This is a genomic window from Reichenbachiella faecimaris (assembly GCF_900176375.1).
In the GTDB taxonomy this organism is placed as follows: Bacteria; Bacteroidota; Bacteroidia; order Cytophagales; family Cyclobacteriaceae; genus Reichenbachiella; species Reichenbachiella faecimaris.
This window is the reverse complement of sequence record NZ_FWYF01000002.1, coordinates 275,504-1,092,660: the sequence shown is the minus strand read 5'-3', so window position 1 is coordinate 1,092,660 and position 817,157 is coordinate 275,504. Positions and strand designations below refer to the sequence as shown.

The window sequence follows — 817,157 nt, the reverse complement described above, 5'->3', positions numbered from 1 at the left end:
GAAATATAAGAGTCGAACGGTAGTAAAAGGTATTTCCGTGAAGGTAGACCAAGGGGAGATCGTAGGCCTGCTGGGGCCAAATGGTGCAGGAAAAACCACTAGCTTTTATATGACAGTAGGGTTGATCAAGCCAAATAGTGGCCACATCTATTTGGACGATAAGGATATCACAGACCTGCCAATGTATAAACGATCTAAGCTGGGTATTGGCTACTTGGCACAGGAAGCTTCTGTATTTAGAAAACTGACGGTTGAGGAAAACATTCTCGCTGTACTCGAAATGAAAAATTTCACCAAGAAGGAGCAAAAAGAAAAAGCCGAGGCCTTGATGGAAGAGTTTAGTTTAACTCATGTAAGGAATAACTTTGGTATTGCCTTATCTGGAGGAGAGCGACGGAGAACTGAGATAGCCAGAGCACTTGCAATAGATCCCCATTTCGTCCTGTTGGATGAACCATTTGCAGGTGTTGATCCCATTGCTGTTGAAGAAATTCAAATGGTGGTGGCTCAATTGAAAAACAAAAACATTGGCATCTTGATCACTGACCACAACGTACAAGAAACGCTTTCCATCACAGACCGAGCCTATCTAATGTTTGAAGGTCAATTGCTCAAATCAGGAACAGCAGAGGAATTGGCTGCGGACGAACAGGTGCGACGTGTCTATCTGGGAAGGCATTTCGAATTGAAAAGAAAAATTTAAGCTAGCGTGCCTCTTTTTAATTCCATCCTTACCTGGGTCATGAGAAAGCGAATCCATCAAATGGAGCTTTTCATGAAATACCCACACGAAGTTCAGAAAGAAATCTGGACTCGCTTACTTCATGCTGCCAAAGACACAGAGTTTGGCAAAAAGTATGATTTCAAAAGCATCAAAACCTATGAGCAATACAAGGAAATAGTACCTGTTCAGGCCTATGAATCACTCTACCCATATATAGAACGCAGGATGAAAGGAGAGCAGAAGTTACTTTGGTCTTCGGATATTAAATGGTTTGCCAAATCCTCTGGTACTACCAATGCGCGAAGTAAATTCATTCCTGTTTCGCCAGAGGCCCTGGAGGACTGCCACTTCAAGGGTGGTAAAGATCTCATCTCCATCTATGTAAACAACAATCCAGATACACAGATGTTTACTGGCAAGGGATTGGCTATTGGCGGCAGTCATCAAGTGAATGAATTTGATCCCAAAATGGATTCGCACTATGGTGATGTGTCTGCAGTAATCATGCAAAATTTACCAATCTGGGCCCAGTTCATTCGGACCCCTTCTTTGGACGTAGCCCTCATGGATAAGTGGGAGGAGAAAATACAGAAGATGGCGGAGTCAACGGCCAATGAAAATGTGACGAATATCTCGGGAGTACCCACCTGGACTATTCCATTAATTCAACGCATCAAAGAAATGAAGGGCACGGATAACATTCTGGATGTCTGGCCCAATCTGGAGGTATTCTTTCATGGAGCAGTGGCATTTGGCCCATATCGCTCTTTGTTCAACCAGTTGATCCCATCAGATCAAATGAACTATGTAGAAACCTATACTGCTTCTGAAGGATTTTTTGGTATCCAAGATCAATCGGATTCAGATGAACTATTGCTCATGCTTGATTACGGCATCTTCTATGAGTTTATCCCTTACGATGAAATCCAAAAGGAGCATCCCAAAACCATTGGATTGAGTGAAGTGAAGATTGGCGAAATATATGCCATGGTAATCACTACCAATGCTGGTCTTTGGCGATATAGCATTGGAGATACCATCAAGTTTACTTCCACTGATCCTTATCGCATCAAAATAGCGGGTAGAACGAAACATTTCATCAATGCTTTTGGAGAAGAATTAGTCGTTGAGAATGCGGAGACAGCTATTACGCATGCTTGCGAAATGACTGGGGCAGTAATAGAAAATTTCACAGCAGCGCCTATCCATTTCACAGATAAAACAAGTGGTGGGCACGAATGGGTGATTGAATTTCAGAAATGCCCAGATAGTCTGGAGAGATTTGCCATCATACTGGACGAGAAACTGAGAGAAGTCAATTCTGACTATGACGCCAAACGGCACAAAGATATCGCGCTCAAAATGCCAACACTACATTCTGCCAAACCTGGCACCTTTTATGAATGGATGAAAAGAAGAGGTAAACTAGGGGGGCAGAACAAAGTACCTAGATTGGCGAATGACAGACAATATATTGACGATATTTTAGAATTAGTCAACAGCCAATAAATTTAGCCTGGGGCTAGCCTCTCAGTTTCAGTTGGAAGCTGGTTCTAAAACTTGCCTAGCTGAATAGATACTACGCCAGAATATCCAGTCAGGTCATCGTCACTCAAATTTTCTAAAGATGACCCCCTAACCAGTCTATACCCAACGCCAAATCCTAACCTGAAGTGATGAGAAATATTGAGCTCCACAAGTGCTGTAGGTTCGAAAACAAAAAAAGAAGTAGACTCCAATACGAATTCATTATCTCCATTGGCCAAGTCAAAATAATTGTCGTCAGAAACATCTAGCTGGCCAGCCCCTATGATCATTGGCACACTTAAGTGAATGATTTCCCTGGAAGCCACTTTGAACCCCAATAACATACCTGCATATCCGCCATATAAATTGAGCTCCCGAGTTTCATTGGTTTCTGGATTGTACCCTTCGAATTTTGATTCTGTGGCCAGTCCATAACCTGCCACTCCAAACATGAAATTTTTATTGATAAGCAGGCCCCCATAGGCTCCTATCACCAGCGCCTGTTGATCCACCATTTCTCCAACTCTAAAATCAATATTTCCAAAACCAGTAATATCTTTCTCTTTTCCAATTAGCGACTTTACCTCACTGTTTTTTGGTTTGTCGGTATATTGCTGAGCTTGACTTTGGTTGAAAGCCATACACCCCATAATAATTAGTAGGTACTTCAATTGCTTCATGATCATAGAATTAGAATACATATTTGATGGCTATTGATGCGTCCCAGAAATCTGCCTTTACTTTCCTAAATCCCACATAATTGAGATAAGGCTTTAAATCCATACTCAATGTGATAGGCACACTAAGCATTCGGTACTCTATTCCAATCATTCCATCTATTCCCAGTGTCAGATAGTTTTTATCAACATAGTTGAAATCATTTGGGTCAAAATTGGATAACTCTTTCTCTATCCCACTATGCTTTTCTGATCCTACGTGTCCACCTACTCCATAGTAGAAAAAGAAGTTTTCGTTGAAGGACACATGCATAGGCTGGTGTAGCAGATGCAGTATGGTCAATTGGATGCCATTTTTACGATTACTAACAATCAATTCAACTGCCTGTTCGTCTATAATAAATTTCTTGAATGTTAATCCTGAGCTGCCACCCAGTCTGATCCCTGCCGAACGATCATATTGCTGAGCCTGGGTTTGTCCCCAGCCTAATATCAGCAGCATGAAAAACCACACTGCCCTAGTTAAATACATTTGCTTCATCGAGTTAGACCTTGATTAGTTTTTATTGGTAATTCCACCAGTTTCTTCTAGATAGACAGTCACTTCTCCAGACTCCCCTTCTATGGTCACTTGGCTTTGTTTTGGTTTTATCATCCCAACTACGCCCGTAAGGGTTATGATTTTGTCATTTTCTGAGCTTCGAGTTTTGTTCATTCCCATGAAATTGGAAGTCAGGTACATACGGTCGTCGCGTCCTGTGAGTGTGGCCGAAAAATAAGACCCCATGTCCAAACTGATATTGACATCTGCTGTTTTGCTTTTTAAGTTTACAAGATTAAAATTGCTATTGACACTATGCACTAATAAATCGCCATAATTGAGTTCCATATCTATACGATCGAGCATACTATCTATCAATATATTAGAAAAGCTAGAATAGCCTCTCACAGCAGTAGCTTTCTCCAAATGTATCTTGTCATTGCGTGAGTCTACTTTCAAGCTTTGGACAGTCTTCACCTCAAACGTAGATGAACTACTTGTAAGGACAAGATCTCCTCCGTCCCTCAAATACAATTCTGCTCCTTTCAATTCTAAAAATGCCTTGTCCAGCTTTTTAATTCGAGCCTTACAAAAACTCAAATTCAACCTACTTGTGCCAGATAATTCATCAGCTTTGAAATCCCCATGTGCTACGCTAATAGTGGACTCCTGAGTCAGACTTTCTATATATACATCACCATATTTATTATCCAATTTCAACGAGGCTTTCTGAGGAATGGTCAACTGATAATCTATGCTGATTTTGTTCTTGCTAATCAGCGTTTTGGAATAATCTCCCAGGCTGTTGATGACTTCTTTAAACACACTTGAATTGCGGTCTAATATGGTTTCAATAGTCAATACATCACCAAAATTCGTGAAGTCCACATCCACGCGTTCCATGTTCTTTGACAGGGTTTCATCGTTTTTGCCATAAGCAGTAATTTTCACTTCTACCCGTACGGAGTCTCTATCCCAAGTCTCCATAATCACCTGCCCATACTTATTGGTCAGTTCTACTGCTGACTTGGGATTTACTTTAAAAGACTGAGAAATATTTTTGACCAAAGTCCTAGACTGGGCATGAGTCACATAAGCAGCCAATATGACTCCAATCAAAATCAGGATGGCCTTACCCCAAACACGATATGGGTTTTGCTCTGTCATAGTTCTTTTCTATCCTCTAGTTGCTCAATGATTTGTTCCAAAATCTCTAATTTGATTTTGTAGTTATCTATCATGGCGTGAATCACCTCTTCATTGTCAGCATTATCCTTCAAATCTGATTTCAACTCATTGAATGCCTGATCCATTGTTTCCATATTTCGAAACACCACCTGTTCTGCATTATGGTCTAACTGCGAGATGTGTGCCACTTTGGTAGCGATCAACTCGCCATAGTAATACTCAGCTTCTTGCAACTCAGAACTCATCATTACTTCTTGCGCCTGATTGTTCCAATTGACCCAGCTCATATAAAAGGCAGCTCCAGTCAGTAGTAGAAAAACTGCTGCTGATCGCCAAACATACTTGAGTGGTATCACTACACTTTTAGCGCGCTTCTCTGATTGATCTAGTTTATCTGAAATGGAAGGCCAATCCTCTTGTGGATAATCGTAAATCTCAAAAGACTCACGATTCACATCAATAAAGTTTTTTAAATCATTTGTTTCCATAGCTACGGAATTTTTGGGTTTCTAACAAATCACGAATTTTCTGTTTCGCCTTGCTGTATTGTGATTTAGAAGCAGACTCTGAGATACCCATTATCTGACTGATCTCCTTATGATCATATCCTTCAAACAAATACAAATTGAATACAGTCCTGCATCCATCTGATATTTGTTCTAAGGCCTTCATTATCGCTTGAGCCTCATGCCCAATAATTTCTTTATCTATAAACTCATCCTCATCAGCAGGGTCAACATTCTCATCTATAGAAATGGCAAAAATCCGTTTCTTTTTGATCGCATTAATGCATTTGTTGACCGTGATTCTTTTGATCCAAGCACTGAAAGTGCTCAATTCCTTGAGGTTATGAATTTTCATAAATGCCTCAACAAAAGCATCCTGCAACAGATCACGAGCTTCGTCCTCGTCATTCATTATTCGTCGACAGATGTTGTACATGGCACCAGCATACCGCTTATACAATTCATTCTGCGCCACACGATCTCCTGCTTTGCACTGAAGTATAAGTTTATTATGTATGTCGTATTGAATGTTTTTCACTTCTGCCTTTGAATACTTTATAGACATGCCTGTTTAAGAATGGTTTCCATTTTTAGAGACTTCTTTTTTATAAACAGCACTAAAGATAAATTGAGAAAAAAAATCTGCATCAGAATCCCTATGAAAACCAGATGCCACAATTGCGCAATCAAAATCTTCCAATTTATTACTTTCTAACCCTGTGGTGAATTTAAAAAAAACATGCATAACCATAGATAGTCCTTTTTGCCACCATGTTCCTTTTCTATTCTGAAAATCAGATACTAGCAAAATAGCCTGATTATTCATCAAGGCTTTGATATGTGCTAAGTGCAGGTTCAATGATTTTTTTTTGAATAGGTCTAAAAAATAGAAACAACACACTGCATCATATTTGTCACTTGTATCAAAAGACTCAAACCTTGTTTGATAAAAACTTACATCCAAATTTGACGATTTCAATTCACGTTTCCTTGCCTTTTCGATCATCTGTTCTGAGGGTTCGATGAAGTGGATGGTGAGTGGAATGTCTTCTTGAACTATGGATTCGAGTACTCGACCACTACCACCGCCAATAATTAGCACTCGGTTGTTCGGCTGCAATTGGGAAAGAAAACGAGTCTGAGATTTTAGAATATTGCCTCGAAAAACCCAATGAGCCAACACATCATAAATCCAGGCGATTCGATTGTAGTCATTCAAAACAAAAATATCATACCAGGGAAAAGAAAGACTAAATCACCCACCCAGCGAAACCTTTCGTTCTGCTTGAACCAAGTAGGCTTTAGGTAGATCATTCCAAGAATGACTGACATCCCCATAAAGATCATTTGCAAAATAAGCTGATCATTTGAAAGCTTGAATAAAAAAGTAGATCCAATCGAAACTCCAAGTAGGATAAGTAAAAATCGCATGTGATTGAGGGTTTTGACCACACCGAAATGCGTCGCCCAAGATTGATGCCCATCCTGGGTATCTTGCCCTACTTCATAGTAAGAAAACAGCAAGAGGTTGATTGAAGCCATCAATACTGTTTGGATAAACAATAGGTATGTCACCATATCCAAATCAGGTTTCAGAGAAAAGCTACCTAAGTATATGCCACAGGCATAGAGCACAGCTATGAATATTTCTTTGGCGAAATAAATTTTGAACAACCAAATGGACAAAAAGTAGAGCCCGACCAAACCGAGTAATACGCACCCATAAATTAGCGTTTGATAGGGCAGGAAGAACAACACTCGCAGTCCAAAGCAAGAAAGCAAGGCAAATGCTATGAATATGGGCTTTCTATATTTTCTGTGAAAAACATGGCGTTTCATGCTTGGATCTCGGTCTAGACTATTCCCGTCAATCAAATGATCCAGTGTATATATGAGCCATATACAGCAGCCTAAAGCTACTGGAATGCTCCACTGGATATCTATTCCTGCTACGCGGCTTATGGCCAAGGTAAAAATGACTCCTCCAGCTACCACGTCGAGTGACAACCAACGAAAAACTAATACTATTCGCCAGAAGAAATTCATTATACAATCTAAAACAAAAAAGGCTGAACTTAAATAAAGCTCAGCCTTTCGTTTGTGTTTTATATCACCTTATCCATCACTCGCCAATGCCTCAGCACCGCCTACGATTTCAAGTATTTCCTTAGTAATAGCTGCCTGACGCGTTCTGTTGTAAGTCAGTTTCAACGCTTTCAACATTTCGCCAGCATTGTCTGTGGCTTGATCCATGGCAGTCATTCGAGCACCGTGCTCAGAAGCATTAGATTCAAGCACTGCTTTGTAAAACTGAACTTTCAGCGACTTCGGGAGCAATTCCTCAACCACATATTGCATAGATGGCTGATAGATATATTCCTGATTAGTGAAAGCTGACTCAGCCTCTTCTGCAGCAGCCTCTACTTGCTCTACTGGCAAGAATTGCTCTACTTGAAGGATTTGAGTGGCTACATTTTTAAACTCGTTGTAAACTAATTCTACTTTGTCGTAATCACCATCAACAAAAGACTTCATCACGTACTCCGCAGCCACTTTCGCCTGATCAAATGACAGGTTTCCAAAAATTCCATAGTAATCTTCAACAACCTGATAATTTCTCTTAGAGAAAAACTCAAAAGCCTTTTTACCCAATGGCAAAATGTGAACACCATCGTGTTTGCTTTCATAAGAGTATTTTTCTTCTATCAGATTTACTGTTGCTTTGAACACGTTGTTGTTGAACGCGCCACACAACCCTCTGTCAGAAGAAACCACTACGAGAAGTACATTGTTTACTTCACGTTCCTGACCGTAGATATTATCAGCATTATCATCCATACCTGCAGACACATTTTGCAATAAGCCCGTAAGCTTTTGCGAATAAGGTCTCATCTGAGTGATCTTATCCTGTGCTCTTTTCAATTTAGCAGCCGCCACCATTTTCATGGCACTAGTAATCTGCTGAGTTGAGGTTACAGACGATATTCTGTTTTTTACTTCTTTTAAATTAGCCATTGCAGCTTCTTAGTTTTCAAATCTTGTAGCTACTTCTTTCGCTACTTCGCCCAATTTACTTGTTGTATCGTCGTCGAACTTACCAGCAGCTAGGGCAGACAAGATGTCGGCGTGCTGAGTTTTCATTACGGTTACAAATTCAGCTTGGTAAGCTCTAGCTTTTTCTACAGGTACTTTATCCATGAAACCTTTAGTAGAAGCATAAATAGTAGCTACCTGCTCACCAACTGGTATTGGAGAGTATTGTGCTTGCTTCAAGATTTCCTGGTTTTTCTGCCCTCTTGAAATTACCAAACGAGTAGCGTTATCCAAATCAGATCCGAATTTAGCGAAGGCTTCTAGTTCTCTAAACTGAGCTTGGTCTAGTTTCAAGGTACCTGCTACTTTTTTCATTGACTTGATCTGAGCATTTCCACCTACTCGTGATACAGAGATACCAACGTTAATTGCTGGTCTGATACCAGAGTTAAACAAGTTAGTTTCCAAGAAAATCTGACCATCTGTAATAGAAATCACGTTGGTAGGGATATATGCAGAAACATCGCCCGCCTGTGTTTCAATAATTGGAAGTGCGGTCAAAGAACCGCCACCTTTGACTTTGCCTTTTAATGACTCAGGCAAGTCATTCATGTCTTTTGCAATGTCATCGTTATCGTTGACCTTAGCTGCTCTTTCTAATAATCTTGAGTGAAGATAGAATACATCACCCGGATATGCTTCACGCCCTGGAGGTCTTCTCAAAAGCAAAGAAACTTCACGGTAAGCAACTGCCTGCTTAGATAAATCATCATATATCACTAATGCAGGACGTCCAGTATCTCTGAAGTACTCACCCACAGCAGCACCAGTAAATGGAGCAAAGAACTGCATTGGAGCAGGGTCAGAAGCAGAAGCAGAAACAATTACTGTGTAATCCATCGCACCTGCTTTGTCCAAAGCAGCATAGATACCAGCAACAGTAGAAGCCTTTTGTCCTACAGCAACGTAGATACAAAATACTGGCTCTCCTTTATCATAAAATTCTTTTTGGTTGATGATGGTATCAATGGCCACGGCAGTCTTACCTGTCTGACGGTCACCAATGATCAACTCTCTTTGGCCTCTTCCAATCGGAATCATAGAATCGATAGAAGTGATACCCGTTTGAAGTGGTTCATCTACAGGCTGTCTGTAGATTACACCAGGGGCTTTACGCTCCAATGGCATTTCGTAAAGGTCACCAGAGATAGCACCTTTACCATCGATAGGATTACCCAAAGTGTCGATTACTCTACCACACAAGCCGTCACCAGCTTTGATAGAAGCAATTTGCTTTGTTCTTTTTACGGTATCACCTTCTTTTACGTCAGAAGATTCACCAAGCAACACAGCTCCTACGTTGTCTTCTTCCAGGTTCAAAACCATAGCTTTCAAGCCATTTTCGAACTCCAAAAGTTCACCTGACTGTGCTTCAGTCAAACCGTAGATTCTGGCTACACCATCACCCACTTGTAGTACTGTACCTATTTCCTCTAATTCAGCCTCTGTTCTGAAGTTCGAGAGTTGCTCTCTCAATATCGATGAAACTTCATCTGGTCTTACATCTGCCATTACTGTAGTTAATTTTAGATCTTTTAATTTCTTATTGACAAATCACCTTGTGGTGATTACATTTTACTTTGATAACCTTTATCAACAAACTGAAGTCTTAATTCCTTCAATTTGCCACTTACGCTATCATCTATTTGTTTATCACCAATTTTTAAAACGAAACCACCAATCAAATCTGGATTAGTTTTTTCGGTAAGTACCACTTCGCTATTTGTGATCTTTTTCACGATGGCACTGATTTCTTTTCTTACTGCATCAGAGATCGGGTGTACTGTAGTAACTGTACTCTCCACGATACCTTTGAAAGTATAATACTGAGCTTTGAACGCTGCTGCTACCTCAGGCAAATACATCTCTCTATTCTTCTTCGCAAGGATTTCAAAAATAGCCATGGTCAAATCATTGACTTTGCCTTTGAAAATTTCCTTAAGGATAGCTAGCTTCTTGTAGTGGCCAATGATCGGGTTTTTCAACATCAAAACAAGATCATGGTTGTCTTTACAGACTGCAGCAAATTGCTCCATGTCAGCTACTACCTCATCCAGACACTTTTTTTCTTCAGCCAGCTCAAGAAGAGATTTTGCATATCTCGATGCTATCCTAAATTCTGACATACTAGTTTACTTTTATGTCTTTGATTAAATCTTTAACTAAAGTCTCTTGAGCCTTTTTATCAGCCAGGCTATTTTTCAAGACTTTCTCAGCGATATCCAATGATAGTTCAGCCACCAAATTCTTCACGTCAGCCAAAGCAGCGTTTTTCTCAGTGTTGATCACTGATTTCGCATCTTCTATCATTTTTGCCGTGATCTTAGATGTTTCGTCTTTAGCGTCTTCCTTGATTTTGTTAGCAATCTCGGTCGCATCTTTGATCATCTTGTCTCTTTCTACGCGAGCCTCTTCTAGCAAATACTCATTGTCTTGCTTCAGCTCTTCGATTTTCTTTTTGGCATTTTCTGCCGCGTCCAAAGAGTCCTGAATAAACGACTCTCTCGTTCTCAACGCATCTGTGATTGGTCTCCATACGAATGCAGCCAATATTCCAAATACAGCTAAGAATACGACGGTCTGCCAAATGATAAGTCCAATACCGGGGGTAACTAATTCCATTATATTTTTTTTAATTGAAATAAGACCTGGCCCTGATGCCTAATGCAAACAGAGCCAAGCCAGAAAAATTAATTTCCTGCGTTTACAGACATAAAGCCAATTACTGCAGCAAACAAGGCAACACCTTCAATCAAGGCTGCTGCGATAATCATTGCTGTTTGAACTTTACCAGCTGCTTCAGGTTGTCTAGCGATACTTTCAGTTGCGCCTTTACCGATCATTCCGATACCAAGACCTGCTCCTAGTACTGCTAATCCTGCTCCTATTGCTCCCATTACAGTTAATTTATATGGTTAAAAAAAATAATTTTCTTAATGATGTTCTTCTACTGCCTGACCAAAATACATAGACGTCAACAGTGTAAATACATAAGCCTGAAGTAGTGCTACAAATAGCTCCAACATATTCATCACAGTGGCGAATGCTGTAGAAGCAACTCCTACTGCTATACTCTGCGTAATGAAAGTCAAACTTATGATACTCAATATAATAATGTGCCCAGCTGTGATGTTCGCAAACAAACGAATCATCAATGAGAAAGGCTTAATAAATATTCCTAGAATTTCGATTGGCCAAAGGATAAGATACAAAGGAAACTTAGCCAACCACGGCATGCTGTTACCTAATGGATCTAATATATGCAACCAATAGGTTTTTCTTCCTGAGGCCAAAGTTATTATCAATGTAAGACCAGCTAAAGCCATACAAACAGCAATATTACCCGTAAGGTTAGCTGCAGCTGGCAAGAGCCCTAATAGGTTTCCAAACCAAATAAAGAAAAATAAGCTTAATAGATAAGGCAAGTACCTTTCATATTTAGGGCCAATGTTTGGCTTTACGATTTCATCTCTGACATAGATAATGATCGGTTCGAAAAATGACTGAACACCTTTAGGTGCCCGCTTTACATTTTTCTTATATCCTCTGGCTACTGCCAAAAATATCAAAACCATTACAGTGGCATTGATCAGTAGCATAGCTACATTTTTAGTAATAGAAAGGTCTAGCGGATGGGCATTGGTGATGGCGCCTGCCTCGTCATACTCCAAAGTGCCATTTGCATCAGTTTTATAAATGTGCTCATGTGCATTGAAATAATAATTGCCATTACGCTCTACAGCGTCATGACCATGATGAAACTCGGATGACATAAATATCTGCAACCCATTGTCCCATAAAATAACAGGTAAAGGAATGCTTACTGGATGTACTTCACCATCGTCATCTTTGAGATCAAAAAGATGCCAATCATGTGCATCCATGATGTGATGATTGATCATCACACTAGGGTCAAATTTCTCTCCTTCTTTCGCTTCTCCTGCAAAACTCGCCTGTGATACAAACAGACCGAAAACCGTAAATAAAATGCTGATTTTCAGATGCTTAATTGTTGTCATAATTCGACCGTTAATCATGTATTTTGATCTTGACTTGAATTTCGTCGCAAGTTAGACAATAAGGCTGTGATTTCAAACACTACGTAGATTAAATAGGCAGCCATAAAATTGAGAACGAACAATGCGGAATTTTCTGGAAACTTGATGAGGTAAATCATCACTGTAAAAAGTGATACTAAAAACCTCAGACCCAAACCAACAAGTGGTAGAATGGCACTTTCAATATTTGGGTTTTTCGCTACCAGTAAATGGGTAATATGTATGCTGGTGTACAGAAACCAAAGAAACCCCAGAATTTGATATATGGCAGGGTGCACAAATGAAAACTTGAACACCTCCATAAGACAGTAGCTTACTAAAATTAAAATCCCTGTGAAAACAGAGATTTTAGACAATTCTTTCATGAATTAATTTTTTGGAAGTTTTCGAAATAAGTTGATCAGCGCGCCTGCTATACCTAACAATATTCCAATGAGTGTGAGAATGGATTCGTATTCGAAATACTTATCTAATTGACTACCTATCCAGTAGCCCAAGATAATATAGGCAAGCATTTCGAAAGCCATCCCCGAAAATTTTAAATAAGAAAGGGACTGTTCCTTTTCCTTATTCGGCTTTGAGGAGTTTTGATTTTCCTTCTGGTGTTTCTCCAATTTGAATTTCTTTGATGGTTACACCCATTTTACATCCACCATTAAAGGTAGCTCCAGATTCTACTATCAATTTGTTGGTAATAATATCTCCATTGATGATGGCTGATGGCTTAAGGATCAACAATTCAGAAACCTCCACCTTGCCAGTCACCTGACCGGCAATTTCAGCGTTCTGTGCGACCAAGTTGCCTTCGATATGAGATGAATGCCCGCAAGCTGCTTTAGACTTGGTTTTCATGTTGCCAACGATCTTTCCTTCTACACGGATATTACCGTAAGTTTCGATGTCACCATTAAGAAGGGTTCCCTTGCCTATGATGTTGCTTGAATTACTTAATTCTTCCACTTCTTTGATTTCTTGCTTATTATTAAACATTAGTACAGGTGTTTATTAAAATCTAATCAATTCCTCTGGGTTAATGGGATTACCATTGTACCACAGTTCAAAATGCAAATGCGGGCCTGAAGTAAGCTCACCAGTGTTGCCAATGATAGATACTACTTCTCCTGCAGTCACAAAATTACCTACGTTTTTCAACAAATCCGAATTGTGCTTATACATAGAGATCAGATTACCCCTATGCTGAATGGCCATAACATAGCCACTGTCTTGGGTCCAGGAAGCAAATATCACTGTGCCATCTGCTACAGATTTCACAGGCTCATCCTGTTTGGCCACAATGTCGATGGCCAAATGATCTATCTGAGGATCGAAGTGTTCTGACACAATACCATCTACTGGTTTAAATAAAAAGAAGTCTTGTAATTCTTCAGACAATCGATTATCAGTCAGTTGAAATTCCAATCCTCCTTTTTCAAATTCTTCTCTGAACTGAGAATCTATGGGATTAATCACTCGTGATTCTACTATTTCAGTAATCTCACTACTTTCTATAGTCCCAGAGTTATCTACATCAGTGTATTGTGCATCTTCACCTGACATGATGGTTTTAATGTTGGATATAAAATCATCTTTCTTCCTTACTTCTAATTGGAGGGAATCGACTCTGGTTGCCAATTCCATGACTTCTTTGGTTGCCTTTAACTCTGCAAACCTAGGATCAAACCAAGCCTCAAGCAATGAGGTAGATAGATAAAAGCTCAATCCAAAGAAAGCAAAAAAGGAAAGCACCAATACCAAGATAATCTTTGAGTAGGTGAAACTATAGGTGGATTTTTCCGCAAAATTTTCCTCATTTCTTACAATGAGCAAATATTTGGTTGTTAGCCGATTAGATAAAGTTCTTTTTTGTTCCAATGAATTTGCTTCTGATTTGTGGTAAAAATATATATTAATAGATATTTAGTAAGCCAATATTGTATTAATTGCAATTGAATTGGCGTTTATTCGAAAACATTGAATTTGATCCATCGAAGTATAAAACTGTTGCTCGGCCTTGCCGTTATTTTATATTCCTGTGCCCCGGAAAAAAATAACGTGATGAGCAATTCCTATCACAATATGACAGCTCATTACAATGCTTACTTTATAGCACTGGAGCATGTCAAATCTATCGAGCAATCCATTGAAGACCAATACGAATGGAACTACAATTTGATTCTTCCGATTTTTCCTCAGTTTGATTCTGCCTCTGCCAATTCATTTTCTGATCAAATAGAAGATTGTATTGAGAAAGCTTCCTTGGCCATTCAGCGTCATAAAGGATCTAAATGGGAAGATGATTCTTATGTACTCGTGGGCAAGGCAAGGTTTTATAGTTTGGACTACCCCAACGCAGTAGAGACCTTCAAATATGTCAATACAAAAGGGAAGGATGACAATGCCAAGCACGAGGCACTTGTAGCTCTGATGAGAACTTTCATTGAATACAAAGAAAGCAATAATGCAATAGCAGTTTCAGATTATTTGAAGAAGGAGAAGCTGAGTAAGAAAAACCTTAAAAATCTATACCTCACCCGTGGGTATCTCTACCAAAAAAGTGGTGACTATAATAATATGGTACAAAACCTGGTTCAGGCCGAAGCATTAATAACCAACTTTAAGGAAAGAGCAAGAATCAACTTTATCATAGGTCAAGTTTACCAATCCTTAGGATTTGATGGTGAGGCTTACAATTATTATAAACAGACACTTAAAAACAACCCACCTTATGAGTTGTCTTTTTACACCAAACTCAACATGGCTCAAGTGACGCAGTTGGCTAAAACCAATGATGCGAAAAAAGTGAGAAAATACTTCAGGAAATTATTGCGAGATAGAAAAAATGAAGAATTCAAGGACAAGATTTATTACGAAATGGCCAAATTCGAAGTTCGTCATGGCAACTTGGATCAGGGTATAACCTACTACAACTCATCTGTACGATCTAGTGTGAACAACAATCGCCAGAAAGCTCATAGCTATTTGAGTTTGGGGAAGATCTACTACGACAGTTTGGCTGAATATAAATTGGCAAAACTCTATTACGACAGTACGCTCAGTGTACTGCCTAAAGATGAATTGGAATACGCTGAAATTGAGGCACGTCAAAAAATACTCGAAAATTTCGTTAAGCAGTACGCTATTATCCAAGTCAACGATAGTCTACTGAATCTCACTAAACTGCCCGCTGATTCTCTAGATCGTTTTCTTGATTCATATATAGCCCGAGAAGAGGCCGCAGAAATGAAAAGAAGAGAGGACGAGAAAAAAAGAAAGCGAAATGCAGAACGGCTGGCTGCTAATAAAAGTGTATTCACTCAAAATACTGGAGGCATTGGTGCCAATAATTATGAAGGCACCACATGGTATTTCTACAACACAAGTGCTGTTTCTAGAGGCAAGTCAGATTTCAGAAGAATTTGGGGAGACCGTGTACTAGAAGACAACTGGAGACGCTCGAATAGTGCTACTTCCATAGTCATAACGGATGAAGGAGCGGGTATTAGCACTGATGGAGAGAAGACCTCTGAAGCTGAGGAAGACCAGGAAGCGGAATTCAAAATAGATAAAGAAGAACTCTTAGCTACTTTGCCTCAAACCGATGAAGACAAACAGAAACTGCTCAATGAAATAGAAGAGGCCACTTATCAATTAGGCAAAATATACAACTTCGACCTAGACGAAAAACACAACTCAGCAGAAACTTATGAAAGCCTATTTAATCGTTTTCCAGCTTCTGAGTATAGACACGAAGTCATGTACTTGCTCTATATTATATTCAAGGAAATAGAAAATATTCCAAAGTCCAATTTTTACAAGAATCTGTTGCTTAATGAAGCACCAGAAAGTATCTACGCTAAAATTATCATCAACCCCAATTACAGAGCAGAGTCACAAGCAGCCAGTGAAAAACTTAAGCAAGTATACGCACAGGCCTACTCCCGCTACAGATTAGGGGATTATCAACAAGCCATGAACTTAATCAATGACGGTTTGCGCGATTACCCTGATAATGACTTTATCGACAACATGGCCTTATTGAAAATTCTTGTCCAAGGCAAGTCTGAATCTATCTACAAGTACCAATACGAACTCAATAATTTTATTAAGACTTATTCGGAAAGCGAATTGCTTCCTTACGCAGACTCTTTGGTAACAGCCTCTGAACAATATCAAATCAACTTAGTCAACAGTACTAAGGCAAAGTATATTTCAAAGTTCGACAAACCTCATTTTTTCATTTTTGTTTACGAAACAGGCCAAGAACTATCAGACGCTTTGCCACAATACTTTAAAACACAAATACCTGAAGGTAGTTCATTAAAAATTGGAAACTTAATCCTTGACGAAAAACGCTCCATGATACTGATATCTGAGTTTGCTGACCAGCCATCTGCAATAGACTTCAACAAAAAGGTAGAAGTCGAAAAGCCCGCAGAAAAAATTAATAAGACTGGCAAATTCTATAATTTCGTAATTACGAAAGACAATTTTAATATTCTTTACCAGACCAAAGAATTAGACACCTATCTTGTGTTCTACAGGAAAAACTACCAGCAATGAAAAAATACAAAAGACTAATCACGTTAGTTTGGGTTTTGCTTTCCACTGGCGTGTTGGCAATTTTTCTCCTATTTTATTCAATCAAGATAGACGCCTTTGGACTGTTTGGTGGCCTACCCAGTACCAAATCATTAGAAAAGCCAGATCCAGATCTTTCTTCTGAATTGTTTTCTGCAGACGGTGTTTCCCTTGGGAAATATTTCAGGCACAATCGAACTGAGGTTTCTTACAACGAACTTTCTCAAGAACTCATTGACGCATTGTTAGTCACAGAAGACATTCGCTTTACCAAGCACTCAGGCATTGATCTCAGAGGACTTGGCAGGGTACTTTTTCAAACCATACTCTTGGGCAACAAAAATGCAGGAGGAGGGAGTACATTGACTCAACAGGTAGCGAAAAATCTTTTTAAAACACGAGACCTTGGAGGCAAACTTAGTGATGTGCCTGGCATGGGTATTTTTATTATCAAAATGAAAGAATGGATAGTGTCAGTCCAGTTAGAAGCCTCCTACACCAAGGAAGAAATTTTAGCGATGTATCTCAACACCATAGAATACGGAAATAATACCTATGGAATCAAAGTAGCGGCTCAGACCTATTTTAATAAACTGCCCAGTGAACTAAATTATAAAGAAGCAGCAATCTTAGTTGGACTGATAAACAAACCCACGAGATTCAATCCAATAAGAAATCCAGAATTCGCAATGGACAAAAGAACTGAGATTTTTTATAATCTTCTCAAATACGGGAAAATTGATCAAGCTGCATATGATTCTTTAAAGACTTCAGATTTTGGCTTGCAATACAAAGTCCAAGATCAGAACGAAGGCTTGGCGACTTACTTCAGAACCGTTATGCGAAATTTTCTTATGAACTGGGCCAAAACTAATGATTACGATTTGTTCGCTGATGGTCTAAAAATCTATACTACTATTGATAGTAGAATGCAGCTTTACGCTGAACAGGCTATGGCTGAAGAAATGGACACCCTACAGAGTGTATTCATTGATCATTTGCAAGGAGATTTGCCTTGGATAGACGAAGATGGCAACGAAATACTGGATTTTGTAGATAAAGCCATCAAGCGGACACCAAATTACCGTGAGCTAGCAAATAAATATGGCGAGAACTCAGATTCATTAGACTATTGGCTCAATTATCCCAGAGACATGAAAGTATTTAGCTGGGGCGGAGAAATCGACACTACATTTAGCCTGATCGATTCTTTAAAATATTATAAACATTTTCTTCAAGCAGGCTTTATGGCTATGGATCCACAAAGTGGACATATCAAAGCTTGGGTTGGAGGCATCGATCATAAATATTTCAAATATGATCATGTCAAGCAAAGTAAACGTCAGCCAGGATCTACATTTAAACCTTTTGTATATACAGCTGCTATTGATTTGGGATACTCCCCATGCTACACTGCAGTAGATGCACCAGTTACGTGGATGCTAGATGATCCTGAAAAACCTACTTGGACTCCACAAAATGCGAATGGCAAATTCACAGGGCAAACCATGACTATCCGTCAAGCCATGGCTGCATCAGTAAATTCTGTAACTGCACGTATCATGCAAAAAATTACTCCTAGGGCAGCAGTAGATATGGCACATACCTGTGGAATCGAAAGTCCACTCCCAGCTGTGCCAGCACTTTGTCTAGGAATTGGTGAAGTCTCACTGTACGAATTAGTAGGTGCTTATTCCACATTTGCGAATCAGGGCGTTTGGACTCAACCATTCTTTATTACCAGAATTGAAGATAAAAATGGTGTGGTCATACAAGATTTTATTCCTAAAAGGAGGGAGGCACTAAGCGAAAAAACTGCCTATCTCATGATCCATATGCTCAAAGGTGCCATGGAAGAACGAAACGGATCTGCTCACGCATTGGATTATCGTTTGAAACAAAATAACGAGATAGGATCTAAAACAGGAACCACTCAAAATGCGTCAGATGGCTGGTATATGGGAGTAACCCATGATTTAGTTGCTGGTGCCTGGGTAGGTGGTGATGACCGAAGTATACACTTCAAACATTGGGCACTTGGACAAGGAGGTAAAACTGCTCGCCCGATCTGGGAGAACTTTATGCTTAAAGTCTATGCAGACCCTAGAACTGGTGTAGAAAAAGGTTACTTCAAAAAACCCAGCATACCACTCGGCGTAGAACTAGACTGTGACCTGTATGAAGGCGGAACCGTGGACTCAGACTCCTTAAATCTAGATTTAGGATTTGACGACCTTGATCTTTAACAATTACTAATTTGGGTGAAAATAAATATCCCATAGATTTAAAGGTTTTACCTAGCGCTCCAGGCGTTTATAAATACTTCAATAAGGAGGTATTAATCTATGTAGGGAAAGCTAAGAACCTCAAAAAAAGAGTATCGAGTTATTTCAACAAGCAAACTGGCAATAGCCTTAAAACTAGAAAACTAGTTAAAGAAATTGACCACGTAGAATATGTGATCGTCGACTCCGAATACGATGCGCTCTTGCTAGAGAATAATCTAATCAAAGAAAATCAACCCAAGTACAATATCTTGTTGAAGGACGACAAAAGTTTTCCTTTTATATGTATCTCGGATGAACGTTTCCCTAAAATATATTCAACAAGGAGAGATGAACTCAATGAAGGTGAATATTTCGGTCCTTATACAAGTGTTAAGGCTTTGAACAATGTGCTTGAACTCATTAGAAGTTTATACAAAGTCCGAACTTGCAACTACCTGCTTTCAGAAAAAAATATAGAGAACAAAAAATTCAAAGTTTGTCTCGAATACCATATTGGCAACTGTTTAGGTCCTTGTGAAGGCTTGCAACGAGAAAATGACTACCTAAAAGAAATCGACCAAGCTCGACATATCATTAAAGGCCACTTGAAAATAGTAAAAGATCATTTCTTATCATCCATGAAACAAGCAGCGGAAGACTTAGAGTTTGAAGCTGCTCAAGAGTATAAATCAAAAATTGAATTCCTAGATAAGTTTCAGTCTCGAACCGTTATAGTCAACAAGAAATTAAAGGGTATTGATGTCATTACCATTACTTCCACAGAGAAAAAGGCTTTTATTAATTACATGAGAGTCGACAATGGAATTATTAATATTTCAGATTCTCTGACAGTAACCAAACGTTTGGATGAGGGCGACGAGCAAATCTTAGAATTATTGATTGTTGAATTGAGGGAACGATTCAATAGTGAGTCCAAAACCATATTAAGCAATAAGCACTTTGATTGCTGGCAGGACGCTTTGGAAATAGTGGTGCCACAGATTGGAGACAAGAAGAAACTGGTAGACCTTTCACTAAAAAATGCACTCTATCACAAAAAAGAAGCCTTATCACAAGCACAAAAAACTAAACAAAAAGAAAGCCGAGTTACTAAGCAACTCCAGAATGATCTTAAACTGAAAACTGTTCCTAATCATATTGAGTGCTTTGACAATTCCAATATACAAGGTACAAACCCTGTAGCCTCTATGGTGTGTTTCAAAAAAGGAAAACCATCTAAAAAAGACTACCGTCACTTCAAAATAAAAACTGTAGTAGGCCCAGATGATTTTGGGTCTATGAGAGAAATTGTCTATCGCCGCTACAAACGACTTCAGGATGAACAACTTCATTTTCCAGATCTAATTGTCATAGACGGAGGAAAGGGTCAATTACATGCCGCCTGTGACGCATTAAAAGAATTGGGCATCTATACGGACATACCAATCATTGGAATTGCTAAAAGACTCGAAGAAATATACTACCCTGAGGACAGTATTCCTCTACATATTAGTAAAAAGTCAGAATCCCTTAAGCTCATTCAGCAGCTTCGAGATGAGGCCCATAGATTTGCGATTACTTTCCATCGTTCGTTACGCAGTAAAGGGCAAGTCACTTCTGAGCTAGATCAGATTGATGGTATTGGAGAGAAAACCAAACAAAAATTGTTGACCAAATTCAAGTCGTATAAGAAAATGACAACTGCATCTGTTGATGAAATAGCAGCTGAAATTGGCTCGTCAAAGGCAAAACTTATTATGGCTTATATACAAAAAAAGGGATCTAAATGATCCCTTCAATTTTATAAGTGCGTAATTGAATTCTAGAATTCCCAAAGTTCGTTTTCAAACTCAACCATATCGTATTCTAATTGTTTAGATGCCAAAATAGCATCTCTTCTTGATTTGGTATAAATATCAACGATCCTGTCATCCCTAGGATTGGCAATTTTAGTCAAATTGGATCCAAACAACCTTAGGTTAAATGCATCTGCCATGTTTCTATGTTCAGACATGTTTTGAGCATTGTACCAAATCGCTTCGTCAGGCATACTTCTCCAAAGTGCTACCAAATCCTTATACTTGAAAGATGCAAGTGGCTTTTCAAATAACGCAGGGTTTTTATCTGCAGGAAGAAAAAGTGTGATTGACTGAATATCATAGAATATTCTTGATCTCATTCTATCAAAATAAACCTCTTCTTTCATTTCTGCAATTGAGAAATCTCGAGTAGCAAATTCATTGTTGTCAACAATTTCCTCTTCTGGCTCTTCTCCTTCGTCACCTCCACCGCCAAAGAAATCGTCCTCAGCATCAGCACCAAAGCCCATATCTATTTCCTCTTGAGTAAGGCCACCACCCTCCTCTTCAAACTTTAAGTTCTCCAAGAAAGTCTCTTTAGACATTCTAGTATTTACGGAGTCATTGGTATACGGAAATAACAATCCTGCTTTTACTGCATCAATAATGATCGTTGACAATTCTCCATTTCTAGAAAAAAATGGAGCATTTTGTTTTTCCTCCAAATCAATTCTTCTCCAAACTGTTTTCTTGAACATTTTGTACGCCTCATTCACAGGGTAGACGGAGTCTTTATTATATCCATCCGCTTTTTCCTGTGCATTACTCAACTCAACATTGAATAGAGCAAAACATACAAAAAGGCCAATTACATAACAAAATTTCTTCATAACCTATTTGTTTAGTTTATTCTTATCGTGATGATTCTTGGTCCAAAATTAGGGAAGTTTTCAATATCACCCTTGAAATTTCTTCTTTGAACCTTCTTCACCTCAATTACCAATGCATCACCCTCTCTAGCTTGAGAAGCCAATGATGACAAATTAAGGTCTGGACCCTTTGGTCTCACACTACCAACTGATCTACCAGCTCTTACCAAGTTTACTTCTGATTCAGACACTCTGAACTTCGCATCTTTTGGCAAGAATTGCGCAAATGATTCGTCTGGTTCAGCAGCCAATTTCAGAGACCTTGGAGCACCTTTTACTCCTCTCTTCAAATTAACTGGGCCTCCTTTACCATAAACAACTATTTCTGGCTTAGGTATTCTTTTTACTTTGAAATCTTGAGTTCCTATTAAGTTTCCACTACTTGACACACTTAATGTAACCTTAGCTGAATTTGGTATAATCACCACTTCACCTTTATTAGCTCCAGAAATATTAGAGCCACCTTTAGTAGTAAAAGAAGGATTATAAGATGTTCCCATTGCTGGTACTTGCACATCTAATTCATTACCACAGTTCAAGTATAACGCCTGAACAGACGCAGACTGAATCTGCATCACTGGCTTAGAAACAATATATTCGATCGTATCAACAAAGGTTGTGTCTCTTCCTCCAGGCATTTTTACACTAATCGCTCCAATGAATGATTTTGTAGAATTACCAGATTTATCATAGTTTCCAGGTGTTGCTGTAAACGATACTTTGCCCATTCCACCTACAACTTCTATTTCTTCTCCATCAACTGTCATAGTAGGGGAAACAGAAGAAGAAGAAGCTGCGATAAACAAATCTGCCTCATACCTTGTACCAGCAGCCACTACTTTAGAGTGAGGTTTTACCATAGGTACAATTTGGTCGAACTTCAAGTCTTGTGCTCCCACTTTTGCAGCCAAGTCCTCCAATGCCTTTGTTTCTTCGCTTATTACATCTGACTGAAACTGGCTAAGAGAGGCCAATGCTCCAACCATTGGCGTATTATGACCAAAGTTTAGCTCGGCAAAACCTTTCATATTTTGGTTTTCGTCATTCGCAAATACTGGAATATCTTTGGCATCCTTTGCTAAATTCCCTATAGACTCATCACCAGTCAACTCTCTGAGAAACGCAGAATATCCGTTAAGATTTTCTTTCAAGACTTCTCCTTCATTTTCGTTGACAAACATAGTAGAAGCCTCGTCGATATTTTTCTGTCCAAGATAGACACCATCAACAATTCCACCAGTTCTTTCAACCAACTCATCTTTATAAACCTCTATATCCTTAAGCAGTTTAGTCGTTCTCGCTCGCACTTCTTGAGCCTTTGTCAAAACTGCCACGTCAGCTTCTCTATCGCCCGCGTCAGAAACAGTTTTTTGAATACTTTCTAATTTTTTAGCGTTGTTTTCTACCTTCTCATCATTAGTAACTTCAAAAGCCTGATTGATGAAAATGAATTTTTCTAAAACGCTATTACTTACTTGCAGAGCCAATAGGGCAGTCAGTACCAAGTACATCATGCCAATCATTTTGTCTCTTGCGGATTGTTTACCTCCAGCCATAATTTTCGCTTTTTAAGGTTAAAAAATTATTTAACTTATTTAGCTGATGAAGTATCTCCCCCACCTCTCATAGCCGCCAACATGCTTCCATAAATTTTGTTTAATGAAGTAATGTTGGTATTCAAACTTGTCATTCCTGATCTGAATTTTTCAGTGTCCTTAGCTGCTTCAGCCATACCTTCCATTGCAGAAGTTACATTTGAATAGAACTTGTTCATCGCTTTCACATGACTGTTTGCGTCTTGAAGCTCCATTTCATATACTGCATTGAGTGCTCCTAAATTCTTGGTAACGTTTTTTACTTGCGAGTGGTACTCAGAAGCATCTTTTGAAGCATTTGCCATATCGGCCATTGAAGTGGCAGTTGAAGCATAAGACTTGTTCATTTCTATGAGTGACTTAGATGCATTTTTTACATTATTTGCGTACTCACTGGTCGCTACAGAAGCATCCCCTAAGCTTGACATTTTCTTGGCAGAATCAGCCATGTTGCGCATGCCATCTCCTAAACTTTTAATCAAATCTGGGCCAACCTTAGCTTCTGCTAGCATATTATCCATTTGCTGAGAAACCCCTCCTGTAGCAGCAGGTACAGCCGCACGTGGTTGTGCTTTAGGGCCATCATAATCATCTGCAAGTTCTGGATAAACTTTTGACCAATCTGTTTCTGCGTGTTTTGGTTCAAACGCACTTAAGAAAAATATCACGGCCTCAGTACTCAACCCAATGGTAAGCATTTCACTAGCACCTGGCAAGTGAAGAATTTTAAACATGGCACCAACAATTACTACAGCAGCTCCAATACCATATACCTTAGGCATTATTGTTGAAAACAAAAGCTCTTTAAATCCACCTTTTTTCGCACTCATATTATTTAATATTTTAGGTTATTTAATACAGTTTTAATAATTAAAATTCATTTCCTCCAGATCTTCCCAAATGGGTCATGGCACATCTAAAACCGATAGACGCTCTTGTTGAATCTTTAAATTCGTAAGTTTTGGTTCCTGTTTCCAGGTAATAGGCAATGTCTTTCCAAGATCCCCCTCTAATAACTTTTTTGGGTTCATCCTCGTCAAAATAAGTTGGGTTCAAATCCCATACTAAAGGCATAGCAGAAGGGTTGAAAGCATCTTCCACCCACTCAGCTACATTCCCTGACATTTCATACAACCCATAGTCATTGGCAAAGAATGTTCCGACTGGTGAAGTGTATGCAAAACCATCATCAAAGTAGTTACCTCTACCAGGCTTAAAGTTTGCCAAAAGACATCCTTTCTTATTTCTGATATAGGGGCTACCCCATGGATATTTGTTCATATCCCGTCCTCCTCTGGCAGCATATTCCCACTCAGCCTCAGAAGGCAATCTGAAATTTGGCATTGGGAAAAGTCCACGATCGGCTCTAAAGTTATTCAAATGATCTGTTCTCCACTTGCAGAAGTATTTGGCAGCTTCCCAATCCACCCCGACTACAGGGTAGTTATCAAACGCTGGATGTGACCAATAGTACACCATCATTGGATCTCCCATGTGGTGCGTAAAGTCTCTTACCCAAACAGTAGAGTCTGGAACCAAATCCTCAACCACAAATCCTTCTGGAAGATCTGTTTCTGATCCTTCCGTAATATCCTCAACAAATTGTCGGTATTCATTATTTGTAATTTCCGTATCGTCCATGTAAAATGGCCCGATAGTCACCTGTTTGTTGTAGTTGATCTGAGTAGCAGCTACATCTTCATCCGCCTGCCCCATGTGGAAGGTTCCCGGAGGAATTGCTACCATACCAAAAGGCCGAGTCATTTCCCAACCTTCACGTCCCTGTGCACCTATCAACTCTCCATTGCTATCCATTGCTTCACCTTTCCCCCCAAAAATATTGAGAAGGCTACAGCTCTGGGTACCAATAAGGATAATGAATAGGAAAAGAAACGAAAAAATTCGGCTTACACTAAATTTATTCATAACACAATTTTTATAACATTCATACTTTAACATAACAAGTATACACAAAATATATTGCACGGTTTAAACCATAAATATAATCTTTACAATTCAAGATACATTAAATCTTGAACAAAAATTATAACACGCTGCTAAAATAAGAAAAGCGCTTGTTTTACAACCATTTCCAACCAACTAATTGCTTATTTAATAGCGAAATCTTGGGGTTCTTATAATCTTTTTGGCTCCAGTAGAAATAGACGGGAGATCATAACGTATGAATATTTCGTGAGAGGTTGGTTGTTTAGCAGATTGCTCTTTGATTACATAATCAAAAGAGTATCCAGCCTTCAACTGATTATTGTCCAAGAAAGAATAACCCATCAATAACGCCATGGCTTCATTGTTTCGATAGCTCAATCCAGCCCATACTTTTTTGTTATAAGTGGCCATTGCGCTAAGATCTATTGAATAGGTATTCAAATCTGAGGTGACCAAAAGTGATGGCGTCAAATCAATATTGTAGGTCAGTCTGTAATTGTATTCTCCATAGAGATTATATACTATACTTGTTTTGTTATCTACCAAACTTGAACCGTCCAGCCCATAATTCATTTCAGGTCTTAATAGATGATTCACCCCGCCTGCTATTATATAATTATCAGTTGAGTAGCTGATGCCCAATGCCAAGTCAAAAACAGATTGAGATTCCCTTGTATTTGGTATGGCAGGATCTGGCACGACAGTCCTCAATCTTGTGCCATCCAAAGTTTGATTCATAAATTCTGGCCTTATACCAAGACTTAGCACTCCTCTGTTTAAGCTCTTATGATATGCTATCGAAATCTGTGTCCCAACATTGCTCAATGCACCTAGTTTGTCATAAACTACATTCATACCTATACCTAATGGTATTTTTTTGAGCGTAATTGGTGTGGAAAAATTCAGGAACTGTGTAGATGGCGCTCCTCCATCTTGCTCAAATGTGGGCTCATAGCCCAGCCATTGGGCTCTACTCAATACACTAACACTACCTTTTCCATCCAGTGCAGTTAGCGCAGGGCTCCAATAAGATTTATTAAGCATGTACTGAGTAAAATGAGGATCCTGTTGCGCATTGGATTTATAGCCAAACGCAATCAGTACAACAATGATAGTGATGATTCTCCTCATAGGGGTTTTACAATTACATTACGTTGTAACAAACAACGTGTTATGTAATAATAATCAAAAATTGAAAATACCCTTACCTAGGCTGTCACTATTTGGTGAATTCTAAATATTATTGGCCTTCTTGATGTACAGTTCCAAAGCACCAGTCATTGATGGGGCATTTGGCAAAGGCGCTTGAATATCCAGAATTAAGTCTGCATCTCTTACCGCCTGGGCTGTTGTGGGGCCAAAAGCAGCGATTCTTGTTTTCTTTTGCTCGAAATCTGGAAAATTAACCATCAATGAGTTAATTCCTGATGGACTGAAAAAAGCAATGATATCATAATTAACATCTGCCAAATCAGATAAATCGCTGGCTACAGTTTTATAAATTATAGCTTCAGTACAATCAAACCCATTTTCGTTCAGAAAATCAGGAATGTCATTTTTTCTGATATTAGAACAAGGAAAAATATACTTCTCGTTTTTGTGTTTTTTCAACACTTCAAGTAATTCCGTTGCTGTCCTCGATCCAGTAAATATTTTCCTCTTGCGGATAACAATGTACTTCTGAAGGTAGTTAGCCGTTTGCTCAGAAATACAGAAATATTTCATGTCTGACGGAATTTCAACTTTGCTTTCAGCAGCCAATCTGAAAAAGTGGTCAACAGCGTTTCGACTTGTAAAAATTACAGCCGAATGTTTCAAAATATCTATTTTCTGAGCTCTAAACTCTTTAATATCGACCGGATCGATTTGGATAAAGGGTCTGAAGTCAATTTTAATATTATACTTTTCTGCGAGATCAAAATAAGGTGACTTGTCACCTGTTGGCTTTGGCTGAGAAACCAAAATGCTTGATACTTTCTTTAGCCTAGCTTTGTCTTCAATCAATAATTCTTCACTCATTCCAATGGACCTATTTGAAAACTATTATGTAACTATTTTAAGAAAATCTTAAAGAATAGTAACAGTGGGATCAATTCTGAACTGCAAAGGTATGAAAATAAATGAAGTTTTCTAAACGTATAAATCTTATTTAAAACAAAAAACATAAGAACAAGACGTCCTGTCCAAGCCAATACGATAATAAGTTGTAATAATTTCCAATATTCATTGACAATCACTCCCCCAAAAATTCCATTAATAAGGCTCAATGAAAACATAATCAAAGCCATAATTAATGACAGCCTGAAATAGGCAAAGAAATGCACAACCCTCACCTTATTGATTTTAAAAAGTTCAGTGCCAAGGGTTATTAAAAGTAGCTTTCCCAACATGAACACGAAACAGATAATACAAACCATAATTCCAACAGAAATACTACCTACTTGCAATAAGTCCATGGGGATTTCGAAAGTCGATTCGGTCTGAAATAGACCAATGTTCATGACTGTGTTTCCAACTAAAATGGCATAAAATAGCATAAACGCCAGATTAGGCCAGGATAATGGCGCATGAGCAATAATTAAGTCAAAATTCTGACGAAGCTGTAAGGATTTTCCGAACGAAAAATATTCTCGGAACAATCTAAAATTAAATGCTCTAAAAAGCGCAATTAAGGATAAGGTCACAATCGAAATAATGATAAACTTATCTAATTGTCCATTGGTTCTTTTTTGCAAAAAAACGCTCTCATTAGTGGAAATAGAATCTTCTGCTTGGATGCTAACAATTGAAGTGCCTACCAGAGGCTCATTAAATTCAGCGCTATAAAGTGTGATGAACAATCGATCTTTTTCAAATACATCCTTGAGGCTATCCAAACCCCAAAAATGCGTGGTTTTTTCAAGATTGGCAAAGACTAGTTCTCCATCAATTCGAACGAAATAATTTTCCGAAAGGGCAAGCTTCAAATAGGACGATTGAAATTTGTTAAGGTCTAATTTAAAACGAATAGCTTTTGACTTGTTCTGTTTAAAATACGGCTCATAATGTCCAGTCTTTTCATTGTAAACTTCCCAATCCCAACGCAAATTTTTCAGCTCCGTGTCTAGTGCTCTAGCGTCATAAACTAGCAACAAGCTAATTGAACAGATAAACCAGCTTGCCCACTTACACATTTACTTGCCTTCTTCTTTTTTTGATAAGTACTTCCAAAAGCACGCTGCTCATAACAGCGAAGAGGCCAATAATGACGAGCAAGATTGAATTGCCCAGGTGAGCAAAGAAAATTGCAAATGAAATTACAGCTATGTTGACTACAGACAACGTCACGACTACCTGCAAATGAGTGAGGCCAAGGTCGCACAGGTAGTGATGGACATGATTTCTATCTGGCATAAAGGGAGAAACTCCTCGATAAACTCTTATAGTGAAGACTCGAATCGTATCAAATATTGGGATAAAAAGAATACTGATTGCAAGGGCTGGTGCAGAAGCAACTTTATCCATTTCTATAAAGTGAATGGCCAAAATGGATATAATAAACCCACTCACCAAAGCTCCAGTATCTCCCATAAAAACTCTGGCATTGAGTAAATTGTATCTTAAGAATCCGACCATAGCGCCCGTAAGGGCAAAGCATACATAGGCGTAGCTAGCCTCTCCATATAGATAAAAAAATGTTCCGAATGTCGTACATATAACAACCACAATGGAACCTGCTAATCCATCTACTCCGTCAATGAGATTAACCGCATTTGTAATACAGAGAATAACCAAAAAACTAAATGCATAACTCATCCCTACATCCAAATCGTAGATGCCCAAAAAACCTTGAAAACTGGAAATTCTAATGTCTGCATAAAAAAGAACAATTCCTGCGGCCAGTACCTGGACGAAAAATTTCTTGAACACGGACACGCCATTGATATCATCTTTGACACCTACAAAGAAAATAATCAAACTGCCTGCAAGTAATTGCTGAATACCGAGAGACATTTGACCAAATATGGCTACTCCAGTCATAAAGCCAGCAAAAATGGCTAACCCGCCTAGTCGAGGGGTGTTAATATCATGGAATTTTCTAAAATCTGGCTCGTCCAATATGCGCTTACTGTGCGCTACACTAATAATGGTAGGGATAGAAAACATAGAAATAAGTAGCGCCCAGAAAAATATCAGAATGGATTCGATCATGAGTTAGTGAGTATTTGACTCAAAGTAAGTCAAAAGTCAATACCTTTTCAAAAAATAGCAGTATATCCAAAATGGATTTTCGATGAGGCAAACGAAAAGGAAGCGCCATCTCTTTTCCCTAATCCATAAAGTATTTTAAAATTACCCTGGTCAGTATTGAATTGCATACCAGCACCAAGCCCAGAAGGCTGATCTGAAAAAGACCCACTCAATATCTCATAAGAAAGAAATGATTGATCATAAAAAGCAACCAAATAAGAATTAGTATCTACATAATACCTCCATTCCAAATTAATCAGGGCATATCTAGATGCGAAAAACTCTAGCTCATTAAAGCCTCTTATGGTCTTTAATCCCCCCAGTCGAAATAAATCATTCAGATATAGATAATCATTAAATATGACTCCATTTTTAGAAGCCAAATAAAGTACAGATCGAGCAGAGATTTTTTTATAATATTCTAAAGTTGCTCGTAATCTATACTGTGTTGATTCAGGAATAGGAGTGCCTGTATTAGTTACGGACTTTTTCCCAATATTTATGCTCCACTGAGTTTGAAAGCCGCTTTTAGGATTATAGAGTTGATCCAGCTTGTACCAATCAATAGAGAGTCCGTAATAGTCAATATCAAAATCTCCACTAGCTCCTGATCGATCGTCTAACTCATTTCCCAACAGATTTTCATAACTCATGCGCATACTTACGCTTCTTGATGGGCGATAATCAAAAGCGAATTGTAGAGATCTATTAGAGTAAATGGTATCCTGCCTGATTTGATCCAGCGAAAAGTAAAAATCCAGAGGAGACCCAAGCAATATGGGGTGCAAGTACGCAGCGTGTAATTGCTGAGCACCTGGTTCAAGTTTTTTCCAATTCACTTCAACCTTTTTTCCAGATTGAAATAAATTACTGATACTCAAATCCAACTCTCCCGTCACCTCTACACCCTCACCATCTTGCCCTGGCACTAAGCCAAGTATACCATCAAAATAATTTACCTTTCTGTGGATTAAGTCCATTTCTACCCTCGCCTTTTTTAGCTGAAATGAGGTACTAACTTTTTCCAGGGATAGGAAGGGCAGGTGTTGAATTTTGTCTTCTACTTGAGCTAAGTCTCTTTCGTCGTAATTTTCACCAAAATCCAGTCCAAGATACTTACTCAGAAAAACAGGCTTGACCAATCCAGCTGGATTGACGACCAAACTGTCATAAGTGATTTTTGAACCTATATCCAGTCTAAGCTGAACCCATAATTTATCATCAATCATGGACGATGAGTCCATAAAAAAAGTAGCAAACGGATAACCATTCATTTCAAGGTAATCTAAAAGTCGTTCTATTTCGGACTCAATCTGTTCAGGTGAGGAAATTTTGTTAGACTTTATTTTTGGAAAACGAGTGAGGTTATTGATCATGTCCTCAGCGTCAACAATGGAAATTTCCACATCATCAAACGACCTTCCCTGATAACCAAATACTTTAAGTGTATCAGAATCCATTCTAACAGAGTCAAAACTTGCCAGCCAATAACCATCTTGTCGCAACTCAGATATAACCGATTTTTTTGTCGCTTCTATTTCATTTACATCTAGCACTGATCGTTTTGGCGCATACTTGTCATCGATCCCTACGAAGACAACAACCTGTGAAATGGAATCCGCTGTCTGAGCAAATAAGTTTCCCAACATCCCAAGTACGAGGCAGCAAGAGGTGATATGTTTTCGAAATTGTCTATACATTAGCGTCTCACTATCATTCGAACGCTTTGGCCGGAATCTACATTCATATTCCTTATTGTAAACAAGCCTGCCATTATTGTGATTTCCATTTTTCCACCAATCTAAACACCAAAACAGATTTAATTGATGCAATCCTTAAGGAAATTGAATTACAAAAAAATTATCTAGGGGGTGAAACTGTCGAAACCATATATTTTGGTGGTGGAACCCCGTCACTTCTAAGCAAGCAAGAGCTCTCATCTATTCTCAAAACTATTGGTGCAAATTTTACCGTTGTGGCAAAACCAGAAATCACATTGGAAGCCAATCCCGACGACTTGACTCCCGCTAAGTTAAAAGAATTGAGGGCAGCAGGAATCAACAGACTGAGCATTGGCATCCAATCCTTCAATGATCAAGTTCTCAAATACTTCAATCGTGCTCACAACGCGCAAATGGCTGCCTCAGCAGTTCAAGAAGCTCAGGCTATAGGATTTCAAAACATTTCTATTGATATCATATTTGGTGTGCCCAATCAATCAGTTAATGATTTACAGAAAGATCTCGTGCGGGCATTAGAATTTAAAACTCAACACATCTCCATATATGGCCTCACGATCGAAGATGACACGGTTTTTGGTAAATGGGAAAAACAAAAAAAATTAACCCCACTAGATGAAGATATTGCCGCCAAACATTTGGAAACAATCATGAAAACATTTGCTCAGGCAGGCTATGAGCAATATGAGATTTCTAACTTTTGTCTACCAGGATTTGAATCCAAGCACAACTCTTCTTATTGGCATGGGAAAAAATATCTTGGACTAGGGCCAGCTGCACATTCCTATAATGGTCAGGAAAGACAATTCAATCAAGCACACAACATCAAATATATCAAACAGTTGACGTTGAACAACTTACCCTGTTCTGTTGAGATCCTGACTAACGAAGACCAGATCAACGAATTCATTCTCACACAACTTCGATTGAAACAAGGACTTGATTGCGCCAGCCTAAATGAAAAGTTTTCTCACGACATCATGTATCTGAAGAAAACTGAAATTGCGCAATTTACTGATTTGAAAATGCTGGATGCATCAGGCGATTTTCTTAAGCTGACACCAAAAGGCAAATTACTTGCCGATTTCATTACTGAAAAACTTATAATCTGATTATATTCATCATTTATTATTGGCTACTACGCTTTTGTATATGTTGGCCAGTCCAAATATTTGAATTTCAAAAAGGCACAACACAAAACAGAGCCGACTTCTAGCATGACAAGACAAGAAAAACGAGCATTGATGTTATTAAAATCGTTGATATTCCATTATCATGGTTTAGACGAAGATGAGAAGGCCCTGCTAGAAGAAAGTGCCAATCAATATGCCGCTCATAGAGAATTGGATTGGGCCAATGCTTTTATTGCAGAAGATTTTTTGTCGGCATTTGAAAGGGCAAGAGAATTTCTAAACAAAGTCATTGGAGTTTTGCCAAAAGAGAAAAAGCTCGATCATCTGATTGCTGTATGGCAAGACAACCACAAAAAAGGCTACATGACTGAAATGGAAGCCACAGCAATGATAAATTTGGCAAAAGACTGGGATATTCAGAGTGAGCTCATGGAACGTGTCAGAGAGGGCTAGAGGCTCATGCGTTCCTTAAATTTGGAAGCTTGTCTCCTGCTCACCTCCACTTTTTCTCCATCCTTGAGCTGAACCATCAAGCCACCATTGAACCAGGGCTCGATAGATTCTACCCACCCCAGATTGATGATATGTTTCCTACTTGCCCGAAAAAAAGACTTATCATCCAATTTTTCGTCCAGGGCATTCAATGATTTATGAATCATTGGGCGGAAGCCATCAAAATATACCTTGATATAATTCCCATCTGACTCGAACAATCTGATTTTCTCCAATTTTACAAACCAACATTTTTCTCCATCCTTCACAAAGACCTGATCTGAAGATTTCAATTTCTCTGAAGATTCTTCAACATCCACAGTTGGCTTGATTGATTGATCCAAGACTTTCTTTACCACATCTGCCAGCCTCTTGGTGTCTATGGGCTTAAGCAAATAGTCCAATGCATTAAACTCAAAGGCTTTAATGGCGAACTGATCATAAGCAGTTGTGAAAACAACCAATGGCGTTTTCTCCAGCATTTCCAACAACTCAAAGCCAGTTTTATCTGGCATTTGAATGTCTAGAAAAATGAGGTCAGGATCATGCTGTTGTATTTTTTCAACAGCATCATCAGCATTGACTGCCTCATCTACAATTTCGATCTCTGGAAACTCTGCCAATAGTGTGGTCAGTTCCTTTCTTGCTAGCCTCTCGTCATCTATTATTATTGCCTTCATATCTAATATCCTTTGGGTAAAACCAATTCTGTCAGCACTGTATTTTCGCTTTCATTTTTAATGCTAAAACGAGCCATTTCCCCATAAATCAGCTCAATTCTTTTCTTTGTATTGTCTAGTCCATACCCTCTTTTGGTGATTGGTTTGTGATCTAAATATACACCTGAATTTCGAATTTGAACAACCAGAAAATCGCCTTCAATTCTTGCCATCACACTTATTGTTCCACCCGATTTCAATTTAGAAATACCATGTTTGATACCATTTTCTACTAATGTCTGGATCATCATGGGCGGAATTTTAATTTTATGTGTACGCTTGCTTACCTCCCATTCTACATTCAATCGCTCCTCATATCTGATGGATTCTAAGCTCAGATAATCCTCCACTGTAGCCATCTCATCCTGTAGCAATACCAGCTTCTGTTTGTCCACCTGAAGCGAAGTCCTTAGAATATTCGACAATTGAGTAATGGCCGATTTTGATTTCTTTGGATTTTCATCAACAAGGGCCCTGATGCTATTCAAGGCATTGAAAATAAAATGTGGATTCAGCTGAGCCCTGAGGTTGTTCAACTCAGTATCTCGTATGACTGCCTGATATTGCAAAGACCTATTGTACTCCTCAAAGTAGTGATAAGTAAAGTAGACTAAAGACCAAAGAAAATACATAGCTGCAGGAGCCAAAATACCAAGTAAGATGTGGGGAGGCCTCAATTCAACTGACACCACCAAAGTACCCATGAGAAACGATACCAAAATCAAAGAAAAATAATTGAGCAAACCCAATAAAAAATTTGATATTAGGATTCTTGGGATGAGCCTGATAGAAGAAAAGGTAAACCACTGTTTTTTTTTGATCAGGTAACGTAGAAAATGCGACGAGCCAATATAAAACGCCAGTTGAAAAACAGCACCAAATAGATCAGTAAAAGCAATCTTATTGCTCTGCATCAATAATACAGCAAAGTTGAGCAAACCCCAGGAGGACCACCCAATAATTTGGCACAACCAATAGGCACGTGGCTTTGTCATCTGCATAGCTGCCAAATTTATAGAAACCCTTGGATTGCACCACTACGATTTGATTAGTGGCGAAATGAGAGGGCGATTGGGAAGAATGGCACATTTCCAAAGTTCAAAAACTTTGGAAATGTTAACCAGCTCATGCTCAAGCCACCAAAACCTCTTTATCCTCCTTTGGCTTTTCCTTCTTTTTGGCTTTGGCTTTTACAAAAGGTCTAATTATTAGGCGTGTGCCTCTGTCGTAAGTGAAATAGTTCCACAGCCAATTACCAAAAATGACAATCTTGTTTCTGAATTCTACTATTAGGATCAAGTGCACAAACATCCAGGTGAGCCAAGCCAAGAATCCGCCAAACTTAAATTTTCCGAGTAACTCAGTCACGGCTTTGTTGCGACCCACAGTAGCCATTGTTCCCTTATCCGTGTATGAAAAGGCCTCCCAAGGTTTGCCTTTTTTCATTCCGTTAAGGTTTTTTGCGAGTAGTTCTCCTTGCTGTATGGCAACAGGCGCTAGCATTGGATGGCCCTTTGGATATTCTTTATTGGCCATACTGGCTACATCACCAATGGCATAAATATTTTCAAAATCAGCCACTCGATTGTATTCATCAACTTTGAATCGTTTATCTGGTGTAATATCAAGCGTCAAGCCCGAAATGGCATTGCCCTTCACTCCAGCAGCCCAGACTAAAGTCTCTGTTGGAATTTGCATACCATCATTGAGTGTTACTATTTCGCCATCAAATGCCTTCACAATTTTGCCAACGTAAATATTGACATCAAATTTCTTAAGGTAGTCAAACGCTCTTTTGCCAGAATACTCAGACATGGCTCCCAGTAGTCTTTCTTGACCTTCTACCAGGTAAATCTGCATTTTGTTGAGATTCAGTTCAGGAAAATCCTTGGGCAACACATGCTGCTTCAGCTCTCCCAACGCCCCAGCGACTTCTACACCTGTAGGCCCTCCACCTACGATCACATAGTTCATCAGTCGCTGCATCTCATTCTCATCTGTCATCAACACGGCCTTTTCAAAATTCTGCAAGATTTGGCTTCTGAGGTTTAGCGCATGAGGCACCTGTTTGAGTGGAAAACTTTTGTGCTCAAACTCGTCATTCCCAAAGAAATTAGTCAGTGAGCCGCAAGCCAGCACTAGTCGGTCATACTTTAAGGTGCCAATGTTGGTTTCGACCTTTTGATTTTTTTCATCAATGCGATTGACTGTTGCCATTCTGAAATAGAAGTTCTTTCTATTTTGAAAGCTCTTCCTAAGTGGGCCCGCAATAGAATCTGGTTCCAAACCAGCCGTAGCCACCTGATAAAGCAGTGGTTGAAAAGTGTGATAATTGTATCTGTCGAGTAATACAACCTGAAATTTTGAGGAGTCTAATTTTTTGAGGAATCTGAGGCCTCCAAAGCCTCCACCTACTACTACTACTCTGGGTAATTCTGACTGAGGAATTTTGATCTCCTCATTTTCGCCTACCATGTTCATTACGATTTGTGTGCTTTAAAAGCTAACGATCTTTGAATGGCGAAGTTGAGAATTTTCAAAGTATTTATCGCTGTACAAATCACAGAGATTTAGGTATTAATTCGCACTCAACATCCCTTGTTTCTTTAAGATCAAACAAGTAAGGAATCCGCTGGTAGCAGACATAACATGGATAAAAGAAATATGGATATCAATTCCGATCACTGTCAGATTGATCACCTCAAAGCAAGCAATCATCAAAAGCAAAAACCACTGCTTACAACTGGTGCAAGCCAAGGCTCCAATTACGGCATAAAATCCTACGGATCCTCCCATCCAATTGCGTTCAAATCCGAAAGAGAAAAACTCTACATTTGGCCAATAGGCAATGCCTACATTAAAAAATATGCCAAAGAATACGCCAACAAAAATGTAGGAGATGAAAAATATGATTACCGTGGGCTTGTAGCCATTCTGTGCCTCAAAGGATTGCACAGGCATCATAAATCCAAAAATGGAAACAAACAAGATGTGATCCAGTCCATTATGAAAAAAAGGAGCAGTAAACCAGCTAAAAATATAGTCCACAGGCTCAGTAACCATCTTAATCATCCAAATGGCTTGATCACAAGCAAAGGCCTGTTGCCACGTGTCACAGTGTCTGGTGGATGCAAACCCCAGTACTCCAATGATTGACCATATTACAATGAGATAAAGGATTGAAAATGGCCTTGACTTGATCCAGTCCATAAAACCCATGCGCTCACCATATACATTGGTCCAAAACCATTGGTAGGGAATGAGTTGTTCCTTGGTATGCTTCTTTTGCTTTGCTTGCTTGCTTTCTTCCATTGCTCCTGTTCAAAGCGGCCAAAATAGATGAAATATTTTAAGATGATAATTCCTCAGCCAAAAACTTGGCGGTATAGCCGGCATTTTTTGCTGCTACCTGCTCGGGCGTGCCTTCAGCAATAATCTGGCCACCACCATTACCCCCTTCAGGCCCCAGGTCAATTACATGATCAGCAATCTTGATAACATCCAGATTGTGCTCAATGATCATCACTGTGTTGCCTTTCTCCACCAAGATATTAAGTACATTAAGCAAATGCTGAATGTCTTGAAAATGCAGTCCAGTAGTAGGTTCATCCAAGACATAGAACGTTTTTCCCGTATCTTTTTTAGAAAGCTCTGTGGCTAATTTTACACGCTGAGCTTCTCCACCAGATAGCGTAGTCGCATGTTGGCCGAGCGTGATATAACCCAAACCTACATCATTCAAAGTTTTAATTTTTCGTACAATTTTAGGCTGATGTTCGAAAAATTCTACGGCCTGCTCTACCGTCATGTTCAATACGTCAGCAATCGATTTGCCTTTAAATCTTACTTCAAGCGTCTCACGATTGTATCGCTTGTCTTTGCAAGTTTCGCATGGCACATAGACGTCTGGCAAGAAATCCATTTCTACCAATTTCATCCCTGCTCCTTCACAAGTTTCACATCGTCCACCTTTTACGTTGAATGAAAATCTTCCAGGTTTATACCCTCTTATTTTGGCTTCCGGCAATTGAGAAAATAAGGCTCTAATATCTGTAAAGACACCTGTATAAGTAGCTGGATTGGATCTAGGCGTACGCCCAATGGGAGACTGATCCACTTCTATGATCTTATCCACATGATCCACACCATCAATACTTTTGTATGACAATGGCTCTTTTCGGGAGCGATAGAATTTCTTATTCAGAATAGGAACAAAGGTCTCATGAATCAAAGAAGATTTTCCACTTCCAGACACACCCGTTACGCATATCATTTTGCCCAGAGGCAAAGTCAAATTCACATTCTTCAGGTTATGACCTGAAGCTCCTTTCAGGATAATTTTTTCACCATTTCCAGCTCTTCTCACTGCTGGTACAGCAATACTTAGTTGGCCATTCAGATAACCAGACGTAGTGGTAGGTTTTTTAACAAATTCAGCTGGTGCTCCTTCTGCCACTATCTGCCCACCATGTCTTCCTGCACCTGGCCCAATGTCTATGATGTAGTCCGAATCCAGCATCATGTCTTTATCATGCTCCACTACGATTACTGTATTTCCAAGGTCTCTTAAGTCTTTTAATGCCTTAATCAACTTTACGTTGTCGCGTTGGTGCAAACCAATACTCGGCTCATCTAAAATATAGAGCACACCAACCAGCTGTGTACCTATCTGTGTTGCCAGTCGTATCCGCTGTGCTTCTCCTCCTGACAGGGTTCTTAGCGATCTATTAAGCTCCAAATAGTCCAGCCCCACGTCCAACAAGAAGCCCAATCGCTTTCGAATTTCTTTTAGAATTTCTGTAGCAATAATATTTTGTCTATCCGTCAGTCGGCTCTCCACATCTTTAAACCATTCGGTCAGGTCATGGATATTGAGTCTAGCCAATTCAGAAATGTTTTTATCTGCTATTTTGAAATGCAAAGATTCTCTTCTCAATCGAGCGCCTTCGCATTCTGGACATGTGGAGGTAGTAGTGAAGTCTTTGATCCACTTCTGAATTTTTTCCGTTCCACTGTCTTTTTGCTTTTCCAGAAAGGTAGCTATACCTTCAAATTGGGTATTCCAATCTGTTCCTGGATATTTTTTAGAACTGACAGCCACAGGCTCATCATCCCCATAAAGCAATACATCCAACACATCAGATTTGATATCCTTGACAGGAGTCGTGAGACTGTATTTATGTTTCTTTAGAATAGCTTCGATTTTTTTAAAGATCCAGATGTCTCTGAATTCGCCCAAAGGCAAAATAGCTCCACGACTGATACTCAATGTATTGTCAGGAATGATATTTTCTTTCTCAATTTTTTCAATTACCCCCAATCCATTACAGGTTTGGCAGGCGCCATAAGGCGAGTTGAATGAAAAATTGTTTGGCGCGGGATCGTCATAAGCCAGGCCAGACTTGGCATCCATCAGATGTTTGGAAAAGTGATGCATGTCGCCTTGCTCATCCAAAATCATCATCACACCTTTGCCTTGCTGAATCGCAGTTTTCAAGGACGCATTGATTCTAATTTTATCTTTTTCCCTCACCTGCACGCGATCAATGACTACTTCTATATCGTGGGTCTTGTATCTGTCGACCTGCATCTTTGGGATCAAATCTTGCAACTCCCCATCTATACGCACTTTAGTGAAGCCCATTTTGGCTATCTGCACAAAGAGTTCACGATAGTGACCTTTGCGACCTTTGACTACAGGCGCCAGAATGGAGATTTTTTGATTATCAAAAAAGGACAGCACATGAAAGAAAATTTGCTCTTCCGTCTGTTTCTCCATTTTCTCTCCTGTCACATAGGAATAGGCAATACCTGCTCTAGCAAACAGCAAACGCATGAAATCATACACCTCCGTGACTGTCCCGACAGTTGACCTTGGGTTTCTACTGGTAGTCTTTTGCTCTATTGAAATCACAGGGGAGAGACCATTGATCTTGTCTACATCTGGGCGTTCCATATCTCCCATGAAGCTTCGTGCATAAGCTGAGAAACTTTCCATGTACCTTCGCTGACCTTCAGCGTAAATAGTATCAAAAGCCAAAGAGGATTTACCACTTCCACTGATACCCGTGATCACCACCAACTGATTTCGTTTGAACTTTACATCTATGTCCTTTAGGTTGTGCTCACGTGCTCCATAAACTTCAATGTAATCCGTGTGTTCTCCTTCTAAAGCATCTAAGGTGCTTGGTACTAGTTCTTCTGTGTCTACTGCTTTCGCCATTATTTTCTTGCAGGTATTTTAACTTCAAATTTTTGTCCCGATTTCACTCGCATGTCATACGCTCTGATCCAAGGATTCAGCCGCTTGAGCTGATAGTAGTTGGTGCCATTTTTGGCCGCAAAGTCGTTCCAATTATTGACTGAAACTTCTACTATAATATTTTCCATACGCTCTGGAGAATAGGCTTCATCCACTACGAACCCAAAGGTCTCAGGATTTTCCAGCATATTTTTTAATGCCAATATCCTGAAGACATATCTAGAGGGTTCCTCAGACATCACCATGTCATAGTAAGAAGTCGCACGCTGGTTTTCTATCACGCTGGCAGCACCACTCATTCCCATATTGTAAGCAGCCGCCACTACCGTCCAATTGCCAAATTTCTTATACGCCTTTTTCAGGTATTCTACAGCTGCTTCTGTAGAGCGAATAGGATCATATCGCTGATCTATCTGCTTGTTTACAATCAGACCAAAGTCCTCAGCCGTACTTTTCATGATTTGCCAGAACCCAACTGCTTTTGCAGGTGAAATGACTTGATCCAGACCACTTTCTGCCACTGCCAAATATTTGAAGTCTGTTGGGATGTCGTTAGCTGCCAATATAGAATCCAGCAGTGGCAACCATCTCTGAGCCCGTTTCAAAAGTATGATTGAATTGGAGTGCCAGAAGGCATTTACTTGTACCTCTCGATCCAATCGTTCTCGCACATCCATCCGATCCAGAGGTACTTTTTCGCCAGCAAAAGTCATTGCTTCAGGTACAGGGTACCCCTTAATGGAATGATTGTTTTCTTTAATCTCAACCACAGGAGTTGGTGCTGTATTAGATTCAGGTGTATTATTCGAAAATATTCGCTCTGCCCAATAGATAACTGCACCTCCAACAAGTAATCCCACTAAAAAATACTGATGTTTTTTTAACATTCAACTACTAGAAGTTTGGCGATAATTTATATTCGTTGTAGAATTTATCAATCACTTCAACAGCCTCTTCTTCTGTTTCCACCAGATGGAAAAGATCCAAATCTGCCTCACTGATGTTCTTTTCTGTCAGTAGTACATTTTTAAGCCAATCGACCAGACCACTCCAGTAGTCCTTTCCAACCATGACGATTGGAAATTTTTCGATTTTATGTGTTTGGATAAGTGTCAAAGCCTCAAACATTTCATCAAGTGTACCAAAGCCGCCTGGCATCACAATAAAACCCTGTGAGTATCTCACAAACATGACTTTTCTGACAAAGAAGTAATCGAAGTTGATCAGCTTATCCTGATCAATGTATATATTATTATTTTGTTCAAATGGTAGATCAATATTCAAGCCTACAGATTTCCCTTTTTCGCTATGCGCACCTTTGTTGCCAGCTTCCATAATACCTGGCCCGCCTCCTGTGATCACGCCATAACCATGCCTTACTAATTTGGCTGATATCTCTTCGGCCATTTTATAGTATTTATGATCGGGTTTTGTCCTAGCCGAACCAAAAATGGAAACACAAGGGCCAATTTTGGCAAGCTTCTCAAACCCTTCTACAAACTCTGACATTACTTTGAAAATCACCCAAGAATCGGCACTTTTGATTTCGTTCCAGTTTTTGTCCTTAAACGCTTTTTTAATCTTCTCAACGTGCGCTTTTTTCTTACTTCCGTCTCCCATGTTGTTATATGTTGGTTATTAATTTTTTTGACTAAAAAATGCCAAGCCGGCAAAGTTAGAGATAATTGAGCAAAGCCTCAATCCTGACTTATTAATTCAAAAAGTGCTCTGCTTGCTGATTTATATTCAAACCTATAACCCGACTCTTCCAGTTTTTCACTTGATACCTTATGCCCACGGAGCACTATAGATGACATTTCACCTAGTATAAGCTGGAGCACAAATGCTGGTACATTTGGTAGCAGTAAGGGCTTGCGAATAGTCTCGGCTATCAAACGAGTCAGCTGGGCATTGGTTACAGCTTGCGGAGCCACTAAATTAAAGGCTCCAGATAGTGCGCGCTCCTTCACTAAATGATCTACTGCACCACACCAATCCTTCCAATGGATCCATGGTACGTATTGTTTACCAGATCCCAAAGGGGCTCCTATAAGGTACTTAATGGGTTGCGCCATTTTCTGAAGAGCTCCACCAGATCCGTCCAAAACCACTCCTGTTCTTAGTTTCACAATTCTTAATCCCAAATCTTTGAAACGATCTGCCTCTGCTTCCCATTGCTCGCATACTTGCGCCAAAAAATCCAACCCTGGTTTTTCATCTTCTGAGGATGTATGATCAAAATTTTGAAGTCCATAAAAGCCTGTGGCGGAGGCACAAATCAATGTTGTTGGTTTATGCTCTAATTTTGCGATCGTATCATAAAGCAATTGAGTAGAATCAATCCTACTCTCAAGAATTTCCTTTTTTCTCCGCTTTGTCCACCTGCCTTCAGCTACATTGGCTCCAGCTAGATGAATAATCACTTCAACATTTTCTAAAGAATTCAAATCAACTTTCTTATTCTTAATATCCCATTCAAACTGAGGAACTGTAGCATTCAAATCTTCTCGCCTGCTCAGCAATCTTGGAGACATTCCTTTACTCAATAAATAGTTCACCAGCCGCTGGCCCAACAAACCTGTACCTCCAGTGATTAGTATGTTCATATTTCAGTTTTAGTTTTAAAAGCCGTCCATAATTTGAACCCTTTTAAAGATATTGACTATTTTAGAATTTAATCCAAATTATGCGCTTGTAGATGGGTCTCAATTTTGAAAGTATAAAACTTACGATTATTCTGATCGCTGGATTCGGAGTTGTTTCCATTGCAGCCAATCGAATTGCCTCTCTTTTTCAGAAGGCCAATTTACCAATCATCACGGGTTTTTTGATGACAGGGATTCTTTGTGGGCCTTTTGTATTAAACCTTATCCCATCAGAATCTATATCAGAGCTAAATTTCATCAATGAGATGGCCTTAGCCTTTATTGCCTTTGCTGCTGGGGCGGAGTTGTACTTTCGTGAATTGATTTCTAAAATCAATAGCATCAAATGGAATACTCTGGGACAGCTATTCTTCTCTTTTGGGATTGGGAGTATCACGGTTTTCTTTTTAGCAGATCATATTTCATTCATGACTTCCATGAACTTCAATACCCGTCTGGCCGTTTCGCTGCTGGCCGGAACCGTCTTCGTGGCTAGATCGCCAGCGTCGGCTATTGCTGTCATCAATGAACTGAGAGCCAAAGGTCCTTTTACCCAGACCGTGATGGGAGTCACAGTCCTTAAAGATTTTCTTGTCATCATCCTGTTTGCCATGTGTTTTGCATTGAGCATTTCACTAGTATCTGGCAACGAGTTCAAGTATATTGATGTCTTCCTGCCAGTGTTGGAAATGCTAATCTCGGCAGGCGTGGGCTACCTGTTGGGTCGTTTACTGGATTTGCTGCTGGCGTGGCGGATAAAGTCCGAATCCAAAGCTGTCATTATTGTATTGTTGGGCTGGGGGGTTTATTTTTTAAATCATGGGCTGGGCGTACTTACCATTATCCCTGACCATCATATCCGATTGGAACCTTTGATCACGTGCATCATTGCCAGCTTATATATCACCAATTATTCAAAATATAAACCAGAATTTTTATCGATTTTGGCCAAAGTTGGCCCAATGATCTATGGTACCTTTTTTACGCTTACAGGGGCTTCTTTGAATATTAATATTCTCTTTAGCATTTGGCCAATAGCCTTATTTTTCTTCGCGATTCGTCTGATCACCATTATTGGCGGGTCTTATGCTGGGGGTTTTATAGCCAAAGACCCCATGCGTTTTGTGAATGTAGGCTGGATGCCGTACGTGACTCAGGCAGGTGTAGCGCTTGGTCTGACCGCATTGGTCTCTAATCAATTTCCAGAATGGGGGCCTGAATTCGCCACCATTATGATTGGCATTATTGTGCTCAATCAAATTGTTGGCCCTCCACTTTTCAAATATGCTTTGCGCAAAGTCGGAGAAGACAAGACACGCGCCAAGTTTCAAACAGACGGAATTCGAGATGCTATCATTTTTGGATTTGAGAGTCAATCTGTAGCACTGGCCAAACAACTGATGACCAATAATTGGCAAGTGCAAATCGCAACTCTGATGAAAAAGGGCAGTATTGACGAGCCTGAAGGCATCAAAATCCACTACATGGACAAAATCAACCTGCCCCAAATTCAAGAAATGGGCGCTGCGAAAACAGAAGCTATCATTTGTATGTTGGCAGATAAGGAAAATTTAGAAGTGTGCGAATTGGCTTATCATCATTTTGGCACACCTGACATTATTGTCAGACTGGCAGATAGAAGTTATTATGACAAGTTCTTAAATCTGGGGGTTCGAATTGTAGATCCTTCTATGGCTATGGTCAGTTTAATGGATCATTATGTAAGATCACCACAGGCTACCTCTCTATTGCTAGGCATGGAACCTGGACAAGATTCAAGAGACTTAGAAGTAATGAATCCAGATTTGCATGGTGTTCCATTGAGAGATTTACGCCTTCCTGCGGACGTCATTATCTTGTCTATCAAGCGTGGCGGACAAATGATTATATCACACGGTTATACCAGATTGCGTTTGAAAGATTTGGTCACCTTTGTTGGTTCCAAGAAAAGTTTGGATGACCTGACCAGAAGGTTCGACTATTAGTAGCATTTTAATAGTCTGAAACTTTCGAAATATTATTCTTCGTACGCCCAGTCAATACCCGTTTTCATGTCCTTCAGCACTACACCCTGCGCTTTCAAACCATTTCGGATTTCGTCTACTTTGTCATAATCCTTGGCCTCTTTCGCCTCTTTGTAGACATTGAGCAAAACACTGATTAATCCATCAAAATCGACATTACTTTCTTCTTTCAGTCCTAAAACGTTCAAGACGAATGTTTCAAATGTTAACTTCATACGATCAAACGTTTCTGTTCCAATTTCGCCAATAGAAAGCACGCCAGTATGAATCGAATTAATTTTTTTCAAAAGATTGAACAAGTGCCCAATGGTCAGAGCCGTGTTGAAATCGTCATTCATGGCACGGTAGCAATTGTCACACAGACTATTGATTTGCTGAATGGCCTTTTCGTTGAGTTCGGCCTCAGAAACCCCATCAGCAGACATACCACGTAGCGTCTTCAGCCCGTTCATCAATTTGCGATAGCCTTTCTGTGCTGCGCCTAATGCCTCATTGGAGAAATCCAAAGTACTGGCATAGTGGGATTGCAACATGAAAAATTTAGTAGTCATTGGGCTATAGGCCTTATCCAATAGTGGATGATCTCCTGTAAATAATTCTCTAGGTAAAAATGAGTTGCCCAATGACTTGCTCATTTTTTGACCATTCACAGTCAGCATATTAGTATGAATCCAATACTTCACAGGATCTGTACCATGTGCACCTACAGACTGTGCCAATTCACATTCATGATGCGGAAATTTTAAATCCATTCCTCCACCATGAATGTCGAAAGTTTGACCCAAGTATTTTTTACCCATCACGGTACATTCCAGATGCCAACCAGGAAAACCTGCTCCCCATGGTGAGTTCCATCTCATAATGTGTTCAGGTGAGGCATTTTTCCAAAGGGCAAAGTCAACCGGGTTCCTTTTTTCGTCTTGCCCATCCAGGTCTCTAGTGTTCGACAATAATTCTTCTATTTTTCGGCCAGATAGCTTTCCGTAATTATGGTCTTTTTGATAGGCATTTACATCAAAGTAAACCGAGCCACCCACTTCATAAGCGAGCCCTTTATCTATCAACAACTCAATCATCTCGATCTGCTCCAGGATATGACCAGTAGCAGAAGGTTCAATACTCGGAGGTAAGGTGTTGAACATAGCCATCACCTGGTGGAAGTCCTGTGTGTAGCGCTGCACAACTTCCATTGGCTCTAGGTTTTCCAGTTTGGCCTTTTTGCCGATTTTATCTTCGCCTTCATCACCATCATTCACCAAATGCCCAACATCTGTAATATTTCGTACATAGCGGACTTTATAACCCAGATGCATGAGGTATCTAAAGATGACATCAAAGCTCAAAAAAGTTCGAACGTTGCCCAAATGTACGTCGCTATACACTGTAGGCCCACATACGTACATACCTACATGAGGAGTATGTATTGGTTCGAATAATTCCTTTTTCCCGGTTAGGGAATTGTTGATACGAAGATCTTTGAGCATTGATGATAGGTTTATGAAAGAAGGTTTATACGAGCTAAGTCCAAAAAAGTAAATTAATTCAGGTTAAAAGTTACTTCTAATTTGATATCCGGGTGAATACTTAAAGCAACGGGACAAGTTTTAGCTGCATTGATCAGCATGGTTTTTTGTTTATTGGTCAAGTCAAGCACGGGCCAATTAAAATTGATATGTATTTCGGACACCTTTCTGGGACTTGCAGACATTACTTTGGTGATATCTGTGGTTAGGCCTTCCATCGCAATGTTTTCTCGATCGGCAACTTGTCCCATGATAGTCATCATACATGCACTCAAAGAAAATGACATCAGATCAGTTGGGGAAAAGGCTTGTCCTTTACCCATATTGTCAACTGGTGCATCTGTAATGATCTTATTTCCCGAAGGGATATGAGTCCCCTCTGTACGGAGATTACCCAGATATTGGTTTTTTAAGCTGCCCATTAAACTTTAAATTTTGAAATAACGTTATTTTGCAAAGCTTAAGTACCTACGCTTCAAATCAAAAGTTATCAGAATTTTATTTTGTCTGAATAATGTAATAAGTGTAGTTAGTTGTTAGATTTATTGAGAATATGAAGAGGAATCTCCTACTGATATCGTTTTTAGCCTTGTTTGCTGCTGGTGCAGCAGCCCAGTCGTCTGGTCATTATGACTATACGAAGGAGTTTATCTGGGGTATTAATAAAAACACCAATGGAGGCTTGATTGGTGGGTTTATAATGAAATTTTCAAGTGCTATCAGCGAAACACAATTTCAAACCATTGGTTTTGAAATCATGAATGTGAAGCACCCTAAAGAACACAGACGAACCTCTGCGGCAGGCAACCCATTTATCTATGGAAAATCTAATTATCTATATGCGATACGTGGGCAATACGGACGTGACTTTATTCTCTTCAAAAAAGCACCACAACAAGGGGTGCAAATAAATGCTTCCATAGCAGTAGGACCTACCATAGGAATCGTAGCTCCTTATTATGTGAAAGTAGGGGATAGCCAAACAGCAGTGCCGTTTGGGTATGACCCTAAAACAACAGGTTCTGCTACGCCACTACTCTACTCCTATCAAACCATCACGGGCACAGGTCACCTCTTCCAAGGGCTGGGCGAATCGAAAATAAAGCCAGGCCTCAACTTGAAGGCCTCTCTGACCTTTGAAATGGGAGCCTTCAAAAGCAATGTCACTGGATTTGAAATTGGCGGTCTCGTGGAAGCCTATGCTGGCACCATAGAACTGATGCCTGAAGAGGACAATAATGCAGTATTCTTGTCTGCATTCATTACGCTGTTTTACGGCCAAAGAAAGTAAATCCATCCATGGCAGTAACTATTGCCTCATAGAAAAAACCTTTCATAAACCAACACAGTTAATCTACTTGTTTGTTTCTTTGTACAAATTTCAAGATTGATGATAGAGTTACCAGTAGTCGACGGAAAGCAAGCCAGAAAACGCACCAAACCAGATTGGTTGAGAGTGAAATTGCCAGTAGGCCAGAGCTATGCTAATGTGAGAAAGATCGTAGATGAGAATAAACTGCATACGATTTGTGAAAGTGGCAATTGCCCAAACATGGGTGAATGCTGGGGAGCTGGTACTGCTACATTTATGATTCTAGGAAATGTATGTACTAGAAGTTGTACATTCTGTGCCGTAGCCACTGGCCGGCCACCAGAGTATGACACGGATGAACCAAAACGTGTAGCAGATGCCATCAAAACTATGGGTGTGAAGCACGCGGTAATTACTTCTGTAAACCGTGATGAACTCAAAGATCGTGGGGCAGAGATATGGTATCAGACTGTAGTAGAAACAAAAAAAGCTTCTCCAGACACGACAATAGAAATTTTGATCCCAGACGTAAAGGGAAAATGGGAAGCCCTATATCGCATGATAGATGGTGGACAAGAAGTAGTCTCTCACAATATGGAGACTGTGGAAAGTCTCTACAGGCGAGTTCGCCCTCAAGCCAAATACGCCAGAAGCCTGGAGCAAATCAAATTGACCAAGGCATATGGCCAACGTACTAAATCAGGTATTATGTTGGGATTGGGTGAAACTGTAGACGAAGTACACAAAGCCATGGACGATTTGGTAGAAAACGGTTTGGATATTTTGACCCTAGGTCAATACCTACAACCTACCAAGATGCACATTGAAGTGGCCGAATTTATTCATCCAGATCAATTCGAAAAATACAAGGAAGAAGGTTTGAGCCGTGGCTTAAAGTACGTTGAGTCTGGGCCATTGGTGAGATCGTCTTATCATGCTGAACGACATGTGAACGTACCTATCTAATCCAACAAACTATAGCGTCATGGCGTAGGTGATTTGTCAACTACTTCACTTCAATATTTTTATTTTCAATTTGAGATAACTCAATTAATGATGCCTCTATGAAAGCTTCATCCAGGGTCTCAAGTGCCGCATCTTTATTGGCTGGCTTGAAATTGATATAATCCTGAAAAACCATGCCCTCTATGGCACGGCGGTTGATGGCCTGACGAAATCTAATGCCTCCACCATCTGTCAAGTAAGAATAGGCCAAATAATCGAGCGTTTTAGTTTTCGTTTCAATCCAATAAACGAATACATCTTCAAAGTCCTTGCCCCCATTTTCTTGCTTAAAAGTGACCTGCACTTTATCATATAGTCGTCCATTAATTACTTTTTGCCCTATATATTTCTTGACCACAGCCGCATCATTCAGGCCATAAGGCAATTGGAAAAAGTATAAAACAGAGTTGACAGAATTGGCATATTTAAACTTCCATTCAGAACTGATATCTTGCAGTGTGTCATTAACAAAACGTTCTAATTCCGTACTATTAGCCAGGACATCTTTGACCTGACCCAGACTATCATCCATAAAAGATCGAATGTACGTGTAGCCTACTGGTTTTCGCTGAACCAGATAATGCTTACCTCTAAAATCAAAAGTGATCGTCCTCCCCTCAAATAATAAACCTCCATGCGCCTGAATAGCTTCATCTATAATTTTTTGAGGGCTTTTATTCGGCGTGCAGGCCATAGCTATGACTAAAAAAAACGCTGCGTAAGATATCTGTTTCATAATTATTATAATCTATAGTTTGGCATACGACTCAGCCCACTTTGGGTTTGAGCGAATCGCCATTCAAAGACATAATATTACTAAGAATGGTTTCGCCAAAAGAGAAAAATAAGATTACATTTGAAATGAAAATTAAAGAAATATACTCATGGCCATACTAGGATTACGTACAGCAATTTATAAAGTAGGAGATATAAAAAAAGCTGCTGATTGGTATACCAAGGCATTTGAAGTAGCTCCATATTTCGAAGAAGATGGTTATGTAGGTTTCAATGTGGCTGGCTACGAACTGGGTCTGCAGCCAGAATCAATCCCAACAACTGATAAGGCAGAAAGTGTGATCAACTACTGGGGTGTGGAAGACATCAGAGGGAGATATCAGCACTTTTTGGATCTAGGTGCAACTGAGCATGAGCCTCCTACTAATGTGGGCGGTGCGCTAGAAGTAGCAACCGTAAAAGATCCATGGGGAAATATTCTTGGCCTGATTTATAATCCTGATTTTAAGCTTTAAGCTTAGGAGATTAACCATACATGAAATCCAATTCCAGATGAGAATCAATAACATTATTTGGCTTCTTTATGTGGTTCTTGTAGCTATAGCGATTCTATTCAATGGAGAAGAGCATCCTTTTATTAGCCATGGTCCGTATCCCATTGGGAAAAGTATCATTTGGTGTGCGTTTCTTGCTTTTTCGGGCTACAGTTATTTCTGTAGTGCAAAGGAGAGTTTGTTTCGGACTATAAAGTCCATGCTTAAATTGCACTGGGGACGCCAGATTGGAACAGACTTGTATCTTGGCCTCGTCCTATTTATGTTGTTTATGTTTTTCCATCAAGAATCATGGCTGATTCCCCTTTTTTGGCTCCTCCCTGTGCTTGCTTTCGCCAATTTGGCTACACTTCTTTACCTAGCCCTTCATTACGATTCGATTGTACGGTTACTATTAAGTTGATCTAACTTTAATCGACTTAGTCCCAAGTAATCGTAGTCTCAAATACATTTTGACCCAATGCCATGGACTTGGTAATCTCTACTTTAAGGTTTTTGCAACCACATATTTCCAACGCCATCTCCATCCAACCCGCAATGCGATATTCGATCAATTCATTTTTGATTGGCAGTTTGGTGAATTGAATAATCATTGATTTATCACTACTATCCACCACCATGAGGTCTGTAGGCTCATAAAAAGTGGCGATCACGCGAGAGGCACGTTTTAGCATAAAAGACGGAGAGCTCACCAGTACAAACACTTTGTAAATTCCTGTCAATCCCATTTTAGCACTATATCGACCAGACTCCCACGCACCCTTCTTTTTATCCGCATAAAACATTTTACAGAGCACCTCAGTAGGTGCGATCACTCCTGGTTCAACAGGATACCAGTTGGAAGTAGAAACTGAAGAAAGCAAGAGACTAGAGGCGGAAGACAGGCCTTTTTTCCAATCTTCATATTTAGCCGAATGAACATCTGACACAAAACTGTCTATACTTTTGATTACTGATCCGCGTACTTGCATTGAGAAATGGTTTGAAATTGGTGAATATCAAATATAAGAATTATCAGGAAATCACCTTAAATTATTAGGTGAAACTAATCATAAAATAAGCTGTTTAGATACAAGACACCTATAAAAGGAATGTTCATGCGCTTCAACAAACTCAAAATCGGATTAAAAAACTCAAATAAACAACAAGTCTTTTATAAAGAAATTTTGGGATTCACTGTCTCAACTAATGAAGCCTCTGAAATAGTTATTAAAGCTGGTGCGACACAATTCATTTTGAGCAAACAGATAATTGCTCCCCATCTTTATCACTTTGCTTTTTTGATACCTACAGGAAGTTTAGAGTCAGCCATTGAATATATAGAATCCAGAAGCATAGATTTACTTCCATTTCAAGGTGAAAAAATTATTCATTTTGATACTGGGCGATCTATTTACTTCTTTGATCCTGACGGCAATATTGCCGAATTTATAGAGCGACCACTTCTCAATTATCCCACCAAAAAGAAATTCGAAATAGATGACATCATTTGTGTCAATGAAATAGGACTCCCTGTGGATCAGCCACTGGTCGTCAGTGGTGAATTGATGAACAAACATGGCATTCAACCTATCAATCACAAAAATTGGAATGATAATTTTTGTTGGGTAGGAGATCATGAGGGGGCAGTCATTGTAGTGAAAGAAGGCAGGCACTGGCTACCTACCCAAATTTCTGGCGTCTTGAATGATTTTGAATTGCACTATACAGGTTTTAACAAAAACCTTCTAGCACTAAAAGTAGAAAACGGTCAAATCACATCAAGCAATTTTTGAGCATATTTTGTTGTCTTTATAAATGAATTCGTGAGGTTTGTCGGATGAATGAACGCCCTCAGCTACTCGTTTCGATCATCATGGCTACCAAAGATACAGCGCCATATTTGCCTGCCTGCCTGGATTCGATATTGGCACAAACCTATTCCAATTGGGAACTTATTGCAGTCAATGATCATTCGAGTGATCGAACACCTGAAATCTTAGAAACATACGCCAAAAAAGATAAAAGAATCAGAGTGTTTCATAGCACACGTCCCAAACTGATCCCCACGCTACAAGAGGGATATAAACACGTGAAAGGTACATTAATCAATCGTATGGACTCTGATGACAAGATGCCTGCAGACAAGCTTGAAGCCTTGGTTGAAGAATGGCAAAAACATGGAAAAGGAACTGTAATTGCGGGAGGTACAGCGCACTTTGTAGATGAAGGCGAGGTTGGAGATGGTTTTTTGAGATACGAAAGATGGCTCAACGACGTAGCAAGGAGAAGTGCACATTATGAGGAAATTTATAAAGAATGCGTGATTCCATCTCACAGCTGGTTGGCACACAAAGATGACTTTGATAGGGCAGGTGCTTTTGATTCTGAAATATACCCAGAAGACTATGACCTGACCTTTAGATTTTACAAGCACAACCTTAAGATCGCAGGATTAGACAAGGTTTTACATCACTGGCGCGACCGATCCAACCGTATCTCTCGTACCTGGGATGAATACAAAGACAATAGATATTTCGACTTGAAAATCCGAAATTTTTACGAATTGGACAGGGATACCAATAGACCACTGGTTTTGTGGGGAGCTGGTAGAAATGGAAAGGACATGGCCAAGCTACTGCTCAAAAACGAAAGTTCCTTTCATTGGGTTTGTGACAATCCAAATAAAATAGGCAAAGATGTATATGGAATAAAACTGTCCCATTTTGAAGAAATCCCATCTTTGGATCGACCACAGATCATGATTGTAGTGGCATCACCTGACGGGCAGGTTGAGATCAGGGAGTACTTGACAAAATGGGACAAAAAACCAGCTGCTGATTTCTGGTTCTTTGCCTAATGGAATTTAATCCATAATTTCCCTTACGTTTTTTTCGATTTTACCAGCCAATATATCTGTAGGCAGGTCATTGATATCAGACCCAAACGGATCTTCAATCTCCTCTGCCAGTAGCTCAATACTCATCAAAATATAGAGGATCAAAACGACGATCAGAATTGTCCAGTAGTGATATACTGTCACAAATGCGAACGGTAGTGTAGCAATGAAAGTGAAGATAAATTTCTTCATGAACATACTGTAAGAGTAGGGAATAGGTGTATTTCTGATTCGCTCACACTTACCCATGATGTCGGTCAGTGCTACCAGCTGCTCATCCAATACCCTGTACTGCTCTTGATCTATAGTTTTGTCCTTTTTCAGAAGATTTGTAATTCCAATCAATCTTTTGGCAATGGCGTTGGGTATATGATCCAGATTGTCCATTTTCAACTTCTCCACCATCTCTGTAGCCATTTCGGCTGGTACTCCCTCTCTCAAATGTTCTTTTAGCGCCTTTGCATAAGCAGCAATACAATCAGTTATGTACTCTCGCTCAGCATGGCTCTTAGGAACCATAATAGAAAATTTAATTGCCAGATTTCGGGTATTGTTTACAAGCTCTCCCCAAACTTTACGTCCTTCCCACCATCTGTCATAGGCACCATTGGTCCTAAATACCAAAAAGAAACCCAATACAATACCTAGGATACTGTGTACAGAAGTGGTACTGACAAAATCAATATCCAACTCATAGAAAACATAGGTAATAAATGAGGTATATACTGTGACATACATCAATGCTGGAAGCAATCGCTTAAAAACGTATCTACTATAGCTGTGAAAGAGTAAGTTTAGCCAACTCTTGGGATTATATTCTACCATGTGCCAAAACTATGAAAAAAAGCCTAATAAAAGAGCCTAAGCACTTTTATGGGTGTAAAATCCGTATTTTTACTGAGTGCCTACTGATCCCTCAACCTCCCTCTTAGCAGACTCACATTAGAATTAAATGGATTTCCTGACGCTCTTCTGAATGATACCACTTGTCCAACATGCCAGATAGCATCTGCCAATGGGCCATTCAATTGATTCCAAAAAGGGTACTCTGACGTTCCTCTTGAGCTGATAAATATAATTTTGTACGAGGCTAAATCTTCAGCTGAGCTCCTTTTTAATATCTCACTGGCTTCTCTGATGTTTTGTAGTGTCTTCGCCCTTTTCTCTTCAAAGGTCAACTCCTCTTCTTCCTCTTCTTTTGTAAAATCGTTTGGCAATTTCCTGGTTGAATTTACCAGCACATTTGTCAATCCATAGATATGATCAATAGTCTCTGCTGCTGTTCTTGCTTCTGGTGACGGCTTGTAATCCAGGTCATCAGCTCTAAGTCCTACAGTGCCCCAGTAATATCTGAGACCTAATCCATCCACTACGCGAGCGGCAACAGTACCTGCATTATAGTTTTCTGGATAGTCTGGTATTTTGTAGTAGTAGTCTGTGGAATCTTGAGCCAAGGCCGAAGTGCTTAGGCAAACCAAAAAAAGTAAAAAGGTTCTCATATAGTATTTGATTAGTGAAAAATTTTCAAACGAATGAATCATTTTAATGTTCATTTATTTACATAAACGGGATTAACGTTGAACAAAAAAAGGCAGCCATTGCTGACTGCCTCAATCTTCTCTAGTCGGAATGACAGGATTTGAACCTGCGACCCCCACGTCCCTAACGTGGTGCGCTACCGGACTGCGCCACATCCCGAATTCCTATTTTGGGTGGCAAATTTAAGCAAATTTTAAAGTGATAATCAATAAGAAAATAAAATTGTCTAAAATTCAATGCGGTAACTCAACACAGGAATTAATCCAAATTGACCCTCTCGAACAATTTTTTCTAAACCACTCGAATAATACTGCGCTCCATAGTTCATTCGGCCCGTTACATTTTGTAAATCTAAACGCCATTCAGAAGTGGACTTTGGCTTATTCCTTCTATAACTAAATTGAAGATCCATTCTAAAAAAATCTGGTGCACTTTCCTCATAGGCTCTCTCAAAATCATTGACTTGTACACCTTGGTTAATTGATTCTTCAAGATCAATAGGTATCAGTCTTTGGTTACCTGCATAGGAAACTTTGGCACTTAGCCCAATGATATTGTTTCTGCCATTTTTGCCAACTTTCCACTCTTTGCCTCCAAGTGCATGATAGGTATAATTGCCATTGAACCTCGTATTCCGCTCGATCCCATCACCTCCTGTGTATTTAGAATTGAATATAGATCCATTGACCATGAAGTAGTAGTTTTGAGAAAACCTCTTGTCCAGCGTCATTTCAACTCCGTAATTGATTCCACTACCTTCATTGTCCAATGGAATAGTAGAGTAGTCATCTGACGAATTGATCGAAGAATACCACCCAAATCGAGGATCGTTAGAAATGGGTATATTGTACAAATACTGATAATAAATTTCTGTTTTGAAATATAAATTTGGACTTATCACACGATCATAACCCAATACAAAATGATTGGCCTTTGACATGCCCAAATCCGGGTTGTGATCAATGGTGGAACCGTCAGGGTTAATAAAATTTCCTAAATAATATTCTAGTGACTCCAGTCGACTGTGCATGCCAAACCCAGCACTTATGGATTGATTTTCTCTAAACTGCCATTTCAAACTTGAGCGTGGCTCCCAAGAATCTTCTCCAGTAAAACCAAATCTGAAATAATGCAGGCCATTCACCAAACTCAACTCCTCTGTAATTCTAAATTTCCATGATACGAAAGCCTGTTGCGTACCCGAAGCTCCTTCGTCATCGAATAAAACCAAGTCCACAAAAGGGTCTTCGTTATTGACGTTATGCTCCTGTTCTACAAAATCATAATCCAGTCGACTGATGACAGTCCCCAATTCTACTATATGCCTGGAGTTGAATTTTTTGTTGAGAATGATAGACCCACGAGTAAAGCTTTTCTTAAATGACTCCTTGTTGCTATAATCCACACGTATGGTGTCCTGTTGGTATTTTATATACTCATCATTTCCCACTTCTGTACCTGATACAGATAGACTCGTTTTGATAAAAGTGCTACTGTTCAAAATATAATCATTGGATAAGCCAATGACGCCCATATTGTACTTTTCTACATCCTCTCTAAAACTCTCACCAGTCCGGGAATATTTGCTCAATCCACCCATCCCGAAAACAGAAAATGTACCCAAGTTCTCAGTTGGAAAATTTAGTTTGAAGGCTAGGTCTTGAAAGGTGTTTTTCTCATTTTCATCAATCTCTACTAGCCCTAAATCACTCAATATGGATAGTGTAGAATATCGATAATTGAACAAATATGAACTTCCAGAAGATTGATTAATAGGTCCTTCAGAAGAAAGGTCTATTCCCAATAGTCCAGCCTGAATGGTATGCTCATGCCTCTCATTATTTCCTTTTCTCAGATTAATATCAAATACGCCAGAAAGCACATTGCCATAGATGGGTGCAAAAGCTCCAGTATAAAAATCCGATCTTGAAATGACCTGAGTACTGAACATGCTGATACCACCTGATGAGGAACCCTCAGTCGAAAAGTGATTGGGGTTTGGAATTTCCACTCCTTCCATTTTCCAAAGGATTCCTCTAGGGCTATTTCCTCTTATCACGATTTCATTGGAATCATCGTCCGTGCCCATCACACCAGCAAAGGAAGATGCCAGGCGCATAGGATCACCTATACTGATGGGGTATCTTTTGGTCTCCTCTACGGTAAACGAGCGTCCACTGATCATACCCATTTCATTGAGTGGCTGAGAACCAATACCTGCTGCACTCACTACTATTTCTTCCATTTTAATCACAGATTCTATCAGTTGCATGTCTAAAATGAGTTCTTTGCCCGAACCAAGCAACACATTAGAGACAGCACTTTCTTCATATCCTAAGTAGTCGTAGCGCAACGTGAGTCTACCTACGGGTACGCTATTCATTCTATAGCGACCATTCATATCTGTGGTAGCACCAATCAAAGGATCTGAGCCTACCACAAATACAGTAGCACCAAATATGGGTTGCTGGGTATCCTTGTCCAGGATGGTTCCACGTATCGTCTGAGTCAGCTTATTGTACTTCAATACAATATTTTTGTTAACCACTTCATAAGTTACAGGCAAGTATTTGAGCGACTCATCCAGTGCAGTCCAAAAAGAAATATTTTGTTCCTTTAGGGTCACCTTTTCATCCACAGGAATAGCGCTAGAGCTATAGGAAAAGGTGTAATCTGACTGCTCCTCGAAATAACCCAGCACCTGTTCCAAGGGCAATTCATGAAAATACGTATTGATCCTAAGGTCAGGTCTTTCTTGTGCCAATAAGCTACTTGTAGCCAGCAGTCCAAGTACTGCCATGCCAATTAATTTGTACATTAGTTTTGATTTTGAGTTTTGAGTATTTGACTATTTTTCAATGGCGCATCCCTCTCCACTGATGATAAAACGGCCATTATCTTCCGTATAGGTGACATTGGTAGAAATCGATATCACCTTCAAAATTTCTTTCAGTTTGGGTTTCTTAAATTCTCCTGTGAAACGGCAGTTTTTTATTTTGTCATTCGTGATGACCATGTCTGCCTTAAAATAGCTCTGAAGAGCTGCAAAGACTTTGTCCAATGGACTGTCTTCAAATTTGAGTGTTTTGGACTGCCAAGCCAAAGCATTGAGCTCTTCCGAATCGAGTGATAGTAAGTCACTCGTCCTATCAAAATTGGCAGCCATACCCTGAGTAAGAATGAGTTCAGACCCATTAGCCGTAAATGACACTTTGCCGTTTACCACGTATATTTCAACTTTTGGCTCTTCTTCTATCGCGCGAATGTTGAAGGCAGTTCCCAGTACCTGAGTTGTAGCTTCATTGGTTTGAATAATAAATGGTCTTGCTTCGTCTCTGGCAATTTCAAAATATGCCTCACCTTCTAACGAAACATTCCTGTCATCTTCGTTGAAATCTGCAGCTACCGTGAGTAGAGAAGACTCATTGAGTCGAATTCGACTGCTATCTGAGAGTGTAATCCATTTTGTTTCCCCTTCAAAGGTGGCATAATGATAGGGCTCTGATTTTCCAAACTCCCTCATCAGAAAGCCTAATCCTACAGTAAGAACCACCATGGCTGCCAGACGAATTGCGAAATGAATCCAACGAACAGTTTTAGACTCATGGTCAGATTTCAATTCAGAAAACTTTTCCCAAGCCAATTGAGGGTCTGCTTTGTACTTTAGCCTAAGCTGCCCACTGATTTCCCATTGTTGTTGCAGTTCTTTGAAGGCATCTAACTGATCTGGGTGTTCTTCCAAATATTTGGTCAGCGCCAACTTATCTTCATTAGATATGGCGCCAGATAGCTCTTGGGTACATAAGTCGAAAAATTTCTGATTCTTCATGTTTTTACCTTTGGGATTCAATACAAAGACGATCTAAAAAACCAAACACGTAAAGACCAAAGAAAAAAAGTAAAGAACCTAGCTGATAGATTGGCTAGCAACGAATATGACCCACCCCAAAAATTCAACAAAATAATGTCTGAGGTCAGTACGGAAAGATTTGAGTGCATTGGAAATTTGTGTTTCCACTGTGCGAATAGAAACATCTAGATGTTCGGCAATTTCAGAATTTGAGAGTCCTTCGAATCGGCTGAGTGAAAATACCAATCTACATTTGGGACTTAGTTCGGCCACTGCTTTTTCAATGGCCTGCCGCATTTCTTCATTTTCGACACTTTCATCTGCGAATTCTTCCTCAAACACCAGAGGTATATGCTCCTCACTCAAGTGCGCCACCTTTTTTATGACATCCAACGCACCATTTCTAGCCATCTGAATGATATATGCCTTAGGATTATTGAGTTGATCCAATTGATCACGTTTATCCCAAAGTTTTAAGAATACATTTTGAGCAACGTCTTCTGCAGCATCCGCTTGCTTCAAAACATACATAGCCGTACGCTGTGCTGTCGCATAATACTCGAAATAGAGTACTTTGAAGTTTTGATCGAGATGGTTTTGATCCAATGTATGAGACATGAAGTCTGTTAGAGGTTCAAGGCAAAAATCAAGAAAAACAGATTTAACATCAAAGCCGAGACAAAATTTAATCGCATAGTATGTCTAAAATCCGCTTGGCTTTCGTCTTTTCTTACTTTCAAAAACCAATTGAAAAAATATAAAGTCACTGGAATTAGGAAGATAATAAACAACAGACCCATCTGATCAGAAAAGGTTGCCCTGAAATACAAAAAGAAACCCAAAGTGGCCACTGTAAAGAAGACTCCTGTAAAATAAAAGGTACCTAATATGCCGAGTTTCAAGCTTATAGTCATATCTCCGCGCTCACGGTCTTCCTCATGTTGATAGACCTGTGTCATAGGGTAGCTGCCCCAAAGCAGCAAACTGCTTAGTAGTGCGGGGCATTGCCATTCCCATGTCATTAGTGCATCAAATGAAGTCAAAGTAGTCCCATACACGGTCATCAAGAAGGTGAAATAGCCTTGAAAGAGACCTACTGCCAACCAGCCTAGCACGGGTCGTTTCTTCAACCTGACAGAGGGGTGGCTGTAGGCTTTAGACATTAATCCATAGATCAAAAGCATGAAACTAAACTTCCAATCAATTCGCAAAGCCAACAGCAAAGCTGCTCCATCTAGTATCAATGACCAATAATATAAATTCTTTGTAGTTTCTGGTGGATGCTCCAGACCTCCTATACTTCCCTCATCCTGATCAAAGTAGGAATTGTATCCATTGCTGGCTGGATAGAGGAGCAAATGAAGGACAAAAAAGACCAGTGCGAGCTGAGTCCAGTCTGTAGGCTGAGAAACTGCCACAGCAAAAAGAAAAACTGGAAGCAGAAAAAAGGAAAATGGGAAACGCAGATGTAAAAAGGTGGATTTGGTCATTGCAAAAGCATAAGGTAACAATTTATTAAATGCCTGGCTAATCCGTTTCCCATTCTACCATTTTATTAATTCGTTCGAATCCCGAAAATTTCTTTATTTTCCAGTTTAGAAAAATGGGAGCCTTCATCACAGCTATAGGAACAGCCAATCCGGCCAATCGCTACTCGCAAGAGGATCTTGCGCAGTTTATGTGTGATCATCTGACCAGCAACCCAGCAGATCATAAAAAAGTCAAAGTACTCTATCGTGCCACAGGTATCCAAAACAGATATTCCATTTTGGATGACTACAAAAAGAAGCTAGGCACTTTTACTTTTTACTCTAATCAATCTGATCTCCAACCTTTTCCCAGTACGCAAAAGCGGATGAGCATTTACAAAGAGAAAGCCCTTCCTCTGGCGATTTCTGCCATTACTGATTGTTTGGGCAATGACCATCCCTTTTCAACCTTCACACATCTGATTACAGTAAGCTGCACAGGCATGTATGCGCCTGGACTCGATGTGGACTTGATCAAGGCACTGAACTTATCGTCTGATATCAGAAGAAACAGCCTCAACTTCATGGGTTGTTATGCCGCCATGAATGCCATAGGTATGGCCAAAGAGATTTGTGACAACCATAAAAAGTCGAAAGTGCTCATCGTAAGCGTGGAACTCTGTAGCCTGCACCTACAAAAAGACCAAACTGAAGATAATCTGCTGGCCCACTCGTTATTCGCTGATGGTGCCGCAGCATTGGTAGTATCTGGCGAGCAACCCCTACATAACTCTGGACTTGAAGTCATCCACTCTGCCAGCCAGTTGTTTATCAATGGACAGAGCGATATGGCTTGGCAAATTGGTGATTTTGGTTTTCAAATGGCATTGACCACCTATGTACCTAAGATCATTGAAGGGGGCATTAAACAATTGACTTCAAAAATGCTGGCACAGATCGATCAATCACTTGCTGATATAGATGCCTTTGCCATTCATCCTGGTGGCAAGAAAATTTTAGAAGCCATCGAAAATCAATTGGGTATTACAAAAGAGCAAAATCTAGCCGCCTATGAAGTCCTAAAAAATCACGGAAATATGTCTTCACCTACTGTGCTATTTGTGCTCAAGCAAGTATGGTCAGAATTAAAGTCACAACCCAATAAAAAAATCTTATCCTTTGCTTTTGGCCCTGGGCTGACGCTTGAAGGCTTATTGTTTAAAACAACCTAATCTATGTTTGAATTTCTAAATCAGCGTTCATTGAAGGAAGAAATTATGGATGATTTCTTTTGCCATGGAGAGGTTGTAGACCAAACACTTCGAGAACTAAATCAGATCAACACTTACCTGGGAGGAGATCAACTTTCACTAAATGCAGTGAAAAAATTGATGGCCAAAAACCCAAAGCAGTTATATGAAATCGTGGATCTGGGATGTGGGGGAGGAGACACTTTGAAGCTATTCTCCAAATGGGCAAAGAAAAACAACCAAAACCTGAAGCTAACTGGAATAGATGCCAATGGGTACATTGTAGACTATGCCAAAAGAAACTGCAGGAAACACTCCAATATTTCCTTTAGTTCAGAAAATATTCTTGGCGAAAGGTTTAGAGAAAGCATGTTTGATATTGCACATGCCAGTCTGTTTTTTCATCACCTGCAAGAGGAAGAAATAGTAGAATTGCTGAAGCAAATTTTAGGACAAGTCAGCTTGGGCATCGTGATCAATGACCTTCATCGTCATTGGGTGTCTTACCTCTTCACCAAACATTTGATTACCAACTGGTCTAAATCTGAGATGGTACAATACGATTCGGTATTATCTGTTGAGCGTTCTTTCGTCAGAGAAGAACTAGAAAATTATTTGAAAATGGCTGACATCAAAAACTACTCCCTTACCTGGCGTTGGGCTTATCGTTGGGAATTGATTATTTGGAAATAATCTTTCAATTTGGTCTTCACTACGACAAACGAGCAGTTCTTCATCTTTTCTCTGCTCGCTTCAATGGTTTGATTACTTAGATTTGAGATATAAATATTTTATTGACCTAACCATTATTACATGCGTCTCCAAATCCTGGGTATATCAGCCCTTGGGCTAATGGCCATCTTGGCTATCTCCTGTCAGGAACAATCCGAAATCAACACTTCCAGAGTAAACCAGCAATTGGCTTTTCAAACTCAAAACAAAGACGGTATTGGGCACCTCGTCGGACTTGACATGAATCAAATGACCGTAGACTGGTCTGATTATCAAAAGATCAAAACCAATACTGGTATAGTCTACAGCTATCCCATTTCCTTGGATCATGACCAGTTTGGCTATATGATCAAAGAAGGGCAGAAAGATGGGGTGCTACTTGAGGCCAAGGAATATCAACTAATCGCGTTTCCAGTCGGAGACAACGAATACCACTACTACATAGAAGCCGTGGTGGATTTGAGTGATTACAAAGACCACGCTGTTTCGAATACTCCTTTGTTTCAAAGTTTTGAAACAAGCGGAAGCAAACTCATATTATACTTCACCACGGACCATGTTATGGTTATGGGATACATAGAGGATATGGCTAGAACGGATTATATCCATTACCTGGAAGAGCCTGAAGACGAAAGCTCAAACGCCCGACTAGAAAAACCAACCTATATCGACCCTGGCACGGGAGGCGACCCAGGAGGAAGTGGATCTGGAGGCGGTAGCTATAGCTGTGGGCAAGTCACCACCGTCAACTATGCCACTACCTATACGGACTGGTATGTCAATGGCAGCTATGTGGATACCAGCATCAAAGTAGCCACTAGTACCAGCACCACTAACTCCTATTGTCCGGTAAATGTATCAAATACAACCGCAAATCAATCCCCAGAACAAGGCCTCCGGGTAACCAATGGGCCTTACCAAACCAAGAATGAAAATAATATTAATGCTGAGGTATTGAGTCTTATATTAAAATTTTTGAAGATCAAACTAGAGAACGATCCTTATGCCTTACTTGAATTTTGTGATCAAATTGAGCATTGGCAAAACCTTGTGCAACATGCGCCAGCAGAAGAAATAATAGATAAATTAAATACATTAAACTCGAATAATTTTGGAGACTTTAATATCCAAGACATTGAGGATGCTTCTGGTGCGGTTGTAAACATGGATTATTTTCCCGTGACCATCAACACACTTCCCAAAAAACCTGGTTCTAATGAAAGATTCACACCTACTCAATTTTTGAACTACATTCGAAAAAACATCAACGACTTTGTCAATACGAATTATTCGTCCTTTAGCCCTTCCACTATAACTGGAACAGACGAATCTGCATTGTGGCTATCCAATAATCCCGAAGGAGCTATACTTCACATCAACATTCCAGGTGGCCCAGGCGACGGTTCTGTGATTTGTTCTTATCGGTCTTCTTCCAAATGGATATTCACCACGATTGAGGTTCCTTATTGGCCTTCTCAAGAATTTGACGGTGAACATCCCGTAAGTGGACACCGAGAGTTTGGCATCATTGCGAATAGCGATGGTACTTATACTTTTTATACCAGAGCCGTAGATCGAATAACAAGTGCATTCGATGCTACCATTGCTGAAAATTTTTTAGGTGGTGGATTTGACGACCCTGATGCTCTTTGGAACAGCCTGAAGAATAAAGTACATAACTATGTAGAAAATCATGAGGGGTCATCCATGCCTCCCAAATCGTCAGATAATGTTATTTATCGTCCCGATTGGGAGAAAGTTCGAGACGTACTTTTAGGAAAGAAACAAATTAGTGAGCTAGGCTGTAACTGAGAAAAATTATGAATATTATAAAGAGAGCATTACGCTACATACTTATCACGGTTGGTTTAGTTTTTTTAATCACATTGATTGCTTCAATGACAATATCAGATCGTATTATTAGTCAAAATTTCATGTACATTAATTTAATCAGCATGATAGTCTTTCCTATATCGTTATACCTCTACATTATAATTAACGATATCACTCGGGATAATTTTCAATGGACGAGGCTAATATTCTATGTAGGTATTTCTATTGCATTTTTAGCAACACTTTTTGTAAAGTACAATAATTATTTGAATGGATACATTGTGATAATTCCTACTATCGCTAGTTTTTTTTCTCTCTTAGTCGTCACATTTATTGACATTAAATCTTACAAAAAATTAGTTTATCCATGGGGCTATTTAGCCATCATCATTTTGGCGACCTACATTGTGGTAAATTACTTCTAAGCACTCATGTCTATATTAAGATCAAGGTATTTGGTAGTTCAATTTGCAAATATCCATCTTACCTCAGACAACATCATTTACTGGCCCGAAGGAGAGAAAGTCCGAGACGTACTTTTAGGAAAGAAACAAATTAGCGAGCTAGGCTGTAATTAATATGAAAAAATTGATTGAAATAATATTCTACTTTGGAATTACACTTACTTTTTTTGCAATATTAATTGTAAGGTATTACAACTATTTAAATGGTTATATAGTTGTGATTCCTGCTATCACTAGTTTTTTTGCTCTCTTGATCATCACATTTATTGATATCAAATCTTACAACAAATTAGTTTACCCGTGGGGATATCTAGCTTTCATTATTTTGGCGACCTACCTTGTGGTGAATTTCTTTTAAACGCTTAAATCCAAATAAGTATAGGTCTGATATACGCTAGTCTAATGTGCAAAACTAGTATTGCCTTTAGACAACATTATTTACCGGCCGATTGGGAAAAAGAATGGCACCTTTAACATATTAGTTGATGGAAAATTATCAGATTATAGACTTTATATTGGGAACTAGGATATAAACCTAGAATAATAAATGATAGACAAAAGAAGACTTCTACAGAGGACAGTTTATACTTACTTAAAGACTCTACAGCGCATATAGATTTCACCCCAAAGCTCTAGGCCTTCAGATTAAATTTGACATGGCATGGGGTGGATTACATGAAACAAACTCATTTAACTCATTAAGTGCAACCGATCAAAGTCGAATATTAAATAGGAATGCGATAGAACTTACGGGCAAAAATCTCAACAATGTGACGAAAGCTCAAAAAGGAAAAGATCCTGGTTGCTAATTTATTGATTCAAAAACCTACTAAAAATAAATCTGTTTATGAAAGCTATATGTACTTTTCTATTCTTGTTAACTACTATATCCTCTTGCAAATCTCACAGTGAGGATTCGGCTTACAAGATTATAAACCAAATCTACTTAGAAAAAGAATCTTCAATTCAATTGGTAGAAAGACCAGTCTTGTTCTTGAACAACAAACAGGTTTTGGAAAGTTTTTTTACTCTCGACTTGTTTAATGAAAAACTATCAACCTATAATCTTGGCTCACAAAAAATTAATCTAAACATCACACAATCTGAATTGAGCTACATGGAGAAACAAATTTCTGAAACCAAAACCGATCGATTTAATAAATCATTTCTTTCAGATAAAATCGTGTTAGTCGAAAAAAATAAAGTCGAAGGTACAAGAAACAAGAAAAATTTATTCCCCAAAATGCCGCTCTATGAGATTTCAAAGCCTTTATTCTCAAAGAGTGGGCATATAGCCCTCCTGTATGAAGAAGTTCACTGTGGTATCGAATGTGGAGGGGCGCAGGTAATTATTTTAGTTAAAAATGATGATCTCTGGAATCAGGTAGGCACAATACCAATCTCTCTTAGATAATCCATTATGCGGGTAGCTTAACTAAGAATCGTGAAAGCAAATATTAAACTTATTCCATTGCTATTGTTACTAGGCTGTCTTGGTAAAACGGGCAACTTTCAGTCAACTTATAACAATGGTGGATATGTATTGTCAAACTTGCGAAGTTCAACCAATTCTGATATTGCTTATATATGCGGAAAAGTTCAACCAGTTGACACTACAAATAGCAATCTTTATCCTATGGTATAAAATATCACTTTTGGTTGTAGCGAGGTGGCAAGCGGTATGCAAGGTGATTATTATATTAAAATAAAACCTTCAGAAGTTAACTATCAAGTAATCGTTAAGTCAATAGGTTTTTCAAATATAGAAACTAACTTTCTTCAGGTCAACCCAGGTGATTCTATCAAGATAGATTTTTATTTAGCTCAAGATGAAAAGCCGCTGATTAATTGTGTGGGGCAAAGCTTTTAGTCCTAAAGTCAAAAATGAAAAGACGCTGGCCGCTGACCTATCTACCTTACAACAACCAAACAATTTCAAATTAGGAGGAACAGCCCCAACTAACTCTGGATCATGTCCTTAAATAAAAACCTATGAAAAATATTATAATTATTGTCATTTTAACTTATTTATTTGGTACTACTTGCATGTGTCAAAATATAAATGATCAAGAGCTTATTCAGTCATTCCTGAATGAGATTACCTCCAACCAGGACATCACCTTAGAAGAATTTAGTAAAAAAGGAATTTTTGCCTCCTCTATAAACCAAGAGGTTGAAGCACAACAAGAACGAGAGTCCTTATTTAGTCTTTTAGCTCAATCAGTCCAAGATGAAATAAACGGATGCAAATCTCTGGATGATCGTGTTGAAATTTTGACTCTTGAGGAAAGTAAAAGACTGAAGAGTTTTGATGAAGATTTAGAAATTCCCGACAAAGGAAAGGTGTATATACTCTTTTGTGGAAATTCTGTAATTACTAGAATGTTGATTATAGATAATAAAATAGCAGCTATTTCTACCTTAAACAAGAGCGGAAAGCTGTTCTTTGCCCTTCTCTGAAGGAGACTTCCTCTACTTAACTTACTGTGAGTGACAAAACCAGCGATGGAATAATCACAGGTAGGTGATTATTTGGAAATAGCTATTTCTCCACCCACTTCACCTTTTTATCAATAGACTTTCGCTTGCCCTTGGGCCATTTTCCTGACTTAGGCATGCCGATGTAGAGAAAGCCCATGAGTAAATCCTTTTCCCCCAGATCGAAAAAAGAATTGGCATTTTTATCATAAGTCACGCCGCCTGTGCTCCAGTATAGACCTACGCCATGCGCAGTAGCGGTCAGGTGCATGTTTTGTACAGCAGCAGCCACAGCGGCTATCTCCTCCATTTTGGGAATTGATTTATTTCTTTTCAATCCAATGGAAATGATATGAGAACACATCAAGGGCTTGGATTTTAATTTTTTTACTTTGTCCTTGTCAGGTTTTTTTCCTGCCGTCTTCAGATACAACTCAGCCTGAAAATTGGCGAATGCCTCTATCCCTTCATCACAAAAAACGGTGAATCTCCATGGCTCTGTCATCTTATGGGTCGGCGCCCAATTAGCATTCTCAAGCATTTCTGCGATCACTTCGTCAGAAACCCTTTCTCCTGAATAATTCTTAGGGAAGACGGATCTACGATTCTTAATCAGATCCGAAATTTGAGTTTTATCGTAATTCATTGGTTAATAAGTTATTGGGTAATTGATTATATAAGTTAATGGGAGTCTAATAACTTAATAACCAAAATATGAAAAACAAATCTGTCTCAATGACTAATGCTCGCATAAATCACACTGTCAGCAGTTACTTTAGGGAGATTCATTTGATCCAGACGTTGCTGCCATACAAGTCTTACAGAATCAAAGGTAGCCATATGCTCAGCCAAAATAGGTGCTGATGGTGGTAAGTCTACCTTGAGTGCATCTACTTGCACACCATTCTTCCAGAATCTATAGCAAAGGTGAGGACCACTTGCCAATCCCGTGGAACCCACAAATCCAATGGTCTGACCACGTTTCACTTTTTTGCCATATCTGATCCCACTGGCAATTTTTGACATGTGCAGGTATTGCGTGGCGATATTTCCATTGTGCTGGATCTTCACAAAGTTGCCATTGAATCTATGATATTTGGCAGCAATGATTTTGCCATCTGCTACAGCTCTGATAGGCGTACCCACTGGAGCAGCATAGTCTGTACCTAAATGGGCTTTGTATCTTTTTTGCACGGGGTGATATCTACGACCAGTATAACGAGAACTGATTCTTGTAAAGCTCAAGGGTGCTTTCAAAAATTCTCTACGCAGACTTTGTCCCTGATGGTCAAAATAGTCCACTCCCACACTGTCTTGCTCGTAGCGAAATCCATAATAAGAGTCTCCTAGATGCTCAAAATAGGCCGCCTTAATCTCCCCAATACCTACTAGTTCATCGTCCACATATTGCTCTTCATAAATCAGCTTGTAGTTGTCTCCTTTTTGAATACCAAAAAAATCCACTTGCCAGGCGAATACATCCACCAACTTATTCACCAAATCAGCATCTCCACCTGCCTCCAACATATCCACATACAATGAGGTATTAATTTCACCCACCATTTCTGTTTCTTTCAATTCGATTTGCTTACTGGCTTGGTACATCTGCACAGAGTCCTGAAAATCAATCACCACATAGTCAATCGAATTGGGTCTATAAATAAAATGAGTGGCTTCCTTCAAACTATCTCCTTTGTAAAGCATAGAATAAGATTTGCCAGAAACAAATTTTCTTACGTCGAAAACGTTTTTAGAATCCTTAGCCACTTTGTGAATTTTCTCATAAGGCACATTAAATGGCTTAAGTATATCAGCTAGATTTTGATTGCGTTTTATTCTACCCTCTTCGATCTGAAGAGAGTCTACATTAATGCCAAAGTACTTTTTTGGTATATAGGCCTGAACCGTATCTTCAACAGGTACCTCTACAAATTCCACCTCAGGAATGGGCTGATACAAAAAGGCAAAATAAATGGTCGCTGGGACGATCCCTAGAAACAACACCAAACTCCAACTCCACTTCTTCAAAAACTGCATACTTGTATTACTGTCTTTTTTCAAATTCCGCTTTGGCTATATCCAAAAACGCCACAAAATTAGCAATTTCTAGGTCATAAGCCTTAATTGGAGGAATAAGCTTTCCATTGGTATCTAGGATGACATAGTAGGGCTGAGCGTTATTATTGAATTGGGTAATTTGAAAATCGGCGTTTTGTTTGCCGATAGATTTTTTTGTTTTGCCATCGTATTCGGATTTGAACCATTGTGATTCAGGCAACTCTGTTTTGTCATCTACATATAAGGCAACTACCACAAAATCGTCCTTGAGTCGCTGAAGCACTTGAGGGTCTGACCATACTCTGGCCTCCATTTCTCTACAGTTTACACAGCCGTGTCCGGTAAAATCTATGAACAAGGGCTTGTTTTGTTCTTTGGCACAAGCCAATGCCTGCTCATAATCGAAGTAGCCCTGAATGCCATGCGGCAAATGCAAAAAATCAGCATACTTGGGTGCCTCACAAATCGTGCTTTCTGTACTTACAGAGGAGTTATTGACTGAGGTCAAATCAAAATCCAAGGTGGTCTGCGGAGGCAAATACCCAGAAAGAGCCTTGAGTGGCGCTCCAAACATCCCCGGAATCAAATACACCACAAAAGAAAAAGTAATGACAGCTAGAATCAGTCCACCCACTGAGGTTTTTTCAGTTTTACTATCGTTTGGCAGTTCAATTTTACCCAAGAGGTAAAAACCCATCAAAGCAAAAATCACAATCCAAATGGCAAGGTAAATTTCCCGATCCAACAAATTCCAGTGATAGGCCTGATCGGCAATACTCAAGAATTTGAATGCAAACGCCAACTCCAAAAAGCCAAGCACCACTTTGACGCTATTGAGCCAGCCACCCGACTTGGGCATATTACTCATCAAACTTGGAAACAAGGCAAAAACAGTAAATGGCAAAGCGAAAGCCATTGAGAAAGCAAACATGCCCAGGATAGGCTTAAGAATTAATCCTCCTGCAGATTCTACTAATATGGTGCCTACCAAGGGGCCTGTACATGAAAATGAAACCAACACCAAAGTGAAAGCCATGAAAAACACGCCTACAAAACCTCCCTTGTCTGCCTGCTTGTCTACATTGTTTACAAATTTGCTTGGAAGTGTAATTTCAAAAAGCCCCAAAAACGATAGGGCAAAAATGACAAACACTGCAAAAAAGATGACATTAGGAATCCAGTTAGTTGCCAGCTCATTCGCCGTCTCTGGCCCCATAAAGGGAGCCAAAATAGATCCAATAAGTGTGTAAATAATGATGATTGACAATCCATACAAGACGCCTAGACCCTTTTTCTTCCCAGTGAAAAAACTCACAGTCATAGGAATCATTGGGAAAACGCAAGGCGTAAATATGGCTGCTATACCCGCGAGAAAAGCAGCAATCATAAATGCCCAAAGACTGTATGGATCACTAACATCTCTCTGATCAAGCAATCCTTTTTCTTTGGCCACTGACTCCGTCGTCTGTTCTACTTTGTTCTCCTCTTTGCTGGGTGTGGTAGAAGTCTTTTCAGTATTTGACCCAATAAGTTGTCCAAAGTCAAACTCATCATCAAACGGGATGCATTTTCCGTCTACGTCTGTACAAACCTGATAGGCATAGCTGCCCTTGATATCTGGGTTTTTGGCAAGGATTTTTACACGCTGAACGAATTTTGCCGTATGACGAAAGTAGGTATACTCGCCTTCCCATAGCTCATCGTATTTCTTTTTTGCTCCTATGGGAGCTAATGAATCTACTACTGCATAGCTGACATGAGGAATAAATTCGAACTCAGTGACCATGGGACCCAAATCTGGATCGAAATCAGTAGAGTATAAATACCAGTTGTCATCAATTTTTACATTGAAGATCAGGTCTACTTCCTCTCCCACTTGTACAGTTGGATTAGAAACTTTGATCGACCAGGTGGCAGGTTTTAGGATTTGTGCCCAGGACTGGACACTAAGGAGTATAAAAAAAATTGCGATTACCTTTTTCATTCTTATCATTTATAAGTCAAATGTAGTAATCGCAATTTATAGCAAAAAGTTCGGGAAGATTACAATCCGAACGACTGCTTTACCTGATCCACATAGTCTAGTTTCTCCCAGGTAAAAGTCTCCACCTCCTGTGTAACGTCAGCCGCAGCTGGGCTAGAAAAGGTTACTTTTTTGATTTCTGAGGCACGCCCCATGTGGCCATAAGCGGCAGTTTCAGAATAAATAGGGTTCATCAACTTCAATCGTTTGATCAAAGCTGCTGGTCGCATATCAAAGATTTCAGTGATTTTTTTTGCAATTTCTCCATCATTCATGTCCACTTTAGCAGTACCATAAGTATTCGCAAAAATACCCATAGGTTCGGCCACGCCAATTGCGTAAGAAACTTGAACTAAGATTTCATCTGCCACTCCTGCCGCTACCAAGTTCTTCGCAATATGTCTGGTGGCATAAGCGGCAGATCTATCCACTTTTGACGGATCCTTTCCAGAGAAAGCACCACCACCATGTGCACCTTTCCCTCCATAAGTATCTACAATAATCTTTCTGCCAGTCAATCCTGTATCGCCGTGAGGACCACCAATTACAAATTTTCCTGTAGGGTTGATGTGATATTTTATATCATTATTGAACAATGCCTGATTTTCAGGTTTCAATTTGGCTACCACTCTCGGCACCAATATCTTAACAATGTCTTCTTTTATTTTTGCCAACATGGCTGGCTCCTCGTCAAAATCGTCATGCTGTGTTGATACTACAATGGCATCAATTCTCACTGGTTTGTTATCGTCGTTGTATTCGATAGTCACCTGAGACTTAGCATCCGGCCTCAAATATTTGATCGCATCATTCTCTCTTCTCAAAGCAGCTAGCTCGATCAAAAGCATATGTGAAAGCTGTAAGGCCAATGGCATGTAGTTTTCTGTCTCGTTGGTCGCATAGCCAAACATCATTCCCTGGTCTCCAGCACCCTGCTCTTCTTCACTGGCTCTTTCTACCCCTTGATTGATATCTGGAGATTGCTCATGAATAGCTGATATCACACCACAAGAATTGCCATCAAACTGATATTCTCCTTTGGTATAACCAATTCTGTTGATTACATCTCTGGCGACAGTTTGCACATCTATATAGGATTCTGTTTTCACCTCACCACTCAAAACTGTCAATCCTGTCGTAACTAAAGTCTCACAAGCCACCTTAGATTGGTTATCAAATGCAAGAAAGTGGTCGAGTAAAGCATCTGAAATTTGATCAGCTACTTTGTCTGGATGTCCTTCAGATACAGATTCTGATGTAAATAAATATGGCATAGTACTATGTAATTTCTATTTTGAAGTCGGCAAATTTAGGTTAAATGATTTGCATCTAAAAAAAGGTTTTAATTCCTCACGCATAAAGCGAAAAGATGGTTGGCGTTTTGTGCACATTAATTTTTACTCGCTTCCATTCCCCAATGGTTTTGGTAGATATAAATTCTTCATCTCCTGTGATTCCTTTGGCCACAGATAGCAATGTATTTGGATGGCAAACCTTGATTAAATGTTCAAACAATTTTTGATTTCTATAGGGCGTGTCCATGAAAATCTGTGTTTGTCTCAACCGAGCAGCTGCATCTTCCATTTCTCTTATCTTCTGCTCTCTATCCTTTTTGTCAATGGGTACATAGCCATGAAAAACAAAAGACTGACCGTTGAACCCTGATCCCATCAAGGCCATAAAAATAGAGGATGGGCCACTCAAGGGAATCACTCTCAAGCCTTGTCTATGTGCCACAGATGCCGCCACTGCTCCAGGATCTGCTATGCCAGGACAGCCTGATTCTGAAAGTATTCCAATGTTTTTTCCTTTGGTTTTCGCAAAAAACGCCTCTACCTGCTCGGGTTTAGTTTTTCTATCCAACACATCAAATTCCAACTCCTCTATAGTCAGCCCTAGTCGTAACTTGCTGATGTACCTGCGCGCTGTACGCACATTTTCCACCAGAAAATAATCCAATGACTTAATGACATGTTTGACCTGATCACTGATTACATCCTGCTCCGTGTTATCAGCAATTACCATAGGGATCATAAATAGTTTTCTTTCGCTCATGCCAGAAAGTTAATCACAAGCTCATAGAATTTGTCTGGGCTTTCTGCATGAAGCCAATGTCCCGCACCATCTATTGTAGCTAATCCAGCATTCGGGAAAATTTCCTCAATGTCCTCCCAATCTCCATCTGGGATATAATCAGAACTGCCCCCTCTGATAAATAATGTGCCCGTTTCAATTGGCAAATGATAGCTAAGTTCTTTCCCGATTTCAGATATTTTGTCGCAAAGGACTGGGAGATTCATTTTCCAATCAAACCCTTCTGTTGTTCTTTTTAAATTCTTGAGCAGAAATACACGCGTACTTTCAAATTCCACATATTTGGATAAAACATCATCTGCTTCCTGCCGTGATTCTATTTTTTCGACAGGGATAGCTTTCAACCCTTCTAAAATCCGATCATGATGGACAGGGTAGGCCTTTGGCCCTATATCCGCCACAATCAATTTAAGAATTTTTTGAGGATGAAATGCTGCATACTGCATAACCGTTTTCCCTCCCATAGAATGCCCTAGAAGTATGGGGTTTTCAAGCTCCAATGAGTCAATCAGGCTTTCTAAATCACCAACCATTTCATCATATCCAAACTCATGAGAATGAAATGATTTACCATGATTTCTCTGATCTACCAGAATGACTTCATAATCTGCTGCAAACCGTTTTCCCAATGTCAGCCAGTTGTCGAGTGACCCCAGAAATCCATGAAGAATGATTAATGGCTGACCTTGGCCGAATCTTTTATAGTTTAATAATTCCATTTATTGCAATTCCCTTCTGTACAGTTCGATTGTATTTTCCAGCCCATAGTACAATGCATCACAAACCAAGGCATGCCCAATGGAAACTTCATCCATAAATGGTAATTGCTCTTTTAAATATTTCAAATTATTCAAATCAAGATCATGGCCAGCATTTACACCTAACCCTAAATCTTTAGCCAGTCTGCCTGTATTGGCGTATGGGCGAACTGCTGTCTCTTTATTCTTTAAATATCCAGTAGCAAAAGCCTCTGTATACAGTTCTATTCGATCAGCACCCACTTTAGCCGCCCCTTCGATTCGTTCTGGAACGGGGTCTATAAAAATGGATACACGTACTCCTGCAGCTTTTATTCTCTGGATTGTGTCCTGAAGAAATGAGGCATGTTTGATGGTATCCCATCCGGCGTTAGAAGTAAGTACCTCTGGAGAATCAGGCACTAAAGTGGCCTGAGTTGGCTTGACTTCTTCTATTATTTTCAGAAATCGCTCATCAGGATACCCTTCTATGTTAAACTCAGTAGCTACTACTTCACTCAACTGATAGACATCATCCGTGGTGATATGTCTTTCATCTGGCCTTGGGTGAATGGTAATTCCTTGTGCTCCAAATTTTTCACAGTCCTTAGCCACTTTTACCAAATCAGGATTGTTACCACCTCGTGCATTTCTGATGGTAGCAAATTTATTTACGTTTACACTCAGTTTTGTCATACTAGATATACGAGCCTTTTGTATCTTAGGCGACGAATTGGGTTAGAATTCTTTCTGATTAAATTTGCCGCAAAAATAATCAATTCATCGATTAAGAAAACCAGAATTATGAGCTTGAAAGATCAGATAAACGCAGATATAAAAGCCGCCATGTTGGCTAAAGAAAAAGAAAAATTGACCGCCTTGAGGTCAATCAAATCTATGATCCTTTTGGCCGAAACAGAAAAAGGCGCAAGTGAGGGTATTTCTGAGGATGCAGAAATGAAGCTTCTGATGAAGGCCGCGAAACAGAGAAAAGATTCTGTTGATCTATTCCGAGAACAAGGCAGAGATGATTTGGCAGACAAAGAACAAGGAGAATTAGCTATCATTAACCAATATTTACCTAAGCAATTAAGCGAAGAGGAGTTGAAAGCCGAATTGCAAAAAGTTATTGATCAAGCGGGAGCATCTGGGCCACAAGACATGGGCAAAGTAATGGGCATGGCAACAAAAGCATTAGCTGGCAAAGCAGATGGAAAAACGATTTCGGCCCTGGTTAAAACACTTTTGACTTAAGAGTGAATAAAATAGACATAGTCATTTTAATATTTCTGCTGATAGGAGCTTACACTGGGTTCCGCAGAGGAATGTTAATGGAAATCATCTCATTAGTGGCCTTTTTTGCGGCTATCCTGGCAGGCATCAAATTGCTGGACTGGGGCATTTCTATCTTATCCGAATATATCGAAGGGTATGATTCATTGCTCCCTATCATCGCGTTTACCATTATTTTCATTGGCATAATTGTTCTCTTAAATGTAATTGGGAAAACAGTAAAAAAGATAATTGACATGACATTGTTGGGCAGTTTGGACGACATCATTGGTAGCCTGATGGGAATCATCAAATGGGCATTGTTTATTAGCATCTTTTTTTGGATTTTCGAGTCCTTTGGTGGAAAAATAAGTGAATCAACTAGTGAAGGGAGTATGTTATATGAACCTGTTGCCTCATTTGCACCAGGATTGTTCAATCTGTTTTCAGGTCTATTTCCATACTTTATGGACTTTTTCGAACAATCAAAAGAAATGGTAAATCAGCAAGAACTTAACGTTTGATTCATCAGAAATTAATATATTATACCTAATATTAGCAAAACTACAATTACAGAATGCTAGAAGTACCCAACATCATAGAAGAAGGAGAATTCAAATACATAGAAGAAGGTGAGGGCAAGGTGATGCTTTTGCTTCATGGATTGTTTGGTGCGCTTAGCAATTGGGAGGCAGTAGTCAATAAGTTTTCAACTCAATTTAAGGTAGTCATCCCAATGTTACCCATTTACGAGATGCCAGTCCGAGAAACTGGACTGACCAAATTAACGGAATTTGTTGAAGCATTTATAGATCATAAGGGTTACAACAATTTTGATATCATGGGCAATTCACTTGGGGGACATGTAGCACTCATGTACATCATGAAACACCCAGAGAAAGTAGATCGTATGATATTAACTGGTAGTTCGGGGTTATTCGAAAATTCTATGGGCGGATCATATCCCAAAAGAGGAAACTATGCGTTTATTGAAGAAAAAGTCAGATATACATTCTACGACCCAAATACGGCAACTAAAGAATATATTGATGAGATTTTCGAAACGACCAATGACGTACCTAAATGTATGAGAATCATTCAGATGGCAAAATCGGCACAAAGAAATAATTTAGCAGACGAATTGCACAAAATAGAAAACGAAACACTCCTTATTTGGGGGCTTAATGATACCATTACCCCACCTAGCGTGGGTCACGATTTTAACCGCCTAATTAAAAATTCCACCTTACGTTTCATAGATGAATGCTGTCATGCCCCAATGATGGAACAGCCAGAAAAATACAATATAATTTTGGACGAATTTTTGAACCAAACGGTACCCGTATGAGAGCAAAAGATCTAATTAATTATACCATTCCGCCACTAAAGCCTTCAGACAGTATTGACAAAGCGCAATCCTGGATGAGTGAATTTCATGTGCATGAACTTCCAATCGTGGACAATGGGAATTTTTTAGGTTTCTTCAATGAAAATTTACTGTTTGATCATTTCACTGGTGCTGAAAAAATTGAAGACTATCAGTTTATGGGAACTGGCCTCTTTGTAGACCAAAACGAACATTATTACGAACTACTCAAAAAAGCCTATGAAGCCAGTTCTAATTTAGTGGCCGTACTTAACGAGGATCAAAAATATCTTGGGACTGTAACCATTCAGGACGTAGTTGAAGCCTTTTCAAAAATGTCCTCTATCAATAGTCCTGGTACTATCATCGTGCTTTCTATGGAGCAGACAGATTATTCTATGACTGAGTTGAGTCGAATTATAGAATCCGAAGGAGGGAAAATTTTGAGCAGCTTTATTGAAAATAATGAGCAACAACCTGGCAAAATAAGGGTGACTATCAAACTCAATCTTGAAAACGGTTCCGCCATCATATCATCGTTAGAAAGATTTGGATATACAATAAGTTCTATCTTTGGCAAAGGAGATGAGGAACTAATCGAAAAAGAAAGACTCGATACATTACTCAGATACCTCAAAGTCTAAATTCATTAACACATGAGAATCGCGCTGCATGGAAGAAAGTTCTCCAAAGAGTCCTTTCCGTATGTCAAAACCATCGCAAAAAAATTATTGGACAACGGGCATGAGATATTCATTACAGACGTCTGTGCCAAAGAAAATAAATCAGAGGCAAAAGCCTATTTAGATTCATACCCACAGATCAATATCTTAGAAAGTCTGGAGCCAATTGATTTTTTCTTTAGCCTTGGAGGAGATGGCACACTGCTTGAAACAGTCTCCTTGGTAGGTGCTTTGGAAATTCCAATACTTGGTATAAATCTTGGGACGATGGGATTTTTAGCGACCACAGCCAAAAGTGAAATCGAATCAGCCTTAAATCTTTTCTTTGATGGGCAATATGAGCTAGAGAATAGGACTCTACTTCATCTAAATAGTAACACGGAATTATTTGAAGGTCAAAATTTTGCCCTGAATGAGGTCGCCATCCTAAAAAGAGATACTTCCTCAATGATTATCGTCCGCTGTTTCATAGATGGCGAATTTGTAAACACCTACTGGGCAGATGGCCTGATGGTTTCAACCCCAACAGGATCTACAGGCTATTCATTAAGCTGTGGAGGCCCGTTAGTTCTTTCTGAATCAGACAGTTTCATAATCACTCCTGTCAGTCCACACAACTTAAACGTTCGCCCATTGGTCGTATCAGACAAAAGCGAAATTTCATTTGAAATCGAAGGCAAGGGTCGTTCATTCCTAATCTCCCTTGATTCAAGATCACATACTGTAAATAGCACGGTTAAAATTTCATTAACTAAATCACAATTTTCAGCTAAACTCGTGAAAATTTCGGGCTCCAATTTTTTTGATACCCTTAGGAATAAGCTAAATTGGGGACAGGACGTTAGGAATTAGAACTTAAAAACAATAATTTTAGCGTTTGGAATAAATTGCGCCTAAGTATATTGTAAAAGATTTTTGGTCGTTTGATTATTGGAAATGCGTAAAAATTTATTAATCTCTTTCACTTTATTGCTTCTCATGGTATGTGCTACTGACTCATTTGGTCAGAAAAGGCGCTATGGCTACAATAAAAGTAGAAATAAAAAATATTCAAATTATAGTGGTGGACGCACCAGCTATAGAGGAGTAGGCAACACCAACTACTGGACGGTAGGGGCTAGCATCAACGTACTCAACTACTACGGCGACTTATCTCCGAACAACAAACGCTTTAGTACTAACTATGGCGAAACTAAGTTTGGATTTGGTATCACTGGATCAAGAATGGTTTATCCTGGAATATTTTTACGTGCTGGCTACAATTATGGTGTCATTGAAGGGGACGACTTTGACAATGGAGATGAGAACTCAGATGATGCCAGTCTTTATGGTAGATATTTAAGAAATTTACATTTCAGAAATAAAATTCATGAATTGTCTATAGGTTTTGAAGCGGACATGATTCCTAATAACGGTGGTGTTCGTGGTAGATTTCCAATCAACCCTTATCTCTTTGCTGGAGTTGCTGTGATCGCTCATAGCCCTGAAGCTATAGCTCCAGCCACCGACCAAGCTGGGAACCCTCTTGATGAAGCAGGTCAATGGGTTAAGCTTAGAGAATTAGGGACTGAAGGTCAAAACATTGATAGCGTAGGTGCAGATCCATACGGAAAGTTTGCATTCGTTATTCCTGTTGGACTTGGACTAAAAATCAAATTACATCATAATTTAGACTTGAATTTTGAGCTTGGTCTTAGGTATTTATTCACAGATTATCTCGATGATGTAAGTAATAGTTATATAGATCTGGACTTGTTTGGAGATGATAATCTCGCACGAGCCATGTCCGAGAGAGGAGCTGAAACCACACATGCACCTACTGGTGCAGACAGAGGGTTGAATCCAACTGTTGGCGCTGGAGATATAAGTACAACTAGCCCATATACACATGGATCAGGATATACACCAAATTTTGAAAACTCAAGAGGAGGATCAGAGCAAAATGATTTCTTTCTGACAACCCAAATCAGACTCGTGTATATATTCGACCAAAAAGGGGCGACACGAGGGAAGTTTAGATAAAAAAGTATTTGAAACTTAATTTCATCCATATTTTTCAAACAAAACTGCCGATTTTATCGGCATTTCTTTTGGTGCAAACTTTTTGTTTTGCCCAAAGAACAGAGTATGGAATAGCCTTAGGAGGCGTAAGTTATGCAGGTGATTTGTACAGAGGCTATGAGATCGCTAATCAAAGTTTGGGTATTCAAGGGCTTTATCGAATCAATTTTGAAAAAGATGTGAGTTTTAAAATGGCTTTGCTTTATGGCAAAGTTTCTGGAGATGACAGCCATCCGTTTGACCCTTTGGGTGAAATCCGGAACACTTCATTCAGCCGATCCTTTTTTGAAGCCTCAGCTACATTCGAGTATCATTTTCTTGATTACAAAAACAAAAATTCAACAATTAAATGGACTCCCTATTTTTTTGCTGGATTTGGACTGACAAAATTTATCAATCTTGACGAAAGTGATAATTTCAGTAGCATCCAACCTGTGCTGCCATTTGGTGGTGGAATTAAGCATTTGGTCGGCAAACAATTTAGCATGGCCGTAGAGTTTGGTGCTAGAAAAACTTTTTTTGATGAGCTAGATGGCATTTCTGATGGAGATGTCTTCGACAAGACAAATACTCAGTTTGGAAATCCAAATGATAAGGATTGGTACCACTATTTTAATATTTCAATTTCATATTTGATATATAAAATTCCATGTACCTATAAGTACATCCCAAACAAGTCCATGTACTGATAATAAAAGTCTACATAAATTCCTTTTAACTAAAAAAAAGCACAAATTTGCGGTTTGGTTTTGGCCAATGGCCAACAAAGAGGGCATGAAAGAGAAGATTGATCCAGCAAAAATTCCTACACATATCGCCGTAATCATGGACGGCAACGGGCGATGGGCAAAAAAGCGAGGAGCAGCTAGACTGTTTGGTCACAAGAATGCTATTCAAGCAGTCAGGGATGTCACAGAGGGCTGTGCCGAACTAGGAGTCAAACACCTTACTCTTTATGCATTTTCAACAGAAAACTGGAATAGACCAAAATTAGAAGTTGATGGTCTCATGTCTCTGCTAATTTCTACAATCAAAAAGGAGATTCCTACCCTGGTAAAAAATAATATCCGTTTACAACCAATTGGAGACATTGAGCATTTACCATTAGATGCACAAAAGAATCTCGCATTAGGCATGAAGCAAACTGAAACCAATACAGGGATGGTGCTTTCACTTGCGCTTAACTATGGTGGCAAGTGGGAAATTAGTCATGCGGTTAAAAAATTGATCGATGAGATAAAACAAAACATAACTGAAATTGACGCTATTGGTGTTGATTTCATCAATAAGTATATAGATGAACATACCGCACCAGAGGTCGAACTAATGATCAGAACTAGTGGAGAGCATCGTATAAGTAATTTTTTATTGTGGCAAGCAGCTTATGCAGAGCTACATTTTACAGAAACGCTTTGGCCAGACTTCAGAAAAGAACATTTGTATGATGCTATTTTAGACTTTCAAAATAGGGAAAGACGCTTAGGCAAGACAAGTGAACAACTGATTCAAAAATAAATTCAAAGCAACAGACACGTCAGAAAAAAAGATGAAATTCAAAATACTTTTACTATTTCTTTGCATTTCAACAGTAGCTGTTGGCCAAATCAGGTACGGCACTCAGGGCAGAGTAGACCCTAACAATGTCAATATCAGCTACTCCAATCCACAAGAGTTTACTATTGCAGATATTGAAGTAGAAGGAGCCGAATACCTTGATAAGGTAGCGCTGATCTCTATCTCAGGTCTTAAAGTCGGTGACAAACTAAAAATCCCAGGTGATGGTATCACTTCAGCTATCAAAAAACTTTGGAAGCAAGGTTTGATAGGAGACATTCAAATTTATGCCTCAAAAGTTGAGGGAGATGATGTATATCTTACTATTTCTCTGGCAGAAAGACCACGACTCAGTAGGTTTCAATTTACAGGACTTACCAAAAGTCAAGAATCTGACATTAGAGAGAAGGTTAATTTGATTAGAGGGCGTGTAATGACTGATGCCATTCGGAAAAATGCTGAACTTACCATAAAAAAGTATTTCTATGAAAAAGGGTACTTAAATACTGAAGTTGAAATCAAATATCGAACAGACAGTACACTTCATAATAGTGTGTTACTAGATGTGCATATAGATAAAAATAGAAAGGTAAAAATCAGGAATGTGAATTTTGTGGGTAACGAGCACTTTACTGATGCCAAGCTAAAAAGTAAAATGAAGAACTCAGGTGAAAGAGCCAGGTTCAAATTAATCAGCGGACTCCTTGCTTCCAGTTTTAATTTATTCAAGCCCAAATCAGAAAGGTTTAAATTTGTAGATGACAGTGTGAAACACAATGTTTCAAAAACACTGCTTGAAATCATTCACGAAAACGCGAAATTGAACGTATTCAAGTCTTCTAAATTTGTCAAAGAAAAATATGAAGAGGACAAAGTAACCCTGATTGCCTTCTACAATTCCAAAGGGCATAGAGATGCTGAAATAGAGGAGGACACCATTGTGTTTGTCGACCGAAAATCAGTAGATATAAATATTAGAGTAAATCCAGGACAGCAATATTACTTTAGAGATATCAACTGGGTAGGAAATTTCATTCATGATGATAGAACCTTAGATCAAATTCTAGCAATTGAAAAAGGTGATATTTACAATCTCGAACTTGTTGACAAAAAGCTAAATTTCAATCCTAGCGGGCCAGATATCAGTTCTTTATATATGGATAATGGCTATCTGTTTTTTAGCGTTACGCCAGTAGAGACAAAGATTGACGGAGATTCTGTGGATGTAGAAATGAGAATTTATGAAGGAGCTCAAGCTACTATCCGCAAGGTATTTATTACAGGCAATGACAGAACCAATGATCACGTAATCATGCGCGAATTGAGAACCTTGCCTGGCCAGAAGTTTAGCCGTGCAGAACTTATTAGAACGCAAAGAGAACTTTCTCAGCTTGGCTATTTTGACCCTGAACAGGTCAATCCAAAACCTTTGCCCAATCCAGCAGACGAAACTGTGGATATTGAATGGGAACTCGTAGAAAGGCCAAGTGATCAAATTGAACTATCTGGTGGATGGGGAGGTACCTTTGGCTTTGTAGGTACTTTAGGACTAACGTTCAATAACTTCTCGCTAAGAAACATTCCCCACTTTGATAAATGGAGACCACTGCCAGTTGGAGATGGACAAAAACTGTCATTGAGACTTCAGGCAAATGGCAAAAGGTACCAAAGTTATTCTGTGAGCTTCTCTGAGCCATGGCTGGGTGGCAAAAAACCACATTCCTTTGGGGTCAGCTTCAATTATTCCATCCAGCGTAGTATAGACTTCTTTACAGACAAGACGATTGGCTCGTTGCAAGTATTTGGAACTACCATCAGCTTGGGAAGAAGAGTAAAATGGCCTGATGATTACTTTACATTAAGTAATTCTATTTCCTACTTGAGATACAATTTATTCAACTATGGCAACTCACTTGGATTTAGTACAGGTGTCGCGAATAACATCACGTTTAATACTACCCTTGCCAGAAATAGTGTAGACAACCCCATGTATCCAAGATCAGGATCATCCCTATCACTAAGTTTGGCCTTGACGCCGCCTTGGTCACTATGGAATGACATCGATTATGCTACAGCTGAGAATAGTGAAAAATATGAGTATGTGGAGTATCACAAATGGATGTTTGATGCGAAGTACTACATGCAATTGGCTGGAGATTTGGTATTAGCCGCAAGAGCGCACATGGGCTTCATGGGACATTATCGAGAAGAAGTAGGTGTAGGCCCATTTGAGAGATTCCAGCTTGGCGGTGATGGCTTGACGGGTACAAACTTCCTGTTGGGTAATGACGTCATTGGTCTTAGAGGATATGATAATAACTCCATTACTCCATACGACCCAGTGACTAATATCACGGGTGGTAATATCTATAACAAGTTTGTGATGGAATTGAGATATCCAGTGTCACTAAACCCATCAGCCACCATTTATCTATTGGCCTTCTCTGAAGCTGGTAATAACTGGAATGGCTTTGAAAATTTCAACCCAAACAAACTTTATAAATCATCAGGTTTTGGTGTAAGAATATTTATGCCAGCCTTTGGATTGTTAGGTATAGATTGGGGATATGGATATGATAAGTTACCAGGTCAAACCTCCAACCCTGGTGGGCAGATTCACTTCTCCATAGGCCAGCAGTTGAGGTAAAAATGAAGATTGCGTGAGATTATTAGATAAAATAAAGTGCAAAGACTAATTTTAGTGGTATGAAAATTGCAACCCGACTCACATCGCTCATTTTAGTGCTTTTATTTTTCATTTTAAATGATACATTTGCACAGAAATTTGGGTACGTGGACACTGACTATATCCTCAGCCAAATGCCTGAATATAACGAAGCCAAGGGAGAAATAGAGAAAATTTCTAAGGCCTGGGAACAAGAGATTCAGAACATGTACAAATCCATTGAAGAAATGGAAACTTCCTTGCAGGCCGAGGAGGTATTGTTGACAAAGGAAATGAAAGATGATCGATTAAAAGAAATTGATCTAAAATGGGACGATGTAAAAGCATACCAAAAGAAGGTATTTGGATTCGAAGGCCTGTTTTTTTTGAAGAAGAAAGAATTAATCAAACCTGTACAGGATCAAGTATTTGATGCTGTCGAGAAAGTTGCCAAAAATCATCGCTTGCAAATTGTATTTGACAAGTCTGGAGATTTGGTGATGATATATACCGATCCGGTTCATGACTATACGGATTACGTGCTGGAGGAGCTCGGACTCGGTGATAAAAACGATGTAATAAGTAACAACTAATTAGAACTGAATTATGAAAGTTAAATCGATAATTTTTGCAATTGTATTGTCTGCATTTGGCCTGACTGCAAGTGCGCAGGGCGTAGTCATGAAAATAGGCTATACCAATGTAGAGTACATCCTTAGCCAAATGCCAGAAGCCAAGCAAGTAGATTCTGAGTTCAAAGCTTATGAAACTCAACTTCAAAATCAATTGCAGTCTAAGGGCACTGAGCTACAGACTAAATTGCAAGAATATCAGCAAGGTGCTGCTACCATGACTGATCTGGTAAGAGCTGACAAAGAAGCTGAATTGCAATCTCTAAATCAGAGATTTGAAGCCTTCCAAAGAGAAGCTCAAACTTCTTTGCAAAAGAAACAAGGTGAACTGTTTGCTCCACTTTTCGAAAAAATTGGAAATGCTGTTAAAGCTGTTAGAACTGAAAACGGTTATGACATGATTTTTAGCACAGGAGTACCTGGTGTAGATATCCTTTTGGATGCAGATGAGAAATATGATGTTTCTGATTTGGTATTCAAGAAAATGGGGATCACTCCTCCTGCGAAGTTGAATTAAGGGATTCAACCCAAAGAAATCAAAGTCTCAGTTACTCAGTAGCTGAGACTTTTTTTATGGCCTGTGCAAGATTCGTCCAACATTGTCTTCTGATATGCCACAATAAAATATTGAGCCCTACTGCTGGAACTACTTCATAGTAGTCAATTCCTTTTGCTTCGTTAAGCTTATACCCCAAACGGATTATTTCAATTGCGATCCTATGATAATCAAATGTGGTTAATTCCACGTCCAGGTACAATTCGGACAATATCGACCATATAGATTGTCGATCCGCCCATTCCTGAGGCGTCATAGGATTACACCCAATATCAATCCAGCCAGGATCAAAAATGGAGTAGGTATTTTCTTGGTGAACATAATGACAAAAGTGCCAAGCATAACAGCATAGTTCAAGTAGTCACCCATGAGTGGCTGGGAAAGAAGTACAACAGCTGCTAAAATCATCCCTGAGCTGGCTGCGTTCACACCATCCAAAGAAGCCTTTACAATTCTGAATTTTTTTAACTCCTCCCAAAATCTAATGACAAAAAAGATAAGAAACGTCCCGGGAAGAAAAATGCCCAGAGCTGCCATAAAGCCACCCATCATCTGTCCAAGCATGCCATATTCTTTCATGGAAATTGATCCAACGTACGACGCAAATGAGAACACGGGGCCTGGAACTGCCTGCACTAAAGCAAACCCTGAGAGAAACTCTTCGGAAGTCAGATACTCCTTAAACTCAACAAATTCCGTATACATAAATGGAACTAACACTTGGCCTCCACCAAAAATCAAACTCCCAATACGATAAAAATTTTCAAAAATTCTGATTCCCAGCCAATCTATAGATGCGCCAATCAAAGCTGCCCCTATCAGCACACCAGCCCACAAAATGAAATTAGACCACTGGATTCGGATTCCTTCCTTTTCTTCTCGCTCATGACGTTTGTAGTCAAAAGCAGTAATGCTTCCTCCAATTAAAAGGATAACAGGAAAAACATAGGGTGTACGCACCAAAAAACTCGCTATAGCTGCCACAATCATCAGCACCACAGCCAATTTAGTAGTCACCACTTTTTTAATGATGATGTAAGCGGAATACGCCACAATCCCCACGGCCATTGGTTTTATAAAGCGGGCAAATTCCATGGAAATATCGTATTGCTCTAGCGTAGAAATGAAAATACCTGCAAAGGTCATAATCAAAAATGCAGGCGTGATCCAAATGAGCAAAGTGAGATAGGCCAAATTAGGGCCACCTACTTTAAACCCTATGGCGGTTAATGTCTGGGTAGATGTAGGGCCTGGCAAGAATTGGCACAATGCCGTGAGTTCGATCAAATCCTTTTCATCCAAATAACCTCTTTTGTGAACCAAAAGATCCAACATCATAGCAAAGTGTGCTTGAGGCCCGCCAAATGCTGAAATGGTTAGTAGAAATACATCCTTAAGAAAAATGTAGTATCGAACCTTCCTGATCATTACTTCTTCAGCCCTATTTCTGCTAATCTTTGATGTAAAAACTCTCCGGCAGTAATATCTTCAAATTGTTTAGGGTGATTCTCATCAATACAATTCTCCAAACAGGACAAATCCATATCTGATCTTGGGTGCATAAAAAATGGAATTGAAAATCGAGAAGTTTTCATCATCTCCCGTGGTGGGTTCACTACACGATGAATGGTAGACTTCAATTTATCATTGGTATGTCGAGCAAGCATATCCCCTACATTGACCACGATCTGCTCTGGCAAAGCTGTAATCGGAATCCACTCTCCATCTCTACGAAGCACTTGTAATCCATCTGCACTTGCACCCATGAGCAACGTAATCAGATTGATGTCTCCATGCTCTGCCGCTCTTACTGCATCATCTGGCACTTCTTCTGGGTTTTCAATAGGAAAATAGTGAATGGGCCTCAAAATGCTATTCCCATTATGCACACGACTTTCAAAGTAATTCTCTTCTAATCCCAGATAGATAGCAATAGCTTTGAGCATTTGCCTTCCTGCGTTTTCTAACGTCTGGTAGGCCTCCAGAGCTATTTTGTCAAAATTTTGAATCTCTGTAGGCCAAATGTTATCTGGGTATTCTTTTTTGATGGAATCGCCATCCGTCACCTCCTGGCCAACATGATAAAACTCCTTGAGGTCACCCGTTGCCCTGCCTTTGGCGTGCTCCTTCCCTTTTCCAATATATCCTCTCTGGCCAAAGAGTTCAGGCACTTCATACTTCTGCTTTACCTCATCTGGTAGTGCGAAAAAGTCCTGAACGGCTTTGTAGAGCTTTGTACAAAGCTCATCTGACAATCCATGGTTTTTTACTGCTACGAATCCAATACTATGGTAGGCAGCTCCAAGGTCAGCAACAAATTTTTGCTTTCTTGCTTCATCACCTGAATTGAAATCAGCCAAATCCAGTGATGGAATTTCGTTATACAGTTTTTCACTCATGAGAACATACTTTTGGGTTAGACGCTAATTATTCAACAGTTACAGTAACAGAAGCAGCCATTTTTTCTCCATAAGACGCATGCACACCATCTGCAAATTGTAAAGAAAGCGTGTAAGATCCAGGCTCAAGTTCCAATGTTGCATCCGTCTGACCTTTGCCATAATGAAACGTTGAATCTGACATTGGAATGACTGTGCCTTCTGGCCAGTTCGCTTGATTGATCAATATGTGATGATGGCCAAAGCCTTCTTTTACTTCTCCTGCTGGTTCGATTTGCATGCCTGACACACCCATTTCTATGTAAACAGGGCTTGGAACCGTAGCTCCATCTGCTGGATGCTTGAAAAACACATAAGCAGAATCTGCCATTGGCTTCTCTGCTATGGCTGTCTTATCTTGGACAGGAGTAGATTGTTCTGCAGATTTGTTTGGTGAAGAGCAGCTAAATATAACGAGGCTCAATAGTGCTATTGATAGATATTTCATAATTGTTTGCTTAGAAAATGTTTGAGATAAATTTATAGATTCTTTCGGGAACGGCTGTGCGCCTATCGAAATATTTGAGTTAAAACATCCAAAGATTTTAGCTCCTTAAATCCATCAACGTGTAGTTTGTAGTATTCAATCATGTAGTTCAGAATGTCACGTCTCAGCATATTTTGAATGTCAAAATCATCAGAAATTTTACTTTCATTCAGTTTTAGAACACCCGTGTATATGGCTTCATAACTCGTGGAAATTTCCGACACAAGCCCATCATTTTCAAGCTCCTTTTTGTTGTGTATCCCAAACCCAATGTAATGAGTAAGCTGCACCATCAAATAAAGGTGCAAGCTTTCAAAACCATCCTTTCTTTGATCTAACGTCAATATAAATTGAAATAAAAATTCAAAGACTTGTCCCCGATCCACTTCTTCTTTGAGCACTTTAGTAAGTAATTCTGTCACAAATAACGCTACTGCCGATTTTTTGATATCAAACGGGATGGAGGTGAAACTGTGGGCTGGCTTATATTCAGAAATTCTTTGCAATCCATCTGACTTCTGATTTTTGAAATAAACCACCATGTCGAGAACGGTCAGAGGCTGTAGCAGAGCCAACCCTTTTTTAGAACGCTGGCTTCTTACGCTATTAATGATGTAGGATTGGATACCAAAATTTTCTGTGTAGACTCGAGCGATAATAGAAGTTTCTCTGTATTTGATATAATTAAGTACTATGCCTCTTGTCTTTTGGAGCATCAGTCTATGACAGCAATTTTTCCAACAAAAGTCTCTTTACCCTCCTGATCCGCGCTAAAAATTAAGTAAACACCTGTGCTTACCCTGCGGCCAGTATAATCTCTCACATCCCAGGAAGCCCCACCACCTACGGCATTCATTTCTCTGACCAATTGTCCAGCAATGGTTGTAATCTTGACACGCACATTATTAGCAAGACCAGACATTCCCACCAGGCCTTCGAATTCTGGCAAAACTGGATTTGGAAATATTTTCACCTGATAATGTACATTCGTTCCTTCTGTAGCCTCTGAACGGTAGGAAACCATTCCTTGATCAGTGGCCACAAAGAGCTCTGCTGTTTCCGGGTGGATAGCCAGGTCTCTGACGCTGTTGGATGGCAATGGACTATTGTCAACCGTGAAATGCTCCTCTAAACTGCCAAAATTCTCTTCAAAAAGCCAAAGGCCATCTTGCGTTCCTACCCACATTCGATTTCCTCCATCTATTGCCAATGCATTCACTTGTTTATCTTCAAACAAAATACTTTGCTCAAAAATTGGAAGTGAAACGTCGACCGTTTGGTCTTCAATCACGCCAAAAGAAAAAGGGAAATACGCGATACCCAGATCTGTTGCAAACCAGATTTCGTTGTCCTTCCCAAAGGCTATGTCATTTACACGATTGGAAGGTAGACTGGTAGTGGTAGCCGTCACATACCTGCTGACATCCGCCTCAATGTCATAGGCTAAAACTCCTTGTCCAACAGTTAAACCCAAAGACATCCATACTTGATTATTTTCATTAATTCTAATGGACGTAGGTTCTGAAGCAGCAGAAGTCCCAAAATCAAATGCCTCCCATTCTTCTTCACCATTCCATTTCAGAAGAGAATTGACGCTGAAATTAGCTATCCAAATGTTGTCTGAATGATCTGCAGCCAACCCAGAAACAAGTGTGTTCCCAGTTCCTGCTTCCCTTTCATCTAAGGGGCTATTGGTAAAATCAAAGACTTCATTGCTTTCACTATTTAGTATTCCATCACCAAAAGAAGTAATCAAAACCCCATACTTAGTGCTCATGGCATCTGAGATGTTTGAAAGTTCTTCGATTTCATCAGGCTTGATGGTTTTCCATTCGCCATTGCTGAACATTGAATAGCCTAGATTATTAGAAACGGGATTGTTATAATCTGTATCCAGTTCAGAAAAAGAAAAGACATCTCCATCAACTAATTTTAGTTTATTCACATCTTTCAGCGGACCATCAAGAGTAAAATGCACATCAGAATAAGTCGGCCATGTCGTAAACCTTGAAAAGCCCTGGTTTTCGTCAGCATACCAATAGGTGTGTGGTTCTTGTTTAGGCTCCTCTAGAATATCATTTATAACGGCTCCTTCTGGGACTTCAACATTGTGATAAACATCAAAACCAGAATCTATATAACCGAAATCACTTTCAGCAAGAACAAGTAGCCCAGTTAATCCAGCTCGGATTTTTTTTAACGAGTTCCCCAAACTTGCATCTATGGTTATTTCTACCCATTGCTCTCCTACAAATTTGTATACCGTATTGTTAGAAGCCGCAAATATGCTTCCGCTTGATTGTGCAATTGACAATATGTCGATATTATAGACAGGACTTGTTTTATACCTCTCCCAATTGTTGAAATCTTGTAGGTTATCTCCTGTGGTGAGTTCCCCAGCCAACACCCCTTCCTCAGTTGCCAAATACATGACATCCAATAGTATGGCTGAGCTTCTCACAGCTATGATTTCACCGTTTTCTCCCAAGTTTTGATAAGCCTCTATTACCTGGTTTTCTGGAGTTAATACCAACAATCCAAAATCCGTGGATAGATTCATGTTGCCATTGTAAAATGAAATATGATTAATTTTTTTGCTTTCTGTGATATCACTGTTGAGAAGGATTGGTAAATTTTGAATTCCGTCAGAAGTAATGATATCAACATTTCCATTTTGATAACCTATCGCCAGATATTCGTCTTCTCCATTGAATGCCAGAGCACTAATGCCTACATCACTTAGCCCATCAACTTTAGTTAATTTATTTACACTCTCATCTTCAGGATCATAATACATCAAACCCTGTGCTGTAGCAGCAAAAACGTTAGATGTTGTTTTTTCAACCAGATGGGTTTGCTCATAATTGAAATGAGATCGCCAAGTTCCCATAGGGATCAACTCCTGACCATAGCTGTCGAAAGTTAGGAACAGAAAAAAAAGAATCAGCGCGTTAGCTCTTTGGTTCATCCTTAAAGTCTTGGTAAAAACAATTTCTACATCTTGCTTCATAAGCATCATGTTCACCTAGGAGCACTTTTTTGTCCGAGGCTGTCAACCTATAAGAATAAGAAGCCACACCTCCACATTTCATGCAAATGGCATGTACCTTGGTTACGAATTCAGCAATGCCCATTAAGCTAGGCATCGGGCCAAATGGCTCTCCTTTAAAGTCCATATCAAGACCTGCCAGAATCACTCTTTTCCCTTGGTTTGCTAAAGTTCTGGCCACATGAATTAGCTCCAGATCAAAGAATTGTGCCTCATCAATTCCAACCACGTCACTATTGCCGGCAAGAAGCAATATATCATCTGCAAATTGTACGGGTGTAGATCTAATAGAAGATTCATCATGAGAGACCACACTGGTTTCATGGTATCGCGTATCTACTGCAGGCTTAAATATTTCAATTTTTTGTTTCGCTATTTTGGCTCTGTTGAGGCGGCGAATAAGTTCTTCTGTTTTGCCCGAAAACATTGAGCCGCAAATCACTTCAATCCAACCAGCTCCTTTACGATCTGCTTTGAAACTATCAATTCTGGGTTCGACAAACATTCGATTTAGTCAGAGTATTGGATATGATTGAATTTATTTTCGTCTGCCACATTCACGAGAATGTCTCCATGGATCTGACATTGGCAAGATAGTCTTTCATTGTCTGCCAATCGTTTCATTCTCCTGTATTTTAATTCCGCCTCAGACTCTTCAGAGAAGTTATCTAAGCCCTCCAAGACTTGAACTTTACAGGTCGTGCACCTACCTTTTCCTCCACAAGCGTGCATCCAATCGATATAATTTTCATGTATTATATCTAAAAGATTCTTATTTTCGTTTTTGATGAAAATCTCCTTGTTGTGAAGGTTTTGTATAACGATTTTCGGCATATTCTTTAACTTAGCAAAAGAAGCAAATATTATGCACGGTAGCAAATTAAATCAAGAAGCCACAAACACCTACAGCCAGTCTTACTCAGCCAAAATAGCCGAAGAATTTTTTAGCCAAAATGACTCTATATCAGGTCAGCAAATTATTTCGATTACGCCAGTTAAGCAGGTCAATTTCTTTATACTGAAGGCCTTGTTTGATGAATGGCAGGACGAAATTAAAAAATTTAGAAGCCCTTACTTCGATTATAAAAACGAGGACGTAAATCAGGCGCTTAAAGCATTTATCAACACGCTATCTAAGCATATACAAATAGACAAAGAGCATTTTCAACCACTACTTGAGAAGTCAGTAAAGGCAACTTTGGAATTACTCTATGATCCAGCGAGCTATTACACCAAGGAATTGTCCAAAACCGCAAGCGTTGATAAGAGTAGAGAGCTCAAGGCAAGTAGCAAATACATCAAATTACACAAGGCGCTATTTGAGGATTTATGGAGTAGGCTCAATCAAGGAAATGATTTGCAGTCGGCCATCCAAAGCGCCCTCGCGTCTTACACTGATTCCAATCAGGAAATAGAACATATCACCGAATTGTTCAATTCAACTCTGCCTCTCAATGTGACAGACAAACAAGTAGACCCTGAGCAATTCCCAATGCCCGAGCCTTTGGATACACTAGAAGAAATTGAGACCGTTGCGCCTGAAGAATCCACTTCTCAAGACGAAATCAATGATGAATTCGAACCTGTTGAAAAAGAAGAGTTAGAGGCTGAATCTCATAGTATAAACCAACAATACAAGGGAGACATCAAAACTTTGAATCAACGATACGAGGAAAAAGAGAAGGCCAAAACAGTAGCTGCAGCTTTAGAAACTAAGTCGCTGTCAAATCTTAAAAACAATATCAACATCAATCAGCGCTATATGTTTGTCAACGATCTTTTTGAAGGCCATGACAAAGATTATGAAATAGCCATGGATCAAGTTGAAGACTGTGATTCCTTTGACTCATCAGTCGAGCTGCTGGTACAGAATTATGCCAAAAAATACGATTGGGATATGAACTCGGATGAGGTCAAGGAATTGCTCAAAGTAATCTTTAAGAGGTTTAGATAATCGTCAGATAGGGACTTGGCACTTATCATTGTTTCAAATGAAATGTGACCCTATGGCAAACTTTAAATTTTTCTTGTTCCTACTGGTAATAGGTTGTTCCTCAAAACCAGAAGTTAGTAGTTTATATTCTATTACATCAAAAGCCAGGTGCAAAGGGCCAACCAGATCATACCATACAGAATTGCACGCCACAGCTGATGGGTATACCCGTTTCCATCAAAGTTACCCAAGCGATTATCCAGATTATGATGCTATCATTTATGGTGACACATTAGGATTTGTCCTCACTAGTGATACAATAGAAAGGTGGACAGAATCTAGAGAAATATCCGTGGGTAAAGGGCATTCATTTCACATGATATCGCACAATCCAAAACTTGTTTTTAATTATGTGGACGGTAAATATTTCGACACAATTGGAAATGAAGTTGATTTTATATTCCATGAAAACTCTGACAGAGTGCAAAGCTTCCAAATCACAAATCCATTTGACGAAACGGAACGGATTGAAATATTCTTTTCTAAATGGGAAGAAGTACAAGAATTTGAATTTCCGATGCAGGTACAAATCATTCAGGGAGGGAAGAATGAATATTTTTTTGAATTCTATGAAGTCAAAATCAATGATCCTACCTTTTCAAAAATTCCTCCAAGCTGATTAGCGCATCAAAATCTGCATGCGATGAGAGTCCAACTTAATAAGGATAAATAGCAGAATCGTGAAAGACCATAACGATGAACCCCCATAGCTAAAAAAAGGTAGTGGAATGCCTATTACTGGAAAAAATCCTATAGTCATGGCAATGTTGACGGCAAAATGAAAAAAGAAAACACTCAACACCCCATACCCATAGATCCGAGCAAATTTAGATTTTTGCCGTTCCGCAATCGCGGAAATTCGAAAAAGGAGTATCACAAAAAGAGAAATCAGTACCAGACTACCAAACCACCCCTGTTCTTCTCCTATCGTACAAAAAATGAAGTCAGTGCTTTGCTCTGGTACAAAGTCAAATTTGGTTTGTGTACCCTCTAAGAAACCCTTACCAAAAAAACCTCCAGAACCTATCGCAATCTTAGATTGAGTCACATTCCACCCTGCCCCTAATGGATCAGCATCTGGATTTACCAAAGATATTACTCTACTCCTCTGGTGAGGCTTAAGCACATTCGTCATCAGAAAATCCACACTAATGACAGTCGCAAATACCAAAGCACCCAATACCACTGTAGCAACAATTCGTTTAGGATGCTTGAAAGACACACCAATCATGATCACACATATCACAGTAGTGGCAATAAATAATACGGTCTTACTGACTAGTAGCGTTAGAATAAATAGTACAACAAATGCAATACCAAGTATGAAATAGATAGGCGATATTCCCTCTCTAAAAAGTACGATTAAAAAAGAACCAAAAACCATGGCCGACCCTGCGTCACCTTGAAGTAGAATGAGTAGCATGGGGCCTCCTAAAATGGCTAAGGCAATGAGCTGAGTTTTGATCTCTTCGAACTTGACATGCACATCACCCAAATATTTGGCCAAGGCTAGTGCAGTGGCAAACTTGGCAAATTCAGCTGGCTGCAATCTGAAACTTCCAATCTGAAACCATGATTTAGAGCCTGCCACGACCGTTCCTGTTGTAAGCACAGCAATTAGCAACACAATCACTACACCATAAATCACATAAGCCGAATAGTCGTAAAACTTAAAATCCAAACTCATCACGCCAATGATAATGATCATGGCTGTACCCATCCATATCAGCTGCTTGCCCGGGTTAAAGGCAAGTGAGATCAGGTCTGCAGCATTTTCTTCATCATACACGGCTGCATAAATACTGGCCCAACCCAAAAGCACCATGACGAAATACAAAGTAATAGTCGTCCAGTCTACTCTATCTAATATGCTCTCTCCCCTCATTGTACCTCTTCGCTTTCGAGTACCTGATTATTTTCTGTGCCCACTGAATCTATCAAAACAGGAGCTGCTGGTGTTTTTCTTTTTCGATCACGAAAATCACCAAGCAAGACATAATCTTCCAACCACTGACGTTTGTGTGACCCTTTTAGATAAGTTTCAATGAGCAAGCTTGCAGTTGAGGCAGCTGCTCGGCCTCCCCATCCTGCATTTTCTACAAAAACTGAAATTGCAATCTTGGGATCATCCTTAGGGGCAAACGCCATAAATACAGAATGATCCTCTCCATGCGGATTTTCTACTGTTCCTGTTTTACCGCAAATTTCAATATCTGGTACAATTGCTCTCGGGGCTGTTCCGCTCAGGGCATCTGCCATGCCTTGGATAATTACTGGAAAGTGCTCTGCACTGATACCCGTCTCCACTTTCTCCCGATACTCTGGTAGCAGATAATTTGACTCCCCAATGGATTTTACAATGTGCGGTTTATAGTAATAGCCTCTATTAGCCATTATGGCCGCGAGATTGGTCATTTGTATGGGATTCATTAAAATTTCGCCCTGGCCAATACTCAAAGAAGTCAAATTGGATACCTTCCACCTGCCCGTCCCATATACGCGGTTATAATAATCGGGGCCAGGCATGAAGCCAGATTTTTCATTGGGCAGATCTATTCCTAATGGTGTTCCTAATCCGAATCGACTTACTTGCTCTTTCCAATTGGCCAATCCTAGAGGAGCTTGTTCAAATTGACTCATCTCCGGGTGTTGATTGATCACCAAACGAAAGACTCTGGCAAAATAATTATTTGATGAAAGCATAATGCCTCTTCTCATGTCATATATTCCTTGAGGCGCATGATCTCCAATCAAAGAATGGTCACAATAGATTTTATCATAGGCACCAATCACTCCTTCTTCCAGAGCAATAAGGCCTTGAACAATTTTAAAAATAGAGCCCGGAGGATACATTGCCATCAATGGACGATTAAACAGTGGCTTTAGGCTATCTGTACTGAGTCCTTTGAAATTTCCACTGAAATTTCGGCCAGCAAGATCTCCTGGATTATAAGTAGGCGCAGAGACGAATGTTAGTATCTCACCAGTAGCTGGTTCAATGGCTACTACGCTACCTATTTTGCCTTCCATGAGTTTTTCGGCATAAGCTTGTAGGTCGATATCTATACTCAAGGTGAGGTTTTCGCCAGAGATCGCCAGTGTATCTAGCTCACCATCCTTAAAGGAACCTTTTTCTACCCTTCGTACATTCACCATTTTGTATTTGACACCTCGCTTCCCTCTCAAATAGTTTTCGTATGAAGATTCCAATCCTGTAATTCCCATATAGTCACCACTCTTGTAGTAGTTGGTGGTGTCTCGATCCAGCTGGCGCTTGCTTACTTCGCCAATGTATCCGAACACGTTGGCCAAACTATTGTATTGATAGCCCCTGATTGTTCTTGCTTTTGGATAGATCCCATCATAATCCACTAATTGATCCTGTACTTGGGCAAAAACATGGTTGGGCACCTGCTTCACGATAGTCGTAGGCTGGATAGAAGAATAGCGTTTTGCTTTTTGAAGATTAGTTAATAAGTCTTCATATTCGATCCCCAGCATCCCACTTAGCATCAGGGTATCCTTGATATGTAGTTCTTTTGGCACTGCATCAAGGTCAAAAATAGGCTCATTATAGACCAAAAGTTTACCATTTCTGTCGAATATCAGCCCACGATAGGGATACTCGGTAACTGTATGAATGATATTACTTTCTGCAGCAGCCTTATAGTTGTCGTCTAATACTTGAATAGAAAACAGCTTAATCAAGAACGCAGCTGCGACCAAAACAATCGCTATCCTGACAATATATTTTCTATCTTCATTCATGCTATTTCATCTTTTTATAAAACAAATATTGAATGATCAAAATGATAATTAACGTAAAAACAGAACTATAAAATACCTTGGTTAAGGTTTGCCAAAATAATCCGAAGCCAGCTGCCTCTATAAATAGAAGCAGCAAAATATGTACAAAGATCAGCGGATAAGTATAGGTTACAAACCACCCTAGACCCTGTGTTCTCAAATTGATTTTGGGGCCCGAATCGTACCCTCCACTTGGTGTCATCACTCGAGACCAATAGATCCTCAAATAAACCAAAAGCACACTGGCAGCAGCATGAATCCCAAGTGTATTGTAAAAAGAATCAATAACTATTCCCACGACAAACCCAACCAGAAGTTGCACGATAGGATTGGTATCCATGGGCAACATCAGAAATATCAAAATATACCCAAAGCAAAAGGCACTATCAAAAAGCACCAAATTTTTGAATAAAATGACTTGTGCCAGAATGAGCAGCAAAGTTCTAAATAACCCCCCGAAAACATTAAACCTATTCATATTCGAGTTGTAGGTTTAAAGAATCAATTTCATTTTGCCCAGTCAATTTCAATAGATAGACATGCGTAAGTGTGTAAAAATTTGTAGCGAGTTTAATTTTTACCTCATAAAAAGTAGCATCATCTTCCAAGTTCACGTCTGTAACGACACCTATCATTTCATTTTCTGGATAGATCGAATTGTAACCAGATGTACTAATCAAATCTCCTGGGGCTATTGAAATATGTCTGGGCAAATATTCCAAATCCGCATACAATGGATCTTCTCCTTTCCAAACCACAGAACACAACGTCCCAGTGGGCATGTGATGTGCTGAAATCATAGATTTGCCATGCAAGACAGAAATAAGAGTTGAATAATTTTTCGAAACATTTAACACCTGGCCAACTACACCATCTGGCCCTACTACACCCATCCCACGCTCAATTCCATGTTCAGACCCTTTGTTTAAAGTCAGGTAATTATTCCTGAAAAAGAGCGAATTATCTATCACTTTGGCCTTGATACCCAAATGACTAGAATCCAAAACGAACCTTGCCATATAAAGTGAGTCCGTTAATTGTAGCAATTCTTGACGAAGCCTGGCATTCTCTTCGGCCAATCTATTGTTCTGATCTGTCAAATTGAAATAGTCGCCAACCTGATCCGAAGCAGATGTGATAGAGGCAATCAAACGATTGGATGAGGTAAAGTATTTCGCTCCCTGATAGTTGTTTGAATTGACAATAATCCAAAAACAGATTCCCTCCAGTACGACCAACAGGATGAAAGTTCTATACTTATATAGAAACTGGAAGAGTCTTTCCATTTATCTTATTGCATTAATACGGCACGGTAGCGCTCCAATTCTTTCAATGCCTTGCCAGTACCGCGAACCACAGCTTTCAATGGATCCTCGGCGATGTGGATAGGTAGTTTTGTCTTCATTCCCAATCTTTTATCAAGACCTCTGAGTAAAGCACCTCCTCCAGTGAGGTAAATTCCATTGTCATAAATATCAGCAGACAATTCTGGTGGAGCTATTTCTAGTGCTTTGAGTACTGCCTCTTCAATTTTGGATACTGATTTGTCAATCGCAAAAGCCACCTCTGAGTAGGACAGCTTAATTACCTTAGGAATACCCGTCATCAAATCTCTCCCTCTAATATCAAAATCCTCAGGGCCTTCATCCAACTCAGTCAAAGCTGACCCCACCTGAATTTTCACTTTCTCGGCAGTTCTTTCTCCAATCAGCAAATTATGCTGTCTTCTCATATAATCAAGTATGTCCTTGTTGAAGGCATCACCTGCCACTCTGATAGACTGGTCACAAACTATACCTGACAAAGCAATAACAGCAATTTCTGTGGTACCACCACCAATATCGACAATCATGCTACCATCAGGTCTTTCAATGTCTATACCAATGCCTATAGCCGCAGCGATAGGCTCGTGAATCATAAATACTTCTTTAGCTCCTGCATGCTCGGCCGAATCCCGCACGGCTCTTTTTTCTACTTCAGTAATACCTGACGGAATACAAATGATCATTCGATGAGAAGCTGGGAATAATCTCTTCTTATCTTTATCAATCATTTTGATCATGCCACGAATCATAGATTCAGCAGCCTGAAAGTCTGCAATTACACCATCTTTAAGCGGTCTGATGGTTTTGATACTCTCATGTGTTTTCTCGTGCATTTGCATCGCCTCTGCACCAATAGCAAGCACCTTATTTTTAGACTTATCAATAGCAATAATAGAAGGCTCATCCACCACTACTTCTCCTTTGCTAATGATCAAGGTATTTGCTGTACCCAAATCAATCGCAATATCACTCGAGAAAAAATCAAATATTCCCATAACTTTAGTTGACTCAAATATTTTTGGTGATCAAAAGATCACAAATTACGCACAAAAAATTAGGTAATCAATACTAATAACAATTGATATTAGGTTATTGAATACTTAGTGTTTGAAATGACGAGTGCCAGTCATAACCATAGCCATATCCACCTCGTCGCAATAATCAATTGATAGCTGATCCTTGATAGAGCCTCCTGGTTGTATCACGGCAGCTATGCCCGCATTGTTGGCAATTTCTACGCAATCAGGAAATGGGAAAAAGGCATCTGACGCCATCACGGCACCATTCAAATCCATTCCAAAACTCCCAGCTTTTTCAATAGCTTGATTCAAAGCATCTACTCTGCTTGTTTGGCCCGTACCACTCGAAAGCATCATGTCATTATTCGTGAATACGATAGTATTAGATTTGGTATGCTTACAAATTTTAGAAGCAAACAACATGGCCTCGATTTGCTCGGCAGTTGGGGCCTTTTTGGTGACGATCGTCAAGTCTTCTTTGGTATCTGTTTTCAAATCAGCATCCTGAACGATTACTCCATTTAGCAAAGATTTGAATTGAACTGGACGAGGAGTCATATCTTTGATTCTCAGAATAATCCTATTCTTCTTAGACTTCAATAATTTCACAGCTTCCTCATCATACTCAGGTGCAATCAGCACTTCACAAAACAACTTGTTGATTTCTTCAGCTGCAGCCAAATCAACTTTTTTATTTGTTATCAAAATCCCTCCAAAAGCAGATACGTTATCTGAGGATAGTGCCTTTAGGTATGCGTCCTTCACATCTGTACCCTTGGCTACTCCACAAGCGTTGGTATGCTTGATAATAGCAAATGCGGTCTCACCCTCAAACTCTCTCATCAGGGCTACTGCTGCATCTACATCTACTAAGTTGTTGTATGAGAGTTCCTTGCCATTGAGTTGATCAAATAACTCTGTCAACTCTCCAAAGAAACTACCACTTTGGTGTGGATTTTCTCCATACCTCAAGGACTGAGAATGTCTTACACTTTGTTTGAAAGACGGTTCCTCTTGTTCTTTGTTGAAATAATTGAAGATCGCAGAGTCGTAATGCGAAGAGATGTCAAATGCTTTGCAAGCAAAAGATTTTCTCTGCTCTAATGAAGTCTCGCAGTTCTGAGAATCTAACATACCCTGAACCTCTTCATATTGCTCCATTGACGAAACAATGAGTACATCATTGAAATTTTTTGCTGCTCCTCTAATCAATGAAATTCCTCCAATGTCAATTTTTTCAATAATATCAGCTTCACTTGCTCCTGAAGCTACAGTAGCTTCAAATGGGTACAAGTCAACAATCACAAGATCTATATCTGGAATATTATGTGTGGCTTTTTCTTCCTGATCGCTGGTGTTTTCTCTTCTGTTTAAGATGCCTCCGAAAATGGCTGGATGTAGGGTTTTGACGCGACCTGAAAAGATAGAAGGGTAAGCAGTAAGATCCTCTACGGGGGTAACTGCAATATCTAAATCCTCAATAAATTTTTGCGTCCCGCCAGTAGAATAGATGGTTACATCATTGGCGGCGAGTACTTTGACGATATTGTCAAGATTGTCTTTGTGAAAGACAGAAATAAGTGCTGATTTAATTTTTTTTGATCCCATTTTCCCCTTTTAAAAATAAGGGGCAAAAGTACTTATTTATTTAGCAGATGTGGAAAAATACGTTAAAGTTTTACCCTCTAAATCGCTAAAATGTGGAAAGATACGCTTCGATGGTTTTTGGGAAATATTCATATTCCAATTTGTGAATCTTTTCTGCCACATTTTCTGGTGTATCTGACGCCAATACTTCACACTTTTCCTGTCGAAGAATCTCGCCATTATCATAAATTTCATCAACCAGGTGAATGGTAATTCCTGTTTCTTTTTCCCGATTGGCAACCACTGCGTGATGAACATGCGCTCCGTACATGCCTTTACCCCCATATTTAGGCAGTAGTGCAGGATGAATGTTGACAATTCTATTCTGAAATGCCGCAATAAGATTATTCGGCACTAGCCATAAAAATCCCGCCAGAACAACTAAATCAATTTTTCTGTCCTTCAGCGCTGTAATGATTTCATCTGAACGATAAAAAGCCTCTCGATTGAAAACCAAACTTTCAATTCCGAGTTTTCTGGCACGCTCAAGGACAAAGGCATTGGGTTTGTTCGTTAAGATCAAATCTACCCTTGCCTCTTTTTTGTCTTGAAAATAGTTAGTAATCTGTTCAGCATTAGAACCGCTACCTGAAGCAAAAATGGCGAGTCTTTTCATTGAAACACTTTAGAATTTTAGAATGACCATACTGAAAATTCCTGCAATGATAAGCCATTTGCAATAGCTACTTAGGTAAGCAAAATGTTTTTTGGTATCGGCATATATGAGCTTGTAAACAAAGTATAAAAAGGGAATTGTCAGTGTGGCAAAATAATACAGTAAGTACTGATTTTGAATCTTAAGCAAGAACACAATCAAACTGGTGACGAAAGGCACAATAATGACCAATACTATAATCTTCGTTCTCCGCATGCCAAAATACACAGGCAACGTCATGCCGTCATAATTAGCATCGCCTTCCATGTCTTCAATATCCTTGATGATCTCTCTAATGAGCGTAATGCCAAAGGCAAATATGGCATAAATTATAGTCAACAAATCTGGGGATCTGTAGTAAACCAAAAGCACTAAAAGGGTAGACCCTGTCAAGCCAGCTACCACAAAGTTTCCTATAAAAGGAAGCCGCTTAAGCTGATTTGAATACCACCATAGCAGAAAAGCACAAATCAAATTGATAACTCCAATCCAAAGCGAAACTGTCGCTCCCAAAAGAATACCAACTGCATTTAGCGTAGTATGGGCAATCATGACTGGACGCCGTTTGATTGTATGGCCCACGATAACCCGCTCAGGCTTATTGATTAGGTCGATTTTAATATCATAATAATCATTGATATAATATCCTGCTGCGGCAATAATAACCGTGCTAACCACAAGAATAAAAAACTTGAAATCACCAATGACATACCAGATAGATAAATCAGCATTGAGCAAAAAAATGGCTCCTGCATATTGGGTGATAAAAATAATGATCAGATTGTTGAATCTGCTCAGTCGTAGGGCATCTATGAGCAACTGAATATGAGACCTTCTTTGCATATATCAAAGCTACATAGACTCCCACTTTTTTCTAAGTGTGGCAAGGGTTAATGGCTTTTCGCCAAGGGCTGTGGTATCTGTACCAATTTCTACAGAATGAGCCTTCCAGGCAGCATGGAACTTTGACAAAGTCAAGCTCTGAAGCTTAACTCCATTTTGTATCAAATTATGAGCGATTAAAATCAAGTCTTCTCTTTTTATCGAATCCCCATAAAAAATAGCGTTGGATTCGTAATCATCAAAATCATCTTCAGCTGGCCGCTCGTGGATATAAAAACCAAGATCTCGCAACTTATATACCCGATCTTCATCCTTATTTTTCTTGTAGTACCTGATTACCACATCCGTTCTAGATATTCTCCCTTTAGAATTTTTCCATTTGGAATGATACTCACCAATCAAATTTGAAATGAAGTCAGAGTCGCTTACAGTAGCTGCTTCCATTTTTATTGAGTCTTTAGAAGTGCTCAATTCTTCAGTACTCACTAAGACAGTATCTGCTTTTAGTGTCTCATTCTCGCTAATTTTTGAAATCGCCTTTTTCTTGGTTTTCTTAAATGAAGCCTTTTTCTTGTTCTTGTCTATATTCCTAATTTCAATCTGATAATAATGTGCCCCTATCACTTCACCTAAATGGATAATGAAAATACTGAGTAGAACAGTAAACAGATAAATTATTGGTAGATAAGAAGAAATATTCCTTTGGATCATTTCAAGTTAGATTTATTCTGAAATATAGATTATTTAGTTTTGAAATATATAACTTCCTCATTAGCAGATAATTCCATTTGGTATGGATATTTGTTAAATTTAATACATTGTTTAAGATTTGCAAAATGAGGTCGAGTCATAGAAATTTTATATTTTTGGTCTGATATAGCCAATTTTTGTATTATTTTCAGAATTAATAACTAATCCTCGATTAAACCTTAATAAATCGAACATGAAAAGAATCTTTACTCTACTTACCATTTATTCACTTTGTTTCGGGGCCTTTGCCCAAGAGATGAGTTCTTTTACTGACTCTAGAGATGGGAAAACTTACAAATCTGCCGTGATCAGAATAGAACTAGAAGGCGGCATTTTTATTGAAAGAGAATGGATGGCTGAAAACTTGAATTTCGAAACCGAGGGTTCAGTATGCTACAAAAACTACCCTGCGTACTGCGGGAAGTTCGGGCGTTTATATAATTGGGTAGATGCGAAACTTGCCTGTCCAGAAGGTTGGCATCTCTCCACTCAGCTTGAATGGCAAGAATTGATGTTGAACTATGGCGGCTACAAAACGGCTGCTTCAGCTCTTAAGGAAGGCGGTGCAAGCAATTTGAACATTCTAATGGGAGGATTTTCGAATGTCGAAGGACAATTTAGTGACATTGGGAAGACTGCTCATTTGTGGGATGCTGAAATTGGAAATAAGAAGACTGCAGGTCTTATTTCACTCTATGCCGACTATAATGAAGTAGCGCATGATGTGATTAGCGCACGAAATATGAACAGCTGTCGCTGCGTGAAGGATTACTAATAGTACTCTGGAGCTAGATAATTAGGATAAATTTTCATGTGGTGGTTTTTGACTTTTTCAAAAATCACCTTTCTGAATTCTGCAGTGTTAGTTTTCTTCACTGCTGAGATAAATATGTTCGTTTTGTTTTTTGCTGTGGTATCAATACCTGCCACAAAATCGAAACCTTCTTCTTCATCTGGAGAAGTCAGCTGATCAATCTTATTGTAAACAACAATCATCTCCTTGTCAGCAGCCCCTAATTCTTGTAAGGTATCATTTACTACTTGCATGTGCTCTTCAAATGAAGGGTGTGAAATATCCACTACATGCAAAAGAATATCTGCTTCTCGTACTTCGTCTAATGTAGATTTAAACGACTCTATAAGATTATGTGGAAGCTTTCTGATAAACCCTACCGTATCAGATAACAAGAAAGGAATGGTGTTGATGACCACTTTTCTTACCGTAGAATCAACAGTGGCAAACAGCTCATTTTTTGCATAAATATCTCCTTTTGAGAGCATGTTCATGATGGTAGATTTACCAACATTGGTATATCCTACAAGTGCCACCCTCACTACATTAGCTCTAGCTTTTCTTCTGGTTTCTCCCTGCTTATCAATTTTAACAAGCTTTTTCTTTAGAACAGAAATTTGATCACGAATCATACGTCTGTCCGTTTCGATTTCTTTCTCACCGGCACCTCCTCTAGTTCCTGTACCACCTCGCTGCCTTTCGAGGTGAGTCCACATGCGAGTCAGTCTTGGCATTAAATATTGATACCTCGCGAGTTCTACCTGGGTTTTAGCTTGCGAAGTTTGAGCCCTTTTCAGAAAAATATCTAAAATAAGCAAACTGCGATCATAAATTTTGACCTCCAGTTCTCTTTCTAAATTTCTGAGTTGGGAGGGAGATAAATCATCATCAAAAATCACTACATCAATCTCTTGGTCTTTGACGTAAGTTATGATTTCTTCAAGTTTTCCTTTGCCCACAAAACTCCTGATATCAGGCTTATCCAGCTTTTGAACAAACGCTTTTTTTGTCTTAATACCCAAGGTCTCTGCCAGAAACTCAAGTTCATCCAAGTACTCATCCGTTTTTTCCTCTGACTGCCTACTCGGCGAGAGAGCTACTAAAACAGCTTTCTCTACTTCCTTCTTGGTTTCGTAATAATCTCCCATTTCATGCGATTTTTGCAAAATTGTTCAATTCTTAGGATTTCCATCAAGTAAAATAGAATATTCGTCGATCTATACTCTACATAATCGCTCGGCTAAATATATTTGGCAACATAGTAATGTCTTTGCCTTAGAATTAGAGAATGAAAATAGCCATAACAATCAATACTTCATGGAACATCTATAATTTCAGAATGGGATTGATTCGAGAGCTTTTGAAACTAGGACATACAGTAGTCACCATAGCTCCTCAAGACGACTATTCAAAAAAACTTGAGGAAGAAGGATGTCATTTTGTGTCCATATCAATGGACAATACGGGTTCAAATCCTTTTAGGGATTATTCCCTTTTTAAACAATTAAAAGCCGTATACCAACAACAAAAGCCTGACATTGCTTTTCATTATACTGTAAAACCCAATATATATGGGACATTGGCTGCCAAGTCCCTGGGAATTCCAGTAATCAACAATGTCAGTGGCCTAGGGACTGTTTTTCTTTCCAGAAGTATTTCTTCCTGGATAGCCAAAAAACTCTACCAACATGCTTTCGCAAAAGCTGACCTGGTATTTTTTCAAAATGCAGACGACCAGGAGGCATTTCTTTCCCAAATTGATCTCCCCAAACTCAATATGGACTTACTGCCAGGGTCAGGCATCAATCTAACGGCGTTCACAAAAACAGCCCCTATCACAGGCGGAAAAGTCTTTCTTATGATCTCCAGACTCATTATCGACAAAGGGGTCTTAGAGTATTTGGAAGCTGCAGAAACAACACTTAAGAAATATCCAGATGCAAAATTTCAACTGTTGGGTAAATTGGATCCTGATCATGCCAGAGGTATTCCAGAAGAAATAATAGCCAAGGCCCATGACAATGGCTTTGTAGAATACTTAGGTGAGACAGACAACGTCAAACCCTATATTGAAGCGGCCAGCTGTATTGTATTGCCGTCTTATCGAGAAGGTACTCCACGCACCTTGCTAGAGGCTGCAGCTATGGGTAGACCCGTTATTACTACAAATGTAGCTGGATGCAAAGAAGTGGTGTCAGATCAAGTGACTGGCCTCCTATGCAAAGACAGAAACGCAGCAGACCTCTCTGATAAAATGAATATGATTTGTGACATGGTAGAAGAAGAACTTTCAGAAATGGGAAAAAAGGGGAGACAACTGATTGAAAGTAAGTTTGATGAGCAAATTGTTATCAACCAATATTTAAAACATCTTTCAAATATTATGAATCAATTATCGACTGTATAAATTTGTTCTGTTTTATATTACGATTTGAATGGAAATCTTCCAAAACAACTCATAGTGAAAAGGTTTAACGCTTTTATTTTTCCAATTGCCATTGTTATTTTCCTGGTTAGCTGCAAAGCATACAAGCAGGATGTTATGTTCAAATTGGACGACAATTTTACAGAACAAGATTTAACTTCTGCTGTGAGGCAGGCCGAGAAAAATTACCTCATACAGGTCGATGACATGCTTTCACTTGATGTATTTACCAACGATGGGGAGAGAATCGTAGACCCAAATAATGAGCTCCAACAAAATGTGCAGGGTCTTAAAAACAGACCCACATTTAATTACTTGGTGAAAACAGATGGTACAGCAAAGTTTCCCATAGTAGGTCAAATTAAAGTAGACAGTCTGACGCTTGACCAAGCTGAACTCATGCTTCAAAAAAAATATGATGAATTCTATAAGCAGTCATTTGTAAAACTACAGTTTAGCAACAAACGGGTAGTAGTCTTAGGAGCAACACCCACAGGTGGGCAAATTATCCCACTCACCAATGAGAATGTATCACTTGTAGAAGTGCTGGCCATAGCTGGAGGGCTGGATATGGGCTCAAAGTCGCAAAATATTAAAGTCATTCGTGGTAAGCTTTCCAATCCAGAAATTTATCAAATCAACCTATCTACTGTATCTGGCATGAAACAATCCATGCTGGACATCGAGCCAGGCGACATTATTTATATCGAACCCTGGAGAAGGCCATTCATTGAAGGCACTAAGGATGTAGCCCCTCTTCTAAGTTTATTGAGCAGTACGTTAGCACTCATTCTAGTATTACAAAATTTATAATCCTTGAACCCTAGAAACGTACATATTCCTCAAGACATACGCAGTCATCATAACCCTGAAAATGACGGTGCGTTTGAGAACTTCGATTTTGAAAAATTTAGGCAAGTTTTTGCTTCAGGTTGGCCATGGGTGCTCGGAATTTTGATCACAACAATGAGTCTTTCCTTCTTGTATATGAGGTACACCAAACCCATATATAGTGCCGAATCGATTCTGAAATTAGACATTAAAAATGACGCTAATTTATTAGGCCTTCAAAATCCGCTCGAACAAGATATCAAGGGTATAGCAGGGGAGATAGAAATTCTTAGGTCAAGACTATTCTTTAGTAAAGTAGTGGACGCCATTGGGATGGGTATTTCTTACTATCATCCTGGCAGAAGTCATCTGGTAGACGAGCGTTATGGCAATTCACCATTTGAGGTACAATATGATTTGACAAATTCAGCCCTTCTTGATAAGCGCTTCGATATTGAAATATTAAACGAAACTGATTTCTATATTTCCTCAGAGTATCTGGGTGGACGAATTGGGGAGAAACAGCAATTTGGGAATCCAATAGTGACAAAGGACTTTAGTTTTACTTTAGAGAAAACCAATTTTTTTGATGATCAGAAAAATTTAATTGATTTCTATTTTGTACTAAACAGCAAAGAATCACTGATTAATTACCTGGAATCTCATGTCACTGTTGAACCCATCAACTTCAATGCCAACACGATAAAAATCTCTCTTTCTGACTTCAACCAGACCAAAGCCAGAAACTTACTTCAAGCCATTGACACCATATATTTGGCTTTCACCAAGAATGCTAAAAATCAAGCCGTAGAACAAAAAATTAGATTTCTGGAAACCCAAATGGCTAAAACCTCCAAGGAGCTGGTGGAGTATGAAGATTACTTTGAAAAGTTTACTATTAAAAATAGAACAACTGATTTATCGAGCGACTTGACCAAAACCATTGCACTGCTCAACGAACTTGATTCTCAACGTTACAATTTGCGGGAGCACTTGGCAGAAGTGGATCTTGTGGGTGAAAACTTCAGAAATGGCCAACAAGTCAGCATCTTTAAAATGCCGACGCGAATTACCGAACTGGTGAACAGTTATAATGATTTGGTAAATGACCGTGCCTTAAAACTTAACTCTTACAATGAGAACACTCAAGTAATAAAACGGCTTGATCAGCAAATAGAAATCGCTAAAAATTCGGCAAATTCACGATTGTTGGCCTACAAAAACAATCTGGCTCAAGACTTGGCAGATCTAAATAAAAAGAGAACCATTTTAGAGAACAATTTTGTTGAGTTACCTTCCATGGGCACCTCTTACAATAAGAACAGACGCCTATATACACTACAGGAAGAGTTCTATTTTTCTCTTATTCAGAGCAAAATAGAATTGGAAATCGCACGAGCTGGTACAGTCACCAATTTTGTGATTTTATCTCCAGCCTCAGTGGCTAACACACCTATCCACCCAAAAAGCCTACTTATATATGGATTAGGACTTGTGGTTGGGCTTATGATAAGTATATTATTTGTAGCTATCCAATTTTTGTTGCACGATAAGATTACCAGTCAAAAAGAGCTAGAAAAGATCATGCATGCACCTATTTTGGGGCTCATTCCTAATTACAAACAGGAAAAACTGGCCAATTCCAAGCTCATAGTAACCAATAATCCAAAATCTTCTATCAGCGAATCGCTGCGCTCGATTCGTACCAATATGGAGTTTATGGCTACCAATGGTAAAAATCAGTTGGTTTCAGTCACGTCAACCGTAAGTGGTGAAGGGAAAACTTTTATTGCCGTAAACTTAGGAGCTGTATTCGCATACGCCGGACAGAAAGTAGTAATTGTGGATCTGGATATGCGTAAGCCTAAAGTACACATTGCGTTTGAATCTGAAAAAGTTCAAAAAGGAATGAGTACGATTTTGATAGGTAAAGAAAAGGTGGAAGACTGTATTCAAGAATCTGAGCTTGAAAATCTTCATTTTATTTCAGCTGGGCCTATGCCTCCCAATCCATCCGAACTTCTGCTTAGCCCAAGGTTTGACGAGTTTCTTGAAAAGCTGAAAAAGAAATATGATGTCATATTTTTGGATTCACCTCCAGTCGGATTAGTGACTGATGGTATATTGGTAATGAAAAAAGCCGATCTTCCAATTTACGTGGTACGAGCAGATTATTCGAAACGTTCTTACCTCAAATCCGTCCATAGTCTGATTTCTAATAACAAATTCGAACACCTCTCTGTCATACTCAATGGAGTGAAATCTGGCAAGGGATCTTATGGGTATGGTTATGGATATGGCTATTACGAAGATTAAGCGAAGCTAACGATTAACAGATACTTACTTGTTTGACTGGTTAAAACCGAAAACGAATTTTTTAGAAGTAGATCTTCACTCACACCTGATTCCGAATATTGATGATGGGGTGAAATCTTGGAAAGAATCTCTGGAAATTATTCACCAGTTGAGTTTGATGGGGTATAAAAAACTTATCACCACACCCCATATTATCCAAAACTATTATCCGAATAAGCCAAGCGACATAAGAGAAAAGGTAACTGAGCTCAACGCCAGAGTTTTAGAAGAAGGCATACCACTGGTGGTAGAAGCAGGAGCCGAGTATTTTATTGATGAGCACTTCGCGAATCAAGTAGAAACAGAAGAAGAGCTTCTAACTTTTGGTGATGGGCATATACTTGTTGAAACCCCTTTTATGAACAAGCCACTTTTCCTTGAAGACATCATTTTCAAGTTGCAATCCCGGGGACTTAAGCCCATTTTAGCTCACCCCGAGCGATACACCTATTTGCATGACAACTTAGAACTTCTCCACAGCCTAAGTACCCTAGGCCTTTTTATGCAGGTTAATATAAGTTCGCTAACAGGGTATTATTCTAAAGAGGCTAAGAAATTTGCCAAACGTTTGATTGAAACTGGAAATGTCCATTTTTTAGCTTCAGATATTCATAATCACAAACATCTGGCCGAAGTTCAAAAAGCAATTAAATCCCAATTATTTCAAAAGTGTAGGCAACTGAATCTGCATAATTCCTCATTGTATTGAAGATGGCAAAACCCTACTTGGAGATAATTTCACCTCCGAGTCTTTAATTTGAAAATTAATCTATCTTTGCCAGTTCAAAAATTAGAATGCTGTTCGACAGATACACGATGAAGAAAATAATTTTCGCATTTTTTGCAGGCCTACTACTTACCTCTGGCCAACTAGCTAAAGCCCAACTTACTGAAGAAGTCAAGAAAAAAACACCAGAGTTACCTGGTCAGATTATGCTCGACTTTGGGTTCAACTCTTCATCCAACCAACCTACCAATTTGCCCTATCACTGGTGGAGATCGAAATCTGTGGGATTGTATTTTGTGAAATCTTTCGAATTTGCTAAGAAATTTGAGCTTCGACCAGGCATAGGCGTGAGTCTCGAAAAATTTGGCCACAGTAAGAATATGGAAGTGTTTGCCTATGGTGAAGATGCTGATGGTACTGATACGCTTGGTTTTTCTACCGTGCTTGGTGGAAGTCTGAAAAAAAATCAATTGGCTGTAAATTATTTTGACATCCCAGTTGAGATTAGATTCAATTTTAATGGCAATGAGAAAAAGGACGGTCTTTTCTTAGCGGTTGGTGGATCAGCAGCTTATCGCTTTGAGTCACATACCAAAATCAAATACCAAGATGAATTTGGTAATAAAATGAAAGACAAAAAGAAGAATGACTTTGGGTTAAACAAGATCAGATTGGGTGCATCTGCACGACTTGGATACAGAAGTTTCAGTGTCTTTTACAAGACTTACTTCACCAATATATTCTATAGCAGTGGCCCTACTGGAACTGCCGACATGACCTATAGCACAATTGGTATCTCCCTGACAGGACTCTAAACAAACCAGTACAAAGTTCCAAAGCAAATACCAAGGCCAGTACACATACCCGCCCATATTTCTTTTGGTGAGTGAGCATTGAGTTGAAGTCTTGCACTCATGACCAAACCCGCGCATATCAACAATCCTAACAAAGGATAAAATGCCATACTGTCTGGGTATTTAAGCCCAAATACAAGAAAAAAACCTACCACACCACTAATTCCTGCTGCATGGATGCTGACTTTGAACCAAAGCGTAATGATGGTTAGGACGGTCACCAATAGCGTAGTCGCAATCAACAGCAAGGCAATGATTTCATTGACCTGAATTTTAAACACAAATAGGTAAGTAGTCAAACCATAAAAAATGGAAACAAAAGAAAATGGCATCACGCGTTCTTCTCTACTTTCTAATTTAAAATTTGAAATTGATCCTGAAAATTTCAGCATTGAGATGCTTAAAAGTGGTATCAAAAAGGTCGTAATAAAAAGAAAGGGCAGGGTAACAATAGTCAATGGTTTAATCAGTTCTGGCATGAGCCAAAACAAAATCAGAAAAGTCATGGTCGGCATGAGCAGTGGATGAAATACGTATGAAATAATAGTATTCGTTCTGTGCTCCACTACAATTCTTTTCTCAATCTAGCTACAGGCAGGTTCAACTGCTCTCTGTATTTAGCGACCGTTCTGCGGGCAATGTTGTAACCATCTGCCTTCAATAATTTTTCTAGTTTGTCATCCGACAATGGTTTGGACTTGTCTTCCTCCTCAATGTGTTTTTTGAGCTTTTGTTTGACTTCTCTGCTACTTACATCTTCTCCAGAATCAGTTGCAATTCCTTCAGAGAAAAAGTACTTCAGCGGGTAAATGCCAAACTCCGTTTGAATGGATTTGCTATTAGCAACTCGTGAAACAGTCGAAATATCCATACTGATCAGCTCAGCAATATCTTTTAGAATCATTGGCTTGAGCTTGCTCTCATCCCCTTCTAAAAAGAAATCATACTGATACTTGATAATGGCATTCATCGTATTCAGTAAAGTATTCTGACGCTGCCTGATTGCATCTATAAACCACTTGGCAGAGTCCAGCTTTTGTTTCACAAAAGAAACCGTTTCTTTCAGCTTTTTGTCCTTCTTATCACTCTTGTGATAACTCTGAAACATGTCCGCATAAGATCTGCTTATTCTCAATTCTGGCGCATTGCGAGCATTCAAAGTCAGATCTAGCTTCCCCTCATCATTCGTCAGAATAAAATCTGGCATCAGGTATTGAGTTTTCACCAATCCATCTGTAATCCCTCCTGGTTTAGGATTCAATTTGGTAATGAGTTGTACTGCTGACTTCAATTGTTCATCATCAATACTTAGCTTTTTCAGGATTTTGTCGTAGTGCTTTTTGGTAAACTCATCAAAGCAGCTAGAAACAATTTTATGAGCCAGCTGGTTTTCTTCTGAGTGATCATCACGCTTCTCCAATTGGATAAGTAAACATTCTTTTAGATTTCTTGCAGCAATTCCTGGAGGATCAAAAGTTTGAATTTTGTATAAAATTTCTTCAAGTTCTTCCTCAGTAGTTTCTATATTTTGAGAAAAAGCCAAATCATTCATGATAGCTTCCAAACCTCTACGGATGTAGCCATCTGCCTCTATACTTCCCAGCAACTGCAACCCGATCTGAGTCTGTCTCTCATCAAGTTTCTCAAACCCCAATTGAATGATCAATTGCTCTTGCAAAGAAGACCCAGACGAAATCGGCATCTCACGTTCTTCTTCCTGGCCATTCCCGTCTCCTTGCATTTTGTAGCCAGCATAATCATCTTCATTCAGATAGTCATCAATATCCAGCTCATCACTGGCTTCTTCTGCAACTTCTTCTGCCTGTTCGTCAGCTTGCTCTTCTTTTCCTTCTTCCAATGCCGGATTTACTTCCATCTCTTCCTTAATCCTCGCCTCTAATTCGGCAGTGGGTACCTGAAGCAGTTTGATAAACTGAATCTGCTGAGGGGACAGCTTCTGGCCTAAAGACTGAATTAAACTTAGATTTTGCATTCGCTACTGTTTTAGCACTAGTTGTAGAATGTCAAATTTATTCTTTTTAACAAAAAGATACGCTGTCTTATTATTAATTTGATCAATGGAATTTTATAAGTCTATTACTTGTTAGGTTGCTATCCATAAAATTTTATACCATGAAAAACCTCCTGGTTCTACTCCTTTTCGTTTTCCCATATCTGATCAAAGCACAGCCTTCACATGAAGCATTTGATATGCTACTCAAAAAACATGTTGACACCAATGGGGGGGTCAATTATAAGGCGTTTAAAAGTGACGAAACACCCCTCAATGATTATTTGGTGGAAATGATGATTGACCCACCTACTCGTGACTGGAGCGACCATGAGAAACTAGCCTACTGGATCAATGTTTACAACGCACTCACCATCCAACTTGTGCTAAAATACTACCCTATAGAGAGTATCAAAGACATTGGTGCTTCTATTCAAATCCCATTTGTAAATACCCCCTGGGATATTGAATGTTTTGAAATTGAAGATGGCAAAGAGCTTTCGCTCAATAACATTGAACATGGCATCATCAGAAAGGATTTTGAAGAACCACGCATTCATTTTGCACTGGTATGTGCAGCAGTCTCATGCCCCAAATTGCTCAATGAAGCTTATGATCCTGCCCGATTGGATAGGCAACTGACTGCACAAACTAAAGCCTTTTTGGCCAATACCAGCAAAAATAAAATCAGTTCAGATCGGCTGGAACTTTCCAAATTGTTCAACTGGTATGGGGGTGACTTTCGTAAAAATGGTTCACTAATAGATTTTTTGAATCCATACACTACTGTCAAAATTGATGCTAATGCGAAAACTTCCTTTTTGGATTATGACTGGCGATTGAATGAGCAGTGATATTTTAGTTTTAAGGTCTAAACCACCCATCACAAATTCATTGGCCTAAAACAAAACTTTTTCTAGCTTAGGCACATCTCAAACTAGAAAAACTCAACTCATGGTCAAAAACTATTTTAAACTCGCACTACGAAATCTTTTTAAGAGTAGGTCTACTGCCTTTATCAATATTGGTGGTCTCACCATTGGTTTTCTATGTGCACTGCTCATCTTTACCTACATCAAGAAGGAATTGTCCTATGACAGATTTCATTCCAATATTGATCACATCTACAGGGTACTCACCATAGATGAGGCCTTGGGTGTGACTAGTAATCTCGTAGGCATCACACTTCCTGCACTGAGCGAAACCATGAAAAATGAGTTGACGACGGTAGAAAATAGCGTGCGTATCAGCTACAATGGTCGTTCATTGGTAGAATACAATAAGGTGCCACTCTACACAGAAAATATGGTTTACGTGGAGCCCAGCCTTTTTGAAATTTTTGATTACGAATTGGTAGCTGGTCATCAGCCTACGGCTCTGCAAGCGCCAAATACAACCGTGCTTACTGAAACCATGGCCAAGAAAATATTTTCGAAGGAAGACCCTATAGGTAAAACAATCAAAATTGATAATTCTACAGACCTGGAAGTGGTTGGCGTGATGAAAGACCCTTCACCATTTACGTCCATGGAGTTTGACCTCCTGGTTTCCATGGTTCCCACAGAAAGCGACAGCAATACCATCAACTATCTGAATAGCTGGAGCAGTATTTCAATGGTAGAATATGTGTCACTAAGCCCTTCAGCTAATATTGCTGAGGTGAAAACTAAGATGGAGGAAATCATTCGCAACAATAATGTAGGTGATAACTTTAAAGTGACTTTACAGCCCTTGAGTGAAACACATTTAAGTTCTTCAGGCATCCTATTTGACATCTTCAATGCAAACAAAGGTGATATCAATTATCTATACACATTAGCCATTGTGGGACTTTTTGTGGTGTTGATTGCTGCGTTTAATTTTATGAATTTGTCTACAGCCCGTTCGGCCAATAGAGCCAAAGAAGTAGGTATGCGAAAAGTCATGGGTGCGAGTAAAAGGCAACTGGCTTTGCAGTTTTTATCTGAGTCTGTGGTCATTTGTTTCTTCTCTTTGATACTTTCATTGGTTGGACTTTTTGTGACCAGTTCCTTTTTAGATTTTGGAATTGATCAGAATCTATTCATTTACTTGATTGGAGACACTACTACTGTACTTTGGATGATTGGGTCAGTGCTTAGTTTGGGCGTAATAGCCGGACTATATCCTGCCTTTCTATTATCTGGTTTCTCGATTCTTAAGGTACTCAAGGGTAATTTCAAAACAGGCACTTCTGGTGTCTGGCTGCGGAAGGTGCTAGTGGTGGTACAATTCACTGCTTCCATAGCTATGATTATCGGAACGATTACTGTATACTATCAGCTAGACTATCTGAAATCGGCCGACAAGGGGTTTGATGATGCGCAAATTCTCTCCATCAACTTAGGAGACCAGAGCCTAAGAGCCACAGGTGAAAGGTTTAAAAATAGACTAGCTCAGATTCCAGACATTGAGACCATGGGATTGTCAGGGTCAATGCCTGGTCGTCAGGTAGGTCGTACGGGTATGTTACCTGAGGGATCAGATGAGAACGACGTTTGGATTGTGAGTACAATGGGGATCAATCACGAATACTTCGATTTGATGGGTATGGAAATGGTGGCTGGTCGCAACTATTCAAAAGAAATCAAATCTGACTCAGCAGCTGCTATTATCATGAATGAGGCTGCTGTAAAAGCGATTGGTTGGGATGATCCAATTGGTAAGAAAATCAGTCAGGGGCCCAATGAAAAAACAGTGATAGGGGTGGTGAAAAATTTTCACTTCGCAAATATGAGACATCAGATTGAGCCCATCATACTCCCTTATCAGCCTACTGCATTGAGCAATGGGGTACTATCTCTAAAAATTCGTCAGGAAAATTTAAAGAACACCCTTCAAAAAGTAGAGGAAATTTGGGCTGAAGTAAACCCCAACTACCCTTTTGAATACGTATTCTTCAATGAAGAATTTGGCAGACAATACGAAAACGATGAGAACTTTGCTTCATTAATTGTGAGCTTCACTTGGTTGGCCATTTTTATTGCCTGTCTGGGACTAATTGGCCTGTCTATGTTTACAGCAGAACAAAGGATCAAGGAAATTGGAATCAGAAAAGTACTTGGTGCTAATATTAAAACAGTCGTTCTGTTGCTTTCCACTGAGTTTACTAAACCCGTTTTGGCAGCATGCTTGATAGCTACTCCCATTGCTTATTATTTTCTGAACGAATGGCTATCAGGGTTTGCCTATCACGTAGATATGCCTTGGATAGCCTTTGTATTGGCATCACTATTGGCTGTGATTATTTCACAACTCACTGTAAGTTTTCATGCCATCAAAGCTGCCACCTCTAATCCAGTGCATGCCCTAAGAAATGAATAATGAAGTAATCATTGCATGAGAGGATGCTTATTCTCTCATGCTTTGTACCTGATCATCCAATATGCTAATGCCTTCTTCAAAAGTATGCGGCTGGTAGCCCAATACCTTCTTGGCTTTGTCCAAAATAAAACCAGTTTTGGGCGGGCGTTTTGCTGGCTGAGAGAAAGTGCTGGCGTCCACTTTAGTTACCAAAGAGAAGTCCAGATTAAAATAATCAGCAGTTTTCTTAGCCATTTCAAAAGGTGTGAGCATTTCTTCACCAGAAATATTGAATACTCCTGTAGCGTTTTTAGTGGCAACCAAAAAACACCCCATCGCCAAATCCTCTGCCAGCGTGGGGGTACGCCACTGATCGTCAACGATTTTTAATGGGTTTTTATTTTCCAAATTTTCTTTTACCCAAAGAATGATATTTGAGCGACTCATGCCAGGTGTGACACCATAAACCAGGACAGTCCTGAGAATAGACCAGTCACAATTTGCATCCTTTACAATCTGCTCTGCATCCCACTTACTCTTACCATAAAAGCTAATTGGATTGGGTTGATCTTCTTCCTTGTATGGGCCAGATGCTCCATCAAAAACAAAGTCTGTGGACAGATGTACGAAATGTATGTCATGCATTTCGCATGCACTGACTAAATAGCCTACAGCATCCACATTAAGAATTCTGCAGTCTGCCTGCTCTAGCTCGCATTGATCCACATTAGTCATGGCAGCCGTATGTATCACCACATGAGGCTTATATTTACTTATTACCTCATTGACCTGACCCTGATCTGTGATATCCAATTCACTATATTCAAACGGTTTCGATAAGTAGTTCACTCGACTAGCACCACGAGAAGTGGCTATTACTTCTATATCCTTTTCCAACAGCAACTTGACAAGCTTTTGTCCCAAAAGACCATTAGATCCAGTGATCAATATTTTCATAATGTTAAGAAGTAAATAATTTAAGACGCGATTTGCGAATGCAAACTTAGAAAAATTAAATATTTTTTATATTCGCCTGAACACCCGAAGATAAGCCAACAATTTTGAGAAATTAATTTTTGACCTAATGGAAACTGAAGAATACCAAAAATCACCTGGGTTTCAAAATCTGCTCCTTGTACTATCCATCTATGTAGTCATAGAACTATATGTTGGTACCATAGTAGATTATCCCGAAGAATTCAAGGAAACCTTGTCATGGATTGATTTTGTCATTTGTATGCTTTTTCTCTATGATTTTTTCAACGGGTTTTTCCGCTCCAACGACAAATGGAAATACTTCAAGGGTAATTGGATTGATTTAGTTTCTTCTATCCCTACAATCGAAGCACTCAGGATGGGGAGAATTGTCAGAATCATCCGCATATTACGTGTCCTCCGCTCGGCCAAATATATTTTCAACGCCTTTAGTAGAAAAAATTCCTTTAATACCTTCAGAAACCTCATGCTCATCAGTAGCATGATCATTTTGTTTTTCACGCTTAGCTTTTATCACTTAGAAAAAAACGCCAATCCGCACATCACGTCTATGTCTGATAGTTTGTGGTGGACCACTGTCACTACCATCACTGTGGGTTTTTTGCAAGACATCCCCCCCGTTACAGTAGAAGGGAAATTTTTAAGCGTCGCACTGATTTTATTGGGTATGATCATGTTTTCCACGCTCACGGGTACGATTACAGATTATTTTATTGAAGATGAAGACATTCAAGAAAACATCAATGAACTCAAAGAAAAGGTTGAATCTCTCGAGCAAAAAATTGACCTAATGACGAGTAAAATAGATCAACTTAATAAATAAAAACCGTGGATATGGCTCCATTTGACGCATTAGGAAATCAGTCGAAGTTGCCTAAAATAGATGTGCATAAATATCTGAAAAGGATAAAATGTCAGCGAGAGAGAGTCCCTAATCTCAGATATTTAAAAACACTTCATAAGGCTCATCAGATAAATATCCCTTTTGAAAATCTGGACATTCATATGGGCAACCAGATCATATTGGATATTAAGAAAATTTACAATAAGATTGTTTTAAGCAGACGAGGCGGATTTTGCTACGAACTGAACGGCCTATTTTATCATTTGCTTTCGCAACTCGGATTTACTTGTCATTTAATTTCTGCACAGATTTTTAACGAGGGTGAACTTGGACTCCCCTTCGAGCATGCAGCCATTCTTGTCTATTTTGAAGATCAGGTTTACTTGGTTGATGTTGGGTTTGGAGATTTATTTCTTGAACCCAAATTATTGAAGCCAGGAGCAATACAAATGGATTATACCAAATATTTCAGAATTGATAAAAATATTGATGACGAATATATTGTCTACACCTCTGACAACTCCTTTGACTATCAACCCAAATATCTATTCACAACAAAAGAGCGACAGTATATCGAATTCATAGACATGTGTCAGTATCATCAAACCAATGAAAAGTCACACTTTACCAAAAAGAAAATGATTACCCGTGCCACTTCTAATGGTAGAATTACATTGACTGATTCCAAATTGATCACCTCTGTAGGGGGTAAAAAGGAAGAACAAAACATCTTAAATTTTGACGAATTTCGAGTCAAACTTTACGAATACTTTGGCGTCCAATTTGTCCGTAATAACTAAACCAATGCATCCCATAGCACCTCCACTGGGTGCTTTGCCATTTTGCCTGTGCCATCCTTGATTTGGTGACGACAGCTGGTGCCTGGTGCAGCAATAATGGTATCCACAGGAGCCTTTCTTACTTCTGGGAAAAGCACCAATTCGCCTACTTTCATTGACACCTCATAATGATTCTTTTCATAGCCAAACGATCCTGCCATACCACAACAGCCCGATTGGATTATCTCTACTTTATAGTTCTCCGGAATGGAAAGGGTATCTTTCAATGTCTGAATAGAGGACAAAGCCTTTTGATGACAATGTCCATGCACTTTTAAATTTCTTTGCTCACGAGAAAATTTTTCTTTTTTGATATTTCCTCTACGCGATTCGCGAGCCAGAAATTCTTCAATAGTCATAGAAGCGTTCGCCAATGTTTTCGCCTTTTCCCTCCACTGATCATTCACTAAATCTGGATACTCATCCCGAATAGTCAGAATAGTAGAAGGCTCTATACCAATCAGCGGAATCTCATTAGACACCAAGCCAGCCAACAATTCCACATTCTGATCTGCAATCGTTTTGGCTTTTTTCACCATCCCTTTCGAAATCAAGGCACGGCCAGATTCTTTGTGCTCAGGAATAATCACATGGTAACCCAATTTGTCCAGCAGCTTGATCGCCTTGATGCCAATTTCGGCATCCAAATAATTGGTGAACTCATCACAAAAAACATACACCTTTTGGTCTGATTGCCGGCTCAGAAATTTACCTTTCTTCTGATTATACCAACTGCTCATTGTACGAGAGGCAATAGGCGGCATGGAACGATCCTGATGCACGCCCATGACTGCTTTGGCTATTCTACCTGTTAGTTTGTTGCCAAACACGAAGTTGTAAAGTGCGGGTAGCTTAGAAGCCAATTTCATGTTGGTAGCAAACTCACCCATCATACGGGTTTGAATTGGCAAACCATTGGCATCGTAATAGTTCTGCTGGAATTCTGCTTTGAGACGAGCCATATCTACGTTTGACGGACATTCAGATTTACATCCTTTGCAGGAAAGACACAAATCAAGCACTTCTTTGATTTCCTCATTGTCAAACTTATTGACCTTGTCAGAATGCGTTAGTATTTCCCTAAGGATATTGGCTCTAGCCCGAGTGGTATCTTTTTCATTCTGAGTCGCCATATAGCTTGGGCACATCGTGCCTCCACTTGCGGCAGATTTTCTACAATCACCTGAGCCATTGCAAAGCTCTGCCGAGCGAAGTACACCTTGATTCTTATCCCAGTTGAAATATGTTTTGATTTCATCATCTTTCTGATCTGCTGTGTATCTCAAACAAGAATCCATTGGAGGTGTATCCGTGATTTTGCCAGGATTGAATATGCCATTGGGATCCCAGGTTTTTTTTATTTCCTTAAGCAGTTCATAGTTCTTGGCTCCAATTTGCTCTTTGATAAATTCTCCTCTCAGACGTCCATCACCATGCTCACCACTGAGCGATCCTTTATACTTTTTTACCAGCTTAGAAATCTCTTCAGCCACCACTCTAAACATCTTATGGCCTTCTTCAGTCTTCAGATTGAGTATAGGCCTCAAATGCAATTCACCAGAGCCAGCATGTGCATAATGCACACATTTCATGTCGTATTTGTCTAGTGTCTCGTTGAATTCTTTGATGTAGGCTGGCAAATCATTGACATCCACAGCAGTATCTTCAATCACTGGCTGTGCTTTGGCGTCTCCTGGGATATTTGCAAGCAGACCAAGGCCAGCTTTGCGCAAATTCCAAATCTTGCCTACATCACTACCTTTGAGCACTGGGTAGTGGTAGCCCAATTTTTCTTTCTTCAAATCAGCAATCAGATCAAGCACCAGATTATCCAAATTTGCATCATTATCTGCGGCTAGCTCCACTACCAAAATAGCACCTGGATCACCTTCAATGAAGAATCTGTTTTTTTGCTGCTCAATATTCTCTTTGGTGCATTCAAGGATATAATGATCAATCAGTTCACAAGCATGAGGCTCATATTTAAGTGCGACCAAATTAGCCAGCAGTGATTCATTCACATCTTCACAATGAATACAAATTAGTGCCTTGTCTTTTGGAGGAACAGGTATGGTTCCTACTTTGATTTCAGTAATAAACATCAGCGTTCCTTCTGACCCAGCTATCAGTTTACAGAAATTAAAGGGTTCCCCATCCTTTTGGAACGGCTGATTGATTGCCAATAGATCAATGGCATATCCTGTATTTCTCCTGGGAATAGAAGGTTTTGGAAATTCCTTTTCTATCTCAGCCTGATGCTCTTCAGAAGAAAGCATTTTTTGTACGTTGCGATAAACTTCACCTTCTAATGTATCCAGTTTTAATTTTTCTTCGAAATCGTTTGTCGAAAGGCTTGAAAAAGTGACCTCACTACCATCTGACAAATAGCCTGTGACCGCTAGCAAATGCTCTCGTGTACTGCCATAAACCACGGAGTTAGATCCACAAGAATTGTTGCCCACCATACCGCCAATCATGGCACGATTGGCAGTAGATGTCTCTGGGCCAAAGTACAGATGATATGGCTTCAGGTGTCTGTTTAAGTCATCACGAATCACTCCTGGCTGCACTTTTACCCAGTTTTCCTGTTCGTTGACCTCAAGGACTTTATTGAAGTTTTTAGAAACGTCTACCACGATGCCATCTCCTACCACCTGACCTGCCAGAGATGTACCAGCAGTCCGTGGGATCAGAGAAGTATTGTTGGCATTCGCAAAAGCTATGAGCGCTTGTAAATCGGACTTAGTTTTAGGAAGTGCTACTGCCAATGGCATCTCTCGATAAGCCGAAGCATCCGTAGCATATAGTTTACGCAAGGTCTCATCCCAATACAGCTCTCCTACGAGCTTTTTCGCCAATCCTTTAAGTGCACTTTCCATGGTGGCAAAATTATGGATTTAACAACATAAACTCATTTACCTTAGATGCACTTTTATTCAACAATGGGTTATTTTTAATTATTTTAAATTTCGTGCTGAAATATTGAAAATATAGTAGAGCGCTTTCAATTCCCTTTTGGCAAGCCCAATACCTCGCCATTTATAAGAGATTATGCATAAATTATTATTTTTATCATCATTCCTATGATTAACTAAATTTACTTCATCAAAGTACACGCGATCAAAATGGACAATGATTATTCTAATATGAAAAAATGGCAACAGAAGATACATGAAGTCATCTTTGGCTATCACACTGCTGCTGGTAAAGTATTTGACTTGGCCTTGCTTATAGCTATTGTAGCCAGTGTGCTCATTGTGATGTTAGAAAGTGTGAAGGATATAGAAGCTCACTATGGCGAAGAGCTCAGAATGATTGAGTGGGGATTCACCTTTCTATTTTCAGTGGAATATCTCGCACGCATTTTATCTTCTCCCAGACCCTTGAAATACGTGACAAGTTTCATGGGCATTGTGGATTTGCTTTCTCTGATTCCAACATATTTAAGTTTCTTCATAGTTGGCACCCATTCACTTTCTGTTATTAGATCCTTTAGATTGATTCGGGTTTTTAGAATTCTGAAATTAACCCACTTTATGGGTGGGGCACAGCAGCTTGGGACAGCGCTCTGGGGCAGTAGACACAAGATTGTAGTCTTTATGGGAACGGTAGTTTGTATTGTGGTGATTGCTGGTACCATGATGTACCTTATCGAAGATGGTCAAAATGGGTTTACGAGCATTCCAAAAAGTATCTACTGGGCTATCGTTACGATTACCACTGTGGGCTATGGAGACATTGCTCCTCAAACCATATTTGGTCAAACAGCTGCTTCTATCTTGATGATATTGGGTTATGCCATCATAGCCGTACCTACTGGCATTGTGACTAGTCAGATGATGACAGATGCGAAGAAATTAGGCACTATCACCTGTTCCAATTGTGGAGAAGAGGATTTACCCAATCGATCGCGATTTTGCCTGAACTGTGCCGCTCGACTGAACAACCCTCCAATTCAACAATAGTATTCAAAGAATTCCTTTCGTTCGTCTAGCATTAAGATTAGCCTAATGTAGATGAACTGCGCTGTGACAATTCCATTATCTCCTCCTACATACTAGGTATAGAAAACAAACAGTGTTATGATCATCCATGTAAATAATAGTACTGGCCAATAGGAGATTTTCACCAGCAAATTGTCTTGATAATGTAGGAACCTTGAATTATTTCCTTTTGTAAAGGCGACTACATTAATCGCCAAGAGCGCCATGATGACATACATGGTTAGGTAGTAACTTTCAATGTAGGTAAGCGAAGGTGTACTCAACCTTCTTCTTAGGTCAATGTGAGCCACAAGTAAAACAAAAAAGAATCCTGCACAACTTTGAACCGCTCCCATCATACTTACGCCCGACTTGTCATCCTTGTCCTTGGTAATACTATAAAAAATCAAGAATATCATGGAAGCAACAACCAGAATTGGAATGATGTTCATCACCAGTACGTTCAACAACCTTCGTTTTAGATTGATAGAATACTTCATAATTGGAAATTGATTCGTGCCACTAAATTTCTTGTGGCCAAATCGATCATGATAATTCACTAAATCAAAAGAAAATTGGGTAGATAGGAGCTGCGAATCATTCAGATAAATATCCTTATTGATCCCTGGTGAGCTGAATGGTATGATATCTGAATAACCATCTACATCCGGCACCAACAGGATACCAGAGTCCACATCCGGGTACATCACTTCGATTTTGACATCGCGCACGTCGAACGGATACTCTGAGTAATCGAATGGCATTTTCAACATGACCTTCACCGACCAAGTATGTGTCACATAGTTTTTATCCTCTTTCTCTGAAATTTTGGTGATGAGTGTCCTACCAGCCAGTGCCTCTTGAGGAAATCGAAGGCCAGCATCATAAAAGCGTGCCAGATGTTTGGGCCATTTCTGCCAGACTTCTCCCCGAATAATGACGTTGTACGAATCCCTAAATTCAAATTCTTCTACAAAAATCCCGGTGGCCACAGGGATGAATTTCTGTAAGCCAAGTTTAGATACTTTTTGATTTTCACTATTTATAAATGACGCTAAGCTGGTTCTACTGTCAATAAAGACTTCGTTGTCATCCCCCACTGAATAGTCATAATTCAAATTGAGGTACCACATAAACATAATATTCCCAACAATAACTATGGATAAATAAATTGAAATGGACCACAGCTTCTGTTTGGCCTCGGCTCTTGGTTTTATCAGCAGCAGCAATAGCATAAACAGTAATGCCGATATACTCAGACAAATTTTGACCAGTTTTCTATGAAGCAAATGTGCGTTGCCAAGCAGGTCTGAAGAATTGAATACCACTAATGTTTTCCAATTGACTCCTGGTATTTGGGCATAAAACGCATGCGCATGTTGCCCAGTGTATCGGGTATAATCCAAATTGCCTTCTTCCGTAAGCAAGATCAAATCGACCATTTCTCCCAACCCCAATTCTTCGGCTGTAGACTGAAGTGTCAAATCCAAAATGTATTCTGAGATAGGGTGTGCGACTAAATTTCCACTTTCGGAAAATATCATGGCTGTGCCCGTTTGTCCAACGGCCAAAGAATCCATTTTGGCATTGAGTTTTTTTAGATCTAAGGTCAAAGAAATGACACCAGATGGACTAGTTGCATTATTTAGATAAAAAGGCAATCCATAATCGGCAACTAGTAGCTTGGCACCTGTGCCAAAATATGGATCGGTCCAATGTGGCTCATTCTCTTCGAGCGGACCAAGGTACCACTCATTGGTAGCGATAGAATCAGTTGTGTAGTCATATTTATCTTCAAGTTGGATGAGCCGGCCTTGTCGCTTATCATAGTATGGAGAAAATCGCGCAACAGACTCATCAAAGACATACGGTTCATAGGCTACGGTCAATCCCTGAAGGTAGAACAGGTCTCTGCTTCTGGTTTGAACTAAATTTATAACTTCCTCTTTCGTAAGCATGGCAGACTCCAAAATTTCTTTGATCTTATCACCTTCGGCAACGATATCATCCAAAATAGTGATGATTTCTCGTTGAATATCATCCAAAGATTCGCGACCCAAAACAACACTTTCTTGTTCACGCTCCTTCATATAATTTAGGTAATCGTATACAAAATAAGTGCTCAGTATCGCAAAGGCGAACGTGAGGAACATATAGGTCTTGTTTCTTATTTGGATCATAATCCTAACTTATTCTTCAATTATAGAATATCAATAGCGTAATTAACATCCAGGTAAAAAGCAGAACTGGCCAGTAGCAAACCTTCACAATTAAATTATCTTCATAATGTAAAAATCTGGATTGACTCTTGCTCTTGGTAAACGCAACCACATTAATGGCAAGCAAGGCCATGAAGACATACATAGTTAAATAAAAAGTCTCAATATAGGTGAGAGACGGCGTACTCAACCTTCGCCTGAGATCTATATGCGCCACGAGCAACACAAAGAAAAATCCTGCAGAACTCTGCACTGCGCCCATCATACTTACGCCTGATTTATCATCCTTATCTTTAGTAATACTATAAAATATCAAGAAAATCATGGAGGCCACCACTATGATAGGTATGATGTTCATCACCATCACATTCAACAATCTTCGCTTGAGATTAATTGAATATTTCATGATTGGAAACTGATTCAATCCTGTAAATTTTTTGTTTCCAAATCGATCTTGAAAATTGACTAGATTAAATGAAAATTGTGTAGACAACAATTTCGAGTCGTTTAGAAAAATGTCCTTGTTGATGCCTGGAGAACTGTATGGAAGAATATCAGAATACCCGTCCACATCAGGTACCAGCAAGACTCCGGAGTCAACATCTGGGTACATGATTTCAATTTTTACATCACGTACATCAAAAGGGTACTTTGAATAATCAAAGGGCATTTTTAGCATGACCTTGACTGTCCAGGTATGAGTAACAAAATTTTTATCTTCCTTTTCGGAAATCTTATTGATAATAGTGAGTGCCCCTAGTGCCTCTTGGGGAAATCTAATGCCTGCTTCATAAAACCTCGCCAAATGTTTAGGCCATTTCTGCCAAACCTGCCCTCTAATAGTTACATTATACGCATCCCGAAACTCAAACTCTTCCACAAAAATTCCGGTAGATACAGGTATGAATTTCTGCAATCCCAACTTTGAAACTCGCAGATTTTCACTGTTGATAAAGGATGCCAAACTGGTCCGATTATCAATAAATACTTCCTTCTCCGTGCCTTGAGAATAGTTGAAGTTTAAATTGAGATACCACATGACCATGATATTGGACACAATAATGAGAGATGCGTAGACAGATACAGACCACAATTTTCTTTTTGTATTTGCCTTTTTACCAATCAAAAATAAGACGACCATAAAAAAGAGTGCAGAAAGACCATGGCAAATTTTTACAAGTTTATTATGAAGGAGGTCTGCATTTCCTAGCAAATCGGCCGAATTGAAAACGATTAAGGTCTTCCATTGCACATGAGGAATCTCGGCATAGAAGGCATATGCTTTTTTTCCTAAATATCGGCTGTAATCCAGATACCCTTCCTTTGTGAGCAACATCACATCCACCATGTTTTCTAGTCCCAACTCTTGGGCTATAGACTGGAGAGAGACATCCAAAATGTACTCTGAGATCGGATGTGCTACCACGTGCCCGCTCTCAGAAAATATCATAGCCGTACCAGTAGTTCCGATGGCTAGTGAATCCATTTTTGCACCCAATTTCTTTAGATCCATGACAAGTGAAATCACTCCGGATGGCTTACTTGAGCCTTTAAGATAAAATGGCAATCCGTAATCTGCTACCAACACTTTAGCTGCTGTACCGAAAAAAGGATCACTCCATTCCGGGGCTCTGCTTTGAAGCGGTCCATGGTACCATATATTAGAAGAAGCTGTATCTACTGTATAGTCGTAGCGGTCTTCCAGTTGAATCACTCGTCCTTGGCGCTTATCATAAAAAGGTGCAAATCGGGTCGTTAGGCTATCAAAGGCGTAAGGTTCATAGGCAATTGCCACCGCCTGGAGGTAAAACAGATCCCGACTACTCTTTTCTGCAAGAGCAATGACTTCTTTTTTTGTAAGACGCTGGCCTTCTACGATTTTCTTAATTTGATCTCCCTCGGCAATGACTTCATCTAAAATTTCTTCGATTTCATTTTGAACTTTCAGAAGAGATTCCGTTCCTATCTCAATACTCTTCTTTTCGCGTACATTCATATAATTCCATAGGTCATATATGAAAAATGCGCTTAGGCCTAAGAAAACGACCGCAAAAAATATGAAAGTCTTATTTTGAAGATTTATCATCAAAGTTAGCCAGCTGGGAGTGAAATAAAATTAGCCGTCATTTCTAGGTCCGTTATACTTGAATCTCCGCGAAAACCCCAGTCCAAAAGTATAATCGTTTCCCGCGTCTATCAAATATCCACCGTTCAAATCAATTTGGGTTTCGGAATTGATCAAATAGATGAACGAAGCATGTAATTGCTTCCAATCTTCGTGATGCCAATATTCTCCTGTTATTGTGATTTTATCTGCCAGCGCATAGGCCAGTGTAACATCTCCAAAGTATCCCCCAGAAGCATACCCTGCGTTTACAAAACCTATAAGATTATCCGTTAATTTTTTGTTTACCGCTACCCGATAGCCGACCACCTTAAGCTCTCCGTTCTGATTCGCTAAATTCATCGAAACCCCTACTCCAGGTTTGTTGCCTTCAGGCTGAAGCATCATCCATTTTACGCCAAACACTGCTGCACGACTTTCAAGGGTTGGGATCAATATTCTTATCTCCATTGATCTTGACAGGGCCGCTCTAAAAAAAGCGTCATATCCCCATTCTTCTCCTTCAATATCTGAATACTGTGCCCCTTGTTCCCATTGAAAACTATGTTCGGGAAGCACCCACGGACCTATAGATAAAGTTGGCCTGGCAGTGGCAATAGTCTCTTGGGCATTCACGTTATGGGCAAAGAAAATCAAGAAAAGTGAAACGACAAGAAGCTTATTGGTCATGTTAATTTTTACCATGGTTTGAGCATTTTTATTGAGCCCCTGAATTTAAAACATATCTGGATTATTTTAATCCATTATAAGGACAATTCACGATCAGGTGAGAAAGTTACTTAACCAAATTATTCTTACTTTTGAACTTGTCATCTATTTAGAATGGTCTTCTGACCAATTGAATGGCAACAAAAATTCATTTTTCCGTATAGATAAATATGAAATTGAAGGGCAAAGCAAAAAATATATTGATTAGTGGGATTCTACTTCCGATTTTCCTGTTCGGCATTTTTTCATTTTCGAATGATGACAAACACTTCGAAATGGCTAAGAACTTGGAGATTTTCGCTTCACTCTATTCTGAAATCAATAAGTACTACGTTGATGATGTAAACCCGAACACGTTGATTAAAACAAGCATAGATGCTATGCTGGAAAAATTGGATCCATATACTGTCTACATTCCTGAAGATGATATTGAGGACTTCAGAACCAATGCCACTGGAGAATATGGGGGGCTAGGCATCCAGTCCAACAAAATCAACGATCAACATATTGTTCTGAACCTGTATGAAAATTCTCCTGCCATGAGTGCTGGTATAAAAATAGGAGATGTAATCACTGAAGTGGATGGCGTGCCATTGACCAATCTTTCTGATGATCAGGCAGGCAAATTGATGAAAGGCCAATCTGGGTCTGACATTCAAGTAGAGGTACTTCGCAACGGAACTGAAAAATTGAGTTTCCTAACAACAAGAGAAAAAATAGTAATTCCCAACATCAGCTATAGTACCCTACTCGGAAATTCTACTGGCTATCTTCGCTTAAGTGAATTCACCAGAGATGCCGCAGAAGACGTCAAAAAAACGGTCTTGGAACTAAAGGAAAAAGGAGCAACAAAACTGATTATTGATTTGAGGGAAAATCCAGGAGGGTTGCTCAATGAAGCAGTTGATATTTGTAACCTATTTGTACCAAAGGGATCCAAAATAGTAGATACCAAAGGCAAGATTGACGCGCAAAGTCATTCTTACCAAGCCAAGTCTGAGCCCTTAGATCTAAACATCCCAATAGCAGTAGTGATCAATGATGGCAGTGCTTCTGCCTCTGAGATTGTATCTGGTGTACTTCAAGATTATGACAGAGCCATCATTATAGGCCAAAAGTCGTACGGCAAAGGGCTGGTACAAGTATCCAGAAAGTTATCCTTTAACTCACAGCTCAAAGTAACTACCGCTAAATACTATATCCCAAGTGGGAGATGCATACAGGCACTCGACTACGCCCAGCGAAAAGCAGATGGCAGCGCCACTAAAGTACCGGATTCGTTAAAAACAGAATTTCGCACGACAAACAACAGAGTGGTCTACGACGGCGGAGGTATCGACCCAGATATTTTTGTAACAAAATCGACGCCTTCTTCCTATTCGGAAAATCTATCCGAAAGTGGTTTGATATTCGAATATGCTACTAAATATTATTACGCTCATGACAGCATTGCTTCACCTCAAGTATTTGAATTATCAGATATTGAATATCAAGCATTCGTAAAATGGATGGAAACGAAAAGCTTTGACAACCCATCTCAGGTAGAAAACACACTTGAACTTCTAAAAGAAGCCGCAACAGAAGATGATGTTTATAACAAGTTGATTGCAGAAATTGAAGACATAGGCACCTCGGTAGAAAAAATAAAGTCGAACGGACTCATGACTTTCAAACCAGAGATAAAAGACTTGCTGGAAAAGCAGATCATATTAAGATACTACTATACATCAGGGCAAGTGGAAGCTGCACTCAATAAAGATGAGGAAATCAAGGAGGCGCGTAAAATTCTTGATGACGCCAATACCTACGCTGCCAAACTGAAGGGCTAAAATATGTCTTTGCTTTCAGATATATTGCAAGCCTACTCCATTTGATATGTACGAAAACCTGGATCACGTCACCCTTTCTTTCAACAAAGAATCTCTATTATTGTTAAATGCTTGCATAGCACTTATCATGTTTGGAGTTGCACTAGATCTAAAAATCGAGCATTTTAAGTACCTGATCAAAGCGCCCAAGCCGATTTTCGTTGGATTGGTGTCTCAGCTTATTCTTCTACCTCTACTTACTTTCGTGTTAGTACTCGTATTAGAGCCGTCTCCAAGTATGGCCATGGGGATGATGCTAGTAGCTGCTTGTCCAGGGGGCAATGTGTCAAATTTCTATGCCAGTTTGTCCAATGGAAATATAGCATTATCTGTTAGCCTCACGGCCATTACTTCCTCTTTGGCTTTCATAACTACTCCACTAAATTTTACTTTTTGGGCAAACCAATATGGTCCCACTGCTACGATTCTTCAAGCAGTAAAGCTTGACCTTATGGAGGTCATCATAACTGTTGTTTTTATTCTGGTTATTCCATTAATCCTTGGCATGTACGTGAATAAGAAATATCCCAAGACAACCCTAAAAATTGCCAAGCCCATAAGGCGTCTCTCGATTCTCATTTTTGCGGCATTCGTAGTTGGCGCACTTACTTCCAATTTTGATCACTTTGTCAATTACATTTTCAATTTCCTATTTCTTGTACTCGTTCATAACGCCTTGGCCCTAACTTCTGGCTTTTCACTGGCCAAACTCTTCCAATTAGGGCAGCCAGAAACGCGAAGTATCACGATCGAAACAGGTATACAAAACTCTGGCTTAGCTCTGGTGATCATATTTGAATATTTTAATGGATTGGGAGGTATGGCCATCATTGCAGCCTGGTGGGGGGTGTGGCATTTAATCTCAGGAGCCATCCTTTCATGGCAATGGTCTGTCCGTACTACTGTCGCCTTGAAATAATATGCTTTTTCGTCTTGTTGTATTTTTTAAAACTCGCCCCTTTTTTGTACTTTTGGAATATTCCATTTACTAATTCTACTATCTGGTAAGATGAAGACTGAATTTATTTGGTACAATCCCGCAGAACGGGAATATCAGTTCGGAGACAAAAAACGATACATTGATACTATCAGAAATAGTAATCAGTCACACAATTTTGTCATCTTAGACAGGTTTCCCAATTTAAGTGCCGACTTCAGAAATAAACTGATTTCCAAATTGAAATTCCTTAATTCAATGAGCAAATCAGGCGTTATGGAGTTTATATAAGCTTCTTAAAATCTTTATCCTCAATATTCGCGCACTGATCGAAGCGTACCTCCATCCTGTCGAATCAACGTTTTTTTCACAATGGTGATCGAGTCAGACATGACGTCTATCGAATATTAAATTTAGGTGTGCTTTTACTTTATATACTTGTATCAAGAAAGCGCAGTTTATGAGAATCCAAGTTCGGGAATAGAACTTGGGTTTTCTTTTAAACTAAAAAAATTACCATAAGGTCCGAATTAACTAGCTATTGGAAAGATTCGGAATAGGTCGTATGAATTGGAATTTTGAAACACTTCTTCATTTCTGAAGAGGTGTTTTTTATTTCATCAATTCCGCAGCCTCCTTTGCAAAATAGGTGAGTATTACTTTTGCGCCCGCCCGTTTCATGCTCAACAATGTTTCCATCATGGTCGAATCATTATCCAGCCATCCCTTTTGGGCCGCGGCCTTTATCATGGCATATTCTCCAGAAACATTATAGGCTGCAATCGGAAGATCAAAATTATCTCTGAGTAACTTAATAACATCCAAATAAGCCAAAGCTGGTTTGACCATTAGAAAATCTGCACCCTCCTCCTCGTCCAGCTCTGCTTCAATTATAGCCTCTCTCAAATTTGCCGGGTTCATTTGGTATGTCTTCTTGTCTCCAGACTTGGGTGCCGAATCCAAAGCATCCCTAAATGGGCCATAGAAAGCACTTGCATACTTGGCTGTATAGGACATAATGGAAGTATCCTCAAAACCATTGTCGTCCAATATATCCCTGATGTATTCTACCCGGCCATCCATCATGTCTGACGGGCCTATAATGTCAATACCAGTTTCTGCCTGAGCCAAGGCCATGGCACCTAAAACCTCAAGTGATTCGTCGTTAAGAATATTTCCATACTCATCCACAATCCCATCATGACCATCTGTGCTGTAAGGATCCATGGCCACATCAGTCATAATACAAGCCTCAGGAAATTTTTCCTTTATTTCTTCCAACGCTTTTAAATAAAAGAAATTAGGATCATGGCTCTTTGAGGCCAATTTATCTTTATGCTTTTCTTCTACAACAGGAAAAATATCAAACGCATTAATTCCAAGATTCATACAAGTCTCAATTTCCTTGAGCATCAGATCTATTGATAGCCGATTGATGCCAGGCATGGAATCGACCGCCACAGACTTTGATTTACCTTCAAGTAAAAACATGGGATACATCAGATCATGGGTAGAAAGCCTTGTTTCTTCTACCATATTTCTTATCGTAGCCGTTTTTCTATTTCTTCTTGGTCGTCTAAGCATGATATTTTTTCTGCAAATGTAAAAAGATGAACCCAAATGAATCCTGAAATACCAAGCTTCCGAATTTTGGTTATGATTATCGAAGACATCTATTCTAATTATCTACCGTTCGTGTAGCTATTCCAGCATTTTTATCGTAAATTATTGCTTTCTGTAAGGGATTCTTCTGTCCCTGATTGTTAAGTATTCAGACACTGAGGCGAGAGATATGAAACAATTAAGAACATACTATTTATTATTTGTCCTTTTACTCCTGACAAGGCAGAGTATGTCTCAGCAGGTGGGTTTTGATTTCCCTCCTGATGTTCATAAAACCCACATCCCTTTTGAGCGATACAACAATCTGATCGTTATTCCTGTCACTATCAACCATTCACTTACACTTAAATTTATTTTAGATACTGGTGTGCAATATCCAATTCTAACTGAAAAAGTATTCGGTGATTACTTAGGTCTTGATTACACCAGAAACATCACCATTCAAGGGCCTGGAGATCAAGATTCAATAAAAGCTAGAATTGCTCAGCAGGTATCTTTAAGCCTTCCAGGAGGAGTAGAGTCAGGGGTCAATCAGGCACTATTGGTGTTGGAAGAAGATTATTTAGAGTTGAAAAATAATCTTGGAACTGATGTTTTTGGTGTCATCGGCTATGACATATTTAGCCGATTTATTGTTGAAATAAATTATGACGATAGCTACATCGTACTTCATGAGCCAAGAAAATACAGACCTAGAGGTGCCTATAAAAAAATCCCGATGAAGGTGGTCAACACGAAGCCGTATATCGAAGTCACTCTCATGAAAAATGAAAAAGAAGGAAGAAGAATGCATCTAATGGTTGATTCAGGTGCTAGTCACGCCGTACTCGTAGATAACCCAGAAGATGAATCCCTTATCCCAGAACAAAATATTACTTCTGTCATCGGCCGAGGCCTTGGTGGAAATATAAATGGATACCTTGGCAGAATGACCTCTATAAAAATAGGGAAATTCGAATTTGAAGAGCCTATAGCTACATTTCCTATTGAAGGAGATTATGGTGCTGCAATAAAAAGAGGAAGTAGGAACGGTACGATTGGAGGGGAACTACTGTCTCGATTCAACGTGGTTTTCGACTATTTTAGTAGCAACTTATACCTCAAAAAGAGTAGCATGTACAACAAAGGGTTTGAGCATGATATGAGTGGCATGAATATAGTAGCGTATGGTGAGAAGCTAAACGAATTAAAAGTCAGTTCCGTACGATTTGATTCACCCGCATTTCAAGCTGGTATACGCGAAGGCGATCACATAGAGACCATCAATGGCTATTCACTTGAAAGCCTGAAATTTTCCGAATTCTCCTCTCTATTAAGGATGAAACCAGGGAAAAAAATTGTGGTTCGATATATCAGAGATGGAGAAGTTCAAAAAACCTCCTTTAAACTTGAACGATACATCTAATTTTTTAGCGAAAATTCTCAGTCAACGCAATTGCTTATCCAGCTAATACTTATCAAAAAAGGCTTCTAATCGCTTATAAATACAATTATTTGATAGGCCGCTTTATTTAAAAAAATCAGCGAAAAACAATTTATTCCTTAGCTTTGCGGTCTGAAAAATTCACAGGTATGACCCAAAATAAAATCAATCCATATCAACCAAACAATCACATTCGTATAGTAACCGCAGCCTCGCTGTTCGATGGGCATGATGCCGCTATCAATATTATGCGAAGAATTATCCAATCCACTGGTGTAGAAGTAATTCATTTGGGTCACAATCGTTCAGTAAATGAAATTGTGAACTGCGCCATCCAGGAAGATGCTCAGGCCATAGCCATTACCTCATATCAGGGTGGGCACGTGGAGTACTTCAAATATATGTATGACCTCTTGAGAGAGAATGGAAGCAACCACATCAAAATTTTTGGTGGGGGCGGAGGCACCATCTTACCTACCGAAATAGACGAACTTCATCAATATGGAATTTCGAGAATTTATTCTCCTGATGACGGTCGTGCCATGGGCCTACAAGGCATGATCAACGATATGGTAAAATCGAGTGACTTTGCTATTGGTGAAAATCTGAATGGTGAGTTGAAAGAAATAGATAAAAAAGACGCCAAATCAATCGCTAGAATTATTTCAGCTGCTGAGAACTTCCCTGAGCAGTCGGCCAACTTGCTAAAGGCTATTGACAAAAAATCAGAAACTTCAAAAACGCCTGTATTGGGAATCACTGGTACTGGAGGAGCGGGAAAATCTTCTTTAGTCGATGAATTGGTCAGAAGGTTTTTGATTGACTTTGAGGATAAAAGTATTGCCATCATTTCCGTAGACCCTTCTAAGCGAAAAACGGGAGGAGCACTACTTGGCGATCGTATCAGAATGAATGCGATCAACAATTCGCGAGTCTATATGCGCTCATTAGCTACTAGGCAGTCTAATTTGGCACTATCCAAATATGTCCAAGAAGCAGTGAATGTAGTAAAAACGGCAGGCTATGATTTAGTCATCCTTGAAACAAGTGGTATTGGTCAGTCTGACACAGAGATTATCGAACATTCTGATCTTTCACTTTACGTGATGACCCCTGAATATGGCGCAGCCACTCAGCTAGAGAAAATTGATATGTTGGACTTTGCAGATATCATTGCGCTCAACAAGTTCGATAAAAGAGGAGCGCTGGATGCGCTTCGCGATGTGAAAAAACAATACCAAAGAAACCATCAGCTCTTTGATGCCAACGTAGATGATTTGCCTGTTTTCGGTACGATTGCTTCTCAATTCAATGATCCTGGCATGAACAAACTCTACCGAGTGATCATGGACGCTATTGCGGAAAAAACAGGCGCCGACTTGAAATCCTCTTTTGAAGCCTCGGAAGAAATGTCTGAAAAGGTCTTCATTATTCCACCAAAGAGAACCAGATACCTTTCAGAAATTTCTGACAGCATCCGTGAGTATGACCTTTGGGTAGAAAAACAAAGACAGATTGCTCAAAATCTTTATGGCATTGATAAAACCATGCGTTTGTCGCAAGACGAAGATTTGAACCATAGGCTTAAAGAACTCTACAAAGAGACTTCACTTGATTTTGACCCAAGAAATCAACAAATTCTTGACGAATGGCAAACCAAAGTAGACAATTATAACTCTGACGAATTTGTCTATCAAGTAAGAGGAAAAGACATCAAAGTTCAAACCAAATCTGAATCATTATCTCATACTAAAATACCTAAGGTCTCCTTGCCAAAGTATGAAGGTTGGGGAGATGTTTTGAAATGGAACTTACAAGAAAACGTGCCTGGAGAGTTCCCTTATACAGCAGGCGTATTTCCATTCAAAAGACAAGGCGAAGATCCAACCAGAATGTTCGCAGGTGAAGGCGGCCCTGAAAGAACCAATAGACGATTTCACTATGTGTCTAAGGGCCTTCCAGCAGCCAGACTGTCTACTGCTTTTGATTCCGTAACCCTATATGGAGAAGACCCAGATCACCGCCCGGATATTTATGGAAAAATTGGAAACTCTGGCGTAAACATTTGCTGTTTGGATGATGCCAAGAAGTTATATTCTGGCTTCAATCTTTCAGCTCCTACTACCTCTGTGTCCATGACTATCAATGGGCCAGCAGCTACGATTTGTGCCTTTTTCATGAATGCCGCTATCGATCAGCAGTGCGAATTGTACATCAAAGAAAATCGGCTTGAAAAGGAAGTAGAAAAGAAAATTGCTGCCATCTACAAGGGCAGAGAAGACAAACAGCCAAGATACAATGGTGAATTGCCAGAAGGGAATGATGGACTTGGCTTGATGCTTCTAGGGGTCACTGGCGATCAAGTTTTGGATCTTGATGTTTACAATAAGATTAAAATTGAGACTTTAACCAAAGTAAGAGGAACCGTTCAGGCGGATATTTTGAAAGAAGATCAGGCACAAAACACCTGTATTTTCTCAACAGAATTTTCTCTACGAGTAATGGGTGACGTACAGCAGTACTTCATTGATCAGAATGTAAGAAATTTCTACTCTGTTTCCATTTCTGGTTATCATATTGCCGAAGCAGGAGCCAATCCAATCACGCAATTGGCATTAACCCTATCAAATGGTTTCACCTTCGTGGAATACTATGTGTCCAGAGGCATGAATATCAACAAGTTTGCACCAAACTTGTCATTCTTTTTCTCTAATGGTATTGATCCTGAATATGCAGTCATTGGCCGAGTAGCCAGAAGAATTTGGGCGAAAGCCATGAAGTTGAAATATGGAGCTGACAGCCGTTCTCAAATGTTGAAATACCACATCCAGACCAGTGGCAGATCACTCCATGCGCAGGAGATTGATTTCAATGATATCCGTACTACACTGCAAGCGCTTTATGCGATATACGACAATTGTAACTCCCTGCATACCAATGCTTATGACGAGGCAATTACCACCCCAACTGAGGAATCTGTAAGACGCGCCATGGCGATTCAGTTAATCATCAATAGAGAACTTGGACTAGCTAAAAATGAGAATCCTATCCAAGGCTCATTCATTATTGAAGAATTAACTGATTTGGTTGAAGAAGCTGTGCTCACTGAGTTTGACAGAATTACAGAAAGAGGGGGTGTATTAGGTGCCATGGAAACCATGTACCAGCGCAGCAAAATCCAAGAGGAAAGCCTGTATTACGAGACATTAAAACATACTGGTGAGTTTCCTATCATTGGTGTGAACACTTTCTTATCGTCCAAAGGTTCTCCTACTGTAATCCCTCAAGAAGTTATCAGGGCTACCTCAGAGGAAAAAGAATATCAGATCGAAATGCTGAATAACTTAAAAGAGTTTAGCAGTAAAGCATCTAACGAGGCACTGAGGAAGTTGCAAGAAACCGCCATTCACAATGAGAATATCTTTGAAGCCTTGATGGAATGTGTGAAGCACTGCTCTCTTGGGCAGATCACCAACTCATTATTCGAGGTGGGCGGGCAGTACAGGAGAAATATGTAAAAAAACAGCAGCCGACTCGTTTGTCGGCTGCCTATCTATACCAAACTAAGATAAACTTAATTAAGTCACTTTTATCGCCTTCCTTCCCAGAGGAATGCTGATGGTTTTGTTGGCGATCATAATACCCGATAATATGAGTGCCGCTCCAATAATTGCTTCTACAGCCAGAATTTCATCCAAAAATATGACCCCTAAAGCCACGCCATATATTGGCATCAAGTAGGTCACAAGCGACAGATACGAGGCGCTTGCACTCGCTAATATTCTATAATAAATCACAAAAGCCAATGCAGTGCCCAGCGTGCCTAAAATGATCAAAGAGCCTATGGATTCCCATGACAGTGCTGACCAAACCACTGGCCCCTCTACTGCCAGGGCAAAAGGTATCAAATAGATCGAGGTGACCAGAAGTTGTGAGCTTGGTGCATACAGTGGCTTTTCTTTCATCAAATGCATTCTCGAATACACCAGGGCTACTCCATAAGAAATCGCGGCCACTGCGACGGCCACTATTCCTAAAACAGATGCGTCTACACCAGACACTAACTCAGGAGAAACAAGCACCAACAAGCCTATAAAGCCAAGGGTTGTACCCACAATTCGTTCTACTGTCATGCGTTCATCAGCTATTGCGAAGTTGGCGATCAAAACTGTAGCCAAGGGAGTCAAACCATTCAAAATAGAGGCAATGGAGCTATCAATGTACTGCTCACCCCAGTTGATCAGGGCAAAAGGTACGGCATGAGCAAAAAAGCCGGCAATGGCTACGTGCTTCCAGAATTTCCATGATTTATTAAACTCATAGCCTTTGAATAAGAGCCAAATATTTAAAAGCAATGCTGCCAGTCCTATCCTTAAGGCTGCCAATGTGATTGGGGAAATCTCTACTACAGCTATCTTGATAAAAAGAAAAGACGGCCCCCAAAGGGTAGCTAAAAACAGCAGCAAGAGTAGGTTTTTTAGTTTCATAAGTGCAAAATTAAGATAAAGTTATTGGCCATCGCCAACAGCGTTTAATCCCACTGGCGATGGCACCAACGAGAATTTCGTTGGCTATTTGGTGAAAGACATTAACCCTATATGAGGAGTCTTTACTTCTTTGAGATATTCTACCAAATCGAATTCGCTCGTCGCGGTCACTCGTCTTTGCAGTTTCTCTGGTTGCTCGATCTGAATGCACCCATGTCCATTCAGCTTGGCAATTTTCAAATGTAGTGCTGGTGTTTCCATATCGATTATGCTTAAGTTTTGACAGAAAAGTTCCCGTCTTAAAATTTAATTGATGAGGAATGAAACGCCCGACTAAAAATTTCGTTCCATGAATTGGATGAATTGATTTAGTCAATTCCATGAATAAAACTAATACCTCAAAACAAACCAATGGAACTTCGTCATCTCAAACTGGTACGGGAAGTGGCCGACAAAGGCAGCTTAACCAAAGCCATGGAAAACCTTTATTTATCACAATCGGCACTGAGCCACCAACTCAAAGAGATCGAAACGCACCTTGGTGCTCAGCTCTTTCATCGTGTCAATAAGAAACTCATTCTGACAGGCGCTGGTCAAATCGTACTGGATTCAGCCAAGAAGATTCTGAGTGAAATAGACAAGACCGAAAATTCGGTAAAAAAATATGTGAATGGAGACAAAGGACTCGTCCGTCTCGCTACCCAATGCTACACCTGTTACCATTGGCTCCCTACATTGATGATCGATTTCAACAAAGAATTCCCCAAAGTAGACATTGAAATTTTTCCTGGTGTGACCGAAAATCCAGACAAATTGATACTGGATGGAGAGCTGGATTTGGCCATTACCAGTGATCACAATGATCATCCGGCACTGACTTATACAGAGCTATTTCGAGATGAAATGATGGTAGTAGTTCCTACTGGTCATGCCTGGACTAAAAAGCCTTATGTGGAGGCAGAAGATTTCAGAGAGCAGAATGTATTCATTCATTCATACCCTATTGAATCTGTAACTCTTTTCAATCAGGTATTAATGCCAGAAGGTGTAAAGCCAAAAAAAGTGATGCCCATACAGGTCACTGATGCTGTACTTCAAATGATCAAAGCTGGATTAGGTGTACAGGTCATGGCCAGCTGGATGGTGAAACCGTATTTGACTGACAACAATCTTGAACTTGTACCAGTCACTAAAAAAGGACTATACAGAACCTGGTACGCCGCGCATCTCAATCAGCCTGAGGCACCTGCTTACATCAATAATTTCATTGAGCATTTGAAGTGCAATGTGGGAGGAGTTTGCGAGTGCGATGGGGATTGTTGATCTGCTTCCTCAGAGTCCTCTACGAGTGACTCTGAGGGCTATGCTGTCTTATTCTCTTTCTTCTCTATAAGTCTGCTCTACCATGGGACCCAATTTCATCCCGCCTAACAAGTGCATGTGTAGGTGAAATACACTTTGGCCTGAGTCCTCATTGGTATTGATACTTAGGCGATAGCCCGTTTCGGAAATTCCTTCTTTTAAGGCCAGTCGCTTAGCTACTAAATGCATTTGACCTATTACCTTCACGTCCTCTTCCTGCAAATTGTTGATCGTAAGAATTCTCTTTTTAGGTACAATCAAATAATGAACAGGCGCTTGTTTTCTGAGTGGCACAAAAGCAATAATTTCATCATCCTCATATACAATGGTAGCAGGTAGCTCTCGATTGATGATCTTAGTAAAAGGTGATTCTTTGGCCAGTTTTTTGGCTTTATTTTCAGCATATTCAGGAGATTGTGCAGATAGCTGATGAGAGTAAATGACTAAGAGACTTATCAGAATTTTTTTCATCTGTCATTTCGTTTGATTCCTCGTAAAACTACCAGATCAGTACAATCCCTTAGGCACTTTCAGTCAATATTTTATATTTGTGATCCGTCAAACAACCAATTACTATGAAACTGAATCTCTCCTTACTTCTCCTACTTATTTCTTTAGCCACTTCCGCACAAAAGAAACTCACAGTTTCTGCCATCTACGAGAAAGATCTTTTTCAGGAAGAAACCATGAAAAGTCTGAATTGGATGAATGATGGGCAGTATTACACGGCGCTAGAAGAAAATAAGATTTTACGCTATGATGTGACCACAGGACTTCCTGATTCAGTAATCATTGATGGAAAGGCACTGAATCTAAAAATTGACGACTACAATTTCACCCCTGATGAATCGAAACTCCTCCTTCAGACTGACAAGCAGAAGATTTATAGAAGATCCTTTACGGCCGAATATTACATCTACTCTTTCAAAGGAGAAGAACTGAAGAAACTTTCGCCAAATGGTCGACAGTCTTATGCGACCATTTCACCAGACAATAAAAATGTAGGATTTGTACGCGACAACAATCTCTTCTTTGTGAAACTGGCCAATATGAGCGAACATCAAGTGACCAAAGATGGCAAAAAAGGGAGTATTATCAACGGGTCTACAGACTGGGTGTACGAAGAAGAACTCTACATTACCAAAGCCTTTTTCTGGTCGCCCAATTCGGAAAAATTGGCTTATTACAGGTTTGACGAAACTGACGTAAAAGAATATAATATTCAATTCTGGGACAATGGTGCACTCTATCCTAGAGACTACAAATACAAGTATCCTAAGGCAGGTGAAAAGAATTCTACGGTCACCATCAAAGTCTACAACCTGAAAGACAACACCACACAAGTTGTAGATTTGGGTAAAGAAACTGACATATATATCCCAAATATCCAATGGACGAAAGACCCTGATATTCTGGCCATCAAGCGACTGAATAGATTACAAAACCAACAGGACATCTTTCATTACAGTACCAAATTCAAGTCAGCTACAAACATCCTCACTGATAAAACCAAAACCTACATCCACGCTACTTATACCAATGAATGGATTTACTTGGACAATGGCACCCACTTTTTGATGTCTTCTGAACGCGAGGGGTACAAGCATTTTTATATTCATCGCATGGACGGCCAGCTAGAATACAAAGCCACTTCAGGAGCATTCAATGTAGAAAAATTGATTGCGCTGGATCAGCGCTCAAAAACACCAGTGCTTTATTATACTTCAACTGAGGGGTCTTCTCTTGACCGACAGTTATATCAGGTAGACTACAAAGGAAAAGGAAAATTGAAACTCAGTACCCAGTCTGGTGTGAACACGGCCGATATGAGTAGAGACTTCAAATATTATATCAGTTTTAATGAATCTGCCTCCAGCCCTATGAAAGTGTCCCTTATGACAACAAGAGGCAACAAATTAGTAAAAGTGATAAAGGATAATGCTAAGCTGAAAGAAACAGTGGCAGTGTATGGCCTAACCGAAAAAATACTTTTCGAAATAGAGGCTGCCGATAAAAAATTGCTCAACGCCTACATGGTACAGCCGACAGACATGGACAGCACGAAGAAGTATCCGCTACTCATCTATCAGTATAGCGGGCCTGGTAAACAAGATGTAAAAAACGAATGGCAAGGCCGACACTTTATGTGGCATCAATTATTGGCACAAAAAGGTTATATCGTAGTAGGAATAGACTGCAGAGGTACAGGCGGAAAAAGTGAAGAATTCAAAAAAATGACTTATTTGAAAATGGGTAAAATGGAAGCCGAAGACCAAGTAGCCGCAGCGAAATATTTAGGCACACTTCCGTTTGTTGACAAGAGTAGAATTGGCATTTGGGGATGGAGCTATGGTGGATATATATCTACATTGGCTCTTGAAACAGGGCCAGAAGTATTCAAGGCGGGAATTGCTGTATCTCCATTTTTATGGAAGTACTATGACACCATTTTTTCTGAAAGATACCTTCGCCGCCCTCAAGACAACCTAGAAGGATACAATGAATATTCGATCATTAGAAATGCTGGTAAACTTCGCTCTGAATACCTGCTCATTCATGGGACGGGAGATGACAACGTTCATTTTCAGAATGCCGTGACGCTACAAAACGAGTTAATCAATCAAGGCAAACAATTCGATTCCTTTTACTATCCTGACAATAATCACTCCTTAGTGGGCAAAAAGACCAAGGTTCATTTGTACACCATGATGACTAACTTCTTGTTGGAGCATTTGTAACGCGCCTCTGCGCGGCTTTAATACCCTACTCCATTTTTTTATGGATAGACTAAACATTATTTATTATTATATTCCGAAAAAATAACTAACGATAACATGAGTACAATTGGAATTATCCTGGCCATTATTGGCCTTATTATTTATTTACTGAGGCCTCAACTGGCTGAAGAAAATGTATTTGAAGGAGAGCAAAAAGTGCGTACCAAGGCACCACCCTTTCTTTTGATGTTCAGTAAAAAAATGGGCGCTGTTATTATGGGTGCAGGCACCACGTTGGCACTATTACCTTATCTATTTTTCTGGGCAGACGCTACAGAGCAATATTTTTTGGTTTACCCAACAGGAAATACCAGTGTGGTAACGAGTCAGGGCATAAAATTCAGAGGATTTGCTAAAATCACACCATGGCAAAAATATATTGACGTAAAAGTCGTGGATGACAAAGGGAGCAAATATGGCATTGAAGGCGTAATGAAACCAATACCCATCCGGTTTATAGATCAGGTAACAGCTACAGTCTACATCTCTTGTAGGTTTCAATTGCCACTTGATGAAGAGAGTTTTGAAACTTTGGCTATTAAATTTAGAAGTATGTCAAACCTGGTTAACAATACATTAATACCTACTGTCAGAGAGCAGACAAACAATACTGGATACATGTTTGCTGCTCAGGACTATATCTCAGGAGAAGCCCAGAGCTTTCGTCAAACGCTCGATGAGCAACTGAAAGATGGCGCCTATGCAGTCGAAAAACTCGAAAATAGAGACACAGTGTACGCTGATATCCAGCAGGCGAACGAAACTAGGAAAATCAAGGAGATACAAACCTCCTATTCTGTAAACAAGATTTTGATAGATGGCGTCCCAAAGCGCATCTCGCACGAGATTACAGAAAACAACATCATTGTGTCACAAGTAATTGTGGATGACGTGGTGCTGGAAGGTGCATTCAAAGAACGACTTGAAGCACAGCGAGATGAATCAGCAAAAAGACAGCTCGAACAGCAGAAAATAGAAACAGCAAAATCGTCTCAGCAAAGAATTTTAGCAGAAGGTGAAAGGGATAAAGCTGCAGAAAGGGTAGCGCAGGAAACAGAGCAAGTAAAACAATTGATCGCGATCGAAACCAAGTTGAAGCAAGAAAAAACTAACAAGGAATTAGCTGCTATTGCATTGGAGACAGAACGCTTGAAATCACAGCAGAGAAAAGTAGCTGCAGATGCTCAGGCCTATGAAAATGCCAAATTGGTTTCTGCGGGTCTTACCCCTCAGGAAAAAGCAGAATGGCAGTACAAAACCTCTGTGGGCGTGGCTACAGAAATTTCCAAGATACAATTCCCACAAACTATGATCACAGGAGGGAGCCAAAAAGGCGGTACACCATTGGAATCTTTGATTGGTGCGGCTATGGCGAAGCAACTTTTGGATTCGAAAGGTGGGTTTACACAATAAAAAACAAAGCTCCTCGAGATAATCCCGAGGAGCTCGCCTTTTTGAAACTGGTAGTCTCTAGTTCTTTACCAAAAATGGTTTGGTTTGTGTTACATGATCTCTGTAAGCAAATTTATAGAGGTAATAACCCGTTCTTAAGTTTTGCACATCTAGCTGAATGGTATGATGACCAGCCGATTTCTGAACTTCAATTTGTCGCTCTGTACGTCCCCACAAATCAATAATTTCTATCCACACGGTTCCGTCATCTGGCAAATCAACTTCGAGATTAGAGAAGCCATTGACTACTGGATTAGGGAAAATTTCAGAAACATTAAACGCTAACTTATTATCCAATTTGCCTTCAAATCCTAAATCCACAGTTCTAGCTGATGGTGCCGAGTAGGCTACATATTCACCCTGTTTTACATATACGGCATATCCACGAGCAGGCGCTTCCACCCACGCTCTACCACTTCCATAGACCTGAGTTGTTTGGCCATTATCAAAAGCGTTCACCAAAACGGTATTGTCCCAATTAGACCAGCCAGAAGGTGTAATATCTACCCAAAGGCCTTTAGTAGAATTACTATTATTGATCACAACAATGGCCCCATCTTTAGTGCCATTTCCTGCTCGTCTGGCTACATATACATCAGCTGCATCACCCGAAGGGTAAGGATTGCCTATATCACTGAGTACTTCAAGGCTTCCTCCCAAATAAGTGGATCTTACAAACATCAATTTGTTTATATCCTCTTGTAAACTCGCTGGAGAAGTCACAGTCGTATTCGAATCGTGATTGTCTACCAAGGTCACGTTGTAGTAGTGCGGATAGAATACACAAGGGCGACCTTCATGAGTAAGGATATAGGCGTACCCCATTTTCCAATCCTTGGTTACCCATTTGTCATGTTCCTTGCCTGTATCATGATTGTCTAGCCAAGTCACCACAGAAGTGCCAGGTAGTGCATGTCCATTTCCATTTCTAACCATCCCTGCATTGTTCAGCCATCTCATATCATAACTGTTTGTACCATTGCACATATCAGTCAAAGAAGATTTCAATGGAAAATCAAATCCATCCGCATCTGCTCCGTCTGCAGCCAGATCATTGACCCAATCATTGATTCGAGAATCTGAACCCCAGTATTCACCTACAATAAACCTTTGGTTTCCATTGAGCAATGGCAAGCTATTGACCCAATCAGCGGCATAGTCAGCCTGAAATCCTCTTACAAAATCAAGTCGGTAACCATCAAACCCGATTTCATTTGACAACCACTCTCCCCAATCCTCAAAACGATCTTGGACAACAGCACTGTAAGTATTAAAATCATTACCAAAGCCTTTGGTATTAGGGATGATCTCATCTCCTCCCCAGTCTCCCAACCAGTCATTACCATCCACTGGATGAAAATGAGAATAGTTCCAGCTATGATTAGGTTCGCCCGTGCCCGTATGGGTTACATAACTGATACCTGTATTGGTTCTGGCTTCTAAAGTTGTGCTGGCCAGGTTATTCCCATTGTACCAAACTTCTGCTGGATACAATCCATGATTTTGGTTGCCCCAGTTCCAGCCATTGGTATTGTCAATGGCCTTGAGTTTAATGACAATGTCATGAGCACTTGTTAGCGTCACCTGATATTCATCAATATCAGATGAAGAGCCAATAAACCCTCTCATAATTTGTCCCGAACCTGGAAAAACATCCGTATCTCCATTGCCCCCATTAGGTTCACTTTCCCAGGTATAAGTTGTATTGTCTCCTGAACCAGTCCAATCAATGGTCACTTCGTATCCACGACTGTCATAACTACCCCAGTCCATTTCAAACCCTTTGATTTTGATATAATAGTCGCCTGTTCCAGCATTGGGAATCACCCATTTGATTTCGTTTGACGGATATGGCACGTGTTGTGAACCATTGGTATAAGCCTCTGCAAATGTGTATGCTTTTACGGCAGGATTGACTTCTTCGTCTTCATCACTGGAGTACACGTGGTTCAATATGATATCTGCATACACTTCTATCTTTGGCTGACCTCCACTGGTATCATGCATGTCTGCAATCATGGCCTCCAATTCAGAACGACTTCCGAACCGCGTTTCAGTTGACCCTTTTTGATTGTAGTTGCCCAGATCATAGTGGTCATAGATGCCATAACCCATGTCCACAATACCCCAATTCCCTTTGGATGGGGAAGGGAGCCATAGGCCTGTAAATCCAGCATTTTTTAAATAGGTTGACTTATCAGCTAAGTTGTCCCACCAGTCACCATCTAGGTTGGTTTCATCTACTGGCAGATTCCAGTAAAATGCCTGCATCATCACATCATCCTGTGCCTGACTGGCCGTGGCAAACAGAAATGTGCAAAAAATCGTTAGTGTCAGTTTTTTGATCATATCGATTAGATTTTGAAAGTATCAGCCATCTGAGATCGCTGCCTGATTAACTATTAATCAAGTCTTCAAATGTGCTATTCAGGCTTTTGAAAAACGTCCTATTTTCTAAAATCAGCCAAGAAATTAAATCTCAAAACTGACTAGATCAATCGCTAATTCGCTGATAAACTAACAGTTACAAGGCGTATGACTTGAAATACTCACGTGGGCTCTTTTGAGTGATTTTTTTAAAGGCTAGGTTAAACGTAGACTTAGAATTGAAGCCAACCTCGTGAGCCAAACCCAAATAGGTGAGTTTTTCAAGTTTGCCAGTATTGGCCAAGTCAATGAATTCATCAACTCTATAGCCGTTTACATAATCCCTGAAATTTTGCTCAAAGTGTTCATTCAAAAGTTTAGACAGAATATGCGGCTTAGTGTCCATCAATTCGGCCAGACGATGCACATTGAGCTCGGCCTCATGATATACCTTTTCCTTTTCCATCAATTCTCGTAGTTTCAGTAGCAATTCATCCGCCTTATCAATATGCAATACCTGAGGCCGTTCTTTAAAAAATTGTGGGTCTCTCCAGAGAACTACTACTTCTGTCCAAATCACAAAAGAGAGTAGAACAAAAAACCACTTGTATTCTCCAGGATCTTCCGTGACCATACCCTGGCCATCTATATATAGATTGACAAAAACAAAAGCAAGACATATACCATTGACTAGGATCATGATCCGAAAAAATGAAGGTAATCTTCCTTTTACATTCCAGTCAATTTCTCTAAACAGTTTAGCCAAAAACCAGCAGGTCATCATTCCTCCTGTCCCAACCATCAGTAATTTGCCCCACGTCAGCAAACCAACTAACGGAATCGAAAAAAAAGCCATAAGTTCAATGTTCATCAATCTCAAAACTGCGATCAAGGAAGCTAAAACTATGGGCAAAAAATATTTCCAGGATATGCGTGCATTTTCCTTTTTTCCAATGTAATTGATAAACAAGTATAAAGTTGACCCCCATGCAAAAATGAGTGCCTGCCCTAAAATATGTAAATACGTCTGCCAAATAGGATTGACTACATAATAAGCTACTGCTCCCAGATACAACAGCCCAAGTATTCCGTGCATGACGGCAAATATTCGCTGTTTCTTTTGGTCACTTTTGAATATTCTCAATGAAAGTATCAAAAGAATAAACGACAAAAATGCAATGGCGAAATAGTAGAAGGTGAGATATTCAAAACTTCGTGCACCACCTAAATCCTGCCAGTTCTGAATTCGAATAAGTATGGTTCTTGAGGCTCTGTTTTTTACAAGTGTTCGGTTCGGAATGTATTCATTCTGATCGCCTGTCTCTACTTTCAACCAGCCTCCCCTAGTGAATTTGTATTCAATTACGGATTCAGTAAAGTTTAAAACAACAGCCAGTTGACCGTTTGGCTGCTTTCGCAAAAGATATTTTGGGTCTGTCGTATTCCAGTTGTTGAAAGTCCCAGTGATAAAAATAGAATCTTGTGCAGGAGTGGTTTCAGGAAGTGATTCAATAACGAACTTGATCTGACCAAAAGATGGGTAAGACAAGCAAAGAATAATCAAAAGCCCGTAGTAGTTTTTCACTGTCGTTTAAATTCAAATTGACTTTGACAAATTCAACGAGAGTATCTAATCAATAAAGTGAGGCGCTTGATTCACTTATGACCTGATACGCTGATTGAAATAAAACGTGCTTTTTGAAGCTTCAATTTACGTAGAAATTATAAGAAGTGTTCGTTCCCCATTTCAATTATTCTTTTATAAAGCTATTTTGATAAATCGCGGGAAAGACGGAATTTAGGGCATGGCAAGTTTTCAAAAAGAAATCTCACTCAACCCAAGACCAAGAGGTTTTCATCTGATAACAGATGAAATTTTGGATGGCATTCCAGAACTTAGAAATGTGCAGATTGGCATATTACAGATTTTCATCAAACACACCTCTGCAAGTCTTACGATCAATGAAAATGCTGACCCCACAGTACGTCAGGATTTCGAAAGTCATTTCAATGAATTTGTTCCAGAAAATGCCAGTTACTACCGTCACACCTACGAAGGTTCGGATGATATGCCAGCTCATATCAAAGCGTCAATGCTCGGAAGTTCAGTGTCTGTCCCAGTCACCAATGGGCGACTAAATCTAGGTACCTGGCAGGGCATATATCTCTGTGAGCATAGAGATTATGGTGGATCTAGAAAGGTTATGCTTACCGTTTTAGGAGAATAAAATTACTCGTAGAGCCTCAACTTTTGTGTATATTGACCTAACGCTGTAGTAATTTTTATCACATAAATACCTGGCTGTAGACCAAGTAAAGACGAGTTGACTTTGACCCTTTCCAATTGTTCTTCGTAGGGCAAATCCATATTAGTTCTTCCAGATAGATCGTAAATTGATGCTGTAATTATTTTCTCCTCATCCAACGATATATAAAAATCGGCCCCGATGGCCAAAGGCACTGGATAAATATCCAGCTCGTAGTTTTGACTCAAATTATAATTGATCTGCTTGACAGGAAAAAATTCATTCTTTCCATCATAATCCACTTGCTCCAGTTGATAATAGTAAATGCCTTTCTGAGAGAGGTAGTCCTTTATCTCATAACTTTTTTGCTCATCTGTAGTCCCATTTCCTGGCACCCAATCTATGATTTCAAAATCCACGCCATTGGTAGAACGATGGATATTAAAATGATCATTGTTTAACTCTGTGGCAGTCGTCCAACGCAAAGTAACATGGCCAATTCCTCTTTTGACGTTAAAAGAAATCAGCTCGACTGGCAAGGATGAGCATGCCGCGCCGCAACATCCACCACCTCCGCCACTACAACCTTCGTCTGCGCCGCCACTTACATCAGGTTCATTTCCTTCAAAATCACCTCCTACCACTACACCTCCGCCATCAACAATGAGTTCAGACCCTCCTCCATTATTGTCAAAGTCGCCCCCGACTTCCAGAGTTCCCCCATCCTCAACTGTGGTATGACCCGTTCCAGAGTTGTCATAATCACCATCTACCCTAAATGTCCCCCCGTTAGTTACGGTCACGCTACCAGTTCCAGAATTATCAAAGTTTCCAGTAACATATACATCAGAGGCATTAATGTTTATTTCTGCACCACTTCCTGCATCTACATCTCCTCTTACATCCATAGAAGCGCCATTAGAAAAATTTAAAACAGAACTACCATTGAGGCTTACTACAAACGTACCCGTAGTACCTGCATAACCAATCCCCACATCAAATGATGTTCCATTGAGTTCATGAGGACCACTTCCAAAACTTAAATCCCCTTCCACATTGTAATTTGAATTGGTGTGAGAAGTTGAATTCCCACCTATAGGTAAATCTCCGCCAATGTTGGCTGTGATGTCGATAGCAAAAAAATCTCCAGCAGTTGTGAAATCTCCAGCGACGTTGTATGTGCCTCCATTTAAAGTACTAGAAGCCCATTGCTCACGCATCGAACCTGCCTCTATTATCGCACCAGAAGCATTAATGGTACGACCCGTGTATGTAATTCTACCTGTGACTTCATAAGTTACCCCTGGGTTAATATTCAAAGTACCACTAACTGTCAAATCACCAACTGTAGTACAATCTGCTGAGATAGTACCACTTGTTGGGCATTGTGCAGACACACGCATACCTATAATAAGTATGCCTGCGCATAATATAATTTTTCTCTTCATTATTCTTTTCAACTTGCTGCCCGCTTAGATGAAGCACATACGAAGCGGAAGTGCAAAAGAGATTTAAAAGAATGATAAAAAAAGAAATTTTCGACGAAATGAATATATTGCCAGATAAATAATATTTATATCACTTAAAATTGAGATAAACGCAACTTTGTATTCTAATAGTACAATTTTAATACTACTAGAGCTATAAAATTATAAAACATAAATTTCCTGTTGATATAGCTACATGCGTATTGTTTGGTACGAATAAGCTCATATTGGAGAGATTTTAGACTCCCTGCGAGGAGAACAAATCGTATGATTAATTCCTAAAAATGGGTAGGTTCATCATCAATGCGCCTCCAACCAATTCACCCCTGTGCCCATACCCACTTCCATGGGTACATCTAGCGGAATGGCATTTTTCATGAGCTCTTCTACCTTCTTTTGGAGCATTGGGAGTTCATCCTTATGTGCATCAAAGACCAATTCATCATGCACTTGCATAATCATCTTGGATTGGAGTTTTTCCTTTTTCATCCAGTCATGAATGTTGATCATGGCCACTTTAATGATATCAGCGGCACTTCCCTGAATAGGCGCATTTACTGCATTTCGTTCTGCAAATCCTCTCACGGTAGCATTGCGAGAGTTGATGTCGCGCAAGTAACGACGTCTCCCCAGAATCGTTTCTACATATTCATGCTCCTTAGCAAAATTCACCTGATCATCCATATATCTTTTGATATTCGGGAATTGGGTAAAGTAAGAGTCTATAATCTCCGCCGCTTCTGTGCGTGAGATTCCGATATTTTGAGACAATCCAAATGCCGAAATCCCATAGATCAAACCAAAGTTTACCTCCTTGGCCTTGCGTCGAATGTCAGGAGTCATTTCGGCCATAGGTACATCAAAAACCTTTGAAGCTGTGGTGGAATGAATGTCCTGTCCGTCTTTAAAAGCCTTGATCATACTCTCATCCCTAGCAAAAGCGGCAATGATTCTTAGCTCGATTTGTGAATAATCAGCCGCAAACATCGTGTAATCTTTGCTTCTGGAAATAAAGGCCTTTCTTATTTCTCGTCCTTTAGCCGTACGAATAGGGATATTCTGAAGGTTTGGGTTGTTCGAACTCAATCTGCCTGTAGCGGCAACAGCTTGCCGATAATCCGTATGGATCAACCCATCCTTTTTGCTAATCAAAAGTGGCAAGGCATCCACGTAAGTGGATTTAAGTTTTTGGTATTCTCTGAATTCCAGAATTCTTTCAGCAATCTCATGTTCGGGTGCCAATTTGGATAAAATTTCTTCTCCAGTAGCATACTGACCTGTTTTGGTTTTCTTTGGTTTATCTACCAGCTGCATCTTATCAAATAAAATTTCACCCATTTGTTTAGGTGAATTAATATTGAATTCCTGACCAGCCAATTCAAAAATCTTATCCTGAGCGATTACACTTAGTTCGTTGAGATCTTTGGACATTTCTCCAAGTACATCAGTATCTATTTTAACCCCAGCGTACTCCACATCTGCCAATACAATGCTCAGTGGCTCTTCTACCTCGTGCAATAACTTCTCCAGCCCTCTTTCTTTAATTTCTTCTTCTAGTTTGAGCTTTAGCTGCAAAGTGATATCCGCATCTTCGCAAGCATAATCCACCACATCTGCTACAGGTATATCACGCATGTTCTTTTGTGACTTGCCCTTACCAATTAAATCCTCTATTGGAATGGCCGTATAGTTCAAATAATTTTCGGCCAATACATCCATCTTGTGTCTGGACTCAGGGTCAATAAGGTAATGCGCCAGCATGGTGTCGAACATTTTGCCTTTCACCTCCACCCCATAGTTTTTCATCACCTGAATATCATATTTCAGGTTCTGACCAATTTTAAGTATATCATCATTCTCTAACACAAGTCGGAATTCTTCCACAATGACTTGAGCCTCTTTTTGATCGGCTGGTATTGGCACGTAATAAGCCTCTCCTGGCACATAGGCAAAGGCAATTCCTACTAATTCAGCCTCTTCAGGATTTACACTGGTGGTTTCAGTATCAAAACAATACTCTTCCTGAAGTGATAAATATTTTACCAATGATTTCCTCAGCGCTGGGGTATCAATGCAATGATAATCGTGTTTGTGATTCTTGGCATTTTTCTTTTCTTGAATGACTGGCTGAACAGACACTTCTGTCGCAGCATCACCAAACAGCCCAAGTTGGGAGGGAGCTGGTGCTTTCTTTTTTGCAGGTGCCTTTGCCGCAGGAGCTGAAGCATCATCTATATCAAAGATTCGCTTGAGCATTGTACGAAATTCCAACTCTTCAAATATTTCTTTGACTTTGGCCTCATTTGGGTCACAATGTTCTAAGTCTTCAGCATTAAATTCAATAGGCACATCAATTTTGATGGTGGCCAATTCTTTCGAAAGAATGCCTTGCTGTCCAAACTCCTCTACCTTTTCTTTCATCTTACCCTTCAGGTCAGCCGTATTTTCTAGCAAACCTTCAACCGTTCCATAGGACTGCAAAAATTTGATGGCCGTTTTCTTACCTACTCCAGGTATACCCGGAATGTTATCAGCAGCATCTCCTTCTAGCCCCAATATATCACGAACTTGATCTACATTCTCAATTTCAAACTTGGCTAATACTTCAGGAATGCCAAGTACATCCACACCATTGCCCATATATGCAGGTTTGTAGAGGTAGATATGTTCTTCCACCAACTGCGCATAATCCTTGTCTGGGGTCATCATAAACACTTCGAAGCCATCGCGTGCGGCGGCTTTCGCCAAAGTACCTATCACATCATCTGCTTCAAAACCATCCATTTGCAATATGGGAATATTGAAGGCTTTCAAAATGTCTTTAATGATAGGGGTCGCTGTCCTAATGTCTTCAGGCGTTTCTTCCCTATGCGCCTTGTATTCGGGAAACTGGACATGTCTAAAAGTGGGGGCACTTGTGTCGAACGCCACGCCTATGTGAGTAGGTTTTTCTTTTTTTAGAATCTCCAACAACGAATTCATAAACCCAAATACTGCACTTGTATTCATGCCTTTGGAATTGATTCTTGGATTTTTGCTAAAGGCAAAATGGGCGCGATAGATCAGGGCAAATGCGTCTAGAAGGAACAGTTTTTTCTCAGGTTTACTCATGTGAGTAAAGGTAAGAAAATGATCGGAACAGTGGAGGTACGACTCACTTGATTCAATCGCATGTTATGAAAAATTATAGCAATCTGAATTGCTGTCTATAGTGGAATCCCATCAAGTCGTGCCTCCACTCCGCATCAAAGATCAAGAAAAGGAAGCATGTGCCCGGCAAACTTCACAGCCCAGGTCATGGGATATCCCCAAAAGATACTGCTCATCCACATGTATTTGATAATGTCATTTTTACGCCCACCAAAAGCATTGACCAAAATAGCTCCTCCCAAAGGAGACAGCAATACAGGAGTGAGGAAAGACATGCCTGCCACACCATACTTGAGCCAAAGCTGGACGTACTTTCTGTTTTTTTTTGTAAATACCTTTTTGTCCCTAGATCGGAACACACGCTGAGAAAAATGTCTAATGTGTGCACCAAAATAGGTGAAAACGTAAACTGTCGTCATCATCCCCAGAATGGTCAACGTACCCGTGAAGAAAACACTATAGCCAAAGGAAGCGCCAAAGACAGGCCCAAAAACAAACTTCACGCCACTAGAGCCATAAATTAATAAGTACTTCAGGATTTCTTCGAGCATAGAATTATTGGATTCAGCGGTAAAATTACGCGCGCCTATTTGATTTAGACGAAAAACAATGATTTTTGTGCTTCGATTTTCAAAAGAATACATGCAGCCTGCAGATATAGAATTATTAAAAACCCTTTGCGGCATTTTTGCCCCTTCTGGTAATGAGTCCGCTATGACCGAATTTCTAATTGATTATGTCAATAAGAACAAGGCTAATTGGAAAGTACAGCCAGCGCTCATTTATGGAGATGAATTTCAGGATTGTTTGATCCTAAAATTTGGTAACCCCAGAACAGCCATTTTTGCGCATATAGATTCTATTGGATTTACTGTCCGTTACGAAAATCAATTGATTCCGATTGGTGGGCCAGAAACTGAATCTGGTTATCAGCTGGTAGGTCAGGATTCCATGGGACTTATAGATTGTAAGCTCAAAGATGAAGATGGGCACTTGTTCTATGATTTTGGCCGGGGGATAGAATCAGGAACAGATTTGGTTTTTAAATCGGATTTTAGGGAAACTGATGACTACGTACAATCCTGCTACATGGATAATCGCTTGGGCGTGTTGAATGCACTAAAAGTTGCCGAAACACTCGAAGATGGACTCATCATTTTCTCTTGTTTGGAAGAACATGGAGGCGGTACGGTTCCCTTCCTTTGTAAATGGATGTATGAAAATCATCAAATCAAGCAAGCACTTGTTTCTGACATTACTTGGGTAACTGAAGGAGTAACTCATGGCAATGGTGTAGCCATTTCATTAAGAGACATGAGTATTCCCAGAAGAGAGTATGTTGATAAAATAGTCGCGCTAGCAGAAAACTCAGGAGTGAATTATCAAATAGAAGTTGAGAGAAGTGGTGGTAGCGATGGTCGTGAAATTCAACTCTCCCCCTATCCTATAGACTGGTGTTTTGTTGGTGCACCAGAAGATCACGTCCACTCACCAGATGAAATCGTCTACAAGGATGATATAAATGCCATGATCAGCCTTTACACATATCTAATGAAACACTTATGATCAAAGTTGCAGACAAACATTTCGAAGAGTATCTGACTGCAGATCAAATTCAGTCTTGCGTTAGACAATTGGCACAGCAACTAGATAAAGACTTTGCGGATAAAAATTTGCTGATCCTTGGCATCCTGAATGGCTCCTTCATGTTTGTGGCTGACTTGGTCAAGTATATGACCATAGACCCTGAAATCAGCTTTCTCAAGTTTGCTTCTTACGAAGGAACGTCCTCCAAAGGCGAGGTAAAAGATTTGATAGGCATCAATGAAGATTTAACAGACAAACACATTTTAATCGTAGAAGACATAGTGGACAGTGGCACCACTTTAGGTCATATTCTGGAACTTTTGAAGAATAAAAAAACGGCTTCCATTAGTACCGCAACTCTCTTTTTTAAACCAGAGGCCTACAAGCAAAATATAGAGCTTCAATACGTTGGGAAAGAGATTCCCAACGTATTTGTGGTTGGCTACGGGATGGACTATCAAGGCAAGGGTCGAAATCTTACTGGATTGTATCAATTAAAGCCCTGATTTCACCCCAATTAATTTATTATATTTGCCCCTTTTTTGTAGAATACTAAGTAATACTCACTAATATATAAATCATGCTAAACATCGTATTATTCGGCCCTCCAGGTGCTGGTAAAGGCACTCAGAGTGAAAAAATAATAGATCAATATAATTTGGTACACCTATCAACTGGTGATTTATTTAGAAAGCATTTGGGCGAAGGAACTGAACTAGGCAAGCTAGCTCAGAAATACATGGATGAAGGAAATCTTGTGCCAGATGAAGTAGTTATCGGAATGGTAAAGGACAAGATTGCTACTACTATAGATCCTCAAGGATTCATTTTTGACGGTTTTCCAAGAACTGTAGCACAAGCAGTTGCGCTTGAAGATATGCTCAATGATTTTGACACCTCCATCAGTGGAATGATTGCCCTTGATGTACCCGATGAAGAACTAAAAACAAGGTTACTCGAAAGAGGTAAAACTTCAGGTAGGTCTGATGACCAAGATGAATCTAAAATCGACAACCGCATTCAGGTTTATAAAAACGAAACGCTACCTGTAGCTGAGTTTTACGAGAATCAAGGCAAATACAACAAAATTCATGGTGTAGGAGCTATCGAGGAAATCTACTTGGCCATTCGCCGAGTGATGGACGGGCTGTAAAAAAACCAATTCACAAATCTCAAATGACAAAATCCGAAAGACGCGATCTGGGTTTTGTCATTTTTTTGTTTGAACAATGGTAAAGAGGGGTTTTTATAACCCTAATAAAGAAACAATGTACTTTTGTCACTTCGACGAAAGGAGAAATCTTAACAAGATAAGGAAGATACCTCCTCTGTCGATATAACAAAATAAAAAACAAACAAGTGGCATCTTCAAACTTCATTGATCACGTAAGGTTTTGCTCCCGTTCGGGAAATGGTGGGCCAGGTTCGGTACACTTTCGTAGAGAAAAACACGTGCCTAAAGGTGGCCCTGATGGTGGAAATGGTGGCCGTGGGGGGCATATAATACTACGTGGTAATCGTCAACTTTGGACATTGCTTCATTTGCGCTATAAAAAACACGCCATTGCCGAAGATGGCAAACCAGGTGAAGGAGGTAATAGAAGCGGGTCAGAAGGCAAGGATATTATTCTCGAAGTGCCACTAGGAACTATTGCCAAAGACGCTGAAACTGGAGAAAAAAGAGTAGAAATTCTTGAAGAGGGTCAGGAAATTATCCTGACTCCAGGCGGACGTGGCGGCCTTGGCAATGACAATTTCAAGAATGCAACAAACCAAACTCCTCATTACGCACAGCCCGGAGAAGACGGCATAGAAGAGTGGATCATTCTAGAACTGAAAGTTTTAGCTGATGTAGGTTTGGTAGGCTTCCCTAATGCAGGAAAGTCAACGCTCCTTTCAGTCCTGTCAGAAGCCAAGCCGGAAATAGCCAATTATCCATTTACTACACTTGTCCCTAACCTTGGAGTAGTAGCTTATCGAGACCATAAGTCTTTTGTGATGGCTGATATCCCAGGGATCATTGAAGGAGCAGCAGAGGGAAAGGGATTGGGTATTCGATTTTTAAGGCACATCGAGAGGAACTCTATTCTATTGTTTATGGTGCCAGCAGATGCAGATGACATCAGGAAGGAATATGAAATCCTGCTAAAGGAATTAACCAAATACAATCCAGAACTTTTGGACAAACAAAGAATGTTGGCCGTCACCAAGTCGGATATGCTGGATGACGAACTGATGGAGGAAATGAAAAAAGAAGTACCTACGGAGCTACCTTCCATTTTCATATCTAGTGTGGCTCAAAAAAACCTGGATCCACTGAAAGATATGATTTGGCAAAGTATCAACACCTAACCTGACACGATTTTATTGTAATAAAAAAATTTAGGACAATCTGTCACAGATTGCCCATTGGCAAAGTAATTGTCAAACCAATGAAGCATTTAATTGTGAATACTAATGGCAAAAAATAATAAAAAAGCTGACAAGAAGTCGGAAGAGACAGTAGTGGAGGAGCCACAGGTGAAGAACGAAGAAACTGTCGAAGAAAAAGAGGAGCAAAAAGAAGAACCACAGGAGGAATTAAGTGCTGAAGAAAAACTTCAAGCAGAGGTAGCAGAGTCCAAAGACAAATACCTCAGACTGTATTCTGAATTTGAAAACTTCAGAAGAAGAACCTCAAAAGAAAAGCTGGAGTTAATCAACTCTGCAAGCGAAGGTTTGATCAAAGCATTGCTGCCTGTTTTAGACGATTTCGAGAGAGCAGACCAATCAATGACTGAAGATGCAGATGTTAAATCTGTGAAAGAAGGAGTTGATTTGATTTACAATAAATTTAAAGGCATCCTTGAGCAAAAAGGAGTGAAAAAAATCGAGGCCGATAAAGGTTCCGAATTTGATGTGGAGTATCACGAAGCCATCACACAAATTCCTGCACCTGAAGAAGGGCTGAAAGGAAAAGTGGTAGATGTAATTGAGAAGGGATACCAACTCAATGACAAGGTGATCAGATTTGCGAAAGTAGTAACCGGAGCATAATTATGGCAAAAAGAGATTATTACGAAGTACTAGGTGTCTCGAAATCTGCTGCAGCAGATGAGATCAAAAAAGCATACAGAAAGCTAGCAATCAAGTACCATCCGGATAAAAACCCTGATGATAAGCAAGCTGAAGAAAACTTCAAGGAGGCTGCTGAAGCCTATGAGGTTTTGAGTGATGCCCAGAAAAAGCAGCGCTATGATCAATTTGGTCATGCGGGCATGGGCGGAGCAGCTGGCGGTGGCGGATTTGGCGGCGGAGGCATGTCTATGGACGACATCTTCTCGCAGTTTGGAGACATCTTCGGAGGTGGAGGAGGAAGTCCATTCGATAGCTTTTTCGGAGGCGGTGGAGGCGGCCGTGGAAGAGCCAGAAAAGGCACGAATCTTCGCATCAAACTCAAGTTGACACTCGAGGATATTGCTCATGGTGTAGAAAAGAAAATAAAAGTTAATCGTCTGGTTGTAGCTGAAGGAGTAACCTTCAGAACTTGTCAGTCTTGTAATGGCAGCGGTCAAGTAAAAAAAGTGGTCAACACCATGCTGGGCCAAATGGTTTCGGCTTCTACTTGCCCTACCTGTAACGGAGCTGGCCAGAGCATTGATAAAAAACCACATGGTGTTGATAATTCTGGATTGACATACAAAGACGAAGTGATCCCTGTAAAAATACCTGCAGGAGTAGTGGATGGTATGCAGTTGTCTATGTCTGGCAAAGGAAACGAAGCCCCAGGTGGAGGAATGCCAGGAGATTTGTTGATCGTAATTGAAGAACAGGAAGGAGATGAGTTGAAGCGCGAGGGCAACAACATTGTTTTTGACTTGTATCTCAATTTTGTAGATGCAGTCTTAGGCACATCCGTAGAGGTGCCAACTATAGATGGCAAAGTAAAGATCAAGATCGATCAAGGTACCCAAAGTGGTAAAATCTTGCGATTAAGAGGCAAAGGCATCAAAGACATCAATGGCTATGGCAAAGGAGATCAGCTGATCCATGTGAACATCTGGACGCCAAAGACTTTGTCGAAAGACGAAAAGGAAAAACTCGAAAGCATGAGAGAATCTGACAACTTCGCACCAAACCCTGGTAAAGGCGAAAAAGGATTCTTCGAAAAGATTAAAGAATTCTTTTAGGATCTTTAAAAGTCATAACAAGCAAAAAAGACCTCTTACAATCATCGAATAGTAAGAGGTCTTTTTTGGTACATAACGGTTTAAATTTTTGATTTCCACTTAAACCATCTATTTTCGACGTTTGAATAATGGCAATCGTCGAACGAATCGAACCAGAATGAGAAAAATTCCGTACGTAGGGACATGCTAAGGGTTTATATTGTTGTACTAGCAACATTGGTTTGTGGGTTGAAGGGGCATTGCCAGTTAAAAAAATTTTATACGGTAAAGGATGAAGCCTCTTTTGACACGGTCGCTTTTTCATTAAAAGCCACCTCGGGCACCTGTTTTATTAACCCAGCCGACAATAACGACCCTGTCACCATCTATGGCAATCCCTCCTTTTCAGAAGTCAACCCTACCTTCCATACCGAAATCAAAAACAACAGAAACCAAGTCAATCTTTTCCTAGAAGATTACAATCAAAAAGGACTCAGTCAGGCCATTTCCTATAGCATGTTTGGTAATGAAAAGTCCGAAAAGAATTTCTGGAAGATTTTCTTAGCGGATCAAAAAGTCTATGACCTGGATTTAAAATATGGAGTGGGTGATGCTTATGTCAACTTATCTGATCTACCTGTTTCAAAATTTAAGATCGAGTCTGGAAGTGCCAATGTCAAAATCATGTATGACGACAACTCCATGAATAAGTGCGTCATGGATACGTTTTCTGTCAATGTAGATGTGGGGAATCTCATGACCAAAAATGTAAATAAATCAAAAGCCAAAGTGGTAATTGCCGACGTTGGATTTGGTACAGCTGTGCTAGATTTTAGCGAAGGTGTTACAGAATACTGCAAAGTCAACGTGAGTGTAGGGGCCGGTAAGCTCAAGATTATAGTCCCCGAAAATGATTACCCTGCTATCATCTATTTCAAAAGTTCCCCTCTTTGCAATCTCTCTCTCAGCCAATCTTTCGAAGAAGTTTCTGAAAATGTATATGTCAACAGAAGCTATTCAGCTAGCGCTAAAAACCTGATGGAATTCAATGTAGACGTTGCCCTAGGTAATATCATATTTGAATACGTGAAGTAATTTTCTTCCCTCTGTAATATTTCAATACCTTTAGCTACCTATGTAGCAAATCAAAATCAATCGTATTGAACTTAGTAAAAATCAACGGGGTCTCTAAATCCTATGGAGACCATCAAGCCCTAGACAACATAGCATTCGGCATCCCAGAAAATAGTGTTTTCGGATTACTTGGCCCTAATGGTGCTGGTAAAACCACACTGATTCGAATCATTACTCAAATCATTATGCCAGACAGCGGACAAGTGCTCTTCAAAGAGGTACCTATGCTCGCAGAGGATGTAAGAAAAATTGGCTACTTACCCGAAGAGCGTGGACTGTACAAAAAAATGAAAGTCTCTGATCAGTTGATCTTTCTAGCTCGCTTGAAAGGTATGAGTAGACCTGATGCAGTGGCATCTATCAAGCACTGGATGGAAAAACTGGACATCATGGCATGGCACAATAAAAATGTGGAAGACCTCTCCAAAGGCATGCAGCAAAAAATTCAGTTCATAGCCACAGTGGTTCACAAACCATCGCTAATCATTTTGGACGAACCATTTTCTGGTTTTGATCCTGTGAATGCCAATCTGATTAAAGATGAAATTTTAGAACTAAAAGAAAACGGCGCAACTATTATCTTTTCTACACATAGGATGGAATCTGTAGAGGAATTATGCGATCAAATTACCCTAATTCATCATTCAAAAATATTAATTCATGGAGCCAAAAAGGACATCAAAAATCAATACCGAAACAATACTTTCATAGCTGAATATCAGGGAGATATTCCTATTTCGGACAATGGGTTTGACGTTCTCAAAACCAAGTCTTTGGAAGATGGTATCGTTCGATCAGAAGTGAAAATTGCCGACAATCACTCCGTGAATGATCTGGTCGATTTTATTACTTCCAAAACAAAAATTGTTTCTATCAACGAAAAAATCCCTTCCATCAACGACATTTTTATTTCCACTGTAAAGCCTACTAGCCATGAATAAAATCGGACTCATCATTGCACGCGAATACATTGCCAGAGTAAAAAAGAAATCATTTATCATCATGACCATCCTGGGTCCCATTTTGTTTGCAGGCATGATGGGCATTGTCTTTTGGTCGGCCACACGGGAAGGTGATCAAAAGCTAATTCAGGTAATAGATGAAAGTGGCTGGTTTGAAAATAATATTGAAAACACGGAAACCATCACTTATCAGTTTATTCAGGCAGATGTGGAAGAGACTAAAGAATCGCTTTTAAATAGTGACGCCATTTTTGGTCTATTACACATTCCAAAATTAGATCTGGACAACCCAAAGGGGATTAAGTTTTATTCTACGCAAAGCCCGGGCATCGCCGTAGAAGGAGGAATAGAAAAAATAATTCGAGGAATCATAGAAGATGAAAAACTAGCCAACTCTGGCCTAGATCAAGAACTCATTGACAACCTCAGAGCGCATGTCGATATTCAAACAATCAATTTATCTGATTCGGGTGATGAAAGTGAAAGTAATTCAGGAATTGCTTTTGGTGTTGGATATGTCTCTTCCTTCTTGTTGTACATGTTCATTTTCATTTACGGCATGCAAATCATGCGTGGCGTAACTCAGGAAAAGACAAGCAGAATCATAGAAGTAATGATTGCTTCTGTTCGTCCCTTTGAATTGATGATGGGCAAGATCATAGGAATTGCTGCCGTGGGACTGACCCAGTTTGTACTTTGGGCTGTAATGACCACTGCTTTGACCTCGGTAACCTCATCTCTGATTCTGGATCAACCCACAGCTACTGAACAAATGGCCTTTCAAGCAGGGGTAGATGCCGAGCAAATGGAGGCTCAAAACGAAGCTTTTGATATCTATAGCATTACGGACAAAATTGACATCCCAATAATTCTTGGAAGTTTCTTGATTTACTTTTTAGGCGGATATTTACTTTATGGGGCGTTGCTCGCAGCAGTAGGCTCTGCCGTAGACAGTGAAGCGGATTCTCAACAATTTATGCTGCCCATTACACTGCCACTCATATTCTCCATGATGATGATTTCGATTGTCATTCAAGAACCACATGGTACCATGGCTTTTTGGCTTTCTATAATTCCTTTCACCTCTCCAGTGATCATGATGATGCGATTGCCATTTGATGTACCCATGTGGGAATTGGCTTTGTCGATTTTGCTTTTAATTGCTGGATTTTGTAGTACAACTTGGATGGCAGGAAGAATCTATCGCATTGGTATCTTCATGCATGGCACCAAGGTGAATTACAAAACCTTAGCCAAATGGTTTGTGATGAAGATATAAAACAAGAAAGGCCGAGAACATTCTCGGCCTTTTTATTATTCTTTATTTATTCTACTTCACAAAAATCTCCACTTCATCAGATGTAGTTGAGTTGCCTAGCTTATCTGTGGCTCTAACTTTGTACGTAACCAAACCACGTGTATCGATTTTGACTGGTCTGGTGTATTCCACTTCTGGTGCTCCATTGAGCGAATAAAATACTTTATCTGTATCTACCACATGGTCTGTTGCTCCAAGAAAAAGCTTAACCCCCTTGGAATACACACCAATGGGTTGCCCATCCTTTTCATCAAGGATAATCTTCCCAACTGCCTCCATGCTCAAGATGTGCTCAACTTTAGGTCCAGTGTTGTCCACCACAAAGAAGAATGATTTGGTGTTTCTGTTATTCACCTGATCGGTACCATAGAAGTCAATAGTATAGAAACCCTCTTCTTCAAGCTTTATTGGCCCAGTATATTGCTGGCCAGTTCCTCCATTAATTTTATAACCCAGGTCTTTCACTCCACTTTCTCCATCTATAGCGGCTAAAGCAATCTCTGAATTGCTTGTCACAAATGCTGTGTCTCTTGAGTGGTATTGACTACCTGTAAACTCGTACTTGATTTCTGGAGCTTCCATGTCAATGTCAAGCGAAGATCTACTCAAGTTAGATTCCTCCAATTTGCCATCAAATCTATTGTTCACTTTGTCAATCGCATAATAGGTAATCACATGATTGCCACCTGTTTTATCAAGAATAAATGGTTCATAATACGTTTCGTGGTCTGCACCATCAATGGAATACTTGATCGTCTTCACACCAGCCTTATTGTCTTCTGCAGTCAATTTTACTTTGGTTCTCGTAGACACAAAAACGCGACCCCTATTCTGATACTGATCACCTACTATGGTAGCCTCCACAGCAGGTACCGTCTTATCTAAGTAAAATTCGATCACCTTATCCACTTCTTTATTTTTCACATTGTCATAACCATAATATTTAATAGTATGAGCACCATCAGCCAAACCAGAAAGATTGATTTGATCCCCAAATATTTTTTCTGGGCCGTCGTCAATCTTATATCCTACACGATTCAGTCCTGAACTAGCATCCACAGACTGTAGTTTAATATACGTTCGGGGAGAGAAGATCATCCCACTGCGATCATTATGTACCGTATATTCAGAAACTGGGCTGGTGAGATCCACTCGGAATTGATACATCTGAATGGGCTCTACATTGCCAGTGTTATCAGCAGAATAAATTTTAATATCATACGCTTTGTCCTGATTCAAATCCTGATCTTGGGTGAAAGCCAAAAAATTATTGTTATCAACAGAATAGAACGTCTTCTGTACGCCAGACTGATTATCTATAGCCTTACTTTTAAATTTTAGTCCTTGTCCATAATATTGCTCCCCTTCAGCATTTTTGTACCTAGGAGATTCCTCAAAAGACACGGTGGTTCTAGGTGCTTCGCTGTCTCGATAAACTTCAAAAAGCAATTCAAACCTGGGCTGAATTTGCTTCAATGTAGAATCAGCCGCCCAATTCGATCTAATGTAATTGACACCTTCAGTATCCAAATACATAGGATTCGTATAGTCTTCATGGATTTCACTTTTCAGTCTATGAAGATTTTTACCATCTGGACTTTCAGAAATAAATAAGTAAACAGGGTTTTTACCATGCCAATAAAGCTTACCATCTTCGTTGATGTAATATTGCTCTTGTAGGACAGGTTTTTGTTGGGATAAGGCAGCAAGTGGACATAGGATTAACATTAAAAGCGCCTTTCTCATAGTAACGGATATTTAATTTTTTTTGTGAATAACTAATTCAATATAAATGCATTAAGGACGTAATATCAAATAAATTCTATCAAATTAGCATTTCAGACTGCTAATTCATCGAAATATACAAATAATGAAATTCAATATTGTAATCGTTCTAACCTTGCTTTTAGGGTCACTAAGTCATGTACTTCACGCTCAGAAAGAATTAGCTGATTATCATTTTCATCAGGGAGATACATTTCTTCTTTTCAACAGACATGATAGTTCAATCATGCACTTTGAAAAAGCAAAAGATCTTTACTTAAAATCTCAATATTGGAGAGGTGTGGTTGCCAGTGACAATAAAATCGCAGAAAACCTTTGCGGCACCTTTGAGCTCAAGAAAGCCATGGAAATTGCCGAAGAAGCCTATAATATGGCGCATGAAAAACTAGGTGAATGGGATATCGAAAAAGCCAATGCAATGAATAACATTGGCAACATTCATTACCTCACTGGTCAGCATGAATTAGCTCTTGAGGAATACGAAAAAGCGCTCGAATTAGCCAATCATGAAGTACACGAAGAGGTTTTGTTTTCTGCACCTACCAGTTTGGGTATTGGAAACGTCTATTTCGGCAAACACCAATATGAAGAAGCCTTCAAACATTTTAAAGCTGCCCTTGAAGCAAATCGTAAAATTCTGGGAGAAAATCACCCCTACGTAGCCAACTCCTATTTGAGTTTGGGTAACCTTTATAGAAACAAAGGCTCCTATAACCTGGCCACTGAATATTACGAAAAAGCATTGGCAATAAACATATCTGTTTTTGGAGAAAATCATCCAGATGTAGCTACCACCTATGTAGGCATTGGCGACATCTACAAAAACAGAAGCGCCTATGATCTGGCTATGCAATATTACCGACAAGCATTGGTCATCTATCAGAAGTTTCTTCATGAGAAGAATCCAAAATTTGGGACGATTTATCTGGGTTTTGCAGACGTGTATAAAAATCAAGGCAATTACGTTAAGGCCTTGGAATACTATCAGAAGTCATTAGATCTATTCGAACAAACCATTGGCTTAGAGCATCAAAACAGTGTGAGAAGTTACTTAGGCATTGGCAATACTTACATGTATCAAGAGAAGTTTAGAGATGCACTGGACTACTACAATAAGGTGATGGATATCAACTTTAATCTAGTAGGCGAAAATCATGTCAACTCCTCAGCAGCCAATAACAATTTGGGTAGCATTTACTACTTTTTTGGGGATTTCGAGCTGGCCATTCGGTACTTCGAAAAAGCCTTGGCCATAGATAAAAACATTCATGGAGATGAGCACCCAAATGTGGCCAATGGCTACTACAACCTATCCAGGGTATATGGTGAAAAAGGAGATATCCGAACAGCCCTGGAATATTGTCAGGAAGCTATCAATGCCAGTATCATTGACTTCGACGACAAAAATGTTTTCATGAATCCTGTATTGGTGAATTTCTTTGACAACAAGGATTTACTCTGGTATTTGCAGTTCAAAGGGCAACTATTGGAAGAGGGCTTTAGAAGAAGTGAAAATGTAAAAGGGCTAGATATTTCCCTCCACAGTTTTGTATTGAGTGATAGTTTGGTAGAGCAAATCAGACAATCTTATACAGACCGTAGAGACCAAATCGAACTAAGTGAAATGTCGAGCAAAATATATGAGTCCTCTGTAAACGCCGCCTACTCATTGATCAATTTGATTAATGAAGAAAATGTCAAATATCTAGGTGTGGACGCTACCTACAAGGGCAAAAAAAGAGAGTATGAAGACCGTTTTTTCTTTTTTACTGAGAAAAACAAAGGAGCCATTCTCTTTTCTTCTTTAGCAGAATCAAATGCAAACTCTTTTGGAGGAATCCCTGATACTTTGCTAGACCGAGAGAAAGAATTAAAAACACTTATCAATAGCTACACTCAAGAACTGGCAGCCAATCCTGACCCAGACATGATAGAGTTCTATCAAAGAGAACTCTTCAAAGCCAATAGAGAATATGAAGGACTAATCGAAAAATTCGAAACAGAGTATCCTAAATATTACGACCTCAAGTATGACGTACAGATCACAAAGTTAGACGACATTCAAAAATTTCTAAATGACTCGACCATGATGCTGTCCTACTTCTTAACTACAGATAGTATCTACGTTACACAAATAGATCAATCGGGCATGAAAATCGACAAAGTATATAAAAAGCGAGATTATGAAAAAGCCGTAAAAGCAGTAAGAAAAGGAGTGCTTTATAAAAGTGATAAAATATACACCACTTATGCCCGCATGTTGTATGAGCAGCTCTTCCCCATGGAAATTCCGGATCATATCAAAAACATCATTGTGGTGCAAGACGGCATCATGGCCACAATTCCATTCGAAGTATTGCTCTCTGCTGATGTGGATCACAATAATGTAGATTATGCCACACTACCCTATTTGGTCAGGGATTATAATATTTCCTATACTTTCTCTGCCAACCTGATCTACAAGACTTTTATGAATGATAAAATTTCTCGACCCAAAGCACCCAAAGAAGGCATGATCATTGCGCCAGTTGATTTTGAGCACTCGTTTCAGGCATTGAAGGAGGCAAAGAAATTGTCATACGACAAAGTTGACAAAGCCAAAAATCTCAGGAAAGGCATTTCAATATCAGCAGAAGAGCTCAAATCGCTACCTGGTACAGAGATAGAAGTAGAGGAAATTGATACACTTTTTGTCAAGAATGGAAAAAAGGTTGACAAATACATGTACTACAATGCTCAGGAGGAAATCGCCAAATCAGGCACCATGGATGAATACCAATACATTCACATTGCCTCGCATGGTTTTGTCAATCAAGAAGAACCAGAGTTCTCGGGTATATTCATGACTCGTGATACCTTGACAAAGGCTCAGGACGGCATTCTATTCTCTGGTGAAGTGTATAACATCAACTTGAATGCAGAGCTGGTTTCTCTTTCCGCCTGCGAAACAGGCCTTGGAAAAATATCTAATGGCGAAGGTATTATTGGATTGACCAGGGCGTTGATATACGCTGGTGCTAAAAATATTACAGTTTCGCTTTGGAAGGTTTCAGATGAGTCTACCAAACGGTTGATGATCGACTACTACGACAACTTTTTGCCTTATGATGTGCCTAAGGATTTGCACGAAAGTTTGAGCTATGCATACGCCTTGAAGAAGGCCAAGCTTAATATGATTGAGCAAGGAGGTCAATTTGCGCACCCCTATTATTGGTCTCCTTTTGTCCTGATTGGAAAATAGACTAAGCCAATACTTTTCTTGGACGGCCTTTGAAAATGGTACCTGCTTTGAAGCCATTTTCATACTTTTCTTTACGGGTTCTCCAAACCTTGAAGTTATTCTTGTTACCCACTTCAAACTGAAAAGCCATGTGCTCAGAAGGCGATACCCATTCAAGGTTTGAACTGTCATTGTTCATAGGATCATTATCCAAATGAACAATCATAGTAAACTCTTCTGGCAGAATATTAATACAAAAGGCTGAAGCCACTTCACGATGAGGGTAAACTGTTTTTCTTTTCCCTTCATCATTTAGCAAATCCATGAAATAACATTTACAGGTTTTGTTCCAACGCTGCTTCATCACCTTTTCTTTGAGAGTGATATCCTTATTTGAACCAGCATGAAATGTCTTTCTCCCCTTTCTTCGAATCCTTCCTAAGTTAGATACTTCATAATTGGAATAACCTTCAATGGTTTTCCAAACTTCTTCTATTCGTTCGATCTTGTGCGCTTCCATAATAGGGTGGGATTTAGATTTTACTTGATTAAATGTAAATCCCACAAATGCCAATTGTAAAAAAGTTCGATGAACCTCTGGAAAAATATGATAACTTGGTTTCTATAGAAGACAAAGGGTTTTGAGAATTAGCTCGAAACCCACTGTTTAATAGGAACAAGCAACATTACCCATGCATACTGATTTAGAAATTTCTAAAAAGGCTCCCCTTTTGCCTATCGCCGAAATTGGCAAAAAACTGAATATCAATGCTGAGGACCTGATCCCTTACGGGAAAACCAAAGCCAAAATTCCCCTCACGTATATAGACAAGGAAAAGTATAGCAAGAACAATCTCATTTTGGTATCTGCCATTTCCCCTACACCAGCTGGTGAAGGGAAAACCACCATGTCAATTGGACTGACTGAAGCGCTCAATAAAATCGGAAAGAAAACCACGGTAGTACTAAGAGAACCTTCTCTGGGTCCAGTTTTCGGCATCAAAGGAGGTGCGACAGGTGGGGGCTATTCACAAGTACTTCCCATGGAGGACATCAATCTCCACTTCACTGGTGATTTTTCTGCCATAGAAAAGTCCAACAATCTTTTGGCAGCCCTTATCGACAACAACGTTCAAAATAAAAATAACTCGCTGGGTATTGACCCAAGAACGGTGACATGGAAGCGAGTGATGGACATGAACGATCGTTCGTTGAGAAACATGATTGTAGGGCTTGGGGGTACTACGTCAGGAGTTCCCAGAGAAACTGGTTTTGATATCACAGCCGCCTCAGAAATCATGGCCATCCTTTGTCTGGCTGAAAATTTTTCTGACCTCAAAAAACGATTGGGTAACATTTTCATTGGCTTCACCTACAACAAGGAACCCATCTATGCCCGCGACTTAAAAGCCCATGGTGCCATGGCAGCCTTACTCAAAGATGCCATCATGCCCAATTTGGTTCAAACCATGGAAGGCAACCCAGCCATTATCCATGGCGGGCCGTTCGCCAACATTGCCCAAGGTACAAATTCGATTATAGCAACTAAGACTGGATTATCATTATCAGATTATGTGGTGACAGAAGCAGGCTTTGGTTTTGACTTGGGTGCTGAAAAGTTTTTTGATATCAAGTGTGTATCAGGTAGGCTTTCGCCAAAGGCCGTGGTGCTCGTAGCTACTGTTCGTGCGCTCAAATATCATGGGGGTATAGCTGTTGCAGATTTGCAAATAGAAAATCTTGAGGCGCTCGAAAAAGGACTTGCCAACCTGGAAAAGCACATAGAAAATATTGGCTTGTTTAATATTCTGCCCGTGGTAGCCATCAACAAATTCACTTCTGACACGGACGGAGAAATTGATTTGATAAGAAAGAGATGTGAAAAATTAGGTGTCACAGTAGAAGTAGCTGATGTCTGGGCTCATGGAGGAGAGGGAGCCATAGCACTCGCTAAAGATGTAGTGGCTACGGTCGAAGCTAATCATGTGAAATTCACACCCATGTATGACTGGTCTCTACCTGTAGAAGAGAAGATTGATATCATTGCCAAAAAAATCTATGGAGCTAAAGCTATTGATTATACGTCAAAAGCCAGAGCCAACCTAAGGAAAATAGAACGGCTTGGTCTTTCTGGATTACCCGTTTGTATTGCCAAGACACAAAAATCGCTATCAGACAATCCAGCGTTATTAGGAAGGCCCAAGGATTTTGTGGTGACTGTGCGTGAGATTGAAATTGCCGCTGGCGCAGGGTTCTTGGTACCTATCACTGGAGACATCATGCGAATGCCTGGGCTGCCAGAGCATCCTGCTTCTGAAAAAATTGATATTACGGATGACGGTACGATTGAGGGGTTGTTTTAATTTTTTCGATTGAGAAGTTTTATGAGGCGTTGCTCTTCTTTCGTCCATTCAACCACATTTAGTGGAAATTTTCGCCTTGCTGAATCGTAAAGATCTCCTCTGAAATTTTTATTATAAGGCTTTCCAAATTGGACGATTGAATATTCATTTCGCAATTTTTCAATTTGAGTATAAAGGATATCCTTAATTTCTATATAGTCTCCATATGAGATATTGTAATCTGGCATATAAACTATTACACAATTAGGAGAGTATTTTTTGATAAATAGCTTGATAACATTTTGTATTTCATCAATCTCAATTGATTCATTGTTAATAAGAACTCCATGAGCATCCCTTCTAACAACAACCCTATTTACCTTTTGTACGTGTGGTACCCTAAAATAATCTGATGCTGTTGGCGAAATTTTATATTTAATAAAGTCTAATGACTCTATCGAGTCCAAAAAAACTTCCAATTTAGGATCATAAGGTGGCAAGTATTCATGAATACCAAGATTTTTAAAACCTGAATAATATGAAGGATATTTTGAGTGCTTGACCCCAGTAGAATATTGAACTCCCCAGTATCCACATTTTCTAATATTATGAACTATGTCCTTTACATATTTTAATTTTACTCTCTTGTCAACAATTAAGTTATAAGTTAGAATACTGCCTTCTACACTAGAATACTCTTCCTTTTTTCGCTCTATTAGGACTTTAAGTTGGTCCAGATCGATTTCATTTCGTTCATCTCCAAAAAAGATTTTGGTCTTATTATTTTGTTCAAAGTCTAATACAACATACAAATCAATCGCCAAAGATATTCTTCTTATTCTATCTAAATACTCCGTCCTCGGCAATTCTAGATCATAGGCATACTCTACTGAAGTTACTTTGTACTTTTCTTCAATGGTTCCTTTAGGGATAAAATGCTTAAGGGCAAAAATGGAACTCAATATTAGGAAAATGACAAATGAAGCAAAGAAATACAAAATTGATTTTTTGCCTAAGATTAGATGTAAACCAAGCCAGGAATTCGTAAAAACTACAATCGGAAGAACTAATAGAAAAAATGATGCATCTTTTAGAAAATCGATATCAAACTGAAGAGGAAAAACCAAGTACCAAATTCCGAGAATTACAGTCATTTTGCCAAACCAGAACAGAAATGACCATCTGAAGAAATTTTGATTATTTACGACATTCCTTACACGAAATCGTTGTTTCGTTGCTCTTCCTAAACCACCTGAAAATATAAACTTTAAGGTGAACGAAAACCCTATGGCAGTTGCAATTCCTGCATAGAATAGGTTATAAAGATAAATTTCATTGTCAGATAAAATAATGAGCATCTGACCTCCCATATCACCAGAGAGAAATCTAAAAGTTTCTCTCAACATGTAAAAAAAAGCATAAAATATATAGGAGATAGTGATCCAAAGTATGACCCAACCAGCTAGTCTTTCTGTCCTGATCACATCACTCTGTCTAAGAAACCCTTTCCGAAGCATCTAACTTTTTTATCCGTCAATATAATAACTAAAAGCGAATGCTTGATGCAGTTATAGGAATCAAAATCTACCTAAATTTGCCCCATGATATTATACAACGTAACGGTAAGCCTAGACGAAAACATTGAGGCTGATTGGCTGCAATGGATGAAGGAAGATCATATTCCAAAAGTAATGGACACAGGTATGTTTGTAGACCGAAAAATCTTCAAGCTACTATCGCACGAACAAGAGGGAGCCATCACTTATGCCATCCAATACTTTGCTGATAGTATCAATCACATCCATGAATATCAGGAAAAGTATGCCGAAGCGCTACAGGCACAGCATACAGAAAAATTTAAAGACAAGTTTGTGGCCTTTCGTACCATGCTAGAGCATGTTGATTAACTGAAATCAATATGGCAATTGAGCCACTCTTCATCAAAGGAGGTGTTGTATTTTTTATAGAAATTGATGGCTGGTTCGTTCCAATCAAGCACTTGCCACATCATGCCACTAGCGCCTTCTGACTTCCCGAATTCAATCATTTTGTCAAAAAGTATTTTTCCTCCACCTCGACCTCTGAGGGCTTCTGTTACGATTAAATCCTCCAGGTATAAGCGCTTACCTTTCCAAGTAGAATAGCGCCAGTAGTACACGGCAGCTCCTACTACCTTACCATCCAGCTCAATCACCCAAAAGCCAAAAACAGGAGAAGGTCCGAAACCTTCCTGCTTCATTCTTTCCACTGTATTAGATACCTGATCCTCGCCCTTTTCATAAATGGCAAGCTCCATGATCAGTTCATAGAGTCTTGGCAGATCTGCTTCTGTTCCTTTTCTTAGATTCATGCCTATTGTTCGTATATCCTACGAAATAGTTTCGAATCCAGCATATTGATGCAAAGCAGCTGGAATTTTGATGCCTTCAGGAGTTTGTCCGTTTTCTAAAATTGCAGCAATGATCCTAGGGAGAGCCAGGGCACTGCCATTCAAAGTGTGAAGCAGGTGTTTGTTATTGTCCGCATCCCTATATCTCAATTTCAAACGATTGGCTTGGTACGTTTTGAAATTACTCACAGAACTCACTTCCAACCACCTTTTCTGAGCAGCAGAATATACTTCAAAGTCATAAGTGATATTAGAAGTAAAGCCTAAATCACCCGCGCAAAGCTTCAATATTCTATAAGGTAATTCTAGACGTTTCAAAAGTCCTTCTACATGATCTCTCATTTCTATCAATGTATCGAAAGACTTATCAGGATGCTGTACCTGTACGATCTCCACTTTATCAAATTGATGTAATCTGTTTAACCCCCTCACATGCGCGCCCCAAGAACCTGCTTCCCTTCTAAAACAAGGCGTAAATCCTACGTTCTTAATCGGCAAATCTTTTTCATCCACAATCACATCTCGGTAAAGGTTGGTGATAGGCACCTCAGCAGTTGGGATCAGGTACAAGTCAGAATCAGTAATGTGATACATCTGCCCCTCTTTATCTGGCAGCTGACCAGTCCCACGGCCTGAAGCTTCATTGATCACTACTGGTGGTTGTACTTCATCATAGCCCTGGTGATCAGCCTCATCCAAAAAGAAATTGACCAATGCACGCTGTAGTCGAGCACCTTTGCCTTTGTATACAGGAAATCCTGCTCCAGTAATTTTGACGCCAAGGTCGAAATCAATAATGTCATAATTTTTTATCAATTCCCAGTGAGGCAGGGCGTCATCTCCCAATTCAGGTAATTGGTCAACTGTGTACAATACCTCATTGTCATCTTCACTGTTACCAGCTGGTACTTCTTCGTTTGGGATATTCGGAATTTGATACAATTTATCATCAAGTTCCTGTTTTGTTTCTTCTAGTACCTGTCCCAGCTCTTTGGTTTGGGACTTTAGTTCAGAAGTTTTGGCCTTTGCTTGGTTTGCCTCGTCCTGCTTCCCTTCTTTCATCAACAAGCCAATCGACTTAGAAATTTTATTGGACTCGGCAAGTAGCTCATCAAGTTTGGTTTGCGTACTTTTCCTTTTTTCGTCCAAAGCCAACACCTCATCCAGTAAGGCGGTGGCGTCAGCCATGCCTCTCTTTTCTAATCCTGCGATGAATTCAGGCCTGTTTTCTCTAATGTCTGAAACAATTAGCATAGTATTCTGATTTTTTGAAAGGGCAAATTTATACGATCAGTTGAGACGAAAGCTATAGAACCACAAAGAATCAGGTAATAAAAATGTACTTTTTGCTTATTTAAGGGCAATACAAATATTTTTGAGTAAATTTGTGTTATAATATTTGTTGTCATATAATTGTGGCACTTATATGCATTTGGGCTTAGATAGCCATCCAGCTAATCACAATAGGCCAATCTTCATTACTATAATATTTCAAAAATATTTCATTTCAATACGCTTATATCATTAAGCACAATTTCTACTAATTAATTATCATGTATAAAATTGAAGAATTGAATGACAGACTGCTATCTGAGCTTAAAGAAATTGCTGAGAGTCTGGGCATCAAAAACTACAAGAAAGCTGCGAAGAAGGATCTGATATACAAAATTCTTGACGAGCAGGCAATCAACCCAAAGCCTGCCGCTGATAGAAAGGCTGAAGAGCAAAAGAAAGAACAGCCTGCTGAAAATGCAGAAAACAAAAAAGAATCAAAACCAGAGAAGACAAAATCAAAGTCGTCTGACGATCTTTTGAGTGACTTCAATCTGGAAGCTGAGTCTAAATCAAAAAAACCAGAGGCTAAAGACAGAACTGAAAAGTCTGACAAACCCAAAGGAGAAAAGAAAGACGATGCCAAACCAGAATCTAAGGACAGAGCACCAAAAGATAAGGAAGAAAGAAAAGACAAAGGTGATCGCAACGATAGAGGAGAGAGAAGGGACAGAAGGCCTGATCAAAAATCTAAGAGAGCCGAGTACAACGAAAAAGTGAAAGAATTTGACGGTGTCATCGAAAATGGTGGTGTGTTGGAGATCATGCAAGATGGCTATGGCTTCTTGAGATCTGGTGACTACAACTACCTGGCCAGCCCAGATGATATTTATGTGTCTCCTTCACAAATCAAATTGTTTGGTTTAAAAACTGGAGACTCTGTTTTAGGTCAGATTCGTCCACCAAAAGATGGTGAAAAATACTTCGCTCTGCTTAGAGTAAGTTCTGTAAACGGAAAGACTACTGAAGAAATCAGAGATAGAGTTCCTTTCGAATACCTAACTCCACTCTTCCCTGAGGAGAAACTAAACTTGTGCTACAAAGCCAGTGATTACTCTACTAGAGTAATGGACATGTTCTCTCCTATTGGGAAAGGCCAAAGAGGTATGATCGTAGCTCAGCCTAAAACAGGTAAAACCGTTTTACTTAAAAATGTAGCTAACGCTATCGCTGAAAATCATCCAGAGGTTTATCTAATGATCTTATTGATCGATGAAAGACCTGAGGAAGTAACAGACATGGCAAGAAGTGTAAAAGCTGAAGTGATTGCTTCTACTTTTGATGAGCAAGCTGAAAGACACGTAAAGGTTGCCAACATTGTTTTGGAGAAAGCCAAAAGAATGGTAGAATGTGGACACGACGTAGTAATCCTTTTGGATTCCATCACTCGACTCGCAAGAGCGCACAACACAGTGGTACCATCCAGTGGCAAAATTCTTTCTGGTGGGGTGGATGCTAATGCACTACACAAACCAAAGAGATTTTTTGGAGCAGCCAGAAACGTGGAAAACGGCGGTTCGCTGACTATCCTTGCAACAGCATTGATTGAGACGGGCTCTAAAATGGATGAAGTGATCTTTGAAGAATTCAAAGGTACGGGTAATATGGAACTTCAGCTGGACAGAAAACTTTCCAACAAGCGAGTTTATCCTGCTATCGATATTCCTGCTTCTGGTACGAGGAGAGAAGATCTATTGATCGACAAAGAGGAGTTGGCTCGTATCTGGATTCTGAGAAAATTCATGGACGACATGAACTCAAACGAAGCCATGGAATTCTTGCTTGGCAAAATGAAAGGCACAAGAAACAACCAAGAATTTTTGGTTTCCATGAACGGCTAAAACCGTTAGACAAAATACATGAAAAAGCCATTCCGAATTATCGGAATGGCTTTTTGCATTTTATTCAGTCACAATTATAATATTCCAACAAGAGTGCCGCTTAATTAATCGTTTGAACTGATTGATTTTTTTTATAAATTTAATTCCGCTTAACTCCTACAGAAGATCATTTTATCTATATTTGGAAATAAGCTGGAGCAACTCATGACCAGAATCATTTGTTGAATTTTGAAGGCAAAGAATATTAGAATCCACTTTACTTAAAGCTTAACGCTATGAATAAAATTGATCAAGGCCTACTAGATACCTGGAATCTGTACGGAAATTATGTTTCGTATGCGATTGCGGCTGTCGGTTTATTGATCCTTGTCGGTCATCTATTCAAACTGATGATCACCAAAGACCATAAAGAAAAGTATGACTACATCAACATGTATGAAATCAACTTACTATGGTACAGTGCGCTGTTGATCATCATCGCATTGGCCGTATATGCCAATACACTGGTAGCCGAATCTGGCATGATGTGGTTCTTTGTACGACTATTTGTAAGCACCATGTTCGCCATTATTGCTGGTGTTATTGTTCAAAACATTTTGAAATTCTATTACCCATTTTATATTGAAAAGAGATTAAAGCTTTTGAGATTCTCTCCCAGGATTTCTCCTGAAGGCCGCCAGATGAAATTATTGAGTGAGGAGGAGGAAGATGTTTATCTAGACGAGGGTATGCAGGCTGAAGAAGATGCATTCTCAGTGGACTATGATGTATGGATCGATGAAGAGACAGGATATACTAAAATCGAAAAGTATAATGGCAGACTTCATGCACTCAAATGCAATGAGTGCAATTACCAAACGTTGAGAGTCAACAAGGAAGAAATCATACAATCGGCTACTGCCGAATCTGATGGGGAATTGGTGAAATATTTCACTTGTGGATATTGTGGTCACAAGGAGAAAAAATCATTTACTATTGCTCGCTTAAAGGCACCAACTGAGGCTGGTTCATAATTGCCAGTGAGCTCAAGAAATCAAAACCATTCCAAAAGGAATGGTTTTTTTATGCCTAAGAAATGGCACTCCACTTTAGTGTAGCTATCTGATTTTTGTTAAGATGACGTGACATTCGAGCATGTGCTGGACTGGTTAATTCTGGATCATCAGCAATAATCCTCTCTGCCAGCAATCTGGCTCGTTTCAAGAGTACTCCATCTGTGGTCAGGTCTGCCACTTTAAGATCAAGTAACCCACTCTGCTGTGTGCCCATCAAGTCTCCTGGCCCTCTTAGCTCCAAATCCTTTTCCGCTATTTCAAAACCATCAGTAGTGGCCACCATGCAGCCTATTCGTGCCCTAGCCTCTTTTGATATTTTCTTCTTTGTCATCAAGATACAGTAAGATTGATCAGCTCCACGACCAACCCTGCCTCTTAGCTGATGCAACTGGGACAAGCCAAATCTTTCTGCATTTTCAATCACCATGACAGAGGCATTGGGTACGTTTACGCCCACTTCTATGACAGTAGTTGCTACCATGATTTTAGCTTCTCCACGTACAAAACGATCCATTTCAAAATCTTTGTCCTTGGCCTTCATTCTTCCATGAAGTATGCTTAAGGGTACTTTTGGAAATGCTCTAGAAATGCTTTCGTAGCCATCCATCAAATCTTTGTAATCCAAGGTGCTCGACTCTTCAATCAATGGATAGACGATATACACCTGCCTGCCCAGATCAATTTCTCTTTGGATAAATCCAAATAATTTCAACCTGGAAGAGTCGTAGAGATGAGAGGTTTTAATGGGCTTTCTGCCTTTGGGCAATTCACGAATGGTAGAAACTTCCAAATCTCCATATAGTGTCATAGCCAATGTCCGTGGAATAGGTGTAGCTGTCATCACTAGCACGTGTGGATAGACATGTTTGTTTTTTTGCCAAAGTTTGGCACGCTGAGCCACACCAAACCTGTGCTGCTCATCAATTACTGCCAGGCCTAGGCGATTAAACTGTACATCATTTTCGATCAGTGCATGAGTGCCTACGAGAATATTCATTTCACCAGAAACCAACTCATCCAGGTATTTTTTACGATCACTCTTTTTCGTGGAACCAGTAATCAGCCGAATGGTGAGTCCAAGCTTATCACAGTACTCAGAAAGCCCCTGATAATGCTGAATGGCCAGTATTTCTGTTGGCGCCATGATGGTGGTTTGAAAACCACTACCTATCGCAATCAGCATGCAAACAAATGCTGTAATGGTCTTCCCACTACCTACGTCACCCTGCAAGAGCCTATTCATTTGATAGCCAGATTGCAGATCTGAGTATATTTCTTTGATTACCTGCTTTTGAGAACCCGTTAACTCAAAGGGAATGTGCTTTTCATAAAACTCATGCACTAAATGGCTCTTTTGAAAAATGATCCCTTTATGAACTTCTTTCTGATCTGACTTCTCTCTGAATATTTTAAGTTGAATAAAAAAAAGTTCATCAAATTTGAGTCGTTCAAGTGCTTTATTTTTTACAAGCGCATCCGTAGGAAAATGAATATTTCGCAACGCGGTAGTCAAATCGACCAAATTCATTTCGTTCAGTACTGCTTTGTCCACAATCTCTACTACACTAAACCCTCTAGTGCTAATCAGCTCCAACTGAAGCTTAGCGATAGCTTTACTGTCTACAAATTTTCTTTTGAGCTTTTCCGTGGTAGAGTACACGGGAAGCATGGTTTTTTTACCCACCTCATTCGCAGGCGTCATGATTTCTATCTCAGGATGACTAATTGAAAATTTTGTTTGAAAGAGTGAAGGTTTACCATAAACAATATATGGAATCCCGAGTTTCAGCTTACTTTTCATCCATTTCACACCCTTGAACCAAATCAATTCAATTTGACCTGTAGGGTCTCTAAATACAGCTGTAAGCCGCTGTTTCCTTGCTCCTCCAACGACCTCCACTCGATCTAATACTCCTTTGATCTGAACATTTTCGCTATCTGGTCCAATCTGGTCAATGGTATGAAATTGCGAACGATCCTCATATCTGAAAGGAAAATAATGAATAAGGTCGTGATAGGTCTGGATACTCAGTTCTTCATTTAGTAGCCTGGCCTTGGCTGGGCCTACTCCTTTTAGAAACTCTATTTTTGTATCCATGAAGCTTGACATGCCTATGGATTATTGATCCCAAGTAAGTGTGTTGAGCATGTGCAACATATCCATTTTCACATAATTGATCACTGGTCGAAGCGAGTCATTCTGTGTAGCCGTCTTGAAATATAGGGCACACCTCAAGAAGTGCTGAGCGGAGTCGGTGACATGAAACTGAAACTGAGTAGGCACTTCACCTGAAAGTTCCATAATAGTAGCCTTAATTCCATTATTCAATGTGATTACACTTTCATCAATGGCATACGCTTTCACCTTGTGCTCAGATGTCAGCCTGTACGAATCCATCAAATACTCTTCCAGAAGGTCGCGATCATTTTTTACAGGCTTATAAGTTACTTGAATATTTGCGCCTAATTTTTCATAGTAAAGATCAAACCAGTATCGTTCCGCGATCCAAGAACTGTCCTTTAAAATCTTCGCTTGTGTGGAATACTCCATTTGGAATGGAAAAGAGTCTGCCAGCACTTGATAGGCTGATGGATTTAAGTCAATCCTATTAAAACCTTTGGGTTTGGGATTGAAGTTATTATTTCCACATCCAACAATCACCAACATTAACATCACAGGCCATCTCCTCCTCATCTTGTAATATGTACTCTTATTTTCTTAATTCTTTTATCATTTACAGCCACTGTGGTGAATAAGAATTTCTCAAATACGATCTTCTCACCTGCATTTGGCAGCATGGAATTGATCTCTAATAATAAACCACCTAGCGACTCACTCTCACCTTTCACTTTATCAAAAGTCTTGTGATCTACTCCAGCTAATTTACAAAAGTCCATCAGTGACGTCTTGCCTTCAAAAATAAAAGTATTGCTATCTAATTTACTGTAGGCTACATCTGAGTCTTCGTCAAACTCATCATTGATTTCGCCGACAATTTCTTCAATCACATCCTCCATGGTAATCAAGCCTGAAGTCCCTCCATACTCATCTACTACTATGGCGATATGGATTCGCTTTTCTTGAAAATCTTTAAAAAGTGTATCTATTTTTTTGGTTTCTGGCACAAAAAAGCCCGGCCTCAGCAAATCCTGCCATTTGAAATTATCTTCCTCGCTTACATGCGGCAACAGGTCTTTGATATAGAGAATACCTTCTATTTTATCAATGGTTTCCTTAAAGACAGGTATTCTGGAATAACCAGTCTTATTGATTTGATTCATCAATTCATGAAAATCAGTTTCCAAATCTATGGCCGTGATATCCATTCGAGATTTCATTATCTGCTTCACAGATAGCGTTCCAAAATTTACAATTCCTTTTAAAATCCCTTTTTCTTCTTCTGTGGTTTCGTCCTCAGCAGCCAGATCTAAAGCCTGATTCAGATCATCTACTGACACTCTATAACCCTTTCTTTCTATTCTTCGCTCAATGACATTACTCACTTTAATCAGTAGCCATGCCAAAGGATGAAAAACCTTAAATGAAAGTGACAACAAAGTAGCCGTTCTTTTGGCGAAAGCCATATTATTTTGATTGGCATATACCTTAGGCACAATTTCACCCAAGAAAACCATTAAAAAAGTGATGACCACAGTCAGGGCAACTATAATCGCGCCACCCGAAAGTACATCACCCAGTAAGGCAGCTGTCACGTAAGTGGATAGCATAACTATCGAGATATTGATAAAATTATTCAATATCAAAATAGTGGCTAATAGCTGCTTGGGGTGTCTCAGCAGTTGTCCAATCTTTTTTCTAGCCTTTGTTTGTGCCTGCTCTGTATCTAGCAGCTGATCATGTGAAAGAGAGAAATAGGCCACCTCAGATCCTGAAACTAGGGCAGACCCCAAGAACAAGAGACCAATGCCAATAAGACTAAAAACCAATAGGTAAATTTCACCACTGGTAAGTAAGGCTGTCAATACAAAATTTCCCGGGAGTGGGTCGTCCATTAGCGTATATTACAATTTTTGATTAGAACGGTAAATCGTCGATTTCGTTGGATTCTTCAACAGGGGCCGGATCACTTGATGCCTGATTGTTACTTGTACTATTATCTGCGGCAGGTGAAGCACCTTCTGGTCTAGACGGCCCACCAAGCAACGTCATTTCGCGCCCAACCACTTCAGTGATATATTTGGTCACGCCATCTTTGTCTTCATAAGAACGAGAGGTCAATTTCCCTTCTATGTAAACCTGATTCCCTTTGTTTAAATACTTTTCAGCAATTTCGGCCAAAGGTGTCCAAAGCACTACGTTGTGCCACTCTGTGTTGGTTACTTTTTCGCCTTGTTTGTTTTTATAGGTTTCACTCGTAGCGATTGAAAAATTCGCTACAGCTCTGCCGTTTTCCAAATGTCTTACTTCTGGGTCTTTCCCCAAATTTCCTAAAAGGATTACTTTATTTACTCCTGCCATCTTTTGTTGTTATTAAGGTTGATTCTAATCTTGAATTTACTGACAAAACTCCTTATTCAAAAACAATTCAATCGGTTTTGGAACAGCATAATCACTTAAATCATTTACCGAAACAATCTTCATCATTTTATCCTTTCCCAATTGTTCGAAAACCTTCCTATTGTCCAATTCATAAACATGAAACTGTATGTGCAACTTCTGATGTGTCAATTGGTGAACTATTTCTTCAGACGAATACTGCAGTTTTGCATTTTCAAAGTTACTGCTTTTTAGACTCTTTTCCGTCTCTTGCAAATCGAATTCGAATAACCCTGTCCAAATATCTCCAGATGACCGCTGCCTGATCAACAACTGATTTTTAAAGGCAAAAACATGATAGTTGAAATACCTGTATTTTATTTTAATGTTTTTGGATTTAATGGGCAGCACTTCTATCATATCCTTTCGCTTGGCAAAGCATTGGCTTGAGAACATACATTCACCACAGTCGGGTGCCTTAGGTACGCAGATTGTAGCTCCAAACTCCATCATCGCTTGGTTAAAATTTCCAGGCTCTTTCTGAGAGATGAGCCTTAAAGCACTATTGAAAAAGACCTTGAAACTGCTAGCTTTAGCAATATCATCACTGATGCCAAAAAGCCTTGACATCACCCTAAAGACATTTCCGTCAATCGTAGGCACCGCCTGATCAAAGCAAATAGATGCAATCGCAGCCGCAGTATACTTTCCCACACCTTTGAGTTTTTGCAATTCCTGAAAATTGTCAGGGAAGCGACCAGAATAATCAGCCACTACCATTTCAGCACATTTGTGCATATTTCTTGCCCGAGAATAGTACCCAAGCCCCTGCCATAACTTTAGTATTTCATCAAGATCAGCATGAGCAAATTCTTCAATGGTATTGAATGCCTCAGTAAATTTGACGTAATAAGGCAAGCCTTGACTCACCCTCGTTTGTTGCAAAATAATCTCCGATAACCAGACTTTGAATGGGTCTTTGGTTTCTCTCCACGGTAGGTCACGTTTATGGATATGATACCATTCTAATAGTTGTCGTGAAAACCAATCTTCTTTTGAATGTCGCTGATCTACCTTTAAAGGCTTATTAATATTTCTCAATAAATGATTTTTTGTGTTTATTTGCCCTCTGAAATCGCTGAATTTCAGGCAACTAAATTACTTTGTAATTTATTTATCCTATTATTTATACCTAAAAAATTAGAGGTGACAAAGGCAGATGTGATCAACGAGATAGCAGAAAAGACAGGAATTGACCGATTGGACGTTCAGGCATCAGTGGAAGCTTTTTTTTCTGTAGTAAAAAATTCAATGGCTGATGGAGAAAACATCTACGTTCGTGGATTTGGCAGTTTTATCAATAAAAAGCGAGCGAAGAAAATTGCTAGAAATATCTCAAAAAATACCGCTATCATTATTGACGAGCACTACATTCCTAGTTTCAAGCCTTCCAAGGTATTTATAGAGAAGATCAAAGGCAGCAAGAAAATAGGGTAAATAGCTCACTTTTTGCTGACCCCAAATTGGTCACTGATTTAGCTTGATTTTACGTCATGTATTTCAAGCACTTTCCGAATTGAAATTATTTCTTTTTAAGATTAAAAAAAGTACTATCTTTGCGGACTATTTGGGGAGGTGCTATCCTTAATGAATAAGGGCAGTGCCAGAAGTACCCCAAGAAAGGAATTTAAGAATTGCCCTGATTTAAGATCGTAAACGGTAATTTGAAAATATAAGGAATGCCGAGATGATGAATTAATCTTCAGCGTCAAAGCGAAGAAATTAAACGAATTTAGAACATTTAACGAATTAGATTATGCCTTGCGGTAAGAAAAGAAAGAGACATAAGATATCTACTCACAAAAGAAAAAAGAGGCTAAGAAAGAACAGACACAAGAAAAAATAATTGTGCTTTCTTGGGTTGTTTGAATTAATATTTGAACCTATAAAACATATCAATTTTGAGTAACGAATTAATAATCAATTCAACTCAGAACGGATGTCGAATAGCCCTATTAAAAGATAAAAAATTAGCCGAGTTCCATCAGGACGATGATGGGCATCAATTCAATGTAGGCGACATATACTTGGGATCTGTTAAAAAAGTAGTTCCTGGGCTTAATGCCGCATTTGTAGACATTGGATATGAAAAAGATGCCTTCCTGCATTATTTAGATCTCGGCCCCCAATTGCAATCCTTAATGAAGTGTACCAAGCAGGTGCTCTCCGGAAAAATCACCGGAAAGAACTTGAATGGATTCAAAAGATTGCCCGATATTAACAAGTTGGGGAAAATGAATCAGGTTTTAACGAAAAACCAACGAGTTCTCGTACAGGTTGTTAAAGAACCTATATCAACAAAAGGGCCTAGACTATCCAGTGAGTTGTCGATAGCCGGAAGATATTTGGTACTCGTACCATTCTCCGATGCTGTCAGTGTTTCCAAAAAGATTGGAGACAGTAATGAAAGGAAGCGTTTGCTTCGACTAATCACCTCTATTAAGCCAGAGAATTTCGGAGTCATTATTCGAACAGTAGCATCTGGCAAAGACGTAGCTGAATTAGACAGAGATCTAAGCGGATTGGTGGAAAAATGGTCTTCAGGAATGCAAAAACTGAAGAAAGTAAAGCCAAACGAAAAAGTCATTGGCGAAATGAATCGCGCCAATTCTATTCTTAGAGACGTATTGAATGAATCGTTCGACAGTATAGTTGTAGACGATAAAGAGCTATACAAAGATGTAAAAAGCTTCATTCATGACATTGCTCCTGAAAAAGAGAAGATTGTAAAATTATATACTGGAAGAGTCAAGATGTTTGAATCTTATGGTATTGAAAAACAGCTCAAAGGGTTGTTTGGACAGTCGGTAAGTATAGATGGTGGTGGTTATTTGATCATTGAGCATACTGAAGCGTTGCACGTGGTGGACGTAAACAGTGGCAATAAATCTAATGCTGAAGACAATCAGGAGAATACTGCCTTGAAGGTGAATCTTGATGCTGCCAAAGAAATTGCTCGTCAATTGCGTTTACGTGACATGGGAGGCATCATCGTGGTCGACTTTATTGACATGCGAAAAGCAGAGAATAAAAAACTGCTCTTCCAAAAGATGAAGGACGAGATGAAGACAGATCGTTCGAAATTTACTGTTCTTCCATTATCCAAATTTGGCTTAATGCAAATCACGCGACAACGTGTGAGACCAGAGGTAGATATTAAAACTCGTGAAGTTTGTCCTACCTGTGATGGCACTGGCAAAATCACAGCTTCTATCTTAGTAACTGATCAAGTCGAAAAAGATTTGGAACATTTGCTCATGAAGCAAAATGAGAAGAAGCTGACTATTTCTTTGCACCCATACTTGTACGCCTTTTTTACGAAAGGCCTCATTTCAAGGCAATGGAAATGGTACTTCAAGTATAGAAGGTGGGTGAATCTGGTGGAAGATTCCTCAGTACCAATTACACAATATAATTTCCTTAATGGATTAGGAGAAGAGATCGAACTTTAAGTTCGATCTTTTTTTTGTCTAAAATTTAAGCCCCAATTTTAAATCCAAAGTATGCATTTTGGAAGTCAGGGAATTGTCGGCTATGGAGGATTTCACAATATTTACCAATCCTCGATCATAAAAAATCCCTCCAAAAAGTACAGTATTGATTCCAGCGCCATATTCTACACCTACGCCTCCAGTAAACGAACAGTCGAACAGATGAAACTTTTCTATTAAGTCATAGTCTTCTTTGAAAGGTTCATCAAATAATTTGATTTCCCCTTTGAATCCCAACTGGAAAAAGAGCTTAAGGTCTGGTTGGATTTCGCTCGTGAATAACTTTAAAGTGACTGGCAATTGTAAATAGTGAACTTTATAATCTTGTGTGCTAGGCGCTGATCCGTCTGTTGGGTTAATTGAAAAACCTGCCCTTTTGGGTGCAAATATTGCGCCCGTACTAAATGCATAAGTCTCAGACAACATAAAGTCTGCTTCCAAGCCAAACCTAAATTTGAATGCGGCGCCATCATTCGAATAATCGAAATTGCCATCGTCTATATATTTTACCTGATTCATCGAAAGACTGGGTCCGACAATCAAGCCGAGCTTTGGCTGTGCATAGCCCAAAAATGCAATCGATACTAAAAGCAGTGCAGGAACAATTTTCTTCATGAGAAATTAAAATAAATAAATAGTTTTGTCATTCTTTAAATGATTCCCCAACTAGGGTTTAAATCCAATACAAATCTAAAGTCCATAGACTTGATGCAGCGAACAATTTATCAATTTATTCTAATAATATCTGTCAGTGCTCTCGGAATACTAACCCTAGCTTCGTGCGAAAGTGATACCTGCGGGCACGTTGAGCAATATAAAGGCATAACCGTAAATATTGAAGTGGAAAGACTTGAGGATAAATTGGTTAGCCTCAAGGACGTTGATCAGGTGCTTCTGTTCTTTCGGGAAAATAGGGTGATGGCTGATTTTTTTCTTGACGCCAGTCAATACCCCAATGACACCATACTGGCCAGACGCTTGTTCAAATTGCTTCGGCAACCCTCCATTGATACTTTGATAACGGACTCTAAGTCGTACTTTTCAGATTTCAGTAAAAACATAGATGAGCTGACCTCTGCCTATCAATTCATTAAGTATCATTATCCAGAGGCACGAATACCAAAAATTCAAACCATAATTACTGGCTTTTACAACGACATGTATATTTCCGACTCCTTGATTGTGCTGGGGCTAGATTATTTTGCTGGGGAGAACGGAAGGTATTTTCCAAATGACATACCAAGGTATATCGTCAAACGATACATGAAAGAAAGCCTTTCCCCCATTCTCTTGAGCTTTGTTTCCAATGAATTTAACCTCGCAGACCAGTCGCATGGCACTTTGCTAGCCGACATGGTTAATCTGGGAAAATCTTATTATTTCGTTGAGCAGGCGCTTCCTTGCAAGGCCGATTCACTGATTATAGGGTACAGTACAGAGGAATTACAAGCTGTCATATCCAATCAAGAGATTATTTGGGCAAACATCATTGAGAATGAAATGCTTTATGAAACCAGCCATTTTCTGAAGAATAAATTTATTGGCGAACGACCTAATATTGCGGAGATCAGTGAAAACTGTCCTGGAAGAGTGGGTGCTTGGATTGGCTGGCAAATTGTAAGAAAATATATGGAAGAAAACCCAGAGGTGTCCTTTACGGATTTGATGGCAGAAAGGAATGCGCATAAAATCTTTCAACAATCAAATTATAAACCAAAAAATGAGGCTAACTGAAAAGTTGGGTCATAAATTCTTGCTGCTTTTTAGCCTGCATGCTGAGATCAAACCTTTCCTCTGCCAAACGTCTGGCATTGGATTGATAAACCTGCAACAATTCTGGGCTATTTAAAAACTCCTGAATCTGCTTTCGAAAGGATGATGGTTTTTCAGCATAAAAGCCACACTGCTCGTCTGAAATCAAATCACCAATCCACCCTCCAAAATTGGTGATGACCAATTTTCCAGCCGCCAATGCGTCAAAAAACTTATTAGGGCTACCCGTGTGGAGTGAATCATAAGGAGCAAAAGACACCAACATAGCATCCGTGATATTTACGACCTCCAAAAGCTGAGACTTAGTCATTGAATCATAGACTTGAATATTTTTCGAATCATTCTGCTGTACTAGAGCACTAATTTTTTCTTTCTCTGCGCCCTCTCCAACTAATATGAATTTAATTGGAAGATCTCTAACTTCTTTAGCCAAATCTATAACCTGAGAAAGGCAGTTGGCCAAACCAAAAGTGCCTGTATAGGTAATGACGAACTGTTTTTGAACTTTATATTTTTCGATCCAAATAATTTCTTTCTTAGCGGGAACAAACCACTCACAATCAGAAATATTAAAGACTGTTTCGACAGGGACTTTTGGCGCAATCTGTTGTAGATGTCTGGTAATAGGCTCCGACAATCCCACGAGTCCTCTGGCATTTCTATAAAAAATTCCTTCTAGCCAGATCAACAATTTTTGTTTCCATTTGCCTCTCAATAAGCCCATTTCTATTGGAACTTTAGGCCAGAGATCACCAACTTCAAAAATGTAGGGCCTGCCCAAAAATAGTTTATTGAACCAGGCAACTATACCAGTGGAAAGTGGTGTGGTCATCACATAGCAAAGATCAATGCCTCTGTACTTGGTAGACTCAATGGCAGCAAGTATCATATATTTCAAAAAAGCTTTTGCTCTTTGAGAAAAACCCATCAAATTATTATACTCAACTGGAAGATAAATAACTTCTATCCCCTCTACATAGCCTCTTGCTTTAGAAGGTTGGTTATGAGTAGTGAGCATGATCACATGATGCCCCTTTTTCACCAGCTCCTTTGCCAAATAGAATGACCTCAGGCTACCTCCATCTGTAGGCGTTTTGAAATACTGGTGTATGTATAATATTTTCAATGATCAAATTTCCGTTTGGAATTTGCTATTTTCGTATAATTCTCAATTAGCAACCTTCTACTAAATTACTCTGGGTATGAACGAAAAACTAACTGTCAGACTAAAAACACTGCATTGTTTTCAAAACGATGAAGAAAAATTTGACGACATATTCTTAAAATTCAATGGAAAAAAGATTTGGCCAAAAGACAAAAAACATGAAGATGTGAGGGTCAATACCAAACATGAATTAGAGGTGGAATTGTCAGGCATAGCCGCCAATGAACAAGCAGCCATAGAAATCTGGGATCACGACGTGCTTTCTCCAAATGATCTCCTAGGCACAGCCTACATAGTACCCGACAAACCTGGAGGCCCATATACAGTAGATATGCGACCAATAAATGATAAAGAAACTGCACGATATAGTATAGACTGGGAAATTCTCTTTTAGAGACAATGCAACATTACCCACAAATAGGATTTTAACTTTTTAAAGAAGAACGCCTTGAAATTTTTTTGCTTCTTAATCATTCTTTGTGGTTCGATCACTATGTCCATGGCACAGCAGGATTGGCATAGCCTATACAATCAGAGCGTAGATGATTATAATAACTACAATCTTACAGCTGCTAAAGAAAACTGCCTCAAGTCACTAGATTTACTCACGCAGGTTGAGTCTGCAGATCACCCAAACGTAGCTCCTATTCTTCGTCAATTAGCCCTAATATGCTATGATGAAGGGACTTTTGAAGAAGGTCTGGGCTACGCAACTCAAGAAAAAGAACTACTGATCAAACTACAAAAAACTGGAGATGAGAATTATGCCATTACGCTCTATAATATTGGATTGCTCTACTCTGCCAGTGGGAATTTCCAACTAGCACAAAAAACATTAGAAGAAGCTAAAGTCTTGTTGCTGCAATTTCATACTCTTGACGATTTGGAAATAGCAGAAGTAGATGGCAATTTAGCCATTACCCATTACTACCTTTTGGAATGGGAAGCATGCCAGCCACTATTCAAATCGGCCCTTTCCACCATGGATCGTTCTGAAGAACAATCTCCTGAATATGCAAATATTCTTTATACCTATGGCGACTATTGTTTGGTCAGCGGTCAACCAAAAGAAGCCATTGAGGCGCTTCTTCCCTTAGATGAAGCTTACAAAGAGCAAGGTTCATCAGAGCAATTAGCTAGTATTGAAGTCAAAATTGCATCTGCATACGAAGAAAATGGTGAGATGAATCATGCGGTTAAATATTATGAGGCAGCCATCAGCATATTCGAGAATTTAAGTGCCAGTGATCATGAAGATTATTTGATTGCTCTAAATAATTTGTCTCTTCTTTACCAGCGAACTGGACAACTCCAAAAGGCTGAGAACTTGATGTCCCAAGTAGTAGACAAAAACCCTGACCCCAGTGATCCAGCCTATCTAATCGCTATGGCAAATCTCGGCAGCATCTACTTTATGAATGAGAACTTTGATTTAGCTCAATCTACTTTTGATAAAATCATAAAACACGCTGACTTGTCAGAGACAACAGCACTAAAGCCTTACTTACTGGCAATGAATGGAATCGCCTTAATCAAGGTTGGTAAAGGCTTGTATGCAGATGCGCTCGATACGAGCAAAAAAGCCATCACTCAGGCCGGAAACAATACACCACAACTCGTCCCACTTCTGAAATCAAAAGCTTCAGCACAAATAGCCATGGGTCAATATGCAGAAGCAGAAAACACATTGAAACAAATACTTCCACTGGCCCTTCATCATCAAAGTGAGACCATGGATGTAAAGGCTCGATTGGCCTCCCTATATACCAGTATGAATCAACTCTCCAAAGCAGAGGCTCTTTATAAAGAAATCACACCATTCTATGAATCTCAGTCACAAATAGCTGAATTAGAATATGTCAATTTCCTAGGTAACTATGCGGCCTTCCTACAGGCAAACAGTGATTTTGCACTAGCAGAAAAAATGCTGATTCAGTCCATGGAAACTAAAAAAAGGCTTTTTGGAGCAGAAAGCCCCACTTACCTGTCATCATTCGAAAACTTGGGTGTATTGTACCTTACGCTGGGGAAATATTCCAAATCAAAGGAGATTTTAGTAGCTGTGCATCAGACCAAAACCGCTTCAAAAGATTTTGATGACGTATCCAAGGGATATACGCTTAGCAATCTTGGTGTAATCAATAGAGCTATGGGAGATTTCGGGGAAGCAGAGGAGTATTTTATTCAATCTCTAAAATCACACGAAAATAGCTTGGGCAGGGAACATATCTACTATGCCAACACCAGTAACGAGCTGGGACTTTTATATATGAAAATGGGCAACACCAAAGCAGCCAGGGTAAGGCTGCAGGATGCATTGAGCATTTTTAAATCCTCCTATGGGAAAAACCACATTGACTACGTTTCTGCTCTGGAAAACTTGGCCTCTCTAAATTATATGGAAGGTGAAATGGAGAAAAGTAAGTTACAACTAGAGGAAGCACTTGAAATTGACAAAGTGATTTTAGGAATAGAACACCCCCTGTACTCCAAGACCTTGCACAATCTGGCATCGATCCTGGAAGAACTGGAGGAATATGATAAAGCATCTCAACTATATACTGAGTCGTTAGAAATCGCAGAAAAGAATTTTGGCAAGCAGCACCCGTCTTATGCCAATACCCTTTATAATTTGGCCGTGCTCAAACAGGAACAAGAGCAATTTGAAGAAGCCAAAAATCTATTTCAAGAAGTGGTAGAATTGCGTTCCAAATTGCTCAATGCCAACCATCCTGACATAGCCTATTCTTACTATGGGTTAGCGTCTGTCAAACAGAAGACTGAGGACTATGATGGAGCACAAAACGATTACCGAAAAGCGATAAGGTCTTACTTAAAAAGTATCAATAACTACTTTCCATCACTCAGTGAAGAAGAAAAAAGTGCTTTTTACGCTAAAATAAAGCCTGTTTTTGAAGCTTATCAGGATTTTGCTGTTGAGTTCGTCTATCATCATCGCGGAGATCAAACCCAGATGAATCAGATGCTAGCAGATCTGTATGATCTGCAACTTCAAACAAAAGCACTCTTGCTGAACGCCAGCAACAAAATTAGAAATACCATCATGAACAGTGGCAATGTGGCGCTCATTGCCAAGTTCAACGAGTGGCAAGCATCCAAAGAAGAGCTGGTAAAAAGTCTTAATCTATCTAAAGACGAACTGGAAAGAAATAATATTGACCTAGCTGCTATGCAGGCAAATACTAATTCTTTGGAAAAAGAGATTTCAAAAATATCTACAGCATTTGCAGGGGAATACGATCAGCAAGCCATTAGTTGGGCGGATGTTCAAGAGAAACTTGGAGACAAGGAAAGAGCCATTGAAATATTGAGAATAAAAAAGAATACTAAAAATGATTCGATCTATTATGCTGCACTAATTCTCTCAGGGGCTTCAGGTACGTTTCCTCAACTGGTAGTAGTCGAGGACGGTGTGAATATGGAATCCAAATACTTCAAGCAATACAAAAATATGATCGTCTATAAACTAGAGAATCCAAGATCGTATGGACAATATTGGGAGCCAATTGATGAATTTTTAACTGACACCAAAAGAATCTATTTGTCTTCAGATGGAGTCTACAACAAGATCAATATCAACACCCTTTATGACCCTGGTCAAAAAGAATATGTATTTGACAAATATGCTATTGACTTATTGAGTAATACCAAGGAGCTGACAGAGAGCAGCACATCCAATCAAACACCACAAGCGAGTAAAGCTTCTATATTTGGCTTCCCCGATTATGAACTTGGTGCTGGCGAAATGCTCGCTACCTCTGCATCTGCAGAACGTGGCTTTGAATCGGGCATATCAGCACTTCCAGGTACTCTGATTGAAATAAATAATATCGCAGAAACGCTAGATCAGCATTTCTGGAAATATGAAAAATATGAAGCCGCGGAAGCCAATGAAGTCAATGTGAAAAATATCAACAATCCGAAATTACTTCATATTGCAACCCATGGATTTTTCATGTCCGACATGACGATTAAGGCAGATGCCAATGAAGGCATTCAAACACAAGAGGCTCGTTTCAATCCTTTACTCCGTTCAGGATTGCTCCTTGCAGGTGCATCCAAAACCTTTAAAGGCGAACCACTCCCTTACGACGAAGACGGCATTCTCACGGCCTATGAGGCAATGAATCTGAATTTGGACGAGACGGAATTGGTCGTGATGTCAGCATGTGAGACAGGTTTAGGAGAGGTGAAAAATGGAGAGGGCGTTTATGGTCTTCAGCGAGCATTTATTGTGGCTGGTGCCGACAACCTCATCATGAGCCTCTGGAAAGTAAATGACGAAACCACCCAGAAATTAATGTCTAGATTTTATAGCCATTGGATGAATGGAAGTACCAAAAAAGAGGCCTTTCACGAAGCTATCAAATCATTAAAAAAAGAATATAAACAGCCCTATTATTGGGGCGCTTTTGTAATACTAGGGAATTAATTGCTATGAGAATATTGCATCCCCTGCTGTGGTTTACCTGCTCATTTCTTGTAATGATTCATGTAGCCCAAGGACAGGACGTGGATTCAACACCCACTTTTGACTCGCTTGCATACTATAAGCGTACGAGCAAAAAAGTTGAAAACATTAATACAGAATCTATTGAATATGCGCCATCCATTTCGGCGGATGGCAAAGTCATGATATTTGAGTCGAACCAAACTGGTTCTTACAAATTGTATGAAGCCCTTTTAGATAAGGACAGACATTGGGGAAGCCCAATTCCTGTGGACAGCGTAAACAACTATGGCAGTGACAACGACCTAATAGGAGGACCAAATATCAGCTTTGATGGCAACACCATGTACTTCTTTAGCTCGTTTTCTGGTGGCATAGGGGCAGATGACATATACTATTCTACTAGAGAAGAGTTTGGCTGGTCCAGTCCGATTAATATTGGAGAGCCTATCAATACGCCTGGGTTTGATGGCTTCCCTTCTATTTCTTCAAATGGGAAAACCCTTTATTTCGTTCGGGTAAATGATGATGGGCCTGAAGACGAGGAACTCAGAGATCTGACAGCTGGTCAAACTTGCTACGCCATTTACAAATCTGAAATTGACAAAGAAGGAAAATGGTCTAGACCTACGAAGCTCCCATATCCTATCAATAAAGATTGTGAAAAAGCACCAAGAATCATGGCGGATAACCGGACGCTTATATTTTCATCCAACAGATTGGGTGGCCTGGGCAAATACGATCTCCATCAGTCATTTTTGGATGATGCTGGTGATTGGACCACACCCGTCCCATTGAGCTACGTCAACTCTGAGGAGAATGATCAATTTCCGTGTATTGCAGCTCAAGGTGATAAGATGTACTACATCCATACCAATGATATTTATGAAGTGGATATTCCTCCCAGCTTCCAACAATTTCGCAATAATGTGATTCAAGGTTATGTGAAAAATGGAAAAACGCATGAAGGCCTTTCAGCCGAAATTATTGTTAGGGATGCATTTACTTCTGAGGAATTGATGTTTTTAAGTAGCAATGCCAAGGACGGAAAATTTAGCCTTGTGCTTGCAGTTGGTGGTAGCTATAATGTAGAATTTCGGAGAGCGGGGTTTACAACCTACGCCACTCAATATGATCTAACAGCTGTGGATGAGTATCGCGAAATCGAATATGATGTGGAGTTGCACGAAAGTGCCAAGCTGATACTCAATATTTATGACATAGAAATATTTGAGCCTATTAGCGCTTCTGTAAAAGTAAAAGTGGAAGGTCAGCGCAGCATGCTTATGGATTTGGAAAGTAACCCTGTCAGCGGGCAGCTTGAATTGGATCTACCATTAGGAGAGGCTTATGAAATCATTATTGATAAAAAGCATTTTCAAAGTGAGTATTTTGTTTTTGATGCATCTGGTTTAATGATGTATCCCTCATTTGAAAAGGATATTGAACTGATTCCAGAGAAAAAAGAAATTACCATCAATGTGGCAGACCTTACCAACAACTCCAAAGTCCGATCCAGAGTTCGAATCAGAAACAGAAATCGGGATGAGACTATCATAGTTGAAGGCAACGAATCTGTTGGGCTCCGTGTAGGGGATCGTTATGAAATAGAAGCAACAAGTGATCAAGGATACGCCTTCAATACTACGGTTTTGGATGTAACAGAAACGGGTATTGTCAGCGAAACTGGCGAAACTTTGACAGAAGCTGCAGTAGACATGAAACTCCAACCTTTGCTTGTCGGCACTAATCTTACACTAAAAGACATTCTTTTTGAATCCAATTCTGATCAGCTTACTGAAAACTCTTATGACGAGTTGCTACGTGTTGTTGGGCTTATGTACGCCAATCCCACCATGGCGGTCGAAATCTCCGCTCATACTGACGATGTGGGGTCTGCCAACTATAACAAGCTCTTATCAGATAGAAGAGCGAAAAGTGTGGTAGAATTTTTAAGGGAAAACGAAATTGTAGGTGCGCGTTTTACCCCCGTGGGGTATGGAGAGGCACAGCCTCTAGTGGGGAACGACACAGACGAAGGCCGTGCCAAAAATAGAAGAGTCGTTCTAAAAATATTGAAAATCTAAGTTGACCATGAAAAGGACATTTTTACTTTCTCTTTTATTCATTTTTCAATTAGGCTTCTTACATACAATTGAAGCACAAAGGAAATTAAAATATGAAGATTTATTGCCTGGCATTCTTCAGGATGAGCCTGGAGTAGGTGTTGCTAATCTTGAAAACCTAATAGAAACAGATCCTGAAAATCCAAGCATGTATCTTCAATTAGGCTTGATTTACAACAGACGCTTTCAAGAAAGCGATCCGATTACAGGGTACAAAAAAGCCATGGCCAACATCTCTTTAGCCAAAGCCGCTTTTGAAAATTGCGAGAGATTTATCACTGAGAAAGAGGTGAAAAAGAACAAGGAAGAATATATCAACTTTGCCATCTATGATGACAAAGGCAAATTCACTGTATCTCTTGATTCAATTTCAAAAGCCATACTTATGGCCAGACAAGACATGGAAGCATTTGAGATCAATATGCCTGGCATCTATGATGACTTCACCAGGAGCTATACCCATTATTCCAAGGCCAACCAAATCTTCACCAAAATCATCAGTCGACATGCATCTATCAAGGACCTATATTTATTGTATGATGATAAAATGTCCGAAGAATTCGAGCAAATAAAGTCGAATTACAACGAAAGTTTAAAATACTTCAGCGCATATAAAGAAAAAACCAACGGGTACGACATTGGTTATTATCAGGAAATAAAAATTGACCCCATTAACATCTATAAGTTAGACGGCCTTGCAGTAGAAATCAACTTCCTCAAGCAACAGCAAATTCCAATATGGAATTATGCCAAGTGGGTAGATGATACTAAAGCCTATATCGATCAGAACATCACGGCACTCAGAACCATGATGGTAGAAAACCAAAAGATCATCTCTGCTAAAATCAATCAAGTAGAGGAAGATGTATTAAATGGAAAAATAGAACCTATAGAAGTTGACAAAGAATTTCTGTTTACGCTCAGAAAGTATGATCTCATTTCTGTTGTTGAACCTTTGTTTTTATACAATGAAAAAAAACATGAATTGCTCATACAAGAGCAACTCAATAAGGTATCAACTGAAACCATGAAAATCTCACCAGAACGTCAGATCAGTCACTATGGCTATTTGCTGAGCTCTATTCGAAAATCAGACACACTTTTGCAACATGTGGAAACCAGAAATACTGATTTTTCATATCAAAAGTATAAGGGATTTATAGACAACTATTATTTAGGCACTGCTGGTTTGCAGAAAATGATTTCAACAGAAAAAACTACCAATCAGAAGCAATTTGCTGACTACTTGGCTGATACACGGCAGCTACTTCAGCTCAAGTACACCTCTGATTCTATACAGAGTACTGTAAAATATCGCAGAATATCAATCCCAAACTATATCAGCAGGCCAAATCTAGATGCTCTCCAACCAGCAGAAAGAATCACCATGCACAAAACCACTAATCTTGATGGATCAGCCTATCTGGGTGGGATATATTTAGATGATAAATCAAGTTTAATTACTGCCTACGTTTGCAGAGTGGAGCCAAACCATTCTGTACGCTGGTACAAGGATTTTTCCTTACAAATGGACAGCATAAAGGCAGACTCGCATACAATTCTGGCTGCCATGGTTGGCGGTCAAGCTGGATGTACTTTTGTTCTTAACGGAACACACATGGAGAGTGGAGCCAAAATCAACACGCTCTTTGCATATAGTGAAGAAGGTAGCCAAATGATGGTGCGAAATTTGACTATTGATGAATTTCCTCGAATCATTGAATTCGAAGAACAGACCAACACTTTCTTGATTGGGTTTAATGGTCGTGATCTAGCCAAAGACCTGACGCAATCAAATCAGATAGTATTGGCTAATTATAATGTGATTGGGGATCTACTCTGGAAATACGAAAAAGAAATAGTCGGAGATTTGGTAGGAGTGGTAGCACTGGAAGATGGTTATCTGATTACTGGCAACTATTCTCGAATTCAGGATAGTTCGGGCAAGTTTGTTAGGGTAGAAGATGGATACGCTTCTTACCTTATCAAAATGAATAATACAGGCCAATGGTCTAATGAAAGATTTTTGAATACCACCACTCCCTATCGCACCACGCATTTTCTTAAATCAGGGGAACACTCTATACATGTACTGGGCAGTACTGATCTTTCTCAAGAAAATTTTGAAACAAAATCTGACCAGCTTGTGCATTTCGTAGTCAACCGAAACTTAGACATTGTAAGCAGCCCTCTCCAGTAAATTCTATCTAATTATCTCAAAACTATGAGTCAAGTCAATAGCTGGATCCAAAGATGAGGCCACACTACAATAATTATTCACTGCTAAGTCTATCACCTTTTCTGCCTCCTTCTCGGTGAGATCAGGTGAAGTGATGAAATATTTGATATGGATTTTAGTGAATTTTTTAGGGTGAGTATCCGCTCGTTCACCCGTAGTCTCTGCCTTCAAATCCACAAATGTTCTGCGCTTTTTTTTGATCATAGACACCACGTCCACAGCTGCACATGCCGCTACTGCTGAAAGCATCAAATCCATAGGTGATTGATCCTTTTTTTCATCTTGAGCGTGCATATCAATGGCTACTGTATTGCCCACTTGATTAGTTGCTTCAAATTCGCTATCAGCTTTGTAACTAAGTGAAGATGTCATATTAGATTAATTTTTATCAAAAGTATTCAGAACAAAAAAAGAAAAGGTTTTAATAAATTAAAATCTTCTCTTTCATGATGAAGATCACCTATCCCAAAAGGTAGTTTAGCACCTCCTTGGCCTGAGCAGTTTCCAACCTTGGTCCGAACTGGGCTACTACTTTGGAAGAAGCCAAACTAGCCAATTTTCCTGCCTCAGCATAGGAATGTCCGTTGGTAATGCCAAACATAAAAGCTCCGGCAAACATATCACCTGCTCCATTAGAATCTATGGCATCTACTTGATAGGGCTCTATATCAATGAAGGTATCACCGTCAAAAATAGTAGCTCCATTTTTACCCAAAGTGATTGCAAAACGTTTGGCAATCTTTTTTAGTTCTTCTCTCGCCTCCAGCAAATTGTCTTTTTCTGTATAAAGCATGGCCTCTTCTTCATTACAAAATAAAAAATCAACTCCATCACCTACTACTTCTTGCATTTCAGTTCTGAAAAACTTCACCATACTAGGATCAGAAAAAGATAAGGCCACTTTCACACCATTTTCACGTGCAATTTGCATACCTCTAAGCATGGCTTCACGACCAGATGGTGAGGGCACCAAATAACCTTCAGAATAAATATATTTCGATTGTTTGATCGATTCCTCATCTATCTCATGGACAGAAAAATCTGATGTAATTCCCAGGAAAGTATTCATCGTACGTTCTGCATCTGGTGTTGTCATCACCAAACATTTTCCTGTGATGCCTTCTGGAGCCGTTTCCTTAGTTAGTTTGGTATCGACCTGATTTGCCGCCAAATCCTTCAGGAAGAATTGACCAAATTCATCATTCGACACTTTACATGAGTAGTAGCACTTGCCACCAAACTGACTGGTCGCCACTACTGTATTGGCCGCCGATCCTCCACCCTTCATCATGTTCTCGTCAATGTCAATTGCGCTGATCAATTCATTCTGTCTGTCTTCTTCCACCAACGTCATCAATCCCTTTTCTACTTGATGCTCCAAGAGAAACTTTTCGTCAACTTCGAACACTAGATCGACCAAGGCATTGCCTATTCCATACACATCGTACTTCTTCATGATTGCTTGTTTTGCTTGGCGCAAAGAGAATGAATTTTTCGTTATATGAACCTATAGTTGTTTCAAAAACTACAACCAGAGCCTATGGTTAGGATTAGAGTAATTGGCGAAACAGCCAGAATTTTGGAGATAGAAGACGGAAGTTGACTAAAACCATGATCCAGACTTCATGCTTCTGACTTCCCTCTCCAAATAAATTGCACAGGAACATAAAATACTTTTTTTTTGCGCTCTGCCTTCATTATCAGGCAATTATTGAATTAAAAATCAGAGAGACGTGAGTACGGAAAGACGAACCAAGGTATTAGAGGTTTTAAAAACAGCAGAAGTAGGCGCTAGCCTACTTGTGAAAGGGTGGGTTAGAACCAAAAGACAAAACAAGAATGTGGCATTCATTGCCCTAAATGACGGCTCTACAATCAATAATTTGCAGTTGGTGGCAGACCCTAACCAGATAGCTGAGGAGTTGCTCAAGTTGGTGACCACGGGTGCTTGTATTGCCGCCAAAGGTGATATCGTAGCCTCTCAGGGTTCAGGTCAATCTGTAGAAATGCATGTAAAGGAGTTGGAAATATTGGGAGAAGCCGATCCCGAAAAATATCCATTGCAACCAAAAAAACACTCTTTAGAGTTTTTGAGAGAGATCGCTTACCTACGTCCAAGAACCAACACTTTTGGTGCCGTTTATAGAATTCGTCACGCCATGATTTTTGCGGTACACAAGTTCTTCAATGATAAAGAGTTTTTGAACATTCACACGCCAATAATAACAGCATCAGATGCTGAAGGTGCTGGTGAAACGTTTAGAGTGACTTCTTTGGACATGGATAACCTTCCCAAGAATGAAGAAGGAGCCATAGACTATAAGCAAGACTTCTTTGATAAGGAAACCAATCTGACCGTTTCAGGTCAGTTGGAAGGTGAGCTGGCTGCTATGGCCTTGGGCCAGATATATACCTTTGGCCCTACATTCCGAGCAGAAAACTCGAACACCACGCGACACTTGGCAGAATTCTGGATGATTGAGCCAGAGATGGCCTTTTTTGATGCAGACGATAATGCAGACTTGGCCGAAGAAATGCTTCAATACCTGGTGCAATATGCTCTGGACAACTGTCAGGATGATCTAAAATTCTTGCATGACAGAGAAGTAGAAGAGAATAAAAACAAGAAGGAAAGTGAGCGCCCTGAGTTGTATCTGATCGATCGTTTAAAATTTGTGGTTGACAACAAATTCGAAAGAGTCACTTATACGGATGCCATTGATATTCTTAGAAATTCCAAGCCAAACAAGAAGAAGAAATTCAAGTACCTTATTGATGCCTGGGGTGCCGACTTGCAGTCGGAACACGAAAGATATTTGGTAGAAAAGCACTTCAAGAAACCTGTGATTCTTTCTGATTACCCAAAAGACATCAAGGCCTTCTACATGCGTCAAAATGATGATGGCAAAACCGTAGCGGCCATGGATATTTTATTTCCAGGTATTGGAGAAATCATTGGTGGATCTCAGCGTGAAGAAAGGCTGGATAAGCTCGAACAAAGAATGGATGAAATGGGTGTGCCTAAAGAAGAACTTTGGTGGTATCTGGATACACGTAAGTTTGGTTCTGCTCCACACAGTGGTTATGGACTTGGGTTCGAAAGAATGATCCTCTTTGTGACAGGTATGACCAACATCAGAGACGTGATTCCTTTCCCAAGAACTCCTGGAAACGCTGAGTTTTAAACGCACAGAAAATAATTCTTGGCTGTTACTAACCACATGCAGCCAAGAATCTTAGTAACTTTAGAAGACATTTAACCCAAAACATCATGTCATTTCTATTCGAAGATTTCAAAGGCTGGAAAGCGCTTTGTGAAAAAGAGGGTGCCCTATTGTTTGAGCCCGTCTTGAAATATGAAATTGAGCAAAAAGGAGCTTCTGAGGAAGCTATTTGGTCAGGACTGGGACAGGCCTATCAGGTAATGAAAGAAGCTGTGGAGACAGGACTGACTGAAGACATGTCCTCACACTCAGGTATGATCAAAAACGGGGCAAAAAAAGTAGCCCAGAATAAAACAATTGTCCTTTCCAAAGAATTTCAAACACTGATATCAAGTGCGCTAGCTGCCAAAGAAGTTAATTCATGCATGGGACGTGTAGTAGCCGCTCCCACAGCAGGAGCCTCTGGAATCCTTCCAGGTGTGCTGACTACGATGCAAAAAATTCATACCGTAGCAGATCAAAAAATTTACGAAGCACTTTTGATTAGCGCTGGTATTGCGCTCATTTTGGAGCAAAAAGCATCTCTGGCAGGAGCAGTAGGAGGTTGTCAGGCAGAGACAGGCAGCGCGGCTGCCATGGCCTCAGGTAGTATTGTGTACTGTCTGGGTGGCTCCATTGATCAAGTATTTAATGCAGTGGCTGTTACTTTGCAGTGCATGCTAGGCTTGGTTTGTGATCCTGTGGCAGGCTTGGTAGAAGTGCCCTGTGTAGTACGAAATGCAAGTGCTGCTGCAATTGCCAATTCTTCCGCTCAAATTGCCCTCTCTGACGTAGACAGCGTCATCCCTGTTGACGAATGTGCTGAGGCCATGGGCGAGGTAGGACAAAGCATGGAAACCAGATATAAAGAGACCGCAATGGGTGGCTTAGCTGCCACAAAAACCGGACAGGCCATTTCCAAAAGAGTATTGATTCAAGACATTGATATGCTGGATGATGAGTGATAAGTGTGATAACGGCCAGTGAAATAAAAAATGCCTTGTCCAAACATTAAGGACAAGGCATTTTAATATCTGATTGGTTACAAGCTTATTCTGGTTCTGTTGCAGGAATAGGGAATTCTGTAAATACGATCTGAGGAATAACGATGGCATTGCCATCTTCATCTTCACCCATAATTACATCCACAGGAACATTAGCTTCATTCAGCCTGTCAAACCTTCTCAAGTCTGCCATCCTATGACCCTCACCCCATAAAGAATACCTTCTTTGATGTAGCATTTCATCAATTAGATCTGTTTGATTAACTAGCCCTGTATAAGGCCCTATGTTGGCTGCATTTCTAATAATATCCAATGCTGTCACAGCATCAGCCAAGTCAGAACCTGTATTTCTCATTATCATGGCTTCTGCCTGAATTAAGATTAATTCTTCATTTCTGATAATATCAACAGGAGAAATATTAGTCGCATATAACCGAGTCTCGTGCGTGCCTCCAACTCCACTTGAGGTAGTAGCAGAAACGCGAGGAGCCATTTTATTGCTCACTCTCAAGTCACCTGTCTCTGCATCATTAATATGGCCATTATTCACAACAATCTGATTACCATTTTGATCTGGAGACTTAAAGAGCCCATTTAGGATATCCGCACCAGCAGTACTAAAACTCATCTTAGGCCCTACAGTCAAATCACCAGCCAAATCAATGAATGAGCCTCCTAGTTCAGTTATCGCATTCGCGTAATTTCCTGCATATAACTCAGCTCTAGCTGCTAAAGCATTGTTAAAAGTGGCAAAAGTTGCTGGAGTATCAAACCCCTCAAATCCAGAAGTCAATGTGAATGCAAATTCTGCACTTCCCAAAGTAGTTTCTGCATCATCCAGAATTGATACGATTTCTCCATAAACTGTGGATTTGCCTTGGATGGTACCCAAATTATCAGGGTCTGCCACATCTAACCTTATTCCATTATCATTAAAATACGTAATGAGTAGTAAAAATTGATGTGCTTTAATGGTATTAGCAAAAGCTATATATCCATTTCGTTCTGCGGTCGAAACAGACTCATTTGCATTTTCTGCTGCTTCCACCAGTATGTTACAGTTTTTAATTGTCCTGTATCTCTCATTCCACGGACCAGTAGTATAAAAAGTATTGTTATCCAAGACGGTCTGGTCCTCGTTAGCCCCAAGTAAATCAGTTCTATTTCTTGGGTCAGCATCAAATAAATAAAGCTCGCGAGCCAATGTACCTGATGATGTCACATAGGTGTCGTGTGATTCTCTCATTCTTGCCAGAATTCCTGTAACAAGGTTATTCAAATCCACATGTTTTGCATCCAACAACACAGCTTCTAGGGACTGATTGTTTGGGTTGACCTGATCATCAATTTCACATCCTGATAAGATGAAAAGAAAGATGAATATTTTATATATATGTTTTTTCATGATTTCTTATTTATTCAATCAAAAATTGACGTTTAAATGAAAGTAAAACTGCTTCGTGCTTGGAAACGGCGTTACATCTAAACCATTTGATATTACACCACTTCCATTGGTTGATACTTCAGGGTCATAGCCAGAATAGTCAGTTTGTGTCCAGAGGTTTCTGCCTGATATACCTACTTTGATTCCACGAATCACCTTATTAACTGAGCCAAGTGCGGACATTGGTACTCTATAATAGAGCGCTACTTCTCTGAGTCTCACATAAGCTGCTGATTCAATATAAGTGTCCTTATATTGACTGCCTCTACCATCTATCTCAGGGTTAATACCTCCATCATCCAACAGAAGTGCTGATAAGTTCAAAGCATCTCCACCTTTCTTCCAGTGTAACAAAAAGGAAAAGTCGAAGTTTTTTAGAAATGTCAATTGATTCATAAAAGACATTTGAAAATCGGGCTCTGTATTAGCCACATCAGTAGCAACTCCATTCGCATCATTTTGTACAATAGCTGTAATTCTATGGCCTTCTCTCAAATAGAATGTACCCAACCCTAAACCAAAACCATTATCTGGTGCAGGGAATGGATCAACACCCAACCTGGTTAAGGTAGATTGGTTTTTCCACCAATTGATATTAGTGGTCCACTGAATCGCATCATTTGAAATTGGTCTTGCTGATAAGCCTAGTTCGATACCCTTGTTTTCTAAATCGGCTTCATTAAGCACTTCTGATGTAAATCCAGAAGAAGTAGGTGTACTTCTATCAAAAAGCAGGTCTTCTACCTTTCTTATATAATAAGTAGCTTCCAAGCCAACCTTACCATCCAAGAACCCTAAATCTGCTCCAAACTCAATCTCTGATGAAGTTTCAGGGAATAGCGTTGGGGTACCTCTCTTTGGGTCAATGGTTGTTCCACCATTTCCCTGAATATTGGTTGCATTTAGATTGGTAAAAAGTGAACCATAAGTAGCACTGCTACCTGTCTGACCGTATGCTGTTCTCAACTTAAACTGGCTAATTGGCTCAAAAGTCCAGAAATCAAAATTGGCAATGTTGACAGCAAGCGAGGCCTTTAGGAAATTATAATATTTATTGGGGTCTCCATTAAGGCTTGACTTATCCATTCTCATGCCTATTGTTCCAATAACTTTATCGTCCCAATTGACCTCTTCCTGAAAAATAATACCAAATTCTTCGTCATTTTCTCTCGTCTGCTCTATCGAGCGGGCTCCACTTTGTTCCAAACTGGTTTGGCCAGGAATCAATTGAGTGGCTTGATTGTAAACAAAGTTTCGATCAAATTTTAAATATGAAATACCCGCTTGCGTGCTGAATCTAAGTGCACCCCCATTCAAGTACTTATCAAAGACTACAAATGATTGAAAGTTTCTGTTATTGAAGGTATTTTTTCCTACACCAACAAAGCCATTTTGTTGTCCTACCTGACCCTGATGGGTTTCTGGTACGTAGACATAGGTTTCATTCAAAAAGTAATCAATACCCCCATTAAAAGTCAATTTAAGAAGTGTATTGGTTTCTTTAATGATGTTGTAGTTGATTTTAGCACCTGTGATAAATCGATTGACTTCGTCGCTATTTTCAGCTTTATCTCTTACAAGTAGCATATTACCAAATGAAGTTGGGTTATCTGGATAATTACCAAATTCATCTGGGTGCAGGTCGTACCATGGTCTTGTATAAGCCAAGTTGTACCCATAGGAAAGTCCTCCTTCATTTTCGTTACCCGTAAATCCTCTGTTGGTTTTGGTATTGATATAATTGGTATTAAACGCAATGTCCAACTTATCACTTAGTTTATGCTTTAGATTTAATCTAATCGAGTTACGATCAAAGCCAGTTCCTTTGATAATTCCTTCTTCATCTCTGGTTGATCCAGCCAAATAGAAAGAGCTTTTTTCATTACCTCCAGAAACACTTATTTTGGTATTTGTAATTAATCCTGTCTCTCCATATATCTCCTCTTCATAATCATACAGCTGATCTGCCGCACTAAATAAAGCTGCCTCATCATCATCATAAGTCGCAGCCACGCTGGCAGCAGTCCAATTTCTCAAGCCAATGAGTCGCTGCACCTTACTGAATCCTATGTCTTGAGAAAAATTAACATCTGTTCTTCCACTTTTTCCCGTTTTGGTTGTAATGATTACAACTCCTGCATTAGCTCGTGTACCATAAATAGCTGCTGCAGATGCTCCTTTTAGCACTTCAATACTTTCTATATCAGAAGGATCTAAATCAGCAATTCTATTTGCAGAATTCTCTTCATTGCCTCTGTTCGCACCTGAAGCATTTCTAACACCACTTGGAATTTCAGAGTTGTTAAGGTAAACTCCATCAATAATGAAAAGTGGTTGGTTATTGCCTTTGATTGAGGATATACCTCTCAATCTTACGCCAATACCTCCTCCTGGAGCACCAGAACTGGCAGTAATATTTACACCAGTCATTTTACCATACAGAGCGCCATCCAGTGTAGGTTGATTAGTCGTTCCAACTAATTCTTCTCCCGAAACTGTTGCTACAGCATTAGCCAAATTACTTCTTTTGATGCTGGAAGCAAGACCAGTCACGACAACCTCTTCCAAATTGGTTACATCTACAGTCATGCTCACATCTACTGTACTGGCAGCACCAATAGCAATTTCAGCTGTAGCATATCCTACATAAGTAAATAATAATGCAGACCCGTCGGCTACCTCGATTCGATAGTTTCCGTCTAAATCTGTCAACGTACCTGTTGCAGTACCTTTTACAATCACATTCACCCCAACGAGCACTTCGCCAGACGAACCATCCGTAACTGTACCCGAAATGGTCTTTTGGGCATAGGCTACAGAAACCGATAACATAAGCATTATTAATAATGCTGAGTAAACTTTTTTCATAAGTTTGGTTTAAGAGTTTAACAATACAGCTAACAATCGTTAGCACATGGATATAACAACCATGTATATATAGTACCATTAATCACGCCTTAGCACCTACTATAAAAAAAATAAAATTGAATTACTTAAAATTAACGCTGAGCTTAGCTGAAATGACAGTGCCTAAATAGCCAAATTGATTCACCTCCCACGCATATCTAAACCTCCCGCCCAAATTGGTCAATGGGTCTCCTTTGGCATCTATCTCATCAGGATAAACATTCAACAAATTGTTTATGGAGATCCCAAACGATGCCAGTTGACTCAGTTTGTAATTGATGCTGATATCAGTAATAATTTTGGAAGAATAGGTTTGATCTTTCAGTGGATCAGTAGCATGTCTCCATGTGACTTCTCCAAATCGAGTGAAACGCAGTCCTGTTGAAAGTTTTCCTAATCCGTAGTCCAATGCCAGCAAAAATTTACTCGACGGTCGTGCAGATAAAATTCTTGCCTGTTCTTTTCTATTAAATATTTCATTCCCAGAAGCTGCCAATGGATCTGGAGTTCTAATGGCGCTTTCAATAGATGTTGTGGTAAGGTTTCCTGCAAAACTGACATCCAGCAAGCCTGATCCAAGGGTGATTTCTTTGTAGCTCAATACGCCATCAACTCCTTTGGTTCTGGTATCTGCCGCATTAATAAAAAACTTCAAACTGGTTACATTATACGATTTTAGTGTGTCTTCCAGTGCTGTAAGCGTATTTGGATTTCCGTCTGAGCCTATTTCGTTTGTAAATAAAATTCGGTTGTTCACTCGTATGTCATAATAGTCACAAGTAAACTCCAGTTTTCTGAAAGGCTGAAGTGTTATGCCCCCTGAGAAGTTCAAAGAATTTTCTTGCGTCAAATTAGGAACTTCGAGTTCACGAATAATTGGACTGTTATTATTAAATGTTCCCTGATTAGATATGGTGCCATCAGACACCAGTGTTTGCACATTGCTCAAATGGATTTGATGCAATGATGGTGCTCGAAAGCCAGTACTGGCAGAAGCCCTTAAAGACACCAACTCACCAAATGGTCTGTACCGAGCGTTAAACTTCCAGGTGAAGTTTTTTCCGAAATCATCATAGTTTTCAAATCTGGCAGCGCCTCCCACGAGGATGACCTTGTTGTCAAACTCTACGTCAGTGTAAACACCCACATTGAAACGATTTTCGTCTACCTCATCTGCAGGTCTTATACCAGGAAAGGAGATAGACCCACCACCTTGATAAGAATCCTCTTCACCTGCAAAAGCTTCAAAAAGTTCTGTTCTGAATTCTGATCCAAAACCAATATTAAAATTGTCAATACGCCTGAATAAATCAATATTGTTAATCAAATTCCTAAACTGATAACCACCTGCATCAAATCGAGTTGGAGATTGCCTACCCAAAGTTGGGTTCATGGTTTCTCCAATATGATAGGCCACAGTATTGGTACCTGAGACTGCGCTTATGTCCACGTCCCATTCTCTTATTTCACTTCGAATGCCCAAACCAAGGGTCCTATCACTGATGTCAGTTTCAAAAGTTGGGTGAAATCCTTTATACACTTCATCATCTTTGTGAAAAATGTGATCTGGATCAGGCACCCAATAAGGGGTCCTATACAGGGCAAAACTTGTACCTTGCCTGAGGGTAATACCACCAAAGGAATACAATTCTGAATGGTTATTCAAAGGGACTTCAGCATTATAAAACACATCAAAGGTGCTCATATCAGGTTGCCCGACAATCATTCCCAAATCAGGATTTTCTGCCACCCATTCTTCAAACCCTTCCTCATCGAAAAACTTATCTTCACCAGGTTTTCCTGCTCGGTTGGTATACTCTTGTTGTTTGTAGGATGTCGTAATATTCAAAAAACCACCAGCCAGTAAGTCAAATCCAGTATTCGCACTAAACCCATAGTTAAACCCGTCACCCTTGGTAGTAATACCCGAAAAAGCCTTGATCGTGGTCTGCTCTGCCTCCTCTTTCAATATAATATTGATCACACCCGCAATGGCGTCAGATCCATATTGAGCCGAGGCGCCATCTCGCAAAATTTCAACTCGCTCTACTGCTTCTATAGGAATGCTTTGCATATCTACTCCTACTTCTCCCTTTCCTGGCGTGTCGTTGATATAAACCAGCGCACTAGGGTTTTTTCGTTTTCCATTGATCAAAACAAGCGTTCTACTTGGACCTAATCCTCGCAGATCTGCAGGGTTGAAATGAGCAGTTGCATCAGACACCGTTTGCTGAGAAGCATTGAAGGATTGCATTTTGAAATTGATCATTTGATCCAATGTCAACTGCCCCGTGGCTTCCAGCTCCTGGCTGGATATGTTGTCGATAGGAACTGGAGAATCTAAAACTGACCTTGGGTTGAATCGAGTCCCTACAACAACTACATCGTTTAGGCTTTGCAAATCAGTTTTCATTTCGATATGCAAATTTGTCATGGAAGATTCTGCATCTAATTTGATCGTTTCAAAGCCAACATAAGAAATAGAAATCCTTGCCGTTTTACCTGGAATGGTCAGTTCAAAATTTCCGTCAGTATCAGAAATGATCCCTATTTGAGATCCGCTAACACGCACAGATACGCCAGCCAAGGGTAAGCCATCTTCTTCATTAAGAATTTTTCCTGATACTTTGAAGTGTCTCCTTGGCTCATCAGCTGCATCAACATTTGTTCGTACCTTATAAACGTTGATGGTCTTGTTTATTTGTTTGAATTTTAGTTGGCTTTTTTCAGAAATTTTGAGGAGCAAGTCTGCGAGAAGAATCGTTTGCTTGGGGTTGTTAATCCTTACGTCCGCATCGACATCGTGAATGTCGTAGGCAAATCTAAATGGTGTGAGTTTTTCTATTGCCTCAAAAGCTTGTACAATAGTGGCTTCCTCCAGTACCAAGCTAACTTTAGTATTTTTAATATTATCATACTTTCCTTCTCTGCCAGATGCTGCTAATAGGGAATATGAAAATATTAAACCAAGAAAAATTAGTCTGGTAGAGGTTTTTGGCATAGGCTATATTTATTTAAACATAATTTCCACCCTTTTGCGCTCCATTTTATATTCAAAGTTTTTTGTCAACTTCATTCCTTCTAGAATCATTTCCAGTGACTGATTCTCAAATACGCCCGTATACCTCCAATCTTCAGCTGGCTGCTTATTACTATGAATATTCACACCAAACCATCGTCCCAATCTATTTTTTACTTCCTCGTAATTCGCATCACTGAATTTAATAAGTCCATCTTTCCAACCAGTAATTTCATCTTTATCAAACGGAATTTTTTCGATCTTTTTTGATAGGGATGAATAGCTCAGTTGCTCACCTGGCTTCAGGTAGTATTCAGCACCTAAGGTTTCAGAATCAACCTTAATTTTTCCTTCTGTCAAGGCAATATCTAGTTTGCTTTCTGCTCCATAAGCCCGGACATTGAATGCGGTCCCTAACGCTGTAGTCGAAAACTGTTTAGATTTTACCACAAATGGTTTTTGTGGATTTTTAGCCACTTCAAAATAGGCTTCTCCTTTTAATTCTATCTCTCTAAGGCTACCCTCAAAATCAGCCGAATAGCTAATGGAACTCTCAGCATTGAGGAATACTTTACTCCCGTCTGGTAAAAAATGGGTAGATTTTTGACCGCTTGGATTGGATTTGACAATGCGATGAGGTTGGTTTAGGGTCTGTAACTCAGGAAAAATCAAATATGTTAATCCTGCAAATGTCACTAGCAAGGCAACTGCTGCCGCTATTTTCGAAAAATAGCCATTTCTTGCATTTTGTGAACGTTCCTCTTTGGTCTCCTCTTTAATCTGACTAAAAATCGATTCCAATCTCGTCTCATCTGTAGCCTCTTTAGCATCCAGATAATTCCAATCCTCCTCAATTTCCTCTAAGATCTTTTCCTCCCCTTCTCTAGAATTCATCCATGCCACAAACTCCTCAGTCTCTTTCTGAGTTAGCTGGCCCGCCTTGAAAGCTCTGTATTTGTTAAAAAAATTCAATCCTTTATAGTTTACACATTAAATACAGCTTAGGTATCAACAGCACCCACTCTGATTTTTCTTTTTTACGAAATATTTGAAAGGTTAGATTTTAAAGTTTTGATCGCCTTATTCATTTGGTTTTCAACTGTACTTTCGGCTATACCCAGTTTGTCAGCTATTTCCTTGACTGATAAGCCTGAGTCTCTTCGTAGCAAAAAAATCTGCTTCCGTTTAGGTGGGAGGTCTTCAATATTAGTTCTAGCTATTTGCTCAAGATCGGAAAAAATAATCTTGTTTTCTGTTTCGTTGGTTATAAGATCTGATTTTTCAATTTGTTCGCGATACTGCCTACGACTAGCCTCCTTTTTAATTCTATTGAAAATATGATTTTTCGCAATAGTTATTAGAAATGCATTAAAAGAAAGCTTCGCATTAATGGTATCTCTTTTGTTCCAAATTTTGAGGAAAACTTCTTGAACAATCTCTTCGGATTCTGCATGTGATTGGGTGTATTTGTAAGAAAAGTTATACAACTTTTTTCCATACAAATGGAATAGGGTAGTGAAAGATTGGTGACACCCGCCCTTTAATTTTTTGACCAATTTTTGTTCTCCCAGAATAGGCAAGACGATCTATTTTTTGAGTTAGCCTCACAAAATAGATAAAATTCAGGAGTTTCGCTTTAATCTCATCCACAAATCCACTAACAATCAGCTATTATTGATTTACATAGTTGATGCCAAACTGCTTGCTCAACTTCTTTTTGGAGACTTCTTCTACTTCTATGGTAAGGTAAAGGTCCTCAACGGGTTTGTCTCTTACGCACTGAGTTGATGCTATTTTATCAATCACCTCATATCCTTCGACCAATTGGCCGAATACTGTATAAGCATCATCCAAGTGAGGCGTACCACCAATTGTGGTATAAGTATTTATTCGATCATCAGAGACCTCTTTTCTTACAGAGATACCCAGTTCAGATTCAATTAATGACGCCTTGCTTGTTACAAGCTTATTTATTCCATCATAATCTCTTTTTTCTTGTAGAGCAACTAGCTCTTCGCGCAGTGCGATAAATTGATCATTTTGCAAAAGTTGACCAATGCCAGCATTGAGCTTTTTCTGATCAATCGTCAATTCGTCTTTTGTCCAGGTTTTCCCCTGAACAATATAAAACTGACACCAACTAGAAGCTTTTGCTGGGTTGTTTGTACGTGCGGCAGCAAGGGCTCCTTTTACGTGGAATAATCTGGCATCAAATTCTGCTGGAATCGTTTCTATTTTCTTAGGAGCATTTGGCTTCATATCCACACCTCCACCTTGAATCATAAAATCTTTAATCACTCGATGCCAAATGGTGCTATCATAAGACCCCTCCTTTATCAATTTCAAAAAATTGTCTCTATGCAAAGGGGTTTCATCATAGAGAATGGCTTTCATGTCTCCCATAGAGGTATGGATAGTAACTAAAAAGTCCTTCTTTCCTTCCGTTTTTGTGTATTTCTGTACTACGAAAGAGCGCTGTTCTTGAGCACAAGCACTCAATACCATTGAAATTGTAAAAAATAAAAATAATTGCTTCTTCAAAGTCATTTTATCCAAATTGATGTTTTCTAATATCTTCTAGTATTTCACGTCCGCCATTTTCGAGTACATACTCACCTAACGTTTCTCCTACTTTTTGAGCGGCGTTTGTAGTAGAGCAGCAAGATTTTTCAACAGTTGTTTTGCCATCCAAACTAATGATGCCTCCAGATAGAGTTAGCACTTCGTCCGTAATGGTAGCCAACCCAAAAACAGGAATGCTACAACCTCCATCCATTTTTTTCAGAAATGATCGTTCTGCGATCAAGCATTTTTCACTAGGTTCATGATTGACTGCTCCACGAACAATATCTTTTTTTTCCTGACCAAGTGATGCATAAACTTCAATAGCAATGCTACCCTGTCCAACTGCTGGAACAAATCTTTCTGGGTCAAATTCATGTACGATCATATCCTCGTATTTCATTCGATGGACCCCTGCATAAGCTAACCAAAGCGCATCACAAGCCCCCTCTTTCATTTTCTGAATACGAGTTTGTAAGTTGCCTCTAACAGGTACTGTTTTGATATGAGGATAGTATTTTTGAAGAAAGGCCAATCGTCTAGTCGAGGAAGTACCTAAGATAAGGTTCTTATCATCCAAATCAATGGACTTATGACTGACCAGTACGTCATGAGATCTTTCCCGTTCACCAAAGGCGATCAACTCAAAACCTTCTGGCAAGGTAGACTGCATATCTTTCGCACTATGCACGGCAATGTCAATTCTTCCATCTCTGAGCTGTTCTTCAATCTCTTCGGTAAAAACGCCTTTGCTCCCTATCTTGGCAATAGTCACGTCCAGGATTTGATCTCCTTTGGTTTCTATTTTGATAATTTCTGAATCTGCACCTTGCTGTTTTAGCAAGTCCTGCACATGATAGGCTTGCCACAGCGCCAGCTTACTTCCTCTGGTTCCTATCTTTATGGTCATGCTGCTGTCATTATTCTGCCGACAGTGAGCGACAAGTCCAAAAATAATATTTTCACATTGGCATTTCGTTCGAGGTGATAATGTGCTTTGCTGAATTCTTCACTGATTCGTTCGAGCTTGTGTGTGGTCAAAGCCTTACCAAATTTCACTGCAAAATCCTTTTCTGATTCATTGAGTTTTTCCTTTTCATCTACCAGATACTCTGATACCACAGCTTGGCGCATCATGTTCAGTGCATATTGCAGAAACAGTTTTTGAGCCGTCTTACTCAGTTTACTAAAGGATTCATTCGTGCCATTGAGAGAGGTAAAATCTTTGATCCAACACTGGCGCATCCAATCACGAAACATGACATGAGCATCGTCCTCAGTGCTATCAATATTTTCTACTGCTGCGCTCAAACTGCCTTCTGCCAGAGCAGCTATTTTCTTAGCTTTTTCGGCCTCTACACCCTTATTGTCCACCAAATACTGCTGTAACTCTTCATCACTAAATGCTGGGACTTTAAACAATTGGCATCTTGAAAGAATGGTTGTCAGTAGTTTTTCATATTCACAAGTCACTAAGAGAAACAGCGTCTTCTCTGCAGGTTCTTCGAGTATCTTCAAAATGCCATTGGCTGCTGAGATATTCATATATTCTGGCAGCCAGATGATCATCACTTTGTATTCTGCCTCAAATGATTTCAGTGTCAAAGATTTGATGATGTTTCTACTTTCTTCTTTAGAAATATTGGCTTGCTTGTTTTCCGCTCCATAGTGAGCACTCCAGTCAACCAGTGTTCCATACTTATTGGTATTCAGGAAGGTGCGCCATTCTTTGAGATAGCTAGAGCTTACGACATTTTTTCCAGTTATGCTTTTGGTAGAGCTAACTGGAAAAACGAACTGCAAATCAGGATGAACCAGTTTGTCCATTTTGGTACAGGACTCACAGGTACCACATGAATCTGTTTCGTTTTGGTTTTTACAATTGATGTAGGTGGCATAGGCCAGAGCCAAGGCCATATTCGCCGAACCCTCCTGCCCATAAAACAGTTGGGCATGCGCTACATGATTGCCTTTGATGGCATGAATCAACTGCTGCTTGGCTGCGCTAAGTCCGGGAATATCTGCGAATCTCATGACTATTTTTTTGTCGAGCGGTCAAAGATAGTTTTTAATATCTTTTCGTCAGCCTCTGTCTGTTCGATATTCTTTCGAGCCCAAACTTTTCTTGCTGTTGCTATCGCCTTTTCAATTTTATGCGTCACCATTTTTTCTTGTCCGCCCCATGAAAAAGATGGGATATAAGTAGGAGGGAATCCACTACCAAATACATTGGAACAAACGCCAATAGTAGTACCTGTATTCAGTGCTGTGTTGATGGCTGTTTTAGAATGATCTCCCATAAATAGGCCACAAAACTGCAAGCCTGTTTTTATAAAATCATTCGTTTCAAAGTCATAGACATTGACTTCGTCATAATTGTTCTTGAGATTGGAATTGTTGGTATCAGCTCCCAGATTACACCACTCACCTACTACAGCATTGCCAAGATAGCCGTCGTGTGCTTTGTTGGAATTTCCATATACAATAGAATTAGACACCTCTCCACCAATCTTGCAATTAGGCCCTATGGTCACGCCTTCTCTGATTTTAGCATTCATGTTTATTCTTGAGTTTTCGCCCAAAGCGAATGGCCCACGAATGGTAGCACCTTCTTGCACGATACTATTCTTGGCCAAATAGATTGGTCCTTCCTCAGCATTCAGAATAGCTGCTTTGATATCTACACCTTCTTCGAGAAAGACATTGTTCGTACCATATACAATGGTATGTGGATCACTGATTTTTTGAGAAGTTCTGCCTTTAGTCAGTAGGTCAAAATCCGCTTGCAATTGTACTTTATTGTTGGCAAACAAATCCCAACTCCTATTGATAGCTGTACAATCTGATTGATAATCTATCGACATAAACCCTTGCAGATTGATGTTTGTTTCTAGTGAATCAAATGATCCTTTAGCCGCTATAAACAATCCATCTTTTCGTAGTAGCTCATTTTCATTCAAATTTTTGATTGTATTGACCAAATCCACATCTGGACAAACAATACCATTGATCATCAATTGAATTTCACCCTTGGGCTTAGGGTATTTTCCCTGTAATTCTGGGACTGCCAGAAAACTTATGGATTGATTAAAATGCTTTTCCCACTTTTCTCGAATAGTGAGGATGCCCACCCTGAGGTCGGCCACTGGTCTGGTGAGTGTAAATGGAAATAGCTTAGTCCTATGCTGGGATAGGTCTGCTAAGGAGATGTTCATGGGCTAGAAATAAAAAAGTCTTCAGGAACAAATATCCTGAAGACTTCAATCTTTTTTCCCGAAAGGGGTGATTATTTTTTCTTGTATCTTTTGTTGAATTTCTCAACTCTACCCGCAGTATCCACAAATAGTTTCTTACCAGTGTAGAATGGGTGAGATGCAGAACTAACTTCAATCTTCACAACTGGGTACTCATTTCCATCTTCCCACTTGATGGTCTCTTCAGAAGTCATCGTAGACTTTGTCATGAATTTAAAATCACTTGACGTGTCCCAGAAGATTACTTCTTTATACTCTGGATGAATATCTTTTTTCATGTTTTTATCTTTTGTGCGCCATGGTTTTTGCCATAGTGCTTTTCTGTTAAAATTTTCGCCTATTAACGAAAAGGATTGCAAAAGTACTTAAACCTCAATGAATTGCAAAACTATTAAATAAAAATGCTTTAAGCTGTTTTTAGTGTGGATAAACAATATTTTAGCAGTTGCGCCACTTCTTATATTAATACTACATATTTGGGTTGCAAGTAAGCGGATCAATGAATAAACATACACTCCTCTTAATTCTAGTTTTTTCGGCCTATTGGGTCTCAGCCCAAAGCATCTATGCCCCGTTGAATGCTGATTATTATCACTTGATAGATCGTGCTGATGTGCTGAACAAAGACTTTAGCGAAAGCTTACATAGTAGTTTCAAACCCTATAGAGCCGCGGATGTAGTTGCAACTATGGATTCTGCTGATTTCTTGAACTCTACCCAAGATTTATTCAATGCCCAATACATCAAAACGGATCATTGGGAATACTGGAGTGAGGATTCTGTTCGAATTAAAAAACCGTTTCTGAAGAAAATTTATAAATCAAAGGCGGATTTTCTTCATGTAAATACTAAAGATTTTAAACTCAGGGTCAATCCTATTTTATATCTGAGTGCAGGCCGAGACAGTCAGAGTCCTTCAACGCCATTTATCAATACGCGTGGCGCACAGATCAGGGGATCCATTGACGGCAAAATCGGGTTTTATTCTACCATTGAGGAATCTCAAGCTGTGTTTCCCAAATATGTTCAGGACTATACGGCTGATAGAGGCGTGGTGCCAAATGAAGCCTTTTGGAAAAAGTATGGTGATCATGGTGTAGATTTTTTCACTGCGCGAGGCTATTTCACATTCAATGCCAGCAGACATGTTGCCTTGCAATTTGGGTATGATAAGAACTTCGTAGGTCATGGCTATCGTTCACTCTTGCTATCAGACTTTAGTGCGCCAAGCACCTTCTTAAAAATTCAGACCAAAGTATGGCGCATTCAATACACGAACTTATATACAGAACTTGTTGCTGACGCACCTTTCAGTTCCTTTGGTTCGAATGGCACTGAACAATTTCCAAAGAAATTTCTAACCTCTCATCATTTGAGCATCAATATCACGAACAACTTCAATGTTGGTGTTTTTGAAGCTGTTATATTCAATAGAGGAGACAGTACGAGTTCGGCTTTTGAGTGGAATTATCTCAATCCAATCATTTTTTATCGCTCTATTGAACAGTATACTGGAAGTCCTGACAATGCATTGTTCGGCATAGATTGGAAATGGAATATTGCCAAAGGTGTACAGTTCTACGGGCAAGGGCTCTTGGACGAAATGGTGATCAGTGAACTCAAAGCTGGCAATGGCTGGTGGGGCAATAAATTTTCGGTTCAGCTAGGAGGCAAATATTACAATGCTTTTGGCATCAGCAATCTTGATCTGCAAGCCGAATACAATGTATCCAGGCCATTTACTTATTCGCACGAATCGATTTTTACCAACTATGCGCATTATCGACAACCACTAGCCCATCCACTAGGCGCTAACTTTAAGGAAGCTGTTTTCATCGCACGTTATCAGCCCCTGCCTAAATTGTACCTTAGTGGAAAGTTTATCTTGAGCAAATATGGAACTGATCCCGCTGGTCAAAATCTAGGGTCAGACGTCCTGAAAGACTATACTACCAGAACTCAAGAATATGGCAACAGTATAGGCCAGGGAGTTTCAAATGATCAATTGTACGCAGACCTGACCGCCAGCTACATGCTCAAGCACAATCTGTTCATTGACCTCAGACACATCTATAGAGATCGAGACAGTGCTGATCCTACATTGAGCTCTTCCACCAATTTTTCTTCGATATCTATACGACTGAATGTGGCGGCTAGGGAGCAGAGTTTTTAGATACTTATTCTAATTTTTTTGAGTTTGGATCTTTCCGATTGGCATAAAAAGAAAGGATTTCAATCTTATCCTCCTGCACTCAGAAATAAATGCTATTGAGCTTAGCTACGACGGCTCTACGTATTTGTTTCTCTTTTCCTGCGGACTGAAAAAGATAAGGATTTAGAGAAATAAGTTTGATTTTTTGTTCTATGGCGATAGAAAGATTTTGAAGTTCTTTAGTCGTCCAATTTTCTTCGAGATAGTTAATAGGTCTCTTCTAATTCAAGTAGAGCATGCGCTGTCCACTTGATTTTATAACCACTTCTCATAAATCTTACGGGCTTCAGAATGGGGTTTTAGGTTCCTTTTTCTGCATCTGCCAGACCTAATTCTATGGACTGTTTTTCATTTTCCGAAATTTCTATCCACCAGTCAGAGGTTTCTTTCTCTCGAATTGCAATCAGTTGGTTCAAGATGTTATCATCCTCTACAGACGCCAGCCACTGGATCAAATCAAGTTTCTTATTTTCTAGTTGAGTTGACATAACTTAAAGATAAGATTTTTTGAATTTATAAAATCGGTTTGTTAATTGTTATCTTCCCTAGAAGTAGCACTCGATTTCTCATTGATGTACTTGACTAATTCAGTCCTAATTTCAATTATTCTCTTATCTGAATTTTTTGCAAGATATTGGATTGAATTCCTCCAAGAAAAACTGAATGGAACATGTATCCAATCTCTCTCTTCAAGCTTTTCATAATAGAAATGAATCTTACATAAAGTCTTCAAACGCTCGTCCAAATCTGTTATCTCACAGAAAATTTTTAAATCATTCCTAATTCCACCTCTAGTTGATATACATCCATAAGAAAATAGAACTGCCTCGCCGAAATATATTACTTCAAAGTTTCCCGAGGGAGTTTCTTTTCCACCGTTGTATTTTTCACATAGCAATGTGTAAATTTTTTCCTTTCGTAACTTTTCTATTTTATGGATATAGAACTCTTCTTTATAAAAGAATACAAGCCAAATAATCGTAACCGAAATAATAAAGTACCAGTTTAATATTTCTATCTTAAAAAGAATGAATAAAGAAATTACATACATTAATAAATACAAAATGTAACTCGGTTTGTATTTTGTACTCTCCACACAGAATTATTTTTAATGCTTACTCTCCGCCAATTCCTTCACTACTTCATGAAATGGACGGCTGGTGATCTTACTCTCTAACCAGCTCATGATGTCAAAGTAAAGCAACGGTTTTGCTTCGAATTTGTCATCTAAAAGCCCTTGTAAGCTGGTTCGCAAAGTGATCAATTCTCCTTTCACATCTAGTGGCATGATATCTTCCGTCTTCTTTAAAAACTGTAGAATGATGTGGTGAAATTGACCCAGAATATTGCGCTGACGCAAATACACAAAAGCCCTATTTCTCATGGCTTTGAGATTTTCCAAATCTCGCATATCGTAAAGCACGATGAGGTATAAGATATAAGCAAAGCTTTTTAAGTCCTCACGGAGCTGATCATTTTTGTTGTCTATCACGCGATCCAGGTACTCCAAACTTTTCTCGTACTTGCCCAGTCCAAAATAAAGAATAGCCGACTTGTAGAAGACCACCAACTGGTTATTACTATCTATGTATTCAATAGATTCCTCAAGTTTGCCCAGATAACGTTCTAGCTTAGAACCGTACATCTTGAAGTCCCCTTCAAGGAAACACTTGTTTAAAGTCTGAATAGTGAGGCACCTTACCAACAGCTGCTTGCTATTGCTATCAATTGCTTTGGCGTACAATTTTTCAAATTCTAATAGCTCTTCATAGTAGATGCTGAATCTATCTACATCATTGATTCTAAAAAGCGACTGAAGCAATCTATTCAACCCTCTGAGGAATTCCGCGTGACGCAGATGGGTCAAATTGCTCTCCTTGAAAATACTTACCCAAATCTCTGTGTATTTCACACAGGACTGGAAGTCTTGTGTGATATATGAGAACCAATAGTAAGCTCTACACATGTTGTACTGCTCACTAAAAGATAAGTGCGTCTTATCATGCTCAGGCAAGTTGCCGTAGAAAATTTTATTGATTTTTTCCAACTCATCTTCATTTCTTGCCATACCACTTCTGAGAAAGTGGGCTTTCATACGAAGTGCCAGCGAAAAAAAAGCTTGAGCCACATTGATCTTGCGCAACAGGCTCTTGGTATCCTTATCAAGTTTCAAACAAGTGGTTTGATCCAATGAGAGCATTTGCTGGTTCTCAATGTTCTTTTCATAATTGAGCAAGGCCAGTTTGAAGATATTTTTTTTGTAGTTATTGGCTGTTGCCTTGGTCTTTTGGAGCATTTTCATGCTTTGCTCGTAAAGTCCTTTTTTGAATAGCAATCTGACATAGTCAAGATTCTCACGCAGCATAATGTCTACATCCGTTTTCATTTGGCTCTGGCGCAGTACCATGAGCACCTGTTTAAACAAGTGCGATTTCATGTTGGCCAACTGAGAACGCTTGAGTTCAGGTATTTTTTTGAAGATTTGGTCTTCGTCATAGACCTCCATGACTTCCAAAACATCGAAAAGCTTTACGAATTTCGCTTCTGTAGGATCACTGACTTTTCCTGCGTATAATTTGAAACTTCGCTTCTCCGATTTGGTTAAAGCATGGATTAATTGAAATAGTGGCTGTGCGTGTGAAGTTTTGGCCATTGTATTTTCTAAGTTCGTAATAGTTTGACAATCAATTCATTATACATTATTGGGTTAATGTTGAACTTCATATCATTTCTAGATACTTAGTTTTTGCAATATATAAAAAATATAGTTTTACTCCTTCAAAATCGGAAAACCTCTAGTTAGCATCCCAAGCAACAATTTCCCCAAAATGAGTGAGGTTCTTCGTGTAAGCATTTGATCTATTATGGAAAATTACCAGAAAACAACGGGATTATACTCTCCGGACTTTGAAAGAGACTCTTGTGGAATTGGGTTTATCGCACAGATAAAGAATGTTCCCTCCCATCAAATCGTACAAGATGGTTTGACTATGCTCGAAAAAATGGAGCATCGTGGTGGTGTAGCAGCAGATGGCGAAACAGGTGATGGAGCAGGGGTACTGACCCAGCTGCCATACAACTTCTTCAATGAAGTAGCTCAAGAAAACGAAATCACACTGCCATCCAAAGGCAAATATGGCGTGGGCACTTTGTTTGTCCCAAAAGGCCATGACAAAAAAGGCATATTAGAAATTGTACAAGAATCAATCGAAACTTTAAGTTTTGACAAAATTTGGTTAAGAAGAGTCCCCGTGGACTCTAAAAGAATAGGGAAGATTGCTAAACAGTCTGAACCATCCATCTATCATCTCTTTGTAAAAAAGGGTGAATACGAAGGCAAAGAGCTCAACAGAAAATTATACGTACTAAGAAAATATATCGAGCACAAGGTAAGAGAAACTTACCCTGTGTCCGATTTTTACATTGCTTCTTTCTCCTGTTCTACTATTACTTATAAAGGTGAGCTGAGAACATGGCAAGTGAACCAGTACTATTTAGACTTGAATGACGAGCGATACACCTCTGCAACAGCCATGGTTCACTCTCGATTTTCAACCAACACATTCCCAGAGTGGAGACTCGCACAGCCCTTCCGTTTCCTTGCTCACAATGGCGAAATCAATACCATCAAAGGAAACATCAATAAGATGGTATCAAGAGAAGCATTACTGGCTTCCACTGATTTTACAGAAGAAGAAATTGCAGTTTTGACACCAATATGTAATATGCAATTTTCGGATTCTGCCAACTTGGATGGCATCTTAGAATTACTGATCATGGGGGGTAGAAGCCTACAACACACCATGGCCATGCTGGTGCCAGAAGCCTGGCAGCAAGAGGATGATATTACACCAGAAAAAAGAGCCTTCTACGAATTCCACTCTACTATATTCGAGCCTTGGGACGGACCTGCTTCATTGGTTTACACAGATGGCTATACTATTGGTGCCAGTTTGGATAGAAATGGATTGAGACCCTCTCGAATCATAGCAACTAAAGATGACAGATTAATCCTGAGTTCAGAAGTAGGTGCTGTGGAAATTGCACCAGAACTCATCAAGAAAAACGAGAGATTAGGACCAGGCCAGATGATCATGGTAGATCTGATGACAGGTACTATTTCTTTCAATCAAGAAATCAAAGACAAGCTGGCCAAAGATCAGCCATATCAGGAATGGGTAGAGAAAAATTTAATTCACCTGTCTGACTTTATCAAAGACAAGCCATTAGAGCAGGCACTTCAGGCAGACGATTTACTTCAAAAACAAATTGCCAATGGGTTTACTCAGGAAGACATTAAGTTCATTCTTGAGCCAATGATTAAAAATGGCACGGAACCATTAGGATCCATGGGTAATGATACGGCACTTGCTGTATTCAGAGAAAACCCAACCCATTTGGCTCAATACGTAAAGCAAATTTTCGCTCAGGTCAGTAACCCTCCAATTGATCCAATCAGAGAACGATCTGTGATGTCTTTGATCAATTACTTGGGTAATAGCGAAAACATTCTAGAACACAAGCCAGAGCATGCGCAAAAAATCAGAATAGAGAATCCTCTGCTTTCTGCCCATGAGTTCGAATTCATTAGGAATGTGAAATTCAGTGGTTTCACCTCTGAGGTAATTGATTCTACATACGACCCCAAAGACAACGATCTTCAAAGTGCTTTAAAATTGTTGTCTAAAAAAGCAGCAAGAGCTGTAGAAGCTGGTGCGAACATTCTAGTTCTATCTAATCGAGAGGTTTCTATTGATAGAGTTCGTATTCCAAGTTTACTGGCTACTGGTGCTGTTCACCAGTACTTATTGAAGAAAAAACTCAGAGCTAAGACGAGTTTAGTCATTGAAGGCGGAGATATAGTCGAAACACACCATATCGCCACATTGGTTGGATTTGGCGCAACTGCTGTTTATCCATACCTGACGGTAGAAACGATCCTGCACCAAGGTGCTTCTTTGGGTCAGTCAGGCAATGAGCTGTTTGAGCAGTATAGGAAATCTATTGGCTATGGACTGCGGAAGATTCTCTCCAAAATGGGAATCTCTACTATTCAGTCTTATGAATCAGCTCAGATTTTCGAGATTATTGGCTTAGATCTTGAAGTTACTGATCTGTGCTTTAGAGGGACACCTTCAAGAATTTCAGGTAAAGGGTTCGAGCAAATCGAAAAGGAAGTTTTGGAAAACCATCAAGCGGCTTTTGTACCTGCCAATGAGAAAGCCAATTTAGAAACTGGCGGATTGTACCAATGGAAAAGGGATGGTGTCCGACACCTTTTCACACCTGACGTCATTCACTCACTTCAGAAGTCCACCAGAAGCGGTAACTACGAGTTGTTTAAAACTTATAGTCAAGCCATCAATGATCAGGCTGAAAAGAACATTACACTGAGAAGTATGTTCGAGTTCAATGGCAAAAAATCTATTTCAATAGACAAAGTAGAGCCTGCTTCAGAGATCATGAAAAGATTCGCCACTGGCGCAATGTCTTTTGGATCTATATCAGAAGAAGCCCATACGACTATTGCCAAGGCCATGAACCTGATTGGTGGTAAATCCAACAGTGGAGAAGGTGGTGAAGATGCGATCAGATATACACCAAATGCTGACGGCACCTTGTCTCGATCAGCAATCAAACAGGTAGCATCTGGGCGATTTGGCGTCACCGCACACTATCTAGTAAATGCAGACGAACTTCAAATAAAAATAGCGCAAGGAGCAAAACCAGGAGAGGGTGGTCAGTTGCCCGGCAAAAAGGTGGATGAAACTATTGGTAGAATCAGACACTCGACACCCGGCGTATCATTGATCTCACCTCCTCCTCATCACGACATTTATTCTATAGAGGATTTAGCGCAATTGATCTACGACCTCAAAAACACCAACGAGAAAGCAGACATCAACGTCAAGTTGGTGGCTGAGGCTGGTGTAGGTACGATAGCAGCTGGTGTAGCTAAAGCTAAGGCCGACAATATATTAATTGCTGGTCATGATGGCGGTACTGGAGCTTCTCCGATTAGCTCAGTGCACCACGCGGGTATCCCTTGGGAAATTGGCTTGGCAGAAACGCACCAAACACTTGAGAAAAATGACTTGCGTAAAAAAGTGAAACTCCAAGCTGACGGCCAAATGCGCACAGGTCGAGACTTGGCCATTGCAGCTATTTTAGGAGCTGAAGAATGGGGGGTCTCCACTGCCGTATTAGTTGTAGAGGGCTGCATCATGATGAGAAAATGTCACTTGAACACATGTCCAGTGGGAGTCGCTACACAGAACCCTGAATTGAGAAAACTCTTCTCTGGCAAGGTCGAGCACATCGTAAATTTCTTCAACTTTTTAGCCGAAGAATTAAGAGAAATTATGGCAGAGCTTGGTGTGAAAACAGTAGCCGAATTGGTGGGAAGAACTGACTTGTTAACCTTTGACAGAAAGAAAGCAAAAGATCATGCTGGTAACATCGATTTGGATGCCTTACTACAGAATCCATTCAAGCCAAAAGATCACCTGTCATGCAAGTTGGAAAATCAGGATCATGAGTTGACTAAAGTTTTAGACAGACAATTGATCAAGGAAGCCCAGCCTGCACTGACCAAGAAGGAAAAAGTAAGAATTGATGTGCCCATCAATAGCCAAAATAGAACAACAGGTGCAATGCTGTCAGGAGAATTGGCACAAATCCATGGGCCTGACGGATTGGATAGAAATACGATCAAGGTGAAATTCACTGGATCAGCAGGGCAAAGCTTTGCAGCATTTTTAGCCAAAGGAATCACTTTTAATTTAGAGGGTGAAGCCAACGACTATGTAGGCAAAGGATTGTCTGGAGGAAAGGTAGTTTGCTATCCACATACAAAATCAGACATCGTGCCAGAAGACAATATACTGGTAGGTAATGTATGTCTCTATGGAGCCACTTCAGGTGAGTTGTATGTAAACGGGAAAGCAGGTGAGAGATTCGCAGTAAGAAACTCTGGAGCTCAGGCGGTAACAGAAGGTCTTGGAGATCATGGTTGTGAATACATGACTGGTGGGCGCGTCATCGTGCTAGGTGAAACAGGTAAAAACTTTGCTGCCGGTATGAGTGGTGGTATCGCTTACATCTTTGTAGAAGACTTCGATTTTGCTTCGAAATGCAACATGGAGCTAGTAGAGCTAGAATTGCCTAGTAGCGAAGACTTCGATTATATCCAGGATCAAATCAACAAGCATTCGAGATATACCAAGAGCAATAAAGCATTCAAAATCCTGGATCAATGGGAGACTGCTAAAAACAAGTTTGTGAAGGTGATACCAACTGAGTACAAGCAGATATTGGAAAAGAAAAAGTTAGAACAAGAAAAGATCGCATAATATGGGACAGGTAGATGGATTTTTGACTTATAAAAGACACAGCCTCGACTATGAGGAGGTAGAAAAAAGAACGGAGCATTACAAGGAATTTGTAAAGCCTGTTTCTCCAAAAGAAACCAATGAGCAAGCCGCTCGATGTATGGACTGCGGGATTCCGTTTTGTCATAGTGGGTGTCCACTAGGCAATAAGATTCCAGATTTCAACGACGCCGTTTATCGTAATGAATTCAAAGAAGCCTGGGGCATCCTCAAGAGCACCAATAACTTCCCAGAGTTTACGGGTAGAATTTGTCCGGCGCCGTGCGAAGGTTCGTGTGTATTGGGTCTAAACAACGATCCAGTGAGTATCGAGCATATTGAAAAAACAATAGCTGAGGAAGCTTTTGCTCAAGGATGGGAAACTTCTCACACGGTAAACATTAAATCTGGCAAAACTGTGGCTGTGATTGGATCGGGTCCTGCTGGGTTAGCAGCAGCAGATCAGCTATGCAAGCAAGGACATGATGTGACGGTATTCGAAAGAGACACGCAGCCAGGTGGCCTACTCAGATTTGGTATTCCTGATTTCAAATTAGAGAAAACTGTTGTCGAAAGGCGCGTGAATCTGATGAAGGCGTCTGGAGTGAAATTCGAGTGTGGCGTAGAAATTGGTAAAGACATTACTGCCAAAGAAATTGAAACAAAATTCGACGCTATAGCTATCTGTACAGGCAGCACGGTAGCTAGAGATTTGCCTATCCCAGGTAGAGCATTGAATGGTATTCATTTGGCCATGAGATTCTTGAAGAACTCAAACAAAGTAGTATCAGGCGAGGATACTGAGATCGTAAGCGAGATGAATGCCAAAGGCAAAAACGTAATCGTAATAGGTGGGGGAGATACAGGCTCTGACTGTGTGGGCACTTCTATTCGTCAAGGCGCAGAGAGTGTGACTCAAATAGAATTGCTAGACAAGCCTTCAGAGGATAGAACAGAGGGTAATCCCTGGCCAGAGTGGCCAATGATACTTAGAACTTCCACATCGCAGAAAGAAGGTTGTGAAAGAAATTGGTCTGTACTGACCAAAGAATTTATCGGCAACGATAAAGGAGAGGTCACTGGCCTTAGAGTAGTAGATGTAGAATGGACAGATAAAGCAGCATTCCAATTCGAAGAGATCGAAGGGTCCGAGCGGGTTTTGCCGTGTGAGAGAGCTTATCTGGCCATTGGTTTTATGCACCCTCAAAAAGAAGGATTGCTCGAAGAATTAGGCATAGAAACCAATGAGCGAGGCAATATCAAGGATGAAATGTATCGTACAAACAAAGAAAATGTATTTGCGGCAGGGGATTGCAGAAGAGGTCAATCCTTAGTGGTTTGGGCCATTAGTGAAGGTCGCAAGGCAGCTTATTCAGTCAACAAATTCTTAACCAAATAAAAATGATAAATCTAGATAGAATACTAAGTAGTTTTCTCATATAGAAGTTGGTAAGGACTTCAACCTTTCGGAAGTCATTTGTTGGATTAAAACCCCGGTACCAGTTGGTTTAGGTATCGGGGTTTTTTCGTTTAAAGTTGAATGGCTTGATTTGCACATGAATCAAACATTAGCCAAAATTAACTCCTGCTTCTACGACCCGAATCGTCTAATTATCTCAAACTACGCAGCAGAACCAGAAAGCCAGAAATATGGCGCTTGTCGCTTTGAAATTAATGGAAAGAAAATCATCAGCCGAAATGCTCAAATGACTCCTAAAAAAGTAGGGCAGTTCGTGACCACATGGAAACGGTCGCCTGAAGGGATCACGCAGCCCTTAGATGAATCTGACGATTTTGATCTACTGGTGATCAACGTCGTATCTGGAGAACATTTAGGCCAGTTTATTTTCCCAAAAAAAATTCTTGATCAAAAAGGAATTATCACTGTATCTAATAAGGAAGGTAAACGAGGTTTTCGCGTATACCCGCCTTGGAATCACCCCAGTAGCACACAGGCCGCCAAAACACAAGCATGGCAGCTTGGATATTTTATAAAACACACGGATTCAGCCGCAAGCGTCACAGCACACTATGCTTAGAAATTGATCTATTTTTAGTATTTTTAAATACCAATACGCCTATGAAAATTTCGCTGCTTTTATCGTTTGGCCTGTGGGGCATATTCCAATCAATACAGGCTGAGGAAACCGGGATTATCCAAGATGACATTTTACCAGTTTTTCTCAATATTGATCCTGGTGAAAACAATAAATATACGGCTGACTACTATCATACCAAGCTTGCCAGTCACAGTGACCCCACCAATACCTTCTTTTGTCATATCGCCCTGTCCCTTCGCCTCGCAGGTGGCAACATACCAAAAGCTACGCAGGAATTGATAGAGGCAAAAACCAGTTTTTTCAATCATGACAAACTGGAAAACTATCTACACCACCTTCAATTGGCTGAAGGTATCTTATATACACATCTTGGGAAATATGAACGTGCGGCTCATCTGCTAGAACAAGCCATCACTGGATTTGAACATTTAGAAAACCCAATACTCATGGAAGTTGCTAAGCTCAGCTACGTGAACACACTTTCAAATTGGGGTCGCTTTGATCAAGGATATCTTCTGATGGAAGAACTGTTGCAAAACAGAAGTTACGATTTGTTTCAAACAAGAGAACAATACAACAGATTCGAAATGGCTTTATGGAATCGAAAAGCTACTTTAATGACAGCCCTGACTAGCGTCAGAGGTGATAGTTTAAATGCAACCAGAAACATACTGGAGTTTGTTATAGCCTTGGCCAGAGAGAGAAAAGATGAATATGCCTATTACAACAACACAGGAAATCTTGCTTACCTTCATTTCTTAAATCGTGAATATGAAAAAATGATTCCGTTGGCGCTGGAAGACTTAGGATATTCTGAACGAAGAAACAATGTGGAAAGCATAGGTGGTCTTCATACCATTCTGGCGGATGCATATTTCAACCTAAACTTAAAGGACAGTGCCAGGTATCATTTAAAAAAGGCTGAGTACTACTCCAAAAACCTACGAAATAAGTTTTTTCATGAGGTTTTTGTGGAGGTGGCACGCCAATACTATCAGCAATCGGGAAACCTAGAAGAGGCCTTCCAATCTCTCAATGCGCAATATGCAGCCATCAACTCCATTTATAAATCTATTGATCAAATCAATTTTGAACTCTCTAATGCTGAAAACAGTCTTTCACAGGCAGAGGAAAGAATAGAAAGGCTCGACCTCAAAAACCGTCAGAATATTATCATCAACTGGCTACTGGGTTTACTCGTCCTCAGCATAGGTTTATTGGCCATTATCTTCTATCGCATGCATCGTAACCAGAGACGTTTCCGCAGCGAACTTGAGCGAATCAATCAAAATCTAGAAAATGAAATAGAGCGAAGAACCAAAGAAGTGGTAGAGCAAAGTGAGAAAATAAAAGCAGCAGCATACCACAATTCGCATCGTACCCGTGCCCCAGTCGCCAGACTTCTTGGCTTGGTAGATATACTTAATACAGAAATTTCTTCTGAAAGAGAGGAAATAGCAGAATACATCAGACAGTCAGCCAAAGAGATAGACGAGGTCATTATAGATATGAATGAAGTGCTGTCGAACAGACCTGACAAATAAACAAATAAAAAGCCTGACAGCTATTTGGCTATCAGGCTTTCAATTTCTTCTAGGTAGTGCTTAACCTAGCGCTTTCTCTAAGTCTGCAATTAGATCCTCAACATCCTCAATGCCTACGCTCAAACGAATCAGAGAATCTTTGAGACCAGCTTTAATTCGTTCTTCTCTAGGAATAGCGGCATGAGTCATGCTTGCTGGGTGACCACACAGTGATTCTACTCCTCCCAGCGATTCAGCCAAGGCAAATAGTTTTAAATTTTCCATCACTTTAATGGCGTCTGCAATTTTATCGTTTTTCAAAACAAAGGAAATCATACCTCCAAAATCTCTCATTTGCTTTTTAGCAATGTCATGATTTTTGTGCTCCTCAAAACCTGGCCAATACACCTCACCCACCTTGGGATGGGATTTTAGAAAATGAGCCACACGACGTCCGTTTTCACAATGACGTTGCATTCTGACGTGTAAGGTTTTGATTCCTCTAAGTGCCAAGAAACAATCCTGAGGACCTGTGACAGCTCCACTTGAATTTTGTATGAAGGCCAATTTTTCCTTCAGCACATCGTGGTTGGTCATTAAGCATCCCATCACTACATCCGAATGGCCAGCTAAATATTTAGTTACTGAGTGCAATACTACGTCTGCTCCCAAATCCAATGGGTTTTGCAAAAATGGCGTAGCAAAAGTGTTGTCCACGCAGAACATGGATCCAAATTTTTTGCAGACGCCTGAAAGCCCTTTGATATCTATGATATTCATCATGGGGTTAGATGGCGTTTCAGCCCATACCATCTTGATCTTATTAGAAAAATGCTCTGATATCCGAGTCAAATCTCTCATGTCAATAAACTTGAACTTGATACCAAAATCTTGATAAATCTTGGTAAAGATTCTATACGTACCTCCATACAAGTCATTAGATGCCAATACTTCGTCGCCTGGTTTCAGCAATTTCAATATCGCATCCGTAGCAGCCAATCCAGAAGCGAAACACAATCCATGTTTCGCATTTTCCAATGCCGCCAAATTATTTTGAAGGGCGTCTCTTGTTGGATTTTGGGTTCTTGAATACTCGTATCCTTTGTGCTGACCTGGAGACGGTTGCACATAGGTAGAAGTTTGATAAATTGGGGTCATAATTGCCCCTGTAGTTGGATCCGGCTCGACACCAGCATGAATGGCCTTAGTACCAAATTTCATAATTTCTTATTTTATATGCAGTGATGCCTTCAATCGAACGGTTTATCTTCGAATAGCACCACTTTAATTTAAGTAATTCTCCTGTGATTTTGAGCGACAAATGTAATCAATATCGCATATTCGCCATGTTTTTTCGTCTAGACTATTTTCACAATTGAATAACCATAGAAATTCTTCCTATTTCAATAAACCCAAGGGTATTTTCTTCCTTATGATCTGGATGACAATAATTCCATGGCTTTCTACTTTGACCATTACTTACGTTGTACTAGCCGAAGAAGATTGGATAAGGACATTCACGCTTTCTTCGTGGTTATATTTCTTTATTATTAGCATATTTAGCATGGGTCTGGCTATTACTCCCACTACTTTTATCTCATTACTTGGTGGTTATTTTTTAGGTGTCAAGGCCGTCTTGCCAGTAGTTATCAGCTATCAATTGGCCTCGCTAGTTGGATTCTTCCTTGCACAAAGAATGGACAACAACGCCCGTCATTGGATACAGAAAAGATTCCCAAAATCAGCATCCATATTCGACAATGTCGAAAAACAGCCCTGGTTGACTACTTTTCTGGCCAGAATTTCTCCCGCATTGCCCTTTGGGTTAATGAATGTTGTCTTAGCCATCTCAGGTGTCAGATTAGCTCCCTTCATTTTTGGCGGTCTTATCGGCATGTTGCCACGCACTCTTTTATTCATTTGGATAGGGTCTCAGGCATCGTTTCTTATTGAAGCGTTAGAAACCAAAGACCACTTGGTTTGGTTAATAGTTTTGAGTGGGATAGGTATATTTGGACTGTATAAATTGCTTAAACCTAAACCTTAAAATAATCATCCAATCTGCTGTCAAGTGCTTTTTGATCTTTGATATATTTGGGATCAAAAAAGTCATGCCCTGGCATATTTTCAACGTGCAGTGTTTGAGTAGGATAGGCAAACTCAACACCCATGTACTCTGCCAGCCTCAAAATGTCGAGTAATATTTCTTGCCTGAATTTCAATTCTTCTGTCCAGGTGGCTGCTTCAAAAAAGATGTAAAACAAGATATCCAGTGAATGCGCGCCCAAATCGTTGAAGTGAATTTCATATTTTTCATTATTGGTTTTTGGATGCTGCTTCACGATGCGATTGAGTCCTTTTACAAAAGCCTCTATGAGATGAGGTGGCGTGTCATATTTGATTTGAATGATGGTCCTGAACCTTCGCATTCTTCTCAATCCATTGTTGTCAATCGTGCTATCAGCCAATTGTCCATTTGGCACGGACACCACAGAATTTCTAAACGTACGGATACGAGTAGATCTAAAACCTACCTCTTCGACCATCCCATCTATGTCTCCAGATACTATCCAATCCCCAATCTGAAAGGGTTTGTCCACAAAAATCATCAGTGAGCCAAAGAAATTTTTAATCGTATCTTGCGCTGCCAAAGCAAAAGCCAAACCACCAATTGAAAGACCAGTCAAGAGCGGCAAAATAGGAACATCCAAACCATCCAAGATGACAAGCCCGCCAATGACTACAATACCAATGCGTAAAACTTTTCTAATTATTGGAACCAGCTGATCGTCTAAAGAGCTCTCTGTACTATTGACTAGTCTGGTCAGGTAAACATCTACTACACTTGTCATTTGATAAAGTGCAATCATGCCGTATAGGGGGATCAAACCTTTCAAAGCCAACACTACATAGAAGCCAATCAATCTTGGCAATTCCAAACTTGGATACAAAGCCCCAATGAAAAAGAAAACCATGAGCATACCAGCTGGCTTTGCGACTGGAAGAATATACCTGCTCCCGATATGACGCTGACCTATTTTATCTAGGAGACGAATAAAAATTCGCTCGAAAATAATCATGAAGACATATCTGATAAGAAAACATACACCAAATAGAATGACAATCCCCAACCACTGCCATAATTTCAAACCTAAAAAATGGGCGTTCAAACCAGTTTTTTCAAACTCTAAATTGATTAAATTCTTGGGGTCAAACTTGAAAAGCTCTTCATGAACCCGATCAATGGATCCCATGACATCTGGCTGAATTTGCCAACGCCCCCTCTGCTTCTGCAAATAGATTTCAGGATACCTGCTATTGATTACATATCTATTTTCATTATTTAGCGAGTCAAAGTAATCTGGATTGGTAGGTACCTTGTCAAAGAAGATGAAAATACCTGCCCCTTCAAACACACGCTCCAGGCGTTTGACATATTCCACTTTTTGATTGATTGTAAGGCCAGGGCTGTTAAATATTAGCGAAGCCGCCTGAGGATTGTAGCTTTCTTCAGCCACATTCGACACAAAAGTATTCAGTGCCAAATAGGGTGTTTCCAATCTACTGGTGATCGTATCTTCAGGGTTTGCTGATACAGATTGAGCACAAATGATAAGGAGGCAAATAAAAATATTTCGCATAATGATCAAATTTACAAAGGCAAAGTTATTTCTGATGGCCTAAAAACCAATTATAAAGATCCTCACCTCCATACACGCGCTTCCAAGTATCATGGCCCATATCGGATTCGATCGTAAATCTTACCTGATGTCCCAAACGCTCCAATTCGTTGAGACCAGGATAAAAGTATCTTTCTCGGATCACTAAATCTCTCCCTCCAGCAAAACACCAAATAGGTGTTTTGTTTTCGGCAAGTGGCTGCATGAGATTTTTGTGACCCCAGCCAACCACTGGACTAATGGCTGCAAATCTTTCAGGGTACTTACTCCCCATATACCAAGTGCCAAACCCCCCATAACTCAATCCCGTCAAGTAAACTCTGGATTGATCTGTTTGATAATTTTCGGACACATAGTCCAACATATTGACCAAGTCCTGCTCTACCTGTTCCCAGCCCATAGGTGGGCCAAAGTTTTTGTAAGGGTAGTTCTCGTCAGATATGCTTCCCTGCATGAGCGTATCAATTTGCCATTTTGTCTCACGTTCTGGCACCCCTTTTTCTAATCTTCTGGGCAGCTGATCCAGCGTGCGCTTGGCTAAATAATCCGCATAGTGATCCATACCAAACATCGGAAGCTGCGGTCCGATAATAATAAAAGGCAAATCTCTTTTCTGAATCCATGCTTCATAAAGTGGGCCATGAACCATGACAAAATCTAATTCTGTCCTTCCATTACCCCTTTCACCATTGCCGTGCAAAAACAACATAACTGGCCATTTCTTGTCTGGGTCATCCTCATAGCCTTTCGGCAAATAGAGTAAGTATTCTCGGCTGGATTCATCTACTGTGCTGGTATAGGATACTCGCCTCAACTGAGCATCCGTTTGTGCGAAACCGAAAGTGGCACTAACAATAATGGTCATGAATAACATGACCGTGCTAAGTTTTCTTGAAGACATTGGCAGATGTGTTTCTAAAAAATAGAGTGCTTTAAAAAAAGAAAAGCTCCGAGTTTCGGAGCTTAATATTAAATCAATTTAAAATGTTTATTCAGAATACTGCGGTACAAATGGCCGAATTTATCGTAGCACCATTTTTTTAGAGCTTCGAGCTCCCTTCCTACTAGCCTGATTGCTTTTGCTAGTTCTTTGTCAAACAAATTTTTATCAAAACTGACTTTTGAAAGAATTGTTTTAGAATATTCCAGCATGGATTAAGTGGTTTGTTAAATTTTATTAAATAAACCTGATGGCACGTTTGCCATCCATCAAATTGCACCTGAAAATAAGAAATATCATTTAGATTAGCAATTTTATTCTTCTAAACGATCATGCGGAAAGTAGGGTTTCTATTCACAATTATTTTATTGTTAACAGGCGTTAAAGTTCTTGGACAACAGGTGAGTATTGATCTGGGCCCAGATCAAATTGCCAGCAATCAAGCTTTTACCATTACACTCACGATTCACAATGCAAGGCTTGAAAATTACTCCCCCTTTCCAGAAATTCCTGGATTTGTGAAAAGAGGTACTTCCTCCTCTTCATCCACCAATTTTGTTAACGGCCGTAGAAGTTCTTCTCAAAGTATCATACAAAATTATGTGGCTACAGCAGAAGGCGAATACACCATAAAACCCTTTTCCATGGAAGTGAATGGAAAGAACTATAATGTACAGGGCAAAAAAATTAAAGTAGGCCCACCCGCACAGCGCAGGCAGCGCAATGACCCCTTTGGAACTGACCCCTTTCAGGATCTTTTTGGTAGGCAAAATGCTCCTCAAGAATTTGTCGATGTCAAGGCAGATGCTTTTTTGGCACTCACTACAGATAAGTCTGCCGTGTATCCTGGAGAGGGGTTTACGCTCACTCTGGCCTTTTATGTTGCCAGCAACAATCGAGCAGATATGAGATTCTATGAGCTCAGTAAGCAGATTCCTGAAATTATGAAAAAAATCAAACCCGCCAATTGCTGGGAAGAGAACTTTAATATCGACAATATCACTGGAGAACCTGTAGAAATCAATGGAGAGAGCTATACACAGTTCAAGATCTTTCAGGCAGCCTACTATCCACTCAATAACGAAACCATCAATTTTCCGAAAGTTGGATTGGAATTGATAAAGTATAAAGTAGCCAAAAACCCAACTTTCTTTGGGCGCAACAAGCAGGAGGAAATCGTCACTTTCAGCACCAAACCCAAAAAGGTCACTATCAAAGATCTACCTCCTCATCCTCTGAGAGAAAGCGTTACTGTGGGTAATTACAGACTAAAAGAAAAAATCTCTAGCGAATCACTAAAGACTGGTGAAAGCTTCAATTACTCATTCGACATAGCAGGAGAAGGAAACATCTCGGCCATAGGAGAACCAAGGCTAACGGAAGATGATAATTTCGATATCTATTCTCCCAACATCAGACAGGACATCAGTCGTGGGCATGGCAAAGTTAGAGGAACGAAGTCCTTCAGTTATTATGGCATTCCAAACGAACCTGGAGAATATGCCCTTGGGGATTATCTTCAATTCATTTATTTTAATGTGAAATCAGAAACTTACGATACGCTAAAGTCTGAAATTGTACTAAATGTAAGTGGGGAGAGTAAAAAGAACGAGTACATTCTGTCTAACGACATGGGCTCCTTTTATGATGCTATGGATATTCAAAGCAATCAGCTGACTGCACTGGATGCCCAAGACCGAATGCGTAGCATGGCCAACATTGCGATATTCGTACTCATCGGGCTGATCGCTTTGGTAATGTTCAAAAAATAGGACTTCCTGTTAATAAAATCGCACTTCAGAAGGTATTTTCATTTAATTTTGGTCTCTAGTCAAAACGTCAGTTTTTGTCATTTCGACGATAGGAGAAATCTTACTAATAAATACAAAAAATCAATTGATGAGCAATTCATTCGGGTCATTATTCAAGATCACTACATTTGGAGAATCACATGGCAAAGCTATAGGCGTAACGGTCGATGGCTGTCCAGCCGGAATTGATGTTGATGAAGCCTTTATCCAGTCTGAGCTGGAAAGAAGAAAGCCTGGTCAATCCAAGATCACAACTCAAAGAAAAGAACCAGACAGCTTTGATATTCTATCTGGTGTATTCGAGGGCAAAACCACAGGCACACCCATAGCCATGGTGATCCACAATACCGATCAGAAAAGTAAAGATTACGCTCATATTGCCAAATCATTTAGGCCTTCTCATGCCGATTTTACCTATCAAGAAAAATACGGAATCAGAGACTATAGAGGAGGTGGCAGAAGCTCAGCTAGAGAAACAGCCGCTCGTGTAGCCGCAGGGGCTTTGGCCAAATTGGCTTTGCGTCAATTGGGCATTGAGGTATTTGCCTACGTGTCTCAAGTAGGCGAATTAAAGACTAAAAAATCTTATCTGGAACTTGACCTTTCCAAGACTGAAAACAACATAGTGCGTTGCCCAGACGAAACTATCGCCGAAGAGATGATCGCTTTCATTGATGGTGTTAGAAAAAATGGAGACACTGTGGGTGGTGTAGTTACAGGTGTAATCACAGGTACACCTGTTGGATTGGGAGAGCCGGTATTTGACAAGTTACACGCAAGACTCGGATCAGCCATGCTTGGCATCAATGCCGTGAAAGGCTTTGAATATGGCAGCGGATTTGAAGGCGCCAAAATGAAAGGTTCAGCACACAACGACATTATCGAAAAGGACGGAGATCAGATAAAAACCCTCACCAATCTATCAGGGGGCATACAAGGAGGAATCTCCAATGGAGAAGACATTTATTTCAATGTAGCCTTCAAACCAGTAGCTACTATCATGAGAGATCAGGACTCAGTCGATCAGGATGGAAATAAAATAACTGTTTCTGGCAAAGGTCGTCACGACCCTTGTGTAGTCCCAAGAGCTGTACCTATAGTAGAAGCTATGTCTGCCTTAACTATTCTTGATTTTTATCTGCTCAATAAGTCTACAATATTAAAAGCTTAGTATCTTGGCGAATTCCATAGAATCCATGGGATAATTAAAAAGGATCAAACTAGGCTTAACATATTTTGGCTGATGCATTGGCTTTAGTAAAACAAAACCCTCAGAATGAAAAATTTACCCCTTCACATCAAAATAGTCATTGGTTTAGTCTTGGGTGTCATCTGGGCATTCATTTCTAGTGCTTTAGGTTGGAATAATTTTACTATTACTTGGATAGATCCCTTTGGCGTCATTTTCATTCGATTACTCAAATTTATTGCTGTTCCATTGGTGCTCTTTTCTATTATTAGTGGAGTGTCAGGCTTAAGTGATGTGTCCAAATTGGGTCGATTGGGCGGTAAGACCCTTGGTGCTTATATGATCACTACAGTGGCTGCTGTTGGAATCGGATTGCTCTTGGTTAACTTAGTCAAGCCTGGGAATTTTGTTGAGAAAGACCAACGTGTAAAAAATCGAATTGCCTTTGAACTTTGGCTCCAAGATCAAAAAATGGGCATCCCACAAGATGGAGCGTCTTATCTCAATGACCCCGCCTATCAGCACCTGATCACAGATGCGCAAAAAGCCAATCAGCTTTCGGAAAAAGACAAAGCTGAAGTAGCCAAACGAATGGCCAGTGCTCAAAAACAGAAGGAGGTTAGTCCGCTACAATTCATTGTAGACATGGTACCCGAGAATGTGATTTTCTCTATCTCCAACAATGGTTTGATGCTGCAAGTCATCTTCTTCTCCATCTTCTTTGGTATCACCTTGGTCATGGTGCCTGATGACAAGAAAAAACCTGTAGTGGATTTTATCCAAAGTATGAACGAGGTCTTTCTTAAAATGGTAAATATGGTGATGGGTGCGGCTCCTTATTTTGTCTTCGCTTTGCTGGCTGGTGTGATCGCGAAAATGGCAGATACTCCTGCAGAAGTATTTGAAATATTTTTAGGCCTGGGTTCCTATTCGCTCACTTTGTTGGCTGGGTTGTTCTTCTTGGTATTTGTGTTTTACCCACTGATCATGAGGCTCTTCGTGCCGAAACTGTCGTACAAAGAATTTTTCAAAAACATTAGCCCTGCTCAGTTTCTGGCTTTCTCTACGAGCTCTAGTGCGGCTACTTTGCCAGTCACGCTAGAATGCGTAGAAGACAATATGGGCGTATCCAATAACATCGCCAGCTTTGTGCTGCCAGTTGGCGCCACTGTCAATATGGATGGTACGAGTTTGTACCAGGCCGTAGCCGTAGTCTTTCTGGCTCAGCTTCACATGGTGGATCTCACGGTAGCTCAGCAGCTCACGATCGTACTGACGGCTACATTAGCATCCATAGGCGCTGCCGCTACACCAAGTGCTGGCTTGGTGATGATGATCATCGTCCTACAATCCGTAGGCCTCAACCCTGCCTGGGTAGCTATCATCTTCCCTGTAGATCGTATCCTTGACATGTGCCGTACAGTCGTAAATGTAACTGGTGACGCCACAGTAGCCACACTTGTCGCCAAGAGCGAAGGGGAGTTGAGTAAGTATTGAATCTGAAATTCCATAGATGAATCAGAATTTAACTATTTCTAGGGTTGACAGGATTGTATTTGTACTTAGGCAATGTAGTCTTTCAGCTATAATTTCCGTATTGCTGGATACAAATATGAATTTCAGTTATTTAACCTTCATACTAGTTTTTGGATTTTTGTTAGTGACTCTTATATATTTTCAAAGAAGAAAAATAGGTATAAAGTCCAATTATCCATTGCCATTTTTTTGGTTAAAGCTTAAAAAAGTTGGAGCGCATGTGTATCCAATCATTTACATTGTAATAATAGTTTATGTATTTAATTATAGACATTCTGTATATCAATTAAATAGAGAATTTGATCTATCTAGATATTCTTGGGCATTAAAAAATGTAATAGATGGAGGTAATGTTTTATTTGATGATAATTATCAAGTTGGATTTTACAAAGAACAATTGTCGTTACCATCAAAAATGGATTGGTTGAATCTCTCATATAGAATTGAACCAAATAATAGAATTCGACTTTTTAATAGAACTGGAAATAGTGAAATTTTCAAATTCTTAATTGATGAGAACCCTCTTACTTATGATTATTTTACTAAATCAGATTTTTTGACAATTAAGCATCAGAACTTCACAATGGTTTTTGAAAAAATATAATTTCACCCTTCTCGGTCGCAATTACCTTACAACTGGATTTCCTTGGCATTTCAAATGCCCTTGGTAGATTAATAACGCATCACAGATGCGCTCAAGCTTATTCCATTCAAAATCAAAAGAGTCTCAACTGAACCAAACAAAGAACCTAAGTGTTTCGTATCTTTGTAATCTCTAGTAAAAAGAAAAGAAGATGTCTGAAGCAGTAGCAAACACCCCAGTAAATATATATTTCGAGTCTAATCCGAATCCAAACACGTTGAAGTTTGTAGCGAACTTTATGTTGGTACCTGAAGGCACCAATTTCGATTATCCATCTCCAGAACGAGCAACCAATTCTGAGTTGGCGCAAGAGTTATTCACTTTCCCATTTGTGAAAGGTGTATTCGTGATGAGCAACTTCATCACCGTATCGAAAGATGAAGCTACAGAATGGGAAGAAGTACGCGACGGCATCAAAGAACACATCAAAGGTTATTTGGAGTCTGGTAAACTGGCCGTGAATCTCTCTCAGCCTTACGCAGAGCCTAAGCAAGAAAATGCTGCGCCGAAAGCACCAGTTTCTGATCTAGATGAAAACATCAAAGGCATCTTGGACGAATATATCCGCCCTGCAGTAGAGCAAGATGGTGGCGCCATTGATTTCCATTCTTTTGAAGATGGAAAAGTGAAAGTGGTACTACAAGGCGCTTGTAGTGGATGTCCTTCCTCTACCCTCACACTCAAAGCAGGCATCGAAAATCTTCTGAAAAGAATGGTACCTGAGGTGCAGGAAGTAGAGGCGATAAATGGTTAACCAAAGCACGTCATTACCCGATGGCTTTGACGAAGAGAAAAGACATTCGGGTAATCCGTCAGTGTTGAGCCCTGCCTTTTCAAACATTCTACTGCCTAATGGAGATCGCCCCAACAAACAAGGGCTATGACTATCAAATAAAAACGTCATTACCCGCTTCGACAGAGGAGAATTCGGGTGATCTGTTAAGATGACAGCTGCACTTTTCGATCATTCTGCCGTGCTTGAGATAGCCCGGATAAACACGGGATATGACGTTGTTTATTGTTACTTTTATTCATGGCCAAAGGTGGATATATCTACATCGTTTCCAATAAAAACAGAACTGTTCTTTACACAGGTGTAACTTCCAATCTCCACAATAGAATCTACGAACACAAAAATGGTCTCGGTGCTTCGTTCACTAAAAAGTATAATTGTACTGATTTGTTGTACTATGAATTCTTTACAGATATTGAGTCTGCAATCCATAGAGAAAAGCGAATTAAAAAGTATAAGAGAGAGTGGAAGGAAAACCTTATCCATGAAATGAATCCTGAAATGAGAGATTTGTTTGATGAGATTAGTGAAATGAAGTAACAATATATTAACCGTCATTACCCGATGGGTTTGACGGAGGAACTTCCGATAGCTATCCGTAATGGGTAATCTGCAAATGGTAGGAGCTACCCTTTCAATCATTGTGCAATCCGAAGGGGATCACCCGGATAAACCGGGTGATGACGAATGATTGCGAACTAGGATGGGGATTAAATCATTTCACCCCCAAAACCTCCTTCGAGATATGCATAGTCACGAGCATATTCGGGGCATCAACTACCTCAGCGATTTTAAGATCTCCTGCCAAAGAGCATAGGATGTAAGCGTCCTCCTTACTCAAATCATGTTCACTGACCAAATACTCAATCATGTATTGGACTGCTTTCTTAGTGGCAATATCAATGGACGGGCCAAAGGCAGTTACGGCATAATAGTCGTCCGTTTCGTACTGGGGTTCATTGAGATAAGGTTTTTGCCCTTTCAGCAACTTCAACTCAAACACAAATCGCATGGGAGATTCTACAGCCGTACCGGACACTTCACCCAGCCCTTGTACCGCATGCGCATCACCGATTGAAAATAAAGCACCCTCAACAAAGACAGGGAAATAAACAGTGGTACCCTCGACGATATTTGGGTCATCCATATTGCCTCCATTTGCCCTCGGAGGAATAGTCGAAAGCAACGAATCAGTATCTGGTGCCACCCCCATCACACCAGCAAATGGACGTGTCGGTATTTTAATCTTATCAGAGAAATGAATCACTTTTTCTGTACTGTCAATCTTGAACGTCTTAAGATAAGGTTCCATATAAGTATCCGCCAGAAAACCAAACCCCGGAAAAATGGCAGACCACCCCCAGTCACCTACATCTATCTTGTGCATGGTCACAGCGAGGACATCACCAGGCTGCGCTTCTTCTACATAGATGGGGCCTGTGAGGGGGTGAATCGGGTCGAATGAAACATTCGCCATATCATTCACAGTAGAATTAACATTTAACTGTGCATCTGTAGCCTCTTCAGTAAAGGCTTCCACTATAGCACCACTGGGTACAGACAGGACAGGAGCAATGGTTCTACTCCATTTGTTGTGCTTATGTGTCGCAGGTAACGTGTACTCTGGAACAACTTCTGGTTTTCCCTTTTCAGACATGGGCTGACATGAAAAGAGAATGGATAGAGATAAGACTGTGGTTAATGCTTTCATATTTTAAATATAATCAAAATTGAAAATCACAGTGTCAAAACAAAAACAGCTCAGGGTTTAAACCCTGAGCTGTTCATCGTTATGAAATTTTTATATTTAAAACTCAAACTTGATACCCTGAGCCAAAGGCAAGTCTGTACCAAAGTTGATCGTGTTCGTTTGGCGTCTCATGTAAACTTTCCAAGCATCAGATCCAGACTCACGTCCTCCACCAGTTTCTTTCTCTCCACCAAATGCACCACCAATCTCAGCACCAGAAGTACCAATGTTTACATTAGCAATTCCACAATCGGAACCACCATGAGATAAGAACATTTCTGACTCTCTCATATTCTGCGTCATAATTGCAGAAGACAATCCTTGTGGCACATCATTCTGAATCGCAATAGCGTCTTCAATATTTTTGTATTTGATCAAATACAGGATAGGAGCAAAAGTCTCATGCTGTACAATTTCAAAATGATTTTCTACCTCATATATGGCTGGCTTCACATAGCATCCAGATTCGTATCCTTCACCAGAAAGGACTTCACCATCTACCACTACTTTTGAGCCCTCGGCTTTGCCTTTTTTGATCGCCTCACTATACATATCTACGGCAAGTGTGTCAATTAATGGCCCTACGTGATTGGACTCATCCAGAGGATTACCAATTTTCAATTGCTCGTAAGCGCTTTTCAATTTGCTTTTCACATCCTCATAAATGTCTTCGTGAATGATGAGTCTTCTAGTAGAAGTACATCGCTGTCCAGCCGTCCCTACGGCACCAAAAACAGCACCAATCAAAGACATATCCAAATCGGCATGCTTAGAAATAATGATGGCATTGTTTCCACCTAATTCTAATAATGCTCTTCCTAATCTCGCGCCTACTGCTTCACCAACAGCCTTACCCATGCGAGTAGAACCAGTGGCAGAGACCAAAGGCACTCGCTTATCATTAGACATCAATTGTCCAATTTTTGCATCCCCAATGATCAGATTATTTACACCCTCAGCAACACCATTCGCTCTGAATACTTTGTCTGTAATGTGCTGACAGGCAATCGCGGTGATTGGTGTTTTTTCACTTGGTTTCCAAAGACAAACATCTCCACAAACCCAGGCCAAAGCACTGTTCCATGCCCAAACTGCCACTGGGAAGTTGAAGGCTGAAATGATGCCCACAATACCTAATGGATGATACTGCTCATACATTCTATGGCTAGGTCTTTCAGAATGCATAGTCAAACCATACATCTGACGAGACAGCCCTACAGCGAAATCACAGATGTCGATCATCTCTTGCACTTCGCCCAATCCTTCTTGGTATGACTTACCCATTTCGTAAGAAACCAATTTACCCAAATCTTCTTTGTGCTCTCTTAAGGCTTCGCCTACCTGACGAACAATTTCACCTCTTTTTGGTCCTGGAACCAGTCGCCAAGATTTGAATGCTTCAGAAGCTGTTTTAATAATTTCTTCATAAGTTTCTTCTGAGCCAGAAGTCACTTTTCCGATCAATTTTCCATCTGCTGGAGAATAGGATTCTATGACTGCACCATTGGATTTGATCCAATTAGAACCAGTGCTTGATCCCATGTTTAGTTCCTCAATGCCGAGGTTTTTGAGTGCTTGCGCTATGCCGAATTTGTCTGCCATTTCTGTGTTAATTAGAGTTGCCGCAAAAATAGATGATCCTATTGATTAATAGGATTGATACATAAAAAATCCCCGAACGAGCGGGGATTATGTTAAAATCGTATCAGAAAGAAAGGTTTTTACCAGCCAATGCCATAATAGGCTTTCTCTCCGCCCTCATACATTCCTTCAATTAACAAACCTGATCCGTCATTGGTTCTTGTTAATGCTCTGGACAAATCTTCTACGGAAAGAATGGGTCGCTTATCTACTGCCGTGACTATAAATCCAGCCTTGATGCCAGCTTCTCTCCACTTGCCCGCTTCTACGTTCAACAGCTTGGCACCCCCTTCTATTTTCAATGTTTCCTTTTCATCTTTAGACAAGTCTGCGAAAGTGCCTCCTTGAATCGTCATGTTGTTGGATGAAGCAATTGTGGTAGTGGTGCCCAAAGTATTTTTCAAAGTAGCAGTTACTGTTTTCTCCTTTCCATTTCTGATGAGTGTTACTTTTACTTTGTCCCCAGGTCTGTTCAAAGCTACTTTCTCTTGCAACTCAGAGGTTTTGGTCACTTTTTCTCCTTGTACTGCTATGATGACGTCTCCATTTTCAATGCCTGCATCATCTGCTCCACTGTTCGGATTTACGTTGATGACATAAACCCCCTCTAGCACATTCAAATCTTCATCTTCGGCCAACTGAGCGTTCACGTCCCTTATGTTAATTCCAAGTAGTGCTCTTTGTACCACACCAAACTCTTTTAGATCTGCTAATACTTTGTCTACCAAGTTAGATGGTACGGCAAAAGAATAACCAGCATAAGTCCCTGTAGGGGTGGCAATCGCAGTATTTATCCCTACCAATTCTCCTCTTAGGTTCACCAAGGCGCCTCCTGAATTTCCTGGATTGACTGCCGCATCTGTCTGCAGAAAAGATTCTATTTGAAGGTTATTCCTATTTCTTAATATATTAATGTTTCTTCCTTTGGCACTTATGATGCCTGCAGTTACTGTAGACCTAAACTCAAACGGATTCCCAACTGCCAATACCCATTCTCCAATTTGGACCTGATCAGAATTTCCCACCTTCACAAATGGCAGACCTGAGGCTTCTATTTTCAACAAAGCCAAATCAGTGGTAGGGTCTGTCCCCACAATTTCTGCTTTATAAGTTCTGTTGTCATTCAGCAGAACTTCAATTTCAGTGGCATTTTCAATCACATGATTATTAGTGGCTATATAGCCATCTTGACCAATAATGACACCACTACCAGACCCCATAGATTGGCGCTGTTGTGGCTGGCTGCCTCCTTGTGGGTCACCAAAAAACTGCCTGAAATATTCATCAAATTGATTGGTTCCTTGCCCCATTCGTGATGTGCCTTCAAATGTACTTCTAATATGCACCACACCTGGAGTTACTGCTTTAGCAGCATATACAAAATTGAGCCCTTCTGGAACTATCATTGCAGATGAGTCCAGCTCATAATTTGAAAATCTGACTGGCTGACTTTCTGCCTGAATCACACGAACCTGATCCTCTTTGACCAGCTGATATCCACCTAGTGCTACTATTCCACCCAACATGGAGGCAAATACCATTCTAATAAAAAACTGTCTATTATTCATTTCTCTTAGTTTTTACATTGTTCCGACCAATTAACGTCATATAAATTTAATGGATAATAATGTTAACAACATTTAACAAAAAACCCCGACAAGCAGGCTAGAGGCCAGTTGCCGGGGTTAAAACCAACCTCAACTTACTAACTATTATTTGATAGCAATGGTCTTCTTCTGAATCTTCTTCTCATCCTTAGGGATGGTGATGTTCAGAAGGCCATCCTCATATTTTGCTTCTACCTTATCCGCATCTATGTTGTCTGGCAAGTGAAAAGACCTGCTGAAAGAGCCATATCTGGTTTCAACAGAATGGAAATTTTTCTCCTCTTTCTTTTCTTCAAATTTTCTTTCTCCACTTACGATCAATTGACCTTCATTTAAGTCAATCTTGATTTCATCCTTCTTGATGCCTGGTACGGCAAAACTCAATTCGAATGCCTTATCTGTTTCAGAAATATCTACCTGTGGGGTAAATGATTTTCCAACAGTCACATCGTTATTGAAAAAACGATCATTGAACAAGTCATCAAACAGATTGTTTGTAGTGAATGTTCTTAGGGTTCTTGGGTTATACTTAATCAATGACATTTTATTTTAGTTTTTTGTTGAACAATAAATTCATGAAGCCCTATTGCGAATTATATGCCAGCTGGAAAATTTGATTACTTTAGTGCCATTATGGCTGTATTCAAGTGGAAAATAGATTTTATTGCGCCATTTTGTCTGATTATATCAAAAGCACTTCCGCTTTTTGTCGGATTGATCAGGGATTCATTTGAATCAGAAATAATCTTGAAATTTTTTTGAAGACATGTATTGTAGAATTAAAAAGAAGCCGCTAATATTGCAGTCCCAAAATCAGGGAGTTATTCAAAAGCGAATATCTAATACATAAAATTCCTCTTTAGCTCAGCTGGTTAGAGCATCTGACTGTTAATCAGAGGGTCGTTGGTTCGAGTCCAACAAGAGGAGCAAGCAAAGGCAATTTTCGAAAGGAAGTTGCCTTTTTTGTTTTAGATTTATCTATGCAAACTGTCGACATCAAACAAGAATCTTACTTTCCGCATAATTTCAAAATTTTTGGAGGAGTCTTAATTTTTGGCGCTTTGGCTTCTCTTCTCATCAGTACAGATATATCCTTAGTAAGCGTACTTGTGTCATTACTATTAGTCCTTCTCGGAGTATTGATGATTTTCGTAAGATATGGTTTGAGAATTGACCCAGGTACAAAAACTTATACAGAATATACTTGGTTGTTAGGCTTGAAATTAGGGCAACCTGAGTCCTTCCATTTTATTGACAAGTTTTATATCAACCAAGTGACTGAACAAGCATTGGCAACCACTAGAACAGGTGCCAAGTTTGATATTAAAAATAGAATTTTCAAAGCTTATATTAGACTAGACAATGGAGAAAAACTTCACCTAGACACAGATAAAAACGAAGAAACATTGACAAGGAGACTGACCCAGTACAAAAACATTCTTGGTTCAGTCTATCACTCAACTGACTAATTATTAAATATCATTTAGGCTCCTGCCGTTCATCAATACTGTTAAGAAGTTGCTCTAACGAACTTTTCACCAAATCATTCTTAGTTTTATTGAGCATAAGCTCAGCTTTTTTCTTTGTAATGTTCAAGTTGGAATTTGGAAAAGTCTCAAACAATTTAGGAAATGCCGTGTCTATACCCTCACAAAACGCTTTGATCTCTTGCTCAGAGAAACCATCCTCTTTATTGACATAGTCTAAGTAGTTATTGTAATTTTTTAAAAGAGTAGTTTCATTAGACTTAATAACCCTCCTTGTATTAGAAGAATTAGGATCATCAGACTCCTTTAAAATGTTTTCATTACCCAATTTGAAATAATAGACTTGTAAATCTAATCCGAACTTATACAACTCTACCAACTCCATGCCATATACAAACTTGTCTTGGCGATTTGTCGAGTAATAAACATCTGAATAACTCCTAAATTCATCAAAAAAATTTGATGCAATCTCATTTCTGTGACTAAGACCCAATTGTTCATCATTCAAAACAGCCATATAATTTTGGCGGTCAATTAATTTCTTAAAAACAGGTGCTGTATCAGGGTTTTTTAGCTCAGGGTATCTTTCTCCCTCAGGGGTGTTAAACCTTATTTCTCTATAAACTTCTTTGTAATCTTCTGGATTCCAAAAACGCTTTTCCATTGGAAACCTTGACTCAACGCCATTCCCACAACTCAACATAAAACTGAAAAGGATAAAAAGAGCAATTTTGTGCTTCATGTTTTTGATTTTTTTGATTTTGGCTAAGATATAAATCAAAATCGAATTTGGGTGTTTTCATATGCTGATAACGCACTCAACATACTATCAATTTTAACCTGCCATTTAAGTTGTTTGCCCAGCAAGTAACTATGATTTGTGTCAAAATCATATTCTGCTTGCATGGCATTTCTTTTAGCTTCTATATAAACATATGTCTTATTGAGCATACTGCTGGTAGGGACATCTTTAAACTTTGAGATTTCTTTCCGAAATATTCTTGCCCAAATTTCTGTTATATGAAAATGATACAATTCATGCCTCAACAAATCATCGTTTTGTAAATCGTCAATATACACATAAGACCTCGCAGGATGAAAATAGCTATTGACATTAACTATTCCCTTGTGCTTTTTAAATTCAATTCCTGAAGTAATGAATGCAAATTTGTTTCCCCCTTGAAGAGTTTGGCCAGGTAACTTAAGGCCATTAAAATCCTTCAAAGATATTTTCTCAACATTTGAATAATGTATTGGTTTGGAATAGTCAAATATGTTAACCTCAAATATTACCGCCACTAATGTTAAGCTTATTCCGCAGAATAAAACAAGCATGTGAGTGCGAAAAAAATATTTTGACAAATCAATATTTAATGTAGGCTTACGAGCAAGGTTTATCAACTTAATTACATCCAATCCAATGACGGACATGTAAAAAGTAAGCACAATTAGATAAATGTTATTTTTTAACATTAGCTATCATTCTAATTATTATACCAGCAATCATATTCATGAAAATCAACGAGCATCCAACAATACCAGAAATTATAAATCCCTTGGTAGGAGAATTTATCTTGACAAAAAAATCAAATGCCATTTGGTAAGTGATAATAAGAGAGACAAATAACGAAGAGAAAACAAACAACTTTTTTGTATTTAGTTTATACTGATAAAAGGCCAAGAGAAAAAAAGTATTCAAAAAGCAGCATAGTAGTCCAGTAAGCCCAATTGATAATAGTAAATTTTGAAAAAGTTGAATAGCTATATTTATTGAAGCAAAGGATAGCAAACTCCAAGCAAACATTCCAGTCAATTCAACCTTCCTATTTTTGAATATTTTGTTCATTGCTCAATATTAGATGTAATAGGTTTCAAATTCCAAACAATTTTATTCCATCAAAATGTGATTGGCAGGATGTTTAATACATCTGGCAACATCTGTAAATCGCCCCCCGCTACTTTAGCCAGTACATAATAATTAATTTTTCTCAAAATGCTGCTGGCTCCAGGTGTTCCCCATCTGGAGCTTTTTTTATTATTTGGCAGTATCCATATTCTCTTCTTTCTTTGCGCAATCGAAAATAACAGCATGGCGAAAAAAGGAATTCTTCTCGTAAACTTGGGCACACCTGATAGCCCATCAGTGAAAGATGTTAGAAAGTACCTGAGAGAATTTCTCATGGACGAAAGAGTGATTGATATTCCTTTTCTGTCCAGATGGTTCTTGGTGAACGTGATCATCGCCACTTTCCGAAGCCCAAAGTCGGCCAAAGAATACCAAAAGCTCTGGGACGAGCGAGGCTCTCCGCTCAAATACTACGGCGAAGATTTAACAGAAGCAGTGCAACAGCAATTAGGTAATGACTACCAAGTAGAATTGGCGATGCGCTATCAAAATCCGTCCATACGGGAGGGTCTGGATAAACTAAAAAAGGCAGGGATTAATCATATCAAAGTAATCCCTCTATTTCCCCAATATGCCTCTGCATCTAATGGATCCGTGGTTCAAAAGGTGATGGAAATAGTAAGTAGCTGGCAGGTGGTTCCTAAAATAGATTTTGAAGGTCCGTTTTTTGATCATCCTAAATTATTGGAAGCAATTGCTCAAAATGCAAAGATTTGGATGGACGAGCACGACTATGATCACTTCTTGTTCAGCTATCATGGTTTACCCGAAAGACAAATTCTAAAAGCTGAAATCAGTACTTGCCAATTGGGTGATTGCTGTAATTCTTGTCATAGCCAGAACAGATACTGCTATCGCGCGCAGTGTTTTGAAACTACTCGATTGATGACCAAAAAGCTAGGTCTTCCTGAAGACAAAGTATCTACAGCCTTTCAGTCAAGGTTAGGTAAAGACCCATGGATCAAACCCTACACTGATGAAGTACTTACGGAGCTAGCAAAAGCTGGTCATAAGAAGGTATTGGCTTTTTCTCCCGCATTTGTTGCCGACTGCTTAGAAACAACTTTCGAAGTTGGCCAAACATACAAAGAAGATTTCCTGGCTTTGGGTGGTGAGAGATGGGACTTGGTAGAAAGTCTAAATGTCCATCCTTCCTGGATAGACTGTGTTTGTGAATTGGCCAAAAGCTAATTCATCAACTCAGCCAATGCATCTACTGCATAGTCAACCTCTTCTGGCTTGGTGTATTTTGAGAAAGAGAATCGAATGGCTCCTCTTTCTGGGTCTACTCCTAAAGCAGTCAATACATGAGAGCCTATATTTGATCCACTCGCGCAAGCACTGCCCCCACTTGCCGAAATGCCTCTGATATCCAAATTGAATAGCAGCATATCGTTTTCATCTGTGGCAGGTAGGCCTACATTAATTACAGAATAGAGGCTTTCATCCATACTTCCTGAAAGACCGTTAAATGTAGCACCTGATATTTTTTTCTTCAGACCTATTAGCATACGTTCCTTCAAGCTAGAAATATGCTGGCGGTTTTTGTCCATATCACGATACGATATTTCCATGGCTTTGGCTAAGCCAACTATCCCAGCTACGTTTTCTGTACCACCTCTCATGTTGCGCTCTTGCGCTCCACCATGAATAAAAGGCTCTATCTTAGTTTCGTGATTGATATATAAAAATCCGCATCCTTTGGGGCCGTAAATTTTATGCGCGGCACCTACTATAAAGTCAGCCTTCAGTGCAGATAGATCATGCTCGTACTTGCCCAAGGCCTGTACGGTATCCGAATGAAAGTAGCCGTCATTAGCTTTTACTAAATCTCCAATGGCTTGAATATCATTTAGGTTTCCGATTTCATTGTTGGCGTGCATTAGGCTTACAAATGATGGATTTTTTTGTAGTAAAGAGGCCAAATGCTCCATGTCAACTCGACCGTCCTGATCCACATCAACATACTTCAGTTCAACCTTTCTTTCTTTAGCTAGATATTCCAGCGTATGCAATACGGCATGATGTTCCAGTTTGGAGGTGATAGCTGTGTTGATACCAAGACTTTCTATCGAACTACAGATGGCCGTATTATCTGCCTCTGTACCCCCAGAAGTAAAAAAAATCTCGGCAGGCGAAGTGTTCAGCAAATCCGAAATTTTTTTTCTGCATTTCTCTATAGTAGAGCGCGCCTGTCGACCGTGTGAATGGATTGATGAAGGGTTACCATAATTCTCTAGGAAATATGGCTTCATGGCTTCGAAAACTTCGGGATCCATTGGTGTGGTTGCAGAGTTGTCTAGATATACCTTCATTGATTTTTTTGACTTTTGGCAAAAGTGAACAATTAATCAGACAATAAGAATGATTGTTATTTTTCTATTAAGTGCGCGCAAGCCTTCCATATTCTGATGAATTGGGGTTATCTTTATAAGACGATTGAAAAGGTTTTAGAATGAAATACAGTTGCGTTTGTATAGATGATGACAAGATGTTCAATGAGATACTGGAACAGTACATCAAACGTGTAGACTTTCTAGAGTTTGGTGGTGCCTTCAGCAACCCGATAGAAGGTGTGATGGCTATAGATAAGCTGAAACCAGACATCCTTTTCCTAGATGTTGACATGCCTGAGATCAGCGGATTTACAACCATTGATGCACTAGAACATAGACCCATTATCATAATGGTTTCTTCTCACTACGAGCATGAGCGCGAGCTAATAAAGGCTGGTGCGGCCAAATTCGTGATGAAACCTATTGCAAGCCCTGATCACTTATCTCAAATCGTAAAAGAGGTCTTAGCCGAACAAGAAGTCTAAATTAGACCATACAATAATTTTATCCAGGCTTTATAACTTTTTACGATCAGTCTATAAAGTTGGGGCGGAATATTTCGGATATCTGAATAAACTTACAGGGTCATAGCGAAGGATCTTCTCAGGGTTTAACAAAAAATTTGCCCAGATATTTACATGCTGCTTCCTGCTAACGAGATCTCTCTGGTCGTACTCCCGACGAAATGACTTTTAGATCTGGGATTACACGTTGGGATGGTCTAGTCCTCTAGAAATACGGAGTGATCTGTGATCCCTCTCATTCCTCTTAATTATCTGAAAATCTTGGTCATAAAAAAGCCATTCCGAGTTATCGAAATGGCTTTTGAAGTGGTGGGCGCTGAGGGATTCGAACCCCCGACCCCCTCGGTGTAAACGAGGTGCTCTGAACCAGCTGAGCTAAGCGCCCTTGATTTGGGTGTGCAAAAATAGATTATGATTTTATATTACCAAATCTTTTCAGAAATATTTTTAACTAATTGCTTCTTTTAAGAATCTATTGAACTCATGAGCATTTTTGTAGGTTGAAATAAGCTCATCAAAAAACCCATCCTTGGTGAGATCTTTCTCACTGAACTCCTCGATCACATAGAAACTTTTAAATCTTAACAATTCAATATTTGGATGGTCTTTTGGATATCCTTTTGGAGCGGTTTTCAATTTATCCCCTCTGATTTCGCCAAAGGTTTCCTTAAAGGATTTTGATGTTAAAAGCGCATTCAATCCATCTGGATTATAGTCAATCTCTTGACGAATAGCTGCCAAAGTTTCTGGTGGTGGCATATAAATTCCTCCACCTGCAAAATTTTGACCTTGAGACAGGTGAATGTAAAAACCTGTGCCTTCTGTCTTCTTGCCATTAGCTCCCATCAAAGCGCCAAAGTTTGTTTTGTAAGGCGTCTTGTCTTTGCTAAATCGAATATCTCTATTTATTCTAAAAACACATTTCTTGGGGTCTACGTCTGTCAATTCTGGGTCAAACTTGGCTATCTCGCCGATAATATTTCCAACTAATCCCAAGAACTCCTTTCGGCAAGATTCATACGTTTTTCTATTGGCGTCAAACCACTCTTTGTTATTGTTGGCTGCAAGCTCATTCAGAAATTTGATAGTTGGTTTTAAGTCCATAGATCCCTACGTTTAGTAAGTTGCTCCATTCTCATCCCTCGTGAACCTTTGATTAAAACTGTGGCTGCCGTTAAGGGCTCTTCTTGGAGAAGATTACTTAGTTCGTCAATTTTTTCAAATGCCTTTGATTTAGCATGCTTGTGCATCTTTTTAAAGTCATTCCCTACCAAATACACCTTGTCAAGGTTTAAGGTTTCAGCATAGTCAATAATTTTTCTGTGCTCTTCCTCAGCATACGCACCCAATTCTTTCATGTCTCCGAGAATGGCTACTTTATGAGCACTATCTATTACGGCCAAATTATCTAAAGCCGCTCGAATAGAATCTGGATTGGCATTGTAGGCATCTAGTATGATCGTATTGGAGCCAATTTCAATCATCTGCGAACGGTTGTTGTCTGGCATATATCCATCTATGGCACGATAGGGATCTTCTACTTCAAAATAATTTCCGATAGTCACGGCAGCTGAGATGTTCAGAAAATTATAGGCCCCAATCATTTCTGTAGCATGTGTATCTCCATGCTCATCTTTGTAATGCACAAACGGGGTAGCTGATTTGAGGGAACAGAGTTCATTTGGATAGGTGATCGCATTGGAAAATCGCTTTGACATGTTTTGCAATACTCTATCTTCCAAATTGATAAAGGGTATCCCACCTGTCTGTCTTAGATAGTCAAACAACTCACTTTTTGCTCGAATGATTGCCTCCTGTCCACCAAATTCTCCAATGTGAGCCGTTCCAATATTGGTGATCAGGCCATGGGTTGGCTTTGCCATTTTGCAAAGTGATGCGATCTCTCCTATATGATTGGCACCCATTTCAATAATCGCAAATTCTGTATCACTCGAAATATTCAATAGGGTCAATGGTACCCCAATGTGATTATTGAGGTTTCCTCTTGTATATTGGGTTTTTCTATCAGCACTCATAACTCTCGCCGCCAATTCCTTGGTCGAAGTCTTCCCATTGGAGCCTGTTATTCCCAAAAAGGGAATATCAAATTGATCTCTGTGATGACTAGCGAGTTCTTGGAGGCACTTTAACACATCGTCAACTAAAAAAAACTTGTCACTTGATTCCTCTTGAGACTCGTCGATAACTGCCAAAAGTGCGCCACCCTCAATCGCCTGACTGGCATAAGTATTGCCATTAAAGTTATCTCCTTTAAGCGCAAAGAAGATTTGATTTTCTTGAAGCGACCTGGTATCTGAACATACCCCTTCGCTTGCTAAAAATTTTTCGTAAAGGAAAGAAATGGTTTGATCCAAATTTGTTGTTATTTGTATGGCAGCTCACAAATATATTTACCAGCACTCAATAATTTTCGTTATTGACGGTTTGATTGTCGGATAGCCTGAAGGCGCCTAATGATTATGATGCGATTGTCCCATTTTTTTTTATTACAAATTCTTATTGCTCACACCCTCTGGGGGCAAATAGAGTTGCAAATGATCCAACCTACTGTTGTCAAGGGTGATCAAACACTAGGTTTGGCCTTTGCTGGTGGTCTCAATAGTGCTCAATATCAGACGATTGATTTAGATGGGGACGATGACCTAGATTTGGTTGTCTTTGATCGTACTTCGGACAAAATCAACTGTTTTGAAAATACAGGAACAGCATACGTCTATATGCCCTACTTCGAATTTTTGTTTCCGGAAAACATCCAGCATTGGATGGTTTTAGCAGATTATGACTGTGATGGCCACAAGGATCTTTTCACCTATACTGGCCTTGGCATTCGTGTTTTCAGAAATACCTCATCGGGCAACACTGTAACATGGGAGCTGATTGCCGAACCACTTAAAACTCTGGGCTCCAGCTCAAATATCAATCTTTTGTTCAATCCTACTGATATTCCTTCCATAGTTGATTTAGACGGCGACGGAGATTTGGACATACTAGGTTTTGACTTTGCCTCTAGCAGTCAGATAGAATTTCATAAAAATCTATCCATAGAAAATACTGGTTCGTGCGGATTGGCGTTTGTTCGAGAAACTCGATCCTATGGAGACATTTGGGACTGTGGCTGTGATAATTTCACCATTGACGAGCCTTGTAGCTCTTCAGGAAAAATACTACATGCAGGCGGCAAAGCCTTGCTTTCACTCGACTACAATTCGGATGGGTTAATGGATTTGGTTCTTAGTCAAGAATCCTGTGAAAATTTGAGTTATGCCGAAAATAACGGAAGTTTATCCTCTGCTTCTTTTGAGGATTTTGACAATACCTTTCCATCATTTTTCTCAGGCATCAGTTTTACCTCATTCCCGATGGCAGGCTATGAGGATGTCACTTTTGATGGCAATAAGGACTTACTGGTTTCAAGCAATGTAAGGTCAAACACTTTTCGTACCATCGACTTTAAATCATCCAGCCTTCTTTTTGAAAACACAAGCAATAACTCCCATCAATTTGGAAATGCCATCCCATTCTTGCAGGATCAAATGATTGATGTAGGAGAGTTTGCCTATCCAGCGATTGTGGATATAGATGGTGATGGCAATAATGATTTGGTGATTGGTAATACAGGCTTGCTAGAAAATAATGAGTTTATAAGTTCATTGACTTATTATCGGACAGCAAACAACGGTTTGGAATGGGTAACAGATGACTTATTTGGCCTATCCACTCTAGGGCTTAGTGACATCAAACCTCAATTCATTGATGCCAATGGGGATCAGAAAATTGATTTGGTATTCTCTGCCCTAAATGGCGGGTTTAACGCTACCTTGTATTACGTTCGAAACAATGATTCTTCACTCGAATCACTTGATATTTCTCAATTACAGTTCATTGAGTTTAGTTTCACAAGATTGGACGATTTTGTGCTGGATGATATCAATCAGGATAACCTACCAGATTTGCTACTAGGCGTGTCTAATGGCAGGTTAGATTATTATATTAATACTGGTTCTGCCACCAATCCCATGTTTACTCTTGATACTGAGGGGTATTTAGGCATTGTCGCAGATGGTGATAGAAGCAACCTTTCAGTTGCTACTGGAGAGATGGATGATATCAATGGAACGGATCTCATCACTACAGACAGAAGTGGGAAAACATCATTTTACTCTGATTACAAATCTGGCAATCCCCAACGCCAAGAATCAATTGTCAAACTTGAGCAGTCAAGTACGTTGGTTCCAACACGGTTTGGCAGAATATCCAAGCCCGCTATAGGTCAACTATTAGGTAAGGCTGTAATTGCAGTAGGGAGTATACAAGGTGGCGTTCGACTTCTATCTACTTCTGCAACAGGGAGTGAAGGCCATTTAACCATCACTGCATTCCCAGTGCCTACTGCATCAGACCGAGTTGTCAACTTCCAATCCAATTTATCTGATACGCTGGTAGAGATATTTTCACTAGCAGGCCACAAGGTGGCAGAGGTTTTTCTTTCTGCCTATATAGATACACCTCTTACTCTCAGTTTCCTTGAAGATGGTTTGTATTTAGCAAAAGCTACCAACGGCAATCAAAGCTGCACCATCAAAATAATTGTGAGCCCTTTCAATTAGCACTTAAACTACGTTAAGCACCTGCTCCTTTATTTTTTCCAGCTCGTCCTTCATGTCTACGACGAGTTTTTGAATGTCTGAATTATTGGCTTTAGACCCAATGGTATTGATCTCTCTGCCCATTTCTTGACTGATGAACCCTAATTTTTTTCCTTGAGATTCCTTTTCGGTTAATGTCTCATGAAAATAGGCGATATGGTTTTGTAACCTGATGATTTCTTCGGCAATATCCAGTTTCTCGATATAGTATATCAGCTCCTGTTCAAATCTGTTTGGGTCCGACTTATCTGAAGCCGCTAATTCAGACAAACTCTCGTTGATTCTATCTTTTATTGCAACTATGCGCTCTGGATCTTTTTGTTTAATCAGTGCTAATTTTTCATCAATGTTTTTCGCGAATGTACCAAGTGCAGACTCAGCAGCTTGACCTTCCTGTACTCTGAACTTCTCACATTCGACCAGTGCCTGATTAGTCAAAGAGAATAACTGTTTTTTATCCACCAGATCGTTGGCTGTGTCTGAATACTCCATAATGTCTGGCATTCGAAGTACTTCTTTTACCAAATCGGCATCTGACAATTCCTCTTGACTTGTTACTGATCTGATCTCCCTTTTATAATGATTGAACAATGACTGATTCAGAGTACCCGCACTACCCATACCATTCTTTAATGCGATTTCCACGCTAAAGTTGACTTTGCCACGTACGATTTTTTCAATCAATATTTTTTTGATTTCATTTTCATAAGCTGCCACTTCTTTTGGCAACTTGGTGGAAATATCCAAAAACTTGGAGTTCAAAGATTTGATCTCTACATCAATGCTCATTTGATCATTTTCAAATTTAGCGTGGCCGTACCCAGTCATAGATTTAAGCATTTGCAATGATCGTCAAATAAGCCCAGTATTAAAAATAGAAGTGATTCAGGCTGATCTAGAAATCGTAGCCCAAACTCAGGTAGAATTGCATTTTGCCAATTTCGTAATCTGCCATGGGTTTGGCAAAATCGAAACGTGCATAATAGCCAAGAAGTACTGTTCTAAGGCCAAAGCCATAACTGGCCAACCATGGATTATTGGAAGTACGAATAACCGCCTCGAAAGGGCCTCCATCCTTCACTATCTTCGTGTTGACCTCATGGTCTTCATTGAATGGGGACTTTCCAGTCCAAGCAGAACCCAAATCATAAAACCCAATCACCTGAAAATTTCTAAGGAAATTAGACTTTATTGAACCTCTAGAAAAATATTTAATTATTGGAAAGCGCAATTCGGCATTGACTGTAAGCACATTTGATCCACTAAATTCATTATAATTGAATCCACGCAAGTTCACAAATTGGGCAAACAGAATATCTGTATTGTCCTTTTGATTGCTGAAATAAAGTGGCGAATTCACCTGGTCTGTGTTTTCACTATCATTAGCCACCCAATTGTCCATACCGCCTAGCATATAAGTCATAGGATGATTACCAAAAGATCTTCCAAAGTATATACGTGATGCAAAAATTAGCTCTCTTGATATTTTTTGATAGCGACGTAGATCAATGCTGAAATTGCTGAACGTAAGGGCATTGTCATTTAGAGCCTGATAATGCTCAAAGGAAATTTTAGCTCTACTGCCTTCATATAAGTTCAGGCCATTGGCTAACGTATTGTCATACACCCAATGCGCCTTGACCCCTGCATAAGTATTGTGCGACTCTAGTGCAAAAGGGTCTTGTGTTCCAAAACTTCTCTGCAGTGCATCTGGGCTCAGATTATAAAAATGAGTAAATGTCATAAAGGGTTGGAAATCAAAGCGGGTCGCCACTGATAAGGGCAATGAAGCACCCAAAGTGTATGTGTTCTTTTTGTACTTCTGAATTATTTCGCTCCCAACCGCACCTGAAAAATCAAGCCTCTCTTCTAAATACACATTTCTGTCATATCTGGCCATTAAGTCAATAGTGTATTTAAGGAACCTGTACTCTGCAAAAAAATCACCACTCTTAAGGTCTGTAATTGCAAGAAACCCACCATAGAATTTATGGTTCTCCAGTACGTCATTCATTTCATATTCCATCAATATTCCAAACCCTCTAAATGGATCTATTTTGAACGTGGTAATGACGTTGTTTGAAGAGAAGGCAGTCTCATACGGGTGTGGTCCTGTGACACTGGGCTCCTTTTGCATTTTCTGATAAGTCGTGAGAAACGAGAACGCCCTGTCATCCTCTTCATCTTCTGGTTCGTCTTCGAATTTGTAATCGTCTGTATCAATAAACTCATCTTCATCCTCTTCTTGTACCTGCTCTGTATTGATGCCTTGCCCTTCCTGTTCAATATCAAATAAGCCTTCTCCCATTTCCATTTCTTCTTGCGGCAAATCATCATTAGCTGCTTCAGCCCTTCTTTTTCGAATGAATTCTACTTGTTCCAATTGGTTTCGCAAAGTAGGCGGCGTGAATGTGGTCTGGTTCAGGTTATAATTTTCCTGCAGGTAGATTCTTGACTTGCCATTGTTCAGCATTAAGAATGCCAAATCATGTGTCTTCCGATTGATGTCATATTCTTGTAGGCTGGTTCTAAAATTGGAAACCTGATTGTAAATGCCATTTGAAAAATTGTATTTATACAAATTGTAAATGCCTTTTTGGTCGCTTAGATAAAACACATTTTCCCTATCCACTGGCACTGGATAGTAGTCATTGCTCAATGTATTTGTCATTCTATGAACGACATTGGTAGTAGTGTCTAGGTCATAGGCAAACAAATTCAACACTTCTGACGCATCATTGATGTTGTCCAGCTCCAAATTAAGTGTATCACTGGGTCGATTAGAACTGAAGACAATTGCGTCTGTACCTGGAATGAACTTAGGATTCAGGTCATCATACTTGTCTTTAGTCAATCGTTTCACGGCATTTCTTCTCATACTAATCAGATATAAATCGTTCTGGCCTTGTATATCAGCACTTATGACAGCCAACTTTCCATTGTCATTGAATCCAATGCCTTGAATCTGATTAAATCTGAGCAAAGACTTGCGTTGTTTTACTCTGGTGGGAATATCATACGACACTAAATAATTGGTGCCGTACCAATTCTGAATAATACCTAATTTCTTATCTGTAATCCACTCGATAATGGGTAACTCAAGTGTTACTTCCTGATTGATCACGTGATATCCTCCTCTGAGTGCCGTTCTTTCATGACCATTTTCTAGGTTTCGGACATTTACTGTGTACTTGCCTCTGTAGTTGTTCACATAAGCCAGATATTTGCCATCAGGACTCACCCGAACTTTAGTCAATTTGGCAACCTTCCCAGTTTTATTGATCAGTTTATTATCCTTTTCTGGTGAATCATAAGCTGCATCTAGTGTGGCATTTGCATTTCGATAATACTCTGCCCATTCATACTTAAACTGCTTAAACGAAATGCCCAGTGAGCTCGCAATACTGTGCTCAGGATTTCTAATGATTCTCGTGAGATTGAGAATATTGGACAAATTGCTTCTTCCATACTTAACTGCGATATAGTTCCATACTGATTGCCCTACCATTTGAGCTCGTACATCTTCCAGTCGATTTAATTTTTTGGTCTTCCTTTTGGTGAGAAAATCACGCATGTAGTCGTCCATCTCCACACTCCATCCATAGGCTGCATAATTAGCAGCTCCGCCTATAAACCACTCGGGTAAGTGAAGCAGATAGGCACTTTGAAACATCTCTGCCAGACTGCCTCCAAACATCATATCGTCAAGCAGCATTTTTGTAAGTCTATACTTGAGTTCTTTTTTGAATTCAACTATACTCCCTGGATAAGCTATTTCCACTTGTAACTTTACAAATTTAGTTTGACCCGCAATAGTGAATGTGGCACCATCTACTCCAATATTGCTTTGTTTCAGGTCTACAGGAGAATTGTAGAGGAAAATTTTTGTCTTAGAGAAAGGGGCATATCCCAATAAATCCGTGAGCTTATCGTACTCTTCATCTAAATAGTCTAGCGCTAGTTTGGCATAATCCTCTCCCAACGCATAGTAATGGATGTCATAATCATCCGTACTGTAATAATACCAATCGTAACTTTTGTATTGTACTCTATTCTGACCAAAAACCTTCCTGTGCTCCTGACCCCATGAGACCAAAGCAGAAAAGATTAATAGACCAGTAAGAAGTACTTTCAATCGCATATAGCTAATTTTTTTGCTGAATTGGATAATGTGAATAATAACGACTGACATCAACCTCAGCATCCAACGCCTCCCCGTCCAACAAGTATGCAGTGAATAATTTCGAACAATTTGGGATCAGAGAAACACCCTTAGAGCCAAAACCATTAAAAACATAAATATGTTCATTATCTGGATGTTTTCCAATGAATGGTCGACGATCTTTCGTGGCAGGCCGTATGCCTGCCCGGCTCCCTTTTATCTCATACTGCTCTTTCAACAATCCGCTTAACTTTTCTTTTAATTCATTTTGTCCCGTTTCGGTTGGTTGCATGTCATCAAAATGATGATGATAAGTTGAACCTACTCTAATATGCCCGCCTGCAAAGGGCAACATAAAAACACCTCGATTATAAATGGTTTCTGGGCGTTTTTTTAACTCTATATCTATCATTTCCCCTTTTACAGGGTGAAATGGCAACCATTGAAACCATTCGGATTTATGTGCATGAATACCATTGCAGAAGATTATTTTTTTGAACTTCAAATCACCAAAAGAAAAGTGATCAGTATTGCACTTCAAATCCTTTTCATAAAACATTGTTTCCCGATAACTACCCTTATCAATCAGATATTTTTTGTTGGCGTTCAAAAGTTCTACAATATTGACGTACCCTGCTTGTTTCAAAAACAGCCCACCATGTGGATCGTGAAGTTGATGCGCTGAAATATTTGAGGTAGTCGTCTGTGCTATGTACGCGTCAAACTTTGCATCAGATTTCTTCGCTTCCCAGTCATTCTGGTCTTCAATAGCAAAGTATGGCCTATATACGCCAATAGGATAATAAAATGCAGCCTCAAGTTTGGTTTCCAATTCTGGATAAAAACTCGTCAACTCAGGGAAAAACTGATCTGCCCTCCAAGTCTTAAACATTTTTCTCCCAGTAATTGGATTGAAAATGCCCGCAGCTACCACAGAGGAGTGGTTGTGGTCTGGTTGGTCAAGCACCATTATTTTTTGCTCCCTTTCAAGCAATTTCTGCGAAAGTACAGCGCCAGCCAGTCCATGACCAATGATTAAGTAGTCGTACATGTTATATTTGCGATTGAGCAATAATCCAACAAAATTGCGGACTTACCATTAATATCTATGATCCAAATACAGAATTTTGTTTTTAATCCTTTCATGGAAAACACTTACGTGCTTTATGACGAAACCAAGGAAGCAATTGTTGTTGATCCTGGGTGCTACGAACAAGCCGAAAAAGATGAACTTACAGACTTCATTGAATCCAATGAACTAAAGGTGGTCAAACTCATCAATACACACTGCCATATTGATCATGTATTTGGCAATGCATTTGTCAAAAAAAAATACGGCGTTTCATTGACGATCCACAAAGAGGATGAAGCTACTTTGAAATCTGTAGAGGTATATGCACCAGCTTATGGTTTTCAAAATTTTGAAAATACTGAAGCTGAAGTTTTTTTTGATGAGGGGGATCAGGTTGAATTTGGTAATTCCGTGTTAGATGTTTTTTTTACTCCTGGCCATGCACCAGGCCATGTGGTGTTGGTGAATCAGGTACAAAAAATTTGTATAGGTGGAGACGTACTATTCGATGGGAGTATTGGCCGTACGGACTTACCAGGAGGGGACTTTGATACACTCATTAAAAGTATTCATGACAAAGTGTTTACTCTTAACGACGACACAGTCGTTTATCCAGGGCATGGAGGCACTACCACTGTTGGTAAGGAAAAAGTGTCCAATCCTTTTTGTGCATTATCCAAATGAACATTCGAAATTTCACCCCAAACGCATTAACAAGCCTAAACCTGGCGTTTGGTTGCTTTGCTATTATTGAAATTTTCGAAGGGAGGCTGGAGTATGTCATGTATTATACACTCCTGTCTGGATTAGTGGATTTTTTTGACGGCTTTTCAGCACGTTTACTCAAATCCACATCCAACATTGGAAAGGATCTGGATTCACTTGCTGACATGGTCTCCTTTGGGGTAGTTCCGGCATTGGTCATGTATCAATTGCTGCAAATAAGTGCTCCAGATACTTCTTGGAAATACTTATCGATATTGATTGCAGTTATGTCTGGGCTTAGATTGGCCAAATTCAACAATGACGAACGTCAGTCAGATAGGTTTTTTGGCCTACCTACACCCGCAAATGCCTTTTTTATCATTTCTTTAGCTCATTTATCCACAGAAGGGATATGGCGTGATGTGGTCAATAGTTGGGTGGTTTTGGTTAGTATCACCATTTGCACATCCCTCCTGCTTATTGCTGACATTCCAATGCTGGCTTTTAAGTTTAAAAAATATGGATGGAAGGGCAACGAGGCAAAATATGCCTTTTTATTGTTGAGCTTGGTTATGGCCATTCTCTTTCAATTAGTGGCCATACCATTAATTATTGTCATGTACATAGCTGGATCTATTTTAACACATATACTGGCACCAAAAAAATAAAGGAACGAAAATACCCACTCGTCGCGTTGATAAGAATAAGTTGAAAAGAATATTACACATAGTATCTGGATTTTTGCTGGTTTTTACTTTTGCTCAAAACGTGAAAGCGCAAAATCCATCTGTATTATCAAGTGGCAACTGGTACAAATTGGCAGTGTTGGAGGATGGGGTATATAAAATAGACCGCGAACTGCTACAACAAATGGGGATTGATTTAGCCAATTTAGATCCAACAAAGTTGGCCATCTATGGCAATGCAAACAATGGTATCCTTCCACAAGCCAATGACGAAGGTCGTACTGACGATCTTTTAGAAAATGCCATTACTGTAACTGGGCAATCTGATGGGAAATTTGACACAAACGATTACCTTCTTTTTTACGGCAAGTCTCCTCATTATCTGAGCTATAGTCAGGCTACAGATCAATTTCAATTTGAAAAAAATCCATACAGTGATACGGCTTTTTATTTTCTAACCATTAAAGAAACTGACGGCTTGCGGATCTCAACAGTCGCATTGCCAAAAGATGACATATCAACTATCAAGTCATATCAATCGCTCGAAGTCCATGAACTTGAAGAAAATACCATTATTGATTCTGGGCGTGAATGGTATGGAGAAAGGTTCAATAATTCCACGAAATCTCATAAAGTGTCTTTTGCAACTGATGGGATTGTAGGTGGCTCTGATATTCTTGTATTTACAAGTTTATTGTCTGGTTCCTCTGGTGCGTCTTCTTATGAAATTGAGGCCAATGGTTCTAGCCTAGGTACAGTTGAAATGAATCCAGTGTCAACAAATAAATATACCACGCGAGCAGATACTCAATCGGACACATTCACCATATCTAGTTCTTCCATTGATTTAAGTAATGGATTGGATCTTAATTTTAGATTCACCAATGATGGATTAAGTGATGGTTATATAGACTATGTCCATGCTCGCATGCAAAAAAGATTAAATCTGAGTCAGGGCAGACTCCTTTGGTACAGGCCCATGGGCGCCAGCCTAATTACTTTTGAAATTTCAGAAGGTAATGCCAGCACTCAAGTCTGGGACATTTCTTCTCCTATATTTCCCATTCGGGCAAATACTGAAGAGACCAGTGGTCAGGTAACATTTGCATCTGCAGAAGAATCAACGACCTACATGGCATTCAATGAAGGGCAAGAATTGACTCCGCTCCTTATTAAAGAAATAGACAATCAAAACCTTCACGAACTACCTCCAGCAGATGGTATTATCATCACACATTCAAACTTCCTCTCGTCTGCCACACGGCTGGCCGAATTTCGGTTAGCCCATGACGGGCTGCTCGTCGAAGTAGTCACTGTAGATCAAATTTTCAACGAATTTTCTAGTGGTATGCAGGATGTATCTGCACTTCGAGATTTTATCAAGTTTCAATATGATAAATACAATCAGCTTAAATATGTGCTCCTTTTTGGTGACTGTTCTTTCGACTATAAAGATCGAAGCATTGAAATGACCAATTTCGTTCCTGTTTATGAATCCAGAAACTCCCTACACCCTCTACAAAGCTTTTCTTCTGACGACTACTTTGGTTTTATGTCTGACGACGAAGGTGAATGGATAGAAACAGTAGGAGGTGACCATACCATGGAACTTGGCATTGGCCGAATTCCAATACAAACTAACGAAGCTGGAAATGCAGTGGTCAACAAGATCATTCGCTACCAAACCAATCGTTTAGGTTTCGGAAAGTGGCGTAACAAAATCACCTTCATAGCAGATGACGGAGACAGCAACATACATCAAATAGATGCAGATAAAATGTCTACGTACGTAGATACCACACGTCAAGAACTCAACATAAACAAAGTTTACCTTGACGCCTACGTCCAAACACAAAACAAATCACCACTGGCTTCAGAGGCCTTTTTGCAGGCCATATCAAATGGCAATTTGATCGTCAATTTTACAGGACATGGCAACGAGGGTCAACTGACCAACGAGGACATTTTTAATGAATTGATGATAGACGATCTAAATAACAATATTTTAATGTCACTATTTGTAACCGCCACCTGTCAATTTGGGAATTACGACTATCCCAATAGGGTATCAGGAGGTGAACAAATGGTATTACTGCCTTATGGGGGTTCCGTAGCACTTATTACAGCCACTCGACCTGTTTATGCCAACACCAATTACAAACTCAATGAGGCCTTCTACTTTTCTGCCATGGAAAAAGAAGGGGATCAGTTCAAACGGCTTGGCGATATAATGAAAGAAACAAAAAACAATAGCCTTGTGGGATCAGGAAATAGAAACTATGCACTTCTTGGTGATCCAATGATGCGGATATCATTTCCAAAACAATCCATTGAGTTGACTGCTATAAATGGCAAATCGACGGATAAATTGGACACACTTAGCGCTTTTGGCAAATACAGAATTAGTGGCCAGGTTCAATCCAATGGTACTGTTGATACTAAATTCGACGGTGTCGTTACACTCACTGCCTATGACAAGCCCACAAAATTTCAGACCAGAGGCGACGAATCTGCTAAGCAAATTTTTGATGTCAGAGATGTGCTATTGTTTCAAGGTAAAGCAACAGTTACTGAAGGAGAGTTTGATATTGAGTTTATCGTTCCAAAGAATATCAACTATTCCTTTGGAGAAGGTAAACTAAGTTTTTATGCTGTTAACCATTTGTCCACTTCTGATGCGCATGGTGCCTTTTCGGAAGTCATTATTGGTGGATCTAAAAAAGTAACTGACCCTGACCTTTCGCCACCTGAGATCTCCATTTATCTTAACGACTCCACTTTTAAGTCAGGTCAAACAGTTGGCCCTTCTCCTGTTCTACTTGTCAAACTTACAGACCAAAGTGGCATCAACATTTCTAACATTGGCTTTGGAAATGAATTACTACTTTCACTTAATGATGATGAACCTATTCCTCTAAACGATTATTATGAAGCCAATGTAGACACCTATCAAGAAGGGTGGATAATCTATCCGTTAGAAAATCTGGTGCCAGGTCGATATGCATTGACCTTAGAAGCCTCAGATATCTTTAATAATCTCACTACTGAACAGATTGAATTTTTCATTACAAAAGAAAATGGAATTAAACTGACGGAGGTTATCAACTATCCCAACCCAATCCTACCTGATACAGACTATACAACAATCAGGTTTGATCATGATAGATTGGGTGAGGATCTTGTGGCTTATCTAACCCTTACGGACATGCAAGGGCAGGAAATATATACACAAACCAACCGTTTTGATAATGTTTCAGACCATTCTCTGGAATTAATTTGGAACTTAGAAGGTACTGGTATAAACAGAGTAAGAAAAGGAATATATATTTATAGGCTCAAAGTGCAAAGCCGAGTAGATGGTTCGTCGGGAGAAGTATTCAGAAGGATAGTAATCATGAATTAGCTATCTTTGCACGTTAATTTTTTAATCTATGACAACAACAACAATCAAAAGGGTTTTTTTAACCATAATCCTTTCACTACCTAGCCTAGTTGTGTTTGGACAAACCCAGACATCTGGTCAAGAAGGAAGAAGAGTAATAACAACAGCCGTACCGTTTATCAGTTTCGCTCCAGACTCACGGGCTACCGGAATGGGAGATGTAGGCGTGGCCACTTCTCCAGATGCCAATAGTGTACATTGGAACAACGGGAAACTGGCTTTTATCGATCACAACTTTGGGGGGTCGTTATCTTATTCCCCTTGGTTAGGCAAGATCGTGGATGATATGTATCTCACCTATTTATCAGGATATTACAAGATCGATAGAATTCAAACCGTAGGCATCTCCATGCGGTATTTTGACCTAGGACAAATTCATTTGACAGACGTGGTAGGGGGCGATTTAGGGACAGAAAACCCAAGAGAAGTAGCCTTTGATGCGACCTATTCAAGAAAATTAACTGAGAAAATTGGTCTTGGTGTATCTGCGAGATATATCTGGTCTAACCTGATAGGAAGTGGTACAAGCGCGGCCAAAGCGGCGACCAGTTTTGCTGTTGATTTAGGATTCTACTATACCAACCCAATTGTGATTGGAGGTAAGGACTCTGAAATTTCGTTTGGTGCGGCCATTACCAACATAGGTCAAAAAACCACTTATGGTACAGAAAGTGACGCTGATTTTATCCCTGTCAATTTAAGAGTAGGTACAGCACTGACTGTAGGTCTAGATGCTTTCAATTCATTGACTTTTGCACTTGATCTAAACAAATTGATGGTGCCTACTCCTCCAGTCTATGAATATGAAGCAGATGGAGAAACAATTGCATTGGACAATAATAACGAACCCATTATCCTAAACGGGAAAGACCCTAACAGAAACCTATTAGCAGGTATGTTTGGCTCATTCAATGATGCGCCAGATGGTGGATCTGAAGAATTGCAAGAAATAATGATTGCCACTGGTGTGGAATACTGGTATAAAGAACTATTTGCTGCCCGACTCGGCTACTTCTATGAGCATGAAAACAAGGGAGGCAGACAATATCTGACCTTAGGATTAGGGTTGAGATATCAAAAATTTGGTGTCGACTTCTCATATCTGGTCCCAGGCGACAATAATCATCCTCTAGCAGAAACCATTCGTTTTTCTCTATTATTCAACTTCGACAAAGCTGAAGTGCAAGACACCACAGTGAATTGATGCTAGACAGAACCATTGCCCCAACTGCTGGTGAAATCATATTTAGTGGATTAACTCAAGTCAATCAACATGCTTCAGCGGCAGATATTGATATCTTTTGGCTCAATGCTGGTGACCAACCTGTTGTAAAAATTGAGCTGGTTTTCGAATCAGGCATTTGGTACGAATCTAAAAAATCTGTTTCCTGGCTAACAGCCAAAATGCTCGCTGAAGGAACCAAAAATAAATCTGCCCGTCAGGTTACAGAAGGTTTCGAAAAATTGGGTGCCTTTCTAGAAATCAATCCTGGATTTGACGATGTTTCCTTTACCGTCTATGGTCTAAAAAGAAATTTTGGCCAAGTGGTTTCATTACTCAATGAAATCATCAACGAACCCACATTTCCAGAGCAAGAATTTGGAATTTTAAAGTCCAACAGAAAAGATCAGATTGCTCTGAACGATAACAAAAGCAATCTATTCGCTTCTAAGAAATTGAGGGAAGCCATTTATGGTGCCTCTTTTGCTTATGGGCAAGCCTTAAGTACTGATGATATTGAAAACATTCAATTAGTAGATATCAAAAAATACTATGCCGAGCGACTGTTTCATCAACCCAAAATTTACCTGTCTGGGCAAGTTGATGAGCAGCTATTGAATAGTTTGGAATCACAGCTTACCTTTCCTCCCACTCAAGCATTCTACGGGAAAGAAATTAAATTCCAATCCGTAGACAGAGATATCTACGTGAAAAAAGAGGGGAGCATGCAATCTTCAATTCGCATGGCATGGCTGATACCAGACAAAACACGCGGAGACTATTTTAATTACCAAATTTCGAATAGTTTGCTTGGCGGATATTTTGGGTCTCGCCTGATGAAAAACATAAGAGAGGAGAAAGGATATACCTATGGAATCAGTTCCTATCCTATTCACTTAAAGCATAGCTCTTTTGGTATGATCTCCGCAGATGTAGTGGCCGAACACACGAAAGATACTTTTTCCGAAATCAAAACTGAGATTGACAAACTACTGAATAAGTCCATTCCCTCAGAGGAAATTGTAGTTTTGACCAATTACCTATCGGGTTCGTTTTTAGCATCCATAGGCACTCCATTCCATGTCATGGAAAAATTCAAAAAGGTTCAGGAAGTAGGGCTTGACGCATCTTATTACGACCGATATTTTGACGCCCTAAGAAATATAGATGAGCAAACCATTAAGTCTTCCATTGAGAAGCATTTCAACACGGCTGACGCATATACCACGATTGTTGGGTTGAACCAGTAGCTATTCTAGTTCAGTGGTGCTTGTTTCCAAACAAATGTATTTTCCATGAGAAATTTCCTGGATAGCAAAATATTTCAAAGGAATACTATACCTACCATTGGCGTCTATGAGACCATACAATCCTCTACGGGAAACGATAAAGTGGTCGTCCATGGTTGGTCGAATATCGGTATAAGAGGGTTGCAAAAGCAAGTCGCCATACTGATTGAAAAGCCCAATTTTGTCTTCCTTACTGGCCAACAAAAATTCATGTGTGGTAGTTTCCAATGTATCAAATTCGATTTTGATTTTGTCTTTACCTTGTAGATCTATTGCACCAAATTTTCCATCTCTTCTGACTACAGAGATTCCATTTCGAAAAGGTGTAACATAGCTGTAGGTGGGTTGAATAACCAATTGCTCCTTTTTGTTGATAAAGCCCCATTTGTCATTTAAAGCTACAGCTGCCAACTCAGAAGTAAATGGTTTGGTCTTTTCATACCTATTGGCAATAAGGAGTCTCTGGCCAAAGTCTACAAACCCATACTGACCATTTTTCTTAATACTGATAAATCCATCGTTTACATGACAGATCTCCTGAGTCTCTTCAGACAAGGGCAAAATCCAGAAGCCTTTAAAGTTGACTAACCCAGTTTTATTTCCTTGCTTCACTACAGCATAGCGCCTATTTTTTGGTTCGGAGATGCTATCATATTCAGGGTAAAGCATGACTTCTCCTAGATGAGAAATGAGCCCAACCTTCCCTTCTGCCGTGGATTCCAGGTAGCCAAAAAAATTGAGGGAGAGTTGGTTATAAGTTTGAAACAAAATTTTGCCGCGATAATTGATCAGATCGGTTCGGCCGCGCTTCACAACCCGTGCTGTATTGGCCTTTCCTATGGTCACTTTGTCATAATTAGATTCACCAATGAATTCACCAAACTGATTGATGATGCGTCTGGATCCTAGGTAATTCACCTCAGCCATATTCCCGATAAATAATCCAGCCTTATCAAACTTAGCAGGTATGGCCATTTTTCCAGAATGGTCAATGTATCCCCAATACCCACTTCTTAGTACTGGAATTAGATTGTTGCTACCCACTAGCAAAGAATCAAAATTGAGCGTAGAAATATTCGAACCAAACTTGTTAAAAATATCCCATTGCCCACGACTGTTACCATAAATATAGTTTTTATCGAAAAGCAGGGTATCAAACCCGTTTTCATTTACGGGTTCGCCATTGTATTTGATGATGCGATACACTCCATTTTTAACTATGACATTTTTGCGAAAGGCAGACAAGCTTTTCAAAGATTGGCCCCTGTATACTATTTCAAAATCTGTGTTTAGTATTTCATAGAACTCATTCCTGACAACAGCCAATAGGTCTGATGATATTTCAAACAAAGTATCACAATAAAAGCTTTTAAGTGAATGGTGATCGGCATCAAATATTTCAAACTGCCTGAATGTCTCCACGTCGTCCAAAGTGAAGATCGCCTTGAATGCAGGCTGACGCAAAATAGTACCAGAAGAGTCAATGGCGCCAACTTTACCCGCCTGCATAATCAGAGAATAGTCTCCGGAAGCAGGAGCTATACTGTCGAGTGTCGCCTCTATTTTGATTAACCCATTTTTATGGATAATGCCCTTTTGTTTGTTGGCATTTGTAAAAACAAACAGATTGTCTTTGAAATAGGAAATATTGTTAAAATCTGAAGAAAGCAATGTCTTCCCTTGCTGACTCAAAAGGCCATAATATGATTTATCCTTCTTTCGTTCTGATACAATGAGTAGTTCATCCAATGGCTTGAGTGAGTGATATTTAAAATCCACCACCACGTCACCCTTAAAATTGATGACACCATAGAAAAGCTCATTGGAAAACTTCCCTTTGATTGATGCAATAATCAAGTTTTTATGAATGGCTTGCAGAGAATAGTATCGAGCACCAGTGATCACCTTATTGTTGACAGATATAAGTCCCCAGTGTTCCTTCTTATAACCAATGACGCCATTTACTGGCATATTCAATCCTTGACTCCATCCAAGTTGCTCATAAAAAGCTGGAATGAGGATTTCACCTTTCTCATTTTTTAAGCCTAACTTTTTACCCTCCTCATAAAATTCAAAAGAAGATTGGCCAAGCACAATTTCTGCTTGAAATTGTAGAAAGACTAAAAGAAGGAAGGCTTTTAAATGAGTGGAATACTGTTTAATATTCACCCCTTGGATTTGATTTTCTCTGATTGCTCTTCAAGATTGAAAAGGTCGTTGAGTACCTCGATAAGCGAGTCAGCTTCGCCTCTTTGACACGCAGCTTTCAATTGCAGCACAGGCAACTTGATGATCTTCTGCATGATGTTTTTGGTGGCCTTGTCAAGCAATTCAGCTTCAGCTTCATTGGCTTTTTTCAAGTGACGAGCGATTTCTTTTTGACGAATTTCTTCTAATGCATTCTTCAATTTATTGATCACTGGAGAAACTTCCATTTCTTTAGACCAACTACCAAATTCTTCTATGGCTTCAGCTATAATGGCTTTCACATCAGGAATAGCCGCGAGCCTTCTCTCTAGCGCCTCTGTGGCTTTCGCTTGAATGCCGTCAATATTGTATAGCAACAAACCATTCACCTCCTCTATGTGAGGATCAATGCTTCTGGGCATAGATAAGTCGAAAAGGTATTTATGGCTTAAAACCTTATGATCAGCAAAAGTCGATTTTGTAATCAATGGGCTATTCACACGTACTGAAGAAATAATTACGTCAGCATTCAAAATTGCTTGCTCGTAACCCTCGAACGAGGTCACAGCATACCCAAACTCCTCAGCCAGAGCATTTGCCTTTTCAATGCTTCTATTACAAATGACCACTTCTTTCTCCGCAATGTGTTCCAAGTTTCGAACTACATCTTCTCCGATTTCGCCAAGACCAAGCACTAGAATATTTGGCTTTTCATGGGCGATAGTCAACTCATTGATCAATTCTACAGTAGCATAAGATACAGAAGCAGCTCCATCTCTAAAGGCTGTCTCTTGCACCACGCGCTTATTGGTAAAGAAAATCGTATGAAGCAATCTATGTAGAAAAGGGCCTACTACGTTTTGATCAGCCGCAATCTGATAAGCAGACTTGATCTGATTGATAATTTGCAAATCACCAACCACCTGTGCTTCTAGTCCAATGGATACATCAAACAAATGTTGAACCGCTTGCTTGTGCTCACTGAGATTAGAAAAATATTTTGTGTAATCCGAAATATTAGATATGCTCTTTACTATTCCGATCAATTTGATAATCACCTCATACCGATCAGAAGGTGAAGAGTAATATACCTCTGTGCGATTGCATGTAGAGATGATGAGTGCTTCAGAGATATCTGAATAATCCTCTATCATTTCGAGAAGCCGCTTACTTTGTGCTTCATCGAAGGCTACCATTTCCCGTACGTCAACTGGCGCGTTTTTATAAGATAAACTGACCGCCTTGAATTGATTGTGCATATCCTACTATTCGAACTGGCAAAATTAATCTAAAAACGAAAAGAATACATGACGTGGGTCATACGAGCTCTTATTTAGAATTGTTATAAATAATTATCAGTTGATGAAAATTATTCTAAACTATCATACCTATTTCTAACATTTTTGACCCTAGTTTTGCACGGCAAATAAAAACACTTATTTGCACATGCATTTCGACAGTTCTAAATTGGTTTTTGAGGCACTCACCTACGACGACGTGCTTCTACTCCCAGGTTACTCAGAAGTTTTACCAAGAGATACAGATACGAGTACTTATCTCACCAAAAACATCAAATTAAACATTCCTTTGGTCTCTGCCGCGATGGATACCGTCACAGAATCTGACTTGGCTATAGCCATGGCATTAGAAGGAGGTATTGGGTTCATCCACAAGAATATGACCATTGAGCAGCAAGCGGCACAGGTTCGTAAAGTGAAGAGATCTCAGAGTGGTATGATTCTCGATCCAGTTACACTTCACGGAGATGCAACTGTGGGCGACGCTTTGGCTGCTATGAAGGAGCACAAGATTGGTGGGATCCCTGTGATCGACAAAGACAGAACCTTAGTGGGTATCATTACCAATCGTGACTTAAGGTTCCAGAAGAATAAAAAGCTACTGATCAAAGAGATCATGACCAAAGACAATCTGATCACTGCCAAAGATGGCATCGGGTTGGAAGGTGCTGAAGAAATTCTACAAGAGTACAAAATTGAAAAATTGCCAATCGTGAATGAGGCTGGCAAAATGACTGGACTCATTACCTACAAGGATATCCTTAAAAACAAGGACAAGCCCAATGCATGTAAAGATGAATTTGGTAGACTGAGAGTGGGTGCAGCTGTTGGAGTGACGCCAGACATCAAAGAAAGAATTCAGAAACTGATCGAAGCAGGTGTAGATGTAGTATCTATTGACACAGCACACGGGCATTCCAAAGGTGTGATCGATACTTGTAAAACCATCAAGAAAGCTTACCCCGACTTAGATGTAATCGTAGGAAACATCGCGACAGCGGAGGCAGCAGTAGCCTTAGCAGATGCAGGGGCAGACGCCATCAAAGTAGGAGTAGGGCCAGGTAGTATTTGCACCACCAGAATCATTGCTGGTGTGGGCATGCCACAGCTGTCTGCTGTGTATGAAGCCGCCAAAGCCGTAGAAGGCAGAGGCGTACCTATCATTGCAGATGGTGGCATTCGATTCTCTGGAGACTTTGTGAAAGCGATCGTAGCTGGAGCCAACTGTATCATGATTGGTTCTTTACTTGGCGGAACTGAAGAGGCGCCTGGTGAAGTCATCATTTACGAAGGTAGAAAATTTAAGACTTACCGAGGCATGGGCTCTGTGGAAGCCATGGAGGACGGGTCGAAAGATCGCTACTTCCAGGATGCGGAAGACGACGTGAAGAAGCTAGTACCAGAAGGGATCGTAGGCCGTGTACCATACAAAGGCATGGTGTCTGAAGTACTATACCAACTGACAGGCGGACTCAAAGCTGGCATGGGCTACGCAGGTGCATCAACTGTAGAAGGATTGAAAAAAGGTAAATTCGTAAAAATCACTGGCGCTGGAATGGCGGAGTCTCATCCTCACGATATTCAGATCACTAGAGAAGCGCCGAACTATAGTCGATAAGCTGTTGTAGCAAGATAAGAATTCAAAACCCAGCCAAAAAATTGGCTGGGTTTTTTGTTACTCAGTAAATTTAATTGCCAAACCTTCACTCAATTTTTTGTCAAAAATAATTCCTTCTGCTTCCCTATAGTCCTTTTTAGCCTGAGCCACCATGCTGTATAACAATTTTTGAAAGTCAGCATTTTTTGCCCCTGTAGATAATATACCACTAACTATATCACCAAATTTCTTTTTCCCCTTTGTAGCCTCATTTAATTGTTCTGCTAAAGGATTCACTACTGAACCTAACACTTGATGATCCTTTTTGGGTTTTGAATATATATAAACATAGATGCCATCTATTTGTCTAACATAAGCGTCATTTTTATCAGATACTATCGATTCTTCACAAGAAACCACCATTATTGTAAATATTAGGAGAGGTAATACTTTTTTCATGATATTATTTTGTTGGTCTATTATCAATAAAAATAACCTGTTCTATACTAATTTGAAACTCCACTAGCAAAGAACTTCTCCTCAATAACGCGAATCTTACATCCGAGCCAGTGATTTAGACCTTGTACTCAAATACTATTTTCCATCAATTCGTTAACTTTGATAAAAGCCCTTAGTCATGAGCAATACAGAATTAAGAGATGAAATTCATAAGTATGTCGATCAGGCAGATGACCGAGTTTTGCAAATGATTTATGGTTTGTTTCAGGCTGATTTGACTGAGGATCATTTTGAATTTTCAGATGAACATAAAAAGATCCTTGATGAACGGTTGAAAAATCATGAGTCGGGATCATCTTGGGAAGAAACAAAGTCTAGGATTGTTGATCAACTATAAAGTACAAATTGGTAATCAAACCACTGCTGAAGTGGATTTGAACGAAATAGCCAATTGATATGAGTCTAAAAAGCCTGAACTGGGTTTGGCTTTTTTGGAAGCCGTTGATACTAAAATTCAACTGCTGATTACTAACCCCAACGCCTATCAGAAAAGATATAAAGAAACTAGGCTAACCTTAGTGAAAAAATTTCCATATGCCATTCATTATACTTTAGAAAAGAATTTCATATTTGTTCATGCCGTTTTGAGTACTTCTCGAAACCCTAAGATTTGGAATGATCGTACCAAATAAGTTTCCAACTGGCACGGATGTAACATCCGTACCTCCCATTCCCCAACTTTTACTAAATTGCCTCGGTTATCAACTCATTGAATGATTTCACAAAAGGGCATCATTAGATTAAGCGTAATCCTCGGGATTATTTTCTGGTCACTATTCACCATAGTGGACTTGATGGCGCTATTTAGTGAGCTCAATGGGATTGCCTTTGGTTTTCCGCCTTTTGTGTCAAATGCGCTGTTGACCCTATTCATTATTTCATTGATTCTGTTCTACAGATTCAACATTGGCCAAGCCGAGAGTGTCAATTTTGTAGACTTGCTTTGGCGGGTTTTTGTGTCAGGTCTGATCGCCACAGTGGTCACACTCTGCATAGAATTTTTCTTTACCATTTTCGCTTCAAGCAAGGTCGGCAGCAATACACTGATCATTAACTTCCTATACCATGTCAATATTGGACTGGTCATTGCCTTTCTAATTTCGACCTTCATTGTCTGGAAGCGACTGATTCTTTACCAAAAGTCCAAGTCCTTATTAGCCACCTGGCAGCTATACGAATATGCGCTTTTGGGCACTTTGATTTTCGATTTGTTTTCGCATGACTATCAAGACCCTGCATTTCTATCCGTTTATGGCATATTGGTTTTGATTGGATTATACCTCTCTTTCAACCTCAAATGGATAGCCTATCTCAACTTCAAGCAGAAGTGGAGAAGTATCCTATTTGTGTTGCTGGTGGTGATCTACATCTGGTATTTCTTCAAAACCTTGATGTTCTTTTCAGAAAAGGTGCAGTTGGTCAGAGACCTGTTGGATAGTGTATTTATTCTGGCTCTGATCACTTTCATCGTCATCTATTGTGTGATTGCACTTTTGGTGATTTTATTCAACCTGCCCACCACTTCTGTATTCGAAAAGAAACTGGAAGAAGCCGTCAATTTCCAGCGATTGAGCCAATCCATCCCTGCTGGAGAAAGTGAGGAGAAGGTATATGAAATCCTGCTCGATAGTTCGGTAAGTGCCGTGTACTCTGAGGCTGCCTGGCTACAAATTTCTGACCCTAGCAAAAATGTAGAAGTCACCCTGACACACAATTTGGATAAGGGGCTGATTCCAGTAATTACCAAAGCTGTCAATAACAGTCGTTTCAAAAAAATATTGAATTCAGACTTTGACAGAAACCCAAAGTCATTGAAAATATCAGCAAATCTGAAGGATGTTAACTTCCGATCCATTCTTCAATTTCCAGTAACGGTAAAAGGGGAAAAAATAGGTGTCCTCGCCTTGCTCAAAGAAGTAAACGACGGCTTCAACAAAGAGATGATCGATATCATTGACACTTTTGTGAATCAAGCCAGCATATCCGTAGAAAATTTTCGACTGCTCAATGACGCCATTGTCAATGAGCGATACAAGGAAGAGCTAAAAATTGCCAACCGCGTACAAAACAAACTATTGCCTGAAAGACTAGAACCTTGTGAAGCCTATGACATTCACGCCTACTCCAAGGCAGCCGACGAAGTAGGTGGTGACTACTATGACGTCTATCCATTGGACGAAGAGCGCACTGCCCTAATCATTGGCGACGTATCAGGCAAGGGGACATCTGCCGCCTTCCACATGGCGCAAATGAAAGGGGTTTTCCAGAGCTTGGTACAGCTCGATCTGGATCCCAAAGAATTTTTGGTGCATGCCAACAATGCGCTGAGTAGATGTCTGGAAAGCACCTCGTTTATTACGGTTTCTTTTTTTGTGATTGACAGCAAAAGCAAGAAGGTCAACTTCGCTCGTGCGGGACATTGTCCCTCACTATATTACAATGCTGAGACAGGAAAAACAGAATATTTTAAAAATAGAGGATTGGGATTGGGCATATTGAGAAACTTCGATTTCCATAAATACGTACAGGTAAACGAGTTTACTTACCAGGCCAAGGATGTACTGGTATTATATACCGACGGAATTACGGAAGCCTGCAACAATAAAAAGGAGCAGTTTGGCTACGAAAGATTACAAAGTGCTCTGACCAAGTACGCCGACCAATCACCCTCTACTATCCAACAAGAAATAATCAAGGATCTCTACGAATTTTGTGGTAAGGAATCATTGAATGATGACTATACCCTATTAATTGTGAAATTTAATTAGAATGATAAAAATAGATAATCATATCAATGACGACCCATCCTACTACCAGCTTTCTATAGGTGGTGAAGTGGATGCCTCTTCTTCCATTCATTTGGAAGAAGGATTGAAGGACGCTATGGCAGCCAGTAAAAAGATTATCGTAGATCTGGCAGAACTAGAATATATCTCTTCTGCTGGTTTAGGCGTATTTATGTCCATCATTCAAGATTTAGAAAATGAAGGGATACAATTCGTGATCTATGGCATGGCGCCAAAAGTGAATGAAGTATTTGAAATATTAGGATTGAATCAATTGATTACAATTAAAAAAAATAAAGAAGAGGCTTTGGAAGCCATCAAATAAAATGCATCAGTTCAAAACCAATTGTAAAAGAGAACGGCTCAAGGAAATCCGGCACTTTGTGGCAGAGGTCTTGACTGATATTGGTTTGTCTGAAATAGATGCGCACAAAGTCATTCTGGCAGTAGACGAAGTCTGCGCCAACCTGATTATTCATTCAAATAAATGCAATCCTTCAGAGTGTTTGGAGTTATTCATAGAGGACCACGGAAAAGATGGCGTCCTGTTTGAAATAATTGACTATGGCATTGGCTTCAATTACAACAATTACAAAGAACCCAACTTAGAAGAAATCATACGTAAAAGAAAAAAAGGCGGCTTGGGCATCATGCTAGTCAAAAATATAATGGACACTGTAGAGTTCAAAAATGAAGAAAATAAGAATATTTGCAGAATGATTAAAAAGTTTACCAAAAACAAATGAACCTACCCTTCCGATTTTCATTCCTTACTTTATGCCTCTTATTACCTGCTTTATCATTCGCTCAGTTGAGCAAAGAAGATCAGACGCTCTTCCAACTAGGGGATGAGTCTTTCGGCTTGAAAGCCTTTGACTATTACTTCCTCAAAAATTCAAACGGCCCGTCAGCAGACAGTGCCAAAATCAAGGTAAATGAATACTTAGATCTGTACGTCAAATTCAGATTGAAAGTGAAAGAAGCCATCTCTTTAGATCAGGACCAAACGCCAGAATTCGAACAAGAATTCAAGACCTATAGAAAGCAACTGGCTCAACCCTACTTGATGCAAACCAGGGTCAATGACGAAATGGTAGCCGAAGCCTATGCTCGAATGAAGCAGGAAGTATCTGCCTCTCACATCTTAGTAAAGTCCGATGCGAACGGCAACCCAGAGGATACGCTGAAAGCTTACAACAAAGCCTTAGACCTCAAAAATAGAATTGAGAACGGAGAAGATTTCGCAACTCTCGCTTCCAAAGAATCAGACGACCCAAGTGCCAAGCAAAATGGAGGTAATCTGGGATATTTTTCTGCGTTACAAATGGTTTACCCTTTTGAAAATGCCGTGTATAAAAACAAAGTTGGTGAGATTGTAGGGCCAGTCAAGACTAGGTTTGGTTATCACGTTATCGAAATCAAGGACAAAAGAGCTGCACGTGGGGAAGTATTGGCTGCCCACATCATGATTCGTTCTAAACCTGATAGCATCTCTATGGCTACGGCAAAAAATAAAGCCATCTCGATCTATGAAAACCTAAAAAATGGAGCAGATTGGAACGAGCAATGCAAATTGTATTCAGATGACATGAGAACCAAGTCACAAAATGGCAAACTCCAGTGGTTCGGAACGGGCAACTTAGTACCTGAATTTGAAGATGTGGCCTTTACACTGGAAAACAAGGGAGATATATCAGAGCCTGTTCAAACCCGGTTTGGTTGGCACATCATCCAGTTGTTGGACAAAAAAGGAATCGCTCCTTTGGATGAAGTAAAAGCTGACCTAGAGAATAAAATTTCCAGAGACACCAGAGCAGCTGATAAAAAATCTGTCACGCTTACCAAATTGAAGGCTTCGCAAAATTTCAAGCTAAATGGTCAAGTTTATGACCAGCTCATCCATCATTTTGATTCGTCTCTCTTGAACGCCAAATGGAACTATGTAGAAACCCAAGGAGATCTTTCTCAGACCATATTCACGACGAATACAATCAACTATACCATGAAAGATTTTTTTGCTTTTGTTCTACAAAAACAAAAAAGACGAAAGCTTACCACCTTGCCAGACTATGTGAAACAGCTGTACAACCAATTCGAAGAAAAAAGCATTTTTGATGAAGAATTGAAGCTTATAGAAGCCAACAACTACGATTACCAGATGGTACTGGATGAGTATCGCAGTGGCATACTGTTATTCAATCTGATGGAAAAAGAAGTATGGAATAAGGCCATGGTAGACAGTGTGGGTCTTCAAGGGTTTTATGAGAAGAATAAAAAGAAGAATTACGAAATGGCAGAACACGCAGTCATTCGTCGTTTCGTCTCCAAGGATTCTGCTGTACTTCAAAGTGTTAGCACTCAATTAGACAAGACAAATTCCGAATTGGATAGTCTGTTCAATAGCGAAGAACCATTAACTTTGCAGACTTTTGATGAAAAAATAGAGAAGGGAAAGAAGGAATGGCTTGATGCACATTGGCAAGTTGGTAGTTCGATTCAAAAAGGAGAAAACTACCAGACGCTTTGGGTAGTGACGTCTATTCAGCCTAACGGCTACAAGTCGCTGAAAAACATCAAAGGGTTAGTTATTTCGGATTATCAAACCGAATTAGAAAAGCAGTGGCTGAAAGCATTGAGCAAAAAATATCCTATGAAACTGAATCGGTCAGTACTGAAATCATATATTGAAGAATTTGAAAATTAGATTATATATAGCTGGAATTTTTGTTTTATGGCTGTCCTCTTGTGAGCAACTCTACAATGTAGATGTCTCCGAAGAAGTAGACGATCGTGTGATAATTGCCAGGGTCAACGACATCTATCTCTATGATGAAGACATCAGCAGTTTGGTACCCAGAGGCAATCAAGGCGACAGCAGCATGATCGTCTCAAAATATGTGGACTCCTGGGTCAAAAAACAATTGACAATCGCCAGAGCCTCCACAGAGTTGGATTTTGATGAAGCCAAAATTGAGCGCAAGATTTTGGACTATCGCTATGCGCTAATGGTGCATGAATTTGAAATGCATTATATCAACCAGCGTCTGGATAAAGAAACTTCGGATGAGGAGATTGAGAAGTACTACAATGAGAAGTTCGAAAACTTCGTACTTCGCCAAAATATTATGAGATGTCTGTTTGCCATGGTACCAGTAGAAGCTCCACAGATAGAAAATTTCAGACAGCTCATCAGGACTTATCCAGACTCCAATCTAGAAGAAATTCAGTCGTATTGTTATCGTTTTGCGTCCAAGTCTTCTTTGGAAACAGAACTATGGATCAATTTTGATGAAGTAATCAGCAATACACCCTTAATTAGTGTGCAAGAAAAAGCTGATTTCTTAAAAAACAACAGTTTTGTGGAGACATCAGATGAAAATTACTACTACTTTATTCGAGTTTTGGATTACAAAATATCAGATCAAATTGCCCCGCTTAGTTACATCAAGGATGACATTGAAAGCATTCTGATCAATAAGAAAAAAGTAGAGTTAAGAAAGGAACTAGAAGAAGAGGTTTACAAAGTAGCGAAGGAAAATAATGAATTTGAAATATATTAAGTTAGTATTGATAGGACTCTTGATGGGTGTGATAAGCACTGGTCAAGCACAGTCAGACGACAAAGGCGTAGTGATCGACAGGATCATAGCCAAGGTGGACGATTATATTGTTCTCAAATCGGAATTGGATCGCGCCTACCTTGAATTCCTCTCAAGAGGAGAACTGTCACAGGGCAACGCCAAATGTCAAATTCTTGAATCACTGGTCATCAATAAAATGATGGTAGCCAAGGCAGAAATAGACTCTATTTATGTTTTGGATATTGAAGTGGAAAACAATTTAGATAGAAGAATGTCTTACTTCATACAGCAGATAGGATCTGAAGAAAGACTAGAAGAAATTTACAACAAAACAATAGAAGAATTCAAAGCTGACTTGTTCGACCAAATCAAAGAACAAATGATTGTTCAGAAAATGCAAGGAACAATTGGAGAGGACGTAAAAGTGACGCCAGCAGAAGTAAAAAAATTCTACAATCAAATTCCTGCTGACAGTTTACCCTACTTTTCTACTGAGGTCACAATAGGACAAATAGTTAAAATTCCAGAAGTCAACGAAAACCGTAAAGAAGAAATTAAAGCACAAATGCTTGATTTCAAAAAACGAATTCAGAACGGAGAAGATTTTGGTCAATTGGCCAAAAAGCACTCTCAGGATCCTGGTTCTGCCGCCAATGGTGGTGAACTGGGCTTTTTCAAAAGAGGAGAACTTGCTCCAGAATTTGAGGCGGCTGCGTTAAGTATGAAGCCAGGGGAAATTTCCAGACCTGTCGAATCACAATTTGGAATTCACTTGATTCAACTAATCGAAAGAAGAGGGAATACTTACAACTCAAGACACATACTTATTATCCCTCAGCCCAGCGTAGGTGATGTAGACGACGCCAAAAATTTTCTGGATAGTTTGAGAACAGCTGTAGTCGTGGACAGCATGAGGTTTGAAGTATTTGCCAAAGAACATTCAGATGATCAGGTAACTGCTGGGAATGGCGGCTTCTTCAGTGATGCAACTGGAGCCATGAGAGTATCTGTAGAAGAACTAGACCCCACGCTGTTTTTTACTATAGATACTATGGCTGTAGGCAGCATCACCAAACCCTTGGAATTTAGAATGGCAGACGGCACTGACGCTGTTAGGATTATCATGTACAAAGAAAAAGTGCCACCCCATCAGGCCAACTTGTTGCAGGATTATCAAAAAATAAGAGCGGCTACTGTCGCCAACAAACGCAACCAAATCATGTCTAAATGGTTTAAGGAAGCTCAAGGTGAAGTTTATATTCATGTAGAACCTGAGTATGAAAATTGCCAAATTTTGATAAATTGACATCTATGAGTGAATATGCGACCGAAGTAGAAGCTGCAGATGCTTTGCATCAGGCTTATGCCAAATTAAAAGAAGAGATATCTAAAGTAATTGTGGGACAGGACGAGGTAGTCAAACTGCTGATTACCTCTATCTTTTGTCAGGGGCATGCACTACTTGTGGGTGTACCAGGATTGGCCAAAACGCTTTTAATTCGGACATTATCTTCAGCATTGCATTTAGATTTTAATCGCATTCAGTTTACACCCGATTTGATGCCATCTGATATTTTGGGTGCCGAAACTTTAGATAAAGACAGAAATTTCCAATTCATCAAGGGACCCATTTTTTCTAATATTATCCTGGCTGATGAGATCAATCGAACACCCCCTAAGACACAAGCTGCGCTACTTGAGTCAATGCAAGAATACTCAGTAACAGTAGCTGGAAAACAATGGAAGTTGGATGAGCCATTTTTCGTTTTGGCTACACAAAACCCAATCGAACAAGAAGGTACTTACCCATTGCCTGAAGCACAACTGGACAGGTTCATGTTTATGATCAATCTGGATTATCCTTCTTATGAGTCAGAAATAGACATAGTAAAAAATGAGTCTGCTGTGGCCATTGGGGATGTAAACGCAGTGCTCGACGCCAAGCAAATCATTGAATTTCAGAAGCTGGTAAATAAGGTGCCAGTAGCGGACAATGTGATAGAATATGCAGTCAACTTGGTGCATAAAACAAGACCAGATTCTGATAGAGCTTCTGACATTGCTCAGTCATATTTGGAGTGGGGCGCAGGTCCGAGAGCATCACAATTTTTGATCAAGGGAGCTAAATGCAATGCCCTCCTCAATGGAAAATACTCTCCAGATATCGAAGATGTACAGGCAGTTGCCGAACCCATCTTGAGACATAGAATCGTTCGAAACTTCAAAGCTGAGGCAGAAGGTGTGACCATCAGCAAGATTATTACTGACATACTATAAATAATTTCACTTCGAATTGGTCATAGGGTATTAAGCTCTCTTACAATTTTTTTATATTTGTAGCAGTGCGTGAAGAACCCATGAAGAACAAATCAATCGAAATATTGGTCAACGAAAATTTCGTTTACGCGAAAGTCTTGGACTATTTCGGAGTGGAGTACTACAAGTCAAAAAATAAAACACTACTAGAAGTCTGTCAGGAGCACAAGATCAACTTGAGTCAGCTGCTAGATGTAATTGATCGAGCACAAGACAGATCTACAATAAATGCTTCCGAACTGATCAACTTTCCAGCAAGATTGATCATTGGTTATCTCAAACACGCACACGAGTTATTTATCAAAGATCGTTTGCCTTTTATTCTTCGTCAAATCAACGCCCTAAAAGCACCAGCAGATACAGAATTGATAGAAGACCTAAAAATGGTTTTACCCATGTTTGTGGATGATTTTATTCATCATATTTATGAAGAAGAGGATCGACTGTTTTCATACATCAATGATCTAGAATGCTTTGTATTAGGCAAAAGTAGTTCAGCCAAGGTGCTGGTGAATATAGATTCCTTCTCCATTCAAGAGTTCGCTCTGCATCATGGAGATTCTGATGATGAAATGAAAGGGATCAGAGGAATTACAGGAGAGTATCAAACTACGGATATTGAAGACATTCAACTTAAAGTAATTTTCAAGGAGTTGCAGGCCTTTGATCAAGAGTTGACCAAACATGCTCATATCGAAAACAATGTCTTGTTTCCAAAGGCACTGATGCTAGAAAAACAAGCGAAGGAAAAACTCACTTTGACCTTCAGCCAAAATTAAATGGGCAGAATTTTAGCCATTGATTTTGGTACCAAGCGAACAGGCCTAGCCGTCACTGACCCTCTTCAAATTATTGCTACTCCGTTAGAAACTGTCAGAACATTTCAAGCCATTGATTTTCTAAAAAACTATCAACAAACCGAAGGCATAGACGAATTTGTTATTGGGATGCCTAAGGATTTGATGAATAAGGACACAGACAGTACGGCTTCTGTACGGTCTTTTATAAATTTGCTGAAGAAAAACTTTCCTGATCATCAAATCCATCAGGTTGATGAGCGCTTTACAAGCAAACTCGCCATGGATGCCATGATTAGAGGAGGAATGAAAAAGAAGGATCGACAGAAAAAAGAGAACGTTGACAAGCTAAGTGCAGCGATCATTTTGCAGTCATATTTAGAATCGAGATTATGATTTACCCCATTGTAGTATATGGAGACCCTGTATTGAAGAGGGAAGCAGACGAAATAGAAGAAGGTAGCATAGACGTGATCAAGCTAAAAGATGACATGTTTGAAACCATGTATGAAGCCAGTGGTATAGGCTTAGCTGCTCCGCAGATTGGCAAATCCCTCCGCATGTTTGTAGTAGATGGTAGCCCATTGGAAGAAGAGGGCATGGAGAATTTCAAAAAGGTGTTTATCAATCCTGAAATCGTGTGGGAAGAAGGCGAAAAATGGAACTTTGAAGAAGGCTGTCTGAGTATTCCTGGCATCAGGGAAGAAATCTCTCGCCATGCCAAATTGAGAATCAATTATCTAGACGAAAATTTCGTAGAACACGAGGAAGAGTTTGATGGGATGAAAGCCCGAATCATACAACATGAATACGATCATATTGATGGCATTCTATTTACTGATTATTTAACTCCATTCAAAAAAAGAGTGCTCAAAGGGAAACTCAACAATATTTCTAAAGGCAAATGCGACGCCGATTACAAGATCAAAATCCCATCTAAAAAATAAACATGATTTCCAAACTGCCTAACGCCCAAACTTCCATTTTTGCTGTAATGACGAAAATGGCTAATGAATGTGGTGCAATCAATCTGGCTCAAGGATTTCCTGACTTTGACGTAGCTCCTGAGCTAATAGATCGCATCCACTACTATATGCAAAAGGGCATGAATCAATATGCCCCTATGCCTGGCGTACTAGCGCTCCGCGAAGCCATTGCAAAAAAAATTGACCACACTTTCGGCGTTTCTATTGAGTCAGATGAAGTGACGGTCACAGCAGGCGCTACACAGGCTTTGTTCGCCACCATTACAGCCATTGTGCACGCAGGTGATGAGGTTATCTTCTTTGACCCTGCTTATGACTGCTATTTACCTACCATTCAGCTTTGTGGAGGTGTGCCTATCAATATTAATTTAGATAAAGACGACTTTTCTATTCCTTGGAAAAAGGTAGAACAAAAAATAACGGCAAAAACGAAACTCATCATCATCAATACACCACACAACCCAAGCGGAGCAGTATTGACAGAAAATGATATGAATGAATTAGCACGGCTCACAAGGGACAAAGAAATCTATGTGATCAGTGACGAGGTGTATGAGCATCTGATCTATGATGGGCAAGCACATCACTCAGTATTAAAAAATGAAGAGCTCAGAAAAAAGAGCGTAGCCATTTATTCCTTTGGCAAAACCTTTCATGCCACAGGATGGAAAATGGGCTACACAGTTGCCCCACCTTTTCTGACTGACGAAATTAGAAAGGTACATCAATTTTTAGTTTTTAGTGTCAGTACAGCCACCCAATGGGCTTTGGCAGATTACCTGAACGAACCCAAACACTACGAGTATCTCCCTAGCTTCTTTCAGCAGAAACGAGATTACTTATTGGATTTGATGGCACCTTCTAGGTTCAAACCTATCACTTGCAAGGGCACCTATTTTCAAAGTTTCTCCTATGCAGCTATCAGCGATCAACCAGATCGTAAAATGGCCGAGTGGATCACAAAGACTCATGGTGTAGCCTCTATCCCATTATCTCCGTTTTATACTGATCACTCTGACCATCAACAACTTCGTCTTTGCTTTGCCAAAAGTGAAGAAACCCTAAAACAAGCCGCGCAAAAACTATGTCAGATCTAACAGTTGCCATCCTTCAGTTCAATCTTCATTGGGAAAACATAGATGCCAATTTGGCCATGTTTGAAGAACAAATTTGGAATATCTCAGAACCTGTGGATGTCATTGTACTACCAGAGATGTTTAATACTGGTTTTTCCATGACGCCAGAAAAACTTGCAGAAGTACCTGGTTTGAAAACACACAAATGGCTGTTGCAAATGGCCAATCAAAAAAATGCGCTGATAGGAGGTAGCTATATCGTAAAAGAAGGCACTGACTACTTCAATCGCTTTTTCATGGCCTTTCCTGATGGCTCCTTTCAAACCTATGACAAACGTCACTTGTTCTCCTTGGCCAAGGAAGAAATGTTTTTCAAAGGCGGGACTGAGCGCTTAATTGTAAATTACAAAGGTTGGAAAATATGCCCTTTGGTCTGTTATGATCTGCGTTTTCCTGCATGGGCCAAAAACAAGTTTGACAAAACCAATGGCGATTATGATTATGATCTACTGATCTACGTGGCGAATTGGCCAAAGCCAAGGGTTAATGCCTGGGATACCCTGTTAAAGGCCCGAGCCATTGAAAACCAGAGCTATACCCTGGGCTGCAATCGAATTGGAGAAGATGGCAATGGCCATGCGTATGTAGGACACAGTGGAGCCTACGATTACCTAGGCGATACACTTGATTTCAATGACAACCATGAAGGTGTGATTATTCAAAAATTAAACAAATCTGCACAAGATGAATTCAGAGCGAAATATCCTTTTGTGGCAGATAGTGATGAATTTTCGATAACTATTAAATAAAAAATCATGAAATTATTTTCAAAACTTATGCTCATAGGTTTATCCATTTTGATCTTCAGCTGTGGAGATGATGACGATGATGGCCCAGCTTATGATTTTAAAGATCAAACCGCCACGGGCTCAATTAATGGGAAAAGCTGGACTTTTGTTTCCGGAAGGGCTGATATTTCTGATGGTACTATCTCCATAGACTTATCAGCTGATAGTGACGCTGTACCTTGCACGACGTTTTCATTTGACGGTCCCTATATTTTCTTTTATATAGATAATGAAATCGGTGTGACTGAATTAAAATTTGATTTTGACGACCTCGACAACTCCAAAACAGCCACGTTTTATGATCCTGATGAAGGAGATTTTGGTCTGAACATCATTGCCGTGGAAGGAGCAATCGAAATACTCAGCGTTTCTGAATCTGAAGTAACAGGAAGACTAGATATAAGAGATGGAAATGATAATTCTTCGTCTGTAAATGGCACCTTCACAGTAGAGATTTGTGAGTAACAAATTCTACTTTTCCTAATGCCTTAAAACAAAAAACCCGATCAGCTGCCTGATCGGGTTTTTCTATATGCTTTTACTTTTGCTTAGCTCAATTTAAATGTGATAGGCAAAATCATTCTTACTTTCACTGGGCGACCTCTCTGCTTACCTGGCGACCATTTTGGAGCATTTTTCAATACTCTTACAGCTTCCTCATCACAGCCAGCACCAATACCTTTGATGGCCCTAACTTCAGTAAGATTACCAGTTTTGTCTACCACAAACTGAACGAATACTCTACCTTCGATACCCATTCTACGTGCCTGATTAGGATATTTCATTTCCTTGGCCACATACGTGTAGAATGCTGCCATACCACCTGGAGGTCCTGGCTGGTCTTCCACGATATCAAAAATCTCATCCGCAACTTCCTCTTCAGGAGCTTCTTCAAATACGATATCTTCGATTACGGTTTCTTCCGTAATTTCCACATCCAAATCCACTTCGATCTCTTCCTCGATCTCTTCCTCATCAGGAATTTCGATAATCTTTGGCAATTCAATCTTTGGTGGTGGTGGTGGTGGTTGCTCGGTAGGAGGAATCTCCATGATATCCTCAAAATCATCATCCACTTGACCCAAATCAACTAATCCTCCATCATCATAAAATCTCCACTCGAAAGCAGTGATGACTAGTAATAAACTGACAGCCAAGCCAATGTTAAAAAACATCCCTGATTTTCTCTCAAGAGATATTTTCGGGTTTTTCTTTAGCTCCATGCTTATCTATTTAAAATAAAATTTCTTTTCTAATAGCAACTTCAAATATAGCAAAGTCCTCATTATATCTACAGGAAATCATTTTTTTTCAATGGAATTAATCCACAATAAATCCACATTATAGATTTAAGGCCTACCTCTTAACCCCTTGATTCTGTACTAAATAAACGAATATCATTCCAAGTGTAGTTCCACAAACGTCTGCTATTCCATCTAAAAGGTCAGTCTGACGAGAAGGTACAAAGGTTTGCAATCCTTCAGTAACCACTGCCAGTATCACTCCCAGAGAGAAAATCACGAGATATTCTTTCTTGACATCTAGAGCCAAAGCCATTAGCAGTGCATGAATAAAAAAAAGCCCAAAATGAACCAGCTTATCTAAATGAGGGATCGGAAATTCGAACAGCGGTTCGCCACTCGACGGGGATAGGGTAGCAAAAAGGATGGCACATGTCCATCCTATTGCAATTTTTTTATATGAGGATTTTGAAAGAATTATTTCCCGATCAATTCTTTGTAGGCATCCGCAGAAAGTAAACCTTCTTTTTCACTCAAGTCAGAAAGTTTTATTTTAATCATCCAGCCATCGCCATAAACATCAGAGTTTACAATCTCCGGCTCAGACTCTAACTCTTCGTTGAACTCTGCTACTTCACCAGACATAGGCATAAATAGGTCAGAAACAGTTTTCACTGCTTCAATCGTACCGAACAATTCACCTTTGGCAATGGTATCTCCTTCCGTTTCAATTTCTACATATACAATATCACCCAATTCGCCTTGAGCGAAATCAGTAATACCTACTGTAGCTATATCACCATCTATTTTCACCCATTCGTGATCTTCTGTATAAAGTAAGTTTTCAGGAATATTCATCTTGAATCGATTTTGTTTAATTAACTGAGCCAAAAATACGTTGATTTTCTCAATTGAATTATCAATCTTATAAGATTATTATATCCAGATATATGCAAAATTTATTGAGATAAACTGAATCTCATTTGGATACCAAATGCTGAGGATGAATTCTTGTATTGGCTCGAAGTTTTAGGCTCATTGATATTCTTTTCGAAGTACATGGTGATGTTCAGTTTTTGATTCGCGACATAGCTCAATGTAGGCCTTACCTGATAGTTTATATTTCCGTTAGTCACTGTTTGCACATCATCTATTTTTCGTTGCACAGTTTTGGTATCCCTGACTGTAAAAGTGAACCTAAACTGTAAATCGTTATCCAGTGTAACCGTTCTGCCATTGATTTTGAAAGGGATTTTCATTTTGCTTTTGGTAATACCAAAATCAAATGCAATGTCGTTACTCACCAATTCCGTGACCTGAGAATTCGACAGATTCAAACTTAGGCTTCTCTCCTTTTTGTATTCTATTTTAGAAGTGATATTGTTTTTTGTTCGAATGTTGATCCCAATCAGTGGGGAAAACCTTTCAATCATGTCTATCTGGTTAATCACATAAACCGGGCTCAGATATTGGCTGTTCAGCGTGTCAGTTGCCATTGGATAATCCAAAATACTGTTGGTCAATTCGAGCGTATTTGCATTCGTATAAAGCAATGAGTTGGTATAGTTCGTAATGCTAAACGTGGATACATAGGCATGTGTCAAGTTGATAGATGAGAAGATCTCCTGAAACGCCTTTACCTTACTTAATCCTGCATAATCAATGCGCCAATTGGGAACTGGGGTTTTCGGGAAAGGGGTGAGTTTCACTGACGTAGCGTCCTTGCCAGAATAGGCTGCAATAAAGGCGGGTATAAGCACATCTTGGGCGTTGATGTCATACTCGCCATTGGGGTTTAACAAATTGAGTCTCTGGCGAATGATGTCTCTGTTTTCCTCAAATTTCTCGAATGTGGGAGATACATTATTTGACTCTTCTTTAACAAACGCTGTCTTAATAGGCAGAAATGTGATGGTATAACTTCCTGATCTTGTAGGCGTCAGAGATCTGTAGGTTAGGCTAACTGTATCATATCTATAGATTTCCTGATAAGCACTGGTCTCTGACCTTTTTGCGTCCAGTTGGATTTTAAGGTCTTTTAATGGTTCTACGTTTGCCCTGATGTTTAGATCATTGGTTAGACTTTGGACAAATGGAGTAGTTAGTCTTCCGTTTTCTACTAACCAGCCGTTCTCAGCAGCCTTGAACCTAATGTCTGGGTCTTGGCTTCCAAAAATGAATGCTGATCCTGGTGCATCAAAATCACTATCCATACCAAACATGTAAGGAACTGGTACGAAGCCTGGCAGCTGTGTCGTTTCCCGTTTGCCAAAGGTCATATTGACCGACCGTACGGACATGAGTAGTCTCATAAAACCCTTCACTCCAGCACCTCCGCCCGTGTTTTGAGTAGTGTCTACTCTTGCGGGCACACGCGATCTGGTAGAACTGCTTCTAGAACGAGAAGGGGTATTGATGGATTTTAAGTACTTCGATTTATTATAAAGTTTAACCAAATCAAACTTACCCGTTAAGTCTCTGGTACGGCTGTTTTCGACCAGGTTTCCAAATTCATCGACCTGACCAATATTGCCTCCCGTCCACCTATAATTCACATCGTATCTGTAATCAGCACTCATCCAATCTGTGAGTGGCAACTTGTCCAGTGGCAACCTATAATTAGCCCCAATACTTTGGTCATAGTTCTTCATTCTTCCAAGCCTTTTCACATTGTTCCAGATAGAATCTCGCTTGGCCTGAGTGTTTATATCTCCTTCTGGTTCATCAATGATGGCATTGGCTGTAGCGTTGTAGTTTACGCTCAGACTCTTGAAAATACTCCAACGCACATTGTAGGTTCGATTGAAGGTAAAATATTTTTCATAATTAGGGTCAATACCATCCGTGGTCAGGTCAGCATTTCGCAGTTGCCGTTTCCTAAACACCCTGTTCATAGAGGCTCGAACAGAGAAATTATTAGGAAGTGGGGAGAAATTGATATCCTTGATCAATTTCAAATAGGGGCTGGAAAATGCTTCTGAATTTTTGAACGGCTCTAAAGATGGAGGTTGTGGGTTGTACTGATAAGAAACGTTTCCATCATATTCTTTTCTGAAATCCCTTTCCGTATTCACGTTACTCGATTTCTGCTCAGAATAGGCATAGCTAAAAGAAAAATTCTCAATATCATAAACATGACTTTTGGCGTCTTCTTTTACTTTTTCTTTGTGCACATCTATGAAGTTGATGCTTTTATTTACGGTCTGAGATATTACCTTTTCCTTGTAAGCATCTCTGTCTTTTTGTTGTTCAAATTTTATTACTGAGGCATCTAGCGGAAGATCAGGATCTAAGGGATCATATTTGGGTGTTTGCTTGGATTTGGAATAACTCACAAACATTGGAATTTTCACTCCAGTATTCCATGGGATCAGCTTGTCAACATTCATATTCATTGACAGGTCGTAGTCAATAGACTCGTCTCTTGTACGCTGTGAGATATTGTCCTGAATACCTCCAAAGCCCACGCTTGTGTATCTCGTAGCAGCATTGATTGTAGCAAAGTCTGCCAGCTTTACACTCATTCTTGCATTTGCCGCCCAGCCTTTTTCATCATCATATTCTGTCAACCTCATCTCATTTGCCCAAATACACAGGGAATGAGGTGCTGTATTGTTATCGGATTCAGGATTGCGAATACCAATCATCATAGTTGTGATATTATTAAGCTTGGGGTTTCCAACTATGGTTATTCTATGCCTGCCGTCCGTAGACTGTCTCGAAAACTCATCACTTTCATTTACATCACTTCCATTTCTGGCGGCCTTTGTCCCATAAAGTTCATCAAGTGAAAGATTTATTTCGTTGGCCTCTGGCCAAATGTCCGCTCTAGAATACGGGGATGCATTATCAGGAGTAATCTTCAGAGGCACTTCTATCTCATAATAATTTTCTGTTTCGTCTAGACCCAAACGAATAAAAGCAGTCATTTCATCGTCTGCTACATTGCCCTCCTTGTACTGCTCTGCATGAAAAAACATCTTGATCCTGCCATAATTGACCAAATCCTGAGCCACCTGTTTATACACAGCCCGTGCATCACCGTCTTCTAGCTCTTCCACACATATTTTAAGCGACTGCTCATTGACCTGACGCGATATGGTCGTCGTATTGTCTTTGTCTCTGGAAATCCCTGGAGGTAATACATAAGGTGGTTTTCCGTCAGCTGGTAAACTGTTCTCTTCAATGTTTACTACTGATACTTCGAAATCAGAAGACCCTATTTCTGGCAATACATCAAATCCTTTATCCTTCAAATTCTCAGTAGATTTTCTCCACTGACTAGCTACCAGCTGCAACTTGGCCATTCTCAATACCACAGGTTGTTGCCATCCTGTCATGTACAATCTAATGTGTTTGTTGGAAGACACTTTATAATTTGGTGTGGTGTAGTCTGGTTGATCAATTGGTATTCTAAACAAATACCATGAGGCTTCATTGTCAGGATTTGTTACCTTATCCACAATGTTTTGTTCACCTACTCGAAGTCCCCCTTGCCTCAGGTCTAGCCTAAATTCCCTATAAGCTTCCTCATCAATGGACGTAATACGAGTATCTTGGTTTACGTCTTCATCATCTGGCACATTTGTAGCGGACGCAGCATAATCATTGGTACCACTACTTACTGGCGAATTTCCCTCAAGGCCATTAAATTTTTTATATCGCTCCAGAACTTTAGCATTTTTCTGATCATAATTGTCACTTAGAAAATATTCAAAATCATCTGCTGCCACATCTTCTCTTATTCGTGGTAGGCCTACACCATTAAAATCTGACTCACGAAAGACAAAGTTGGTTCCTTCAAAGAATCTACTATATTCTTCATTAGAACTAATCCCATCTAAACCCACATCTTGGTTGGCTCTAGCAGAAGCCGAATTGTCGAAAAAATTCGTCAGCCAGTTCAATGTCGTCGCCTTGCCATAATCTGTTTGTTCGGTATTATCAAGACTTCCATCTGGCGGAAGGCCGTTTTCAAACTCACGTACGCCTTCTTGCAAGATGTTTTCAGCAATTTCACCTATCTGAAATATTAACTCGCCACCAGAATCATTATTTTCATCAATGATTCCATCAATCACACGGCCATTGTCTCCAGAAATGAAGGGATCCATCATCCAAAATTCTATATACTCTATGTTGTTGTTGCTAAAGTCCGTTTCACCAGTAATAGCTCTTGTAATAGCCCCAAAGTTATTTTCAGCATCCTGCTCTGAAAATAATGCCTCATTATTAATTGCAGGGTTATAATTATATGGCCCTCTCTCATTCGGATAGTAGGCAATGTCAAACACAGGCAAATTCGTATTCACCACTTGTCTATCTTGTTGTCTATATATTTCCCTTGGCAGTACAGGGCGCACATAGTGATTCTCAAGGTCGTCATCAGATATGTTTCCTGGTCTGTTGCCCCCACTGAGATAAAAAGCCGAACGATCAATGATATACCAAGCCATCTTAGCTCTTCTATAGTTTGCTCCCAGACCCATGTCTCCAGTTTCAATAAATTCTGAAGGGGGAGCGCCAAGTTTCCAGGGTAAATGACCACCAGCAATATTGTAAGGCGTCACTGAGTTTTCGAAGTCATCCAGATAAGAGGAGCTTTCGCCATTTACTTTATTAGAAGTGCCCGGAAGCAATTGGGCAAATTCGCCATTGAATGTCACGGTGGATTTTTCCTTGGTGCTAAGCAGAGGCATAGCATCTACCATCTTCGTCAACATGCGCGAATCATCCTGAAAATTCACATCAAAACCGTACTTCGTGTTTTTGATGGGTTCGTTGCCAGCTGTATAGCGACTTACCCCTCCAGGCCTTTCACTCAGGTGAAATACCGTAGCGCCAACATTTACCTTTTCGGAAAATCGGTAATCCATCCGAACGCCTGTCAGCCATCTGGATCGAAAACTGAACAAATCATCCACCTCATACGAAATATTGATTTGCTTGCCTGAGGCCGTCACCCCGTCATTGAGCATCGTGACTGTCCCTCCTCCATTGTAATTGACCTGATAATCGACCCCTTCCGCTAGTAGTTGACTCCCAGCCGTCACTTTCACAGAGCCTTTGGCAATATTGAATGCATTCAAAGGATATACACCAGCCGCACTGGAAGAGTACGTGCCATTAATGAAAAATTTGTTTTTGGAAATGTTTTGCTGAGCGTCAATTTTGGATTTCGTATACAAATCTTCAAACACGTATTGATCCTTCAGCCTTTGCTCATTGCTCTCAAATTTAGATTCAAGTGTAGCGCCAAAGGGTTCGAGCACAGGAAATATGACATAGCCATTTTCCACATCAAAGGTGACGTCAGGGATAAAATCAAACTTTCCATCCTTTTGGTTATCTCCGTTTACATTTAATTGATCCAGTGCTAATAACTCAATCAGTGGGACATTATTTGTGTTTGCTCCTTCGTTTAGGTTTGGTGAGTCATAGTTTTTGGTATCATCACGATAGTTAATTCTAAGCTCAAAACCCTCTTCATTGACACGTGGGGAATTCAATGAATAAACATTTTTCATCATCAAATCCCAGGCAGTAATATCTGTATTGATTCTTGCGGGCCGGAGCATTTTGAGATAGATCAAATCATCATCTGGTCGGCCAGAATAAGATTCTGACAATTCTCCTACCTGAAAGCTTTGGCCATTATAAGTATATTCGAAAGCTACAGCCAGGACTTCGTCGTTTTGCAGCTTTCGTTGCAGACTGATGTATCCCAATTTGGGGTGCCACTTGAATTCGCGCGCATCCAACCTTCGTGCTGATGTTCTGATTTCATAGTCAGTGCCTACTTCCATCCCTCCGTTGGCCTTAAGAAAGGCCTCAACATCAGGATTGTCTCTAATACTTATGTCATTCGCGTTGATATAGTCCCAAAGACCGTTGCCATTGTTTCGTTTATTGTCTGCTGGCCCTCCTCCTGCTGAAGCACCCCACTGCATGGTGTTTTCAATATTCTCTATATCCCCCTCTCCCAGGTCAGTAAAGGCTATAAAATTTCGAACGTTGGCAGTTTCGTTGTTAGAGTTTACTACATAAACCTCTACTCGGGTGATGTTGACTCCTGAAGTCACCTGCGGAATATCTTGCAGCCAGGATTGGTAATTGTCTCTAAAGAAGTGTGCCAGGAAAAAGTGTCTCCGCTCGTCATAGTCTGCTGCTCTCAAACTGAAAGGCTGACCTTCTGCTCCAAACTGAAAGGTTTTGCTCTGGGACTTCCCTTGTTGACGAGAGGCCAAGGCGGTAACATAGAGCTTACCAAATTGCAGCTGCGTTTTGATTCCAAAGAGACTCTGACCGCCAGACATGAGTGAATTAGATACACCCATACTTACGTTGCCGATTTCTATTTTTTTGATAATGTCTTCATCGTATCCCGTATATTCTACCTTCAGGTTGTTTTGAAAATCAAAGGAATTATTATTATCAAAATTGGCCGTGATGGCTAACTTTTCACCCACCTTTCCTACCACATTCATAGAAATTTGTTGGTTGTAGTTAAAGCCCCCATTTCGTTGTTGGTTGATACTAAACGCTGGATTTTCTATACGCTGCCAGCGTCCGCCAAAATCCAGGTTGACGAATCCGTTGGGCTCAATGTCCACATAACTGCCACCAAAGATCCGATCAAAAATCGGGCTGATGTACAATTTTGGAATGAGGCGCCTACCACTCACTGCGCTTTCTCCATCCAGGCCTGAAGAACGATTCTGCCAATACTCCTTCTTCATTTCGGCATCCTGAAAACGATTGAATTCCTCAAAGGACATGGTAGATCTTGGCCGATAATTGAGTGCGCCTACTCTTTCGTAAATGGTATAATTCATTCCCGTATCTATCTCAAGATCCAACTGCATAGATGCAGGATCTTCCAAAAGTAGTGGGGATGGACTTTGTGTATTTGAAAACGGATCACCAAAGCGATCTTGTTGTCTGTAGGTAGGCCGATAAGAAGGCTCGTATTTTTGATTTGTAACTGAGTCTGCTGATACAGAATCAGCCGGCACTTGCTGAAAACCATAAGACGCAAACGGTTCCAGCATTCCCATAAGGAGAATGAGTATTAGGGTAGGTGTTATGTGGAATTTGATTGAGGTCAAACCCTTTTTGTTGCTGTTTTAGGCCCTTTTAAGGGCTAATTTAATTAATTCCTCTAGACTCACTTGCTCCGCGGTTTCGTTCATTATTTTATCAATTGTTTTTTCTGCTACTGTCTTATTTATCCCCAACGTGGTAAGAGCTGACAACGCTTCTGACTTGAGTGTATTGCCTGATGATAGGGATATCACTGGCGAATGACCTTCAAGCTCTTCTTTGCTCATTTTATCCTTCAGCTCTAGAATAATTCTTTGGGCCGTTTTCTGTCCAATCCCTTTTACCCCACTGATCGTTTTTACATCTCCATTCACAATGGCAGAATGTATTTCTTCTGGAGAAAGAGAGGACAATATCATCAATCCAGTTGAGGGACCCACTCCTGAAATAGAAATTAGTTGCAAAAACCTCTTACGTTCAGACTCTTCAAAAAAGCCATATAAGGTATGCGCATCCTCTTTGACGTGCAAATGCGTATGAATTTTGCAGGCCTCAAGTGCCTTCACTTGCGCAAATGTATTGAGTGTAATTTTCACATGGTAACCCATACCTCCTACATCGACAATGACATAGGTAGGGTCTTTGTCTACCAATTTTCCTTCCAGATATGCAATCATTTATTCTTCTTATTGGCCGTAGCTTGAGCATCCACCACGGCAATAGCCGCCATGTTGTAAATTTCTCTTACTGAACTTCCCGCTTGCAAAACATGAACTGGCTTTTGCATGCCCATTAAAATGGGGCCTATAGCTTCACTTGCACCTATCTCCATTAACAATTTATAAGCGATATTTCCAGACGACAAATTAGGGAAAATTAATGTGTTAACCTGATGGCCCGCCAAGTCGCTAAACGGATAAGTCTTCTCCAACATTTTTTTGTTCATCGCCAAGTTAGCCTGAATGTCTCCATCAATAATCATCTCAGGCCATTTCTCTTTGGCGATCTGTACAGCCTTAGCCGTTTTGGTGGGTACATCCCCTTTTGCAGAACCAAAATTAGAATAGGATAACATCGCCATTTTTGGCTCGAAGCCAAAGAACTTAACGGCTCGATGCGTCAACTCTATGATGTTGACTAATCCCTCAACATCTGGATTTACATTCACGGTTGTATCTGCCAAGAAGAAAGTTCCTTTCTTATTTCGTATGATGTACATACCAGCCACTCGGGTCAGTCCTTCTTCTACGCCTATTATTTGTAGGGCGGGTCTGATAGTATTTGGGTAATCACTATTGAGACCAGATATCAGGGCATCTGCCTCTCCAGTTTCAACCATCATGGCGCCATAGTAGTTTCTATCTAGCATCTGATGACGGCCTTCTTGTACAGTGGCTCCTTTTCTTTTTCGCTTTTCAAAATAAATTTTGGCGAACGCCCCCACTTTTTCTTCTTGATAGAATGGGTCTATGATTGTGCAGTCCAAATCCAGATTTAGCTCACCAATGAGGCGTTTGATTTTTTTCTCATTACCCAATAATATTGGGATACCTACTTTCTCATCTGCTATGAGCTGAGCTGCTTTTAGGATCTTCTCTTCATCTGCCTCAGCAAACACAATCCGCTTGGGGTTTTTCTTTGCGGCAGAAATGATACGAGAGATAATTCGCTTTTCAGCGCCTACACGTTCTTCCAGCTCTATCTTATATTCTTCCCAGTCGTCGATGTTGGTTTTTGCCACGCCAGAGTCCATTGCTGCTTTGGCTACAGCAGAAGATATATTGGCGATCAGTCTTGGGTCTAACGGTTTGGGAATCAAATAATCTTTCCCAAACTTGATGGTTTTCTCACCATAAGCTTTGGAAACAATTTCTGGCACAGGCAATTTGGTCATTTCTGCTAGAGCCGTGACTGCTGCCAGTTTCATTTCTTCATTGATTGCTGTTGCTCTTACATCCAGTGCTCCTCTGAAAATGTATGGAAAACCCAATACATTATTCACCTGATTAGGATGATCAGATCGACCTGTTGCCATTACGATATCATCACGAGTGGACATGGCTAAGTCGTAAGCGATTTCTGGGTCTGGATTGGCCAGGGCAAATACGATTGGATTCTTAGCCATGGCAAGTAAATCTTCTGGAGAAAGCACGTTGCCCATGGATAATCCCAAAAACATATCTGCGTCTTTCACAGCCTCTGGCAGCGTTGAGATGTTTCTATCTGTAGCATATTTGCCTTTCATCGCATCCAGCTTTTCACGATCTTTTCTGATCACGCCTTTGCTATCGAGCATCACTATATTTTCACGAGTGGCTCCCATCTTAACATACAGATCTGTACAAGCTATGGCCGCACCACCAGCACCATTTACTACTATCTTAATCTCTCCAATTTTCTTGCCTACTACTTCAAGCGCATTGAGCAGAGCTGCACTTGATATGATTGCCGTGCCGTGCTGATCATCATGCATGACTGGGATGTTCATTTGCTCCCTAAGCTCCCCCTCTATCTTGAAGCTTTCTGGTGCCTTGATGTCCTCCAAGTTGATGCCTCCAAAAGTAGGCTCTAAGGATTTTACAATTTTGATGAATTCGTCAGGGTCCTCTTCTTCAATTTCGATGTCAAAAACATCAATACCAGCAAATTTCTTAAAGAGAACGCCTTTTCCTTCCATCACAGGTTTGGAAGCCTCAGGGCCAATATTACCTAAACCTAATACGGCCGTGCCATTCGAAATTACACCTACAAGATTTCCCTTTGCCGTGTACTTATATACTTTTTCTTTGTCCTCGGCAATTTCCAAGCAGGGTACGGCTACCCCTGGAGAATATGCTAATGCCAGATCGTGCTGTGTCGCTAAAGGCTTGGTGGGTGTAACTTCAATTTTTCCGGGAGTGGGTTCGGAATGAAAATCGAGAGCGTCCTTTTTTCTTATTTTAAAACTCATAGTAGAATTCGTGGATTAATCATGTTGCTGGCTTTTGAGCACATGGGGGTATGCAAACGAGCAAAAACCAAGCTTCAAAATTGTGGAAATTCTACGAGAAATGAGCTAGAAACAGGGCATTAAGTTCAAAGGATTAAAGTCCTTATGGCCTCACCCCAACTCTACTTTAATTCTTCCCCAGAGCGAAAGGTATTTAAGATCACTTCTATCTCTTGCATAAACTCACGCTTGTCCTTTGAAGGTGCATATACGTATCCCTCTAGGTAATAGAGACGCTTTTGAGATTCATCAACAAATAGGTAGCTTACGAACGGCCCACCACTTGAGATATCACTTAACTTCCAAAGACCACGCAGTTCTTTGGCGTATTTCCCCTTGAAATTCACTTCACGGATATTCATGTTCTCATTCTGTAGCGTCATGAAAATATCTGGCTTCTGGATATCACGCATATAGGAAGAGGTTATTTCTTCTCTAAAAGCCAATACATCCTCAAATGGGTCACGAGAAGTGAAAGGTCTATAATGTACGAAAACATCCTTTTCATATTCAGGGTCTAAAAGTCTAACCCAAATAAAATCTCTTTGATTTTTTGCCAAGTCATAGCCATAGGGTACTTGAAAATCAAATCCATGTGTTTCTCTCAACGTTTTTTCAATCTGCTTTTCGCGTACCTTGAAGATTGCTTTGGCAATTCTCTCATTTTCAATATTCAAAAAGTAATTTCTCAAAACATCCTTATCTCTTTTCAGGTGCGCGATGAGCTGGCCCTCCGTTTGACCAAACAAGTGTAAAATCTCCTGCCCCCTAGCAAACTGGTTTTTTTGAGGCAATCTGTACAATGATGTGTCTTGCAAAATTCTCTCCAGTGAAGAAGAGGTGAAATAATTTTGCATGGCTCTACTTTGTGCACCCTGATTGTCCATGGTACTCACAAAAATCATGGACTTACCTGTTTTAAGAATATTATTCATCTTCAAAGGATTAATATTTCTCAACTTGAAATAGGCTTCGTCTTGGGGCAAACCAGGTACGTAATCTGAGAATATATCTCGCAGTGCTTCTCCAACAGCCCCATTCCACTGCGAAGTATCCATGACGCAAAGGATGGCATTTGCCTCACCTCGTGCTATTGGCAAATGTGATTTGCTCCCCCCATTGTTTGATGAGTCTGGATTGCAACTAGCTGCAAATACTGTGATTAGTAAGAAAAAGAGGTTTTGTATGTTCCGTAATTTCATATTGATTGAATGCTTTTAGTACTAATCCGGTCTTTGCCAATAGTCACATATTAATTAACAATTTCTGACCCGGCTTGATATTGGAGGAAGTGAGATTGTTCAGTTTTTTGATTTTTTCAATACTCAGGTCTTCATAAAGTTTAGAAATGCTCCAGAGTGACTCGCCAGATTTCACCAAGTGGTAAGTGCCTCCTGCTATAATTGGAACAGGTTTGGGTACATTTTTGACCACATAAGTTTCTCTCGTCTGAGAAGAATAATGAGGCAACGTCCAAATGTTTAATCTCTGACCCACACGGATCATATTACTGTTGAGGTTGTTCCACCTTTTGAGGTCAGATACCCTGACGTGATATCTCTGAGCAATGGTGCCCAGCACATCTCCACTTCTCACTCTATATATTTGACGGGTTCGACCATAGGTGCTTCCTGGTGAGTTTCTAGCTAGATATTCTAATTCTACTTTGCCCACTTTACTGGCCGAGTCTAAAATTGTCCTGCGATTCATTCTAATATCATCTGCCAGATCCATAGGCACGCGCAGCGGAAAGTTTAAGGTGCCATCTGGAGTGGCGCCACGTATCACGTGCGGATTGAGAGAGATCAGATCGTCGACACAGACATTGACCAAATTGGCAAAAGTTTCTAAATGCATGTAGCCATTTACATGAAGCGTATCATAGTCTACTTGATACTTCATTTCCATTTCGTCTAGAACAAAATTATGTTCGTCCAGGTAATTGAGGGTGTAGATCATGGCCACAAATTGTGGTACATAAGAGCGAGTTTCTCTTGGTAAGTAGTTATAGATTTCCCAGAAGGTTTTCTTATAACCTGATCTACGAATGGCCTTTCTGACATTCCCTGGTCCCGTGTTATAAGCGGCCAGAGCCAATTCCCAATCACCAAACATATTGTACAAGGCTTTTAGATATCTGCATGCAGCCTGAGTGGCTTTGTAAGGATCCATTCGCTCGTCTATGTACCAGGATTGTGACAATCCGTAAGATCTACCTGTTGCTGGCATGAATTGCCAGAGGCCAGCAGCACCCACTCTAGACATCGCATTGGGGCGCAAGCCAGATTCCACAATTGATAAGTATTTCAATTCGTCAGGCATGCCCCTTTCGGCCAAAGCTTGTTCAAATATTGGGAAGAAAACATTTCGATTGACTAATACAGACTTTGTGTATTCACGGTCGCGGATTGTAAAATAATCTATGAATGATTTGATGCGAGTGTTAAATTCCAAAGGAATACTTCCCTCCACACATTTCAATCGATCCTGCATCAGCTCATACGAAGCCTCAGGATACTGATCCAAACTAGCGTCCTTTTGTGCGAAGAGATAAAAAGAGGGAATAAGCCCCAGAATAATTAGTAAGTTTTTGATCATAAACTATTTAGCCAGTACGTGATCCACCAAGTACTTTGAAAAAGATAACAGTTTTTCTTCTTCAAAAGTATTAGCTATCACCTGAATTCCAATAGGCATGCCATTTTTATCCGTTCCGTTTGGCAAAGAGATAGCTGGAAGACCAGCTAATGAAGCCTGAACGGTAAAAATATCCTCAAGATACATTTCTAGTGGGTCTCGGTCGTGGCTGTTGAGTTCAAAAGCGGTAGTAGGGGCGGTCGGTAAAACGATGAAGTCATGACTCTCAAATATCTTTTTCGTCTCGTTACGAATGAGCCTTCGTACTTTTTGAGCTTTAGTGAAATAGGCATCATAGAAGCCTTCGCTCAAAACATAGGTTCCAAGTAATATTCTTTTTTTTACCTCATCACCAAAACCTTCAGAGCGTGATTTTTTGTACATAGACTCTAGATCATGGCCGTTCTCACTTCTATAGCCATATCTCACTCCATCGTATCGAGAAAGATTGGTACTGGCTTCAGCAGTAGTTAAGATGTAATAGGTGGGCAGCACGTAATCCAAATAGTCGAAGCCCAGATGATCCAGGGAATGACCTAAACTTTGAAGTTTATCATAAACACTGCTGGTAGCTGATTTTACCTCTTCATCTAACCCCTCGTGAGAAAGGATGTTGTCAAAACATGCTACTTTGGCTATTCCATCCCAGTTCGAATTTTTCGAATAGGCAGGGACATCTGTGTGTGAAACAGTGGTATCATAGTCATCTGCTCCAGCCATAATTTCTAATGTCAGTGCACTGTCATCTACAGAATGTGCCAAGATGCCTACGCAGTCGAACGAACTCGCATAAGCGGATAATCCATGACGTGAAATTCGGCCATAATTCGGTTTGAGGCCAACAATGCCACAATAAGCTGCTGGCTGACGAACTGAGCCTCCAGTATCGGATCCAATGGATACCAAGCACATATCTGCCTGTACAGCCACAGCAGACCCACCTGATGATCCTCCAGGTACGCGATTTTCGCCTGCGGCATTAATAACTGATCCAAAAACCGAATTTTCGTTTGATGAACCCATGGCGAACTCGTCGCAGTTGTTTCTACCAATCAGTATGGCATCTTCATCTAGCAAACGCTGAACGCAAGTAGCTGTAAACTGAGATTTGAAACCTTCTAATATCTTGCTCCCACACTGCAAGTCATGTGCGTCATGGCAATAAACGTCTTTGATCGTAAAAACCATTCCAGCCAGACGGCCGGACGTCCCAGCTTCAATTTTTTTCTGCACTGATTTGGCAGCAGCTAGCGCCTCATTTGAATATACGACAGTGAGGGCATTGAGGTGTTCGTACTTTTTAATATTGGAAAGGTAGTGATTGACTAACCCTACGCAGTCTATGACTCCCGAATCAATGTCTGATTGAATTCGAGACAATGAATCGTATGTGCTCAAAATTATTCCTTATCGTCTTTGATGCCTTCTTGAATTTCGTCTTTGATTTCTTTCGACGCATCCTTGAATTCTCTAATTCCTTTACCTAAACCTTTTGCTAATTCAGGAATTTTTTTCGCTCCAAAAAGAAGTATGATAACCAAAACTATAATTACAAGCTCCCATCCGCCAGGCATCCCAAATGCTAATACTGTATTCGTCATTTTTGTTTTGATCTAGTGTGTATTGTTATAAGAGGCAAAGATAAGCCAATTTGATTCAACTATACGTCCGTCTTATTTAATTAGTTATCTCTCAGCAGCATTATTGAATATTTGAAAATCTGCATTGAAAATATTAAGAATTTGAAAAAATCTAACAAAATTAAAACCTAATAATTGAACCTTCGTTATATTTGTAATTACAACTATTGTATAAACATATAATTTATCAAATCATTTATCAAACATGTTAAACGTATTATTATTAGCTATTGGATTGAATCTTAATCCTGTTGAGACAAATACTACTTATGAAACCAATGTATCAGAGAGTAGTGTAGTGTGGACGGCCACTAAAGTAGTGAGTGGTGGACACACAGGAACAGTAAAAATTGCCAAAGGTTCTTTGGAAATTGAAGGCTCAGAATTGAAAGGTGGATCTTTCGAAATTGACATGACTTCCATTGCCAACACGGACATAGAGGGTGAATGGAGAGCCAAATTAGAAGGCCATTTGAAGTCGGATGATTTCTTTGCTGTTGAAACCTACAAAACTGCCGCTTTCAAAATCACTGATGTGAAAAGCACTGCCAAAGGAAAATACAACGTGACTGGAGACTTAACCATCAAGGGAAAAACAGAATCGGTGACCTTTCCTACTGAACTAACAGTAAAGGGCAACAAAGCCACAGCTACTGCCAAGATCACAATAGACAGAACAAAGTACGATGTCAGATACGGCTCACCAAGCTTCTTTGACGATTTAGGTGATAAGGCAATTTCAAACGAGTTCACGCTTGACATCAGCTTAATTGCCACAAAATAATTCGTCCGCGTTTTTGTATGGGACAAATAGCGAAGGCATAAGTCTTCGCTATTTTTTTTTATCTTAACTCAAAAAAACAATGACTCCACGAGACAAACGAAGTTCTTTAGGCGCCCTATTTATTCTTATTGGTGTTCTTTTTTTATTGGATAACCTACGTCTACTGCCATGGGAAATTCCATTTTACTTCTTCACTTGGCAGATGGTGTTGGTTTTAATAGGTGTTTATCAATTCCTTACTGGTCATGCACGAGGAGGTATATTTTTTATAGTGATGGGTTTAATATTTTGGTTGCCTGAATATTTTGATGTGCGATTTCGGGATTATTGGCCAATCGTTTTGATCGCCGTTGGCGCAGGGTTTTTGATTGATAAACGAAGGAACTAAAGTCTGCCAATGATTTCTTTGATAGGAATCTTCACACTCCATAATTCTGCTTTTCTTCTACTCACGCTGTCCAAGCAGTATTTATATATATTACTCTCAATATCAATTGGATACGCAAATAAGACGGTTTTTGTATCCAACTTTTGAACTGAGGCTGTTGGTTTCAAATTGTTTTCCAGATTGTATTGATAGGCGATCAAAAGTTGAAGTTCTAATTCGGAATTGCCTTCGCTTTGCCCGTTTACTCGATCTATTTTTACTTTATAGGCTTTCTTCAATGAGTCAAGCGCATTCCAGTTATGTGATTCACAAATAGCAGCGTCCGCCTTAACAAAATGAGGTATCATCTTTTGAATCGACTGAAGTATTTCATTTCCAATCTCACCTCCCTTTTTCAAGATTTCTGCTTCCGAAACCTTTTTTATCTCCCGGGATTTCATCAGTTCGGCAGTAGATACCTTGTTCTTATTTTGTTCATGACAAGCGAAGAGGATCACTCCCAAAATCAAATAATAATACCTCATTTTTTTAGATTCTTTTAATTCCCAAAATTATTCATTTCAACTCACAATTTTTATTTCCTACTCAGAACTGGCTCGTTCTTTCAAAATCCTCCAAAAGAATTTCAATTTGATTCAATTCAATTAGGAACTTACTCTGCTTATCATTAATTTTTTGATTCTTATGTTACAACAGGTCGAAGAAGAAGAAATTAACCCCCATATACTCTGTCGCGAACTACCCGTATTGGTGACAGGCGGAGCTGGGTTTATGGCTTCCTGGCTGGTCAAATACTTGTTGGAAGATGGATATAAAGTGCGAATAACAGTTCGCGACTTGAACAATGAAGACAAATACAAGCATCTTCAAAAAATAGCGGAGAACTCAAGAGGTTCACTTGATATTTTGGAAGCGAACTTATTAGAACCTGATGGATTTAAAGCAGCCATGTATGGGTGCAATATCGTGTTTCATACTGCTTCTCCATATTTATTAAGCGGTATCAACAATCCTCAGAAGCAACTCATAGACCCTTCCTTTGATGGCACAAGAAATGTGCTGGAAATGGTGAACAAAACTTCATCAGTACGAAAAGTAATATTTACAAGTGCTGTTTCTGCCATTTACGGCGATATTTCCGACATATCCACAACCAAAGAAAACACCTTTACAGAGGAATATTGGAACAAATCTAGCAACCTTAAACATCAGCCTCTGGCATTTTCGAAAACTGTGGCAGAGCGAGAGGCTTGGCGAATACATGATGAGCAAAGCAGGTGGAAGATGGTCTCGCTCAACCCCTCTATTATACTTGGCCCCTCACTGACTCGCAATAGCCAATCAGGCAGTTTCGATTTTATTCGAAAAATCGCCAATGGTACCTACAAAACTGGCGTGCCTAATGTAGAGTATGGTTTCGTAGATGTAAGAGATGTGGCTCAGGCACACATATTTGCCGCACAAGATCAGTTTGCAGAAGGACGGTTCATGCTGGTAAGCGAAACCAAGTCCATGCTTGAAATAGCGAACATTTTACACAAAAGATTTGGCGAGACTTTCCCATTCCCAAGAAAGCTCTTCCCTACCAAAATGTTATATTTTTTCGGCTTTACTAAAGGTTTTTCAAGGAAATTTGTGGTAGAAAATGTAGATCAAGAATTGAAATTTGATAATAAAAAGAGTCGCCACGAAATAGGTGTCTATTACAAACCAGTAGATGAAGCTGCATGTGAGACCCTTCAGTTTTTGCTGGATCACAACATGCTGGATTAGCAAACGCTACAAATGCATTGTCCCAATCTTTTCTCCTCTCAGCGTCATGTATTCCTTCATCAGGTTGACTGTAAGACAGGAATGAATGGGTAAAATACCAAGCACATCACCAACTTTTATTTTTTCAATTTGATTTTGAGGAACGGAAATTTTGCCGTGTTCTTGTGACAGCCCCTTTACTCTGTAGTTATCCAAGGGAGCAGACCAGCCCTTTTCTTCTAAGGCTACCACTTTGCCAAAGTATGACCCTTCCGCGTCTTCCAATCTTTCTTTGCTCAAGTGTACAGCTCCCCCATGCACCACTATTTCAGCTCGTTCTGGATAGACAGCTACAACAGGGACTGCTAAACAAACTGCAATATCAGAATATTGACAAGACCCTATGTACACTTGCATTATGTCATAAAACACCAAATTGCCAGGACGAATTTCATCTACATTTTCAAATGAATCCATCACACTACATGACGGCGTATCTCCTATAGATATTTTTAGGTTTTTATCTATTGCATCTCGCAACTTGTTGAGTGCACCCACACCATACTGATAGATGGATTTGATCTCCTCTTTCTTTATTTCTGAATATGTATGACCAAAATGAGCCAACAAACCTTTGAATACATGTGGTTTGGCCACTGACTCTCCTAAGCCTTTGACATCATTCACCTCTTCATGCCAAATACCCACCCTATGATAACCCGTATCTATTTTGATGTATATGTCTACAGACTCTTCAATTTCTGAATTGATACTTTCAATCACTTGTTGTGATTCCACAACCAAACCCAACTTTACTTGTTTAGCTAAAAGCTTAAGTACATCTAATTGAAGCACATTCACAGGGAAAGCGATAATGATGTCGTCCCATCCATGACCAGCAAAAAACACGGCCATATCTATAGACGAAACCGTGATGCTGGTTACCCCTTGCTCTCGGTACCACTCTCCTACTTCTTGGGAAAAATGTGTTTTAAAATGTGGACGATAAGTTACACCTGAGGACTTCGCCTTTTCTGCCATTCGTTTGATGTTTTGAATGGCCTTTTTCTTATCAAGTAAAAGTGTAGGTTTGGTGATTCTGTACATGGCTAATTGGCGTTATGACGCCAATAGACGCCTGTGGTAATTGATCTGACCCAAGTGATACATGAGATGGCCAGTCAAATGAATCAGAAAATAAGAAAAAGTCATTGGTTTGCCAAAAACCTCCAGTGGATATATCGTTTCTAAATCCTCATCAGAGATTTTTTCCAAGGCATGTTTTATGGCTGACTTTGTAGACTGAATTTCAACGAGAAGCATATCTGAAGAAATCGGCTGACAGCCAAATTCCTCTTCTCTCTGACGTACGTATCCGTCTTTACCAATAATGGAACCCAGAAAGTGCTGCAAATTGCCGCAGATATGCAAGGTCAAATGACCGGCAGTATTTTTGATGTCCTGAGCAATCAGCCAAATATCTTCCTCCTTTTGGTAATTCACAATCTCTTTTTCAAGATGATCTAAATCCCTCAATAAAATGTTTTTTATGGAATCAACATTCGTACGTACTGAACTCATGCTGGTGTATTGATATAGTTAAGAAACTCTTTTTTAGTGTCTTCATTGGTGAATTTTCCGCTAAAGTGTGCCGTGCCCGTCTTGCTATTGGTATCGCCTACTCCGCGTGAAGACACACACATATGATTGGCGTCAATCACAACTGCCACGTCCTCTGTTTTCAATACGCTACGCAATTCGTTAGCTATCTGAACAGTCATTCGCTCTTGTACCTGAGGTCGTTTGGCGTAGTACTGCACAATCCTGTTGATCTTAGATAAACCAATCACTTTGCCGCTAGAAATATATGCAACATGGGCTTTGCCGTAGATAGGCACAAAATGATGTTCGCAATGTGAATAAAATGTAATCTCCTTCTCTACCAGCATTTGGTCATAGCCAAATTTGTTTTCAAATAAGCGTGCATGCGGTTTATTCTTAGGATTCAGTCCGCTAAAAACTTCCTGCACATACATCTTAGCCACCCGATTAGGAGTGCCTTTCAGGCTATCATCGTTAAGATCAAGCCCCAAAACCTGCATAATTTCCTTGAAATGCTTAGAAATGAGTTCAATCTTCAATTCATCATCCATCTCAAAGGCATCTGCCCTGAGCGGGGTGTCAAATGAAGTCGCTACATGATCCAAATCATCGATCACATCATCAGATGGGGTATTGGACATAGTTTCTTTCTGTTTCATATAGCTTTATTTTCAAATCGTACTTTTCGTCTATTTCGCTGCGCAGCAGGTTGTAAATTACTACAACTATATTTTCAGCTGTTGGGTTCAGGTCTTTGAATGCTGGGACGTCTAAATTCAAATTTTTGTGATCAAATCGATTCAATATTTTCTCTTCTATCAAATCACTCAAAACCTTTAAGTCAAATACATATCCCGTCTCAGGATTAATCTCCCCAAACAACCCAACTTCCAGGTTATAGTTGTGACCATGGTAATTTGGATTGTTGCACTTACCAAATACGGCTTGGTTCTTTTCATCATTCCAATCGGGATTGTGTAGACGGTGTGCCGCATTGAAATGCTCCACTCTGTAAACGGCTGCTCTCATAGTGCAATGTTACGCCATTCCATTGAAATGGTTCTTTTATAAATATTGAAACTTAAGGGCACAAAAAATGTAAAGACTGTAACCTTGCCTGCGCCATTGCGGTTTAGTATAGCCTTTTACGTTCTAATTAGAGCATTTAATATATCTTCGCAACTTATTTAATACCTGTCTTGATGGATTTTGATGAAATAAAAAGTCATGTTATAAAGTATCAGGAGGAAGGTAAAAAGCTTTTTACAACTTCGTCCTTTCAAACACACAGCATCGTGCTGCTTCACTTGTTGAGTCGTATCGACAAATCTATTCCTGTCTACTGTTTGAATACTGGCTTTTTATTTCCAGAAACTATGGCTTACAAAGACCAACTGGCTGAGGAGTTTGGGCTCAACATGATTGAAATCAAACCAGACGTGCCCAAAAGCTTACAAAAGGACAGTGAAGGCAAGTTACTCTTTGCTTCTGACCCTGACAGATGTTGCTACTACAACAAGGTGCAGCCCATGGATCGTTTACTTTCGGATTATGATATCTGGATCAATGGTATTCGTCGAGATCAAAATGCCAATCGTGCAAAAATGAAAGTAGAGGAGAAGTCCAAATTTGACTCTGTGCGCTTTCACCCTATGCTAGAATGGACCAATAAAATGATCTTTGATTATATCCGTGAATATCAGCTACCCAAGCACCCGTTAGAGTCTCAAGGCTATAGCAGTATTGGCTGTGAGCCATGTACACGTAAACCAAGTCTTGAAATGATGGAACGCGAAGCCAGATGGTATGGTATGAATAAAACCGAATGTGGCCTTCACACCGAATTAGTAAGTAAATAACCACTTATTTTTAGCACAAGCAATGAAAGTATTGATTACCGGCGGAGCCGGATATATAGGCACCAGATTAATTAAGAATCTTAGCAGCAACAAGGAGATTGAAAAGATTGTGATCTACGACAACTTAATGCGTGGTAATTACAATTTGTTTCTTGGTGATAAATTTATCAACCCTTTTGCCATAGAGTTTGTAAAGGGAGACCTCCTTGATTCCAGAAGCTTAAAAAAAGCGATGGAGGGCATTGATGTAGTGATTCATCTGGCCGCAAAAGTTACGTCACCATTTGCAAACGTTAACCTGCATTTTTACGAACAAATTAATAACTGGGGGACGGCTGAATTGACTTACGCCATTGAAGAAAGCGATGTCAAAAAAGTGATCTATCTAAGTAGTATGGGGGTTTATGGTTTTGACAATGAACCCATCAAAGACGACCATGCTTTGAATCCTTCTTCTTATTACGCCATCTCTAAACAAAGAGGTGAAGAGCACATTCAAAGGCTAAGCAAGGAAAGAAATCCAATCGTATTGAGATGTGGCAATGTCTATGGATATAGTCGTAGCATGCGCTTTGACGCGGTAATCAACAAGTTCGTATTCGAATGTAACTTCAATGGCAGACTGCAGATCAATGGAAATGGGAACCAGAAACGTGCCTTTGTACATGTCAACTCAATCGCCAATATTCTGGAAGATGTTATAAAGAAAGACATACCTGCAGGAGATTATAATGTATCCGAGCGTAATCTATCTGTCCTGGACATTGTAGATGTATTGAAAGAATTGAAACCAGAACTAGAATTTCTATTCATCAATCAAAATACCGAACTCCAACAGCAAATGGCTGATATGGATCAGAAACTCATGCAATATGTGGACTACGGCAAGGATCTACCAGAGTTCAAAGACGAGATGATAGAGTTCCTAAATAGTTTTAGTTATTAGCTCCTTTTGATCCCATATTTTCCACCTCCACTACAAAGCAAAAAGAAAGCAAACATGAGTATGTGAATGGCTGGAGCTGTATTGATGTAGGTATCTCCTATATGTACCATGAGGATAGCAATTACAAAATTCACAACCATGACCAAAGCAGACTCACGAACCCAAAGGCCAAGCATCCAGCAAACACCAGCAGCAAACTGAAGGTAAACAGAGGCGAAGGCTGATACCATTGGGAGTGGAAAGCCATTGGCCTCTAGGAATCCTGCAAACTCTCGCATGCGTTCGAAGCTAAGAATGTTGTCTTGGGTACCCCAGATTAATCGAATGCCAAAAGCAATTCTGAGAAAGAACAGAGATAAATCTGAATATTTAGAGAAAGTCTTTTGGAAGTTCATATTTTGAATTTAATTCAAAACAATTGAAAGCATCAATTCCTTTAATCAAGTGTTGGGGAAACAAAAATGAAGGTACTTTTCCAAAGTTAGATTCGTGGATTTTGCAAAACTCAGGGGTGGTCTACTGTTCGTTATCAACTTTGAAAAAAGCAAATAATCTATAGCCTGTCCTCTATGATTTTTGTCAAGCGCTCCAGATGGGCTTGATCCTCCTCATTAAAATCGGCCAGTTGGTCACTATCAATATCCAAGATCAGTTTTACTGTCCCATTTTTGATCACTGGCAAAACGATTTCTGATTTGGAATTACTGCTACAGGCAATGTGTCCAGGAAACTCATCAACATCTTCCACAATTATAGTTTTGGCTTCAGCCCAAGCCGTGCCGCATACTCCTTTACCTTTTTTGATTCTTGTACAGGCAATCGGCCCTTGAAATGGGCCAAGTACTAATTCATCGTGCTTAACTAAATAAAACCCTACCCAGAAAAACCCCATAGCTTCCTTGAGTGCGGCTGCTACATTCGCCAAATTGGCAATGAGATCTGATTCTGTAGAAATTAGGGCTTCAATTTGAGGGATTAATGCTGTATACTTTTCAGTTCTACTATTGGTATCTGGAAGAAAAAGATTCTCTGACATAACTATTGGGTTTGGAATTGCAATTTTACGGGGAGTCACTCGATTTGTTCGTCAATTCTAAAGATATTTAGCTTATGTACGATGTCATTGTCATTGGTGGGGGAATAGCTGGTCTGATAAATTCCATATTACTCAGTCGAGCAGGGCTTCATGTCGCCTTGTTCGAAAAGAAAAGCTATCCATTTCATAGAGTTTGTGGTGAATACATATCCAACGAGGTCAAGCCATTTTTAATGAGCAATGACCTTTATCCCAAAGCACATGAACCTGCGCAAATTTCTAAATTCAAACTCACATCAATCAATGGCAACGTGGCACATCTACCCTTGAAAATGGGCGGTTTTGGCATTAGTCGATATGTTTTTGACGAATTCCTTTTTCAACAGGCACAATCTGTAGATGTCACCGTTTTTCAAGCACATACGGTCTCTGATATTACATTTGAGGGTGATGCATTTCACGTCCTTGCCAATCGCCAATCTTATTCAAGCAAAATAGTGATAGGATCTTTTGGCAAACGTTCTGCACTAGACAGGGGTAGAATATTCATGCAAAAGAAATCTCCATACTTGGGCGTAAAGTATCACATCAAAACCAATTTGCCTGCAGATGAAATCGCCCTTCATAATTTTCAAGAGGGTTACTGTGGTATAAGTCAGATTGAAGATGGCACCTTCAATCTCTGCTATCTTTCTCATAGGGAGAATTTAAGAAAGCACAAAACCATTGAAGAAATGGAATCGAAGGTTTTGCATCAAAATCCCTTCTTAAAAAATATTTGGGATGGTGCAGATTTTCTGTTTGAAAAACCTGAAGTGATCAACGAAATCTCATTTGAAAAAAAAGAGCTCATTCATAATCATATACTGATGTGTGGAGATACTGCCGGCATGATTACTCCTTTATGCGGCAATGGAATGGCTATAGCCATTCGTTCGGCTAAACTCCTGTCAGAATTAATAATACTCGAATGGAGCAATGGAGACGTTAATCGAAAACGGTTAGAAGAAAAATATGCGAAAGTTTGGAACCAACACTTTGCCTCCAGACTTTGGGTAGGACGACAAATTCAAAAATTATTTGGAGCCAATCAAACATCCAATTTTAGTGTTCAGTTGGCCAAGATAAATCCAATAGGAAAGGCCATTGTAAAACTGACTCACGGCTCAAAATTTTAAAAATGCTTGTCCATTTTTCGGTTGAATGGTGGCATGAAGCCCTCTAAATTAGCTGCTAAATTTCTAATTTTATGAATATGCAACTTTCCCTATTACCTGATATAGATACTATGTATGATGCACTGGTTCGCAAGGACAGCTCTTTTGAAGGTGTGTTTTTTGCCGCCATTAAAACCACCGGAATATTTTGTCGCCCTACATGTCATGCAAGAAAACCAAAGGCTGAAAATGTAGAGTACTTTGGAAACTCTAAAGAGGCGTTGGATCATGGTTACCGACCTTGCAAAGTTTGCCATCCCATGGAGATGAAAGGTGTGGTTCCCAGCTGGTTAAAATCACTTCTCGACGATATTGAAGCTACCCCAAACATCAGGATTAATGATCAAAACCTAAGAGAGCGTGGCCTTGACCCAACAAGAGTGAGGAGGTGGTTCAAGAAAAATCACGGCATAACCTTTCAAGCCTATCTTCGCTCGCTTCGGATCAATAATGCCTTTGGGCAAATCAGACAAGGGGATCAAGTGATTCAATCCGCATATAGTAACGGTTTTGAGTCCTTAAGTGGCTTTTTAGATAGTTTCAAAAATTCAACTGGCTTTAGTCCGAAAGAAAGTAACCACAAAAACGTAATCTCTGTGACCAGAATTCCAACTCCACTTGGCCCAATGATAGCGGGAGCTACTGACAATGGCATTTGCCTGTTGGAATTTACAGATCGAAGAATGATAGAAACACAAGTTGAGAGACTTAGGAAATATCTGAAAGCTGAATTGATTCCTGGTCAAAGTCCGTTCTTTGAAACTCTGACTCTGGAACTGAATCAATACTTTGAAGGCAAGCTCCAACAATTCACTGTGCCATTGGAAACTCCCGGTACAGAATTCCAGCAAAAAGTTTGGAAAGTGCTTCAGGACATTCCTTACGGAAAAACACGCAGCTACAAAGAACAGGCCATTGCCATCAATAACTTAAAAGCCATTCGTGCAGTAGCCACGGCCAATGGAGATAATCGCATTGCCATCATCATTCCTTGCCATCGAGTCATTGGGTCAGATGGTTCCATGACTGGATATGGAGGAGGGGTTTGGAGAAAGCAGAAGTTGCTGGAATTGGAAAGGAAAAACTGCTGAGATTAAAAAATTCACTTGTTGGATTGGTTTATATTAGCCTTCTAAAAATCAAGTTTTGAAACCACCAAAAGCCTTTCCAGAAAATAGTAAATTTCAAAACCTTAAGAAATTTCAAGCGTCTCCCATCTTGTACATGAAAGAGGCTGCCAGAACCTATGGTTCCCCTGTAGATCTCAATTTACCTATAGGGAAATTTGCACTTATTTCTGATCCCGAACAAGCGCAGCACGTGCTGGCCAGTAATCATGAAAACTACACCAAGAGTAATGGTTACAAGCAAGTAGCATTAGTCTTGGGTAATGGTCTTCTCACATCAGAGGGCGAAGAGTGGCACAGAAACAGAAAAATGCTACAGCCTTCCTTTCATAAAAATGAACTGCGAAAATTGTTGCCGGCAGTATGGGAGACTGGAAGTCAGTACTTATCGACACTTGCTGATAATCAGGCTTTGAGACTAGATACTGAAATGAATGGGCTGACACTCACCATTCTTTTGAATTCACTCATCCATTCTTCAGATGAGGAAATTCTTTCTAAAATGTCTGGTCATGTGAATTTTGGACAAGAATTTATTGTGAATAGAATACGTAGCCCTTTCAAATGGCCGCTTTGGATTCCTACAAAAAATCATCGTCACTATCATGCTATGATGACAGATTCTAATGATCTGATTCAAAGAACAATTGAAGAAAGAACTTCGATTGGAGGGAAGGATATTGAAGACTTGCTTTCTGTTTTGCTTACTAAACTTGATGCTAAAAAAGACTTCATTCAAATCAGGGACGAAATACTCACTTTTTTGGTTGCTGGCCACGAAACATCTTCGCTAGGGATGACTTGGATGCTACACCTCTTGGCCCATCATCCAGAGATTCAAAACCGATTGTTTGAAGAGGTCAACGAGTTGGGTGACTATGAAAGTTTAGACTTAATGAATTTTGCTAACCTCAAATACACTGGCCAAGTGATCAAAGAATCCATGCGTTTGTATCCTCCCATTTGGAATGTTGTGAGGAAGGCGAAAGCACAAGATCGACTAGGGGAGTTTGAAATAGAGGAAGGGTATCAATTGATGAATAGTATTTACGAGTTGCACCATCATCCTGACTATTGGGAAAACCCAGCTTTATTCGACCCGGATAGATTCGAAACTTATAATTTCAAACACAAATTTCAGTATTTACCCTTTGGAGGGGGCCCCAGGTTTTGCATTGGCAACAACTTCGCTCTATTTGAAATGACCATTTTGCTTGTGCAGTTTGTCCGCACTTTTAAGCTCAAACCGTTATCCCCAAAAGAGATTGGTTTCAACCCACTACTGACACTCCGCCCAAACCAACTTGTGAACATTCAGTTGACAAAAAGAACCTAAGCGATTATAATTTAGGCTAGATTCGTTATATTACTCAAAGCCTCCTAATCTCAGCCAGCTCTTCATATTGTAGATAGATTTCTATGGGGCAAATCTCGTTGAAGCAAAATCCTTTCACCCTTCAGTTTATAGAAAAGGAGGTGGAAGAGCATTACAGAATTAAGGCATTTCCCACGGCACATCGCTCGCTGAAGGTGGTCTTTATTTTCTTATTTGTGCTAGAAGGCTATCTCATAGTGGTTGAGTTTTTTAGGATGGAAAACCCTTTTTATCCTGTGGCTACTAGAGTAGCCATGTTGCTTTTTTATACGCTAGTTATTTTAATTTCAAATTTCCTGAGCAAGCAGGGCCCTGCTTATCATCAGCAATTTGTGTTTAGTAGTTTGTTGCTTTTGTACCTGATTTCACTGGCTCAAGATATCCATGGAGATATGTATTACCTCTTCTTTTCCAATGTTGCCTTTACCTTGATTTATATCGTGTTTACCGTAAGCGGATTGCGCTTCACTAACGCACTAATTTTAGCCGTGATCTATCTTGTTATTTATGTGATATATTGTTTTTGGTGGTACCCCAATGACCATCACATGGGACAACTACCCAATATTATGATCAACTGGGTAGTGGCAGCTATGGCTGGGTATCTGCTAGAAAAAAGCGGGAGGAGAGCTTTTGCCAATGGCCATCTGCTCCATGAGAAAAATATAGAAGCTGAGCGATACAATTTGTTGAAGGACAAATTGCTTTCTGTCGTGTCTCATGACGTGCAATCTCCTCTTAACAGCATTAACACAATAGTTAATATGTTCAAGGAAAAGGCCATTTCGCCAGCTGAATCAACTCAACTTTTACAAAAAATAGGACATCAGGTCAGTGGCACGATTGGCTACGTTCAAAAAATTCTATTTTGGACCAAGAATCAGATGAATGGCTTTCAAATCAATATGGAAATAATTGATATTCCCACGAGTATCAACCACTGTATGAATGGGCTTGAAAGCCTGGCTCAGGAGAAAAATATAGAGATCAAAAATACAGTACAGCAAGGTGAAGAAATATATGCTGATTCGGAGATGTTTGACATTGTACTTCGAAACCTGTTGGGCAATGCGATTAAATTTAGTCAAGAAAACACGACTGTGGTGATCTCCTTCCAATCCACAGATAGGTGGGTGGAGCTAGCCATTCAAGATCAAGGTGTCGGAATTGAAAAAGAAAGACTTGACAAACTCTTTACGTTCAACCATGCGCACACAGCAGGCACAAAACTCGAAAGAGGCTCAGGCATTGGGCTTTCTTTATGTTCAGAATTCATGGCTAAGCTGGAGGGCGAACTATCTGTAGACAGTGAAGTTGGGAAAGGCAGCACATTTTATCTCAGATTCAAAAGACACAACTAATCCAATTCTTGGATCGTGTTTCCGCTCACCTGAAATATTTTCATAGGTTCAAATTTTCCCTGAAGCAAACTTCTTGTTCTCTCCTCTCGCGCATCAGTGACAAAGACTTGTCCGAAATCATTTGAACCTATAATGGACATCAATTGAGAAATGCGGCCATCATCCAGCTTGTCGAATATATCATCCAATAGTAAAATAGGTGTCTGCCCTAAATGAGATTTGATGAACTCAAATTGAGCTAACTTCAAACTAATGAGTAAGGATTTTTGCTGACCTTGAGAACCATATTTTTTTATCAAAAAGTCATCAATTTCAAATAAATACTCATCTCTGTGAATCCCTAGATTTGTGCGCTGAGTAATCACATCCTTTTGAGTCCCTTTAGCAAGTTGTTCGGCAAAATTCTTATCCAAAACTTTTGTATGGTACACCACACTTACTTTCTCTCTCTTGTCAGATATTCTGTCATAATTAGCCTGAAGATGAGGAAGGAATTCTTTAATAAAAGATTTTCTCGTTTTGGCTATTTCTTGGCCTAGAACTATTAATGGCTCGTTGTAGGCTTCAATCATGACATCATCCATTCTGCCAGATTCATTCATAGATTTCAGTAGCGCATTGCGTTGTTTGAGATGATGGTTGTACTTGATCAATGAGTGCAAATACTTTTGATCATATTGTGAAATAATACTGTTAAAGAACTTACGCCTTGTTTCATTGCTTTCACGAATCAGTTCATCATCATTAGGTGCAATCAGCACTATTGGAAATTTACCTACATGTTCACTCAGTTTTTCGTATTCGTAATCATCTACCTTAAACGTCTTTCTGCTATTTTTCTTTAGGCTACAATGCACCTTGCTTTCTTTATCATTCAGGCAAAACTGTCCATTAATGACAAAGTATTGCCCATCATGATTGATGCTTTGAGCGTCCAATGCATGAAAAGCACTCTTCGTGGTGGATAAATAATGAATGGCGTCGAGTACATTGGTTTTTCCACTGCCATTTATCCCTACCAGACAGTTGAAATGATCGCAAAATGAAACCTCCACCTTTTCATAATTCTTAAAATATTGCAAGGAGAGTGATTGAAGAAACATAATGCTTTGCGGTAACTACTAATTTAACTAATTTCGCTGTTCGTAAAAACAAGCGAAACGACAATCCCAAAGTACTTAATTAAGTCAAAACGCTTAAATAACTTTTGAAATGGCAAGTGTAAAAGAAAAAAAGAAATCAAAAGCAACATCCAAAAACGAATTCTCAAAAGAAACTTATATGACATGGTATGAAACCATGTTGATGATGAGAAAATTTGAGGAAAAAGCGGGTCAGCTTTATGGTCAGCAAAAGATCAAGGGATTTTGTCACTTGTACATTGGCCAGGAAGCCTGTGTAGCTGGAGCAGTAAGTGCGCTCGAAGAAGGTGATAAATACATCACGGCTTATAGAGATCACGCGCACCCAATCGCTTTGGGAACCGACCCTAAAAAAATCATGGCAGAGTTATTTGCCAAGGAAACAGGTATTTCAAAAGGAAAAGGTGGCTCTATGCATATTTTTGACAAGGAGCATCACTTCTTTGGTGGCCACGGGATTGTAGGAGGTCAGGTGCCGTTAGGTGCTGGTCTCGCCTTCGCAGAAAAATATAACAACACTGGCAAATTGAGCATTACCTATATGGGTGATGGTGCCGTCAGACAAGGTGCTTTCCATGAGGCCTTGAATATGGCTATGACCATGAAATTACCAGCAATCTTTGTGATTGAAAACAACGGCTATGCCATGGGTACTTCCGTACAAAGAACGTCTAACGTCACTGGCCTTGATCAATTAGGTAGTGCTTATGAAATGCCTTCTGAGTCTGTAGATGGCATGTCAGTAATCGACGTACACCATGCTGTAGCTAGGGCGGCAGAGAGAGCTAGAAAAGGTGACGGTCCGACTTTGTTGGAAATGAGGACTTATCGATACAAAGGACACTCTATGTCTGATCCTGCCAAATACAGAACGAAGGAAGAAGTAGAATCTTATAAGGCGAAAGATCCAGTAGAAATGGTGAGAAAAGAAATTCTTACTAAGAAACTGGCAACAGAAAACGAATTAACAACCATTGACCAAAAAGTAAAGGAAGAAGTTAGCCTTTGCGTAAAATTCGCTGAAGAATCAGCATATCCTGCTCCGGAGAATGCTTACACAGATGTGTATGCAGACCCGGCCTACCCATTCTTGGAGGACTAATAACGGATATAATTTGCGGCATTAACTATTGATTTTAAAATATTGCTACATTTGCGGTCAGAATTTTTGAAATAGAATGACAAAGAAGAGAAAAAGCACGGAGAGTCACGACCACGATTTGTTTGAGAATCCGGAAGCGATAGCAGAACAACTTTCAAGAACAGAACAGTTTATTGAAAAGAACAAAACAGTTGTATCTGTATTGGCGGGAATAATTGTAGTTGCCATTGTTGGCTACATGTTTAGCAACTACTATATCCAAGGGCAAAATGAAAATGCCGAAAGAGATATGTTTCAAGCGGTATATTACTTTGAAGCAGATAGCTTGGGTAAAGCATTAAATGGTGATGGAAACGACTATGGTTTCCTTGATATTATTAGTGAATATAGCATGACTGATGCTGCTAATATGGCCAATTATTATGCAGGTGCCACTTATTTAGAGCTTGGTGATTTCGAAAACGCCATTCGTTACTTAGGTGCTTTTAGTGCTTCTGATTATATCATTCAAGCAAGGGCTTATGCTTTAATTGGTGATGCACAGATGGAATTGGGCAACTATAGTGAGGCTGCAGATCAATATGAAAAAGCAGCTGACTATAATGCGAATAAGCAGTTTAGCCCAACGTACTTGACTAAAGCGGCTATTGCCAATGAGCAAGCTGGAAACTTGAGTGCCGCAAAAAACAATTACCAAACCATCGTCAATGATTTCTACGGCGTAGTAGAATACCAAGAGTCTGTAAAGCATGTAGCGAGACTCGAAGGATTGACTAACTAAGCTGTCAACAAAAATATTTTAAAAGGGATGGGTTTATACCTTTCCCTTTTTTATTTTAAAATTCAAAATAGACCCCATGGCCAGTAACCTTAAAAACCTTAGCGAATACAGTTCAAAAAATGTCATTGACATCTCTAATAAGACATTTGCTATTGTGGTATCCGAGTGGAATGAGGAAGTTACAGAGTCACTCTATAATGGAGCGATTGAAACCCTCAAGCATCATGGAGCAAAGCCAGAGCATATTCACAGAGTAGATGTACCAGGTAGTTTTGAGCTTAGCCTTGGTGCACAAAAACTTGCTCAAAGAGATGATGTGGATGCAGTAATTTGTTTAGGGTGTGTCATTCAGGGTGAAACTCGCCATTTTGACTTCATCTGTGATGCAGTAGCCCATGGCATCACCAACGTTTCATTGAAATATGACAAACCCGTCATTTTTGGTGTACTTACACCTGAGAATCAAAAACAAGCCACAGATAGGGCTGGAGGAAAGCATGGAAACAAAGGTGATGAGGCGGCCATCACAGCTATAAAAATGTTGGCGCTCTAGTCAGCTCAATTTTATAACAGCTGCCAGTAAAAGAAAATCAGCCACACTATGACAAAGAGTGGCAACAAGATCGGAATCGAGAATCTAATGATGTAGCCAAAGAAAGAGGGCATCTTAATTCCTACTTGCTCTGCAATAGACTTTACCATAAAATTAGGCCCATTACCAATATAGGTCATTGATCCAAAAAATACAGCCGCAATAGATATCGCCTTGAGCGACAAGATAGAATTGACAAACTCTCCATTAGAAAAGCCGACTACATCTGCCATAGTTGTAATTGATCCTCCTTGTGAAGCCAAAGCTGCCGTCAAGAAATTGATATAAGTTGGTGCATTATCCAAGAAACCAGAGAGTAAACCCGTTCCCCAGTAAAGGGTGTTGTGCGTAATCATAGCGGCTCCAGCATCAGACTGAGCAAAATTCCCAACCAACTCTAGCGCTGGCATCATCGTACCAAATATGCCGATAAAAATAAAGGCAACTTCACGAATGGGCTCAAAATTAAACTCATTCCATTGTAGCGCTTCTTTATTCGCAAATTTATACGACAAGAAGCCTCCAGTCAGCATAATTATTTCCCGGATATAAGAGAATTTCTGACCATCATAATGAATCGCTGGCACCCAATCCAAGACATTTGGATCCAAAAACACAGCTCCTACAATAACAGCCAGCCATAAAAAATTCTTTGTGCCTACGAATGTAACCGTATTCGAAGGCTGGTGAGTACTTTCTCCAAAGCTATAATCTGCCTTATTCTTTTTATCTGTAAAGTAGAAAACCACTGCTAATGATAAGCAGGCAAATATCCAGGGAAGGATATTGTATTGAAGCGTCCAGAAAAAAGGAACACCCTTCAGAAAGCCTAAGAAAAGTGGTGGGTCACCAATAGGCGTCAACGAGCCACCTATATTACTCACCATAAAAATGAAGAATATGATATGATAAGGTTTGATTCGATTTTTATTCAATCTGATAAACGGACGAATCAAAAGCATAGAAGCTCCTGTGGTACCAATGATATTAGAAATTAAAGCTCCAATCAACAAGATAATTACGTTGGTCATTGGTTTGGCCTCCTTATCTACCTCTATCATAATGCCGCCAGAGGCAATAAATAGTCCACTAAGCAGGGCGATAAACTGGACATATTCAGCTAAAGCATGAACTGGTGCATGCATATTGTGCAAACCAAACAGATAATACAAAACGACTAATCCAGCCAGTACACACGCAACAATTGGATAATTTTTGTGCCAAAAGTGCTCGTAGAACAAAGGGCCCGTGGCAATCATTATAAGCAATAAGGCAAATGGAATCACACTCCATGAGGGCGCATGATGATGAGCATCGTCACTAACTATTTCTGCCACAGCTTCAGTATTTGAAGCTAATTCTACTGTAGATGTTTCCAACTCAATGGTCTCAATACTGCCAGCATACCCCTTAAGGGAGAAGCACAACAAAATAATAAGAACCAAATATCTGTACATACTGCTAATAGAAATAATGAGGGCAATTATATTAAATCTGAGCCGATCATTTTAGTTTCAAAAGGTAAATTTTTTATTCTTCTCATAGCAGGCCAACAACAAGGTAATAAAGATATTATCTGAAATGCTAAAACCAAACCTGTAGTATTAATATTTTACAATTTTTGTACGTAATAAGTTCTCCCATTAATTTCACAGTATAGAAAAAGTACAATAAAGGCAACACCATTCCATGAGCAATAAGTCAGATAATTTCGTCATAGACATGGGCAACTCTTCTATAAAAGTTGGTCAATTTCAAGGTTCTCAATTGATCAAAGACTGGGTATTTCAGAGCCTCCAAGAAGTTGTCTCTTTGGTCAATCAAAGTGCTGCTAAACGAATAATAATCTGTTCGGTTGCATCTGAAGCACAAGATTTGGCTAGCCAGTTGACAGCCAATGGAATAATTATTTTAGACGCCAGCACACCAATTCCCTTTGAGAATCATTATAAAACAAAAAACACACTAGGGGTGGATAGAATTGCCGCATTGGCTGGAGCAGAATGTATCAATTCTGGCAAGAATAATTTAGTCATTGATATGGGATCTTGCATCACTTATGATTTTTTGGACAAAAACCATAAGTATCAAGGGGGCAGTATTTCTCCTGGCATTGATTTAAGATTTAAAGCCATGAATGATTATACCAAAAGACTGCCACTAATCACCAAATACAATAAGGTAGAACTCGTAGGAAAAACCACGAAGGACGCCATGGTGAGTGGTGTAATTAATGGGATTTCAGCTGAAGTAGATGGTATCATAAGTCGCTATTTGGTCAAATGGCCTGATTTAGAAGTCATTATGTGCGGCAGAGCAGCAAATAGTTTTGAATCTAATTTAAAAGCAACCATCTTTGCATCCCCTAAATTGGTGTTGATCGGATTGAACAGGATATTGGAGTACAATGAGCAGAGTTAAATGGATTATTATTCTTGCAGCTTTTTTAAGCTGCAAATTTGTTTTAGCACAAAACAAGTACTCCCCATACACCGTGATTGGAGTTGGGGACTTAAATGGGATGGCTCTAGCAAATAATGCTGCTATGGGTAACGTGGGAATAGCCACTCCATCCATTTGGCATGTCAACAATATGAACCCCGCTCTTTTAACCTACAATTCCCTAACGGTATTTGAAATTGGCGTTGAAGGTGAGAACAGAACGGTTTCAAACAGCTTCAATTCTGTCAAAGTAGGAACTGGAGGGTTTAAGTATTTAATTCTGGCCTTTCCTATCATGCCAAATACATGGACTTCGAGTATTGGCCTCATGCCATATAGTTCGGTCAACTATAGCTTCTCTACAAGACAAGATGTAACTGGCACAAACGTAGATGCCATTATTGACTTCGAGGGAGATGGCGGTTTGAACCAGGTCTATTTTTCAAATGGCATAAAAGTCGCCAAGGGGCTCTCTGCAGGGCTACGCATGTCATACATTTTTGGCCTCACAGAGGCAAGAACGGCAATATTTTTGGAAGGTGAAGGCATTTCTCAGCAGTTTCCTACTGGAGTTCATGAAAAGACAAATTATTCAGGGTTTGATCTAGGTGTTGGCTTATTTTATAGCAAGGCCGTTTCGGAAAAAAATCTATTGAATTTTGGCCTTACTTATGATGTCGGAGGTGACATAAAAGGTACCAGATTCGACCGCCTTGAGGTAGAAACCAGCAATGGATCCACAGTTCCTGGAGATACACTAATTAATGACCAAACAGGAGTATATCAATTACCAACAGAATTAGGTGTTGGTTTTTCTTGGCAAAAACTCAATAAACTTACAATAGGATTAGATGTCAAACGATCTTTTTGGCAAGAAAATGCAGGGTTTGCTTTTGATGATGCAAGCTACGTAGCAGATGCAGAAAAGTATCAAAGTACTTGGGCTGTTGGACTTGGATTTGAAATTACTCCAAAATACAACGACGTCAATAGCTACTTCAAAAGAGTAAAATATAGATTTGGTGTTGATTTTAAACAAGAGCCATTCGTAATAGAAGGAAAAACAGTAAATAACTTTGGCATCAATTTTGGCTGGTCGTTACCAGTTAAAGGAGTATCTGCAATCAATATGGCCTTTAAATATGGTCAGCGAGGAGAAGCCTCAGAAGTCCTTGTTAAGGAGCAATACTTCAAATTTGTATTGGGTGCGACGATCAATGATCGCTGGTTTGTTAGAAGAAAATACAATTAATTATTATGTTGCGCTTTCTTTCAGTGAAACCAGCAATGTTTTGCATTTAGACTTTAAGAAAGCTAAAGACTATTAAATTTTGAAAATATGAAAAAGCTAGTACTATTAGGATTATTTATAGCGATAAATACGATCTCAATTGCACAGCAGGGATGGAAATGGCCAGAGGATGTGGAGACAGCCAAAGAAAAAAATGCACTCTATGTAGATGCTGTGAAGAGCAAGCAATTTGCTACAGCAGTAGCCCCACATCAGTGGTTGCTAGACAATTCACCAGATCTCAACGAATCACTATATATCAATGGAGCCAAAATATATGAAGGTTTGGTTGATGCAGAATCTGACCCTGCAAAAAAATTAGCGCTTCAAGAGAAAGCACTCCAGATGTATGATGATAGAATAAAGTATTTTGGAGATGAAGCAAATGTGCTCAACAGAAAAGCATTTACTGCTTACAAATACTATAAAAGCACTTCGTCAAAATATCAAGAATTAATGACGCTTTTTGATAAAACATTCGACATGAACCAAGCCAGAACGTTGGACAACAATTTGATGGCCTACATGGATGTAGTTAGAAGATACAAGCTAAGCGGAGGCGACATCACTGATGAAGCAGTTATTGACAGGTATGGGATGATTTCAGATGTAATTGATGGAAAAATCTCAAAGGGTAAAAATGTACCAAGGCTTGAAAAAATTCAGGCTAATGTTGATAAATTATTGACTGCTACAGTAACTGTAGACTGTGCTTTCGTGGAAGATAAGCTGGCGCCAAAAATGCGAGAAAGTCAAGATCCCAAAATGGCTAAAAAGGTATTCCAATTGATGCTTACGGCCAAATGCTCTGAGAGCCCAACTTTCGTTGAAGCAGCCGAATTGGTTTATAAAAGTGAACCTGCCTTTGGTTTAGCAAAAGTAATTGCACTCAAGTACGCATCAGCAGAAGATTTAGGAAAGGCAAGTGAATATTATGACCAAGCCTTAGATCTCACAGATGACAATTTAAAGAAGTCAGAAATATACATGAGCATGGCTCAGATGTATGCTTCAAATGGGAACAAGTCAGCTGCACGCACAAATGCAAGAAAAGCCCTGGCGAACGACCCTTCAGCTACTAAGGCATACATTTTGGTGGGCAATCTTTACATGCAGAGTTATAATGACTGTAAAGCTGGCGTAAGCAAAGTAGACGACAGATTAGTTTTTATTGCGGCTTACAACCAATACAAAAGAGCAGGAGATACTGCTGCCATGGCCAAAGCCAAAGAGCAATTTCCTTCGATTGAAGAAATTTTTGAACTTGGCCTCACAGAAGGTCAGTCCATGACAGTAGGCTGCTGGATCAACGAGACAGTAGTGCTAGAAAGAAGGCCGTAAAGAGAAGAGATTATTAAAAGGAAGCACTCTGGAGGCATTAAGTCCCTCAGAGTGCTTTTTTATTTTGTATATAAATGATCACATTTGTTCAATGAATAAATCATGGTTTATTGTTGGTCTGATTGGCCTATTTTTTAGCTGTAAAGAGCAAAAAAAAGTAGATCATGAAATCTACGATGGCCCCGAAGTCGCCATGCGTAATATTGACATGTTAGTCTCTGATTCTGCGATCATCAAACTCCGCCTTGTTGCACGAACTCAACTGGTTTTGTCTAATCAAGATCGAGACTTTCCTGATGGAATATACCTTAGATTTTATAATCCCTTCGGGCTAGTGACCTCCACACTTTTGGCGGATAAAGGCTATTATTTTTCAGAAGAAGACTATTATCAAGCAGAAGGGAATGTAATTATGAGAAGTCTTTTTACTGGCGATGAACTATCCACAGAGCTGCTTAATTGGGATCCAGAAAAAGAGCAAATTTACACGGACAACTTTGTGACCATTAAAACGGAAGATGAAGTACTAACAGGCGAGGGTTTAGAAGCCAGCCAGAACTTTGAAGAATATACCATACTCAAACCCAGTGGAGTCATGTCTATTATGCCTCAAACTAAGCAGCCACAGACTAATTAGCGATGAACAACTTGTTACAAATCATTATTCTTACTTTATCCGCGGCATTTTTCCTTATTGGACTTCATCAAACCATGACTTTAGGATTTATGCATTCCTATTGGATTTTTATGCTAAGTATTTCTCTTATACTTTTATACAAACTAAAAAAGGAGAAAAAATAATCAAATGGATCCATTTCTGGTAGGAGTAATCATCGTATGCATCATTTTTTCTGCCCTGTTCTCAGGATTGGAAATTGCATTTATCACGACCAATAAACTGCATATCGAACTACAAGGCCAACAAGGAACATTATCGGCCAGAGTACTATCCAAATTTGCCCGTAAGCCCTCCAATTTTATTGCCACCACACTTATTGGCAACAATCTTACCCTAGTTATCTATGGTATTTTTATGGCCATGCTACTGGATCCTTGGTTGGTTAGAATATTACCTATGCAGTTTTCCAATGATCTGATCGTGTTGCTTTTGCAAACTATTATTTCTACCATTATAGTGCTCTTTACGGCTGAGTACATTCCTAAAAGTATTTTTCTGGTAAACCCATACAGGCTACTATCGTTTCTGGCAGTCCCTTTTTTGATCATCTATTACATCCTTAGTCCAGCAGTTTTTCTTATTGTATTTGCCAGCAAGATTTTTATAGTCAAATTGTTAAGACTCAATTATTCTGATGAGATTCCTGTTTTTGGGCTTACTGATCTAAACAATTACATCAAAAAAATAGCTGACGACCGAATCGATCAAGCAGAGCAGGATGTCGACACAAAATACTTCAACAATGCGCTTGATTTCAAAACTGTAAAGGTTCGTGAGTGCATGATCCCTAGAACTGAAATTATTGCCATAGACGTAAATGCCAGTATAGATGAGTTAAATAATCAATTCATTGAAAGTGGACACTCGAAAATTATAATCTACAACGAGTCCATTGATGATGTCATAGGCTACTGTCACTCACTCGAACTCTTCAAAAAACCAGTTGACATCAAGAGCATTCTGACCAAGATCATTATAGTGCCAGAAACCATGGCAGCTAACGAGCTTCTGCTTCAAATGATCACAGATCATAAAACACTAGCACTGGTAGTAGATGAATACGGAGGGACTTCGGGAATTGTAAGTATAGAAGACATCATTGAGGAGATTTTTGGCGAAATTCATGATGAGCACGATGAGTCCGATTTGCTCGAAGAAAAGCTCAATGATCAGGAATATATCTTAAGTGCCAGACAGGAAATCACTTATCTCAATGAAACTTATAACTGGTCCCTGCCAAAAGGTGATTTTGATACCATAGGCGGCTTGATTTTGTCCGTCAACGAAAATCTCCCCAAAAAGGGCCAAATCATTGAAATAGAAGGTTTTTCAATAGAAATATTGCTCATGGACGAAGCCAGAATTGAAAAGGTTCGTCTCAAAATAAACCCACCCAGTATAACTCCGTGACAATCAAATTCCTAAGCATAGGAAAAGTTTTGATATTAACATCAGTCTTGCTTATTTTGCGCTTCGTTTTAAACAATTTTATACAATGGCAGCAATAAATACGCTAAGAGAGAAGGGGAGTAAGATCATTGTTTTCCTAATTGGATTTTCAATTGTGGCATTCGTAGGCGCTGACCTATTAGGCCCTAATTCAACCCTACTTGGCAATTCAAAAACCAATGTTGGCGAAATCGCTGGCTCTAATATTTCTTATCAGGATTTCCTGGCCAAACAGGACGAGATGGAATATAACTGGACACAATCTAACCGAAGAACTCCAACGTCTAACGACATAGCAGGTATTCGAAACCTGACTTGGGATGCATTGGTTGCCGAATACGCATTCAAAAATGAATTTAACGCTATCGGCATTGATGTTTCTGATGAAGAAATCGTTGACATGGTTCAAGGTGATAACATCAGCCCTGAAATCAGACAGGCTTTTACTGATCCACAAACTGGAGAATTTAGCAAAGACAATGTAGTAGCTTTCTTACAAAACCTTGGTGAGCAAACGCCAGCTCAACGTGCCAACTGGTACAATTTCGAGAAGAACTTGGGTCCAAGTAGATTGAGGTTGAAGTTTGACAACTTAATGATAAAAACGAACTACGCCACAGAGGCTGAAGCCAAGTTCAAATACCAAAACGAATCTAATACAGCAGAAATCAATTATGTCTATGTGCCATTCTTGTCTATGGCAGACACAGCGATCAATGTATCCGATAGTGAATTGAAAGCTTATTTAAGTGATAACGAAAAAGAATACCAAAGAGAAGAGTCCAAATCTGTGAAGTACATTTCATTCGACGTGGTGCCATCTGCTGATGATACAGCTATGGTAGTTGAGCAGATTGAAAAACTAAAATCAGAATTGATCAACACGGATAACGATTCCACTTTTGCTGTTGTTAACTCTGATGCTTCAGATGCATTTAAAAATTATACGCCAGGCGAGCTTCCAGCTGTTTTTCAGGGCGAAGATGTAGTGATGGGCGCTGGTACGTTTGTAGGGCCAGTGATAGAAAATGGCAGCTATGTCATTTACAAGGTGGCAAGCATGAGACCTAGCGACGCTAACTCTGCCAGAGCAAGCCACATTCTTTTCAAGTGGGCTAGTGATAGTGATGCAGAAAAAGCCAAAGCTAAAAAAGAAGCAAGAGACGTATTGAAACAGATCAAAAGCGGAGCTGACTTCGCAGAAATGGCAAGACTGCACGGAACTGACGGAACAGCTTCTAAGGGAGGGGACTTAGGTTGGTTTGCAGAAGGTGCCATGGTAGCTCCGTTTCAGGAAGCCGTATATGGTGCTTCTAGAAAAGGATTGTTGAGCGACGTAGTAGAAACACAGTTTGGTTATCACATCATCAACGTAACAGAAACCAAGACTAATGTAGTTTACAAAATTGCAAAGGTGGCTTTAGATATTTTTGTAAGCGATGACACAAGAAACAAATACTATAGAGATGCTGAGCAATTCGCTCTTAACGCATCTAACCTTGAAGAATTCGAAGCCACTGCTAAAGAAAATAATTTGTCCATAAAAACTGCAGCCCGTGTTCGCAAAAACGACAGACGCATCACAGGAATTGCTGAAGGAAGAAGTATCGTTTATTGGGCATACAACACAGCGAGCATTGGAGATGTATCTGAGGTATTCGAAATTGATGATCAATATGTAATCGCAGTATTAACTGATGAGCAAGAAGAAGGAGTTGCAGCATTGGAATCAGTAAGATTTGAAGTAACCAAAAAAGTAAGAGATCAGAAAAAAGCGAAAATCATTACCGAAAAGCTAAATGGCCTGACAGGCACAATGGATGAAATAGCCGCAAGCTATGGTGAAGGTGCCAAGGTGTACAATATGCCAGCATTGAAATTGAGCAGCAACTCGCTAAAGAGTGTGGGTCTAGCTCCTGAAGCTGTAGGTGTAGCCTTCTCAATGGAAAATGGAGAAACCACTAAACCGTTCGCAGTGGACAATGGCGTATTGATCATTGAAATGGTGAATAAGCTAGAAGCTCCAGAAATTTCTGATTACGAGTCGTACCGCACACAAGTTTTGCAGCAGCGTCAAGGACGAATTGCTTACAGTGTTGACCAGACCATTAAAGAATTAGCTGAAATCAAAGACGAGAGATATAAATTCTTTTAGTCAATAAAATTATAAATTCGAGTCACGTTCCTAAAGGACGTGACTTTTTTGTTTATATGGATCAATCTACAGACTCATTCAAAGAGAAATTAGACAATACACATAGTTTTCCCACGCTATACGTATTCAAGTTTATCGTAAAACCAGATCAGGTGAACGAGATAGAGAAATTATTCCCCAAGCACGAAGTGACACAAAAATCCTCCAGTGGAGGAAAATATGTGAGTACCACTGTCAAGATCATGGCAGCTTCAAGTCAGGAGATCATCGACCATTATCAGGAAGCCGCCAAAATAGAAGGAATAATTTCCCTCTAACGCACTAACTTCTTTGCCGTTCAGTTTATATCTTGTCTTGTTAATTGATTTATTTGAAAATGAAGCTTTTCTTTTTTTCTATCCTTTCGTGCCTACTATTAGGAATAGCTGCTGATACGTGGGCGCAAAGCCCTATAGAAGAGGATTTGCCAACAAGAAAAGTCAACAAGAAAGTCAAAGAAAATAAGTCGAGCAATTTCCCAAAAGAAAAAAAAATCAGGTTTATCTATGTGAAAGATGGAGGAAAGGTATTGTTCGGCAATCCATGCGCCATGCAAGTCACTCACAACATGGGCTTCGAATATGGCATAGAGCACAGACCCGAACCAGGCCTTGTCCCTTGGTGGCGCAGGTTTAAGACCAATACGACCACCAAGACCATTCTATTTTTCACCAAAGGCCCCTGGTGGCGCGCAACGGTCAACAAGCGCTTCAAAGCCTGCGCCATGACCAGTGGTGATAGACGTGGTTAAATAGCCATTTGATTAAACCCCACTATTCTGTTCTCCTAAAGGGAAACAAATACTTTCGCGGATCTGTTCCGCGATCTGTCAGTTAGCACAACTGCTATCTCGTCTAGAGCAAGTGGAAAAGAATTGCACAAGGTTGGATAAACACTATTAATCATTCGAGAATTTTGACATCGAATTAATTCCATTAAGATATTTAGGCCAATGAGATCTACATGAAATCCGTGTTTGAACGGAGTGAGTTTGGATTTCAGCGCCGTACCAGCCTAAATATTAGGAATTCATTCGCAGTCTTGCTTTTTTTGGCGGTCCGCCGCCGCGGTTCGTTTTTTGGGTCAAGCCAAAAAATGAAAAATCCATCCAGCGCAGGTGGTTTGTCACTTGTGCAAAACGGAAATAGAACAAGTCAAAACACTTGCATGAGGACGGATAAACACTTGCACGAGGTCAATAATTAACCCAAAGGATTAATCCCAGTATAATTAAAAGGTGTGATCGACTTCAGCTGCTTCTTCAATTCATCCGATACCTCCAACGTATCCACAAAATCCTTAATCACCTCATGTGTGATTTCTTGATTGCCACGAGTCAAAGCCTTCAAAGCTTCATAAGGTTCTGGGTATGCCTCTCTTCTTAAGATCGTCTGAATGGCCTCAGACACCACTGCCCAGTTTTGATCCAGATCATACTCAATAGCATGCTGATTCAATTCCAGTTTGCCAATTCCTTTTTCCAATGATTTCAAAGCAATGAAAGAATGACTAATAGGTACACCTACGTTTCTCAAAACTGTTGAATCCGTCAAGTCTCTTTGCAATCTTGAGATGGGCAATTTGCCAGCAAGGAAGTCATAGTTCGCATTAGCAATGCCCAAGTTTCCTTCCGCATTTTCAAAGTCAATAGGATTTACCTTGTGAGGCATAGCAGATGATCCTACTTCACCTTTGATGATTTTTTGTTTGAAATAGCCCATGGAGATATATTGCCAGATGTCCCGACTAAAATCAATCAAAATCGTGTTGATTCTTTTCAGGTTGTCAAACAGCGCAGCCATGTCATCATAATGCTCAATCTGCGTAGTCGGATAGCTTCTTCTCAGTCCAAGTGTGTTGTCTACAAAATTGTTAGCAAACTTGATCCAGTTCACTTCTGGGTAAGCGATATGATGTGCATTCATGTTACCCGTAGCACCACCAAACTTGGCACCATATCTCACGCCATCCAGCATGTTGATCTGCTGAGTCAATCGCTCATGAAACACCAAAATTTCTTTGCCCAATAAAGTAGGAGAAGCCGGCTGACCGTGCGTCTTAGCCAGCATTGGAATATCTTTCCAATCTTCTGCCAAGCCCATCAGGGTATCCGTGATTTGATTAATCAAAGGAAGGTATTCCTCTTCAATGGCATGCTTCAACTGCAAAGGAATTGCTGTATTGTTGATATCCTGAGAAGTTAATCCAAAGTGGATGAATTCTTTGAATTGGCTTAGACCCAAATCGTCAAATTTGGCTTTGATGAAATACTCAACTGCCTTTACATCATGGTTGGTCGTTTTTTCAATGTCTTTGATGGCCTGAGCATCCCCTTCAGAAAACTCAACCACACTTTGTCTCAACTTCCCAAATACGGAAGTATCCACATCTTTCAGCTGTGGTAAAGGATGCTGGCACAATGCAATGAAGTATTCCACCTCTACATGTACTCTGTATTTGATCAAACCAAACTCTGAAAAATACTCAGCCAACTGAGCAGTGTGTCTTCTGTATCTTCCGTCTACTGGCGAGATCGCCGTGAGTGCATTCAATTCCATCCTTCTTTACTTAGTATGAGTGGCTTGCGCCAAAATTATTGGACGGCAAAATTAGACAAATCTGGTTAGATGAGGAACTCTGATTTTTGTCATTTCGTAAGGAATTCGACGATAGTCGGATGATTGAAGAAATCTCCTTAGTCAGTGGCAGTTAGCCAACGCTCAATACGCAACTAAGAAGATTCCTCCGCAAGCTACGGAATGACTTGAGGATAGCTGGTTTAAACCACTTAATGGTAATCTCGCGTGTTAGATCTACCCATATTCAAGTAAGCGCCAAGCCGTCTCTTTGGTCATTTCGCAAAGAATTTGACGGAGGCCAAATGACTGGAAAAATCTCCTTAGTTTCTAGCAGTACAATATGAAGTTTCAAACCCAATCCCCTATTTTTATGCACCATTAATAATCCGCAAACTTCCATGAAAAAAATCCTCTTCGCCTGCATAGCAGCACTATTCATTTTTAGCTGCTCAAAGAAAAATGAAATCGAAGGACCTAACTTCGACCAAGCCAAAAGCCTATTTGTAGATTATATCTCGGCCTATACCTCTGGTGTCATCTCTGCCCAGTCCAAGATTAAAATCAAAATGGCCAAACCAGTAGCAGAAATCAAACCAGGTACAGAAGCATCTTCTGGTCTCTTCCAGTTTGAACCAAAACTAAAGGGCAAAGCTTATTGGGAAGACAGCAGAACCATCATCTTCGAACCAGAAGCAAAATTACAAAATGGCGTCAGTTACAGTGCCACTTTCAATTTGGCTCAAATCCTACCTGATTCAAAAGATAAAGGAGACTTCAAGTTTGCATTCAGAACCATCCCTCAAAATTTTGAGGTCAAAAGGCTTGGGATGGCTTTATATGATCCAAAAGATCTGTCCAAAGTAAAGCTGAACGGAGAAGTACAAACGGCTGACAATGTAGATAGCAAAGCAGTTGAACAAATCCTCAGTGCAACTCAGAACCAAAACGCTCTAACAATCAGTTGGACACACGCGTCTCCGACTCGCCACTCGTTTACGATTGAAAATGTGAAGCGAGAGGAAAAACCAGGCAAGGTAAATATCGCATGGAATGGAACGAGCATTCGGGTAGAAGAATCTGATGATTTGGATTATGAAATTCCTTCTATCAATGATTACAAAGTATTGTCGGTCAATATCGCACGTGGTTCACAGGACTACCTTTCGGTTTTGTTCTCAGACCCACTGATGCCAAAACAAAACCTGAAAGGATTCATCACGCTAGGTAGTAATCAACCCAGATATGTCATAGATCAAAACGAATTGAAACTCTACCCAACCGCAGAAGTAGATGGGACGGTTATCCTCAAGATTTTCTCCAAAATCAAAAACTCTGCTGGATATACGCTCAAAGAAGATTTTACGAAACAATTGGAATTGACACAAGCCAAACCCGAGGTGAGAATGGCCGCCAATAGTGGTACCATCATTCCAAATTCTGAAGGGTTGATTATTCCCTTTGAAGCAGTGGGACTTAAAGCTGTTGATGTGACCATCGTGCAGATCTTTGAAGACAATATTCTCCAATACCTTCAGGTAAATAGCATGGGCGATGAATATGAGCTGAATCGTGTAGGCCGTCCTGTGGCCAGAAAAACCATCAACCTGTTGGAAACAGGGGTAACTGATCTTAATCAATGGAATCGATACACTTTAGATATTGCCGAGTTCACCAAAATTCAACCAGGCGCCATGTACCAGATCAAATTAGGTTTCCGCAAGGGGCAGTCGGCTTACTTCTGTCCTGACACTGAAGAAGGGGAATTGGAAGATTTAGAAGCTTGGGGCAATCAGGAAGAAAGCAGCAACTGGGACAACTATGAAAATTACTACTCATACAATAACTACGATTGGCGCGAACGTGAGAACCCGTGCCACGATTCTTACTATATGTATCGAGGTACTCCAACTAAATTGGTACTGGCTTCTGATTTAGGTTTAGTAGCCAAAAGAAGTGACCACGGCGACCTACACGTTTTCACTACCAACATGCTCGACACCAAACCCTTGTCCGATGTGAGTTTAGCTGTGTATGATTATCAACAGCAGATCATTGGTTCTGGCATCACAAGCAAAGACGGCCAGGCCAAAATCAAGATGAAAGGCAAACCCTTCTTACTTGTCGCAAAATCTGGAAACCAAATGGGTTATCTCAAAATTGATGACGGCTCTTCGCTCTCTTTGAGCAATTTCAATGTCACAGGCCAAAAGATTCAAAAAGGAGTCAAAGGCTTTATCTATGGTGAACGAGGCGTTTGGCGCCCAGGAGATGATATCTACCTGACATTTATTTTGGAAGACAAGGAAAACACATTGCCTGAAGGCTATCCTGTCGTCCTGGAATTCAATAATCCACAAGGTCAGCAAGTCAAAAAAATGGTAAAGACAGAATCAGTATCTGGCATGTATGCCTTCAACCTGGCCACTGCTACAGATGCGCCTACTGGACGCTGGCAAGCAGTAATTAAAGCAGGAGGTGCTACATTCACCAAGTCTCTGAAAATTGAAACTATCAAACCCAATCGTTTAAAAATTGACTTGGATTTCAAAAAGGATAGGCTCACAGCACTGGATGAAAATATCTCAGGAGATCTCAATGTGAAGTGGTTGCATGGCGCAACAGCTGGCGGATTGAAGGCTGAATATGAGCTGGTCGTATCTCCTGTAAAAACCACATTCGAAGATTATCCCAGCTTCAGTTTTGATGACGAATCCAAATACTTCTATGCCGAAAGTCAGGAGGTATTCTCTGGTCGGTTAGATGCCAATGGATTCGCCAAAATAAACCTGGATTTGTTTGTGGAAAACAATCCTCCTGGAGCATTAAAGGCCACTTTTAGCGGAAAGGTATATGAAGAAGGAGGCAATTTTAGCATTGATCAAGTGAGTATTCCTTATTATCCATACACCTCTTTTGTAGGGATCAAAGCACCTGAAGGAGACAAGCGAGGCATGTTACTGACTGATGAAGATCACAACATTCGAATAGTCACGGTAGATGCCAAAGGACAGCCGGTAAGTAGAAGAAATGTGGAAGTAGAGTTCTACAAGCTCAGCTGGCGCTGGTGGTGGGACAACAGCTATGACGATATTGGCAACTATGTCAGTCGAAACTATAATACACCAATACAAAACACGACCATTAATACCACTAACGGAGAAGGCAAATGGGAATTGAACGTAAAATATCCAGACTGGGGTAGATATTATGTAAAAGTCACAGATCCGATTTCTGGTCATAGCGCGGGACAAGTAGTCTATATAGACTGGCCCGGATGGGCAGGCAAAGGCAAACGTGGTGACGCTGGTGGCGTGAGCATGCTCAACTTTGAAGTAGAAAAATCTGATTACCAAGTAGGTGAGCAAGTAAAGTTGACCTTCCCAAGTTCCAAAGGCGGGAGAGTTTTGGTCAGTTTAGAAACGGGCAAAAAGATCATTCAATCGTTTTGGGTAGAGACAGAAGAAAAAGCTACAGCCATCCAGTTTGAGGCTACTTCTGATATGTCACCCAATGTATACGCACACATCAGCTTGATACAGCCTCACGCGCAAACAGCCAACGATTTGCCCATTCGCATGTATGGCATTCAATCCATCAAAGTAGTAGATCCTAACACCACTTTGAAGCCATTGATTGCCATGCCAAAGGAACTGAACCCTGAACAGACTTTTCAGGTGAAAGTGAGCGAACAAAACGGCAGGACTATGGCCTACTCTGTCGCCATGGTAGATGATGGTATCTTGGATCTGACGAAATACAAAACACCATCTCCATGGGAAACCTTTTATGCAAGAGAAGCTTTGGGTATAAAAACCTGGGATTTGTATGATGACGTGATTGGCGCTTATGGTGGAAAATTAGAAAGGTTATTGGCGATAGGTGGAGATGCTCCATTGGAAGCACAAGATGCGAAGAAGGCCAATCGATTTAAGCCTGTGGTGAAATACCTCGGGCCTTTCCAATTGAAGGCGGGAGAAACTGCCTCACATGAAATCACCATGCCACAGTATGTGGGAAGTGTACGAACTATGGTGGTGGCTGCTCATGAAGGTGCTTATGGATCTGTAGAGCAAACTACTCCAGTGAAACAAGCCGTAATGGTACTAGCTACCTTGCCACGAGTAGCCGGGCCAGGAGAAGAAATGGACTTGCCAGTCACCGTTTTTGTGAATGATGCCAAAATCAAACAAGTCACCGTTTCTGTAAAGGAAGAAGGTAAGTTGAAAGTAATAGGTGATGGAACGCAAACCATCAAATTCGCCCAACCTGGTGAGCAGATTGTTTATTTCAGAGTGAAGGCAGCTGAGTCTCTTGGTTTCGCAAAAATTAGTGTAAGTGCCAAAGGCGGTAGCATTACTTCAAACCATGAAATTGAGCTAGATGTAAGAGCTTCTAACCCTGAGATAGTAGAAGTACAGGATCAATTGATCTCAGCTAATGATAGCTGGAGCGCCAGTTATCAACCACTTGGTATGATCGGCACAAATCAGGGTTTGATTGAACTTTCTTCTCTACCATCATTGAACCTGGAGCAAAGACTTCAGTACTTGATCCGTTACCCACATGGCTGTATTGAGCAAACGACATCTTCCGTTTTTGCACAGCTTTATTTGGAAGAATTTGTTCCATTGTCTGAAGAGCGTAAGCAACAGATCAGTGCCAACATCAATGCGGCCATTCAAAGACTCAGTAGTTTCCAGACCGTCAACGGAGGCATGGCTTACTGGCCAGGCCAGGTCGAAGAAAACGACTGGGGCACCAACTATGCAGGACACTTCTTGTTGGAAGCTAAAAAGAAGGGTTACGCCGTACCTGAAGGTTTATTGAGTCGCTGGACAAAATTTCAAAAAAAGCAGGCCAATCAATGGTCGAAAGGAGGAAGAAGGGATAATGATCTCATCCAGGCCTACAGGTTATATACCTTGATCTTAGCGGATGAAAAGGTATTGGGAGCCATGAATCGCATGAAGGAAATGGATGACATCAGTTCGGTCGCCAAATGGCGACTGGCACTGGCCTACGCCCTTGCCGGACACAAAGGGCCAGCCGAAACCATGATAGATGGTTTGTCAAAAACAGTGGAGAAATATGATGAGCCTTCTTACACCTATGGTTCCAGACTTCGCGATCGAGCCATGATCTTGGAAACCCTTTCTGTATTGGAAAGAAAAGAAGAGGCTTATCCCATTCTTGAAGAAATAGCCCTGCAGATGGGAGACAAAAATCGATGGATGAGCACACAAACTACAGCTTATAGCTTAGTCGCTATTGCGAGTTATACCAAAGGGGCAGAATTGAATGAGGAGGTGAATTTTGAAGTGAATGTAGGTAGTGTGGCTGCCAGTTTCCAAAAAGGAAAATACGTGACTCAGATCCTAATAGAAGAAAAAGAAAAGTCTCAACCAGTCATGATCAAAAATGCTGGAAATGCACCACTCTACGCCCGAATGATCAGAACAGGCATTCCGCTTGGCGGAAACGAAACGGCTGATGCCAAAAACATCAAAATGACAGTCAGTTATAGGGACAAAAATGGTAAAACATTAACCGTGTCCGATTTAAAACAAAGTGCCAACTTCTCTGCTGTGGTGACCATTCAACACCCAGGAGTAAGAGGGGAATACAAAGATTTGGCATTGACTCAAATCTTCCCATCAGGCTGGGAAATCATCAACACCCGATTGAATGATACATCTGGAATCTCAGCTAGGGATGAACCAGATTACATGGATATTCGAGATGATCGTGTGATGCAGTATTTTGATTTGAAACCAAATGAAAAGAAGACATTTGAGATCAAACTCAATGCGTCATACAAAGGTAAATTCTATTTGCCTGCCGTGGCTGTAGAAGCCATGTATGACCATTCGATTTATGCACGAACGGCAGGGCAGTGGGTGAGTGTGGTGGAGTAACAACGTGTAAGCTTAACCGTCATTCCCCGGTTTATCCGAGGAATCCGTTCGACTCAAGCAGCTAAGATTCGGATTTCAGTTGCTATAGGGACGAATCAGCCGAAAGAGTCGAATGATGACGATGTCAAACATGAAAAAGAAAATCACAAAAATCTTAAAAAACCGACTCGTGCAGCTCCTGCTGCTCGGGTCGATTTTGTTTTTGCTGCTTCCACTACCTGATCCCCTATTTGATCAACCCTATACCACCACAATAGAATCTGCAGACGGCCAGCTCATGGGCGCCCGAATTGCAGATGATGGTCAATGGCGATTCCCTAGGGTTGATAGCTTGCCGACTAAGTTTGAAACGGCACTGCTGCACTTCGAAGATGAGTACTTCTATTACCACTTTGGAGTTAATCCTATTTCTATTTTCAAAGCTTTTATTACTAATGTAAAATCAGGTAGCATCAAACGAGGGGGGAGTACACTCTCTATGCAGGTCATTCGTATGGCTAGAGGCAATCAGCCCAGAACCATTTTCCAAAAGCTATGGGAAACCGTATTGGCGATCAAGCTCGAACTTCTTTATGCTAAGAATGAGATTCTAATGCTCTATGCCAGCCATGCTCCGTTTGGGGGAAATGTGGTGGGGATTTCTGCAGCCTCCTGGCGGTATTTCAATCGTGCGCCTGAACGGCTCTCTTGGGCTGAAGCTGCCGCTCTCGCAGTTTTGCCTAACCAACCTTCTATCATCTTTCCTGGTAAAAACGACCAGGCCTACAAAGGCAAAAGAGACCTTTTGCTAACCAAGCTTCATCAAAACGGATATTTTGATGCAACTACTTTAACATTGGCCAAGGCAGAGGAACTCCCCGGACAGCCTCATGACCTCCCACAACTCGCTCCCCATCTTTTAGGTCAATTGATCAAAGATGGAAAAAAGGGGCTTCGCAATCAGGTGACACTTGATGTCAGCTTGCAAAATACAGTAACAAGACTGACAGAAAATCATGTACAGCAGTTGAATGCCAATTACATTTTTAATGGAGCAGCACTAGTCGTGGAACTACTGAGTGGTGAAACCAAAGCCTATGTTGGCAATGTGAATGCAGAAGAAATACACAGTCCATCTGTAGATGTCATTCAGGCCAAACGAAGTACAGGCAGTTTGCTGAAACCATTTTTGTATGCTGCAGCTATTGACGAAGGACAGCTCTCCCCAAAGCAGTTGCTTGGTGATTATCCTGTGTTTTTTGAAGGATTTGCCCCAAGGAATTTCGACTTGCAATATCATGGAGCCGTGCATGCGGACGAAGCCCTGACCCGCTCCCTCAACTTACCTTTTGTGATGCTTTTGAAAGAATATGGCTATCAGAAATTTCATCAAAAATTACAGAGGATTGGAATGAAGAGTCTCGACAAGCCAGCTGATCATTATGGTCTGTCTATGATTCTGGGTGGTGCTGAATCCAGCCTCGACGAATTGGTAAATATGTATGCCAATCTGTACCGAGTTTATCGCCACTCCTTTGACCAATCTATCACTGCCCAATATGATGCGGATAATTATATCCAACATCAATATTTGACGAATCAGGCAGTAACACCATTGGCTACTATGCAAAACCCAGAGGAATTGAGCGTTGCCTCGATCTGGTCTATGTTCCAAGCCATGAAAGGTTTGCACAGGCCTGAGGACTTTGCAGGCTGGGAGCAGTTTCGCTCCTCCACGCCTATTTCATGGAAGACAGGCACCAGTTTTGGTTTTCGCGACGCCTGGGCGATTGGGCTCAACGGCCGCTATGTTGTAGGTGTATGGGTCGGCAATGCAGATGGAGAGGGTAGACCTGGACTGGTCGGAGGAAAGGCCGCCGCACCCCTAATGTTCCAGATCTTTGAGCAACTAGAAAGTGACCCCTTTGATGAGGTGCCAACGAGCGAAACACAGGTTTTTGAAATCTGCAAGGAGAGCGGACAAAAGGTTAATCCTAATTGTGAAAACAAGGAAGAGGTTTCATTGCCAATTACGATAGAAAATTCAGCTGCTTGTAGCTTTCATCAACTCATTCATTTAGACAAAACGCAAACCTATCAAGTCAATAGTTCTTGTTATGACGTGAATCAAATGATACACAAAAGCTGGTTTGCCCTGCCACCCGTCCAAGCTTGGTACTATCGTCAGTACAACACAGATTACCAAAGCCCGCCTAAATTTTTGGCTGGCTGTGACCAATCGTCAAAAACCACCACGCTTGAAATGATCTATCCAAAACCCAATGCCAAAGTGTATATCCCTAAGGAACTAGACGGCACTTATGGGCAAACCATCTTTGAAGCTGCACATAGCGACACCAAAGAAACCATCTACTGGCATTTGGATGGAATCTACCTGGGCAGCACCAAGCGGGTTCATCAACTGGGGCTATTTACAAAACCGGGTCAACATGAGCTGCACCTATTAGATGGTCAGGGACAGGAGTTGAATTTCAGGTTTGAGGTGATGGGGGAGAGATAAAATACCAATTAATAGGTATTTCAAGAATTGTACTTCCGTTTTACTTTTGATAGTAAATGGTCATAGAAATAGCCAAACATATCAATCGAGTCCAAGCACTTTGCGAAAAGCATAAAGTCAAAGAATTGTCTATCATTGACAACCCTACATTGCAAAAAGATCAGATTCACTTCATGGTACGATTTGACGCCAATATCCCAACCATGCACTACGCTGACAACTATTGTCAACTACAAGACGAGTTTAACTCCTTATTTGGGAAAACCGTAACGCTTTGGTTTGAAAAGTCCTTTGTAGACATACGGCAATTGGAAGAGGTGAAGCAAAGCAAACGATTGTTGTTTGAAGTCTGATAATTCATCAATCAAACTGCCTTCAAAATATATCCCACACTGTGCACATTCTCAATCTCCACATTTGGGTCATCTTCTAGATATTTGCGAAGCTTAGCTATAAATACATCCAAACTTCGGCCAGTGAAATAGTCCGAGGCGCCCCAAATCGTAAGTAGCAGTTCTTCTTTGTTCACTATCTCATTCAAGTCTCTTGTCAGAAGCTGGAGTACCTGACTTTCCTTTCTTGTCATTCGTCTCACTTCTCCACGGATAGAGAGACTTTGGTTTTTGGAGTCATAAGTGTACTTCCCAAAAGTGACTATTCTTTCTTCTCCCTTTTCTTTAATATTTTCACTTCTTCTTAAAATTGCACGAATGCGACAAACCAACTCGTCTGGATCAAAGGGTTTAGTTAAGTAATCGTCAGCCCCCAAATCGAACCCTTTCAATACATCTTCTTTCATGGACTTGGCCGTCAGGAAAAGTAAGGGCATTTTAGTCTGATTGACTTTAATCAATTTGGCCAGTGCAAAACCGTCCATCCCGGGCAACATACAATCCAACACACAAAGATCGAACTTACCACTTTGGAATATCCGAATGCCCTCCTCTCCATCAGAAGCCAAACTCACCAAGAATCCTTCTGATTCAAGCAAGTCTCTAATCAGGTTTCCGGCATGCCTATCATCTTCTACCAAAAGTAGTTTTGGGATCTGCTTCTTCATTTGGTCATGGGTAATTGAATGGTGAATTTACTTCCGTCTGCTGAGCTACTTTGCAATACGATATCCCCTCCGTGCAGCTGAATAATCTTTTTGACAAGAAATAATCCAACACCATGACCAGACTCATCCTCCTCATTTCTAAAATATTTTTCAAACACTTGATCATGCAGCTCTTCAGGTATACCTACCCCATTATCTCTGATACTTATACGAATCTGCCCATTCGCATTGGATGTTTCTATAAGTACCAGTGGTTCCTTGACGGCATAAGTAAGAGCATTGTCAATCAGACAAATCAACACATTCAATAATTCCTTATAATCGCCTCTAATCTGGCTATTTTGAGCCTGAAGGTCCATTACAATGCTTGCCTTCAGCTCTTCTTTTTTGACAGACATACGTGAATGGGCAATCTCAATAAGTTCATGTATGTCGCATATTTCATCCTTTTGATTGCCCAAAATCCTTTCGAGTGAGCCCATGCCCAATACTTCATTGATCCTGTTTTTAAGTGACTCGTTCTCAGATTTAGCCACGTCCATATAGTAGTTCACTTTTTCTGTTTTGCCCTCATCAATTTGTTTGCCCAACATAGTCAGTGCCAATGAAATATTATTAATAGGTGTTTTTAATTCATGACTCACAGCATCAATATAATCTACAGTATCTAGTTGAATCTGTTGCTGCCTAAACAGCCATTTGAGTGTAATGCCACAAATCACTATTAGAATCGCTATCAGCAGAAAGGAGGTAACAAACATGCCATTAAGCTCGGATAGGATGAAATCTTGTCTCGAAGGGAAGTCAATATGGATGGACGCATTTTCCATGTTTGGCATCTTGGCCTGGACATACCCCACATCAGCCTTTGCTTCAGATTTGGAAAGGGTCACATCGAACGGAATATCAATTTTATAGAATTGCAAATAGCGATCTACCGTGCTTTCAATTCGATGTCCATTGTGAACACCCACAAATTCTACTAGTCCTCCACCCTGTTTTACAGAACAAGAAGCCAGTGCCGAACAGACGCGTTTGTCCTTTCCCAGTTCCTCCACAGCCGAGCACAAGGCCAGTGTGACTCTGTGACGAAACTGGTCTTCTTTGAGCTGTGCCGAGGTGAGCAACCACTGGATTTGAAAAACCAGTAGACTGATCAGCACAACAACCAGACAAGCCACCAGTCCCCAAAGTTTATTCTTTTTCACATCTGCAAATACGTACAAAACAGTCAAAAAGTCATTTTTTTAACTTTTCATTAACGTTTGTATAACGATTCGTTGGATCAATTTTTTTTAGCACGAGACTAACTTTGAATAAATCAAAAATTTAAGTCATGCGAAAAATACTATTAAGCCTGCTCATAATAGGAGCGACCGTTTCTACCAGTTTTTCTCAAACCAACAAAAGCTGTGACCCTAAAGCCTGTGGTCCAAACAACACCAAAGTAGGTGAGGCAAAAGTCATTACAAAGTTGAGGGGTGAAGTGAGTGAAGTGAAAACACTCATTGGTGCTGCAAAAATCGAAATGAAAGAAGCGGCTATCAGTCATAGTGCTCTCAAGCATCTTCCATTAGATATTGAAAACAATTCAGAAGACGCCACTTTGCTCATCCTCTATATGGATGTGGCTTGCATGAGGCAAACGTTGAATTTAGCAGCTGGCTCTCCCAACTACAGCAGCAAAGCCCAATTAGTTGCGAGTATGCGAAGCGATCTCTCCGCCATGAAAAACCAATTGGCGAGTAACTAGCATGAGATACAAAAACTTGGTCAGTCTGCTTACAGCTTTGTGCTTTTTTGTCTTAGCTGTTAGTGGAGTGCTTTCCTTTTTTCTGGACTATTCCAGAAAGCTTGCCACTATTCATACGGTTTTTGGTTACTTCTTTATGGCGTGTGTAGGCCTTCATCTCACTAACAATTGGCCGAGTTTCAAGTCTTACACTCATAAAAAAAGCTAATGAATATACGTCAAGAGTTTGTTTTGGCAGGAGCAATTGTTTCTGCCCTATTCTTCATGGCTTATCGTCAAGCTTTCCCTTTCGGGGAAATGATGACTTGGGGAGCGAGGGTCAAAGCCAAACAAGCCAACGAAGTTCGGTCACAGCACTATTCTTACTATATTTCTGACGAAAGTCAGGGGTCTAAATTGTTACTTGATATCAAAAGCGGCATTCACTTTTGGCACCCTCAAGTGGTGATTTGGGTGACAGACACTAATGGCCATTTTATTAAAACTTTATTCATTACTGAGTCGTCCGCAAAAGGCCTTTTCATGTCAGGCCGAACCGCGGACAATTTCAAATCCTTTGATGAAAAAAAGGGCACAGATCCCATTTCCAGACAAAATCTCCGTTTGGTAGATGCACTTCCGTATTGGTCACATAGCCGGGGCAAAGAAACACAACAAGGCTTTTACGCTCCCACTTTTGATCAACCAGTAATAGATGGAATGACAGGCGCTACACCTCAGGGAAATTTTTATGTTCAAAGTCAAGTCCCTGACTCTTTGGTTTATTTCGACATCTACCTGGAAGTAAATGTAGCTTTCGACGACAACGAATATTACTCAGAATATGACTTTCCAGATGACTCCCTTTATCATGGAGGTACAGGATTACTCGGTCAGCCTTCGCTCATCTATCGGGCCACATTGAATAAAGAAAAGAATCCTTACTTTACGCTGATGCAGCTGATAGGTCATTCTCATCACTCTGGACGTACAGGTCATTTATATCCAGACCTGACAACCATCACAACAGCTCAACGAATCATAGATCGAGTGGTCGTGAGTTTAGAAATGGATGAATAACCCCTAGCTCAGATGGATGAAAATTTGCCCGATCACCACCTGCGTTTTCCAATCATAAGTCAAACCAAAAAAACCACTGAGGTGAACTGGTGAAGCCTGAATGTATTTCCTAATCCCTGTTTGAAGGAAGGCCGCCTCCTCTTGATTGAGTGCATACTCCGCGTCCAGCATGAGGACAAAGTCTTTTTTTAGGTTAATAAAAAAGGAGGCAGAAAGCTCTTTAGCAGAATTAAAAGTGGTGGTGTTTTCTAACCAACCCTTTCTGTAAGTAAAAGCAGCAAAATACGCTCCATCATCCAAAAGATACCCTGCCAGACGCCAATCATGAATAGAGATATTCAAATGATGCACCCACAACTCTCCATGATTGAAATAACCATAGGTAACGATAGAATTTGTTGCCAGAGAATAGGAAACCTTTGTTCCTGGCCGACCGGGTATTATGGTACTTTGTGTATGTGTTTCTACCTGACTTTCCCATGTAGTGGGGTTGGGACGTATCACAGTTGTGGGAGTGGCAATCAGTCCTACATGCCAGGTAATTTTTTTGGTAGGTTTGGTCATTAGCCCAAAAGAATTGTACCCGGCTACAGGCTGCAATTTACTGATCTGAATTGCTCCCCAGGTTTTAAGTATGATTTGATCGCTCAGGGCTAATTCTGACTTGATTCCTACACGCAAGTTGACTTGGGACTGACTTGAGATACTATCAGTTTGGAATAGTGTGGTTGAATTTAATCCTGCGTAAAGGCGAGAAATTGAAAGTTGTTCATTCTGAAAGATATCGATCATTTGACAGAACACTTGTATGGGAATCAACAATGCCATACTAAAAATAATATGCTTCATGATTTTCGTTTATTCAGACTGGAAAGAATAATAGCAGAAGACCAGTAAGGTTTTTGAAACCTTACTGGTCTAATGGTTAATCCCAACTATTGTTTTTTGAGACAGCATAGACTCCTGCCCCTGAGAAGAAAACAGCCAATGCACCAAAGAGATAGAATGCTTGTAGTTCTATGGCCCATCCACCATACTGATTCAATGCGAAAATGTCCCCCGAATGTGCCAGTAGGGTAGCCACCAGCATGTTGAATACCAAGGCTAAAGCGGCCAGCCTGGTTCTGTACCCAGCAATAATCAATAAGGGAGCAACTATTTCCCCAATGAAGGCACCATAGGCAAAAAATTCAGGCATGCTATATCCTGCAAAAACACTTTTGATAAAAGCATATCCAGAAGTGAGATTGGCAATGCCATGAAAGAGCAGGAGAAAGCCCACCAGCACACGCTGAATGAAAAGTGCAAGGCTTTGGTTTTTGTCAATTTTTAATGTTTCCATGATATTTTGATTTGTTTAGGGTCAAAGAAACGAAGGCGTGTTGCCTTGGTTAATGGACAAATCGGATCATATCATGGACTTTTGGTCAGTCTTGGATCTATAGGGCTACTTCTACCTGATCCTTGTAAAATTGTGGAGCCAGACCCGTATGTTTTTTGAAAAATCTTGTGAAATAGGCAGGGTCATCAAAACCCAATTCATAACAGATTTCCTTCACCCGTTTGTCTTCGTGATAGAGAATTCTCTGGGCCTCAAGTAGCAGTCTTTCTTGAATAATTTCACCTGTCGAACGATCTGCATATTTTCGAGCCACTGCGTTGAGTGCTCTGGGTTGGACATGGAGCAAATCAGCATAATGCTGAACTGAATGATGTTCCTTATAATTTTTTTCAATGGCGATCTTCAATGCTCTGAAGAGTTTATACCCAGCATCATTGATTGGCACTTGATCACTAGATTTTTTTCTCTTGATTCGATTGATTTGAGAAATAAGAATTTTTAAATAAGAACAAATAATATCACTGGCGTTTACATCTTGAATCAAGAATTCTTCATGCAGTTGGCTAAACAAACTTTCGAAAGTGGTTTTGCTTTTTTCATCTACCTGAATCACTGGGCAAGACGTATTGCTATCAAACAAGCAGGTATCTAGCACATGATTCATAAAGTCTTGTTCGTGCTGAAAAACTGCTGGCGAAAATCGAACGACATACCCTTCAGATTCCGTAAACTGATTCAGCTTATGAATCTGACCTGGCGCCAAGACAAACATGACCGAACCCTCGTAATAATGCCTTTTCAAATCTAAATCATGTGTGCCATTTCCATCCTTGAGCCAGACAATAGCAAAACCCTTCTGGCGGCTTCCCTCACCCAAGGCATCCAAAGCACAATGCAGGGGAGAAAAAACATCTATTCTAAAATTATTTAAGTCTTCCAGATCATAAGAGTCTTTTTCTTGTGTTTGCTGTAGTTTGAGTTTTTTCATGGCATTTGGTTATTTGGCTTTTAAAATACGGCATTGAGAAAGATTAGTTATGACTCAAGCACCCCTTACAATTGGGATAATTATCCTCCCATTATTAGCATACATTCTCTTAGTTTTAGGAAAATTATCGCCGTGAAAAATTTTCTGATTTACTCCCTGTTTATACTCCTTTGTTCTTTTTCCATCAAAGAAAATCCGTGGACTCCTCTTCTGGACGCTAAACTTTCACAATGGGACACTTATTTGAGCTATAGACATCAAATTGATTATAATGGCAGTGAGCCTAGAGATGCTCAAGGAAATCTCATCGCTCCCATTGGGTTAAACCCAGCAGGACACGACGTATTTACGGTTTCAGAAAAGTCAGGTGAGTTTATGCTGAGAGTGAGTGGCGAAATTTACGGGTGTTTAATTTCGAAAAAGGAATATGAAAATTATCGTCTCCGTCTAAAAGTGAAATGGGGTGAAAAAAAGTGGCCCCCAAGAAAAGAAAAGCTAAAAGATTCGGGCATCTTATATCACTCCATCGGACCAATGGGTGCAGAATACTGGAGATCTTGGATGCTGTCTCAAGAATTTCAGATCATGGAAGGACACATGGGAGACTATTGGAGTCAAGCCAACTCTGCCATTGATATCAGAGCCTATATACCCGAAAGTGTAATGAACCCCATTGCAGATCCGACTCCAGATTTTATTGGTCTGGGTGCAGAGCAAGCAGCTGGTGGTTTTTGTATGCGAAGTGAAAATGCTGAAAACCCACAAGGGGAATGGAACACCTTGGAATTGATCAGCTATGATGGAAAAAGCCTGCACATGGTCAATGGAAAGGTAGTGATGATTTTGAAAAACTCTCGATATATAGATGATGGAACGAGTGTCTCTATGACCAAGGGCAAAATACAAATCCAAAGTGAGGCAGCTGAAGTTTTCTTCACAGACATTGCCATCCAAGCACTAGATGCCATGCCAGAGCAGTATCTCAAATACTTTTAAAGTAAACACTTTTTCCTAGCTCCCTTTTATTCCCTAATTTCATCCCATGGATCAATGGATGACCTGGCCTTGGATGGAGATGTTGATGGCATGCACATGCCTTACTGGGCTTGGACTTGTGTTTTTTCTAATACTAAACAGATTTCCTGCCAGCAGATTTTTAGGTCAATTAGTCATTGTCTATCTAGGTTTTGCCCTCTTCTCTCACTTCGTGTCAGATGAATTTTGGCGCGAACTTTCCCTGATGGCACCTGCCTTGTCGCTCAGCTGGTATGGGTCTGCTTTCTTCACACAAAATTCTCGTATCAGTCCTAAGCACGTTGGGCTCATTTCACTCGCAATTGTATTAGCCACAGCTGCCTATTATTTTGATCAGCTCTGGTTAGTCAACTGTTTGACCATTGTTATTCTTTTTGATTCTGTTCAAAAAGTAAAAAAGGAAGCTGCTAGTCGTGGCATCTTCTGGTTCCAAAATTCTGGCGCTAGAATAGTCTGGTTCAGGAATTACTTTGGGCTAAATATCCTGTTGCTCCTATCCTTTTTATTTTTAGGACAAATTCTCTCGATTGAATTCATCTGGGCAGGCATTTTAATAAACTTCCTGTTTATATACATTCAAATATTTCGAGAGTCTGGTTTTGCCTCGCCCATTCCTGTTTCGAACAAGTATAAAAAATCAACGCTCTCTGCCGCACAAAAAGCTGGGATTGTAGAAAACTTGGATAAGCTCCTGGTTGAAACCAAATTCTATCTGAAGGATGATATTTCGCTCGGCGGTCTTGCTACCCAACTTCATACAACCACTCATCATTTGTCGCAGGTGCTCAATGAAAATAAGGGCGTTAGTTTTCAGGAATTGATTAGCCAATATAGAATACGCGAGGCTCGCCATTTGCTCAAAGATCCAGAGCAAAAAAATACCAAGGTAGAGAACATTGCTGCCTTGGTAGGCTACAATTCCAAGTCAGCTTTTAATACAGCTTTCAAGCGACACACGGGCCTCACACCCTCAGAATATCGAGATAGGAAAGACGTTCGATCCTATCGGGAAGTACTGCTACCCAATAGGAAAAAACCATCATCAACAGGTCGCACCTTTAGTTTGAGTCATCTTTTTACCAAAAAACTCAAACGCACCATGATCACTAATTTCTTCAAAACATTTATCAGAACGCTGAATAGAAACAAGGTTTTCACATTCATCAATCTTTTCGGACTTACAGTGGGGTTTACCTGTAGTATCCTTATTTACTTATTCATAGCGCATGAGTTGTCCTATGATCAATCCCTGCCCAATCACGAAAATATATATAGGATCAGCTGGATTGCTGAGCATTCACAAACGCGAACGCCTCACCCCATGGCTCAGGCCATACGGAGAGATTTTCCAGAAGTAAAAAATGCCGTGAGTTTTTCCCCCTGGTACGGAACTGGCCTGACCAAACAAGAAATTAAAGTTGAGAACAAACAACTTAAACTGAAGTTTGATGAGCCAGATTTCTACTTTGCAGATTCCACCTTTCTGGATGTATTTCAATTAGAAGTTGTTGCAGGCGATCAAGAGGCACTCAAAGAGCCTAATACTCTCGTCATAACTGAGGCTATGGCCATCAAATATTTTGGAGAAGCAAATGCCATCGGCCAGATTCTCAATGTAAGTGATATGCCAATGGAGGTGTCTCTGGTAGTCAAAGGAATGCCTAAAAATGCTCATTTTCATTTTAATGCCTTGATCTCTTACGAAACTGTAAAAGCCATCAACCCAGAAAGCCACTGGATGACCTGGGCAGATTTTGGTCATTTCAACTATATCTTGATGGAGGAAGGAAGTTCCCCCAGTGATTTACAATCCAAAATTGGCGATTGGGTACTTCAGTATCTCAACTGGGACTCAGGTGCAAAAGATAGATTTGATACAGGTCAAATCAGATTTGAACTTCAGCCTATCGCCGACATACACCTCCACTCGCACTTGCGCTGGGAGCTGGAAAATAACGGCAACATCCTATATGTCTATATTCTTATAGGTACCATGTTTTTTATCCTGATCATAGCAGCCATCAACTATGTAAATCTGACTACTGCCAAATCCGTAGAACGTGCCAAGGAAATCGGTGTGAGGAAAACATTAGGAGCCGTATCCAGGCACCTCACGGCACAGTTTTATTTAGAGTCTGTACTCTTCTGTTTTGTTGCTTTGATCCTGGCACTTGGGTTAACTGGCTTAGTGATGAACCATTTTAATCAACTCGCTGATAAAACATTTTCCTTTAACGACTTATTAGATTATGCATTCATTGGAAAGGCGCTACTGCTTTGTTTTGCTATTGGGCTTCTAGCCGGAATTTATCCTGCCATTTTTCTTTCTTCCTTCAAGCCTTCAGACGTACTTAAGGGAAAACTATCTGTGGCTGGGGAAAGCAATAGGCTTAGAAGTCTTCTTGTCGTTTGTCAATTCATAGTATCTGCCATACTGATTACCTCCAGTTTGATCATATTGAAGCAAATTGATTTCATGCAGTCCAAAGAATTAGGGTTTGATCAAGAGGCTGTCATCTCTATTCCTATTCCATCTAGTGTAGAGCATGGAGGAATCAATCTGTCTGAGGCTCGGGCCATTCAGAACGAGCTCCGTGCGATTACGGGTGTAAAACAAGTTTCAGCAGCATCCAATTTACCCGGTTCACAATTCGACAATCATCCCGTAACCTCAGTAAAATATCATCCCGACTATTTAGATGCAACAGAGGTTTTTGTCGATTTTGGCCTTACAGAGCTTCTGGGATTTGAGCTAGTTTCAGGACGCGCACTTCAGAGCAGCTATGCTGCAGACTCTGCTGGCACCAATGTTTTAATCAATGAAACGGCTGCAAGAAGTTTAAACCTTAAGCAACCTATTGGTGAAAAACTTGCTTGGCATTTGGGCGGATATGATTTGGAAATTACTGTTATTGGTGTCGTAAAAGATTTTCACTATAAGTCCCTGCACCAAACCATAAACCCATTGATTATCCAACATCGCCCTGAGTTGCTCAATCACATGGTGCTAAAACTAGATGGAAAAAACTTCCAACAAACTCTAGAGGCTATTGAAATGACATATACTAAATTCGATCAGGAAGAGGCATTTGAATTCCATTTCTTAGATCAGCAACTGGGCGATCTATATGAAAGTGAAGTTCGCACACTAAGCGTCTTTTCTATTTTCACTTGTGTTGCACTATTTCTTGCCTGCCTTGGGCTTTTAGGAATTGCACTGGCCATGCTCAGCCAAAAGGTAAAAGAAGTAGGTATCAGAAAAATATTAGGTGCCCGCCCTATTCAAATCATACAAATGATTTTCGCCCAGTTTGCCGCATTAGTAGGCATAGCACTGGCAATTGGGCTTCCCATTGCCCACCTGCTCATGCAAGAATGGTTGATGGAGTTTCCTTATCAAACTACCTTAGGGTTCATGCCATTTGTCTGGTCTGCCGTCGCCTTGCTTACAGTAGCCCTGGCGAGTGTGAGTATGGTCGTATTGAAAATAGCTGCAACCAGTCCAGTGAAAGCTTTGAGGTACGAATAAGTTGCGCTGAATCTCATGAGTTTTTGGTACAAAAGTGAAATGGTAACTGAATTAAGGACATATCCAGTCCATGAAAAAAAGAGCTTATCGTGAAGACCTAACCGTCTTACAGAACAGATACAATCATGTAGATTCTGTGCTTAGTCAGATGAATACACAGATCGTACAATAAAAAAACCCAGACCTACTGTCCGGGTTTTCTCAATCGAACTAAACTGCAAATTCTTAATTCTCTTTTGGTACCTGACTTACATCCAATTTATTGCCATTCGTTTCTACTGACGAAACGCTGAAGAAACCTACTACCAAACGGTCTGAAGTCTCATTTTTAATATTAGTTGGCACATTACTCAGTGGAGTGGCAAACAATGCCCCAAATCCCCCTTCTCTATTTGTCTGTATTTGGACTTCGCTCAAAAAATTGCGCGCTGATTCTGTAATAGCATGCAGTTCTACATAAACCGAATCACCATCTGCATAGGGAGAGATAAACTCGTCATTGTCATCATAGTCTTCTGGATTGATACTGCTTCGAATTGGTGGAATAAATGGGTCTCCATCAAAGGGCGCACTTTTGTTGAATCCAGCATCCCAAGCCAGGCTTATCTCTGAAGGCTTATTCAAAAACTCTTCGTTTTTGAAAGTCTTTATCCAATAGATATCTCCTTCGCCAATCAGATCGGTCACCCATAGTTCGGCTGAATAATAAGTCTCTACCGTTCCGAAAATTTTGTCCTCGTTGTATTCAAAGGTGATGCTATCCACTTTGGGTACTCTGTTTTTCATAGAGGTTGCCTTAAATGTATCTCCACGCGATACCACGGTCAGTTCATACGTATTACCAATAATCCCAAACCCATCTGTCATTGGAGACCAAACATATTGGCCTACACCTTCATCTATAAAATCAAATCGATTTCCATCATTATCAGTAATGTACACTTCGGCCCCTGTCACAGGTTTTGTTTCCGAACTCTCAAAATAGGGCTGTGTCATGCTCAGCGTTACTACTTGATCTTGCATCAGATCATCGATCCATGCATCTACCACCAGTACTTCTGGAGCGTCATCTAGTTCTGGATAAATCTGATCGTCGCAAGCGGATAGTATGCCGAAAGCGGATAGTATTAAATATTTGAAATTACTTTTCATTTTAATCAAAATTTAAAATTGTAAGAAACGGAAGGAATCATACTGCCGATAATAGAAACCTGTCTGGCCTGGGTATCCACTGGCTGACCTTGCGCAAAACGCTCGTCTGCTTGAGTGAAATAAATGGAGAACGGATTTTTGGTTCCAAGCACATTGTAAACAGCAAATACCCAATGACTGTGGAATCGTTTTGGCTTGCCATTTTTCCGAACGGTCTTATTGTATTTGGTAGCTGAGAGATCAAACCTGTGATAGCTCGGGATTCTGAAATTGTTCCTTCCGTCTCCATGGGCATAGGGTATTACATAACCTGCCTGTTCAAATCTTGACGTTGGAAATGTAGTAGGTGTGCCAGTCAAAAAAGTGAAATTTGCAGAAAACTGCCAGTTCTTGTTCAGATCGTAAAAAACAGCTGTCTTAAAATTATGTGCCTGATCGTAGCGAGTGGGGTACCAGTTCCCGTTATTTATTCCATCTACTTTTAACTCTGTTCTTGCCAAGGTATAGCTCACCCACCCAGTGAGTCTGCCTGTGTTTTTCTTGGCATACAATTCCAAACCATAAGCCCTGCCATCTCCTGATAAAAGATCTCCTTCTATATATTCATTGATCAACAACTCGGCTCCGTCTATATAATCTATCTGATTCTTGGTCTTCCTGTAATACACCTCAGCAGAAAATTCCACATTATTGTCAGGCCCAAAATTTCTAAACCAGCCCAAGGCCACCTGATGGCCGATTTGTGGCTCTATATTATTGCTACTTGGATTCCAAACATCTAGTGGGTTAGAAGCTGTCGTGTTAGACACCAGGTGTATGTATTGACTTGTTTTATTATAACTGGCCTTAAACGAATTATTCTTATTGAATTGATATTTGATAGCTAATCTTGGTTCAAGGTTGTGATAAGATTCCATCACTTCTCTTGAATCATAGGAGGTACTGTCTAGCAAAGGTCTTCGTTCACCTGGAATTGTATCTCCATAAGTGTAAGCCATGCCAGAGCCCAACAGGTTGAAATTGGAAAATCGAACACCATATTGCAATTCGATATCAGTACCAATTTTCTGATTGTTGGAAATGTAAAGTGCTGTTTCTAATGCGTTCTTGCTGGGCAAACTGTTGTCTGCCGCCTCACCTACATTTACAGTATTGACATTGGCTGGTTCAAACTTGAAAAAAAGTGCCTCCCCACCAAATGATATTTCATTATTTGGATTCATGAAATAGGTAAACTCTGGCTTGAAGTCATAATTCAAAATTCTGGAACTCCACCTGAACTTGTCCATTTCGTCCTCGCCAAATGCAAGTTCATAATCGTAATCACTATAAAATGCTGTGAAATTGGCAAACAGCTTATCATTGAAAATATGATTCCAACGAAGTGTGGCCGTGCTATTTCCCCAATTAAACCCTTGCTGCTTATCAAACTTGAATACATCCCTACCAAAATAACCAGATAAAAAAACTCTGTTTTTGGAATTGATATTCCAGTTGGTTTTTGCTGTTAAATCATAAAAATTGAGTGCTGCTCCTCCGTCAAATACATCAGTAAATGGCTTTGCCAGCACATCTATATATGACCGACGACCCGCCAGGATAAAAGATGCTTTGTCCTTTACGATTGGCGCCTCCAATGACAAACGACTGAAAACTGTACCAACACCCCCTTGTCCTTGAAATTCTTTCACATTTCCTTCCTTCATTCTGATATCCAACACAGAAGATATTCTTCCTCCATACCTAGCAGGAATACCTCCCTTGATCAGATTGACGTCTTTTACTGCGTCAGGATTGAAGACAGAGAAAAAACCCATCAAGTGAGAGGAGTTGTAAACTGGTGCTTCATCTAACAAAACCATGTTCTGACCAACACTACCTCCTCGCACATTAAATCCTGAAGCGCCTTCGCCAACAGTCGCAACCCCTGGCACCATCTGGATACTGCGAAGCACATCAGCTTCTCCCATAAAGGATGGAATCTTGGTAATGGTTTCAATATCCAGTTTATTGGTAGACATTTGCATACCAGAAACATTGACATCTTCTGGCTCTGCAGAAATGACTACTTCTTCCAGTTGCTGGCTGTCAGACAATAGTTCTATGTCTATTCTTCTGCTTTCTGAGAGATCTACTTGTTGAGCAGTAGGCTGATAGCCAATATACCTGTATTCAACCTCGTATGTATTTGCCGGAAGGGTAATGGAATAAAAGCCATACACGTTGGTAATTACACCTTGGGAGCTGCCCTTGATTAAGACGGTGGCGCCTATCAGTGTTTCTCCATTGCTTGCATCTTTTACATAGCCACTGATGGTATTTTGAGCTTGCGCAAAAAACGTAAAGCACACCAAAAGCTTGGCCAATAGAAGTTTATTCATTGAGTTTAAAAAATTTGTTTTAGTTGTTTTGACTTTTTAGAAGACGATGTTGTTTTCTATTTCACGTAATTAAATGATTATCACTATTTGATGGGTCGAGATAACACTATGAAAGACAGCATTTCCACCCAAGAAGTTACCATATCACGCTAAAAATTTATCGTTTTCCAGATTCATGAAAACTATAACTGGTTTTACCCCCACAGGCCGTGATAAAATAATGTAGGAATAGAGGTTTTACTTTTTTCTACTCTCTTTGGTGTAGAGCACGAAGGTTTCCATGTCAGCAGCTCCAATGGCCCAGCCAATAACATCCAGTGGAAGGTGTTCTAACTTTTTGAAACGGACGCAGCTTTTGCCCATATCCATCTTCTTGCCCGAAGCTTTGTAATCCATCTCGAATTTTTCTCTTAAGGCCTCATCGCAATAAATTCCACTCAGATATACAGCCATGTGGTTTTTTTGAGAAGCCAATGCTGCAAACAGTAGGGGTTTTTTATTATAGGTATCTGGATAAAACTCCAGAGGCACTTCATAACTAATCATGCCCCAATTCATGGTTTCCTCAATGCCAGTGGGTAAATTTTTAAGTATGATTTCTCTTACCCTAGTAATGGCTTCTCTTCTGTCTTCAGGTAAAGATTCCAGATACTCTTGTACAGATGTCGCTGAGCTTTGCATGGCAATTTGTGGTTTTCAATAAAATTAAATCATAATACACCAACAGTCAAAAATGATTATTCGAAGGTAAGGGTATGGATAGATGCGAGCCAGTGGGCTTATATGGTACGATTAACCATCCTAAGTAATACATACAAAACCCCTTTTATCACGGAATTTACCGTTTATCACAAAATCTTCTCAGGCATACTGGATACACGTTTAACTAATTGTTAAAAATTCAAATACCATAACCATTTTATATTATGAAGACAAAAAATAACATGAAAGCACTATTTACAGCTGCGATTGTCGCTATGCTGTGTTGGGAGGTAAGTGCCCAAAACGTGACCACGCCGAGAGCGGTAGTTCCAGCAGGTGAAATGACGCAAACCATCGGTATTTCAACTGTCAATATCAAATACTCCAGACCAAGAGTTACGCTCAGAGGGACAGATCGTACTGGACAAATCTGGGGCACGCTCGTGCCTTGGGGATTTGAGGCTACCTCATTTGTAGATGGAAGTAATATCCCCTGGAGAGCAGGAGCCAATGAAAATACAATCATTACTTTTTCTGATGATGTGAAAATAGAAGGCAAAGATTTGAAGGCAGGAACCTACGGCTTACACATGGCTATATATGAAGATGGCAAAGCCACAGTGATTTTTTCTAAAAACTCTTCATCTTGGGGTAGCTTTTATTACAAAGAAGCTGAAGATGCACTTAGAGTAGATGTTCAAACCATGGATATCGCACACACTGAAGTATTGAGCTATGATGCAATTGCCATGGACAATACCAGCGCAACCCTTGCACTCAAGTGGGAGAAAAAAGCCATTCCATTCAAAGTAGAATATGATGTACACAGCATCGTGGTAGCCAATTTTAAAGATGAACTAAGGTCTATCCCAGGTTTTGGCTGGCAAGGACTCAATCAGGCGGCCAACTATTGTGCACAAAATAATGTAGAGTTAGAGCAGGCTTTGATTTGGGTGGATCAGTCAATAGCCAATACCAAAAATTTCAACAACTTGGCTACCAAGGGTCAAATCCTGACAGCACTTGGAAAAACAACAGAAGCACAGGCTATTACAGATGAATCTGTTGCTTTGGCCAATGTAGGTCAACTCAACTTCCTCGGTTATCAGATGATAGGCCAGCAGAAGTATGACAAAGCCATAGAGTACTTCACTTTGAATGCTAAAAGAAACCCAAAAAATGCCAACTGCTGGGATAGTTTGGGAGAAGCCTACAAAACCAAAGGCGACAACAAAAACGCCATTAAAAATCTGAAAAAGTCTTTATCGCTAGACCCTCCTGCCAATGTCAAGTCTAATTCAATCAAGTTATTGAAAGAAATGGGGGTAGATACCAGCGCATACGAATCATAAGAAAATTCCGATTTTGGATATGTTTGAAAGGCCAGCAGTTGCTGGCCTTTTTTATCGTACGGTCGGCAAAAACTCAGCCAGTTCATACAAGCCTTCCTTTTATATCTCTCACAACTTTGTAACTAAAAAAATAAAGATGAAGTTGAATATCAAAATGCTCGCCCATCTAAAGCCTATGTACAAAAATGAACTGGGTCAATACAAAACAGCATTGAACAGGCAGGATTTTGAAAGCGCCTGGCATCATCTGGAGAGAGCACATATTATAGGTCAGCGCTATCCATACCAGCATACAGAAACACATTGGAAAATGCTTCTTTTGGCCATTCGGACTGGAAATTGTAAGGAAGTATTAGGCCAAACTGTACGTCTAATTCTTGGAGCACCATTCTCATTTATTGATAAAGTACCTATTGGCAATATTGGAAGTACAAGGGTATCTATGGTCAAACCACAGCAGGTTCCAGAAGATATCGTAGAGCTTTTTAGTGAAGTAGAAAAATAGTACATCTCCAGTCCGTGAATTGCGTATGTAGAAAGGAATTCAAACCACAGCTTGATGAATCTAACAAACGACTGGTCAAAAATTAGAAAGCATTTCAACCAAAGTTTTAAAACCAACTTACATGTATCCATTGGGTCAGTAGATGAAGAAAATAATCCTACAGTGACGCCTATTGGCTCTCTTTTTCTAAATGACAATCAAGCAGGTTTCTATTTTGAAATGTTTCCAACCAAGTTGCCCAAACATGCCAGATCCAATAAAAACATCTGTGTATTGGGTGTCAATAGCAGTAGATGGTTTTGGGTAAAATCATTATTCAAACGCAGGTTTGATAACTACCCAGCCGTAAAACTATATGGTCAACTAGGGGAGAGAAGAAAAGCGACAGACAAAGAAATAGCCAGACTCAAAAGACGTATGCGCTCTACCAAAGCCCTAAAAGGCCACAAATACTTATGGGGACACATGGATGTGGTGAGGGAGGTCTTCTTTCAAAAAGGAGAGTCCATCAACCTGAAAGAGATGACAAAAGGGCTTTAGCTGTTCATTTTCTTCAACAATTCCCTCACCTCCTCATAGTTATTCACACTAAATTTGGCTGCAGAATTGGAGCTACCCACTTTGATGGTATAGGCATCAGAAGGCATCACTTTGAAAGTATCCTCGTCCGTCCAGTCATCTCCTGCTGCCATAATGAAGTCTGCTCCTTCGTAGCGTTTCATCCAGTTGCGAGCTGCTCGACCTTTGTTGATTTCCGTGCTCTTGATCTCCACGACCATGTCTCCTTCCAGTACTTGAAGGTTTTGGTTGGAGGCGAGGTATTTCAAATGGCTCGTTAGCTCTCTGGTTCTGAGCTCCCCAAGGCCGGTTTCCACCTTGCGGTAATGCCAAACCAAAGAGTAGTCCTTTTCTTCTATGAATGAACCAGGGGTTCTTGCCACATAACCATCCAGTACTTCACTAATGGCCTCTTTCCAAGTATCTGTCAGGTTGGTAATGGTATGCCAGTCCTCTTTATAGGCCTTAAGCCATACGCCATGTTCTCCTATGAGATCTACTTTGCACTCTTTGAACCATTCTCCAAGTGTGGTTTTATCTCTGCCACTAATGATTATCACATTGGCCTTTTTGGTCAATCCGTTGACAATACTATATAGCTCTGCATCTGGTTTGGCGGCTTGTGGATCACCATAAAAACCTTGCAACGTACCATCATAGTCCAAAAATATAAGCGGTTCTTTAGATTTTTTGTAGGCTGATTTGACTGTGTTTGTCGATTTGTCATCTAGCAACTTGGTCGTCAGGGAACGCTGTGCTTTTTTCACAATAGACAGACGATTCATGAACAGATCTACCCAGTTGTAAATATTATACCTTTTGAGTGTGTTTTGCATCACAGTCATACGCTGCATTTGTTCCTTTTCATCCATTTCCAAGGCCTCTCGGATTGCCTCCACCATTTGATAACGATTATTTGGATTAATCAATAAAGCATCCGAGAGCTCTTTAGATGCTCCAGCCATTTCACTCAATACCAACGCACCCTTTTTATCTAGTTTACTTGCAATAAATTCTTTGCATACCAGATTCATCCCATCTCTCATTGGGCTCACCAAACACACATGGGCCATTCTGTAAAAGGCGGATAGCGCATGCAGTGGAAATGATCTGTAGAAATAATGGATAGGCGTCCAACTAAGGCGAGAATACTGTCCATTGATACGCCCGACCAAAAGATCTATCTCCTCTTTCAGTTCTTTGTATTTTCCGACTTGATCTCTAGAGGGAACCACCACCATGAGAATAGATACTTTCTCCAGATACTCTGGGTAGCGTTCAAGCAATTTTTCGAAGGCCTTCAGTCTCTGCGGAATTCCTTTGGAATAATCCAAACGGTCAATACAGAGAATCAGTTGTTCACTGCCAATGCTCGTACGATATCTTACCTCACGCTCCAAGGTTTCGGGTGCAGCGGCTACTTCTGCGTATTTGTCATAGTCGATTCCCATGGGTAGGGCATCCGCCATGATCTGACGATTATTATAGTTGATATGGCCATGCTCATTGCCGATACCAGCAAGTCTACTCACTGAAGACAGGAAGTGCCTGGTGTCATCATAGGTATGAAAACCAAGAAAATCCGCACCAAGCATGCCAAGCAACAGTTCTCTTCTCCAAGGCAAAAGCCTAAAGGACTCATAAGAAGGAAATGGTATATGCAAAAAGAAACCAATGGAAATATCCGGCCTTTCTGCCCTCACCAAAGCGGGCAGCAGCAGCAACTGATAATCATGAATCCAAATCGTATCATTTGGATTGGCATTTTTTAAAATCTGATCTGCAAACTTCTGATTGACGGCCTTATAGGCTTCCCAATATTCATGATTGAATTCTGAGAATTGATTGAAGTAATGAAAGTTCGGCCAGAGGGTTTCATTCGAAAACCCTTCATAGTAGAGTTCTATATCTTGTTCGGTCAGGAAAACAGGCGCCATGTTTTGCTCCTTCAATTCCTTCTTTGTCTGTGCCTCTTCTGCTTTGGTATTCAAAACCGCACCAGGCCAACCCAACCAAATATTATCTCCTTGCTTGTAAATTGAGCCCAGGCCAGTTGCCAATCCGCCCTCACTTGGCATAAAGGCCAATTTTTCACCCTCTTTTACAATTCGAACTGGTAGTCTATTAGAAACAATAATGGTTTTTGAAGATTGCTTAGCAGCCATATTTTCATTTTGAGATTAAAAAAGAAATCAGTAAACCAATTGACCTAGGGATATTAGGCACTGGCTACACAATTTTGTGTCCGAGAAAACACATCAGTTTTGGGCGAACTGGCTTTAAAATTAACTATAAAAACTAAGTAGTTCGTAAAATGAATATTAATAGATCATTATTTCAGACCTTTTCTCTATAAAATCTGTTTTTCCTTCAGACTCTATGGATATCAAATCAGTGAATGTGCCATTTGATTCTACCCATCTTCTGATTTGATCCGTACCGTTCAAAATGTCTATAGGCATCAACTCCTCTTCGTATTCATAAGGTGGTTGCTTCCATTGAAAGTCCCTACCCAGATGCTGATAAAAGTCTCTACACATAAGCTGGCCCACATGCCATGGCGAAAAAGCACTATAATCCGTCACATGAATTTGATATCCGTGGCATACCTGACCAGCATGTTTTTGAAAAGTGGGCATAAACGAAACGGGTCGTAAAATAAAACCACTTAATCCCGCGGCCTCAAAAGATTTTTTAAGTGCCTCCAACAATTCATAGTTGGCCATACTTGGGTGGCCTATAGTTTCTAAGCTCTTGGTTGTACCTCGGCCTTCCGAAACATTAGTACCCTCAAAAAGGACAGTCCCTACAAATGGGAAGGCCGTTTCTGGGTTTGGAAGATTTGGGGAGGGAAGAACCCAAGGTAATTTGGTATCCCAAAAGAGGTGCCTACGCTTCCAACCTTTCATTTCAATAACACGAAGAGCACAATCAATGCCCCAGTGTTTTTTGGCCATTAGTGCCACTTCGCCAATGGTCATTCCATGACGCATAGGTAGCTCATGCCGCCCTACAAAGGACTTGTAGGTCTGGTCTAGCATGTTTCCTTCTACTTTCAATCCACCTATAGGATTGGGTCTATCCAAGATGATCACCTCTATTCCATTTTCAGCGCAAGCCTCCATCATATAGGTCATCGTGTAGATATAGGTATATACTCGAGTACCAACATCTTGTAAGTCGATCAACACATGATCCAATCCTTCTAGCATTTCTTTGGAAGGTTTTCTAGTGTCGGAATACAAACTATAAACAGGCAGGTCATAATGGCTGTGATGAAAATGATTGGACTCAACCATGTTGTCTTGCACATCTGCAAATAATCCGTGCTGAGGTGAAAACAGCTTCTTCAACCTAGAACCAAAAATGGATTTGACAACATCTATACCATGGGCGTAGTTAGAATCTACTGAGGCAGCATGACAGAGATAGCCCACACTGCCATTGATGCCAGCATGATTTTTTTGGAGAGATTCTAGGCCTGTTTGCATCATTAATTGGCCGTCAGTTGATCAAAAGCTTGAAATGTAACAATTTTTGTTTTTTCAAAAACTTTCAAGGTTAGAAGATCTTTGTCTCCAGTGATTAAAAAATCAGCCTTTGCGTCCTTGGCCAAGGCTAACAAAAAATCATCATTGGGGTCACGACAAACGTTTACTTTGCTAATAACCTCATGAAAATCAATATACTTATCGAATTTCTGTAAAATCAAATCAATCGAATATCGTTCAAAATACTTTTGTAATTTTGGTTTAGTTCCCGTCCGTCTTAGTTCTCTTACCAAAGCTGCAGAAAAAATAATCCGTGTATTATTTGAATAAATGTATGAATCGAGCTTGTTTAAATTATTGGAGATAATAAAGCCAATCCACAAGTTAGAGTCAATGATGAGTCTAATCGACTTACTTTTCACCATAGCCTTCCGCCCTTACTTCTTTCACCATCGTAAGAATTTCGCTCTCGCTTGGAACCTCATCGCCGTATTTTCTTGTGCTTTTCAAAAATTGCTTTAAATCTGATGTTTCATCTTGAGAAATTTTTATCAAATTCATCTCTTGTAGGCTATCCAGCAACTTTCGAGCTTTAGGATTCAATATGTCTATTCGCAGGGTTTCCATAATATTAAAGATACGAAAAAATTGAGCTTTCAGATGATAATACGGCTATTGTATCTTCTCCTTAAGATACTTCGCAGTATGGTTATCGTCCAATTTCACCATCTCTTCTGGCGTGCCTGCAAAGCATAGCTGTCCGCCATGATCACCTCCATCAGGCCCCAGATCAATAATCCAGTCCGCTGATTTTATAATCTCCATGTTGTGCTCAATGATAAGCACTGTATTGCCTTGATTCACCAAAGCATTGATACTATCCAGCAGTTTTTCAATGTCTTTGAAATGAAGCCCTGTGGTTGGTTCGTCGAATATGAAAAGAATCTTTTCTTTATTGGCCGATTGCCCTTTGCCTAAGAATGAAGCGAGTTTCACTCGCTGAGCCTCCCCACCACTGAGTGAGTTGGAAGACTGGCCTAACTTCACATAGCCCAATCCCACATCATCCAGTGGCTGCAACTTAGAAATAATAGCTTTTTGATCTTCGAAAAAATTTAAGCTCTCCTCAATACTCATATCCAGTATATCAGCAATATGCTTGTCTTTGTAAGTGACCTCAAGTATATCTTCTTTGAATCTTTTGCCTTTGCATTCATCACAAGTTAGATGCAGGTCTGCCATAAACTGCATTTCTATTTTTACCTCTCCCTCGCCTTGACAGGTCTCGCATCGTCCGCCATCTACATTAAAAGAAAAATGTGCTGGTTTGAGATTTCGCTGTTTAGCTGTTGGCTGATCTGAGTAGAGTTGACGGATCGCATCGTATGCTTTGACATAAGTCACTGGGTTGGATCGAGAACTCCGTCCCAATGGGTTTTGGTCGATCATCTCCATACGTTGGATCATTTTGTAGTCACCATCCAGCTCTCCAAATTTTCCAGTCTCTTCTCCTGTGACCCCTACTATTTTACCCAAAGCTGGATATAAAATCTTTCTGATCAAGGTCGACTTGCCCGAGCCACTCACACCTGTTACTACAGTTAAAACCCCTAAAGGAATAGATACATCAATCCGCTTCAGGTTATTTTCTCTTGCTCCTAAAATGTCAATACTGTGCTTCCAGGGACGTCTCCTGGTAGGGGTAGGAATAAATTCAATGCCGTTCAGAAACCTTGCCGTAACAGATTCTTTTTCTTTTAGAATGGCCTCCCAATCTCCTTGAAAAACTAACTCTCCGCCATGAATACCCGCTGCTGGGCCAATATCAATAATCTGATCAGCACGTTTCATCACCTCCTCCTCATGCTCTACGACAATCACAGTATTACCCAATCGCTTAAGTGTTTCAAGTACATTGCCTAAGCGAGCAGTGTCTCTTGGGTGCAAACCAATACTGGGCTCGTCCAAAATATACATAGAGCCTACCAGTGCACTTCCTAATGATGTGGCCAATTTAATTCTCTGATATTCACCCCCAGAAAGAGTAGAAGTCAAGCGATTTAAAGTCAAATAACCCAAGCCCACTTCCTTCATGTAACTCAGTCTGTTTTGGATTTCTTTGAGAATTCGTTTGGCTACTTTTTGATCATACTGATTTAATTCGAGTAATTCAAAAAAGTCTAACGCACGATCGATCGGCATCAACACCAATTCCGAAACCGCTTTGCCACCTACTTTTACATAGAAAGCATCCTTTCGTAGGCGAGTACCTTTACAATCCGGACAAGTCGTTTTTCCACGATAGCGTGATAGCATTACTCGGTATTGAATCTTATGTAGTTGAGATTCGATAAAGGCATAGAAAGCGTATAGGCCTTCGAATTTTCCTTTGCCTTCCCAGAGCAGATTGTATTCTTCCTCAGAAAGGTCTTTGACGGGACGGTGAAGCGGAAAGTCAATATCGTGTGCGATTTGTAAAAGCGGTTGCAACCATTTTTTCATGGTCTCACTTCTCCAAGGAACAATGGCGCCCTCATAAACGGACAGGTTCTTATCTGCAATCACCAAATCAGGATCAATGCCCAGCACCTTGCCAAAACCTTCACATTTGCGACAAGCGCCGTATGGGTTGTTGAAGCTGAAAAGATTGACTGATGGCTCCTCAAAAGACATACCATCTAATTCGAACCTGTCTGAGAACCTTCTGGACCCTTCTTCACGAAAGCGGATAATACAATCTCCATGACCTTCGAAAAAGGCAGTCTGAACTGAATCAGACAAACGGAAGGTCGCATCTTCATCTTCCTTATTCACACTCAAACGGTCAATCAGAATTTCAACCTTCTCTGGATCGACTTTTTTCGCATCCAAATCTTCTATTTGCTCTAATACTCCATCAACAAGAACACGAGTAAATCCCTTACTCAACAAGATATTGAATTCTATTTCAAGTGTGCGGTCGGCTGTCAATGTTAATGGGGCACTTACCATAAATTTAGTGCCTTCTTCATATTGATGAATGGCATTGACCACAGAGGAGACAGTGTCTCTTTTTACTGGATTACCACTGATTGGCGATATGGTTTGTCCTATTCTGGCATAAAGCAATTTGATGTAATCGTAAATCTCAGTGGTAGTACCCACTGTGGATCTGGGGTTTCTGGTATTCACTTTTTGTTCAATAGCTACTGCAGGAGATACGCCTTTGATATAGTCAACCTCTGGCTTTTCCATCCTTCCCAAAAACTGTCGAGCATACGAGCTCAGACTCTCTACATATTTTCTTTGTCCCTCAGCAAAAAGTGTATCAAAAGCCAGAGAAGATTTTCCTGAGCCAGACAGACCAGTGACTACGACCAGCTTATTTCTAGGGATGGCAACACTTAAATTTTTCAGGTTGTTGACTCGCGCACCCTTGATAATTATAAAGTCCCGAGGATCCAATTGATCTATATTTTTAGCTACCTGGTTTTCTAGTGTTTCCGCCATCGAAAGTGAAATTTTAACAATCCGCAAAGATAGAGATACGGATGCCAAAATACACACGATCAAAAAATATTGATTTTTTTGCCGAACTTTGTCACAAACAAGGGTTGATACTGTCCTTGTATATGCAAACAAACAATTGAAATGGAAATATTAATTTTTATGTTGGTGATGTGGTATGGGGGTTTGTTTTTTCAAACTTTCTTCTTGCATCGATATTCTGCGCATCAGAGCTTTGCTATGTCAAGGTTCGGAGAGAAGCTTTGTTACTTCCTAACTTGGCTCTTCCAAGGCTCAAATTATTTAAGTGCTTATGGATATGGCACCATGCACCGCATGCATCACGCCTATGCAGATACTGAAAAAGATGTTCATTCGCCAAAATATGACGAAAACCTATTCGCCATGATGTGGAGAACCAAGACTACATACTCAGCGATTACGAGCAAGCAGATGGAAGTTGAAAAACGCTTTACAGATGGTGTGCCAGAATGGACTGCTTTTGACAAATTTGCCAGGTCTTGGATTTCAAGACTTGCCTGGGGTACTGCCTATACACTCTTCTTTTATACATTCGCAACTGCCTGGTGGCAATGGTTGTTTTTGCCAGCAGCATTTTTGATGGCTCCAATTCATGGTGCAATCATCAACTGGTTTGCTCACATCTATGGTTATGTGAATTTCAAAGTGGGCGATACTTCCAAAAACTTACTTCCATTTGATTTCTTGATGATGGGCGAAAGCTATCACAATAATCATCACAAACATGGCAACAGGGCTAACTTTGGTGGTGTGCGTTGGCACGAGATCGACCCGACATATTTGATCATGTGGGTGATGGATAAACTAGGCATGATACATATCAAGAAACTTGAAGTTTCTGTAAAAAGAGAAAGCTTTAAAAAAGCTGCCTAGCCGTTTTGCTACAAAATTTTGAAAGCCTCGGTCATTGATCGGGGCTTTTTTGTGACCACTCACATCAGAGCTATTCCGTTCAGTCATTTTGTTGTTGACAAAACTGTTCATAAATCGCTAGGTTGCATCAAAAAACCATTAATGTCTAAAATGAGAAAAGTATTAGGAACGCTGTTGTGCTTATTGCCCGTTCTGGCAACTGCCCAACAGAAGGTAGCTTCAGATGATTTGAAAAGTGAGTTTCATAAAGAAAGACGTGCAGAGCTTAGAGCCAAAATGCCAGATAACTCTGTCGCGATTTTCTTCGCGAATGCCGTCAGAAACAGATCCAATGATGTTTATTATGTCTACCATCAAGATCCAAATTTTTATTATCTGACTGGGCATAAAGAACCTCATGGTGTGCTTTTGGTATTTAAAGAACAACAACAAGTAAATGATGAAAAACTAAATGAAATTCTTTTCGTCAGAGGCAGAGATGCATTAAGAGAGCTGTATGATGGTGCTCGATTGGGCAAAGATGGAGCTTCTGAAAAATTGGATGTTCAAATCGCATTTGAAAACCCAGACTTTAAAACTTTCAATATTGACTTCTCAACTTTTGATAAGGTGCTGTTTTATGATTTTCAAAATGATGTCAGAGACACAGAAGAAGAAGGGGATTTATACGATTTGATCGAACAGTTCAAAGAAAAGGTAGGTTACAAGCAAGGGGAACTGGCTATTGAAGCTCAGAAAAACAATTTGGACGTAGTTACGCTAGATACCTTGATGCAGGAACTTAGAGGAGTGAAGACCAAGGAAGAATTGACCCTTATCAGAAAGGCTGTGGATATATCCACCATAGGACAACGTGAGGTAATGAAAGCCATGAGACCAGGTATGTCAGAGGCAGAAATTCAAGGTATTCATGAATTTGTATTCAAAAAATATGGCGCAGAATATGAAGGTTACCCGAGTATAGTGGGAGCAGGCAACCACGGGTGTACACTTCATTATATTGACAACTACAAGCCAGCCATTGAAGATGGTGAGCTGATCCTGATGGACTTAGGTGCAGAATATCATGGTTACACTGCCGATGTGACAAGGACTATTCCAGTAAATGGCAAATTCACAAAAGAACAAAAACTGATTTACGATTTGGTGTATGCGGCTCAGCAAGCTGCAGCAGATACCTGCAAGGTAGGATTACCTTTTAGCGTGCTTTATGAAACCACCAAAGAAATAGTTAATAACGGATTGGTGGAATTGGGTCTGTATGAAAGCGTGGAAGATGAAGATGTGATCAACACAGAAACTGGAAGAAATAGATACTACCCTCATGGGTGCTGTCACCACATTGGTCTGGATGTACATGACAAAGGACTGCATGGCAGTCTAGAAGAGAATATGACCATTACGATTGAGCCTGGCATTTATATTCCGAGCGGCAGCCCTGCTGATAAAAAATGGTGGAACATCCCAGTGAGAATAGAAGATGACTATTTAATCACCAAAGATGGTTGCGAATTGTTATCTAACAAAGCACCACGTAAGTCTGAAGAAATTGAAAAACTGATGAAAGAGACCAGCATATTTACTGATTACACGTTGCCAGAATTGAAATCTGGGGAGTAAAATCAAACGAACACATGTAGCTGCCCATTTTCCCAATCCGTGCGATAGGTCTGGAGTCCGTCGCACCGATTTTCACATTCGTCTCCTAAGGTCAGGCTAAAACGATAACTGTGCCAAGGGCAGACCACTTCTCCAAGAGAGTTTATTTTCCCTTTGCTCAAGTCATCTCCCATGTGGGGACAGTTTTTTTCAAACGCCACAAAGCCATTAATGGTATGGGCCAGACAAAACTCCTCCTTTCCAATCCGAATCTTTTTGATTTGATTTAGTGGAATGACTCTCTCAGCCTGTTCTTTAGATTCAAAAACTAAATATTTCTCCATCAGATTGGCCTTTATTCTCTAATATTAAACTTTCGACACAACAATACCTTATGAACTGTCAAAGAAAGAAATTTAATCTCAATAAAAAATTTGCCTATCTGAATTGTGCCTATATGGCGCCCGTGCTCAAGAAAGTAGAAAAGGCTGGGATCGAAGGAATCAAAGCCAAACGCCAACCGAATAAAGTCTCTGGAGAAGACTTTTTTAAGGATGCAGACACCCTACGCATACTATATTCCGACCTTATCAATAATCCCGAGCCTAACCGAATTGTAATGATACCCTCTGTGTCTTATGGCATTGGAAATGTGGTCAATAACCTGCCCATCAAAAAAGGAGAAAACATTGTCCTCACAGAAGGTCAATTTCCTAGCAACGTCTATCCATGGAAAAGCCATTGTGATAAGCACTCAGCAGATCTTATTTTAGTATCAGCTCCCAATACAGAAGAAAAAAGAGGCAAAAAATGGAATGAAAGCATTCTGGAAGCTATATCTGAAAACACTAAAGCTGTCAGTCTTGGACATGTGCACTGGGCAGATGGGACATTATTCGACCTGAAGGCCATTCGGAAAAAGTGTGATGAAGTAGGTGCTGCTCTAATCATTGATGGTACTCAGTCCGTAGGCGCATTGCCCCTTGACATTGTGGATATAAAACCTGATGCGCTCATCGTGGCTGGATACAAATGGCTGCTTGGACCCTACACAAGTGGTCTCGCTTACTATGGCTCCAGATTCGACGGAGGAGAGCCTATTGAACAAAACTGGATCAACAGGTTGCATAGTAAAGACTTTGCCAATCTGGTGAACTATCAGGGTGAATATGAAGCAGGTGCTATGCGCTATGGTATGGGTCAGCAAAGCAATTTTATCGCCAACCCTATGTTGATAGCTTCTATCAAAGAAATAAGAAAGTGGGGGGTTGAAAACATTCAACAATACTGTGAAGACCTCATCAAGTCTCCGCTGGACGAGGTGAGAGAACTAGGATTGTTTGCTGAAGAAGAGGGATCACGAGGCGCGCATTTATTCGGGATCAAATTTCCTAAGGAAAAAATAGATCATCTGACAACTGCTCTAAAAGTACACAGAGTGAATGTGTCTATTCGAGGCGAGTTTATTCGCGTGTCTCCACATGTCTACAACGATGAAAAAGATATGAGTAAATTACTAAGAGCATTAAAAGAAGCTATCTAACATGCTCAAAAAATATTCTCTACTCATAGGCCTATTAATTTTCGCGCTTCCCCGCATAGAGGCACAAGAGCTTCCGAATTTACCACCCTCCATTAAGTGGCAACAAATCAAAAGTGAGCACTTCAAAATCATTTACCCAAAAGGCCTTGAAGCAGAAGCACAGCGCACCACCAATATTTTAGAAAACATCTATAAGCCAGCCAGCCATTCGCTTGGCGCCAGTCCAAGACGCTTCCCTGTCATTCTTCAAAACCAACATGCCATATCCAATGGCTTTGTTACAGTGGCTCCCTTTCATTCTGAGTTTTATATGTACGAGCCGCAGAATTATCGCCACCAGGGAAACGATAGGTGGCTGGAAAGATTGGCTGTTCATGAGTACAGACACATGGTTCAGTTTGAAAAAGCCATTACACCTTTCAATAAAGCACTCTATTTTCTCACAGGTGAGTATGGCCCATTCATGGCAGCTGCGGCAGCTGCACCCCAATGGTTTTTCGAAGGAGATGCCGTAGGAATAGAAACTGCTCTTGGTAGAACAGGGCGTGGGCGTATCCCCTCATTTCTGATGGCTTTCAAAGCCAATTTGATAGAAAAAGAAGAATTCAATTATTATAAACAATACCTTAAATCATATAAGGATTTTGTGCCCAACCATTATGTAACAGGCTATCTGATGACCACCTATTTGAAAAACAAAAGTGGTGTGGATATTTGGGATAAAATTTTAGGGAGGTCATTTGCACAACCCTATATGCCTTTTACCTTTTCTAATAGCATGAAAAAAGCAACAGGCAAACACCTGGTGCCCACTTATAACGAAATGTTGGCCGAGCAAAAGCAACTGTATACAGAGCAACTTGAGCAAATCAGTCCTACAAAGTTCACCGCGATACCACACCAAACAAACAAAAAATTTACCAACTACTATTATCCAAGAAAGGTTTTAAATGATCAGGTTTTGGTAGTGAAGATTGGGTTTTCTGATATTGCTTCGTTTGTATTGATAGACGAAGACGGAAAAGAAGAAACCTCTTATCAACTGGGCACCTGGCTAAACCCAGAAGCATTGAGTTCAAATGATTCTACAGTGGTTTGGACTGAGCTAGAGCTTGATTCTAGATGGCAAAGAAGAACTTACTCGGTCATCAAAAAACTAAACCTAGAAACAGGAGAAGCTACTCGACTGACCAAAAAATCAAAGTATTTAGCCCCTTCCATTTCGCCTGATGGAAAATTGGTGGCCGCTATTCATCAATCTGTAGATGGATTGTTTAGCATTCATTTATTAAATGCCAGGAATGGAGAATTAATAAAGGCCTTTGAAAACAAGGAAAATGCTTTGTACTCTGTTCCTCAATTTGATCTCCCTGGCGAAAATTTATTAGTGCTGAAGAATCGAGCAGAGGGAAAAGCCATTATTCTTAAAAATATACAAAGTGGGAAAGAGCAAGAACTCTATTTTTCGGACAGGGAGAACCTGGGAAATCCAGTCTTGCACGATGGCTGGTTGTACTATGCTACTGATTACAATGGCATTGATAATATTCATGCCCTGAATCTTGTCACTAAGGAAACTTACCAAGTCACCAACTCAAAATTTGGCGCTTTTCATCCAAGGGTTTCAAAAGACAATCAGATCTTTTACAATGACTATACAGCTGATGGGTTCGAAATGGCCTCCACCCCAGTGGATGCTAACTCTTGGACAAAAATTGAAGACGTAAAATATATTGGTTTCAACTTCGAAAAAGAAATGGTGGAAGAAGAAGGCTTTGAGGATGTACTGTACAACTACCCTGACACAGAATATAGCGCTTCAAAATATCATAAAATGGTGAAGGCCTTTCGCCCACATACTTGGGGGCTCAATGCCATCCCAGACAATAGTAATTATTCAGTTGGTATGACCTCAAAAGATTTGTTGGAAACAACTACAATGTCAGCTAGCGCGATCTACAACAACAATGAAAATACCTGGAGAGGTAAGGCAAAAGTGAGTTATCAAGCCCTTTATCCAATCATTGATGTGTCCTTCGGGTTTGGTAATAGAGCTGCTAGGGCAAGATTGGATGATGGGTCATTGGTTTCTTATCAATGGACCGAAAATGTTTTCGAATCGGGAATCAGAGTACCATTTTATCTTACAAATAGTCGCTACAACCAGAGAGCTAACTTAAGTGCTGGTTACAACTACATCCATGCGTATGACTATCGATTGCCAACAAACGTGATAATAACATCAGAAAACCAGAAACTTTTTAGCCTTGATTATAGTGCACAATTTTCACGTTTACTTAAAAAAAGCTTTTTGGATTTGAATAGTAAATGGGGGCAGACGTTGTACGTGGGTTATCAACATACGCCACTTGGCGGAAATATCCATGGTGAGCTTTTATCAGCACAGTCAAACCTTTATTTCCCAGGTTTGTTCGACCATCACTCTTTGCATCTAAGAGGAGCTCTTGAATTTGCCAATCAGGAAGATTATCAATTTTCAAGTCCCATCAATTTTACGAGAGGGTATAATTATCAATCTTTCGATGAATTCGTCAACCTTTCAGTCAATTATAAATTGCCATTGATATACATAGATTGGCATTTGGGGCCGATTATTAATCTTCAGCGAGTTTACACGAATGTGTTTTTCGATCAGGGGATTGGACGAGATGCTGATCAACCTGACGACTTGTTCTATTCTATAGGTGCAGAAGTATCCTTCAATTTCAACTTGTTTAGGCTGCTACCTTTGATTGACATGGGGGTACGTTATAGCTACTTGCCCAACGCAAATGATCAGGTAATAGAAATAATATTTGGGGGTGTTACCTTCTAGATGCTATTCACCCTGCTATCACCAACGCCATGATTAAAACATAAGAAAGTAAACTGATGGCAATGCGGACGTATTTTTTAAATGTCATAATTAGGCTGATTGCATGATATCTGAAACCGTTTGGTAGACCTCGAGCCAAGCTGACTCGACCTCCTCATTCCAATTTTCTTGGAGTTCTTCTTTGAGCGAATACATAAGTGCAGCCGCCGCCATGTTGTAGTGTTCGGTTTTGATTCCATAGTTCACGTGTCTTCTTCCCATACTTCTTACCAATGGAGCCAAAACATCCAGTGTATTCAACCCTTTTACTACTGTACTTAGCATTTCCATCATTCTTTTGCCTTGATCCCTCATATTACCTTTGAAGAGAGGTCTAAGTTCTGGACTCATCTCAAAGAGTTTAGTATAAAAAATTTCTGCCGCCTCATCTGCCTTTGGCTCTACCATCCAGAAAGTCGCGCGGACCAGTTTTTTATTGTATGGAGTTATTGCAACTGTATTTGTCATGATTTTAAATTTTAGTTTGGAAAAATTCGGAGTATTGGCATCCTCAATACCCCGATGTAAGCATTTTCTCATATTAAAATTGTAATACAAATCTATGAGGCTCCACTTTCGATAACTATGGGTGATAGCAAGGGCAAGCGATTTTTATGACATGTAATAACCTGTCATGTGACAGGTTTTAAGGCGGGGAATTAGGTTTTGGGGAAATTAGGCACAAAAAAAACCGGCATTTGCCAGTTCAGCTGAGGCTTCTTGTTCATAAAACCCCTTTCGCGACGATCTACTTTTGCTTGGTCATCCCCGCTGTGTCTTTGGTAGCTGCACGACTGCACCTATTTTCTACCACAAAGAACGCAATGAATTCCTTTGTAGTTGCGAATTCAATGTTAAGATTAAGTTAAATCAGCAAAAGAAAACCACATCCCACTTTTATATCCTAAATCGCCACAAAACAAGTCGAATATTCTGTTTCTGACCCCAATAAAAAATTTTCTTCTATCAGGGTGGGTGCTACCCATCACTTAGCTGTATATCTAAACAAGTGCAGGACAACTGTGCCTATATCTATATCAACTAAAATAAATTTAACATGAAGAAATCATTACAGATTTTAATGTTGCTGGTCATGCCATTTTTGGTTCATGCGCAACAAATCAGTGGTACCATTACAGACAAGAATGGCCCAGTAATCGGAGCTACAGTAAGTATCTCTAGCAGTAACGGCACAATCACTGATGTGAATGGAGCTTACGAATTGAAAGTGCCTGCTGGCACGCATGATGTTTCTGTTGCCTTCGTCGGGTACAACAAAAAAACCATCAACGTAACTGTAGCTTCTGGAGAAAACAAATCTTTGAACGTTACAATCGAGGAAAATGTAGAATTGCTCAACGAACTTGTGGTAGTAGGTACTAGAAGTAGACCTCGATCAAATATTGACACTGCTGTACCTGTAGACATTCTTGACGCCAAAGAGCTGACAAGCACTGGTCAAAACACTTTTGATAAGGCCTTAACTTATAGAGTGCCTTCTTTCAACTCTGTACAGACACCAGTAAACGATGCTACTTCTCTTCTTGACCCTTATGAAATTCGAAACATGGGGCCTAGTAGAACATTGATCCTGATCAATGGAAAGAGAAAAAATCTAAGTGCCTTGCTCTACACCCAAACTTCACCCGGTAGAGGTGAGACAGGCGCTGATATCTCAGCCATCCCACAGGACGCAATCGAAAGAGTTGAAATCTTGAGAGATGGGGCATCTGCACAATATGGATCTGATGCGATTGCCGGAGTCATGAACATCATTTTGAAAGACGATGTAGACTATGGTTCGGTGACACTAAGAGGTGGAATCACAGGAGAAGGAGATGGAGAATCTGTTGGTGTGAGTTTGAATGCAGGTACGAGTCTGGGGGAGGGTGGCTTCCTAAACTACACTGTTGATTTCTCAAAAAGAGAGCTAGCCAATCGCCCGGGAACTGTAAATGCTGCTGGCGAAGCAGCTGATTTTGGTGCTAATATCGCAGATGTACAAGAATTTTTAAATAGAAGGCCTGATGCGGGCAATATTAATGGTTCACCTGAGACAACTGCGGCCAAATTCTTATTGAACGGTGGGTTCAACATCAGTAGCAATACCAAAGGATATTTTAATGGGGCATATGTTTATAAGAACGTAAATAGCTATGCCAACTACAGAACACCTTATTGGAGAACTATTACAGATTTTCCTTACTTGGCAAATTTCTTCCCTGGCGATCACCCAACAAATGCTGGCGGCTATGACGGATATGTTCCAACTTTTGACGGTTTGTTAAATGACTACAATGGAACCCTAGGTGTTAGGTCTGAAATGAATGGCTGGACTTACGATGGAAGTTTCACTGTAGGAGGAAATACACAGACATATAAAGTAACCAATTCTCACAACAGAAATTTTGTTTATTCTCCATCCACGTGGTTAGATGCTAATAGTGATGGTGCGGTAGATCCTGGAGAAATCAATGAAGGTTCATTGCTTTACAGAGAAAATAGCCCTATTAGTTTTGATCCAGGAGGAACCAGGTTTAACCATATTGTAGGTAACATTGATATTTCTAAAGAAATTTCTTCATCACTTGCTATGGCATTTGGTGCTGAGTTTAGAAATGAAACCTTTACGGTAATCGAAGGAGGAAAGGCTTCTTATGACGGTGGAGGAGCCGATTCATTTGCTGGCAACACGCCAGAAAATTCGGGTAAATTCAATAGATACAACATTGGAGGATATTTCGATTTGTCTTATGACGTTACAGACAACTTCTTGTTGAACGGTACAGCCAGAGTGGAAAACTATAGCGACTTTGGGCAAGCTTTTGTTTGGAAGCTGAGCTCCAGATACAAATTGATGGACGACAAGATGACATTGAGAGCGTCTGCTTCTACAGGATTCAGGGCACCAACTTTGCACCAGATTTATACTCAAAAAGCACAGTACAGCTTTGTACCTGGGGCAGGTATACAAGTAGGTGGGTTGGTTAATAACGTTTCCCCACAAGCCAAACTGTTAGGTATTCCCCAGCTAGACGCTGAAGAGTCTTTCAACTTCACAGTTGGACTTGGCATGAGACCAAACGACAATTTTGATGTTACAGTAGATTACTACAATATTTCTGTTTCTGACAGAATTGTGTTGAGTACAGAGATAGGTCCAACTTCTGGTGGTGGTACACCTCTAGATCAGGTGCTTACGGATAACAACTTAAGTGATGTCAGTTTCTTCGTTAATGCGTTGGACACAAAAACTTCAGGTATTGATTTTGTTGCTAATTACAAAAACTTAAGTGCTGGCAATGGAACATTAGGTTTCACCTTGTCTGGAAATTATACGATTCAGAACGAAAGAGATGGAGACGTCAAAAACCCAGCATTGGTAGCAGGTGCAGGTCAATCTGTAGTGAATGACACACAAGAAGCTTTATTCTTTACCTCTAGACCTAAAACTAAGTGGATATTGGGTGTAAACTATGAATTAGGCAAATTCGGGTTCTCTTTGAACAACACCTATTTCGGCACTACTACTTTCAGACAACAAGGAATGGATTCTAATTTAAAAACAGAATTCAAGCCTAAGGTGGTTACTGATTTAGGAGTCAATTTCAGTGCAACTGATAAAGTAAACATTTCTTTCAATGTGAACAACATCTTCAACGTGTTACCAGAATGGGAATTCAAGGCATTGAATGCAGCTGGGGAAACATTATTGAATGACGCTGCACAAGTGCAGAATCAGTCGAACCTTATTACTTTCAACCAGAGATATTCACAAATGACTTATGATGGCTATCACTTCAGCCAATTGGGTTCTTTGTATAACCTGACGGTAAATGTAAGATTTTAAAGAAGAGTAAAGTTGAGTAATTAGTTAGTAGTAAAAGGGTTCGCAATCGCGAACCCTTTTTTCATCTCAGTTTCCTTTCCCAATAATTGGCCTCTCGGCTAGCGTCAATTTTAGATTTGTTTTGCTTGATCAATTCACTGACCTCACCCTGTGAGGTAAAATGGTAACTCCCACAATCTCGGCATTCATAGACATTAATCGGGCCGCTATTTTCATTATGATAATAGCGTGCACGATGTTCAATCAATGCCTCCTCAGCCAGTTCTTTAGTGTCGTAGCAAATCTTATTTGTAACGCATTTCATTTTCTATAACGTTTCGCGCAACCAACGGAAAAATTCTCGCTGCCAGACCATACCATTCTGTGCAGAAAGCACCCAATGGTTCTCGTTCGGGATATATATCAAACGGCTTTTTATACCTAACAATTGTGCTGCTTGATAAGCTTCTAAGCCCTGACCAATGGGCACTCTATAATCCTTTCCACCTTGTACAATCATGATAGGTGTATCCCATTTTTGGACAAATTCAATTGGATTAAATTCCGCATAAGACTTTTGAGCTGCGGCATTATCCTTTTCCCAATAGGGGCCTCCAATTTCCCAATCGACAAAAAACATCTCTTCTGTGGTACCATACATGCTTCTCCAGTTGAAAATGCCATCATGAGATATAAAAGTTTTGAATCTTTTGTTGTGCATTCCTGCCAAGTAAAAAACTGAATAGCCTCCATAGCTGGCTCCCACAGCTCCCAATCTATTTTCGTCTACAAATGGCTCTTTTGCCATTATATCTATAGCTGATAAATAATCCTGGATATTCTGCCCCCCATAATCTTTACTGATTTGATCATTCCACTCTACCCCATGGCCATGCATACCTCTTCGATTTGGTGCTACTACAATGTAACCTTGAGCCGCCATCAGCTGAAAATTCCATCTAAATGAATAAAACTGAGATAATGGGCCGTGAGGACCACCTTGACAGTACAACAAGGTTGGGTATTTTTTGGCTGGGTCGAAATCAGGTGGGTAAATTACCCACGTCACCATTTGTTTATTGTCTGTAGTGGTGATCATTCTTTTTTCTACTTTACCTAGGCCAATAGACTGGTACCTTTCGTCATTCACATGCGTCAGTTGTTTCATTTTACCGTCACTAAGGTTGACCGTGAAAAGTTCTGTCGCATGATTCATATCTGTTCGCGATACAATGATTTGCTTTCCGTTTTGACCCACAATACCTGTTACGTCAAATTGCCCTTGGGTAATCTGCTTTACTACTGGAAGCTTCTTAGATTTTCCTGGATAGTCCACAGAAAAGAGATGTTTTTCTCCTCCAAATGGCGCGATGAAATAAATCGTTTTGCCGTCTTCAGACCATTTGAAACTATCCACAGTTCCATCCCAGCCCTCTGTTAAGTTTCTTTTTCCATATCGATCCGAAATCACAATATCTGTTTTGTCCGATTCATATCCACTTGTTTTCATGCTCAACCAAGCAAGTATGCCATACTTAGAATATGCTGGATTGTTGTCATAGCCCAGCATACCTTTGGTTAGGTTTGTTGTAGTGAGTGTATGGAGGTCGTATGAAAAAATATCTGTATTCGTACTTGTAGCATAGGCTGAGCCTGCCTTAGCTTTTGTTACATACAAAATTTTTCCGCCCTTGTGGCTCCAGATATAATCTGTCTCATCCCCAAATGGTTTGGTTGGGCTATGAAACGTTTTGTTTTTCATAATGTCCACTTCATCGGTTCCGTCCACTTTACTCATGAACACATGATTATAAGTACCGTCCGCCCAGGTATCCCAATGTCTGTACATCAGATCATTGTAAATTTGCACTTCCGATTTGTCCAATTCAGGATAATAATCTTTTCCTGTTGCACTATAAATCTTCACAGGACGATGATAAACCTTGTACTTACCGTTAGGTGAAATACTCTGATCAGCTAATAATTTGAAAGGATCATCTATCTTGGAAGGGGCTCCTCCTAAAACAGGAATTGAGAAATATTCCGTGTTTTTATCATTAGTAGCTATGTCATATTGGGTGACGGCATAAACGATGGAATTGCCATCAGTGGAAATTCCTATTCCACTCACCCGACCCAGACTCCATAACAATTCCGGAGTCATTACATTCTGGGCGAAAACTGTATGAAGTGATAAAGACAAACAAATCAGGGTAATAAACTTTTTCATAGCATCTTGGATTTTGCGGGCAATTTACAAAATAGAAAAGCATTTGGGGGTGTGCCTTTTATTATTTGTCATAAGTAAGAATGCCATTTCTGGCTTATTGAAATAATATGATGAAGTCTCAATTCTGGTTAGTTGCCTTTTTTGCAATAGTTTCACTAAGTTTTACAGATCCGAGTAAAAAATCGGCTCCTGAAAAAGTGCGTGAAGTATTTGAGGCTACCAGACATATTGAGTCACTTAAATACGAACTGGTTCGTTCAGAACGAATCAATGGTTCTTATGTAGAAAATCACTATTCAATTAAAATTCATAGAAGACCTTATAAAATCTATCTTAAAGAATTGGCTCCCAATGCTGGGATTGAAGTGCTGTATCCGCACCCATTGGACGAAAAAAAAGCACTAGTCAACCCAAATGGATTCCCGTGGGTTAATTTGAAACTTGATCCTAACGGCGAATTGATGCGAAAAGATCAGCATCACACCATTCTTGAAGGAGGGTACGATTATGTGGTTTCAGTAATGGAGTACCTATTTTATAAACACAAAGACGGCATTTCAGAATTATTAAATGACCATGGCACTGGCTCACTCCACGGGCAACCTTGCGATATCGTCTCAATGGTAAACCCCAATTTTACTTACTCCAATCATGTAGTGAAGAAAGGGGAGAGCATTTCTAGCATTGCTTTAAAAAATAGACTCAACGAGTATATGATCTATGAAAAAAACAAAACGATAGGCATATTTGGACAAATCAAAGAAGGAGACATTATCCTAATGCCTTCTGACTATGCAGCCAAAATGGTATTGTTTATTGACCAAAAAAGGCAAATTCCATTGAAGTTGGAGGTATATGACGAACAAGGCCTTTTCGAAAAATACGAATTCAGAAATGTAGAAATCAACCCTCAACTCTCTGAGGAAGAATTTTCAGATGGCTTTACGGCCTATAGTTTCTAGCCTAACCAAATGGATTCCATTCTGCAATTTGCTGAATGAAACTAGCCATCACTCTTGGCTCCATAATCAAACTAAATACCAAACCAAATACAGCACCAATCAAGTGTGCGTCGTGATTCACATTATCTGATAATTGTTTTCCTTTGGTATAAGAATAGATCAGGTAGATGGCTCCTAAAATAAAGCCAGGAATACAGATAAAACCGTACAAACAGATATTGTTGGTTGGGAAAAATAGAATGCTGCAAAACACCACTGCAGCTACGCCACCAGAAGCACCCAAGGAGTTGTAGTGTGGATGATCTTTGTGCTTGAGCAAGGAGGGTAAATCAGATATTACAATTCCTAGCAAATAAAATACGACAAAATAAATCCCTCCCAGGTCTCCTTTGAGTGCAGTAAATATTTGCTCTACCAATTGACCGAAAAAATAGAAGGTAAACATATTGAACCCCAAATGCGCCCAATTGGAATGTATGAAGCCAGAAGTGACAACTCGATACCACTGGCCCTGTCTCAATACGGCCACAGGGTTCATGGTCAGTTTGTACTGTAAGTTGTGGTTTTGAAGGCCCAAGTAGCTTACGACTACATTGGCTATGATGATGACAATTGTCCAAGACATATTTACGATCGTACTTTATCCAAAAAAATTTATCGCAATATCAATCAAATACTTTTATTATTTCAAATGCCGCGCATTTTCTACTCACACAAATTCAACTCTATACATTGAGGGGCTCTACTCATATTTTTGTCTTTATGTAAAACTCGAAAGCATGAGCAAAACATTGAATTTGACTTTCCTTCTGATCGCATTCCTTTGTTCAGGATATGTCTATGGGCAGGAGGAAGAAAAACCATCTGCAACAGGTATAGAATTCGGTCTACAGCACAGTATCAACTTTACCCATCTCAATGGAGACGGCGGCCCAATCGTCTATAGCAACAGAGTAGAAAATTATGAACAATTAAGAAATCGGCTGACCTTTGACATGGGTATGTTTGCCACAATACACATATCAGAAAAGTTTGCCATTCAAACTGAAGCTGTCTATAGCTATATGGGAGGACACTTTCAGAAAAGAACAACTTACCTACACGACCTTGGCGCTTTTGAAGGCACGGAAAACGAATCGTTTGCTGTAGACTATATCAAAGTCACTTTAGCTGGCAACATTAAATTCAATGAAAAGGTGTTTTTTCAGGTTGGAGGATATGGTGCTTCTCTACTTTCTTCTGAAATATTCTACCCCTGGTGGGAAGTGAATATTGATAAAGGTAGAACCCACATTTCAGGAGTTAGAAATATTGACGCAGGGGTGTTAGGTGGTTTTGGTCTAAGCACCAAAGTGCTAAACATCACCTTTAGGTATAACTATGGCTTACTCGATATTTTCGAAAGAGGTGATCTGGAAGAATTAGATTTAAAAAATGGAGTGCTTCAATTTGTTCTCCAATGGAAACTCCATTCTGACTTTAGATAATGATGAAATACATACAATATTTAGCACTTAGCTTATTTTTATCCTCTTGTGACTCTGGAGATTTCTTTAGTGTACCCAATGAAGGAGGGGATGGTAACTACAACTATGATTCTTCATCCATTTATTTTGATGACAGAGGAGATCAATCTGAAAGGGGGAGAAATACGGGTTCGTTTGACATGAGCCTTGCTGGAAGTGAGGCCTATTTGTCCATATATCCACGGTTGGGCTGGTCGTATGATCTTGTGCTTATTAATCTAACAGAGCATACACTAAGCAATGGAAGTGTGGTCACTTCGTTTAGCATACAGCGCAACACGCAGTATATCAATGGTGCATATTCTGACGATGATGAGTTCAGAGTAGATGGTACACGCACGATCGACCTAGAAGACAACGGGTCTACAATTGGCACTTATGATGGTCTCATTTACGAAAATGGTGAGATTGTTTTTGAATTTGAGTCTATCAATATCAGCTCTGGCGCATATACCATCACCACCATCAACGCCTACCTAGTGGATTAATGATCTCGCGCGATGAGTGCTTCTGTAAACTCGCGAAGTGGCTGTAGGTTGTATTCTCTTTTCTCTAAATCATTGAGTTGATCAAACCCCTTTTCAAAATGGTCGTTCATGGCCTTTTCGGCAATAGCCTCAATGTTCAGATCAGCATAGATGGCCTTCATCTCCCTTACTTTTTTCACAGGGTCAATATCTTTATCCGCCAAAAGATTATGCAAGTCTAGTTTCTGTTTGCCTTCAGCCAATTCAATGGCCTTGATTAGCAGCAAAGTTTTTTTGTTGGCTATGATGTCTCCACCAACCTGTTTTCCAAATTTCTGAGCATCTCCATAAACATCAAGCAAATCATCTTTGAGCTGAAATCCGATCCCAATATTGACACCAAAGTCCCTCAAATGCTGTGATTCTTCCTTAGTCATGCCTCCAAGTAAGCCACCCAATTCCAAACTGAAGCCAAGCAAAACAGCAGTCTTCAATCGAATCATTTCGATATAATCTGCCTCGCTCACTGAAGCTTTTTCTTCAAAGTTCATATCCAGTTGTTGGCCTTCACAGACTTCAATGGCACACTGATTGAACAATCTCAGCAGATATTTGAAGTCCGAATAATCTGCTCTCATGAGCAAATCATAGGCCATCACCATCAGCACATCTCCTGATAAAATGGCTATATCCTTATTCCACTTTTTATAAACTGTAGGTTCGCCTCTTCGAAGTGGGGCTTCGTCCATGATGTCGTCATGAATCAAAGTAAAATTGTGAAAAAGCTCAATCGCCAATGCTGGATCAATAATCTTCTCCCAGTCTTCTTTGCTACACAGGTAGCCCATGAAAGCTAGGATGGGACGCATGCGTTTGCCCCCCAAACTCAGTGTATAATGAATCGGTTCATAAAGCTCTTTGGGCTCCTTTTCCAAATCCAATTCGAGTAATCTTTCGCTTAATTTTTCTTGAAAGATTTTAAGGTCTTTAGTCATTATTTACAAACTCCAAATCTATGGTTCTACGGTCTATATCAGTGTCTACCACCATCACCGTCACTTCGTCACCCAAAGTAAACATCCTTTTGTTTCGTTTGCCAATCATGCGAAAGTTCTTTTCATCGAATTCGTAGAAGTCATCCGTCATAGCTGAAGTTCTGATCATGCCTTCACATTTGGTTTCTGTAATTTCCACAAAAATCCCCCACTCCGTCACACCAGATATAATTCCAGCAAATGGACGATTCTCTGCCATCGACATAAACTCAACCTGTTTGTATTTGATAGAAGCTCTCTCTGCATCAGCAGCTCGCTTTTCCCTTTCGGACGAATGACGACACAACTCATTATATGGATCTACTTTAGGAGACTTTCCACCATCGAGGTAGTGCTGCAACAATCTATGCACCATCACATCTGGATATCTCCTGATCGGCGAGGTAAAATGCGTATAGTGAGGAAATGCCAACCCGAAATGACCTTTGGGTTCGGTAGTATATACCGCCTTAGACATGGTTCGGATCGCCAATGATTCCAATACGTTTTGCTCTGGTTTACCATGGATGTCATCCATTAAGGTGTTTAAATTATCAGCCACATCCTTACCTGGATTCATGCGATGACCAAATTTCGCGGCAAACTTGGAGAAGGTTTCTAGCTTTTCTGGATTTGGATCATCATGTGTTCTGTACACAAAAGTGTCTTCGCCTTTATGCTTGTTGAAGACAAACTCCGCCACTTTCTTATTGGCCAACAACATAAATTCCTCCACGAGTTTATGGGCGTCTTTTCTTTCCTTTGGAAAAAGCCCAATAGGTTTTCCTGTCTCATCCAGCTTGAATTTGACCTCGACTGTTTCAAATCCAATGGCTCCTTTTTTGAAGCGTTTGTCCTTAAGTTGATGAGCCAATCCGTTGAGCAAATTGATTTCTTCCTGAAAATCGCCCTCGCCACTTTCAATTCTTTCTTGTGCCTCCTCGTAGGTAAATCGTCTATCTGAATAGGTCACAGTACGACCAAACCATTGGTTTTTGATTTCTGCCTTTGGCGTAATCTCAAACATGGCTGAGAAGGTCAGCTTTTCTTCATTCGGTCTTAGTGAACAAAGCCCGTTTGATAATTTCTCTGGTAACATAGGGATCGTGCGATCCACCAGATAAACAGAAGTCGCTCGATTCACGGCTTCATCATCCAAAATGCCATCTTCTTCTACATAGTAAGATACGTCCGCAATGTGCACGCCAATTTCATAGTTTCCATTTTTCAGGTATTCTACTGAAATCGCATCATCAAAATCTTTAGCATCGTCTGGATCAATTGTAAAAGTGGTAACATCACGAACGTCTCTTCTTTTTTTGATTTCTTCCTTTGGAACTTCTACGGGGATTTTATCTGCGGCCGCTTCTACGTTTTTAGGAAATCGGAACGGCAACTCAAACTCTGCCATGATCGAATGAATCTCCGTCTCATGATCGCCCGCCTGACCCAATACCTCTACAACCTGACCAACTGGGTTTTTTTGTTTACCCCCGTGCCACTCTTTGATTTTGACCAGCACTTTGTCATTGGTCTTGGCTTTACCAATTTTCTCTGGATAAATGAATATGTCATTATAGATCTTTCTAAAATCTGGTACCACAAAAGCATATTTGGGTAAAACTTCAATCTTTCCTACAAATTCTGTTCGTCCTCTGGATACAATTTTGGTGACGACACCTTCTGGTCTGTTGCCCTGGCGGCCTCCGCTTTTGATTCGTACGGCGACTCGGTCACCATTGATGGCACCTTTCAGGTCATCTGTTTTCACCCAGATGTCCTCTTCTTCGCCTTCGCAGATCACATAAGCGAATCTACGATTCACATGATCTACTACGCCTTCCAGTCCAGATGCTGTATTTGTTTTTCTGGATCGAAACGATCCATTTCTCAATTGCTCTACTGTGCCTTCCTGCTCTAGGTCGAGCACGAAGTTGAGGCCTTCTTTCTTCGCCAGTTTGTCTCTCAAACCGGCCTTGCTAAATATTTGTTTGACTGTAAAAGCTTCTGCTGGGTTCTCGTCGAACAATCCGGCGACTTGTCTTCTTACAGCGTCTATGTTTAGTACTTTATTCGTGCGGTTGATTTTCCGCCTATTGTCTTTTTTCTTTTTCGCCATGTATGGGAATATAATAAGATGTGATTGGAGTCGAACACAATCCTAACAAAGATACGGGGAAGGGTGAGAATCTTTCTTATCGGATATGATCTTATGCTGATCATTTTCGCATCTCATGCGAAAGCTTGCCAGGGTTGGCTCTACTCGATTGGTTAATAATAATTTTTTACAAAGGTAGGCATTTAATTTTTAGTCCTACAAGTGCGGTAACGGATGGGGTGGGTTTTGGTTGTATTTATCGCCACCGTCTGTAACAGGGATCGCCTTTAGCACTTACTATGTTCTTTTCACATTGACAAATTCACTATCTCATTGTTCAGAATACCTCCTTTGAGGTATTCACAAGTATCATACTTCTGCGGTAAAAATACTACGAATATTACAGCCAATTTTGAACTATAATCAAAAGCAAAAAATTCGACAGGGTAGCTACGACTATTTGCTGATTACAGAGGTGAAATCCGAAAAACCTAAATAGAGTAGGAGTAAATATCTTTAAAATTTAATATTATGGCAATGTCTGCTTCATGTACAATTACGAATCAAACTGGTTCTGAAATTATGATTACTCAGATGGGGAAAGTAAATGATGACGCTGGTTTTACTGCTCCATCCATTGGCACAAAAGTGTCGAATGGAGAATCTTTTACAATTTCTATGGGGAATGATTCTTTTCCCATAGCTCCTCGAGGAGTTGGATTTAATATGGGTTTCATTGATTTTGGCAACCAACAATTAGGATCTATCTATTTAGATGACCCAGCTGTTGGAGCACATCAGTTTAATTATGGCAATACCCCAGTATTTGATTACCCAACACAAAATCCAGGCGGTAATGTTTATGACATTCAGATTAAGGTTAAATAACTCTAATGGTTAAGTGAATAACCTTGTTTGATTTCCTATCAATATTCAGGATAGATTTTTTGAGGTAGTTAGCACAAACCTGACTGCCTCTTTTTTTCTTTTTCAGCGAAAAAAGTAATAACGAACAGCTCACTTCTAATAGTTCCAAGCACAACATTTATACAGCAAGCATAGTACGCCTTATGTGCTTCCAAATTAATTAATACATCGTATTCGGATTGGCAGAAGTCTCTGGAATCTGCTGGATCGAATCCCAGTGCTCTACGATTTTGCCATTGTCATCAAACCTGAAAAAATCCATGGTTACGTATTGATCATTGTCTGGCCAGATTTGGTGGGTGTGGAGTGCTACTAGATCACCTTCAGCAATCACTCGAACAAACTCAATGCTTTTCTCAGGGTATTCTCTTTGCATCCGTTCGAAATATTCGATGAATCCTTCTGTGCCATTGGCTACATCAGGGTTATGCTGGATATATTCATCTCCAACATAGGCTTCTACCGCTTGTCGTGGGTTGCCCTCGTAAGCCATTTGGTAGAAGGCAACTGCATGCTGTTTGTTTTGTTCAAGGTTCATTGAAATGTTATTTAACCCTAACAGGATTTGAATCCCTGTTAGGGTTTTCTTTAGACAGCTTTAAAAACCGAGATGGCATTGTGGCCACCAAATCCAAAAGTATTACTCATGGCTACATTTACTTCTTTTTGTCTGGCTTCTTTGGTCACAATATCATGGTCACCCACAATCTCTGGATCAATGGTTTCCGTATTGATCGTAGGGGGCACAATGTTGTGATTGATCGACTGGATCGAAAGTATGGCTTCTGCCACACCAGCAGCACCTAGCATGTGGCCCGTCATGGATTTGGTACCACTGATCACGGACTTGTTATCATAGCCATTCATCAATTTGGCTATGGCCGCTGGCTCACTCAAATCACCCACTGGCGTAGAGGTAGAGTGGGTATTGATATAATCTAGATCAGATGGTGTCAGGTTCGCTTCTTTCAAGGCCAACTGCATGGCACGAAGCGCACCCAAGCCTTCAGGGTGTGTGGCCGTCATGTGGTAGGCATCATTGGTCATGGCTGAGCCCACAATCTCTGCATAAATTTTTGCTCCTCGCGCTTTGGCGTGGTCATAGTCTTCCAGAATCAAGGCACCTCCGCCTTCGCCCATTACAAAACCATCACGGTCTACATCGTAAGGCCTTGAAGCAGAAGCTGGATCGTCATTTCTTGTAGACAAGGCTTTCATAGACCCAAAACCACCAATACTTGCTTCAGTAATTGGAGCCTCTGATCCACCCGTCACAAAAATTTTGGCTTTGCCCAATTTGATGTAATTGAAAGCGTCCATAATCGCCGTGTTTGTTGTGGCACAAGCCGAGATGGTCGTAAAGCCAATTCCCATAAAGCCATATTTCAAGGCGATCATGCCACCACACATATTGGTCAGCATCTTTGGAACCAGGAAGGGGTTGAACTTGGGCTCTTTGTCTTTTTCCATGAAGTATTGCACTTCTTGCTCCAAAGTCTCCAGTCCTCCCTGACCCGTCCCCCAGATCACACCTACATCAAATGGATCCATTTTCTCGAATTCAAAGCCTGAATCTGCTATGGCTTGGGCGGCAGCATACAAGCCATATTGGCTATACAAGTCCGTACGTTTGATTTCGTTTCTGTCCAAATGGAGCTTTGGATCAAAGTTTTTGACTTCACAGGCAAAGTGGGTTTTAAATTTTTCTGCATTGAAGTGGGTGATTGGCCCTGCGCCACTTACCCCTTTTACTGCATTGTCCCAAAAGGTTTGTACATCGTTGCCTAGTGGGGTGATTGCACCCATGCCTGTGACTACTACTCTTCTTTCAGCCATTATATGATTTAGTTATTTGATATTACAGATTGAACAATTGATTTTTTTATCGAGTCAAACACATCTTCTTTCATTACTCTATCGAGTAAAAGTGAAGAAAGCAGCGAAGATATAATCAGTTGGGCTTTTGCCCTTGGCTCTTCAGGAAAATTGAATTCCCCAATCTGGAGTCCTTGCTTCAAAGTCAGCGTGAGACGATCTAAAATATATGTAGCCAGATCACCTAGCTTGCTCTGCATGGCTTCAGGCAAAGAATCAGAAGAGGAAGAAAGTGCTCCCATCAAACAAGACCATTTCTTATCCTTACTTTTTTGATAAATATTGATGAAATCAAGTAACTGTTCTTTTTTTGACAACAAGGCCCAGGCCTCTTCTTTATCTTCAAACAGGTCGATACTTCGCTGGATGATGGCTAAGCCCAAATTTTCTTTAGTAGGAAAATGATAGTGTACTGCCGCATTTTTGATATTGAGGTTTTGACTGATGTCTTTATAGCTGAATCCATGATAACCTCGTGTGCGAATCAGTGCCTCACCTAAATCTAGTATTTGCTCCCTGGTGCTCAACATCACGCAAATATACTTACTAGTAAGTAAGTACTCTCAAAAAACCTTCTCTTTTTGGTGCATATCTTCCGATCAATGGCACTCAAATATCGCCGTATTGCATTTCCACCAAACCAAAGTTTCTGCACCTTATCTTTGCAAACCCACCCCCTATGAGTCCCTATAACATTAATGAAAAGGATATGATTTGTTCATCATTCGTTTATCGATTTGGGGATTCTGTAAGATGCTTAGACAAAGCTGAGAAACTTCTTTTGATGCTTATGCTCTTGGCTTTCTCCAGCTCAGCTACTACATACACAACTATAAGTACTGGTACATGGGATGCTAATGGTGCGCCTCCTAGCCCACTGCTCAGCGGTGATGTCGTGAATGTAAACCACGACGGCGTATATTTTGACTGGCCAAACACGGTAACCATTCAATCAGGTGCTACTTTCAATATCAACAATGGTGGCAATATCCAACTAATGAATCTGGTTATCGACGACGGAGGCATAATGACACTTGGCGCTGGCGGAATACTAAGATCTGTTGGGTCAATTACTAATAATAGTGACCATGTGGTGATAGATGGTGAATTGACTGACAACTCCAGCTTTGTCAATAATGGGGCGATCACAGGGTCTGGCACCATAACTGTATCAGGGAGTGCTAGTGGAAGTGGGACTGTAAACGGCACTAACATGGATGACGTAGATTGGTCTGAAGAAGTGGATATGAGTGAGCCGCTCCCAGTCACATTGGTTTTCCTTCGTGCCAAATTTCAAAATGATCAGGTTGTCATCGAATGGTTGACAAGTTCTGAAACTAACAACAATTATTTTTCCATCGAACGATCAAAAAGCGGAGATGACTGGGAAGTAATTGGAGAACTGGCAGGATCGGGAAATTCTAACTCCAACAGATCTTATATGTATATCGATCGACAACCTCAAAAGGGTAGAATATATTATAGGATCAAGCAAACTGACTTTGACGGCAAATTTGAGTACTTCGACGCTGTAAAAGTAAATGTAGGGGCTTCAATTCACGCAGTATTTGCCAACTCGTTAATTCAGATTACCGGAGAGCCTGGTACACACTGGCTATTGTTTGATCTCCAAGGACACGTAAAACAATCCGGAATCATAGCTCATTCAGGTATGGCCATTCTCAATCCAACTTTCGGTTCTGGATTGTTTGTATTAAAAAGTGGCGAGTCGACCTATAAAGTGTCTGTTCGATAACGTCTGCTTTCACTTATAATTTACTGTGTGACTATGACCTAATGAAATAGTCTCCTACCTTTGCAGCCGATTTTAGAAAAGAGAAAAATTTATGTTTGAGCTGATCAAGAATAAAACCCAGAACGCCAAAAATGATATTCTATCAGGAATTACTGTTGCTCTTGCACTGGTACCAGAAGCGGTCGCCTTTGCTTTTGTGGCAGGAATAGATCCTATCATTGGTTTGTATGGTGCCTTCATGGTCGGCCTGGTAACAGCCGTAATTGGTGGGCGCCCCGGAATGATCTCTGGAGCTACAGGTGCCTTGGCTGTCGTGATGGTTTCCTTAGTGAAAGAAGGAAATGCATTGATGCCAGGAGTAGAAGGAGCTGGTGTTCAATATCTATTTGCGACTTTGGTGGTAATGGGTCTTTTACAAATGGCTGCGGGAGTCTTCAAACTTGGGAAATTTGTTCGTTTGATTCCACATCCCGTTATGCTTGGCTTCGTGAATGGATTGGCGATTGTGATTTTTCTCTCGCAACTGGGCATGTTCAAAGTAGAGGGTCAGTGGTTGGCTGGAACTGATCTTTGGGTTATGTTAGGGCTAGTGCTCTTAACTATGAGTATTATGTTTGGTTTGCCTAAAATCACGAATAAAATACCAGCTGGCTTGGCGGCTATTGTAGCGGTTTCGTTGGTTGTGATTTTTGGAGGAGTAGATACACAGACTGTTTTATCTTTTGTACAATCCAATGGTGGTTCTGGCATTGAAGGCGGTTTGCCTTCATTTATGATTCCACAGATTCCATTTAGTCTGGACACCTTATACTTCATATTTCCTTATGCCTTGATTTTAGCAGCTATTGGATTGATTGAGTCTTTAATGACACTCACGCTTATTGATGAAATCACAGAAACAAGAGGAAGTGGAAATAAAGAATGCATAGCTCAAGGCACAGCCAATATCATCAATGGTTTTTTCGGAGGAATGGGCGGTTGTGCAATGATCGGTCAGTCCATGATCAACGTAGAATCTGGTGGACGAGGCAGGTTGTCTGGAATCGTAGCAGCTTTAATGCTATTGTCATTTATATTATTTCTTTCTCCTTATATCGAACAAGTACCTATTGCCGCATTGGTGGGAGTAATGTTCATGGTAGTCATTGGCACCTTCGCGTGGTCTAGTTTTAGAATTATCAATAAAATACCAAAAGCAGATGCGTTTGTCCTTATTTTAGTTTCTGCCGTAACGGTCATGTTCGATTTGGCCATTGCAGTTATTTGTGGTGTTATCGTTTCTTCATTAGTTTTTGCATGGGAAAATGCTACAAAAATTAGAGCAAGGAAAGTCACCAGAGAAAATGGCGTTAAAGTTTATGAAATTTGGGGGCCACTATTCTTTGGCTCTATTCAGGCATTCAACAGTAAATTCAATCCTGTAGAAGACCCAGAACAAATTGAAATTGATTTCATTGACTCAAAAGTCTCAGATCACTCAGGTGTAGAAGCCATCCGAATCATGGTGAACAAATATGAAGCCCTGGGTAAAACGGTAATGCTCAAACACTTGAGTCCAGATTGCAAACGAGTACTCAAAAAGGCCAATCCTAAGTTTGATGAGATTATCATCTCAGATATAGATGATCCAAGATATTATGTAGTGACAGAGTCGGTAGGAATAGAGGCTTAGTTGAAAGGAATATCCTTTTTTTCAATCAGGATATTTTGCTCTTCTTCTGATAATTTCAAATCCTCAATAATGGTATTTAATGTCGGTCGTTTTATTGATAATAAAATGATCGACACGATATATCCAACAATGAAAAAAGCACTGGCAGTTAAGTACAATCCACAAACACAAACCAGGCTTGCGAGCAAAAAGGCTAGATACTTTTTCAAAGATTCCGACTTATATTGATCCAGTTTTTTTCTCAAACTGAAAGTATTTTTATCAATACCCAAATAGGAATTGAAATGCTTACTCGTCTGAAAAATAATAGCGGCAGAAGCTAACAGCAATGTGAATACAACCACCAGGTACCAATCACCAGATACCAACGAAATCAGTTGGCCAGATTGCTTGAGCAACAATAAGTAGCCAAATGGCACAAGTGAAACAGCAATAAAAAAATTGAATTGGAGATAGGTCTTATTATAATACTCCTCTCCGTTTTTGTACTGGTTTGTCAAGGTGTTTTTTCGTCTCCTGCTGCGCGCCTTCTATCCAGCTGCTCCAATTCTTCCCTTATTTGAACCATACGATCTGGATAATCAGTAATAATGCCATCTAAACCCATGTTCAACATTTTGAGCATATCAGATCTTTCATTTACCACATAGGTATATACCTTATACCCTCGGGCATGGAATCTGAATATACGGCGTTGTGACAGGGTAGTATAATGTGGATTCAACGTGCCATAAAACTCATGCATGTTTCTATGATCTGTGAAGTTTTTTGCATTAATATAAAAAGCCAATAGGTGTGTTTCATCTTCACCCATCATTATTTTTTTCATTTCTATAGTAGAGTCAGCTTCGTAGGCATGTTCCAGGTATTGCTCATCATAAGCCTGAATAATACACCAGTCCATAGCATCTTTTTCATCTATAATCTCAACAATCCGCTCAGCGAATCCATCATAATAACCATGTCCTTTGGACTTGATGTCTATAATCAACTCCATCTTTCCATGTATCAGATCAATCGTCTCTGCTAGGGTGGGTACTTTTTCTCCCTGAAATTTTGGTGAAAACCAATAACCAGCATCCAACTCCTTCACTTCTGCCAAAGTCATTTCATGAATTCTGCCTTTGCCATCTGTAGTTCTCGACACCTCCTCATCATGAAAAACCACGACTTCACCATCTTTGGTATAGTGCACATCTACCTCTATCATATCAGCACCCATATCCATGGCAATTTGAAAAGACGACAACGTGTTTTCAGGTGCATATCCTGCTGCTCCTTTATGGCCAACAATTTTAAAATTGCGCTTTTTGATTTTCTCCAGTTTCTCACTGGCAATATATCTCTGATAAAACCATGGTTCATATAGCCACATAAGACCCAAAAAGATCATCATGGGAAGCGCATACCAGATAAAATTGCGGCTGTTCATTGACATAGTAATAATAAATCTGTTTGTGACATTAAAAATACAACAAGTCGCTTAACATAAAAAAACTTGATGAACTTAGACCATATTATTGTGGTTGAATAGAGACTGGGATTGCGCAGATTTACTTAATTTCCAGATTCAAAATATTATGCCCATGAAATTTCTCATCTATGGAGCTTATGGTTATACTGGCCAGCTCATTTCCAAATTAGCAAAAGAAAAGGGACTTAGTCCTATTCTGGCCGGCCGAAATGAAGAAAAGACAAAAGTACTCGCCAACAGCCTCAGTCTTGATTATCACTCATTTGATTTAAGTGAATCACAAAAATTGATTAACGCATTGACTGAAGTAGATTTGGTGCTGCACTGCGCTGGCCCTTTTTCTTCTACTGCCAAAGTGATGATGGAGGCCTGCCTCAAGACCAAAACTCACTATTTGGATATCACTGGAGAAATTGAGGTTTTTGAATTGGGCGCATCTATGGATCAACAAGCTAAAGAAGCAGAAATACTCATTATGCCAGGTGTTGGATTTGACGTGGTGCCAAGTGATTGTCTAGCCAGTTATTTAAAATCGAAGCTTCCTGATGCCACTCACCTCGAATTGGCATTTATGAGTGAGTCCTCTACTTCACGCGGAACAGCACTCACGATGACTCAGGGTATAGGCAAAGGTGGCGCCATCAGAAAAGACGGAAAGGTCATTCCAGTACCACATGTTTATGCTACGCGAAAATTAAATCTGGATGGAAAAGAAAAAAACTTTGTGTCTATTCCGTGGGGAGATATATCTACCGCATATAGAAGTACCGGAATTCCAAACATCATGGTGTATACAGCCATGCACCCTGGTCAGGTCAAAAAAATGAAAACCGTTCAAAAATGGAGGTGGTTTTTCAATTTAGGGTTTGTTCAAAATTATCTTCAAAGCAAGGTGAAGAAGACAGTGACTGGACCCTCAGAACAAATGAGGGAAGACAGCCACTGCTACTTATGGGGAGAGGTAAGAAATGCGTTCGGAAAATCCCAATCCGCAAGACTAATAACACCCGAAGGATACAAACTCACGGCTATCACTTCGTTGATGATCATAGAGGAATTGAGTAAGAAAATTTCTGATTTAGGATATCAAACGCCTTCCATGCTTTATGGGGCTGATTTTATTTTGAATGTTGAAAATACGAAGCGAGAAGATATTTAATGAGAGATTGGACAATTTCGTTGAGCTTGTTGCTTGGCATCTGGTTATCAGCTTGTGAAGTAGAAAAGAAAAAAAATGAGGCGCCACCCTTACCACAGGCACCCGCAGCTATTGGTACTAAGGAAAAACCAAATGAACGATTTGAATACGAGCGCCGCCAATTAGTTGATCCTACAACCAATGAAATTCCAAGTGGCATTCACCAGAAGGAAATATTTTTTGCTCGAAACTTACAACAAAAGCAATCTAATCTAAGAGTACAAGAACAAGCTTGGACATTGGCAGGCCCGGCAAACGTAGGTGGCCGAACACGCGCTTTTGCGCTAGATGGCAGAGATGAGGACATCATGCTAGCTGGTGGTGTTTCTGGAGGCATGTGGAAATCTACAAATGGAGGCTCAGACTGGAAAAGAACCTCACAGCCCACAGTGATCAATAGTGCTACTACAGTTGTTCAAGACCCCAGGATAGGCAAACGTGATACGTGGTATTTCGGGACAGGAGAGCTGGTTGGCAATTCGGCCAGATCTGCAGACACACCCTATAGAGGAGATGGCATTTTCAAGTCTACAGACAATGGTGAGTCGTGGGACATCCTCCCCTCAACTAGCTCAAACAATCCAGCTTCATTTGACAGTCCTTTCAACTATGTATGGACGCTGGCCATAAACCCGACTGATGAGTTTTCAGATGATATAGTTTATGCAGCCGTATATGGAAACATAGTAAGGTCAAACGATGGAGGGGATAGTTGGGAATGGGTATGGGGCGAGCCAAACTTACTGGAAGATACATCAGGAGATTTGAACAATTCTAATGCGTCATTTTACACGAACCTGATGATTACACCTTCAGGAAAAATGTATGCATATTTAAGCAGCTTTTCTAGTTCTGGAGTATCTGCATTATCTGGCATTTTTTATTCTGAAAATGGAACTAATTGGACTGATATTACTCCAGATGGATTCAATTCATTTTCTGAAAGGCTGGTCATGTCATACGCTCCCTCAAATGAAAATATTATCTATTTTCTGGTTGAAGGAACAAAAATTCAACTATGGAAATACCAAAACGGAAATTGGACAAACCGCTCGAATCAAATACCAGACGAGGATTCGCAATTTGAAGCATTTGATAGCCAAAATTCTTACAACATGGTTATAAAAGTTCACCCTGAAGACCCTAACATCCTGTACATAGGCGGAACAAATTTGTACAGGTCTACAGACGGTTTTGCCACTTCGGCCAACACTTCACAAATTGGTGGATATGATGTAGACAATGTGAATCAACTTTATGAAAATCATCACCCAGACCAACATGAACTTGTGTTCTTATCTGAATCCAATCAAATGCTATCAACAACAGATGGTGGCATTTTTAAGACAACTGACAACCTCGCAGAAAATGTTGAATGGCGTTCATTGAATAATGGATACGTTACTTCTCAATTCTACACATTAGCCATTTCCAAAAATGAAAACAGGAATGAAATCATTGGTGGCATGCAAGACAATGGCACCTATTTCAAATCTGATGCAGGTACAAATACCAATTGGGATTCTGTACTGGGTGGAGACGGGGGATATTGTGCCAGCACCCCAGACAATATTTTTTGGTATATGTCTTTCCAAGAAGCTGGAATATTTCAAATCTCCTATAACGCAGACGGCGGCATCAACACATGGGCAAAAGTAGACCCCAGTGGCATAGTAAGAGAAAGTCATCTTTTCATTGCACCCTTTGTGCTAGACCCAAACAATTACAACCGTATGTATTTAGCAGGGGATAGTGCCATTTGGCGAAATAAAAATTTAACAGAAATACAGAAGTTCAAACAAGTAACAACTTCCAAAAATTGGGATGTAATCTCTACTGTTCCTGATCAGGATATTACAGCATTGGACATTTCAACTGATGAGGTGGGTATTTTATACTATGGCACAAGTTCTGGAAATGTTTATAAAGTAACAGGAGCCAATTCCTTCGAACCACAGGAAGAACAAGTCTTTGGGCAACAAGGCTATGTGTCGAACATTTGTATAGATCCAAACGATGCTGAACGTATTCTTGTTTGCTATTCAAACTACAATATTCTTAGTTTATTTTTTTCAGAAGATGGGGGCCAAAACTTTAAGGATGTAGGAGGAAATCTAGAGGAAAATGAAGATGGTACAGGCAATGGCCCCAGCTTCAGGTGGTCAGAAATTATTGCCTTGAATGATGACAGTTACAAATATTTTGTTGGGACGAGCACGGGCTTATACAGCACAGATGCATTGGTTGAAAAAGAAACTTCTTGGCAAAAAGAAGGCGTTTCAAGTATAGGAAACTCAGTAGTAACAATGATGGATTATAGGCCGTCAGATGGCAAAATTGCAGTTGCCACACATGGCAATGGAGTCTTTGAATCTATGATTAAAAACACCAAAGTTGTAGTATCAAAGGCACAACAAGAAGAAAAACTAAAGCTGACCAATGGCTACCCCAATCCATTCAAAGATAATTTTCACATTACGCTAACTCTTCCTAAACAAAGTGAAATCACAATTTATATCACTGATGTTTCAGGGCGAATTATTAGAACGCTCCTCAATACTCCTCAGTTCGCGGGGGATATGACAGCCACCTGGAACGGCAAAAATGATAATGGCTCACAAGTAAAAAATGGCCTTTATCAGTATTTGATCATCTATGATGGTAAAACCTACAGTGGGAAAATGCTACTTAATCAGTAGTTCGTTAGAGCAATGGTTGCAAAGCCAGATTTACAGATTTTTCCTCGCCATTTTGATTGACTACAAGTTTAGCTGTTTTGCCAGGTTGAACCAATGCCTTTTGAATACCAGGGAAATCAATTTCTGAAAGTGCTGCTTTGCCATTGATACTGACCAATTCCGCATTGACCTGAATACCAACAGCTTCTGCTACACTCCCCTCAAAAACCTGATGAATCAATACCTTCATTTTGTCTTTTGACAATTGAATATCTATTCCACTACAGTTCACTGTAAAGTGGTCGTCAAAGTTTTTATTCTTTTCCATATAAATCAATTTGGCCGGAAGGTCAAATATCATATTGTATCTGCTCAGGATTTTATTGCCCAAAATACCCGATACCTTTTCATGTGCTTGTGTTCCTGACTTGGCTTGGCTAATGCCTATAGGAAGATCGTCAAGTTTTTGCTTGCCAAAAGTAAAAGACTTCACCATGCCCTCGTAATGTTTGGTCTCATCCTGAGAAATGCTCTTCACATAATAGAAGTAATGTTCTCCAGTTTTGTGAATCACATCATATTTTTTAGCATAAGGTGAATTGAAATCTAGTGTGGTTCCTGCGCCTGTCATAACAAAAAAAGTGCCTGGGTGTGGTTCACCATTGTTGAGCACTACATTTCCTTCAATAGTTGGAATGGCCGTATTCAATTTGAACGGAATGGGTTCTCCTTTTTTGGGGTGCTGACCATGTTCATATATTTCGAATTTCATGTTGTCATAATCAATTCTGACCGCATGATGATGCAACAGATCATAACCAATTATGCCATCAAAATCACGTCCCAAACTAATTTCCAAATGATCTAAATCTGTAGAATAGACTTTGATGTTCTTTTCCAACAAATAATCACCAATTTCTAGCTTGTTGTGTTTAATCAATGCGCCAGTAACTGTACCTTGATTTAAGACAACTTTTTCTTTCACTAGATGCAATTGCTCTGCAATTTCTTCATCAATTACCGTGATTCCATCTCCCGAATCAAAAATAAAGTCTAATGGTTCTGATCCATCTACGCTCAACTGGATAATGATATGATCACCAAACAATTCAAAGGGAATGCTCTTTGTTGGTGTTTGGGCGAAAGCAAATGATGAACTAAGACATGCTATAACAAGGGCAATTTTTTTCATGGTTGATGTTTGTTGTTTTAGAATGATAATTTAGGGAGACTTTGGAAAGAAATGAAATAAATGAACAGATATCACTTTGACGACAAATCTCCCTTCTACTTAGTTTCAGCTGGGATGTCTTCCTTCAGACTTTTTATAAGCCCCTCAAATTCGCCTAAGGTGGCCTTCTTGAAATTGCCAATTAGTGTGCTGAGCTTATGTGGTTCTAACGCAAAACGCTCCTTTTCTTGGTTGAGCTTTTGTTGAGCACGGCTGAGCAATTGGCGACAATTGTCAGACGTTTTACCAATAATTGATGGTAAGTCCGAATATTCAAAATTGAAAACTTCTTTCAATACGAATACAGCACGTTCTGCTGGTGCTAGCTTTTTGAGCAAAACAGCCAATGATTCTGAAATTTCCTGCTTGATATCCAAATAAGAAATGTCAGCATTGATACTAAATGAAGGAAGATTAGGCGTCATATTTTCGAACAGTTCATCCTTTTTCTTTTTGAGATGATTGATACTCAAGTTCCTCACAGACGAAATCAAATAGGCCTTCGCGTCTTTTACTTCTTGTCTTTCTTTTTTGAACCAATTCAAAAAAGTATCCTGCACCATATCTTCCGCAATAGCAGAACAACCAACGATTTTATAGGCGATGGTATGAAGTAATGGACGATATAGTGCTGCTTCTGCTTGTGACATAGCTCAAAGTGCAAATTTAACAAAAAAAACCTTGTGATTTTCGGACCCATTAGGGGTTAATCGCTATTTCACGATTTCTTAATTTGAGTAAAAGGTGTGTACATGAACAATATTTTAAATATTTTTGGATTCTATAAGTAGATAAAATTGTTAATCTCCGAAATAGGGCAGTAAACTTAGATATGGGAAAAATTGTGATTATTTTCCCTGCTTGCATTTTACTATGTTTGTTTTAAGAAAAATTGTCCTTATTTTAGGAGCTTGAATAAAATTTGAGTTTGTTATGAAAAAATTTGTTCCTTACCTTAACGCATCAGCAATTCTTGTTGGTCTCACAGTAGGCATTTCCTCTTGTGGGTCGCTGGGCGGTGGTGGCCATGCTACCAGTAATGATCCGGGTGCATATAGTTCTGCAACTGGGCTTGCGTACAATGAAGAAGAAGGTGATTTTCAGGTCAATGACTTTAGAGGTCAGCCAGAAGGTCCCAACTTGAGATTTATTGAAGGTGGTAGAACCATCCTTGGTAGTTTCGAAGAAGATGTCGCTAACTCCAGTGACAACCATGAAAGAACAGTAACTGTAGCTTCGTTCTACATGGATGAAACTGAAGTGGCGAACATTCACTGGTTAGAATATCTACACTATGTTCGATTAGATTCATCTCGTGAATTTTACGAGTCTGCTTTACCTGATACTACAGTTTGGGCGAAGAACTTGGCATACAATGATCCCTATGTAGATCACTACTTAAGATATCCAGGCTTTAGATTTTTCCCTGTAGTTGGGGTGACTTGGAAGCAAGCACAAGATTACTGCTTATGGAGATCCATTGTTGTAAATCAGAAATTAGCTGAAGACGCTGGATATTATGATGAGGCCATAGAAGCTGAAGCTGATTTGCCATCTGCGGGAAGAATTCCATTGGAGTCAGGCTTTGTCCTGCCTAATTACCGTCTGCCAACAGAAGCTGAATGGGAATATGCAGCCTTAGCGCTTATTGGTACACAGTGGTTAGATGAAAATCAGACACACAGCAGACTTTATCCTTGGGATGGTCATGCACTAAGAAATCCATACGGAAAGCAACTGGGTACATTTCTGGCCAACTTCAAAAGAGGACGTGGTGATTACGCGGGTATAGCGGGTAAGCTGAATGATGGTGCCATGATTACGACATACATCTATGACTATCCTCCAAATGATTTCGGTTTATATAACATGGCTGGAAATGTGAATGAGTGGGTACAAGATGTTTACCGTCCACTTTCTTATCAAGATTTTGATGATCTAAACCCTGTAAGAAGAGATGGGTTCTTAGATGAGGAAGATGGTTATGACTTTTCGAACTACAATTCTTTAATTAACGATAGAGTTAGAGTTTATAAGGGAGGTTCTTGGGCTGATGTAGCTTACTGGATGTCTCCAGGACAAAGAAGATACTTAGAAGAAGATTCTGCTACCTCAACTATCGGTTTCCGTTGTGCTATGATTAGAGCAGGTACTAACTACTAAAAGATAACAAACTTAGATATGAAGGCCGGTTTTCGAATCGGCCTTTTTTATTTTCCAGACGCAATACATCCGAGATAAATTTCTTGTACTTCAGATTCGGCTAGTACTTCTGCTGCTGTGCCAATAGTTGCTCCAGTGGTAATCACATCATCAAGCAAAAGCACCCTTCTTCCATCTAATACCTTAACATTTTCCAACATATACAGAGCATCTACATTTTGCCAACGATCGACTTTGCCTTTCTTTGTTTGCGAACTAACGTTCTTTGTCCTGATCATAACATCATTCAAAACTTCAATACCAGTAACTTTATTTAGTCCTCGTGTGATGACCTCACTTTGATTATAGCCTCTTTTTCTTTGCTTATTTTTATGTAAAGGAACAGGAATAATAGCATCAATGTCTGCTGCCAATAAATCTTCTTTAATATAATTGGCAAACCACTCGCCAAGCAGCAAGCCTACTGATGCATTATTTTTATACTTTAATTCATGAAGTAGTTTCTGTGCTATTCCAGCCTTATTAAATTTCATATAACAGAAAGCACCTTTGACTTTTAAATTTCCAGAGGTGCTCTGAAGCAATGGATTGGATTCCATCTCGTGATAGTGAGTTAATGGAAAGTCTCGAAAACATCTAAGGCAAATTTTTTCTTCTCCCTCCACCAATGCCACCTCACAATTGTAACATACGTTTGGATAAATCAGTGACAAGAAGTCTTTCCAGTATTTTTTTATCATCTTATGAAAATTAAACTGATTGCTTTTCTATTTCAAACACAAGGTGAGATATCTTTGATATTACTGTGTATAATCAGGAACGAACTAATTAAATGCTAAAAAAAGACTTAGACCTGGAAAGAAAATGGGTGAAGCTTCGTGAACGGCTCAAGGAAGTATTGGGTCGAAAACCAGCAGATCTTAAAGGTGTATTGTTTCTAATAGGCGTACAAGAATTAGGCAGAGGATATGACAATTTTTCTAAAGAAGAAAAACAAGATCTTATACATCTAGGTATTTGTAAGTGTTTAAGTTATGCGGGTTTTTACGAACTCGAAGGCACAGACGCAGATGGCTGGCCCCACTGGATTCTAAAAAAAGAACTTCCTCATTTTGATGTCTTGGAGCAAGAAAAACTTCTCAAGATGCATGTTCTCGAATATTTTTCTGAAGAAATAGGCCTTATCAACTAGATGAATAGCAGAAAGGCATATTTAATTGTTTCGTGGCTTACCATTCAAGTATTGCTAGTTGTTTCATGTGAAACAGAGCACCAACCTATACATTCAAACGCTCAACCAACAAATAAAACACTAAGGCTCAATTTTCAGGAGAATATTCTGGAGGTAAACCCATTGAAAACAAACAATCGAGCAGAGCAATTTGTCATTGATCTGACGTTTGATAAGTTCTTTAATTCGGATGGCACTAGTTCAGTTTTTAAGGGCTATAGATATGACTCCTTGGAAAAAACCTATTTTTTTGAACTTCATCCCAATAACACATTTCATGATGGTACTCTTGTTGATTCAGAGTCAATCCGCTTATTGTTCAAGCATCTCCTACAATTCCATTTTCAATCTGAAGCTGTAAAAGAACTGTTCTCTTCAATGGATGGATTTGGATTAATCAACTGGTATCGCGAAAATCTAAATATTTACGATTCCATTCCAAGTGGTTTTCGAATCATAAACGATAATTCGTTCACTATCCAAATGAGCAAAAATGAGGATCAGCTACCTAAATGGTTTCAAGATGAAATGTATGTACTATTCAAATTCAAAAACAATTCTTACGTTGGTTCTGGGTTGTACGAATTAATAGAACTAAATGAGGACATTTCTGCCAAATTATCGCGAAGAAAAAAAGACGGCCCAAAAATAGAAACCATCCATATCAGCTTTACCAAGAATGTCGATCTTGTGTATTCAGAATTTTTTAGAGGGTCACTGGATCTTGCATTCTACAACCCTCATATTCAACTGAATACAAAACATAAGCAAGACCTAGATAAGGTCATTCGCAACAAGTACGCTCAATACCAAACGAGCACTACTAATCAGACGATCATTACCTATATGGAAATTCATGCACAAGACACTATTTTACAAAAACGTATACTTGGTGCTATACCTGATATCAATAATAAATTGGTGTATTCAAGCTATTCAAATGATTTAGATAACCTAACCTATAATGCACTCGATTCTCCAAACTATGAAGTCAAGTTGTACTCCCAAGTTTCGGAGGACGAGACCATCTATTTCAAAAACAGTCCGTCATTGGCATTGATTAAGAGTAATATGAAAAATCTAAATCCTACTGAGCCACATATCGTTATAAGAAAGGAAAGTTCAGAATTTGTCTCTTCTTTGGATCTCCAATCAATAGAAATTCTAATGGAAAAAAAACTAGAGAAGTCACATTACACAACATTTGTTGTTTTAGGTGTTTTTCATGAGTATGTTATTTTTAGCAATAGATTAAAAGGAATTGAGACTGGACATGGTTTAAGCGAACTGGTAAAGCAAGCTTATTTTGAAAATGCCAAATCATACTAAATACTAATTTGAGTCAATCGCCAGACATATTGAAAAATAAGATTAAAGGTTTCAAAAAGAAGTATTTTCTTAATATTCTCATTAAGAATGTCATATTCTTTTTTGCACTTATCACAACTGCTTACCTCTTGGCTACCACATTTGAAAATTCGTTTTCTCCAAATTCTACAGGAAGAAGCATACTGTTTTTCACTGGAATATTATTGTTACTAATTCTATTTTTCAAATTAATCTTACGCCCATATTTAAACTTTATTCAGGCTGATAGTCAAATAAGCGACGAAGAAGCAGCAAGATTTATTGGTAAATTTTTTCCCGAAATAAGTGATAAGTTATTGAATACCATACAGTTAGGTAGTATTTCATCATCAGACAACAGTCTGATCATTGCCAGTATTGAAAAACGTCATTTAGAGATTTCTCCGTTCGAGTTTAAATCCAGTATTGATCTAAAATCAAACAAAAAATACATCAAATATGTAGCGTATCCCTTCCTCGTTCTTTTTTCGTTACTTCTTTTCATTCCTCAATATTTGACTGAAAGTACCAATCGCATTGTCAACTATGATAGAGAGTTTTCTCCAGGGCTTTTATTTTCAATAGCTCCTATAAACCAGAATTTCACTGCATTCAAAAATGAAGACTTCCTACTAGAAGTAGGAGTTACAGGCTCTGTTATTCCTGATCAAGTCTACGTAAGCTTGATGGGTCGAAAAATAAAAATGAAGCCAAATGCAAAGGATAATTTTGAATATACTTTTTCGAAAGTTCAGGACAGCTTTTCATTCAATATAGAAGCATCAGATTATCAGTCCGGCAATTATAATGTAGAGGTACTACGTAGGCCGGACATCAAAACCTTTAATATCGGTCTGGACTATCCCAATTACACAGGAAAAAAGAATGAGGCGTTGGAAAATGTAGGTAACCTGACAGTTCCAGAGGGAACTCAAATTACCTGGAGAATTAAAACTATAGAAGCAGAGTCTGTACAAATAAAATTTAATCAAGAAGCATCACCTATAAACTTCGAACCTTCTGGAAATCAACTATTTGAGTCCAAAAAACGCGTGAAGCAAACTGATTCCTATAGGCTTCTTTTAGAAAATAAACATAGCAGAAACAAAGATTCAATTGCGTATAACATAGAAGTAATCAAAGATCAGTTTCCTAAAATTTCAGTTGACATCTATAATGACACCACGCTTTTTGCATTTATTGTCTTCAATGGATTGATAGGCGATGACTATGGCATTTCCAAACTTGAGTTTGTATATAGCAAAAACGATATTCAAAATTCTTTTGCTATTCCCTTCAACAAAAACCTGACTTCTCAAAACTACTTCTACCAATGGAAATTGGACACTTTGAACATAGAGGAAGGAGAGTCCATAGCCTATTTCATCCGAGTTTGGGACAATGACGGCATCAATGGCCGTAAACCTTCACAGACTTCTACCTATACGTTTAAGCTCCCTGAAAAAAAAGAAATCAAAGAAAAACTCGATAAACAAGCAACAGGAGCAAAAAAAGAGCTTGATAAATCCTTGGAAGAAGCACAAGATCTCAATGAACAGATCAAAGACATTCAAAACGATCTGAAAAGTAAGGAAAACCTAAACTGGCAAGAGAACAAGAAAATAAATGATCTCATCAAACAAAAAGAAAGACTCGAAGAAGCGCTAAATCAAATCAATCAACAAAATAAAGATTTAGCCAAAAAACAAGAAAGATTCAACCAACCCAACGAAAAGCTCCAGACAAAAGTAGAGCAGCTGCAAAAGCTGATGGATGATATCCTTGATGATGAAACCAAGAAATTGTACGATGAGCTGAAAAAACTTCTTGAAGAACAAAAAGATTCTGATGATATCGAGGACGTCATGAATCAAATAGAAAACAAAGAGGAAAACCTTCAAAAAGAAATTGAACGTGCCATTGAGATGTTTAAACGCATGCAGTTCGACTATAAAATGGACGAAATCATTAATGATTTGGATAAACTAAGTAAGGAGCAAGAAGAGTTGTCAGAAGAAAGCCTGGATAAGCAGAATGACAAGGAATCATTGCAGGATGAGCAGGAAAAATTAAATGAGTCCTTTGAAGAAGTGAAAAAACAAATGGACAAATTAGAGGAGCTGAATCAAGAAATGAAACAACCAGAAAGCCTTGAAGACTTCAGTCAAGAAGAATCAGAAATTGAAAATGAACAACAAAAAAGCCAAGAACTACTAGAGCAAAACAAAAGAAAGAAGTCGTCAGAATCCCAGAAAAATGCTGCTGACAAGATGAAACAAATGAAAAAGAAGATGGAAGAGATGCAGGCTGGAATGGAAATGACCATGATGCAAGAAAACCTTGACCATCTACGCGACATAGTAGACAACCTAGTAAAAGTGTCATTTGACCAAGAAAACATTATGACTCAATTTAGAGGAGTTAATCAAAGCGATCCTAGATATGTCACACTCTCTCAAGAACAACTTAAGCTAAAAGACGACGCAAAAATTATTGAGGACAGTCTATTGTCTCTGGCAAGCAGAGTCTTTCAAATACAGAGTTTTGTTACACGTGAGGTGGGTGCAATGAACGATGAAATAGAAGCGAGTCTTCAAGGCCTTAAAGACCGTAGAAAAGCAGAAGCCACTACCCATCAGCAATATGCCATGACTTCTATTAATAACCTCGCTCTTCTCTTAGACGACGTACTGCAGCAAATGCAACAACAAATGGCAGAGTCCATGGGTAAACCCCAAAAAGGGAAGGGGCAAAAGCAAAACAACCCAGGACTATCAGAATTGCAAAAACAGCTCAATAAGAAAATAGAAGACCTTAAGAAAAGTGGTAAAACAGGAAGGCCTCTATCAAAAGAGCTGGCTGAGCTAGCTGCAGAACAAGAAATGCTACGTAATGAACTACAAAAACTACAAGATGAATTGGGAGAAAACGAAGAAGGTGCAGGAACAAACATTAAAGAAGCCATTGAAAAAATGGAAAAAACGGAACAAGATTTAGTGAATAAAAGAATCACTCAAGAGACTATCAATAGGCAAAAGGACATTCTTACTCGCATGCTCAAAGCAGAAGATGCATTGCGTGAAAGAGAACTTGATGACCAGAGGGAGGCCGAACAAGCTGATAATTACAATAGAAACCTACCACCAGAATTTGAAGAATATATTAAGGCCAAACAAAAAGAACTTGAACTTCTAAATACCGTTCCACCTAAAATGAATCCTTATTATAAGGAAGAAGTAAATAAATATTTCCGCAGGTTGAATGAACAGTAATATATTTGTGACCAAATTGATTAACAGAAAATAATGGACGCCATTAAAATTCAGATTCCGTCGCTTTCAGAAAACATTAGAATAATTGAAAGCTTCATAGACAACGCCAAAGAGCAATACAACTTTACTGACGACATATATGGCAACATCATGATCGCCGTTACAGAATCTGTTAACAATGCCATCGTCCATGGCAACCAATCAGATAAATCAAAGAACGTACACTTATCACTCAACCTCGAAGACAATCAAGTAAAGTTTACCATAGAGGACGAGGGGCCAGGGTTTGATTATGACAACCTCCCAGACCCCACTGCTCCAGAAAACCTTGAGAAACCTGGCGGAAGAGGGATTTTCCTTATGAAAAATCTTTGTGATGAGGTATCCTTCATAGACAATGGAAAAAAGGTTATACTAAGCTTTTACCTACCCTAATGGATAACATTAATTTCTTTTATGAAGACACTGCTTTTGAGCTGAATCATAAAGAAATCATCACCTCTTGGATCGTTCACACCGTCACTTCAGAAAATCATGAACTATCAGAAATCAATTACATTTTTTGCTCTGATGAATACCTGCATCAAATCAATGTAGATTATTTGCAGCACGACTATTATACTGACATCATCACTTTCGACAATTCTGAAAAAGAAGGAATCGTAGAAAGCGATATTTTCGTAAGCGTAGAGCGCGTACAAGACAATGCGCAAGATCAAGGCATTCCCTTTGAAACAGAGCTACGTAGGGTCATCATTCATGGTGTCTTGCACCTTGTTGGGTACAACGACAAATCCAAGACAGAGCAAGCAGCAATGAGAGAAAAAGAGAATGCTTATTTATCTTTGCCGCAATTTCAAATTTAAGAGAGTTTAATAACGTTCCACGTGGAACACATTGGTGACGGTTAGTACAACTGTTCCACGTGGAACAAAACAGAATAATTCATGTTTCCACAATATGACGTTATAGTAGTAGGGGCAGGGCATGCCGGATGTGAAGCAGCAGCAGCAGCAGCCAACATGGGTTCAAAGGTGATGTTGGTCACTATGAACATGAATACCATTGCCCAAATGTCTTGCAACCCTGCCATGGGAGGAGTTGCCAAAGGACAGATCGTTCGGGAAATAGATGCGCTTGGTGGATATTCTGGAATCATTTCTGACAAATCCATGATTCAGTTTAGAATGCTGAATAAATCCAAAGGGCCTGCCATGTGGAGTCCAAGAACTCAAAATGACAGAATGCGATTCGCAGAAGAGTGGCGTATAGCACTCGAGCAAACTCCCAATGTTGACTTCTGGCAAGAGATGGTATCTGGACTGGTGATAAAGGATAAGAGAGTAATTGGCGTTCGTACCAGTATGGGTCTTGAGATCATGGGAAAATCTGTAGTCCTCACCAATGGTACATTTCTTAATGGACTCATCCATATAGGAGAAAAGCGTTTTGGGGGAGGTAGAACAGGAGAGAAAGCAGCCACTGGGATAACAGAACAACTCGTTGGATTAGGATTTGAATCTGGTAGAATGAAAACCGGAACTCCTCCAAGAGTTGACGGAAGGTCGCTCAACTGGAACGTCATGGAGGAACAACCTGGAGATGAAATACCCGGCAAGTTTTCTTTCACTGATACAATGCCCCTAAAGAACCAAAGACCCTGTCATATCACTTACACTAATTCAGATGTGCACGACATTCTAAAGACAGGTTTCGAAAAATCTCCCATGTTTACTGGACGAATCAAAGGACTAGGGCCTAGGTATTGTCCATCTATAGAAGACAAAATCAACCGATTTGCCGAACGCGACAGACATCAAATATTCGTAGAACCCGAAGGGTGGAACACAGTTGAAATATATGTTAATGGATTTTCAACAAGTCTGCCAGAAGATGTGCAATATAAAGCCATCACTAAAATACCTGGTTTTGAGCACGTGAAAATGTTTAGACCTGGCTATGCCATTGAATATGACTATTTTCCACCTACACAGCTTCAGCCCACATTAGAAACAAAACTGATTGACAATCTATATTTTGCCGGACAAATCAATGGAACCACTGGATATGAGGAAGCAGCTAGTCAGGGGCTAATGGCTGGGATCAATGCACACAACAAAGTACATGAAAAGGATTCCTTTGTATTGGGTAGATCAGAATCTTACATTGGAGTACTCATAGACGATCTCATTAATAAGGGAACAGATGAACCCTATCGTATGTTTACTTCCCGAGCAGAATTCAGAATACTATTAAGACAGGACAATGCAGATATCAGGTTGACCGAAATTGGCCATAAACTAGGCTTAGCTTCACAAACCAGACTGGACAACGTCAATCAGAAAATCAGTGATACAAAAAAGCTGATTGAACAGCTAAACCAAATCAAAGTAAAACCTGAAGAGATAAATAGTAAACTTCAAGACATCAACTCAGCTATCATCAGAGAAAAAACACCCCTGATAAACTTCCTTAGAAGGCCAGAGCTAGATGTTCAGCAGGTCATCTCATTTCATTCTGAAGCACTTGAGCTTACCAAAAACACTCCCATAGAAATACTTGAACAAGCTTCTATCCTTATAAAATACGAAACGTATATAGAGAAAGAGAAAAACCTTGCTGATCAAATGGGTAACCTTGACAATAAAAAAATACCTGGTGATTTCAACTATAGAAATATTCCTGCCCTCTCTGCTGAAGCCAAAGAAAAACTTTCTAATATTATGCCAAGTAATCTGGGACAAGCTTCCCGAATCAGTGGGGTCAACCCAGCTGATATTTCCGTATTGATGGTCTATATGGCTCGATAAGTTTATGTACGAAAAAGTAGAGTTTTGCCCCTCATGCAATTCCAAGGAATTCAACAATCATATTATATGTGATGACCACTCCGTTTCCCAAGAGAGTTTTGCTATTGTGAAATGTAATAATTGTGGCTTGTTGGTTACATCTCCTCGACCAGACATAGCATCCATTGGTCAGTATTATGAATCCACAGACTATATATCACATACCAACAAAGCCAACAATCTTATCAATTGGGTGTATAAGATCGCACGTAGTTATACACTTCGTAGAAAATTCAAATTGATCACTCGATTCGCTTCCAAGAAATCCATACTTGACTACGGCTGTGGAACTGGACATCTGCTCGAATATATTCAACGCAAAAAAGGTTGGAAAACAGTAGGTGTAGAACCAGATGAAATGGCCAGAACCCTTGCAATCAGTGATCATGATCTCAATGTGGTAGGTGCCCTAGCAGATCTACCAGACAAAAGATTTGGTGTCATTACACTCTGGCACGTGCTCGAACATGTACATGACCTGAATGACACTATTCAAACACTGAGAAAATTGCTATCCAAAAAAGGTAGACTCATAATTGCAGTACCCAATCCTGAGTCTTTAGATCAACAGATCTATAAACAACATTGGGCAGCCTATGATGTACCACGTCACTTGTACCATTTCACTCAGTCAACCATCAAAGAGCTCATGAAATATAACAAGTTTACTCTCGAAGAAATACGCCCTATGATGCTAGATGCCTATTACGTAAGCATGCTTAGCGAAAAACATAAATTTGGTAAGGTCAATTATCTCAAATCATTCATAAATGGTTGTAAATCAAATACTTGGGCATCAAAAAATAATAAAAACTACTCCAGTTTGATATATATATTTAAAAAAGCATGAAATTCTACTTTCCACTTTTCCTACTTGTCATTTCCATCTATATATATTCTTGTGCCAATCAAGGCACACCTACTGGTGGCCCCAGAGATACTATTCCTCCATTACTCATTGAGACTTATCCGCCCAACAAGTCAATAAATTATAAAGGAAAAGAATTCAAATTTGTGTTTGATGAAAGAATCAATGGTGACAAACTCAAAAGCCAATTATTAATCACACCTCAAATTGAAAATAAGTATAATGTTAAAGTCAAGAAAAATGAATTGACTCTTTCCTTTGATGACAGCTTTCAGGATAGCACTACCTACACCCTCAACTTTTCAGAAGGTCTAGTAGATGTGACAGAAAAAAACCCTGCTGTCAATTTGAGTTTCGCCTTCTCAACTGGTCATTACATTGATTCCATTTATATAAATGGTAAAATAACTAACCTCTATACCAATGAGGATCAAGAAGGATATATAGTCGGACTCTATCAAATTACTGATTCAATAGATCTACTCTCAGACAAACCAAGATACTTTGCTAAAACCAATGAGCGCGGCCAATTTCTTATAGAGAATATAAAAAATGGCTATTATAAGATTTTATCCTTTCAGGATGAAAATAAAAACCTGGTTCTCAATCCAGATAATGAAGCACACGGTTTTCGTTCAGATTCCATTAACCTAATGCAATCTCAGGATTCTGTAAGAATTCAAACACAGCTCATTAATGCCACGCCACTAGAATTTATCCGAGCCAAAACTACAGGTCGCTACTTTGATCTTCAATACAACAGATCATTCACTCAATACAAAATATCAAAATTAGATACCACTCACACCTTACCCATACCTCCAAACAACAGATACAAGGGTAATACCATTTTAAGATTTTATCCACGTGAAGCATTTCGATTTGACATAGACAGTTTAGGCATTATTGTATCTGCTACGGATAGTATGTTCAATTCAGTAATTGATACCACCTACATCAAATTCACAGAAACTTCAAGAAAACCTGAAAGTTTCAAAGCCACCTTTCTTCCAGCCAATAACGAGTACATAGACCCTTTGATTCTTCATACCTACAATTTTGACAAACCCATAGAGACATTCAATAAGGACAGTATAATAATTGCCTATGATACCCTCAAATACGAGCACATTCCTGATAGTACCATACTTTGGAATTCCAACAAGACCCAACTCACATTCCAAACACTCGTTGATAAAAACTTCCTCAAAACAGAAATAGATACTTTGATCAAAATTTTCAGTGACACTACTTTGACTGACTCCATCTCTTTAGCCAAACGAAGCTATTACTCCAAGGTGAAAACTGATCAGATAGTACTCTCCTTTCCCAAAGGCACCTTCATCAGTGTAGAAGGTGATAGCACTGAATCATTAAAAAATACTTACAAATTCAAATCCCTTGACCAACTCGGCTCAGTCAGTGGTCAAATAACTACTTCATACTCGTCGTATACCTTGCAACTAATTAATACAAAATATAAAGTCATAGCAGAACTTAAAGATTCCAAAACATTTAGTTTTCCTTTCGTAAAACCAGGAAAATACACCTTTAGAATTATGATCGATACCAACGAAGATGGCAACTGGTCTTATGGAAATATCCTTAAAGATGAAACACCCGAACAAGTTTACTTCTACCCAGAAATATTTGATGTTCGTGCCAATTGGCAACTTGAAAATATTCAAATAATCTTCTAAAACCTCTGTGGATAAAATGTATATCAACGTGGAATAATCCGTTAACTCTTCTTGATATTTACCAAGCTATCAACCATTCCCTAATACCCAAAGGATAACTTTTACGTACCTCATATATATCAACAATTTCTCCCAATGAACACCAATGTAAATAACTAATACACAATAGAGAAACTAACTGTTGATAACTCAATACCAAACTAAAAATCAATAACTTATGATGTGAATAACATGTAGCCAGTTGAAAGTAATACACCATTCAATAACAAAGATCAGAAACGTAAAGACTTATACACATATCCACTGCCTTAATAAAGAATAATAATTTCTTTAATCTATATTTTTATTTTAAGGTTTTGGTCAAAGTGTGGACAACTAAGAAATGAAGAGATTTATTTATTTATTTATAATAATAATGCCCTCCCTAGTAGCGGCGCAAAATTCTAATCAAGTACAGCTTGCCAACGAATATTATATCAATGGTGAAGTAGACAAAGCGCTTGATATTTACGACAAATTTTCTGGTAATCCACAATACATCCAGCAAATCCATAATAACTATTTGGATATTTTACTTTCCAAAGGTGATTTCAAATCTGCCGAAAAACATATCAAAAAGGCAAGAAAGTACCACCCATCCAATGTCTACTACCAAATAGATGAAGGCCTTCTATTTCAGCAAATGGGCGAAACGGAAAAAGCCGATAAAGCTTTTAATGAAACCATTGAAAATGCGAAAGAAAACAAATATTTGATAGGTACCACTGCACAGTACTTTGTTAGCAAACAATTGACACCCTATGCACTCAAGTCTTATCTACAAGCCAGAAAAAGTCATAAGGACAAAAACAGTTATGCATTAGAATTGGCTAATATCTATCGAATGATGGATATGAAATCCGAAATGATAGAAGAGTATTTGGTATTTGCTACAGTACGACCTAGCAACTTGAGATATGTAAAAAACATTCTACAGAATATTCTACAGAAAGAGGAAGACATTTCAAATTTCAAAAATATACTCATTGACAAAGTACAGAGAAACCCAAATGAAAAAATTTATCCTGAATTACTGATCTGGGTCAACCTCCAACAAAATGATTTTTATGGAGCCTTCGTACAAGCAAAGGCTGTGGATAAAAAATTTAAGACCTACGGGAATAGAGTGATGGATATAGGAAACATTGCACTAGAAAATAATGCCTATGACAATGCCATTGAAATTTACACGTATGTGACCGAAACTTACCCAAATTCAGGAAACTATATTTCTGCACGTCGTCAGATCATTAGGGCAAGGGAAGAAAAGGTAAAAAATGATTTTCCTGTTGCAAAGCAGGCCATTCGAGAATTGACTTATGACTACAAACAATTGATTTTGGATATAGGTGTAAATGCACAAACTATTGAGGCATTTAGAAGCAAAGCACTCCTTCATGCTTTTTATCTGGACGAATTGGATTCGGCTGTTAATATTCTGAATGAAATAATTCAAGCACCAAGAATAAATCCTTCATTAAAGGCCAAAAGCAAATTGGATCTTGGCGACATTTATTTGTTGATAGACGATCCCTGGGAAGCTACTTTACTTTATTCACAGGTCGAAAAAGATAACAAAGACAGTCCAATAGGATATGATGCAAAGTTGAAAAATGCTCAACTCAATTATTTTCAAGGCAATTTCGAATTGGCCAAAAGCCATTTAGATATATTGAAATTAGCCACTACTCGGGAAATAGCAAATGATGCACTTTCACTCAGCTTGTTGATCCAGGATAACACAGCACTGGATTCTTCTGATTTTGTAATGAAAGAATTCGCATCCATCGAACTTATGCTTTTCCAAAATAAGAAAGACAGCGCTTTACTGGCTTTTTCGCAAATGCTAAAAAAATACCCCGGACATTCTTTGACAGACGAAATCTATTGGAAGATGGCAAGGATCAATTTGGAATTAGGTGATTTTGAAAACGCACTATTAGAATTGCAAGCCATACTTTCTGGATACCCGTCTGATATTTTGGGAGATGATGCCATGTATCTGTCAGCACAGATTTATCAAGAGCATTTGCACGACTCTGTCAAAGCCATGGAAATTTATAAAGCATTTCTGATTACCTATCCTGGCAGTGTATATGTAGCTGAAGCCAGAAAAAGATTTCGATCACTGAGAGGGGACGACATCAACTAAGTCGCCACGTTCATTCAGCTTCTTTTCACGAGTAAGAGAGAATTACAAAATATAGTATGCATGCATAACATATTTTGTATATCTTTGGTTTCCACCGAAAGATACTTACATAATTTGAGAAGCGTATGCGCAAAGAAGAAACGGTAGATTATCACATCAAAGTAGTTTGGCACGCCATATCCAGAATGTACAATCAAGGAGGAGCCATGAAAGGTATCACAGCTTCATCAGGATTTGTACTTCTAAATATTGATCAGGATGAAGGAACGCCTGCAACTAAAATTGCCCCTTTGCTGGGAATGGAATCCAGAAGTTTAACCCGTATGTTGAAGACAATGGAAGAAACTGGTTTGATCTATCGAGAACGTGATACGGAAGACAAAAGATCTGTTCGCATATATCTTACGGAAGCTGGAAAAAAGCAAAGAGACTTTTCAAGGAAGGCAGTTATCTTTTTTAATGATAAAGTACGAGAGGCAGTATCGCCAAAAAAGCTAGAAGCCTTTTTTGACGTGATGACAACCATTGACAATGTAATAGAAGAAAATAAAAATCTTGACCAAAAAATACAGTTAATCGAAAATGAATAGAGCTATAAAAAAAGTGGCGATTCTTGGATCTGGTATCATGGGATCTAGAATCGCTTGTCATTTTGCAAACATAGGAGTGGAAGTCCTACTCCTTGATATTGTACCAAAGGAACTTGACGATACAGAAAAGGCAAAGGGTCTGACGTTAGAGGACAAAGCTGTTCGAAACAGAATAGTTAATTCTGCATTTCAAAACACTTTGAAGTCCAAGCCAGCTTCCCTTTATGATTCAAAAAAGGCAAGCCTTGTCACACTAGGAAATTTTGAAGACGACATGTCAAAAATTTCCGAGTACGATTGGATTATGGAAGTGGTAGTCGAAAGATTAGACATCAAAAAAATTGTTTTCGAACAAGTCGAAAAATACCGAAAGCCAGGAACACTGATTACATCAAATACCTCAGGTATCCCAATCCATTTTATGGCAGAGGGTAGAAGTGAAGACTTCAAAAAACATTTCTGTGGAACACACTTCTTCAATCCGCCAAGATATTTGAGATTATTGGAAATTATACCAACCAAAGAAACGGATCAAGAAGTTATTGACTTCTTGATGAATTATGGAGACTTATTTCTCGGAAAAGAAACAGTACTCTGTAAAGACACCCCAGCATTCATTGCCAATCGAATCGGAATCTATGCGATCATGTCTGGCATGCACGCGGTCGAAAAAATTGGCCTCACAGTTGGTGAAGTGGACAAGTTGACTGGGCCAATTATTGGCCGTGCCAAGTCGGCAACATTTCGTACCATGGATGTGGTTGGGTTAGACACCACAGTCAATGTTGCCAATGGTCTTTATCAAGGACTGCCAAATGATGAATCCAGAGAAGCATTTAAGCTTCCTAAGATTGTACAAGAACTGTATGACAGAAAATGGTGGGGAGATAAAACCAAGCAAGGCTATTTTAAGAAGACAGTAGATGAAAATGGCAAAAAGGAAATTCTTGAACTAAACCTTAAGACTTTCGAATATGGCTCAAGAACTAAGGGCCACTTTGATGCGATAGGTCAGGTAAAAGACATTGAAAATGTAAAAGAAAGAATTCCCATTCTGGTAAACTCAGATGGCAAAGCGGGTGAGTTTTACAGAACTACTTTCTACGATATGTTCAAATACTGTTCCATGAGGATCCCAGAAATCGCTGACGAGCTCTATAGGATAGACCATGCAGTGGCGGCAGGCTTTGCCTGGGAGATTGGCCCATTTGCTACTTGGGATGTCTTAGGTGTGAAACAAACAGCTGAAAAAATGGAGGCCGCAGGTATGAAGCCAGCCGATTGGGTAGGTGAAATGATTGCTGCAGGTCACGAAAGCTTTTACAAATTCGAAAATGGGAAAAAACTTTATTATGACATTCCGTCCAAATCATACAAAGTAATTCCAGGAACAGAAGGCTTGGTCATTCTTGATGCTTTCAAAGAAAACAACATTGTATATCAAAATCCAGGCTGTACGCTGTATGATGTTGGAGATGGTATTCTCAATTTGGAATTCCATTCAAAAATGAATGCATTAGGTGCTGAAATAATAGAAGGTATCAATGCCTCTATTTCAAAGGCAGAAGAAAGTTACAGAGGTTTAGTCATTGGAAACGAAGGACAAAATTTCTCAGCAGGGGCTAACTTGGCTATGCTGTTTATGTATGCTGGAGATCAGGATTTCGACGAGATCAACATGATGATTGGACATTTCCAAAACACCATGATGAGAGCAAGGTATTCCTCTATTCCAGTAGTAGTGGCTACTTCAGGTATGGCTCTTGGAGGGGGTTGTGAATTGTCTTTACACTCTGACCATATTCAAGCTCATACAGAAACCTACATGGGATTGGTAGAAGTAGGTGTGGGTCTGATCCCTGGTGGCGGCGGTACCAAAGAAATGACTTTGAGAACTTCGGATGCATATAGAGCTGGAGATCCAGAACTCAATGTGCTGCAAGAAAATTTCATGACGATTGCTACGGCCAAGGTGGCGACATCTGCCTATGAAGCCAGAGACTTGGGATTCATCAGAAAATCAGATGATTTCACATTGAACAGAGCGCGACTTTTGGCTGATGCCAAAAACAAGGCAATCGAACTGGCCGAAGCGGGCTATACTCAACCAGCACAGCGAACAGACATAAAAGTTCAAGGAAAATCTGGACTGGCAATGTTTGAAGCGGGTGTTGCAGGCATGCGATTTGGAAATTACATTTCCGATCATGACATGAAAATTGCACAGAAAATCTCTTGGGTAATGAACGGTGGAGATCTCTCTGCACCTACATTGGTTTCAGAACAGTACTTGCTGGATTTGGAACGTGAAGCATTCTTGAGTTTGACTGGTGAACCTAAAACTTTGGAGAGAATCCATAGCATTCTGTTTAAAGGAAAACCTTTGAGGAACTAAAGTTCCGACATTAGTATTTAGTAAATAGACTTTAGACGATGCACAATTTTAGAGAACTCAAGATTTGGCAAAGAGGAATTGAAACAGTTATTGATACTTATAAGTTGTTAGAACAATTACCAGATTCCGAGAAATATGGTCTAACAAGCCAAATGAAAAGGTGTGCTATATCAATTCCCTCAAATATTGCTGAGGGCTCTGGTCGAAATTCAGATAAAGATTTCGCACATTTTTTGGATATTTCTATTGGTTCTGCAAATGAGCTAGAAACACAATTGATAATTGCAGAGAAGTCAAAGTTTATTACGGACACAGAATCTGAAAAACTCATTGCTGAAATAAATGAGCTTCAGAAATGACCAGAAAATTAATATCAACAGTTAGAGAAGTCTAAGTACTAAATTCTAACTACTAAAATCTAAATTAATATGGAAGCATATATAGTAAACGGATATAGAACAGCAATTGGCAAATCAAAAAAGGGAGGCTTTAGATTTACTCGTCCAGATGATTTGGCCGCTGACGTAATCAAGCACTTGGTGGCGGATGTTCCAGCGCTTGACCCCAAAAGAATTGACGACTTGATCGTGGGTAATGCCATTCCCGAAGCAGAGCAAGGCATGCAAATGGGTAGAATGATTTCTCTTCTTTCTTTGCCGATTGAAGTACCTGGAGTTACAGTGAACAGATACTGTGGTTCTGGATTGGAAACGATTGCCATAGCTGCAGCAAGAATCAAAGCTGGAATGGCGAATTGTATTATCGCAGGGGGAACTGAAAGCATGTCTTTGGTTCCAATGTTAGGATACAAAACTGCATTGAATTGGAAAATTGCCGAAAAGACGCCAGAATATTATCTAGGTATGGGACTGACGGCAGAAGAGATTGCTGTGGATTACAAAGTTTCTCGAGAAGAGGCTGATGAGTTTTCTGTTAAATCACATGACAAGGCCTTGGCAGCCTTGGCAGCTGGAAAATTCAAGGACGAGATCGTTCCAATCACAGTTAAGGAAACTTATGTAAACGAAGAAGGCAAAAAAGCTGAACGTGAATATATAGTGGATACTGACGAAGGGCCGAGAGCAGGAACTTCAATGGAAGGCCTGGCTCGATTGAAGCCTGCCTTTAAAATGGGTGGTGTAGTGACTGCGGGCAACTCTTCACAAACTTCAGATGGAGCTGCTTTTGTGATGGTCATGTCAGAAGCCATGGTCAAAGAATTGAAACTGGAGCCAGTAGCCAGAATGGTGACATATACAGCTGCTGGAGTAGATCCAAGAATTATGGGCATTGGGCCGGTAGCTGCTATTCCGAAAGCATTGAAGCAAGCTGGATTGAAATTGAATGACATTGATCAATTCGAATTGAACGAGGCATTTGCGACACAGTCTTTGGCTGTGATCAAAGAAGCAGGTTTGGATCCAGAAAAAATAAATCCTAATGGAGGTGCCATTGCCTTGGGCCACCCACTAGGATGCTCAGGAGCAAAATTGTCTGTGCAGCTGATCAATGAAATGAGAAGAAGAAAACAAAAATACGGAATGGTAACTGCCTGCGTAGGTGGTGGCCAGGGCGTAGCTGGAATCTACGAATTCCTGAAGTAATTAGACTTTTTTATGAGAAAACGCTGATTGCGTAAAAGGTCTCAAGAAATTGAGGCCTTTTTATTTGCCCATTTCTGCAATGAATAAAATATTATTTTATAATTTAATTATTTACAGTATACTATTCTGATCCAATAAAATACTAAATGTAATATTTCCAACTTCTTTGGTTTCTGGTTATTTTTATAATCCAAGTGGACTTTTTTATTAGACTACTTAGCATACTAATCCAACAAATGACTAGCAGATGATCACGGGCGATCATCTGCTTTTTTCTTTTATGGCGCTTGTTTTGTTGACTGGCTGAAATATCTTGTATCAGATTTAGAAACACAGAATAATTCTTATATGCTACAAGTCGGAGATACTTACGAAACGGATTTTATCATTACACAAAACCAAGTCAATGCCTTTGCAGAATTATCTGGTGATAAAAACCCTCTTCATATCAATGCCGATTTTGCCGCTACTACCAATTTCAAATCGCCCATAGTGCATGGCATATTTACCTCAGCCATTATTTCTAAAATATTAGGGATGGAGTTTCCAGGCCCAGGTACTTTTTATCTGAGTCAGAAGCTAGATTTCAAAAGGGCAATTTACCCAGACAAAAGATACACGGTCAAATTAGAAATAAAGGAAATCCGAGAAGGTAAGCACATTGCCATAATAAGTACGCAATATTTTGAGACTGAAACAGGAAGAAATAGAATTGTGCTGGATGGTGAAGCAGAGGTGAAGAATCTGGAACAAATTCCGTAACGGATTAGCTTGACCAATAATTGTCAGTATTTTATTTCATACTAAAAAAGTATCCTTTCTTCTCTTTCGGTCGTAAGAATTTTGTCCGTATTCAATATCGAACGTACTCATTCATTACCAAACCAACAAGATGATCAGACGACAACTCAACGCATACATCCAATCTTACCAAGGACTTTCTCGAGAAATATGGCTGCTTGCCTTAATCACATTGATCAATAGAGCGGGCACCATGGTGGTGCCTTTTTTGTCTCTGTACCTCACGGCAAGTTTGGGCTATTCTCTTTCAGAAGTGGGATGGGTCATGACGGCATTTGGCACAGGCTCGATATTAGGTGCCTGGCTTGGAGGTAAACTCACAGATCACTTTGGTTATTACAAAATCATGTTGTTTAGTCTAATTGGTTCTGGAGTAGTATTTATAATTGTGCAATATCTAAACGAATTTTGGTTTCTTGTAGGTGGGATATTTATCCTGATGCTAATCGCAGATATGTTTAGGCCAGCCATGTATGTGTCGATAAGAGCTTACAGCAAACCAGAAAACAACACGCGTTCCGTCACATTGATTCGCTTGGCCATCAATCTAGGTTTCTCATTTGGTCCAGCCATGGGAGGAATAATTATTGCGACTATGACTTATGGCTCCTTGTTCTGGATAGACGGAATTACATGTTTAGTTGCTTCTATATTATTATATCTTTTGCTTAATGAAAAAGATGGTAAGCCAGTGAATGAGCAAATGGCAACTGGTCAAAAACGGCAGTCGGCTTACTCAGATTTACCTTATCTGGTTTTTCTGGCCATTGTTTTTCTTACTGCGATTGTCTTTCTGCAAATGTTTGCTACTGTGCCTATTTATTATAAAACCATACATCACCTTTCAGAAGGGCAAATTGGATTACTCTTAGGCATGAATGGCATGTTAATATTTTTATTTGAAATGCCTTTGATCAATTGGTTGGAGAAGAGCAGAATTTCCAAAGCTTCTGTTTTATTGATAGGCACTTTAGTCCTTGGTATGGGGTTTTGGGTATTCAACCTTTCTGAATGGGCGGGTATATTGATTGTCAGTATGTTTTTTATTACCCTTGGCGAAATGCTTATTTTCCCTTTTGCCAATTCATTTGCTATGGAAAGATCTGAAAAAGGAAAAGCCGGAGAATATATGGCCCTGTTTCCGATTGCCTTTTCTGCGGCACATATTATTGGTCCCAATATTGGCATGCAACTTATTGAAACTCATGGTTACAACTTTACCTGGAGTATGATCCTTGTGGCAACAGCTGTAGGCCTGGGACTTTGTTTATATTTGAAATACAGGCTAAACGCCGAAGCCCATGGAAATACAAATAAAAAAATTTCATCAGCTGTCTCCTGATCAGCTTTATCAAATACTCAAGTTAAGAGTTGACGTATTTGTTGTAGAGCAAAACTGCCCTTATCCGGAGTTGGATAATTCCGATCAATCGGCAGAACATTTTTTTGTGGAAAAGGACGGGGTGCCTAAAGCCTATTTGAGATTGAACGTATCCAATGAGAACAAAGCAAAAATAAGCCGCGTGGTGACGGCGTCAGATTTTAGAGGAAAAAGCGCAAGTAGAAAATTGATAGAAAAGGCATTGGAAATTTCCAAAAATCAAGAAGAAATAAAATCTGTGGTTCTTCAAGCACAGGATTATTTAACAGACTTTTATGCGTCTTTTGGTTTTGAAAAAACGTCTGACGTTTATCTGGAAGATGGCATTCCTCATGTAGATATGGGAAAACAAATGAATAGAGAATAATATAATACTTTTCATTATTCGTTAGACAATTAATACTATGGCCTACAACCAAGAACTAGCAACCAGACTTCGCCAGCACCTGGAGCCTTATGGCGCTAAGATTACAGAGAAGAGAATGTTTGGGGGGCTTTGTTATTTATACCAAGGCAAAATGTGCGTGGGGATTGTCAAGGAGGATTTATGTGTGCGCATTATTTCTCCAAAGGATCAAGAAGAACTGAAAAAAGAATACGTTCGCCCAATGGACTTTACAGGAAAGGCGCTTAAAGAGTTTGTCTATGTTTCGGCTGATGGTTTTCAGTCTGAAACGGATCTGGCACATTGGGTCAACTTGGGGATTGAGCATGCTGAAAGTAAGCTCTAACTTTTCCAAAGCTGTACTTCATTTGCCTACCAAATCAAGACCAACTTTGGAAAAGCTATGAGTGAGAAGCCTATAGCACATTTTTATAATAATACTTCTCACTGATTTCTGACCAACCACTGATCTGTTTCCTAAATTTAGTATAGTGCTCATATATTTTCTTACTTTGAGCATCAGACTCTACTAATTCTAAAACTACCTCTTCAGCAATTTCCTTTAGCGGATTTAGTACTTCCTTCGAAAACGGACGAATATCAACATTTTCATCTTTCATCTTCTGAAGATAGACCGAGTTCTTTTGTTCAAACTCCAGAAGCATCCATTGGTTCAATCTATAAATACCTGATCGAACTATTTCTTGCAAATCTCTGGGTAATTCATTGAACTTGTCCTTGTTCATAATCATCTCAAGAACAGTTCCTGGCTCGTGCCAACCTGGATAATAGTAGTGTTTGGCCACTCTATGAAAGCCCATCAAATAGTCGTGATAGGGACCAATCCATTCTGTAGCATCAATTACGCCTCGCTCAAGATTTGTAAAAAGTTCTCCACCAGCAACTAGCACGGCTGTGCCTCCAGCTTTGTTGATAATCTTACTACCGAGTCCAGGCATTCGCATTTTCAAACCCTGATAATCTTCAATTGTATTGATTTCTTTGTTGTACCAGCCTCCAGCTTGAACCCCTGTATTTCCGCCTGGCAAAGGAATCAAATTGAATGGCTCGTAAATTTCATCCCAGAGTTTATTGGCTTCACCATTGATGATCCACGCATTCATCTGTTGGGCGTTCATACCAAATGGAACAGAAGAGAAAAATTGTGCTGAAGGTATTTTACCTGCCCAATAATACCCTGAGCCACTCGCCATTTCTACAGCACCATGACTTACCGCATCAAAACACTCTAAAGAGGGAATAAGCTCACCACCACCATAAACATCAATTTTCAAACGGCCTCCGCTCATTTCTTCTATCCATTTCGCAAGCAGCTTGCAGCCCTCTCCCAGCACGGGAAAATTCGGAGGCCAGGTGGTCACCATTTTCCAATGGTAGGTATTGTTGAAGTTGATATTTACATCTTTGGTTTTGAGTTCTTTTTTATCGCATGCCGCCAATAAACCAGCTGCACTTGCAGCAGCCACTAACCCTCCTGTTTTAATGAATTTTCTACGTCCGTTATTCGACATATTGCTTTAATTAAATCTGTATTTCGAAAATAGAGTATTAATCGCATAAGACCTAGATCAATCAGACACCTTGGCAACGCAAGACTGTAATTCAGGACATAATGTCCTGATAATGAGTAATTAACAAATTTTCACGGACAGATCGTCAGAAAATTTATCGGCAGAGCTAAATGGAATGCGATTTGATCGACTTCTCGTCAAATAAGGAAGAATTATGAATTTCAATATATATACAGTTAAATCTCAAGAGGTCATCAACAAAGCCGGAGAGCTGGTTTTGGCTAATGGCCAACAGGCCATAGAGCCTGCGCACCTATTTCAGAGTATTCTGGAATCTGACGAAAATGTTATTGGTTTTGTTTCCAAGAAATTGGGAATTAATAAAGATCAGCTGACACAGAAAATTGTCAATCAAGTTGCGAGTTATGCAAAAGTATCTGGACAACAGCCCCACTTATCTAATGATTCAGCTGCTGCATTGACTAAGGCAGAATCCATTGCTAAAAAGCAGGGAGATGAATTTGTAGCTATCGAACATTTGATATTAGGCATTTTGGCCGGAAAGGATAAAACCGCAAGTATTTTAAAAGAAGTCGGTTTCAATCAGAAAGATCTCGAATCCGCAATTAATGAACTAAGAGGAGGAAGTAAAGTGAATAGTCAAAACGCAGAGTCTAATTATCAATCTTTGGAGCGATACGCTATAAACTTAAATCAGTTGGCCAAGGATGGGAGGATCGATCCAGTGATTGGTCGTGACGAAGAAATCCGCAGAGTTCTGCAAATTTTGTCTCGAAGAACAAAAAACAACCCTATGCTCATTGGTGAACCAGGTGTTGGTAAGACGGCCATCATAGAAGGCATGGCTCAAAGAATCATAGATGGAGATGTACCAGAAAACCTAAAGAGCAAAGTCCTTTATTCTTTGGATATGGGTATGCTTGTAGCTGGTGCCAAATACAAAGGAGAATTTGAAGAACGCCTCAAAGCCGTCATCAAAGAAGTCACAGACTCTGCTGGAGAAATCATTCTATTTATTGATGAAATCCATACCTTGATTGGTGCTGGAGGAGGAGAGGGCGCCATGGATGCGGCCAACTTATTGAAGCCAGCATTGGCCAGAGGAGAATTACATGCGATAGGCGCAACGACCCTAAAAGAGTACCAAAAATACATTGAGAAGGATAAGGCACTAGAGCGTAGATTCCAGACGGTCTTGGTAGACGAACCCAACGAGGCGGATGCTATTTCCATCCTTCGAGGAATCAAGGAAAAATACGAAGTACACCATGGGGTGCGGATCAAAGATGACGCAGTCATATCAGCAGTAGAACTATCCAGCAGATATATTTCAGATCGTCAATTGCCAGATAAGGCGATTGATTTGATGGATGAAGCAGCTTCGAAGCTAAGGATTGAAATCGACTCTTTGCCTGAAGAATTGGACGAACTTCAACGTAGAATAATGCAATTGGAGATCGAAAGAGCGGCCATTCGACGTGAGAAAAATAAAGACCGTGAAAAAATACTTTCTAAAGAAATCTCAGAGTTGTCTGAAAGAAGGGATGAGCTGAAAGCCAAATGGGAAAACGAAAAAGCGGTAATCACAGGTATTCAAACAGAGAAGGAGAATATAGATAAATTCAAAGCTGAAGCAGATCGAGCCGAACGCGAAGGTGATTTCGGAAAAGTGGCTGAGTTCAGATACGGTAAAATCCAAGAAGCTGAAAAGAAACTGGAAGAGTTCAAAGTCCAGTTGGCTGAGATGCAGGGGGAGTCTTCTTTATTGAAAGAAGAAGTGGATGCCGAAGATATTGCAGAAGTAGTAGCTAAGTGGACGGGTATTCCTGTACAGAAAATGCTTCAAAGTGATCGTGAAAAATTGCTGCACCTAGAAGATGAATTGGGCAAACGAGTAGCTGGACAATCTGAAGCGATTGAGAGTATTTCTGATGCTGTGCGTAGAAGTAGAGCTGGTTTGCAAGATCCAAACCGACCCATTGGTTCCTTTATATTCTTGGGAACAACAGGCGTGGGTAAAACAGAATTGGCAAAAGCATTAGCAGATTATCTATTCAATGATGAGAACGCCATGGTGAGAATTGACATGTCAGAATATCAAGAACGCCATGCTGTGAGTAGACTCATTGGGGCACCTCCAGGATATGTGGGATATGATGAAGGAGGTCAGCTGACTGAAGCAGTAAGAAGAAAACCATATTCTGTGGTGCTCTTGGATGAAATAGAAAAAGCACACCCAGATGCTTTCAACGTATTGTTGCAGGTATTGGATGATGGACGCCTGACAGACAACAAAGGTCGCGTAGCGAATTTTAAAAATACGATTATTATCATGACGACCAATATTGGCTCGCATCTGATACAGGAAAATTTCGAGAAGCTCTCAGCTGAAAATGAAGGAGAAATAATTGAAAAGACCAAACGAGAAGTTTTTGAATTGATGAAGCAGTCGGTACGACCTGAATTCTTGAACCGTGTGGATGAAACCATCATGTTCCGTCCATTGACAAAAGAGAACATTCGTAAGATTGTAGGCATTCAGTTCAAATTGATTCAGAAGCGATTGGCTGAAAATGGCATGAAGTTGGAAGGATCTAATCAGGTTCTGGATCGCTTAGGCGAATTGGGATTTGATCCTCAGTTTGGTGCCAGACCATTGAAGCGTGTGATGCAGAGGTTGATCCTGAACGATCTGTCCAAGCAGATTTTGGCAGGTAAGATCAGCAATGATGCAGTGATTGGCATGACTCTGAACGACCAAAATGACATTGAATTTATCAACCTGGATGAAGTGAAGATAGACGAGTAATAAATTCTAGCATTCATATAAAGCTTGCATTTGAAAACGTGCAGGCTTTTTTGTGCAATCAAATTTCTAGGTGAAATACCCATTTTAACATTCTTTAATACTTTTTGGCACAGAGATTGTCTGTATATACATGAGTTTAGATTGATTAACAATCGTAGAGACTGTCGGTCTCTACGGTACTCAATCGCACGATTGAGTTTAGTTGATTGGTTATGTTTTGAGTTTTGTCCCAGGGGTGGTTCCCTGGGATTTTTTTTGTCAAACCCTTAAGGTGGGTTTTGAAAAAGATTAATTCATTTATCTTTATTCAAACTTCATTCAGATGCCTGAAATAAAAATTATTGATCTCCATTTTAAGAATTTAGATCACGCGATTGCGTCCTATCTGCTGCCTAGTACAGATGGGCCCATTTTGATCGAAACAGGCCCACACGCCACTTTCCCAAAACTAAAAGAAGGTGTAGAGGCATTGGGTTACCAAATGACTGATATCAAACATGTGTTTTTGACGCACATCCATTTGGATCATGCTGGAGCTGCATGGGCTTTGGCAGAAACTGGTGCCAAGATCTATTTGCACCCATTTGGTGCAAAAAATATGGAAGACCCTTCGCGTCTAATGGAGTCTGCCACCAGAATTTATGGTGATCAAATGGATACACTGTGGGGACAGATGAAACCTATTCCTGCTGATCAACTCATCCAAGTAGAGGATGGACAATCCTTTGAAATTGGGGAATTGAAAATAAAGAGTCTGCACACACCAGGTCATGCCAAACATCATATTGCCTGGCAAGTAGAGGAAATCATTTTTACTGGTGATGTGGCAGGAGTAAAAATTGACAATGGTCCTGTGGTGCCACCTTGTCCTCCTCCAGATATTAATCTGGAAGACTGGAAAACCTCATTAAATATTTTGCGCCAAGCCAAACCCACAGCCTTGTATCTTACTCATTATAATAAAATAACCGCTATTGATAGTCATTTGTCGTCGCTCAAACTTATTCTTGACGACTGGGCTGTATGGATCAAAAAGCAAATGCAAGCTGGGTTGACCAATGAAGAAATGGTACCCATGTTTATGGAATATACTGCAGATCAGCTAAGAGAGGCAGGCTTAGATGAATCTACTATTCAGCTATATGAAGCAGCAAATCCTTCTTGGATGAGTGTAGCTGGACTTGTGAGATACTGGACTAAAAAAGAAAGTTAAATGTAGAATCAACCAAATATGAATAACCTAAAAAATTTGGTTTTTCTTGATATTGAAACTGTATCAGGAAGCCCCAACTTCGAATCGCTTGAGCCTGCCATGCAGGAACTATGGGAAAAGAAAAGTACCTTCTTGAGAAGAGATGAAGAAACCCCATTGGATAAACTCTATTTCGACAAAGCAGCTATTTATTCGGAGTTTGGCAAGATAATTTGCATCTCAGTAGGTATACTTTACCATGACAAAGCCGATCTGCTGAATATCAGAATTAAGGCGATTCGAGCCAACAATGAAAAAGAATTGTTGGAAGAGTTTGTTGCATTGCTGCACGACAAAATGGACGAAAACAAAATCCAGCTTTGTGGTCACAATGCCAAGGAATTCGATTTTCCTTACATCTGCCGACGCATGTTGATTAATGGCATTCCTTTACCTCCTTATCTTCAGCTATCTGGTAAAAAACCATGGGAAATCAAGCACTTGGATACCATGGAAATGTGGAAGTTTGGAGACTACAAAAATTTTACCTCATTGGCATTGCTTACAGAAGTGTTTAATATCCCGTCGCCTAAAGATGATATAAACGGGAGTGATGTGAACCGCGTGTACTATCATGAAGAAGGACTGGAAAGAATCGCCGAGTATTGCAATAGAGATGTATTGGCAACGGCTCAGGTATACCTCAAAATTCAGGGCTTGGAAATCATTCAGGAGGATCACGTACAGTTTGTAGAATAGCGAAATGAAAAAACCACTTGATCGATTTTCTATTCAATCTAGTGCATACAAAAAACACAGGCCAGTATATCCGTCTGCTTTGTATGAAGAGATACTAGGCCATGTGATCACCAGAGAGAAATGCTGGGATTGCGGAACTGGCAATGGACAAGTGGCGGAAGCACTCTCCACTTATTTCCGACAAGTAGAAGCATCAGACCTAAGTGAAAACCAATTGGCGCAAGCTCCAAACCTTCCCAATGTTCATTATTCTATCCAACGAGCTGAAAACACCAACTTTGCAGATGATCAGTTCGACTTGATCACTGTAGGCCAAGCCGTTCACTGGTTTGATTTTGAAGCTTTTCATTCCGAGGTCCTGCGTGTTTCAAAACCTGGAGGAATTGTTGCCATCTGGGGATATGGTTTGTTGAAGGTGGATGAAAGAATTGACGAACTAACTACAGAATTTGATAGGGATATTGTAGGGCCATACTGGGATGTCGAGCGCAGGCACATTGATTCAGCTTATGAAACCATACCATTCAATTTTGACCCTATCAAAGTGAAACACAGTTTTGTTATAGAAGAATCTTGGAATACCGATCGACTGGAGGGCTATTTCAATTCATGGTCATGCGTACAAAACTATAAGCAAAAGCATAGTGGGAATAGTCCTGTGTCAGCCTTAATGGAAAGGATAAGTGAATACTGGAAAGCAGGCGAAACAAAAAAGGTAAGCTTCCCCATATTCCTACGAATGGGGCGAATAGATAAATAGAGGTTTACTTTTTTTGAATAAAAAATTGATCAATCATCGTCGTATCAATTTTCGTTTTATTGAGTCTTAGACTGCTGGAGTAGTAGCTTTTATTTTGCTGACTGGGTCGTTTGATGCTCTTGATTATGCCTTTTGACGGGTCAGAAGAAAAAAGGGTGACTCCTTGAGGTTCCTTCATATAGTTTTTGAAATTGTCCAAACTATTCATTTCAGGTATATAGCCTTTTTTGTATAATAGAGTGGAATACTCAACATTATTAACGGCATTGATTTCCTCAACTGTGTATGGTACCTTATATGCCATCATTTCCTGTTTCAGCTCTTCTTCTGGTAGATAATCTCGAATGATAACTTCTTGCATCAAATTTTCTTTTTTTTTCAGATACATAGGGATCACCTGATCAGAAATTTCTGAAATTTGAATACTGGATCGCTCAAAATTGATGTGTGAAAAAGTAAGCGAATCGCCTTTCTGTATTTCTATGGAGAAGACACCATTTGAATTGGAAATAACTTGTGTTTTTACGCCAACTATATGAACAAAGGGGATTGGTTTTAGCGTTTGCTGGTCTAGTAACTGACCAGAAAACAAGGCTTCTGAAAATTGAGCATTTGCAGGAGACCAAAACAAAACGATGGCCAGGAGGAAAGGCGTGAGTTTATGCATTGAGATGATCGGTTTACATCTAAATGCAAAAAGCAGAGCTAATAGGTGTATGGTGCTTGGTTGACTACTAAGCCAGGAATGTCAGACCAGGAGGCTGATAAAGCAACCAACCCGTCAGGCTATATCTGTCCACGTTAGTTTCTAGCACTTCGTGTTCTACTTGATCACTTCGCATAAAAACAATTCGCTTAGCAATGGGCTCAATAGTTTTTTCTTCATTCTCTAGATACAATTTCAACTCTCCTCCATCTCCTTCTTTCCAATTTTTATTTAGATAGAGGATAACAGAAATCAGTCGATTACTTCTATGGCTGAATTGATCCAGGTGCCTTTTGTAAAAGGTTCCTTCTGGGTAGTGAGCCATGTGAAATTCTGAACCTGATAAGCTCAAAAAGCAATATCTATTTAGCATGGCTATGGCCTGGTCTATTCGGGCAAAGAAGTTGGCCAGTTCTGTATCAGTATCACGATTTAGCCATCGGATATAGTCTCCCCTTATCTGGCTTTTGAGCTGGAATTCGCTGCCAGTACCTATACCGGCTTTTTTAAAATCATCTTCTTTCAGGTGGTCCTGAAAATAATTGAGAAAAATACTCAGCTCATGATCCGTGATGAAATCATCAATCACTAAGCAACTTTCTTCGGACAAAGTATCGACCCAGTCGATCCATAAGTCCTCATGATTGTTTGTCAATGTCTACGTGAAAGAACGGCGCGAAGCTAGTTCGCTTTGGCAAGTAAAAACTTAACTCCTTAAATTATTTTTATTCGTTTTGAACTGATGTATCAATAAAAGGACAATAACACATAGACTATAATAGAAAAACCAATTCCAAACATGCGCAAGCTCGGCATAGTCTATCGCCCAATGTGTATCTACAGGTATAGGAAGTAATCTTAGCGAAATTAGGCTAAGACCCAAAGCTGAAAAGACGAACGTGAGATCTTTGCCCTGTAGTTCGCGAAGCGTAAGAGTCATGATAAAAGGAAACCCCAAAAATAGAATCCTCGTCATATCCTCTCCCGCCAATAAGCCAAAAGAAGAATACATTAAACTCAGTACGAGCAGTAAAGTATATTTTGAATCCTTAAATCTTCGTATGCCAAAAGCAAGGAATATCGCTAACGGCAATAGTCCATAGGCCGATCCAAAAGCTGTGAACCAGCGAATAAATCGGGAAGGATCCTTTAGTGCCCAGTGCCCATGATATAGAATGGCGTCTAGTGAGGAGCGCTGATCCAACTGCTCAGGTAGATAGTAGAGCACTGTTTTTTGAATAAGGAGGCCGATCAAAGTGGATAGAATCAATATCCTTCCTTGTTTCCAAGGTTGATGGTGATAATTATACACGAAGTGAATACCAATAAAGACGACCATTATTGCCAGGAAGGATTCCTTTTGCAGTAGGGCGACTGGTACCAGTAGCAAAAACCACTTGTAGTCTTTTTTCAAAAACAAGAGCAAAGCCAGCGCTTGAAAAAAATACAACGGGACATCAACAGTAAGATTGTCGTAAAGATTTAAGCGAATAATGCCAGTCCAATGAATAATCAACCAGCCAAACCCCAATAGCTGAACCCAGAACTTCAGCTGTAATTCCAACCAAAGGCTACGAATGGCCCATATACTGATCACAAAAAAGGCAAAGTTTACGAGATCAAAATGAAGACCAATGGATGAACCGGGAATTAGGCTGACAAGCCATGGTACCAAGGGGCGATTATAGAAAGGGAATTTGATTGGAGCGATCATCCCATGCTCGAAATACCAGTAAAGTTTGGCATATTGATGGCCATCGCAGAGTGTACAGGCACTATAGTCTTTAGGAACATTCATCCAATAATAGAGACCGTAAAACACCATGGCTAAGCCATAAATCCAGAAATGATCTTTACGTGTCGATGAAGGCAAAAGCATGTGACTTGAAGACTTTATTGATTCCCGTAAATTAACTCGAAGATTCAATATTTTCTAACTGCATAATGGCATGATCTATTGTATCAATATCAGCCATGACCAACATCAGTTTGTTTTTGACCTCCTTGAGTTGATAGGCCTTTGGGTGCTGCTGTACATAGCTGATGATATGACTGAAAGCTGGAGACTGGTAGTAGGCATCATTGTCCTTAGGAGGGAAATAGCATCTCATCCGTCCATTTTTAAGAACGAGTTTTTCAAAGCCCAAGTCCATAGATAACCAACGCAATTTCACAGTCTTGAAAAGATCAATCACTGATTGTGGAATTTTACCAAATCGGTCAATAACTGACTGTTCAAAAATACTGAGTTCGGCACCTGATTTTATATTGTCTATTTGGGTGTAGATACTGAGCCTTTCGGTAATGTTTTTGACATAGTCTTCTGGGATCAGAATTTCCAAATCTGTCTCAATGATACAATCAGACACCAATGCTTTCACATCTACTGCTTGATCCTCGAATAAGTCTTTGAACTCGTTTTCTTTCAAGTCATTGACTGCCTCATCCAAAATCTTGTGATACATATCGAATCCAATATCTGAAATGAACCCACTCTGCTCGCCTCCTAACAAATTACCAGCCCCACGGATGTCTAAATCTCGCATGGCTACTTTGAAGCCATCACCCAGATCAGAGAATTCTTCAAGTGCGCTCAACCGTTTTCTGGAATCTGACGATAAATGTGAGGTAGGTGGAGTGATTAGAAAGCAAAAGGCCTTTTTGTTAGAACGCCCAACACGTCCACGCATTTGGTGCAAATCTGAAAGCCCAAAGTTCTGTGCATTGTTAATGATGATGGTGTTGGCATTAGGAATATCCAGCCCACTTTCAATAATGTTGGTGGAAACCAATACGTCATACTCACCTTCAATAAATTTAAGCATGGTCTTCTCCAGCTTAGGGCCATCCATCTGTCCGTGCGCCACTCCAACTCTCGCATCTGGCACCAGTTTATGAATGATATTGGCTACACTTTCTATATCACTTACCCGATTGTGTACAAAGAAAACTTGACCACCTCTTCGCAATTCGTAACTCACAGCATCTCTTGTCATGGTTTCACTAAAGGCGTGAATCTCTGTGGTTACGGGTTGACGGTTTGGAGGAGGCGTAGAAATCACACTCAGATCACGAGCACCCATCAGTGAAAAGTGAAGTGTTCTGGGAATTGGAGTGGCAGTCAAAGTGAGCGTGTCCACATTCACTTTTATCTCTTTCAGTTTGTCTTTGATTTTCACACCAAACTTCTGCTCTTCATCAATGATCAAAAGCCCAAGGTCCTTGAAATCAACATCCTTGTTTACAATCCTGTGCGTACCAATTAAAATATCGACTTTACCTTCCTTTACTCTTCCCAGAATGTCTTTGATTTCTTTGGTGGTTCGGAAACGGTTGATGTACTCTACAGTGACAGGAAAATTGGCCAAACGTTCATTAAACGTATGGTAATGCTGCATGGCCAAAATGGTAGTCGGCACAAGTACGGCAGCTTGTTTGCCGTGTACTGCTGCCTTGAAAGCTGCACGAATGGCCACCTCCGTTTTTCCAAACCCCACATCTCCACAGACCAGTCGATCCATGGGGTGAGGCTTTTGCATATCCACTTTCACATCTTCTGAGGCCTTGGCTTGATCTGGCGTGTCTTCATAAATAAAAGATGTCTCTAGTTCCGCCTGCAAATAACCATCTTCACCAAAACTGAAACCAGGAGCCGCTTTCCTTTTCGCGTAAAGCGCAATGAGTTCTTTGGCAATGTCTTTGACTTTTCGACTGACTTTTTTCTTTTTGTTTTCCCACTCAGGAGAACCCAATTTGCTGACTTGTGGAGGTCCAGTTTCTTTACCACTGTATTTGGAAATTTTATGCAAAGAGTGAATACTGATGTAGAGCAAATCGTCATCACGATAAACGAGCCTTACGGCTTCTTGCTTGTTGCCACTCACGTCCACCATATCCAATCCAGCAAATCGCCCGATGCCATGATCGATATGGACTACATAGTCTCCTGGGTTTAGTGTACGAAGCTCCTTCAGGGTAAGTGCCTTCGACTTTGAATGTTTTTTGCGGACTTTGTATCTGTGAAATCTTTCGAAAAGCTGATGATCTGTGAAGCAGGTGAGTTGGGCATGATTGTCTATAAAGCCTTCCCGCAGACCAAGAATTAAAGAGTCAAACTTGATAAAAGGATTGATTTCCTCAAAAATGGAGGTAAGCTGTGCAATGGGTTTTTCAGATTCTGAAGCGATTAATGTTGCATATTCTTTTTCCCTAAAAGACTCAAGACTCTCAGCGATCAGGTCAAAGTTTTTATTGAAGGAAGGTTGTGGGTTGGCGTCAAAATTGAATGCTTCTGCTTTGTCGAGATAAAACCGATTGCCAAATTCGATTTTGACATAATCATCTATGGCTGATTGAAATGAGGCACTCGTTTCAAAAAGCTCGTCTGGATTCATAGCCAGACTGGCACCACCACTGGCTTCCAGGATGGTGTCAAAACTTTCTTTCGCTTTCGCGAAAGACTTGTCCAAAACGTCCATGGTGTTTTGATAATCCTTTACCCAAATCTTCGAATTGTTGGGCACATAGTCTAGAAAAGACTGACGGGTTTCTTCCAGTAGCTTGGTCTGTATATTTGGGATGATGTTGATCGTCTTCAGGTGGTCTTTTGACAATTGACTTTCAGGGTCAAAAGTTCGGATGCTTTCTATCTCATCTCCAAATAGCTCAATTCGGTAAGGCAACTCCCCAGCGTAAGAGTAGATATCTACAATACCTCCACGCACAGCAAACTGGCCTGGCTCATACACAAAATCATCCTGAACAAAGCCATAATTCAATAGTAGCTCAGTTAAGAAGTCACTATCTACCTGTTCGCCTACCTTGGCCGTGAAGGTATTTTGTACCAAAGACTTTTTGTTGATCACCTTTTCGGTGAGTGCTTCTGGATAAGTCACGATCAGCTCTCCAGCAGAAGACTTGTTGTTGATCCGGTTGAGGATCTCAGCACGCATGAGGATGTTAGCGTTTTCCGTCTCTTCAAATTCATAAGCTCGTTTGTATGAAGAAGGAAAGAGTAAAACTTCTTTATCTCCCAATAAATTTTGCAAGTCATTGTAGAAATAGGCCGCTTCCTCTTTTTCATGGAGGATGAAAATGTGATTCTGATGATTGAGCTGATAGATGGCTGCTGCTGTGACGGCGTCAAGACTCCCTACTAATCCTTTTAGATTAATGACTTTGTTTTCGTTTGGCTTTGCCGCCTCTGCCAATGCCTGAATAGTAGATTGGGATTTGTATAAGGAAAGTAGCTCTTTTTGATTCACACCTTGAAATTAAGGCACAAAAGTAAGGGTTTTGTGATTGGCGAACCTAGCTTGTGAAATACAAATTGCCTTCGGGTACGACGAAGTGATAATTCTCAAAAGTAGTTCGTCATTCCATTCATGATGACGTATCATTTAAGTTTTGAGAAAGTATCACCAAGTGAATGGCGAAAATTAAATCAAAGGTGCTGGAACTTTTTCTCATCAATAATCCTTTACATAAGCAGAGTATAAATCTATTCATGATCGCGCACTCGCGATTCATTGTTTAAGGTTAGGTTGGTGATTATGGCGCGCTCCATTCTGGGACGCGCTATTTTTTTGTATGAACATGTCATTTCTGAACCTAATGGAGAAGTTCCATTAGCTCCTGTCATTTCGACGATAGGAGAAATCTAAATAAGATTAAAACTGCATCACGTGATGTTAAGGTTTCTCGATGCACTCGAAATGACAAATTACTTAGCTTTTAAGAATTTCTCTTTTTCCAATTCATCCGAATTACATTAATTTACCTGTCTTAAAACCTTAAAATGATGAATAGATTACTCTTGATTTTCGTTCTTGGCTGTGGACTTATTGCTTGTGAGCAAAAGCCAAAAACCACATTTGAAAAATTCTTTACTGACCAGACACTGCGTATTGATTATTTCCACACTGGAGATGCTAATACGGAAACTGTTGAGATAGACGGCTTGTATAGTTATGGCGGCTGGGCAGGGAGTTTAGTCAATCTTATCGACCCACTCAATTATGGGGCTTATTATCACAAAATCTATGATGAAGCTTCTGGTGAATTGATTTATTCCAAAGGTTTTGATAGCTATTTCAAAGAATACCAAACCAGTACGCCTGCGATTGAAGGTGAAGTGAAGCAGTTTCATGAATCTGCCATCATCCCCAACCCAAGACAATCAGTCATTTTTGCACTTGACAAACGAGACAAAGACGGCAAATTGAATGAAGTCTTTAGAACCACCATAGACCCTAGTCAAAGTGCTACTGGTCTGAAAGATGCAGACATAAACGTATATGCGAGTCTGGATAATGGTGACCCACATCTCAAAGCTGATATACTGATCGTGGGTGAAGGCTACTCAGCTGACGACAATCAAAAATTCCAGGATGACCTGAAAAGATTCACAGATGTGTTTTTCAAAGCGGAACCCTGCAAATCTTATAAGGATAGATTCAACATCAGAGGCGTATTGAAAGAATCTCAGGACAGTGGGATAGATGAACCTAGGGCTGGGATTGATAAAAACACAGCAGTAAGTGCTACCTTCAATTCCATGGGGTCGGAGAGATACTTATTGACAGAAGACAACAAAGCCCTGAGAGATATTGCTGGTCACGCACCTTATGACGCTTTGTACATCATGGTCAACCACAGTCGCTATGGCGGCGGCGGCATATATAACTTCTACTGTACCTATACCTCAGACAACATTTTTAGTGAATACCTGATGGTGCATGAGTTTGGGCATTCTTTCTTTGGCTTGGCTGATGAATATTATACGTCATCATCTGCCTACAACGATTTTTATCCACAGGGCTACGAGCCAGCCGAACCCAACATCACGGCTCTACTAGATCCAGAAAATGTAAAGTGGAAACATCTACTGTCGGAACGTGTAGAATTGCCCACGCCTTGGAACAAAGCCTTTTATGACAGCACGAGTTTGATCTGGCAAGCTGAGCGAAGAGCGCTCAACGATCGCATAGCAGAACTCAAACGTACCAATGCCTCAGCAGAAGAAATTGCGGCTACTGAAGCGCTATATGATGAAAAGGTAACAGCCGAAGATGCTCGAGTACAGGCGTTTTTGGAAGGTGGTGAGTTTGCCAAAAAAGTAGGTGCTTTCGAAGGAGCAGGCTATGCTTCAGAGGGCATCTATCGTTCTTCTCCCAATTGTATCATGTTTACACGCACAGATTATTTTTGTGAAGTGTGCAAGGAAGCCATGATCAATGTGGTGGAAACTTATGCAGAGTGATATATGGAAACAACTTGTCCAAAGTTTCGACTTCATTTGATTTAATATCTAATGTAACAATCTCTATTCATACCTTAATGCTTTAACCGGATTGGATAGAGAAGCTTTGGTAATCTGATATGCAAGAGCAGAGACAGCTACAATACTGATCATTGCAAGAGAAAGCATGAAAGGCCAAATACTCATTGGTGTTCGAAAGGCAAAACCGGTCAGCCAGTCCGAAAATACATACCAACAAATGGGCCATGTAATTAGATTAGCAATCAGGATTGGTTGGAAGATATCCTTGCTTAAAAGAATTACAATTCCTTTTGTGCCGGATCCTAGTGCCTTACGAATTCCTAACTCTTTCGTACGTTGCTGTATGGTGTATGATGACAACCCGATCAGCCCGAGTATGGCAACCAATATAGCAACACCAGAAAAAATGGAAAGTAGCCGCCCAAACTCCAATTCGGTTTTGTACTGCTCGTCAAACTCAGTACGGAGAAAGTGATAGTTGAAAGGATTACCTGGGAAATAATTTAGCCAGTGTTCACGTACCTGATCTATGGTTCGACCAAGATTACTAAATCCTGTCTCAGTACGATTCAATTGCATAGAAATAAAGTTAGTGGCTCGGTCACTTTTTAGTAGTATCAAGGGGCTAATGTCGTTCTTGAGTGATTGTTGATTAAAATCCTTGACTATACCAGCGATTTTCCATTTTTGATTATCTGGATCATTAGGGTTCCCTATCACTAGAGTTTTTCCAATGGCAAATTCTAAATTTTTGAAATCAAATAGCTTCACTGCAGTTTCATTGAGCAGGATGGCCGTTTGATCGGTTTCGGTAAAATTGTGACCTGCTACAAAGGTTAACTCGTAGTATTGAGCAAAGTCGCTTTGAATGGCATTAATATAGCAAAACTTGCTGTCTGCCTCAGGGTTATCCACTCGACTGAACCATGTTGCAGAGTTTAATTCCTTCCCAGGAATACTGTTGCTTCCTGTTACACTTTTTACTCCTGGAAGCTGAAGTAGAGCATTTTTGAATGCTTTATATTTTGTGTTGAGTGTTGAGTCTTTTACGGCTGGCCCTTTGAGTATAAATTTGTCGTCTATATTCATCCCAAGCTTTTGATCACGCATGTAAGTGATTTGTGAGAATATAATAATCGTTCCAATAATTAAACAGGCTGAACAGGCAAACTGAAATATCACAAACCCTTTTCTTAGTAAAATCCCTTTTCGGTTGGCCATTAACTTTCCTTTTAAAACGGCAACTGGGTGATAGGAGGCAAGTACAAAGGCTGGGTAAAAACCTGAGAGTAAACTAGAAGTAATCCAAACAATCAGTAGAGCCAGCCAGAACCAAACCTCCTGTAGGATATTGGTATTTTGGAGTTTGGGTGCGCCTAATTGATCCAAAAATGGTTGGATGGACCAAACCAAAAAAAGACCGAGAGTGACAGCAAGGAAATTTACAACAAATGATTCGGTCATATACTGAATAAACAGGAGGGACTTATTCGCTCCAATGGCCTTTCTAACACCAATTTCTTTGGCTCTTTCAAGTGCTCTGGCTGTCGCAAGGTTTACGTAGTTGACTAAGGCAATGATTAGAATTAAATAACCCACGATGGTCATATAGTCCACTATGTCTTGATCACCATTGATTTCTGCCTCGTGTTCAATGTGAGATTTGAGATGAATGTCAGATATTGGTAGCATAGCAAACTTTAAGACCACATCCTGCTCGGCAAGCTCCTTGCCTCCTATATAGTCCATTACAAACTGAGGGAATTTTTTGGCCAACAATTCGGGATTTGTACCCAAAACAGTTTTGATATATAAGTGTCCGTGAAAGGCCGTCAGGTTGTTGGGATCCCAATGTTCGCCCATAATTGTTGATAGCGTATTGTGAGAAAGAAGCAGATTGATTTTGATATGAGAATTTTTGGGCGTGTCTTTTATAATACCTGTGATTATATAATTTTCATCACGGTCTTTGCGTATGGTTTTTCCGATAGGGTTTTCATTCCCAAAATACTTTTTGGCCATACTCTCAGAAATTACAGCAGAGAATTGTTCGTTAAGTGCAGTGCTGGGATCACCTTCAACTAACTCGAAGGAAAAAATAGTAAAAAAAGAAGGGTCTGTAAAATATATGCCTTCTTCTTCGAATAGGTGTTCGTCTTTTTGTATCAAGGCCTTTGAGGTTATAAGATTGGCAGGGTGAAGTCTAGTAAAATCCACCACTTCAGGAAACTGCTGCACCATCAGAGGCCCCACACCCATATAGGTTAGGACTGTATTAAATGATTCGACACCTGATTTTTCCTTTGAATAACTGATGCGATAGATGTTGTCTCTATGTTCGTGAAAATTGTTATAGCTTGTTTCAAACCTCACATATTGGAGGATCAGCAAAGTACCAGCCATGCCAATAGCAAGTCCCAAAATATTGAGTGATGAGTAGAGTTTCTTTTTTGTTATGTTTCGAATAGCACTGAGAATATAGTTTTTAAGCATGTCTTTGAGATTAGAGACTTTTATTCAAAGTAATAAAAATAACAAAGAAACGCACGGGCTTTTACTGGAGTGGTTAATGGTTAGAATATAAGATTCTTGAATTAGAGAATGTTGAAAACCAAAACTTATGATTAGAATTGTAATCATAAGAAAGTCAATATATTGAAACCCCTGACCCCCTTCCGCACCTACCGAGACCCCCTTGAAGCTGAAGCGCTCATGGAGATTTTACAAAATCATAATGTCACATTTGAGCGGGCTTTCGAAAAATCTGGAGATCTTGATGACTACGTTGGAAGCAATCCTTTTGACAGTGATATTGTCATTAAAATTGCAAAAAGCGACTTTTCAAAAGTAGATGCCTTACTAAAGGAAAGTTCCGATTAAATTTACATTTCAATGTAGCCAAACACAAAATGAAAAAAACCCTCACATTTCTGCTCCTGACTTTTATTACTTATTCCTCTGCTTTTTCCTGGGGGAAAACAGGACATCGCGTGGTAGGGCAAATTGCTTATGACCACCTGACCAGCAAGGCAAAGAAAAATATTCAGGCCATACTGGGAGATGAGCATTTGGGCATGGTGGGCAATTACATGGATTTTATTCGTGCGGATCGGACAAAAGATTTTATGACTCCCTGGCACTACTGTACCATACCTGATGGTAAAACATATCAGGAGGCGGGTGTACCCGAAGAAGGAGATGCGATTCAAACCATAAATAGGTTGATCAAAGAGCTGACCTCCAAAGAATTTACTTACGAGTCAGAAATAGAAAACCTGAAATACCTGGTGCACATGGTGGGAGACATACATCAGCCCTTGCATGTAGGCAATGGGGAAGATTATGGCGGCAACAATGTGAAGGTGGATTTTATGTGGGACAAGAGTTATAACCTGCACCGTGTTTGGGACAGCGGCCTGATCGATCACCAGCAGCTGAGTTACACAGAATATGTGAAATGGATTGATACGGCTACAGTGGCTGAGATCGAAAAATGGCAAAGTGAGGGCATCATGATTTGGGTAGACGAAGCGCTGTCTTATAGGAAAGCTGTGTATGATATTCCTGAAAATGGAAAACTCAGATACGATTACAATTATACGCACATTAGGACGGTAAACGAACGCTTACTCAAAGCAGGCATACGATTAGCTGGAATTCTTAATGAGATTTATGGCTAGCCAGTGATTAATAACACCTCGTCATAGCCCTGCTTGTGGCACTAAAGTTAGGGGAGGTAGGCTGTATAAGCACCTTCTGTACTTAGTGTTGGCAGATCACCCAGACTGACGCTGGGTGATGACGAAGTCATAGGACTCGCTTCTAAAAAGGCAGGGCATCCAATTGCACATTACCACCAGTAATGATCAGTCCTGTTTTCTTACCAACAAATTGCTTTTTGTTTTTGAGTAGGGCAGCCACTGCCACAGCACTTGAAGGCTCAATAATGACCTTCATTCTTTCCCAGATCAAACGCATGGCATCCACAATTTCCTGTTCCTCTACGCGATAAATTTCAGAAACATGCTCCTTGATGATTTCAAAGTTTAGTTTCCCCACAGAAACTAAAAGTCCATCTGCAATTGATTCAGGGCTATCCACACCAACTAATTTTCCAGATTTGAACGATCTGTAGGTGTCGTCTACATTAGAGGGTTCGGCCAAAATCATTTTTGTAGTAGGACTGACATAGCTCAGAGCTAGAGCAGATCCGGCAGCCAGACCTCCGCCACCTACTGGCGAGATCATAAAATCCAAATCTGGATATTCTTCTATAAACTCCTTGGCACAAGTGGCCTGTCCAGCAATAATTCTTGGATCATGAAACGGGTGAACCTGAATGGCGCCAGTTTCATTCATGATTTTGGCACAAGCGGCTACTCGCGCTTCTTCCGTTGGTTCGCAGAAAGTAATCTCTGCACCATATTCTTTTACTGCATCTTTTTTCACCTGAGGCGCATTTTCTGGCATTACGATATATGCCTTCGCCCCAGCGACCTTCGACGCAAGCGCCACGGCTTGGGCATGATTCCCTGAAGAATGCGTGACAAATCCGTTGACACGATCCTCTGGTCGGTAGGACATGATAATGTTCGAAGCACCACGCATTTTGAATGCGCCTACTTTCTGAAAATTCTCACATTTGAAAAACACTTCGCCACCAACCATTTCATTGATGGTCTGAGAAGTCATGATTGGTGTACGTACGATGTATTTGGTTATTCGCGTGTGCGCACGCTTGATGTCACTAAGACTTGGTATTTCCATAGTTGATAAATCCGCCCTTTAAAGATTATGCAAGCATCAAAGTTAATTCGAAATAAATTCTAATACTCGATTTGGGTAGTCAGAAATAATGCCGTCAACTCCCCAGTCAAGTATGCGCTGAATGTCTTCTTTTTCATTTACCGTCCAAGGGATGACTTGCATGCCCTGCGATTGAAGCCAGGCAACTTTTTCAGCGTCAAGCAGGTGATAATAGCAGCTATAGATTTCTGGTGTGAACCCAAGGTTTGCTAGGTTTTCTTCTATGGGCAATGCATTTTCGACCAAGACGGCCAATTTGACATCTGGATAATGGTCATGAAAATATTGAAGAATTCTAAAATCAAAGGATTGCACATTGAGCATGGTCGTGTCCATTTCCTTGCTGATAAAGTCGTAAACGAGTTGGGAATATTCAGCAGGAGCTGGGTGATAGATAGAATCACCAATGGGTTCGCTTTTAATTTCAATGTTGTAGCGGACAGGTGACAGCTGTTTTTCTTCCAGATGCCTATTGACTGCCACTATCAACTCTTTGAGTAGGGGTTTGTGAAGTTTCATCAACTCCTGATCTGGGAATTGCTTTTGAAACCTGGAACCTACGTCGTAAGTCTTGATCTCTTCATAGCTCATCTTATAGATGTTGTAAGCTAATTCTTCGTGCTTTTCTATAGGAACCCCTTCAGGAGTGGTAGAAAACTTGTGCGACATGAAAGGGTCGTGGCTGACTAGCAGTTCTTTGTCCTTAGTCACTGCCAAATCCAGCTCTAATGTAGTGACGCCAAGCTCTACGGCTTTGATAAACGCTGGAATCGTATTTTCTGGCAATAGACCACGTGAACCACGATGACCCTGAACATCTAAATGAGCATACTTCATGGTGTCAGTTTTTGGTTGACAATGAGTGAGTGCTAGCATAAGGCCTAGCGTTAGACAAGTGTTTATAATTTTCATTGGGTTTCAGAATTAGCACTTTGTTCTTTGATAGCCAGAACAATCAAAACTACTACGGCTAATACACAAGGGTATAAGGTGAACATTATGTTTTGATTAAATATGGCTTGGTACGAAAGTGTTCCCAGCACTCCACCAAGAACAGGGCCCACTACTGGAATCCAGCTATATCCCCAGCCTGATTTTCCTTTGCCAGCAATAGGCAACATGAAATGAGCAATTCTAGGCCCCATATCTCTGGCTGGGTTAATGGCAAATCCTGTGGTGCCACCCATAGCCAAACCAATCATACAAATAAGCAATCCTACAACCAATGGATTCAAACCTTCTGTGAATTTATTTAAACCCAAAAAGGAAAGCGCGAATAGCAAAACGAAAGTGCCAGATACCTCACTAAATAGATTGGCATACTTTGAGGGAATGGCTGGGCTATTGCAAAAGACACCTAATTTGGTGCCTTGGTCTGCTGTGGCTTTCCAGTGTGGCAAATAGTGCAACCAAACCAAAGATGCCCCAGTCATGGCTCCCAAAAATTGAGCAACAATATACCCTGGAACGAGCGCCCACTCGAATCCCCCTACTATGGCAAATCCAAGTGTAACGGCAGGATTGATGTGTGCTCCTGAAATATCCCCTACGGCATAAATGGCCATTGCTACAGCCAATCCCCAACCCACACAGATCGCCAACCAGCCACCTCCATGGAAAAAATTCTTCTGTAGGCTGACCCCTGCATTCACTCCTCCACCTAAAAGGATTAGAATAGCAGTACCTATAAACTCTGCAAAATAAACGTTCATTATTTCTGTGGTTGAGTGATTTTTATGTTTTGTTTGATCAATGTTTTAAGCACGTTTGACTGCTCATTTCCCAATTCTTTGAGCGATAGGGTCAACCAGTTTTCAGGTGTCTTTTTAGGATATAGTAGTGCCAGATTTTCTTCCAGTTTGTAAAATCCAAAATCGCTCCATTTCAGTGTTTTGCATTGTTCAGGAATGCTATGTTTGACGTCTACACCTTTTTGGTTGATAACCATTTCAGGGATGGATTCTCTTTTCTGTTTCCAGAGGTTTTTCACCTTCATCTTAAACATGAGATTCCTTCCTATGAAAATATAGACCAGCGTTAGTACACCTGCGTATGTCAATTTTTCATCTATGGGTACGGTTTTCAACCCTGTATATAAAAGTAACCCTGCTACGATAGCCAGCAGCATGGATATGGCTCTTTTCTTTGGGTGATCTGCGATTTTTTGCCCTTGAAAAAACGATTCGTAATCGCTATTGGATGGTATGGTAATCGTATTCATTTAGAGCGTTAGGCTGATGGGACAATGGTCAGATTCTTTGTAATCGGGATGGATGGCTGCTGATGCTACTCTGGCTACTAATGGTTCACTCACCAAAAAGTAATCAATACGCCAGCCAATATTTTTCTCTCTGGCGCCTGCTCTATAGCTCCACCAGCTATAGGCTACTTCTTCAGGATGAAGGTGCCTAAAGGTATCCACAAAGCCTGCTTCCAGAAAATTGGTCATGCCGTCTATTTCTACTTGCGTATAGCCTGCCGTTTTGTTATAGTTAGATTTTGGTCTAGCGATATCGATTTCCTGATGTGCTACATTGAAATCGCCACAAGCAATGACTGGCTTTTTAGCTTCTAGCCCCTTCAGGTATTTTCTAAAATCAACATCCCAGCCTTTGCGATAATCTAAACGTCTGAGTTCACGGCTTGAATTTGGTACGTAGACATTTACCACATAAAAATCTTCGAATTCACTTGTCAAGACCCTACCTTCCTGATCATGATCCTCTATACCAATGCCTTTGGTTACAGAGATGGGGGCCGTTTTGCTAATCGTACAAGTTCCGCTATAACCTTTTTTGACAGCACTGTTTGCAGATACGTGATGAGAAAAGTCTTCACCCAAAGCTTCTAACACCTGATCGTCTTGTGCTTTGGTTTCTTGGAGACAAATTATATCTGCCTGCATATCTTCAAAAGAATCTAGGAGGCCTTTTTTGATGGCTGCTCGGACGCCATTTACATTGTATGAAACGATTTTCATGAATAATATTAGTTTGAGATTTTCGACAATATTTTTTTATTTCTGATACTGAAAGGAACCATGATTATTGGGTAAAGCCAATAAATAAACCCACCAACAGCAAAAGAAATATTTGGCTCCACTGGAAGCAAACAAAACAGACAGGAAGTAAGTGGAATGGCTCCCATCAATAGATTTGCACGCATGCTAATTCTGGTTAAAAATTTTTCTTTAGGATTCAGCTCCAATTCTTCCGCTCGTCTATAGGCAATCAAATACATAATGGCTAAAGTGAAAAAGATACTGGCCGCACCAAACCCATAAATACTCATCAGGTTGGGCGTGTCTTCAATGCGAATCACGTTAGTGAAAATGTGATTAAAAGCTTCCCAGTTTTTGGTGAACATGGCCGAGAACATATCATATAGCAGCTGCATCAAAAACTTGAGTGGATAGATATAAAATAGGATGAGAAAAAGGAGCAGGGTATTGACCGCGACAATTTTGGCATCCTTGAATCCATAACGAATGAAGAACACATAATGTTGAAACCAGATCAGCATAAGCAACGCCATGCAAAGTGCAAACGGAACCAGGTCTTTGAGGAAATGCAGTAGCTCTGCATAAGTCTCTGGAATGGAGGAGGAGATAACTAAAAGCGCTGTGGCAATTGCAAATACTCCATCAGACAAGGCCTCAACACGGGTATTGTCCACACCCCGAAAACGAAACGGTACGTCGGAGTCTTTGAGCGTTTTTTCTTTAAGGGCACTTCGAACCAAAACAGGAGGATTTTGTAATGAAAATTAGACGATATTTATATGAATGCAAAAACTAATTGAGAAAGGCAGCACCAAATACTCCTGCTGAGTCACCCAACTTTGGTTTTAAGATTTGAGTGTTGCATTCTGGGTTGAAGACATGTTTTTTTATTTCTTCTATTCCTTTGCTATAAAGCAAATCAATATTGCCCACACCACCTCCTATAACAATCACGTCAGGATCAATCATGTTGATAATACCTGAAACCCCAATACCAAAATATTTGAGCAAACGATCTATGGTTGATTTGGCAAGTGGATCCAGTTTTTGATCTGCTGCAATGTCTTTCAGTGGTTTATACTGACCAGAGGCTGCTGTATAATATTGCTCAAGCGCAGGCCCAGAAATAACAGTTTCCACACATCCAGTTTTCCCACAATAACACTGCCCTCCAGATTCATGAAGAAAGTTATGACCCCATTCTCCACCAATACCATTTACCCCACTCAAAACTTCTCCATTTACGACCAGGCCGCCACCTACACCTGTACCCATAATTACACCAAACACAACTTTGGCATTTGGAGTCGTTTCTGACACGATGCCCAGACGGGTTTCTGCCAGCGCAAAACAATTGGCATCATTGGCCATGGCTACAGGTATTTGCAGCAAGTTTTGTAAATCGGCCAGCAAAGGTTGATCATTGAGATGTTGGCTATTTGAGTTTTTGAGATGACCTGTAGGGGGATAAATGGAGCCAGGGGTTCCTATTCCAATTTTTGCTGGCTTCAAGCCAGATTCTTTAGTGAGCGCCTCTACTAATCTTTTAACTTGAAACAATACGTGATGATAACCCTTGTCGCCTTCAGTAGGTATTCGTTGGCGTGCGACCACGCTATACTCATTTGAAGAATCCAGGATGATGCCTTCTATTTTTGTTCCACCAAGGTCTATGCCCCATTTCATTTGAAATTCGTCGCCTTGTCCAATTCTTCTTGCATGGCTTCCTGTTCTTCTTTCATTTGCTCGGCAGACCAGTCTAGCCAATGTTTCATTTCAGTGGCCACCATTTTGACGTGGTCTTTCACACTTTGGATATTGAAAAAGAGTCGTCCTGTTCGATGAATGAAGAAATCTGTCAAATGCATGACCATCTCATGTTCGATACAAAACCTGACTTCTGCTTTGAGCAATTTGATTTCTTCATTTTTGCCAGGCAGTCTTTCTGCAAAGTTTAATATAACCTGGGCCTGATCTCCATAGGTGTCTACCAGATAGGCAATCTGCTTGTCGTTGAACTGAGCATTTTCCTTTTGCAGCCTGGCCTTGTATGTTGCTACAGCTTTAGTGTTCTTAAAACTGTTGCCATTGAATTTGACTTTTTTGGTTTTTGACTTGGTCTTTTTAGTAATACCCGATCGAGAACTTTTCATTTCTAAAACCAGATCTACCGTTCGTTTCGCCATTTTTCTATAGCCAGTCAATTTTCCTCCTGCTATGGAAATAAGTCCGCGGTCTGAAATAAAAATCTCATCTTTTCTGGAAATTTCAGATGCCGATTTTCCCTCTTCTTGAATGAGTGGACGTATTCCAGCCCACGAAGACATTACATCTTCAAATTTAATGTGGATGGAAGGAAACGCCTGGTTTACTGCCTTGATTAGATAGCTGACATCTTTTTTCTCCGTTCGGGCATCTCTCGGATTGCCTTTGTAGTTGGTATCTGTGGTGCCAATGTAGGTAATGTCATTTTTTGGAATGGCAAAAATCATACGGCCGTCGGATACATCAAAGTATACAGATTGTTTGACAGGTAGCTTTTCAAAAGGTACAACAATGTGAATACCCTTGGTAAGGTGAAGTTTGGTTTCTTTTACTTTCTTATTCAGTTTTCTGACCTGGTCTACCCATGGACCAGCTGCATTCACCACGTAGTCGCCATAGATTTTAAAATCTTCACCTGACTCTTCGTCGTGACAAGCCACACCACAAACTTTACCGCCTTTGGCCAACAGATCCGTGCATGTGGCGTAATTCAAGGTTTGTGCCCCATATTCAACGGAAGTTTTGATCAGTTCCATTACCAATCGAAAATCATCTGTTTGGTACTCGGCATACAAACCACCACCTTCTATAATGTTTTTGTCCAGCAGAGGTTCGCAGCGCATGGTTTCTTCAATGGAAAGCATTTTGCGCTGGTCTTCTTCTTCTACTCCTGCGAGTACATCGTAGACCATCAAACCTACTGACGTAATGATTTTGCCATAGTTGCCGTCTTTTATCAAGGGAAGGAGCATTTTTTCAGGCCTTACCAGATGCGTTGCTAGTTCGTGGAGGATAGACCGTTCTTTACCCACTTCACGTACCAGATTAAACTCAAACTGTTTGAGATATCTCAGACCTCCATGAATGAGTTTTGTGGATTTACTACTTGTACCAGAGGCGAAGTCCTTTTTTTCCAATAGGGCAACTTTCAAACCACGAGTAGCCGCATCTAGTGCGATACCAACTCCTGTGACTCCACCACCTATGATAATGATATCATAGTACTCATTCTTCAGGTTTTGAATGATGCTGGGTCTGCTTTGATATGAGAAGGATGGTTGTGACATAAATTTTTTTTGTGCAAAACAAGACGAAAGGCCGTTCTGTTCAATTTTCGAATTGTTATGAAATGTTTATTTTTTATCGTGCCCAATTCATACACCTTTTAATGGCATTGTGCCATCCAGTATACAGATAATCTCTGGTGAAGTCATCCATTTTAGGTTTGAATATTTTATCAAGTGCCTTTTTCTTTCGGATATCAGCCATGCTCCATAAGCCACTCGTAATACCAGCAAGGAAGGCCGCTCCTTGTGCAGTGGATTCTACATTCTTTGGTCGTTCTACGGGGACATTTAATATATCTGCTTGGAATTGCATCAAGTAATTATTGGCGGAAGCTCCACCATCTACTTGGAGAGAATTCAGCTTAACCCCTGAGTCATTGGCCATGGCGTATAGAATATCCCGGGTTTGATAGGCCAATGATTCTAGTGTTGCCTTAATGATATCGTCGTTGGTAGTGTCCTGGGTGAGTCCAAAAATGCCCCCTCTGGCATACATGTCCCAATAAGGGGCTCCCAGACCAGAAAATGCTGGAACCATATATACGCCACTGTCTTCTTTAGTTCGCTCGGCAATTCGTTCAGTTTCTTCTGCAGAGTTAATCATTTTCACGCCATCTCGCAGCCATTGTATGGCTGCTCCTGCCATAAAAATGCTTCCTTCTAGTGCATATTCCACTGTACCATTCAATCCCCAAGCGATGGTGGTGATTAAACCGTTTTTTGAGTACTGTATTTTTTCGCCTGTATTCATCAGCAAAAAGCACCCAGTTCCATAAGTATTTTTTGCTTGTCCAGGTTCAAAACAACCTTGGCCAAATAGAGCAGCTTGCTGATCTCCTGCTACACCCATAATAGGAATCTGACCCCCTTGTATTTGGGCCATTCCAAAATGAAAGCCAGAATGGGTCACATCTGGAAGCATTTGTCTGGGAATATCAAATCGTTCTAATAGATCGTCGTCCCATTTCAATTCGGAAATATTGAAGAGCATGGAACGAGAAGCATTGGAAAAATCTGTAGTATGAGAGGCGCCGTTCGTCAGATTCCAGATGAGCCAGGTGTCCACAGTTCCAAAGATGAGATCTCCGGCCTCCGCTCCTTTTCTTGCGCCCTTTACATTATTGAGAATCCAGTGAATTTTTGTAGCTGAAAAATAGGAGTCAATAACCAGACCTGTGCTTTCTCTTACATAGTCTTCAAAACTATCATCACTTTTGAGTTGCTGACAAAAATCGGAGGTTCTGGTATCTTGCCAAACAATGGCATTATAAACTGGGTTGCCAGTATTTTTATCCCAGACAATGGTCGTTTCTCTCTGGTTGGTAATACCTATACCTAATATCTGAGAGTTATTGACTTTACTTTTTTTGATCACCTCGTACATCACATCGAGCTGAGACTTGAGGATATCGTATGGATCATGTTCTACCCAACCATTTTTTGGGTATATCTGCTTAAACTCTTGTTGAGCCATGGATACCACTTTGCCTTTGTGGTCAAATAGAAGTGCTCTCGAACTTGTAGTTCCCTGGTCAAGCGCCAGTATATATTGCTTCATGCGAACAAATTTCCAACAATTTAACTACAATAATCAAATAATTAAACCGCATTTTTGATTGATGTTAATAATTAACACTTTGGGGAATAACTCGCCTGCAGAAGATGCGAATTGATCACATAAAGAAGTAGGCATGCCTACTTCTTTATGTGTAGTTGTTCTTCAGTTGTCTCGAATGGCTGTAGATGGATTGGCAATGGCAGATTTGAGTGAGTGATAGAGGACCGTAACAAATGCAATCACTAACGTAAATAACGCAGACAGCGCAAAGCTGGTCCAACTCAATTCCATTGAGTAAGCGAAGTTCTGAAGCCATTGATCCATGAAGTAATAGGATATTGGAAAAGCGACTGACATGGAAATGATAATCAGCTTGAGAAAATCCTTAGACATCATGATAATAATGGTCAATACATTGGCTCCTACGACTTTTCGAATTCCAATTTCCTTTCTTCTGGCTTCCGCAGTGTAAGAGGCCAGTCCAAACAAGCCCAAACAAGCGATTGCGATCGTGAGAATAGAAAAGATAGCAAAAATGTCTCCTCTCTTTTCATCTGCCTCGTACTGTTTTTGAAATCCCTGATTGACAAAAGCATACTCAAAGGGGCGGTTAGTCACGACAGACTTAAAGACCTGTTCCACTTCAGACATGGTGTTGGCAATGTTTTCTGCCTTTAGCCTTACAATCATCTGGCCGTTATTAATACCATTGTAGATCAACAGTGGGGCTATTGGTTCTTGTAAAGAAATCAAATGAAAATTTCTCACTACACCTACCACAGTAAACTCTTGAATGTCCAGATCATCGTTTAAAAATCGATGAAACTTTTTTCCAATAGGATTGTCCCACCCCATTTCTTTTACCATTTCTTCATTGACAATGACTGATGCTGCTGTATCATTTCCTACTTCAGGCAAAAAATTTCTTCCTTCAATGATGGGAATCTCAAAGGTCGGGAAGAACTGGTTGTCGGCTGTAATGTTTTGAAAGATTTTCTCGATCATGGTACCATTTGCTGATTCCACTTTAATTCCACTCATGCTCATGGAGTTACTTCCTGGCACGCCAAAGCCGGAACCTACTGATTCCACATTAGGGTTTTGTAATAGTTTTGAAGAGAGAACTTTTAATTTATTTTTTATTTGTTGGCCTTCTAGCGTCACCATTACCACCTGCTCTTGGTTGAATCCCAATTCTTTATTTCGTAGATACGACAGCTGATCAAAAACAATCCAGGTACTTGCCACCATACCTAATGAAATGGCAAATTGGGCGACTACCAATGCTTTTCGAAGAGACTCATTTCCCCTGCTCTTTTGCGACTTTCCTTTGAGTACCTCTGCGGCTTTGAATCTGGATAGATAAAAGGCAGGATAACTGCCACCAACGAGCCCAACAAATAGAATGATCGCTACCAAAACGATTAGCATTTTTGGATTGCTGATAAAGTTTTGGTCAATATCTAGGCTTGTTAGTTCATTAAAATATGGAATCAAAAAGAACGTCAGGATAAGGCTGATGATCAGGGCTATGAATGCGATGACTACTGATTCGGTGATAAACTGACCCATGAGTTGGGATTTGTATGAACCCATGGCCTTTCGAATACCTACTTCTTTGGATCTTGAAACGGATCTTGCTGTAGCCATATTCATATAATTTATGCAAGCAATCAGAAGCATGAAAAACCCTATTGCGCTAAAAATATATAAATAACTGATGTCACCTTCAGACTCTAAGTCCATATCAAAATTGGAATAGAGGTGGATTTCTTCCAGGGGCTGAAGTGAAAATTCAGCAGAAGCGCTGAATTGATCAAAAATTGGCGCCATGTATTTCTCATAAATTTGTGTTAGGACTGGCAGGATGGTGGTGGGTTTAGTCCCAGCTGGGAGCACCACAAAAATTTGATCATTCAAATTGCCCCAGGAGTCTTGCCCAGGTGTATTGGTTCCATAAGATAGCAAGCCATGTGCACGAATGCTCGAATTGATCTTGGGATCAGCCATTATCCCAGTGATGATTTTGGTGTCTTCCCCATCAGTCTTTACCGACTTACCCATGGCAGATGTATTTGGAAACCACTTTTCTGCGAGCGTTTTTGACACGACGAGTGTATTGGGTTCGCTGAGGCAGGTGGATCTATCTCCCTCAAGCAATTCGAAGTCGAAGACATCAAAAAAGGAAGAGTCTGCTTTCAGGATATTTTTTTCATAGAAATAGTCCTCCCCAACAGCGATTAGTATTTCGTCTTCTCCAGTTACTCTGACAAAGTTCTCCACTGCGCCGAATTCATTTTTTAAGGTAGATCCAATCAATGAGGGTGCTTGCGGAATGTGGAATTCAGTATCCTGCACGTTGGCTTTGGTTGATACGCGGTAGATATTTGCTCTATTGGAATGAAAGCTGTCATAACTTCTTTCAAAATCAATATAAAGATATAGCAATAGGCTACTTACGATTCCGATGGTAAGACCAATGACATTGATTGTGGAATAGACGGGACTATTCTGGATATTGCGTATGGCAACTGTGATATAATTTTTAAGCATAGTCGTATAATCTTGAGATGATTTTGACAAATGGTGTGCCGAACTAGGTAAACACTAGATAATCAGCATTTTACAATTTTGTTATGGGCGGGTTTCCCCCGAAAATTGTCCAGTACTGAACGAAAGGTGTTCACACTTTAAATAAACCGTGTCAGCCGATAGCTACATTCTGTTATTTCCGACCCTCGCTTGACAACAAACGTTACTTTTTTCCCTTCACGGGTTAGAAAAAGATTCAAGAATTCTCCATAGTTATCTATGGTGAGCGGATCGCCATTTATGGATTCGATAATGTCCCCTACTTGCAAACCAGATTTTTGGGCTGGGGATTCCTTTCTAAGGGATTTGATAGAAAAAGAATAATCTTGACTGTGGCTTACTGCAATGCTGATCCCACTCATATCGTACTCAAACAAATTATCAAAGCTGTTATTCTTTCGGAGATATATCTTGGCGCGGTGGAAATCATATATCACACTAAATCGACTCAATATGCCTTGACCCATTGAGCCATCTCCTGCTTTTTTTGTGCTTCCGCTTTGGTCTATATGTTCGGGTTTAGAAAATGTGGCTAGTGGATCTTGCAAAGCAAACTCATCAATATTCAAGCTGCGCAATCGACCAATATGACCAAGCAGCTCTCCACCAAACGATTGTCCGATTGGTACTTCAAGATTTCGATAAGGCAAAAAGTATTCAATAGAATCATCTTCAAAGAAGACAGCATGGCTAGCGCCACTTTTCAAAATGAATTTCATTTTTCTACTTTCCCAGCTTTCGAAAACAATTTCTGTGCTGATATATGGTTTTCTATCAATGATATCCATGGGGAGCTCCAGATGGCTTTTTGGCGGGCTGAATGATTCGGGCTTGTAAAGGGTTAGCACATTTTTAGTATGATCTACTTCCACCACAAAACTCTTGAAGATGTCATAGCCAATGAGGCCATGTACTTTGGAGCCAGCTAAGCCAGCCAGATTGAGATAATCTGTTTCTAGTACTAGCATAGAAGAAACGTCTCCTGTAGACACACTGTCGGACAAAGACATCTTTGCATCTACTGCTACGTGACCATAATAGACTTGGTCTCCATTTTGACCTAGTTTCATTTTTCGTGCATAGCGAAAGTTCAAAAAATCTCCTATGGCCTTTTCTGTAAGTATGGTATGTTCTATACTGGTATCCAGGATGAGGTTGACCGCGACTTTGTTTTTGAGCGTGACCTCAAGAACGATCAGATTATTAAAATTTTGAAACGGTATATCTATACTTTTCTCTCCTTCAGGGAGTGAGAATCCGAATTGAGCATGGAGTCTTTGGCTGTAAGAGGACAGAATACTAATCAGTGCGACTAACTGAAAGAGCTGTAAGATTCTTTTATTTTTCATTTTTCTCGTAGCTGATCAAAGCAAAAAGATAACAATTCTCTTTAAGATTCCCTTACTGGGCTTTCTTATCTAGCTATAAAATCATCCATGCTTGTTGAGTTATTGAATTTACGCCATATCATATATGCCAATGATCTTTCATTTGAAAATGATGATTTCGAACAGAGAAAGCTAGCTCGTAGTTATACAGATCAATCTTAAATCTATATATCTTGCGCGTTATTAATTAAATGAAATGATGTATCGTACGCTTACCATTCTATCCATATTTTTTCTTCTTCTTTCGTGCAAGGAAGATGAGGGCTCGCAAGACGAGAATCCTAATTCTGTAGCAGTTGGAGATAAAATATATACTATTGAAGATGGTTTTGACCAAGAAGGGGCACGGGGTCAATATCTCGCAAATAGCTTCAAAATTAGTGTGACTGATTTTGAAGGCAAACCACAGTATGCCCAAATTAGTTTTGAGTTATCAGATGAAGGAGGTCGTGTTACTGAAGTATACGATTCAGAACCAGGAGAAGAGGATTGGATCGTTTTTCGCTGGAAACTGGGCTGCCAGGATGAAACGCAAACTTTAACCATAAAAGACAATGTTTGCAATATCTCTAAAGACGGTTGCGTAGATGTCACCATATTTGAGATAACAATTAACACGAGCGAGCCCACTGCGGGTTGGGTAGAGGCCTGCTATGAGTTTGATTTCGGCTACAGCAGTATCGAAAAAATATTTACTCATGAAGATGAGTTATTCGTCTATACATATTCTGACTTATTTGTCACAGATGATATTACCACCAACAGTTGGAATGAGATTAATACATCAACACAGTTAGATGAGTATAATGATGTATGGCATTTTGAAAATGGGGAAATGATATTTAACAGTGGATCATCTTTGTATCTCTCGGAAAACAATGGTCGAAACTGGTCCAATATATATGTCCCATCTTATGGAGATGGCCAAATAACCATACTGGCCAATGGAAAATATTTGTATATATCAGAGTATAGTCAGTCAGTATATGAAAGTCCGGATAAGGGAAATACCTGGAATGTGTTGATCTCAGATTTGGCAAGTTTGACTGGAGAATCTTACACTGGAGTCTTAGCTATCACTTCGTCAGCAAACATTGGCTACGTTATTACCAAAAACCATTATATCATTGAGATCAATCTAAGCTCCAATAATGTGCACACTTTTAGCAGTGATGCCTGGAATGGATATGCAAATGTTGATGAGGCGTATGCCATGGTCGAAGGAAACCATCTGATCCTTGTCACAAATGATTATAGCAACTATGAAGCATCTGTTCTCAATCTAAATACAGATTCTCAAACTTCTTCTTTTGGCTTGGCTTCCTCTGGAACGTTGATCAAAGACAGTGGAAAAATCTATCTCTTGCCAGAATACAATCAAGATCATTATTATGAATATGATGGCGGTAATTTTGAGTTTAAACCACTAGACCTAGAAGAATCAGGCTCGTACTATTATGGCCGTCTGACCATTTTTAATGGAAAGCCAGTCTACTATTCAAGCTCGTCAAACAAATTTTATTATTACAACGACTAAAAAAATTATGTCAAAACTATTACTTCCAGCATTTTTGATGCTCTCTTTTGTCTTGCACGCTCAAGATTCTACTAAAGTTGTTCAATTCTCTGCACAAGAGTATAAGGTTGATTTTGATGAGACTACTCTCGAAGTCCAGTTTGCACCATTCGGCAGCAACCCCATTAGTTTAAATGGCATTCGAGCACGTTGGTTTTCCTCGCCATATAAGGCCTTTAGGTTAAACGTGTTTGCAGGGCTAGACTCTGACACTCAAATTACTCAACAAAAAAACACCAACGCATCCCTGAAGGAACTGAAAGATAAGTTTAGTACTTTTTCTATCAACGTTAGACCAGGTTTTGAACGTCACCTCAAAGGCACAGACAGGCTTTCTCCATATTTTGGCACTGAGTTCGACTTGGCCTTTCAGTCGTCTTCTGACAAATCAGAATTCCAAGATGGAGATGACGTGGAGTTTACCAAACGGGTAAATGAAAATGGGTTTATCCGCTTTGGACTTAATTTTGTTGCCGGTTTCGATTTTTATGTTGCTAAAAAACTATATCTGGGTACTGAATTTGGCTATGGGTTTAGCTATACCAAGCTGTTGGATGTAAAGGTAAAAAGCGATCGATCTGGTTTTACAGAGCCTGAGCCGGAAAAGCGTGGAGGTGCGTTCGATTTAGGACCTAATGTAAATGCTCAAATCAGATTGGGGTATGCTTTTTAGACTAGTGAAAATAGGATCTCTAATTCTTGTTTTAGGCCTTGTACTGGTTAGCTGTGAAAGTAACAACATACACATTCCGCAGTCTAACTCTACCAGCATTACTTCTAAGGAAGACCTGACCCTACTTGCCGGACAAATCCATTTTGTAGGCGCGCTGCCAAATGGACAGATAGTAACGATTTCTCCCAACAGGGAATACGCTGATATGTCGAATACGGAATATTCTGATATGGGAGGCACACAATTTACTTCTGAAGAAAGCAGTCAAGTGAAGGTAGAGGTGAATGTAAATCAGGGGTCTGGTTTTTTTGAATTAACAAATCTGGACACTCAATCGGCCTACCTCATAAACTTTGAATATACCTATTGTAACTCCTATCGTCAGCTTCGCCTTGATTATCCTCAGCTCGGCATAGACACTGACCTGGATCATTATGAATTAATTGTTGCTTTTTCGAATCCAGATCAAAGCGTTCTAGACTTATTTGAAGATCGATTTATTTTGGATCAATATTTAGTTGCTATTTATGACCCTTCTCGCCAGGAGGTTTTTGGTTATATCCAAAGGCTGGATTTCGGTCAGAATAATTTCTTTGGCTCGGCGATAAAAGAAGGAAATAAAGTGATAAGTGAGGGGAATATGTATGATTCTAACTTGTACTATCAGTTTGAAATCAACTGTGCCAACTAGCTTACAGCTCTAATTTTGTTTTCCAGACCTGGATGGTAGTTGAATTTTTTGCAAGTAATTCATCACTTTTAAATGATTCATAAAAAACATCATTAGTGATCGACAAAATAATCTTCATCATTTCTTCTCTGGAAAAATTACGAGATGCGTCTTTTTCTATGCTTTTCAAATGCTCTTTGAGCAGATCATAACCTGATATCAAATGCGAAAAATTGAGCTGACAATTGATCAACTCAATCATAAGTAGCTTAGAATAACGATAGCTTTCTCGGCGATTGGGGAAGTAGAGTTCCATAAAGGCCATAAAAGTGTCTATGTTCAATTCTGTGGTAGGAGTAAACTCTGCCGAGGAATTGGTCAATGCTGCTCTGAATAGATTTTTTTCGAGTTTCAAGGACTGAAATTGTTCGTCTGCCAACTCAAGAAGTGCGCTGAGCTGAAAAAGTTTACGCCTAAATATTCGAGGGGTGTGCTCTGCTTTCTTGTATTCTAATTTGCCCTGTATGTGTGCCCAGGTATGCATCAGTGCCGTTCGGGTTTGTACTTCAATTTTCAGATCACTAAGCTCGTTGTACTCTGGCCTTTTAGGCAAAGTCACGATATAGTGATTGGATCTATAACCAAAGCGATCAGTCTCTGCATCCAGTATCTTATCAATACTGTCCTGTATTTGAAAGGTCTGCCCAACAATATCCCCTACACGAGGCAAATCATTAATGTAAAAGCAGATGACCCTGAGTCCGCAAATGTCCTCTGTATCCGCATAGGGGTTAGAGTATTTTTTTCGAGAAATTTTCTCGTAAAATGACTCAAATGATTTGACACGATGGCTAACATGAAGGAGCTCTATACCCTCGTCGTGCAGGGCTTGCCTCAGCAATTCTTTGCCAGTCAAACAAGCCTGCTCATAGGTCTCTTGTTGATCAGTGTATTTGGCTTTTAGCTCCTTTTTAGATGGCACAGTGATGTGGTCTTAATATCTAGTATAAATTAAATATTAATTCACTTTAATCACTTTTTTCTGAAGAATATTTACCGCAGAGAGGTAGCTGATGTAGGGTCTGGTCAGTCGTGACTACCCATCATAATTGTCGTTGTCAGACAAATAATCCGCATCTGAGTGCTTGTCTTCGTAGTCGTCCCTAACGTCATCCCTAAGATTGCCATCCTCATCATAATCGTCATCTTCTGCAATCAGGCTTTCAGCTTCAGAAATAGACATGCGAATGAGGTAGACCTTTTCGTCTGTCTCGAAACGCAAGGCACTGGTCTTTCCGCCATCCTTGTTGGTGAAACTGAAAATGTGCTGGCTGTATCCTTCTGGATATACTAGCTTAATTTGCTCTTTTAATTCATCACTGAGCTTCTCATATTCTTGAGTGACTCTTAGTTTATTTTGATTGTCCATCTTTTCTCTGCTGACGTGGTAGTTCAATATATAAAATGTGTCAGAAATTTTCGCCAAAGAAAAGAATAAAACTTTCAATTTGTCAATAGTGAAATGAAGATTTAATTAAGTCTTTTTCTCGTCAAGTTTATGATTAAAATCAACGGATAATCTGATCCAATGAGATAGACCTTCATCTGAATCAATTCCTTCGTCTAAAACAGAAATAAAATCCCTCATGACTCTTCCAGCGGGCTGAAATGGGAGGCAATTTTTATCTGCCAGAGCTGTGTCAACAGCGCGAGCACCAATTCGAGCTATGAGCTTTGGCTTGTTGCTGGCCTTATCTATACTCGTGCCCACACACATTTTTTCGTTCAAAACGAAACAAAGCCCACCCATCAGCCTTTTGGCTTCTGCATTGATACCTTGCGCTTGAAGTTCCTGGGCAATTCTGTCAGCAAGGTGTTGATCGTATGCCATCAGTTGTGAATAATTGAAGTGAGATATTCATTGAGTGGTCGAGCGGCATGCCAGTAGGTCATCAGTTCTGTGAGCAGATGGTCAGAAGTGATCAAATCTGGCTCTCGTTTGGACATAAAGTAGAACTGCTTCTTGAGAAGCATGGGGTTATGTTCAGAAGCACCTTGAAATTCTGTGGGCATTCTTTTGCTTTCTTCACCCAGGATTGTTCCAAACTTGGTTTTAAAATTCTTTTCCTGAATCAAAGCCTGTAAAGAATCTGGATTTTTGCTGAGGTTCATTCTGAGTCCATGAAGTTGGCCCTTGTCCAGCACATACGCTCCACCCATGATACCCACTTCTTCTGGAGAGAACCTTAAGAATAGACCTGGTACGCTTTTATCTTTTCTACCTGCCCTTGAGACCACAGCTGAATAGTGGAGATTATAAGGTGTTTTGTCTGTGGAAAACCTCAAATCACGATTGATTCTAAGCACACAGTCTTTGGGGGAGACAGCCAATGTCGGATCTTCTATTTGAATAGCAGTAATGAGATCTGACAGGAAGTTTTCAAATGGTTTTTTGACATCTGCTTCGTACCTCTTTTTGTTGGCGTGAAACCATTCTTTCTGATTGTTATTGGCCAGGTCTTCAAAAAAAGCACTAAAGGATTTGGTAAAGTATTTCATAGTTCAATTGAATAGATAACGTTTTCCTTTAGACAAATGAGTACTACCAAACGGACGATATTTTGAAAGAATTTATGTTCTTTCTTTAGAAAGGGCCATTTCCACCCATTTGGGACTGTTTTCAAGAAAATAAGTATGTAAATGGCTACTTGATCCTTCTAATGGATTCATATTTTTAACCAGTTCCATACGTAGATCCAAAAGTTTTTCTTTGTCTGGGTTTGAGCCCTCTCGAACCATTTTTATTTGGTTGGCTTTGGACTGCTCATCTTGCTCTGGGTTTAAAATTCCCTTCAGTGAAGAACATTGGTGGCAAGTGCCTTTTTGACTGACAAAGGCACACTTCTCATCAAATATCCTTGTCAAGTGTTTTCTAGCATCTGCTATGGCATGTTTCACTTTTCCTTCAGACAGGCCCGTGATAGTCATGATTTCTGAAACTTTAAAATCATAGACATTTTTAAGCCAGAGGCAAACTTGCTGATCCACGACCAGTGTCTTGGCCATGCAGTTGAAGCAGTAGGTGATGTGTTCCTTTAGCTCAAAGCTCTTGTCTGGTTTACTTTCATAAACCCCCCGCATTTGATCAAACATCTCTTCGGAGTTGATATGCAATTTTGCGTTGATCTGTTGGGCGTCCTCTCTCCATCGTTTCTGTTTCGCAAATTGGTTCTTGGCCAGATTATGAGCAATGGTGAACACCCATGTTTTAAAGGAAGACTCCTGACGAAAGGTATCAATCTTTTCGGCCATCCTTAAATAGGTATCGTGTACCAGGTCTTCAGCTAACGCACGATTAGAAACCAATCGGAAAACAAAGGACAGGAGTTCGTCTTTGAACTCAAGAAACTCTGACTCGTAAGGAGTAATCGTGGCTTTATTCATTTTCAATGGGTTTTATTTTCGGCGATTCAGTAGTTTATTTAGTGGCATTAAAATAAGATGAATAGCTATGATGCAGGAAGTGGCAATCAGGGTTTCCAAATAAAAACCAGCACCTGCAAAACATCCGATGGCCGAACTGCACCACACAGTGGCTGCTGTGGTCAGTCCATATACATTAGCGCCTTCTTTGAAAATAATACCAGCCCCAAGAAAACCCACACCCGTGACTACCTGGCCAATGATTCGGGTGACGTCTCCCTGCTCCTCAGTGAGCTGAATGGATAACAGAACATATAATGCCGCTCCCATGGCCACAAGTGTGTTGGTTCTGAGGCCGGCAGATTTGTTTTGCCATTGCCTTTCGAAACCAATGATCATACCAGCTGCGGCTGCTACGGCTAGACTTAGAAAGAAATCAAGAGTTGTCATAAAAATTGAATTAAGGATAGGATCAGGCCTCTAAGGCTGTTTGAAAACAAGATTGTACGAGACTCAATTTGATATGATTAGTTGCAGGCATTTTCTTCCAAAAATCCCATGACTTCGGTAAGTTCTTTGATACTGCCTGTCTTTTCTACGATCTTTTCATCCAAACCACACCCATCTAGCAAGGCATTGAGCACCTGATCTATATTTTTTTTGTAAACCACACTTCGGGTTTTGTTTTTGTTGTCCACAATGAAATACTCTTTGTACAATATATCGTCAGCTCCCTCCACATCTATGGCGTCCTGTACTGCCGTGGCTGCATTCATGGCCGCAATTGTGGCATTGCCCACGGCCGCATCAGTTCCTTTATTTTGGTCTATTTCAAAACTTTTTTTAGCCGCAGCGGAGGCCGCAAGTTTGGTGGCTTGTTCTTCAGCCAACGCGGCCAAATTTTTGGAGAGATTGGTCGCACTTTCATTGATATGAGTAGGTCGGGGATTTACAAAATAGCTAAATCGACCCGTTGGATTCCCCACTTCCACAAAGTAATCATATAGATTGATATAATGGGTTTCTTTACCGTTGATGGACTGTACGTAGTATAGTACCTCCTTTTTATTAGCCCAGTATTTGGTCACCTCATCTTTGTCATTGGCATACTTTACGGCCACAGGGCCATAATTTTTATATTGGCTTTCGTGAGGCTCTTTGGTTCTGCCAGCCACTTTACCTTCTATTTTGGAGCCATCAGAAAGTATGACATAGCCAGGGTTGAAGTTTCTGGAGACATCACTATAATTGTTTTTTTCGTCGGCAATCAGCACCGTTTGCCCATGGTCTTGTAGCTCGTCTGGATAATAGTTGGCCTTATCTTTGCCATTTTTGTATCGGATCATTAAAATTTCCCTATCAGGAGTGGAAACTCTGTAATTGACCTCACCATCTTTTCTTTCTCCAGAATTCAGCACAACATAGCCAGGTTTGAATCCTGTGGTGGTATAACTCTGCCCAAAAACAAGTGTGGGCAAAAGAAGTAAAATGAAGGCGGTAAATTTCATGGCTAATGGTCTATCCAGTTCGACGAAAAGGTAGCTAAAACCAAACACATTTCTTACGAATTTGTTCAGGATATTCAGACAAAACTGTACGCCCAATAAATTAAAAGTGCTTGAATAGGCAAACGAAACAGAGTAGCCACTACCTGCTTCCCTTTTTGTCTGGCCAACTGATAGTGATAAATATTGGCGGGGAAGACGGCTATTAAAAGCGCAATGATTCCCCATGCCGCCATTGTTCTTGTTTGTACAAAGAGCATGGCCACGCCTAGTGCGACCTCAATCAGTCCAACTAAAAAATTTACCATTTTTGGTTTTGGTACCCATTGGGGCATGATTTTCAAGAAGAATTTGGGGCTGGCAAAATGACTGACACCTGCGAAAATGTAGAAGGCTGCCATTAATAGTGGTGATATGCTCTGACTTGAGTCCATGTATCTAAATTAATGCCTCTCCAATTTCACCCAAGTCATTGCATCCAGCACTTTCTCTGGAAACTGATTATGCAAAACAGAGTCTATCTTGATGGATTTGTGTAACTCAGTGTAGAACACTTTTTCTACTGAAGTTCCTGCAACTGTCATGTGGTAAGGTGCGAAAAGTTTGTTGAAGTCACGCCCCAACTTAGATGTGGCCAGAAAGCTGGCTATGGTGTCATATTCAGTTGTGGCTGTTGAACCATAACCACCAAAGGCTTCTAGATATTCATTGGTAATCTGAATGGCCAAATCACCTGTTTGGACTAGTCGACCTATATAAATACTCGATAATGAATCAAAGCTGTAATCCTTAGCGGCATAGGGAAGAATTGCTTGGAGCAGTTGCATTTGCTCTCCAAAGGTCAGTGACGGATGCAGTCCGAGTATCAAGTTGACGCGGCCTTCGTTTTTTGCTTTGGTAAAGGCAGGAAAAAACAGTGTGCTGTCGCCATCCACAACGAGTAGATAACCCGTAGCCTTTTCTCGATAGGCAGACCCTGCCAGTTCTTGATTTACATCAAATCGTAGTACCAGTGTGTCTGAAGGTGTGGGCTCTGCTGTGGTAGTTACTGCTTGTTTGTCTTTTGGCTGACAGGTGCATAGCAGGAATAGGATGACATAGATTGGTTTCATCATAGATATGAATTTATTCGGCTAAATTTATGTTGTACACTCCAAAGGAAAAAAGAATGATCATGAAAGTATTTATTACGGCATTAGCAGTGATGCTTATTACAGCGTGCACATCACAAGGTCAGGAAAAGAAGACGAGCACTTCGTCAATTAAAGAAAAAGTTGTTAAGTCAGAGGCCGAATGGAGAGAAATTCTGACACCAATGCAATACAACGTCCTTAGAGAAAAGGGCACAGAAAGACCTTGGACAGGAGAACTCAATAAAGTAAAGGGCAATGGTATGTTTTATTGCGCCGCTTGCAAAAACCCGCTTTTCGATGCCAAGACTAAGTTTGAATCTGGGAGCGGCTGGCCAAGTTTTTATACTTATGCCACTGACACAAGTCTTTTGGATTTAGCTGATTACAAATATGGCATGGTACGCACAGAAGTCATCTGTGCCAAGTGCGAAGGTCACCTAGGTCACGTATTCGAAGATGGACCGAAACCTACAGGTTTGCGCTATTGTATCAATTCAGCCAGTTTGATTTTTAAGAAGGAAGAGTAATGATCAAAGTTGTTATTGCATTTAAGAATATGCTTGTTTAATGCTTAAATTGATACCCAGTCAATTTTATCAGCTTCTCTGAAGTTACCTTTTTGAAAGGTGAGCCTTCATTGGAAAATGAAGGTGTTTCTAGCCCCAGCTCTATTGCTGCTTTTTCATAAAAAGACTGCCGTGTTTCTTTTGAGGGTGCAGAAGCATTGAATACCTCTCCCCAAATGTTCTTTTCAATGATAGTTTGAATAACCCCCATGCAGTCTTCCAAATGAATCATATTGATTGGATTATTGGCACCAGCCAAATTTTTCTTTCCTGCCAAAAATCTGCCTGGATGACGATCTGGCCCATACAACCCACCAAAACGAATGACCGTGGATTGGAATGCTGGATTATTTACAAATAGCTGTTCCATTTTAAGTAGTGGGATACCACCACGAGTAAAACAGTCTGCACTGGCATCAGCTTCTTTTACCTCACGACTGTTCGAAGGATAAACGGCCGTCGAACTGATAAAGATGACATGTTTGGATTCTATATGGGATAGAATTGCTTTAAGTTGTTTTTCGTGAAAGTCAGGGAGGGCATCACGATTGCGAGGGGGTAGGTTGATCAACAAAACATTTGATTCGAAAAAATTGGATGCGCGTCCCTCCAATTCAGGATTCAGAGTAAAATGATAAGGTTTGATTCCGGCTGACTCCAATTGTGGAAGTTTGTCTACTCGGGTAGTAGATCCTTTTATTTTATAGCCAGCTATAGCTAAATGTTTACCAAGTGGTAGCCCGAGCCACCCACACCCTAAAACACTTATGGTTTGCATTTTGCGAATTTAGCCCATTCCGCTTATCACAAACATTTTCCGCATGTGATATTCCCAGCTTATCTTACCAGCTAAAGTCAAAAAAACTCTAAAATGAAAAAATTATTAACAACAACATGGTTGATCGTAGGCGTAGTACTGCTCTCCTGTGGTCAGAAAACAAGTCTCAATTATAGCATTGACCTAAACGACAGGAGCAATGACGAATTCAAAGTCACGCTGGAGGTGCAGGGTTTGTCTGAAGGCAATAATATCTATCAATTTGCTGCCACGGCACCTGGCACTTATCAAACAATGAACATTGGCCGATTTGTCAAAAGTTTCCGAGCTTTTGACAAGAAGGGAAATGAAATAGCTACCAAAAAGAAAGGTGAAAATCAGTGGGTATTAACAAATCCTAAAAAGATTGCAAAAATCGAATACCGGGTGGCAGAAACCTGGGACACCCCAGTAGAAGAAATGGAGATGTATAAGATGTGTGGTACTTCTATGGAAGACGATCATGTCTTGTTCAATGCCCATTGCGTGATTGGTTATCCACGGGGTATGCAAGCCGAACCCTTGACTATTGCTTTGGCGTATCCAGAAAAATGGAAAATAGGTACGGCACTTTCAAAAAATGACCAGGGTGCTTACTACGCTAAAAACTTTGACCATGCAGTGGACTCTCCTATTCTACTTGGAAGATTGTCCGAGGCCAGTGCAGATTTCAATGGCACGAAAGTGGAACTTTATACGTACAGCAAAACAGACAAAATCAAATCGGCCGACCTGCTCGAAAGTATGAGTGCCATGCTAGAAGCAGCCAATAAATTCGTAGTAAATTTTCCTGTCGATCGCTACACGTTCCTTTTTCAGTTTGAAGATTTTAATGCAGGCGCTTGGGAGCATTCTTATAGTTCAGAATATGTGTATATAGAAGACGACTATGCAGTAGATGGTGGTGCAAAAATCACCAGCACGGCCGCTCATGAATTTTTTCACATCATCACTCCTCTAAACATTCACAGTGAAATCATACAGCAGTTTAATTTTGTAACTCCTACCCCGTCTAATCATTTATGGCTCTACGAGTCCACTACAGAATGGGCGTCTGATATGATGCAAGTTCGTGGAGGCCTTATTACGTTGGAAGAGCTTTTGGGTCAGTTGAGATACAAGTTGAGAGTAGATGATTACTACTTTGACTCAAACTACAGCTTGACAAAAATTGCCGAAACGTCGTTTACAGAATCTGGTCAAAAGCAGTACAGTAATGTTTATTACAAAGGAGCCGTGATTATCAATTTGCTCGACATCTTATTGCTAGAAAAATCTGACGGCAAGCGAGGCATGCGAGAAGTGGTGAACGAGCTTTCAAAAAAATATGGCCCTGAAAAGGCTTTCCCTGAAGATCACTTTTTCGATATTTTCGTGGAAATGACCTACCCAGAAGTAGCAGACTTTTTCGCTAAATATGTGAAAGCAGCTGAGCCACTTCCTCTTGAGGAATATTATGCCAAAGTAGGCATCAGGTATTACCCTGAAAAGACGGAAGGAGAAGGAGACGAAGCCAAAGTAGAAAAGTTTGTTTTTGAAGTGGATACCACGGCGAGTGAAAAACAATTGGCCATGCGGAAGGCCTGGACGACGAATTTATAATTGAAAAGGAAATGAGTTGTGCAGCCTGGAAAGCACCTAGATTGAATCAGCTGTAGGTTTATGGAATGCACAATTTATTTAGGGGATAGAAGTCGGAAGATCGAAGAAGTATGAATCACTTCGGTCTTCCGACTTCCTTCTTTCCGACCAGCTTTTTTCTTTCGAATGAAGATGACTCGAATAAACTATCTTCGACTTACGATTAGACAATAATTAATTAACCATGAATAAACTAATAACTGCGCTATTGGCTTTTGGTGTTGTATTTACCATCAAAGCTCAAGAAAAAGATAAGGAGGAATGGAAGGTATCTGAGCCAACTTTGCCTTATCAAGAAACTACCATTACTACGGACGAAGGCACTTGGATGAGTGTGGACGTCAGCCCGGATGGATCGCTCCTGGTTTTCGACCTCTTGGGGGATATTTATACCCTGCCGATCACTGGAGGAAAAGCCACTGCAATACGTGAGGGGCATGCCTTTGAGGTGCAACCAAGGTTCAGTCCAGATGGCAAGCAGATCAGTTTTACCAGTGATGCTGGTGGAGGTGACAATATCTGGGTGATGAATACAGATGGCTCTGAGGCCAAACAAGTCACCAAAGAGGACTTTAGATTGTTGAACAATGCGGTATGGTCCGCTGATGGCAATTACCTATACGCCAGAAAACATTTTACATCCGAGAGATCAGCTGGTGCTGGCGAAATCTGGATGTATCATAAATCAGGTGGTGAGGGAATCCAACTGGTAGAAAAGAAAAACGAACAACAGGACATTGGTGAACCATGGGCCTCCGCAGATGGTAAATACATCTATTATAGTGAGGACATGTATCCGGGTGGATACTTTAAGTACAACAAAGACCCCAACAGTCAGATTTACGCTATCAAAAGGTATGATCTAGAAAAAGGGAAAACAGAAAGAGTAACTGGTGGAGCAGGGGGAGCTATTCGTCCAGTAACTTCACACAAGGGAGACCAATTGGCTTTTGTACGTCGCGTTCGAGAAAAAACAGTGTTGTATTTGCATGATCTGAAAACTGGAGCAGAGTGGCCTATTTACGATGACTTGACGAAGGATCAGCAAGAGGCATGGGCAATTTTTGGCCCCTTCACGGGTTTCAACTGGACACCAGATGATCAAGATATTATCTTTTGGTCGAAAGGAAAGATCAGAAGGATCAATGTGTCTAGTATGAAAGTCACTACCATACCTTTCGAGGCCACAGCTACACACAAAATAGTGGATGCACTGAAATTTAAAAATGAGGCAGCACCAGATCAATTTACTGCCAAGGCCATTCGGCAAGCAGTGACTTCGCCAGATGGAAAAACATTAGTTTTTAACGCAGCTGGATATTTGTGGAAAAAGGCATTGCCAAATGGCACACCAAGCAGATTGACCAATGGAACAGATTTGGAGTTCGAACCTGTGTATTCCAGAGACGGCAAGTATTTGACTTATGTCACTTGGAATGATGACAACATGGGTGCGATCCATAGATTAGACATGAGCTCACCTAAGAACAAGCCAGCAAAACTCACATCAGAAAAAGCGATTTACCGTGAGCCGAGCTTTCATCCTAAGGATGTAAATACAATGGTCTATAGAAAAGAAAATGGTAATGGCCATCAAGGGTATGTTCATACCAAAGAGCCTGGCTTGTATTTACTGAAAGTGAGTAATTCTAAAAAAACTTCAACGATCGCCACTAAAATTATAGATGAAGGGTCTTACCCCAAATTCAATCAAGCAGGAGATCGTGTTTACTACCAAACAGGAGGTTATCTTTTTGGGGAGTTGGAAAAAACATTAAAGTCTGTCAAACTGGATGGAACGGACGAAAGAGAGATTGTCAAATCAAAGTATGCCCAGCGTATCATTCCAAGCCCAGATGAAAAATGGGTAGCATTTTCTAATCTCTACAAAGTTTATATCGCAGCTATGCCCTTGGCTGGGAAAACGATCACGCTCGACGGAAAATCTACGAATGTACCTGTAGCTCAGGTAGCTAAAGATGCAGGCATCAACTTACAGTGGTCTACTGATTCTAAGCGACTCAACTGGACTTTAGGAGATGAATATTTTAGCAACGCGATCAATGATCGATTCCTATTTGTAGAAGGTGCACCAGATAGCATATCACCCATGGATTCTGTAGGCATCAAAATTGGTCTTCAATTGACGACTGATAAGCCTACAGGCCAAGTGGCTTTCACCAATGCGAGAATCATCACCCTGAATGGAGATCAGGTGATTGAGAGAGGAACGGTAGTAGTTGAAGCAAACAAAATTGTGGCTGTAGGAGAAAATGTAGATGTTCCAGCTGGCGCCAAATTGATAGACGTGACGGGCAAAACGATCATGCCTGGATTGATAGATGTGCATGCGCATTTGGGTGCTTTTAGATATGGATTGAGCCCACAGCAGCATTGGCAATATCATACAAACTTAGCGTATGGCGTGACTACTACTCATGATCCATCTTCGAATACAGAGATGGTTTTCTCGCAATCAGAAATGGTGAAATCAGGTGCTATGGTTGGACCAAGGATCTTCTCTACTGGAGTGATTCTTTATGGCGCAGATGGAGACTTCAAAGCCTTAGTAAATAATTTAGACGATGCACGTTCAGCCATCACAAGAACCAAGGCTTTTGGTGCCTTTTCAGTAAAGAGTTACAATCAGCCTAGAAGAGACCAACGCCAACAAGTAATTCAAGCTGCTCATGAACAACAAGTGGAAGTGGTTCCAGAAGGCGGTTCCAATTTCTTTCATAACCTCACGATGATTTTAGATGGGCACACAGGCGTAGAGCATAACTTACCTGTTGGTGAATTGCATAACGATGTGATCCAATTGTGGAAGGCCAGTAAGACAGGCTATACACCTACATTGTTAGTAAACTATGGGGCCATGAGTGGGGAGTATTACTGGTATCAAACCACTAATGTCTGGGAGGATGAGAAACTTTTGACATTTACCCCAAGAAGTATCATTGACTCCAGATCAAGACACAGAACCATGATCCCAATGAAGGAATATGAAAATGGGCATATTCTCACTTCGCAAAGTTGCAAGAAACTGACGGATGTGGGTGTGAAGGTGAATTTGGGTGCTCATGGACAGCTACAAGGCTTGGGTGCACATTGGGAACTTTGGGAGTTGGCTCAAGGCGGAATGACTAACTTGGAGGCTTTGCGAGCTGCTACTATGAATGGCGCCAACTATATCGGCATGGATGACGAGATTGGATCAATTGAAGTAGGCAAATTGGCGGACTTGATTGTATTGGAAAAGAATCCATTAGAAAACATTCAGCATTCAAATTCTGTGGTTTACACCATGATCAATGGACGGTTGTATGATTCGAACACTATGAACGAAGTGGGCAACTACAACCAACCCAGAGGTAAGTTCTATTGGGAACAAGCAGGCTATGCCCCAGTTTTCGATTGGCATGGTGCCAGTGACACAGGATGTTCCTGTAGGGCTGGGCATTAATCACAAAGAAAGGTCGGGTAAATTATTTACCCGACCTTTCTTTGTGATTAGAATTCTTGTGAAGAAGGTTTTGTTAATTGATCAATTTTTTTCTGAGAATAATTGTTAGGGCCTATTTGCAAGGCTTTTGAGAAAAGTTCAATGGCCAAAAGCGTGTCGGTTTCAGCTAAATGACAATCACCTTTCGAGTCATATACGTTTGTCATATTTGGATAATTCTGAATATTGAGATCAAAGAATGCATGCGCGGTTTTAAAGTTATTGGCACTCATCATATAATATCCAATGTTGTTGACCAAGTTTGCTGGTGGCAAGACCTCATAGCCAAATTTTTTGGAGACTGTACCATAATGATCGTTCATGAGCGCAATCAACGTTTTTGGGTCAGCACTCGTGTCATAAAGTTGGCTTTGGTTGAAATTATACCATGGAAATAGAAATCGAAAGGCATCATACGCTGTAATAAATGGCACACTGCCGTGCGAATCATCTTCATAATACTTCCATCCAAAATCGAGTTTGTTTTTTTCATTAGCGTCCAAAGTGTTGACAAAGTTCAGAATGGTTCTAATGTGCAGAGTTGAAGCAGTTGTATCATTTTTTACATTTTCAATACTCATACCCTCAGGCATAGTATTGGCAACGCCAATAAATAAAGATTTCCCTTCATAATTGTTTTCTCTCAGAGTTGAATCTGCCATGTCATAAAATTTCTTGTCCCACCACAAACTTGGATCAATAGCAACATAGTTATTGAATAGATGAGGTCTTGATATCAAAGCATTGATGACACTTAATCCACCAAATGAGTGACCTACGAAAGTTTTATATGAGGTTACAGGATATTTTTTCTCCACATACGGTATTAACTCCTTTTCAATGAAGGAGAGAAAGTCATTTCCACCACCAGACTCGTACAGGATGCTATCGCCGTTATGAGGATCAATAAAAGACTCGGTAGGCGTAAGATCTCTACTACGGTTCGTATTGGAAATAGCAACTACGATTGTTTCAGGCATTACGCTATTGTTGCTAGCTGGACTTAGTTGATTGATCATTCCAGTAGCTGAGTGAAAGTGAGCTGAACCGTCAAGTATATAAAGAACAGGGTATTTCTGGCTCTCGAATAATTCATTATTGGAACTTCTTGGTACATGTACCCATATATTTCGAGACTCTTTTAATGTCTCGGAGTAAACACTGTCTTTATGACCAATTACAATTTGAGTGTTTTTCTCGTTTGCTACAGATGATTTATCTTGTTTTTGACAATTGGCTAGCCCAGCAATGAATAGAAAAACGCCAAAGAATTGGAATAGTGATTTAATAAGCATACGGTTATATTTAGTGAAACTTAAAACTAATCAAGAACCATTGAGCATTAATTTTTTTATGAATGTTCCAAAGGTTTGAGAACAAACTTACTTCTCAGAGTTATTTTGAAATGTTCTTAAATAATCAGTTGCTTCCTTAAAAGTTGTGACCCAGATTTCCTCTCTTTTCGAATCCAAGTATTTCAACAATTCTTCATGTGCTTCACTGCTGATCTGCATGTGCTCTGCTCCCACACCGTGAAAGGTGATTGTACTCAAGGTTTCATTTTGAATGATGGTATCTATATAGGCAATCAAGAAATGTGCGCCATGATTATTAGGTGCCCAAGAAGGAACGTGGAATAGATCAATTTCAAGTGGTGAAGGCAATTTGGTAGGTATTTCAGAAGCATCTCTAGCAGCTGTAGCATAGTTAAAAAGAGCTACACTATAATCTTCCCCATCGGCTAAATAGTTGGAGCAAGGATAAGCAAACGTTCTCTGTCTACTACTATCCAAAGCCTGCAAGAAAGTATTACCCATCTGGATCTCTTCATAGATTTTTTCGAGAGAATAGTCATCCAGATTGTGACGATCAGCAACCCAATCCATACTTTCCAAGGATTTTTGACATGGATGATATAGCGTGTGATTTCCCAATTCATGACCCGACGCAGCTAGAGATTTCCATTTTTCCATATCGTCATATATGGAAGGAGAAGAAAGTGTGGGGAAAAAAGTTCCCTTGAAATTGTACTGTGCTAGCATAGGAGCGGCCGTGTAGATATGGCTGGGAAGCCCATCGTCATAAGTCAGGCATATAGCGGCTTTAGCGCCATTGGGCCAGATGAGTGCTTTTTTATTCTGCCCGTGAGCAACAAAACAAATGATGAGGAAGAAATGGGTGATTAGGGATTTCATGATCATTCAAAATTAGTAAATACTGTGAACCGCAAAAAATTTCAATTCCAATCAAAGTCAACGATGGATTGCTTCTCTAATAACTGTGTGGGTATTACTTTTTGAATGGTTTCCTTGAGTCGTTCAATCACAGATTCTTTGATGTAGCTGTTGTGCACCACGATACTTACCTCCCGCACGGGTTGAGGATTCGTGAATCTTCTGATATGAACATCATCTTGTGCAGGACTGACAGATAGCTCTGGTACGAGGGTATAGCCAACTCCTTTTTGTACCAGGCTCTTGAGTGCTTCTATCGAGCCACTTTGATATTCGAATCCAATAGAGGAACCATGTTTTGCACCTTTGCAAATAGATAGGGCCTGCTCTCGAAAGCAATGGCCTTCGTCCAACACCAAAACTTCGCTTGGATCCAGATCTTCAGCTAGCATCAGTTTCTCATTCAACAAACGATGATGCTCAGGTAAGTAAAGCAAAAAGGGTTCATAAAACACAGGTATTTCTCTAATAGCTGATTCATTGAGTGGAGTGACCAAAATACCAATATCTATGATGCCATTTTCGAGCTGAGAGATGATTTGGCTAGTTTGAAGCTCCCTGATTTTCAAATGAATTTTTGGGTTCTCTTTGATGAATGAAGGGAGAAATTGAGGCAGTAAATAGGGGGCTAGGGTAGGAATAATCCCAACCGTATATTCTCCTTCCAGCGTTTCTTTCTCGTGGGTCACAAACTCCTTGAGCTGTTTGGATTCGCGGAGAATCTGTCTGGCTCTAAGAATGATTTCCTTGCCAATTTCTGTGGGTTGGAGTGGCTTCTTGTCACGATCAAAAATTCTAACCCCGATTTCCACTTCCAATTTTTTGACCTGCATGGTCAGGTTGGGCTGAGAGACATAGCAGTGCTCAGCTGCAGTGACATAGTGGCGATACTCATCCAGCGCGATGATATATTCAAACTGCTGTAGCGTCATATAATTTTATCTTATACAAGTATAATAATTATTGATTTGAATAATATCTTATTATTCGCCACATTTAAAGAACATTGACTTAACAAACTAAAAAGATTAAAAAAATGGGAAACAATAATTCTAATGGTGCAGGCAAATGCCCTTTTCATGGAGGCGAATTAAATCATGCAGCTGGTGAGGGCACGTCCAATCTCGACTGGTGGCCAAATATGCTCAAACTGAATATCCTCAGACAACATTCTAACCTATCCAACCCCATGGGAGAAGATTTTGATTATGCCAAGGAGTTTAAGAAACTGGATCTAAAGGCCATAAAAAAAGATCTGTACGATTTGATGACAGCCTCTCAGGACTGGTGGCCGGCTGACTATGGTCATTATGGCCCTTTCTTTATCCGCATGGCTTGGCACAGCGCAGGCACCTATAGAATCCAGGATGGGCGTGGAGGTGCTGGATCAGGTACGCAGCGATTCGCCCCGCTTAATAGCTGGCCAGACAATGGTAACTTGGATAAAGCACGTTTGCTTCTTTGGCCTGTCAAGCAGAAATATGGAAAGCAAATTTCCTGGGCAGATCTGATGGTGCTAGCTGGCAACTGCGCTTTAGAATCTATGGGGTTCAAAACGTACGGATTTGCAGGAGGTAGAGCTGATGTTTGGCATCCTGAGGAGGATATTTATTGGGGAGCAGAAACAGAGTGGCTAGGTGACAAAAGATATACAGGTGAGCGTGAATTGGAGAATCCACTGGGTGCGGTTCAGATGGGATTGATATATGTAAACCCTGAAGGGCCAAATGGTAATCCAGATCCTCTGAAATCGGCCTTTGATATTCGAGAGACTTTTGGGCGAATGGCTATGAACGATGAAGAAACGGTTGCTTTGGTTGCGGGGGGCCACACTTTTGGCAAAGCACACGGAGCAGCAGACCCTGGCAAGTATGTGGGCAGAGAACCTGCTGGTGCAAGTATTGAAGAGCAAAGTATGGGTTGGAAGAATACCTTTGGCAGTGGACACGGAGATGATACGATTACTAGTGGCATAGAAGGGGCTTGGACGTCTACGCCTACAGAATGGAACAATGAATATTTTGATGTTTTGTTTGGGTATGAATGGGAATTGACGAAAAGTCCAGCTGGCGCAAATCAGTGGACACCAACAGCAGCTTCTCATGCGAAACAGGCACCAGCAGCAGGAGATGCATCAAAAACTCAGGCGTTGATGATGACCACAGCTGACATGGCATTGAAAATGGATCCTATCTACGAACCCATCTCCAGACGCTTTCACCAAAACCCTGAGGAGTTTGCTGAGGCATTTGCGAAAGCATGGTATAAATTGACGCATAGAGACATGGGGCCGATTGCGCTTTATTTAGGAAGTGAAGTGCCCACAGAAGAACTGATATGGCAAGACCCGATTCCAACAGTTACACATGAATTGATCAATGCTAACGACATAGCAGATCTCAAAGCAAAAATTTTGGCTTCTGGATTATCTGTTTCGGAATTGGTATCTACAGCCTGGGCATCAGCATCTACTTTTCGTGGCTCGGATAAAAGAGGAGGAGCCAATGGCGCTCGCATACGTTTAGCTCCACAAAAGGATTGGAGAGCAAATAACCCTGCGCAACTTTCTAAAGTGCTTGGAAAACTGGAAGGTATTCAAAAGGGATTCAATAAAACTGTTTCTCTTGCGGACTTAATTGTATTGGGCGGATGTGCTGGAATAGAGCAAGCGGCTAAGGATGCTGGTCACAGTATCACAGTGCCTTTCAGCCCTGGTCGAGCAGATGCTTCTGCCGAGCAGACGGATGTGGATTCGTTCATGGCGCTTGAACCTTTGGCCGACGGATTCCGAAACTATATGAAGGAGGGTTATACCATATCTGCAGAAGAGATGCTGGTGGACAAAGCGCAATTGATGACACTTACGGCTCCAGAAATGACGGCACTTGTCGGAGGTATGAGAGTACTGAGTACCAACTATGATGATTCTGATCATGGTGTATTCACCAAGCAGCCAGGAAAGTTGACAAATGATTTCTTTGTCAATCTACTGGACTTAGGAACCTCCTGGAAAGCAACATCAGATACACAAGATGTATTCGAAGGACGAGATCGCCAGACAGGTCAGGTCAAATGGACTGGAACTAGAGTGGATTTGATTTTTGGATCAAATTCTGAGCTCAGAGCCTTGGCGGAGGTTTATGGATGTAGAGACTCACAAGACAAGTTTGTGAAAGATTTTGTAGCCGCATGGGACAAGGTGATGAACCTAGACCGATTTGATTTGGCTTAAAATATTAAGTAATCTAAAGTTGTCGTTTCGACGATAGGAGAAATCTCATCTACATTAAAGAAGACACCTCCTATCGTCATCATGACAAAATAGAGTTGTTTCATATATAGCTTTTAACACCCAAAAAGCATGATACATTTGATAACAGTCGCTGGCCAGAGCGCGCGAAACTTCTATTTGGAGCAGTCATGTATGTCCGACTTCAAGGCGCTGATGAGAACTGTCACATCAGGCCGGGTGATGATCGTGTCGACCAAGTTTAGATCGGATTTGTTTTATAGCTCTGAAAAGCCCAAGCATGACTCTATTTTGAAATTGTGGGCACTTTATGCAAAAGCTGATCTGTCTGGCTTACGCCAAAAAGATATTTGCACTTATATAGGAAGGGAAACTTCGTTTACTGAATACTTTCAGTCCATCAGCAGACTTTCTTCCAACTGGTATTACTATCAGCAGTATCAGAAAGCTTTTTACGAAACGTATTCAAACGATCAGCAAAACCCAGTGACCATGGTAGTAGTAGGGTGTGATCAGCATTTGCTTAATCACTCCAGTATCCAAAGGGAGCCTTTGCTGGGCGTGAACCAATTAATCAGTGTTGAACTAACGGGGGACACTTTTATGCTTGCTATGCACATACTCAAAAACGAAGCGCATGCCAATTGAGAAGGTAAAAAAGGGTTGCTATCAAAGTTTTATTTATGCAACAATTATTAAATGTTGGAAGTCGTATTCTATCTGCTACTTTACATAACACTAAGCAAACAATCAAAATTCAGTGTCATATTCAGGTCAGCAAAGTTCTAGCTCTTTTTGTTGTGATTAAGGCAATAGTGGTAACTGTTATGAAGGTACAAGACAAAGAACCTTCAAAACCAAATTGTCCGCCTGTCAAATATTCAGCCCCAACTTCTTTTAATGTGAGTAGTGAATAACTATCATTTCCACTAACTGCAAAACCAAAAACAGGACCTTGTAGAAAATTCCAAAGGGTATGCAAACTAATTACCAACCATAAATTATCAGATATCTGATACAGTTTACCTAATAAAATCCCAACTAAAAATATATTAAATAAGGCCAATAGTGAGATATCTGGATTTAAACTATGCAAGAAAGCAAATAGAAATGAACTTAGAATTAATGCCCATTTATCGCCAACGTTTTGACTTAAATTAGTTTGTATATAGCCTCTAAATACAAGTTCTTCAAAAAAACCAACGAATAAGAATGATAGCAAACTAAGAATTAGTGAAGTCAAGTTGAACTGCGTATTAATTATGGAAACTTGCCCAGAGAGTAATAAAGACAAGAGGCCTATACCTAAAACTAGTGTGGCTATAAAGCCACCTGTCAAACTATGTTTATAGCTAAAGTCAATGCCGATGGTTTTAATACTTTGCTTATCAAGCTTAAGTCTGAACCAATATACCAAGCCAAACAAACAAAAAGCTGCTATTAGGTTTGATAGCATAGTGCCTAATAAGGCGTTATCAAAAAGCTCACGAATAATTTCTGACAGAACCAAAACGATTACTGTAAGTATCAATATCAGTGTAATACGAAGCCATAGGGGTATTTTCTTTTTCATATATAAGTGTATTTAAATTATAATCTTAGACGATTGTACTACAATCAAAACCGATAAAGGGTTTAGTCCTTGTTGATCACTGTGTGCAGCGGATTGTTGCTCGCAAACAAAGAGGCTGCTATAGCATTTTAAGTTCAATTGTTCTCTCAATATTTGTCTGTTCCAAGAAGCTATCATCATGAGAAACAACAATCAAAGTTCCCTGATATTCATTGATGGCAGAAGTTAATATTTCAATGTTCTGAATGTCTAAATTGTTGGTTGGTTCGTCTAATACGACCATATCAGGTGATTGACGACTAATGGTTAAACAGCACAGCATCAAACGCATTCTTTCACCTCCACTCAGTATATCACAGGGTTTATCCCAATCTTCTTTGGTGAACAAAAACCGATTCAGTCTGGTTTTGATTTCGTGCTCTTGTAATGCAGAAATGTTGAATTGCTCGGCCTGCTCATAAACTTTTAGCTCATTGTTAATAAGTGAATAGTCTTGATCAATGTAAACGGATTGGTTTTCCACGCGATTGATTGTTCCTGTTTTTGGTTTTAGACTACCCAAAATCAATTTTATCAGAGTTGTTTTTCCTGAACCGTTCAATCCTTTTAGAGCAATGCGTTCACCACTTTTGATTTGAAAGTTTAGACTTTCTGGCCATAGCTGTTGAACATCATAGCTAAAGTTTACTCCTGAGGCAGTAAACAATATTTTGCCTCTATGTAACCCAGAGTTGTCAAACCCAAACTTCATTTTGTCTAGATCTGGTAGCTCCGAGCGCAATTCTTGTAATTCCTGTGAAATAATACTAATCTTTTCAGTATGTATACCTTTTAGTTTTGATGAACTATTTTCAGAATCGTTTTTCATCTTATTCATCATCACTTTGGGCATACCAGATTTGCTTTGTTTTTTTTTCCCTCGAGCATCTAACCTTTGCTTTCGTTCGAGGGCTTCCCTCTCTCTTTCTTTGGCTTTTCGCAGGGCATTTTCTTTGCTATGAATGTCTTGGTTTAGGGCATTATTTTCAATTTGCTTTTGTTTGACATAAAAATCATAGTTGCCACCATAAACGATAAGGCCTTGTTTGCTTAATTCACAAACTGTATTCAAAAGGTTCAATAATTTTCTGTCGTGACTCACTACCAGTAATGCGGTTGATGTGGATTGAATAAAACTATATAATTGCTGTCTGCCAGACAGATCCAAATGATTACTAGGCTCGTCCAGCAAGGCCAACTTGGGAGCGTGAATGGAAATGCCTGCAAGAAAGACTCTTGTTTTTTGTCCGCCACTTAAGGATTCCATTTTTTGTGCCAAATCCACGTCGCTCAATTCCCAATAGTTTAAGGCGGCTTGGCAACGGTCTTCGATCGTCCAGTCATTACCAAGCAAAGCATAGTTTTCTTCCGTTACATGGCCAATTAATATTTCCTGCATGGCCCTGAGTTTGTCTTCGATCTGCAAAACTTTTGCAATCGTTAAATGATTGTATTGGTCAAAAATTTGTGGCACATAGTATGGCTCTACATCAATCTTTAGTTGTCCATTGGATGGCAGTAGTTCTTTTGCGACAATTTTCAATAAGGTGGATTTCCCCACTCCGTTGTGACCGATTAAAGCTATTTTGTTGTGATTGCTTACTGAAAGGTGGACATTTTCAAACAGCAAATCTTTGTTGGGATGTGAGTATGAAATGTTTTGAAGAAAAAGCATAATTTCTTTCGTTAAAGAGTAAAAAATCAACAAAATGGTTGCCTTCCTTATCTTTTGAAGGAAATTAATTTAACATGATTTTGTTCTGATTTCACTAATACACTTTAGAATAATAGGTAAAAATGAAATATTCAAGGGAGCGAGGAGGAATGATCTCGCACTCACATATCCGAATCGCTCCCTTAGGAAAACTGGACTGACTTGTCTCCACCGACATGTTCAACACCCAGTACCTATACCAGTTTAATAATCAATATCCGCCAATGTTAAAATTGACCAGATTGTTTTGCCGTTACCTCATTCATTCGTGGGGTACTTGGGAAACATCCAACCTTTTTCCTTTAGCTTCCACTGCAGATATGCAAAAAAACCCAACAACCTCAACTGACTCAACGCTAATACAACTAATATTAGACTTTAGATTTCCTAGTGGACTTGTGAACAGCTCACCAAAACCCCCTGGACGATCCAGTACTTCTCTCATTTCAGACAAAAAATGATAGGCCTCATTGGTAATAGAATGAATTTCAACACTTAAAGAATCTCCATCCTCATAGGGTGGTAAGACATTCAATTCATCCTTTGGATCTTCATCAAATCTGTTGACCTGATCTCTGATAGGCTGGATGAATACCAAACCATCTATGACCGCTCCTGCATTAAACCCGGCGTCATAAGCAATATTGATTTCAGAAGGTTTATTTAGATATAGTCCATTTTTGTATGATTTGATCCAATAAGTATCTCCAGTTCCGATTGGGTCTCTGGCATAAAAAGTGCCCATATGCATATCTGGGTTACCTAAACTGGCTTTCTCAAACCTAAAGGAGACACTGTCAATTTCTGGTACCCTGTTTTTTACTGATACCGACTGGAAGAGTATTCCATCTACGAGTACGCTGAGGGTATATGTTTTACCAACAGAACCAAAACCAACATTTCCATCGGGCATCCAAACGTATTCACCTTTTCCAGCATCTTGAAAATCGAACCTGTTGTTTTCATTATCCTGAATGTACACCTCAGCTCCGTTCAATCCTTCTCTTACGCTATTATCAAAATAAGGAGCACTTTTATACACTCTGATAGTTTGAGCTTCTATCTTATCATTGACCCAAGCGTCGATAGCGAGAATTTGATCTGCTTCCTTGAGTTTCGGGTAGATTTGATCCTCACAGGCCATCAAGCCAAAGGCAGACAAAAGAAAAATATATTTATTTATTGATTTCATGACTTAAAATTTAAAATTGTAAGAAATAGCTGGCATCATTGTTCCTATGATTGACACCTGAGTGGCTTGTGTTGAAATAGGGTCTCCTGATATTGGGGCATCATTGTCTTGAGAAAAATAGATTGAAAACGGATTTTGCTTTCCGTAGACGTTGTAGATTGAAAATACCCAGTAACTGTGATACTTTTTCAGTTCACCTTTTTTATTCAGGGTTTTACCCTGAAGTGTTGCTGAAAGATCTAATCTGTGATAATTTGGTATCCTGAATCCATTTCTTTCGTTGCCAGCGACGTGAGGAACAGCGTAATCTCCTACGTAGTATCTGGATGTTGGAAAAGTTGTAGGCGTACCGGTCAAGAAGCTGAAATTGGCTGAAAAACTCCAGCGATTCTCAGTATCATAAAAAACAGCTGCTTTAAAATTGTGTCTTTGATCATATCTGGTATCGTACCAATTATCATTGTTGATACCATCGACTTTTAACTCAGTCTTTGCAAGTGTATAACTAACCCAACCAGTAAATTTTCCAGTATTTTTCTTGGCTATTATTTCCAATCCGTAGGCTCTCCCTTCTCCACTTAATAGGTCACCTTCCAGATATTCATTGATTAGTAAATCTGCCCCATTGATATAATCAATTTGGTTAAGGGTTTTTCTGTAATAAGTTTCGGCAGACAACTCAAGATTGTTGTCTGGACCAAAGTTTCTAAACCAACCCAAAGCTATTTGATGACCAATCTGTGGCTTAATGTTATTACTACTTGGCGTCCATACATCTAATGGATTGGATGCTGTTGTATTAGAAATCAAATGAATATATTGAGATGTTTTATTGTAACTGGCTTTCAATGAGCTGTAGTCATTCAACTGATATTTCATCGCAAATCTTGGTTCTAGGTTGTGGTAAGATTGCATGAGATCGCCTTTGTTATGAGACTCAACTCCCACCACAGGTTTTCTTGTCCCTGGGGTAGTATCACCATAAGTGATAGACTTGCCGGAACCTAATAAGGCAAAAGAAGAAAGTCGAACCCCATATTCTAATTCTACATTATTTCCTATTTTTTGATTATTGGACACGAAGGTTGTAGACTCTATTACATGTTTTTGTTCCAGACTAAAATCAATTATTTCACCTTCACTTACGCCCGATGCATTGGCAGGTTCAAAACTAAAATATAATGTTTCTCCTCCGAACGAAATTTCATTTTCAGGATTTATAAAAAAGGTAAACTCAGGTTTGAAGCTGAAATTTTTAACTCTGGAACTCCAATCAAATTCGTTGTCTTGGTCTTCTCCAAATGCCAATAAGTATTTATAATCACTGGTGTAGATAGTAAAGTTTGAAAACAATCGCTCATTAAAAATGTGATTCCATCGTAAAGTGGCGGTACGATTGCCCCAACTAAACCCTTGATCTTCATCAAAATTGAAATTGTCTTTGCCCCAATAGCCAGAAAGATAAACTCTGTTGTTCTCATTGATATTCCAATTGGTTTTCAGTGTGAGATCGTAGAAGTTGAGTCCTGCTCCATTATCAAGCTCCTCTACAAATGGCTTGGCTATAATATCAATATATGATCTACGACCTGCGAGTATAAATGAAGCCTTTTCTTTCGCAATTGGCCCCTCCACTGCGAATCGACTAAAAATAGTGCCGATTCCGCCTTCTGCAGTAAATTCCTTACTGTTACCTTCTTTCATTCTGATGTCAAGTACAGATGCGATACGACCACCATATCTAGCAGGAATACCGCCCTTGATAAGGTTAACATCTTTCACTGCATCTGGATTGAACACTGAGAAGAATCCCAAACAATGGGAAGAATTGTATACTGGTGCTTCATCAAGCAAAATCATATTTTGCCCAACACTTCCGCCACGGACATTGAATCCTGAGGCTCCTTCTCCCACAGTAGATACTCCTGGTAGAAATTGAATACTTTTGATCACATCTGATTCTCCCATAAATGAGGGCATTTTTTGAATCGTTTGAATATCCAATTTGTTACTGCTCATTTGAATGCCTGACACATTAATATCTTCAGGTTCTGCAGAGATTACGATTTCGTCAAGTTGTTGACTTTCTTCTGGTAGTTCAATGTCAACTCTTTGATTACCACTTGTTAGGTCCACCGTCTGTTCTACACTTATAAAACCGATGTACCTAAACTCCACTTCATAAGTGTCCGCAGGTAATGTCAGAGAATAAAAGCCATATACGTTCGTAATGGCCCCTTGCGTAGTGCCTTTGATAAGCACTGTCGCCCCAATTAGCGTCTCGCCATTACTGGCGTCTTTCAGATAACCACTCATGGTATACCCCTGTCCCCTGACACTCAGTATCAGAAAACTTAGCATTGTAGCTAGAATTAATCGCTTCATTTGTTTATTGATTTGTTATTGTTTTTTTAAGTTTTTGATGTCAAAAATGTTTGACCGATGTTCAGGCTATTGCAAGTCCTAATTTGGTCAGTTTAGCAATCCGTTTTCCAAGGATTTTCAAGGCTTCATTATAAACTTCTATCCCGTGCGCGACATTTTCAAGTAGAATAATTTCCTTCAGGTTTGGAAGATTGGTTCTTGCATTTTCCATGGATTTAAGGCAAGGAAAAAGTAGATCTTTATCTCCCAGCATTAGAAAAATTGGGGATCTTACTTTATTCAGTTCTTGTCCCATATCATAGGGCTTTTGAGCATTGTCCTTGAATTGTTTTAATGCAAACAATTCATATTCAGAGAGCATTCTTTCTGCTTCTCTAGATAGCATATGATTAGGTTTGCAAAAAATTGCGTGGTTCAAGAACAGTTCAACAGTTTTTTGATTTGGCCATAGAATGGGGAGTAGATTGAAAAACAGATTTTTAGGTGAGAGAGAAAATCGCTGAAGACAACCCGGATTGAGTAGAAATGAAGCCTTGACTTTTGAAGGTGCTATCAGGCATAGTTTCATACAGATCAATCCACCAAAAGAGGCTCCAGCAATATATGCTTGATCTATGTTCAATTGATCTAAAATTTCCGAAGCCCATACTCCATATCCGTTAGATCTTATATCTGGCGTATTTCCATCGCTCAAGTTTGGTAGCCCATTAGTTTCTACCATATAAACTTTAAGATCGGAACCCAAATAATCCAGACCTCTATCTAAATCCCAAAAAAGTGCGGTTGTTCTAACACCAGGGAAAATAACCAGGGTTTCGCTAGTCTCACATTGTGAATTTATCCCCCATACGACAGTATTGCCAAGAGAAGTTTTCAAATCCAATCTTGAATATGTCCGTTTGTTGATACATTCTAATTCATGAACCCAATTAGTAAAGCGCTGTTTATCTTCTTGCTCCTTCTTAAAATAACATCTACTATGTATAACCATTACAGTATTCGTTTACTTTAGCTTGACAGGCTACCCAGAGATGCAATTCACCAGTTAATTAATACTGACATATATTAGACTGGATAAGACTGTCCTCTATTTTTTGGCAAAACTAGAAGGCGAGAATAGTTAGAATGTTCTGGTATGTAATTCCGAACCTTTTTACGGGTAGTTGAAATTTTGAATTAAAAATTCGCCACACTTGGCTGTTTGATACTTTTTTTGAATAAAAAAGCATTTATGCTGTGATTGGCTTATAAATGCGAACCTGCATTATGAAAATCCGAACGTATTAATAAGTAAGTCCTCTCGGATATTAGGATATTTTATTGAGATATTCTTTGGGTGTGATCCCTGTTTCCTTTTTGAAAAAGGTATTAAATACTGTCTTAGAATTGAATCCACTCTCGTAGGCCAATCCTATGAGTGTAAGGTGAGCATTTTTGGGATCCTTAGCTTTACGTTTAAAAGCTTCAACCCGATACTGATTGATAAATTCGTTAAAATTTTTTTGGAACCTTTCGTTGATTAGCCAGGACAGTTGATTTGGATGAATACCTATTTGTTCGGATAAGGCCCTCAAACTCAAAGATGAATCCAAATAGGGCATTTGAACTGCAAGTAAGTGGTTTAATTTTTCAGCGTATATCTCCGTTTGATGATCACTCATAATGACCTTCTTAACTCGTTTGGCCTTGTCGATTCTTGGTATCTTTCCAAATACACTATTAAAAATTGCTTTGTATCTAGGGGCACTTTTTATGGGATTCAAAAGCGGATCAGGAATAAGAATAAAGATAAGTGGAGATTTGATGTCTACAGCTTTTTGCAAATAGTCAAATGCTCGGTCAGACTGATTTGAAATCACATAGATTAGAAACAAATACGAAAGTGCTCGTTCTGCATTATCATTTTCCAATTTTTCTTCTAAGAGCTTGTGGTACTTCGCCACATTGGCTTGATCACTTTTGAATGCATGGGCAATTGCGATCATCCCAATTTTATTGGCCTCATCTATATGAGTCGCATCTTCAGAACTAAACATGTTGATCACTTCGTCTGCCCGATTGGTTAACAAAAAGCAACACCCTTTAATAATATTAGCCAACATATCCTCAGGAGTTATGGCTAAGCACATTTCCATAAGTTCCAATGACCGTTCATAATCTTCCAGCATGTAATAAATATATCCTTTAGCAAAAAAGATTTCGGATGAACGCGGATCTAAATCTATTGCAATGTCTACATGTTTTAGAGCCATCATCTTTTGGTTTATCAGAATTAGCACAAAAGATTTGAACTGATGTCCAATAGCATAATTCGGATTTATTTCAATGGCTTTATCGATGTATGCTAGACTTTTTGATATGTCCCATTCACCCCAGAAACTCAAATTTGATAATAAGTAGTATGCTTCGGGGATTTGATCGTTTAGGGCTAAAGCTTTGGTTAGGTATTTTTTTACTTCCTCAAAGGACACCTCAGTTGGTGAAAGTCCCATTACTCCAAGGAAATTATAACATTTCGCAATACCCAAGTAGGATTCAGCATGCTTAGAATCCAGATGAATGGCCCTCTGATACTTTTGAAGAGCTATTTGGATATCACCATGGTTCCACTTCTGAAAATGATAGTTTCCTTTCAGATAATTTTCATATGCTTCGAAATTGGTAGTTTGAGAATTTACTAAATGATCCTCAATTTCGAAATGGCCAAAATTTTCACGGAGTTTATCTGCAATTAGGAGACTAATTTCATCTTGAATATCAAAAACATTTTCCAGTTTTCTATCCCATGTTTCGGACCAAAAATGAAAGTCATCCTTTGTGTCGATTAGCTGAGCGGTAATTCGAATCGTATCATCAGAGCGCCTTATACTGCCTTCAAGTACAGCCGATACTCCTAACTCTAATCCTATATTCTTTAGCGATAAATTTTTATTCTTATAATAGAATGAAGAGGTTCTCGATGTTACCTTCAATCTTTTAAGTTTGGCCAGCGCATTAATAATCTCTTCCGTCATCCCATCACTGAAATACTCATTCTCAACGTCTGAACTCATATTAACAAATGGAAGAACTGCTATTGAAAGTGACTGCTCCATGAGGATTTATCAATACATAATTTAGATTAAATCTAATCAAGAAAAAGAATTAATCCTTATTGAAAGGAATAGATTGGGATGAGATTGCCTTATTGCGATAGCGGGCCTTTTCAAAATCACGAAAGCTCATGGAGACAATGGGAGCCTGTGGAAAAAACCCTTTGAGGCAGAAATCATACGTTGTGACTCATGGGCTTTTTGCTCTGCTGTTTTTCTTGCATGATTTCTTATTTACCGTGAATTTGAGTGATTTTTTTATCACATTTATCAGAAAGCTTTTTACGAAACGTATTCAAACGATCAGCAAAACCCCGTGACGATGGTAGTAGTAGGGTGTGATCAGCATTTGCTTGATCAGTCCAGTATCCAAAGGGAGCCTTTGCTGGGCGTGAACCAATTAATCAGTGTTGAACTAACGGGAGACACTTTCATGCTTGCTATGCACATACTCAAAAACGAAGCACATGCCAATTGAACAAACTATTTTGGTTCAATAATTAAAAAGACGGCCGTGCTATCTCCCACATTTAGCACTTCATGCCAATCAATGTGCTCGTTATAAAAATCATAACCTGTGGGTACATTTACCTCACGTGTTCCATTAGTATCCGTGATTTGAAATTTTCCTCCTACCAGAGTATATCCAAAATGCGCGGCGTGAAAATGCCTGTCATGGCCTACCCCTGGCTCAAATGTGCATTGGAGTACTCTGATGTTCTCATTCTCTTCCAGGATTTCACAAACAGACTCACCTTTCCAGCCTGCTTCTAGTGGGTCTGGTAGATTTTGTTGTCCAATACACACGTTGCTGAATAGCACCCAAAAAAGGCAATGGATGAAACAGACAACTTGGGGTTTGATTGTATGCAAAATGAATTTTCTTATTTCAATTGATCAACTTCAGTCACTGAGTAAATGGTGACAACTTGTTCTTTTCCTTTGAGGGCAATACTATCCAATTTGTGAAAACTAAACGCTGAGACCACCAACTTATCTTTTAGGTTTTCTGAAATCAGAAGTTCCTCCCTAAAATCATTGCATTTTTCCTGAATTCTGGCTGCCGTGTTGATGGTGTCTCCATGAAAGGCAATCTCTTTTTTGTACTTTCCTACTTCAGTTATGGTTACAATACCCTCATTGAGTCCTGCCTTGAATTGAGGTTGGCAGCCATATTGGTCTTGGTAGTATGCTTTTCTTTTTTCCAGCTGTGCCTTAAAACTGTAATAGGCTTGCAAACAATTTTCATTTCTCAGCCCATCAGCCAAATTCCAAGTTAGAATCACCTCGTCACCCACATATTGGTAAATCTCAGATTCATTTTCAACTACTACACCCAGATCATTGAAACAGTCTTGAATCATTTTACTGTATTGGATATGGCCGAGTCGCTCTGCATGCTGGGTAGACGATTTCAAATCTAGAAACATAAAAATGCGTTCTTCTTCTTTTGGGGTATAAAAATTCCCCGTCAAAAGCTTGAGTAAATTGTTTCCGCCTAGGTAGAGGCTCACTTGCATTAAACCAAACATAAAAATGTCTACTGACAGGATGTATAGGTAAATGGCGAAACTCCCAGGTTCGAAAGCGAAATCCAGTAACTCCATATCATTACCATAGAAAACAAATGCAAGAAGAATGATAGAAGTCAAAAATAGTAGTGCGTAGATGGCACGGATAATGATCAGCTTCAATAGTGATACTTGTTTGTATCCATACTCCATCATCAGTACATGTGAAAATCCAGAAATAGCGCCAAACAATGGCCCCATCATAAGCGAAGTAAAGATCGAGTCCCAAAACTCAAACTGGACAGAACCCAGCTCTCGTGTCCCCTCGCCTCTTACAATGCTGAGATAGATAAACGCCAGTGTCCAGCCTAGGCTATAATCACGAATTGTTTGCCAGCGCCGTTTGTTTTTGAAGGTCACTTGTCATGGAAATTAGTAAGCCCACAATTTAAGCAAAAAGGCTCTTCATGATTTTTCGTATGTTATTCCTCTTCTGGTTTATTAGTGGAGGTCACGCACTCAATCTTCCACTCGTCTCCATACTTTTTGTAGATGGTTGTCCAGGCAAAGTGTGTACTACCTTCTACCGTTTCGCCTGATTCATCCTGATAGGTGAGGGTAACGATTTTATCCACAATAGTGTAGGCCATGGTACCATCATCAGAGATCTTGATAATGGGTTCAGAGACATCGTCCCATTTCAGAAACTCTACGGATGAAAAATAGCGGTTGTACTTCGTAATACTGGCTTCTCTTTTTGGTCGAGTAATTTGACCTCGATTCACAGAAATGAAATTTTCTGAGTGCTGATCTGCAAAAGCAATTGAGTCTTTATTGAAATGATAATCGCGCTGTGCATGATGCATGGCCATAATTTTCTCCTTTTCTTCTTCAAAGGAAACGTCCTTTTTTAGTTGGCATGATTGCAAAGAAGAAATAATTAGTACGAGAGCAAGTATGCGTTTTTGACTTTTCATGAGTGTTTAATATAATGTTATACCCACAATTTGTCATTTGGACAGTGGAAGAAATCTAGCATACGACAATCCGCAAATAAGATTTCTCACATTTGTTCGAAATGACAGACATTGTTTGTTCTACCAAATGTTTTTGGAATTCAACAAATCTAAAAGAGCAGGTTATCAATCGCAATAAGGGGTGAATTCACCTGCATGGATGCAAGAGGCTAGAGCTTTTCTCCAAACTCTCCCATCTTTTGAATGACAGGAATGAGTTCCTTGCCCAAGGATGTGAGGGAGTATTCTACTTTTTTGGGATACACCTGGAAGTCTTTTTTTTGCACAATGCCATCTTTCACCAATTCACCTAACTGCTGAGCCAACGTGCGCTTGGAGGCTTCAGGGTTCTTTTTTTCAAAATCTACAAGCCTGGCATTTCGTCTGTTGAGTTCACAGAGCAAAGCCAGTTTCCACTTGCCAGTCATCACATTCAACGCCCGTTCCATTGGGCAGTCTGCTTTGAGTTTCGTTTTTCTTGAGTAGGTGCTCATGAAAGATTAACAACGAGACTCTGCCAAGTAGGTTTTGTTGGCACGGCGAGTATATGTAACCCTAACAGGGTTTTAAACCCCGTTAGGGTTACATGATTTTGTTAGACAAACTTACGTATGGCCATCATAGCGCCCAAGTGGAGGGCTTCATGATAGTTATTGAATTCGAAGGCGTCTTCGATTGAAGCTAAATGAAAACCTGTGGCTGTGGTTCGTTCTTTATAACTTTTGAAAATACCCTTTTTAAAATCGGATTCTGTTTTGTCAATCAGTGAAGTCAATAATCCGCGTAGTTCATCAACTTCTTGCTGCTTTACTTTGGCTTCTGGCTTAGTCCCAGGTTGATAACGTGCTGATAACTCTTGCGAAATATAGGGATCTAAGCCAGACCCTTTATAAATCAGACCCTGCTGCGCCACTATGATGTGACCCAAATTCCAAATCAAATTGTTGTTGAATCCTTCAGGGATTTGATTGAGTTGCTCCAGATCATATTTTTCGAAATACTGGGCAATTAACGACCTGCTGGTTTTCCAGGCTTTGAATTGTGCTTCCATAAGTCAGTTTGTTTTATTCCACCATGGCTTTATTGCAATAACTGTCTTTTTCGAAATCACGAATGTTCATGGAGACAATGGGCACTTGTGGAAAAAGTCCATTGAGGGCAGAAACTATGCGTCGCGACAAATTGGCTTTTTGGTCTGCCGTTCGTCCTTGCATGATGTTGCCAAAGACATGGATGAAATCGTCTGCCCCTTCTCCTGCTATGAATTCGTCAAAGGACTGAACCCTAACTTTGATATCAGTCTTTACAAACAATTCGCTTGCAATGGCCTCTTCATAAACGGTTTGCATGATTTCTTTTTTACTATGAATTCGTGTGATGTTTTCTGAGCAGTGAATGATGAAGTGTGGCATAAAATCGATTCGAAATTAAAAGTTCAATATTTAAAATTCAGCCTTTTGCGTCATTGCGATCCCGCCAAATAACGGGATCGCAATGACATAAAATATTTTACAACCCCTCCTGATCGATCAAATAGATCAAAGCGGCCATTGAGGCAGCACCCAGTTCGAGTTCGCGTTTATTGACTTTATCAAAAGTATCGTCAGTCGTATGATGATAGTCGAAGTATCGTTGTGAGTCTGGCATCAATCCAATCAGTGCTGGCCCTTGATCTTCTAGCGGATTGATGTCTGCTCCACCATAACCCTTTACGATTTTCCTCAAATCATAAGGTGCGAGCAAACTACTCCAGCTTTGGATTTTTGCTAAAGTTTCTTCTGAAGATTTAATTCCAAATCCTCTGGGCGTAAATCCTCCTGAGTCAGATTCCAATGCGGCAATGTGTTTTTCATCTTTTTCTTTCGCTACTCTGGCATATTCATTACCTCCTCTTAGCCCATTTTCCTCATTCATAAACATGACGGCTCTTAGCGTTCGTTTAGGGCGAATACCAGTGGCCTTAAAAATCCTAACAGCCTCTATGGCCTGCACACAGCCCGCACCATCATCGTGTGATCCATCACCTACATCCCAGGAGTCAAGGTGACCACCAACCACAATGTATTCGTTTGGCAATTCTGATCCTTTCAATTCACCTATCACATTGTATGAAAGTACGTCCGGCAACATTTCACAATGGGTTTCCATATAAAACTTCATGGCCTTATTGGCCTTGATAGATCTACTCAAATAATCGGCTCCAACTGTACTAATCGCCACAGCTGGAATCTGAGCCACTCCCTCCTCATAGATCAAAGAACCTGTATGAGGGGTGTCATTTTGTGCCAGCGTCAGGGATCTATTGATCGCGCCAACAGCCCCATACTTGGCTGCTTCAGATGGGCCTTTTACACGTTGATCTCCAGCGCCACCATAGGCATGTCCAGTATGAATGTGCTTAGGATCCATGGGTCTATTGAAGAATACTATTTTGCCCTCAATATTTTTCTTACCCAATTTTTCTAATTCCTCAAGGCTTTGCACTTCAATTACCTCTGCCAATAAACCTTCTGGCCCAGTACCCACACTGTTGCCCAAGGCTATCACATTGACGTCTTGAGAACCAAACTTGGAGTTCACAATTCGCCCAATTTCTTTTTGGCCTCGAACCCAATGCGGCACCATCACTTCTTGTAGATATACCTGGTCGAAGCCATAAGACTCCATTTGCTGACGGGTGTATTCTACAGCGGCAGCAGCTGAAGGCGAACCACTCAGTCTATGACCAATTTTGAGAGACAGGTATTCCAGCATAGGATAAGATTGTCCTTTGGTCAGTGCTTCGTCAAAAATGGTTCTTAGGTTTTGTTCGTGATTTTGTGCTTGTGTAGCGAAAGCAGATAAGAGCAGCAAAGCCGCTAACATTTGTTTTTTCATCTTTGGATGTGTTGAAAGTCCGTAATAATTATATAATGACAAGAATACGGTTAAGCAAAAACAATCGCTTAAAATCTGGATGCAAATTTTTAATCAAGAGTGGTACGATAGCTAATAGAGAGAAGTCGTGTTGTAAGGGCTTGAAGCCAAACCCTTCCAAAGGTTGAACTTTGGAAGGGTTGAAATAATTACGGTCTGAGCACCAAAGCGCCCTTAGAGACTTTCATAATATCTTCTTTATTCATCAGCTGTCTACGATATGCTCCATTCACGTACATCTCTGCTTGGTCGCTATAGTGGGGAGAAAATATATTGCCAGAATTTCCTGTGGGTAAAATGCTCCAGCTGTTTCCCTCCACATCAGCGAAATCTACAATTCGTCTTGTGGATGGACCAGCTGAAGTTTTGTATTCACCATCAGCCGACCATCTGTAGATATAGTTGTTGATCACTTCATTATTGCCCGGAACGGGGAACGGCCCTACATTAAAGTACTTTCTAAGCAGACTCACGGCTCCCAAAACATGATTGTGCTCAAGGGTGTGTACTTTGTTCCATTGCCATTGGCTCATGTCAGTCCCCAATTGGTTTTCTAACTCCAGCAGACCATTTGAAAATGCACTGGTGATGATTTGAGATCTGGTTTCCACTTCTGGTGTGTTGGGGCTGTCCCACCACACAGAACTGTCATTGGCAAAAAGCGGCTGGAAGCTTCGCTTCATCAAATGTGTTTTCATGTAAGCGTCAAATCCATCTGCACCAATTTTGTTTACAAAAATGCCTTCTTGTATTTTGTAAATCAGCTTATTATAAATCGTGGGAACGATATCATCTAATTCAAAAGTGCCTTTCCACTCAGACAAGAGCTGTAGCGCCTTCTCTTCATTTTCTGAGTTGATCAGTTTCTCGTCAATGGCTTCTAGGATAGAAGCAGCTACTTCTGGCGAGTTATTAGAGGTCACATCCAGCATCATTTTTTTGGTGTCTTCCACATCCCATTTTTTATCCTGATCCAATAAGTGTTTGATTCTTCTTGCCCGATCTTCTGGCAAGTAGTAACCAGGTACCACTAGCCCAAGGGTGGTGTCGGCTTGATTGTTGGCACTATAGGCATATCCCCAAGGCGCATTTTCTGATTTAGGATTGTAGCTGAAATCGTAATAGCCCTGAACTTCGTTCTGTCCTGAAGTGCCATCCAGGATTAGCTTTGAATTCACGGAATCAGCCCTGCGTAGCAAATGAGCAGATGACCAGCGTGCATAGTTGTCATGGGCATCAGCATACATGACGTTCAGCCCAGGGGCATGAATTTTGGCAGCATTTTTACGTGCATCAGCAAGATCCCTAGCGTGAGAAAAGCCATACGTCACTTCCAAAATTTCCCCAGGTTTTTGTGTATACACCCAAAAAAGAGATACTGGCGGCCAAGCCTGATCAAGTTCTAAAGCCTCGTTTACTACAGGGCCGTGGTGGGTATGTTTGATTTCCATTTGTATGGTGATGGAATCTTTCACTATGATACTTTCCTTTCTTATTTTATAGGCTTTCGCCTCTTCTTTGAATAAATATTGACCTGGGTTGGTAGGATTATCTTTTTCCCAATACAAGTCAATATCATCGTTTTCGAACATGGTCAAGCCTGTGGCATATTCTCTATTATGCCCCATAATGGCAAAAGGATACCCTGCTAGATAATAGCCATAAAAACTGGTTTCGGCCGTTTCGATATGCGCTTCATACCAAACGGCTGGTTGCGAATAGGCGATGTGTGGATCATTGGCTAAAATGACTTTGCCAGATTTGGTTTTATCTGGCCCTATTACCCAACTATTGCTGCCTATCAGTGGAGCAGCTGGCAGGTCTTTTAATATTTTGTCAATCTGCAACACCATCTGCTCAGTAGCTGGCAATGTAGAACCCAACAAAGCGCCTGTCATATTTGGTGAAACATCCAAATCTTTAAGGTAGTCTTCTCCCAAGTCTTGAAGAATTTTAGTGACTATGGGTTCTGTTTTTTGTGCGGCGGCAAAGCTAAAAGACATATAGCCCATCGTGTTGTACACGTCAATCATAGAAAAGGGGGTCTTTTCCACTCCAATAATGGAGAACTCAATTGGAGTAGGTCCGTCTGATACAAAGGTATTGACACCAGCCAAATACGCCTGTGCGGCCGCTCGAATCTTGGGATCTCCATTCGTTTGAAAATGGGTTAACATTTGTTCAGAATATTGCTGAATGCCTAACGCTCTAAACAACTTATCTACTTTGAGCAGTTTGCTTCCAAAAATCTCAGAAAGACGCCCTGGAGCGATTCGTCTTACCACTTCCATTTGCCACAGACGATCCTGCGCATGAGCATAGCCAAGGGCTCTGTAGGCATCCTCTTCATTAGGAGCATAAATATGTGGAATCCCATAATCATCATAATAAATTTCGGCCTGAGCAGAAAGGCCAGGTAATTGAGTTTCTCCTGTGTATTGTGGTTTTAATGAATCAGCATACCAGTAGGCATAGGCAGCAAGAACAACAACAGCTACTAAGAGTGAAGCAAAGATTTTCTTAATCATAATATGGATTATCTGTTACGCTTTGAAGTTAGTCACTCTTGGATTTTTGGACAAACACTTTGAACAATAGAAAGAAAAACAAAAATCAGGAATGCGCATATAAACCTTAACAATCGGACTTCTTTTTATTAGAAAAGATTATTTGTACTTTAACTAAGCACATCTTGAGAAATACCTAACATATATTATTAACCAAATAATCTAATTTATGGGAACCGTTATCAGCACAGTTGTCTATAGACTCAAAAAGGAGTCTACAGATCCAATCACCCTTAGTGTAACCATTGGCCAGGGTCAGCAAGCAGCCAGCACTATTCATCTTAATCATGTGATGTTTAAAAGTGAGCTCGCCAACGACTTCGAAGAGCACGTAGGTGACAATACTTCTTTACTAAAAAGTATCCTGACATTAGATACTGACATACTTGATGTAAATCCCAGTACAGATGAAACAGAACTAACTGTTCGACTAGAAGGTGGAGAAAAAGATGTCACCAAAAAATTCACGGAGACGGCAGATCACAGTGGGGGAGTTGTTCATTACCACATTACTTTCTACCTAAAATGAGAGGATTTGTATTAACGCTAGCGGCTTTATTTTGGCATCAGATGCTTTTTGCTCAGGATGATAGTCAGAATGATTCTCAAGGAGAAGAAGTCACTTTAGATCAATTGGCCGTTCCGAGTTCTCCAGGATTTTTAATCTTAGGTGAGGAAATAACCAGTATAGAAAAACCAACTAACGCGACAGATTTTATCGCTTCAGTTAAAAATGCTTCTGATGGATTCAGTTCGCTTCCAAAGAATTTTGCCATTGAATTTCTGCCTTTTTGGGTCTTTGGCGGTAGTAACACCAATTACAAATCGCTGACGAGCAATTCGGTAGGCGACAATATTGAGCAGAGCTTTCAGGTTTCTATTGCTACACAAACTAAGACTACTGATGCAGGTACAGACAGTACTCAATTGGGCCTGGGGTTCAAATTTTCAATTCTGAGAGGAGATATAAATGATGATTTTGCTAAGCATGCTCGCAGGGTTCAGAATTTGCTAAATGAATTTAATTTAGAAATGAGTTCGAGAGCAGCAAAAAAGGAAAATGAGGACACTCAATTGAAAGCGCTGAATCGGAGACTACTTGATGCTGATGAAGACGATGAACCAGGTATTCAAAAAGAGATTGAATCACGTCAGGCAGAGATTTTAAAAGAAGTTGAACTCCAGCTAACTAAAGAAAAAGAAGAGTTGAAAAATCTGGCTACCGAATACAAATTCACGCGCTATGGCTGGAAGTGGGATGTTGCAGGGGCATGGGCGCTGTCATTTAGAGATCAAAACTTTGACGAACGCGAAGTACAAAGATTCGGAATATGGACCACTTTTGGGTATGAAACTAAAAAAGTGAATGAAAATTATTTGAGCTTTTTGGGACTAGCCAGATGGATCAAAAATTTTGATGACCCCTATATTGACGTGAACGATGCAACACTTGAAGCGGATAATACATACATAGACACGGGTTTGAGATTGATATATACTATGAAAGAAAAGCTTTCAGTTTCGGGAGAGTATTTATATAGGCAATCCAGAGATATTGATGAAATTTCTTCGAGCGACAGATATACACTTAATGTGAACTACCAACTGCCAAAAAACAAGGTGGTGACATTTACTTATGGAAAGGACTTTGACGGTAACATTACCAAAGATGGGAACCTGATTGCAGCAATCAATCTCGTGGTAGGTCTGGGCTCAGAGCGATCACTCAAGTAGATGGTCTATTGAGCTTTCAAAAGAAAAACAGCCATGGAATAATCCCCATGGCTGTTGATAGCATTCAATAGTATTGTGAATTACTTCTTGTTGATTTTAAATGTTGCTGTGGTGTTTTCGTTTATTAGCTTCACCAGATAGATACCCTTTCTTAGGTTTTGAATATCAATTTCGAAAACTTGTGAGCTATAAATTTTGTTTAGGGATGATTGTCTAACCATTTTTCCAGACTGATTGAACATCAGAAATTCTACCTGACCACTCATATTTTCATCCAAAGCTAAATGTAGTACTTGATCTGCTGGGTTCGGATAGAAACTTATGTCATTGATGGTTTCTTGATTGGCACCTAACACAAAGTTGACAGTCAATTTAAAAGTGGTAGAAACTGAATTTTCTGCCTCGTCTGTTGCTGTAATTTTCAGACTGATTTCTCCATTATCCCCTTTCACAGGTGTACCAGACAGTGTACTGGTGGTGGAGGCAAAACTCAGCCAGGAGGGCAAAGCACTATCGTCTGCTAGACTGGCTGACAAGGTAAGGTCATCCCCATCTTCATCCGAGAACGTGTTCGCGGGAATGGTGAAACTAAACGCCTCATACTGATCAGTAGATTGATCTGATATGACATTGGCTACAGTTGGTACATGGTTCCCTTCGCCAATTGTTAATATAAATTCATCAGAGACGGTGGCTTCGCCATCATCTGCCAATACTTTAATGGTATAAGAGGTAACCTCATCAGGCGTTCCAGAGAATGTAGCTGTTTCTGGATCAAAGCTGAGCCATTCAGGTAAAGCGCTGTCATCAGCTAGTGTCGCAGACAGCGTCAAATCGTCACCATCCACATCATCAAACACATTTTCAGCCAGTTCAAAACTAAAAGGATCGTCTACTTGTCCCTCTTGGTCTTCGATTGGGTTGGCGAGCGTAGGCGCATCGTTTACAGGATTGACTGTGATGTTGTAGGTTTGGGTTTCGGAAGTAGAGGCTAAATCTGATAAAGTGAACTCAAAAGAGTCTGTGTGATTTTCACTGCCATCATGGTAGTAGTAGATGTCCCCATACCCAACTTCCTCTTGTGTAAAAGTATCTCCAACACCAAGATTTTCAATTTGCTCAGTGCGTTGGATTATTCCAAAATCTGGAAGGGTAACAATAGTATAAAACACCTCACTTAACGTGTTATCTGGATCGTTGACCGAAAGGGTTTCATATAGACTTTGTGAGTCTCCTTCGTCTAATTGAAGCCCATGATTGGCCGCGAGCTCAGGGAGATCATTCACAGGAGTTACTGTAATATCAAAATCTAATAGATCAGTTTCGAAATTTTCATTGGTGACTTTAAAACTAAATGTGTCAGCTGTGGTTTCAGACCCATCATGTGTATATGTCAGCAAGCCAATATTTTCAATACCTAATTCATCTCCTTCTACAACAGCTCCTCCTTCTATTGTTAAGGTGCCATGGTCTGGCAAGGATGTAAAAGTGACATAAGCTTCTTGATCGTTGCCGGCAGGATTTTCTAGAATCAAATGCTCAGAGCTGAAAGCAGTGGCCGCTCCTTCGTCAAGAGTTAAGCCATAATTTTCAACAATAGGCTTATGCGAAACAAATTGACGAGCCATGATGGCATCACTACTATTATCTGCGTACTGACTTTGCCATACCACTGTGTAAGACCCATCTGGACTAGAGGCAATCGCATTATTAGTTGAACCACTGGCACTAATTTCATTGATTTTAATTTCAGGGCCAATTGGATTTAATTCGCTAGATATCCTTCTGATATAAGCGCTGTAGAGGTCTGCTTCTACTTCATATTGAGTATAGCTAATTATTAAATCACCATCGTCTACAAGTGCTATATTAGGACTTACTTCACTTTCAAGTTCTCCTATAATTACAGGATCAGAGTCAAATCCATTTTCAGCAGAGTAGGTTCTAGCCATCAGATTGTACACTTCATCTCCTAGGATATATTCCGACCATGTCAGTATAAAATCTCCGTCTTCGTCTGTGGTGACTGGTGGCTTGTTGGAATCCACATATGAACTTTCACTAAAAGAGACATTGTCTGCAATTATCTCTAGTTTTTCGTTGAACACATAAAAACCATTTGTGACTCCGTCATAATCATATATATACGGGATGGCCATTTCTCCACTGTCATTGATAGCAATTGAAGCTTTGAGGTTTACATTTTCTATTTCTTCTAATTCAAACAGGGTTTGATTTCCGCTTTCATCTGGTTCACCATTTGCACTATACAATTGACTATAGACGCGATTCCAGCTATCATCAGATGAGTATCTTTCAGACCAAATCACCTGAAAATCCCCCCCAGATCTTATGGCAATGTCAGGATTGTATTGATTATAGTTTGTTTCTTCGTTTATGATTGATTCTGTCATAAGCTCAGTACCATCCCAATCAAAAACCCTTCCCAGTATATCATCACTTTCACCTCCTACAACACTATATTCTGTCCAGACGACCATAAAATTGCCGTTGTCGTTCAGAGCCACTTCCGGATCATCCAAACTACTCATCGTGCTGCTGTTTACTTTTATTTCGGATCCTTGGCGTATGCCTTCTTTGTTGTAGCGTTGTGCTCGAACAGCTGGATAAGAAGAATTACTATAATCTCTCCAAACCACTACAAAGTCACCGTTTTCGTTTTGTGCGACATCTGGTTTTTCTTGTGTATTGGTCGTTGTCGAGTTGACAATAAACTCATTGCCAGCGTCTATGTTGACTTCGAGTGGTTTAGCGAAACTTGCCCCATGAATTTCTCCTGATTTGGCCCTTGTGATCGTTACTTCACTATTTTCATTAATTATTAGTGTGGGGAAGGAGCCTATACTGGAAGAACCAAATGGATAATAATATTCAACAAAAATTTCTCCTTCAATGTCAAGTATTGATACAGGAGTGATGTCGCCATCCCAGCGTTCTTCCCAAGTGATGGCTACTTCGCCAAGATTGTTTGTATCAACAGACGGAACAAAGTCATTTGGAGCGTTGTTGGTGAGTTCTACATCCTCAAAAATTATGGAGCCTTCCTTTGTAAACTTACTTACCAAAACAGCGGAATTATCTTCATAATACTCTGTATAGACGATGGCAAAATTGCCATCGTCATCCATTACTATAGATTGACGACGTGTTGCACTTGATGTGCCACCAGAAATTCTAACATCATTGGCATCCAAAGGTGAGTCTTCAGCATCAAACCTGCGATAATAAGTGTGCTCTTCTCCTCCAGATTCTCTGCCGAATGTAGCTACAAAACTACCATCATTATTTAATGCTATGTCTGGATAGTTTCTTTCCCCACTAAAAGTATAAGCATCAATTTTGAACTCATCTCCGTCAGTTGTCGCATCTGTATTTATTCTTCTTGCTTTTAAAATATCCTGGGAGTAGTCTTCAACATAGATTATAATAGCGTTTCCATCATTATCCATAGCTACGGATGGATTATAATGGTTGAAAAAACCAGTTGTTTCGTCATCTACACGAATCTCAGTTCCATTGGCTTCCCCAGCAGCGTTGTACATTTGAGCAAAGATGCCGAACGAAGAATTTCCTGCATCCCCTTTCCATGTGACGATGAATTGACCATTCGCATTTGATGCTACATCAGGATCACGTTGGCTGTTGGTAGTCGTCGTATTGATATGAAATTCTTCTCCGTTTTTGGTGCCATCAGCGTAAAATCGCTGACCCATGATGCCATAACCTGACTCATAGGCAGGATCCCAACTACCCTCCCAAACCACTATGTAGTTGCCATCTCCATCTTTGGCTATGGCTGGGTTGTTCTGAACTCCAGAAGTGTACGTGTTAATGATCTCTGAGTCTAGGATATTGTAGGGTTGGTTCTCACCGTCCTGATATCTCTTGAAGTATATGGCACTGCCGTCACAATCGGCACCTTCTGGACATTCTCCGTCGGCAAGTGAATTCAGATTGTCTTCCCAAGCGACTACAAAATCGCCTCTGTCGTTCATGCCTATGGCTGGATGACTGGCTACATTGCCTTCATCACCTTCGTTGTAAAAATCCCAGGATTCTATTTCGTCACCAAATCGATTGTATCTGCTTCCTTTGATGCTTTGATTGCCTGAATATTCATAGGTGTTGTAGACGACTGCAAACCCGCCGTCTTTGTCGGCAGCTATTTTTGGGTTTGTAGTATTTTGGAATCCGGCCACAGAGATGTCGCCATCTACCTGAGGGGAGCCTTCACCATCAAATATTTGTGCTCTGATATATTCGGATGATCCTATATAGTCTTCATATTCCCAAGCGACCACAAACCCACCGTCTCCGTTGAGGTCTACATCAGGTGTTTTGACCTTGGTGCCGTCATCATAATCTGTGGCTGAATGTACGATAAATGTATCGTCATCTGGAGTGCCTTCGTGATACTTTCTTCCGTTTATTACACTATAAGTAGTACCTGAACCATCAATAGATTTCCATACAACAATGAAGTTTCCTTCCTCATCCAGGTCTATTGAGGGATCTGTATGGCTACGTGTAGGGGTTTGACTAACAGCCAACTCTTCTTTCGAAGAATTATCGGAAGTGTAATATTTGGCTTTAATTTCTTCATTATAAGCCCCGTTTTCTTCCCAGACTATTACGAAATTTCCAGAGGCATCCATGGCTACATCTACCTCACCCATGCCATTGGAACCAGAGGCTACCGTAAAGGGGCCATCATTTGTGATTGCGCCATCCTCCACTTCGTAGCGCATGTACTTGATCTCATATTCGGCAGGGGGTCTGCCACCATCGTCTTCTGCCCAAACCACGATAAATTGATCTTCATCATTGAGGGCTACAGCGGCATCATTAATATTGATCCCTTCTACCACATCAAAGCTAAGACTTTGATCTACATCCCCTCCGTATGCCTTGCCATGAATATTTTCTCCATTATCCTCCCAGATAACAACGAAGTTGCCGTCATTGTTATAGCTGACTTCGGGTGCCTCTTGAGCTCCCGTGGTTTCGTCATTGACAAGCGTCTTGTCTGCGGTAAGGTATTTTGGGGTTCCAGGCACACCACTTGCTGCCGCAGCTTGTTGGGCGTTGATATCGGGTGCCATGGCCATGCTGAAGGCCAAAGAACCTCCAGCCGCAGCGAGTTTTAAGCGGCTAGTGAGTTGTTCTATTTTTTGTTTGAGCTTGCGAAGCTGCGTCAGAATTTTATAACGCCTTCGCGCAGTAAGGTCTTGAAAAGTATCTTTGGAGATTCTTTTTTCGAAGCGGAGTTGTAGTTTTCGGAATTTGCGAAGCGTCCTTCTGTATTCCAGATAGAGGTAATTTTGGTAGTCCATATCCAGTTAGGGTAAGTAGAACCCAGTTTTAAATTTGTAACTCCCTTTCTCTCTAGCGTTGTTTGGCCGAAGCCAATGATAAATATACGAATTTATATTCTCTTTATTGTCAAACTAAATATAAAATTAATCCTATCGTAATATTGAGGAAAAAGCGTTCAAAAGGAAGGACTCTATTTGGTCTACAATTTCACGTTGTTCAAAAAGGTGGTATGAATTTGAATTAAACTTTTGGATGAGTTTCTCCCTGTATGCCGAGTCATTTGCAAGCCGAACGGCCATATCTACATATTCATCTTCACTTTTTGGAATGTACCTATCCAGGCCTGTCATACGATAAATAGCCTCTGTATATTTGCCACGCTGGAATTCCCCTGGCAACGTAACAACGGGCGTTCCCATTTGCAGTGTCTCATAGGTCGTATTGAAGCCTGCATAATGTGGCGTGTCCAAACAAACATCAGCTAGAGCGATGCGCTGTGGATAGTCTTCAAGTGAGACTTTTGGGACGAATAAAATGCGATTAGCCTTGGGGCCGATGGTGCGTTCGAAACGCTGTCTTAATCCTTTTAGGATGGCTTCATGTTCAGGCATACTTAGGGCAATTACGGCCTGATCATCTTTTTCTAGGATGCCTTTGAGCATCAAATCCATATCAGGATGAATTTTGCTGGCAGCTTGTATGCATAGATATAATTTTTTATCGGCTGGCAGACCAAAATCCGTTCGCGTTTTGGATATAGTAGGCTTTTGAATAGGGTAATAGTAATAAACAAGTGGATCAAAAAGGACAACTCCTTCCGTGTAGTGATCAGCGTAATTCTGACTTTCTACCCACTTCGAAGCCAGATAATATTGTATCCGTGGATTGCCAGAAGTAAATGGGCTGCCCCAGCTTAACATTTGGATTTTACCCAATTGATAAAAAGGGAGAAAATAATTGAGCACATCAGACCCAACTTCCCAGTAGTATAGAAAGTCAAGGTTGAGCGTTGCAATTTCTTTTACTGCCTGTTCCAGGTTTTTACTAAAGGGTTGATAGGTGATATCCGTTCGGTCAATAAAATTTTTGATTTTTTGCCTGGCTTCTTCTCCATTCATTAGAACAACAATATCCAACTGGTCTGATGACAATTGCTTGATCAGGCCGCAGCCACCCTTTATAAAAACGCCTTCATGTCCATGTGTGACTAAAAATCCAATCTTAGGTTTAGGGTTCTTAGGCCCCAGACTGATGGGCTTGATCCGCTTAGCATAAAATGCTCCCCACGACGAATGGATTTCTTTGATATTGTAGCCGTGATAGGTAAGGTTGAAGGATGGAAAAGCTGAGCCTTTTATCAATTCATTAGGAGAAAGCGTGTCTGGAATTAGTGATTCGAATGTATTAAGGGTTTTGATGGCATGTGATTGATAGCTTTCTATTTCATCTTTGCTTGCCACAATGGTCGGGCACAGTGTCTCAATATGAAGTTTGAATAAATCATCTGCTGGCATTTTGTTCACTATGCTGCTATATGTGGATATGGCTGATTTGATGTTGCTGACTTGCTCATAGGCCATACCCAGATTGATAAAGGCAGAACGTTGGTTTGGATCAATTTCTATAGACTTTTTTAGCAATGGAATGGCGTCTTCAAATTGTCTGTTTTCTATCAGCAGCCCACCAAAATTGTTAAGTGTTTCTGGGTCTTCAGGGTTGAGTTTTAATGCTTTTTGATAGGCAATAAAAGCATCTTTGCCTTTGCCCAAATCGCAGAGCAATTCTGCAAATTTTTTCAATATTTCTGCCTGGCTTCCATCCAATTGTCTGGCGTTATTCAAGGAGTCAAAAGCAGGTTGCCATTGTTGGAGGGCTTTATGATACAGTCCTTTTTGCATCCAAACCAGGGCTGATTTTGGATGAGTCTTTAAGCAATCATCTAGTAGTTCAAGACTTGTTTTGATATCTCCTTTTTCACCAGCTATACGAGCCTTGTCCAGTACACTTTCTACAGTCTCTACCAATTCTTTTTTAGGGTTTTGAAAACAAGAAAGAATGAAATTTTCTAATTCAACTACTGCTTGTTTGTCTTCAAAGAACTGGCTTTTGGTGCTGGCTATTTTTTCTACCGCCATCTGATAGAATGATGGGTCGCTTGTGAGTTTGGTAGCCAAGCCTACATAGTCATCTATTGAGTAAGCTATCAAATCTTCAAATCCCATTTGCTTATAGGCGGTAGCTGTATATCGACCACGATGAAAATCGACAGGCATAGTCACCACTGGTTTATTTAACGCAAAGGCATCTGCATTTGTATTGGCTCCGCCATTGTAATACAATGTATCAAGTATGACATCAGCTAAATTCAATAGGTTGAAATAGCCTGCTTTGTCTTGACGATCTAACACTACTATTCTATCAGAATAAGGGGCGCAATTCTTGTTGAGCCGCTGGTTTAATGCATCATTGATCACCTGATGCTTATCCCCCAGAAACACGACAAAAGCTTTGTCGTCCTTGGCGAGGATTCCCTTTGTGATTTGATCAAAATCAGGGTGGATTTTTTTTACATTTTGTGTGCACAAGTACAAGTGACACTTTTCATCAATTCCAAAATCTGATCTTGTTCCATTGAGGTCTGGGACTTCTGGCGAATGATAGTATGATGGCAGTCGATCAAAAAGGATCACCTTTTCACTGTAGGCTTTTTGGTCGACTTCTTCATCTAACCCCTTGCAAGAAATAAAATAATCCATGGTAGCAATACCAGAAGTGATGGGCCAGCCCCAGGATGTTGCTTGTACCCTAGCTGGTTTGAAGTAGGGGATGAAATAGTTGTAGGCATCTGTACCTACTTCCCAGTAATGTAGAAAGTCAAAATTTAAGGAAACCAATAGATGAACACATTGTCCAAGGGACTTAGGTAAGCTGACAAACTTGATGGCTGGGTTTTCAATGGCTGGCTTCACGATTTTTTCACCATTTGGAAGACTACAAATTATGGTAATGTCCATCTTTTCAGTCGAAAGGTGATTGATCAAACCTCGCATGCATTTGACAAACACTCCTTCATGGCCTCCTGTCACCACAAAACCTACCTGTGGTTTCGTGTTTGGGGTAGTTGGTAAGGTGGCTTTTGGGATACCACTGAAAAGTTCGCTGTATGCTTTTTTGATTTCCAGATCATTTTTCCCCTGATAGATCAAGCCAGCTGGCGGATAGATATCTAATTTGGTCAACTGATCTGCGTCTAGATTGATTTTCTTGGATTTAATCCATTTGAGTTGATCAAGCACTTGTTTTCGGAATTGATCTATTTCCGAAGTGGATTGAAAAATAGAAGGCTCTAGTATTTCGGCTTTCCAGCTGATCAATGGGTCGGCTCCTTTCAAATGAGCTTGTCGAAGCCATAGTGCTTTAGCTTTATCAGGATGGCCAGTTTTTTCATAAATCAATGCCAGATTCTGTAAACTATCAACATACTGTGGGTCAACTGCCAAAGCTTTTTCATGGCAGGCTATGGCCTCGTCAAATTCATCCCATTCTTGATGGGCTATGGCCAAATTATTTAATGCTTTAACTGATTTGGAATTGAGCGTTACCGATGATTTCAGATATTTTTTAGCCGATTTGTAGTTTCCTGTTTCCAGCATCAAAGTGCCAAGCTGAAAGAAAGCAGGGTAGAATTTAGATTCCTTTTCAATAATGGATTTGAATAAGGTTGAGGCTTCTTCGTATTGACCAATTTTCTTTAGAATGGTGCCTAATTTTTGTTGAGCTTCCAGAAATTCCTTATCTATTTCAAGGGCTTGACGTAGCAACTGGATAGCTCTTTCATTTTGATTCAGTCGCTGAAGTGTTTCTGCAAAATTGGTTTTGTAGGCAGGATGGTTAGGATGTATGTCCACTGCTTTTTCGAACCAAGGAATCGCTTCTTTGTACTGACCCTTCTGAGCGTGTATCAAAGCGAGCCTATGATAGGGTTCGGGCTGGCTACTCATATCAAGCGTCAATTGTTTGTAAAGCGAGATGGCCTTGGTTAGGTCACCTGACTGATGAGCCAATGTAGCCTCTTGAAGCAACTGATCGTAATAAGCTTTGCCTGAGATCATTCACTCTCGATTTTTTTTGGTTCTTCAGGAACAGCCCAAAACCCTTGTGTAGGTAGAGATAGACCATTGCGATGATCGTCAGTATTTACCCCCATAATCCCTGGGCGCAGCATACCACTAATAATTTTCACATCATAAATTTCTTCCAGACTGGTTTCGTATTTGATGTGCCCTACGATTTTTCCAGTATTGGCATCTACAACTACTATCCCGGGAAAAATGGATTCCTGAGCAATCGGAAGGTCTTTGAAAGTAGGACTGGATTTCCTCATTTTAGATAGACCAATAAACAGTAAATTACCATAACGAGACATGCCTCGAACAAATCCAGGGATCTTTGTCACCACTTCATATTTTCCACTTTGTTGATCTACTTCGATCAATTCTCCAGTGGCTGATAGTAGGGCAAAAAGTTTGTTTCCTTCTAATCTTGGCGAGTGCGGCATGGCAAGACCTGTTGTTAGGATTTCCCCACTTGGTACATGAATCATGGCCCCTCCTTTGGCTTTATTTTCCCTCCACCCAAAGGCACTATTAGTAGTGCCCAGGCTCGTTACAAATTCAGGATGGCCGTTTTTCATGGCCATTCCGTTGAGGTGGCAACGGTCTTCTGGCACCAGATCTGAAATGAAGGAAGGTTGCCACTTGGGCTCGAAGCTGTAGTCATCATTGATCATGGACAAGCACGAAAAACGCGTGTTGACCGCCCATAAGCCAGCCTGACCCCAGGCCATGTCATGCAGATCTACTTCTCCTGTCATGTAAGTGGCGCGAGGCATAAAAAGCCCATCATACGTGTTTGGCATTTTCGGATAGCCTTTGGCTAATGAAGGAGTGTTTTTCAATATGACTACTTCTTCTCTGGTAGCGATTGCCATTTTGCCCCCGTGATAAGCCATCCCCATGGCTTTTCTAAAATCCCGAGGCAATTGGATTAAACCATTTTCGCTATTGGCGCTGATGAAAATTACCTTGCCTGCCTGATAAGTCGTGATAGCAATGGTGAGTTTGTTTTTCCAAAGTATCTCTGGAATATTAGGGCTGTAAGTACTGTAAAAGGGGGGCTTCTCAGTGGTGGTCATTCATGAATGCTTTACATACTAAATGACTAAAGATAGTAGTTTACGTCGATTTGCAGATAGCCCAATCAGGAAAACGTATCATTTCAAAAATTCACGTACTTTCTTTTTGAGCCTAAGTTTCTCTTCGCGGACAACCACATTTTTGTGAACATGAGGGTACATTTCCATAACGGCTCCAAGTCCATAACCCAGCTTCATGGCAATTTGTTGACAAAACAGGACTTCTTCATTATAGATTTCATCGTCGATTTTCATCAGCTGAATAATGCTGTACAAAAACTCAAATTTGTCGTCTTCATCTAATGACTTGAGATTTCCAAGCTGTCCGGGATGGTCAATGATTTTTTGAACCTCTGTCTGATCCATGCCATGGGCTTCTCCAATGCGGAAGATCAATCTAAGCTCTCGCTCATCTATCTCTCCATCACTATTGGCAAGTTGAGCCAATGCCTTGAGTTGTTCTTTTACCATAATGAAGAATCGAAGTGATCAGAGAGTAAGATACTTATTTTTGATTTTACACATACCAATATTTCGTTTGTATCCCGAAGGAGGCAGTACTCCTACTTCGTCAAAAACAAATACACATCTTCTACCAACTGTAGCTTCACCTTATTTTCAGCTAATTCTATAATGGTATAGGGTATGCCATACTTATCCCCATCATTTGTCAGGTTCAAAATGGTATCTGATGGGACTTCCCAATTGAGTGTATGGATCAAAGTATCCGTGCCAAAAATACAATTTTTGTATCCAAAGGCATTAATGGTGATTTTGCCATTTCCAAGGATATTCATCTCACCATTCATGGTATAGTTGATAGAGTCGTTGGATGGGGCACTTTGGTCTGGATAAGTGATCCATTGCACTTTCCAATCTCCTACCAGAGACTCTGAAACCTTGGAGGTATTCTCATTCGAAGAGTTGCAGGCATAGAAAGCCAAACCAGCGATAATAATCAAAGAGGTCAGATATATTTTTTTCATAGCTATTTTTCAATTGAGGGTCAAAATTAACACCATAAATATTGAATTGGCAAAAAGTGGATTAAACATGCTTAATAAATTTACGAGACAATGCGCTCAAACCTTTTTATTACGCCGAATAGCTTCTAGATTTGCGCAATTTTAGAGTATCCATACTATCAAATAAAAAACATCCGCAATGCCAAAGGACAATAGCATCAAATCAATACTCATCATTGGAAGCGGCCCTATCGTAATTGGACAGGCCTGTGAATTCGACTATGCCGGATCGCAAGCAGCAAGATCACTTAGGGAGGAAGGGATCGAAGTGACTTTGATCAATTCGAATCCTGCGACTATCATGACTGATGAGGTGACAGCGGACAACATTTACCTCAAACCCCTTACAAAAAAATCAATTAGAGAAATTCTCGAAAAGCACGACATCGACGCCGTACTGCCAACCATGGGTGGTCAGACGGCATTGAACCTAGCTATGGACTGCGACAAAGCAGGCATCTGGGAGAAACATGGGGTGCGCGTAATTGGCTCAAATTTCGATGCCATCGAGACGACTGAAGATCGAGAGAAATTCAGATTGCTTATGGAAAAACTGAACGTAGGCACCTGTAAAGGGCGTACGGCTACCTCTTTCCTAGAAGGCAAAGAAATTGCTCAGGAAATCGGTTTTCCATTGATCATTAGATCTTCTTATACCCTAGGGGGTGCAGGAGGTGGTTTTGTGGAAAAACCTGAAGATTTTGACAAAGCTTTGAATGATGGACTTCATGCCTCACCAATCCACGAAGTGCTGATTGAGCAGAGTATCATGGGCTGGAAGGAGTACGAGTTGGAAATCATGCGAGACAGCATTGGCAACTTCATTGTGATCTGTTCTATTGAGAACTTTGACCCAATGGGTGTGCATACAGGCGATTCGATCACTGTGGCACCAGCGATGACACTTCCTGATACCGTTTATCAAAACCTTAGAGACCATGCCATCAAAATGATAGCTGGTATAGGAGAATTTGCGGGAGGATGTAATGTCCAGTTCGCAGTGCACCCTGAAACCGATGAAATCATTGGTATAGAAATCAATCCAAGGGTTTCGCGTTCTTCTGCGCTGGCTTCTAAAGCCACTGGATATCCAATTGCAAAAATAGCTGCCAAGCTGGCTATTGGTTATAATCTGGATGAGCTCAACAACCAGATCACAAAAACAACTTCTGCTTTCTTTGAGCCTTCAATAGATTATGTGATCGTAAAAGTACCTAGATGGAACTTTGATAAATTCAAGGGATCTGACAGACATCTTGGTTTGCAAATGAAGTCTGTAGGTGAAGCTATGGGCATTGGCCGAAACTTCCAAGAGGCCTTGCAAAAGGCTTGTCAGTCTCTCGAAATCAAGAGAAATGGATTAGGAGCAGATGGACGAGAGTTGAAGAGCCACGATGAGCTGTTGTACAGTTTGAAGCACCCTAGTTGGAATAGACTATTTCATGTCTATGACTCTTTCAAACTCGGCATTCCTTTTAAGACAATTCATAATCTGACTAAGATTGATCCCTGGTTCTTAAACCAAATCGAAGAATTGATTGCGCTCGAAAATGAAATTGACAAATTCGATCTTGACACGCTGCCTAAAGACCTGATGCTAACTGCAAAGAAAAAAGGCTATGCAGATAGACAGATTGCACATCTGATTGATTGTTTGGAAAGCCAGGTTTTTGCTAAGAGACAAGAAATGGGAATTAAGCGTACCTACAAGCTGGTGGATACCTGTGCGGCTGAATTCGATGCAAAAACCCCTTATTATTACTCTACTTTCGAAGAAGAAAATGAATCAATACCTACAGACAAAAAGAAAATAATCGTTCTTGGCTCTGGGCCAAATAGAATAGGTCAGGGCATTGAGTTTGATTACTCCTGTGTGCATGGCATACTGGCTGCCAAAGAATGTGGCTATGAAACCATCATGATCAACTGTAATCCTGAGACGGTTTCGACTGACTTTGATATTGCCGACAAGCTATATTTTGAGCCAGTATTCTGGGAGCATATTTATGAAATTATCCTTTTGGAAAAACCAGAAGGTGTGATTGTGCAGTTAGGCGGACAGACCGCTTTGAAATTGGCCGAGAAGCTGGAGAGATATGGAATCAAAATCATTGGCACTAGCTTCAAAGCGCTGGATTTGGCTGAAGATAGAGGGTCATTTTCATCCTTGCTTAAGGAACAAGACATTCCTTATCCCAAGTTCGGAATTATTGAGACTGCAGATGAAGCCTTGTCTTTATCACAAGAATTAGGATTTCCATTGTTGGTAAGACCCTCTTATGTATTGGGCGGGCAAGGCATGAAAATCGTAATTAATGAAGAAGAGCTAGAATCACATGTCGTAGAGTTGTTCAGACAAATCCCAGGAAACAGAGTCATGCTGGATCATTATTTGGATGGAGCCATAGAAGCAGAAGCAGACGCCATCTGTGATGGAGAGAATGTACACATCATTGGGATCATGCAGCATATAGAGCCAGCAGGTATTCACTCAGGGGATTCATTCGCTGTCTTACCTCCATTCAATTTGGGGGATTTGGTCATCAGAAAAATCGAAGACTACACGAGAAAAATTGCCGTAGCATTGGAAACAGTAGGTTTGATCAATATACAATTTGCAATCAAAAATGATGAAGTCTATATCATAGAAGCCAATCCAAGAGCATCCAGAACAGTACCTTTCATTTGCAAGGCTTATCAAGAACCGTATGTAAACTATGCAGTGAAAGTAATGCTCGGAGATAAGAAAGTCACGGATTTCAAATTCAATCCGAAGAAACAAGGCTATGCGATCAAAGAGCCAGTTTTCTCATTCCACAAGTTTCCGAATGTAAATAAGGAATTGGGGCCTGAGATGAAATCTACTGGTGAGTCAATCTACTTTATAGATGATTTGATGGATGATTATTTTATGGAATTGTACGCAGAACGAAACCTATATCTCAGTCGATAAGTAAAAGACAGTATGTTTAAGTTTTTACTCCTATTATTTGTATTCATTTGGATCATTGCCAAATTGGGTGGCTTTATTCTTCGCACTTTGTTTTCAGGCTTCACGACTCAAGCCCGTCAACAGACCTACCAGTCACAAGGGCAGCGTGCTCAGCAACGTCAGCCCAGAGATGGCAACGTAAGTATTGACTTCAACCCCAGAGAAAGACAGCAATCTAAAGATGGCGGTAATTTCAAAGGAGGGGATTATGTGAATTATGAAGAGGTAGAGTAATCTCCAGAAAATCAAGAATTGATAAAAGGCCAACTATAGAGTTGGCCTTTTTTTATCTATCTAACGACCAACTGACTCTTAAATAACTGATCTTGGGTTTTGATCTGCAAAATGTATAAGCCTGATTTGATCCCTTCCAAATTTACTTCAGAAAGGTTGGCGTTTAGGTCTTTTCGCATCAAGACCTGACCAGAAGTGGTGATCAACTCCAACCTTCCCAAAGTGGCTTCTTCGCCAATTCTCACCTTAATTGTTCCAAAACTAGGATTGGGGTAAATAGTGAATGGTTTACCTAAATGAGCAATATTATCTGGTGATTCAGCAAACCTTGCCGAACCAGATGAGGTACTTACTGAAATGGTAAATGCAGCATCAAATACACCATACGATATCGTATTGTACCAAAAATTGCCACTATTGTATGTGTTTGAATAAGCATATCTAATGGATGAATTAGTAATAACGAAAGTATATACCTGACCATAGGAGACGTCAAATGGTGTACTCAGGGGTATGGTTTGCCACCCACTTGCTGCGCTAATCCCTGTTTGTTCATAGGCAGGAGAGCCTGAAACAGTATTTCCTTGAAATATTTTTAGTGAAGATCCAGAAATACCGTAAACCAACTTTACATCTATTTCTACCACTTGTCCATCAGCGGTTGCAGTGAATGACTGACCCATGGCATTACTATTGGAATAACTCAAAATACCGTTACCCGAAGTGCTACCAATAGTAACAATAGTGGCTTGGCCCTCAGTGGTAGCATTAGCAGAATTACTGTAAGCAGAATTACCTTCTGCATTTGAGGCTTTAACTCGATAGTAGTAGGTCGTCGATGCGCTCAAACCATTGTCTGAATAACTTTCTACATTGGCGGATAAATTGGCGATTACAGCATAGTTGGATTCATTTCCTTCTGATCGTTCTAGAATATGAGCATTTTCATTGTTGGCATTGTCTTGCCAACTTAGCTGTACGGATGACATTCCAGTGGCACTCGCGCTCAATGACGAAGGAGCCGCTGGGGGTGAGTTCGTTCCTCCCTGCTGCGTGGTGGCACTTACCTCGATACTGCTTGCACTTGTACTTCCGTCGGTCACTGTGATTTTATAATAGTAAGTAGTAGCAGGAGCCAAGGATTCATCATTATAGCTAGACGCATTGGCGGATAAGGTCGCAATTGTGCTATAATTTCCTCCAGAGGATAAAGCTCGTTCCACGTGATAAGCGGTTTCTGTAGATGCGTTGTCGATCCAGCTCAAATTTATTTGTGTAGACGAACTTGCCGTTGCGCTAACATTCGTAGGAGGATTCAGACTGGGGGTAGTGTTTTCAAGAATACCGAAAAATTCAGCTGCCCAATAGGAGGAAAAGAAATCAACGTCATTGGTATACGAACCTGTATGACCTCCTTGGGTTTCTCCATTTCCAGGGTCAATGGCAATCGTGTGTCCCATGCCATTGATAGAATAGGTAACTACCTGTGTGTTGCCATTGGCATCTTGAAATTGACTTTTTGTAATAGCCGAATTTCCCATGAAAGAATTTTCAGTGACATCAACCGTTTGATCTATGCCATGTACGTTAGTCCATTGCTCCATGATTTCATTTTGATTCATATAATAAACTGTATAATCTGAGGAACCATGAAAGGACACAACTTTAGGCCAAGGGCCATTGTGACTAGAAGCGCTACGTACACTATTACCGAGCTGCGAAGGAGATTGATTGACATTGCCAAACATGGCCATGAATGCAGCGTTAGTTGATGTTGCCACTTTGTATGGCAGGCCAGACATCACAGCTCCTCCACTGAATATGTCTGGATAGGTGGCTAGCATCACGGTAGTCATTGCTCCTCCGCCAGAAAAACCTGTGGCAAACACCCGTCCATTGTCTATGGAGTAGTTGTTTTTCATATAGTCAGTCATGTTTTTGAGTGAGGCAGCTTCCCCATATCCGCGACTGATATCTCCAGTTTCGAACCAGTTAAAACATTCCGAAGAATTATTGGCACTTTTTTGCTGGGCATGTATGACATAGAATTTATAGGTGTCTGCTAATGAATTCCAGTCACTTTCATTCGAGTACGAACTCGCAGTTTGTGTACAACCATGCATCACCAAAACCAGTGGTGCATCACTAGGCATATTGCCCGGAGTATGGATATACATAGACAAATTCCCAGGGTTAGAACCGAAGTTGGGAATGCTGGTCAGCTGACCATGAGCTGTGCTCATCATCAGGCAAAAGAATAATAAGTTTAGTAGTTTTTTCATAGGGCCTTTTTTTGTATCATACCTATGAATTTCATTGATTATCTATGTGGTTAGTGTTTTTTTTAAAAAAAATCAGGGTCGACTTATCAGCCTTTATTTAATAAAAAATGTGAATAAGACCATCTATGTGTCTATTTTGATCAAAAATCAAATTGCTGACTATTTTTGTATTTAATGACTTTTTTATTGCATGGCATGACCAAATCTGATATGAAAACAAAAATCCTAATGATCCTAAGTGTTGCCTATCTGTCTACACAAGGCGTATTGTTTACATTTCTTCCTCAGGAAGTCAATGCTCATTTTGGGCAAAGTACTGCTGGAGTAGGTCTGCTCATCTCCCAAACATTGGGAGCAGCATTGCTAGCATTTGCTTTGCTCAATTGGATGACACGCTCCAATATACTTGGCGGCATATATGGTAAGCCTTTGATGATGGCTAATTTCCTTTTTTTCTTTGCCTCAGGGATGAGCTATTTAAAAGCTGCTGATAGTCCTGTCGTTTGGGTCATGGCCGCAATATCAATGGCATTCGGTTTTTCATTTGGTTATGTAGCCTTCACCCATCCGTTTAAAACCTCATAATTCAAATCGCTCTCGAAAGACCGTGCAGATTGCCTTTCATTCTTTTAGAATTGATTAATTTCAATTTTAAACAAAAAATCAATGCGTATGACTCCTGAAGAATTAATGCCCAAAGTTCTCGATCTGATTTTTGCGTATGGCCCAAAATTAGTTGGCGCCATTCTCGTACTTGTTGTTGGGTTTTGGGTAGTAAAAGCCCTATCCAATGGATTCAAAAGAGTACTCAATGCACGAGACATTGACGCCTCTCTCAAACCATTTTTGGTAAGCTTGGTGTCAATGCTACTTAAAGTGATCCTAGTCATTTCAGTATTGACCACCATGGGTATAGAAATGACCTCGCTAGTGGCGATTCTAGGTGCGGCCGGACTGGCTGTAGGCATGGCACTTTCAGGTACTTTACAAAATTTTGCAGGAGGTGTAATCATTCTATTGTTCAAGCCATTCAAAGTAGGAGATTATATTGATGCACAAGGATTCGCAGGGAGTGTTTCCTCTATTCAGATTTTTAATACTATTCTCAAAACGCCTGACAATAAAACCATTATTATTCCAAACGGAGGGCTATCTACAAGCAGTATGACCAATTACTCAACAGAACCCAAGCGACGAGTAGACTGGACTTTTGGCATTGCTTATGGGGATGATGTAGATAAGGCCAAAGCAGTCATTAAACGATTGGCAGATGCTGATGAAAGAATTCATAAAGATCCTGAAGTCTTCATTGCTGTCTCAGCTTTGGCTGATAGTTCGGTCAATTTTGTAGTAAGGGCTTGGGCCAATGCCGAAGACTATTGGGGGATTCATTTCGACATGAATGAAAACATTTACAAGACTTTTGCCAAAGAAGGTATCAGCATCCCATTTCCTCAAATGGACGTGCATGTGCATAAGGATTGATAACCTTTAAATTTCAAAAATGTTTTCATTAAAAAAGAAGAGGAAAGTAAAGCCATTTTATTTGAAATCAACGGATTTCGATTTTGACAGAATATCTCTCTATTTCAAGCATTCGAATAAGAGCAAAGCTTATCAGGTAATATCTGATGGTACCTGCAAGGACTTGGATTTTGAAGAGTTGTTTATGTATTTGGACAGAACCTCTTCAGTAGTGGGGCAGCAATACTTGTATGCTGTTCTTCGGACGCTGGTTGAAGGTCCAGTGGATCAATTTGAAAAAATCATTGAGCACCTCAACGAACAGCCCAAAATTAAAAAGTCAGCAGTTTTAGAATTAAATAAACTAAATAGTCCAGGGGCATACTATTTACAGCGCCTCATCTACGGAGCTATTCCGAGTAAGCCTAAGTGGTTTAGTTTGTTGCCCATACTGTCAGGCCTCAGCGTATGTATGATAATTTTATCATTAATATATCCTACCATGATTCTGGGGCTATTATTGGTCACGACAATCAACAGTTTGATCCATTATTGGAATAAGAATAATGTAGTTGGCCATTCTAATACCATTCCACAACTGATGGTACTCACCAAAATTGCCAAGAACTTAGTAAAACTTAATGCCTTTAATTCTCGCATTGAAGAGATTAAAAAGGCAGAGAATGAGCTGAACAAAATATCTGTGCTTGCTTTTGTTTTTAAATGGGAGTCAAAGGTGTCTGATCAATTGAGTCAGGTTTTTGATTATATACTGGATTTCCTAAAAGGAATTTTTTTGATAGAGCCTATTTTTCTTTTTTCAATCCTTGGAAGGTTAGACAATAAGCGACAAGAAGTATTAGAAGTTTTTGAGGCCGTCTCTGCCTTGGATGTGGCGATTTCTATTTCTGCTTTTAGGCAATCTTTGCCAAACTATGCCATTCCACATTTTACGCGTGGTTCTAACCGTATCCAAGCGAAAGGTATATTCCACCCACTGACCATAGACCCAGTGGTTAATGATATAGACATTACAGAAGATAGGTCGATGCTCATTACAGGGTCTAATATGTCTGGGAAGTCCACTTTGATACGCGCTGTTGGAATTAATGTCCTGTTAGCACAGACAATAAATACCGTTTGTTGTGAGTCCTTCGATTTACCTAACATGAAGATTTTTTCGGCCATACGAGTGTCAGATAACCTGGTGGAAGACACTAGCTATTATTATGCGGAGGTGAAAAAGATTAAAGAATTGCTCGAAGAGAGTACGTCAGCAAACAAGAACTTGTTTTTGCTTGATGAATTATTTAAAGGAACAAACACCATAGAAAGGATAGCCTCTGCAAAGGCAGTCCTCAGTTATTTGAATCAAGGGAATAATTATGTGTTTGCTGCCACGCACGATGTTGAATTGACAGAATATCTGACGGATAGCTATGACAATTATTATTTTTCTGATACGATTGAAAATGGCAAGCTTTCGTTTGATTATTTACTGAAGGCGGGAACGCTGAGCCAGACCAATGCGATCAGAATACTAGAATTAAATGGATTTCCTAGTTCGCTTACACAAGAAGCCCAAACACTTGCGGACGAAATAAATAATTTAAAGAATATGAGCACTTATTTTTCATAACAGATGCATAGATACTTTTTTTTCTTGCTATTTATTATAGCCTGCGACTCTAAGGGGCTCTATGAATCCGAAACCCTGATCATCAAACAAGTTTCCGATCATGCTTATCAGCACATCTCTTATCTTCAGACTGACGATTATGGCAAGGTGGCTTGCAATGGAATGATTGTGATAGATCAAAATGAAGCCATAATTTTTGATACCCCTGCTGAAAACGAGGTTTCATCAGAATTAATAGAATGGGTGGAGAAAACATTAGACAGTAAGGTGGTGGCCATCGTACCTACCCATTTTCATGGCGACTGTTTGGGCGGATTGACCGCTTTTCATGAAAGGCAAATTCCCTCAATAGCGCATCACAGAACCATCCAACTGCTGGATTCTATAGCCGTAATTCCCTGGCAGGGATTTGATGATTTCATCAATCTTACTGTCGGACAACAGGAGGTTATTGTCGACTTTGTTGGGGAGGGGCATACACCTGACAATGTCGTCGCATACTTCCCTTCTGAGCAGATCATGTTTGGCGGCTGCTTGATAAAATCCATGAAAGCTGGAAGGGGTTATTTAGGAGATGCTAATTTGGAGGAGTGGTCAGGCACAGTTGAAAAAATAAAGTCTAAGTACCCTGATACAAAAACAGTTATTCCTGGACATGGAGATGCGGGCGGGACGGAGTTGCTCGACAAGACCATAGAAATGTTCTCATCCAAGAGCCCATAAGTCATTCGCGTTTTCTAAATTGTACAAGAATTATTCGGCTATGAATTTGTACCCAAAAACAACAATGATTTTATCTTTACTTTCGCTGGTGATGGTAGGCTCATGCAGAGAGCTTGAACCTGAGCACGGCCCTGGAAGTGTCAATTGGTTTGAACGAGTGGTAAACTCCGCCACGCTGGATTCTTTAGTAGCTGGCGAAACCTATTTATCTATTTACTCTCAAATCTATAGCTCGAAAGAAAAACGAACACACGATCTGACTGCTACCGTGAGTGCCAGGAACACCAACATTCTGGACTCTGTATATATCGAGAAGGTGGAATACTATGATACCAGTGGCCAATTGATCAAGACTTATATTGATCAACCTGTATTTATTGCACCAATGGAAACGGTTGAGATTGTGCTAAGTGAAGACGATCTTCAAGGAGGAACAGGAGCCAATTTTCTGTTCTATTGGAAGAAAAAAGAGCGAACCCCCGAACCCTATTTTGAAGGCGTAATGATTTCCACTTCTGGTCAGCAGGGTATTTCATTTACTACTCAAGGCAGAAGGATCAAATAATCCATTGCAAATATTCTTCTTCAGTTGATCAAAATGATCTGTGTCCGCTGTACATTTAGTATGGTTTTTATTAATAAATCAAATGGACGCAGATAAAAAGCATATCAAAGAGATTAGCGACTGTCTACAGCAAGCAGCTTCTTCCGTTCGTATCTTGAGAAATATCGCCTGGCCGCAGACGATCAAAAACGAATTTTTCAATAATAAGGCACAAAAATTACCCGTAGTGAACTATGGGGTATATGACCCAAAACCTGTTTTGGATCTCATCAAAAAAGCTAATCAGCTGATTGGAGGCGAATCCAGCAACATCCATGCTTGGGCCTCAGGCATTGCCAACAAAATAGAGAGTAGCGCGCTACTTTTGGCTTCACGTGGCACTTCAGAATTTTTCACTCATACTGAGGCGCTTTATGGTAAACCAGTAGACCCTCTGCACAATGGACTGCATACTACGCTGGAATTGGCTCATCATTTCGACTCAGTTTTTGACAGTGTCAACCACATAGACTTAGGTGTTGATACGAGCCAAAAGTTTTCAGCAGACTTGCTTGCTAAAAGTATGCGAAAAGTGGTGAAGGACAATTTCGGCGACCTAGCACCCGAAATTGTGATGGATGAAACCCTGGCGTCAAATGCTCTGGCTGGAAGACGAAGAGTTTGCCTTAGACCTACCGCCCAGTTTACTGACAAAGACGTGAATCAGTTGATCCAGCATGAGCTATTTGTACACGTAGCTACTTCGCTCAATGGCTACAATCAACCCAGTATTAAAATTCTAAGAGAAGGACACCCTGGCACGACCAAGACGCAAGAAGGCTTGGCCGTTTTTGCGGAGTTTATTACTGGATCCATTGATTTGGATCGGTTGCAGCGACTTTCAGATCGCGTGATAGCCATACAGATGGCGATAGAGGGAGCAGATTTTCTGCAAGTTTATCAGTACTATTTAGAAAAGACGGATAATCCTGACCAATCTTTTGAAAGCGCCAAGCGGGTCTTTAGAGGAGGGGTAATGACTGGTGGTGCACCTTTTACGAAAGATATTGTCTACCTGGAAGGGTTGATTACCGTCCACAATTTTTTGCGTGTTGCGATCAGCAAGGGCAAACTGGAGTATTTGGATTTGTTGTTTTGTGGCAAACTGGATATCATGGATTTGCCTGTGCTCAAAGAGCTTTCAGAAATGGGTTTGATTGAAAAGCCTAAATTCTTTCCGCCCTGGATTAAAGACAAAAGATTTTTGCTTTCGTATTTAAGTTATTCTTCATTCCTGAATGGCATTAATTTGGATCGATTGAAAATTCATTATGAGTCAGTTCTAAATAGTTAGTTATGAATAAATGGATCTTTACAGCACTATGGGCTATGTCAATGAATGCCCTTCTGGCCAAAGCACCTATTTTGTCTGATAAACAGCTTGCCAATCCTCCGTCCAAGGTCATTCGTATCTGCTGTGCTTTTGGCTCAGATGTGAGTGTGGGCAGAATTCCTTTTGTAAAAAAGAATGATATCCTAGATATAGATGCCTTAGGAAAACATAAGTATCTAGGAGGCTCATCTGAGGGGAATGGGATTATCTATACACAAAAAGGGGGATTTGTGGACTTGGGTCATTTGCGCGATTATGCAGATTGGACAGCCTATTTGTATGCAGTAATGAGTGCAGATAGTCTGATTGACAGTGTGGTCTTGCGTCTGGGCATTGAAGGAGGAACAAAAACACTCACCATCCATCGAGCTTTGATCAATAACTATACAGACAAGTTTGAACTTGCTGGTAAAATCGCTTATGATTTATCTGTATGGCACGAGATCAGTACCTGGTTTGGTGCTTCTTACATTCCGGGTTTCCCTGAAAAATTCTCCAGTTTTTCTCCAGAAGACCTTTATTCTAATTTGTTAGGTGCCAGAATTGGGATCTTAGCTTTGAAAAGCGATCTGGAATATGAGGAAGCAGTCACACAAATCTTGGCAAGTACTTTGAAGTCCCTTCAGGCAGTAGATGAAATTGAAGAAACATTTCTGGCGATGGAAGAAGTGGAAAACCTCTGGTGGACGCGTAAAAGAGCGTTGCCAAATAAGAAGTTTTTACTCAAGAGATACTTACAAAATGATGGTGAGTTGGAGCCATGGCTGTTGCCCGAGGATAGCCAGAAGCAGACGGGCTATGCTTTAGATGTTCCAGAAGAAAACCTGCGAAAGTATTATAGCCTGACCATCAAGCTCAATAGTCGATTTCCAGTCAATCGAATTTTTCCTTTCAAGAAAGATCGATTGGTTTCACAAAATGACTTTGATGAGCTTGTCACGTTTATCGAGAAGGAAAGTGCCAGATTGGATCTGAAATATGCGAAGAGGCAATTGGCAAAAAATCGAAGAGCTGCAAAAAAAAATACGGTTGGATGAGATGCCACCCAACCGTACTTTCGTACTAATCCATTTTTTAGCAATCTCCTTCTTGCTCGGCTAAAGAGATCGCTCTAGGTATGCCCTTTCTTACTGCATCATACTGCGTTTTCTCCTCAGGGATGTCCTTATTAAGTTCCAAATAGTTTTTACCAAACATGGCTTGACTTCTTTCCTGATAGATTTTATTAAACCCTTCCTGGATATAGACCCAATTTTTCAAGTAAGTTCCATAGGAATCAGAATTGCTAAACTTGGTGCTTACCACATAGTTGGATTTACCTTTAGCCATCTGATCTTTTACAAAGTCATAAACATTCTTTTGATGCGTAAGATCTGCATGTTTTCCCAGAAAGATTTTAAGAATGTCTATATCATGCTCCTTGGCATAGGCATCATCTATTTTAGGCATTTCTGGTGAACCTGGAAAGCTTTGACCTGGCATTGGAGGTAGGAGCATAGGTGACTCAACTACTTGTCCTAGTGAGGACTGACCCAGTTGAAGTACTTTACGTCTATTAGCTTTTCTCAATTCTGTTTGAATCGCACGAATCATTTCCATTTTTTGGTCTCTATCTACTCTGAGGGCAATGATCCCGTTAGAAGTCAAACCTGAAGCAGTAATTACCTTAGCGATTTCATCTACTTCATGTTCTACGCCATCTATAGTAAGCTTATCATTCACTACAGTGAAATTCAAAAGGTCAGATTCTGATGCATAATATACACCCTCGCGACCTGTAATTACAGGTAAGTTCACTCCATCTGAGAAATTATTGCTAATCGCTTTTTCAGAGGTAGTAATAGGTGTTTGTTCATCCATTGCTGAATTACATTGTATCATCACGATACCAAATACTAGGGTAAATACTAAGGCAGCGGCTACTTTTACTTTGCCAAACCCGCCAGATTTTTTATTTTTCATCATGGTTATTCTCTTTTTTATAAATGATAAATTGAAATTGTGTACCAACCCGTAAGAGTTGTTGCTGATCAATTGTCTCAAAAGCAAGGTCTGGTACTCAACTAAGGAATAACCCTTGTTTATAATGTGGTTGTCTGCTATATATTCATGTGTTGTTTTTAGGGATTTAATCAGCCGCCAGATTACTGGATTGAACCAGAAAAAAGCTGCCAAAAGTTGAACAAAAATTAAGTCTGCAGCATGTCGCTGCTGCACGTGCGTACGCTCATGTGCCAGGATGTAATCGAATTCGGCCGTACCCATTATTTCCTCATGTACGAAAACAAAATTCAAAAAAGAAAACGGTGCCATTTGGTTTTTCATTTTCACCACTTGCACGCCCTCGTGTGTTTCCACAGCATGCCTGCGGATCAAACCATAAATCCACTGAACCGTCCATGCTGTACGTGACAAACAAACCACCACACCAATCAAATAAAGTCCAATCAGCGTCCATAATGCTACTTCTCCCCAGTTGATTTCACTAAACCGTGTAGGAGATGTGGCGACTGGAGCTGCAGAAGTATGAACATACGTCCACTCAGCAAAAGCATCGTAATACGTTACTCTGGCTTTGCTGATTTCCTGAATGGGTAGCTGGGCGACTGGCGCGGGATTAAAATCGAAACTCAAAAGCGGAAAAACCAAACTGAAAAGCACAATCCCAATCAAATAGAATCTGTTGAGCGAAAAGAAAGTCTCTTTTCGCAAAATCAATACATAGAGTGCATAGAGACAGGTCAGCATCACGCTGGACTCCATCAAATACCAAATGAACTTATCCATTTTTCTGAGATTTAAGTGCTTCGAGCATTTTCATGGCTTCGTCTAGTTCTTTTTCACTGAGCCCTTTGCTCTCGGAAAAAAAGTTGACCACTTGCGTGAGTGAATTGCTGTAATAGTCCTTCACCAACCGCGACATCTGCCCTTTTTTGTATTCGTCTTTACTAATGAGCGGATGATACTGATGCGATTTGCCATAAGCCGTGTAGCCTATGATTTCTTTCTGCACCAATACGCGCACAATGGTAGAAACCGAATTGTAAGGAGGTTTAGGGTTGGGGTACTGATCGATGATATCCTTGATAAAACCTTTTTCGATACCCCAGAGAATCTTCATTATCTTCTCCTCTGCCTTAGTTAAAGTGACCATACTATTTGAGTTTAATTTTAATCAGCTAGACAATAGTACAACTTAATTTTAAGTTTACAAACTTATTCATAAGTTATTTAACTTAATTTTAAGTTGATAGTGATTGATTCTGCTCCTAGAATAGATGGATGATGTTCATGAAAAATTAACATGAAGTCAATTTCAGATGAAATTTTGACCATGACTTCAAATTGATTATTCTTGAAAATTAATCTTCAATCAAACACAATCAAATGATGCGTGAGGAACATTTAAGTTTTTTGGTGCTGGCATTGACCCAGTTTTTGGGTTTGTAGGTTCATTTTTTGCTTTTCTTGGTTGTGCACTTGGTAATCTTTTCACACAAGTAGGGTTTATCGCAGAGGCAGAATATTTAGACTTTTTCGAAACATTAATGCTCTTAAATATAGACTCTATTAGCGCCATATATTTGGAAACGTTTAACGTGATTGATCTCCTGTTTTATGCAATGGCGACTTTTGCAGGATACAAATTTGCTTTTCGGCCTATACCAAATGACGTATTGAAGTTGGCGGACGTCCGACCCGAAAGAGCGCAGCTCAGATTGCCTTTGATCTTGGGATGCCTTTGCATTATTGGGATTTCATGATATGGTTTGTCCAAAGGTGTTTCAGGAAGGCATACTTATTATTATGAAAATGGATTGACAAGGTCTGAAGGAGAGTGGCAGGATGGAGAAAGAAAAGGAAAATGGGTTTGGTACTATGAGTCTGGGGCTAAACTGTGCGAGATCAATTACGAAAATGATAAAAAGCAAGGGGCGCAAATATTTTGGAGTGAGATGGGGCGCAAAGCAAAAGAGGAAATCTATGAAAATGGTGAACTGATTGACGAAAGATTATTATAGAACCCAGTCGTCCACGTTCAGCCACAGGTAACCCCAAGAGAAATTAATTGAGCAAGCCAAAGAAAAGCTCTCAACTACTGAATTATCTGGTAGTCAAATGGCTAATGCTTTAGGTTTTGAGCACCCACAGCATTGAATAAACTATTTAAGAGCCTTAAAGGAATGTTATAAGTGATTGCTACCTTTAGATACAATTAAACTTCTGAAATGAAACCATTCTTCCAAAACCTTTTTGAGTTTCACCATCACACCAATCAACAGCTGGCAGATCAATTAATAGCGCATGAAAATCAATTGACCGAGAGAAGTATTCCACTGTTCTCTCACAACATCAATGCCCATCAGATTTGGAATGCCAGAATCTTAGGAAAACAACCTTTGGATGTATTTCAAGTGCATTCATTGGTAGCATGTAAGGCAATGGATCAAACAAATTTCACTGATAGTCTGAAAATAATTAAGGCATTCGATCTGGATCTGAAACTAACTTATACCAATTCTAAAAAGCAAACCTTCAATAACAGTATCAGAGACATTCTCTTTCATGTGACCAATCATCATACACATCATCGCGGTCAGATCATTTCGGATTTGCGCCAAAATGGGATACCGCCCATTGCCACAGATTATATATTTTATAGTCGCTAGCCCACTAATCTTCGCTATTCTTCTTCTTTGGGTAGGGAATAACTAAATCTCTTCGTCTTTATAGTGGAATGAGACAGAAAGTTATTGTGCTATGAAATTAATTTACCTCATGATGTTGTGGATGAGCACAGTCTTAAATAGTGGAGCTGCTCACAATTCGAAAATGGCAACATTTACGCTGAGAGACACAGGGGCTGGCTGGCTGGTCGAGATGAATTTTGCACAAGCAGGAGTGGATGCGGCCATGATTGAACATTATGGTAAGAGCAAGATATTAGGTATCGAGAAGAAAGCATACCAAGATTTGGTCATCAATTATGTAAAATCAAATTTTCACCTGACTGTTGATGGTCGTGAAATTGCTCTTAGAAATGGAGGCATCTTGATCGGATCACATCAAACGGATCTCAAGTTTATTTTGCCTGAAATCCCACTTCAGCCATCAGAAGCAAAAGTTTACATCCCCATGTTTGGGACTACATACAATCACACCAATTTATTTAGGGTTTATAGAGGTGGAAAAAATATCACTAAGTTTTTCCTCAATGAGGACAACGACTTTGAGGCGAATCTGATTTTCACTTCCCGTGGAGTTTTTCAGCAAGATCAAAAACCACAAGAGGGTCAGTTGCTGATGTTAGGCAGTGGAGGATTGTTTTTTGGACTCGTACTAGTGATAGTATTCTTTTCTAGAAAAAAACTAAAGGCATAGCCTTATAAAAATACCTTTTCAAGTAGATACCCGCGGGAAAGAGGCAGAAGGCCTTGCCTGCGGGTCTTTTTAATTTCTAACCAGCTTTTGGGTACTGCTATGAGACCCACTCATTGCTTTGAGTATATAGTAGCCACTCTGTATATGCGATAGGTCAAAAGCCATTGATTTGTTTTTCTTGCTAAAACTTTGTGCCCAAACGATCTTACCACTCATATCTATCAATTCAAGCTCAACGGGTCGATCCAAATCAAATTTTGTCATGATTTGAAAGGTACCTGAACTTGGGTTTGGATAGACCAAAAAAGCAGCAATCTGGAAAGATGAATATTCTACTCTGATAATATCACTATAGGCATAGTCACCATTGTAGTCAATTTGTTTTAATCTATAATAGTTAGTCCCTTCCACAGGCTGGTTGTCACTAAATTGATAAGCTTGTTGGTCATTGGAAGTACCTGCTCCAGAAACAACACCTCTGGTCACAAACGTTAGGGCGTTCGCCGAATATTCAATTTCAAACCTATCATTGTTCAATTCAGTAGCTGTCTGCCAATACAATTCAACTGCATCTTGGTATTGACTGCCTTTAAATTGTAATAGCTCAACTGGCAAGACAGAATCATCAGAGCCTACACCAAAAGGGTAGAAATTAGCGATACCAGTAGCAGATAAAACATAAGGATCTGCTTGTCCACTGACATCTGTGCCCAAAATACCATTCCACGTTCCGCCATTATATTGAGAAGGATAAGCATTGCCACTTACAAAGTCGCCTGTTTGGTCTGCACCATTCCACTGGAGAGATACAGTGACATCCAGGCCAGCCCCGAAAGTTGGTGTAATTTGCCAGGTTTTATTTACTACCTTATAGGTGATGGGTGTTCCAGAGCAAGCCCCATTGGTATAAACTCCTTGACAAACATAGGCGCAGAAGTCATCAATGTTGCCAGCTGTGTTGTTTAAAGTTGCAGGAGTGTAGCTCGTACTACTGGTGCCAATCGGAAATAAAACGTCTCCAGTTCTTCCGCCAGACCCAATACCATTTTGGGTGAGACAAGAACTACTGGTAGTTACGAAAAAGGAGGAGGCAGATCCCCCAACAATTGATCCAGTAGCCGTTATGGTCATTGAGTTGTCATTGAGTTGTACGATACCAGAGGTAAGTGTCAGTTCGTTGGTAACGTCCAAATTTTTGTTTAGGATGATCTCCCCATCGGGCTTATTGACTTCCATATCGAAAAAGGACAATGCTCCCACTCCTTTTATATTTTGCTCACCACTTCCGCTGAAAATCACGGCTCCATTGTTGGCATTAAAGGCCCCATCATTCTTAAAATCTCCCGTCACATTTAGATCAAAACCATTTAGATCCATGCTTGCGCCAGATGCTATGTTGATATAGTTAGCCGTTCGATTTTGATCTACAACAGGATAAAAGCCTAGACTGCCAGGAACTATGATATCATCCGTGCTGGATGGCACGCTACAAGTAGACCAGTTATTTGCGTCATTCCAATCTGTACTGCCAGCTCCTCCTGTCCATACAAATTCAGAAACTTCACTATCCAAGGAGTAAAATGTGGATGGTGAACTCTGATTGTTAAATTGGGTTTTCAACCATTCAGAAGACCTCGCTACACTCGAAATTCTAAACTCATCCATATATCCGTCGAATTCGGCACCATTATATCGGCCTAGTTCCAAGGCAAAGGCGGTAGTATTAATTTCACCAGATATTACATCAAACAAAACACCATCATAATACACGCTGGTGGATGTGGCAGCATTGTCGTAAGTTAAAGTCACATGCCTCCAGTTGTTTGTAGAAGAGACAAATGTGAAGTCATCATCATTGGCGTCAGTCTCTACCTCAAAGTTTTCTGATGAGTTATTGAGTAAATGAAGTGAAAAGTCATTGTTGCCTGGATCACCTGCTTGAAATATCCCTTCATTTGCTCCAAAAGTTTGCGTAAAAATCCAGCACTCATAGGTTCTGCCACCTGTCCCATTCACCTGAGGAGCAGTACCAAAAGTAACATAGTCATCACCTCCATCGAATTCAATGGCCTGACCTATTTGTCCATTCAGACGGGTATCAGAGGCAAAGTTGGTGCTGGTACCATCATCGCCATTGGCTGTGCGGTCTACTTGCAGCCCTGAGGCCGAGGGATCATTGTTTAGATGAAAAACACCATTGTAGTTGTTTGACCAAGTATCAGTATTTGATTGATCACCACTTGCATACCCACATTCGCCATAGTACATGAAGATCTCAGTGTTTGCATCGCAATACAAAGTCGGGATTTTAACCCATGCTACGAGGTCGCCATTGGTTCCATCATACCTTTCGAGATCATGGCTCAGTTGTGTATTGCTGGCGTCAGTGAAAATAATGTCATAGCCGTTTGCATCTTGGACTTTGCCATTGGCTTGCTGCAAGTTTGCATCTCCAGTAATATTGATGAGCAAGGGATAATCTGTAAGACTTGAAGTGCATTCAACTTGCGTATGATCCACTGATATTATGGTTCTATAGGCATGAGTTCCATTGAATGTAGCACGTACAGTTACTTGGGCAGTAGTAGAATAGGCATCACATCCATCTAGTGTTGACTTCACCCTAAAAAATGTGGTTTGGGTCAGGCTGCCTGTACTCAGTGTTGCAGCGTTTTCACTACTGATATCTGAAAAAGCGGAGTTATCTGTAGAGCTCTGCCATTGTAGTGCTGCAGTGATGTCGTAAGCGCTTAGTGTTATTGTAGTGCTCTCATTTATGTCCAACTGGCTATTGGTTGCAGTAGCCGTTCCACCTTCCAATGGATATTCCTGCTCTCCCACGGCATAGAAGTTGGATGGGTCATCCACATTGTTGTATGTGGTGATGATCCAGTCAGTGGATCGAGCGACGGTTGATATTCGAATTTCGTCCATGGCTCCTTTGAAAAACCGCTCATTACCTACTCTTCTACCAAAAAATAAATCTGCAGTGGTAGTGGCGATGTTTCCATAGGGATAGGGGTCGCAAGTGGCGGTTGATCTGGAAAAAGTCTGCAAGGAGCCATCAATGAGGGTTCTCAAATTGGTCGCATCAAGACCATCATCATCAGAACCATCATAACTCATAACAAAATAGTGCCAGTCAGCATCTGACGCATAGGCGTCATCGTAGCGATAGTGTCCGTTATTGCCGCAGACATCATTATAATTCCAACCGTCATTGTTGGTGTTGGCTTCGGAAGAGGTAATCCGTCTGTTAATGGCGTTGTCGCTATTTTGTGTGCCAAACATGAATCTTTCTGTGTTTGTGCCTGGAGATTTTATCACAAACGGAGCGTCTTCGGGCGACGGATAATACATGCGCGCCCAAACCTCAATAGTAAGTTGATCTGAAGTGATATCTATAGAAGCGGAATGAGGAATTTCGATATAAGAGATATCATTGGTTCCATCATTACCTACATTATTAAAGCTTCTGGCGTTTGAGACCACTCCAGCTATAGAAGTGGTTGTTGTGTTTTCTGTATAAGTATCAGAGCCAGGGTTTCCCAGATACATGGTTTCATCATTGTCGTTGACTGTGGCGTCCAACACCTGATTTCCAGTGGCTTCATTTAAGTGCCAAACGCCTAGATAATTACTGTCCCATACGTTTTCGGGATTGGCATAAGCACTGGCTGCACTGTTTCCGTAATAGAGATAAAGGGTAGTATTGTCGTCATAGTCTAGAGAGGGAACTTCTACCCAAATGACTAATTGACCAGTACTGGCGACAAAAGTTTCAATTTCAATATCTAATTCTGTGTGAGTGTTATCTGTAATTCGAATATCATCTCCGTTGGCATTTTCAACATTTCCATCATTAGCTATGGTGCGAAGGTCATTATCTATGATAGAGATCAGAACAGGAAATTCGCTAAGATTGGAAGAGCCACTCACCTGAGTTGCATCTACTGTTACACTCTTTCTATAACAATAGTCTGCAAGCCACTGTGCGTGGACTTCATTTATGGACAGACCCAGCCATATACACAGGGGCAGAACCCTGAACATATTAATTCTCATTGTGCTACTATTATGCCCTAAAAATTCGTTGAAATAGCTGGTATCTGGCGGGTTGGGTACTCAATTATGAAACTAAATATACTACAATCCTGAATAAGAATGAAAATTTCATTTTTTATTCAAGATTGTAGTTATACTATATTTATGACAAAGAACTCCTTAATCATGATCATTCCTTATTTAGTTTTTCCTACCCAAGAATTGAAAATAAAGGTATTTAATCAATTGGCAGAAGAGGGCCAGGTATTGTTTCCCTTGGACGAACATTTTGGCATGCTCAAAGATAAATATGGCATGCAATGGATGATGGTGCACAAGGACTAAAGAAAATCATGATTGATATACGCACACTTTTTAGACCATTGGATTCAAGGTTGACGGAGTTATTGGAGTCCTTGACTTCAGACGATTGGCATGCACAGACTGTTGCCAAACAATGGAAAGTAAAGGATGTAGTCTCGCACCTTTTGGATGGGAACCTAAGAGTACTTTCCATGCAGCGCGACAAATACTTTGGGGAGCAGCCTCCTAAGATAGATAGTTATGTGGGGTTGGTAAAATGGTTGAATCAATTGAACGCAGACTGGGTACAAGCCTCTAAAAGATTGAGTCCAGTAGTGTTAAAACTTTTGCATCAGACAACTGGGCCTTTAGTGACTGATTACTACGAAAGCTTGGATTTAAGTGACGAGGCCATTTTTGCTGTGAACTGGGCGGGTGAGTCTAAGAGTCTCAACTGGATGCACTTGGCGAGAGAGTACACAGAAAAGTGGCACCATCAGCAGCAGATTAGAGAGGCTGTGGGTGTGGATGGCATTTTGACACGTGAGTTTTTTTATCCGTGTATGGATATCTTTTTCCTTGCCTTGCCATATACTTTTAAATCAGTGAAGGCTGACGAAGGAATCGTAATTCAAACAACTATTTCATCTGATGCTGGAGGAAGTTGGTTTTTGAAAAAGGGGACAGAGGGTTGGCAATTGATAGATCAACCCCATGATGCCTCTGACGTTCTTGTTGAGATACCTATTGAAATTTCTTGGAAGCTATTTACCAAAAGCTTGCGTCCTCATGATATAAGACATGAAGTGAAAATTTCTGGTGATATAAACCTAGGCCAAAAAGTGTTGGAAATGGTTTCTGTCATGGCCTGATATCAAACTCATATTTTATTAAACTTGTTGTTCAGAAATTAACCATCCTTAGTATGCACTTTTCATTGAGTCTATTCACATCTTTTCTACTGATTACCTTTAACCTAAAGTCACAACCAAAGCAAGTATGTCTATCAGTAGATGACTTGACGGTAGTAAATTATGGTATAAATGACACTACTTTCACTTATGGCATTACGCGCAGTCTGATCCATACGTTCAAAAAATATCAGATTCCAGCGATTGGTTATGTGAATGAAAGAAAAGTTTACACCAAAGACACGCTGGATATGACCAAAGTGAAGCATCTCGAACTATGGGCAGGTAATGGCTATGACCTAGGCAATCATACCTATGCTCATCTGAGCTATCACAACACCCCATTTGATGAGTATACAGCAGGAATACTCAGAGGGGAACAAGTGACCAGACCACTACTCAAAAAATATGGCAAGAAGCTCAAGTATTTCAGACACCCCTATCTGCAAGTGGGCCTGACCCAATCAGCTTATGATTCTTTAAATCAATTTTTAGCTGATCACAACTATATCGTGGCACCTATCACTATAGACAATTCTGATTGGCGTTTTGCCAAAGCCTATAGTGATGCTTATAAGAAAGGAGATGTAGTTTTGATGGAAAAAATTGGAGAGGCTTATGTGGAGTATATGGAGCAAGTATTGGTTTATTATGAAAACCAATCTATTAAGCTTTTTGGTCGTGTGATTGCCCAGACTTTACTTACCCATGCAAGTTATCTCAATGCCCAGTATTTAGATGAGGTCATGCAAAAGTATGTGGCGCACGGTTATCAATTTGTTTCACAAGAAGAAGCCTTAAAGGAAACAGCATATCAGACAGAAGTAACATATTTTGATAATTGGGGGATTTCATGGATCCACAGGTGGGCATTGAGTCAAGGTAAGCCAAAAGAATTTTTTAAGGATGAGCCAACCGTACCAGAATTTATCCAATAACTCTCCTTATTGAGGTCAATACCATAAGTTCAATCAATTTTACCGTCCATAACATCAGATTTGGAGATCGTGAAGGAAAGAGGCATTTTTATCGAAACCAAAATTCTCAACAATGTTTCTAAAAACCACTTCTCTAGGCACAATGGTTTTGTGTCTCACACTAAACTTGCAGGCCTTTACTTTCCAATCAGACACCGTCAAATCTGACACAGTCAAAAAAGCAACTAAGGAACTGCCCTTAGAACCCACTAGAAAAATAGAGTTCACAACAAACCAAGGCACATGGATTTCTTTGGATGTGAGCCCAGATGGGCAAACGATTGTATTTGATATGTTAGGAGATTTGTATCTATTACCAATCGCTGGAGGGAAAGCTGATACACTGACTTCAGGCATGCCTTATGACACGCACCCAAGATTCAGTCCTGATGGAAAATCTATAGCTTTTATATCTGACAAGAGCGGAAGTGAAAACCTCTGGCGCATTGATTTGGAATCTAGAGAACAGAAACAAATCACCAAGGGTAGCAGCAGTAGCATGCAATCTGCCGACTGGACACCTGATGGCAATTATTTGGTGGTATCCAAAGGTGGCGCTTTGGCTTTGAGACAAACCAAGCTTTGGTTGTATCACAAAGATGGTGGAGGTGGCGCTCAGCTCATTGATGAACCTAAAGAAATGAAAACCGTAGAGCCAGCTATAACACCAGACGGAAGATATATTTGGTATTCCCAAAGACATAGAGGGTGGCACTACAATGCGCAGTTGCCGCAATACCAGTTGGTAGTTTACGACCGTGAAACTGACGAGTCTGAGGTCATAACAGATCGCTATGGCTCAGCCTTTACACCTACTATCTCACCTAATGGTAAGTGGTTGGTCTACGGGACCAGGTTTGAAACTAAAACAGGTCTAATACTTAGAGATTTAAAAAGTGGAGAAGAGCGCTGGCTGGCTTATCCCGTGCAGAGAGATGAACAGGAATCCATTGCGACCATGGATGTTTTGCCAGGTATGTCTTTTACTCCAGACAATCAGTACTTGGTGACTTCCTATGGTGGAAAAATTTATAAGGTGCCTGTGGCTGGAGGAGATGCAGTTGAAATCCCATTTTCAGTGGATGTTCAATTGGACTTAGGCCCAGAGCTAGATTTTGATTACCCAATTTCTGATGATCCACAATTTATCGCAAGACAAATCAGGGATGCTAAACTTTCGCCAGATGGATCAAAGTTAGCTTTTTCAGTTTTGGACAAACTCTATGTCATGGATTATCCGTCTGGAACCCCTAGAAGACTTACCAAATCTACAGAGTCTGAAGGATACCCAGCCTGGTCACCAGATAGCAAGTGGATCGCCTATACCACCTGGAAAAAAGGAGGTGGAAACTTGAACAAAGTAAATGTACAGGGCAAACCAAAACCTGTAAAACTGACTGCTACTACTGGTGTGTACATGGAGCCCGCCTGGTCTAAATCTGGCCGCATTGTATTCATTCAGGGGCCAGCACAGAAATTTGATGATGCTTATAGTCCGTTTCATAGAGGCATAGATGCAGAGATTGCATGGGTGCCAGCAAGTGGAGGAAAAACAACTGTAATTGACAGAACCAAGGGTAGGTTCACTCCACATTTTACGAATGTCAATGACCGCATCTATTTCACCAATTATGAAAAAGGATTGGTTTCTATTCGTTGGGATGGAACGGATGCCAAAGAACACTTGACTGTCACTGGTATTACTACTTTCGGAGCAAAGGATCCATCTAAAGCAGAAATGATTCGTTTGTCGCCGAATGGGCAGGAGGCCTTGGTACAAATTAATAATGATGTTTATGTAGTAACCGTGCCCTATAAAGGAGGAAAGACGATAGAAATATCAGTGGCAAAACCAGCTGATGCGGAATTCCCGGCACGACAAGTGACCAGCATGGGAGGGCATTTTGCTACTTGGAATGCTGGTGGTAAGAAGGTTCATTTCACTTTGGGGAATGCTTTTTTTGATTATGATATTCCAGAAGCGATTGCCTTTGTAGATAGTTTGAAGGCGGCAAAAAAGGCTGAAGCAGAAGAAAAGAAAAAGAAGAAAGAGGAAGGCGAGGAAGTAGACAAGGATAAAGAAGAAAAGAAAGAGGAGGAAGACAAGGAGGAGCCCATGTATGAAGCGGCTGAGGTTCGTGTAAAAGTAATGATTGATCGCGATATTCCTAAAGGCTCTCTATTGTTGCAAAACGCCAGAATCATCACGATGAAAGGAGATGAGGTCATTGAAAAAGGAGACATTCTTATTAGCAACAATCGGATCAAGGCGATTGGTCAATCAGGGTCGCTTACAGTCCCATCAGGAACCAAGACCATGGATTTGTCTGGAAAAACCATGGCACCTGGCTTTGTGGATACCCACGCACACATGTGGCCAGAGTGGGGAATTCATAAAGAACAGGTCTGGATGTATGCCGCCAATTTGGCCTATGGTGTTACCACCACAAGGGATCCACAAACAGGATCTGACGATGTTTTGACTTATGCAGATCATGTAAGAGCCAACAATATGGTAGGGCCGAGAATTTATTCGACAGGACCAGGTGTAGGCTTTTGGGCCAATAACATTCAAAGTTTGGCGCATGCAAGAAAGGTGTTGAAACAGTACAGTGAATACTACGATACCAAAACGATCAAAATGTATATCACAGGCAATCGCCAACAACGTCAATGGATCATACAGGCAGCCAAAGAGCAAAATCTAATGCCCACAACTGAAGGAGCATTGGATATGAAGCTGGACTTGACACAAATTACAGATGGTTTTCCAGGTCATGAACATAGCTTTCCAATCTACCCTTTATATAATGACGTCATCCAATTTGTAGCAAAAGCAGGCACCACTTACACACCTACTTTGTTGGTAGCTTATGGAGGCCCCTGGGGGGAAGAATATTTCTATGCCACTGAAGATGTGCACAACGACGAGAAGTTACAAAGGTTCAGTGCCCATGAAGAATTGGATCAAAAATCCAGAAGAAGGGGAGCGTGGTTTGTGAAAGAAGAACACATTTTTGAGCGTCATGCAGAATTTGTAAAAGACCTGGATGCAGCAGGAGGGTACCCTGCAGTGGGTAGTCATGGACAATTGCAGGGGCTGGGTTATCATTGGGAACTCTGGGCCATGCAAAGTGGAGGTATTTCATCACACGATATATTAAAAGCAGCTACCATTCATGGGGCAAGAGGTATTGGTCTGGACAATGATTTGGGTTCTCTAGAGTTAGGTAAGCTGGCGGATTTGGTGATTTTCGATAAGAACCCACTGGACGATATTAGAAATACCAATACGATTTATCAAGTGATGAAAAATGGTAGACTGTATACAGGTGATGAGCTCAATGAGGTGTATCCCGACAATAGGGAATTAGATAGATCCATTTGGGAAATAGACAAGCCTATAGGCGTACCAGGAATGAAATAGCAGCTAGGCTTCGTGTAAGAAATAAACTTACTTCTTACACGAAGTCAAATGAAGTTTCTCGTAACTGGTCAGCATTCTCCATTCTGGTACTTTGCCAGAAGTGCCGTACGGATTGGAGAGTTTCAAATTTTGATTGTTCGCATTCATCTCATGTTCTTTTAAGGTGATAGAAAAGGATGAAACAGTCTCAACGCAAATGATGATAAGACTGTTTCAAGATATTTTACCAAGGCTGACCTGATCCAGTTTCACAGTAGCTTACCAGGCTATTCACAAAGTGTTCCCATCCCTGTTTGGTCATTTCAAAGGGTTCTTGTCTAGCCCAGTTGTCGTCAAAGCCAGCATGAGAAAATACCACCTCACTACCACTATCCTTTGAAGCAATATCTGTGATAATTTTAGTGCCTATCCAAGCTGGGTTGGCATTGGTGGTACACTCCCAAATCACCTGACTAGCTGTGACCGAAATAGTTTTGAAGCCCATTTCTACAATAGTGCCTTGCTTGTCAAATTTGAGCAGAGAGTTTTCCCCTTCAGATTCGCCTACTTGACAATCCTTAGACCACCAGCCCGTAATACCCGTTTGCGTAGCCACGGCGTCTTTTATCGTTCGAGCAGTGGCGTTAATTTGTAACTTGTGTGTAATATCCATTTCTTGATTCTTTTTGTTTTCATGACTATGACGAACGAGTAAATGCACTTAGGACAATTATTAAATAAAAATTATGAGTACCCATCCAGTCAATCTGACGATTAGGTTTTTGCTTGAATTATCCGCTTTGTTTTCTCTTGGTCTCTGGGGAGCAAAATCTGCTGACGGATGGATTGGCTATCTGTTAGCAATAGGATTACCATTAGTATCGGCAGCAGTATGGGGTGTTTTTGCTGTACCTAACGACCCGAGTCGATCTGGCAAAGCACCAATACCTGTATCAGGAGCCATTCGATTGGTGATTGAGGGTTTCATTTTTGTAGCAGCTATTTGGTCTTTATTGGACTTGACCTTATCCATATACGCTTGGAGTTTGGGTGCTGTGAGTCTGGCTCACTACATTCTTTCTTATGATAGAATATTTTGGTTGATTAGGAAGGAGTCATAAATGCAACATTATTGCATTTATGACGTATCATTGTGAAAACTAAATCAAACGCAATGGACAAATCTTTTGAAGTTATCATCATTGGCGGTAGCTATGCTGGGCTATCAGCCGCACTTGCCCTAGGACGCTCACTTAGAAAAGTGCTAGTAATTGATGCAGGAAAGCCATGTAATCTACCTACACCACATGCTCACAATTTGCTCACGCAAGATGGCGTGGCACCAGATGAAATATCGGCTATTGCCAAATCTCAAGTAGAAAAATATAATACTGTTCAGTTCTATGAGGGCCTGGCCATTGGAGGAAATAAAATACCTGGAGGATTTACTATTACAACAGCGGATGGAATCATTTTTTCTGCCAAGAAATTAATTTTTGCAACAGGCTTAAAAGACATCATGCCAGACATTGAAGGGTTTGCCGAATGCTGGGGGCAATCAGTCGTGCACTGTCCATATTGCCATGGTTACGAAATCAGGCAGCTAAAAACAGGTATTGTTGCAAATGGTGAAAAAGCGCATCACTATGCCACTTTGATTTCGAACTGGACAGACGAGCTAACAGTCTTCACGCATGGCCCTTCTACTTTGACTGCAGATCAAACCAAACAAATTTCAAAACATGCTATTTCAATAGTTGAAACTCCAATAAAAAGAATTCAGCATGTAAATGGACAGGTGCAAGCAATAGTATTAGAAGATGATACCAAAGTAGAGCTTCGCGCGATCTATTCTGGGCCCGAATTTGTGCAGCACAGTAGAATTCCTGAGGAGTTGGGTTGCCAGTTGAATGAACAAGGCCTCATTCATGTTGATGGTTTTCAGTTGACAAGTGTACCGGGTGTATATGCCTGTGGAGACAATTCTACCATGAGATCACTTTCGTTGGCGGTTGCCTCAGGCACCAAGGCTGGCGTAGTGGTAAACAAAGACCTCATTGAGGAAGTATTTTAGACTCATGGATTGCCCTTTCCCTTTTTTAAGTCTCTATAAATACTCTGTTTTACTTCTTCAAAATCTTCTTGATATTCATCCAAATAGCCATGCTCTTCGAGCATGGCTGACATCTTTTTGGCAATGTCATCCATTTCCACTGTAGATTGTTCGACAAGATCTACAAAATGATCGTTCTCTTCCCTGGAGTTAGTGTATTTGAGCAAATTCGTAAGCCCCATAATTCTCGACAATGGGGCTCTCAATAAGTGAGAGTTCATAAATGACTGTTTGGCTAACAGTCGATTTTGCTCAGTGATATAATTGACATGCTCGACTTCTAGGGCTCGTTTTTCTTTTTTCAGCACGTTCATGCGATCACCCAGTGCAAAGGCAAACAGTACAGCTTCAATCGCAAAACCATAATAAAAGGACTGCTCAACAAAACTATTGTAGGGGATCACGCCATTGGTGGACAGAATAAAAAGCACCATACTGGAAATGGCAAATAACCAACCAGTGGCATAAAACTGGGCATTAGCCAGACCTTTGATCCAGACATAAACTGACGCACCCCAGAGATTCAAATTGAAAAGTAATGAAGCAATGGAAACAATCTTAGCCATAGTACCAATGGGTACCATGAGTGATGCATCCAAAACGGGCACAACTATTACCAGAATCAACATCAAAAAGATGATAATTTTAGCAAATCGTGGTGCAGTACGCCCTAAGTCTAAGTAGAGCAGGGCAAATAAACCACCAGACAGATAGCCAATACTTGTCCAGACGGTATAAAACGGCACGCCCTGCCACATCCATGCGGTACTGAAGAGCACATATCCGCCATGAAATGGAACTGCAAACAGTATAAAAAGTACATAGACTAAATAAGGAATGAAAACACGGTCTTTGGTCGAGACAAACAGAAATATGTTGTAAATAAAGATGCATAGCATGAAGGCTATGAATGCAACCGGAATGATTTCCTTTTGAATCAAATAACTTGTCATTTCTGACAATCCACCTGTTTTCAGTATATAGTTTCTATGTCTTCTGGCAGAAAGTCTAAGCAAGTAATCTCCCGTGCCAGTATTTGACAACGGGATGCCTAGCGTTCTAAACGGCAAGTATTCGGATGTTGCCTTGAGATGATCGTATGACGATAGGCGTCTGTATTTTCCTAATGAATCTTTGGTGTATAAGGCCGCTTGCCAAATGGTTGATTCATTTCCTGGACTGAGGTATTGGATTGTTTTTTCAGGCTGTATGTTGAAGGCCAGCCAGACTACTGAGTCAGTAATAGCAAAATTTACATGATCTGAATCGTTGGCTTTGAAAAATGAGTTCTCCAGTACACCTGAAGCTTGCTGTACATTGGCTTGTCCGTCTTCGTCTATCCAATAGGAAAACTCATAGATCGTTTTAACCTCTAAAGAGGTACTTCTTTTCTCATAAGCAGTCGTACCATACGACAGCGTCAAAGAAAAAAACAATAAGAATAATGTAATTTTCAAATGCTGGTAGAATCTCGTCCGAAACTAAAATAAAGCTATTTCAACAAAGAAGAGGGCAAGTAGAGGATATGTTTCGATTCTCTTAGGTAAATCCAATTGATCCCACCATGGATACTATGAGATTAAAGATGGACTGTCAAAAACTGGACAAGGTTGTCTTCAGTGTTCAAGCCTAATTTTTTTCTCAGGCGATGTCTGGCCGTTTTCACACTATCAGGCGAAATACCAAGAATGTGTGAAGATTCTTTCAAATTAAGATTTAGTCGAAGTAGTGCACAGAGTTTGATTTCAGCGTTGCCTAAATCGGGAAATTTAGCAGTGAGGTTCTTGAAAAAGTCTTCATGTACTTCTTCAAATCGCAACTTAAAGTTTTCCCATTCTTTGTCTGCCCTGTGATTGTCTTCTATCAGTCTTTTGATTTGTTTAATTTCTTTGGCTGATTCTGGCCCCATTATTTTTTGAAGTTCAGTCATTCGCACTTTCAGTTCGCCGAACAAGGTATTTTTTTGCACAAAATTGATAGCGTAGGAGGCCAGTTCACGTTTCTTGTGCTCAAGTTCTAAGGTCAATTCTCTTTCTCTGATCTTCGCGTTTCTTTTGGTTACTACATAAATCAATGCAGCTACCAAAATGGTAAAGAGCGCAATCATAATGGCAACAGTGTATCTGGTCTGCGTTTGTGCCTTTTCCTTTTCTAATACAGCAATCTGTCTCAGCCCCTTTTCATTTTTGTAGTTGAGTTCGAGTATTTCAAATTTTTTCTGTACCTGTAGCCCTCTGAGTTCTTTTTCCATTTCATACTCCTTGAGCAAATGAGCATAGGCTTTATCCATTTTACCAAACTCTGAATAGACCTCTTGAGCCATTCTGTGTACGGCCTGGAGGGTGTAGTCATTGTCTACCGAGTCAGCCGCCCATACAGCAGAGTCTATATAGGCATAGCAACTTTTTATATCATCATAACGGTAGTAGACATAGATCAAATTGGCGATCACGTCTGAGAGCATCACTCCGTCATCTCTCTCTAGTGCCAAGTCTTTGGCTTCAAGTATTAGGGATAAGCCCTCATCCAACAAAGAATCATACTCTGTCATGATCAGGCCCAGATTTAGCAGTATCAGGTTGGTGCCTCTTTTTTGATTTAATGCCTTCTTATAGGCCAAAGCTATTTTTCCATTGTAAAGTGCTGAATCAATGTTCTTAAAGTGATAGTAAATAGAAGATTTGTTGGTATAGACGGTAGAAATAAAGCTGGAATCACCCGCTTGGTAAGCATAATCCGCGGCTTTATTTATTGAGGTGATGGCATTCTCTTTTTCGTTCATGCTTTGGTAAACTACGGAAAGATCAGAGTAGACTTTGGCCAACCACTCATCATTTTTGAGCTCTTCAAAAATGGAAACGGCCTGAAGTAAATTCTGGATGGCCACAGGGAAATCCGAGAAAGCCATGGCTGATCCTATGACCTCGTGACCTCGTCCCTGGATGAAGTTGTCATTCAATTGCTGGCCTATTTCTAACAATTTTTCACCAATGTACTTTCTATTTTCAGGCTGAGAGTGACCGTACTCATCCGACAGCAAAAACAGTTGATCCACCTGTGATCTAAGGTCAGGAACAGTATCTGCCAAGGCTGATATACGCTCTTGTACTGGTTGAGCTTGAGTATTTGAAAGCCACAAGACCGTAAAGATGATTGAGGTGACAATTTTCATTTGTTTAAAATCGAGTACGGCGGCCAGTTGGATATAAGTTAAAACTAAGAAAAATAGATGATTTCACGGATAAGCCAAAATGTATTTATAATGTTCGGAGATAGATGTATCTTTTCATTTTTGATTTGCTCAAAAATGTTCGTCTATGAATCTAGCTTCAATCAATTACCTGTTCCGTTCAGCTAAAGGATCCTTATTGAGATTCCCAATAACCCTATTGAGTGCACTGTGTGCTGTTTGTCTTTCTATATATCTGGTTGAATATGAGGATGAAATATCCAATTACTTCCCATTCATCAATGGCTTGATCACATTTGCACTGGGTATTCCTTTGTTTTTCTGTGTTTCGATCATCAGCTCTAAAAAAGGGATTGATTCGTCTTTTAAGATAGGTGCACATATTGTGGCGGGTTTCATACTACTGGGAATCTATTTGTCATTGCCTAATGCCGAACATACCCACAATACCTCCATTCCATACATCAGGTATGGGATATTCAACATCATAGTTCACCTCCTGGTATCATTTAGTCCCTATGTCAATGGCAAAAAACTGAATGGCTTTTGGAACTTTAACAAGACCTTGTTCATTCGGATATTGACATCCATATTATATTCAGGATTCTTATATGTAGGTTTAGTTCTAGCCCTTACAGCGTTAAAGCTCTTGTTTGATATTGAGATTCATGATGAGCTATATTTTGAATTGTTCATTGTAATTATTGGTCTTTTTAATACTTGGTTTTTCTTGTCTGGAATTCCGTCTGACTTGGAAGTATTGGATAATGAGCGAGAGTATCCCAATGGGCTCAAAGTATTTGCGCAGTATGTTTTACTTCCTCTTTTGGTTCTTTATCTGATTATTTTATACGCCTATGGGTCTAAAATTACCATCTTTTGGGATTGGCCCAAGGGCATAGTTTCTTACTTGATTTCATGTGTTTCCGTATTGGGTATTCTCACAGTACTTTTATTCTACCCGTATGGAGAACTGAAGGAAAATGGCTGGATAAAGAAGTCTACAAGTGCGTTTTATTTGCTATTGTTTCCACTGATAGCGCTACTCTTTTTCGCCATTGCCATGCGAATCTCAGATTATGGAATTACGATCAATAGATACGTGATTGTGCTGCTTGGTATTTGGTTAGCCATAGTTGCGACTTATTTCACCGTTGGCAGAACAAACATCAAGTTCATTCCTATGTCTCTTGCCGTCACACTAGGCTTAATGTCTTTTGGGCCTTGGGGCATGTTTATCATTAGCGAAAAAAGTCAAGCGAAAAGACTCGTTACGATTTTGAATGACAACCATTTATTGAAAGACGGAAAGGTCGTCAACGAAGTGGTTTGGGAAGCAGACAGTTTGCCTAATTGGTTCTATTCAAAAAAAGAGGGCACGAATAAAGGCGTGCTGTCAGACTCTCTGCACAATGAAGTCTATTCTATTGTAAACTATCTCGACGATTATCATGGATTAGCCAGTATCCGACCCATTTATCAGCAAAATTTGGATTCGCTCATCGTGCTCTCTCTGGACTCCAACAAATATAGAAACGAAGCTGAAATTTATATGCGATCGATGGGGCTAAGCTACAGTTATAAATATATCAACAGTTCTGATGCTTATTTTGGCTATTCGATTGAAACCACAGATGTAATGGCTTTGGATGAGTTTGACTACCTGACACGGGTTAATTTGTACAATTATCAGGGTAAAGAAGCTATACGTGCAATAACCATTGACGAATCTTCATGCCAGATTTTGCTAAACAGTGGTAATTCCCTAGGTCTCTTTTTTATAGGCCAGAATGATACTATTGACTTTGCGTTTACTGAGAAAATAGGTGAGTTAATACAAACCCATGGAAAAGTTTCTGAGACGAACCTTGATCCTTCGAATATGACTTTGGAAGCGTCGTCTAATGAATTTAAACTAAAATTCATTATCAACCATTTACAACTTGAGGATATCAATGATACCCTAAAAGCCACTTCTTTGGATGGTGATCTTTTGTTGAAGCGTAGAAAATAAAAATGGGGAAGTTACTTGAACCAATCGCTTAGGTGAGCTGAGTTACTTCTTCAACCAATCTTTGGTAATACTATTCAGCGTGCGCACTTTGAAATCAAAATTGCCGTGGAGTTTTTCTCGAATTTTGTTCATGTTTTGCAACACTTCGTCGATGGATTCTGGAATGGATTCGTTGAGGTATTCTTTGATGCGCTTGGCTACAGTAGGCGATTTGCCATTGGTAGAGATGGCGATTTTTAGATCACCTTTTTTCACTACTGAACCTAAGTAGAAGTCACATAGCTCTGGTTTGTCTGCTACATTCACTAATAAACCACGCACTTTGGCCATGTCTCTGATCAATTCACTTGTTCGTGTATCGTCTATTCCCACTATGACCAATTCGATATCCTCCAGATCATAAGGCCTGAATTCTCTTTCAATCAGTTTCACGTTGGGATGATCTTTGACAAAGTCTCGAACTTCGTCACTGATTTCTTTCGCAACCAGCCGAATGCTGGTAGAAGGGCTGTTGGTCAGCACGGAGGTCAATTTTTCCAATCCCACGTTGCCACCACCTACAATAAGTAAATGGAGTTGCTCAAGTTTAAAAAACACTGGAAAAAGATTATTACCGTTTTTGAGCGATTTCATGGTTTTGGGAGTTTATTTGGATAAAACGATTTTATCCAGGGTGCTGTTTAGTTTTTCCTTACCTAAAGCTACAGTTTCTCCAATGACTATAATAGCAGGAGAGCCGATATTATTTTTTAATGCCAATTCTTCTAGGTTGCTTACATTTCCAATCACGATTTTTTCTTCTGGTCTAGAACCATTCTGGATGATAGCCGCAGGCGTTTCTGTCTTTCCGCTTTTGGAATAAATGGCCAAGATTTCAGGCAGTTTTTTCACCCCCATGAGAATCACGCTAGTAGCAGATGATTTAGCTGCGTGCTGTATGTCTGAGGATAGTTGGCCACTTTTTGTGGTGCCAGTCAACACCCAAAAACTTTCGTTGATACCTCTACGAGTCAAAGGAATTTGGTTTAATGCTGGGACAGAAATGGCACTGGTCACACCAGGTACTAAGTCAACTAACAATCCATGCTTTTCGGCATATTCTAGCTCTTCATGTCCCCTACCAAACACATAGGGGTCGCCACCTTTGAGTCTCACCACATGCCCATATTGCATCGCATGATCTACAATCATCTGATTGATGACATGCTGCTGATAATGGTGTAATCCAGCTCGTTTACCCACAAAAATTTTCTTCGTGCCATGAGAACAAAAATCTAAAAGCTCCTCATTAGCCAATGCGTCGTACAACACGACGTCGGCAACTTTCAAAGCTTTGATGCCTTTAAGGGTGATCAAATCCGGATCGCCCGGACCTGCACCCACCAAGGTTAATTTAGGAGCTTTTAGATTTTTCATTTTATTACTTTTTAGATTTTGAGAATCAAGAACCAAAAAAATCTTGACTCTTGGCTCTTATATCTTGATTCTAGTTATGCTGGTTCTTCCACCAACAAGTCTTTCTGTACTTCTTTTATTCTTTCCAAAAACTTAGCCGCATCTTCTCTATAAGAGATAGCAAAAGCTTCAGAAGGTTCGTTTTGATTGATTTTTAAAACAAAATCTTTGAATGTTCCTCCAGTCAGGCTCTTGAAATCCTGACCAAACTCTTCCTCAAAGGCGTTCATCACACTTACCTGATTATTCACTGTAATGCCCTTGTCAATCAACAAAGCTTTTGCTGCATTGATAAATACATTATACGTATGATAAATGGAATCGGCGATATTTCCTCCTTCAAAAGCTTCCTGCGCCCAGACAAATTTTTCTTCCGCATCGTGCATCAAGGTAGAGAACAAGTCTATGATTACACCCGCACATTCTCCAACCTCAGTCTCTACTTCAAACTGCTCTTCTTTGCCCCAGTCAATATAATCTGTTGGTTTAAGCGTTTCCAGGTCGGCCAAGAATTTCAACAGCTGATAGAAATAATCTTTGCCCTGTCTTCTGAAGTAGTCATAGTAGTACTCACCTTCATTGGCGTTTTCTTCATAGTCATTGAACAAAACACGAAGGACGTCTGGGGTGCGTTTACTTGGTACTTTGATTACCTTTTCGGCAATAAAACCGTCGCCATTACTACCCAATCCCCCTCCAAGCAAAACTTGCACGGCCGGGACAGTTTTTTTGTTGACTTTGTTTCTCAAGGACGAACCATGAAACCCAATGGACGCAATGGCGTGCTGACCACAAGAGTTAGGACATCCACTGATTTTGATGTGGAGGTTATTGTTTTTGATCAGCTCAGGGTATTCCTGTTCGATTACATTTTCCAATTCCAAAGCCACTCTGGTACTGTTCGAGATACCTAAGTTACAAGTGTCAGTACCCGCACAAGCGATGATATCTGCTGTGCTGTTGAAGCCCGGATCAGCAAGGTTCAAAGCTTCAAGTTCAGCATAAAGCGACTTCAAACTTTCTTCTTTCACGAATCGAAGGATATACCCTTGATTCACAGTTACACGAATGTCATCTGCAGCATATTTCAAAACCACATCACCAAAGGCATGTGCTTTTTCCCAATTCATGTCACCATTTGGTAATTTGATAGAGACTGCATAAAAACCCTCTTGTTTCTGTTCCCAAACGTTGGTATTTCTCCAAGCCTCATATTTTTCCTGATCGTTAATGGCTTTGTCAGAAAAGACTAATTGCTCTGGCAATCTGGGTTGACCCAAAAGATTTTTAACTACATAAGACTGTGTGCTCAAAGCCTTTCGTTCTTCTTCCACTAGTCTCATCACTTCGTCAATTCCGATTTCAGTAATCAAGAATTTGAAACGAGCTTTCATTCTTCTTTTTCTTTCGCCATAGCGATCGAAAACTCGTAAAAGAGCTTCAGCAAATGGAATCATTTGATCTTCTGGCAGGAAGTCGTATGCTTTCTGAGCAGGCACGGGCTGTGCACCTAGACCACCACCAATCATGACCTTAAACCCACGAACTTCTTTGCCACCTTCAGTTTTCACTTTAGGGATAAACCCAATGTCATGAATGAATGAAATCCCAGTATCTTTTTCACTTGATGAAAATGAAATTTTAAACTTACGTCCCATTTCCTGACAAACAGGATTTCTCAAGAAGTACTTGAATAAAGCGTGCGCATAAGGAGAGACATCAAATGGCTCATCTTTATCAATACCAGCGACAGGAGAGGCAGTTACATTTCTAAGTGTATTTCCACAGGCTTCGCGCAGCGTGATATCGTCTTGCTCAAGCTTGGCCCAAAGCTCTGGTGTGCGATCCAGACTTACGTAGTGTACTTGAATGTCTTGACGAGTAGTGGCGTGTAGGTTTCCACCGCCGAATTCGTTAGAGATATCTGCAATTCTTTTCAACTGCTTTACACTCATCTTGCCAAATGGTATTTTGATACGAACCATCTGGTTGCCTGGCTGACGCTGACCGTAAACTCCACGGGCTAGCCTCAAGCTTCTGAATTTGTCCGGATCAATTTTCCCTTCTCGGAAAATTTGAATTTTGTCTGCCAGGGCAATGATGTCTTTTTGGACAACTGGATTTTCTAGATTTTCAAGTTCTGATCTAAAACTTTGCATGGTATTTTCTGATTTTAGTCCAATAAAAAAGCCTCTCCTGATTTCTCGGGAGAGGCTTTTTAATGTCTTATTGTTATGTTGATTAACTTCTATCCTTCAATAATTCATTAAATGTATATCTCCCGCTATATGACAGCATACAGCAACAACACATCCAACAGATGTTCATTATTGAGATATTATTTAATGTTGTTTTGTTCATTTCGTTTTGTCGGGAAGTGATTCCTTCAACGAGGATTAATAATTCAGGGTTCAAAGATAAACGGGAAATTTGTATTTAAGCCAATTGTTGACAAAAATCAAAGGGTGTGGTTAATATTTTAACGAAATGATAACAGAACGTGAGAATAATTGCGAATTGATTAATCGAGTTTAATACCCAACGGGATTGCTGATATGATGTACTCAAAAATTTTATGAGTAGGGTAAGTTTATTTGATCTCGTTGTATCCCTGGAAGATCAATAATTTTGTATCTGCTATGAAAAAGGTATGTATAGTGCTTTCACTTCTTGTATTGAATGGTGGGCTGCCAGCAATAGCTCATGACCTAAATTTTGGATTATTCGACTTGTTTGAAAAAGACCAGGCCTATTTCATGGAAATTCGGCTGGACAAGGCCAATCTGGTGGAAGCTGTAGGTAATGACGTAGGAAGCACCAAAGAGGATTGGAACTGTGCACTTTCACAATACTTAAATACTCACATGAGTCTGTCGATAAATGGGATTAAGGCTTCATTTGATTACGAAGAATTTATTTTTCTAGATGACGTCATCGTGGTGATGGCAAAACTTGACATACCCATTCAGAATATTTCTGAAATTCAGGTCGAAAACACAGTACTCCTAGAAATCATAGAAAATCAATTAAACATTATAAAAGCGTCTTTTCACGATAAAAGAAGGTCATTTCGATTAAGTAAGAAAAGATTCTCTACAACTATAAAATACTAGCGATGAGAGAGATTAAAAATCAATTAAAATCAACCTTGGTGGCGATTTTGCTACTCAATATTATGTTAGCCTGTACGGAGGACGAGCCTGCTCAGGACGAAAACCATGCACCTACTATTGAGGATGTTATTCCCGATTTGTCTTTGACTTCTGGCTTTGGTAGCGAAACAGTCGCGCTTTCAGATGTTTTTGCAGATGCGGATGGAGACGACTTGACATTAAGTGCAACTTCGAGCGATGAGGGGGTTGCCACTGTTGCCATAGCAGGTACCACACTTACAATTTCTGAAGTAGGAAATGGCTCAACAAATATTACTGTAAAAGCTGAAGATGAAGAAGGCAAGAGTGTAACGGATTCTTTCACCTTAAAAATTTCTGAAGAAGGAGATACGAATAACACGCCGACTGTAACGAATGAAATATCAGATCAAACATTATCAGAAGGCTTTAGTGCAGCTACTGTTGAGCTGATGAATGTATTTGATGATGCTGATAGTGACGAGCTGATTTTAAATGCTGTAAGTGCTGATGAAGCTGTTGTGACGGTCAGTATATCTGGAACGACATTGACCATTACGGAAGTGGGCACAGGAGAAACAGAAGTAACTGTAACAGCCAAAGACCCAAGTGACGCTTCTGTCTCAGATACTTTTAGTGTGACTGTCAATGAAGCCTCAACTTCTACTACAGCTGATTTCGCATTTAGCAACCAAGATGGAAACGGACTAACCATAGACTCTTGGGCAGCCGTAACGGACGCGTCAGGTTATGCCATTTTAATTAATACTGAGGATAGTTTCACTGACTTGACAGATGGGGATGACGATGACGCCAGTACTTCTTACCAGGGAGTGGGTCAGCAATTGATCTACAATGGTACATCTATCACTTCGTTAGATATTACCATTCTGGAATCAGATATGTCCTATTATTTCAAACTGATTCCTTATACAGGTGCTCATGTCTACAACCATCAGTATGATGCAGAAGAAGGCTCTACTACCTCTTGTGAAACGACGAGTACGACCGTAAGTCAGGTTTGTTTTTCTATTGACGGTGATATCAGGACTATTTCATCTAATCAGTACCCAAGCCATGCGGTAGAAAATTTCCCGAATGGAACTCCAACAGCTATGGAATCTACACATGATTTGGATTTGACTCCAGTTGAGGCTGGAAGTATTACTTACGTATATGACGAAACTGGAGGCCCCACCCCTTCAAACGACAAATTCTATCAGTTTGGGGTAGCTGTGAATGGTGTGGAGTTTCACCCCATGGGATTGAAACCATGGACGCATCCAGACACAGAAGAGGAAAATTGGGAATGGCAATCTGCTGTTTATAAAGAAAATCAAACTGATCTGGATGCCTATGGTGCTCATGTAACCACTGCCGGAAACTATCATTATCATGGAGATATAGTGGCCTTAGCAGATGAAGAAGATGGAAGCAGACATTCCTTGATTTATGGGTTCGCAGCAGATGGGTTTCCGATATATTACAAGTTTGGATACGTTGATGCAGAAGATGCTACCAGTGGAATTATGGAACTGGAATCCAGCTATCAACTGAAATCGGGATCTAGAACGGGCACTGGCACAGCTGGAGAAGACTATCCTGATGGAACACATGATGGCACCTATATTCAGGACTTTGAATATGTAGCAGGTCTTGGAGACTTGGATGAGTGTAATGGACGAACAGGCATCACACCTGAATATCCTGAGGGCACTTATTATTATGTGATTACAGCCGAATTCCCAGTAACTCCAAATTGCTTCGTCGGAACACCTGATGATGAATGGAAAATAGGAAAGTAGTTAAAAATATTATTTTAGAGAAATTACCCAAGCCACTGCTTGAAAGCAGTGGCTTTTTCGCTACTTACTATTATTTGTTCTTCGTGCTCAAAGGATGTTTCTACGAGTAATTTGCTTTTTCCAAATTTGTGCACGGCCTCTATTGCAGCATAATTCAATAAGTATTGTCGATTGGCACGATAGTATTTTTCTGGATCTAGCTCTTTGCAGATATCATCCAAGGTTTGATCCAGCAAATATTTTTTCCCGCCTTTTGTGAGCAAATATACCAGGCCAGATTTAGCCATAAAGCACAGGATGTCCTCAGTTTCTACAGACATCATCTTTTCCCCCATTTTCACCAAAAAACGAGATTTGAATTTACGATCATCCAATCGGATTTTTTTTATAAGTTCCTGAATAGAGGGGGGCTGAACATCCGAAAATTGAGATTTGAGCGTACGGTATTTATCTAAACTTCGCGCAAGGTCTTCCTTGTTGATTGGTTTGAGTAAGTAGTCTATGCTATTGACTTTAAAGGCCTTGAGCATATATTCATCAAATGCCGTGGTGAAAATCACAGGCTTGGATATTTCTACTTGTTCGAAAATTTCGAAACTTAACCCATCACTCAGCTGAATGTCCATAAAAATAAGATCTGGACACTGATGATGATTGAGCCACTTCACCGTTTCTTGCACACCATCAAAAACTTCTACGATCTGAATGGACTCGTCAATTTCTTCCAGTAGTTTTTGCAAGCGGCGAAAAGCTGGCGCTTCGTCCTCAATGATCAGTACCTTCATAAGCCAGTTCTTTAGCAAACTCAAGTTCGGTCAACATTTCAATCAAAGGTACAGCTACCATATAATTTTTTTGCGAAGTGATTACATCAATTTGACGCTGACCGAGATACTCATAACGCTTGCGGATATTGGCCAACCCGGTTTTGGTAGATTTCTCTAATGTATTTTTTAGCTGGAGATTATTTTTTACCACAAGGACTTTGTCTTTTTCAACATAAATATCAATTTGTAACGGATCTGTTTTAGAAATGACATTGTGCTTAATGGCATTTTCAATTAGCATCTGAAGAGTAAGTGGTGCGATATAACGCTCCTCATGTGTGGCTTCTATGGAAAATCGGACATTTAGATTTTCAGGGTATCTCATTTGAAGCAGATAAACATAGGACTTGGAAAAACTTAATTCCTCACTAAGTTTAACCAGTTCCTTCTCTTTGTTTTGAAGGATATACCTATACACTTCAGATAAGGTTTGTGTAAAATCAATTGCTGTTTTCTGATCTTCAGCAATTAGAGTTGTTAGCGTATTTAGGCTATTGAATAGGAAATGAGGGCTCATCTGATTCTGCAAGACTTCGAATTGGGTTCTGATTTGCTGATTTCTAAATTTTTCGGCCAAGGCAAAAGACTCTTTCCATTTACCAAAAAAATAGGCTCCTTCATAAATAGATGAAACCATGAAGGCCACCACCATATTGATTTCAGAATGAGAGAAAATAGTTTTGAATTGAATGATTTCCGTCCATGTACTAATGCCAAGTCCAAGCCGGATGAGATTAGGGCAAATGATCATAAACAGTGTTACGAATAGGTAGGTGACAAGCAGCCTTTTACTTGTTTGAGAAACTTCTGGCATCCAGTCTCTTAAGGTAAAAATAATTGCCATCGCGCCATTCCATAGTACGGCAGTGAAGATTGTAGAGATGAGAACATTCATTAAGAATGACTGTTCTTTATGCTCATGGTCTTTGATAATAAAAGTCATGATTAATCCCACTATAGGAATCCCAACCCATCTAATTACTTTTTCGCTTGGCCATTTCATAGTTGCAATAATATCAGGTTTTCCCCATATCAGACTATTGGAGATGGTGAAGCAGGAATTTCTGATGATCAATCCATTAAAATCTCGCTTGAATCAATCTGTTTTATGTGCAAAGTTCATCCTGCGATTTCCCCGATTCATCCAGAAAATTTCCCAACTCAGTCATTTTGAAACCATCAAACGTAAACCTCAATCCTATTTTCGAGTCTATAATGAAAATTCAAAACCAGAAACCATGAATAAGAAGTTGATTGTTGCAGTTGGCCTATTGGTCGCTCTTCTTAGCCTGAAGGCAAAAGCACAAACCCAAACAGTAAAAGGGCAAATACTCGATGCCCAAGCAGAATATCCGCTCTTTGGAGCCACTGTGGGGCTCATTGGCTCTGACCCATATCATGGTACAGTCGCAGACGCAGACGGGTATTTCAAGCTAGAAAATGTACCTATTGGAAGGCAGGCATTGATGATACAATACCTGGGGTATAAAAATCAGACAATTCCCAATGTACTTGTGACTACAGGTAAAGAAGTGGTGCTTCAGATCAAACTAGAGGAATCCGTTGAAAAAATGGAGGAAATCGTTGTGACTGCAGATGCCAATAAGGACTTGCCCATCAATGAACTAGCCAAAGTAAGCGCTCGAACATTTAGTTTGGAAGAAGTGACCAGGTTCTCGGGTGGTAGAAATGATGTCGCAAGAATGGCAGCGTCGTTCGCGGGAGTGAGTGCCCCAGACGATTCCAGAAATGATATTGTGGTGAGAGGGAACTCACCCAGTGGACTCTTATGGAGAATTGAAGGAATGCCTGTGGCTACCGTAAATCATTATAATACAGTAGGTGCAACAGGTGGGCCTGTAAGTGCTCTCAATACTAATCTGCTTAGGAATTCAGATTTTATGACTGGCGCATTTCCTTCAGAATATGGTAATGCAAATGCGGCCGTTTTTGATGTCAATTTTAGAAATGGGAATACCGACAAATATGAGTTCACAGGACAATTATCTGCCTTTTCTGGTTTGGAGTTTATGGCCGAAGGGCCAATGAAAAAAGACAACAATTCGTCCTTTGTGGCTTCGTATAGGTATGGGATTGCAAGATTCGCGGCTCCCGGCACGAGTGCTGTACCTATTTACCATGATTTCTCTTTTAAGGCTAACCTTGGAGATTCCAAAATCGGTAGGTTTGAAATCTTCGGATTGGGCGGACTAAGTAGTATAGATTTTTTTGGAGACGAAATTGACGAAACTGACTTATTTGCCAACCCCAATGAAGATGCTTATGTAGATAGTGATTTGGGGGTTCTTGGCCTTTCGCACTTGATTAGACTCAATAAAACGACATATCTGAAAACGATATTGGGCGTTTCTGCCACTACTAACAATTACTATCAGGACAATATTGTACGTGATAACACAGGGAATACTTTGATGAAGTATCGCTCGACAAATGTTGATAATACGGAAATCAGATACAATTTTTCCTCTACGTTCAATAAGAAATTTAATGCAAGCTGGTCGCTGAGAGCGGGAATAGTGGCAGAACTCTATGATGCTAATTTCTTTGTGGAAGACCGAGACAATCAAGCAGGAATTCCTGACGCAAATAATGATGGAGTACCAGACGATTTTCGTTTGATCAGGGATTTTAAGGATCAGTATCTAGTTTCCCAAGGTTTTGCTCAAGTGGAATATAATGTGACTGATCAACTGAGTATTACGGGTGGTTTTCATGGTCAATATCACAGTTTCACGGAATCATCCATCATAGAACCCCGTGCCGCACTTAGCTGGCAATTCGACCCAGCACAACGTCTCAGTGTGGCGTATGGGCTACATGCGCAAGCAGTACCTAGTCCTATTCTGTTCTATGAAGAAGAGGTAAGTCCTGGTAATTACGAAATGACTAACGATGGTTTAGGTTTTACTAAAAGCCATCACGTAGTCCTGGCATACGACAGAAATCTTGGCCCAAGCTGGAGATTGAAAGCAGAAACGTACTACCAATACATTTTTGATGTACCAGTAGAGCAGATAGCAAGCAGTTACTCTATTCTCAATGAGGGAGCAGATTTTGTATTTGAAGAAAAAGGATCGCTGGTCAATGAAGGGATTGGCAAAAACTACGGGGCAGAGATAACACTTGAGAAGTTTTTTAGTAATAATTACTATTTGCTCATGACTACCTCAGTATTTGATTCCAAATATGAAGGAAGTGATGGCGTGGAAAGAAACACGGCTTTCAACAACCACTTCGTCTATAATGTATTATTTGGCAAAGAATGGAAATTTGGTAAAGGCAACAAAAACGCTTGGACTTTCGACACCAAACTGACTACCTCTGGGGGAAAACCTTATACACCTATCGATCTAGACGGCACACGAAACAATGCAGGTGATGAAGTCAGGTTTGAAGATGAAGCCTATACCATGAGATATGGTAATTACTTCAGGTGGGACGTAAAATTTGGAGTCAGAATCAATAGTGCAAAGAAAAGCGTATCACATCAGTTTTTTGTAGATCTGCAGAATGTCACCAATAGAAAAAATGAGTTCGTGAAAAGATATAATGAAGTAACCGATGAGATCAATGTGGTAGAGCAAATTGGGTTCTTCCCAGATATACTGTACAGAATACAGTTTTGAGAATTAGGTTTATGGATTAGGTCCCGATTTTATCGGAACTTTTTTTATTCTTTCGTATCAGTAGGGATTCAGGACTGCTGTCCTTTTATATATTTGAGGATGATTGTGTAACAAATCTGCTGATTCATGAGGGCATTAGTGCTATTTTTCTTTTTGATTTTATTCCAAAATTTTGTTTTTGCACAGGACAGTCTGGTGCTGAAAACAGGTGAACGAATACCCTATACCCGAATGGCAGTCTTGGAAGATCAGGTCGAGATCAAACATGAGGTGACCAAGGAATTTCATGCCTTCCCGTACGATGCGGTATACGGATATAGTGAAGGAATGAAAGAAAAAACCTATTTTTTCAAGCAAAACCCAGAGACGGAAGGTGGTAATGATTACTTGGTAGTGAGGCGACTTTGTGTTGGGAATCTATCCTTGTTCGAAGGGACAGGCAATAACCAAAGCCTTTATATGGAAAAAGGCGAACGGCTCGAAAAAGTCTTTGAGGTGACCGAGTCCAAGTCAGAAAAATTACAGCGATTAGAGATACTGAAGTCATTTGTAAACGACGATGCAGAGTCAATGGCCTACATTACTGCTTCTGGCTTTAAGTTTAAATGGAAGGAGATTGAAACAGTTGTGGAGTATTACAATAAGCGCAACTTTGATGAAGCCTCTTCAAGCAGTGCGGATGTTGTGGGTACAGTCTACCTCTACAGGACACAGTTTCAAAAAACCAAAGACCGGATTGTGATCAAAATGAATGGAGAAGATCATGACTTGTATCTCGAAGATTTTATCATGTTGGAAATGCCTATTGATTATGCCAGCAAGCTGTATCTAAGAGATTCTAACATTCGCAGTACGCATGTCATGTCAGGAGAGCTGGAAGAGCAATATTTTGAAATTTTATATGATGCGAAAACCAACACTTTCCGATTTGATAAAAAGGAGGGTACAGAACTCCAATATGAATTTTATAAAATTCGTGATAAGGTAGGCAAAAAAATCACTCACGATTGAGAATTTGGTCTATACATCCAAGATACCTAGACGCAAAGGGCCTAGTGGCGCTCTGGAGAGAAACATTGCTAGCCAAGCATGTCCTTGAGGGTAAAACCAAGGGCTATAAAAACCATCCACAGCTTATCAGATTTAAAGCATTGGAAGACCCACTTGCGGGCATAAACCTATACCTGAAACACGTATTTGATGAAGCCTGTCAGAGAGGATATAATTTCGATTCTACAAAATTTTCTAACCAGATTGGTTTGAAACAGATTTCAGTTACTACTGGACAAATGACTTTTGAGAAAGAGCACCTTTTGAGAAAGTTAGAAATTAGGGATATGATTAAATTCAATGAATACAAAGTTGTTTCCATTTTTGATCAGCATCCTATATTTAAAATAGTCGAGGGCGATATTGAACCTTGGGAAGTAATCACTTAACGTCAACAAAATGATCCGATCAGAAAAACTAACTTATCAAGACCCCAAGTCAAACCACATATATGAGGGAGTCATTTGCTGGGATGATTCAACAGAACGAAAGAAACCAGGTGTTTTAGTCGCTCACACGTTCAAGGGCCAGTCAGATTTTGAGGTGGAGAAAGCGAAAAAATTGGCTAAACTCGGATACGTAGGGTTTGCCTTGGATATGTATGGGCAAGGCAATCGAGCCAATACACCTGAGGATGCAGACGCCTTAATGCAGCCTTTTTTAGATGACAGGTCACTTCTGTTGAACAATATACTCTTAGCATTTGACACCTTGAAGAAACATGCTCAAGTGGACGAGACAAAGTGTGGAGGAATTGGTTTTTGTTTTGGAGGCAAGTGTATGCTGGATATGGCACGGTCGGGAGCTGATATCAATGGAGTAGTAAGCTTTCATGGCATTTATGATCAGCCAGGGCTGAAACACACAGGGGATGTCAAAGCTTCTATCCTTGTGCTACATGGATGGGAAGACCCACTGGCAAAACCAGACAGTACAGTAGCATTGGGGCATGAACTCACAGAGCGAAATGCCGATTGGCAGATATTGGCTTTTGGTCATACGGGTCATTCATTCACTAATCCAAAGGCAAATTTTCATGACAAAGGCATGTTTTATCAGGAGGCATCTAATAGACGGGCCTGGCAGGCCATGGTCAGTTTCTTTGAAGAGGTTTTTGCGAAAAAAATCAACTAACAACGCCATCATCGCCTTTGCTTGTCAAAGCGATCTGTTGGTTAAAGTTTGAATACACGAGAGACCATCTGCTACCCGCAGTGGATTGCCGGGATGAATTCTCCTATGTCAACTTCACCAGGCAATGACGGATGAGCTAATCCTCTACCTTCTCCGTCACAATCTCTTTGATGTCCATGATTAATTTTTTAGCCATGGCATCTGCCGTATTTCTAGAATCAGATTCTGCATAGATTCTGATAATAGGTTCTGTATTTGATTTTCTTAAGTGTACCCACTCCTTGTCAAACTCTATCTTCACACCATCTTCCGTATTGATGGGCTGCTTGGCGTATTTGTTTTTCACTTCCTCTAGCACCAGATCCACATCAATCTCAGGGGTCAGATCTATCTTGTTTTTAGAGATATGATAATTAGGATACATCGCTCTTAGCAAAGAAGCCGATTTTCCAAATTTGGCCAAATGAGTTAAGAAAAGTGCTATTCCGACTAGTGCATCACGACCGTAGTGCAATTCTGGAAAAATAATTCCACCATTGCCTTCGCCGCCAATGATGGCGTTAGTCGCTTTCATTTTATTTACCACATTCACTTCTCCAACAGCAGACGCTTCGTATGAGCCCCCAGCTCTTTCTGTCACATCGCGAAGTGCGCGCGTAGAGGACATATTTGAGACTGTGTTACCAGGCCTGTTTTTCACCACATAATCAGCAATGGTTACCAAGGTATATTCTTCACCATAAGGTTCACCATTGTCTCCTACGAATGCCAAGCGATCCACATCAGGATCTACCACAATACCTAAATCCAAATGCCCACCTTCTACTTCATTGCAGATGTGTGTAATATTCTCAGGAAGAGGCTCTGGGTTGTGTGGAAATAACCCATTAGGCTCACCAAAGAAGACCTTATAGTCAGTTACCCCAAGTTTCTCCAACAACTTTGGAATGGCAATTCCACCAGTTGAGTTAACGGCATCCACACCAATTTTGAACTTTCTATTTTTAATGGCTTCTACATCCACTAAATCCAACGCTAAAATTTTGTCGATGTGATAATCAATGTAAGTGTCATTTTGCTCGTACTTTCCAAGATCTTTAGAAAGCGCAAATTCTATCTCACCAGAGTCCGCTAATTCCAATATTTTTTCGCCTTCAGCGGCAGAAATAAATTCTCCCTTTGAGTTGAGGAGCTTTAGCGCATTCCATCCATTAGGATTATGACTGGCGGTGATAATAATACCACCTCCTGCGTTTTCGGCGGGTACTGCCATTTCCACTGTTGGCGTTGTGGATAGACCCAAGTCCACCACGTCTATGCCTAATCCTTGTAAGGTGCCTGAAGCTATTTTAGTAATCAACTCCCCAGATGGGCGAGCATCTCGGCCTATTACTACTTTATTGATTCCAGAATTCTCCTTGGCCCAGTGTCCGAATGCTGCGGCATATTTTACCACGTCATTTGGTGTAAGGGATTCTCCTTCTTTGCCACCTATGGTGCCTCTGATTCCAGATATTGATTTAATTAAAGTCATCTATTTGATGTATAAGTTTTTGGGGAGCGCAAAAGTAGACAAACCATTGATATTCAAAAATGTCTTTCGAATTTTTGCCTAGGCACCCGTTGATACGTGTTAATAATTACTTTTTAGAAATGCTGGTTGTCGTTTTTCGACAGATTAAAATTTACTCATGACCTTATCTACTTCGTTGTCTGGGTTGCCACAAGCCTCCCCGGCTGCTACCGTTTTTCCACAATAGCCACAAGCTTCTCCTTCTTTATTGAGATATGGGTTTTGTGAAGCACAAGTGCCTTTGAATTCTCCATTTTTCAAAAAAATGAGTCTTACGCTCATGAATATGAAGAATATAGCCACAAATCCAATTCCTAATAATATAGTAGTCATATTTTCAAAAGTTGAATGCAAATTTATACATTAAAGCCAATAGCTTTGCCAAAAGTTCCACTTTAATGATTCAAATCATTTTTCATGCCCAACGCAAAAAGCAAGCCAGATCATAACCGTTCAGCCAAATTGGCCGCATTTGACAGACTCCTGACTGTCATGGACGAACTGAGGGAGAACTGTCCTTGGGATATGAAGCAGACGCTGGCGTCTATTCGACACTTGACTATAGAAGAGACTTATGAGTTGTCAGATGCTATTTTAGAGAACGACCTTCAAGAGGTAAAAAAGGAAATTGGGGATATTATGTTGCACATGGTGTTCTACTCTCGAATTGCTTCTGAGACCAATGATTTTGATGTAGCGGATGTTTTGAACGGCATCTGTGAAAAGCTGATCCATCGTCATCCCCATATATATGGAGATACTGAAGTCAAGAACGAAAAAGAAGTCAAAGAGAATTGGGAAAAATTAAAACTCAAGGAAAAAGGCAATGTGTCCGTGCTAGGAGGTGTGCCAAAATCTTTGCCAGCTATGGTAAAGGCCATGCGCATACAGGAAAAAGCGAGAGGGGTAGGTTTTGACTGGGATAATCAAAATCAGGTCTGGGACAAAGTGCATGAGGAATTAGACGAGTTTAAAGCCGAAGTAGAAAAAGACGATCAGGAAAAAGCCAGAGACGAATTTGGAGATTTACTTTTCTCTCTGGTCAATTATTCGAGATTTGTAAATATCGACCCAGAAGAAGCACTTGAACGCACAAACAAAAAATTCATCAAAAGATTTCAATACCTAGAATCTGAAAGCAAAAAGGACGGCAAAACAATGGGTGAAATGACCCTGGCCGAAATGGATGAATATTGGGAGAAAGCAAAGACAATTAGATAATTACCTAATTTGAAAATGTGTTAATTATCTAATTGACTCATCTTCAAGTTTTCAAATTGAAACAATGAAACCAAACATAAGAGTAGGCTACGGATACGACGTACATCAACTGGCGGAAGGGCACCCGTTTTGGCTAGGAGGAATAGAAGTACCACATACGCATGGGGCAGTGGGTCATTCTGATGCAGATGTGCTCATTCATGTGATTTGTGATGCCCTACTTGGTGCAGCCAATATGCGCGACATTGGGTTTCATTTTGCCGATACAGACCCAAAATTCAAAGGCATTGACAGCAAAATTCTTTTGGCTGACGTGATGAAACTCATACGTGAGGCCAATTATGAAGTGGGCAATGTGGATTGCACCATTTGCTTACAAAGACCAAAAATAAACCCACACATTCCTGAAATGAAAAAGGTCTTGGCAGAAGTGATGGAAGTAGAACAAGATGACGTTTCCATCAAAGCCACAACCACAGAAAAACTAGGATTTGTAGGAAGAGAAGAAGGAGTTTCTGCCCATGCAGTGGTCTTAATTTATAAAAATGTCTGACATCAGAGTCATTGAAACCCGTGATGGATCGTCTTCACTGCTCATTCCCGAAATGAATGAAACGTATCACTCCACCCATGGAGCGATTACAGAATCCGAATATGTATTCTTAAAAATGGGATTGGATCACTTTCGTGATAAGCACCCAGAGCAAAAAGAGATCAGCATTTTAGAAATAGGATTTGGAACTGGACTCAATGTGTGGTTAACGGCTTTGGCAGTAGAAAACAGTGGCCTTAAAATCAATTTTTTTTCCATTGAAAAGTATCCATTAAAGCCTGAATTGATTGAAAAGCTTAATTATAAAGACAAAAGGAAATCTGATGGCGCTAGATCCTTATTTGCCAAGGTTCATGAAGTAGAATGGGAAAAGCAATGTGAAATATCCCAAGCATTTAGTTTAACTAAAATCCAAACTGACATTGCCACATTCAGTCCTGATCGCGAAAGTTATGACTTGATTTATTTTGATGCTTTTGCCCCATCCAAGCAGCCAGAAATGTGGTCTCAGGAAGTGCTGAGTAAAATGCATGAACTATTGAAACCAAATGGTGTCTTTGTAACCTACTGCGCGCAGGGGCAGTTCAAAAGAGACCTGAAAGCTGTTGGTTTTGACACGGAAGAGTTGGATGGTCCTCCTGGCAAAAAGGAAATGACCAGAGGCACTAAAATGGCCACTAAATAATTACTCGTCGAAATTCGATCAACTAAATGAGGGATTCGTTTCACAACAGGAGGGTTTTTTTATATTTGCTAAGACCAATCGGTAAAGGGATCAGCCAGATATGAGGATAATAATAGCAGGTGCAGGGGATGTTGGGTTTCATTTGGCCAAATTACTGGCATTTGAATCGCACGACATCAACATTATCGATACAGATGATGATAAACTGCAATACATTGCCAATCACCTCGATGTACATACAACCAAAGGAAACTCTACTTCTTTCAGAACCTTGGAAGATGCACAAGTGGCAAAAGCTGATTTGCTCATAGCTGTGACCGAATCTGAAGCCACGAACATTTCTACCTCCATTATTGGAAAAAATCTAGGTGCACGAAAAACGATTGCTAGAATTACTAACACTGAGTACCTGCACAAAAAAGAAATCCTTGATCTCAAAGACATTGGCATTGATGAAATTATCTCGCCAGAATCACTGGCTGCCAAGGAGATAAAACGCTTGTTGAAGCAAACAGCCTTGACGGATTTATTTGACTTTGAAAAAGGCACTTTGTCCTTGGTTGGGATTACCATTGATGAGCAATCAGAACTGTGTGGTAAAACCTTAGTGGAGGCAGCTTATCTCAACCCTGATCATAGTTTCACGACTGTGGCCATTTTACGAAATGGAGAAACTATCATTCCTCATGGAGATAATAAATTCAAAAATAATGATCACGCTTATTTTATCTGTCAACCAGATGGTGTAGATCGTGTGCTCGACTTGGCCAAAAAGCAAAGCGAGGATATTAGAAATATCATGATCCTGGGAGGGAGTAAAATAGGTATTCAGGCAGCTCTTCAGTTGAGCAAAAAGTATAACATCAAACTGATAGAAGAGGATAGAGATAAGTGTTTTGAGCTGGCTGACACATTGCAAAACACCATGATAATAAATGGTGATGGTAGAGATGTGGAACTGCTCAAGGAGGAGGGCATTGACGATATGGACGCTTTTATAGCTGTAACTGGCAACTCTGAAACCAATATCATTTCTTCTTTGGTTGCAAAGAATCATGGAGTGGGTAAAACCATTTCTTTGGTGGAAAACATGGACTACATTCACCTCTCTCAGAATATTGGGGTGGACACCATGATCAACAAAAAGTTGATTGCGGCAAGTTTTATCTTTAGATACATTCGAAAAGGCCAAGTTGTCAATATGACCACGATCCATGGTGTAGACGCTGAGATTCTAGAGTTTGAAGTCACTGAGGGTTCTAAAATTCTCGAGCACGAATTGAGAAATTTAGAGTTTCCCAAATCAGCCATTATTGGTGGGGTGATTCGCAATGGTTTGGGGCACATCGCAAGGGGCAATTTTCACTTTGAAGTGAAAGACAGAGTAGTTGTATTGTCTAGATCAGAATGTATTAGAAAAGTAGAAGGATACTTCAAATGAGATTCAACTACAGAGTAATCTTCAATGTACTAGGGCTGCTCGTTTTGCTCAATGGCGCCTTTATGATGCTCTGTATTCCTTTCAGCCTGCACTTCAAAGATGGCGACTTAATACCACTGCTCAAGTCAGGAGGCATCACCATGCTCGTAGGGTATATCACCTTTGCCCTCACTAGAAAAAACAGGACCAAGGATCTCAAGAAAAAGGACGGTTATTTGATCGTAACGCTTGGTTGGCTAACTATGTCTGCCTTTGGCACCTTGCCCTATATTTTAAGTGGATCAATTCCTGATTTCACAGATGCATTTTTTGAAACCATATCTGGGTTTACTACTACAGGAGCTACTATTCTGACAGATATTGAAGCTGTAGACAAAGGGGTTTTATTCTGGCGTAGCCTCACACAATGGATTGGTGGCATGGGAATCATTGTATTAGCTGTAGCCATATTGCCTATATTAGGAATTGGTGGGATGCAGCTGTTTGTGGCAGAAGCGCCTGGAATTACTCCAGACAAATTGAAACCAAGAATTACAGAAACGGCCAAGCGCCTTTGGCTGATATATGTGGGACTGACTTTGACAGAAATGCTCTTGCTGTGGGCTGGTGGCATGACTTTCTATGATGCGATCAACCATGCCTTGACTACTATGGCTACTGGTGGATTCTCTACAAAAAATGCTAGTGTGGCTCATTTCCAATCTCCTTTCATTCAGTACGTCATTACCTTATTCATGTTCTTGGCAGGCACGAATTTTACTTTAACTTATTTTGGATTACATGGCAAGTTTTTGACTGTCTATCGTAATGAAGAGTTTAGATTTTACGCCACATTTTGCCTTCTTCTTACTGTCATTTGCTCTATCAGTGTATTCACACATTCCAATCAAGGCCTGGAGCAATCCTTTAGAGATGGGTTGTTTCAAGTTATTTCTATTATCACTACTACAGGTTATGTCACGGCAGATTACAGTCAGTGGGCCTCCTCAATTGTGGTATTGATGTTTGTGATGATGTTTCTTGGTGCATCAGCTGGCAGTACAGCTGGTGGTGTCAAAATCGTAAGACATATTGTACTGATTAAGAACAGCATCCTTGAGCTCAAAAGACAACTGCACCCGTCTGCCATCATACCCGTTAGGCTAAATAAAAAGGCCGTTCATCGAGACATTACTTTCAATATTTTGGCTTTTATCATGATATACATATCCATTTTTGCCGTAGGATCTGTAATTATGGCTTGGATAGGAACAGACTTTCTCACAGCTGTGGGCTCAGTGGCTACTTGTCTGGGAAATATAGGACCAGGCTTAGGTGAGGTAGGGCCTGTAGACAACTTTGCAAACATTCCAGATATAGGCAAATGGTTTTTATCTTTTTTAATGTTGCTAGGTAGACTAGAACTTTTTACTGTATTGATTTTACTGACGCCATATTTCTGGCGCAAAATATAACTAAGCATGACATCTATTCTTGATTTTATTATTTGGAGTCCAAGCCCAGAAATGTTCACTATTCCTGGCATTGATCGCGAAGTTCGCTGGTATGGACTGCTGTTCGCCATGGGGTTCATCGTGGCTCAGCAGGTCATGTATTGGATATTCAAAAAAGAAAATAAGAATCCAAAGGATGTCGATCAATTGACCATGTATTTGGTCATAGCCGTAGTAGTAGGCGCGAGATTGGGTCACTGCTTATTCTATAACCCAACATATTATTTAAGCAATCCGATAGAGATTATTAAGATTTGGGAAGGTGGACTGGCCAGTCATGGCGGAGCCATAGGGATGTTTATCGCGCTTTATCTTTTTGCCAAAAAATATGGATTTACCTATCTATGGATTTTAGATCGAGTGGCTATTGTCACTGTATTGGTTGGAGCATTTATCCGATTTGGAAACTTCATGAATTCAGAAATCATTGGACTACCTACTGGGACAGAGAGCGGGATAGTATTCTCTCGAAGTGTCGAAGACATGTTTTTAAATGGGGATGAAAGAATTGAAGAGGTCTCCTTTGAAAAAGGAGGAAAAGCCGAGACGGATAGTGCTGGTTTGGTGCCCATGACCGTAGTGCTTGAGTACAAAAGAGGAATTGATTTGGATCCAGCTACTTCCAAAAACTTTTTTGAACGTAGCATTCCAAATGCATTTGCCAGATCAAGTGGTATCGGCAAGCATATCTATTATCAGACTGGCATGGAAATGCCTTATGACTTATACAAGGAAGGTGGTGTTCAATATGCCAAAATTTATGTACTAGGAGTTCCAAGACATCCTGGACAACTGTATGAATCCATGGCCTGCATACTGATGTTTTTGATACTTGCCCATGTTTGGTATTATCACAGAGACCAGCTCAAAGAGGGCTTCCTTTTTGGTTTTTTCATGACCATGCTTTGGTCAGAAAGATTCTTTGTAGAGTTCTTTAAGGAAAACCAAGAAGCCTGGGAAGCCGACATCCCGCTCAATATGGGGCAGTGGCTGAGCATTCCTTTATTTCTTTGGGGTGTTACCTTTATGATCAAGTATTGGGGGTTTGTGAAGAAGAAAGCTTAATACCGCAAGCAGATGAAATCTCCTTCATCCACTCACGGTCAATAAGCAGTATTTTTATCTGAAGTAATATTCAAAAAAACCAGTACAGATTTCAGACGCGCCGATATAGATACCTACACCATAAGTGATATGTTTTACTGAAAGCTGGTTGATGGCGAACGGTAGACCACTGATGTTCAGCACACTAAATCCGATAGCAGTAATGATGCCTCCCGCGATAGAAACAGAAACGCTTGAGGATGCGAGGAGTATCAATGCACCCAACCCCATAATGATTAAACTGGTCACCAGCACTTTTTGTGTATTCCATACAGCTACTTTTCTACTGATGGTGAAGGCAATGATGGCAGAAAAACCAAGTAAGGCAAATGAAATATAATCACCAGCATTGCCCATGTCTGGGAAGCTAGCTTCAAAATTGGCAGGAATGTATTCCACTAAAAAAGCCTTGCCTATGCCTAGGGCTAAGCCTACAATGATTATAGCGATATAGCTTTCTACACTCACCTTTTTCACTTTGGCTTCGAGCAATTCTTTCTTCCTTGATATTACTTCATTGGAGGAGATTTTGTGGAAAATATAACCGCTCACTGAAATCAGAATTCCACCTACTATGAATGTCAAAGTATCCCCAAAGAACTGAACTAAGCCTACTACCAATGGTTCGAGTGCGTAAATCAGCTCGGTTACTAAAAACAAGAACCCCATGACGATAGGTAGTTTTTGTGCGGGTGCGAAGGCCTCAATCATAGAGTAGGCTGGGCTTATAAACAAATTCATAGAAACCAACCACAAGATGATCATGTACGGAAGAAATGGCTTCAAAGTACCTACAGGTCCAGCGCCTATAATAGAGGCAACAATCATAAAGATCATAGCTGTGGCACCAATACCTACGGTAAAAATGGTGAAGTATTTGCCGTTTTTACCTAGCAAATAATCAGCTAGTAACCCTGCCAGTGCAGGTATCATCACCAAGATAAAGGCCTTCGAAACGATCAGGAAGTCAGAGAGGTGATCAAAATTGAAATTTTCCAGAAGGATAGGTTGGTACTCGTGGTAGGCGATCCAACTGATAACCACTGATACATTTAAAGCCCCAAGGCTAAAAATTTCTGGCCACTTGATGTCGTTTGCCTTTGTTGATATAGTACTCATGCTGCTTATTGTTTGGTTAATAACGATAGAGATACGAAATGTACACCCTATCTGGATTTACAGAATAATAAAAAGGAAAATGAATTGATTTAATAGCTCGAATGAAAACACAATACCCTTAAGATACACTGTTATATATCACATCACAATCTTTGGATACTGAATTCCTTTTGTTACTATATTTGTTCAAACAAAAAATTACATGGGCTATAAACTCACTTCACGAACTTTTTCATTAATTTTAATAGGGTTGCTACTTAGTTTTGGCTCATGCAAGTCGTCTCATTATCCAAAGGAAAGAAAACCTAGAAAAATCAAAAAAGGTAAACCTATTCCTTGCCCAATTAAAGACTGCTAAAAGCCACTAGCATCCAAAATTTATTGTCTCATTAATCCACTTGAGCTAAACATCTCATGAGAAAAATTATCATCGCCATAGACGGCTATTCGGCTTGCGGCAAAAGTTCAACAGCAAAGCGTGTAGCAGCTGCGCTCAATTACGGATATGTAGACACAGGGGCTATGTACCGGGCAGTCACTTTATACTTCATGGAGCACTACATTGATTTGACGAATCCAAAATCTGTAAGTAAAGCACTAGGAGAGATCAGTATCACCTTTCATCACAATGATTCTACTGGACAAAATGAGACTTATCTCAATGGCCTGAATGTGGAGGAAAGAATTCGCGAGATGGAAATCTCACAGAGAGTAAGCGAGGTAGCGGCGATCAAAGCGGTCAGAGAGGCCATGGTGAAGCAGCAGCAAAAGATGGGAAAGTCAAAAGGCGTGGTCATGGATGGCAGGGACATAGGTTCGGTAGTTTTTCCCAATGCAGAGTTGAAAATTTTTATGAATGCCGATTTTGACGTTCGTGCAGAACGTAGACAAAAGGAGCTATTTGATAAAGACAATTTGGTGGATTTGGATGAGGTGAAAGAGAACCTAAGAAAACGGGACAAAATCGACACCACTAGAGCAGAGAGCCCACTGATTCGGCCTGTGGACAGTGTGGAGGTAGATACCACACACATGTTTTTAGAAGAACAAGTAGATCACATCGTACAATTGGCAACAGGCGAAAAAGTCAATAAGTAATACTTTTTACTTTAATTTTGTGCCTTATACATGATCCATTCGATGAACATAGAGATAGACAAGAATTCTGGATACTGTTTTGGTGTAGAATATGCCATAGAGATGGCGGAGGACGAACTCAATGAAAGTGGTCAGCTCTATTGTCTGGGTGATATTGTGCACAATCACATGGAAGTGGAGCGATTGGCCGCTAAAGGCCTTGTCATTATCAACAATGAAGATTTAAAAAACCTGAAGGATTGTAAAGTCCTGATCCGCGCACATGGCGAACCACCAGAGACGTATAAAATTGCTATTGAAAACAATATCGAACTGATTGATGCCTCTTGTCCTGTTGTGCTCAAACTTCAGAATCGTGTGAAGGGGTCTTTCGACCAAATGGAAGAGCAGAATGGTCAGATTGTGATTTATGGCAAACCTGGTCATGCCGAGGTGATTGGTCTCACAGGCCAGACCAAAGAAAAAGCTATCATTGTAATGGAGGATGAAGATCTGGAGCAAATTGATTTTTCACGCCCTGTTACTTTATACAGCCAAACCACAAAAAGCACCAAGGGATTCTATCGACTAAAGGAAATGATAGAAGTTCGAATAGCTGAAGCCAAAGGTCAGCAACTGGAAGTTACAGACTTCAAAGCCAACGACAGTATCTGTAGACAAGTCTCTAATCGCGAGCCTAGTATGGAGAAGTTTTCGCAAAAGCATGATGTAATCATTTTCGTAAGCGGAAAGAAAAGCTCCAATGGGCGTGCATTATATGGTATCTGTATGAATTTTAATGAACGAAGCTATTTCGTAGGAAGTGAGGAAGAAATTGATCTGGATTGGATCCAACCTTCAGATTCCATAGGCATCTGTGGTGCCACTTCCACGCCCATGTGGTTGATGGAGCGAGTGAGGAATTATATCAAAGAGCAATTCGCTTCCATGCCTGTGTAACCTGTAAAAATTGAGTTGAGATTTCGTGGTTTTCAACTTTTCCTAAGTGCTAAACTTTGGGAAAGATCATCTCCTTTACCTATTCATCTTCACCCCCAGTGAAATCTCAACGCCTTCCAAAGCGGTGACAGCATCAGGATAATCGACTGTTCTCGTTTCGATATTTCCTCCGACAAATCCTCCAGAATATTCGCCAGTAATAGCAGCTCCAGAATCCCCTTTGAGGTATTGCACTTCTGTGGTGATGGAAAATTTGTTGTTTACATGAAAAGCCAATTCTACCCCAGCCATCCAGCCAAACCCTAATTTGTTTTCTACATCCAAATCTGCATTGGTCACGTCCCAGCCTTCGTAGTCGCGGATGGCTCTGTCCATGTTGCCATAATTGATGCGCGGAGCAATGTGACCCATACCAAATCCTCCGCCAAGAAACTTGACAGACACGGCATCTGAGTCTAAAGTGATAGAAAGTTGGAGGGGCACGAGTATAGACCAATGCGGCCCTGTGAGTGGCTCATCAGATTCAAAGGCTAATCCATTCATGGGCAGGCCAGGCATGTTATATAAAGAAGCCCCAGTTTCAATGCCAAGTAAACCAAAATCTAACCCAAGTCCTCTGACAGATAGTGGACTCACAGGAGCGGAGAAGTATCCATTTTTAGGGATGATAAAAGAAGCGGAAACCCCCTGACTTTTAGCCGAAAGGCTGAAAAGGGCAAAGGCAAGTGAAGACAGTATGATTTTCTTTTTCATGGGATAAAAGTAAGATAACTCTTCGTCATTCTCCGATTCGACGGAGGAGAATTCGGGGAATCTGCCTGGGAGGAGCGCTGCCAATAGAATCATGCTGCTAGTAGAAGGGGATTGCCCAGACTTACCCATGGCAATGACAATTTTCCTATAGCATTCCGCTATTTTTTTCTCTCCGCTTTCCTTCCTCAAATACTTTTACGATAATTGCGTGCCTAGCTCATAATCATCAATTTTTTATTATTTTTGCCTCGTTTTATAAAACAGGACTTTTGCAGTAAAATATGTCTCAGAATATAAAGCTTAAGAAGGGATTCGATATCAATCTCGCAGGAAAAGCTGAAAAGAAAATCGGAGTGCTCCCACCAGCGGAGACTTACGCCATTAAACCCACAGATTTTGTAGGTATGAGCCGTCCTAAACTTCTCGTAAAGGAAGGTGACAACGTGAAGGCAGGCACACCTATCATGATCGACAAACTTGTTGAAAACGTGATGTACGCTTCACCTGTGAGTGGAGAAATCGCTGAAGTGGTAAGAGGCGCTAAAAGAAAAATTTTAGAAATTAGAATCTTGGCTGACAAAGAGGTGTCTTTCGAGTCGTTCGACAAGCACGACAATGTAAAAGAAATTTCAAAGGAAACAGCACTTGAGCAGATGACCAAAGGTGGCGTTTGGCCGAACATCATCCAACGTCCTTTTGGCGTAGTGGCTGACCCAAATGATTCTCCAAAAAACATTTTTGTATCAGCATTTGATACACATCCTTTGGCTTCGGATATGAACTATATCCTCGAAGGGCAGAAGAAATACTTTGAGGCTGGCATTAGTATTTTAGCAAAACTGACAGAAGGCAAAGTGCACGTAAATGTGAGTGCTGGCGATTCTTCGGATTTGTTCAAAGGATCAGAAGCTCAGGTGAACACGGTATCTGGAGTACATCCAGCAGGTAATGTTGGTGTTCAGATTCACCATCTAGCTCCAATCAACAAAGGAGAGGTTTCATGGACAGTGCACCCTTATGGAGTGGCACAGATTGGCAAACTTTTCTTAGAGGGAAAATATGACGCTTCTAAAGTGATTGCCTTGGCAGGATCTGAAGTGAAGGCTCCTCAATACTATAAGACATACACTGGTGCTGCCATCAATAAGTTGATCGAGGGTACCGTTAAGGACGGTTATGTGAGATATATCTCAGGTAATGTTTTGACTGGTAATCAGGTAAACTCTACAGGGTATTTAGGGTTCTATCACAATCAATTGACTGTAATTCCAGAGGGAGATTACTATGAATTGTTTGGCTGGATTTTGCCCACCACAAATCGTTTGAGTTTTCATAGAGCGTTTGGGTTGCTGTCTTTCCTAGGTGGAAAGAAAAAGGAATTTGTGCTTGACACCAACAACAGAGGTCAGCATAGAGCATTTGTTCAGACTGGTGCCTTTGAGAAGGTAACCCCAATGGACATTCTTCCTACTTATTTGTTGAAAGCCATCCTCGCGGAGGATTTTGATGATATGGAAGGCCTAGGTATTTACGAGGTGATCGAAGAAGATTTGGCACTTTGTGAATTTATTGACGTGTCTAAGAATGATGTTCAGGCCATTTTAAGAGAAGGACTAGATCTAGTAAAAAATAGTTAAGAATCGATGAAATTTATAGAAGACATATTTGCGAAGGTTCGCCCCAACTTTGAAAAAGGTGGTAAGTGGGAGAAGTTTTTCTATATATACGAAGCGCATGAGACGCTCTTTCTAGCACCTAACAGCACAACAAGTGCAAAAGGTGCTCAGATCAAGGATGCGATCGACATGAAACGTATGATGATGACAGTGATCATTGCTATGCTACCCTGTTTATTGTTTGGTATATGGAATGCAGGACATCAGCACTACCTGGCTGTAGGTCAGGTGGCTGATTTGGCTAGTGAAATCTTATTAGGAGCAACGCTAGTTGTTCCTATCTTGATCGTCTCATATTCAGTAGGTCTGGGGATAGAATTTACATTTGCTACTATTAGAAAACATGAAGTAAACGAAGGGTTCTTGGTGACAGGGATGTTGATTCCTTTGGTGATGCCTCCTACCATTCCATTGTGGCAAGTAGGTTTGGCTACAGCTTTTGCTGTTATCATTGGTAAAGAAGCTTTTGGAGGAACAGGGATGAACATCTTGAATGTGGCATTGACCGCAAGAGCTTTCTTGTACTTTGCTTACCCTTCGCAAATTTCTGGAGATGTTTGGTCTTACTTAGGTAGCGATCAGGCAGTAGCCGGATTTTCAGGTGCGACACCACTAGCCATAGGAGCAGCAGCTGTAGAAGCTGATCAGTCCATGCTGAGTATGATGGCCGACACTTGGTCTGAAGGGCTCTATAGTTTCAATAACTTATTCATGGGTATTATCCCTGGGAGTATAGGCGAGACCTCTACTTTGATGTGTTTGATTGGTGCTGCTATACTGATTATGACTGGCGTAGGTAGCTGGAAAATCATCACAAGCGTATTTGCAGGGGCATTCGTGATGGGAACGATTTGTAACATGCTTGGAGCTAATGAATACATGTTGCTGCCAGCACACTATCACTTGGTGATTGGCGGCTTGGCTTTTGGTGCAGTTTTCATGGCATCTGACCCTGTCACAGCCACACAGACTGAAACTGGAAAGTGGGTTTACGGATTCCTTATTGGAATGCTTACCGTAATCATAAGAGTATTTAACCCAGCCTACCCAGAAGGGATCATGCTGGCAATTTTATTAATGAACGTATTTGCTCCACTGATTGATTATTACGTGGTAGCTGCTAACAAGAAAAGGAGGTTGAAACGTGCAACGGTCTAATTTATACATTATCGTATTTTCTGCCATACTAACAATAGTATTGGGCGGATTGTTATCAGGGACTTCAGTAGTACTGAAGCCATTGCAGAACAAGCAAGTAGAATTGGATACCAAAAAGAAGATTTTGGGTGCAGTTATGGATATCTCCAACATAGAAGAGGCCAGTGAAATTTTGGCGCTTTATGATAAAAGAGTGACTTCCACGGTAGTAGATATCAATGGAGAGTTGATGGAAAAGGATGCAAAAGGCAATCCATTAGTTGCTGAAAAAATCGACTTCCAAAAGAACCACAACAAATTCAAGAAGGATGTTGAGGCTAGACCGTACCCAGTTTTCATGTATATGAAAGAAGATGGTTCTGGAGTAGATGCTTATATTTTTCCTATGTTCGGTGCGGGTCTCTGGGATTGGATTTCGGGATTTGTAGCTGTGGATGCTGATTTGAATACGGTTCGTGGGGTGGCATTTGACCACAAGTCAGAGACTCCAGGTTTGGGAGCAAGAATTACTGATGAAGCGGTAAAAGCAAGGTTTGTTGGTAAGAAATTATATGACGCTTCTGGAGCTTTACAATCTGTAAACATGATAAAAGGCGAAAAGGGAGAACCACTAGATGATCACCATATTGATGGAATGTCTGGTGCGACATTGACTGGTAAAGGATTGAACGCCATGTTGAAAGATTACTTTGGATACTACGGTTCTTTTATAGAAAGGACTAAAAATTCAAATCAGCCAGTAGCAGAAGTAATAGAACCTGTGATGGATGAGGAGGCAGAAGAAACTGCAGAATAAATAAAGAATTGATTGGGCTTGGCCCATTTAAAAATATAATACAATGAGTACAGAAACTTTGGAACAAGCGATAGTAAAAGAGCCAGCAGAGCCTTTATTGTCGAAGAGAAGGAAGAAGTTCATCACTGATCCGCTCAACGATGACAATCCGATTACCATACAGGTATTGGGTATATGTTCGGCACTGGCTGTAACGGTGAAAATGGAGCCAACCTTGGTGATGTCTATTGCCGTGTTGTTTGTGATTGTGTTTTCAAACTTGATTATCTCTTTGATGAGAGACATCATCCCTGGTAGAGTTAGGATTATTGTTCAGTTAGCTATTGTGGCTACTTTGGTTACCCTAGTTAGTGAAGTGCTCAAAGCTTATCTGTTCGATATGTACAAAGTACTTGGTGCGTTTGTTGGGCTCATTATTACCAACTGTATTGTGATGGGTAGATTGGAGGCATTTGCCATGGCAAATAAAGCTTACGATTCTGTATTGGATGGATTGGGAAGTGGATTCGGGTATGCCTGGATCATTTTAACAGTGGCTTTCTTCAGAGAATTGTTTGGGTCAGGAACTGTGTTTGATGTTCCAGTTTATGCCTCTATTTCTGAATGGACTGGTGGATTAATCAATATCCAAACCAACGGATTGATGGTAGATTCAATAGGTGCCTTCATGGTGCTGGGTATATTGATTTGGATTCAAAGAACTAAAAACGGATACGTAGAACACTAAGCCAACGAGCTAAAAGAGATTTAAAATGGAAGCATTTAATATATTCATCAAAAGCGCATTTATCGACAACATGGTGTTCGCATACTTCTTGGGTATGTGTTCGTTTTTGGCGGTATCTAAGAAAGTATCAACAGGTCTTGGACTTGGAGCGGCAGTTATCTTCGTATTGACGATCACAGTGCCAATCAACTGGCTACTTCAGGAGTACGTGTTGAGAGAAGGAGCCTTGGTTTGGCTCAATAGTAGCTTTGAAACCATCGATTTGAGTTTCTTACAGTTCATCATGTTTATCGCAATTATTGCGGCCATGGTACAGCTGGTAGAGATGATCATTGAAAAAGTATCACCCTCACTTTATGGCTCACTGGGTATTTTCTTGCCTTTGATCGCGGTAAACTGTGCCATCCTTGGTGCGTCACTTTTCATGGTACAGCGGGACTATAGCATTGTTGAAGCCACAGCTTACGGAGCGGGGTCTGGATTTGGTTGGTTCTTGGCTATTGTAGCTTTGGCCGCCATCAGAGAGAAACTGAAATACTCAAATGTACCCAATGGATTGAAGGGATTAGGAATCACCATGATCCTTACTGGGTTGATGGGAATTGCCTTTAAATCCTTTATCGGAATTGTGCTTTAAGCAAATAAAAAATTAATTTGAAACTGAAAGTCCTGCCAAAGGCAGGACTTTTTTTGTTTTAAAAAGGAATAATCTCTGGAGCTTTAAAATTAAAGTCTCGAATGCCTACACTTGCTGCAGTTGCAAGATTGATCATGCCGTATGAAGCATTGATTGGTGTACTTGGATAATAGCCAAATCTAACTTGAATGGTTGAAAATGCTAAGTTGTCATTTCTTAGGCGTATGCCTCCACCCAGTCCAAGAAAATGGTCTGTACCAAAAAAATCATTTTCACTGTTTTTTGTCACTGTGTAATCCAGAAAACCAAATGCTGCCATTCGAAACTCTAAAAAATTAATTGGGGTAAACATGACGGTTTCTAGTTTGATATTGACCTTGGAAGTAGCACGATGATAGTAGCCCCTTACTCCTCTGATGCCAATGTCACTTTGTGAATTCAAAATGTATTCTTCATCAGGGATTATTGCCTGACTAAAAGTAAAATCAACAAACTGTCTTAGTTTCACTTGATTGATAGTGAGCAAAGGAGTAAAATAATCTATGCCCAGCTTAAGAATCCCATTTTGATAAGTGGTTTCTTCGTAGATATCTTCTTTTATTTTGATAAAACTACCAAGTGATATGATGCCATTGAGATACCCTATTTTGCCAACATACCCTCCTCTGGCGTAATTGTATCCTACATATAGCCTGGTTCTAAATTCTGTAGTCTGTATGCCAGTTACGATGCCCAAAGCACTACCTGTCGGAATATCCTCAGTTCGTCCAAATTGTAAAATAAACCTATCCTTATAGTAGTTTCTAGCACTTACGCCAATACTAAGGAGATAGGTATTTCTGTCATGATATCTATAATTTGTATCCGCACTAATCACAGGTTGATCATAAAAGTCTTGATGCTCTACGCCAGCAGATGCCACTATATTAGTCAGTGCGTCCACACCAAAGAATTGTGATTTGATTTTTGTTTGAAATGCTCGACCCACCCATAGATTGGCATAGTTTCGATTGTAACTGTATGTCGTGGTGGTGTCAGTCATGGGCTGATAATTGTACTCACCAAATTCATATTTATTCAGAGAAGCTCCTCCTGCATATTTGGTTTGTTGGGTCACAAAATCACGTTCGAGATTTGCGCCAGCCCCTGTTCGAAGAAAGTGATGGGAGTAGTTCAATTCTCCATCAATGAAAGTACCTGAGATATTGGCCACTCTATAAAAGAAGTCTGATCCACCATTTCTAATGTAGTCATATTCAAATTCGTGACCAATGCCTCCTATATTGATAGAGGTGATACCAAACATAGCGTCATTGTCGTTGTTTGGACTTAATATTAAACTATACGGAAATACATCCTGTGTAACAACGGCAATGTCGGCCTGATCGTCACCTGGTCGTTCATTGACCATCACACGCGCTTCTTTTATATATCGAAGTCTACGAATAAGACGCTCTGAGTCTACCAGGTCTTCGGGGTTTATTCTATCTCCACTTTGGAAAGTCAGATTTCGTCTAATTACCCAATCGCGGGTATATACATGCGCTTTGTTAATGGGTTTCGAAAACTTAGATGGCTTGTATATGGTGGTATCCTTTACAGTAGCTCCGAAAATGGGCAAGTGTTTGTATCTAATAGCCGAAATGCTCTCCCTCTCGTAAGGAGTAAAGCGCTGTTCGTGAAATTCTTCTGTCCTTGGACTAGAGCTGTTTTGCGAGAACATATAGTCGTACATCACGTTGGCCAACTTGGACTTACTCATTTTGGTTTCTACTCTGCGATAAAATTCTTGGGTGCGCTCCATGTTATTTTTTCGAATATAGAAGTCTGTAGTGTCTGGGAGAATGAATATGGTATCCACTCTTGCGTAATAGGCTTCGTCATGTATGAATAGAAATCTATCTGCTTTCACCCTGATCGTATCCATTTTTGCGTTAGGTTTCGTATTAAATGTACGGGTTTGACCAAGCACGGGAAGTGTAGGAAGGCAAAGAAATAAAACAAAAATTAGGGCAATGTGCTTCACTCAGTAGTCAGTTTAGTTTGCTCAAGGCGTAGCATTTAATTAATTGTACAAATTAAGAAAAGATCAAAAAAGAAGACCTCTAAAAATTAGAGGTCTTGCAATAAAGGTAATATTATTTTCAACGACTATTCATATCGTAAATTGTCAACAGGATTGAGTTTGGCCGATTTGATGGTTTGGGAGAATACAGTGATCGAACCGAGCAAAGAAAGAATCAAAATACTGGAAAGAATCTCCATCAAGCCAATGGTTCTGTTATAAAAAATGATCTGCTGCAGCATAAACTCATAAAACGCATAGGCTAGAGGTATGGTAATCATAAGTGCTAGCAGCATCAGTTTTAAAAAACCCCGCGATAGATGACGTGTAAGTTGAGGAACCGAGGCGCCCATTACTTTTCGAATCCCGATTTCTTTCACTTTGTTTTCCATGGTAAATACGACCATCCCCAGCAAGCCAAGACATGCAATACTGACAGCCAAGAAACTCAGAAAACCGAACATCTTGATTGGGTTTTTGAGCTGATCATACATGGCATTAAGCTTATCTTCCAAGAATGTGAATTCGTATGGGATTAGATCGTTTAGCGTTTCCCATTTTTGTTCAAACTTTGTTGCGGTTTCAAAAACATTCTGAGTGTCCACCTTTAATGTGGCAAATGAAAACTGACTAGGGTCATACCGGAAAAAGAAGGGTTGAATTTGTTTCATCACGGGCAAATGATTGAAATCGTCCACCACTCCTATGACTCGTGCGGTGAGCTCATTCGGCAGTTCAAATGTTTTATCCAATATTTCATTTTCAGGCAGTGCCATGGATTGAGCAAAGGTCTGGTTGACAATAATTTGTATTTCACTCTCCTGATTAAGGTTCTCAATAAATGAATGGCCTTGTACTAACTTAAAATCCATCAAATCCAGAAATGAATTATCCACAAACATTTGATGAACAGCGATAGAATCTTCCACCTGATAAGTTTGAACCCAAACTTCATTATTCGAGCCCGTACCAGGAATTCCTGAAGAAAAAGCTATTTCAGATACTTCGGGAAAATTGGAATACTCGTGCGCAATGATCTCTGGTTCAATACCATGCAATGGCAAGATTACTTTTCCCTTCTCGTCGAATCCTTTGTCGTAGTTCATGGAATGATAATACTGTGAAATCATCGCAATAGCACCAAAGATGAAAAACGTTGAAAGACAAAATTGAAATACTGTAAGACCATTTCTGAGTTTTGACTTGAATAAGACTCCTGCTTTTCCACCACCCTTCAGAGACGAAATGGCCTTCATTTTGGAGAAATACGTGGCGGGTATTATGCCTGCCAAAAGGCTTGTAAAAACGGCAAAGCCAACAAATGCGATCATGACCTGAAGGTTTATGCTCAAGTCTAGCATTTCCGCGCCAATGATCATGGACAGATATTCTTCTCGTATAATAGTGAATATATAAATGGCTCCAACTAGAGCAATGGACGTAATGATGAAGGTTTCAAAAATGAACTGAATGAATATATCCCGTCGTCCGCCACCTACTACTTTTCGCATGCCAATCTCTTTAGATCGTTTTAGTGCACGCGCCATAGATAGATTGGCATAATTGAAGCAGGCAGGTGCCAGAATAATTAGTGTCAGAAGAATAAAGAAGGCCATGGTCAGTCGGTCAAATGAGGGCCCAATGGAGTAGTTGATATTTTCACCCGCCGCGATATTGGTGACTGGCTGTAAATTCAATTCAATGGTTTCATCCTGATTAGACAATTCTTGAGCAATTTGATCCAATGGAGTCTGGATTTGGTCAAGCGTTGTACCTTCATTGAGCAGGAGGTAGGTATAGCTATTGGTATAAAAACGATAGTCCTCAAATCGCTTATTGAGTCCTGGCTCTATGGCCGCTAAGGTGCTATAAGAAACCAATGATTCAAACTGCATGTGAGAAGCGCCCGGGTAGTCCTTCATTATGCCTGTCACTTGAAATGTTCCCTTATGTGCTAGTTCTATGGGGTTTCCAATCACTTGGGTATGCCCAAAGAGTCGCAAGGCCGTTTTTTCAGTTAGAATAATGCTAAAGGGTTGCTGAAGGGCTGTAGACTCATTGCCTGCCAATAGTGGAAAAGTGAAAATTTTCAAGAATGCAGGAGGTACATACATACCTGAAATTGGCAGCGTGTTTTGATTAATTTTTACCTCACCAGAAAAACCGTCATTGATTCCTACTACTTCCTCTATTTGGTTGGTGTATGATTTCAAGTGATCATGTACATAAGGTGCTGTAGTGGCAAACTTGTCGTTGACTTGATTATTAATCACCAGTGTGTTGATAGTAAAGATTCGATCCTTTTTGACATGAAACAAATCGAATTGTCGCAAACTATAAAACATAGTAATGCTGAGCAGGCAGATGGACATGCCCAGAGACAATCCAAGGATATTGATAACGGAAAAAGATCGATGTCTGATCAACGTACGGATTGAGACTTTGAAAAAATTGTAAAGTAGGGCTGGGGATATACTACTGGCGCGGTAGGAATATGCTGCATTAGCTTTTCTTGATTTTAGTGCGTAAGAAAAAATGAGCGATAGCACTTGCTTCCAAAAAAGTCTATTGGCTTTTGATTTACCATATATCTCCAAGTTGGAAAAATATATTTCTTCCATGTCTCCATAGAGGTCTTCGACCATGGCACTACCGCAAAACCAGTGAAATAGTTTAGATGCAAATTTTGGGGGTTGTTGAGTGTTTTGACCGAGATTTTTCATTGTGATGAGAGTTTTAGGTTAGACAATTGCCACAACTCATCACGTAGAGATTTCATTTCTGAAAGTCCTTGTTTTGCAGATGCAGTCAGTTGAAAGAATCGCTTGCGCCTACCTCCTCTTTCGTTTGTGGGCTCTCCGAGATAGGAAGTTATAAATCCTTTTTCAGTCAGCCTAGTAATTGTAGAGTGCAAGGCACCAATGCTGATTTTACGATTAGCTCTATGCTGGATATCTTCTAAAACAGCCACGCCATAAGCTTCATCTCCGAGAGTTGCGATAGTGAGAAGTACTAATTCTTCGAATTCGCCAATGTGTCCCTTCATAATGTATGAGTTTTTTGAGTTTTCAATTACTACATACGAAGGTAATCTTTATTAGTTTCTATATATGAGAAGATATAAAAAAGATTGGCCTATTCACTAATCCAATCAAAGAATGACGATTTACTTTGGTTTGATGGGATTATATGTAATTTCGTGCAAAAAAAAAGACATGAAGAAAACGATCCTTGCCTTAGGCCTTACACTACTTATCATCTCTATGGGTTATTCAAAGCCAGGAAGAGGTTCTTACAAAACTGCTGACATGACAACCTTGGGACTTGGTGTTGGTCTGACTTATGGAGGTATAGGAGGAAAGCTAACTCACAATTTTGGAGAGAGTTTGGGTGTAATGGCTGGTTTGGGTTATAATTTCGATGGTGCAGCGTATAACTTAGGTATGCAGTTTTATATTCCAAGCAAAACAAAAGCTCAAGGATATGTAAGTGCTATGTATGGAACGAATGGAGTAATTCTAGTAGAAGATACGTATGCCGGCAATCTGAGCAACTCTTATCAGGGGGTCTCTTTTGGTTTTGGTGTCAACTTGAGATCTAAAAGAACCAAGGGCAACTTTTTAGAACTGGGATTGATTGTTCCCGTTCGTTCGTCTGAATTCAACGAAGACTGGGATGCGCTTAAAAATATACCTGGACTAGATACGACAGACCCTTGGCCTGTGCTGATAAATATTGGTTACAACTTCAGATTGGGTTAATCCTTAATTTTTACTTTCAATTGGCCGATAAATCATCACTTTTCCTTTGGTCACATGGTTTAAATTGAAATTGCTTACACCAACTTTTTTCCCCCAGTCACTGGTATTTTGGTGTGCAATTTCATAATCCTTATCTGCGTTTACCTTATAGACTATAGCGGTGTGCTGACCCATAGATGAGCTGTATGAGGTATTGCCAACTGTCCATTTCATTTGTACATTTTCAAACTGGATCAGGTCTCCTGGCAAGACCTCTTCCTTGTTTGGATTCAATTTTCTGCCGTAAATGGTCACGGTCTTCATCGAGCTTCTGTCGAAATAGGCTCCAGAGTAGGCAAGTGCTCCAGCAGCCAAATCCCAGCACTCTCCTCGTGCCACTTTGGTTCCCATTACTGAATCCACATAAGTTATGATTTTGGCATTTAAGTCAGGTAATTCCCCTTTGAAGGTAAAGAATGAGAGCGCAAAGAGAAGGAGTATAGATTTCCACATGACATTGTTTATTTTGATTGATAAAATTGTACGATTTATCTACTATTAAAGATGTACAAAAATTGTCGGACAACCAGTATCAAGTAACATTTGCTGGTTGCCTGAGTATTGGTGAAATGCTGTTTTTGGTTTCATTTTCTTGACAACTGCACTATTCTTCGCCACAATCCCAAGGTGGGGCTATACTTTTAAAAGAAAAAGCCAAAATCAAAAGAAATCAAGTTCTCTTCGGGTGAGAAAGCGTATGACAAAGAGGCCGCAACTTTACTAAGAGGCGCTACCCAAAGACCGAATCCCGCTGAGCGATGCCATTGATCTGAGTGCTCACTAGCCCAAATTCGACCTACATCATAGAAACCATGCACACCCAGTTTTCCTGGAAACAGAATGGAAGAGAAGTCGAGTAGTTTCAGTCTTAGGTCTACATTCTGGTAAAAACTCGTTCGCCCATAGAAGCGCGTTTTCCTATAGCCTCGTAAATTACTTCTGCCACCCAAGGTATTGGCATTATAAAACTCATCAAGGGCGAAATCACCAAAATTGTGCGCATAGCCTGTACGAGAAGCAAGGGTTACAATCGCGGGAAATTGAAAACTATAGAATAGCGCTAGATTAGAGTGAAGGTGCGTAAAGTCCGTGGAGTTATCTTTAAGACCTTGATAGCTGGAAACTTCAGATTCCCAATAGAGCCCCCTGGAAGGAAATAACTTCACATCTCGCGTGTCAAATTCTAATGTCGAAAACAAACCTCCATAGTGTCTGCGATCGTCAAAAAGCTCGTCCGTATTGAATTCACTAAATCCTGGTGAAGTGATGAATGTGCCTTCATTTTCTTCTATTTCTATTGTTTTTTGATGCAAACCTAGGGCGAATTTACCAACGTTCCCTATTTCATTATTGATCGAAAGGAAAAGGGAATAATCTTCCACTCGCAGACGATAGTAGTCAATTCCTCTATCTACATCGTAGACTGACTCATTGCCAAGCCCAAAAAAGTTATTAACCTCTGGCTTTTTGATATCAACCAAGGCTTCAAGATTCCATTGACCAAATACGTTATTGAATTCACCTTTGTACTCGATATTGAATGCTCCGGTAGCTATGGCCACATCGGCAAGCAATCTATGCCTTGAGGCGAAAGGATCCTTTCGCCAACCATGCTGTGTATACATAAACCCACCACCCAAAAAGATGCCATCATCACGGTTGTACGAGCCATAGACCAAAGGCATGAGTACATCATATTTGAATTCGTATTTGTTGTAATCATTGACACTGGAGTTGTTGCTGAGTCTGGATTTAAAACTGGCTTGATCGGAGGTGATAAGTGTGGTGTTTTTTCGATCATAAAGTTTTATATTTTGCGCTGATCTATTTGATACATCTAAAATTTCATCATCACCCTCACCACCAATTATTCTTACCCTGACTTTGCTTTTGATGTTTCCTGATATTTTAAACTCATCGTCATCGGCTAGACCATAAATTCTCACCTCTTTCGTTTCACTAGCGTGAAAAGCTCTATCATAAATGACCTGTTCAACCTTTCCTTTCTTTGAAATTTTATGAACAGTCAGCTGTAACTCTTCAGCACTGATATTTTTAATAAGAAACAACTCACTCTTGTCAGTGCCAACTACATTCACATTTTTGGCTAGGCTTTCATAAAATTCCAGAGCATAGTCCTGCAAATTGTCTCTTCGTGCCTTTAGGGTTTGAATGGTTTTTCCTCCCGTGAGCGCATACACATTTTCAGGCCACCTTTTGATTGCATTTTCTATGGATTCATCCGTCAGGCTGTCTTGAATAAGCTTGATCATCGTCAGCCAATCTTCTCTATCAGGTTCGTTCATAAAAATCCTATCAAAGAATCGTGCATTAAAATTGAATCCTGGCGCCCAGCGCACCTCATCATTGAAGCCCTCTATTTTGGCCATGGCCCATCTTCTACTTGCTATTTTAGGCAGAATGCCCTCATTCATAAAAAAGGTCTGATCGCGGTCTCTTGGAATGGGTCTATATAGCTTGCCTTTGTCCTTGTCGAAAGACGCCCAGCGCCACTGATCCTCATGTCTGTCCCAGTCCCCAATCACCATATCAAATAATCTATTGCGTAAGACAAATAGCTGATCTATACTATTGTCATTGTCATCCATGAGCTCTTCTTGCACATCAGGTGAACCAATCAAATCTTTTGAATAACCGAAATATTTGGCGTCAGACCAGTCGCCACTTGGGCGTTCTTCAAATAGTGCCAATTCATTGGCGAGCACTTCTCTGTATTTCCCGAAAGCACCATCATCTGGAATATAGACCAGCTGAGGATTGGTGTGGTATATGCCTACTGCATCAGCCATGGGCGGCACTACGTATGCACTGTACGGATGGCTGGAGCTGATCTGATCTTGAACCACACCCACAGCCAATGTTTCTTGAAGCACATGAGGGAGTGCTTTGTGTGCGTACTTTTCAACTGACCGCAGCACATATTGTTTTCCGTCTTTTGCCTCTAATCGAAGAGAATTGGTTTGCATGCCCCCGCCTCGTTTGACGACTTCAAGTCCACCTTTTTCTTCCACAATATTGAATATGGGAGCTTCCACTGGCATGCTCCAAACGTCTCTGTAATTCGATCCCATCCAAGAACGTTTGCGCTTCGAAGCTTGGTATTGTATGGAGGCAGCTGCCGTTTTTTTAGTTTCCTTGAAATCTGGTCTAGGGTAGTTGGCATTAGGATCTGGAGTATATTTGAATTGGTATAACTCGCTGGCATAAATTTGCTTTCCTTCATTGGATCCAACATCTGGAGTCCAAAATTCCAGAGAAGCGTTGGAGTTTTCATAACTCACTTTTCCAAAGCCCACTGATGAAGAACCATAGGATAAATACTTGCCATTTTCTTTTAAATAGGTAGTTTTTGAGCCAGATCCGCTAACCACATAATTCACCCCTTCTTTCTGAATATGCTGCAGTGAATGTTCGTGACCAGCTGCGTAGATCGTGTTGGGATATTCTTTTAGGAAAGCTTCCAGGGCATTTCTAATGGTTTTATACTCTGGATGAGGGATGTCCTGAATCGATCCGGCCGTTGCTCGATATACTGGATAAATGGATCCAATGAGGGGCAGGGGCAGCAGCAGGTTGTCATTGAATTCTGTCAAAGGAAAAAGATGCGACTTCAGAGGAAACTTTCCACCATGCAGGCCATAGCTATATAGTGGATGATGAGAGGTCAGAATGACGTGATAATTTTTGTGCTTATCGAGTAAGGAAGAAATATCTACCAGTACATCAATTGGCTCAGTTCTGTTGAGGGGGTCGTCTTCAAGTGGCTTTTCCCAGGCGTGTAGCATCCATTGCATGTCGAAGACGATGAGATATAATCCATCTGCCAGTTTTATTTCTTCCGGGCCAGGTTCTGCATGTTTTGGATAAAAGACTTTTTTGCTGTCGAAGTATTTTTTGACAAACTTCTCTTGCTGGGTAATGTGACTCCAACCCTCCTTTTTCCCTTTGGCCCAGTCGTGGTTGCCAGGAATTACAATTGTTCGTCCTTTAAACCCTTTAGTGATTTCAAATTGAAGTTTCAACTTTTCTTCTGCTTCCTTTCTGTTTGGATGCGCTTTGGGCGGCAAGCCTTTTGGGTAAATGTTATCCCCAAGGAAAATAAGAGTCGCGTTTTTTCCAGCAGACTTCAGCTGTTCGGACAGTGCCGAAAGGTTGTCCTTAGCCAAGGACGGTTCGCCCGCGTCACCTATTAAGAAGACCTGATGCTTGGTGGTAGGCGACTGAGCCATTGCGAAGCAGGTAAGCCCTAGGGCGAGAGTCAATAAAAAAGGTCTAACCATTACTTCATATTAAATTTTAAAATATAGCCTTTATCTCCTTGTCCTTCGCTAGATATAAACAGGTCGCCATTAGGGGCAAAGCAGATTCCTTCTGGCTGACCGAGTAGCCTGGGGTCAAGAGGAATACTCCCTTTGATTTTCCCTTTGCGATCAGTAATCAACATCAACTTGCCGATAGAAGCTATGATATAAAAATGACCATTAATGGGATGAAGGGCAATTCCAGATGGTTTGAAATTAATTCGGTTTTCTTCGTATTCAAAGTCTTTGTAAGTTTCTAAATAGTCTTTGACTTCATGCTTAGTAATGTTGAAGGCCTCTCTTTTATCGATTTCTTGGTTTTCCAAATCAAAATAATAAACAGATCGCCCTTTCTTTTTCTTGTCGTTAATCTCAGGATCGCCTTTGCAGGCCACTAGTAGTTTATTGACGATGGGATCATAGACCAAGCCTTCTACATCGTTATGTTTCTTAAGGTCAGTCTTGTACTTTTTCACTTGTTTTATTTCGCCAGAGCTTCCCAATTCAAATTTGTAGATATGCCCATTGCTCTCAGCTACATAAATTTTTTCACCATTAACAGCAATACCTTCATAATCTCCTGAATCAGCAAACCTGACTGTGTTTTCTATTTTACGTGTGTGATGATTATAAAAAAAAACTTTCCCGTCTTCGTCCTGCACGCAGGCGATGACACCTGGATTGTAGTAGGTCATGCCCGAAATCTCTTCTAGGACATAGGGGAGAAAATATTTTGCATCTGGTTTTGTCAGATTGTAATTAGTCAGCTCTTTAGGGGTATAATGGAACAGAGCCTCAGCTGTTGGGCGAGAGTTATATTGGCAGCCGAAGGTAACAGTCCAAAGGACAATGAGGCAAAATCTTGCTTTTGGCATGAGTTCTCGATTATATTGAGTGGGTTTTATCCCTAACACTAAAATTATGAAATGCGTTTGGTATGATACACCTCTAGCTTGGAATTTGTTTCAACTCATTTTTGTTAATTTGTAGTTTAACTAAAAAATAAATGGCAACGAAGACTTCGGTTCTAGCTCAAGTGGAAGAATATGTAAGTTCATCTCTAAAAAAAGAGTTGCCTGAGCATTTTTTGTATCATGACCTTGCACATACCCAAGAGGTGGTGAAGGCTGTGAAGCTAATTGCCAAGGGAGAGGGATTGAATGACGAAGATTTGGAGACCTTAGCAATCGCGGCCTGGTTTCACGATTTGGGACATATCAGAGATTGTGATTGTCACGAAAGGAAAAGTGCTGAAATTGCTCAAACATTCTTAGAGAAGAAAGATTTTTCGAAAGAGCGAATTGCACAGGTAGAGGGCTGTATCATGGCTACCATGATGCCTCAGCGACCACTCAATCTTATGCAGTCCATACTTTGTGATGCCGATCTTTATCACCTGTCAACGGATCAGTTCGAACCTCGTTCAAATTTACTCAGAAAAGAATGGGAAGAAATCAAGGAAGAAGAATTCAAAGATTCTTCTTGGAGAAAGATTAACGTAGACTTTCTAGGCGGTCATACGTACTTTACTGAATATGCCAGAAAAAACTTTGAGACAGGTAAACAAAAGAATTTATTAAAATTGAAGGAGCAAATTTCTAAAGGGAAGAAGATCAGAAATGCAGAGTTGAAAAAGAAAGTAGCCAGCTTGGAAAAAAAGCTGGAGAAAGCTGCTGCCAAAGAGAACAAACCTACTCGTGGTATAGAGACTATGTTTCGAACGACTTCGAAAAATCATTTGGATCTTAGTGCCATGGCCGACAATAAGGCCAACATCATGATTTCTATCAATTCGATCATTCTGTCTATTATCATTTCAGTCTTGATAAGAAAGCTGGAAGAATACCCGCATTTTATCATTCCCACGTTGATCATGACAGTGGTTTGTTTAGTGACTATTGTCTTGAGCATTTTGGCCACCAGACCCAATATTTCTAAAGGAAAATTCACGCAAAGTGATATTATGAATAAGCGAACCAATCTTCTGTTTTTTGGAAACTTCCATCAGATGAGTTTGGAAGAATATGAGTGGGGGATGAACGAGTTGATGAATGACAGCAACTACCTATATGGGAGTTTAATCAAGGATATTTATTATTTGGGTGCCGTGCTTGGTAAGAAATATAAAAGGCTGCGAGTGGCATACACTGTTTTCATGTTTGGCTTTGTGATCGCGGTTCTTTCTTTCATTGTGGCAGAAGTGTTTTTCAAAAACCAGTATATGTATTAGTTATAAGTCAGCGCTATTAGTAGAGGTTTTTACCTTATGATCAGATGCTACAGTATGTTTTTATTATATGGGTGAAATAATTCTTAAGGACGCTCTGTCTAGCTATTCTCTTCCCACTTCTTAACCATCTGATAAGTATCGACCTGAGCCTGATAGAGCTTTTCTCCTTTTTTTCTTTCTACCCTGATGTTGTTTTGTTTTTCATCGAGTGTGACTGCCTTGGTGTTGTCTTGAAGCTGAAGGTTCAGGATTTCTTTAACCTCCTGTTTCAGTTCTTGGTCATAAATAGGAAAGGTGACTTCTACACGACTTTTTAGGTTTCTTTTCATCCAATCAGCAGAGCCCATAAACAGTTCATCTTTGCCATTATTATTGAACCAGAAAACTCGCGAATGCTCTAAATAGCGTCCAACAATTCTTCTGACTGTAATGTTTTCGCTCATATCAGGAATACCAGGTATCAAACAACAAATACTCCTAACGATCATTTCAATTTTTACTCCAGCACGGCTTGCTTCATACAGCTTGTCGATCATGCCACGCTCCTCAATATTGTTTAATTTGATTATGATTCTGCCCTCTTTGCCTTTTTTCACATGATTAATCTCACGCTGAATCAGTACATTAAATGCCTCGACAATATTGAACTGTGACACCAAAAGGTGTTTAAAAGGTTTAGGTTGTTTCCTTTTGTAAAGGTATTTGAATAACTCATCTAACTCCTCGCCCATTTTGCTATGGCAGGTCAAGAGTCCGTGGTCACAGTAGATGCTGGCTGTTTTTTCGTTGAGATTGCCTGTCCCAAAGAAGCAATAAATTTTGTTGGTTCCTTCGTCAGTTTTCTTTTTGACCAAAGCCACTTTCGCATGCACTTTGAGGCCTGGAATGCTATAGATAATTCGGATGCCTTCTTTTTGCATCTTCTCAGCCCAAAGCAAATTGTTCTCTTCATCAAATCGCGCTTTGAGCTCAATGAATACCGTTACTTTTTTCCCGTTCTTAGCAGCCGAGATTAAGGCATTTCCTATCAAAGAATCTGAAGCCATTCTGTAGAAAGCTACTTTGATTTCAGCTACATGAGGATCAATGGCCGCTTGATTAAAAAATTGAAGAATATAATTGTAGCTGTGATACGGAAAATGCAGCATCTGATCTGACTCATCAATGGCTGTAAATATGGAACGGTGCCGATCAATTTTATGGTTTCTCAAAGGCTCTTGCGCTTCGAATTCCAATGAACCACCCACAGGGTTGGGAAAGTCCATAAAATCAAACAAGCTATGATATCTTCCGCCAGAAACCAGATCATCTTCTGATAAGTGAAATACATCCTGAAAGTTTTCTAAGAGTTCTGGTGACATCGTTTTATCAAAAAGAAAACGAGACGGGGTTCCTAGGTTTCTTTTTTGGATTTGCTTCTGGATTTTCTCTACGAGGTCACCACTAAACTCATCTTCAATATTCAGGTCTGCATCCTTGTTCATTTTGATACTCTTACATTCCAGTATTTCATAATCAGGAAACACAAAGTCCAAATGCATGGCAACTATGTCGTCAAGAAAGATGTAATGAAACTGAAATGTAGGTGAAGGAATTTTAAAAAATCGAGGCAGTCTATTTGAAGGAATATTTAGGAAGGCAAATTTGATGCCTTGAGAATATTTGCTTCTCAACTTTAGGGCAAAGTATAATTCTCTATTATTCAAAAAAGGTTCTCTTATAGCGCGATCAAAATGATAGGGCTGTAAGAAGGAAAGTACCTTTGTTTTGAAATAATAAAGACAAGATGCACGCTGATCTTCATTGAGCTGCTCTGGGGTAAGGATGAATATGCCATTCTTTTCCAGTTCTTTGAGCACGTTGTTTCGAAGAGCACTACCATACTCGTCCAGCTGAATTTGAATACGGGCGTGAATTTTATCCAGCAATTCGTCAGGCTCTATATCTAGTGCACGATTTATTTTTTTCTTACCAATCTCTACCAAGCGACGAATATTGGCTACTCTTACTCTGAAAAATTCGTCTTGGTTCGAGGAATAAATAGCCAGAAACCTCAGTCTTTCAAAGAGAGGTACTTCACTACTCTCAGCTTCTTTCAAGACCCTATAGTTGAAGGTAAGCCAACTTAAATCTCTGTTGAAATAAGTATTTACTACTTCCTGTGTCTGCTGTTCTGTATTCTGATTTGCTTCCAATGCCCTTTTTCAATTAAGAAAGAAATATAAGATAAACGCCATTCAATCCCTTAGAGATATAGGTGATATCTGTGTTAAATCTTTCAGACGTATTTGAAACTAAAGAATAAACGCTTGCGTTCGCAATAATGCCTTTTACATATAATTATGGATGCAAAATTAGATCAATGTGATGTAGCAATGGATTTTCCATTCGAATGCAAACTCAGTCTGACCAATTTGATTGGTTACTGGCAGGTTCGTACCAATGACCCAAACAAATTTTTGGCATCTACTGCCAAAACCATTATGAAGCAGGTCAATCAAGCACCAGAGCTCTTGGAGCCAATAGAAGACTTTGCACTCGTAGAGAAACACAGAGAAACTGTTGATCTGTTGATGACTGCGATCTTTTCGCCTTTCACAGAGGAAGAAGAAATGGTGTCTGCTATGACTCCTTTTAAAAAGGAAGACATTCATTCTACAAAGGCCTATAAGGATTTGATGGTTCAAGCGGGTTCATACGAAGCACTGCTCGACCCTGAGGAGATGGCTCAGATCATGCTACACAAGACCATGGCAGGGTATTTCGCTATCATGCAGATGTATTATGGTCTCACCATAGCATTGGATAAAGATATTATATATACGCTTTCAGATCAACGAACTGGCTTGAAGAGGTATTTTAAGATTACCATCAATCCTAAGTTCTGTGAAATCGTGCTTAAGGGTGATTTGCCAGAATTGTCAGAAGCAGATATTAAGTACCTGACAGATCACATAGATGATGCGGATGTTTGGATGGAAAAATTGCCCACTGAGTTATTTGAATTTCAAGGTTTGATTATTTTCAAACTCAATGAGGTCACAAAAGATCAGATACTTTCTCGAATGAAAGAGAATTTGCTCGAAAAAGATAGCATTACAGATGGGCAGAGTTTTGATGACCTAGAGCAAAAATTTCGTTCGTTGCTCCAGCTTTCAGATTTGAAATTGGGTATTTCTGGGTACCAAAAAAGCAAAAACAAATTTTTCAATTTTGGCGGTACAGCTAGAAGAAGCATTCTTATTGGAGATCATGAAAGAATTGATTGTCCTCATGCCACTGCGAATTTATTCGAACGATTTGCCAATCAGGCCGAGCCTATGGTGGTAGAGGATATGGCTGAGTGCTGCATGCCACTCAAGCCTCAATCAGAAATTTTGCAAGAGGTAGGCGTTCAAAACCTTATCCTGAATCCACTATTTTATAATGGGGAATTTGTAGGGTTGCTAGAATTGGCATCTCCAAACAAAGGAGATTTGAATGCCTTGACACTCACGAAAATAAGAGAGGTTTTACCACTTTTCGCTATTGCTGTGAAGCGTAGCTCTGAGGAATTGGAAAATAGCATTCAAAATTTGATCAAAGAGAAATACACTTCTATTCACCCAACTGTCGAATGGAAGTTTAACAATGCCGCTCACGAAATGCTTGATCAAATCAACAAACAAAAAAATGCCATAGCACCTCACATTGTTTTCAATGACGTCTACCCCTTGTATGCCGCTTCCGATATCAGAAACTCATCAGTGGAGAGGCATCAGTGTATTTACAAAGATTTGAACCGTCAGCTACAGTTGGCTAAAAAAGTATTGGGCAGAGCCATAGAACTCACCAATTTGCCCATACTTGATGAGACGATTTTCAGATTGGATAATTTCAGAAAGAAAATAAAAAACAAACTGGTGACGGGAGACGAATCTGTAATTCTCGAATTTCTTCAGCAAGAAGTAGAGCCAATCATCAGAAACATTGAGTCAAATCACACAGAAGACAAAGAATTTTCCAAGGCTTATTGGGAAGCACTAGATCCAAATATTGGCGTGGTGTACGAGCATCGTAAGAATTTCGAAGATAGCCTCACGGCCATCAATGATACGATAGGGAGTATTTTAGATCAAGAAGAAAAAAGCGCCCAAAAAATGTTTCCGCACTACTTCGAAAAATATAAAACGGACGGCGTAGAGCATAACATTTATATTGGTGCGTCTATGGTAGAGCATCTCAAATTCGATGAAGTATATTTGAGAAACTTGAGGTTGTGGCAGCTTGTGGTGACAGCAGAAATTGCAAACAAAACTGCAGCTATGGTTTCTGAGCTGGCTATGCCATTAGAAACAACACATCTTATTTTAGTACACTCAAATCCACTTTCGATTCGCTTTCGACAAGAAGAAAAGAAATTTGATGTAGATGGTGCTTATAATATTCGCTATGAGATTACCAAAAAAAGAATAGATAAAGCATTAGCAAAAGATACGCAAGAACGAATTACTCAACCAGGCAAAATTGCCATCATCTATTCACAAGAGAAGGATGCAGAAGAGTATCTGAAATATATTGATTACCTAAAAAGCAAAGATCTTCTGACAGGCAAAGTTGAACAACTGGAATTAGAAGAGTTGCAAGGGGTAAGTGGATTGAAGGCCTTAAGGATAGCAGTAAACACTGGCTCAGCATCTATTATGGATGAGGTCAAAAAGTTGCTGGAAGTAGTATAAACAAAAAATCCCACCTCGATAGCTATCGGGTGGGATTCATATCTTTTGAAGAAAGTTTCTTAACCTTCTTTTTCTTCTTTCTTGTTAGTGTTTCGGAAGTCAATAAATGAAACCGCCGCAGCGAAGCTAGCCAATACGATTACAATATTTACAAATAAATCTACTCCTGAAGTTACTGCTGGATTAAACATAATCTTGGTTCTTTTTAAATAACAAGGCGAAGATAAATAAGAATACAATCAACTCAAAAGTTCCTTGTATCTATAGCAGTCTGTGGTATGATCATTTACCAAACCAGTGGCTTGCATGTGTGCATACATGATGGTACTCCCAACAAATTTAAAGCCTCTTTTTTTCAGGTCTTTGCTCAACTCGTCAGATGCTGGAGTGGTAGCAGGTACCTCTTGTTTGGTTTTCCAGTGCCCTGTGATTGTTTTATCATTTACAAATGACCAAATATATTTTGAAAATGTACCAAATTCTTTTTGTACGTCAATAAAGTGTTTGGCATTATTGACAGCCGCTCGGATTTTTTGTTTATTTCTGATAATTGCAGGATTGGATATCAGAGATTCGATTCGAGCGTCATCAAACTTTGCCACTTTCTCCACTTCGAAATTGGCAAAAGCCTCCTGATAGCCTGCTCTTTTTTTTAATACTGTACTCCAGCTCAATCCTGCCTGAGCACTTTCAAGAATCATAAACTCGAAATGTACCTTGTCATCACGACTAGGCACGCCCCATTCATCATCATGATACTTTTCATATTCGTCAAAATGGCCTATGGCCCATTCACATTTGCACATATCGTTTAGATTATTTCAAATAATAATACGAGGTTGTGCATCAATTTGGCTAATTTTCTGCGTTGATTTTTCAATAGAAAAATAAAAGTATCCATTGCATAAGCACATCAAAACACTTCTTGTATCATTTTTTTTGGCCATTAGTTTAGTTAAGGTTAGTTCACTGGCTATTGCCCAACCTAAAGGAGAACAATGGCTGGAACTTAAAAACCTAGATATTCAACCCCATCTGCCCAAATATTTACTTTCTCGAAAAACAGCTGTACTTGTTTCTGTACCCTGGTCTAAGAAAGATCCAAATGTTAGGGCGGACTGGAAGACCCTTGCTGAAAAAGCTCATTCCGCTTTCAAGCGAATGAAGATAGACGCTGTGGCTTACTATTATTTGGATGATGTCTTTGCAAGTCCTGATGCAAATGCGTCCATAGCAAAGGAAATGGAGAGGAGAGAAATCAAGTACATTCTTGTGCTAGAACAACTTCCTACGAATAGTGCAGGGGTAACATCTTATCGAATCACTATTAGTGGCTTTAATGATGGACCGGGTTTTATTTCTGAACGACAGAAGGCATGGCAAACTGAGAATCCAGATTTGAATGTCTTGCTGGGCGATATGAGAAAGGATGTGATTCGTGCAGAAATGGAAAGAGAAAATTATCTTGTTCCAGATATTCCTGAATTTTTCATGGATGCTAAGATTCTGCAAGGAAAGAGAATACCTACGTATGCCATGGACCTCAAAGTAGACAAACTGGTTATCCCGAAATTCAAAAAGTATGAGATGGAGGACAGTACTGCTTTGGATGCAAGTACATTACAAAAAATAGCTGCTTACAATGCTGAAGTGGATCGAAGGAACAAGCGGCTTCAAGAAATCATGCTTGACTATCCATTGGAATATGTATTGTCGGAGAGTTCTGATGATCGAGATATTTACAATCAGGGACATCAGTTCGTTTTACTTTCTATACATGGCACGGGCAAAACAATCCGCGAGATGTTGAATTATGAGATTGATCCTTACGAAACAGATTATGTGAGCATAAGAGCAGGAAGTACACTCAATACTTTGTCTGTAGATGCTGTGGTTTATAAGTACTATGTGAAGCACGTTTATACTCAGGACGCTTACTTGGGTTCAAGGTGGGATGCTGATTTGACCTGGGAGCAAGCACTGCAGAATTTTATTTTTCACATGAAGGATATTTTGAAAGTTCAATAGCGTCAAAAGAACGTGCCTTGTTTTGTGCTCAATTGATTATAAAATTTGTGAATGAAAGGCATTAACCCCTATATTAGCCTAAATTAATAATCTATGTCAGTTGCGAAAATGAAGTTTGGATATGCACTGTTAATTTTTGTGCTATTGCTTGTGCAAAATGTTTTAGCGCAAGAAGCTCCATTCCAACTGAATGAAGGAGACCAAGCACTAAATTTCAAGGGAGTTGACCAAAACGGAAAGGACTTTGAACTTTATAAAGCTTTAGAAAAAGGGCCAGTGGTTCTTATGTTTTATAGAGGGTTTTGGTGTCCACATTGTAATAAACAATTGTCACAGCTAGAAGACTCGCTCAATTTCATAACCGAAAGAGGTGGCATTGTGGTTGCAGTTACTCCAGAAAAGCCAGAAAGTATTGCTAAGACTGTGGACAAGACTGGTGCATCTTTCAAAATAATTTATGACAAGAATTTGTCAATCATGAATACCTATCACGTGGCATTCAAAATGGAAGAGGCATTATTAAAAAAGTACAAAAAATGGGGCATTGACCTTGATGAGGCCAATGGAGACAATGGGCCAAGTTTGCCAGTGCCAGCTACGTACATCATTGGTCAAGACAAAAAAATATTGTATGCTTTCTTTGACCCAGATTACAAGAAGAGGGCAACCGTAGGTAAAATCTTACAGAATTTATAAGTTTGAGATAATATGTTAACACCACTACAAATAAGAAAACTTTCTCATTTTTTCAATATCCTTGATTTTGATAAAAATGGATCAATAGAAGCTGACGATTTTGAAGCCATTGGCGAAAATCTGGCAATTATCAGAGACATAGACTTGGATACTCCTGAATATGAAGTAGTCATGGGAATGACGCAAGGAATTTGGGAGAAGTTGGTGCCTTATGTTGAAAATGGACAAGGTACTAGAGAACAATGGTTGCAGTTTATGACCGTGCTTCTTGATCCTAAAAACATTGAGACCTACAAAAAGTACCTGAACAATTTTGTTTCCACTTTGTTCAAATTATTTGACATCAATGATGATGGCTACATTTCTCAAACGGAATACATTGATCTTTTTATAGGCATGAGAATCGAGGTGCGTTTTGCCCCAAAGGCCTTCAGAAACTTGGATACTAATCAAGATGGACGTTTGTCTAAAGAAGAGATGATTCGATCTGTAGATCAGTTTATGAGAAGTGACAATCCTAATGCTGCTGGCAACTGGTTATTTGGCGGATGGGAAGAAAGTAAGGTTTAATTTAGAAACCATCATCCTCATCTTCATCTAATTCCTCGAACGTATTGTAATCTTCCTCCACTGGAGCTTCTTGTGGAGCATCTGTACCTTCATCAATAGTCTGATAAACGTCTTCTTCAAGATGGGTTTCTTCAGGGTATTCGAGATTGTAGGCCTCGTTGATTCCATAGTATCTGTTTCTGAAATCATTCACAAACTTGAGTACCTCAAATTCATCACCAAGGACGGTCGTATATTCACCCAGTCCTGTACTGGCAATCTTAGAATTTTCAGTCACGAAATTGTTGAAGTCATTATTTGACGAGTACATCATCAGTCGGCTGTGCTCATAGCTGAAGAAGTACCAAGTAGATGGCGCAATCTGTAGGAAGAGATGAACGATATCATCTCCATCATCTGATTTTTTGATTTCTAAAAACCCGTCAGATAAGGCATTGATATCAGTCTGTAGAATATGAGATAGGCCTAGTTTGGATGTGTTATAAAATGCTCTGTGCCTGTGAGACCAGGCCAGATCTACATTAGAGATGAACAGCGTCTTGGTGACGCTGGGCGAACTCTCTGCCAAAGCCATATACTCATTCATGAAGTTGTTTTCATAGTTTTTGGTAGCGGCATCTCCAATCATATCTGCTAATTTGTACATGACTTCAATGCTGTTGGAGTGCGCAACATCTGGACCTATTTGAGCCACAATATCCGTGATGTTGGCTGTCATAGAAGTAATCACAGTAGGGTGGAGTTTCATGTCCAAGGCCAACATGGCGTCCATAAAATAAGTATTGGAATCTGGTTTGGCGTACCCTAGCACTGTAGCCTCCATGGAGAACTCTGGTACGTTCTTAATAAAACTAGCTGGCCCTTCAAAAAGAAGCTGACGAGTGCTGTCATTGTAAATGAAACTTCGACCAGCATAGGACTCATTGGAGGTTTTAGTGGGATCCTCAATACGAAATTCTTTCAAAGAATCAACATAAGATAACAGTCCACCTGCTTTGAATACATATTCATCAGCATCTCTGATTTTGTCATGAACATAAGACATATATAGCTCATAACTCACACTATTGTAAAGTAGTCCAGCCACAATAGGCTGACCAGTGATGGTGGTAGCTGTATCTACGTCTATGATCACCTGATCCTGACCTTCTGGGACATTGTAATTGATCCAATAGTCAAATTCACCCAAGCTTTTGATGTGAGGTTTAACCTGCCCTTCCATCTCTAGGTTTTTTCTATCAGCATACATGGTGACATCTCCAGCAAAGAAAAAGCCAGGAGAAGGTTGTAGCTTCTGTGATTCCAATACAGTACCGCCTGACACAGTCATACTATCATATTTGTTTCTACCTACTTGAAAGCCTTTGAGTTCGAAACTATCAAACTTAATTGCAAAAGTATCTTGGGCTGCATTAACTAATTCATAAGTGGCGTACCCTTCGAATTTCTTACTCGAAATCACAGTAATGTGGCCATCAAACAAATTGTGATAGCCATTCAAGGTATCTATTTTCAACTTGGCATTTTCAAATGGACGTAGGACAGCGTTTTCGTAAATGGTGGTTTCATTTTGATCTGGAATAATTTCGGCATCTGCCACCTTAATGTAAGGAATGCCTTGAATGTTGAGTTCAAACGTATTGATGTCATAGAATGCGTTTGTAGCATTGAAGGCAAGGGAGTCCAATTCTTCGCGTGTGGTATAGAAATAGGAGGACATGATGTCTACTTCCTCTGGCTTGACCATTGCAATGCGATCAGAATCCAAATACCAGGTAGCTTCTGTGATAGAGGTTTTCATTTGAGCATACGGGAAGCCAATAGCTGCTACTCCTTCCTGCTCGGGTCTTACTGTAGCTATGTTGTCCAGTAGGTTGAAGTTTAATGCAATGTCGTCCCCTTTCATAGCTGGCTTGTCGGGGTTATCTGTTAGAATCTCGAATTCGGCATGCCTACTTGAGTATTCGTACTGGCTAAAATGGAACTCGTCAGATATAGACCTTGACCCTCTGGAAAGCATGGTGCCAGAACCATAAACTCCTGCAGCTGTAATATTGGCTTTTCCATCTAATGAAGCCGTAGCATTGTAGAATTGGAAAGGCTCATTTCTGTTTGCAATATACATGCTGTCCTTGAGTGGTTTCCATAGCATTTTGTAATCTGCAAGCACGGCTTCCGGGTATGAGGCTTCATCCATTTTTCCTTCACGGATGATCCCCTCTTGACCTACTGCAGACACAGAATCCATGTAGAAAATAAAGTCGTCAGAGTTGACTGTGGTAGTTCGGTAATCAATTCGCCCATCAGCTCTTAGTCCGTCAGCATTTAGGCTCAAGCTGTCATATAGAATACCTTCTCCTTTATACAATGGATAACCTTCAGTTGGAATGATGTGCTCGAAGCCAAGGGATCTGTCAGGCATGATGATGAGGTTTTCTGCAATAGGAGGAATGATACCACCAGAAAAGAAGGTGCCCTTAAATGCGATGCCTTCTGGGTCATCTCTATTGATGCTATCCATCTCAAATGGTGGCACCACGAAATAAATAGATTTATCATAAGCCCCATCAAGTATGTCTGGACTGTCGAAGTACACAATGGCTTCTGAGTCTGATACAAAGAAAGGGTACTGGGCGTATTCCCTGACACCCGCTTTATTTTTTGGGTGATTGATGTACAAAGTACCAGAAGTCTGAGTTAAGTGATTGCTCAAAGAAGTCTTGTGTGATTCATCTCCATCGTGAAAGTCCACCTGAATTCTCATAGAGTCGATCACAGGCATTTGAATCAGGTATTCATCATAATTGAAGAAAAAATCTTTTCCTTGATAGCTGAAATCTCCAGCATTCACTCCTCCGCTAAATTTTATATCCTTATCCTTAAGCAAGGTAATTCTGCTAGAGTCAGGCGTAATTCGCACATCCTCATCTGGTGTTACCACAATACGGCTCACACCCCTCACTTCCATTTCTCCTGTTTCGAAATTAAGGGAGGCATTTGATCCCTTAGGATTCAGTGAAGAGATGAGAATGTTGTCAAAATCTTTTTGCTTGGTATAAGCCATTACATAATGAAAGGCCTTTCGCAATACTTTGATTTGAAGGTTTTCTTCGTCAAATAGGATGTAGTTGTTTTGTTTTAAGAAATGCATAGCGGAAGCAGCAAGTTCAGGCTTGATACCGAAATGCTCCTGCATCTCAAGCAGGTTGTATTCTGAACTTTGTACCAAACGTGCGAACTCCACGACAGCTCTGACAGGATGAAATTCGTATAAGCCAGTCATTTTCTTATATCTCAATGGGTTGAAATATTCTTCTGATTCAAATAGAGCAGGCACTATGTTTTTAGCATTCAGAATAGAAATATCAATGCTGTCTGATTCCAGTTGCCATTCAATCATGTCCGCTTTGAATTCAAGCTTGAAAAAGGAGGAGAAGAAGTAGGTGTTCTTGTACTCGCCACGATCTTTGAGTAGTGTCAATTTAGAAATGGCCTGATCATAATCAAACCGGACGGCATGATGATAGATAGAGTCGGATCCATGGTATAGTACAAAAGACGCTTCATTTGACAATATGAGAGAGTCCTCAAATGCATATTCTTCTGCCTTGGCCGTAAATGACCTTCCTTTCCCCAAACCTTCAATGGTGGATGGATTTTTGGATACAGATGCTCCAAATTTTTTGGCTCCTTTCATGGCAAATCCACCCTTATACTTCAAATGGTCATCAGAAAGACTTAATTCCAAATCTGAATAGTGAGAAATGAATTGCGGGTATAATTTTTCTTCGTGAACCAATCGTTTGCCACTTTTGAAATAAAAGGCTCCAGGTGCTTCTCCATTAAAAAGTTCTGGGTATTTCAATTTCGCACGAGAAGTCTTGAGCCTTGGAAATTTCACATTGAAGGTATAACCTTCTAGAATGACTACGGCACCATCAGTTCCTCTTAGATCATTGGGCCAATCTACTTCTCCAGAAGTGCCTACAAAAGTTTGATCCTTGAGGAGAAAAGTACCAGATGCGTTGGTGACTGTTAAAGTATCATAGGGAGTAGCTATCTTGAATTCAATCCCAGTCAACTGCAATGCGGGTCCAGCTAAAATTGGATCTTTGTCATTGGCTTGCATCTCTGCTACGTGATCTATCTTTTCTAATGAGTAGACTTGACGTTCAAGCACTAATGGTTTCTTTTCTTCTGTTGGAGTTTCAACTACCTCTTCACTACCAAAACTGTCTCCTCCACCAAAACTATCGTCTGAGCCCCATCCGTCATTACTTCCCCAACCATCATCACCATCATCTGCTCCCCATCCGTCATCGCTACCCCATCCATCGTCAGCGCCCCAATTTTCAGATGCAGGCTCCTCCTGCACAATTTCTTCTTCTGAGATAAATTCCTCTTCTTCTACAGGTGCTTCAGTTGCCTCTTGCTCTGGCAAATTTTCTTCTAATAACACCACTTTGTAAGAGCCTCCAGAAGTGGATAGTTTGTTGTAATGAGAATGGTAAAGTGCTCCTCTGGCAAAAAAGAAGGTCAGTGACTTAAAGAATTCAGCTACCTCTTTTCTTTCATATTGATCCACAGCATAATGGCATATATCTAAAATTTCGGATAATTCGGCAGGGTTTGCATTCTCTTGAGTTAGCGCGTAAGTGATCAGGCTGAAAAAGTATTCGTGGTAGGGTCGAGTGGCAAAACGACGATCTTCCATTTTGCGGCATAGCTCAATGATTGATGCCTTTTGATCATCATTGATTGACGAAGTCCAGGCATTTCTAAAATCATAGGCTACTTTTTTGGCAGGCTCTGTGCCTATGGCTTCTATATTTCGCACCACATCTTCCACAAATTGATCGGGTTCTGGCGAAAACCTAAAGTATTGCGCTTGTGCTAAACCTGCAGAAAGGGTGAAAAAAAGAAGAAAGTATATACGTCTATGCCAGACCATCCAATGCTATTCTGAATCAACGGCTAAAGATAGTAAACCGATTGCGATATGCTATGCGCTTTGTCAGTATTTAGAAAACATCAATGCCGTCCAGTTGTCTTTTATAACTGATTTCTCCAGCAAAAGATTATATGAATCCGTGCTATTTTTTATGTCTGGAATGTCTTCTTCATAAAAGCCACTCAGGTACAGCTGACCTCCTTTTTCTAATAATCCAGCGTAGTAGGACATTTCTTCCAATAGCACGTTTTTGTTAATGTTGGCAATGACCACGTCATATTTGGCTTTATTAAGCTGAAGTGTGCTAATGGCGCCTTTGTGGTAATCAATGTTTTGCAGGCCGTTGAGTTGGAAATTTTCCAACCCATTATCTACACACCATTGGTCAATGTCTGTTGCCTCTACATAGCTTGCACCTAATTTATAAGCCATGATGGCTAAAATACCTGTACCCGAACCTACATCTAATACAGACTTCCCTTCAAATTCTCCATCTAATTGTAGCTCTAGCATGCCTTGTGTAGTAGCATGGTGGCCAGTACCAAATGACATTTTAGGTGTAATCACAATTTCGTGATCATAAGCGTCGTCTGGTTCGTGAAAAGTGGCACGCACTCTGCATCTGCTATCTACTGCAATGGGATCATAATTCTTCTCCCACTCTTCATTCCAGTTTTCTTTTTCAATAGTCTCTACTTTGTAGGCTATCGTAGCCAGCTGTTGGTATTTTTCTACCATTTCTTTTATGTCACCAGCAGCGTATCTTTCGGTCAGAATATAGGCATCCAGCCCTTGGTCAGTCTCTTCGAAAGTGTCGAAACCCATTTCAGCTAGTTCTGCTGTCAGGATATCCGCAAATTCTCGGTTAGTTTGGAATATTATTTTTGTAAATGTCATTTATCTATTGCAGCCGGCAAAGGAAGCATACTCGGTATAGTACACCGCGAAGTCTGCCATATTTCGGTCTTTTTCAAAGTATATGTAAACATCAGCAAAATCTCGGTCATCCACAAAAGACCAGTGCCCTACCTCGTCTGCGTATAGAGAATTCTGTTCTTCAAAAATGATAATATCAGCAAAGGCTTCCGAGTCATCTTCATATACTCGAAAGTGTGCAAATCTTGGATTGGATTCTATATAAACCTTGCCGTAAATTTCACATGGGTCAATTTGGGTTGAACTGGTATTGGAATCGCTCCAACTCCATATCAGCAGTGTAAGGATAAATGAAATCATAACGGGAAAATGTTGCTTAATTCACTTCTAGAAAGAATTGACAATGGCCAAAAAGTCATCAGCGTCAAGTGATGCTCCACCAATCAACCCACCATCAACATCCACACCTTCAAAAATTTCTTTCGCATTGGATGGCTTGCAGCTACCGCCATATAGGATTGGACATGCGTCAGCTGCCTCTTGTCCGAACTTACTTGCCAAGTGACTTCTCAACTCGGCGTGCATTTCTTGTGCTTGTGCAGCAGTTGCAGTTTTACCCGTTCCAATGGCCCAAATTGGTTCGTACGCAATAGAAATTTTAGCAAAATCCTCAACTGACAAATGGAATAGACTTTCTGTCAATTGTTTTTTCACGTAGTCGTATTGCGTATCTGCTTCTCTGATTTCCAAAGGTTCACCACAGCAGAATATTGGAGTCAAATTATTAACTAAAGCCAAATCCAGTTTTGCGGCCAATTGCTCATTGGTCTCATTAAAATATTCTCTTCTTTCGCTATGTCCAAGGATGACATAGTTGACACCTGTAGATTTGATCATCTCGGCAGAAGTCTCTCCAGTGTATGCGCCAGCAGCTTTGTCACTGCAATTTTGTGCGGCCACTTCAATGCCTTTCTTACCAACTACAGATTCTGCCAATGCAGTCAAGTGGATAAATGGTGTCCCCAACACGATTTGCGCTTCCTCGTTTCCAGTGGCTTTGTCCAATACTTCCTGAGCCAATTTTTTGCCTGCTTCCAGGTCATTATTCATCTTCCAGTTTCCCGCTACTATTTTCTTTCTCATTGTGTGTTTATTAATAAATATGAATTTTCGCTGAACAAAGTTGCAATAATTATGGCATTAATTGATAATATTTCATCATTTTAGCGTATTGATTGAATTGGCCAGATTATAATTCAATCGCTGCAACGCACGATCCAAAAACTAGTTTTCTGAAATTCTAATCCCAGATACATGGATAATAGACATACCTATGACTATGGTGTAATTGGCAACTGTGCATATACCGCTCATATCAAAAAAGACACGAACATTGCATGGATGTGTTGGCCAAGATTCGACAGCAGTTTCATTTTTGGCAATATGATAGATGATGAAAAAGGGGGCGAGTTTTCTGCTTTGCCAGCTGAAGGTAATTTTGACTCCAGACAGTATTATTTGGAAAATACCAATGTACTATGTACCGAGATCACCAGCGCCACAGGTAAGTATAGAGTCACGGACTTTGCACCCAGATATTTGCAATTTGAGCGGAGCTATAAGCCATTGATGCTCATCAGAAAAATAGAACCCATTTCGGAACATCCCAATATCAAAGTGATCTGTAGTCCTGTGGGCGATTATGGAGAGACTGTGCCTGAGCGCAGCATGGGGAGCAATCATATCCGCTACATTGGGTTAGATGCCCAGGTGCGATTGACTACCAATATTTCCTTGAGCTATTTGATGAAAGATCAGGAGTTTGTACTGAATGAGACAAAATACCTGGTGCTAACTTTTGGACCACCTCTGGAGGCCGATGTGAAAGAAACCGGCGAATTGTTTTTGAATCGCACCGTAAATTATTGGCACAAATGGGTGAAGACTGCCAGCATTGCGAACTTCTACCAAAAGGCTGCCATTCGTTCGGCTTTGACTTTAAAAATTCATCAATTTGAAGATACAGGAGCGATAGTCGCTGCGACTACAACAAGTTTGCCGGAATCGCCAGGTTCCACGAGGAATTGGGATTATAGGTTCTGCTGGATGCGGGATACTTTTTATACACTCAATGCCTTCAACAACATTGGTCACTTTGAGGAGTTGGAAAAATATTTCCACTACATCATGAATATCACCAGTGCAGAGAATGATCGGTATCAGCCACTTTTTGGCATAGGAGGCGAAAAAGATTTAATTGAAATCGAAACCAACCTCAAAGGGTATCAAGGGAATCAACCTGTAAGAGTGGGCAATCAAGCCTATGAGCATATTCAAAATGATGTGTATGGACAAGTACTGCTTTCACTATTGCCTCTGTACTATGATCAAAGAATCATTTTTACCGAAAGGTACGATTCTGGGGATTTGATTCATAAGACACTGGGATTGATTGAGAAGACCATGGAGCAGACAGATGCAGGCCTTTGGGAGTTTAGGAATCTAAGCCAGCATCACTGCTATACCTATTTATTCCATTGGGCAGGTAGTATGGCGGCAGAGAAAATCGCAGTAGTATTGAAAGACGAAAAAATGGGGAAGTTGGCGAAAAAGCTGGGCAAGATTGCCAAGGGAAAAATCGAGCAATGCTACAGCGTTGGCAAAAAAGGCTACAGCCAGGCGATTGGTACAGATCGCATGGATGCGAGCTGTTTGCAGTTGATCAATATGAATTATTTAGATAATAATTCTGATAGAGCCAAAGAACACCTCAAGGCAATGGAGAAAGATCTAAAAGCGTCTAACGGGTTGTTTTATCGCTACAAGCATCAGGACGATTTTGGTGAACCAGAAACTACTTTCTTGATCTGTGCTTTCTGGTATGTGGAGGCGTTGGCATGTGTAGGAAGATTAGATGAGGCCATTGAGTACTTCGATAACTTAGTAGGTTATTCTAATCATGTCGGACTGCTGAGTGAAGATGTAAACGAAAAGGATGGCAGTATGTGGGGTAACTTTCCGCAGGCTTATAGTCACGTAGGTTTGCTTAATGCCGCACACAGAATTGCCAAGAAATTGGATATGCCAGATTTTAGGTAGTAGTCATTAGCATTTCCAAAGTTCTAAAACTTTGGAAATGCTTCTTAATCTGAACTAATCAAAGGCAAAAACACGCTGAAAGATGTCCCTTTTCCTTCTTCACTTTCTACCTCAATTTTACCTTTGTTTAGCTCTACGAATTCATGCACGAGTGTGAGCCCTAGACCTACGCCTTTTTCGCCACCTGTACCCCAACTGGTGCGCTCACCTTTGAAATCAAATAGGTGTTCCATTTTTTCACTAGAGATGCCAATGCCTGAATCTTTTACTGTAATGACAGCCATATTGAGATCATAAGTCAACTGCAATTCAACCCTTCCTCCTTCTGGTGTAAACTTGATGGCATTGCTCAGCAAGTTTCTGATGATGGTAGAGGTGCTGTTTTTGTCTGCTGTGATAGTTACTTTTTCCTTTACCTTCTCAGTTAAGGTAATTTGCTTGGCTGCCGCCAAATTTTCCATGATGTTCAAATTAGAATTGCACAACTCATGAAGTTTAATCTCTTCAGGTTTATAAGGCATGCGCCCTTGCTGGCTCATGGCCCATTCCAATAGGTTATCTAATAAAGAAGAAACTTCTTTGGTGGAGGTGTCTAGCATGGTGCCGAGCTTAAGTAGACCATCATAGTCCTTGCTCTCCACTAATAGATGGATCAGTTGAGAGACCCCGTGAAAATTGCTGATGGGCCCACGAATGTCGTGAGAGATGATGGAGAAGAACTTGTCTTTCGTGCGATTCACATCTTCCAGCTGATTGCGTTGAGCGGCTATGATTCTTCTTCTTTTTCTTACGATACGAATGGCACGAACCTTCACGCGATAGACTTTGAGCAATGCATAGGTTAAACATAACACCAAAACCAAAATAACAATCACACTCCATAGCACAATCTGGTTGTTTCTGGCTTGTTCGTTGAGCAGATCAACCTCAATTTGCTTCACATCTACTTCTGCCTGTTTCTGAGATACTTCATATTCTGTACGGAGATCGGCCATTTTGCGGATCACCTCTTCATTATTGATACTATCGCGATAGCTGATGTATTGGCTTTGATAGTCATAGGCCTTTCGGTAATCGCCTTGTGTTTGGTATAGTTCTGAGAGCTTGAGGCTGGCGTCTCGGATTTGTTCTTTGAGGCCTTCTTCTTGGCCGATGGAGAGCGCGCTGTGTGCGTAGCGCAGAGCTCGTTTTAGGTCTCCTTTTTGAGCGTAAATATTTGCAAGAGATGTTTGGTACACAGAAATGGGATAAGAGTCTCCATGTTTTTTAAGTATTTGAATAGCTTGATGCATGTTTTGCTCAGCTAGAATAAATTTTTCATTTTCGGCATGGATAAGGCCAATGTTTCCTAAATTATAAGCGGTTCCTACCTCATAATGGATCCTACTAAATATTTCTCCAGACTCTGAGAAATATATTAATGCAGAATCAAATTGATTAGCGCTATAGTACTCGTCACCTACATTTAGCAATACGCTTGCTAAAAAAATCGAATCATTTAATTCTCTAAAACTAGATGTTGCCTTTTTATAGTATTTAATTGAATTGATGTGATCATTGTTCATAGAATATGTATCACCTAATGAGGAGTGGGCTCCAGCAATACCAGCAGTGTATTGAATTTTTGAGGCAGAATTGAGGCTAGAATAAAAGTATTCTATCGCTTTTTCAGGATTACCAAGTAATCTTTCTGCATTGCCTAATTGCTGAAGGGCTCTATGCAAATAGAGATAATCAGAGAGGCTTTCTGCCAATAGGTACAATTTTTGGGCGTATGTAGATTTGACTTTTGGATTGGTTTCATTAAAGCCAATTTTTCTCAAAACTTCTAATTGAAGTGAATCAGAAAGCTCTCTAGTTTCATATATGCTAATTAAACTATCCGCTATATACTGATTTTGAGCAGTTAGTGTAAGGCTAAATAAACTAAAGCCTAAAAGAGCATAGGCTTTAGCAATATGAAGGGTTAGATTTTTTTTAAGTGTCAATTTGAATTTTAGGATCCAAAGTATAAGGATTACCGTTAGAAACGAAATCAATATAATAATTTTCTGATTCCCCAGTCGTTCCAGCTGCAGTTCCTACCCAACTGTTGGCGCTTGACGGTAGTGGATCAAATACCCCATCTGTACCACCTTCATACCTGAATGCGCTATAGGCAACAGGTGTTACGCCATCCTTAGCGGCAATGCTAAAAGTAACAGTGTCTCCTTGGTTTGCATTGATTACGAAATTGGTACTTCCGTCAGGGTCTCCGTTAGAATCGTGTAAAATACATGCTTGTGCTGGAGTCGATCCAGAAGCTAGTGCGGTTGTATCGACTGTCATGGTAACGTTAATATTTGCCATAAGTAATATGGTTAAGTGTTAAAGTTAAAAATTTAATTAATTGAGAACAGGCGGAAGTCTAATATTAATCAATGCATTTGAAAAACAAAGAAGAATCCTGGAGATGAGATGGTGAATTTACCGAACTCTTGGCTAAGTGCAATTGGAGCTTTCGATTGTGCAGTTTGTGATAGCGTCATAGACTTTGCCAGCTAGGGCTATCCATTTGGTTTGAAGGTGGGTTCTCTGAGATCAATTTCCTCTTAGCAGATTACCCAGACTGACGTTGGGTAATGATGTGGTTTTTGGAGATGCTTTAAACATAAACTCTTCCAAAGTTTTATGTTTTGGAAGGATTAGTGATTGATGAGCTGTTATTTTACTTCAAGTAATCGAACGTACCATTCACGGAAGTAATCGTGGCTTTGGTGGTTTCCGAAGACTCAACTCGTCCAATGATTTGCGCAGCTACTCCAAAGGACTCAGAAATTTGAATCAAATCTTGAGCAATAGCTTCAGGCACGTAGAGCTCCATACGGTGGCCCATGTTGAAAACCTTGTACATTTCTTTCCAGTCTGTACCACTCTCTTGGTGGATCAGTTTGAATAGTGGGGGTATTTCGAATAGATTATCCTTTACCACATGCACATCGTTTACGAAGTGTAAAACCTTGGTTTGTGCCCCACCACTGCAATGGATCATGCCGTGAATCTGATCGCGGTAGTTTTCGAGCATTTGTTTGATGATTGGCGCATAAGTCCGAGTCGGAGAAAGTACCAATTTTCCAGCGTCTAAAGGAGAACCTTCAACAGTGTCCAGCAAATCTTTAGACCCAGAATAGATCAAATCCACGGGGACAGATGGATCAAAACACTCTGGGTATTTTTCCATGTATTTTTTTGCAAATACGTCATGACGGGCTGAAGTCAATCCATTGCTGCCCATACCACCATTGTATTCGTTTTCGTACTTGGCTTGCCCGTAAGAAGCCAGTCCCACGATCACATCCCCACCTTGAATTTTTTCATTGGTGATCACGTCAGCTCTTTTCATTCGACCAATGACCGTGCTGTCTACCACAACCGTTCTGACCAAGTCGCCTAAATCGGCAGTTTCACCTCCTGTAGAGCGAATATCCACGCCATTATCGCGCAGCATTTGCAATACTTCTTCTGTACCTTCTATCAGAGCAGTCAGTACTTCTGCAGGGATCAGGTTTTTATTTCTTCCAATAGTAGAAGAAAGTAAAATATTGTCAACCGCCCCTACACAAAGTAAGTCGTCAGTATTCATGATGACCGCATCCTGAGCGATCCCTCTCCAAACGGATAAATCTCCAGTTTCTTTCCAATACATATAGGCTAAGGAAGATTTGGTGCCTGCACCATCCGCATGCATGATGTTGCAATAAGCTTCATCACCAGCCAGCATATCTGGCACAATTTTACAAAAGGCATTGGGAAACACACCTTTGTCAATGTTTTTGATGGCATTGTGTACATCTTCTTTGGAGGCTGATACGCCACGCTGCATGTATCTTTCGTTCATCACGAATGGTATTTAAGATTCGAGCACAAAACTAATAAACTCTACAGTGCCAAGAGACATTTTATCTATCAGACTCATCTGAAATAGACCCTAACAAGTCGCAACTAGAAATCAATGTCATCTGAAGTGGAACGGTGATAAAAATTCAATAAATGCTTTAGATCAATAGACTCTTTGTCACTGTGAGGTTTGAGTGAATTGTTCATAGGATTGAAAAAAATGAAATGATTCCCTTAAATATTTATAACTCTCCAAACATTAAGCCCTTTAATCGTGCAATTCAGCTAATTTTTGAGCTAGAAAATTTAAAAGCATATAAATTTAAGATGCATTGAATATAATAGATACAAAAGCAAACAAACATGCTAACGAAAATAGAAAATCTCAGTGAGTATTTTTTGGCGTATGAAAAAAGTGTAGCCAATCCAGAAACTTTTTGGGGACGAGTAGCCAATCAATTTTTTTGGCGAAAAAAATGGGACAAAGTTGTTGATTACAATTTTGAAAAGGCCGATGTCAAATGGTTTGAGAATGCCAAGCTCAACATCACAGAAAACATTTTAGAACGCTATCTTTATACTTTGGGTGATAAGCCGGCAATTATTTGGGAGCCTAACGATCCAAAAGAGAAAGGAATTACTTTGACTTACAAACAACTCTTCGAAAAAGTATGTGAGTTTTCTAATGTTTTGAAAAAAAATGGTATTGAGAAAGGTGACCGTGTGATTATCTATATGCCTATGATACCCGAAGCTGCCATCGCAATGTTGGCTTGTGCCAGGGTAGGGGCTGTACACTCTGTGGTGTTTGCAGGATTTTCCTCATCCGCTTTGGCAGACAGAGTCAATGACTGTGAGGCTAAAATGGTACTGACGTCTGACGGTAATTTTCGAGGGGCGAAAAGCATTCCAGTGAAGGAAGTGGTAGATGAAGCACTGGAAAAATGCACGACTATTGAAAAGGTGATTGTTGCACAAAGAACGAAAACGGAAGTGACAATGAAAGCGGGTCGAGATTTGTGGTGGCATGAAGAAACAGCAAAAGTAGATACTCAGCACAAAGCAGAGGAAATGGATAGTGAAGACATGCTTTTTATCTTATACACCTCAGGTTCTACTGGCAAGCCAAAAGGAGTGGTACACACTACTGGAGGCTATATGGTCTATACCCAATACTCTTTTCAAAATGTATTTCAATACAATAGTGATGATGTGTATTGGTGTACTGCAGATGTAGGTTGGATTACTGGTCATTCGTATATCGTCTATGGCCCATTATTATCTGGCGCTACCACTATCATGTTTGAAGGTGTGCCTACCTACCCAGACGCAGGACGTTTTTGGGAAATTTGCGATAAGTATAAGGTCAATCAATTTTACACTGCACCTACGGCGATTAGAGCACTTCAGGCTTTTGGTTTAGACCCTGTGACTCCATACAAACTGGACTCATTAAAAGTCTTGGGAACAGTGGGCGAGCCAATCAATGAGGAGGCTTGGCACTGGTATCATGATCATATAGGAAAAGGGAAATGCCCAATTGTGGATACGTGGTGGCAGACAGAAACTGGTGGTATTATGATTTCTCCTTTGGCAGGACTGACTCCGACCAAACCTGCTTATGCAACACTGCCTCTTCCAGGTATTCGACCCATCATTGTGGATGCGGAAGGCAAAGAATTAAAAGGGAATGGCGTACAGGGTAACTTGTGTATCAACTTCCCTTGGCCTTCTATGATTCGTACCACTTATGGTGATCATCAGAGATGTATTGATACTTATTTCTCGACTTACAAAGGGATGTACTTCACTGGCGACGGAGTGAAAAGAGACGAGGATGGCTATTATAGAATCTTAGGCCGTGTAGATGACGTGATCAATGTATCTGGCCATAGAATGGGCACTGCTGAAGTAGAAAACGCAATCAACGAACATCCACTGGTTGTTGAATCTGCTGTTGTTGGTTATCCTCACGAAATCAAAGGTCAAGGGATATATGCTTATGTGATTTGTGATACGGAAGGCAGAACAGAAGCAAGCTTAAAGGATGAAATCAAAGCTACTGTGAATAAAATCATTGGGCCAATAGCCAAGCCAGATAAAATTCAGATTGTGCCAGGCTTGCCAAAGACAAGGTCTGGTAAAATTATGAGAAGAATACTGAGAAAGGTGGCGGAAAACGATACTTCCAGTTTGGGTGATACTTCCACGTTATTGAATCCTGAGGTGGTGGATGAAATTATTAAAGGGGCACAGTGATTTTCAACTTTGATTGGATACATTTGGTGAATTAACTAAAACCAAATAACCATGAAAAGATTTGAAGAGTTGAAAACGATGGCTTTGCAAGGATTGGATGTTGTGAATCAATTTTTTATTGATTCCTACGATTCCATTGCTGCAATGATCAATTCATTATAAAGTTGAAAGCTACCCTAGACTTATTCTAGGGTAGCTTTATTTTAGACCTTCACCAACTTCCACTTGCCCAAACTGAACCAGTATACACAAGCCCCTGCATGTAAAGCAAAAGCTATGGCTACTGAAATCATAGCGCCGAGAAAACCATAATCCAAATGAATAGCCAATATATAAGCTAAGGGAATCTGAATAAACCAGAAGAAGATGATATTCATCACCACTGGTGTTTTCGTATCACCTGCTCCGTTAAACCCTTGGCTGATGACCATGCCATAGGCAAAAGTGATATACCCAACACAGATCACGCGTAGAGCCAATGATCCATGCTCTTGCACAATATGCTCGCTAGAGAATATTGATACAAATTCGGGCGCGAACCAAAAGAAAATAATGGATACAAAAAATAAGAATCCGGTATTCAAATGAGCTGTTTTCCAAACAGAGCGCTCGGCTCTTTCTGGTTCTCCTGCGCCAAGATTCTGGCCTACCAAAGTAGCGGCTGCATTTGCCATTCCCCAAGAGGGTAAAATCGTAAATACAATAATTCTAAATGCAATGGTATAGCCTGCCAGTGCCGCACTTCCAAATTCTGAGATAATTCTAACTAGAAAAATCCAGCTGGCTGATTCAATTAAGAATTGTCCCATACCACCCAAGGCTATATCAAATATCCGCTTGATTGTTTCGAATCTGACTTTTACATTGTCTATGGTCAGCTTAATGATTCGCTGACCACCAAATAGACCTACCAATTGATAGAATACACCCATGGAACGACCAATAGTAGTAGCAATAGCAGCCCCTTCTACACCAAAAGCAGGAATCGGCCCAAGGCCAAATATGAAAATGGGATCAAGAATGATATTCAATCCATTGGCAATCCAAAGCGAACGCATAGCCATGGAAGCATCTCCTGCTCCTCTATAGATGCCATTGATTAGAAATAGCAGCATAATACTGGCGTTGCCACCAAGCATCACGCGCGTGTAACCTGAACCCGCAGCAATCAATTTCTCAGAACCTCCCATGATTCTAAGAATATCTTCGGCATAGATGATACCAAATACACTGACCACAATGGACATGGATACGGCAATAAGAATGGATTGAAAAGCAGCATCTCCTGCTCTCTTGGGGTCTTTTTCGCCAATTCTACGCGCAACTACGGCCGTGGCTGCCATGCTTAAACCTATGGCAATGGAGTAAACGATCATTACCACTGATTCCGTGAGCCCGACAGTAGCTACAGCATCTACACTCACCTTGCCAACAAAAAATACGTCAACAACAGCAAACAAAGATTCCATAATCATTTCTAACACCATGGGCACGGAAAGTAGGAATATGGCTTTGTTGATACTGCCTGAAGTGAATTCTGTTTCTTCGCCTTTCAAGGCAATAAGAAAATATTTATAACCTTTTCTAAGGTTGTTTATCAAACTTGTCATTACTAAAAAATAAATGTTGTAAAAAGGAAAAATAGCTGGGGTCTAAAAGGCTTTAGACAGTGGTGGCCGGTGTGGCCTTAAACGCTATGGTTTTCTCTAGGAACTTCATGATGGGCGCTAAGGTAGCTCTATTTTTGTTTATTCCAACTATTTGAATTTATTTTTGTTATTTGTCAACCTTTTGGAAATAGGATGGGTCTTAAGATTATGATGAAAATGTGGAATGTATTTTGGGTGTTGGTGGTTTTGACAAGCTGTGGTGATCCCAATGAAGACTGTTGCAATGAGCTAAAAAAAGTAACCCTTGGCGAACCATTTTCTATTACCCAAGGTGAAACAATAGATGTTGACAGTTCTATTATTGAAATTACTTTCACTCAACTGATCAATGACTCACTTTGCCCAGAGGATGTAGAATGCGTGACACAAGGTACGCTGACAATCAAAATTGACATTAATGGAACAGAGAAAACCTTGTCTATTGGTGATAACCAAATCCCGCAAGTAGATTATAAAAATTATGTCATTGAGTTGCAGCAGTTGGTATATCCAACTAAACAATCTCAAAAGGACAATGGAAATTCTACTTATGCTGTGCAGATGTTGATTACAAGAACTTGATAGAATTTGTCATACCCTGATAATAAGGTGAGACAACACACTACTTCAATCCACTACGCTCAAGTAGCGCATCCACTGTAGGCTCCTGACCTCTAAATCGCTTATACAATTCCATTGGGTGCTCACTTCCTCCTTTGGATAAAATATTATCCCTGAAGCTTTTAGCTGTAGTATGATCAAATAATCCTTTTGACTTGAAAACAGAGAATGCGTCAGCATCTAGCACCTCTGCCCATTTGTAGCTGTAATATCCAGCCGCATAGCCTCCCTGGAAAATATGGCTGAACTGAGTACTCATGCAAGTACCTGGTATGGGTTTGAAAAGCTCTGTTTGTTTCATTGCATCTTGTTCGAAGCTGGCTACATCAGAGATCTCTATGTTTTCCTCTGTGAGTGAGTGCCAAGCCATATCCATCAGGCCAAAACTCAGCTGACGTAGGGTCTGGTAGGCTTCATGGTAGTTTGAAGAAGCTTTAATCTTTTCTATCAAATCTTCAGGAATGGATTCTCCAGTTTGATAATGACTCGCAAATAGATCCAAACACTCTTTTTCCATCAGCCAGTTTTCTAAAATTTGGGAAGGCAATTCTACAAAATCCCAATACACACTCGTACCACTCAATGAGTTGTATTTGCCATCTGCTAGCATACCGTGTAAGGCATGACCAAATTCGTGAAATAACGTTTCCACTTCATTGTAAGTCAACAATGAGGGTTTTGAAGCCGTAGGAGGCGTGAAGTTGCATACAATGGATACCACAGGCCTGTGGTCAGTATCTGTTTTCCATTGGCCGCGATAGGAGGTCATCCAAGCCCCACCTCTTTTACCAGCTCTTGGGAAGAAATCCGCATAAAACACAGAAATATGTTTGCCAGACTCATCCAGTACCTCATAAGCTTGTACGTCCTTATGGTAGACAGGAATGTTGTTGTTTTTCTTGAATGTTAATCCATACAATTTCTTTGCTACTTCAAAAATTCCATCTACGGCTTTTTCCATTTGGAAATAGGGACGAAGCATTTCGTCATCGAGCTGGTACTTTTCGTTCTTGAGTTTTTGAGAATAAAAGGCCCAATCCCATCTTTCAAGTGCTATGTTGTCACCCAATTTTTTAATATAGGCTTTTAGCTCTTCTACTTCTTCTTTGGCTTTGGGCCATGCTTTTTTCAGTAAATCATTGAGGAAGTCCTTTACCTTTTCAGGCTTTTCTGCCATTCTTTCTTCGAGTACATAATCTGCATAGGTATTGTAGCCCAGCACCTTTGCCATTTCAAAACGAAGCCTCACGATTTCCTTTACTTTCTCCTGATTATCCAGATCATCGCCCTTGTATGCTTTGGACATGTATGCCTTGTACATCTTCTCGCGCAGTTCACGATTTTCAGCATATTCCATAAATGGGAGAAAACTAGGGGCTTGAAGCGTAAACAACCACATGCCTTTGTGCCCTTTTTCTTCAGCAGCTAAAGCAGCTGCATCAATAGCACCATCCGGCAGGCCCTTTAAATCATCTGGATTCTGCAAGAGGAGCTCGTAGCTATTGGTTTCAGCCAATACGTTTTCACCAAATTTCAGTGAAGCCATGGCCAGGGCATTAGACAACTCTCGATATTTTTTTTTGTCCTCTTCATTGAGGTTGGCACCACTTCTTACAAAGCCCAGATAGGTTTTTCGAAGTAGCATTTGATCTTCTTTGTCTAGCGTGAAGTTGGCCTGATTGTCATAGATGGATTTTACTCTTTCAAACAGGGCTGTATTTTGCATGATCTCGTTGCTGAATTCTGTCAGCATTGGGGAGAGTTCATTGGCTAGGGCCTGCATTTCATCAGAGGTTTCTGCTGAGTTGAGGTTGAAGAAAACCTCTGCCGCCTGGTCTAAATCACGACCACCTCTTTCGAGAGATACTATCGTATTTTCAAAGGATGGTGCCTCCGTTTGATTAGCAATAACCTCTATTTCACTTCGAGATTTTTCTATCAATTTTTCAATTCCTGGTTTGTAATGCTCCAGTTTGATTTCTGCAAAAGGAGGTACACCAAATGGAGTGTTGAAAGATTCTAAAAGAGGATTGCTATGAGCCATAATACTTCAATTTTGAGTGCGCAAAAATAGAGGAAACCATATCAAAATGAACAAGTAAGGGAGCAAATTGCCTTGTGAATTTAGTTTGGCTTTTTTTTCAGAAAATCAATATTCCTTTTCAATCCTGAATATTTAGTGCGTTTGACTGCTGATCCTTTGAATACTTCTCTAAATAATTCTTCTGTTAATTCACTCCAATCTGAAGATTTCATTTCACCTAGCTTTTCATGAGGCTTAAAGTCTGGCTCCTGGTGAGGTTTTGAAAATCGATTCCAGGGACATACATCCTGACAGATATCACAGCCAAAAGCCCAGCCTTCCATCTGTCCAGCAAATGAATTTGGAATTTCATTTTTGAGTTCAATCGTGAGGTAAGAGATGCATTTGCTCCCATCCACTACATAAGGATCTGGAATGGCGTCTGTCGGGCAGGCATCCATACAGGCTGTACAGGTGCCACAATAGTCCTTGATTGGCCCATCATACTTGAGTTCTACATCTACAATGATTTCTGCCAAAAAGAAAAAGGAACCCATGGATTTGTTAAGTAATAGGGAGTTTTTCCCTACCCAACCTAATCCAGCTTTTGCCGCCCAAGCTCTTTCGTGCACGGGAGCTGAGTCCACAAATACCCGTGCATTCACCTCTCCTACTTGCTCTGAGATAGATTGAAGAATGGTTTTTAGCTTTGGCTTAATGATGTGGTGGTAGTCCTTCCCAAAAGCGTATTTGGCAATTTTCACTTCCTTGTCCTCGTTCAGATCTTTTTCGGGATAATAGTTGTATAGCAGTGAAATGACGGACTTGGCTCCATCCACCAGTTTTCTGGGATCTAGTCGTTTGTCAAAATGATTGGCCATGTAGGCCATTTCACCATGCATGTCTTGGTTGAGCCATTCTTCCAGCTTAGGGGCTTCTTTCTCTAGAAATTCCGCTTTAGCCACACCACAAAACTGAAATCCTTCTTCAGCAGATTTTTGTTTGATGAGTTGTGTGAGTTTGAAGTGATCCATCTATTAATTGCACTTACATTCTCCTACGAATTCCTTTTCAATGTAAAAATTGTTGGAAGATTCGATTCTTATTACTCCAGACTTTCTCAGAGTGCCATTAACATTTTCTTCTTTATAAGTAGTTTCTATTACACTATACTCCTGATTTTTTTGGGTAAAATCTATTTTTATCTGTTCACCGTTAATTGACAGATACTCTGTGGTTTCATAATCATTGGCATAGAAGTATTCGTTTTTATTGAACTTGTCCCAGCTTTCGGAGTAAAGGCACCCACATTCTTGTAGTCTGTCGGTAGTATCAATTAGGTCTATGTTAAATTTCACAGAATTCAATTTTTTGAAATTCCTAAGCACATCTGAAGCTAGTAAGCTATTTATTTTTGCTTTGGAATCAATAATTGTCTCAAGTGCAAAAGACGTTTTGTTTCCTCCTTGCTGGATTAAAAGCCTTTTATTATTACAGCTATCCATTCTAAATTCAAGCTCATATGTATCTGCCACTGTAGATTCAGTCAAGAATTTTGTTAAAGTAGAATCAATGTCCGACAAATGATTGAAAATTTCATCACATATTAGTCCATTTGAAGTTAGGATGATGTTATCAGATTGAGATTTGACAATACCACCTGTTAAGCGAACATCACCAACGCAATTGTTAAATAGATAAAAAATGGAGTCTTGTATTATGAGATCTCCAGAGCAACAATCACATTCAAAAACAAATTGACAATTCGAGAATTTTTGGTGTGACCCAATCGTGAAAAGGCCGTTAATATCAAGAATCTTCAGGTCTGTATTTATGGCTTGTTGAGATTCAAAAATTAAAGAATCCAACTCTTGGGGATTATGTGGTACGTTTGAGCTCGAGGGACCTTCTTTTAATTTAGTCTGGCAACCATAGATTGTCAAGAAGATTAGATAGCAAATAAAATACCTTACTTTCATAGGTTAGTCAAACAAAGTCCCCATTCTAGATGGGGGCACAATTTTCAAGTGTTTATATGCTAGTTCTGTAGCCTCTCTGCCTCTGCTGGTACGCTTAAGAAAGCCCTCTTGAATCAGGAATGGCTCATAAACTTCTTCAATCGTATCCGCCTCTTCTCCACAGGCTGTGGCAATGGTGGAGATGCCTACTGGCCCACCTTTGAACTTTTCTATAATGGTGGTCAAAATGCGATTGTCCATCTCGTCCAATCCATGGGCATCTACATCAAGGGCTTCCAGTGCGAATTTGGTGATTTCTTTGGTTATGGTGCCATTGCCTTTGATTTGGGCAAAGTCACGAGTTCTTCTCAGTAAATTATTGGCGATTCTTGGGGTGCCTCTGCTCCTTTTGGCCAATTCCATGGCAGCATTGTCTTCTATAGGGGTATTTAATATCCCAGACGATCTTTTCACGATGTTAGACAATAATCCCGAATCGTAATATTCTAATCTGGCATTGATGCCAAATCGAGCACGTAGTGGAGAAGTCAGTAGTCCCGAACGTGTAGTTGCGCCAATGAGGGTAAACGGATTTAAGCCAATTTGAACAGATCGCGCATTTGGCCCAGAATCAAGCATGATGTCGATTTTGTAGTCTTCCATTGCAGAATAGAGATACTCTTCTACTACTGCATTTAATCGATGAATCTCATCAATAAACAAGACGTCATTAGGCTCCAGATTGGTCAAGAGGCCAGCCAAGTCACCTGGTTTGTCCAATACGGGACCTGAAGTTACCTTAATGCTAGAATCTAATTCATTAGATATGATATGGGAGAGAGTGGTTTTACCCAAACCTGGAGGGCCATGAAGCAATACGTGATCCAAGGGCTCTGATCTCTGCTTGGCTGCTTGTACAAAGACTTTAATGTTCTCAACTACTTTAGCCTGGCCAGCAAAATCTTCAAACGACAGCGGGCGCAAAGCTTTTTCAAACTCTACTTCTTCTGAGTCTAATTCTTCACCATCTGCATTCAAATAATCTTCCCTCATTGTCTTTGAATAATTTTATCAAAAATAGGATATTCAGAGCAGTCTGATGGGATGAGATTTCCTAAAGTTTTAGAGATACCTGTTGCTTTGGTGTATTTATTCTTTCTTTGCACCCGCAAATAGAGAAAAGATGCAAAAAAGACGAATATTATTGATTGTTCTGGCAGTTGGGATACTGATTCTGTACAGACAACTCAATCCTGTAGAAAACCTGGTGTTGCAGCATGTGACTGGCACCACTATGGGAACCATTGCTTATTCCATAAAATATCTGGCGGAGGAAGAGGCCTACTATAAGAAAGAAGTAGATTCTATCTTGGTGGCTTTCAATCAGTCTCTTTCTACCTATATCCCAGATTCAGAAATATCCCGATTTAACCTGGAAGACTCCATTACTTATCAGTCAACTTTCATGTACCCAATATTGAAAATGAGTCAGGAGATGTTTGTCGGCAGCAAAGGAGCCTACGATCCTACCATAGGCCCTTTGGTGAATGCCTGGGGTTTTGGGCCTAAGAAAAAGTCTATGCTTGATAGTGCTATTGTGGATTCGCTTTTGAGGGTTGTTGGTTTTGAGCAGGTTGTGTTTGATGAAAAGGGAGCCTATAAACCTTCTGATACCTATTTAGACTTTAGTGCATCCGCCAAGGGGTATGCTTTGGATGTCATCGCGCACTTTTTGCACGCTAAGGGAGTAGAAAATTACATGATCGAAATCGGTGGTGAGGTTCGTTGCCAGGGGCAGAATCAAAACCAGACCGTATGGAAGATAGGAATAGAAAAGCCAGAGATGAATCAAGGCCAGGGCCATGCGTATGCCACTGTATTTGTAAACAATAGATCTTTGGCTACTTCTGGCAATTATCGAAACTACTATGAGGAAAATGGTAGAATTATCGCACATACCATTAGCCCATTCACAGGCTACAACGTTTCTCATAATTTACTGAGTGCCTCTATTTTCGCACCCAATTGTACCCTGGCAGATGGCTACGCTACGGCATGCATGGTGATGGGGCTAGAAGAATCAATTGAGATGATCAAAAAACTCAATGGCGTGGATGCCTTTTTTATTTACTCAGATGAAAATGGTGCATTGAAATCATTTGCCACAGCGGGTATAGAGTCTCAGGTAGAAGTGCTATAGTTGCGGTCAAATGGAATCCTTATTTTAGCAGTTGAGTTTAAACACATCCGATAATTATGTCGAAAAAAGAATGGTTTGACGAATGGTTCAATACCATCTACTATCACATTTTATATAAGCATCGTGATTATGAAGAAGCAGCTGCTTTTTTAGATCATTTGATTGATTACTTTCAAATGAAGCCAAATGCAAAAATTTTGGATTTGGCCTGTGGAAAGGGCCGTCACTCTATTTATTTGAATGAGAAAGGATTTGATGTAACTGGCGTGGATCTTTCTGAAGAGAACATCAAATATGCAAGTGCCAAGCAGAACGATTCACTTCATTTTGCTGTTCATGACATGCGCGAAGTGTTTGCTGATGGTACATTTGATTATGTTTTTAATCTTTTTACCAGCTTTGGTTATTTCGATTCTAAGGAAGAAAATCTAAATGTGATTGACGCTACTATTAAATCTCTGAAACCAGGAGGCAAGTTTTTGCTCGACTTTCTGAATCCCTATGTAGTAGTGAATAATCTGGTGCATGAAGAAGATAAAACTATAGAAAATATTCACTTCAACATTCAAAGGCAATATACAGATGACGAATTTATCGTCAAGAATATTTTGGTGGATGATCATGGCCAACATTATGAATTTCAGGAAAAAGTAAAGGCTATTCGTCGCACAGATTTTTTGGCGTATTTCGACAAAATCAATTTGAAAGTAATAGATATATTTGGCGACTATGAACTGTCTAAATACCAAGCAGAAGAATCTCAAAGACTCATTTTTGTGTTAGAAAAGTAATATGATTGTAAATTCTACCGTCTTGTTTATTTCTGCTCTTTTGGGTGGATTGTATGCACTCAGAGTCACCAAAACCAAAGAGTCTCAGGTGAAGAGTGTTTTGGTTTTTGCAGGATCTTTTTTATTCTCCATTACCATAATTCACATTCTGCCTGAGTTGTTTGAAACACACAAAAACCAGTTTCACATTGGACTCTTTATTTTGGGAGGGTTCTTTTTTCAGCAAGTGCTGGAGTATTTTACTAGTGGCGTAGAGCACGGTCACATGCATGTGCACAACCATGGCAACGAGCATTCTGCCTGGTCTGGTTTCTCACTCATGGCAGCACTCTGCATTCATGCGTTTTTGGAAGGTACTATATTGGCACATCCTGGCGTCATCCACGACAGCCACAGTCAGGGTAGCTTGCTGACTGGTGTTGTGCTTCACAAAATCCCTGCGGCCTTGGCATTAATGACGGTGCTGTCTTGTCATTATGAAAAAAGACAGACTCAATTGATTCTCCTGCTCATTTTTGCTTTGGCCTCCCCGCTTGGCGTAGTGGCAGGACATTGGTTAAGCCCCATGGGGCTTTTTAGTGACCATGGGATGGTCATGTTATTTGCATTTGTAGCTGGCAACTTTCTTCATATTTCCACAACCATATTCATTGAATCTAGCCCAGAACACCATTGGAATTCTAAAAAGCTAATTATTAGCTTGCTTGGGGCAGGTCTCGCGATATTAGCTGAGGCTTTTTATTAGATGATATTTAAAAATTTTAGCTTACACTTTTCATATTTTCAATAAAACCTGTCTATGTTTGCAATCTAATACAAGAAAAGAATGAATATCAGGACACAACATCATCACCATCATATGATCGCACAGGCGAGGTGATATTGTAGTAGTCAATAAAAATATCGAATCCCGTCTGAGTAAAATTGGACGGGATTTTTTTATACCCTCATTTAGTTTACTCAGGCACTAACAAGACAAAACATGAGTAAACTTAAAATTGCAGTTCAGAAATCAGGGAGATTAAACGAAGAGTCTATCAGTCTACTCAAAAACTGTGGTATCCACATAGACAATGGTAAGGATCAGCTAAAAGCGAGTGCATCAAATTTTCCATTGGAAGTGCTTTATTTGAGAAATGGAGATATCCCACAGTATGTAGAAGATGGAGTCGCCGACCTGGCCATTGTAGGTGAAAATCTTTTGGTAGAGAGCCAAAATGACATTGAAGTAGTTCGAAAACTTGGTTTTTCGAAATGTAAATTATCACTGGCAGTGCCCAAAGAAGTGGATTATCAAGGCGTGCAATTTTTCGAAGGAAAGAAAATAGCCACCTCCTATCCAAATACCCTAACCCAATATCTAAAAAAGAATAAGGTGAATGCTGAGATTCACTTAATCAAGGGGTCTGTGGAGATTGCGCCAAACATAGGATTAGCAGAAGGTATTTGTGACTTGGTAAGCTCTGGAAGTACGCTCTTCAAAAATGGATTGAAAGAAACAGATACGATTCTGACCTCTGAGGCCTGCCTGGTAAAGAGCAAAAAATTGAATGCAGAGCAAAATGCACTTTTAGATACTTTACTCTTTAGATTGGATGCTGTACAAAAAGGTAAAAAATCTAAGTATGTATTGATGAACGTGCCGAATCATAAACTGGAACAAGTAGTTAGTATCTTGCCTGGTATGAGAAGCCCTACCGTTTTGCCGCTGGCAGAAGAAGGTTGGAGTTCAGTACATTCTGTCATAGAGGAAGGTAAGTTTTGGGAGGTCATTGATCAGCTCAAAGCTGCTGGGGCGGAAGGCCTCTTGATTGTTCCAATAGAAAAAATGGTATTATGATTTTAGCCAAGAATCCAGATCGCAAGGACTGGGATAAGTTAACTAAACGTCCCGCCTTGAAACAACAAAACCTTCAGCAATTGGTCAACGAAGTATTTCAGGCCATTCGAGAAGAGGGAGATCGTGCAGTGCTGTCTTACACCAAAATTTTTGATAGGGCTGAAGTTGAAAAACTGAAGGCCACCCCAGAAGAACTAGCAGGAGCAGGCAACAAAATTTCTGACGATCTAAAAGCAGCTATTCGTTTGGCAGGCGCAAACATTGAGAAATTTCATAGAGCACAAACGCCTACTGTGGTAGAGGTAGAAACCGTGCCAGGCGTAAAATGTTGGCAAGAAGTACGCCCGATCGAACGGGTGGGCATCTATATCCCTGGCGGGACTGCTCCTCTGTTTTCCACTGTTTTGATGTTGGCGATTCCCGCACAAATTGCTGGATGTAAAGACATAGTGCTTTGCACACCACCAGATAAAAATGGCCAGATCAATCCTGCTATTTTATTTGCTGCTCAGTTTGCTGGTGTGACTCAGGTGTTTAAAGTAGGTGGCATCCAGGCTATAGCTTCTATGACTTTCGGCACTGAGAGTATTCCTAAAGTGAACAAGATTTTTGGACCAGGAAACCAGTATGTAACGGCTGCCAAACAGCGAGCCACTCAGCTTGGTGTGGCAATTGACATGCCAGCAGGTCCGTCAGAACTATTGGTTTTGGCAGATGAGACAGCTAGCCCTGAATTCGTGGTTTCCGATCTACTTTCTCAGGCTGAGCATGGTACGGACAGTCAGGTGATTTGTGTAGTGAAGTCAGCGAGCTTGATTCCAAAGATACAAGAGCAATTGTTGAATCAATTGCCTTCATTACCAAGAAAAGACATTGCGCGCAAAGCCATTGAAAACTCCAAACTGATCTTGATGGAAGATGATCAGGATTGTATGGACTTTATCAATGATTATGCACCCGAACACTTTATTCTTTGTGTAGAAAACGAGAGTTTTTACCTAAATGGATTAATGAATGCAGGGTCTGTTTTTATAGGAAATTACACACCAGAAAGTGCTGGGGATTATGCCTCAGGCACTAATCACACATTGCCTACCAATGGTTTTGCCAAGTCCTTCAGTGGGGTGAATATTGATGCATTTTGTAAGAAAATCACCTTTCAAAAAATATCTGAAGAAGGGATACGACGCATAGGGCCAGCGATCGAATTTATGGCCGAAGCAGAGCAACTGAAAGCGCACAAATTGGCTGTTACTAAAAGGTTATTGTCTTTGTAAGTCATGGATATTACAAAACTCATACGGAAAAATATTATCAACCTTACGCCCTACAGCTCGGCCAGAGATGAGTTCGATCACGTGGCGGAGGTGTATCTGGACGCCAATGAAAACCCATTTCAAAATGGATTTAACCGTTATCCAGATCCTTACCAATCAAAGGTGAAGGCCCGATTAAGCAAGATTAAAGGAATCCCAGCTACAAATATCTTGTTGGGCAATGGTAGTGATGAAGTATTGGATTTGATTTATCGTGCCTTTTGTGAGCCAGGGGTAGATAATGTGATTTCTCACAATCCTAGCTATGGCATGTACCCAGTATTGTCTGAGATCAATAACTTGACTTTGCGGAAAGTCAATTTGGAAACAGGCTTTACGCTCAATGCTCAAAAGATGATTGACGCTTCAGATGAGCAGACCAAACTCTTTTTTATCTGTTCACCAAACAATCCTTCTGGAAATATTCTAGCTAGAGAAGAGGTCAAAAAAATATTGGATTTGCAGAAAGGATTGGTCGTCATTGATGAGGCCTACATTGACTTTGCAGAAACGGATTCATGGTTGTCAGAATTGGACAATTATCCAAATCTGATCGTTTGCCAGACTTTGTCTAAAGCATGGGGATTGGCTGGTTTGCGCGTGGGAATGTGTTTCGCCTCTCAGGAAATCATTCAAGTGTTAAACGCCATCAAACCACCCTATAATGTAAATGAGTTGTCGCAGCAGGCGGCATTGAAGGTGCTGAATGAAGAAGAAAATTTCAAAACCAATTTGAAAATCATTTTGGAAGAAAAGCTGAAAATGGAAAGGGAACTCGACGGGTTGCCATGCATCTTGAAGCGTTATCCATCTGATGCCAATTTCATTTTGGTCAGAGTGAATGATGCTAAGGTGCTTTATGATTATCTGATGGAGCGACAGATTATTGTAAGAAACAGGTCTAAGGAGTATTTGTGTGACAATTGCCTGAGATTGACGATTGGCACGCCAGAAGAAAACCAGAGATTGTTGATGGGGATTGAAGATTATAACAGAATTTAACTTTAAGTGTCATTTCGATCAGTAGGAGAAATCTTAGCATGACCAGTTACTGCTTACAAGATCTCTCCTATCGTCGAGATGACAAGAAAAAAGAAATGAAAAAAGTATTATTTATAGATCGTGATGGTACGTTGGTACTGGAACCACCTGTAGATTACCAGCTGGATTCGCTAGAGAAACTAGAGTTTTATCCAGGGGTATTCCAATGGATGTCTAAAATTGCCAAACTGGGATATGAGCTGGTCATGGTGACTAACCAAGATGGATTGGGGACAGATTCATTTCCAGAAGAAACTTTCTGGCCTGCGCATAACAAATGCTTGAAGGCTTTTGAAAATGAAGGTGTGGTTTTCGATGCTGTGAAAATCGACAAGAGTTTTCCAGCCGACAATGCTCCAACAAGAAAGCCACGAACAGGCCTGCTGACTGAATATATGAATGGCGAGTATGACCTAGCGAATTCCTTTGTCATAGGAGATAGAATTACTGATGTAGAGTTGGCAAAAAATTTAGGTGCGCAAGCTATTTTCATCGCTAATGAAGAAGGGTTGGGGGCTGAAGAAATTTCCACGAAAGTGGAGGGATTGCAGTCGATCATAGCCATAACTACTACTGACTGGCAAGACATCTATGAATTGGTAGCCAAAGGTTCAAGAAAAGCGTGTGTTAAACGAACGACCAAAGAAACGGACATTGATATTGAAGTGGAGCTGGACGGTACAGGTCAATCTCAGATTGATACAGGCATCAAGTTTTTTGACCATATGCTGGATCAGATTGCTAAGCACGGTCTGCTGGACTTGAAAGTGATTGTGAAAGGTGATTTGGAGGTGGATGAGCATCACACCATAGAGGATACGGGAATTGCTTTGGGAGAAGCTATTGCTGAAGCCTTGGGCAGCAAAAAAGGAATTGAAAGATATGGTTTTTGCTTGCCAATGGACGACTGCCTGTGTCAAGTGGCACTGGATTTTGGGGGTCGGAATTGGATCGTATGGGAGGCAGAGTTCAAAAGAGAAATGGTAGGAAAAATGCCCACAGAGATGTTCTTTCACTTTTTCAAATCTTTCTCTGATGCAGCCAAGTGCAACTTGAATATCAAGGCCGAAGGCGACAATGAGCATCACAAGATTGAAGGCATATTCAAGGCTTTTGCGAAAGCCATCAAAATGGCCGTAAAGCAAGACAAGGACAAAATGATTCTGCCATCAACCAAAGGCATGTTATAGTATTAAACAGCTGTCATTTTGACGATAAGAGAAATCTAAACCATTTATCTCCTTGATCTGAAGAACGACGCATAAGTAGATGAGCAATTATGAGTAAAGTTGTAATCATAGATTACGGGGCAGGCAATGTCAAGTCAGTCAAATTCGCCTGTGAGCGGCTGGGTTTGGACGCGCTTCTGAGCAATGATGTTGAGGAAATTGCCACTGCCGACAAATTGATTTTCCCAGGGCAGGGAGAGGCAAGCAGCTCCATGCGGTCATTGGAGCAATATGGTTTGGTGGAGGTGATTAAAAATGCCAGACAACCATTTTTGGGAATATGTTTGGGCATGCAGATGATGTGTGAGCACTCTGAAGAAAATGACACCACAGGGCTTGGGTTATTTCCTTTGCCAGTCAAGCTATTTCCCGACCAAGGGCTCAAAGTGCCACACATGGGATGGAATGAGATTGAACACCTGAAGACACCACTGATGAATGGGCTGAAGGAAAAGGAATACATGTATTTCGTGCATTCTTACTTTGTACCAGATTCTGAATGGACGATAGCTAAGGCCAATTATCCAGAGCCATTTAGTGCCGCCTTACATAAGGACAATTTTTATGGTTGTCAGTTTCACCCCGAGAAAAGTGGAACATTTGGACAGCAGATTTTGAAGAATTTTATTGAAATGTAAAACAATGAGAATAATACCAGCAATAGATATCATAGATGGCAAGTGCGTGAGACTGACCAAAGGGGATTACGATCAGAAGAAGATCTATAATGAAAACCCTTTGGAAGTAGCTAAAATGTTTGAAGGAGCAGGTATCAGGTACTTGCATTTGGTAGACTTGGATGGTTCCAAGGCCAAAGAAATTCGGAACGCCAAGGTGCTGGATCAGATTGCGTCTAAGACTAGCTTGAAGATAGATTTTGGTGGAGGGATTCGATCAGATCAAGACATCAATATGGCGTTTAACGCAGGAGCAAAACAAGTAAATCTGGGAAGTGTTGCACTTGAAAACAAAAGGCTCTATGGCGAATGGCTGAAGAAATTTGGTAGTGAAAAAATCATCCTAAGTGCTGACTCTACCAACAGAAAAATCGCCATCAATGGCTGGCAGGAAGAGTCTAAAGTGGACTTGTTCGACTTGATAACAGAGTATCAGACTATGGGCAACAAGTATATAGTGTGTACAGATATTGCAAAGGATGGTATGCTGCAGGGCATTGCAGTAGATTTGTACAAAGATTTGATGAATGATTTTCCTGATCAAAAAATCATTGCCAGTGGAGGAGTAAAGGACATTGTGGATGTAGAGGCTGCTGCTGCATTGAAAATGAATGGTATCATCATTGGGAAAGCCATTTATGAAAACAAGATCTCACTAGAACAGCTGACAAAATATGTTGACTAAAAGAATAGTTCCTTGTTTGGACATCAAAAATGGTAGAACGGTCAAAGGGGTGAATTTCGTAAATCTCCGTGACGCTGGCGATCCAGTGGAATTGGCCGCAGCCTATTCAGAACAGGGTGCTGATGAGCTGGTGTTTTTGGATATCACGGCCACAGGTGATGGCCGTAAGACAACAGCTGAATTGGTCGAAAAAGTAGCTGGAAAGGTCAACATTCCTTTCACTGTAGGGGGAGGTATCAAGTCCGTGCAGGATGTTTACGAACTGTTACATAGAGGGGCAGATAAGATTTCGATCAACTCTTGGGCAGTAAAAGAGCCATCTGTATTAGATGAACTAGCCGCTCAGTTTGGCAGTCAATGTGTGGTGCTAGCAGTAGATGCCAAGCAGATTGATGGTCAGTGGAAGGTACATTTAGTAGGAGGTAAAGTACCTACTGAAATAGATTTGTTTGATTGGGTTCAGGAAGCTGAATCCAGAGGAGCGGGAGAAATCCTCTTTACCTCCATGGATCATGATGGCTCTAAAAATGGATTTGCCAATGAGGCTTTGGCCAAAATTTCTGAGTTGGTGAATATCCCTGTGATTGCCTCTGGTGGGGCCGGTAGCATGCAAGACTTTGCTGATGCATTTACGCATGGAAAAGCAGATGCAGCTTTGGCTGCCAGTGTTTTCCATTTTAAAGAAATTGAAATCCCAGTATTGAAACAAGAATTGAAAAATCAGGGAATCACGATAAGAATATAAATTCATGTCCATAGTGATTAGTCCATGGCTGATTTATATACTATTGGAAGGTGGAAAAAAAAGAAAAAACTATGGACAATCAACTGTCGACAATTGACTTTGAAAAAACAAATGGCCTGGTGCCAGCTATCATTCAAGATGAAAAAACCAAAAACGTCTTGATGCTTGGCTATATGAATGAAGAAGCTCTGACAAAGACCCAGGAGACAGGGAAGGTGACTTTTTTCAGCCGGACCAAAAACAGACTTTGGACGAAGGGAGAAGAGAGTGGAAACTTTCTGGAGTTGAAGGACATCAAGCTGGACTGTGACAATGATACCCTACTTATTCAAGTGAGTCCTATTGGCCCTACGTGCCACAAAGGAACGGATACTTGCTGGGGGGAAGGGAACCCATCCAATTTCAGCTTTCTATCTAAGCTGGAAGGAGTCATCAAAGACCGTCATGACAACCCAGATGAAAAATCTTATACTTCTTCATTATTCAAAAAAGGAATCAATAAAGTAGCTCAAAAAGTGGGAGAAGAAGCAGTCGAAGTAGTGATTGAAGCCAAAGACAATAACGAGGAGCTATTCCTTAATGAGTCTGCAGATTTACTTTATCACTATATGATCTTGCTGAGAGCCAAAGGGTATGATCTGGAGGATGTAGTCAAAGTCCTTGAAGACAGGCATTGATATCAAAATATACCTACTTTTAGGTATTGCACTAATCATATTATTAGGAGAATTTTAAGTTGAATTTCAACATTGCCTCTCGCTACTACTCGAATGTGTGCTGGTTTTAAAAACATTGGAGAGCGTAGGTATTTGAAAGACAAACTTTTCTCTAATGCGTTGCGGCATCTTCTAACGTGAGGATGCCGCATTTTTTTGTCCCTACGATTCTTCTGTCAGAATTTATTTACTAATTATATTTATTTTATGTAAATATAATTGTCATGAGTACTTTCACTTCCTCTTTGCCTGATACGCTTTTGGCTCGTCTCAATGAAGCTGCCAAAGAGCTACAATTGCCAAAAAACAAATTGATAGAACGAGCACTGGACATATATCCAGATCAGCTGAATCGTGGGCAGTACGCAGCCTCGTATGATCAAGCTGGGAATGATGAAGAGATCATGTCCATAGCAGAAGAAGGAATGACGGAATATCTGATCCAGATGAATAACGAAGATGAGGCAAGGTGAAATCTGGGAGCTTTATTTGGATCCGGTAAAAGGAAGTAAGCAGTCTGGCCGTCGCCCAGCTGTTATCATTAGTGGCAATTTGCTCAATCAGAAACTTCAAGTGGTTATTGCTTGTCCTTTGACGACTGCAGTTAGGGGATACAAAGGAAATGTGTTGCTCCAACCAGATGGCACCAACAATCTATCCAGAATATCTGAGGTTCTCACTTTTCATATTCTGTTTCCAAGTCTAGATTGAAGAAAAAAATAGGTTCTATTCAGCCTGATCAGATAAAAAAGATCAAGAGGACTTTAGATGATATTCTAAGATACTGACAAAATCATATTCTCCTTTTTCATCCACTCAAATGTATCTCCCACTTTTTTGCCTAGCATGGCTTGCGCAATGGGAGAGATGGCAGAGATAGCCATAATTTGCTGTTTTTCGAAATTGATCACACCCAGACCAGCAGAAATGTAATAGGACAAGGTATTGGTTTCGACCAAGGCGCCTAATTCGACTGTGTTCATCGTTTTAGTAGACGCTATGGTATTCAAAGTTTTTTTCATATTCATCAGCTCTGAAAGCTGACGGGCATGTAAATCACGTTCGCGCTGACTCATGGCTCGGCCAGTTTCATATTTGTCACCAGCTGATGATTTGGTCTCGTTGTTGGCACTAGCTTGTGCCTCTTCCATACCCTGTTTGGCGATACCTATTTTTTTTTCAAGCAGTTCCAGGCAGGCAGAATGAACTTTTGATTTAGCAATCATTTGGTGATGAGCTGTGCTATTCTTCCTTCCTTGCCAGCAGCCCAAATGGAGCCGTCTTCGGCAACATCCAGGGTGTGGAATCCAGAATCTCCAAAAGCTGACCAAGTGAGTCCTCCGTCTATGGATTGGTGGCAGCCAGCTGGCCCTACAGATATCAATTCCATCTTAGAAAGATATCTGACTGATGACTGAAAGACAGGAAAGTTTTGGCTCAACGACCAGGTCTGGCTGGCGTCTGTAGTCAAGATCACATTTTTGGTGCCCTCATTTTCTTTTTTGTAATCTCCACCTACAGCAATGCCTATGTTTTCGTCATAAAAATCAATGGAGAAGATCCCTTGCGAACTGTCTCCTTGAATGATAGGCGTATAAACCACCTCCCAGTGCTCTCCCTTATCTTTGGAATAAAACACCCTAGACGTAGCCGCTCCTGAGCCTATCCAGATAGAATTTTCTTTGACTGCTAAGTGGCTCCCACTCGCAGCAAATCCACCAAATTCGCCTTCATTCATTTCTGGCAATTTATCTGGATGTATTCTTTGCCAGGTATCTCCTCCATCTGTGGTTTTTAGCAAAAACAATTTGCCGTCTATTGGGTCTCCGCCCAATAAGCCATCTTTTTGGTTCCAGAAGGCCATGCCATCAAAGAACCCAAGACTGTCATTGTTGACCAGGGTCTTTTCCCAGTGCCTGCCTCCATCTTTTGATTTGAAAATATTAGATAGAGAGTCAGGGCCAGCACTCATCAGTACAATTTCATTTTCTGAAAGCACCTCAACGTCTCGAAAGTCCAGAGCATCTGCATCTGGAATATATACTTCTTCCCAGTCCAATCCACCATTTTCTGTTTTGAGTACCAGGCCATTGGTACCAGATACCCATATCACGTTTTCGTTTAAAACCGAAATCCCTCGAAACGAGACGTCTTCCTCTATGGCAAATTCATCCCAGGTATAAGTCTTCTGAGAAGGCTGGCAGGAGGCCAAGATTACAAAGGCAAAAATGATCAGATGATTTTTCATGATTGTAAAGCTTCTTTTCTAATTTCTTCTACATCTTTTACTGTTTTGGCGACTGGTTTTCCAAGCAAGTCTGCGCCATTTTCAGTGATTACAAAATCTTCTTCAATGCGAATACCACCAAAAGATTTGTAAGACTCTAATTTATCATAATTCAGGAATTCAGCATACTTATTTTCTGCTTTCCATTGATCGATCAATTCTGGAATGATATAAATGCCTGGCTCGACAGTGATGACAAACCCTGCTTCTAGCTCTTTGCCAAGGCGTAAAGATTTTAGTCCGAACTCGGTACTTTTCTTTAGTGTATCCGAGTAGCCTACCAAAGGTTCGCCCAGGTTTTCCATGTCATGTACATCCATGCCCATCATGTGACCAAGTCCACATTGGAAAAACATAGTGTGTGCACCAGCAGCTACTGCTTCCTCAGGGTTGCCTTTCATCAAGCCTACTTCTGTTAATCCCTTGGCTAATTCAACGCAAGCAAGCAAATGAACATCTTTGTATCTGATCCCAGGTTTTAGAGCTGAGATAGCTACTTCGTGAGCATTCAATACTGTCTGATATAGTTCGCGTTGTGTTTCTGAGAATTGCGCAGAGACTGGAAAGGTACGCGTCATGTCTCCAGCATAGCCAGAAGGGATTTCAGCTCCTGTATCACAAAGAATCATATCACCTTCTTGAATAGTGTTGCCATGATAATGATTGTGCAAAACCTGACCATTTTTGGTCATAATCACAGGGAACGACAGTTGGCCTTCTCCAGCCAAAGCCACCTGATTGACTCTGGCTGCAATTTCTGCTTCCTTCATACCAGGCTTGGCATATTGCATGGCGGCCAGATGCATAGCAGAAGTGAGGTCTACAGCTTTGTGCAATTCTACAATTTCTTCTGATGTCTTAATGTTCCTTTGAGAAATGATGGCTTTGATCAAGGCAATGGATTCACCAGATCGAATCTCATCAATAGATTTTCCAGTCCAGGCAGACAATTTCGTGACATGCTCTTCTCTGTAGGGTGGGATAAAGTGAATATGACGACCCGCAGAAATGGCATTCTTCAGCAGGGTTTCAATCTGACTTGAAGGTGCCGTTTTAGTAATTCCACTCTGTGCTGCCAAAGAAGCAATACTTGGTTGTGGACCTGTCCAGACAATGTCGTCTATTGTCAGTTCATCTCCTAAGATCATGTCTTCGCCACTATCACAATCAAAGATGGCCGTCAGGCTTGGAAGTGCAACTGCACCAAAATATAGGAATGAGCTATCCTGTCGAAAATGATACCAATTGTCTTTAAAGTTGATACTGCTTTCTTCATTACCAAGTAAGACAATTAGTCCATTGCCTACGTCTTTTCTGAGTCTATTTCTTCTTCGGATATATGTGTCTTTGCTGAACATGGATACTTGTTGTTTTGAATTTCAAATATAATAAAAGGCCATGGGTCGACTGTTGTATCTGCATTGAAAAAGGGCTACCGAAAACTTCGGTAGCCCTATAGCAACACAATTGTAATTATGAGAAAACTAATTGTTTAATTTACATCCCACCAGACTTTGGCTGTGAGTGAATTTTCTCCGCCCAAGTCGCTGATCGCGCTGGCGGTGTTGGCAGAATTGAGCAATACTTCATCTTGTGGGTAAAGCATTTTTGAAGCAACTTCAGGAAGCAAGACATCATTTTTAGAAGGACGATTCAGCACTGGGTAATCCAATCTTCTTAACTCTGAAAATGCTTCGGAAGAGTAGGGGAAAAAGGCAATGTATTTCTGCGTTCCGATTTTCTCCTGCCAAGTGGCCCCTGCTGTAGCGTAAGCCACATTAGGCTGAGCCAAATAGGTAGCGATATCTGCAGCGTCTACACTCCAATATTCCATGGAGGCCATTATGCCTTGATTGTAGAATGCTTCGCTTGACCCTGAGACAATGCCTCTTTCTATAGCTTCAGCTCTAAGGAAGGAAACTTCGGCAAAATCGATAATTAAGTAATCCCAATTCTCATCAGCCAACTCATCAGCATATCGGAAATTCCAGCCTAAAAAAGCCCAATCATATTGCCCTGGACTCCAGTCCCATCCTAAGACAGGATTGATTTTAGCGCCTAGCTCAATGTAGCTATCATCAGTCAATGGATATCCGTCGAAACCTCCTGTAGCAAAGGAGTCGCCAAAGTATGCCGAGTAATCAGAACCCCACCCATACATTTGATATCCTCTGCGTGGGTCATTCCTTTCATTGACTACATCTGTAAATGATTTACAGATCACAATGTCGTTCCATGCGGCTTCTCCATTGTTTCTTCTCAATGGACTTCTGAATGTTTCATCAGCAAACTTGAATGAGATATTGTCAGCATTAGAGCTGATTACACCTGCAGCAATAGCCTCTGCCACTGCTGTTTCTCCTACAGCTGCATTGGCATCAATGATTCTCATTCCCATTCTTAATTTCAAAGAATTGGCAAATGTGATCCATCTATTCATATCTCCATTCAGAATGATATCAGCACTTCCGAATGAAGTGGCACTTGGCACGATAGAGGCCACAGCAGCATCAATACGATCAATTAAGTCTGGATAAATATCAGACTGTTTGTCGTATGACGGTTGCAGGTTTTCCAAGGTGGCGAGTGCATCCGAATATGGAATATCTCCAAATTGATCAGTCAGTTGTGTCCAAGTCCAGATTTCTAGGATTTCGAATATGGCACGTTGATTGGCTTTTACTTCATCAGCTTTCAGGCTGTATGGAGGGGTGTCTATCATTTTGAGCCCTTCTCTCATACGATACATATTGTGATAGCGTCTATTCCAATAGGTATTGAACATGCCTCCTCTGAAATCATAAACGTTTTCATCTGTATACAAATGCTTGGCAAAATATTGTGCCATCGTTCCAGTTTCGTTTTCATTGAGGCTACTGGTATAGACGTAGTTGTTCATCAAATCGCCTTGTATGCCAGTCAAAACAAAAGCTGGGTCTACCTCTGTAGGTCTTCTGGAATCAATATTGATTTCTTCGAAATCCCCTGTACACGAGGCCAATGCCAACATGAGTGACATCAACCAAATATTTATCTTTTTCATTTTTATTTCTTTTCGTTCAATAAATTAAAACTGAGCTGTGATCTTAAATCCATAAGACTTTTCTCTTGGTAGCATTCCCCAGTCTATGCCTTGAGAATTGCCAACACCATAAGAGACTTCAGGATCGATAGGAGCATTCTTTTTCAGAATGGCAAGATTTCTTCCTGAAATTGAAATCACTACCCGGTTGAAGGGTGTTTTTCCAATGATTGATTTTGGTAAGGAATAGTTTAGGGACATCTCTCTCAACTTCACATAGCTGGCATCAAAGATCGAGGCAGCCTCAGGGTTGTTTGAATCATGATGTGCATCTGATGCAGAGATTCGTGTGGTGTTTTCTGAACCATCAGCCATCACACCATTTAGTACTACTCCACCTTGTGCGGGGTTAGCGATTTGGTTGCCATTGCCATCATCAACTGTGGCGCTGGGATCATTTCGGATCGGGTTGCCCAAATCATTTGTCCCAACTGTCTCGGCCGCATTGCCTGTTTCGCGTAGCCATCTGTGAGATTGCGAATAGATCTCACCACCTTCTTTGATGTCGATCAATACGTTCAAGCTTAAATTCCCATAAGTGAAAGTATTGGAAATACCTACTTCATAATCTGGTACAATACTGCCCAATACCTTGTAATCAGATAATTCATACGTTCCAAAACTGTTGATTACTTTGCGTCCTTGGTCGTCATATACATAATCTCTACCATAGAAGCTCCCATAATCTTCTCCTTTGATATGCAACTGACTAAGCTCATATACAGAAGCAATTTCGATACTTTCCAGTGACTCAGGTAGGTCTGTCACAGTGTTGTTGTTTTTGGAAAAATTGATATTGACATTCCAATTGAATTTGCCCAGTTGTAGTGGCGTAGCATTAAGAGCCAATTCAATACCGTCGTTTTCAATTTCACCAGTATTAGTATATGAATAATATACTCCACTAGATCCCGAAACAGGAACACTCAACAACTGATTGAAACTTCTTCTTTTGTACCAGGCAAAATCCAGCTTCAATCTGTTATTGAAGAAAGCCAATTCAGCGCCTAATTCTACATCTTTGGTGATTTCTGGCTCCAGATCTCCATTCACAGCAGTTTGCACGTAGTAAGCTGGGTTGCCATTGTATTTATCACCTGCAGTATAGTTTGGTACCTCATTCGTGCGATATCTTCTTGGGGCATTCCCAGTCTTTGCAAAGCTTGCTCTTAACTTACCAAAAGAAAGAGCAGAGAATGATTTGACTGCCTCTAATTCCGAAAACACGAAAGAAAGTGATCCTGCATAATACCCGAATTTGTGAGGTGCAGGCATAGCCGATGACCATTCATGACGATAAGATCCTTCAGCGTAGATTAGGTCAGCATAGCTTAGGTTCAAAGTACCATAAACCGCTTGATCCTTTCTTTCCTGATGATACTCGTCATAATTGATATTGTCGCTGGCGGAATTGCTAATCGCATAAACGCCTGGTAATACCAGACCATCTCGTGTACCTAAAATCGTGCGTTCCCAATTTTGCTGTCTGAAGTTGGCACCTACCAAAGCACTTATTCCTATTTGGTTATCAAAATGCTTTTCGATATTGGCAAAGAAGTCATAGTTCTGTTGCTTTTCTATGTCTGTGTTGATTGCATATAAAGGGTAGGCTCCTCTGCCTACAAATTCTACCACACCTCCTTTTGCTACTCGATAATCTCTAAAGAACTTAGAAAAATCTAGTCCCGCTCTACCAGTTACTTTCAGCCAATCTAGCACGTCATAAGTCAATTCATATTTTCCGTAGAAACGATCTCTGTTGTCACTTTGTACATTTTCGTTTCGTGTCCAATATGGATTGTCCCAATAGGCAGGATTAGGGTTGTCATATGCACTTCTATTCCAAGAACGCTGAACACCCTCATCATTTTTCCATTTGGTCATTCTGCTGATATCCAATTGACGCTGGTGCCAGTTGCCAAATGCAGCCATAATACTCAGGCCATCATCATCTGAATAACCAGTCCCTGCTCTTCCCTCAGCCTCAGATCGCACCACATTGGCGCTAAAGGTGGAGGTTAATTTTTCTGTCAATTGATTCGTCATAGACGCATTGAATGTTCTCCTGTCAAGGGTACTGTTTGGCATAGTACCGTCTATTCTATAGTCTGTATACCCTACTCTAAAGGAGTTTTTAGCATTTCCTCCTTCAATTGAGACATTTGAGCTGATGGCTACGCCTGTTTCAAAAAAGCTTTCAATGCCATTAGGTGTTGCTACCCAAGGCCTAACCTGTCCAAAATTTGCTGGGTCGGACTCATCCCAGCTGTCCCAGTGTCTTACGTTTCGATTGGGATCAAACCTAGGCCCCCAACTGGCGTCTGCATCATATTCTACCATTTCTTGTCCGTCGAAAGACGCCCATGAAGCTGGGTGTACAGCCGCGTCATAGGAAAAAACAGGCATGCTTTCTCCACCATAGCCACCACCATATTGGTTCTGATATTCTGGCAAGGTAGATTCATCAATTTTAGAAAATGTAACCCCTGAACTGACAGTCACTTTGGTTTTTCCTTGGCTTCCTTTTCTAGTAGTAATAAGAATTACCCCATTGGCCGCCCTAGAACCATAGAGCACAGAGGCACTACCACCTTTCAATACAGATACAGATTCGATATCATCAGGATTAATGTCAGATGCAGAATTACCAAAGTCATATCCTCCACCTCCAGATAGCTGAGATGAACTGTTGTAGGAGGAGTTATTTACAGGAACACCGTCCACCACAAAAAGCGGTTGATTGTTTCCTGATAGGGATGAATTCCCTCTGATCAGGATGTTGGTTCCTCCGCCCATAGTTGAAGCCGAGCGTACATTTACCCCTGCGATTTTACCTGACAGCGAACGGATGAAATTCTCCTCTTTGGCTGTGTTGATTGCACTGCCATCCACTTGCTGAACTGCATAACCTAAAGAGGCTTTGTCGCGCTCAAGGCCAAGTGCTGTTACAACTACCTCTGAAAGTTCAGTGGCATCTGCCTTCATAGAAACGTCTATTTGAGAACGTCCAGTAATTGCTACTTGCTCGGTAGCCATCCCAATGAAGGTGAAAAGAAGAGTGCTGCCTCCTGCAGGTACTTCTATTGAATAATTACCGTCAATATCCGTGACGGTTCCTGCGGCAGATCCCTCTACCAATACGGATACCCCAGGAAGGTTTTCTCCTTCCGACGAGACCGTTCCCTTGATGGTGCTTTGTGCCCACACGTTCGACATGACCGCACATATCGCGGATGTCATTAGTAAAAACTTTTTCATACTTAATGGTTTAGAATTAATACATAGCAGTCCAAGCCGATCGTCATCGGGACAGGGCTTGCTGTTTAATGGTAGGACTGAAGAAAATCAGCTAATTAAATGCGCAAAAATTAATACCTACTAAGGTGCGAATGGCTTCTTTTAAGTCTTTCGCAATGTAAAGGAGAGTATTATTTTCAGGAGAGTCATGTACTATATTGACCTATGGGAGTACATATTTGGTGAATAGATGTTTTTACATATTACATGTATTGTTGTTGATGTATCAATGCAAATAATCTATTGATGTATTGTGAAATACAATAGATAAAACTGTATTGTGTTGTTTTGAAATGATAGTATTTTAACCTGTTCTAGAATTCAGGTAAATATTCATTTAAGATCAATGCTTTGATCTTAAATTATTAATAATATCTTTGTGTAAGATCAAATCATTGACTCTATATGGCAATAAAATTTTCTCAGGAACAGGTCATTTCTAGGATGAAATTTGAAAACCCATGGTGGGCATCGGGTAAAATTGATGACTATTATGGAAAAATGAAAAGACGTGAATATTTTCAGCTCTTTCACCCATTAGTATTGGAAAGATCTGTCAAAAGAGCTATGGTACTCATGGGACCAAGAAGGGTAGGAAAAACTGTAATGCTTTATCACTCCATAGATGAATTATTAAGCAATGAAATCCCTCAAAAGCAAATTTGCTACTTTTCCATAGAGACTCCATTGTATAATGGAATTGCCCTAGAGGAATTGTTGAATCTTTACATAGACCTACATCAGTTTGATGTTAGCAAAGAGCTGTATGTATTCTTTGATGAAATCCAATATTTGAAGGATTGGGAATTGCATTTGAAGTCTCTAGTTGATTCTTATCACAATTTCAAATTTATTGTATCAGGTTCGGCAGCGGCTGCGTTGAAACTTAAAAGTCAGGAATCTGGAGCAGGAAGATTCACTGAGTTTTTGTTGCCTCCTTTGACTTTTCATGAGTTTCTACTACTTACAGATAATGATCACCTTATTCAAGCGAAGGAAAACACTATAAATGCGGATGAGTTCAAAATTGAGTATAATAGCTATGAACCGACTGATATAGTTTTACTTAATGAAAAATTCATTGATTATATCAATTACGGAGGTTATCCCGAAGTGTCACTATCTGAGACGATACAATCAGACCCTGGAAGATATATAAGAAATGATATTATTGATAAGGTGCTCATGCGTGACTTACCTAGTTTATATGGTATAAGCGATATTCAAGAATTGAATTCCTTGTTTACCTATATAGCTTACAATTCAGGGAATGAAATGTCTTTAGAAGGAATCGCTTCTAATTCTGGAGTTGCAAAAAATACGATCAAAAAGTACTTAGGATATTTGGAGGCAGCATTTTTGATAAAAACAATTCATCGTATTGATCAGAACGGGAAGAAGTTTAAAAGAGCTAATTTTTTTAAAGTGTACTTAACTAACCCATCATTAAGAAGTGCACTTTTTTCACCAATACAGATTTCAGATGAATTTATTGGTAATATGGTAGAAACTGCCATTTTTTCGCAATGGCAGCATAATTACTTTTTTCAACTGTTCTATGCTAGATGGCAGAATGGAGAAGTTGATCTTGTGCATATGCCAGATGGATTAAAGTTTAGTATGTGTCTAGAGATTAAGTGGTCTAATAGATTTGTTGATAATCCACATGAATTGAAAAGTGCAATTCATTTTTGTAAGAGGCACAAAATTAGTCAACTAAAAATTACGACAATAGACATTACCGAGGTAAAAAAGTATCAAAATATTGATTTCCATTTTGTTCCCGCTAGTTTGTATGCATATGAAGTTGGTAGAAATAGCATTTGGCTTAAGCAAGGTTTTTCCTGATAAATTCACCTCAAAAGAAAACCTTCTTTAAATGAATCTTTTGGGTCTATCAGGAATTCATTTTGTCCTGTGATATGAGCTGTGCCTTCCACCTGGGGAATGACAGCATCAAAGGAGCCATATTGTTCTTCTTTGTAAACCGAACCCATAAAAACTGAACCCAGTATACTTTCTATTGACATAAATTCTCCATCATTCAGCTCCCCTCTTTTATGATGAATGGCCATTCGACCTGACACACCAGAGCCTGTAGGAGATCGATCTACTTCTCCCGCAGCGAAGATGCAGACATTTCTAGAATCGATATGATTGGAGTGAGACTTTCCAGTGAATATGGTACCATAGAGCTCACTCAAGTCTGGCTCAAAAGGATGATGGATTTGATCGTTTGATTTTATGACTGCTTGTTTGATGGCTGTACCTTTTCCTATCAATTGTTGGTAATTGTCTGGGGTCATTTTAATACCATATTGGTCAGCATCCACGTAGGCGTAAAAAGCTCCTCCGTAGGCCAAGTCGTACTGAATCAGCCCAAGTTCTTCTACTTCCACTTCATAATTTAACCCCACTACAAAAGAAGGCACACAATGAAAATAGACAGATGCCACTTCTCCGTTTTTGATTCGAGCAAAGCTTTCAAGTCGGCCACATGGCGCGTCAATAACAACTTTAGTGACGGGTTCTACTTTTTCCACCCATCCCATTTCCACAGCCAATTTGGTTATGGCGATGGTCGCATGACCGCACATGGTACTGTAACCTTCGTTGTGGAGAAAAAGAATGCCAAAATCTGCCCTATCGTCATTTGGAGGAACAAGTATGCCCCCATACATATCTGCATGACCACGTGGTTCATACATGAGTGCTGTGCGAAGATGGTCATGATTTTCTTTCATGAATCGTCTGTATTCTAGTACATTATTTCCTTTCAATTCGGGTAGTCCACTTAGAATTACTCTCAATGGTTCCCCACCTGTGTGCATATCTATGGTTTTGATTTTTAACCAGTCGGAGGGAGGGGTGAAGGTTTGGTGGGCTAGAGATCTTTTGTAAGTATCCATATTCAATATTTGTATTAATTGTTATGGAGTTAATCTAGCTCCAATGTCATATCAAACATTGCCTTCAGGCCAGGCTGGCCCTTACTTTTTTCATTGCCAAAAAAGTAAGCAAAAAGGCTAGAAAATTTTAAAACTCCTACGACACCGTCGTCCTCGGACAGAAAAATTTTCGAATGAGGTGATCTAACTATATCGCTCTACAGCCAGCAAAGTATCATCCAGATGTGGTGTGTTTTCCTGAGCAATTTCACAGACTAACTGACCAGTAACTGGTCCTAGAGAAATACCCAGCATGGCATGTCCTGTAGCTACGATCAGGTTGTCAAATTTTTTGGTTTTGCCGATATATGGCATCCCGTCAGGAGAACACGGCCTTAGTCCAGCCCATGGTTTTACATCTGCAAAAGAATCCTGATTGAATTGAGGAAAGTAATCAGGGATAGATTTTTGAATGCCTAAAACTCTTCTGGGATTGATCGAAAGGTCTAACCCATTGACTTCCATGGTACCTGCAAATCGTAAGCCATGTTGCATAGGTGTTACCGCCACGCGTGCCTCAGTTAGGATAGAGGCTGTTTTTGGCAGGACAGGTGTATCTTTCACCTCAAAACTGTAGCCCTTTCCACCTTGGAGTAAAATTTTAATTCCCAATTGCTTCAAAAATTTAGCTGTCCAGGAACCAGTCGCAATCACAAACTGATCTGCTTCTATTTTGCCCTTTTCCGTAAGGAGGGTCTTGATGTGTCCATGATTCTTTTCTGCGTCAAGAACCTTGGTATTGAATTGAAACGCTACCCCCTGAGTTTTCAGATATTGTTGAAATCCGCTCATGAAGGAGTTGGGTGTAAACCAAGCATCATTTTTAAAGTGCACGGCACCCACAGTATCAATCTCGAAACCAGGATTGAGTTTTTCTGCCTGGGACGAGGAAAGTATATCTACTGCCTGTCCATACTGTCTTGCCAATTCGGCTATCTCTGCTTCTTCGTCCAGCACATGCTGGGACTTGCAATACATCAACAGGCCTTTGTTGTCGAACCCAGCATCAATTTTAGTGTTGGCCAAAATCTCCTCAATCAATGTCCGACTCTCCATCAGCATTTGATTTAGAATGGGTACAGCCTGGTTGACCCTCTTTTTTGTAGATGCCCTAAAGAACTGCCAGCTCCATTTGGCAAGATTTACATCAAGACTTGGTTTGATGTAAAACGGGCTTTCAGGGTTTGTCATCCATTTTAGTCCTTGGGCAACGATTCCTGGCGAAGCCAGTGGCACCATGTGGCTGGGGCTGAAAAATCCAGCATTTCCAAATGAACAATTGTTAGATCCATCACCTTCATCTATGACAGTGACTTCATACCCCTGTTTGTTCAGATAATATGCCGAACAGAGTCCGATCATTCCGCTGCCTACTATTGCTATTTTCAATGATTTAGTAATTTAATTTCCATTGATTTATTCATCGTCTAGATCACCTGAAACCCATGAGCATACGGATCATCATCATCAATGATAATGTTGTTGTACCCGGTCACCTGTGCCCAACCTTGAATACTAGGTATAATTGCTGGTTTATCTCCCAAAGTAGTTTCTTCTACGACTCTCCCAATAAATTTAGAGCCTATGTAACTCTCGTGCACAAATTCTTCACCTGTTTTTAACTTTCCTTTGGCGTGCCATTGGGCCAGGCGAGCGGAGGTGCCTGTGCCACATGGCGAACGATCAATGGCTTTATCTCCATAGAATACGGCATTTCTTGCAGTTGAAGTGGGGTCTATGGGATCGCCAGTCCAGAGCATGTGGGATAGTCCTCGTATGGTGTCATTTTCTGGATGCACAAACTCGTACTTGTCGTTGATTTTATTGCGGAGCTCTTGACTCCACCTGATCAAATCTCCAGCAGTAGTTTTATGTACGCCTTCGAAATTTTTCTGTGGATCTACTATGGCATAAAAGTTTCCACCATAGGCTACTTCGAAAGTGAGCTCCCCTAAGTCGTTACTTTCAATGGTCAGGTTTTCAGCAGCTAAGTAAGATTTGACATTTATCAATTTCACCCATTTCACTTTTTTCCCTTCTTGTAAATATTCTACTAGAACCAATCCCGCAGGTGTTTCTAACCTTAATTTACCAGTTTCTTTAGGTGTAATCAACCCTTCCTCAATAGCAATAGTCACAGTACCAATCGTGCCGTGTCCGCACATGGGTAAGCAGCCACTGGTTTCTATAAAAAGAACACCTGCATCGTTCTGAGGATTAGAAGGGGGGAAGAGAATGCTGCCCGACATCATATCATGACCGCGTGGTTCGAACATCAAACCCGTTCGAATCCAATCGTAGTCCTTGAGAAAATGCTGTCGTTTTTCACTCATATTAGCACCCATCAGATTGGGTCCTCCTCCAGCGACCACCCTCACTGGGTTACCACAGGTATGAGCATCTACACAAAAAAAGGTTTTTCTAGACATGCGTTAGTTGTTTTGAGATTTATCAAAGGCCAAGGTAGCAGTCGCCAAATCTTCTAAGGCATGACCTACTGATTTGAAACAGGTAATTGTTTCTTGTGCTCGCTTTACTTCTTTTTTGCCTTGAGCCAGTTCAAATAAATCAGCCTTGATGTCTTCCATTTTAAATGTACCCTTAGCAATTGGAATGGCCAAGTCACCTGTTTCTTTAGTGGCTCCTGCCATACTATCCACATACACTTCAGCTTTAGCCAATACTTCGTCGTCCATTTCGCGCATGTCGGGTTTGTAGGCACCAATCATATCCAGATGCTGTCCAGGTTTCAAATACTTGCCGAAAACTAACGCGGTAGGACTGAGTGTGGCACAGCTGATGATGTCTGCTTGTTTCATCCCTTCTTCAATCAATGAAACAGTTTTCATAGCTACTCCAGAGATTGAAATAGAATCAATTACATGTTGCGCTTTGCTTGCTGATCTTCCCCAAACCAAAACTTGGGTAATCGGACGAACAGAACAATGGGCCTGGATCAACTCTGTAGATAGTGTTCCTGTGCCAATAACCAGAAGTGTCTGGCTGTCTTTTCTGGATAAATATTTTGAGGCTAAAGCTGAGGCAGCAGCTGTTCGTTTGGCAGTTAATTTTTTAGCATCCATCAAAGCCTTGGGTGTACCAGTTTGCAAGTCGAAATAGATGTAAAGCCCCTGAATGGATGGAAGATTGTGTTTAGTATTATGAGGCGATACATTCACGATTTTCACCCCTAGATTTTCACCATTGTCCCAAGCAGGCATAAGGAGTAGAGTAGACTCCATTCCCTCTTTTGGATTTGGGTATTGATGATGGTGCCGCATGGGGATATTGTAATCCTGAGCAAATGCCTCATTGATCTTTGGAATCAATTCGTCATAGTTTAGTAGCTGCTCTAGTTCCTCTGCCTCTATGTATTTCATACACCATTATTTGTCCAGATGCCATCTACACTTCGCCAGATACCATTGGGGTTTTCGTTTTTCAGTTCGTCAGGCAACAAAAACTGAGGTGCGTTTTGATAAGAGACGGGTCTTGCAAATCTTTTGATGGCATCAGATCCTACAGAAGTAAATCTGCTATCAGTGGCTGCCGGAAATGGCCCTCCATGCTGCATGGAAGAGCAAACTTCCACGCCTGTAGGCACGCCATTGTAAATCAAGCGTCCTGTCTTTTTTTCAGCTGAATGAATCTGTTTTTCAAATGTTTTCAAATCATTTTCATTGCCCATGAAAGTAATGGTTAATTGCCCACTGAGCTGTGTAATGACTTCATCTAACTGAGATTGATCCCTGCATGTGACAATCAAGGAGTAAGGGCCAAATACTTCATGTTGCAAATTAGGATTGCTCAGGAAGTCTGTGGCAGATACCCTCGCGACGGCAGCGTTAGCGCCATTGCGAGGGGTTTCCACATTATTCGAACTAATTAATTTTACTCCGTTTTGGGTTAATGAAGTTTCTTTGTTTTTGGAAAAGCTATTGGCAATTCCTTCGTTGAGCATGGTTGCTGCTGCACTTGTTGTGATTTCATGAGCCAATGTTTCACAAAACTGGTCCAATTCTCGACTTTCGAGCCCTATCAGTAACCCTGGATTGGTACAAAACTGACCTACACCTAAGGTGATTGATCCCGCATAAGTTTTGGCTAGATCGTTGGTTTCAGCTTTTAGTTTTTCTGGTAAGAAGATCACAGGATTGATGCTTCCCATTTCAGCGAAAACTGGAATGGGTTCATCTCTTTCTATGGCCATTTTGTAAAGTGCCATACCACCATCCAAAGAACCTGTGAAGGCGACGGCTTTTGTATTTGGATGTTTAACCAATGTAGTTCCTAACTCAAATCCTTCTCCAGCCAAAGAGGAATAAACACCATCTGGCATTCCCGTTTTTTCAGCTGCCCTGGCAATCGCGTCAGATACTAATTCATTAGTTTGCAAATGAGAGTTATGTGCTTTGACTACGACAGGACAGCCAGAAGCTAATGCAGAGGCCGTATCACCACCAGCTGTAGAGAAAGCCAAAGGAAAATTACTGGCCGTAAAGACAACTACAGGTCCAATGGGTCTGAGCATTTTTCTGATGTCAGGCTTTGGCAAAGGTTCGCGGCTAGGCTGGGCGGTGTCAATCGTGGCTTCTACCCAAACCCCGTCTCTCAGGAGGGAAGCGAATAATTTTAATTGTCCCATAGTTCGGCCACGCTCGCCAACAATTCGCCCCTCAGGTAATGCAGATTCTTCCATGGCCGCATGCACAAGCTCATCACCAAGGTTCAGGATTTCATCAGCTATAGCTTCTAAAAACTGAGCCCTTTTTTCAGGAGAGGTTTGACTGTAGCTATCGAAAGCAATTTTTGCTTTTGTCATGGCAGCCTCAATATCCTCTGAGGTAGCTCCTTTGAATTTGCCTGCTCTGGTTTCTGCCTTGGCGGGGTTAAAAGATTGCAGTGTGGCTGTTCCTTTGTCTGATAATTCGAATCCTATCCTGTTGTTTCCGTGCATGGGGTAATGTTTTAAATATTTACAACGTCATTGCGAGGAGGAGCGACGAAGTAATCTCATTCTTTTAAAAGGGGCTAAGATTGCTTGACTAAAGCGTAGCGCTTCGCTCGCAATGACGGTTTTATCTTTATTATATTAAACAGCTAACGCCTTGTAATCAGGGAGTACTGGTCTCGATTTGATGCCAGCATCAATGATGGCCAGTACTTCTTCTCTTTCTTTACCTATCAGTGGCAAACGTGGTGCTCTTACATGCTCTGTGCCAATACCTGCTGCTACTTCGGCTAGCTTGATGTATTGTACCAATTTTGGATGCAAATCCAATTCGCACAATGGCATAAACCAACGGTTGATGGCTACAGCCTCCTCGATTCGACCTGCTTTCATCAATTCATAAATAGCGACAGTTTCAGCAGGGAAGGCGCATACCAATCCGCCAACCCATCCGTCAGCGCCATTGACCAAAGTCTCAACGGCTAAAGTGTCTACCCCGCAAAGAACAGCGTATCTATCGCCAAATTTGCTTTTCAAACGAGTGACGTTTGTCACATCTCTAGTTGATTCTTTGATGGCTTGAATATTGGCTATTGGAGCCAATTCTTCAAACATGTCTATGGTTACTTCAATCTTATAGTCAACAGGATTGTTGTAAATCATAATTGGGAGAGACGTGGAAGCCGCTACCGCTTTGAAGTACTCTACCGTTTCTCTGTCATCTGCTTTATATCTCATTGGAGGCAAAAGCATGAGTCCATTGGCGCCGTTGCTTTCGGCTCTTTTGGCGGCTGCTATCGCTCCTCTGGTGCTTTGTTCGGCAATATTGATCACCACAGGGATGTCCCCTTTAGTCACTTCAATAGTAGTTTTGATCAACTGATCTTTTTCTTCCTCTGTGAGGGTACTGGCTTCGCCCAAGGTACCGCCTAAGATGACACCATGAATGCCTGAGGCGAGTTGGACTTCAAGGTTCTTTTTGAAGGCGTCTAAATCAAGATTGTCGTTTTGATCGAACTTGGTGGTAATTGCGGGGTATACGCCTTGCCAATTAATTTTCATGTCTTTACTGTTTAAAATATCCTTAGGTCAATTAGAGTCAATCAGGGGAAACAAGGCTGTACCCAGCTGATTTGTTGACTTCCTATTCCAATTTAAAATTTTTGTAAAAGTAGACCAAGGGAAAATGCGTGGCTTATCAATATTTGATTGATGCTGGTATGATATTGACATCATTTAAGGGATTATTTTGATATTGATGTATAAATAATATCTTTTGTAGTCAAATGTGGTACAGTGGATTGCATTTGTTTACTGAAGCAGCTATTTAGAAAATGATAATTTGATGAGTTATGAAGGTATTACCATTTAAGATTCCGAAGACAGACGATTCCTCATTTAGGGTGCAAGTAGATATTATGCCCCAGTTCTACGACATTCTTCATCAGCATCCCGAATCTCAAATCACACTGATCGTGAAAGGTCATGGGACAGTGATCCAAGGGGACTATATCGGCAATTTCTCCGAAGGTGATGTATTTATTTTTGGAGCTAATGTACCTCATGTGCTCAAAAGTGATCCTTCTTATTATGATGAGGACAGTACAGAAATGTGTCATGCTATCTGTGTATTTTTTGATTCCGAAAGTTTTGGAAAAGACTTCTTTGAATTGCCTGAGATGCGCAGTGTCAATGATTTTATGCGGAAAAGTGTGAGAGGCTTGCGGCTCAATGGTGATGCCAAGCGGAGAGTCTCAAAAATCATTATAGAGATAGAAGAGCACGATGGGATTACTAAAATTATTTCCCTGCTCAATATTTTTAACTTGCTAAGTCAGACTGATGAACATCAATGGTTGTCCAAAGAGCCTCATAATCTGAATGTAGATGAGTCCGAAGGCAAGCGCCTGAATGATATCTTCCAATTCACTATGCGTGAGTATCACCGTCCGATCACATTGGATGAAGTAGCAGAAGTGGCTAATATGACGCCCTCTGCTTTTTGTAGATATTTTAAACAAAGAACTAGAAAGACTTATGTGAGCTTCCTCAATGAATTGAGGGTGGCGCATGCGTGCAAGCTGCTTTTGAATAAAGAGATCAACGTGACAGAGGTATGTTATCGCTCAGGCTTCGTGAACCTTTCTAATTTCAATCGAAAATTCAAGTCATTGACCAATCACACCCCTTCACAATATCAGAAAGTGCATTTTCAAGAGCAGTTGCTTTGATAAAACGGGACGTCATTACACAAGGCAACCAAAGGGAGCCTTTGGGTAATCTGTTAGAGCAATGATCTGCTCTTTATTATCAATCTGCCAGTAGCTAGCGATTGCCCGGGCTGACGCTGGGCAATGACATTATTATTCCATGTTTGAGGTTTTAGGCATTTCAAATGCCCAGGAAGTTATAGTCGCAATACAATTGCGACCTAGCGGAATTTGTTAGCCTCCCTTGGCAATTATATCAAATTCAAAAACAAAAAAAGGTGATGCCACTTTGACATCACCTTTTTGTTTCATAAAAATTCAAAGCTCAGGGTTTAAACCTGAACCTATGATGAATAAGCGTACTATTCCAAAAACGTCAAATTCCTTGGCGTGTAAGGCGCACCTGCAGCTTTGAGTTGTTTTTTGAAATTGGCCATCTTCACTTCAAGCAGTTCTTTGGTGGCAGCGTAAACTGGCTCTAGTTCTTCTGCTGTGATTTTGTACACGTCCTGATGCGTCTGTGTTGGGGCAGAGGTAGAAGTGGCCTGTTCTGATCCCAGTGATCCCACTCGGCTGCTCAATGATGGCACTTGTCCCATGTCGAGACTCGATTTATAAGGATCACCATTTACTTTAATACTCAGAGCATTCAATTCGTCTTTGATGGATTGGTAAGTCGTCATCAATTCACTTTGTGCGGTTGGTGTTTCCAAAATCGCTGCTTTGATATACTTCATGTCACTATTCATTTCGCTGATAGCCTGGGCTACGCTAGACGCTCGGCCTTCCAATATGCCGACCTTGGTCATAAACTCCGCTAAGGCTGCTCTGTCAGCTGTGGGCAAAGTGGTATTGTTGATTGGAATCAGATTGAAGGACTGCTTGCCTAATACCGTTTCCTTGCCATCTATGACCGAAGACATCGTCACTGAGTAATTACCTGGAGCCACCATGGTGCCCTCATTGGTGCCTGCCCAAGGATTGTAGAATGCAGGTGTACTTAGGTCTATTGGGCCTTTTGGCGTGTTGCGCAAATCCCAGTTGATCCTATTGATGCCCTTAGCAGGGGTAGTGCTGAGTTTTCTGACGACATTTCCTTTTGAATCTTGAACTGTAAAAAGCAATTCAGGTTTCTCTTCTTCTTTTTCTGCCTTTAGTGCCTCATAGGTAGGGAAATAATTGTCAGCCTTCTTTTTTAGGTTTTCGGCTTCTTGCTCCTTTCTCTGGTCTGCTTTAGATTTGATGTCGTCTTTGATGAAGTAGGTAAAGATCACCTCAGAACCTAAATTTTCGGCAGTGTAGAAGTTATCTCCTTGCATAGATTTGCCTTTCAGTCCATAAGGATAGGAGTATTCAAAAAGCAAACCCTCTCTTACTTGATAGAGTTGAGCGGCACTATTCAAAGTGCTACTAATATTCCTCAGTGCAGCGTAATCATCCAGCACATAAAAGCCGCGTCCAAATGTGCCCAGTACCAAATCATTTTCATCCTTTTGGATGGCCATGTCACGCACGGCAATGGTAGGCAATCCAGCTTTGAGCTGCTTCCATTCCCGTCCACCATTGTCTGAGAAAAAGGCGCCAAATTCAGTTCCGGCAAAAAGCAGATTGGCATCCTCATGATCTTCTTCGATACAGTAGGTAGAACCACGTGCTGGTAGATTTCCACTTATGCTCGTCCAGGTGCTTCCTTGATCTGTAGTTTTCAAAAGGTATGGTTTGAAATTGCCTCTTTTATGGTCGTTGAATACGGCATAGATCACATTTTTGTCATGCTTGGAAGTGAATACCATATTCACATAGGTATTAGTTGGAATACCAGGAAAGCTGGAAGATTTGTTCCATGACTTTCCACCATCTTTAGAGATTTGAATGAGTCCGTCATCCGTGCCTACCACGAGTAGATTTTCATCTAATGAAGATTCAGAGAAAGCCACTATAGTCCCATAAGGTGAAGTGGAGCCATTTTTAGCGACGGCATCCACACTCCAAATTCGATCCATCACTTCTAGTTTGTTTCTGTCTATTTGGGCTGTGAGGTCATCACCTAGTACTTCCCAACTGTTGCCTCTATTCTCACTGCGGAATAGTTTGTTGGCGGCAAAGTACAGTCTTTGTGGTTTGTGATGGCTCACTTGAAGTGGTGCATCCCAATTCCAACGGTATTCATTTTCTCCTTTTCTTTCTTTGGGCTGGATACCTTTTTGTTCTCCGCTTTTCTTGTCGAATCGTGTCAATCCACCATACTGATATTGGGCATACACAATGTCAGTATTCTCAGGGTCAATTTGAGTTTCAAATCCGTCGCCGTTTTGTGTAATGTACCAGTCTGCATTGACGATACTGCTGGCACTGACCGTTCTGGATGGGCCACCCATGCTGAGGTTGTCTTGCGTGCCACCATAGATATGATAAAATGGTTTGGCATTGTCTACAGAGACTTTATAAAACTGAGTAATGGATAGGTTGTCTTTGTAAGACCAGTGCTTGCCACTGTTCCAGGTTTCATAAATCCCGCCATCACACCCGGCGAGCAGGTGGTTGGTATTTTTTGGATTGATCCACAAACAATGGTTGTCCACGTGTTTAGCATCTTCCCCTACGTTTTTAAAAGATCGCCCACCATCCACAGAGACTTGCATCCAGGTGTTCATGCTATAGATTTTATCTGGGTCAAGTGGGTCTGCTACTAGTTCTTGATAGTAATTGCCACTTGAGGTATAACTACTTCTTTTCTCCCACGATTCTCCTCTTGTGGTGGAAATATAAAAGCCTCCCTCACCTCTGGCTGCTTCTACTATGGCGTAGATATATTCTGGGTTGGCTGCGGAAATAGCCAGACCAATTCGACCCAAATCCACTGTTGGCAATCCACTGTTGATTACTTTCCACGTCTTTCCTCCATCCGTAGATTTGTGAATGCCTGATCCTGGCCCTCCACCTATGTAGGTAAATACATGACGTCTTCTTTGGTGCGAAGTCGCGTAAAGTACTTCTGAATTTCTTGGATCCATGTGAACTTCATTGATACCTGTGTGCTTGTCGACGTGTAATACTCTCTGCCAGTTTTCACCACCATTGGTGGTTTTATAAAGACCTCTATCTCCACCCTCGCTCCATAGCGGACCTATGGCAGCTACATAAACCACATCTGAGTTGTTGGGGTCAACTACAATCGAACCAATATGTTCTGACTTTTCCAGACCCATGTTTTTCCATGTTTTACCTCCATCCAATGATTTATAAACGCCATCGCCATAGGCAACACTTCTTTGGTTATTGTTTTCACCAGTCCCTACCCAGATCACGTTGGAGTTGTTGGGATCCATAGTGACTACACCAGTAGAGTAGCTGCCTTGACTATCAAAAACGGGTTCGTAGGTGTTGCCATTATTTACCGTTTTCCATACTCCACCAGAAGCTACAGCTACAAAATATTCCGTGGGATTATTAGGATTGACTGCAAAGTCAGCGATTCGGCCAGACATGAGTGCAGGGCCGACATGACGAAATTTTAGCCCATCTATAGATGTTTCGTTCAGTGCTGATTTAATCGAACTGGGGGAAGATGACTTTCTTTTTTGGGCAGTGGATGTTAGGGTGATAACTATCAGTAATAGGGTTGTGAGTTGTTTCATTAGATATCAGTTTGATTCAATAGAACAAGAAAGGTACATCAAACGAATTGATAGAAACAAATCAAAAAATGGGGGAGGTAAATAAATGGTTTGAATGGGAACGTCTTCACCCTAACAGGGTTTTAAACCCTGTTAGGGTTAAATGAAAAAAGACAACCATTTCTGATTGTCTTTCAAGTGGGTCGTACTGGATTCGAACCAGCGACCTCCGCCCTGTCAAGGCGGCGCTCTAAACCAGCTGAGCTAACGACCCGTTTATATTGGGAGCAAATCTAAATAATTTGTTATGCTGTACAAGCACTATTTTGTCACCACACAGAAAAGATCAAGGTTTTCTTCATGCTCATCTCTCAGGAAATAGTCATTTCTATCAATCTCCGTAACCAACCCTTCATCTTGTTTTTGAAGATTATTTCTATTCAATCTATTCAATAGGTCATAGGGAATTCTTAGCAAAGCATTAGGCAAACGATACTGTAAATTGAAAATATCAAATCGAGTGATTTTGGCAACGGATGCTCTGTTTTGCTCATAATATTCCATCACTTTTTCATTGCCAGCAATGCCTTTCATTTCTACTTTAGAGAAAATGCTCCCAGCCAATTCTTTCAATTCCTGATTCGTGTATTCTCTTTCATGCCATGGATTTCTAGAAAGAGACATTTTTGTATTAGGGGTGGTTATTACGGCTTGCCCGCCTGGCTTCAGCACTCTATGAATTTCTTCTAAAAACAGTTTGTCGTTTTTAATATGTTCGATCACCTGAAAAGTGATCACAGTATCAAAAGAGTCATTTGGGATGTCATCAAAAGGAGGGAAAACTACCGCTCTAAATTCTACCTCAGGAAACTGGGGCTTCAAATTATCTACTACCTCTTCAATCTTATCAAGAGCCAAATAGTCATCAGCTAAAGGAGCGAGTACAGCAATTCCACGGCCTTCTCCACAGCCAGGTTCAAGTACTTTTCCTTTTACATAAGGCTTGGCTTCATAGTACGCTTGAAGCAATCTCTGGTGTATGGGGTTGTCAGATACTATTTTGTCTGATGCAATTTCTGTAGTGTATGTCGCCATAGGCCGCAAAAATAAGTCAATTTTATACGTTAGTGTCCAATTTGATTTATATTAGTTTTATGTGCATTTTCAAAAACTTCCATACAGCTATAGTTCTATTTCTCTTGATGGTATCGAGACCAAATGTGGATGCCCATGATCTAACCAAAGAAAACTTTAGCTATCTCTACAACCACGATCCAGTCAAAATCGATTATCAAATTGCGAAGCAGGACTCACTTTATAAGCTGATATTAACATTTCATTTGGTGAAGGTGTTACCATCAGACAAACTCGATGGATTTGAATTGTATGAGCAGAAAAAAATTAATTCTGGTCAAGAAACACTGATTCAACCCATAGCTGTAAAGGTTGATTCCGGGTTTATCAAGAATGTGATTGAACTGGACTTCAGTGCTAGTGACGAAAATAATTATTTGGTGGTCAAATTCTCATTCTTGGAAAAGCCTTACCTGTACGGAATTCCTATCAATGAGTCGCTCGGCTTTCCTCTTTCCAATATTATTTATGGAGGAGATAATGAGGCCATGTTCTATAATGGATATAAAAAATCAGACTCTGTCTGGTTTGAGGACATTGATGACAACACTGAAGGTGAGCAATTTTACGCTTACCTGTATAAAGAAGATTTTCCTGCCGCCATTCCTCCAATGGTTGTCGATGGTGTGGCCTCAGGTGAAATGTTGCAAATAAAAAAACGGATTGCCTTTAGACGAGGTATGATGCTCAACGAGGCTGATTATTTGTATTTCGTTCAGAATGATACCGTATCAGATAAAGGGGTATCTATATTGAGTCACAAGGAATATTACCCGCGCAACAAAAAAACAGGGGAATTGATTGAGGCTTTAATGTACATCTGTACTGGTGATGAGTATGAGGAATTGAATAATGCAGATGATCAAAAATTGGCTTTTAATAATTTTTGGTTGAGTCATATAGATGATAAAAAACTAGCCTCTGAGACCATCAAGAAGTATTTCCGCGCTGTGAAATTTGCCAATGCACTATTCACAGATTACAAGAATGGATGGAAAACCGACAGGGGTATGATTTACATTGCTTTTGGGCCACCAGAAGTAGTGACTAAAAAAGAGGAGATAGAAATATGGGAGTATAAGACTTACGATGGTGATATAAAGTTTACTTTTGCCAAAACACGCAACTTATTTGTTCAATACCACTATTCCCTGATTCGCGAAAAATCGCTCAATAAGGCGTGGTTTACGGCAGTACAAAAATGGAGAACCGGAGATTTGTAAAAAGACCCCTAAAAAAGGAAGAACCAGACAATATGGTATTCGGCACGCGTGCCGTCATTGAAACCATCAAATCAGGTAAAACTGTTGAAAGAATTTTTCTGCAAAAGGATCTGAAAAATGATTTGACTAAGGAGTTAGTGGAGTTGTTGAGAGGCTCAATGGTTACGGTGTCAAAAGTGCCTGTGGAAAAACTCAACCGACTGACCAGAAAAAATCATCAGGGTGTAGTAGCCTTTGTTTCTCCAATTGACTTTGTCACCCTTCACAACATTGTAGCTAATAGTTATGAAAATGGTTTAGCACCTTTGGTTTTAATTTTGGATCGAGTCACGGACGTTCGAAATTTTGGTGCTATTTGTCGATCCGCAGAATGTGCTGGTGTGAACGGAGTAGTGATTCCGACCAAAGGTGGAGCAATGATCAACTCAGATGCTGTTAAGACTTCAGCAGGGGCTTTGAGCTATTTGCCTATTTGCAAAGAAGATAGCCTGACGCACTCGGTCAAATATTTGAAAGACAGTGGTTTTCAAATTGTCGCTTGTACTGAAAAAACGGACAAAAAAGTATTTGAGGCTGACCTATCAGTCCCCACAGCAATCATCATGGGGTCAGAAGAAGATGGTATTTCTGAAGAATTGCTTCAAGTGGCTGATGAAAAACTAATGATTCCAATCGTCGGCCAGATTGATTCGTTAAATGTGTCTGTGGCAGCTGGAGTTATACTTTTTGAAAGTATGAGGCAACGAGGTTAAAGGTATTTGTCCCCTTTTAATTTTTTGGCCTGAGCTACATATTCTCGAAACTGCGCATCCTGATCTTTTTTACAGACAATGAGTACGTCAGAAAAATCTCCAACCAGATAGCCTTCTAGATTATCCAATACAATTAACCGCTTGGTCTCTGATTTTACTATGTTGTCTCTGCAGTCACCAAGTATTACTTGACCATCTACCACATTGTCATTCTCATCCTTTTCCCTTATTTCATGAAGTGAATTCCAAGAACCCAGATCTGACCAGTCGAAAGTGCCTTGGACAACATACACCTCAGATGATTTTTCTAATATCCCATAGTCGATAGAAATATTTTCGCACTGCGGGTAAATTTGATCGATATAGGTCTTCTCATCTAACTCGTAATATTTCGAATTCCCCTCTGCAAAAGCTTCAGCTATATCAGGCAATGAATTTTCAAATGACTGCACAATAGCAGAAATAGACCATACAAAAATGCCAGCATTCCACACAAAATCTCCACTCTCTAAAAATTTCTTGGCCAAAGCCAATTCAGGCTTTTCAGTAAAAGTTTTAACTTTTTTTACTTCAGACTTGTCGTTAATATATTGGATGTATCCGTAGCCTGTTTCTGGACGATTGGGTGTGATACCAACAGTCAATAGTTTGTCGGACCCTTGTGCAGCATTAGTGGCAGTTTTAATTACGTTCGTAAAATTCTCTTCTTGAAAAATGACATGATCAGCTGGAGTCACAACCATCACGGCATTGGGATTTTTCTTACGGATTTTATAAGCTGCGTATGCAATGCATGGTGCAGTATTTCTTCTGGCAGGTTCAGTCAGGATATGCTCAGGATTTATGTCTGGCAACTGTTCTTTTACCAAATCAGAATAACTGTCATTAGTTACTACCAATATGTTATCTTTGCTTGCCGTTGGTAAAAAACGTTGGTATGTCATTTGTAGTAGTGATTTGCCATTGCCCAATACATCAATAAATTGTTTGGGTCTTGAGTTTCGACTATACGGCCAAAATCTGCTTCCAACACCTCCTGCCATTATTACTACAAATACTTCTGATTTCATCCCTTTTTAATTTAAAACGGATGGCAAATATAGAAGGAGAATAATAGTATGCGTAACTAATCGAGTAAAGAATTAGTAATAGGATCGTGATAGGATCATTCGGTTTCAATTGATTTTATCATGGTATTTGTATAATTTAAATAATAATTAACCAGCGACCGGAAACGAAATTTTGCAAGGCTAACTGAGGTTAGCTCATTTTTTGTTAAATTATGTATCCGGTATATAAATTGAGAAGAAGATGATTGCATGCCAGGAGGATGAACTGAGGGGAAAACTGAAAGAAATATTTGGCTTTAGTAATTTCCGAGGTAACCAAGAACAAATTATTACCAACCTACTTTCAGGTAGAAATACATTCGTATTGATGCCTACAGGAGCGGGAAAATCGTTATGCTATCAATTGCCCGCGATTATCCGAGAGGGAACAGCCATAGTCATATCACCATTGATTGCACTGATGAAAAATCAGGTAGATCAACTGAATGCGTTTGGGGTGAACGCCCAATTCATGAATTCCACGCTCAACAAGACTGAGATGAGACGTGTGAAAGAAGATACCCTTTCTGGCGTGGTGAAACTGTTGTACGTGGCACCAGAATCTCTCACAAAAGAAGAAAATATTGAATTCCTTTCTCAAGCAAATATCTCTTTTGCTGCCATAGACGAAGCACATTGCATTTCTGAATGGGGACACGATTTTCGGCCAGAGTATAGAAAAATCAAGTCTATTATAGGCCAGTTTGGCGACATTCCAATCATTGCATTGACAGCTACGGCTACGCCAAAAGTTCAATTGGATATACAGAAGAACTTACAAATGGAGGAGGCTGATGTTTTCAAGTCTTCATTCAATAGAAAAAACCTTTACTATGAAATTAGGCCTAAAGTTGATGTAAAAAAACAGTTGATTAGGTTTGTCAAAGAACAAAAGGGAACCTCAGGTATTATCTATTGTCTGAGCAGAAAAAAAGTAGAAGAAATAGCTGAGCTGCTCAAAGTCAATGATGTAAATGCTGCGCCCTACCATGCTGGATTGGACAGCAGTGTTCGAATGAGGCACCAAGATGGTTTCCTCAATGAAGACATTGATGTTATTGTAGCAACTATCGCCTTTGGGATGGGAATAGACAAGCCAGATGTCCGGTTTGTGGTACATTATGATGCGCCGAAATCTTTGGAAGGCTATTATCAAGAAACTGGACGGGCAGGTCGTGATGGATTAGAAGGCAAGTGTATCCTATTCTATACGTTAGATGACATCATCAAACTTGAAAAATTTAATAAGGACAAACCAGTAACAGAAAGGGAAAATGCCAAACTTCTGCTAGAAGAGGTTTCTTCTTATGCTGAATCTTCTGTGTGTAGAAGAAAGCAACTGCTCCACTATTTTGGTGAAGAATATCTTGACCCTGATTGCACTGAACAGGGTCTTTGCGACAACTGTGCACATCCGAAAGAGATATTTGAAGGAAAGGAGTTTATAAAGAAAGTAATCAATACGGCGATAAAAACAGAAGAGCGTTTTGGCATCAAACATCTTGTGAATGTCATTCGAGGAATCGAAAGTCAATATGTAAAAAGTTATGACCATGGCAAGTTGGATGTGTTTGGTATTGGCAAGGACGAGACTGAAGTTTTTTGGCGCTCTGTCGTTCGTCAAACCTTGCTCAATGAATTTTTGGTTAAAGACATTGAAAATATTGGCATTCTAAAAGTAACTGATAAAGGTCATGACTTTCTCAAGAAACCATTCTCTGTGGAGCTTTCAAGAGATCATGACTATACCGTTGAAAACTTAGATCATGACAATGGTGTGGATGCTAATGGAAAGGCTCATGATGAGGATCTTTATGATATTTTAAAAGGCATTCGCAAAAAAGTAGCAAAACAGAAGAACTTACCACCATACGTCATATTTCAAGATCCATCATTGGAAGAAATGGCCACTACCTATCCAACTACCAAAGAAGACTTGGCGCAAGTCAATGGCGTAGGAATGGGCAAGGTGATGAAATTTGGAAAACCGTTTATAGATGCCATTTCAAATTATGTAAACGAGAATGACTTGGAAACGGCTTCCGATGTAGTCATCAAATCTGCAGTCAACAAATCCAAAATCAAAATCTTCTTGATCCAGCAGATTGACCGTAAAGTCGATTTAGAGGAAGTTGCAGATATTAAAGGCATTTCGTTCGATGAGGTGCTAACTGAAATAGAAAACATTTGTTTTTCTGGCACTAAGTTGAATTTGGACTACTATATAGATCAATTTATAGATGAAGATCGTCAAGATGATCTGTTGGATTATTTTATGTCGGCAGATACTGATAGTTTGGATGTCGCCATGGACGAATTAGAATATGATGGATACTCAGAAGACGAGGTGCGACTGATGCGAATCAAATTCATGTCTGAATACGCCAACTAGACCCCAGAAAATTTCTCAATTCCGTAGCCGATTCATGAATTGGATTAATTTTGCTCCTCAGTAAAATCGAATGAATTCATGAACATACTTGTGATAGGAGCTGGAGGACGCGAACACGCCTTGGCATGGAAAATCAAACAAAGCCCAGAATGTAATGATCTATTTGTAGCACCAGGAAATGCGGGTACAAGAGCCCTGGCAGAAAACCTAGCTATAGGTGTAAATGATTTTGAGGCCTTGGGAAAGGCTGTTCTTGATAAAAGCATTGACTTAGTCATAGTTGGTCCAGAGGAACCTCTAGTGAAAGGCATTCGAAATTACTTTGCCTCCAACGAACAATTGAAAAATGTTTTGATGGTAGGCCCAGACGAAGTTGGAGCGCAATTGGAAGGAAGCAAGGATTTCTCCAAGGCCTTCATGGTGCGCAACAATATTCCTACGGCGGGTTCTTTGACGGTTACTGCCAGCAACCTTTCAGAAGGCTTGGATTTTTTAAAGAAAGTAGAGGCACCTTATGTGCTCAAGGCTGACGGCCTAGCCGCAGGTAAAGGAGTGATTATCACCAGTGATATCAAAGAGGCTGAAGACTCTCTCAAGGAAATGCTTGACGGTCAGTTTGGTGCGGCTAGCAGCAAAGTATTGATAGAAGAGTACCTGCATGGTATTGAGCTTTCAGTTTTTGTGTTGACGGATGGCAAGTCATATATGACCTTGCCAGAGGCAAAGGATTACAAGCGCATTGGGGAAGGAGACACAGGTCCCAATACTGGTGGTATGGGGGCTGTGTCTCCAGTATCGTTTGCAGATGAGACCTTCATGAAAAAGGTGGAAGACAAGGTCATTAGACCAACTGTGGGTGGATTACAGGCAGATGGTATTGATTTTATTGGGTTTCTCTTCATTGGACTAATGAATGTAAATGGAGAACCTTATGTCATAGAGTACAACGTGAGAATGGGCGATCCCGAAACAGAAGTGGTGATGCCAAGAATTCAGTCAGATATGCTTTCGCATTTGACGGCAGCTGCCAAAGGCGAATTGGACAAAGAGCAGTTAGCAATAAAACCTGAGACAGCTACTACTGTGGTAGCTGTGGCTGAAGGGTATCCTGGTTCTTATGAAAAGGGTAGAAAAATGACCGGCCTAGATCAAGCGTTCAAGGGCATAGTTTTTCATGCGGGTACGGCTCCAGACGGAGATCAGGTGGTGACTAATGGAGGAAGAGTAATTGCTTCAACAGGCTTAGGCTCTGATATTCAATCAGCTCTTGATCAATCTTATGAAAACCTTCAATCCATCCAATGGGAGGGTATGAATTTCCGAAAGGATATTGGTCAGGATTTGTTGTCACTCTGACAAAGATCAGGTTAGAAAAATATACCGTCATTTGATAAGAATGGGGATGACAAATCTTCATTATATTTAAGGCTTATAAAAGCAAGTACAAGATGTCGGGATGCAGTACTTGCAGCACATTAACTGCTGCAGACGGAAGTGTAAAAGGATGTAAAAGCAATGGAGGTTGTAGCAGTGGCGGCTGCAACAAGATGAATACTTTTGACTGGCTCTCCAATATGGAGACTCCTGCCAAATACCAATTCGATATATTCGAAGTTAGATTCAAAAATGGCCGTAAAGAATTCTTTCGGAATTCGAACGATCTTGAAATATACCCTGGTGATCCAGTGGTCGTAGATGTACCCAATGGACATCATGTAGGCTATGTATCTTTGCAGGGAGAGTTAGTCCGCCTTCAGATGAAAAAAAAGAAGGTAAAAGACGATGACGAAATACGCAGCCTGTATCGCGTGGCCTCACAAAAGGATCTTGAGAAATTCGAATCAGTAAAGAATAGGGAAAACCCCACCATGTTTCGCTCTCGTGAGATCATTAATGAATTGAAGCTCGAAATGAAGCTGACGGATGTCGAATATCAGGCGGATAACTCTAAGGCAACGTTTTACTATTCTGCCGACGAAAGAGTGGATTTCAGGGAGTTGATTAAAAGATTGGCGGGAGAGTTTAAGATTAGAGTGGAGATGCGCCAAATTAGCCTTAGACAAGAAGCGGGCAGGTTAGGAGGAATTGGTTCCTGCGGGAGAGAACTCTGTTGCTCTACGTGGTTGTCAGATTTTAAAAATGTATCTACCTCGGCTGCCAGATATCAAAATCTATCATTGAATCCCAGTAAGTTGTCTGGTCAATGTGGACGTCTAAAATGTTGTCTCAACTATGAATTGGAAACTTATATGGATGCCCTAAAGGACATTCCAAAAGTGGAAACTGGTTTATTGACAGACAAAGGTGAAGCACGCTTACAAAAAACAGATATCTTTAGAAAGATCATGTGGTTTGGGTATAAGAACGACAATGCCTGGATTGCGCTAGATACAGAAAGGGTAAAAGAAGTTCAGAAACTAAACGCTGACGGTAAAAAACCAGAGACCTTGCTGGAAGATAAGGTAGGTGGTGAAAACCGAGAGTCCCAATCACTAAATAGTGATTTGGAGCGAATGGACAAAAAATTCCGTAAAGGTGGGAAGCCAAAAAATAAGAACCGTCGCAACAAGAAGCGAGGGGGTAAAAATAAATTCAACAAGAAAAAACCTGATTAACCTCATGTTAAAATCTATCTATCAACTTTTGGTCGCGGTCAGCATTTCCCTGTCTATTGTGGCTTGTAATGGCAATACGGTTATTGATGAGCAGTCTGATATACAGGAGGGGCTTTGGCATTTGGATTCTTTGGTCGCCTTTCAGTTCGAAATAGAGGACACTACTTCAAGCTATCAAATTCAATACAACGTAAGATATGCCGTGAATTATCCTTATTATAATCTCTTTTTGAAATACTATCTCGAAGATTCTACTGGAGAAATTTTGTCTTCAGAACTACAGGAATTGATTCTATTCGATAAGAAAACGGGAGAACCCATGGGTGAAGGCTTAGGAGACCTATTTGACCGAGGAGTACCAGTATTTGAAGATCAGAAGTTTTCCAATCCAGGGGCTTATACGTTTAAAGTTAAGCAGTTCATGAGAATGGAGCAATTGCCTGGAATCTTATCATTTGGGTTGAAGATTCAAAAGCCTGAAGAATCAGAATAAGCTATTCGTCGATTGCTCGCGTGATCATTCTGTTGATTCTTTCTTTGACGTGCTCTGCGTCCATCCAATATTGTCGACTTGATATCATGTTGAATGTCCAATTTTTTTGTTTCAATGTGAATGGTCTATAAACATGAGATGCTTTGATGGAAATATCATGATGATATAGGTCATCATCTGTGATCAAAGCGGCCAAATACTGATCCTTGTATTTTAATGCTATGTCCACATAGGGCAAGGTATGATCCATTTCCAAGGTTTGAAAGTGCTCAAAACCAAGCGCCTCAATTCTGTTTTTAAGGAACCACGCAGCTGAGTGGTTGTCGTTGGTTTTTTCAGCAGGAGTTTGTGTCCTTTCAGAAATAGCGTATGCGTATTCCAAATATTTTTTAAGCAGCTTGGGGCCTTCATTTTTCGTGTCTTCTACACGGAGTTGCTGTGGCATAATGCTGGTAACTAAATAGATTTTTTCTCGTGCTCTTGTAATAGCCACATTTAATCGGTTTTCACCTCCCTCGGCGTTCAAGCTTCCAAAGTTCATGTTCATTTTCCCTTTGAGATCTGGCGCATAGACGGTTGAGAAAATGATTACATCTTTTTCATCACCTTGGATGTTTTCAATGTTCTTAACAATTAGCGAATCGGGTAATGCAAAGCGACGCTCAAGCGAATACTCTTCAAGAAAATCCAGCATATACATCTGTTGAGTGGCGTTAAAAGTTACTACGCCTATTTCCACATCTGGATTGCTTTTGAGCAACTCTTCAATAATTTGAGCTACTTTTTCAGCTTCTTCGCGATTCGTATTATTTTGCCAGAATCCCTCGACCTTTACATAGTCAATAGCTGTTTGCTTCTTGTTCAGGTCATTAAAATCAGGAAGCATTTTTAAACGTTGACCATAAAAATGTTCATTCGAGAAACGAATCAAATCCAGATTTTTACTTCGATAGTGACCATTGAGTTGCACCTGCATGAGGTATTGGCTGCCAAGATTGAGCAATGAATCAAAATCCAGTTCTACCACATCTTGATCATTGTCTTCTTCCCACCTGACTTTATATAGATCATTTGGCCGAAGCTGTTTGTCATCACCAGCAATCACCACTTGTTTACCTCTATACATAGCAGGGAGCCCCTTTTCCACAAAACATTGGGAGGCCTCATCAAATATCACGAGATCAAAAATTTTCTCCATTGGAAAAATAGCTGAAGCAGATTCTGGAGAGGCTAACCAACAAGGAATCAAATCAAACACCTCGCGAGGGTAGTTGGCGATTACTTTTCTAACAGGCCAAATTCTTCTTTTTTTGGTTACCTGATGAAAGATATCTCTATATGTCACACGGTTGTTTAGTCGGTTGTATTCTACATTTTTATAAACCCGTTCACGGGATTTGAGCAGGAGTATTTCTCTGCTCATACGTAATTTTTCTTTTACACAATTTTGCAATTCCGTTTGCATGTCTTCAAATTTTTGAGAGGACACTGTACGCAGTATTGGGAATTTCAACTCGATATGCTCGATCCAGGCCAACCGCAGACTGTTGCCAAACAATTCCCACCATTGATTGGAGTCTACGCGTGGAGATTCTTCTGTGAGCTTATCTATAATTCTTAGCTCATCTGCTGTAAAATCAGCTTGTAGTTTGTCAAACTCACAGAGGGAATCAAAATCCTGTTTCAATGAAGAGAGTAATTGCTCTACATCCAATTGACCAGCAAAAATCAAACGCAATTGAGGAATGGAAAAGTAGATTTCCCACTCCTTCAATTTTTTACCTATAGGCTCCAAAGCGGTCAATAAGCTACTCAGTTTGTTGGTATATTCTGCCTGATTTAGCGTAAGTGGTGAGATGTATTCGTTCATGTGACGTATACCATCCAAAGTCTTTTGAGCTTCTGCAGCCTGCTTTTGGTAAAAGAACCAATTCTTGATTTCAATTTTGGAATAGATCTGAGGAAAGGGTCCCAGGGCTGGCTCACCTTTCAATAGACTCAGATTGTGTTCCAGATTTAGCCTGTTGTCAACTTTTTGCACCAGTGTATCAAATCCAGCTCTATCACTTTTTAGCCCATTGTTTATAAGGACTCTGGTGATAAATATTTTGTCTTTAGAAAAAAGCTTCCACCTTAGCCATTTAAAAATGCTTTTTCGGGCATCCAGACTTCTATCCAATGCTTCTTGAAAACGACCAAGTTCTTCAGGTTTTAGCGAAAGTTCCGCACCTGCACCTTCATAAGACTGCAAAACTAATTTTTCAGTTGCCACCAATTGCTCTTTACTTACTACTCGCTGCGCATTGCGAAGAACTAAATTGAGGGTGTTATAAGCCAGTGGATCTTTGAGTACAGAAACCAAATGTTCGATTTCGGAATATTTCTTTATGATCTCTACGGCATCTTCGAAAGATACTTTTTTTCCAATGGCTTTTTCAGTTACTGTTTCAAGCACATGGATATATGGTTTGATCTCGTCGAGATGTTTGGAGATGAGATTGAGATCTGAGACAGTGTAATTGGTGAATGGCCGTCTGTTGAACCATGGGTGGTGTTCGTTGAGAAAGCTTTCGCCATATTTACTAAAGGCAAACAGTTTCCTTTTGAAATCATCTAGTTCGTTAAATTTAAGATTTCGATACTCCAGATTGAGACCAATGGCTGGAGCATGTGGATCTGATGTGAGGTATAATTCCTTGACAGAAAGTCCACACTCCGACTCGTCAAAAAGACTGTCCTTAAATTCTGAAAGTTCCTCGTCGAGCTGATCGATTCGTCTACTGATTTTTAGAAAATTCCGTTCTAGCTGAATGGCATCAAGAGAATTATTTATGGACTGATAGTCTTCTAGCCTGTTAATCTGTCCTTCAAGTTGCTCGTAGATAGATTTGCGATCATTTTTAAAATCGTGAAGCAATCCTATGAAGTCATTGAGTGCTTTCTCTTTTAGTCTTTCAAAAACCACATCAAGAGCGGCCTTTTTCTGACTGACAACCAGCACATTTTTTCCTCTGGCTATGTAGTCTGCTACCAGATTGCAAATCAGCTGAGACTTTCCAGTACCTGGTGGGCCCTGTACTACAGCAGAATTGCCTTTTTTCACTGCTTTGATCACGTTCTCCTGATAAGCATCCATTTTAAAGGGTGTGAAAGTCTGATCTTCCTTTACTCTCTTAAGGAAACGATAGTAAGAGGTGTCTTTGTTTTCCGTTTCGTCAAGATTTCGTTCTGCAAAAAAATCTTCTAAGGTTGAAAGTTTGGGGTGTTCTAATAGCGTGAGGTAGTCTGGAACAAGATATGATCCTGCCTGAGGAAAAATGCCAACCACAGCCTCTGGGAATAACTTGAGCTCCCCATCTTTTTCAGACTGCTCCAAATCTGCCCGCTTGTATGTTTTAAAACTGTTTAACGAATCAGTGAAATTGTCCTGATTAAAATTAACTTCCAGTTGTTCTTCTTTTAATAATTCATAAAGGTCAGTTCTGAATCCTTTGCTTTCTTTGTCGAAATCATCAAATACTCTTTCTAGCAGATTTTCATTGGCCTTTAGTCCATTGAAATAGGCATAAGCCAATAGAAAGGATTTATTCATGGTGACGTTCACATCCTTTCGACTCACTAAGTACCAATCTTTTTTGTCAAAATCTAAAGCCACTGGAAAGAATAGTAGCGGACACCTGACCAAGGTGCCATCAGAAAATTTTCCTTTCACGAATGGCCACCCGACATATAAGTCCTTGGCTCCACGTTCTTCAAAAATCAGATGATCTTCACGCTTTAGCTGCTTTAGTTTTTGTGACAGTCGGTTAGAGTCCTGGTCTCTACTATTCTGAATTTCACATAGCGGAACTTTGGTTTTTCTGGAGAGGATACCCTCTAGTATGCCGAACGAAGATTCATTTCGGGCAAAGTCAAAGTCGTGAATATCAATGAACTGGCCTGCTGGCAGTTTAGGCAAAAAAAGGGAACGGCTGTTTCCCGATAAATTGGTAAGCCTTCGCAAGTAGGACTGAAGTATTTCTCTCATGAGATATGATCTGAACGTAAAATAGAAAAGGATATTGATTTTCCCTAAAAGCTATTCTCATTCTGTCCTTTCTACTTTCAGATAAGGAGCTATTCTTTGAAACAATGAATCCGAAATGGCATGAATTTTCTTTAAATCTTCTACAGACTGGTAGTCTCCGTGCTGTTTGCGATATTTCACAATGGCTCTGCTGGTTTTGTAATTCAGATAGGGATGTTTGGATAAGAGATTAATGGAGTCCTGATTGATACTAATTTTTTCAACTGAAGAGATGATAACCCCAAAATGACTTAACATGCGCAGGTATACATCCTCTTTTATGCCATAAACCTCCTTGAGTTGATCTGTGTTTGTAAATCCACCCAATAGCTCTCGATACTTGATGATACGGTCTGAAAGCACAGGCCCTATGCCCCTTACAATTTGAAGTTGAGATGAGTCTGCTAAATTTATGTCAAACTTGGCGGCTTCCTTTTCAATGACCATTTTTTCCACCACATTTTTAATTGGAGGGGCATTGCTTTTAGGTTTACGTCTAGATTTCGGGATTATGATGTAGTCATAATAAGCTGTTACCAGCTTTTTATTAATTCCGTAAATTTTCAGCAAATCCTCTTTTTTATTGAATGTACCACCTGCATTTCTATATTTTATAATGTTTTGGGCTGTTTTCTTTTTGAAACCAAGGGCTAGCCATCTTTCTTCGTCAATTTTATTTGGATTGAAAAAGGTGGGGGCGAAGGTGGTGTTATCTTCAGTCTTGAGTTTGCTTTTCGACTCTTCTAACCAGGCTTTCAACAGAAGCTCATCTTCCAATTGACTTTGCGAAGATTGATCATTTAATGCCTCTTTTAATAGAGTGGGGGCATAGAGAATGAGTAGAAGGATGGGCACTAAGATGATTAGGCCATTGGTCTCAGATGCAGAGAATCCAAAGAATAATCTGATTCTATTTTTAAGCTTGGTTAGCACAAAATAAAAATAGCATAATAACGCTAAACTTCCGAATAGATTTTTGTCTAGGGGATGGAGTCTTTTCTTTCATACGCCCCTATGTCGGGCATGGCATCTCGAAGTGTCCCCAGCAAGTCATGAGTAATAGAGGTTGTGGAGGCCTTGTCTCTGGCATTGGACAGAGAATCAATTTGATAATTAAATAAATTAGGAGAATAGAACCCAGGGTAGTTTTCTTCTTGACTAATGAAATTTCCTAATTCCACCCAAGCGTCTTGTTCAGACTTTATGATGTTGTTTTCGATTTGTACATCAGTAGCTGTATTTGCCGAAAGGTCAATGGCAAGCTCTTCTTCTTCTCTTCCCCAAATAATTGAGTTTGTTATTTCGATAGATAGATCATTGGCAAATTGCGATCCATTGCTGAATTCTAAATAATTCGTAAAACCCACTGAAGCTCCTTCTCGAGTAAACTCATTGGGTGTGTTAGAAAAGGTACAATGATTGAGAGAATAGCTCCCCCCTCCAAGTCCAGCAATAAGTTGATTCTGGCAATTGAATATTTCAAGGTTCTGAGCTGTAACATTTCCTGCGAAAGCGGCTATTCCAGACTCAGACATGTGTTGTATCGAGGTATTATTTATTAGCAATTCTGCCCCATTTCCGCTATTCAAATCAACTGCTAATAGCACACCGTTAGTGCCATTTTTGATAATGGAATGGTCAATCATATTACCTGTACTACCAGGGAAGAAGAATAAACTCCCCCATTGACCTGGAGCTACTTCATACTTAGGGTCAAGTCTTGTATTTGCAATCAGTATTTTTTCTTCTGCTGTTCCTTGCAAATGAAGGGTGCCTGCTATGGTGAAAAATGCATCATTGTCAATATAAATTTTCGTACCAGCTTCAACTGTCAACTGACACCCTGATTCTACCCATGCAGAGTCATAGATTACGTAGGGCCTGTCTTTGGTCCAAATTGCATCACAAGGAATGGCTTCATTGTTAATGAATATTGCATCCTGCCCCCAAGAAACAAGTTTGATATTTTCTGATCGGTCATTGTATGTCACTACAACTGAGTCTTTGACCAAAAAGGGCAGGTCTTGATTGTTAGGGTCGATCAAAACTTCAACCAATACCAATAGGCTATCTTCTCCAAAAATTGTTTCATCCTGAAATGATTTGCCTTTTACTCCATTTACTGTTATTGAGTAAGATGAGACCTCTCTGCTTCCTAAAGACAGCTGATTAAGTTTGATGGCTTTGTCGTGAGTGTTGTAGATTTTGAAACGCTTGGTAATACTGCCTACACTGCTGAAAAGGGTATCAAAGGTAACCGTATCAGTGGAATAAGAAAGTTGGAGGGCGTTGTCAGTCGATAGTTCTTCTACTGAAGGTTCACATCCCAAAAATACCCAGGGAAGTAAAACGGTTAACAATATAATGGGCTTAATCAGCTTCAAGATTAAACTTCTCCGTCTTTTAGTTTTTCGGCATTCTCCGCGATTCTGAGTTGCTCTATGAATTCGCCAATTTCCCCATCCATCACGGTTGGTAAATTGTGCTGAGAATAACCAATTCTATGATCAGTGACACGACCTTGAGGATAGTTGTACGTTCTGATCTTGTCCGAACGATCCCCACTGCCCACCATTGATTTTCTTTGCGCACCCACTTCGTCATTGTGTTTTTTTAACTCGATGTCATAGATCCTTCCACGAAGTACTTTTAGTGCTTTTTCAAGGTTTTTGATTTGACTTTTCTCATCCTGGCAAGACACTACCAATCCAGTCGGAAGGTGCGTTAAACGAATGGCTGAATAAGTGGTGTTTACTGACTGACCACCTGGGCCACTAGAACAGAAAGTGTCTTTTCTCACATCGTTCATATCAATTTGAACATCCACCTCTTCCATTTCTGGAAGTACGGCAACCGTGGCCGCCGAGGTATGCACGCGTCCTTGAGTTTCAGTAGCTGGGACACGCTGGACACGATGCACTCCAGATTCAAATTTCATTTTGCCGTATACATCTTCCCCTGAGATCATACTGATTATTTCTTTGTACCCTCCAGAGCTTCCCTCTGTCAAGTCCATTACACCAAGCTTCCAGCCATTTTTTTCACAATAGCGTTGGTACATCCGAAACAGATCTCCTGCAAATATGGCGGCTTCATCACCTCCAGTACCCGCACGAATCTCCAGAATACTGTTTTTGTCATCGTTTGGATCTTTTGGAATAAGCATTTGCTTAATTTCTTCCTCCAGTTCTTCCTTTTTAGGTTCTAATTCGTCCAATTCCATCTTGGCCATTTCTCTAAACTCTGGATCTTTCTCTGTTTCCAGAATTTCTTTTGAGTTGGCCAGGTTTTCGAGTACGTTTTTGTACTCTTCATATTTATTGACAATTTTCTCAAGATCTTTATATTCCTTACTCAGTTTCGAATAGTATGACATGTCAGACATAGCGTCTGGCTGAACTATGAGTTGTCCTACTTCTTCGAATCTATGTTTGATCTCCTCTAATTTCTCTTTCATTTTCAACAAATTTGAAAGCAAATCTAATAAATACTCTGATGCTATTAGATGAAATGTCAGATTCCAAATGTTCATTATTCTTTCATCTGGAATCCAAGTTATCTAAATCACGTAAACACTTTTTTAATCAACCATGCGTGGCGAAATTTGTATTATGAATAAGACTTTGGTACTGGCTCTTTTAATTGGCTTGGTTTCTTGTTTGTCTCCTGACGACATGGCCGTCACTTCTGACCCTGATGCAAAGGCACTAGATCATTTATTGATGTCTGCTTTAACAAATCAATCGCATGTGCAGTTGAAAAAGGTGGTTGAACTAGACAGCAGCATAGAGACGAGTGAAATTCCATTTGACACTTTGATTGTAAAAAAAGACTTGAAGACGTTGATGGAATATTCGTTTGCAAGATTGATCCGGTCAGCCAACTACAACAAGACGAGCCAGGAAGCTGGTATTTTGTATGAAAGGAAGAAGAAAGAAAAGAAAGGGCCCGTTTCTATATTTATCAATAAAAACAAAAATGGAGTGATCCATTCTATGGATGTTAGATTTGAAGAAGAAAATTATCTTTATCGATCGAGTCAGCAGATTCAGTTGTATTTCGAAAATAACAGCTTAATCAATTACAAGATTGAGGGTAGTCGAAAACTGATAGGTTTGGATCGTTCCAATTACCTTATTGAGGTAAATATCGGGAACTCTTAGAGCTTCATTAAAGTCTCAAAGAAACCCATATTCTCGGCTTTATTTTTTACAACCAGACAGGCGATTTCACGATCATAGCTGATCAAATTGACAGCTGTACTGCCTTTAAGAAGTGAAGCCATTTTTGTCCTTCCTCTTGATGCCACAATAATCATATCGGCTTGCCGCTCCTTTGCCATTTCATAAATGTTGTCAGAGGGGTTTTGATCTTCATCCAATTCGAATATGAGCTCATATTTTGACTCATCCAGAGATTGCTCCCTCTTAAACTGCTCGTATTCTCGCCTTTTATTCTTGTCCATGATTTCGGCCATTTCATCATAGCTTTTGCCAGTATGGGTATAGCCAGAAGGCACAAAATAAACATGATGCAATAGAACCTCTATGTCTCCAGCTTTTTCTTTAATGTCAAGTGCAGCATTGATTGCTGTGACCGAACTGCTGGAAAAATCAAGTGGTATAATCACCTTGGCTAACTTTAGTTTAGCCGTAGGGGGAACCAAAAGTACGGAACACTGTGCTTCATTGATCAGTCGTGCCGCATGCTTACCAGTAGACTCAGTTTTTGGTTTGATGCCTAAGATGACTAAGTCAACGATTTTGAATTCGGACCACTTTAAAATCTGAACGGCATTTTTTCCTTGATGAATTTGCATTTCAGTTTCACAAGGAGCCGTGAAATGCTCTTGAATTTTCTCTTGAAAATATTTTTTAACCTTAAGGCTCAAGTTTTTCTGCGCGATATGAACAAAATAAACCTTATCACATCCGGCCAGTTCGGCTATCATGGAGCTATACTTTATGATGTGTTCATCTAAAGGTGAGGAGTCCAGACAGACCAAGAATTTATTCAGATTTTGCATGCCAGTTGATTTAATAGAAGTCGAATGAGAATAAAATTAATCTAAATCTTGAATAATTGTCCTTGATGTGAGATTGATTTTTCTAATATCTGATGGTATCTGTCTACAGATACTTGGAATGCCATTTTTGAAACACATACAGTCCCCAGACGCGTGCATGAGTGTCTTCTGGATTTCTTGAGAAAAGCTGTTTTTTCAATCTTTCAATTTCGGACCAATTAAAAAGTCCTTGACTGATAATTTTTTCTTTGTCGAATAGATGCTCATTTAGCTCACCACTTAATGAAGTTTTCAACCAATCAAGTAATGGAATTTCGAATCCTTTTTTTGGTCGGTTATAGAGTTCTACTGGAAGAATGCTGCGATAGGTGTCTTGCAATATCTTTTTTCGAATTGATCCATTGAGTTTCATACTCTCAGGTAAGCTGAACACAAAATCTACTAACTCATGATCCAAAAATGGTACGCGTACCTCCAGACTATTGGCCATGGACATGAGATCCACTTTTTTGAGCATGTCATTGGGCAAAACAAATTTTGTATCCAGTCTCAAGAGGTCATTTATGCTTTTGACGTCAGTCATTGGTTCCATCCAAGAATTCCTTTGCGAATAGTTATTTAATGGATGTTTGAGCAATTGATTGACCTGAGTTTGTGAGGTGAAAGAGGCCAAAAACCAATAACGATCCGTAGCATTCATTTTCATGGCGTTTGCAAATCTTTCAACTTGTCTGGCCGCATTGCTCAAAGCACCTGATCGAGACTTGGGGAGGAAATGCGCTACTGGGTTAATTAATGAAATCAAGGTTTTAAATTTCCAATTGTTTTCCATTTTCCACCAGGCAGAATGTTTGTTGTATCCAGAAAAAATCTCGTCTGCACCATCTCCAGAAAGGGCCACGGTGACATGCTCACGTGTTTTTTTGCTCAACAAGTAGACAGGTATGGCAGACGAGTCTGCAAAGGGTTCATCTATATGGTCTATAATGCTACTTAGATGATTGGTGATTTCCTCATTGGTCAGTTTGAAAGTGGTATGATCAGTTTTGAATTTTTGAGCTACTAACTCGGCGTAATGTGTTTCATCAAAAAAATGGTTCTCTTCAAACCCGATAGAGAAGGTTTTTAACGATTGGGTTTGACCTGACGCCACAGATGTGATCACACTGGAGTCAATACCACCACTCAAAAAACACCCCAAAGGAACGTCTGCAATCATGCGTCGTTCGACTGATTTTTCTAGAAGATTTTGTAGTTGAGTCTTTGCTGAATGGTAGTTTAAAGGTGAAGTTTGTAAGTTGTCATTTGGGACATCATAGTATTGATGTTTACTTATCTGACCATTTTGTACTGTCATATAATGGCCAGGCTCTAATTTTTTCACCCCTCTGAGCATGGTCAGTGGAGATGGGGTATAGTTCAGTTGCAGGTAGTAGTTGAGGGCTTCTTGATCGATTTCCTTTTCAATATCATAAGAGAGCATGGCATTCATTTCTGACCCAAATAGAAATTTGGAATCGTCATAAAAATAGAGGAGAGGTTTGATTCCTAGCCGATCTCTTGCAATGAATAATGAATTTTCAAGTGAGTCGTAAATAGCAAAGGCAAAAAAGCCGTTTAGTTTGTTAAAGCAGTCTTTGCCCTCCTGCGCAAAAAGATGCAACAGAACTTCTGTGTCAGAGTCAGATTTGAATTGAATGCCTTTGGATAAGAGCTCTTTTCTTAGCTTCTGGTAGTTGAATATTTCACCATTAAAGGTGATAACATATCTGCCATCTAAAATCTGAAAAGGTTGATTACCATTTGAGCTGGTATCAATGATAGAGAGTCGCTGATGTCCTAATCCTACTGACTGTGTGGAGTATATCCCCTGATTGTCTGGTCCACGATGAGCAAGGGTGTGTGTTGCTTTTTCGAGATTGGCAAGATTAATTCTTCCAATTTCATTGAATGCCAGTATGCCTGTGATGCCGCACATAAGTGTTTAGATTTAGTCTTATTTTGTAGGTGTTTCAAATAACCATGTTGGGCAGCATGTCCTCAAGCCGGACGGGCTCCTACTTTTTTCATTGCCAAAAAAGTAAGCAAAAAGGCTAGAAAATTTCAAAACTCACCCAATTATCATTGGGCTCAGACAGTGAAATTTTCGATAAATTATTTGAGAAAAACAAATTACAAAGAATTTCATGCTGCAAATATTTCTTCATGAATTATGTGTAATCTAACCACTTTAGGAACGTCTTTTTTAAAATGACATTTAATGGCCTCCTTAATATTTTCTTTCTGTTCTTCCACGCTGTCACCATCAGTAAGTGCTGATTGTGAGCTTCATGCCTTCCTTCAGGAGATTCCTCTACTATTAAAATGATTTCGCTCATATCAGATATTAAAAGTAAAAGTATTGAATTAGCCTAAAGGCTCAACATAAGGGCAAAAGCTTTATTAAAAAGTTCCCTGAAATTGTCTTAGGAAACGAACGTCATTTTCTGAGAAGAGTCGCAAATCATTGATTTGATATTTGAGCATGGCGATTCGTTCGATCCCCATACCAAAAGCAAAACCCGTATATTCCTCAGGGTCTATGCCACAATTGGCTAACACATTAGGATCTACCATTCCAGATCCAGCAATCTCTACCCACTTCGTGTATTTACAGACGTTACAGCCCTTTCCTTGGCAGATGAAGCAGCTAATGTCAATTTCTGCGCTTGGTTCAGTAAATGGGAAATAAGAAGGCCGTAGTCTAATTTTAGTGTTTTCGCCGAACATTTCCTTAGCAAAATGATACAGGGTTTGTTTCAAATCTTTGAATCCCACGTTTTTATCAACGTATAATCCTTCTACTTGATGAAAGAAGCAGTGAGCACGAGCAGAAATGGCCTCATTTCTGTATACGCGCCCAGGCATGATGGAGCGGAAAGGAGGTTGGCCGCCTTCCATCATTCTGATTTGCACGTTAGAAGTGTGGGTTCTTAATACTTTATCTGGATTTTTTTCAATGAAGAAGGTATCCTGCATTTCTCTTGCAGGATGGTTCTCAGGGAAATTGAGAGCTGTAAAATTGTAAAAATCTTCTTCTATTTCTGGACCACTTGCCACATTAAAGCCCATGCGTTCAAAAATCTCAATGATCTTATTGCGAGTTGTTGTCAATGGGTGGACACTTCCGTTTTCATTTGGTACATCAGGAAGCGTAAGGTCTATTCCTTTACTGGTACTTTCGTTTGAGCTATGGTCTAAGGAATCAGCCAAAGATTTGAATTTGTCTTGGGCCAGTGTTTTCAATTCATTTAATGCCTGACCAAATGCTTTTTTTTGATCATTGGGCACATTTCTGAAATCATTAAAAAGTTCGGTAACGACACTTTTTTTACTAATGAACTTCATTCTGAATTGCTCCAAGTCATCCGCAACTTTTGCTTCTGCGGATTTAATCATGGCTTTGTATTCTTCTACCTTGTCGAACATAATTATCACATTGAGGGTGCGAATTTAGGGTAGAGCACTCAGAAAATAAAGTTTATATGAGGTAAGGTGATAGGATGGACATTAACAAAAACCATTAACCATTAAGAAGTCTGAAGTTTTGAATGAAGGATTAGTGATTAACGTTAATGGTTAAGAGTTAAAGTTAATATGCTTTCTCCGTTTTAAACAAAATAGAATAGATGGTCATGAAGATAATTTTGACATCAAACCACAGACTCCAGTTTTTCACATAGAAGCGATCTAGTTTCACCCGGCCATACATTTCACTAAATCTGGCAGTTTCTCCTCTATATCCTTTGGCCTGTGCTAATCCCGTTACCCCTGGTTTTACTGCGTGACGCTGAATAAAACGGTCAATTTTAGGAGAGAATTCTTCGTTCAGTTTGATTGGGTGAGGACGAGGCCCTACTACTGACATATTGCCCAAGAAGACATTGATAAATTGTGGCAACTCATCTAGAGATGATTTTCTTAAGAAGGCTCCGATTTTCGTGATTCGCGCATCATTTTTAGTGGCCTGTTTGCTGTCCGATTCTTTGTTCACCACCATGCTTCGGAATTTCCAACAAGGGAAATATTTGTTGCCCTTCCCATGTCTGTTTTGAATGAAAAAGACGGGACCTGGAGACTCAAGTTTAATTAGCAATCCGATGAGCGGAATGAGCCATGATAAGATAAAAATCATCACCAAACTTGAAAAGATGACATCAAATGCACGTTTGGCAAATCTATTGAGCATCCTGTCCAAAGGTATAGAACTGACATTTAGTACAGGGATATTTCCATATTGCTGAACTTCAAGTTTCTTGTTGCCTACTTTGCTAAAGTCTGAAAGTAATTTGATCGTAATCAAATTGTTTTCAGCAAAGTCAATGAGCGGTTTTACGTCTTGTTCGAAGAGTTTGGGCAGGCAGCAAAAAATTACGTCTATGCTGTTTTCTTTCGCAAAATCTGGCACTTGCTCTACGGGACCTGCCACCTCAGACTGCTCGGTTTTATGGTCGAAAAAACCTTTGAAGGAGTAGCCGATTTCTGGATTGTTCTCTAAATGTCTTTTTAAGTTTCTGCCAATAGGACCGTAACCAACAATTACTATATTTCTAATGTTATACCCTTTAGTTCTGTAAAAACGAAGGATGTTAATAAATCCAACTCTCCAACCAACAATCAGTACAGAGAAGATTAGATAAGTATAAAATAAATGCTCTCTTGAGTAAAAATAAGCCCGTGTAGATGCCCACATAGTAAAAACTACTGCGAGGTTAATAGTTAATCCAAGAAGAATCTGTGAAATATAATCAACGATACTTCTTTCCCTATCTACACGGTCAAGCTTGGTCACAAAGAAGATGACCACCCAAGTAATATTCAGAAAAACAAAAAGAAACGGGTATCTGTCCCCCTGAAACCAAAAAGTGTCAAACCTAACATAATTAGCCACAAAGAAGCCAATATTCAAAAACAGCAAGTCTATGAATAGGAATAAAGCAGGAAAATATTTAGAGAATCTCCTTTTCTGCATATTGGGGGAATGCTAGGGGTTGTTTCAGTTGGCTAAGATAGGGAAAAATCTTTTTAAAAAATGTTACTAACTTTTGTACAATCTTTCAAGAAGTAGTTCAAGAGAAAATGTTTGATCTAATTTACCAATTAATGATTCTAGTTTTTTAGGGCTCCCTTTCAGTTCTTGAATTTCATTTTTTCGAACGAAACGTTTGTCAACATCTACATATATATGGTTGTCTGAAATAAGCTGCATTTTGTCAATGATCTGACGCACAGAGTGGGTGTTTCCTGAACACACATTCACAATTTCAGAATGTTTGTCAACAATTAATAATTTCTCATAAACCCAGCAGATCAACTTTACATCATTAAATTCTCTAAAAGTATCTAGGTTTCCTAGGGCGATTCTGTCACATCCTTTTTTGTATGCATCAACTATTTTTGGAACCAAAAAAGTAGACAACTGTCCTTCGCCTGTGTAATTGAAAGGTCGGGGCACAATAATATTTAGTTTGTCAAAATAAGTCTTACAAATTTGTTCGCCGACATACTTAGAATAACCATAGTGATTAATAGGGTTTGGGATTAGGCCTTCATGTAAACTAACTTCATTCTGATTTCCATAAACCACTGCACTGCTGGGCATTAAAACCTTTTTTGGTTCAATACCCGATTTGCATATAGATTCTAATAAGGATTCTGCGCCAAGAACATTGACTTTGTAGAAAAGTTCGTGATTTGGTTCTCCCACGAAAGAAATGGCAGCCAGATTTATAATATAATCTGGTTTAACTTTTCTTAGGATTGCAATTACAGCCTTACTGTCTATTATATCAACTTTAAAAACCTTGTCAGTGTCTTCAATTGAAAATGAGGTACCAAAAACTTGCCATCCTTTTTCTTCAAAATGAGCCTTTAAGTGATTTCCAGTGAAACTATCAATCCCAATAATTAATATATTAGAATGACCAGCCATTCTTATTTCTCTCAATATCTTTTTCAACCATAATTTTTGACAGTTCTTCTAGTGTAGTCATAGGCTCCCAACCCAGAACTTCTGTGGCCTTAGAGCAATCCCCGATTAACAAATCTACCTCAGCCGGTCTATAAAACTTGGGATTAACTTTTACGAGTAAATCACCAGTCTTAGCATTAATACCGATTTCAGATTCATTGTTGCCTTTCCACTCAATATCAATTCCTACACATTTAAAAGACATTGTTACAAAATCACGTACTGTTTCCGTCCTTCCAGTTGAAAGCACAAAAGCATCAGGTTTTTCTGCCTGGAGCATTTTATACATTCCTATGACATATTCCTTTGCAAACCCCCAATCTCTTTTAGCATCCATATTGCCTAACTCAATATGTGATTGTTTTCCTAGATGTATCTTAGCCACTGCATCTGTTATCTTTCTCGTAACGAATTCCTTTCCTCTCAATGGAGATTCGTGATTAAATAAAATTCCACTACTTCCAAAAATATCAAAAGACTCTCTATAGTTAACAGTTATCCAGTGACCATATAATTTTGCAACCCCATACGGACTTCTTGGGTAAAATGGGGTAGTCTCCTTTTGAGGGATTTCTTGAACTTCTCCGAACATTTCGGAGGTTGATGCTTGATAGAATTTAATTTTTGGGTTTACTGTTCTAATTCCTTCGAGCAAGTTTGTAACACCAAGACCAGTAATCAATCCAGTAGTGGTTGGCTTTTCAAATGAAACTCCTACAAAGCTTTGTGCAGCCAAATTGTAAATTTCGTCAAACTCATATTTGGAAATCAACCTGATAATGTTTCCCATATCGGTCAAATCCATTTCGATTAGTTCCAAATTCGGATTGTTCTGAATATCTAAATCTTCAATCCTCCAAAAATTTTCAGAACTTGTTCTGCGGTAGGAGCCGTAAACTTTATATCCAATGGATAACAGATGTTCAGCCAAATATGCGCCATCTTGTCCAGTAATTCCCGTAATTAGTGCTTTCTTCATTATTCTATACTGTCAATAAAGTTCTTTAATTCTGATTTAAATCGTTTCTCTGAGAATCTCTCAGCATTAGCTCTCATTTTGTTAGGGGCAAAGTTAACTTTTTCAAAAGCATTTATCGCACGATTTAGAGATTCCACAGATTGTTCGTCAAAAAAATAAGCTGTTGCATTTTTTCTGTCCAAATGATATGGGATCATTGTATCTAGGACACCACCCTTATTATATGCAATCACAGGTCTTCCTGCCGCGTTTGCTTCTAACGGCGTAATGCCATAGTCTTCGTATTGTGGAAAAATAAATCCTCTGCAGTTTTCATATAGTTTTGCCAATTCTAAATCAGACAAATTTTCTCTAAATTCAATATTTTTACCTGCAAGACCGATTAGTTTTTCTTTTTGACTTCCTCTGCCAACAATGATGAGATGTCTACCATTCTTATTAAATGCTTCAATAGCTAAGTCCACTTTCTTATAGGGTTCGAATCTAGATACAAGTAAATAGTAGTCCTCTATTTTAGAGGAAATAGAAAAATTACTTAATTCGACAGCGGGGTTGATGATTGGAATATTGTTTTTTGGATGATATGCAGCTATGAGTCTTTCTCTTGTTTCTTGAGTCATAGCAATAAAGTAATCTATTTGAGTAGACGCTTTTTTATCTACATTTTTCAGTATTGTTACTACATTATCAAATACCCACCTTATTGATCCTTTGGAATTTTTGTAAATATCATAAGACATTGGATTCCAGGCAAGCCTAAATGGTGTGTAGCAATAGGCAACAATTCTTGTTCCAGGTTGGATTTTAACATATTTTGCACAATAAGTGGTTGACATTATTACCAGGTCATAACCTTTGAGTTTAATTGATCTCATGGCTAATAACCCCAATGGAAAAAATAACCATTTCATTAGAAATTCATTTCTTGCAAACCATTGAAACCAAGAGGTTATAATGTTCTTATCTTTGAATTCAGGATATGTGGATTCCGGCCTATATGCCAACGTATAAATTGGGGCATCTGGATATAAGTTGCTTATAGTTTTAGCAACTTTTTCTGCACCTCCTCTACGCATCAGGTCATCATGAATAATTGCAACCTTCATGTTTTCAATAAGATCTCAATTTCTTTAAGTACATTTTTGTTGAACCTTTCCCAAGTGTATTCTTGAACTTTTTGCTCTCCATTTCTTCTCAATTCTGCCTTCAATGTTTCATTTACTAGAACTTGTTTAATCTGATAAGCAATGTCTTCGACATCATATGGGTTGCAATATATTGCGGCATTACCACATATCTCTGGCATACTTGAAACCTTTGATGTAATAACGGGACAGTCTAATGCCATTGCTTCAAGTGGAGGAAGTCCAAAGCCTTCATATAAGGATGGAAATAATAAAGCCTGAGAATATTTGTAGTAATCTACAAGCTCCATATCATTTATGTAACCCGTGAATCTAACATTATCTTTTAATGTTGGATTACATTCTAGTAGATCAAATATATCCTTATCTCCAGTAATGAAGCCATCTCTTTTCCCAACAATATAAAATTTTAATTCAGTATTGTTCTTTTGAACTTTTTCAAAAGCCAATAAAGCCCTGTGCAAATTTTTATGTGGCTTTATATTTCCAACATACAAAATGTAGATGATGTTGGATAAACCTTGATTGCTAATTCTGTTTTTCTCACTCAACTTCTTCAGTTTGTCAACGTCGGTGCCGCATTTAGCAACCACTAGTTTTTTGGGTCGAACCTTAAGATGTTTCAAGATTTCATTTTTGGAAAAATTAGATATGGTAATAATTACATCAGACCTCCATGCACCTAAATTGTACAATAATTTGGCATACCATCTTTTGGATAAAGACAGAGTACCCCCTAATGCCAGATGATTAACATCTGGAAAAAATGTAAGTTGCTTTTTCATTTTCCAACCGAGTATTGGAATATTATAATGCGGAGAAATGAAAATATCACAAGTTGGAATTTTCATTATGAATTCAAATTGCTCTTTTATTGAATAAATGTTTGAAGAAAATTCGATTATCGAAGTGGACTTTTTAAACCAAGGTTGTTCTATAATATTTTGTTTCTTTCCTAACAAAATTAGATTATCATATTTTTTCTGCAAACTATCAATAAGGCTAGACAAGTATCGTCCAATACCAGAAGTATTTATCATTCTAGCATCTATCACAATAATGATTCTCTGATCTTTCATAACACTAATGATCAGTTTTCGATAGTTTTCGTCCTTGAGAGACAGTAATTCATAGCAAGCGCAAAGGAAACAGCTATTTGGTAGAGATATGTTGTAATCTGCGAAACATTGGTAAGTAATAAAATGGATACAATTATTGACATGTGCCAAAATAATTTAGTGCCATTTTTTCGAGATTTTACTAGTATTCCGATAATAAATAAAATGTAAAAACAGAGTCCCAAATATCCATAAGCTCTGATAATAAATGAAAATTGATTTTCAACTAATATGGCCAAGGCGACCCCCTTTCCTGTAAGTAGTTCAAAAAAACTATTATATGCAGACATGGCCTCCTTAACTGCATTACCCCTTACAATATAGGTTCCAGTAACTAATTGATTGCCAATTTCAGACTCAACACCAAAAAATTTCAGTTTAAGATAGTATATTATAAACTCACTTTTTGAAGTTATCATAACATAAAATGCGTCTAGAGTTTGTTTATCAATATAAGCTATTAAAAAAAGTAGTATAAATGTCACAGTAGCTAAAATATATAACCACGAAATGATATTTTTTCTTGTTCCAGTTTTACCCACAAGGTAATTGCCAAATACGATTAATATAGAAGTTAGAAATACATAAGTTGCCACCCCAGTTGTAGTTGCTTGAATAACTATTCCTAATGACAAGATCAAAAATTTTATTTTATATCTTTTCAAACTATTTACGGTGAAAACCAGCAAAATAAATGCAAACAACATACTTTGACTATCTGAAGTTGGGTAGCCACTGCTGATTCTTCCGTTATATGGTCTAAATTCGGTAATGAAGGGGAAATGTATAAAGTATGAGGCAATGTTAAATAAAATATAAACCACATAAACATTGACAAAAAAGGAGATCAATGATTCATAGGTTTTGTTCGTCATTTGCTCATAGAAATTAAATAAGTATGCGATGACAAAAAATTCAATTGTCTTGACATGCATTCCTATTGGACTCAATTTTGGATTAGGCACTAAGTTTAGATATCCAATTGTTAGAAAAGTGCCAACTGTCAAAATGTAAAATGTAAATGACGTTACTGCAAAATTCTTAAATGGATTTACTATCTTAAAATCGTTATAATTGAGTACTGCAAGAAACAAAATCAATGTGACAACCTCCTTTACAAAACTAAATGAGTAGAAGATTGAATTGTGACGAATTCCATCATAAACAGCAAGAAGAATTACTGTTTTAAATAAAAAATCGAACAATTCCGTTTTTCGCATGGTCAATACCTTGAGCATCAATCAGTTTGTGGCGTATTTATTATTTCCTTATACAATGAGTAATACTGATCTATATCATCACCTTCATGAATCTTAGCCCAGCTTTTAATGTTATTAGAGAACGTTGATATCAACTTAGGCTCACTAATCAATTTTTCCATGGATTCAATTAACTCTTCCTCATTTCTATAAATAAACCCGGTCACACCTTGGACAACGCGCTCTTTTGCCCCCCCCTTATTTGAAGATATAACTGGTTTTCCAAAGCTATATGCTTCAATTAAAACTCTTGGAAATGGATCCATCCAAATGGACGGAATTATGCTCACATCAATTTGAGTGAAAAAGGTTTCCTGATCGGTCTTCCCTAGAAATTTGATTCTATTGTCATCCTTTGCAAGCTTATGACATTTTTCAGAATAATCTGAATTACCTGCTCCAGCCACTATTAAATTTATGTTTTGGCCTTTTAATATTTTAAAAGCTGTTATCATTTCAAGCACACCTTTGGTTTCATAGAGGTTCCCAATAAACCCAAATGTTATATTGTCGTTTTTCCTTTTAGATTGATTTGAATTAACTTTTTGTACTCCAGTCCGAATTACAGCTTGCTTACTATTTCGATAATAACCTCTCCGGATGTGTTCATTTAAAGTAAGTTGTGAGACTCCAACGACTGCAGATAGCCAATTACTTCCATATTTCTTTATGCGAAATATTTGCTCCCAAATTTTCATGATAAAATAGCCCGCCTTACTTGTTCGATATAGAGTTCCCGAAGGTTCAATCATGAAATATGTATTGAGAGTCTGAATGGTTGGGATTTTATGTTTGGACAAATACTTGAAAATAGAAGTCGAAAAATCCTCAATGTTTCGAAAGTGAACAAGATCTGGTTTGATCTCAGTTGCGATTAGGTTGGCTATTTCACCTGCTCTAGGGTTATAGGCCTCTAAGAGGTGCCATATAATCTTTTTAAAAATACTCTGTTTTTTAGCAAAGTAAGACCAGTAGATATTTTTAGATTTAATTCTACGTACCTTCACATTACTGATAACCTCAGTATTATTTTCTTCTCCAAAGGTTAAAACCTCAACCTCAACATCATTGTATTTGCTCAATTCTTCAGCTAACTTCTTTACGGAGTATTCTCCACCACCCCAGTAATATGGGTGATACTTTGACGATGCAATTAAAATTTTCATACCTATATCTGAATCAAGTTGGTACTAATCTTACTTTGATCAGTTTTTGAAAATTGATTTAAAATCTACGAACTCAAATGCCTCTAATTTGGAGTCTACTCCAGCATTATAAATCTTTCTGCCATCATTTAGAAACTCATCATTTGCTCTGGTATATGCTTTATTTTGAATATCAACATGTGGAACGCCAATTACATCTCCAATTTTATAATAATTATCACTTACATGAAGTCCTTTCACTTTGTCTATGTTGTCTGCAGTTATTTTTATTTTTCCTGGAGGGAATAGTTTAGGTAATTCTCCATAGTTATGATCTATCCCAATGACATAAACTTCACTGAATCCAAGAAAGTAAGCCCATTGCAACATGATATAGGATATTGTAGCTCCTAAAAAAGCTACAGAGGGAAATTCATGGGAGAATTTCGGAATATCGTTATCAAAACCATGCCTGGGACTGAAAAACAGTGAGTCTTTTGATCTGTTTATGTAATAGGCATTATTAAGTCCGACCAACTTGATTATTCCTTTCAGACGATTGATAGATTTTCTCCTAATGAAGGTCTGTTCTGTGTCTTCAAAAAACAAAAAGTTAGTTTGAAATCCTAACTCTTCGAATAGTTGGAAAATACCATTTGCACCCATGGTGATTTCATCCTTTAAAGGAGAAAGATCCATTTGTTTTAAACTAGGGCCATTGCCTAGTATAAAGCATCTTTCGCCTTCATATTTATTATAATATGTTTCGAGCTGGGTTTGATAACCATCCAAATGTCTAAATATCTTTCTTCCGTCTTTTTTAAAAGAGATACCTGGGTAATCAAAAAACATGCTTTTTGTGACAAAAGACTTTAATAACCTGGAAGGCATTTTAAAAGGTGATAAATTTAGAGAGGTATATTTCATAGCTCAATGATTATAAAATTTGTTTTTACAAACTTAGTGCGCTCTGCTTATTGATTAAAACAATTCTGACACTATTACATTAATTACCGAGGTTGAATCAATAAGATCAGAAAGGAAAAAGGGTTATGGTGAAGTTATAATTAATAATGCAAATTGGTTTCAATAACTTTTTTCCAACCCTCCGAGTTGATTCTTTTGGATAAATAAGAGGAACCAATGGTATTTAGATGACCAATATCCGCAAAACAGCTATCCGGTAAAGCCATTTTATTAAAATCCACTATTGGAACCTCTGAAAAGTACTGTTTATGAAATTTATGAACTGTTTTCTGCTCTTCAAGAAGTGTTTCATGGACTGGAGTAGAAACAAAGATTAATTTTAGGTCATGATTTTTGCAGTACTTATCTATTTTGTTCAAATACTCTAGATGAAGTGGGGAGTACTCAAAAAGGTTTTCGGGTAAAATATAGTTGTCTATTGATGCTTGGAGGTGGCTAGTGCGATTCCCTCTAAAACCACCCAGTGATTTGTCTTTTTTCCCAAAGTAATAAAAAAAATTGGTCGACTGGGCAAACCACTTTCTTATCATAATTTTTGGTTTGTGTTCAAACCAAAAATTATAATCATCCCAATCAAAGAAGGGAACATAAAGTTTCATCCTGAGTAGATGAGAATCATCAAACAACCAATGATCGACAATACCCCTTCGAATATTATGTCCACCAATTGATATGATAACGGTATCGATTTTAGGGTTAAAACGATGATAAATTTTCAATTTTTGAAAAGTATAAAAATAGGAATCTCCTCCCATGGCCAAATTCCAGGTGTTATTGAGAAGATTATCATTGAAGGATTGCTCAGCGCGGGAATCACCAATTATTAGCTTATTGGCTTTCTTGTCTGGCACAGCAGTTATTTTAAATATGATGGGATTCATTAAATGCGCTATCATTATCAAAATTATGATGATACTGATATGTTGACCTAGCCGGGTTAAAAATGTTTGCATGATTAGAACTGAAAATAGATAAATTTTTGTTCTGCACCTCCAAGGCCAATAATAAAGAAAGCTATCATAGTATAGAACGCAAACCTCCACGGCCGTTTCCAATTCAAAAATAATTTTTCAATCGCAAAGTTATCTTCTCTTCCACTCCATTCTATCAGAATGAAAAGCGGAATTAACCCGAGCAATTTACTAGGAATAACTTCTGGTATTTGAAACAATTCTGGAGTAAAAATGTTCTCAATGATAGTAACTGCATGGCCTAAATTTTTTGCCCTAAAAAATATCCATGCGAAGCATGTCAACCCAAAAGTAAATGTCATGTTAAGCACTTCTACTAAAGAGGGGACCAACCTTCCTGCAGCTACAGAATCAAGATTGTGTCTATTTTTACCTAAAATTATAAGAGGTAGAAAATAGAATGCATTTAATCCTCCCCAGATTAGAAATGTCCAGTTCGCTCCATGCCAAAACCCACTTACAAGAAAAATAATAAATACATTTCTTATAACCAGAATTTTGCTCCCCCTGCTTCCTCCCAATGGAATATACAAGTAATCTCTAAACCAGGTATTAAGTGAAATATGCCACCTTCTCCAAAACTCACCAATGTCACGTGAAAAATAGGGGAAGTCGAAATTCTTCATCAAATTAAAACCAAACAATCTTGAGGTGCCAATAGCAATGTCTGAGTAGCCTGAAAAATCACCATAAATTTGAAAAGCAAAACAAATAACACCAACTAATAAGGTACTGCCCGAATAGAGCGATGACTCATCAAATATCTGGTTAGCAATAAATGCACAATTATCAGCAATAACTATTTTCTTAAATAATCCCCATAATATTTGTCTAACACCGTCAACTGCGGCTGAGTAATTGAAAGTTCGTTTTGCATAGAATTGTGGTAATAAGTTGGATGCTCTTTCTATCGGGCCAGCTACTAATTGTGGAAAGAAACTTACGAACGCAAAAAATGAGATGATATCCTTGGTATGAGATAACTTTCGCCTATAAATATCAATGGAATAACTAAGGGTTTGAAAGGTATAAAAGCTAATTCCCACCGGAAGAATAATGTTAAGCCGATTGGGGTCAATTGGTTGGCCAAAAAAGGTAAAGGCGTCTGCAAAACTTTGGGCAAAAAAGTTGTAATATTTGAAAAATCCCAAAAAGCCAAGATTTACCAAAATGCTTACGATCAACAATAATTTTCGATGATTATTGTTGTTGCTTTCTGAAAGTCTTTGACCTACACAGTAGTCAACAAGCGAACTAAATGCTATTAAAGATAAAAATCGCCAGTCCCACCAACCATAAAAAACATAACTTGAAATCAGTAGAAATAAGTTTTGCAATTTCAAATTTTGATTGACTACAAACCAATAAATGAGAAATATTATTGGCAAAAAAATGGCAAACTCGATTGAATTGAAAAGCATGTATGCGTCTGATTTTAACCAAATATTATTGTTGATTCGAAAAATCCAATCATGTTAAACCTGTTTGATCAGGTATCTACAATCAGTTTACTACTCTTTGATTTTGGTTTTCTCTAGAGATTAGTGGTAGAATTTTGCAAAGGTATATATTTCGGGAATTTTTACACAATTAATTGGAAATCTAGCCTCTTCAGACAAAAGAATATTTAATTTTTCAACACTATTTACCATGAGGAGTTTGAATTTTGCATTGTTTATTAAATCCATTGAAAGTGTAATTCGATAGCAGCCATTGTGTGGTTTTGATGTAGACAAAACCCATCGATCACGATTTTCAAGTTCTTCACAATTTGGGAACAGAGATGCCACATGACCATCTTCTCCCATTCCAAGCAAAATAATATCAAAGACAGGAATATTGCCGCCAAAATAATTTCTAAGTTGATTTTCATACTCAATAGCTGCTAAAGCGGGGTCAAGCTCACCTTTCATTCGATAGACATTTCCAATGACTTCCAAACGGTCGATCAGATATTTTTTGGTTGAGCCGAAATTGCTCAATTCATCACTTGGATCAACACATCTTTCATCGAGCCAGAACAAATCAACCTTTTCCCAATCAATTTTTGAACTATAATTTGAAGCCAATAATTCAAATATAGCAATGGGAGTTCGTCCACCTGACAATACCAACAAAGCTCTATTTTTTTCTGAAATGGCCTTTTTACATTGTAAAGATATTTGTTCACAAATTTGGGTGATAAAATCTACATGATTCTCGGCCTTGTACAAAGAATTTTTCATTTGTTGGCAAGATCAAAAAGTGCTTCTGCATAATCGAGATCTTCTTGAGTTTTAATCACATGAGAGGCAAGCTTATTTAAAGGGAAATATTTGATCTTCCCTGTATAAGTAGCACACTTCTTTAATTCATAGGCTTTAATATAATTGTCCCTTTTCCAAGCCGAAATACTCCACATTATACGCTGAACAGGAGTTAATTCTTGCGAGTTAGTTTTCCTATCCAAATAAAAATTAACAGGTTGACTGTTAAAGGCACATTCAATTTGAATCTCTTCTACGCTCAAAAAAATGTCAGCTTTATTCTTCTTGATTTCTTCTACAAAATTTTCGATGTCCAACGTACTGACTAATGGGGCTATGCTGTGGAGCTGTACTACATAATCACACTCATGATCTAATAAGAATTCATAGACGAAATCTTCACTAGTCGCTATGTTGTTAGCCAAATTCTCGGGTCTCTTATGAAATTTTGCACCCGTAGCTATAGCCACCTGACCTATTTCGTCTGATTCACTATTAACCCAGACTTCATCAAAGCATTCGACGACCAGGGCTTTCCTGATGGCATGCACAATCACAGGCTCACCTCTTAGTAACTGCAAATTTTTTTTTTTCAATCTTTGGCTGCCCAATCTGGCAGGAATCATGGCTATAATTTTCATAGGCTCAAATAGTATATAATATTTATAACGATTAGGGCGATAAAGGCCGGTATCATCTTGTTTCTTTCATAGGAGAGGAAATTCGTATGCAAGCTTTTGTATACCATAGGCGCAATAATTGGCATAGAACCGATTAATGAAATGATGTGCGACATTGGAAAAACAAGGATTCCTAAGATGTCATATAATAAGTATAATGATGCGAAGAAAAAGACTGCTACCATTCCCGCATTCAAGTGCTCAATAACATTATTGGATTGATTTGAAATGGCCAATGACATACCACTCCAGCGCATCAGGAAACTTGAAAAAGAAAACAACATGATCATCTTCATGTCACCTAATTCCACATTGCTATTCAAAAGTGAAAGTACATCCTGTCCAATAGTTATAAGTCCAATATAGCCAACTAAATACACTAAATAGCTGATAATCTGAGATTTAAACAAAATCAGCATTAGTAATTTGAAGTCCGCCAAGGCGCGATATTTCGCAATAACTGGAATTTTTGACTGAAAGGTCGCCATAGTAAAACGTTCCAATATGTCGAAGATCTTTTTTGTAAATAAGAAGCTAGCAGATTGCGAGGTGGTGAAAAGCTGAGCAACCAAAACGGCAGATATGTGCTTCAAAACGTTGGCAATGACCGTGGTAATTCCGCTTTTCCAGGCACTGTCCCACACCAGTTTAAACAGATGCTTGTCAAACCGTTGCACTCTTGATGTCGTTTTTAATTTATTATATTCTTTTTTACCTAAAAAAACTAGAACCAGAGCTCCTGATAAGGTAACAATTTGATAGATCAGGACGATGCTGATAAGCGTAGGGTAAAGAATCAAGACAAGTATGGTCAATCCAAGCCCCACCAGGTTCACAATACCTAATGAACGCTGTACCAGAGCGACTTTATTTATTCCCTCAAGAAATACCCTGTAGTAGCCGAAAAATAATACGCTGGTGGTTGACACTACAATGATTGACCAGGAAATCCAGCCATCTGATACGTTGTCCAATTCCAGGATAGGCTTCTCCAAAGCGAAAAAGGCGATGATCATCAGTATCAGAAGATAGACAGCTGATAATGCCATGTATACCATTTTCATCAATGAAAAGATCTTTGAGAACTCATCAGGATCTATATCCACAACCTCACAGGCCATCTTTTTCTGTATGATGTTATTGAATTCGTTTATTCTTATCCCGGAGAATGAATAGGCGATGAACCGAGTAAAGGTACCATTGAAACCAAAAAGTACGCCCTGGCTCATGGCCACAATAGAAGAAAATAAAAACCATACATTTATTTCCTCCACATTCAGGCGGGTAATAACTATAGGTATGGCAATTGTTGAGCTTATTAAAACAACAACATTGCTAAACCAAGTGTTAGCCATTGAAGAACGAAATATTCTCGATAGCATCTTACCCTAGAAATGACTTGATTTTCTGCTTGAATTTTTTTGGAATCAGACTCTTGTATCTGAATAATAAGACATATAAAAAACTAATCATCTTAAAATCAAACCCCGTGTCCCAGTATATCAGATGCTTATAAAAAAGTATGAACTTAGGCTTTAATGCAGTGTTATAAGTTGAATTGTTAAGCTTACTCCATTCGCTTTTGAACCTGTCTCTCAGCATCTTTTTTTTGAAATTATACCTACTCCCATATTTTTCAATTGTAGCACTATAGAAACGCTCGTCGCTCATTAGAGAATTTACTATTTCATCGAAATAGTCATTTACAGAATCAAAGTAGAACTTAGCACTTCCCTGAAAACGACTCTCTCTTCTAAAAAAAACAGGACTATGTTCAATGAAGACTTTACTGCTATTAGCGAGTAATTTGCCGTGCATGACTGTGTCCATATAGTATCCGTTTGGATAGCCCAAAATTTCAAATGATCCAACTTTGAGGAGTAGCGATCTGGAGAAAGTAAATAGACTTAAATGATTATGAATCTTTGTCTGGTAAAACAATTCAAGTGCCTCTCTACCAGTCATTTCGTCCCTCTGTGAAACAAGTTCCCCACCCCTTTTTGCTTTGCCGTCTTCATCAATTACTTCTAGATGGGTCATATATAGATGATCCTTTGACATTTCGGACAACTCCCTACCACTCAAAAAGCCATCACCGATCATATCATCATCAGACAAAAGAAAAAGCCATTCCCCACTTGACTTTGTGATTGCAGAATTAATTGATTGGTTCATGGGAAGAATGTCTGTATAATCTCCACCAGACCAATTGACTTCATTGTTTAGCCAATATCTGGATTGTTCATATTCTTTTACACTTGTATTATTGATATTGACAATGATTTCTTTTTTATGTTTTACTTTAAAACATGATTCGATTGCCAAATCAATATATTCAGAGTATCGAACAGTAGGTATGATTATACTCAGTGTATCCATTTTTAGCTACTTATAAATATTCTCTTAAGCCCATCTTTCAAAGAAACTTTAGGCTGCCAGCCAGGAAGTGTTTCATAATTTAGCCAGGGAATCATAACTTCTCTTTCTCGATACGAGCGTTTACCCCATTGAATATTTAATCTCTTGCCGGTGATTTCTTCAAACTGTGCTACCAATTCCCTTAGTGATATTTGAGTACCGGAAGATACTGCAAAACTCTCGTTAATTGGTTTTGTTTCATCAAGTATGCGATTTGTGGCTAATTGATAGGCTTCGATAACGTCATGTATATAAACAAGGTCTATTAATTGTTCGCCTGCTGACATTTCCAACTCAACTCCTTCTCTTGAAAACTTATTAAGTAGGTTAATGAGCTTAGGTCTTTGGTCATTTTCACCATAGGTATCAAACAACTTGAGTGTTATTACACTGATGCTTTTCGCCTGGTGATAGTATTCGACTAGGGTCTCGAATGCTTCTTTAGTAGCTGCATATAAGCAAACCGGATTGTAGGGCAAATTATTATAATGCTGCCATGAAGTTCCTGTATTTATAATTTTGCTTACATCTGCTAGCTTCATGGCTTCCAAAATATGTGTTCCAAACCTTATGTTGGAGTCGATGAGTTTATTGATATCTTCCGTCTTATGCTCAGCAATGAAAAGGGAGGCTAAATGAATAACAACTTCAACAGAATTGTTCCGCATATAATCGGCAAGATCGTAAATATCTTGATTATACTCATAGACGGAAATCTTTTCGAGCCAACTTTCATCGGACAATGAAGATTCCGGGCGTACTATTACGTGCACATCGTTTTTTCTTTCAACTAATACTCTTACCAGATGTGAGCCTACAAAGCCGGTATATCCGCTTACTAGAATTGCAGCCATATCAGAATGGGTTGCTATTTTTAAAATCTTCTAAACTTGGAAATGACAGATCCCTGGCGGAAATTATAGGTTTAGAAATGCCCCAATTAAATCCGAAACTTTCCCATTTTATGCCTAAATCCAGTACATTGTTGTACTCTGTAGTAACGGCATAGATAGTAATGGTGTCATCTTCAAGGCTCCTAAAGCCATGAGCGCAGCCTTTTGGAATCAATACGGCCTTCGCGTTTTCAGATGACAATTCAAAACTTTCGAATTGCCCGAAGGTGTCACTTTGCTTTCTAAGATCTAATACAACATCCAATATCTTACCCTTAGGCACATAGATTAATTTGTGATGATCTTCTGGAGGAATTTGGAAGTGCATTCCACGTATCACATCTTTTTGAGAAACAGAATAATAACTTTCGCTAAAATTCAAATCTGAATGAGCTTTCTCAAATACACTCTTTTGAAATGTCTTCAAAAATGTACCTCTGTTGTCTCTTAGGAGGTTGTTTTCTACTAAAAAAAGACCTGGAATCTTGGCTTCAATTAGGTTCATGATTCAGTTTCAATAAATTTATTTATTTGTTCTACACAAATATCATAAGGTTCCTGGTTTTGATAGTTTTTGTACCAATCGACTGTTAGTTCAACCGCTTGTTCAATTGATAATGTTGGGGTCCATCCCAGTTTAATTCTGGATTTTGAAACATCCAATGCGAGCAAATTGGCTTCATGTAAAACGGCTTTTTCAGATCCCAAGGCCAATTTACCCTTGCCATAATAGTTAATTATTTTTTCCGCCAAATCCTTTACCGTAATAATGGCATCGTAGTCAGGGCCAAAATTCCACCCTTCAGCGTATTTTACTGGGTCCTGGGACATTTTGTATGCAAGCAATAAATAACCACTTAGGGGTTCGAGAACATGTTCCCATGGGCGTGTTGCTTGAGGGTTTCTAATTTCAATTGGCAAATCTTGCAGTATTGATTTAATACAATCCGGAATCAAACGATCTACAGACCAGTCTCCACCTCCGATTACATTGCCCGCTCTAGCAGAGGCTATTGATTTGCCATGTTGTTCATATTCATTGACATTGAAATAGGACTTTCTCCAAGAATTGATTGCAATTTCGCATGCACCTTTTGAAGAAGAATAGGGGTCATGTCCTCCCATTGCGTCATTCTCTCTATAGCCCCAAATTTGCTCTTTATTCTCATAGCACTTGTCCGTAGTAATAAGCACGGCTATTTTGGCCGAATTAGTCGTCCTGATAGCTTCCATTATATTGATGGTGCCTATGACGTTTACCTGATATGTTTCAACCGGAATATCATAGGAAAGTCTGACCAAAGGCTGTGCTGCGAGGTGAAAGACTATTTCAGGTTGATATTTCGAGAATACATCTTTTAGTTTTTCTGCATCCCTTATATCTCCTCTAATATCAACCATTCTATTACTTAAACCAGTAACAATGAAATTGTCCATGTCATGAAGTGGATCTAGCGCGTAGCCAACAACCTTGGCACCCATTTCAAGTAACCAAATTGCGAGCCATGACCCTTTAAAGCCGGTATGCCCGGTAACCAGAACAGTCTTATCTTTATAATAATCTTTCATCGTAAGGCTTTTTTCGAATTACCAAACTTTCCATGGAGCTTCATTGTTATCCCACATTGCATTAAGGTCCTTATTGTCTTTTAGAATGTCCATCGGTTTCCAAAATCCGAAATGAGGGTAGGAATTCATTTTACCATCTTTAGCCAGTCCCTCCAGTGGTGCTCTCTCAAATATAATGTCATCTGAGGATTCAATATAATCAAAGACTTCAGGCTCGCAAACAAAGAAGCCCGCATTAATCCAAACACCATCACCTGCTGGTTTTTCTGTGAAGGAATTGACTTTGTTATTTTTACCAATTTCGAGGGAGCCAAATTTGCCCTGTGGTTTGTAGGCGGTCACTGTAATTTTAGACCCCGATTTTTCGTGCTGTTTGATGCTTTCTCCAATATTCACGTCACCAACACCATCTCCATATGTTAGACAAAATCTCTCCTGACCAATATATTTTTGAATTCTCTTTACCCTGCCACCCGTCATGGTGTTGAGCCCGGTTTCAACAAGTGTAACCTTCCAATTTTCTGCCTGATTGTTGTGAATGGTCATTTCATTTTTTGCCAGATCAAAGGTAACATCACTAGTGTGAAGAAAGTAGTTGGCAAACCACTCTTTGATCACATATCCCTTGTATCCCAGACATACTATGAATTCATTAATCCCATGACAAGAATAGATTTTCATAATGTGCCATAAAATGGGTTTGCCACCAATTTCAACCATTGGTTTTGGTATTACCTGCGTCGCTTCGCTCAACCTTGAACCAAAACCACCAGCCAGTATCACTGCTTTCATGTATGTACTATGTTTTTAATCCCACTCATCGAGATAGATGTTTTCTGCGCCCTTTTCCTCAAGTTCGTCCTTAAATTTCTCAATTAGCCCTTTCGATCCACAAACGTAAAAATGTTCTTCTGTAAAATCGTTAACATTTGGAATAATATCTGAGACAAGCATCCTTCTATTTTCTGATGTTGAAGAAGTTTTTCTTGTAGTGAATGTTTTCAAATGTCCTTCGGGGAGTAGCCTTTTTAAATCTTCAAAATGAACCAATTCGGACTCTTTTCTTGCAGAATAGTAAATGTAAAGCCTATTGACTTTGCCATTCATAGTCAAGTATTCAAGAAAACTTAAAAAAGGTGCTATACCTGTTCCTCCTGCTATACAATGAATTTTCTCCTCTTCATCAAACATTGGCAACATAAAATCACCATATGCATATTTCACTGTACATATTGTATTCGGGACAAGTTCATTGAATATTCTGATGGTGTAACTACCAACCTTTTTTATAATTAGCCGAATTAACTTTTCCTGTGGATTGTAAGAGGCAATACTGAAGGTCCTAGACTCAGGCCATAGGGCCGAGGCATCGGTTTGATCGAGCGTCAGTTGTAAAAATTGACCTGGTTCATAATCTTCAAACTCATCTACTCTAAGTATAAATTCATGGACGATATCGCTGTGAACGATGACGTCAACCACTAAAGCACTAGAAACAATTGACATTATTTAAATTTTTTTGAAGAATTCAGCAAAAGTATTAACTATATACTGATTTTTTTCCTCATCTATTCCTGGGTATACTCCTATAAAAAGAGCATTATTCATTATATAGTTGGTATTAGGAAGGTCTCCAATAACACGATGATCAATATCTTTATAGGCAGGTTGTTTAAGCAAATTTCCTGCAAATAATTGTCTGGTTTTAATGTTAGCGGATTCAAGATGATTAGTCAGCTCATTTTTCGTAAATTTATTATTTTCCCTTACAGAAAGCAGAAACCCAAACCAAGATGGATCCGAATTCTTAGTTGCTTCCGGAAGAATTAAATATTCTTCATAAGGTTTCAACCCTTCTTTCAAGTACTGGAAGTTGTCTTTTCTCTTTTGTATAAATTCTGGCAACTTGTCTAATTGAGCAACACCAACTGCGGCTTGCATATCAGTAACCTTTAGGTTGTAACCTATATGACCATAGACATATTTATGATCGTATCCATAAGGAAGGCGGCCATGTTGCTGTGTAAATCTTCTACCACATGTGTTATCAGCCCCTGGTTCGCAATAGCAATCTCTGCCCCAATCTCTCAAAGAAGTGGCAATTCGATTCAATAGTGGGTTATTGGTGAGAACCGCTCCTCCTTCACCCATCGTCATGTGGTGTGCAGGATAAAAACTAGTAGTGGCAATGTCGCCGAAAGTACCAACCATTTTACCGTTATAAGTAGAACCAACCGCATCACAGCAATCTTCAACAACAAATAGTTTGTGTTTCTTAGCAAACACCATTACTGCATCAATATCGAATGTGTTGCCCAGGGTATGTGCGATCATGATTGCTTTCGTCTTTTCTGAAAGTGCCAATTCTAATTGCGATACTTGAATATTCCCTGTTTCAATTTCAACATCAACAAAGACTGGGATCAAACCATTTTGTATAATTGGATTTACGGTAGTTGGAAATCCTGCGGCTACTGTGATCACTTCATCACCGGGTTTTAATTGCCTATTTTTCAAAAGAGGTGAAGTCAAGGTCGAAAAGGCAACTAAATTGGCAGATGAGCCTGAGTTGACCAAAATACAATTTTTCTGTTCCATAAACTTGGCAAAATCTGACTCGAATTTCTGAGCATATCTACCTGCCGTGAGCCAAAAGTCTAAGGATGAATCAACTAGCTTCACCATTTCGTCATGATCATATACCCTGCCGGCAAACGTAATATTGGTTTTGCCTGGAACAAATTCGTCTTTCTCATTTTGAGTAACTGAATAATATTCAGCGACTTTTTCTAAAATTTCCGTTCGAAGTTGTTGTTCTTTTTCAGATTGTTTCATCTTAGTATTTTGTTTAACAAAATCAAACACCCACTGATAAGTTGGTGCTATAATTTTCTTGATTTTTTAAATTGTATGTCATGTGAGCAGCAACGTTGATTGCCAAGCCAGCAGCAATATCCCACAATTTTATTTTATCTTCTTTGTATGAATCCACCCTTCCGCATGCGACATAACATAACGAGAGGGCAGCAGAGCCAAACATTCTGATCTTTTTGTAATCTTTGACGTGATCGAAAAACGCAGTGAGTGTCTTATCATTGAGATCAAGATAAGTAGGAAAACCGGTTGCCAGAATGGCCTGATTGCGCTCTTTGATTTCAGACGGTTGAATTTCATTGTTATTGAGCCAGGCGCCTTTGCCAACCAAACCTGAAAACAGCTCGTCCCTAAAGAAATCATATACCACCCCCAATATGGGTTGATCATTTGACCAAAGTGCGATTGACACGCATGCTATTGGACAATTTCGACTATAGTTCATGGTTCCGTCTATTGGATCAATAATCCAGTACGGCTTTGATTGATCAATTTGTCCAATTAGCCCAACTTCTTCAGATAATATTGAGTAGTCAAACTTTGATTGGAGACTCTCAATTATTTTCTTTTCTGCTTCTTTATCAAGTTTTAATTTAATGTCTTTTCCTTCTAGGCTATCAATATGCTTGGATTCTTGCTTCAACAAGAAACTTCCGACTTCCTTCGCCAATTCTTTGGCCAACTTGAACTCCTCAGTATACATCAATATTGCTCTATCGGTAGTTTAACCACTGTTTTGTAAATTAAGCTTTCAATTCCATTATACCTAGGCAATCCCATGTGGGCATCTTCAGGAAAGTAAATGGAAAGGCTGTTTTGTTTCATAACTATCTTGGACATATCGTCATTGGCCTCATAAATAATAAGATCCTTATCCTTGTCATATTTATTCTTCACCGTCAAGAAGTTTTTGTCTATAGTTTCCATCTGCTCTTCTCCACTAAGTTGCAGTTGAAAATCAATATATTTGAGATGTGATTCAATAAAGCATTCATCTCTATTCTTAGTATTGTATACTTGTTCTAACGCGAAAATATCTTCGGTCAATTGCACTCTTTCAAAGGAGCCTATTGGTAGTGAAAATATCCTTTGGTGTATTTCAGACCCTATTTTTGCAGCTTCCCTAAGATAACTAAAGACAATTGTCAGTTCTTTATCCTTGAGCAACTCTTCTATACTATATAGATTCCCAATAATAGCCATTAATTTTTTCTGTAAAATTTGGTCAAATTGTCTATTGCTGAATGTCCCATGGCAATAACTGCCTCCCTTGCATTACCGCCGATATGCGGTGTATTCATTAGGTTTGGTATTGCGAGTAAATCAGAATCCTCAGGTGGTTCGGTTTCATATGCGTCTATAGCCGCACCTGCTATCAATTTATTTTTCAATGCATTTTTAAGATCGTTTTGATTTATTATACCTCCACGTGCTGTGTTAATAACTATAGCAGAGGGCTTCATCTCTGCAAGTCGATCTTTATTTATCAGATACATAGTTTCCTCAGTTAGAGGGGTATGAATACTGATAATATCGCTACGCCTGATCAGTTCGCTTTTTGAAACCTCTTCCAGATTGTTTTCTGCATAATAATCAGCTTGATCAATTATGTCATTTACAAGAATGGTACAGTTAAACGGTTTCAGGAGAGCGATTAGGTCTTTGCCAATATTACCCACTCCGATTATGCCAATGGTCTTACCTGAAATTTGTTGACCTCCATTCTTATTCCATAAGCCTAATTTTAATTCATTGGATCCTGTATAAAGATTTCTACTTAAACATATCATAAAGCCAAGCGCCATTTCTGAAACTGATCTTCGATTAACTCCTTGTGTGTGCAATACAGTAATATCACGACTTTCGCAGGATTTGAGGTCTATATTGTCAAGGCCTACCCCATATTTGGATATAACCTTCAGTTTTGGCAGCATTTTCAACAATTCATCGTCAATTTTATCCAAACCCACAATTGCAGCATCGCAGTCGGAGAGATAATCAATCAATTCATCTCTTTCAAATCTTTTGCCTGCAGTATTTGTTTTTATACTTTCAAATCCAGATTGATTCAGCTGATTTACCAGTTGTTCGTTCTTTGAGAATGCCACTGTGGTGACTGCGACCTTAATTCCTTTCATGTTGCTAGAATCCAGAATTTTCATAAATATTTTCAACTAGCCTCAATGTATCATATGCATCTTGACTAGTGCCATTGGCAATAATTCCCACACCCTCTATTGCATCGAGAAATTCTTCAACTTCCAATCTCCATGAATCATCATTTTCAAAATAGGTGGTGGTCTCCTTTGGTTTACCCATTGCAAATGTAATATCTTCGAATTCACGCCTTCCTATAATGAGCTTTTCTGGTGCGTAGCTGCGTGTGTTGGACAGGATGCCATCCAAATTTATGTAGCCTTCTTCGAAGCACATTTCCAAAAGAAATTTATGGCTCCATTGTGTTGCACTGGAATGTAAAGTGGCAGTCACTTTTTCTTCTGATTGCATAATGGCGAACGCATTATCTTCGGCCTCAATATCCCAATAAGAAGTGGTTACAAAGCTATTAATCTTAGTGAATTTTTGTTTTGAGAAATATCTCATTAAATCCAGCATATGAATGCCCTGGTCAATTAGAATTCCTCCCCCCGAATAGTTCTTGTAGTTTCGCCAATTTTTATTGTAGTCAATACTGCCAGCTTTTCCGTAAACTCCTCTTAGCCATAATAACTTCCCCATTACGCCTGAGTCAATTATTTTTTTGGCTTCCATCACTGAATAATGATATCTGTGATTAAATCCATATTTCAGCGTTTTACCCGATTCTTTTTCAGCTAGCATGACCTCCTTCAATTCTGTTGTAGTTCGCGCAGGTGGTTTTTCACAAAAAACATGTAATCCGGAATTGAGCGCTTTTACGGTATAATCAGCCAATACATTGTTGTATGCGCAGACAAATATAGCATCCAAATCTAGCTCCAAAAGCGATTCAAATGATGAGCAGAACTTTATCTTTTCATTCAGATGTTTTGGTTTCTTTAGGTCGTAGATAGCTACCAATTTAGCTCTGGTATCATTTGCAATTTGATTTGCACGCACTTGCCCGATTTTCCCAAAACCAGCTATTCCTATCTTGATCATAATTCTTACCTACAAGTTAAATTCGCTATTGTTCATGTTTTGTATTGAATTCCTATCCCATTCGAATATGCCCATAAACTTATCTATCCATAAATGCAGGAATACTTGATGAATACATTCTACCATACCATATGTCTTTGCCGGTACGTAGAGGGAAAAAGTCGAAAGGTCTCTTGTCTTATTATCGCTTTTAAGTCCTGAAAATCCTATAGTCTGGACTTGATTCTCCTTACAATATTCCAAGGTTTTTACAATGTTAGGGCTATTTCCACTACTGCTTATTGTAACAACAATATCCTTATTTGTTGCTTTTTCAATTTTCAGGAATTCACTAAATGCTGACTCATACGAAAAATCATTGGCCAATGCGGTCAATAATGCGCTGTCGCTCAGCGAGTATGTATTTACTTTTCCATTTTTCGACCAGTCTAGTGCCATGTGATTCGCGAATGCAGCGCTTGCACCATTGCCAAGGATAAACATTCTTCCTCCATCGACTTGTATTTCTGTTGTTCTTTTGACCAACTTATCCATAAATTCAGAAAGTTCTACAACAACCCCACTTTCATTACACTCGGAAGTTTTTAGCAGTTGTGAAAATGTAGCCAAATAATTTTGTTCATATACGTTTTCCATTATCCAATAAATATTTTTTTGATGTTAATCAGGTCTTAGTTGTTTAATTTGGTAGTATTCCTTGAACCATTTAACAAAACTATCAAGTCCATCGTTTAGGGTTGTGTTTGGGTAAAAATTTACAACTGAGGACAATCTTTCAATGTCTGCAAAGGTTTCTTTTACATCTCCAGGCTGCATTGGTAGAAACTCTTTAACAGCTTTAATGCCCAGGTGTTTTTCTAGTATTTCGATAAAATCTAATAGTCTAACTGGCGTGTTATTTCCAATATTATAAACGGCAAATGGTGCTACTTGACTTATGTGTGGGCTACTATTTAAGTTTTCAACTTTTTTAGGTAAGCAATCAAGGAGGCGACTTATACTTTCAACGATATCGTCAATGAAGGTAAAGTCTCTTCCCATATCTCCATTGTTAAATACTTTGATCACCTTTCCTTCAATTATAGATTGCGCAAATTTGAAATAGGCCATATCTGGTCTTCCCCACGGCCCATATACTGTAAAAAATCTTAGACCAGTACAAGAAATATTATATAAAGAAGAGTACGAGTGAGCCATCATTTCATTCGCTTTTTTAGTTGCGGCATATAAGGAAACAGGATGGTCTGCATGGTCAGATTCAGCAAATGGTATTTTTCTATTTGCTCCATATACCGAACTAGAAGATGCAAAAATCAGGTGCTTCACTGGGAAAGCTCTACAAGCTTCAAGAATATTTATGAATCCAACCAGATTGGCATCTATATACTTATAAGGGTGATCAATGCTATAACGCACACCTGCCTGAGCTGCGAGGTTGATGACATATTCAAAATTTTCGCATTTAAAAAGTTGATCAATTTTCTCTTTATCAGTAATGGAGATTTGTAAAAAGGTAAAATTATTTATTGAGCTAAGTTGTTCTAAGCGATCATTTTTTAATTGTGTATCATAATAATCATTGAGACTATCTATACCAACAACATTAAAGCCGAGAGAACTAAACTTTCTGCTTAAATGGAAGCCGATAAACCCTGCAGCACCAGTAATGAGTATTTTTTTCATATTAATGAGTAGGGAATAAATATTTTGCCATGGAAACCGTAATTCCTGTAAAAACACCAATGAGGCAGCACAAAATTACGATCATTATTCTGTTCGGACTGCTCTTATCCTCAGGAATTCTTAAGGGTTCAAAAATGGTAAAAACCGGTGTCTCCTCCTTTAATTTAATTTTGGCTTGTTCTACTTGAGAAGCTAGCCCTTTGTACACCTCAAAGGCTACATTGTATTCATTTTCAATCCTGCGCAACTCGATCTGGGCAGTGGCTGATGATACGTTCATGTTTCGGTCGGTAACTCGAGCCATGCGAAGTTGTTGAGACTCAAATTCTGCTTTTGCGTCTTTAAAGGATTCGGTTACAAATTGTAGGTTATCTTTTGCTTTATTCGTTTTGTATTGAATCACGGCTTTCGTCACCTCTTGTTCGATTTTTTTGGCAACCTGAGCTGCTGCGTACGGATCCGGCATTTCTACTTTGATCGCAATCAATCCTGTCTCTTCTTCGATACTAAGGGCAATTCTGTCCTTAAACTTCTCAATGATTTTCCATTCCTTCTTGGATAAACGGTAGAATTCCTGTGTATTGCTTTGATCTTCGGGCAGCTTCTCTATGGTCAAAGCAGACTTGAGGACACCAGGTAGCCCAATCGTGTACTTTAAAACATACCCAAACAACGAAGGCTTAGCGATATTCTCAAAATAGTCAAACGATGTTGTTCTAAGGTCAATGCTTTCAAAGTATATAGTATCATTCATTACGTCAAGTATGAATGGTAAACTATTGACAATTTCAGGATACAACTGAGGTGAAAGCGTGCCTCCTCCGCCTGCCATGCCTCCTATGTCGATACCAGCCAATCCGGCCAAACCACCTAGGCCACCAAGGTTCGGCATAGATCCTTCCGTAGATTCTGGTAGTAGTTTACAAGAAGCTTCATATTCTACAGGACTAGTAAATGCAATGACCAGTCCTAAAATAATGAAAACACCAGTTACTTTAGCAATAAACTTACGCCCTGACCAAATGGTCTTGGCTAATTCAACCAAGTCAATTTCATCATCTTGTACTATGTGGCTTTTGTTTTCTTCTGACATAGCTTAATTAATTTACCAACCTGTCTATTACCAAAGCCAGTGTAGCTATACTTGAAGCCATCGCTACCCATGCTTGAGCAGTTAAAGGAGTCTTTTCTGGTTTACGTGGAACTACGATTTCTGCTCCTGGTTCTACTTTGGGGTATGACTTAAAGAACAGAAAACTCTTGGTTTGTGCAGATAGACCATTGGCATAAATGACGTAGGATTTAGACTTTTTAGCATCTTGGTCAAAGCCTCCAGCTGAGGCAACAAATTTCTTAAATCCATAATTGTTGTCATGCCTTACGTTACTTGGGTATAGTACCTCACCTCGGACTCGAACGGTCTGAAGTGCTCTAGGAATACTTAATATATCCCCTTCTCTGAGAATTAAATCAAACTTACCCCCTGGATCCTTCAAAACTTTGTCCAACTCAATCCCTATTGATTCTTGCTGTCTAAAAATTTGAGCACTATCTGCAAACAGTGTATCTCTCTTAAAAAGATAAGTAAGATCTTCTCTTCTAATTTTGGAAGCATCACCCCCATCGGCTTTTTTCACAATTACATTACCCTCATCATCCTCTGAAAGGAACTCAGGAGGAATATAAAATTCTGTTCTTCTAATTAAAGTAGCTCCCTTTGAATAAGCAAAATTGGTTAAGCCGCCAGATCGTTTAAGTACAGAAGAAATTCTCTCATCCTTCTGGTCGAGGGCATACATACCTGGGTATTTAACTTCTCCCTCAATTCTAATCACTTCTTGATCGTCGAAGAATGGGCTTCGTCTAATTACTACCAGGTCGAAAGGCTCTAAAGTAAACTGAGAGACTTCGCGTGAAAGGGAAAGGTTTTTGCTGATGCTAAAATTGAATATCTCAGCGGTGTTGTTAAAATCTTTGGCGCTGTCTGGGTTAATTCTACGTGCAACTTCTACAAACGACTTCGAAGCAGATTCTTTGAAGCCACCTGCTAGAAAGATAAGATTTTCAACAGTCATACCTGAGGCGTACGAAAATTTCCCAGGCCTTTGCACTTCGCCTTCAATTGTGATATGATACTCTTCTCGTAGGTCATAGATGGATTGGAATTTTACGATGTCATTATTTTCAAGAACTATTGATTCTTCCCCACTTAAAATTTTCTTAGGGTCGAAAGCAGTACTTGCGAGCGTAAAGTCAGTGTTCTGTCTGATGATGACTCCACGTTCCATAAAGACATCCCCTTTTAGACCATCAGCCTTATTGATCAGTTGCAACAAAGTCATTTCTTCACGCAGTTCATATTCTCCTGGATTCATTACTGGGCCTTCCAGCGTGACACGATCAATGAATTCATTAGTAATTTTACTTACATAGATTTCATCTCCATTCTTCATGTTGAAGTTGCCGACACTGTCTAGGTCAATGGAACGAACTGTTTTACGGTTTTTTTCTACTCTTCTTAAATTGACTACACCCCTATAGGCCTTATCCGTAAAACCACCAGAGTACAACAAAAGGTCTTCAAAGGTTTCGTCATCTAATATTTCGTAAATGGCAGGATTTTTTACTTCTCCGTCAAAAATGATACGATTGGTATAAGGTCTGACGATTACCACATCCTGATCTTGCAATGTGATATTTTCTCCTGTTCCTTCCACTAAAAATTTATAAGCATCAAGGGTTGATATCAATTCGCGCGAACGGTAAATTTCTATTTTTCTGAAGGAACCGTCTTCAGTAGGCCCACCTGCACTATACAATGCGTTAAATACAGTCCCGAATGAAGAGAGCGTGTAGGTGCCTGGCTTCTTCACTTCTCCAATCACATGTACATTTGTTGAACGAATTTGACCGAGTGTGACGTCTGCATAGGAGCCTCTCCCTATGGTGCTGTAAATCTTTTTTAGCCTTGAGATGACTTTCGATTTTAAGGCTTCAACCGTGAGACCTGATACATAAATTGGGCCTAGATTTGGTACTCGAATAGAGCCTTCTGGTGAAACCATCAGCTGATAAGTTTGTTCGGAGGCTCCCCAAATATCAATGATCATTTCATCTCCAGGGCCAACTACATAATTCTTGGGAGTTGGCATATTTAGTCCTGGCTCAAAAGTTAGGGTGCTATTTTTGAAAAATTCAAGTCCAAAAACTTTAAGCCCTTCATCTTCTACTTCTGTAGAATCTCCCAATAGATTAAAAAACGGATCGTTTGGATCTAAATCAAATCCTGCTTCTTTATCAAGTTCCTTTTTTTGCTGAAGTTTAGACTGTCTTAAATTTGTTAGTGTGGAATTTTGCTCATTTGAAGTTTTGCCTGAACGAACTTGCATGATTCTAGCTCTCAGCTTTTGAATTTGAAGTTCACTCATTCCGCGTGACTTCGCCATCATGATTAGCTGATCCTCGGTGTAGCCACTCTCCTCAACTTTAGTTATGAACTTCTGGATTTGAGCATCAGATAAGTCATCAATATTGATACTCGCAATATTGTTCACGTTAAGCTCTTGTTGAGCGAATAATGTATTATAGCCAGAGAAAAAAAATGTTAGCACTAGGACTAACAAAATGAAAGAATTATTTTTCATAAACAGCACAAATTTTGCGCAAACTTAGTGAAATCTACATTGTGATGCTACCGCTAACAAGAAAATGTGGGTTCAGTAAGTTAGGTTTATTGTAGTGAACGGATTGATTGCTTTCTTTTATTGAGACCGTACCTCCTGCTTCTGTAACGATGGCATGTGCAGCGGCAGTATCCCATTCCATAGTTGGTGCGAAACGAGGGTAAAGATCAGCCAATCCTTCTGCTACAGCTAGCAATTTCAATGAACTTCCCATACTTACAATTTCAGGGTTACTAAACTGGCTCATAAATTTCTCTGTATCTTCATTCAGGTGTGATCTGGAAGCAACAATTTTCATTCCTTTTTCTGATAACTTTTTACCATTAACCTTTAACCTTTGACTCCCTTCTTCGGAGATCACAAATGAACCTTCACCTTCCGAAGCATAGTATAACTTTCGAGTCACAGGCACCTGCACCACACCGAGTATAGGTTGGTTTTTATGGATAAGAGCAATATTGACTGTAAACTCGCCATTCCTTTTGATGAATTCTTTAGTGCCATCCAAAGGATCAATCATCCAGAAATATTCCCAGTCTTTTCGTTCTTCATATGAAATATCTCGACCTTCTTCGCTCAATATTGGCAAGTTGGTTTTTTCTAATTCAGCAACAATTGCCAAATGTGCGGCTCGATCTGCTTTTGTTAAGGGAGAGTTATCCGCTTTTGCTTCTATTGAAAAATCGCCACTTTCATAAATCTTGAGAATTTCTTGTGCGGCTTTTTTGGCAGCTATCTTGGCTACTTCAAGTTGTGGTTGTAAATCCATTGTAACATTAACTTTTAACCGTTGACCTTTAACTTATGATTTTCGAACCAATTCGTATTTGGTTGAATTCAACGGTTAATGTTAAAGGTTAGTGTTTTTTTAAACAATCATTCCTGCAGCTACAGTTTCATTAGTAGCTTCATCTACAAGAATTAGACTTCCTGTTATTCTATTTTTCTTGTAAGAGTCTGCCAGCAATGGCTTGGTTGTTCGCAATTTCATTTTACAAATGTCATTCGCTTTGATCTCCTTATCTTCTTCGTTTCTATGAAGCGTACTAATGTCGAGTTTATAGCAGATTTCTTTGATCATCGTCTTAGTTTCAGCTGTAGTGTGTCTAAGGATGTATTTTGCTCTAGGTCTTGGTCCTTGAGGATTTAGCCAGCAGATCATAGCCTCGATATCCTGAATGGGTTCAGGCTTATTATTTGTTCGAACAATCATGTCTCCGCGTCCAATATCAATTTCATCTTCTAGTTGAATGGAAACAGACATTGGAGCAAAAGCTTCTTCCAGTTCACCATTGAATGTATCAATAGATTTAATTTTTGAACTGAAGCCAGAAGGAATAACTGTTACCTCATCACCTGGTTTGAATACGCCACTGGCAATTCGTCCTGCATATCCGCGATAATCATGATACTTGTCATTTTTTGGTCGAATGACTGTTTGTACTGGGAACCTACAATCGATATGATTGTGATCACTTCCTATATGGATGTTTTCTAAGGTATAAAGAAGAGTAGATCCCTCATACCAAGACATATTCTCACTTCTATTCACCACATTGTCACCATTCAAAGCTGAGATGGGAATGAAGCGGATATCTTTTACTTCCAACTTAGATGCGAATGCCTCATATTCCTCTTTGATTTTTCCAAAGACTTCTTGACTGTAATCGACTAAGTCCATCTTGTTGACACAAACAACCACATGGGGGATTTGTAAAAGCGAAGCAATGATTGAGTGCCTTTGTGTTTGTTCGATCACACCTTTTCGAGCATCTACTAATAGTAAAGCACAGTTAGCTGTAGAAGCACCTGTCACCATATTCCGTGTATATTGAATATGGCCGGGGGTGTCGGCAATAATAAATTTTCTTTTAGGTGTTGCAAAGTATCTATAGGCGACATCAATGGTAATCCCTTGTTCGCGCTCGTCTTTTAGTCCATCCGTAAGCAAGGCCAAGTCTGTATGTTCTAACCCCTTTCTTTCACTGGATTTAGCCACTTGATCCATTTGATCTTCAAAGATCGATTTTGAATCATAGAGTAAGCGACCAATCAATGTGCTCTTACCATCGTCTACACTACCTGCTGTAGTAAAACGAAGAAGTTCCATGTCGAGGTAGCCTTTGTTGTCGTGGGGAGTGATATTATTCTGTTCTGTCATAATTTGCAGAGTTTTTCAATTTTCATGTTCAACCGTAACTATTGACCATTAGCTATTAACTTATTTCTTTAGTGAATTACGCAATCCGTTCAATTGTTTACATATTTCATTCAACTCAGGTATGGTCTTATCAAAAACTTCTTTATCTAAATAGGCTAATTTTTCAGCCACTATCATATGTGTTTTTAACTCGAAGGCCGACCCCAAAGAAATTTCAATAAATCTTGAGAATTCTTTTTCAGAAGTTCTGCTGGCTCCTTCAGCAATATTAGAAGAAATCGATACCGAAGCTCGTCTCATTTGGGAAATTAATCCATACTTCTCATCAGAAGGGAATGATTTAGTCAGTGTATAAATTTTAACCGTAAATTCTACAGCATCAGTCCAAACTTGATATTTAGTATAATCCCTCACTTTAGTTAATGGTCAATGTTAAGAGTTCTTGTTAATTCTCTAAAAATATCCTTGTTTTTTTCTGTCTTCCATTGAAGTTTCCGATCGCTTGTCATCTTCTCGATTGCCCCGTTCAGTTTGTCTAGCTGAAGCGACTTCATCAACAATTTTTTCAAGCGTATCCGCATCAGACTCATCACCACCAGTGATAGTTATATCTCCTAATGTTCTGAATCTAATCTTCTTAGTTACTATTTCTTCGTCTTCTGCTATCTGTATATAATCTGAAACAGGCAACCAAGTGTTGTTTCTTCTAATGACTTGTCTTTCGTGTGCGAAATAGAGACTAGGAAGTGCAATGTTTTCTGATAGAATATATTGCCAGACATCCATCTCTGTCCAGTTGCTCAATGGGAAAACTCTGAAATTTTCTCCTTGGTGACATCTGCCGTTGAAAATATTCCAAAGCTCAGGCCTTTGATTTTTTGGATCCCATTGTCCAAATTCATCACGATGAGAGAAGAAGCGCTCTTTTGCTCTGGCTTTTTCCTCATCACGTCTTGCACCACCAATACAAGCATCAAATCCATATTCTTCTATTGTGTCTAAAAGAGTAACTGTTTGAATGGCATTTCGATTTGCATTTTTTCCTTTTTCTTCCGCGGCGGCTCCATCATCTATAGACTTTTGAACTGATCCTACAATGAGTTTTACGCCGAGCTCTTCCACGTATTTATTTCTAAAGTCCATAGTCTCTGGAAAATTGTGGCCCGTATCTACATGAACGAATGGAAAGGGGATTTTTGAGGGAAAAAATGCTTTTCTTGCCAAATGAGCCACGCAAATTGAATCTTTGCCGCCTGAGAATAAGATGGCAGGGTTCTCGAATTGTGCAAAAACCTCCCTTAGGATATATATTGCCTCCGCTTCAAGTTCTTTGATGTGTGTGAGATTATAGTTTGACATAGTTTAACTAATCATTTATTTAATTGTCAGTAGACTGAAGACCTAAGTCAGGAGTCTATGTACATCTTATTCATTTAATATTCTTTTTGAAAGCAATCATCATGTTCATTAAATTGAATGAATCGCTGTAATATTTTTCAAATTCTACATCGGAAATATATTTTCTTCTTTGTGCTTTGTGTAAACATGTAACTACTTCGGCTAACGATCTAATCGAATAACTCATGAATTTCCTAAACTCAGCATTAGATTGACCGATTGAACCTTCTGAAATATTCAAAGCAATAGAGTCAACCGCTCTGCAAATTTGTGAAGAAAGATTGAATTTTTCCTTTGTAGGAAAGGCTTCGGATAACACATTTAGTTCCTCTCCCAAATCCATGGCTTTTTGCCAAATCAACAACGTTTCAAATTTGAACTTCATGGCTTTAGTCTTCCAGCTTCTGACTCCAGACTTCTGACTTTTCTTATTTTTCCAATAACAATGTCATATATACGTTGAACGCCTTCTTCAATAGAAATTTGATGAGAGCGCACTTCTATATCAGCTGATGTGGGTTCTTCAAAGGGTGAATCAATTCCTGTGAAATTTTTAATTTTACCTTCACGAGCTTTTTGATATAGCCCTTTTACATCTCTTTTTTCACATTCCTCTAGTGGGCAATTAACAAATACTTCTACGTAGTTGTCACCCATCATTTTGCGAACCTTATCACGCTCTTCTTTGAATGGAGTGATGAAGGCCGTGAGCACCACTGTACCAGCGTCAACAAATAAATTAGACACCTCAGTAATTCTCCTAAGATTTTCTTTTCGACTATCGTCTGAAAAATCCAAATCTCTATTAAGTCCACTCCGAATATTATCACCGTCTAAAATGTAAGTATTAATTCCTTCATTGAAAAGACGTGTTTCTAGCCCACTAGCGAGTGTTGATTTCCCAGATCCTGAAAGTCCAACAAACCATATCAAAATGGGGCGATAGCCTAACCTTTTGATTCTATCAGCCTGCTTGACGGTGTGATCATGTGGGATTATATTTTTAGTCATGGTGTTGATTCTTTTTGTCTATCATCCAACCCAAGATTTATCCTATACCAGAACTCTTCATGTGCGTAATAAAATGCCATTTTAAGAATGGATTCTATTAATGCTATCCAAGTCGCTTTTTCAAGTGCATCATCATGTCCTCCGAAAAGCAACAACGCTAGTATAAAAGTAGTGCCGGAAGCAATGATACGCCAAGTTAAGGCTTTGGCTATGTGTCTCATTTTTGAATTGAGATTTGTGCTTAGCTTAAACCAAATTCTTTCATGAAAGTAATAGATGACGATTTTAACTGAGGTTTCTATAGCAGTCAGCCAAGAAGCCATCGCTAGTTCTGCCTTACCAAAAAAGGCTAAAGTAAGAGAAAAAGTTGTCGCAGATGCGATGATGCGCCAAGTAACTGATTTTGTGATATGTCTGACCCTACTGTCCATGATTGTCGAAATATTAGATAAGAATTATTGAAAAACGCACTCGATCTTACATCGAGCAATAGACAAAACTTCAACAGCAAGTAGTTGATTGGTGTGTTTTGTATGTAAATAGTGTTTTCAATATCCTATCTGTAGGGTTAAATGAGGCGCAAACTTAGTCACAAAAGTTAAATGGAAAAGCATCTTGACCTAAAAACTATAAGGAATCATCAGAAATACCTGATGGCAGAATGCCTTTCACATCGTAGATTACGGAATTCTTACTTATGTCACTCCAATTGATAGTTTGAAATTCATCATGTGCCACAGCAAGTATGTAAGCGGAATAGTCAGGGGTTATTTCTTGGATCAGATCATATCCGTATTCAATTTTTACTTCCTGTGCATTTGCTAGAGGGTCATGAACAGAGACTTGAACATTGTATTGTTCTAATTCTTTTGCGATGTCAATAACTTTAGTGTTTCTTATGTCTGGGCAATTTTCTTTGAAAGTCAAACCAAGTATTAAAACTTTTGAATTGACTATTTCTAGTTCTTTGCTTGCCATCAACTTAAGCACCTCTTGAGCTACGTGCTTTCCCATGTTGTCATTAATTCTTCTACCAGCAAGAATGACCTCTGGCAAATATCCTACATTCTCTGCCTTATGAGTAAGGTAATATGGATCTACACCTATACAATGACCTCCAACTAAGCCAGGCTTGAATGGTAGAAAATTCCATTTAGTTGCGGCTGCTTCAAGTACTTCATGTGTGTTGATTCCAAGTCTGCTAAATATCAGTGCCAATTCATTCACAAAGGCAATGTTGATATCACGTTGGGCATTTTCGATCACCTTGGCAGCTTCTGCCACTTGAATGGAAGATGCTTTGTGCGTACCTGCAGTAATAATAGAAGCATAAAACTTGTCGACAGTATTGGCGATTTTTACAGTGCTTCCGCTGGTCACCTTTAGAATATCCTTTACTCCTCTATCTTTATCGCCTGGGTTTATCCTCTCTGGAGAATAGCCACAATAGAATTCTTTATTAAATGTTAAACCTGAAACCTCCTCAAGCACTGGAACACATTCGTCCTCAGTACACCCAGGAAATACTGTAGATTCATAAACTACGATATCGTCCTTTTTGAGGTATTTGCCAATAAGGCCTGAGGCTCGCTTCAGTAAGGATAAGTCAGGATTATTATTTTGGTCTATTGGAGTAGGAACCGTAACAATATAGAAATTTGCATGAGCTAAATCTTGTGCTTCACTGGTGAAATTCAAATTTGGACTAGAAGCCAAAGCTGACGATTCTACCTCATTCGTTCTATCAAAGCCAGTGTTTAGCTCTTCTATTCTTTTTGCATTGATATCAAAGCCAGTAACATTGTATTTTTCAGCGGCAGCAATGGCTAAGGGCAAACCCACATATCCAAGACCAATAATTGCTACTTTATGTTCCATAGAAACTAACCTTTTACCTTTTTTATAAAGTAATCTAGTGTTGGCTTTAACCCTTCGCTTCTGGAAAATTTAGGTTCCCAATCCAAGACTTCTTTTGCTTTATTAATATTTGGTTGACGCTGTTTAGGGTCATCTTTTGGCAAAGGCTTATAAGCAATTTTTGATTTGCTACCTGTAAGCTTCAATATTTCTTCAGCAAACTGATTAATTGTAATTTCGCTTGGGTTGCCAACATTGATTGGGTCAGCACAATCACTCAATAGTAGACGATAAATACCTTCAACCAAATCATCTACATAACAAAATGAACGGGTTTGTGAGCCATCTCCGAATGCTGTTAAATCTTCACCTCTCAATGCCTGACCAATGAAAGCAGGCAATACCCTACCATCATCCAATCGCATTCTTGGACCGTAAGTGTTGAAAATCCTCACGATTCTTGTTTCAACCCCATGAAATGTATGATAAGCCATGGTCATAGCTTCTTGAAATCTTTTCGCTTCATCATAAACCCCTCTTGGGCCCACAGGATTCACATTGCCCCAATAATCTTCCGTTTGAGGGTGTACCAGAGGATCTCCATAAACTTCGGAAGTCGAAGCAATTAGCATTCTTGCTTTTTTCGCCTTTGCTAAACCTAAGAGGTTGTGTGTGCCCAATGACCCAACCTTTAATGTCTGAATAGGCATTTTGAGATAGTCAATTGGACTGGCAGGTGAAGCAAAATGCATGATATAGTCTAAGTCACCAGAAACATGAACAAACTTAGAAACATCATGATTATAAAACTCGAAGTCATCGCGATGAAACAAGTGCTCGATATTGTCTAGAGATCCTGTTATCAGATTATCCATGGCTATCACATGGCATCCTTCTTTCAAAAATCTATCGCAAAGATGCGAGCCAAGGAATCCGGCTCCTCCAGTAATTAATACTCTTTTTTTAGTCATTGTATTTAAAATTCTAAAATGGCACTTTTGAATGCGCCATATTTTTTGTCTCTGTCGGATAAAATAATTTCATTTTTATCTAACAGCCAGTCAATTTTTAGCTCTTGGTCATCATGGCAAATGCCATCTTCATATTGAGGTGCATAGAAATTATCAATTGCGTAAAAAATTTCGGCTTCTTCTGAAAGCACTAGAAAACCGTGAGCAAATCCCTTGGGAACGTAAAGTTGGTTTTTTTTACTTTCAGATAGTATCATAGAATAATGTTGGCCAAATGTAGGTGAATCCTTTCTGACATCGATAATGACATCTTGAATTTCTCCTTTTGTAGCCGTAACCAATTTGGCCTGCGCGTGAGGCGCAACTTGAAAATGCATTCCTCTTAGGACTCCTTTGGTAGATTTTGAGGCATTAAACTGTACGGGTTGAAATGATACGCCTGTTTCTTTTTTAAATCCTTCCTGATTAAACCACTCAAAAAAGTATCCGCGATTGTCTATATGTATCTTAGGACTTATTTGAAATGCGCCTGACAATGGGAGTGCTTCTATTTTCATTTTATTTCAATAAATTTAAAAGGTACTCCCCATAACCGCTCTTGACCAATGAAGAGGCAACTTTTTCCAGTTGACCAGAATCAATGTATTTCATTTTGAATGCAACTTCCTCAATGCATCCAATTTTCAGGCCTTGTCGCTCTTCAATGATTTGCACAAAAGAACTTGCCTCGTTTAGTGAGGAAAAAGTCCCAGTATCCAGCCAGGCTGTTCCGCGATCCAAGATTTGAACACTTAATTTTTTTAGTTTAAGATATTGATTGTTCACTTCAGTGATTTCCAGTTCTCCTCTGGCACTTGGCTTGATGGACTCGCTGATTTGGATCACTTGATTGTCATAGAAATAAAGACCAGGAACAGCATAGTTTGACTTGGGTTTATCTGGTTTTTCTTCAATCGAGAGTGCCTGATGTAACTGATCAAATTCAACTACGCCATATCTTTCTGGATCTTGCACATGATAGGCAAATACAATGCCTCCATTAGGGTCAATACATTGCTGTAGTTTTTTCGATATGCCCGAGGCGTAAAAAATGTTATCTCCTAAAATTAAGGCAACTTTATCTTTGCCAATAAACTTCTTTCCTATCAAAAAAGCCTGAGCAAGTCCCTCTGGCTTTTCTTGAATGGCATATTGAAAGTTGCATCCAATTTGACTACCATCTCCCAAAAGCATTTCGAACATGGGTAAATCTCTTGGGGTAGATATGATAAGAATATCTCTGATTCCAGCAAGCATCAGAGTAGAAAGCGGATAGTATATCATTGGCTTATCAAACACGGGCAATATCTGTTTGCTTACAGCCACTGTCAATGGGTGCAGTCGAGTGCCAGAACCTCCCGCCAAAATGATACCTTTCATAGTTTATTTATGCTAGTAGAGTAATTGTGCCATTTCTAGCAATCCGTATTTTTCAGTGTGATAACAGCTGTACATCCATTAGTAAGAAGCAAATCTATGGTCATGGTAGATTCAGATACATTAGAGATCGGAAGGTTGTAAGCATCACCACCTGTAGGTTTTAATCTTATCACGCTATTCTTGGCTTCGTATTCACCTGATTCGTTATTAGGACTGGCTTCAAAATTGGCTGTAAGAGTATAAGAACCATCTCGTCCAAGCTCGAACTGAATACAGGAAAAACATTGATCCAGATTATTAACACAATTGAGCCCTCCGTTATTCAGTGGATCATCACAGTCTTCTCGAACGATATTAGTTCCAAGCCAGGTTCCCAATATGACACTTTCGGTACTATCTTCTCCACAACTGATCAAAATAAATTGACTAACCAAGATCAGCCCTAGCAAATAACGTTTCATATCTTTTGTTCAAGGAAGGTTAAATAATGAATAGCCAAAATTAGGTATTACAATATTAAAAGGGAATTAATCCTCAATGATTACACCACTGGCAACAAAATTATATTCAGTTTTTGGCGTCGTAATGGAATTAATATACTCTTCTGACTCACCTGCATCTTGAGCATAATGGCGTAGTTCGTCAACAGACGTCTCTTGTTTCACGCAATACCCATTTACAATTGCGGTTTTTCCTTCTGCCCCAGATTTAGGCACAAAAAAACCATAGTCTTTAAATGTAACGCGCATCGAATGATCATTATTTGCTTTTAGCTGCATCCAACATCCCTTTACTGCACATGTTTTTTCTATTTCACCTTTAATGGTCACCATAACTGAATCTGGTGCACTGGTTAGAGAAGCAAAAGTGGACAGGTCTGTAACTGTAGTTTGGTCAAAACTCTCTCCGTAGGTCTGAAAGTTTTGAGGCTCTTGTGTTGCATTCTTCTTGCCACAGGCAAACAGGGAAATACATAAAATGGAAATTATGACAATATTTTTCATTGGAGTTTGGATTTGAGTTGCATGATTCGATTGTAGGATTCTTTGATTCGGGATTCTGAGATATCTCCATCAGCTACAAATTTACTGATGATAGCATGGATTTGCGAAGGAGTTCTTCTTTCATTTCCAGGTACGTTATTACAAAATAACATCACATCCACTCCAGCATTGATAGCCATCTTAATAGACTCTTCAAACCCGTAATTTTTTGAAATAGCGTGCATTTGCATGTCATCTGTAAACACAACACCTTGATAGCCTAATATGTCTCTCAGGATATTACTTATAATATATGGAGATAGGGTAGCAGGCAGCTTGGATGGATCTAAATGTTCATTCACAATGTGAGCAGTCATGATTCCGTCTACCCGCCCCGAGTCTAGCAACCATTTGTAGGGCATAAGTTCTGAGAATTGCCAAGTGTTGCTGACATCAGCCACTCCTAAATGTGAATCATTCTGTGAACTGCCGTGACCCGGGAAGTGTTTGATTACTGTCAATACGTTGTGGTCTCTGTGTATATCAATTACTTTTTGTGCATGACTGGCTACAAGTTTGGGATCACTTGAATAACTTCTGCCTAATTGGGCAATCACAGGATTTGCGGGATTGATAGCGACATCCACATCTGGCGCATAGTTCACGTTAAAACCATATTCGTTTAGTGTTGATGCCGTGTTATTGGCATAGAATCCTGTCGTATCCAGATTATTCAGTTTACCCAAGTCTCCAGCCTGTTTCGTGGCAGGGAATCCATACTTAGTTTTGAGCCTATTTACCCTACCCCCCTCTTCATCTATGCTTATAAAAAGAGGAATATTTGCAACCGCTTTGAGCATCTCAATTGTTCGTTTGAGTTGCTTTTTCGGATGTTCTGCATTGATATTTTTTTCAAATAGAATGACACCACCAACTTTACCAGTTTTTATTTCATCCAAAATTTCTGCGTCTTTCGGCATGTAGGAAAAATCCCCAATCCCGGTCAGAATCATCTGACCAATCATAATATCGAGACTCACAGTGTCTTGACTATCTGCTTCGACTTGTGCAAAAGCAAGTGTATCAGACAGAAACAAAATGAGGAGCGCAAAAACTTTATTCATATTTTCAAGGTAAAATTTGGATGCAATATAAGTAAGTAATTCTGTTTACTTTTGCAGGCACTTTGCCTAATGGCACATTTAATGCCACTTTTTGGTGCTTTGAAATTATAACAGTACATTTAGTTTATGCAAATCGAGCCCGGTAAGTTACTCGCCCAAATCAACTCTCCCGCGGACATGAAGGACTTAGATGCTGTCCAATTGGTCAAGTTGTCTGAGGAGCTTCGTCAATATATTGTAGACGTAGTGTCTGTTTATGGCGGGCATTTTGGCGCCAGCCTAGGAGTTGTTGAGCTCACTGTTGCACTTCATCATGTTTTCAATACGCCAGAAGATCAGTTGGTCTGGGATGTAGGACATCAGGCGTATGGTCATAAAATATTAACTGGGCGTAGAGAACAATTTCATACCAATAGATTCTACAAGGGACTTTCAGGTTTCCCTAAAAGGAAAGAAAGTGAATACGATTCTTTTGGAGTTGGACATTCTTCAACCTCAATCTCTGCGGCACTTGGCATGGCGGAAGCATCTCGTCATAAAAACGAAACGAATAAACAACATATTGCTGTAATTGGAGATGGTGCCATGACAGGAGGAATGGCATTTGAAGCTATGAATCATGCAGGAGTTTCTAATTCAAATTTGCTGATCATACTCAACGACAATTGTATGTCGATCGATCCCAATGTAGGTGCTCTTAGGGATTACCTAACGGATATTACAACTTCCAAAACGTACAATAAGATGCGTGATGAGGTCTGGAATATTTTAGGGAAAATCAGCAAATTTGGCCCTAATGCTCAAGAAATAGGCTCCAAAGTTGAAAGCAGTGTAAAGTCATTCTTACTCAAGCAAAGCAATCTTTTTGAGTCTCTCAATTTAAGATACTTTGGGCCAATTGATGGCCATGATGTCAATCATTTGGTGAGTGTGTTGAATGATTTAAAAGACATTTCAGGCCCTAAAATATTGCATTGCCTGACCAAGAAAGGGAAGGGTTATTCTTTGGCAGAAAAGGATCAAACCAAGTGGCATGCTCCTGGCACTTTTGATAAGTTTACTGGGGAGATTCATAAAAAGGTTTACGAAACACCTCAACCGCCAAAATATCAGGAGGTCTTTGGCCACACCATTGTAGAACTGGCGGAAAAGAATGACAAAATAATGGGAATCACCCCAGCCATGCCGTCTGGCTCTTCATTGAATATTATGATGAAGGCCATGCCTGATCGAGCGTATGACGTAGGTATTGCCGAGCAGCATGCAGTCACTTTTTCAGCAGGCTTGGCGACTCAGGGCTTGGTGCCGTTCTGTAATATCTACTCTACTTTCATGCAGCGCGCCTACGATCAAGTAATACATGACGTTGCTATTCAAAATTTGAATGTTGTATTCTGCTTAGACAGGGCAGGGTTTGCTGGCGCAGATGGGCCCACTCATCATGGAAATTATGATCTTTCATATTTTAGATGCATTCCAAATATGGTGGTATCTGCTCCTATGAATGAGGAGGAGTTGAGAAATTTGATGTACACTGCACAATTGCCAGACCAAGGGCCTTTCTCCATTAGGTACCCAAGAGGAAATGGCGTGATGCCAGACTGGAAAACGCCCTTTGAGGAAATTGAAGTAGGGAAGGGGAGAAAACTTCGAGATGGTGGTGAGTTGGCTTTCTTGACATTGGGTCATGTTGGTAATTATGCTACAGAAGCGTGCGAAAGACTGTCAAAAGAAAGATTGAATGCAGGTCATTTTGATATGCGATTTGTCAAGCCCCTTGATGAGGAGATGCTTCATGAAGTTTTCAAAAAATATAAATACGTCATCACAGTTGAAGATGGCTGCCTTCAGGGCGGGTTTGGAAGTGCCGTTCTGGAATTCATGGCAGATCAAGGCTACCAAAGCAAGGTGTTGAGACTTGGTATTCCTGACGAGGTAGTAGAGCATGGTACGCAATTGGAATTGCATCAGGAGTGTGGATTTGACCCAGAGGGTCTATATCTATCTGCAAAAAAATTACTGGTTCTACAGACTGCATAATCCATAGTATTTTCCTTCTCTATTTTCATTATCACAAAAATTCTAATCTTGGAGTGTTTCAAAATACGTATATTGTATTTCAGCGTCCATCGCTTTTATGATAATAATGAATAGATATTTGTTTGCTTGTTTACTGGCTCTACTCATGAGCCTACCCTCTTGCAAACGATCAAATTTAGAAATGACTGCTCTGGAGGATGTTCCACAAACTGCAGACTCTACATTTGGGTATGATCCAGAACAAATGACCCAAGTGGATTTTGAGCAAATTAAAGAAAGAGGGTATTTCACGGCTATAGTTGATAACAGCTCTACTGGCATGTTTCTTTATCGTGGAGAGCCCATGGGCTATGAATATGAACTGCTCACCCTTTTTGCCCAAAGTATAGGCATAGAAATTCGATTTGATATCACGCCTAGTCTTGAAGATGGTTTTCGAAAGTTAAATACAGGTCAAGGTGACATTTTGGCTTATAACCTATCCGTAACCAAAGAACGTCAGCGGTTTATGGAATTTACGACGCCGCACAACTTTGTTCGACAAGTGTTGGTGCAGAGAAAACCAAATAACTGGAGAGACATGAAACTCCATGAAATTGAAAAGACACTATTACGCAATCCCATTGAACTAATTGGGAAAGAGGTCTATGTAAGAAAAGGTTCTGCCTATACCAACCGCCTGAAGCATTTAGCTGAAGAAATAGGCGGAGACATCCTAATCGTGGAGGAGTTTGATGAATTGGAAACTGAAGCCCTCATTGAATTGGTCGTAGAAGGCAATATAGACTTCACAGTTGCAGACGAGGATGTGGCATTGGTGAACGCAAGATATTTTCCGATATTGGATGTAAAGACAGCCATTAGTTTTCCCCAGCAAATTGCTTGGGGTGTAAGAAAAAATGCTCCCCAATGGCTCGATACCTTAAATGCATGGATTGGCGAAATGAAGAGAACAACCGAATACTATGCGCTATACGACAAATATTTCAAAAGCACACGAAAGAGTAAAGAGATGGTAGAGAGCGATTTCTTTTCTAAAAACTCAGAACGAATATCTCCTTACGATAGTATCATCAAATTGAGTGCAGCAAAAATAAACTGGGACTGGCAGCTTCTAGCTGCTCAGATATCTAAAGAATCTCGTTTTGATCCACGAGCTGAGTCATGGGTTGGGGCAAGAGGTTTAATGCAAGTCATGCCAAAGACTGGTAAGTCTTATGGTGTTAGAAACTTGTTCAATCCTTCCCAAAACCTGAAAGCGGGAATTAGGCACATCTTATGGTTACAGGACGTTTGGAAGGATATTGATGATGAAGAAGAGAAAGCCAAATTTGTTTTGGCCTCATATAATGTAGGTCAGGGGCACGTACAAGATGCGGTGAGATTAGCAGAAAAATACAGCGCTGATTCTGAAGACTGGGAAGACGTGGCTAAATATTTGAGATTAAAATCAAAGAAAAAATATTACACTGATCCAGTAGTAAAATTTGGTTACTGCCGGGGAGATGAACCAGTGGATTATGTAGCTGATATTTTGTATAGATACAGTCGCTACTTGCAGTTGGATCAGAGTGTTTCTCAGGCTGTAGAACCAGGAGGATAATTGGAATACTTCTAATTGATACCCGAAATTTTATATTTAGGTGCTATCTTTAGAATTCTTAAATTGTTTGCATATCACTATGACTCCACAACTTCATCAACTCTACATCGAATACATCAAAGCCAGAAAGATCAAAATTCCTGAAGATCAATTTAACTATCTGGCCAAATTATACCCTGCGCTGCTGGTCTGCATGAGTGATGGAGTGCTAGATAAAGAAGAATGGGATGGTATTGTGATGGCGACTCGCGGGCTTTCTGCAGAATTTGTGAAGTCGCCAGATGATGATCGTGATAGAATTGCCATGTCATTCAGGACTGAAATCAGATATTTGCTCGACAATGTGGATAAATGGAACAAGAAATTTTTAAATGCCCTTCACGCTTCCATTCAAGGCAATAAAATCGATCAAGAGTTTATTATGGAAACAATGTATCTATTTGCCAATATCACAGATGGTATATCGGATGAAGAGGAAGAAGCAATTAAAAAATTAGCTCATAGATTGGAAATAGATCATAACTGAGGCTTAGGAAGTTTCACCTGATCTAGGTAGAAAAGTATGCGATTCGATTTATAGTTGAGCGGAGAAATTTTAGTTATCTCAACCGATTTGTGATTGATGAAAACTTCAAAATAATTTCCATTTAATAAAAACAGATTCACCTTATATTCATAGTACCTAATGTCGGTAATGAAAGCTCCATTTTTGTAAATATGTTGAACCTGCTCCCCTAGGGACATGTTCAGAAATTGCACCTGGGTCATTTTATCATAATGTTGTTGATTTCAATATACTTAAAAATCCAGAAAATCTTTTAGCGATTTATCGAATATTAAATCGTGTTTCCCCTGTAGTATTTCATCCAAATGGTTGTGATATTCACTGAAAGAAGTGAGATTGTTGTGCTTTCCTCCATGGATGGGTATCAATCGAGTGGTCAATGGAGCTTCCTTACGTAATCTGACGCTTGATCGGTATGGAATTAACCCATCTTTTGTGCCATGAATAATGTAAATTGGACACCTTACATACTTAATCCAGATGTCAGTTCGTATATGATACTTGAGTAAAATCGACAATGGAAGGAAAAACAACCAACGCGAGGTCAGTTGAGAAAGGCTATAATATGGTGCATCTAGGATAAGCATTTTGGGTCGGTTTTTAGAAGCTAGTTTAGCAGCAAACCCAGAACCCATGGATCGTCCATAGATTATAATTTTTTTCTCTGGATACCATGCTCTGACCTGATTGTAAACAAACTGGCTGTCCTTATAAATGGCTTTCTCAGCACGTTTTCCTGTGCTCTTTCCAAAGCCTCTATAGTCGATCAGCAGAACTTCATAATCGCTCCTTGTGAAGTCTCGAGCATATTTGCTCCAGCCTTTGATACTTCTGGTATTGCCATGAAAATATATGACAATACCTTTTGAATCCTTGACCGTAAAGTGAAGGCCATTTATTCTTACCCCTTCTTCTACGTCAAAAAAGTGTTCTTGGAAGGGCTCATCGTATTTGTACTCAAAGTCTTCAGGCAGCTTCTCTGGATGAAACATAAAATATTCTTGAACCAAAAAAACTAGGATAGAGAGGAATAGGTAAAGGCCGAGTCCAATCCAGATATACTTTTCCATAGCTAAAATTTAGCGGAAAAGAACTAGCAACCCAAATTGCACGGATTTAGGAGAGCGTCTTATAATTTTATGACATTGGTGTTTTTTCTACTGACCATTACAGGGGGGAGGTTGGCAAGTATTTCTTTATGCATGGCTTCTAAAAGCTTCTTTTTGGCATAACTTTTCTTTACCACAAGACCCACTTCCCTGGTAGGAACAGGATCAGAAAATTTCCGAAGTTTTGTTTGCTCATCTTTGGTGAGATCCAGAGTGAATAACTCGGGTAAGAGTGTGTACCCACCACGACGATCAACGAGCTTTTTCAGTGATTCTAGAGAGCCGCTTTCATATAGCACCCGATTATTATATCGGTCGGCCTTTTTAGCATTACAGATATTAAGCATTTGACTTCTGTAACAATGACCCTCGTCTAGAATCCACAAGCCTTCATTGTTTAGTTCTGATGAGGCCACTTTTTTGTGATCATACAAGGGATGTCTGTGAGATACATAAGCGAAAAATTCCTCGTAAAACAAAGGGCTTTCTTTCATGCTTTCTTCATTCAAAGGTGTCACCATGAGCCCAATGTCAATTTGATCTTTTTTCAATAGATCCAGCATGTTGCCAGTCATGTGCTCACTGACCTGAAGATTTATCTTTGGATACTTTTCCACAAAAGACGAAATAAACAAAGGAACCAAATAAGGAGCCAATGTGGGTATTACACCAATTTTAATGTCACCTCGGATTTCGTGTTTTTCGTCATCAATGATTTCACTTACTTTTTTAGACTCGGCAATAATTTTTCTTGCCTGCTCTAGAATTTGCACACCAATCTCTGTGGGCTCTATGGGGTGTTTACTTCTGTCAAATAGAATGATTCCTAAGGTATCTTCCAGCTTTTGTATTTGCATACTAAGCGTGGGTTGAGTCACAAAACATTTTTCCGCCGCAATTGCGAAATGCCTGTAATTATCTAGAGCAATTATGTATTCGAGTTGTACTAATGTCAATGGATCAGAAAGTATAAGGTGAAAAAAAGGCTCGAAATTCGAGCCTCAAATATCATTCAATAATTTTAAATTCTACGCGCCTATTCTTTTTTCGATTGTCGGCGGTGTCATTGGGTGCTACGGGTAGGGTTTCTCCATAGCCCACAGATTCAAGCCTGGAAGCGCTGATTCCATTGGCAATGAAATAACTGTAGACAGACCAAGCCCGTCTTTGAGACAAGTCCAAATTATAGTCGTCATCGCCTACAGCGTCTGTATGTCCTGAAATCTCAATGCTGTTAATCTTATTGGTTTGAAGCAGTTTCAACACCCTATCCAATTCAGCATAAGACGAGGTTCTCAGATCTGATTTATCAAATTCGAAGAAAATGTTGTTTAGCGCAATAGCTGCCCCTTTTTCGATTGGAGATAAGAAAAGATCCTTTTGAATATCTGTGGTTTCGGTCACTTCATTCAAATCTATATTTTCACTTTGCGAAAGGTAGCCTTCTTTTTCAGCAATAACTCCATAAGTGGCGCCAGGCCTTACTTTAAATACAAACTCTCCGTATTCGTTAGTATCTGCGTTTCCTACTGTTATTCCATCTGGCAACCGCTCCACTAAAACACTGCTCATAATGGGTTGAGTTGTTTTAGAGTCAAATACTTTTCCATGAATCGTCACGAATATTTCAGTGGGGTCAAGTACTGGTTCATCAGTAGGCTCTACAAACAACTCGTCTATACGAAATCTGAATACATCAGTATTCTCATCAGCTCGGCCTCTTGTGAAATAGGCATGGCTTCCAGTGGCTGGGATATTAAAGTATGTATCGTCGTCTGAGCCATTCACCCCTTTGCCCAAGTTTTCAGGTTTAGACCAGTTAGTCCAGGTGTCGTCGAGACGTTTGGATACATAAATATCTGCTCCTCCATATCCTCTAAAACCTTTTGATGAAAAGTAAAGCGTCTCACCATCATGATGCAGGAAAGGGCCACTTTCTACATCAGCAGAGTTGACTACATTACCAAGATTTTTGGGTTCACTGAAATCACCATTTGGCTGAACAAATGACACATAAATATCTCTATCCCCATAAGTATCATCTCGCTCTATGGCCATCAAAATAACTTTTGTATCTGTACTCATATAGTAATCTACCTTTTCAGAATAGTTATAGTCATTTTCAATGTTAAGGTTTGAGGGTTTATCCCATTTTCCATCTCCCTTACTTCTACTCATCGACACGCCTTGCGCCATGCGACCCCTTTTTTCATACCTATTGCCAAGAAGAAGAACGGTTTCGTCGCCGACTTGTGTAATGGAGCAAATGAAGTTGGGGCCTGGCGTATTCAGTGGCGGGCCTAGATTTTTTGCTGGAAGCCATTCTTGCGTTTCTTCATCCAATTCCGAATACCAAATGTCTTCATAGTCATCTACTCCTCCCACATTGTCAGGGTGAGCTCTTCGGCTGAAGTACAAGGTTTTCCCGTCTGGAGAAAGTATGGGACTTTGTTCCAAATATTGACTGTTCACGTTTTCCCCTAGTCGCTCGGTAACCAATTGTTGATTTACGTTTTTCGCCAAATCAATTAATACACTAATGGGAATATTGGAAGAGGAGAGCCCAATAGCATCAATACTGTTGAAACCTGGTACGTTTCCGCCTTTGATATCTACCCTAATGTAGGCGATTCGATATGGGGTTTTTTCAAAAAATAAGTTTAGCAGTCTGCTCTGAAGCGGGATTGGACGAGGGTTAAGGTCAAATATTAAGTATTCATTATCCAGTGAATCATAGGCAAATACTTTGGAGATGGCACCTGGGTTTTCTGTCTCTGCAATAGCGATTTGTTGTGCTCGAATGGGAGCGTCGAATTTTACCACTATGTACTCATTATTGTCTGGCTGAGCAGGCCTCCAGGCATTTGGACTTTCCCCACCTTTTGGATACACATTTGGTGCATGCAAAGCCTGACTGGCCGCATACTGTAGTGCCGTGGTCTCGGAGGTTACATGCATCACTTCTGATGCCCATTTGACGGTTTCTTGTGCGTATAGATTACAGGAGATTAGGCCAGCAACGAATAAAGTGATAATGTTTCTCATTGAGGATGATAATTTATTATAGGTAGTAATAAATATATTCAATTTTTTATTGCTTCAGGATTCTAACTTCAACACGTCGATTTGCCGTACGGGCTTCATCAGTTCTTTCTCTGCTCAAAGGTTGAGTTCCGCCAAAGGCTTTGGTTAGTATTCGGGCTTTTTTCACACCTTTTTTCACCAGGTAATCTTTTACCGCATCTACTCGCTGCTGAGACAATTGCAAGTTGGCATCAGCATTACCCTGAAAATCGGTATGTCCTTCTAGTTGAATATTTACGGTCGGCCGCTGGTCAAGCCAAAGCACAAAATCGTTGAGTTCAGCATAGGAAGATTCATCTATAACCGCTCGACCTCTTGCAAAAATTAGATTATGCAGGTCAAATTTTTCATGAGCAGCGTCTGGCTCCATAATGAAGTTCTTTTCTATCAACTGAGTGCCATTATCCACAATTTCAATTTCTTCACTTATCGTTTTGAACCCATCAGCTTTTACATTGATAATGTACTTGAGATTTGCTAACATATAGAGTTCGTACACACCGTTTTGCTGATTAGTAGCCGCAATTCCCATGTCGTCGTAGTAAGGCAATTTTTCATAAAATACGTTTGCAATGAGTGGGGACTTGGATTCATTATCGAGAACAGTACCCGTGACTCGAATAAGCGTACCTTCCTCATGCGCCTGTGCAAGGGCATTCTGATGGGATAATAAAAGTAGGTTAGAAATAAAGAAACAAAGCGAAAATAGAAAGCCTGTTATTTTCATAGTTCAAGTAGATCTTTTTATCAAAGGTTTGATAACCTGTAATTTACAATTTTTTAAAAATTTACTCTAATGAATGATCATTGAATAATAAGTAACCAAAATGCAGCAAGGCTCCCCACTGATGTTGGGGGTCATCATAATAGTTGATATGAAAACCTACAGCACCTATCAGGGAGTGGTATACGAGCCCAGTTGTAGCCGCATAAGATGGGTTTATCCAGTCTCTTTCGAATTTTGGGACTTCACCATTTGCTCCTACTACATTTTCTGTGGCATTAAAAACGTATCCCTCCAGCCGAAACTGCAAATTTTTGGTAGGGGACCACACGTTCTTTAAACCAACAGCAATAAATTGACGAGCTCTGAAATTTTCTAATAAGACAGTTTTACTGTCTTGCAAAGGGTAAAACCCTGTAGCGTTTATGACAGTACTTCTCGTAGTTCCTAAAACAGGCTGATTAGAATATTGAATCTCTACAATAGTCCCTAAGCTGAATTTCCGACTGAATGCGTAATATCTTTCAGAAGCTACCTTAGTCGTAAACCACTGCCTGTCATTTTTTGAAGCTATGATTGCCGAAGTTGCTCCTGGAGTGTAGCTACTTTCTATAATAAATTGATTGATTGCGAATTCAAACTTGGATCCTTCAGAAGCAAACTGTGGATAATTTAGGTTGTCGTGGAATAGATTTGCTTCAAGCCGCAAGCCCTTCAATTGTAGTTCATCAAAGTTTTCGTTTGTGTTGATTTGCGGTCGGTTGCTAAATTTATCTTTGTTTAAAAGATACGAAACTTCGGCACTTAGACCATATTTCCTATTTAGCGGGAAGCCAAAAAAAAGTCCCAATTTTCTATCCACTCTATCGAGAATGGTCAGGTCGGGTTCGCCAAGCAAATAATCGGCTAAATTCAAATAATCTCGATGGTTGAGAACTATCGTAGGGCCAAAAGAAAAAGGCCGTTTGCCCGGGAGTGTAAATCTGTTCTTGAAGTACATAGACTCATAAAAAGGCCCAGCAAAGAGTTTCAGTTCATATTCCTCCAGTATGCGAGTAAGTCTTTTGAAATCAAATCCCAGGTACATGTAAGAGATATTGCGTGAAGTTAGACTGCCACCTATTTTGGCTTTGAGTCTTGGGTTGGGATTGCCAGATAGGCGAAATGCATAGTGCTCGTCCTTAGAATAGCTGGGAAATATGTTAATGAAATAGTCATTGTCAATCAGCCTGTAGTATGCTCTTTTGGCCTGTTCAAACTCAAAGGATTTGTCCTTATCAAAGACGTTGGTAATGTATTGAGATGTTTTCTTACTAAACCCATCAACTTGAACCGTGTCAAAATAATGCCGCATTTGCCGGTTTAAGAATGCTACTCTTCTTTCTTGCAAGCTGTCGGCTGCTACTCGACGTTTGATTTTACTTTGAATTTCATCAATTTGACTAAGAGCAGTTTGATACCCAATCTCATAGATTTCATTAGCCTTTTCAAAATCCAGTGTACTATATTTTGAAAGATTTACATCTATAAAAACATCAGAACTGTCCAGTTTCGAAGGGTCTCCTTTGTTTAGCATAAAAAAGAGTAAAGATTCAGCCAACAATTTCTCATCGTCATCTTTAGGATATTTTTTTAAAACCTTACTCCCCACATTCACCCCTATAGTGACATCAGGGTTGAATTCTTTTTTTGCAGGTACGATTGGGAAATTGTTGTAAACGCCACCATCAAAAAGTAGTTCACCATTGATCCGCACGGGTCGATAAAGTAAAGGAATAGCCATGGAAGAGCGTATGGACTCATAAAGCACCCCACTGTCAAGAATCACTTGTTCTTCCATAAAAATGTTGGAAGCTATAGCTCTGAATGGCACAAATAAACTGTCATAGTTTCCATCACAGACATACGAGGCATGTTGCAGTCGCTGGGCTAGATTAATATTTAAAACAAAATCTCTATCTAGAGACGGGTCAAAACTAGACTCAAAGGCTGAATCAAAATCCAATTTCACAGTGAGCCATGAAGGATCTGGAGGGTTTTCATGAAAGCTGTATTGATATTTTTCATCAATGATGCCATCTACCCAATCCTGCAAATCCTGAGATAATGCCAGATTCTTAATTTGCTCTGGCGTATAACCTGCAGCATAAAATCCCCCAACAATACTGCCCATAGAAGTACCAACCACATAGTCAACGGGGATATTATGCTCTTCAAGTGCTTTTAAAACACCTGCATGAGCAATTCCCTTTGCACCGCCCCCACTTAAAACCAAGGCTACCTTTTGACCATTTACTGACACGGAGACTAGTAGAAGGAGGTAAAATAGATAAGGTTTCACAGAAAGTGAATACATAGTTGATTTCAATTGGCTTGCCTAAAAATATCTTAAACCATTGGAACGCAGGCCGAAAATTTTAAAATAAACGAGTCAAAGTTATTTCAAATCCTATATTTGCCGCATAGGTACTCATTCTATATGGCTTCCAAATTATACGACAGCACCCAACTCGATTTGTACAGAAACCGATCCAAATTCAAATGGGTGGTTTTAGCCATATCAATAGTCATTAGTATCGTCTCCATTTACTATACCAATGTTTTAGTTGAGCAGATCAAGGCGCGTGAAGAAAAATTGATTGCTCTTTATGCAAATACGCTTGAATACTTTGCCAATCAGGAAAACAATACAGATCTCAATTTCATTTTTGATGAGATAATTCTTTCGAATAAGTCTATTCCTGTAGTTATGGCTGACGAGCTGGGGAACCCTCTGGAGTATAAGAATATCCCAGCGGCAGATAGAGCGGCTACTAGAAAAGAACGCAATCGAATTTTGCTTACTGAAATTCGAGAAATGGAGGAGGAACATGAGCCCCTGTTGGTCACACTACGTAGGGATGGAAGTATTACAGGCTATCAATTCATTTACTATAAAAATTCTTTGCTTCTTACTCAGTTGAAGTACTATCCCATAACACAGCTATTTGTGATAGGTATTTTTGGAATGATTGCCTTTTTGGTTTTCAACTATTCAAAGGCAGCAGAGCAAAATAAAGTCTGGGTTGGCCTGGCCAAAGAAACAGCCCACCAACTGGGAACCCCACTATCTTCTTTGATGGCATGGGTAGAATATCTCAAGTCTGACGAAAAGCTCAAAGACATGGATATGATTGTAGAACTGGAGAAAGATGTCGAGCGTCTGAATATGATCACCTCTAGATTTTCAAATATTGGGTCAGAGCCCATTCTTGAAAGCACCAATGTTTATAACCTGATTGAAGAAACGTTGAATTATCTCAAAAGGAGAATTTCTACCCGAGTGGAATTCACCTTGGTTTGTTTTCCCAATAGAGAGCTTGAGGCCAATATCAATAAACCACTTTTTGAATGGGTAATAGAGAATCTTTGCAAAAATGCAGTGGATGCCATGGGAGGAGAAGGCAAGATACACATCAAAGTTTTGAAGGCTAACGAAGGCCATGTCATCATAGACATTTCAGATACTGGCAAGGGCATGACCAAGGCTGGTATTCAGAAAATATTCCAACCAGGCTATACGACCAAAAAACGCGGATGGGGACTAGGATTAACTTTGGTCAAACGAATTATAGAAAACTATCATAAAGGGAAAATCTATGTGAAGCGTTCGGATGTGAATCGTGGAACTACCTTTCGCATTTCGCTTAAATCCTAACTACGTAAAAAGAAGTCGGATACTTGGCGAAAACTCAATTATTACCTTAACTTCGCACTTTGAAAAAACAGGACACAATTTTTCATTGAAATAAACAATCAAGAAATGGCAAATAGTGGTAAAATCACACAAGTAATTGGCCCGGTAGTCGATGTAAGCTTCGAAGCTGAAGGTGCTCATGTCCCAAATATTCTGGACGCACTTTACGTAACCAAACAAAACGGACAAAAGGTAGTGTTGGAATGCCAGCAGCACTTAGGCGAAGACAGAGTTAGAACTATCGCGATGGAAGGTACCGAAGGACTCACCAGAGGTATGGAAGTTATCGATACTGGCTCGGCAATCACTATGCCTATCGGAGAAGATATTAAAGGTCGTTTGTTCAATGTGATCGGCGAAGCTATCGATGGTATTGAGCAACCAAAAGGAGAGAAATCTCTTCCTATTCACAGATCTGCTCCTGCGTTTGAAGACCTATCTACTTCTACTGAAGTACTATTTACAGGTATCAAAGTAATTGACTTGATTGAGCCTTATTCTAAAGGGGGTAAAATTGGTTTGTTTGGTGGTGCTGGTGTTGGTAAAACTGTATTGATTCAGGAATTGATCAACAATATCGCCAAAGGACACGGTGGACTTTCAGTATTTGCTGGAGTTGGAGAAAGAACAAGAGAAGGAAACGATTTGCTTCGTGAGATGATTGAGTCTGGTATCGTAAACTACGGTGACGACTTCTTGAAATCTATGGAAGAAGGTGGATGGGATCTTTCCAAAGTAGATAAAAAAGCATTAGGTGATTCAAAAGCAACCTTTGTTTTTGGTCAGATGAATGAGCCTCCTGGGGCAAGAGCGAGAGTAGCACTTTCTGGTCTTACTGTTGCTGAATATTTCAGGGATGGTGATGGCGAAGGAGAAGGAAAAGATATCCTGTTCTTCGTGGACAACATCTTTAGATTTACGCAAGCTGGATCTGAAGTATCTGCATTGCTAGGACGTATGCCATCAGCAGTGGGATACCAGCCTACATTGGCAACTGAGATGGGTGCCATGCAAGAAAGAATTACTTCTACAAAGAGAGGATCAATTACTTCTGTACAGGCCGTTTATGTACCTGCAGATGATTTGACTGACCCTGCGCCTGCAACTACATTTGCTCACTTGGATGCCACGACTGTACTTTCAAGAAAAATTTCTGAGTTGGGTATTTATCCAGCAGTGGATCCATTGGATTCTACTTCAAGAATTTTGTCTGAAGAAATCGTAGGTGCTGAGCACTACGGATGTGCACAACGAGTTATCGAAATTCTTCAGAGATACAAAGAACTTCAAGATATCATTGCTATTTTGGGTATGGACGAATTGTCTGACGAAGATAAGCAGGTGGTACACAGAGCAAGAAGGGTACAAAGATTCCTTTCTCAGCCATTCCATGTAGCAGAGCAGTTTACTGGTTTGCAAGGGGTTTTGGTTGATATCAAAGACACCATCAAAGGATTCAACATGATCATGGATGGTGAATTGGATCACTTGCCAGAGGCGGCTTTCAACTTGGTAGGCGGCATCGAATCAGCGATCACAAAAGGAGAAAAATTATTGGCTGAAGCTAAATAATTCACACTATGTATTTAGAAATAATCACACCAGACGAAAACGTTTTTGAAGGAGAGGTAGAATCTGCCATGTTTCCTGGAAGCGATGGTTCGTTTCAGGTTCTTAACGATCACGCCCCTTTGGTTAGTTCTGTAGGGAAAGGTGATGTGAAGATTTTGAGACTGCATGACAAGAAAACCGAAGAAATACATTTTAGTATAGATGGTGGAGTCGTAGAAGTGCTAAACAATAAAATTTTAGTACTAGCCGAGTCAATCGGGGAGTAAAGTCAGGTGTAAAAATATAGGGAAAGCCATGAATTTTAATTCATGGCTTTTTTTGTGTCTAGTCTATTTTGACAGGCACTAAAATTGGCGGCGAGTTTATGAATTTTTTTGTATCTTGTTGGCTAACTATCTAATTTAAACGACTTCTAATTAGAAATACATGTCAAGCAGAACAGCATTGATCGTAGGTGCCACAGGATTGGTTGGAAGAGAGCTCTTAAATGTGCTTTTGGAAAATGATCATTACTCGAAAATATTAATTGTTGGGAGAAGTTCTCCAAGTGTAAAAGACAATCGAATCGAAGAATTGCTCATCAATTTTGATGACTTAGCCAATTACAAAGATCAGATTTCGGCAAACGATTATTACTGCTGCATAGGTACCACCATGGAGATGGCCAAATCTAAAGAGGCTTTCTATAGAGTCGATTTTACCTACACCATGGAATTGGCTAAAATGTCTAAAGAGGATAGTATGTGTGATCAGTTTCATATCGTCTCTTCTTACGGTGCCAATGCACAATCAGGACTTTTTTACAATGCCGTAAAAGGTCAAGTAGAAGATGCGTTAAAAGAATTGAACCTAAGAGCACTTCATATATTCCAACCGTCATTGCTTTTGGGGTATCGAAAGAACTTTAGACTTTGGGAAGAACTTGCCAAAGTGGCTTCTGGCGTATTGTCCTTTTTTATCATTGGTTCGAGATTAAAATTCTGGGCCATTGAGGGGAGCGAAGTAGCGAGGTCTATGTTCTACGTGGCATTGAGCGGAGAGACTGGTACACATGTACACAAGCCACTAGAAATGAAAAGAATAGCACACACCAAAGAATACAAAGGTGATAACAGTGTTACAGCGGACGTCTGAGGCGTCAGTAAAAATCAATCAGGAAATAGTAGGGCAAATTGACATGGGCTTGATGATTCTACTTGGTATCGAAGAAGCTGATGATCAAGAAGACATAGACTGGCTTACGCGCAAGGTTTGTAATCTGAGGATTTTCGATGATGAGTTTGGCATCATGAACAAAAGTGTGTTGGACGTAGAGGGTGACATTTTGTTGATTAGCCAGTTTACTTTGCATGCAAGTACCAAGAAAGGCAATCGCCCATCTTACATCAAAGCAGCCAAGCCAGAGATAGCCATCCCGTTGTATGAGAAGTTTATTGAGCAGCTGGAAACAGAGCTGGGCAAGTCGATTCAGACAGGAGAATTTGGTGCTGATATGAAAGTGAGTCTGACCAATGATGGTCCGGTGACTATTATGATAGATTCTAAAAACAAACAGTAATGACGATTGAGGATGCACAGGCGCTGGTAGATGATTGGATCAAGAAGCACGGAGGCTACTTCAGTGAACTCACCAATTTGGCTGTACTTACAGAGGAGGTAGGTGAGCTGGCAAGGATCATTTCTCGAAAATATGGGGATCAGTCTTTCAAAGATAAAGAAGCAGAAGCTGATTTGGGTGACGAACTAGCCGACGTACTCTGGGTAGTCATGTGCCTGGCTAATCAAACAGGGATAGATTTGACTCAGGCTCTAGAAAAAAACGTCCAAAAGAAAACCAAACGCGACTCCACCCGCCACAAGGAAAACAAAAAGCTCTGGAAGCAGAAGCCGCCGGAGAATTAGACTAGAGCGGTTGAGGCTCGTTGGTGACAACACCAACGATGGCGATAAAGCAATGCTAATTATGAGAATGCATAATACCCCGTTAATGAATAGAAATGCGTTAGGCTTTATTGAAAGAGCAAAGAAACTGAATGTCCTGCCTTCTTCCTTGGCAGATAAACAGCAAGGTTTAATTATGTTAAGGATGAATGATTCAGAGGGTGCAAAATCTGCATTTCGGAGATATGAAACCTATTTGTCTGGAATCTTAGCAGGTATATCAATGGAAACCAAAGTATTAAATACCAATCACTCAACAATCAATTATTATAGAGCGGAATTAGATTGGGTTAAGACTATGATTTACAAAAGTGACAAATTATGAGGATATCGTGCTTAGACTTAGCAAGCTCTGGCTATCCAAAAAAAAACACGTCATTACCCGATGGGATAGACGGAGAAAATCACATTCGGGTAATCTCTTGAGGCAAAAAGCTGTAGCTCGGTTATTCAGCGATCCGAAAGGGATTACCCGAACTGTCGTCGGGTAATGACGGGTCAGTCAATTCAAACCTGCTCCTTGACCCACTTAAAAATCGTTTCTAGGACCTCCTCTTTTTTCACATCATTATGTGGCTCGTGTTTGATGCCAGGCCATTGATGATAAGTGGCTAGTTCGCCAATGTTTTCTGCGAATGTTTTTGATGCATCTGGTGAAGTGATTCGGTCTTCAGTGCCATGAAAGATCAAAAGAGGAATCTTATTCTTTTGCGAATTTTCCAATGCCCATAGCCCTTCTCTATAGCACTCTGTAAATAGCTTTGTGGAGATTTTATCATGAACCAAAGGATCCTTTTTATAAGCCTGATTAATTGCATCATCATTGGTGAGATGTTTTACGTCAAGCCCGTTGGATTGGGTCAGAGAGGGTAAGAAACCTGAAACGAATTTGGCCAGCTTCATCTGGAATGCAGGAGGCTCTAATGCCAGTGCCAACCAAGGTGAGGAGATGATGGCACCAGTCAGTTCATTGATGTTCTTTTTGAGCACATAATTGGTTGCAATATTACCACCCAAACTATGACCGTATAAAAAAAGTGGTACGTCATTGTATTCCGCACGCGCGAACATTAGCAATTCTTCTACGTCGTCAACTAGCATATAATGGGAGGGAGTGTGACCACGTTTGCCTTCTGATCTACCATGTCCGCGGAGGTCAAAAGCAAAAAAAGAAATTTGATGGGAGTTGAAAAATTCAGCAACGTGCTCGTATCGTCCTATGTGTTCACCCAGACCGTGTACGAGGCAAATGGCAGCTTTAGGGTTTTCGATCAGCCACTCGCGACCATATAGAGAAGTGCCATCTTTAGCCGTAAGGGTGAAATTTTCTATTTCCTCCATTGAGATTACTTTTTGTTGGCAAGATAGACACCCGCCAATACAATCCCAATTCCAAAAATTTGATAGGCATTGAGCACTTCATCATCTACCAACCCCCAGCCAATAGCCACAATAGGGATGACATAAGTGACGGAACTAGCAAAAATGGGGGAAGCTGTTTTTACCAATTTATTGAAAATAACTAAGGCCATGGCCGTGCCGACTAACGCAAGAGTAGACACGTAGGCCAAGCCAGGCAAGAAATTTGGGTCTGAGGCTGCTTTATCCAAAAAATCTGTTGCGATAAGCAGATATCCCAGGCTGATTGGGCTGACAAGCGTAAATGATATAGCTGTAATATGCAAGGAGCGAATGTCAGTCAAATAATGTTTGATCAGGTTGACACTTGTGCCATACATGACTGTAGCTGCAATTACAAACAGGGCGTATAAATTGACTCCTGACAAATCGAAATATGCGCCTCCCAGCATGATGAATGAGCAACCAATAAATCCAATAGTTATACCAATGGCATTGATTGTTTTGATTTTGTGATGAAAGAATATTAATCCAATCAACAAGACAAAAACGGGTGTCATGGCATTAATCACTCCTGTAATTGCACTTTCGAGTTGCGTTTGAGCAATAGCAAAAAGAATAGCAGGAAGCAAACTGCCTACGAATCCTACTAAGAAAAGTACGGGGAGTCTTTTTCTTTCTATCTTTTTGAGCACAGGAAGTGCAAATGGAGATAATCCCAAAAACGCAATAAACATTCTTAGCGTCCCAACTTCGCCTGCCGAGAAGGTCAATAGGCTTTTTTTGATGAGGATAAATGAGCTGCCCCAAACCAGTGCCAATAAAACGAGTAACAGCCAAGAGACCAGTCCTGGCGAGTTTTGTTCGTCACTCATTGAATCATTAGGCTTGCATTTTGAAAGACATCTTCCACTTCATTCAATATGTCTGAAGTGGCTTCGAAGGTGGGGGACTCTACCAGCCGTGCTCTGAAAGGTTTGAATCCTGGAATCCCTCTGAAATAGTTGGTGTAGTGTCTTCTCATTTCAAAAATTCCCTTTTTTTCTCCTTTCCATTCTATAGAGAATTTCAAATGGCTACGAACCGCGTTCATTCTTTCAGACAAAGTGGGGGGTGCTAGTTCTTCTCCTGTTTTAAAGTAGTGCTTGATTTGGTTGAAAATCCAGGGATTACCAATAGCCGCTCGGCCAATCATGATGCCATCCACACCATATTGTTCGCGATATTGTTTGGCTTTTTGAGGAGAGTCTATGTCTCCATTGCCAAAAATAGGAATATGAATATCTGGATGATTCTTGACTTCGGCAATAGGATTCCAATCTGCCTCACCCTTGTACATTTGCTGACGAGTTCTTCCGTGAATGCTGAGCGCTTGAATACCCACGTCTTGTAGGCGTTTAGCCACTTCTACGATTTTAATAGTGTCGTGATCCCAGCCGAGACGAGTTTTAACGGTCACTGGCTTGCTTACTCGCTTCACGATCTCCTCAGTCATTTTCTGCATCTTAGGGATGTCGAGCAAGATACCTGCCCCAGCACCTTTACAGGCTACTTTCTTAACTGGGCAACCGTAGTTGATATCCACCAATTCAGGATTAGCTTCTTCTGCAATGGCTGCAGCTTCGCGCATGGATTCTATTTTTTCGCCAAAGATTTGAATGCCAATGGGGCGCTCATAGTCATAGATGTCGAGCTTTTGAATACTTTTAGCAGCGTCACGGATAAGTGCTTCTGAGGAAATAAACTCTGTATACATCAGGTCTGCTCCGTTCTCTTTACATACTGCTCGAAATGGAGGATCACTCACGTCTTCCATAGGTGCCAGTAAAAGCGGGAAGTCTCCTAATTCTATGTCGCCAATTTTTACCATTGTACTTTCTTTGGGCAATCGGATGGTTATTTTTGTTTATTCCAATTATCCGATCATTTTTGCTGCAAATTTAATCCATTTATGCCCAATTCACTACAAAGCTATCGAAGCCCACTCTCATTATTGTTGTTACTCGTATTGCTTAGCCTTGGGACGTATCTGGTAGCCCCTATGCTTTTCATGCTTGTTGGGATAGAGACGTTGGGTATTACGTTTGATCAGTTTATGAGAGATATAGGGTCAGATAATCCAGATCCTTCAGGACAGTTGGTGTTGGTATTCGTTCAAGGCGCATCAGCCATATTGAGTTTCATTATTGTACCAGCCATATTTGTCCGAAGATTCGAGTCTGGAAGTCTTGCTAATTATTTTCATTCCAGTAGTATTAACCTCAATGCCATGGTGACTACCATTGGGTTAACCCTGTCCTTGATGATAGTCAATGGCTGGCTGATTGAATGGAATAGGAGTATTGAGTTTCCCGAGAGCCTCGCTGCTACTTTTGATCAAATGGAGGAGCAGGGGAGATTGATGACGGAATATTTAACGGATTTTTATTCCTTTCCATATTTTCTCTTGGTAATGGTAGTGGTGGCCGTCGTGCCTGCTATCGGAGAAGAGTTGCTATTCAGAGGATTGATACAAGAGTATTTGCAAAAAATTTGGGGTAATCCACATGTTGCTATTTGGGCAACAGCCATGTTTTTCAGCGCATTTCACATGCAGTTTTACGGTTTCATGCCCAGAATGGCCTTAGGGGCATTCTTTGGTTATCTTTTCTATTATTCTGGGAACTTGTGGTATGCGTCAATTGCACACTTTGTAAACAATGGTTTCACCTTGTTTATGATTTATCTATTCCAACAAGAGATCGTAGAATACGATATTGAAAGTACTGAAACCGTGTCAATATGGTCAACCTTGGCCTTCGCAATTATAGGCGCAATTCTGTTTGTTTTGTTCAGAAAACAATTTCATATTACAGATAATTTGGGAAATGAGTAACTGGCAAAAAGTATTTTCAGATAAGAACGAATATCGTGCAGAGATTGTCATTGCGGTGCTTCAGGATTCTGGACTTCAGCCAGTGATGGTCAACAAAAAAGACGCTGCCTACCAGTTTGGTCATTTTGAAGTATTGGTAGCCCCTGATCATGTACTCAGGGCAATTAAGATCATAGAGAATGACATCGAGTTCAAGTAAGTTTTCAGACCTAGCAAAAAGGCTAGTCACAGGGTTAATAGGTGCGTTCGTTGTCTTGTTTGCCATAGCCTATCATGAGTACGGCTTTTTTGCTGTTTTTCTTTTTTTATGTGTCTTCACACAATGGGAATTTTATAAACTCATCATAGCGAATGGCATCGTGCCGTTAAGGACATTCGGTACAATCATGGGAGTGATCCTATATACCATGATTTATCTGGTAGAAAAAGGAACCATTCATTTCGATGCCTTTTTTATGATTTTGCCCTTTAGTTCTACCATTTTTTTTATCAAGTTGTATAAAAAAGACGAAAAGAAGCCCTTCACCAATATCGCCTTTACTTTTTTGGGTATTATCTATGTGGCATTGCCTTTTTCGCTTTTGAGCGTAGCAGCTTTCATACTGGATCATTACAGCTATCAAATCATTATTGGCATTTTCCTGATTCTATGGGCAAGTGATACTGGAGCTTATTTTGCGGGGATTCAGTTTGGAAAAAGAAAATTATTTGAACGAGTATCTCCCAAAAAATCCTGGGAAGGCAGCGTTGGTGGTGCATGTCTCTCTCTTGCTTTTGCCATAGGTATGTCATACTATTTTACGGATTTGGCACTTTGGCATTGGATAGTCATATCTGTGATTACGGTCGTTACGGGTACCTATGGGGATCTGGTCGAATCGCTGTTTAAAAGAAGTATGGATATCAAAGACTCAGGTAGAAAATTACCAGGCCATGGTGGCTTTCTAGATAGATTCGACGGTTTGTTGTTATCCATTCCTTTCATCATCATTTTCTTGAAGTTTTTTGTGCAAGAATGAGCGAATATTGAGGGTAAATCCTGTTTTGATTGGATGAATGTGTAATTTTGCATACCGAAAAATGACAACACAAAACACTTAAAATGGGATATATAGAACCGGCTCCAATTAAGGATAAAGAGAATCCTTTCGAGTCAATGATGTCGAGATTTCATATCGCGGCACAAGCATTAGGGCTTGACGACGAAATTTACAATGTATTAAAGTCTCCATATAAGCAGGCCATCGTTTCGTTGCCTGTCACTATGGATGACGGTTCAATTAAAGTTTTCGAGGGTTATCGAGTCATTCACTCCAATATTCTTGGGCCATCTAAAGGTGGCGTGAGATATGACATGGGCGTGAATCTGGACGAAGTGAAAGCTTTGGCAGCCTGGATGACTTGGAAGTGTGCAGTTGTGGATATTCCTTATGGCGGTGCTAAAGGTGGGATCAAATGTAATCCTCGTGAAATGTCTCCAGGTGAAATCGAAAGATTAACTAGAGCATATACGCAAAATATGCATGAAATCTTTGGGCCAGACAGAGATATTCCTGCTCCAGATATGGGTACAGGGCCAAGAGAAATGGCTTGGATGATGGATGAGTACTCTCGTGCTCAGGGGATGACGGTAAATGCTGTTGTAACGGGTAAGCCAATTGTATTGGGTGGCTCTTTAGGAAGAACTGAAGCGACTGGTCGTGGCGTGATGATCTCTGCCTTGGCAGCAATGGAAAAAATGAAAATCAATCCTTTTAACGCGAAGTGTGCGATCCAAGGATTTGGTAATGTAGGTTCTTGGGCAGGTAAATTGCTTGAAGAACGAGGTGTAAGTGTCGTTGCGATCAGTGATGTATCTGGTGCTTACTTCAATGATGGTGGCATCAACATGAACGAGGCCATTGCCTACAGAGATAAAAACAATGGGCAGTTAGAGGGATTCCCAGGTGCTGAGAAAATCAATCCTGACGAATTATTGTTGCTAGATGTGGATGTATTGATTCCTGCAGCAAAAGAGGATGTGATCACTTTTGATAACGCAGCTAAGATCAAAGCAAAATTGATCGTAGAAGGAGCTAATGGGCCTACATCCGCCAGAGCAGATGCCATTCTACAAGAAAATGATGTATTAGCCGTTCCTGATATTCTAGCGAATGCTGGTGGAGTGACGGTATCTTATTTCGAATGGGTACAGAACAGACTAGGATACAAGTGGACACGGGAGAGAGTGAACCGTAGATCAGACAGGATCATGAAGACATCTTTCAATAAAGTGTACGAAATATCTCAAGAATATAAAGTATCATTGAGGATAGCGGCCTATATCGTGGCCATCGAAAAAGTATCGACAACATATAAATATAGAGGAGGATTCTAAGCCTCCTCCCTTTTTCATTACCATGACCATTCACAAGGAAGGATACAAAATTTTGTTCGTGCTGTTGTGCGTATTGGCATTGGCCAATTATACCATAAGGTATTATATGCCAGCCAATGAGTTAGTACAGCAGTTGGCTTTGATAGCCAGCTTGATTGTTTACCTCTTGGTGTTACAATTTTTTAGAAACCCAAGAATTACAGTGGAGGTCAACGAAAATGTAATCCTGGCACCTGCGGATGGTAAAGTAGTGGTAATTGAAAACACAGAAGAAGGGGAGTATTTCAAGTCTGAGCGCAAGCAAATTTCGATTTTTATGTCTCCCCTAAATGTTCACGTTTGTAGAACACCTGCAGCAGGGTTAGTAAAGTTTTTCAAATACCACGCAGGTAAATATCTAGTAGCCTGGCATCCCAAGTCAAGCACAGAAAACGAGCGAACCACCATGGTGGTAGAACTGACCAGTGGCGTAGAAATCCTGGTTCGGCAGATTGCTGGTGCCGTAGCCCGTAGAATAAAATGGTACGTAGCTGAAGATCAAAAGCTACAGCAAGGCCAGGAATACGGCTTTATCAAGTTCGGATCTAGATTGGATGTATTCCTCCCAGTAGATGCAGAGATCAATGTAAAAATTGGAGAGGTGACTAAGGGCGGTAGGACTGTGATTGCTACTTTGAAATAAACTATAAAGTTAGCTGTCATTTCGCAAAAAATTCAAAGACAGTTGGATGACTGGAGAAATCTTGCTAGTTTCTGGTAGTCTGCAAGTCAATAAGGAGATCCCCTCGCAGGGCTACGAGATGACTTTCTTCGCTTAAGTTAAATTCTTTAGTACCACCACTTCTCTCTCCGTCAGATTTCTCCATTTTCCTTTAGGCAATTCCTTTTTGGTGAGCTGACCATACATGGTTCGGTCGAGCTTTACTACCTCGTATTCGAAATGCTCAAATATTCTTCTTACGATTCTGTTTTTGCCCACATGGATTTGTATGCCTATGGATTTTTTGTCTGGCGTGAGAACGGCAATGTCATCGACAGTTACCTCTCCATCTTCTAGTTTAATACCATTGGCAATTTGCTCAAGGTGATAGGCTGTGATCGGCTTATCTAGCTCTACTTGGTAGATCTTTTTGATCTTGTAAGAAGGGTGGGTGAGTTTCTGAGATAGATCACCATCATTAGTGAATAGCAAAAGGCCTGTTGTGTTTCTGTCTAGTCTACCTACTGGATATATTCTAGACTCGGTAGCTCCTTTGATCAATTGCATCACGGTTTTACGATTTTCGGGATCGTCCATGGTTGTGATGTAGTCTTTGGGCTTGTTAAGCAGAATGTAAGCGTAGCTCTGTGGCTTGATCACCTTGCCATTGAATTTCACTTCGTCACCGTGCTCTACTTTAGTGCCGAGTTCGGTCACGACCTTATCATTGATTTTGATTTTACCTTCGGCTATCAAGAGATCAGCATCACGTCTAGAGCAAATACCTGCATTTGATATGAATTTGTTTAACCTGGCTGGGTAGCTTAGCGCTGCATGTTGAGGTTCAGGTTTGTTTTGACGGCCTTTGGGGTTTGTTCTCTTTCGCATGGTAATAATAATTCCTGCAAAAGTATCGAAAACCAAATTATCAAATACCAAATCTCAAAATACTATTGGTTTTTACCAGGTTAGTAGTATTTTGATTTTTAGAATTGGGGCTTATAAGTTGGTTTTGAATTTACCCAATAGGTCTATTCATTTTCCTCTCCAATCTCGTTTTCTTTATTTTCGAAATCCTTGAGTGTTGGTAATTCACTCAAATCATTGATGCCAAAGTAGTCTATGAAGTTCTGACTAGTTCCATAAATAAGTGGTCTGCCTACTGCATCTGACTTGCCTTTGATTTCGATGAGCTCCTTCTCTAAAAGTTTATGTACTGAGTAGTCACAGTTGACGCCACGAATCTGCTCCATCTCGCCCTTGGTGATGGGCTGTCGATAGGCAATGATCGACAAAGTCTCAAGGGCTGAATTTGATAGTCGTTTCTTGGATTGTTGCTTAAGCAGAATGCCAATACTGGCTTGATAGGCGGGTTTGGTTAAAAATTGGAAACCACCACCACTTTGCACTGGCTCAAAGGCGTATTCGTCGCTTTTGTACTTTTCTTGCAGTTTGGTTATGGCGTCATGTATATCTTTCAAAGGCACCTCTGCTTCAAACATTTCTGTCAGGCAGTCTTTTACTTCCTTGTCCGTAATTGGTTTTTGCGAACAAAAAATGAGTGCTTCAATATGATTAGCCAAAAAATCCAATTAGCTGCTTTGCTTCAATTTAGAATCAATAGACAAGGTAGTATGTGGTACCGCGCGTAGTCTCTCTTTACTGATCAACTTGCCACTTTCTTTGCAGATGCCGTAAGTTCCGTTTTTGATGCGAATCAATGCATTCTCAAGGTTTGTGATAAATTTTTGTTGTCTGGCAGCTAGCTGGTTCAAGCTTTCTTTTTCGGCAGTATCTGCGCCATCTTCCAATGTTTTAACATTCCCGAAAGTACTGTCTGTACCTGAGTCTCCACTTCTAGTCAAAGACTCCTTGATATATTTCAATTCGCTCTTCGCCTTATCAAGTTTTCCAACGATCAACTCTTCGAATTCAGCAAGCTCTTCTTGGGAATATCTTGTTTTCTCTCCATTGCTCATATTTATAGCATTTTAATCCAAGGATATTTTGCGCAATCTACTGGAACGTAATTAAAAACAAAAGGAAAAAATGTAGTCACTCAAAATATTTAATTCAGCACTGTTTAGTTAGCTTAGCTTACGACTTCTAAACGCAACCCTACGATGAAAAAGTGTATTTTATTTTTCTTATTCCTGTCCATTTTTGCCTCAGGTCATTGTATTCTGAAGGCTCAGAATGTTAGAACTTCAAATATGCCTACGCTAGTCATTCATGGGGGAGCAGGGACGATTCTGAAAGAGAACATGACACCTGAAGACGAGCAAGCGTATCATTCCAAATTGGAAGAGGCCTTGAATGCTGGGTATAAAATTTTGAATGAAGGAGGCACTTCTGAGCAGGCAGTGATTGCTGCTATCATAATCATGGAGGATTCGCCTTTGTTCAATGCAGGGAAGGGAGCTGTATTTACTAATGAAGGACACAATGAAATGGACGCCTCCATTATGAACGGTGGAGATGGATCAGCAGGTGCTATAGCAGGAGTGAAGATCATAAAAAACCCGATCCTCGCGGCTCAAGCTGTAAAGAACAATTCAACTCATGTAATGATGTCAGGTGCTGGAGCAGAGCAATTTGCTGAAGATCAAAACCTTGAGGTGGTTGACCCTACTTATTTTTATACAGAAGGAAGAAAACAGCAGCTTGAAAAATTGCAGAAGGCTGAAAATGCAAAAGAACAAGGAAGTATTGAAAAGTGGAAGGATTCTAAATACGGAACTGTTGGCGCTGTGGCTTTAGATAAAAATGGAAATATCTGTGCTGCTACTTCTACAGGTGGTATGACCAATAAAAAGTATGGGAGAATAGGAGATTCGCCAGTTATTGGCGCTGGTACATTTGCCAGTGAAGTCTGTGGTGTATCGGCTACTGGGCACGGCGAGTATTTTATTCGAAACGTGGTGGCTTACGATATTGCAGCTAGAATGGAATATAAAAACGTGTCATTAGAATTGGCGGCCGAAGAAGTGATTATGGGCAAATTGAAAACGATTGGCGGCGATGGTGGGGTCATTGCGCTCGACGCCAAAGGAAATATTTCTATGACTTTTAATACGCCTGGCATGTATCGAGGCTATATTCAAAAGGAGGGAAAACCAAGAACTTTTATTTATAAAATAGAGCATTAAGCTGCCCAGCCTTCGCGATCAAGACTTCTATACTGTATCGCCTCAGCCAAATGTTCAATTTGGATGTCATCTTTGCCCGCAAGATCAGCTATGGTACGAGCTACTTTAAGAATGCGGTCATAAGCACGGGCGGATAAACCTAACTTTTCCATGGCTGTCTTCAATAGATTTTTTCCTGCAGCATTGATCTGACAAATGGACTTGACCATCTGAGAATTCATCATAGCATTGTTGAAAATTTCAGGATTATCCTTGAATCTTTCCAGCTGAATCATACGTGCTGCTATGACTCTGTCTCTAATGACTTCACTGCTTTCCGTTTTGCGATCTTCAGTCAGCTGATCAAATGAGACAGGCGTCACCTCAACATGCAGATCAATACGGTCGAGCAGTGGGCCACTTACCTTGTTGAGATATTTTTGAACTACTCCAGGCGCACAGACACATTCTTTTTCTGGGTGGTTATAATAACCACAAGGACATGGGTTCATGCTCGCGATCAGCATAAAATTGGCTGGAAATTCAATGGATATTTTTGCTCTAGATATAGTGACTTTTCTTTCTTCCAGAGGCTGACGCATTACTTCCAATACGGTGCGTTTGAATTCAGGTAATTCATCTAGAAACAAAACACCATTGTTGGCTAATGAGATTTCTCCTGGCTGGGGAATTCCACCACCACCTACCAAGGCTACATCAGAAATAGTATGATGAGGAGCCCTAAATGGTCGTGTCGCAATAAGTGAAGAGTTTTCCTTTAGATGGCCAGAGACGGAATGAATTTTGGTAGTTTCTAGTGATTCCTGAAGAGAGAGAGGAGGCAATATTGATGGCAAACGTTTGGCTAGCATGGTCTTTCCTGCTCCAGGAGGTCCAATCATAATAACGTTATGACCACCTGCTGCTGCTATTTCTAATGATCTTTTGATGTTTTCCTGTCCTTGCACATTCGCAAAATCAGCAGCATATTCATTGACTTGTGTTTGAAACATGTCTCTTGTATCATACTGAAGAGGCTCGATGACTTTTTCTCCAGATAAATGATTAATGGCTTCTTGCAATGATTCTACGCCTATCACTTGAAGGTTGTCAACAATGGCTGCCTCAGATGCATTGTCCTTTGGTAGAATAAATGACTTGAAGCCTCTTTTTCTTGCTTCTATGGCAATAGGTAGCGCACCCTTAATTGGTCTGATGGTTCCATCAAGAGATAATTCTCCCATAATGATGAACTCATCCAAATTGGTCAATTCTGTTTGGCCAGAAGCATTGAGAATACCAAGGGCAATGGGCAGGTCATAAGACGAGCCTTCCTTTTTGATATCGGCTGGTGCCAGGTTCACTATGACCTTCTGCCTGGGCATAAAGTACCCATTTTGCTTCAAGGCGGATTCTACTCTGTGCTCACTTTCTTTCACTGCTGAATCTGGCAATCCAACCATAAAAAATTTAGTGCCCGCTATGACATTGGCTTCTATTGTGATGATATGTGCGTCAACTCCATATACTGCACTCCCGAAAGTTTTGGCTAACATTTAGATTGGTTGTCCGATAAAAAAATGAGTTAATAATTAACCTTATGAAGGCTCTTGAGACTTATCTTCTTCCTCTTTCTTTTCAATTATAGGGGGCTCAGAAACTTGAGGAGTCACTGGTTGGGTGTTTGATTTGTCGTATAATTTGGCTTTCAAATCTGTGACCTCATTTTCTAGTGCTTTGATCTTGCTTCTTTTTGAAATCAGGTGAATGTTTTCCACAATAATTTCTGTAATAAATAAAATGGTTCCAATGCCTCCCATTTGTAGGACTAACCTAATGAGTCCAGTCCAGGTACTGATCCAATCCCAATCCCAGTGAAGAACAATTTTTTCGTAATTAAACGCAATGAAAGCAGAGAAAGCAAAATATAAAATGTAGATGCCGTAGAAAAAGGTTTTGAATTTTTTCATGCGTTTTTATGTTGTATGTATTATAGCTGATTAATAATAATTGCAAAATAACTTTTGTAGCAATGGACAGCCTTGCAATCGTTAGACTAATTTAATTATTAAATTAATTTTTATCTATCAATGCGTCCTATTCCTTTTTGAGTTTTGAATTATTCTTTGATTTAATGGCAACGTACCCATTGCACGGGGCATTTAACTTAAAAAGGGCGGAAAAACGAAGGCAATATTTTATATTGCATATTGAGAAAAATAATATCCTTTTGGTTGAGCCAATTTAGAACCAGGTGTCAGCAGCCTCGTTCGATATAGGACACCAAATCTAAACGTATTAGCAGCATGAAAGAGATTAATAAGTTAGTCGACCTGGTAACGTATGGTCTAAAAAGCAACTTTGATGTAATCAACCTAACTGGTGATGTAGAAAACCCGGGAAAAGAGCAGTTACTTTACAACGGGGTTCTTAACGGACAGTACCCCACTGACGAGAGCGCGGCTGACGGCATGTATCAGTCAGACATCTACGACCAGCGCTTCAGAATGCTCAAGTCTAGATTGAGGCATAAGCTTTACGACTTACTCTATCATATCAATTTTGACGAACCAGGCTTTACCCATACAACTAAGGTAGAGCTTGAATGCAAGGAGTATATTCACAAGGCTCATATCCTGTTCAAATTGGGTGAGTACGCGATGTCCGATAAGCAATTGAATAAGTGCATCACACTGGCAGAAGAAAATCAAATTACTCAAGCATTGTTGGAGGCGTACGAATTGAAGAGTGACATATTATCTCATGAGTGCAAGCCGACTGATTTCGAGTTGACTATAAAAACCATAAGTGACTTAAGAGTCTTAAATCATAAAGAAAAAGAAAATCGAGATCTCTTTTTGAGGATGAGAATGTTGATGTCAAAATCAATTCATTCGCGAAATACCTGTCAAGATCACTTGAAAAAGGCAGCTGACAGTACCGAAAAGTTATGGAAGTCTATTCAATCAATCAATGTATTTCTGAACTACTACCAACTCAAAACCTGGCTGCTGTTATTAAACAGAGACTACAATGGTTTGTATAAATTTACTATAGAAGCTTCTAAAATAGTGTCAAAGGCCAAAGTGGAAACTGATCGATTTGATCAAGGCTACAATAGTTACCTTGCCAGTAGGGCCTTGTTGGCTGCAGAAAAGTATAAGGAAGGCTATGCTGAAGCAAAAGCTGGATACAAATTTATGGATAAGTCAACCGAAAGGTGGTTTGATCATTCTGAGACTTATTTTTTGCTAGCCATGCACAACCAAGATTATAAATTGGCCAAGAGAGTCCTTGAAGATGTGATCAAAAACCCTAACTATTCTAGAGCACCCGAGGTCACTGTTGGGAGATGGAAGGTGTTTAGGATTTATTTGAATTTTGCCACACCTGGTAAGGATATGCTGAAACGTGTTCGATTTAGTGATGTGTATGAAGCTGCAGAATATTACTACGTGGAATCCAAAGGCTATTATTTCACTTTGCCATTGTTAGAATTCATTCACCACATCAATAAAGATAGACTTGATTTAGCGATGAATAAATTGGATGAGGTGGAAAACTATTTCTTCAAACATCTGAATGAACCAGGGAAAAATCCCAGAGAAAAGCAATTTTATAAAATGCTCAAAACACTCAAGACGGCAGATTTTGATGTAGAAAAAACGAAATCAAAAACGGAGAAATATTTATCCAAGCTTGGAGAAAAACGTACTCAAGCTCCTTTCTCTGATTTTGAAATTTTGCCGTATGAGCATTTGTGGGAAGTGGTGTTGCATACGGTTGAGAAAATGAAGTTGGCTAATCCTTAGTCTCTATATTTTTTTCGTAATAGCGACACATCAAAGCAATATTACACTGATCACATTGTGGCTTTCTTGCCAAACAGATGTATCTGCCATGCAAAATAAGCCAGTGATGCGCTTTGGGAATGTGTTCCTCGGGTATGTATCTGACTAATTGCTTCTCTACCTCCAAAGGAGTCTTGGCAGTTTGAGTCACAAGGCCTAGGCGCTTTGAAACTCGGAAAACATGGGTGTCCACTGCCATAGTGGGCTGGTTAAAAATCACTGATGCGATTACATTGGCTGTTTTTCTGCCAACCCCAGGAAGCTTCTGCAGGTCATTGAGATCAGAAGGTATTTCTGAGTTAAAATCTTCAACCAACATTTGAGCCATGCCAAGCAGGTGTTTGGTTTTATTATTAGGGTAGGAAATGGATCGGATATAAGGAAACAACTCATCAAAATTGGAGGCAGCCAAGGCCTCAGGAGTTGGGAAAGTTTCGAAGATGGCTGGAGTGACCATGTTCACTCGCTTGTCTGTGCACTGCGCACTAAGTGCGACAGCAACAATAAGTTGATAGGGGTTTTCGTAGTGAAGTTCTGTTTCGGCCTCTGGCTGATTTTGACTGAAATAGTCAATAAAAAATTGATACCGCTCTTTTTTATTCATAAGTTCGAATCTACAAAAAGAAGCAGCAAATCTTAATTATCGACTTGATGAATAATTAGATGAAAAGCTAAATATTTTTTCCAGTGTAAAATCAGCAGGATCAAAAAACAATTCGTCTAGCAAAGTGCTGTCTAATTTTAAATCAAAAAATCTAGCTTCGAGTTCAGAGTCGCAAACTAATGCGTTTTCAATGTCGGTTTTTTCATTGTCACTTGATTCGTCGTACAAATAGCGAAGCAAGTCATTTTCGGTAAAAGTGGTGATCATAAGCGATGTTCAATTTTTGCATTTTTTTACGCAAATTGATCAAGGCATATCTCATCCGACCTAAAGCTGTATTGATACTGACGTTAGTGGACTCTGCAATGTCTTGAAAACTCATTTGCATATAGTGTCTCATTATTAAAACTTCCTTTTGTACCTCGGGCAATTCCTGTACAAGTTTTTTTAACAACGCATTAGTATCTTGTTTGATTTGGACTGATTCTACAGAATCTTCCGCGAAAGCCAGCGTATTAAATACACCACTTCCATCTTCCATTACAATAGTCGGGTAGCGTTTGTCTTTTCTAAAAAAGTCAATCGCCAAGTTGTGTGCGATGCGCAGCACCCATGGTAAGAACTTGCCTTCCTCATTGTATTTACCTGATTTAACCGTTTTCACGACTTTGATAAATGTTTCCTGAAGAAGATCTTCAGCCACATATTTATCTTTGACAATCAAATAAATAGTAGTGAAAACACGAGACTTATGTCGAGCCACCAACTCTTCAAACGCCTCTTCGCTACCGTTTTTGTAATGTGATACTAATAAGCTATCACTAACACCAAAATTATTCATCTGTTTAACACTTTTGTTTAACGTACTTGTCTAATCCATATTGTCGAGTTTGGTTAAAGAATTGAGTTTTAAGTGAAAGGCAGTATCTCAAATGTACTCAAACTTCGACGACTTGCAAAAATTAAATCTTTTGAAAGTTCTATTTTATATAAGCATATTGCTATAAAATTCGATCAAAGTAGGTGTACTTTCGATTAATAAGACAATAATGGAACTGCACTACCCCTAATCTGGTTATCATCAAAAATCAAAATATAGATATGAAGGCAATTTGGAACGGACAGGTAATAGCAGAGAGTGAAGACACACTTATAGTGGAAAACAATCACTATTTCCCGGCAGACTCAATTAATAAAGACTATTTTAAAGAAAGCGCTACACATACCAGATGTCCCTGGAAAGGAGTGGCAAGCTACTATACAGTGGAAGTAGATGGCCAAAATAATAAAGATGCTGCCTGGTATTACCCGTTGGCTTCAGACTTGGCGAAAAATATAGAAGGATATGTGGCCTTTTGGAAAGGTGTAGAAATAGTGAAGTAGAAAAATTAGATGCTCTTTGTATCACCTTAATAACTAACAGTCATTTTCAAGCTTTGTGTGCTATGGGCTTCCTATCTTTGCAGCCTCACATAAATTCAGCACATCGTGTCTACATTTTCAGCTTTAGGTATTTCCAAATCATTAATCAAAGGATTGGATGAAATGGGAATCAAAAACCCCTCAGAAATTCAAGAGAGAACCATTCCAATATTGGTTCAAGGACAAACAGACTTTGTGGGTCAAGCCCAAACCGGGACTGGAAAAACAGCTGCCTTTGGTTTACCTCTTCTTGAGATTGTAGACCCTAACGAAAAACATATTCAAGCGTTAGTTTTGGCACCAACTAGAGAACTGTGTCAGCAGATTGCCAAACAACTATTCAAATTCACAAAGTACTCAGACAAAGTTTTTACAGAAGCTGTTTTTGGTGGTGCAAAGATTGAGGAGCAGATTAGTCGGCTTCAGCGCCCCACTCAAATATTAGTGGCAACACCAGGCCGTCTGGTTGATTTAATTCAGCGCAAAGCAGTTTCTCTCGATCATGTGCAGACCGTAGTATTAGATGAGGCTGATGAAATGTTGAGTATGGGTTTCAAACAGGACTTGAATAAGATTTTGGACGAGACAGCCGCTAAAAGTAACAAATGGCTTTTTTCTGCCACTATGCCAGAAGGCGTTAAAAAGATGATTCGAACTTATCTTTCTCAAAATGCACAACGTGTTGAGCTTAAGAAGAAAGGGGCAAATGAAAATATTGAATACCAGTATGTAGTTTGTGATCCAAATGATAAAGTAAAAGTCTTGTTGTCTTTCCTGAGATCTCAAAAAGAAAATAGAGGATTAATATTTTGCAATACGAAGGCAGCTGCCAAAACATTGAGCCAGCAATTGCAAGCCAAAAACATCGCAACTGATGCACTGGAAGGTGACATGAAACAAAAGGAGCGAGACAAAGTAATGCGTGCTTTCAAAAATGAAAGTTTACAAATCTTGGTTTCGACAGATGTGGCCGCTCGTGGCATTGATGTCAAAGGGTTGTCTTATGTGGTTCATTACCAAGTTCCAGAGCATTTGGAATACTTTACGCATAGAAGTGGCCGTACGGGTAGAGCGGGATTGAACGGGTTGTCATTATGCTTGGTGTCTGAACCAGAATTGAAAAGTATTCGGTTTTATGAGCAAAACCTTAAAATCAAAATGACACGCATCAAGGATTGATGAAGAGGGCTTCAGCATATTGGGTTGAACGACTAAAACTAGAGCCACATCCTGAGGGAGGATTTTTCAAGGAGACCTATCGATCTTTGCTGACCACTACTCTTGGGCAATTTCCTTCTGAAAGAAATATATCTACTGGCATTTATTTCTTGCTTACTGCTGAAAATTTTTCTGCATTTCATCGAATTAAATCAGATGAAATGTGGCATTTCTATGCTGGAGATCCTTTGAGCATTTATGTTATCCATGAAAATGGAAATGAGGAATGTATCACGCTTGGGCTTGATCTAGATAAAGGTGAAGTTCCACAAGCTGTGGTGAGCGCTAATAGCTGGTTTGCCACTGAGGTAAAAGATGGGGGTGACTATGGATTGGTAGGTTGTACTGTAGCGCCTGGATTTGACTTCGAGGATTTCGAAATGGCTAACAGAGATCTATTAGTCGAACAGTTTCCACTACACAAAGATTTGATTATAGCACTCACTAGAGTATAACGCGCATTTCTTTTGGGTCTAATACCCATTTTCACGCACCATTTCCACTTTTGGCATAAGAGATGAGTATTACTTTTCGAGTTTAGATTGAGATTAGTTACCACTTTCAGTGGTATTGGTTAGATCAGCAACTTTGCTGATCAGCAGTTTTCGACGAGCCAGCAGTAGGTCGAAAGTAGATTGGTTGATTGGTTGCGTTTTGAGTTTATCCCAAGGGCGGTTTCCTAGGATTTTTTTGTTATAGAATGGACTCTCCATTCAAGTTTGAAGTCAATATTTCACTCATATAGTCAAAGAACGGCCTCATCTGTTGAAATTGTTTGACTATACTCAAATGAAAATTAGGTTGCATAACCTCTTTCATATCAAATTCATGTCTTACCCAATATTGCTTATATCTCAGAAGCTCTATAGCAGGATCATCTACGTCAAACCCCTTGGGAGCTCGTTTGAGTTGATCACCTCTGAGTACGCCAAAATTCTTTTTGAAATCTTTATGTTCGATAATGTCCCGGAGCACGCCGGGCTCTTGCTGTAAGTGCTTTCGAATATGCATCATGTCTTGCGAATTGGGTCCCCAAAAACCACCACCAACATAGGTATTGCCTGGTTCTAAATGGAAATAGTAACCCCCTCTGCGTTCTGCTGTAGCTCTTCTAAATCCCCCGCCAAAATAGAGACTGTAAGGTGTCTTGTCTTTTGAAAAACGAACATCTCGATAGATTCTATAGAGACTCTTTTTGCCAGAAACTGTTTCGATCACATCAGTTTTGTTCAACTCAGCTAGAAGCAAATCTGCAAACGTGATGACTTGTTGATGTGCTTCTAAATATTGATCTTTATTTTTGTTGAACCACTCGCGATTATTATTGAGCTTGAGAATATGAAGAAATTCAAAGGGTTGAGCGAGCAAAGAAGAAGCGGGCATAATAACAGGTTATAGATAAAAAAACACCCATCCTTACGAGAGTAAAGATGGGTGAGTTCAAGATAGTTAGATTTTCTTATTTTTTGTTCCAGTTTGCATTAGCCTTATCGAAGAATTCTTTACCTCCAGCCTGTGCTTCAGCTTTTACATCTGCGCCGTTAAACAGATATAGCTTTTCATCCTTAATCATATATGAAGTAGGGTCTGCACCAGCAGTGAAGCCCGCATTGACCGCAAACCCACAATAACCTCCGAATTGTGGGGCGTACATTTCAGGGTTGGCCATAAAGCTGTTTTTGTTTTCTTCAGAAACAAAGTACCAAATTGCATCTTTCCATTCGTATTGATAATCTTCAGTTCCCAACTGTGCCTTATCTGAAACAAAGTAGCTGACTGGATCATAACCTTTGATGGCTATACCAGAATAGTTGTCAAATTCATCAGATGATACCATGCCTAGTGGTGCCACGTGATTTGTTTTGGCAAAGACAAAAATTCCTACTACTAATACTGCTACTATAATTCCCGAAATTTTTAATACTTTCATAATTTTTTCAGTTTAATTTTTTTGCTTTTCAATGGGATGACGAACAAGTACAATAAGTTAGGACATCTGTGTGATACTTTTTTTAAGAAAGATCAAAAAATAAGTCTGACGTTGGCTAGAAGCGCTTCTAGCCTCCATCAGACTATTGGAAATAAGGCTTTTGATTATTTACTTAAAGACCTCTGTATCAGAGGATGGTTGCATGGCTTAGGCTTATGGATATTCAGAATTATTAGCTAACTTAAATCTAACACTCGCAAACTCAACTATGAATCCCAAGTCCTGCAATCATTTACAAGCCATTGATCAGATTAAATCTGGGGCAGGGGTTTGTGAGGAATGTGTGAAGACTGGAGACGAATGGGTGCACCTAAGGACTTGCCAGACTTGTGGAGTTACACTTTGTTGTGATTCGTCTACAAATAGACACGCTCGTGCCCATCATGAAGAGACCGAACATGCTGTGATAGCCTCTGCCGAGCCCAATGAGTATTGGGCTTATTGCTACAATGACAATTTGTACAAGAAGTTCAAACCTGAATAATACTATCTAATTGCCAAATCATCATATTTTGCTGCATTGAAAAGATGATTCATTCCTTTTGAAGAGAATGCTAATCCAATAGTCTTCCATAATCCAATCGCTTTTAGTAATATTAAAGTTTCACCTGTAGACAAATATTTAATAATCTAAACATTGAATAATGAGCGTAAAAGAAAATGCCGTGATTACGGTTTCTTATGAAAATGGTCAGCTGGTATTATCAGACAATGAAGGCAGTCCTTTTGACCCAAAACATCCTGAAAAATTTACCACTAAGGTAAAATCAAACGGAAAAGCAGGCTGGAAAGCTGGCGAGGGGATTTCGTCTCTTCCTTTAATTAAGGTAGATTCTGGTGAAGATATTTTCAAAAAGCTACCTTACGAAAAGAAGGGAGTTTGGGAATCCAAAATTGACAATAAGCAATCTGGTGAAGCTAAATATAGTATTACCTATATTGCAGAAGGAAGTACAGAGCAAGTGACGGTTGATCCGGTTTTGAAAATTGAAGGTCCAGGTGACTAATGAACAAAATGCAAAAAATATTTTTAGCCTATGTACTCATAGGCTTTTTTTCTTTTAATGCTGATTGTCAAAATATAAAATTGGCTGATAGCCTTATAAATGAAGTCAATTCTGGCCGTCTGTCTGATTCCGTAAAATGTATATTGTATAATAAGATTGCCTTTAATTCGAGTTCACCAGATCAAACTATTCACTATTCAGAACTTGGGTTGGAATTATCTGAAAAAATTAACTTACAAAAACAAATTGCACTTAGTTACCTGTACTTAGGAGATGGACATCGTTTAAAAGGCGATTTGACTAAGGCCATTGAATCTTATCTAAAATCAGCTGAGAAGTATTCCTCTCTTGAGGAGGTAATTGGTGAATCCACAGCATATTCAAACCTTGGAAATGTTTATTTGGCAGAAGGAAATTATGAAAACTCAAAAATTTACTTCCATAAAGCCATTGAAATTTTCCGAAAAGAAAAAGACTCAACCCGCTTGGCAACTACCCTTCTCAATACTGGTGAACTATACAGGGAATATCACATACTGGACTCAGCTCTTATCTATTTCCAACGCTCAAAAGTTATTTTTAAAAATCTAAATTATCCGATTGGAACGGCATATAATCTAGGTAACATTGGGCTTGTTTTGGCCGAAAAAGGGGCAGATAATCAAGCCGAAGAAAACATGAATCAGGCCATCGCTATTCTGGAAGAGTTAGGCGATCGTTACCCCATTGCAGTTTATCAAAACTCGTTAGCTGATATTTACGCAAAAAGAGGTGAATACAACAAGGCAGTAAAATATGCTAGAAGCAGCCTGAATATTGGTGTCGAAGAAGGTCTGAAGGAGCAAATAAGAGATGCCAGTCTCAAGCTATCAGAACTTTATAAATCAGCAAAAAGCTCAGATCAAGCTTATATTTATCTTAAGCAGTATATCACTTACAGAGACAGTATCAATAGTGAAGAGACCATTAGAAAAATGGCCGATTTACGTACAGAATATGAGGTGAATAAAAAGCAAGTAGAGGTTGATTTGCTGAGCAAACAGGCCAAACTCAACCGAATCATTGCCTGGAGTGCAGTATTTATCATTGCTTTGCTCTTGGTGCTCACTGTAGCGTTATTAAAAATTTATAGAATTAAGGACCGGGCCGTTCGAATTGTAAGACAGCGACGACGAGTGATTGCCGCTCAACGAAACAAGCTGGATGAGGTCAATAAAACTAAGGATCGTTTTTTCTCTATTATTTCACATGATATTCGTGGCCCGATAAGCAATTTTCAAGGCATATCAGGATTGATCAATGTGTTAGCAGATAGTAATGATGTAGATGGATTAAGGCAATTAGGAAGCATGATGGAAGCTTCTGCCAAGGAGGTATCAGAATTGCTCGATAATTTACTCGAATGGGCATTGAGTCAGGAAGGACGAATTCCCTATTATCCACAGGAGGTTTCATTGAGAGAAACATGCCAGTCCAATTTGAACATTATGCTCAACTTAGCTATAGCCAAAAACATAGATTTGATCGGTCACTTGCCGAATGACGTGATATTACTGGTAGACAAAAACAGTGTTTCTACCATCATCAGAAATTTACTGAGCAACGCCATCAAATTCACGCCAGAGCAGGGTAATGTTATGCTCTCTATTGCCGAAGAAGATGGGTTCGGAATCATCGAGGTAAAGGATAGTGGTATAGGAATTTCAAATGAAAAACTTGAGAATCTCTTTTCACTGAAAGGCACGCGTAGTCAGTGGGGAACTAAAGGGGAAAAAGGCATAGGACTTGGCTTGCTTCTGGTTCATGAATTTGTAGAGTTGAACAATGGACGCATAGAGGTGGAAAGCGAAGAAGGGAAGGGGACAGTTTTTAAGGTGTATTTGCCGCTGAATAGTAAGACAAATTCATCAGATATTTAACCATAAAAAAAGGAAGCCAAATGGGCTTCCTTTTGTGGAGCATATCGGATTCGAACCGATGACCCCTACGCTGCCAGCGTAGTGCTCTAGCCAGCTGAGCTAATGCCCCATGGTTTGGGGTTGGCAAATATATAAAAATAGCTTAGGGTTCATGTCCTAAGCCATTAGATTTTTATATAAGAATATTTCCAGTCATCTCTTTTGGTATATCCACGCCCATCATGGTTAGAATCGTTGGCGCTAAATCTCCAAGCTTTCCATCCTTTACAGGCTCTTTGATATCCTCATCTGCAAAGATGCATGGCACCAGATTGGTGGTGTGCGCAGTGTTTGGAGATCCATCAGGGTTCATCATGATATCAGAGTTGCCATGATCCGCAATGATAATAGGCGTATAGCCATTGGCTCTTGCAGCCTCCACTACAGCTTGGGCGCAGCTGTCAACCGTTTCACAGGCTTTGACTGCTGCTTCAAATACGCCCGTGTGACCTACCATATCAGGATTGGCAAAATTCAAACATACAAAATGAACTTCTCCTTTTTCCAGTTCAGGGATGATGGCATCACGAATATCGCCAGCACTCATTTCGGGCTGCAGATCGTAGGTGGCTACTTTCGGAGATGGACAAAGCAATCTTTTTTCTCCTTCAAATTCTTTTTCACGGCCACCTGAAAAGAAGAATGTAACGTGTGGATACTTTTCGGTTTCTGCAATTCTGATTTGTTTTTTTCCTGCTGCTTCTAAGACTTCACCCAATGTATTTTTCAGGTTGTCCTTGTCATACATGACTTTTACACCATTGAAAGTGTTGTCGTAATTGGTCATAGTCACATATTTCAAAGCCAGTTTTTTCATTCCCTGCTCCGGGAAATCTACTTGCGTCAGTGCCTCTGTGATTTGCCTTCCTCTGTCCGTTCTAAAGTTGAAGCAAACAACAACATCACCCTCTTTGATCGTTCCAAGTGACTGGCCTGCATCATCCGTTTGTACGATCGGCATGATGAATTCATCAGTCACATTTTCGGCGTATGATTTTTTCACAGCACCCAAAACATCTGTTGTCTTAGATCCCTCACCATTGACCATAGCATCATAAGCAAGTTTGACTCTTTCCCATCTTTTGTCCCTATCCATGGCATAGTAGCGTCCCGTCACAGAGGCGATTTTGCCAGTAGTTTTGTCCAGGTGACTTTGAAGGTCCGTTAAATATTTTATGCCACTTTTTGGATCTGTGTCACGACCATCTGTAAAGGCATGAATCAATACATTGTCCAATCCCTGTGCCGCAGCTCCATCACAAAGCGCCTTGAGGTGATTGATGTGAGAATGAATTCCACCGTCTGATACTAGTCCAATGAAGTGAACAGCTTTGCCATTGGCTTTGGCGTAATCAAAAGTTTCTAGCAATGTTTCGTTTTTGGCAAGAGAACCATCTTCTGCAGCCAGATTTAGTTTAACTAAATCCTGATAAACTACTCGTCCAGCACCAATGTTCATATGACCTACCTCAGAATTACCCATTTGGCCCTCAGGCAGACCTACTGCCAAGCCAGAGGCTTCTAGTTTACTGTGTGCATATTTTGAGTAGCAAGAATCTACGAAGGGAGTTTTAGCTGCTTTGATTGCAGATACTTCTGGATTGGTGCCAATGCCCCACCCATCCAAAATCATTAGTATTACCTTTTTATCCATGGTGCAAATATAGTTTTACTCTACAGCTGATTGAAATATATTCGTAAAAAAGGAGGAAATTTTCAATTGATCACTGCAAACATTGAATTTCATTTAATGAAATGCCTGTTTGTTGAAAATATCGAAATTTGAAAATGGAAAAAGAGGGTTATTTATTTGCCAACCATTTTTCTGGATCCATCTTTACATTATTTTTCCAGACTTGAAATTGCAATTCAGAGATGCCATCTGAGTTGGTGAATACTTCCCCTACACTTTCATTGGCTTGGAGAATTTGCCCTTTCTTCACATTCACACTTTTGAGTTTTGCATAGAGCGTATAATAATCTCCATGTTGGATGATGACCACGCGATTCATGCCAGGTACAAATGCTGTAGTTGCCACCTTGCCTTCAAATATAGCCTTTACCTGAGCGTTTTTTTGAGTTTGAATATCCACTCCTTGATTTTCAACCCAGATGTTTTTCAACACAGGGTGTGGATGTTTTCCGAATTTTTCGGAAACGAATCCTGACTGAACGGGCCATGGCAATTGATTTCTTTTGCCTTCAAACGCTGAGGAAACTTTGGCCATTTCAACAGTTAAGTTGATCGTATTTGCATTTTTATCAGCGTTAGATTTTTCTATTTCTGCTTTGATGATTTTGGCTAGTAAATCATCCAGTCTCTTAAGTGCTTTTTTCGTTTCGGCCACTTCACTTTGAAGTTCTTTTTCTCTTTTGCTCAGTTCTTGTACTACTTTGCTTTGCTTGGATTTGAGTGAAATCAGGTTTTCATTCTCTTTAATTTTTGCTTTGAGCAGGACGTCTTGCTCATCTTTTTTCACAACCAATACGCCCATTTGATGATTGAGTGCATCTCGGACTTTTTCAATTTGCTCTACTTGTACCTCTCTCGCTTTTGTGTATTGTTCGAGATATTTGAGTCTTAAAAATAATTGGTTAAAGGTTTGAGCAGAAAAAAGAAAAGTGAGCTTACTGTATCCTTGATTGGCCTTGTAGGCATCATAGATCATCTGACCATATTCTTCCTTAAGATGTCCTAAATCAGACTGTAGTGCGTTTACGACAATGGAAAGATCGCTGATCTCTCCACTGATCAGATCAATCTGTTGTGTGATTGAGGAGATCAGCGATCGTCGAACCTCTATTTGCTTATTGAGCGCCTGGAGCTGACCAAGGGATGCTTTCTTTTCGGTTTCCGTTTCTTTTAGGATTTTCTGGACTTCCGAAATTTTGGCAAGGCTTTCCTTTTTCTCTTTTTCAATTTGAGACTTACTTTTTTGCGCAAAACTGGCGGGGACACAAAGAAAGGTTGCGATCAAAAACAACCATACAAATATTTTACATTGGTTCATACTTGTCTGGAATGCTAAATGAGAAATTCAAATCTTCTTTGTTGATGCTAATTTTTGAATGTCTGATTTGAACCTTAGATACTTTTTTAGCTTTATTTCTCTTAGAACGGTAGTTGATCTGAGCGTTGATTTCAGATGGCATTATTTTGTTTTCAACTTTTAAAAATTCAGAGTAATCAATAAACATGGCATTTCTGCTGGTATCACTTACCGCCTGAATTTTTTCAAGCTTCATTGAATTAGTTCCGATGAAGTTCATCACCATTAAATCTCCTTCAGTTTTTTGTACTTTAAAATATCCTTCTTCCTTTTTGATGTCATCATTTGATGTAATAGGCCAGATCAAATTACCTATTATGATAGATTCTAAGAGTTTGAGATCAAAATCGAAATGATATTTTTCTGACAGTTCTGATACTTTCAATATTTGATACTCTTTATGAATTTTATCAATAATCACTATAGAATCTTTTGTTACGATTCCTCTTGCAGCTTCTATGCCTAGGCCTGGTGTGAGCGAAAACCAGATGATACTGTCCTTTTTTACCCGAATATTGGCTGTCGCTTTAAGGTCACTGTTCTCATCTTTGTATTTGATTTTAGACCTTAATGAAATATTGTCATAATCTAGATTGTTCAAATTGAGTTGAGATGATTTGGAAGAGAAGATTGCCAATTTTTTACTACAGGCCGTGAACATCACTAAACCTGCAAGGCATAGGATAAATCTATTCATAGAGTTGCTTATCAGCTATTTTTTTGTCTAATGTGGTGTTGTCTTCCGCCATATCACGTGCCGTTTTCCACTGGATAATGGCTTCATCAGTTTTGCCGAGTTGGAAAAGTGCATCGCCATAGTGTTCAATAATTGTAGCACTTGGTTCATACTTCAAGGCTTGTTGGAGATTTTGTGCTGCTCCCTCAAAGTCTCCCATCATGTACAACACCCACGCGTGGGTATCTAAGTAGGTAGAATTTTCGGGATAATCTTTTACCAGCTTAGAAGACATCTCAAACGCCTTGTCCAAGTCCTTTTTTCGTAGCGAAAGAAAATAACTGTAATTGTTGAGTACATGATCGTTATCTGGTTTGGCAGACAGCGCGATTTCATAAGCCTCGTCTGATTTGTTATGATCACCAATACTATTGTATGCATCACCAATCTGACCATGAAACAGGCTTTTCATATTGGAATCCCGAGCGGCATAAGCTTTCCCAGTGTTGAAAATTTTCAGCGCATTTTCATAATCTTTTTTTATCAAATGGGCGGTTCCTTCAAAATAATATAAGGTAGCCTGATTAGGAAAATTTTCAATTGCCATTTTGGAATGTTCAATTACCGCATCATAGTCTTCTAGTTCCAAATCAAGTGAAAGAATATTTTGCCAGATATTGTAATTTGACCCATCGATTTTTACAGCCTTGAGATAGTATTTTCTGCCTTTTGGCCTATCATTTAGATTGTAATATAAGTCGCCTGTCATCGCCAAAGCTTGATAGGAATCCGGATGTGTTTCTACTAATTTTTCAGATAATTTGAGAAGAGGTTCGTTGAGCTCGTCATTGGGTAGCATGGCTAAGTATCCAGCCATGGTTCTTATTTTTCTAGTCAAATCCAGGGTAGTGCTGGCGAAAGGAACTTCTAGCACTTCTATAGCCTGAATATATTTGCTTTGCTTTCCGTAGGCTTCTGAAAGGAAGATGTATAATCTTTCATTGTTCTGATAGCGATTTATTTTAGATAGAATAAATTGTTCGGCTTCTTCATACTTGTCATTAGAGAGCATCATTTGTGCTAACGATAAGGCATGTGACGGCTCGTTAGGATAGAGCTCTACGAGTTGTTTTCCTTCTTCAATGGCAAGATCAAGCCGATTCATCTTTAAATATATCTGCTGTTTTTGGATGGTGATTTCTTCCATAGGCCCGAAATGATCTTGTGCCTTTTGATAGGAGCCCAATGCTTCCTCATATTTCTTCTGGTACAACTGAACAGCTGCTAATTCAAACAGATAATTTTCCGTTCCTTCTACATTGCTGAGCATTTCAGTATAAGTTTTTTCAGCCGCATTCAAATCGCCCAAACTCGTTTGCACGTGAGTGACTAGTAAGTAATAGTATTTGTTTTTTGGATTAAAACTTTTAGCAAAAATGGCATGTGGCAATGCCTTATTCATGTCATTGTTTTCACTATAAATCTGTCCAATTTTATAATGTGCTGCAGCATTTTTAGGATCCAGTTCAAGTACCTTTTGGAAAGCGCCCATGGCTTTTGAAAGATCTTGAAGAAGAAAATATTTTTCCCCTTCTAAAAAATAATGGTCTACTTCAGCTTTTTCCTCGTCTGTGAGGAATTGAACCCTTTCAAACTTGGTCTGCGTCTTATTTTTGTTCTTTTTCTTCTGAGAAAAGGAAGCTTCACTACTGGCTGCCAATAGCACTAAAAGTAATATGATCCGAAATATTGTCATCATGGTATTGGTCAAACGATCAGTCGCATTTATAGTTTGGGCTCGACAAATTTAACGAAAACCTCTATACGTTATTGGTTTTCAATCATTCATTTGCTCAAAAGAGCCGATCTCCTCAAAACTAATATATGCCTTTGAGGTAGTCCTAAACAAATAAAAGACCAAACTGACAAATAATTTAAGGAATTTTAAAACCGAAAACTACTCTGCCCGAAAGATGCTTACGTTCGCCCATGTATGTGCCAAAAACAAAAATGAGGACACCAAGGTTTCTAATGAGAAAATTAATTCGCCAGTTGTCCGAGTCGAATTGATAAAAACCATAAACAAGTAGCGAAGAGAGTAATATGTACTTACCTATTGCAAATACTTGATAGGGGACATGATAGTATTTTTGACCAAAGAGATAACTAGTTGCAGCCATAAGAAAGTACGATATGAGCGTCACTATCGAACTGCCAAAATATCCCATGACAGGTATCAGAAGGAAATTAAGCGCTACGGTAACTATTGCCCCAAAAATAGTAATTCCAGCGCCATAAATGGTTCGATCCGTGACCTTGTACCACACAGAGAGATTGTAGTAAATGCCATTAAATAAATATGCCATGAGTAAAACTGGAACTACATATAGACCTTCTCGATAAGCAGGATTAGTGAAGAAAATTAATCCAATGACCTCCAAATTTAAGGAGATAACCACAAATACAAGTACGCAAAAAATGACAAATCCTGTCATGATTTTGGCAAAAAGCTTTGGCGAGTCTTTGTTTTCTGCATTAGAGAAGAAGAAGGGTTCTGCGGCATATCTAAAAGCCTGAATACCTAACATCATAAATACGGATAGCTTATAGCAAGCACCAAAAACTCCGAGAGCGGCAAGGCTGGATTGGTCTGGATAAAAACCATTTGGCAACCAAATTTTGAGCAGCGCCCTAGACAGCATTTCGTTGGTAACGCCAGCCAATCCCATAAATAGCAGTGGTGTGGCATAAAGCAAAATAGGTGCTAATCGCTTCCAATTGAAGGATGGGTGGAAGCCATTAAACTCCTTAATTAAAAGGATGATAAGAAAGGAATTAGAGATCAGATTGGAAAGAAACACATATTTAGCTTTGAACTCAAAGTCATAATGCTCCAGCATAAATGCTTGCCAGCCCAAAAACCATTCGCCCTGATATATTTTGAGACAAAAAACCAAGAAAAATAGGTTCAGAATGACAGCAAAAGTGATATTGAAAAAGCGGATCATCGCGAATTTTCTTGGCTGTTTGCGAAATCGTAGTCTCGCAAATGGAAGGATTACCATGGCGTCTACACCTAAAACAGCTGCTAACCAGTAGAAAACAACCTCCTTGCCCTTATAGTCTAGCCATATAGCCATATCCGTCCCAAACCAAAATAATAATCCTACCAGTATGAAGCTGGAAATGATCATGAAAGTGCTGAGCAAATTGAATAATGCTGGTTCTTCTTCAGGGTTTTTATTGGCATATCTGAAGTAGGCCGTTTCCATTCCGTAGGTAAAAAGAGGATAAAGGAATGCGATATAGGCATATAGTTCAGTAACAATACCATATTCCCCAGGTAAAAATACTGCCGTATAAAGAGGCACTAGCAAGTAGGAGATCATTCGGCCTATGATACTGCTCAGCCCATACCACATAGTATCTCCAGCTAATCCTTTGATAGAACTCATGTATTAGCTAGAATTTTTATGATCATATAACAATGGATTATTCGCCTTTGAAATTTGGCTTTCTTTTTTCTAGAAAGGCAGAGGTGCCTTCCTGAAAATCTTCAGTACCACAGCATCTGGAAAATGAATTGGCTTCTGTTTGATAACCATTTTCACCCGTGGTGTACACTGCTTTTACACAGTCTATGACCATGCCAACAGCCAAAGGTGCTTTGGTTTGAATTTTCGCTAAAATTTCTTCTGCTTTAGCCATCATTTCGGCTTTTGAATCAACTTTATAGTTGATCAAACCAAGAGAGAGTGCTTCGTCTGCGCCAATCATATCACCAGTAAGCATCAATTCTAATGCCTTTCCCTTTCCTACCAATTGTGTCAGGCGTTGTGTCCCTCCATATCCAGGGATTACGCCTAAGTTGACTTCAGGTTGACCAAATTTGGCATTGGCTGTAGCGATTCTCATATGGCAGGCCATTGCCAACTCGCATCCACCACCTAAAGCAAACCCATTGACAGCAGCAATGACTGGTTTAGCCGAACCTTCAATAAGCTCGAATATTTCCTGACCTTTTTCGGCAAAATTTCTACCATTTACCTCGGTCATTTGAGCCAATTCAGTAATGTCAGCACCTGCTACAAATGCTTTTTCACCAGCACCAGTAAGGATCATTCCTGAAATTTCTTTATTGTCTAAAGCCTCCTCAATAGTGCTTTTCAGTTCATTAAAGGTTTGATCGTTTAGTGCATTTAGCGCAGATTCACGATTGAAGGTAATAGTAAGGATGCCGTTGGAGCTTTGAAGAGCTAATGTTTCCAATTGAGCCATAATGCTGAATAATGGTTTTTTCAAAAGTATTTAAAGCAGGCTATTAATACCACAAATGCCAGTCTTTTTTAATAATCATTAAAATTTAATGTGAGGAAGTTTGAGAAAATGCATTTGAGTATTTCGACCAAAAATTCCACCCTTCTCTTTATCAACAAACCGTATATTTGCTACGCGATGGAAAATGATAATAATTTTATTAGCTATCTGGGTTCAAAGAAAATAGATGCTGGGAAATTTAAAGGCGCCGAGCCAGAGCTGTACCAAAAATTAGAAGGAGTTTTTGCACAAACACATCCAGATAGTTTTACGGCCCAGAAGTTATTTTTGATTAATCCGATCAGGAGAAAATACCTCTTAGAGGATCAGGAAGAAATTGTTCCATCCAAACCAAAAATGAAGTTTAAACCCAAATTGAAGTAATTTCAGATGTATAAGTCTTTAGAATCTAAGCTGAAAATCCAGCTGGAAGAGATCAAACAAGCAGGTCTTTTCAAATCAGAACGAATCATCACTACCCCACAAGGCGCAGATATAAAAACAAGCGAAGGCAAAGAGGTAATCAATTTTTGTGCAAATAATTACTTGGGCTTGTCGTCACACCCTAAAGTAATCGAGGCAGCAAAGTCAGCAATTGACACGCATGGATTCGGGATGTCTTCCGTTCGATTCATTTGCGGCACTCAGGATATCCACAAAGAATTAGAGCGAAAGATCTCCGAATTTTTAGGCACTGAGGATACGATACTTTATGCAGCCGCCTTTGATGCCAATGGGGGCGTTTTCGAACCGCTTTTTGGCCCAGAAGATGCTATCATATCAGATGCCCTGAATCATGCTTCTATAATTGATGGTGTAAGGCTTTGTAAAGCTCAGCGTTTCAGATATAATAACAACGACATGGCTGATTTGGAGGCTAAGTTGATTGAAGCAAAGGATGCTAAATGCAAAATCATTGTGACGGATGGTGCATTCTCTATGGATGGAACTGTGGCTCAAATGGACAAAATTTGTGATCTGGCTGACAAATATGACGCTTTAGTGATGACTGACGAATGCCACTCCACGGGATTTATGGGTAAAACGGGAAGAGGTGTGCATGAATTGTGTGGGGTAATGGATCGCGTAGATATTATTACAGGTACTTTGGGTAAAGCATTAGGAGGAGCTTCTGGCGGTTTTACTTCAGGCAAGAAAGAAATCATAGAAATGCTTCGTCAAAAGTCAAGACCATACTTGTTCTCCAATACGTTGGCACCATCTATAGTTGGGGCTTCAATAGCCGTAATTGATATGCTAAGTGAAACCACTGAGCTTAGAGATAAACTCGAAGTGAATACCAAGTACTTTCGCGAGAAAATGACTGAAGCTGGCTTTGACATCAAACCAGGGCATCACCCAATTGTGCCGATTATGTTGTACGACGCAGTACTGTCGCAAAAGTTCGCTGCTCGTTTGTTAGAAGAGGGTATTTATGTCATTGGTTTCTATTTTCCAGTAGTACCCAAAGGACAAGCCAGAATCCGTGTTCAACTTTCAGCAGTGCATGATCAGCATCACCTGGATCAGGCGATTGCTGCATTTACCAAGGTGGGGAAAGAGTTGGAAGTGATATAAAGCTACATGCGCTACTTCATTGATATTTCCTATGACGGTTCTGCTTATCATGGCTGGCAAATTCAGAATAATGCCAAGACTGTGCAGGGGATACTCAATGAGGCTTTATCGACAATTTTAAGGGCTGATGTTTCTACTATAGGCAGTGGAAGAACAGACACTGGTGTACATGCTATGATGCAGATGGTGCATTTTGATCATGACGAAATCAAGGACACTGTTCAACTTGGCAATAAGTTGAACAGTCTGCTTCCACAGGATATTTCCGCAAATCACATTCATCTCGTAAAGGACGATGTAAGTGCGAGATTTGAAGCCGTATCTCGCGCTTATGTATACAAAATTCATCAGCATAAAAATCCATTCAAGCAGGGCTTGTCTTATCATTTTCATCAACCCCTTGATTTAGATCAAATGAATAGTTGTTGTGATTTGATCAAAAAATGGAAAGATTTTGAAGCCATGAGCAAGGTGAAAACAGAGGTCAATAATTTTAATTGTGAAATCTTTTCAGCTTTCTGGGAAAAGCAGAACGACGAGATACATTTTCACGTAAGTGCCAATAGATTTTTGAGAGGGATGGTTCGAGCACTGGTGGGCACCATGCTTGAAGTTGGTCAGGGACGGATGACTTTGGCGGCATTTGAGCAAATTCTGGAAAGCCGAGACCGAAAAAAAGCGGGCCGATCTGTACCAGCACATGGCTTATATTTGCGAGACATTACCTATCCCAAAGACATTTATCTTTAGTTTCAAGTCACAACTAGATTAGTTTGGAAAAAGAAAAACCCGACGGCAAAATACTGGATTTCAAGGTTCTGAGAAGAATATTTGTATTCGTAAAGCCGTACATGACTCAGTTTTGGTTATTGGTATTGCTGACCATTGCATTGGCTGTTTTGGTGCCCATCAGACCATATTTAATACAGATCACCATTGACAATGATGTGGCTAATGGAGACTTTGACGGATTGGTTTTCATGATTGGCCTTCTGATTGTCTTATTGGTGGCTCAGGCCTTTGTACAGTATGCACATACGTATCTTTCTAGTTGGTTGGGGCAGTTTATTATTCGTGACATTCGAACCAGCCTTTACGAGCATATTCAGAAATTGAGACTAAAGTTTTTTGACAAGACGCCTATTGGGAGATTGGTGACTAGAAACATTTCTGATATTGAAACCCTGGCAGACGTTTTTAGTCAGGGGATTGCCATGATGATTGGCGATTTGCTGCAACTGGTGGTCATTTTGATCTTTATGTTTTATACAGATTGGAAATTGACGCTGGTGAGTTTGTCAACTTTACCAATTCTGATTTTTGCCACTTATATTTTTAAGGAAAAAATTAAAGTCTCATTCAATAGTGTAAGAACTGCAGTCTCAAACTTGAACTCCTTTGTGCAAGAACACATCACGGGCATGAGCATCGTGCAAATATTCAATAGTGAGGAACGTGAATTGGAAAAATTCAAGGACATCAATAAAGAGCACAAAAAGGCGAATATCAAATCAGTGATGTATTACTCCGTGTATTTCCCAGTGGCTGAAGTAATTCAAGCTATTGGCATTGGGTTGGTTGTTTGGTATGGGGCCGTGAAGATGATTGACGCGCAATATCAGCCTGGTGTGTTGATTGCCTTTATCATGTACATTCAGATGTTCTTCCGCCCGATCAGGATGATTGCCGATAGATTCAACACGCTTCAGATGGGAATTGTGAGTTCAAATCGTTTGATTGATTTGCTTGAAAATTCTGAGCACATTCCAAATGAAGGATCAAGAAACCCTGAAGACTTGGAAGGCCGAGTGAAATTTGATGAGGTTTGGTTTGCCTACAATGAGGATGACTATGTATTGAAGAATATCAGCTTTGAAGTGGATTCAGGCCAGACTATTGCGCTAGTAGGCGCCACTGGAGCAGGAAAGTCCTCAGTGATTAATTTGCTCAGCCGTTTTTACGAAATAAATAAAGGATCAATATTGGTTGATGGCTATGATATTGATGACTATGAGTTGAGTGCTTTGCGCAAAAACATTGGTGTAGTGCTACAGGATGTATTTCTATTTTCTGATACTATTGAAAAAAACATCACACTTGGGAATGACGATATATCTAGAGAGCAAGTCATGAAAGCTGCCGAACTCGTAGGAGCCAGAGAGTTTATTGAGCGATTGCCAGGCGGACTGGATTATAATGTGATGGAACGTGGTGCCACGTTGTCTGTTGGTCAGCGCCAGTTGATTTCATTTGTGAGGGCTATGGTTTATGATCCCAAAATCATCGTATTGGACGAAGCTACCTCTAGCGTGGACACAGAGACGGAAGAACTAATTCAACTGGCCATAGACCGTATGATGAAGGGTAGAACTTCCATTGTGATTGCTCATCGTTTGTCTACTATCCAACATGCTGATAAAATTTTGGTTTTGGAACAGGGAGAGATAAAAGAATCAGGCTCACATGACAAATTACTTGCAAAAGATGGTTATTATGCACAACTTCATAAGATGCAATACAAGGAAGTAACTAATAAGATCGCTTGAAATACCCTGAGAAAATATTTTTGGTTGGAATGCCTGGATCTGGTAAGTCCACGTTAGGAAAGAAATTGGCTGAAAAGTTAGACAGAAACTTCTTTGATCTTGATGCCGAAATAGAGCGAATGGCTGGCTGGGTGATCCCAGATATCTTTGCTCAAGTGGGAGAAGATTATTTCCGTGAGTTGGAAAACAGCGTGTTGCTCATGCTCATTCGCCTGAATGAGCCTGCCGTAATAGCCACTGGAGGTGGTGCCCCTTGCCACTATGACAACATGGATCAAATGAATGCTGCAGGCACAACTATTTTTTTGGATACGCCTCTGCAGGTACTCGTAGAGCGAGTGAAGCAGGAAAAAAGCTCAAGACCTCTGGTCAATGAAATGGCAGATGATTCCTTGACACAGGACATGGAGACGCTATATAAAAAGAGACTTCCTCAGTATGAGGAAGCCTCATTCACTACCAATTCGACTCTTGAAGATGTCTTGCTGCATCTGGAGACTATTAAAAGTTGACTCCAAACGTCACAGATACATTTAAGTTTTTGTTTTCTATATATGCGGTTGGGTATGCTATGTCAGTAATTGTGTAGGGAGTTCTTAGCGTTTTCCATTTGGAATGAACAACAGATAGGTCTACAAAAAACTCACGATTACGATACCCCAATCCTCCTGACAGTTGCTTAATACTATTGTTAATAGGACTATCTACATAGGGATCTCCCTGATAATTATATCCACCTCTTATTCTGAAGGATCTTAGTCGAATTTCTACCCCTGTTCTGAAGTTGATTGTGTTTTGATAAAGATTCCTAATGTCTTGATTACTGACAGTGATATTTTCATCATCTGTTTTAAACTTAGCTTTTGAATAGTCTATAAAATCAATATCTGCAGATATGAAGCCAATTTTCCCTAAGAAAAATGCAGCGCCAGTAGTCAGTTTGAAGGGTGTTCTAAAATTATAAGTGGTCTCAAAAAATACCTGATCTTCAAAGTAGGTCAATGGATCCTCGCCAGGGATAAATACAAAATCGTTGTAGGAAACAATCATGTCTTTCGAACTTTCCTCCCTTATAGAATAGTAGGTAGGGGTAACCGCGGTAATGCCAAGACGAAAGAAGTCAAATGGCCGAGCAATAAGGCCAAAAGTGCCGCTTACTCCTGTGCCCTTTACGTCTAATTCATCTCGTGTGGATAGATAGTTTATGGCATCGTCTGGAGCTTCATCATATATAAAATCACTCTCAGTAAGCGTAGCTGTAGTCTTATAATTGATAGAGTTGATACTCAGGCTGGCACCAAAATATATTTTGTCATCATAATTGGCACCATAAGCAAAATCCCATTGAGTCTGATTGCCATTTTGCTGGAGTTTTTCATTTTGAAATGGAAAATCACCAATAAATTTATAATAGTGCGTCAAGGAATCTTGCCCATTTACATCTTTTTCAAAATTGGGATTGATCAAGTAAGTACTAAATAATCCATAGTATTCAAAATCAGTTAGGGCATCTAGAGGAACTGGATCGAGTGGGCCATTTGGGTCTGGAAAGTTTACATCATCCAAATATTTGTCTACCACAGAGCTTCCAAATTCAGATTCATTGTAGGCCTCATATTCTGCATTGTAGTTGAAATTATTTTCTCTGGTCATGGTGATGGCAAATGAGCCGCCCTTGAACTTACTCTTTTCAATATCACCTTTTGCAAAACTAAATATCACCCCTAAGTTGGCAATATTGAAATTGGTTTTGGAGTCTCCAGTAGTTTGTTCAAAATATTCGGAATCGCTATTGTAAAAATTCAATGAAGGAGTAAAAGTCACCACTGAACTTCTGTTGAAGCCTAATCCTGCAGGGTTGGCATAGGCTGAGTTGATGTCTCCACCCAAAGCTGCTTGTGCACTTCCAATGGCCTGAGTTCTGGCTGTTCCCATGGAACGGGTTCGACTATATTGCAAGGCATCATGATAATAACCAAATTGGGCATGAGCAGAAAAAGAGCATACCACCAGCAATGTCCCAAAAAGGATTGGCCTAATTTTCATTATTAAAATATTCTATTTTTATCTATTGCCGCGTGAAGATCTACTAGAGGACCTACTTGGACTACTTGATCTGCTTGGGGTACTTCGCACATTGCTACTTCTAGATCTGGATGGTGCTGAATATGACCTGCTAGGTGCCGTAGATCTACCTCCAGAATATGAACTAGAAGAACGTTGGCTACTGTATCTTCGTTGATTGCCGTTGAAATTTGAAGAGGATCTAGCGCTTCTAGTGGACGTATTTCCAGCGTTTCGGTAATCACTCCTGCTTTGTGAAGCTACTCCAGCTCGTTGCGCAGTTGAAGTTCTCACGGTGTTTCCAGAATAAGGTGTTCGTGAAGATACAGCAGCACGAGAGCTGGTTCTATTAGAAATATCTGACAATCTAGAACGAGAGGTACTCACGTTGGCCCTTCTTACATATTCATTTTGGGAGCTACGATCTGCTGTGGCTGAAGCTACTCTTGCTCTGCTGCTAGTGGCCGCTGATACTGGCGTTGCACTACCGGATCGGCCATTGACTACAACTCCTTCTGATCGACTCGTACTTCTTGTAGGTCTTGTGGAGGACATTCGGGAAATATTTTCATTTCTTACCACCGTGGAGCCTCTACTGTATCTGGCACCTCTGCTTACGTTTCTATAGCGTCCTTCATTATTTCCGTTTCCAGCCATGTAGTATCCATAGTTATAGCCGTTGTAGAAACCTCTGTTGTATCCATAGTATGGGTTGTACCATCTATACATGTTGTAGCTGTACATTGGGCAATAAAAAGGATCGTAGAAATATGGATCATAGAAACCTGAACCACTTCCCCAGCCAAAACTCATACCATAGGACCAGCCACCCCAGTTGTTATAGCCCATCATCATGGAAGATCCCCAGAAATTGGGCCTACCATAGTTTGGATTGCCATAGCCACCTCCATAATAATTGTTTACTGTATTGGGTTGGCTCTGTCTGTTATATTTGGCATCATTGTAAAACGCAGCATCGTCATGTTGATTATCAAATTCCTCTACATAATAATCTTGACTGCTGTAAGTAGAGTTGGTATTGTCCTGCTCGGCTGCCGCCATTTCATTGGCAGTAGACTCACGTGCCTGCTGTTTATACCTTTCTATATATTCAGGGTTGACCTCTTTAGCTGAGTACGAGGCATTGTTGTACGTATTATTTGCATACGATGTGTAAGTAACATTAGCATCCGTATTTTCTTCTGCGTACTTTATCTTCTTTCTATCCTTCTTAGAAAAGTACATATCATCGTACTCATCTTGAGCTATTCCAGTTTGAATCTGTCCTAAAGTGAGGATCAATGCTGAAAGAACAGTCAGTTTAAAGTTTATCCGTATCATATCGACCTCCGAGTTTTATGGTAAGACATTCATTTTAATTACTGGACAACCTGTTATATTTGTGTCCAATTTTTGCAGTATAGAAAGCAATATCCATACCAAAATTAATAAATCAAGATGAGTAAAGGATTACCAAAGCGGAGCGAAGATTATTCTTTGTGGTATAATGAATTAGTAAAAAAAGCAGATTTAGCTGAAAATTCGGATGTCAGGGGTTGTATGGTAATTAAACCCTATGGATTTGCGATTTGGGAAAAAATGCAAGCCACGCTAGATGGTATGTTTAAAGACACAGGTCATTCCAATGCTTATTTCCCATTATTCATTCCTAAATCTTATCTCAGCAAAGAGGCAGATCATGTAGAAGGATTTGCCAAAGAATGTGCTGTTGTGACCCATTACCGCTTGAAGAATGACGAAAACGGAAAAGGTGTGGTTGTGGACCCAGATGCAAAGCTGGAAGAGGAGTTGATTGTACGTCCCACTTCAGAAACGATTATTTGGAATTCTTACAAAAACTGGATTCAATCTTACAGAGACCTGCCTTTATTGATCAATCAATGGGCTAACGTCGTCAGATGGGAAATGAGAACTAGACTGTTTTTAAGAACAGCTGAGTTCTTATGGCAAGAAGGCCACACCGCACATGCGACCAAGCAGGAGGCCATTGATGAGACCGTTCAGATGATGAACGTGTATGCTGATTTTGCTGAGAATTTCCTGGCACTACCAGTACTCAAAGGGGTAAAGTCCGAAAGCGAAAGATTTGCGGGAGCTGAGGATACTTATTGTATTGAGGCATTGATGCAAGATGGGAAGGCTTTGCAAGCAGGAACCTCCCACTTCTTAGGACAAAATTTTGCCAAAGCCTTTGATGTGAAATTCGCCAATGCAGAAGGTGGAGCCATGGAATATGTATGGGGCACTTCTTGGGGTGTGAGCACAAGATTAATGGGAGCCTTAATTATGGCACATTCAGATGATCAGGGTTTGGTATTGCCTCCGAAATTGGCTCCATTCCAGGTAGTGATTGTTCCAATATTCAAGAGTGATGAGCAGTTGGCTGAAATATCTGAAGTGGCCTTGAAGATCAAAGATGACTTGAAGAAGTTGGGTATCAGTGTGAAGTTTGATAATAGAAAAACACACAAACCAGGTTGGAAATTCGCGGAGTACGAATTGAAGGGTACACCTGTGAGAATCGCTATCGGGCCAAAAGATTTAGAAAACGGTACCATAGAAGTAGCAAGAAGAGACTTGTTGGAAAAAAATGTGATGCCCCTTGACGATACTTTTGCTCAAGGTATTTCAGACTTACTGGATAATATTCAAGAAACCATCTATAAGAAGGCCTTGGACTATAGAACCTCACATTCTTTTGAAGTGGATACTTACGAAGAGTTCAAAAAGATCATTGCAAGTGAAGCAGGTGGCTTTGTTTATGCTCATTGGGATGGTACGGCCGAAACTGAAGAGAGGATCAAGAACGAAACCAAGGCAACCATCAGATGTATTCCAATTGATCAGAAACAAGAAGAAGGAAAATGCGTGTACTCTGGTCAGCCTTCTAAAGGCAGAGTAGTGTTTGCGAAAGCTTATTAAAAAAACAAAGGGTTGAGTTGAAACTCAGCCCTATATTGTATATTCGAATACTCAATTTAAACCATTCCTGTTGCTAGATTATTTTCTTATAGCGTTTTTGATTCTTGCGGGTATCACACTGATTATAGTTGAGATCATATTTGTACCAGGGACTACTGTAGTTGGCATCTTTGGATGCTTAGTTGGTATTTATGGTATTTACAGAAGTTACGAACTTTATGGCGTTGATACAGGTCATGTAGTATTGGCCGTCTCGCTTGTTGTAGGTTTGGCGGCTGTAATTTTCAGTTTTAAGTCGGGCGCGTGGAATAAATTTTCGAATAAGAGCGTAATGAAAACCCCTGTAAATGAAGGGTTGACTGCGGCACTTGAAATAGGTCAAGTAGGGAAGTCTATATCTTCTTTGAAACCTGTTGGCAAAGCCGAATTTGATGAAAAAGAATATGAAGTGTCTTCACTTGGTTCATTTGTGTTGGAAAACACACAAATAAAAATCATCAAGCTGGAGCGAAATAAAATAATTGTTGAACCAATAAACTAATACCTATAATGAGTAGTATGATGATGATAATTTCGCTCTTTGGAGCCATTATCTTATTTTTCACCTTTCTGTATTTTGTTCCAGTCAATCTTTGGATCACTGCAGTATTTTCTAATGTGCGTGTTGGATTGGCGGAGCTTGTGTTCATGCGAATCAGAAAAGTACCTCCATCATTAGTAGTGAACTCCTTGATCACGGCAACTAAGGCCGGTCTGACTGTTACGTCGAATGAATTGGAAACACACTATTTAGCAGGAGGCAATGTGCCAACTGTGATTAAAGCTCTGATCTCTGCCGATAAGGCTAATATTGCTTTGGAATTTAATCAGGCAGCTGCGATTGATTTGGCAGGTAGAGATGTGTTTGAAGCAGTACAAATTTCTGTAAATCCCAAAGTGATCACCACACCAAGGGTAGCAGCTGTGGCATCTGATGGTATCCAGTTGATTGCTGTGGCCAGAGTGACTGTAAGAGCTAACCTGGCTCAGCTTGTAGGTGGAGCAGGAGAAGATACCATTTTAGCCAGAGTAGGAGAAGGGATTGTGACTTCTATTGGCTCTGCTGTGACGCACAAGGAGGTGCTGGAAAACCCAGACAAAATATCGAAGTTGGTCTTAAGTCGTGGATTGGATGCTGGTACAGCTTTTGAAATTCTATCGATTGACATTGCAGATGTAGACGTTGGGAAAAATATTGGTGCTGATCTTCAGACTGACCAAGCTGCTGCTGATCTGAAGGTAGCGGAAGCCAAAGCTGAAGAGCGTCGAGCTATGGCAGTTGCAGTAGAGCAAGAAATGAAGGCCAAAGCGCAAGAAGCTAGAGCCAAAGTGATCGAAGCTGAGGCAGAAATTCCAAAAGCTATGGCTCAGGCATTTATTGATGGCAACTTGGGTATCATGGATTATTACAAAATGGACAACATCAAGGCGGATACCGAAATGAGAGAGTCTATTTCTAAACCAAAAAGCTCAGGGTCTGGCAAAAAGCCAAGTAAATAAGCACTGAATAATATTATTGACGGGCATCCTCGGAGACTTACCAGGCATTAGTTGTGTAATGCGACCAATGATCTGGATTTCGAGGATGCCCGTTTTTTTTATGCTCAAATTAATGGCTGCCACTCTGCTGGTATTCTTTTGCCTGATCCAGAATGCATCTGCTCAAAAGATTACCATCCATGGACAAATACTTGATGGTATGAGCCTGGAAGAACTGGCCAATGTTCACGTTTATCTTACCGAGCACTTGGGTACCACCACTACTCATGAGGGACGATTCGAATTTCAGGTCAATCACTTGGATACCCTGCACTTCAGGCTTGTTGGATATGATTCGCTGTCTTTGGTGGTTACTAGTGTAGAAGAAGTACAAAAGGTTATTCTGGCAATGCACAGGAGCACGATTATTTTGAATGATGTAGAAATTTCTTCTGACTTTCAAGCCAATACCATTATCAAACAGCCAGAACGCGAAGTGTACTATGTACCTGGCGTCAAATATTCTAACAAACCTACAGAGAAGGATTATCATATGGGTTTGGCAGCAGTAGGTAGTCCTATGACAGCTCTTTACAGAGCCTTCAGCAAGCAGTATAAACAGGAAAAGAAGAATTACTTATACCTAAAAGAAAAGCAAGCGGAAGATATAGTGTATAGTAAGGCCAAGGCCAATTTGGATGACGCCTTTGATCAGATGGATCAATACTTTGATGAATATTATTACAGGGATTTTATGCAGTATTCAGGACTGACATTGAAACGTGTGGCTGAGTCTTCTGTATATGATTTGCTACAAATATTGCCTGATGCCATTGTGAAGTACAATGAGTATTTAGAAACTCGAGAGGAGGAAAAATAAAAAGCACGAGACTTGCGACTCGTGCTTTTCCAGCGAACAACCCAACTTCACTTAGTTTTTAAGGTTTCTCAAAAACGCTTGACACTGTTGTTCACTTCCAAGATATTTTTTTCGCTCTCCTATGACGGCATACCAAACATTCTCTTCATTGCTGAAGAGCAACCTAATTCCCTTTGATATTAAAGATTGCGAAATACTCATAGCTGGTGAGTTTTTAAACTGATCTTGTGAATAGCAAAATTGCCGCATTCTCATCAAAGCTGAAATAGAGTAAAACCGTAAATGTGAATTAGGGGATTCTCTTAGAAATGAAATTTCATATCGCCAAAATCCTAAAACCTGGTACCCAGTACCACAGTCTCTTTTTCAATAGATTTATTGCCCTGACCATCAAATGTCTCGAAAATCACTACGTAATAGCCTACTGATGCAAGGTTACCTTGATTAGTGGTTCCATCCCAGGTGAAAAATCCTGTGGTTGAAAGCAATTCACCCTCAGCCAATGTTTTGATGAGTACTCCATTGACTGAATAGACGTGGACGTTGGCAAAGTTGCCAGACTGGGCTAATTGATAATTGATAGTTGTATAATCATTGAAGCCAGTACTGTCTGGAATGAATACTCGTGGATCAATAGAAACTGTAGCAGAGGATTGGTTGGCGGACATGATTTGCGAATTGGTTACTCCTGGAGTGGCAAATCCTACTGTACTCGCAGCTGACCTCCAGCTATCTGGGTTTGTACTTTCTGCCTCAAAAGAGACCCTTTCCAATGATACACCATTGTCATCATCTAGGAGGTTGAAATGGTAATCGTCCTCATATTTCATTTCGTCAATAAGCAGGCCTTCACTACTGATTAGTAATACAGAGTCTTCATTATCTGCCAGACTTGGAAAGGAATTCATAGTGGCCATTCGGGAGTTATCACCCTTAGGATATTCAGTGATCAGAATGGCAGGGTCTGGCGATAGAGCCAAATACTCAAATGGATTGAGAACCAGATTTTCATGAGTTATCACTTTTTGATCATTTAGTTTATCACCAAGCATCCAGTCTTTTAGGTTAATGGCTTTTTCAGAGTTATTGTAAATTTCAACAAAATCAACTCCTCCTACTCTGGGATTAAAAAGTACTTCATTAATGACAATGTCTTTTGGATCAGCTGATTCAGGGAGTCTGAATGCAGCTGAATTTTGTTCAGCATCTATGCCATTGGATAAGCAGTCCGAGAGGTTGGATAGCTCAATTTCGTATGACTGCCCAGATTCCAGTTCTTCTGCCAAAGTGATCTCTATTTGTATATTTTCTGGTTCAACTAGTGTAGAATTAGAAAAGGCTTTAGAAGGGCTGAGAAGAATCTGAGCATTGGCGAATGAATCTGGGTGCAGCTTTTCATTTATGGTCAGTTCAATGGAGTTTTCAGTTGTGGCAATTGCAGAAATTAACTGGGGACCGAAATGGTCGGGATTTGATGCCAGAACCGAATTTGGCAATCCTGGTGTGCCACCAAGCGCATGAGCAGATGCTGTCCAATTACTATATTCTCCACAGGGATTGCTTGTATCAATCATTTCCAGTGACCAGCCGCCCTCTTCTTTGTCACTGTCCTTGTACCAATCTGTTGAATAGGAAGTGCTAAAGATGAGTTGATCGTTTGTGTACAGTGAAATGGTTTCTCCTGTATTATTTAAAGATGGAAAACTGGTAACTCCTATGACAGAAACGTATGAAAAATCAGATACTCCAGAGTTGGAAGTTAGCACCAGATGAGCTCCACTTTCAATTTCTCCAGAAACGATGGTGGCCACTCCACCTTCATCCACAATGCTAATCCCAGCCAGTGAAATGGTTTCTTCAGTGGTATTATAAATTTCCAGATATTCCTTGTCAGATAAGCCTACTTCAGGGGTAGGATCAGCCATAATTTCAGTGATGATTAAATCTCCAAAACCTGGAGTTGCTGCAGCTTCAAAAGTAAAATCAATGCTATAATCTAAGAGTACATTGTCTGCCAAGTCTTCGATATGGTCGAGAGTCAGCGTGTAGTTGGTGCCTTCAAGAAATGAGCTGGAAAAATCGAGTAATACAGAAGAATCTGCTTCGTCATACTTTGCAGAAATTGGATATGCAATATCAGGCGCAACGTGATAATTGAATAGAAACTCTGCAGACGTTTCATTGAGCAGTTCTGAATATCGCAGCCAAACGGAGTTTTCGTCTAGAACCTGGTGGTCTACAAGACTCGCGGGTGTTAGGTCTTTGATGGCAGTGATAGAATAATTTGGCAGCGCATTTCCGAATTCATTAATGAGGCTTTGCCAAGAGATTTGGTATGAGATATCTGCTGTCAAGGCATGCTCAAATGTGAGTCTAAGTATTTCGGAATTCTCACTATCAATGACAGCCGCCAGGCAATTGCCAAGTGTCGGAGAAGCACTAAAATCAGCTGTGGACAATACTTGATCTTCATCCAAACCCACTTCAAATTCCAATACGATCGTTCGGTCACCCACTAGAGAACTGTTCGAAATTCGACTGTCAAAATGAAAACTGTAAGTATTTATTGAAAGGGGGTTTGAATTTTGATCAGTCAGACTTTCTACATTCAAGGCATTATCAGTATCGTCTTCTACCTGAGTGGGAAAAGTGACTGTTGCCACTCGGTCTTCTAGAAAGTCAATACTTACTGCCTCTTCTCCATTCAACATATAATTGGATAAGGCACTTTTGGTATTTGAATCAGGGATTTTATTGAATTCTAATTGGAGACTTGTTTGATCCATGGGCTGAATCCTGCCAATGTAAAAAACATCATAATCGAAAGTAGTTGAGATAACAGAGGTAATTGAATTTTTCCTCTGATCTTCCATGTCAGAAACTTCTAGAACAATCTCAGCCTCTTCGGGCAAATCATTGTTCAGTTCCAAATAAACTTGATCTTGATACTCTAAGTTCAGCGTTGCGCTAAGTGGCTGCTCTCCTCCTACAGAATAATTGGTCACATTTTCAGCCGTGCTTTGATCTATATTTTCATTAAACCAAAGAACGATTTCATTAGCTGATCTAACTCTAATACTGTCGAGCTGTGGCTCAAAGACATCATAAACTAATTCTTGTTTGATACGGGTTTTGATTTCATTTCCATAAAGATCTTTGATCTCATCAATATATAATTCAAAGACCACTTCTCTTTCGAAATCCTGATCGAACGTGAGAAGTACAGTTTGCTGATCTTCTTCTAAAATGGCTTCGACTGGGAATATTTCATCATATTCATAGTTTTCTTTTGATTGAGCAGATTGAGAGCCTACTTTTTCGGCAAATATTACGTCAAGGGTTGTAGATGATGTCACATAAATGGTGTCGATTTTTGGTGGGGAAGTATCATAAACAAAATTTATTTCTGGCGTAGTCAAATATCCTCCATCATCATTCTGTATGTCACTGATGTTGAGGGTTAGCTCTTTGTTATCATCAAAATTATTGGCGAAAGCCAAATGAATCAGACGGTCATTACTGCCATCAAAAAAGGCACTGGATGGATTCCCCACGTCGTCATTCACTTCATAGTTGTCTGGGTCAATTGCGCTACTTTCTTCAAGATCTTCACTGAAATAAATATCCAGCAGGTTGATACCTATCACATAGACACTGTCCACATCTTGAGCGTAAGTAAAAGTGGGTGAGAGAGCAGATACCAAGGCATTTCCTTGGGTGTCTTCTAGGTTTTCGACTGTGAGCGTGTGCTCAACTTCCAAAGAAAAATCATCCTCAAAAATTAAACTCACCAAAGAAAAATCAGTTTCACTAAGCTCTGCTGACGAGGGGTTTCCACCAGAGTGGTTGGATGTATAGTTGCTTTCCGTTTCAGCCACGGCTTGATTCAAATTTTCATTGAATAGTATATCAATTTGATTGGTGGACATCACAATGACACGCTCCAATTCTGGCGGATTAGTATCGTGGCTGAAGGACAAACTATTGGTTTCAGCTGCATTGCCTTCACAGTCTGTGGCTCCAGTCACAGTAATTACGTAGGTAGTGCCACTGGTCAAGTCTGGGGTCACATCAACCCAAGTTGAAAAGAAACCTGGACTGATGGGGGTGATGCCGTTCTCAGAAATGCCATTGTCAAAAGTATAGGAGGCACCATTTAATGACGTTTCATCCATGGGCTCGTCAAAGGTGAGTAAAAGGGTGTTGGCATCTGTGGAGGTAAAACCGACAAGATTAGGGCCATCAGTATCTGCTGTGTTGTCATAAACTGAATTTTGGGTGCCAGGAGTTCCTCCGTCTGCGTCATTGGATGCAGTCCAGTTGTTTTCATAACTGCAAGTCAATTCAGGGTTGATTTGTTCTAGGGAGTAGCCTCCATCGTCCTTTTCAGAATCCTTGTACCAGCTTGGATTATATGACACTGAGTCTACAGTATTACCCAGATTATCTAACAAGGTAAGGGCTTCTCCTCCATCCGTCAATGAGAAACTACTTAAGCCCATAATATTGCCGGAAAATTCACCAACGTTGCTTGTGCTAGTGAGAATCAGGTAGTCTTGAGATTCAAGGACAAAGTCATCTAGTGTTTTTGAATCAATAGTGAAACCACCAATATTGATAGCCTGAGAAGATGAGTTGTACAGTTCAAGGTATTCAGCACTTGGGAGTCCGATTTGTGGAGAGACGTCAGCAAAAATTTCGTTAATTACAATATCTCTGAACGGGGTTTGCTTTTCAACACTCAAGGTTTGATTTAGATTAGAAATAATGTCATCATCTGCGTCATTTTCAACCTGATCAATATTTAGTGTATAGCTATTATTTACAAAATCTTCGGAAAAGATAAGAACTACTTCATCAAGATTGGTGATATCTCTTTCTGCAGAAATTGGACTACCATAGCCATAGTTTATAGAATAATTTGAAAGTGTTTCTCCTGAAATTTCATCTACATTTTGGTTGAAGGTAATACGGATCGAATTGGAATCTTCTAGCGCTATAGAAGCCACAGTAAAACCAACTACATAAATATCATCAAAATAAATGGCTGATTTTCTTGAGTCTATATATTCACAAAAAATGCCGAAGTATGACGTGTTAGTAAACTCATTATCTAAAGTTGACGTGCCTTCTTGGGTATAGTCACTTCCTCCTGAGGTGTCGTGAAAAAGCTCCCAATTCCCAGTGGCGTCTCTAATCACTTTCACTCTTACGTTTACTGAACTGGCATTAATTACATCATCAGTTCCATCAATCACATACTCCTCAGTGGTGCCATTTTGTTTATACAAACTGATTTCATCATCACTATCTCCAATCATAACAAAATAGCCATTCAATGAGCCAGTTAAATTTTCTTGGTCTGAAACAAGATAAACCTTGGCTAGACTCGTTGAGGAGGGGTTGAAATCAAAATGCGTCAAAAACTCCCATGTAGTTTCTCCTAGCTTTGTCTGCGATGTAGATAAATACGATTCGCCAGCTGTAGCAGCATCAAGCTGTAATTCAAAACCAGAAGCATCAAAGTCCGTGTCATCACCTGCCCAGGCAGGGTCATTGGAAAAGTCGCCATCTGCAAAATCATCACTCACCTGAGCCAGAGATAGCTGAAAATAAAACAAGCAGAGTAGTGTGATTAGGTATCTCATTGAAATGGGTTCCAACTACTAAAATAATGAGAATTGATCAACCTTGATAGGACAGACAATTTTCTGGTGTTATGAATTTATTATTTATTGCGTTTGGATTCGTATTTCACGGATTCGTCAAGAATTAGTGCTTCTTGAATTACAGGGATCAGATGGGTCAGGTTTATATCTTCTAGGCTAGAATAGGTAATGCCAGCTACCTGCTTACGTTTTTTAAAGTCTAGCAGCCCGTTTTCATTGGATAGCTCAATGGCACGGAGGAAGCACAGTTCTATTCCTCCCATTTTGAGAGGGTTCAAATAACACACCCAGCTTTTCTGAAAGTAGAAAGGGATTCCATATCTAAGCTTGGATTCCATCCTGTCATTATTCATAATGATGTCATTTAGGACAGTCATAATTTCTCCTTGCGTCCCTTCAATGTTTGTTATGTATGCATCAACATTTGTCATTCGTTCTTAGCTGCTAGCTTTTGTTCTCCAAATTTAATAATTTGAATCTGGTCAGAATTCTAAAATTATAGCCATGATTAAATTTTTTATTCGCAATGCTCGCCGTAACAAATTGTATTATGGTATCAATCTGATAGGGCTTGTTCTAGGGGCTACCTCTACGATTTTCATTTTTCTCTATTTGCAAAGCGAACTGACTTATGACAGTCACTATAGCCATGCAGATCGAATATACAGAGTGGCGCTCAACCGCGTCTATCCCAATAATGAAGTGGGCTGGGCTTCAATTCCCGCACCCGTGGGGCCAGCACTTCAAGAAAATTTTCCTGAAATGGAAAATGTCAGCCGGATGATGGGTGCTGATGTGGAGGTAACCATTGACCATCACTTGTTTATTGAGAAAAAGGGTCTTTATGCTGACCCTGACTTCTTCAGGATATTTGATTTGAAGGTATTGGACGGAGATATTCAAACTGCTTTGAGCCAACCACGCCAACTGGTTTTGACCGAAAAATTGGCTATGAAATACTTCAAGACCACTCAGGCTGTTGGGAAGCAATTGGCCGTACGGGATAGCCTCAATTATCAAGTAAGCGCAGTTATTCAAGACCTTCCTGACAACTCTCATTTTGAGGCAGATTTGATCTTGCCAATGCAGGACTCTTTCGAACCAAGATACCATAACGAGTGGGGTACAGCCTTTTTCTTTTTTACTTATGTGAAACTAAAAGAAGGAATTGCACGCTCCCAGCTAGAATCTAAGGCGCGACAATTTTTACTGCAGCAAATGGCTGAAAGAACAAGTGGGATGGATTTTGACAAATGGCTGAAAGAAGGAAACAGCTATGACTATTTCTTGCAGCCACTCACAGATATTCATTTGACTTCAAACCTCAGATGGGAATTCATGTCTAATGGCAACAAGAGCAATGTCCAGCTTTTTTTGGCTGTGGGTATTTTCATTATAATCATCTCATGCATCAATTATATTAACCTATCCACTGCAAAAGCTGGCAAGCGCATGAAGGAGTTGGGACTCAAGAAAATAATGGGAGCCTCACGTTTTGGGCTCGTCAGGCAGCTCCTCGTAGAATCCGTGATAGTGACTTTGATTTCTGGTATTCTCGCTCTGCTCCTCTCTTTTCAGATACTTCCATTTTTCAATGAGCTATCTGGCAAATTATGGGACTTGGATGTATTAATTGAGCCCTTATTTTTGGTTTTAGTCATTTCTTTTTCTTTGATATTGGGTGTGGTTGCTGGAATTTACCCAGCACTTAAACTCTCCAGTGTTTATCCCACAGAAGTGATAGGCTCCAGTACAAAAGGAAGTACAGAATCTGCCCAAGAACGCTGGATAAGAAACATTCTGGTTGGATTGCAATTTGGTGTTTCATTGGTAGTCATCGTTTCCACACTCGTCGTTTATAAGCAGAATGAATATCTGCAGACTGTAGATCTTGGATATGATAAAGAGAATTTATTGGTTATTGAAAATGCGTATGAGCTAAATCAAAGGGCAGAGGTATTCAAAAATGAGCTGGTCAAGTCTCCTCATATATTACAGGGTACTGGTGTATCTTCTGTTCCAGGATTTGTGAATGGGGCTACCACATATACTACAGTAGAAAGTGAAGGCAATCCAGTCAATGTGTCTTTTTTATTTGCTAATGATGAGCAAAGTGTGGACATATTTCGACTTTCCCTCTTGGCTGGTAGAAATTATCGCGCTGGGGATTTTACGGATACCACCCGTAGTGTAATCATCAATGAAGAAGCCATGCGTCAGTTTGGTTGGACTGCACCAGAGCAGGCCATAGAAGCTTCTATTAAAAACACCAATGGCACCAGATTACTGAAAGTAATAGGCGTAGTACAAGATTTTCACATTCATTCATTGCATGAGGCTATTCGTCCCCTAGTAATTTCTACAGGTATGAGACGAGTGAATAAATTGGTGTTTAAAATCAAAGAGAGCCAGGCTCAACTGGCCGTGGATGAAATGACGAAGCATTGGAACTTATTTTCCTCGGATAAAACTGTGGAATACTCTTTTTTGGATTCCAAATTGGAAACGCTGTATGAGAGCGAGTCGCACACCCAAGAATTGTTTTCAATCTTTACGCTATTGGCGATTTTTCTTGCTGGTTTTGGTATGTATGGGTTATCAGCATATCTCACTGAGTTAAAACGAAAAGAAGTAGCCATTCGAAAAACTCTGGGTGCTTCTGAGCTATGGATATTGAAATATTTCACATTTAAGCAATTATCTGTCATGCTACTGTCTGTACTGATAGGGTTACCAATTGCTCATTATTTGGGAAATGAATGGTTAAGCAATTTTGCCTATCGTATTGAAATAGGTTTGAATCTTCTGCTTATCTCTGTGGGCACCATCATTGTGATAGGCCTTGTATCTATTGGTTGGTATTCTGTAAAGGCAGCACTAGAAAATCCCGTGAATATGCTGAGGGAATAATAGTCATCCTTCTCAAGTCTTATCAATATATTTGTTGTTCAAACAACAGAACCTCATTGAAATGATTAGACTGACAGCGCTCGTACTTTTTTATTTCCTTTCAGCCAATCTTATGGCCCAAACTCCCTGCGTAGATGGCATGGCTGGTGATTATCCTTGTCAAAATGTAACCTTACTAGGACATTTATCTACAGATGACCTCTTAGCTGAGCTAGAAGGTGGTATTTATCTGAATGATATTTGGGGCTGGACAGATCCTGACACCAATAAGGAATATGCCATAGTAGGGATGGCCAACGGAACTTCATTTGTTGACATTACTGATCCTACAGATCCTATCATGTTAGGAATGCTTCCTGAACATAATTCAATAGAGTCATCTCAAGCCAATTCCTCCAGACTGAAAGGAGGCAACTCTGTGTGGCGTGATATGAAGGTGTATAAAAATCATGCGTATATCGTGAGTGAGGATCCAGGACATGGCATGCAAGTTTTTGATTTGACAGACCTGAGAGACTTAGGTTCTCCAGATGTGCCTTATACATTTACTGAAGCTGGTCACTATGACGGAATTGGGGATGCACATAATATCGTGATCAATGAAGAGACAGGTTTTGCCTACGTAGTAGGAGCCAGGGGTGCTTCTACGTGTGGCTCTGGTGGTTTGCACATTGTCAATATTCAGGATCCAAAAAACCCAGTTTATGAGGCCTGCTTTGATAATGACGGCTATACACACGACGCCCAATGTGTCGTCTACAATGGGCCTGATACTAACTATGTAGGAAAAGAAATTTGTTTTAATTCAAACGAAGAGTCCGTCACCATTGTAGATGTGGATGATAAAACAGAGCTGACTATGATAGCAACTGTGAGCTACGAAGGAGTTAAATATACCCACCAAGGGTGGTTGACAGAGGATCATAGGTATTTTATTTCCAATGATGAGTTGGATGAAATAAATAATGTGACTAGTACAACGAAAACATTTATCTGGGATGTACAGGATTTAGATAATCCAGTGTTAATTGAAGTTTACGATCACAGGACAGGCTCAATTGACCACAACTTGTATATCGTAGATGACATGATGTACCAATCCAATTACACAGCTGGTTTAAGAGTATTTGATGTATCTCAAGTGGACAAAGGTTTTATTAGAGAAGCAGGTTATTTCGATACTTATCCCACAAATGACAATGTGAGTTGGCTAGGCAGCTGGAGCAACTATCCTTTTTTCGAAAGTGGGACTATTGCAGTTAGTGACATTACAAATGGGCTTTTTTTATTGGCTGTAGATTATAGCTCCACCTACATAGTGCATCAGCCAGAAGACTTTGAAGGCTGTGAGGAAGAAGAAATCCATGTCTGGTTTGAAGTGGCTGGTGATGGCCTGAACTACCAATGGCAGTATGACTTGGGTTCAGGTTTTGTAGATATTGATAATGAAGTACAGTATTCAAATATAAACTCAAATGTTCTCATAATAAATGAAGGACATGTAGATCAAAACGGTCTTAATTTTAGATGTGTGGCCACGGATGGTGAAGTAGAATATGTGAGTGAAAGCGCTGTGCTTACGCTCAACAATAAGCCAACACCTGCATTTGAATTCATTGTCACCAACAACAACGTGGTATTTTCTAATACCTCCGTTGAGGCAGATACTTATGAGTGGGATTTTGGAGATGGTTCATCAAAATCTACTTTTTCATCTCCTTCACACAGTTACCCACTTACTTCAGATAGTTACACTGTCGTGCTAACAGCCGGAAATGGTTGTGGTACTCGATCCATTGAAAAAGGTATTTCATTGGTGGTTACTCATGTTGAAAGCACGCCTGCCAGCATGGTCATCTATCCTAACCCAACGCATTCTTTCATTCAGATTAGAACAGGAAAGGGTGACGAGTGGCTGAGATACACTGTGCTCAATGCCTGTGGTCAGGTAGTTTTATATGGCAAAACCAATTCGGGAGAAGGGCAAGCCATTGATGCAAGTAGCTTGTTTGCAGGTATTTATTTGATAGAGATAGAAGACAATAAAGGAAACAAAGTGCGAGAAAAGCTGCTCGTCAAGTAGTAGCAGTTGGATTGTGTTAGGATTTTTGAGAACCTTATTTAATTAGTTAATAATTTAACAATCAGTCAATTTCATTAACATAATTGAAAAATTTCATGTTTTCTCTGCGCACGTTCTCAATGGAATTATACTAATTTTGAGTCCTCAATAAAAAAGTAAAGAAGTGAAGTTAGCTGTAGTTGGAGCCACGGGCTTGGTTGGATCAGAAATCCTGGAAGTTCTCAAAGAAAGAAATTTTCAATACGACGAATTGTTGTTGGTTGCCTCTGCCCGCTCTGTGGGTAAAGTGGTAGAATACCAAGGCAAGGCACATACGATCATTGGATTGGAAGATGCAGTAGCAGCCAAGCCAGACGTTGCTATCTTTTCTGCGGGAGGCAGTACCTCATTGGAGTGGGCTCCTAAGTTTGCGGAAGTAGGCACTATTGTTATCGACAACTCCTCAGCCTGGAGAATGGATCCAACCAAAAAATTGATTGTTCCAGAGATTAATGGATCAGCAATAATGATAGACGATCGAATCATTGCCAACCCCAACTGCTCAACTATTCAGATGGTCTTGGTACTTGGGCCATTGCACGAGCGATATGGAATCAATCGCGTGATCGTATCTACTTATCAATCTGTGACTGGTTCTGGAAAAGGTGCAGTAGATCAAATGATGGCAGAGCGAAATGGCGAGACACCTGACATGGTTTACCCTCACAAAATTGACATGAATGTATTGCCACACATTGATGTATTCCAAGAAAATGGATACACAAAGGAGGAAATGAAAATGACTAATGAAACGGTCAAAATTCTGGGCGATCCAAACGTAAAAGTTTCTGCCACCTGCGTGAGAATCCCAACCATGGGGGGTCATTCAGAGGCAGTGAATATTGAATTCGACAATCCTTATGACTTGACAGAGGTGAGAGAGATTTTGTCTAAAGTTCCTGGCCTAGTGATTCAAGACGACGTAGCCAACAATGTGTACCCTATGCCATTGACAGCACATAAGAAGGACGAAGTATTCGTGGGCAGAATCAGAAAAGACGAGTCTAAAGAAAATGCATTGAACCTATGGATTGTAGCAGACAATCTAAGAAAAGGAGCAGCTACCAATGCCGTTCAAATAGCACAATACGTATCTGAGCACAATCTGGTACTCTAAGAAGAAACCTATTTTAGTTATTCGTGTGAATAAGCCATTCGCACAAAGAAAAGGCTGGTTCGAATGTTTTAGATTTGAGCCAGTTTTTTTATGTCCAATTCACTTATAGATATACTTAGTTCCTCCAAAGTCAAGGAATTTATTCAAACCCATTTGAATGATGACCCTGTGGCTTTAGTACTACAATCAAAAAAATATCCTGAACTACCCATTCGGGAAATAGTGGCTCAAATACAATCCAGAAAGAAGGCTCAAACTAAATTGCCAGAGTGGTTTGCCCATGAGGAAGTTATTTTTCCACATGGCGTATCCATGGAGCAGTGTTCATCTGAAGAAACAGCAAAATATAAGGCGGGCTTAGTTCGTGGAAAATCAGTTTCTGATTTGACGGGTGGATTTGGAATTGACTTATTCTACCTTTCTCAGCAGTTCGAAAAGGCACATTATATAGAGAAATCTCAGGAGCTTGTCGAATTGGCCAATCATAACTTTGAAAACCTAAAAGCCAAAAATATTGAGTTGGTCAATACCTCAGCAGAAGAATATCTGACAAAAGAAACAGAATCAGCTGATCTTTACTTCATTGATCCTGCCCGCAGGGACGAAACCAATCAAAAGGTCTTTCAAATAGAAGATTGTACACCAGACTTGAATTTGATCATTCCGCTCTTGCTCAAGCGCAAGGCAGAGGTGCTTATCAAACTGTCCCCCCTTTTAGATATTCGTTTGGCCCTTGAAGTACTTTCAAATGTAAAAGAGGTACACGTGGTTTCTGTGAAGAATGAGTGCAAGGAATTGTTGTTTCTAATTGCTCCATCACATCAGGGTTCTGCTGAGCGCATTGCAGTGAATTTGACGAAAGATCAAAAAGAGACCTTTGTATTTTCAGATGCTCAAGAGGAAGTAGTACCTCAATTCAGCCTACCACTGGATTTCCTTTATGAACCTAACGCTTCCATCATGAAAGCAGGAGGGTTCAATGCTGTTTCGCATGCATTTAACATTAAGAAACTTAATCGTAATTCTCATCTATATACTTCTGATGCTGTAGTCAAAAATTTCCCTGGCAGAACTTTTAAAATCATTGATCAAACGGTCTTGAATAAGAAAAAACTCAAGCCTTTTTTGCCCCAGAGCAAAGCAAACATCACCGTTCGCAACTATCCCATGACTGTCAAAGAAATCCGAAAGAAGACAGGCATTAGGGAAGGCGGAGAAGTGTACCTATTTGCAACTACCCTTATGGATGGAGGCTTGGCCGTTTTGGTTTGCGAAAAGCTTTGAGCTAATCCTGGATCAAGGAGATTCACTTTCTTTAAGGACTCTATCATGATGGGTGCGATGGTCTTGCGATTGATAATTGACGTACTAACGTACGTTAGTGTCAAAATACCCTTAAATCTCTTCCAGGGGCATTTTTTGCTTTATTAGTATATTAAATATATATTGTGGAATTATTCTAATACAGAATAATCTTTTTATACATAACCTAACCCAAATGCATACCTTATTATATTCGGTATTTACCGAAATATTCTATCGGAAATTCTGCTATTGTTTCTCTAATAGCTTTTCGATTTCACACCCTTTTCTATTGGATTCAATATTGTCTAACAGCAGCTAGACATGTTAATCATACTAATCTATTATTCAACTAAACCCTATTTATTATGAAAAAAGTGTTATCTACACTTTTGGTAGCAGCAAGTGTCTGTTATCAAGGATTTGCACAGGACAAGTCCAAATCTTTTATCCAGCTAGAATCTAGCCAAGGACGATTATCCAAAACTGAATTGCTCAGGGCGGAGCTTAATATGAACGATTCCGAAGAGATGAGAATGCTTAAAACGGAAGACGATCGATTAGGCTTCAGACATGAAAAATTCGAACACTTCTACAAAGGGATTAAAGTAGAGGGATCTACCTACACCATTCATTCTAAAGGTGGCGTGGCAACTCACATGACTGGAAATTACAAACCAGTAGAAAACCTAAACACGTCTCCTGCTATGTCAAAAGATGCAGCTTTGGATTTAGCCAAATCAGCAACTGAGGCTACAGAATTTGCCTGGGAGTCTTTGTCCAATGGTAAAGCCAATGAACAAAGACCTGAAGGAGAATTGGTGATTATTCAGAATACGGCCAATGGATATAAGTCGCGCTTGGCTTATAAATATCACATTCTTGGTGGTAAGCCTTTTGTAAATGCCTATGTCTATATAGATGCGGAAACTGGGGAGGTAGTGAGATACAACAGTAAGATCCATCAAGCGGATGCTGTTGGTTCTGCTGCTACCAGATACAGTGGTACGCAATCTATTCACACAGATAGCAATTCTGGGTCTTATAGATTGAGAGACTACTCTCGCGGCAATGGTGTCTTGACCTACGATGCCACCACAGCTACGAGTGCGAATAACATTACAGGGCGGCCAAATGGATCATCAGAATACACGGACAATGACAACAACTGGACTGCTGGTGAATACAACAACTCTGACAAAGACAATGCTGGATTGGATGCGCATTTTGCGGCTGAAGCTACCTATGATTTTTTTATGTCAAACTATGGTAGAGACAGTTATGATGGCAATGGCGCAGCCATTGAAAGTCACGTAAACACAGATATTGAGTCCGTGTATGGCTATCCATCAGGATACAATGACAATGCTTTTTGGACTGGATATGTGATGGTTTATGGAAAAGGAAACAGCCTAGATCCATTGACTACAGTTGATATCACTGCTCATGAAATTGGTCATGCATTCTGTACAGGTACGGCAGACTTGGTTTATGAAAAAGAGTCGGGTGCTATGAACGAAGGCCTTAGTGATATCTGGGGTGCTTGTGTAGAGTATTATGTGAACCAAACTTACGGGTTGAACAAGGATATTTGGAATCTCGGAACTGAGATTGGACAAACTTTCAGATCTATGTCAAACCCTAAGGCTTATGGTGATCCAGATACTTATGGTGGGACTTATTGGGTAAGCCAGAATTGCTCACCTAGTAGTGGCAATGATTATTGTGGTGTACACACCAACAGTGGGGTTACCAATCACTGGTTTTATGTGCTAGCTGCTGGAGAATCTGGCACGAACGATGTGAGCGATAGTTATAGCGTCACAGGTATTGGAGTAGATGATGCTGCAGCAATTGCCTGGAGAACAGAGTCAGTTTATCTAAACTCTACTTCTGATTATGCCGATTTCAGAACCTACTCTATCCAATCTTCCATAGAACTTTTCGGTTCGGGATCAGCACAGGAAATAGCAGTCACCAACTCATGGTATGCTGTAGGTGTTGGCTCTGAATATGTACAGACTTGTGCTTTAGCTGCCCCAGGTAGTTTTGCTTCATCTAGTGTAGGTGACAATGGTTTCACACTTTCTTGGAATAGCGTTTCTGGCGCAAGCAACTATACAGTTACAGTGGGAGGATCATCTTCTACCGTTTCAGGTACGAGCTATGTGGCATCAGGATTGAATGCAGGAACTCAGTATGCGTGTTCAGTTGTGGCTAATTGTTCTACAGGTGGCAATGGTGCTTCATCCAACTTGAACGTGACCACGACAGGTACTCCTCCAGTAAATTACTGTGCATCTAATGGCAACAACACTTCTGATGAATACATCAGTCGCGTACAGCTCAATACCATTGACAACAGTACTGGAGCATCTTCTGGTGGATATGGAGATTTCACTACGCAATCTACCAGCCTGACAAAAGGAGACGCTTACACTATTACCATCACTCCAACTTGGACAGGTTCAATTTACAATGAGGCCTATTCTGTTTGGGTAGATTACAACCAAGATGGAGATTTTACGGATTCTGGTGAGCAGGTATATACGCAATCAGCTACGCAGACGTCCCCAGTGGGTGGCTCTTTCACAGTGCCGTCAGGTGCTACTGAAGGAAACACAAGAATGAGAGTTTCAATGAAGTACAACGGAATTCCGACTTCTTGTGAGTCATTCCAGTATGGTGAAGTGGAAGATTATACCATCACGGTAGTGACTGGTTCTGCTGATACGGAGGCACCTTCGACTCCTACAGGATTGGCAGCTTCAGCTGTTACCCAAACTACTTTGACACTGAACTGGAATGCATCTACAGATAATGTAGGCGTGACTGGCTACGATGTCTATCAAGGAGCAACCAATATTGGTGAAGTGTCTACCACTACTGCGAATATCACGGGTCTGACAGCTGGTACTGCATATACTTTCAGTGTAAGAGCCAAGGATCTTGCTGGTAATATTTCAGCAGCCAGTAACACAGTAAATGTAACGACTCAAAGTGGAGGCATGACTTGTTCGTCTACTACTACAATTCCGTATGCTGAAGGATTTGAATCTGGATTTGGAGCCTGGGTCAACCAAAGTGGTGACGATTTGGATTGGACGAGAAGAACTGGATCTACTCCATCAAGCAGCACTGGGCCTAGTGGCGCATCTGAGGGTAGCTATTACATGTATGTGGAGGCTTCCAGCCCTAACTACCCAAGCAAGGTAACTCGTATAGAAAGCCCTTGTTATGACTTATCAGGAGAATCTGCTGCAAGCTTCTCTTTCAAATACCACATGTATGGATCCAATATGGGAAGCCTGACGCTAGAAGCAACTACAGATGGAAACAACTGGTCTTCTGTTTGGTCACAATCTGGAAACAAAGGCAACAGCTGGTTGACAGCTGATGTAAATATGGATTCATATACTGGAGAAACAGTAAAACTCAGGTTTGTTGGTGTTACAGGGTCAAACTATCGTGGAGATATGGCAGTGGATGACCTATCCTTTTCTGCTGGTGGTACTGGCGGAACAAACAGTGTAACCTTATCCATTACATTTGATAACTATCCAGAAGAAACCAGCTGGTCCATCATGAGTGGCAGTACGACAGTGGCTTCGGGTGGCACTTATGCCTCACAAGCTGATGGGTCTACGCTCAATGTGAATGTTGATCTTGCAGACGGATGCTATAGTCTGGTAATGAATGATTCCTATGGTGACGGTATTTGCTGTAGCTATGGCAGTGGTTCTTATACCTTGTCTGATGGAAGTACTACCCTGGCATCTGGAGGATCATTTGGTTCAAGTGAAACTACAGCATTCTGTGTTGGAGGAAGTGCATTCAATGGATTTGCCTCAGTTTCATCAGTGGGTACACCTGTCAGTGTTGACATGTACCCTAACCCAGTGGTTGGATATTTCTTAAATATCGTGACTACGAGAGAAGAAGTGGCTTATGCGATCACTGACCTGATGGGTAAGAATGTGGCCGCTGGACAACTGGTCAATAGTAAAGTAGATGTGAGTAGACTAAAGTCTGGTATCTATCTTATTCGCCTGGTTGATCATGGAGGAAAATCTGTAATTAAGAAGTTCTCTAAAGAATAAATGTTAGTAAAAAGCGTTAAGCAAGAGCAACCTTTTATTATTTAATATAAATACGAGCCGGAGAAGGTAACTTCTTCGGTTTTTTTATGTCTAAAATTGGCTTCTGCCCACACTTGAAATTTCAAGCGTTATTTTGTTTTGCGTATAAGCTATGACCTCGTATTTCGCGTGTTTCAACAATTCAGGCAGTTCAAAGGATACACTGCCCTCAGCTTTGGCCGGAAAGGTGTAAAATGCTCTGACAACGTTGGAATGAACCAGTTTCTTGTCCTTATTCTCACCTCTAGGTACATGGTTGGAAGCGACTGCTTGTACTACGGCTATATTTAGCAACTCGTCTCGCGAGATACTTTGACAGACATAGGATAGGTTGAGTTTTTGCCCCTTCTTGGAAAGGTCAATAATGGAGATTTCTGTTTTAGTGTTGGACTCAAAACTTGACTTTAAGGATTTTAGGAGAAGGTTTTTTTGAGAACCCACAAACTCATCGTTTCCATCTACTATCATTTGTGGGGTGTAAATCCTACCTAAGCCCATCTTTTCAGCATACCATTTTTGTCTTTCTGTATACTGAGTGGAGCTGTATGGATCTGTCCAGCCGAGCCTATTCCAATAGCTCACATGGAATGATAAACCATAGACTTCTCCATTTTCGTTTTGGGCATTCACGGCCTCTCTGAGTAGACGATCTGCAGAAGGGCAGCTTGAGCAACCCTGTGAGGTGAATAATTCAACGATTGCAATGGGGCGAGCAGATTGTGCCCATAGTGTAGAGTACAGCAGGAACGATAAAAAACTCAACAAATACTTCATGACGCTTTAACAAAAAGTATCATGTAAACATTCCTTGAAAGTCTAAGTTTAGTTCACTAGCATGAGAAACTGGCTCTTTAGTTCCTCATCATCACCAAGTTGCTCCAATACGGCCTGTTGTAAATATTTAGGAATATTTTGCTGATTCATCAATTTTTGATTGATGTCATCAATCATCATGGACAGGTCACCTTGATAAAGGTCTTTGGATTTTAGATCAGAGATAAAGATTTCTATATCTTCTGACATTGGGAGTATTTCTTGTGCTGGAGCAATTCTACTGTTTATTTTGTCTATACAATCGTCATACTCAGCAAATATTTTGTCCAGCTGATTTTTTTTCAAGTCACCAGATAAAATCTTTTCACTTACTGTCTTGCAGTCTTCAAAAATGGCAGCAAATTTTTTGCGAGCAGTAAGATTGCTGACTCTATATTGCTTTCCTTTCCAATCTACAAGTACTTTTAACACATAGTTTGAAGCATTGCTTGAGGATGGGTCTAAGTACAAGTATTGTGTAAAGTACTTCCCCCTTAAATCCACTTGAGCAAATTGATATCTCTCATCTATTTTCAAAACTTCAAAATCCTTACCATCCTCTAAATGAACAGACCTAAGATGATAGGACTTATAGTATTCCTTATCCTTACCAGTCTTTACGCGTGCTTCATCAGCTTTGAATGGATCTCCAGCTTGTAACATGATTTTGCCGTATATGGTGTCCAACTTGGCTGTTATCAGCCATTGATCCTGTCCATAAGAGAAATTTGCAATAATTATTAGTGTAGCCGTAAAGATGAAATTGCGCATAGTACCTTTTTGTTCTGTGCTAAATAAATCAAAATTTCTGGTTTTCTTAAAAAAATGTGTGATATCATAAGCAATTGACAGTTTTGACATTAAGCTATAATAAAATCAATACTCAACTATAAGTTGAATTTCGCAATAAGCCTGATGTGTACCTGAATTGGTGATTTTATACCCTTTATAGGCCGCAATTGGTTGTATGTGGTTTGGTGAAAATAATAACCAGTTGAAAACGTATATTTGTTGCAGTGGGAAATCTTGAGATCAAAATTAGAAAATTGTTCAAAAACAGGCTGTTTAGCCATATTTTGTTTTGGCTAAGCTATGTGGTTTTCCATGCCGCCTTATGGGGTAGCTACAAGGGAGAGTGGGAGCTGGCTTTTATAGACCAAGCCATCTATTTGCCTGTAAAACTTGTAATTACCTACTACACCATATATGTCCTCCTACCCAAATATGTACTGAAAGGCAAGTGGGTTTCTTTTGCTTTTTTACTGATTGCATCAGCTTTGACAGGGGGCACGATTTATCGCCTCATCACCTACTATGTGGAGTATCCACTGTATTATCCAAAGTATCTGAACGAACCTGTACTACAGATATTCAAAATTTTTAAAGGAATTGTTCAGATTTACCCTGTTGTATTTCTGGCAACAACTATTAAGATATTGAAACACTGGTACGTCAATCAGCAAGACAAGCAGATACTAGCACATGAAAAGCTTGAGGCTGAGCTCAAATTTCTAAAGACGCAAATACACCCACATTTTCTTTTCAATACTTTGAACAATCTCTATGCGCTTACGCTAAAAAAATCAGACCAAGCACCTGAGATGGTACTAAAACTGTCTGAATTGATTAATTATATGCTTTATGAGTGCAACGCACCCAAAGTCCCTCTTGACAATGAATTAAACTTCATTAAGAATTATATTGAAATAGAACGAATGCGCCACGGTGACAATTTGGATATCAAGGCAATGATCACTGGAGAGACCAATGGCGTATATGTGGCACCTATGATTATTTTGCCTTTTTTGGAAAATAGTTTTAAACATGGCGTCAATGAGGAATTAGATAAATCTTGGGTTTATCTGGACTTGTCAATCTTAGAAAATACGCTCAAGCTGAGCATTGAGAATAGTAAGAGTGAGACGCAGAGATTAGATGATCATGAACATGGCATTGGGCTGAAAAACGTGAAACGTAGACTTGATTTGCTTTATCGGGACGACTACCGTTTGGATATTGTAGATGGGACTAAGACCTTTACTGTATTGATGGAAATAAACCTTAAGAAAACGGCATGAAATGTATAATTGTAGATGACGAGCCTTTGGCCATTGAAGTAATTGAATCGTACGTAGAACGTATCGATTCCATTGAGCTGGTGGGTAAGTTTAGAAACGCAATCAAAGCCTTTGAATATATCCAGTCTGGTGAACAAGTGGACTTGATTTTCTTAGACATTCAAATGCCCAAGTTGACAGGGATCGAATTCATGAAAACATTGACTAATCCGCCCAAGGTCATTTTTACCACTGCTTACCGTGAATATGCCTTAGAGGGATTTGAGCTTGAAGTACTGGATTACCTATTGAAGCCTATTTCGTTTGATCGATTCATGAAGGCCGTGTCCAAAGCATTGAATCAGTTGAAAGAAGTGGAGGTTTCCATAAGTTCAGAAGGTGATGATTTTATCTTTTTCAAATGCGATAAAAAAATGATTCGGGTGAGCTTAAAGGACGTCTTGTATATAGAAAGCATCAAAGATTATGTGAAAATCAAAACGGCCGAAAAGGAGGTAGTGACCCATCAGAAAATCAGTGTGCTCGAAACCAAGCTGCCGCCAAATCATTTCATTAGAGTACACAGATCTTTCATTGTTAATATTCCTAAGATAGAAAGCTACTCTGCCAGCGAAGTGGAGCTCAACAATGAGAGCATTCCTGTAGGGAGAAATTACAAAGTAGATGTGATGGAGAAGCTGGGTAAGATTGTACTTTAGGCTTCAATCAGATCAAATTCGAACAGATCAGCTAAATGGCTTTTTAGCTTTTCCTGTACTTCTTCCATATCTGGTTTTTTACCTAATTCAAATTCCAAAGAAGTGACGGCCTTGTCATCTATGCCACAGGGGATGATGTTTTGAAAATAGTTCAAATCTGTCATCACGTTGAAGGCAAATCCATGCATGGTTACCCATCTGCTAGATTTCACTCCCATGGCGCATATTTTTCTGGCTTTTAGTGGGTTGCTCTTTTCAATCCAGACGCCCGTTAATCCATCAATCCTTCCAGCCTCAATGCCATAATCAGCTAGCGTCTGGATGATCGCTTCTTCCAACAATCTGAGGTATTTGTGTATGTCTGTGAAGAAATTGTCTAAATCCAAAATTGGATAGCCTACAAGCTGGCCTGGCCCATGGTAGGTAATGTCTCCACCGCGATTGATCTTGTAAAAAGTGGCATGCTTTTCTTTTAATCCCTTTTCATCAAGGAGAAGATTGGCTTGGTCACCAGACTTGCCTAGGGTATAAACATGGGGGTGAGAACAAAAAATCAAGTAGTTAGGCGTCAAGACTTGATCTTCGGGCTCTCTTTTTCGATTCTCAATTTTAAGTTTAACGGACTTGTCGAACAGCTCAGTTTGATAGTCCCAAGCTTCTTGATAGTCAATTAAGCCCAGATCAATAAATTTTGTTTGTTTGTTCAGCACTTCGTTCATCACGCTCCAATTATTTCCCTCAAAATTACAAAGAACCAACTAGATCAAACGATTGGAATTTGCTCCCAAATCACGGTCTCCGGCTGATTGTACCATGCTTCGAGTTTATTCACATAGCGTTTTTCTAGTATGTTTCTTTTGATCTTCATAGTAGGTGTGAGCGTACCGTTTTCTACACTCCAGGGTTCTTGAACGATAATGGCTTTTTTGAGTTTTTCATAACTCACCAAATCTTCCACAATGTCACCAATGGTATTTGTCAAGCTAGTCAGTAGCTGTTCTGGCGATTTTCTCATTCCGATCTCAGACAGCACAACCAAGGCAATAGGCTGAGGCAAATTTCTACCCAGCACACAGATTTGTTCTACATCATTATTAAGAGCAAACCCCCACTCAATGGGCCCAGGCACAACGAATTTTCCTTTTGCTGTTTTGAAAGTATCCTTGAGTCTGCCAGTGATGAATAGATAACCTTCCTCATCCAGTTCACCAATGTCTCCCGTGTGCAAATACCCATTGGCGAGCACTTGTGCAGTCAAATTGGGTTCTTTGTAATAACCTGCCATCATCCAGTCTGCCTTCATTTTTATTTCACCAGTTTCTTTATCTATCATCAGTTCAGCGTCTGGGTAGGCCTTGCCCACACTCCCAATTTTTGTTTTTTCGACTGGCATAATCGTGCATACACCATGGTTTTCTGTCATTCCATATAGTTCAAGCAATGGTATGTCTATTTTATCATACCAGTCCAATAGTGCCTTTGGACAAGGAGCGGCAGTGGTGATGACGATTTCGGCTCGGTCTAGCCCCAGTCCTTTTTTGATTTTGTTCTTTATGAAATTACCCAGGAAAGGAATTTTGAGAAGGAGATTTAATTTATTTTGAGGCAGTTTTTCCAACACGCCCAATTGAAACTTCGACCATATTCTAGGCACACCAAAAAATATGGTGGGTCTGGTATCTTGTAAGTTTTGTGCAAAAGTGTCTATTGATTCTACGAAAGAGATGGTACCTCCAGAGTATATGGAGGTGCTTTCTACTGCCATCCGCTCACCTACATGGCAGAGTGGAAGGTAAGAAAACAGAACGTGGGGCTTTGATATCACTTCTATCACCTTTTCTATTGCTCTGCCTGCCAGCTGATAATTCTTATGTTTCAGCATGACGCCCTTGGGTGTGCCCGTAGTTCCAGAGGTATATAATATGGCAACAAGATGCTCAGGGTTGGGGACAGGGTCATCTGTTATTGGAGAAGTATTTTCTATTATCTCGTCCCAGTTGGCATAATTTTTCTCTGAGCTGAGGGGTAGTGCTATACCTTTCATGTCACTTGGTACTCCTTCTTTCATGCCTTCCCAGTCATCAAGCTTCCCAGTGAATATAATCTGAGAGTCACTGTGTACCAATATTTCATTGAGTTGGGGAGCCGTGAGTGTTGGATAGATGGGGACTACCACGTGCCCGGCCATAGTGATGGCTTGATCAGCCAATATCCAATGGGCACAATTCTTAGAGACAAGGGCAATTTTGCTGAGAGGTGGCAGATGAAGTTCAGAGAGGTAGTTGGCCATTCTTCGTATTTGACCTACAGATTCCGCCCAAGAGAAGTTGATCCATTGATTGCCAAAGGGTTGTTTGAGAAAGATGCCCTCAGGTTTTTCTCGTTCCCAGTAGTAGAGCATTTCTGTGAGAGTAGGTAGATTATCAATGTCCAATTTTTCATTCATGTCTATCAACTTCTTGTTGCACCCAACAATATAACTGAAAGCCAAAAACCATCACAGCATCAAAATGAAAAATTAACTACGACTGTAGGTAAGAAAAGGTTTTCTGTACAAGATTGACCTATTTTCTGTACAAATGCGAACAGTAGAGACATGAGAATTCATCTTATAATTGCCATAAGATACTGATAAACAGCAATTTAAAATAGTTGGCATTGGATTGGTTACAAAAGTGGCAAGGTCAATTACTCAAAATATATTACTCATGAAAACGCACACCTATTTACTCGCATTATCCCTGGTGACATTCAGTTTTACTCTTCAAGCTCATTCCGAGGGTCAAAATGAAAATACAGAATCAAGTGCCAAGACTCAGATCTTGGAAATCGTAGATACAGAAAATTTGAAAGTGGACGAATGTGTGTCTTGTCCAGTACCTGTTCAGGTATTTGATCAAGATTTTAATTTAATTCTGACTGGCGAATTGACTCCAATGCAGGAGGCGAGTAGTCAGAAATTACGAATGCTGATCGGGCAGAGCAACTTGATCATGGAATCGAGTTCGGCGATTATTTATCAGCTCGAAGAATAAAGATAATAGTTTACGGTTGGTTGATGAAAAGGGGCAAATCGTGCCCCTTTTCTCTTTACTTCTTTTTGCTTTTCTTCAGAGATTTGATGAATTCTCCCCAGGCAAATGGATTGAGCAAGGGAAGAGAGGTGGTCTGGAAGCGGGCATTATAGGTGACCATTTGCTGGTTTACATAGTAGTTGTAATTGTTTCCAGCATTCATAGGGAGATTTTTGTACATCTTATTGAGCATGGCCTGATCTAGGCTTTGTTGCATGTTCCTATATTGATATTGATAAGGCACTTCCATGGCCAAAATGGCTTCCTTGAGCAACTCTTCCGTAGGGAATGGATAAACTTCTACTTCTGGCAAGAAGGTCGTGTCAGGCAACAATTCTATAATCACGGTATAGCTCTCACTTGCACCTTCTGGAATGATCAAATGCATTTTCTCATAGCCTACTGCACTGATGATTAAGCTGTCTTTTTCAAGCACTGGCATCGAAAAATAACCATAAGGATTGGATGTAGTCCCACGACCACCTTTAGGAACAAAAATATGTACGCCAGGCACGCCAGATGTGCTATCCTCGCCCAGTACAATTCCTGAAAATTGTATGATTTTCTGATCAGTCTGCCCTTGGGAAACAAAAGCAAAAAATATGAATATAATTCCGAAGAGACCTGCTAAAATGTGCTTCACCGATTCTTTTTCTTTAATTAATGCTAATTTGCACTTGTTGGTTTTCTAAGCGTACAAAGCTACACAATAATTCAGCAATCTTTGCTTGTTGGCAGAGACGCTTTCAATACATAAAATATCGAATCCATGCAGCTAAAGCATTTTAACCTTCAATTTGGTTCTCAGATATTTAAGTCATTTTCTGAAGAAGCGCGTGTAAGAATTATGTTTTTATTGTTCAATGAAAATGAGTTAAGCATTTCAGATATCGAGCATGTTCTGGATTTTACACAAACCAAAACCTCAAGACATATCACGTACCTAAAGCATGCAGGATTACTCAATGCCAGAAAAAAGGATCAGTGGGTCTTTTATCAGATCAAAGACGAGGTGATGGGTATGGTATCACAAATTTTCAAATATTTGAATAAGGATCAACAATTGCAAAAAGATTTAGAAATACTCAAAGTGTTACATTCAAATAGGGAGTTGTCCATCAATAAAAAGCCATTACAATATTGAAATCATATAAATATTTATTCTTTGATCTTGATCATACACTTTGGGACTGGGACGCCAATGCGTCTGAAACTTTAATTGATCTATATCACAGATACGATCTAGGGAAGTACGGAATAGTTGATGCTGTTACTTTTCGTGACGTGTTCTTTTGTGAAAACACAAAACTTTGGGCTGACCTAGAAATAGGCAAAATAGATAAGTTCTTTCTGAGAAATAATCGATTCAGAATCGTCATGGAAGCAGCTGATGCCAATATAAAAAAAATGCCAGAGGATTTGCTGGTAGATCTCAATGCCAAATTCCTAAAGGAGTGTTCCCAAAAGGAAAAGGTTATTGACGGAGCGTTTGAAGTGTTGGATTATTGTAAAGATAAATTTGATCTTCATATCATAACTAATGGTTTTGAGGAGGTGCAATCAATCAAAATGCAGTACTCTGGGTTGGGTCAGTATTTTGATAAAATCATAACTTCAGAGAAAGCGGGTCATAAAAAACCAAGCGCTGGGATATACCAGTATGCAATAAAACATACGGGTGCAGCTGTGGAAGAATCATTGATGATTGGGGACAATTTGATGACTGATATAAAAGGAGCCAGAGATTTTGGCATGGATCAGGTGTATTACAATCCAACGAAAAACAATCATTCAGAGCAGGTAACAAAAGAAATCAGCCAATTGGCTCAACTTATCGAATTTCTGGATAGAAGAGGGTAGTTAAAATTGGTTAAATACTAATCGTTACTATTCCTAAAACGTAAATTTGGAGCATGAATCAAATGGCAATTCGTGGATTGATTGTGGCTATGGGTCTCTCACTTGTAGGCCTTGTGTTTTTTCAGGTTTATTGGATTGAGAGCATTATAAGTGCAAATGAGGAGGCCTTTAAGAGAGACGTGCAAGATGCGCTAAACACGGTAGCTGAGAAATTGGAAAAGAAAGAAGCCATGATTGTGGCTGTTGATAATTTCCACACAAATTTTGCTTTCAAAAGCCCATCTGAAAATGACTCGACTCAATATGAACTGATTGAAAGTACATTTGAAAAGAAAGTGATCCAAGTGCAGGATTATGCCAAGGACACCAGCAAGCGGCCAGAGTGGTTGAGTTTTTACTTTGATTCAGAAAAAGATGATCCCAAGCTCAAAAACGTTTCGATTAAACTGACCGAAACCCCATCTGACAATCCTGAAGAGCAAATATTCATCAAAGAGGGAGAAGTGGACTCCATCATCACGAACAATATCGAATATCAAAAAAGGCTCAAGCGAATCGCTAAAAAAAGTGAGTATGTTCAGCTGGCTATGCATGAGTTGTTTGCAGGTGTGAAATCACTAAAGAGCAGAATAGACGTAATAGAAGCTGATTCGTTGTTGAGAAATGGCCTGTTGGATCGCGGGATAGAGTTGCCTTATGATTTTGGCATCTTCGATCCGCTAGAGGAAAAGTTTACCATAGAGAAAATTGCAGACAGCAGGAATGAACTACAATCTTCTGATCTACGAGCAAGCTTGTTTCCCAATGACATCATGGGAGCAGCAGGTTATTTGGTAGTAAGATTCCCAGGTCAGCAAAGATATTTGCTAGGAAAAATATGGTTCACGCTTTTGTCTTCACTGATTTTCATAGTGATCATTTTGGTCTGTTTTTCTTATGCCATTCATACCATTTTCAAACAAAAAAAGTTGTCTGAAATCAAAAACGATTTCATCAATAACATGACTCATGAGTTCAAAACACCAATATCTACTGTCTCACTGGCGTGTGAAGCGCTGCGCGATGAGCAAGTCAAAAACACAGAGGGTTTGAATGAAAGGTATTTGGGGATTATCCATGATGAGAATAAGCGACTGGGCCTTCAGGTAGAAAAAGTACTTCAAATGGCCGTAATCGAAAGAAATGATTTCAAATTGAAACTCGAAGAAGTGAATGTTCATGAGATCATAGAAAACGCGATGTCTAATATTCAGATTCAGGTTACCAATAAGGGAGGGGTTCTTTCTAAGGATTTACAGGCTATCAATCAAACGATTACAGCAGATCAAATGCATCTTACTAATATTGTGTACAATCTTTTGGACAATGCAACCAAATACTCAGCCGACCAACCCTCCATCAAAGTGATGACCATTGATCACGCCAGGGGTATCATGATTAAAATAGTGGATAAAGGAATAGGGATGTCCAAAGATGTGATGACTAAGATTTTTGAGAAATTTTATCGAATCCCTACGGGCAACTTGCACGACGTCAAGGGCTTTGGCTTAGGACTTTCTTATGTGAAAAATATGGTTGAGGCACATGGAGGAGATATTCAGGTGCGCAGCGAACCAAAGAAAGGGAGCGAGTTTACGGTCTTTCTCCCCTATCAACTAAATAATTGACAAGATGAGCAAAATCAAAATTCTTTTGGTAGAAGACGACCCAAATCTGGGTCAGATTCTCAATGAATACCTTCAACTCAAAGGATATGAAACCGTTTTGTGCCAAGATGGGGAAGCGGGTTTTAAAGCTTACCAAAGTGAAAGTTTTGATTTCTGCATATTGGATGTGATGATGCCCAAAAAGGATGGTTTTTCTTTAGCAAGAGATATTCGTGCCATGGACAAGCAAACACCAATGATATTTTTGACGGCTAAGTCGATGAAAGAGGATACCATTGAAGGGTTGAAATTGGGAGCAGATGATTATCTGACAAAGCCATTTAGCATGGAAGAATTATTGCTCAGGATCCAAGCCATTCTCAAGAGAACCAATGGGGGAAACAGTAAATCGGCCATTACCTCTTATCAGTTGGGGCATTTGTTGTTTAGATACGACAAGAGCGTACTTGAAAGGCCATCTGGTGAAGTGAAATTGACTTCTAGAGAGAATGAGTTGCTCAAACTCTTTTGTGACCACATGAATGAAACGCTAGATAGAAGTGTGGCTTTGATGGCAATCTGGAAAGATGATAGTTATTTCAACGCCAGAAGTATGGATGTATATATTGCGAAATTAAGAAAATACCTCAAAGAGGAAGAATCAGTTCATATACTTACCGTACATGGACAAGGTTTCAAGCTTGTAAAAATGGAGTAAATTCCTTATATTGTGTATCCGCCCATTTCCTAATTTGGGTGGTTTTAGGAACTCGATTCCATTGCCTGTAGAATTAACAATTCTTTAAAGCCAGAAATGCACTGGCGTAATTCTACTTTAGTTTTATTTGTTCACCTGTAATTCAAAACTGTATGCTGCTAGTACCTTCTATTTCAATCAAAGACGGCAAAGTAACCAGACTCACCAGAGGAGATTATTCCTCGGGAAAAATATACGACCAGAGCCCAGTTGATCTTGCTCGTCAATTCGAAGATCATGGGATCAATCGATTACACTTGATTGACTTGGATGGAGCCAAAAAAGGTACGCCTGTAAATTATCACATATTGGAAATGATGTCAGGATACACTGATATGGCTATTAATTTCTCTGGAGGGATTCATACAGATGGAGATATCACCAAATCATTTGAGTATGGAGCAGAAAGTATCACCTCTGCTACTATTGCTGTATATAATGCTGATCTTTTTAGTTCTTGGATGATGTCGTACGGAAGAGAAAAAATAGCTCTGGGTGCAGATACACTCGATGGGTTGATTCGTGTAGGAGGCTGGCAAAAAGGAACTAAAATTGACATTTTTGAACATATCGATTACTTCTATTCTAGAGGACTGAAATATCTAAAAACCACTGACATTTCTAAGGAAGGCGCACTGGAAGGGCCAGCTTTTGACTTATACAAAAGTGTATTGGATCAATTTCCCAACCTTTGTTTGTTCGCCAGTGGAGGGATAAGAAATGTAGATGATATTAGAAAACTACAGGACTTGGGCGTTTATGGAGTGATTTTCGGAAAAGCCTTTTACGAAGGTAAAATTACACTTGACGATATGGATCAATTTGCAGTGGCGGTAAATTAAGTGTCTCTAAACTTCGTCTTTTCGTACACTGGACGAGGTTTTTGCTTTCGGATGATCCAGTAAATACCATCACTTTTTTCCACTTTTTCTTTTTTACCATAAGGGGATGGGTGCATCAAATCACTATTGTCATCCTTAGGAGATTTACCACCACCCCTAAACACCAGATTCAAGCCAAATCTGAAATCTACTGCATCTATTTTAGTTACATCCCAAATTCTTAGCAGTTTGTCAGAGGCCATATAGATTTGGCAGGCGCCGAAGTTAACAGCGGCAGCGAGCCCAAGGTCTATGCCCTGTTGCGGAATTCTTGAAACATTAGCTGAGACATCTAGGACACGCCCCACTTTCCTAGTGTAGGCTGCAGAATAGATCATTCTAAAATTGCCACGTACAATATGTGCCGCAATAGAACCCGTGAAACGATCATTGGGAGTTAACTGGTACATCAAACTCGCATAAGAAGTGGTATTAAGGCCTGTGGTATATGAGTTGTTAAATGTAGTGTCCTGAATTCTGTTTTTGAGGGAATCAAGATATGCCTCTTCAAAATTTCCTACGTCAGACAAATTAATTCCCTCAAATCGGAAGGTAGTGTCAGCCAGTTGGTGATTTTCTGGGTCAACTTTCCAATTAATAAAGCCAAGATCATTTACAGAGACGGCTGCTGATAATTCTCTGGTAATTTTCCAATGGGCACCTATGTCTATACCTGCGCCAAGGTTTCCATTGCTAATCAAATGAGAGCTGAGATCATTGCTGTCAAGGATATTTAAACCAGAGGTGTTGACCGTAGCACCATTCAAATCAAAATTGGCTTGATAAGTGCCTGGTTCAAATCCAATAGTTCCTTCAAATTTATTGTCAGTGACTGCACTGATCATTCCATTCAAAAATTTTAGACGCACACCTATGTTGATACCTCTATTGGGTATGCTTTTCCAAATGCCAAAACCGTATTCTCTGTAGTACCTGACATCTATTGCAGTTCTGCTCAAATCAATTTCATCTCCTACGATACTGGTATTCCCATGCCAAAGCGTATTTACTAGATTACCACCATAAAAACCACGTGCTCCGATTCGTTCTCTAATAAAAATGGAGTAGCCCTGAGTGGGTGATTTTCTCCAACCTACATGAAGTGTGGATATTTCTGCTTCTAAGCTCACATAGTTTTTTTTCTTAGCATTATTAACAAAATTGTCAATGTCCCACTCTCTATCACCATTTTCATTTGTTGTAATAGCATTTTCATAATTGATTCTGCTATTGAAATCAACCATGACTCCAGAGATTACAGGAAGCCCTATAAAAGTCTTGCCTTCAGGGAAGAATGCAGGGTTATAATTATTGCCTTGATAGGTACTATTGGTAAGATGATACAGGGAAATCCCGGATTGTCCATAAACCTGGCCAAGCTTTGCAGAGCCGAGTATCAGTAAAAACAGTAATAGTGCTTTCAGTTTAAAGTTCATAGTTAATGCTTACTTCAGTACCTACTGTTATAATCAATTCGTAATCTGAAAATATTTTCACAAAAGTGTCGTCACTTGCCTCGAAACTATTGACTCTGATAACCAAATTGAGGATGCTGGCTTCTAATAATTGTTCATACCCTCCTCCTTCTCTATAGACAGGTACAATTGAAGTAGTGACTGTAGGGTTTTCAATCTTTCCCGAAACGGGAACCTCAGATGAAGTGAAAAAGAGCACATCAAGATTTTCATAAAGAACGGAAGAATCAGCAGCCAAAAATTGCATGTCCATAGTGCCATCAAAGGGCAATTGGTTGATAGTTTCTATTACCAGTCTCAAGGTATCAGCTTCTTCGAAATCAAACCCTTCAATGCCTGTTGGGAAGTCTCTGGTCACGTCAGTAAGTTTAACGTTTAAAGGAAGATTGAGCTCAGTGACTACTTCTACAATACTTTCAGAAGAAACAAAATTTCGATCTGCTTCATCCGTATCATTGTCATTATTGAAATTGGCCTCAGCAGTTAGAGAAATTGTGAAAAGATTTGGGGAAATGGCCAAAAGATCTCTCATATTCGAATTGCTTTCATCTACATTAATAATTGATGTAACAGGCGTGCCTACCTGACTGGTACTTGGTGCACGGACAAATTGAGGTGAGCTGGTGACTGAGCCAGATAAATTCACTACTGTACCATTGGCATTAGATGATGAAACATCATCAAAATTTAGTCCCATAGGTACTCCAAACGAATTGTTTATGTAAAAATTCAATTGGGGATTGTTAAACACCAATCCATTTTCGGAGATTCCTTCAAAAAAATCAATATCAATTGATCGACTCTCTATATCAATTGTTTTATCACCAAACCAGCCATATATTTCGCTAAATTCTGCTCCTGTAATGGTCAGTGTATAGGAGATAAATTCCGTGCCATTTACAAAGTCTCCTGTGAGCACTTTAAGCGTTCCTGAAAATTCGCCACTAAAAATATTCTGATCGGAAATCTGATCTATGATTGTTTTATGGTTTGTCAGTTGTGCACTGACATTGTCAGTACCACTACGAGGCAATGTGCCAGAAAGTACCATGGGATTGCCAGTATCTAAATCAACAATATCATTCAGTGTCAATTCATACTCAATCGCAGAGCTGTAGCCATTCTGTATATCCAACGTGATTGTGCCGGCAGTATATTTTACTGAGTCCAGCTCTTCATTGTTTGGAGAAGTATATTCGAAAGAAAGATCAATGGGGTCAATATCCACATCTTGATTAGAAGGAGATCCTGGGATGGGGGTTAAACTGGCATCTATAACCCCAGGATTAGAAACATCTTCTAACGTTATCAAAGATAAATAATCATTGAAGGTAGTAGTATCACGATAGGCTATTGACAGTTGCTTTGCACTATTTTCAGTGATTTCTATGTTGGGATCTTTTATTTTGCCAATTAAATCCGTGATAGTATATGTTGTGGAACCTATTGGAGCAACCAGTTTTGGTGTGTAAGGTGGTAATTCAATATCGTTGAAATCCAATTCACCTGCATTGCACATGGAGAATAGCACGGCAATCAGTCCATATAAAATGGTATTAAAAAACTGATTTTTCCTAGTCAAGACAGATCTGATAAGTTGCACAAATTTTATTTATTCTACACTTTTTGCCACGCTGAATGGCAATATACTAATATTTCTAATTCTAGAAATACTAAAAGCTAAACGGTTAAGATCAGCTTTATTGTTTCATTTTCAAAAATATGAAGAGATTTTATAATGAGCGGATGGATTCTTCTACTTTTTTCCGCATTTCAACTTTGTATTGTACTAATTTGTCCGCAACGGCTTCATCATGACTACCAATGATTTGCGCAGCTAGTATACCAGCATTTTTTGCTCCATCAAGTGCAACTGTTGCTACAGGAACACCCCCTGGCATCTGAAGAATGGAAAGAACAGAATCCCAGCCGTCTATTGAATTACTTGATTTTACAGGTACACCAATGACTGGCAAAGTAGTGATAGATGCAACCATCCCTGGTAAATGAGCAGCGCCACCAGCACCTGCTATGATCACCTTTAGGCCTTTAGACCTTGCGGTCTCAGCATAATCCACCATTCTATGTGGTGTACGATGTGCAGATACAATAGTCAGCTCATACGCAACGCCCAATTGATCAAGAACTTCTGCTGCCTGATTCATAATGTTTAGGTCGCTTTTGCTTCCCATGATTATTCCTACTAGTGGCTTCATTTTTATGCTGTAATTTTAATTGATTCCTTTACTGAACGTGCAATGGTTTTTAGATCGTCTAAATCATCCCCAACCAATGTCACATGGCCCATTTTCCTAAATGGTTTTGTTATTTTTTTTCCATACAAATGTACATGAAGGCCCTCAATCTGCAAGGCTTCATCCAATCCTTCATATTTGGCGGTTCCTGTGAACCCTTCTTCACCTAGTAAATTGATCATAACTGAGGCGCCCTTTATAGAAGTATCTCCTAGTGGGAGATTTAAGATTGCTCTGAGGTGTTGCTCAAACTGAGAGGTTACATTGCCCTCAATAGTTTGATGGCCACTGTTATGCGTCCGAGGAGCACATTCATTTACTATGACCTGGCCGTCTTTAGTGGCAAACATTTCAACAGCCAACAGTCCAACCATATTCAGTGAGGAGATTACTTTTTTCGCCAATTCTCTAGCTTCTATTCTGATGTCCTCCGACAAGCTAGATGGAGCAAACAGAAACTCTACAAGATTGGCTTCGGGGTGATATTCTAGTTCTACCACAGGATAAGTGGTCATTTCTCCTGTGGCGTTTCTGGCGACAATCACTGAGATTTCCTTGTCATAATCGACGAATTTCTCAATCAAAGATGGTTTATCAAAGCCTTTGTCAATATCGTCTTCAGTTTTAATGACCTGTACGCCTCTACCATCGTATCCTTCAGTCCTCAATTTGTGGACACCTGGGAGTAGATGCGTATTTTTATGAATGTCTTCAAATGAATGAGTCAGTACAAATTCTGAAGTTGGTATGCCATGATCCAGATAAAACTGCTTTTGAATGCCCTTGTCCTTAATCGTTCTCAAAGCGTGTGGTTGAGGATACACCTTCTTTCCAAGTTTTTCTAGTGCCTCTAGAGCTTCAATGTTTACATTCTCAATTTCAACTGTAATAATATCACAGGTTCCGCCAAAGGCCATCACTTGATTAAAATCGCGAATATCTCCATTAATGAATTCTGTCGCTAAGGATTTGCATGGTGCATTTGGGTCAGGATCCATGGATTTGATTTCAAGATTCAAATCTATGGCAGATTGGATCATCATACGACCTAATTGGCCACCACCCAGTACACCTATTTTTACGTTGGGATCAAAACTCATCTAACTTTTTTGTTTATGATTGGCGCAAAGCTAAACAGGGCAGTTCAATCCTTGAAAGGAATCTTATTTTTTGATGATTCCCATCTTCTCCATCAGCTTGCTCGCATTGAAACTTTTGCAGGGTGTGAGAGATAGTTTGTAATCAAATATGATTTCATCATTTACGATAGTACTGTTGAAACTCATATTTTGAATGTTGGATTGTTCATTTGATAAAGTTGACAATTGGATGTCATGAGTGGAGACCAGCCCTCTACAGTTCTGATTGATCAATTGATCAATCAACGAAAGTGCCCCTTTATGTCTGTCCTCAGAATTGGTGCCTTTTAAAATTTCATCTAGCATATAGAAAACGGATTCATCACTATGCAATAATTCAAGCAGATTTTTTAGTCTTTGCAGTTCTGCGTAGAACGAGCTTACATTTTCTTCCAAATTGTCTTGGGTACGCATACTTGTGAAAATTTGAACTAAGGAAAATTCAAACTTCTGAGCACAAACAGGGGCTCCCATTTGCGCAAGGACGAGGTTGACTCCCAGGGTACGCAAAAAGGTGCTTTTCCCTGACATGTTAGATCCAGTGATGAGACCTAGCGTGCCTTTTTCATTCAGTTCGAAATTGTTACTGATTCTTTGCTTGGGTTTGATTAGCGGGTGAGTCATTGCTTCAGTGACTAGAAAATGGCTATTGCTCGATACTGTAGGAAAAACAAAATCTGGATTAGAGAAGGCGTAGGAACCCAAATCATTCAAGGCATCAATTTGATGAACTGCATCAAACCAATTTTGAACTTTGTTTATGTTTTTCTTTTTCCATTGAATCGCCATTATCAACCAATTGACATCCAAAAGAAAAAGCAGATTAAAAGGGAGATAGAGGAAATTGGAACGATTGAGCAAGAACATTAATATCCTTCGAAGAGTTCTAATAGCTTGTGAAGCACTGCTTTTGCTTGTTTTCAGCTGATCATGAAGGCGAATGAGCAAAGGTGTTTCGAAACTTTGAGCTTCTATTTTGACAATTACATTTTCGTACCCCTTTAGAAAATCAGCAATGTTTCCAAACTCCTTAGTGATCTCCATTAGTGGCCGGAAGATGATAGAGAGTAAGGCGAGGTTGATCATAATGGGTAAGTAAATCCATTGATAGGGTAAATCAAATGCATTGATTCCAAGGATGATACCTCCAGATAGGATGGGCATGAGAAAACGAAGGATTTTCCAAATTGGTTTATCCATGGAACCTAGATTTTTGTCCAGCCAGTGGATCAGAGAGACGACTACATTTTCATATTTCTGAGTTTGCTGGTCACCGTGATAACCATACGCAGTAAGATTTTGTCGCCAATCTACGCTCTGGCTTAGTTCTTTTATGGCGGATTGTCTTTCCTCAATTTCTGTCTTTGAGGACTTATTGAGTAGCCAATTTTTAAGAATGGCTGTGGTTCCAGAAAGTCGACTTCTGACCAGCAATTGGAATAAAGAATTTGAACCAAACAGGTCTAGGTCAGGTGCATAATTATGGTGTGCATCTAGGTGTTCAACGCCACTATCCAATCCTGAAAAGTCACCAACAACCCTTTTGAGCTCGTTTTCATTAATGGTGATTAAATGTTGATGCTGGGCAAGAGAAAATTTGGCCTTATTGTGCTTTCTGACTATTAATCCAAATATTGGTACTAACGCAACAAAACACAGGAGCATATTTTGTACTTCTCTGACATTGGCAAAGTAGATCACACCTACTATAAAGACAATGAAGGTCAGGACTCTGATCCATGAGAGACTATTTGCCTTTTGCTCAAGCCCTTGAGACTTCCTTTGTAAATCTAAAAGACGTGTTTTATAAATATTCGTCATGTTTTGTGACATATCTCTATTTGAGCAATTGATAAGCTATAAGCGCGAATATATAAGCAACAGCTGACATATATATCAACTGGAGAACTGGCCATTTCCAGGACTTGGTTTCTCTGTAGACCACGGCAAGCGTGCTCATACATTGCATGGCAAACGCATAGAATAGCATCAAGGATACACCCAAGGCAATTGAGTACATGGGTTGACCTGTATAGGGGTTGATTTCTGCCCTCAGCTTGTCTTTTATAGTTGTTTCATCTTCAGCATCAGATCCCACGCTGTAGATAGTGGCTATTGTACCTACAAATACTTCTCTCGCCGCAAACGAAGTAATGAGCGCTATACCTATTTTCCAATCATAACCAAGGGGTCGAATGGCGGGTTCGATGGATTTGCCCAGTACTCCTGCATAAGAGTATTCCAGCTTCTGAGCGCTCACCAGGTCTTCAAACTCTTGTGACGATTTATTTAAGTCTGGGTATGCATTAGATACAATTTGTGAGGCTTGATTGAAATTATTGCCAGGCCCATAAGAAGCCAGCACCCAAAGAATGACTGATATGGCTAAGATTATTTTACCCGCTTCAAAGACGAATGTCTTGCTTTTAGAGAAAATAGTAATCCAGACATTTTTCCATTTGGGCCATCTGTATATAGGCAGTTCCATGATGAAATAGCTTTGCTCTTTCACCTTTAGGATTTTTTTCATCAACAGGGCTGAAAATATTGCTCCAAAAAAACCAATAAGATACAGCGCCATCAGGGTGAGGCCTTGTACGCTTAGGAAGCCAAAGACATATTCGTTTGGAATCACAAGCGCAATGAGTATCGCATACACAGGTAGTCGAGCTGAGCAGCTCATGAAAGGGGTCACGAAAATGGTGATTATCCTATCTTTCCAACTTTCAATGTTTCTTGCAGCCATGATGGCTGGGATAGCACAAGCAACTCCAGAAATAAGTGGAACCACACTTTTTCCATTCAGTCCGAACTTACGCATGATTTTGTCCATAAGAAAAACAACACGTGCCATATAGCCAGACTCTTCTAGGATGGCAATGAAACAGAAGAGCAGAGCAATTTGGGGGATGAAAATCACCACGCCACCAAGGCCTGGTATGATACCTTCGGCTATTAAATCTGTGAGTACTCCAGCGGGTAAATAGGTTTTTGCCCAGCTACTTAACTTCGCAAATCCAAAATCTATGTAGTCCATAAAAGGTTCAGCCCAGGCAAAAATAGACTGGAATAAGGCAAAAAGGACAACAAAAAATATGAGGTAGCCATAAATTTTGTGAGTCAGTATTTTGTCAATTTTTTGATTGCGACTCGCCGTAGTTTCCAAGTCAGTTTTAGTAATTATTCGGGCAAGCTTCTCACGAATTATCTTGTAGCGTTCTACAGTTTCTGTAGTTTGAAATTGGCGGTCACAGAAATTGAATTCTACTTTTTTGTCTGCAATAAATTTCTTTTCATCATTCGATAAGAATGTTTTGCTGTAAGTCTGTTGCGCATATTGATAAGCCACGTAGTCATTGTGGAGATCAAATTTTTCCTTAATTACAGGAATGATCTCAGGAGACAATTCATTGATGTTGTAAAACAGTTCTGTGGTGCCTGGTATGTCTTCCAGAAGCGCAGATTTCAGCTCCTTGACACCTTCTCCTGTCCGTCCATTGATGGTCAGTACTGTAGTGCTAAACTCTTCTTCTAATGCGCGAAGGTCAATATTTAAACCGCTTCTGTTCGCCACATCAAGCATGGATAAGACCAGCACAGTAGGTAGTCCTAAATCTTGAATCTCAGAAAAGAGGAGTAGGTTCCTTTCGAGATTTGATGCGTCAGCTATGACCACAATTTTGTTTGGGAAATCATGAGCTTCTTTATCGCTAAGAACATCGAACACTACGCGTTCGTCCATAGAGCGAGGATAGATGCTGTAGGTGCCAGGCAAATCAATCACATTGGCGACAGTGCCATTTTCACGAAAGGTACCACTGACTTTGTCCATAGTGACCCCTGGAAAATTACCCACCTTTTGGTTCATTCCTGTAAGCAGATTGAAAATTGAAGTTTTGCCGGCATTAGGATTGCCGACAAGGGCTACATTTATCGAAGTATTACTCATGGATGATCAGGATAAAGTGATGGTGGCGGCCTCTTCTAGTCTAAGTGATAAATCATATCCTGAAACACGGATGCAGATCGGGTCACCCAGAGGTGCTGCAAATTTCATTTCCACTTCTGTTCCGGGCAATACGCCCATTTCTAATAATTTCAAAGAGATGTATTCGTTGGTGAAATTGTTTACTATGCCTTTTTCTCCAGGCTTGAGCTGAGCTACTGATCGCATGAACTCCCTTATTTAGAATTATTAAAAATAAGAGCAAAACTATGTGATTTGGCTTTAGCCAGCAAGTCTAATTTTATGAGAAAAGTCATTAGACTCAAAAGCCTTTTTGTTTTTAAAATTCAACTTAAATTGTCGCTTAAAATTATTGCGTCAAATGGCCAAAACTAAAACAACTTTTTTTTGTCAAAACTGTGGGGCTCAGTCTCCCAAATGGATTGGTAAGTGTCCCTCTTGCCAGGAATGGAATTCTTATGTAGAAGAGGTCGTGTCCCAACCTACGAGTAACACTAAAATATGGACAGAAGGAGAGAAAAATGCAAGACCTAACCAAGCAGTTTCAATTCAAGAAATTAAAGCCGAAGATAGTGTCAGATTTAAAACCACAGATGGTGAATTAAACAGGGTGCTAGGTGGGGGTATCGTACCAGGCTCTCTGGTTCTTATTGGTGGTGAACCTGGCATTGGAAAATCTACTTTGTTCCTTCAGGTAGCTTTGGGGTTGCCAGACAAAAAAATATTGTACGTGTCTGGTGAAGAGAGTCCTCAGCAGATAAAAATGCGCGCCGAGCGAATGCAGGCGAAATCTGCCAATTGTCTGTTGCTTTCCGAAACATCACTCAATAACATCTTTCAGCAGATCAAACAAATTGATCCAGAAATATTAATTATTGATTCTATTCAAACTTTGTTCTCATCTAAGGTGGATAGTTCGGCTGGTAGTGTAAGCCAAGTGAGAGAATGTACGTCAGAGTTGCTTCAGTTTGCAAAGACCTCAAATGTGCCAGTGTTTCTAATAGGCCATATTACTAAGGAAGGAACTATTGCTGGGCCAAAAGTATTGGAGCACATGGTGGATACAGTGCTTCAATTTGAAGGCGACAGGCATTTGAGCTATCGTATTCTACGCACAATCAAAAATAGGTTTGGGTCTACGTCTGAGCTGGGAATATATGAGATGTCTGGTACGGGCATGCGTCAGGTGTCTAATCCTTCAGAGATTCTGATTGCTCACAAAGACAGTGAACTCAGTGGTGTGACCATTGGTGCATCCATAGAAGGGAATCGGCCATTGCTGATCGAGACTCAAGCGCTGGTCAGTGCCTCCGCATACGGTACGCCACAAAGGAGCACCACGGGCTACGATTCGAAAAGATTGAATATGTTGCTGGCCGTCTTGGAAAAAAGAGGAGGACTTAGGCTGGGCAATCAGGATGTCTTTCTCAATATCGCGGGTGGCCTGAAGATTGATGACCCGGCGTTGGATTTGAGTATTGCTGTTTCAATTGTGTCTTCATACGAAGAAAAAGTGGTGAGCTCTGACATTTGCTTTGCCGGAGAGATTGGACTGGGAGGAGAGGTACGAGCTGTCAATCGAATAGAGAGTAGAATCTCAGAGGCAGAGAAGTTAGGTTTTAAGAAAATTTTTGTTTCTAAGAACAATTCTAAAACTGTGGAAGCTTCCAATTTCAAGATTGAGGTTGTGCTGGTGCAAAATATAGCCGAAGTATTCAAGAAGCTATCTTCCTAAAAAAATATCCCGCACCGAAAGGTGCGGGACAGCTCAGGAATCGAGGCAATCAATGATCACCCCGAAGTTCTTACCATAGCGGTAAATCTTTCACTTATTAACTGATGATAGCTAGTAAAACCAGTCCAATAAAGTAGAGCAATAAATATTTAGATTCTCTATCCATAGCTGTAATCTTATAGGATTATTAAAATATTTAATTGACTTATATAACTGTAATTTTTGATAAATATTATTATTAGTAGAATCAATTATACGAAACAAAGTTTGTCAGTTTGTTTCTATTATCAATACTTAAAACCAATTATTTACGCTTAAGCGCTCATCTTTTAGATGACTAAAAGCTGATGATCGATGAACGAATGGTATTGAAGGGTTGAATTTTTGCGCTCGATTTTAGCATTAAGTATGAATACAGGCTCTAAAACAAAAAAATCTCACGGCTTCCGTGAGATTTTAAATTTCTTATCATGAAAATGAGACCTTAATTCTCAGATGATTCTTCTTTCATCTCTCCCAGAATCTTTATCTCTGGAATTTCAACATAGTTAAACTCGTAATTAAAAAAGGAGCTCAAATCCTCGCCAGCTTCTAGCATGTCTTCATCACCTTCCTCATAGTACCAGTTGATGTGGATTTCTTTACCTCTCTCAATTTTGAGGTCGTTCAATTTTTTGAAAATTATATAGATACACTTGGATGAGCTCGTATTGAAATATTCAAAAGCTGCATTGAGTGTGATGGCCGCCTTGTCCGTTTTTCCAAAATGGTCTATGGAGTCATTGATGTATCTATAAAAGACCAATGGATTTTCAGGGCTGGATTTGCCTCTTATGTCTAGCAACCCTTTTATGGGATCGAAGTAAATCGATGGTGTCACTCTAGTAGCCCTGATAAAAAAACCTTTCATAATTTGCAAATTTATGCACTTAGCGCATTGTCAGATGTCGTTAGACTCTGGGATTTTAAAAATTCACTAACCACTTTTATTCTTTACAAGAAAGTGAACTCAAACAAGTTCTGGTGTTTAGCTGGTTGATAATGATTGAATTCAACATCAAAGATCAACTGTTTTCAAAAAAAATGGAATACAGGATTCTCCTAAAAATTGAGTTCTCTCCTTAAAAGGTACGATAATGACCAGAATTGGCAAAAAAAATAGGGCAAAAGGCGAAATATTTATCCAATATTTTATGCAATCAGCACGTGGGAGTTGATTTGACTAGATAGTTAGGTAAATCCCCTAAGTACAAAATTGGTAATTACTGTGAGTCTTCAACATCGTCAAAAAACCTATCGGATTCGTCATAATCCTCAGCGTGCTTTTGCGCAAACTTTTTATTGTACTTGGTAACCTTGAATTCTGTGCGCCTGTTTACCTGATGTTGCTTTTCTGTAGTGGCGTTCTGGATGATTAGTTTGGTTTCTCCATACCCTTTTGCAATCATTCTCCGACCCTCAATGCCTTGTGAGGCAATGTAATTCACAGCGCTCTGAGCCCTTCTTTGAGACAGATTCATATTGTAATCATGGCTCGATCTTACATCCGTATGAGAGCTTAATTCAATATTGATACTAGGATTATCTTGCATCAATGTCACCAACTTGTCAAGTTCTTCTGCTGCTTCTGGTTTAATGTCAGCTTTGTTTAGGTCATAGTAGATATTATTAAGCACGATTGGTTTGTCAACTACAATTTGATCCAGCGGAAGGTCTACTTCAAATTCAACATTGGTAATCATCTTTTCAAGAGAGGCTTTATCTGCTGATTTTCCTATCGTGGAGAAATCAATTCGAGTAGTAAAGTATTCTTCTTTTTCTGCAACCAAATTGTACTCTTCTTCAGAGTAAACCCTGAATCTGTATTTACCATCTACCTGAGTAAATTTTTCATCAATGATATTATCTTTCATATCTCGAAGTACCACTTTGGTATTGGAGAGTGGTACTAGTTCGTTATTCTCATCACGTGTCAGTGTAGTGCCAGATAGCCAGTAGTTTACAATACGAAGTTCGGGGTCGTCGTTTACGAAGGTGTAAATATCATCATCACCTTTGCCCCCTTTTCTGTTTGATGTGAAAAATCCTCTGGAAGGATTGAAAAGGTATAGACCAAAATCATCAGCATTAGAGTTGATGGGAGCACCTAAATTTTCCAGTTTTACTTGACCGCCGGCTCTTGTCGCTTCAAAGATGTCAAGGCCACCAAATCCAGGCCATCCATCTGATGAGAAATATAGTTTGCCTGTACCTCCAGCATAAGGAAATATTTCGTTTCCAGGCGTATTGATATTTTCACCCATATTTCTTACATCTACCCATCTTCCTCGTCGATTGAGGGAGGCTGTATAGATATCTAACCCGCCGAATCCGCCTTCTCGGTTGGAGGAAAAATAGAGTGTCTTTCCGTCAGGGCTTATCGCAGGTGTTGAATCCCATGTGTCTTGTCCATTGACGCTCAATGGACGAGGAGTCTGCCAATTACCATTTCTATAGCGCGTAAAATACAAGTTGACTTCGCTTGCTCCTGTAGATTTTCCTGAATTACCTTTTGCGAAGATGATGGTATTACCATCTCCAGAAATGGTAATAGATCCAAGGTTTACGTTGGGCTCGTTGACGACAGGACTCAATTCTTCAAGAGTAGCCAGGTCTACATTTGCCCCACGTGTATTGACTACATAAATATCCGTAAATGGCGTGCCTGTCCCCTTATATATTTTACCGCCATGTCTGTTGGAGGTGAAGTAGAGTTTGCCAGCATGGTAGAAGGGGGAATATTCTGCAAATTCAGTATTGATTGCTTCAAGGTTCTTTACTCTGAAATAATTGACTCGAGTTTCAATTTCGGGTAGTTTATCGAGGTTGTTTAGTTCTCTCTCTGCTAAAGCCATTATGGCATCATCTTGACCTTTTTTTAAATAGTCTTCGAGCACTTTGTTTGCCCTTTTAAGATCATCATTAGCTTTTAGGGCTACAGCATAATAATAATAAGCACTTTCATTATCAATGCCTGCATCTACTGCCGCTAGGTAATAAGGCTCTGCCTCTTGGATTCTATTGGATTTTCGATAGGCTTCAGCCAGTTGAAAATTGGACTCCGGATCGCCAGGTTTTAGGGATTTCTCATACTGATAGATCGCATCACTATATTCCCCAGCCTCAAAGCTTTTGTTAGCTTTTTTGGAGGCACTGCAAGAAACAAGTGCCGTGATAAGAAAGAAGCTGAAAAATTTACTTAGCTGGGTCATAGCATCCATTTATTATTTATCTAAAGATAAAACACATTCCTAATATACGTCCCTTACTGGAAATAGCGTTTCAACCAACTGTTTTTTGCTGCTACTTTCCAGTCTGTGTTGAAAGATTTGATGTCTGTGACTAAGTGATTGAAGGTCAGTGTATCTGATTGGATGGTGCCACTTTCTACTTGTGACTTGATTTTAGTCATAGGTATTTCCACAATTTCATCGTTTATCAAAAAACAAACCTGTGTTCGATCAAAGAAATTGATGTCAAGTTCTTGTTCTAGGTTTTTGATCAAGGCAACAGAAGCATCTATAGAACAGCCACTCGCCTGATTAAAGGACTCATCAACACTGATAATCAAAAATTTATCATGAATGACCTGAAAGGAACTTTTCAAAGATTGTCCATGAGCAGCCCATTGCTGTAAAAAAGCATTACACCTTATATCAATAAGTGCCTGGTCTGAGGATGACAAGTGTCTGTTGGCTTGATAAATCCAAACCCTTGAGGTATCAACCATTTCATCAAATGGAATGTACATAGCATTAACTTTTATAAGTGGCTAACGAAAATTAGAACTCAAAAGTAATGATTATGGCAATTAATTTTTTGTGGTTTCCACAGGTTCAACGATTTCTTCTTCTTGAGGAAACATAATGGAAAGTATGATGGATAAAGTAAGGGCGACCATGATCACAATAAATGACCAAATGATTGGAATATGTGCGTGTTCGATGCCAAAAGCCATTTGAAAGCCTTGTTGAACGATACTCATTTCCATGAGCATTTTTACACCTATAAAGATGAGCACAATAGAAAGCCCCTTTTGCAATAGGTAGAAACGATCTAAAATATTGGCCAATAAGAAGAACATAGCACGTAGACCCATCACAGCAAAAATATTCGAGGTGTAGATAACAAACTCGTTTTGAGTAATCGCAAAAGCGGCAGGGATAGAGTCTACAGCAAATATTAAGTCAGTAGACTCAATCAATAGGATGACAAGAAATAGTGGGGTAAACCAAAGTTTGCCTTTTTCAACAAAAGCAAATCGCCCACCTCTGTCATCAGTAGAGATCGGAAGTATTTTTTTTGCCCATCTGGTGAGTATATTTTTTTCCGGTTCTATTTCCATATCATCATCCTCATTGAAGATTTTGATACCTGAGTAAACTAAGAACACTCCGAATATGTATAGTATCCAATGAAACTCACCAATAAGCAATGCGCCTAAGAATATAAATATGGCCCTAAAAATAATGGCACCTAAAATACCCCAAAATAAAATGTCGTGATAGTATTCATCTTTGATCTTGAAATATCTTAAAATCAAAAGGATTACGAATATATTATCGACAGAAAGTGCCTTTTCGGTAACGTAGGCTGAGAAGTACTCTAGTGCGTCGTCTGCACCACCACCAAAAAAGTAGATGAGACCACCGAAAATACATGAAACTATGACCCAAAATATGGTCTGCAACAACGCATCTTTCTGAGTGATCTTGGCAGGTCCTTTATGCACAAGGCCTAGATCAATGGCAAGAAAGAGAATGATCACAATTCCGAAGACGCCGAACAGCAGGCCTTCGTTAGTGCCCGAAAACAAATTGAGAATCATGGATATGTTTATCTTGGTGGTTTTTTACTCTTGTTAATTGATAATTTCAATTAACAAGGCGCAAAGGAAATGATTATCAGGGAGATAATAAAATTTATTACTGATTACTGTACTTAATTGACTAATTGCAAGTTGACCAAATGGTGATAAGTGCCATTGACATCACCTATTAATTCGTTGTGTGCACCAGATTCTTTGATCTTTCCGTTTTCGACCACGTAGATTCTATCCACCTCTTTTATGGTCGCTAATCTGTGCGCAATGATGAGTGTAGTTCTACCTTTCATCAATTCATTAAGTGCCAACTGCACCTGCTGCTCAGATTCAGCATCTAGTGAGCTAGTAGCCTCATCTAGGATCAAAATAGCTGGATCTTTCAAAATCGTACGAGCTATGGCAATCCGTTGACGCTGTCCACCAGAAAGCTTGACGCCTCTTTCTCCTACTAATGTATCCAGCCCTTCTGGGAATGACTTGATAAATTCAAGCGCATGTGCTTTTTGAGCAGCAGCCTCGATTTCTTCTTCAGTAGCATTCGGTTTGCCATAGGCAATGTTTTCTCTAATCGTACCGCCAAAAAGGATCACTTCTTGAGGAACAATCCCTATATTCTTTCTAAAGGCTGATAAGTCATAGGATTGAATCTCTTGACCATCTACTTTGATGCTTCCGCCAAATCCGTCATAAAGTCGCATAAGAAGGTGTGCAATAGTGGACTTGCCTGCACCACTTTTACCTACCAAAGCCACTTTTTCACCAGAATCCACTTGCATGGATAAGCCACAAAGCACTGGCATGTCTTTTCTGCTGGGGTATTGAAATGCTACTTCATCAAAGGACAATTCTCCCTTAAATCTTATCAGGTTTTCCTCTGAAACTTCTTCTAGCTCTGAAGATTCATTGTGGATTTCTAAAATTCTTTCTGATGCCCCAATGGCTCTTTGAACTTGCCCGAACAAATCTCCGATTCCAGCAATGGAACCACCAATAAAAGCCGTGTAAAAGGCAAAAGAGGTTAGATCTCCAAGCGTCATTTCTCCACTTTGCAGGAGAACGGCGCCGTACCAGAGGATAGCGACCATCCCGCCAAATAGCGCAAAAATGATGAATGAGATAAACCCAGCTCTGAACGTGGCAGTTTTTAATGCCAGCGACACCACTTGAGTGAGAGATTTTTTGTATCTGGCTTTCTCAAACCATTCATTGGTGAACGATTTTACAGCTATTATAGATTGTAATGTTTCTTCTACAATGGTTGATGAATTTGCCAGTTCGTCTTGTGACTGACGCGACAGTCTGCGGATTTTTTTACCAAAAATCATGGCTGCAACAATGATAATTGGCAGTGTCATGATCATGAATGTACTTAGCGCAGGGGTAATAACAAAGATGATTACGATACCCGCTACCAGTGTAACGACTTGTCGAATCACCTCAGCTAGTGTGGTAGAAAATGTGGTTTGAAGTAGCGTCACGTCTGAAGACATTCTGCTCATCAAATCACCCGTGCGATGTTGGTCATAGAAAGTGATGGGCAGATAGAGTAATTTCTTATAAAGATCAAACCTAACATCAGCCATAGCATTTTCACTTACTTGAGCAAACAGATAAACTCGAAAGAACGAAATGATACCTTGCAAAAAGAGAATAACAACCAAACTTAGCGCTATGCTATTGATGTCGCTAAGCAACCAGGTGCCTTCGCCAGAAGCCACGTCAATGAGTTTGCCAGCAATAAAAGGAAATGCCAAAAGCAAAAAACTTCCCAGCACTAAAAAAATTAATCCGATCACAAATTTGGCTTTGTAAGGAAGTAAATATTTGAATATGCCATAGAGCTTACCAAAATTCTCCTTGTTGAGTGCCCGCTTCTCTTCTGCTTTGATTTTTTCTTTGGCCATTGCTGTTAAATTTTGCGCAAATTTATCTTTATCCAATCACACGTCCAACCTTTTATGAAAAGAGGACAAACGAAATGATATCTATCAGGAGTGGGAAAAATTCTCATCCAACTACTATATTAGTTAGATGAAAAGTATTTGTGTGTATTGTGGGTCTTCATTGGGCAAAGATGTTATTTATGCGGAAGCGGCCATTGATTTAGGGAAAGCTCTGGCAGACAGAGAGATTCGACTGGTTTATGGTGGTGCCAGGATCGGAATCATGGGTGCAGTAGCACAGGCTTGTTTGAGCAATGGTGGATCAGTCACGGGTATCATACCTGAGTTTTTGGATCAGGTTGAAATTACCAATACAGATGTTACGGAATTGATACAAACAAAAAATATGCACGAAAGAAAGACTGCTATGGTTGAAAATTCTGATGGTTTCATTGCCTTGCCAGGTGGTTTTGGTACGCTCGAAGAATTGGCAGAAATACTAACTTGGGCTCAGCTGGGTTTGGTAAAAAAGCCAATTGGTATTTTGAATATCAATGGGTTTTATGACCAGCTGTTGGCATTATTTAATCATATGCATCAGGAGGGGTTTGTCAAATTTTCTAATCTAAACCTGTTTGTAACAGACAGCACAGTGCAAGGCTTGCTACAGAAAATGGAAGATTTTGATTTGGGAGATGCTTCATTCAAACAAAAACTTGGATTGACCTGATTTTGAGTTAACCCAATCAAGCCTTAAATTAGATACTGCGCTGTAATAATTCTAACCAACCAAGATCAAAACCTGTGCGCGAATCGTTTCTACACTTCATCTGGCAATTTCAAAAATTCAAAAACGTACAGTTGACCACTTCTGATGGTCAGGCAATTCAAGTCTATGCAATCGGCAATTATAATACGGATGCCGGCCCAGACTTTCTAAATGCAAAATTGCTGATAGGAGAAATCACCTGGTACGGACATATCGAGCTCCACCTCAAATCTTCTGATTGGGAGCGGCACAAGCATCAACTTGACGAAGCTTACAATAATGTGGTTTTGCATGTAGTTTGGGAGCACGATGCGGAGGTAAAAATGAAAAATGGACAAACACTTCCAGTGTTAGAGCTACAAGATCGTATCAAACCAGAATTGTTAAAAAGATGTAATCAACTAATCAAAAGCCCGGAAAAAATTCCTTGTTCTACGCAGCTGGATGACGTCAAAGATATCGACAAAACCTCCATGCTAGATCAGGTGGGTGTGATGAGACTGAAGCAAAAGTCCGAAATGATTCTCCACCTGATGGAAAAAAATAAGGGCGACTGGGAGGAGACCACTTATCAACTGTTGGCCAAGAATTTTGGTTTTAAGACCAATGAGGAGCCATTCCTGAAGTTGGCTCAGTCACTCCATCATAAAACATTGATCAAACATGCTGGAAAACCAGAGCAAGTAGAATCTCTTGTATATGGTATGGCTGGTTTTCTACAAAGAGGAATAGATGATTATAGTTTACAGCTAAAAAAGGAGTTTGATTTTTTATCTAAGAAGTATAAGCTGCAAGGTTTAGAATTGCTGAAGGCAGAATGGAAATTTTTACGACTCCGGCCGGGCAATTTCCCAACTGTCCGTTTAGCACAGTTTTCAGCTTTTCTTGCAAAGAATGTAAAATGTTTTGATCAGTTTATTCATTACCAAGATCATAAAGAGCTATTAGCTTTGTTCGATTTTGAGGTCTCACCTTATTGGCAGCAGCACTATGATTTTGGTAAAGAAGGCAAGCGTCCAGCTAGGTCTATGGGCAAGTCTAGTATTGATCTCGTTTTGATTAATACAGTTGCACCATTGTTGGCTGCGTATGCTCAGTACACAGCTGATGAACAATGCATGGCTAAAGCCGTCCATCTCTTACAAAGTATTAAACCCGAAAAGAACCATATTATAGGCATGTGGGAAGGTTTTGGCCTAAAGGCTAAAGATGCGTTTGATAGTCAGTCACTGATTGGGCTTAGAAATGATTTTTGTTTGAAAAAGAAGTGTCTATCCTGTAAAATTGGGGTCAACTTGATTAATAGTTAGCTCTTGTCCATAATCCTTGTTTATATCATCAATATTGCCCTGCTAGTGGGTATCGCCTATTTGTACTTTCGTAAGTATCGCACTGGTGTGTTGAGGAGGTACTTTTGGCCTGCTTTACTTTTCAAAATCTGCTGTGGCATGCTATTGGGCATGCTTTTTTATTACTACTATTTGGATGGGGATACCATCAGGTACTACCAGGAGTCTTCTAGATTGGTTGGGTTGAACCTTTCTGATTTTTTTGATGCTTTGACAAAGCCAGTGGAGCGCTCCCAACCCTTTCGTGCCATTTACTTTACTCGTTTGGTGGCGCTGATTCAATGGTTGACTCATGGTGATTATTGGATACTATCAGCTTATTTTTCAATGTTTAGCTTTTTGGGTTCATTTTATCTTTCGAATAAACTAGTGCTGTGGAGGAGGAGTTTGAAGATTCCGTCGATTTTGGCCTTCTTGTTTTTCCCATCTACTGTATTCTGGTCGTCTGGATTGCTGAAGGAAAGTCTAGTCTTTGGAGCACTTACCTTTTTGATAGGTGTTTATTTCTCATGGATTCAAAATAGGAAGTTGCACATTGGCCATCTTTCTATAGGCATTATTTCATTGTTCATTATCATATCCTTCAAGTACTATGTTGCAGCAGTGCTTATGCCATTGCTTCTCTATCAGATCCTGTATCACCAGATCAACTGGAAGAATTGGAAAATGGAAGGAATCTGGAAAAGGTCCATGTGTCTGGCTGTGATGCTGACAATTCCTGCGCTATTGTTGTTCAATTGGATGAGTGTCAATCTGAGCTACGAACGGCTGTGGCCAATCATGAAAAAAAACCATGATCTGTACATTCAAATGGCACCTGACGGAGCCATCCATACCCTGTCTTGGTTTGACAATGCTTGGGATATACTTATCAACATGCCCTTTTTATGGTTTTCGGGTATATTCCGTCCGTTAGTTGGTGAAGATTTTACCTTCCCAGCCGCCTTATCTGGGTTAGAAAATTTGTTGTTACTAACTGGAGTAATCCTAGGAATCTTTTCTTGGATAAAAAACAAGATCATCTGGACTCCAGAGTTGTTGTCAGTGTTGATTTATATCAGTACACTGTCCATATTTTTATGCTATTCGACACCTAATTTTGGGACACTGGCACGGTTCAAAGTTTACTACATACCTTTTGTGGTCTTGCTGATCACTCATCAGCTACAGTCTCTTTCCATATTTAGAAAGAATTGATTTTTCTTTTATCTAACTTTGCGGCATGGAAAATCCCGTAATCATATTTGGCACTGGTGGCTTAGGTCGAGCTGCACTTGAAATTTTCGAATCCAATGGAAATGTCGTGTATGGCTTTCTAGATGATGATAAAAAACTCCATGATACAGAAATAGATAATATTCCAGTTTTGGGTAAAACTACTGATCAGGGATTTTTGAAGTTGATTGGTCAAAAATGTGAAGCATTCGTGGCTACTGATGACAGCAAAGAGAAGCAGAGTATTGCCAACACTTTGATTGAGAAGCGAAAGGTGATGCCTACAAATGCCATCCACTCTTCTGCCCATATAGCGAAATCTGCTGTACTTGGTCATGGCAATTTTATCAACGCCAATGTGACCTTAGGGGCTGGTTCAGATTTAGCCAATCATTGTATACTACACAGTGGCTGTACAGTAGATCACGATGCCAAACTAGGTGATTTTGTACAAATAGGTGCTGGAGCGACTGTAAGTGCTAATGTTGAGCTTGGAGAGAATGCTTTTGTGGGGGCTGGTTCTGTGCTGGTCAGTGGGATCAAAATTGGTAAAAATGCCAGAATAGGTGCTGGGTCTGTGGTGATTGCAGATGTGGCTGCTGGGGACACAGTCTTTGGTAATCCTGCACAAAAGGTAGACGCATAACCGTGCTTTTTCTCTTATGATCTTGTAGTTTTTGCTATCTTTTCAAGAATTAATTTTCTTCAAAAGCGCATGACCCAAATTTCCGAAACAGATCTTATTCTAAATTCTGATGGCAGTGTTTATCATCTGAATCTAAAACCAGAAGATATCACAGATACGATCATCACTGTGGGTGACCCAGATCGAGTGGAGAAAATCTCCAACCTATTTGATCAAGTGGATTTCAAAAAAAGGTGCAGGGAGTTCGTCACCCATCGTGGCGTCTATCAGGGTAAGCAGCTGACCGTGATGAGCACAGGCATGGGCACAGACAATATTGAGATTTTCCTCAACGAATTAGATGCTTTGGCCAATATTGACTTGACCACTCGCGCCATCAAAGAAAAAAAAACAAGCTTAAGAATCATTAGAATAGGTACTTCTGGAAGCATGCAGGAAGATATACCAGTTGGGTCGCTTTTAGCCACTGATATGGCCGTGGGTCTGGACACGTTGATGTGCTATTATGAATTACAACAAACGGATGTAGAACAATCTATTTCAATGGCATTGCAGTCAGCAACTGGATTGCCATTTGCTCCGTATGCAGTAGCTGGTTCCTTAGGTTTGAAAGACCAATTGGCTTTTGATATGATCCATGGCAACACTGCCACTTGCCCAGGATTCTATGGGCCTCAAGGCAGGACTTTGCGAGCAGAGAACAAGCTGCCAGCATTTATGGATGTACTCAATCAATTTCGACATAACGATTTTAGGTTGACCAATTTTGAGATGGAGACAGCAGGATATTATGCTTTGGGCAGAATATTGGGTCATGAGGTGCTGAGTCTCAATGCTATTTTAGCCAATAGAGTCACTCACAAATTTGCTCAGGAGCCAGGAAAAATAGTTGATGATTTGATAAAAAAGGTATTAGATAGAATATGAGCCAGGACTTAATCAGTTGGGACGATTTTGAAAAAGTGGATTTACGTGTAGGTACGATTCTAACGGTCGAACCTTATCCAGAAGCCAGAAAACCAGCCTATAAATTAACTGTCGACTTGGGCGAAGAGATAGGCGTAAAAAAGTCGAGTGCACAGATTACAGTTCATTATTCACTAGAAGACCTTGAGGGCAGGCAGGTTATATGCGTGGTCAATTTTCCGCCCAGACAGATTGGGAAATTCATGTCTGAAATACTTGTTACAGGCTTTGCTGACGCAAATGGCGATATCGTACTTTCTTCTGTGGAAAGAAAACTACCTAATGGCAGTAGGCTTTGCTGATGGTGTCCACCCTAAGCTATAGAGCGCTGACTAGAAACGATCTTAGTCAAATGCACAGGTCATTTGTAGAGGCATTTTCTAATTATCAAGTGAATATGAAAATGTCAAGAGATGCGTTTGAGGACAGAATGCTTTCGAAGTTGAATATCAATTTTGGCTTGTCCCCTGGTGTTTTTTCTGGCGACAAATTGGTTGGGTTTATTTTTCAAACTATCAACAAATACGAAGGCCAACTAGCTGCCTATAATGGTGGCACAGGAGTGATCCCAGGCTATCTGGGTCAGGGGCTCACAGCTAAAATGTATGAATTCATTTTGCCCGATTTAATTAGTAATGGCGTTGAAAAATGTGTTTTGGAAGTCTTGATAGATAATGAGGCAGCTATTCATGCTTATTCAAAAGTGGGGTTCAAGAAGACTAAAACTTTTCAGTGTTTAATGCTGAAAGATGGAATCCTGAAAAAAAATGCCAATCAGACCCTGGAGATTAAAGAGACTAGAGTGTTTTCTGTCAGTGAATATGGGTCCTTAGGTGAAATAAATCCAAGTATGCTGGATCAGTTGTCTCAGGTCCGATATCATTTATCCAAAGAAACGATTTTGGAGTATCGTGAAAATGAAGGCCTTTTGGGCTATGTTATTTTTCAACCAAAGAATGGAAGAATCACTCAATTGGCAGTTCACTATAAATATAGAAATCAGGGAATAGGTGCGGCCTTATTGACCCGTGCACATTTATTGAGCGAAAGCAAAACACTTTCTGTACTGAACATAGAGACTAAAGAAGAGGGAGCCATTCTTTTTTTTGAGGCGCTTGGGTTTGCGCGAGATCTTCAGCAATACGAAATGCAAAAGCAATTGACAAATGTCTAAGTACGAAGAGAAAATTGCGGGCGAATTGGCCGAGTGGCAGCGAGCGATGCAGCGTACGCCCTCTGTGTCGAATGCAGCTATCCGCAGGTTGCAAACTAAAATCAATAGCCTACTCCCCAATCGTTTGCATCAGGTAATTACTAAGGTGATCAAAGAGCTGACACGGGCAGTTTTGTTTGGAGCAGAGTTTACCACGAAACCATCCACTGAGGTGCGTTCACTAATGGATATAGAGGAACAGGTGAAGGACAAAATCAACAAATATACTTCCACGGCTACTGCAGAAGGAGCCATTACAGGATTTGGGGGATTTGTGAGTGGATTGGCAGACTTTCCGTTGTGGCTGTCCATTAAGATGAAAATGTTGTTTGATATAGCTGGAACTTATGGTGTGGATACCAGAGATTACAAAGAGCGCTTATTTATTCTCCATGTATTTCAGCTGGCCTTTTCTAGTCAAAAAAGGAGAAATGAAATTTATTTGATTATAAGTAACTGGGAAGTTCAAAAAGATAAACTCCCAGGAGACATCCATGCTTTTGATTGGCGATCCTTCCAGCAAGAGTATCGTGATCATCTGGATTTGGCCAAGCTACTGCAGTTGATTCCTGGGGTGGGTGCAGTAGTTGGCGCTTATGTCAATCACAAGCTGACTAATCGGCTGGGCAAAACGGCAATGAATGCGTACAGATTGAGAAGATTAAATACTGGAACCATAGATTCAGAAAATCTAAAAAAAGGGAGCTTGAGATTGCCAGAATAATTATCTTAGGAAATTACTACAAAAACAAGATGACACCCACTCGCGTATTTGACTTCCTTTATTATCAACAAGATAATTGTCCACTTTCCAATGCTCTGAATCATAAAGAATTTGGACAATGGAACGGCTTTAGCACTGCTGAAGTAATCCAAATTGTAAACGACTTAAGCCTGGGTATGCTAGCGCTAGGTTTAAAAGCTGGAGACAAAACAGCTATTGTTTCACCCAATAGGCCAGAATGGAATTTTATAGATTTTGCCTGTCAGCAAATAGGGGTGGTGACTGTGCCTATGTACCCGACTATCACTATTGAAGATTATGAGTTCATTTTTGAGCATGCGGAAGTCAAAATGATATTTGCAGCAGATCAGGAGTTGATGGAGAAGGTCAAGACGGCAACTGCCTCTCTGAACATTGAGCATGTATATTCCTTTGATCAGGTGGAGGGCGTTGAAAACTGGAAGGCAGTAAAAGATAAAAATCCTACTGGTGATTTGGCCGTGGTAAAAGCCTTGATGGATGAGGTAGAACCAGAAGACCTGCTCACTATCATCTACACATCAGGTACTACAGGCAGACCTAAGGGTGTTATGCTGAGTCACAACAATATTGTTTCGAACACGCTGGGCGTGTCTGCCCGAACCATGGGATGCATGAATCCCGGGCAAGACAGAACCCTGAGCTTTTTGCCAATGTGCCATATCTACGAGCGAACGGCAATTTATGTGTATTTCTACAATAGCCTTTCCATATATTATGCGGAAAGCATGGACGCCATTGGTGAAAATATAAAAGAGGTAAGTCCACAAATGTTCACTTGTGTGCCTCGATTGCTAGAGAAAGTATATGACAAAATTGTATCTAAAGGCTATGAGTTGCCTTTGGTCAAGCGGAAGTTATTCTTCTGGGCTATTGATCTGGGATTGAGGTATGATCCCAATGGAGATTTTAGTGGGTGGTATCATTTCAAAATGAAAATTGCAAGAAAATTGATTTTCTCAAAATGGAGAGAAGCACTTGGGGGGCAATTAAAACTCATTTCGTCTGGAGCGGCCGCCCTGCAGCCAAGATTGGCACGCATTTTTTGGGCAGCAGAAATCCCCGTTTGTGAAGGATATGGCTTGACAGAAACTTCGCCTGTAATTACCGCTACGGCTCCATTTCCAGAGTACGTACGGATGGGTGCTGTGGGAAAATTAATTGATCACGTGCAAGTGAAAATTGCAGACGATGGAGAGATACTTTGCAAAGGACCCAATGTGATGATGGGCTATTACAAGGCGCCAGAGCTTACTGCTGAAGTCATTCAGGATGGTTGGTTTCATACAGGGGATATTGGTGTTGTAGAGGAAGGTTTTTTAAGAATTACGGATCGTAAAAAGGAGATGTTCAAAACGTCTGGTGGTAAATATATCGCTCCTCAACTTATGGAGAATAAGTTTAAGGAAAGTATCTATATCGAGCAGATCATGGTAGTAGGGGAAGGACGTAAGTTTCCTTCAGCTTTGATAGTGCCTAACTTTGAAGCCCTCAAAGACTGGCAGGCAGATCATGGAATTACTTCCTTAGATACTAAGGAACTAATTGCTCACCCAGAAGTACTTAAACTGTATCAGTCAGAAATTGCTCGATTCAATGAAGAATTTGGCAACTGGGAACAGATAAAAAAATTCGAATTAGTAGAAACAGTTTGGGGTATTGATACAGGGGAACTGACGCCTACGCTCAAGCTCAAGCGCAGAATCATAAAAGATAAATTCAAGGAACTGATCGAAGGGATTTATATGATGTCAAGTTAAGAATTGACTTCTAATGAAATTTCCTAACAAGTGATACGCCAGTCATCCAGTTGTAGTGATCATTGTTTTGCACATAATACATGTTTCTGCGACCACTGAAACCCAATTCTGTAGTTAACCGATATTGGTTGAATATTCTGGTGTATTTGACGATTCCTGACCATTCCTGATCGTGACGATTATTGTCCAGAATGCTTTCCATAAAATAGTCGTCGTCGAATCGAATTCGCTGTCCTGTGATAGACATCATTCCCAGATTCCAAATAAAGGAGACACTAAATGCGTCAGTGTTCGAGCCAGGACCAATACCACCTCCAGCTATAAGCTGCCCATTTTGTGTATATCCCTGTTGTACATAAGTATGTGAATACCATCGGTTATAACCCCTATAAGTGTTTGATTTGGAACGATCTAATGTGCTATGTTCGTAACTCAGTTTTAACAATTTGTCCCTATTTAGTTCTACCAATTTGACCGCGCCCATGGTATAGCCACGTCCATGCTCAGGTTCCAAGCCCACCAGGCTCCCTCCAAAATCATTTTTGGCGAACTCGAAATAGGTTTGAAACCCAACTTCAGTGAAAGCCCACTCTATAGTAATAGAACCCATTTGATCATACTCGTCGTTGCCAGTTTGTGGATTGCTGTTGTTTGGCGGGTTAAATCTCCATAAGATGATACTCAAATCTGTTGCATCAAATTCTTCCCCTTTTTTGTACAGTACCCTATTCAGGCCAATACACAAATCGGGGAGAAAACTTGGCCTGAAACCAAAAGCTGCCCCTGACCAATATCTTTGATTGTTTTTTGAATTGTTGTCGAAATAATTGGACTCTGAAAGCACGCCCCAATAAAAGCTCAATTCTACATCTCCTAAGGGAGTGGATACTGGGTGATGGGTGCCAAGTTCTACACGTGGGATTCCAGCAGCATTGTTTCCCATGAGGATAGGTGCAAATTGGGATGGCCCCCATACCATATTTTGAGTAGAAATACCAAAAGTAAACCAGTCCAAAACCATTCTTATTTCTGATTGACCAAGGTTAAATTTTGTAAACGGATGCGCTCCAAAGCGCTGGACGAAATCTATTTTTTGATTGACAAACTGATAATTATATGGATCGTTTTGCCCCATAGTAGGGGCAAGCGAATAAGGACTATTCTGAGAATAATAAATCAGTGGAGCAAAAGTGTACTTCACTATGCCATGTTTACCAGTAAATCCCCCTTGTAGACTCACAGTTAGTCCCTTACCTTTCCAAAGGGGGCCATCTCTATAGCTACGTGAATAGTCTGAATTAAAGAAAACGGAAGTTTTGAAGGGTAATAAATGAAAATATCTGTTTTCAGAAGTGATTTGAGTGAGCTGATCACTCCATGGGTTCCAACCCAGACTGTCTACCTTATACTGGGTGATCATTGTTGGGTGGATGTTGAGACGCTTGATCATAGCAACATTTTTTAGCTCTACTATATCATAATAGTCAGATAGAGCGTCGTCAGGATACAAGACCTGCCCAAAGACATATTCAGCATTGACCAATAATAGGAACAATAAAAACTTGGTTTTCATGAGCAGGAGTATCCTTTAATATGGATAAAATTCGCTCTTTGTAATGAAAACTAAAGCGCTAGAAAAGAGAGGTAACTAAAAGGTAATCAGGATAATACTATGATAACAGATCAATTTTGGATGTCTTATCAGTTATCGCCTGGAATTTTTAGTATAGATCACAAGTGCAGCACTGATGATCACTAGATTTTTCATGATGTATTGACCTACCATACTGAACCCAAATGGCGGATGTGTAAAAATTTGTTCTGGAAAGAAAATTATGGGAGAGAAAGTCCCTCCCATATGAACAAGTAATCCCCAAATCACATATTTGGATTTGATTCTTAATATCAGCGCTAAGCCAATGAGTAGCTCTCCACTTGCGAGAATCCACAACATCACTTGTTTATCAAAAAACTGTAGAGTCAGGAGGTCTAGGGTATCAGCGGCTAGTATTTCAGCAGGGCTGTAGTTTGGAATAAATTTTAACAGGCCAAACCACAAATAGATCAATCCGATGGAAGCTTCCAGTAGCACTAGACCATACTTGTCCGCAAGGACGAAAAGGCGATCATCTATTTTCTCTGATATTTCCTTCACACTCATGACGCTAAGTTTATATGGTTTCTTTCCTTTCGCCAATCAGGTTGAGGTATTTTTTGTAGATGTCCCTGGCTACA

691 protein-coding genes and 5 tRNA genes (2 of these 696 running past the window's edge) are annotated in these 817,157 nt (G+C 39.9%); 315 read left to right on the top strand and 381 right to left on the bottom strand.

Annotated elements, in window-relative coordinates:
- Both lptB and B9A58_RS12515 read left to right on the top strand, forming a co-directional pair.
- On the top strand, positions 1-703 hold the 3' portion of the coding sequence (gene lptB / locus B9A58_RS12520) for an LPS export ABC transporter ATP-binding protein (protein WP_084373178.1). It extends 29 nt beyond the left edge of the window; only the last 703 of its 732 coding nucleotides appear in the window; its start codon lies off the left edge, out of view; the stop codon is at positions 701-703.
- A 39-nt stretch (positions 704-742) separates the two neighbouring features.
- A complete protein-coding gene (locus tag B9A58_RS12515; RefSeq protein WP_245827074.1) occupies positions 743-2,233 on the top strand; it encodes a GH3 auxin-responsive promoter family protein in 1,491 nt (496 codons plus the stop codon).
- A gap of 44 nt (positions 2,234-2,277) precedes the next feature.
- Here the strand turns inward: B9A58_RS12515 and B9A58_RS12510 are convergent, their stop codons facing one another.
- The 17 genes from B9A58_RS12510 to B9A58_RS12430 all read right to left on the bottom strand — a co-directional run bounded on the left by B9A58_RS12510 (position 2,278) and on the right by B9A58_RS12430 (position 14,186).
- Complete coding sequence (locus B9A58_RS12510; protein WP_139793866.1) at positions 2,278-2,931, bottom strand: hypothetical protein; 654 nt, start codon at positions 2,929-2,931, stop codon at positions 2,278-2,280.
- A gap of 10 nt (positions 2,932-2,941) precedes the next feature.
- Positions 2,942-3,460 carry a hypothetical protein gene (locus tag B9A58_RS12505; protein WP_139793865.1) on the bottom strand — a complete coding sequence of 173 codons (519 nt, stop codon included), beginning with the start codon at positions 3,458-3,460 and terminating at the stop codon, positions 2,942-2,944.
- 24 nt (positions 3,461-3,484) lie between these two features.
- On the bottom strand, positions 3,485-4,636 hold the full coding sequence (locus B9A58_RS12500; protein ID WP_084373174.1) for a hypothetical protein: 1,152 nt from the start codon (positions 4,634-4,636) through the stop codon (positions 3,485-3,487).
- Positions 4,633-5,145 carry a hypothetical protein gene (locus tag B9A58_RS12495; RefSeq protein WP_084373173.1) on the bottom strand — a complete coding sequence of 171 codons (513 nt, stop codon included), beginning with the start codon at positions 5,143-5,145 and terminating at the stop codon, positions 4,633-4,635. Before B9A58_RS12495 ends, B9A58_RS12500 begins: the two co-directional genes overlap by 4 nt.
- Positions 5,132-5,728: an RNA polymerase sigma factor gene (locus B9A58_RS12490; protein WP_084373172.1), complete on the bottom strand. Its 597-nt coding sequence runs from the start codon at positions 5,726-5,728 to the stop codon at positions 5,132-5,134. Before B9A58_RS12490 ends, B9A58_RS12495 begins: the two co-directional genes overlap by 14 nt.
- A 6-nt stretch (positions 5,729-5,734) precedes the next feature.
- Positions 5,735-6,382 carry a class I SAM-dependent methyltransferase gene (locus B9A58_RS12485; RefSeq protein WP_176214767.1) on the bottom strand — a complete coding sequence of 216 codons (648 nt, stop codon included), beginning with the start codon at positions 6,380-6,382 and terminating at the stop codon, positions 5,735-5,737.
- A complete protein-coding gene (locus tag B9A58_RS12480; RefSeq protein ID WP_139793864.1) occupies positions 6,379-7,170 on the bottom strand; it encodes a UbiA prenyltransferase family protein in 792 nt (263 codons plus the stop codon). Before B9A58_RS12480 ends, B9A58_RS12485 begins: the two co-directional genes overlap by 4 nt.
- A 108-nt stretch (positions 7,171-7,278) precedes the next feature.
- Positions 7,279-8,178: an ATP synthase F1 subunit gamma gene (gene atpG / locus B9A58_RS12475; RefSeq protein ID WP_084373169.1), complete on the bottom strand. Its 900-nt coding sequence runs from the start codon at positions 8,176-8,178 to the stop codon at positions 7,279-7,281.
- A gap of 9 nt (positions 8,179-8,187) precedes the next feature.
- The gene (gene atpA, locus B9A58_RS12470) at positions 8,188-9,768 is read right to left on the bottom strand and encodes a F0F1 ATP synthase subunit alpha (protein WP_084373168.1); all 1,581 of its coding nucleotides are present in this window, start codon (positions 9,766-9,768) and stop codon (positions 8,188-8,190) included.
- A gap of 56 nt (positions 9,769-9,824) precedes the next feature.
- A complete protein-coding gene (gene atpH, locus B9A58_RS12465) occupies positions 9,825-10,382 on the bottom strand; it encodes an ATP synthase F1 subunit delta (RefSeq protein WP_084373167.1) in 558 nt (185 codons plus the stop codon).
- 1 nt (position 10,383) lies between these two features.
- On the bottom strand, positions 10,384-10,878 hold the full coding sequence (gene atpF, locus B9A58_RS12460; protein WP_084373166.1) for a F0F1 ATP synthase subunit B: 495 nt from the start codon (positions 10,876-10,878) through the stop codon (positions 10,384-10,386).
- 68 nt (positions 10,879-10,946) lie between these two features.
- Positions 10,947-11,153, bottom strand: a complete 207-nt coding sequence (atpE, locus tag B9A58_RS12455; protein ID WP_084373165.1) for an ATP synthase F0 subunit C — start codon at positions 11,151-11,153, stop codon at positions 10,947-10,949.
- A gap of 36 nt (positions 11,154-11,189) precedes the next feature.
- Positions 11,190-12,275: a F0F1 ATP synthase subunit A gene (gene atpB / locus B9A58_RS12450; RefSeq protein WP_084373227.1), complete on the bottom strand. Its 1,086-nt coding sequence runs from the start codon at positions 12,273-12,275 to the stop codon at positions 11,190-11,192.
- Between the two features lie 14 nt (positions 12,276-12,289).
- Positions 12,290-12,679 (bottom strand): hypothetical protein, encoded by a 390-nt coding sequence (locus tag B9A58_RS12445; protein WP_084373164.1) that lies wholly within the window; start codon positions 12,677-12,679, stop codon positions 12,290-12,292.
- Between the two features lie 3 nt (positions 12,680-12,682).
- The gene (locus tag B9A58_RS20720; protein ID WP_262502006.1) at positions 12,683-12,928 is read right to left on the bottom strand and encodes an AtpZ/AtpI family protein; all 246 of its coding nucleotides are present in this window, start codon (positions 12,926-12,928) and stop codon (positions 12,683-12,685) included.
- Positions 12,882-13,304: a bactofilin family protein gene (locus B9A58_RS12435; RefSeq protein ID WP_084373162.1), complete on the bottom strand. Its 423-nt coding sequence runs from the start codon at positions 13,302-13,304 to the stop codon at positions 12,882-12,884. Before B9A58_RS12435 ends, B9A58_RS20720 begins: the two co-directional genes overlap by 47 nt.
- A gap of 15 nt (positions 13,305-13,319) precedes the next feature.
- On the bottom strand, positions 13,320-14,186 hold the full coding sequence (locus B9A58_RS12430; protein ID WP_084373161.1) for a M23 family metallopeptidase: 867 nt from the start codon (positions 14,184-14,186) through the stop codon (positions 13,320-13,322).
- 99 nt (positions 14,187-14,285) lie between these two features.
- Here B9A58_RS12430 and porW point away from each other — a divergent pair, with 99 nt between their 5' ends.
- From porW to uvrC, 3 genes are read left to right on the top strand one after another with little or no spacing between them, the layout of a single operon-like run.
- A complete protein-coding gene (gene porW, locus B9A58_RS12425) occupies positions 14,286-16,874 on the top strand; it encodes a type IX secretion system periplasmic lipoprotein PorW/SprE (RefSeq protein WP_449421174.1) in 2,589 nt (862 codons plus the stop codon).
- The gene (locus B9A58_RS12420) at positions 16,871-19,138 is read left to right on the top strand and encodes a transglycosylase domain-containing protein (RefSeq protein WP_084373159.1); all 2,268 of its coding nucleotides are present in this window, start codon (positions 16,871-16,873) and stop codon (positions 19,136-19,138) included. Before porW ends, B9A58_RS12420 begins: the two co-directional genes overlap by 4 nt.
- Before the next feature lie 11 nt (positions 19,139-19,149).
- Complete coding sequence (uvrC, locus tag B9A58_RS12415; protein ID WP_084373158.1) at positions 19,150-20,949, top strand: excinuclease ABC subunit UvrC; 1,800 nt, start codon at positions 19,150-19,152, stop codon at positions 20,947-20,949.
- Positions 20,950-20,981: 32 nt separating this feature from the next.
- Here uvrC and porN read toward each other — a convergent pair whose 3' ends face one another.
- From porN to B9A58_RS12370, 9 genes are all read right to left on the bottom strand, one after another.
- Positions 20,982-21,848, bottom strand: a complete 867-nt coding sequence (porN, locus tag B9A58_RS12410; RefSeq protein ID WP_084373157.1) for a type IX secretion system ring subunit PorN/GldN — start codon at positions 21,846-21,848, stop codon at positions 20,982-20,984.
- An 11-nt stretch (positions 21,849-21,859) separates the two neighbouring features.
- On the bottom strand, positions 21,860-23,443 hold the full coding sequence (gene porM / locus B9A58_RS12405; protein ID WP_084373156.1) for a type IX secretion system motor protein PorM/GldM: 1,584 nt from the start codon (positions 23,441-23,443) through the stop codon (positions 21,860-21,862).
- A gap of 35 nt (positions 23,444-23,478) precedes the next feature.
- Complete coding sequence (porL, locus tag B9A58_RS12400) at positions 23,479-24,312, bottom strand: type IX secretion system motor protein PorL/GldL (RefSeq protein ID WP_084373155.1); 834 nt, start codon at positions 24,310-24,312, stop codon at positions 23,479-23,481.
- A gap of 40 nt (positions 24,313-24,352) precedes the next feature.
- Positions 24,353-25,408 (bottom strand): T9SS ring complex lipoprotein PorK/GldK, encoded by a 1,056-nt coding sequence (gene porK, locus B9A58_RS12395; protein WP_084373154.1) that lies wholly within the window; start codon positions 25,406-25,408, stop codon positions 24,353-24,355.
- Positions 25,409-25,594: 186 nt separating this feature from the next.
- A complete protein-coding gene (locus B9A58_RS12390) occupies positions 25,595-26,560 on the bottom strand; it encodes a PorP/SprF family type IX secretion system membrane protein (RefSeq protein WP_084373153.1) in 966 nt (321 codons plus the stop codon).
- 102 nt (positions 26,561-26,662) lie between these two features.
- The gene (locus tag B9A58_RS12385; RefSeq protein ID WP_084373152.1) at positions 26,663-27,448 is read right to left on the bottom strand and encodes a uroporphyrinogen-III synthase; all 786 of its coding nucleotides are present in this window, start codon (positions 27,446-27,448) and stop codon (positions 26,663-26,665) included.
- A gap of 32 nt (positions 27,449-27,480) precedes the next feature.
- Complete coding sequence (locus B9A58_RS12380; protein ID WP_084373151.1) at positions 27,481-28,602, bottom strand: DUF4271 domain-containing protein; 1,122 nt, start codon at positions 28,600-28,602, stop codon at positions 27,481-27,483.
- Entirely contained in the window at positions 28,595-29,620 is a 1,026-nt protein-coding gene (locus B9A58_RS12375; RefSeq protein ID WP_245827073.1) for a glycosyltransferase family 4 protein, read from the bottom strand. The genes B9A58_RS12380 and B9A58_RS12375 overlap by 8 nt, the downstream gene beginning before the upstream one ends.
- Positions 29,621-29,667: 47 nt before the next feature.
- Positions 29,668-31,359 carry a BamA/TamA family outer membrane protein gene (locus B9A58_RS12370; protein ID WP_139793863.1) on the bottom strand — a complete coding sequence of 564 codons (1,692 nt, stop codon included), beginning with the start codon at positions 31,357-31,359 and terminating at the stop codon, positions 29,668-29,670.
- A gap of 26 nt (positions 31,360-31,385) precedes the next feature.
- Between B9A58_RS12370 and hemW the strand changes: the two genes are divergently transcribed.
- Both hemW and B9A58_RS12360 read left to right on the top strand, forming a co-directional pair.
- Positions 31,386-32,510: a radical SAM family heme chaperone HemW gene (hemW, locus tag B9A58_RS12365; protein ID WP_084373149.1), complete on the top strand. Its 1,125-nt coding sequence runs from the start codon at positions 31,386-31,388 to the stop codon at positions 32,508-32,510.
- A 105-nt stretch (positions 32,511-32,615) separates the two neighbouring features.
- Positions 32,616-32,984 (top strand): hypothetical protein, encoded by a 369-nt coding sequence (locus B9A58_RS12360; protein WP_084373225.1) that lies wholly within the window; start codon positions 32,616-32,618, stop codon positions 32,982-32,984.
- Here B9A58_RS12360 and B9A58_RS12355 read toward each other — a convergent pair.
- From B9A58_RS12355 to B9A58_RS12320, 8 genes are all read right to left on the bottom strand, one after another.
- Positions 32,981-33,703, bottom strand: coding sequence for a LytR/AlgR family response regulator transcription factor (locus B9A58_RS12355; RefSeq protein WP_084373148.1), 723 nt, complete (start codon positions 33,701-33,703; stop codon positions 32,981-32,983). The two genes, B9A58_RS12360 and B9A58_RS12355, sit on opposite strands and share 4 nt — an antisense overlap.
- Before the next feature lie 2 nt (positions 33,704-33,705).
- Positions 33,706-34,743: a sensor histidine kinase gene (locus B9A58_RS12350; RefSeq protein WP_084373147.1), complete on the bottom strand. Its 1,038-nt coding sequence runs from the start codon at positions 34,741-34,743 to the stop codon at positions 33,706-33,708.
- A gap of 130 nt (positions 34,744-34,873) precedes the next feature.
- On the bottom strand, positions 34,874-36,217 hold the full coding sequence (locus B9A58_RS12345) for an NAD(P)/FAD-dependent oxidoreductase (protein ID WP_084373146.1): 1,344 nt from the start codon (positions 36,215-36,217) through the stop codon (positions 34,874-34,876).
- A 102-nt stretch (positions 36,218-36,319) separates the two neighbouring features.
- Positions 36,320-37,054 (bottom strand): rhomboid family intramembrane serine protease, encoded by a 735-nt coding sequence (locus B9A58_RS12340; RefSeq protein ID WP_084373145.1) that lies wholly within the window; start codon positions 37,052-37,054, stop codon positions 36,320-36,322.
- A 37-nt stretch (positions 37,055-37,091) separates the two neighbouring features.
- On the bottom strand, positions 37,092-39,965 hold the full coding sequence (gene uvrA / locus B9A58_RS12335) for an excinuclease ABC subunit UvrA (protein ID WP_084373144.1): 2,874 nt from the start codon (positions 39,963-39,965) through the stop codon (positions 37,092-37,094).
- Positions 39,965-40,891 carry a lytic transglycosylase domain-containing protein gene (locus B9A58_RS12330; RefSeq protein WP_084373143.1) on the bottom strand — a complete coding sequence of 309 codons (927 nt, stop codon included), beginning with the start codon at positions 40,889-40,891 and terminating at the stop codon, positions 39,965-39,967. Before B9A58_RS12330 ends, uvrA (B9A58_RS12335) begins: the two co-directional genes overlap by 1 nt.
- Positions 40,892-40,898: 7 nt before the next feature.
- Entirely contained in the window at positions 40,899-41,624 is a 726-nt protein-coding gene (locus B9A58_RS12325) for an LOG family protein (protein ID WP_084373142.1), read from the bottom strand.
- 77 nt (positions 41,625-41,701) lie between these two features.
- Entirely contained in the window at positions 41,702-42,610 is a 909-nt protein-coding gene (locus B9A58_RS12320) for a TIGR01777 family oxidoreductase (protein WP_084373141.1), read from the bottom strand.
- 92 nt (positions 42,611-42,702) lie between these two features.
- Between B9A58_RS12320 and B9A58_RS12315 the strand changes: the two genes are divergently transcribed.
- Positions 42,703-44,634 carry a cation:proton antiporter domain-containing protein gene (locus B9A58_RS12315; protein WP_084373140.1) on the top strand — a complete coding sequence of 644 codons (1,932 nt, stop codon included), beginning with the start codon at positions 42,703-42,705 and terminating at the stop codon, positions 44,632-44,634.
- Between the two features lie 32 nt (positions 44,635-44,666).
- Here B9A58_RS12315 and cysS read toward each other — a convergent pair whose 3' ends face one another.
- Together cysS and B9A58_RS12305 are read right to left on the bottom strand one after the other, a co-directional pair.
- Positions 44,667-46,157: a cysteine--tRNA ligase gene (gene cysS / locus B9A58_RS12310; protein ID WP_084373139.1), complete on the bottom strand. Its 1,491-nt coding sequence runs from the start codon at positions 46,155-46,157 to the stop codon at positions 44,667-44,669.
- Between the two features lie 53 nt (positions 46,158-46,210).
- Positions 46,211-46,618, bottom strand: a complete 408-nt coding sequence (locus tag B9A58_RS12305; protein ID WP_084373138.1) for an OsmC family protein — start codon at positions 46,616-46,618, stop codon at positions 46,211-46,213.
- Positions 46,619-46,749: 131 nt separating this feature from the next.
- Between B9A58_RS12305 and B9A58_RS12300 the strand changes: the two genes are divergently transcribed.
- Complete coding sequence (locus B9A58_RS12300) at positions 46,750-47,487, top strand: hypothetical protein (protein WP_084373137.1); 738 nt, start codon at positions 46,750-46,752, stop codon at positions 47,485-47,487.
- Between the two features lie 99 nt (positions 47,488-47,586).
- Positions 47,587-48,474, top strand: a complete 888-nt coding sequence (gene lipA, locus B9A58_RS12295) for a lipoyl synthase (RefSeq protein WP_084373136.1) — start codon at positions 47,587-47,589, stop codon at positions 48,472-48,474.
- 40 nt (positions 48,475-48,514) lie between these two features.
- On the opposite strand, the gene B9A58_RS12290 is transcribed toward lipA, so the two are convergent.
- Positions 48,515-49,249, bottom strand: a complete 735-nt coding sequence (locus tag B9A58_RS12290) for a DUF6503 family protein (RefSeq protein ID WP_084373135.1) — start codon at positions 49,247-49,249, stop codon at positions 48,515-48,517.
- A gap of 148 nt (positions 49,250-49,397) precedes the next feature.
- Between B9A58_RS12290 and B9A58_RS12285 the strand changes: the two genes are divergently transcribed.
- Complete coding sequence (locus B9A58_RS12285) at positions 49,398-49,763, top strand: VOC family protein (protein ID WP_084373134.1); 366 nt, start codon at positions 49,398-49,400, stop codon at positions 49,761-49,763.
- Positions 49,764-50,221: 458 nt separating this feature from the next.
- Here the strand turns inward: B9A58_RS12285 and B9A58_RS12275 are convergent, their stop codons facing one another.
- On the bottom strand, positions 50,222-50,773 hold the full coding sequence (locus B9A58_RS12275; protein ID WP_084373132.1) for a hypothetical protein: 552 nt from the start codon (positions 50,771-50,773) through the stop codon (positions 50,222-50,224).
- A 126-nt stretch (positions 50,774-50,899) separates the two neighbouring features.
- Here B9A58_RS12275 and B9A58_RS12270 point away from each other — a divergent pair, with 126 nt between their 5' ends.
- A complete protein-coding gene (locus B9A58_RS12270) occupies positions 50,900-51,577 on the top strand; it encodes a VOC family protein (protein WP_139793862.1) in 678 nt (225 codons plus the stop codon).
- A gap of 80 nt (positions 51,578-51,657) precedes the next feature.
- Positions 51,658-52,641 (top strand): glycosyltransferase family 2 protein, encoded by a 984-nt coding sequence (locus B9A58_RS12265; RefSeq protein ID WP_245827072.1) that lies wholly within the window; start codon positions 51,658-51,660, stop codon positions 52,639-52,641.
- Between the two features lie 6 nt (positions 52,642-52,647).
- Here the strand turns inward: B9A58_RS12265 and B9A58_RS12260 are convergent, their stop codons facing one another.
- From B9A58_RS12260 to B9A58_RS12230, 7 genes are all read right to left on the bottom strand, one after another.
- On the bottom strand, positions 52,648-53,505 hold the full coding sequence (locus tag B9A58_RS12260) for a bestrophin family protein (protein ID WP_084373129.1): 858 nt from the start codon (positions 53,503-53,505) through the stop codon (positions 52,648-52,650).
- A gap of 80 nt (positions 53,506-53,585) precedes the next feature.
- Positions 53,586-54,179, bottom strand: coding sequence for a DinB family protein (locus B9A58_RS12255; RefSeq protein ID WP_084373224.1), 594 nt, complete (start codon positions 54,177-54,179; stop codon positions 53,586-53,588).
- A 125-nt stretch (positions 54,180-54,304) separates the two neighbouring features.
- Positions 54,305-54,378: transfer RNA gene (locus tag B9A58_RS12250), tRNA-Pro, on the bottom strand.
- A gap of 67 nt (positions 54,379-54,445) precedes the next feature.
- Positions 54,446-57,037 carry a TonB-dependent receptor gene (locus tag B9A58_RS12245; RefSeq protein ID WP_084373128.1) on the bottom strand — a complete coding sequence of 864 codons (2,592 nt, stop codon included), beginning with the start codon at positions 57,035-57,037 and terminating at the stop codon, positions 54,446-54,448.
- Positions 57,038-57,067: 30 nt separating this feature from the next.
- Positions 57,068-58,048, bottom strand: coding sequence for a FecR family protein (locus B9A58_RS12240; RefSeq protein ID WP_084373127.1), 981 nt, complete (start codon positions 58,046-58,048; stop codon positions 57,068-57,070).
- 78 nt (positions 58,049-58,126) lie between these two features.
- Entirely contained in the window at positions 58,127-58,687 is a 561-nt protein-coding gene (locus B9A58_RS12235) for an RNA polymerase sigma-70 factor (RefSeq protein ID WP_084373126.1), read from the bottom strand.
- Between the two features lie 8 nt (positions 58,688-58,695).
- Positions 58,696-59,559 carry a UbiA family prenyltransferase gene (locus B9A58_RS12230; protein ID WP_084373125.1) on the bottom strand — a complete coding sequence of 288 codons (864 nt, stop codon included), beginning with the start codon at positions 59,557-59,559 and terminating at the stop codon, positions 58,696-58,698.
- Positions 59,560-59,672: 113 nt separating this feature from the next.
- On the opposite strand from B9A58_RS12230, the gene B9A58_RS12225 reads away from it, so the two are divergent.
- The 5 genes from B9A58_RS12225 to B9A58_RS12190 all read left to right on the top strand — a co-directional run bounded on the left by B9A58_RS12225 (position 59,673) and on the right by B9A58_RS12190 (position 66,277).
- Positions 59,673-60,770: a type III polyketide synthase gene (locus tag B9A58_RS12225; protein WP_084373124.1), complete on the top strand. Its 1,098-nt coding sequence runs from the start codon at positions 59,673-59,675 to the stop codon at positions 60,768-60,770.
- A 3-nt stretch (positions 60,771-60,773) separates the two neighbouring features.
- Entirely contained in the window at positions 60,774-61,481 is a 708-nt protein-coding gene (locus B9A58_RS12220; RefSeq protein WP_084373123.1) for a methyltransferase domain-containing protein, read from the top strand.
- Between the two features lie 120 nt (positions 61,482-61,601).
- Positions 61,602-63,332 carry a hypothetical protein gene (locus B9A58_RS12215; protein WP_084373122.1) on the top strand — a complete coding sequence of 577 codons (1,731 nt, stop codon included), beginning with the start codon at positions 61,602-61,604 and terminating at the stop codon, positions 63,330-63,332.
- Between the two features lie 1,602 nt (positions 63,333-64,934).
- Entirely contained in the window at positions 64,935-65,231 is a 297-nt protein-coding gene (locus B9A58_RS20215; protein WP_139793861.1) for a hypothetical protein, read from the top strand.
- Positions 65,232-65,809: 578 nt separating this feature from the next.
- On the top strand, positions 65,810-66,277 hold the full coding sequence (locus B9A58_RS12190) for a hypothetical protein (protein ID WP_139793860.1): 468 nt from the start codon (positions 65,810-65,812) through the stop codon (positions 66,275-66,277).
- An 82-nt stretch (positions 66,278-66,359) separates the two neighbouring features.
- Here the strand turns inward: B9A58_RS12190 and B9A58_RS12185 are convergent, their stop codons facing one another.
- The 7 genes from B9A58_RS12185 to B9A58_RS12155 form a co-directional block, all read right to left on the bottom strand.
- Positions 66,360-66,941 carry a nitroreductase family protein gene (locus tag B9A58_RS12185; RefSeq protein WP_084373116.1) on the bottom strand — a complete coding sequence of 194 codons (582 nt, stop codon included), beginning with the start codon at positions 66,939-66,941 and terminating at the stop codon, positions 66,360-66,362.
- 86 nt (positions 66,942-67,027) lie between these two features.
- On the bottom strand, positions 67,028-68,356 hold the full coding sequence (locus tag B9A58_RS12180; RefSeq protein WP_084373115.1) for a peptidoglycan DD-metalloendopeptidase family protein: 1,329 nt from the start codon (positions 68,354-68,356) through the stop codon (positions 67,028-67,030).
- Positions 68,340-70,337, bottom strand: coding sequence for a protein-disulfide reductase DsbD family protein (locus tag B9A58_RS12175; protein WP_084373114.1), 1,998 nt, complete (start codon positions 70,335-70,337; stop codon positions 68,340-68,342). Before B9A58_RS12175 ends, B9A58_RS12180 begins: the two co-directional genes overlap by 17 nt.
- A 59-nt stretch (positions 70,338-70,396) precedes the next feature.
- A complete protein-coding gene (metK, locus tag B9A58_RS12170) occupies positions 70,397-71,650 on the bottom strand; it encodes a methionine adenosyltransferase (RefSeq protein ID WP_084373113.1) in 1,254 nt (417 codons plus the stop codon).
- Positions 71,651-71,726: 76 nt separating this feature from the next.
- Positions 71,727-72,431 (bottom strand): SAM-dependent methyltransferase, encoded by a 705-nt coding sequence (locus B9A58_RS12165; RefSeq protein WP_084373112.1) that lies wholly within the window; start codon positions 72,429-72,431, stop codon positions 71,727-71,729.
- A complete protein-coding gene (locus B9A58_RS12160; RefSeq protein ID WP_084373111.1) occupies positions 72,428-73,189 on the bottom strand; it encodes an alpha/beta fold hydrolase in 762 nt (253 codons plus the stop codon). Before B9A58_RS12160 ends, B9A58_RS12165 begins: the two co-directional genes overlap by 4 nt.
- Positions 73,190-73,903, bottom strand: a complete 714-nt coding sequence (locus B9A58_RS12155; protein ID WP_084373110.1) for a pyridoxine 5'-phosphate synthase — start codon at positions 73,901-73,903, stop codon at positions 73,190-73,192.
- Between the two features lie 108 nt (positions 73,904-74,011).
- On the opposite strand from B9A58_RS12155, the gene B9A58_RS12150 reads away from it, so the two are divergent.
- The 11 genes from B9A58_RS12150 (at position 74,012) to B9A58_RS12100 (ending at position 83,957) form a co-directional block, all read left to right on the top strand.
- The gene (locus B9A58_RS12150; protein WP_084373109.1) at positions 74,012-74,461 is read left to right on the top strand and encodes a GatB/YqeY domain-containing protein; all 450 of its coding nucleotides are present in this window, start codon (positions 74,012-74,014) and stop codon (positions 74,459-74,461) included.
- 2 nt (positions 74,462-74,463) lie between these two features.
- Complete coding sequence (locus tag B9A58_RS12145) at positions 74,464-75,003, top strand: CvpA family protein (RefSeq protein ID WP_084373108.1); 540 nt, start codon at positions 74,464-74,466, stop codon at positions 75,001-75,003.
- Positions 75,004-75,056: 53 nt separating this feature from the next.
- Complete coding sequence (locus B9A58_RS12140; protein WP_084373107.1) at positions 75,057-75,827, top strand: alpha/beta fold hydrolase; 771 nt, start codon at positions 75,057-75,059, stop codon at positions 75,825-75,827.
- Entirely contained in the window at positions 75,824-76,489 is a 666-nt protein-coding gene (locus B9A58_RS12135) for a CBS domain-containing protein (RefSeq protein WP_084373106.1), read from the top strand. Before B9A58_RS12140 ends, B9A58_RS12135 begins: the two co-directional genes overlap by 4 nt.
- A 12-nt stretch (positions 76,490-76,501) precedes the next feature.
- Entirely contained in the window at positions 76,502-77,380 is an 879-nt protein-coding gene (locus B9A58_RS12130) for an NAD kinase (protein WP_084373105.1), read from the top strand.
- Positions 77,381-77,464: 84 nt separating this feature from the next.
- Positions 77,465-78,550, top strand: coding sequence for a DUF6089 family protein (locus B9A58_RS12125; RefSeq protein ID WP_084373104.1), 1,086 nt, complete (start codon positions 77,465-77,467; stop codon positions 78,548-78,550).
- Positions 78,551-78,558: 8 nt separating this feature from the next.
- Positions 78,559-79,278, top strand: a complete 720-nt coding sequence (porG, locus tag B9A58_RS12120; RefSeq protein WP_139793859.1) for a type IX secretion system protein PorG — start codon at positions 78,559-78,561, stop codon at positions 79,276-79,278.
- Between the two features lie 85 nt (positions 79,279-79,363).
- Positions 79,364-80,104, top strand: a complete 741-nt coding sequence (locus B9A58_RS12115; protein ID WP_084373223.1) for an isoprenyl transferase — start codon at positions 79,364-79,366, stop codon at positions 80,102-80,104.
- 31 nt (positions 80,105-80,135) lie between these two features.
- Complete coding sequence (locus B9A58_RS12110; RefSeq protein WP_084373102.1) at positions 80,136-82,790, top strand: BamA/OMP85 family outer membrane protein; 2,655 nt, start codon at positions 80,136-80,138, stop codon at positions 82,788-82,790.
- Between the two features lie 59 nt (positions 82,791-82,849).
- Positions 82,850-83,401, top strand: a complete 552-nt coding sequence (locus B9A58_RS12105) for an OmpH/Skp family outer membrane protein (RefSeq protein ID WP_084373101.1) — start codon at positions 82,850-82,852, stop codon at positions 83,399-83,401.
- 13 nt (positions 83,402-83,414) lie between these two features.
- Positions 83,415-83,957, top strand: coding sequence for an OmpH/Skp family outer membrane protein (locus B9A58_RS12100; protein WP_084373100.1), 543 nt, complete (start codon positions 83,415-83,417; stop codon positions 83,955-83,957).
- A gap of 31 nt (positions 83,958-83,988) precedes the next feature.
- Here the strand turns inward: B9A58_RS12100 and B9A58_RS12095 are convergent, their stop codons facing one another.
- The 8 genes from B9A58_RS12095 to B9A58_RS12060 all read right to left on the bottom strand — a co-directional run bounded on the left by B9A58_RS12095 (position 83,989) and on the right by B9A58_RS12060 (position 90,804).
- The gene (locus tag B9A58_RS12095; RefSeq protein WP_084373099.1) at positions 83,989-84,252 is read right to left on the bottom strand and encodes a DUF7079 family protein; all 264 of its coding nucleotides are present in this window, start codon (positions 84,250-84,252) and stop codon (positions 83,989-83,991) included.
- Positions 84,249-85,424 (bottom strand): chromate efflux transporter, encoded by a 1,176-nt coding sequence (chrA, locus tag B9A58_RS12090; protein WP_084373098.1) that lies wholly within the window; start codon positions 85,422-85,424, stop codon positions 84,249-84,251. Before chrA ends, B9A58_RS12095 begins: the two co-directional genes overlap by 4 nt.
- Positions 85,424-86,395, bottom strand: coding sequence for an isopenicillin N synthase family dioxygenase (locus B9A58_RS12085; protein ID WP_084373097.1), 972 nt, complete (start codon positions 86,393-86,395; stop codon positions 85,424-85,426). Before B9A58_RS12085 ends, chrA begins: the two co-directional genes overlap by 1 nt.
- Positions 86,396-86,423: 28 nt before the next feature.
- A complete protein-coding gene (locus B9A58_RS12080) occupies positions 86,424-86,882 on the bottom strand; it encodes a DUF4399 domain-containing protein (protein ID WP_084373096.1) in 459 nt (152 codons plus the stop codon).
- Between the two features lie 62 nt (positions 86,883-86,944).
- On the bottom strand, positions 86,945-87,637 hold the full coding sequence (gene recO / locus B9A58_RS12075; protein ID WP_084373095.1) for a DNA repair protein RecO: 693 nt from the start codon (positions 87,635-87,637) through the stop codon (positions 86,945-86,947).
- Positions 87,637-89,931 (bottom strand): type IX secretion system anionic LPS delivery protein PorZ, encoded by a 2,295-nt coding sequence (porZ, locus tag B9A58_RS12070; protein WP_176214766.1) that lies wholly within the window; start codon positions 89,929-89,931, stop codon positions 87,637-87,639. Before porZ ends, recO begins: the two co-directional genes overlap by 1 nt.
- Positions 89,873-90,475 carry a thymidine kinase gene (locus B9A58_RS12065; RefSeq protein ID WP_084373093.1) on the bottom strand — a complete coding sequence of 201 codons (603 nt, stop codon included), beginning with the start codon at positions 90,473-90,475 and terminating at the stop codon, positions 89,873-89,875. The genes porZ and B9A58_RS12065 overlap by 59 nt, the downstream gene beginning before the upstream one ends.
- A 5-nt stretch (positions 90,476-90,480) precedes the next feature.
- Positions 90,481-90,804 carry a 2Fe-2S iron-sulfur cluster-binding protein gene (locus B9A58_RS12060; protein ID WP_084373092.1) on the bottom strand — a complete coding sequence of 108 codons (324 nt, stop codon included), beginning with the start codon at positions 90,802-90,804 and terminating at the stop codon, positions 90,481-90,483.
- Positions 90,805-90,835: 31 nt separating this feature from the next.
- On the opposite strand from B9A58_RS12060, the gene B9A58_RS12055 reads away from it, so the two are divergent.
- Entirely contained in the window at positions 90,836-91,924 is a 1,089-nt protein-coding gene (locus B9A58_RS12055) for a hypothetical protein (RefSeq protein ID WP_084373091.1), read from the top strand.
- Between the two features lie 52 nt (positions 91,925-91,976).
- Positions 91,977-92,582, top strand: a complete 606-nt coding sequence (locus B9A58_RS12050) for a hypothetical protein (protein ID WP_084373090.1) — start codon at positions 91,977-91,979, stop codon at positions 92,580-92,582.
- On the opposite strand, the gene rodA is transcribed toward B9A58_RS12050, so the two are convergent.
- The 9 genes from rodA to B9A58_RS12005 all read right to left on the bottom strand — a co-directional run bounded on the left by rodA (position 92,583) and on the right by B9A58_RS12005 (position 101,970).
- Positions 92,583-93,848: a rod shape-determining protein RodA gene (gene rodA, locus B9A58_RS12045; RefSeq protein WP_084373089.1), complete on the bottom strand. Its 1,266-nt coding sequence runs from the start codon at positions 93,846-93,848 to the stop codon at positions 92,583-92,585.
- The gene (locus B9A58_RS12040; RefSeq protein ID WP_084373088.1) at positions 93,845-95,731 is read right to left on the bottom strand and encodes a peptidoglycan D,D-transpeptidase FtsI family protein; all 1,887 of its coding nucleotides are present in this window, start codon (positions 95,729-95,731) and stop codon (positions 93,845-93,847) included. Before B9A58_RS12040 ends, rodA begins: the two co-directional genes overlap by 4 nt.
- Before the next feature lies 1 nt (position 95,732).
- The gene (locus B9A58_RS12035) at positions 95,733-96,248 is read right to left on the bottom strand and encodes a Rod shape-determining protein MreD (RefSeq protein ID WP_245827071.1); all 516 of its coding nucleotides are present in this window, start codon (positions 96,246-96,248) and stop codon (positions 95,733-95,735) included.
- Positions 96,241-97,056 carry a rod shape-determining protein MreC gene (mreC, locus tag B9A58_RS12030; RefSeq protein WP_084373087.1) on the bottom strand — a complete coding sequence of 272 codons (816 nt, stop codon included), beginning with the start codon at positions 97,054-97,056 and terminating at the stop codon, positions 96,241-96,243. Before mreC ends, B9A58_RS12035 begins: the two co-directional genes overlap by 8 nt.
- A 5-nt stretch (positions 97,057-97,061) precedes the next feature.
- On the bottom strand, positions 97,062-98,090 hold the full coding sequence (locus B9A58_RS12025; RefSeq protein ID WP_084373086.1) for a rod shape-determining protein: 1,029 nt from the start codon (positions 98,088-98,090) through the stop codon (positions 97,062-97,064).
- A 105-nt stretch (positions 98,091-98,195) separates the two neighbouring features.
- Positions 98,196-99,722 carry a bifunctional phosphoribosylaminoimidazolecarboxamide formyltransferase/IMP cyclohydrolase gene (gene purH / locus B9A58_RS12020; protein ID WP_084373085.1) on the bottom strand — a complete coding sequence of 509 codons (1,527 nt, stop codon included), beginning with the start codon at positions 99,720-99,722 and terminating at the stop codon, positions 98,196-98,198.
- Positions 99,723-99,807: 85 nt separating this feature from the next.
- Positions 99,808-100,377 carry a phosphoribosylglycinamide formyltransferase gene (gene purN / locus B9A58_RS12015; protein WP_084373084.1) on the bottom strand — a complete coding sequence of 190 codons (570 nt, stop codon included), beginning with the start codon at positions 100,375-100,377 and terminating at the stop codon, positions 99,808-99,810.
- A gap of 9 nt (positions 100,378-100,386) precedes the next feature.
- The gene (locus tag B9A58_RS12010; RefSeq protein ID WP_084373083.1) at positions 100,387-101,259 is read right to left on the bottom strand and encodes a geranylgeranylglycerol-phosphate geranylgeranyltransferase; all 873 of its coding nucleotides are present in this window, start codon (positions 101,257-101,259) and stop codon (positions 100,387-100,389) included.
- A gap of 9 nt (positions 101,260-101,268) precedes the next feature.
- Positions 101,269-101,970 (bottom strand): hypothetical protein, encoded by a 702-nt coding sequence (locus B9A58_RS12005; RefSeq protein WP_084373082.1) that lies wholly within the window; start codon positions 101,968-101,970, stop codon positions 101,269-101,271.
- 232 nt (positions 101,971-102,202) lie between these two features.
- Between B9A58_RS12005 and B9A58_RS12000 the strand changes: the two genes are divergently transcribed.
- Positions 102,203-102,784 carry an FISUMP domain-containing protein gene (locus tag B9A58_RS12000; RefSeq protein WP_084373081.1) on the top strand — a complete coding sequence of 194 codons (582 nt, stop codon included), beginning with the start codon at positions 102,203-102,205 and terminating at the stop codon, positions 102,782-102,784.
- Here the strand turns inward: B9A58_RS12000 and hflX are convergent.
- Positions 102,781-103,950, bottom strand: coding sequence for a GTPase HflX (hflX, locus tag B9A58_RS11995; protein ID WP_084373080.1), 1,170 nt, complete (start codon positions 103,948-103,950; stop codon positions 102,781-102,783). The genes B9A58_RS12000 and hflX overlap by 4 nt on opposite strands.
- A 140-nt stretch (positions 103,951-104,090) precedes the next feature.
- Here hflX and B9A58_RS11990 point away from each other — a divergent pair, with 140 nt between their 5' ends.
- From B9A58_RS11990 to B9A58_RS11970, 5 genes are all read left to right on the top strand, one after another.
- Positions 104,091-105,209 (top strand): glycosyltransferase family 4 protein, encoded by a 1,119-nt coding sequence (locus B9A58_RS11990; RefSeq protein WP_084373079.1) that lies wholly within the window; start codon positions 104,091-104,093, stop codon positions 105,207-105,209.
- 54 nt (positions 105,210-105,263) lie between these two features.
- Positions 105,264-106,040 (top strand): polysaccharide biosynthesis/export family protein, encoded by a 777-nt coding sequence (locus tag B9A58_RS11985; protein ID WP_139793857.1) that lies wholly within the window; start codon positions 105,264-105,266, stop codon positions 106,038-106,040.
- Positions 106,041-106,043: 3 nt separating this feature from the next.
- Complete coding sequence (locus B9A58_RS11980; RefSeq protein WP_084373077.1) at positions 106,044-108,374, top strand: polysaccharide biosynthesis tyrosine autokinase; 2,331 nt, start codon at positions 106,044-106,046, stop codon at positions 108,372-108,374.
- A gap of 28 nt (positions 108,375-108,402) precedes the next feature.
- Positions 108,403-109,122 (top strand): tyrosine-protein phosphatase, encoded by a 720-nt coding sequence (locus B9A58_RS11975; RefSeq protein ID WP_084373076.1) that lies wholly within the window; start codon positions 108,403-108,405, stop codon positions 109,120-109,122.
- 107 nt (positions 109,123-109,229) lie between these two features.
- Entirely contained in the window at positions 109,230-109,955 is a 726-nt protein-coding gene (locus B9A58_RS11970; protein ID WP_176214765.1) for an outer membrane beta-barrel protein, read from the top strand.
- Here B9A58_RS11970 and B9A58_RS11965 read toward each other — a convergent pair.
- The gene (locus tag B9A58_RS11965; RefSeq protein WP_139793856.1) at positions 109,952-110,293 is read right to left on the bottom strand and encodes a PA-phosphatase; all 342 of its coding nucleotides are present in this window, start codon (positions 110,291-110,293) and stop codon (positions 109,952-109,954) included. The genes B9A58_RS11970 and B9A58_RS11965 overlap by 4 nt on opposite strands.
- A 10-nt stretch (positions 110,294-110,303) precedes the next feature.
- Here B9A58_RS11965 and B9A58_RS11960 point away from each other — a divergent pair, with 10 nt between their 5' ends.
- Positions 110,304-110,522 carry a hypothetical protein gene (locus B9A58_RS11960; protein ID WP_084373073.1) on the top strand — a complete coding sequence of 73 codons (219 nt, stop codon included), beginning with the start codon at positions 110,304-110,306 and terminating at the stop codon, positions 110,520-110,522.
- A gap of 37 nt (positions 110,523-110,559) precedes the next feature.
- Here B9A58_RS11960 and rpoN read toward each other — a convergent pair whose 3' ends face one another.
- The gene (rpoN, locus tag B9A58_RS11955; protein WP_084373072.1) at positions 110,560-111,987 is read right to left on the bottom strand and encodes an RNA polymerase factor sigma-54; all 1,428 of its coding nucleotides are present in this window, start codon (positions 111,985-111,987) and stop codon (positions 110,560-110,562) included.
- A 140-nt stretch (positions 111,988-112,127) separates the two neighbouring features.
- Here rpoN and B9A58_RS11950 point away from each other — a divergent pair, with 140 nt between their 5' ends.
- Together B9A58_RS11950 and B9A58_RS11945 are read left to right on the top strand one after the other, a co-directional pair.
- The gene (locus B9A58_RS11950) at positions 112,128-112,859 is read left to right on the top strand and encodes a DUF547 domain-containing protein (protein WP_084373071.1); all 732 of its coding nucleotides are present in this window, start codon (positions 112,128-112,130) and stop codon (positions 112,857-112,859) included.
- 100 nt (positions 112,860-112,959) lie between these two features.
- Positions 112,960-115,347, top strand: coding sequence for an ABC transporter permease (locus B9A58_RS11945; RefSeq protein ID WP_084373070.1), 2,388 nt, complete (start codon positions 112,960-112,962; stop codon positions 115,345-115,347).
- Positions 115,348-115,374: 27 nt separating this feature from the next.
- On the opposite strand, the gene B9A58_RS11940 is transcribed toward B9A58_RS11945, so the two are convergent.
- Complete coding sequence (locus B9A58_RS11940) at positions 115,375-116,283, bottom strand: SDR family oxidoreductase (RefSeq protein ID WP_084373069.1); 909 nt, start codon at positions 116,281-116,283, stop codon at positions 115,375-115,377.
- 127 nt (positions 116,284-116,410) lie between these two features.
- On the opposite strand from B9A58_RS11940, the gene B9A58_RS11935 reads away from it, so the two are divergent.
- On the top strand, positions 116,411-117,145 hold the full coding sequence (locus B9A58_RS11935) for an ion transporter (RefSeq protein ID WP_084373068.1): 735 nt from the start codon (positions 116,411-116,413) through the stop codon (positions 117,143-117,145).
- 11 nt (positions 117,146-117,156) lie between these two features.
- Entirely contained in the window at positions 117,157-117,966 is an 810-nt protein-coding gene (locus tag B9A58_RS11930) for an arylamine N-acetyltransferase family protein (RefSeq protein ID WP_084373067.1), read from the top strand.
- On the opposite strand, the gene B9A58_RS11925 is transcribed toward B9A58_RS11930, so the two are convergent.
- Entirely contained in the window at positions 117,963-120,884 is a 2,922-nt protein-coding gene (locus B9A58_RS11925; protein WP_084373066.1) for an FAD-binding and (Fe-S)-binding domain-containing protein, read from the bottom strand. The genes B9A58_RS11930 and B9A58_RS11925 overlap by 4 nt on opposite strands.
- Before the next feature lie 267 nt (positions 120,885-121,151).
- Between B9A58_RS11925 and B9A58_RS11920 the strand changes: the two genes are divergently transcribed.
- Complete coding sequence (locus B9A58_RS11920; protein WP_245827070.1) at positions 121,152-121,970, top strand: ion transporter; 819 nt, start codon at positions 121,152-121,154, stop codon at positions 121,968-121,970.
- Between the two features lie 92 nt (positions 121,971-122,062).
- On the opposite strand, the gene B9A58_RS11915 is transcribed toward B9A58_RS11920, so the two are convergent.
- The 3 genes from B9A58_RS11915 to B9A58_RS11905 are packed head-to-tail and all read right to left on the bottom strand — an operon-like array spanning position 122,063 to position 127,016.
- Positions 122,063-124,168: a PDC sensor domain-containing protein gene (locus B9A58_RS11915; RefSeq protein WP_084373064.1), complete on the bottom strand. Its 2,106-nt coding sequence runs from the start codon at positions 124,166-124,168 to the stop codon at positions 122,063-122,065.
- Positions 124,169-124,184: 16 nt separating this feature from the next.
- Positions 124,185-126,293: a PDC sensor domain-containing protein gene (locus B9A58_RS11910; protein WP_084373063.1), complete on the bottom strand. Its 2,109-nt coding sequence runs from the start codon at positions 126,291-126,293 to the stop codon at positions 124,185-124,187.
- 30 nt (positions 126,294-126,323) lie between these two features.
- On the bottom strand, positions 126,324-127,016 hold the full coding sequence (locus B9A58_RS11905; protein WP_084373062.1) for a hypothetical protein: 693 nt from the start codon (positions 127,014-127,016) through the stop codon (positions 126,324-126,326).
- A gap of 299 nt (positions 127,017-127,315) precedes the next feature.
- Here B9A58_RS11905 and B9A58_RS11900 point away from each other — a divergent pair, with 299 nt between their 5' ends.
- The gene (locus tag B9A58_RS11900; protein ID WP_176214764.1) at positions 127,316-128,869 is read left to right on the top strand and encodes a S41 family peptidase; all 1,554 of its coding nucleotides are present in this window, start codon (positions 127,316-127,318) and stop codon (positions 128,867-128,869) included.
- 46 nt (positions 128,870-128,915) lie between these two features.
- Complete coding sequence (locus B9A58_RS11895) at positions 128,916-129,827, top strand: bile acid:sodium symporter family protein (protein WP_084373060.1); 912 nt, start codon at positions 128,916-128,918, stop codon at positions 129,825-129,827.
- Positions 129,828-130,457: 630 nt separating this feature from the next.
- Here the strand turns inward: B9A58_RS11895 and hemB are convergent.
- A complete protein-coding gene (hemB, locus tag B9A58_RS11885; RefSeq protein WP_084373058.1) occupies positions 130,458-131,429 on the bottom strand; it encodes a porphobilinogen synthase in 972 nt (323 codons plus the stop codon).
- A gap of 268 nt (positions 131,430-131,697) precedes the next feature.
- Between hemB and B9A58_RS11880 the strand changes: the two genes are divergently transcribed.
- Positions 131,698-132,873 carry an aspartyl protease family protein gene (locus B9A58_RS11880; RefSeq protein ID WP_176214763.1) on the top strand — a complete coding sequence of 392 codons (1,176 nt, stop codon included), beginning with the start codon at positions 131,698-131,700 and terminating at the stop codon, positions 132,871-132,873.
- Between the two features lie 167 nt (positions 132,874-133,040).
- The gene (locus B9A58_RS11875; RefSeq protein ID WP_084373056.1) at positions 133,041-136,409 is read left to right on the top strand and encodes a methylmalonyl-CoA mutase family protein; all 3,369 of its coding nucleotides are present in this window, start codon (positions 133,041-133,043) and stop codon (positions 136,407-136,409) included.
- Between the two features lie 60 nt (positions 136,410-136,469).
- On the opposite strand, the gene B9A58_RS11870 is transcribed toward B9A58_RS11875, so the two are convergent.
- Positions 136,470-137,378 carry a DMT family transporter gene (locus B9A58_RS11870; protein WP_084373055.1) on the bottom strand — a complete coding sequence of 303 codons (909 nt, stop codon included), beginning with the start codon at positions 137,376-137,378 and terminating at the stop codon, positions 136,470-136,472.
- An 84-nt stretch (positions 137,379-137,462) separates the two neighbouring features.
- Entirely contained in the window at positions 137,463-137,639 is a 177-nt protein-coding gene (locus tag B9A58_RS20380) for a hypothetical protein (protein ID WP_176214762.1), read from the bottom strand.
- A gap of 150 nt (positions 137,640-137,789) precedes the next feature.
- Here B9A58_RS20380 and B9A58_RS11865 point away from each other — a divergent pair, with 150 nt between their 5' ends.
- Entirely contained in the window at positions 137,790-138,701 is a 912-nt protein-coding gene (locus B9A58_RS11865; protein WP_084373054.1) for a LysR family transcriptional regulator, read from the top strand.
- Between the two features lie 48 nt (positions 138,702-138,749).
- On the opposite strand, the gene B9A58_RS11860 is transcribed toward B9A58_RS11865, so the two are convergent.
- Positions 138,750-139,211: a histidine triad nucleotide-binding protein gene (locus B9A58_RS11860; protein WP_084373053.1), complete on the bottom strand. Its 462-nt coding sequence runs from the start codon at positions 139,209-139,211 to the stop codon at positions 138,750-138,752.
- Positions 139,212-139,315: 104 nt separating this feature from the next.
- Between B9A58_RS11860 and B9A58_RS11855 the strand changes: the two genes are divergently transcribed.
- Both B9A58_RS11855 and B9A58_RS11850 read left to right on the top strand, forming a co-directional pair.
- Complete coding sequence (locus tag B9A58_RS11855; RefSeq protein ID WP_084373052.1) at positions 139,316-141,478, top strand: S9 family peptidase; 2,163 nt, start codon at positions 139,316-139,318, stop codon at positions 141,476-141,478.
- A gap of 96 nt (positions 141,479-141,574) precedes the next feature.
- Positions 141,575-142,930 (top strand): hypothetical protein, encoded by a 1,356-nt coding sequence (locus B9A58_RS11850; protein WP_084373051.1) that lies wholly within the window; start codon positions 141,575-141,577, stop codon positions 142,928-142,930.
- Positions 142,931-142,987: 57 nt separating this feature from the next.
- Here the strand turns inward: B9A58_RS11850 and B9A58_RS11845 are convergent, their stop codons facing one another.
- Together B9A58_RS11845 and B9A58_RS11840 are read right to left on the bottom strand one after the other, a co-directional pair.
- The gene (locus B9A58_RS11845) at positions 142,988-145,318 is read right to left on the bottom strand and encodes a T9SS type A sorting domain-containing protein (RefSeq protein ID WP_084373050.1); all 2,331 of its coding nucleotides are present in this window, start codon (positions 145,316-145,318) and stop codon (positions 142,988-142,990) included.
- A 175-nt stretch (positions 145,319-145,493) separates the two neighbouring features.
- Positions 145,494-146,921, bottom strand: coding sequence for a helix-turn-helix domain-containing protein (locus B9A58_RS11840; protein ID WP_084373049.1), 1,428 nt, complete (start codon positions 146,919-146,921; stop codon positions 145,494-145,496).
- A 220-nt stretch (positions 146,922-147,141) separates the two neighbouring features.
- On the opposite strand from B9A58_RS11840, the gene B9A58_RS11835 reads away from it, so the two are divergent.
- Positions 147,142-147,564 (top strand): secondary thiamine-phosphate synthase enzyme YjbQ, encoded by a 423-nt coding sequence (locus B9A58_RS11835; RefSeq protein WP_084373048.1) that lies wholly within the window; start codon positions 147,142-147,144, stop codon positions 147,562-147,564.
- Positions 147,565-147,566: 2 nt separating this feature from the next.
- Here the strand turns inward: B9A58_RS11835 and B9A58_RS11830 are convergent, their stop codons facing one another.
- From B9A58_RS11830 to B9A58_RS11820, 3 genes are all read right to left on the bottom strand, one after another.
- Positions 147,567-149,030, bottom strand: a complete 1,464-nt coding sequence (locus B9A58_RS11830) for a T9SS type A sorting domain-containing protein (protein WP_084373047.1) — start codon at positions 149,028-149,030, stop codon at positions 147,567-147,569.
- 339 nt (positions 149,031-149,369) lie between these two features.
- Positions 149,370-152,180: a DNA polymerase I gene (polA, locus tag B9A58_RS11825; RefSeq protein WP_084373046.1), complete on the bottom strand. Its 2,811-nt coding sequence runs from the start codon at positions 152,178-152,180 to the stop codon at positions 149,370-149,372.
- Positions 152,181-152,314: 134 nt separating this feature from the next.
- Positions 152,315-152,770, bottom strand: a complete 456-nt coding sequence (locus B9A58_RS11820; protein ID WP_139793855.1) for a hypothetical protein — start codon at positions 152,768-152,770, stop codon at positions 152,315-152,317.
- Positions 152,771-152,828: 58 nt separating this feature from the next.
- On the opposite strand from B9A58_RS11820, the gene B9A58_RS11815 reads away from it, so the two are divergent.
- The 9 genes from B9A58_RS11815 (at position 152,829) to B9A58_RS11770 (ending at position 161,329) form a co-directional block, all read left to right on the top strand.
- The gene (locus B9A58_RS11815; RefSeq protein ID WP_245827069.1) at positions 152,829-153,785 is read left to right on the top strand and encodes a M20/M25/M40 family metallo-hydrolase; all 957 of its coding nucleotides are present in this window, start codon (positions 152,829-152,831) and stop codon (positions 153,783-153,785) included.
- A complete protein-coding gene (hpt, locus tag B9A58_RS11810) occupies positions 153,782-154,312 on the top strand; it encodes a hypoxanthine phosphoribosyltransferase (protein WP_084373043.1) in 531 nt (176 codons plus the stop codon). Before B9A58_RS11815 ends, hpt begins: the two co-directional genes overlap by 4 nt.
- 74 nt (positions 154,313-154,386) lie before the next feature.
- Positions 154,387-154,959, top strand: a complete 573-nt coding sequence (locus tag B9A58_RS11805) for an adenylate kinase (protein ID WP_084373042.1) — start codon at positions 154,387-154,389, stop codon at positions 154,957-154,959.
- Positions 154,960-155,165: 206 nt separating this feature from the next.
- Positions 155,166-156,158: a GTPase ObgE gene (gene obgE / locus B9A58_RS11800; RefSeq protein ID WP_084373041.1), complete on the top strand. Its 993-nt coding sequence runs from the start codon at positions 155,166-155,168 to the stop codon at positions 156,156-156,158.
- 105 nt (positions 156,159-156,263) lie between these two features.
- Positions 156,264-156,842 (top strand): nucleotide exchange factor GrpE, encoded by a 579-nt coding sequence (locus B9A58_RS11795; protein WP_084373040.1) that lies wholly within the window; start codon positions 156,264-156,266, stop codon positions 156,840-156,842.
- Positions 156,843-156,844: 2 nt separating this feature from the next.
- Positions 156,845-157,975: a molecular chaperone DnaJ gene (gene dnaJ, locus B9A58_RS11790; RefSeq protein WP_084373039.1), complete on the top strand. Its 1,131-nt coding sequence runs from the start codon at positions 156,845-156,847 to the stop codon at positions 157,973-157,975.
- Positions 157,976-158,158: 183 nt separating this feature from the next.
- On the top strand, positions 158,159-159,049 hold the full coding sequence (locus tag B9A58_RS11780) for a hypothetical protein (protein ID WP_139793854.1): 891 nt from the start codon (positions 158,159-158,161) through the stop codon (positions 159,047-159,049).
- Between the two features lie 65 nt (positions 159,050-159,114).
- A complete protein-coding gene (locus B9A58_RS11775; protein WP_084373036.1) occupies positions 159,115-160,029 on the top strand; it encodes an ABC transporter ATP-binding protein in 915 nt (304 codons plus the stop codon).
- Entirely contained in the window at positions 160,022-161,329 is a 1,308-nt protein-coding gene (locus B9A58_RS11770; RefSeq protein ID WP_084373035.1) for an ABC transporter permease, read from the top strand. Before B9A58_RS11775 ends, B9A58_RS11770 begins: the two co-directional genes overlap by 8 nt.
- A 51-nt stretch (positions 161,330-161,380) precedes the next feature.
- Here the strand turns inward: B9A58_RS11770 and B9A58_RS11765 are convergent, their stop codons facing one another.
- Positions 161,381-163,114, bottom strand: a complete 1,734-nt coding sequence (locus B9A58_RS11765) for an OmpL47-type beta-barrel domain-containing protein (RefSeq protein WP_139793853.1) — start codon at positions 163,112-163,114, stop codon at positions 161,381-161,383.
- Positions 163,115-163,238: 124 nt separating this feature from the next.
- Here B9A58_RS11765 and B9A58_RS11760 point away from each other — a divergent pair, with 124 nt between their 5' ends.
- Entirely contained in the window at positions 163,239-166,394 is a 3,156-nt protein-coding gene (locus B9A58_RS11760) for a CHAT domain-containing protein (RefSeq protein ID WP_084373033.1), read from the top strand.
- 1 nt (position 166,395) lies between these two features.
- Here B9A58_RS11760 and B9A58_RS11755 read toward each other — a convergent pair whose 3' ends face one another.
- Positions 166,396-166,893 carry an NUMOD4 domain-containing protein gene (locus tag B9A58_RS11755; RefSeq protein ID WP_084373032.1) on the bottom strand — a complete coding sequence of 166 codons (498 nt, stop codon included), beginning with the start codon at positions 166,891-166,893 and terminating at the stop codon, positions 166,396-166,398.
- A 172-nt stretch (positions 166,894-167,065) separates the two neighbouring features.
- On the opposite strand from B9A58_RS11755, the gene B9A58_RS11750 reads away from it, so the two are divergent.
- Positions 167,066-168,736, top strand: coding sequence for a formate--tetrahydrofolate ligase (locus B9A58_RS11750; RefSeq protein ID WP_084373031.1), 1,671 nt, complete (start codon positions 167,066-167,068; stop codon positions 168,734-168,736).
- Here the strand turns inward: B9A58_RS11750 and B9A58_RS11745 are convergent.
- Positions 168,733-170,121, bottom strand: coding sequence for a hypothetical protein (locus B9A58_RS11745; RefSeq protein WP_139793852.1), 1,389 nt, complete (start codon positions 170,119-170,121; stop codon positions 168,733-168,735). The two genes, B9A58_RS11750 and B9A58_RS11745, sit on opposite strands and share 4 nt — an antisense overlap.
- A gap of 195 nt (positions 170,122-170,316) precedes the next feature.
- Between B9A58_RS11745 and B9A58_RS11740 the strand changes: the two genes are divergently transcribed.
- Positions 170,317-170,622, top strand: coding sequence for a DUF4286 family protein (locus B9A58_RS11740; RefSeq protein WP_084373029.1), 306 nt, complete (start codon positions 170,317-170,319; stop codon positions 170,620-170,622).
- Here B9A58_RS11740 and B9A58_RS11735 read toward each other — a convergent pair.
- Positions 170,619-171,065, bottom strand: a complete 447-nt coding sequence (locus B9A58_RS11735; RefSeq protein ID WP_084373028.1) for a GNAT family N-acetyltransferase — start codon at positions 171,063-171,065, stop codon at positions 170,619-170,621. The two genes, B9A58_RS11740 and B9A58_RS11735, sit on opposite strands and share 4 nt — an antisense overlap.
- Before the next feature lie 18 nt (positions 171,066-171,083).
- Positions 171,084-172,358: a serine--tRNA ligase gene (gene serS, locus B9A58_RS11730; protein ID WP_084373027.1), complete on the bottom strand. Its 1,275-nt coding sequence runs from the start codon at positions 172,356-172,358 to the stop codon at positions 171,084-171,086.
- 299 nt (positions 172,359-172,657) lie between these two features.
- Here serS and rho point away from each other — a divergent pair, with 299 nt between their 5' ends.
- Together rho and B9A58_RS11720 are read left to right on the top strand one after the other, a co-directional pair.
- The gene (gene rho, locus B9A58_RS11725) at positions 172,658-174,277 is read left to right on the top strand and encodes a transcription termination factor Rho (protein WP_084373026.1); all 1,620 of its coding nucleotides are present in this window, start codon (positions 172,658-172,660) and stop codon (positions 174,275-174,277) included.
- A gap of 275 nt (positions 174,278-174,552) precedes the next feature.
- Positions 174,553-175,290: a hypothetical protein gene (locus tag B9A58_RS11720; RefSeq protein ID WP_084373025.1), complete on the top strand. Its 738-nt coding sequence runs from the start codon at positions 174,553-174,555 to the stop codon at positions 175,288-175,290.
- A gap of 55 nt (positions 175,291-175,345) precedes the next feature.
- Here B9A58_RS11720 and recG read toward each other — a convergent pair whose 3' ends face one another.
- Genes recG through mutY form a run of 5 tightly spaced genes read right to left on the bottom strand, consistent with a single transcriptional unit; the run spans position 175,346 to position 180,931 of the window.
- Positions 175,346-177,442 carry an ATP-dependent DNA helicase RecG gene (gene recG, locus B9A58_RS11715; RefSeq protein WP_084373024.1) on the bottom strand — a complete coding sequence of 699 codons (2,097 nt, stop codon included), beginning with the start codon at positions 177,440-177,442 and terminating at the stop codon, positions 175,346-175,348.
- A 9-nt stretch (positions 177,443-177,451) separates the two neighbouring features.
- Entirely contained in the window at positions 177,452-178,027 is a 576-nt protein-coding gene (gene gldD, locus B9A58_RS11710; protein ID WP_084373023.1) for a gliding motility lipoprotein GldD, read from the bottom strand.
- A complete protein-coding gene (gldE, locus tag B9A58_RS11705) occupies positions 178,024-179,346 on the bottom strand; it encodes a gliding motility-associated protein GldE (protein ID WP_084373022.1) in 1,323 nt (440 codons plus the stop codon). The genes gldD and gldE overlap by 4 nt, the downstream gene beginning before the upstream one ends.
- Before the next feature lie 22 nt (positions 179,347-179,368).
- Positions 179,369-179,812 carry a single-stranded DNA-binding protein gene (locus B9A58_RS11700; RefSeq protein ID WP_084373021.1) on the bottom strand — a complete coding sequence of 148 codons (444 nt, stop codon included), beginning with the start codon at positions 179,810-179,812 and terminating at the stop codon, positions 179,369-179,371.
- 36 nt (positions 179,813-179,848) lie between these two features.
- A complete protein-coding gene (mutY, locus tag B9A58_RS11695) occupies positions 179,849-180,931 on the bottom strand; it encodes an A/G-specific adenine glycosylase (RefSeq protein WP_221407853.1) in 1,083 nt (360 codons plus the stop codon).
- A 105-nt stretch (positions 180,932-181,036) separates the two neighbouring features.
- Between mutY and B9A58_RS11690 the strand changes: the two genes are divergently transcribed.
- Both B9A58_RS11690 and B9A58_RS11685 read left to right on the top strand, forming a co-directional pair.
- Positions 181,037-181,327 carry an HU family DNA-binding protein gene (locus tag B9A58_RS11690; RefSeq protein ID WP_084373220.1) on the top strand — a complete coding sequence of 97 codons (291 nt, stop codon included), beginning with the start codon at positions 181,037-181,039 and terminating at the stop codon, positions 181,325-181,327.
- Between the two features lie 464 nt (positions 181,328-181,791).
- Entirely contained in the window at positions 181,792-183,342 is a 1,551-nt protein-coding gene (locus tag B9A58_RS11685; protein ID WP_084373020.1) for an Rne/Rng family ribonuclease, read from the top strand.
- 18 nt (positions 183,343-183,360) lie between these two features.
- Here B9A58_RS11685 and B9A58_RS11680 read toward each other — a convergent pair whose 3' ends face one another.
- A complete protein-coding gene (locus tag B9A58_RS11680) occupies positions 183,361-183,996 on the bottom strand; it encodes a porin family protein (RefSeq protein ID WP_084373019.1) in 636 nt (211 codons plus the stop codon).
- A 39-nt stretch (positions 183,997-184,035) separates the two neighbouring features.
- Between B9A58_RS11680 and gldB the strand changes: the two genes are divergently transcribed.
- The gene (gene gldB, locus B9A58_RS11675; RefSeq protein ID WP_084373018.1) at positions 184,036-185,115 is read left to right on the top strand and encodes a gliding motility lipoprotein GldB; all 1,080 of its coding nucleotides are present in this window, start codon (positions 184,036-184,038) and stop codon (positions 185,113-185,115) included.
- On the opposite strand, the gene B9A58_RS11670 is transcribed toward gldB, so the two are convergent.
- Entirely contained in the window at positions 185,108-186,280 is a 1,173-nt protein-coding gene (locus B9A58_RS11670; RefSeq protein WP_084373017.1) for a glycosyltransferase family 4 protein, read from the bottom strand. The two genes, gldB and B9A58_RS11670, sit on opposite strands and share 8 nt — an antisense overlap.
- A gap of 76 nt (positions 186,281-186,356) precedes the next feature.
- Between B9A58_RS11670 and B9A58_RS11665 the strand changes: the two genes are divergently transcribed.
- The 4 genes from B9A58_RS11665 to B9A58_RS11650 all read left to right on the top strand — a co-directional run bounded on the left by B9A58_RS11665 (position 186,357) and on the right by B9A58_RS11650 (position 195,116).
- The gene (locus B9A58_RS11665; RefSeq protein ID WP_084373016.1) at positions 186,357-186,713 is read left to right on the top strand and encodes a hypothetical protein; all 357 of its coding nucleotides are present in this window, start codon (positions 186,357-186,359) and stop codon (positions 186,711-186,713) included.
- A gap of 105 nt (positions 186,714-186,818) precedes the next feature.
- Positions 186,819-190,772 (top strand): tetratricopeptide repeat protein, encoded by a 3,954-nt coding sequence (locus B9A58_RS11660; RefSeq protein WP_176214760.1) that lies wholly within the window; start codon positions 186,819-186,821, stop codon positions 190,770-190,772.
- A gap of 5 nt (positions 190,773-190,777) precedes the next feature.
- Positions 190,778-192,877 carry an OmpA family protein gene (locus B9A58_RS11655; RefSeq protein ID WP_084373014.1) on the top strand — a complete coding sequence of 700 codons (2,100 nt, stop codon included), beginning with the start codon at positions 190,778-190,780 and terminating at the stop codon, positions 192,875-192,877.
- Between the two features lie 7 nt (positions 192,878-192,884).
- Positions 192,885-195,116 (top strand): hypothetical protein, encoded by a 2,232-nt coding sequence (locus tag B9A58_RS11650; RefSeq protein WP_084373013.1) that lies wholly within the window; start codon positions 192,885-192,887, stop codon positions 195,114-195,116.
- A gap of 3 nt (positions 195,117-195,119) precedes the next feature.
- Here B9A58_RS11650 and B9A58_RS11645 read toward each other — a convergent pair whose 3' ends face one another.
- On the bottom strand, positions 195,120-195,527 hold the full coding sequence (locus B9A58_RS11645; protein WP_084373012.1) for an OsmC family protein: 408 nt from the start codon (positions 195,525-195,527) through the stop codon (positions 195,120-195,122).
- Between the two features lie 88 nt (positions 195,528-195,615).
- On the bottom strand, positions 195,616-196,611 hold the full coding sequence (locus B9A58_RS11640; RefSeq protein ID WP_084373011.1) for an adenosine kinase: 996 nt from the start codon (positions 196,609-196,611) through the stop codon (positions 195,616-195,618).
- A gap of 277 nt (positions 196,612-196,888) precedes the next feature.
- On the opposite strand from B9A58_RS11640, the gene asnS reads away from it, so the two are divergent.
- Both asnS and sdaAA read left to right on the top strand, forming a co-directional pair.
- Positions 196,889-198,340 (top strand): asparagine--tRNA ligase, encoded by a 1,452-nt coding sequence (asnS, locus tag B9A58_RS11635; protein ID WP_084373010.1) that lies wholly within the window; start codon positions 196,889-196,891, stop codon positions 198,338-198,340.
- A gap of 86 nt (positions 198,341-198,426) precedes the next feature.
- Positions 198,427-199,323: an L-serine ammonia-lyase, iron-sulfur-dependent, subunit alpha gene (gene sdaAA, locus B9A58_RS11630; protein ID WP_084373009.1), complete on the top strand. Its 897-nt coding sequence runs from the start codon at positions 198,427-198,429 to the stop codon at positions 199,321-199,323.
- Between the two features lie 85 nt (positions 199,324-199,408).
- On the opposite strand, the gene B9A58_RS11625 is transcribed toward sdaAA, so the two are convergent.
- The 10 genes from B9A58_RS11625 to B9A58_RS11580 form a co-directional block, all read right to left on the bottom strand.
- Positions 199,409-200,767: a RagB/SusD family nutrient uptake outer membrane protein gene (locus B9A58_RS11625; protein ID WP_084373008.1), complete on the bottom strand. Its 1,359-nt coding sequence runs from the start codon at positions 200,765-200,767 to the stop codon at positions 199,409-199,411.
- Positions 200,768-200,785: 18 nt separating this feature from the next.
- Positions 200,786-203,674, bottom strand: coding sequence for a SusC/RagA family TonB-linked outer membrane protein (locus B9A58_RS11620; protein ID WP_084373007.1), 2,889 nt, complete (start codon positions 203,672-203,674; stop codon positions 200,786-200,788).
- Between the two features lie 121 nt (positions 203,675-203,795).
- Entirely contained in the window at positions 203,796-206,714 is a 2,919-nt protein-coding gene (locus tag B9A58_RS11615) for a TonB-dependent receptor (RefSeq protein ID WP_084373006.1), read from the bottom strand.
- Between the two features lie 9 nt (positions 206,715-206,723).
- On the bottom strand, positions 206,724-207,704 hold the full coding sequence (locus tag B9A58_RS11610) for a FecR family protein (protein WP_084373005.1): 981 nt from the start codon (positions 207,702-207,704) through the stop codon (positions 206,724-206,726).
- 65 nt (positions 207,705-207,769) lie between these two features.
- Positions 207,770-208,288, bottom strand: a complete 519-nt coding sequence (locus B9A58_RS11605; RefSeq protein ID WP_221407852.1) for an RNA polymerase sigma factor — start codon at positions 208,286-208,288, stop codon at positions 207,770-207,772.
- 115 nt (positions 208,289-208,403) lie between these two features.
- A complete protein-coding gene (locus B9A58_RS11600; RefSeq protein WP_084373003.1) occupies positions 208,404-209,279 on the bottom strand; it encodes a peptidylprolyl isomerase in 876 nt (291 codons plus the stop codon).
- A 1-nt stretch (position 209,280) separates the two neighbouring features.
- The gene (gene hemC / locus B9A58_RS11595) at positions 209,281-210,204 is read right to left on the bottom strand and encodes a hydroxymethylbilane synthase (RefSeq protein ID WP_084373002.1); all 924 of its coding nucleotides are present in this window, start codon (positions 210,202-210,204) and stop codon (positions 209,281-209,283) included.
- Positions 210,201-211,328, bottom strand: coding sequence for a DNA polymerase III subunit (locus B9A58_RS11590; RefSeq protein WP_084373001.1), 1,128 nt, complete (start codon positions 211,326-211,328; stop codon positions 210,201-210,203). The genes hemC and B9A58_RS11590 overlap by 4 nt, the downstream gene beginning before the upstream one ends.
- Before the next feature lie 2 nt (positions 211,329-211,330).
- Entirely contained in the window at positions 211,331-212,509 is a 1,179-nt protein-coding gene (locus B9A58_RS11585; RefSeq protein ID WP_084373000.1) for a GlmU family protein, read from the bottom strand.
- A gap of 71 nt (positions 212,510-212,580) precedes the next feature.
- Positions 212,581-212,826: a type B 50S ribosomal protein L31 gene (locus B9A58_RS11580; RefSeq protein ID WP_084373219.1), complete on the bottom strand. Its 246-nt coding sequence runs from the start codon at positions 212,824-212,826 to the stop codon at positions 212,581-212,583.
- A 221-nt stretch (positions 212,827-213,047) separates the two neighbouring features.
- Here B9A58_RS11580 and B9A58_RS11575 point away from each other — a divergent pair, with 221 nt between their 5' ends.
- Positions 213,048-214,721, top strand: coding sequence for a hypothetical protein (locus tag B9A58_RS11575; protein ID WP_084372999.1), 1,674 nt, complete (start codon positions 213,048-213,050; stop codon positions 214,719-214,721).
- A 338-nt stretch (positions 214,722-215,059) separates the two neighbouring features.
- Here B9A58_RS11575 and B9A58_RS11570 read toward each other — a convergent pair whose 3' ends face one another.
- From B9A58_RS11570 to B9A58_RS11560, 3 genes are read right to left on the bottom strand one after another with little or no spacing between them, the layout of a single operon-like run.
- Positions 215,060-215,248: a hypothetical protein gene (locus B9A58_RS11570; protein WP_221407851.1), complete on the bottom strand. Its 189-nt coding sequence runs from the start codon at positions 215,246-215,248 to the stop codon at positions 215,060-215,062.
- 41 nt (positions 215,249-215,289) lie between these two features.
- On the bottom strand, positions 215,290-215,856 hold the full coding sequence (locus B9A58_RS11565) for a hypothetical protein (protein ID WP_139793849.1): 567 nt from the start codon (positions 215,854-215,856) through the stop codon (positions 215,290-215,292).
- 12 nt (positions 215,857-215,868) lie between these two features.
- Positions 215,869-217,413, bottom strand: coding sequence for a hypothetical protein (locus B9A58_RS11560; RefSeq protein ID WP_084372997.1), 1,545 nt, complete (start codon positions 217,411-217,413; stop codon positions 215,869-215,871).
- A 211-nt stretch (positions 217,414-217,624) separates the two neighbouring features.
- On the opposite strand from B9A58_RS11560, the gene gltB reads away from it, so the two are divergent.
- The 4 genes from gltB (at position 217,625) to B9A58_RS11540 (ending at position 225,734) form a co-directional block, all read left to right on the top strand.
- A complete protein-coding gene (gene gltB, locus B9A58_RS11555) occupies positions 217,625-222,112 on the top strand; it encodes a glutamate synthase large subunit (RefSeq protein ID WP_084372996.1) in 4,488 nt (1,495 codons plus the stop codon).
- A gap of 1 nt (position 222,113) precedes the next feature.
- Complete coding sequence (locus tag B9A58_RS11550; protein WP_139793848.1) at positions 222,114-223,529, top strand: glutamate synthase subunit beta; 1,416 nt, start codon at positions 222,114-222,116, stop codon at positions 223,527-223,529.
- A 157-nt stretch (positions 223,530-223,686) separates the two neighbouring features.
- Positions 223,687-224,169, top strand: a complete 483-nt coding sequence (locus B9A58_RS11545; protein ID WP_084372995.1) for a MepB family protein — start codon at positions 223,687-223,689, stop codon at positions 224,167-224,169.
- A 41-nt stretch (positions 224,170-224,210) separates the two neighbouring features.
- On the top strand, positions 224,211-225,734 hold the full coding sequence (locus tag B9A58_RS11540) for an SH3 domain-containing protein (RefSeq protein WP_084372994.1): 1,524 nt from the start codon (positions 224,211-224,213) through the stop codon (positions 225,732-225,734).
- A gap of 60 nt (positions 225,735-225,794) precedes the next feature.
- Here the strand turns inward: B9A58_RS11540 and B9A58_RS11535 are convergent, their stop codons facing one another.
- Positions 225,795-226,934, bottom strand: coding sequence for a trans-sulfuration enzyme family protein (locus tag B9A58_RS11535; RefSeq protein WP_084372993.1), 1,140 nt, complete (start codon positions 226,932-226,934; stop codon positions 225,795-225,797).
- A 154-nt stretch (positions 226,935-227,088) separates the two neighbouring features.
- On the opposite strand from B9A58_RS11535, the gene B9A58_RS11530 reads away from it, so the two are divergent.
- The gene (locus B9A58_RS11530; RefSeq protein WP_139793847.1) at positions 227,089-227,760 is read left to right on the top strand and encodes a TVP38/TMEM64 family protein; all 672 of its coding nucleotides are present in this window, start codon (positions 227,089-227,091) and stop codon (positions 227,758-227,760) included.
- On the opposite strand, the gene B9A58_RS11525 is transcribed toward B9A58_RS11530, so the two are convergent.
- Positions 227,750-229,354, bottom strand: coding sequence for a mechanosensitive ion channel family protein (locus tag B9A58_RS11525; RefSeq protein WP_084372991.1), 1,605 nt, complete (start codon positions 229,352-229,354; stop codon positions 227,750-227,752). The genes B9A58_RS11530 and B9A58_RS11525 overlap by 11 nt on opposite strands.
- A 25-nt stretch (positions 229,355-229,379) precedes the next feature.
- Positions 229,380-230,294: a carboxylesterase family protein gene (locus tag B9A58_RS11520; RefSeq protein WP_084372990.1), complete on the bottom strand. Its 915-nt coding sequence runs from the start codon at positions 230,292-230,294 to the stop codon at positions 229,380-229,382.
- Positions 230,295-230,665: 371 nt separating this feature from the next.
- On the opposite strand from B9A58_RS11520, the gene B9A58_RS11510 reads away from it, so the two are divergent.
- The 6 genes from B9A58_RS11510 (at position 230,666) to B9A58_RS11485 (ending at position 236,845) form a co-directional block, all read left to right on the top strand.
- On the top strand, positions 230,666-232,105 hold the full coding sequence (locus B9A58_RS11510) for a BatD family protein (protein WP_084372988.1): 1,440 nt from the start codon (positions 230,666-230,668) through the stop codon (positions 232,103-232,105).
- Positions 232,106-232,232: 127 nt separating this feature from the next.
- Positions 232,233-233,315: a chorismate synthase gene (gene aroC, locus B9A58_RS11505; RefSeq protein ID WP_084372987.1), complete on the top strand. Its 1,083-nt coding sequence runs from the start codon at positions 232,233-232,235 to the stop codon at positions 233,313-233,315.
- 105 nt (positions 233,316-233,420) lie between these two features.
- Positions 233,421-234,830, top strand: coding sequence for a dicarboxylate/amino acid:cation symporter (locus tag B9A58_RS11500; RefSeq protein WP_084372986.1), 1,410 nt, complete (start codon positions 233,421-233,423; stop codon positions 234,828-234,830).
- A 16-nt stretch (positions 234,831-234,846) separates the two neighbouring features.
- A complete protein-coding gene (locus B9A58_RS11495; protein ID WP_139793846.1) occupies positions 234,847-235,473 on the top strand; it encodes a hypothetical protein in 627 nt (208 codons plus the stop codon).
- A gap of 190 nt (positions 235,474-235,663) precedes the next feature.
- Positions 235,664-236,266 carry a NifU family protein gene (locus tag B9A58_RS11490; RefSeq protein WP_084372984.1) on the top strand — a complete coding sequence of 201 codons (603 nt, stop codon included), beginning with the start codon at positions 235,664-235,666 and terminating at the stop codon, positions 236,264-236,266.
- Positions 236,267-236,545: 279 nt separating this feature from the next.
- Complete coding sequence (locus B9A58_RS11485; RefSeq protein WP_084372983.1) at positions 236,546-236,845, top strand: GIY-YIG nuclease family protein; 300 nt, start codon at positions 236,546-236,548, stop codon at positions 236,843-236,845.
- A 175-nt stretch (positions 236,846-237,020) separates the two neighbouring features.
- Here B9A58_RS11485 and B9A58_RS11480 read toward each other — a convergent pair whose 3' ends face one another.
- The 4 genes from B9A58_RS11480 to B9A58_RS11465 form a co-directional block, all read right to left on the bottom strand.
- On the bottom strand, positions 237,021-238,016 hold the full coding sequence (locus B9A58_RS11480; protein WP_084372982.1) for an acetamidase/formamidase family protein: 996 nt from the start codon (positions 238,014-238,016) through the stop codon (positions 237,021-237,023).
- Between the two features lie 96 nt (positions 238,017-238,112).
- Positions 238,113-239,657 (bottom strand): L-piperidine-6-carboxylate dehydrogenase, encoded by a 1,545-nt coding sequence (amaB, locus tag B9A58_RS11475; protein WP_084372981.1) that lies wholly within the window; start codon positions 239,655-239,657, stop codon positions 238,113-238,115.
- A gap of 119 nt (positions 239,658-239,776) precedes the next feature.
- Complete coding sequence (locus B9A58_RS11470) at positions 239,777-241,264, bottom strand: Do family serine endopeptidase (RefSeq protein ID WP_084372980.1); 1,488 nt, start codon at positions 241,262-241,264, stop codon at positions 239,777-239,779.
- Positions 241,265-241,408: 144 nt separating this feature from the next.
- Complete coding sequence (locus B9A58_RS11465) at positions 241,409-241,846, bottom strand: Hsp20/alpha crystallin family protein (protein WP_084372979.1); 438 nt, start codon at positions 241,844-241,846, stop codon at positions 241,409-241,411.
- Between the two features lie 310 nt (positions 241,847-242,156).
- Between B9A58_RS11465 and B9A58_RS11460 the strand changes: the two genes are divergently transcribed.
- Positions 242,157-242,230: transfer RNA gene (locus tag B9A58_RS11460), tRNA-Asn, on the top strand.
- Positions 242,231-242,283: 53 nt separating this feature from the next.
- Positions 242,284-242,772, top strand: coding sequence for a hypothetical protein (locus tag B9A58_RS11455; protein ID WP_084372978.1), 489 nt, complete (start codon positions 242,284-242,286; stop codon positions 242,770-242,772).
- 10 nt (positions 242,773-242,782) lie between these two features.
- Here B9A58_RS11455 and B9A58_RS11450 read toward each other — a convergent pair whose 3' ends face one another.
- From B9A58_RS11450 to B9A58_RS11440, 3 genes are read right to left on the bottom strand one after another with little or no spacing between them, the layout of a single operon-like run.
- Entirely contained in the window at positions 242,783-243,532 is a 750-nt protein-coding gene (locus tag B9A58_RS11450) for a hypothetical protein (protein ID WP_139793845.1), read from the bottom strand.
- Between the two features lie 35 nt (positions 243,533-243,567).
- Complete coding sequence (locus B9A58_RS11445) at positions 243,568-244,263, bottom strand: hypothetical protein (RefSeq protein WP_084372976.1); 696 nt, start codon at positions 244,261-244,263, stop codon at positions 243,568-243,570.
- Complete coding sequence (locus tag B9A58_RS11440) at positions 244,250-244,636, bottom strand: hypothetical protein (protein ID WP_084372975.1); 387 nt, start codon at positions 244,634-244,636, stop codon at positions 244,250-244,252. The genes B9A58_RS11445 and B9A58_RS11440 overlap by 14 nt, the downstream gene beginning before the upstream one ends.
- A gap of 243 nt (positions 244,637-244,879) precedes the next feature.
- Here B9A58_RS11440 and hemH point away from each other — a divergent pair, with 243 nt between their 5' ends.
- A complete protein-coding gene (hemH, locus tag B9A58_RS11435) occupies positions 244,880-245,887 on the top strand; it encodes a ferrochelatase (RefSeq protein ID WP_139793844.1) in 1,008 nt (335 codons plus the stop codon).
- Here hemH and B9A58_RS11430 read toward each other — a convergent pair.
- A complete protein-coding gene (locus tag B9A58_RS11430; RefSeq protein WP_084372973.1) occupies positions 245,884-247,011 on the bottom strand; it encodes a cysteine desulfurase family protein in 1,128 nt (375 codons plus the stop codon). The genes hemH and B9A58_RS11430 overlap by 4 nt on opposite strands.
- Before the next feature lie 140 nt (positions 247,012-247,151).
- Between B9A58_RS11430 and B9A58_RS11425 the strand changes: the two genes are divergently transcribed.
- Complete coding sequence (locus B9A58_RS11425; RefSeq protein WP_084372972.1) at positions 247,152-247,517, top strand: LytR/AlgR family response regulator transcription factor; 366 nt, start codon at positions 247,152-247,154, stop codon at positions 247,515-247,517.
- 346 nt (positions 247,518-247,863) lie between these two features.
- Here B9A58_RS11425 and B9A58_RS11420 read toward each other — a convergent pair.
- From B9A58_RS11420 to B9A58_RS11410, 3 genes are all read right to left on the bottom strand, one after another.
- Positions 247,864-247,941 (bottom strand) — tRNA-Val (locus tag B9A58_RS11420).
- Positions 247,942-248,003: 62 nt separating this feature from the next.
- On the bottom strand, positions 248,004-248,660 hold the full coding sequence (locus B9A58_RS11415) for a DUF2461 domain-containing protein (protein ID WP_084372971.1): 657 nt from the start codon (positions 248,658-248,660) through the stop codon (positions 248,004-248,006).
- Positions 248,651-249,931 carry a UDP-N-acetylmuramoyl-tripeptide--D-alanyl-D-alanine ligase gene (locus tag B9A58_RS11410; protein WP_245827068.1) on the bottom strand — a complete coding sequence of 427 codons (1,281 nt, stop codon included), beginning with the start codon at positions 249,929-249,931 and terminating at the stop codon, positions 248,651-248,653. The genes B9A58_RS11415 and B9A58_RS11410 overlap by 10 nt, the downstream gene beginning before the upstream one ends.
- A gap of 180 nt (positions 249,932-250,111) precedes the next feature.
- On the opposite strand from B9A58_RS11410, the gene B9A58_RS11405 reads away from it, so the two are divergent.
- Positions 250,112-252,184, top strand: a complete 2,073-nt coding sequence (locus B9A58_RS11405) for a T9SS type A sorting domain-containing protein (protein ID WP_176214758.1) — start codon at positions 250,112-250,114, stop codon at positions 252,182-252,184.
- Positions 252,185-252,187: 3 nt separating this feature from the next.
- On the opposite strand, the gene B9A58_RS11400 is transcribed toward B9A58_RS11405, so the two are convergent.
- From B9A58_RS11400 to B9A58_RS11390, 3 genes are read right to left on the bottom strand one after another with little or no spacing between them, the layout of a single operon-like run.
- Complete coding sequence (locus B9A58_RS11400) at positions 252,188-253,063, bottom strand: YicC/YloC family endoribonuclease (RefSeq protein WP_084372969.1); 876 nt, start codon at positions 253,061-253,063, stop codon at positions 252,188-252,190.
- Positions 253,064-253,118: 55 nt separating this feature from the next.
- Positions 253,119-256,364 (bottom strand): translocation protein TolB, encoded by a 3,246-nt coding sequence (locus tag B9A58_RS11395; RefSeq protein WP_139793843.1) that lies wholly within the window; start codon positions 256,362-256,364, stop codon positions 253,119-253,121.
- A gap of 4 nt (positions 256,365-256,368) precedes the next feature.
- Positions 256,369-257,436 (bottom strand): NAD(P)/FAD-dependent oxidoreductase, encoded by a 1,068-nt coding sequence (locus B9A58_RS11390; protein WP_084372967.1) that lies wholly within the window; start codon positions 257,434-257,436, stop codon positions 256,369-256,371.
- Between the two features lie 57 nt (positions 257,437-257,493).
- On the opposite strand from B9A58_RS11390, the gene B9A58_RS11385 reads away from it, so the two are divergent.
- Genes B9A58_RS11385 through B9A58_RS11365 form a run of 5 tightly spaced genes read left to right on the top strand, consistent with a single transcriptional unit; the run spans position 257,494 to position 264,762 of the window.
- The gene (locus B9A58_RS11385) at positions 257,494-258,141 is read left to right on the top strand and encodes an MBL fold metallo-hydrolase (protein ID WP_084372966.1); all 648 of its coding nucleotides are present in this window, start codon (positions 257,494-257,496) and stop codon (positions 258,139-258,141) included.
- Complete coding sequence (locus B9A58_RS11380; RefSeq protein WP_084372965.1) at positions 258,138-258,830, top strand: CDP-alcohol phosphatidyltransferase family protein; 693 nt, start codon at positions 258,138-258,140, stop codon at positions 258,828-258,830. The genes B9A58_RS11385 and B9A58_RS11380 overlap by 4 nt, the downstream gene beginning before the upstream one ends.
- A 40-nt stretch (positions 258,831-258,870) precedes the next feature.
- Positions 258,871-262,251, top strand: coding sequence for a type IX secretion system sortase PorU (porU, locus tag B9A58_RS11375; protein WP_176214757.1), 3,381 nt, complete (start codon positions 258,871-258,873; stop codon positions 262,249-262,251).
- Between the two features lie 28 nt (positions 262,252-262,279).
- Positions 262,280-263,494, top strand: a complete 1,215-nt coding sequence (porV, locus tag B9A58_RS11370) for a type IX secretion system outer membrane channel protein PorV (RefSeq protein WP_084372963.1) — start codon at positions 262,280-262,282, stop codon at positions 263,492-263,494.
- Positions 263,494-264,762 carry a M16 family metallopeptidase gene (locus tag B9A58_RS11365; RefSeq protein WP_084372962.1) on the top strand — a complete coding sequence of 423 codons (1,269 nt, stop codon included), beginning with the start codon at positions 263,494-263,496 and terminating at the stop codon, positions 264,760-264,762. The genes porV and B9A58_RS11365 overlap by 1 nt, the downstream gene beginning before the upstream one ends.
- Here the strand turns inward: B9A58_RS11365 and B9A58_RS11360 are convergent, their stop codons facing one another.
- A complete protein-coding gene (locus tag B9A58_RS11360) occupies positions 264,763-266,970 on the bottom strand; it encodes a WG repeat-containing protein (RefSeq protein WP_084372961.1) in 2,208 nt (735 codons plus the stop codon).
- Positions 266,967-268,247 (bottom strand): glutamyl-tRNA reductase, encoded by a 1,281-nt coding sequence (hemA, locus tag B9A58_RS11355; protein WP_084372960.1) that lies wholly within the window; start codon positions 268,245-268,247, stop codon positions 266,967-266,969. The genes B9A58_RS11360 and hemA overlap by 4 nt, the downstream gene beginning before the upstream one ends.
- A 187-nt stretch (positions 268,248-268,434) precedes the next feature.
- Here hemA and guaB point away from each other — a divergent pair, with 187 nt between their 5' ends.
- Positions 268,435-269,904 carry an IMP dehydrogenase gene (gene guaB / locus B9A58_RS11350; RefSeq protein WP_084372959.1) on the top strand — a complete coding sequence of 490 codons (1,470 nt, stop codon included), beginning with the start codon at positions 268,435-268,437 and terminating at the stop codon, positions 269,902-269,904.
- Positions 269,905-269,961: 57 nt separating this feature from the next.
- Here guaB and B9A58_RS11345 read toward each other — a convergent pair whose 3' ends face one another.
- Positions 269,962-270,342 (bottom strand): hypothetical protein, encoded by a 381-nt coding sequence (locus B9A58_RS11345; RefSeq protein ID WP_139793841.1) that lies wholly within the window; start codon positions 270,340-270,342, stop codon positions 269,962-269,964.
- A gap of 178 nt (positions 270,343-270,520) precedes the next feature.
- Here B9A58_RS11345 and B9A58_RS11340 point away from each other — a divergent pair, with 178 nt between their 5' ends.
- From B9A58_RS11340 to B9A58_RS11270, 14 genes are all read left to right on the top strand, one after another.
- Positions 270,521-270,739 (top strand): hypothetical protein, encoded by a 219-nt coding sequence (locus B9A58_RS11340; RefSeq protein WP_084372957.1) that lies wholly within the window; start codon positions 270,521-270,523, stop codon positions 270,737-270,739.
- Between the two features lie 376 nt (positions 270,740-271,115).
- Positions 271,116-273,170 (top strand): GAF domain-containing SpoIIE family protein phosphatase, encoded by a 2,055-nt coding sequence (locus B9A58_RS11330; protein WP_084372955.1) that lies wholly within the window; start codon positions 271,116-271,118, stop codon positions 273,168-273,170.
- Between the two features lies 1 nt (position 273,171).
- A complete protein-coding gene (locus B9A58_RS11325) occupies positions 273,172-273,513 on the top strand; it encodes an STAS domain-containing protein (protein ID WP_084372954.1) in 342 nt (113 codons plus the stop codon).
- Between the two features lies 1 nt (position 273,514).
- Positions 273,515-273,934 carry an ATP-binding protein gene (locus B9A58_RS11320; RefSeq protein ID WP_084372953.1) on the top strand — a complete coding sequence of 140 codons (420 nt, stop codon included), beginning with the start codon at positions 273,515-273,517 and terminating at the stop codon, positions 273,932-273,934.
- A complete protein-coding gene (locus tag B9A58_RS11315; RefSeq protein ID WP_084372952.1) occupies positions 273,931-275,892 on the top strand; it encodes a peptidylprolyl isomerase in 1,962 nt (653 codons plus the stop codon). Before B9A58_RS11320 ends, B9A58_RS11315 begins: the two co-directional genes overlap by 4 nt.
- Complete coding sequence (locus tag B9A58_RS11310; RefSeq protein ID WP_084372951.1) at positions 275,882-276,748, top strand: hypothetical protein; 867 nt, start codon at positions 275,882-275,884, stop codon at positions 276,746-276,748. Before B9A58_RS11315 ends, B9A58_RS11310 begins: the two co-directional genes overlap by 11 nt.
- Positions 276,729-278,075, top strand: a complete 1,347-nt coding sequence (locus tag B9A58_RS11305; protein WP_084372950.1) for a peptidylprolyl isomerase — start codon at positions 276,729-276,731, stop codon at positions 278,073-278,075. Before B9A58_RS11310 ends, B9A58_RS11305 begins: the two co-directional genes overlap by 20 nt.
- A gap of 5 nt (positions 278,076-278,080) precedes the next feature.
- Complete coding sequence (locus B9A58_RS11300) at positions 278,081-279,046, top strand: AAA family ATPase (RefSeq protein ID WP_084372949.1); 966 nt, start codon at positions 278,081-278,083, stop codon at positions 279,044-279,046.
- Positions 279,047-279,126: 80 nt separating this feature from the next.
- Positions 279,127-279,864 (top strand): hemerythrin domain-containing protein, encoded by a 738-nt coding sequence (locus B9A58_RS11295; RefSeq protein ID WP_084372948.1) that lies wholly within the window; start codon positions 279,127-279,129, stop codon positions 279,862-279,864.
- Positions 279,865-280,278, top strand: coding sequence for a Holliday junction resolvase RuvX (gene ruvX, locus B9A58_RS11290; RefSeq protein ID WP_084372947.1), 414 nt, complete (start codon positions 279,865-279,867; stop codon positions 280,276-280,278). It abuts the gene before it with no gap.
- Positions 280,275-280,829 carry a peptide deformylase gene (gene def, locus B9A58_RS11285; RefSeq protein ID WP_084372946.1) on the top strand — a complete coding sequence of 185 codons (555 nt, stop codon included), beginning with the start codon at positions 280,275-280,277 and terminating at the stop codon, positions 280,827-280,829. The genes ruvX and def overlap by 4 nt, the downstream gene beginning before the upstream one ends.
- Before the next feature lie 2 nt (positions 280,830-280,831).
- Positions 280,832-281,965: a methionine aminotransferase gene (locus B9A58_RS11280; RefSeq protein ID WP_084372945.1), complete on the top strand. Its 1,134-nt coding sequence runs from the start codon at positions 280,832-280,834 to the stop codon at positions 281,963-281,965.
- Complete coding sequence (locus tag B9A58_RS11275) at positions 281,953-282,753, top strand: amidohydrolase (RefSeq protein WP_084372944.1); 801 nt, start codon at positions 281,953-281,955, stop codon at positions 282,751-282,753. Before B9A58_RS11280 ends, B9A58_RS11275 begins: the two co-directional genes overlap by 13 nt.
- Before the next feature lie 6 nt (positions 282,754-282,759).
- Positions 282,760-283,257, top strand: coding sequence for a hypothetical protein (locus B9A58_RS11270; protein WP_084372943.1), 498 nt, complete (start codon positions 282,760-282,762; stop codon positions 283,255-283,257).
- A gap of 83 nt (positions 283,258-283,340) precedes the next feature.
- Here B9A58_RS11270 and B9A58_RS11265 read toward each other — a convergent pair whose 3' ends face one another.
- From B9A58_RS11265 to tatA, 10 genes are all read right to left on the bottom strand, one after another.
- On the bottom strand, positions 283,341-284,015 hold the full coding sequence (locus tag B9A58_RS11265) for an energy transducer TonB (RefSeq protein ID WP_084372942.1): 675 nt from the start codon (positions 284,013-284,015) through the stop codon (positions 283,341-283,343).
- Between the two features lie 133 nt (positions 284,016-284,148).
- A complete protein-coding gene (locus B9A58_RS20630) occupies positions 284,149-284,406 on the bottom strand; it encodes a VanZ family protein (protein WP_317042065.1) in 258 nt (85 codons plus the stop codon).
- A 104-nt stretch (positions 284,407-284,510) separates the two neighbouring features.
- A complete protein-coding gene (gcvH, locus tag B9A58_RS11255) occupies positions 284,511-284,891 on the bottom strand; it encodes a glycine cleavage system protein GcvH (protein ID WP_084372940.1) in 381 nt (126 codons plus the stop codon).
- Between the two features lie 101 nt (positions 284,892-284,992).
- A complete protein-coding gene (sov, locus tag B9A58_RS11250; protein WP_245827067.1) occupies positions 284,993-292,090 on the bottom strand; it encodes a T9SS outer membrane translocon Sov/SprA in 7,098 nt (2,365 codons plus the stop codon).
- A gap of 69 nt (positions 292,091-292,159) precedes the next feature.
- Positions 292,160-292,753 carry a Holliday junction branch migration protein RuvA gene (ruvA, locus tag B9A58_RS11245; protein WP_084372939.1) on the bottom strand — a complete coding sequence of 198 codons (594 nt, stop codon included), beginning with the start codon at positions 292,751-292,753 and terminating at the stop codon, positions 292,160-292,162.
- On the bottom strand, positions 292,750-295,026 hold the full coding sequence (locus tag B9A58_RS11240) for an NADP-dependent malic enzyme (RefSeq protein ID WP_084372938.1): 2,277 nt from the start codon (positions 295,024-295,026) through the stop codon (positions 292,750-292,752). Before B9A58_RS11240 ends, ruvA begins: the two co-directional genes overlap by 4 nt.
- Positions 295,027-295,187: 161 nt before the next feature.
- The gene (locus B9A58_RS11235; protein ID WP_084372937.1) at positions 295,188-296,267 is read right to left on the bottom strand and encodes a DUF4837 family protein; all 1,080 of its coding nucleotides are present in this window, start codon (positions 296,265-296,267) and stop codon (positions 295,188-295,190) included.
- 43 nt (positions 296,268-296,310) lie between these two features.
- Positions 296,311-297,663, bottom strand: a complete 1,353-nt coding sequence (locus B9A58_RS11230) for a lytic transglycosylase domain-containing protein (protein WP_084372936.1) — start codon at positions 297,661-297,663, stop codon at positions 296,311-296,313.
- Between the two features lie 3 nt (positions 297,664-297,666).
- The gene (gene gatA, locus B9A58_RS11225) at positions 297,667-299,100 is read right to left on the bottom strand and encodes an Asp-tRNA(Asn)/Glu-tRNA(Gln) amidotransferase subunit GatA (RefSeq protein WP_084372935.1); all 1,434 of its coding nucleotides are present in this window, start codon (positions 299,098-299,100) and stop codon (positions 297,667-297,669) included.
- 2 nt (positions 299,101-299,102) lie between these two features.
- Positions 299,103-299,303, bottom strand: a complete 201-nt coding sequence (gene tatA, locus B9A58_RS11220; protein ID WP_176214756.1) for a twin-arginine translocase TatA/TatE family subunit — start codon at positions 299,301-299,303, stop codon at positions 299,103-299,105.
- A 244-nt stretch (positions 299,304-299,547) separates the two neighbouring features.
- Between tatA and B9A58_RS11215 the strand changes: the two genes are divergently transcribed.
- Positions 299,548-300,126: a YceI family protein gene (locus B9A58_RS11215; RefSeq protein ID WP_084372934.1), complete on the top strand. Its 579-nt coding sequence runs from the start codon at positions 299,548-299,550 to the stop codon at positions 300,124-300,126.
- 79 nt (positions 300,127-300,205) lie between these two features.
- A complete protein-coding gene (locus B9A58_RS11210) occupies positions 300,206-300,514 on the top strand; it encodes a LiaF transmembrane domain-containing protein (protein ID WP_084372933.1) in 309 nt (102 codons plus the stop codon).
- Here the strand turns inward: B9A58_RS11210 and B9A58_RS11205 are convergent.
- Positions 300,511-301,038: a hypothetical protein gene (locus B9A58_RS11205; RefSeq protein WP_084372932.1), complete on the bottom strand. Its 528-nt coding sequence runs from the start codon at positions 301,036-301,038 to the stop codon at positions 300,511-300,513. The genes B9A58_RS11210 and B9A58_RS11205 overlap by 4 nt on opposite strands.
- Before the next feature lie 160 nt (positions 301,039-301,198).
- Here B9A58_RS11205 and B9A58_RS11200 point away from each other — a divergent pair, with 160 nt between their 5' ends.
- Positions 301,199-302,287 (top strand): NAD-dependent epimerase/dehydratase family protein, encoded by a 1,089-nt coding sequence (locus B9A58_RS11200; RefSeq protein WP_084372931.1) that lies wholly within the window; start codon positions 301,199-301,201, stop codon positions 302,285-302,287.
- A gap of 6 nt (positions 302,288-302,293) precedes the next feature.
- Here the strand turns inward: B9A58_RS11200 and B9A58_RS11195 are convergent, their stop codons facing one another.
- The 4 genes from B9A58_RS11195 to B9A58_RS11180 are packed head-to-tail and all read right to left on the bottom strand — an operon-like array spanning position 302,294 to position 304,897.
- Positions 302,294-303,373 carry an alanine racemase gene (locus B9A58_RS11195; RefSeq protein WP_084372930.1) on the bottom strand — a complete coding sequence of 360 codons (1,080 nt, stop codon included), beginning with the start codon at positions 303,371-303,373 and terminating at the stop codon, positions 302,294-302,296.
- A gap of 12 nt (positions 303,374-303,385) precedes the next feature.
- A complete protein-coding gene (locus B9A58_RS11190) occupies positions 303,386-303,847 on the bottom strand; it encodes a DinB family protein (protein WP_084372929.1) in 462 nt (153 codons plus the stop codon).
- On the bottom strand, positions 303,844-304,527 hold the full coding sequence (gene folE / locus B9A58_RS11185; protein ID WP_084372928.1) for a GTP cyclohydrolase I FolE: 684 nt from the start codon (positions 304,525-304,527) through the stop codon (positions 303,844-303,846). Before folE ends, B9A58_RS11190 begins: the two co-directional genes overlap by 4 nt.
- Positions 304,490-304,897 (bottom strand): 6-pyruvoyl trahydropterin synthase family protein, encoded by a 408-nt coding sequence (locus B9A58_RS11180; protein ID WP_084372927.1) that lies wholly within the window; start codon positions 304,895-304,897, stop codon positions 304,490-304,492. Before B9A58_RS11180 ends, folE begins: the two co-directional genes overlap by 38 nt.
- 173 nt (positions 304,898-305,070) lie before the next feature.
- On the opposite strand from B9A58_RS11180, the gene B9A58_RS11175 reads away from it, so the two are divergent.
- The gene (locus B9A58_RS11175; protein ID WP_084372926.1) at positions 305,071-305,727 is read left to right on the top strand and encodes a phosphoadenylyl-sulfate reductase; all 657 of its coding nucleotides are present in this window, start codon (positions 305,071-305,073) and stop codon (positions 305,725-305,727) included.
- 22 nt (positions 305,728-305,749) lie between these two features.
- Positions 305,750-306,673, top strand: coding sequence for an NAD-dependent epimerase/dehydratase family protein (locus B9A58_RS11170; protein ID WP_084372925.1), 924 nt, complete (start codon positions 305,750-305,752; stop codon positions 306,671-306,673).
- On the opposite strand, the gene B9A58_RS11165 is transcribed toward B9A58_RS11170, so the two are convergent.
- Positions 306,670-307,068 carry a DoxX family protein gene (locus B9A58_RS11165; protein WP_084372924.1) on the bottom strand — a complete coding sequence of 133 codons (399 nt, stop codon included), beginning with the start codon at positions 307,066-307,068 and terminating at the stop codon, positions 306,670-306,672. The genes B9A58_RS11170 and B9A58_RS11165 overlap by 4 nt on opposite strands.
- A gap of 158 nt (positions 307,069-307,226) precedes the next feature.
- Positions 307,227-307,709, bottom strand: a complete 483-nt coding sequence (locus B9A58_RS11160; RefSeq protein ID WP_084372923.1) for a GAF domain-containing protein — start codon at positions 307,707-307,709, stop codon at positions 307,227-307,229.
- Between the two features lie 74 nt (positions 307,710-307,783).
- On the opposite strand from B9A58_RS11160, the gene B9A58_RS11155 reads away from it, so the two are divergent.
- The 4 genes from B9A58_RS11155 (at position 307,784) to B9A58_RS11140 (ending at position 312,789) form a co-directional block, all read left to right on the top strand.
- Positions 307,784-308,887, top strand: a complete 1,104-nt coding sequence (locus B9A58_RS11155) for an NAD(P)/FAD-dependent oxidoreductase (RefSeq protein WP_084372922.1) — start codon at positions 307,784-307,786, stop codon at positions 308,885-308,887.
- A gap of 71 nt (positions 308,888-308,958) precedes the next feature.
- Positions 308,959-310,017: a bifunctional transcriptional activator/DNA repair enzyme AdaA gene (locus B9A58_RS11150; protein WP_245827066.1), complete on the top strand. Its 1,059-nt coding sequence runs from the start codon at positions 308,959-308,961 to the stop codon at positions 310,015-310,017.
- Positions 310,018-310,072: 55 nt separating this feature from the next.
- The gene (locus B9A58_RS11145) at positions 310,073-311,389 is read left to right on the top strand and encodes a cytochrome P450 (RefSeq protein WP_084372920.1); all 1,317 of its coding nucleotides are present in this window, start codon (positions 310,073-310,075) and stop codon (positions 311,387-311,389) included.
- An 83-nt stretch (positions 311,390-311,472) separates the two neighbouring features.
- Complete coding sequence (locus B9A58_RS11140) at positions 311,473-312,789, top strand: sensor histidine kinase (RefSeq protein WP_084372919.1); 1,317 nt, start codon at positions 311,473-311,475, stop codon at positions 312,787-312,789.
- Here B9A58_RS11140 and recF read toward each other — a convergent pair.
- The gene (gene recF / locus B9A58_RS11135; protein WP_084372918.1) at positions 312,786-313,892 is read right to left on the bottom strand and encodes a DNA replication/repair protein RecF; all 1,107 of its coding nucleotides are present in this window, start codon (positions 313,890-313,892) and stop codon (positions 312,786-312,788) included. The genes B9A58_RS11140 and recF overlap by 4 nt on opposite strands.
- 109 nt (positions 313,893-314,001) lie before the next feature.
- Here recF and pdhA point away from each other — a divergent pair, with 109 nt between their 5' ends.
- From pdhA to ribH, 3 genes are all read left to right on the top strand, one after another.
- Positions 314,002-315,033 (top strand): pyruvate dehydrogenase (acetyl-transferring) E1 component subunit alpha, encoded by a 1,032-nt coding sequence (gene pdhA, locus B9A58_RS11130; RefSeq protein ID WP_084372917.1) that lies wholly within the window; start codon positions 314,002-314,004, stop codon positions 315,031-315,033.
- A gap of 76 nt (positions 315,034-315,109) precedes the next feature.
- A complete protein-coding gene (locus B9A58_RS11125; RefSeq protein ID WP_084372916.1) occupies positions 315,110-315,814 on the top strand; it encodes a YfgM family protein in 705 nt (234 codons plus the stop codon).
- 76 nt (positions 315,815-315,890) lie between these two features.
- The gene (gene ribH, locus B9A58_RS11120; RefSeq protein ID WP_084372915.1) at positions 315,891-316,367 is read left to right on the top strand and encodes a 6,7-dimethyl-8-ribityllumazine synthase; all 477 of its coding nucleotides are present in this window, start codon (positions 315,891-315,893) and stop codon (positions 316,365-316,367) included.
- Positions 316,368-316,378: 11 nt separating this feature from the next.
- Here the strand turns inward: ribH and B9A58_RS11115 are convergent, their stop codons facing one another.
- Positions 316,379-317,863, bottom strand: coding sequence for a sodium:proton antiporter (locus B9A58_RS11115; protein WP_084372914.1), 1,485 nt, complete (start codon positions 317,861-317,863; stop codon positions 316,379-316,381).
- A 232-nt stretch (positions 317,864-318,095) separates the two neighbouring features.
- Here B9A58_RS11115 and B9A58_RS11110 point away from each other — a divergent pair, with 232 nt between their 5' ends.
- The 8 genes from B9A58_RS11110 (at position 318,096) to B9A58_RS11075 (ending at position 326,553) form a co-directional block, all read left to right on the top strand.
- Entirely contained in the window at positions 318,096-318,827 is a 732-nt protein-coding gene (locus tag B9A58_RS11110; protein WP_084372913.1) for a type III pantothenate kinase, read from the top strand.
- Complete coding sequence (locus tag B9A58_RS11105) at positions 318,814-320,100, top strand: BamG family beta-barrel-assembly machinery protein (protein WP_084372912.1); 1,287 nt, start codon at positions 318,814-318,816, stop codon at positions 320,098-320,100. Before B9A58_RS11110 ends, B9A58_RS11105 begins: the two co-directional genes overlap by 14 nt.
- Before the next feature lie 87 nt (positions 320,101-320,187).
- A complete protein-coding gene (locus B9A58_RS11100) occupies positions 320,188-321,480 on the top strand; it encodes a tetratricopeptide repeat protein (protein WP_084372911.1) in 1,293 nt (430 codons plus the stop codon).
- Between the two features lie 91 nt (positions 321,481-321,571).
- Positions 321,572-322,117 (top strand): LPS export ABC transporter periplasmic protein LptC, encoded by a 546-nt coding sequence (gene lptC, locus B9A58_RS11095; protein WP_084372910.1) that lies wholly within the window; start codon positions 321,572-321,574, stop codon positions 322,115-322,117.
- A gap of 168 nt (positions 322,118-322,285) precedes the next feature.
- Positions 322,286-323,569 carry a hemolysin family protein gene (locus B9A58_RS11090; protein ID WP_084372909.1) on the top strand — a complete coding sequence of 428 codons (1,284 nt, stop codon included), beginning with the start codon at positions 322,286-322,288 and terminating at the stop codon, positions 323,567-323,569.
- 85 nt (positions 323,570-323,654) lie between these two features.
- The gene (locus B9A58_RS11085; RefSeq protein ID WP_084372908.1) at positions 323,655-325,763 is read left to right on the top strand and encodes a peptidylprolyl isomerase; all 2,109 of its coding nucleotides are present in this window, start codon (positions 323,655-323,657) and stop codon (positions 325,761-325,763) included.
- A 56-nt stretch (positions 325,764-325,819) separates the two neighbouring features.
- The gene (locus B9A58_RS11080; protein ID WP_084372907.1) at positions 325,820-326,080 is read left to right on the top strand and encodes a DUF493 family protein; all 261 of its coding nucleotides are present in this window, start codon (positions 325,820-325,822) and stop codon (positions 326,078-326,080) included.
- A gap of 59 nt (positions 326,081-326,139) precedes the next feature.
- Complete coding sequence (locus B9A58_RS11075) at positions 326,140-326,553, top strand: hypothetical protein (protein WP_084372906.1); 414 nt, start codon at positions 326,140-326,142, stop codon at positions 326,551-326,553.
- Between the two features lie 451 nt (positions 326,554-327,004).
- On the opposite strand, the gene purB is transcribed toward B9A58_RS11075, so the two are convergent.
- Complete coding sequence (gene purB, locus B9A58_RS11070; protein ID WP_084372905.1) at positions 327,005-328,360, bottom strand: adenylosuccinate lyase; 1,356 nt, start codon at positions 328,358-328,360, stop codon at positions 327,005-327,007.
- A gap of 419 nt (positions 328,361-328,779) precedes the next feature.
- Here purB and B9A58_RS11065 point away from each other — a divergent pair, with 419 nt between their 5' ends.
- From B9A58_RS11065 to B9A58_RS11055, 3 genes are all read left to right on the top strand, one after another.
- On the top strand, positions 328,780-334,296 hold the full coding sequence (locus B9A58_RS11065; protein WP_084372904.1) for an alpha-2-macroglobulin family protein: 5,517 nt from the start codon (positions 328,780-328,782) through the stop codon (positions 334,294-334,296).
- Positions 334,297-334,426: 130 nt separating this feature from the next.
- Positions 334,427-336,796 carry a penicillin-binding protein 1C gene (gene pbpC, locus B9A58_RS11060; RefSeq protein ID WP_176214755.1) on the top strand — a complete coding sequence of 790 codons (2,370 nt, stop codon included), beginning with the start codon at positions 334,427-334,429 and terminating at the stop codon, positions 336,794-336,796.
- A gap of 56 nt (positions 336,797-336,852) precedes the next feature.
- A complete protein-coding gene (locus tag B9A58_RS11055) occupies positions 336,853-337,149 on the top strand; it encodes a hypothetical protein (protein ID WP_084372902.1) in 297 nt (98 codons plus the stop codon).
- A gap of 11 nt (positions 337,150-337,160) precedes the next feature.
- Here the strand turns inward: B9A58_RS11055 and B9A58_RS11050 are convergent, their stop codons facing one another.
- A complete protein-coding gene (locus tag B9A58_RS11050) occupies positions 337,161-337,856 on the bottom strand; it encodes a response regulator transcription factor (protein ID WP_084372901.1) in 696 nt (231 codons plus the stop codon).
- Complete coding sequence (locus B9A58_RS11045; protein ID WP_139793840.1) at positions 337,853-339,091, bottom strand: sensor histidine kinase; 1,239 nt, start codon at positions 339,089-339,091, stop codon at positions 337,853-337,855. Before B9A58_RS11045 ends, B9A58_RS11050 begins: the two co-directional genes overlap by 4 nt.
- 101 nt (positions 339,092-339,192) lie before the next feature.
- Here B9A58_RS11045 and B9A58_RS11040 point away from each other — a divergent pair, with 101 nt between their 5' ends.
- From B9A58_RS11040 to B9A58_RS11030, 3 genes are read left to right on the top strand one after another with little or no spacing between them, the layout of a single operon-like run.
- Positions 339,193-339,609: a hypothetical protein gene (locus B9A58_RS11040; protein ID WP_084372899.1), complete on the top strand. Its 417-nt coding sequence runs from the start codon at positions 339,193-339,195 to the stop codon at positions 339,607-339,609.
- Position 339,610: 1 nt separating this feature from the next.
- Positions 339,611-339,817 carry a DUF4405 domain-containing protein gene (locus tag B9A58_RS20790; RefSeq protein WP_084372898.1) on the top strand — a complete coding sequence of 69 codons (207 nt, stop codon included), beginning with the start codon at positions 339,611-339,613 and terminating at the stop codon, positions 339,815-339,817.
- Complete coding sequence (locus B9A58_RS11030; RefSeq protein WP_084372897.1) at positions 339,817-340,668, top strand: hypothetical protein; 852 nt, start codon at positions 339,817-339,819, stop codon at positions 340,666-340,668. The genes B9A58_RS20790 and B9A58_RS11030 overlap by 1 nt, the downstream gene beginning before the upstream one ends.
- Positions 340,669-340,671: 3 nt before the next feature.
- On the opposite strand, the gene B9A58_RS11025 is transcribed toward B9A58_RS11030, so the two are convergent.
- The 3 genes from B9A58_RS11025 to B9A58_RS11015 all read right to left on the bottom strand — a co-directional run bounded on the left by B9A58_RS11025 (position 340,672) and on the right by B9A58_RS11015 (position 342,998).
- Positions 340,672-341,517, bottom strand: a complete 846-nt coding sequence (locus tag B9A58_RS11025) for a hypothetical protein (protein ID WP_084372896.1) — start codon at positions 341,515-341,517, stop codon at positions 340,672-340,674.
- A gap of 76 nt (positions 341,518-341,593) precedes the next feature.
- Positions 341,594-342,010 (bottom strand): DoxX family protein, encoded by a 417-nt coding sequence (locus B9A58_RS11020; protein ID WP_084372895.1) that lies wholly within the window; start codon positions 342,008-342,010, stop codon positions 341,594-341,596.
- 97 nt (positions 342,011-342,107) lie between these two features.
- A complete protein-coding gene (locus B9A58_RS11015; protein WP_084372894.1) occupies positions 342,108-342,998 on the bottom strand; it encodes a helix-turn-helix domain-containing protein in 891 nt (296 codons plus the stop codon).
- 132 nt (positions 342,999-343,130) lie between these two features.
- On the opposite strand from B9A58_RS11015, the gene B9A58_RS11010 reads away from it, so the two are divergent.
- Together B9A58_RS11010 and B9A58_RS11005 are read left to right on the top strand one after the other, a co-directional pair.
- On the top strand, positions 343,131-343,994 hold the full coding sequence (locus B9A58_RS11010; RefSeq protein WP_139793839.1) for a 3-keto-disaccharide hydrolase: 864 nt from the start codon (positions 343,131-343,133) through the stop codon (positions 343,992-343,994).
- Between the two features lie 46 nt (positions 343,995-344,040).
- Positions 344,041-347,562 carry an ABC transporter permease gene (locus tag B9A58_RS11005; RefSeq protein ID WP_084372893.1) on the top strand — a complete coding sequence of 1,174 codons (3,522 nt, stop codon included), beginning with the start codon at positions 344,041-344,043 and terminating at the stop codon, positions 347,560-347,562.
- 225 nt (positions 347,563-347,787) lie between these two features.
- Here B9A58_RS11005 and B9A58_RS11000 read toward each other — a convergent pair whose 3' ends face one another.
- From B9A58_RS11000 to B9A58_RS10990, 3 genes are all read right to left on the bottom strand, one after another.
- The gene (locus B9A58_RS11000) at positions 347,788-348,714 is read right to left on the bottom strand and encodes a DUF4249 domain-containing protein (protein WP_084372892.1); all 927 of its coding nucleotides are present in this window, start codon (positions 348,712-348,714) and stop codon (positions 347,788-347,790) included.
- Between the two features lie 5 nt (positions 348,715-348,719).
- Positions 348,720-351,095 carry a TonB-dependent receptor gene (locus tag B9A58_RS10995; protein ID WP_084372891.1) on the bottom strand — a complete coding sequence of 792 codons (2,376 nt, stop codon included), beginning with the start codon at positions 351,093-351,095 and terminating at the stop codon, positions 348,720-348,722.
- 237 nt (positions 351,096-351,332) lie between these two features.
- On the bottom strand, positions 351,333-351,776 hold the full coding sequence (locus tag B9A58_RS10990) for a DUF1801 domain-containing protein (protein WP_084372890.1): 444 nt from the start codon (positions 351,774-351,776) through the stop codon (positions 351,333-351,335).
- 245 nt (positions 351,777-352,021) lie between these two features.
- Here B9A58_RS10990 and B9A58_RS10985 point away from each other — a divergent pair, with 245 nt between their 5' ends.
- Genes B9A58_RS10985 through B9A58_RS10975 form a run of 3 tightly spaced genes read left to right on the top strand, consistent with a single transcriptional unit; the run spans position 352,022 to position 354,194 of the window.
- On the top strand, positions 352,022-353,149 hold the full coding sequence (locus tag B9A58_RS10985) for a DUF2911 domain-containing protein (protein WP_084372889.1): 1,128 nt from the start codon (positions 352,022-352,024) through the stop codon (positions 353,147-353,149).
- Between the two features lie 19 nt (positions 353,150-353,168).
- The gene (locus B9A58_RS10980; RefSeq protein WP_245827065.1) at positions 353,169-353,654 is read left to right on the top strand and encodes a DUF3703 domain-containing protein; all 486 of its coding nucleotides are present in this window, start codon (positions 353,169-353,171) and stop codon (positions 353,652-353,654) included.
- A 54-nt stretch (positions 353,655-353,708) separates the two neighbouring features.
- Positions 353,709-354,194, top strand: coding sequence for a hypothetical protein (locus B9A58_RS10975; RefSeq protein ID WP_084372888.1), 486 nt, complete (start codon positions 353,709-353,711; stop codon positions 354,192-354,194).
- Here B9A58_RS10975 and B9A58_RS10970 read toward each other — a convergent pair.
- From B9A58_RS10970 to uvrA (B9A58_RS10950), 5 genes are all read right to left on the bottom strand, one after another.
- Positions 354,191-356,377: a bifunctional alpha,alpha-trehalose-phosphate synthase (UDP-forming)/trehalose-phosphatase gene (locus B9A58_RS10970; RefSeq protein WP_084372887.1), complete on the bottom strand. Its 2,187-nt coding sequence runs from the start codon at positions 356,375-356,377 to the stop codon at positions 354,191-354,193. The two genes, B9A58_RS10975 and B9A58_RS10970, sit on opposite strands and share 4 nt — an antisense overlap.
- A gap of 156 nt (positions 356,378-356,533) precedes the next feature.
- On the bottom strand, positions 356,534-357,706 hold the full coding sequence (locus B9A58_RS10965) for an exo-beta-N-acetylmuramidase NamZ family protein (RefSeq protein WP_084372886.1): 1,173 nt from the start codon (positions 357,704-357,706) through the stop codon (positions 356,534-356,536).
- On the bottom strand, positions 357,706-358,128 hold the full coding sequence (locus B9A58_RS20785) for a putative toxin-antitoxin system toxin component, PIN family (RefSeq protein ID WP_084372885.1): 423 nt from the start codon (positions 358,126-358,128) through the stop codon (positions 357,706-357,708). The genes B9A58_RS10965 and B9A58_RS20785 overlap by 1 nt, the downstream gene beginning before the upstream one ends.
- The gene (locus B9A58_RS10955; RefSeq protein ID WP_084372884.1) at positions 358,115-358,330 is read right to left on the bottom strand and encodes a hypothetical protein; all 216 of its coding nucleotides are present in this window, start codon (positions 358,328-358,330) and stop codon (positions 358,115-358,117) included. Before B9A58_RS10955 ends, B9A58_RS20785 begins: the two co-directional genes overlap by 14 nt.
- 45 nt (positions 358,331-358,375) lie before the next feature.
- Positions 358,376-361,192: an excinuclease ABC subunit UvrA gene (uvrA, locus tag B9A58_RS10950; protein WP_139793838.1), complete on the bottom strand. Its 2,817-nt coding sequence runs from the start codon at positions 361,190-361,192 to the stop codon at positions 358,376-358,378.
- 141 nt (positions 361,193-361,333) lie between these two features.
- Here uvrA (B9A58_RS10950) and B9A58_RS10945 point away from each other — a divergent pair, with 141 nt between their 5' ends.
- Positions 361,334-362,104 (top strand): acyl-CoA desaturase, encoded by a 771-nt coding sequence (locus B9A58_RS10945; protein WP_084372883.1) that lies wholly within the window; start codon positions 361,334-361,336, stop codon positions 362,102-362,104.
- 150 nt (positions 362,105-362,254) lie between these two features.
- Positions 362,255-363,724: an aminopeptidase P family protein gene (locus B9A58_RS10940; protein WP_084373212.1), complete on the top strand. Its 1,470-nt coding sequence runs from the start codon at positions 362,255-362,257 to the stop codon at positions 363,722-363,724.
- 2 nt (positions 363,725-363,726) lie between these two features.
- Here B9A58_RS10940 and B9A58_RS10935 read toward each other — a convergent pair whose 3' ends face one another.
- Positions 363,727-364,047: a Rieske (2Fe-2S) protein gene (locus tag B9A58_RS10935; protein WP_084372882.1), complete on the bottom strand. Its 321-nt coding sequence runs from the start codon at positions 364,045-364,047 to the stop codon at positions 363,727-363,729.
- Between the two features lie 50 nt (positions 364,048-364,097).
- Here B9A58_RS10935 and B9A58_RS10930 point away from each other — a divergent pair, with 50 nt between their 5' ends.
- Together B9A58_RS10930 and B9A58_RS10925 are read left to right on the top strand one after the other, a co-directional pair.
- Positions 364,098-365,246: an aminotransferase class V-fold PLP-dependent enzyme gene (locus B9A58_RS10930; RefSeq protein ID WP_084372881.1), complete on the top strand. Its 1,149-nt coding sequence runs from the start codon at positions 364,098-364,100 to the stop codon at positions 365,244-365,246.
- 1 nt (position 365,247) lies between these two features.
- Positions 365,248-368,082 carry a TolB-like translocation protein gene (locus B9A58_RS10925; RefSeq protein WP_084372880.1) on the top strand — a complete coding sequence of 945 codons (2,835 nt, stop codon included), beginning with the start codon at positions 365,248-365,250 and terminating at the stop codon, positions 368,080-368,082.
- Between the two features lie 90 nt (positions 368,083-368,172).
- Here B9A58_RS10925 and B9A58_RS10920 read toward each other — a convergent pair whose 3' ends face one another.
- Entirely contained in the window at positions 368,173-368,589 is a 417-nt protein-coding gene (locus B9A58_RS10920) for a globin family protein (RefSeq protein ID WP_176214754.1), read from the bottom strand.
- Positions 368,590-369,178: 589 nt separating this feature from the next.
- Here B9A58_RS10920 and B9A58_RS10915 point away from each other — a divergent pair.
- Positions 369,179-371,971 (top strand): TonB-dependent receptor, encoded by a 2,793-nt coding sequence (locus B9A58_RS10915; protein WP_084372878.1) that lies wholly within the window; start codon positions 369,179-369,181, stop codon positions 371,969-371,971.
- A 61-nt stretch (positions 371,972-372,032) separates the two neighbouring features.
- On the opposite strand, the gene B9A58_RS10910 is transcribed toward B9A58_RS10915, so the two are convergent.
- Both B9A58_RS10910 and B9A58_RS10905 read right to left on the bottom strand, forming a co-directional pair.
- Positions 372,033-372,275, bottom strand: coding sequence for a hypothetical protein (locus B9A58_RS10910; RefSeq protein ID WP_084372877.1), 243 nt, complete (start codon positions 372,273-372,275; stop codon positions 372,033-372,035).
- 3 nt (positions 372,276-372,278) lie between these two features.
- The gene (locus tag B9A58_RS10905; RefSeq protein WP_084372876.1) at positions 372,279-374,180 is read right to left on the bottom strand and encodes a S9 family peptidase; all 1,902 of its coding nucleotides are present in this window, start codon (positions 374,178-374,180) and stop codon (positions 372,279-372,281) included.
- Positions 374,181-374,287: 107 nt separating this feature from the next.
- Here B9A58_RS10905 and B9A58_RS10900 point away from each other — a divergent pair, with 107 nt between their 5' ends.
- Complete coding sequence (locus B9A58_RS10900) at positions 374,288-375,142, top strand: DUF1571 domain-containing protein (RefSeq protein WP_084372875.1); 855 nt, start codon at positions 374,288-374,290, stop codon at positions 375,140-375,142.
- Between the two features lies 1 nt (position 375,143).
- Here the strand turns inward: B9A58_RS10900 and B9A58_RS10895 are convergent, their stop codons facing one another.
- Positions 375,144-375,767: a rhomboid family intramembrane serine protease gene (locus B9A58_RS10895; RefSeq protein ID WP_084373211.1), complete on the bottom strand. Its 624-nt coding sequence runs from the start codon at positions 375,765-375,767 to the stop codon at positions 375,144-375,146.
- Positions 375,768-375,921: 154 nt separating this feature from the next.
- On the opposite strand from B9A58_RS10895, the gene B9A58_RS10890 reads away from it, so the two are divergent.
- The gene (locus B9A58_RS10890; protein WP_176214753.1) at positions 375,922-376,629 is read left to right on the top strand and encodes a porin family protein; all 708 of its coding nucleotides are present in this window, start codon (positions 375,922-375,924) and stop codon (positions 376,627-376,629) included.
- Positions 376,629-377,156 carry a hypothetical protein gene (locus B9A58_RS10885; RefSeq protein WP_084372873.1) on the top strand — a complete coding sequence of 176 codons (528 nt, stop codon included), beginning with the start codon at positions 376,629-376,631 and terminating at the stop codon, positions 377,154-377,156. The genes B9A58_RS10890 and B9A58_RS10885 overlap by 1 nt, the downstream gene beginning before the upstream one ends.
- Here B9A58_RS10885 and B9A58_RS10880 read toward each other — a convergent pair.
- On the bottom strand, positions 377,153-378,130 hold the full coding sequence (locus B9A58_RS10880) for a polyprenyl synthetase family protein (RefSeq protein WP_084372872.1): 978 nt from the start codon (positions 378,128-378,130) through the stop codon (positions 377,153-377,155). The two genes, B9A58_RS10885 and B9A58_RS10880, sit on opposite strands and share 4 nt — an antisense overlap.
- On the bottom strand, positions 378,123-380,288 hold the full coding sequence (rnr, locus tag B9A58_RS10875; RefSeq protein WP_084372871.1) for a ribonuclease R: 2,166 nt from the start codon (positions 380,286-380,288) through the stop codon (positions 378,123-378,125). The genes B9A58_RS10880 and rnr overlap by 8 nt, the downstream gene beginning before the upstream one ends.
- A 510-nt stretch (positions 380,289-380,798) precedes the next feature.
- Between rnr and B9A58_RS10870 the strand changes: the two genes are divergently transcribed.
- Positions 380,799-381,155, top strand: coding sequence for a hypothetical protein (locus B9A58_RS10870; protein ID WP_084372870.1), 357 nt, complete (start codon positions 380,799-380,801; stop codon positions 381,153-381,155).
- Between the two features lie 199 nt (positions 381,156-381,354).
- Here B9A58_RS10870 and B9A58_RS10865 read toward each other — a convergent pair whose 3' ends face one another.
- Genes B9A58_RS10865 through B9A58_RS10855 form a run of 3 tightly spaced genes read right to left on the bottom strand, consistent with a single transcriptional unit; the run spans position 381,355 to position 383,599 of the window.
- Positions 381,355-381,732 carry a nuclear transport factor 2 family protein gene (locus B9A58_RS10865; RefSeq protein ID WP_084372869.1) on the bottom strand — a complete coding sequence of 126 codons (378 nt, stop codon included), beginning with the start codon at positions 381,730-381,732 and terminating at the stop codon, positions 381,355-381,357.
- 50 nt (positions 381,733-381,782) lie between these two features.
- Positions 381,783-383,030, bottom strand: coding sequence for a beta-ketoacyl-ACP synthase II (gene fabF, locus B9A58_RS10860; protein WP_084372868.1), 1,248 nt, complete (start codon positions 383,028-383,030; stop codon positions 381,783-381,785).
- Between the two features lie 8 nt (positions 383,031-383,038).
- Positions 383,039-383,599 carry a TetR/AcrR family transcriptional regulator gene (locus B9A58_RS10855; protein WP_084372867.1) on the bottom strand — a complete coding sequence of 187 codons (561 nt, stop codon included), beginning with the start codon at positions 383,597-383,599 and terminating at the stop codon, positions 383,039-383,041.
- Positions 383,600-383,748: 149 nt separating this feature from the next.
- Between B9A58_RS10855 and B9A58_RS10850 the strand changes: the two genes are divergently transcribed.
- Positions 383,749-384,825 carry a hypothetical protein gene (locus B9A58_RS10850; RefSeq protein WP_084372866.1) on the top strand — a complete coding sequence of 359 codons (1,077 nt, stop codon included), beginning with the start codon at positions 383,749-383,751 and terminating at the stop codon, positions 384,823-384,825.
- A 91-nt stretch (positions 384,826-384,916) separates the two neighbouring features.
- Positions 384,917-386,497, top strand: coding sequence for a SulP family inorganic anion transporter (locus B9A58_RS10845; protein WP_084372865.1), 1,581 nt, complete (start codon positions 384,917-384,919; stop codon positions 386,495-386,497).
- Here the strand turns inward: B9A58_RS10845 and B9A58_RS10840 are convergent.
- Positions 386,494-386,997: a hypothetical protein gene (locus tag B9A58_RS10840; RefSeq protein ID WP_084372864.1), complete on the bottom strand. Its 504-nt coding sequence runs from the start codon at positions 386,995-386,997 to the stop codon at positions 386,494-386,496. The two genes, B9A58_RS10845 and B9A58_RS10840, sit on opposite strands and share 4 nt — an antisense overlap.
- Entirely contained in the window at positions 386,994-387,929 is a 936-nt protein-coding gene (locus B9A58_RS10835) for a glycerophosphodiester phosphodiesterase (RefSeq protein WP_176214752.1), read from the bottom strand. The genes B9A58_RS10840 and B9A58_RS10835 overlap by 4 nt, the downstream gene beginning before the upstream one ends.
- Before the next feature lie 154 nt (positions 387,930-388,083).
- Between B9A58_RS10835 and B9A58_RS10830 the strand changes: the two genes are divergently transcribed.
- Both B9A58_RS10830 and B9A58_RS10825 read left to right on the top strand, forming a co-directional pair.
- Positions 388,084-389,130, top strand: a complete 1,047-nt coding sequence (locus tag B9A58_RS10830; protein WP_176214751.1) for a saccharopine dehydrogenase family protein — start codon at positions 388,084-388,086, stop codon at positions 389,128-389,130.
- On the top strand, positions 389,130-391,868 hold the full coding sequence (locus B9A58_RS10825) for a FlgD immunoglobulin-like domain containing protein (RefSeq protein WP_084372861.1): 2,739 nt from the start codon (positions 389,130-389,132) through the stop codon (positions 391,866-391,868). Before B9A58_RS10830 ends, B9A58_RS10825 begins: the two co-directional genes overlap by 1 nt.
- 4 nt (positions 391,869-391,872) lie before the next feature.
- On the opposite strand, the gene B9A58_RS10820 is transcribed toward B9A58_RS10825, so the two are convergent.
- Together B9A58_RS10820 and B9A58_RS10815 are read right to left on the bottom strand one after the other, a co-directional pair.
- Entirely contained in the window at positions 391,873-393,039 is a 1,167-nt protein-coding gene (locus B9A58_RS10820; protein WP_084372860.1) for an aspartyl protease family protein, read from the bottom strand.
- 95 nt (positions 393,040-393,134) lie between these two features.
- On the bottom strand, positions 393,135-393,728 hold the full coding sequence (locus tag B9A58_RS10815; protein ID WP_084372859.1) for a sigma-70 family RNA polymerase sigma factor: 594 nt from the start codon (positions 393,726-393,728) through the stop codon (positions 393,135-393,137).
- A 283-nt stretch (positions 393,729-394,011) separates the two neighbouring features.
- Between B9A58_RS10815 and gldJ the strand changes: the two genes are divergently transcribed.
- The gene (gene gldJ / locus B9A58_RS10810) at positions 394,012-395,241 is read left to right on the top strand and encodes a gliding motility lipoprotein GldJ (RefSeq protein WP_084372858.1); all 1,230 of its coding nucleotides are present in this window, start codon (positions 394,012-394,014) and stop codon (positions 395,239-395,241) included.
- A 47-nt stretch (positions 395,242-395,288) separates the two neighbouring features.
- On the opposite strand, the gene B9A58_RS10805 is transcribed toward gldJ, so the two are convergent.
- Positions 395,289-395,981, bottom strand: a complete 693-nt coding sequence (locus tag B9A58_RS10805; RefSeq protein WP_084372857.1) for a ComF family protein — start codon at positions 395,979-395,981, stop codon at positions 395,289-395,291.
- A gap of 92 nt (positions 395,982-396,073) precedes the next feature.
- Here B9A58_RS10805 and B9A58_RS10800 point away from each other — a divergent pair, with 92 nt between their 5' ends.
- The 17 genes from B9A58_RS10800 (at position 396,074) to B9A58_RS10720 (ending at position 416,201) form a co-directional block, all read left to right on the top strand.
- Positions 396,074-396,433, top strand: a complete 360-nt coding sequence (locus B9A58_RS10800; RefSeq protein WP_084372856.1) for a hypothetical protein — start codon at positions 396,074-396,076, stop codon at positions 396,431-396,433.
- Positions 396,434-397,801 (top strand): periplasmic substrate-binding domain-containing protein, encoded by a 1,368-nt coding sequence (locus B9A58_RS10795; protein ID WP_084372855.1) that lies wholly within the window; start codon positions 396,434-396,436, stop codon positions 397,799-397,801.
- A gap of 29 nt (positions 397,802-397,830) precedes the next feature.
- The gene (locus tag B9A58_RS10790) at positions 397,831-401,091 is read left to right on the top strand and encodes a coiled-coil domain-containing protein (protein ID WP_245827063.1); all 3,261 of its coding nucleotides are present in this window, start codon (positions 397,831-397,833) and stop codon (positions 401,089-401,091) included.
- Positions 401,092-401,124: 33 nt separating this feature from the next.
- A complete protein-coding gene (locus B9A58_RS10785; protein ID WP_084372854.1) occupies positions 401,125-401,526 on the top strand; it encodes an ATP-binding protein in 402 nt (133 codons plus the stop codon).
- Positions 401,526-401,957: an rRNA maturation RNase YbeY gene (gene ybeY, locus B9A58_RS10780; protein ID WP_084372853.1), complete on the top strand. Its 432-nt coding sequence runs from the start codon at positions 401,526-401,528 to the stop codon at positions 401,955-401,957. The genes B9A58_RS10785 and ybeY overlap by 1 nt, the downstream gene beginning before the upstream one ends.
- Positions 401,958-402,038: 81 nt before the next feature.
- The gene (mnmG, locus tag B9A58_RS10775) at positions 402,039-403,901 is read left to right on the top strand and encodes a tRNA uridine-5-carboxymethylaminomethyl(34) synthesis enzyme MnmG (RefSeq protein ID WP_084372852.1); all 1,863 of its coding nucleotides are present in this window, start codon (positions 402,039-402,041) and stop codon (positions 403,899-403,901) included.
- A 4-nt stretch (positions 403,902-403,905) separates the two neighbouring features.
- Positions 403,906-404,790, top strand: coding sequence for a class I SAM-dependent methyltransferase (locus tag B9A58_RS10770; protein WP_084372851.1), 885 nt, complete (start codon positions 403,906-403,908; stop codon positions 404,788-404,790).
- Complete coding sequence (locus B9A58_RS10765; RefSeq protein WP_084372850.1) at positions 404,787-406,508, top strand: Ig-like domain-containing domain; 1,722 nt, start codon at positions 404,787-404,789, stop codon at positions 406,506-406,508. Before B9A58_RS10770 ends, B9A58_RS10765 begins: the two co-directional genes overlap by 4 nt.
- Before the next feature lie 415 nt (positions 406,509-406,923).
- Positions 406,924-408,699 carry a tetratricopeptide repeat protein gene (locus B9A58_RS10760; RefSeq protein WP_245827061.1) on the top strand — a complete coding sequence of 592 codons (1,776 nt, stop codon included), beginning with the start codon at positions 406,924-406,926 and terminating at the stop codon, positions 408,697-408,699.
- A gap of 125 nt (positions 408,700-408,824) precedes the next feature.
- A complete protein-coding gene (locus tag B9A58_RS10755) occupies positions 408,825-409,289 on the top strand; it encodes a MarR family winged helix-turn-helix transcriptional regulator (RefSeq protein ID WP_084372848.1) in 465 nt (154 codons plus the stop codon).
- Positions 409,282-411,684, top strand: a complete 2,403-nt coding sequence (locus B9A58_RS10750) for a 3-hydroxyacyl-CoA dehydrogenase/enoyl-CoA hydratase family protein (RefSeq protein WP_084372847.1) — start codon at positions 409,282-409,284, stop codon at positions 411,682-411,684. Before B9A58_RS10755 ends, B9A58_RS10750 begins: the two co-directional genes overlap by 8 nt.
- 38 nt (positions 411,685-411,722) lie before the next feature.
- Positions 411,723-412,043, top strand: coding sequence for a four helix bundle protein (locus tag B9A58_RS10745; RefSeq protein ID WP_084372846.1), 321 nt, complete (start codon positions 411,723-411,725; stop codon positions 412,041-412,043).
- 69 nt (positions 412,044-412,112) lie between these two features.
- Positions 412,113-413,288 (top strand): acetyl-CoA C-acyltransferase, encoded by a 1,176-nt coding sequence (locus B9A58_RS10740; protein ID WP_084372845.1) that lies wholly within the window; start codon positions 412,113-412,115, stop codon positions 413,286-413,288.
- A gap of 348 nt (positions 413,289-413,636) precedes the next feature.
- Positions 413,637-414,050 carry a MaoC family dehydratase gene (locus B9A58_RS10735; protein WP_084372844.1) on the top strand — a complete coding sequence of 138 codons (414 nt, stop codon included), beginning with the start codon at positions 413,637-413,639 and terminating at the stop codon, positions 414,048-414,050.
- 130 nt (positions 414,051-414,180) lie between these two features.
- On the top strand, positions 414,181-415,431 hold the full coding sequence (locus B9A58_RS10730; protein WP_139793837.1) for an MFS transporter: 1,251 nt from the start codon (positions 414,181-414,183) through the stop codon (positions 415,429-415,431).
- The gene (locus tag B9A58_RS10725) at positions 415,391-415,837 is read left to right on the top strand and encodes a GNAT family N-acetyltransferase (protein ID WP_084372843.1); all 447 of its coding nucleotides are present in this window, start codon (positions 415,391-415,393) and stop codon (positions 415,835-415,837) included. Before B9A58_RS10730 ends, B9A58_RS10725 begins: the two co-directional genes overlap by 41 nt.
- Positions 415,838-415,874: 37 nt before the next feature.
- On the top strand, positions 415,875-416,201 hold the full coding sequence (locus B9A58_RS10720; RefSeq protein ID WP_084372842.1) for a TfoX/Sxy family protein: 327 nt from the start codon (positions 415,875-415,877) through the stop codon (positions 416,199-416,201).
- Between the two features lie 70 nt (positions 416,202-416,271).
- Here B9A58_RS10720 and B9A58_RS10715 read toward each other — a convergent pair whose 3' ends face one another.
- Positions 416,272-417,387 carry a TRAP transporter substrate-binding protein gene (locus B9A58_RS10715; protein ID WP_084372841.1) on the bottom strand — a complete coding sequence of 372 codons (1,116 nt, stop codon included), beginning with the start codon at positions 417,385-417,387 and terminating at the stop codon, positions 416,272-416,274.
- 214 nt (positions 417,388-417,601) lie between these two features.
- On the opposite strand from B9A58_RS10715, the gene clpB reads away from it, so the two are divergent.
- From clpB to B9A58_RS10695, 4 genes are all read left to right on the top strand, one after another.
- A complete protein-coding gene (gene clpB, locus B9A58_RS10710) occupies positions 417,602-420,217 on the top strand; it encodes an ATP-dependent chaperone ClpB (protein WP_084372840.1) in 2,616 nt (871 codons plus the stop codon).
- Positions 420,218-420,539: 322 nt separating this feature from the next.
- Positions 420,540-421,430 (top strand): MBL fold metallo-hydrolase, encoded by an 891-nt coding sequence (locus B9A58_RS10705; protein WP_084372839.1) that lies wholly within the window; start codon positions 420,540-420,542, stop codon positions 421,428-421,430.
- Between the two features lie 18 nt (positions 421,431-421,448).
- On the top strand, positions 421,449-422,168 hold the full coding sequence (locus B9A58_RS10700) for a 3'-5' exonuclease (RefSeq protein WP_084372838.1): 720 nt from the start codon (positions 421,449-421,451) through the stop codon (positions 422,166-422,168).
- 4 nt (positions 422,169-422,172) lie between these two features.
- Positions 422,173-422,928, top strand: coding sequence for a class I SAM-dependent methyltransferase (locus tag B9A58_RS10695; RefSeq protein WP_084372837.1), 756 nt, complete (start codon positions 422,173-422,175; stop codon positions 422,926-422,928).
- A gap of 4 nt (positions 422,929-422,932) precedes the next feature.
- Here the strand turns inward: B9A58_RS10695 and B9A58_RS10690 are convergent, their stop codons facing one another.
- The 4 genes from B9A58_RS10690 to mfd all read right to left on the bottom strand — a co-directional run bounded on the left by B9A58_RS10690 (position 422,933) and on the right by mfd (position 428,898).
- Positions 422,933-423,595: a carboxypeptidase-like regulatory domain-containing protein gene (locus B9A58_RS10690; RefSeq protein ID WP_084372836.1), complete on the bottom strand. Its 663-nt coding sequence runs from the start codon at positions 423,593-423,595 to the stop codon at positions 422,933-422,935.
- A 67-nt stretch (positions 423,596-423,662) separates the two neighbouring features.
- Positions 423,663-424,289 (bottom strand): 2OG-Fe(II) oxygenase, encoded by a 627-nt coding sequence (locus B9A58_RS10685; RefSeq protein ID WP_084372835.1) that lies wholly within the window; start codon positions 424,287-424,289, stop codon positions 423,663-423,665.
- Positions 424,290-424,340: 51 nt separating this feature from the next.
- On the bottom strand, positions 424,341-425,513 hold the full coding sequence (locus tag B9A58_RS10680; protein WP_084372834.1) for a hypothetical protein: 1,173 nt from the start codon (positions 425,511-425,513) through the stop codon (positions 424,341-424,343).
- A gap of 31 nt (positions 425,514-425,544) precedes the next feature.
- Entirely contained in the window at positions 425,545-428,898 is a 3,354-nt protein-coding gene (mfd, locus tag B9A58_RS10675; RefSeq protein ID WP_084372833.1) for a transcription-repair coupling factor, read from the bottom strand.
- Positions 428,899-429,431: 533 nt separating this feature from the next.
- On the opposite strand from mfd, the gene B9A58_RS10670 reads away from it, so the two are divergent.
- Positions 429,432-430,895, top strand: coding sequence for a M64 family metallopeptidase (locus tag B9A58_RS10670; protein ID WP_221407850.1), 1,464 nt, complete (start codon positions 429,432-429,434; stop codon positions 430,893-430,895).
- A gap of 63 nt (positions 430,896-430,958) precedes the next feature.
- On the opposite strand, the gene B9A58_RS10665 is transcribed toward B9A58_RS10670, so the two are convergent.
- Positions 430,959-433,409: an ABC transporter permease gene (locus B9A58_RS10665; RefSeq protein WP_084372832.1), complete on the bottom strand. Its 2,451-nt coding sequence runs from the start codon at positions 433,407-433,409 to the stop codon at positions 430,959-430,961.
- Positions 433,410-433,628: 219 nt separating this feature from the next.
- On the opposite strand from B9A58_RS10665, the gene B9A58_RS20375 reads away from it, so the two are divergent.
- On the top strand, positions 433,629-433,796 hold the full coding sequence (locus tag B9A58_RS20375) for a hypothetical protein (protein WP_221407849.1): 168 nt from the start codon (positions 433,629-433,631) through the stop codon (positions 433,794-433,796).
- Positions 433,797-433,825: 29 nt separating this feature from the next.
- A complete protein-coding gene (locus B9A58_RS10660) occupies positions 433,826-434,596 on the top strand; it encodes a S1/P1 nuclease (protein WP_084372831.1) in 771 nt (256 codons plus the stop codon).
- A gap of 142 nt (positions 434,597-434,738) precedes the next feature.
- Here the strand turns inward: B9A58_RS10660 and B9A58_RS10655 are convergent, their stop codons facing one another.
- From B9A58_RS10655 to B9A58_RS10605, 11 genes are all read right to left on the bottom strand, one after another.
- Positions 434,739-435,683 (bottom strand): pyridoxal-phosphate dependent enzyme, encoded by a 945-nt coding sequence (locus B9A58_RS10655; protein ID WP_084372830.1) that lies wholly within the window; start codon positions 435,681-435,683, stop codon positions 434,739-434,741.
- Positions 435,684-435,725: 42 nt separating this feature from the next.
- Positions 435,726-436,634, bottom strand: coding sequence for a glycerophosphodiester phosphodiesterase family protein (locus tag B9A58_RS10650; protein ID WP_245827059.1), 909 nt, complete (start codon positions 436,632-436,634; stop codon positions 435,726-435,728).
- Positions 436,631-437,434 (bottom strand): MIP/aquaporin family protein, encoded by an 804-nt coding sequence (locus B9A58_RS10645; RefSeq protein WP_084372828.1) that lies wholly within the window; start codon positions 437,432-437,434, stop codon positions 436,631-436,633. The genes B9A58_RS10650 and B9A58_RS10645 overlap by 4 nt, the downstream gene beginning before the upstream one ends.
- Positions 437,434-437,943, bottom strand: a complete 510-nt coding sequence (locus B9A58_RS10640) for a hypothetical protein (protein ID WP_084372827.1) — start codon at positions 437,941-437,943, stop codon at positions 437,434-437,436. Before B9A58_RS10640 ends, B9A58_RS10645 begins: the two co-directional genes overlap by 1 nt.
- Entirely contained in the window at positions 437,944-438,702 is a 759-nt protein-coding gene (locus B9A58_RS10635) for an exodeoxyribonuclease III (protein ID WP_084372826.1), read from the bottom strand.
- Positions 438,703-438,710: 8 nt separating this feature from the next.
- Positions 438,711-439,463, bottom strand: coding sequence for a TMEM175 family protein (locus tag B9A58_RS10630; protein WP_084372825.1), 753 nt, complete (start codon positions 439,461-439,463; stop codon positions 438,711-438,713).
- Positions 439,464-439,515: 52 nt separating this feature from the next.
- Positions 439,516-440,409, bottom strand: coding sequence for an ROK family protein (locus B9A58_RS10625; RefSeq protein WP_084372824.1), 894 nt, complete (start codon positions 440,407-440,409; stop codon positions 439,516-439,518).
- Positions 440,406-442,055, bottom strand: coding sequence for a glycerol-3-phosphate dehydrogenase/oxidase (locus tag B9A58_RS10620; RefSeq protein WP_084372823.1), 1,650 nt, complete (start codon positions 442,053-442,055; stop codon positions 440,406-440,408). Before B9A58_RS10620 ends, B9A58_RS10625 begins: the two co-directional genes overlap by 4 nt.
- 73 nt (positions 442,056-442,128) lie before the next feature.
- Positions 442,129-443,613, bottom strand: coding sequence for a glycerol kinase GlpK (gene glpK / locus B9A58_RS10615; protein WP_084372822.1), 1,485 nt, complete (start codon positions 443,611-443,613; stop codon positions 442,129-442,131).
- A 162-nt stretch (positions 443,614-443,775) separates the two neighbouring features.
- A complete protein-coding gene (locus tag B9A58_RS10610; protein WP_084372821.1) occupies positions 443,776-446,166 on the bottom strand; it encodes an ABC transporter permease in 2,391 nt (796 codons plus the stop codon).
- Positions 446,167-446,303: 137 nt separating this feature from the next.
- Positions 446,304-447,554, bottom strand: a complete 1,251-nt coding sequence (locus B9A58_RS10605) for a PDZ domain-containing protein (RefSeq protein WP_084372820.1) — start codon at positions 447,552-447,554, stop codon at positions 446,304-446,306.
- A gap of 235 nt (positions 447,555-447,789) precedes the next feature.
- On the opposite strand from B9A58_RS10605, the gene B9A58_RS10600 reads away from it, so the two are divergent.
- Genes B9A58_RS10600 through B9A58_RS10590 form a run of 3 tightly spaced genes read left to right on the top strand, consistent with a single transcriptional unit; the run spans position 447,790 to position 450,533 of the window.
- Positions 447,790-449,130 (top strand): beta propeller repeat protein, encoded by a 1,341-nt coding sequence (locus B9A58_RS10600; protein WP_139793836.1) that lies wholly within the window; start codon positions 447,790-447,792, stop codon positions 449,128-449,130.
- A 7-nt stretch (positions 449,131-449,137) separates the two neighbouring features.
- Positions 449,138-449,842 carry a hypothetical protein gene (locus B9A58_RS10595; RefSeq protein ID WP_084372818.1) on the top strand — a complete coding sequence of 235 codons (705 nt, stop codon included), beginning with the start codon at positions 449,138-449,140 and terminating at the stop codon, positions 449,840-449,842.
- Positions 449,832-450,533, top strand: a complete 702-nt coding sequence (locus tag B9A58_RS10590; RefSeq protein WP_084372817.1) for a hypothetical protein — start codon at positions 449,832-449,834, stop codon at positions 450,531-450,533. Before B9A58_RS10595 ends, B9A58_RS10590 begins: the two co-directional genes overlap by 11 nt.
- Position 450,534: 1 nt before the next feature.
- Here B9A58_RS10590 and B9A58_RS10585 read toward each other — a convergent pair whose 3' ends face one another.
- The 9 genes from B9A58_RS10585 to B9A58_RS10545 all read right to left on the bottom strand — a co-directional run bounded on the left by B9A58_RS10585 (position 450,535) and on the right by B9A58_RS10545 (position 456,555).
- A complete protein-coding gene (locus B9A58_RS10585) occupies positions 450,535-451,494 on the bottom strand; it encodes a GTP pyrophosphokinase (protein WP_176214749.1) in 960 nt (319 codons plus the stop codon).
- A 114-nt stretch (positions 451,495-451,608) separates the two neighbouring features.
- Entirely contained in the window at positions 451,609-451,941 is a 333-nt protein-coding gene (locus B9A58_RS10580; RefSeq protein ID WP_084373207.1) for a hypothetical protein, read from the bottom strand.
- Between the two features lie 105 nt (positions 451,942-452,046).
- A complete protein-coding gene (locus B9A58_RS10575; protein ID WP_084372815.1) occupies positions 452,047-452,403 on the bottom strand; it encodes a TfoX/Sxy family protein in 357 nt (118 codons plus the stop codon).
- Positions 452,403-453,071, bottom strand: coding sequence for a DUF2461 domain-containing protein (locus B9A58_RS10570; protein ID WP_084372814.1), 669 nt, complete (start codon positions 453,069-453,071; stop codon positions 452,403-452,405). The genes B9A58_RS10575 and B9A58_RS10570 overlap by 1 nt, the downstream gene beginning before the upstream one ends.
- Before the next feature lie 72 nt (positions 453,072-453,143).
- Positions 453,144-453,956, bottom strand: coding sequence for an RNA polymerase sigma factor (locus B9A58_RS10565; RefSeq protein ID WP_084372813.1), 813 nt, complete (start codon positions 453,954-453,956; stop codon positions 453,144-453,146).
- Positions 453,957-453,968: 12 nt separating this feature from the next.
- Positions 453,969-454,385: an MgtC/SapB family protein gene (locus tag B9A58_RS10560; RefSeq protein WP_084372812.1), complete on the bottom strand. Its 417-nt coding sequence runs from the start codon at positions 454,383-454,385 to the stop codon at positions 453,969-453,971.
- Between the two features lie 77 nt (positions 454,386-454,462).
- Positions 454,463-455,443: a hypothetical protein gene (locus tag B9A58_RS10555; protein ID WP_139793835.1), complete on the bottom strand. Its 981-nt coding sequence runs from the start codon at positions 455,441-455,443 to the stop codon at positions 454,463-454,465.
- A 74-nt stretch (positions 455,444-455,517) separates the two neighbouring features.
- On the bottom strand, positions 455,518-455,874 hold the full coding sequence (locus tag B9A58_RS10550) for a DoxX family protein (protein ID WP_084372810.1): 357 nt from the start codon (positions 455,872-455,874) through the stop codon (positions 455,518-455,520).
- A gap of 9 nt (positions 455,875-455,883) precedes the next feature.
- A complete protein-coding gene (locus B9A58_RS10545; RefSeq protein WP_084372809.1) occupies positions 455,884-456,555 on the bottom strand; it encodes a hypothetical protein in 672 nt (223 codons plus the stop codon).
- A 59-nt stretch (positions 456,556-456,614) separates the two neighbouring features.
- Here B9A58_RS10545 and msrB point away from each other — a divergent pair, with 59 nt between their 5' ends.
- Positions 456,615-457,100 carry a peptide-methionine (R)-S-oxide reductase MsrB gene (gene msrB, locus B9A58_RS10540; RefSeq protein WP_317042062.1) on the top strand — a complete coding sequence of 162 codons (486 nt, stop codon included), beginning with the start codon at positions 456,615-456,617 and terminating at the stop codon, positions 457,098-457,100.
- 37 nt (positions 457,101-457,137) lie between these two features.
- Here the strand turns inward: msrB and B9A58_RS10535 are convergent, their stop codons facing one another.
- Complete coding sequence (locus tag B9A58_RS10535; protein WP_084372808.1) at positions 457,138-457,917, bottom strand: Rossmann-fold NAD(P)-binding domain-containing protein; 780 nt, start codon at positions 457,915-457,917, stop codon at positions 457,138-457,140.
- 93 nt (positions 457,918-458,010) lie between these two features.
- On the opposite strand from B9A58_RS10535, the gene B9A58_RS10530 reads away from it, so the two are divergent.
- Together B9A58_RS10530 and B9A58_RS10525 are read left to right on the top strand one after the other, a co-directional pair.
- The gene (locus tag B9A58_RS10530) at positions 458,011-459,558 is read left to right on the top strand and encodes a M61 family metallopeptidase (RefSeq protein WP_084372807.1); all 1,548 of its coding nucleotides are present in this window, start codon (positions 458,011-458,013) and stop codon (positions 459,556-459,558) included.
- Positions 459,559-459,781: 223 nt separating this feature from the next.
- Complete coding sequence (locus B9A58_RS10525; protein ID WP_084372806.1) at positions 459,782-463,063, top strand: amidohydrolase family protein; 3,282 nt, start codon at positions 459,782-459,784, stop codon at positions 463,061-463,063.
- A 47-nt stretch (positions 463,064-463,110) separates the two neighbouring features.
- On the opposite strand, the gene B9A58_RS10520 is transcribed toward B9A58_RS10525, so the two are convergent.
- The 3 genes from B9A58_RS10520 to B9A58_RS10510 form a co-directional block, all read right to left on the bottom strand.
- Positions 463,111-464,397, bottom strand: coding sequence for an alpha/beta hydrolase-fold protein (locus B9A58_RS10520; protein WP_084372805.1), 1,287 nt, complete (start codon positions 464,395-464,397; stop codon positions 463,111-463,113).
- Between the two features lie 87 nt (positions 464,398-464,484).
- Positions 464,485-465,297, bottom strand: a complete 813-nt coding sequence (locus B9A58_RS10515) for a polysaccharide deacetylase family protein (RefSeq protein ID WP_176214748.1) — start codon at positions 465,295-465,297, stop codon at positions 464,485-464,487.
- A gap of 41 nt (positions 465,298-465,338) precedes the next feature.
- On the bottom strand, positions 465,339-466,268 hold the full coding sequence (locus tag B9A58_RS10510) for a LysR substrate-binding domain-containing protein (protein WP_084372803.1): 930 nt from the start codon (positions 466,266-466,268) through the stop codon (positions 465,339-465,341).
- Positions 466,269-466,372: 104 nt separating this feature from the next.
- Here B9A58_RS10510 and katG point away from each other — a divergent pair, with 104 nt between their 5' ends.
- Together katG and B9A58_RS10500 are read left to right on the top strand one after the other, a co-directional pair.
- Complete coding sequence (gene katG, locus B9A58_RS10505; RefSeq protein ID WP_084372802.1) at positions 466,373-468,568, top strand: catalase/peroxidase HPI; 2,196 nt, start codon at positions 466,373-466,375, stop codon at positions 468,566-468,568.
- Positions 468,569-468,697: 129 nt separating this feature from the next.
- Positions 468,698-469,234, top strand: coding sequence for a hypothetical protein (locus B9A58_RS10500; protein WP_139793834.1), 537 nt, complete (start codon positions 468,698-468,700; stop codon positions 469,232-469,234).
- 121 nt (positions 469,235-469,355) lie between these two features.
- Here B9A58_RS10500 and B9A58_RS10495 read toward each other — a convergent pair whose 3' ends face one another.
- The 6 genes from B9A58_RS10495 to B9A58_RS10470 form a co-directional block, all read right to left on the bottom strand.
- Complete coding sequence (locus B9A58_RS10495; RefSeq protein WP_084372800.1) at positions 469,356-470,159, bottom strand: CPBP family intramembrane glutamic endopeptidase; 804 nt, start codon at positions 470,157-470,159, stop codon at positions 469,356-469,358.
- Positions 470,160-470,277: 118 nt separating this feature from the next.
- Entirely contained in the window at positions 470,278-471,873 is a 1,596-nt protein-coding gene (locus B9A58_RS10490) for an ABC-F family ATP-binding cassette domain-containing protein (RefSeq protein WP_084372799.1), read from the bottom strand.
- Between the two features lie 301 nt (positions 471,874-472,174).
- Complete coding sequence (locus tag B9A58_RS10485; RefSeq protein WP_084372798.1) at positions 472,175-473,104, bottom strand: DUF4249 domain-containing protein; 930 nt, start codon at positions 473,102-473,104, stop codon at positions 472,175-472,177.
- 3 nt (positions 473,105-473,107) lie between these two features.
- Positions 473,108-475,489 (bottom strand): TonB-dependent receptor, encoded by a 2,382-nt coding sequence (locus B9A58_RS10480; RefSeq protein WP_084372797.1) that lies wholly within the window; start codon positions 475,487-475,489, stop codon positions 473,108-473,110.
- A 61-nt stretch (positions 475,490-475,550) separates the two neighbouring features.
- On the bottom strand, positions 475,551-476,480 hold the full coding sequence (locus B9A58_RS10475) for an alpha/beta fold hydrolase (RefSeq protein WP_084372796.1): 930 nt from the start codon (positions 476,478-476,480) through the stop codon (positions 475,551-475,553).
- A gap of 316 nt (positions 476,481-476,796) precedes the next feature.
- Positions 476,797-478,584 carry a helix-turn-helix domain-containing protein gene (locus B9A58_RS10470; RefSeq protein ID WP_084372795.1) on the bottom strand — a complete coding sequence of 596 codons (1,788 nt, stop codon included), beginning with the start codon at positions 478,582-478,584 and terminating at the stop codon, positions 476,797-476,799.
- Positions 478,585-478,903: 319 nt separating this feature from the next.
- On the opposite strand from B9A58_RS10470, the gene B9A58_RS20370 reads away from it, so the two are divergent.
- Positions 478,904-479,059, top strand: a complete 156-nt coding sequence (locus tag B9A58_RS20370; protein ID WP_176214747.1) for a hypothetical protein — start codon at positions 478,904-478,906, stop codon at positions 479,057-479,059.
- Between the two features lie 5 nt (positions 479,060-479,064).
- Here the strand turns inward: B9A58_RS20370 and B9A58_RS10460 are convergent, their stop codons facing one another.
- The 8 genes from B9A58_RS10460 to B9A58_RS10425 form a co-directional block, all read right to left on the bottom strand.
- On the bottom strand, positions 479,065-479,403 hold the full coding sequence (locus B9A58_RS10460; RefSeq protein WP_139793833.1) for a cupin domain-containing protein: 339 nt from the start codon (positions 479,401-479,403) through the stop codon (positions 479,065-479,067).
- Between the two features lie 62 nt (positions 479,404-479,465).
- Positions 479,466-480,512 (bottom strand): adenylate/guanylate cyclase domain-containing protein, encoded by a 1,047-nt coding sequence (locus B9A58_RS10455; protein WP_084372793.1) that lies wholly within the window; start codon positions 480,510-480,512, stop codon positions 479,466-479,468.
- Positions 480,513-480,574: 62 nt separating this feature from the next.
- Entirely contained in the window at positions 480,575-481,069 is a 495-nt protein-coding gene (locus B9A58_RS10450; RefSeq protein ID WP_084372792.1) for a nuclear transport factor 2 family protein, read from the bottom strand.
- 209 nt (positions 481,070-481,278) lie between these two features.
- Positions 481,279-481,602: a winged helix-turn-helix transcriptional regulator gene (locus B9A58_RS10445; RefSeq protein ID WP_084372791.1), complete on the bottom strand. Its 324-nt coding sequence runs from the start codon at positions 481,600-481,602 to the stop codon at positions 481,279-481,281.
- A gap of 101 nt (positions 481,603-481,703) precedes the next feature.
- Positions 481,704-482,159 (bottom strand): DinB family protein, encoded by a 456-nt coding sequence (locus B9A58_RS10440; protein ID WP_084372790.1) that lies wholly within the window; start codon positions 482,157-482,159, stop codon positions 481,704-481,706.
- Positions 482,160-482,172: 13 nt separating this feature from the next.
- Positions 482,173-482,520 carry a 5-carboxymethyl-2-hydroxymuconate Delta-isomerase gene (locus B9A58_RS10435; protein WP_084372789.1) on the bottom strand — a complete coding sequence of 116 codons (348 nt, stop codon included), beginning with the start codon at positions 482,518-482,520 and terminating at the stop codon, positions 482,173-482,175.
- Between the two features lie 97 nt (positions 482,521-482,617).
- Positions 482,618-483,985, bottom strand: coding sequence for a M20/M25/M40 family metallo-hydrolase (locus B9A58_RS10430; protein WP_084372788.1), 1,368 nt, complete (start codon positions 483,983-483,985; stop codon positions 482,618-482,620).
- 188 nt (positions 483,986-484,173) lie between these two features.
- Positions 484,174-486,552: a penicillin acylase family protein gene (locus B9A58_RS10425; protein ID WP_084372787.1), complete on the bottom strand. Its 2,379-nt coding sequence runs from the start codon at positions 486,550-486,552 to the stop codon at positions 484,174-484,176.
- A 208-nt stretch (positions 486,553-486,760) separates the two neighbouring features.
- Between B9A58_RS10425 and B9A58_RS10420 the strand changes: the two genes are divergently transcribed.
- Both B9A58_RS10420 and B9A58_RS10415 read left to right on the top strand, forming a co-directional pair.
- Complete coding sequence (locus tag B9A58_RS10420) at positions 486,761-487,120, top strand: hypothetical protein (RefSeq protein ID WP_084372786.1); 360 nt, start codon at positions 486,761-486,763, stop codon at positions 487,118-487,120.
- Positions 487,117-488,325: a hypothetical protein gene (locus B9A58_RS10415; RefSeq protein WP_084372785.1), complete on the top strand. Its 1,209-nt coding sequence runs from the start codon at positions 487,117-487,119 to the stop codon at positions 488,323-488,325. Before B9A58_RS10420 ends, B9A58_RS10415 begins: the two co-directional genes overlap by 4 nt.
- 80 nt (positions 488,326-488,405) lie before the next feature.
- On the opposite strand, the gene B9A58_RS10410 is transcribed toward B9A58_RS10415, so the two are convergent.
- The 5 genes from B9A58_RS10410 to B9A58_RS10390 all read right to left on the bottom strand — a co-directional run bounded on the left by B9A58_RS10410 (position 488,406) and on the right by B9A58_RS10390 (position 499,842).
- Entirely contained in the window at positions 488,406-493,679 is a 5,274-nt protein-coding gene (locus B9A58_RS10410) for a putative Ig domain-containing protein (RefSeq protein ID WP_084372784.1), read from the bottom strand.
- A 132-nt stretch (positions 493,680-493,811) separates the two neighbouring features.
- Entirely contained in the window at positions 493,812-497,774 is a 3,963-nt protein-coding gene (locus B9A58_RS10405; protein WP_084372783.1) for an O-linked N-acetylglucosamine transferase family protein, read from the bottom strand.
- Complete coding sequence (locus tag B9A58_RS10400; protein WP_084372782.1) at positions 497,771-498,856, bottom strand: TIGR03032 family protein; 1,086 nt, start codon at positions 498,854-498,856, stop codon at positions 497,771-497,773. Before B9A58_RS10400 ends, B9A58_RS10405 begins: the two co-directional genes overlap by 4 nt.
- Before the next feature lie 78 nt (positions 498,857-498,934).
- Positions 498,935-499,327 (bottom strand): tellurite resistance TerB family protein, encoded by a 393-nt coding sequence (locus B9A58_RS10395; RefSeq protein ID WP_084372781.1) that lies wholly within the window; start codon positions 499,325-499,327, stop codon positions 498,935-498,937.
- A 92-nt stretch (positions 499,328-499,419) separates the two neighbouring features.
- Positions 499,420-499,842 carry a hypothetical protein gene (locus B9A58_RS10390; protein WP_084372780.1) on the bottom strand — a complete coding sequence of 141 codons (423 nt, stop codon included), beginning with the start codon at positions 499,840-499,842 and terminating at the stop codon, positions 499,420-499,422.
- Between the two features lie 178 nt (positions 499,843-500,020).
- Between B9A58_RS10390 and carB the strand changes: the two genes are divergently transcribed.
- Together carB and B9A58_RS10380 are read left to right on the top strand one after the other, a co-directional pair.
- Positions 500,021-502,834 carry a carbamoyl-phosphate synthase large subunit gene (carB, locus tag B9A58_RS10385; RefSeq protein WP_084372779.1) on the top strand — a complete coding sequence of 938 codons (2,814 nt, stop codon included), beginning with the start codon at positions 500,021-500,023 and terminating at the stop codon, positions 502,832-502,834.
- A gap of 12 nt (positions 502,835-502,846) precedes the next feature.
- Positions 502,847-503,107, top strand: a complete 261-nt coding sequence (locus tag B9A58_RS10380) for a DUF4834 family protein (RefSeq protein ID WP_084372778.1) — start codon at positions 502,847-502,849, stop codon at positions 503,105-503,107.
- Between the two features lie 56 nt (positions 503,108-503,163).
- On the opposite strand, the gene B9A58_RS10375 is transcribed toward B9A58_RS10380, so the two are convergent.
- Positions 503,164-505,389, bottom strand: a complete 2,226-nt coding sequence (locus B9A58_RS10375; RefSeq protein WP_084372777.1) for an extracellular catalytic domain type 1 short-chain-length polyhydroxyalkanoate depolymerase — start codon at positions 505,387-505,389, stop codon at positions 503,164-503,166.
- A gap of 210 nt (positions 505,390-505,599) precedes the next feature.
- Here B9A58_RS10375 and B9A58_RS10370 point away from each other — a divergent pair, with 210 nt between their 5' ends.
- The 7 genes from B9A58_RS10370 to B9A58_RS10340 all read left to right on the top strand — a co-directional run bounded on the left by B9A58_RS10370 (position 505,600) and on the right by B9A58_RS10340 (position 512,189).
- A complete protein-coding gene (locus tag B9A58_RS10370) occupies positions 505,600-505,974 on the top strand; it encodes a hypothetical protein (RefSeq protein ID WP_139793832.1) in 375 nt (124 codons plus the stop codon).
- Positions 505,975-506,061: 87 nt separating this feature from the next.
- Complete coding sequence (locus tag B9A58_RS10365; protein WP_084372775.1) at positions 506,062-506,874, top strand: mechanosensitive ion channel family protein; 813 nt, start codon at positions 506,062-506,064, stop codon at positions 506,872-506,874.
- A gap of 19 nt (positions 506,875-506,893) precedes the next feature.
- Positions 506,894-508,492 carry a MutS-related protein gene (locus tag B9A58_RS10360; protein WP_084372774.1) on the top strand — a complete coding sequence of 533 codons (1,599 nt, stop codon included), beginning with the start codon at positions 506,894-506,896 and terminating at the stop codon, positions 508,490-508,492.
- A 3-nt stretch (positions 508,493-508,495) separates the two neighbouring features.
- Positions 508,496-509,215, top strand: coding sequence for a subclass B1 metallo-beta-lactamase (gene bla / locus B9A58_RS10355; protein ID WP_084372773.1), 720 nt, complete (start codon positions 508,496-508,498; stop codon positions 509,213-509,215).
- Positions 509,216-509,279: 64 nt separating this feature from the next.
- Complete coding sequence (locus B9A58_RS10350) at positions 509,280-509,780, top strand: DUF3124 domain-containing protein (protein WP_176214746.1); 501 nt, start codon at positions 509,280-509,282, stop codon at positions 509,778-509,780.
- Between the two features lie 82 nt (positions 509,781-509,862).
- Positions 509,863-511,113 carry a peptidase MATCAP family protein gene (locus B9A58_RS10345; protein WP_084372771.1) on the top strand — a complete coding sequence of 417 codons (1,251 nt, stop codon included), beginning with the start codon at positions 509,863-509,865 and terminating at the stop codon, positions 511,111-511,113.
- A 2-nt stretch (positions 511,114-511,115) separates the two neighbouring features.
- A complete protein-coding gene (locus B9A58_RS10340; RefSeq protein WP_084372770.1) occupies positions 511,116-512,189 on the top strand; it encodes a DUF4056 domain-containing protein in 1,074 nt (357 codons plus the stop codon).
- A gap of 37 nt (positions 512,190-512,226) precedes the next feature.
- Here the strand turns inward: B9A58_RS10340 and B9A58_RS10335 are convergent, their stop codons facing one another.
- Both B9A58_RS10335 and B9A58_RS10330 read right to left on the bottom strand, forming a co-directional pair.
- Positions 512,227-513,939, bottom strand: a complete 1,713-nt coding sequence (locus B9A58_RS10335; protein WP_084372769.1) for a M56 family metallopeptidase — start codon at positions 513,937-513,939, stop codon at positions 512,227-512,229.
- On the bottom strand, positions 513,932-514,306 hold the full coding sequence (locus tag B9A58_RS10330) for a BlaI/MecI/CopY family transcriptional regulator (protein WP_084372768.1): 375 nt from the start codon (positions 514,304-514,306) through the stop codon (positions 513,932-513,934). The genes B9A58_RS10335 and B9A58_RS10330 overlap by 8 nt, the downstream gene beginning before the upstream one ends.
- A gap of 616 nt (positions 514,307-514,922) precedes the next feature.
- Here B9A58_RS10330 and B9A58_RS10320 point away from each other — a divergent pair.
- The 3 genes from B9A58_RS10320 to B9A58_RS10310 all read left to right on the top strand — a co-directional run bounded on the left by B9A58_RS10320 (position 514,923) and on the right by B9A58_RS10310 (position 516,534).
- Positions 514,923-515,174 carry a toxin-antitoxin system YwqK family antitoxin gene (locus B9A58_RS10320; protein ID WP_084372766.1) on the top strand — a complete coding sequence of 84 codons (252 nt, stop codon included), beginning with the start codon at positions 514,923-514,925 and terminating at the stop codon, positions 515,172-515,174.
- A gap of 207 nt (positions 515,175-515,381) precedes the next feature.
- On the top strand, positions 515,382-515,822 hold the full coding sequence (locus tag B9A58_RS10315; protein ID WP_084372765.1) for a DinB family protein: 441 nt from the start codon (positions 515,382-515,384) through the stop codon (positions 515,820-515,822).
- A gap of 91 nt (positions 515,823-515,913) precedes the next feature.
- Complete coding sequence (locus B9A58_RS10310; RefSeq protein WP_084372764.1) at positions 515,914-516,534, top strand: hypothetical protein; 621 nt, start codon at positions 515,914-515,916, stop codon at positions 516,532-516,534.
- 69 nt (positions 516,535-516,603) lie between these two features.
- Here the strand turns inward: B9A58_RS10310 and B9A58_RS10305 are convergent, their stop codons facing one another.
- Complete coding sequence (locus B9A58_RS10305) at positions 516,604-520,599, bottom strand: DUF2341 domain-containing protein (RefSeq protein WP_084372763.1); 3,996 nt, start codon at positions 520,597-520,599, stop codon at positions 516,604-516,606.
- Positions 520,600-520,743: 144 nt separating this feature from the next.
- Between B9A58_RS10305 and B9A58_RS10300 the strand changes: the two genes are divergently transcribed.
- The 4 genes from B9A58_RS10300 to B9A58_RS10285 all read left to right on the top strand — a co-directional run bounded on the left by B9A58_RS10300 (position 520,744) and on the right by B9A58_RS10285 (position 526,196).
- Positions 520,744-520,923 (top strand): VOC family protein, encoded by a 180-nt coding sequence (locus B9A58_RS10300; protein WP_084372762.1) that lies wholly within the window; start codon positions 520,744-520,746, stop codon positions 520,921-520,923.
- Positions 520,899-521,753, top strand: coding sequence for a maleylpyruvate isomerase N-terminal domain-containing protein (locus tag B9A58_RS10295; RefSeq protein WP_084372761.1), 855 nt, complete (start codon positions 520,899-520,901; stop codon positions 521,751-521,753). The genes B9A58_RS10300 and B9A58_RS10295 overlap by 25 nt, the downstream gene beginning before the upstream one ends.
- A gap of 53 nt (positions 521,754-521,806) precedes the next feature.
- The gene (locus tag B9A58_RS10290; RefSeq protein WP_139793831.1) at positions 521,807-522,730 is read left to right on the top strand and encodes a polysaccharide deacetylase family protein; all 924 of its coding nucleotides are present in this window, start codon (positions 521,807-521,809) and stop codon (positions 522,728-522,730) included.
- A gap of 112 nt (positions 522,731-522,842) precedes the next feature.
- A complete protein-coding gene (locus tag B9A58_RS10285; protein WP_084372760.1) occupies positions 522,843-526,196 on the top strand; it encodes an amidohydrolase family protein in 3,354 nt (1,117 codons plus the stop codon).
- A 223-nt stretch (positions 526,197-526,419) separates the two neighbouring features.
- On the opposite strand, the gene B9A58_RS10280 is transcribed toward B9A58_RS10285, so the two are convergent.
- Entirely contained in the window at positions 526,420-526,848 is a 429-nt protein-coding gene (locus B9A58_RS10280; RefSeq protein WP_139793830.1) for an SRPBCC family protein, read from the bottom strand.
- A 73-nt stretch (positions 526,849-526,921) separates the two neighbouring features.
- Between B9A58_RS10280 and B9A58_RS10275 the strand changes: the two genes are divergently transcribed.
- Both B9A58_RS10275 and B9A58_RS10270 read left to right on the top strand, forming a co-directional pair.
- Positions 526,922-527,296 carry a YrdB family protein gene (locus B9A58_RS10275; protein WP_084372758.1) on the top strand — a complete coding sequence of 125 codons (375 nt, stop codon included), beginning with the start codon at positions 526,922-526,924 and terminating at the stop codon, positions 527,294-527,296.
- A 53-nt stretch (positions 527,297-527,349) separates the two neighbouring features.
- Positions 527,350-528,249, top strand: coding sequence for an NAD(P)/FAD-dependent oxidoreductase (locus B9A58_RS10270; RefSeq protein ID WP_084372757.1), 900 nt, complete (start codon positions 527,350-527,352; stop codon positions 528,247-528,249).
- A gap of 2 nt (positions 528,250-528,251) precedes the next feature.
- Here the strand turns inward: B9A58_RS10270 and B9A58_RS10265 are convergent, their stop codons facing one another.
- Both B9A58_RS10265 and B9A58_RS10260 read right to left on the bottom strand, forming a co-directional pair.
- On the bottom strand, positions 528,252-529,745 hold the full coding sequence (locus B9A58_RS10265; protein ID WP_084372756.1) for a sensor histidine kinase: 1,494 nt from the start codon (positions 529,743-529,745) through the stop codon (positions 528,252-528,254).
- Positions 529,746-529,867: 122 nt separating this feature from the next.
- A complete protein-coding gene (locus B9A58_RS10260; protein ID WP_084372755.1) occupies positions 529,868-531,460 on the bottom strand; it encodes a helix-turn-helix transcriptional regulator in 1,593 nt (530 codons plus the stop codon).
- A 145-nt stretch (positions 531,461-531,605) separates the two neighbouring features.
- On the opposite strand from B9A58_RS10260, the gene B9A58_RS10255 reads away from it, so the two are divergent.
- Positions 531,606-533,492: a DUF4153 domain-containing protein gene (locus B9A58_RS10255; RefSeq protein ID WP_084372754.1), complete on the top strand. Its 1,887-nt coding sequence runs from the start codon at positions 531,606-531,608 to the stop codon at positions 533,490-533,492.
- Between the two features lie 42 nt (positions 533,493-533,534).
- Here B9A58_RS10255 and B9A58_RS10250 read toward each other — a convergent pair whose 3' ends face one another.
- The 3 genes from B9A58_RS10250 to B9A58_RS10240 form a co-directional block, all read right to left on the bottom strand.
- Positions 533,535-534,125, bottom strand: a complete 591-nt coding sequence (locus tag B9A58_RS10250) for a precorrin-2 dehydrogenase/sirohydrochlorin ferrochelatase family protein (RefSeq protein WP_084372753.1) — start codon at positions 534,123-534,125, stop codon at positions 533,535-533,537.
- Positions 534,126-534,137: 12 nt separating this feature from the next.
- The gene (gene cobA, locus B9A58_RS10245; protein ID WP_084372752.1) at positions 534,138-534,908 is read right to left on the bottom strand and encodes a uroporphyrinogen-III C-methyltransferase; all 771 of its coding nucleotides are present in this window, start codon (positions 534,906-534,908) and stop codon (positions 534,138-534,140) included.
- 74 nt (positions 534,909-534,982) lie between these two features.
- Positions 534,983-537,106 (bottom strand): HEPN domain-containing protein, encoded by a 2,124-nt coding sequence (locus B9A58_RS10240; protein ID WP_084372751.1) that lies wholly within the window; start codon positions 537,104-537,106, stop codon positions 534,983-534,985.
- Between the two features lie 480 nt (positions 537,107-537,586).
- Here B9A58_RS10240 and B9A58_RS10235 point away from each other — a divergent pair, with 480 nt between their 5' ends.
- Together B9A58_RS10235 and B9A58_RS10230 are read left to right on the top strand one after the other, a co-directional pair.
- Positions 537,587-538,060, top strand: coding sequence for a DUF6702 family protein (locus tag B9A58_RS10235; RefSeq protein ID WP_139793829.1), 474 nt, complete (start codon positions 537,587-537,589; stop codon positions 538,058-538,060).
- A 2-nt stretch (positions 538,061-538,062) separates the two neighbouring features.
- Complete coding sequence (locus tag B9A58_RS10230; RefSeq protein ID WP_084372749.1) at positions 538,063-539,883, top strand: YHYH protein; 1,821 nt, start codon at positions 538,063-538,065, stop codon at positions 539,881-539,883.
- A gap of 23 nt (positions 539,884-539,906) precedes the next feature.
- Here the strand turns inward: B9A58_RS10230 and B9A58_RS10225 are convergent, their stop codons facing one another.
- Positions 539,907-540,668: a LytR/AlgR family response regulator transcription factor gene (locus tag B9A58_RS10225; RefSeq protein WP_084372748.1), complete on the bottom strand. Its 762-nt coding sequence runs from the start codon at positions 540,666-540,668 to the stop codon at positions 539,907-539,909.
- The gene (locus tag B9A58_RS10220; protein WP_245827057.1) at positions 540,649-541,653 is read right to left on the bottom strand and encodes a sensor histidine kinase; all 1,005 of its coding nucleotides are present in this window, start codon (positions 541,651-541,653) and stop codon (positions 540,649-540,651) included. The genes B9A58_RS10225 and B9A58_RS10220 overlap by 20 nt, the downstream gene beginning before the upstream one ends.
- 295 nt (positions 541,654-541,948) lie before the next feature.
- Between B9A58_RS10220 and B9A58_RS10215 the strand changes: the two genes are divergently transcribed.
- The 4 genes from B9A58_RS10215 to B9A58_RS10200 all read left to right on the top strand — a co-directional run bounded on the left by B9A58_RS10215 (position 541,949) and on the right by B9A58_RS10200 (position 546,541).
- Positions 541,949-544,357 carry a TonB-dependent receptor gene (locus B9A58_RS10215; RefSeq protein ID WP_084373203.1) on the top strand — a complete coding sequence of 803 codons (2,409 nt, stop codon included), beginning with the start codon at positions 541,949-541,951 and terminating at the stop codon, positions 544,355-544,357.
- Positions 544,358-544,483: 126 nt separating this feature from the next.
- Complete coding sequence (locus B9A58_RS10210) at positions 544,484-545,368, top strand: hypothetical protein (RefSeq protein ID WP_084372746.1); 885 nt, start codon at positions 544,484-544,486, stop codon at positions 545,366-545,368.
- Positions 545,365-545,796: a pyrimidine dimer DNA glycosylase/endonuclease V gene (locus tag B9A58_RS10205; RefSeq protein ID WP_084372745.1), complete on the top strand. Its 432-nt coding sequence runs from the start codon at positions 545,365-545,367 to the stop codon at positions 545,794-545,796. The genes B9A58_RS10210 and B9A58_RS10205 overlap by 4 nt, the downstream gene beginning before the upstream one ends.
- 10 nt (positions 545,797-545,806) lie before the next feature.
- Positions 545,807-546,541 (top strand): dienelactone hydrolase family protein, encoded by a 735-nt coding sequence (locus B9A58_RS10200; protein ID WP_084372744.1) that lies wholly within the window; start codon positions 545,807-545,809, stop codon positions 546,539-546,541.
- Between the two features lie 136 nt (positions 546,542-546,677).
- On the opposite strand, the gene glmM is transcribed toward B9A58_RS10200, so the two are convergent.
- Both glmM and B9A58_RS10190 read right to left on the bottom strand, forming a co-directional pair.
- Positions 546,678-548,075, bottom strand: a complete 1,398-nt coding sequence (gene glmM, locus B9A58_RS10195) for a phosphoglucosamine mutase (RefSeq protein ID WP_084372743.1) — start codon at positions 548,073-548,075, stop codon at positions 546,678-546,680.
- Positions 548,076-548,219: 144 nt separating this feature from the next.
- Positions 548,220-548,447: a hypothetical protein gene (locus B9A58_RS10190; protein ID WP_084372742.1), complete on the bottom strand. Its 228-nt coding sequence runs from the start codon at positions 548,445-548,447 to the stop codon at positions 548,220-548,222.
- A gap of 84 nt (positions 548,448-548,531) precedes the next feature.
- On the opposite strand from B9A58_RS10190, the gene mazG reads away from it, so the two are divergent.
- The 6 genes from mazG to B9A58_RS10160 all read left to right on the top strand — a co-directional run bounded on the left by mazG (position 548,532) and on the right by B9A58_RS10160 (position 554,572).
- Positions 548,532-549,335 (top strand): nucleoside triphosphate pyrophosphohydrolase, encoded by an 804-nt coding sequence (mazG, locus tag B9A58_RS10185; protein ID WP_084372741.1) that lies wholly within the window; start codon positions 548,532-548,534, stop codon positions 549,333-549,335.
- A gap of 64 nt (positions 549,336-549,399) precedes the next feature.
- On the top strand, positions 549,400-549,888 hold the full coding sequence (gene ispF / locus B9A58_RS10180) for a 2-C-methyl-D-erythritol 2,4-cyclodiphosphate synthase (protein WP_084372740.1): 489 nt from the start codon (positions 549,400-549,402) through the stop codon (positions 549,886-549,888).
- Positions 549,881-550,573, top strand: a complete 693-nt coding sequence (mnmD, locus tag B9A58_RS10175) for a tRNA (5-methylaminomethyl-2-thiouridine)(34)-methyltransferase MnmC2 (RefSeq protein ID WP_084372739.1) — start codon at positions 549,881-549,883, stop codon at positions 550,571-550,573. The genes ispF and mnmD overlap by 8 nt, the downstream gene beginning before the upstream one ends.
- Positions 550,574-550,673: 100 nt before the next feature.
- Positions 550,674-552,014, top strand: a complete 1,341-nt coding sequence (gene trkA / locus B9A58_RS10170) for a Trk system potassium transporter TrkA (protein WP_084372738.1) — start codon at positions 550,674-550,676, stop codon at positions 552,012-552,014.
- Positions 552,011-553,468 (top strand): TrkH family potassium uptake protein, encoded by a 1,458-nt coding sequence (locus tag B9A58_RS10165; protein WP_084372737.1) that lies wholly within the window; start codon positions 552,011-552,013, stop codon positions 553,466-553,468. Before trkA ends, B9A58_RS10165 begins: the two co-directional genes overlap by 4 nt.
- Before the next feature lie 6 nt (positions 553,469-553,474).
- Positions 553,475-554,572 (top strand): prolipoprotein diacylglyceryl transferase, encoded by a 1,098-nt coding sequence (locus tag B9A58_RS10160; protein ID WP_245827056.1) that lies wholly within the window; start codon positions 553,475-553,477, stop codon positions 554,570-554,572.
- Positions 554,573-554,626: 54 nt separating this feature from the next.
- Here B9A58_RS10160 and B9A58_RS10155 read toward each other — a convergent pair whose 3' ends face one another.
- A complete protein-coding gene (locus tag B9A58_RS10155) occupies positions 554,627-555,730 on the bottom strand; it encodes a hypothetical protein (protein ID WP_084372736.1) in 1,104 nt (367 codons plus the stop codon).
- Positions 555,731-556,144: 414 nt separating this feature from the next.
- Between B9A58_RS10155 and cmk the strand changes: the two genes are divergently transcribed.
- Positions 556,145-556,828 carry a (d)CMP kinase gene (gene cmk / locus B9A58_RS10150; RefSeq protein ID WP_084372735.1) on the top strand — a complete coding sequence of 228 codons (684 nt, stop codon included), beginning with the start codon at positions 556,145-556,147 and terminating at the stop codon, positions 556,826-556,828.
- 42 nt (positions 556,829-556,870) lie between these two features.
- Positions 556,871-557,767 carry a 4-hydroxy-3-methylbut-2-enyl diphosphate reductase gene (locus B9A58_RS10145; protein ID WP_084372734.1) on the top strand — a complete coding sequence of 299 codons (897 nt, stop codon included), beginning with the start codon at positions 556,871-556,873 and terminating at the stop codon, positions 557,765-557,767.
- 75 nt (positions 557,768-557,842) lie between these two features.
- On the opposite strand, the gene B9A58_RS10140 is transcribed toward B9A58_RS10145, so the two are convergent.
- On the bottom strand, positions 557,843-558,709 hold the full coding sequence (locus tag B9A58_RS10140; protein ID WP_176214745.1) for a hypothetical protein: 867 nt from the start codon (positions 558,707-558,709) through the stop codon (positions 557,843-557,845).
- A 92-nt stretch (positions 558,710-558,801) separates the two neighbouring features.
- Between B9A58_RS10140 and B9A58_RS10135 the strand changes: the two genes are divergently transcribed.
- Genes B9A58_RS10135 through nqrE form a run of 5 tightly spaced genes read left to right on the top strand, consistent with a single transcriptional unit; the run spans position 558,802 to position 563,514 of the window.
- Complete coding sequence (locus B9A58_RS10135; RefSeq protein ID WP_084372732.1) at positions 558,802-560,157, top strand: Na(+)-translocating NADH-quinone reductase subunit A; 1,356 nt, start codon at positions 558,802-558,804, stop codon at positions 560,155-560,157.
- Between the two features lie 6 nt (positions 560,158-560,163).
- Positions 560,164-561,354, top strand: coding sequence for an NADH:ubiquinone reductase (Na(+)-transporting) subunit B (locus B9A58_RS10130; RefSeq protein ID WP_084372731.1), 1,191 nt, complete (start codon positions 560,164-560,166; stop codon positions 561,352-561,354).
- Positions 561,341-562,150 carry an NADH:ubiquinone reductase (Na(+)-transporting) subunit C gene (nqrC, locus tag B9A58_RS10125; protein ID WP_084372730.1) on the top strand — a complete coding sequence of 270 codons (810 nt, stop codon included), beginning with the start codon at positions 561,341-561,343 and terminating at the stop codon, positions 562,148-562,150. The genes B9A58_RS10130 and nqrC overlap by 14 nt, the downstream gene beginning before the upstream one ends.
- A 43-nt stretch (positions 562,151-562,193) precedes the next feature.
- Complete coding sequence (locus tag B9A58_RS10120) at positions 562,194-562,877, top strand: NADH:ubiquinone reductase (Na(+)-transporting) subunit D (RefSeq protein WP_084372729.1); 684 nt, start codon at positions 562,194-562,196, stop codon at positions 562,875-562,877.
- Positions 562,878-562,902: 25 nt separating this feature from the next.
- The gene (gene nqrE / locus B9A58_RS10115) at positions 562,903-563,514 is read left to right on the top strand and encodes an NADH:ubiquinone reductase (Na(+)-transporting) subunit E (protein WP_084372728.1); all 612 of its coding nucleotides are present in this window, start codon (positions 562,903-562,905) and stop codon (positions 563,512-563,514) included.
- Between the two features lie 58 nt (positions 563,515-563,572).
- On the opposite strand, the gene B9A58_RS10110 is transcribed toward nqrE, so the two are convergent.
- The 3 genes from B9A58_RS10110 to B9A58_RS10100 form a co-directional block, all read right to left on the bottom strand.
- Entirely contained in the window at positions 563,573-565,441 is a 1,869-nt protein-coding gene (locus B9A58_RS10110; RefSeq protein WP_084372727.1) for a hypothetical protein, read from the bottom strand.
- 224 nt (positions 565,442-565,665) lie between these two features.
- Positions 565,666-568,302: an ABC transporter permease gene (locus B9A58_RS10105; RefSeq protein ID WP_084372726.1), complete on the bottom strand. Its 2,637-nt coding sequence runs from the start codon at positions 568,300-568,302 to the stop codon at positions 565,666-565,668.
- Complete coding sequence (locus B9A58_RS10100; RefSeq protein WP_176214744.1) at positions 568,299-568,625, bottom strand: PadR family transcriptional regulator; 327 nt, start codon at positions 568,623-568,625, stop codon at positions 568,299-568,301. Before B9A58_RS10100 ends, B9A58_RS10105 begins: the two co-directional genes overlap by 4 nt.
- Positions 568,626-568,794: 169 nt before the next feature.
- Between B9A58_RS10100 and B9A58_RS10095 the strand changes: the two genes are divergently transcribed.
- Positions 568,795-569,340 carry a hypothetical protein gene (locus B9A58_RS10095; RefSeq protein ID WP_139793828.1) on the top strand — a complete coding sequence of 182 codons (546 nt, stop codon included), beginning with the start codon at positions 568,795-568,797 and terminating at the stop codon, positions 569,338-569,340.
- Between the two features lie 3 nt (positions 569,341-569,343).
- Here B9A58_RS10095 and B9A58_RS10090 read toward each other — a convergent pair whose 3' ends face one another.
- The 3 genes from B9A58_RS10090 to B9A58_RS10080 all read right to left on the bottom strand — a co-directional run bounded on the left by B9A58_RS10090 (position 569,344) and on the right by B9A58_RS10080 (position 574,576).
- On the bottom strand, positions 569,344-569,832 hold the full coding sequence (locus tag B9A58_RS10090) for a hypothetical protein (protein ID WP_084372723.1): 489 nt from the start codon (positions 569,830-569,832) through the stop codon (positions 569,344-569,346).
- A gap of 188 nt (positions 569,833-570,020) precedes the next feature.
- A complete protein-coding gene (locus B9A58_RS10085; protein WP_176214743.1) occupies positions 570,021-573,629 on the bottom strand; it encodes a metallophosphoesterase in 3,609 nt (1,202 codons plus the stop codon).
- A gap of 50 nt (positions 573,630-573,679) precedes the next feature.
- Positions 573,680-574,576, bottom strand: coding sequence for an SdiA-regulated domain-containing protein (locus B9A58_RS10080; protein WP_139793827.1), 897 nt, complete (start codon positions 574,574-574,576; stop codon positions 573,680-573,682).
- Between the two features lie 131 nt (positions 574,577-574,707).
- Here B9A58_RS10080 and B9A58_RS10075 point away from each other — a divergent pair, with 131 nt between their 5' ends.
- Positions 574,708-575,931, top strand: coding sequence for a Pycsar system effector family protein (locus B9A58_RS10075; protein ID WP_084372720.1), 1,224 nt, complete (start codon positions 574,708-574,710; stop codon positions 575,929-575,931).
- A 98-nt stretch (positions 575,932-576,029) separates the two neighbouring features.
- On the opposite strand, the gene ppk1 is transcribed toward B9A58_RS10075, so the two are convergent.
- A complete protein-coding gene (gene ppk1 / locus B9A58_RS10070; protein WP_084372719.1) occupies positions 576,030-578,126 on the bottom strand; it encodes a polyphosphate kinase 1 in 2,097 nt (698 codons plus the stop codon).
- A gap of 147 nt (positions 578,127-578,273) precedes the next feature.
- On the opposite strand from ppk1, the gene B9A58_RS10065 reads away from it, so the two are divergent.
- Positions 578,274-580,649: a hypothetical protein gene (locus B9A58_RS10065; RefSeq protein ID WP_084372718.1), complete on the top strand. Its 2,376-nt coding sequence runs from the start codon at positions 578,274-578,276 to the stop codon at positions 580,647-580,649.
- Positions 580,650-580,708: 59 nt separating this feature from the next.
- Here B9A58_RS10065 and B9A58_RS20715 read toward each other — a convergent pair whose 3' ends face one another.
- Both B9A58_RS20715 and B9A58_RS10060 read right to left on the bottom strand, forming a co-directional pair.
- Positions 580,709-580,840, bottom strand: a complete 132-nt coding sequence (locus B9A58_RS20715) for a hypothetical protein (RefSeq protein WP_262501986.1) — start codon at positions 580,838-580,840, stop codon at positions 580,709-580,711.
- 48 nt (positions 580,841-580,888) lie between these two features.
- Entirely contained in the window at positions 580,889-581,455 is a 567-nt protein-coding gene (locus tag B9A58_RS10060; RefSeq protein ID WP_084372717.1) for a DNA-3-methyladenine glycosylase I, read from the bottom strand.
- 94 nt (positions 581,456-581,549) lie between these two features.
- On the opposite strand from B9A58_RS10060, the gene B9A58_RS10055 reads away from it, so the two are divergent.
- The 3 genes from B9A58_RS10055 (at position 581,550) to B9A58_RS10045 (ending at position 583,943) form a co-directional block, all read left to right on the top strand.
- The gene (locus tag B9A58_RS10055; protein WP_084372716.1) at positions 581,550-582,677 is read left to right on the top strand and encodes a hypothetical protein; all 1,128 of its coding nucleotides are present in this window, start codon (positions 581,550-581,552) and stop codon (positions 582,675-582,677) included.
- Between the two features lie 93 nt (positions 582,678-582,770).
- On the top strand, positions 582,771-583,373 hold the full coding sequence (locus B9A58_RS10050; protein WP_084372715.1) for a peroxiredoxin-like family protein: 603 nt from the start codon (positions 582,771-582,773) through the stop codon (positions 583,371-583,373).
- Positions 583,374-583,385: 12 nt separating this feature from the next.
- The gene (locus B9A58_RS10045) at positions 583,386-583,943 is read left to right on the top strand and encodes an EF-hand domain-containing protein (RefSeq protein WP_084372714.1); all 558 of its coding nucleotides are present in this window, start codon (positions 583,386-583,388) and stop codon (positions 583,941-583,943) included.
- Between the two features lies 1 nt (position 583,944).
- Here the strand turns inward: B9A58_RS10045 and B9A58_RS10040 are convergent, their stop codons facing one another.
- The 4 genes from B9A58_RS10040 to tpiA form a co-directional block, all read right to left on the bottom strand.
- The gene (locus B9A58_RS10040) at positions 583,945-588,894 is read right to left on the bottom strand and encodes a hypothetical protein (RefSeq protein ID WP_084372713.1); all 4,950 of its coding nucleotides are present in this window, start codon (positions 588,892-588,894) and stop codon (positions 583,945-583,947) included.
- A 63-nt stretch (positions 588,895-588,957) separates the two neighbouring features.
- Positions 588,958-589,791, bottom strand: a complete 834-nt coding sequence (prmA, locus tag B9A58_RS10035; RefSeq protein WP_084372712.1) for a 50S ribosomal protein L11 methyltransferase — start codon at positions 589,789-589,791, stop codon at positions 588,958-588,960.
- Positions 589,792-590,130 carry a 7(1) septoil knot domain-containing protein gene (locus tag B9A58_RS10030; protein WP_084372711.1) on the bottom strand — a complete coding sequence of 113 codons (339 nt, stop codon included), beginning with the start codon at positions 590,128-590,130 and terminating at the stop codon, positions 589,792-589,794.
- A gap of 27 nt (positions 590,131-590,157) precedes the next feature.
- A complete protein-coding gene (gene tpiA, locus B9A58_RS10025; protein WP_084372710.1) occupies positions 590,158-590,913 on the bottom strand; it encodes a triose-phosphate isomerase in 756 nt (251 codons plus the stop codon).
- A gap of 171 nt (positions 590,914-591,084) precedes the next feature.
- Here tpiA and B9A58_RS10020 point away from each other — a divergent pair, with 171 nt between their 5' ends.
- Positions 591,085-592,869, top strand: coding sequence for a glycoside hydrolase family 15 protein (locus tag B9A58_RS10020; protein ID WP_084372709.1), 1,785 nt, complete (start codon positions 591,085-591,087; stop codon positions 592,867-592,869).
- Positions 592,870-592,913: 44 nt separating this feature from the next.
- Here the strand turns inward: B9A58_RS10020 and B9A58_RS10015 are convergent, their stop codons facing one another.
- The 3 genes from B9A58_RS10015 to B9A58_RS10005 form a co-directional block, all read right to left on the bottom strand.
- Positions 592,914-594,857 carry an ATP-binding protein gene (locus B9A58_RS10015; protein ID WP_084372708.1) on the bottom strand — a complete coding sequence of 648 codons (1,944 nt, stop codon included), beginning with the start codon at positions 594,855-594,857 and terminating at the stop codon, positions 592,914-592,916.
- Positions 594,847-595,218, bottom strand: a complete 372-nt coding sequence (locus tag B9A58_RS10010; protein ID WP_084372707.1) for a hypothetical protein — start codon at positions 595,216-595,218, stop codon at positions 594,847-594,849. Before B9A58_RS10010 ends, B9A58_RS10015 begins: the two co-directional genes overlap by 11 nt.
- A gap of 358 nt (positions 595,219-595,576) precedes the next feature.
- Positions 595,577-596,746 carry an AIR synthase related protein gene (locus B9A58_RS10005; protein ID WP_084372706.1) on the bottom strand — a complete coding sequence of 390 codons (1,170 nt, stop codon included), beginning with the start codon at positions 596,744-596,746 and terminating at the stop codon, positions 595,577-595,579.
- Between the two features lie 362 nt (positions 596,747-597,108).
- On the opposite strand from B9A58_RS10005, the gene acs reads away from it, so the two are divergent.
- Entirely contained in the window at positions 597,109-599,004 is a 1,896-nt protein-coding gene (gene acs / locus B9A58_RS10000) for an acetate--CoA ligase (protein WP_084372705.1), read from the top strand.
- A gap of 203 nt (positions 599,005-599,207) precedes the next feature.
- On the opposite strand, the gene B9A58_RS09995 is transcribed toward acs, so the two are convergent.
- Positions 599,208-600,614, bottom strand: a complete 1,407-nt coding sequence (locus B9A58_RS09995) for an MATE family efflux transporter (RefSeq protein WP_084372704.1) — start codon at positions 600,612-600,614, stop codon at positions 599,208-599,210.
- 192 nt (positions 600,615-600,806) lie between these two features.
- On the opposite strand from B9A58_RS09995, the gene B9A58_RS09990 reads away from it, so the two are divergent.
- Entirely contained in the window at positions 600,807-601,235 is a 429-nt protein-coding gene (locus tag B9A58_RS09990) for a hypothetical protein (protein WP_221407848.1), read from the top strand.
- 40 nt (positions 601,236-601,275) lie between these two features.
- On the opposite strand, the gene B9A58_RS09985 is transcribed toward B9A58_RS09990, so the two are convergent.
- The 4 genes from B9A58_RS09985 to ruvB all read right to left on the bottom strand — a co-directional run bounded on the left by B9A58_RS09985 (position 601,276) and on the right by ruvB (position 606,308).
- Positions 601,276-603,318 (bottom strand): M3 family metallopeptidase, encoded by a 2,043-nt coding sequence (locus tag B9A58_RS09985; protein ID WP_084372702.1) that lies wholly within the window; start codon positions 603,316-603,318, stop codon positions 601,276-601,278.
- Positions 603,319-603,398: 80 nt separating this feature from the next.
- A complete protein-coding gene (queG, locus tag B9A58_RS09980; protein ID WP_084372701.1) occupies positions 603,399-604,331 on the bottom strand; it encodes a tRNA epoxyqueuosine(34) reductase QueG in 933 nt (310 codons plus the stop codon).
- Positions 604,332-604,334: 3 nt separating this feature from the next.
- Positions 604,335-604,847, bottom strand: a complete 513-nt coding sequence (locus tag B9A58_RS20210) for a hypothetical protein (RefSeq protein WP_139793825.1) — start codon at positions 604,845-604,847, stop codon at positions 604,335-604,337.
- Between the two features lie 432 nt (positions 604,848-605,279).
- Positions 605,280-606,308, bottom strand: coding sequence for a Holliday junction branch migration DNA helicase RuvB (gene ruvB / locus B9A58_RS09970; protein WP_084372699.1), 1,029 nt, complete (start codon positions 606,306-606,308; stop codon positions 605,280-605,282).
- 130 nt (positions 606,309-606,438) lie between these two features.
- Here ruvB and B9A58_RS09965 point away from each other — a divergent pair, with 130 nt between their 5' ends.
- The 13 genes from B9A58_RS09965 to B9A58_RS09905 all read left to right on the top strand — a co-directional run bounded on the left by B9A58_RS09965 (position 606,439) and on the right by B9A58_RS09905 (position 617,206).
- On the top strand, positions 606,439-607,455 hold the full coding sequence (locus tag B9A58_RS09965; protein WP_084372698.1) for an FAD:protein FMN transferase: 1,017 nt from the start codon (positions 606,439-606,441) through the stop codon (positions 607,453-607,455).
- A gap of 56 nt (positions 607,456-607,511) precedes the next feature.
- The gene (locus B9A58_RS09960; protein WP_084372697.1) at positions 607,512-608,246 is read left to right on the top strand and encodes an SAM-dependent methyltransferase; all 735 of its coding nucleotides are present in this window, start codon (positions 607,512-607,514) and stop codon (positions 608,244-608,246) included.
- Position 608,247: 1 nt separating this feature from the next.
- Positions 608,248-608,991 (top strand): ZIP family metal transporter, encoded by a 744-nt coding sequence (locus B9A58_RS09955; RefSeq protein ID WP_084372696.1) that lies wholly within the window; start codon positions 608,248-608,250, stop codon positions 608,989-608,991.
- 237 nt (positions 608,992-609,228) lie between these two features.
- Positions 609,229-610,086 carry an ATP phosphoribosyltransferase gene (gene hisG, locus B9A58_RS09950; protein WP_084372695.1) on the top strand — a complete coding sequence of 286 codons (858 nt, stop codon included), beginning with the start codon at positions 609,229-609,231 and terminating at the stop codon, positions 610,084-610,086.
- Complete coding sequence (gene hisD / locus B9A58_RS09945; RefSeq protein ID WP_084372694.1) at positions 610,083-611,363, top strand: histidinol dehydrogenase; 1,281 nt, start codon at positions 610,083-610,085, stop codon at positions 611,361-611,363. The genes hisG and hisD overlap by 4 nt, the downstream gene beginning before the upstream one ends.
- Positions 611,364-611,366: 3 nt before the next feature.
- Entirely contained in the window at positions 611,367-612,404 is a 1,038-nt protein-coding gene (hisC, locus tag B9A58_RS09940) for a histidinol-phosphate transaminase (protein WP_084372693.1), read from the top strand.
- A 95-nt stretch (positions 612,405-612,499) separates the two neighbouring features.
- Positions 612,500-613,633 (top strand): bifunctional histidinol-phosphatase/imidazoleglycerol-phosphate dehydratase HisB, encoded by a 1,134-nt coding sequence (gene hisB / locus B9A58_RS09935; protein ID WP_084373201.1) that lies wholly within the window; start codon positions 612,500-612,502, stop codon positions 613,631-613,633.
- An 89-nt stretch (positions 613,634-613,722) separates the two neighbouring features.
- On the top strand, positions 613,723-614,310 hold the full coding sequence (gene hisH, locus B9A58_RS09930) for an imidazole glycerol phosphate synthase subunit HisH (protein WP_084372692.1): 588 nt from the start codon (positions 613,723-613,725) through the stop codon (positions 614,308-614,310).
- 4 nt (positions 614,311-614,314) lie between these two features.
- Positions 614,315-615,034, top strand: a complete 720-nt coding sequence (gene hisA / locus B9A58_RS09925) for a 1-(5-phosphoribosyl)-5-[(5-phosphoribosylamino)methylideneamino]imidazole-4-carboxamide isomerase (RefSeq protein WP_084372691.1) — start codon at positions 614,315-614,317, stop codon at positions 615,032-615,034.
- Entirely contained in the window at positions 615,024-615,779 is a 756-nt protein-coding gene (gene hisF, locus B9A58_RS09920) for an imidazole glycerol phosphate synthase subunit HisF (protein WP_084372690.1), read from the top strand. The genes hisA and hisF overlap by 11 nt, the downstream gene beginning before the upstream one ends.
- A 50-nt stretch (positions 615,780-615,829) precedes the next feature.
- Positions 615,830-616,456: a bifunctional phosphoribosyl-AMP cyclohydrolase/phosphoribosyl-ATP diphosphatase HisIE gene (gene hisIE / locus B9A58_RS09915; RefSeq protein WP_262501985.1), complete on the top strand. Its 627-nt coding sequence runs from the start codon at positions 615,830-615,832 to the stop codon at positions 616,454-616,456.
- Positions 616,457-616,719: 263 nt separating this feature from the next.
- Positions 616,720-616,968, top strand: a complete 249-nt coding sequence (locus B9A58_RS09910; protein ID WP_084372689.1) for a CopG family transcriptional regulator — start codon at positions 616,720-616,722, stop codon at positions 616,966-616,968.
- Positions 616,955-617,206: a type II toxin-antitoxin system PemK/MazF family toxin gene (locus B9A58_RS09905; protein WP_245827054.1), complete on the top strand. Its 252-nt coding sequence runs from the start codon at positions 616,955-616,957 to the stop codon at positions 617,204-617,206. The genes B9A58_RS09910 and B9A58_RS09905 overlap by 14 nt, the downstream gene beginning before the upstream one ends.
- Positions 617,207-617,271: 65 nt before the next feature.
- Here B9A58_RS09905 and B9A58_RS09900 read toward each other — a convergent pair whose 3' ends face one another.
- From B9A58_RS09900 to B9A58_RS09880, 5 genes are all read right to left on the bottom strand, one after another.
- Positions 617,272-617,721, bottom strand: a complete 450-nt coding sequence (locus B9A58_RS09900) for a GreA/GreB family elongation factor (protein WP_084372688.1) — start codon at positions 617,719-617,721, stop codon at positions 617,272-617,274.
- Positions 617,718-618,743: a WD40/YVTN/BNR-like repeat-containing protein gene (locus B9A58_RS09895; RefSeq protein ID WP_084372687.1), complete on the bottom strand. Its 1,026-nt coding sequence runs from the start codon at positions 618,741-618,743 to the stop codon at positions 617,718-617,720. Before B9A58_RS09895 ends, B9A58_RS09900 begins: the two co-directional genes overlap by 4 nt.
- Positions 618,740-620,140, bottom strand: coding sequence for an aminopeptidase P family protein (locus B9A58_RS09890; protein WP_084372686.1), 1,401 nt, complete (start codon positions 620,138-620,140; stop codon positions 618,740-618,742). Before B9A58_RS09890 ends, B9A58_RS09895 begins: the two co-directional genes overlap by 4 nt.
- A 134-nt stretch (positions 620,141-620,274) precedes the next feature.
- Positions 620,275-621,825, bottom strand: coding sequence for a SusD/RagB family nutrient-binding outer membrane lipoprotein (locus B9A58_RS09885; RefSeq protein ID WP_084372685.1), 1,551 nt, complete (start codon positions 621,823-621,825; stop codon positions 620,275-620,277).
- A 24-nt stretch (positions 621,826-621,849) separates the two neighbouring features.
- Positions 621,850-625,122 (bottom strand): SusC/RagA family TonB-linked outer membrane protein, encoded by a 3,273-nt coding sequence (locus tag B9A58_RS09880; RefSeq protein ID WP_084372684.1) that lies wholly within the window; start codon positions 625,120-625,122, stop codon positions 621,850-621,852.
- Between the two features lie 483 nt (positions 625,123-625,605).
- Between B9A58_RS09880 and B9A58_RS09875 the strand changes: the two genes are divergently transcribed.
- Positions 625,606-627,009 carry an ATP-binding protein gene (locus tag B9A58_RS09875; protein ID WP_245827053.1) on the top strand — a complete coding sequence of 468 codons (1,404 nt, stop codon included), beginning with the start codon at positions 625,606-625,608 and terminating at the stop codon, positions 627,007-627,009.
- Positions 627,010-627,014: 5 nt separating this feature from the next.
- Here B9A58_RS09875 and B9A58_RS09870 read toward each other — a convergent pair whose 3' ends face one another.
- From B9A58_RS09870 to B9A58_RS09845, 6 genes are all read right to left on the bottom strand, one after another.
- A complete protein-coding gene (locus B9A58_RS09870) occupies positions 627,015-628,070 on the bottom strand; it encodes a proline racemase family protein (RefSeq protein ID WP_084372682.1) in 1,056 nt (351 codons plus the stop codon).
- A 183-nt stretch (positions 628,071-628,253) separates the two neighbouring features.
- Positions 628,254-629,498 carry an NAD(P)/FAD-dependent oxidoreductase gene (locus B9A58_RS09865; protein ID WP_139793824.1) on the bottom strand — a complete coding sequence of 415 codons (1,245 nt, stop codon included), beginning with the start codon at positions 629,496-629,498 and terminating at the stop codon, positions 628,254-628,256.
- A 38-nt stretch (positions 629,499-629,536) separates the two neighbouring features.
- Positions 629,537-630,538 (bottom strand): 4-hydroxyproline epimerase, encoded by a 1,002-nt coding sequence (locus B9A58_RS09860; RefSeq protein ID WP_084372680.1) that lies wholly within the window; start codon positions 630,536-630,538, stop codon positions 629,537-629,539.
- Positions 630,539-630,541: 3 nt separating this feature from the next.
- Entirely contained in the window at positions 630,542-631,489 is a 948-nt protein-coding gene (locus tag B9A58_RS09855) for a bifunctional Delta(1)-pyrroline-2-carboxylate/Delta(1)-piperideine-2-carboxylate reductase (RefSeq protein WP_084372679.1), read from the bottom strand.
- Positions 631,486-633,066 carry an aldehyde dehydrogenase (NADP(+)) gene (locus B9A58_RS09850; RefSeq protein ID WP_084372678.1) on the bottom strand — a complete coding sequence of 527 codons (1,581 nt, stop codon included), beginning with the start codon at positions 633,064-633,066 and terminating at the stop codon, positions 631,486-631,488. Before B9A58_RS09850 ends, B9A58_RS09855 begins: the two co-directional genes overlap by 4 nt.
- A 135-nt stretch (positions 633,067-633,201) precedes the next feature.
- Positions 633,202-634,122 carry a dihydrodipicolinate synthase family protein gene (locus B9A58_RS09845; RefSeq protein WP_084372677.1) on the bottom strand — a complete coding sequence of 307 codons (921 nt, stop codon included), beginning with the start codon at positions 634,120-634,122 and terminating at the stop codon, positions 633,202-633,204.
- Between the two features lie 290 nt (positions 634,123-634,412).
- Here B9A58_RS09845 and B9A58_RS09840 point away from each other — a divergent pair, with 290 nt between their 5' ends.
- Positions 634,413-635,291, top strand: coding sequence for an AraC family transcriptional regulator (locus B9A58_RS09840; protein WP_084372676.1), 879 nt, complete (start codon positions 634,413-634,415; stop codon positions 635,289-635,291).
- 341 nt (positions 635,292-635,632) lie between these two features.
- On the opposite strand, the gene B9A58_RS09835 is transcribed toward B9A58_RS09840, so the two are convergent.
- The 3 genes from B9A58_RS09835 to B9A58_RS09825 form a co-directional block, all read right to left on the bottom strand.
- Positions 635,633-638,908, bottom strand: a complete 3,276-nt coding sequence (locus tag B9A58_RS09835) for a VPS10 domain-containing protein (protein ID WP_084372675.1) — start codon at positions 638,906-638,908, stop codon at positions 635,633-635,635.
- A gap of 178 nt (positions 638,909-639,086) precedes the next feature.
- Positions 639,087-639,161, bottom strand: a tRNA-Val gene (locus tag B9A58_RS09830).
- A gap of 47 nt (positions 639,162-639,208) precedes the next feature.
- Positions 639,209-639,982 (bottom strand): class I SAM-dependent methyltransferase, encoded by a 774-nt coding sequence (locus tag B9A58_RS09825; RefSeq protein WP_084372674.1) that lies wholly within the window; start codon positions 639,980-639,982, stop codon positions 639,209-639,211.
- A 107-nt stretch (positions 639,983-640,089) separates the two neighbouring features.
- On the opposite strand from B9A58_RS09825, the gene B9A58_RS09820 reads away from it, so the two are divergent.
- Complete coding sequence (locus B9A58_RS09820) at positions 640,090-641,244, top strand: GWxTD domain-containing protein (protein WP_245827076.1); 1,155 nt, start codon at positions 640,090-640,092, stop codon at positions 641,242-641,244.
- Positions 641,223-641,996 carry a 23S rRNA (guanosine(2251)-2'-O)-methyltransferase RlmB gene (rlmB, locus tag B9A58_RS09815; protein WP_084372672.1) on the top strand — a complete coding sequence of 258 codons (774 nt, stop codon included), beginning with the start codon at positions 641,223-641,225 and terminating at the stop codon, positions 641,994-641,996. The genes B9A58_RS09820 and rlmB overlap by 22 nt, the downstream gene beginning before the upstream one ends.
- Here rlmB and B9A58_RS09810 read toward each other — a convergent pair.
- On the bottom strand, positions 641,993-643,066 hold the full coding sequence (locus tag B9A58_RS09810; protein ID WP_084372671.1) for a mannose-1-phosphate guanylyltransferase: 1,074 nt from the start codon (positions 643,064-643,066) through the stop codon (positions 641,993-641,995). The genes rlmB and B9A58_RS09810 overlap by 4 nt on opposite strands.
- A 241-nt stretch (positions 643,067-643,307) precedes the next feature.
- Here B9A58_RS09810 and recQ point away from each other — a divergent pair, with 241 nt between their 5' ends.
- The 4 genes from recQ to B9A58_RS09790 all read left to right on the top strand — a co-directional run bounded on the left by recQ (position 643,308) and on the right by B9A58_RS09790 (position 648,605).
- Positions 643,308-645,497 carry a DNA helicase RecQ gene (recQ, locus tag B9A58_RS09805; RefSeq protein WP_084372670.1) on the top strand — a complete coding sequence of 730 codons (2,190 nt, stop codon included), beginning with the start codon at positions 643,308-643,310 and terminating at the stop codon, positions 645,495-645,497.
- A 78-nt stretch (positions 645,498-645,575) separates the two neighbouring features.
- Entirely contained in the window at positions 645,576-646,853 is a 1,278-nt protein-coding gene (gene purD / locus B9A58_RS09800) for a phosphoribosylamine--glycine ligase (protein WP_084372669.1), read from the top strand.
- Between the two features lie 92 nt (positions 646,854-646,945).
- Positions 646,946-648,112, top strand: a complete 1,167-nt coding sequence (locus B9A58_RS09795; protein ID WP_084372668.1) for a PSP1 domain-containing protein — start codon at positions 646,946-646,948, stop codon at positions 648,110-648,112.
- Positions 648,113-648,116: 4 nt separating this feature from the next.
- The gene (locus B9A58_RS09790) at positions 648,117-648,605 is read left to right on the top strand and encodes a gliding motility lipoprotein GldH (protein ID WP_084372667.1); all 489 of its coding nucleotides are present in this window, start codon (positions 648,117-648,119) and stop codon (positions 648,603-648,605) included.
- A gap of 1 nt (position 648,606) precedes the next feature.
- Here the strand turns inward: B9A58_RS09790 and B9A58_RS09785 are convergent, their stop codons facing one another.
- Genes B9A58_RS09785 through prfA form a run of 4 tightly spaced genes read right to left on the bottom strand, consistent with a single transcriptional unit; the run spans position 648,607 to position 656,128 of the window.
- Positions 648,607-652,632 (bottom strand): AAA domain-containing protein, encoded by a 4,026-nt coding sequence (locus tag B9A58_RS09785; RefSeq protein ID WP_084372666.1) that lies wholly within the window; start codon positions 652,630-652,632, stop codon positions 648,607-648,609.
- A gap of 57 nt (positions 652,633-652,689) precedes the next feature.
- On the bottom strand, positions 652,690-653,604 hold the full coding sequence (locus B9A58_RS09780; protein ID WP_084372665.1) for a ComEA family DNA-binding protein: 915 nt from the start codon (positions 653,602-653,604) through the stop codon (positions 652,690-652,692).
- Between the two features lie 47 nt (positions 653,605-653,651).
- Positions 653,652-655,055 carry a hypothetical protein gene (locus tag B9A58_RS09775; protein WP_139793823.1) on the bottom strand — a complete coding sequence of 468 codons (1,404 nt, stop codon included), beginning with the start codon at positions 655,053-655,055 and terminating at the stop codon, positions 653,652-653,654.
- A 2-nt stretch (positions 655,056-655,057) separates the two neighbouring features.
- The gene (gene prfA / locus B9A58_RS09770; protein WP_084373199.1) at positions 655,058-656,128 is read right to left on the bottom strand and encodes a peptide chain release factor 1; all 1,071 of its coding nucleotides are present in this window, start codon (positions 656,126-656,128) and stop codon (positions 655,058-655,060) included.
- Positions 656,129-656,282: 154 nt separating this feature from the next.
- Between prfA and B9A58_RS09765 the strand changes: the two genes are divergently transcribed.
- A complete protein-coding gene (locus B9A58_RS09765) occupies positions 656,283-656,834 on the top strand; it encodes a hypothetical protein (RefSeq protein ID WP_084372663.1) in 552 nt (183 codons plus the stop codon).
- Here B9A58_RS09765 and B9A58_RS09760 read toward each other — a convergent pair.
- From B9A58_RS09760 to B9A58_RS09535, 46 genes are all read right to left on the bottom strand, one after another.
- On the bottom strand, positions 656,831-657,697 hold the full coding sequence (locus B9A58_RS09760; RefSeq protein WP_084372662.1) for a universal stress protein: 867 nt from the start codon (positions 657,695-657,697) through the stop codon (positions 656,831-656,833). The genes B9A58_RS09765 and B9A58_RS09760 overlap by 4 nt on opposite strands.
- 103 nt (positions 657,698-657,800) lie before the next feature.
- Positions 657,801-659,675: an asparagine synthase (glutamine-hydrolyzing) gene (gene asnB, locus B9A58_RS09755; protein WP_084372661.1), complete on the bottom strand. Its 1,875-nt coding sequence runs from the start codon at positions 659,673-659,675 to the stop codon at positions 657,801-657,803.
- Between the two features lie 232 nt (positions 659,676-659,907).
- The gene (locus B9A58_RS09750) at positions 659,908-660,075 is read right to left on the bottom strand and encodes a hypothetical protein (protein WP_221407847.1); all 168 of its coding nucleotides are present in this window, start codon (positions 660,073-660,075) and stop codon (positions 659,908-659,910) included.
- A gap of 64 nt (positions 660,076-660,139) precedes the next feature.
- Positions 660,140-661,165, bottom strand: a complete 1,026-nt coding sequence (gene pheS / locus B9A58_RS09745) for a phenylalanine--tRNA ligase subunit alpha (RefSeq protein WP_084372660.1) — start codon at positions 661,163-661,165, stop codon at positions 660,140-660,142.
- Between the two features lie 163 nt (positions 661,166-661,328).
- Positions 661,329-662,708 (bottom strand): undecaprenyl-phosphate glucose phosphotransferase, encoded by a 1,380-nt coding sequence (locus B9A58_RS09740; RefSeq protein WP_084372659.1) that lies wholly within the window; start codon positions 662,706-662,708, stop codon positions 661,329-661,331.
- 66 nt (positions 662,709-662,774) lie between these two features.
- Entirely contained in the window at positions 662,775-663,695 is a 921-nt protein-coding gene (locus B9A58_RS09735) for a GDP-mannose 4,6-dehydratase (RefSeq protein WP_139793822.1), read from the bottom strand.
- The gene (gmd, locus tag B9A58_RS09730) at positions 663,652-664,686 is read right to left on the bottom strand and encodes a GDP-mannose 4,6-dehydratase (RefSeq protein ID WP_084372657.1); all 1,035 of its coding nucleotides are present in this window, start codon (positions 664,684-664,686) and stop codon (positions 663,652-663,654) included. The genes B9A58_RS09735 and gmd overlap by 44 nt, the downstream gene beginning before the upstream one ends.
- Positions 664,686-665,792, bottom strand: coding sequence for a glycosyltransferase (locus B9A58_RS09725; RefSeq protein ID WP_245827052.1), 1,107 nt, complete (start codon positions 665,790-665,792; stop codon positions 664,686-664,688). Before B9A58_RS09725 ends, gmd begins: the two co-directional genes overlap by 1 nt.
- Positions 665,789-666,910, bottom strand: coding sequence for a glycosyltransferase family 4 protein (locus B9A58_RS09720; RefSeq protein WP_084372656.1), 1,122 nt, complete (start codon positions 666,908-666,910; stop codon positions 665,789-665,791). The genes B9A58_RS09725 and B9A58_RS09720 overlap by 4 nt, the downstream gene beginning before the upstream one ends.
- An 11-nt stretch (positions 666,911-666,921) precedes the next feature.
- Positions 666,922-668,169: a hypothetical protein gene (locus B9A58_RS09715; protein WP_139793821.1), complete on the bottom strand. Its 1,248-nt coding sequence runs from the start codon at positions 668,167-668,169 to the stop codon at positions 666,922-666,924.
- 17 nt (positions 668,170-668,186) lie between these two features.
- The gene (locus tag B9A58_RS09710) at positions 668,187-669,374 is read right to left on the bottom strand and encodes a glycosyltransferase (RefSeq protein ID WP_084372654.1); all 1,188 of its coding nucleotides are present in this window, start codon (positions 669,372-669,374) and stop codon (positions 668,187-668,189) included.
- 39 nt (positions 669,375-669,413) lie between these two features.
- Positions 669,414-670,205 carry a 6-hydroxymethylpterin diphosphokinase MptE-like protein gene (locus tag B9A58_RS09705; RefSeq protein ID WP_176214741.1) on the bottom strand — a complete coding sequence of 264 codons (792 nt, stop codon included), beginning with the start codon at positions 670,203-670,205 and terminating at the stop codon, positions 669,414-669,416.
- Positions 670,206-670,420: 215 nt separating this feature from the next.
- Positions 670,421-671,221 carry a hypothetical protein gene (locus B9A58_RS09700; protein ID WP_084372652.1) on the bottom strand — a complete coding sequence of 267 codons (801 nt, stop codon included), beginning with the start codon at positions 671,219-671,221 and terminating at the stop codon, positions 670,421-670,423.
- A gap of 74 nt (positions 671,222-671,295) precedes the next feature.
- Positions 671,296-672,732: an MBOAT family O-acyltransferase gene (locus B9A58_RS09695; protein WP_084372651.1), complete on the bottom strand. Its 1,437-nt coding sequence runs from the start codon at positions 672,730-672,732 to the stop codon at positions 671,296-671,298.
- A gap of 120 nt (positions 672,733-672,852) precedes the next feature.
- Positions 672,853-673,536: a 6-phosphogluconolactonase gene (gene pgl / locus B9A58_RS09690; RefSeq protein WP_084372650.1), complete on the bottom strand. Its 684-nt coding sequence runs from the start codon at positions 673,534-673,536 to the stop codon at positions 672,853-672,855.
- Positions 673,533-674,198, bottom strand: a complete 666-nt coding sequence (locus tag B9A58_RS09685) for an acylneuraminate cytidylyltransferase family protein (protein ID WP_084372649.1) — start codon at positions 674,196-674,198, stop codon at positions 673,533-673,535. Before B9A58_RS09685 ends, pgl begins: the two co-directional genes overlap by 4 nt.
- Positions 674,195-675,592, bottom strand: coding sequence for a hypothetical protein (locus B9A58_RS09680; RefSeq protein ID WP_139793820.1), 1,398 nt, complete (start codon positions 675,590-675,592; stop codon positions 674,195-674,197). Before B9A58_RS09680 ends, B9A58_RS09685 begins: the two co-directional genes overlap by 4 nt.
- A 28-nt stretch (positions 675,593-675,620) precedes the next feature.
- A complete protein-coding gene (locus tag B9A58_RS09675; protein ID WP_084372647.1) occupies positions 675,621-676,616 on the bottom strand; it encodes a glycosyltransferase family 2 protein in 996 nt (331 codons plus the stop codon).
- Positions 676,617-676,618: 2 nt separating this feature from the next.
- Positions 676,619-677,509, bottom strand: coding sequence for an NAD-dependent epimerase/dehydratase family protein (locus tag B9A58_RS09670; RefSeq protein ID WP_084372646.1), 891 nt, complete (start codon positions 677,507-677,509; stop codon positions 676,619-676,621).
- Position 677,510: 1 nt separating this feature from the next.
- Positions 677,511-678,053: a dTDP-4-dehydrorhamnose 3,5-epimerase family protein gene (locus B9A58_RS09665; protein ID WP_084372645.1), complete on the bottom strand. Its 543-nt coding sequence runs from the start codon at positions 678,051-678,053 to the stop codon at positions 677,511-677,513.
- Positions 678,050-679,117 carry a CDP-glucose 4,6-dehydratase gene (gene rfbG, locus B9A58_RS09660; RefSeq protein ID WP_084372644.1) on the bottom strand — a complete coding sequence of 356 codons (1,068 nt, stop codon included), beginning with the start codon at positions 679,115-679,117 and terminating at the stop codon, positions 678,050-678,052. Before rfbG ends, B9A58_RS09665 begins: the two co-directional genes overlap by 4 nt.
- 18 nt (positions 679,118-679,135) lie before the next feature.
- Positions 679,136-679,909: a glucose-1-phosphate cytidylyltransferase gene (gene rfbF, locus B9A58_RS09655; RefSeq protein ID WP_084372643.1), complete on the bottom strand. Its 774-nt coding sequence runs from the start codon at positions 679,907-679,909 to the stop codon at positions 679,136-679,138.
- Between the two features lie 15 nt (positions 679,910-679,924).
- Positions 679,925-680,623 carry an FAD-dependent oxidoreductase gene (locus B9A58_RS09650; RefSeq protein ID WP_084372642.1) on the bottom strand — a complete coding sequence of 233 codons (699 nt, stop codon included), beginning with the start codon at positions 680,621-680,623 and terminating at the stop codon, positions 679,925-679,927.
- Positions 680,624-680,626: 3 nt separating this feature from the next.
- Complete coding sequence (gene rfbH / locus B9A58_RS09645; protein ID WP_084372641.1) at positions 680,627-681,952, bottom strand: lipopolysaccharide biosynthesis protein RfbH; 1,326 nt, start codon at positions 681,950-681,952, stop codon at positions 680,627-680,629.
- A 22-nt stretch (positions 681,953-681,974) separates the two neighbouring features.
- Positions 681,975-682,694, bottom strand: coding sequence for an inositol monophosphatase family protein (locus B9A58_RS09640; protein WP_084372640.1), 720 nt, complete (start codon positions 682,692-682,694; stop codon positions 681,975-681,977).
- On the bottom strand, positions 682,694-683,194 hold the full coding sequence (locus B9A58_RS09635; RefSeq protein ID WP_084372639.1) for a NanQ anomerase/TabA/YiaL family protein: 501 nt from the start codon (positions 683,192-683,194) through the stop codon (positions 682,694-682,696). Before B9A58_RS09635 ends, B9A58_RS09640 begins: the two co-directional genes overlap by 1 nt.
- On the bottom strand, positions 683,194-684,129 hold the full coding sequence (locus tag B9A58_RS09630; RefSeq protein WP_084373197.1) for a phosphoglycerate dehydrogenase: 936 nt from the start codon (positions 684,127-684,129) through the stop codon (positions 683,194-683,196). The genes B9A58_RS09635 and B9A58_RS09630 overlap by 1 nt, the downstream gene beginning before the upstream one ends.
- Positions 684,130-684,133: 4 nt before the next feature.
- A complete protein-coding gene (locus B9A58_RS09625) occupies positions 684,134-685,132 on the bottom strand; it encodes a Gfo/Idh/MocA family protein (RefSeq protein ID WP_084372638.1) in 999 nt (332 codons plus the stop codon).
- A gap of 9 nt (positions 685,133-685,141) precedes the next feature.
- Positions 685,142-685,768 (bottom strand): SIS domain-containing protein, encoded by a 627-nt coding sequence (locus B9A58_RS09620; protein ID WP_084372637.1) that lies wholly within the window; start codon positions 685,766-685,768, stop codon positions 685,142-685,144.
- 24 nt (positions 685,769-685,792) lie between these two features.
- Positions 685,793-686,815, bottom strand: a complete 1,023-nt coding sequence (locus B9A58_RS09615) for an SDR family NAD(P)-dependent oxidoreductase (protein WP_084372636.1) — start codon at positions 686,813-686,815, stop codon at positions 685,793-685,795.
- Between the two features lies 1 nt (position 686,816).
- Complete coding sequence (locus tag B9A58_RS09610) at positions 686,817-687,908, bottom strand: Wzz/FepE/Etk N-terminal domain-containing protein (RefSeq protein ID WP_084372635.1); 1,092 nt, start codon at positions 687,906-687,908, stop codon at positions 686,817-686,819.
- Positions 687,909-687,915: 7 nt separating this feature from the next.
- Positions 687,916-690,459: an SLBB domain-containing protein gene (locus B9A58_RS09605; RefSeq protein WP_084372634.1), complete on the bottom strand. Its 2,544-nt coding sequence runs from the start codon at positions 690,457-690,459 to the stop codon at positions 687,916-687,918.
- A gap of 34 nt (positions 690,460-690,493) precedes the next feature.
- Complete coding sequence (gene cysQ / locus B9A58_RS09600) at positions 690,494-691,267, bottom strand: 3'(2'),5'-bisphosphate nucleotidase CysQ (protein WP_084372633.1); 774 nt, start codon at positions 691,265-691,267, stop codon at positions 690,494-690,496.
- 99 nt (positions 691,268-691,366) lie between these two features.
- The gene (locus tag B9A58_RS09595) at positions 691,367-692,659 is read right to left on the bottom strand and encodes a sulfate adenylyltransferase subunit 1 (RefSeq protein WP_139793819.1); all 1,293 of its coding nucleotides are present in this window, start codon (positions 692,657-692,659) and stop codon (positions 691,367-691,369) included.
- A gap of 60 nt (positions 692,660-692,719) precedes the next feature.
- Positions 692,720-693,073, bottom strand: coding sequence for a four helix bundle protein (locus B9A58_RS09590; RefSeq protein ID WP_084372632.1), 354 nt, complete (start codon positions 693,071-693,073; stop codon positions 692,720-692,722).
- A gap of 39 nt (positions 693,074-693,112) precedes the next feature.
- The gene (gene cysD, locus B9A58_RS09585; protein ID WP_084372631.1) at positions 693,113-694,018 is read right to left on the bottom strand and encodes a sulfate adenylyltransferase subunit CysD; all 906 of its coding nucleotides are present in this window, start codon (positions 694,016-694,018) and stop codon (positions 693,113-693,115) included.
- Between the two features lie 70 nt (positions 694,019-694,088).
- Positions 694,089-694,442 (bottom strand): four helix bundle protein, encoded by a 354-nt coding sequence (locus B9A58_RS09580; protein ID WP_084372630.1) that lies wholly within the window; start codon positions 694,440-694,442, stop codon positions 694,089-694,091.
- Positions 694,439-695,068 (bottom strand): adenylyl-sulfate kinase, encoded by a 630-nt coding sequence (cysC, locus tag B9A58_RS09575; protein WP_084372629.1) that lies wholly within the window; start codon positions 695,066-695,068, stop codon positions 694,439-694,441. The genes B9A58_RS09580 and cysC overlap by 4 nt, the downstream gene beginning before the upstream one ends.
- Positions 695,065-695,499: a DUF2061 domain-containing protein gene (locus tag B9A58_RS09570; protein ID WP_084372628.1), complete on the bottom strand. Its 435-nt coding sequence runs from the start codon at positions 695,497-695,499 to the stop codon at positions 695,065-695,067. The genes cysC and B9A58_RS09570 overlap by 4 nt, the downstream gene beginning before the upstream one ends.
- A 196-nt stretch (positions 695,500-695,695) precedes the next feature.
- On the bottom strand, positions 695,696-696,946 hold the full coding sequence (locus tag B9A58_RS09565; protein WP_084372627.1) for a nucleotide sugar dehydrogenase: 1,251 nt from the start codon (positions 696,944-696,946) through the stop codon (positions 695,696-695,698).
- 5 nt (positions 696,947-696,951) lie between these two features.
- Positions 696,952-697,896, bottom strand: a complete 945-nt coding sequence (locus B9A58_RS09560) for a UDP-glucuronic acid decarboxylase family protein (RefSeq protein ID WP_084372626.1) — start codon at positions 697,894-697,896, stop codon at positions 696,952-696,954.
- Positions 697,897-697,901: 5 nt separating this feature from the next.
- Positions 697,902-698,453: a dTDP-4-dehydrorhamnose 3,5-epimerase gene (rfbC, locus tag B9A58_RS09555; protein WP_084372625.1), complete on the bottom strand. Its 552-nt coding sequence runs from the start codon at positions 698,451-698,453 to the stop codon at positions 697,902-697,904.
- Between the two features lies 1 nt (position 698,454).
- A complete protein-coding gene (gene rfbA / locus B9A58_RS09550; RefSeq protein WP_084372624.1) occupies positions 698,455-699,315 on the bottom strand; it encodes a glucose-1-phosphate thymidylyltransferase RfbA in 861 nt (286 codons plus the stop codon).
- A 35-nt stretch (positions 699,316-699,350) separates the two neighbouring features.
- Positions 699,351-699,776, bottom strand: coding sequence for a lipocalin-like domain-containing protein (locus B9A58_RS09545; protein ID WP_084372623.1), 426 nt, complete (start codon positions 699,774-699,776; stop codon positions 699,351-699,353).
- 66 nt (positions 699,777-699,842) lie between these two features.
- Positions 699,843-700,319: a DUF4920 domain-containing protein gene (locus tag B9A58_RS09540; RefSeq protein ID WP_084372622.1), complete on the bottom strand. Its 477-nt coding sequence runs from the start codon at positions 700,317-700,319 to the stop codon at positions 699,843-699,845.
- Complete coding sequence (locus B9A58_RS09535) at positions 700,316-701,422, bottom strand: glycoside hydrolase family 3 protein (protein WP_084372621.1); 1,107 nt, start codon at positions 701,420-701,422, stop codon at positions 700,316-700,318. The genes B9A58_RS09540 and B9A58_RS09535 overlap by 4 nt, the downstream gene beginning before the upstream one ends.
- 126 nt (positions 701,423-701,548) lie before the next feature.
- On the opposite strand from B9A58_RS09535, the gene dxs reads away from it, so the two are divergent.
- The 3 genes from dxs to B9A58_RS09520 all read left to right on the top strand — a co-directional run bounded on the left by dxs (position 701,549) and on the right by B9A58_RS09520 (position 705,591).
- Positions 701,549-703,462, top strand: coding sequence for a 1-deoxy-D-xylulose-5-phosphate synthase (gene dxs / locus B9A58_RS09530; RefSeq protein ID WP_084372620.1), 1,914 nt, complete (start codon positions 701,549-701,551; stop codon positions 703,460-703,462).
- Positions 703,463-703,568: 106 nt separating this feature from the next.
- Positions 703,569-705,065: an MltF family protein gene (locus B9A58_RS09525; protein WP_245827051.1), complete on the top strand. Its 1,497-nt coding sequence runs from the start codon at positions 703,569-703,571 to the stop codon at positions 705,063-705,065.
- A 79-nt stretch (positions 705,066-705,144) separates the two neighbouring features.
- Positions 705,145-705,591 carry a hypothetical protein gene (locus B9A58_RS09520; RefSeq protein ID WP_084372618.1) on the top strand — a complete coding sequence of 149 codons (447 nt, stop codon included), beginning with the start codon at positions 705,145-705,147 and terminating at the stop codon, positions 705,589-705,591.
- A gap of 272 nt (positions 705,592-705,863) precedes the next feature.
- On the opposite strand, the gene B9A58_RS09510 is transcribed toward B9A58_RS09520, so the two are convergent.
- The 5 genes from B9A58_RS09510 to B9A58_RS09490 form a co-directional block, all read right to left on the bottom strand.
- Positions 705,864-706,700 (bottom strand): alpha/beta hydrolase, encoded by an 837-nt coding sequence (locus B9A58_RS09510; protein ID WP_084372617.1) that lies wholly within the window; start codon positions 706,698-706,700, stop codon positions 705,864-705,866.
- Between the two features lie 59 nt (positions 706,701-706,759).
- Positions 706,760-707,695, bottom strand: a complete 936-nt coding sequence (locus B9A58_RS09505; protein WP_084372616.1) for a hydrogen peroxide-inducible genes activator — start codon at positions 707,693-707,695, stop codon at positions 706,760-706,762.
- Between the two features lie 52 nt (positions 707,696-707,747).
- On the bottom strand, positions 707,748-709,784 hold the full coding sequence (locus B9A58_RS09500; protein ID WP_084372615.1) for an OmpA family protein: 2,037 nt from the start codon (positions 709,782-709,784) through the stop codon (positions 707,748-707,750).
- 46 nt (positions 709,785-709,830) lie between these two features.
- Positions 709,831-710,550: an OmpA family protein gene (locus B9A58_RS09495; protein ID WP_084372614.1), complete on the bottom strand. Its 720-nt coding sequence runs from the start codon at positions 710,548-710,550 to the stop codon at positions 709,831-709,833.
- Positions 710,551-710,611: 61 nt separating this feature from the next.
- Positions 710,612-712,903: a patatin-like phospholipase family protein gene (locus B9A58_RS09490; protein WP_084372613.1), complete on the bottom strand. Its 2,292-nt coding sequence runs from the start codon at positions 712,901-712,903 to the stop codon at positions 710,612-710,614.
- A 123-nt stretch (positions 712,904-713,026) separates the two neighbouring features.
- On the opposite strand from B9A58_RS09490, the gene B9A58_RS09485 reads away from it, so the two are divergent.
- From B9A58_RS09485 to B9A58_RS09455, 7 genes are all read left to right on the top strand, one after another.
- Positions 713,027-714,244 carry a sensor histidine kinase gene (locus B9A58_RS09485; protein WP_084372612.1) on the top strand — a complete coding sequence of 406 codons (1,218 nt, stop codon included), beginning with the start codon at positions 713,027-713,029 and terminating at the stop codon, positions 714,242-714,244.
- Between the two features lie 105 nt (positions 714,245-714,349).
- Positions 714,350-715,855 (top strand): F0F1 ATP synthase subunit beta, encoded by a 1,506-nt coding sequence (atpD, locus tag B9A58_RS09480; RefSeq protein WP_084372611.1) that lies wholly within the window; start codon positions 714,350-714,352, stop codon positions 715,853-715,855.
- A gap of 8 nt (positions 715,856-715,863) precedes the next feature.
- Positions 715,864-716,121, top strand: coding sequence for an ATP synthase F1 subunit epsilon (atpC, locus tag B9A58_RS09475; protein ID WP_084372610.1), 258 nt, complete (start codon positions 715,864-715,866; stop codon positions 716,119-716,121).
- Between the two features lie 160 nt (positions 716,122-716,281).
- The gene (locus B9A58_RS09470; RefSeq protein WP_084372609.1) at positions 716,282-716,989 is read left to right on the top strand and encodes an NAD-dependent epimerase/dehydratase family protein; all 708 of its coding nucleotides are present in this window, start codon (positions 716,282-716,284) and stop codon (positions 716,987-716,989) included.
- The gene (dtd, locus tag B9A58_RS09465) at positions 716,961-717,413 is read left to right on the top strand and encodes a D-aminoacyl-tRNA deacylase (protein ID WP_084372608.1); all 453 of its coding nucleotides are present in this window, start codon (positions 716,961-716,963) and stop codon (positions 717,411-717,413) included. Before B9A58_RS09470 ends, dtd begins: the two co-directional genes overlap by 29 nt.
- Positions 717,413-717,757 (top strand): nucleotide pyrophosphohydrolase, encoded by a 345-nt coding sequence (locus B9A58_RS09460; protein ID WP_084372607.1) that lies wholly within the window; start codon positions 717,413-717,415, stop codon positions 717,755-717,757. The genes dtd and B9A58_RS09460 overlap by 1 nt, the downstream gene beginning before the upstream one ends.
- Before the next feature lie 61 nt (positions 717,758-717,818).
- Positions 717,819-718,121, top strand: coding sequence for a hypothetical protein (locus B9A58_RS09455; protein ID WP_221407846.1), 303 nt, complete (start codon positions 717,819-717,821; stop codon positions 718,119-718,121).
- A 182-nt stretch (positions 718,122-718,303) separates the two neighbouring features.
- Here the strand turns inward: B9A58_RS09455 and B9A58_RS09450 are convergent, their stop codons facing one another.
- Genes B9A58_RS09450 through dusB form a run of 3 tightly spaced genes read right to left on the bottom strand, consistent with a single transcriptional unit; the run spans position 718,304 to position 721,025 of the window.
- The gene (locus B9A58_RS09450) at positions 718,304-719,137 is read right to left on the bottom strand and encodes an alpha/beta hydrolase (RefSeq protein ID WP_084372605.1); all 834 of its coding nucleotides are present in this window, start codon (positions 719,135-719,137) and stop codon (positions 718,304-718,306) included.
- A 5-nt stretch (positions 719,138-719,142) separates the two neighbouring features.
- Positions 719,143-720,030, bottom strand: coding sequence for a DMT family transporter (locus B9A58_RS09445; RefSeq protein WP_084372604.1), 888 nt, complete (start codon positions 720,028-720,030; stop codon positions 719,143-719,145).
- Positions 720,027-721,025 carry a tRNA dihydrouridine synthase DusB gene (gene dusB, locus B9A58_RS09440; RefSeq protein ID WP_084372603.1) on the bottom strand — a complete coding sequence of 333 codons (999 nt, stop codon included), beginning with the start codon at positions 721,023-721,025 and terminating at the stop codon, positions 720,027-720,029. The genes B9A58_RS09445 and dusB overlap by 4 nt, the downstream gene beginning before the upstream one ends.
- Positions 721,026-721,106: 81 nt before the next feature.
- Here dusB and B9A58_RS09435 point away from each other — a divergent pair, with 81 nt between their 5' ends.
- From B9A58_RS09435 to B9A58_RS09415, 5 genes are all read left to right on the top strand, one after another.
- Positions 721,107-722,030 (top strand): CPBP family intramembrane glutamic endopeptidase, encoded by a 924-nt coding sequence (locus B9A58_RS09435; RefSeq protein WP_084372602.1) that lies wholly within the window; start codon positions 721,107-721,109, stop codon positions 722,028-722,030.
- Positions 722,023-722,229: a DUF2007 domain-containing protein gene (locus tag B9A58_RS09430; RefSeq protein WP_084372601.1), complete on the top strand. Its 207-nt coding sequence runs from the start codon at positions 722,023-722,025 to the stop codon at positions 722,227-722,229. Before B9A58_RS09435 ends, B9A58_RS09430 begins: the two co-directional genes overlap by 8 nt.
- Positions 722,210-723,049: a phosphatidate cytidylyltransferase gene (locus B9A58_RS09425; RefSeq protein ID WP_084372600.1), complete on the top strand. Its 840-nt coding sequence runs from the start codon at positions 722,210-722,212 to the stop codon at positions 723,047-723,049. Before B9A58_RS09430 ends, B9A58_RS09425 begins: the two co-directional genes overlap by 20 nt.
- A gap of 83 nt (positions 723,050-723,132) precedes the next feature.
- Positions 723,133-724,407 carry a Glu/Leu/Phe/Val family dehydrogenase gene (locus tag B9A58_RS09420; protein WP_084372599.1) on the top strand — a complete coding sequence of 425 codons (1,275 nt, stop codon included), beginning with the start codon at positions 723,133-723,135 and terminating at the stop codon, positions 724,405-724,407.
- Positions 724,408-724,429: 22 nt separating this feature from the next.
- Complete coding sequence (locus tag B9A58_RS09415; protein ID WP_084372598.1) at positions 724,430-725,089, top strand: phosphatidylserine decarboxylase family protein; 660 nt, start codon at positions 724,430-724,432, stop codon at positions 725,087-725,089.
- Between the two features lie 132 nt (positions 725,090-725,221).
- On the opposite strand, the gene B9A58_RS09410 is transcribed toward B9A58_RS09415, so the two are convergent.
- The 3 genes from B9A58_RS09410 to B9A58_RS09400 form a co-directional block, all read right to left on the bottom strand.
- A complete protein-coding gene (locus B9A58_RS09410; RefSeq protein ID WP_084373194.1) occupies positions 725,222-725,995 on the bottom strand; it encodes a pseudouridine synthase in 774 nt (257 codons plus the stop codon).
- A 143-nt stretch (positions 725,996-726,138) separates the two neighbouring features.
- On the bottom strand, positions 726,139-726,699 hold the full coding sequence (gene scpB, locus B9A58_RS09405; protein WP_084372597.1) for an SMC-Scp complex subunit ScpB: 561 nt from the start codon (positions 726,697-726,699) through the stop codon (positions 726,139-726,141).
- Positions 726,700-727,086, bottom strand: a complete 387-nt coding sequence (locus B9A58_RS09400; protein ID WP_084372596.1) for a TraR/DksA family transcriptional regulator — start codon at positions 727,084-727,086, stop codon at positions 726,700-726,702.
- Between the two features lie 144 nt (positions 727,087-727,230).
- On the opposite strand from B9A58_RS09400, the gene B9A58_RS09395 reads away from it, so the two are divergent.
- The gene (locus B9A58_RS09395; protein WP_084372595.1) at positions 727,231-728,256 is read left to right on the top strand and encodes an isoaspartyl peptidase/L-asparaginase family protein; all 1,026 of its coding nucleotides are present in this window, start codon (positions 727,231-727,233) and stop codon (positions 728,254-728,256) included.
- Here B9A58_RS09395 and B9A58_RS09390 read toward each other — a convergent pair.
- Together B9A58_RS09390 and B9A58_RS09385 are read right to left on the bottom strand one after the other, a co-directional pair.
- Positions 728,253-729,791, bottom strand: a complete 1,539-nt coding sequence (locus tag B9A58_RS09390; protein ID WP_084372594.1) for a YifB family Mg chelatase-like AAA ATPase — start codon at positions 729,789-729,791, stop codon at positions 728,253-728,255. The genes B9A58_RS09395 and B9A58_RS09390 overlap by 4 nt on opposite strands.
- A 42-nt stretch (positions 729,792-729,833) precedes the next feature.
- Positions 729,834-730,205, bottom strand: a complete 372-nt coding sequence (locus B9A58_RS09385) for a hypothetical protein (protein ID WP_084372593.1) — start codon at positions 730,203-730,205, stop codon at positions 729,834-729,836.
- Positions 730,206-730,541: 336 nt separating this feature from the next.
- Between B9A58_RS09385 and B9A58_RS09380 the strand changes: the two genes are divergently transcribed.
- Positions 730,542-732,047 carry a hypothetical protein gene (locus tag B9A58_RS09380; RefSeq protein ID WP_084372592.1) on the top strand — a complete coding sequence of 502 codons (1,506 nt, stop codon included), beginning with the start codon at positions 730,542-730,544 and terminating at the stop codon, positions 732,045-732,047.
- On the opposite strand, the gene nth is transcribed toward B9A58_RS09380, so the two are convergent.
- The 3 genes from nth to B9A58_RS09365 are packed head-to-tail and all read right to left on the bottom strand — an operon-like array spanning position 732,037 to position 733,531.
- The gene (gene nth, locus B9A58_RS09375) at positions 732,037-732,690 is read right to left on the bottom strand and encodes an endonuclease III (RefSeq protein WP_084372591.1); all 654 of its coding nucleotides are present in this window, start codon (positions 732,688-732,690) and stop codon (positions 732,037-732,039) included. The genes B9A58_RS09380 and nth overlap by 11 nt on opposite strands.
- Positions 732,691-732,726: 36 nt before the next feature.
- Positions 732,727-732,957, bottom strand: a complete 231-nt coding sequence (locus tag B9A58_RS09370) for a hypothetical protein (RefSeq protein ID WP_084372590.1) — start codon at positions 732,955-732,957, stop codon at positions 732,727-732,729.
- On the bottom strand, positions 732,932-733,531 hold the full coding sequence (locus B9A58_RS09365; protein WP_084372589.1) for an RNA polymerase sigma factor: 600 nt from the start codon (positions 733,529-733,531) through the stop codon (positions 732,932-732,934). Before B9A58_RS09365 ends, B9A58_RS09370 begins: the two co-directional genes overlap by 26 nt.
- 260 nt (positions 733,532-733,791) lie before the next feature.
- Here B9A58_RS09365 and B9A58_RS09360 point away from each other — a divergent pair, with 260 nt between their 5' ends.
- The 3 genes from B9A58_RS09360 (at position 733,792) to B9A58_RS09350 (ending at position 735,785) form a co-directional block, all read left to right on the top strand.
- Positions 733,792-734,073, top strand: a complete 282-nt coding sequence (locus B9A58_RS09360; RefSeq protein WP_084372588.1) for a DUF427 domain-containing protein — start codon at positions 733,792-733,794, stop codon at positions 734,071-734,073.
- A gap of 105 nt (positions 734,074-734,178) precedes the next feature.
- A complete protein-coding gene (locus B9A58_RS09355; protein WP_084372587.1) occupies positions 734,179-735,291 on the top strand; it encodes a DEAD/DEAH box helicase in 1,113 nt (370 codons plus the stop codon).
- A complete protein-coding gene (locus B9A58_RS09350; protein WP_084372586.1) occupies positions 735,291-735,785 on the top strand; it encodes a cupin domain-containing protein in 495 nt (164 codons plus the stop codon). Before B9A58_RS09355 ends, B9A58_RS09350 begins: the two co-directional genes overlap by 1 nt.
- Before the next feature lie 238 nt (positions 735,786-736,023).
- On the opposite strand, the gene B9A58_RS09345 is transcribed toward B9A58_RS09350, so the two are convergent.
- Together B9A58_RS09345 and B9A58_RS09340 are read right to left on the bottom strand one after the other, a co-directional pair.
- The gene (locus B9A58_RS09345) at positions 736,024-736,713 is read right to left on the bottom strand and encodes a DUF2461 domain-containing protein (RefSeq protein WP_084372585.1); all 690 of its coding nucleotides are present in this window, start codon (positions 736,711-736,713) and stop codon (positions 736,024-736,026) included.
- Between the two features lie 76 nt (positions 736,714-736,789).
- A complete protein-coding gene (locus B9A58_RS09340; RefSeq protein ID WP_084372584.1) occupies positions 736,790-737,260 on the bottom strand; it encodes a YHS domain-containing (seleno)protein in 471 nt (156 codons plus the stop codon).
- A 268-nt stretch (positions 737,261-737,528) separates the two neighbouring features.
- Between B9A58_RS09340 and B9A58_RS09330 the strand changes: the two genes are divergently transcribed.
- The 3 genes from B9A58_RS09330 to B9A58_RS09320 all read left to right on the top strand — a co-directional run bounded on the left by B9A58_RS09330 (position 737,529) and on the right by B9A58_RS09320 (position 740,246).
- Positions 737,529-737,804 (top strand): UBP-type zinc finger domain-containing protein, encoded by a 276-nt coding sequence (locus tag B9A58_RS09330; RefSeq protein WP_084372582.1) that lies wholly within the window; start codon positions 737,529-737,531, stop codon positions 737,802-737,804.
- A 160-nt stretch (positions 737,805-737,964) separates the two neighbouring features.
- A complete protein-coding gene (locus tag B9A58_RS09325; protein ID WP_084372581.1) occupies positions 737,965-738,327 on the top strand; it encodes a hypothetical protein in 363 nt (120 codons plus the stop codon).
- Positions 738,328-738,335: 8 nt separating this feature from the next.
- Positions 738,336-740,246, top strand: coding sequence for an ATP-binding protein (locus B9A58_RS09320; RefSeq protein ID WP_176214740.1), 1,911 nt, complete (start codon positions 738,336-738,338; stop codon positions 740,244-740,246).
- Between the two features lie 35 nt (positions 740,247-740,281).
- Here B9A58_RS09320 and B9A58_RS09315 read toward each other — a convergent pair.
- The 7 genes from B9A58_RS09315 to B9A58_RS09285 form a co-directional block, all read right to left on the bottom strand.
- Positions 740,282-740,355, bottom strand: a tRNA-Ala gene (locus B9A58_RS09315).
- Positions 740,356-740,418: 63 nt separating this feature from the next.
- A complete protein-coding gene (gene gpmI, locus B9A58_RS09310; RefSeq protein ID WP_084372579.1) occupies positions 740,419-741,939 on the bottom strand; it encodes a 2,3-bisphosphoglycerate-independent phosphoglycerate mutase in 1,521 nt (506 codons plus the stop codon).
- 148 nt (positions 741,940-742,087) lie between these two features.
- Complete coding sequence (locus B9A58_RS09305; RefSeq protein ID WP_176214739.1) at positions 742,088-743,269, bottom strand: murein hydrolase activator EnvC family protein; 1,182 nt, start codon at positions 743,267-743,269, stop codon at positions 742,088-742,090.
- Positions 743,270-743,282: 13 nt separating this feature from the next.
- On the bottom strand, positions 743,283-744,032 hold the full coding sequence (locus B9A58_RS09300; protein ID WP_084372577.1) for a lipoprotein insertase outer membrane protein LolB1: 750 nt from the start codon (positions 744,030-744,032) through the stop codon (positions 743,283-743,285).
- Positions 744,025-745,770: a tetratricopeptide repeat protein gene (locus tag B9A58_RS09295; protein ID WP_084372576.1), complete on the bottom strand. Its 1,746-nt coding sequence runs from the start codon at positions 745,768-745,770 to the stop codon at positions 744,025-744,027. The genes B9A58_RS09300 and B9A58_RS09295 overlap by 8 nt, the downstream gene beginning before the upstream one ends.
- A 175-nt stretch (positions 745,771-745,945) precedes the next feature.
- Positions 745,946-747,466, bottom strand: coding sequence for a polysaccharide biosynthesis C-terminal domain-containing protein (locus B9A58_RS09290; RefSeq protein ID WP_084372575.1), 1,521 nt, complete (start codon positions 747,464-747,466; stop codon positions 745,946-745,948).
- 37 nt (positions 747,467-747,503) lie between these two features.
- The gene (locus B9A58_RS09285) at positions 747,504-748,289 is read right to left on the bottom strand and encodes an enoyl-CoA hydratase/isomerase family protein (RefSeq protein ID WP_084372574.1); all 786 of its coding nucleotides are present in this window, start codon (positions 748,287-748,289) and stop codon (positions 747,504-747,506) included.
- 177 nt (positions 748,290-748,466) lie between these two features.
- Between B9A58_RS09285 and B9A58_RS09280 the strand changes: the two genes are divergently transcribed.
- The 5 genes from B9A58_RS09280 to B9A58_RS09260 are packed head-to-tail and all read left to right on the top strand — an operon-like array spanning position 748,467 to position 752,964.
- Entirely contained in the window at positions 748,467-748,712 is a 246-nt protein-coding gene (locus tag B9A58_RS09280; protein ID WP_084372573.1) for a hypothetical protein, read from the top strand.
- 6 nt (positions 748,713-748,718) lie between these two features.
- Positions 748,719-749,906 carry a glycine C-acetyltransferase gene (kbl, locus tag B9A58_RS09275; RefSeq protein ID WP_084372572.1) on the top strand — a complete coding sequence of 396 codons (1,188 nt, stop codon included), beginning with the start codon at positions 748,719-748,721 and terminating at the stop codon, positions 749,904-749,906.
- A 6-nt stretch (positions 749,907-749,912) separates the two neighbouring features.
- Positions 749,913-750,656, top strand: a complete 744-nt coding sequence (truA, locus tag B9A58_RS09270) for a tRNA pseudouridine(38-40) synthase TruA (RefSeq protein WP_084372571.1) — start codon at positions 749,913-749,915, stop codon at positions 750,654-750,656.
- A gap of 17 nt (positions 750,657-750,673) precedes the next feature.
- The gene (locus B9A58_RS09265; RefSeq protein ID WP_084372570.1) at positions 750,674-752,452 is read left to right on the top strand and encodes an ABC transporter ATP-binding protein; all 1,779 of its coding nucleotides are present in this window, start codon (positions 750,674-750,676) and stop codon (positions 752,450-752,452) included.
- Complete coding sequence (locus B9A58_RS09260) at positions 752,449-752,964, top strand: shikimate kinase (RefSeq protein ID WP_139793817.1); 516 nt, start codon at positions 752,449-752,451, stop codon at positions 752,962-752,964. Before B9A58_RS09265 ends, B9A58_RS09260 begins: the two co-directional genes overlap by 4 nt.
- Here B9A58_RS09260 and B9A58_RS09255 read toward each other — a convergent pair.
- Positions 752,954-754,498 carry an OmpP1/FadL family transporter gene (locus B9A58_RS09255; RefSeq protein ID WP_084372568.1) on the bottom strand — a complete coding sequence of 515 codons (1,545 nt, stop codon included), beginning with the start codon at positions 754,496-754,498 and terminating at the stop codon, positions 752,954-752,956. The genes B9A58_RS09260 and B9A58_RS09255 overlap by 11 nt on opposite strands.
- A gap of 18 nt (positions 754,499-754,516) precedes the next feature.
- Complete coding sequence (locus B9A58_RS09250) at positions 754,517-755,857, bottom strand: hypothetical protein (protein WP_084372567.1); 1,341 nt, start codon at positions 755,855-755,857, stop codon at positions 754,517-754,519.
- Positions 755,858-755,974: 117 nt separating this feature from the next.
- On the opposite strand from B9A58_RS09250, the gene proS reads away from it, so the two are divergent.
- The 4 genes from proS (at position 755,975) to B9A58_RS09230 (ending at position 759,857) form a co-directional block, all read left to right on the top strand.
- Positions 755,975-757,459 carry a proline--tRNA ligase gene (gene proS, locus B9A58_RS09245; protein WP_084372566.1) on the top strand — a complete coding sequence of 495 codons (1,485 nt, stop codon included), beginning with the start codon at positions 755,975-755,977 and terminating at the stop codon, positions 757,457-757,459.
- Positions 757,460-757,529: 70 nt separating this feature from the next.
- On the top strand, positions 757,530-758,000 hold the full coding sequence (locus B9A58_RS09240; protein WP_176214738.1) for an NfeD family protein: 471 nt from the start codon (positions 757,530-757,532) through the stop codon (positions 757,998-758,000).
- Between the two features lie 17 nt (positions 758,001-758,017).
- Positions 758,018-758,998, top strand: coding sequence for a flotillin-like protein FloA (floA, locus tag B9A58_RS09235; RefSeq protein WP_394334426.1), 981 nt, complete (start codon positions 758,018-758,020; stop codon positions 758,996-758,998).
- Between the two features lie 112 nt (positions 758,999-759,110).
- Positions 759,111-759,857, top strand: a complete 747-nt coding sequence (locus tag B9A58_RS09230; RefSeq protein WP_176214737.1) for a carboxypeptidase-like regulatory domain-containing protein — start codon at positions 759,111-759,113, stop codon at positions 759,855-759,857.
- Between the two features lie 332 nt (positions 759,858-760,189).
- Here B9A58_RS09230 and B9A58_RS09220 read toward each other — a convergent pair whose 3' ends face one another.
- Both B9A58_RS09220 and B9A58_RS09215 read right to left on the bottom strand, forming a co-directional pair.
- Positions 760,190-765,505, bottom strand: coding sequence for a lamin tail domain-containing protein (locus B9A58_RS09220; protein WP_084372561.1), 5,316 nt, complete (start codon positions 765,503-765,505; stop codon positions 760,190-760,192).
- An 80-nt stretch (positions 765,506-765,585) separates the two neighbouring features.
- Positions 765,586-765,957 (bottom strand): DUF1801 domain-containing protein, encoded by a 372-nt coding sequence (locus tag B9A58_RS09215; RefSeq protein ID WP_084372560.1) that lies wholly within the window; start codon positions 765,955-765,957, stop codon positions 765,586-765,588.
- Between the two features lie 73 nt (positions 765,958-766,030).
- On the opposite strand from B9A58_RS09215, the gene B9A58_RS09210 reads away from it, so the two are divergent.
- The 5 genes from B9A58_RS09210 (at position 766,031) to B9A58_RS09190 (ending at position 777,077) form a co-directional block, all read left to right on the top strand.
- A complete protein-coding gene (locus B9A58_RS09210; protein WP_084372559.1) occupies positions 766,031-768,436 on the top strand; it encodes an ABC transporter permease in 2,406 nt (801 codons plus the stop codon).
- Positions 768,437-768,497: 61 nt separating this feature from the next.
- Positions 768,498-770,519, top strand: a complete 2,022-nt coding sequence (locus tag B9A58_RS09205) for a choice-of-anchor B family protein (RefSeq protein ID WP_221407845.1) — start codon at positions 768,498-768,500, stop codon at positions 770,517-770,519.
- Between the two features lie 163 nt (positions 770,520-770,682).
- Positions 770,683-771,675, top strand: coding sequence for an aspartate-semialdehyde dehydrogenase (locus tag B9A58_RS09200; RefSeq protein WP_084372557.1), 993 nt, complete (start codon positions 770,683-770,685; stop codon positions 771,673-771,675).
- Positions 771,676-771,765: 90 nt separating this feature from the next.
- A complete protein-coding gene (locus B9A58_RS09195; RefSeq protein ID WP_084372556.1) occupies positions 771,766-772,959 on the top strand; it encodes a THUMP-like domain-containing protein in 1,194 nt (397 codons plus the stop codon).
- Between the two features lie 386 nt (positions 772,960-773,345).
- Positions 773,346-777,077 (top strand): M4 family metallopeptidase, encoded by a 3,732-nt coding sequence (locus B9A58_RS09190; RefSeq protein WP_084372555.1) that lies wholly within the window; start codon positions 773,346-773,348, stop codon positions 777,075-777,077.
- A gap of 90 nt (positions 777,078-777,167) precedes the next feature.
- On the opposite strand, the gene B9A58_RS09185 is transcribed toward B9A58_RS09190, so the two are convergent.
- Both B9A58_RS09185 and B9A58_RS09180 read right to left on the bottom strand, forming a co-directional pair.
- On the bottom strand, positions 777,168-777,890 hold the full coding sequence (locus B9A58_RS09185; protein ID WP_084372554.1) for a DUF1223 domain-containing protein: 723 nt from the start codon (positions 777,888-777,890) through the stop codon (positions 777,168-777,170).
- Between the two features lie 48 nt (positions 777,891-777,938).
- A complete protein-coding gene (locus B9A58_RS09180) occupies positions 777,939-778,790 on the bottom strand; it encodes a hypothetical protein (protein WP_084372553.1) in 852 nt (283 codons plus the stop codon).
- 185 nt (positions 778,791-778,975) lie between these two features.
- Here B9A58_RS09180 and B9A58_RS09175 point away from each other — a divergent pair, with 185 nt between their 5' ends.
- Both B9A58_RS09175 and B9A58_RS09170 read left to right on the top strand, forming a co-directional pair.
- Positions 778,976-780,007: a sensor histidine kinase gene (locus B9A58_RS09175; protein ID WP_245827050.1), complete on the top strand. Its 1,032-nt coding sequence runs from the start codon at positions 778,976-778,978 to the stop codon at positions 780,005-780,007.
- Positions 780,004-780,705, top strand: a complete 702-nt coding sequence (locus B9A58_RS09170) for a LytR/AlgR family response regulator transcription factor (RefSeq protein ID WP_084372549.1) — start codon at positions 780,004-780,006, stop codon at positions 780,703-780,705. The genes B9A58_RS09175 and B9A58_RS09170 overlap by 4 nt, the downstream gene beginning before the upstream one ends.
- Here the strand turns inward: B9A58_RS09170 and lipB are convergent.
- Positions 780,702-781,424 carry a lipoyl(octanoyl) transferase LipB gene (gene lipB, locus B9A58_RS09165; RefSeq protein WP_084372547.1) on the bottom strand — a complete coding sequence of 241 codons (723 nt, stop codon included), beginning with the start codon at positions 781,422-781,424 and terminating at the stop codon, positions 780,702-780,704. The two genes, B9A58_RS09170 and lipB, sit on opposite strands and share 4 nt — an antisense overlap.
- Before the next feature lie 44 nt (positions 781,425-781,468).
- On the bottom strand, positions 781,469-783,151 hold the full coding sequence (locus tag B9A58_RS09160; RefSeq protein ID WP_084373193.1) for an AMP-binding protein: 1,683 nt from the start codon (positions 783,149-783,151) through the stop codon (positions 781,469-781,471).
- Between the two features lie 262 nt (positions 783,152-783,413).
- Between B9A58_RS09160 and B9A58_RS09155 the strand changes: the two genes are divergently transcribed.
- Positions 783,414-783,740: a hypothetical protein gene (locus tag B9A58_RS09155; protein WP_084372545.1), complete on the top strand. Its 327-nt coding sequence runs from the start codon at positions 783,414-783,416 to the stop codon at positions 783,738-783,740.
- 55 nt (positions 783,741-783,795) lie between these two features.
- On the opposite strand, the gene B9A58_RS09150 is transcribed toward B9A58_RS09155, so the two are convergent.
- Positions 783,796-784,422, bottom strand: coding sequence for a carboxypeptidase-like regulatory domain-containing protein (locus B9A58_RS09150; RefSeq protein ID WP_245827048.1), 627 nt, complete (start codon positions 784,420-784,422; stop codon positions 783,796-783,798).
- A 126-nt stretch (positions 784,423-784,548) separates the two neighbouring features.
- Between B9A58_RS09150 and B9A58_RS09145 the strand changes: the two genes are divergently transcribed.
- The 5 genes from B9A58_RS09145 to B9A58_RS09125 all read left to right on the top strand — a co-directional run bounded on the left by B9A58_RS09145 (position 784,549) and on the right by B9A58_RS09125 (position 788,884).
- The gene (locus tag B9A58_RS09145) at positions 784,549-784,923 is read left to right on the top strand and encodes an ArsR/SmtB family transcription factor (RefSeq protein ID WP_084372541.1); all 375 of its coding nucleotides are present in this window, start codon (positions 784,549-784,551) and stop codon (positions 784,921-784,923) included.
- Positions 784,920-785,639 carry a YjjG family noncanonical pyrimidine nucleotidase gene (locus tag B9A58_RS09140; RefSeq protein WP_176214736.1) on the top strand — a complete coding sequence of 240 codons (720 nt, stop codon included), beginning with the start codon at positions 784,920-784,922 and terminating at the stop codon, positions 785,637-785,639. The genes B9A58_RS09145 and B9A58_RS09140 overlap by 4 nt, the downstream gene beginning before the upstream one ends.
- A gap of 53 nt (positions 785,640-785,692) precedes the next feature.
- The gene (locus B9A58_RS09135; RefSeq protein ID WP_084372537.1) at positions 785,693-787,306 is read left to right on the top strand and encodes a sensor histidine kinase; all 1,614 of its coding nucleotides are present in this window, start codon (positions 785,693-785,695) and stop codon (positions 787,304-787,306) included.
- 4 nt (positions 787,307-787,310) lie between these two features.
- Positions 787,311-788,003 (top strand): response regulator transcription factor, encoded by a 693-nt coding sequence (locus B9A58_RS09130; RefSeq protein WP_084372535.1) that lies wholly within the window; start codon positions 787,311-787,313, stop codon positions 788,001-788,003.
- A 152-nt stretch (positions 788,004-788,155) separates the two neighbouring features.
- Positions 788,156-788,884: a 1-(5-phosphoribosyl)-5-[(5-phosphoribosylamino)methylideneamino]imidazole-4-carboxamide isomerase gene (locus tag B9A58_RS09125; RefSeq protein WP_084372533.1), complete on the top strand. Its 729-nt coding sequence runs from the start codon at positions 788,156-788,158 to the stop codon at positions 788,882-788,884.
- On the opposite strand, the gene B9A58_RS09120 is transcribed toward B9A58_RS09125, so the two are convergent.
- The 7 genes from B9A58_RS09120 to B9A58_RS09090 form a co-directional block, all read right to left on the bottom strand.
- Positions 788,881-790,359, bottom strand: coding sequence for a DUF5723 family protein (locus B9A58_RS09120; RefSeq protein ID WP_084372531.1), 1,479 nt, complete (start codon positions 790,357-790,359; stop codon positions 788,881-788,883). The two genes, B9A58_RS09125 and B9A58_RS09120, sit on opposite strands and share 4 nt — an antisense overlap.
- Complete coding sequence (locus B9A58_RS09115) at positions 790,349-791,980, bottom strand: hypothetical protein (RefSeq protein WP_139793815.1); 1,632 nt, start codon at positions 791,978-791,980, stop codon at positions 790,349-790,351. Before B9A58_RS09115 ends, B9A58_RS09120 begins: the two co-directional genes overlap by 11 nt.
- 151 nt (positions 791,981-792,131) lie before the next feature.
- Positions 792,132-792,614 (bottom strand): 5-(carboxyamino)imidazole ribonucleotide mutase, encoded by a 483-nt coding sequence (gene purE / locus B9A58_RS09110; RefSeq protein WP_084372527.1) that lies wholly within the window; start codon positions 792,612-792,614, stop codon positions 792,132-792,134.
- Between the two features lie 2 nt (positions 792,615-792,616).
- Positions 792,617-793,753 carry a 5-(carboxyamino)imidazole ribonucleotide synthase gene (locus tag B9A58_RS09105; RefSeq protein WP_084372525.1) on the bottom strand — a complete coding sequence of 379 codons (1,137 nt, stop codon included), beginning with the start codon at positions 793,751-793,753 and terminating at the stop codon, positions 792,617-792,619.
- Between the two features lie 63 nt (positions 793,754-793,816).
- Positions 793,817-795,613: a MutS-related protein gene (locus B9A58_RS09100; protein WP_176214735.1), complete on the bottom strand. Its 1,797-nt coding sequence runs from the start codon at positions 795,611-795,613 to the stop codon at positions 793,817-793,819.
- 16 nt (positions 795,614-795,629) lie between these two features.
- Positions 795,630-797,741 (bottom strand): ferrous iron transport protein B, encoded by a 2,112-nt coding sequence (gene feoB, locus B9A58_RS09095; RefSeq protein ID WP_084372521.1) that lies wholly within the window; start codon positions 797,739-797,741, stop codon positions 795,630-795,632.
- Positions 797,742-797,747: 6 nt separating this feature from the next.
- Entirely contained in the window at positions 797,748-797,966 is a 219-nt protein-coding gene (locus tag B9A58_RS09090; protein ID WP_084372519.1) for a FeoA family protein, read from the bottom strand.
- Between the two features lie 154 nt (positions 797,967-798,120).
- On the opposite strand from B9A58_RS09090, the gene radA reads away from it, so the two are divergent.
- The gene (radA, locus tag B9A58_RS09085; RefSeq protein ID WP_084372517.1) at positions 798,121-799,494 is read left to right on the top strand and encodes a DNA repair protein RadA; all 1,374 of its coding nucleotides are present in this window, start codon (positions 798,121-798,123) and stop codon (positions 799,492-799,494) included.
- Positions 799,495-799,978: 484 nt separating this feature from the next.
- Here radA and B9A58_RS09080 read toward each other — a convergent pair whose 3' ends face one another.
- The 5 genes from B9A58_RS09080 to B9A58_RS09060 all read right to left on the bottom strand — a co-directional run bounded on the left by B9A58_RS09080 (position 799,979) and on the right by B9A58_RS09060 (position 806,262).
- Positions 799,979-800,404 (bottom strand): DUF1987 domain-containing protein, encoded by a 426-nt coding sequence (locus B9A58_RS09080; RefSeq protein ID WP_084372515.1) that lies wholly within the window; start codon positions 800,402-800,404, stop codon positions 799,979-799,981.
- 352 nt (positions 800,405-800,756) lie between these two features.
- Positions 800,757-802,745 carry a CHU_0125 family OmpA-like outer membrane integrity protein gene (locus B9A58_RS09075; RefSeq protein WP_084373192.1) on the bottom strand — a complete coding sequence of 663 codons (1,989 nt, stop codon included), beginning with the start codon at positions 802,743-802,745 and terminating at the stop codon, positions 800,757-800,759.
- A 53-nt stretch (positions 802,746-802,798) separates the two neighbouring features.
- Positions 802,799-803,284 (bottom strand): hypothetical protein, encoded by a 486-nt coding sequence (locus tag B9A58_RS09070; protein WP_084372513.1) that lies wholly within the window; start codon positions 803,282-803,284, stop codon positions 802,799-802,801.
- A gap of 60 nt (positions 803,285-803,344) precedes the next feature.
- Complete coding sequence (locus tag B9A58_RS09065; protein ID WP_084372511.1) at positions 803,345-804,361, bottom strand: TerC family protein; 1,017 nt, start codon at positions 804,359-804,361, stop codon at positions 803,345-803,347.
- 113 nt (positions 804,362-804,474) lie between these two features.
- Entirely contained in the window at positions 804,475-806,262 is a 1,788-nt protein-coding gene (locus B9A58_RS09060) for an ABC transporter ATP-binding protein (RefSeq protein WP_084373191.1), read from the bottom strand.
- A gap of 127 nt (positions 806,263-806,389) precedes the next feature.
- Between B9A58_RS09060 and B9A58_RS09055 the strand changes: the two genes are divergently transcribed.
- From B9A58_RS09055 to B9A58_RS09015, 9 genes are all read left to right on the top strand, one after another.
- On the top strand, positions 806,390-806,971 hold the full coding sequence (locus B9A58_RS09055; RefSeq protein WP_084372509.1) for an LOG family protein: 582 nt from the start codon (positions 806,390-806,392) through the stop codon (positions 806,969-806,971).
- Between the two features lie 74 nt (positions 806,972-807,045).
- The gene (locus B9A58_RS09050; protein ID WP_084372507.1) at positions 807,046-808,320 is read left to right on the top strand and encodes a DUF2851 family protein; all 1,275 of its coding nucleotides are present in this window, start codon (positions 807,046-807,048) and stop codon (positions 808,318-808,320) included.
- 3 nt (positions 808,321-808,323) lie between these two features.
- Positions 808,324-809,556, top strand: coding sequence for a hypothetical protein (locus tag B9A58_RS09045; RefSeq protein WP_139793814.1), 1,233 nt, complete (start codon positions 808,324-808,326; stop codon positions 809,554-809,556).
- Between the two features lie 25 nt (positions 809,557-809,581).
- Positions 809,582-810,220 (top strand): acetyltransferase, encoded by a 639-nt coding sequence (locus tag B9A58_RS09040; protein ID WP_084372503.1) that lies wholly within the window; start codon positions 809,582-809,584, stop codon positions 810,218-810,220.
- A 69-nt stretch (positions 810,221-810,289) separates the two neighbouring features.
- Positions 810,290-811,147: a nucleoside phosphorylase gene (locus tag B9A58_RS09035; protein ID WP_084372501.1), complete on the top strand. Its 858-nt coding sequence runs from the start codon at positions 810,290-810,292 to the stop codon at positions 811,145-811,147.
- The gene (locus B9A58_RS09030; RefSeq protein ID WP_084372499.1) at positions 811,144-811,488 is read left to right on the top strand and encodes a tRNA-binding protein; all 345 of its coding nucleotides are present in this window, start codon (positions 811,144-811,146) and stop codon (positions 811,486-811,488) included. The genes B9A58_RS09035 and B9A58_RS09030 overlap by 4 nt, the downstream gene beginning before the upstream one ends.
- A gap of 50 nt (positions 811,489-811,538) precedes the next feature.
- Positions 811,539-812,360, top strand: a complete 822-nt coding sequence (locus B9A58_RS09025; RefSeq protein WP_176214734.1) for a GNAT family N-acetyltransferase — start codon at positions 811,539-811,541, stop codon at positions 812,358-812,360.
- Entirely contained in the window at positions 812,353-813,123 is a 771-nt protein-coding gene (locus tag B9A58_RS09020) for an EcsC family protein (RefSeq protein ID WP_084372495.1), read from the top strand. Before B9A58_RS09025 ends, B9A58_RS09020 begins: the two co-directional genes overlap by 8 nt.
- Before the next feature lie 29 nt (positions 813,124-813,152).
- Positions 813,153-814,922: an AMP-dependent synthetase/ligase gene (locus B9A58_RS09015; protein ID WP_084372493.1), complete on the top strand. Its 1,770-nt coding sequence runs from the start codon at positions 813,153-813,155 to the stop codon at positions 814,920-814,922.
- Positions 814,923-814,932: 10 nt separating this feature from the next.
- Here B9A58_RS09015 and B9A58_RS09010 read toward each other — a convergent pair whose 3' ends face one another.
- From B9A58_RS09010 to B9A58_RS09000, 3 genes are all read right to left on the bottom strand, one after another.
- Complete coding sequence (locus B9A58_RS09010) at positions 814,933-816,495, bottom strand: capsule assembly Wzi family protein (protein WP_084372491.1); 1,563 nt, start codon at positions 816,493-816,495, stop codon at positions 814,933-814,935.
- A 132-nt stretch (positions 816,496-816,627) separates the two neighbouring features.
- Positions 816,628-817,083 (bottom strand): doxx family protein, encoded by a 456-nt coding sequence (locus tag B9A58_RS09005; RefSeq protein ID WP_084372489.1) that lies wholly within the window; start codon positions 817,081-817,083, stop codon positions 816,628-816,630.
- 10 nt (positions 817,084-817,093) lie between these two features.
- A protein-coding gene (locus B9A58_RS09000; RefSeq protein WP_084373190.1) for a vanadium-dependent haloperoxidase crosses the window boundary here: on the bottom strand, positions 817,094-817,157 show its end. The gene runs 1,409 nt beyond the window's last position; the window shows 64 of its 1,473 coding nt (coding positions 1,410-1,473); its start codon lies off the right edge, out of view; the stop codon is at positions 817,094-817,096.

What these genes read in the sequence shown, in the direction of transcription:
- B9A58_RS12515 (WP_245827074.1), top strand. Translation starts at nt 743, where the DNA reads ATGAGAAAGCGAATCCATCAAATGGAGCTTTTCATGAAATACCCACAC.
- B9A58_RS12510 (WP_139793866.1), bottom strand. Translation starts at nt 2,931, where the DNA reads ATGAAGCAATTGAAGTACCTACTAATTATTATGGGGTGTATGGCTTTC.
- B9A58_RS12505 (WP_139793865.1), bottom strand. Translation starts at nt 3,460, where the DNA reads ATGTATTTAACTAGGGCAGTGTGGTTTTTCATGCTGCTGATATTAGGC.
- B9A58_RS12500 (WP_084373174.1), bottom strand. Translation starts at nt 4,636, where the DNA reads ATGACAGAGCAAAACCCATATCGTGTTTGGGGTAAGGCCATCCTGATT.
- B9A58_RS12495 (WP_084373173.1), bottom strand. Translation starts at nt 5,145, where the DNA reads ATGGAAACAAATGATTTAAAAAACTTTATTGATGTGAATCGTGAGTCT.
- B9A58_RS12490 (WP_084373172.1), bottom strand. Translation starts at nt 5,728, where the DNA reads ATGTCTATAAAGTATTCAAAGGCAGAAGTGAAAAACATTCAATACGAC.
- atpG (WP_084373169.1), bottom strand. Translation starts at nt 8,178, where the DNA reads ATGGCTAATTTAAAAGAAGTAAAAAACAGAATATCGTCTGTAACCTCA.
- atpA (WP_084373168.1), bottom strand. Translation starts at nt 9,768, where the DNA reads ATGGCAGATGTAAGACCAGATGAAGTTTCATCGATATTGAGAGAGCAA.
- atpH (WP_084373167.1), bottom strand. Translation starts at nt 10,382, where the DNA reads ATGTCAGAATTTAGGATAGCATCGAGATATGCAAAATCTCTTCTTGAG.
- atpF (WP_084373166.1), bottom strand. Translation starts at nt 10,878, where the DNA reads ATGGAATTAGTTACCCCCGGTATTGGACTTATCATTTGGCAGACCGTC.
- atpE (WP_084373165.1), bottom strand. Translation starts at nt 11,153, where the DNA reads ATGGGAGCAATAGGAGCAGGATTAGCAGTACTAGGAGCAGGTCTTGGT.
- atpB (WP_084373227.1), bottom strand. Translation starts at nt 12,275, where the DNA reads ATGACAACAATTAAGCATCTGAAAATCAGCATTTTATTTACGGTTTTC.
- B9A58_RS12445 (WP_084373164.1), bottom strand. Translation starts at nt 12,679, where the DNA reads ATGAAAGAATTGTCTAAAATCTCTGTTTTCACAGGGATTTTAATTTTA.
- B9A58_RS12435 (WP_084373162.1), bottom strand. Translation starts at nt 13,304, where the DNA reads ATGTTTAATAATAAGCAAGAAATCAAAGAAGTGGAAGAATTAAGTAAT.
- B9A58_RS12420 (WP_084373159.1), top strand. Translation starts at nt 16,871, where the DNA reads ATGAAAAAATACAAAAGACTAATCACGTTAGTTTGGGTTTTGCTTTCC.
- porN (WP_084373157.1), bottom strand. Translation starts at nt 21,848, where the DNA reads ATGAAGAAATTTTGTTATGTAATTGGCCTTTTTGTATGTTTTGCTCTA.
- porM (WP_084373156.1), bottom strand. Translation starts at nt 23,443, where the DNA reads ATGGCTGGAGGTAAACAATCCGCAAGAGACAAAATGATTGGCATGATG.
- porL (WP_084373155.1), bottom strand. Translation starts at nt 24,312, where the DNA reads ATGAGTGCGAAAAAAGGTGGATTTAAAGAGCTTTTGTTTTCAACAATA.
- porK (WP_084373154.1), bottom strand. Translation starts at nt 25,408, where the DNA reads ATGAATAAATTTAGTGTAAGCCGAATTTTTTCGTTTCTTTTCCTATTC.
- B9A58_RS12390 (WP_084373153.1), bottom strand. Translation starts at nt 26,560, where the DNA reads ATGAGGAGAATCATCACTATCATTGTTGTACTGATTGCGTTTGGCTAT.
- B9A58_RS12385 (WP_084373152.1), bottom strand. Translation starts at nt 27,448, where the DNA reads ATGAGTGAAGAATTATTGATTGAAGACAAAGCTAGGCTAAAGAAAGTA.
- B9A58_RS12380 (WP_084373151.1), bottom strand. Translation starts at nt 28,602, where the DNA reads ATGTGTAAGTGGGCAAGCTGGTTTATCTGTTCAATTAGCTTGTTGCTA.
- B9A58_RS12375 (WP_245827073.1), bottom strand. Translation starts at nt 29,620, where the DNA reads ATGATCGAATCCATTCTGATATTTTTCTGGGCGCTACTTATTTCTATG.
- B9A58_RS12370 (WP_139793863.1), bottom strand. Translation starts at nt 31,359, where the DNA reads ATGTATAGACAATTTCGAAAACATATCACCTCTTGCTGCCTCGTACTT.
- B9A58_RS12360 (WP_084373225.1), top strand. Translation starts at nt 32,616, where the DNA reads ATGACAAGACAAGAAAAACGAGCATTGATGTTATTAAAATCGTTGATA.
- B9A58_RS12355 (WP_084373148.1), bottom strand. Translation starts at nt 33,703, where the DNA reads ATGAAGGCAATAATAATAGATGACGAGAGGCTAGCAAGAAAGGAACTG.
- B9A58_RS12350 (WP_084373147.1), bottom strand. Translation starts at nt 34,743, where the DNA reads ATGCAGATGACAAAGCCACGTGCCTATTGGTTGTGCCAAATTATTGGG.
- B9A58_RS12345 (WP_084373146.1), bottom strand. Translation starts at nt 36,217, where the DNA reads ATGGTAGGCGAAAATGAGGAGATCAAAATTCCTCAGTCAGAATTACCC.
- B9A58_RS12340 (WP_084373145.1), bottom strand. Translation starts at nt 37,054, where the DNA reads ATGGAAGAAAGCAAGCAAGCAAAGCAAAAGAAGCATACCAAGGAACAA.
- uvrA (WP_084373144.1), bottom strand. Translation starts at nt 39,965, where the DNA reads ATGGCGAAAGCAGTAGACACAGAAGAACTAGTACCAAGCACCTTAGAT.
- B9A58_RS12330 (WP_084373143.1), bottom strand. Translation starts at nt 40,891, where the DNA reads ATGTTAAAAAAACATCAGTATTTTTTAGTGGGATTACTTGTTGGAGGT.
- B9A58_RS12325 (WP_084373142.1), bottom strand. Translation starts at nt 41,624, where the DNA reads ATGGGAGACGGAAGTAAGAAAAAAGCGCACGTTGAGAAGATTAAAAAA.
- B9A58_RS12320 (WP_084373141.1), bottom strand. Translation starts at nt 42,610, where the DNA reads ATGAACATACTAATCACTGGAGGTACAGGTTTGTTGGGCCAGCGGCTG.
- B9A58_RS12315 (WP_084373140.1), top strand. Translation starts at nt 42,703, where the DNA reads ATGGGTCTCAATTTTGAAAGTATAAAACTTACGATTATTCTGATCGCT.
- cysS (WP_084373139.1), bottom strand. Translation starts at nt 46,157, where the DNA reads ATGCTCAAAGATCTTCGTATCAACAATTCCCTAACCGGGAAAAAGGAA.
- B9A58_RS12305 (WP_084373138.1), bottom strand. Translation starts at nt 46,618, where the DNA reads ATGGGCAGCTTAAAAAACCAATATCTGGGTAATCTCCGTACAGAGGGG.
- B9A58_RS12300 (WP_084373137.1), top strand. Translation starts at nt 46,750, where the DNA reads ATGAAGAGGAATCTCCTACTGATATCGTTTTTAGCCTTGTTTGCTGCT.
- lipA (WP_084373136.1), top strand. Translation starts at nt 47,587, where the DNA reads ATGATAGAGTTACCAGTAGTCGACGGAAAGCAAGCCAGAAAACGCACC.
- B9A58_RS12290 (WP_084373135.1), bottom strand. Translation starts at nt 49,249, where the DNA reads ATGAAACAGATATCTTACGCAGCGTTTTTTTTAGTCATAGCTATGGCC.
- B9A58_RS12285 (WP_084373134.1), top strand. Translation starts at nt 49,398, where the DNA reads ATGGCCATACTAGGATTACGTACAGCAATTTATAAAGTAGGAGATATA.
- B9A58_RS12275 (WP_084373132.1), bottom strand. Translation starts at nt 50,773, where the DNA reads ATGCAAGTACGCGGATCAGTAATCAAAAGTATAGACAGTTTTGTGTCA.
- B9A58_RS12270 (WP_139793862.1), top strand. Translation starts at nt 50,900, where the DNA reads ATGCGCTTCAACAAACTCAAAATCGGATTAAAAAACTCAAATAAACAA.
- B9A58_RS12265 (WP_245827072.1), top strand. Translation starts at nt 51,658, where the DNA reads ATGGCTACCAAAGATACAGCGCCATATTTGCCTGCCTGCCTGGATTCG.
- B9A58_RS12260 (WP_084373129.1), bottom strand. Translation starts at nt 53,505, where the DNA reads ATGGTAGAATATAATCCCAAGAGTTGGCTAAACTTACTCTTTCACAGC.
- B9A58_RS12255 (WP_084373224.1), bottom strand. Translation starts at nt 54,179, where the DNA reads ATGAGAACCTTTTTACTTTTTTTGGTTTGCCTAAGCACTTCGGCCTTG.
- B9A58_RS12245 (WP_084373128.1), bottom strand. Translation starts at nt 57,037, where the DNA reads ATGTACAAATTAATTGGCATGGCAGTACTTGGACTGCTGGCTACAAGT.
- B9A58_RS12240 (WP_084373127.1), bottom strand. Translation starts at nt 58,048, where the DNA reads ATGAAGAATCAGAAATTTTTCGACTTATGTACCCAAGAGCTATCTGGC.
- B9A58_RS12235 (WP_084373126.1), bottom strand. Translation starts at nt 58,687, where the DNA reads ATGTCTCATACATTGGATCAAAACCATCTCGATCAAAACTTCAAAGTA.
- B9A58_RS12230 (WP_084373125.1), bottom strand. Translation starts at nt 59,559, where the DNA reads ATGACCAAATCCACCTTTTTACATCTGCGTTTCCCATTTTCCTTTTTT.
- B9A58_RS12225 (WP_084373124.1), top strand. Translation starts at nt 59,673, where the DNA reads ATGGGAGCCTTCATCACAGCTATAGGAACAGCCAATCCGGCCAATCGC.
- B9A58_RS12220 (WP_084373123.1), top strand. Translation starts at nt 60,774, where the DNA reads ATGTTTGAATTTCTAAATCAGCGTTCATTGAAGGAAGAAATTATGGAT.
- B9A58_RS12215 (WP_084373122.1), top strand. Translation starts at nt 61,602, where the DNA reads ATGCGTCTCCAAATCCTGGGTATATCAGCCCTTGGGCTAATGGCCATC.
- B9A58_RS20215 (WP_139793861.1), top strand. Translation starts at nt 64,935, where the DNA reads ATGGAGAAACAAATTTCTGAAACCAAAACCGATCGATTTAATAAATCA.
- B9A58_RS12190 (WP_139793860.1), top strand. Translation starts at nt 65,810, where the DNA reads ATGAAAAATATTATAATTATTGTCATTTTAACTTATTTATTTGGTACT.
- B9A58_RS12185 (WP_084373116.1), bottom strand. Translation starts at nt 66,941, where the DNA reads ATGAATTACGATAAAACTCAAATTTCGGATCTGATTAAGAATCGTAGA.
- B9A58_RS12175 (WP_084373114.1), bottom strand. Translation starts at nt 70,337, where the DNA reads ATGAAAAAGGTAATCGCAATTTTTTTTATACTCCTTAGTGTCCAGTCC.
- metK (WP_084373113.1), bottom strand. Translation starts at nt 71,650, where the DNA reads ATGCCATATTTATTTACATCAGAATCTGTATCTGAAGGACATCCAGAC.
- B9A58_RS12165 (WP_084373112.1), bottom strand. Translation starts at nt 72,431, where the DNA reads ATGAGCGAAAGAAAACTATTTATGATCCCTATGGTAATTGCTGATAAC.
- B9A58_RS12160 (WP_084373111.1), bottom strand. Translation starts at nt 73,189, where the DNA reads ATGGAATTATTAAACTATAAAAGATTCGGCCAAGGTCAGCCATTAATC.
- B9A58_RS12155 (WP_084373110.1), bottom strand. Translation starts at nt 73,903, where the DNA reads ATGACAAAACTGAGTGTAAACGTAAATAAATTTGCTACCATCAGAAAT.
- B9A58_RS12150 (WP_084373109.1), top strand. Translation starts at nt 74,012, where the DNA reads ATGAGCTTGAAAGATCAGATAAACGCAGATATAAAAGCCGCCATGTTG.
- B9A58_RS12140 (WP_084373107.1), top strand. Translation starts at nt 75,057, where the DNA reads ATGCTAGAAGTACCCAACATCATAGAAGAAGGAGAATTCAAATACATA.
- B9A58_RS12135 (WP_084373106.1), top strand. Translation starts at nt 75,824, where the DNA reads ATGAGAGCAAAAGATCTAATTAATTATACCATTCCGCCACTAAAGCCT.
- B9A58_RS12130 (WP_084373105.1), top strand. Translation starts at nt 76,502, where the DNA reads ATGAGAATCGCGCTGCATGGAAGAAAGTTCTCCAAAGAGTCCTTTCCG.
- B9A58_RS12125 (WP_084373104.1), top strand. Translation starts at nt 77,465, where the DNA reads ATGCGTAAAAATTTATTAATCTCTTTCACTTTATTGCTTCTCATGGTA.
- B9A58_RS12115 (WP_084373223.1), top strand. Translation starts at nt 79,364, where the DNA reads ATGAAAGAGAAGATTGATCCAGCAAAAATTCCTACACATATCGCCGTA.
- B9A58_RS12110 (WP_084373102.1), top strand. Translation starts at nt 80,136, where the DNA reads ATGAAATTCAAAATACTTTTACTATTTCTTTGCATTTCAACAGTAGCT.
- B9A58_RS12105 (WP_084373101.1), top strand. Translation starts at nt 82,850, where the DNA reads ATGAAAATTGCAACCCGACTCACATCGCTCATTTTAGTGCTTTTATTT.
- B9A58_RS12100 (WP_084373100.1), top strand. Translation starts at nt 83,415, where the DNA reads ATGAAAGTTAAATCGATAATTTTTGCAATTGTATTGTCTGCATTTGGC.
- B9A58_RS12095 (WP_084373099.1), bottom strand. Translation starts at nt 84,252, where the DNA reads ATGACGCCTCAGGAATGGGCGGATCGACAATCTATATGGTCGATATTG.
- chrA (WP_084373098.1), bottom strand. Translation starts at nt 85,424, where the DNA reads ATGATCAGGAAGGTTCGATACTACATTTTTCTTAAGGATGTATTTCTA.
- B9A58_RS12085 (WP_084373097.1), bottom strand. Translation starts at nt 86,395, where the DNA reads ATGAGTGAAAAACTGTATAACGAAATTCCATCACTGGATTTGGCTGAT.
- B9A58_RS12080 (WP_084373096.1), bottom strand. Translation starts at nt 86,882, where the DNA reads ATGAAATATCTATCAATAGCACTATTGAGCCTCGTTATATTTAGCTGC.
- recO (WP_084373095.1), bottom strand. Translation starts at nt 87,637, where the DNA reads ATGCTCCAAAAGACAAGAGGCATAGTACTTAATTATATCAAATACAGA.
- porZ (WP_176214766.1), bottom strand. Translation starts at nt 89,931, where the DNA reads ATGAAGCAAGATGTAGAAATTGTTTTTACCAAGACTTTAAGGATGAAC.
- B9A58_RS12065 (WP_084373093.1), bottom strand. Translation starts at nt 90,475, where the DNA reads ATGTTTGTCGAACCCAGAATTGATAGTTTCAAAGCAGATCGTAAAGGA.
- B9A58_RS12060 (WP_084373092.1), bottom strand. Translation starts at nt 90,804, where the DNA reads ATGCCGAAAATCGTTATACAAAACCTTCACAACAAGGAGATTTTCATC.
- B9A58_RS12055 (WP_084373091.1), top strand. Translation starts at nt 90,836, where the DNA reads ATGCACGGTAGCAAATTAAATCAAGAAGCCACAAACACCTACAGCCAG.
- B9A58_RS12050 (WP_084373090.1), top strand. Translation starts at nt 91,977, where the DNA reads ATGGCAAACTTTAAATTTTTCTTGTTCCTACTGGTAATAGGTTGTTCC.
- rodA (WP_084373089.1), bottom strand. Translation starts at nt 93,848, where the DNA reads ATGAGGGGAGAGAGCATATTAGATAGAGTAGACTGGACGACTATTACT.
- B9A58_RS12040 (WP_084373088.1), bottom strand. Translation starts at nt 95,731, where the DNA reads ATGAATGAAGATAGAAAATATATTGTCAGGATAGCGATTGTTTTGGTC.
- B9A58_RS12035 (WP_245827071.1), bottom strand. Translation starts at nt 96,248, where the DNA reads ATGAATAGGTTTAATGTTTTCGGGGGGTTATTTAGAACTTTGCTGCTC.
- mreC (WP_084373087.1), bottom strand. Translation starts at nt 97,056, where the DNA reads ATGGAAAGACTCTTCCAGTTTCTATATAAGTATAGAACTTTCATCCTG.
- B9A58_RS12025 (WP_084373086.1), bottom strand. Translation starts at nt 98,090, where the DNA reads ATGGGAATATTTGATTTTTTCTCGAGTGATATTGCGATTGATTTGGGT.
- purH (WP_084373085.1), bottom strand. Translation starts at nt 99,722, where the DNA reads ATGGGATCAAAAAAAATTAAATCAGCACTTATTTCTGTCTTTCACAAA.
- purN (WP_084373084.1), bottom strand. Translation starts at nt 100,377, where the DNA reads ATGAAAAGACTCGCCATTTTTGCTTCAGGTAGCGGTTCTAATGCTGAA.
- B9A58_RS12010 (WP_084373083.1), bottom strand. Translation starts at nt 101,259, where the DNA reads ATGCAAAGAAGGTCTCATATTCAGTTGCTCATAGATGCCCTACGACTG.
- B9A58_RS12005 (WP_084373082.1), bottom strand. Translation starts at nt 101,970, where the DNA reads ATGATCCAAAGGAATATTTCTTCTTATCTACCAATAATTTATCTGTTT.
- B9A58_RS12000 (WP_084373081.1), top strand. Translation starts at nt 102,203, where the DNA reads ATGAAAAGAATCTTTACTCTACTTACCATTTATTCACTTTGTTTCGGG.
- hflX (WP_084373080.1), bottom strand. Translation starts at nt 103,950, where the DNA reads ATGGGAGATTATTACGAAACCAAGAAGGAAGTAGAGAAAGCTGTTTTA.
- B9A58_RS11990 (WP_084373079.1), top strand. Translation starts at nt 104,091, where the DNA reads ATGAAAATAGCCATAACAATCAATACTTCATGGAACATCTATAATTTC.
- B9A58_RS11970 (WP_176214765.1), top strand. Translation starts at nt 109,230, where the DNA reads ATGAAGAAAATAATTTTCGCATTTTTTGCAGGCCTACTACTTACCTCT.
- B9A58_RS11960 (WP_084373073.1), top strand. Translation starts at nt 110,304, where the DNA reads ATGGAAACAAAAGAAAATGGCATCACGCGTTCTTCTCTACTTTCTAAT.
- rpoN (WP_084373072.1), bottom strand. Translation starts at nt 111,987, where the DNA reads ATGCAAAATCTAAGTTTAATTCAGTCTTTAGGCCAGAAGCTGTCCCCT.
- B9A58_RS11950 (WP_084373071.1), top strand. Translation starts at nt 112,128, where the DNA reads ATGAAAAACCTCCTGGTTCTACTCCTTTTCGTTTTCCCATATCTGATC.
- B9A58_RS11945 (WP_084373070.1), top strand. Translation starts at nt 112,960, where the DNA reads ATGGTCAAAAACTATTTTAAACTCGCACTACGAAATCTTTTTAAGAGT.
- B9A58_RS11940 (WP_084373069.1), bottom strand. Translation starts at nt 116,283, where the DNA reads ATGAAAATATTGATCACTGGATCTAATGGTCTTTTGGGACAAAAGCTT.
- B9A58_RS11935 (WP_084373068.1), top strand. Translation starts at nt 116,411, where the DNA reads ATGGAAACTGAAGAATACCAAAAATCACCTGGGTTTCAAAATCTGCTC.
- B9A58_RS11930 (WP_084373067.1), top strand. Translation starts at nt 117,157, where the DNA reads ATGGCTCCATTTGACGCATTAGGAAATCAGTCGAAGTTGCCTAAAATA.
- B9A58_RS11925 (WP_084373066.1), bottom strand. Translation starts at nt 120,884, where the DNA reads ATGGAAAGTGCACTTAAAGGATTGGCGAAAAAGCTCGTAGGAGAGCTG.
- B9A58_RS11920 (WP_245827070.1), top strand. Translation starts at nt 121,152, where the DNA reads ATGAAAAAATGGCAACAGAAGATACATGAAGTCATCTTTGGCTATCAC.
- B9A58_RS11915 (WP_084373064.1), bottom strand. Translation starts at nt 124,168, where the DNA reads ATGATCCAAATAAGAAACAAGACCTATATGTTCCTCACGTTCGCCTTT.
- B9A58_RS11910 (WP_084373063.1), bottom strand. Translation starts at nt 126,293, where the DNA reads ATGATAAATCTTCAAAATAAGACTTTCATATTTTTTGCGGTCGTTTTC.
- B9A58_RS11905 (WP_084373062.1), bottom strand. Translation starts at nt 127,016, where the DNA reads ATGGTAAAAATTAACATGACCAATAAGCTTCTTGTCGTTTCACTTTTC.
- B9A58_RS11900 (WP_176214764.1), top strand. Translation starts at nt 127,316, where the DNA reads ATGGCTAAGAACTTGGAGATTTTCGCTTCACTCTATTCTGAAATCAAT.
- B9A58_RS11895 (WP_084373060.1), top strand. Translation starts at nt 128,916, where the DNA reads ATGTACGAAAACCTGGATCACGTCACCCTTTCTTTCAACAAAGAATCT.
- hemB (WP_084373058.1), bottom strand. Translation starts at nt 131,429, where the DNA reads ATGCTTAGACGACCAAGAAGAAATAGAAAAACGGCTACGATAAGAAAT.
- B9A58_RS11880 (WP_176214763.1), top strand. Translation starts at nt 131,698, where the DNA reads ATGTCTCAGCAGGTGGGTTTTGATTTCCCTCCTGATGTTCATAAAACC.
- B9A58_RS11875 (WP_084373056.1), top strand. Translation starts at nt 133,041, where the DNA reads ATGACCCAAAATAAAATCAATCCATATCAACCAAACAATCACATTCGT.
- B9A58_RS11870 (WP_084373055.1), bottom strand. Translation starts at nt 137,378, where the DNA reads ATGAAACTAAAAAACCTACTCTTGCTGCTGTTTTTAGCTACCCTTTGG.
- B9A58_RS20380 (WP_176214762.1), bottom strand. Translation starts at nt 137,639, where the DNA reads ATGGAAACACCAGCACTACATTTGAAAATTGCCAAGCTGAATGGACAT.
- B9A58_RS11865 (WP_084373054.1), top strand. Translation starts at nt 137,790, where the DNA reads ATGGAACTTCGTCATCTCAAACTGGTACGGGAAGTGGCCGACAAAGGC.
- B9A58_RS11860 (WP_084373053.1), bottom strand. Translation starts at nt 139,211, where the DNA reads ATGAAAAAAATTCTGATAAGTCTCTTAGTCATTTACTCTCATCAGCTA.
- B9A58_RS11855 (WP_084373052.1), top strand. Translation starts at nt 139,316, where the DNA reads ATGAAACTGAATCTCTCCTTACTTCTCCTACTTATTTCTTTAGCCACT.
- B9A58_RS11850 (WP_084373051.1), top strand. Translation starts at nt 141,575, where the DNA reads ATGAGTACAATTGGAATTATCCTGGCCATTATTGGCCTTATTATTTAT.
- B9A58_RS11845 (WP_084373050.1), bottom strand. Translation starts at nt 145,318, where the DNA reads ATGATCAAAAAACTGACACTAACGATTTTTTGCACATTTCTGTTTGCC.
- B9A58_RS11835 (WP_084373048.1), top strand. Translation starts at nt 147,142, where the DNA reads ATGGCAAGTTTTCAAAAAGAAATCTCACTCAACCCAAGACCAAGAGGT.
- B9A58_RS11830 (WP_084373047.1), bottom strand. Translation starts at nt 149,030, where the DNA reads ATGAAGAGAAAAATTATATTATGCGCAGGCATACTTATTATAGGTATG.
- polA (WP_084373046.1), bottom strand. Translation starts at nt 152,180, where the DNA reads ATGAGTAAACCTGAGAAAAAACTGTTCCTTCTAGACGCATTTGCCCTG.
- B9A58_RS11820 (WP_139793855.1), bottom strand. Translation starts at nt 152,770, where the DNA reads ATGCTCGAAGAAATCCTGAAGTACTTATTAATTTATGGCTCTAGTGGC.
- B9A58_RS11815 (WP_245827069.1), top strand. Translation starts at nt 152,829, where the DNA reads ATGATTTTTGTGCTTCGATTTTCAAAAGAATACATGCAGCCTGCAGAT.
- hpt (WP_084373043.1), top strand. Translation starts at nt 153,782, where the DNA reads ATGATCAAAGTTGCAGACAAACATTTCGAAGAGTATCTGACTGCAGAT.
- B9A58_RS11805 (WP_084373042.1), top strand. Translation starts at nt 154,387, where the DNA reads ATGCTAAACATCGTATTATTCGGCCCTCCAGGTGCTGGTAAAGGCACT.
- B9A58_RS11795 (WP_084373040.1), top strand. Translation starts at nt 156,264, where the DNA reads ATGGCAAAAAATAATAAAAAAGCTGACAAGAAGTCGGAAGAGACAGTA.
- dnaJ (WP_084373039.1), top strand. Translation starts at nt 156,845, where the DNA reads ATGGCAAAAAGAGATTATTACGAAGTACTAGGTGTCTCGAAATCTGCT.
- B9A58_RS11780 (WP_139793854.1), top strand. Translation starts at nt 158,159, where the DNA reads ATGCTAAGGGTTTATATTGTTGTACTAGCAACATTGGTTTGTGGGTTG.
- B9A58_RS11770 (WP_084373035.1), top strand. Translation starts at nt 160,022, where the DNA reads ATGAATAAAATCGGACTCATCATTGCACGCGAATACATTGCCAGAGTA.
- B9A58_RS11765 (WP_139793853.1), bottom strand. Translation starts at nt 163,114, where the DNA reads ATGAGAAAGGCGCTTTTAATGTTAATCCTATGTCCACTTGCTGCCTTA.
- B9A58_RS11760 (WP_084373033.1), top strand. Translation starts at nt 163,239, where the DNA reads ATGAAATTCAATATTGTAATCGTTCTAACCTTGCTTTTAGGGTCACTA.
- B9A58_RS11755 (WP_084373032.1), bottom strand. Translation starts at nt 166,893, where the DNA reads ATGGAAGCGCACAAGATCGAACGAATAGAAGAAGTTTGGAAAACCATT.
- B9A58_RS11750 (WP_084373031.1), top strand. Translation starts at nt 167,066, where the DNA reads ATGCATACTGATTTAGAAATTTCTAAAAAGGCTCCCCTTTTGCCTATC.
- B9A58_RS11745 (WP_139793852.1), bottom strand. Translation starts at nt 170,121, where the DNA reads ATGTTGAGAGAAACTTTTAGATTTCTCTCTGGTGATATGGGAGGTCAG.
- B9A58_RS11740 (WP_084373029.1), top strand. Translation starts at nt 170,317, where the DNA reads ATGATATTATACAACGTAACGGTAAGCCTAGACGAAAACATTGAGGCT.
- B9A58_RS11735 (WP_084373028.1), bottom strand. Translation starts at nt 171,065, where the DNA reads ATGAATCTAAGAAAAGGAACAGAAGCAGATCTGCCAAGACTCTATGAA.
- serS (WP_084373027.1), bottom strand. Translation starts at nt 172,358, where the DNA reads ATGCTAATTGTTTCAGACATTAGAGAAAACAGGCCTGAATTCATCGCA.
- rho (WP_084373026.1), top strand. Translation starts at nt 172,658, where the DNA reads ATGTATAAAATTGAAGAATTGAATGACAGACTGCTATCTGAGCTTAAA.
- B9A58_RS11720 (WP_084373025.1), top strand. Translation starts at nt 174,553, where the DNA reads ATGAATAAAATTGATCAAGGCCTACTAGATACCTGGAATCTGTACGGA.
- recG (WP_084373024.1), bottom strand. Translation starts at nt 177,442, where the DNA reads ATGTCAAGCTTCATGGATACAAAAATAGAGTTTCTAAAAGGAGTAGGC.
- gldD (WP_084373023.1), bottom strand. Translation starts at nt 178,027, where the DNA reads ATGAGGAGGAGATGGCCTGTGATGTTAATGTTGGTGATTGTTGGATGT.
- gldE (WP_084373022.1), bottom strand. Translation starts at nt 179,346, where the DNA reads ATGGACGACCCACTCCCGGGAAATTTTGTATTGACAGCCTTACTTACC.
- B9A58_RS11700 (WP_084373021.1), bottom strand. Translation starts at nt 179,812, where the DNA reads ATGGCAGGAGTAAATAAAGTAATCCTTTTAGGAAATTTGGGGAAAGAC.
- B9A58_RS11680 (WP_084373019.1), bottom strand. Translation starts at nt 183,996, where the DNA reads ATGAAGAAAATTGTTCCTGCACTGCTTTTAGTATCGATTGCATTTTTG.
- gldB (WP_084373018.1), top strand. Translation starts at nt 184,036, where the DNA reads ATGATTCCCCAACTAGGGTTTAAATCCAATACAAATCTAAAGTCCATA.
- B9A58_RS11665 (WP_084373016.1), top strand. Translation starts at nt 186,357, where the DNA reads ATGAACGAAAAACTAACTGTCAGACTAAAAACACTGCATTGTTTTCAA.
- B9A58_RS11660 (WP_176214760.1), top strand. Translation starts at nt 186,819, where the DNA reads ATGGCACAGCAGGATTGGCATAGCCTATACAATCAGAGCGTAGATGAT.
- B9A58_RS11655 (WP_084373014.1), top strand. Translation starts at nt 190,778, where the DNA reads ATGAGAATATTGCATCCCCTGCTGTGGTTTACCTGCTCATTTCTTGTA.
- B9A58_RS11650 (WP_084373013.1), top strand. Translation starts at nt 192,885, where the DNA reads ATGAAAAGGACATTTTTACTTTCTCTTTTATTCATTTTTCAATTAGGC.
- B9A58_RS11645 (WP_084373012.1), bottom strand. Translation starts at nt 195,527, where the DNA reads ATGACATCTTCACTTAGTTACAAAGCTGATAGCGAATTTGAAGCAACT.
- B9A58_RS11640 (WP_084373011.1), bottom strand. Translation starts at nt 196,611, where the DNA reads ATGAAGAAGTACGATGTGTATGGAATAGGCAATGCCTTGGTCGATCTA.
- sdaAA (WP_084373009.1), top strand. Translation starts at nt 198,427, where the DNA reads ATGTCATTTCTATTCGAAGATTTCAAAGGCTGGAAAGCGCTTTGTGAA.
- B9A58_RS11625 (WP_084373008.1), bottom strand. Translation starts at nt 200,767, where the DNA reads ATGAAAAAACATATATATAAAATATTCATCTTTCTTTTCATCTTATCA.
- B9A58_RS11620 (WP_084373007.1), bottom strand. Translation starts at nt 203,674, where the DNA reads ATGAAAAAAGTTTACTCAGCATTATTAATAATGCTTATGTTATCGGTT.
- B9A58_RS11615 (WP_084373006.1), bottom strand. Translation starts at nt 206,714, where the DNA reads ATGCCAAAAACCTCTACCAGACTAATTTTTCTTGGTTTAATATTTTCA.
- B9A58_RS11600 (WP_084373003.1), bottom strand. Translation starts at nt 209,279, where the DNA reads ATGACTTTGAAGAAGCAATTATTTTTATTTTTTACAATTTCAATGGTA.
- hemC (WP_084373002.1), bottom strand. Translation starts at nt 210,204, where the DNA reads ATGACCATAAAGATAGGAACCAGAGGAAGTAAGCTGGCGCTGTGGCAA.
- B9A58_RS11590 (WP_084373001.1), bottom strand. Translation starts at nt 211,328, where the DNA reads ATGAGATTCGCAGATATTCCCGGACTTAGCGCAGCCAAGCAGCAGTTG.
- B9A58_RS11585 (WP_084373000.1), bottom strand. Translation starts at nt 212,509, where the DNA reads ATGAACATCTCCTTAGCAGACCTATCCCAGCATAGGACTAAGCTATTT.
- B9A58_RS11580 (WP_084373219.1), bottom strand. Translation starts at nt 212,826, where the DNA reads ATGAAAAAAGATATTCATCCAGAGTATAAAGAAGTAATCTTCTGGGAC.
- B9A58_RS11575 (WP_084372999.1), top strand. Translation starts at nt 213,048, where the DNA reads ATGAATAAACATACACTCCTCTTAATTCTAGTTTTTTCGGCCTATTGG.
- B9A58_RS11570 (WP_221407851.1), bottom strand. Translation starts at nt 215,248, where the DNA reads ATGTCAACTCAACTAGAAAATAAGAAACTTGATTTGATCCAGTGGCTG.
- B9A58_RS11560 (WP_084372997.1), bottom strand. Translation starts at nt 217,413, where the DNA reads ATGGCCAAAACTTCACACGCACAGCCACTATTTCAATTAATCCATGCT.
- gltB (WP_084372996.1), top strand. Translation starts at nt 217,625, where the DNA reads ATGGAAAATTACCAGAAAACAACGGGATTATACTCTCCGGACTTTGAA.
- B9A58_RS11550 (WP_139793848.1), top strand. Translation starts at nt 222,114, where the DNA reads ATGGGACAGGTAGATGGATTTTTGACTTATAAAAGACACAGCCTCGAC.
- B9A58_RS11545 (WP_084372995.1), top strand. Translation starts at nt 223,687, where the DNA reads ATGAATCAAACATTAGCCAAAATTAACTCCTGCTTCTACGACCCGAAT.
- B9A58_RS11540 (WP_084372994.1), top strand. Translation starts at nt 224,211, where the DNA reads ATGAAAATTTCGCTGCTTTTATCGTTTGGCCTGTGGGGCATATTCCAA.
- B9A58_RS11535 (WP_084372993.1), bottom strand. Translation starts at nt 226,934, where the DNA reads ATGAAATTTGGTACTAAGGCCATTCATGCTGGTGTCGAGCCGGATCCA.
- B9A58_RS11525 (WP_084372991.1), bottom strand. Translation starts at nt 229,354, where the DNA reads ATGCGAAATATTTTTATTTGCCTCCTTATCATTTGTGCTCAATCTGTA.
- B9A58_RS11520 (WP_084372990.1), bottom strand. Translation starts at nt 230,294, where the DNA reads ATGTCTTCAAGAAAACTTAGCACGGTCATGTTATTCATGACCATTATT.
- B9A58_RS11510 (WP_084372988.1), top strand. Translation starts at nt 230,666, where the DNA reads ATGCGGAAAGTAGGGTTTCTATTCACAATTATTTTATTGTTAACAGGC.
- aroC (WP_084372987.1), top strand. Translation starts at nt 232,233, where the DNA reads ATGAGCAATTCATTCGGGTCATTATTCAAGATCACTACATTTGGAGAA.
- B9A58_RS11500 (WP_084372986.1), top strand. Translation starts at nt 233,421, where the DNA reads ATGAAAAATTTACCCCTTCACATCAAAATAGTCATTGGTTTAGTCTTG.
- B9A58_RS11495 (WP_139793846.1), top strand. Translation starts at nt 234,847, where the DNA reads ATGAATCAGAATTTAACTATTTCTAGGGTTGACAGGATTGTATTTGTA.
- B9A58_RS11490 (WP_084372984.1), top strand. Translation starts at nt 235,664, where the DNA reads ATGTCTGAAGCAGTAGCAAACACCCCAGTAAATATATATTTCGAGTCT.
- B9A58_RS11485 (WP_084372983.1), top strand. Translation starts at nt 236,546, where the DNA reads ATGGCCAAAGGTGGATATATCTACATCGTTTCCAATAAAAACAGAACT.
- B9A58_RS11480 (WP_084372982.1), bottom strand. Translation starts at nt 238,016, where the DNA reads ATGAAAGCATTAACCACAGTCTTATCTCTATCCATTCTCTTTTCATGT.
- amaB (WP_084372981.1), bottom strand. Translation starts at nt 239,657, where the DNA reads ATGGCAGACAAATTCGGCATAGCGCAAGCACTCAAAAACCTCGGCATT.
- B9A58_RS11470 (WP_084372980.1), bottom strand. Translation starts at nt 241,264, where the DNA reads ATGAATAATAGACAGTTTTTTATTAGAATGGTATTTGCCTCCATGTTG.
- B9A58_RS11465 (WP_084372979.1), bottom strand. Translation starts at nt 241,846, where the DNA reads ATGTCATTGATTAAGTATAACCCAAGAACCCTAAGAACATTCACTACA.
- B9A58_RS11455 (WP_084372978.1), top strand. Translation starts at nt 242,284, where the DNA reads ATGCAAACTGTCGACATCAAACAAGAATCTTACTTTCCGCATAATTTC.
- B9A58_RS11450 (WP_139793845.1), bottom strand. Translation starts at nt 243,532, where the DNA reads ATGAAGCACAAAATTGCTCTTTTTATCCTTTTCAGTTTTATGTTGAGT.
- B9A58_RS11445 (WP_084372976.1), bottom strand. Translation starts at nt 244,263, where the DNA reads ATGTTAAAAAATAACATTTATCTAATTGTGCTTACTTTTTACATGTCC.
- B9A58_RS11440 (WP_084372975.1), bottom strand. Translation starts at nt 244,636, where the DNA reads ATGAACAAAATATTCAAAAATAGGAAGGTTGAATTGACTGGAATGTTT.
- hemH (WP_139793844.1), top strand. Translation starts at nt 244,880, where the DNA reads ATGGCGAAAAAAGGAATTCTTCTCGTAAACTTGGGCACACCTGATAGC.
- B9A58_RS11430 (WP_084372973.1), bottom strand. Translation starts at nt 247,011, where the DNA reads ATGAAGGTATATCTAGACAACTCTGCAACCACACCAATGGATCCCGAA.
- B9A58_RS11425 (WP_084372972.1), top strand. Translation starts at nt 247,152, where the DNA reads ATGAAATACAGTTGCGTTTGTATAGATGATGACAAGATGTTCAATGAG.
- B9A58_RS11415 (WP_084372971.1), bottom strand. Translation starts at nt 248,660, where the DNA reads ATGGACTTAAAACCAACTATCAAATTTCTGAATGAGCTTGCAGCCAAC.
- B9A58_RS11405 (WP_176214758.1), top strand. Translation starts at nt 250,112, where the DNA reads ATGATCCAACCTACTGTTGTCAAGGGTGATCAAACACTAGGTTTGGCC.
- B9A58_RS11400 (WP_084372969.1), bottom strand. Translation starts at nt 253,063, where the DNA reads ATGCTTAAATCTATGACTGGGTACGGCCACGCTAAATTTGAAAATGAT.
- B9A58_RS11395 (WP_139793843.1), bottom strand. Translation starts at nt 256,364, where the DNA reads ATGCGATTGAAAGTACTTCTTACTGGTCTATTAATCTTTTCTGCTTTG.
- B9A58_RS11390 (WP_084372967.1), bottom strand. Translation starts at nt 257,436, where the DNA reads ATGTACGACTACTTAATCATTGGTCATGGACTGGCTGGCGCTGTACTT.
- B9A58_RS11385 (WP_084372966.1), top strand. Translation starts at nt 257,494, where the DNA reads ATGATCCAAATACAGAATTTTGTTTTTAATCCTTTCATGGAAAACACT.
- B9A58_RS11380 (WP_084372965.1), top strand. Translation starts at nt 258,138, where the DNA reads ATGAACATTCGAAATTTCACCCCAAACGCATTAACAAGCCTAAACCTG.
- porV (WP_084372963.1), top strand. Translation starts at nt 262,280, where the DNA reads ATGACAACAACAACAATCAAAAGGGTTTTTTTAACCATAATCCTTTCA.
- B9A58_RS11365 (WP_084372962.1), top strand. Translation starts at nt 263,494, where the DNA reads ATGCTAGACAGAACCATTGCCCCAACTGCTGGTGAAATCATATTTAGT.
- hemA (WP_084372960.1), bottom strand. Translation starts at nt 268,247, where the DNA reads ATGCACAATCAATTCAAGGCGGTCAGTTTATCTTATAAAAACGCGCCA.
- guaB (WP_084372959.1), top strand. Translation starts at nt 268,435, where the DNA reads ATGCATTTCGACAGTTCTAAATTGGTTTTTGAGGCACTCACCTACGAC.
- B9A58_RS11345 (WP_139793841.1), bottom strand. Translation starts at nt 270,342, where the DNA reads ATGAAAAAAGTATTACCTCTCCTAATATTTACAATAATGGTGGTTTCT.
- B9A58_RS11340 (WP_084372957.1), top strand. Translation starts at nt 270,521, where the DNA reads ATGAGCAATACAGAATTAAGAGATGAAATTCATAAGTATGTCGATCAG.
- B9A58_RS11330 (WP_084372955.1), top strand. Translation starts at nt 271,116, where the DNA reads ATGATTTCACAAAAGGGCATCATTAGATTAAGCGTAATCCTCGGGATT.
- B9A58_RS11325 (WP_084372954.1), top strand. Translation starts at nt 273,172, where the DNA reads ATGATAAAAATAGATAATCATATCAATGACGACCCATCCTACTACCAG.
- B9A58_RS11320 (WP_084372953.1), top strand. Translation starts at nt 273,515, where the DNA reads ATGCATCAGTTCAAAACCAATTGTAAAAGAGAACGGCTCAAGGAAATC.
- B9A58_RS11315 (WP_084372952.1), top strand. Translation starts at nt 273,931, where the DNA reads ATGAACCTACCCTTCCGATTTTCATTCCTTACTTTATGCCTCTTATTA.
- B9A58_RS11305 (WP_084372950.1), top strand. Translation starts at nt 276,729, where the DNA reads ATGAATTTGAAATATATTAAGTTAGTATTGATAGGACTCTTGATGGGT.
- B9A58_RS11300 (WP_084372949.1), top strand. Translation starts at nt 278,081, where the DNA reads ATGAGTGAATATGCGACCGAAGTAGAAGCTGCAGATGCTTTGCATCAG.
- B9A58_RS11295 (WP_084372948.1), top strand. Translation starts at nt 279,127, where the DNA reads ATGAAGAACAAATCAATCGAAATATTGGTCAACGAAAATTTCGTTTAC.
- ruvX (WP_084372947.1), top strand. Translation starts at nt 279,865, where the DNA reads ATGGGCAGAATTTTAGCCATTGATTTTGGTACCAAGCGAACAGGCCTA.
- def (WP_084372946.1), top strand. Translation starts at nt 280,275, where the DNA reads ATGATTTACCCCATTGTAGTATATGGAGACCCTGTATTGAAGAGGGAA.
- B9A58_RS11280 (WP_084372945.1), top strand. Translation starts at nt 280,832, where the DNA reads ATGATTTCCAAACTGCCTAACGCCCAAACTTCCATTTTTGCTGTAATG.
- B9A58_RS11275 (WP_084372944.1), top strand. Translation starts at nt 281,953, where the DNA reads ATGTCAGATCTAACAGTTGCCATCCTTCAGTTCAATCTTCATTGGGAA.
- B9A58_RS11270 (WP_084372943.1), top strand. Translation starts at nt 282,760, where the DNA reads ATGAAATTATTTTCAAAACTTATGCTCATAGGTTTATCCATTTTGATC.
- B9A58_RS11265 (WP_084372942.1), bottom strand. Translation starts at nt 284,015, where the DNA reads ATGGAGCTAAAGAAAAACCCGAAAATATCTCTTGAGAGAAAATCAGGG.
- gcvH (WP_084372940.1), bottom strand. Translation starts at nt 284,891, where the DNA reads ATGAATATTCCTGAAAACTTACTTTATACAGAAGATCACGAATGGGTG.
- sov (WP_245827067.1), bottom strand. Translation starts at nt 292,090, where the DNA reads ATGGGAATGCTGGAACCGTTTGCGTCTTATGGTTTTCAGCAAGTGCCG.
- ruvA (WP_084372939.1), bottom strand. Translation starts at nt 292,753, where the DNA reads ATGATTGCATATCTGGAAGGAAAATTGGTAGACAAAGACCCTACCTAT.
- B9A58_RS11240 (WP_084372938.1), bottom strand. Translation starts at nt 295,026, where the DNA reads ATGAGTTTTAAAATAAGAAAAAAGGACGCTCTCGATTTTCATTCCGAA.
- B9A58_RS11235 (WP_084372937.1), bottom strand. Translation starts at nt 296,267, where the DNA reads ATGAAATTACGGAACATACAAAACCTCTTTTTCTTACTAATCACAGTA.
- B9A58_RS11230 (WP_084372936.1), bottom strand. Translation starts at nt 297,663, where the DNA reads ATGATCAAAAACTTACTAATTATTCTGGGGCTTATTCCCTCTTTTTAT.
- tatA (WP_176214756.1), bottom strand. Translation starts at nt 299,303, where the DNA reads ATGACGAATACAGTATTAGCATTTGGGATGCCTGGCGGATGGGAGCTT.
- B9A58_RS11215 (WP_084372934.1), top strand. Translation starts at nt 299,548, where the DNA reads ATGTTAAACGTATTATTATTAGCTATTGGATTGAATCTTAATCCTGTT.
- B9A58_RS11210 (WP_084372933.1), top strand. Translation starts at nt 300,206, where the DNA reads ATGACTCCACGAGACAAACGAAGTTCTTTAGGCGCCCTATTTATTCTT.
- B9A58_RS11205 (WP_084372932.1), bottom strand. Translation starts at nt 301,038, where the DNA reads ATGAGGTATTATTATTTGATTTTGGGAGTGATCCTCTTCGCTTGTCAT.
- B9A58_RS11200 (WP_084372931.1), top strand. Translation starts at nt 301,199, where the DNA reads ATGTTACAACAGGTCGAAGAAGAAGAAATTAACCCCCATATACTCTGT.
- B9A58_RS11195 (WP_084372930.1), bottom strand. Translation starts at nt 303,373, where the DNA reads ATGTACAGAATCACCAAACCTACACTTTTACTTGATAAGAAAAAGGCC.
- B9A58_RS11190 (WP_084372929.1), bottom strand. Translation starts at nt 303,847, where the DNA reads ATGAGTTCAGTACGTACGAATGTTGATTCCATAAAAAACATTTTATTG.
- folE (WP_084372928.1), bottom strand. Translation starts at nt 304,527, where the DNA reads ATGAAACAGAAAGAAACTATGTCCAATACCCCATCTGATGATGTGATC.
- B9A58_RS11180 (WP_084372927.1), bottom strand. Translation starts at nt 304,897, where the DNA reads ATGAGAGCAGCCGTTTACAGAGTGGAGCATTTCAATGCGGCACACCGT.
- B9A58_RS11175 (WP_084372926.1), top strand. Translation starts at nt 305,071, where the DNA reads ATGGATTTTGATGAAATAAAAAGTCATGTTATAAAGTATCAGGAGGAA.
- B9A58_RS11170 (WP_084372925.1), top strand. Translation starts at nt 305,750, where the DNA reads ATGAAAGTATTGATTACCGGCGGAGCCGGATATATAGGCACCAGATTA.
- B9A58_RS11165 (WP_084372924.1), bottom strand. Translation starts at nt 307,068, where the DNA reads ATGAACTTCCAAAAGACTTTCTCTAAATATTCAGATTTATCTCTGTTC.
- B9A58_RS11160 (WP_084372923.1), bottom strand. Translation starts at nt 307,709, where the DNA reads ATGTCAGAGAATCTTTTTCTTCCAGATACCAATAGTAGAACTGAAAAG.
- B9A58_RS11155 (WP_084372922.1), top strand. Translation starts at nt 307,784, where the DNA reads ATGTACGATGTCATTGTCATTGGTGGGGGAATAGCTGGTCTGATAAAT.
- B9A58_RS11150 (WP_245827066.1), top strand. Translation starts at nt 308,959, where the DNA reads ATGAATATGCAACTTTCCCTATTACCTGATATAGATACTATGTATGAT.
- B9A58_RS11140 (WP_084372919.1), top strand. Translation starts at nt 311,473, where the DNA reads ATGGGGCAAATCTCGTTGAAGCAAAATCCTTTCACCCTTCAGTTTATA.
- recF (WP_084372918.1), bottom strand. Translation starts at nt 313,892, where the DNA reads ATGTTTCTTCAATCACTCTCCTTGCAATATTTTAAGAATTATGAAAAG.
- pdhA (WP_084372917.1), top strand. Translation starts at nt 314,002, where the DNA reads ATGGCAAGTGTAAAAGAAAAAAAGAAATCAAAAGCAACATCCAAAAAC.
- B9A58_RS11125 (WP_084372916.1), top strand. Translation starts at nt 315,110, where the DNA reads ATGACAAAGAAGAGAAAAAGCACGGAGAGTCACGACCACGATTTGTTT.
- ribH (WP_084372915.1), top strand. Translation starts at nt 315,891, where the DNA reads ATGGCCAGTAACCTTAAAAACCTTAGCGAATACAGTTCAAAAAATGTC.
- B9A58_RS11115 (WP_084372914.1), bottom strand. Translation starts at nt 317,863, where the DNA reads ATGTACAGATATTTGGTTCTTATTATTTTGTTGTGCTTCTCCCTTAAG.
- B9A58_RS11110 (WP_084372913.1), top strand. Translation starts at nt 318,096, where the DNA reads ATGAGCAATAAGTCAGATAATTTCGTCATAGACATGGGCAACTCTTCT.
- B9A58_RS11105 (WP_084372912.1), top strand. Translation starts at nt 318,814, where the DNA reads ATGAGCAGAGTTAAATGGATTATTATTCTTGCAGCTTTTTTAAGCTGC.
- B9A58_RS11100 (WP_084372911.1), top strand. Translation starts at nt 320,188, where the DNA reads ATGAAAAAGCTAGTACTATTAGGATTATTTATAGCGATAAATACGATC.
- lptC (WP_084372910.1), top strand. Translation starts at nt 321,572, where the DNA reads ATGAATAAATCATGGTTTATTGTTGGTCTGATTGGCCTATTTTTTAGC.
- B9A58_RS11090 (WP_084372909.1), top strand. Translation starts at nt 322,286, where the DNA reads ATGGATCCATTTCTGGTAGGAGTAATCATCGTATGCATCATTTTTTCT.
- B9A58_RS11085 (WP_084372908.1), top strand. Translation starts at nt 323,655, where the DNA reads ATGGCAGCAATAAATACGCTAAGAGAGAAGGGGAGTAAGATCATTGTT.
- B9A58_RS11080 (WP_084372907.1), top strand. Translation starts at nt 325,820, where the DNA reads ATGGATCAATCTACAGACTCATTCAAAGAGAAATTAGACAATACACAT.
- B9A58_RS11075 (WP_084372906.1), top strand. Translation starts at nt 326,140, where the DNA reads ATGAAGCTTTTCTTTTTTTCTATCCTTTCGTGCCTACTATTAGGAATA.
- purB (WP_084372905.1), bottom strand. Translation starts at nt 328,360, where the DNA reads ATGGAATTGAATGCACTCACGGCGATCTCGCCAGTAGACGGAAGATAC.
- B9A58_RS11065 (WP_084372904.1), top strand. Translation starts at nt 328,780, where the DNA reads ATGAAAAAAATCCTCTTCGCCTGCATAGCAGCACTATTCATTTTTAGC.
- pbpC (WP_176214755.1), top strand. Translation starts at nt 334,427, where the DNA reads ATGAAAAAGAAAATCACAAAAATCTTAAAAAACCGACTCGTGCAGCTC.
- B9A58_RS11055 (WP_084372902.1), top strand. Translation starts at nt 336,853, where the DNA reads ATGGTCATAGAAATAGCCAAACATATCAATCGAGTCCAAGCACTTTGC.
- B9A58_RS11050 (WP_084372901.1), bottom strand. Translation starts at nt 337,856, where the DNA reads ATGAAGAAGCAGATCCCAAAACTACTTTTGGTAGAAGATGATAGGCAT.
- B9A58_RS11040 (WP_084372899.1), top strand. Translation starts at nt 339,193, where the DNA reads ATGCGAAAAATACTATTAAGCCTGCTCATAATAGGAGCGACCGTTTCT.
- B9A58_RS20790 (WP_084372898.1), top strand. Translation starts at nt 339,611, where the DNA reads ATGAGATACAAAAACTTGGTCAGTCTGCTTACAGCTTTGTGCTTTTTT.
- B9A58_RS11030 (WP_084372897.1), top strand. Translation starts at nt 339,817, where the DNA reads ATGAATATACGTCAAGAGTTTGTTTTGGCAGGAGCAATTGTTTCTGCC.
- B9A58_RS11025 (WP_084372896.1), bottom strand. Translation starts at nt 341,517, where the DNA reads ATGAAGCATATTATTTTTAGTATGGCATTGTTGATTCCCATACAAGTG.
- B9A58_RS11020 (WP_084372895.1), bottom strand. Translation starts at nt 342,010, where the DNA reads ATGGAAACATTAAAAATTGACAAAAACCAAAGCCTTGCACTTTTCATT.
- B9A58_RS11015 (WP_084372894.1), bottom strand. Translation starts at nt 342,998, where the DNA reads ATGAAAAAACTCAAACTACAGCAAACACAAGAAAAAGACTCTTATGAT.
- B9A58_RS11005 (WP_084372893.1), top strand. Translation starts at nt 344,041, where the DNA reads ATGGATCAATGGATGACCTGGCCTTGGATGGAGATGTTGATGGCATGC.
- B9A58_RS11000 (WP_084372892.1), bottom strand. Translation starts at nt 348,714, where the DNA reads ATGAAAAGTAATTTCAAATATTTAATACTATCCGCTTTCGGCATACTA.
- B9A58_RS10995 (WP_084372891.1), bottom strand. Translation starts at nt 351,095, where the DNA reads ATGAATAAACTTCTATTGGCCAAGCTTTTGGTGTGCTTTACGTTTTTT.
- B9A58_RS10990 (WP_084372890.1), bottom strand. Translation starts at nt 351,776, where the DNA reads ATGCAAAGCTCAGCGACATCTGTACAAGAGTATCTGGAATCTTTACCT.
- B9A58_RS10985 (WP_084372889.1), top strand. Translation starts at nt 352,022, where the DNA reads ATGAAGACAAAAAATAACATGAAAGCACTATTTACAGCTGCGATTGTC.
- B9A58_RS10980 (WP_245827065.1), top strand. Translation starts at nt 353,169, where the DNA reads ATGTTTGAAAGGCCAGCAGTTGCTGGCCTTTTTTATCGTACGGTCGGC.
- B9A58_RS10975 (WP_084372888.1), top strand. Translation starts at nt 353,709, where the DNA reads ATGAATCTAACAAACGACTGGTCAAAAATTAGAAAGCATTTCAACCAA.
- B9A58_RS10970 (WP_084372887.1), bottom strand. Translation starts at nt 356,377, where the DNA reads ATGGCTGCTAAGCAATCTTCAAAAACCATTATTGTTTCTAATAGACTA.
- B9A58_RS10965 (WP_084372886.1), bottom strand. Translation starts at nt 357,706, where the DNA reads ATGATGCAAACAGGCCTAGAATCTCTCCAAAAAAATCATGCTGGCATC.
- B9A58_RS20785 (WP_084372885.1), bottom strand. Translation starts at nt 358,128, where the DNA reads ATGGTGAAAAGTAAGTCGATTAGACTCATCATTGACTCTAACTTGTGG.
- B9A58_RS10955 (WP_084372884.1), bottom strand. Translation starts at nt 358,330, where the DNA reads ATGGAAACCCTGCGAATAGACATATTGAATCCTAAAGCTCGAAAGTTG.
- uvrA (WP_139793838.1), bottom strand. Translation starts at nt 361,192, where the DNA reads ATGGCGGAAACACTAGAAAACCAGGTAGCTAAAAATATAGATCAATTG.
- B9A58_RS10945 (WP_084372883.1), top strand. Translation starts at nt 361,334, where the DNA reads ATGGAAATATTAATTTTTATGTTGGTGATGTGGTATGGGGGTTTGTTT.
- B9A58_RS10940 (WP_084373212.1), top strand. Translation starts at nt 362,255, where the DNA reads ATGAGAAAAGTATTAGGAACGCTGTTGTGCTTATTGCCCGTTCTGGCA.
- B9A58_RS10935 (WP_084372882.1), bottom strand. Translation starts at nt 364,047, where the DNA reads ATGGAGAAATATTTAGTTTTTGAATCTAAAGAACAGGCTGAGAGAGTC.
- B9A58_RS10930 (WP_084372881.1), top strand. Translation starts at nt 364,098, where the DNA reads ATGAACTGTCAAAGAAAGAAATTTAATCTCAATAAAAAATTTGCCTAT.
- B9A58_RS10925 (WP_084372880.1), top strand. Translation starts at nt 365,248, where the DNA reads ATGCTCAAAAAATATTCTCTACTCATAGGCCTATTAATTTTCGCGCTT.
- B9A58_RS10920 (WP_176214754.1), bottom strand. Translation starts at nt 368,589, where the DNA reads ATGACAAATACAGTTGCAATAACTCCATACAATAAAAAACTGGTCCGC.
- B9A58_RS10915 (WP_084372878.1), top strand. Translation starts at nt 369,179, where the DNA reads ATGAAGAAATCATTACAGATTTTAATGTTGCTGGTCATGCCATTTTTG.
- B9A58_RS10910 (WP_084372877.1), bottom strand. Translation starts at nt 372,275, where the DNA reads ATGAAATGCGTTACAAATAAGATTTGCTACGACACTAAAGAACTGGCT.
- B9A58_RS10905 (WP_084372876.1), bottom strand. Translation starts at nt 374,180, where the DNA reads ATGAAAAAGTTTATTACCCTGATTTGTTTGTCTTTATCACTTCATACA.
- B9A58_RS10900 (WP_084372875.1), top strand. Translation starts at nt 374,288, where the DNA reads ATGATGAAGTCTCAATTCTGGTTAGTTGCCTTTTTTGCAATAGTTTCA.
- B9A58_RS10895 (WP_084373211.1), bottom strand. Translation starts at nt 375,767, where the DNA reads ATGTCTTGGACAATTGTCATCATCATAGCCAATGTAGTCGTAAGCTAC.
- B9A58_RS10890 (WP_176214753.1), top strand. Translation starts at nt 375,922, where the DNA reads ATGAGCAAAACATTGAATTTGACTTTCCTTCTGATCGCATTCCTTTGT.
- B9A58_RS10885 (WP_084372873.1), top strand. Translation starts at nt 376,629, where the DNA reads ATGATGAAATACATACAATATTTAGCACTTAGCTTATTTTTATCCTCT.
- B9A58_RS10880 (WP_084372872.1), bottom strand. Translation starts at nt 378,130, where the DNA reads ATGACTAAAGACCTTAAAATCTTTCAAGAAAAATTAAGCGAAAGATTA.
- rnr (WP_084372871.1), bottom strand. Translation starts at nt 380,288, where the DNA reads ATGGCGAAAAAGAAAAAAGACAATAGGCGGAAAATCAACCGCACGAAT.
- B9A58_RS10870 (WP_084372870.1), top strand. Translation starts at nt 380,799, where the DNA reads ATGGCAATGTCTGCTTCATGTACAATTACGAATCAAACTGGTTCTGAA.
- B9A58_RS10865 (WP_084372869.1), bottom strand. Translation starts at nt 381,732, where the DNA reads ATGAACCTTGAACAAAACAAACAGCATGCAGTTGCCTTCTACCAAATG.
- fabF (WP_084372868.1), bottom strand. Translation starts at nt 383,030, where the DNA reads ATGGCTGAAAGAAGAGTAGTAGTCACAGGCATGGGTGCAATCACCCCA.
- B9A58_RS10855 (WP_084372867.1), bottom strand. Translation starts at nt 383,599, where the DNA reads ATGTTGAGCACCAGGGAGCAAATACTAGATTTAGGTGAGGCACTGATT.
- B9A58_RS10850 (WP_084372866.1), top strand. Translation starts at nt 383,749, where the DNA reads ATGAGTCCCTATAACATTAATGAAAAGGATATGATTTGTTCATCATTC.
- B9A58_RS10845 (WP_084372865.1), top strand. Translation starts at nt 384,917, where the DNA reads ATGTTTGAGCTGATCAAGAATAAAACCCAGAACGCCAAAAATGATATT.
- B9A58_RS10835 (WP_176214752.1), bottom strand. Translation starts at nt 387,929, where the DNA reads ATGAACAGCCGCAATTTTATCTGGTATGCGCTTCCCATGATGATCTTT.
- B9A58_RS10830 (WP_176214751.1), top strand. Translation starts at nt 388,084, where the DNA reads ATGAAATTTCTCATCTATGGAGCTTATGGTTATACTGGCCAGCTCATT.
- B9A58_RS10825 (WP_084372861.1), top strand. Translation starts at nt 389,130, where the DNA reads ATGAGAGATTGGACAATTTCGTTGAGCTTGTTGCTTGGCATCTGGTTA.
- B9A58_RS10820 (WP_084372860.1), bottom strand. Translation starts at nt 393,039, where the DNA reads ATGAAAAAAATTGCCCTTGTTATAGCATGTCTTAGTTCATCATTTGCT.
- B9A58_RS10815 (WP_084372859.1), bottom strand. Translation starts at nt 393,728, where the DNA reads ATGTCACAAGCAGAAGCAGCACTATATCGTCCATTACTTCATACCATC.
- gldJ (WP_084372858.1), top strand. Translation starts at nt 394,012, where the DNA reads ATGAAAAAATTTGTTCCTTACCTTAACGCATCAGCAATTCTTGTTGGT.
- B9A58_RS10805 (WP_084372857.1), bottom strand. Translation starts at nt 395,981, where the DNA reads ATGATAAAAAAATACTGGAAAGACTTCTTGTCACTGATTTATCCAAAC.
- B9A58_RS10800 (WP_084372856.1), top strand. Translation starts at nt 396,074, where the DNA reads ATGCTAAAAAAAGACTTAGACCTGGAAAGAAAATGGGTGAAGCTTCGT.
- B9A58_RS10795 (WP_084372855.1), top strand. Translation starts at nt 396,434, where the DNA reads ATGAATAGCAGAAAGGCATATTTAATTGTTTCGTGGCTTACCATTCAA.
- B9A58_RS10785 (WP_084372854.1), top strand. Translation starts at nt 401,125, where the DNA reads ATGGACGCCATTAAAATTCAGATTCCGTCGCTTTCAGAAAACATTAGA.
- ybeY (WP_084372853.1), top strand. Translation starts at nt 401,526, where the DNA reads ATGGATAACATTAATTTCTTTTATGAAGACACTGCTTTTGAGCTGAAT.
- mnmG (WP_084372852.1), top strand. Translation starts at nt 402,039, where the DNA reads ATGTTTCCACAATATGACGTTATAGTAGTAGGGGCAGGGCATGCCGGA.
- B9A58_RS10770 (WP_084372851.1), top strand. Translation starts at nt 403,906, where the DNA reads ATGTACGAAAAAGTAGAGTTTTGCCCCTCATGCAATTCCAAGGAATTC.
- B9A58_RS10765 (WP_084372850.1), top strand. Translation starts at nt 404,787, where the DNA reads ATGAAATTCTACTTTCCACTTTTCCTACTTGTCATTTCCATCTATATA.
- B9A58_RS10760 (WP_245827061.1), top strand. Translation starts at nt 406,924, where the DNA reads ATGCCCTCCCTAGTAGCGGCGCAAAATTCTAATCAAGTACAGCTTGCC.
- B9A58_RS10755 (WP_084372848.1), top strand. Translation starts at nt 408,825, where the DNA reads ATGCGCAAAGAAGAAACGGTAGATTATCACATCAAAGTAGTTTGGCAC.
- B9A58_RS10750 (WP_084372847.1), top strand. Translation starts at nt 409,282, where the DNA reads ATGAATAGAGCTATAAAAAAAGTGGCGATTCTTGGATCTGGTATCATG.
- B9A58_RS10745 (WP_084372846.1), top strand. Translation starts at nt 411,723, where the DNA reads ATGCACAATTTTAGAGAACTCAAGATTTGGCAAAGAGGAATTGAAACA.
- B9A58_RS10740 (WP_084372845.1), top strand. Translation starts at nt 412,113, where the DNA reads ATGGAAGCATATATAGTAAACGGATATAGAACAGCAATTGGCAAATCA.
- B9A58_RS10735 (WP_084372844.1), top strand. Translation starts at nt 413,637, where the DNA reads ATGCTACAAGTCGGAGATACTTACGAAACGGATTTTATCATTACACAA.
- B9A58_RS10730 (WP_139793837.1), top strand. Translation starts at nt 414,181, where the DNA reads ATGATCAGACGACAACTCAACGCATACATCCAATCTTACCAAGGACTT.
- B9A58_RS10725 (WP_084372843.1), top strand. Translation starts at nt 415,391, where the DNA reads ATGGAAATACAAATAAAAAAATTTCATCAGCTGTCTCCTGATCAGCTT.
- B9A58_RS10720 (WP_084372842.1), top strand. Translation starts at nt 415,875, where the DNA reads ATGGCCTACAACCAAGAACTAGCAACCAGACTTCGCCAGCACCTGGAG.
- B9A58_RS10715 (WP_084372841.1), bottom strand. Translation starts at nt 417,387, where the DNA reads ATGTCGAATAACGGACGTAGAAAATTCATTAAAACAGGAGGGTTAGTG.
- clpB (WP_084372840.1), top strand. Translation starts at nt 417,602, where the DNA reads ATGAATTTCAATATATATACAGTTAAATCTCAAGAGGTCATCAACAAA.
- B9A58_RS10705 (WP_084372839.1), top strand. Translation starts at nt 420,540, where the DNA reads ATGCCTGAAATAAAAATTATTGATCTCCATTTTAAGAATTTAGATCAC.
- B9A58_RS10700 (WP_084372838.1), top strand. Translation starts at nt 421,449, where the DNA reads ATGAATAACCTAAAAAATTTGGTTTTTCTTGATATTGAAACTGTATCA.
- B9A58_RS10695 (WP_084372837.1), top strand. Translation starts at nt 422,173, where the DNA reads ATGAAAAAACCACTTGATCGATTTTCTATTCAATCTAGTGCATACAAA.
- B9A58_RS10690 (WP_084372836.1), bottom strand. Translation starts at nt 423,595, where the DNA reads ATGCATAAACTCACGCCTTTCCTCCTGGCCATCGTTTTGTTTTGGTCT.
- B9A58_RS10680 (WP_084372834.1), bottom strand. Translation starts at nt 425,513, where the DNA reads ATGCTTTTGCCTTCATCGACACGTAAAGATCATTTCTGGATTTATGGC.
- B9A58_RS10670 (WP_221407850.1), top strand. Translation starts at nt 429,432, where the DNA reads ATGATGAATAGATTACTCTTGATTTTCGTTCTTGGCTGTGGACTTATT.
- B9A58_RS10665 (WP_084372832.1), bottom strand. Translation starts at nt 433,409, where the DNA reads ATGCTTAAAAACTATATTCTCAGTGCTATTCGAAACATAACAAAAAAG.
- B9A58_RS20375 (WP_221407849.1), top strand. Translation starts at nt 433,629, where the DNA reads ATGGAGATTTTACAAAATCATAATGTCACATTTGAGCGGGCTTTCGAA.
- B9A58_RS10660 (WP_084372831.1), top strand. Translation starts at nt 433,826, where the DNA reads ATGAAAAAAACCCTCACATTTCTGCTCCTGACTTTTATTACTTATTCC.
- B9A58_RS10655 (WP_084372830.1), bottom strand. Translation starts at nt 435,683, where the DNA reads ATGGAAATACCAAGTCTTAGTGACATCAAGCGTGCGCACACGCGAATA.
- B9A58_RS10650 (WP_245827059.1), bottom strand. Translation starts at nt 436,634, where the DNA reads ATGAAAATTATAAACACTTGTCTAACGCTAGGCCTTATGCTAGCACTC.
- B9A58_RS10645 (WP_084372828.1), bottom strand. Translation starts at nt 437,434, where the DNA reads ATGAACGTTTATTTTGCAGAGTTTATAGGTACTGCTATTCTAATCCTT.
- B9A58_RS10640 (WP_084372827.1), bottom strand. Translation starts at nt 437,943, where the DNA reads ATGAATACGATTACCATACCATCCAATAGCGATTACGAATCGTTTTTT.
- B9A58_RS10635 (WP_084372826.1), bottom strand. Translation starts at nt 438,702, where the DNA reads ATGAAAATCGTTTCATACAATGTAAATGGCGTCCGAGCAGCCATCAAA.
- B9A58_RS10625 (WP_084372824.1), bottom strand. Translation starts at nt 440,409, where the DNA reads ATGAAATGGGGCATAGACCTTGGTGGAACAAAAATAGAAGGCATCATC.
- B9A58_RS10620 (WP_084372823.1), bottom strand. Translation starts at nt 442,055, where the DNA reads ATGTCACAACCATCCTTCTCATATCAAAGCAGACCCAGCATCATTCAA.
- glpK (WP_084372822.1), bottom strand. Translation starts at nt 443,613, where the DNA reads ATGAAGCAATATATACTGGCGCTTGACCAGGGAACTACAAGTTCGAGA.
- B9A58_RS10610 (WP_084372821.1), bottom strand. Translation starts at nt 446,166, where the DNA reads ATGCTTAAAAATTATATCACAGTTGCCATACGCAATATCCAGAATAGT.
- B9A58_RS10605 (WP_084372820.1), bottom strand. Translation starts at nt 447,554, where the DNA reads ATGAAAAATAAAAGAATCTTACAGCTCTTTCAGTTAGTCGCACTGATT.
- B9A58_RS10600 (WP_139793836.1), top strand. Translation starts at nt 447,790, where the DNA reads ATGATGTATCGTACGCTTACCATTCTATCCATATTTTTTCTTCTTCTT.
- B9A58_RS10595 (WP_084372818.1), top strand. Translation starts at nt 449,138, where the DNA reads ATGTCAAAACTATTACTTCCAGCATTTTTGATGCTCTCTTTTGTCTTG.
- B9A58_RS10590 (WP_084372817.1), top strand. Translation starts at nt 449,832, where the DNA reads ATGCTTTTTAGACTAGTGAAAATAGGATCTCTAATTCTTGTTTTAGGC.
- B9A58_RS10580 (WP_084373207.1), bottom strand. Translation starts at nt 451,941, where the DNA reads ATGGACAATCAAAATAAACTAAGAGTCACTCAAGAATATGAGAAGCTC.
- B9A58_RS10575 (WP_084372815.1), bottom strand. Translation starts at nt 452,403, where the DNA reads ATGGCATACGATCAACACCTTGCTGACAGAATTGCCCAGGAACTTCAA.
- B9A58_RS10570 (WP_084372814.1), bottom strand. Translation starts at nt 453,071, where the DNA reads ATGAAATACTTTACCAAATCCTTTAGTGCTTTTTTTGAAGACCTGGCC.
- B9A58_RS10565 (WP_084372813.1), bottom strand. Translation starts at nt 453,956, where the DNA reads ATGAATAAAGCCACGATTACTCCTTACGAGTCAGAGTTTCTTGAGTTC.
- B9A58_RS10560 (WP_084372812.1), bottom strand. Translation starts at nt 454,385, where the DNA reads ATGACAACTCTTGATTTCTTTCTAAGTCTAGCCGTAGCAGCCGCAGCT.
- B9A58_RS10555 (WP_139793835.1), bottom strand. Translation starts at nt 455,443, where the DNA reads ATGAAATTTACCGCCTTCATTTTACTTCTTTTGCCCACACTTGTTTTT.
- B9A58_RS10550 (WP_084372810.1), bottom strand. Translation starts at nt 455,874, where the DNA reads ATGGACTCAAGTCAGAGCATATCACCACTATTAATGGCAGCCTTCTAC.
- B9A58_RS10545 (WP_084372809.1), bottom strand. Translation starts at nt 456,555, where the DNA reads ATGATGAAACCAATCTATGTCATCCTATTCCTGCTATGCACCTGTCAG.
- msrB (WP_317042062.1), top strand. Translation starts at nt 456,615, where the DNA reads ATGAAAGTATTTATTACGGCATTAGCAGTGATGCTTATTACAGCGTGC.
- B9A58_RS10535 (WP_084372808.1), bottom strand. Translation starts at nt 457,917, where the DNA reads ATGCAAACCATAAGTGTTTTAGGGTGTGGGTGGCTCGGGCTACCACTT.
- B9A58_RS10530 (WP_084372807.1), top strand. Translation starts at nt 458,011, where the DNA reads ATGAAAAAATTATTAACAACAACATGGTTGATCGTAGGCGTAGTACTG.
- B9A58_RS10525 (WP_084372806.1), top strand. Translation starts at nt 459,782, where the DNA reads ATGAATAAACTAATAACTGCGCTATTGGCTTTTGGTGTTGTATTTACC.
- B9A58_RS10520 (WP_084372805.1), bottom strand. Translation starts at nt 464,397, where the DNA reads ATGCTTATTAAATCACTATTCCAATTCTTTGGCGTTTTTCTATTCATT.
- B9A58_RS10515 (WP_176214748.1), bottom strand. Translation starts at nt 465,297, where the DNA reads ATGAAATCCCTAATCACCCATTTCTTCCTCATCATTTGTTTTGTTGCT.
- B9A58_RS10510 (WP_084372803.1), bottom strand. Translation starts at nt 466,268, where the DNA reads ATGACGCTACAGCAGTTTGAATATATCATCGCGCTGGATGAGTATCGC.
- katG (WP_084372802.1), top strand. Translation starts at nt 466,373, where the DNA reads ATGGGAAACAATAATTCTAATGGTGCAGGCAAATGCCCTTTTCATGGA.
- B9A58_RS10500 (WP_139793834.1), top strand. Translation starts at nt 468,698, where the DNA reads ATGATACATTTGATAACAGTCGCTGGCCAGAGCGCGCGAAACTTCTAT.
- B9A58_RS10495 (WP_084372800.1), bottom strand. Translation starts at nt 470,159, where the DNA reads ATGAAAAAGAAAATACCCCTATGGCTTCGTATTACACTGATATTGATA.
- B9A58_RS10490 (WP_084372799.1), bottom strand. Translation starts at nt 471,873, where the DNA reads ATGCTTTTTCTTCAAAACATTTCATACTCACATCCCAACAAAGATTTG.
- B9A58_RS10485 (WP_084372798.1), bottom strand. Translation starts at nt 473,104, where the DNA reads ATGAAATCAATAAATAAATATATTTTTCTTTTGTCTGCCTTTGGCTTG.
- B9A58_RS10480 (WP_084372797.1), bottom strand. Translation starts at nt 475,489, where the DNA reads ATGAAGCGATTAATTCTAGCTACAATGCTAAGTTTTCTGATACTGAGT.
- B9A58_RS10475 (WP_084372796.1), bottom strand. Translation starts at nt 476,480, where the DNA reads ATGGTTATACATAGTAGATGTTATTTTAAGAAGGAGCAAGAAGATAAA.
- B9A58_RS10470 (WP_084372795.1), bottom strand. Translation starts at nt 478,584, where the DNA reads ATGGAGCAGTCACTTTCAATAGCAGTTCTTCCATTTGTTAATATGAGT.
- B9A58_RS20370 (WP_176214747.1), top strand. Translation starts at nt 478,904, where the DNA reads ATGGTAGTAGTAGGGTGTGATCAGCATTTGCTTGATCAGTCCAGTATC.
- B9A58_RS10450 (WP_084372792.1), bottom strand. Translation starts at nt 481,069, where the DNA reads ATGAAAAGTCAAAAACGCATACTTGCTCTCGTACTAATTATTTCTTCT.
- B9A58_RS10445 (WP_084372791.1), bottom strand. Translation starts at nt 481,602, where the DNA reads ATGAGCACCTACTCAAGAAAAACGAAACTCAAAGCAGACTGCCCAATG.
- B9A58_RS10440 (WP_084372790.1), bottom strand. Translation starts at nt 482,159, where the DNA reads ATGGAAGCACAATTCAAAGCCTGGAAAACCAGCAGGTCGTTAATTGCC.
- B9A58_RS10435 (WP_084372789.1), bottom strand. Translation starts at nt 482,520, where the DNA reads ATGCCACACTTCATCATTCACTGCTCAGAAAACATCACACGAATTCAT.
- B9A58_RS10430 (WP_084372788.1), bottom strand. Translation starts at nt 483,985, where the DNA reads ATGAAAAAACAAATGTTAGCGGCTTTGCTGCTCTTATCTGCTTTCGCT.
- B9A58_RS10425 (WP_084372787.1), bottom strand. Translation starts at nt 486,552, where the DNA reads ATGATTAAGAAAATCTTTGCTTCACTCTTAGTAGCTGTTGTTGTTCTT.
- B9A58_RS10420 (WP_084372786.1), top strand. Translation starts at nt 486,761, where the DNA reads ATGGGAACCGTTATCAGCACAGTTGTCTATAGACTCAAAAAGGAGTCT.
- B9A58_RS10415 (WP_084372785.1), top strand. Translation starts at nt 487,117, where the DNA reads ATGAGAGGATTTGTATTAACGCTAGCGGCTTTATTTTGGCATCAGATG.
- B9A58_RS10410 (WP_084372784.1), bottom strand. Translation starts at nt 493,679, where the DNA reads ATGGACTACCAAAATTACCTCTATCTGGAATACAGAAGGACGCTTCGC.
- B9A58_RS10405 (WP_084372783.1), bottom strand. Translation starts at nt 497,774, where the DNA reads ATGATCTCAGGCAAAGCTTATTACGATCAGTTGCTTCAAGAGGCTACA.
- B9A58_RS10400 (WP_084372782.1), bottom strand. Translation starts at nt 498,856, where the DNA reads ATGACCACCACTGAGAAGCCCCCCTTTTACAGTACTTACAGCCCTAAT.
- B9A58_RS10395 (WP_084372781.1), bottom strand. Translation starts at nt 499,327, where the DNA reads ATGGTAAAAGAACAACTCAAGGCATTGGCTCAACTTGCCAATAGTGAT.
- B9A58_RS10390 (WP_084372780.1), bottom strand. Translation starts at nt 499,842, where the DNA reads ATGAAAAAAATATATCTGACCTCTTTGATTATTATCGCTGGTTTGGCT.
- carB (WP_084372779.1), top strand. Translation starts at nt 500,021, where the DNA reads ATGCCAAAGGACAATAGCATCAAATCAATACTCATCATTGGAAGCGGC.
- B9A58_RS10380 (WP_084372778.1), top strand. Translation starts at nt 502,847, where the DNA reads ATGTTTAAGTTTTTACTCCTATTATTTGTATTCATTTGGATCATTGCC.
- B9A58_RS10375 (WP_084372777.1), bottom strand. Translation starts at nt 505,389, where the DNA reads ATGAAAAAACTACTAAACTTATTATTCTTTTGCCTGATGATGAGCACA.
- B9A58_RS10370 (WP_139793832.1), top strand. Translation starts at nt 505,600, where the DNA reads ATGAAAACAAAAATCCTAATGATCCTAAGTGTTGCCTATCTGTCTACA.
- B9A58_RS10365 (WP_084372775.1), top strand. Translation starts at nt 506,062, where the DNA reads ATGACTCCTGAAGAATTAATGCCCAAAGTTCTCGATCTGATTTTTGCG.
- B9A58_RS10360 (WP_084372774.1), top strand. Translation starts at nt 506,894, where the DNA reads ATGTTTTCATTAAAAAAGAAGAGGAAAGTAAAGCCATTTTATTTGAAA.
- bla (WP_084372773.1), top strand. Translation starts at nt 508,496, where the DNA reads ATGCATAGATACTTTTTTTTCTTGCTATTTATTATAGCCTGCGACTCT.
- B9A58_RS10350 (WP_176214746.1), top strand. Translation starts at nt 509,280, where the DNA reads ATGATTTTATCTTTACTTTCGCTGGTGATGGTAGGCTCATGCAGAGAG.
- B9A58_RS10345 (WP_084372771.1), top strand. Translation starts at nt 509,863, where the DNA reads ATGGACGCAGATAAAAAGCATATCAAAGAGATTAGCGACTGTCTACAG.
- B9A58_RS10340 (WP_084372770.1), top strand. Translation starts at nt 511,116, where the DNA reads ATGAATAAATGGATCTTTACAGCACTATGGGCTATGTCAATGAATGCC.
- B9A58_RS10335 (WP_084372769.1), bottom strand. Translation starts at nt 513,939, where the DNA reads ATGGATAAGTTCATTTGGTATTTGATGGAGTCCAGCGTGATGCTGACC.
- B9A58_RS10330 (WP_084372768.1), bottom strand. Translation starts at nt 514,306, where the DNA reads ATGGTCACTTTAACTAAGGCAGAGGAGAAGATAATGAAGATTCTCTGG.
- B9A58_RS10315 (WP_084372765.1), top strand. Translation starts at nt 515,382, where the DNA reads ATGAAACCATTCTTCCAAAACCTTTTTGAGTTTCACCATCACACCAAT.
- B9A58_RS10310 (WP_084372764.1), top strand. Translation starts at nt 515,914, where the DNA reads ATGAAATTAATTTACCTCATGATGTTGTGGATGAGCACAGTCTTAAAT.
- B9A58_RS10305 (WP_084372763.1), bottom strand. Translation starts at nt 520,599, where the DNA reads ATGAGAATTAATATGTTCAGGGTTCTGCCCCTGTGTATATGGCTGGGT.
- B9A58_RS10300 (WP_084372762.1), top strand. Translation starts at nt 520,744, where the DNA reads ATGACAAAGAACTCCTTAATCATGATCATTCCTTATTTAGTTTTTCCT.
- B9A58_RS10295 (WP_084372761.1), top strand. Translation starts at nt 520,899, where the DNA reads ATGGATGATGGTGCACAAGGACTAAAGAAAATCATGATTGATATACGC.
- B9A58_RS10290 (WP_139793831.1), top strand. Translation starts at nt 521,807, where the DNA reads ATGCACTTTTCATTGAGTCTATTCACATCTTTTCTACTGATTACCTTT.
- B9A58_RS10285 (WP_084372760.1), top strand. Translation starts at nt 522,843, where the DNA reads ATGTTTCTAAAAACCACTTCTCTAGGCACAATGGTTTTGTGTCTCACA.
- B9A58_RS10280 (WP_139793830.1), bottom strand. Translation starts at nt 526,848, where the DNA reads ATGGATATTACACACAAGTTACAAATTAACGCCACTGCTCGAACGATA.
- B9A58_RS10275 (WP_084372758.1), top strand. Translation starts at nt 526,922, where the DNA reads ATGAGTACCCATCCAGTCAATCTGACGATTAGGTTTTTGCTTGAATTA.
- B9A58_RS10270 (WP_084372757.1), top strand. Translation starts at nt 527,350, where the DNA reads ATGGACAAATCTTTTGAAGTTATCATCATTGGCGGTAGCTATGCTGGG.
- B9A58_RS10260 (WP_084372755.1), bottom strand. Translation starts at nt 531,460, where the DNA reads ATGAAAATTGTCACCTCAATCATCTTTACGGTCTTGTGGCTTTCAAAT.
- B9A58_RS10255 (WP_084372754.1), top strand. Translation starts at nt 531,606, where the DNA reads ATGAATCTAGCTTCAATCAATTACCTGTTCCGTTCAGCTAAAGGATCC.
- B9A58_RS10250 (WP_084372753.1), bottom strand. Translation starts at nt 534,125, where the DNA reads ATGAAATCGCTCAAAAACGGTAATAATCTTTTTCCAGTGTTTTTTAAA.
- cobA (WP_084372752.1), bottom strand. Translation starts at nt 534,908, where the DNA reads ATGAAAAATCTAAAAGCTCCTAAATTAACCTTGGTGGGTGCAGGTCCG.
- B9A58_RS10240 (WP_084372751.1), bottom strand. Translation starts at nt 537,106, where the DNA reads ATGCAAAGTTTTAGATCAGAACTTGAAAATCTAGAAAATCCAGTTGTC.
- B9A58_RS10235 (WP_139793829.1), top strand. Translation starts at nt 537,587, where the DNA reads ATGAAAAAGGTATGTATAGTGCTTTCACTTCTTGTATTGAATGGTGGG.
- B9A58_RS10230 (WP_084372749.1), top strand. Translation starts at nt 538,063, where the DNA reads ATGAGAGAGATTAAAAATCAATTAAAATCAACCTTGGTGGCGATTTTG.
- B9A58_RS10225 (WP_084372748.1), bottom strand. Translation starts at nt 540,668, where the DNA reads ATGAAGGTACTGATCATTGAGGACGAAGCGCCAGCTTTTCGCCGCTTG.
- B9A58_RS10220 (WP_245827057.1), bottom strand. Translation starts at nt 541,653, where the DNA reads ATGACTTTTATTATCAAAGACCATGAGCATAAAGAACAGTCATTCTTA.
- B9A58_RS10215 (WP_084373203.1), top strand. Translation starts at nt 541,949, where the DNA reads ATGAATAAGAAGTTGATTGTTGCAGTTGGCCTATTGGTCGCTCTTCTT.
- B9A58_RS10210 (WP_084372746.1), top strand. Translation starts at nt 544,484, where the DNA reads ATGAGGGCATTAGTGCTATTTTTCTTTTTGATTTTATTCCAAAATTTT.
- B9A58_RS10200 (WP_084372744.1), top strand. Translation starts at nt 545,807, where the DNA reads ATGATCCGATCAGAAAAACTAACTTATCAAGACCCCAAGTCAAACCAC.
- glmM (WP_084372743.1), bottom strand. Translation starts at nt 548,075, where the DNA reads ATGACTTTAATTAAATCAATATCTGGAATCAGAGGCACCATAGGTGGC.
- B9A58_RS10190 (WP_084372742.1), bottom strand. Translation starts at nt 548,447, where the DNA reads ATGACTACTATATTATTAGGAATTGGATTTGTGGCTATATTCTTCATA.
- mazG (WP_084372741.1), top strand. Translation starts at nt 548,532, where the DNA reads ATGCCCAACGCAAAAAGCAAGCCAGATCATAACCGTTCAGCCAAATTG.
- ispF (WP_084372740.1), top strand. Translation starts at nt 549,400, where the DNA reads ATGAAACCAAACATAAGAGTAGGCTACGGATACGACGTACATCAACTG.
- mnmD (WP_084372739.1), top strand. Translation starts at nt 549,881, where the DNA reads ATGTCTGACATCAGAGTCATTGAAACCCGTGATGGATCGTCTTCACTG.
- trkA (WP_084372738.1), top strand. Translation starts at nt 550,674, where the DNA reads ATGAGGATAATAATAGCAGGTGCAGGGGATGTTGGGTTTCATTTGGCC.
- B9A58_RS10165 (WP_084372737.1), top strand. Translation starts at nt 552,011, where the DNA reads ATGAGATTCAACTACAGAGTAATCTTCAATGTACTAGGGCTGCTCGTT.
- B9A58_RS10160 (WP_245827056.1), top strand. Translation starts at nt 553,475, where the DNA reads ATGACATCTATTCTTGATTTTATTATTTGGAGTCCAAGCCCAGAAATG.
- B9A58_RS10155 (WP_084372736.1), bottom strand. Translation starts at nt 555,730, where the DNA reads ATGAGTACTATATCAACAAAGGCAAACGACATCAAGTGGCCAGAAATT.
- cmk (WP_084372735.1), top strand. Translation starts at nt 556,145, where the DNA reads ATGAGAAAAATTATCATCGCCATAGACGGCTATTCGGCTTGCGGCAAA.
- B9A58_RS10145 (WP_084372734.1), top strand. Translation starts at nt 556,871, where the DNA reads ATGAACATAGAGATAGACAAGAATTCTGGATACTGTTTTGGTGTAGAA.
- B9A58_RS10135 (WP_084372732.1), top strand. Translation starts at nt 558,802, where the DNA reads ATGTCTCAGAATATAAAGCTTAAGAAGGGATTCGATATCAATCTCGCA.
- B9A58_RS10130 (WP_084372731.1), top strand. Translation starts at nt 560,164, where the DNA reads ATGAAATTTATAGAAGACATATTTGCGAAGGTTCGCCCCAACTTTGAA.
- B9A58_RS10120 (WP_084372729.1), top strand. Translation starts at nt 562,194, where the DNA reads ATGAGTACAGAAACTTTGGAACAAGCGATAGTAAAAGAGCCAGCAGAG.
- nqrE (WP_084372728.1), top strand. Translation starts at nt 562,903, where the DNA reads ATGGAAGCATTTAATATATTCATCAAAAGCGCATTTATCGACAACATG.
- B9A58_RS10110 (WP_084372727.1), bottom strand. Translation starts at nt 565,441, where the DNA reads ATGGATACGATCAGGGTGAAAGCAGATAGATTTCTATTCATACATGAC.
- B9A58_RS10105 (WP_084372726.1), bottom strand. Translation starts at nt 568,302, where the DNA reads ATGAAAAATCTCGGTCAAAACACTCAACAACCCCCAAAATTTGCATCT.
- B9A58_RS10100 (WP_176214744.1), bottom strand. Translation starts at nt 568,625, where the DNA reads ATGAAGGGACACATTGGCGAATTCGAAGAATTAGTACTTCTCACTATC.
- B9A58_RS10095 (WP_139793828.1), top strand. Translation starts at nt 568,795, where the DNA reads ATGAAGAAAACGATCCTTGCCTTAGGCCTTACACTACTTATCATCTCT.
- B9A58_RS10090 (WP_084372723.1), bottom strand. Translation starts at nt 569,832, where the DNA reads ATGTGGAAATCTATACTCCTTCTCTTTGCGCTCTCATTCTTTACCTTC.
- B9A58_RS10085 (WP_176214743.1), bottom strand. Translation starts at nt 573,629, where the DNA reads ATGGCTCAGTCGCCTACCACCAAGCATCAGGTCTTCTTAATAGGTGAC.
- B9A58_RS10080 (WP_139793827.1), bottom strand. Translation starts at nt 574,576, where the DNA reads ATGCCAAAAGCAAGATTTTGCCTCATTGTCCTTTGGACTGTTACCTTC.
- B9A58_RS10075 (WP_084372720.1), top strand. Translation starts at nt 574,708, where the DNA reads ATGGCAACGAAGACTTCGGTTCTAGCTCAAGTGGAAGAATATGTAAGT.
- B9A58_RS10065 (WP_084372718.1), top strand. Translation starts at nt 578,274, where the DNA reads ATGGATGCAAAATTAGATCAATGTGATGTAGCAATGGATTTTCCATTC.
- B9A58_RS20715 (WP_262501986.1), bottom strand. Translation starts at nt 580,840, where the DNA reads ATGTTTAATCCAGCAGTAACTTCAGGAGTAGATTTATTTGTAAATATT.
- B9A58_RS10060 (WP_084372717.1), bottom strand. Translation starts at nt 581,455, where the DNA reads ATGTGCAAATGTGAATGGGCCATAGGCCATTTTGACGAATATGAAAAG.
- B9A58_RS10050 (WP_084372715.1), top strand. Translation starts at nt 582,771, where the DNA reads ATGTCAGTTGCGAAAATGAAGTTTGGATATGCACTGTTAATTTTTGTG.
- B9A58_RS10045 (WP_084372714.1), top strand. Translation starts at nt 583,386, where the DNA reads ATGTTAACACCACTACAAATAAGAAAACTTTCTCATTTTTTCAATATC.
- B9A58_RS10040 (WP_084372713.1), bottom strand. Translation starts at nt 588,894, where the DNA reads ATGGTCTGGCATAGACGTATATACTTTCTTCTTTTTTTCACCCTTTCT.
- prmA (WP_084372712.1), bottom strand. Translation starts at nt 589,791, where the DNA reads ATGACATTTACAAAAATAATATTCCAAACTAACCGAGAATTTGCGGAT.
- B9A58_RS10030 (WP_084372711.1), bottom strand. Translation starts at nt 590,130, where the DNA reads ATGATTTCATTTATCCTTACACTGCTGATATGGAGTTGGAGCGATTCC.
- tpiA (WP_084372710.1), bottom strand. Translation starts at nt 590,913, where the DNA reads ATGAGAAAGAAAATAGTAGCGGGAAACTGGAAGATGAATAATGACCTG.
- B9A58_RS10020 (WP_084372709.1), top strand. Translation starts at nt 591,085, where the DNA reads ATGGATAATAGACATACCTATGACTATGGTGTAATTGGCAACTGTGCA.
- B9A58_RS10010 (WP_084372707.1), bottom strand. Translation starts at nt 595,218, where the DNA reads ATGGCAAATATTAACGTTACCATGACAGTCGATACAACCGCACTAGCT.
- B9A58_RS10005 (WP_084372706.1), bottom strand. Translation starts at nt 596,746, where the DNA reads ATGAACGAAAGATACATGCAGCGTGGCGTATCAGCCTCCAAAGAAGAT.
- acs (WP_084372705.1), top strand. Translation starts at nt 597,109, where the DNA reads ATGCTAACGAAAATAGAAAATCTCAGTGAGTATTTTTTGGCGTATGAA.
- B9A58_RS09995 (WP_084372704.1), bottom strand. Translation starts at nt 600,614, where the DNA reads ATGACAAGTTTGATAAACAACCTTAGAAAAGGTTATAAATATTTTCTT.
- B9A58_RS09990 (WP_221407848.1), top strand. Translation starts at nt 600,807, where the DNA reads ATGGGTCTTAAGATTATGATGAAAATGTGGAATGTATTTTGGGTGTTG.
- B9A58_RS09985 (WP_084372702.1), bottom strand. Translation starts at nt 603,318, where the DNA reads ATGGCTCATAGCAATCCTCTTTTAGAATCTTTCAACACTCCATTTGGT.
- queG (WP_084372701.1), bottom strand. Translation starts at nt 604,331, where the DNA reads ATGGATCACTTCAAACTCACACAACTCATCAAACAAAAATCTGCTGAA.
- ruvB (WP_084372699.1), bottom strand. Translation starts at nt 606,308, where the DNA reads ATGAGGGAAGATTATTTGAATGCAGATGGTGAAGAATTAGACTCAGAA.
- B9A58_RS09965 (WP_084372698.1), top strand. Translation starts at nt 606,439, where the DNA reads ATGCAAAAAAGACGAATATTATTGATTGTTCTGGCAGTTGGGATACTG.
- B9A58_RS09960 (WP_084372697.1), top strand. Translation starts at nt 607,512, where the DNA reads ATGTCGAAAAAAGAATGGTTTGACGAATGGTTCAATACCATCTACTAT.
- B9A58_RS09955 (WP_084372696.1), top strand. Translation starts at nt 608,248, where the DNA reads ATGATTGTAAATTCTACCGTCTTGTTTATTTCTGCTCTTTTGGGTGGA.
- hisG (WP_084372695.1), top strand. Translation starts at nt 609,229, where the DNA reads ATGAGTAAACTTAAAATTGCAGTTCAGAAATCAGGGAGATTAAACGAA.
- hisD (WP_084372694.1), top strand. Translation starts at nt 610,083, where the DNA reads ATGATTTTAGCCAAGAATCCAGATCGCAAGGACTGGGATAAGTTAACT.
- hisC (WP_084372693.1), top strand. Translation starts at nt 611,367, where the DNA reads ATGGATATTACAAAACTCATACGGAAAAATATTATCAACCTTACGCCC.
- hisB (WP_084373201.1), top strand. Translation starts at nt 612,500, where the DNA reads ATGAAAAAAGTATTATTTATAGATCGTGATGGTACGTTGGTACTGGAA.
- hisH (WP_084372692.1), top strand. Translation starts at nt 613,723, where the DNA reads ATGAGTAAAGTTGTAATCATAGATTACGGGGCAGGCAATGTCAAGTCA.
- hisA (WP_084372691.1), top strand. Translation starts at nt 614,315, where the DNA reads ATGAGAATAATACCAGCAATAGATATCATAGATGGCAAGTGCGTGAGA.
- hisF (WP_084372690.1), top strand. Translation starts at nt 615,024, where the DNA reads ATGTTGACTAAAAGAATAGTTCCTTGTTTGGACATCAAAAATGGTAGA.
- B9A58_RS09910 (WP_084372689.1), top strand. Translation starts at nt 616,720, where the DNA reads ATGAGTACTTTCACTTCCTCTTTGCCTGATACGCTTTTGGCTCGTCTC.
- B9A58_RS09905 (WP_245827054.1), top strand. Translation starts at nt 616,955, where the DNA reads ATGAGGCAAGGTGAAATCTGGGAGCTTTATTTGGATCCGGTAAAAGGA.
- B9A58_RS09900 (WP_084372688.1), bottom strand. Translation starts at nt 617,721, where the DNA reads ATGATTGCTAAATCAAAAGTTCATTCTGCCTGCCTGGAACTGCTTGAA.
- B9A58_RS09895 (WP_084372687.1), bottom strand. Translation starts at nt 618,743, where the DNA reads ATGAAAAATCATCTGATCATTTTTGCCTTTGTAATCTTGGCCTCCTGC.
- B9A58_RS09890 (WP_084372686.1), bottom strand. Translation starts at nt 620,140, where the DNA reads ATGTTCAGCAAAGACACATATATCCGAAGAAGAAATAGACTCAGAAAA.
- B9A58_RS09885 (WP_084372685.1), bottom strand. Translation starts at nt 621,825, where the DNA reads ATGAAAAAGATAAATATTTGGTTGATGTCACTCATGTTGGCATTGGCC.
- B9A58_RS09880 (WP_084372684.1), bottom strand. Translation starts at nt 625,122, where the DNA reads ATGAAAAAGTTTTTACTAATGACATCCGCGATATGTGCGGTCATGTCG.
- B9A58_RS09875 (WP_245827053.1), top strand. Translation starts at nt 625,606, where the DNA reads ATGAAATTTGAAAACCCATGGTGGGCATCGGGTAAAATTGATGACTAT.
- B9A58_RS09870 (WP_084372682.1), bottom strand. Translation starts at nt 628,070, where the DNA reads ATGGATACTTACAAAAGATCTCTAGCCCACCAAACCTTCACCCCTCCC.
- B9A58_RS09860 (WP_084372680.1), bottom strand. Translation starts at nt 630,538, where the DNA reads ATGTCTAGAAAAACCTTTTTTTGTGTAGATGCTCATACCTGTGGTAAC.
- B9A58_RS09855 (WP_084372679.1), bottom strand. Translation starts at nt 631,489, where the DNA reads ATGAAATACATAGAGGCAGAGGAACTAGAGCAGCTACTAAACTATGAC.
- B9A58_RS09850 (WP_084372678.1), bottom strand. Translation starts at nt 633,066, where the DNA reads ATGCACGGAAACAACAGGATAGGATTCGAATTATCAGACAAAGGAACA.
- B9A58_RS09845 (WP_084372677.1), bottom strand. Translation starts at nt 634,122, where the DNA reads ATGAAAATTAATTGGCAAGGCGTATACCCCGCAATTACCACCAAGTTC.
- B9A58_RS09840 (WP_084372676.1), top strand. Translation starts at nt 634,413, where the DNA reads ATGAAGGTATTACCATTTAAGATTCCGAAGACAGACGATTCCTCATTT.
- B9A58_RS09835 (WP_084372675.1), bottom strand. Translation starts at nt 638,908, where the DNA reads ATGAAACAACTCACAACCCTATTACTGATAGTTATCACCCTAACATCC.
- B9A58_RS09825 (WP_084372674.1), bottom strand. Translation starts at nt 639,982, where the DNA reads ATGGCGACATACACTACAGAAATTGCATCAGACAAAATAGTATCTGAC.
- B9A58_RS09820 (WP_245827076.1), top strand. Translation starts at nt 640,090, where the DNA reads ATGGTATCGAGACCAAATGTGGATGCCCATGATCTAACCAAAGAAAAC.
- rlmB (WP_084372672.1), top strand. Translation starts at nt 641,223, where the DNA reads ATGGAGAACCGGAGATTTGTAAAAAGACCCCTAAAAAAGGAAGAACCA.
- B9A58_RS09810 (WP_084372671.1), bottom strand. Translation starts at nt 643,066, where the DNA reads ATGAAATCAGAAGTATTTGTAGTAATAATGGCAGGAGGTGTTGGAAGC.
- recQ (WP_084372670.1), top strand. Translation starts at nt 643,308, where the DNA reads ATGATTGCATGCCAGGAGGATGAACTGAGGGGAAAACTGAAAGAAATA.
- purD (WP_084372669.1), top strand. Translation starts at nt 645,576, where the DNA reads ATGAACATACTTGTGATAGGAGCTGGAGGACGCGAACACGCCTTGGCA.
- B9A58_RS09795 (WP_084372668.1), top strand. Translation starts at nt 646,946, where the DNA reads ATGTCGGGATGCAGTACTTGCAGCACATTAACTGCTGCAGACGGAAGT.
- B9A58_RS09790 (WP_084372667.1), top strand. Translation starts at nt 648,117, where the DNA reads ATGTTAAAATCTATCTATCAACTTTTGGTCGCGGTCAGCATTTCCCTG.
- B9A58_RS09785 (WP_084372666.1), bottom strand. Translation starts at nt 652,632, where the DNA reads ATGAGAGAAATACTTCAGTCCTACTTGCGAAGGCTTACCAATTTATCG.
- prfA (WP_084373199.1), bottom strand. Translation starts at nt 656,128, where the DNA reads ATGAAAGAGAAATTAGAGGAGATCAAACATAGATTCGAAGAAGTAGGA.
- B9A58_RS09765 (WP_084372663.1), top strand. Translation starts at nt 656,283, where the DNA reads ATGAATAAGACTTTGGTACTGGCTCTTTTAATTGGCTTGGTTTCTTGT.
- B9A58_RS09760 (WP_084372662.1), bottom strand. Translation starts at nt 657,697, where the DNA reads ATGCAAAATCTGAATAAATTCTTGGTCTGTCTGGACTCCTCACCTTTA.
- asnB (WP_084372661.1), bottom strand. Translation starts at nt 659,675, where the DNA reads ATGTGCGGCATCACAGGCATACTGGCATTCAATGAAATTGGAAGAATT.
- B9A58_RS09750 (WP_221407847.1), bottom strand. Translation starts at nt 660,075, where the DNA reads ATGAGCGAAATCATTTTAATAGTAGAGGAATCTCCTGAAGGAAGGCAT.
- pheS (WP_084372660.1), bottom strand. Translation starts at nt 661,165, where the DNA reads ATGTTCGACAAGGTAGAAGAATACAAAGCCATGATTAAATCCGCAGAA.
- B9A58_RS09740 (WP_084372659.1), bottom strand. Translation starts at nt 662,708, where the DNA reads ATGCAGAAAAGGAGATTCTCTAAATATTTTCCTGCTTTATTCCTATTC.
- gmd (WP_084372657.1), bottom strand. Translation starts at nt 664,686, where the DNA reads ATGAAGAAAGCACTAATTACGGGAATTACTGGACAAGATGGCGCATAT.
- B9A58_RS09725 (WP_245827052.1), bottom strand. Translation starts at nt 665,792, where the DNA reads ATGAAGGTTGCAATTATTCATGATGACCTGATGCGTAGAGGAGGTGCA.
- B9A58_RS09720 (WP_084372656.1), bottom strand. Translation starts at nt 666,910, where the DNA reads ATGAAAGATCAGAGAATCATTATTGTGATAGATGCTAGAATGATAAAT.
- B9A58_RS09715 (WP_139793821.1), bottom strand. Translation starts at nt 668,169, where the DNA reads ATGCGAAAAACGGAATTGTTCGATTTTTTATTTAAAACAGTAATTCTT.
- B9A58_RS09710 (WP_084372654.1), bottom strand. Translation starts at nt 669,374, where the DNA reads ATGAAAATTTTAATTGCATCGTCAAAGTATCACCCATATTACTGGGGT.
- B9A58_RS09705 (WP_176214741.1), bottom strand. Translation starts at nt 670,205, where the DNA reads ATGTTTTTTGATTACCCAGGTATCTCTTTTAAAAAAGACGGAAGAAAG.
- B9A58_RS09700 (WP_084372652.1), bottom strand. Translation starts at nt 671,221, where the DNA reads ATGAATCCCATCATATTTAAAATAACTGCTGTGCCAGACAAGAAAGCC.
- B9A58_RS09695 (WP_084372651.1), bottom strand. Translation starts at nt 672,732, where the DNA reads ATGCTTTTCAATTCAATCGAGTTTGCCATTTTTTTGCCAATAATATTT.
- pgl (WP_084372650.1), bottom strand. Translation starts at nt 673,536, where the DNA reads ATGAAAAATTCTTTGTACAAGGCCGAGAATCATGTAGATTTTATCACC.
- B9A58_RS09685 (WP_084372649.1), bottom strand. Translation starts at nt 674,198, where the DNA reads ATGAAAATTATAGCCATGATTCCTGCCAGATTGGGCAGCCAAAGATTG.
- B9A58_RS09680 (WP_139793820.1), bottom strand. Translation starts at nt 675,592, where the DNA reads ATGGCTAACACTTGGTTTAGCAATGTTGTTGTTTTAATAAGCTCAACA.
- B9A58_RS09675 (WP_084372647.1), bottom strand. Translation starts at nt 676,616, where the DNA reads ATGGATACACTGAGTATAATCATACCTACTGTTCGATACTCTGAATAT.
- B9A58_RS09670 (WP_084372646.1), bottom strand. Translation starts at nt 677,509, where the DNA reads ATGGCTGCAATTCTAGTAAGCGGATATACCGGCTTTGTAGGCTCACAT.
- B9A58_RS09665 (WP_084372645.1), bottom strand. Translation starts at nt 678,053, where the DNA reads ATGAACCTAATTGAAGCCAAGATTCCAGGTCTTTTTTTAGTAGAAAAC.
- rfbG (WP_084372644.1), bottom strand. Translation starts at nt 679,117, where the DNA reads ATGAAAGATTATTATAAAGATAAGACTGTTCTGGTTACCGGGCATACC.
- rfbF (WP_084372643.1), bottom strand. Translation starts at nt 679,909, where the DNA reads ATGAAAGCAGTGATACTGGCTGGTGGTTTTGGTTCAAGGTTGAGCGAA.
- B9A58_RS09650 (WP_084372642.1), bottom strand. Translation starts at nt 680,623, where the DNA reads ATGTCAATTGTTTCTAGTGCTTTAGTGGTTGACGTCATCGTTCACAGC.
- rfbH (WP_084372641.1), bottom strand. Translation starts at nt 681,952, where the DNA reads ATGAAACAATCTGAAAAAGAACAACAACTTCGAACGGAAATTTTAGAA.
- B9A58_RS09640 (WP_084372640.1), bottom strand. Translation starts at nt 682,694, where the DNA reads ATGTATACTGAGGAGTTCAAGTTGGCCAAAGAATTGGCGAAGGAAGTC.
- B9A58_RS09635 (WP_084372639.1), bottom strand. Translation starts at nt 683,194, where the DNA reads ATGGCTATTATTGGGAATCTATATAGTATAGAAGAGTTGCTCAAGGAT.
- B9A58_RS09630 (WP_084373197.1), bottom strand. Translation starts at nt 684,129, where the DNA reads ATGAAAGGAATTAAGGTCGCAGTCACCACAGTGGCATTCTCAAAGAAC.
- B9A58_RS09625 (WP_084372638.1), bottom strand. Translation starts at nt 685,132, where the DNA reads ATGATCAAGATAGGAATAGCTGGTTTTGGGAAAATCGGGCAAGTGCGT.
- B9A58_RS09620 (WP_084372637.1), bottom strand. Translation starts at nt 685,768, where the DNA reads ATGGAAAACGTATATGAACAAAATTATTTGGCTACATTTTCACAACTG.
- B9A58_RS09615 (WP_084372636.1), bottom strand. Translation starts at nt 686,815, where the DNA reads ATGAAAAAAATACTCATTACTGGTGCTGCAGGGTTTATCGGCTTCCAT.
- B9A58_RS09610 (WP_084372635.1), bottom strand. Translation starts at nt 687,908, where the DNA reads ATGTCAGAAGAAAACAAAAGCCACATAGTACAAGATGATGAAATTGAC.
- B9A58_RS09605 (WP_084372634.1), bottom strand. Translation starts at nt 690,459, where the DNA reads ATGAAAAATAATTCTTTCATTTTGTTAGTCCTAGTGCTAACATTTTTT.
- cysQ (WP_084372633.1), bottom strand. Translation starts at nt 691,267, where the DNA reads ATGGATTTACAACCACAACTTGAAGTAGCCAAGATAGCTGCCAAAAAA.
- B9A58_RS09595 (WP_139793819.1), bottom strand. Translation starts at nt 692,659, where the DNA reads ATGACAGAACAGAATAATATCACTCCCCACGACAACAAAGGCTACCTC.
- cysD (WP_084372631.1), bottom strand. Translation starts at nt 694,018, where the DNA reads ATGTCAAACTATAATCTCACACACATCAAAGAACTTGAAGCGGAGGCA.
- B9A58_RS09580 (WP_084372630.1), bottom strand. Translation starts at nt 694,442, where the DNA reads ATGAAGTTCAAATTTGAAACGTTGTTGATTTGGCAAAAAGCCATGGAT.
- cysC (WP_084372629.1), bottom strand. Translation starts at nt 695,068, where the DNA reads ATGACTAAAAATATAATCCCACATGATCACACCGTCAAGCAGGCTGAT.
- B9A58_RS09570 (WP_084372628.1), bottom strand. Translation starts at nt 695,499, where the DNA reads ATGGACAGTAGGGTCAGACATATCACAAAATCAGTTACTTGGCGCATC.
- B9A58_RS09565 (WP_084372627.1), bottom strand. Translation starts at nt 696,946, where the DNA reads ATGGAACATAAAGTAGCAATTATTGGTCTTGGATATGTGGGTTTGCCC.
- B9A58_RS09560 (WP_084372626.1), bottom strand. Translation starts at nt 697,896, where the DNA reads ATGACTAAAAAAAGAGTATTAATTACTGGAGGAGCCGGATTCCTTGGC.
- rfbC (WP_084372625.1), bottom strand. Translation starts at nt 698,453, where the DNA reads ATGAAAATAGAAGCACTCCCATTGTCAGGCGCATTTCAAATAAGTCCT.
- rfbA (WP_084372624.1), bottom strand. Translation starts at nt 699,315, where the DNA reads ATGAAAGGTATCATTTTGGCGGGAGGTTCTGGCACTCGACTGCACCCA.
- B9A58_RS09545 (WP_084372623.1), bottom strand. Translation starts at nt 699,776, where the DNA reads ATGAAACGTTATTTGCTAGGGCTGATCTTGGTTAGTCAATTTATTTTG.
- B9A58_RS09540 (WP_084372622.1), bottom strand. Translation starts at nt 700,319, where the DNA reads ATGAAAAATATTGTCATAATTTCCATTTTATGTATTTCCCTGTTTGCC.
- B9A58_RS09535 (WP_084372621.1), bottom strand. Translation starts at nt 701,422, where the DNA reads ATGAATAAAGTTTTTGCGCTCCTCATTTTGTTTCTGTCTGATACACTT.
- dxs (WP_084372620.1), top strand. Translation starts at nt 701,549, where the DNA reads ATGCAAATCGAGCCCGGTAAGTTACTCGCCCAAATCAACTCTCCCGCG.
- B9A58_RS09525 (WP_245827051.1), top strand. Translation starts at nt 703,569, where the DNA reads ATGAATAGATATTTGTTTGCTTGTTTACTGGCTCTACTCATGAGCCTA.
- B9A58_RS09520 (WP_084372618.1), top strand. Translation starts at nt 705,145, where the DNA reads ATGACTCCACAACTTCATCAACTCTACATCGAATACATCAAAGCCAGA.
- B9A58_RS09510 (WP_084372617.1), bottom strand. Translation starts at nt 706,700, where the DNA reads ATGGAAAAGTATATCTGGATTGGACTCGGCCTTTACCTATTCCTCTCT.
- B9A58_RS09500 (WP_084372615.1), bottom strand. Translation starts at nt 709,784, where the DNA reads ATGAGAAACATTATCACTTTATTCGTTGCTGGCCTAATCTCCTGTAAT.
- B9A58_RS09495 (WP_084372614.1), bottom strand. Translation starts at nt 710,550, where the DNA reads ATGAAAATAACAGGCTTTCTATTTTCGCTTTGTTTCTTTATTTCTAAC.
- B9A58_RS09490 (WP_084372613.1), bottom strand. Translation starts at nt 712,903, where the DNA reads ATGTATTCACTTTCTGTGAAACCTTATCTATTTTACCTCCTTCTACTA.
- B9A58_RS09485 (WP_084372612.1), top strand. Translation starts at nt 713,027, where the DNA reads ATGGCTTCCAAATTATACGACAGCACCCAACTCGATTTGTACAGAAAC.
- atpD (WP_084372611.1), top strand. Translation starts at nt 714,350, where the DNA reads ATGGCAAATAGTGGTAAAATCACACAAGTAATTGGCCCGGTAGTCGAT.
- atpC (WP_084372610.1), top strand. Translation starts at nt 715,864, where the DNA reads ATGTATTTAGAAATAATCACACCAGACGAAAACGTTTTTGAAGGAGAG.
- B9A58_RS09470 (WP_084372609.1), top strand. Translation starts at nt 716,282, where the DNA reads ATGTCAAGCAGAACAGCATTGATCGTAGGTGCCACAGGATTGGTTGGA.
- B9A58_RS09460 (WP_084372607.1), top strand. Translation starts at nt 717,413, where the DNA reads ATGACGATTGAGGATGCACAGGCGCTGGTAGATGATTGGATCAAGAAG.
- B9A58_RS09455 (WP_221407846.1), top strand. Translation starts at nt 717,819, where the DNA reads ATGAGAATGCATAATACCCCGTTAATGAATAGAAATGCGTTAGGCTTT.
- B9A58_RS09450 (WP_084372605.1), bottom strand. Translation starts at nt 719,137, where the DNA reads ATGGAGGAAATAGAAAATTTCACCCTTACGGCTAAAGATGGCACTTCT.
- B9A58_RS09445 (WP_084372604.1), bottom strand. Translation starts at nt 720,030, where the DNA reads ATGAGTGACGAACAAAACTCGCCAGGACTGGTCTCTTGGCTGTTACTC.
- dusB (WP_084372603.1), bottom strand. Translation starts at nt 721,025, where the DNA reads ATGGTAAAAATTGGCGACATAGAATTAGGAGACTTCCCGCTTTTACTG.
- B9A58_RS09435 (WP_084372602.1), top strand. Translation starts at nt 721,107, where the DNA reads ATGCCCAATTCACTACAAAGCTATCGAAGCCCACTCTCATTATTGTTG.
- B9A58_RS09430 (WP_084372601.1), top strand. Translation starts at nt 722,023, where the DNA reads ATGAGTAACTGGCAAAAAGTATTTTCAGATAAGAACGAATATCGTGCA.
- B9A58_RS09425 (WP_084372600.1), top strand. Translation starts at nt 722,210, where the DNA reads ATGACATCGAGTTCAAGTAAGTTTTCAGACCTAGCAAAAAGGCTAGTC.
- B9A58_RS09420 (WP_084372599.1), top strand. Translation starts at nt 723,133, where the DNA reads ATGGGATATATAGAACCGGCTCCAATTAAGGATAAAGAGAATCCTTTC.
- B9A58_RS09415 (WP_084372598.1), top strand. Translation starts at nt 724,430, where the DNA reads ATGACCATTCACAAGGAAGGATACAAAATTTTGTTCGTGCTGTTGTGC.
- B9A58_RS09410 (WP_084373194.1), bottom strand. Translation starts at nt 725,995, where the DNA reads ATGCGAAAGAGAACAAACCCCAAAGGCCGTCAAAACAAACCTGAACCT.
- B9A58_RS09400 (WP_084372596.1), bottom strand. Translation starts at nt 727,086, where the DNA reads ATGAGCAATGGAGAGAAAACAAGATATTCCCAAGAAGAGCTTGCTGAA.
- B9A58_RS09395 (WP_084372595.1), top strand. Translation starts at nt 727,231, where the DNA reads ATGAAAAAGTGTATTTTATTTTTCTTATTCCTGTCCATTTTTGCCTCA.
- B9A58_RS09390 (WP_084372594.1), bottom strand. Translation starts at nt 729,791, where the DNA reads ATGTTAGCCAAAACTTTCGGGAGTGCAGTATATGGAGTTGACGCACAT.
- B9A58_RS09385 (WP_084372593.1), bottom strand. Translation starts at nt 730,205, where the DNA reads ATGAAAAAATTCAAAACCTTTTTCTACGGCATCTACATTTTATATTTT.
- B9A58_RS09380 (WP_084372592.1), top strand. Translation starts at nt 730,542, where the DNA reads ATGAAAGAGATTAATAAGTTAGTCGACCTGGTAACGTATGGTCTAAAA.
- nth (WP_084372591.1), bottom strand. Translation starts at nt 732,690, where the DNA reads ATGAATAAAAAAGAGCGGTATCAATTTTTTATTGACTATTTCAGTCAA.
- B9A58_RS09370 (WP_084372590.1), bottom strand. Translation starts at nt 732,957, where the DNA reads ATGATCACCACTTTTACCGAAAATGACTTGCTTCGCTATTTGTACGAC.
- B9A58_RS09365 (WP_084372589.1), bottom strand. Translation starts at nt 733,531, where the DNA reads ATGAATAATTTTGGTGTTAGTGATAGCTTATTAGTATCACATTACAAA.
- B9A58_RS09360 (WP_084372588.1), top strand. Translation starts at nt 733,792, where the DNA reads ATGAAGGCAATTTGGAACGGACAGGTAATAGCAGAGAGTGAAGACACA.
- B9A58_RS09350 (WP_084372586.1), top strand. Translation starts at nt 735,291, where the DNA reads ATGAAGAGGGCTTCAGCATATTGGGTTGAACGACTAAAACTAGAGCCA.
- B9A58_RS09345 (WP_084372585.1), bottom strand. Translation starts at nt 736,713, where the DNA reads ATGCCCGCTTCTTCTTTGCTCGCTCAACCCTTTGAATTTCTTCATATT.
- B9A58_RS09340 (WP_084372584.1), bottom strand. Translation starts at nt 737,260, where the DNA reads ATGAAAGTATTAAAAATTTCGGGAATTATAGTAGCAGTATTAGTAGTA.
- B9A58_RS09330 (WP_084372582.1), top strand. Translation starts at nt 737,529, where the DNA reads ATGAATCCCAAGTCCTGCAATCATTTACAAGCCATTGATCAGATTAAA.
- B9A58_RS09325 (WP_084372581.1), top strand. Translation starts at nt 737,965, where the DNA reads ATGAGCGTAAAAGAAAATGCCGTGATTACGGTTTCTTATGAAAATGGT.
- B9A58_RS09320 (WP_176214740.1), top strand. Translation starts at nt 738,336, where the DNA reads ATGCAAAAAATATTTTTAGCCTATGTACTCATAGGCTTTTTTTCTTTT.
- gpmI (WP_084372579.1), bottom strand. Translation starts at nt 741,939, where the DNA reads ATGGATAAAAAGGTAATACTAATGATTTTGGATGGGTGGGGCATTGGC.
- B9A58_RS09300 (WP_084372577.1), bottom strand. Translation starts at nt 744,032, where the DNA reads ATGAATAGATTTATCCTATGCCTTGCAGGTTTAGTGATGTTCACGGCC.
- B9A58_RS09295 (WP_084372576.1), bottom strand. Translation starts at nt 745,770, where the DNA reads ATGATGACAATATTTCGGATCATATTACTTTTAGTGCTATTGGCAGCC.
- B9A58_RS09290 (WP_084372575.1), bottom strand. Translation starts at nt 747,466, where the DNA reads ATGAGTTCTATCAAAGGATTAGCTGGAGATACTATGTGGTATGGGCTG.
- B9A58_RS09285 (WP_084372574.1), bottom strand. Translation starts at nt 748,289, where the DNA reads ATGGCTCAATTGGAAACATTAGCTCTTCAAAGCTCCAACGGCATCCTT.
- B9A58_RS09280 (WP_084372573.1), top strand. Translation starts at nt 748,467, where the DNA reads ATGGAAAATGATAATAATTTTATTAGCTATCTGGGTTCAAAGAAAATA.
- kbl (WP_084372572.1), top strand. Translation starts at nt 748,719, where the DNA reads ATGTATAAGTCTTTAGAATCTAAGCTGAAAATCCAGCTGGAAGAGATC.
- truA (WP_084372571.1), top strand. Translation starts at nt 749,913, where the DNA reads ATGCGCTACTTCATTGATATTTCCTATGACGGTTCTGCTTATCATGGC.
- B9A58_RS09255 (WP_084372568.1), bottom strand. Translation starts at nt 754,498, where the DNA reads ATGAAAATTAGGCCAATCCTTTTTGGGACATTGCTGGTGGTATGCTCT.
- B9A58_RS09250 (WP_084372567.1), bottom strand. Translation starts at nt 755,857, where the DNA reads ATGATACGGATAAACTTTAAACTGACTGTTCTTTCAGCATTGATCCTC.
- proS (WP_084372566.1), top strand. Translation starts at nt 755,975, where the DNA reads ATGAGTAAAGGATTACCAAAGCGGAGCGAAGATTATTCTTTGTGGTAT.
- floA (WP_394334426.1), top strand. Translation starts at nt 758,018, where the DNA reads ATGATGATGATAATTTCGCTCTTTGGAGCCATTATCTTATTTTTCACC.
- B9A58_RS09230 (WP_176214737.1), top strand. Translation starts at nt 759,111, where the DNA reads ATGGCTGCCACTCTGCTGGTATTCTTTTGCCTGATCCAGAATGCATCT.
- B9A58_RS09220 (WP_084372561.1), bottom strand. Translation starts at nt 765,505, where the DNA reads ATGAGATACCTAATCACACTACTCTGCTTGTTTTATTTTCAGCTATCT.
- B9A58_RS09215 (WP_084372560.1), bottom strand. Translation starts at nt 765,957, where the DNA reads ATGACAAATGTTGATGCATACATAACAAACATTGAAGGGACGCAAGGA.
- B9A58_RS09210 (WP_084372559.1), top strand. Translation starts at nt 766,031, where the DNA reads ATGATTAAATTTTTTATTCGCAATGCTCGCCGTAACAAATTGTATTAT.
- B9A58_RS09205 (WP_221407845.1), top strand. Translation starts at nt 768,498, where the DNA reads ATGATTAGACTGACAGCGCTCGTACTTTTTTATTTCCTTTCAGCCAAT.
- B9A58_RS09195 (WP_084372556.1), top strand. Translation starts at nt 771,766, where the DNA reads ATGTCCAATTCACTTATAGATATACTTAGTTCCTCCAAAGTCAAGGAA.
- B9A58_RS09190 (WP_084372555.1), top strand. Translation starts at nt 773,346, where the DNA reads ATGAAAAAAGTGTTATCTACACTTTTGGTAGCAGCAAGTGTCTGTTAT.
- B9A58_RS09185 (WP_084372554.1), bottom strand. Translation starts at nt 777,890, where the DNA reads ATGAAGTATTTGTTGAGTTTTTTATCGTTCCTGCTGTACTCTACACTA.
- B9A58_RS09180 (WP_084372553.1), bottom strand. Translation starts at nt 778,790, where the DNA reads ATGTCAAAACTGTCAATTGCTTATGATATCACACATTTTTTTAAGAAA.
- B9A58_RS09170 (WP_084372549.1), top strand. Translation starts at nt 780,004, where the DNA reads ATGAAATGTATAATTGTAGATGACGAGCCTTTGGCCATTGAAGTAATT.
- lipB (WP_084372547.1), bottom strand. Translation starts at nt 781,424, where the DNA reads ATGAACGAAGTGCTGAACAAACAAACAAAATTTATTGATCTGGGCTTA.
- B9A58_RS09160 (WP_084373193.1), bottom strand. Translation starts at nt 783,151, where the DNA reads ATGAATGAAAAATTGGACATTGATAATCTACCTACTCTCACAGAAATG.
- B9A58_RS09155 (WP_084372545.1), top strand. Translation starts at nt 783,414, where the DNA reads ATGAAAACGCACACCTATTTACTCGCATTATCCCTGGTGACATTCAGT.
- B9A58_RS09145 (WP_084372541.1), top strand. Translation starts at nt 784,549, where the DNA reads ATGCAGCTAAAGCATTTTAACCTTCAATTTGGTTCTCAGATATTTAAG.
- B9A58_RS09135 (WP_084372537.1), top strand. Translation starts at nt 785,693, where the DNA reads ATGAATCAAATGGCAATTCGTGGATTGATTGTGGCTATGGGTCTCTCA.
- B9A58_RS09130 (WP_084372535.1), top strand. Translation starts at nt 787,311, where the DNA reads ATGAGCAAAATCAAAATTCTTTTGGTAGAAGACGACCCAAATCTGGGT.
- B9A58_RS09125 (WP_084372533.1), top strand. Translation starts at nt 788,156, where the DNA reads ATGCTGCTAGTACCTTCTATTTCAATCAAAGACGGCAAAGTAACCAGA.
- B9A58_RS09120 (WP_084372531.1), bottom strand. Translation starts at nt 790,359, where the DNA reads ATGAACTTTAAACTGAAAGCACTATTACTGTTTTTACTGATACTCGGC.
- purE (WP_084372527.1), bottom strand. Translation starts at nt 792,614, where the DNA reads ATGAAGCCACTAGTAGGAATAATCATGGGAAGCAAAAGCGACCTAAAC.
- B9A58_RS09105 (WP_084372525.1), bottom strand. Translation starts at nt 793,753, where the DNA reads ATGAGTTTTGATCCCAACGTAAAAATAGGTGTACTGGGTGGTGGCCAA.
- B9A58_RS09100 (WP_176214735.1), bottom strand. Translation starts at nt 795,613, where the DNA reads ATGACGAATATTTATAAAACACGTCTTTTAGATTTACAAAGGAAGTCT.
- feoB (WP_084372521.1), bottom strand. Translation starts at nt 797,741, where the DNA reads ATGAGTAATACTTCGATAAATGTAGCCCTTGTCGGCAATCCTAATGCC.
- B9A58_RS09090 (WP_084372519.1), bottom strand. Translation starts at nt 797,966, where the DNA reads ATGCGATCAGTAGCTCAGCTCAAGCCTGGAGAAAAAGGCATAGTAAAC.
- radA (WP_084372517.1), top strand. Translation starts at nt 798,121, where the DNA reads ATGGCCAAAACTAAAACAACTTTTTTTTGTCAAAACTGTGGGGCTCAG.
- B9A58_RS09080 (WP_084372515.1), bottom strand. Translation starts at nt 800,404, where the DNA reads ATGAAAGGTTTTTTTATCAGGGCTACTAGAGTGACACCATCGATTTAC.
- B9A58_RS09075 (WP_084373192.1), bottom strand. Translation starts at nt 802,745, where the DNA reads ATGACCCAGCTAAGTAAATTTTTCAGCTTCTTTCTTATCACGGCACTT.
- B9A58_RS09070 (WP_084372513.1), bottom strand. Translation starts at nt 803,284, where the DNA reads ATGTACATTCCATTTGATGAAATGGTTGATACCTCAAGGGTTTGGATT.
- B9A58_RS09065 (WP_084372511.1), bottom strand. Translation starts at nt 804,361, where the DNA reads ATGATTCTCAATTTGTTTTCGGGCACTAACGAAGGCCTGCTGTTCGGC.
- B9A58_RS09060 (WP_084373191.1), bottom strand. Translation starts at nt 806,262, where the DNA reads ATGGCCAAAGAAAAAATCAAAGCAGAAGAGAAGCGGGCACTCAACAAG.
- B9A58_RS09055 (WP_084372509.1), top strand. Translation starts at nt 806,390, where the DNA reads ATGAAAAGTATTTGTGTGTATTGTGGGTCTTCATTGGGCAAAGATGTT.
- B9A58_RS09040 (WP_084372503.1), top strand. Translation starts at nt 809,582, where the DNA reads ATGGAAAATCCCGTAATCATATTTGGCACTGGTGGCTTAGGTCGAGCT.
- B9A58_RS09035 (WP_084372501.1), top strand. Translation starts at nt 810,290, where the DNA reads ATGACCCAAATTTCCGAAACAGATCTTATTCTAAATTCTGATGGCAGT.
- B9A58_RS09030 (WP_084372499.1), top strand. Translation starts at nt 811,144, where the DNA reads ATGAGCCAGGACTTAATCAGTTGGGACGATTTTGAAAAAGTGGATTTA.
- B9A58_RS09025 (WP_176214734.1), top strand. Translation starts at nt 811,539, where the DNA reads ATGCACAGGTCATTTGTAGAGGCATTTTCTAATTATCAAGTGAATATG.
- B9A58_RS09020 (WP_084372495.1), top strand. Translation starts at nt 812,353, where the DNA reads ATGTCTAAGTACGAAGAGAAAATTGCGGGCGAATTGGCCGAGTGGCAG.
- B9A58_RS09015 (WP_084372493.1), top strand. Translation starts at nt 813,153, where the DNA reads ATGACACCCACTCGCGTATTTGACTTCCTTTATTATCAACAAGATAAT.
- B9A58_RS09010 (WP_084372491.1), bottom strand. Translation starts at nt 816,495, where the DNA reads ATGAAAACCAAGTTTTTATTGTTCCTATTATTGGTCAATGCTGAATAT.
- B9A58_RS09005 (WP_084372489.1), bottom strand. Translation starts at nt 817,083, where the DNA reads ATGAGTGTGAAGGAAATATCAGAGAAAATAGATGATCGCCTTTTCGTC.